Raw genomic sequence first — 678460 nt, forward strand, 5'->3', positions numbered from 1 at the left:
TCCGCATAGAGCGCTTTTGCCTTCCTCCGGGCATCCGGATGCTCCTTCTGTTCCATGTCCATCAGACTGTCCAGGCGTTCTGAACACTGCTCATAAAAACGTTGCGCGTTCTCTGGGTCTATCTCCATAATATCCGGCGCAATCCCTGTTTTACTGTCAGCATTCACTTCCCGGACCACATGAATGATGGCTTCAACAGGCAGGATTTTTTCATTATATACATTGAGCGGAAAGTCCCCGCCTGCTGTAGGACCATATTGTTCCACGCAGGCCTGATAGGTTTCCAATGCTGCCTTTATCTTGTCCGGTGTTACAGCTCCGGCGGAAACCGCCTGTTTTTCCTTAATTATTGCTATGGCCTTTCTTCCGGTTATCGTTACCTGTTCACCGTTTTTGTCCATGTAGGAATACTGCATAAAACTCATTGGAAAATAGGCCATGATAAAAGATAATGATAATGCTGCTGCCAGAAGGAACCAAACAGCCCGGGTCTTCATAACCCTTTTACATTCTGCTTTCAACAGACGCATTTACTCCGCCTCCTTTTCAAATCTGTCTTCCGGAAACAGCCAGAGGTACAGATCCTCCAGCCTGGGCACTTCTTTTCTGGAATCTGCGATCCCCGGATCTTCAGACAAATATCGAACGGAGACCTTTCCGTTCTCCTCATTTTTCAGATTTACGATCTGTAGTTTCCGCTCGTACGCTGCAAGCTGCTCCAGGGGTATGGAACCGGTCCAGACCTTACCCTCCACCATCGTCACCAGCTCCTCTGTGGTACCGGAAGCCAGTATCCTGCCGTCTTTCATCACCGCATTGCACGTAGCAATATATTCCACATCTGAGACAATATGGGTCGATATAAGGACGATCCTGTCATGGGAGGCAAATTCCGAGAGCAGATTGCGGAATCGGACACGTTCCCCCGGGTCAAGGCCGCTTGTGGGTTCATCCAGGATCAGGACTTCCGGCTCATTGAGCAGGGCCTGGGCAATCCCCACCCTGCGCTTCATTCCGCCTGAAAGCTTTATGATCTTTTTCTTTCTCACTTCCACAAGTGACATGTTCTCCAGAAGTTCTCCTATCCTTCTTTTGCTTTCCTTTTTGTCCAGTCCCTTCAGCACTGCCATATACTCAAGATAATCCTGAACCGTAAATTCAGGATAAAATCCAAACTCCTGAGGCAGGTAGCCGAAGATATCCCTGTATTTCTCCCCCAACACCTGAATGGAAATGCCGTCATAGAGAACCTTGCCCCCGGTGGGTTTCAGGATTCCGGCCACCATCCGCATAAGTGTTGTCTTTCCTGCCCCGTTAGCCCCCAGAAGTCCCCAGACTCCGGGTGTCAGCTTAAGGCTGACTTGACTGACGGCTTCCTTGTCTTTATATTTTTTCGATATCTGATCAATTGTCAGCTCCATCTTATTCCTCCTTATATCCATGTATCCACTGCAGTCTCTCTTCTTTCCACTTTGTTAAGCTGGATTACGTCCCACAGCACTGCCCCTGCGCAGACAAGCGCCCACCCGGCCCGGAAAGACTGCTCATAAAAACCGTAATAAAAATAATACATCAGCAAAAGGATCACCACAGCTCCCATCCCTGTGGCAAGGCAGGTTATGAGCACGTATCTGATCTGCACATGCGCGGCAATGGTTATATAAATACTCCCCAGTATGAGAAACGGCACCAGCAGGTATAATACCGCAACCCCCGGATTTCCTCCCATGCCCCCCACTGTAAGGAAAAACAGCAGTGTCAGCATCAGAAAATCCCCTGCTCCGATCATTACCAACCGGGCGATCAGCAGGCGGTTTGAAGAGAACCGGGAAACCTGTTCTGTCTCTGCCATCTGATAGCGCCTGGACCTGGCCAGTATGGGCAGAGTGGGAAAGAGCAGAAGAACACTTCCAAAACACAGCAGCACCGGAAGATGCCGGCCCCACAAATACGAGATATCACCGGCGCAAACCGTATAGATCAAGAAATACACGACAACCAGAGACGCTGCCTGCATACTCCATATTTTCCAGCCTAAAAATCTGGCCTGGCTTGTCATAAACTGCCAAAAAGAAATCCTCTTTTTCCCGGAAGCGGTGCGGTATGCCTGTCTGGCTGCCAGCATCACAGCCTTTCTTCCTCTCTCTTCCGTATCCGGTTCTGTCTTTTCATGCATGCATTGCAAAAGCTTTTTTTCTATCTCAGATCTCCTCATGCAGAATCCCTCCTTTCCCCAATTCTTTTTTCATCCGCTTCAGTGCGGCCCGCAGTCTGGACTGTACGGTCCTTTGCGGCAGATTCAAAATCTGTCCAATCTCCTTTTGTGTCAGTTCATGGGCAAACCGCAGGTATATGATCTCTCTCTGCTCTTTTGGCAGTTCTTTGATGAGCAGCATAAAGTCCATCTCTGTCTCAGCTCTCTTAAATCCTTGTTCCAGGCATTCAAACGTATCCGGTAGCTGTTCCTCCTGATGTTTTTTTCTCCACATATCCACACATGTATTGGCTGCCACCTGGTATAAAAAAGCACGGAATTTCCCCTTGTGTATATATCTGTCCAAATACCGCACGGTCTTTAAAAAAGTCTCTTGTACGGCATCCTCCGCGGTCTGCCTATCCGCTGTGTGGCAGATACAGTACCGCAGAATATCGCTATAGTACAGGGATATCAGCTCATCCAGGGCGCTCATATCTCCATGTTCCAGTTCTTTGATCAGTTTGTCTTCACGCGTCAAGATTTTCCTCCTACAGGGCGTCCCCTATATAATAAAACGTATCCAAACATGGAAAATGATTTAATCATTTCATTTTATCAAAAAAAGTCATAAAAAAATACCGGTCTGCATAGTATCCTGCAGACCGGCACTCTTTTATAACTGTTTTCTGATCATGATTCTTTTTTCTTTTTTGCTGCTACTACGGCGGCTATCACTACTGCTGCCGCTCCAACACCCAGAACAGGGAATAAAATGTTGGTATCATCCCCGGTCTTTGCTGATTTGGAGGTTGTTGTGCCGTTTCCGGATTTTTTGGCTGGGGTAGTGGTTGGTGTGGTTCCCTTATTGCCGTTTCCGTCGTTCTTGTCACTGCCCTGGCTGCCGTCATCCCCGCCCGGATTTTTGTTATCATCTTCGCCCGGTTTGTTGTCATCTCCGCCTGGCTTATTGTCATCTCCGCCCGGATTGGGATCTTCACCCTTTGCTTCCACAGTAATGGAAGCCGTATGCGTTTTATTGTTCTCAATATTGCCGTTTTCTCCGGCCAGTTCTTCAACATCTACCTGAATGTCTGCTGTATCGCCGGCTTTAACACCGTCTGCCAGCTGGAATGTCAGGTCAAGCAGACTGCCGTCCTCTGCAAGAGAGGTGGAAGAAGCAAATGCTGCTACGATCTCACCTTCATCTTTATTCCCTGTCAGGCAGTCATTGACTTCACACAAGGCCCCGGACAGCGCACCTCCGGCGCTGTCCGCAGTGAGGACAAGTTTGGAAGCATCGTAATGGATACGGATTTTTCCGTTGGTCACTTCCTGGGCGTTTGTGATCTCACAAGCCACCTGAACCTGGCTGCCCTCCTGAGCCTTACCTGTGTTTAATGCGATTTCTGTTCCACCTGCGGCCCAGACAGGCATTGCCTGTACAAACAGAAGTGCACTCATACATAACATTGCTATTTTCCTGGTTCTCTTTTTCATATAGGTTACCTGCCTGTTCTCCTGGATTTTCCTTTAAAATCAGAATGTAGTGATTTTCTCTGCTGACAACTGCAGAATTTTGGTTGCATCTGTTGTATTGGTTTCATTATCTACATTCACGTCACCAATCAGGATCTGCTCTTCCGTCAGCTCTTTGAGTCCTACGCTGTACTGCAGGAGCAGTGCACTGTCTGCTGCATTTACAACACCGTTCAGATCCACGTCACCGAGAAGTCTTACTTCTTCACATTCTTTAATCAGTGCTTTTAATACAGCGTTGATCTCATCCTGAACTGCTTCCTGATCATCATAGACTGTCTTAGCATTATCAACTGCTTCCTGCAGTCCCTCAATACTTCCTGCCAGATATCTGCCTGCGTTATCAAGTATATTCTGAGCTTTTGCCAGCGCTGCTTCCAGCTCTGCTTTATTGCCCTTGAAGATAAGACCTGCAATGGCTTCTTCCAGTGCGTGACGGGCATCTCTTGCTTCCTGTCCTGTCAGTTCCGTATTGGCTGCTGTCTCTTTTGCCGCATTCAGTTCAGCCTGAAGTCTTTCCACGGATGCTGCTGTGTACTTGTCAGTATCCTTGAGGATCGCCTCTGCCTGCGCAATGATTGCATGGAGACGTGCAAAGTCTTTATCTAACATCTGGGATACTGCAGTGAGCAGATTTGTTGTTGCCTCATTGACTGCCTGCTGTCCTGCCTCTACCTCGTCTTCGCCGTAAACGGTGTCAAATACAGTCTTAGCTGCCTCTAATGCATCTTTAACTGCCTGAACACTGCCTTCTGTATAACGCTCTTCTGTTACAGGATCTGCAAGGATAGCTTCTGCTCCCTGGATCGCAGCTTCCAGACCGAATTTCTGTACGCCCGGTTTCAGTGCTGTGATCGCATTCAGCAGTTTTGAGGATGCATCATCAATCTGACCCTGTGTTGTTTCTGGGTTTGTCAGAAGACCATTTGCCTCATTCAGAGCCTCTTCCACTGCTGCCCAGCTCTCCGGTGAGAAGGACTGGCTGCCGTTTGCAAGATTCTCTGCCATGGTGATAGTTAATTCCAGACCTTTGGTATCTACAGTTAAGTTGACCTGTACAGTAAAGGCTGCTGTCAGTTCAGTCTCACCTTCTGTGTAGGTTACTGTGATCTCTTTTGGTCCGATCACGCTGGAATCAAATCCGGTGATGGTGTATTCGTCCGCATTCAGTGTCCTTGTGGTACCATCATTGTATACGGCCTCCACTACGATTCCTTCTGCACTGAACTCTTCGCCTAACAGATACTCTGTCTTGGCATTTTCTGTGTTGACTGTGATGCTTTCCAGCGCAACTTCAACCAGCAAGTCTTTAGCATTGTTTAACGCTATTATAGCATCTGTGATTTCTTTCTGAGATACTGCATTTTCCATAACTGTTTCTGCCTGTGCAATGGCTTTCTGGAATTCCTCATAGCTCTCAGCCGTATATCCATCTTCAGGGATTGCTCGCATCTCTTGAATCAAATCACTTAATCCTGCGGTTTCTAACTTCTTAAATGTCACTTCCAGAGTGTGGTCATCTGTAACATTTTTAAATGAAACTTTGTTACCCTCTGGAACTGCAGGCTGTCCGTCAACTAAAACTTTTTCTACATAATAACCTTTTTCCGGCTGTATTACAAATGTTTTATCTGTTTTGTCGTAAACTGTCACGTTACCAGTCTGGCTTACAGTACCGTTATCTCCGGCAGTCACCTTAATTGTATGTGTTTCAACTACATCACCATAATAAACTTCTTTTACAGTGATTTGGTTTTCCTGTTCTCTTGCCTGCAGCTGGTACTGACCCGGTTCTGTACCGTATGGAATATTCTGGAAGCTTCCCATTTCCTCACCGTCATACTGCAGACTTAAGTTATATAATCCCGCAGCTCTGCTCTTACTTTTTTCAAATGTGAAGACTACTTCATGTATTTCTCCCGGGGTAAGAGGTGTTGAATTTTGGAAATAATCATATCTCTTGGTATCTAGTGCACTGTCATAGAACCATGCCTTGGCATCTGTATCATAACCAAATCTGATATTATCACCAACCACAAACAGTACTTGGTCATTTACCGTTTCCGCCTCAAAACGGATGTGGAAGATACCTTCATCAATGAATTCTGAACTCTTGTCTGTCACAGAACCGTTTGCCCCAATTGATAATTTCAATCCAGTTTCTGTTAATTCACCTGAAGCGGCATCATATGCCAAGTCCACATTATCTGTCTCCTGGAAATCCTGATGCTTCTTAATCTCACCAAATGTCACATCTAAGGTGTGGTCTCCTGTAATATACTCGAAGCTGACTCTATTGTTCTCAACCTCAACGGACTCTCCATCCACTAATACCTGAGATACATAATAACCTTCATTTGGACTAATCACAAATGTCTTATTTGTTTCTTCGTATACAGTTACATCACCTGTCTGATTTACTGTTCCGTTCTCTCCTGCATTAACATGGATTGTATGTGTGGGTGCATCACTTCCATAATAAACCTCTTTCACAATGATATTGTGTGCACTCCTTCTGGTCTGAAGCTGATATTGTCCTGGCTCCGCGCTATAGTCGATACCACTGGCTGTACCAAGAGATACACCATCATACCATAATGATAAATCGTAATAACCACCGTTTCTTACAAATTTAAGAATGATCTCATGTTCCTCATTAGCGGTAAGAGGGGACGTAAGTGGGAAGTTACCCCAGCCACCCTTGTTATTTGCAGAATCCCAGAACCAGGCTTTGCTGCCGTTATCAAATCCGAAACGGATTCCTTTACCTACAACAAACAAGGTCTGATCCTCAACGCTGTCTGTCTGGAAACGAATACGGAAGACCCCTTCATTGACAGCAACTGCATTTAAGTCCTTCACTTTTCCTGATCCATTGATTGACAAGTTCAACCCTTCATCTGTCAGCTCTGCAGAAGCCTTATCCTTTTCAAAATTCACATTTTCTGCAATTTCAAAGTCCTCATAATAGTTGCTGTACTGAGCAACATTTACTGCCTCTGAAAAAGCTTTAATCGCTGCTTCTAATTTTATAAAAGCTTTTTCATATTCAATTGCATCTTTCCCTTCGGGAACCGCTTTTGCCTCACTTATTGCAGCGTTCAATGCGTCTACTGCTTCCTGGGTATATTCACCCGGCTTAGGACCTACCACTGCTTCGTCTAATTTAGCCTGTGCATCCTGAATAAGAACACCTAAATCTTCAAAAGTAAAATTATTCGGAACATAAGTCAGCAATTTTTCAAGAGCTGTCACATGGCCTTCTGCGTTGCTGAAAGACACATTTATAGCTACTGTTTTTCTGGTTGCTCCTTCTTCTGCCTTGAATGTAACATTCATCAGGTCGGCTGCCTTTTTGAATGCATCCTGTTTCTTAATTCCATATGCAAAGCGAACCGTTTTAGTGCCGTCTTCATTGTCAACAACTGACGGTTCTTGTGTGTTTAGCAATGCATCTTTATTAATTTTCGCGCTATCTGTATCGAGCGTAATCTGAGCCGGATCATATGTATATTCCACAACTGTATTTCTGTACTTGTTATAGATATTCTCCAGACCTACATTTACCTGATAGTTATTATTTCCCTTATCTTCTGTACTTACTGTCGCTGCCGGGCTTCCCGTGATCTCCTCACCGTAAACACCCATCTCTGTCATGGACATTCCCCATTCATTGGCATTGCTGATGGAGACAATCGCAACATACTGAGCTTCTGCCGGATCAAATTTCACCAGATTCAGTCCCGGATAAGCGCTGTTTACTGTCTTGACCGTATTCCATGTTTCTCCGTCTGCAGATACCTGTACTTCATAATCTGTGGCATATGCACCCGGTGTCCAGTCAACTGCAACTGTGTCTACCATATATTTCTTTTCCAGATCTATACTGATCCACTGGCCGCTGCCCTTTCCGCTGCTGTAACGTGTGGACTGGCTGCCGTCAACCGCATATTTTGCTGCCATGGAATCTGCCTCCTGGCCGCTTGCCTCTGCCGGTTTATTCAGTGCCAGGTTCTCACCTGCAATCTCCTGATAAGGCTCAACGATAACTGCATTGACAATAGCTTTCCCTTCGGCGGCTTTCAGTCCGATATCGATCAGACCGTCTTTTGCCTCCGCTTCAACCGTGATATCGTATGCTTTGTTCTGTTCCGGAATGGTAAATCCTTCTTCCACTACAGAACCGTTGACACTCACATCAAATGTTCCAGGGGTGAAATCGTCTGCGCTTGTATCATTAAAGTAAAGTTTTACTCTGTAAAGTCCAGGTGCTACTTTGAATTTATATCCAAAGTCTTCTCCGGCACGTCCGCTCTTCAGCGCAGTTCCAAGCCCGGCATCCGGTACCGGTTTATTACCGGCGAGCTTGCTGTTGATCTCCTCTGTTGAGGTGGATCCATTTGCGTACCAGCCGCTTCCTGTGGCTTCAAATTCTGCATCCTCGAACAGTCCGTCATGGTTGCCCATATTGGATGTATCGGAGTTACCTGCATCCAGTCTCATATTCACTTCTGACATAACAGCCATATCTGCTGCGATACCATTCAGGATCGGATCCGTCATGGTTCCGGCTTCTTCACTGTATGCACTCTGAAGTTTCACCGTGATAACACCGCCTGCAGGATACACAGAACCGATTTCAATCACATCTGTGTCACCGGACAAGGTGTATCTCTCTTTCACTACCTCACCGTTTACCAGAACGTCAAAAGTACGCCCGGTTGTATCTTCCATCTCGGAAACATAGAGTTTCAGATTGTGGGAAGCATCTGATGCGTAAACCTTGTATTCAATTGTATCAGCAGTAACGCCTGTAGCATATACACCGCTGCCGCTGCCGGTCAGTTTGGTATACTCCTCAACATAACCGGATAATTTTTTATTTGCATCGTAAGCCTGGTCTGCGCTGAATCCGTCAATGGCATCTCCGCCTACATTATAGGACTTGGAATGCTCCTGAAGGACAAACTGCCAGTCTGTACCTGTGGTGCCCAGTGAAAGTGTTCCATCATCGTTGCAGACAAGGAAGTTATTCCCGGATTTCAACTGATGAAGGCCGTTCTTTTGGTCAACGGCAGTCCAAACAGTAGAATCTTTTTCGGACAGAACTGCGCTGTCACCATCCGTATTTAAGTATAAGTACGCATTGCTCTCTGTATCCCAGATCTTAACCTTATATCCGTCGCCCGCGTTCTCCATGACAAACTGGCTGCCTGAAGCGTTGACTTCCAGGCCATTCTCTCCGCTTGCAAGATACTCTCCGCATTCCGGATCATATACTTTATATCCCGCATTGCTCTCAAGTGCAAAGTCTGCACCTTGAACGCCTGTCATTTCCATAATACCGATATCCGGTGCGCCGTCATAGAGGGCGTTTCCAAAGAAGTCGGTCTTTGCATTTCTGTCTGAAGTGTAATCCCAGAGTCCTTTGTTTTCCGGGCTGGTTGCCGGAACTACATTGACATACACACCATTGCCGATAGCAGGTGAACCTTCCTTCAGCGCGTAGGCTTTCAGGGATTCCCAATCGGATGTGGCTGTCATACCATCCTCACTGATCGTGGCACTCTTGCCGCCGCCCGCATTTTCAAAGAGCGGGTCTGCCTGGATCGCATTAGGGATTTCACCGGGATCATGAATGCCGCTGGCTTCATATACCAGGTTTCCTGCCTGCTGCAGATAAGAGTTGTTCCAGCTTTCCGCCGTTGTCTCCGCACTGCCCCATTTACTGGTCACTTCTTCATTGTAGTTATAGTAAATGTTGTTGTACATATGCCAGTTGTAAGCGCTTCCCATAGCGGAACCGCCGCCGTTGCTGTGATTGAATACCCAGTTTGCACCATCGTAATAGAATACATTATTGTAAATGTAACTTTCAGAATTGGTATTTCCTGCTCCGTGACGCCATGCAAGACCGTCATTCTGGCTCACATTATAACGGATAACATCTGTATTGTTATTACCCATCATAAGCATAAAGCCCATAGGCGTATCATGGCTGTAATTGTACTCAAAAATGCTGCCTGCACACCAGTAATCACTGTCGTAAGAGCAGCCGTCCTGGTTGTAGGCCGGACCGTCAAAGCTCTCATTATAACGGAATAATGTGTCAAAGGAGTTCCATGCCCAGATACCTGCATTGGCTCCTTTTGCACGCATAGCCTGTCCGTTTACCACGTTGTGCTCAACTACTGCGCCCTGTGATTCACAGACCAGGATACCGTCACCGCCGATATCACTCAGATAGTTTCCGACAATGTGAAGACCTCTCTGTGCCTGGTCTTTATAGCGGATATTGTCATGACGTACACCGTCATTGGCTGAGTTATTATCCGCATCATTATTGGGGTCATATCCGGCTTTATCCGGGTCATTGTTTCTGAACTGATCCAGGTCGGAAAGGCGGATAGCCTTGATTCCTGTACGGTCACACTGGTCAATTCTGTTGTTCTGGATGGTTACGCCGTTAAAGTAAGGAAAGACTCCTGCTTCTGAGCTGAAGATAACCTCAATACCGATACCGCCGTCAACTTTGTTTACACCGCGGTTTTCATTTCCGTCTACATCATGTACATAACAGCCGTCAATAACCACGGTGTTGTACTCTCTGTCGCCTTCTAATGTTTTGTTTACAGTTTCCCGCTCATCAATGGTAACGTGAATACCCAGACGTCTGGGAATTACATCGTCGCTTCCGGAATTCAGGTTGTTTGGATCTCCTGCATCGCTTGTCTCATTGAAAGCGTCATCATTTGTGACTTCCAGTCCCGTTACATATGTATACTCCATATTCTGGATCAGGACTGCCTCTTTGTAGCCTGCATATTCAGGTGTTCCGTCCCCATTGGTGCCGCCGGTCCTTCTGAATCCTCCTGCATTGATAACAGGCATGCTTCCCTCGCCATATGTGTTGATCACAATTGGCTTCTCCTCGGTTCCCGTTCCTTTCGGTGCAAGCTGCTGGTTGTCAAAAATGCTGCCCTTTTTCAGGCTGATGCCGTCTCCGGGCTGCAGTTCAATTGAGTTTACCTTAGCCAGAGTCTTAAATGGATTTGCCTCCGACCCGTCACCGCTTTCATCATTGCCGCCTTCACTGTCCACGTGGTAAACGGTTCCTGTGATTTCAGGGATTGTCTCTGTGGCTGCCTCAGGTATGCTTCCCTGGTCTTCTACGGCCGCTTGTATATAGACTGGGAAATTAACTGAAGTGCAGACAAGAGCTGTAGCCAGAGTAACACCAAACGCCCTGTTCCATCGCTTCCATGATTTCATACATTGCTCTCCTTCCAAAAGAATATTTACGCAATGAGCTTCAACACGCTGCGCTGATCAGCTTCCGTCATTTTGACAGGTGTTGCATTGCCGTGTCTCCTATTATAGTCCACATATAAACATAATTTTTTACGAATTCTACTTGTTTTTCGTCATTTTCGACCATTTTTAATTCAAAAAGATACAATAATGCAAAAAAATTGTATGATTAAGCAAATCTTACAGCGATCACCCGGCTTTTCTTGTTGATTCTGCAATAAAAAAAGACATCCTGCATACCTTTTTTATTGGGTATGTGAATGTCTTTTTTCCTATATACATGTATTCTATCTTGTCACTATTCACGGCGGCTATCCCGCCAGGTGTTTTTATGCGCTTGCGCATGAAAATTCCGAGGCAGCCAGCGCGATATTGGGCAGAATGCTCCATATCTGTGCATCGCGAAGCGGGTTACTGTATACAGAACTGTGTTTTTTGCAGGGCTGTGATTAGTAACTCTATTTTTTATTTTCCTTCCAAAACATCCTTGACAGCCTGTACCAATGCCTTTTCACTGGGTATTTCCACTTTGGCAGCCTCTGCCATCTCTTGTAAATGCTCCTCATACTTATGATCCAGAACAAGGTTTTTGGCGTATGTCTCCACTGTTTCATACTCCTCATTGTTGAAATAGTCCGGGTCTGCATCGTAAGCTGCCCTTGCCTCCTCATCCGACACAGTGAGCACTTCTTTCTTTATCAGTTCTCTTTTATTCTGAAGGGAGAGATTTTCATTAAAATAATCATAGAACTGGTCTGCTGTGTACTGGGTCATTCCAAACACGGTCTCATTATTTCCCTTTTTCTTCTCTCTGTCCTTATTCTCTTTTTCCATGGCCTCCATCAGGGAAGGATAGTCAATTGCATCGGCAAGGCCGTTGTCCATAGCCTCCTTCTGCATGGTTTTCACTTGTTTTAACTCATCTACCACTGCGTCAGCCAAGTGTTCATACCCTGTCTTTCCTTCCGCCTCTGTTTCCCAGGTGAAATCCGATATATCAATTCCTGCCTTAGCCGCTATCTTTTCCCTCTGATGCAATTTGATCTTGCTGACAACACAAGCTGCTTCTTCCTTGTAAACCGGCTGCCCGTCAACGGAAAACACCGCTTTCTCTGTCCGGCTCTTCATAAAAAATATGACTGCTGCCGCCGCTGCCACGGCTATGACCACCAGAAGAAGCCATATCCGTTTCTTTGATGAATTTCCGTTGTCTTTCTGCATTTTACCCATTTTCTATCTCCTGTGTTTTTATTAGCCAATCACTTGAAGACCTTCATTCTCCCCGGAGGCATCCAGCAGGACCCGCCATATCCGCAGAAAATAATCCTGCGCCAGCTCCCGGTTCTCCACCTCTATCTCCATCTCTTCCTTTTCTGTAAGACAGTCATACAATGCATCCAGATTACTCCCGCAGTAATCCGGAAGTCCTAATTTTTCCTTCAGATATCTGTGCGCCTGCTCCTTCTCGTCCATGCATAATGCGTCCAGGACTACCTTCATAGATTCTCCTCCCCGTATAATAGCTCAAAGGTCTCGTAGTGGTCCTCTGTATAGTACACGAGGCCGTCATCTGAATAGACGATCCTTTTTGCTCCCCGGTAACTTCCGTCGCTGTCAATATCGCATTCGTAATACTGCCGCCCCTCTTTTTCCGGCAGGTTTCCCTCATAGTTGCCGAACCGGTCTCCCCCGATACTCTTACCCGGTGCTGCCTCAGCCAGATTTCCTTTGCTGCTGACCCATCCGGCCTTCTTTGCTTCCTTTTTCGTGATAAAGTTATCCGGAAGATGTCCAAATTGGTGAATGTAAGCAGCCACATCCTCTTTTGAGGTATAGCTCCCCGATTCTTCAAGGGAAGCGGCTGCCTGCCGGGTGTCTTTGTCCGCACCGCCTGTCATACTGTCTGTGGTGCTGCTGCATCCCGTCAGAAAGCAGAGCAGCAGCACCAGAATGCTGCAGATATATTTTAACTTATGTTTCCAGTTCTGAATCATGCCTTGTGCCTCTCTTATAGTTTAAGTATATTTCTGATGCCATAAGCAACGCCGCAGGCTTCATTGGACAGGGTAATGTGATCCGCGGCTTCTTTACATTTCGGGGATGCGTTCTCCATTGCAATCCCGATTCCCGCGAATGCCAGCAGCTCGGCATCGTTATCCCCATCCCCAAAAGCCGCAAGTTCTTCCTGCCGCAGTCCAAGGTGCTCCAGCAAAAAGGCAGCTCCCGTATGCTTTCCTGCATCTTTATAGGAAATCTCCAGAAGCTGCGGGACGGATGACGTGATATACACATCCTCTGCCTCCGCGTCCAGCATCTGCCACAGCCGGGACTTCAGTTCCGGATCACTTATGATCACATCCATGCCATCCAGAACAGACCCATGGGCACAGATAAAATCCCAAATATCCTCCACCGGTTTTCTGGTTCCCCGGATATAGGGGACTGCTCTGACATCGGCACCAAACTGTATGGGATCCTCCACATACGCCCTGGGTGCATATGCCTCCCCATCCACAAAGGCCTCAAAGGTCACAGGAAAGTTTTTTGTCAGATCCAGGATCCGATGCACGGAGTCCTCTGTCATCTTATACTGTTTCAGACACTTTCCCGTGGAAAGATCATATACAGCCGCTCCGTTTGATGTGATAGCGTACCGGATCCCCGTCATTTTTCTGATGGCTTCCGGAAAAGTGGAGAGGGCTCTTCCGCTGGCTGCCACCACCTGCACGCCCTTTTCCATGATCTGTTCCAGCACCAGCCTGTTTTCCTCCGGCAGATATCCATCCCCGTCCAGTGTTGTCCTGTCAAGGTCAAGAGCAATACATCTGATTTCCATAAAAACTCCTTCCCGCCGTTATTTTTCGGGCTTCGGATACTTCACCGCATTTTTTATCATCTTATCGCGGATGATCTCATCAATATCAAAAGAATACATCTCGGCAAAGCGCAGTGAAAAAATCAGCGTATCTGCCAGCTCTTCCCCAATGCGTTCCCTCTTTTTCTCATCTTTCATCATTTCCTTCATCTGGTCATTGGATTTAAACCGGAACAGATCCATCAGTTCATTGGCCTCTGTGGAGATGCCGATAGACAAATCCTTAGGATTATGGGATTTATTCCAATGCCTCTCTTCGCAAAAATCAAATACCCTCATTTTTAAGTCTTTCACGGTTGTATTATTATCCATATCATCTGTCTCCTTATGTTTTTCCTTATGTTTTTCCTTATGTTTTTCCTTATGGTATGCCTCAGTTCAGGGAATACTGTTTCATGATTCCCTTTCCGCTGTTCTTCGCATCGTAAAGTGCATAATCAGCCGCCTTCAGAAGTGTCTGGAATTCATTGAGACCGCCGCCATACCAGGCCAGTCCGGATGATATCTCCAGCGCCTTCCTGCTCTTATCCGGAAACAGCACAGGGTTTTGCTGGAGCCGGCTGTAGAATTCTTCCATATCATTGGCAATCTCCTGCCTTGTCTTATAATGGTGGAGAAACAGGCAGAATTCATCTCCGGAGCGTCTGGCCGCAATTCCCCTGCCGCCATTGAACTCTGACAAAAATCCGGCACAGGCACGCAGATATTCGTCCCCCCAGTCATGGCCGAAACGGTCATTGATCCCCTTAAAGCTGTCAAGGTCCAGCATGATCATGGCGCATTCGCCGGTGTCCCTCTCCTCCAGAATATGCTCCACCTCTTTTCTGAAAGTGTCCAGATTGCAGAGGCCGGTAAGAGAATCATAATCCCGCTCGTGTTCCAGCCTTTTCTTTTCCTGCATCTCCCCTGTCACATCCGATATAATGCCAAAAGTACCGCCATTCTCTGTGGTTGTGAATATACGCACCCATTTCTCGGGATTTTCTCTTATTTTGAACTCATTCTCTCTCTTATCACAGGCAGCTTTCAGGGTATCCCCAAGCATTTTCTGGAATATGTTCCTGTCACGGCAGGCCTGGCTCATTTCTTCCTCTGTCCAGTCCAGCACAAGCCGGATGCGTTCGGTTGCCATAACCTTCTCACTGTCCTGATTAAACTCAAACACACCGATAGGCAGATCCAAAGTATCAATGACTTTGGAAATTTTAACGGTTGCATCCAGGATTCCCTGGACCATCTTATTGATGCCCTGGCTCAACTGTCTGAATTCGGGATTGCTGTCCACCTTCACCACAGTATCCAGATTGCCGTCTGTGATCCCCTTCAGGTCATCCATTATGGTGTGGACCCCGTCCACGATCTGATGTTTCAGCAGACGGTTTATGACCAGGATCGCCACCAGATACACAAGGACCAGGTAGAAAAAAGTAAGGATGGTCTGTATATTCCGCTCCTCATAAAGCTCTGCCTCACTCTCCCCTGCTCCCAGTATCAGGCCGTCTTTTTCCCTGATGACACAGAACATTTTTTCTCCGTCCTGCCGGATAAATCCGCCGTCGCTGCATCCGGCCATAACCTCCGGGGTGAGCCCCAGATCCTCCATGCTGCTGCCTGCCATATCCTGGTCCGAGTGGGCCAGCACCTCCCCACTCTCTTTATCTATGGCAAAGAGAACACTCCCCGCATCCACCGGGACCCTGGAGAATATGTAATCAAGCTGATTTCTTTTCTGGGCATCCAGCATCCTGGTGGGTGCCATCCCCACCTGCACGATACCCTTCTGATCCTGGCGTGCCACACCGATATACTGGAATACTTTCTGTTCATATCCATTTGGCCGTATTTCCTGTACCAGATAGGAGTCCGGGTCATCCAAAATGCTGAGAAATTCTTTTGTCTGGTCCGTAGTATGAAAATCCATGCCAAAATACAGGGGAATACTGCCTGCAAAGAGAATCCCGTTTTCGTCGATCACATGCAGTTCATCCACATTAAGCAGCTCTGCTATCCGTTCCAGTTCCTGCTGGCTGTCCAGTACACTGGGATTCTGTTCTATAATATAGGCGAAGGCATAGGCTCTTGTCAAATAGTCTTCACTGAGGCTCTCTTTTAAGTTCTGCAGTTCCACCTCATTATTGTCAATGGTCTGCGATATCTGTCCCAGCTTCAGCGCAGCGTTCTGTACCATCTGTTTTCTGGCATTTCGCCCCTGCAGCCCCCAATTCAGCGCTAAAATAGCCAGGAGCGCTACGGCGACAACGTAGCTGATATACCTGGTAAAAATTTTCTGCACAAAATTTCCCCTTTCCCACCATTTACGCCGCTGATGGCCAGCGGCCTCACGCTTTTTAGATATTATAGCATAGAAACGCACAAACCGCATGCCATTTCTGACATGCGGTAAATACTCTGCATCTGTTTTATTACTGTTCACAAACCAATGTTTCGGGATTTTTCAACGGGTCTGCGGGTTTGTTCTGACTGCCCTGAGAAATATCTTATTAAAGAGGGCCAGTTCATCATACATGATTCCATGCCCGCTGTTCTCCAAGGTCACAAGCTGGGAGCAGGGAATTCCCTCCTTCTGGATGCGGGCCAGATCATTGGACACTACCACATCTTTCCCTCCGTGGATGATCCATGTGGGAACATGGACACAGGCCAGGTCACTGCGCCCGTCCTCGTCCCTGAGTGAGATCGCTGTTCTGACTGTAGCAATGCCGGACGCGGAGAGCGATATATCCTGGAACCACTGTTTTACCGGCTCCCGGTGGGGTGTGGCAAAAAGCTGCTCATGACTGAAGTTATAAGCCAACTGCGGTCTGTCCGTCTCAGCCAGGGAGATCAGGCCATCCACATATTTTCTGGTAAGTCCGTATGGATAGCCTTTCCGCTGCGTCCAGGATGGGGCAGCGGCGGCAAGAAGAATCAGCTTCTCCACTCCGTAGCCGCAAAACAGCCGCATATAACGCAGCACAATGGCCCCTCCCATGGAAAAACCTGTGAGAATGAATTTTTTCAATCCCATGGATTTCACCACATGATAAATATCCGCTGCCATTTGGTCATATCCATAACCGCAGGCCGGCGCATCAGATTCACCAAACCCTCTCAGGTCAATCGCCACCACATGGTATCCGCATTTTGTCAGCAGTTCGATCTGGTACTCATAAATCTTATGTGAGAGAGGCCACCCGTGGACAAGAAACACGGTCTTGGAGCATTCCTTGTTGAACTCATAGACAGCAATCCTAGTGCCGTCGTTAGATCTTACATAGAACATAAAGGAAATCTACTTTTTTCTTTATTTATATGCACCGGACACGGCCTCTGTTCCGCTGTCCAACATTCCCTCTGTGATCCATATTTTTCTCAGATACAGACCAACGAAAATACTGGCAATGCCTGCTGTCATAAAGATCGCCCATTCCAGACCTCTGGCCTGTTCAAACACCACACCGTACACAGCCTGCCCCAGAGGCTGGGAACAGGTGGCGATGGCCATAACCCAGGAGATCACTTTTCCGATCAGATGTCCCGGTGTTTTCATCTGCACAAAAGACATTGTCTGTACCGTAAATAGAGATGCACACAGCATGATCAAAAATGCTCCCGCGGCCAATACCAGATATTTTCCCATATCGGGAGCCGATGAATACAGAACTCCGCCCATAGGGAACATGAGCAGGGCCACAGCCACGATCAGCTTCCAGGTATCTCCGATCTTGATCTTACCTCCGAGAACGCCTGCGGCAATTCCACCTGCAATTCCGCCGAAAGCCATGATCCCTGACAGATATCCGTACATCTGGTTCGGATCAACCTTTTGGAATTCAAGTACCTGGGTACAGAGGACCGGAAGCCCGATGATCAGCAGGGAGGATATGAATAAATTTACAAACGCTATAATAACCGTAACTTTGCCTATCACCTTCTGGCTCTTAGCAATAAAATGTACGCTCTCCTTTAAGTCTCCGAAAATGATACGGAAAGCGCCCATATCCGTTTCTCTTTTGGTAAATGGGATTCTGATAAAGATTTCCATCACAGCCGAGAGGAAGAAACACACCATACTGATAGCAAGCACCACATGGATCCCCTTCATACTGTAAAAAATACCGCCCAGCACAGGTCCTAAAAGACCGGCCAGGGAAGATACTGTATTGATAACGGCATTAGCCTGCACCAGTTTCTCCTCAGGCACCAAAAACGGCATACTGGCCTGCACAGACGGCTGATAAAGACCGGAAATGCTATAAAGCAGTATCAGTGCCACAAGGATCAACGCCACAAGATTCACCTGCCCTGACAGCAGAAGAAACAGAAGGATGATTCCGGCAGTGGAAAAATCCAGCACCACCATGATGTTTCTTTTATTCACCCGGTCCGCGATCACACCTCCAAGGGGTGACATGATAAGCAGCGGCAAAAATGCCAAGGCTGACACCATCCCATACAGGGTAGGAGACTGGGAAATATTGAGCAGATGCAGAGGAAGGGCAAACCTGACCACCGCATTCCCGAACAGAGAGATGATCTGCCCGATAACTACCAGAATAAAATCTCTTGAAAAACCGTTTTTCTTCATATATTTATACCTCCATATTCTCTATTTTGTTTGTAATCCCCACATAACATCCCAGACCTGCAGCCAGGGTAACCGTCATGATTCCAATCATGATCCACAGCCCGCTGTCCGCTCCCAGCATGAAAAGGTTTGTCACCGGGCATATGAGGATAACGGAAGTTACCACAGAAGCCACCAGTGACTTTTTCCAAAAACCAATACGCATGGAAATCTGTCCAATAGAGGCTGACATCACGCCCAGTACCACACCTGCTGCCAGCACCCTTCCCATCTCGGTTATGCCAAAGGTTTCCGGCATGAAATGAAACAGGTTGGCCGCCATACCCACCACAAGAAAGCACAGTGTCTCACAGAGGAACGTAGCCGTAAATATAAATCCCCACAGCAGGGTACATTTTGCCTTCAGGACCGATTTTCTTTTCACAGGGTAAGAGAAGAGCAGAAGCGCATTTTTCCCTGTATATTCTGTCACCACCAGCCTGGCTGCCATAGCGCCGCCCAGGACCGCAAAACAGGACATGATCAATCCCGAAACGGGCAGCAGAACCCCTTTCCAGGTGGCAAACAGCAGCGCATCGTCTCTTGTCACACTTCCCTCCTCCAGTTTGGGAAGCAGCGGAAATGCAAAGGTCATGATAAGACAAAACACAGCGATACCCGCTGCTGCCAGCAGATAGCCCTTAAAGTCCGTTCTTCTTAATTCCAGCTTTATCAGCCTCATATCTGTTTCCTCCTCATAATGTCAATGACGTAATTTTCAAAATTTTCTCCGTATTGTTTTCTCATCAAAGACGGGGAGAATTCTTCCACAATCTTTCCCTGGGCCAGGATTCCCACTCTGTGGGCAAGCTGCTCCATTTCACTCAGAATATGACTGGAGACCAGGATTGCTGTACCTTTTTTTGCCAAACCCAGCAGAATATCTCTCACTTCCTGTATTCCCACAGGGTCAAGGCCATTGATCGGTTCGTCCAGCAGCAGACATTCCGGGCTATGGAGCATTGCCCTTGCAATCCCCAGCCTCTGCTTCATGCCCATGGAAAATCTGGACACCGGCTTTTTTCCTGTCCGCCCCAGCCCTACCTGCTCCAGGGCGCCGTTAATATCACTTTTCTGATCCATGTATGCCATATGGATCTCCAGATTCTCCCTGGCTGACAAGTGATCGTAAAATATGGGCGTCTCGATCAGAGTGCCTATCCTGCTCTGGATCTTCTCTCTGTACTCCCAGCTGTCCCTGCCTTCTATCCGCACTTCACCCTCGTCCGGCTGCTGAAAACCGCCGGTTATTTTCATCAGTGTGGTCTTTCCGGCTCCGTTGATTCCCAACAGACCGTAAATTTCACCCTTCTGCAGATTCAAAGAGCAGCGTTCCAGCACCCTTTGTCCCTGAAAGCTCTTAGACACTTCCCTTATTTCTATTACTGCATCCATCGTTTCTCTCCTTTTGATACCGACCGTAGGTATGTATAATGATAAAAAAATGGGCTGCCGGTTCAGACAATGCTGCCGGGCAGCCTTATATTATTTATGTTCATTATAAATTTCTGTCAGTTCCTGCAGTCTGTTGATAGTTTTCTCATCCATAATGTCAAGACCAAGGGCCTCCAAAACCTCCTTAAAACAGAGGCATTTCCTGAGCGTCTCCTCAGGGGTGGAATCCATAGTCATTGGATTGATCCATACATTCCCAAGCAGAAGCAATACTTCCCCTAACTCTGCCGGATATTTTGTATGGATGCTGCCGTCCTTTATCCCCTCTTCCATGATCGGGGTTAGATATTGGGGAGCCGTGATATCAAGGGTTTCCCGCATTACCATGGACAATAGCTGCGGATTATCTCCAAGTCGGGGGGCGGAACGAAACATATCTTTCTGCTCCGGACGGTTGAGGGATTCAAAAAACAATTTTTTCAGCTTTTCTTTTCCTGTAAGCGTCTTATCGTCTCTTATCCGGCGCAGCAAAATTTCCGACCCTTCCGTCATGCGGTCTGTCACAGCAGAGAGGATTTCCTCTTTTGACTTAAAATGGTGATAAATAGCGCCTTTGCTGAGTCCTCCCAGATGATCAACGATATCTTGGATAGAAGTCCGCTCATACCCCTTTTCCACAAAAAGTCTGCCTGCAGTTTCCAGGATCAGATTCACAGTCTCCTCCGGATATTTATTCCGTGCCATATTGTACCTCCATATTTCTTTGGATTATATTTAAGTTAACATACCAACGGTATGTTTGTCAATAGCTTTTATTGTTGCTTTTTTCCACATGAGGAGTAAAATAGTAACCGTTCAGACAGGTCTGTGCATTTACTGCGCTGACCGTATGAAAAAGTAGTGCCAGCTTTATCCAGCCCATCGCGAAGCTTTCGGCCTGATCTTCTTACAAATGAAAATGGAGTGATACTGTCATGGATACAACAGAATCTAAAACCCTGATGACCTCAGGTCCCATATGGAAAAAAATCATAATGTTTGCACTCCCGTTGTTTCTGGGAAATCTTTTTCAGCAGCTCTATAACACTGCGGATTCCCTGATCGTAGGGAATTTCCTAGACAGCAATGCCCTGGCCGCTGTCAGTTCCTCAGGGAACCTGATTTTTCTTATGGTTGGCTTTTTCAACGGCATTGCCATGGGTGCAGGCGTGGTGATCGCCAGATATTACGGCGCCGGAAATAGAGACAGCCTTCAAAAGGCAATACACACTACCATAGCCCTTGGACTTGCCGCAAGTGCTGTTCTTACCCTGGCGGGTGTCATTCTCGCGCCCCAGATACTTGTCTGGATGGGAACACCAAAGGATGTGCTGCCCCAGTCTATTACCTATTTCCGTATTTACTTTGCAGGCTCCCTGGGGTTTGTTATGTATAATGTGTTTGTGGGTATTCTGCAGTCCGTAGGTGACAGCAGGCACCCGTTAGTTTACCTGATCATTTCCTCTGTGGTTAATGTTGTACTGGATCTGTTTTTTATTATTGTACTGCACCTGGGGGTAGGCTCCGCCGCTCTGGCCACCATTATCTCCCAGTTTCTCAGCGCGGTGCTATGCCTTGGGAAGCTTAAGCGCTGTCCACTTGAATATCGGGTTTACATAAATAAAATAAGGTTTGACAAAGCCATGCTGGGCCGGATCATACATAACGGGCTTCCCGCAGGTTTCCAAAATTCAATCATAGCCTTTGCCAATGTGATCGTACAGACTAATATCAATGCCTTCGGAAAAATGGCGGTGGCCGGATGCGGTGCTTACTCTAAGATCGAGGGGTTCGTCTTCCTGCCAATCAACTGCTTTACCCTTGCCCTGACCACCTTTGTCAGCCAGAATCTGGGGGCCAGGGAATACGACAGGGCAAAAAAAGGTGCTAAATTCGGGCTTGTATGTTCTATGCTGATCGCGGAGATCATCGGTGTGCTCATCTATACTTTTGCGCCGGTTCTCATTGCTGCCTTTAACAACGAAGCACATGTGATCCAGTTTGGAACCGCCCAGGCCAGGACTGTCACACTGTTTTATTTTCTTCTGGCACTCTCCCACTGTATCGCCGCCATTCTGCGTGGTTCCGGAAAGGCCTCTGTCCCCATGCTGGTCATGCTGGTGTTCTGGTGCATTGTGCGGGTCTCCTATATATCTGTGATTGTGAGATTCATACCGGTTATCCAGGTTATCTTCTGGGCTTATCCGCTGACGTGGTTTTTAAGCTCTGTGGTGTTTGTATTATATTACAAAAAGGCGGACTGGGTGCATGGGTTTGAGCGTGTATAGCGCTTTCCCGCGGATCACCCGGATAACTGCAGGGACACTTTAAAAAATCAGCCGCATATCGTTCCAGACTGCATTTCCGTGGCAGGAATCCGCTCTGCCGTGGCAGACAAATCCAAATTTTTCATAGTAATGGATCATGTGATCCTTGCAGGTCAAAATGACTCCTTTTTTCCCCTCTTGTTTTGCGGACTGTATCAATGCATTCATGAGTTTTTCAGCAATGCCTTGTCTTCTGTACCGGGGCAGAACGTTGAGGCCGAATACCGTCTGATAGCTGCCATTTGGATTATGTAAACCAATATTGTGATACATCTCGTCAGGCAGATATGGTTCATCAGTCACGCCTCCGTTGACAAATCCCACTGCTTTTCCCTCTGTTTCCGCAACAAAAAACTTTTCAGGAAATGCGGCCAGACGCTCTTTTATGGCTTCCACGCTGGCTGCTTCCGCTGCCGGGAAACAGGCCGCTTCAATGGAAGCCAGGGTCTCACCTTCCCCCGGCTGGGCATTTCTTATGGATATATTTGATTTAGATTCCTGCATTTTAAATTTTCCCTTTCTCAATCTGTTGTTTCTGTTCTTTTTTCATAAACAGGCCGCAGAGCATTATGTTCTCTAAAATATTCCTCAATAGCAGTTCGGATATTTCCAGTAACAGTCTTTGCCTGTTTCCGCCCCTCCACGGCCTCCCGGTCAAGCCCCAGGAAACTGTCTATATTATTGTAGTGGAACAGTTCCAGGCCCACAGCAAATACGGCGTCGTCCTGTATTTCTTTTCCGTTAAACCGTGCTTCTGTCAATACCCGGCTGCCGGTGGAATATACAATATGGATGCCTTTGCTGAACTGATAATATTCGGAATCGTTGTCCTTAGCACTGAAGCTTTTCTTCATAGCATGGAGGATTCCCCTCTTCAATTCTTTTCCTGTCAATTCAATACGGACCAGTGTCTCATCATAGGGATACATATTCAGTAAATCCCCCACCGTGATAATAGGTCCTATCTCCTCCGCCCTGAGGCTTCCGGAACCAAGCATGACGATATCCAATCCAAACTGCTTTTTCAGCGCGTCGCAGAACAGATTCCCTGCGCTGGTGGACTGATAGCGGCTGGGATGAGTGGCTTTTCTCACCATACTAGTGTATTGTCCGAATGATAACTATGGTAATATTGAGGCACAATTATCCCGACTATTCAAGCTGGGGATATAGTGAAATTAACTTTACTCTAGCATCAGCTGCTGTAAAGTGCCAAGTTACGGTTCTTTGATTCTCGTTGCGCTGGTGCTCCCATATATTTAATTGTTGTTGCAGGTGTTCAAGCGTATCAATCCGCCGAGCCAGACATTGCCGAGTCATTGCGTTTAATTCGATCTCTGCTATATTAAGCCAGCTTCCGTGTTTTGGTGTGTAATGAATCTCCAAACGCTTTGCCAAAGCTCTTGCTTTTTGTGGAGCGTATCTTTTATATAAGGAACTGAGCGCATGTGTATTCAAGTTATCCATGACAAGAATGATCTTTTCTTTGTCAGGATAACATTCTTCCAGAAGATAGCACATCTCCTCAGCCCAGTCAATCGCTGTGCGATGTTCTCTGGCGCTTACATGGCGCCAGCCAGCCAGAACCTCTGTAAAGACAAATATGCTACTGGTTCCTTTGCGGATGTACTCAGAGTCTATTTTGAGGATGTCGCCCGGACGTATCGATAATGGTTCCCGCGCATCATCAAGTAACTGATATGGTTTTTCGTCCATGCATATAACCGGAAAATCCGGATTATAGGGCATTTCATAGATATCCAGGACATCTTCCATACAAGCAACAAAAGCAGCGTTTTCTTTTGGTGGAATACACCAGTATTCATTTAGGTGAGGTCTAAGTTGTGTTTTTTTAAAACCTCCTGAATCGTCGATTTACTAACCGGTGTATCTAATACAACACGTGCATGATCCGACAAAAGTCTCACGGTCCAGCGTGAAAAACCTTCTGGAGGGGCCGAACATGCTAACTCGACAATATGAGCCTCTGAACGCCCATCCACCTTACGCTTTGCATTGGAGTTTGGATTTCTGTGATAAGTGATGGTGTAATCTAAACCATGCTGCATATAATCTTTTACGATATTGGAAACAGTTGCTTTACTGACACCAAAAGTTTTACTGATCTGCTGCTGTGTTAGGTGGTTCGGATTATTGACAGCTAATTCCAAAAGAATTTGGCATCGTCGAATGATTGACTTTGATGTTTTCTTATTATGGATTAGCGATTGTAACTTGTTGATGTCAGATTGATTAAGATCAATCAAGTACTTTTTAGGTCTGGCCATGGTATTGCTCCCGTTTCTTTTGAGCTTACCATATATTACCATAAATATCAACCAGACATTACACTAGTGAGGATCGCTCCGTATTTTTCATCTGTCACTTTTTTAAAGTCATAGATCAGGTGTTCCAGTTCCTCATTTCTTTCACAATGCGCGTCATCAATAGGAACCGTTTCCCATGTGTAGCTCTCTACGGAATTGGTATCCGTGTTCACCTCTATCTCAAAACGTCCGATCTGGTCTGTTCCGATCCCGGCCTGTACAATGAGGATGTTATTCACCTCTGCGGGCGCGTCCAGATATGTGTGGCTGTGACCGCCGATGATGACATCCACACCCCATCTGGGATCAAGCTGTTCTGCAAGCTTTAGGTCTTCCGCAAATCCAATGTGTGTGAGGAGTATGGTAAAATCAATATCCACATTTTTATAACTGTTGCAGATAATGCCCACTTCCCTGGCTGCATCGGTCAAATCCACAAAGGTTCCAAGGAGCATGTCTGATTTTGCCTTGCTCATAATGTCTTCCGTCAAGAGGCCCATAACAAGGATTTTCATACCATCCACTTGAAGGATTTTGTGGGACTGGAACAAACGCATACCTGTTGGCCTGATGTAGATATTTGCATTTACGATGGGGAATTTGCAGCAGCGCTCCAAAAAGAGCAGATGCGCAATGCCGTAATCCAGTTCGTGATTTCCCAGGGAGACAATATCAGGTCCCAGGACATTCATGATCTCTATTGTGGAGATTCCCTTGAATTCAGTGTCTATGAGAGAACCTCTGAACATGTCTCCTGCGATCATGTATAAGGTATTGGGATTGTCTCTTCTCACTTGGTTGACATAACCTGATAAAAGAGAGACACCTCCCACCAGCTCATTATCAATCTCCTCTGCAAGGAAATCGCCGTGCATGTCATTGGAATGCAGAAGTGTCAGATGTTTTATATTCTTTTGTGTCATTCTTTATTTCCTCTCAGTCTGCTTCATTTACAGGAAGTCGAAAAGGTTTAACTGTTCTCCTCCGTCGTTTTGCTTTCTCTTATCAGCACCTTCTCTCAGCAGGGATTCCTCCGGCAGATCCTCCAGAAAGACAGAGGCTTCCCGGGAGGTGGTAAGGATCAATTCCTCTTTGGCTCTGTTCATTCCCACGTAAAAGAGCCGGCGTTCTTCCTCAATATCAGTGATGAAACTCTCCCGGATACCTGCGCTGTCTTCTCTCTTTTGATGAAAGTCCCTCTCAAAAGGAATCACGCCTTTTCTGACGCCATAGATGATCGTCACCGGAAATTCCAAGCCCTTTGAGCCGTGGAGTGTCATGAGCGTGACACAGTCGGCTGTATATTGCCTGCCGCCGCAGCGTTTCAGATCACTTTCCACGCCAAGGCAGACGGCATCCATAAATTCCTGCATGGATTTATAGAAAACGGTCATTCCAAGAAGCTTATTTACAGCTATATCATCTGTAAGATTCATGTCTTCTATCCATTGTTCCAGGACTTTCTGTGATTTTCCCTTCTTCAGAAAAGGGATATATTTTTCCAGCATGGTTTCAAAAATACTGCCGCTTATCCGGTCTGGTTCCAGGTCCCACAGTAATTTCAAGCAAAGATCCCTGTTCACTGTGTCATCCTGATCTGCCAGGCAGCGGAAAAAGCAGATGCATCCCCGGACGGTCTTTTCTGCAAGAAAATCCTCGCGCCCGGCAATCACATATGGAATGCCTTCCCTTTGCAGACATTTTTCTAAAAGTTCTGCCTGGCGGTGGGTTCTGTACAATACTGCAATATCGGCAAAGCTTCTTATCGTATGCCCCGTACGTGTTTCCTGTGTTTCCTGTTTTTCCTGTGCATCCAGCATATCAATTCCGCCAATCAGGCGGTTGATCTCTTTAGCGGTAAATATAGCCTCCCCCATCTCGCTTCCGGCTGTGACAAGGCGGACCTGCGTGTTGTCCGGCCGGTTGGGGTGGATAACTCTCACCATGCCGGGATTTTTGGAAATAACCTTCACCGCCCCGGATATCACCTGAGGTGTGGACCGGTAATTTTCGGTCAAGCGGATGATATTAAGGTCTGAGAAGTCGTTTTTTAAATGTTCAAAACACTTATCATCTGAGCCGCGGAAACCGTAAATGGACTGGTCCGGGTCGCCAATGACAAAAAGCTCTCTGCCCCGCTTTGTCCACTCCATGATCAGTCGGTACTGGATTGGGCTGATATCCTGAAATTCGTCGACATGAAGATAGTTAAAGCTTTGAGCTGGGATGGTTGGATCCACTTTAATAAGGTTCAGGGTTTCTGTAAGCAGGTCGTCAAAGTCCAGAATATGCAGGGATCTTAATGCCTGCCGGTATTCTATGTACGCGGCGTATTCGGGTTCCGTTATGCCAAGGGCGGCAAACGGTGTAACGTCCGGAAGGTTCGGAAAGTCATTCTCTGTGACCACATCGCTGTTCGTCTTTATCAGGGATACTTTCTGGAGGAACTGCCTGGGCTTTAATTCCAGCTTCCTGCTTTTAACTATGTCTGCGGCCATATCCAGGGTTTCCGTCTCATCGGCAAGGGTAAACTGCATGCCTTGTTTTTTCAGCAGATCAAGGCAGATGGAGTGGAAGGTGCCGACTTGGATCAGACGGGCTGATCTGCCTTTTCCCAACTGCTGTCCCAGGCGCTCCTGCATCTCAGCAGCAGCTTTGTTCGTAAACGTTACTGCAGTTATCTCCGAGGACTTTACCTTTCTGGTCTCCAGAAGATAGAGAATGCGGGATATAAGGGTCTTTGTCTTCCCGGTGCCGGGACCTGCTATGACTGCCACTGCCCGGTCTATGGACCGGACGGCCTTCTGCTGTTGGGGGTTCAGAGGCTGGGGTGCGGGTCCGTCTACGGGTTTGCTGATCGTTTGGCCCTTCCGGGATTTCAATGCATTATCTGACCGGCCGTTTTTCTGCACTTCGTTTGACAGGCCATTTTCCTGCACTTCGTTTGACAGGCCGTTTTCCTGCACTTCGACTGACAGACCGTTTTCCTGCGCTTCGTCTGACAAGCCATTTTTCTGCACTTCGTTTGACAGGCCGTTTTCCTGCACTTCGTCTGACAGGCCGTTTTCCTGCACTTCGTCTGACAGGCCGTTTTCCTGCACTTCGTCTGACAGGCCGTTTTCCTGCACTTCGTCTGACAGGCCGTTTTCCTGCACTTCGTCTGACAGGCCGTTTTCCTGAATAGTTCCTGTATTGCCTGATATTTCTTTTGTATCCCGGATGATTTCCATGCCGTCAAAAAGGCTCATCTGTCCATCCAGATTTTCTATTTCTGTCTGTTCAAATAATTTTATGGTGCCATACTCTCCGTCAAAACCGGGGATTCTCTCCACTTTCCCTTCCCGCAGCCTCCGGATCCCCTCAGTGATCAAATGCCCGGAAACGCTTCTGATCTCTTCCAGAGGCATTATGCGCAGGATATCAAATTCAGGTCCCAGCTTCCGGAGCATTTCTTCATACTGCCTTACAACCTTTCTGCTTGCCGCCGAATAGCCTACAGATGCACCGATGACTTCCGGCAGCGGTACCAGACTTTCAAATGCCTTCCCATCGGCTCTTAGAAATCCTTCCGGGCGGTCAGCTAACTGCTCCACTCTGTGAGACACTCCGATCGTGAGTTTTCTTCCGCAGACGGGGCATTTGCCCTGGTATTTCTCGGCCTCCGGGGGGCTTAAACAGAGATGGCATTTTCTGTGCCCGTCAAAATGATATTTTCCTTCTTCCGGGAAAAACTCTATGGTTCCTGCCAGACCCACTCCTTCCTGAATGGCATTCCTTAATCCTTCATAGGTAAGTTCTATGTCAAGCAGATTGGCCTCCCTGCCCAGCTTTGCAGGGGAATGGGCGTCGGAATTTGAAATAAGCTGGTATTTATCAAGGGCAGATATCCTCCAGTTCATAGGGGGATCTGAGGAAAGTCCTGTCTCCATGGCACGGATGTATGGTGATAAGTCATCAAAGCATTCCTCAACTGTATCAAAACCGGAAAACGCCCCAAATAAAGAAAAATGAGGTGTCCAGATATGGGCCGGCACATAGACGGCACGTGGACACAACTCCAGAAGGATTTCCAACAGGTCCCTGCACTCTAATCCCAATATTGGACGTCCGTCGGAATGGATGTTGCCGATGCTCTCCAGTTTCCCGGAGATGATCTCCGCATCCTCCAGTCCCGGAAGAAGAATCAGGCTGTGCACTTTACGGACTTTATCCTTTTTCTTATAAATAGAACTGATCTCGCCTGTAACGACAAAACGCGGCTGCATGGCTGCGGCCGCTGTAGAATCCTGTATTCTATATCCTTCCTTCAGCACATACAGCCCATCCTCCGCCGGTTCCAGCTTCTCCCGCAGTTCCTCCCTCCAGGCAGGATGTGTGAAGTCACCTGTGCCGACTATCTGGATCCCTTTCCTGCGCGCCCAGAGATCCAGATATTCCGGCGTGCAGTCCCTGCTGGTAGCCCGGGAATATCGGGAATGAATGTGTAAATCTGCGATGTACATTTTTTATCACCTTATCCTTTTTGACGTTGAATGGTAATTACGATCATCATGTATCAGTTAGTATAACATTTTATACGTGAAATATCCAACTTTCTTGAATGTCATTTTCCTTTAGATGTAGTTTTTTATAACACAAATCCGGCATTGCTGCCGGATTTATCACTGCTATAAAGATTATGCACCAGAAATAAAAAATGTATATACCGGTTCCATCTGATTCCCCCCAAAGTCCGATTTAATGACAATCTGCTTTCAATATGCGTCTTATCATTGCGTATTTTCCTGATATTCTTTCATTACCCGCAGCCACACACGCATCTCCCCTTCCCCCCTGTTATTCCACATACAGTACGGCACAGCCTTAACCCTGCATTTCTCCAATCGTTCCGTCACGGGCTGATATAATTTCCCTTCCCATCCTTTTTCACTTACACGCCAGGCATCCGCTAAAACAGCGGTAGTCCCTCCCAGCAGATCCTCCTGGAATACCGGCTCCATACTACCGCCGGCATCCAGTACGACAGCTCCCAGATCTTTTCCGTTATCGGCTTCCTCCAGACAATACACCAAAGGTCCCCTTACGATTGCCGCCTTCCCTGCATCCGAAGCAACACGGGGATGGGCACACATCAGGACAGGCTTTAAAGGTACCTCAAAGCTAAACTCTGCTCCGCTCTCCCAAACTGTTCTTTCAGTGTACAGATATCCCTTCTCCCGTCTGACTAAAACCTCTTTTCCGCTCTTACTGATGATCCGCTCCACTTTTGTCCATCCGGGCTCTCGTACTGCCAGGGAAAACGGAATACATTCATGGTTTTCTACTGCTATTTTCACCCTGCCATTATAGGGATAATCTGTCCGGACAGACACAGATATGGTGCCATCCTTTAATTTTACTGAACACTTTCCGGCGATAAAAAGATTGACGAACAGAGTATCCTCATTTTCAGAATAAATATAATTCCCTAATCCGGTAAGTGTACGGGCAATATTGGGAGGGCAGCAGGCAACACCAAGCCACTTTCTCCGGGAGGGAAGTACATGATGAAGGGTTCTGTTTGTCTTTAACTGTTCTGGTACCACCTCCAGAGGATTCACGTAAAAAAATTCTGTCCCGCTTAACGACATACCGCCAAGAACCGTATTATAAAGCGCTCTCTCGGCGATATCCATGTATTTTCCGTCTCTCTCCACCTGGAACATTCTCAGTGAGAACATGGCAAGTGCTACAGAAGCACACGTCTCCGAATAGTTATAATTATTAGGCAGATCATAATCACAGGTAAAACATTCCCCGTCAGCCGCTGCCCCTACGCTGCCGGTGATAAACATCTGCGCGCCGGTAATATTATCAAATAGTGTTCTGCAGGCATCCAATAAAGTCTCATCTCTGGATTCGTATCCCACATCAGCCATAGCCGAATACAAATATAAAGCCCTGACCGCATGTCCGTCCGCCTTCTTCTGCCTCCGTATCGGCTTATGGGCCTGTATATTATTATACCCCAGATGCTCAAACTCCGGAAAAATGTGTTGAAATCCGTCCATTTTCTGTTCTTCCTCAAAGTGGCCGGGACTCTGACTGCCCCTGATGTCCAGGAAATACTTTGCCATATTCAGATACTTTTCATCTTTTGTCAGACGGTAAAGCTTAACCAGTGCCAGCTCAATCTCCGGATGCCCCGGACATCCGTGGATCTTTCCTTCATCAGGACCAAAGGTATTGCAGATACAATCTGCCAGTCTGCATACGATCTTCAAAAAACCGTCCTTCCCTGTGGCCTGATAATATGCCGATGCAGCCTCGATCATATGTCCGGCAGTATATAATTCATGTCCCTCTCTTAAATTGCTCCATCTTCCCAAAGGCTCCTGAATGGTATAATACGTGTCCAGATATCCGTCCTCCTGCTGCGCCCTTCCGATCAAATCTATAACTTCATCAGCCTCTTTTTCCAGTTCGCTGTTCTTTTTTCCTTCCAGGCTGTAAGCCAGGGCTTCCAACCATTTTGCCACATCCGTATCCTGGAAAACCATTCCGTAATACTTTCCCGTACTCTCTTTTGCGGCGATCTTAAAGTTCTCAATACAGTGGCTTTTCGCCGCATCGTTTACCCTGTCATTCAATACTTCCCATTGATACGGCAACATCTTCTCCCGCACCAGTTTAATATATCTGCTCCAAAATCTGTCCTCTATCTCCACGTCTGACAGCTTTGGTGAATCTAATTTTTTCATCTGCCTAAACCTCCCTCTGCCTATCCCCTGAGCCTTTCATACTGCCCGGATTCCTCTCTGATAAAAAACGGTATCACTTCAAGAGGTGTAGGGTACCTCAATGTCTGCCCGCCTTCATACACTTTCCCGGTATAATAATCAATCCATCTGTCTCCTCTCGGCAGATATACCTCCCTGGAAGTCATCCCCGGATATGTGACCGGCGCTGCCAGAAGATCTTTTCCCAGCATAATCTCATCTTCCGTCTCCCAGCAGTTTTCATCTGCCGGGTAGTTAAAGAACATTGTTCTGAGCATAGGCTCTCCTGTTTCGGATGCCCCGGCTGCTGTTTCCTCCACATAGGGACGCATTCTCTCCCGCAGCATCAACAGCTCTTTTAAGATTCCATAATTTTTTTCTCCGTAACTCCATACCTCATTCGGACCGCAGGTGTTAAAGTCGAACATCCCGCTGTCCACAACTTCCGGCAGGGTTCCGGAGGGGCGGCGATGGCCGTGAAGCCGGCATATTGGACTGAACACGCCAAACTGGAACCATCTGACCAGAAGTTCGCGGAACTCTTCACTCTCCGGATCTCCTCCCCAGAATCCGCCGATATCACTTGTCCACCATGCAATTCCGGCCATACCGGCATTCAAGCCGGCCCGAATCTGCATACGGAAGGAACGGAAACTGGAATATATATCCCCTGACCACAACAGTGTCCCAAATTTCTGACTGCCTGCCCATGCACTTCGGGTAAGATTTATGGGATCTTCAATCCCGTCTTTTTTCATTCCGTCATAGATGGCCTGACTGTAACAAAGAGGATATATGCCGCCGATTTCTCTGGCAGAGCCGGCCTGGTAACGGTAAATATCATAATCAAACTGCTGATATTCCGGTTCCGCCTCATCCAGCCAGAAAATGCGGATACCGTATTTCCCATAGTTCACTTTCAGCTTTTCATATAAAAACTCTCTTGCTCCCTGTGTTGTGGGATCAAAAAATACCTGAGCCCCCAGACAATGATACTGTGTCCTCACCCCTCGGTCCGCCCTGGTCAGAAATCCCAATTGTTTCAGCCTGGCATAATTCTCACTGTACGGCTCCACTGTAGGCCATACAGATACCATGAGTTCAACACCCATCTCTTTCAGTTCATCCACCATAGCTTTGGGATCAGGAAAATATTCCGGGTCAAATGACCAGTCCCCCTGATGTTTCCAGTGAAAAAAATCTATGACTATCACAGATAAAGGGAGTCCTCTTCTCTTATATTCTCTGGCTGTTTCAAGAACCTCTTCCTGGTTGTGATACCGCAGCTTACTCTGCCAGAAGCCGGACGCCCACTCCGGAAATTTTCCCGGCCGCCCTGAAACTGCTGTATAATTTTCCAAAATTTCGGCTGGTGTCTCCCCTGCCGTGATCCAATAATCAATTACGCAGGACGCCTCTGCGGTCCATCGGGTCATATTCTTCGCGAAATTAACAGTTCCCACTGCCGGATTGTTCCATAAAAAACCATACCCTTTATTTGAAATGTAAAAAGGAATGCTTGTCTGGGAATTTTTATGGCAGAGTTCAAGCTCACACCCCTTCAGGTCCAAATATTCCATTTGATATTGGCCCATGCCGTAAATTTTTTCGTTTTTATTTGATTCAAAGGTCATAACCGCCTTCGGCACGGTGCCACCCCATTCTTTCAGGACACGGGCGTAATTCTCCGTAGCCATCATATCCACCGGAACCTCCCTGGTTTCCCAGCGTTCCTTCAGGATTTCCTCGTTCTTCTCATTATAAAAAGAAATATAACCATATGTATTGATCCTTGCACAGATTTTACCATTTGTTATGCTGGCAGAATCATCTGAAATTTTGATGACCGGCTTCACTTCTCTCTGTGGTTCCAAAGCCCAGTCCTTTCCCGGCATTTTCTCCAAATGTGTGCTTCTGACCCGCAAGCTGTCCCTGCCCCACGCCTCAATATACAACAGTTCGTCATCATACCGCCAGCTTAAACGTTCCTGCTCACCTTTTACAATACCTTTCATCCGATGTGTCTCTCCTCTCCAAAAATCACCTGAAAACGTTTAGTAAAATCATATCTCACGATATGAAGTCCTTTCCAGAACCGTACGTGCGGCTTTCCCGCATACGGCTCTTCATAATAACGTTTACAGTTTCATGCTACGCATAGAGATTGAAGTATTTCTTGGGATAAGCTAGTGGGTAATATTCCAACATCTGCTTGAATCCCTCCCAATTGTAGCTTTTCTTCTGACTTCTGCGGTTCATCCAGCGATATAGCAGCTGTGTTATGTAATAGTGATATTTTACCAGTGACTGGATGTTATAGGTCAAACCATAGTACCTGTAATGTCCTATCAGTTTGAGGTTTAGTATCGGCATCAACTTCCTCAGCGGCGTTGTCCGATTATATTTCAGCCACTGTTTCATTTCCTTTAGCTTTGTTGCTAACCGTTTACCATTGGTCTTCGGTTTTACACAAAACTTCCCTGCTTGGTTTTCACCGCAATAGAATGTAAATCCTAGGAAGTCAAAGGTCTCGGGTTTCCCCTCCCCCCTCCGCTTTCTTCTTTCCTTCGCATATCTCCCGAATTCCAGAAGTCTGCTTTTACTCGTCTCAATCTCTAACCCGTATTTACTCAATCGCTCCTGCATTTCTTTGTAGTAGCGTTCTGCTTCTGTCTTATGTTCAAAGCCTGCAAGGTAGTCATCGGCGTATACCACAAGAAAACTGTTCCCTGTTCCACTCTTTTCAAAGTATGCTTTATACCACAGCACCAGTACATGGTGCATGTAGATGTTTGCCAGTATCGGACTGATGATGTTTCCCTGTACTGAACCAACCTCGTTCGTTTGATACTTTCCGCTTTCTAATACTCCTGCCTTCAGATATTTCTTTATCAGCCAGAGTATGTTGGGGTCTTTGATATAGTACCCAACGAATCTCAAGGTCCATTCATGGCTCATATGGTCGAAGAAACCCTTGATATCTGCGTCCACTACATAATTGATCCGTTTGCGGACAATACTGATACACATCTCTTTGATTGCCATATGGCAGTTCCTGTTTGGACGAAAACCGTACATGTTATCTTGAAACTTTGGTTCATATACTGCTTCCAGTATCTTCTTTAATCCTAATTGTACAATTTTATCTTCATACGATGCGATTCCCAAAGGACGTCTCCTGCCATTTGCTTTCGGGATGTATACACGTAATGTTGGCTTTGGTTTATAAGCCTTGTTCTTCAGCCTTTTCACCAGACTCCTAATATTCTCCCTTAAGTTCCGGGCGTATTCCTCTTTTGTTACTTCATCAATCCCTACTGCTTTCTTTCCGTCTAATTCTTTGTGGCACTCAAGCAGCAGCTCTTCATTTAGTAAGTGATACAGTGACGTAAATATGGGGCGGCTTTCATGAGCCGATTTGTCTGCTATTCTTTCTAATTTCGTTCCCACTTATCCTCCCGTCCCTGAGTACGGTAAATGTGTCCTCAGAAAGAGCGTTATTATGTATTCCCCTTCCCTCCACCGTGATTAGCGGTTTCTCTGGTAATATAGGAATATCCGACTGCCTGTGACTCATTTGATTTCCTCCTTGTCATCGTTGTACGTCATACTTGTCTGGGAGTAAGCAATCTCCCTGCAAGAAATCACAGGCTCTCTCCAGTTGACTGATTGGTCATTGTGAAACATGATTGGCCCTCGGACCCCGCCAAAGCCACAACAAACTCGCTTAACGCTTGCTGTGATGTTGTCTTCCGCATGGTTAAACTGCGTCGACCTTTGAAGCTTTGTAAAATTTCGAGGCTCAATAGCATTGCAACCCTATTTCCTAACTGTCTACGCTTAGCCCTGCCTGTTACCAGTCAGCACCCAAGACTCGCTAACGGTGGCTCGCTACGCCTTGCCGTATGGGATTTCCACCCATTAAACCAACCGCCCTTTTCTGGACGCGCTCAGCCTTTCACAGCACCGCCCACGAGTCCGCCTACAATATACTTCTGCAGGCTTACAAACAACACCACGATTGGCAGCACAATGATCACACCATAAGCCATGATCATATTCCATTTTGTTCCGTATGCATCGAGAAACTGATAGATCCCGGATGTCATGGGAAGCAGATCACCTTTGTTGTTAAAGGTTATGGAATACACCAAATCATTCCATGCAAAAATAAAAGAAAACGCCGCAGCCGTTATGATACCGCTCTTACATATAGGCAGTGTAACTCTGAGAAATGCCGTAAAGTAATTACACCCGTCAATTCTTGCCGCCTCCTCTATCTCCTTAGGGCATTCCATAAAAATAGGCCTGAGCACCATAATTACAAATGGAATGGATATTGTGGCTGTTGCCAGGATGGGCGCAAGATATGTATTCAAAAGCCCCGCTTTGTTGTAGATCAGGAACAGAGGCGTCAGCACCAGGGAACAGGGCAACATCTGTGTTGTCAGAAAAATCATCAAAATCGATTTCTTCCCCGGGATCTTAAATCTTGACAATCCATATCCAGCGGGAATAGACAGGACAAGTGAGAGAACCATGGAACCTATAGCTATGATCCAGCTATTCTTAAACTGAACAAAAATGTTAGCTGTATTGGATTTATTCTGAAACTGTTCTATATAATTCTCCCAATGGATCTCCTTTGGAAACCATGTCTGTACCTGCGCAAAGATCTCAGTATCGGATTTCAGGGAACTGATAATGATCCAGTACATGGGAAAGAGAAATATTGCCGCTATTATAACTGCTATTATGGTATCAATTATATTTTTTGTCCGCTGCTTCATCATAGTCAACTCACCTCATCTTTTCCAATCAATTTCAGATATACCAATGCCACCACGAATAGGCATAGGAACAATACATTTGCTACAGCCGCCCCCTGTCCAAAATAATAAGTCTTAAAGGAAAGACGGTACGAATAAGTGGAAAGAACCTCCGAGGCATCCACCGGCCCTCCCCCTGTAGTCACATAGACCAGATCAAAGACTTTAAACGTATATACAAATCCTAATATCAAAACAGAAAGTATAGACTGCTTGATCATCGGCACAGTAATATAAAAAAACCTCTGTACGGAATTTGCACCGTCAATAGATGCACTCTCGTAGACATCCTGGGGGACATTGTCAAGACCGGTTGATAATAACAACATATTAAAGGGGATTCCCACCCAGGTATTGGCAATGATAAGCCCCCAGATAACTGTTTTTTCATTCAGCAGCCATTCCACAGGTGCTTTCACAAGATGCAGATTCATAAGAATATCATTGATAACTCCGTTTGTGGGGCTCAGCATGAACTTAAACATAAGTCCTACCACTGTCATGGGAAGCATATAGCTGATAACCATAAGGCCCTTTAAATACCTTGCAGCCTTAAATTTTTTACTGAAAAACATAGCAAAAGCAAATCCGATAATAAACTGAAATACAATACAAAAAATTGTATAAAAAAATGTGTTTTTAACAGCCTTCCACATCGTCGGATCACTGAAAATCGCTTCATAGTTTTTAAGACCGATGAATTCCGCATGACCCATGCCTACGCTTTGCGCTGTCATGTCAAAAAAACTGATATAAAAATTATACAAAATGGGAAATCCGATCATGGCGACCATGAAGATCAGTGCCGGCATAATATATGCATATCCGTTTCGTATTTCCCGCCTGCTGTTTCTGGAATATTTACTGCCCATAATGTCCGCTCCTTTTCAGGGTATTTAGAGTCAAAAAGTCTGCCGGGATTTCTTAAAACCGAAAAACCCGGCAGACTCCTGGTAATGTCACTTGCCTGAGATCGGCAAATTCAACATTTTATTTTTTTAATGATTCCTCAATATCCGCAATAGCCGCGGCTGCATCCTTGCATGCCTGCTCCGGGGTCTTTGCCTCCGTCAGTGCGCTCTGACAGGCTTCAATGATAACATTGTCCACTTCTGTCCATTTTGGATAGGGCCCGCGTGGTTTTGTATTTTCCATCTGTTCAGCAAATACTTTCATCTCCGGATCATCTGCAAACTCTTTATCAATATCCACATCGGAGCGAGGAGAGAATTTTGCCACACTCTTTGCATACGGAGCAGAAATATCCTTTCCGCAAAGATACTCAATAAACTCAAAGCAGGCGTCAGCATCTGCATTCTTTGTGATACAAAGAGCTTCGCCTCCCAGACAGGATGCAGGTACTTTATCCTGCGGAATGGGCACAACTCCCCAGTTCTTATCCGGTGCATCATTTCTGAGTGTTCCTACGTTCCAGGAGCCGTTTACCATCATGGCACAATTGCCGGATGCAAATTGTTTGCACACGTCAGCCTGTGACCAGTTTAAAACTTCTTTATTTGCAAAACCGTTTTTCACGAAATCAGAGTAATAGGTCATGGCCTTTATGCTGTCATCCGATCCCATATCCGTCCAGTCCCCTTCTGCTGACCAGAGGAACGGCATAAACTGGAATGTACACTCCGCATTTTTGATTGCTGAAAATCCCAGGCCGTAGACACCATCTTTTGTAGTCTTTTCCGCTGCATCCACCAGTTCATCCCAGGTTGTCGGTGCTTCCACGCCCGCGGCTGCCAGCATATCCTTGTCATAAAACAGGGCAAGGTTATTTCCGATATAAGGAACACCGTACATTTTACCTTCATATACACAGGAGTTTGTGATACTGTCCAGGAACTGGTTTTCATCCCATCCGTCAAACTGTTTTTTGATATCTTGGAATACGCCCATCTCTCCATAATTGATCACTTCCGGGTTGTCCACAAATACCATATCCGGCAGTTCACCTGCCATATTGCCGATCGTGAGCTGTTTTGTCTGCTCATCCCTGGCAACCCATTCTGTCACAACAGTTGCCTTTTCACTCTGTGCATTAAAATTATCTATCATTTCCTGGAACGGCTCTACCTCAGGAGATACCATACTATGCCACAGTACAACCTCAGTTTTTCCCCCGCCGTCAGAATCTTTCCCTGTATCTGCTGTTTTTTCATTCTTTGCATCTTTTGCTGTATCCGCCTGAGTATCACCTAAACTTCCGCAGCCAGCCACCAGACCCGCCGTCATCATTCCTGTCAGTGCCATCGCCAAATATCTTTTTTTCATTTCTTTCCTCCAATAATCTGTGTTTTTGTTACAACTTGTTAACTTTTTCAAATACCGGTATTTTTACTGCTCTCTTTAAGATGATTTTATTATATCAGTTTTCATTTTCAGGCAAAATTATACGATTTTAACAAAAGTGGATTCTTTTGCACAAAAAATGACCAAATATATGTTTTTCGCTACACATATCCGGTCATTTTATCTATATTCAAATTATTCTGTTTTGTCTTCGTTTTCACCAAACTGAAGATATTTTTTCGGGGATACTCCTGTAACCTCTTTAAATACCCGACAAAAATATTTCACGTCCGAATATCCCGCTTCAAAAGCAATCTCATATATTTTTCTGTTTCCCTTCTGCAGCATCTCCTTGGCCTTGCCAATACGGTACTCTTTCAGATAATTGACAAAAGGACGGCCAACCTCCCTGGAAAACATACGGCTCAGATATTCAGGTGTCACCTTATACCTCTCCGCCAGATCATCCAGTGTCAGTTTATCCTGAAAGTGTTCATGTATATATCCGATCACCTTTGTAACAAGAAGAGAATAAACCGCCTCCTCCTTTTTTGCCTCTTGGCGGACAGGCTTCAGTTTTTCCTCCAGCCGCTCCATCAGTTCTTTGATCTTCTGCACAGTCACCGGCTTCAACAGATAGTCTGTCACTCCCAGAGAAATGCCCTGCTGCGCATAAGAGAACTCTGCATAACCGCTCAGAATCACGAACAGGCAGTCCATATGGATCTGCCTCAGGCTTTCAATCATTTCCAGTCCATTCATCCTGGGCATCTTAATATCTGTGATAACAATGTCAGGTTTTACCTCTTTAACCAAGACCATTCCATCACAGCCGTTATCTGCATAACCTGCAATATGATATTCTGGATTGATCTTCTCAATCAGATGCCCCAGTCCTGTCTGGGCCATATACTCATCCTCCACAATCACTATTTTTAGCATATACTTCCTCTCCATAAGGTATTTCCACGGTTACCACTGTTCCTGACGTCTCTGAACTATAGTAACGTATGAATGCTTCTCCTCCGTAATAGCTTTCCAGTCTTGCCCGCACATTATCCGTGCCGATATCCCCTCTGTTATCCTTACGGTTAAGCCTTGCCAGCGTCTTTTCCTCTATTCCCTTTCCGTTATCCTTAATAACAAACCGCAGCCGATTCCCCTCCTCCATGGATGCTTCAACTGTGATCTTTCCATCTTTTTTCATTTCATTAATACCATGAACCACACAATTTTCGATAATCGGCTGCAGCAGCATTTTATGTATCAGAATATCTTCCGCTGCCTTCGGTATACGGATAATAAAGGTGAATTTATCTGAAAAACGTTTCTGCTGCAGAAAAAGATACTTGTTCAGCCATTGCTTTTCTTCTCTCACCTGCACCATCCCGTCTATATCCGTAATACTGTATCTGAGCAGGTCCGCAAGGCATGAAATCATTTCACTGATTTCATATTCCTCATTTTCAATTGCCCTCCAGTTAATACTGTCCAGGGTATTATAGAGAAAATGGGGGTTAATCTGGGATTCCAGGGCACGCAGTTCTGCCTGTTTCTGCCTTGTCACCGCCTCCTCTGTCTGGGCACGCTCCCGTTTCAGCCGCTTTATCAGACGTTCAATACTTTTTGACATCTGATTAAATTGCTGGATGACGGGATAAAACTCATCTTCAATGGTGGCATCAAGCTGCATGCCCACCTGTCCTTCCCCTATTTTCTTCAGGTTCATGGAAAGCATGCTGAGATTTCTTGTAAAATATTTGCTCAGTGCCCAGACCACTGCGACAAACGGTACAATGAATATAATGCCAATCAATATAGTTATCTGCCGGAAACCGTATAGATTTTGTTTTATTTCTTTAAGGTTTACATAAGACCGCATGGTCCAATTGGATTTTTCTATCTGATTTTCCTTTATCAACCTGTTTTTGTCTGATTTATCAGTACCTTCCGAGATCTTTCCTATTCTGTTTTTCTCCTGGGAATATATGATCCTTCCCTGGGGGTCTATCACTTCCACCATATCATTCCACTGGGAATCATCCTCGTCACCGGTATCCAGATTCTGAAAAAACTCCATGCCGATACCCATGACAAGCACTCCCACATTACTGTCAGCAACATAATCCTGAACAGGTATGGCTATATAAAATAAATCAATCTGCCTGCCCCCGGCAAGTTCTTCCTGGATCGTGGGCAAAAATACGGCTGATTCCGATTCTTTTGTCCGACTGCACAGCCCCAGGCGCCGCTCTTTATCAGACCACATATTGTTGTCATAGACACTGTTGAACTTCTCATAGGTATAATAGTTTTCTCCCCGGTTATCTATGTATGTCATACTCTGGACCGCCTCCAGCATCTGACCATAAGATATGAATTTACTACGCAGGGTTGTTTTGCTCTCCACTGGCTCTTTGCCACGGTTGAGACTGTCCATGGCTCCTGCCACCGCAGGGTCCACCACGGTCTGGTAGATCAGATCAAATACCTGCCGCAGGTCCAGTTCAAGAAAACGGACACGCTGGGTGATCTTATAATCTGTCAGTTCGTATGCCTGTTTTTCAAGATTTTTTGCCGCCACATTAAAAATTATAGAGGAAATAATGACTGCAGGCATAACGGTGGCAATGATCAGGGCTATGATCATACGTCTTGTCCAGGATATTTTATGGAACTTTTTTTGTATGGGCATTTTGTTGAATTCCTTTGTATTTTGTAGGTTTTTTTGGGGGGCTTTGATGAATATTATAGACATTTATGCCGGGAAGGGCAAGATAATTAATATGGTTGCCATGGTAAAAAAAGAAAAATGACATAACCCCAGCGTTTATGCCACTTTTCTTATATATTCCATATTCATAAATTTAGCATACTGAAACTTTTAAATCCAATACAGCCTCGTATCATTTTTCAAAATAACTCATATCTGTCCCCGATTTCTCCAGCACCGCTCTCACTCTATCCATAGTCTCCGCGTCTGCCTCCGGACGGCTGTCGTCATAAGTTTTCAGCAGCCTGGCAATCCAATTGTGAACGCATTAACTCATGAATTGTTTATTGTAAAATAGAGCATCTGAGACCGGCCTTAACTGGAAAACGGTCAAAAAATATGTGGATATGGAGGACTTTAACGGTCTTTCTCCCATAAAGGCATCATTAAAGGCTCATGAATCCAAGCTTGACCCGTTCAAGCCTCTGATTGATGAATGGCTGCAGGCAGACAAGCTTGCGCCAAGAAAGCAACGACATACAGCCAAAAGAATATTTAAACGCCTTAAGGATGAAGCAGATGGTTTCAACTGCAGTTACCGTCTTGTCGCTTTATACGTCAAGCAGAAGAAAGAGGAACTACGCCTAAAAAGAACCGATGGCTATATTCCTCTTGAACATCGCCCCGGCGAAGCTCAGGCGGATTTTGGAACAGCCGATTTTTACGAAAACGGCAGGCTCTATCACGAAGCCAAGTATCTTGTGCTTAGTTTTCCTTTTAGCAACGGCGGTTTTTTACAGCTTAATTACGGTAAAAACATGGAGTGCCTTCTGGAAGGTCTGGTTGCTATATTTGAGCACATCGATGGAGTTCCCACCGAAATCTGGTTTGATAATACCAGAACCATTGTCACTAAAGTCATTAAAGGCGGGGGATGCGATATAACAGAACGTTTCCAGCGCTTCTGTGAGCACTATCATATCAGGCCGATATTCATGAATCCCGAATCCGGTTGGGAAAAGGGAAACGTGGAAAATAAGGTCGGCTATCTGCGCCGTAACGAACTTGTGCCGGTCCCCCGCTTTGATGACCTTACGGAAGAAAACAGGCGTCTTCTTGACCGCTGCGAAACAGATATGCGGCGTGAACACTATGATGACGATGCCGACCGCTTTAGCAGTGAGCTATTTGAAGAAAATAATGCACGTTTACTGCCGCTTCCTTCTGTACCATTTGACACGGCACTTTACACGACCTCAACAACAGATAAATATGGAAAGTTTACCCTTGATGCAGGAAAGCACCGTTATTCCGCTTCACCGGCTTTCTGCGAATCCATCCTAAATCTTAAGATTACATCATCTGCTGTGACCGTCATGGATGCAGACATGCATGAAGTTGTCCGTCACAAGCGTCTTTACGGTGATGAGCATAAAAGAATGGATTGGCTGCCATATCTTACATATATCGCAAGGAAACCCCGCTCTCTGCGTAACAGTGGCATTTATGATATGATGCCGCAGAGCATGCAGATATACATGAATAATTGTGAAAATAAGGAACGCGGGCGGGTACTCAAGGTTCTTGCTGAACTTACAGAAAGAACCGGATTTGCCAGTGCCGTCAAGACAGTGGATGAGNTTTATGATATGATGCCGCAGAGCATGCAGATATACATGAATAATTGTGAAAATAAGGAACGCGGGCGGGTACTCAAGGTTCTTGCTGAACTTACAGAAAGAACCGGATTTGCCAGTGCCGTCAAGACAGTGGATGAGTCTGTACGGCTGAATGCAACCGATCCGGACAGTCTGCAGAGCCTTTACAGGCGAACCTATGCAGATGTACCGTTTCTGCCTCCCCTTGAAAACAAAGCTTTTCTGTCACAGCAGAAGGTCATTCCGTTCAGAAATAATCTGAAGATGCTGGATGCCGCCCTCAAGAAGGGAGGTGTCTCAAATGGCTGATATAGAAAAATCCATTGCAGCATGCTGCAAACAGCTCAAGTTGTCTACAAACTTTGCAGGACAGGCTTTCGAGCAGAAAGGAGACACACCGCAGGAATACCTTTTAAATCTTCTGACAAATGAAATTGAATATAGGACAGCAAAAAGGAAGAGCAAGTTCCTCAATACAGCCGGCTTCCCACACAGATACCGTGTGGAAGAATTCAGGACAGATGAGATAGATTTCCCGGAAGACGTCAGCTTCCAAAGCCTGTTAGACCTGGATTTTTATCATACAGGAAAAAATGTCATCATGTATGGTGGAACAGGAACCGGTAAAACAATGCTCTCCATTCTGATCGGAATGTCTGCATGTAATCAGGAAATTCCGGTAAGATTCTACCGCACTGCCGGACTTATCAATCTTTTTTCCGAGAGTCAGAGCAGCGGAAGGCTTACTGCACTGAAAAAGAAGCTTAATAGTGTCCAGATACTGATTCTGGATGAATTCGGATATGTTCCGTATGACCGCACCGGTTCACAGCTTCTATTTGATTATCTTTCTGAGATACACGAGCAGAAATCGGTGATTCTAAACACGGATCTTGAATTCTCACAGTAGGTGAACGTTCTTTATGACCAGCGGATGACAACAGCACTGATTGGCAGGCTCACTCACCACGTGGAACTGATTTTGTTGCCGGGGATCAATAATCGGTTACGTGAATCAAGTATCAATGCAACTCTTTCAAGAATCAGCAGTCAGGAGGCAGGTAACAATGACTAAAAATAAAAAAGTTATCAAAGAACAGAAAAAATATCAAAATCTTTAGGAACGCTATGCGGAGATGGATGATTATCTGCTTGATATCATAGATGACCATAAATGCGCAGAAGAAGATTTGAGATATCTGCATGACTTTGTCCACTATAAAAATCTGGATGAGGAATTCCGCTATTTCAGAGAACATGCACATGAAGATGAAAACTCGGAACCTCCGTTTCCATATCTTACGCTATAACAACTAAATATGGTCTGCAATGGCTATGTGGCTGGCATAATATCTGCCAGCCGGGGCCTTGCATCTTTCTTCAATTTGGAGATGCAACATTCTCCAAAAATATTTTACATTTTTCTCCAAAAAGTGCTTGCAAAAAACACTCATGAATCAACGGACTGCCATCAGCCGCCACAGGCGATAGCAGTCCGTCTAATAGTTTATTTTTTATCTGTTTTTACAGATACAGTTTAAAAGTCTTAATCATGAACGGTGTAACCTCAAAGGATACTTTGGAACCTTCCACCGCCTCCCCGCTGTCATGTTCCAGTAAATTACAGGGCATAATACGTTTTACTCCAAACTGGGAAGTGAGTGTCACTTTTCTGCTTCCGCACCTGCACTCATGCAGCCTCACAATCAGGCAGTCTTCATCCTCCGCTTTCTTCACTGCATCAATCTGCACACAGTCTAAAGACACTTCCACAATCTTTCTCCGGTAGGTAAATACACCGGAAACAACCTGTGCAGGCAGATTCAGTTGGTTGGCGGCTTCGATGGTCTCGCCTTCTGTCACATTTTCAATATGGGGATACAGAGAATAAGTGAATCCATGCATTCCTTTATCCGCCATTGTGTCCGGGTAAACTGCGCTCTTCAATAGGCTTAGCTTTATTGCATTGTCCTTGATGCTGTATCCATATTTACAATAATTTAACAGGCTGACGCCATACCCATTCTCTGAAAGGTCTGCCAGTGACACAAAGATTGATTCTGCTTCTGGCTCAACGGAGAATTTTGGGTTGAACAGCTCTCTATTCTTCTTCCAAAAAGCGGTTAGCCTCCGTTACGGTCGTTATCCCACGTTTGGCAAATTCGATGGAAAGACGGCTCTGTAAGGTTACCCTTAGACGCTCAATGCGCCCTTTGGCCTGTGGCGTCTTAGCAAATATCAAGTCAATCCCGAGTTCATGAATAGGCCGTTCAAACTGGGTCAGGTGGACAGTCTTCCCGGCAATCAGTTCCTCCACGGTGAGCTTTTTCCTGTTTTAGGGGAACGGAAAATCGTATGGTTGTCTGAGTAAACCGTTTGGGGGATGCCGAAGTCCACACGGCTTTGGCGCATGGTTTCATTGTCGCCGTAAAGGCATTCGTTCTGAGTAAGGAACAGGCCAACCACCTTGCCAGAGGCATCAATAATTGCCCTATGGAGGGCGCAGGTGGCATTTCCGCCAAACCATTCATAGGGGGTGGCATCAATCTGGATGAGCTGTCCTGGATGGGGCTCGCTTACGCCGGTGAGTCCGGTAACGAATTTTTTTCTTTTGGGGGCTTCCAAACCCTGCATTTTTTAGTATACTGGAAAGAGCAAAATAGGAAATATGGATTCCAAAATCTGCGAACCGTATCTCTTTGAAGTGGAGGAAGTTAGTCCCAGACAATTCCGGACGGGAATAAATCTTAAGGACAACTTCCTTCGTTTCATCTAAAACAGCGTGGGTTCTACTGCTTTAAATCATACAGTTCGTGAAATTGCAGCGGAATACGAGTCTGGAACATTGGATGATAATCTGGTCCAGTTACAGTATAAGGATTCTTTACAGACTTTTAGTGTTCCGATTGAAGATGCAAAATAATATACAAAAAACATCCTCTGCGAAATAAATCAACAACACAAGGAAAACGAAATCCCCCAATATAAACGACGCCACGATTTACACTCCGGATTAAGTGCAAACCGTGACTTTGCTGTTTTTTTATAAGAACAAGTCTTGACTTCCAACTACAATATTTGGTGCGAGTTTAACTGCCATGCCACCTTCAATATCCCAAACGCAATCTAACAACATTATCGTTGTACCATCTTGTTTGAATAAAAGCGTTTTGGGTGTAACCATCTGAGCAAGCTCACTGATATTGACGATGGTTCTTGCACTAATCCAATATTCTGCAAGAGAACTAAGGTTTTCATTCACATAGCTTTTAAGCTGTTCTCCAACAGTATCCATCATTCTTTTTTCATTATTCATGAAGTAGGAATATGCTTTTTGCTGTTCTTCTGTAATTGGTTTTCCAGAATATGCTTTTGCTGCAATCGTAATCGTCCAGTCTTCACCAAACATAGAAATTGACTGTTTCTTGCACCATCTATGTTTATAAGACATTTCGCCAAATACATTATCTATACAAGTTGCTTCCATTTCATTCACTCCTTTCAGTTAAGCACTTTTGCTTTGTGATTTTGCTTCAGATATACCACCAGAATGAGAAATATTACCGTGTACTTCTGTTGGGACTTTTTGCATTGTTTTACAGTCCTTGCATTCGTGCCAGGTATATTTGTTTTCCTCACGCCAATTTGCAACTTCTTCAGGAGTACATCCTCTTTGTTCTGCGAGCTTTTCGTCTGCTTGGTCGAAGTTAGAATCTCTGTCATCGGAAAAATCGTCGATTTCCACTTCTCCTTTTGCAACTTCAGAAAAGTCAGGTTCATCGTCGTTGAATGGAATGGAATCGAAATCATATTCGTCCATTATTTGCTCCCAAGTCTTATGCTCTGGGTTTGTACCATGCCTATCTCCTGGTTCAACATTCGGGTCTGGTTTCCAATCAGAGTTGCCAGGTTCTCCAGACCACTCCCCACCATTTCGTGGAAGCAAACCACACCGTTCAATTTTGATTTTTGCGTCTATTTTTTCGGTATAGGTTGTTTCAATTTTCAACTCACTCTTTATTTCCGAATTGTATACTTCTCCATATTTAGTTTCGGGAAAGAATGGATTACTCACATTAAATGCCCCCTTTCAATGATGGTGTTATACCATGATTGATAATACTCACTTCCATCTTTTTTTGTTTCGCTGTATGCTTTCATCAAACAATGATTGATACTAATAATCAAATCATCAGAAGCATTTTCAACCTTTTGTGCCACCAGAGAGTTTAGGTAGCAGTTGAAACCAATGAAATCAATAGACATTTGTCTTGCGTTATCGACAGCTCCATCTAAGTCAAGAATATCTTTCACAAGAATTGCCTGCTTTGAGAAATTTTCCGGTTGCCATAAGTTCAGTTTCTTCGTTTGATTGTACTCTTTAAGAATAGAATACAGCATGGTTTTTATCTTGACAGTACAATGGCACTTCTCTATTGCCCATTCAATTTCTTTATTTGTGTATGTATCTGAATTATCCAGGCGATTTTTAGCAACAATGTTGATTAAAATGGTAGCTGCTTTAGTGCTGTTATCATCGTTTTGGATTGAAGCAGGTCTTGTGTATTCCTTTTCTTGACCTTCATACTTATCTATCTTACAAAGGACAGGTTCAATCCAATCGTTTTGGTAAATAACTGCAACGCCTTTTGGTAAACGAGCTATTTCATCAAGTTGGGTGTCTTTCATAGCAGCAGACTTGCCAGAAATTCTTCTGTCACTTTCTTCTGGTAATCTCATGATGATTTTAGTATTAGTATTGCGTATTGCTGATATATCAACAGCATTTGGTGATTGGTCTGCTATAATAAAACCTTCTCCGTATGTTCTCATTTCAGCAATAGCGTTTGAAATCATTTCAACAGACTTTCCAGCTATATCTCCACCATCTTCAGAAGTTGCATGAGTGCTTGCTTTTAGGATATTATGTGCTTCCTCCAGAACAGTCACATGATGTAATTTTTCATTTGAGCCGTCGTTGGTTGTCATACGATGTTCTGAAAGACGCATGACAAGTATTCCCATCAGCAATGATTTTGTTTCCTGCGAACCTACACGACTTAAATCGACAATAACATTTGAATCGAAAAGAGTAGTGTTATCTATTTCGTCAGCGGCAAATATTTGACCATTTAGCCCATTAGTAAGTGACTTTACTCGTGTAGTCAATGAGCCAATGTAATTTGATTTAACTTCCTCGGAATAAGCGGATTCATTTATTACACGGATCAACTGTTCCAATAAATCTTGGAAGGTTGGGTACAATGTTGATGAAACAATATTTACCGAAACAGTCATGTCCCATCCACAGGATTTATACGAAGCCAAGACAGCTTCTTTTAATACAGCAGGCATTGCTGCATACATAGGCCAGCAAACATTGAATATTTCAATCAATCTGTCAATATGTTCAAGAACATGAACACCAGCAGGAAACTTAAATGGATTGATTTTCAAGAGTTCAGTGTATTTGGGGTTTGTACCAAATACATGAACACCTCGTTTGTGTCCAAATACACGCTTGTATTCTCCCTTAGCTGGTTCAATTACAAGGAAATTTAATGTATCTCTGCGAGTAGAGGTAAGTTCATCTAAAATTTTGTAAACTGTATTTGATTTACCGCTACCAGTTGCCCCAACAATAAATGTGTGCATTGAAAGACTCTCAACATCAAGAGTAACCTTACTTTCTTCAACAGCACGACCCATGTTAAAAACACTTCCAAGACGGATGACTTCAGAGCTATCTTTTTTATCGTATTTTACGACTTCTTTTCCAAAATCGGCGTGTTCTATCACAGGAAAACCGCAAACAGAATTTCTCGGTAATCCCATATGAATAGCCAATTCGTTTCCACTCACAAGATTAGTGGGCATAATTGGAATGTCAAATCCATTGATACGGTAGTCAAACACTGGGTGGATAAAGTTCCTTACATATTCAGAAATCAATTCGTTTTGGGAAACTCCTTCTGAAATCAGTTCTTGTGGCTTATTCCATGTGTTTATTGCAGAAACTTCTAAGCCAGAGTTTTCCCCACTCATCAAAGCTTTATAAGTGGCAGCAGCCACTTCAGAAACTGATGAATCGGCACTAAGGAAATATGTTGCACATTCCCACATTCCAACACTCTCAAATTCAGAAAGACGCTCTAATTGCTTGTCAATTCTGTCAAGCATATCTATCAAAGGCTTGTTTTGAATTGTCAGTTGTAAATTTTGTGTTTCACCGGTTGTTAGTCCGAGCGAAGTAGCTAAGCTATGAGATGATCCTGTGGTAATGGTATCGTTTGTTCCAGTTGCGTCGGCTGTACCAGAGCTTTCGCTACCTCCACCAGAAGTAGATGTAACGGTTTTATTTGTCGCAGTAGAAATTGCTACTCCAACTAAGCCACCTATTGCACCACCAATAGCTGCTCCAGCGGCAGTACCAGCTCCAGGAATAATACTTCCGATAACAGCACCGGCAATAGATAATGAAGCACCGATAGTACTTCCTACTTTACTTCCTGCTGTCTGTTCAGAAACAGAAGTAGAAGTACCCGTATTAACGGTAGTGCTCTTGTTATCGGTGTGCATTGTATTGGTTCCGTGTGCTTCGCTTTGGTTTTCGCCGTTTGTTTCAGTTTCATTTTTTGATGTAGATCTGTTAGTCCCGTAGCTGACAACTGTATTTGCATACGGCGATAATTGAGTGTATATGGTTTCATATCCCTGCCGTACTGCATTAAGTTGGGCTTGGGATGTAGAATTAGCAACAATGATCGCAGTATAACGGCTACCTTGCATTGCTAATGCAAGCTTTTCAAGACCCTGCAAATATTCATCGTTGCCTACAAACTCCTTATTTTTGTTATTTGCAACACACGATACTGCCGACAAAGAAGTTGAGTCAATAGAAGATAGTAGTTCTTCAATTCGACTATTTTTCAAGTTTTCAATCTGAGTTCCAGGAAACTGCCCTTTCATAGCATTAATAAGAGTAGAGTATGAAGTCTGTGTGCTGTTTTCCTCAGATAGAGATCGAATTCCCAAATAAAAATCCGTTTTAACGCCATCACTATCAATAATTGTTACAATGGCACTATTTGTAGTTGCAACTGCATTAAACATACTTGCAAATTTATATGTTGCCGATTCATCTTGTTCATATACCATTTCGGTAATTTTGAAAAGACGAATTTTTCCCAGATTGTTTGCAAGGGCTAACTTTTCAAGAGGTATAACAGAGAAGTCAGGCAATCTTGTAATGTAATTTTTGAGTACAACATCATCTACTAAAGTAAAAGCAGATGAGAATCCATCCCTTATTACTTTTTCTTGGGGAATAATTGTATGAGATTGATTATTAGCTCGTTGTAATTTTGTATCCAAAAAAATCACCTCCGATTCTTTACTTTTACGCCAACACCTGCACCAGCAACAACAACACCAGTACCGACAACAATAGGTTCGACCGTTGCAAGCCCGACTGCGGCAATAGCAACACCGCCCACAATAAGGGCAGTTCCTAATATGTCAGGTTCAGATGATGATTTCTCACCATTCTCATTGGAAGAAACCGGTGTTTCACTTACTATCCATGAACCTGTTTTCTTTGAACCATTTGTCGATTTGCGTGATTTTGAGTAGCTTCTATTCGCTCCGTTACTTGATGGCGTGCTATTTGGGACAACCGGTGTTTCAGATACAATGTTTCTTCCTGTTCTTGAGTTAGTGCGAGAAGTAAAAGATGTATCTTTACCAGTATTTCCTTTGACCGGAGAATCTGTCCACCTTTGATTTGAGAAGCTACTATCAGATTCATTGGCTTTACTTTTATCTGTATTATGCGGTAAAACTGTCGTAATAACTTTTTTCAAATGCTCTATTCTTTCTGCTGAAAAGTTCATCATCAGTGCAACCTTTTGTTGATTTAAGTAATCAATACCCCAAGGTTCCGCAGAGAATGGTGGCTCATTGTTAAAAGGCTCGATAATTTTCAATGAATCTGCTGCATATGAGAGAGCTTCATCGAATTTTCTGAATGTGCGATCAATAATGAGATAATCAATCAATGCACTTCGTACTGTATCTAAGTCACCGGATGAAACATTTTGTCTAAATTCCTCTGAAACCATATCTCCACCTCCTAGTATAATAATGGTGTAGTCAATAAGGACTACAAATTAATAGTTACAATATCTGTTTGAATAGATAACTGAAGGAGAGGTTCTCCCTCCATCAGAGGTTATGTTAATGGCTACTTATATTATTTATCATGTCTGAGGTTTCCATAATGCGCCAGGCAGAACATTAAGGTATAATTATCGAGACAGGGCTATTGACGACACCTCCTTGGGAACCAGCCCCGGCTGGTCAAACCTCTTACAAAGTCTGTCAGTCCATTCGGTGGTGATTTATGTTTTGGCTGGTTGGGAAGCCTCAGGCCATACCTGTATAAGCCGCTAGGTTGTGTATCCACCTTTTGGAAATGGATGCCTGCCAGAAAGGATAAAACTATGCATTATCAAAAAGTACTTAAAATGCTTGACGGCATCCCCTATCTCTCTGTCGGGCTTGATGTCGGCGCCGATTTCTCCTGGATGTCCATCATGCTCCCAAACGGCACCCTTACCGGAAAGCCTTTTAAGATCCTGCATTCCGCCCCCTCTTCAAGGGAGCTTGCCGTCACAAAAATAAAGGAAGCACAAGAGACGTATTCCCTCGAAAGCCGCTGCTTCCTCGAGTCCACCGGGATATACCACATCCCGCTCCTGTACTTCCTTCGTGATAAGGTGTTTGACTGCTCGGTCATTAATCCTATCATCACTAAGAATAGCACAAATATGAACATAAGGAAACTACATAATGACAAATTTGATTGAAAAAAAGCTGCTAAAGTCGGCCTGGACGCTTCCCTGAAAACTTCCATCATCCCAGATGATGGGATCGTCGACCTGCGGAACCTTGCCCGCGACTACTATTATTTTAAAGACCTGCAGTCCTCTGTGGTCCTTAAGCTGGATGCCGAGCTTAAAGTGTCTTTTCCGGCTTATCTGCATGTCTTCAGCAAGATCACTACAAAGACTTCACTGAAGCTGCTTGCCGAATACCCTCTCGCCACTGATATGCTTGCTGCTCCGAAGGATAAGATTGTATCTGTTATCAAAAGCACGGCCCGCTTTGGGGAAAAGTATGCCCTTGTCAAATATGATGCCCTATGCGCGGCGGCCAGGGATGCCGCTGTATTTGGACGCGCACTCCCAAGCAACGCCGTCCGGATCAGGATGTACATAGAAACCTACCTAGCGTACCAGAAACACCTGGATTCCTTGCTGGATGAGCTCCACAAAGCTGTGGATAAGTTCCAGGGCAAGCCTATTTATGACCAGATCACCCTCCTGCAGTCCATGCACGGTATCGGCTTCCGCAGCGCTGTTGTCCTGATTGCAGAAATGGGCTCTTTTGACCTGTTTACTCGCCGAAGAAACTGTATGCCTACTTTGGTTTAGATCCCGCTGTGAAGCAGATGGTTGCCCTAAACAACTTAAAGGTGGATAAAGGGACGGAGTCACCTGTTAACCCCGTTATATACGACTACTATGCCGGTAAATGTGCCGGAAAGAAAAAGAACGTTGCCGTTGGTGCAGTCATGCAAAAATTTGTAACATTATTTTTGCTATGCTCCGGGATAACAAACCATTTGAAATAATCAGCCCCCAGGAGCATTGCAGCCGCTATGCGGCAGAACACCCGTTTCCGCCTAAAAAGCAGCCTGATAGAATTAAAAAGTTTTTAATTTCCCATATCAATGGGTTTATTAAAGTTACCCTTTTAGAAATGAAAAAATATTTTATCTTTTTTCAAATCACCTCTTGACATTTCTTAGCTGGACTTATATTTCTAAGATAGCTGCAAGTTCTGCTTTTACTTCTTCGAGTTGCTTTAAAAGAGTGTTTGCATTTTTCAAAGCTTCTTCTGAAGCCTTCTTTGAAGTAGTCGCTTCTCTTAGTTCATTAGCTTTCTGTGTCAGGATAGCGTCAACTTCATCAAATTGCTCGTAAAAATACTCTTTAATGTTAGTTGTTTCCTCTTTGGCGAAGTCCAAGATTCGTGTTCTTTCTGTTTTTAAAGACTTACGAATAGGAGCAACAAGTTGATTTACCAGCTTCTCTCTGCTGACAAACTTGATTTCCTCTTTTACATCAACTTGATATGATTCCTCTACGTCGTAATAATCACCCTTGAAAAGACGCATTGGATTAAACCATTTTCGTTGTTTGGATACAGTTCTTGTCCTCGTTTCTTTATGATGTTCAATTCTTGAATCTATTGAACCGTCAATTATCGAATCTGCATTAAGTGTTGCTAATTTGTTTTGAACAAATGATGCTAAATCAATGCTTAATCCATTTCCACTAAATTCCTCGCTAAGTGCAGCTAATTTCTTGATATATTCATTAAGTAATTGCTGGCTTTTTGCCTGAATATCTTCATGCAACAGCCGGTCAACGGCGACTTGAAACTCGTTTTGCTTAGTTAGAGTCAGTTTTGTAAATTTTCTAATATAATCCATAGCTTCGTCTTCTTCCATTTCAGAAGGACATTGGCTAAAAAATTGCGTTAAAGACGAATCCACATCAGAAATTAAAGAATCGACATTTCCTGTAAGTTTCGTTGTTATTTCAAGAGCAGATATTTTCTTCTTGAACGCTTCATTTTCTGACTTGCTGCTAAGTTTTTGGGTCAACTTACTTATCTTTGCTTCCAATTCTTTCTGTTCGGATTGACGAGAAGCGATTTCTTTTTTTGTAGTTTCAAAGGCTTCTGCACTATCTAAGCCGTGTTTGAAAGTGTTTACCACATTCGTTATTTTTGCTGGGCGGCAATACTTTGTAACATACATACGAATAGTTTCTTCAATTCCACGAATGCCACTGTGAATCAGAGCTTGTCCCAATATATCATTGTTTTGGATTGCAGTTGCCAGCTCATCATCAATCTTTGTTTGACAGCTACGAACCAAATGAGGATATGTTTCCAAGTGTAACTGTTCCTGGTCGATAAGCTTTTGAGCTAAAGGTTTGATTTTTTCCAAGAGCATTTCTTTCTCAACATCATCATAGGTATTTAAGTATCTACGAATTAAGAGTGCAGGCTCAGCAGCAGCGGGGAAGATGTTTGGATTTTCAATCCCCATATCCTCAAGATATTTAATAGTATCTGGGATTGTTTCATTGGCGATGTCGTCATCTTCTTCTTCGTATGCGTCCAACTTGTTGATGACAAACATAAATCGTTCTCTCGATTGCTTACCGCCGACACTCATGCTTTTTGCAATTCGTTTAAGAAAAGCGTCCTGTGCGTCATCATGAAGCTTACCACCGTTCATTACAAAAAGAACCAACATTTTTGAAGATTGGTCAAGAGCTTTTGCGGTAACGAGCCCGTGTTTTTTATCACGAGCGTTATCCGGACCAGGAGTGTCTATCAACACTAAAGACACTTCTTCAGATGTAACGAATGGAATATTGCCACTTACCTGTACTTCGCTTACTTCCGGATTTCTGTTTAATGCCATCATGGTTTTATAATCTAAAACAGAGTAGTGTTCTATCTCGGTTTTATTTGCGTCAACAGCGGTAGCTTTAAAAGTGTCGTCGTCATCATCTTGAATTTTAGTGATGGTAGCAGTACAAGCCCCCTGTTTAGACGGCATTAGCTTTTTACCCAAGAGTGCATTGATTAGAGTGGATTTTCCCGCACTCATAGTTGCAACAACATTTACTTCCAAAAGTTCATTAAATGCTAATTCAAAAGCATTAGATACTGCGGGAGATTGCAGCTCCTCAAACGGAAGTTTACGCACTCGCTCAAATAAGTCACGAATGTCCTTTTCTTTATCTCCAAATTCCTTTGCAGCCATCTTCTTTGCTCTGAAGTGAATGTCGCTTTTTTCAGCGACTTTAATTGCCGCTAATAAGTCTTGGTAATCAAGTTCTGTACCAAAGAACGTAAGGTCAAATTCATCATCATTGTATTCCTCAGCGAGCAAAGAAGGAACCTGATCTACCCACAACTGGAATCTTTGATTTAAGAATTGATTTAGTTTGCTGTTTTGTTTTGGTTCTTCTCCATTAACAGTGATGGTTGAAACAACCTTATATGGATTATATTTGATAATAACATCTAACATTTTTTACCCCTCCTTAGTTAAGCTCAAAAGTAGTGTTTCAAAACCAGGTAAACCGGTGTTGATATATGCCGACCATATTTTTTCAAAATCAGACGATAACCAATTTGTATCATTCTTTGAAAGAATTTTTGTGACCGGCGGATATAAAACTCCTAATTCCAATTCCGTGTTCTGGAACATATCAACATATGTGCTACAAGCTTTTTTATCATTATCTGATAGAGCAGAACCATATAGAGCTTGCTTTATCAGCATACCCGCTTTTGCAGACATAGGACAAACAATAGGTTCTTCATATCCAATATCAGATAAGTGTTCGCTGATGTTTGCGACTATTTCGGAAACAGAATCATCTTCAAAATCACAGGAATCCATCATGTTTACGACAAACACTATTCTGTTATAATCGACTTTCTTTTTTATATATGACAAATGAATGTAATCATCTTCAGAACCGTAATTTTCAACTGGAATTACATATACCAATATATCTGTAGCACCACTGGATAATTCTTCACGAGTTATTTTCTTGTGTTTCGGATTCTGAGAAGAATTTACACCTGGTGTATCAATCAATGTAATGTGACAACACGAAAGGGGAGAGAAAAAGTAACTATTTATACTGCATGGTATCTCCTGACCTTTTGTATAATCTCGAACATTACTTTCGGATTGAAACAGCTTAACTTGGTCGTTGTAGAAGATATTACTGCCGATTCCACTTGTGGGACTTGTAATAAACTTCATTACGGTTGCTGTACACGCTGCCATTTTCGCATACGAAAGTTCTTTCCCTATGATTGCATTTATAAGTGTCGATTTACCAGCACTCATAGTAGCTGTAAAGGTAATATTTCTGTTGCGAGAGTTAATATATTCTTTTGCTCGTATCCATTCATTCACCATTTCATCAGTGATGAGCTTCTTACTTGCAAAATCCGAGTCACATAAATACATTTGCTCTTTCATGGAATTTATTGTATTGTGATAACGACTGTTAATAGTTGCTTTGAGTTCATCACATATTTTATTGCCCAGCTCCTCATTGTTGATTGCCAGAATGAATATACAGTCAAACAAAAACAAATATCTGTATGAAAACAATCTAAATGGAGTAAAGCGTGTTTTCATTATTCTGCCTGTTAATTTATTGATGTTGCCGTCTGGTGGTAATGAAGCAGAAAAGTCATTTGTTCCAAGTAAAGATAGAGAAAAGGTTTTAAGCCTATATTCAATAACTTGATTTCCTGGACAAAATTTATCAGCATAATATTTAAGCAATGCTATATATTTTATCTTTAAGTCAGTTTTTTCTGTTCTTAAAGGATGTTGTATTTTGGGATAGCAAATTGCATATCCATCAAGTACGTTCATATCTATTTATTTGCTCCTCTCAATGATTTCTATCATATCGCCCTGGCTACGCAACCACATATCAATACCTTTTCCAAAAACTTCTGCGGATAGAAGATATGTCCCGTTATCCTCCGATAAGATTGTTGCAGTAGGTAGTCTGTCAAGAATTGCGTCTACATCGTTGCCAGAGTATTTGAATTTTACTTTTTGTAATTTTCCTCCATACATGAATTGAACTCGTTTACGAAATTCCCCTTCCTCAAATCGACTACTATAAGGAATATGAAATTTCTCGCTTAGTATATTGAGCCTTTTTATACGGTCAATCCGGTATATAGTTGGGAAAGAGTCATTGATTACATCAAAATCTTTCCTTGCGTCGTCATCGTCATCAATGAAAGCTGTTAAGTAAAAATAATATTCTGAAAACATGATTGCGACAGGTTTCACTTTTCTGTTGACAAGTGATTTATCTTTTGTTCGCAGATAGTCAATTTCGATATAATTACAATTACGAATAGCTTGTCCTGCATCCCACATCAAGTCTAAAAAATCAGACTTATGCTTTGGTTCAACATAATGAAATGATTCATTGTTAATGAGATCCGTAACCAATTTCTTATTGGCCTCTGGAACGCAACAGGATATAAGTTTGCTTAGCATATCAGACATTTCTTTTTTGGTAAATGCACGACTATCAAGCAAAATTTTGCATAACGCTAAAACTTCGCTGTTGGAAAATTTCATCTTATAAATCTGTTCAAGTCGATAACCTTTCCCTATACGGTCATAAATAACGGAATTGATACATCCGATTCTCTCGGAATCTGCTTCAAGATAATTTCTGATGTCATCAATATCACGCTGAATGCTTCTTTCGTTTACGCCGTAGTTTGCACTTTCTTCTGATTTGTTAATCAGATACCCATTCAAAAGTTTGGTGTATATACCAAGGACTCTTTCAATTTTATCTCTTTTAATCGTTTCCATAGACACCTCCAGTTCATAATTCTATTATACATTCTCACAATGACAGGATGTGTCTATCTCATGAATTAGTATCTTTGTTTCTCCAGTTTTTGTATTTGCCTGTTGTTATTCTTTTATCTTCAGGCTTTTTTGCGTCTATGGGTATTGCCCAATCACGACCAAATTTTACAGCACCAGAAATCTTTCCTTCTGAGCAAAGAACTTGAACTCGCCTTGGTGTTATACCCCATTTTTCTGCAATGACTTTAATTGTGGTATAACCTTCAATCATTTTTCGCTCCTTAATAAAAAAAAGCATTGCCAGCGGCAATGCTATCAACGTGTAACTGACTGCCATTTTTCAGGCCCTTTAGTTTTGCGTCATAGACTTTCGCATACTTTGCCTCTTAGCTATATCATATTCTTCTAAACGTATTTTGTCAATATTTTTGGTAGTTCCGCTTTTATATTTCGTCTGTTTCAAATATTTTTTGTGTATTATGATGTATTTTCCAAATTCATAGTTTTCATCTCATCTTCTACTTAATCAAAATAGAAACCTTCATTTTCTCTCTCTTAACTTTACTGACATTTTGCTGACATCAAAACTGGGAAGTCGCTTATTTAGCGGCTTCCCAGTATTTTCACCCTATTCAAACCCCCTACGAGTTTAACATTAATGTTAAATATTCGATTGTTTTTCATTGATTTTGGTGCTTATATTAAAAAATTATCTAGCTTATTCATTGTTTTACCGCCAAAAGGTATCATATAGGTATCACAAATCCCTTTAGCTGACGACCATATTTACATGGTGCTAGCACCATGTCTTTTTAATTGACAACAACTGGCTATTTAAGCGTCTTCTTTTTTTAACAATTTCATGACTGTTTTTCTTACTGATTGTATCATACTTTCTGTTGGATATACCTGATCATAGGGATAATCATCTTTCACGCTCCACAATAACGAAATATACTCTGGTAATCTACTCTGCATCTCATGTTGCATTTGAATTATTAGCGGATCTAGTCTAGTTGCTGAGTTCGTTATATACTGAATACCCGCGTGCACAATTTGTATTAATGTAATTCCATGCTTTTCAGCATACATTGTAGCTCCCGATTGAAACCCCGATGTTGATATAAGAATACCTTTATTTGCCCCTATGCTTGTAACTTTTGCATATAATGCCGCGACTTTTTCTCTCTCCACTGGACGCTTATATCTTTTACATTCAACAATAACTTTAAACTTCGCCCCCATTGCACTGAATTCACTGTATAAATCTATCTGATATGTACCATCATCAGCTTCTATTTTCTTGTCATGTGTAATCAGAAATCCTTGTAACTGTTCTTTTTCAGCATAGGCCGCAAGTGTATCTCTACATATCAATTCAAACTGAGATGGCGTTATATCTACTGCCATCTTTCTATATGGGTTTGTATCTAAATCCATATTATTCATATTTCGCCTTTCCGTCTTTATTAATTATTTCTCATTATAGTTTGTTAGAATCTCTTTATATCGTTCACCTTGATTTCCTAGTAAAATATCATTTATTACAAACAAAACAATTGCCTGTCCCCCAACAACTTCATCAGGATCATAGTCTTTTGGTATATCTTCTGCACTTATTGAAATCTCAATTTCATTAATCCACCATTTATCTAATTTTCTGTAAAGTGATAGTAAACTACCAAATAGTTCTATGTCTATTTCATTAAACCCATCCCCTGAATTTTTTAGCAGCTCATGTATTATATCATTTCTCCGCGTTCTTATAGTTTGATATAATTCATAATCAGCTTCTGTAATAGCGCCTGAATCTATAAACCATTTCATAGATGCATCATCTATATATCGAGAAAGGGCTCTAACAACCTCTTTGTACTTCTTCGTCTCCTTATGTATCCATTTTCCGTCTTCTATTATATTATCTGAATAAAAATCCCTAATTTTATTAACAACAAAATCTTTAAGACATTCAAAATTCAAAACAAATAACGATGCAAACTTTACATTTAACTCCAGATTATCTTCATCAAAAATATTGTTCATCCAATCCTTAAAAGCATCTCATTCTCCCTCATCATTTTGTATGAAGTTGTGATTATAATTTTATAATACATTACCATATTAGATAAAATTTAACTATAAATAATTTACCACTTATTTTTAATGAAAGATACCCCTGCTTTTTTTAAGGGCTTCCAGTCGTCTTTCAAATTACTCATTGGCAAAACCTCATATACAAACAACCAATACTGATTGAAATCATCTATATCTTTAGATAATTGTTTTGCATGATTCTTTAACTCTTTATGCGCTACTTTATCACCTACATATTCGAAGTACTTAGAACCTAATAACATTAATACACAATCCTTACTGTTTATTATATCTGTATATTTTACTCCTGATAATGTGAAGCTATATTTAATAGCAAAATACAAGGCATAGCTTCCAACTTCAAATGTTCTGCAATTAATACACATATCATAAAGTTTATTTGAAATTTGTTCAATATCCATTACAGGTGTATTACAAAAGGAAAAAACACACTCTTCCAACAACGGAATTAAATAAGGATATATTAAACATAGATGAAATGCTGTTTTTTGCAGATATTTTTTTGCATTATAAGTCAACTCTTTGCCTTTAAGCACCTGCATAGCATAGTTTAGGACTGATGAGTTTTCACCCTCATTTTTTGATATTTCAATTGCGAAGTCTAAATATGCACGGCAATTTTTATAATCTACTTTACCATAACTGGTTAAAACTGAAATAGAGTTAATCTTTCTAACCCAATGTTCTGTTGCGTCTAACGGAAGCTCTCTTACTTTTGTCTTCTTGTGATTAAGGGATAGATCATATTCTCTTAATTCTGTTTGTAAATCAATTAAAAACTGACGTGCATCTTGTTCACTTCTAACATAACAAGTATAATCATCAATGTTCCTGATATACTTCCACCCCTTGTCAACTAATCTATTATCAATAGCCGATAAAACAATCTCTGATATTAAGTTAGAGGCATGTGGCCCAATTAAAATACCATGCGTTTCTCCATATTTAGTATTTTGAATATAGCGATCAAGATCATTAAACCAACCTGATCTTCTTGATTTTTTAGCTGAACTTTTGCCTACCAAAGCCCAAGGTATAGAGTGGGTATATATACTAGGAAAGCATTTAGATATGTCAGCACATACCATGTAGTAATTACCTATTAGCAAATCTTCCTCTGGTCCGGGGTCTAATCTCCAATTAGAATAATTCATTTCAAAGATATGCTTCTTATCCTTCAAATTTCTAATGTGGATTCTACTTACTTTGTGACTTTGATTAATCGTCATATTATTAAAATATTCTTGAAGTTCCCTCCAGTTATCCTTTAAACATTTGCAAAGTCTTTGATACGACATTGGCGTCGGTATGCCTAACGGCCTAGGAATATTTATATTTCTCATATTTTCATAGTATACAAATTGACTTGGCTTATCAGCAAACGGCAAACCACTACACTGACAATATTCATAAAATTGTTTTGACGTTAGAAATGGTGGTAGCTTTTCTGAAAACATTCCATAAGCTAATAACGATTCGTACAATTTATCTGCTGTAATTTCATACATGAAATCTTTATACATCTTCATCTCTTATCCTCTGTATTAGCATAGTTTAATAAATTAGTTTTTAAAAAAATTAATCATTAAAGAACATATCATAATCAACATCAAAAAACTTCTTTAAAAGCTTCAAATCACTAGCCTTAATATTCCTCCGACCAGCTTCGATATTAGCCAATGTACTTCTGGACATTTTACTGCCTTTTAGCTGTAACTCGGCAACTACTTTCTCCTGCGTATAGCCCTTTGCCATCCTAACCGCCTGAATGTTCCTACCAATTGGTATATCATGTAATATATACTGCATGTTCATCCCTCCCATACGTTTGTTACCAATTAGTAACTTTTGTATTGATTATAGTTGAATTACATGATATAATTGTCACCATCTAGAAACATTCGTATTTCAAGGAGGCTATATGGAAAAGATTTTGGAACAGCTTTACAAAGGGGAACTCTACCTCTATTCAACCTTTCAAACAACCATTGAAGATTTCAAAATGAATCGTGACAAGGCTTTTGTGTCTTACTCATCTTTTCTGGAAAAACTACCAGATAACTTTAAAGAAGAATTTGTACAGTTAATTGATACTCATCTTGATCTGCTCCCTTATGAACTAGAACAGAACTTCATTGAGGGCTTTCGTATCGGCGCTCGCATGATGACAGAGGTATTCCAATCTCCGATTTCCGAAGAACCGGCGTAACTTAAAAAAGACAACCACAAGGTACATACCTGTGATTGTCTTTTTTCGTTACTATCTTTTAAATAATTCCTGCTCTGCCTGCCAATGCTTATGCTTTAACTCTTGCTGCTCTTCATATATTTTGTTTCGCTCATTACATATCACTTTTCCTCGCTCCAATGCGTCCTTAATATTTTTTCTCCTGTCATTTTCGCCTTTACTATATTCTCCCATCAAGCCACGGATTTTATTATTGTTCTCTTTAATGGCATGTTGAGTTAACACCCAGTCCACCAAGAGCTCAACTTCTTTATCCTCGCCAAAATCAGCATATTGCATAAGTTTATTACATAACATAACCATCACTTTCTTTTCTGTATCTGTCACTACTACCTCGCCCCTCGTGTAATTCCTCTGTTTTTTAATACCTCTATTTATGTGCTGGCTTTCCGCTTTCATCTTCTGAAGTTTTTCATGTATGCTCTCTTTATCTGGCTCCTTTTCGTCACCATGCTTTTGATAGCGTTCTAATGCTGCTTTGTAGCGTTTCACCTCATTTTCCATCTTGCTATAAATTCTCATGAAGTCCTGAACGTCAGAAAATCCAGCTCCCCTAACGATGATTGATAGAGATTGATTGATATTTACTAACCGCTCCTTTGTCTCAGAAATCTTATTTTGAATATTTTTACGCTCTTTTCCCTTAAAGAAACCTTTTGCATTTTTAAGCTGATATTCTAAGTCGGGCAATATCCGATTCTCAATTTGTTTGATTGAACTTGCTCTTTCCCTTAACTGGCTCATAATGTGCTGCATACTCCTGAACTCTGCCAGGTCAACGGATAAAACAGGTTTCGGCGGTGCCGTCCATCTATCAATCAGCGTTTTTATTTGTAATATAGCCATATCTACAATTCTCCGAAACAAGCCCGGTCTATTGCCATACTGTTTAATCGAATCTTTAACCTTTAGCGTTATTTCCATTTCTTTTACCTTACCTATTTCCGTTTCCGCTACTCCAGCTATTAAAGCTCGATCTACTGAGTGATTCCATTCCTGCCTTGTCTCATTATCCGCTGCTATTTCTGCTTTTCTCGGATTATTCTTGCCAATCTTTTTAGTCGGAAGGTAAAGACCACCGCTGCGAAAGACCGGTAGTTTCTTCGCCGGATCATCTATACATTGATTAATCAATTCTGTATATATCCGCTTTTCCTCTCGTAAAAACCCTTTATCTTTAAAATAATCATTCTTGGCAGTAAATAACTGTTGCTCGTATACCTCTCCCTTCGGCACAATATAACACCCGGATTTTACTGCACCAGCTTCATCTAATATTTCTTTCTTCGTCCTGACACGCTTGCCAGATTCATTATAAAACATATTCCGAGATGCCCTCTTTATTTCTGGATTTTCTAACAACTGTCGTTCACTGAATATTAGATGAATATGATAATTGGTCATTTTCTTGTTATGATGCAAAGCTGCTACACACTCAACTTTATGCCTGCTCTTAAAATTATTTGTAAAACGTTTTAAAACCTCTTGTGGATCATATTCTAAATACTGCTCTGGTAACGCAATAATCAGCTCACGTGCTTCAATACATTTTCCTTTTGATCCACTTTTATGAAACTCCTGCTGGCTCTCATTAGCCAGTGCTTTCCAGAACACTGTAGTAGCAGTTTGATAAGTCGCATATAGATTCTCTTGTCGCTCATGACTTGAAATATAATCAATTCGCCCGGCTACATCTGACAGTTTTTGTATCTGAATAAATGAATGTCTTGCCATATACCACCTCCTATTTCTTAACTGACACTCTTTAAAATGTGAATGGTGCTATCAGGCACCGCTTATGAACCCATGTCCGTTATCGGACGACAAAGCTCCCGGCAGGGCGAAATATACCGAAGCATAAATCGAAGATTTGTGCGCTGGGTGTATTTCGCTCTGCCTTTAATCCTCCTGCTTTATTCATGTGACCAATCAAAACTATAGCACAGCCGGTACGATCCGCAAGCTGCCCCAGCTTCTTTGTCATATCCCTGGCTTCATTAGCCCGGTTCATATCAACACCGTTCCCCAAATATGCCTGTATTGGCTCAAGAATTAGAAGTTTAGCCCCCGTCTGTACAATTGCCTTTTCCAATCGTTCATCATCCATCGTGAGGGATTTCTCGCTATCATCAATCACCAATATTCTACTGCAATCAGCTCCTGCTTCTTCCAACCTTGGCTTTACCGTATCTGCCAATCCGTCCTCTGCGGTCTGATAAATAACAGATAGCGGGCTTCCTGTGGCACTTTCTTCATCAAAGTGATTCCCGTGCTGCCAGATTGAGTACCAGCGTTGTCTTGCCCTCGCCGGGATCGCCTTGTACAATCGTAATTTTTCCATAAGGTATATATGGATACCAAAGCCATTGTACTGCTTGACTTTGGATCGTATCCATACTTAGTATTTTGACAGGTTGATTAACCTGCTGCTTTATTATTTCTTCCATATCACTGCTCCTCTCCAACATTTTTCGTGTCAATAACTTTTGAAAATGTCACTTTTTATTGTTCAGTTTCACTTGAGAAAATGTCACTTCTGTAAAAGGGCTTTTGCCCTTTTACGAAGCAGACTGCTGTTTCTCAAAGAATAGTTCATATAAAAATTTTAGCGACAGGTTGTAATCTTCCATCCACCAGATGGCTTTCCATTCATCGCTGCTATGGCGTAGTTGTAAATGGGGTTCTACGGTTTTGACCACCTTTTTGGACACTTTTATGCTGGCATTCTTGTTTTGTGGCTTTAGATACCGTATGGTTTCGTATATGCGCCCTCCATAAGCAATGCGAATCCCATACCGGGGATTGAGGAGCACCTCGATCTCCCTTCTCGCATTAATAATCGGAAATCCTTCGTCTAAGATCTGGAAACATCGGTTTTTGAACGAAAAGGTTCCAGCTGCATCGGTCTTCCTTTTATGCTTCACACAGAGAATGGTATCAATATCCATTCCTTCTGCCAGAGGAACGAAGATAGATTCTGCTTCTGGCTCAACGGAAAACCTCTGATTGAACAGCTCTTTGTATTCTTCTTCCAAGAAGCGTTTGGCATCTGCTACGGTGGTGATTCCACGCTTAGCGAATTCGACGGGGAGACGGCTCTGTAAGGTTACCCATAAACGTTCAATGCGCCCCTTGGCCTGTGGCGTCTTCGCAAAAATCAGGTCTATTCCCAGTTCATGCATGGAACGTCCAAACTGGGTCAGGTGGACCGTCTTTCCGGCGATCAGTTCATCCATGGTGAGCTTTCCTGTTTTTGGGGAACGGAAAATGGTGTGGTTGTCTGAGTAAATGGTTTGAGGGACACCAAAGTCCACACAGCATTGGCGCATCGTCTCGAGGTAGCCATAAAGGCATTCGGTCTGTGTGCGGAAAAGAGCGACGCAATTGCCCGTGGCATCATCAATTGCCCCATGGAGGGCGTATTTCGTGTTTCCGCCAAACCATTCATAGGGAGTAGCATCTATCTGGATGAGCTGGCCGGGGTGTGGTTTTCGCGTCCGCCGGTGTGTCCGGTGACGGATTTTTTTCTTTTTGGGGCTTTCAAAACCTGCATTTTTTAGTATACTGGAAAGTGCAGAATAGGAAAGAGCGATTCCAAAATCTGCGAGCAGTATGTCTTTGAAATGGAGGAAGTTGGCCCTAGACAATTCCGGGCGGGAATAAATCTTAAGGACAGCTTCCTTCGTTTCATCTGTAACAGCGTGAGCAGGCTTTCTACCAGTATTTTTATGAATCAGTGATTCAGCGCCAGAAGTAAGGACCCCTTTCTTTAAACGTGTAATCTGGCGGGTAGAAAGGCCAAGAAGTGAAGCTGCCTGTTGTCTGGAAATAGACTTGTCGATGAAACGATTGATGACAGTAAATGTTTTTAGTTGTTCTTGTGACAATGTAATTTTACCTTCTTTCATAACTTTTATAGTTTATCAAAAAGAGACAAAATCTCAAGTGATTCTTAAGGAGACATTATCACAAGTTAATAACACTCTCCAACATTTTTCGTTGCTTTATATTAGAGCCTTTGATACACTATATTTGCGAGATAAGGTGACAAAGGCTCTTGCTTTTGTTATCTAAAATGCTTCGGATTAATCCTCCGGGGCATTTTCTTTCCAGAGGTATTTAGCACCGTCAAGCATCCATAGAATTGCTTTCAACATATCAATATATTGCTCTTTCACCTCTTGGATATCTTCTGGTAATCCATCAGAAACCCCGGTTATAATTTGCTGTTTCATTTCTTTTGAAGACCGTTGCATATCTGCCATTTTTTCCACTAATACATATACGGTTTCCTTCATCCCCACAACACAGACTTTGTTATAGATGCAAGAACGGACAAAGTAGTCTTTTTTCTGTAGTCCGCTTGCTAATATCTTCGCTTCAATTTCCTGCCGTTGTCTTGGTGAAATCCTAAAACTTATTGTCGGATATTTGTGTGTACCGCTCATAATTAAACGTCCTCCTTAAATTGCTCATTTAGCCTTGATGCCATCTGAATCTGCTCCGTTGGAAACATATGCGCATATCGGTAAGTGATATCAACACTTTCATGTCCCACCCGATTACCGATAGATACGGCTGAAAAACCCATGCTGATAAGCAGTGATACATGCGAATGCCTTAGATCATGAACTCTTATCCGCTGTATTCCCGCTGCTTGCGCCCCTCTGGTCATCTCATGATGCATATAACTCTTAGTCATATGAAATATCCGATCTGTTGGCATAATACCGTATAATCTACCTATATAATCCTGCAATTGCTCACATAGAAAATCCGGCATACTGACATTTCGTTTGCTCTTTGGTGTCTTTGGATCGGTAATGACGTCCTTCCCCTCAATTCTTTGATAGGATTTGTTTATCTTGATTACCTTGTTCTTAAAATCAATATCCTGCGGTGTCAGTGCTAACAGTTCACCTATCCTCAAACCACACCAATATGATATTTGAAAAGCATAATATGAATAAGGCTTATCGCTGATAACTTTGGCAAACTTTAAATACTCGTCTTTCATCCAGAATGACATTTCCTCTGCTTTGCCTTTTACTAATGGCCCGGCTTTTACTACTGGATTGCTCTTTAGTTCATAAAATCTTACTGCATGATTAAACAATGCACTCAACTCTGACTGTAATGTCTTTAAATACGTTGGAGCATACTTCTTTCCCTGCTTATTCTTACCTTCAAGCATTTTATTTTGCCAACGGATAATATCTCTTGGACGGATATCACACATTTTCTGATCTTTAAAGTATGGCAGTATCTTTGTCCTTACTATATGCGCTTTTGTCAGCCAGGTATTTCGTTTTAACTTCGGTTGCATATCCTCTGTATAGACCTCAAGAAATTCTGTAAAGGTCATATCCAGATTGGAACTGTCTTTCATCTTAAAATGGTTTTCCCATTCTACCGCTTCTCGTTTGGTTTTAAACCCACGCTTCACTTTCCTGCGATCCTTTCCAATCCAATCAGTATAGTGGAAAGATACATACCATGTTCCACGTGCTTCATCTTTGTATGCTGCCATAAACTCACCCTTTCTTAATTTGCTTTTTTCATGCCGTATATTTTCTCTTGAAAATAACTTCTGCTAACTCTGCCGGCAATTGTAATAAATCCCTGCTGATCCAGTTCTTCATTCATCTGCTTCACTAGCTTATATGCAAAAGGTTTTGATACACCTAGTTCTTCTGCTACTTCACTTGCTGTTACAAATAAACCTTTCCCCATCTACCTACCCCCTTTCGTCTTTATTAATATTGGCTTCCATTCATATCACACACTGCCAGCATTTCAACTGACCTCAATCACTTTTATGATTTGGGATTGCTCCTTTTCGAGATTCCCACCATTTGCAGGAGTGTCTATCTTCGCTCGTCCTATTAGAGTTATGACAAAGTCTGGTGATGTGTAATACAGCTCATTCGGTTTTAACATTTTTGTTAATGTTGATTTGAATTATGCATTAACTCATTTGTTAATGTCAAGTGTTTTATTCGCAAATTTGTTAAAGTTTTTATTTACTATATTTAAATCATGGTATATAATGGGTGAAAAGGCGGTGATAATATATGACTATTGGTGATAAGATCAAGCATATTCGTAACTTCCGTGGGCTTACTCAAAAGGAGTTAGGTTTAAAGATTGGATTGGATGCGAAGAGTGCTGATAATAGAATTGCTCAATATGAAACTAATTACAGAGTTCCTAAAAAGGACATGCTTGCGCATCTTGCAGATGCATTAGATGTGAATGTGATAAACTTTACTGGGTCAACTCCTGGTTGTGCGGAAGACATTATGTTTACGTTCTTCTGGATGGATGAAGAAAACCGGGGGATGATTAATCTTTTTCAGTTGGAGAGAAATCCCGGAAAGACCAATGCCTCTGATGATAGGGCTGTGCGCTATAACGATAATAATGATTGGCCTGCTCATGCACCTGTGGGGATATATTTTGACTATGGAATTGTTAATGATTTTATGAGAGAGTGGTTGAAGAGAAAAGAAGAATTGAAGGCTAAAGAAATTACCAATGATGAGTATTTAGAATGGAAATTAAATTGGCCAAGCACTTGTGATGATAACAAAGACCCAAAAAGATGGAAAAACCTAAGGAGTAGTTATAATGGATTATGAATACGAATTAAGCGAACAGCTTTTTCTAGATATTTGGTCAAATTATGATTGTCCCTCTGAAATATCTGATAAAAATCTTATAAATGAATTTCTATGTAAAATAGTAGCAAAAAGTAAAGGTAAGGTTATACTGGATCATTATTCTGGGATTAACTTTGATGATATAAAGGCTATTGAAACTGATAACCTTTTCACCAAAATTTTATGGATAGATATGAATGATACCCGAAAACGCTACCTAGATAAAACGATAAATGACGATGAATTTATGATTTGGCAAATATTTGGTTGTTATTCATATGAGTATGTTTATATGGATATTGCTAAAATAAAATTCGTACGTAACAAAGATCATTTATTTATGCTCCTGCAATCAACCCTGACGAATCCTCGTAAATTAGAAAAACAACTGCTTAAAAACAATACTCTTATAAGTAAAGAAATTAATACCGAAAAGCTATATACAGAATATATTTTCTTTGAGGGTGATGGAAAGGATTTAATAAAGCATAGTGGTATCGTTGGTAATCTTCCTTATTATTCCTGTATTATACAGCCCAAAGAGCATTGTACCCCCAGTTCAGTAGATGCTAAACTAATAATGTTGCGTGAAACCCTACTAGAAATAAAAGAACGTTTAGATAATACATATTCCAAGCTTATTAATGTTTCAGAAACTGATACGGATGAACTTTTTGCAAAAGGAAATACTATTAGACGGATTATGGAATTTTCTCTAAAACACTATTGTGTATGGAAAGAGATATCTATTGAAATCGAGCAAAAATATGGGCATATAAATCTGGGTGAGTTAAAGAAAAAGGTTAAGAATTTTTTTGAAATACCACAAAATATTATTGATACTGCCAATGAATTATCACATGATTCTGGTCAATCCTTCAGCAAAACAGATGTTTTAAATTTCTTTGAGTCAGTTAGTAATTTGGTTGAAAATATAACTTCAGAAATATCATCTGATCCTCATCGATTTAGCGAAGATCAAATATAGGTATCAAAAAGGTATCACACCAATCATAAAAGCCCCAGAAACGGCGCAAATACGCCATTTCCAGGGCTTACTTTACTATTCAAACTCAATCGTAGCCGGCGGTTTCCCCGTACAATCATACATAACCCGATTAATACGCTTCACCTCATTCACAATCCTACTAGTCACCTTCCCAATCACATCCCAAGGCACCTCCGCGCTCTCAGCCGTCATAAAGTCCGTAGTAGTAACCGCCCGCAGCGCCACTGCATAGTCATAGGTTCTCTCATCCCCCATAACCCCCACAGACCTCATATTCGTCAAGGCCGCAAAATACTGACCTATCTCCTTATCCAGCCCTGCATTGGCAATCTCCTCGCGCCAGATAGCATCAGCCTCCTGCACCATCTCCACCTTTTCCGCAGTGACTTCCCCGATGATCCTGATCCCAAGTCCAGGACCCGGGAACGGCTGACGGAACACCAGATAATCCGGAATTCCCAGTTCAAGACCGGCCTTACGCACCTCATCTTTAAACAGATCACGAAGCGGCTCAATAATCTCCTTAAAATCAACATAATCCGGCAGACCACCCACATTATGATGTGATTTGATCACCGTAGACTCTCCGCCCACGCCGCTCTCCACAACGTCAGGATAAATAGTTCCCTGTACCAAAAAGTCAACGGTTCCGATTTTCTTAGCTTCTTCCTCAAACACCCGGATAAACTCTTCGCCGATAATCTTCCGTTTCTCTTCCGGCTCTTCCACGCCCTTTAACTTCTCATAAAACCGTTCCTGTGCATTCACTCTGATAAAGTTCAGATTATAAGGACCCGCCGGTCCGAATACAGCCTCAACCTCATCCCCTTCATTCTTCCTTAAAAGTCCATGATCCACAAACACACAGGTAAGCTGGTTCCCTACCGCCTTTGACAGCATAACAGCCGCCACAGAGGAATCCACACCGCCGGAAAGCGCACACAACACTTTACCTTCTCCGACTTTCTCCTGGATCGCTTTAATACTCTCCTCCACAAAGGAGTCCATCTTCCAGTCTCCGGAACATTCACACACATTATATACGAAATTGGAAAGCATCTTCTTGCCTTCCTGCGTATGCAGCACTTCCGGATGGAACTGGACAGCATACAGATTCTTACCCGGATTCTGCACCGCTGCAACCGGACAATCAGAGGTATGGGCAATAATCTCAAATCCAGGTGCTTCTTTTGCAATATAGTCATTATGACTCATCCAGCAAATTGTCTTCTCGGACACATTCTCAAACATTTTGGAAGACTGTTCCACCGTAACTTCAATCTTTCCATATTCCCTGACAGGCGCTGTGCCTACCTGACCACCCAACAAGTGCATCATAAGCTGCGCACCATAGCAGATTCCCAGAACCGGAATTCCCAGCTCAAAGATTTCTTTTGTATATGTGGGGGAATCCTCCAGATACACACTGTTAGGACCACCTGTAAAAATAATTCCCTTAGGCTGGATTTCTTTTATTTTTTCAATATCTGTTTTGTAAGAATATATCTCACAATATACATTGCATTCCCGAACACGTCTTGCTATTAACTGGTTATACTGGCCGCCAAAATCAAGTACAATTACGGTTTCTCTCTTCAAAAAAGTGCCCTCCTGTTCTTTCGCATTCCTCAAAATCAGATTTTATTATAAAATATCCCGCTTCAATTTACAAGAAAATTTCCTTTCCATATTCTAAAAACAGAATATCTGACAAAAATCGTCCCTGCAAAGCCCCATTCTTAGTAAACCTTACTTAGAGTGTGTCAAACGGGATTTACATGAACCATGCAGTGTTTTACCAGCGGAAACTCCTTTTCAATGGCATCATGCACCTTCTGTGCAATCTCATGCCCTTCCTCCAGAGAAAGGGTTCCGTCCGCGGAGATTTCAATATCCACATACATTTTTGCACCAAACAGCCTGGTGTGCAGCATATCAATATTTAACACACCTGCCTGCTCCGAAATAATACCGCGCATCTGCTCCAGCGTCTCGTCATCACAGGATTTATCCACCATCTTGTCTATAGCATCCTTGAATATATCATAAGCCGCTTTTCCGATAAATAAACAGATGATCACACTGGCGATAGGGTCTAAAATAGGATAACCCAATCTGGCCCCCAAAATACCGGCAAATGCACCGACCGATGAGAGGGCATCCGAACGGTGATGCCATGCTTCAGCCATGAGCGCTCCCGAATTGATCTTTTTAGCTGCTGACCTGGTGTACCAATACATCCATTCCTTAAATACAATAGAAACAACAGCTGCCACAAGTGCGATCACTCCCGGAACCACCGCACTGCTGCTGTTCCCTTTTATGATCTTCTCCAAACCGCTGATTCCGATACCAAGCCCTGTTGCCAGCAAAATCACAGCCAGCACAATAGCTGCCACACACTCCAGCCTGTCATGCCCATACTGATGGTTCGCATCCGATTTTCTTTTCGAGATGCTGATTCCCAGCACGGCAATGATAGTGCCAAACACATCGGAAGCGGAATGTACCGCATCAGAAATCATAGCCCCTGAATGCCCTATAATACCCGCAAGCAGCTTAAATAGTGACAACACCACATTGCCGGCCACACTGACTCCGGATACGTGAAGTGCAATCTTCTTTGCCTTTTCGTCTGTTACAAATTCTTTTCTTACCTGTTCCATTTTAAATCCTCCCCGGTATTGATTCTTTATACTGCATAACTTCCTCTGCCGCTTCTTAATACCCGGGCTGTTTCCAACCATTTTAAAAAGCACCTGTGGAACAATAAAGTAATCTACTGTCCCACAGATGCCCTATGCTCATCTGCTGTCACTAAAAGTGACCCGGCTATACGGATGCCCAGCATCCGTGCCTGCTCAGTTTGTACTGTAATTTAAATGCAGTGCAAAGAAGTTTATGTTATTTTATGCCAGAGCAGGCCCATTAGTCAATGCTAATTTTTATATTTAATTTTCAGTCTCTAATTCCTTGATCACAATACCCATCCGTTTTGCACAGACAATGGCCTGTGTCATGTTGAGCACTACACCCCGCAGTTCTTCCTTGCCATCAGATATGATGATCCTGTCCATATCACAGTCAGACATATCCACACCTTTAAGCGCAGTTTTGAAAAAGCTTGCGCCGGCAAGTTTTACCTGATGTAAGTCCAGATTATCCAGCCCGCATTTACTCAGGCTTGACTCTTCCAGATTCGTGTCTTTGATCTTGACATAGCTCATTCTGGACGCATCCAGATTCATGTCAGAAAGATTACATTCCAGAAAGGACACATGACGCATAAGACTACCGTAAAAATCAGCTCCGACAGCCTTGCAGGACTGAAAGGAACATCTTTTAAAATACACATCCGTGAGGCTAGTGTTGGAAAAGTCGCAGTTCTTAAAACGTACATCAGTAAAACTGGCTTCATCGAAGAAACAGCTTATAAACTTACAGTTTTCAAAAGCCATTTTTTTGAAGCGAAGCAGTTTTCCATCAAACTTAGTGATAAACACTCCCTTAAAACAGCAGCCTGTAATTTCTTCCTCAGATATTTTTGCATCTTCCAGAACAGAAACTACATCTTCTGTGACTGGAAGTTTCACAGGCGCTTTTGGTTCTTGAAACATCTTACTGTTCATATTTTACCTACATTTCTCTTTCGTTTTAAATTTTAATGCAATACATTAACCACAAATATCCGCACTTTTTGCCTCAACATTTCGGGTTATTCCCATTCAATCGTAGCGTTTGGCTTTGGACTCATATCATAGCAGACACGGTTCACGTTTTTGACTTCTTTCATTATACGGTCAGTAATTTTAAGAAGTACCTTCCAGTCAACCTGCTCAATCGTTGCGGTCATGGCATCCACTGTATTGACTGCACGGATGATCACTGGATATTCAAAGCTTCTGGCATTGTCACGTACACCGACTGATTTGAAATCCGGAACAACGGTGAAATACTGCCATACTGTTTTATCCAGACCTGCATTCTTGAATTCCTCACGCAAAATCGCATCTGATTCGCGCACTGCCTCAAGACGCTCCCTGGTAATTGCACCCAGGCACCGAACGCCAAGCCCCGGTCCCGGGAACGGCTGTCTGTACACCATTTCTTCCGGAAGCCCAAGCTCAATCCCACAGGCACGTACCTCATCTTTAAATAACTGTTTCAGAGGTTCCACCAGTTTAAACTGTAAATCCTCAGGCAGGCCGCCCACATTATGATGGGATTTCACCATTTTGGCTGTTTTTGTCCCGCTTTCCACAATGTCAGGATAAATGGTTCCCTGTCCCAGGAACTCAATCCCTTCCAGTTTTCTTGCCTCTTCCTCAAAGACACGGATAAATTCCGCACCGATTATTTTTCGCTTCTGCTCCGGATCATCCACATTTTCCAGCTTTGTCAGGAAACGCTCTGAAGCATCCACATAAACCAGATTTGCATCCATCTGGTCTTTAAACACTTCCACTACACTTTCGGATTCACCTTTGCGCATGAGTCCATGATTCACATGCACACAGGTAAGCTGTTTGCCAATGGCTTTGATCAAAAGTGCTGCGACAACCGAGCTGTCCACTCCACCGGATAAAGCCAGAAGAACCTTTTTATCTCCAACCTGCTCCCTGACGATCTCAATCTGGTCTGCAACAAAGTTTTTCATATTCCAGTTTGCTTCCGCATTGCATGTTTCAAATACAAACTTTTTGAGGACCTCTGCTCTCTGCGCTCCGCACAGGCCCTGGTATTTCTCACTGCAGGATGCCGGCTCATGGTCAATTGCCATTACAGGGCTGCCTGCCTGGTAAATTTCCTGTCTAACATCAATGCGGACACCGTCAACCATATGGTTCGGTCCGCCGTTAATGATGATTCCTTTTACATTCGGGAGCTTTTCCAGCTCTTCTTTGGTAATATCGTGGGGATAAATCTCACTGTACACACCCATATCCCGGATTTCTCTTGCAAGTACAGTGTTCTCTGTGCTCCCCAGGTCAAGAATAACAATCATATCCTGTTTCATCAATACTTTCTCCTTTTGTATTTTCATATATTACACTGCCCATGAGAAATATATCTCCGGCAGATGTATACTCTGATCAGACAAGTGACTGGTGCTGCCATTTCCCTCTTATGTAGCGGACCGTAAAACAAACAGCGCGGAACAGCCAATCAATGGTCATGGCTACCCACACGCCAAATACGCCCCAATGCAGTTTCACTCCCAGCAGTACCGAGAATCCAATGCGGAAAATCCACATGGAAACAATGGCAAGGAGCATGGTAAAACGTACATCAGCTGCTGCACGCAGAGTATTCGGAAGTGAAAACGACAATGGCCATATGGTCACCACACATATGGAATGGTATATCAAAATTTTATAAGCGTAATTACTGGCCTCTGCTGATAACCCATAGGCTCTGATGATGAAAGGCATAACAAGCATTAACAATATGTTTATCCCTATCAGGGAAACATAGGCAACCTTCATCAGTTTCTTCGTATAATAATGTACCTGTTCAAAATCATTTGCCCCAACACACTGAGCCCCCACTGTCAGCAGTGCAAATCCAATGGACATTCCCGGCAGGACCGCAAATGTTGCCACATTGTTTGACACAGCATTCGCTGCAATGGATGCAGTTCCAAATCCGGTGACAATACTGAGCACCAGGATTTTTCCAAGCTGGAACATACTGTTTTCCAAGCCGTTTGGTATGCCGATATACAGTATTTTCTTCAGAAGCATCCAGTCTGTTTTAAACGAAAACGGATGGTGGATATGCAGAATTCTGCTCTGATTATTTAAAAGACACAACATTACTACGCAGGCCACACCTCTGGATACAAGCGTAGGAATCGCAACACCCTCCACGCCTCTGTGAAAGCCGTAGATGAGCAGCGCATTTCCTCCCAGATTGATGGCATTCATAAGCAGGGACGTCTTCATGGCAATAGTTGAGTTCCCCATTGCGCGGAAAATAGACGCGCCTGCATTGTATAAGGCGATCATGGGTACAGACGCAAATACGATCAACAGATAAACATTGCAGTTGTACATAACGTCTGCTTCAATCTTTCCAAATACACCATTGATAATAAGATTCTTCCCAAGATATCCAAGCACCATAATGATACAAGATGCTTTCAGGGTAAAGGACAGCAGTTGGTTGGTTGCTTGGCAGGCATTCTCAGCTTTCTTTTTCCCGATGAACTGTCCTGCGATAACGGCTCCTCCTGTAGCCAGTGCTGTAAAAATGTTGATGATCAATACCATAACCGTATCGATCAATGATACACCTGAGACGGCAGCCTCGCCCACGCTGGCCACCATAATAGAATCGGCAAGTCCTACAAACGCCTGCAGAAACTGGTCGATAATCAGCGGTATGATCAGCTTCCGCAAATCCGCATTTGAAAAGAATCGATTCATTTGTCTTCCCCTCACAATAAACTTTTGTATTTTGATAGGAACAATTATACGCCCATATTTTTTTCAAAACAAGAGTCTCTTTTGTTATTTTTGCACCTTGTGCAGATATTTTTCCCTGGTAGCCATCCCGCCGCGGATATGACGCTCCTGCTTGTTCACGTCAAGAACCTTTCGGGCGCATTTAGCCAGCGAAGGATTAAGCTGCAGCAGACGCTCTGTAACGTCCTTGTGGACCGTACTTTTGCTCACCTTGAACTCCCTGGCGGTCTGGCGGACGGTTGCGTTGTTTTCAATGATGTAGTTGGCTATGGATATAGCACGTTCTTCTATATAACTTTTCAAGGAAAAATCTCCCGGAAACGTTGTTTTTACAATGTATGCCGGGAAATTTGGTTGTATGTCAATGCAAATTATTACTTAATGTAGTGTAGGATATTTGATCATACATGGCTGTAGGATGGCAGGCGACGATTGCTATTGCCATCTGGATATCAGTTTTAATTCAATTAACTTACGCTACCGCAAAGGCAGCGACTCTATCATGTGATGCAAATGTGGACCGTAAAAAATTTCAATACACGCTACCGCGAAGGCAGCGACACAAAGTAGGCGATAATTGCCCGGCCCCCAGGGTATTTCAATCTACGCTACCGCGAAGGCAGCGACAAAGATTTGCATAGTCTCATTTCAAAATGATGTTATTTCAATCTACGCTACCGGAAGGCAGCGACAGTAGTAAATGAGAATGATGAAGAGATTACACAAATTTCAATCTACGCTACCGTGAAGGCAGCGACACGCTGGGGTGCGAGGCATGTTATAGGGAATTTGAATTTCAATCTACGCTACCGCGAAGGCAGCGACGGACTGGCCCGGCGCCAGTTTGCCACCAGCATGGATTTCAATCTACGCTACCGCGAAGGCAGCGACGAATGAATTATATAAAAATCTTCAGTACAAATATGATTTCAATCTACGCTACCGCGAAGGCAGCGACACGAAGGAGAGCTATTGCAAGTGGTATTTAACACATTTCAATCTACGCTACCGCGAAGGCAGCGACAGGTAATTATGATGACCTGTATTTGCTTAAAGGATTTCAATCTACGCTACCGCGAAGGCAGCGACTAATCTCCTCTTGCGTTGGTATACGGACATTATCATTTCAATCTACGCTACCGCGAAGGCAGCGACTACATCGGCACAGCTTGCAGGCTTAAAGGGTGCTATTTCAATCTACGCTACCGCGAAGGCAGCGACTTGTACCCTTGCAAGTCAATGTCGCAACCAGGATATTTCAATCTACGCTACCGCGAAGGCAGCGACGGGAGACCTAGAACTGAGGAGTATGTTGCAATAAATTTCAATCTACGCTACCGCGAAGGCAGCGACGGAGCTGTTTGTTCTCCAGTGTCTTAGCCACATTAATTTCAATCTACGCTACCGCGAAGGCAGCGACTCTCATAATCGCCCACTATAAACTCACATACACTATTTCAATCTACGCTACCGCGAAGGCAGCGACTATGTCAACAATGGGAAAACGGAACATGTAGGAAGATTTCAATCTACGCTACCGCGAAGGCAGCGACGGAGTGTGAGGCATCTGTGTTTGGCCAGACGTACATTTCAATCTACGCTACCGCGAAGGCAGCGACATTGCAACAAAATCGGAAAATGAGTAAATATATAATTTCAATCTACGCTACCGCGAAGGCAGCGACAGCAAAAATGCATAAACACTCTCACTATTTTTTGTATATAATACCACATTACCCTCACATTTACAATTAATTTCCACTGATTCATCCCATTTCTCCCAAATTCCCTTCTACCTTTAACCGCATATCAAGTGCGAATCCCCCGGCAAATTCATGTGCACTGTCATTTCGCACCAGAAAATCTCCCCCCTATACACTTGACATCTCCCACCCCCACGTATATTGTATATAAAAAGCAACACCACCCCAAAGGAGGCATAACTTGAACTACACACTTTATCAACTTCTATGGTTTTTCTTACTCTATTCTTTCATCGGCTGGACGATCGGCACATCGGTTGCGGCTGTCAGGGAGCATCGGTTTATTGATGTGGGTTTTTTATTTGGCCCTTATTGTCCGGCTTATGGTTTCGGCGCAGTGGCTTTTGCCGTATTTCTGCCGGAGCTTAGAAATCACCTGTTTTTTCTTTTTCTGGGCGGTGTGATCCTTTCATCTGTTATCACATTTTCAACAGGCTTTGTTCTGGAAAAGATATTCCATCGGAAATGGTGGGATTACTCACGAAAAAGATTTCAGTTTGGAGGTTATGTCAACCTTCCCTACACCATTGTATGGGGACTCTCAGCCGTAATATGTATTTCCTTTATCAACCCTTCCCTGAAAGAACTGCTTGCTTTGATTCCTTCCAATCTGGGAACCATAATACTGATCATCCTTTACGTTGTCCTCTGTCTCGACTTGGCAGGAACGGTTATGGCCATCAAAGCCGTGCACTCCAGACTGCGAAAGCTCTCCATTATTGAAGATGTATCCGAAAACCTGCAAAAGGCCGCAGATATGATGGGTGAAGGCCTGACCGGATGGGTACAGAAGCATATGGCTAAGGCTTATCCCAGCCTGGAAGCGAAAGAATTACTGGCTGCCAGACAGGAAAAGGAACGGCAGATGGAGGCAGCCAGAGAGCGTGCCGGTGTATTTGCTGTGGGCTGTTCGTTCTATAAGCTGGTCTGCCTGTTTTTCCTCGGAGCCTTCCTGGGAGATATCACCGAGACTGTTTTCTGCCTTGCAACTACCGGAAAACTCATGAGCCGCAGCAGTGTTGTCTATGGACCTTTCAGCATCGTATGGGGCCTGGGCTGTGTCCTGCTGACCGCTATTCTATATCAATACCGCAGCCGCAGTGACAGCTATATCTTTATCTTCGGTACCATATTAGGCGGCGCTTATGAATACATATGCAGTGTGTTTACAGAGTTGGTTTTTGGCACCGTGTTCTGGGATTACAGCAATATTCCTTTTAATCTGGGAGGCAGGATCAACCTGTTATACTGCTTTTTCTGGGGCATTGCCGCAGTCATCTGGCTGAAATGCCTTTACCCGCTGCTGTCTTCGCTGATTGAAAAAATCCCCAAGAGAGCCGGAATCCCCATAACATGGCTTATGATCCTGTTCATGATATTTAACATGATCATGTCAGGCCTTGCACTGAACCGATACACAGAGCGTCACTCCAATAAATCTGATAATGACAATGCTGTCACCCGTTTTCTGGATAAGAATTTTACCGATGAACGCATGGAACAAATCTATCCGAACGCTATTTTAGTGGAAGATTAAACCATGTATTAATCCAGAAAAAAAGACAAGATTTCGGAAATCACTTCCACATCTTGTCTTTTTTTCTACCCCTGAAAGGATATATTCCGTAACTATTCAGTCGGTCTGCACATGCACTGCGCTGACCATAAAAAGGCATTCGGCAGCCAAACAGAAATCCCATCGTCAAGCCATACATGGGGGTGCCTGTAACTGTGAGGGTACGAAACAGTTTCTATCTTCTATTTTTTCTTACCGCAGCAATGCTTATACTTTTTCCCTGAACCACATGGACAGGTATCATTTGGATATATCTTTTTCCTGCGTTCTTCCTGGAAATCAATAATATCCGCTTTCCCGCCGGGCGTATCACCCAGCGGCTGAAATCCCATCCCGGCTGCCTTCTCCTTTACTTTCTTTACAGACTCAGGACATGACATTTCATCTGGCATATACCCTCGGTTCATTTGCATACGTGTATGATTCCAGACTCTCATCAGAATTTCTGCAAACTGTGGGAATACTGTCTCATCTATCATGACCAAATCGTTTTCCAGATAGTTCATAATGTCCCCAATCTGACCGCCAATACGAATTATGCGCTGAATGTTCCTGCATATATCCCTGGCATCCTCCTCTTTCTCTACTGAAAACTCCTCAAAAAAATCTGCCATTTCATTCATATATCTGTCAAAAGGCACATAAAAGTAACCTCCGAGCGTCTGTATTTCTTCTCTTGTTGGGGTATAATAGGCCTTGATTCCCTGCATGCTTTTCAAATGCTGCATTCTGCCAGCTTCCAGCAAATGTTCCTGAACCAGTTCGTTCCCAACGATTTCAAAATACTTTAAAAATCCGGGGATTTGACCACAAAATTCCCGCAGTTCTGCCTCTGAGATTATATTTCCAGTATTCTTTTCATACATGGAAATCATCCGTTCCAGGGGACAAATTCCATACAGTTCTACACAGGCGTTGATATGATGCAAAATATCCTGCACTCTTTTCCGTTCCTTTTTCCACTCCTCATCGCAATTTTTACGGAAGGCGTCCTTCACATCTTCCGGAACATAAACCACCTCTATGTAGGTTGCTCCAGCATATCCGCTCTCCACAAGATTCCATACATCATCGGATTCATCCACACCTGTATTTCCTTTATCCATAAGGGTCAATTCCGTATCATTCATATACAGGAGGCATCTGCACATAACCTCCTTTGACAAAAGCTTTTCGTATACAAAATCTATTAAATCTTTCTTTAAAAATTTCCTATAACCGGAAAGACCATGTAATTCACAAATCTCCTGCAGATCATCCTTGCGGTAATCCTCCAGAATATCCCTGAGTGTCCCCTTTGCCAAATCGGCTCCCCACGCGTCTTTTAACTGTTTATATTGTGTCTCATACTCCTTAAGGATGTCATCCATTTTAGAAATCATTTTTTCACTCAACGCTTCATCCTTATTATCATTTACACCCTTATTGACACACTGAATCGTTTTGAAGCCGCTGCCCTTCTCTATTAACGCTTCGTAGATCTCGTTCTGAAGCATAGGTCTGCTTTTTTTCTTCTTCAAAGCCATATGTTTCAACGATTTATTTACTTCGCCCATATCATAAACAGAGGTAAAATGCTCCTCTGTCCAGCTCTTCATATTCTCAAACTCCGGATGGGACGAATCCTTTAGAATCTCCAAAAGATCATAATATCCGTAAATACCTCCGCAGTCCTCATATGGCGTTTCTCCCTTATACTTAAGAACAACAGGGTAAGAAAAGGCATAGTCCTCTATAACCTTTTCAATAGTCACCCTATGCTCCCAGTAATCTCCAAAATCGTACACATAAGTAAACCAGTCTTCCTGCTCCATAAAAGGATCTATGAGTGTTTCGGATGCCTTCAGATACTCCATATCATCCAGACCTATGAAATCCTCAAATTCCTCTTCAAGACTTATCTTCAAATGGTAAAATTCAAATTTAAACAAGTGATATCCGCACCACCCCATAACCTCATTGAGGACAACACTGAGCTGCGAAAAACTCAGTCCGGCCGGAACGACAAACCGCCTCCATATGGGCGGATGTGAATTCTTAACTGCAATCTTCATCTGGTATGCTTTCATAATACTGCCCCCTTTTATTTAGAAATCCAATAACTGTTCAGTACCCTCACAGTTACAGGCAAAAATCCATGCAAACTTGCCTTTGGCGATGGGATTTTTGCTTGGCCGTGGTACACTTTCTTACGGTCAGCGCAGTGAATGCGCAGACCTACTGAATAGTTACGAAATCCAATCATATTAACTGTTTCGTTTGTACCTTTTTGATTTATTATAAGCTCATGGCTTACAATTCCCGCATGCCTCATATCCGTTATCCATAAGCTCGTCTTTACTGCCTTTATAATAAGCCTTATTTTCTTCCTTCATCCCCTTCAAAGAAGAGCAGGAAGGCAGGTGGATTTTTTTCGTATGTGTGTTCAATACATAGTCACAGTGCTCCGCATCGCTGTTATTTTCCTCCACATAAGGTTCCTCCTTATCACCGGACGCCGTTCTTGTGCCGGGCGAGTAATCATTACATGGCTCCTGTTCCCAGGATATCGTTTTTCCATCGCTGTGGAGAATGACTGTCCCCTGCTTGTCTGTACGGAATACAGGAATCCCGGCGTCCTCCAACAGCTTTATGGTATCCTGCCTGGGATGCCCGTAACTGTTGCCGTCTCCGCAGCTTATCACCGCGCAGGATGGAGAAATACGCTCCAGAAATCCACTGCTCAGATAAGAACCGTGATGATTCAGCAAAAATACATCTGCCCCAATATCCACACCGGACTCCATCACTTCTTTTTCACCGGTTTTCCCCATGTCTCCTCCAAAAAAGATACGGTTATCCCCATTTTCCACTATGACTCCCACGGAATCCTCATTCTCATCCTCATGTCCGTAGGCAACCGGGGAGATGATTCGTACGGAAGCACTTCCGAGGGTAAATACATCCCCCTGTGACGGGTGTATCTCCTGATACCCCTGTTTATCCATAGCTTCCAGATAAGACTTATAAATGGAAGAATCTGTCTCATAATCAGCCGTTATGACTTTCCCCGCAGGAAACTGGTAAAGCGCACCGATAGCCCCTGCCAAATGGTCCTCATCAAAATGGGAGATCAGTATATAGTCCAGCGCCTCCACATTCTGCCGTTTCAGATAGCTTACAACAAAGGAGGACGCTTTCCGGTTCCCACCGTCTATGAGCATATAGTGTCCGTCAGACTCCAAAAGCGCTGCGTTCCCCTGCCCTACATCCAGATAATGCACCGTCAGCTGTCCACTGCCCGTCGCCGAGCCATCGCCTTCTGTCTGTACAACATCTGCCGCCTGACTGCTTTCTGATGTTTGTCCGCTCTCTGCTGCCTGACTACTCTCTGACGTTTGCCCGCTTCCTGCTGCTCGGCTGTTCTCTGACGTTTGCCCACTGTCCATTGCCTGGCTGCTCTCCGGCGTTTGCCCGCTCCCTGCCGCCTGGCTGCTCTCTGACGTTTGCCCACTCCCTGCTGCCTGCTCCACTGCACTGCATCCGGTCATAAGAAGCGCCAGAACCACCAGTCCGGCTAAAAGATTTTTCCATTTTTTCATTTCTTCAAGATTCCTTTCCTGTCTAATCCATGATGCCTGTTTATCTGTCTATTTTCTCCACAACGCATCTTCTTTTGTAACTATCCAGCGTACTCAATAGTTATCTGCTTTTTTATAAGCCTTTTCCACTCTCTCACTAAAACATACCATAATGATCTCTTCTATATCGGGATACTTTTCCAGTCCTTCCCGAATGGTCTTTACCGCAATACGGGCAGCCTGATCCAGAGGATAACCGTAAATCCCCGTACTGATAGACGGAAATGCCACGGTCTTGCACCCATGTTCATGCGCTAACCGGATGCAGTTTTCATAACAATTTTTCAGCAATTCCGGCTCCCCAAAAGCCCCACCGCTCCAGACAGGCCCCGGTGTATGAAGCACATATTCAGCAGGCAGCCCATACCCTTTTGTTATCTTTGCCTGACCTGTCTCACATCCTCCAAGCCCTCTGCATTCCTCCAAAAGTTCCGGTCCCGCAGCTCTGTGGATAGCCCCGTCAACACCACCGCCCCCTAAAAGGGAACAGTTTGCCGCATTAGCAATGGCATCCACACGATACGTTGTAATATCACCTATCTCAATCTTAAACCTTCCCATACTGACCACTCCTTTCTGGCATTCCCAATTGGCGCGCCATAATTGTTCCTTACCTTCGCTGTTACAGACAAAAACCATCTAAAACTGTCTTTACCATAACACGTTACCTGTCTGCCGAACATTCTAAACTGTAAACTCTGCCTGTCTGCCAATCATTCTAAACTGCAAACTCTGCCTGTCTGCCAAACATTCTAAACTGCAAACTCTGCCTGTCTGCCAAACATTCTAAATTGCAAACTCTGCCTGTCTGCCAAACATTCTAAACTACAAACTCTGCCTGTCTGCCGATCATTCTAAACTGCAAACTCTCCCTGTCTGCCAATCATTCTAATAGGAAAAGTAAATGCACAGCCCTCCCAAATGTCCGCAATCAACCAATCTGTTACGGCACTGAATACTTACGCTTTTTCATGATCTGCCGCAGCTTACACCAGCATACCAGATGTGCTGCCGCAGTGATCACCCAGGTTATGGGATACGACAGATACAAAACAAACAGGCTGTGCTGCCAGGCAAATACGGTAAAGATCCATACGATCCTAAGTCCACAGGCTCCGGTCAGGGATACCAGCATAGGCATAACCGAATATCCCATGCCGCGCAGACTCCCCACCAGCACCTCCATAATTCCGCAAAGAAAATACGGAAGGCATATAATCTTAAGCCGCTGTATCCCATATGCGATCACCTCCGCATCCGAGGAATAGATCCCCAGCAAATGGGGTGAAAACAATACCATAAGACATCCGAAAATACCACCGATGACCGTCACCAACACCAGGCACCTCCACAGGATCTGATCGATCCGCTTCTGATTCCCTGCCCCCATATTCTGGCTGGTAAAACTTAAAGTCGCCTGATAGATGGCATTCATGGAAGTATAAACAAACCCTTCCAGATTGGATGCCGCCGTATTTCCGGCCATAGCAATGGCACCGAATGAATTAACGGATGACTGGATCAGTACATTTGATATGGAAAATATGGCGCTCTGCATCCCGGCCGGAAGCCCAATGCGCACAATGTGCTTCAGCTTGTCCCTGTGCAATTTCAGCTTCTTCAGCTCCAGCCTGCACATGCCCTCCGTATGCATAAGACAGCGCAGTACGAGAAGTGCTGACACTGCCTGGGAAATGATCGTAGCCAGCGCTACCCCCGCCACACCCAGTCCGCACACGATCACAAAAAACAGGTTCAGCACCACATTGATAACCCCAGCCAGCAGCAGATAATACAGCGGCCTCTGGGTATCTCCCGTAGCTCTCAACACCGCCGCTCCAAAATTATAGAGCATCATAGCCGGCATACCCACAAAGAAAATCCTCATATAAAGCACTGCCTGCCCCAACACTTCCGGGGGTGTTGCCATCCATTCCAGCATGGGTCTTGCAAATGCCACTCCCAGAAAAATAAGGATACAACCGCATACAATACTGAATAAAATGGACGTGTGCACAGTCTCACTGACATTCTTAGCATCCTTTGCCCCATAAAAACGCCCCACTAAAACATTTGTCCCAATAGAGCATCCAATAAATACATTGACAAAAAGCTGTATCAGGGAACTGGTAGACCCCACTGCTGCAAGCGCATGGTTTCCTGAAAACCTTCCCACCACCACAATATCTGCAGCATTAAATAAAAGCTGCAGAATACCTGATAAGATAAGCGGCACGGAAAACAGCAGAAGCTTCCCCCAAAGCGGCCCGCTGCACATATCTATCTCATATGACTTCTTCATCTTACTCTTCTTTCCAAGGCGGAAATCTGCCGCCTAACCTCCTATTTTAACCTGAAAGCCGCCTAAAGACCCGGCAGCTCACAGCTATTGATCCTTTTATAATAACCAGACACAGACAGGGCTTCCCACCTGCAGTTCATCCTCCGTTTCCGCCATATGGCAGTCCGTGTGCTTCACAGATAGAAGCTGATCAGAATCCTGGTTTGCGATCACCAGAAATGTATTCCCTGACTCTGTATCTTCAGCCGCAGCAAAGCACCGGGGCGTCTTCCCACCGGAAGGTATACTGCTGTTTGGCGCAATCCTCCCTGCCCCGTCCACATCATATACCGTAATACAGTCAGCGCCTCTGTTGGAAACATAAAGCCTTGTCCCCGAGGAATGGATGCGTATTTCGGCAGCCGTATTAAAAATCCCTCTGTCTTCGGTCACAAGACTGGAAACATCCTGTACCTGCTGCGGTGTACCATTTCCATACTCATATACAAGAACCCTGTTCCCCATCTCCTGCACCACATAGAATATGGGCAGAGAGGGATGATAAACCAACATCCTCGGGCCGTATCCGGGCTTTGTCATCCAGCTTTCCTCCTCTGTAAAGAGCCACCGGCCATCCTGCTCCCTGACCACACAGCGACTGATCCTATCCAGTCCCAGATCACACACCAGCACTCCTTTTCCAAACCGGCATGGATGAATAGAATGCACATGCGGCCCCTCCTGCCGTTCTTCATCCACGGAATGCCCTTGATGCTGGATCACCATGGCAGGCTCCTGAAAGCGCCCCTCCTGACCGATCCTGTAAGCACAGGCAGAACCGCTTCCATAATTACTGATGTACAATATCCCCTCTGTCTCATCCAGATACAGATGACAGGGATTTGTTCCCATGGAAGGTTTCCTGTCCAGCAGCTTCACTGAACCATCCTCCCCCACCTCATAGACACTTACAGCGCCGCTTTTATGCCCTTCATACTCTTCCAGTTCACTGACCGCATAGATTCTTTTTCCGGCTTTATCTGCGCAGACATAAGAGGGGTTTTTTATCCCCTCTATGATCTGTTTCAGCCTTATTTTACCGGATACCATATCTATATCTGCCCAATATATGCCCTGACCATTACCTGCAAAACGGCTTCCGTCACCAAATATAACGGTCTCCGTATACGTGCCGATCAAAAATTCCTGTCTCTCCTTTGACATCCTGCCTCTACTCCCTCTTCTCTTATCACTCAGCGTCCTGCGGATAACGGATTCCGCAGATCCTTCTGATCTCATCCAGTTCTTTCATGATCTGAAGACTCTCTTCCCAGGGCATGACCGGACTCTCCATCCTGCCCTCCTTAAGCATCTTCTGTACCTCCAAAGCCTCATAATGGTATCCGTTCCCCGCCACTTCCACAACTCTTTTTTCTTTCAGCGTATCCGTACGGAAATCTTCATTTGGTTCAAACAAATATACGGTATTCGGACGCCAGAAATACGGTATTTCAAGTTCTGCCTTATCCGTGATGATCACTGCCCTGTTGTCCACTTTTCTATTGATGGAAAATACCATATCCGCCAGGCATCCGCATGGATAAGTCATCTGAATGCATGTATTTAAATCCACTGTCTCCTCATTTTTTTCAGACCATGCATGTATTACATCCGGCGCCTCTCCCAGAAGATACTGTGCAACACTCACACCGTAGACTCCCACATCAAGAAGTGCTCCGCCCCCAAGTCCTGCCTCAAACAGACGCCTTGTCTCTGGTTTGGCAGGCCCGCCAAATGTAAAATGCATATTATGTACTTTTCCGTACACACCAGCCTGTATTTCCTTTCTAAGCCCCCGCATGGCAGGAATGAACCTGGTCCACATAGCCTCCATAAAAAAGGTTTGGTTCTCCTTGGCCAAATGAAGGATCTCTTCCAGTTCCCTGGCGTTCATAGTCACCGGCTTCTCGCACAATACAGGTTTCCCAGCCTTCAGGCAGGCCTTTACACACGAAAGATGCTGAGGGTGGATTGTCCCTACATACACTGCATCCACCTCTTTATCATTTACCAGCTCTTCATAAGAACAGCAGTATTTCTTTGCCTTTATCCCGTAATCATTCCTTCCGGACCTGGATGCCAACACTTCCACCTGCATATCTGCCGCTTCCTCCAGCCCCCTGGCAAACTGGGATGATATAAAACCGCCGCCCATAATTCCCCATCGAAACATATAAATACCTCCTCATCCGTTCAGTCTCGGGTTATTTTTCCTCAATTATACCACAAACGGACAGCCGGGAATATACTTTCCCGCCTGTCCGTTAAAAATATGTAACAGTTCAGACAAGCTGAACCATTACGCATCCAGCCGTAAAAAACGCTTCGCGATGGGCTGGATGCCTGCCGGCACTACTTTTTCATACGGTCAGCGCAGTGAATGCGCAGACCTACTGAATAGTTACCAAAAATGTACTTTTTCAATCATTCCATGAATAAGTCCGCAGACCCGCTTTCAAGCAGCCAAGCCCTGCGCTATATTCCTCTATTTCCCATCCACTGCTGCCTGGAGTTTTGCTATAAGTTCCTGTACTTCCCGTGTACTGACCCCCGCAAAACTTCTGAATGTCCTAAGCGGTGAGTTCTCCATCATTTTAAGAGACATTTCCGGAGAAATGGCTTCACTGGCTGCACTTTCCCCATCATCTCCTGCCCCGATATTTTCCATCATGGTTTTCAACAGCCCACTCATGATCTCTTTCGCTTTAGGCTCTGCCAACAGTTCTGCGACTGTGGTATTCATATGAATCTTTACGGAAATTTCTGTTGTGGAGACAAGCTGTACCGCATCCCTTAAATGGATGTCCCTGGATGAACTTCCCACAAGGATCTCATATGTCCCGGTAGCTGCATACCAGTCTGAAATTTCTGTATTATACCACGCAAAACTTCTCTTATCCAGCTCCATTATAACTGTCTTTTCCTCGCCCGGTTCCAGCTCCACTTTGGCAAAATTCTTCAGTTCTTTCACCGGTCTGCTCACAACCCCTGTCTTATCCGCCACATAGAGCTGCACAATTTCCCTGCCTGCCATGTCCCCCGTATTTTTAACTTTAAGGGAAACGGTCAGCCTGTCCGTATCCTTTATTTCTTTTGCGGAGAGCTTCAGATCACTGTAGGCAAAGGTAGTATAACTCAGGCCATAACCAAAGGGATAGCGAACAGGCATTTCCTTTGTATCATAATAGCGGTACCCAACAAATACGCCTTCCCTGTACTCCACGGTCTTCCCATCTCCGGGGAAATTCAGATAGGAAGGATTATCAGACAGTTTATACGGAATGGTCTCTGCCAGCTTACCGCACGGATTTGCCCTGCCGAAAAGAAGATCCACCTGAGCCTCTCCCACTGCCTGTCCGCACAGGTAGGATTCCAGGATGCCCTTCACATCATCCGCCCAGGGCATTTCCACAGGAGAACCATTGTGAAGGACCACCACGGTATTGGGCTGTACCTTTACGATCTCAGCGATCAGTCTGTTCTGGCATTCCGGCATTCTCATATGCTCCCGATCATACCCCTCCGATTCAAACGCATCGGGAAGCCCTGCAAATATCACAGCTATATCCGCATTCTCTGCTGCTGCAACAGCCTCTGCAAGCATGGCTTCATCTGCCTTATCTTCTTTCACATCATATCCCTGGGCATAGGACACATCCGCATATTTCTTCACAGCCTCCAGTGCGCCGGTCACCTTAAACGAGTTAATGTGTGAACTTCCGCCGCCCTGGAACCTGGGCTTCTCTGCAAATTTACCGATAAATGCAATCTTCTGACCATTCTCTTTCAGCGGCAGAATCCCGTCATTTTTCAGCAGCACCATGGATTCCCTGGCAATCTTTCCCGCCAGTTTATGATCTTCCTCCCTATCGAAGTTTCCGGGCTGTCGGTTATCCGTGAATTTAAAGATAATGTTCAGGATCCTTTCCACTGCAGTATCCAGAACCTCTTCCTTAAGCTCACCGGATCTCACAGCTTCCACGATCTCCGCATCCGTATGTCCGCCGCTTGCCGGCATCTCCAGGTCAAGCCCTGCTTCCAGTCCTTTTACCCTGTCATTGACTGCACCCCAGTCAGACATAACATATCCTTCAAATCCCCACTCGTCTCTCAGGATCTCCGTGAGCAGCCTGTGATCCTCAGACGCAAAGGTGCCGTTGATCTTATTATAAGAGCACATCACCGTATCCGGTCTGCTTTCCTTGACTGCTGTTTCAAATGCAGCCAGATAAATCTCCCGAAATGTCCTCTCATCAATTTCAGAGGAACAGGACATTCTCCTGTGTTCCTGATTATTTGCGGCAAAATGTTTGATGGAGGTTCCCACATTTTTAGACTGCACACCCTTTATATGTGCCGCAGCCATCTGGGAAGCCAGGTACGGGTCTTCGGAAAAATACTCAAAATTTCTTCCGCACAGAGGAGACCGCTTAATATTCACTGCCGGCCCTAAGATCACCGACAGATTTTCTGCCTGGCATTCCTCACCAAGTGTCTCCCCCAAAGTTTCCAGCAGTTCTCTGTCAAAAGAGCAGGCGGTAGCACAGGCAGTAGGAAAACATACTGCTTTGATACTCTCATTTGCACCCAGATGGTCTGCTTCTTTATCCTGTTTTCTAAGTCCGTGAGGTCCGTCGCTGACCATCACCTCAGGGATACCCAGCCTTTCCACACTTTTCAAATGCCAGAAATCCTTACCGGAACACATGCCTGCTTTCTCTTCCAGAGTCATTTGTTTTACAATTGCTTTAACATCTCGCTTCATATTTATCCGCTCCTTTGCATAAATGCACCATGCTTTTTTACCGTTGTGCCGCATGATGAGGTATATCATTAAAATACCACGCAAACGCCCGAATGAATATCATAATCCTGCTGTTTCTATCATATTATTGTCACAAATTCTCATTTCTGTTATACTTAAATAAGCTTATATGATCTCTGGAGGAACACCACATGGATATGCAAACCATCCGCCATAACTGCCGCCTGCTTTATCACTTGACACAGATACCTGTCTTCTGCCAGGCACCGGACGGCAGCATATGCTTCACCTATCCCCGGCTTGAAGGTATGGACTTATTCCCCCTTCCCCGCATGCCCAAGAAACTGCCCCGAAAAGGTACGGCCCCGCTGCCTGTTCTCTTCATGGAAAACAGCGCGTATTACAGTGCCGGGCTCTCTCTTCCCCCGGCTGACGGTTGTTTTTCTCTACACTTTGGTCCCTGTCTCTTTTCCCGGCTTTCCGACAGGGAATTGAAACAGGCTTTCCCGGGGCTGTGCGCACTGTCTCCGGGCAGCCGTTACACGCTAATGTCAGCGCTGCCTGTTATGGAACAGGAATACTTTTATAATTATCTTTCCCTGGCCTGCAGCTTATTCTACCGGGAACGGATCAATGCGGAGGATATTATGGAGGCAAATGACCTGATCACTCCCGCACCTATACCTGCTGCTGTGCAAAAGACACTCTTTCATCGAAGAGAATCCTCCGCGTTTCACACACCTTATTCCTACGAAAAAAATCTCCTGGACGCCGTGCGTGCAGGAGACCTTATACGTGCCAAAGAATGTATGAACGAATTAAGCCTTACAGGTAAACCGGGAATTCTCTCTGCAGATCCCCTGCGGCACGCGCAGAATCTTTTCATTGCCCACATTACCCAGATCACCAGGGCCGCTATTGAAGGCGGCGCGGAGGAAGATATAGCCTATGCAATGAGCGACAGCTTTATCCAAGCTTCTGAAAAATGCACTTCCATCACACGCCTTCTTACTCTGCGTGACCAGGCCACCTGTGAATTCACGGCAGCAGCAGCAAAGGCAAAAGGTATCACCACCCATTCTCCGGCCATACGCAGAGCCGTGAATTTCATAAATGACCATCAGCAGGAAAAAATATGCCTCTCCGACATTGCCCATGCAGCGGGATTGAGCAAAGACCGTTTCTCCCATCTGTTCCGCCAGGAAATGGCTATAAGCCCTATGGAATACCTGAACCGGAAGCGTGTGGAGACATCCAAGTCTCTGCTGACTGTTTTTCAGTATTCTATTTCTGAAATCAGCATGATACTGGCCTTTTCCAGTCAGAGTCATTATATTTCCGTGTTTAAAAAATACACAGGCATGACTCCCAGGCAGTATCGGGATTCTTTCTAAAAAAATCCTATCTTCCAGCGGACTGACAACCTGTCAGTGCTTCTGGAAAATAGGATTCTTCCATCAGACATATCAGCCCGCGCTGTATGCGCGTTCTCTGTCCTTTTCCTTATAATGATGCGCTTCTTCAAGCATCATATCTTTTACTTTCATCAGACGGATCTGTGTACTTCTCTCGCTCTCGTCCAACTTCATGGTAATATACTTAATATTTTCCTGCGTCTCCGGAATAATAACATGTTCCAGAGCGTTTACTCTGCGTCGGGTCTTCTCAATCTCGGAAGCCATAAGCTGGCAGGACTTCTCTATCTCCGCAAGCTTCAGCATATCCGGCAGGATATCTGCCAGAGATTTCACCGCGCCGTCCAGGTCACCTGATGTAAAGGCAAAACCGTAGGAATAGATGTCATTTGCATCCGCGGTCCTGGTCTGGGACTGGAAGACAGGAATGTCAACACTCATGACATTCTTCTTGCCCGCATCCAGATACACCTCTTGTTTTGGTGCCATCAGCGCTGTGTTCAGGGTCTGTTCGGACATGCCGGCTTTTGCGATCACGAAGTTCTTGTTAGCCTCTTTAATACCCTCTTCCACTTTCAGGCGCAGAGCCATATTTTCTCTTGCCAGATCCAGGAACTGACGCATAAGCTCGTCACGTTTGTCCTTCAAAAGCTTGTGACCCTTGACGGCGGTAACCAGCTTTTTCTTCTGCTTGGTAAGCTCCATTCTGGTAGGATTCACCTGGGTAGATGCCAAGACAATCACCTCTTTCTATGCATTTTCTGATGGAACAGTAGGATATTTTGTCCTGCTGTTCCGCCGGCATTATTGTTTACCGTAATATTCATCAAGGAATTTATCATCAATACGTTTCAGCTCGCTCCTCGGCAGTATGGAGAGCAACTTCCAGCCGATACGCAGTGTCTCCTCAATATCGCGGTTTGTGGTATAGCCCTGTGAAACATACTCTGCCTCAAAAGCATCCGCGAATTTAGCATAGATAAGGTCAATATCAGAAAGCGCTGCCTCACCGAGGATCGTCATCAGCTCCTTTGCCTCTTTACCACGGGCATAGGCAGCGAATAACTGGTTCATGGTGTTTGCATGGTCAGCACGTGTCTTGCCTTCACCGATACCTTTATCTTTCAGTCGTGACAGAGACGGCAGAACATCAATCGGCGGTGTTACACCCTTTCTGTAAAGCTCACGGCTCAGGATGATCTGACCCTCAGTGATATATCCGGTAAGGTCAGGGATCGGATGGGTTTTATCATCCTCAGGCATGGTAAGGATCGGAATCATGGTAATGGAACCATTACTTCCTTTCTTACGTCCTGCTCTTTCATACATGGTTGCCAGGTCTGTGTACATGTAACCCGGATATCCACGGCGTCCCGGAACCTCTTTACGGGCTGCGGAAACCTCACGCAGGGCATCTGCGTAGTTTGTGATATCGGTAAGGATTACCAGTACATGCATATCTTTTTCAAATGCAAGATATTCTGCTGCAGTGAGGGCCATCTTAGGCGTTGCGATACGCTCAACAGCCGGGTCATTTGCCAGGTTGATGAACAGAACTGTCCTGTCAATAGCTCCTGTCTCTTTAAAGCTTTCAATAAAGAAGTTAGACTCCTCAAAGGTAATACCTAAAGCGGCAAATACAACGGCGAAGTTCTCACCCGTACCGCGAACCTTAGCCTGTCTCGCGATCTGTGCTGCCAGCTGCGCATGAGGAAGACCTGATGCGGAGAAAATCGGCAGCTTCTGGCCACGAACCAGTGTGTTCAGACCATCAATGGCAGATACACCGGTCTGAATGAACTCTTCCGGGTACATCCTGGCAGCCGGGTTCATAGGCAGACCATTGATATCACGTCTCTCATCCGGAAGGATCTCCGGACCTTCATCTATAGGACGTCCCATACCGTCGAATACACGGCCCAGCATATCCTCAGATACCCCAAGCTCCATGCTTCGTCCCAGGAAACGCACCTTACTGTCAGACAGGTTGATACCTGTAGAACTCTCGAAAAGCTGTACCAGGGCATCGCTTCCGTTGATCTCAAGTACACGGCAGCGGCGTGTCTCACCGCTTGCCAGCTCGATCTCACCTAACTCATCAAAATGTACATTTTCAACACCGCGCACCAACATCAGAGGGCCGGCAACTTCCTGTATGGTTCTATACTCTTTCGGCATTAGAAGTCCTCCTTCCCAAATACATTGGCAATATCAGCAGCAAGCTCTTTTAAAACTGCATCATATTCTTTGTCCAGTTTGTCTTCGGTCACATATTTAAAACGGCCGATCTTCTCACGTACTTCCATTTTGATCAGCCCCTGGATATTCGCACCTTTTTCCAGTGCCTCCTTTGCCTGCTCATAGAAAGCCAGAACCAGCTTCATCATCAGATGCTGTTTCTTCAGTGAACTGTAGGTGTCCACCTCATGGAAAGAGTTCTGATGCAGGAAGTCCTCACGGATGGAACGGGCAGCCTCCATTTTCAGCCTGTCAGAAGCTGAGAGGGCATCCATACCAACCATCTTAACGATCTCTTCCAGTTCCGCCTCATCCTGCAGAAGACTCATGAGCTTCTGGCGGTTCTCCATCCAGTCTGCAGCCACATTATCGTCAAACCAGTCAGCCATGTTATCCACATACAGGGAATAGCTGGTCAGCCAGTTGATCGCCGGGAAATGACGTTTGTATGCCAGTGCGGAATCCAGTCCCCAGAACACCTTAACGATACGCAGGGTTGCCTGGGATACAGGCTCGGAAATATCACCACCCGGAGGGGATACGGCTCCAATAACGGAAAGTGCACCCTCTCTCTGGTCGCTTCCCAGAGAAACCACATGTCCGGCTCTCTCGTAGAACTGCGCCAGACGGGAACCCAGGTATGCAGGGTAACCTTCCTCACCGGGCATCTCTTCCAGACGTCCTGACATCTCTCTAAGTGCCTCTGCCCAACGTGATGTGGAGTCTGCCATCAGAGCTACGGAATAACCCATATCACGGAAATATTCTGCAATGGTGATACCTGTATAAATAGAAGCCTCACGTGCCGCAACAGGCATATCAGAGGTATTTGCGATCAGAACGGTACGTTCCATCAAGGACTGTCCTGTTTTCGGGTCTTTCAGTTCAGGGAACTCGTTCAGAACGTCTGTCATCTCGTTTCCACGCTCGCCGCATCCGATATAAACCACGATGTCGGCCTCAGCCCATTTTGCAAGCTGATGCTGGATAACTGTCTTACCGCTTCCGAAAGGTCCCGGAACGGCTGCCACACCGCCTTTTGCGATAGGGAAGAACGTATCCACTACTCGCTGTCCTGTTACCAGAGGCATTTCCGGCGGCAGTTTTTTCAGATAAGGACGGCCTTTACGAACCGGCCATGTCTGCATCATTCCCACTTCTTTGTCACCGTCTTTTGTTTCAATAACAGCAACAACGTCTTCCACCGTAAATTCACCGGCTTTGATCTCTTTTACCTTACCATTGATCCCGTAAGGAACCATGATCTTATGGTTGACGACGATGGTCTCCTGTACGGTACCGATAATATCGCCGTTCTGTACCTCGTCACCAACTTTAACAGTAGGAACGAAATTCCATTTCTTATCTCTCTTCAGAGAAGGAACCTCAACACCACGCTTTAAGTTGGTGCCGGAAACCTTCATGATCTCATCCAGCGGACGCTGGATACCATCATAGATACTTGTGATAAGACCCGGTCCAAGTTCTACGGAAAGAGGCGCATTCATGGATTCAACCGGTTCTCCCGGCCCCAGTCCTGATGTCTCCTCGTATACCTGAACACTGGCTTCGTCACCGTGCATCTCGATGATCTCACCAATCAGACGCTGATTACTAACACGGACAACGTCGAACATGTTTGAGTCCCTCATGCCCTCCGCGATAACCAGCGGTCCTGCAACTTTTTTAATCGTACCTTTGCTCATCGGAACGAATCACCTGCTTTCTAAATTAGTTCGTATCTGTGACATTTCGCCACCAAAATTCCGGTAACTGCGGCGCTGCCGCTAACCGGACCTTTTAATTATTGCTGAAAAGAATATCCGATCCAACAGCCTTCTCCACGGATAACTTAACTCCCTGCACACCTTCACCGGTATTTCCGAAAACACCGGGTATCAGGATAATTGCAGGAAGGAGCTGTTCCTGAAATTTATCAATCGTCTTTTTACACTCTGCAGCCAGCGCTTCTGTGATATAGATTATCCCATATTTGCTTGCTGCCAGATGTTCCAGTTTTTCTTCAGCTTCTTTTCGGGATGTTACCGGGAAGGTATCCAGACCCAGTGTAGCAAACCCGTAAATACTGTCGTAATCGCCCACAACTGCAATCTTAAACATACATTTCCCTTACCCTTTCCCGGATGGAATCATCCGAAAGCCCGCTGCGTTTGCCGGACAAAATGATTCGTACCGTTTTGATCTCGTTCTCCCTGGCAAGCACATAGGCAACCAGAGGTCCCACTGAAAATGACTGATATTTCTGAGGCTGCATGGTCTCCATCATACGGTTGTCGCACCAGCGTTCAAATGCGGACATAGACTCTGCAATGGCTTTTCCGCCCTCTGCATAAGCAGTGCCTGACAAATATTCCACAATGGCATCAATGCCGCTTACTGCTGCTTTGGAAAGCTGTGCCACACTTAAGGATTCGCATTCCACCATGGCACGCTTCATAAAGTCCATGTTTTTTGCGGTTTTCTGTGAACGCACAGCAATCTTAATATCTGCTATGGCAACGGTAGACTCCGCATAATCCTTGATAATGCTGTCCTTCGCTTCCCTGCCTGCTGCATAGATGGCTTCCAGGGCTGCCTTGTCCACAATAACATCACAGAGCTGTCCGTCCCTTGTGTGAAGCAGTGTCTCGTAGGCCTCTTTTGCAGCACCGGCCATATATTTGGGAAGTCTGGAAAAATCCTTGCTCCTCACGATCTCCAGCATCTCTTCCGGTGAAATGGCAGTGTCATCATAATAGATATTCATGGCCCTGCCGTTTTCCTCCGTACATACATCCTTGATGGCTGCCTTCAGATTGTGGAACATATTCGGGTAGGAAAGTACATCAAAAACGGACATATCAACACCCAGGTCTTTAATATTTTCCCAAATCTTTTCCTGCTCCCTGGTCAATATTGCCTCTGCATTCACCGGCGTATCCGCGCCGCCCCAACCCTTTTCCTGTATAAGCTGCAGGCACTGCTCCTCTGTCTGGCAGGCCATGAGCTGGTCAAGAGTGGCAGAAGTGAATAACGCCGTCTCAAGCGCACGGATTCGCGCAACCGCATAGGTATATTTTGTATCAATCAAGATAATTCCTCCTTCTTGCGGTTATCGCTTACGAAAATAATAATGCATGAACTTTATCGGAAAGTTCACCTCTCTTGGAATCAAACATGGCCTTAAAGGTACAGTTTTCCTCGATTCCACCATATATAAGGACAAAGCCGCCGCGGATATTTCTGTGTTCTTTGGAAAGAACCAGTTTTCCGCCCTTTTTCTCGGCTATGCCTGAAATTTCTTTTTCAAAGCCCTGCGGCATTCTCTTCAAATCTTCAGGTGAGAAACAAATTTCCCCTTCCTGAGCCAGAACGAATTTGTCCAGCATTTTGCGAAGCATGTTGAAATATGTCTCGTCATCTGCAGAAAGCAGTGTGTTATAGGCTCTTTCCAATACTTCGGAAATCACTTCCTGCTTTGCTTCCAGAAGCGCTTTTCTTTTCTGCAGATCACAGGAGGAAAGTGCGCGTTCCTTAATATTTTCAACATCAGCATCCGCTTTTTTGGAGATACGTCCGCATTCTGCTTCCGCCTTTTTTTTCATCTCCTGTTTTACTGCTTCTGCGCTTTTCTGCGCCCGGTCGATGATATCATTAGCGGAGCTTTTTGCTTCATCCAGAATCTGGCTTTTCATTTTTTCTAATCCAGTCATTCTTTAGCTCTCCTTTACTATTTCTATTCTGTCCTGTAATATCTGTCCCCATGCAGGGACTGCCCTCCTTTTATGATCAAAAGGAAAGGTTCGTTACGGAAAGAATGGAAATCAGCAGAGCAAGGATTGCATAGGTCTCAACCATGGCCGGGAAGAGCATAGCTTTACCGAACTGTTCCGGTTTCTTGGCAACGATGCCGATAGCTGCTGCAGATGTCATTCCCTGATATTTACCGGAGATCAGACCAACGATACCGATCGGCAGACAAGCTGCTAATACCAGTAAGCCCTGCTGTGGTGTCAGGTCTAACATACCGCCGCCTAACAGACCGATCTTGGAAAGTGTGATGAAACCAACCAGCAGACCATAGATACCCTGTGTACCAGGCAGAAGCTGCATGATCAGAACCTTTGCAAATTTGCTTGGATCTTCCGTAACAACACCTGCGGCTGCCTGACCGGCAATACCTACACCAATAGATGAACCTGCACCTGCTAATAATACTGCTAATGCTGCACCAAGTAATGCGTAAACAATTCCTAACTGACTCATAAATAAGTTTCCTCCTTAACATCTACATATTTCGTAGTTAATTTAAACGGGTTGAAAGGTCTTCCTCCACCCTCATAAAACTTGCCGAAGAACTCGACAAACTGTAAACGGTTTGTATGCACGTATGCGCCCAAAAGATTGATCGCCAGATTCAGTGAATGTCCGACAATAAAGATCACGATAAAACCAATGGCAGCGATAAAGCCATCCCCCAGCATACTTGCCATCTGATTTACTACAGAGGCGATAACACCTGTTGCAAGGCCCAGGGCCAGCAGACGGGAATAGGATAATACATCACTCAGCCATCCTGTTACATTGTATATATCATACGCACCCAGCGCCAGACGCAGTGCGATGTTCTTATTGGCACGGCCTGACATAAGGAGCAGGCCTACAGCACCTGCGATCGCCAGCACTTTTCCAATCTGTGAAACTGCCGGCGGGAAGGTTCCTTCCGGAAGCTGGGAAATTGATGCAAAGATACTGCTGGGAAGCAGCATCATGATCAAACCGATCAAAAATACATACCAGATAATAACATCACAGAAGAAATCCATATATTGTTTTTCTTTCAGATGCATGTATCCCTTTAAGGCAAGTCCCATAAACAGATGGATCACACCAAACAGCATTGCATACAGAAGAAGACGCATAGGGTCATTCAGCGGAACGAACCAGGCAGCCTTGATCAGTCCGCCATCCGGTACATTCACGTGGAAGAACGTTTTCGCGATCACATCCACAGCATCTCCGAAATATCCTCCGAAGAGTACGCCCCATACCAACGTGGAAAGTCCACAGTACATAAACATCTTCAGTGCCTTGTGCATGCCCTGGCCCATGCGCGGATATTTTTTCAATACAATAAAACATGCCAGGAAAATGATCAGCCCGTATGCCGCATCAGACAACATCAGACCGAAGAAAAACACATAGAAAAACGACATGATCGTCGTTGGGTCTACCTCGCCTTTTTTGGGAAGACCGTAAGATTCCAAAACACCCTCCACGGACTGGGAAAATGGATTGTTGCTCAGAAGCACAGGTGCTTCCTCATCTTCCTGTATCTCCTCCACGTCAAAGACCAGATCATAGCCTTCCTCCATTGCCTTTTTCACTGCGGGAACTGCCTTCTGGGGTATATACCCACTTACAAAAAAGGTCCTGGAAGACTGTGGAATATGTCCCAGGAGTTCATATTTCTCTGCTCTGGTACGGAAATAGTCAGATATCAAACGCAGGTCTGCGCGCTTGTCTCCATATTCAACAATATGCTTCTGACAAGTATCAATTTGTTTTTGGACAGCACCGATTTCTGCCTCCAAATTTTCTTTTTCGACCGCCGGAACTTCATCCACGATCTGAGATGGCTTAGCAAAGCCGCCCTGCCGCAGCGCATCCTCCACCTGCTGCGCGTCCTTTTTCAGACACAATGCAACAATATAAGTGGAATCTCTGTCCGCAGAAAGGACTGTCACATCCACGCCTTCAGCCTCGGGAGCATACTCCGCGATCAGGCTGTAAACCGCTTCCAGTGTCATTTCTCCCGAAATGGCACCGATGAGTGCCCTGGTAGAACCTGTGCCCTCAAAATTCATAGGCACATCCAGACTCATCCATGGAGCCAGTGCTTCTATCTGGTTTTCCATTTTCTGGATATTCGCACGGCACTCTGCGATTTCTTTCTGCCAGCCGGTTATTCTCGAAGCAATGTCCATCATTTCTTCTTTTCTAACCGCTACCTGGTTGTAAGCTTCTTTTTCAATCAGTTTTTTTCCTTCCAGACTGGACAGCAGGGATTTTTTCTCCGGTGCATATTCCTGCAGGATATCCAGTGCTAAGTCTGCCAGATTCGCTTTCTTCTCAAAAGTGTTTCTGGCTCCCTGGGTATCCATCTTTTCAAAGCCTGACTCATCGTCCAGAACCTGGGTCATTTCCATGACTCCCATGGTCTGCAGCTTTTCCAGGATGGCCTTCCGGTCCCTTTTCAGCGCGCAGATACTGACTCGCTGCATCTGCATTACTGCCATACTCTCATCCCTCCTTTAACTCGTTTTCTTGTAACTGTTCAGTCCCCTCACAGTTACAGGCAAAAATCCATGATAAATCGCCTTTGGCGATGGGATTTTCGCTTTGCTTTCGGGGCGCTTTCTTACGGTCAGCACAGTAAATATGCAGACCTGCTGAATCGTTACGTTTTCTTTTCTTTCTCTCAGACTAATTCGGAAATAATCAAATCAACCGCTTCTTTTTCCCGGCTTTTTGCCGCGCTCTTCAGCTTCTCGATTTCTTTTCCGGCCTCCAAAAGGGCCTCGTCCGTCTGCTGCTTTCCAAAAGTTTCAGCAGAATCTCTGAGTTTTTTCGCCTTCTGCTGCGCTTCGGAAACCATATCGGAATACAACTTTTCGGAAGCTAGTTTTGCTTCCTCCGAAATCTTTTCACTCTGGCGCTTTGCATCCGCAACAACGTTTGCTGCCTCCTGCTCCGCATCCCGGATTTCTTTGATTGTTCCTTCTATCACAGTATCACCACCTTCACATAATTTAAATATTACTATGAATTATGCAATTTGTCAATTTGTTCACAATATTTTTAACCGAATTACACGAAAAAAAATTGCCTTATTTTGGTAATCCCGATAAAAAAAGAGAGATTGTATATAATTTACACAATCTCCCCGAATGTCTTTGTTTAATTTGACTTTATCTTACTCGTATAAGTAATTCTTCAGCTTCTCATCATCCAGACTGGCTGCATCAATCCACTGATACCCCGGATTGATAAAGGAATCATTCTCCAGCCCCAGCCAAGCCCTGGCTGCCGCTACCACTGTGGCATATCCCATGCCGTACGGATTCTGGGCAATAACTCCGGCCTCTCTTCCGTTTTTGATGGCTTCCTTCTGCTTCTTGCCTGCATCAAATCCGACTACCGCCATGTTTTCTTTTCCCGCTTCCTCAAGCGCGTCCAGGACTTCATCTGCCGTCATCTGATTGGTACAGAAATAGCCTTTCAGATTTGGGTTTTCCTCCAGCACTTTTGCAGCCATTTCCTTGACGGACATTTCCTCATTTTCATAGGAGACATTCACGATCTTGATCTCCGGATGGTTTGCAGCGATCTCGTCGGCAAACCCTGCTTCTCTGTCCTGGCTGCTCTCAGAACTTTCAATATGGGCCATGACTGCGATCTCACCGCTGCCTCCAATGGCTTCGCTGAGTTTTTTAGCAGCGTCCGCTCCTGCTGCCTTGTTGTCTGTGGCACAGACAGAGTTCACAGTCCCTGTCACAACGCCTGAATCCAGCACCACAACCGGGATTCCATTCTCCTCTGCAGTCTCAAGCTGTGCCTGGCAGGATTCCATATCTATGGCTGCCAGACAGAGAACCCCCGGGTTCTCAGCCAGGACCGCGTCGATGATATTGATCTGACTCTCCACATCCGTCTCATCGGACGGTCCTTCAAAGGATAGTTTTATCTTATCATCACCTTTATATTCCAGTTTTTTATTTAAATCTTTTACGGCTGCCTCCATGCCTTTTTTTACAGTTTCCCAGTAGCCTGTCTTGGTGCTCTTGACAACTACTGCAATATGGCCGCCTGCCTCCAGATCCAATCCCTCCAGGGACGTATAATCAATGGTACCGGCACTGCTCTTCAGGGTTGTCATGGTCAGATTTTCAGACATGTCAGCGTCTTTCTCTTCTTCCGCATCCTGACTTTTCTCATCCTCACCGGTATTCACTGCGTTCTCTGTATTATCTTTTTCCTCTTCCTTCTGATCCTCTTCTGTATCTTTCTGAGGTTCCCCATTACTTCCCACAACCGGTTTATCTTCGGCTTTTGCCTCTGTATTCACAGGTACCTCATTCTTATCCTTATCACCGCATCCTGCCAGGGAACCCACTGCCAGCGCGATGCATAATAAAGCAACTATCGTACGTTTCATGCCCTACCTCCAAGGCTCACACCATGCCCCTGCACGGCTTTACCAGATTTTTACATGGACTTCTCTTCATTTTAACTACGTTTCCATTATACACGAAACTATACATTAGTCCATATGCTTTTTGTAATAATTTCGTAAAATTTTCAGGAACTTTTCTATTCATTTTTCCCATAGTCCAGAAGATTCCATTCGCGTAAAATCCCGTAAATCACCAAAGCAGAGAGAGGGCCAAGCAAAAAACCTGCTCCTCCGTACAAAAAAAGTCCCAGATACACGGACAGCAGAACAAGCAGAGGGGATACACCCACTTTTTTTCCGATCAGGCGGGGTTCCAGAAACTGCCTGACGCAGCTTGTGACAAGATAGAGGGCGATACATCCAACAGCACCCACGGCATTTCCCCTCAGGGCAAGTACCAGCGCTGCGGGCACAAGAAATGTTCCTGTTCCCAATACCGGCAGGGCGTCCAGAAGTCCCAGTGCCAGCCCGGCGAGGAGGAAATGGGATGTCCCCAGTAAAAACAGTCCGGCTATGCAGAGCAGAATAATAATTCCCATGATCTTTATCTGGGCTTTGAAATATTCCGCTATTCCGTTCTTCAAATTCCGGAAAAGGTTTCTGATCTTCACGAAAACCGGCCAGGAGGCGAACTGTGCTTTCCAGTCTCCGTGTTCCTGCAGGATCAAAACCGCGGATACCACGCACAGGATCAGGCCGCCTACCACCACCACACACGTTTTCATGGAATCCACCGCAGCTTCCATGGACTGGCTTCCGCCAAAAAAAGAACTTCCCAGATTGTTGAGCTGCATATAAATATACTGACTGCTCTCCTGGGCCGGTATTCCCATTGTGTACTCCACCTGTCTGCAGCATTGTCCGATGATCTGGCAGAATTCTTTTTTTATTACCGGATAGAAGGAGATCAGCCGGCCAATCTGTGTGGATAGAGCCTGGAGAAGCCACATGAAGCCAAGAATGCTTCCCACTGAGAGAAGAAGGATCAGAACCGCGCCAATGCCGCCCTCTGTAAAGTGAAGTTTTCTGCAGAGTTTCCGGTCAGCCAGCCATCTGGCCGCCGGAAGTATGGCGAGTGCCAGAAGCCCACCTAATAGAAATGGGAGCATCACAGGTACCGCATATTTCATTATCAGAAATACGCCTGCGAATACTCCCACTGTTATGCCCGCCTTCTTCCATCTCATCTTCCACTCACCATACCTTATTTTTTTATTCTTCTCTATCAGTATGTGTGGACTTTTCTTACCTATACTATAGGAAAATTTCCAGAGGGCTTTACCTGGAATTCCATTTTTTTCTTTGTTTTTGGATGGATAAATGATAGTTTGTATGCACATAAAGCTATGTACTGCCATTCTTTTTCTTTCCCTGCCTGAGGGTTGTATTTGGTATCCCCCAGCAGTGGGTGGCCTGCATATGCCATCTGGACACGGATTTGGTGATGACGGCCTGTCAGAAGGTGGATCTCCAGTAACGATCTGTCTTCCTCCTCTTTTAATACACGGTATTCCAGAACGGCTTTTTTACTTTGAGGTGTTTTTTGCCTGGATACTCTGGAGGTGTTGGTTTTGGGGTCTTTGATCAATTCATTTTCCAGGCGGGATTCTTTTTCGGTCAGAATGCCGCTGACAGCGGCAAGGTAGTATTTTTCCATTTTGCCGTTTTGTATCTGGGTGTTTAGATCTTTGGCTGCCTCTTTGGTTTTGGCGAAGACCAGGATGCCTTCCACGGGCTGATCGAGGCGGTGGATCACGGCTAGATAGGGAGGATTGCCTTTTGAGGTCAGGTAGGTTAGGAGGGTGGATTCCAGGTCCGGGGTGTTGATCTTTTTGGTTTGGACGGGGAGGCCTGGGGGTTTGTGGCAGATTAGGAGGTGGGGGTCTTCGTATAGGATTTTGGGGGTTGTCATAGTTATGGGGTCCTTTTTGATTTTTATTGGCAAGGGGGACGGGAAATACAGGGGGATGGGGCCGGGGTGTGGGCTGTGTCCGCGTGAAGCGTTCCGCTGTCCCGAAGCTAACCTGCTCCCATACACTAAATTCGTCAGCAATGGCTTCCTCATTAAGTGTCTGGGGCAGGTGGATCTTCGTGACGCTCCACTGAAACATCACACGGACACAGCCCACACCCCGGCCCCATCCCCCTGTATTTCCCTGGTTATCTCTGTCGGTAAAATAATTAAAACCAAGTCTGATTGATAGCTTTATATTATGAAAAAAATGCTGTTGATCTGCTATGCGGAATACGGAATGCTTGGTGTGTGACAGGGGAACTTTGTTTGCCTGAGGGTATTATAGCATAGAATGCAAAAAATGAACAACCGTCATATCTTCGATTTTCGGATACAACGGTTGTTCTAATGATCTGCGTTATTCAATTTTTTTATTCCTTTCTTTTTCTATTATTGATAAAAAATCCGGAATGAATACTGTTATTTTGTTCTTTCCTTATTCTTCTATACTTCTTTTTAATCTTCTCATTCCCTATTTATAAATCTTTCACTCTGAATTCTTAATCTCTTTGAGCTTCCTTTCATTTCTTGTATGAACGTTCTACCCAAATCCCTTTTGGACTCTGACAAAACCTTCTTTGAAATGGTCTTCACTCTTCTTGGATATTGAAATTCTGGTTATTTGATAAGATTTATTGAAAGTTCATATCAAATCTATTATGGATAATAAAAAGCTTCTAACAAATAGTTCGGGCTATTTTGTTTTCAAAACATTTCTTTATACATTTCTTCGGGATATAAAATAACTCACTTCTTTTTCAAGAACTTCTAAATACAACAGGCTTATTTCAACAAATATAACTTATTATATCTTCTACATTTTTTATATCTTTGAATGATGTATAAATACTTTGTTCTTTCAAAATATATTTCTTTACATATATCCTGAAACCTTTTTATTACTTTTGTGGTAATTGTTCAATATGAGGGCACTTTTTGATATATCACCTAACCGCTTATTTATCCTCTTAATAGGATTCTTTTTCGGTCTTATGTAGTTAGGTCTTTCTCTAGGGAACTATGCCTTACCACTCTCATATTGATAATTGATAATTGATATTCGCTATTTCCAATGGAATATACCTCCTTATCAATATTTCAAATGACACCTTTTACATTACTTTTTATCCTTGGTACTGTTATTCTTTTGTACTTTTTGTATCTCTCATACGTTGTACTGTTTAACATTACTCTGGTTCCTATTATGTATTCTCCATACACTTTAAGGAGATATAATGTTTTATCTTTTGTACCTTGTAGCCAACTTCTTAAATAAAATTTATCTTCTCTTAGTTAAGAATTGGTTATGTAGTAATGTGTGTAGGTGTTTTCTTTTGATGGTTATATATTACCATGGGTTGTTTTATTTGTCAATATACTTTTCGAAAAAAGTTTTGTTTTTTTATAAGTTATATCTTTAACATTATTAAGCTGTAAATTATCTGTTTTTATGTGAATTTACTATACAATTCTTGAAAAGCATAATAATTCTGAACATTGGAAATTGCCAAAATAAAACACCGTACGACACATTGTTTTATCCTTCATACCGGAAATGTCTGGTTTTGTCGGATAAATCCTGTGCCGTACGGCCTTTATGTTAACCTCTGTAGTAATTGATCAAACAGCCTTTCAGAATGATCTCACGTTCATCATCTGTCAGATCACCTATTTTAACTGTAAATTCTGTACAGGAATCTCCTGCCACATAGATTTTTATTTCCTCTGCCTTTTCCTCCACAGCCTTTCGGATTCCCGGAAGGAACAGATAATCGCCTTTCTTGAACGGCAGATCACCGGCCTTTATGAGCAAAGGAAGCATACCCCAGTTGATCAGGTTAGAGCGGTAGCGTTTGGTCGCGTATTCATTGGCAATGTTAGCCCATCCGCCCAGTACTTTCTGACAGGAAGCAGCCTGCTCTCTGGCTGAACCGTCGCCCGGCTTAACTGCGAAAATGGTGCTTCCGATCCCTGTGTTGGAGCTGTCCATATCAGGACACAGTTCTTTCAGTTTGTCCCACACCGGTTTCAGTTCAGGCACAGCTTCCAGCGGACAGTTTCCTTTCTCACGGGCTTTCTCCGCAGCCTGGATCTCTTTTGCCAGCGGTACATACTCCGGATCTTTTCTGGACAAGGTAAATTCGGCAAGTCCCAGAGGGTTAGAGCGGAAGGATGAAGTCTCGCCGGACGGGATCAGTTCATCTGTTGTGGTGACCGGATCATGGATCTCGGATACCACCTTAAGCACCAGGTTCTCTGTGAGAGCCGGCATTTCAGGCCAGTCCTTGATGTTGGGACCAAACTGTATTTCCGTATCCGGGTCAGCGATGCCTTTGCTGTCAAAAACCCGGTTCTCATAAATGGCCTTGTCAAAGAAATAGCGCGGTTTTGTATATTTCACATCAAAGTCAGTTGCCGCGGTCAGATATCCCTTGTTTGCTGCAGTGGCTGCAATGGAACGGGCATCCATCAGAGCCACAGAGGAAATCTGTCCGTTCTGTACCTTGGAGCCTTCCCGGTTAGGGAAGTTTCTGGTTGAATGGCGGATGCTCAGGGCATTGTTTGCAGGAGTATCTCCGGCGCCGAAGCAGGGGCCGCAGAAGGCGGTCTTCACAATAGCACCTGTCTGCATCAGGTCTGCCAGGACTCCGTTCTTGGCGATCTCCATGTAAATCGGTGTGCTGGCCGGATAAACACTTAATGTAAAGGCATCTGAACCAATGCTGGTGCCTCTTAAGATGTCCGCGGCATCACAGATATTCTCAAATCCGCCGCCTGCACAGCCTGCAATGATTCCCTGCTCCACATACAGCCTGCCGTCATGCACCTTATCTTTCAGTGTAAAGGGAATCTTGCCGTCCAGGCTCACCTGTGCCTTCTTCTCCACATCATCCAGAATATCCATCAAGTTTGCGTTCAACTCTTCTATGGTGTAGGTATTGCTTGGGTGGAACGGCATGGCGATCATAGGCCTTACCTGGCTTAAATCCACATAGACCATTCCGTCATAATAAGCCACTGCTCCCGGAGCCAGTTCTTTGTACTCTTCTGCCCTTCCATGTATTTCATAGAAATCTTTTATGGTATCGTCTGTGGTCCAGATGGAGGAGAGACATGTGGTCTCTGTGGTCATAACGTCAATTCCAATACGGAAATCAGCACTCAGCCCGGAAACGCCGGGGCCTACAAATTCCATAACTTTATTCTTTACATACCCGTTGGCAAACACAGCGCCGATAATAGCCAGAGCAACATCCTGAGGTCCAACGCCCGGCGTGGGCTTTCCGGTGAGATAAACACCTACAACCTCCGGCCTGTGTATATCATAAGTCTTTCCTAAAAGCTGCTTCACAAGCTCCGGACCACCCTCACCCATAGCCATTGTTCCCAGGGCACCATAACGGGTATGGCTGTCGGAACCCAGGATCATCCTGCCGCCGCCTGCCAGCATTTCCCTTGCGAACTGATGGATCACTGCCTGATGAGGCGGCACGTACATTCCGCCGTAGCGTTTTGCACAGGTCAGACCAAACATATGATCATCCTCATTGATGGTTCCGCCCACTGCACACAGAGAGTTATGACAGTTTGTCAGCACATAGGGAATGGGGAATTTTTCAAGCCCGGAAGCCCTTGCCGTCTGAATGATCCCTACAAATGTAATATCGTGGGATGTGAGTTTATCAAATTTAATCTTTAAATCATCCATATTCCCGGATGTATTATGTTTTTCCAAAATAGAGTAAGCCATTGTCTGCCTGGATGCCTCTTCCCTGTCAAGAGACGCTGCACCTGTCATCTGCGCAACAGCATTTGCTGCCTGGGGACCATCTTCCACCAGATCGGTCCCATTCACCAACCAGACACCGCCATCATAAAGTTTCACCATGATATATCCTCCTTGTCACTAATTTGTATCATTGTATACACTTATACAGTTCTTTTCTATTATACGGATTATCACGCTAAAATGCAAGCATTTTATCTCTCTATCGCTTTATTTAATTCAAGTGCCCTTACCGTCCGCATACCTTGTTCCGACAAGTGACTTCCATAAAGGGATGTAGCACGGTTTCCAATAAAATACCAAATAGGGGTGCAGCACGATTTCAAATAAAATACCAAATAGAGATGCAGCAGGATTTGCAATAAAATACCAAATAGGGATGCAGCACAGTTTCCAGCAAAATATCAGAGCCGGAAGAGGCTGCGAAAAAAGCTGCCACATGCCCCGGGTGGATTCCCCGCGGCATATGGCAGCTCTGGCATATGATCCTCTTTAATCCTGTTTTTTCATAAATTCCATATAGCTGGAAACCATCAGCGCAATTTTGAATGTCAGTGCATCGTCAAACACTCTGATGTCAAGCCCTGTACTTTTCTGGATCTTCTCCAGTCTGTATACCAGTGTGTTCCTGTGCAGGAATAACTGACGTGAGGTCTCTGATATGTTCAGGTTATTGTCAAAGAATTTGTTGATCGTGTTTAGTGTCTCGTCATCCAGGGATTCCGGCAGTTTTCCTCCGAATACCTCTTTCATGAACATTTCACACAGAGGCATGGGAAGCTGGTAGATCAGACGGCCGATACCCAGGTTATTGTATCCCACAATGGTTTTCTCCACATAGAAAATCTTTCCTACATCAAGGGCCATTTTGGCTTCTTTATAAGAGCGTGATACATCCTTTATCTCATGGATAATATTGCCGTATGATACACGCACCTGTGACATAGCCTCCGCATTGAGCATATCCACGATCATTTTGGCGATGCTCTCAATGGACTCATAATTGTCGGTCTCCTCCAGGGTGCGGACAATTATTATATTTTTCTCATCAATCGCTGTAATGAAATCATTGGTTCTGGACACAAACAGATTCTTCAGAATCTCAATGGCATCCTGGTCCTTCTCATTTTTGGTCTCAACCAAAAGCACTACTCTCTTGGCCTCCACCGGGATGTGCAGCTTCTTGGCACGATTGTATACATCAACCAGAAGCAGATTATCAAGGATCAGGTTCTGGATAAAGTTGGATTTATCAAAACGTTCTTTGTAAGCCACTATCAGGTTCTGGATCTCAGCAACCGCTACACGACCAATCATATAGGCGTCCTCATTACCGCCTTTTGCGATCAGAATGAACTCCACAGACTGCCCGTCGTAGATCTTGAAGAAATGGTAGCCTTTCATTACCTGGCTGTCCGCCATTGATTCCACAAAGCCGGACACATCACCGAAATCCTCGTTCTCCACCGGAAATGTAGTAGAGTTTACCTTTCCATCCACATCCATAACACAGAGATCTATTCTCGTTATGGTTCTCAATTCTTCTAATGTCTTCTGTATCACCTGGCTTGAAATCATAGTTCTTCTCCTTCTGCGCACTTGTCAAAATACTAATATATCAATTACTATAACGTATTTTCGACAAAATATCAATTTTTTATTTTCATACAAAAGCTGGACGTCCCTGAGATATAAAAACTGCCGCAGATAAATCCGCGGCAGTCTGTATCTTTTCATAACAATTAGTTTGTAATTACCTGTTCTGTTTCTTTGTCGAATACATGAATCTTTTCCAGATCCAGAGAGAATTTAACAACATCGCCTGTTCTGGCTGTTGTACGCGGATTAACTCTTGCTGTCATCGGGAATCCTTCTGTGTCGAAGTATAAGTAAACCTCAGCACCAAGTAATTCGTAAACAGTGATCTTACCTTCAATCACGCTGCCCGGGAATGCCTGGATACGAGCTTCATCATCGTATACATGCTCAGGACGGATACCCATAACAACTGTCTTTCCATCATAACCGCCGTCGATCAACGGTTTTCTCTTGGAAGCAGGTAATGCGATCGTTGTTCCGCCAACTACCAGTTCAACTTCGCTGCCTTTTACGTGGCATACTGCATCCATCATGTTCATCTGCGGAGAACCGATGAATCCTGCAACGAACAGGTTCTTAGGAGCGTTGTATAAGTTCTGAGGAGTATCAACCTGCTGTACAATACCGTCTTTCATAACAACGATCCTTGTACCAAGTGTCATAGCCTCTGTCTGGTCATGTGTTACATAGATAATGGTTGCACCTAATCTCTCATGCAGTTTGGAAATCTCAGTACGCATCTGTACACGAAGTTTAGCATCCAAGTTTGACAGAGGTTCATCCATCAGGAATACTTTAGGCTCACGTACGATAGCACGTCCCATAGCAACACGCTGTCTCTGACCACCGGAAAGAGCTTTCGGTTTACGGTCTAACAGTTTCTCCAGGTCAAGGATCCTGGCTGCTTCTTTTACCATCTTATCAATCTGGTCTTTCGGAACTTTTCTCAGTTTCAGACCGAATGCCATGTTGTCATATACGGTCATATGCGGATACAGAGCGTAGTTCTGGAATACCATTGCGATATCTCTGTCTTTAGGTTCTACATCATTTACAACTTTATCACCGATTTTTAATGTACCGCCTGAAATCTCTTCCAGACCTGCGATCATACGAAGTGTTGTAGATTTACCACAACCTGAAGGACCTACGAAGATGATGAACTCTTTATCTTCAATTTCAAGGTTAAAATCTTTTACTGCTTCGAATCCGTTTGGATATGTTTTGTTAATATGCTGTAATGATAAGCTTGCCATTTTCATTTCCTCCTAATTGTTACGCGTCTCTTTGCTTTGATTAACTGTTACAAGTATAACACTGCCACCCCGTTTTTTACCATAGTTCAATTAAACAAAGATTAAATAAAGTCTTTGTTATCATCTCCAAGGAATTACACCCCATTGGCAATTTACCGAATTTTTTATTCTTCAATATACAACTTGCACAATGGATATTATTTCTCCATATTTTCTCCGCAGCCCGTGGACTCTATGGGAAATATCAGGGTGGTCTTAAACAGATCCCCATCCAGATAGATGATAAACCGGCCTCCCATAAGCTCCACCAGGTTCCTGGCAATGGAAAGTCCCAGGCCGCTGCCCTCTGTGCTCCTGGATTCATCCCCCTGGATGAACCGCTGGGTAAGCTCTTCCGCATCAATATTGAGAGGCTGCCTGGAAATATTCTTCAGGGAGAAGGCGACCCTGCCTTCCTCTATACTCATGTCCGCATATACACGGCTCCCAGGAAGGGCGTACTTGACAATATTGCCATAGAGGTTCTCCATAACCCGCCACAAGGCTCTCCCGTCAGCCCGGATATAAACCCGCTCCTTAGGCATACTGCTCACAGTCTCCAGACCGCGGCTTTCGAGCTGCTCAAAGAATTCCCCCTGCACCTGCTGCTGGAACTCCTGATAGTCCATCTGCTCCGGCTGGATATGGAAATTGCCGGAGTTGATCTTGGATACTTCGATCAGATCCTCCATCAGTATTTTCAAACGCTGAGTCTTTTTGTCCAGTACATCCACATACTCTTCAATCTTGGGGTTCACAGTTTTCTCCCGCTTTAACAGTCCGATATAGCTGATCATGGAAGTGAGGGGCGTCTTCAGGTCATGGGAGACATTGGCTATCAGGTCCGTCTTTCTGCGTTCATTGTGCACGCTCTCCTGCACAGCCTTTTCCAGATTGTCGCCGATCCTGTTAATGTTGCCGACGATTTCCGCATTTACCCCTTTCAGGTTCTCTGTAGGCAGTTTATATGCAAAATTATCCTGGGTGATCTTCCGCACACCATCCAGCATCTGCTCTCTTGCGGAGATCTCTTTCAGGATATGTCCGCCCGCGTACAGATTCAGGAACACCAGGACCACACCGCCCACGGTCCCTGCATGACACAGCAGATAACTGATGACCGTATAGGAAACAAACCCGGCCAGTGCCAGCGCCGCCCGCTTTCCGCCCCGGATACCTGCTTTATAATTTTCAATGATCTGGTTAATAATGCTCCCTCTGCCAAGGGTCCCGGTCTTCCCTCTGCGGAGGATACTCAAAACTCCTGCCAGCAGAAACGCATAGATGAAAAGAAGCAGGATAACATTTGCAGTAGCCTTTGGAGGAGGCAGGACTTCCTCCAGGCTGTTCCTGACGATCCATGCTCCAAGGTACAAAAACAATCCCATGGGAACCAGCAGAAATTCAATGGCGATCTTATCAAAATACCTGCCGATCCCTTTTCCCTGTCCGGCTCTTTTTATGGTCAGCACACAGAGGATCATCAGGGAAATGAAAAACGCGGCAGCGAATAACACCAGCCCCTTTGGAAAGGTTTTGATAAACCAGGACCATTTATGATAAAACTGACTGCCGCCCCACAGGTAATCCTTGGCTGCAAATGTCCGGTCGATCCAGACGGAGAGGGTGATGTTCTCCGTATCCACAATATCCTGATTGAGCTTCTTGATAATATCATACCGCATTTCATAAGACAGCGGGACATCTGTATCCAGAAAGAAGGTGTCTCCCTGAAACAGAATATGCGCGGCATTCTGCCGGTCCTCCTCCCCGGTACAGTTGGTGTAGACCTGGCCTGTCTCACGGTTTTCAAACCTGTATTTTATATTAGTATTTTCTGGCCTGAACTTTTCTTTGTCTTTCAGATATACCGGCATATCCGCGTCAATTTTCAGCAGGCACACAGCAAGTCCGGAGGAGCAGTGTACCTCGCTTGCCTTTTTCACATTTTTGTCCGACATGACAAATTCCAGAATGCTGTCAAATCCCTTAGGCGCATAAAGTTCGTCCAGAGTCCCTTTGATCTCCCTTAATTGACTGAAACTGTACAGACTCTTGTCATTCTCCTGGATGTAATTCCTCCACCACTGATAGCTCTCATTCTCCTTGCTCCAGTCATAAAGGTGCTGGAGCTTATACACAAGCCCGCTTGTATTACTGCCGCTTATGCTGCCCTGCTCCGAATATTCCAGGATATCCACCAGCTTATCCGGGTCGTATTCGCCGTCCGTCTCAAAATCATTCCTGAGACGGATATAATTGATCAGTTCAGATACCTCATTCTCCACATTCTGGGCATAATCCCTGGTCCTGTAATAGGGCGGTGTCTCCCCTGCAAGCCAGCCCGGATCCTGCCATACCTGATAATAGTCGGCAATGATAATGTAGATCATCACAATTACCGCAAATAAAAAATGCAGGATCAGTGTCCCTGGATAACAGAACGGACGCCTATTCCTGCCGGGTTTTTTCTCTTTTCTATTACGAAATATTGTCAATTTTGTATCCCACTCCCCAAACAACTTTCAAATACCTCGGGTTTTTTGGATTCAATTCAATCTTCTCTCTGATATGCCGTATATGTACTGCCACCGTATTATCAGCGCCTATGGCTTCCTCATTCCAAATATTACGGTAAATCTGCTCAATAGAAAATACTTTGCCCTTATTCTTCAGAAGAAACAAAAGGATATTATATTCAATGGGGGTAAACCGCACCCCTTTGCCATCCAGGGTCACTTCCTTCGTATCATCATTCACAAGCAGTCCCCCGGAAAAATAAATGTGCTCCCCCTGTCCTTTCGGCATATTTCCCAGTTCGGTGTAACGTCTTAACTGGGATTTCACCCGGGCAACCAGTTCCAGGGGATTGAAGGGTTTTTCCATATAGTCATCTGCTCCCGCATTAAGCCCTGCGATCTTGTCCTCATCCTCTGTTTTGGCTGTCAGGCAGATAATGGGGATACTGGAGAATCTGCGTATCCGGGTGATGGCCTGTATTCCGTCCATTTCAGGCATCATGATATCCACCACCAACAGATGAACCTTCTCCCTGCGCACCGCTTCCACAGCCTCTATTCCATCATATGCGCACAGTACCTCATATCCTTCCTCCGAAAGATAGAGCTCTATGGCACGAACAATCTCTCTATCATCATCACAAACAAGTATCCTGAACATGTAACCACCTCTTGTCATTATTTTGCTATCGGGCACGACATCCTGCCAGGGATGCCTGTACCCTGAATCGTCTCAGGACGTGGCGTCACTGCTGTAAATCCATTATACCATTATTTCTACATTTACCGTAAAGAAACGTAGATAAATTCCATAAAATTAAGAAATACTTAAAGAATACATATTAAATATACAGATAATGAACTTTTCTTCTGTATACAGCATTAACAAAACAATGACTTCAGGCAATTCCTAAATCAACAGTAATTCTTTCCGTATTACTTTACATATGTCGAATTCTTTTTTATAATAATACGAATTAGACAAATTCAATGGAAAGGAATTTTATTATGTTTCGTTTGATGGGAACAATTTATAAAGACACGCATATAGTCAAGAGTACCGTTATATGCGATGAGACGGATACCAACCGCACCAAAAAAGTATTTCACGGTCTGGACGCCATATGCTATGAATTCGATCTGGAAAAACCGCTGTGGCTGGATGTGAATATCAAGGACTTCCAGAAGCACGCTAAAGCGCGTTTTAACCAGGATAATTTTATTGAGGTATTGGATTTTGATTTTCTGGAGATCCAGGTGATTGAGGAGGGATAAAAAAATGGCCTGCACGGAAGTTGTGAACTTCCGCACAGGCTTTTTTATTAAAGTCTTTTCAGTAACTCTTCTCTTCTGTCCTCGTATCCCGGTTTTCCAAGGAGTGCGAACATGTTCTTCTTGTAGCTCTCAACACCAGGCTGATTGAAGGGGTTCACACCTGTCAGGTAACCGCTGATACCACAGGCAAATTCAAAGAAATAAAACAACTGTCCGAGATAGAACTCATCCTGTTTCGGGATTTTCACCATCAGGTTCGGTGTGTTGCCGTCTGTATGGGCAAGGATGGTTCCGTTCATAGCGCTCTTGTTTACAAAGTCCATGCCTTTTCCTGCCAGATAATTCAGGCCGTCCAGGTCACTGTCTGCCTCTTTGATGGCAAGATCTTCTTTTGGCTCTTGGATGGCAAGAACTGTCTCGAACATGATTCTGGAGCCGTCCTGGATAAACTGTCCCAGGGAGTGCAGGTCTGTGGTAAAGTCCACGGATGCAGGGTAGATACCCTTCTGATCCTTGCCTTCGCTCTCGCCGTATAACTGTTTCCACCATTCTGCCACATAGTGCAGGGTTGGCTCATAGTCAGCCAGAATCTCTACGGATTTGCCTTTTCTATGAAGAATGTTGCGGACTGCCGCATACTGCAGAGCGTCATTTTCCGCATACGGAGTATTCAGTGCCAGTTCTCTTCCGGATGCTGCACCTTCCATGAGCTTGTCAATGGAAACGCCGCTCACTGCGATCGGCAGGAGTCCAACGGCTGTCAGCACGGAGAAACGTCCTCCAACGTCATCCGGAACTACGAAGGTCTCATATCCTTCCTCAGTTGCCAGGGTCTTTAATGCACCCTTCGCTTTATCTGTTGTCGCATAAATCCTTTTTGCTGCTTCTTCTTTTCCGTACTTGTTCTCAGCCATTTCTTTGAACACACGGAAAGCAATTGCCGGTTCTGTTGTAGTACCGGATTTTGAAATGACATTAATGGAGAAGTCTCTGTCTCCGATAACATCAGCCAGGCCTTTTACATACGCACCGCTGATATTATTTCCTACATAATAGATTTCCGGAGCTTTACGGGCTTCTTTTGTAAGGTTGTTATAAAATGGATGGTTCAGGAAATCAATGGCAGCTCTCGCTCCCAGGTAGGACCCGCCGATACCGATCACAAGCAGCACATCGGAATCACCTTTAATCTTCTCTGCTGCTTTTTTGATGCGGTCGAACTCTTCTTTGTCATAGTCTACCGGAAGGTCGATCCAGCCCAGGAAGTCATTTCCAAGACCGTTTCTGGATACCAGAGTTTCTTTGGCCGCTTCCACCATTTTTTCCATTGCTGATACTTCTTCTTCGCGGATCACATTGGCGGCTTTTGAATAATCAAATGTAACTTTATTTCCCATTGCTCTCTTCTCCTTTTTCCTGTCGTTTGCCTGAAGCTGACCTGACAAACCGTCAAGACAGCATGTAGGGCTTTACTTGAACGTTGTCATTCAACAAATATAGTTTAGCAAATGATGGGAGGTTTATCAAGTTAGAAATTCCTTTATCACATCTTTGACGATGGCCTCCTCCTCTTTGTTCAGGAGATGACTGTACCGTTCATCTGTGGCTGCCGCTTCCCGGATACGCTCTTCCACCTTCTCGGCCCGGGTGTCTTTATCCTGCCCGCGGCGGTCCGGCATAGCACGCTCCTTCTGGGCTTTCAGCCGTTGTTCCTGCTGGATCTGTTCCTGTTCCTTTGCCTTTGTTCTTGCCCTTCTGCCCGTCTTTCCCGCTTTTGCCGCTCTGGCAGCTTTGGAATTTGAGTTCTGACGGACCGGTTCGATCTGGATGACCTTCTGGCTGTCACCCTTCTGGTTTTCCATATAATCCAAAAGATTTGTCTCAATAACCTCCTCCTGGAATCCCATGGATATGACCATTCGGATCAGAAGAAGCACAATACCCATAACCGCTGCGCTGCCCACGAGAAGTCCCATAGCCGGGAAATCACGGGTGATGACCGGAAATGAGATTCGTTCCAGGCCTGTCCTCCTAAGCCACAGCACCCCGGCACCCGCTGCCAAAAAAGAGAGGACAAAAGTATACCAGGATACCCCTTTCATCTGCCGAAGGGTTATCGGTCCTATCTTTCGTCCTCTCATCCGCCTTGTGAGATACACAGCGGGGTTATGTATCGCTGAATCGTCTTTTACATTTCTTTGATATTCCAGCAGAAACTGCTGCAGCCATTTGTCTTTTACCGCCGGAATGTTTTTCATATCCCGGATTACTCTTCTGTTGCTCCCGTAGATTGCCAGTACGCTGAACAGGCTTAATAACCCCATCAGCCAGGTGCCATAATAAAATAAGTGCACAGTAAATCCTCCTCACTATTTCGGCGCGCAAAAAGCTCGCTCTTTATGGCATTCATTATATAGCAACCCGGGCGTTTTGAAAACAAAAATCGTGCGTCAAATGGCGACAAAAGCCGCCTTTTCGTTACTGTACACAGGCCACTGTACCAGGAGGCGTTTTCATGCCGAAAGCGTGAAAATCCCGAGGCGGCCAGCGCGATATGGGGCAGAATGCTCCATATCTGTGCATCGCGAAGCGTGTTACTGGACACGGAGTGTACAGTAACGCCTTTTCTATAGTCTCTCCACCATGCTCTCCACCAGATTTACGGTGTGGCGGATGGCCTCTCTTTCAAAGGCGGGATAGTCCATATGGGCGCTGTCATCCGCCTTGTCGGAAATGGCCCTTATGACCAGATAGGGGATCTGATTGAGGTATGCAGCCTGTCCGATGGCCGCCCCTTCCATCTCTGTACAGTATCCGCCTGTGTTCTCAATGATCCGGTCTTTCAGCTCTTTTTGGGCTACAAACTGGTCGCCGCTCACTACACGGCCCTCAAACACCCGGATATCGGGATTGACCCGGCGGCAGACCTCCGCGGCCAGGCTGCGCAGTTGTTCGTCCGCAGGAAATGCCAGTGTGTCCATTCTGGGGACCTGGCCGATGGGATAGCCGAACTCTCTGGCATCCATATCGTGCTGCAGGGTATCTGTGGAGAGGACAATATCGCCGATATTGATCTCCGCCCGCAGTGAGCCTGCCACGCCGGTGTTGATGACAGCATCCACGTGAAAATCATCCGCCAGGATCTGGGTGCAGATACCCGCATTGACCTTGCCGATCCCGGAGCGCACGATCACAGCCTCCCTGCCGTTTAACCTGCCGCTGTAAAACTCCATGGACGCCTTTTTCTCTACTTTCACGTCCGTCATCTTTTCTTTCAGGATTGCCACTTCTTCCTCCATGGCTCCTATGATCCCTATATGTTTCATTATGATGATCCTTTTGTAACTGTACAGTGCCTGCACAGCTGCATCCTTTCTGTCATTTATGATCACGGTTCACACGTCACTGTCTTGCAGGTGTCTTGCTGCAGGTTCAGATGATCTCCGCCTGTTTCAGTATTTCCCTGATCTTCTCTGTCTCATTCTCATCCGCGGAAAGCAGAGGCGCCGCACAGGCAGGATCCATCTCCACGCCGCACAGGACCATGGCCTTTTTGATAATAGGTATAAACTGCTCCGCCACGTCGTAGATCGCCATCAGGCTGTCTATCTTCTGCTGATATGCCTGCATGGCCGGCAGATCATTATCCCTGGCCGCTCCGGCAAATCCTGCTGCCACAGCCGGAGCAAAGTTGGAAAGCCCTGCAATACAACCGTCCCCGCCGCTTAACACATTGTGGGCAAAGAACTCGTCAAAACCGGAATACACCAAAAATTCCGGAAACTCACGCTTAACAGCCTGGATAATGGCACGGGTATGTCCCATAGTTCCCACAGTATCTTTGATCCCTACAATATTCTTATGTCTGCGCACCAGACCCAGGATCACTTCCGGTTTTAAATCGTATCCTGTTCTTGCAGGGAAATTGTAGAGGAGCACAGGTCCGTTCACACGGTCCGCCAGGCTGTCGTAGAAATTTTCCACCGCGCTGTCAGGCAGATTGAAGTAATATGGGGAAATCACCATCACACCGTCCGCCCCGGCATCTAGGGCAAAATTGGAAAACTCCACGCACTCCTCAAACTCCATGCTGTTGGTGCCGATGTAAACAGTGACTCTGTGGTCAATGCAGGCCACTGCTTCCCGCACCATATCTTTCTTTTCCTCCATGGGCAGCGCGAAAAATTCACCGATGCTGCCGAAAATCAGGATCCCGTCTATGCCTCCCTGAATCAGGTGTTCATAAATCCTTTTATTGGCCTCTGTATCAATATGTCCGTTCTCATCCAGTGCCGTCACCACCGGTGTAATCCATTTTGCTTTCATTGTCTTCTATCCTCTCTGTTATTTGGTAAAAATTATAACACGCATTTTCCCATGAAACAACTTTCCGACGTGAGTTTTTATCCGGCTTTTTCTTGTAACTATTCAGTAGGTCTGGGCATGCACTGCGCTGACTGTAAGAAAGTGTACCACGGCCAAGCAAAAATCCCATCGCCAAAGGCGATCCTGCATGGATTTTTGTCTGTAACTGTGAGGGTACTGAAGAGTTACTTTTTCTTTATAAAACTTCTCTGCGGCATTGCGAAAAAGCTTGACTGAACCCCTATTTATATGTACAATATTTATATAATAGGTATTATTTTCCAACATTTTTTCGTCATTATTCATGTAAACCGTGACCTTTACATGGGCTGTGGTCCTCTCCCTGACCGGTAATGTCAGACACCTTGTCCGCTGCTGTCTCAGAGAAAAACACGATCTCGGAAGGTTCCCCGGAGACATTTTCCCCGCGAAGGACCAGTCCGTTGCTGTTTTCTCTGTATGTAAGCGGCAGCAAACGGCTGTATACGCGTCCCTCTGCCTCATCCTGCACATGGACGGTAACCTGGGATGCCCGGATGTATTCCGTGTCTGCATCCCCATACAGCAGTTCCATTCTGGCATCCAGGGCCTGCAGGATCTGTCTGTGAAGCTCACCTGACTGCCTGGGATCCTCCGCGCCGGCTGCGGCCATAAGGTAATCCAGCAGTCTTGCCACCTGAAGTTCAATCTCCTGATATAAATTCTCCATGTTCTCTCCTTTCTCTCCGCCATCTTGTATATCTGCTATTATACAGGAAGAACAGCGGAAAGAAAAGATGTGATACACTGCTACTTACGAGACATAATACCCCCCTGCTACCAGAACAGCCTGAAGGAACTGATAACAGCCAAAGGAGGTATCCATATGATCAAAAAAGTATTGAAAATCAACGGTCTGCCCCGCACTTTAATTGTAAATGAGGAAGATTCCCTTGCCAAGGTCCTCCGTGAGCAGATGATGCTGACGGGATGTAAAGTAGGCTGCGGTCAGGGCCAGTGCGGTACCTGTACTGTCATCGTAAACGGTAAGGCAGTCCGCTCCTGTATCATGAAGATGGGCAGGCTGGAAGATGACTCGGAAATTGAAACCATTGAGGGTATCGGCACCATCGACGATCTCCATCCCCTTCAGGTGGCATGGATGGGACACGGATGTGCCCAGTGCGGGTTCTGTTCACCCGGATTTATCATGTCCGCCAAAGTTCTTCTGGAAGAAAATCCTTCCCCCACCCGTGAGGAAGTGCGCCACTGGTTCCAGGTACACAGGAATCTGTGCCGCTGTACCGGATATAAACCTCTGGTGGATGCCGTTATGGACGCGGCAAAGGTCCTGAGAGGCGAAATGAAAAAAGAAGACCTGATCTTCAAGCCGGTGGGCAACAAGATACTGGGAACCAGCTATATCCGTCCGTCAGCCCTGAAGAAAGTAACCGGAACCTGGGATTACGGCGCTGACATGGCGCTGCAGATGCCCCCGAACACGGCACGGCTGGCGCTTGTACAATCAGAGATTCCCCATGCAGTCTTAAAGGGTGTTGATCATTCCGAAGCAGAAAAGATGCCGGGCGTGATCAAAGTCATCACCGCAAAGGATGTAAAGGGAAAGAACCGCATCAGCGGCCTTATCACATTTGCCAACAACAAAGGGGACGGCTGGGACCGCCCAATCCTCTGTGATGAGAAGATTTTCCAGATAGGGGATGCGGTGGCCATGGTAGCTGCCGACACGGAGGAACACGCAAAGGAAGCGGCAAAGAAGGTCAAACTGGACCTGGAACCTCTTCCCGCCTATATGAGCGCACCGGAAGCAATGGCTGAGGATGCCATTGAGATCCATCCGGGAACACCGAATATTTACTATGAGACCAACTGTATCAAAGGGGAGGAAACAGGCCCGATCATGGAGTCTGCGCCCTACGTGGCTGAAGTGGAGACCTACAGCAGCCGCCAGCCTCACCTTCATCTGGAACCGGACTGCGGCTTTGCTTATATAGATGAGGAGGGCAGGCTTACCGTACACTCCAAGAGCATTGGTATCCACCTGCACTCTGCCATGATCACTGCCGGCATCGGTATTGAACCGGACAAATTCCGGCTTGTGCAGAACCCCTCAGGCGGAACCTTCGGATATAAGTTCAGCCCCACCATGGAAGCCCTTCTGGGCGTTGCCTGTCTGGCGCTGGACGGACGTCCCTGTTCCCTGGTTTACGATATGTACCAGAATATCACCTATACCGGAAAACGCAGCCCGGCCTTTATGAACATCCGTATGGCGGCAGATGAAAACGGCAGATTCCTGGCACTGGAAGGTGACAATTATATTGACCACGGCCCGTACTCCGAGTTCGGTGACCTGCTGACCATGCGTCTGTCACAGTTTACAGGTGCAGGATATGACATCCGTAATATCCGCAACAAAAGCCAGACCGTATGTACCAACCATGCCTGGGGCTCCGCCTTCCGCGGTTACGGTTCTCCCCAGTCCTATATGGGCTCTGAGGTCTGCATCGATGTGCTGGCAGAAAAGATGGGCATTGACCCCTTTGAGCTGCGGTACCGCAACATTTACCGGAAAGGAAGCGGATGCACCACACCTACAGGACAGGAACCTGAAGTGTACTGTCTGGAGGAGATGTATGAGAAAGCGCGGCCTGTCTACTATGAAGCAAAGGAAAGGCTTGCAAAAATGAATACTGACAAGTTCCGGTACGGCGTAGGCTTTGCCAGCGGTATCTACGGCTGCGGCCTGGACGGCAAGGACAGTTCCTTTGCCAATATCCGCCTGAATCCTGACGGAACCTGTACGGTCTACAACTCCTGGGAAGACCACGGACAGGGCGCTGATATCGGTGCGCTGACCATGGCCCATGAAGTTCTCAGGGAAGCCGGATTCACACCGGAAATGATCAAGCTGGTGCAGAACGATACAGCCCTCACACCTGCATCCGGACCTGCGGGGGGAAGCCGTTCCAATGTGGTTACGGGTAATGCCACACGTGTGGCAGCGGAAATGCTTTTAAATGCCATGAGAAAGGACGACGGAACCTTCCGCACCTATGAGGAGATGACAGCAGAAAACATCCCCACTTACTATGAAGGCACATGGGCTGCCGCAGCCTGCACGGACTGCGACCTGGAGACAGCCCAGGGTGCACCGTTCAGCAATTACATGTACGAACTGTTTATCCCTGAAGTGGAAGTCAACATGGAAACCGGAAAAGTGCGTGTCATCCGCCTGACCACGGTATGCGACTTTGGAACCATTATCAACAAGATCGTGGTGGACGGCCAGGTCTACGGCGGCTGTACACAGGGTATCGGACTTGCGCTCACTGAGGACTTTGAGGATTACAGCAAACATACCACCTTAAAAGGATGCGGTATCCCTTATCCTGAGGATGTGCCTGATGACTTTAATATCATATATACGGAAACCTCCAGGCCTTTAGGCCCGTTCGGGGCATCCGGCTGCGGAGAAGGCCCGCTCACTGCCGGCCATCCGGCTATATTAAGCGCCATCTATAACGCCACCGGCGCAAGGGTCCTGGAAATCCCCGCACGGCCTGAAAAGGTAAAAGAAGCCATCAACGCTTTGAAACAGTAGTTTAAAAACACCCATAGGAGGGCGCTTCGGGGCCTTCCTTACATAAAAGGCAGGAGGGATCCCATGCTTGAACTGAACCAGCAAAAATTGCATGAACTGGAAGCGAAATGCACGAAAGAACAGCCGCCTGCTGCCATGGCCGCCTGTCCCCTTCATGTGGACTGCCGGGAAATATGCCGGGCCATCGCTGTCTCCGATTTTTCCAGAGCCAGAGAACTGTACGAAAAAAATGCGGTCTTTCCCGGTATTTTGAGTTATTTGTGCGAGGAACCATGCCAAAATGCCTGTATCAGAAAAGAACACGGTGATCCCGTAAGCTTACGCCTGCTGGAATGTGCCGCGCAGGCCTATGGTTCCCTGAAGAAAAAAAGAACGTTCCTCTCTAAAAGAGCTGAGAAAGCCGCAATCGTAGGAGCGGGCCTGACCGGGCTGGCTGCCGCGCTTGAATTAGGGAAAAAGGGCTATTCTGTCACCGTGTTGGAACAGGCCCCGAAACCCGGCGGTTTTCTGCTGACAGAAAGACGCCTGCCCCGGGAGATCCTGGAAAAGGACTTGGAGCGGCTGAATGAGTATAAAATTGAAATCCACACCCTTAATAGGGTTGATCATATAGAGACTCTCACGGCGCAGTACGATGCTGTTTTACTGGCCTGGGGGCTTCATACACCGGCTGTACATGCGGATGCCGTAACCTTTGCTGCCGATGAGGACAAGCTGTTTGCAGCGGGAGATGCCGTAAAAAGCAGCAGCGGAACTATACCGGATGCCATCTCTGAAGGCAGACGCGCGGCCATCTCCATGGACCGTTATCTCAAAAAAGTATCGCTCACCGCAGGCCGGGAGGGGGAAGGGGCATTTCGCACTACACTCCACGTCACGGGAAAAGATGTGGAGTCTTTAAACTCCCGCCTATCATCCCGGCTCCCCTCAAAAGAGGAGGCCGTACAGGAGGCCTCCCGCTGTCTGGAATGTACCTGTACGGACTGCATTGACGCCTGCGCCTTTATGCGCCGCTACAAAGCCTGGCCAAAGAAATATCTGAGGGAAGTATACAACAACCTGGCTATCGCCATGGGTACCAGGCACGCCAACAAAATGATAAATTCCTGCAGCCTCTGCGGGCAGTGTGCCTCTGTTTGCCCCCATGGTTTAGACCTGGGCGAGGTGATACAGGAGGCCAGGAATATCATGGTATCCCAGAATAAAATGCCTTCCTCAGCCTTTGAATTCGCCTTGAACGACCTGACCTTTTCAAACTCGGAGCACTGCTTTCTTGTGAAGCCTGACCCTGAGAATATCAAACCCGCCTATGTGTATTTTCCGGGCTGCCAGCTTGGGGCTTCCACCCCGGAGACTGTATGGCAGTCTTACAATGACCTCCGCGCCCGCCTTTCCGGGGGAACCGGCATAATACTGGGCTGCTGCGGCATTATGGCAAAATGGGCCGGACGCGGGGATATCTATGAAAAGACAGTCCTGCAGCTTAAAACTGCCTGGGAAAGCCTGGGATGCCCTGAAGTGATCACCGCATGTCCTGCCTGCCTTACCTCTCTTTCGGAGGCGGTTCCGCAGATGCACTGTACAGGTATCTGGGAAATCCTGCATACGATGGGCCTGCCGGTGACAGCGCATACCGGGGATATATCCCTGAGGATCCATGATGCCTGCCAGGCAAGAAATTCTCCCCGGATCAGAGAGCAGGTCAGGCATCTGGCCCATTCCATGGGATGCAGCATATCAGAAGGCCTCTATACAGGGGCGTCCTCCGGCTGCTGCGGTTACGGCGGACTGACACAGTTCTCCAATCCCACACTGGCAGATGAGATGGCGGGGCAGTGCGTCTCGGATTCCGATACTGCCTTTCTTACATACTGCATTAACTGCCGGGACCGCTTCCTCAGACAGGGAGCGGAGGCTTACCATATACTGGAACTCATTTACCCTTCTTCCCATGAAGAACACAGATGGCCTTCCTACTCTGTAAGACAGCAGAACCGTATGTACTTAAAACGCAGGCTGTCAAAAGAGCTGTGGGGGGAACAAACTAAAGGAGAGATGCCCTTGAAATTATTTTATGACAGTGAGACCGCGGACCTGCTGGAAAAACGCCTGATCTTAGAGCGGGATATCTGCTCTGTCATCGAAGCGGCTGAAAAGGACCGGGAACGGATACGTGATACCAGGAGCGGCCTGTGCATTGCACATAAGAAGGTGGGGAATGTCACGTTCTGGGTACGGTACCTGCCCAGGGAGGACGGATATGAGATCCGCAGGGTATATGCACATCGTATGGAAATCAAAGGGGATATGTAATGTCAGAAAAATACTATGAAACTTATGCGTTTGAACCCGGCAGCCTTGTCTGCGACAAATGCGGCACGGCGCTTGAACCGGGTGAGGTGGTGCTGCACTATATGGGAAACGATTTCCCTATTGAAATGCCGAAATGTCCTGTCTGCGGACAGGTCTTCATTCCGGAGGAACTGGCAACCGGGAAAATCCTGCAGGTAGAACAGGCATTGGAGGATAAATGACTAAATGACAGAATTAAAGGAAAATGACATCTGGGCAGACCAGGCGGCCTCCCATCCGGGAGGTAAGATGCTGACCAAAAGAATGATACAAAAGGCGCTCCAGGGAGGCTGGCTGGCAAACCACTGCCGGCTTCTGGATCTGGGTTGCGGCAGCGGGGAGACAGTAAGACTGCTCCGCGGCATGGACTTTAACGCTGAGGGCATTGATCTTAGAGCTGATCTAAACCAAGCCCATCTGGTAAGAGGGGACGCGTCCCTGCTCCCATGGGAGGCAGAAAGTTTTCAGGGGGTCCTGGCGGAATGCACTTTATCTGTAACCGGAACCGAACAGGTACTGCCTGAGGTCCTGCGGATCCTGGAGCCGGGAGGCATCTTTCTGGTATCCGATCTCTTTGAACTCGGGTGCCGGCCTTCCTGGCCTGAGAAGTATGATCTTGAGCTTTTGTATCTGGAGAATGCAACACCTTGTCTGAGAAATTACATCAGTGAGTGGATCTGGAAACAGGAACGAGCCTGTCCGCCCCTCTGTCTTGGGGGCCGGCGGATCTCTCCCGATGATCTGACTTACTACTATGCAATACTGCGAAAGAGAAAGGGGGCAGGATACTTTAATGGAACTCAGAGAATATCTGATGGAGTTAGGAATGCAGGGCTTTGAGTGCAGCCAGATCCTCATGCTGCTGGCCCTGGAAACGGACGGCTGTGAAAACCCTGACCTGGTACGGGCAATGAGCGGACTTACCGGAGGAATGGGGCACTGCCGGAAGGAATGCGGCGCACTGACCGGAGGCTGCTGCGTACTGGGATATTTCGCCGGAAGAGGAAGCACGGAGGAGATGGAACATAATCGGTTTACACAGATTGTAAAGGATTATGTAAACTGGTTTCAGGAGCAGTACGGCACTTTGGAGGGAAATACAGACTGCCGCTCCATACTGGGAGAAGATTTCTCCAAAACTTTTGCTGTATGCCTTCCCATACTGGAAGCGTGCCAGGAAAAATTGACAGCGCTTTTAAGCGAGAATGGTGTGATTGATTGAGTGAGAAAAAATACGAAAATATTTATGTACTGATCGCGGCTGCCGGTTGTTCCCGGCGCATGAAGCAGTTTAAGCCGCTGCTGCCGCTGCATGACATGTGTATTCTGGAGTCCACTCTGAAAAATTTTCAGGATGCGGGACTGCACAATATTATAACTGTTGTGGGATACCGGAAACAAAAGATGATTCCCATTCTGAAAAAAGCCGGTGTCCTTATTGTGGAAAATAACGCCTATGACGAAACAGACATGCTGGAGTCCATACGTCTCGGACTGCAGTCCGTCCCGCCCCGGGCCGATGCCGTATTTCTATGCCCTGCTGATGTGGCCCTTGTGTCCCCTTTTACCGTACAGGAACTCATTGCACATCACAGGGCATTTCCGTCTTCTGTTCTGCTGCCTGCTTATCACGGGGAATGCGGGCACCCGCCCCTTTTTACCAGGCCTGTCATGGAGGCCCTGACTCACTACAAGGGGGATAAGGGGATGCGCGGTGTGCTGGAGATGTTTCAGGATGACACAGAGATCCTTGAAGTACCTGATCCGGAGATCCTGGAGGATGCAGACCTGCCCAAGGACTATGAACGCCTGAAGGCTGCCGCAAAGAACAGGGCAGTTCCCAGCGTCCGGGTGTGTGAGGATATATGGGATTACGTGAAGACGCCCTCCCGGGTCCGGGCGCACTGCAGAGCGGTGGAGAGAACCGCACTGAAACTTGCAGAAACATATGAAGCCCGACACGATAGCCGGAGCAGCAGCCTTATAGATATTACGGTGCTGTCAAGGGCAGCACTTCTACATGATATGCTGAAAACACAGCCACACCATGCCAAAGCCGCTGCGGACATGCTGGAACTTATGGGATACTGCGGTGTGGCCGGATGTGTGCGGTACCACAAACAGCTTCCCACGCATTTTCGGGACACTGTGAGTGAAACCACCCTGCTCTATCTGGCTGACCGACTGGTGATCGAGGACCGAAGTGTAAGTCTTGCGGAACGTTTCCTGCAGAAGAAAGCAGGATTTACTGGAAATACGGAGGCACTGGAATGTCTGGAAAGAGACAGGAAAACCGCGGAACATCTGTATGAATTGATAAGGGGTGAAAAGCCATGATCTATCTGAACAACTCTGCAACCTCATTTCCAAAACCGCCTGCATACGCGGACGCCTGGGCCAAGACCGCAGGAAAAATACCGGGGCACGGAGTCCGTTCCACGTACCGTGAGGGAAAAGAAAATACGTCATGCCGCCAGCGTCTGGCAAAGATGCTGGGTATTGATGACAGCAGACAAATCATATACACACTGAACGCCACTCACGCCCTGAATATGGGGCTGCTGGGCTTCCCCTGGGCGCCGGGTGATGTGGTCCTGACAAGCCGGGCTGAACATAACTCTGTACTGCGTCCTCTTTACTTTCTGCAGAAAAAGGGCCTTATCCGTTATTATGAGCTGGATACAGACAGAAGCGGACGGCTGGACATGGCAGTTTACCGTGAAGCCCTGAAAACCCTTCATCCCCGTATGGTCGTGATCACCCATGCCTCCAATGTGACCGGAGCCGTGAATGATATTCCCGTTATTGCCGGGGAAGCCAAAAAAGCCGGGGCCGCGGTCTTTTTGGACGCTGCACAGACAGCCGGGCTGATCCCGGTCCTGCCTGCCTTATGGGGTGTGGATATGGCTGCGCTCACAGGGCACAAATATCTTCTGGGACCACAGGGTACCGGAGCGCTGTATGTCTCCCGTGATATAACTCTTCAACCTGTTTATACAGGAGGCACCGGCATCCATTCGGATCTGGACGAGATGCCGGAGGAATATCCCATCCGGCTGGAGGCAGGCACCCAAAATGAACAGGGCATGGAAGTGCTGGGGGAAATGCTTGCCTGGGCAGAAGAACATCCCTTCAACCCGGGGCAGATACTGGACTATTCTTATATGCTGGAAGACACGCTGAAAGGGCTTGGATGTTCTGTAGTTCCGGTATCCGGAAACCGCACGCCTGTGGTAACTTTTACTTCGCCAGACTATTCACCTGCTGATATCGGGGATATGTTAAGCGGCAGCTTTGACATTATCTGCCGCACCGGACTTCACTGTGCCCCACATATTTTTCCCTGCATAGGAGCGGGAAGGGATGGGACGGTGCGGTTCAGTCTGTCCAGATTCACTTCACTGATGGAGGTTCAGGAGGTCATAGGGGTGTTAAAGGAGATTTTCAATGGGAATTAAAATACTGGACTGCCAAAGGGCAGATAACTGTTTTGCAGATGCCAAATCTTACGCCTATACACTCTCTTCCCCTGTGGATGACCGTCTCTTAAAGCTTCTGTCCGGCTGGGGAAGGATTAAGGTGCGCAGAGATTTCAGAAGGCCGTTCTTCACGCTGGACACAGACCAAGGGATCCGGGTGAAGGGGATTCTCAATCAACCTATCATTAAGGCCGGATTTTCCGGGGATGACTGGGAGGAAATGAAGATGGAGTTTGAAAAACGGCTGTGTGGTTGTGAGGACTCTGCTGAAGGCTGTGATGGGACTAAACAGGACATTCTGGGATATACAGAGAGTGTCTGCCCTGTCTGTCTTAAAAAACTGGAAGCCCGGAAGGTGCGGACAGGGAATCAGGTGTTTTTGGAAAAATCCTGCCCGGAGCATGGTGATTTCCGCGCGCTTATCTGGAATGGTGCCCCTGCCTATGAGACCTTTGACAGAGAACGCTGTTTTGTATCCCCTGTGGCACCTGCTGTCAAAGCAGACAAAGGCTGTCCCGATGACTGCGGGCTCTGTGCCCAGCACAGACAGCGTACCTGCTGTGTGCTGCTGGAGGTGACGAACCGCTGTAACCTGGAATGTCCTGTATGCTTTGCCTCCTCCCGGGCCGAAACAGATGCGCAAACGGCAGGGTCCGAAAATGAACCTGACATGGAAAATATCCAGCATCGTTTTGAGGCCATGATGAGCATGGGCGGACCCTTTAATATCCAGCTTTCCGGCGGGGAACCTACTATGCGCAATGACCTGGCAGATATTATCCGTATGGGTAAGGAGACAGGATTTCCATTTTTCCAGCTCAATACAAACGGAATCCGGATCGGGAAAGATCTTGCTTATTTGAAGGAATTAGCAGATGCTGGACTTGACTGTGTGTTTCTGCAGTTTGACGGACTGAGGGAGGAGACGTACAGGGCACTTCGGGGCCGGGAACTCCTGAAAGAAAAAATGGATGCCATTGCGGCCTGTGAACGTGCCCGTGTGGGGGTTGTACTGGTACCTGTGATTGTTCCGGGGATCAATGACGGGGAGGTGGGGGATATCCTTAACTTCGCGCTGAAACATATGCCGGCTGTGAGAGGCGTACACTTTCAGCCTGCCAGCCAGCTCGGCAGATATGACCCCCTGCTTTCCAAGAAGCATTTTACCCTGCCTGACCTGCTTCGGGCCATCGAGACCCAGACCGGGGGAAAGATGAAGGCAGAACATTTTTCACCGGGAAATGCGGAAAATCCTTACTGCTCCTTCAGCGGAAATTTCATACTCCGAAAAGACGGAACTCTGCAGCCGTGGCGTAAGGAAAAGACCTGTGGATGCGGCACCAAGGACGCTTCCCGGAAAGCCAGGGAATTTGTAGCAAGGCAGTGGGCAGCTCCCTCTGAACCATGCTGCTGTTCTGATTCACCGTTTCACAGCAGATCGACCTGTTGTGACACCAGTTCACTTGATGATTTTCTGGAACGCCTGGAACATGATACCCTGGCAGTATCGGCCATGGGCTTTATGGATGCCTGGACCCTGGACCTGGATCGGTTAAAGGAGTGCTATATCCATGTGGTCACAGGGGAAGAACCGGTTCGTCTGATCCCATTTTGCGCCTATAATCTGACTGCACAGGACGGGACCTGCAAATATAGGGGACATGAGAAAGGAAACTGAAAATGCCCATAAAAACATGTGTGTTAGATGACTGGATAGCGAAAAAAGAAAATATCACCCTTTCTTCCCGAAAGGAATTAAATAGCTGGCATCTGGAAAGAATACGTGCTCTGCTTTCCTTTGCGGGGGAGAACAGCCCCTGGTACAGAAAAAAATTGACCGGATTCCCTCTGCCAAGATCCCTGGAGGCGTTCGCATCCTTTCCCACAATGGACGGAACGGATTTAACTGACGCCGGACTGTCCCTGCTGTGTGTTTCACAGGGGGAGATCAGCCGGGTAGTTACTTTGCATACTTCAGGCACGGAGGGGCTGCCTAAACGTATTTTTTATACGGCTTCTGACCAGGAACTGACCGTGGATTTTTTTCATCACGGAATGGCTGGGCTGACAAAAGCGGAGGAAACTGTGATGGTATTCCTGCCCTTTAAAAAGAAAGGAAGCGTGGGGGATTTACTCATGCAGGGGCTTAGGCGGCTGGGCGCATATCCCATTGGCTTCGGAATCATAAGCAGCCTGGAGGACTGCGCGGCTCGCTTACTTGAAAGGCAGGTCTCCTGTGCCGTGGGAATTCCGGTCCAATTTCTGGCACTGGCGGAATACTGCAGGCAGCAGCATATAAAGCTGCCTTTGAAAACTGTGCTTTTAAGTACCGATCACCTGCCGCTTCCGGTGCGGGAGAGAATATCCTCCGGTCTTGGATGTGAGGTATTTGATCATTTCGGCATGACAGAGACAGGACTTGGAGGTGCCCTGGAGTGCAGCGTGCATAAGGGAATGCATATCCGGGAAAATGATATTTATGCGGAAATCCTGCATCCGGTCACACATGAGGTCCTAAAAGACGGTTCGTGGGGTGAACTTGCAGTCACTACGCTTACCAGAAGGGGTATGCCTCTTCTGCGATACCGCACCGGGGATCTTGCCAGGTTCCTTCCCGGTTCCTGTGCCTGCGGAAGTGTATTAAAACGTCTGGAATGCGGAGGGAGGATCAGGGAGAACGGCCTGACCGTAAAACTGGATGAGGCCTTGTTCTCCATAGATACTCTGGTTGATTATGAAGCGGAATATGAACCGATGGAAAAAACGCTTTCCCTGAAGCTGAAATTTATGGGAAACGGATTCCGTGGAGATCAGGCAAATATTGAAATGAAAGTAAAAAGGGCAGTCTTTGGACAGGGACTAAATCTGGTTTTTGAAAGGATACTGGTATCCTATTACAGCGTGGATAGATTTTTAGATGCTTATGCAGGAAAAAGGAGCATTAAGATAAGGGGGAAGTGATGAGGCTTATTTTTATGCGGCACGGTATTCCCGATCTTATGTACGGGAACGGAAAATGTACAGGACAGGCAAAATGTGTGGGACAGACCAATTATCCCCTGTCGGCAGCCGGATGCGGCAAGATAGAGAAAAGCGCTCTGGAGCTGAAAGAGAATAATACTCCTCATGTGATTTACAGCAGCCCTCTGCTGCGCTGTGTACAGAGTTCCTGTATACTGAGGCCGTATTTTGATTGTGGGATTTATTTTACCGAAGGCCTTGCGGAGATTTATATGGGAGAATGGGAAAATCTGCTTTTTTCTGAGATAAAAGCCAGATACCCGCAGGAGTATCACAGACGGGGGTGTGCAATGGGAGATTATTGTGTGCCGGGCGGAGAATCCTTCCGGGAAGTCCAGATGCGGGCGGCGGCGGTTGTTCGCCAGGCTGCAGCGGCCGCAGCGGCGGATGATACGATTCTCTTTGTAACCCATATAGGGGTGATACGAAGCCTGTTGTGTCTGTATGAGGACAGGCCCCTTGCACATTTGTTTGAATACTCCCTGGATTACGGCGAATATGTGGAGGTGTCTCCATCCGTTTTTTAAATACGGGGGCAGCGGCAGTATATCCGCCGCTGTCGTATTTTTATATTTCGCCGTATTTCTATCTTTCACTGTATTTCTATATCTCACCGCATTTCTATATCCCACCGCATTTCTATATCTCAACGCATTTCTATATTTCAACGCACTGCTATATCTCAACGCATTTCTATATCTCAACGCATTTCTACATCTCAACGCATTTCTATACCTCAACGCATTTCTATATCTCAACGCATTTCTATATCTCAACGCATTTCTATATCTCACCAAATTTCTATATCTCTTGGTATTTTATACTTCCTCGTATCCCGCGCCTTTCATGGCTGATATGGCATGGCTTGTATAGCGGCCAAACAATCCTTTTCTTTTTGGACGGGGAAGGATGCCGGACTCTGACCGTTTTTTCAGGATTGCTTCTATCTCTTCCCGGGGAAGTTCTTTTCCCCGTATGCCCACAACATCCAGGCTTCTGTTCTGTACGCTATATTTCAGTATATCACCTGTCTCTATAAAAGCCAGGGGGCCTCCTGCGGCTGCCTCGGGGGAAACATGACCGATGGCGGCACCTCTTGTGGCGCCCGAGAATCGTCCGTCTGTTACCAGGGCAACTGTGCCGTTGAGACGTTCATCGCAGACAATGGCTTCTGTTGTCATCAGCATTTCCGGCATACCGCTTCCTCTTGGTCCTTCGTAGCGGATAACAAGAATGTCTCCCGGATCCACCTGTCCGTCCACAACTGCCTGGTAGGCATCTTCCTCACGGTTGTATACCTTTGCCGGGCCAATGTGCTCCCGCATAGTTTCGATGCAGGCTGAATACTTGATCACTGCGCCTTCCGGTGCCAGATTGCCCTTTAAGATGGCAATGGAGCCTTTTTCCTCCGCTTTCTCCACAGGGAAAATGACCTGGTCACGTTCCAGACCATAATTGTGAAGATAACCCAGGTTACGGGCAAAAAAATTGTCTTTTTCCAAATCTTCCAGATTCTCACCCAGCGTTTTGCCTGTGACAGTCATCACATCAAGATGCAGCATGTCCTTTAAGTAAATCTGGACCATGGGGATTCCTCCGGCAAACCAGAAGGATTCCGTCAGGTGCTGACCGCTTGGATTGATATTGCCAATATGGGGCACTTTGTGGTTCAGGTCATCGAAAAGTTCCGGCTCCAGCGTAATCCCCAGTTCCCTTGCTATGGAAGGAAGGTGGATCGTGGCATTGGTGGAGCCTCCGATGGCACTGTGAATGATAATGGCATTTTCAAATGCCTCTCTTGTCATGATGGCTCCTGCCGTAATATCACGCTCTGCCAGCTCCATGATCTTTCGTCCCGCCTTTCTGGAATAGGCGAAAATATCACGCATAGTAGCCGGCATAACGGCAGTTCCGGGAAGCGCCATACCCAGAGCCTCCGCCATACACTGCATCGTGCTGGCAGTTCCCAGGAAGGTACAAGCCCCACAGGACGGGCAGCCTGTAAGTTTGTAATCTCTGATCTCCTGCTCTGTGACAGCCCCTTCACGCTTTTGCCGCAGAGAAATGTCTCCGGCAACCAAAGATGTGGTCATATCCGGGCCGGGGCGCATACTGCCTCCCGGAATAAAGATTGTAGGCATGTCCAGACGGGCCGCTGCTTTTAACTGGGCAGGAATAGACTTATCGCAGGAGGCGGAAAGGATCATACCGTCCCATGGATATACGCAGCCGTGTACCTCAATCATATCGCAGATGGCTTCACGGGAAGCCAAAATGTAATTCATGCCGTCGTGACCCTGGGCACATCCGTCACAGATATCTGTAGTGTGATATTGAGCCGGATAGCCGCCTTTCTCAAATACCCCGTATTTTGCCTGTTCCATAAGGCCGGACAGGTGGGTGCTGCCGGGATGACTGTCTCCGAAGACATCTTCCAGCAGGATCTGCGGTTTTTTTATGTCCTCCTCATCCCATCCTGAGCCCATCTGCAGGGCGTCAAACTGGGACCAGAGAAGACGCTGGGGAGCACTTTTTTGTTTGTGGTTCATAGTGTGTTATGTATCCCTTCTTTATAGATTATTTGATGATTTCATATTACAACTTTTTGGGGGATTTGACTACTGTTAATTGAGAGAACGCTGAAGTACAAAAGCCGCGGAACGAAGACGAATCTCTTTGTTCCGCGGCTTTTGTAAATATATAAGGAGGTTTTTATCAAGCTTACTTTAAACGTTTTCTGACTACATATTCCCTTGCTCCGGCTATAAGCAAAACACCTGCAAAAACTCCTACACACAGAAGACCCGTATAGTCGTTTTTTGTTATGTTTTCCCCTTCATCCAGGGGTACCTGCTCACCGTTGATCGTAACTGTTTTTCTGTTATCTGTATCTTCTGCAGTGTCCGAATCATCTGCTGACACGGTATTACTTTGCTGCTTATCTTTATCATCCTGAGGGATATTTCCTGTACTTTCCTGTGTCTGTTTTTCGTCCGTCTCTGTATGGGAAGCTTCTGCCTGCCGGCTCGTGCGGCTGCTTTCGCCGGATAGGCTCTGTTTCGCCTGGGCAATGGTTATGTTTCCCAGGATCATGGCAATGCATAATGTGAGCGGTAAGATTTTTTTCCGTAATCTCTTATGTCCCATAATGCACTCCTTCCCAAGCCTTATTGTTGCTTTTTTTTCTCTTCCGACTGTTCTAAGGCTCTGTCTATAAACTTTATTAACTCTATAGCACTGCGGAAATCCTGTTCGCTCTGTTCTTCCATCCAGGTGACACTGCCCTGCCATGTAGCGCTTTTATTGTCAGCAATTTTAACCACAAAGGTCTCTGCATTTCTCGCCATTCTATTTTTCACAATGTTTTTCTCCTCCGGAAGGTGTTTATCAAGTTGGATCATCCAGTTATTATATATAATATTGTACTGCAGACAGCATTACAAAAAGCATTACATCATTACCTATCTGTAACCCTATTTTCCCTGTATGCTAATCTGTAATGGTGAAAAGACCAACAAGAAAAAATCACCAAAAGCCCTGAAGACTTTAGCTGCATTTTCTATCGCCTACTCTATTCCCGTCTGCGGATCACTGAGGCTATAATCTCCAGAAACAAAGCTGCGGCGATCACACCGCCGGCAATGATCTTTCCGATCGTACTTGTGAGGGCCTGTGCAATTCTTCCCAGAACGGGAATTGTGTACACTACTTTTCCTATAAAATTGCTGTAGGAAACCGTGTTCATATCTTCCGTCTTATTTGCGTCACCTTTGGTGACAAATTCACCCATGACCACTTTATTCTCTACAACTCTATGGGTGATTATGGCATTGGAATCCTTAGCTCCGTAGAAAGCGATCACATCATCCTCTTTCATATCCTCAGGTGCTGCTTCCTGCACATATACCAGGCTTCCCGTGGGGATTGCCGGTTCCATACTTCCGCTCACCACGGAATAGGCATCATAGCCAAAAAGCCTGGTTGCTGTTATGGGAAGACAGACAAGCACCAGACCTATCAATAAAACAGTGCCCAGTGCACTGCAAACTGCAGACACTGGGCTTTTTTTATCCTTTTTCTTCTTTCTGCTCAAAATCGGATATCCTTTCTGTTACCTATGCATTTTTTATATATATTATCTGCGGCGTCTGATCAGAAATACAGCTAATGCTGAAAGTGCAGCAACTGCTCCGACTCCGATCGCAATACCGGCTGCCAGCGGAAGACCTTTTTTCACTTTCTCTTTGGTTTCCTCCGGGTTGTCAGCAAGGGGAGTTTCCTCCTCGTCTAAATCTACAATATCCTGATTACCTTCCGGAACTTCCTCAGGCTCGATCACCTGGGTTCCCTGATCCGCTCCGGCTTCCGGAGTGCCAGTTCCCTCAGCAGTCCCCTCTGTACCTGGGGTTCCTGCCTCACCGGGGGTCCCTGCGCCCTCTGTACCTGTAGTACCAGTTGTGCCAGCTGCGGGTGTTTCAATTACGGTGGTCTCCGTTGTTGTGGTTCCCGGTATTATGGTTGTGACTGTTGTGGTCTCACCGGGGACAGGTATAGTTTCTGTGGTTACCGGTGTATAAATAAAATTGAATACATTCTTAGATTCGTCAGATAGCAATGTTTTTGTAAAAGCTTTCACCATAGGTGTGTAATTTTCTATATACTGATATGCCACTACTGGTTTATCACCCACATTACCATAGTTAATACTGCTCGGTAGCAGTTCATTACCCTCCTCATCACGGTAATTAACAGTATAACTAACCATATCACCTTTGATACCATAAGCAACTACAAAATCTTTGTCACCGTCTACATTAATTCTTGGATTTTCAACAGCGTCATTATTATCACGTCCACTTTGCCGGATACCTTTTATATAATATTTACCAGAATCTATAAGCTCTAATCCTCCGCTTGATATATCGAATTCTACTATATCGCCTGTTCTCAATCCAGTTTTAACAATTTTATCTTCACCATTTAGAAATATACCTTGTTTTCCAGCGTAAAGGGTTACTGTATAGGTGTATTCTTGTTCTGCTGCTGTAACATTAACTACCGTTGAGCTAAGGAGCATACCAACAGTCAGTAAAGATATTAAAATCATTTTCAACTTCTTCATGACTTCAGATCCCCTTTCTCATTTTCATGGTGTTTTTTTATAGAAAGCATTCCGAAAATCAACAGTATGACCCCACTTATCATGGCTATTGCGCTATAAAGCAGGATATTCGTTGTATCACCTGTCTTTGGACGGGTTATGGTCTCTCTCACTGTATTGGATGTACCCGTGACGGTCTTTCTAATCACAGTGTCCTCACCTTTTACTGTGACAATAGACGGAGCAACTTTTTCAACTGCGAAATTCATCTGCAGACGGGCCAGTGTATTCTGATAACCATTTCCTTGTGTTTCACCATCTAAAGTAACTTTTAAATGAACAGAACCAATGCTACCCGCATCCAATCTATCCAAATATAAAAAATCATCAAGAGAGTCAGTAGCCTGCTCAAGTCCGACACCAATATTAGATGGTTCCTCACCGCCTACTGTTTCATTGTTATATAATACTGCCTCCGCACCAGACGGTGTAACATATGTCAATTTATAGGTATATGCTCCACCTTCTGCTTTGCTTTCTTCCTCCAAACTTTCTAAAACTTCATTGGACATATACCAGTCTGTCTGCTCTTCACCCGAATTCTTTATATCCACCTGCAGTTCTATAGTATCACCGGGAAGAATTCCATATATCTTCTCTGCCATCTCCCTGGAACTAAAATTGCTATTTACGTCATCCCCGTCAAAGTTGACCTGCCAACTTTTATCGCTTTTAAATTCTTCTGCATGCACAGTTAGTGCAGTGCCTACGGTCATGACTACTGCCATGACAAGGCACAAAATTTTCTTTTTCATATTCTGTACCTCCTATCGTAAGCTGATATCTCCATTGCCTAAAACTCTTACATCTACGCCCCAAGCACTCTTTATCGCATCAGGAGCATTATGCGTCTGAACCGCATCCACCTCTGCCTCTACCTGAAAACTATAACCATCATAGTCATAGACAGTCGTAATAGTCTTGTAACCCGTCTCTTCATCCACATTCACATGCTCTGTAATCTTCTTACCCAAAGCCGGGTCGATTCTCAGAGAATCTGCAAAATTGGTAGTTGTTTTTCCTGCTGGCAGAATTTTTGTATAATAAAGAACCGTACGCTCCTTGGTAGATGCATCTGAATCCACCTTCCATCCATCATCCGTCAGATTAATTTCAATTAGTTCCGGTGAAAGTTTAGTATCCTTTACAGCTTCCGCTCCTTCACCTTTTAACCAGCTTTTGGTGAGAATTACTCTAACATAACTATCAATGGTACCACTGTTAGTGACACTAAGTTCTTCATGATATCTCTTTCCAAGAACAAATTTCTCTTTTTTTAAATCTTCCAGAAGATTTCCTGTTGTCACATTCCATTCCCCATCTGTATCATTATCATAATCCCTGCTACTGACTATGTTTCCGTTTTCCACCAAACTTACACCTATGCTGGATGTACTCATCTGGACTGCATAATTTTCACTGTAATAGGTCAGAGCTGCCTGAGCACTTCCCACTGTACTTCCAAGCAAAAGTAATGCGGATGCGGTGAGAAGGATAACTGGTTTAACAGAAAAGGATTTTTTCTTCTTTTTCATTATTCACCAACCTCCTCTTGTTTCGCGTTCCAGTCTGCGTAGGGATTGCCCTGGTCATCATATAAAACCGGTGTGCACTCCTGGGCCACGATAACATTAAATTCTTCTTCGCTGTCTTTGGAATCAATCTTAACCTGAAGTTCTTCTGTCTCGCCCCCCGCCGGAACTACATCGCTGTAATAATAGTAATCCCCTTCTCCCGGAGACCATTTCTCGCTGCCCTGATATTTCAGCCCATCCTGATATTTATCTCCCGCAAATACTTTTACGCGGACATAGCATTCAAAATCGCCTGTATTCTTGATCACAATGTGCTTTGTCCAGTCGCTGACCGTCTCTTCCGGGACAGTTGTTGTTGAACCAAGGCTGATGGTCACACCGCCCGCTGCTGTTGCATAGGTGGTAAAGTATGCCATAGCGCTGTTCACTGACAGACCTGCAGTGAGGGCGAGAGCTGCTGCAGCCAGACAAAGGCTTTTTTTACTGAATTTCTTCTTCATCTCTCCATCCTCCTTTACTCCTGCTCACCTGTATTGTCTTTCTGCTGTTCCCAGTCCCAGTCACCTTCATTGTATGTGAAACGGTTGACTACGCTGCTGCCGCCGTTGTTTCGGTGGTCGTATTCATTTTCAAAAGAAACTCCTGCAATATCATCTGCTGCTATGACTGCGTGCTGTGTGGCTTCAGTTGTGAGTTCATAACTTGCACCGCTGTAAACCTCTGTAACTGTGACATTCGCACCTGCTGGGATATGCTCAATCTTCACACTTTTTGTTCCCGGAGCGTTAAAGGAAATGGAAACTACATTGCTGTAAACTACCTCATAGTCCTTCTCTGCCTCTACCTGAAAAACAAAATCTGCTCCGCCTAAAGTTTCGTTGTAGGAGGTGAGTGTTTTACTGATCTCCAAATCTCCATAGCGTTTTGTCTGTGAAGGTTTTAAACCGGTTGTCACATCATATACCCAGGTATCATCCTGTGTGGACTGATAATAGTTGTTCGGAAGGGATACCAGGTAAGGTGTAAAGTCATAGGTATTGTAATCTGACTGCACGGACCTGGCCGCTACCAGATACATTCCTGTTGCAAGGTTCTCCGCACTTCCTCTGGATTTATCCTGGCCTTCCTGACGCTGCATCTGGACATTTGCTGTGGGCTGGGCCGCAAGGCTGTTTACCAGATCTGTGGCTTTTCCTGCCAGCTTCTCCCAGTCTTCTGCTGTTGTCTTGTCGCTTATAGAGGTCAGATCCAAATCTTCGTATCCGGATAAAACTGTGTATTCCCCGTTCTCTTTCACATCTGCTACTTTGTACAGGTCAATGGGGATTACCAGATTGTCCAGCTCTTCATACTGTCCATCCAGTTCAAATGTCAGGGAACAGCTTTTCTCTGTATCTATGCCGAAGGCTGCATATACCTTTGGCAAAACCGTTGCGGAAAGCACCAATGCCAGAGCCAGAGCTAATGCACTTCCTTTTTTTATTATCTTTTTCATCTTCACATTTTACCCTCCTCTGAAATCTCATTCCCTGTCATCCACTGTATCCGTATTTTATTTTTTCTTCCGTGGTCTAAACAGGAATTTCATTAAAAGTATCACAAGCAGTGTCACAGCCAATCCAAGGATCAGATATATCATATAATAATTCTGAACTGCTTTCAGCATGGACTGAACCGGTGTGCTTTCTATTTCTTCCTCTCCTGTATACGGTACCCGATGTCCGCGGACTAAAAGCCTGTGGGAGTTTACACCGTATGGAGTGCAGGTGAACAAGGTTACATAATCCTGGCCTTCTTCGATGGCCATAGCGCCGTCTAAGGTTTCCCTGTCATCTTTGTCTATCATAGTAAGGATTTCGTCTACCTCATAGGCTAAAGTTTCGTCCAGTACGTGAATGTAAAATAAATCTCCGCGTTTTAACTGGTCGACATCTGTAAAAAGTCTGGCGCTTGGAAGTCCTCTGTGGGCTGCCAGTACGCTGTGGGTGCTTTCGCCTCCGATTGGTAATTTGGTTCCGTTTAAGTGGCCTACTCCGGTCTGGAGGACATCGTCTCCGGTGCCATGGTAGATGGCAACTTTTATGTTGATCTTGGGGATGGAGAGGTATCCCATGATCCCGTCATTGTTGACATTAAGAACTTTCCAATATTCTGTATTTTCCAGTTCTTCTTTATCCTCTCCAAATACATCACCATAAAGATTGTTCTGGGTTAGAGATTCATCAAAGGCTCTTGCGGCTTCCCATTCTTTTGTAAAATCTTCCGGCGTCATATCACCGATGGTTTCCTCATAACTGCTTATGAGTTTACTCTGGCGGTAGGTGTTCCACTGATTGGAAACGGTTGGGTAAACCAGGATACCAAACCCTGCCAGAAATAATAATCCGAACAGAATCGTTGAAATTTTTCTCTTCATTTATTTGTCCGTCAGCTCCTCATTCTCCTGTTTCTCACCCAGATCAAGCTTTTTTCTTAATTTCTTTTCACGGAGATAGAGGAAAGTAACAAAGGCTGCTGTGACTGCCAAGCCTACAATTACCCAGAAGAGATAACTTGTGTGCATACTTACACCGGTCAGCAGGGAAGTAGGTGTTTCTTCCATTACTGTCTCTTCATAGGGAACGCGGTGCCCGCGAACCAGAAGTCTCTGGCTGTTCACGCCGTATGGTGTACAGGTAAAGAGGGTTACTAAATCTTTTCCTTCCTCTACTGCCAGCCCTTCGGTTTGGTCAGGTTCTACGACTGATATCATATCCACTTCATAGCAAAGGGTATCATCTAATATATAGAGAAGGAAATGGTCGCCTTCTTTTAACTTGTCAAGATCCGTGAACAGTGTCGCACTTGGAAGCCCTCTGTGGGCGGAGATGACAGCATGTGTGCTCTCTCCTCCAATTGGAAGGGAACTGCCTTCCAGATGGCCTGCTGCTTTTTGAAGTACCTCATCCTCCGTTGTATGAAAAACAGGGATTTTAATATCAATTTTAGGGATTTCTACATATCCCATCATACCATCACCTGTGAGGTTAAGACAAGACATATATTCTTCGTCTTCCTCGGAAGCTTCCGCTACGGCAAAGGAGTCTGGGAGGATGCTGGGAAGAAGGGCATTGTTGTAAGCTTCTGCGCGGCTTGCTTCGGCTTTGTAGTCAATCTCACCGGCTGTGCTTTTTTCATTTACCACTTCTTCGTAATTACTGATCAATTTGCTCTGTCTGTAGTTATTCCATTGATTTGATACGAAGGGATACAGCAGCAAGGACAAACCGGCTAAAAATAGAAGGGAAACAATGATTATGTGTGCTCTTTTTTTCATCCGGACTCTCCTTATTGTTGTATTTTTCTAAAATGCCGGGGCGGGCCGTCCGCCCCGGCATTTTGTTGTTGCTTGGATTTGTTGCTAATTGTTATAAATGATTGTGGTTATATTATTTTGCAGATTTTCTGCGGCTTGCGAAGAAGAGACCTGCTGCTACAATCATGATGAGGCATCCGCCGATGGTGAAGATTGTTGTACCGATTCCACCTGTGCCAGGAAGAGAGGAAAGCTTTGTATCTAACATTTTTGAAATACCTTCTACAGGTTTATCCAATTCAGCTGGTACATCTCCCCAAGTTACAGTTGCATCTGTTTCATTGATGCTATAGCCATCAGGAGCTTTAATTTCTTTGAACTTATATTCAACACCTTTTTCAAGACCGTTTACTGTGACTGTTCCATCATCCTTGGTTACTAAAGTTGTTGCATCCTCTTCTACTGTAGTCCATCCCGTAAGCTTCTTTGTTGTTTCATCAACTATGGCGTAATTTACTACGTTACCTACTACTTTTGTCAATACAAATTCTGCTCCGGCAAGCACTATAGTATCATCATTTGCATCTTTTTTTGTAAGAGTAACGGTACCACTAACTAATTTATCATTATTGCTACCGTAAACATCTTTACCCTCGTTCTCACCTTTACCTGCATATACAGTATTATTAACTATCATATCTTTTACTATTGCAGTATAAGTTAATTCAATATACATATTAGCATATGGGTTTCCAACCAAAAGTTCGTCTAAATTAAGTTCAAATGTCTGGTTATTATCTGTTGTTGTAGTAGGCACAACTTGATAAGTATGTGTATATTTTGACTGTTCTGCATCTTTGGTTTCTTTAATGACAACATTTACATCAAGTGTATTATCCTTCAACTCATATGCTGCACCTTTAATTTCATCAATAATTCTATAATATTTATTAGTGTCTGTCTCAGGAACAAATGGTACTATAGAATTAACTTTATAGGTAACAGGTTTGTTAATCTCAACTACTTTATCTTCGTCATTATTCTCTTTTTCAACATGTGTTGTAGATTTCTTGGCATTGATTTCTTCTGCATTCAAAATGCCACTTGGTTTTCCAGAGTCATAGTCAAATCCTACATATGCTGCCATGGGGCTGTATGTAACGCCTTCTCCTTCAAATCCTCTTATTACATAAACACCTGCATTTTCAACAGGTATAGGATTAGTGTCGGTTGCAGTCTCATCTTTAATAGTACCAAATACATTCTGTAATGCAGCAGCATATTTATGTGCAAAACCTGCAATTTCTTCAGCTTCTTTAGCGCCTGGGTTCTGTGCATATATCATGCCTTTGATAATTTCTTGCTCATTATTTGTATTAAAGGCATTCGCTTGTGTAAAGTATTGTGCATATCCATCTACAAACGCCCAACCAGTATCTGTAGAAGCGTCATCTTCAATTACCTGTACTGTTCCGAATCTTGCACCCTCTGCATTGTTGATTTTGATTTCTGCATTGCCATCTGTTGATTCTGCTGCAAATGTTGTTAATGTGGTTCCCAGAACCATCGCCAATGCTAATAACATGGCTAATACTTTTTTAATCTTACTCATATCTTTTCTCCTTTTCTTTTTAGGGCTATACCCCATTGTTTTCTTAATGGTTTTAATATGATTTCCATCCGCTCTTTAGCGGTACAGGGACCGCTGAAAAATCCATTCATATTATCTAATTTTCCAGCACCTCCCTGTATTTATTTTTATATAAGATTAGGACTGCTGCCATCATAAGCAATACGCCTCCAATCATATATCCAAAAATCCCTGAACCGCCTGTACTTGGGAGTTCATAAATGGCATCATTAGTAATATGAATTACGATACCATCTGTAGAATTGCTTAAATCTTTCACTGATTTTCCATCAAGTGTTATTAATAAGCCATTACTAAATTCTAATGTCCAATCTCCACTAAGTACATAACCGACTGGTGCTTTCGTTTCATGAATCGTGTACTCTCCATCAAGTTCGTTCAGGTTAACTGTTGAATCCTCTGAAAGTATCCACTCAATAGATCCGTCACTCCCGGATTTTCCGGTCGCAATTACTAATTCCTCTTGTTTTAATTCAAACTCCGCACCAGGGAGTGGCTCAGCCTTCTTATCTCCAATCGGCGTACTTGTCTTTATCACCTTCCAGTTTAACGTATTTGTAATGGTGTATGCATTGCTTGAAGTTGTCACCTTCGTATTATAGCCAGATTCTACATTTGTTTCGACGATTTGATATTCGTATGTGGCAGGCAGATTATCTATTAACATAGTCCACGATGAGCCATTGTCTATATTTTCAGCAGTCATATTATAAATACCATACCTCTTCCAAATATCACTTTCACTTTCTCTATACTGAAGGGTAAATGAAATAAATTCTGGCCTTGTATCTATATCACCATCATTCCATTCCTTATGAACAGTAATACTTGTTGTTTTTATCTTGTTTACAAAAGAAAATATTGTTTCATTTTCTTTTGTGGTTGTGTTCATGCCTTCCCGCTCATAGAACTCACCAGCACTGCCTAACAATTCTTCAGCAGTATAGGTTACGCCAACTTTCTTTAACAATGTCACGGTTTTCGTCCAAGAATTAGTATCGCTCAGGTAGAAAGTCAGATCATTCTTTTCATCTCCGTCCGATACTTTTATTCCCAATGCATTAGGACGTTTATTCAATGCGTTATCATTGTCATTCCATGTTTTTTCAAGCGTTACCTTTTCCGTTTGTAAAACGTTTGCAATATAGTAGTTTTCATCCGCGCAGTTAGGATCGTATACATTTGTAATTGTAACAATAGTCATATTATCTGTATAATCATATACGATATTACTGATGTAATTTGCTGGAGAATTTTCCTCACGTACAGCATACATATATTCTACTTCGCTACTTGCGCTGCCTTCTTTCATAGGGAGATCAGACCAAAAGAATTCCCAGTTATTATCATCGCTTAATGTCTGAGTATCATAAATCTTTGCATCTCCACCATCTGCACTTTGATAAAGGCTTACCTCAATTGGATTATGTGTAGTACCACCATCCCAAACTTTTTTTACCTTTATAGTATTTGTTGTCACCTTGGAGTAGCTATTTGTAATAACTGCCTTTGTACCCCCATCTGTAATCTGGTAGGACGCAGTGTAACCATCTATAGGCTCCTCCGTAATACTGCTGATTGTTTTAGTAACAGGTACTTTTTCTGTATATTTGTATCCATTTACTTTTGTTAATGTAATTGTGTTCTTTGTTCCATCTGTATAAACAACATAGAGTTTTACATCACCAGATGGATTTTGAACACTACTTGGCTGCTTCCATTCCTTCATATAACTTAGTTCATGTGTAGTAACCTGAACTACTGGCATTGGATATATGGCAGATCCGTTTTCATTGTTAACTGTATATTTAACTGTTGTCTGTTCTTTATCATTTGAATAGAATCCTTTTTGACCTGCACTCGTATTACCTGTTCCAGCATCACCTATATTGGGATAATCACCGCCTATATTACTATATTCTTCATTAGCTTTTTCTGACGGCTTTACCTTAAAGCTTACAGTATAGGTTGCTCCGTCTTCAAGGGAATCGCCATTTAATAAAGTGACAGTAACTGAATGATCCTTAACTTCTTTACTGTAGTCCTCTTTACCTAAAGTTGTCTTAACACCAGCTGCTGTTCTCTTCGTTACTGTAATTGCCGGACTTGTTTCTGCAAACACTACATTTTCACTTAGTGTATCTGTGATTACAACATTTTTATAAGTCGGAATAACTTTATTTAATATCCCATCCAATGCAGTTTTTAAATCTGTTCCATCTACTAATTCAGAATTTGACACTTTCCCAGAGAAAGTCTCCATTCCCACCTTTGTTCCACGAGTTAAATAAACAGAATACATTTTAGAGGCGCTTAATGCTTCTGACCCCCTTACAACACTTGCCGCATCTTCATAATATGAATCTTCTGTTGAATTTCCGGTCCCTATTTCTGTATACCGCCCCCGTTTATTATATCCCATGGAATATGTTGGCTTACCATCAGAGAGAAATACTACAACCTTTTCATTATTACTATTACCTCTCTTGGACATCAATGATGATGCCTGCTGTAATGCATATGTCCAGTTCGTCCCACCAGTTGCTTTGAGTTTATTTATTCCCTCTTTAAGGTTTTCTTTTCCGTTTGTCTGATACCAGCCACTTACTTTTGTCTCGGACTTACCGGCAAATGAAACGTATGCAACTGAATTTACATTTCCTTCTCTGGAGAATATCCGATCAATAATCCCTGTATCATTTCCTGTCAACAGTTCTTTTAACTTAGGAAGTAAATTATTATAAGTACTATCTGTCTTCCCATCTGAATTAGTCCCCATACTTCCTGACGTATCAATTACAAACAGGATGTCAGCACCTTTTGCCTTTCCTTTTGCTCCTGTCACATCCAGATTCAAGGTATATTCAGCAGTATTTTCGTTGTACTCAATATACTTATTGTGCGCCGGTTCACCAAGTCCTGAGTCTCTGCTATCCCCCGTCGCTGTAGCAGTCTTTTGCCCAGCACCCAGTGTAGACACTGACGCCATACGGCTTATGACATTGGGGGGTAAATCCGATTTATTGCTTACACCACTAAAGTCTGTTTTTTCATAATCCTCACCGGTTCCCGCTTGTGCTATACCATTACTTGGCGATTCATAAGTATAACTACTGTTAATCACACCTTCCTCTACTGTATAGTTGATTTTTACTTTAGAACCATGATAATCATAATATACTGGAACCTCCCACGTAGTCTTCCACTCACTGTCCTCGTTTAATGTAGCCGTCTGTTCATACTCATCAAGAGATTTTTCTACAGTTGCCCCATTTTCTTCCACAATGATAGATGCCTTTAGAGTAACATCCAGACTAGACGGTCTTGTGTTAAATTCATTATTATTATCATCCCAAATCTTTGTGAAATTTATTTTTTTATTTTCTTGCCGATCATAACTGTTAGTAAACTCTACATTTGCAATTGTTTTTCCTTTAAGCTTTTCTATTACTGCACTTGTTGTACCCGTAGTTACCGTTGGTTTTTCTTCACCTAGTACAACCTTTGTCTTTGAAGTTGATATTAACCTATAATCGGAAAGTTCGGCATTTAATTCTTTAATGGTCACTCTATATTGGCTTCCATTTTTAATTTTTTTATTTTTCAAACTATAATGAAGGCTGCCGTCAGGATATTGCTTCATATCCGTCCCGTTAATAACAGTCATTCCGAACAGTTCCAATATTTCCCGTTCCGACAGTACGCTGCCATCAGCTTTATTTGCAGTAATCTCAAATTGAATCTTATTCTGTACATTTGTCAATACCTCATTACCAAGCCCTTTAAATTTCTTCTCAATCTCAATTGAAAATTCATTTTCATCTACTGGCGGAAGGTCCTGCGAAAATCCAATCTTATCAACGAGGTTACCAATCGTATTATTCCCTGATGCAGTTGCACCTGACACAAAGAAGAATCTAGTTAAGGACTCTGTTGGTATGTATTCACCAACAATCTGATGCCAATCTTTAGAATCGCTGGATACATTTACAACCAATAGACCATTTTTATCGAGAAGTGTATTATTTACTTCTTCCGGCTTCTTAGTGCGCTCATCACTACCTTCGATAATAACACCATTTTTTTTAAGGTATGCTGCTAATTGACTCTGAGTCTTAACATCCTGAACCTGGGACGCTGGTGCAATAACCAAATACATTGAATCATAAGTAGTACCATAATACTGATTAGGCCACTCATAACGAACATCTCCACTCCTATCATTTCTTGCCCTATGGTGAAACCAATAGTTTAATTCTGTATCGGGAATAGTCAAAACTTCCTGATAAAGAGCTCCTGCCGCTTCACAATTTATTTCTGCAAATTGTTCACCATCTGCTGTCGAAAGATTTTCGCTCATAAACCTCGGCTCAATATTCCCCCTCCATATCCACGGCACTTCTATATCACGACCCCATTTATTGTATTGCCCTGTACCAGTTGTTTGCCATACACCGCCTGCATCAGCATAGGCTTTATTACTCCATTGACTATCTCTATTATCGCTATAGCTACCATCATGGCCGTCTGATTTTGGATTTTCAAAACTACCATTTTGCAGTTCATCGTAATATACTACCTGCACCGGATCTGATGTAACTGACATCCCATCACTAAAGCTTATCTTGACCTTATACCATTTGCGAGCACCTTCATCAAACGCCGGATATAGCTTGGTACCATCAGCCGAAATATTTGAAGCCTCTCCTTGATATTGAATTCTTTCGACTATAGAATATTCACCATTTTGGGTATTACTCTTATACCATGTAACATCTTTAGAGATTCCACCTGTATAATTAGCAGTTAATGTTCCGTCTAACAAAATTTCATTTTCAATTGTTACTGTCTTATTTGAAGAGGCAGCGAGCCATGTGATTGAATATGCTGAAAAGCTATCAGTTATAAACTCTGCCTTTCTTACTTTTATATCATTTGTAGTTTCTACTGTTGCTCCCTTACTGGTCTCCCCAATCATATCAACTACTTCTTTGATTTCGCCTTTTCCATCCTCTTCTAAGTGCATTACTGTGACATCAAGATTTGAGTTTTCTTCAATTCCTTCAGGAATCGCCTCCTCCTTATAATCTATAGTAACTTTCACATCACCATTTGGTTCCATTTTTTCGCCGTTGTCGTTGATGAAGCTAATATCATAAGCGAGGAACCCGGCAATTTTGTAATCTTCACTTTCTGCTTTCTTGCTCAGCTGTTCTTCAACTTCCTTGTATTGTTCTTCTGTCTCTGTTGTATCCTTTTTTATCGGTAAAACCTGAAGTTTAATATTCTCAGGAATCACACCTTCTTTTTCTGCGCTTACTGTAACCGTTACATCTTTATCTTCATATTTTATTGTTTGACTCTGTTTATTTTCTTCCAGAATATCTTTCCCTTCATCAGGAACCGCTTCAGACTTGGTTTCTTCTATGTAGCATCCATAGATAGTGGAAGTTCTGCCTTCCATCTCAATCTTCTCTGCAACTCCATCCGTATTAATAGAAATCTCAGATAAATCATACTCATCAATATTTTCAATGCTCTGTCCTGCATTCTGAAGATTTTCTAACATCTCATTCTTCTGTATGATCTCAATGATCTCATCTTTGTCATCCTGCACTTCCGGGTCAGCCGGGTCAAAGTAGAAAACATTTGCTTTCTTTGTGTCTTCTATATGAAGTCCGCTTCCCTCAAATATAATGGTGATTTCTTTCTGAGGTTCTGTGACTTCTCCGTTCACTTTAAACTTAATATCATAAAGTATGTAGTCACCGAGAATATCGTTTTCCGGAAGAGCTTTTGTCATCAAATCCTTTAAATGATTTTCTGTGGCTTCATCCAGGTAATTTACTTCCATTGTGATTTCAGAAGCACTTGCCTGAAATGCACCTTCCGGTAAGTTTGCTGTTACACGCTGTACAACATTTCCGTTCTCGTCTGTGAACTCTTGTTTTAATTCTGTTGCTTCAGATACAGTCTCCGTTTCCTGCTCTGTTATCTCATTACCTGCCTCTGTTCCCTGCTCAGGTGTCCCTTCCTGAGATGAATTACCACCAACCATTTCCGTTACACCGGATACGCTGTTCTCATCTGTGTTCGGTACATCTGTGTTTTCCGGTGTATTTGTTTCTGTCGGTATCTCTTCCTGTGTCTCTGTGGCTTTATCCTGATCAGCAGATTCATCTGCAGGTTCCTGTTCTGTCCCGACTGCTTCTCCCTCAACACTTGCTGCTGCAGGTTCCTGATTGGCTGTATCTTCTGGTGTGGAGGTCGTTCCGACTGATACCTCACCATTTGCCATAGTAGATATGCCAGTACTGAGCACCAGGACCATGCAAAGTACAACTGCTAATATTCTTTTCTTTATATTACTTTTCATGGCTTCCTCCTTCTACTATATCTTCTTCTATTCCGGCAATAGCTCCATCTATCATCTTCAATAATTCCAAAGCGCTGCGAAAATATTGTTCCCTTTGTTCTTCCACCCACAGGACACTGCCCTGCCATGTGGCATTCTGACATTCATGAATTTTTATAATAAAAGTTCCTTTGTCTTTTTTTACTGTTTTGCCACTCACAACACTCTCGCCTCCTTTGGGTAAAGTTTTTAACTCTTGCTTAACTATGGTCTTATTGTACTGAAAGGAGCATTACGAAAAGCATTACACGCATTACTTTTTCAAATCTTTTTCTCTTCTTTATCTCTTGTGTAATGGTAATGTGAAAATCCTGTGAAACGGTCTAAAAAAGGGCAAAAAAATACCGCCGGCAATCCGGCGGCATATTCATGTCAGATATCATATTCCCCAAGAGCACTGTCTACGAGCTTTATCAGCTCCAGGGCGCTGCTGAAATGTTGTTTCATTCCTCTCTCTTTCCAGATCACTTCACCCTGCCAGGTGGCATTCTGTCTGTACTGGACATAGATGACAAATGTAGCTACTTTTCCATTCTGTTTTAGGATTTCATCCTGAGGTACCCGTTTTTCTAACCTCTGTGAGGGTTCCTTTTCTTTTTTTACAAAACTCCGGCTTTCTGTGGAAGCCTGAGGGTAAGAAATTATATCGTAAAGATTGTCCATAAGACGCAGGAGCTGTACCACATTTTTATAACGCCACGGTTCTTCCTCGTAACACTGATAGAGGCGTCCTGAGAATTCCCCATGGTCGCTGGTATCCACACAAACACTGATCAGGTTTGGGGCGGATACATTTATGTTTATATTGTCTTCTCTGTTCATAGTCCACACTCTCCCGTCATTCCCGGAATTTTTTGTTAATCCCAATGGAATCCATTGCTTCGGAAACTGATCCTGGATTTGTCATTCTCTACATCAGCTATGGAGGAAACATAGTATTCCAGATGTTGCTCCCATGATTTATGTTCTCTGGCAAAATAGCGGGAAATACGGTTAAAAATCATTCCACAGTTTTCCTGGTTGGTTCCTACCAAAAGAATCAAAAACTGTGTGGGGCTGTATTTTGTAAAGGAATCTCCCCTGCGCAGACAATGTTTAACTGCATAATACAATTCATCGGACATGGCTGTCAATTTATCTTTGTTTTCCATTGGGTGTCCTTTGCCATCTGTAATGGTGCACAGCATAAGATAAACGGACTGGCCGCTTCGCTCAATGATTCGCCGCACAAGACGATATCCATCCCGAAAGCTTGGAAGGTTACAGTAGAACGCACCGTCCTCCTCCTCATCTTCTTTCAGTCCGCCTTTGATTTCATTGATCGCCTGTGGTTTATGGCTCATTTTAGCGCTCATTTCCTTGAACTGGTTCATCATTTTTTCAGAAGGGCTGATTCCCAGTTCTTCAAAGAACAGTTTTGCCGTATCCTCATAAATCTGGATTGCTTCTTTATATCTGTTCAAGGCCATCAGACAATCCACCTGCACGGACTGCCATTCATCAAAAGGATAAAGTTCACTGGCAGTATCACATAATTTTAATACTGTCTCATATTCCCTTTGTTTGATCATATAATCACAGATTTCTTCCAAAGCATAGGTGTATTTCTTTTTATACTGCACACTCTCCAGCAAAACCCAGTCTTCCCCTGAAAGCCCCGGCAAGAATTCACCGTGGTATGTTTCACAGGCCTGACAGAAATATTGTATTTTCTTTTCTTCATCCGTTTCCGCTTTTCCTAATTCAACTAGGTGTGAGAACATAAGGGCATCCACCTCTGCCTCCATAGGCGCATTCCAGCGGTAGATTCCACTTTTAATCTGTATATAATCATACTCTGGAAGGCCGGCATCCACAAGCATTTTTTTCAAACGGTGTGAAGTTACCCTTAAATTGTTGGATACATCCGCCAATTCCTCCCTTCCGTACAGATTCTCTAACAGTTTTGCCCTGGCAATTCCATTTTCACCGCAGTGGAGAAGGATCTGAAGCAGCTTCATTGATTTGGTTGCTGTATTTCTGCGGAAGGATATGGGTCTATCGCCATATTCCATGGAGAAGCCTCCCAACATGTGCACTTTTAACACCGGTAATTTTACTTCTATCATACTCTCTCCCATTTGTCTGCACGCCTCCGCTTGTTTTATAGCCCTAAAATATATTTGTTTTAATTTTATAATTTGTGTAATGGTTTGTCAATGCTTTTAGCCTCTGCAAAAGTGCAGTTCGGTTAACAAACAAGCATTTGGTCCATGAGGTAAAAAAATTTAATATTATTTATTTACTTTCTCAAATCCTTTAACTTCAAGGTATTTTTCAATAGTAGGATATTCTGGGTAATCTTTGTTATGTATCCTAAACATATCAGATATAACTGTAGGCCCTGGTTTTCCTTGGTCAATTGCCATACTCTGATAAATGTCTCCATTCACGTATATCAAATATGATTTCCATTCCGCATGTGATGATGTATTGTCAGGGCTGGCAAACAACACCATCTCATCCTTTGAAACATAATATGGTTTCCAATACAACTCCTTATCCGCAAATGATGTCTTATTCGCAATGGAATCTGATACCTTCAATAAGCTCCCTTTTTCATCCATGACCTTCTTGATCACTTCTTTTCTATCTATTGAATCTTTCCCGCTATGACTCAATTCATTATAATATTTTGAACATATAGATACATATCCCTTAACACTATCTACACATGCACATAAAAATTCAACATACTGCTGACCATTCTCCATAGATATCTCAAGCTCATACTTTTCATTATATACACAACAAGTGGTAATATCCTCAGAACAATATCCCTTCTCAACCATGTAATCTAATGCATTGCCTCCTAATAAGTTTTGTGCTTCATCTGTCAATGTACATAGTGCCAATTCCGGCACATCTGTTCCCATGATCTGAAACTGTGTCTCCAACTCATGCCTTTGATTCGCACACTTTGCTACCTTTGACTTCTGCACATAACGGGTTATGGATGGAACAGCTAATGCGGCAAGTATCAAAATAATTACGATCACAACAATTAATTCTACCAGCGTAAAACCCTGGTTATTGTTTTTCTTCTGCGCCATGTCCTGTTTTGCCCTTCACTTTCTTCATGTATGATGCCTAAATATACTTTAATCCCATCATATTACTAATATTGGATATATGTCAATGGGTATGTCTCTGTATAGCACACAAAAAGAGCATTTTATGCTTAAAATGCCCTTCTCACACTTTCTTAATTTTTTATTAAGCTTCCAGCATAAGTTTACATAACTTAAATTGCTGTGCCCGGTTCCCCAGAATACACAATAACTAACTTACAAGATGAACGTATCCTTCATTCATGTCTGTTTCTTCCATATATAATGTACACCAATCATATCTTGGTTACCATTCACTCCATGACCGTAACATGTATCGCGATGCACCATTTATAGCAGATAAGACAACCCAACGACCACAGAAGGTTGAATGTGATCGGTTAATCATAAACTCAAGCACTTTTTTCCTTCACTCTCTGTACACGCAGTGGGACAGTTTCAATATTTCAACTCCTTAGTTGCCTGATAAATCCTTACCGAGTGGCCTCACTGACCCTTTCCGGGCTGTTGAATGGCAGAGAAACAGTAGAAATGGAAACCTTTGCTCTTTTTGCGATAAATATTACCAGAAAGTAAAAAAGAATCCCTAAACCCTTGTGGTCCAAGGGCGCCGGGACTCTGTTTTGTATATCGATTCAGCATCACAAAATTGCAAAATGTACCTCAAAATCTAAGTGCTCTGCTTATAAGTTTATTAAAACTCAAGATATTGTCGTTTCAAGAGAGTAATTCCTTTACCTCCTCCAGTGAAAGGCCAGTGGCTTTTGAAACTTCCTGGGGTGAACTACCTTTCAGGAGCAGTTTAAGTGAAACAACTTTTAATGATTCCTGATTCTTCTTGGCTCTTTCCTGCTCCGTGATGGCTTTCTCCTGCTCTAACAGATCCATCACTGCTGCCACTGCCTGCTGTTTTTCTTCTTCAAACAGTCTACCTACCTTCGTCATTCTAATCCACTCCTCTACTTGTCTTGCGAACTCCGGTTCTATGATCTTATCGGAAAATGTGATGATGCCTGACAGAACAAACAACTGCTGTTCTTCATCCTGTATATTTTTGGCAAGGTTTACTGCTTCCTCTAAAACCACCTTTTGTTTTTCTTTCTTTTCCTCTGTCAAGGGTAGGATGATGAGCTGCATGACCTCTGTATCACTTAGTTTTTCTCTGTTCTCTATTCTCTCCCTGACAGTCTTCAAGATGATTTCCGCATTGATAGAAGACAGATATCCCGGCTCCACCGTGAGACGGAGGCATCCCACATCCAACACAGCATTGATATGGCGGATTCCGGATGTGCATAAGACAATCATCCTCAACCGGATATTACTGCCATATTTTTTCACGATCCGGGCTATGTGGTTCACGTACTTGATCTTGCTTTTCTCTGAAAATGTACTCTCATAGTCTATGACCGCATAGCTGCTGTCTTCCAGTTTGAAAAGATTATCTGTCGCCATTTCATTTGCTTCTATTGCGGGCAGGTTGACGGGCAGTACCTCTTTTACTTTTGACATAGGTATCCCGTATACGGAAAAGGATTTTTCCTTCATCCCATCTCCCAGGATTTTAGATACAATATCCTTGTTCTGATATGCAATCTCTCCCATATACATATCTCTCCTTTATTTTAGCAAACTTTTATTTAACATGCAATCCCAAAAATACTGCCATTTGCATCACCTCCGGATCCTTATAGATTTTAAGTGTTGGAAATAAGCGGCGATATGCCTCAATGCAGAGAAGCTGCACTGTAAAAGAAATTACCTCCAGCGGTCCTGTTTTCCGCTGTTATTACAGATTACATGATATATAAATGAAAGTCAATTAAGTTTATATAACCTTTTTCTGTTATTTTAAGAAATAGTCTGGCAGCAAAAACTGTTGCAGGCTGAATGTATAACGCATGAAAATCCCGAGGCAGCCAGCGCGATATGGGGCAGAATGCTCCATATCTGTGCATCGCGAAGCGTGTTACTGGACACAGAGTGATCAGTAACAATTGCTTTCCTCATCCCTGCCTCCCCGCAAAATCCCTATTTTCTTTTCCACGCATATCTGCTATAATTATTCGCAGATAATACAAAACGGAGGATTATAATATGACTGTATATAAGACAAGAGGCGTATGTTCACGCTCTATCGAAATTGAATTGGATGGAGATACGATCTCATCTGTAAAATTCAACGGGGGATGCAATGGCAATACCAAAGGAATTGCCAGTCTGGTTAAAGGCATGAAGGTTGACGAAGTCATCGAACGCCTGAAAGGAACCGACTGCGGCGGACGCGGTACATCCTGCCCGGATCAGCTTGCACTGGCTCTGGAATCTATAAAAGCTCAAAATGCCTGAGACTGAAAATTTATCAGAAAATAAAAGCCGCATCCTGCCAAGGACCAATTTTATGGTTTCCCGCAGGAGACGGCTTTTCTTATGAGGTGGATATTGATGAAGTCCTTTCTATATAAAATACTCCGGGAGGAGACGGTTTTCTGTATCTCGCTCCTTTTTGCTCTGCTTTCCATGCTGGCTGTAAAGCCTGATGCCGAATATGCGGGCTATATAGATCTGCGCACCCTGTGCCTCCTGTTTTGTCTCATGGCTGTGACGGCAGGTTTTCAGAAATGCGGTATTTTCCGTATACTGGCCGAAAAACTCCTGGGTGCCCAGAACCATATGCGGGGGCTTGCACTCGCCCTGGTACTGCTGCCGTTTTTCTGCTCCATGGTGATCACAAATGATGTGGCGCTCCTCACCTTTGTTCCCTTCACCATCCTGGTACTGCATATTATCAAACAGGACAGACATACTGCGCCGATCATTGTGCTGCAGACCATAGCTGCCAATCTGGGAAGTATGGCTACTCCCCCCGGAAATCCCCAGAACCTTTTTCTCTGTTCCAGATATGGGCTGGGAATGGGGGAGTTTTTTCTCACCATGCTGCCCTTCACTGCCATAAGCCTTATTCTGCTTCTTTTTTGTATCCGGTTCGTGCGTCAGGAACCAGTGAGGGTGTATTTTAAGGAATCCTCCCCTCTGGAGCATCCACGGCTTCTGGCTGTTTTTACGGTTCTTTTTCTTTTGTGCCTGCTGACTATCTTCCATGTTCTTCCCTATCAGGCCCTGACCTTGTGCGTTATTGTATGCCTTATACTTCTTTCCAGGGACATCTTTGGGAACGTAGACTATTTTCTTTTGGCAACATTTGTATGCTTTTTCGTCTTTTCCGGAAATCTTGGCAGAATGGAAACCATGCGCTCCTTTCTGTCCGCGTGTATGACAAAAAACGGTATGCTGACTTCTGTGCTCTCCAGCCAGATCATCAGTAATGTCCCCGCTGCTGTGCTTCTGTCTTCCTTTACGGAGAATTGGAAGGCCCTTTTGGTGGGTACTAATCTGGGCGGCCTGGGAACTCCCATCGCCTCTCTGGCAAGCCTGATCTCCATGAAATTTTATCTCAAGACCGAGGAGGCGGATTTTCATTCCTATCTGCTGCTTTTTCTGGCCTTGAACGCTGGCGGACTTGTAATCCTCCTTACAGCCGCATACATACTTTCAGCCGCCGGTCTTCTCTTTTGAAAACCGGCGGCTTTACCGTTACATCTCTATCTCTGTCTTTGTGGTTCCGAAGGACTCCTCCGCACCGCTTTTCTGCTTATTTACCGCCAGCGTAACACAGAGGACTGCTATTGTGAATCCCAGAAGGATCCCCATACACTTCCACACCGGAAGCAGATTCTCCATGCCGAATCCGGTCAGACCGCTGATTTCATCCAAACATTCTTCGTACCAGTATACGGGCAGGCATCTGGCAAATTTCAGAACACCGTCCCCCATAATGCTGATGGGCACAAATGCGCCTCCCAGGAAAGACAGGCCCAGGGCCAGTATATTAGCTGCCGCGTTCTGCATATTCGTATCCCTGACAAAGAGGGATGCCAGCACCGAGACTGCCATAGCAAGCAAAAGCATGATAAAGCTGTTCAGCAGGATCAGACCTGTGATCCTGATATCCATGTCCTTCACCGAATCGTAATATAGGAAAAGTCCCGCAACGGTAAGTATTATCCAGAATACGATCCCAACACATGCACATCCCAGTCCCATCTGCCACAGCCGTGTAAATGGTTTCAAAGGCCCGCACAGATTCCTCATACGGATATCCGGCCTCTGGAAGCTGAGGAATATGGAGGTAATGCAGAGAACACAGATAACCAGGATGATATACGGCGCCACCTGATATTGAGCCTTAAATCCCTCGGAAACGGGCTGTGTCTTCAAATACTGGCGTTTTTCCACGCTGACACTGCTGTTTAAAAGTTCTGATACCTCATCTGCAATTTTCTCTCTGTCCGGATTCTCCTCTATCTTTTCCCTGGTCTGTATATAACCCCAATATTGGTTAACATAACTACTCATCTGATATCCACTGGCGGAATCTTGTGTCTTATTTTCCAGTAATCTGACCGGTTTCTCATCCTTCAGGGCATCCTGGAACCCCTCCGGGATGATCAGGATATAGCTGACTGCCTCGTTAAATCTGGCATCCTGAATGGCTTCCAGATCATCTTCAAGAGGCACATAAGTTCCATGCTCCTTTAAAAAATCCATCATTTTTTCCGTATAGGCTGTTTCTTTATCTCTGTTTATCACTGTAAACGTAGGGCGGCTCTCCTCAAATACACTGCTGTAGCTCTGACTGCCAATCTGTGAGAGCATAATGGATACGCCGATAAATATGATAAAATAAGTGGCAAACATGACCATCCTGCGTCTGATCACCAACAGACATGCCTTAAATACTCTCATAATTCTGCCTCCTTAAAGAAAATGCTGACAACAGAAACATTCCGGCTGCCATTGCCAGTATCACAGCTATGTTCTGGCAGTATCTCTGATAGTCGTCAAAATAGTACAGGCAGTAGAAGGCATCTGATATCCTTGCCGCAGGGTTCAGCCAGGAGATAATAGGCATATTCTGGTCCACAATATATTTCATGCCTGAAACCATCATACCTGCCCCAAAACAGCAAACCATAGTGATGGATACCAGAATTCCAACCTTCATATTCTCCCCCAGTTTAGACAGGCAGCTTACAACCGTACCAAACGCCACACCCAGGATAGTGCCTGCCAGGCACGTGAGAACGAGAAGCGGCAGCCGGTCCCCAAAATCCACTCTCAGAATAACCGTAATATAAAATAATAGAAACAGCAGGCTCATCATATGCACTGTTGCGCTTGCCAGCAGGTCGTAGAAGATCACACGGATCCTGCCAAGAGGCGCCATCATGCGCCTGGCTCCCAGAGCGGACAGGTTTCCCTGCAGATATGTGATACTTGTAAGCCCCTGCATACCGCCGTACATGCATACCATTGCGATCAGGGCATAATAGAAGTTTATCACCGGGGAATAGGGCTGTGAGGAGAGAGATATTTCCTCTGTAAGGGTATCTCCTCCCATGATCTCCTCAAGATCAAGGGCATATCCCGGATTTTTTTCCATTATGGCCCTTATATTTCCCTCTGTCTGCACATAACGGTCCAGAAAGCTTTTCAGGATTGTCTGATTCATGCCGTCCTGCTTTACCACAAGCTGAGGGGTATTTTCCCTGATAAGGATATATCCATCAATGTCTCCCTTCTCCAGCGCACTGTCCGCTTTATCCCTCTGTGCATATTCCGTCACCTTCAGTATGGCATCCTCCCCGCTGCCCACCTGTTCCAGAACCTGACTGAACATCTGGTTTTCCTCATAGGCGGTATCCGTGATCACACCCACCGGAACAGGCTCCAAATTGTCTGACTGTGACACGGCTGACAAGCAGAAATAAAACAGGGTCGACATGATGAGCGGAAAGGCCCAAATCCAAATCAGCTGATCCTTGTTCCGAATGGAACTGAGTAAACGCTTACTGTAAATATTCCAGAACATATCCATCCCCCCTAATCCCTCAGTTCTTTTCCTGTGATCTCCAGGAAAACATCGTTTAATGTAGGCGGCTCTGAAAATATCCTGCCGAAATATATTTTGTTCTTCCGCAGAATATCCAGCAGCGTAATGAGGCTGTGGCCTCCGCTCTCACACTGCACCTTCAAAAGATTCCCTTCATATTCCGCTTCCAGTACACCTTCCACTTTCTGCATTTTCGCCATGATCTCTGACGGAAGTTCTGATAATTCTATGGTGATCTTCTCACCTGTACGGATCAGGCCCTTCAGCTCCTCTTTGGTGCCGGAAGCAATCTCCCTGCCTTTATCCATGATCATGATGCGGGAGCATATCTGCTCCACCTCTTCCATATAGTGGGTGGTATAGATGACAGTGGCACCGTTTCGGTTCAGCATTTTGATACCTTCCAGAATGCTGTTTCTGCTCTGCGGGTCAACCGCTACCGTAGGTTCATCCATAAAGATCAGCTCCGGCTTATGGGCAATACCGCAGGCAATATTCAGACGCCTCAGAAGGCCGCCGCTGAGTTTTCTGGGCAGAAATTTCCTGAAATCTTTCATATCCGTAAATTCCATAGCCTCCTCTACCAGAGCCTTTCTTTTCGTCTTTTCGGGCACATACATGCCGCAGAAATAGTCTATATTCTCATAAACGGTCAGTTCATTGAACACTGCCACATTCTGCATCACAACACCGATCCTCTGTTTCACCGACCGGTTGTCCGGCGCCATGGTCTCTCCGAAAAGCCGTATTTCCCCTTTATCGTATTTGAGCAGGGCAAGCATACAGTTGATGGCAGTGGTCTTGCCGCTGCCGTTTGGCCCGAGCAGACCGTAAATCTCCCCTTTCTTTACCTGAAGATTAAAATGGTCCAGAGCCACCAGATCCTTATACCGTTTTACGAGATTGTTTACTTCTATAATCATAGGTCTTCCTCCCCTTTTTCTTATCTGCCTTCATTCTACCAATTTTGCTCCGCCTCTGACAGTGAGCAGTGTCATGAATACAGGCCGCTGTATATGACATTTGTCATTTCTTCCTGCGGCACCTTACTTTTTACGCGCTCCTGTGATACACTCTTACTACAAGCATTGATAAATCTTAAGACACACTCCGGGAAAGGGGGCGTACATATGAGGCGTCTGTGGGATAAATCCTTTATTTTTATATTTTGCACCCTGAATCTTGCAGGCTATGCTATTAATACTCCTCTTATCTCAGCCCTGCTTTTATCACTCAGTGTAACCGCTCTCATTTCCTATCTGGACCGGGAACGGTCCCGGGATTTCCTGTGTGGGATCTGCATCGCTGTCTCCCTGTTCTACCCCGGTCTGGCAGTCTTTCTTCCGGTCATTTACTATGACTGCCAGCGTTCCCGGAAAAGGCTTCTGCAGTTTGTCTGGTTCCCGGCATACCTGTACCATTTTCACAATTTCACGGTATCGGCCTTTTTTCTGAACCTTATGACAGGGCTGCTCGCAGTCTACATCTCCCGGCGGACGATAGAATATGAAAAGATGATGACGGAATTTCACAGTTCCCAGGACAGCACCCGTGAGGAATCCCTTTATCTGGAACAGAGGAACAGGGAACTTCTGGAGAAACAGGAGTATGAGATCCAACTGGCAACCCTCACCGAACGAAACCGGATCGCCAGGGAGATCCATGACAATGTAGGTCATCTGCTCACTCGTTCCCTCTTCCAGATACGGGCCATGCAGGTTGTGTGGAAAGAACAGGAGGAGCTGGCCGCACAGCTTTCTGCTGTTAAATCCACACTGGATGATGCTATGAACAATGTGCGGAGCAGTGTGCACAATCTGTATGAGGAATCTGTGGACCTGCAGATGGTGCTCTCACGCCTGACCCGGGAGTTTACCTTCTGTCCCGCGGCACTGGACTACAACGCCAAGATTGAGTCCAAAGAGCTGAAATACTGCGTGATCGCCATTGTAAGAGAGGCCCTGTCCAACATTTCCAGGCACAGCAATGCAACAGAAGCTTCTGTCTCTGTGCTGGAACATCCCGGCTTCTACCAGCTCATCATCCAGGACAATGGTACCCAGACAGCCGTATCCGGTTCCGGCGGTATCGGACTTATGAATATGAGGGAGAGAGTGGAGGATTTTCACGGCATTTTCAGGACGGAGAACAAGAACGGGTTCCGTATTTTTATTTCGATTCCCAAACAGAGCGAGCAGGTTTCAAAATAATCCGGATAACAGAAGTGAGGTATTGATATGAAAGTTATTATTGTTGATGATGACCCTTTTGTCTGCATTTCATTGAAAACGATCCTGCAGGCAGAGCCGGGTATTGAAGTATGTGCTTCCGGAAACAGCGGGGAGGCGGCTGTCCGTCTGTACGAGGACATGCGGCCGGATATTCTGCTTATGGATATTCAGATGGGGGACTTTTCCGGTCTGGATGCAGGGGCTGAGATATTGGAAAAACATCCGGAGGCCAGGATCCTGTTCCTGACCACCTTTTCAGACGACGAGTACATTGTGCGCGCTCTGCGCATTGGTGCCAAGGGTTATCTGATCAAACAGGATATTGAGACCATTGCTCCGGCTCTGCACTCCGTCATGTCCGGGCAGAGTGTGTTCGGCAGCGAAATTGTTACCAGGATCCCGAAAATGATGGAACGATCCGGGAGCATGGATCTTAGCAGATATGGGATATTAGAACGGGAAATGGATGTCATTGAGCTGGTGGCAAAAGGCCTGAATAATAAAGAAATCGCACAGAGCCTTTACCTCAGTGAAGGCACTGTGCGGAATTATTTAAGTGCAATATTAGATAAACTGAGTCTGCGTGACAGGACGCAGCTTGCGGTTTTCTATTATAAGAACATGGAAAACTGATGCTCACAGCCATTAAAAAGAGCCAAAGCTGGTGATATAGACTCCCTCTCTCAGCTTTATACCTATATGGAAATTCCCTTGTTGATAGTGAATGGTCTGGTACCATCTGTTTTCACTCCATTTTAATAAATTATTAGGTTCAAATCCGGTCATTCCAAATCCCACAAGTCCCACAGCTGCTCCAGCCAGCATAAAAATAACGCCAGCCAACAGGATCTTACTTTTAAAAGATTTCATTTTCATGCTTTAACACCTCTCTTTTTCTGAAACAGTCCTGCAAGCCATCTGCTGAATGTTTTTGTAACCACTACAAATTTTTTACCTACTTCCCAGGTAAGCAGTGCGGTTACCAAAAAAACGCCTGCAAGCAGAATTCCCAGTCCCATCTGCACCAAACCTGTGGCACTATCCTGGAACAACAATATTGCAGAACCTACTGTGCTTACCAGGGCTAAAAAAAGACTGGACACACTAAATACGCCGAATAAAAAGGGAATACACCAGATAATTACATAGGCACATAATACCATGATCACGGCTGAAAGCGCACAGCAGATAGCCGCCAGGACCAAACTTCCCCAAAGCGGAGACCCCAGGACTAATAATGCAATAACACCTGCCTTCATCCACTTGGGTGTGGGCTTCGGCGGCAGGGCGTCTCTGTCTGACAGGATTTCCTGTGCTATCTCGCCGGGATTCCCAATCCGCTGCACAGCCTCCTCCTCCTCACATCCGTCCTCCATATAATCCGCGATCATCTCTGAATAATAGGATAGGAATCTATTCCGTTCCTCCCTTTTCAGGCTCCGCAGCAGCCGCTCCAGACTGCTTATAAATTCATCCTTCTTCATTTTCCACTGCTCCCTTCACAAAATCATATATATCTGTTACCTGCTGCCAGTCATTTAAAAACTCCTGGATATGTTCCTTTCCCCCTTCGGTGATCCTGTAGTATTTACGCAGGCGGCTGTTGTGCTCCACTGAGTATGTTTCCAGACGTCCGTTTGCCTCCAGGCGTTTTAATATGGGGTACAGGGTTGATTCTGATATTTCAATACATACGGATATGTCTTTAATGATCTGGTATCCGTAGGAATCATTCTTGTATAATGCCGCAAGAACACAGAATTCCAGAAAGCCCTTCTTTAGCTGTGTATCCATCGTATCGCCTCCTTATGCATTATACTATACATTGCATAGTATAATGTGTCAAGAGGTATTTTGTATTTTTTTAATAAATTCTGCCGGCTCCGCACCGGGTGTGAGGCATCCCCTTTGGGGTACAAAAAAATCGCCAACTTTTATAAAGTGACGATTTCCGCTCAATGCTTCCGTATTAAATTCCTACCACGCCTCACCGCTGTCGCTATGGTATTAGCGCTCTTCCTGTCCGGAAGGGCCGTCCAAATACAGATCCTCAGACAGTTCCTCCAGACCTTCGATACCATTGGCCGCTGCCAGCGCTTCCACGCCGTCCAGGATTTCCTGTCTGCTGTAGCCGTTTGCAGCCAGAAATTCATCTGTATATTGGTTGATATGGAGATAAAAGCTCATGGCCATCTCCATGTATCGTTTGTCAGTCTGATCCATATCTGTGAGGAGTATGTTTTCCGCCTCATTGATCTTTCCCTTGTCTGCCATCTCAATGATATCGCGGTAGAGAAAATCCGTGTCATCTGCTTTTTCTTCCTCCACCTCATACTCTGTAAATCTCTTTCCAAAGATGACACAGGCCAGGGCCTTGATCATATCCTTAATTATCCTCATGATATAATCCTCTTCAAATCTCATGCTGCGTCCTCCTTCTCACCACTTCTTCGGAATCCCGGGACAGTTGTTCTTTTTCATGACAGCCCGCATCTCCACAAAGCATCCGCAGATTCTGCACATTCCGCTTATTAAATGATCACATTCCCTGCAAAATGCGAGTCTCCGGTCATAGAGCTGCGAGGAGACCTTCAATTCCTCATCCAGATTTTCAATGTATTTACGCATGTCATCAAAATACTGCCCTTCATCCATATCCTGAAGAAGACACTTTCTGCAGAAACGTTTGGGTTGGTTTCCCGTATTCTCCATGCTGTACCTCCGTTTCGCATAATTATGTAAACCAAATCCAGTCTAAACCTTTTCTTACACCACAGGCGGAATCCCAATAAAATCCCGCCTGTGCTACTGCTATTTATAGATCATAATAATATTTAAATTCTGAGGGGCTTGGAATCTGTTCGATTTCCTGCAGCTCTTTTTTCTTTTTCTCCAGCCAGATATCAATGAGGCGCTGCGGGAAGACACCGCCTGCGGTGAGATAATCGTGGTCATTTTCAAGGGCTTCCAGAGCTTCTCCCATGGAACGGGGCAGGCTCTGTATCTTTTTCTGCTCCTCAGGCGACAGGGAATACAGATTACAGTCAAAGGGGCCCCATCCGTGTTCACGCGGGTCTATTTTATTCTTGATCCCATCCAGGCCTGCCATGAGAATGGCAGAATATGCATAGTATGGATTTGCTGTGGCATCGGGGTTGCGCAGTTCAAATCTCTTGGCTTCCGGTTTCTTGGCATAAGCCGGTATACGGATGACCGCGCTCCTGTTTGACGTTGCATATCCAATAGTTACAGGTGCTTCATAACCGGGCACCAGACGTTTAAAGGAGTTTGTGGATGGGTTGGTAAATGCGCACAGGGAGGCAATATGCTTGAGCAGGCCGCCGATAAAATAATGGGCGGTGTCGCTCAGTCCTGAATATCCATCCTTATCGTAAAAGATGGGAGCGCCGTCTTTCATGAGCAGCATATGCACATGCATACCGTTTCCGGCTTCTTTGTGAATGGGTTTCGGCATAAATGTGACGGTTCTGCCTTCTGCCGCAGCCGCATTTTTCAAAACATATTTTACGATCATGGTCTTATCTGCCATTTCCACCATGTCACCCAGCTCAACCTCAATTTCCATCTGGCCCGGGCCACCCACTTCGTGGTGATGATATTTTACTTTGACACCCCACTCCTCCAGGAGCATACACATTTTACTTCTGAGATTATATCCCACGTCCTGGGGCGCTGCTGCGTGATATCCACCTTGATACGGAACCTGATAGCCGTTGTTCTGTCCATTATCTATACCGCTGTTCCACTCCGCCTGCCTGGTGTCAATGCTGTAGCTGCACTTTTGAGGTGTAACGCTATAGCTTACATGGTCTAGCAGATAAAATTCAAATTCCGGCCCGATCACCATCCGGTCCGCGATCTGCTCCTCCTGCATATATTCCACTGCTTTGAGCGCAACATTTCTCGGATACTGGTCAAAGGGCAGGTTCTTATCAGCGCCGATGGTGCAGACATTTCCGCACATGGTCAGTGTGGGAATCTCTGCAAATGGGTCCACGGTAGCGGTGTCCGGGTCGGGAATAAATACCATATCACTCTTTTCTATAGGAGCATACCCGTAATTAGAACCGTCAAATCCGATTCCATAGACAAAAATGTCATCATCAAAACGTTCCACCGGAATGGTCAAATGGCGCCACCGTCCGTTTAAATCCGTCATTTTAAAGTCTATCATACGGATTTGCTTTTCTTCACACAGTTTTCTCACGTCTTCGCTTGTTTTCATGTAGAATCCCCCATTCTCTCTGTAAAATAGTTTCTTCCGCTGTCCCTGGCTGTCAGCGGTCCCACTTATCGCACATGGAATTGATCTGGTCTGCAAATTTTGCCAGGTCTTTATTTGCACCACCCTCATTATGACGGATAACCGTCATTAACCGCTGGCCTGCTGCAAGAAGTCTTGCATAAACACCGGAAGCCTTGCGGGCTTTTGCCTTCTCCTTCGCATGTTTGATGACAACTCCAACGGTTTCCTTCTCAAATTCATTTGCCAGCATATCAAATTCCGTGCCGCTGAAAGGCGCCATGGCATTGTAGCCCAGTTCATTTTTCAGCCTTTCCGCAAACAGATCACATACCTGGTCATCCCCGTGTGTTACAAAGACACGCTGGGGCTTCTCCTTAAAAGCGGATGCCCAGCGGATCAGTCCCGCATCATCCGCATGGCCGCTGATACCCGGCAGTCTCACAATGTCCGCGCAGACATGGATATCCTCACCGAACAGTCTTACATCTGTGGCGCCCTCCAGCAGCGCCCGTCCCAGTGTACCTACAGCCTGGTATCCGACAAATACAATGGTGGACTCGCGCCTCCAAAGATTATGTTTCAGATGATGCTTGATACGTCCCGCATCACACATACCGCTGGCCGACAGGATCACCTTATGGCTGTCATCCATATTGATGGCTCTTGACTCATCACTGGTGATGGAGAGCTTCAAACCCGGAAATGCTATAGGATTGATGCCTTTCTCTATGAGGTCCATGGCCTCCTCATCATAGCAGTCCGTATAATGCTCTTTGAAAATATTGGTGGCCTGGACAGCCAGGGGGCTATCCACATACACATCAAAATACGGGTATTCGGGAAGCATATTTTCTTCTTTGATCCGCCTGAGAAAATACAGCATTTCCTGTGTTCTGCCGACAGCAAAGGAAGGCACCACCACGTTTCCGTTTTTGTCAAAGGTTCTTTTCAGAATTTTCACTAATTCCATGGCATAGTCAGGTCTTTCACCGTGACTCCTGTCACCATAGGTGGATTCCATAACCACGTAGTCCGCGCTGTCCAGATATTCCGGATCTTTTATAAGCGGCTGGTCCAGGTTGCCGATATCTCCGGAGAACACGATCTTCTTCTCCACACCCTCCTCTGTGATCCAAATCTCAATACTTGAGGACCCCAGAAGATGCCCGGCGTCCACAAATCTCACCTGTATGCCGTCCGCAACCTGGATTTTTCTGCTGTACTCACACCCCACAAACTGTTTGATCACATTCAGAGCATCCTCCATGGTATATGCGGGTACAAAATCAGGCTGTCCGTTTCTCTGTGCCTTGCGGTTCCGCCACTCTGCCTCAAACATCTGGATATGTGCACTGTCACGCAGCATAATGTCACACAAGTCGCAGGTAGCGTTGGTCGCATAAATAGGTCCCCGGAATCCTTTTGCATAAGCCAGCGGGAAATTGCCGGAGTGGTCAATATGGGCATGGGTCAGCAGCGCAAAATCCACATCAGACATTGCCACCGGGATCTCCTGGTTTTCATACTGATCCGGTCCCTGCTCCATTCCGCAGTCCACCAAAAACTTCTTCCCCGCCGCCTCCAGGAAATAACAACTTCCCGTAACCTCATGAGTCGCACCTATAAAAGTCAGTTTCATAAAAGAACCCCCTTTGCGGTTATATAAAAGTATGGTTACTTTCATTATACCGTAAAGGGGGGGAGTTTAATAGAACTTTTCAGATTATTTTATTAAAATTGATTCTTGGCCATTAAATTATATTAGCTAATCCATATACCATCAGTTGTTGCTGTTTGAGATTCACTAGAACCGTTTTTCTGTGCCATACAAGCTACTTTTACACGATAATAGTATCCTTTACTAACACTTAAATTATGACTTTTTGTCAATGTGGCTGTATTATAAGCTGTGTCTTCAAATGTTTGAACATTATACCAACTACCACCTGAATATCTCTGCACAGTTATCTTTAACATAACTTTATCACAAGTCACTGAACAAAGTGCTGCCCCATAAGCATTTACAACACCCCCACCCAAGTCTGATATTCTGCCTGAACCTTGATTTAGGAGATTTCCTCTTACTAATGAACGCTGGATATCTTCAGCGAACTGCTGATTTGTTAATTTTGAACCATCCACAACTTTTCCTAAATCGTCTAATCCTTCTGCCATAACACTAGTGCAACTTAATACGACTACTGCTAGAATAACTAAAAATTTCTCAACTATTTTTTTCATCCTTTATTATCTCCTTATTCTAATAAATAATATCTGATACTATTTCTTCCATTTCTTGTTCATTAATTTTTGCATTTATATTATAATAAACGTTATTGTACTCCCATTGAGCAAGATATGTCGGCATTTCATCTCCTTCTTCCTCAATTTTCCATAGTTCCACATTAATATCCACCCAATCGCTTGAAAGTGTATCAACCAATTCACCTTTATCATTTTTCATAATGCCACTGGCCCCATTGCTATTGGAAAATATTTGTAGATATAAATATTTATCCTCATATTTATATCTAATACATGCCGTCTTTGCCTTCTCATCAATGCTAAAGGAATCATATTCCATTCCATCTAGCATATAAAAAAGTATTGGAACCTTAACATTTAAGGTATCTTCAATTTTTTTTCTATCATCTTCCTCTTTAGTATCACTTTCGACTATATCAGTTGTATTATTTATTTTTGTATTAATATCATTTCCTAATATAGAATCTACTTTTTGCATAACAAATGTTCTGTTAGCCTGGCTACTCATTGAAACGCCAAATATTCCCAATAACGTTACAGCCAACATCGCAACCCATTTAACAGCAACCCGTTTACGCGATGAATAATAACATAAAGTTCTATTACTTTTTTCATTATTAATGGCTGCTATGCTAATAGGGTTTTCTTGTATTTTATCATCTGAAAATTCTATCTTCTTAACTCTTACATCGTCTGTCTCTTCTTCAGCTGTCTCTTCTTCGGCCAGCAGCCCTCTCTCATTTGCTATTCCCACAATTTTCTGGAACAGTTCCTCGGAGGGCTCAAAATCATCTAAATCCGGGTCGTTTTCCAACCCGTTTACCATCTCTGCGGTTTCATCAAGGACGCTTTGGCTGACCCATTCCTCAAAAGCTTTGTCTTTCTGGACTGCCGCAGACTTATGTGCTTGTTCAACTTGCTTTTCGTCCAATTTACTCATGAAACTCCTATCTTTCCTTGACTTTTCCTGACAAGTGTATCATATTATCTTATAGTATTTGTTTGTAACTATTCAGTAGGCGTCTGCACATTCACCGCGCTGACCGCAAGAAATTGTTCAGCAGCCAGGCAAAAATCCCGTCGCCGAAGGCGATCTTGTGCGGATCTTTGCTCGTAACTGTGAAGGTACTGAACCGTTACAATTATTCTTTTAACTATTATTTTTGAATGAGCAGGAGGACACCATGAAACATATCGTACTTACCGGCGGCGGTACTGCCGGACACGTTACCCCTAATATTGCAATGATTCCCCGCCTAAAGGAGCTGGGCTATACCATTTCTTATATCGGTTCCTATGAAGGAATCGAAAAAAAACTGATAGAGGAATTGGGTATCCCTTATTATGGGATTGCATCCGGTAAATTAAGACGCTATTTTGATGTCAAAAACTTTACTGACCCATTCAAAGTTATGAAAGGCTTTGCGGAAGCTAAAAAACTTATGAAACAGTTGAAACCTGATGTTGTCTTTTCCAAAGGCGGTTTTGTTACCGTTCCCGTGGTCATCGCGGCAAGCAGGCGAAAAATCCCTACCTTTATCCACGAATCTGACATGACACCTGGTCTGGCTAATAAAATTTCTATTCCTTTTGCTACTAAAGTGTGCTGCAACTTCCCTGAAACCGTGTCTGAACTGCCCGCGAACAAAGCGGTACTGACCGGAACTCCCATACGGCAGGAACTGCTGGAAGGAAGCCCCGAAAGAGCACGGGCTTTTACCGGTTTTACTTCTGACAAACCGGTTATTATGATTATTGGCGGAAGCCTTGGTGCAGCAGCCGTAAATGATGCCGTCCGTGCAGTTCTTCCTGAATTGCTGAAAAATTTCCAAGTTGTCCATCTCTGCGGCAAAGGAAAACTGGACGAATCATTAAAAGACACAAAAGGTTATGTACAGTATGAATATATCAAAAAAGAACTGGCCGATCTATTTGCCCTTGCGGATATTGTCATTTCCAGAGCAGGCGCCAATGCCATCTGTGAACTGAGTGCACTGAAAAAACCTAATCTCCTGATTCCGCTATCTGCCCGTGCAAGCCGCGGTGACCAGATACTGAATGCCCGTTCTTTTGAACGCATGGGTTACAGTATGGTTCTGGAGGAGGAAGAAATCACCAATGAAAAGCTTCTTGATACAATTAACTCCCTCTATGAAAACCGCTCTACTTTTACGGATGCCATGTCCAAAAGCAAGCTGACTGATTCTATTGAAGAAATCGTTCAGCTATTTGAACAGACCATAAACAGATAATTCATAGCGAATCGTATTCTGACTGATATCTTTGTTTCAGCCATTCCATCATCCTGTGTCTCTTGGTACGCACATTTCCAATGGTGATGCCAAGAGCACAGGCAATTTCTTCATCGTTTTCTCCCATGACATATGTCCTTACTGTGATTTCATACCAGTCCGTATTCTTCGTTCTCAGAGAATTGAGAATCTTTCCGGTAAATTCTTTGTGCACCATCATCTCAGCCATTTCATCATTATAAAATCTGGTGCTTTTGCCTCCGTTGTCATTCTTGTCCGCCATTTTCTCCGCACCTACTTTTTCAGCACGGTCTCCTGCTGTCACTTCATGTACCTGATAAGCCTTCTTACAAAAATCTATGGCTTTTCTTCTGGCACAAACGGACAGCCATTCCGCATAACGTGTTTTATCAACAGTATCCACCTTTTCCAGAAACGTAAGAAATGTTTCTTGGCAGATATCCTGTGAAAGATCTGCATCATACAAGACACAGTATGCCGCTTTCATAACTAAACGATAATATTGATGAAAGATTTCACGAAATTTTTCTTCTGTCATCTTAACCCTTTTCCTGAAGTCTAATCCATTGAAAACTTCTCAAGGATTTCCTGTTTATCCTCCTCTGTTAATTTCCCCGGCGTCCATGTAATCCCAGCGTTATCCCCAACACTGCGCGGTATCAGATGGATATGGAAATGGAAGACGGTCTGGCCAGCTGCTTCTCCGTTGTTCTGCACAACATTATAACCATCGCAGCCGAGAACGTCTCTCATTCTGGTGATTATTTTCTTTGCAAGCACCATCGCTTTACCTGCCAGCTCATCAGGGATTTCATAGAGATTGGCATAGTGCTGTTTCGGCAGAATTAAAGCATGTCCTTTGTTCGCTGGTCCCAGGTCCAATATGACCCGGAAGTCCTCATCCTCATAGAGCGTTGCGGACGGAATCTCGCCGTCTGCAATCTTACAAAAAATACAATCCGACATATTTATTTCTCCTTTCTGTGCTGCTTTTGCCGGCTCTTATCGACGGCATTCTGTCATAAGTTTGTCGTTTTTTGGCGCTTTTTAGGTTATGAAATTATTTGATATTTGGCAGTAACAGTGCTACACTATCAACGTAAAGAAAGAACAGGGGGGACACCTAATGACGATACAATCCGGCACCAACCAGAGCACCAGGATGCCTGAAACTGCTGATTATAAGATGCTCTATCAGCAATTGAAAATGAAGCATCAGTTTATGCTTTCTCAGGTTTCTCACGAAATAAGAAATCCTGTCACTTTGATCAACAGCTTCATGCAGCTTTTAGAAGGACGGCATCCTGAACTAACGCAGGATAATTACTGGCAAAAAATCATGGAGAATATGGATTTTCTCAAATCACTTCTCAATGAATTATCCGCCTTCAATAACTCAGAAAAACTGAATCTGCAGATTTCCAATATTTATACAACCTTCTGCGATGTAATTGAATCTGTGACCCCATCTTTGAATGAACGGCATGTTACCATAGATTTGCAGAAATTATCTCCAATACCCGTTATAAAAGCTGACGGCATAAAACTCCGTCAACTTTTTCTGAACCTGATCAGAAACGCATCGGATGCTATTGAAACCGAAGGCCATATTGCCTGTACCATACAATCAGACGGTGAAGCTGTCATATTTACGATAGCAGATACCGGTAACGGCATTCCATCTGAATATCAGAATGATCTGTTTGAGCCATTCATCACGCACAAACAGGAAGGTACCGGCCTTGGTCTGCCAATCTGCAGACGCATTGTCAGCGCCCACAAAGGCACTATTTCCTTCAAATCAAAACCAGGTGAAGGTACCATTTTCAAAGTAATTCTCCCAATCAGTTAATCACACAAAAATGTGCTGCCTCTTATTATGAAGGCAGCCTTTTCTTTCCATGATAAAGGATTATCCCAAGGGCGAAGCCGCATAAAAGCCCGCCAAGATGTGCTGCATTGTCTACCCCTGCACTTGTATACCCATGATAAAGTGTAAGCGCGGCCAGGAAAACAAGCTGTCTGGTCGTAAAGTTTTCCACTCTCCCACGATTTCTTATCACCACATAGATCAGCGCTCCAATCACGGCAAACACCGCACCGGATGCACCTGCGGAGACTACCGTCTCCCCTCCTCTTATCTCTGCGTAATAAGAAATATAGCTGGCACCAATTCCGCCAATCAGATAAATGAGAAGATAGCGTATTTTGCCCACTTCTCTTTCCAGACTGTCTCCAAGAAATACAAGCACCAACATATTATTTCCCAGATGTGTCAGCCCGAAATGAAGAAACATACAGGTAAAAAGACGGTAATATTCATGCCCCTGTTCAATGAACGGCGTATAAGCAGCTCCCCAGTTTACAAGATGCCTGCTGTCCAGTGATGACCCGGTTAGCTCTGTCAACAAAAACACTAAAATATTGACAGCTACCATAATCGTGTTCATCAAAACACTCTTCCGCATTCGTAAAAACCGCCTGAGATCGGATTCCGGCTTCTGGTTCCAGTTACTGTAATCTACCATGCACTACCTGTCCTTTTCTTCTTATCTGATATAGTCTTCAGCCCTGCGAAATCCTTAAACCACTCTTCACTCCCTGCCTGCAGGACATAGCTTCATTATAAGCTCTTTCCCAGATTAACGCAACCATATACTTCCAAATTAAGCCGCCTAAAATAAGCCAATCAGCCCCCTATATTCTGAAAATTGCGGTACTCTAACTCCGTTCCCGCAATACTTATCTTATCACCATTATGCAGTAAATATTCTCGTTCCGGTTCCAGCATTCTGTCGTTTAAGAGGGTACCATTCTTTGAATTCAAGTCGGAAATAAAAAAATCTTTCCCCTCTTTTCGTATTCTGCCATGTATCCTGCTCACTGCCGGATGCCTTAGGCATATATCCGCAGATCCCGTCAGCTTTCCGATCATCCCCATATCTTTGGTAAGCATAAATCTCTTTTGAACGCCTTCTTCCGTCCAAAATAAACATGCGTCTGCCTCATTCTCTTGATCCGGCGACAATAGAATGGTGGGGCCGCATGTATCCAAAACATCAGCTTCCTTTTTCTCCACTGGACTTTCGTTTGCATATCTTTCCGCCTCGCTTATATCCTCCCGCTCATATTCAGCATCCCGTTCCCATCCCCATGCTTCCAGTTGGTCCAGCTCTTTTTTCTTCCTCTTTTTCTCCTCCCTGGCCTTCTTGAGCCTAAATACAAAAAAGGCCCCTGTACCCGCTGCCGTCGCTGTTGATAATCCAATACAGATTTGAAATGTGTTGGCGATCTCATAGTGCAGCAGAAGATAAATGCACACCGCTGCTGCCGCCAATGTAAAAATACACCCCACAGCATTTAACAGGGGATGCTTCTCTTCAACCTCTTCCTCCTCCTCGAAAAAAGCATCCAGTGCCTGCCTTCTCTTCTCCTCTGTCATCACTGCCTCCCCGGTATATTCCTGCTGCGTATACTCCTGCTGCGTATACTCCTCCTTCTGTCTGGCCTCTCCTTCCTTCAGATTCTCCAGGGTTACCTTTCTTAACTCTTTGCGGATCTCATCCGCTCCCATACCGGACTCCACGCTCTCCCTATACACGCCATATCCCAAAACTACAGCCCCTGCATCTTTATGGTCTATCTTCGGCAGTATATACTCTGTCAATTCCAATATCCCGGCCTGTTCCTTTTCCTCTCTCACAGGAAAACAGCAGAAATAGATATTCTGCCGTTCTGTATCCATATAGATATAGCGGGGATTAAAAAGAAGTGTCTCAATATCCAGAAGATATTCCTCCAGTCTCTCGATCACATCTGCTGCTGCCCTGAAAATCCGCTCCAGATCTTCCCTTCCAAACTTTTTTGTCTCATAGAGCAAGGAAATACTCTGCTTGGATGTGACCTCATAATAAAACAGCGGCTCGCCGTCTATATATCGCACAGAGAGGGGAAGCAGCCCCGCCGGTGCGTTGTGTAAAAGCATTTTTATCTCATATCCCTGCGGATCCATTTCTTCGTCAGCTTTCAGAACCAGATAACTGTGATTCATTTCCCTTCTGTACTCTGCCTGCATCTTGTCCTCCTTATCCCCCCATTTCGTCCTTCCATCTTCTGATGCTTCTAACCTTTTCTATAAACGAAACAGGCCGGATCACTTTACTTTTTCCATTGCCTTGTATATGCCACTGTAAACCGGCGAAAGGGAATTTTATATGCTCCTCATAGCTGACGGTAACTTCCCTTTTGCTGCCGTTCACAGAATAATGTCCGCTTTCACCGGCAAGCCGTTCCCCTGCTGCTGCCACGCCATCCCCCTGTCTGCGTACAGCCTCCGTGCTGCCTGCCACTGCCGCCTCATATGCTTTTGCTGTGTATACCCCTCTTTTTATGGTTCCCATCAGCAGCAAAAGGACCGCAAATACGGTCAGCATCCACACGCCGCTGATACAGGCAGCCTCCAGGGTATAACTGCCTCTGCACACAAACCTTCTTCTGTTTTTTCTTATCATGATCTCCTATCTCATCCTATAAAGAAATAAAACATCATCCCTGCAAATAAAAACGGGATGAACGGTATCTCATACTTCCTGTCTTTCTTCCGCACTGTCAGTAAAAAACCGGCAGCCAGTACCGCCAATATGAAAGCCCCTGACAATACGCTGAGAACCTGCCAGAATCCCAGGTAGATTCCTAAGATCAACACGATCATTCCATCTGCACTGCCCACTGCCCAGCCTGAGATCCTTCCGAACAGCAAAAGAAGGATACCCGGAAGGCTGCCGATCAGAGCGTCCTGTGCTGTGCTCCATACTTCCCCCGGAATCCCTTTTGTCTTGACCGCCGCACATATCAAACTTCCTGTCAGAAATAAAAGGATTTTCCAGACCGCAACTGTTTTCCCTCTGAAATCTTCCCATCCCATAAACGCAAGTAAAATACCTGCGGTTATCTTCTCTGTCATTTGAATCTTCCCCCTATTTTTCCCCGCAGCGTGAACAGGCACTCCTGTTCTCCGCCTCAGATTTCTTCATCAGCCGTACATGCCGTGCCAAACCGCCGCACGAACTGTCACTGTGGTAACGGTTTCCTTTTTCCGTAATATACACAAACCTGTCATTCCCGTGCCCCTTCATGCATTTTTCACAGGGATGATACTTATTCCCGTATTGGTTTTTGCCCTGTAAGGCATTCTGCATTCCCACGTGCTTTACCGTAAGCTTTATATGGGTACAATCCTGTGAGGTGTGATACACACTTTCATAATCCGTCACAAAAACCATCTCCTCCCCCGGCCCGTCATCTGCTCTGCCGTATTTATCCCCCTCATATCCCAGCCAGGCCTGCGCACCGGCTGCAGCCTTTATCTTTACCGGGAGGACCGGAAATACTGCTGCCGGACTTCTGTACAGATAGTTGGCTTTCAGGGTTACAATACCATTTTGATACTGTGAACCCAGCAGTGTGATCCCCGCCTGTCTTCCCACAATTCCGGTAAGATTTTCTCCCTTTATTCTCTTCTGTACCTCCGCCGAAGCATAAGCAGCACAGGCAGCGTCCGTCACTGCTCCCACGGGTGATCTACTCTCCCCGTCTATGCTGTATGCATACATTCCCAGCTCTTTGGCACTCTGGCTGAGCGCGGATACCAGAATTGTCTGAATGCGGAAGATATCCATCATACTGATAAGCATTACCATTGCCAGAAAATAAAGAGGAAGAACAGCCGCACTCTCCAGTGTCAGGCTTCCTTTTTGCTGAAGAGAGTACCATTCCTTTCTATTCCATTGATTTTTGCCTTTTACACCGGGCAACTGCTCCCCCTCCTTCTTTCTGCTTTTCACAATTGCATTTCACATGTCATATCCGTAACTTCGGATTGCTGTCCACCTGTTTCCCGATGGGCTTAGAAAACCGGTTTCCATCTCCAGACATTCCATACAGGAATCTATACGGAAATTTTCTTTTCCGGGTTTTAGCCGTATGTTCTGTTCTATCATATCCATACAGCGAAATGTCAGGTTGTTCCTGGAGGATGTGAACAACAATATATGCAGATAGTCATTATAATCCAGGCCGGAAGTATTTTTTGCCTGCCCGTCCTGCAGCAGCGAAAAAATCTGTCCTATATCCGAAAGTGCAAGCTGCCAGCTCGCACTGTTTTTTACCAGTGGGACCTTCCCGCCTGCCATCAGCTGGCGCACGTCCAAAAGGCTTTCCCCGTAGGCCCACCCCAGCAGAAGCAGTTTTTCAACTACAAAGGCCCCCTCCGGTATCAGAAGTGCCGTGCACAGTGATGCCGCCAGTGCACCGGACTGTGCCCGCTTTTCCGGGTCTGTATAAAGATACGCCGCGTTTGCAGCCTCGCGCAGCAGCAGCATCCTGTTCACTGTCTTTTTCAGATTTTCCCTGTCGCTGCCCTTGCCGCCTACAATGTATTCCACCTGATAATCAAGGGCTCCCGGATTCACAGGTTCTCTGTAAGTTCCCAGTTTATTCATTGCGTATGCCTGGAGAAAAAGCTTATCGGATGTACCGGATTCACGGCCTCCTAAACTTCCCATCCCCTTCTGCAGATTTCGGTTTGAAGTGAAAACGGAAACATCTGCTTCCTTTTCGGAAATAACTGCATCGTCAGGGAGAACCAGCCCTAAAATCCCCATGGTCCGTATACGCTTTATCACCTCCAGGGGATTGTTATCCGGGGTAATTTCCGATACAGACGTGTCATCCGGCACCGGTTCCTCCGGCATGGGAGGGACTCCGGCCTCCTTTTGTTCCTGCTGCTGTTCTATCACTTCCCCGGTATTGCTGAGATACTCCTTCAGGCGTTTCACGGCATCCGTACCCAGATGTTTTCTGACAGCCTCTGCCGCCTGTGCACAGAATGCCTCCCCGCCGTTATCGGAGGCCAGCCTGTACCCTGTAATAGAACAATTTTCCCGTCTGCTTCCCCGTATACCGGTTTTTAGAGTCAGATCCATGGAATTTTCCATTTGCTGTACCACACGGAAAGCATCTATGGCTCCTCCCCCGTACCCGCTGTCCAGAAAAAACAAGTCATACTCCTCCAGCAAATCCCTTTCATACTCCGAGAATACGGAATACAATCCTGTGTCCACTGCATTTACAGCCTGTACCCGGGCATACTGTTCCCTGCATAGCTTGATACCTGCTGTAAGGATTCCAAGCATTACAGAGAGCATCATACACATGGCAATTGTCATACTTCCCTTTTGTCTCATAAGGACCTCTCTAAATACTGTTACTCTGGCTTGTGATTTTTGAAAGAATACTCTGTATTAGACTGGTGAGCTGTTTCTTAAAAATGATAACAAGCCCAATCAGCACCACTAACACCAGCACGATTTCAATCACAGTGATTCCTGATTCATCATCATAAAAATCCCTGAACACCTTCATGATCATCACCCCCTTTCTAAATATTTTTATGACTTTTGACTTATATCAGCTAGTAAAAACTCAGAAAAGCAGGAATCATGATCAGTGCCATAACCAGTCCAAGCTGTATAAACATAGGGCCTAAAAGTTTCGTAGATGCCTGTTCCCCGCTTATTTTTGCTGTCCTTTTCCGCTCCTCCACAGCAGCCGTGGTTTCCCGTTCCAGAAGGGCTAATACTCCCTGATTTCCCTTCTTTAGATTCTGTACCAACAGCACGGAAAGCACCTTATATTCCGGCGTATTGCAGCGGTTTCCCAACCTCTCATATGCCTGTATCTCAGGCATACCGCCTTCCATTTCTCTGTAAGTCTCCACCAGTTCTTCATAGGCAGCGCGCTGCTTCTGACCATACATTTTGCAACTGCTGACATAGTCTTTTGCAATCTTTTCCACTGCACTGTGCACCGTCAGTCCTGCCTGCAGAAACAGTAAAATCCTGCTCACAATATCGGGATAATCTGCCTGCATTTGGGCCTTTTTTTCCCTGTCTTTTTCCTTCTCTTTTTCTCTGTATAAAGGGAGGATCAGCAGACCAAAAGCTGTCCCGAAAAGGCAGATCAGCACACCGTTTCCGCTCTGTTCTTTCTGAAAAAAGACCTGGGTTCCGTCCACTTTTTCCGGCAGTTTTACCTTCTCCTCAGAGACATTGTTCTGTGTATCCACCACCTTCTGCACCTCCCTCTGCAGTCTTTCTTCACGGGTGATCTTCTCCGGATAGACCATCACTTCCTTTTCCCACCGTTCCGTCTCCTGGCCCAGACTCAACTCGCACGTTAGGTTTACTTTTGTACCGCTCTTCCCGGTATTCTCCCCGATCTTGCCTTCCCAGTTCAGCACTTCAGGCATATCCGTACTCCACGACATGTTTACCGGAAAATCAGGACTGCGATCCGGCAGATGAAGGGGATAGCTGATTTTATCCAGGCCGCTGTTCTTCCCTCGGATAAGCGAGGGCATCTTATCTTTTACCCGGCTGAGGATTTCTTTTGCTTCACCCGGTCCGTATTCTTTTTCGCGGACACGCACCGTTATATTCTGCTTACCCTGCTCTGACTTTACTGTCAGTTCTTCCTCATAATCACCTTGGCCATATTCCCGCCGCTCTAGATATTCCGTCTTTTCTTTTCCGGCACGTTTGTTCTCCAGGAAATACGTGGTAAGGCCGGCTGCATTAGCCAGTAAAACCACCGCCATGCCGGCTGCAAACGCTTTCTTCTCCCCAATCAGGGTTTTCTTATACTTCAATCTCCACAATCCTCCTGCCCCAGATAAAAGCTCCCGCGTAACAGCCAAGTCCGGCAGTCATGATGCAGACCCCGGCAGCATTGTGGTACAGCACATCCATAAACCCCGGTGAGGTCAGACGCATATAGAGGATGATACCAACCGGCATGAAGCTCATGATGTTCTGTTCCATTTTTCTGGCAGCCAGCATGGCGTCAATCTCCTTTTTCACATCAATCTTGTCCTCCATGATCCTTACACAGTTCTGAATGGTCTCCCGCATATTGCCTCCCATACGCTTCGACTGTGCCAGGATCTCGGAAAAACTGCGGATATCCTCCACCCGGCTTCTGTGTCCCAGGTCATAGAATAGTTTTTCTACCGGAACGCTGACGCGCATCTGTGCTGCCATATATGCAAGTTCTCTGGAAATTTCCCTGTCAGGCCCGTATATCCGGTCCATATCCTTTCCTGCTTCCAAAACCGCGTTCTCCAGGGAATATCCAGCTGAGATTCCCGCCCCCAGCGCGTTGAGCGCATCCCTGAACTGGTGATGGAGCCTTCTGCGCCGCAGCAGCAGGAGCTGCCGCTTTCTCTGCCTGATATACCAGAAAGGTATGGGCAGCATAAACAGAAAGGTGAGCAAGCTCTGGTAGCACAGCGCATCTATGATCACGCAGATGAGTACGCTCTCCCCCAGATATCTGGCCCATTCCAGAATTGTCAGTTTGTAGTGTTCATAATCCATCTTCAAGTGTCATCCCCGCCTTTTCTAATTTTTCTCTGTGTCTCAGTTTTCCTTTCTGCACAAGGCCCCTTTCCTCCTCGTACAGAAACAGTGGATTCATAAGTATTTCCCCCTCCTCCATCCCGTCTATCTCACAGATCTCCAGGATCCTGCGGCTTTTGTCCCTGAGCCGTCCCAAATGTATAAATATATCAAACCCCGCTGCTATCTGTCTCCTGATCGCCGGAAGGGGAAGGTTGATCCCCATGAGAACCAGGGTCTCCAGCCTTGTTATCATGTCAGTGCAGCTGTTTGCATGAATGGTGGACATACTGCCCTCTGCTCCCACATTGACGGCCTGCAGCAGTTCCTCCGCGTCACTTCTCACCTCCCCCACAATAATTCTGTCCGGCCGCATCCTCAAGGCAGTCTTTAATAAATCAGCCATGGTGATCTCCTGTGATTCTTCTATATTGGCTGCCCTGCACTCCAGTCTCACCAGATTGGGGATCCCCTGTATCTGAAGCTCTGCGTTATCCTCTATGGTTATGATTCTCTCATCCTGGGGAATGAACGCGGACAATGCGTTCAGCATGGTGGTCTTGCCCGCTCCGGTCCCTCCTCCGATGAGGATGGTATACTTGGCGCGCACCAGAGGGAGCAGCAGTCCAAGCGCCTCCTCCGTCACACTCCCTAAGGAGAGCAACCGCTCCATGGTGACCGGTTCTTTTGGGAATTGGCGTATGGTGAGTATAGGGCCGTTCAGTGCCGCAGGGGCTATGACGGCATTGACCCTAGAGCCATTCTCCAGTCTGGCATCAACAATGGGATGCAGGGTATTGATTACCCGGTTGCATCTTCCGGCAATCTGCTGGATCACGTCATCCAGCTTTTCCGGGGATGTAAAATGCTTTTCCCAGGGGGAGATCCTGCCCTCCCGCTCCACAAAAATATGCTGCCACCCATTCACCATGATCTCCGTAACACCGGAATCCTCCAAAAGCTCCTGCAGCACATCCAATTTGCGGATGGAACTAAATAATTCCCGGCGCAGTGCGCTTTTCTGCCCCAGATTCAGTCCAAGTCTTCTTCCCTCCTCCATGAGCAGACGGTCAATAAGCTCCATCACCTCCTCATCCGTGCTCTCCCACATACTGTCCAGCCGTTCCATCAGGCTGTTCCTAAGTTCTGAAAATACCTCCATCCTGCACCAGCTTTCTCACATGATCCCCAAATCTGCCGACAGTCAGGCACTCCGGCCACGGCATCTCCCCCTGGGGAGCCACTGTCGGAAGAATGAGCTTCTCCGTCTTTTTCAACACATCTTCCCGCCCCGTACTTCCAAGCCAGGCCTCATACTGTGCCAGCTTTGCCTCTGAAACCCGGTCCTGGCGGACAGGCATATAAATCTTGCTGCATGCATCAAACAGTACAGACGCCTGGGTGATTCCCCCACCGAAATCCAGAATGACCACCTGATACCCACTGTAAAGCCTCAGTTCCTCCAACAGTGCGCTCCATTCCTCCCCGGTAATCTGTTCCACATCCTCCGGTGTGATGACCGGGGGCACATACGAAAGCCCTCCGGCCTCACGCACCATAGCTGCAAGCTGCACTGCCGGCTGTCCCTTCTTCTGCCGGATATAGTAAAACAGATCTCCCAGATTCCTCTCAAACCCGCAGGAGAACAATTGCTCAAAACCGGAATACGGTTCCAGGTTTAAAAAGAGCACAGAATACCTTCTTGCAAGGAACTGCCCCAGGGCCAGCGCAAGGGAAGTCTTCCCCACACGTCCAAGAGGAGAATAGACTCCCAGAACATGCATTGTCCTTTTGGCAGCCGCACCCCTCCCCTCTTCCCGGGCTTCCTCCCCGTAGAGGGCTGTCACCTCCTGCATGATCTTTTCGCAGGACTGGTATTTCAGCACAGCAGGGAGTTCTTCCGGCACTGTGCCCTTCTCCTCGTCTAAAACCACAAGCTTCTTCACAGGCAGACTGCTGATCGCAGGACACATGGTCCCCTCTGCCACCAGCAGCAGCTCCACAGGATTCGTCTGTACATAATCGCAGACTTTATCCGCTCCGGTAAAAGCTATAAACTCAAAAGGGTAATGTCCCTTTCTCTCCAGCCATGCGGTAAAGCTGCAGGCATAAGACGCCTCCTCATCACAGACTGCCAACACTTTTTTTCTCAACAAAAACCTCCCGCATACAGCATGATCCCCAGAAGTATGGGCACGGTAAAATGCAGATTCTCCGCCTGTGCCCCCTGTTTCCCATAGGGAACAGGACAATGCTCCTCTTTACAGACTTTCAGATAATGGAAAAAATAAGAAAAACGTTCCCGCAGATTCCCGCAGGAAATAAGAAATGCCAAAGAAAGTACAGCGCCCAGGATAAAGGCGCAGAACATCCCTTTCAGGATACCGGAAACACCCAGGATTCCGCCGAGTACAGCCATAAGCTTAATGTCACCTGCCCCCATCATGCGAAAACAGAACAGCGGAAACAGCAGCAGCAGCGGCAAAAACACACCGCCCAAAAACAGCGGCATCCCTCCCGCGCCGTGTGACAGCCCCTGGTACCCGGCGCCTGCCGCAAGCCCCAGGAGGATCCATTTGTTAGGCACTTTTTCCAGAAACAGATCGGTGCAGACCGCCCCGGCGGAAAAAAACAGTGCCATACCTGTCGCAAAAGACATAAAAACACCCCTCTTCACTCTTTACTTTTCAAGACCCCCGCCCGGCATCACTGCTGAACCTCACATACCGCACCTCCTGCAGAGGTGAGATCTTCTTTGTATTATTACCAAATCTACATGGAATTCATTTGCCGAACGGCTGATCAAAAACAGAAATGCCAACTTCTAAGTATAAGATGCAAACTCAAAGTGGCTGCAGCAGTCTTGCTGCTGTTGAAGATGATTATATACTTCCCGGCACGACTTGTCCATAGAAAAAATCACCAAAACGACTTTTTGGCAACCCTTCACAAAATTACTATTTGCAATAACGGTCATTTTCAGTTAAAATAGTATATTATACAATCAGATGGCCTGAAAATGGTTATATGCCGAAGGAGAATCGCTATGGGTATCATTGTATTTTTAGGAGACAGCATTACCGATGCCGGCAGAATGACATCTGACAATCCTCTGGGTGATGGATATGTCAGCGAATTCGCGGCCTATATTACCGGAACCAACCCCAACTGGCGGGTTTTGAATAAAGGTGTGGATGGCAATATCACGGAACGGATCGCCGGAGTCCTGCAGAGGGACTGTATTTCTTATCATCCGGATTACGTGAGTATTCTGGTGGGCATCAACGATGTGGGGCTTATTGTACAGGCTGATGTCTCAGAACAGGAAAAGCTTTATATGCTGGAGGACAGCATTCGCGCATATCATGAAATGCTCTTTGACCTATCCAGAGAAACCACAGCAGCAGTCATTACACTGGAACCGTTTATTTTCCCGAAACAGGGAACATATGACGACTGGGTGCCCTGGCAGCAGAAAATGTCCAAAAACATCCGCAAGCTTGCCAGAAACTACAGTGCTCACTTTATTCCACTGCAGAAGCCTCTGGAACAGCAGATTGAGAAGCACGGCTATGACGCCATCACCACGGACGGCATCCACCTGACCAGGCTGGGACAGAAGATCCTGGCAGATATTGTCAGGAATGCTTTTCAGTTATAAAGAACTGTCGCGGAATGTTGAAACCCCTTTTAAACAGGTGCTTCAACATTCCGCAACAGTTCTCTTTTTTTACCCTTTTACGATAAAGTCAGCAAAAGCGGCATCGGCTGCCCGCGCCAGATCCACAGGGTTCACCTTAATAGTTGAACCGATCCTTCCCCCGCTCACATAAATCTCGCTGTATTTCTCAGCGTTCTCCTGGATGATGGTCTTATACTGCTTTTTCATGCCAAGAGGACTACAACCGCCCCTCACATATCCGGTCACTGCCGTGATATCTTTTACATGGATCATCTCAATGGACTTTTCCCCCAGCACCTTGGCTGCGGCTTTTAGGTCCACTTCCTCTGCAATAGGGAGGACCAGAACATAGTATTCCTTACTCTTTCCCCGGGCCACCAGCGTTTTAAAAGACTGCTCCACCGGAGCCCCCGTCTTCTCTGCCGTGTGCAGGCCGTCTATGAACGCATCGCACACATAGGTGATGGTCTCATAGGGAATCTTATTTTTATCCAGGATCCTCATGGCATTTGTCTTCACTTCTTTGTCCTTGTTTTTTGCCATTCTATCACCTTCCTATATCTCTAATCTCTTCATGTACCGTTTAAACAGTATCACTGCTGCTGCCGCTGCAATGGCCTCCGCCAGAGGGAAAGTCACCCACACACCGTAGATGCCCCATATTCTGCAGAACAAAGCAGACAGCGGCACAATGATCACAAGCTGTCTCAGTATGGAGATCAGAAGGGAGTGCAGTCCCTGTCCCAGTGCCTCAAAAGAGCCGGAGAGTACGCACCCTACAGTGGACACCACAAAACCAAGGCTGATAATGCGCAGCATGGGAACCCCCAGCCGCATCATTTCATCCCCTGCATCAAACAACTTCATGATCCATTCCGGACACGCCAGAAAGAGTACAGTCCCCAGGAGCATAATGGCACCAGCCACCTGAAGACTGCTTTTCAATGTCTCCATCATCCTCTTTCTGCTGCCTGCCCCGTAATTGTAGCTCATAATGGGCCGCATTCCCTGCACCACCCCGTTGGCCGGCATATATACAAAGGACTGGATCTTAATGTACAGCCCAAAAGCCGCAATAGCAGTCCCTGAAAAGGCGGCCAGTATGGAGTTCAAGGCACCTACCAGCAGGGAGGGCATGGAGATCATAATGGCAGAGGGGATACCCACCATATAAATCTTTTTTACGATTTCCCAGTCAAAGCGAAAACCATGAAAATCCAGTTTTACCTGGGTACATTTCCTCAGATAGCAGACCATAGCTATGATCCCCGCTGTGATCTGTGCCGTGACAGTAGCCACCGCTGCCCCCTTCACTCCCATAGCCGGAAATCCCAGCAGCCCGAAGATCATAATGGGGTCCAGGATAATATTCAGAACCGCACCGATGGCCTGGAAGAACATGGGGAGTACCATATTGCCCACGGACTGAAAGATCTTCTCTGCAAAGAGGTGGTACATGCTGCCAAAAGAAAAGCAAAGCACAATACCGGCGTACTCACAACTCATTTTATAAATCTGCGCATCCCGGGTAAACATGCCTATAAAGGGTTTTACCAGCAGAAGGCCAACCAGTATGAAGAGGATACCGTGCACGGCTGTCAGTATCACTCCATGAGCTGCCGCTGCCTCTGTCTCTTTTACATTTTTTGCCCCCAAAGCCCTGGCAACGCAGGCATTCAGACCAATGCCAAAGCCCACGGACACTGCCAGGATCAGATTCTGGAGGGGATAGGCCAGGGAAACCGCTGTCAGGGCATTTTCACTGATCCTTGCCACATACATGCTGTCCACAATATTGTAAAGTGCCTGTATCATCATGGACACCATGGGTGGTATGGACATGGAAACAAGAAGCGGAAGCACCTTTTTTGTCCCCATGATATTTTCTGTCTGTTTCATATTTTGTCATTCCTCTGCTTTAGTCATACATTGTAGTTGAAAGATAGTGGTCTCCTGTGTCCGGAAGAAGGGCTACTATGTTTTTACCCTTATTTTCCGGACGGCGGGCCAATTGGGCCGCTGCCCACACAGCCGCGCCGGAGGAGATCCCCACAAGGATCCCTTCACATTTGGCGATATCATTCCCTGTTTTATAGGCATCCTCTGTGGTGACACAGATGATCTCATCATAAATATCCCTGTCCAGAATACTTGGAATAAAATTGGCACCGATTCCCTGAATACCGTGCGCTCCCGCCTGACCTCCCGATAATAGAGGGGATTCCGCAGGTTCCACTGCCACGATCTGGATCGCAGGGTTTTGTTTTTTCAAATATCTGCCTGTGCCGGTCAGCGTTCCCCCTGTTCCCACTGTGGCAACAAAAATATCTACCCTGCCGTCTGTGTCCCTGTAAATCTCAGGGCCTGTGGCAGCTTCATGTGCCTCCGGGTTGGCTTCATTGTCAAACTGCCCCATTATGACCGAACCGGGAATGGTGCGCTTAAGTTCTTCTGCTTTCTCTATGCTGCCCTGCATCCCTTTCTTCCCGTCTGTAAGGATCACCTCCGCCCCATAGGCGCGAAGCAGTTTCTGCCGCTCCACACTCATAGTCTCAGGCATGGTGAGAATGGCGTGATACCCCTTGGCAGCCGCCACGGAAGCAATGCCGATCCCCGTATTTCCGGAAGTAGGCTCTATGATCGTGGCTCCGGGCTTTAGCTTTCCTTCCCGCTCTGCTCTCTCGATCATGCGAAGGCCCACCCGGTCCTTGGCGCTGCCTGCCGGGTTGAAATACTCCAGTTTTGCTATAACATGCGCCGGCAGATCCTGTTTTTTTTCGTAATTACACAGCTCCAAAAGCGGCGTATTGCCGATGAGCTGTGAAGCGCTTTTCTTAATATTTTCCATATACTATACACTCCTTAAAATTTTTCCGTTTCTCTCTTGTCAGGTAAAAGCATAGACTATGGCTGTTTTGTTTGTCAATGCATTTTCCCATATTTTTCGCACATACTATTACTACAAAAAATGCAGAAAGGAAACTTGCGAAATGAAAGATATCAACGAATCAAATGAATATAAAAATTCTGAAAACTGCCACAGAGGCGGCAAGGGCGGCAAGGGCCAGGGAAGCGGCATCGGAGGAAAGGGTGGGAGCAAGGATGTTTACCATGTGGAATCCAGCTCCTCCGATGACTTAGACGGGCAGGCAGCTATGGAGATGACCGGTCTTATGTATAAACCGCCCACCAGTCAGGCTGAACTGGACTCTTACAAAGAGGTCTATCCATTCTCTCCGGAACAATATGCCGAAGATTAAAGGATCTTCCGAATAAAGGGCGGAGCTGTGTCCTCACACATCTCCGCCCTAAGTTCAGGCTAGTCTTCACCGCCTGAAGTGCTTTCTTTTTTATCCGTATTCTCTTTATTGGTGTCTGAACCGCTGTCCTCCGGATCATCTGACGCCCCATCGGACACGCCTTTTCCCTTCACTTCTGTCTCCGGTGCGTCAGAACTGCTCTGTCCCGAGGCGGGGAATGCCTGTGGGGATTCATACTTTGCGGCAAGCTCTTTGATGCTGTCCAAAGTAAATGTCTCCTCCGTCTGCTGATGTATGCCGTGTTCTTTCGCCAGCTCCTCTGTATAGTCAGAGACCTTGTACACTGCACAGTTTTTCTTTTCACTGTCATAATGCATGACAAGGGGTGTCATCTTATAATCACTGACGGTCACTTCCCCTGTCTTGCCGTCCTTTTTCAGTGTGATATCTGCCATGCCTCCCACAAGACCTTTGATTTGATCATCCGCGGAAACAAAATTGCCGAGTGAGCTGTAAACCAGCATATTTTTCCCATCCTGCCGCGGCATCATGCCATACGCCTGCAGTACATGGGGGTTGCTGTAGATCACCGCGTCCACTCCCTGCGCTGCCAGGAAATCGATCCTCTGTTTTGCCGTGTCAGAAAATTCCTCTGAATACTCAGCTCCGGCGTGAAGGAATACCATGACAAAGTCTGCTTCCCCTTTTGCCTTCTCCACATCTGCCTTTACCTTATCCTCTGCGTAGACATCGATCATATAAGAGTCCGCTTCGGAAAAGCCGGCATCCTCATCCACACCGTATGTGTAATTCATCACAGCGATCTTCATGTTCTTCTTATCAATGACTTTGACACGGTTCTCCGCGTCCGCCTCATCCCCGTGAATGCCCAGAAGCTGAACATCCGCATGCTGTGTCTGCCAGAAAGTGGCTGAATTCAGAATTCCCGGCTTGCCCTTATCAAAAGCATGGTTTGTGGCCTGGGTCACCAGATCAAATCCTGCCTTTGCCAGCGCATCCCCGACTTCAAGGGGCGTTCCCATAAGCCCGCTCCCGGATACATCCTTATGGTCATTGACAAAAGGTGTTTCCTGATTGACACAAGCAAGGTCAGCGCCCTGGATATCTTCTGCCACCTGTGCGTACAGGGCATCATAATTCCATGTTTCTCCGCTCTCTTTTCCCGACTCGATCAAAGCATCCTGCAGAATGTTGTCACCCACTGCCAGGAAACGCAGTTCACTGTCCGCCTCCTGCTTTTTTGCCTCTTCCTCCGCTTTCTTCTGCTGGGCGGCTTTGATCTCCTCTTCCTGTTTCACTTTTTTCTTGTGGTTGCCCACAGCGACGCTCACAATAATGACCAGTAATATTAAAACGGCTGCACCTGCCAGGATCATCCTTTGTTTCATTACCTGCTGACGGCGTCTCTCTTCACGAGCCTGAATCCGTTTCTTTCTCTCAATCTCTCTTTTTTCGTCTTCGTTCATATATTCACCCTTTTCTGCCTGATTCTGCTGTAACGGATTACAACTGTATTCCAGTGTCAGTTTCATTTTACACTATTAATAACCATTATAACAAATATTTTTCAGAACGCAAATCCATTTCTTTGTAAAAATATCCAACACTTACCGTTATCCGGGCCAAAATTTCTATTTGCACCTGTTTTCCATCCGGTGTATCATACAAAACGAGACTGTAAATTTATCCGCAGAAGTCAGAGGTGATATTATGTCAACTAAAAACCGTGACTACTTTTTCGATAATTACAAAGCCCTTCTCATTGTTTTGGTGGTGGTCGGTCATTTTATCGAACCCTGCTATGACAACAACCTGTTTTTATCCGGGCTGAAATGGGTGATCTTTTCCTTCCACATGCCTGCGTTTATTTTTATATCGGGCTATTTTTCAAAGAAAAAACTACCTTTTGGAAAACTGGTACAAAAACTGGTCATTCCTTATTTTGTCTATGAACTCCTGTATTACTTTTTATATGTTTTCATCATCCACAAAGACACCGGGCTGTACTTAGCAAGGCCCAAGTTTTCCCTCTGGTACATCATGGCCCTGTTTTTCTGGCGACTGGTGACACCTTATCTGAAGAAAATCCCGGGGCATATGTTTATCGCCGTCACTGCCGGGCTGTTGGTAGGCCTGACGGAATTGGACAACTTTTTCAGCATCCCCAGAATCCTGGTATTCTTCCCCTTCTTCCTGGCAGGATACCACTTTGAGAGGGACTGGTTTGAGAAAATAAGAGTACAGGCCGGGAAAATACTGGCAGTGCTTTCCCTGTATCTGTTAGGCTGCCTGCTTCTGGCCTATTCTTTCAAGATCCATCTGACTCCGAAGATCTTTTACGGAAGATATTCCTATCATGAGATGGGGGCGGGAGACGGGGAGGGGATCCTGGTAAGGCTGGTCTGTTACGGCGTATCTTTTCTGGCAATTTTTGCGGTGAGCGCCATGATCTCCAGAAAACCACAGGTATTTTCCATACTGGGACAGCGCACCATGCCCATCTACCTGTTCCACGGCCTTGCATACAGTGTGCTGAGTGCCACCCCGATCCTGGAATCTGTATCTGAAATCTGGCAGGGTGTGCTGCTGATCGGCTTTTGTCTGCTTCTTTCCTGGCTTTTTTCCATGGACGGGCCAAACCGTTTTGTCACTAAGGTTTCTTCCCTGCCTGTGCCATCCTTTTTCGGCAGCGGTCCCGGAAAAAGCTCCGGGCCTTTCTCCGGAAAAGCCGGTGGTTTTGGGCGTAAAGGGTCCTATCCCATGTAAGAAAATGGCTGTATTTCCACTATCCTTTCGGAGGCGGAAATACAGCCATTTTAATATTTATCCGGTTATTCTCAGATTCTGCTAACGCCTGTGTCTCTGGCCGCTTTTGCCACTGCCTGGGCAACCGCCTTTGCCACACGTTTGTCAAAGGGATTCGGGATGATGTAGTCCGGTGTCAGTTCTTTCTCATCAATAAGACCGGCGATGGCATAAGCTGCCGCCACTTTCATCTCATCGTTAATGTCCTTAGCCCTCACATCCAGCGCACCGCGGAAAATCCCCGGGAAAGCCAGAACGTTGTTGATCTGATTGGGGAAATCACTTCTTCCGGTTCCCACAACGGCTGCTCCTGCTGCCTTTGCAAGGTCAGGCATGATCTCCGGTACCGGATTTGCCATTGGGAAGAGGATGGGGTTTGGAGCCATGGTCTTCACCATCTCCTCTGTCACAGTTCCCGGAGCGGAAACACCGATGAACACATCAGCGCCCTTCAGCACATCGGCCAGGCTGCCTTTTTCCATGCCTCGGTTGCTGATCTTAGCCATCTCCTGTTTCTCTGCATTTAAGTCGCCGCGTCCTTCATAGATGGCGCCTTTTCTGTCGCACATGATAACCGTCTTCAGTCCCAGGCTTACCAGCAGCTTGATGATGGCAATCCCTGCTGCACCTGCGCCTGATGTTACCACTTTGATCTCCTCCAGCTTTCTGCCTGTGAGCTTTAAGGCATTGAGCATGGCGGCAGCGGTGACAACGGCTGTTCCGTGCTGGTCATCGTGGAAGATGGGGATATCACAGCATTCTTTCAGCTTTCTCTCTATCTCAAAGCAGCGCGGCGCGGAGATATCCTCCAGGTTTACACCGCCGAAACTTCCTGCCAGCAGACGGACTGTGTTTACGATCTCGTCCACATCATTGCTTCTGATACATAAAGGAAATGCGTCCACATCTCCGAATTCTTTAAAGAGCACACATTTTCCTTCCATAACCGGCATACCCGCCTCCGGTCCAATGTCGCCCAGACCCAGAACTGCGCTTCCGTCGGTCACAACTGCTACCATATTGTGGCGTCTTGTATACTTATAGGATAAATCTACATCCTCGGCGATCTTTAAGCACGGCTCCGCTACACCAGGTGTGTATGCCACTGCCAAATCCTCCGGGGTCTCCAGCTTTGCACGGCTGATCACTTCAATCTTGCCATTCCATTCCTCATGCTGTTTTAAAGCGAATTCTTTTGCGTTCATGATTTATCTCCTTTTCCTATGGAATCTCATGTTGTTTGCTTCTGTACACACAGTCTCCTGCTGCATCTGCTGTTAAAAACTGCGTGCGCTTTTATTCTAGCATAAGAAAAGCCTCAGGGCAATACTGCCCTTTGGCAAAATGTTATTAACTTGTGATAATGTCTCCTTAAGAATCACTTGAGATTTTGTCTCTTTTTGATAAACTATAAAAGTTATGAAAGAAGGTAAAATTACATTGTCACAAGAACAACTAAAAACATTTACTGTCATCAATCGTTTCATCGACAAGTCTATTTCCAGACAACAGGCAGCTTCACTTCTTGGCCTTTCTACCCGCCAGATTACACGTTTAAAGAAAGGGGTCCTTACTTCTGGCGCTGAATCACTGATTCATAAAAATACTGGTAGAAAGCCTGCTCACGCTGTTACAGATGAAACGAAGGAAGCTGTCCTTAAGATTTATTCCCGCCCGGAATTGTCTAGGGCCAACTTCCTCCATTTCAAAGACATACTGCTCGCAGATTTTGGAATCGCTCTTTCCTATTCTGCACTTTCCAGTATACTAAAAAATGCAGGTTTTGAAAGCCCCAAAAAGAAAAAAATCCGTCACCGGACACACCGGCGGACGCGAAAACCACACCCCGGCCAGCTCATCCAGATAGATGCTACTCCCTATGAATGGTTTGGCGGAAACACGAAATACGCCCTCCATGGGGCAATTGATGATGCCACGGGCAATGTCGTCGGTCTTTTCCTCACACAGAACGAATGCCTTTATGGCTACCTCGAGACGATGCGCCAATGCTGTGTGGACTTTGGTGTCCCTCAAACCATTTACTCAGACAACCACACCATTTTCCGTTCCCCAAAAACAGGAAAGCTCACCATGGATGAACTGATCGCCGGAAAGACGGTCCACCTGACCCAGTTTGGACGTTCCATGCATGAACTGGGAATAGACCTGATTTTTGCGAAGACGCCACAGGCCAAAGGGCGCATTGAACGTTTATGGGTAACCTTACAGAGCCGTCTCCCCGTCGAATTCGCTAAGCGTGGAATCACCACCGTAGCAGATGCCAACCGCTTCTTGGAAGAAGAATACAAAGAGCTGTTCAATCAGAGGTTTTCCGTTGAGCCAGAAGCAGAATCTATCTTCGTTCCTCTGGCAGAAGGAATGGATATTGATACCATTCTCTGTGTGAAGCATAAAAGGAAGACCGATGCAGCTGGAACCTTTTCGTTCAAAAACCGATGTTTCCAGATCTTAGACGAAGGATTTCCGATTATTAATGCGAGAAGGGAGATCGAGGTGCTCCTCAATCCCCGGTATGGGATTCGCATTGCTTATGGAGGGCGCATATACGAAACCATACGGTATCTAAAGCCACAAAACAAGAATGCCAGCATAAAAGTGTCCAAAAAGGTGGTCAAAACCGTAGAACCCCATTTACAACTACGCCATAGCAGCGATGAATGGAAAGCCATCTGGTGGATGGAAGATTACAACCTGTCGCTAAAATTTTTATATGAACTATTCTTTGAGAAACAGCAGTCTGCTTCGTAAAAGGGCAAAAGCCCTTTTACAGAAGTGACATTTTCTCAAGTGAAACTGAACAATAAAAAGTGACATTTTCAAAAGTTATTGACATACTGCCCTTTGGCAAAATTCATCCAGGCTTATCTCATCTGTGATATACCGCTGGAAAAGCTCTCCTATGGCCTTGATATCCTTCATGGGCGTTTTGGACAGCGGGCGGGATCTCAGTTCCAGTTCCTCCGCGTATTTTTTCAGGATATCCAAATCCGGTATGTCCAGGTTCCCCTCCCTGATAATGTCAAGCCGGGCCGGCAGTTTCTTCATATGATCCGCATAGGCAGTGCTCCCTTCCCGGCCCGCTGCATAGGATAGGAATTTTTTTGCGGCTTCTTTGTGGACAGACGCCTTATTGAGCACATACTGCCATGTAGCCACGTTCGTAGCGTTGGTCTTGAACAGGGGCATGGGGGCCGCGTGGATTTTATCATCCCCGTACACCCCTGCCCGAAGAAAGGTATCCATGGCGCCGCTGTACATGAAAATGGCGCCGTATTTTCCCTGTATGAATTTTTGTTCCATCTGTTCATACTGGTCCACAAGCTGTTCCCTGGGTGTCAGATCCTTCTCTGCCATGTTGTGCAGGAAGGCAAGGGCCTGTCTTGTATCTTCATCCTCCCAATCCCCGTATGTTCCTCCGAACATGTGGATGAACTGGGATAATTCGTTGTACACATAGGTGGTCTCCCAGGCACTGCCGTATCCGTAATACCCATATCCGTATCTGCCGTCCAAAAGCGTTTCAAAATCTTCCTGATCATTCACAGCATCAAGGCCGGCTTTATCCAGAAATTTTTCATTTACCCAGAAAACCATAAGGTCCATCACATAGGGGACGGAATATACTTTTCCCTCCGCCATGACGGTTTTCTCCATATAGTCTCCGGGATAGCAGGAACGTATCTCCTTGGACATCACATCTTCCCCCAGCGGCTCCAGATATCCCTGATACTTAAATTCCTGGATCATTTCATCATTCACCGCGATCACATCAACAGAAGTGTCCCCGGAAGAGAGAATGGTGGATATGCGGGCATGGCGGTTGTCCGCATTGACCGGGCTGGCAAGCAGATGGATGTCCAGATCCAGTTCTTTTTCCGCTTCCTCTATATACTGCCGGAATTCCGCCTTTTCCGCATCCGGGTGCATGAGGGTTATCTCCTCCCTGCCTTCCTCCTGATTCCCGGGTGTTTCCTGCCTTTTGCTGTCCTTCCCGCCGCATCCGGCACATAAAATACTCACTCCCAATAAAATCCCCAAAATATATTTTTTCACCTTTTACACCTTATCTTGGCCAGCGCTCCTCTTTATCCATCAGGACCGGAAAGGTATTGTGCGGTTCTGCCTGATACCAATACGCCACACTGGCAACATCATCCTGCCGTTCAAACAATCCTCTGTGGCCCACACCGATCTGCTGTATGGTCACACGTAGATCCTCCTCAAAGCAGACAGGGTCCTGGATATGCCACCTGTAAAAACCTCTCATGGGCGGACAGTCATCATTGTGGTAAAAGTTATGGACCGCCGTATCGTGGGCGGAATAATAAGGATAGCCCAGATACGGAGTGCAGTAATTCTGCTCCACAGTCTTGCCGTCCACCTGTCTGGCGAAGCTCCAGGAGCCGCCGAAATAGTCCTCTGTCCCCGTACCGCAGATGGTGGGATAGGCCTCATCCCCGTCCAGATAGAACTTGATCTCCCCTTCCCCCCACCAGTAACGTTCCAGTGTGGTCAGCGCCATATACGTTCCCACATAGTGGCCCTTTCCTTTTACCTTGTCAAGGATCACATAATCCTCCCGGAGTTTGGTGATCTTCTCCCGTCTCCACTGCGCATGAAAATAGGAAATATCATCCGGCAGTGTATCATACAGGCAGTAATCCACCTGATAGAAAAATGCGGGAATGGGGTTTGCGTGCTGGTTCTCCAGCGTGATCCTGGCCTTTTTGCGGAAAGGCATTTGAAAATAGCAGTTCATCCCCCGGCTCGGCACCACTGCCATGGGAAGGGAATTGACAATGCATTCCCTGCCGAATCCGCAGCAAAAGAAATCGCCCAGAGGACTTTCCACAGACGGCTCTGTCTCATCATCCCAGTACATGCGCAGCACCAGGTCACGGAGCACAAAGCAGTCCGCCTCTGTAGTCTTGTCCGTCACTGTGACCCAGATATGGTTGATCACACCCGGCCCCTCCATCTCGGCAAGCGTTACCGTTTCCCCACTTTTTATGTCATGAAGGCAGGGGCTGCCCTTTCTGGAAGCACCCAGATGGCTCGCCGCCATTCCGCCCTTTCCCTTTTCCCCTGTGGGGTTCTCCGCATTAATGGCTCTGCTCTTTCCATGCTTGGCATACGCCAGTGTTCCCAGACTTCCTCCTGTAAAATCAAACATATTCTTTTCCTCCCTGTTTACGCTTTCACTCCGCCTGCCATAATACCATCCATGATCTGCTTTTCAAACACTGCCACAAACAGAATGATTGGCAGAAGGATGATCCATCCCATTGAACTTACCAGATCCCACGGCACGCCGTACATATTGTCCCGAAGCGGAAGCTGCACAATAGCCACGGACAACACCTGAATGCCGTTGGAATAATATAATGGTGTAAAAAAATTGTTCAGGCATGTGATAAAGTTGATGATGCACACAGTTGCAATAGCCGGTTTCATCAGGGGCAGGACCACCAGAAACAGCCTCTGGGAAAAGCTGGCACCGTCTATGGCAGCCGCTTCCTCCAGAGATACCGGTATCTCCGACACAAAATTCCTGAGTATCAGCACAGTAAAGGGGATCACCGCACTGATATAGAGGATGATCAGTCCCGGATAGGTATCATACAGCCCCACCTTGCGCATGAACTCATATAAAGGCCTGGCAGTCACCACCTCAGGGATCAGCATGGTAGCGATAATAAACGCAAACGCAATACTGACAGCCTTTGACTGAAACCTTGAAAATCCATAGGCAGCCATGGCACACAGCACAGTGCTGACAACCAGGGTCACGCCTACAATTAATACTGTATTTCCTATTTTAGCAAGTAATCCTACATTTTCAATCAGAAATTTATAGCTTTCCAGTGTGGGATGTTTTGGCAGATACTGGATGGGTGTCTGAAACAGTTCACCCGGCGGTGTGATGGAGGAAATAAAGATCCAGTACACCGGAAAAAGTATGAGAAAAGCCACAACTGCAAACAGCAGCCATCTGCCGGCTGTCACACAGCCCCTGTAAATTCTGTATTTCTTGGTATCTCTCATGTTCACCCTCCTAATCAGACATCTTGTTCATAACCTTTATATTGAACCAGGAAAACAGCGCCATCACAATAAACAGCATCACCGCCAGCGTGGCTGCGTACCCCACATTCAGGTTGGTAAATGCCTCCATGGTGATCCTGTAAGCGATCAGGGACGTATCCTCCCCCGGTCCCCCGGATGTCATGGCGTATACCAGGTCAAAGGTGGTCAGTCTCCAAAGCGTAAATGGAATACACAGGGTGATCACATTGCGCGTGATCAGAGGAAGTGTGATCCTGAAAAAGCTCTGTATGCCGTTTGCCCCATCCACTTTGGCAGCCTCATAGATATCCCCGGATATGAACTGCAGGCCTGACAGTACCAATATGGCAAAAAACGGCAGGTCTTTCCACAGGTCCATGGCGATCACCGCTGCCCTGGCAGACCCGGTATTGATCAGCCAGTTAAACTGAAAATCCGACACAAACCGACGGATAAAATCATTGATCATACCATAATCATTGTTGAACCCCCATTTTGCCGCCATACCGATAACAACTGCGGGCATGGCCCAGGGAATCAGCACGATTGTCCTTAAAAACCTGCGCCCCTTAAACTTCATGTTCAGAATAAGGGCCAGGGCCACACCCAGGATAATATGGAAAACCATGGATACCACCACAAAAATCACGGTAAAGCTCATGGATGAAATAATCTTGGGGTCCTTAAACACATTGACATAATTGCTGAGTCCCACAAACTCATTGACCCCTGAAAGCACCTTAATGTCAAACAGACTGTTTTTCAGGGTCGCACCGATGGGATACAGAGTTGTAAATCCCCGGATCAAAATAACCGGCAGGATCAGGATCCACGGTATCCATTTCATTGATTTTTTACTGATCGTCAATTGGCCTCCTCCTCTCTAAAAGGCACCGCGGGACAAGAATCCGCTGCGGTGCCTGTACCTGACTTTATTTACTATACTTATCCACAAGCTCCTGTGCCTTTTTGCAGAAATCATCCACAGTGATCTCATCTTTCATACAGGACTGGTAAATGGTTCCCATATCGGTAATGAATTCCATGGTCTGGGGAAGCATGGGACGTCCCTGTACATTGCATTCCTCAGCATATCTGCTGTACATCTCCTTTGCGGGGTCCGTGTCCGGGACCACCTTCGCAGCCACATCAGCCCTGGCAGGATAGCGGTCAAATGCCTTGTAAGATGCTTCCATACCGCCCTCCTCAGCCATATATTTCAAAAATTTCTCTGCTGCTTCCTTGTTCTTGGAAGCCTTGTTCAGCACATAACTCCAGGAATCCGTAAAGATGGCGCGCTCACCCTTGCCGCTGAAATCAGGAACCATTGCCATATGTATCTTATCCTGGCCAAGCATATCCGCCTTCTCGTAGTCTGTTCCCAGACCCCACATGAACCAGCTTCCGTATTTTCCGTCATTGGCCTTTGGATTCATCTGCTCATATTTATCAGCGATCTGGTCAATGGGTGTCTGTCCGTTCTGTACCATGTCATGCAGGAACTGGATGGCCTCTTTGTTTGCCGGGTTTGTCCAGTCAAAATAGTCACCGCCGAACATGTTGACAAACTGGGCAACCTCATTAAATACATAGGTTTTCTCCCAGGAACCGCCGTATCCGTATCTGCCGTCCTTAGAAACAGCTTCCATATATTTCATGAAATCTTCCTTGGTGTCAATGGATGTGATCCCCACCTCGTCCATGATCTCCTGGTTGACCCAGAAAGCCAGATATCCGGAATATCCGGGCACGCCCACAATGTTTCCGTCTTTGTCTGTGATCATGTCTTCCAGATAACCCTGCGGGAATTCACTTCGGATATCCTCTGTCATGACCGTATCATTCAGCCCCTCCAGCCAGCCGGAGTTTTTAAAGGAAGCGCTCATCTCATCATTGATCTCAATGATATCCACACTGCTGTCGCCTGTGGAGAGGATGGTGGTGATCTTCTGCTGACGGGTATCGGAATCCGTGGGTGCTGCAATGACATTCAGCTTCAGCCCTGTGGCATCCTCCACATTTTTCTGCCATTCATCAAAGTCAGGGTCCGTGGTATTGATGCTGTAGAGGGTCAAGTCATAATCCCCCTTCTTTCCACTGCCGCCTTCCCCCTGGGCATCACCGGAGTTTCCGCCGCAGCCTGCCAGCAATCCGGCTGCCATTGTTGCTGTGAGTAATACACTTACTATCTTTTTCTTCATACTTCCTCCATTTCCGGCATTCTCTTTCGTGCCGTCTGCATTGTTTATTGATAGCATAAAAATACCAGAGATAACCCTTTTTCTAAATACAATATTTTTTGATTCGTTTATATTATTTTTATCTCTGTTGAAATAGGGGTTTCCTGTGTTCTATAATGAAAATCACTAAAACACAGGAAAAAGGAGTCCGTTATGAAAAAATGCGCTGACCGGATAAGGTCCGTCTTTTCCCATTTCCAGGCAAAGCTGCTGCTGGCCTTTCTCATCTGCACGCTGCTGCCCCTGGGTATCATTGGTTTTATCTTCTATCATGTGACTTATCAGATTGCGGAGGATAAGATCATGACCTCTGCGCTCCTGGCAGATGACCAGTTGAATGTGCAGATGAATGACCGCATACGACAGACGGAAAATGTGGCCGATTCCATTCAGTATGATATGTACACCCTGTCACAGACAGACAGTTCCTCCACACAGTCCCTGTCTGTATTCGGCAGTGTGAGAAACGATATCTCCATGTTTAAGACAACCTTCGGCTATTATCATATTTCCATATTTCTGCCCCGTGATCAGACGGGGGCAGACGAAGGTCTTTACTTTTATCCCCTGGAGGAACTGGAGAGCTTCCGCATTCCCGAAGAAAAGAGGCTCAATCCCGGCACAGACTCCATCTGGTTCTACCATCCTGATATGCAGCTCCCCTTCATCCTGTCTGAAGGTTATACCTCCAGGGACGTGATCGTGTGCTGCCGGCTTCTGCGCAACCAGGGTACCGGTGCCACAGAGTATGCTTATACCATCCTCATAGACCCCTCTGAATTCTCCGGCGCCCTTGCTGATACCTTCAGCGATACGGACATCACAAGCTATCTTGCGGCAGAGGACGGCACTATCATGGCGCACAGCAATGAGGCCCTCTGCGGTACTTCCCTGGATGCAGATACCCTGAACCTGATCACCGAAGAAGAGACCGGCACCTTAAAGGAAGGAGATATCAATTATCACACAGCAAGGCTGGACAACGGCTGGTATCATGTCACGGAGATTCCCGGCAGCTACATAAGGCAAAACACCCAGATCCTTCTGAAGACCCTTGTATTCACCCTGCTGGTGTCCCTGCCGCTTACGGTCCTTGTCATCATCATGATCTCGGGCAACCTGACAAAAAGGTTAAAAAAGCTTTCCCTGGCCATGGAAACCTTCCATCTGGGAAAAAGCACACACCACACCGTGCCGGAGCTGGCACCCCCTGCAAAGTCCCCCTCCTCTTATGACGAGATTGACCGCCTTGGAGTCACGTTCCGGAACATGCAGGAATCCCTGAATCAAAATATGGATTCCATCCTGGAACTCTCCCTCTCAGAGGAACGTCTGAAATACCAGCTTCTCCAGTCCCAGATCAACCCGCATTTTCTCTACAACATCCTGGGATCTGTGAAGACCTGTATCAGCCTGGGACGACTTGAAACCGCGGAGCAGATGATCTCAGACCTCACACAGTTTTACCGCCTTACCCTGCGCAAATCCGGAGACCTGATCCGCATTGAGGACGAGCTTGAGATCGCCCGTCTGTATCTGGAAATGGAAAAGCTGTGCCACAAAGACAGCCTGACCTGGGAAATCCATGCGGAGGACGGCATCCAGAACTTCCTCATATGCCGCTTTACCCTGCAGCCGTTTCTGGAAAACAGCATTCAGCACGGTATCTCCCGGCAGACTCCCTGTGTACACATATCCCTGGATGTCTCTTACGGTGATGATACGGTCATCATTACCATAACCGACAGCGGAGCCGGTATTGCGCCCAGACAGCTGGAAGAACTGCGGACTACTCTGAAAAACAAAACCGTTGATCATCAGAAACACTTCGGCATTGGAAACGTAAACAAAAGACTCTCCAGCCCTTCCTTTGGAAACGGAACCGTTCGCGTGGAAAGCAGGCTGAATGAGGGAACGAAGATAATAATTACATTTGAACAGATGGAGGACAGCGATGAAGAAAGTAATGATCGTGGATGACAATACCCTCTCCTCTGAGGGTATTGTCCAAAATATTGATTGGGAGCTTCTGGACGCGGAAGTCATCCACGTGGAAAACAATGGGGATTCTGCCATAGAATCCATGCGGCGTGCCCCTGTGGATCTGATCATCTCTGATATTGAAATGCCCAACCTGGACGGAATCTCCATGAGCAGCCTTGCCCTGTCCGTGAATCCCCTGGTAAAGATCATCCTGATCAGTGCCTATGATAAGTTCGAGTACGCCAAACGCGCCATCCGTCTGGGTGTCTGCGACTATATTGAAAAGCCTCTTGACTACCGTTATCTCACGGAAAAAATACGCAATGCCTTCAGCATCATTGACAGGGAACGGCACAACCGGGAACTTGTGGAACAGAGCCGCCCCCTGATGACAGAAAAATTCTTCACAGACCTGCTGCATTATTCCGGCAAGGACGCCGCCGCCCATCTGGGGCGCTATCCCGGATACCTGAACTTAAACCTTGACTTCTCCTGCTTTAATGTACTGAAGCTGGAGGTGGAAAATGCCTCCTCCGCGGAAGATGAACTGGGTATCACCCAATACCAGATCGAACTTTTGAACGTGTGTGACTTGTTAGCGGAACAGTGCGCCGTTTTCGGACAGGTTTACTTCGTAAAAGAATTCAACGGCGTGATCGCCATACTGGCACAGAACACAAGCAGTCCCAATCATTTTCTCCAGGCTGCCCACAAAGCGGTCCTGGGGCTGATGGAAAAGTACCGGGAAGGACTTTTCTCTCTGAATGTAGGTATCGGCACTGTGGTGGAGGATTTCTGGGATCTGCATATCTCCTATGAAAATGCCTCCCACGCGCTGAAATACCGCTTTTTCTTTCCTCACAAAAATATCTTTGACGCACGGGAGGCTCTCGGCCGGGAATTCAGCCTTTTCTCCTTCTCCGAATCGAAAGAGGAGGAGCTTATCCGTCTCCTGTGCCAGAAAAACGCGCCTGCCATTGAGGAATGGCTCCGTGGATTTTTTCAGGAAATCTCCCTGAAATACCAGACCAAGAACATTGTATTCGTAAGGATATACTCTCTTCTTGGACGGATCCTGAAATTCTTATATGAGCTGAACATTGACACCGGGGATCTGGAACATGATATCATCTCTGTTTACAACCATTTTGAACTTTTCAATACCTATGAGGAATTCTATAAATGGATGAATCACCTCTGTCTTCAGGTCTGCCAAAAGCTGGACACCTCACTCCAGACTTACCATGACCAGATCTGCGAGCTGGTACTTAGCTATATCAGGGAAAACTTTGAGGACAACACCCTCTGTCTAAACGATATTGCAGGACATGCAGGTGTAAGCCCGGCGTATCTCAGCGCACTTTTTAAAAAAGTATACGGGCAGAGTATCAGCGACACCATAGCCGCCCAGCGGACAGAGGCTGCCTGCCAGTATCTGAAAAGCTCCAATCTATCCCTGAAAGAGATCAGTATCCGCTGCGGGTACGCCAACCAGTATTATTTCAGCAACAGCTTTAAAAAGAAAATCGGAATGTCACCCTCCGCATACAGAGAGCAGCATTCCGATATATAAAAAACAATAGTTAAAAGCTTTAACCAATCCCTTTGTAGATAAGACCCAGGATAAATACGATCACCGCAAGAGGCACGTACAGATACTTTGCCGCCACCTGGAACGCTTTTGGCAGGGGTTTCTTCCTGCCCTCCTCCAGTTCCTCCTTTATCTTGTCAAATCCAAGGATATAGTAAATGGAGACGGCACCCAGCACGGCACCGAACGGCACAATGATAATGGTGATAAAATCCATCCAGCGCCCTACTTTTGACTCCTCTTCCAGAAACAGCCCCACCACCAGCGCAACCCCGCCGCAGAGGGCAACTGCTTTTGTCCTCTGGAGGTTGAACTTATGCTGCCAGCTCTCGATCACCGCCTCAAACATATTGATGAGGGATGTAATTCCCGCAAAGCATACGGAAAGGAAGAAGATAACAGCAAACAGGCGTCCCATCGGCATCTGCTTGAAGATATTCGGGATCGTGATGAACATCAGGGACGGCCCTGCGGATGGTTCGATTCCAAACGCAAACACAGCCGGCATAATAGCCAGCGCTGCCAGCATAGCCGCAATGGTATCAAAAACCGCTGTCTGTATGGAGGACTTGGGGATATCCTCCTTTTTGCTCAGGTAAGAGCCATAAACGATCATACCCGAACCGGTAATGGACAGGGAAAAGAATGCCTGCCCCATAGCCATGACCCAGGTATCCACCTTTGCCAGTGCTTCCCACTTTGGCACAAACAGGAAGCGGTATCCCTCATGGGACCCGGGCAGAAAGAACACCCTCACCGCCAGAATGGCAAAGAGGATAAAAAACAAAGGCATCAGTATTTTGTTCGCCTTCTCGATCTGGCTTGCCGCGCCGGTGATCAGAATGATCACTGTAATTGCGATCACGATCATATGCCAGGGCAGATTCTTCATATTGGCAGTGACCTGACCGAAAAATTCAGCGGAATCCTCTGTGAGCACCACATTGGTCACAGAGCCGGCCAGGAAACGGAGCACCCAGCCGATGATGATAGAATAACCGATAGCGATCCCCATAGATCCCAAAAGAGGAATCCAGCCCAGCACTTTTCCAACTGTCCCCTTCTTTCTGGATGCCCAGCAGTATTCATAAGACCCCAGCGTTCCTGTTCCGGCCCTTCGTCCTATGGCAAATTCAGCCGACAGGCCTACAAAGCCAAACAGGCAGATAAAGATAAGATAGGGGATCAAAAAAGCCGCACCCCCGTATTCTCCCAGTCTGTATGGGAACATCCAGATGTTCCCAAGCCCCACCGCAGACCCCACACAGGCCAGTACAAAGCCCAGGGAATTGGTGAAGCTTCCATTTTTGTGTTTCTGCATTTTCTCTCCTCCGTGTGATCCGGCTGCAGGGACAGCCAGCTTTCGTCCCCTGACCGGTTGATGCGTTAGCTTTTTAAAGTATGTAGCTTTAATGTATCAAACCAGGCAAAAAAAGTCAAATCCAGTTTTATTCTCTCCATTTCTGACGATTTTTTTACATGTATACCGTATAATAAATAATAAAATCTATTTCAAAGGGGAAAATATGGATACCTTTATCTTTATATTGGAAATAATCGGGACAGTGGCCTTTGCCTCGTCAGGGGCAATGATCGCCATTGAGAAGAAAATGGATATTTTCGGAGTCAATATTCTGGGGGCTACCACGGCGGTAGGCGGCGGTATGATGCGTGATATCATCCTGGGCATCACACCTCCCACTGCTTTTGCCAAACCGGTCTACGTGCTCTTTGCTGTCCTGACCTCCACCCTGCTCTTTGCCATAACCTACACGAATCCGGAGATCTTAAAGTCCAGGGCTAAGAACAAATATTATGACAATGTCATGATGCTCTGCGACACCTTGGGCCTGGGTATTTTCACTGTGGTCGGCATTCAGGCCGCCGCAAGCGTTGTGACGGAAAATAATACTTTCTTTTTTGTTTTCGTCGGTGTTCTGACCGGAGTTGGCGGAGGTGTGCTTCGGGATATTCTGGCAGGGGAGACGCCTTATATTCTGGTACGTGAGATTTATGCCTGCGCTTCCATTGCCGGGGGAATTGTCTGCGTTGTGTGCAGGGACTCTATGGGGGAACCGGCGGGCGTTATACTGGGGTTGATCGTTACGGTGGTCATCCGGTTGCTGGCTTCTTATTTCAGGTGGAATTTGCTGAGAGTGCGGTGAATCTGGCAGAAGGGCGAATAGGTTGGAAGGGTGGACGGGATGAAACGCCTCCACCCTCGCTGTTTCCCATATTCTCATCTGCTGCTGCGCCTGATATACTTGTTTTATTTCATACTCCACAGCCATTTTACATCAGGGAATATAAAATGCAGGATCAAGGCTAAAACAGTTAATACCAGGATAAAAATCCCTAAACAGCACATTACCTTCCAACATTTTTGTAATAAGTCTTTCCCTTTCTCTACATCCGAGTAAATGGAGGAAACTTTTTCGTCCATCAGGTTTTTTTCCCTGACGTCCTGAACATCTATATCCTTCACAAGTTCATCTAATGTCATATTAAAATAATCACTCAGCATAACCAATCGCTGAAAATCGGGATAGGATTGCCCTGCCTCCCATTTTGAGATAGTCTGCCGTGAGACCTGCAGTTCCATTCCCAACTCCTCTTGTGATAATCCCTGTTTTTTTCTGATCGCTAACAACTTTTCATTAAATTTCATTTAACAGTCCTCCTATTGATTTGATGGCTTGAGTATATAATACCCGTCAATGATCCGCAAGCAACAGGTCTTGTCAATTTGTCAACGCCTGTTAACAAACCCCTGATTCCATGATCCTGTACAAATGTAAAGATATGTTACACACCCATTTTACTGTACTCTCACTCCTCTCACGGGGAGCTGTCTCTGCGCTGTAATCCGCTGCTTTTCTATATGCAGCTCAGTCTGTCATGGTGAATTACCAAAAAATAAAATGTGGCACCCTCCCGATTATAGTGGTATACTAATAAGCTAGAACGCAGACCGCATCCTCCCAGATGCCTGCTGCCATGAAAAAAAGAAAAGGAGATTCCGACAATGAGTAAAATTGATGAAGTGAGAAAAGCCATGGTCGCTGCCATGAAAGCGGGCGAAAAAGAAAGAAAAGAGTCCCTGTCCATGCTGCTGTCAGCCCTGAAGAACAAAGCCATTGACAAGAGAGAAGATCTGACTGAAGCGGAAGAGAATGAAGTGGTATTAAAAGAGATCAAACAGACCAAAGAAACTCTGGAACTGACTCCTGCAGATAGAAGCGACATTATTGATGAGTGCACAAAACGAATTGCCGTCTATGAGGAATTTGCTCCCAAGATGCTCAGTGAAGAGGAAATCAAGGAAGTTATTGAGGGCGTACTGAAAGAACTGGAAATTGAAGCCCCTACAGGTAAAGATAAAGGAAAGATCATGAAGGTACTGATGCCGAAAGTAAAAGGTATTGCAGACGGCAAACTGGTCAACCAAGTTCTCGGAAATATGATGAAATGACATATAGCAACAATTCTGCGGACTGGCTTTAGAAACGCGGTCTTAATAGTCCCTGTTTTCCACAGTCAGCAATGGCCGAAGGATACTGTCTATCCTTCGGCCATAACTTTACCACTTCCCTGTTCCTTATCTTCCTGCTCTCACATATTCTTTTGCCTGTTCCAGCGCTTCCACTACCCTGTCACAAAATGCGTCGAACGCCGGGTCCGGGTTCTGGCATTCCGGATGGCTTTCAATGTACTCCAGACTTTCCCTGACCCCCTGGTCAAAACGCTTTTCAGCAGAAAATCCAGGCACCAGCCGTTTCAGCTTGTCATTTAAGAACACCACAGAGTTTGATTTATCCCCCATCATGCTTCCATTAAAATCATAGTCACTGCAGCTATCCAGAAAATCACTGGATACCCGTACAGGATGAAGCTGCACCCCAAGCGCGTCCGCAACTGCTTGGTATATCTGGTTCCAGGTCAGCGTCTCATCTGAGGTGATCTGCACAGCCTCCCCGATGGCATGGATATTTCCCATAAGGCCCACAAATCCCTTTGCAAAATCAGAGTTATGGGTCACAGTCCAAAGGGATGTCCCGTCCCCCGGTATCAGCACAGGCCTTCCCTCTTTGATCCGCTTGACCACCTGATAGCTTCCGTTGTCCCCGTGTAATCCTATGGGTACATTCCTTTCATCATAAGTATGGCTTGGACGCACAATAGTCACAGGAAATCCCTCTTCCCTGTACTTTTTCATAAGAAACTCCTCACAGGCGATCTTGTCCCTGGAATACTGCCATTTTGGATTGGAGAGGGGTGTTCCCTCTGTCATTCTGTAATCGGAAGGGGGCTTCTGGTATGCGGATGCGGAACTGATAAAAATATACTGTCCGGTTCTGCCTTTAAACATCCTGTAGTCACGCTCCACATGTTCCGGCACAAATGCGATAAAGTCCGCAACCACGTCAAACTTCATGCCTTCCGTGAGTCTGCACACCTGCTCCTCATCCTCTATATCCCCGGTAAGCCCGATAGCTCCCGTGGGCAGCTCTTTGTTTCGTGTTCCCCGGTTCAGCAGATACACTTTATGTCCCTCTGCCAGCAGTCTTTTGGTAATTGCCATGCTGATCGTCCCGGTGCCCCCAATAAATAGCACTCTCATCTGTTTTTGTCCTCCCTGGAATCGTAAAATTACCGGCTCATACTTTGCCCGGCCTGTACCTATTATTATATCCCGGAGAACGGCAGCACACAAGCATTTACTTTTGCTATCTTATCTCTTTTCGCACGGGTCCCACACTCCTGTCCTACTGCTACCTGCCCACTGCCCTGCTGCTACTTATGCACCGCCCTGCTGTTAACTGTCCACTGCCCTGCTGCTACTTATCCACTGCCCCGCTGCTACCTGTCCACTGCCCTGCTGCTACCTGTCCACCGCCCTGCCCACACTTGCCGCGTACACTGCGCATTCATACTCCGCCCCGGCAGACGGTCCCGGCGCAAATCCCAGAAGCTCGTCAAGGCAGTCCTGGTCATAGGCACCAATGGCACAGGTTCCGCAGCCAATGGCCTCACATGCCAGATACAGATTTTCACACACATGTCCTGCATCCAAAAGGATGTACTTATGTGCCTTCATGCCGTACCGCCATTCTGTCCGGTAGGGAACCACGCTCCACACAAATGTCACAGGTGCTGAGGCCGCAAAATACTGTCCGCAGAGCGCCTCGGTCAATTCCCCCTCAAAATCCTGCCTTCCATCCCATATCTCAAGGGCATGTTCCATGGGAAGATAATGGTAGATCCCCTTCTCAAGTCCGTCCACATGGTTCACAAACAGATATGTCTCAAAGGGGTGCCGGCAGCCGGCTGAGGGAACATTCCTGAGCGTGGCAAAATGGTTCTTTCCAATCACCCTCCTGATTCCCTGGGCCGCCCACAAAAGAAACGACAACTCTCTTAAAGTAACTGCCTCACCGCTGTATTTCCTCCTGCTCACCCTGCCTTGCAGAAGACACAACAGATCCGCATTTCCCGCAATCCCATCAAAATCCGTTGTCAGAGATATGATGTGCTCTCCCTTTTTCGCCTTCACATAAGGCGCTTCCGGAAGCTTCTGCTCCTGGTCCGTGGCCTCGGCCCCGGCATCGGAGACATTATAGGCCTTTAACAGTTCCCGGTTCTGCATAATCTTATATTTCGTCTCATCATTCATACCTTTTTCCTCCCTGTCCGTTTTGCCTTTTATTATAACAAAATCCCCATATTAGTACAATCCGATTCCAGGCCCGTACTCTACGCAGCGTAGGTTGTGTTTTTGCTCCCGGTAACGTACTATAAAGGTAACTATTCCGTAGGTCTGCGCATTCACTGCGCTGACCGTAAGAAAGTGTACCACGGCCAAGGAAAAATCCCATCGCCAAAGGCGATTTTGCATGGATTTTTGCCTGTAACTGTGAGGGCACTGAACAGTTACCTATAAAGAAAAAACAAAGGAGTTTGATCATGAATCACTACATCACCGGCAGCACCATACGGGAGCTGCGAGAAAAAAAGAAAATGACCCAGGCAGAGCTTGCAGGCAGGCTGGACGTAAGCGACAAAACCATATCTAAATGGGAAACCTCCAAAGGCCTTCCTGATATCAGCCTGATCGAGCCTCTGGCCAAAGTGCTGGGCATATCCGTGGTGGAGCTGCTGACCGGAGACTGTGTCTCCAACAGCAACATTTCCAGCAATATGCTCCGCTCAAAGCTCTATGTCTGCCCTGTATGCGGAAATGTGATACACACCATGGGGGAAAGCGTTGTGAGCTGCTGCGGCATCACCCTTCCGGCCCTGGAAGCCGAAACCATAGATACAGGACACACCCTTGTCACAGAGATTGTAGATGATGAATATTACATCACCATGGAACATGAAATGACAAAGACACATTTTATTTCCTTCTTTGCCTATGTGACCTCCGGACGCTTTGAGCTTGTCAAGCTTTATCCCGAACAAAGCCCGGAAGCCAGGTTCCCCAAAAAGGGGCATGGTATTTTGTACGCATACTGCAACCGGCATGGGCTGATGAAAATGAAAATATAAAAAAACCGCCCGGATCTTACACAGCCGGGCGGACACAAAAAGAAAAGCACCGTCCCCGCAGCTCCAACTCTGCAAAAACAGTGCTTTTTAGTGCGCCTTCAGGGACTCGAACCCTGGACAAATAGATTAAGAGTCTACTGCTCTACCAACTGAGCTAAAGGCGCATATTTTGTAACGCAAGACATATTATAAGCGATATTCCAGAAAAATGCAAGTATCTTTTTTACATTTTTTTATGTTTTTTATCATATACATTTAACACTGCACCCAAATAACGCAATTTCCGCTGTTTTTCCACATCCGGCCGCAGGCCGGGGGCGGCTTTACAGCCACACCCCAAGTTCCTCTGCCAGCTCTTCCTTGCTGATTCCGCCGGTCTCCCGGCTCATTACCTTGCCGTCTTTTACGAACAGGAAGGTGGGAACCTGCAGGATCTTATATCTCTGGGCCAGATTGATATTTTCATCCACATTGACCTTGCCGAACAGGGCCTTGCCCTCCAAATCCTCAGACAGCTCCTCGATCACCGGTGCCATCTGTTTGCACGGGCCACACCAGGTTGCATAAAAATCCACCAGTACAGGCAGATCCGCCCCCATCACAACCTTGTCAAAATTCTGTTCCGTAATCACTTCAACCATGATTTTCTCCTTTCCGGTTAAGCGTTACACGCTTTCTTATAGTAGTTTTTACTGTTTTCCCCGTTTTCTTACTTTTTCTTTTTTCCAGCTGAACTTAAAAGCTTATTCACTTCTCCGACTGATTTCAAGATATCCGCAGTTTTGCTGCCCATTTTCCTGTTTGTATATGCCCATTCAAAGAGGGAGTTCTGCATATTTTTCATCTTTGCCATAGGATACTTCCTTTCAGGTAAAACTGCTTCTCTATATCATATGACAAAAATCCCGGACCGAAACCCGGTTTCTGCTTCCCTATCTGGCTGCGACCAGCTTGTGGATAGGATTCCCTACGGAGGAAAACTTCTCCTCATATTCCGTCATCACATTCCCCCGGTTCAGTTCCTTGTCGTGATGCAGGTCATAGGTGCAGGCCAGCAGCTTCCACCCGGCCTCCTTAACTTCCTCCACGGAAAAGTCAAAAAGCTCCCTGTTGTCTGTCTTGAACTCCACAGTGCCGTCTTTAGCCAGTATGGCGTCATAGCGCTCCAGGAACTGCCTTGATGTGAGCCTTCTCTTTGCATGGCGCTCCTTGGGCCACGGGTCGGAAAAGTTTAAATATATTCTGTCCACTTCTTCGGGATTAAATACAAGCGGCAGCTCCCTGGCATCCATTCTCATAAAAAATAAATTGTGAGGTGCCTCTGTCCCGTTTTCCCGCTCCTCCATCTTCTGGAGTGCCCGCAGCAGAACGCTGTCATACATCTCGATCCCTACATAATTAATATGCGGACTGCGAGCAGCCATGTCCATAATAAAACGGCCCTTTCCCATTCCCACCTCTATATGGATAGGATTTTCATTTCGGAACACCTCATGCCACTTTCCACGGTTTTCCTGAGGATCCTGTATCACATAAGTGCTCCCGGCAATGGCATCCTTTGCTCCGGGTATATTTCTCAAACGCATTTCATATCCAGCCTTTCTTCGCATCTTTCTTGCAGACGAAGCCGGCCGGCATACACAGCCGGCATTTTCCGCCTTCTTTCAGTATAACTGAAAACTTTTTGCTTTGTCAAAGATTACCGCAAAATTCGCCAAAAAACTTAAGAAAAACGCCCGTCACAATTATATCTTTTGTATAAATTAGCTTAAATATTATGAAGATTTCTATGGATTTTTTCTGAAAAAGGTGTATGATATATAGAAGACACAAGGAGGAAAATCTATGGAAGATGTAATCAGCAAACTGGCAGAGATTGAATCCGCCGCTTCCCGGATCATGGAGGACGTTGCTGTCCAGAAAAAAAAGCTTTCCGAAGAGAATGATGCCCAGATCAAAGCCTTCGACGAGGAAGCCGACCGGAAAACTGCCAAAGAACTGGAGTCCATCCGCAGAGACCTGGAAGTCAACATGGAAAAAGAACTGGATAACCAGAAAGCGGAAACGGATGAAATCCTGCATAAAATGGAAAAGTATTATGAAGCCCATCACGAAGAGATGGCTCAGAAACTGTATGACAAAATATTAAGGATGTGATGTTATGGGAACCCTGTTATCTTACAGCGGTCTTTCAACAAAGATCCGTGCCATGCAGAGCAAGCTCATGACGGAAAGGCAGTATCAGGAAATCGCACAGTTAGAATCTGTTCCCCAGGTGGTTGCATATTTAAAAAAGCAGCCCGGATTCAAAGAGCTGTGGACTGACCTGGATGAAAACTCCCTCCACAGGGGGGATATCGAGAAGCTGCTTACCCACACGATCCATCAGAACTTTGCTAAGATTTACAAATTCGCCAATCCCTCCCAGCGTACTTTTATGGCCCTGTACTTTAAGCGGTACGAGATCGCCATTATGAAGGAATGTCTAAGAAGGGTATTTGACAAGACCCGGGAAGGGTTGGATCTATCGCTGTTCAAAGATTTCTTTGACCGGCATTCCAAACTGGATTTGGATAAGCTGACCCAAGCAGCTACAATTGAAGAATTTGTAAACAGTCTGAAAGGTACGGAATATTACTCCCCACTGTCTAAGATCGGGGAAGAATATACACCGCTCCTTTTTGATTACGGCATGGCGCTGGACCAGTATTATTTTGCGAATATCTGGTCTGTAAAAGATAAGCTGTTCAAAAAAAGAGATCTGCAAGAAATCATAAAGGCCTACGGCAACAAATTCGATATGCTTAACCTGCAGTGGATCTACCGTTCCCGCAGGTATTACCATATGGCCCCGGCTGATATCTACGCACTGCTCATACCTGTGCACTATAAGCTCTCCCACAAAGAGATCACCGCGCTGGTGGAAGCAGCGGACAATGAGGAGTTCCGCCGCGTGCTGGATACCACTGCCTATAAAAAACGTTACCCGGAACTTGCGCCGGAGAACCTGGAAGAATACTATACTCTGAATCTCAGGAATGTCCTGGAATCGGAGGCAAGAAAATACCCGCACTCAGTCATTATGATCTATTCCTATTTTTATCACAAGGAACACGAAGTAGACCGGCTCACCACTGCCATAGAGTGTATCCGCTACGGACTGTCCCCGGCTGAGACGCTGGATTATATTCACAAAAACTAACCTCGGAGGTAATTGACATGATTGAGAAAATGAAATTCTTGAGCATTACCGGTCCGAAGTCTGACATTGACAGAGTTGTCAACGAATACCTGGCTAAGTATGAGATCCATCTGGAAAATGCCATGGCACAGCTGACGCAGGTGCAGCACCTGTCCCCTTATATTCAGATCAACCCCTACAAGGAACTTCTGAACAAAGCCACGGAATTTGCAGGGCTGCTGCAGAATACAGAGGATGTGCCGGTCCGGGATATTTCCCTGGATGAAGCCACGGATCTTATTGACTCCCTCAGCCAGAAGCTCTCAGACATCAATGCAGAATGCGATGACCTGAAGGCACAGCGGACGGCAGTTGTGGAAGACTTAAACCGTATCACCCCCTTCCTGAATCTGCCGGAAGATGTGGATAAACTGGTACACTACCGTTTTGTCCAGGTTCGTTTCGGCCGGATCGCGAAAGAATATTACAACAAATTTAAAGAGTATGTCTATGACGGCATGGACACCTGGTTCTATCCATGCCATGAAGATGAATATGTATGGGGCGTCTATTTTGTACCCTGGACCAAGATGGAGGAGGTTGACGCGATCTTCTCTTCCATGCACTTTGAAAGGATTTATCTGAAAAAGGATTATTACCACGGTACCCCCCAGGCCATTCACAGGGAGCTGAAGGAGAAACTGGAAACCATTGACAAGCACATGGCCTCCTGCCAGGAAGAGATACGGCTGCTGCTCCGCGGTGACGCTTCCGCCATACTCTCCGCAAAAGAAGCCCTGAGTGCTCTCTCCACCAATTTTGATGTGCGTAAAGTAGCGGCCTGCGTCAAGGAACATCAGGAGACCTTCTATATCCTCTGCGGATGGATGACAGAGAGGGATGCCCTCGCTTTCCAGAAAGACATTGAAAATGATGCCAAACTGTTCTGTATCATTGAGGATGACCAGAACAACATACGCACACAGCCGCCTACAAAACTGAAAAATCCAAAAGTTTTCAAGCCTTTTGAGATGTATGTTAAAATGTACGGCCTTCCCGCCTACAATGAAATGGACCCCACCATGTTCGTGGCGATCACCTATTCCTTCATCTTCGGCGCCATGTTCGGCGATGTGGGACAGGGACTTTTGCTTGCCATCGGCGGATTTTTGCTTTATAGATTCAAAAAAATGGATCTGGCGGCCATCATCGGCACTGCCGGTATCTTCTCCACTTTCTTTGGCTTCATGTTCGGCAGTATCTTCGGGTTTGAGGATGTGCTGGAACCCATATGGCTGCGGCCTGTGGACGCCATGACCAATGTACCCGGCCTGGGCAATATGAACACTGTGTTTATTGTGGCGATCGTCTTCGGTATGTTCCTTATACTGCTGACCATGGTCTTCCATATCATCAATGCAGTGAGGAGCCGCGATACGGAAAATATCCTGTTTGACCAGAATGCCGTCTGCGGACTGGTCTTCTACGGGGCGTTGACCGTTATGATCTTGTTGTACCTGACAGGACATTCTCTTCCGGCAACGGCGATCCTGGTCATCATGTTCGGTGTACCGCTTATCCTGATCATGCTGAAGGAGCCGCTGACACGTATCATTAAGAAAAAACAGCCTGTTGTGGAAGGCGGAAAGGTCATGTTCTTTGTTCAGAGCTTCTTTGAACTGTTTGAGGTAATGCTGAGTTATCTCTCCAACACCCTTTCCTTCGTCCGTATCGGCGCATTTGCGGTCAGCCATGCAGCCATGATGGGCGTTGTACTCATGCTGGGAGGCGCTGAGAGCGGAGGCAGTATCAACTGGCTGGTCATCGTGCTGGGCAATGCCTTTGTATGTGCTATGGAGGGCCTGATCGTAGGTATCCAGGTACTCCGTCTGGAATATTATGAGATGTTCAGCCGCTTCTATAAAGGCAGCGGCAGGGAATTCCACCCTTTCTTAAAGCGCGTAAAAAGAGATAACAAAAATGCAACGATTCAGTAGGTCTGCGCATTCACTGCGCTGACCGTAAAAAAGCATTCCGCAGCCAAGCAAAAATCCCATCGCCAAAGGCGATTCTGCATGGATTTTTGCCTGTAACTGTGAGGGTACTGAACAGTTACACAAAAATGCATAAACCTAAGGAGGATTCATTATTATGACAACATTAATTCAATTTACTATAGCAGCCGCATTAATTTTAAGCATCATTGTTCCCTTCGGATACTTTTTCCTGGGTGAGAAAAATAAAAAACGCTACAAAAAATCACTGGGCGTGAACTGCTTCTTCTTCTTCGGAACCCTTCTGGTGGCTTCTGTTGTGATGATCGGCGGGACCGCTTCCGTAAGCGCTGCCACTGACACAGCTTCCGCCGGACTTGCAACAGGCCTTGGCTACATCGGCGCCGCACTGGTTACCGGCCTTTCCGGTATCGGTTCCGGTATCGCTGTTGCCTCCTCCGCAAGCGCTGCACTGGGTGCCATCAGCGAGGACGGTTCCCTGTTTGGTAAATCCATGATCTTCGTAGCCATGGCAGAAGGTATTGCTCTGTACGGACTTATCATTTCCTTCATGATCTTAGGTAAACTGGGATAAGGGCTGCCTTATATTTTGAATAGAAAGAGACTGATGCATTATGAAAATGTTTTTGATCAGCGATAATATTGACACCTACACAGGAATGCGGCTAGCAGGCGTGGAAGGTGTTGTGGTGCATGAACGCGAAGAGCTGAGAAAAGCTCTGGAGGACGCCATTGCCAACAAGGAAAACGGCATCATCCTGCTGACGGAAAAATTCGGCAGGGAGTTTCCCGATATCATTGACGACATGCGGCTGAACCATCGTCTGCCGCTCATTATAGAAATTCCCGACAGACATGGTACTGGCCGTGCACCCGATTTTATTCTCTCTTATGTCAATGAGGCGATCGGTTTGAAATTATAGATAAAGAAGGTGAACGACATGACAACCGAAGAAAAACTGCAGCATTTCTACGAAGTATCTATGGAAAGCGCACGGGAGGAGTCTGAAAAAGCCCTGCAAGAATACCGGGCCGCCCTCTCCCAGATGCTGGCTGAACATAAAGAAGATAAACAGAAAAATGCCGCCAACCAGTTAAAACTGGAGACGGAGAACGCAAAACGTGAGATAAACAAGGCATTGTCTGCGGAGCAGCTTCACATTAAAAGACGTCTGTCCAAGAAACAGCAGGAACTGCGTGAGGAATTGTTTGTGGAAGTCAGGAACAAACTGGAGACTTTTATGGGCAGCGCTGAATACCTTGGCTGGCTGGAAGAAAAGATCCGGGAGGCTCTGACTATTGCCGGTGAGGACGAAGTTCAGATTTATCTGACCCCTGCGGACGCCAACCTGCTGGAAACCCTTGCAGCCAGATGCGGGACCCCTCTCTGCCTGTCGGAAACTCCCTTCATGGGCGGTGTCCGCGCGGTGATCCCGGCAAAGAATATTTTAATTGACCACACATTCAAAACTTTATACGAGAACGAAAAAGAAGAATTTAATTTTGACGGAGGACTGCTACATGAATAGAACAGGAATTATCTACGGCATCAACGGTCCCGTCATTTATCTGAAAGGTAATACAGGATTCAAGATGTCGGAAATGGTATACGTGGGAAAGGAAAACCTGGTAGGCGAGGTCATTTCCCTGAAAAAGGATACCACCACTGTTCAGGTTTTCGAAGAAACCAGCGGTTTAAGACCAGGGGAGACGGTCACTGCCACAGGTGATGCCATCTCCGTTATGCTGGGCCCGGGAATCCTGGACAATATATTCGACGGCATCCAGCGTCCCCTCTCTGTCATTGCTGAGCAGTCCGGCAAATACATCTCCCGCGGTATGCAGGTAGATTCCCTGGACACAGAGAAAAAATGGGACGTGCATATGACTATAAAGGACGGCATGGAGGTTCACGGCGGCACCATCATCGCGGAGCTGCAGGAAACCCCGTCTATTGTGCATAAATCCATGGTTCCGCCTCAGGTGGAAGGTATTGTATCCCAAGTGGTAAAGGACGGCGCATACACCGTGACTGACGTTCTGGCAGTGGTCCAGCTTGCCGACGGCAGCGAATATCCCCTGAAACTGGCGCAGAAATGGCCTATCCGTATCCCGCGCCCCACAAACAAACGTTACCCGGCCACCATCCCTTTGGTTACGGGGCAGCGTATCCTGGACACCCTGTTTCCCATTGCCAAGGGCGGCACAGCAGCCGTTCCCGGCGGTTTCGGAACAGGTAAGACCATGACCCAGCATCAGATCGCCAAATGGTCTGACGCGGATATCATTGTCTACATCGGCTGCGGCGAGCGCGGCAATGAGATGACGCAGGTTCTGGAAGATTTCTCAAAGCTCCACGATCCCAAGACGGGCAATGCCCTCATGGCCCGCACCACACTCATCGCCAACACTTCCAACATGCCGGTGGCAGCCCGTGAGGCTTCCATCTACACAGGTATCTCCCTGGCGGAATATTACCGGGATATGGGATACGATGTGGCGATCATGGCTGACTCCACATCCAGGTGGGCTGAGGCTCTGCGAGAGCTGTCCGGACGTCTGGAGGAAATGCCCGCCGAGGAAGGCTTCCCGGCTTATCTGGCATCCCGCCTCTCCGCATTCTACGAGAGGGCAGGCATGATGCAGAACTTAAACGGCACGGAGGGTTCTGTATCCATCATTGGGGCCGTGTCCCCCCAGGGCGGTGACTTCTCCGAACCTGTCACCCAGAACACCAAGCGTTTTGTGCGCTGTTTCTGGGGTCTTGATAAATCCCTGGCTTATGCCAGACATTTCCCGGCGATTCACTGGCTTACCAGCTACAGCGAATATCTGGGCGACCTGTCCCACTGGTACAGTGAAAATGTATCACCCAAATTTGTGGACGACAGAAACCGCCTGATGGCTATCTTAAACCAGGAGAGCAGCCTGATGGAGATCGTAAAGCTGATCGGAAGCGATGTACTGCCGGATGACCAGAAACTGACTCTGGAGATCGCGAGAGTCATCCGTCTGGGCTTCCTGCAGCAGAATGCTTTCCATCCCGACGATACCTGTGTGTCCCTGGACAAACAGTTTAAGATGATGGAGGTCATCCTCTATCTGTATAAACGCTGCAGAAGCCTGATCGCCATGGGTATGCCCATGTCAGTGCTCCGCAGGGAGAATATATTTGAGAAGATCATCTCCATCAAATATGATGTTCCCAATGACAAGCTGGAACTGATCGACGATTACATGAAGGCCGTTGACGACTTCTACAACACCGTCATGGAAAAAAATGCATAAGGAGGAACGATTATGGCAATTGAATATCTCGGCTTGAGCGAAATCAATGGACCTCTGGTTGTGCTGGAGGGCGTGCGCGATGCCTCCTTTGATGAAATTGTAGAGTTCAAGGTGGACGACGGTTCCAAAAAGCTGGGCCGAATTGTTGAAATATATGAAGACAAAGCAGTCATCCAGGTGTTTGAGGGTACGGAAAACATGTCCCTTTTGAACACCCACACAAAACTCACAGGCCATCCCATGGAGGTGGAGCTTTCCTCCGATATCCTGGGAAGGACCTTCAATGGTATCGGTAAACCCATTGACGGCCTTGGCCCTGTCATGCCGGAAGTCCGCTCCAACATTAACGGACTTCCCCTTAACCCTGTGACCAGGGAGTATCCACGTAACTATATCCAGACCGGTATCTCAGCCATTGACGGTCTGACTACCTTGATCAGGGGACAGAAGCTGCCTATTTTCTCCGGAAACGGCCTTCCCCATGACCAGTTAGCAGCCCAGATCGTGCAGCAGGCTTCCCTTGGTGGGGACAGCAATGAAAAATTCGCTATTGTATTTGCCGCCATGGGTGTCAAATATGACGTGGCTGAATTTTTCCGCCGTACTTTTGAGGAGAGCGGTGTTGCGGACCATGTGGTCATGTACCTGAACCTGGCAAATGACCCGGTTGTGGAACGACTGATCACCCCCAAAGTGGCCCTGACCGCTGCGGAGTATCTGGCATTTGAAAAGGGTATGCATATTCTTGTGATCCTGACCGATATCACATCCTTTGCGGAGGCCATGCGTGAAGTTTCCTCCTCAAAAGGAGAGATTCCTTCCAGAAAGGGTTATCCCGGATATCTGTACAGTGAACTGGCAACCCTGTACGAGCGGGCCGGCATTGTAAGAGGCGGAACCGGCTCTGTCACACAGATCCCCATCCTGACCATGCCCAATGATGATATCACACATCCGATCCCTGACCTTACAGGCTACATTACGGAAGGCCAGATCGTACTGGAGCGTCAGCTTCACGGGCAGGCTATCTATCCGCCTATCAATGTTCTGCCTTCCCTGTCTAGGCTTATGAAGGACGGTATCGGTGAGGGGTACACAAGGGGCGACCATCAGGATGTAGCCAATCAGCTTTTCTCCTGCTACGCCAAGGTAGGCGACGCAAGAGCACTGGCATCTGTAATCGGTGAGGATGAACTTTCACCGCTGGATAAAAAATACCTGAAATTCGGTGACGCCTTTGAACATGACTTTGTAGGACAGAGGCCGGATGAGAACCGGAGCATTGAGGAAACCCTTGATTTAGGCTGGAAACTGTTAGGCATGATTCCAAGAGACGAACTGGACCGTATCGACACCAAGATTCTGGATCAGTATTATCATCCTCTTGATGAGGAAGCATAGTTAATGAAAATCAGGACGCAGTCAGGCAGCCGCCGCTGTGAGTCTGAAAGGCTTAACAGCAAAGTCTTTATAGAAAGGGTGATGTTATGGATCCAAATACCTTTCCAACCAAAGGTAACCTTATATTAGCAAAAAATTCCCTTACACTGTCCAGGCAGGGATTTGATCTGATGGATAAGAAGAGGAATATCCTGATCCGTGAGCTGATGGATCTGATCGACCAGGCCAAGGATATCCAGGACCAGATTGATATCACCTTCCGCACCGCCTATGCAGCACTCCAGAAGGCCAACATGGAGATCGGTATCAACTATGTGCAGGAGATATCCCGCACTGTGCCGGTGGAGGATTCCATCCGCATCAAGACCAGAAGCGTCATGGGGACCGAGATCCCCCTGGTGCAGTCAGATCCGCCGTCAGGGGCACCTACCTATGCTTACTACGGCACCAAAGCCTCCCTGGATGAAGCGAAAGCGGCCTTTGAGAAGGTAAAGCAGCTCACCATCCGCCTGTCCATGGTGGAGAATTCCGCTTACAGGCTGGCTATCAATATTAAGAAAACCCAGAAGCGCGCCAACGCGCTGAAAAATATCACGATCCCAAAATTTGAGGATCTGACAAAATCTATTTCCAACGCACTGGAGGAAAAAGAGAGGGAAGAATTCACCCGACTAAAAGTTATTAAACGGATGCAGAACAAAGGGTAAAGTAATAGAAAGCACACGTGGCGGGTTTGTATTATCATAAGTAAAGGCTGCAGGAAATGTAAATATACATTTTCCGGCAGCCTTTTCCTTCCTCTCATACGAAAAGCTATCCCTTTACAATTGACAACTCTTTTTTATAAAACCCTATTCCATATTTTATAATAGTCCTACTTATCTCTTTTTTATAAACACTGGCTAATTCCTGATTAGGAATGCATAAAACAAAATCTCCGCCATATTCCGGTTCCTCAAGGGCATCCGCCTTCAGGTATCCCGTCATAACCAAAAAACTGAAGATATTATCCGGATTATCATAAATAGTCGGATACACGACCTGCGTATTAAGCGAAGTTATAAGATACCCGCCATCCATCACCTGCTTTAATGCCGCTTCTGTCTCAGGGGTACTCTTTTCAATTATCTTGTGTATGAAATCATTACTGCTTGTGGACAGCCAGTAAGGTGCAGGTTTATTTCCGGAACGAATATATTTTACTACTGACCATGGATTATAAATATCCAGCCCGCCCAAATTATAACCATTATACCAAGCTCTTATTTCCCCACGTTTATCCCCGCAGTCATAATAGGCGGCAATCTCATCAACCTCTTCCTGTGTGAAACCAAAATATTCCCTGTAAGGTTCATCCAATACGGTATACACATCTAAATTATTTAAACCGCTGAATATACTCTCCTGTGCGATATGAAGAATCCCTGTCAAAACAGCAAATTTTAAATTCTGGTTGTCTTTTAGCCCTCCGGAAAGCCAGTTTCTCATAAAATTAATTATTTTATCGTAAAAATCCATCATATGCTCTTGTTGTATGGGGACATCATATTCATCTATAAGAAGGATTGCCGGTGTCTTATGATGAATTTTTAAATAACCTGTCAGACGGTTTAAGGAATCCTGCCAATCTGCATCAGAAGCACTCATATTCAGGATACGTTCCATATATAATTTGTCAAACCTGGTAAGGTTTTTACTTTCCAGTAAATCGACGTGACGATTAAATTCTAATTGTATTACATTCTTCAGTTTTTCATATGTTTCTTCCCAACTGTCACACTTTATATCCTTCAAGGTTAAATACACCACCGGATATTTGCCCTGCTCCCCTCTATATTTCTCGCTAGGCTCACATTTCCATATTTTCAACTCACTGAACAATCCCACTGCTGCCTCTTCCGTTCTTTCAAAAAACGATTTTATCATACTCATATTCAGAGTCTTACCGAATCGTCTGGGCCTTGTCAGCAGTGTTACTTCTGATCCTGAGTTAATAATATCTCTTATGAGCAGTGACTTATCAACAAAATAATATTGCTCTTCCCTGATCTTCCTAAAATCACTGATTCCTACCGGAAGAATTTTTTTACATTTATCCATATAAACCTCCTACAGCAATATTTACGATCAGCCGCTTCCTAAAGAGATTATAGCACATATTTTCTGTAATTATAAACTTTATAGGTTATTTAACATTTAACAATTGAAAATAAGTCCCATTTAACTTTACTTACATTTAACAAAACTAAGATTTTGTATTTAACTTTCCCATTATATACTAAAATTCGTAACGAGGACAAATAATAGACAATGTGAGGAAAAAAAAGGAGATTAAAACTATGAAAAGATTAGCAGCAATTTTACTCGCCGGTGTGATGGTATTCGGACTTGCCGCATGCGGTGGAAATGAAGATGCAGATAACAGCACAGACACAAACTCCGGTACAGAAGCTACTGCTGATAAAGCCGATACAGACAGTAGTTCAAAAGACGATAAAAGCAGCGACTGGGACAGCAGCAATGACATTACCGTAGTATCCAGAGAGGATGGTTCCGGTACACGCGGTGCTTTTGTGGAACTCTTCGGTATCGAGGAGGAAGTAGACGGAGAAAAAATGGATATGACTACAGAGGAAGCCAACATCACCAACAGCACGTCTGTTATGATGTCATCCGTGGCACAGAATGAATACAGCATTGGCTATATTTCTCTGGGCTCTTTAAATGATACAGTAAAAGCTTTGAAGATTGACGGCACGGAAGCCACAGCAGAAAACATCAAAGCCGGAACTTACAAGATTTCCAGACCATTTAACATTGCGGTAAAAGAAGATGCAAGCGAAGCTGCACAGGATTTCATAAACTATATCCTGAGTAAAGAAGGCCAGGCTATTGTTGCTGACAACAATTACATCCCGCTGGATAACGCAGAAGCCTACGCATCTAACGGAGCTTCCGGCAAAGTTGTAGTGGCAGGTTCTTCCTCCGTATCACCTGTTATGGAAAAACTGAAAGAAGCTTACGCGGATGCCAACAGCAATGTAGAAATTGAGATTCAGACAAGTGATTCCACCACAGGTATGCAGAACGCTATCGACGGTGTCTGCGATATCGGAATGGCTTCCAGAGAACTGAAAGATTCCGAACTGGACGCAGGCCTCACCCCCACAGTCATTGCACTGGACGGTATTGCCGTTATTGTCAACAATGACAATCCTACCGATGAAATGACTTCCGACCAGGTGAAATCCATCTTTACCGGAGATGCTCTGGCTTGGGATGAAGCGTTGTGATCATAACTTATGACCGAGGTTAAAAGCATGAAAAAAAATATGGTATCTCGCAAACAAAATAAGCTTAAAGAACAAGTAATGCAGGCAGTCTTTTTTATAGCTGCCTGCGCATCTATATTTGCAGTTGTATTAATTTGTCTCTTTCTTTTTGTAAACGGTATCCCGGCCATGAAAGAGATCGGCATTTTCGATTTTCTTCTCGGTGAGCGCTGGAAACCGGGCAACAATATTTTTGGTATTTTTCCCATGATTATGGGAAGTATTTATGTAACAGCCGGAGCCATTGTCATCGGCGTGCCTGTGGGCATCCTGACCTCTGTCTTTATGGCTGAATATTGTCCGAAAAAAATTTACCCGTTTTTGAAATCCGCCACGGAACTGCTGGCCGGGATCCCATCGGTTGTATACGGTTTCTTCGGTCTTGTGGTACTGGTACCCCTGATCCGCAGTCTTTTTCAGGAGGGAAACGGAAACAGTATGCTCACTGCCTCTATCCTTCTTGGAATCATGATCCTGCCCACCATCATCGGTGTCAGCGAATCTGCCCTGCGTTCCGTGCCCCGCACCTATTATGAAGGGGCTTTGGCACTGGGAGCCACACATGAGAGAAGTATCTTCGCCATTGTCCTTCCCGCGGCAAAATCCGGTGTTATAGCCGGTGTGGTACTGGGCATCGGACGTGCTATCGGTGAGACTATGGCAGTTGTCATGATCGCGGGCAACCAGCCCAGGATGCCAAGAGGGATCTTAAGAGGTGTCCGGACCATGACTGCCAATATTGTACTGGAAATGGGCTATGCAGCAGACCTGCACAGGGAAGCTCTCATTGCCACAGGTGTTGTGCTCTTTGTCTTTATCCTGCTGATCAACTTCTGCGTTGCCCTGCTCAATCGGAGGAACCGCCATGCATAATAAAAAAAATCTGCGGCAGAAACTAAAAGAATACAAGCGCACACCCGGCTCCTTTCTCCTTATGCTGCTGGTCATGCTCTGCACTGCCATTACCTTTGCTGTCCTATTTTTCCTAATTGCCTATATTTTAATAAACGGGGTTCCCAATCTGAATCCCGGACTTTTTTCCTGGACCTATACATCGGAAAACGCATCCATGATGCCTTCCATTATCAACACCCTGATCATCACATTTTTATCACTCCTGATCGCCGTCCCCCTTGGGATCTTCTCTGCCATATATCTGGTGGAATACGCCAAACGCGGCAACAAATTTGTGGAGATCATCCGGCTTACTACCGAGACCCTGTCCGGTATCCCTTCTATTGTATACGGACTGTTTGGCGCTCTTTTCTTTGTGACTACCCTGAAGTGGGGATATTCCCTGCTGGCCGGCGCTCTGACCCTGTCCATCATGATTCTCCCCCTGATCATGCGTACCACGGAGGAGGCTCTGAAATCAGTCCCTGACTCTTTCCGTGAGGGAAGTTTCGGCCTTGGAGCCGGAAAGTTAAGAACAGTATTTAAGATCGTGCTGCCAAGTGCCATCCCGGGTATTCTGGCAGGCGTTATTCTGTCCATAGGCAGAATTGTGGGGGAAACCGCTGCACTGATCTATACAGCCGGTGCTGTGGCTGAGGTGCCGTCAGGCGTCATGTCATCAGGCTCCACACTGGCTGTCCATATGTACAATCTCTCCAGGGAGGGTCTGTATATGGATCAGGCCTACGCGGTATCTGTCATACTGCTTCTGCTTGTACTGGTCATCAACTGGATATCCGGTACATTGGCAAAAAAACTGACGAAAGGAGTATAATAACTATTCATCCGATCTGTACATTTACCGGACTGAACAGTTATCAAATATAAAATGAATAATACGGAAAAGATATCCATCAGCAGCCTTGACTTATACTATACAGATTTTAAGGCCCTGAAAAACATAAACTTAAAAGTACCTGAAAATAAAATAACCGCATTCATCGGCCCCTCAGGCTGCGGCAAATCTACCCTTCTCAAATCCCTGAATCGCATGAATGACCTGGTTGAGGGCTGCCGCATTGACGGCAGTATCCTTCTGGACGGTGAAGACATTTACGGTAAGATGGATGTAAACCTGCTCAGAAAAAGAGTGGGTATGGTGTTCCAGAAACCCAACCCCTTCCCTATGAGCATTTACGACAACATTGCTTTCGGCCCCCGCACCCACGGTGTCCATTCCAAAGCAAAGCTGGATGATATTGTGGAAAAATCCCTGCGGGATGCAGCCATCTGGGATGAAACAAAAGACCGTCTGAAACAGAACGCCCTGGGTATGTCCGGAGGACAGCAGCAGAGGCTCTGCATTGCCCGGGCACTGGCAGTACAGCCGGAAGTCCTTCTCATGGATGAACCCACATCCGCACTTGACCCCATTTCCACTTCCAAGATTGAAGACCTGGCAGTGGAACTGAAGAAGGATTACACCATTGTCATGGTGACCCATAACATGCAGCAGGCAGCCCGTATTTCCGATAAAACTGCATTTTTCCTGCTGGGAGAAATTGTGGAGTACGGGGAAACGGAACAGATATTCTCAATGCCTCAGGATAAACGGACTGAGGACTATATTACAGGGAGGTTTGGTTAATATGCGCACAAGATTTGACAAACAGCTGGAACAGCTTCATGTGGAACTGATCAAAATGGGAAGCCTGTGTGAGCAGGCCATTACCCTGGCCGCCCAGGCACTGGATGAACCGGAGCCGGATGTGGTCAGGAAAGTGGCTGTCATGGAGGGAGAGATCGACGAAAAAGAACGGGAGATTGAAAACATCTGTATGCGCCTTCTTCTCCAGCAACAGCCTGTAGCCCGTGATCTGAGGATCATATCGGCTGCCCTTAAAATGATATCAGACCTGGAACGTATCGGTGACCAGGCAGCGGACATCTCGGACCTGGCCCCCTATATTGTCAAAAGCAGCATCAGCAGCAAAGTACAGATCCACGATATGGCAGCAGCAACCATCCGTATGGTAACCTTAAGTGTGGATGCCTTCGTGAAAAATGATTTAGAGCTGGCAGAATCCGTGGTCATCTCCGATGATATTGTGGACGATCTCTTCAACAAAATAAAAGGGGAGCTTCTGGATCTGATCAAAAAAAACAATGCTGACCCCAGAGCTGCCCTGGATATCCTCATGGCTGCCAAATACTTTGAACGCATTGGTGACCACGCTGTCAATGTGGCAGAGTGGGTACAGTATTCCATAACAGGCATTCACCAGAGCGACGAACATCATCTGGATGCCGAAAAAGAATGAGGTGAATAAATTGATCTATCTTGTAGAGGACGATGAAAATATCCGGGAATTGGTCACTTACACCCTAAACAGCCAGGGATTGGAGGCTGAGGGATTTGCACGGCCTTCTGATTTTTGGGATGCCATATACATGGCTGTCCCCTCTCTGGTCCTTCTGGATATTATGCTTCCGGAGGAAGATGGACTGAGCATTTTGAAAAAGCTCCGCACATCCAGAGATACCAAAAAGCTTCCTGTCATCATGCTGACTGCAAAAGGAAGCGAATATGACACGGTGCTGGGCCTGGACAACGGAGCCGACGATTATATTCCAAAACCTTTCCGGATGATGGAACTGATTTCCCGCATCCGTGCCCTGCTGCGCCGCAGCCAGGAACAGGAAAAGATTCCGGAATACCGCCTCGGCTCCCTCTACGTCTGCCCCTCACGCCACATTGTGCGGGTGGATGGTGAGGAGATCATCCTGACTTTAAAAGAATTTGAACTGCTCTGCCTGCTTCTGTCCGAACAGGAAACCGTATTTACCAGAGCTCAGCTTCTGGACCGTATCTGGGGATACGAATTTGACGGGGAGAGCCGGACTATTGACGTCCACGTCCGAACCTTGCGCCAAAAACTGGGGATCGCCGGTGACTGTATCAAAACCGTAAGGGGCGTAGGCTATAAAATTGGAGGAAAAACCGCATGACAAAACGAATCTTCCGCTCCATAATGCTTGTATCCGCCCTGGTACTGGTCATTGGGCTGGGTTTTATTATGGGCATCCTATATCACTATTTCGGCAGCCAGATTGAAAAAGAACTGAAGTCTGAGACTGCGTATCTGGCTATCTCTGTGGAAAACATGGGCCTCTCTGCTCTGGAAAAACTTCCCGCGGAATCCGCCAGAGTCACTTTGATCGCTGAGGACGGTACCGTTCTCTTTGACAACAAGGCAGAGGCCTCCGGTATGGAAAACCACGCTGACCGCCAGGAAGTGATCGCAGCGAAATTAAAGGGAACCGGAAAGGCCACCCGCCAGTCCGACACCCTTGCGGAAAAAACCATCTATTATGCCAAACAACTGGAAAACGGACAGATCCTCCGTGTTTCCAGCACCCAGTATACGGTTGCGGCCCTGATCGGAGAGCTGGTCCAGCCTATGCTGTATGTACTGCTCATGATGGTGGTCCTCTCCGCTCTCTTTGCTGCCAGGATTTCCAAAAAGATCGTCTCGCCTATCAACAGCCTTGATCTGGACGAACCTGAGCGCACAGAGGCCTATGATGAGATTTCCCCGCTGCTTACCAAGATCAACAAACAGCAGCGCACCATCCGCAGACAGCTCTCAGATGCCAGGAGACAGCAGCAGGAGTTTTCCATTATCACTGAAAATATGAGTGAGGGCCTCTTAGTCATTGACGCCCAGACAGACCTTCTCTCCTACAATTCCAGTGCCCTGCACCTGCTGGATGCCACGGAAGCACAGGCCCATGCCAGTGTTCTGGCACTTAACAGAAGCGAACCCTTCCAGCAGACCGTGGACGCGGTCCTGTCCGGAAAACACACTTCATCCAACCTGCAGATCGGTGATAATTTCTGCCAGGTCATCGCCAACCCGGTGCTGCGAGACAAGGAAGTCACAGGCGCAGTGCTCTTATTGGTTGACATAACTGAGAAAATTCAGCGCGAAAACCTAAGGCGTGAATTTACTGCCAATGTATCACACGAATTAAAGACACCTCTTACTTCCATCTCCGGTTTTGCGGAAATCATTCAGGACGGATTTGTGAAGCCTGAGGACATCAATAAATTTGCAGGAAAAATTTTCGATGAGGCCCAGAGGCTGATCGCTTTAGTTGGAGATGTCATCAAGATCTCCCAGCTCGATGAGGGCTGTCTTCCGTATCAAAAGGAGGAAACAGACTTTTATACGCTGGCTAAAGAGACCCTGGAACGTCTGCGGGAGCCGGCAAAACGCAGGCAGGTTTCCCTCTTTCTGGAAGGGGAACATGCATCACTCGCCACCACGAAGCCGATCTTGGAGGAAGTGTTGTACAATCTGTGCGACAATGCCATTAAGTATAACCATCCGGACGGAAAAGTGACGATCACTGTGCTGAACGGAAAAAACACGGTCAGCATATCTGTAGCAGACACCGGAATCGGAATCCCCATCGCAGATCAGGCCAGAGTATTTGAACGGTTTTACAGAGTGGATAAGAGCCATTCTAAAGAAATCGGCGGAACCGGGCTTGGACTGTCCATCGTGAAGCATGGGGCGGCTTATTTGGGGGCGCAGGTGGAACTGGATAGTGTAGTTGGTGAGGGGAGTACGTTTCGGCTTATTTGGGGGAAGAATGGGAGCATAAAGTAACTGGAATGTTGACGGTAATACTGGCTTATGCGGACGATACTGGAATGTTGACGGTAATACTGGCTTATGCGGACGATACAGAGAAGCGGAACCTCAGACGGAATAGTCGGAACGTGAAGAGTTTCTAAATGAAAAACGGCCTCCGGGTACGTGAACCGGATAGAACCGCAAACTAATCTGATGATTAGTCTGCTCAACTATCCTTGAAATTTGATTCGGAAATCAAATTTCATCACGCACCCGGAGGCCGTTTTTCATTAAGAAACTCTATTCACGTCCCTCCAATATTCCGCCTGAGGTTCCGCTTCTCTGTATCTGTTGGTTTAATGCTCATGTATGGTAAAGAAATATTATAATTGATTAACAGCTTTCATTATTCCGAAGTGTTAAAGTCAGAGATTATTTTTAGAAAATTATAAACATTTTCAGTTCGCCGACCATTTTGTATAACCATATTGATATTTAGACTTTTCATATTGTGTGGCTTAAAAACAGCTATTTCTTCTCTGTTTGTGATAGTCGAATATGGGAGCAGCGATATTCCCATTCCAAGTGAAACGGAGTGAACAATCGCTTCAATAGTATCAAACTCTATTATTTTCGGCATTTCAGAGGATTGCGAAGCAGCCCACTCCAATAAAATTCTGCGATAAGGACAAGTAGGTATTTTATTTGTGATAATAGGACTATTTCTTAACAATTTTCCATCACTTTGAACAGGTGCAATCAGGCATAATTCTTCATCAAATGAGAAAATAGATTGTAACTGCTCAGACACATATTTTTTCTCTACGAAAGCGCAATCAACGACTTGATGAGATACAAGTTCTACAAGCTGCTCTTGATTTTCTGTAAGGACAGATACATTTACATCTGGAAAGTCCTTTTGATAATGGGACAGCCATAAAGGAAGTTTGTAGGCTGCCAAAGTCTGTGTAGCTCCAATATGTAAGCCATGGGTATCTTGTTGAAATTCATATTTTGCTTTATCAATTAAATCCAATATTGAATTTGCATAGGATAGCAATTTTTCCCCATTACGGGTTAATGTAATTCCTTTATTGTGCCGTACAAATAGAACAGTACCTAATTCTTTTTCTAGTTTTTGAATATGGGCTGTAATGTTTGACTGTACATAGCACATATTTTCAGCAGCTTTGGAAAGAGAACCTGCTATTGCGACTTCTCTAAAAATCCTAAGTTCTAAACTTTCCATAGGAACACCACCTATCATTTGAAATGATATCAAATATCAGTAATAACTATTATACATCAGGTCAGTGAAAATGTATAATAAAAATCATAAAGAAGGATCTGCAGCAGATAGCTAAAGGTAACAGTTCAGACAGGTCTGCGCATTTACTGCGCTGACCGTATGAAAAAGTAGTGCCGGCAGGCATCCAGCACATCGCGAAGCGATTTTTAATGGCTGGATGCGTAACGGTTCCGCTTGTCTGAACTGTTACTGCTAAAGGAGGACACTATCCATGATAGCGATGCAGTATAAAATTTTATTGCCAGATAGTTATGACATGGGAATTATCCGGGAAAGAGTGAAAAATAACGGAAATAAGACAGACGGTTTTCAAGGCTTACTTTTCAAAGCATATCTGATTTCTGAAAAGGGGGAATTTGGCAACAGTAAAAATGAATATGCACCATTGTATGTATGGCAAGATGAACAGGGAATGAATGAGTTCATCTTTGGAGGATTTTTTGACAATATTCTAAATTCATTTGGATGGCAGAATATAAATATTGGAATTACCATGATAAACGACTTAAAAAAGAATTTTATCACATCAAAATTTGTTGTAGAAATTGAAAATGATATTCCTGAAACAAAGCAAATGAAAGCATTAAAGTTTTTATCTAATTTTGAAAATGATACTAGCAAATTGCTTATTTACAATCCTGATAAATGGAACTGCGTAGAGTTTCACTTCTTTGAAGAAATACCAGAAGCAGCATTAAATCTAAAGGTTTATCGTTTGTTGCACTTGTCTATGTAATAAGTGCTGCCGCCCTTTCCCATAATCTAAGAAAGGTTAATATAGATATGATAAAATAAAATCAGAAACCAAATAACAATCGTGATTTGAACAGGAGGTTTTTATGCAAAAGTTTAATATTTTTATTATCCCTGTCTTATGTTTGTTGTTAATAGACCAGATTACTAAAACTATTATTTCATTTGCATTTATGCAATATGATTTTGATATAATAAAGAATTTTATAACGTTTAACCCAAAACTAAATACTGAACTATCATGGGCTGGAAATTATATTGATATTTTTTCAAGCCCGTTGGTAACAGTTTTGCTAAATGTTATCGCCATTTTTATTTTTCTGACAGGATATTTGCTATATAAAGCCAAAAGAGAGCAGACCAAACTTTCAGTAAAAGTAATTATGGTTTGTGGATTGGCCGGTTGTTTATGTAGTCTGATAGATAAGTTGCTTTGGGGCGGAAGTTTGGATTTTTTACAGATACTAGACTTGTTCATTTTCGACTTAAAGGATTGTTATCTTACCGTTGCAGAAGTTTTATTTGTTATAATTGGAGTTTTACATAACAAGGAAATATCGGTTAAAGAGTATAGCCTTTTTTGCTATCATAAATTTAAGCTATAACTTTTAACTTATATTGCAAGGTAGAACTGCCCGACACATAAAGCCCGTCCTATCCGGTGTAATAGATAAACGCCGAATAGGAACGGCAAAATTTTTAAACTTCTTTATTTCTTTATCGCACATAAACAAAGGCGTAGGAAATGTAGCTGTGTGGTTCCTCCGGTGACTGAGTGAATGTGTTTAGTTGTAGGGCTAAAAGCCCAATATCGTGTGCAGCAGCACGGCAGATGGAGAAATAGACGATGCTGGCAGTTTGATTTCCGGGCGGGTGAGCACCGGAGCGGTTCTGCAATCGCTTTCGGCAAGCTGTAGTACTAGTTTATAATGTCTGTTATTTTGTATAGGATGTATAGGGCAACGATTGTGAGGAGGAGGGGTACTGCGTGGATGGTTAGGATCACTGTATTGAGGAAGAGGTCTGTACATATGCAGATAACCAAAATTAAGATGCATAGTGCGGGAATTTTTTTGCTTCTTAGGAATCTTGCGTTAAAGGAGTTCTTTGTAATGAAGTTATAAATTAAGATAGCTGCACACAGAATTAAGAATGTGCTTATGATATTTCCTGTTGTTATGGGAATATCAGGCCAGGTGTTGTTTTCTTTGAGTGTATCCGTGAGAGCGAATAGCAGCCGCACTGTCAGCAGGACTGCGGAAGCGGCGCATATGGTTCCCAGGAAAGAAATGGATTTTTCTGCGGAGGTGAGACGTGGAACTTCCATTAAGACATTATCGCAGAAGGTTTTGTAATCACCGCCTATTATATCCTCAGCAGTATCCCCACGCTGCTCTCCGTCTAAGATCATCTGTGTAATATCACGCCTGACCAGTTCCTGCCGGTAAGCGCTTATATCTGCACCGCGGATATAAACCACTATATCCGTCAGAATACGGTTATCACCTTCATGAAGCTGTAGAGCTAAATCATTATTTTCCTTCATTAGCTGCTTCGTCTGTCTGCTCATTGATCATCTCCCCTTTCATGTCATCTAACAGCCTAGAAACCGCACCTGTCAATTCCAGGTAACTATCCGTAAACCTCGCAAATTCTTCTTCCCCCTCCGGGGTTATAAAATAATACTTCCTCCGGGGTCCAACCTCAGACTCCCGAAAGACCGCCTCAATAAACCCATTCTTCTCCAGCCTGAGCAAAAGCGGATAAATAGTCCCCTCCGCTACCTTCCCAAATCCATATCCCTTCAACTGTTCCGATATCTCATATCCATACGTCTCCTTCTTCCCAATAATAGCCAGCACACACCCCTCTAAAGTCCCTTTCAACATCTGCGAAGAAATCACCGCTCCACCTCCCTATCTTGCAATACAATATAGTCACCTATATTGTATTGCAAGACACCGTTCTTGTCAATTACAAAATATAATCTTGTCCTATCTATCTATCTATTTATCTATCTATCTATCTATCTATTTATCTACCTATCTATAAAATGGCAAGTACGCTCTTTCTATATTATGAAATAGCATTTCCCCTGCCGGCAGAACTATAAAAACGACACATACGGTCTAGGAAAAGAAGCATTCCGTTACCACAACCAGGTGTGCAGGAGGTATCCGTGTGTGGGAAAATCGGAAGGGGAGGCAGGAGTTTCTTACAGGCAGCGGGCCGGAAAATGGGGGAGAGAATTTGCTCTCCAAAGCAAATTCTCAGCATGGCTGAGCAGCCGAATCATCAGATTCGGGTGCGGTTCCATGCGGTGCCCCCATTTTCCGGCCCGCTGCCTGTTAGAAACTCCTGTCTCCCCTGACTTTTCCCACACACGGATACCTCCTGCGCACCGTCCGTGAGCCACCGTCCGTGAGCCACCCTCCGTGAGCCACCCTCCCATAACTCCCCCCATCTCACTCCCCCACAACATTATGGAAACCAACAATTATCAGAAAACAATATCAATTTTCCCCGGATTTTAGCATATTATGTCGCACCCCGTCAAAAAATAGATTTCAAAAATGTCAATCCCTTTTCCCCACTTTTCCCCAAAATTCTTCTTTTTATCACAAGTGTACAAAACCTTTGTTCTTTCTATTATTATGTAAATCACATTAATCCACACACATTTTTGTGGAGAATGTGGATAACTTTGAGGATAACTTTATTTTTACGGGGTTTTGTGGATTTTCATATGTGGATAACTTTGAGGATGGAATGTGGTAAATGTTGGTTTTTTCGACAAGCATTGTGCATATTCTACAATTGAGAATATTCTGAAAATTAAGTCCAAAAAAACTTACTGTTTTCTCCAATTTTCCCTCTTCGACGGCATCCCCTTGTCCCAAATTCTGTTATGTAACCTGTTCGGGAAATTATGTAAATCAGTGTAAACCAACCTTCAAGTTCTCCTACTTGAACCGTCACATGAACCCCTCAAAAAAACTGCACCGGACATCCCAAAAGGGACTATCCGATGCAGCCTTCATCCTCTTATAAAACTTTTCTTCCGCCGGACTGACGTACCTTCAGAATCTGGCAGGAACCTTTTCCAAAGACTCTGTCCATTCTGGTCTTGTACTCATCCACAAAACTGTTCTCCACAAAAATTTCAATCGTACCTGCGAAACCGCCGCCGTGTACACGGGACACCCCATGCTTTCTCAGGATCTTATCGCTGACAGCAAGGGCAATAGACATGGCCTGTTTCTGTACATTGGTGCTGTTGTAGATATTCTGGAGATACTTAAAGGAAGAATTGCCTGAATCCTTTACAAGCTCCAGGAACTCCTTGAAATCACCATCTCTCAGGGCTTTCACTTCCCCTTCAACCCTTCTCTCCTCCTCAAAGAAATGAAGGGCACGCAGGATAGGACGGTCACCCAGCACGCTTCTGAGTCCTGAGATCTGTTTGTAGAAATCATCCTCTTCCACTTCACGCAGATAAGCTTTTCCGAAGAATTTTGCCACCTTTTTCATCTCTTCCGGGATGGATGCATAGTCATCTCCCATATCGGCATGGGATGCTTTTGTGTCCACAATACACATGCTGTACTGGTAAGCCTCAAAATCTGAGGGAACCTTCTCCACAACAGGGCAGCCCGGTTCCTTGAAGTCAATATGGATCATACCGCCCACGGAACATGCCACCTGGTCCATGAGACCGCAGGGCTTTCCGAAATACACGTTCTCCGCATACTGCCCCGTCTGTGCGATCACCACAGGGTCAATGCTGCCTTCATTAAAAAGACCGGAGATAATGGTTCCCAGGATCACTTCAAACGCGGCGGAGGATGACAGGCCCGCACCGATCAGAACATCGCTGACAATATAGGCATTGTATCCCTGCACCTCATAGCCCCTGGATTTCAGCTCAGCCGCCACACCGCGTACAAGAGCCGCTGTTGTGCCTTCCTCGTCATAACGCTCTTCCAGATCATTGACATCCACATCCACCATATCATATCCGTCTGAGAGCACGTGGATCATGCCGTCCTCGGATCTGCCCACTACCGCCAGGGCATCCTGGTTGATGGATGTGGCAAGTACCATACCGTGCTGGTGGTCTGTGTGGTTTCCCCCCACCTCGCATCGGCCGGGCGCGCTGTAAATCTCCACGTCACTTTCACCGAAAATATTTTCAAATTCTTCAATTGCCTTTATATAACGCTTTCTCTGGTAATCCAGAACGCTTTCATCCACATAAATATCTTTCAGGATCTCGTCGTGTCTTCCCTGGCGAATCTCCTCTGCCAGAACCTTCATGTTTTTCATTTGTAATTCCTCCTTTATCCTTTTGTTGCGCATGGATTTTTATTCTGCTGGTTCTTCTCCACTTGGGGTTATGCATGTTCCATCAGGTATTTCTGGGCAGAATCCACCGCGTTGGCCCCGTCTGCCGCTGCTGTCACAATCTGGCGCAGTTGTTTTGTCCGTATGTCACCGGCTGCAAAGATACCCGAAATACTGGACGCGCAGTCTTCCCCTGCCTCTATATAACCGGATTCATTCAGCTTTACAAGACTGCCGAATTCCTCTGTATTCGGAAGAATGCCCACTGCCACAAACACACCGTCGACGGCAAGCTCTTTTGTTTCTCCTGTCTTGACATTTTCTACCGCAAGACTCTGCACTTGTTCTGTTCCCCTGATTTCCCTCGGAATAGTATCCCACACAATCTCCACGTTTTCAATAGCCTTTACACTTTCCTGCAAAATACCTGCCGCCCGCAGTTCATCCCTGCGGTGTATCAGATATACCTTTTTACATATTCTGGACAGGAAAATGGCATCCTCAACCGCCACATCACCGCCGCCGATCACCGCTGTGACCCCGCCTTTGAAAAACGCACCGTCACAGGTGGCACAGTAAGAAACACCCATTCCGGAAAATGCCTCCTCACCGGGGATGCCCAGTGTCCGGTGTCTGGCCCCGGCCGCAATGACAAGTGTTCTTGTAAGATACTGGTTTTTATTTGTTGTGATCTTTTTCAGGTCCCCTTCTGTCTGCACCTCTTTCACATTCTCCCTGACAAATGCTGCACCCAGTTTGTCCGCATGTTTTCGGAAGGCCTCAGCCATATCATAACCGCTCATTCCCGGTAGTCCCGGATAGTTGTCCACCTCGTAGGTCTTCACCATCTGTCCTCCGCTGGAGAAATCTTTCTCAATGACCAGCATTTCAAGCTGGGCCCGTTTGGCATAGATCGCCGCACAGAGACCTGCAGGACCGGAACCGATGATGATAATGTCATATATTTTCTGCTCCATTTTGTTTTACCTCTGTCTTTTTATTCGTAACTGTCTCATACACTCCCGGCCGCAACCAAAAATCTATGGGAAACCGCCTTTAGCAATGAAATTATTCATTTGTTACCTTCTATTCTTCCTTTTCCTCACCGGGAAATTCGTCATCTCCGTACATTGCCGCGGCCTCCACACTGTCCGGTTCTTCCTGCGGTGTTCCCATTGACGCAGCAGAAAGTGTATCCGGGCTGTTGGACAGTTCTATTTCCCTGACCAGCTTCAAATCTTTATCCACAAATATCCTGGTATAGTTTTGCTTTTCCTCATCCGCATATATGAAATAGGAAACACCTCTGTCCGTCTCCTCGGTCTCATATGCGTTGTCTCCAAGCAGGGCTTTCATGGTCTCCTCACTCATTCCCAGGGTGATTCCTCTGTACATTTCCACTGATACTTTCGTGACATCAAAGTCACCGTGCACACTGATGATAAAACTGTTTTCCATGGGAACTGCCATATCCGCGTAATTGTTTACAACCGCATAGAGGGTCTGTCCTTCACGCTCAAGTGTCACATAGCCGTGACGTCCGCTCTTTACAATGCTGTCGGAACCATCCTCTAATATTTTCCATCCGTTTTTTGTAAATTCACAGACCGGTGCCGGAAGCTTATAGAAATCTCCTCCGTACCGCACCACAAACGCCATAATGTCATCCGGAAATGCTCCCGGCGCCTGATAGTTCTCCACCTCCGCCGGCGTTTCCTTGCTCACTTCCTCACTGCCGTCTTCCGGTTCTCTGTAGTTTTTCAGCACAGCTTTATATAGTATTTCATCCTGTACGTCAAATACCAAATCTGCCTGCTTGTATATTCCGTATTCATAGGTCAGGTAGATATTGTCTTTTTCTTCATACTGGTCTGTAGGCATACCGTATGCTTCGGTAACTTCATCCAAAGTGGAGGTTCCCATTCTGATCTTCCCGGGAAGCTGGTACACACGGCTGTCATCCCCGGTGCTCTCCAGCTGTACACCGCCCACATAACATTCCCCAAGCAGTTTCTTCTCCCCATCCAGATTGACAATATCCACGGCAAGGGAACCGCCCTCACTCTCCAATATCTCCCCCTCCAGAAAAGATTCCGGGTCCAGGGCCTTTTTGCCGTTGTCCTTCTCATAGGTCCATCCTGCATTTTTCCAAGCCTGAAGCCTTGCAGGAAGGGTGTATACGGTCTCGTTGACGGAAAACTGGAAATCCGAAAGTTTATCGGAAAGCTCTACATCGTATTCTTTTTGTACATCCTCTGTCTCTTCCTCCTGCTGTTCTTCATCCGGCAGGTTTACCACGTCCTCCTCGTCAGGCATAGGATCCTGCGGTGTGCATCCTGCAGTCAAAAGGGCTGCCAACAGGCATACCATACATATCTTCTTATTCAAACAAGCCACCTCCCTTAACTTAACTCCCACTATCAAAAGTTTATCACATCCGCGTGCCTTTTTACAATGAAAATACGCATACATGCCTGATTTTTTCATAAACTGTTAAAGAGTTTTCAAGTATTATCCAAGGAGCATCTTTTGAAAAAATTCTTATCTTCCAGGAGGAAATTTCTGGTACCGGGATTTATTGTCCTGGCTGTTTTCCTCTTCCTTCTTATTTTTACCCAAAAAGACCGCTTTCTTACAGAAGATGCCCGTTTTGAGAAATTTACACAACAGATTTTTACCGAGGAGGTGAAATCTAATACCCTAAACCTGCATTATACCCTGGCTTATCCCGAAAAATACGGGATCAAAGATTATTCCATCAAACTGGGATGTATGGACCCGGATAAACTGAAGGAAGGCTATGATTCTGTTGAAAAGTATAAGGAAAAACTGGAAAAGTTCACATACAAAGAGCTGTCCAAAGACAACCGGCTTACTTACGACATCCTAAACCTGGACTTTGCTACCCAGTTGTCCATAAAAGATAATTATATGCTGCAGGAACCCCTGAGTCCCAATCTGGGCTTTCAGTCCCAGCTTCCTGTACTGCTGGCAGAATACACCTTCCGGACCGCTGATGATATCAAGGATTATTTTACCCTGCTCTCCTCCATGACCAGTTATTTTGACGAGATCCTGGAATTTGAGAAGAAAAAGGCAGAGGAAGGTCTATTCATGAGTGACACCAGTGTGGACCGGATCATAGAACAGTGCAATGCGTTTACAGAGGATCTATCCACCAATTACCTTTCCACTATGTTTAAAGATAAAATGAACAAATTTGTCTCCCGAAAAGCCATGACTAAAAAGCAGGCAGACTCTTACATAAAAATGCATGAAAAGATCATGGAAAAACGGGTCTTCCCGGCTTACCGATCCCTGGCTAAGGGCCTGGCTGACTTGAAGGGAAACGGAACAAATTCCGGCGGATTGTCAAATCTCCCCGGCGGGACTGCCTACTATCGTTACCTGATCCGCAGCGGGACCGGGGACTACCGGACTATCAAAGAGATCGAGGAGCGGCTCTACACACAGCTTCTCACTGATTACAAAAAAATGCAGAGCCTGATCGTGGCTGATCCAAAACTGCTCACAGACGCTTCCTCCCTGCCGGAGACTTGCAGCAGTACCCCGGCACAGATGCTGGATTATCTGAACAAGGCCATAAGCAAGGATTTCCCTGACAGCGGTAAACCTTCCTATAAGGTAAAATATGTGCATGAATCCATGGAGGACTTTTCCAGTCCGGCCTTCTACCTCACACCGCCTGCAGATACGCTCAGCCCCAATGTTATATATATCAACAAAGGCAGCCAGGTAACGGAGGCGGAACTTTTTACCACACTGGCGCATGAGGGATTTCCGGGACATTTGTATCAGACATTGTATTTCAGCAAAACAGAGCCGGATGATATACGTCATATTTTAAGCTTTGGAGGTTACGTGGAGGGCTGGGCCACTTATGTGGAATCCCTGTCCTATGGATACGGTGCAAAATATCTGAAGCTGGATGACTCCCTCATGGAACTTCTGTGGCTGAACCGTTCTGTGAGCCTGTGTCTCTATTCACTGCTGGATATCGGCATCCACGACCACGGATGGGATCTGGGAACTGTCACAAAAACGCTGAATTCTTTTGGCATTGCCTCTCAGGATACCTGCGGGGAAATCTACCAGTATATTGTGGAAAATCCAAGTAATTATCTGAAGTATTATCTTGGATATCTTAATTTTATTGATCTGAAAAAAGAAGCCCAGGAGGCTGCAGGCAAGTCCTTCCAGTTAAAGGAATTTCACCAGTATATCCTGGAGCTGGGTCCGGCACAGTTTCCTGTTTTGGAAAAATATCTGCTGATGGAATATAAATAAAGGATTTAAAAAGCGCCGTAAAAACAGGCTGTATATTTACAGGCTTGTTCTTACGGCGCTTTTACATTTCTATTCTTTTTTATCCTTGTAGGAATCAAAGAACTTTCTTAGATTAAGCAATGACTTTACCAGTATTTTCTGCTGTTCTTCGTCCAGGTCCTTCATCAAAGCCTGAATCATTCCGTCATGGAATTTCATATGGTGGGTGTTTGCTTTTTCTCCCTTTTTCGTCAGGGATATGAGCACTACCCGGCGGTCCTCCTCACTTCTGACTCGGTTTACATATCCTTTTTTCACCAGGCTGTTTATGGCAATCGTCAGGGTTCCCACGGTCACGGACAGGGTCTTTGCCACGGATGACATGTTTCGGGCGCTTTTAACTCCGATTGCTTCTAAAATGTGCATGTCGTTTACGGAAATATCTTTGAATTCAGAAGTAATAAGGGCCTTCTCTTCTATGTCCATGATCTCCTGGAAGAGATTGACCAGTACGTCATGGAAGACTTCATAAGGTTCCACTTTATCACTCCTTTTGGTTTGGTTGATTCTATTATATATGATTTATTTATATAACACAATCAAAATTTTTGATAATCAAAGGATGTTGCGCAGGGAACGGAGGGAGAGGAGGGGGGAAGATTCATCCGACGTTCCGCTGGTGGGCAGCTAACCTGCTGGCATTCACTAAATTCGTCGGCAATGGCCTCCTCATTAAGTGACTGCCGCAGGTGGATCTGCCCGCCGCTCCACCCGAGCGTGTCTGAAAATTGCTCCACACTTTTGCAGTTACTTTCTAAGATGATATATCTCGATTGCTTTATTCATAAGGCATTCGGGCATTTTTTGTTTTATTTTTTTGTCATGTTTTACTGGATATATGTGGATGTATATGATATAATAAGGGTATTGGAGGTGTCAATTATGCATTTAAGAAAAACTAAAACATCAAAAGGACGTATCTATCTGGCAATTGTAGATTCCTATTATGACAAACAGCGAAAAATGTCTCGTTCTAAGACTGTTGAATCTTTGGGCTATCTTGATGAATTGGAAAAACTATATGATGATCCTATTGCCCACTTTCAAAAACGTGCTGAAGAATTAAAAATCGAAAAAAATGCGATGCAAGCTCCCATTAACTTTACTTTTTATCCTTCCGATCGTTTGTGCACGGATGATACTTCTCTTCGAAAAAACTTTGGCTATGCTGCTCTAAGTAAGATTTATCATGAACTTGAAATTGATAAGTTCCTTATTAATCGCAGGCGCCATTCAAAAGAGAAGTGTGATGCAAATACTATCATGAAGATGCTTGTATATTCAAGGCTTCTCTTTCCAGCATCAAAGAAAGCTTCTTTTGATAACAGGGAACAGTTCTTCGAAAAAACAGACTATTCTTTAGATGATGTTTATCGCTGTCTTTCCTTCTTTTCAAAACACAAAGAAAGCCTTCAAGTCTGGATGAACGATAAAATCAAAGAGAAATACGGTAGGGACACCAGCCTTATTTATTACGATGTGACGAATTACTATTTCGAATCAGATGACCAGAATGATTTCCTTCGAAAAGGTGTTTCCAAGGAACACCGTCCAAACCCAATCGTACAGATGGGATTATTCATGGATAACAATGGAATTCCTATTACCTACGAACTTTTTGCAGGAAATACCAACGACTGCCTCACCTATCGTCCAAACTTTGGGCGAATCAAAAAAGAGTTTGATCTTGGTCGTGTTATTTCTGTTGCAGATAAAGGAATGACCACTGGTGATAACATTTGGTATACCATTAATACTCCCACAAAAGATGGCTATGTATTCAGCATGTCTGTACGTGGTGCTGATAAAGAAATGAAAAAGTATGTGCTCGACGAAGAGGATTATACCTGGCTGGGCACTGAATATAAAAGAAAGTCACGCAAGCACCCTCGCACGATTCAAGTCACCTCTCAAACCGGACGCAAGCTAAAGAAAACTGTACATGAAAAGCAGGTTGTCTTTTGGAGTGAAAAATATGCGAGACGAGCAAAAGCCGATCGTGCTGCGGCTCTTGCAAAAGCTGCAGACCTTGCAAAACATCCAGGTGGTTATACCCGAGCAACTTCTTATGGTGCAGCAAAATATGTAAAGAAAATCGATTATGATAAAGATACTGGTGAAATTTTAACCGCATCTTCCATCTTAGAAATTGACGAAGCAAAGCTTCGTGAAGAAGAGGCACTTGATGGTTATTATGTTTTACTTACAAGTGAAATGGATGAAAGTGATGACAAAATCATTGACATGTACCGAGGACTTTGGAAAATCGAAGAATCATTTAAGGTAACTAAAAGCGAATTAGATGCCAGACCCGTATATGTATGGACAAGAGAACATATAGAAGCACATTTTCTTACCTGTTTTGTGGCCCTTACCATCGCTCGCATACTTGAAACAAAGTTAGAGCAAAAATACAGCATTGGTAAGCTTCTGGAATCACTCTCTAAAGCAAGCTGTACCCTAATTCAACAGAACTATTACTTGTTTGATTACTACGACAATGTACAGAAAGACATCGGCAAGGTTCTTGATATTGATTTCAGTAAGAGAATCAGAACTCTTGGTGAAATAAAAAAAGTTTTAGCAGCCACAAAAAAGTGAAAATACACCATGAAAATATGACAAAAAGACAAACCCGTTAGTCAGCTTATTTGCTGGGCTAACGGGTATTTTTATACTTAATCATCTGCAAAAGTCAGGAAANAAATAAAAAAAGTTTTAGCAGCCACAAAAAAGTGAAAATACACCATGAAAATATGACAAAAAGACAAACCCGTTAGTCAGCTTATTTGCTGGGCTAACGGGTATTTTTATACTTAATCATCTGCAAAAGTCAGGATAAGGTTCCACTTTATCACTCCTTTTGGTTTGGTTGATTCTATTATATATGATTTATTTATATAACACAATCAAAATTTTTGATAATCAAAGGATGTTGCGCAGGGAACGGAGGGAGAGGAGGGGGGAAGATTCATCCGACGTTCCGCTGGTGGGCAGCTAACCTGCTGGCATTCACTAAATTCGTCGGCAATGGCCTCCTCATTAAGTGACTGCCGCAGGTGGATCTGCCCGCCGCTCCACCCGAGCGTGTCTGAAAATTGCTTTCGGCAAGCTGTGCGTCACACTTTGTGGAAGATTTGGAGCCGATGAGGGAGGCGTAGCGGGCTACGTTGACCGAATTGGAGCCAAATCTTCCGCAAAGTGGGGCGTGCAGATTGTCGGAATGAATTTTCAGAAACGCTCTAACCTACTGAATCTTCCCCCACCTCCCCTCCCTCCCTTCCCTGCTGGCTGGCTAAGCGAAAGGCATACGGGCTGCGCCTGCGGCGGACGCGTGATTAGATGTTAATGATAGGATGCGTGAATGCCTGGTTAGATGGTAATGGTAGGATGCGTGAATGCCTGGTTAGATGGTAATGGTAGGATGCGTGAATGCCTGGTTAGATAGTAATGGTAGGATGCGTGAATGCCTGGTTAGATGGTAATAGTAGGATATATGGACGCTTGATCAGATGTAGACGGGAAATGTATGCAGGAATAGGAAGGGTTGACATATGGAGAGGATGAGGGTATTATGACTATATTGAGAATTTTAGTCAAAAAGGAGGGATATGGGTGCCTAAGAGGTTTTCTGAGGAGGAAAGGGCTTATATTGTGAGGCGGCTTAAGGAAGAGGCGGCCAAGTGTATGGCACAGTATGGGATTCGGAAAACTACGGTGGATGAGATTGTGAGGAGGGTGAAGATTCCTAAGGGGACGTTTTATCTTTTTTATCAGTCTAAGGAGATGCTGTTGTTTGAGGTGATCCTGGAACAACATGAGATCGTTGAGAGGGAAGTGGTTCGGGGGTTTGAGAGTTTGAAGGGGAGGGAATTGGATGTTGAGGGTGTGACAGATGTTATGATGGGGTTTTATAGGATGATGGATGAAATGCCTGTGTTGAAGGGGATAACCTCGGAGGAGGTTGAAATGCTGGCACGGAAACTGCCCGGGGATGTGCTGGAGAAGCATTTGACGGAAGATATGTCCATGACTGAAAGGATCCTGCATGGAATCGCGGCAGATAAGGGGATGGATACAGAGGCGCTGACTGCGGCGTTTCGGGCTGTTTATTTTGCTACTTTACATAAGGATGAGATTGGAAGTGCACAGTCTGATCTGGCACTTAGATATCTGGTCCGCGGGTTGGTAATGCAGATCTTGTGAGTTGGTCCGGCAGAAATGTTTGCCGGACTGTATATTGTTATTATTTTGACTGTTTATTTAGTTATAGTCATATAGTATGGAGGAGTGAATATGATCGAAGTTAAGGAACTGGCTTTTAGTTATACCAAGAAGGCGTTTATAGAGGGTATGGATTTTTCGGTTGGGAAGGGGGAGATCTTCGGATTTTTGGGACCTTCGGGGGCGGGGAAGAGTACCTTGCAGAAGATTTTGATTGGATTGCTCAGGGATTATCAGGGGTCTGTCAAGGTGAATGGGGTGGAATGCAGGGAACATAACAATGGATTTTATGAACAGATCGGTGTTGATTTTGAGTTTTCCACTATGTATGAGAAGATGACGGCAGAAGAGAATCTCCGCTTTTTTGCTTCGCTGTACAAGAAAAAGGGGCGGGATATTGGGGAACTGCTGGAATCGGTGGGGCTGGAGAAGGATGGGAGTAAAAAGGTGTCCGCCTACTCCAAGGGGATGAAGGCCAGGCTTAATTTTATAAAGGCTTTGCTGCATGATCCGGATCTGCTTTGTCTCGATGAACCTACCAGCGGACTCGACCCTGCCAACAGCAGGGTTATGAAGGATTTGATCCTGAAGGAACGGGAGCGGGGGAAAACCGTTTTACTCACTACGCATAATATGCAGGACGCGTCAGAGCTCTGTGACAGGGTTGCTTTTATTGTAAATGGCAGGATCATGGCTTTGGACAGCCCTCATAATCTGATCATGTCCAAAGGGGCGGCCCGGGTTTCCTACTCCTGGATGGAGGAGCAGGAACAGACGGCTGATTGTCCGCTGCATCTCATATCCCAGGATGAACGACTGAGACAGTTGATCCTGGAGAACAGGCTGCTGTCCATCCACAGCAGTGAACCGACACTGAATGATATTTTTATGGATGTGACAGGGAGGACACTGGTTTGAGATTAAAGGCAATGATATTGTGGGATGTGCGTTCACAGATGAAATATGGGTTTTATTTTCTCTATGGGGTCTTGACTGTGCTTTATCTGGGGATACTGTATGTCATGCCCGCGTCCTGGCGGCAGCCGGCTGCCGTTCTATTGATCTTGTCAGACCCGGGAGCAATGGGATTGTTTTTTATGGGGGCTATTGTACTGCTGGAAAAAAGCCAAAGGATACCTTACGCTTTTGCTGTCTCACCGGTTTTGGCTGCGGAATATATTGCTGCCAAAGCAGCTTCCCTTTGTTTTATAACTCTTATTGTGGCATTTGTGCTGGCTGCTGCAGCGGGCATGGAGCATCTCGGGCTTATGGCAGCCGGTACGGCGTTCTGCTCTGTTATGTTTACGCTGCTTGGCATTATCACAGCTGCGAAGATCCACAGCCTGAATCAGTTTATTCTCTGGACTGTGCCTGTTGAAGCCGCGGCATTTGCTCCGGCAGTGCTGTATTTGTTTGGAGTGCTGCCCAAAGGGTTTCAATACTACCCTGTAAATCTGTGCTTGGATATGATTGCCGGGAATTGGCCGGAACCGGGCGGAATACTTATATTATGTTTGACCATGGGCGTATTGTTTTTCCTTTCCGGGAAGAGTGTGAGCGCTATGTGGAAACATGCGGGAGGTGTAAGTTTATGAGAGCCGTACGAATGTGTTTTCTGCAAATGCTGCTGTTTATCAAAAAGGATAGGATGCTGTCTGCCGCCTGTTTCGCTCCGCTGCTTGCCGGTGCGGCTTTCCGTTTCTTGGTCCCCGTACTGGACAGGAAAATGGCAGGATGGTTTTCCGGTACTCTGATCTTGAGGCCTTATTATGGGCTTATTGATGTGCTTTTTTCTATGCTGGCATCCATAATGTTCTGCTACGCTGCCGCAATGGTCATACTGGAGGAGGTGGATGACCATATTGCGGGGTATCTGTTTGTGACGGTTCTGGGGAAAGAGGGATATCTTTTGGCAAGACTGGGGATCCCTGCCGCAGCGGCATTTGTGTTTACCGTGATCCTTCTTCCTTTCTTCAGGCTGCATGGATCCGGTATTTCATCTATTGTATGCCTGGCGGCAGGCGGCGCCCTACAGGGTCTTATCCTTGCTCTGCTGATTGCAGCACTGTCTGCCAATAAGCTGGAAGGGATGGCTGTGACAAAGCTCTCGTCCCTTACTGTTATGGGGGCGGCTGTTCCGTATTTTTTTCATGGAAATGTGCAGTACGTTTTCTCTTGGCTGCCCTCCTTCTGGATGGGAAAACTGGCCTATCACGGGGAATTGCTGTATATACTTCCCATGATGGCCACGTCGGCCTTATGGATATGGTTCCTGGTCAAACGGTTTGTAAATAAAATATGACGGCGTATTCCATACGCAGAAAAAGCACCGCAGAACAGGGCACGCTGCACTCTGTTCCTCGGTGCTTTTATGGTTTTCATCTGATGACAAGGATATTCCTGCATCCTCCGAAGGATTCGGGAGGTGCCTGGTCTGTCAGAACCTCCGCAGCATCAAACGACGCAAAGGTGACGGAACTGATGTTACCGAACTTTGCCGCGTCCGCCAGGATATACCGCCTTCCCGACTGTTCCAGGGCTGTCTTTTTTACCAGGGCCTCATTGTAGTCCGGTGTTGTATAGCCTGATTTTCTGCTGACGCCGTTTGCGCCGAAGAAACCTTTTGTGAAATGAAAGCTCTGGAGGCTTAGGATTGCCTGGTTGCCCACCACGGCCTCTGTGGTCCCTTTCAGCTCTCCACCGATCAAAAGGACACGGAAATTAAGAGCTGCCAGGCGTTGTGCATGGGATACGGCATTTGTCACAAAAGTTACGGATCTCTCTGTGACATAGTCGATCATGTATCCTGTGGTGGTTCCGGCATCCAGATATATAAAATCATCCGGAACGATCAGGGAGGCGGCATAGCGGGCAATGGCCTGCTTCTCCTCCTTATTTACCCCCACTTTCTGGGCAACGGAAGGCTCAGCAGCCGTGAATGCCGCGTCCACTGCCACCGCACCGCCGAAAACCTTCACCAGCTTTCCCGCCCGGTCCAGGGCAGTCAGGTCACGGCGGATGGTGGACTCTGAGGTGTTCAGCATTTCCTTTATCTCCGTGACTGTAATACTCTTCTTTTCATCCAGAAGTTTCAGTATTTCTTCAAAACGTTTCTCAGTCAGCATTTTTTTTCCTCTTGTATTCTTCTACATCTGTCTCCAGAACGATCTTTCGGATTGGGAGGATACGCCCCGGTGAAACAGAGAGTTCATCCACTCCCATAGCCAGAAACTCTTTGGTAAGGCTCAGATCCGCTCCCAGCTCCCCGCAGATGCCAGCCCAGATGCCTGCCTTGTGGGCATTCTCCACAGTCATACGGATCATAGAAAGGACAGCAGGGTGATGGGGGTCATAAAATTCATCCAGTTTGGGATTCTGACGGTCAACGGCCAGGGTATACTGGGTCAGGTCATTGGTTCCGATACTGAAAAAGTCCACCTCTTTGGCAAGGTCAGCGCTCACCATGACCGCTGCCGGCGTCTCTATCATAATGCCCTGTTCCGGCACCCGAAATTCCATATTCTGCTCCTTAAGCTCTGCCTTGACTTCCTCCGCAATTTCCTTTATCCGCTTTATTTCCCACAGGCTTGTTATCATGGGGTACATAACTGCCAGATTTCCGTATACGGCAGCACGGAACAAAGCCCTAAGCTGTGTCTTGAATATTTCGGGACGGGTCAGGCAGATGCGGATGGCACGGTAGCCCAGAGCGGGGTTTTCCTCCTCATCCATCTCAAAATAGCTGCACTTTTTATCAGCGCCGATATCCAGGGTACGGATAATGACACGTTTTCCGGCCATAGTCTCTGCAACTGTCTTATAGATCTTAAACTGTTCCTCCTCCGTGGGATACTCCTCCTTCTCCAGATAGATAAATTCACTTCTGAAAAGGCCGATCCCGCCGGCATCGTTCTGTATCACAGTAGCCAGGTCTTTTATATTTCCAATATTAGCATATAGCATGACTTTTTTACCGTCAAGCGTTATATTTTCTTTTCCCTTTAACTGCTGGAGAAGTTCTTTTTTCTCCTCTTCCTCCTGCCGGCGTCTCTGCATTTCAGAGAGGATCTCCGGGTCCGGGTCTACATAAACCGCACCGTTCGCTCCGTCCACCACGGCAAGCTTTCCGTCCACCTGTGCATCCAGGGGGATCTGTGTACCGATAAGGGCGGGGATTCCCATAGTACGGGCCAGAATGGCTGTATGGGAGTTTACAGAGCCGTGTACTGTGACAAAGGAGAGCACTTTGTCCTTATCAAGCTGTACGGTCTCGGAGGGTGCCAGGTCATCTGCCAGAATAATGACCGGTTCCTCTGTGTTCACCGTACTTTTTGCACCGCCGCCCAGGACCGCCAGGATACGCTCGGAAATATCTTTTACATCAGCAGCACGCTCCCTCATGTAATCATCCTCCATGGAGGCGAACATCTGAGAGAAATTATCACTGGTTGCGGCAACCGCATACTCTGCATTCACTTTCTGGGTTCTGATAATGTTCTCAACAGATTCATTGTAGTCATCATCCTCCAGCATCATCTGATGGATCTCAAAAATAGCAGCGTTTGCTTCGCCCACCTCTTTTACAGCCTTCTCATACAGGGTTTTTAACTGTCTAACCGCCTCCTCTTTTGCCTGTGTGTAGCGCTGCATTTCTCCCTCTGTGTCCTCTGTCTTTACACGTTTTACCTGCTGCTCCCCTTTCCGGTAAACACATATTTTTCCAATGGCAATACCGCCAAATACACTCTTTCCTCTATATTCTTCCATCTCTGTGCTCCTTTCCCCGTAAGCGCGTTTGAAACGGGATCTTTAAACGCGCTCCAGCCTGAAAAGAGCTGCTGCAGCTATTCTCTGCAGCAGCTCTTTGCCTACTTGAATGTGTTTTGTCCTGATTACAGATTTTCCTGCATAAATTTGCTCACTGCCTCATAAGCAGCCTCTTCATCTTCCCCTTCAAAGGTCAGGGTCACTTCCTGTCCCTGTTTCACTCCAAGACCCATGATACCGAAAATCCGCTTGCAGTCTCCCTCTTTTTGGTCCTTCACCAGCTTGATGCTGCTGGCAAATCCTTTTGCCACTTTCACTAATTCTCCTGCCGGACGTGCATGGATCCCTTCCGGGTCTGTGATGGTGTAATTAAATTCTTTCATGGCATTTCTCTCCTTTTATATGATTTTTTATTCCGTTACTTTCTTTTTAAAAGCTCCCAGCAGACCTGCGGATACAACCGTTCCTGCTACCAGCGCCACCAAGTACATCACCGCATTGCCCACCACAGGGAAGACGAAAATCCCGCCGTGAGGAGCCATCAGTGTACAGTTAAAGAGCATACTCAGCGCACCGGCCACACCGGAGCCGATCATGCATGCCGGGATCACATGAAGCGGGTCGGATGCTGCAAAGGGGATCGCGCCCTCTGTGATGAAGGCCAGGCCCATAATAAAGTTGGTAGGGCCTGCTTCCCTCTGTTCTTTTGTGAATTTATTCTTAAACAACAGGGTTGCCAGGGCAATGGCACAGGGCGGTGTCATACCCCCGATCATGACCGCTGCCATAATATCGTAGTTTCCGGCAGCAATGGATGCTGTTCCGAACACATATGCCGCCTTGTTAAACGGACCTCCCATGTCTATAGCCATCATAGCGCCCAGGATCAGTCCTAAAATAATCTTACTGGACCCGCTCATGCTTGTCAAACCATTGTTCAGCGCAGTGTTGATGCCGCCCATGATGGGCTCCACCACAAAGGTCATGAGAAGCCCCATGAGCAGAATTCCCACCACCGGATAGATCAGGACCGGAGCGATCTTCTCGATGGCCTGCGGAAGCTTATCGCACAATTTGCGCAGCAGTCTGATAAGATATCCCGCCGCAAAACCTGCCGCCAAGGCTCCCAGGAAACCGGATTGACCCTGGGAAGCGATCATACCGCCCACAAAACCAACCGCCAGGGCTGGCCTGTCGCCGATTGCCATGGCAATGAATCCCGCCAGGACCGGAAGCATAAATGCAAATGCTGTACCGCCGATACTCTTAAACAGAGCCGCCACCGGGGTGATGGTACCGAAATCCGCTCTCTGATCAATGGGAAGGGAATTCATATCCACACTGAAACCGTCGATCAGAAACGCTATGGCGATCAGGATACCGCCGCCCACCACAAAGGGGAGCATATGGGATACACCGTTCATGAGCTGGGTATAAATCTGGTGTCCTACGCTGCCGCTGCTCTTTGCCTGAGAACTCTTCTGCACTGCGCCGGAAGCGTGATATACAGGGGCATCTCCGTTTACGGCTCTCTCAAGCAGAGCGTCTGCCTTGCTGATTCCGTCTGAAACCTGGCACTCGATCACCTTTTTGCCGTCAAAGCGGTCCATGGGGACCTGGGCGTCCGCGGCCACAATAATACAATCTGCTTCCCGGATCTCTTGGTCTGTCAGCACATTCTTGGCGCCGCCTGAACCTCTGGTCTCCACTTTCACGAAACATCCCTTCGCCTTAGCCGCTTTCTCAATCCCTTCTGCCGCCATATAGGTATGGGCTATTCCCGTTGGGCAGGAGGTGACAGCCAGAATCTTTGCCTGCCCTTTCTGCTCTGTGGACGGCTCTGTCACGCGCTCATCAATATCCGGTCTTTCATCATCTGCTTTATCTATGATCTCCAGAAATTCATCCACAGACCGGGCGTTTCTCAGGGAATCGGAAAATGCCTCATCCATCATTAGAACCGACAGCTTACTGAGTACATCCAGATGTACATTGTCTTTTGTGTTGGGTGCAGCGATCAGAAAAATAAGGGTCACCGGCTCGCCGTCCAGGGCATCAAAGTCAACGCCGTCCTTTACCACCATGGCCGCAAGGCCCGGCCTGTCAACCGCATCACATTTTCCGTGGGGAATGGCAATTCCCTCACCGATACCTGTAGTGCTCTCCTCCTCCCTTGCGTAAACCTGCTTTCTGTAGGCTTCCTCATCGTTGATCTTACCGCTCTTTGCCATCAGAGCAACTACCTGGTCAAGTGCCTCCTCTTTGTTTTTAGGCGCACCGTTCAGGGAAATACTTCTCTTGTCCAGTAAATCCGTTATTCTCATACTTGTTTCCTTCCTTTATATGGTTTGATAGACCGCTTCTATTTCCTCACGTTTTGCCAGATATTCTGAAAATGCACTGGCACTTCCCGCTGCGATTCCCATATGAAATGCATGGACATAATCCTTTTTCTCCATCCACCCGGCCAGAAATCCGGCTACCATGGAGTCACCCGCCCCCACAGCGTTCACAAGATCTCCCTTGGGGGCCGGGGCTATATGACAGCTTCCGTCTGAGGCCGCCAGCACCGCGCCTTCCCCTGCCATGGATACCAGCACATTACATGCTCCCATCTCCTGCAGCTTTCTGGCATAGGGAATGACTTCCTCCCTAGTCCTGATCTCTGTATCAAATATTTCTCCAAGTTCATGATTATTGGGCTTTATCAGGAACGGATGGTATTCCAGTACATTGACCAGCAAATCCCTGGTGGCATCCACCGCAATCATGATCCCTTTTCCTGTGAGACGTTTCATGATGTTCTTATAAATGTCATCCGGCATGGATGCCGGGATACTGCCTGCCAGGACCAGCACATCCCCCTCACGCAGTCCGTCCAGTCTGCTCAGAAGTTCCTCTACTTTTTCTTTTCCTATGTCCGGCCCCTGTCCGTTGATCTCTGTACCGTCAATGGATTTCAGCTTCAGGTTGATTCTGGAGACCCCTTCCCGGATCTGGATGAAGTCCGCCTTCACCCCTATCTCCTCCACTTTCCTGCGGATCTCATCGCCTGTAAATCCAGCGATAAATCCCAGGGCGGTGTTTTCAATCCCCAGATTCTTCAGCACTGTGGATACATTGATCCCCTTGCCGCCCGGCAGCAGCAATTCGGAATCTGTCCTGTTAGTCATGCCAAGCTGAAAATCCTCAACGGAAACGATATAATCCAGTGACGGATTAAATGTGACCGTATAAATCATATGGCTTCCCTCCTGTCCGGTTGTTCCGGTTATCTCTGTTTTATTAACTATCTGTATTATACAACCATAATCGTTCAAATTCAATCAAATTAATTCACGAAAATCACGGTTTATTTTGGTGCAATATGCACAGTTTTGAATGTTTTAATGCTTTATAAAACATTTTCATTCTTATTCAATCACATTCAGTCACGCGTATTCTCCTGTCATCATGGATAAAGAAAAAAACCGAAGATAGAAAGATATCTGCTTTTAATATCTTCCTTCTTCGGCTTTCCTATACCATATCTTTACTTTTTGTGCGGGATGATCCATTTACCGTACAGCCTGCTCCTGTTTTTCTCCCCTTAAAAGTCTGGCTGCAATCTCCACATCAGTGTCCTCAGGATAGTTCTGCATAAGAACCGCGATCTGCTTAACATGTAAGACATCTATTTCCAGTACCTCTGCAATTTCTATTGCCGCGTAACCTTTTTTTATTTTTTTTCTTATGCAGCGTATCAGATCCGCTTTGCCTTTGGCCAATCCCATCTCAATACCCTCATCATAAAATAATTGTGCCACCTTATTCATTCCAATCGCCTCCTTGATCCTTTTTGCGTACTCTTTATCTATGATCTTATCCGCAAAGGTCAAAATTCCGGACAGCGCCTGTATACGCTGTTCTTCGTTCTGTATCCCCCCTGCCAGCTCCACTGTTTTCTCAGCTAAGGCCTGTTTTTCTTCTCTTCCTTTAACGGTCAGCGGCAGGATGATCAGCTCCAGTAATTCATCATCGCCAAGGGCTTCCTTGTTTTTTATTTTGTCCTGTATTTTTCGGAACACCTCTTCTGTTTCAATCCCCAGAAGATATGCAGGCTCTATTTTAAGCTGCATACATCCCACATCCATAATATCAGGATCTACCTCTCCGATATCTGCCGAAAAGATAATGATCAGGTGAAGGATAGGCAGTTTTGCCCTGTGCTCATCTGTATTCCGGATCCTTTCCTGTCTGATGAAACGCTTTAAGATCCTGGCTATGTAGTTCACATATTTTACCACATCCTTAATGGTAAACGTACTCTCATAGTCTATAAGTGCAAGGGATCCATCCTCAAGGATAAATAGATTATCCAGCCTTAATTCATTGGCTTCTATAGCAGGGAGGTTTGTGGGTCTGCAGTCCTTGATCCGTATATGCGGCAGTCCATACACAGCAAGGCTTTTGTCTATCAGTGTGTCTGCAAAATATTTCAGTGTAATATCTTTGTTTTGATATGCAATATCACTCATGTGTTTCTCCTCTTATTATATCGTTATATATTGGGAATTACAATATAAAAACACTTTACAAAAGCCTCACCAACTTCCTGTTATAAATCTTAAAATGTGGAAAACCGCAGAAACTGCGCAGATATAAAAAGCAGAACGCTTTTGAATATGTTCTTAGATTAGCAGAGTTCAATGGGTCTGTCAATATCCTTTTTACAGTGGGATCGCAGCGAAAAAAAGCGCCCGGAAAATACCGGGCGCAAAACTGTTGAAATAATATGATTGCTTTTTTGTAATTATTCAGTAAGTCTGCGCATTCACTGCGCTGACCATAAGAAAGTGTATCACAGCCAAGCAAAATCCCGTCACCAAAGGCGATTCTGCATGGATTTTTACCTGTAACTGTGAGGGTACTGAACAGTCACGCTTTTTTGATTATTTTGTCATTTCTCCGTAGCACTCTTTTCCAGGAGCTAAAGCGTTAGCTTCATCTGTGTCAATGTGTGCTGCTGTTGCGTAGGATGCGCTTACGCGTACTACTACATCACCGAAAGTCAGGGATCTTCCGTTAGGAGATTCAATGTCCAGTTTAACGATATCTTTGTCTTTCACGCCTGCCTTTTCAGCATCTTCCGGAGTCATATGTACGTGGCGTTTTGCAGCGATCACGCCCTCTGTCAGTTCTACTTCACCTTCCGGTCCAACTAACTTACATGCACCTGTACCTGCGATATCGCCGGACTCACGGATTGGAGCAGCTACGCCGAGGCTTCTTGCATCTGTCAGGGATACCTCGATCTGTGTATCTTTTCTGACTGGTCCTAAAACGGACATTTTCAGGCTGCCTTTGGAACCGATCACTTCAACTTTCTCTTCACATGCAAACTGTCCCGGCTGGCTCAGCATTTTTTTAACGGTCAGCTCATGGCCTTTACCAAACAGGATCTCCAGATGTTCCTGGGATAAATGTAAATGTCTTGCAGATGTTTCAACTAATACTTTCATTTCATATCCTCCACACAATGATTTCAATTCTCATTCTGAATTGACATCTTTTTCAGAACGTTATCTATTCTTAATTATAACTTTTTTGGGGGGCTTGTCAACGCATCTGGGAGGATTCTTTTGGAACTTTTTGCATTTTTCACCGTACATGGCTCGAAAGTGAGAGCTATCCCTTCAGGCTCGAAAAGCTCATGTAACAGAAGGACATGGTACAGTATCACAAAGTACGGGAGCTGTTGTCACTCCTCGCCGGTGCTTTTTGGAAGTTTCTTCTTCAGATAGTCATATTCCGCCATAATGCTTCTGGTTATCTCATCCTCCCCAAACCGGTTGTCCGGCTGGTAGATCTTTAGGAGTGCCCAGGCACGCCGTTTTAGTTCCTCCTGTGAACGGATGCCCTTAAAGTAATGTATCTTACGTTCACTCTCTCCAATGGTGGAATTTCTCACGCTGTTATAGACTTTATTGCTGTCCCAGTCATAATCCGCCCATTTATATCCGGTCTTTTTATGTACGATATTTACGCTCTCCAGAGCTGTTTTGTAGAACTTCATGATCCAGCTGCAGATTCCCTCCAGCACCACCATCACGGCGCCTACGCCGGCTCCCGGCACATATGCCAGAACGGCTGCTATCAGAACGCTGATTATAATTGCAGCGATTCCCGGACCGCGTCCCTGAATCTGCAGTGCTATCTGCGCAACGACGCCTATCGTCAGAACCACTGCTGCCAGAATGCACACAAACGTTACCAATGCTCCGCAGACTTTTAAAAAAAACTGAAAACACCTTGCCAGTAAAAATACGCAGAAAAGTACAGGTGCCGCGATCACTTTCCCTGCTGTTTTCAAAAACTTCATCTTTTATCCCTTATCGTTTTCCTTATACCGGACACTGCCCGGTATCTCTAATTCCTCAGTAACTGTCAGCCTCTTCACAATTATGAACAAACTCCGTGACGCCTTAACTTGGGGATGGACTTTTTGTCCGGCTGCCGAATAGTTACATTTCTCGTAATTATTCAGCAGGTCTGCGCATTCACTGCGCTGACCGTAAGAAAGTGTACCACGGCCAAGCAAAAATCCCATCGCCAAAGGCGATTCTGCATGGATTTTTGCCTGTAACTGTGAGGGTACTGAACAGTTACCATTTCTCATTCTTTTTCCTTGTTTAGTTTAACACAATCTTCCATGAGAGGGAAGGGAAACATAAAAAATAACGGCCTCTGAGGATTTCCCCCTAAGGCCGTAAATAAAAGTCTATTCTTTATTTTACCGGAACTGCACCCCCATCTTTACGCTGCTGGCCGGGTTCCTGTCAATGCTCATGTAGGTATCTGCCGCCTCGTCTATGGATACAACCGGATCAACGATATTCTCGCATTTTAGAAGACCTTTTGCTAGCATATCCCAGCAGGTATCACAGATCCTTTCAAAGCTCCATCTGGGGTATTCCCGGTTCGGCTCACTGCAGGCTCTGGAAATGATGATATTTGGCTGATTGAAATGGGCTTCTCTTCCAAGATTCAGGCCGCCCTGGCATTCGTGATACCACCCAACAACTGCCACATTTCCATTATAGGCTACGCCCCGGATTGCCTGCTGGAGGGCATAATAGTTTCCGCTGGTCTCTATCACTACATCCGCGCCGCGTTTGCCTGTAGCCATCTTGATCTCCAAGCCCACGTCCACGGATGAGGAATCAAGGGCAAGGTCCGCACCGTTATCCAAGGCCACTGCCCGCCGTTTTTCGATAGGGTCGCAGACAATGACTTTTGCTGCCCCTGCCAGTTTTGCGAACTGGGCCGCAAGCAGACCGATGGCTCCCAGGCCGGAGACCACCACGTTATCTCCCACTCTCACCTGACCGTCACGGATCCCTCCCAGGGCAAACTGGGCCGGGTCGTAGCACACAGCCTCTTTCCAGGTCATGCGCTCCGGCATTTTAAAGGCTTCCCGGGCTTTCAGGGTGTGGGTGCTTTTGAGCGGGCCGTAGCCTGCAATGCGCTCTCCTATTTCAAATCCCTGTACTTCACTCCCCATCTCAGTAATATGTCCAATCCACATATTTCCCGGCCGCATGAAAAACGGTTTTTCCGCAGCCTCTTGGCTCTCTCTAAAAAGAAGATACTCCTCATCAAATATATTTTCCAGGAACGGGTCCTCTCCCCGGAAATGGGTAAACTCTGTTCCGTGTTTTGCGGCGGCGAAATCCACTTTGGCACGGATCTCGTTCTCTTTTACCGGACTATCTTCGTATTCTCTGAGGAATGCCTTTCTCGGTTCTGTTGAAACAATCTCTTTTCCTGTCATTTTATCTTCTCCTTTATGTGAATCATTGTAACTATTCAGTAGGTCTGCGCATTCACTGCGCTGACCGTAAGAAAGCATTCCGCAGCCTAGAGTGTGACGTACAGCTTGCCGAAAGCAATTTTCAAACACACTCTAGCAAAAATCCCATCGCCAAAGGCGATTCTGCATGGATTTTTGCTTGTTACTGTGAGGGTACTGAACAGTTACGAATCATTTATTTTTTATTCCGGCACCACACATGCCCCGTTTTTTGCGGAGGACTCCACCACCGCACTTACCAGCTGCAGACCTTTCAGTCCCTCAGGCACACCGGCCATATTTTCTCTTCTGCCGCGTATCGTTTCTATAAAACAGCAGTCTTCCAGGTATGTGGCATCCACATCCTCTGCAACCGTCTCTGTATGGGGAGTTTCCTCATCCGTAAAGGTGAAGACCGCATGGTTATGGTCCATGAAATCAGCGGTCATATGCTGGCATATTACCCGGAATCTGCCGTTCCACTGTTCTTTCACAGAACAGTTGGAGCCGCATATGGAACCCAGGGAACCGTTTTTAAAATGTATACTGCAGACACTGGTGTCCTCAATGGTATATCCCTCCACATCCTGATGGCAGAGGTTGGCGATATGTCCATTCACGCAGTCCGCATCCCCCATGAGATACAAGCCCATATCATACAGGTGGATGACTTGCTCAAAGACCTGCCCGCCACATTTTGTGACATCCCGCCACCAGGGGCCGTGAAGGCTGTTGCACTCATAATCTGCCATATACAGGGTGGGCCTCCCGGCTTTTCCGCTGTCCATATATTCTTTCCATTTTCTGACGGCGCTTCCGAATCTCATATGGTACCCCACCTGGGAAACAATATGATTGCGCTCTACCGCGTCTGCCATGGACTTTCCCCGCTCCACATTAAGGGCAATAGGCTTTTCGATAAATACATGAATCCCCCTATCTGCGGCTGCTTCCAGCTGTCCGCTGTGGGCGAAGGGCGGCAGGCAGATATACAGTGCGTCAAGCCCTGCATCCTCTATCATACGGTATCCGTCATCATAGATCCCGCAGTCCAGATGATTTTCGCAGGCAAAGGCCCTGGCATCATCTGCGGGGGAGGAACAGAGTCCTGCAATCTTAACATTTTCCATTTTCATCATGCTGCGCGCATGGGCTTTTCCCATGTTTCCCATGCCCAGCACGCCTACTCTCAACACTTTCTCCATGTAACTGTTCTCCTTATCATTTCCGTATATGCCCTATTGGAGGGCTTCCAAAAGTCGTGGGACTCCGGCCCCTCATCACACTTTATCCTAATGTCATCTGTATTTCGGCATCCATGAACCTTGGACCTGCGGCATCTCATCACACTTTATCCTAATGTCATCTATATTTCGGCATCCATGAGCCGTGGGCCTCCAGCATCTCATCACATCTTATCCTAATGTCATCTGTATATCGGCATCCATGAGCCGTGGGCCTCCGCCATCTCATCACACTTTATCCTAATGTCATCTATATTTCGGCATCCATGAGCCGTGAGCCTCCGGCATCTCATTACATCTTATCCTAATGTCATCTATATTTCGGCATCCACGAGCCGTGGGCCTCCAGCATCTCATCGCACATGGCCCTGATGTCATCCATGGACAGCTCTGCCGCCGTATGGGGGTCCATCATGGCTGCCATATAGATATCCTCTTTCCGCCTGGATCTTGCAGCCTGCATGGTAAGCAGCTGGACATTGATATTGGTACGGTTTATGGCCGCACACTGTTCCGGGAGGTTTCCCACATAGCAGGGATGGATTCCGTCCCGGTCCACCAGGCAGGGAACCTCCACGCAGGCATTTGGAGGGAGATTTGGTATCAGGCCTGTATTCTGTACGTTGCCGTGAACACGGTAGGGAACATCATTCTCCATGGAATTTATGATAAAAGATGCAAACTCACGGCTCTTTTCATGCTTGATCTCCGCATTCTGCACCAGTTCCCCGCGCATCTGCTTCCAGTCACCGATCTGTTTGATACAGCGCTTTGGATATTCGTCCAAGGGGATATTATACCTCTCGATCAGTTCCGGATATCTGTCTTTTATGAACCATGGTGTGTATTCCGCATTGTGTTCTGATGACTCTGTTATGTAGTATCCGAATCTCAGCATCATCTCGTAACGGACTTTATCCCAGTCTGCGTCGTATGCAGCCTCACCATTCAAAAAGGCGGCCGCCCGCTTTTTGATCTCCGGATACAAATCCTTCCCTTTACCGTCCTGTACCTTTAAAAGCCACGCCTGATGGTTGATGCCCGCAATCTCCCACCTGGTCTCCGGCACCAGTTCTTCCATATCAAGGGCCTTGAAGAGCTGGGGAATGCAGACCTGAACGCTGTGGCACAGTCCAATGGTTTGTATTTTCGTGTAGGTCTGCAGATACCCTGTCAGCATAGCCATAGGGTTGGAATAGTTGATGAACAGAGCATCCGGGCAGACTTCCTGCATATCTTCTGCAAATTCCTCCAGCACCGGTATGGTGCGCAGTGCCCGGAATATACCGCCTATGCCCAAAGTATCTGCTATGGTCTGACGCAGACCGTATTTTTTCGGAATCTCAAAATCCGTGATAGTACAGGGATCGTATCCGCCTACCTGAATGGCGTTTACCACATATTTCGCCCCTCTCAGGGCCTGTTTCCTGTCTGCGTGAGCCTCGATCCTCACTTTACGCCCCGCATTGGAGGCGATATTCTCCAGCATTTTTCTGGAATCTTCCAGCCGCACCGGGTCAATGTCGTGCAGCGCGATCTCTAAATCCTGTATTTCGGGTGTCAGGATACAGTCCCCCAGCACGCTCTTGGCAAAGATCGTGCTGCCTGCCCCCATAAAAGCTATTCTTGGCATATGTCCCTCCTGTTGTAATTATTATATCTTCTGTTAATCTCTCAGCAGGCCTGGGCATTTACTGCGCCGGCCGTAAGAAAGTCATGTTACGGAAATCCCTCAGCTCTTCATTCCTGTGATCGTAATTCCCTCAATGATATATTTCTGCGCAAACAGATAGACCATCAGCACAGGGATCACCGCAATGGTCGAGGCAGCCATGATTAGCGACCAGTCCACCGTATATTTTCCCTTAAACATATTTAGAAGCAGGGGTACCGTATATTTTTCCTGAGAATTTAAAAATATCAGGGGTGTATAAAAACTGTTCCAGTTCCACATAAAGGAGAAGATTCCCAGGGAAGCCAGTGCGGGCTTCACAAGAGGAAGTACGATCCTGAAGAACATGGAACCATAATTTGCCCCATCAATGATCCCCGCCTCCATCAGCTCATCAGGCAGTGCCATAATAAACTGTCTGCATAGGAATACTCCCATGGGCATATAGGCAGCTGTCATCAAAATAATGGACAAATGTGTGTCAATCAAGTTAAGCTGGCTAAAGATCAGGAACAGCGGAATGGAGATCACGGTATAAGGAACCATCATGACCGCAATAAATCCGCCAAACACCACCCCGGAGCCCCTGAACCTAAGTTTCCCCAGCGCATAACCCGCCATAGCGGAGGTGAGCACCTGTCCTGTCACATTGATGACAGCCAGCTTCAGACTGTTCAGATATGCTGTCCCAAAGGGAAGTGCTGTCATGGCCTTTTTGTAATTATCCCAGTGGAAGATTTCCGGTATCAATTTGGGCGGGTAGGCAAATGCCTCCTCAGAGCCCTTAAAAGACGTGGATATCATCCATAGAAACGGGAACAGCGCAAGTACAGCCATAATTATGAGTATCACCTGGACCAGCAGGGTATTAATCCGTTTATTCTTTTTATTTGTCATCCTCTCACCTACTCTCCGTAATGGTAACAGTTCAGACAAACTGAACCGTTACGCATCCAGCCATTAAAAATCGCTTCGCGATGGGCTGGATAAAGCTAGCACTACTTTTTCATACGGTCAGCGCAGTAAATGCGCAGACCTATCTGAACTGTTACCCGTAATGAACCCATTTGTCAGAAAGCTTAAACTGTATCACAGACACAGCCACAACCACAAAGAACAGGATCAGTGCTGCCGTGGATGCCTTCCCCAGTTCGTAACTTTTAAATGCCGTCTGATAAATGTGAATTGCCATAGTATACGTCTTCTTGGCCGGTCCTCCCGAAGTCAGCAGGAACATCTGGTCAAAGACCTGAAACGCATTGATCATGGTGGTGATAGTCACCAGCAGTGTGGTTGGTGAAATTAGAGGCACCGTAATATTGAAAAACACCTGCCGTTCGTTGGCGCCGTCTATCTTCGCCGCGTCCACATAAGTTCTGGGGACATTCTGCAGCCCCGCCAGAAACAGTACAATATTATATCCCAGCCCCCACCAGATGCTCATAACGATCACCGCCCCCATGGCCGTGGAGGGGTCGCGCAGCCATTCTTTCCCCTGGATCCCGAAAAATTTAAGTATCATGTTCAGAATCCCAAATTGAGGCTGGTAAATCCAGGACCATACCACCGCTATCCCCACAGAGGTGACAATCTGCGGCAAGAAAAAAACCGCCCGGTAAAACATTTTCCCCCATGCCTTATTCAGAAGCATGGCAAGCCCCAGAGATAAAACAATGGAACACGGCACATAGATCACGGAATAGAGAAGCGTATTCTTAATGGCGATGGCCGTATCCGGGTCTGTAAACACTGCCTTAAAATTCTGAAATCCCGTAAATACCGGAGAACTGAATCCATTCCAATCAAAAAAACTCAGTACAAAGGCAATCACAATGGGTATCATGCCAAGGCAGACCAGACTGATGAGCTGAGGAAGGATAAACACGATTCCCCATCTGTTTCTGGATCTTTCCAGTTTACTTTTCTTCATATGTCCATCCCTTCCCCACATACCTGATCACTTCTGAAGTTCATCATCAACTGTCTGAATGATATTTGCCAGGGTCTGCTCCACATCCTGCTCTCCCACGAGCAGTTTCTCCACCTCGCCTGTGACAGAATCCGTCATACCCGGGTGAAGTGCCTCTGCCTTTGGATATACCAGTGCAATATCAACAGCATCCAGGAAGTTCTGCGCATGTTCCGGTGTTCCTGTCAGTACAATCTCATCCAGTCCGTCAACTGTGGGAACCGCATTGCCCTGCCCTTCCATCCTGATCTTCTGTCCCTGTTCACCACAGTAGAAGGATACGAATTCCCACACCGCGTCAGGATTTGCTGTCTTCTTGTTGATCACCAGCGGTGTTGCCGGCATAGCGCAGACTGCCTGTGAAGGCTCCTCATAATAAGGGAAGGGAACCACATCATATGTAAAACTCAAATCTGTAAAGTCCGCCACATACCAGCGCCCTGCATACAGCATTCCCGCCTGCCCTGAGACAAACAGGGTATCCGGTGACTCTCCGCTGGTAAGGGAGCCTGCAAAAGTAAAGGCTTTTGATTTGATATTGCTGTCCAGATAAGTCAGCCCCGCTTTCGCCCGCTCAGAACTAAATTCAGATTTTGACATGTCATCTGAATAGATTGGATCCTCTGCCGAGAAAAGGAAGGAGTAAAGCGGCCCCCACCAGTTTTCATACACAAATCCCACCTTGGATGCGTCCCTGAGCTGTTCTGATACCTGCTGCAATGCCTCAAAATTCCATTGGCCCTCATCCACATATTCCTGAGGTGTCTTAATATCCAGACCCTTAAACAAATCAGCATTATAATAGATCACCATAGGGTTACAATCTACCGGAACCCCTGTTACCTTATCCTCAAACGTATAGTTTTCCAGTAGGTTCTCCGGCACATCCGCCCGTTTCAGGTTAGAGTCCCCATCGTCCAGGTACTTGGAAACATCCAGCAGCATGTCCGACTTATTCAGTTCCCCGTACGACGCCTCCTCCGAGTAAAAACAGTCAGGGGCCTCCTTTGACTTGAGCTGTGTCATGATCTTCTCGTTATAATTGTCCCCCGGCACACCTACAAAGGTCACCTCAACATCCTCACTCTGCTCATTAAACGCATCCACTGCCTTCTTATACTGCTCCAGCTCCGCTGCCGAACCCCCGACCATGAACCGAACGTTGTCCTTTCCGTCAGCAGTCTTCCCTTCGTCTCCACCGCTCTGGCAGCCCCCTAGCACTAAAGTCCCCGTCAATCCTGTCACCAATGCTGCCGCTAACATTTTTCTTCTCAACATACTTTTTACCTCCTTGGCAATACCTTCTCTGTTTTCCATGTTTCCATCAGCATTTCTTACCGGCTGATAACTGCTTCGCACCTTAACAGTTACTATGGTTTTAATTATAAAAGATTCCCTTCAAAACAGAATACCTTCTCTTGTCCTTATGATGGATTCATGTTGTTTTTTGTGCATATTAATATTATACTGAGAGAAAAAGGGGGATTCATTATGAAAATTGAGGAATATTACGCATCGAAAACAAAAAGAGATGTAAATTTAAGATACTGCGGATATGAAGAATGCGCACCCGATTTCCGCATGCCGCCCCACACCCGTTCCGAATACCTGATACACTACATTACCCAGGGCCAGGGAAGCTACATCTGTGAGGGGCACACTTATCCCATTCGGCAGGGAGAACTCTTTATCATATATCCGTCTCAGCTTGTCAGCTACCACACCTCCCCGGAAGACCCGCTGCATTTTTGCTGGCTTGCTTTTATCGGAGAAAACGCCGACACCCTCACAGACCAACTGGGGTTTTCCCACAGCTCCCCTGTACGCAAGCTTCACCCCCAATACTCCATAGATGAAAATATCCGAACCCTGGCGGAGCACCTGTCCTCTGTAGGCTTTTGCAACGACTTCACCATCCAGTCCCTCATGTACTCCATCTTCTCCAACATTGCCCAGTCCTACAGTCTCTCCGGCAATTACCAGAAAGAGAGTCAGACCATCCTCTTTGAGCACATTGGAAAAGCAAAATCCTACATCAAATGCAACTACATTTACCCCATCACCGTCCAGGACATTGTGGATCACGTAGGTCTGGAGCGCAGCTATTTCTCCAAAATATTCCACAAATTCACAGGCACCACAGCCCAAAACTATCTCCTGAACGTCCGCATCCAGCGCTCCAAACTTCTACTGGAGCGTACAGACTACACCGTCCGTGAGATCTGTTCCTATGTGGGCATGAAAGACGAATACTACTTTTCCAGGGCTTTCAAACGTTCTGTGGGTCTCTCCCCCACCCAATACCGCCAGAACGTCCGGCAGGACACTGCATCTTCCCCCGCCGCATCCACTTAAAATAGGCATGCAGCGTTACTGTTTGCTGAATTTTCTGTGAACAGCGGCAATAGCCTTACCATGTTTATTAAATGTTTTGCATTTTCCAAATAATCCCTATGTCTCATCGAAAACCAGGAATATGCCGAAGGAAAGGGAAGGGCTCCGGGGCAACGCAATCATTTATCCCACCATAAAAAGCGGCTGCCCCGGACACCTTGCACCTAACATGCAAAGTTCCCGGACCAGCCGCCCAGTTCCTTCTTATCCACAACCTATTCAAGATCCACAACCTATTCAGGACTCATGATCACTTTCATGAAACTTCTTAAGATTCCCAATCTTCTGCCGTCTCTCTTCCAGGATCCCTTCCACTTCATCAATGGAAATCCCACTCTCCACCATCATAACCACCAAATGATAAAGAAGATCACAGATCTCATTAGCTGTATCCCCATTCTCCCCATTCTTTGCAGCAATGATCACCTCGCTGCACTCCTCACCGCACTTTTTCAAAATTTTATCAAGCCCCTGCTCAAAAAGATAGCAGGTATAAGAACCTTCCTGTTTTACAGCCTTGCGTTCCAAAGCCACATCATACAATCCTTTGATCACATCCATCATAAAGGCCGCCCTCCTTTTTCTTTTTTCCATATATCTTTAAAAAAGCAGCTATGTGCCCCTGTATGACAGGCAGCGCCTGTCTGTACTACTGTTACGAGCAAGGTATCATTATCACAGTCTGCTTTTATATCAATCACCTTCTGAACATGTCCGGAAGTGGCACCTTTGTTCCACAGCTCCTGTCTGGAGCGGCTGTAAAACCAGGTATATCCGGTTTCAAAAGTTTTCTGAAGACTCTCCCGGTTCATATAGGCCAGCATGAGCACCTCCCCTGTGCCCGCTTCCTGTACAACGGCAGGTATCAAATCGCTCTTTTCAAAATAACATTCTAAATCCATCCTCTACCTCCTGACCGGAATCCGTTCTTCTTCCAGATGTTCCTTTACCTGTTCCACCGTCAGTTCCCGAAAATGAAACAGGGAAGCTGCCAACGCTGCATCCGCTTTACTCTCCTTGAAAACCTCAGAAAAATGTTCCAGTTTACCACATCCGCCGCTGGCAATGACCGGTATGGATACCACCTCACAGACCGCATTGGTAAGCTCCAGATCGAAACCGTCACGGCATCCGTCTGTATCCATGGAGGTGAGCAAAATCTCACCTGCCCCAAGCTGCTGGCACTTCTGCGCCCATTCTATGGCATCCAGACCTGTATCAATCCTTCCGCCGTTCACCACGACTTTGAATCTGCCCTTCTCATCCCTCTTTGCATCAATGGCGACCACCACACACTGGCTCCCGAATACTGCTGCCGCCTCCCTGATAAGCTCAGGGTTTTTCACCGCTGCTGAATTGACGGAAACCTTGTCGGCTCCGGCCCGGAGGATTTCCCGGAAATCCTCCACTGTACGGATGCCTCCCCCTACTGTAAGGGGTACAAATACATGTTTTGCTGTCCTGGACACCACATCTGCCATAGTCGCTCTTCCCTCATGGGTTGCTGTGATATCCAGAAAGCAGATTTCATCTGCTCCCTGCCTGTCGTACATAATGGCGCATTCCACCGGATCTCCCACCTCTTTGATTCCCACAAAATTCACGCCCTTAACCACTTTGCCGTCTCTTACGTCCAGGCAGGGTATAATTCTCTTTGCTAACATGACTGCTCACCTGCTTTCTCTACCGCCTCACACAGATCAAGAGCGCCTGTGTAAACGGCTTTCCCGCAGATACATCCGTATAGATCAAGCTTTTTGCAGTCCGTAATATCCTTTATGGAGCTTACTCCTCCGCTGGCAATGATCCTGCAGGATACCCTTTCATTCAGCTTTCCCAGCTGTTCCGTATTGACTCCCGTAAGGGTGCCGTCCCTGGAAATGTCTGTATAGATAATGGTTCTGACTCCGGCCTCTTCCATGGCCTGTGCCAAATCCAAATAGGTGACATCACTTTTTTTGAGCCAGCCCTCTGTGGCCACCATACCGTTTTTCGCGTCTATGCCCACAGCTATTTTCTCACCAAATTCCCGGACTGCCTCTTTTACAAGAGACGGATCTTTTACCGCCACGGAACCCAAAATGACTCTCGAAATGCCTTTTTCCAGAAACCGCTCTATGGTTTCCATGCTGCGGATTCCCCCGCCCACTTCCACTTTAAGGCCGGACTCTCTGGCCACTCTCTCAAAAATCTCTTCGTTTACAGGCCTGCCGTCTTTGGCACCATCCAGGTCCACCATATGTATCCAGGAAGCGCCTGCCGCCCGGAAGGAAGCTGCCGTATCATAGGGACTTTCCGCCACCTGATGGGCGGTTGCATAATCGCCTTTGACCAGCCGCACACACGTTTTGTCTTTTATATCAATTGCAGGTAATATAATCATTCTCTCACCAGCCTTGCAAAATTTTTCAGAAGTTCCAGCCCCACAGCACCGCTTTTCTCAGGATGGAACTGGGCGCCGTATACATATCCCCGGTGTACCAGAGCGGGGATCCGCTCGTTATATACCGTATAACAGGAAATATTCTCCTCCCCGGTCTCTGCCCGGAAGGAATGGACAAAATATACATATGCATCCTTTGACATATTCTCTGTCATGGCACAGGGATTTAAAACTGTCAGGTCATTCCATCCCATATGGGGAATCTTAAGGCCATTGCCGTCAATAAGCTGCACACAGCCCGGTATCAGTCCGAGGCCTTCTGTCTCCCCGAATTCATAACTCTTTTCAAAAAGCATCTGCATCCCCAGGCATATGCCCAGAAGAGGCTTTTTCTGTGCCTCCTCCTTTATGACTTTTGCAAGCCCCTGCTCCTTGAGCATACGCATGGCATCAGGAAAAGCCCCCACTCCCGGCAGTATCATGGCATCTGCACAGCAGATCTCTTCACAGTCTGCTGTGATGACACTCTTCTCTTCTAAAAAATCAAGGGCATTCTTTACACTGAAAAGATTACCCGCCCCGTAATCAATGATCGCTATCATGCCAGCATCCCCTTTGACGAAAGTATTTTTCCTCCATTTGGTTCCAAAGCCTCTTTCAGGGCATGTGCCGCCGCCTTAAAAAGGGCCTCGATCTTATGGTGGTCGTTTTCCCCATAGGGACACCGCAGATGCAGGGTGATTCCGCCATTAAATGCAAATGCCCGGAAAAACTCTTTCACCATACAGCAGTCCAGGGTTCCCACGCTCTGATTGGCAAACTCCGCGTCGAATACCAGATAAGGCCGCCCGCTGATATCTAAGGAGCAGAATCCCAGCGCTTCATCCATGGGAATATAGAAGCTTCCATATCGCCGGATACTGCCTTTGTCACCCAGAGCCTTTGAAAACGCCTGCCCCATGACAATGCCCAAATCTTCTATGCTGTGATGGCAGTCAACCTCCAGGTCACCTTTCATATCCAAATCCATATCAAACCCGCCGTGTACACAGAAGGCCTGCATCATGTGGTCAAAAAACCCCACCCCGCAGCTTCCCATATAACGGCCGCTGCCGTCCAGATTCCATCTCAGCCTGATATTCGTCTCCTTTGTTGTCCTCGTTATCTCTCCGATCCTCAAATCAGCTTCCTCCTTTCCCATTTTCTATATTTGCATTTAACTGCTCAGTCTTTTCACCGTAACAGGAAAAAATCAAAAATCTTCAGACCGCATTCTTTCAACGCAGCAGTTCATCCAACACCCGTATCACCGCATCGTTTTCCATTTTCCTGCCGGCTGTCACCCGCAGATAGCCGTTCATGTACCGGATGGAAATGCTTTTCTTTTTCATCTCTTCAAACACCAAAGCCGCATCCTTTACCTTCATGAAAATAAAGTTTGTGGTAGTTGGATATAAGTTCAGGATATCCGCTTTTCTGTCTTTCAGCTCCAAAAGCTCCTGATACAGTTCATCTCTGGATTTCCGGATAGAACGGATACAGTTCTTAATATAATCCGGATGGTCCAGGATCGCACAGCCCACCGCCTGTGTCAGGGAGTTCACGTTATACGGGGACTTTAATGCGTGCAGGATATCTGTCAGCTCTCTGCCCGCCGCGGCAAATCCCAGACGGATAGCTGCCAGGCCCAGGGCCTTGGAACATGTTTTCAGCACAATGAGGTTGTTGTATTTCTCTATCACATCCAGGACAGAGCCTTCGGCAAAATCCATATACGCTTCATCCACGATCACCAGGGCATCGGTACCTTCAATGATCTTTATAATATCATCCCTGGAAAGCTTCAGGGATGTGGGATTGCAGGGGTTGGAAAAAATAAGCAGCCTGGCATTTTTCTCCTCTGCCCGCTTTAATATATCCTCCGCGCTTGTCACCATATCTTCGGCTTTCTGCAGCGCCTCCACACGGATATGATTCATCTGCGCATAGAAGGTGTACATGGAGAAATCAGGAAGGGCTACCAGCATGGTGTCCCCGCTCTCCAGAAAATTAGGCACAATAAGGGAGATCAATTCATCAGAACCGTTTCCCGCAGTGAGCAGTTCAGGCTTTACCTGAAAGAAATGGCCGAATTTTTCACAGAGTTTTACTGCAAAGGGATCCGGATAACGGTTGAATTCCACCTGTTCCACAGCCTTCAGCACATCCCTGCGGATATCATCCGGGAGGTTCTGGAAACTCTCATTGGCATCCAGGCGGATATCATAGGCCTCTGTCACCGGCTCATATATCTCCAGTTTCTTTAACTTCTCCGGGATTGTATACGCCATGACCTACGCCTCCTTTGCCCTGCGCTTCTGCACATCGTTTTCCATTTTGTCTATTAAGTTCTCGATCTCTTTTTTTCTGAGCTTCATGCTGGCAATGTTCACGATCAGTCTGGCACTCACCGGACACACATCCTCAGCCACTACCAGCCCATTTTCCTTCAGAGTGGTCCCTGTCTCCACAATATCCACAATGGCATCCGCAAGACCCAGGACAGGTGCCAGTTCCACACTGCCCTCAATCTTCACAATATCCACGTCCATACTCTTCTGTTCAAAATAATTCTTAGCCACATTCACATATTTACTGGCAATGGTCAGATTGTGGTAGCCCTCGTACAGATTCTTACCTTTTACTACCGCAAGGGCAAATTTGCATTTTCCGAATCCCAGATCTGCCACTTCATAAAAGGTACCGCCCTTTTCCATGATGGTGTCTTTTCCCACAACGCCCATGTCACAGACGCCGCTCTCCACATAGGTGACCACATCGGCAGCTTTTGCAAGCACTACCTCAATCTCACCGTCTCCTATGGGCATGATCAGTTTTCTGCCTTTTTTTCTCGCATTGGTACAATCATATCCAAGACGTTCCAGCATATCTATTGTTTTACTCTCCAAACGCCCTTTTGTAAGAGCGATTCTAATTGGTTTCATTATTCTGCCTCCCAGTGAAAGATTCCGGCCTACAGCCGTATCAGTTTTTTCAGTATAACTCAAGGTAATAACCGGAGGGTTCGGTGAGGATGATCTTCTGAGAGTGCAGGTGTAAAAACGGAGCGCAGCGGGCTGCGCTGCGTATTTTACACCTGTGCTGTCGGAAGATCAGACCAGCGAAACATCAGGTTATTTACCGGGAGTTGTACGGGTCAAACAAACTGTGATATCTTCTCCCACCAGGTGTACTTTCGGTATCCCTCTCATTTTTGCATAATCAAATGCTTCTTCCATGGTATCAAACACACAGTTCTCCGTCAGCACGCCCTGGTCCTCCAGTGTCCTGCGATGGTGGACTGCTTTTGATAAGTACTTCATATCCGGCGCAAACACCAGAATCTCCGGTATGGCTTCCGGCATGGGCTGGACCTTCTGGCTGGCCAGGTCCACATTGATGCAGAAGCCCACAGAGCAGTGGTCCTCCCCAAACTCGTTTAGGAGTGTATCGTAACGGCCTCCTGACAAGACTTGTTCCCCTATTCCCCGGAAATATCCCCGGAAAATAAGGTCTGTGTAATACTCTGCCAGATTCACAAGGCCCAGGTCAATGATCACTTTATCCCCAAGCCCAAGGGTCTGCAGATATTCATAAATACCCTTCAGGTAGTCAAGGCTCTCTCTTGCGCCGTTCTCATCGAAAAGCTCATACGCCTTTTCAAAGACCTCCGCTCCGCCGAAGAGTCTGGGCAGCTTCAAAAGCGCCTGTGCTGCCCGGCTGTCCTGGTATTTACCCAGCATATCGGTGAGGGAGGCATAATTTTTCTGCTCGATCTGGAAACGTATATCCTCTTTTGTATCCTCATCCACATCCAGACTGTCCATAATCGCCTTGAAATATCCGATGTGGCACAGCTCCAGGCGGTATTTGCCCCCGCTTATGACATCCAGGCTCCTGGATGCCAGCTCCACCACCTCCAGGTCACTTCTCAGCGGTACACCGCCGATGAGTTCAATGCCCACCTGGTTAATTTCGGTGCTCTTTCCTTTCAGCTCCGGAAACATGCGGTAAATATTCTGGTTGTAAAATAAACGGAGCGGCATCGGCATCCCTTTTAACCGGGTAGCCGCCAATCTGGCCGCAGGCACCGTACAATCCGGGCGCAGTACCATAAGTCTCCCTTTATGGTCTGTGAGTTTGTACATGGTCTCCTTGGGCAGATATTTTGCCGCCTTTCCAAACACATCATAAAATTCCAATGCAGGTGTCATCACCCGCCGATACCCCTGGGCGCCAAACAGGTCCTTCAGGGTTTTTGTCACCTGGGAACGCTGGTCGCACTCTCCAAACAGCAAATCTTTTGTTCCGTCCGGTGTTACTTTATCATAATATCTCATTTGCTGACCCTGCCTTTCTGCGTTATTTTTCATACTGTATGCTGCACATTTGCTGCGCTTTAATCTGTAAAATGCCATTTATGCTCTGCCTTATAAGTATATATATCTTGTGCCCCGCCCGCTTTAGCGTGCTACCATATTATCACGCGACTATAAAGTTGTCACCACGGTTTTCACGAAATTATACATGTTTCATAAAAAATCCACCCCGCCACTTATGACATTGCTTCCCGCCTCCCCCATATGGTATACTGAACACATCAGAATATTGCGGTAACACCGCACTTAAAAATCAATGGGGGTCCTATGTACAAGAAGCGAAAAACCTTCATCTTCGGCACAACGCTGGCGGCTGTCCTGGTTATGACCATAGCCGTATATTTTTTTACTCAGATACGCCTGGGCGTTCAGAAGGACAATCTGAGTAACCTGTCCGCGTTCGGCACCCAGCTGGATGCCCATTTCGATGAGATGAACGGCAAATATTTCTCTGTTTTGAAAAGCTGTCTGGAAGCTTCCCGCAGCGGTGCATACCACAGTCGGGAGGAGATTCTGGACTTTTTCAGAGACAAGCAGGATATCTGGCAGTACCGCACAGCCGGAATCATGGATAAAAACGGCGGATATGTCACCATTGAAGGGGAGACCGGGACGCTGGAGGACCTGAGCTTTCAGGAGAAAAAAGCGGGATACATTGATAATGACAGTATGAGCATTGTCAATTTAGGTGTTGGAGATGAACTGCTGTATTACGCCTCGTTAGAGGAGAGTATTTGGGATGCGGCTGAGATAGGGGGCATTTTCGTGACACCTGCCTTTGATGAGCTGGAATACCTTCTGGCCCTGAACGTGTACACAGAAGAGGGGTATGCCACCATCATTGACAAAGAAGGCAATATCCTGCTCAAGCCCCACTATGACTACTCCATGATGATCACAGACAATTACCTGGACAGCCTGGAACACTCTGACCTGTACGGCCAGGAACCGGATGAGCAGCTTAGAAATGATATGGCCGCCTCCGCGTCCGGCTCCCTTATTTTTTCCTGGATGGGCAAACGCAACTATCTGGTGTACATGCCTGTGGGCAGAAGCTCCTGGTACCTGCTGGTCACCGTACCTGCAAATGTGCTGGAGACCACCACCCGCTCTTTCCGTAACTTTATGATCGCGGCCCTGCTGGTCACTGTTGTCCTGCTGCTGTGTTTCTGTACTATTTATTTTACGGGAAGACAGCATATTATTGATAAGAAAAACAGGGAGATCCTGGCCAAAGAACAGATAAGCAAAAAGCAGCTGGCGGATGCTCTGGAGGAAGCCAGACAGGCCAACCGGGCAAAATCCATTTTTCTCTCCAACATGTCCCACGATATCCGTACACCTATGAATGCCATCATAGGAATGACGGGAATCGCCCTCTCACATATAGACAGGAAGGAAAAAGTAAAGGACTGCCTGAATAAGATCTCCACGGCCTCCGCACACCTGCTCTCCCTGATCAACGATGTGCTGGATATGTCCAGGATCGAAAGCGGCAAGCTGACGCTGAACAGTGAGAACTTTAACCTGAGAGAGCTGTTTCATACATTGGAGGGCATCATACAGCCGCAGATCATCAGCGGTCATTTTGATTTTACGGTAGATATGGAAGAACTGGAGCATGAAGACCTGATAGGAGATCCCCTCCGTTTCAAGCAGCTTTTTCTGAATATCGTGGGAAACTCCATAAAGTTCACAGACCCGGGCGGCAAAATCTGCGTGAAAGTGCAGGAGATCCCTTCCGGTTCAGAAGATACGGCCCGGTATCGTTTTACTTTCCGGGACACAGGCATAGGCATGTCACCGGAATTTCTGCGGCGGCTTTTCCAGCCCTTTGAGCGTTCGGATTCCCCCCGTGCTTTCCACGCAGAGGGAACGGGCCTCGGCATGGCGATCACAAAAAACATTACAGAAATGATGCAGGGGAGTATCCGTGTTGAAAGTACCGAAGGAGAGGGGACTGTCTTCTATATTGAGCTGCCCTTTAAAAAAGGCGCGCCACATCCCCAGCAGCCTCTTCCGGATGCCTCCAAAGCGGGGGATGCGGGAACCGATACCGATTATTCTAACCGCTGTCTCCTTCTGGTGGAGGACAATGAACTGAATCTGGAAATTGCCAAAGAGCTTATTTCCGTCACAAATGTCCGGATCGACACTGCAGTAAACGGGCAGGAAGCCCTGGAGAAAGTTACCGCCTCCTCCCCCGGATATTACAGCCTGGTCCTGATGGATATCAGAATGCCCGTTATGGGAGGATATGAGGCCTCCCGGAAAATACGCAGCATTGACAGACCGGATCTTCGGCAGCTGCCCATCATCGCCATGACAGCAGATGCCTTCACGGAGGACAAACAACGTGCTCTTGACGCCGGAATGAACGGACATATAGCAAAGCCCATTGACCTGCGTGAGCTTTATAATATCCTTGGAAAGTATCTGTCATAAAAAAATGAGCCCGGAAAACCGGACCCAAAAACTGGCTTTAAACTGCCATCATTCCCGCCAGCCATACACTGGCCGCGATTCCTGCAAGTGTTGCCAGCAGAGCGCCAGGTATGGTATAGCGGGTATTTTTTACCTTTGCGGCAATAAAGTAGACAGAAACCGTGTAAAAAATAGTCTCTGTACAGGACATCATCACAGAGGCGATCAGCCCAATCCTGGAATCCGTCCCGAATTCCTTGAAAATATCCAGCACAAGCCCTGTAGCCGCACTGGAGGAAAACATTTTTACAATGGTCAGTGGGACCAGCTGCGCCGGAAATCCCACCGCACCGGTCAGTCTCCCAAGCTGTCCGCCCAGCATATCCAGGAAACCGGATGCCCGCAGGACGCCCACTGCCACCATAAGTCCTATGAGGGTGGGCAGGATCTGCACCACTGTCTTCAGACCATCCTTTGCACCTTTTACAAAATCTTCATACACATCGCACTTCATCAGAATACCAAAACCCACTATGTAAAACAGAATAAGCGGAATGATCACTTCCGACAAAAAGAGCAATACTCTCATACACTCACCGGCTGTCCTGTCTTTCTATTAGTTTACGCCCGGACTGCCGGAAAAAGTACCCGGATTGCATCAGCTGCCCCTTACAACATTTGTCTTCCATTTTCTTGAGAGCAAAAACCATATGATCAGAATCAGGCTTCCCGCCGACGCAGCCGGAGCACCGATCCCCACGCCCATGATCCCCATTCCCATAATGCTGCCGAACAGCACGCTGGCCGGAATCCGCAAAAGCAGCGCGGAGAGCATGGAGTTCATCAGTGTAAATGTTGTGTGCCCTGTTGCAACAAACAGCCCGTTCAGGCAGAAGCACAGGGGAACCAGAAGGTAGTCAAAACTGAAGGTGCTGAAATACTCCACCCCAATCCGTATCATCTCCGCATTGCTGCTGTCAAACAGGCGCAGGATGTCCTCCGGAAAAATCCTCACCAGGATAAATATAAGATAACTGCAGATGACCGCCGTCAGGGTTCCCACCGTGCAGGTCTTCTTTACCCTGTCCCACTGCCCTGCCCCTACATTCTGGGCACACATGGTGGATATGGAGCTTCCCATAGCCACAGCCGGCATGATGGCAAACCCGTTGAATTTTCCTACCACACCCACAGCCGCCGACGCATTCACACCGCCAATGGAATTTACCAGGGTGGTTATGATCAGGAAAGAGAAACTGGTCACACCGTTCTGGATGGCAGCGGGCGTGCCAATCTTAAAGATCATCTTCAGCTCGTGTTTATAGATACGGAAGGATGAAGGACGGAAATCAAACACAAATCCGTTCTTTACCATATAAATAATACACAGGATCATACTGAGCGCCTGGGAGATCACGGTGGCTGCCGCAGCGCCGAAAGCTCCCCAGCCAAATCCTGCGACCAGCACCAGGTCCAGTACAATATTTGTCACGCAGGCGATCAGGACAAAATAAAAGGGCCTCTTGCTGTCCCCCATTCCCCTCATCACGGCTGACAAAACATTATAGCCGAAAATAAAGATAATGCCGGTCAGTGTCACCGTCAGATAACGGCTGGCCTCCTCAAAGGATTCCTCCGGTGTCCGGATCCACCCCAATATCTGGTTCTTCAGAAGAAGGGAAATCACGGTGATGATCACAGCGGCACAGATCAGGGTGGTCATCAGTGTAGCTACTGCCCTGCACATCTCCTCCCTCTTCTGTGCGCCCAGATACTGGGCAATGAGTACGGTTCCTCCGGTACAAAGTCCTACCACTATGTTGGTCAGGATAAATGTCACCTGGCCTCCGATATTCACTCCCGACATACTGACCGTACCGCTGAAATTCCCCACGATCAGCATGTCCGCCACATTATAACAAGACTGGATAATGTTGGACACCAGAAAGGGGACTGCAAACAGGATCAGCTGCTTGACCACATTTCCCTTTGATAAATCTTTTTCAAAACTGCTCATATATCACAACTCCTCTTTTGTATATCACTGGCTCCACCCCGGATCTGTCTGTCCATACTGCACGGCTGCCCGGCCGCCTGGTATTTACCTTTATCCTCTCTTTGGAGCGTACAGTTCCTTTTTATTATGAACCATATATTCCTTTTTCGCAATCCTCTGTTATTTCTTATGATTTAGCATAAATACTCTTTTTATCCGATATTGCTAATTTTGATACAAAATTCCATAGAAACCAAATCTGTTTTGGATATAATAGGGATTGACAAAGCAGCATACACGAGTAACTGAGGAAATGCCAAATATATATAAGAAAAGGGAGAGGGCAGATATGATGACATTGGTAATTATGGCGGCCGGTATGGGGAGCAGATATGGCGGACTGAAACAGATCGACCCGGTGGGAAGACACGGGGAATTTATTCTGGATTATTCCGTTTACGATGCAGTCAAGGCAGGATTTGAAAAAGTGGTATTTATTATCAAAAAAGAAAATCTGGATGTATTCCGGGAAACCGTGGGAAAACGTTTGGAAAAAGTCATCCCTGTGGCGTACGCATTTCAGGAGATCGACCAGGTTCCGGAAGGTGTGCAGGTCCCGGAGGGGCGCACCAAACCATGGGGTACCGCACACGCTGTGTGGAGCTGCCGGAATCTGGTGGACGGTCCTTTTGCCGTCATCAACGCAGATGATTTTTATGGCAGGGAAGCATTTACACTGCTTCATGATTTCTTCCTGCATATACCTGATGATACCTCCCGATACCATTTCTGCATGGCCGGCTATCTCCTGAAAAATACACTGACGGAAAACGGACATGTGGCAAGAGGTGTCTGCACTGCTGACCACGGATATCTGACCTCCGTTACAGAACGGACGAAAATACAGAGAAACCACGGACAGACGCAGTTTTACGAGGAAGGCCGGGACTGGACGGACATTGACGAAAACAGCATTGTGTCCATGAACTGCTGGGGATTCACCCCTGATCTATTCCGGGAGATCGAACAGCAGATGCAGGCGTTTTTCGCAGACAGCACAGACGGCCTTGCCAAAAAAGAATTTTTCCTGCCCTCCGTGGTACAAGAGCTTATAGATTCCCGGAAATGTGATGTAAAGGTTATGGATACCCCTGCCAAATGGTACGGCGTAACCTACCATGAGGATAAAGAAAAGATTGTAGCTTTCATTGAGCAGATGATCGAGGAGGGCGTATACCCGGAAAACCTCTGGAATGAAAAAGGAGAATGAAAATGCTGGAGATGATCAAAAATGAAATTGTAAATGCCTTCCTCTTTGACGGCGATTTTATCTACGCAGAACCTTTTGGGTGCGGTCATATAAACGCCACCTATGCCGTCTACTTCCGAAGAGAGACAAAACCGCCTGTGCGCTATATTCTGCAGGCAGTCAACACCACCATTTTCACAGACCCACAGGGCCTGATCGAAAATATACAGGGCGTTACCTCCCATCTCAGGAAAAAGATTCTGGAACAGGGCGGAGACCCCCAGCGGGAAACCCTGACACTCATCCCCACACGGGACGGGAAATTACTCTATGAGGACAGTGAGGGCAGATTCTGGAGAAGTTATCACTTCATCGAAAATGCCACCTGCCACCAGTCCGTGGACCGCCCGGTACTTTTTACCAACGCAGCCAAGGCATTCGGCCATTTTCAGAAACTTCTGGCGGACTACCCGGCAGATACGCTGCATGAGACCATTGCCGGCTTTCATAACACCGTGGACCGATATGCTCTGTTTGAGAAGGCGGTGGCTGAAGATAAAGCAGGCAGAGCTGCTTTGGTGGAAAAAGAAATACAGTTCTTCCTGGACCGGAAGGCTGACGGTACCGTTGTGGTGGATGCCATTGCCAAGGGACAGCTTCCCCTGCGTGTTACCCACAATGATACCAAGCTGAACAATATAATGATGGACAATGAAACGGACGAGGGTATCTGCGTCATTGATCTGGATACGGTCATGCCGGGTTCTGTGCTCTATGATTTTGGAGACAGTATACGTTTCGGCGCCAGCACCGCTGATGAGGATGAACAGGATCTCTCCCTGGTCTCCATGGACCTGGAACTTTTTGAGGCTTATACGGCAGGTTTCCTGTCTGAAGCAGGCAGCTCCCTCACAGCGGAAGAGATCCGCCTTCTCCCATTCTCCGCAAAGCTCCTGACTCTGGAGTGCGGCATGCGATTCCTGACAGATTACCTGAACGGCGATACATATTTCCGTATCCACAGGGAACATCACAATCTGGACCGCTGCAGGACACAGATGAAGCTTGTGGCAGATATGGAACATAAGATGGAGGATATGCATAAAATCGTGGAAAAATATGTATAAATCTTGACTTATACAAAAAACTGGCGTAAGATACGGACAAATCCGGTTACTGTTCACTCCGTTCTCAGCAACACGCTTCGCGATGCACAGATATGAAGCATCCTGCTTCATATCGCGCTGGCAGGCCTCGGGATTTTCATGCATTCTTCATGAAAACACCTCGCGAAATAATGGCCTGTGAACAGTAAGCAAATCTGGTCTTACACCAGTTTTTTTTTATGAGAAGGAGAAACCAATGGAACAGTCCCTGTCTATTGAGCGAATACTGAAAGAACTCTACCATATATCCGGTTTCCGCATCTGCATTTATGACACCGATTTTCACGAAATTGCCGCTTATCCACATGAGCTGGGATGTTTCTGCGGATTGATCCAGAAGCATCCGGAGGGAAAGCGTCTCTGTGTGGAACACGACACCATGGCCTTTGGACGTGTACGGGAACAGGAAAAGCTCCATATCTATAAATGCCATTTCGGGCTGTACGAGGCGGTTGCCCCTCTGTACAGCTTCGGCGCCCTCACGGGTTATCTGATGATGGGGCAGACCCTGGAGGCCGGGCCTGACGCGGGCAGGACACCATATGAAAAAGCCCTTCCCCTGGTATCTGATCCGGCTGCCCTGGAAGAGGCCATTTCCCGGATTCCGGTCCGCGGACAAAGTACCATAGACTCCCTGGTAACCATAATGGAAGTCTGTGCCCAGTATATCACACTCAGCAACCGCATGAACCTGTCCAAAAACGAACTGGTCAGCGAGGTCCACCGTTATATTCAGAAACATTATGACCAGAAGCTCACCATTGATGACCTTTGCCGCCAGTTTTTCTGCAGCCGCGCCTCCCTTACCAGGAAATTCAGGGAAACTTACCACATTTCCATCCATGACCACATCTGTAAGGTACGGCTGGAAAACGGATGCAGGCTGCTTCGGACTACCACCCTAAGTATTGGGGAGATCGCATTTTCCTGCGGCTACGGTGACCAGAATTATTTTACGCGGGCATTTTGCAGGACTTATGGGCTTACGCCTATGCAGTACCGGAAAAAGGAAACCCAATCACCTATTTGATCAGTATTCCAATGCACAGATTGACAACTCCGCACAGGCTCATGACCAGAATAGGATTCCATTTCCGTTTCCGCAGCACCACAAACGCGGCGGCGAACAATCCGGCGCCAATCCAGTTGACCGCGTGGAGGCTTATCGGGGCGTCTGCAAAAAGCACGACCCGCAGTATGGAAATACCCGCCGCAGCGATCAGGGCAACCACAGCCGGCCTGAGGCAGGCAAGCACAGACTGCATGGCAGATACCCCTTTATATTTGTAATAAACCCAGGCCAGCAGTGATACCAGCAGACAGGAAGGCAGAATGCAGCCAAAGGTGGCGATCACGGCCCCCTGCCAGCCCGCTATGCGGATCCCAACGAACGTGGCAGAGTTTACGGCTATGGGGCCGGGTGTCATTTCCGCTATGGTTATCAAATCGGTAAACTCATTCATGGTCAGCCATTTATGGGCTTCCACCACCTGGTTTTGGATCAAAGGCATTGCCGCATAGCCGCCGCCCACGCTGAACATGCCCACCTGAAGAAAACTCAAAAACAGTTTTATATAAATCATGCCATTTTCCCCTTTCTGTATATCCAGAATGCCTTTCCTGCCCCAATGATCCCGGCAGTCAGAATAATATATATGACATTTACATCAAAAAAGAAAGTGGCTGCAAAGGCTGCTGCCATAATCACAATACCAACCGCACTTTTTTCTTTCAGCACATTGCTTCCGAGTCCGCATACCACATCCAGGATCACCGCGGCCACACCTGCCTGCATTCCTTTTAACACCAGCGCTACATATACATTGCTGGCAAACGCAGCATAGAAAAAGGATATAACAGACAGGATGATCATAGGGGGAAGAATGGTTCCCAGCACCGCTGTCAGCATCCCTGCAAATCCACATACGCGCCAGCCCACCAGGATGGCGGCATTTACGGCAATAGCCCCCGGGGAGGACTGGGCCAACGCCACCAGATCCAGCATTTCCTCCTCATCTATCCAGTGGAGCTCATCCACAAATTTCCTTTTCATAAATGTAACGATCACAAATCCCCCGCCAAAGGTAAAGCTGCTGATGTACAGCGTACTGAGAAACAATTTCAGCAGCAGCGCTTTTTTCTTTATCTGTGTCTTTTCCATTTCCATATACTGCCTCCTTTTCTCCATCATATCCCTTGTGTATTAATATGTAAAATGCTATTATTTTATTGATATAATATCATTTTTGATATGGATGGAGGAAGAAGAATGACTATACGTCATATGAGAATTTTTCTGGAGGTTTACCGGATGGAAAATATTACGCAGGCGGCAAAGAATCTCCACATGACGCAGCCTGCAGTCACGAGGGCGGTTCAGGAGATTGAACGGCATTATGGGGTACTGCTGTTTGACAGGATGAACAGAAGGCTGTTTGTCACAGAGGCGGGACGGCAGTTTTATGCCCAGGCGCTGCACATTGTGGAGTCTTTCGACAGGATGGAAAAGGGGCTTTTGAACGGGGATGCATTTGGTGTGCTGCGGATTGGGGCAAGTATCTCTCTTGGGAACTTTTTTCTGCCGGGACTGGTGAGTGCATTCCGAAAGAACTGGCCGGATATGAAGGTTAAGGTGACCATATCCAATGCAGGAAATCTGCAGAGTGGTCTTTTGAATAATGAACTGGACCTGGCTTTGATCGAAGGAGGGATTTCGGAGGCAGAACTTGAAACACGGGCATTCTCAGAGGACAGAATGGTGTTGATCCTCCCTGTGGGACATGAACTGGCGGCTAGGGAGAAGGTGTTTGTGGAGGATTTGAAGGGATATGATTTTCTTGCCAGGGAGAAGGGGAGCGTGGGGAGGACATTGTTGGATCATGTGTTTGCAGTGAGAGGGATCACTTTGGAACCGCTTTGGGAGAGTGCGAGTACGCAGGCGATCATTAAGGGGGTGCAGGAGGGAATAGGGGTGTCGATTCTGCCGGAGATGCTGGTGGAGAGGGAGATTTCGGAAGGGAGGATATGCGGCAGGGAAGTGGCGGATGAGGGGTTTCGGAGGGGACATTATGTGGTTTGGCATAGGAATAAGTTTTTGACGGAGGGGGCGGTGGGGTTTATAGAGATGGCGGTGGAACGGGGGCAGCGAAAGNTGATTCTATTATATATGATTTATTTATATAACACAATCAAAATTTTTGATAATCAAAGGATGTTGCGCAGGGAACGGAGGGAGAGGAGGGGGGAAGATTCATCCGACGTTCCGCTGGTGGGCAGCTACCCTGCTGGCATTCACTAAATTCGTCGGCAGCGGCCTCCTCATTAAGTGACTGCTGACGGTGGATCTTCGCCCCTCTCCGCTTAACCTCGCCTGCCTGGAATGACCTGCCTCCCCCTCCCCGGCTCCTCTTTCACCTGACTTTGGCTGCGGGCGTTTTGAAAGAAAAAACCTGCTGGGGTCAGTTTTTAACTGGACTTCAGCAGGTTTGGTGATTTATAGGTATGAGTGGAATTACTCGGCAGCCTCGGTGTTGGTGTTTCCGGTGTCAGCGGTGTCGGTATCTCCGGTGTTGGTGTTTCCGGTGTCAGCGGTGTCGGTATCTCCGGTGTTGGTGTCTCCCGTGTCAGCGGTGTCGGTATCTCCGGTGCTGGCGTCTCCCGTGTCGGCAGCGTCAGTATCCCCGGTGTTGGCATCTCCCGTGTCAGCAGCGTCGGTATCTCCGGTGTTCGTGTCTCCGGTATCGGCGGCTTCGACTTGTTTGAAGGTGTAGGAGTCGGCATCGGTGAGGGTTACTTTTTTCCAGACTTTTTTGTCTACTTCTATTTTGGTGTCTTTGCCCCAATCTTCCAGGAGTTTGTTGTAGGCCTCCTGTTTGCGCTCTGTGACGATGCTCTCTTTTTTGGTCTCAGTGGATGTTTCGTCAAAGGTGGCGTCCATGCGGGCTACATAGTAGGCGGATTCGCCTTCGATGACTTCAGGGGCTACCTGGCCGTCGGTCAGGGATTTAACGGCTTCTTTGAGTTTGTCATCCAGGGTGGTATCGTCGCTTCCGAAGGTTTTGGCGGATGCGCTCAGGTTCTCGTCTACTTCTTTTGCAAGAGCATCCATATCGGCTGATGCCGGGTCTTCCTGGGCGTTTAATTTGTCCAGAACTGCCTGGGCCTGGTCTTTTTTAGCCTGCTTTTCTTCGTCTGTCAGGTCCACGGTGTTGCCTTCCTCGTCCTGGGTTCCGGCTGTGGAAATCTGGCAGATGGTGATCTTGCTCTGTGCCGCTTCGGAATCTTCCACGTTGGTGTCAACATCCGCAGTCATGGGGTCGTACATCTTTTCCTGATAGGTGTAGAACTCCAGAATGGTTTCAATGTCAGACTGGCTGACAGCCAGTTTGGCAATGGTCTCTTCGTCGTTGTCTTCCATGAATTTTTTGGCGGCCTCTTCGATCTTCTTCTGCTCGTCCTCTGTGATGGACACATCGTAGTCTTTGGCATGTTGTTTTAAGAGTACCATGTTATGTATCTGGTCCATCATGTCGTCTTTGGTGTTCTCACCGTATGTTTTGCCGCCCTCACCTTCCTGGTCCCAGATACCGGCTGTGGAGCCGCCGAACATGGAATAGTATGAGGCCATCTGCGCCTGTGTCATACGAAGCATCATGTTGGCTGTGCCCAGGGTTATCTTGTCGTCACCGCAGGTGGCAGCTATCTTGGTCCCGTCCAGAGATTTTCCGCAGCCTGCAAGGCTTGTGGTTCCCAGAGCCACCACAAGTCCTGCGCAGGCCAGAGTTTTTGTAAATTTATTCATAAAGTCCTCCTGTGTTTTCCTATACCCCCAAGGGGTCTGAAATAAAGCATCGGCAAATAGGGACACCGATGCTTTATAGTATATTCTTTTTTTGCGTTCAGGGCAAGGGATTTTCCTCTTTTTCCTGTAAAATCCCCTCAAATTCGTGAAGAATACCGGACACGATATCCACGGCATCCAGGATTTCTTTGGGCCTGCGGCCTTTCAGGGAAACCAGGAAATAGGGCTGACCCTCCATGCGCATGGTCATGGTGTTTTTGTATTTTTCCAGAACAGCAGGGAAACCTGACGCGTCCAGTTTCGCCCGCTCAAACATGGAAATCTTCACTTCCGCACCGTTCTGCTTGATCTCACGCACATAGACTTTGTGGGCAAGTGCCTTTAAGTTGGCGATCGCAAGCAGGTTCTGAACGGATTTTGGGGGTTCCCCGAATCGGTCCATAAGTTCCTCCAGCATATCCTCGTATTCTTCCTGGTTTTCTATGCCGGCAATGCGTTTGTAAATGTCCAGTTTCTGGTATTCGTTGGGAATGTAGCGGGGTGGAATGAAGGCATCCATATCCAGGTCGATGGTTGTCTCGAACTCCTCCTGCTGTTTGATGCCTTTTGCCTCTTTTACCGCCTCGTTGAGCATTTTGCAGTAGAGGTCATATCCCACGGCTTCCATGTGGCCGTGCTGCTCAGAACCCAGAAGGTTTCCGGCGCCGCGGATCTCCAGGTCCCGCATGGCTATCTTGAAGCCGCTGCCCAGGTCCGTGAACTCACGGATGGCATGAAGGCGCTTCTCTGCCACTTCCTTGAGCATTTTGTTCCGCTTGTACATAAGGAATGCATAGGCAGTCCGGTTGGAACGGCCCACACGTCCTCTGAGCTGGTAGAGCTGGGACAGGCCCATCTGGTCCGCGTCGTGGATGATCATGGTGTTGGCGTTGGAAATATCCAGACCTGTCTCAATGATGGTGGTTGACACAAGCACATCAATTTCACCGTTGATGAAGCCGTACATGATCTTTTCCAGCTGATGCTCGTGCATCTGGCCGTGGGCAAACGCTACGTTGGCCTCCGGGACCAGTTTTGCCACGCGGTTGGTGATCTCATCTATATCGTTGACCCGGTTGTAGACGTAATAAACCTGACCGCCTCTGGCGATTTCCCGGCTGACTGCCTCCCGGACCATCTCCTCATTGTACTCCATAACATAGGTCTGAATGGGGGTTCTGTCCATAGGCGCCTCCTCTAAGACGCTCATGTCACGGATTCCGATCAGGCTCATGTGAAGGGTCCTTGGAATGGGGGTTGCCGTCAGGGTGAGCACATCCACGTTCTCTTTCAGACTCTTGATCTTCTCCTTGTGTGTCACACCAAAGCGCTGTTCCTCATCCACAATGAGAAGGCCTAGATCTTTGTATTTTACATCTTTTGAGAGGAGACGGTGGGTGCCGATGACAATGTCCACCAGTCCCTTCTGCAGATCTGTTATGGTCTTCTTTTGCTCCGCCGGGGTTTTAAAACGACAGAGCAGGTCTACACGAACGGGAAAATCTTTCATTCTCTGGATAAAGGTGTTATAGTGCTGCTGTGCTAGGATGGTGGTTGGGACAAGGTACACCACCTGTTTGCTCTCCTGAACTGCTTTGAACGCGGCCCGGATGGCAATCTCTGTCTTGCCGTATCCCACGTCCCCGCAGACAAGGCGGTCCATGATCTTGCGGCTCTCCATGTCGTGTTTTGCAGCCTCTATGGCACTTAACTGGTCCTCTGTCTCCTCAAAGGGGAACATTTCCTCGAACTCCTTCTGCCAGACCGTGTCAGGACCGTACTGATAGCCGCTGTGGGACTGTCTGGCAGCGTAGAGTGCCACCAGATCCTTGGCAATATTCTTGACTGCACCCCTTACCCTTGTCTTTGTCTTCTTCCACTCCTGCCCGCCCAGTTTGTTGAGTTTGGGCGCCTTTGCATCCGCCCCCGCGTATTTCTGCAGCATATCAAGCTGGGTTGCCAGGATGTAAAGGTTGCTTCTGCCTGAATACTCGATCTTGATATAATCCTTGACTATCTTATCAACCGTAACTTTCTCGATGCCGCGGTATATACCCAGGCCGTGGTTTTCATGGACTACATAGTCCCCCACATTCAATTCGGAAAAACTCTGGATCTTCTTTCCGCTGTACTCGGTTTTCTTTCTGCGCTTTTTCTTCTCCTGCCCAAAGATATCCGTCTCGGTGATCAGCACAAATTTGATCAGGGGGTATTCAAAACCGCGTTTTGCATGGCCGTAGGAAGTCATGATCTCTCCGGGGGATATGGTCCTGTCCATGTCCTCCGTGTAAAAACTGCTGAGTCCTTCCTCCTGAAGGTCCTGGGCCAGCCTCTGTGCCCTTGTCCTGGAGCCGGAGAGAAGAAGTACCTGGTATCCGTTTTTCTTCCAGTACTGCAGATCTTTTACCAGCAGCTCAAAGCTGTTGTTATAGGAATTCACAGACTTTGTGACCGTGCGGTACTGGCCGTTGATCTCCCAGTCTGCTTTCTGCTGTTCCATTGTGCAGAGAGACACGCAGTTTTTCCGGTTCAGACAGTATACCACCTTCTTGTAGCCGCACAAAAGGTCTGTCTGGCCTGCCAGGAGATATCCCTTTTCCAGACGATTCTTCATGCTTTCCCGGAATTCAGCCTCCACAGCTTCCCCTTTTTCCAGAAGACGGTTTGTCTCATCCAGAAACACCAGGGTGCTGTCCTCATCAAAATAATCCAGAAAGGTCACAGGTTCTTTATAAAAATACCGGATGAAGTGTTCCGCTGCTGCAAAATCCTCAAACTCCTTCATGGCATTTACGGCTTCCTCCACCGTATTTTTCAGCCTGCCTGCCTCCTCTGTGAGAAATGCCTCCCTCAGCTTTTTCACAGAGGTATTCTTTTCCTTCTCTATGGCCTTTAATCCTTTTTCCAGGACCTCTTTGGTCAGTACCATCTCCGCCGCGGGATATATGGTGATCTCCTCCAGATTTTCTATGGAGCGCTGGCTCTCTGTCTCAAAGCTTCGGATCGAATCAATCTCATCTCCCCAAAGCTCTATACGGATGGGATTCTCCTCTGTGAGAAGAAAGAGGTCCACAATGCCGCCCCGGATGGCAAACTGCCCCGGCGCCTCCACCTGTGCACTATACTCAAATCCCATGTTGATCAAATCCTTTTTCAACTTGCCCAAATCCAGCACACTGTCATTTTTGAAATGCAGCACATGCTGTTCAATGACAGACAGCGGAAGCAGATAGTCCATACAGCCGCCCATGCTGGTGATGACTGTCACGCCCTTTTTCTGCAGTAGGGACGCGATCACCTGCATCCTCTGCTTTGTCAGCAGATTGCCGTGAATATCTGCCTGGAAGAAAATAAGATCCTTTGCAGGATAAAGAAGCACATCCCTGTCATAGAAACGGTAATCCTCGTAAAGCTCTTTTGCTTTCAGGTCATTCTCCGCAATAATAAGACAGTTGGCATTCTTTTGCTTTTCATCCTGCCTCATTCCCTCAAACAGGCCGTACATCACATGGGCTTTCTGGGACTCAATGCAGCCGGACAGCTGCAGAACGCCTCTGTTTTTAGGGAGACGGCTCCTGATCTCTTGATATTCATTTAGATTTAAAAGTGGCTGTATGACTGCTTGCATATCCCTCTCCTGTCACCTGCCGTTCAATATTTTTATTCGGTCAGCGCCGTAAATGCGCAGACCTGCCAGGTAGTTACTGTGTGTTTTTATCACTGCTTCTTCTTTGCATTATATTTGTTCATGGCAGCGTCTATGCCTTCCCCAAGGATTACTTCCACCGCATCTGCGGCCTCCTCTATGGCTTTATCCACCTCTTCCCTCTCCTTGGTGGAAAAACGGCCCAGCACATAATCAGCCAGATCCCAGCCTGCCGGTTTTGCACCCACACCTACCTTGACGCGGTAAAAATTCTGAGTGCCGATCTGGGAGATAATGCTTTTCATTCCGTTGTGGCCGCCGGCACTGCCCTTTTTTCTGATGCGTATCTGGCCCGGCTCCAGATCTATATCATCGTAAATGACGATCAGTTCTGTTTCCGGGTCCATTTTATAGTAATTGATAAATTCCCGGACAGAATCTCCGCTCAGATTCATATAAGTAAGGGGTTTGGCCAGGATCACTTTTTCCCCGGCGATCATCCCTTTACCGTACATGGCCTTGTGCTGCATACCCGAGCCGGGAATCCTGTGCCGGTCAACCAGCTCGTCTATGGTATCAAATCCCATATTGTGACGGGTCCTCTCGTACTGTTTTCCGGGGTTTCCAAGTCCTGCTATTAAATACATATGGTTCTCCTTAGGTGTTTTCCGGTTACTATTCACGGCTGTTATCCCGCGAGGTGTTTTTATGCGCTTGCGCATGAAAATCCCGAGGCAGCCAGCGCGATATGGGGCAAAATGCTCCATATCTGTCAATCGCAAAGCGTGTTACTGTTTACAGAACCGTGTGTTTTGCAGGGCTGTGAATAGTAACGTTTTCCGCCTGCAGTGACGGAAGGCTCCTGGTTTTTAGTTGAAATATACCAGTTCATCTTTCAGGGGTTCTGTGCGCTCCACAGAAACGGCTGTGAGCACAGGTCCCACTTTGTTGTAAAAATCTATATACTTATAATCTATTGCTGCCACAACCTTCACCCATTTTCCCGTTCTCAGGGCCCGGGCTTCGGGGCTTTTGCATACATAGCCGATAAATGTAGTGTCGTCCGCGCAGCAGGTCATTGCCATACGGCCGGGTACAAACATATCTTTTTCAAATTCCCTGGATTTTAAAACCATGCCGGTGAAGGATACTTTTTTCCCTTTATACGTTTCAGGGTGGTCCATGGCGTCAATAAACCAAATGCCGTAGTCCTCATCCATGATCTCAATAATATCGGCATTTACGTCAAAAGGCATTTCATCCTCAAAGATATTTTCAATCTCGCCTTCCTCGTCCTCGAAGATGATCTCTGCCGCCTGGTTCACTACTTTAACACTTCTGCGGAAGGCTGCCAGAGGCATCCCCTGCTCACAGCGGTTGAAAAGGACCATGTCCGCATTTCTTATCATCTCCACAAAGAGGGATTTCATGTTATTCATATACACCTGGAAGGTGCCGGCATCCACAGTCACAATGTGCTGGACGATCCCCCAGCCCTTGGGCATATCCATTTCTTCCAGTTTGCTCAACTGCCACATGCCGTTGTATTCAATAATGATGCGGGCAGGATTGTAAAACGCATCGTATGCCACCAGCCGTTCCGGGGTCAAATCCTCCGGGTTGTCCAGGATCTCCACGGATGTCCTGCTCTTTTTCATGGCTTTTTCATCAAATTCTTCCTCCCCTTCCTCACAGAGAATGAGAAGTGTGGGGCCGTCTATCTGAAAATAATCCTGCTCAATGGTAAAATTCAGGAAAGAGGTCTTGCCGCTCTCCAAAAATCCTGCCATGAGGTAAATAGGTACTGTTATTTCATCCATATCTCCACATCCTTTCCCGGGCTTTATGCCAGTTTAAAAAGTTTTTCCAGGCTGCTTTCTTTCAACTTGGAGCCTATGACACAGATCCTTCCCGTGTATTCCGGTGAGCCTTCACGCACATCCGCCTCACCCGGTACCATGTCAAAATAAACCCAGCCGCCGTTTTTGCCTTCCACCATTCCTTTTGCCCTGAGGATCATGCCGTACTCCTCATCATCGGAAAGGGCCTCCAGGATTGTGCGGATTTCCTCTTCCGTATAAGTTTTGGCAGTCTCACGGCCCCAGCTTGTGAAAACTTCGTCCGCGTGATGGTGATGGTGGTCATGATGGGCATGGTCGTGGCCACAGCCGCATGCTTCGTCATGATGGTGCTCATGGCCGCCTTCTTCTCCGTGGTGATGCCCACAGCTACATTCTCCGTCATGATGGTGCTCATGGCCGTCTTCTTCCCCGTGGTGATGCTCACAGCCGCATGCTTCGTCATGGTGGTGTCCATGGGCGCTTTCCTCTCCATGATGGTGCTCATGACTGATTTCCCCGTCATGGTGATGCTCACAGCCGCACGTTTCATCATGGTGCTCATGGCCGTTTTCCTCTCCATGATGATGCTCACAGCCACATTCCCCGTCATGGTGGTGTTCATGGTCGTGGTGCCCGCCGCATACGGGGCATACCTCCTCCTCCAGCAGCTCTTTCTCCAGAGAACGGTTATTTTCCATAGTATCCAGAATCTTCGCACCGGAAAGCTTTTCTATGGGGGTTGTGATAACTGCTGCGGATTTATTCAGACCGCGGATCAACTGCAGGGCAGCGATCACCTTTTCCTCCGTGGACTTGTCTGTTCTGCTCAAGATAATGGTTCCCGCGTATTCAATCTGGTTGCTGAAAAATTCGCCGAAATTCTTCATATACATTTTGCACTTCATAACATCCACAAGTGTTGTGAAGCTGTTAAGTTTTATGTCAACCTCTCCCTCCACTTTTTTCACTGCCTTGATCACGTCGGAAAGTTTTCCCACTCCTGAAGGCTCAATAATAATGCGGTCCGGCTGGTATTTCTGGATCACCTCTTTTAATGCCTCACCGAAATCCCCCACCAGGGAACAGCAGATACAGCCGGAATTCATCTCACGGATCTCAATCCCTGCCTCTTTCAAAAATCCGCCGTCAATGCCGATCTCACCAAACTCGTTTTCAATGAGCACGACTTGCTCACCGCTGTATGCCTCTTTCAGAAGCTTTTTGATCAATGTGGTCTTGCCTGCTCCTAAAAAACCTGAGAAAATGTCAATTTTTGTCATCTTTGTCTCATCCTTTCAAATCAAATTTTTATTTATATTCTGTCAGTATAACCGCCGTAAAGTCCGGATAACCAGCCGTTGTCTCCCTGATTAGCTATAACACGGTAAAAGGGGACGAAAGTACTACTTCCGCCCCTGTTGTGCATGAATTTGTCCGAAACGCTTTTGCGCTTTTATCATATTATCATAAATTGATAGAAATTAGCAAGATTTTTTTCAACGCCTGATCTCCTCCACAACTGAATCTTTCAAAACCGCTCTCACCGGCATTGCCACTGCCGCCATACTAAGCAGGATATTCACCGCCGTAAGCCCAAAAATAAGCCACATTGATACCTCCTCCTGAGGCATGACAAAAAGGTAAACCTTCTGCATCATATAGAGCAGAAATCTTCTCATCAGCACATAACCTGCCGCCATCACCAGGCTTGCATAGATTCCATACCGCAGAGCCTCCTTGAGCATCATCCCCATATAGCCTCTGTCACTGATCCCCATTGCACGGAGAATACCAAATTCGTGACGCCTGGACAGCACCATGGAACTGATACTGTTCATAATATGCAGAACACTGATGAGCAGAAGGATCAGGCCCACACCGTAGAAAAATAACATTTTCTGTGCTAAAAAAGTATTCTCTCTGGCAATATCCGCAGTGTAGTCCTTAAAAACACACCGCGGAACGCTTGAAACAGCTTCTCTGACCTGTTTTTCCACCCCATTAGTTTCTGAAGCAGAGGCTTTATCCATACTGATGATCTGATATCCCTGCACCCCAAAATTATCTTTCATCTGCTTATTTGTAAAGATAAGACTTAGACAATCCGAGTCCCCTCCTATATAGAAATCTGTTTTTGCCATTGTCCGGTTCACAAGCGCAGCCACCGTGAATTCTTTCTCCCGGTACCACTCCTCCCCGGACTGAAACTTATATACTTCTTCGGGCACCCCCTGATCCTTCGGTACTTTTAAAGTGATGGTATCCCCCGGGCGTATCTTCAGTCCGTCATAATTCCCCTGCCCGTCCATAATAGTCTGAAGTATCACTGCGTTTTCCTTCTCCAGGGACTCCGGGTCAATGGTTCCCTCCAGCAGGTAATCTGAAAGTTTCCCTATCATCTCCGGTTCATAACCGTACACGTTTGTTTTCAGGCGGAAATCACCGCCGGCGTCTTCCACTGCCCTGCCTCCATACAGCTCCATATTCCTCCGGCTGATATTTTCCGCACATTCCGGGTCGTATTTAACACCGATTTCAGCAAAATAGGTAAGCCATTCAAAATCCTGCCTCTTAACAGGTATCTCCCCCAGCAGATAGCTTGTAGGAAGGACCTTTGAGATTCCCCGGATCTCCTTCAGCTTGTCTGCCGTATCTTCCGGGATCACCTGTGACAGATCATTGGACTCCTCATACAGGAGCATATCTGACCCCAGGCCGTCATCTGCTTTCATGGTCAGCATATTATTCTTCTTTGTGTTGGCAGTCATATAAGAGGTTCCCAGAAATATGATTCCCCCAAGAGCCAGCGAGAATAAAATCCCCACAAAAACACTTTTTCTCTCAAACATAAATTTTTTGGTAAGGACTTCCGGCATATCTTCTGTCTTAAGGCTGTAGATCTTCCTGCTTCTCTGTTTTGCCGGATTTTTTCGGAGTATTTGCATAAGATTCATTTTAACCAGCTTTCTGCAGAGCCTCATACTGACCAAGACCAGTAATACAGACAAGACTGCAAAATTTCTTATAAGAGAATCCGTATCGGCCATAAAACTGCCCGGAACCGCATCTTCACTGGTAAACACACGGGAAAAGCGGCCGTATAAAACCCTGGCAGCTAAATTCCCCAGCAGACTGCCCACCGGATATCCTATCAGAAAAATCCCCCATAGTTCCAAAAACATCATTTGGAAAAGACGGATGCCCCCAATCCCCAGCACATTTAATACCCCATACTGGGATATCCTTTTTTGCAGAGAGATCCGGTAGATGCTGTAAATAATAAAAATACTGAACAGTATCAGCACAACAGATATGGCGCTTCCGTTTGTCCCCGGATTATCTCTCAGGATTGAGGACAGGATATAAGTAAATTTTCCCTCCGGAAGCTGAAGCCCGGTCTTGATAATATATAAAAATGCAGTGGGCAGGGTCCCCTCCACATAGGCAGTCAGCTCATTGTTTCTTTTTAATGTCTTTGTGGGAATCTTAAATTGAGCTGCCAGGGCTTCCAACTGCTTATATACCTTTTTCCCTTCATCAAAGCGCAGATAGAGCCGTGTCTTCCCTGTTTCATTTGGTGTATCTTCACTGACAAAAGCTATCATCTCTTCCCCGCTGTTTGCCGGGCGGCTTTTCACGATCCCGCAGAGGGTATATGTCTTCTCACCCAAAGTAACCCGGGTTCCCAGCTTTTTTTCAACCTGAAGATTGCTGATGGTATAGGTGTCCAGAGCAATTTCATCCTGCTGCTGCGGATACTTTCCTTCCTCCAGCGTCCTACCCATGATATCCATATAGTCCCCGTCACCGTAAGTCAGGGAGATCACATACGGTTCCCCTATCACTGCTTTTGTCTCCATATGGCCTACACGTTTCAGTTCATATCCTCTGCCTTTGGGATGTTTTTCAATCTCATCCTCCATCTTTTCATCCGCGTCTGCATAATAATGCCAGTCTCCGCCCCTTTGCCTGGCATTCTCCCTGCTGCTGGACTGACCGCTGTATACAAGGGAGCTGATCCCGCCCAGAAGTGCCATAGCAAGAAGGATACTGAAAAAGATAGACAACGTCTGGCGCAGATAAAACCGGCTGTACTGCCAGGCAAGTTTTGCGGCTGTCCTCATACCCACGCACCGCCTCTCTCATAAACCCTGCCGTCCTCAATACGGATAATACGGTCACAGGTCTGGGCAATTGCCTCGTTGTGAGTCACCATAAGTATGGTCTGGTGGTACTTGTCACTGCTGGCTTTCAGAACCCCCATAACCTCCATGGTGGTCTTGGAATCCAGGTTTCCGGTGGGTTCATCTGCCAGGATCACAGCAGGCTTATTGGCTAAGGCTCTGGCTATGGCCACCCTCTGCTGCTGCCCTCCGGAAAGCTCATCCGGGTACTTTTTTCTCTTTTCCCAGAGTCCCAGATCCTTTAAAAGTTCTTCTATGTACCGGTGGTCCACATACTTCCCCTTGTCAAAAGTAACGGGCAGAGTGACATTGTCATATACATTCAAGACCGGCATAAGGCTGTAATTCTGGAACACAAACCCTATATTTCTTCTTCGGAAAATTGTCAGTTCCCGGCGCTTCAGGCTTTGGATCTCCCTGTCTCTGATCGTTATTTTCCCCTCAGTGGGAACATCCAGACCTCCGATCAGGTTCAAAAGCGTACTTTTCCCGGAACCGGAGGTTCCCACCAAAGCGGCAAATTCTCCCTGCTCTATGTCCAGCGAGATCCCATTCAGGGCCTTCACTGCATTCTCACCCTGACCGTAAATCTTAGTCACATCTTTTACCTGTAAAATCATTTTGTCTCATCCTCCTTTACAAGTTTGATTTTATCAGGCCCGCCTTTCAAACAGGCTACAGGATCCGGGCTTCTCACTTACAGTTCTGTAAGAATACACGAAAGGTACTTCCAAGTCCAGGCTGTGAGTTTACTGTCACATAACCCTTTTCCTTTTCCAGGATCAGTTTCACAAGATACAGGCCGATACCGGAGCCTTCTTCCCCGGACACCTTGGGACTCCTGTAAAAACGTTTGAAGATCTCTGTCTCCTCCGCCTTTTCAATCCCTGCTCCCTGGTCAGATATCTGCAGTTCACTGTACATTTCATACGACTTTACACGGATGGTGATCCGGCTGCCCGGCGGTGAATATTTCACTGCATTTTCCAGCAGGTTTTCCAGCGCTTCCGCTGTCCATGACGGATTATGCCACAAATACAGGGATGGAAACTCTTCCACCTGTATCTGGATCTGCTTTTTTTCCGCCTTCTCATATATGCTGTTCACTGCCTGTAGCAAAGTGGGCTTTATATCCGCATCTTTGCCCTCAAAGGTGATGACATCCTGTTCCAGGCGGACCATCTTCAGAAGGGAATTGAGCACCCACTGTATTTTCTCTGTCTGGCGGCGCAGCTTCTCCAGAAAATGTTTTCTCTGTTCCCGGGAAAGCTCCTGGTCTTCCAGTATCTCACCGTACATCCTCACATTGGCAAGAGGTGTTTTCAACTGGTGTGACATATTGGAAACCAGCATCTTAACCTGTTCCTTTTCCTGGCTTGCCCCTGATATCTCCAGATTCTGCCGTTCTTGCAGCCTTCTGGCTTTATACGACAGGGCCGACAGCGGCCCCTCCTTTAAATCCGATATGTTGACCGGCTTTCCGCTCAGGATCTCATCCATCATCCGGTCCATTTCCCGGTACATTTTCCTTGACCTGTACCGTTCCCACAGGGCAAATCCCATGCAGAGAACTGCCATCCCCAGAAACACTGGCTCCATATCATATCTCCTTCCACATATATCCCATTCCGCGGATATTCCTGATAAATACAGGATCATCCGGATTCTCCTCTATTTTCCGGCGAAGACGGCGGATATTTACGGATACTGCATTCTCATCCACAAAACGGCCTTCGCTGTCCCAGACATGGGCCAAAATCTGTTCCTTGCTGACGATTCGGCCCTTGTTGTCTATCAGATAAGTGAGAAGCCTGTATTCCACTGTACTTAAACATATCTCCCTATCACCGCGCAGCACACGGCAGGTATTTTTATCTATGTAAAATCCATTGGAACACTGGGTGAGTTCCCCATCCTTACGCTTTAGCTGTTTCTTTATCCTTGTCTTTAAAACCGCCAGGGAAAAGGGCTTTGACATATAGTCATCCGCCCCTGTCTCCAGGGCCTGCACCTCGTCCATTTCCGTATCCCTGGCTGTAAGCATCAGCACCGGGACCTGACTGTTTTTTCTTACCTCCCTGCAGAACCCATACCCTGTCCCATCAGGCAGGTTACAGTCTAATATGATAAAATCCGGAGAGAATTCCCGGAATTTTCTCAGGCCCTCCTTCATTGTGGACGCACAGATAACCCGGTATCCCTCACTTTCCATAGAAAATGCCAGACCCTCCAGCAGATCCCGGTCATCCTCCACTATCAGCAATTTGTTCATTCTCTTTCCCTCCTGATCGTCCGTGTAAGAATGAAACGCATACCCCAAAGGACATCCCCTAACTTATGCAGCCGCAAGTGCTGCGCCATAAGATATACATTTTCGTAATTGTTCAGTACCCTCACAGTTACAGGCAAAAATCCATGCAAGATCGCCTTTGGCGATAGGATTTTTGCTTGGCCGCGGTACACTTTCTTACGGTCAGCGCAGTGAATGCGCAGACCTACTGAATAGTTACACATCTTCCATCAGTATAGCAAAAAAGAGGAAAAAATGCGAACACAAGAAATACCGGAAGGTTCATACCTTTTATGGAGTAGTTAATGTACACTCCGTGTACAGTAACATGGAGTATACTCCATGAAATCTTTCTTTTTGCTTGTTGACATTGGTTTTACAGGCTATGATAGTCTTAATTCATCAAAAGCTGAAACATTCTGTGACGATAAAGGAATGAAAGCGTTACGGATTTTCAGTAAGAATGGAGGAAAAAGATTTATGAACGCAAAAAAGAAAGTAAAGAAAGAGCCTACCTTGTTTCTGGCTCTGACCCCGGTGGTGCTGACTGTCATCATCCTGATCTTTTCCGTATCTGTGCTGAAGGTGGATGTACAGGTTCCGCTTATTCTCGGTACCTGCATCACTGCCTTTATCGCTATCGTATTTATGGGTTACACCTGGCAGGATCTGGAGGACGGGGCCATTGAATCCCTGAAGAGTATCATGCAGGCAGTCCTGCTGCTGATCATCATCGGCGCCACCATCGGAACCTGGATCGTAGGCGGTATTGTCCCCGCCCTTGTATACTATGGACTGCAGATCCTCACTCCTGCCTTCTTCCTGGTGGCCTGTATGATTCTGTGCAGTATTGTCTCCCTGGCTGCAGGAGGGTCCTGGGCAACTGTGGGAACCATCGGCATTGCGCTTGTGGGAATCGCCAAGGGTCTTGATATCCCTGTAGGTCTGGCAGGTGGTGCCATCATCTCGGGCGCCTACTTTGGTGATAAAATGTCTCCCCTCTCTGACACCACGAACCTGGCTGCTGCCATTGCCGGCGCCAAACTCACGGACCACATCAAACATATGATGTACACCACAGTTCTTGCCTATGGCATCTCCATTGTGGGATTCGGTGTTATCGGCTTCCGCTTTGCCGGACAGGAACTAGACCACGGTCAGATCAACGGCATTTTAGATGCCCTGGCTTCCAACTATAACATTACCCCCTGGCTGCTTCTGGTCCCGGTCATTGTAATCGTACTCATTGCCCTGAAAGTCCCGGCCATTCCCGGCCTATTTGCGGGAACCGTGCTTGGGATAATCTGCGGTGTTGTTTTCCAGCACCAGGACTTATCCATTGTTTTCAATGCGGTACAGAACGGTGTCGTGGTTGAGACAGGCCATGCCATGGTAGATGAGCTTCTCACAAGGGGCGGACTGATGAGCATGATGTGGACGGTTTCCCTGATCATCTGCGCCCTGTCTTTCGGCGGGATCCTGGAGTGCACAGGCATGATGAGCGTCATTGCCAACAAACTCCTGGAATTTGCCAAGAACACCGGATCACTGGTGCTGGTGACCATTATATCCGCCCTGTTCTGCAACGTTCTTTTGGGCGACCATTGTATCGCCATTGCCATTCCCGGCAGAATGTTCAAGGACGAATACAGAAAGCGGGGACTGGCCCCCAGAAACCTTTCCCGTGTACTGGAGGATGCAGGTACCGTGACTTCTCCCCTTATTCCCTGGAACACCTGCGGTGCCACCATGTCCGGATTTTTAGGGGTACCCACGCTGGCTTATCTGCCGTACTGCTTCTTTAATATTCTTTGTCCCATTGTCTCAGCCATCTTCGGCTTTACAGGGTTGACCATCATGAAACTGGAAGATGACCCGTCCTCAGACCAGTATGTGGAAAAAAAGAAGCACCTTGTAAAAGAATAAAAATAGTTTGTTTTCTGGAGGAACTTTATGAAAAATCTTAACCGGGACCATGTGATCTATACAATGAGCGGACAGCATGCTCCTGTTCTCACCATAAAAGACGGTGAAACCGTCACTGTACATACTTACGACTGTTTCAGGGACAGGCTGATCCCGGAGGACAGTTCCTTTGATTCACTGCGCTTTGATGAACTGAATCCTGCAACCGGCCCCATTTTCGTGGAAGGGGCAGAGCCGGGGGATACCCTGAAGGCAGAAATACTGAAGATTTCACTTGCTGATATGGGTGTTACTGAGATTGATTCCGACTTTGGTTGTCTTGCCCGCCTGGTAAAAGCCCCTGCATTCAAACGTCTCCCCATAGAAGATGGGAAAATCCGCTTCAGTTCCCGTCTTTCCCTGGACAAAAAACCTATGATCGGGGTTATCGGGGTAGCCCCCGCAGGCCGGGAGATCCCCACAGATACACCGGATACTCACGGGGGCAACATGGACTGTACCCAGATTGGGGAGGGTGCCAGTGTGTATTTTCCCGTGTCTGCCAAGGGGGCGCTATTATCCCTGGGCGACCTGCATGCCTGCATGGGTGATGGGGAGATCGGCGGGTGCGGCGTGGAGATCGCAGGTGAAGTGACCTTAAAACTCACCGTCATTCCCGGCTGCAGAAAGCCCTATCCGGTTGTGGTCACAGACAGCCAGGTCATGGCTGTGGCATCCTGCCAAACAGTGGACCAGGCTTGGGAAAAAGCAGTGGAGTATCTGCATGATTTTATGGTGACTGAGACAGAACTCACCTCTGATGAGGCTATCATGCTGCAGTCCATTGCCGCTGATCTGTCCATCTGCCAGACCGTAAATCCCAATAAAACGGTACGCATGTCCATTCCTCTGAAGTATCTGGAGGCATACGGCTACCGTCAGAAATAATCTGCTTGCCAAAGCATTTCCCTCTCTTGTATACTAGATGTAACGTAACTTTTCAGTGCCTTCACGGTTATGGTATATCAGCATTTGCAAGGGAGGGATTTTTTTTGGAGTATCTGAAGAAAGCAAAGCCTGTGGATGGCCGGAGACAGCAGGATCTGGAGGCTGAAGTACATGCCATCATCAGAGATGTGGCTGTGCGGGGAGACGAGGCTTTGATCGAATATAATACGCAGTTTGACGGAAATACCCGCACCGGTCTGCGTATTTCCCCTGAAGAGATCAGGCGTGCCTATGAACTTACTTCCCCTGCACTGATCGAAGACCTGAAAACCGCGGCACAGCGGCTGGAGGATTTTGCAGTAAAGCAGAAAGCTTCCCTGCACGGGTTTACTGACTATGAGATATCACCCGGCATTTTTCTGGGGCAGAATATCATTCCAGTTGATTCCTGCTGCTGTTATGTCCCTGGGGGCGGATATCCTTTGTATTCCACTGCCCTTATGATGGGCATTACTGCCCGGACAGCCGGCGTGAGAAGGATTGCCATGTGCACGCCTGCCGTCAACGGCACTGACAGTGTCCATCCCTCCACCCTGGTGGCTATGGATATTGCCGGGATCCATGAAATATATGCTCTGAGCGGTGCCCATGCCATTGCGGCGTTTGCATGCGGAACCAAGCAAATCCAGCCTGTTGATATGATCGTAGGCCCGGGCAACCAGTATGTGACTGAAGCCAAACGCCAGTGTTACGGGCGTATCGGCATTGATTTTCTGGCCGGTCCCAGCGAGATCCTGGTGATCGCTGACGGAAACGCCGACCCATCCTGTATCGCTGCAGACCTTCTCTCCGAATCGGAACACGATCCCCAGGCCATCGCCCGCCTGATCACCACGGACAGGGAGCTTGGTCTTGAGGTTATCCGCCAGGTGGAAAAACAGCTTCCCGAGCTGGAGACAGAGGACATCGCATCCGCCTCCTGGAATGCGTGCGGCGAAGTCATACTGGCGGATTCCCTGGAGGATGCCTGCAGGCTTGCCAATGCTTTTGCACCGGAACATCTGGTGCTGCAGTTCGATGACGCTTTGGCATATACGGATCATTTTAAAAATTATGGCTCCCTGTTTATCGGGAAATACTCGGCGGTTGTGTACAGCGACTATGTAAACGGCATCAACCATACCCTTCCCACGGGAAAAGCAGCCCGTTACAGCGGGGGAGTATGGATCGGCACATTTTCCAGAGTCTGCACAACACAGCGCCTTACAAAAGAGGCGGCGCAGCAGATTTCGGGTCTGGCCTCCCACCTGGCAGAAGGCGAAGGATTTCCCGGTCATGCAAATGCGGCATCTATCCGGATGAAGACATGAGAGGAGCAGCAGAATGCGTTTTGAAAGGGCAATACCCGGATGATTTACTTCCGTGTATTGCCCTGTTACGTTATTTGCGCAATGCTGCAATATTGTTCTGTCCGACTATGCGTCTTCTTTTCTGCTTTCGTACATCAAAAGCCGGTTGTCTTTTCCCACTTCCACCGGGCAGTCAATGATCCGCTCCTTTATCAGTGCATATCCATTTTCTTTCATTTCCTCAAGAAACTGCATTTTATCAAACTGCCTTTCCCCGGCTTTTCCGGAAAAATAGCAGCCTGTTATCTCTGCGTCTCTCTTCAGGTATTTGAATATCTGCCTATGCATAGATTCTCCCCTTGCCGCCTCCCTGTAATTGGAGCTGAAATAGTCGATCAGCAAATCCACGCTTTCCTTTTTCAGGGGGTAATCCCCGCTGCCATCTGCCAGATAAAGGATATCCAGGTCCAGTTTCAGATACTCGATCCTCTCCTTATACATCCTGAGTACCTGGGGGTAACGGTCTGTGATAATAAACAGCACATGGTTCTCTATCTTTCTGAAATGTGTATATAAATAGAAAAATTCGTTGATATCCGTCTCCATAACCACCCTGTCATAGAGCTGCAGCCCGGAAACACGGTGCAGGAGAAAGTTATAGCTCCTCTGCAGCATGGTCACCACGGATGCGGGAAGATCCTTGTATTTTTCACGTTCCAAGTCTGCACCCCCGTCCGCTTCATCCGCCGCACCGGGAGACAGAACGATCCCATCCCTGATTTCCAGCGCATATCCACAGGCGCAGGCCAGTTTTCCGTTATAAATATACCTGCTGTTCATCTGCACCTGCTCCACAGCAAACGCCTCCCCGCAGAAAGGACAGCGCAGATATTCCAGAGCCTTCAGCGGAACCCCTACCAGAACCTTGTCCCCCGCAGTCTCAATGGTGAAGGATTTTTCTTCCTCCTCTATGCGGGCAATTTCATCCTTTATGTTCTCTATGTCCTCACGCAGAGATTTCTTCTTTTTATCCAGAAGGATCAGGTACTCGGCAATCTCCTGGGGTTCTACCCAGTTGGAGGTACGCCTGAGGGACAAAACTTTCTGGATCTCTTTTAACAGGAATCCCATTTCCTTCAGCTTGTGTATCCAGCGGATATCTTCAATGCTGTCCTCACTGAAATCATACAGATTCCCATGCCTTCCGGGAACTAAGAGGCCCAGCTCCATGTAATAGCGGATTGTATCCTGAGATATATGCAGTAATCTTGAAACTTCACCTATTTTGATACAACCTCACCTCTCTTCCCACTTGGCTCGTTGCGCCCATTATATTGGAAACTGCGTTCCCAATCTCCTTGCAGTCGCCAAATGTGAGCGAACTCCCACTTGGCTCGTTGCGCCCATTATATCAACAAAAACGGACATTTTCAACGAAATGATTTGTTTTTCCGGGAAAGTGTGATAGAATGTAGCTTGAAACAGCAGCATGTCATTTTGAGTTTATGTATGAACTCTGAATGCGATTGAATTACGGAAAAAAGGGGATTTTTACCATGTATAGTTTTCAGAATGATTACAGTGAAGGAGCGCATCCAAACATACTCAGGGCGCTGGAAACCATCAATTATCACCAGAACAATTCATACGGGCTGGATGAACACAGTGACAATGCAAGGGAATTGATTCAGGAAGCACTTGAGGATTACAGCGTGGACATTCACTTCATCGCCGGCGGGACTCTCACAAACCTGACTTTTATCTCCCACATCCTGCGGCCTTATGAAGCTGTTTTAAGCGCTGATACCGGTCATATCAACACTCACGAGACCGGAGCCATTGAATCTACGGGACATAAGGTTTTTTCCATTCCCACAGATGATGGAAAACTGACACCGGACCTCATCCGCCCTGTCTTAAAACTACATGAGAATGAACACTGGGTGGAACCCCGCCTGGTTTATATATCAAATCCCACGGAAGTGGGTACTGTTTACACCAAAGAAGAAATGGAAACCCTGTACGCCTTCTGCAAGCGCCACGACCTGTATCTGTACATGGACGGTGCGCGCCTTTCCATGGCTATGGCTGTGGAGGAGACACACCTGACCTTCCCGGACCTGCCGGATCTATGTGATGCTTTTTACATTGGCGGAACAAAGGTGGGTGCCATGTTCGGAGAAGCCCTGGTGATCGTAAAAGAGGAATTTAAGGATCATTTCCGTTTTAATATGAAACAGCACGGAGCCATCCTGGCAAAAGGCTGGATGATGGGCGTACAGTTTGAAGAACTGTTTAAGGACGGGCTGTATCTGGAACTTGGACGAAAGGGTGTTGCCATGGCTCAGGTCCTGAAGGACGTGTTTGAAAAAGCGGACATTCCGCTTCTGGCACCTGCACCTACCAACCAGGTATTTCCTATCTTCCCGGATGCCTTGGCGGAAGCCGTAAATGAAAGATTCCTGACCACCTTCCAGTGTAAGCCTGACGCGCAACATACCTGCCTCAGATTCTGTACTTCCTGGGCGACCAGCGAGGAGGCTGTCAGAGATTTTGCTTCGGAATTTGAGGATTTGGCGGCCAAATTCAACAGGTAATATCCGAACCATAATGTGTTTGAAACTTCATGTAAAGGCATTCCGGAAGATTTTCATCCAGAATGCCTTTTCTTTGTACAGGAGATCCACTATGAAGATCCATCCAGCGGTTAATGATAACTTAAAAGAGCGGGCCGCTCACGGAAGCCATGAATTTCCCATTCAGGTATACCAGGACATGGAATACTGCGAGAACGGCCTGATCCTCTACAATCACTGGCATGAGGAGGCCGAAATCCTTTTTGTGACGGACGGCATAATGGAACTGGTGGTAGACGGGATTTCAATTCTTGCGGGAAAAGATACGGTTGTCCTCATACCGCCAAATCAGCTTCACGTTGCCTATCAGTACAGGAACCAAAAATGCCGTTTTTCCTCCATCGTGTTCCATCCTGACTTTATTTCCAGCAAAAATCAGGACATTATCCAGGCCGAACAGTTAAGTCCTTTCTTTGAGAACAGTTTTGTCTCCTCCTATGTCATGTATGGCACAGATTTAAAATGTGAAGCTGTACAGCATCTCCTCAGAGAACTGACAAAAAGCTATTTTGCCTCCCACCCTTACCGTGAGCTATTGATCAAGGGATATCTTTACCAGATTTTGTTCCACCTTCTGATCAAAGAAGAAAAACATAATGTCAAATCCACCTCTGACTACATAAATGAGGAACGGAAAAAGAAGATTTTAAGATACATTGACGAAAACTACCAGAATCCCTTAAACCTTGACGCACTTGCCGGTTCTGTCTCCCTGAGCCGGGAGCAGTTCTGCCGTTTTTTCAAGAAGTCCTTCCGCTCCACCCCCATTTCCTACTTAAACCGCTACCGCCTGAACCGCTCCATGGCACTGTTAAGGGAAACCAGTCTTCCGGTCATTGATATTGCCATTGCTGTGGGATTTGACAGCAGCAACTACTTTGCCATCTCTTTCAGAAAGGCCACGGGGATGACGCCCAGCCAATTCAGAAACATGACATGATTTTAATATGATCTGACATCATCCTAGATGTTTTTTTCCTCTGATAATCTTATAATACTGGAAAATGCACGGCGGCCGGCAGTGTCCGGCTCCCAGACTTTTATTCATCTATTTACAGGAGGAAAATTATGTCATTCTTTACCCAAGGCGAAAACTATATTGAATACCACAATGCAGGTGAAACCCTCCGCATTATGGCATGGGGCCGGAACAGCCTCCGAGTGGTGTCTGTCCCCTCAGGCCCTCTTGACCTGGCCTGCAGTGCCCTGAAAGAACAGGCACCGTCAGATACTCAGATTCAGGCAGATGAGGAGACCGCCACGATCACAAACGGCAAAATCTCAGCGCTCATTGATACCAGGGGCTGGAACAGCGCAGCGGTTGTGACCTTCTTCAATGACAAGAAAGAAATGCTGCTCAAGGAAATGGACGGCGGCGGCGCCCTGAATCGCAAAGCCCGGAAGTTCTCCCCTTATATCGGCGGTGATTTCCGTCTGAAAGTCTCCTTTGAAGCCAACAAGGACGAGAAGATCTACGGCATGGGCCAGTATCAGCAGGACATCCTGGATCTGAAAGGCTGCAACATAGAGCTGGCACACAGAAACTCCCAGGCGTCTATCCCCTTCTATGTATCCAGCAAAGGCTACGGATTTTTCTGGCACAATCCTGCCATCGGAAGCGTATCCTTCGGCAAAAATGTGACAGAGTGGAGAGCTGACAGCACGAAAAAAATGGACTACTGGATCACAGCGGGCGACACACCTGCCCAGATTGAATCCCAGTACAGCCAGGTAACGGGAAGGGCTCCCATGATGCCCGAATACGGGCTGGGCTTCTGGCAGTGCAAGCTGCGCTACTACAACCAGGAACAGGTGTTGTCCGTTGCCAGAGAGTACCACCGCCGCGGCATTCCCGTGGACGTTTTTGTGGTGGATTATTATCACTGGCCGCGCTGCGGGGATTACCGCTTTGATGAGCATTTCTTCCCTGACCCCAAGGCGATGGCAGAGGAACTGCGCTCTTATGGCATGGAACTCATGGTGTCCGTATGGCCCCAGATTGACTGGCGCAGTGAAAACTTTAATGAGATGCGGCAGAAAGGGCTTCTTGTCCAGACAGAACACGGCCTGAACGTGCAGATGGATTTCCATGGCAACAATGTATTCTATGATGCCACCAACCCGGAAGCCAGAGAATATGTCTGGAATAAATGCAAAAAGAATTACGGGGAAAATGGGATCAAGCTTTTCTGGCTGGATGAAGCGGAACCGGAGTTCACCACCTATGATTACGAAAACTACCGTTATTATGCCGGAAGCGTTATGCAGCAGGGAAATATCTATCCCCGGGAATACGCCCGCGGTTTCTATGAAGGACAAAAAGAAAACGGGCAGGAGGATGTTCTGAACCTAGTGCGCTGTGCCTGGGCAGGAAGCCAGCAGTACGGGGCTTTGATCTGGTCAGGGGACATCCACTCCACTTATCAGGATTTCCGCAACCAGATCGTGGCAGGCCTGCAGATGGGTCTTTCCGGAATCCCCTGGTGGACCACAGATATCGGAGGCTTCCATGGCGGCAATATTTATGACAAGGACTTCCAAGAACTGCTGATCCGCTGGTTCCAGTTTGGTGCTTTTTGTCCTGTGATGCGCCTTCACGGCAGCCGCCTTCCGCGCACGCCCCTCTACAAAGCAGACGGGGAGGAGACAGAGGGAACAGGCGCTGACAATGAGATCTGGAGCTATGGGGAAGAAAATTACCAGATCATGAAGAAGTTCATTGAAATCCGTGAGATGATGCGGGATTATACCAGAAGCCTTATGGAGGAAACACACAAAACAGGTGCTCCTGTTATGCGCACTATGTTCTACGAATTCCCGGAGGACTTAAATACCTGGGAACTGGATACCCAGTATATGTACGGACCTGACATCCTGGCAGCCCCTATTGTGGAACCACATGCCTTCAAAAGAAAGGTCTATCTGCCTGAAGGAAGCACCTGGACCAATGCCCATACCGGTGAGATCTTAAACGGCGGACAGTGGACAGAAGCAGAGGCTCCTATTGACTCCATGCCTGTATTTTTAAGGGACGGCAGACAGGAATATCTGATCCATACTATTTGACAGAAAATTAAATGTTGACATTTCTTTCCTGCCGCTATATGATTATGGTAGGAAATATCTGAAAACAATTGAATACGCAAGGGGAGCTGACGCGTCGGCTGAGAGGAAATACGAACGGATTTCGACCCTGGAACCTGATACGGATAATGCCGGCGTAGGAAGCGAACCAGAAGTTTATGTATATTTGGTGCATCCCATCCGGGGTGCACTTTTTTTCTAAAAAGCCCCCTCTATAAACATCTAAAGCCCATATCCGGCCGCTTATCCCCGTATCATTCACAGAAAGGAGAGTTTCATGCAGTACACAACACAGATGGACGCTGCCAGAAAAGGAATCATCACCGGTGAGATGGAAGCAGCGGCAAAAAAGGAACAGATGGATGTACATGAACTTATGGTCCTCATGGCCAAAGGCCAGGCCATCATTCCCTGCAACAAAAGACACACTTCCCTGGAGCCAAACGCCATCGGCTCCATGCTCAGAACAAAGATCAATGTAAACCTGGGCATTTCCAGGGACTGCAAGGACATGGATATGGAGATTGAAAAAGTCAATAACGCGGTAAAAATGGGGGCAGAATCCATCATGGACCTCAGCTCCTACGGTGACACCCACACCTTCCGCAGACGGCTGACAACAGAATGTCCCGCCATCATTGGAACAGTCCCCATCTATGATGCTGTGGTCTACTATCACAAGCCCTTAAAGGAGATCACATCACAGCAGTGGCTGGATATTGTGCGCATGCATGCGGAGGACGGTGTGGACTTTATGACCATCCACTGCGGCATCAACAAAGAAACTGCAGGCAGATTCAAACGGAATAAACGTCTCACCAATATCGTCTCCCGAGGCGGTTCCATTATCTTTGCCTGGATGGAAATGACAGGCCAGGAAAACCCTTTCTACGAACACTACGATGAAATCCTGGATATCTGCCGGGAATATGACATCACCATGAGTCTGGGGGATGCCTGCCGCCCAGGATGCATACAGGATGCCTCTGATATCTCTCAGATCGAGGAGCTGATCACCTTAGGGGAACTGACAAAACGCGCCTGGGAAAAGGACGTTCAGGTTATGGTGGAAGGTCCCGGACATATGCCTCTGGATCAGATTGCGGCAAACATGAAGATTCAGCAGACACTCTGTCAGGGCGCCCCCTTCTATGTTCTGGGGCCTTTGGTAACAGACATTGCCCCTGGCTATGACCATATCACTGCTGCCATCGGCGGCGCCATCGCGGCCACTTATGGAGCCTCCTTTCTGTGCTATGTAACGCCGGCGGAACATCTGCGCCTGCCTAACCTGGATGATGTTAAGGAGGGCATTATCGCTTCCCGCATAGCAGCCCACGCAGCCGATATTGCAAAGGGAGTGAAAGGTGCTGCCGACTGGGACAATAAGATGAGCGCTGCCCGCAAGAGACTGGACTGGGAAGAGATGTTCCGGCTCTGTCTGGACCCGGAAAAAGCCAGGCGCTACCGGGCGGAGGCCAAACCGGAAAAAGAGGATACCTGCAGCATGTGCGGTAATTTCTGCGCTGTGAAGAATATGAACCGGATCTTGGAAGGTGAGATCGTGAATATTTATGATGAATGACAAGCCCGGAAATGCACGCAAGGATTCCATGTCCGCTGACCATTGGGTGCTTTTTGAAGTAAAAGCAGCACATACATAAAAGAGGTATATGAAATGATAAAGATTAACGGAAATGCAATTCACCCTGCTGACCCCTGTACAGTAGAAACACTTCTTTTGGCACAGGGATATTCCCTGCAGCGCATCGCCGTGGAGCGAAACGGCGAAATCCTTCCCAAAAGCCGTTATGCTGACACCCCTGTGCAGGACGGCGATGCGTATGAAATCGTCAGTTTTGTAGGAGGCGGCTGAATTGGAAGACAAACATACCATACTGACAAAATCTGAGATCGATCAGGTTTTGATAAAACGCCACACCCTTCCTGTACATAAGAAGATCAGACAGGCCGGGGCTGCCATTGCGGGCCTTGGGGGACTGGGCTCCAATGTGGCTGTCATGCTGGCGCGGGCCGGGATCGGAAGTCTTCATTTGATTGATTTTGACAGAGTAGAACCAAGCAACCTAAACCGCCAGGTTTACAAAATGAAGCACCTGGGAGACTACAAAACAGACGCATTGAGGGAAGAGATCTCAGAGATTAATCCCTATATTTCCGTCCGCACAGATACGGTGAAACTGACGCCTGACAATACAGGTGTCATACTTGCAGATGACAGGATCATCTGCGAAGCCTTTGACAGGGCGGAAAGCAAAGCCATGCTGGTCAATCATCTGCTGGAACACCGTCCGGATGCTGCCATAGTATCCGGCTCCGGCATGGCCGGTTATGGAAGCAGCAATGCCATACACACGCAGCAAAGAATGAAGAACCTGTATCTCTGCGGGGACGGCACCAGCGATATCGCCTCCGGTATAGGCCTGATGGCGCCCAGAGTCGCACTCTGCGCAGCACATCAGGCAAATATGATACTGAGACTTATTCTTGGAGAAAAGGACGTATAGAAAAGAGGTTAATAACACCATGAAAGATGACAAATTGATATTGGGAGGACACGAATTCCACTCCCGTTTTATCCTGGGTTCCGGTAAATACAACCCGGAACTGATTCGCGCAGCCATAGAAAATGCCGGGGCCGAGATCATCACTCTGGCCGTGCGCAGAGCCAACAGCGGTACTGACAGTATACTGGAACATATCCCGGAAGGTGTAACCCTCCTCCCCAATACCTCCGGGGCCAGAACCGCCCAGGAAGCAGTGAGGATCGCACGTCTGGCCAGGGAACTGGGCTGCGGGGATTTTGTTAAGGTTGAAGTCATCCGTGACTCCAAATATCTGCTTCCTGACAACCAGGAAACCATTCGGGCCACAGAGATACTTGCAAAAGAGGGCTTTATCGTCATGCCTTATATGTATCCCGATCTAAACGCTGCCAGAGACCTGGCAAATGCGGGAGCCTCCTGTATTATGCCTCTGGGTGCGCCCATCGGCACCAACAAGGGCTTGTGCACAAAGGAATTTATCAAAATATTGATTCAGGAGATTGACCTTCCCATTATTGTGGACGCAGGGATCGGCCGCCCCTCCCAGGCATGTGAGGCTATGGAAATGGGCGCTGCCGCGGTTATGGCAAATACGGCCATTGCAACGGCTGGCGATATACCGGATATGGCGGAGGCTTTTAAAAAGGCGGTTGAAGCAGGACGCACGGCTTATCTCTCGGGCCTTGGGCGCATTGTAAACGGCAGAGCCAGTGCCTCCTCTCCGCTTACAGGATTTCTGGAACAATAGGGAGGATTCAAAATGACTGCAAAAAGAACGAATCATATGGAATATATGGAGGGCATGGAAGCTCTGGATTCTGATGTGATGGACAAGGTTATCCGGGACATGAACTGCTATGACTACAATGCTTTTTCAAAATCCCATGTGCTGGCTGCCCTGTCTCATGATATCCGTACACCCAGCGATTTCGCTGCGCTTTTGGCCCCTGCCGCTGAACCTTTGCTGGAGGAGATGGCACAGGCTGCGCAGGCTGAGACAAGGAAGCATTTTGGTAACTGTGTGAATCTGTTTACACCCCTTTATATTTCTAATCACTGTGAAAATCACTGTATTTACTGCGGGTTTAACTGCCATAACCATATCCGCAGGGCAAGACTGAACGCGGAAGAAATCGAGATGGAAATGGCGGCCATTGCCAAAACAGGACTGGAAGAGATCCTTATACTGGTAGGCGAAAGCCGTGCCAAAAGTGATGTGGAGTATCTGGGGGAAGCTTGCAGGATAGCAAGAAAACACTTTAAAATGGTTGGGCTGGAGGTTTATCCCATGAACAGCCATGAGTATGCCTATCTTCACAAATGCGGCGCAGATTATGTGACGGTATTCCAGGAAACCTACAATTCTGATAAATACGAGACCCTGCATCTGGCCGGACATAAACGGATCTTCCCCTATCGTTTCCACGCACAGGAGCGTGCATTAAAAGGCGGTATGAGGGGCGTTGCCTTTGGGGCCCTTCTGGGGCTGGATGATTTCAGAAAGGATGCGTTTGCCACAGGGATGCATGCGTGGTATCTGCAGAGGAAGTACCCTCAGGCTGAGATTGCGTTTTCATGTCCCAGACTCCGGCCCATCATAAATAATGATAAGATCAACCCAAAAGATGTACATGAACCTCAGTTACTTCAGGTGATCATGGCTTACAGGCTTTTTATGCCCTTTGCAGGGATCACCATATCCACAAGGGAGCGGGCCGGGTTCCGTGATAAGGTTATCACCATAGCGGCCACGAAGATTTCCGCAGGTGTCAGCACAGGTGTGGGAAGCCATGTGGAGGAGCTGGAAGATAAAGGGGACGATCAGTTTGAAATCTCAGATGACAGAGGCGTTCGGGAGGTTTATCAGTCGATTCTGGAACAGGGGATGCAGCCGGTGATGAATGATTATGTGTTTGTTTAGAAGGGGGGGACGGAAGCAGTGGAGGCGGCGGGCAGGGGGAGGTGTATGTTTGGGGCCGCTCGACGTTCCAGAACCTGTGAACTAACCTCTAACTGCAACTAAGACGCTCACCAGCGGGTTCGCGCCTAAGTTTCCGTAAGAGGTGGATTTCACAGAACCTTCCACTTAACCTCGCTGCCCCAAACATACACCTCCCCCCTGCCCGCCGCCTCCACTGCTTCCTGGTTTTCTCTGCCGGTAAGTTTTGATAGGGAGGATTGGCTGGCGTATAGATAGGTGCTTTTGAAGGTCAAATATTAGTGTTGGGAATTTTGTTTAGTTCGGGTTTTGGGGATGAGATGATGGAAAAATATGGGAATAAGATGATGGGGCGGTTATATAGTGGGGTTCCGTATGGGAAAATGCTTGCGGTGACGAGTCGGGGGTTTTGTGAGGGGGACTTTTTGGAGAGGGTTGAGAAGATTGCGGCGAAAGGGCCGAGAGGAATCTTGCTGAGGGAGAAGGATTTGGATGCCGGGGAATATGTGGAGCTGGCAAGGAAGGTTTTGGAAATTTGCAGGAGGTATGGGACTGCCTGTATTTTGCATTCCTGGCCGGAGGCTGCACGGGAGCTGGGGTGTTCGGGGATCCATCTGTCTTTTGGACAATTCCTTAAGGAGGTTGAGGAGGGAAATTTATTGGAGGGCTTTGGGATGATCGGCGTGTCGGTCCATTCTGCAGGGGAAGCTGTTATGGCGGAAAGGATGGGGGCCGGTTATGTGACGGCAGGACATGTGTTTTTGACGGAGTGTAAAAAGGGACTTCCTGCAAGAGGACTTCCTTTTTTGAGGAGTGTCTGTGAATCTGTCCGAATACCTGTTTATGCTATTGGCGGGATCACTCCGGATCGTGTAAATGACGTGCTTGATGCGGGGGCAGCCGGGTTTTGTGTTATGTCCGGGATCATGCACGGCTCACTTTGGGGGTTTTCCGAAAAGTGAGCCGCGCAGTCTGAGGTTTTATTCGTTCAGGTTTTCTTTTAGAAATCTTTTTACATTACCGCCCAGGATTTTTTCTGTTTGGGTGTATGTAAAGCCGTGTTTTTCCATCTGTTCTGCCAGAAGCGGTATCCGGCTGCAGTCGGAGATTTCAGGCAGTTCTAAGATGCCGTCGAAATCGCTTCCCAGGCCAAGGCAATCTGTTCCGCCAATGTTAGTGATGTAGTCTGCCATCTGTATGATCTCTTCCACTGTAGTGCCGGCCTCGCCCGGCTTCCAGCCGGGGCGCATGAAGGAGACGGCATAGTTCAGACCCATGACGCCGCCCCGGTTGGACAGGGTGCGGATCATATCGTCTGTCAGGTTTCTGGCAGAGGCTTTTACCAGACCTCTTGCGTTGGAGTGGCTGGCAAGGAAAGGACGGGTGGAGTATTTTGCCACATCCCAAAATCCGCCGTCTGACAGGTGGGATACATCCACCAGTATGTGTAAGTGTTCCAGTTCTTCCAGGAACTGAATGCCTTTTTCCTTTAGTCCGCGGTTGTCACCCCAGCTCCAGATTTCCTGGGTAAAGGGGTTGCCCATGCAGTTTGGAAAGCCAAAATCATTCTCATAGTTCCAGGTAAGTGTAGCCATTCTGACGCCCTGTTCGTGAAACCACTTGAGGGTATCTGTAGATTCCTGGTATATGGCCCCTTCTTCAAGGGAAAGCAGTGCTGACATCCTGCCCGCCTTTTCGTTGGCTTCCAGCTCGCTGTAACTTGTGATCTGAGAGATCAGGTCCGGATTTTGGTCCATCTCCCGCTGGAAGACTTTCAGGATTTCTTTTGCTGCCCCTGCTGCGTCCGGTTCTTCCTCCCAGTTGACGTAGATGGCAAAGGTCTGCATGGTATAGCCGCTCTTTTTCATTTTTTCCAGGTCCACACTCAGTGAATTACGGCGGAGGGAAGTGTGTTGTCCCTCATTTTCTAAATGACGGATTTTGCTGATGGTGTCGCAGTGCATGTCTATAATATGCATAAGTCAACCTCGTTCCTGTCATGTGTGACATTTTTATTTCTATTATACACGATGATACGACTGTAATTCAATTTATACCTAACACAATTTTCTATGCAGCGTGAAATCCTTTTTCAAAGAAAAGACAATTTTTCTCATTCAGTCGCTCATAGGAAATCTTATCCAGGAACAGTTTTGCCATATATATTCCCAACCCCCCAACGGTTCTGTCCCTGGCCGATAGCGTTATGTCCGGATCTTCTTTTGCTAGAGGATCATATGCGGTTCCGCTGTCTGTCAGCTTTACATAAAGTTTCTCAGAATTGTCTTTCTCTTCAAGAACACTATACTCGATTCTGACAATTCCTCCTCCATCCGGATATGCATAATGTACTATATTAACAAATAATTCTTCAAATGCAATGGAAAATTCCATTTTAGACTTTTCTGGGCACCTATGTTCCTCTAACAGTTTTTCAAAAGTATCCAGCGCTGTCTTCATTCCTGTTTTGGTAGCATCCACGGTCAATTCTCTCATACACATCTCCATCCGGACACAAACTATTCCACAGTTAAAACATTCATAAATCCTGTAGATGTAAAAACAGATTCCACTACCTCGTTAATATTAAAGATTATCATCTCTTTCTCTTCTTCGTCTACATATTTCTGGCCATTTAAGAGTGCCCGCAGACCTGCACTGGAGATAAATTCAACTTCCGTAAAATCCACACGGACGCATTCCTGTTCTTTCAATACCTCCATCAGTTTCTTTTCAAACTCCTCAGCCGTGTAGGTATCAATTCTTCCCTGTGCACTTAAAACAGCTTCGTCCTCTTTTTTCTCTACTGATACATTCATATACTATTCTCCTATCTCACAAATTCTTATATCCATAATCTCTCCCAGACGGGCAAGAAATTCTTCCTCCACAAACGGAAATGCCTCCCGGGGAAGATAACCGGAAAATCTGGAACGACAGATATTAATTACCTTGGGTACAATATGGTTTTCTGACAGCCATGAAGTAAAATCATAGATTCGTTTTTCTACTTTCTCTCGTTCCGGGATGCGTTCCCTCAAAATCCGTTCATGATACCTCAGATAATGTTTTTCCCCTTCCTGTTCCACTGTAAAAAGCCGCTTTGGAAATATTCTGAACGGATGATACGGATCTTCCTGAAAAGAATCATACTCCTCTCTGGAAATCTCCACTCTTTTTGGCGGCGTTGTGGTCAGGGCATCATCCCAATAAAAATAATCCAAATCCATATCCAGGACCAATGGTTCCTCGATAGTCAGTGGTTTTAGGCTTCCCTGCCTCATCTTAAAAAACTTATAAGGGCTGTTTGGATCCTTTTTATATTTTGCATGAATAAACGGTACATAATTTGCCGGAACTAATTCACCTTCTCTGCCTTTCAAAACCATATCCCTGTCCTCATACTCTTTTGGACGAACAGACAAAAAGGTGTGTAAAGTAGAAAAAATCCCTTTATAGACTGCAGGATAGATAAAATCTGCTATTCCAAGCTTCTCATAGGTGAATCTTTTTGCCTCCTCCAAAGTATTTGGCATACATTTGAAATCCCAGTCATAACTGCCCGGCGATAAGTCATCATGATGATCCACATGAAGCAGGTAATTTCCAGAAGCAGGGATCAAGCCTTTCTCCACAAAATAATTCCAGTAGTAATAAGCCTCATAATGCTCTTCCATTATATATACAGGTATTGTCATAATCTTTCCTCAGCCTTTGCTCTTATTAAAGCTTTTCCCTTCTCCAGACTCACCAGCAATCCGAAAATATCATCAGGTTTCTCAGAACAGTAATGAAAGAGCCATTCCATATCCTCAGAGATCCACTGCATCATCTGTTGCGCTGACTGCCCTGCAACGAGATAATTTTCCAGCCTGCCTCCAGGTCTGTAATCCCGTCCCTCTATTCCTAAAAAAGCCTTCGCGAGATTTATATCATAATGTCCGGTTCCCGCCAGCAGACCTATATAATCAGCTATTACCTCATCGCGCAGAGGTTCTTTATTTTCAGGAAACAAGGCCCTGCTCACCACATGGGCCATTTCATGATAAGCGCGAATTTCCCTGGACACCTCCAGCCATTCCTTCTCCCTATAAGGGGTATACTTATACGGCAGTGCACTGTATGGTCCACTGCTTAATATAATGAGGGGCAGTTTTTTCTGCTTCGCAATATGATAAAGTCCCCACACAGTCATAGCCCCCATAGATTCCGGCACGAGACTTGCATCTCCGTGATATTTAAGCATACCTATAAGCTTCTCAAAGTCCTTTCTGTTATCTGCACAAAATACACCCAGTTCTCCCGCCGGAGTCTTAACGCCAAAAAATGTATCCTTGTCAGACAAAATATATGGGGTGGGAAGCCTGTAAGGCAGTATTTTAATTTTCATGGCATACTTCTCCTCTTTTCCATAATTCGCAGCTTGTATCTCCAAAAGAAATCCGGTTTTTCATTTTTGCGTTAACAGCCATACAGGGCAGACAGTTACGGTTGTATTTACACCCACCGCACGGCGATTCTAAGTGTTCCTCCACCTGTCTGAGCTGTTTCAATATCTCGGAGTTATTCCAATACTCTGAAAGACTTTTAGTATCCTCCGGATACTCCAAGTGACGGCATGGCGTCAACTTCCCATCAATATTTACAGATATCCCATCCCGTCCGGCTCCACATCCCCTGTCCACCCCTCTGTTTAAATTACCAAAAAAGCGCTCCCCCAGCAAAACCCGTAGTTGTGAAAAGCAACTTTCAGCGGAGAGAGATACACTACCATGGTAATTTTTTATAAAATGCGCAGTTTTTTCTATCTGTTCTCTTGTAGGCAGCCCCTTGCGTTCATGTTCTGAATCAGGTTTAAACACCATGATCACCAACTCTTTGACACAATATTCCTCGGCCAGCTTTGCCATATCCTCCAGATAGTCTGCATTACTTCTGTGCATCACCCAATTTATGCAGGTATTTTGAAACCCATCTTTTTTTAAAAGTTCCAGCGCTTTGATCGCCAGATCAAATCCCTGTCTGCTCATGGCGTTAATTTCATCGGTAGGGCCGTTTAAAGAGATACATATTTCATGGATGCCGGCCTTTTTCATGTCTTCCAGCTCTTTTCGCTCGAATCCGGCCCCCGAGAGGGCTACATTCGCCTTCATACCGAGTGTATGTATCTTTTCCAGAAGCGGAAATAGATGAGGGTAACACATCGTTTCACCTCCGCTTAAATTAATGTATTCCACTTTGCAGCGTGCCGCCTCTTCAACCCAGTAAACCGCCTCCTCCAAGGGAAGATCCCTGCCTCCTGTCAGCTCACAGTAACACTGTGGACACCTAAGAGGGCATTTGGTGGTCAATTCCAAATTCATGAGAAGCGGTGCCTCATATATTTTATTATTATTCTTCAAAATAGACGCCTCCGGGAAAATATATTCTTTTACTTATATACACCCCAAAAGCCCCTGTGTTACAAAAAGCCCGCTGTTTTTCCATAGGAAAAACAGCGGGTCTCCTAATATTTCTTTTTTACCACCTTCTGAACCATCTAGCAACAGATTTCCAGGTACTCTTCTTTGTAAGTGTGTTTGCAATGCTGACAATATCATCAAACGCATCTTTGATCACTCCGCCGCCAGCAACATTTTCAAGATCATCTTCACTCAGCTCTTCACTTGTAGCAGCCTCTAACACTTTACCCAGTTCCTGTACCTCTTCCAGAGACATTTCAACCCCTTTATCTTTCAGGAACGCCTGCGCTTCTTCCGGTGTCTCTTTGCTGAAAAATTCTAATGCAACTTCCTCGTTTTGTAATACTTCTTTTAATTCTGCCATTCTTTAAATCCTCCTTTGATTTATCTTTTTGTTATATCCCTATATACACCGCTGATCTCTTTCTGTTACAAAAAAGCAGTAATTTTTTCAGGCCATCTGCCTGGTTGCCAATTTATAAAACAATCCTTTTTGTTCCATTAGCTGTTCATAACTCCCAACTTCCACAATACTTCCTTTGTCCATGACAAATATCCTGTCGCACTTCATGACCGTGCTCAAACGATGGGCAATGACAAGTCTTGTAGCTCTCAACTTTTCAAGACTTTCGCATACCATAGACTGGGTTACATTGTCAAGTGCGGATGTAGCTTCATCAAAATACAGTATCTTTGGTTTCCCTACAATTGCTCTGGCTATAAGGATCCTCTGCTGCTGCCCACCCGAAATAGTTCCGCTGTTCTCTGATAAAATTGTATGGAGACCCATAGGCATTTGTTTGATATCCTCCTCCAGCCCCACCTCTTTTATCACTTGTTCCACCCGTTTCAGTGTGGTACTAGGAGAGGTGATAACAATGTTGTCAAAGATACTTCCTGATATTAAATCCCCATCCTGAAGTACCACCCCAAATTTCTTACGCAGTTCCCGCTTATCCATACTGTCAATGTCTTTGCCGTCATAAAAAATCTTGCCCTGCTGTGGTTTCTCAAATCCCAAAAGCAGCTTTAGCAATGTGGATTTACCACACCCCGAGGAACCTACTATTCCAATATATTCACCTGCATTTATATGGAAGGACAGCTCATGCAATACATTTCCCGATTCCTGATTGTAGGCAAATGTCAAATTGCTCACTTCAATATCCCCATGAATGCTGCCCGGAAGAATAGTGTCCTCCTCATATTCAGGAAGTGCATTCAGCACAGGCTGGCATCTTTGATATGCCGGGATTACATTATTCACATCCAGGAAGGAGGAAACCATCTCCATCATAGAACCGGAAAAAGATCCGAATGCCGTCATAAATCCCATAAATGCACCAATGCTCAGGGAGACACCTTTCCGAATCATGATAAAATATAATACCATTGAGAAGACCAGTGTTGCAGCACCTGCAAAGGCATCAACACCAACACTCATTTTTTCCTTCCTGATATTAATCTCCCTTGACCTGGAATATGGTTTCAGATATTCTACAAGTGCCCTGTTTTCTACGCCGGCAATACGGATTTTTGATATACCTGTGAGAAACTGATACATGATAGAAGATATCTTTCCATCCAGTGTCATCTTCTCTCCCTCATACTTTAGCTGACGGAATCCCACATACCCAATAACAGCCATGGTGAACACTACCATGAGGACAGACGGCCCTGCCAGACCGGATGAGTAGCTGAACATTTTCCAAAGGTACAAAAGGGAGAAGACGGCACTTAATACTGTTTTTATCATCACATCCGCAAGAACCTGAAATATGGCGGTAACTCCCATAGTTCTCTGGGCAAGATCCGCAGACTCATACTGCCTGAAAAAGCTCTCGGGCAAGTTGAAAAGCCTGTCGTAAGTTGCACTCTGGACCGCATATTCCATACTGTTCATACTGCGGAACGTGGCCAGATTTTTTACCACCGTAAACGCCAAATTTCCTATGGTACAGCACAATACCACCATACAAATCTGGACTAATCCGTTTTGGTCCGCCATAGGTATAAATTTATCATAGAGCTGCTGGTTCATGATAGGCAGAAGCAGTCCGATCAAAGTCCCCAAAAAGGCAAGCACACCGAAGTTTATAAAATCCCTTATGTAAACACCCTGAAAACCAAATTTCATCAGCTTTTTCAAAGTGATCTTCTCTGCTGGAAATGGTCTGTATATCATATCAGCCTTAATTTCCAATGTCCTGGCATATTCCTCATCTACAATCTGCTGTTTTCCCTCTGTCACATCATACGCAATGTACTTATGAGGCCCTTTTGGAATACAGGCTACAGGTGTCCTTCCTTTCGTTTTATATGCCAGAATAGGTCCGGAATCATGCCGGTACCACTTCTCCTCAAGTACGATCTCCCGACAGGTAAAGTGGGATATCCTTCCAATGTCCCATATAGAAAATTTTCGTTTACAGCTTTCTTTTATAGTCTCGAAGGGCGCAATATGTATTTTCATAGCATCGCAGAGAACTGCAGCGGCATCATAAATCTTATTTCCACTGGGCTCGGTCTTTTGGTTTCTCTGTTTCTTGCTGAACATATTGTATATGATCTGGATCCCCTGTTCATAGGTCCGCTTTTGTTCCTGAGAAGTGGCATAGATATAGCCTTCCTCTTTAATGATATTGATATTATACTGCTCTACTGCCTGCTCCTCAAATTCCTCAGCATCAAACAGCCGGATTCCCATATGCATCGCACAAGTCATCTTGACCTGCCCCATATCCTCAGGGATATATTCCCTGAGTGATGCTGTTTCCAGCGCTACCATGGTAAACTTCCACGCTCCGAGATGCTCATTTTGGAAGCAAAGGCCGGGAATATGCTCCCCTTTTACTGCCTCATGAAGGAGAAATCTTCTTCCTTCCTTTCCGTTCCGGTAAGGAAAAATATAAAGCAGCACATTGCCGGAAAGGACTTCATAAGCCCTATCCGGAAATTCCGTAGTAAACATGGTGCCGCCCTTTAAGCTGATAGTTTCCATTCTTCTCCCCCTTATATATTCTGGATCAACCGCTGATAATGTCCCGGCTGTTCGGAAAGTTCTGTGTGTCCCCCGCGCTGCACAATCTTCCCCCTCTCCATAACAATGATCTCATCGCAATCACGGATGGCAGAAAGACGGTGGGCCACAATGACACAGGTACAGCCTCTGCGCTTGATATTATCTATAATTTCTTTTTCTACCAAGGGATCCAGGGCACTGGTGGCCTCATCCATAATAAGGATTGTGGGATTTGTCACAAGGGCCCGGGCAATTTCCAGTCTTTGCCGCTGCCCTCCGGAAAGATTTGCTCCCCCTTCATCCAGCACAAACTCATAAGCCCCCGGCTTCTTGGTGATCACATCATGGATACAGGCATCTTTTGCCGCCTTGATAATGTCCTCCTCCAGAATACTGCTGTTCCACATAGTCAGATTGTCCCGGATCGTCCCGGAAAATAGGGTAATACTCTGACTGACTGTGGATACACTGGAGCTCATGATTTCCTTAGGTATATTTCTTACGTCGATACCGTCCATAAGTATCTGGCCATTCCATGGCACATACAGACCACTCACAATCTTCGAGACAGTGGATTTTCCGCATCCTGAAGCTCCTACAAAAGCAATGGAACTGCCACTCTTTAATTTGAAAAAAAAGTTGTCTACCAGCGGTTCTTCCAATATACTGTATCCAAAAGAAATATCTTTAAGCTCCACTTCTCCGGTGAGTTTCGTTGTCATATGTACCGTGTTTTCTGACTCCTCATACTTTTTATCGGTTTCATATTTCATGATATCTTCCACCCGGCTCATATCTGCTTTCAAAGTCTGGATCTTCTGGATAAATCCTACCAGCTTATTGACCGGCTCCGTGAAAGACGTTAAAAGACTGGTGTATGCCACCAGCATACCTGCGGTCATGCTTCCCCTGATAACCAGTATACCGCCAAATAAAAGTACCAGAACATTAGATATCTCGTTAAAAACCTCCGGTATAGCATTTATCATCTGCTGCATCTTACCGAGTTTTTGTTCCAAACGGATGGTTTTGGCATAATACCCCAAAATACGGCTGACATATTCATTCTCCGCACCGGACGCTTTCAGCGTACTGGTAATATTCAGGCCTGCAAATACAGCACCTATCATTTTTCCCTGATCCTGCTGCATTTTCATAGTAGAATTTGCAATAGCACCGGAACTGAATTTGACCAGAAACACATTTATGACAATACTTGCCATACCTATAAGAGTCAGTGCAGGACTGTACAAAAGAAGCAGGATCAAATAAAAAGCAGCCACCAGAATATTTAGTACGGTCTCAGCAAGGTCACCTGCCAGGAATGTATTCACATTATTGTTATTTTCTACTCGTTCTGCAAGGTCTCCCGCATACCTCTGGTCAAAAAAATTCATTGGCAGCCGGAACATATGCGACAGAAACTTGTGCGCAGAGATCATGGACATCTTGTTCTGAAGCTTTTGGAGAAGAACCCCTCTATAAAAAGACAGGGCCGCCTGAAAGACCATAGTCCCCCCCATAATTGCCAGAAATGCCGTCATCCAGCCCGTATTGCCTCCCAAAAGAATATCATCAATAAACACCTGGGAAAAAATAGGTATGATCAGCCCCGGAAATACCAGCAGAAATCCGATTGCCACAAGGGCCAGTATGGAACTGTACTGTCCCTCCAGACGTCCCCTGATAAAGCTGAACAACGTCTTTTCTCTCTTGGACTTTTCAAATTTTTCTGTCTTCTCGAAAGTCAGGACAACACCGGTAAACGCATCATCCAAATCTTCAAATGAAAGCTTGCGCCTCCCCATGGCCGGATCGTTAATGTAATAATACTTTCCTTTCTGCCCCTCATATACTACAAAGTGGTTAAAATTCCAATGTATGATACATGGTGGTTTCAACTCCAGAAGCGCATCTATGGATTTCCGGTAACCTTTTGCCTCGAACCCAAACTTTCTTGCAGCGATCAGTATATTTTTAGCGTTGCAGCCATCCCGGGAAACACCTGTCTCTATACGCATTTTCTCTAAAGGAATATATTTTCCGTAATACCCCATAACCATAGAAAGAGACGCTGCCCCGCACTCGGTGGCCTCCATCTGATATATGGTAGGAGTTTTTGCATAGTTTTTTACCATATTACTCCTCCGTCTCCTGCGCGTTAGAAGATGCAGATTCTGACAGCATTTCCTTTAAGTAAGGAATCAACATTGTGATCGGCGCTTTCCGCTCCGTAACGATGCTTGCCTCCAGCATAGTCCCCTCCGTCAGATTTACCTCAGCCCCCTTCTTGCTGGACCAATAGTACCCGCTTACAGTATCAGAATCTTCCTTGATAGAGCATATTACCTCCACCACAGGTCCATTATTCAAAAATGCACTGACAAGAGTATCATCCCCCAGCTTCTTGGTCATCTCCGTCTGCGATGTTACATATGAGGCAACGGAAACCACTGTGCCGGTCATATGTCCATACTCCTGTTTATTGACTGTTGTGGGATAGATCATGACTTCCATACCGGGAACAACCTTTTTCCCTGTCCCCACCGGCATATAACAGAGTGCTTCTTTTTCATCTGAAGTTCCTTTTTTTACTTTAATAATTTCTGTACCGGCTCCCACCATGGAACCTGAACCTATTACGATTTCCTGTACCGTACCGCTCTGGGTGGATGTAATTTCATACTTCTTCAGATTTTCCGTGTTTTTTTTCAGTTCTGTATTTAGCTGGTCTATAATGGAAGACTTTGCTGCCGAGAAGGTTGCATCCGTCTGCTCCTTCTTCACTTCCACCTCCTCCTTGGCTTGCTTTGTCTGGGTTTCCAATGCTTTTACAGTCTCCTCCAGGGACTCTAAAATTGCTTTTTCCGTACTGTAATCTGTCATGGCCTGGCTGTACTCATTGCTTGCCACATTCTGACTTACACTCGCTGACTGCTCCCCATTCAGGGAGGAAACGTATCTGGATTTTGCCGAATCAAATTCACTCTGTGCTGCATTCAAGTCATCCGTACTTGCTGTATAACTGTCATAAGCAGTCTGATAAGCACTGTCTGACAAATTCATCTGTGCCTCCGCCTCACTCATAGCAGACCTATCCGCCAAAAGCTGCTTTTGTGCAGCCTCATTTTCCTCCTGCATCTGGTTTTTCTGTGTTTCCATTTCCTTCAGCTCTGCCTCTGCCGCCTGGATCTCCGTATCAGAAGCCTGACTGGCTCTCAGTTCCTCCACATATACGTTCTGCGCATTCCAGGCATCTGTGCACTGCTGATAAGCATTCTGCGTACTCTCCGCATAAGAGGCTGAAGAGTCATAAGTACTCTTTGCAGCGGAATAGGCAGCCTGTGCCTGCTGTGCTTCCACTTCTGCCTGCTGATATGAAGATACTGCTGATTCATAAAGCTGCTGACGCATACTCAACTCTGTCTGGGCTTCGCTGTAATCAAGCTGAGCCGAGGCATCACTACTGTCGGCCAGGCTCCCGTAATAGGATGCTTTCAGAGAATCTGCCTTTGCTTTTAGGTCTGTAACCTTCTTCTTCTCCCGGTTGAATTCTTCCTTTTTTGCTTCCCACTCTTTATTGCTCTGCCCGTAAGTTGTATCTAAGGCAATCAATTCAGTTTTTAAATCTACCAGCTCTTTGTTGTCCGCAGTTACCGTATCATTCTTGCTGTCTATTGTAACCTTCCTCACAGCCTCCAATCGTTCCCCCAGGCTTTCTATCTCGTTGGAGATTTCTCCGCCCCCAACATAGGCAATGACCTCACCTTTCTCTATCTTCTGGCCTTCCTGGGCTTTCACCTCCGTTACAACGCCCTCAATCTCTGAGTAAACACCGCTGGTACCATCACCACTTACATAAATTCCTGATGCTTCCACATCCACCGGTATTCTCCCGAAGATTCCCCAGATCAATGCTCCCAATATAATTAAAAAGCCTCCCAGCAAAGCGATCCAAAAGGACGGCGGCGTAATTACCACCGCCCGGTCCAACTGCTCCGGCGATGACAGCTTCTCCAAAGCTGACTTTCTGAATAAATCTGACATATTTACCTCCCGTGCCTCTCCATAATGGTTTTTAATCTCTCAAGGGAGCGTTTTAAAATAATGCGGACATTACCGGCTGTAAGATTCATTTCCTCCGCAATTTGAGCAGAATTCTCCCCCAGATAGTATTTTTTGATGACAATACTTCTCTCTCTTTTCGTTAAAAGTGACAATCCTTCCAACAAAGCCTCTCTTTGCTGTTTCAGAAGAAATATTTTCTCCGGACTTTCCTCATCCGGTATAAAATCATTTTCCATGGCATCAATGGAAGCAAAGTCCCTCCGGTCCCTGTAATAGTTTTTCAGGCGATTATTTGTGATTACAAAGATCCACGTATTCAGACCACTTTTGGATATGTCGTATCCTGCCAGACCTTTATAAACATTTATGAACACATCGCTTGTAAGCTCTTCTGCATCATGAACGCTGGAAATCCGTTTCTTGATATATGCAAATATTTTGTTATAATAGTTTTGATAGATAACTTCAAACTCCTGATCTTTCATTACGGGAATTTCCATTTTTTCTCCTTATGTAACAAACGCTTGACTTCTGTGTATACCTTAATAAAATAATCTTCAAAATAGATGAGGTATTGTTATGAAAACAAATAAAAATTCTTCCCCGCTTTCCAGCGAAGATCTGTTGCAGCTATTTAAAGCTTGTGCTGAAATGGATGAACTTTCTGGTGACAAGGATGATTTTCTCTCTCTTCTGGATACTGTCAGCACTCCCGAAGAACCACCGAAAAGTAATCCTATACACGTTCAACCACCAGAATAGTGATATCGTCAGCCTGCTCAGCGCCATCTGCGAATGTGTGAACGGATTCTGTGATCTGCTCCACCGTTTCCCTGACAGGTTTTGTGCAGCAGTTTTTTAGCGTATCCTCCAGACGCGGCTCCATGTACATTTCCATGCTTGTGTTGACTGCTTCGGTCACACCGTCTGTGTAGAGAACCAGTTTTTCGTGCTTCTGCAAGGTTACTTTTTCTGTGTGAAATTTAGTTTTCTTTAGCCCTGCCAGTACAAATCCCGGATTCATTTTCAAGGCTTCCACCGCACCGTCTTCTCTACACAGATATGGAACGTTGTGACCGGCATTGCAGAATTTCATCTCACCTGTGTTTACATCCATAATCCCTAAAAATGCAGTTATGAACATTCCCTCTTTATTATTTTCTGCCAACTGCACATTGGAGTTTATAAATATCTCTCCCGGTTCCATTCCCAGCAGTGCCTGATTCCTTATGATAGCTCTGCCACTCATCATAAAAAGAGCAGCAGGAACTCCTTTTCCCGAGACATCCGCTATCAGCACCGCCAAATGATCTTTGTCTACAAAGAAAAAATCATAAAAATCTCCGCCTACTTCTTTAGCAGGATGCATGGTTGCATAGATATCAATTTCCTTTCTTTTTGGAAAAGCCGGGAATTTATTTGGAAGAGCTGAAAGCTGTATCTTGCTGGCAACATCCAACTCTGCTTTCACCTTTGCTGATCCGGCAGCCACTGTTACAGCCTTAAAAATAGCCCAGTACATCAAAAAATACATTACAAAAATGGAAACCACTACGGTCACTGCGATCAGAAAACTACCAGGATCTACAGACATTAGGGTAATACCATATGTCGTCAATGTACCTTTTACACTCTCAAAAACAACATAACCCAGACAAGGTACCAAAATAATATGGGCAATCTGTTCCTCAGCAAAATTCAATACTTTTTTCAGCTTCTCACAAAGGGTCTTCCGGTAAATGAGAAGTATGCATAAAAGCCATGCGAAATCTACCGCACTTTTTATTGCCGATGATGGGGCATATCTGGAATATCCGTCATTGCCATCTGAGAAGAATATATAGGTAATGTCCGTAAAGAACTGTGATACAGCAGCGACTACCAGCATAAACAGTACGGATACAAAAATCTTAGTACTCCTTTTTCCACTGTGTATCCAGTCCACTGCCGCCATCACCAATAATGCCGGAGCTGTATGCAGGAACACTGTGGTTACTGTAATCAGACTGTAGATAAACTGTATGACTCCATTAGAACTGGAACTGTCCGCAATACTGTCCAGCCTCTGTATAATAGTATCTGTTCCATAATATAGGCAGAATCCAAGCACAAAAGCCCCCAGGATCACACCGCCCCATTGAACAGCGGCTGTCTTTTTACTCTTTTTAAGAGGTAACGTCAGCATTACCATCAACGCACCAAATAACGCTATCTGCGCATACAAACCACCGTAATATATACTCTCTGCTATGTTCTCTCTCATTCTCATTCCTGCCTTTATTGACGGAGCCGTTAGAAAACGGCTCCTTTTGGACGGTTAACGTACCGGCTTGTATGTGCGGTGGGTTCTGCTGCTGCCTCCCGTAACCTGCTCCATCTCTGATGGAGTAATTTCACGGTTTACCTTTTTCTCACCGTTTTCCTTAACTGTCTTTTTTGTGTCCTCTTTTTTCATGGTCACTGCCTCCTTTCCATGGTTATTTATCCAAACACCTCATGGTGATGAATAACCAACTGTCTCTTATCCGAGTATAGCAGTGCTAGGACAGCCAAAGTATTACAAAAACAGCCCGATTTCCGCGGAAATCGAGCTGTAGAAATGCCTTTCTCTATTTTATTTTTTCCTCAAATAAGCCTATCGTAAATTCACTCCAGCTATAACTGTTCATATAGTCATGCCTGTAGCTGTTTACAGCCCGTACATCTCCTTTTAAGAACAGATAGCTGTCACACTCAAATTTATCCGGAAGAATGGCAAAACTATTTCTTTTCTTTATCATGATATCCTCAATACCTGCCTGCCGCAATGTTTGACGCAAATCATGCACGATACTCTGAAAGTAATTTTTTAATGAATTGTCATAGTTTTTATCCTCCCAGAGAACAGCACACGCCTCCCGTGTAGTTATATCTGCCCCTCTGCGGTCTACAAGGTAAGCCAGCAATTCTTTTGACTTGGATCGTCTGAATGTAATTGGCTGCTCATTGACAAAAACCCGAAAACCCCCAAAAGTCTGAATCCGTACCTCTTTTTGGCTTCCTGCCATCTTTTCTCCATAGATAAATTCGAGCTCATTTCTAATCTCCTCCGGATACACCGGTTTAAGAAGATACCCATTGGCATGGATTGCAAACGCGTCCACTGCATATTTCTCATGACTTGTAACAAAGATTATATGGATATCCGGCTGTATGTCCTTTAGATTTTTAGCCAGAATGATCCCATCCATATACCCCATCTCAATATCCAGAAATGCCACATCCACCTTGGCCTCACCCACGTAGTCCATCGCCCCCTGAGCACATGTAAATCCCTTTACTTCATCGTCAGGGAACGTTTCTGTCAATGCTTCCAGCAAATCTTTTAGCGCATACGGCTCGTCATCAACTGCTAAAAATTTCATCTGATTTCCGCCTTCCTCTTTGGTATTTTTATTACAACATCCGTCCCTTTACCTGGGATACTGTTGATTACCATATTTCCATGGCACAGCACTTCAAGCCTCTTTTTCACATTCTCGATACCTATATGTCTGCTGCCATCCGAAAAAGCCCTATTGGGATCAAATCCCACACCATCATCAGAGATACGCACAATATAGGACTCCTCATCGCTTTCTGTATGTATAGTAACCGTTCCGCCTTCCTGTTTACTTAAAATACCATGTCTTACAGCGTTCTCTACAAGTGTCTGCACTGTGAGAGAGGGAATAGAAAAATCCCACTCTAAAATTTCATATTTCACATGAAGACGTCCCTGAAAACGTTGTTTTTCCAAATACAGGTAATGTTTTACATGGTTAATCTCCTTAATGATAGGAATGGGCATCCTGCTGGATAAAGAATCCATATTTCCTTTTAGAAAACCGGCAAACTCCCGCATTGCTAACTTTGCAGTTTTAGGATCAATATCGCAGAGCTGCCGGATGGTAATTAACGTATTATATAAAAAATGGGGCTGGATCTGCCCCAACATAATACTGATCTGTGAATCTTTCAGCTCCTGTTCACGCTGTATTAAAAGCAGCTCTCTTTCTGATTGAAGATTCACAAAAATCAGAAATAAGCTGATAGTTATTGCTGTATTCAGCAGTGCTATGCCATAATTATGTGCCTGTATTAACTCAGCCGTAAGGGGGAGGATAATATAGCTTAAAAACAGCACGATATCTTTTTTCTCCATATAATCTTTATATCTGATAATAACCCACGCATTGATAAGATATATAAAAAATGGTATTGCCTGGGACACCCAAAATCCCCATCCCCTTGTGTAAACATTTCCGGGGGCAATTCTGAAAAACATCCCGTTGAACATGGACAATACGGTCATTACCATATATACCACACATAAAACTTTTGATGCTGTAAGATATTTCTTATGGACGACCACCTCCGTTTTCAAATATTCCACTACATACAGGGTATAAACATACAATATAGGCCCTACACATAAATAATAGATCAATACACCTGTGGACAGCAAAAATGGATACGCAGCATGCGCAGTTCCTTCACAAACCCAGTTCGTTACATCACCTGCTGTCATCCACATATTTAGCAGACAAATCCATCCAAAATATTTATTCAACTTCTTGTTCCGCCGGTTTCCTGTTGTCAGATAGACTCCTATAATCAGGCATAGTAAAAAACCATATCCATCTAAAACAATATTAATAGTCTGCATTACTCCCTCTTTCCGCAGGAGTAGAGTCCTATTAAAACCTCTACCCATTAAAAAGTGCAAATTAAAATTCCTGCCCGCAAATTTTATTAATATTATTATTTTATCATGTCAAAAGTCCTTAAAACAGAACCGTTCAAACATAATAGTTACATTTAGTACACAGCTGCTCCTGCCGATATTTCCGCTAAAAATATATTAAACTATATTTAATGTAACAAAAAACTGATACACAGTGACTTTTATAATTTAGTCTCTGCGTATCAGTTCTACATTTTAGCATTCACCAATCGGATTTAATACAGGAACACCGCCACCCCATAAGCCGGCAGCGGATAAGCAAAGGAAAAGTCCCTTCCATCGCATTCCTTCTTCACTGCCTTATAGACAGTCTGCTCCACCGGCGTATCCCCGCCGAATCTGGGGTCTTTGCTGTTCAGGATCAGTTTATACTGTTTCCTCTTCGGCACGCCAACCCGGTAATCCTCTCTGGCAACCGGTGTGTAGTTGATGACAAACAGCAGATTATTCCTTCCGGTAGGAGACTTTCTCACAAAGCTGAAGATGCTTCTCGCCGCATCATCCGCGTTGATCCACTCGAACCCTTCCTGGTTATCATCATTTGCGTAAAGAGCAGGGTATTTCTTATATAAGGTAAGCAATTCTTTCACATAAGCCTGAAGCTGCTGGTGTTCCGGCTCTGCCAGCAGGAACCAGTCAAGCTCCCTGGCCTCGCTCCACTCCTGGAACTGGCCGAATTCCTGTCCCATGAACAGCAGTTTTTTGCCCGGATGACCGAACATATAGCTGTATCCGGCCTTCAGGTTCTCAAACTTGTCCTGCCCAAGCCCAGGCATCTTGTTGATCATGGAACATTTCAGATGCACGACTTCATCATGAGACAATACAAGGACGTAGTTCTCACTGTAGGCGTAACTCATGGAGAACGTCATCTTATGGTGATTATATTTGCGGAAATATGGGTCGAGTTTCATATATTCCAGAAAGTCGTGCATCCATCCCATATTCCATTTTAAGCTGAATCCCAATCCGCCTTCCTCAGCCTTTCCGGTTACCATAGGCCAGGCTGTGGATTCCTCCGCGATCATGACTGTGCCTTTGTTTTTCCCAAGGACCACAGAGTTCAAATGTTTGAAAAACTCAATCGCCTCCAGGTTCTTGTTTTCCCCGTATTTGTTTGGTATCCACTGTCCTGCATCTCTTCCGTAGTCCAGGTACAGCATGGAGGCTACAGCGTCCACACGGAGTCCGTCAATGTGGTATTCCTGGATCCAGAACAGCGCGTTGGCGATCAGGAAATTCTTCACTTCATTTTTGCCGTAATCAAAAACTTTTGTCCCCCAGTCCGGATGCTCGCCTTTTCTGGGGTCTGCATACTCATATGTGGGGGTTCCGTCAAAGTCAGCCAGCCCATGGGCGTCCTTTGGGAAATGGGCCGGCACCCAGTCAAGGATCACACCGATCTTATTCTTATGCATGTAATTTACAAAATACTGGAAATCTTCAGGCGTTCCGTACCGGGACGTAGGGGCATAATACCCTGTTACCTGGTATCCCCAGGAACCGTCATAGGGATGTTCCGCTATACCCATCAGCTCCACATGGGTGTACCCCATCTCTTTGATATAGTCTGCCAGAGAATGGGCCAGCTCCCTGTAGTTATAGAATCCGTCCTCATCCTTGTCATTAAGCGGATGTTTTTTCCAGGAACCCGGATGCAGCTCATAAATGGACATAGCATCCTTCTTCTCATCAAATTCCAGGCGTTTTTTCATCCAGACAGAATCACCCCATTTGAATTTGGAAATGTCATATACACAGGAAGCTGTACCGGGGCGGTGCTCCGCATAGTTTGCATAGGGATCTGCCTTGAAGAGCAGCTTGCCGCTGTATGTGGTAATGCAGAATTTGTACAGGTCACCCTCCCGCACTTTTGGTACGAAGAGCTGGTAAATACCCATATCATTGTCACATTTCATCACATTTTTGTCGGGATCCCATTTGTTGAAATCTCCCACAACCGATACCGATTCGGCGTGAGGTGCCCAGACGGCGAAATATACGCCGTCTTTGCCCCGCTGTGTTGTGGGATGTGCACCCATCAGCTTATAGATTTCATAATGTGTTCCTTCTCCGAATAAATAGCGGTCCATCTCCGAGAATTTCATTGTTTTTCTTTTAGCCATAAGTCCTTCCCCTTTGTTTTCCTCTGATTTTACAGCACTTTAATCCCGCTGTAGGATTTCCGTAACAGTTCAGACAGGTCTGCGCATTTACTGCGCTGACCGTATGAAAAAGTAGTGCCGGCTTTATCCAGCCCATCGCGAAGCGATTTTTAATGGCTGGATGCGTAACGGTTCAGCTTGCCTAACTGTTACGGATTTCAAGCAGGACACTGCCTGCTGCTTCTATTGTAAAATTCAGTCTGCCGTTCTCCGGCACTGCTTCCTCCTGCGTTAAAAGGTTTACATAAGTTTTATTATCCATTGGCACCGGAACACTGATCTGTGCCGGGTTCTCATCATTGTTCACGGCAATGATAAGCCCTTCCTCCTCCGTAAATCTGGCAAAGGAAAACTGTCTATTGGTAAGCAGCAGCTCCCTGTATCTGCCTTCTGCAAGGCAGGTTTTATATTTCTCGTGTATTTCCCCAAGTGTCTTGACCCACAACATGATCTTGGAATCTTTCTGCTCGTTCAGGGCTTCCTCAATATCTACAGCAGGTCTGAGCGCGTCGTCCCCGCCATTATTCTTGCTGCCCTCAATTCCCCATTCGGAACCATAATAGACGGAGGGGATCCCGGGAAGCATATACAGAAGCGTATAAATAGGGAAAATGTGCTCCTTCACGTTAATCTTACTGTAAATACGGTCCACATCGTGATTGTCAACAAAGGAATAAAGCTTCATCCCCCTGTAGATACCGCCGTTTTCCTCAAATTCCCTTCTTATGGTATGGGCAATCTCAAAATAGTTATGGTCATTGTGACCCGAATAAATACCTTTGTGCAGTTCATAGTTCGTGACACTGTGCAGCATGTTCTGCCCATTCTGGATGTAGCGGCTGTAATCTCCGTGAATGACTTCCCCCATAAGCCAGAAGTCCTCTTTTTTCTCCCCTGTGCGTCTTCGCATATCCTCCATGAAGCCAAAGTCCAGACAGTCCGCACAGTCCAGCCGGATGCCGTCTATATCAAACGTATCGATCCAGTGATCGATCACATCCAGAAGGTATCCCTTCACCTCAGGATTCTGCAGGTTCAAGTTCACCAGCTCAAAACAGTTTCTCCATGCCTCATAGGAAAATCCGTCGTTATAGGGATTGTTTCCTCCAAAATTGATGCCCTTATACCATCCGCAGTAGGGGGAACCTTCCCGGTTCTGTTGAATATCCCGGAAGGCAAAAAATTCTCTTCCCGTGTGGTTGAACACACCGTCCACCACAACCTTGATCCCCATAGCGTGGGCCTTCTCCACGAACCGGGCAAAATCCCCGTTGTCCCCAAGCCTCTGGTCCACGGACTTATAATCCTTGGTGTCATACCCATGGGTGGTAGACTCAAAAAGGGGACCGATATAGATAGCTGTTGCTTTGATATCCGCAAGATGCGGCAGCCATTTTTCCAGCTCCTCGAAACGGTGTACAACGCCTTCCTCTTTATTCACCCTGGGGGCGCCCGTCATCCCGATAGGGTACATATGGTAAAATACTGCCTCTTCATACCATTTTGCCATTTTGTTTCCTCCTTTTCCGGCTCTGCTTCATGCTGCAGGCCCAGACAAACCATGCAGGAACGCCATTTCCTTACTACGAATATATTCCATACATAAACTGATGCACGATCTCATATGTGGTCTCATCAGAAATTTCAAATCTTTCATCCTCGGAAAGTCCGTAGCTCACTGTCATAATATGATGGTTGAGCACACCTGTAAATCCCACGGCAAATAATTCCTGCCGCCCCCGCATGTTTCCCAATTGGGAGGACGCATCCTCAAAAATCTTAACAATGATCTTATAATACCGCTCAATAAGAGGTGAAACCGTTTTATAGGCTTCATTTTCCCTGCCGGAATAAAATAGAGACAGCATGAATAAATAGAATTTCTGGTTGGACGCAGCATAGTCAAAAAAGGTACGTGCTGCCTGATAAAGCACCCCCGGCAGACTCTCCCCCGGCTTTGCAATATCAAGGAGCCTGCTCTCAAACTCCTGATATCCCGCCTCCAGCAGATTCTGCAAAAGTCCCAGCTTGCTTCCAAAATAGTAATATAACGTTGGCTTTGATATCCCTGCCTTATCCACGATTTCCTGAACGCCTACCGCGTCATATCCCTTGGCATAAAACAAATCAAGCGCTGACTTTAAGATCAATTCTTTATTATCCATAACTGCCTCCCGGCTGTCCTGCATTGTATCTATCTTTTGTTTTTTATTTTCCATCATTTGTTCTGCCTATTATTATACCAATCGGTATACAAAAAATCAAGAGGGTGTTGTAAAATCCATATTTTACAATACCCTCCTGTGAACAGATGGCATTTATTCTGTTATCCCTTCCAGTACATCCTCTTTCAGCCTCTCACACGCTGCAAGGATCTCCTTGATCTGCTCTCCTCTGATCCCGTCAATATGGATCCCGCAGGTGCATACTGCAGACGCCTTAGCTTTTACGGCAGCCGCCTCCGAAAACCTTCGGGCGATCTCCTCATCCTTATGCCCCATACAGCTGAGCACCGACGTGGTGGCACTGATTCCCCGGCCTGTAAGACTGGGCCTGGCTGCCGACAAAGTAGTGCAGCCAATATGCCCTGCCTCCTCATCCTGCAGTGTCACCGCATAGTCCCTGCCCATCCGGATCACATCACACCTTATGGTGATGCCGCATACTTGTGTTCTATATACTTTATGCATCTTTATTTACCTCTGCTCATCTTTTTTTTCTCCGGTACCATCCCATGGCCGGAACCCTTCCTGCCTAAGCCCAAACTGCAGCAGTATCTTTCCCGTTATATGGCTGATCTGATCCTCTATTGTCTCCGGATGGTTGTAAAAGGTCAGGACCGGAGGCACGATGACACATCCCAGATCGGATGCATGCAGCAAATTTCTCAGGTGCACTTTTCCAAAAGGCATCTCCCTCGGCACAAGTACCACTTTCCTTCCCTCTTTCAGGCACACATCCGCGGACCTCTGAATGAGATCATCCGCATACCCGCAGACGATCCCGGCCAGGGATTTCATACTGCAGGGCATGATGATCATCCCATCTGTAACAAAAGAACCGCTTGCTATAGAGGCAGCCTGATTTTTGTTGTCATGTACATGATCAGCCAGATTTAAAAGCGTTGAAAGGGGCAGGCCGGTTTCCAGCTCCCATGTTTTTCTGGCTCCCTCCGACACTACCAGATGCACCTCACAGTTATCCACGCTTTTCAATGCCTTTAAAAGATACCTGCTCATGATCACACCGCTGGCTCCGGTGACACCTACCACGATCCTCATATGTCTGCCGCCTCATTTCTTATGATATCTGCTGTTTCACTCATTTGGAAGGACTCCTTTCCATTTCAGAGGGTCTGCCTCCATAAACCGCGCACGGACAAACCTTTCCTTCTGGTCAAACGGTACCGTACAGTCAAAAATAGTCTTGCAGGCAATTCCATGATCACGGATTCCGGCAGAGCAGGAAGGGTCATTGGAGGGGTCTAAGGGATGGCATCTGACACCGGGAATGGTGATAATATCCGCATCCCCCTGAAAACGCGTATTCATAGCCCAGAGTACGTCATTCATGTCAAAACAGTCCACATCCTCATCCACCAGAAATACATGTTTTAGCTCACTGAACGCGGAAAACGCCAGCAGTGCCGCCTGGCGCTGGCGGCCTTCATCGCTGGGCACGGACTTTTTGATCTGCAGTACCGCCATATATTTTCCTCCGCCTGAAGATGCACAGTATACATTCTGCAGCTTCCCGGGCATGGCTCTTTCCACCATCCCATATATACTTGCCTCGGTGGGGATACCTGCCATAGATACATGCTCCTCGCTCGGACCGATACAAGTCTGCATAATAGGGTTTTCCCTGTGTGTCACTGCCGTCACCTTGATCATCCAGCACTGGTCACTGGCAGGTCCTGTGTAGCCTGGAAATTCCGGCATGGCATATCCTGTATCCGTATTCTGGTCTTCCCTCACCCGCACATGCGGCAGGATCTCACCCTCGATCACATACTCCGCATTGGCAATGGCCCGCTCCTCTACAGTCAGGCACCGGCAGAGTTTTACCGGTTCTCCTCTGAGGGCTCCGGCCACTGCCAGTTCATCATAGCCCATAGGCGTTGTGGGCGGCTCAAAACAGGAGCCTATTTCAATGGCCGGGTCCACGCCTATGCTGATGGATATGGGCAGTTTCTGCCCCAGTTCTTCCGCCCGCTCCGCCATGGCTCCGATATGGCGGGCACCCGGTGTAAAGAATATGGAGAGTTCATCCCTGCTCTGGATACAGAGCCTGTGGATCGTCACATCACTGAAACCGGTGTCCGGATGTGTAGCGTAACACATTCCCATTGTTATGTACGGTCCCCCGTCATCCGGCGTATTGGTCGGCGCGGGAACCAGTTTATATAGATCAAAATCCGGATCAGAGGCACGGTGCACCACCTGCTGGCATGGTGCCGGTTCCTGTATCAGCACTGGGGGGATGGGATTTTCCGCGCTTTTGCAGAGCACTTTTCCCAGGTCTTCCGGCCTGCAGTCCAGCAAAACCGCAGCTCTTTTTCTGCTGGCAAGCACCCCGACAGCCACTCTGGCACCGGGATGTCCCAACACATTGCCAAATATCATAGCCGGTCCCTCTTTTGTTGGACGCATGATCGTTCCGCCTGCACCTACATACCTGTATACCCCTGACAATTCTGCCATTGGCTCCACTTCCACATCCGTCTCCATAAGCTGTCCCGGCATGGTCCTCAGTAAATCCAGCGCACTTCTCAAATCTGTTACTTTATTCGGCATCTTAGTTTCCTCCTGTATTCCTTTTCCTATCGCAAAAACGGCTGGGTGTATTGCCTGGCCGTAAAATCTTTTATTGCCTGATCCGCTTATGAGTCTATCAATTTCAGCGCACGGAATCAATTCGATTTCCCGGATCATTCATTCCAAACAGGAATCAAATACAGGGCATAAAACGAAGAAACCTCCGGAATCAGAAAAAGGTCCCCGGGATTTACTCCCAAGAACCTTTCAAACGATCATATACCAAACAGTTTTCCTGCATTTTCCCTGGTGACATCCACCACCGTCTCATAAGAGACACCTTTGATCGCTGCGATCTCCTCCGCCACATAAGTCAGATACGCAGAGCAGTTTCTATGTCTCCTGTACGGCTCCGGAGCCAGATACGGGGCATCTGTCTCCAGCAGCAGATATTCCAGCGGTGCGTACGCTACCACGTCCTTCAGCCGTTTCCCGTTCTTGAAGGTGACAACTCCGCCCACACCCAGATAATATCCCATATTCATGTATTCCTTTGCCTGCTCTACAGAGTAGGAATAGCAGTGGATCACACCCTTCAGATTATCTGCCCTCTCGGCCTTCATAAGATCCAAAGTATCTTTAGCCGCGTCACGGCTGTGGACAATAATAGGAAGCTTTGTCTCCTTTGCCAGATCCATCTGGCGGATAAACCATTTTTTCTGAATGTCATGGTGTTCCTTATCCCAGTAATAATCCAAGCCAATCTCACCGATGGCAACCACTTTCGGCAGGTCACACAGGCCTCTGAGCCATTTTATTTTTTCTTCGTCAAGGTTACCTACCTCGTCAGGATGAACGCCCACAGCGCCGTAGACAAAAGGATATTTCTCAGTCAGCTTAACCGTATCCTCCACACCCTGCAGGCTGGCACCCACATTGATGATCTTTTCGATGCCGTGCTCTGCCAGGGAGGGAAGCAGGCTGTCCCGATCCCCGTCAAAGGCCTCGTCATCGTAATGTGCATGTGTCTCAAATATCATGGATCTTCCGCTCCTTCAACTTCTTGTAAACAGTCTGGCGGAACAGCGCATAGACAACCGATGTAAGCGGTATGAAAACCAGCATACCCACAACACCCATCAGACTGCCGCCCACGGTGACTGCCACCAGCACCCAGATAGAAGGAAGCCCCACAGAGTTTCCCACCACATGAGGATAGATCAGGTTGCCCTCAATCTGCTGCAGCACCAGAAACAGTACAATAAATGCCAACCCTCTCATGGGGTCTACCACCAAGATCAGAAAAGTACCAACAGCACAGCCGATGAACGCTCCGAAAATAGGGATCAGGGCCGTAAATGCGATCAGGATCCCGATCAGCATGGCATAAGGGAACCGCAGCAGTGTCATGAACACGAAAAACATGGTGCCCAGGATCACTGCCTCCAGACACTGACCTGTCACAAAATTGGCAAAGGTTCTGTAACTGAGGGAACACACATCCAGAACTTTCTTCACAATTTTCTCTGACAGAAATGCATAGAAAACTTTCCGGATCTGCACTGTCAGTTTTTCCTTCTGCAGAAGGATATACACCGCAAACACAAGGGCGATGAAGAAGTTCATAAGTACATTGACTACCGTACGGGCCATTGCCACAGTGGAATTGAGTACATTTCCGGCACCGTTTTTCAGGAAGTCAACCGCTGCTCCGATCAGGGAATTCCAGTCAAATTCCAGATTCTGTATCCACTCCGCGATCTGCTTGTTGTCATGGAAAGTTTCCACAGCCCAGGTCTGAAGCTTTGGAATGGCAGCCTCTACGCTGGCACTGACGCTCATAAAGGTCTGCCCCATCTCCGGAACCACCACAAGGATCACAACAAGGACTACGCCCACCACCAATATAAGGGACATGACCAGGCTTAACGGTCTTCCAAGTTTTTTCATCTTTCCTTTGCTCTCAGCAATACCGAAAAGCTTTTTCTCCAAAAAACTCATGGGTACATTCAGCACAAAGGCAAACGCTGCACCCAGAAGGAAAGGATAGGCGATCCCAACCAGGAAACGGGCAAAAACCAACAGCACATCCGCCTTCTGTATTCCCACGTAGACTACCACAGCAAACAGAATCAGAAACATCAGATTTTTTATATCTTTTTTATTCAGGTTCATTCTACTCCTCTCCTTCTCCCCTCTCGTCAACCGTGAACAGTAACCTTCTCTTTACTTTTTCAGTTTGGCACGGACCCATTTAAGTGCCTGGATAATCGGCAGATTGGCAATGGACAAGCCATACACTGTGAAAAGCTGTGCCATGTTCAATGTCTGCACGCTGAAGATCTTATGCAGACCCGGTATCATCAACACAGAGGTGATCAATACTAATCCTAACACAAATGCACCGATGAGGTAAATATTATTAAAGAATTTCTTAGTAAATAAAACAGGTCTTACGGATTTGCAGTTAAATCCATGGACAAGTCTGGAGGTACACAGGGTACCGAATGCCATAGTCATAGCCAGCAGCGGACTCTGCTGATATCCAATGTAAAAACCGATCATAGTCATAATACCGATCACAAGGCCTTCTGTCCCGATATAGGAGAGAAAATCCCTAGTCAGTATGGACTCATTCATGGGACGGGGTTTTTCCTTCATGACATCTTTCGTATGAGGTTCCAGTCCCAGGGCGATAGCCGGAAGGCTGTCTGTCAGCAGGTTGATAAACAGCAGATGCACGGGCGCAAACGGTACGGGCAGATTTGCAAGGGATGCATACAATACTGCCAGGATCCCTGCAAAGTTTCCGGAGAGCAGGAACTGAATCGCACTTTTAATGTTTTTATAGACATTTCTTCCATTTTCCACGGCTTTGACGATGGTTGCAAAGTTGTCATCCGTCAGCACCATGGATGCAGCATCCTTGGAGACCTCAGTTCCCGTTATCCCCATCGCCACACCGATGTTGGCCTGTTTTAAAGCCGGAGCGTCATTGACGCCGTCCCCTGTCATGGACACAATATTTCCCTTTTCCTGCCATGCCCTGACAATACGGATCTTATGTTCCGGTGAAACACGTGCGTAGACGGAAATGCCTTCCACAAAGTCCTGCAGCTCCTCATCCGACATGTTCTCGATCACAGCGCCCTCACAGGCTTCTGATTCGTCCTTCAGAATACCGATGCGTTTTGCGATAGCCGCTGCAGTCACCTTGTGGTCACCTGTGATCATGATGGGTTTGATTCCCGCACTGATACATTCCGCAACCGCGTCCTTTGACTCCTCACGCGGCGGGTCCATCATAGCGATGAGTCCCAAAAATACCAGGTCCTTTTCATCTTCCACACAGAGCTGTTTACCATTTTCCACTCTTTTATAGGCAAATGCCAGAACACGGAGGCCATTTCCGGAGAAATTCTGGTTCTGGTTTTCAATGGCAATGCGGTCCTCCTCTGTAATGGGCACGATCTCACCATTTTTCTGGATGGAACAGACACGGTTTAAAAGAACATCTACCGCGCCTTTTGTGATCATGGTTGCACCCTCTCTTAAATTATGAAGGGTGGACATCATTTTACGGTCACTGTCAAAAGGTACCTCACTGCATCTGGGGTATTTGTCACGTACTACCTCTGCGGGGCGTCCCAGTTTATCCCCCTGATTGATGAGGGCCGTCTCCGTGGGGTCTCCAATCTCCTCGCCGTTTTTATTGGTGGAGTCATTGCAGAGGATGCTGTGACGGAGGAGCTGTTTCTGTGCCGGGTCATCCAGGTCAATATCCTTTGCCGGAATCTCACGGCCCTCCACATAGTAATATTCCACAGTCATTTTGTTCTGGGTCAGGGTGCCTGTTTTGTCTGAGCAGATGATAGATACACTTCCAAGACCTTCTACCGCCTGCAGTTTTCTAATGATGGCATGTTCCCTTGCCATCTTCTGTGTTCCAAAAGAAAGCACAATGGTGACAATAGAACTGAGCGCCTCCGGGATGGCTGCTACAGCAAGGGCCACGGCAAACAGGAATGCCTCTCCCCAGGATTCTCCCCTGAAAACACTGACTCCAAACAGAATGCCGCAGAAAACCAGGATTATGATGGACAGCTTCTGTCCAAACTGGTCCAGGTTCATCTGCAGGGGTGTCTTTTTCTCCGATGTGGTCTTCAGCAGCTTCGCAATTTTTCCCACCTCTGTCTCCATGCCGATGGAGGTTACAAGGAAGGAACCCCGCCCGTAGGAGACAAAGCTTCCGGAGAACACCATATTGGTTCTGTCACCCAGAGGCACCTGGCCCTCGATGGGGTCTTCTGTCTTATCCACACCCAGACTCTCACCTGTCAGTGCGCTTTCATCTACTTTAAGGCTGGCATTTTCCAGAATGCGTCCGTCAGCCGGTACATAGTCCCCGGCCTCCAGCATGACAATATCGCCTACCGTGACCTGGTCAGACGGTATCTTTGCCACATCTCCGTTTCGCAGCACTTTTGCCTCAGGTCCTGACATGGCTTTCAGGCTGTCAAGAGACTGCTCTGCCTTCACGGTCTGCACGGTGCCCAGAATGGCATTCATGGTGATCACCACCAGGATGACAATGGCACTTTCCATTTCCCCCAGGACACCGGAAACAATGGCAGCTACGATCAGGATGATAACAAGGAAATCCTTGTACTGCTCCAGGAAAATCTGCGGAATGGATTTTTTCTTTTCTTCCACCAGAGCATTAGGGCCGTATTTTTCCTGATTGGCCTTAATCTGTTGGTTTGTCAAAGGCTGCGTACTTCCATTGATGGTTTTCTGCGCCTCTGTCCTCGACATTTGATAAAATTCTTTCATTCGCTCTCCTCCAAACGTTTTTTGCGGAACCTATGCACTGCTGCCATAGTTCCATGTGCGGATACATCTAACTATTCAGCAGGTCTGCGCATTTACTGCGCCGACCGTAAGAAAATATTCAGCAGCCAGGCAAAGATCCCATCGCCAATGGCGCTTCTGCATGGATTTTTGCTTGCAACTGTGAAGGTACTGAACAGTTACGGACACATACTACTTATCTCTAGTGTGCTTTATAAAAACCTCTTTCATACCGTTTTGCGTTACAGGCGCTGTAAAGACCAGTGGTCTCTTATGGCCTGTAACGCAAAAAAGCGAGGCTTTTACTGCACAACAAGCATGCAATAAAAGTCTCGCTGTTTCATCACGATACGGACAGGATTTCTCCCATCGAGATTGACGATATCGCAAACGCCTGCGGCGCCAGCTACTCCCTCTTATTAATGGATACTATAACCGATTGGCTTTCAACTGTCAATGACAAATTTGGAAAATATTCCTGTCAGCCGATGGTTATCAGAAGCCACAGCGCCGTCCAGGATTAATGGCAGACTTATAGTTACTATTCACGGCTGCTATCCCGCGAGGTGTTTTTATGCGCTTGCGCATGAAAATTCCGAGGCAGCCAGCGCGATATGGGGCAAAATGCTCCATATCTGTGCATCGCGAAGCGTGTTACTGTTTACAGAACTGCGTTTTTTGCAGGGCTGTAAACAGTAACGACTTTTATTTTATGGATAAAGCCTTGTCTTTTTCTTGAATAAAATATATAGAACACTTATAATAAAAACACGGAAAATATCATCGCTCTGCTGAAATATTGCAGCAAATCTCTATGGAGGAAACCCAATGACAGAACGCGAAAAAATGCTGGCCGGAGAACTGTATGACTGCGGGGACCCGGGACTTTTAGAACAATGGCACCTGGCTAAGAATTTAATTCGGGAATACAATTCACTTCCGTCTGAAGATTCGGAAGATAAAGATCATATACTAAACCGCCTTCTGGGCGGCCGGGGTGATAATCTGTGGATCACTGCACCTTTTTATGTGGATTATGGGAACAACATTTACTTTGGAGATAACTGTGAAGTGAATATGAACTGTACTTTTCTGGATGACAACAGGATCGAGATTGGCAATAACGCGCTAATCGCCCCCAATGTGCAGATCTACACTGCCTTTCATCCCACCAACGCAGCAGACCGGTTCGGCCCGTTAAAGGAGGACGGCAGTTTCTCATTCTGCAAGACCAGGACCGCGCCTGTCATTATCGGGGATCATGTGTGGATTGGAGGCGGCGCTGTGATCCTGCCCGGCGTGACTATAGGCAGTAATGTGGTTATCGGAGCGGGAAGTGTTGTGACAAGATCAATTCCGGATAACAGTGTTGCTGTGGGAAACCCCTGCAGGGTGATACGGAAGAACTGTTAAATCCCCATCACTATTCAGTAGGTCTGCACTTTCACTGCGCTGACCATAAGAAAGTGTTCCACGGCCAAGCAAAAATCCCATCGCCAATGGCGATTCTGCATGGATTTTTGCCTGTAACTGTGAGGGTACTGAACAGTCACAAAATCCCACGAAAAAAGCAGCAGATAGCCCCCGACACACCCGGCGGGGTATCATCTGCTGCCTTGCTCTTTCTTTTACTCCAGATACATATCCCTCAACCTCTCTGTTTTCTCATCCGTAAGCCCCAGCCGCTCCCTCAGAAATGCCTCTGTACTCCCACACTGTCTCTCTGTCTCCGCAAACATAGACTCTATGTAACTTCTCTCCGTTCCGTTTAAAATACGGATTCCATTTAGAATGCGTTCGTTCTGAACCTTTTCAGCCACCTTTGCGATCATGGCCTCTGTCTCCGGCTCCAGATATCCGTTCGTCAGGAGATAATCCCGGATGATCACTTCCCGGTCCACGCCCAGCGCGGTCAGAAGAAGTGCTGTCGCTGTGCCCACCCGGTCTTTTCCTGCAGAGCAGTGCCAGAGGACAGCCCCTTCTTTTTGAGCTAAGAGGATCTCAAAGAAATGTTTCAGCCCTGTGACGGAAAAGGTGTCTGAGGCAAGCGCCAGATAGATGGCTTCCATTTTTTCTTTAGGATGGTTTTCTGCCTCTTTCAGCAGATCCTGGATCATGGCAGAAAGACTGTCCGCCTGCTCCTGGCCTTCCCTGGTGATTCCCAGCATGGTGTCACTTAAAAGGGGATCATGTATGAATTCTATTCCCTTTATCTCGGGGTCCGGCAACTCAGTTCTCTCGCCGTTCGTTCTTAAGTCCACGACTGTTTTCAGTCCATATTCCTCTGTCAGACGCCTGATATCAGACTCTGTACATTTTCCAAGGGCACCGCTCCTTATCAGGCGGTGAGGTCTGATACTCCTGCCGTCCTTTCCTGTATATCCTCCCAAATCCCGTGTATTATAAACAGGGCCTTCCATTTCAATCCTGCTGCACATAGTATCCTCCTCCATAAATAAACAGTAATGTATAACTGTTTTGTGCCCTCACAGTCACCGGCAAAAGTCCATGCAAAACCGCCTCCGGGCCAAAAATCCCGCGTACGAAAATGGGGCTGCCACCCGCCGCGTCTGCTGTCCCGCAGAGTAGGCCGTCCGCATCCCCATTTCATATTTTCAGTTATGCTATTATTTTACCACCGGAAGGAGGCTGATTGCAAAGGTAAATTCATTTTCAACAAAGCGGTACTGCTCCAGAAGTCTGGGACCGCAGCTGTTGGAACCGATACCGTTCTGGCGGTAATCCAGACAGAGCACGGTATAAGGTGAAGCGTTCAGCTCATAATTATGAGCCTTTTCGGTAAGCTCCTCCTGGGTATATACTGATGCATTAAAGGAGAATGTACCGGCGCTTACTGCTGCAAGGCTGATTCTGCTGCCCTCTGCCTTTACATAATCACAGTCATCGTGACTGCCGTTCTCCTGAGGACGGATATAATCCTCATGCAGGTCTTTTACACTGGCATGGAACTCATCATGATAGCTTGCTTTCCGTTTGTCCTGATAGCTTTCCACAGGGCCTAATCCATAATATCTGATCTCAGCCATATCACGGGGCAGGAACAGACGAAGACCAAATCTTGGAAGTTCCGGGAATTCCGGATCTTTCTTCACATCCAGCTTCACGTCAATCCTTCCGTTGGCATGAATGGTCCATGTGGCATCAATATCCAGAATCCTCTGGATGATGATCGCTGAAACCGACAGAACCGTGTGGATCTGCACCTCATCCTCCAAAACGGTATAGTCTGTGCGGTAAGCTCTGGTCACGATCTTGTCGTATTTTGCTTTTCTCCAGATATTCTTTATGTTTCTGTCGTTGTCTGTGGGTGCTCTCCAAACGTTGTATTCCATTGGGCGTTCCAGTACTTTACAGTTTACATAACTAAGTTCGGAGAATAACCCGGTAAGCTTGTCGTAGGTGTAGGAGAATTTATCTGTGCTCACAAACAGGTTTCTGTCATCCTGAGCCACACTGAATACAGGCGGCTGCCCAGCCACTTTGCCTGTTTCTCCTGATTCCTCTGTCACTTCCAGAATCTTGACAGCTTTCTGGTTTCTCATATCCTCTGTCTGAATCTGCATTTCATCAAAGCCCAGTTTAAAGCCTTCCGGCAGGAATTTTGTTGCATTCTGCAGATGGTATTCCAGTTTCAGATAGCATTTGCCGGCTTTGGGCACCTCATAAGAAAGTGCAAGGATCCCCTCATTGTGCGCACTGATATCCGGCATATTGTCCGGGCAGATCTCTCCTTCTCCAATAATGGTCCCGTCACAGTTTACAGTATAAGTGATATAGAGATAGTCCTTTAAGTTTACATAATCCATGTAATTGTGAAGAACTGCCTCTTTTTTCTCCTGGTCAAAAGAAACCACTCTGGCCGGGCGGTGGACATTCTTAAACTCCCGAAGTCCGGTATGGGGTGTACGGTCAGGGTACACCAGTCCGTCCATACAGAAATTGCCGTCCTGAGGATATTCCATATGGTCCCCGCCGTAGGCGTATTTCTTTTTGCCCTCAATGGTCTTGCCCATGTAAATGGCATGGTCACACCACTCCCATACAAAACCGCCGCAGGCGCCGTCATACTGCTGGATAACCTGGAAATAATCCTCAAAGTCACCGGGGCCGTTGCCCATTGCGTGGCAATATTCGCACATAACATACGGTTTGTCGGGATTCTCCGCAAAATACTGATGGATCTCCTCAATGGCAGGGTACATCCGGCTGTGCAGGTCTATGTTGGAATAATCATACTTTTTATCCTTTGCTGTATAGCGGGCGCTCTCAAAATGGGTCAGTCTTGTATGGTCAAATTCCTTTGTCCAGGCAAGCGCTGCCTCAAAGGTGCATCCATATGCACATTCATTTCCCATGGACCAGATCACCACGCAGGGACGGTTCTTGTCTCTGTGCACGCAGCGCTGTGTCCTGTCCACAGTGGATTCTGTAAAGGCAGGGTTATCCGCAATGGCATGGTTCCATCTGGATGCCCTCTCCTCCCAGGAATCATCCTCCATATAGATATCCGCGGTTCCATGGCTCTCATTATCCGCCTCATCTATGACAAAGAAGCCATATTCGTCACAGAGCTGATAGAACTGCGGCGCATTTGGGTAATGGCTGGTACGGATACAGTTGATATTGTGCTCTTTCATGAGCTGTAAATCTTTTTTCATCTGTTCCAGGCTGATGGTAAATCCTGTGACAGGGTCACTGTCGTGACGGTTGGTGCCGTGGAATTTCACTTTTATTCCATTTATGTAAACCACTCCGTCTTTGCTGCAGATTTCACGGATACCCATGCGGTCCGTGATGATCTCTCCCCCTGCTTCCAAAACTACGGTGTACAGGTATGGTTCCTCTGCGTTCCAGAGAACCGGGTCCTGAAGGGTTATACTGATCCTGCCGTCCTCTGTAACCTGACTGCTCTCGGCTGCCAGACTTCCCTCTGCATCATAGACAGAGATTTTTACAGGCACCGCTTCATTGAAATACGTCACTGCCACGTCCACTGCCGCGCTCTTTCCATCCGGCGCAATGTCTGTTGTCAGGAAATAGTCAAAAATTCCCTGTGCAGGACGTTTGAGCAGATATACATCCCTGAAAATGCCGCTCATACGGAATTTGTCCTGGTCCTCCAGATAACTGCCATCGCACCATTTCAGGACCAGCACCGCCAGGGTGTTCTCGCCCTCTCTCAAAAAGCTGCTCACGTCAAATTCACTTGTGGAATGTGATACCTGGCTGTAGCCCACATAGCTGCCGTTTACCCATACATAAAAGCAGGAATCCACGCCTTCAAAATTAAGATAAGCTTTTGGAGCACTTTCATTTTGTGCATAATTGAAGGTATGTACATAAGCACCGCAGGGGTTCTCCTGGGGCACATACGGCGGGTCCATAGGGAACGGATAACGTGTATTGGTGTACTGGTGCTTGTCATATCCAAAATTCTGCCAGCATCCCGGTACAGGGATCTCATCAAAACTTCCTGTATCGTATCCCTCTCTGAAGAATTCTTCTTTCAGGTCATAGATACTGTCAAAATATTTGAATTTCCAGTTACCGTTCAGAAGCTGGAATCTGTCGGAATTCTCTCTGTTCTCACACAGGTCGTCTCTCTGTGTGCCGGCAGGTATATAATAGGCCCTGTTCGGCATGGTGTTCTCGTGCAGCATGTGAAGGTTTTCATAATATCTGGGTACAATCATTGGTCATAGCCCTCCTGAAAATGTATTTTATACTGTGACTTTTCCGGACCGGCGCAGTAAATATGCGGACCTGCCGAAAAGCCGCCCCATACTGCCTATTATAAAAGACAGAACAGCAAAATCCATATCCTGTATTAGACAAAACATGCACAAAATGATACAATCAAGAAAAGAAAGAACAAAACTGCAAAAGCAAAGAAGGAGCACCGCCCTATGTATGTAAACACCGGATATCTGAACCACGCGGAAACAGATTTGGAAAATATGCAGGTTCCCCTGCGCATTAACAGCAGCGGAGTATATAGAGTTATCTCCCGCCCTTCCATGTCCACATTAAGACCCAAAGGCCGGGCCGATTACCAGCTTATCTATATTGCTTCCGGGAGTGCCTGGTTTACCATTGGCCAGGAAAAAGTGGAAGTGAGTGAGGGGAATATGGTCCTTCTGCGGCCCTTCGTCCGCCAGGAATATGTGTATTACGGAAAAGACAAACCTGAAGCCTTCTGGGTCCACTTTACCGGATACCGGGCAGAATCTCTCCTGGAGGAAGCCGGGTTTACACAAAATCAAATTCTCTATGCAGGTGTGTTCTCTGAATACAGGGATCTTTTCTTCCAGATGATACGGGAACTTCAGGTGTTCCGCCCTGCCTATGAGGACCTGCTTCCCCTGCTTTTAGAGCAGCTTCTTCTGCTGGTGCGCCGCCACTGCATGGAGGGGCCGGGGGAGAGACACAGGATTCAAAAAGAGATGGAAAAAGCAATCCATTACTTTAATGAAAATTATTACCGGGACATAAAAATTGAAGAGTATGCCAGACAGCAGCACATGAGCACATGCTGGTTTATCCGCAGCTTTAAGCAGTACATGAATGTGCCGCCTCTTAAGTATCTCACCTCCGTCCGGATCCGCAGGGCCAGGGAGCTTCTGGAGACAACGGACTATACGGTCAGTGAGATCGGCGCCCTGGTGGGGTATGATAATCCCCTGTATTTCAGCAGGATTTTCAAAAAGCAGACAGGGGTGTCTCCGGCGGGATACAGAAATGCCGCGGGAAATGTGCCATGATGCAGCACATCCCCGCGGCATTTTCTCTTTATCTTCCCCTTAACAAATCTCAGCACCCGCCGGCATATCCTTATCCGGTGTCATAAGAGCCAGTTCTCCGTCCAGCCCCTCTGCACACAAGATCATTCCTTCAGATAAGATCCCTGCCAGTTTTGCAGGCTTTAGATTCACCAGGACCATTACTTTTTTGCCTACCATATCTTCCGGCTTGTAGCTTGCCTTGATACCGGAGACGATCTGTTTTACCTGACTTCCGATCTTCACCTGGGAGCAAAGAAGTTTTTTGGATTTTTTCACTTCCTCACAGGAAATGATCTCACCCACCTGGAACTGCATTTTCATAAAATCATCAAATGTCACTTCCGGTTTAGCCTCTATATCCACAACAGGCTCCTCTTCCTTATTCTCTTCTTCCGGTGCGTTTTCTGCCGCCTCGGCTGCACGCATGGCTTCAACTTTTTCTATGATCTCTTTCACATCAAGACGTGCAAAGAGAATTTCCGGCTTCTCTGTAACTTTGCTGCCTGACGGATATAAACCGAAGTGATCCAGTTCCTCATAGGACCTCTTTGCCGCATTTAACTGGGACAGGATTTTCTCTGTGGTCTCCGGCATAAAGGATTCCAGCAGGGATGCACCAATACAGATACCCTCAACCAGATTGTAAAGCACCTCTGCCAGACGGTCTTTCTTGCTCTCGTCTTTTGCAAGTGCCCACGGCATTGTCTCATCTATATATTTGTTGCAGCGTTTGAACAGGGAGAATATTTCCGTGATGGCGTCCGCCACACGAAGCTCTTCCATTTTGTCCTCCACTTTTTTCTTTGTTCCGAGAACAACTGCCTTTAAGTCCTGGTCAACCGGCTCCGTCACACCCGTACCGGTCACAATGCCGTCAAAATATTTGTTGGACATGGAGATCGTACGGTTTACCAGATTTCCAAGGGTGTTGGCCAACTCGGAATTCAAGCGCTCCACCATCAGTTCCCAGGTAATGACACCATCATTCTCAAAGGGCATTTCATGCAGCACGAAGTAGCGCACAGCATCTACCCCGAAAAAGTCTACAAGCTGGTCTGCATAGATGACATTCCCTTTGGATTTGCTCATCTTGCCGTCCCCCTGTAAGAGCCAGGGATGTCCGAATACCTGTTTCGGAAGGGGCAGATCAAGGGCCATCAGGAAAATGGGCCAGTAAATAGTATGGAAACGGATAATGTCTTTACCGATCAAGTGCAGATCTGCAGGCCAGTCTTTCTTAAACTGCTCTGTACTCTCCCCGTCACAGTCGTATCCGATTCCGGTAATGTAGTTTGTCAGGGCATCCAGCCACACATACACCACGTGTTTCGGGTCAAAATCAACCGGGATTCCCCATTTAAATGAAGTTCTGGACACACACAGATCCTGCAGTCCCGGAAGCAGGAAATTGTTCATCATCTCATTTTTTCTGGAAACCGGCTGGATAAATTCCGGATGTTCATTGATGTGGTCAATCAGGCGCTGTGCATATTTGCTCATCTTAAAGAAATATGCCTCCTCTTTGGCCGGAGTTACAGGGCGTCCGCAGTCCGGACATTTGCCGTCCACAAGCTGGGACTCTGTGAAAAAGGATTCACAGGGAGTACAGTACATCCCCTCATAATGCCCCTTGTAGATGTCACCCTGGTCGTACAGTTTTTTGAAGATCTTCTGTACCTGTTTTTCATGATGATCATCTGTGGTGCGGATGAACTTGTCATAGGAGGTGTTCATCATATCCCAGATATTTTTAATTTCCCCTGATACCCGGTCTACAAATTCCTTGCAGGTCACACCGGCTTCCTCTGCCTTCATCTCGATCTTCTGACCGTGCTCATCTGTTCCTGTCTGGAAGAACACGTCATAACCCTGCTGTCTTTTAAATCTGGCGATACTGTCAGCCAGCACTGCTTCATAAGTGTTGCCAATGTGCGGTTTGCCTGAAGTGTAGGCAATCGCTGTGGTGATATAATATTTTTTCCTGTCCATTTGTATCTCCTTTACTTTCTTGTGGAACAAAAAAACACCCGTCCCCTCATTATGAGAAGACGAGCATCCTAACCCGTGTTACCACTTCTTTTTATCCGCGCCTCACAGCACAGACCTCATCAGGTACCTACATACCTTCCCGCTGTAACAGGCGGAACCTGTCGCAGCCTTGCTGCCCCTGCCGCTTATGTCAGGTTACAGTTCGGTGCGCCTCTCAGGAGCCATCTTCCGCACAGTCCTCTTTGTTCCTCTCAGCACCCGGAACTTCTCTGTAAAAGAAAATCTGTACATACTCTCTCCGTCCTCGTGTTTCCACTATAAATTTCATGCTAGCACATTTCCTGTTTTTTGTAAAGCCGGAAATTTTGTCTTCACGGTCAGTGGGTAACAGTTGAGACAAGCTGAACCGTTACGCATCCAGCCATTAAAAATCGCTTCGCGATGGGCTGGATAAAGCTGGCACTACTTTTTCATACGGTCAGCGCAGTAAATGCGCAGACCTGTCTGAACTGTTACGTCAGTGGCTCATACCTATTACCATGCCCAGAATATAAGGTACCAGCCAGACAAGCCAGACAAAAATACTGAATTTGTGAAAGCTTTCCTGTTTCTTCTTATCTTTCTTCACAAGCACAAGAGTTGCCCATAATGCGTGAAAAAGCATCAGAACAATGGCCAGCGCACCTGTTATGCCGTGAAGACCCATGCCGTTCTGTGCCCCGCCGCCTTCTTTTGTGATAAAGCTCATGATCGTAGTACCGGTGGTGTCAAAAACAAGACCAAGCCAGAAAATGAAAACATGCTGCTTTTTCAGGGTATGCGCCCTTCGCTCTGAGAAAACACCTATGGTATAGAAAACAAGCGCCAGTGTAATGGTTATTATAGCCATGATCAGTTTCATGTCCATAGAAATATGCCCCCTTTATTTTAATATATTGCCAGCTATCCCGTGTCCTGCAGCCGCCGCCCGGCAGGGCAGAAAATGCTGCACAATTACACGCATTACCCTATTATAGCACGCCTGCCCGGAAGCACAAGAGAAAAACCGGAGGACAGGGCAATTTTCCATTGCGCTGTCCTCCGGCTCTTATATATCCCGTCATTTCGGGTCTCTCTTTTCGATATAACCAAGGATCACTTCCGTACTGGCGGCTGATCGTGATGATGGTCTTTTCCTGCATCGAAATCCCTCCTGACTTATATTCCCATAAACAGATCCGGCATATGCGCTGCCGATGTTATGGCATTCCTGTTATCCATATTCTTTATGGTTCCCATATATTTGTCGTATTATTATAATTCTCCGCGGGATTCACGTTCAATAAGCTCCTGCATAATAGCCGGATATTTTTTATCCAGCTTGTAGAGGGTCAGGGTTATAAGAACTGTCACCCAGACAACAAGAGGGCCGAATTTATAGATATTAATGATCATATCCACCGCCGACTGGGGCTGCATGGCAGAACCGGCGGAAGAACTGATATAACCGGCTGCCGATAAAAGCCCTGTGATTATAGCCGAGGACAATCCGGCTCCCAGTTTCATTCCCACGGAACTTCCTGCAAAGATCAAGCTCTCCTGTCGAATATGTGTCTTCCACTGACCAAATTCAACCACATCTCCAAGGAAACCAAATACTACCGCATTCAAAGGCGCAAGCCCAACCGCACGGACGATGCAGCTCATGACCATCCAGGGAAAACTGGTTGGGTTCAGGAAGAAAACAAGCTGACCAATAAGCGCAAGCCAGATGCCGGCCAGGGACATATTTCTCTTTCCAAACTTTTTCAGCAGAACAGGACAACAGAATGTCACTGCTACGATCAATAGTGTCTCTGTTAGATACAGGGTACTGTACATCCAGGTATCATTACCAAATATATATTTGCAGTAATATGGGAGGATGGTTCCGGTAATGCAGTAAATTCCGTTCTGCATAGTCCATAAAACCACAACCGCCCAAAAATACTGGTTACATACAAGTGCTTTTAATGCACTTTTTACTGGAACCTTTTTCTGGTTTTTCTTTGCTTCAATCTCCACTTTTTCCTCACATTTGAAAAAGCAGATCAGCAGGAGCACAAGAGCTATGGCTGCCCACATTGCCATTGTTTTCACCCAGGCTGCCTGATCGTCTCCAAACAGTTTCACTACCGGCATAGTACAGGTCACAGCCAAAATACGGCCAAAGGGGGACAGCCCCATCCTGACGATACTCAGCATATCCCTCTCGGATGAAACCCTTGTCATCATAGCGGAAAGACTGCTGTAGGGAAGGTTGATAGCCGTATAGCAGACTGTATTGCAGAAGTTATAAGTGACAAACATATATAAAAATTGAATGCTCACCTTAGACTGGGGAACTGCAAACAGCAACACTGCCGAAATTGCAAAAGGTACGCACATCCACAACAGCCAGGGCCTGGATTTTCCCCACCTGGTATTGGTCTTTTCCACAATGATCCCCATTATGGCATCTGATACACCATCGAAAATACGGGATAAGAGCATAACTAATCCTACGGTTGCTGCATTGATACCCACGTAATCCGTATAAAACAGTGTGAGCAGCGTACTGATCATACCGAAAACCACATTGCAGGCCGTATCTCCGCATCCGTAAGCTACACGTGTCCCCCAGCTCAGTTTCCCGCCTGACTGCTGTATTCCTGTAGTGTTTTCATTTTTCATACCGCTTCTCCATTCCTCTCTCTTCTCAGAGAAGTTCTTTTTCTATCCTCTCACGTGCTTCCGGAGCCTGCCGATCCATTTTTTCCGGAAATCCAAACATGGATATACAGGCAATGTTGTCTCCGCCTGTCTTGGGCGCACCTTCACGCAGCTGTTTATTGGCAAAATCCATCTCCCGCAGGGTCTCAAAAATGCCGTCAAAATCCACATCGCCCTCTCCCATAGCCAGGTGCTGGTGAATGGTCACGTCAGCCTTTCCCCGGCCGTTCAGCCACGGGGGATTGGCAATATAGCGGCAGTCCAAAGTCTGGTTAAAGGTATCCGCAAAGAGTACGTGGGTCAGTTCATCTCCGGCGTAGCGCAGCATGGAACGGACATCCCCTTTTCCCTCATCATAGAAAAAACCGTGAGGGGAAGAATACACATATCCCAAATGTTTGGAGCGGAAGGATTTGACCATGTCACAGGTCTCATTGTTCAGTTCACAGAAATCATAGGGATGAGACTGGATCTCCACCCGGATATCTTCTTTTTCCATTATGGGAAGCAGTTCCTCCATGGACTTGAACCACATACCATTGCAGATCTCCTGCCTGTTGGGGTCACCGGACAGCTCTGTGTTGATGACTCTCACACCCATATCTGCGGCGATCCGGATCATACGCTTCCAGTTGCGCACTGCAAACTGGCGCTCCTCCTCTGTGGGTCCTGACCAGCGGTATACCACAATGAAGGAAGATATCTCCACACCTGTCTCCCTCAGGGCTTTGCGGTATTCAGCCTCACATTCTTTTGAAAAGAGGGGATGTTTGTAAAAAGGATTGATGCGGGGATGGGGGGACTGTTCGATATACTTATATCCCCAGTCCGCCACCTGATGCACCATCCGGTTGATGTCCATCTGCTTTGCCAGGACATCAACGTCAAATGCTATCTTCATGTTGATTCCTCCTGTTTTACCGGCTGATGGTCTGGCGGAGCGCATCGATCGAGGTATTTACCCCTGCCTCCACAGACATAGTTAAATCTTCCATTTCCAGGGATACATCCCCATGATAACCCATCATACTGAGAACAGAGAAGAATTCCTTCCACCACTGCAGATCTTTTCCGCATCCCACAGCGACGTAATTCCATACCCGGTCAGCGGATGCTGTCACAGGCTTTGGTTCCAGGATACCGTTTCTGTCTGCCAGGCCCCGCTCGATGCGGGCATCTTTGCCGTGCACATGGAAGATACAGCCTTTCAGGGCACGGGCTGCCGCAATGGGGTCTGCTCCCAGGATCATCATGTGGGATGGGTCGAGATTGATGCCGATGATGGGGTCTGTGGCCTCTCTCAGCTTCAGCATAGTCTCTGCCGACCATACCATGGTCCCCGGAAATTCCTCAATAGCGATCTGTTCAATCTTATGATTCTTTGCATACTCTGCGAATTCTTTCCAGAAATCAATGGTGACTTTCCACTGGTATTCATAGGCAGGCGCCATGAAGTCCGGCCATGATACGGTTGAAGTGATCCAGTTTGGTGTAGTGTCCGTCTCGTTTCCTGCCGGCAGTCCTGCCATGGCTACGATTTTTGTAACACCTAGTTTCTCTGCCAGGTCCACACAGGCATACATGGATTTTTTATACTCTTCCCCTGTCTCGGAAGGCCAGAGAGGGTTGCAGGAGGTATTCAGGGCCGCAATGCGCATGCCCCTTTTCTCCAATTCCTCCTGAAAGGCTTTAAGCTCTGCCGGGTTCTCCAGAAGTCTGGATGTGTCACAGTGTTTGCGGGCCCCCCATCCTCCCGCTGTCATCTCCACTGCGTCGATTCCCAGAGATTTTACTTTGTCCAGCATCTCTGTGTAGGATAAATCTGCAAAAACATCTGTACATATGGCTAACTGCATTTTTCTTTCCTCCTCTTATCCGATTATTTATAATCTACCCAAACGCCGCCTTTGTCAGCGGATTCCACACATTTTGTCACCCAGCGGATACCATCGATACCAGCGTCGATCCCCGGGTAAACAAGATTTTTCAAAGTTTCCTCATCGCCTCTGTTTTTAGCGTCAATGGCAATGGCAAATTTCAGATAAATATTTGCCCAGCTCTCCGGAAGCCCCTCTGCATGCAGGGCACCCAGTCGCTCATCAGCGTTGCACGCATCATAAAGGTAGGGCATGGAACGGATCATTTTGCGTATGGGCTCACCTTGGACCTGATAGAGCAGTTCGTTTGGCTGATTGTCGGAGAATTCAACGGAAGCTTTTGATCCCACAATGCGGATCCTATGTCCGTCCATACAGCCTGCATTAACAGCGGAAGCCCACATACGGCCCACGGCACCATTCTCGTAGCGCATCAGAACGTAAGCATTATCCTCAAGGGGTTCCCGTGATCTTACAAAACTCTGGCGGTCACAGAGAACTTGTTTCAGCTTCAGTTCCGGGCAGATTAATTCTGACATATAAAAGGTATGTGTGGACAGGTCGCCCAGTACAAAGGATGGGCCTGATTTTTCCGGGTCAACACGCCATTTCTGCCCTTCTGAAACTTTATCACCGATCTCATCACAGGCGAAACCGTGTGTGTACTGCAGCTCTACCATGTGAATGTCTCCCAAATCTCCGTTCTGCACCATCTGGCGCATCTGAAGCAGGAGCTGGCTTCCTGAGAATCCGTATGTAACACCTACGATTTTATTCATGTTCTCTGCCAGGGCTTTGATTTCCTCACCCTGCTCCACTTTGAAGAACAGAGGTTTTTCACAGATCACATGAAGTCCTGCATTAAGGGCTGCCTTTGTGATCTCATAGTGCGTAAAATTTGGTGTTGCGATGGAAACCACTTCCACACCGTCCGCACGCTTTGCCTCCTCCTCAAACATGGTCTTGTAATCCGGGTATAAACGGTCTTTGGCAACGCCCAGGTTCATACCAAAATCTTTACAACGTTCAAAGTCAAGGTCAAAAGCGCCTGCCACCAGTTCATATGCCGTGTTGTCCCTCAATGCTCCCAATCTGTGTTTGTAACCGACATTTCCTGTTCTTCCTCCACCGATCATTCCCCAGCGAAGCGGTCTTTCAATTCTCTTTTCTCCGTTTAACATTTTATTTTCCTCCTGATAAATTCACATTAATTTGCTTTTTTATAAATTGTTTATTCTTTTGATGCTTTTAAACTGCACGCAGTTATCCCATCATGAAAACGGCCATTTTCTTTGATATAACGGTGATTTTTTGAGTTTGATTTTGCTTTGTTTGTTTTGATACTTGTATTATACGCATATACGGCGTGCTTTTAAATATGGGTTTTTGCCAAAAAGTTCATGGATATTGCTTTTATTAGTCAGGGGGATTATAATGAGATAAAAAAGACAGGGAGAAAAGAAGATATGAAAAGTGTGGATACCGGTGTCCTTGCCCGTTCCGTATGCTTCTCTTTTACACCTTCCGATACAGCCAGGCAGCTTTATTTTTATCCTACCTGGTGCGGGCATTATTTTTGTACAGGAAGATATTTTATGAAAAGGGAGTATTTCCCGCCGCTTCTTGTGGCTTATATCAGGGAAGGAATCCTGCACGTGGAGTATGAGGGGGAATCCTTTGACGCGAAGAAAGGGGACGTGGTGCTGCTGGACTGTGCCAAACCCCACTATTACCAGGCTATGGATGGGCTGGAGTTTGTGTATATCCATTTTGACGGTTCCAATTCCCATGAGATCTGCGGGCATATCCTCAAATTATTCGGACCGCTGATACGCAATCAGAACAATGCGCTGGTTGGAAATTTAATTTACAATATGGTGAAGTTTTATGAACAGGATGGGGTTGAAAATATGTTTGACAGTTCCATGCGGATCTACAAACTGCTTCAACTGCTGAGTGAGAGGGAACTGCATAATCAGAAAGAAGATACTTCTATAGAAAAGACCATCCGATATATCAGAGGGCATGTGGGAGAAAAGATCACGCTGGAGGAACTGGCGGACATAGCCAATCTGAGCACTTATTATTTTTCCCACCGTTTTAAAGAGGAGACCGGGTTGTCTCCCATCGACTATGTGATCAATACACGGCTTGACCAGGCCAAAATACTGCTGGCCCGCACTTTTATGACCGTGGAAGAGATTGCCTATGAGGTGGGGTACCAGAGCAGCAACAGCCTGATCAACCTGTTTAACCAGAAACTGGGGTTCTCCCCAAAGGAATACCGAAAACTGGTACAGCATCGCGTAAGCGTGGGTGAATAGCAGGTTAGGGCAAATATACCGTAACGTGGGGCGTGCAGATTGCCGGAATGAATTTGCAAACACCTTCCGGACAAAGAGCTGTGCAAAAACCCGTCTGTTCAAATGCCGTGGCATCCAAAGACGGGTTTGTTGTTCAACTGGTCATATATTTTTGTAAAACGTTCTCAAAATGCGGGTCCGGTTCTTCATAAACCACACGGAGTTCCTCATCCCAGTTCAGGCTCAGCATACCCAGAATGGATTTGGCGTCAATCACGATTCTGCCGCTGACAACGTCGATGTCAAATTTACATCGGCATGCCGCGCTCACAAACTCCTTAATTTCATTGATCTCACTGAAGCGAACGGTTCTCTCACACATGCCGGTTCCTCCTTTATCCTCTGTCTTATTCTCCTCCCCTGCAGGGTCTAGTGCGGCTCTGCCTGGTATCTTAATTGCCGCTTACGACTCCGGAGTGGATTGTCTTTGGCGGTAATTATAAGAATATAACAAAGTCGAAAAAATAGCAATGTGTATTTTTTTTAGATTTTCTATCCGATACGGTTCCTGTTTCCAGAACGGTGTTTGTGAACGATAACCTGGTTACCCATTCAGGGAAAGATATTTCCACGCTCTTGGGTTTGTGGCAGGATTGAACGGTGCATTCCATGCGTCGTTCATCTTGTCAGCGGCCCGTTTCCTGGTCTGTGTATAGTTCTTTGTAAACTAACCAAAGTCATTGTACAAAAAACGGAACCGGTTTACTAAGATCATCCGTATCAGAACCGGCCCGGTTTATAAATGTAATTCCCGGAACAAAGCCTGCTGGTATTCTTTGTCGCTGACTGCCTTTTCAATTTCATCTGTGCGCGAATTTACAATAAGAAGCTGTATCAGCCGGTTTACTCTACCTTCGCCCTGTTCAATGCCTTTATTTATACCAATCTTCTTTCCGGCTTCCAGCCCGGCCTCCCAATTGCTTTTCATAAGATAATCATGGTCCCGCAGCGCCTTCTCCCTGGCTTCATATTCTAATCTCTTTTCCTCGTCCGCGCTGATGTTCTTCAAAGCTTCATATGCCTTCTCAATATATTGATCTTTCTCCGCCATCTCTTCAAACTCCTCCTGCCTCTCGGCATTCATGAATTTTGCCCAGTTCAGAAGCTCTGTTTCAGGGTAGTCATGCTTTTTAAGCTTCGGCAGTTCCAGGATACTCATGATCTGATTTATAATTTAAACTCAATAAATAATTTACTCTGATATTCTTTGTCAGTGACTGCCTTTTCAATTTCGTCTGTACGCGAGTTTGCAATAAGAAGCTGTATCAGCCGATTTACTCTGCCTTCCCCCTGTTCAATCCCTTTATTTATACCAATCTTCTCTCCGGCCTCCCAATTGCTTTTCATAAGATAATCATGATCCCGCAGCGCCTTCTCCCTGGCTTCATATTCTAATCTCTTTTCCTCGTCCGCGCTGATGTTCTTCAAAGCTTCATATGCCTTCTCAATATATTGATCTTTCTCCGCCATCTCTTCAAACTCCTCCTGCCTCTCGGCATTCATGAATTTTGCCCAGTTCAGAAGTTCTGTTTCAGGGTAGTCATGCTTTTTAAGCTTCGGCAGTTCCAGGATATGTACTTCCAGCTTATCTGTGTAGAGACAGTTTCTGACATCCTCTCTTATATGGAAGCAGGAGTAATACTCCTTGTCCTCACCAAATAAGATAAAATCCAAAATTCCAACGTGTACGCACTTCTCCAGCTTCTCATAGCCTTCACCTTTTTCTATCTGGTCCGTAAACATTTTAGCAAGATAAAACAGGGAACGCTCCGGCCACAGTAAAAACGGACTGACCTGAATCTCGATATCAATCTGTGTGCTGTTATTTAATAATACACGTACATCCAGGATTCCAAGTTTGTCTTCCTCATATTTTTTTCTCAGATTAGTTGGAAGCAGCAAAGTCTCTGCTATATCTTCCGGAGGAATATGAAGTACAGCGGCTGAAAAACCTTTCCGCACCTCCGCCTCCTCCATCAGCTCCTTGAAACAGAAGTCCACCTTTGGCTTCATGATGAAATCTTCGCCTGCATATCTCTCCATCTCCACCCCTCTCCGCTTCTGAAAGATGAAAAGATATCGGTTATCTATAAGAATAGTATAACCATAAAAGACAGATTCCTCAACAACTTTCAGACGGCTCTTTATTTAATTATTATTTTTATGGATATCCATTCCCTGAATAGGGAAATTAGAAATATATCGGTGTAGTCTGAATTCCGGTATAGGATCAATATGATCCCTTCCGGAATTCAGCTTCTACCGAAAAGAATAGATTTGCCTATTTCCTATCTTTTAATCATCAGAATAATCCGTTACTGCTTTGCAATACGCAGTTCTGGCCTCATGATCTGATTTATAATTTAAACTCAATAAATAATTTACTCTGATATTCTTTGTCGGTGACTGCCTTTTCAATTTCGTCTGTACGCGAGTTTACGATAAGAAGCTGTATCAGCCGGTTTACTCTGCCTTCTCCCTGTTCAATCCCTTTATTTATACCAATCTTCTCTCCGGCCTCCAGTCCGGCCTTCTTTCCGGCTTCCAGCCCGGCCTCCCAATTGCTTTTCATAAGATAATCATGGTCCCGCAGCGCCTTCTCCCTGGCTTCATATTCCAATCTCTTTTCCTTGTCTGCGCTGATGTTCTTCAAAGCTTCATACGCCTTCTCAATATATTGATCTTTCTCCGCCATCGCTTCAAACTCCTCCTGCCTTTCGGCATTCATGAATTTTGCCCAGTTCAGAAGCTCTGTTTCAGGGTAGTTTTTCTCGGAAAGCTTCGGAAGTTCAAGGATATGGACTTCCAGCTTGTCCGAATAAAGATTTTGACTGACATCCTCCCTCATATGATAACAGGAATAGAATGATTCCTCTGCGTCAAACAAAATAAAATCCAGTATCCCAATATGTACGCACTTCTCCAGCCTCTCATAGCTTTCACCTTTTTCTATCTGGTCCGTAAACATTTTAGCTAGATAAAACAGAGAACGCTCCGGCCACAGCAGAAACGGACTGACCTGAATCTCTATGTCTATCTGTGTCCCATCGGCTAAAAGCACACGTACATCCAAGATCCCCAGTTTATCTTCCTCATGTCTGGTCCGCAAATGTGTTGGAAGCAGGGTTGTCTCCACAATCTCCTCCGGCGGAATATGCATAACTGCCGCTATAAACCCTCTTCGTACCTCCGCTTCCTCCATCAGCTCCTTAAAACAGAAATCCACCTTGGGCCTCATGATGAATCCGTCATTTGTATATCTCTTCATCCTTCCTCCTCTCTGAATCTGAAGGATAAAGAAAAATCGGTTATCTATATCTATATTATAACCTTTACAGACTGATACCTCAATATCTTTCAGATGGCAATTTATTTAATTAGGTATTTATGGGTAGTCAATCCCTGAACAGGGATAATCAGAAAATATATAGAAAATATTCTATAACGATGTAAATACTTTATCACGCCTCCACAGCCATGTCAAGCAAAATCCACCATCAAACAGCGCACAGCCCGGATGCCGCAAATAAACATCCGGGCCGCACACTGTCATCCGCCTCTGTACACTGCCAACCGCCTCTGTACACTGTCATCCGGCTCTGCACACTGTCACCCGGCTCTGCACAAAGCGCTGCTCACCTCTCACTATCAATATCTAAGCTCAAAAATCCTGGCACTTACCCTTGCCGGCAGTTCAATGGTCAGGGTACCTGCCTCTTTATTCCAGTGGTACGCGCACTCCGCATTTTCCGGGTAGGCGCACACTGCCTGCACATCTTTTCCTTTCAGATGTTTCACAGGAATTTCCTGTACCGGTGATTGGCTGTCCCGTCTCCACACAGCCAGGAAATCTTTTGCTTCCGCTTCCAGCCCAAGGCTCACCCACGGGTCCCCATAGGAGGATAATCCCAGAGGCCAGTAGGGCAGCGCTTTTTTTGTCAGAGGACGAATGGTTTTATAATAAGTAATCGCCTCTTTCACATAATTAAACCGTTCAGGACTCAGATTCACTAAATGCCCGCTCTGGTGGATCCGCAGAAGCAGGGCGTTCACCATATTAAAGATAACCTCCTCACAGTCCCCGTCTGTCAGAGGATAAGACCAGACCGCTGCCTGCTCAGGTGTCACTGCCGAAGGCGCATTTGCAGTGATGGTGGCATATCTCACATAATCCTCCTGGTCACTGGTAGACTGGATACTATACCTGGACAGCATAGCGTAATCCATACGCAGGCCGCCGGAGGAACAGTTTTCAATAATAAGGTCCGGATACTTTTCAAAAATACCATCCAGCCATTCCAGATATGCCCGGTTATGCCCCAGAAGCCCGTCCCCATAACTGTCCGCATCCACTTCTGTGCCAATCCCCGGTTCAATGTTGTAGTCCATTTTGATATAACCCACACCATACTCATTTACTACCCGGTCTATGACCTCCGTGGCATGGGCACGCACCTGAGGATTGCGGAAGTCCAACTGATAACGACTTCTGTCATAGACGCGTTTTCCATGGCGCATAAAATACCAGTCATCCTTTACCCGGCCTGCCTTAGGACATTTGATCCCCATGACCTCCAGCTCCAGCCATACACCGGGTATCATTCCCTTAGCCCGTATGTAATCGGTAACTTCCTTAATACCGCCCGGGAAACGCTCCTTGGATGGCAGCCATTCCCCCACACCGTCCCACCAGTATCCCGCGGAATACCAGCCTGCGTCAATACAGAAATACTCGCATCCCGCCTCGGCAGCCTTATCGATCAGCGGTATTTCCTTCTCAGTGGTAGGGTCCCCAAACAGGCAGTTCATATAATCATTAAAGATAACCTTTAGATTCTCATTGTCATCATTTACCCGGCGGATGGCGCGGCGGTACTTTGTCAGCTCTCCCATGGCTTCGTCGAAGCCACCCGCTGCTGTGCCTACAGACACAGGGACCGTCAGAAAAGTTTCCCCTGGCTGCAGGTTCTTCCACCAATGGTTATGGTGCTCTGTGGGACCGCTCAGTTTCAGATACACATGCCCATCCTGGTCACTGATCTCCCAATACCAGGAACCGTTATGTTCGATCTGCCAGAACAGAGAACTTCTTGTCTCCTGATTCTCCAGGTATCCCATAGGTATGTATTCCTTTGCGGACCAGTTACCGGTATTCCCTATGCCAATCGTCTTGGAAGATCGGTGCATGGAGTGCGGCTGAGTAGAGGAAAGCCCCAGTTCACGTAAGGTATAAGAGGCCCAGTCCAGCTCCTTCTGCCATGCGTTGTGAGGGATCCTAAGCTCCAGTTTCTCGTCAAACTCACGCAGCCCTTCCTTCTCAATACCGTTGAGCGCAAAAGAGGATACATATTCCAGACCCTGAGGCTCTGTTCCCCGGTTCCTCACCTCTGTCCAGGCACGCACCACGGAAATCCCATCATAAAACTGATAATGGCTGGTAACATCCAGACCGGTGATATGGTCCTCTGTCACAACCTCCAGTTTCCTTCCCCTCTCATTTCTGAAGTCCCGGAACTCCCTGTATTTCATTCTGTATCCGGGGGACGTCTGGATATACTTATGTCCATGCCGTTCACCCACACGGTCCTGTCCGGAAACCAGGATCTCCACCGGATAAAAGGACTGGGTCCCCGTCTCGGAAGTTAAGGTGTCCTCCTCAAAAGGCAGTGCGGAAAAATGCAGGAGTTTGATCTCCCCCGCATCTGTCACTTCCCACAGCATGTGGATCTTGTTCTCATATAATTCGATTCTTTTCATTTCATTCCTCCCGTCAGCCCTTCACGGAACCGCTCATAAGTCCTGCCAGGAAATACCTTTGCAGGAACAGGAAAATAAAGGTGACAGGGATCACGGCAACCACGGAACCGGCCATAAGGCCGCCCCAGTCAACCGTATTTACCCCTTTAAACAACATGATAGCCGGGGTCAGTGTCCGGTATTTATCTGTAGAGATAAATATATACCCGAACATGAACTCATTCCATGCGTTGATAAAGGCGTAAAGTCCTGTGGACACCAAACTGGGCAGAGATAAGGGCAATATGATCTTAAAAATTGTCTGCGCCTTGTTGCACCCGTCAATCTCCGCAGCTTCCTCAAGAGCCAGAGGCACTGTATCAAAAAAGCTGCTCATCATAAAGGTGCACAAGGGTATTACAAAAGTTGTATAAGCCAGGATCAAAGAAGTATAGGACTCCAGGATCTGCATTTTCTGCATGATCAGATACAGGGGCACTAAAAGCAGCACACCCGGGATCATCTGAGAGAGCATCATAGCCAGATTGGAGGTCTTTACCAGCTTCATCTTATAATACCGGCTCAGGGCATATCCCGCCATGACTGCAATGACCATGGAGAGGATACAGGCCACTATAGAAACAAAAAAGCTATTTTTAATATACTGCAAAAATCCCACATCCACCAGCACTCTTTTAAAATTTTCCAGAGTAGGCGCATGGATCAGAAAGGACGGGGCGGCCGTACGAATTTCTGTTTTGGGTTTCAGCGCTGACAACAGCATCCACAAAAAGGGGAAAATACAGATTGCCGAAAAAAACACCAGGGATATATAGGTAACGATCTTGCCGATAATACGGTTTCTTTTATTTAACATCTCTTTCTCCTCCCTTCTTATGCCATATCGTCGCTGAGACTGGAACGTTTTCTGTAATAGAAAATGAACAGCACCACCATAACGGTAAACATCATAGTTGAAAGCGCCGAAGCGGCTCCCACATCAAACTTCTTCATTGAGTAGCGGTAAATCATAAGCGGCAGCGTCTCTGTCGCATAATTTGGCCCACCCTCTGTCATGACCCAGATAAAATCAAAGTTGATGGCAGTCCAGATAATATGTATAAATACGATCACAAGAGAAACACTGCGAAGCTGAGGCAGGGTAACCCTGAAAAACCGTTTGAACACGCCCGCCCCGTCAATGGCTGCCGCCTCCGATAGATCTCCGGGAATGGACTGCATGGCAGACAAAAAGGAGATGGTATAGTACGGAAAGCTTCTCCATATATTTACAAAAATAACGGTTGCCATGGCATACTTGGAGTCCCCGAGAAAATTAATGGGTTCACTGATGATATGCATATTGGTCAGCATATAATTGATAATGCCAAACTCCGGGTTCAGCATCCAGTCCCAGGTCATGCCCGCAACAATGATGGGTACAAGCCATGGGATAAAGATACAGGTTCTGAATATGGCCCTGCCTTTAAACTTTTGGTTCAGCAGCACAGCCGTCACCATACCCACAAGGTATTCACCCAACACGGAGAAAATAGTCCAGTATGCCGTATTCTTTACAGCCTGCCCGAAATGTTCATCAGCCAGAACCTTCTGGAAATTAGCTGCTCCGGCAAAACCGGTCAAAGATTTATTGATCAGATGTACATGGTAAAAAGCGTCGTGTATCACTTTTCCAAGCGGATATGCGATCAGCAGAGCCAGAAAAACAAGAGCGGGCAGCAGCATGATGATGGCGGTCCTCCACTTCCGCTGGTCTCTGGTAAGTTTCTTAAATTTATTCAAGTCAAATCCCTCCTATAAGAATTTTCCGGGGCCGGGCCCCTGCCTGAGACGAACAAGGAGCCCGGCAGGCCGGACTCCCGCACCGAAACACTTATGTCAGAGTGTGTCTGAATGTATTTTCAGACACATTCCGGCTGCCTAAACATTCCGGCATATCATTTTATTATTCGTAACTGTTCAGTACCCTCACAGTTACAGGCAAAAATCCATGCAGAATCGCCTTTGGCGATGGGATTTTTGCTTGGCTGCGGAATGCTTTCTTACGGTCAGCGCAGTGAATGCGCAGAGTTACTGTACACAGGCCACTGTACCGGGAGGCGTTTTCATGCCGGAAGCATGAAAATCCCGAGGCAGCCAGCGCGATATGGAGCAGAATGCTCCATATTTGTGCATCGCGAAGCGTGTTACTGGACACGGAGTGTACAGTAACTGCGCAGACCTACTGAATATTTACTATTATTCGCTCAATTCTCCGGAATCGGATAAGGAAGCATTGACTGCGTCGCATAACCATTCTGCTGTTGCCTCCGGGGTCTCGCCTTCCTGGAGTACCTTTGCCATGGCATCCTGCATCGCCTGTGTGATTCCGCCCAGAGTCACAGGCGGGAAGGTGATACCTGTGTCAGATAATGCCTGGAAATCTTTGCTCCATTTGCTGTCTGTGGATACATCGGAGCGTGGGGAGCGGTCCGCAAATCCTGCTTCCTGCCATTCTTTGCTGCAGAACGCAGCAGCCAGATCAAATGCATCATCTTTATTTTTGCTGTCCGCCATGATGAACAGTGGTTTACATTCCATGTAAGTTGCCTCATGTCCGTCTGAGGGATAAGGGATTGCTGATACCGCCACGTCATCCATCGTGTCCGGATTGGAGGACTCACGCTCTGCCAGCCAGTTTCCGGAAACATATGTGGAGGTGATCCCTGTGGCGAAGTTCTCGTCCGTCTCCTCCCATCCCCAGTTCTTACAGTTGGGATCAATGATACCCTTGTCTACAAGGTCTTTATAGAACTGGAATACCTTTGTGGCTTTCTCCAGCTCATCTTTATTATCCTTCCAGGTGTTCTTATATTTTCCGTCCTCCTGGGCAGATGCAATTTCCAGGTCATACTGTGCCAGATATACCAGCAGCTCCTGTGCGGAGCGGACACCGGTACAGGCCAGCTCTGTCAGATATTTTCCGTTTTTCTCTTTGTAGTCTGTCTGTGCCAGCAGATCTTCCCATGTCTGGGGAACTTCAATTCCGGCTGCCGTAATATCTTTTTCATGTGTCAGGTAAGCACGCACGGTCATCTCGTATGGGATTCCCACAATTTTGCCGTCAATGGTCATTGCCTTCACCACCGCATCGGACAGGGCGTCTTTGTCCTCCCACTGGTCAAAACGGTCTGTCAGGTCCTCCACAATCCCCATGTTGTAGAACTCACCTACATATTCCGGAAGTCCCCAGATCAAATCCGGCACATTTCCGCCTGCTGCCGCTGTCAGGATCTTTTCATGAAGCATGTCATATGTGAAGTTGGTCTGGTTGACTTTAACTCCCGTCTCCTCCTCAAACTTCTTGATCTGCTCCGTTCCCGCAATCTGTGTGTCCGCCCCGTCTGTCCAGCAGGTCCACAGTTCCACTACTCTTTCCTCTTCCTTGCCGTCACCCTTGGATGCTGATCCACCGCCTGAACTGTCCGAACCGCCGCCGCAGGCTGCCAGTGAGATAGCCATTGTGAGACACATTAATGCTGCTACTGCCTTTTTCTTCATGATTGTTTTCCCTCTTTCCTTTATTTGATCTTTGGTAACTGTTAATCCCTTTACAGTTACAACTGCCGTACCTTCTGTACTGACGAAAGAGTATCATACTTTCAAAATGCGGACAATAAAATGGGACGCTCATCTAAAAAACCCCACGGAATAATATTAAAAACACCACCCTTTTTAATTCTTTCTGCGCTTTTTATAGGCAGAGGGGCTGTCCCCGAAAACCTCCCTGAATTTATCTGTAAACGTACGGACATCGTGATACCCCACAGCTTCCGCCAGCTCATACGTCTTCATTTCAGAGCACATAAGCAGCTTCATGGCTTCCCTCATGCGCACCTCCACCAGATAGTTTTTAAAGTTCTGCCCTGTCTCTTTTTTAAAGAATGTGCTGAAATAATACTGGTTCATATACACCATTTTCGCCATGGTTCCAAGACTGATATCCTCAGCATAATGCTCCTGGATATAATTTTTTACCAGGGTGATAGTCTCCCGCTCATTATCTGCACCGCTTAATACCCTCTCACCCATAAGTTTCCCCAGATACCCCACAACCAGTTTTTTCATGTCACGGAAGGTACTCTGCGCCCGTATTTTTGCTGTAAACCTGTCGTACTCCTCCCTGGAATCTTCTGTCAGCACACGGTACTCCTGTAAATCCCGGTACAGGTCCATGGTCATGGCAATACAGCGGTTCTCGGCTGCATACCGGTTTCCGTAATGCAGGTTTTCAATAATGTCCAAAATTCTTGCAAGGGATCTTGTCCACTCACCTCTCCTGTTAAAGATCCGGTCCAGCAATTCTTTATAGCAGGAATTGTAGTCTTCAAAAGATGAGTGGAATTCTCTGGCTATATCCTGATACCAAACCACTTCCTCCTCGCAGAAATAATAGAGTTCACAGGAGAACTTTGCCGTCTTATACGCATACTTTAGGTCAGAAGCCTGCTCCACACGCTTTCCGATACCGGTTATGAGCCATACCTTATATTCCCCGTAAATATGCTCCCTGATACGCCCGATCTCCCCCTGCACCCAGGCATCATCCTGTCCCTTCTCCAAGAGAAGGATCACATTACTGCTGTTTGGCTCCCGCTTGATGACAAATCCGCTTTTCTTTTCCCGAAGGTATTCCTGGATCCGTTTAAAAATGGAGAAACGCAGCAGCTCCCTCATATTCTGGTCTGTGACTCTCCGGTTCAGTTCAGGGGAGATTGCAAAACATACGCCAATGAACTCTTTGCCCTCTGTCTCTATACCCATCTCCTGAAAATGTCCGTACAGATCCCTGCATTCATATTCTGAATTGATTTTCTTGAATACCGTCTGCATATCGTCCTTCTCTTCCTCCCAGTATTCCATAGGGCTGTCTGTGCGCAGCATTTTTTCAGCGCGGAGAATAGACTGTTCCAGCTCCTCCTGTCCTACTGGCTTCAAAAGATAATCAACAGCCTCGTAGCTGATCGCCTTTTTCACATAGTCAAACTCCTGATATCCGCTCAGAAAGATCACCTTTATCTTCCAGCCGTTCTCCCGGATCCGGCGGATAACATCCAGACCTGTCTTTCTTGGCATAGCCACATCAGAGATGATAATATCAGGCTTCAGCTCCTCTGTCTTTTTCAGCAGCTCCTCCCCGTTGGCAGCCTCCCCAATCACCTCTGCACTCAGGCGCTCCCAGTTTATCATTTTCTTCAGCCCTCTGATAATGACCGGCTCATCGTCTGCAATTATGATCTTAAACATTTTCTCCTCCTGGATCTTCCTTGGCCGGCGTGTTTCCGTCTATGATGGGAAGCCGGTATTTTACCATAGTTCCTATATTTTCAAAGCTGCTTATCTCAAGCCCGTAAGTATCCCCGAACATCAGCTTAATGCGGTCATACACATTCTTCAGTCCCAGACTTGCCCGCTTGCTTCTGGGATGTTTGACCGTCTCCGTGCTTTGCAGCCGCTCCTGCACGGTTTTCATACGCTCCGGCTCCATGCCCACACCGTTGTCCATCACTGTGATCTCCAGACAGCCGTCCTCCTCTTTTGCATTAATTGCTATGACCCCTGTTCCGCTTTTGGGTTTCAATCCATACTTTACCGCGTTTTCCACCACCGGCTGGATAATAAGCTGGGGAACCTCCAAACCCAGAAGATTTTCCTCAATATTTATCTCCAGCTCAAAACGGTTGTCATAACGGATCCGGATGATCTTAAAATAATTGCGTATGCTGTCAATCTCTGCCTGAAGGGTCACCATATCCCTGGCATTTCCTATGAGGTATTTGAGCTGTCCTGACAGACTGTCGATCATCTCTGCTGTCACATTGTCATCGTTGGTGATGGCAGTCATGCGGATAACATCCAGGGTATTGTACAGATAATGGGGCTGTATCTGTGTTTTCAAGGCCTCAATCTCTGCGTCCCGCTGCCTGATCTCCGCTATATAGACCTGCTGGATATGATTTTGAAGGTTTTCCGTCATTTGATTCAAACCCTTTGCAAGAAATCCTACTTCATCGTTGGACTTTATAGTCACTCTGGTGTCCAGATCGCCGTCCTGGATCTGCTCCATGGCATCCTTCAGCGTGCGTATAGGCTTGTTCATCATCTTGGAATAGAAGAAATAAATGATCATCAGAAGGATAACACTGAACCCGATTATGATCAAAATATTTGTCTGTATCTCCTGATAGCTGTTTTCCAGATTAAATGCAGGGATCTCCTCCACTACAACCCAGTCCGTATTCGGTATGAGTCTGTAAATAAAGTAATTGCCGTCCGCCTTTATGTACTGTTTGTCCTCATCCATATCCGGCAGGTACTCCTCCAGCTTCCCAATGCTTTCGCCTGTGTTTTCCTTCTCTTGGCTGTAGACAAAGACCTTCTCTTTTCGGTCGATCACATACATCCGGCAGCCTTCTTCCAGGTCTGTCTCGTTGATGATGCCGTCAAAATAAGCAGCACTCACATCAATGTACAGCGTGCCCAGCACCTGCTCATCCGCAGACTGTATGGTCCTGGTGTTCATAATATTTCTTGACACAGTAAAATCACTGGAATCCGAATAGTAGCCGGTGTCGTGAGTGGGCAGCAGACGCATCTGCTTATCCCCTTCCTGAAAGTTTTTCCTATGGAACGCTTCCATCTCCTTCTCTTTCACCATCACTTCCGGGGGACGCATGACGGAATACCTTTCCCGGTCAGGGGTTATAAAAAATACATGGTCAATGTGCTGGTTCATGTATAAGATATCCCTGAGCACATCATTCACCAGGGCCTCCCTGCGCGACTGTGTGATCGTTTCATCTTCCATCAGCTCGTAGAGATAATCGTATTCTGTGATATTATAGTTATAGAGATATTTGGTCGTCTCCTCCATCTCCTGAAACAAGTCTGCCGCGTTTTTCCCCACATAAAGGGCACTGCGGTACATATTGGACAGGAGCGTCTCTCTCAGAGAATCCATGTATGCACTGTAGATAGAGATACCCATGATCAGCAGGGGTACGATCCCGATCAAGATCAGCGCTGCAACGGATTTCACAAAAAGACTCTGATAATGCTGTCCTTTTTCTCTTCTTCTCATATTCTCCTCACCAGCTTCCCGGCACATTGTCCCAATATTCATCCAGTTTTTCCGCAGCAGTATCCACGCTCATGGTGCCGGTGGCCACAGAATAAAACACATCGTACATACTGCGTTTGAAATTCTCCGGTGTATCCTCGTTCCCAAGGTAGACGTCACTTTTGTCTGCATAACGGTAATCCACAAGAAAACTCTGCTGCACAGCCGGAGCCGGATACAGGATCTTCTCCTTTGTGGCAGGGATGGCGTAAACGGTCTGGAGTACCTTCCTGTAGTTCTCCTTCCGGAAACAAAATTCCAGGAATTTCATGGCTGCCCTGTTCTTTTCCCGTTCATTGCCGCAGGTATCTGATATGGCCCACTGGGCGCCTTTTTCGCTGACAACCACAGGTTCCCCCTCCGTATCCTGGAGAAAAAACCAGCCCAGCCGGAACATACAAGGGTCCTCTTCCAGTTCCTCCCCCAGTGTGTTCTTCCCGGATTCCACCGCCAATGGGTATGCCTCCCATATTTTTGACACCATGGACGGCTCTGTGAGGACCATTGCGGCGTCCTGGTTAAGCAGGGCTTGGATCACCTGATTCTCGTTCATATTTACGGAATCCTCCAACATGTATTCTCCGTTCATCATGTCCTGATATTCTGTGAGCATCTCTTTCACATTTTCATCCTGAAAAGACACCTGGCCCTGATTTCTCTCCCTCTGCCAGTCCGGGTCCCCTTTTGCCAGATTCACCTGAAAATAATAGTTCAGCCAATATTTTCCCGTCTCTGTAGGATTTCCGCCTGCGGCCAGAGGGGCAATGCCTCTCTCTTTTAGGACTCTGCAGGTTTCCAGAAACTCTCCGTATGTTCCCGGCACCTGGAGTCCCAGTTCCTTGAAGATCACCTGGTTATAGATGATCCCAAAAGATGTCTTGTAAAAAGGTACGGCAAAGATCTCACCCTCAATGGTAAATGGCTGTTCCACCAGTTTTCCCACATCCTCAGAAATGGCTCCCAGCTTTCCTGCCTCCGCGAAAGTATAGGGGTCCTGGATCTCAAAAATGTCGGGAAACTCCCCTGCAGCCTCTTTTGCTTTCAGTGTCTCTGAGTATATACCGCTTCCAGAGTGCTCACTTATAAGCCTGATATCCGGGTTCTCCTCCATAAATTTCTCGCACAACTCTTCCATTACGGAGATTCTCCTGGCATCCTCCCCCGAATAAAATACGGCAAGCTCCGTCTTCTCTTCTGTTGTCTGTTCCTTTGACGGCACCAGTCCCCCGCCCTTCTCTACCCTGCCTCCGCATCCTGCAAGAGACAAAAGAACGGTCAGCAGAACAAACAATCCCTGTTTCTTTCTCATACTTTTCACCTCTGTATACTCCTTAAGCCAGCGTTTTTCCCCTGCGCTTCATCTCTACCCAAAGTATCATAACAACCTTTTCTTGTAAAGCGGACAAGTTAGGCAGATTTTCCCAATCGTCAAAAAAAGCATGAAACCAAAACTGCTGGTCTCATGCTTTCTTACTGTTTTTATGGTTACTTTGAATAGTCCAAAACAAATTGGTTCCTGCCCTGTCTCTTGGCTTTATACAAAGCCTGGTCTGCCCGTTTTATGACGGTTTGATAGTCTGTGTCACCTTGTTTTGCCGCCGCGATCCCGATACTGACACTCACGGAGCCGGCCTGCCGGTATTCTCCCAGGATCCTGTTTGCAATGTTGACCAGGACTGTACTGTCCACATCTCCGTAAACCCAAATGCAGAACTCGTCACCGCCATATCTGCTGACAATATCCGTATTTCTCAAACACTTTTTCAGTATGGCCCCTGTTTCGATCAGAACTCTGTCCCCCGCATCATGTCCATAGGTGTCATTAATCTCTTTGAAGTGGTCTATGTCCAGAAACATGCATACCCTGTAGCTTCCGCCCCCTTTTTTTGCAAACTCTCTCTGTATCACCTGAAGTGCAGCTTCTCTGGTGAAAACTCCGGTCAGGGCATCCTTTTTGACTGTTTCTATCTCCTTCCGCCTCACCTTCAGGGCATAGGCGGTAAGCACAGCAGCCGCCATGATCAGGACTGTAGTGGCCAGCAGAATAATAATGGACATGCTCCTCAGCTCATTAAAGATCTTCTCATAACTGTCCGTCACAACAAGGGAAGCAATATACCAGTCCCTGATCCCCACCGGCTGGTAATAGAACAGCCGCATCCTGCCTCCGTTATGATAGACCAGATATCCGCATTCCCCCGACGCAATACTTTTCTTTAGCCGGCCTACCTCCCCCTGCTTTTTATATTCCATGGTTTCCAGCATCTCATAGACGGTCCCGAATTTTTCCATGCCGGGATAGGAGGCCACCATGATACCTTCCGCGGTAAACGCCAGATTGGCGCCGTATTGGCTCATTTCTGAACTGTTTATCAGCTTTCCGAGACTGTTTACCGTATATTCCGCACATACCGCACCCTGTACTTTTCCGTCCCGCAGAATGGGAACACCAACGACAATGCTGTCCTGCCCCTCATATCCCATGGACTGGATGCCTGATATGCTTCTTTTTCCTGCTATGAGCTCCTGATAATATGGCTTGTCCCCTACATAACCGGACTGATGGTCCCCATAATAAAGATTGCCCTCTGTGTCTCCGATCTCCAGTCTGTAATCCTCTGTACAGAACTGCTTTGTCTTGTTCCACCAGTTCTCATTCCCGGAACCGTCAGGCACATCACAGAATGCCGCGATCATCTCCAGCCATTCCTGCTTTGCCTGCAGTCGGCTCTCCAGATTACTCCGGGCAACATTACTCTCCTTTTCCAGGTCACTGTAGGTCTGTTCCAGAAGTCCGTCCTGTATTTTTTTATAATAGAACATATCCAGGGCACAGCAGGATATCAAAAGTATAGAAATAATGATCCAGATCCTGCGGCTTTTCGCGGGATATTTGTATTTCTTTTTCCTTTCATAATGCCTGTCCGATAATTCCATACACCCATCCCCCGAATCTGCTGACATCCTTTGTATTTATTACCATTATAGCTTTTTGCAGATTAAGATTCAATCTTATTAGTAAAACCGGACAAAAAAATACCCCCTAAGCAGATTTCGGCTATTTACCTTATCTGCTCAAGAGGTAGCATATCATTTCCGCTGCTGGTATCTATTTTGCTCTTGTATCATGTTTCGGGTATCTGCTCCGCCCCGTCTTCTGTTTGGGATGCACTTAATTCATGTTCTATCAGGTGAAGCAGATCCAGTTCACTTAAAAAGGAGGCAGAAAATTCCCCGCATGTAAATACCCCCTGCCATGTATTGTGCTCATATCCTGTAATGATAATAGAAAATTCCTTTTTTTCAGTCATGCTTTTCCCTCCAAACAATTTTTTTCTCTATCAACCCATTAAATATATAGAAAATATACCATACTGTCTGAATAATAAACAGAACCTTTCACCCAAACTCTGTTTTCCAAACGGAAAGACATTTTGATTACACGGAAACTCCATTTTTTTTACCCAAAATCCGTTTTCTTCAGTGTACAACCAAACGTGATATGTTAAAATATTTGTAATAATTGCGAAAAAAGAGAGGGGAAAGCTTTATGCGGATAGCGATCGTGGAGGACAGAGAACAGGACCGGCAGGAGCTGATAAATATGCTCAAAACGTATTTCCATAATAAGGGCTTGGCAGGCACCTGGGATTGTTATACCTCAGGCCTGCGTTTTCTTACAACATTCTCTCCCGGGCAGTATGATCTGATCTTTCTGGATATTTATATGTCTGAATTAAACGGTATGGATACTGCGCGGCAGATAAGACAGGCCGATACCTCCTGTTCTCTTATCTTCTTCACCACAAGCTATGCCCACGCTGTGGAGAGCTATGAGGTGAATGCCTCTTATTATCTGACCAAACCCCTGAAGGAGACAGCACTGGCAAGAGCACTGGATATTGTCTGTACCCCCTTAGAAAAAGATAACCAGTATATTACCCTGACTGTAAAAGGAAATATTAAAACAGAAATCCTGCTGAAAGATATTATGTATGTAGACTGTATCTCCAGACGAACCTATATACATCTGCCGGAAAAACAGCTTATTGTCTATGATCCCATTGCCTCTGTCCTGGATAGTCTCTCACATGACCCCCGGTTTTTATCCTGCAACCGTAATGTGATGGTCAATATGGACTGGATAGAGAGTGTACCCTCCGATGAATTTCTGCTGAAAAATCAGGAGCGTGTCCCCATACGGCAGAGGGGAAGAAAAACCGTTAAAAAGACATTTCTGGAATATACCTTGAAAGGCCTCAGAAGGGAGGAAACCCTATGAAAACCGAAAAAGCGCTTTTTTTTACCATTCCATTTCTGCTTTTCCTGCTCACGGTTTCCTCCTGCCCTGCATATGCCTCAGAAAATGTCGAAACCTATTACTGTTCAACCGCAGAGGAACTCTATGAGACACTGACCCTCCATCCCGGAGGCACAATTTTCCTCACGGATACCATTGAGTGGAATTTTTCAGTCAACACCATTACGGTCCCGGCTGCCACTGTGATCCAAATGGGGGAGTATGGGATCTGCGTTCAGGAAAATGGTTATCTTGAAATGGATGGACCCGTCTCGTTCTATGGCAGCGGAAGCCGTATGCCTCTGTTTTTGGTGGAAGGCTATCTGTCCACCTCCCCTGAGACTACGATCACGGCATCCGGGGAGGGTTGTACTGCTGTGCAGATCACCGGGAAGGGTAAATGGGACCCTGATCTGACAACGGTCACTGCCTGCGGAGAAAATGCCATCACGGTAATTTATGACGATGGCCCTGACACCGTGTTATCCCTTGCTCAGATCACATCCCAGGGAACAGGGGCACAGAGTCTTTATACAGAGCGTCCTCTTGAAGCCGTACTCTGCAGTATCACCAGCGAGGGCGGCAGCGCCGCATCCGGCACATCCCCCATAACCATGACCGGCTGCCGGGTCACTCCCCAGTCACCGGAGTATCTGATCTATGACTGTAACGTCAGCCTATATGACAGGATACTGGAAAATTACGGTTTTTCCTACCCTATCGGAACCGCAGGCGGTGCAATAAACCGTTCAAGCCTGGCATATTATTTTACATCCGATAATGATCTTGAATTTACATATGACATTCCGGTTTCTTTTGACGGTGTCGCAGGTTTATACACTGAAGCAGGAGAATATTCCCTGACTTCCACCCCTATCGTACCGGATTGGTTTCCGGTCAGCCTTCCTCCCCTGGAATTGTCCATTCATATTATAGCACCGGACCAGCCGTATCTAACTGCCGCATATGAGCTGATGGACAGCATTGGTATACAGTTTTTCTCCGAGATCACCGATGCACACAGTCTTTCTCTGTATTATTCAGATGATAACGGAAAGACCTGGCAGGACATCATGGGACTGCCGGGAAGTTACACCTATTCCCTGGGCGCCCAGATAATCGGACTGCCCCAAGACAAGGATTACCTTTTTTACCTTGATGTACAGGGCGGGAGCATGGAGGGTGTATCAAACATCCTGCGCTTTTCTTACGGAAGGATTGATATTGACGGAGGCGGTGACAATGACGGGGGCGACCGCACAGACCAGGATCTTCCCCCTTATGAACAAGATCCCCCGGATTCCGGTCCCGAACCGGGCACAAACACACCGGATTCTGAAAATGGTTCACATCTTCCGGAAAACCCGTCCACAGAAGCTAATACCATTCCACCTAAAAATTCAGCCTCTGACGCGGAAAAACTGTCCCCGGAAGGCTCTGACCCCGGCGCGGGAACAAACTCCCCGGAAGGCTCTGACTCCGATGCAGGTACAACTGCTCCGGAAAGCTCTGACCCCGGCGCGGGAACCCGCTCCCCGGAAACATCTGCCTCCGGTGCCGGGTTAACCGCTCCCGGAAATACATCCTCCGGCGCAGAGAAAGATTCCCCGAAAGACACCGGATCGGATCAGGAAACCGCCACCTCAGACCAGACTTCGGAGCCTTTGCTGGAACAGGTCTCAGAAACTTCAACTACAATCTCCGGGATCCGCCTGCGGCTTCTGCTCCAGACCAATCCTGACACTGTTTTATTTGAAAAAGACGGCATCACGGTAGAGATCCCCTCTGCCTTCCTGGCTTCCCTGGATTTGCCGGACGATGCGTTTTTGAAAATTTCCATACGAAGGACAGATCCCACATCCTTCTCCCTGTCTGTCAACGTGGACGGCAGGGAACTGCATGAACTGGAAGAAACCACGATCACCATGCCCTTTTCCCCCTCCGGTGACTGGAAGGAAAAGCAGCTTACCCTGATCCATACAGATACCGGAAACAAAAACGCAGTACAATATATGTCCGTACAGGGCAGGGTGTCCTCAAACATTTATGAAACCGGCACATATACCCTGCAGGAACCCAACGGCCAATTGCCCGGCAGACTGACAAAACAAGAGACCGTCTGCATACTTCTGCTTTTGACTGCAGTTATCCTGTGTACAGCCGCTGCTGCTGTTTTGCTTCTGCGCAAAAGGAGACTATACCATGAAAAATTCTAAAAAGCTGGTATTCCTGTGTGTGATCCCGCTCCTTATCCTGATCTTATCCTCCCTGCTGTTCCGCCAGCTGTATTACATTGATAATAAATACACATGGAAGGGTACACAGCCCATCTGCGGACTCCTGTCACTCTCGGATGAAGACCTGGAACAGTGCCCCCTGCGTTATCTTATCCGTGAATGGGAATTTTATCCCAATGTTACTTTTACCCCTGAAACCTTTTCTGAAAAACCAGCGGATACCTATCGGCAGTATGTCTCTGTAGGGCAGTACGGGGGAATGGAAACGGGAAACACACTGCATTCCCCTCATGGGTGCGGCACATACCGTCTGACTCTGCAGCTGCCTGCAGGTGTTAATTCCTATGCGTTGGAACTGCCTGAGATCTATTCGTCCTATCGTCTTTACCTGGACGGCGAACTGCTCCTGCAGTCCGGGGATCCGAACCCGGAATCATACACCCCAGAGGTAAGCTGCCGCATGGCCATCTTCCAGGGCGGGGGAACGGTCAGTCTCCTTCTTGCAGTTACTGATCATTCCTGGATCTACAGCGGAATGGTCTATCCTCCGGCTTTTGGAACCGTGGAGGCTGTTAGCAATGCCAGGGAAATCAGGTATATGCTCCGGATCGCCAGTCTGCTCCTGGCTTCTTTCGGTGTTTTCCTTTCACTGTATATGGGATTCCGGGCCCGCTGGAAAAAAGGGTTTCTGTATGCCCTGCTCTGCCTGTGTCATATAGGATATACCGCGTTTCCCCTGCTCACCGGATTTTTCACAATTAAGATCCAGCCCTGGTATACGCTTAACCTTTCCTGCTTCTATATAATTCTGCTGCTGGTGGTCATACTTCAGAACAGCCTGTGTCATGTAAAGGAAAAATATTCGATCTTGTGGACAGTGGTCTGTGCCGCAGGGGTCATTCTCTCTATTGGCACCGGAATATCCGCATCCAGCCTGAACCTCAACATGCTCATGGGATTTTCCGCTGTGTCCGCCATATTAAAATACGGGACCGGCATTTATCTGCTCATCACCTCAGCAGCGGCCTTTTTTATGCACAAAAAATATACCCTCCTGCTGTTCTACGCCTCTGTGGTATTCTCCGCCTCACTTTTGGCGGACAGGACCCTGCCGCTGTATGAACCGGTGTATGGAGCCCGTTTTATAGAGATCGGCGGGGCTGCCATTATGCTTGCACTTTTCTGCGTGTTATGCGGAAATCTTGCTGAAGCCTACCGGCACAGCCTTACCATGGCGGAGGAGCACCGGCAGATGGAACGCCAGCTCGCCATGCAGAAGGACCATTACAGACAGCTCACGGACCAGATCAGTGCTGCAAGGACTGCGTCCCATGACCTTCGGCATCATATGCGCGCACTGCGGGGAATGGCGGATAAGGATTCCCTGGATGATATCCGCCGGTACCTGGCAGAATATGAACCCAGCCAGGAGATACAGGATGTAGTGACCTACTCCAACAATCCTGCCGCAGACGCCATTCTGCATTACTATGCTTCCGCAGCCGCACAAGTCAATGCCGCATTTGACGCTGTGCTCCTTCTTCCGGAAACCTTGGATTTCACTGACGCGGACCTCTGTATCCTCCTTGGAAACCTCATGGAAAATGCGGTGGAGGCCTGTTCCCGCCAGCATACAGGAAAACGGTTCATTATCTTAAAAGGGAAGACCAGCAGCCATCAGCTCCGCCTTGTGGCGGACAACAGCTTCGACGGGACCATCCACAAAAAAGACGGGCATTTCTATTCCGCCAAAAGAAATGGCATCGGTCTTGGCATCCAATCCGTACAGGCCGTGGTGGAACGCCATGGAGGACTGGTCAGTTTTGAGGAGAAAGACAATATTTTTCAGGTTTCCGTGCTGATTCCTTTAGAACACTGAAACATAACAAAAAACGCAGAAGGCGCTCCACGTATCCCGGAGGCCTTCTGCGTTCTGTCTGTTAAAAGATGCGGTAAACCTTGGTCCCGTATGCATTCAGCATTACGCTTCCCTGTACTTCATCTTTTGTATCCATGTCCATGACTGGTACTTTGAGTACGATTTTCTGAGGTTCCTTGTCATAATTCAGAACAAAGAGATATTTTCTTCCCTCTTTCACCCTCATGGCGATCTCACAGACTTTTGGTACTTCTGCCAGTTCCTCAAAGGGTTCCAGCACCCCTGTATGATCCAAAAATCTTTTTACATTATCCCGGGTAAAAGTACCGCCAAAATGCAGGACCTTCCCCTTGCCGCAGGCTGTCTCCACCAATGCGGGGCGGCCTTCGTAATAGTTGGAGCTGTATTTTGCCAGCACCCTGGCATCCGGACCCGTGACTGCCAGGATATCGTTAAACAGCCCTGTTTCCACCTGTTTGTCTTCCCACTCCATGTAAACGGCGTCATCCGCCGGACCCACAAACGTGTATTCTTTCACATCCGTCTGTGTCAGGGACCGGAGCAGACCAGGCATTGGCTGCATCACACATTTTCCTGTCTCATCCTTCTGCCCTGTCCTGCACCCCAGGATCAGGCATCCGCCTGCCTCCACATACTGTTTCAGAACCTCTGCTCTTCTCTCTGTAAGGATCAGGGGATGAGGATAAATAAGTACCGGATATGCAAGCAGCTCTTCCACATCTGTCCCTTCCAGGAGATATACCATATCCATAGGCGTATGGTTTATCTGTGATGCCGTGAATATCTCCTTCTCACTCTTCTTGGCAAACCGCATATGCCAGGCATCCAGCTGTGCATCCCAGATATTGTCGTAATCCCGCACCAGTCCAAAAGCCGCCTGATACTTTGCCCCTGCCATCTCATTTATGGCCTCTGTTCGTTTCCATATCCTGTTCAGTTCAGACAGCTTCCGGTTGTCCCTGTTGTCATAATCCAGGATTCCATGCCAGTAGATCTCGGTTCCCATGACAGCGGTCCTCCAGCGGAAAAAGCTCACATAATCTGCCCCATGGGCAATACTCTGCATAGTCCAGAGCATCATCTGTCCTGGCTTGGGAGCCGGGGCCTCCATGCGGGTATTCCATCCGTTGGCCCCGGACTGCTGTTCCATAATGCCGAAATGGGGGCAGATGGACCGCACCTCCGCCAGATTTCTGCTCCATTTCCTGTCGTTCAGGTCATCGGAATGTTTTGGGTCCTCACACAGACAGTACGCAAAATTAGGATAGGAGTCATAAGTATATACATCCAGACATTCATCCTGCATCTTATGATTATCCAGATTCCCAAACATGCCATTTGTGGTGATAAAATCCTGCGGTTTTTTATATTTCCTGATAATGTCGCTCTGCAGTCTGCAGAACCGGACTGCGCTTTCCGATACAAAGCGTGTGTAGTCCAACACCTGATGGGGGTTGGTGGAGTCATGTACCGTAGGCCGCGGCACATAAATCTCCTCCCACTCTGTATACGTCTGATTCCAGAACACCGTCCCCCAGGCCCGGTTGAGGGCGTCAAGGGTCTGATATTTTTCCTTCAGAAATATCCGAAACGCAGCCGTATCACTCTCTGAATAGAAGACATCCACCTCGCAGTTGATCTCATTGTCGATCTGCCATCCCACAATACAGGGGCGCTGTCCATAATGTTCTGCCGCTTTTTCCACAATAACGGCACACAGCTTCTGATAGACCGGAGAGTTATAATTATAATGTCTTCTCATCCCATGCCTGAAAGGCGTACCGTCCAGACGGCAGTTCAGGACTTCCGGATACTTTCGTGTCAGCCAGGCCGGGGGTGTGGCTGTGGGGGTGCCGAATATGACTTTCATCCCTTCCTCCTCAGCCACATCAAGGAATGAATCAAAAAATCCAAAGGTAAATTCCCCTTCCCGGGGTTCAATCTTACTCCACGCGAACTCCGCGATCCGTATGTTAAAAATACCATTTGCCTTCATTCTCTGAAGGTCTTCCCTCCACAGGCTTTCGTCCCAGTGCTCCGGATAATAACAAGTTCCAAGGGACAGGCCGTCCCATTTGAAATTCTGCGTATTTCTCATTTAGTTTTCCTCCTGCTGCTGCCCCTTGATCATAACAGTTCAGGCTTGTCTGAACTGTTATCCTTGATCATCATGGGCAGAATAAAATTAATTTTCGTTCCCCTGTGCTTCTCACTCTCTATATGAAGCCTGCTGCTTTCACCATAACACAGGATAAGTCTGCGGTAAACATTTTTAAGCCCTATATTTTGATTGGTCTCATTCATCTCACATTTTTCATAGAGTTCCCGTATTTCTTCCCGGCTCATGCCCACGCCGTCATCCGCTATGCTGAATACTACGGTGTCCTTTTCCAGTTTGATCCGCACACAGAGCATCCCTTTTTCCAGCTTTGGTTCCAGCCCGTGGATGATGGCGTTTTCGATCAGCGGCTGAAGAATAAAATTGGGAACCTGACAGGGATAAGCCTGTTCATCCACATCATAAAGGACAGATATCTTATCCCCGAACCGCTGCCCCTGTATCAGAAGATAATCCTTAACTGTCTTCATCTCCTCCTCCACTGTGACAAACCTGTCCTTCTTGATCATGGCTCTGAGTAAATCCGCCAGAGATATGGTCATCTCCGAAATATCCAGGTTTCCCTGCATAATAGCCATCCAGCTGATGGTATCCAGTGTATTGTAGAGAAAGTGGGGATTGATCTGCATACATAAAAAATCTATCTCCGCCTGCTTCTGGGTGATCTCCATCTTGTAGACCTTTTCGATCAGAGTCTCTATATTTTCGGCCATACGGTTGTATTCGCTGCCTATCTGACCGATCTCGTCCGTGGTCTTTACCTCCACCCTGTGGGAAAGGTTTCCTTTTCCGAACAGCTTCATACTCTCCAGCAGGTCCTGGGTGGGCCTGGCAATATGTTTTGTAGCCATATTGATAGAGAAAAAACTTAGGATCAAGATCCCCAGAAGAAAAATGCCTGTCAGCCCTATGACTCTGTATGTATTTTTATAGAACTCCTTTACCGATACCGCTTCCACAAGGGTCCAGCCATTTGGCATCTCGTTTCCCACATAATAGAAAGAATTAGTATCATTTAATATATCATATCTGGATGTGTCCGTTTCCCTCAGTGCCTCGATGGCCACGGGGAAACGGGTGCCCAGATATTTTTCATGGTTGGTGACAACTATGATCCCATCCCGGTCCACCACATATGACGCGCCCGAGTATTCCGTGGAATTATCCTTTACAATGTCACCGAAATACTCCCTCTCGTAAACAATATTAATATATCCGATGGGCTTCATAGTGGTCAGATCCAGAATCGCCTTGGCAATACAGATATCCTTGTCAGGTCCCACCAGTCCCCAAAGGGTGGTCCCATTGGCCTTATAGATATCTCCCTCCAAAAAAGCAAGGTCAGTCCCGCGCCCTGTGATCTTTTTTACGGAAAACTCCAGACCGCTCTTTGAGATAACACTCAGTGAAACCACATCGGAACTGAACAGGGCGTTTGTCTCCAGCTCCCGCTCCACGATCTTGCTGATGTTCCGGATACTGTAAGGCTCCATCTCCTGCCCGTTTACAATCTCCAGCTGCTCCTGGATCACAGCGCTGGAGAGGATCTGAATATTAATGTCCTCTATAGTCTGAATCATATTTTCAAGATTGTTGGTAGTCTGCTGTGTTACATCCTGGAGATACACTTTAGAAATCTTGCCGTATCCCTGCTTGAAAACTGCCGCAGAAAAAACAGAGATGCCTGCACCTGTTATTGTAATAAGCACAGCAAATACAAACAGCATCTTTTTTCTGATCCCCGTGATCCTCAGCTTCCGCTTTCTTTTTTCTGTCATCACATGCCTCCGGATACCTCTGCTGCTTCCAAGCTGCGCAGACCTGCCAAAGAGTAATCTCATTTCTTCTCCTGAATCAGTTCCAGTATACTCTTAATACTGTGGTTTTTCTGCTGTCCGGCATTTTTTCTAAATTCGCCGGGACTGCATCCAAACGCTTTTTTGAACACCTGGCTGAAATATCTGGCATCCCGAAACCCTGATTTTTCACACAGCAGCCCGATTTTCACATGGTCTTCCCTGAGCAGCCACACTGCCTCTGCAAGACGCATACTGTTTAAGATCTCGCTGAAAGAGTACCCTGTCTCCTTCTTGATCATTCTGGAGAGATACGCAGGTGAAAAATGATAGGTATCCGCAATGGAATTTAATGTGATATCCTGCGTAAAGCTCTGGGCCATATCCTGCAGGATGTTCATACACTGCGTATTGATGCCTCTGAAATGATGCCGTATCTGGTCACCCAGATCCACGCTGTCCGCGTCGGTCTCATACCTGCGCACTACATTTTTCTGATAGCGTCTCTGCTCCAGCCGCTTCATAACACCTGACACGGTCTCCAGAATATCCTTAGGCCGCAGCGGCTTTAGCATATAGTCAAAAACTTCATTTCTGATTGCCTTCTGGGCATAGGAAAAGTCAGAAAATCCTGTCAGAAGTATCACTGCCGTGTCCAAATCATACTCCTTCACATACTCGGCCAGCTCTAATCCTGTAAGTCCGGGCATCTTAATATCGCTGATTATAATGTCCACCCGTTTTTGCCGCAGGATATCCTTTGCCTGCAGTCCATTTTCCGCCTCATATACTTCCTCGATGCCAATACTTGTCCATGGGAGGGACAACATCCCCCTCCGTATCGCCATCTCATCATCCGCAACCAGTAAATTCATGTCTCCTCCTCTATCCCTTGACCGCCCCGGCTACCATGCCCTCCATAATGTGCTTATGAAGCCATATGTACACAATGATACTGGGTATTATGGTTATAATCACTGCTGCGATCTCCGCCACATAATTCGTTGCATACTGACCCTGGAATTCTGTCAGCCCCACCGGGAGCGTCATCTTGGACGAATCCGTCAGGAAAATCTGCGGAAGCAGCAAGTCATTCCATATATTAATAAAAGTCACAACCGCCACCGTCACAACCGAAGATTTTGAAATAGGCATAATGATCTTAAAAAATATCTGGTAGATATTACACCCATCCATAACCGCTGCCTCCTCCATCTCCTTGGGAAGAGACCCCATAAATCCTGTCATTATAAAAATAGCCATTGGAAAAGCGATCGCAATATGCGGTATGATTACCGCCAAATGTGTATTCAAAAGCCCCATCCTGTTAAACATGGAAAACAAGGGAACCACCATGGCATACACCGGGATCATCATCCCCAGCAAAAATACATTCAGCGTCAGCTTAGACAGCTTCCACTGCATCCTTGTGATGGCGTAAGACACCATACTGCTCAACACAACTGCCACCAAAACGGCCGATACTGCAATAATAACAGAGTTGCCGAAATATTGCAAAATGTGCCCCTCTGTTATGGCCTGGATATAATTATCCAGCCTGAACTGCTCCGGCAGCCCCCAGGGATTGGCGTACAGTTCCGTATTCGTCTTAAAAGAACTCAAAAACAGCCACAAAAGAGGATAAAGACACAGAACGGTAAAAATCCCCAGCACAACATATTTCAGTACAAGAAAAACCTTATCCTTTGCCGATACTTTCATCTTTCCGCCCTCCTCCTAAAATTCAACAGGTTCCGAACGGAACACCAAATTTGACAGCAGCACAGAACACATACATAAGATCAGCAGGATCACACCAATCCCTGCGGAATACCCATACTTCAGCGTCCTGAACCCCTGATAAAACATATAGGTTGACATAAGTTCCGTAGCATGATTTGGCCCGCCTCCTGTCATAACCGCGATCAGATCATAATATTTCAGGGAACCTGTAATGATCAGTACCGCATCCACCTTCAAGATAGGCTTGATCAATGGAAAGGTAATACTCTTAAACTGCACCCATTTACTAGCCCCGTCAATCTCCGCCGCCTCATAATAAGAGGCCGGGATATTTTTCATAGCCGCAAGCTGAATGATCATGTGATACCCAACAAACTGCCACATAACAACCACAATGATACAAAACAGTGCCAGATTTTTATCCGACAGCCACACATGCTGCAGACTCTCCAGACCGATCACTTCCAAAAACTTATTGAGCAGCCCAAACTCCGAGTTATACACAAACGTCCAGGTCAGCCCCACAGCCACCCCGCAGATAACACTCGGCAAAAAAAACACCGTCTGAAAAAAATGGCTCCCCTTAATTTTCTGAAACAAAATATTCCCAAACAACAGCGCCAACGGCAAATGCGCGATCAGCGACCCAATCACCATCAAAATATTATTCCTCAAAGCCCCCGTAAAAGTAGAGTCCCGAAACAAGTTTACATAATTCTTCAACCCCACAAACTTACTGGGACTCATCAAATCCGTCTGCAGGAAACTAACATACACATTATACCCAATCGGCACCAACACAAAAACCGCATAAATCAAAAAAGCCGGCAGCACAAACACCGCAATACTCCTCTTATTCCCTAAAACCTTATTCATCCCATCTACCTCGCCAACCCAAACTCAATCCATCCACATCCTACCACTAAATTCCTTTCCTACCACTGTATCCTACCGCTATATCCTACCACCGCATCCTACGCTGATTCCTACCGCTGCATTCTACCACCGCTTCCCACCGCTGCATCCTGCCACTGTATCCTACAGCTGTATCTTGCCGTCGCATCCTACCGCTGTATCCTACCACCGCATCCTACCGCTATATCCTGCCGTCGCATCCTACCGCTGTATCCTACCACCGCATCCTACCGCTATATCCTGCCGTCGCATCCTACCGCTGTATCCTGCCGTTGTATCCTGCCATCGCATCCTACCGCTGTATCCTGCCGTCGCATCCTACCGCCGCATCCTACCGCCGTATCCTACCGCTGTATCCTGCCGTCGCATCCTACCGCTGCCATCCTACCGTTGCCAAAATCAGGGGAAGGAGGAGGGGCAGAGCAGGGCCGGAGGGGGAGGGGAAGCGGAAAACGATGTTTCGCGGAGCGGTCAGAAGATCCACCTGCCCCAGACACTTAGTGAAGAGCCCACTGGCGATGAACTTAGTGACTGGGAGCAGGTTAGCTTCTGACCAGCGGAGTGCATCGTTTTCCGGTTCCCCTCCCCCTCCGGTCCTGCTCTGCCCCTCCTCCTTCCCCGTCCCTTTTAGCCATCCATCAACTAACTACCTATCAGCATTATCCTCCGCAAATTGCTGCAACCCATCAAACGCCGCTTTCGCATCCTCCCCCCCAAGCACAGAAACACAAGTATTATTAAACTCAACCCCTTCTCCAGCTCCAAACTGTCTATCCCACCAGGGAGTCAGTCCTACCTGCTCATTGGAGATGGTCAGCACCTCCCCCATAAGCGGTGTCAGCTTACTGGTATCCAGTTCAAAATTATCTGCCGGGATCCTGCCGTTTTCATACAACAGCATTTCCTCCATTTCCTGGGAAGTCCAGAATTTCAAAAACGCCACAGCCGCATCTTTATTTTTACAAGTCTCTGAAACGGCAAAGCTGGTATCCACAGACCCCACGGAAATATTATTATACTGCGCATCATAAGCCGGCAGCACAAACGCCCCCGCATCTTCACCTATACCGCTCTTCTGGATCTTATCCGCATCCCACGCTCCCATAAAATACATGGCGGATTTTCCATTGGTAAATAAATCTGTTGACTCCTCCGGCCCCATGCCGATATATCCATCCTGAAAATACCCTGCATCTGCCATTTTCTTCACTTCCTCGGCCGCCTTTACATGGGTTTCATTATTCCACTTTTCACTTCCATCACAAATATCCTGGAATAGCTTGTCCCCCGCCATCCCACCTGCTATCTGCTGCACAAACTGCGCAGGGATCCAGGCATCGGTCCCGCACATAGCCATAGGAGTCACCCCATTACTTTTCAGGGTGTCACACACACTCAAAAACTCATCATACGTGGAGGGCACCTGAACTTTGTTTTCCTCAAATATCTTTTTGTTATAAAACATAACACACAGTGATTTCTGGGTGGGAATTCCATAGTTCTTACCGTCATATGACAGCAGATCCAGGGTTCCGTCCGCAAAACTGTCCTTCCACTCTGCATCCTTCTCCAGATATGAGGTGATATCCGTTACCTTACCTCCCTCCACAAACGGTTGCAGATAAGACAATTCCCAGGTAAAGAACACATCCGGCACTGCATTTGAGGCCATCAGGGTAGTCAGCTTTGTCTTATACTGTTCATTTTCATAGAAATCAATCTTTACCTTTACGCCATACTCGTTATCCTCTGAAAACTTCTCAGCAATGGAGTTGTAGGCATCAATATAAGTATCTGCCTCTGTCCCCACACACATAACGGTCAAGGTATCACCGTCTCCCTTTTTGCCGCCTGAGCCGGAAGCCGCTTTACTGCCGTCCCCCTGGCTGCCGCACCCTGCCAGCATGCCGCAGGTCATTGCCGCTGTAAGCAGCATAGCCACTGTTTTCTTTCTCATTTTTATTACCTCCGTGATCTTTTTGATGAAACCATTGTAACTCATGTCATTATGACGGAACAGGTGCCTTTCCTACCAAAAATGTTTGATATTTTGACCACTACCAACCCGCGGCGCCTAAAACAAAAGGGAATTATCACCAAGCGGCACATCCGCCGCCCGCGATAATTCCCAAATATGATGAACTCTTCCATCAGTCCCGCTGCTATCTGCTCTTAATATAGCAGATATTACTGATCAGAAAACTACTGTGTTTCCTCACATAATTGTAATACTCCTGCCTGTTGATATAATATTCCTTTCCCCAGGAGGAAACCCGCATCCAGGTCTCATCCATACCTGTCACAGTTACAAAATGTGCCTTTATCTGGCAGGAAGGGGAATACTCCCCTGCCGCTGACCGATGGTACATATTCAGCCTGTGTTTTCCCCATACGAAAGGAAAATTAGGCCCCACCAAAAGAATGACCGGGATATCATGCGCCAGCATGGCACTGATCCGCACCCACAGATTCCTGGGAAATACCCCGAACGCTGCCCTGAGCCTGATCCGTTCATGCCTGAAATACCGATTCAGCCCCAGCACCAGCATCCACCCTGCCATACCGAAATAAGGGATGACCGGCAGATACCTTTTCCTCATATAGTTTACATAATTCAAATACTCCGGCAGTTCAAGAATACCGTTTTCCAAATAGGCTTCCTGAAATAATTCCGTCCGGCAGATATCTTTATGTAAACTTAAATACAACAATAAATCTGTCCCGCCTATCACACCGCATCCACATTTCCTCATAACAGCAGAATCTGACCAAGCCTGATTGCCGCCAAAGGAAAGGGTGCCGTCCTTTTCAATTACTGGATATGGATTATGTAAACTGCTTCTCTGCATATTTATGTCAACCTTTCTTCTTCCTTTTACATAAGCTCTGTCTCACCGTTTCATTCTGCACAGCACAGGATCTCGGCTTCCAGTTCATCAGAAATGGAAACCTTACCGCCCATTCTGCACTCTGCTGTTTTCCCTTTCCGGCGGATCACGGATGCTTCAATCAGGCCGTCCGGCTGTTTTAAAATATAAATATAAGTCCCGTCCTCCTTTTTATCCGCCAAATAAGCCGCACATGCCATACTCCCGCTGCCACAGCTTGATTCCCACACCAGAGAATCGGTCTTGGCCACATATACCACCGGTGTCATCCGGTAACATTTCTCCATACCGTCCCCGCTGGGTTCCAGAAACATGATACCGTATGCATCGCATGTTTCCTGTTCCTTAGCTGCCTTCAGCACGGTCTGCACAAACGCATCACTTCTTCTTGGTCCCTTCACGATAATGTGGCTGATGCCCTCAAAGCAGACCATAGGACAACTTCCATGTCCAGGCACTAAAAGACTCACCATCTTCCGTGGAAGCGGCATGGCGGTACGGCTGGTGCCCGCCTCCAGATCCACCTCAACCTTTAAAGGGGAATCCGAGCCGCTCACATCCACCTCCACAAGTTTGGGATGGTCCGGGTCCAAAAGGCTTTTCAGATATCCGAAACTCCTTGTGGCATTTCCGCAGAATTCTCCGCCCATCATCTGCATCCGGCAGGTACCGTTCCTCATCTCCTCCATGAACCCCACCTGCTCCGCCTTATATTCCCTCTGTTCTAAAAGCTGATTGGCAGCTTCCGCATACCGGCTTCTGTCAAGTGGCGTCATGACAAAAATTGTGATATTCCCTGCAGGGTCAGCTACACGTATTTTTACTTTCATAAGTTCCTCCAGTCTTACCCCAAACAAAATTTTTCTGCCTTTATCATACCACAAAACGGTTATTGTTCACAGTACATTTAAAGTGTATTTTTTGTACAGCAACGCGCCCTGGAAGGTGCATTCCTAAACCCTCTGACTGTGAGGTACCAAACCGTTACAATCCATCAAAATATAAAAACTATTTTATCTTATCGACTTTCTTGGAAAACTGTGTTATATATGTATATATAGGGCATAAGGCAGCATATCTTATGTGCTTTTTTTTCGATATGAACACACGATAAACAGGGGGGAACATCATGAGTACAAAGCAATCCGGCCAAAATCAGATCACAGAGGGAGTCATCTGGAAACAGATCCTCCTGTTTTTCTTTCCCATTATGCTGGGCACCTTATTCCAGCAGCTATACAACACAGCCGATGCCATTGTGGTAGGCCGGTTTGTGGGCAAAGAAGCCCTGGCCTGCGTGGGCGGTTCCTCCGGCCAGATCATCAATCTGGTTGTGGGATTTTTCGTGGGGCTTTCCTCGGGTGCCACGGTTATCATTGCCCGATACTTTGGGGCCAGAAATAAAAAGGACCTGAATGCCACCCTGCACACAGCAGCAGCCCTCTCCATAGTGGGCAGTGTCATCATCACCGTCCTAGGACTGATCCTGACTCCTTTTATGCTGCAGCTGATGCACACACCGGAAAATGTAATGGCCGGTTCTGCTTCTTATCTGCGTATATATTTCGGAGGGATCGTCTTTGTATTTATTTACAATGTAGGTTCTGCGATCCTGAGAGCTGTTGGGGATTCCAAACGCCCCCTTTACTATCTGATCGTATGCTGTTTTATTAATATTTTTCTTGATGTCCTGCTGGTTGTGGGACTTGATCTGGGTGTAGAGGGTGCTGCCATTGCCACCTTGATTGCCCAGGCCGTCAGTGCCATCCTGGTGGTGCGGGCCCTGATGCAGCCGGGGGACATGTATTTGCTGGAAGCCAAGAGCATCCGCTTCCACAAATTCCTGCTCAAATCCATTATCACCATCGGTCTTCCTGCCGGTATCCAGTCTGTTATGTATAATATCTCAAATATCATTATACAGACTTGCCTGAACAATCTGGGGACAGATACCATGGCAGCTTACACGGCTTTTGGCAAAATGGACGCCATTTACTGGATGATATCCGGCGCCTTTTCCATTGCTATCACCACATTCGTGGGGCAGAATTACGGGGCCGGAAAATACTCACGTATGAAGAGAAGTGTATTTGTGTGTCTGTTTATGGACTTTATTGCATCCATACTGGTAAGTGCCCTGTTCCTGCTGTTTGGCAGTTATATATTCCGCATGTTCACCCAGGACCCTGAGGTTATCAAGGTGGGTATGAAGATCATCCAGGTGATCGCACCCAGTTATGTGCTGTTTATCTTCATTGAAATCCTCTCCAGTGCCCTCCGCGGCATGGGAGATGTGCTGATTCCAATGATCATGACATGCGGGGGTGTCTGCCTGCTGCGGATCTTCTGGATTTTTGCGGTTGTGCCCCATATTCCGGGGATCCAGAGCATACTCATGAGCTATCCCATCTCTTGGGCGCTTACGGCTGTGCTGTTTATCATCTATTATTTTATACGGCAGAAGAAGTTTTACCGTTCTCTTCCCAGCGAAGCTGAATGATAAAAACTAAAATATCCCTGCGGTTGGACAAATTTAAAAGAAGCGGGCCATCTCCTTAAATGGAGATAACCCGCTTTTATGAATCCGGTTAATCTATTCCACTATTTACATTCCAGATATTCATGTGCCATGACCAACATGACACTGGCGGTCCAGGTATAGGCTCTGTCCCGCAAGCCACTGCCTGTTAAAGCATCGAAATTCTCCGCACAGCCGCTCTTTTGTATCATACGGCAGAATTTGCGTGTGGTTTCCTGTACAAATTCCTTTTCCCCGCATTCCATCATACCGTCAAGAATGATCATGGTGCTGGGTGCCCAGATTGGACCTCTCCAGTAACCATCCGCTTCGTACGCGCTGCTCTTGGGACTCTCTGTAGCCAGACCGTATTCTGTGTTGAACTTTCCGCCCTTTAAATCATCTATCATGTTCTTACGGATTTTTTCTGGCAGCTTATTTCCCAAAATGATAGGGAGATACAATATCAGGCTGTCCGTCTCTACCGGCTCCATGCCAAATCCTGCCAGGGCCACCGGACTGTCGTCACAGAAAAGTACATCCAGCATCCTTCCCATCAGTTCATCCGAACGTGTCCTCCACATGGCGGCATCTGCTTTATATCCCAGCTTGACTGCCACATCCGCAAGAACATCCATCTGCAGGACAAGAAATGCGTTCAGATCCGGCAGAGTGGCTGGGGGGAGTTTTGAAAAGGCCGTAGCGTTATCCCAGCCGGAGTCATTTCCGTGTGTATATTCACAAAGTCCGTCCCCGTTCTCATCTCTGCAGTTTAACCACCAGTTGGTCCATCTGCCGATTTTGTCATATGCCTCAAGAAGCTGTTCTTTACTCAGGTCCATGATCTGCATAAGTTTTTTCAGGGTCCAGCCGTGGATGGGCGGTTTGCAGTAATTGTTTATGATCACCGCGTCGTTGACACTGTCCGGGATATTTCCTGATCCTTTCTGGAAATCAAACATCACCATGAACTGGTCCCATGCCTCCCTGGGGTTGTTGTAGGCAAGAGCCATGGCATTAAAGCAGTGGTCCCAGCTCCACACATTGCACATCCAGTTTTTCGACATGAACATGGACTCCCTTTTGAGCAAACCGCAGGGTGACACCATGCTGGCCCACTCCACATAAGCCGAAACCTGGGCAGCCTCCCGGTACTCTGCCGGAACCGACGGCATGGAATGGAAGAATGCAAGAAACTTTTCCCTGCTTTCCCTCACCACCTCTGCATAGTCATAGTCCGTTCCCCTGTCCAGCCAGTCCTCAAAATTCTCCTCAAGGGTTACTGTGTACGTCTTTTCCTTCCCCTTCTCAAGCCTCATCCGGCAATACTCTGCTGTGCTCACGCTCCACTTCTGGTCAATTTGGATCTGTCCTTCCCCTGCCCGGAGCATATAGCGCGAATTGCCGTTAAAACAGTTCATCAGATAAAAGTCTCTGTCTCCCGCCTTCCACGGCTGCGCAAAGGTGAACATGGTCCCCTCTGCCATAAAATCCAGTTCCAGCTCCACGTCCCCATGGAGCACTATGGTCCTGTCATCCGCAAAGGCGATCCCAGCCTTTCCGTATTTTGTAAATATCCGTATTTCCTGCGGTTCTGCCTCATATGTATACTCTACAGGTTTTCCCTCATACACAGGAGCGATCCGGGCAAGAAAAGAAGAACTGGCAGCGCCGTGTACTGTCCTGAGATACAGTCCCGTCTCCATCTCTCTTCCCTGGAACCCACCTTCCAGATATGACACTGCCATATAAGAACCTCTGGTGCTGAAGGGCACCTCCTTTAAATTAAGCCTCATTTCCCATACCTCCTCTTATCCTTTTAATCCTGAAAATGTGATTCCTTCGATAAAATACTTCTGGGCCGCAAAGTACACTGCGATCATAGGTATCGTTATGACCGTCGCCACTGCCATGAGCAGGTTCCACTGGCTGTTGTGCTGCCCCATAAAATTCTGGAGTGCCAGGGACACTGTCTTCAGTTTCTGGTCATCCAGATAAAGCAGCGGTCCCATGAAGTCATTCCATGTGTTCATAAAGGTAAAGACTCCCACTGTACACAGCGCAGGCTTTGCCATGGGCATAATGATCTTCAGATAAATCGTAAAGTAATTCGCCCCATCCACAAGTGCCGCCTCGTCGTACTCCTTGGGAATCCCGCTGTAGAACTGTTTCACCAGGAATACATTGAACGCCGTCCCGAAAAAGCAGGGCACCGTCAGCGGAAGAAAGGTATTATATCCTCCCACGGACTGCCAGATGAGGAACTGCGGTATCATCAAAACCGTATATGGTATCATCATAGTGGACAAAAGGAGCGCGAACCAGATATTGCGCCCTTTGAATTTAAGCCTGGAAAATCCAAACGCAATGAAGCTGGAGCTTAAAATAGAACCCACCATATTCACCACCACAATGACCGCGGAATTTAGGAAATATCTCCCAAAGGAATCCTTTGTAAATGCCTCCACAAAATTATCAAAATTAAAGCTGGAAGGGATCCACTTGATTGGTACTGTTGTTATCTCTCTGTTGGTCATGAACGCACTCCGCACCATCCAAAAAAACGGAAACAACATGGTAATTGAAATTACGATCAATAATATATAACAGGTAACCCTGATTCTTTTCTGCTTTTTACTCTTCATATGTCAATCTCCATTCTCGTAAACGACCCACTTTTTCTGCGATTTGAACACAAGCAATGTCAGGACTGCAATGATGATAAAGAAAATCCATGACATAGCAGCGGAGTACCCCATCCGCGACTGCTTAAACGCGGTCCTGTACACCATAAGGGAATAGAAGAAGGTGGCATTGGCAGGGCCGCCGTCTGTCATGATATATGCCTGTGTGAATATCTGCATGGAATTGATGATCGCCATTACAAAGTTGTAAAATATGATTGGCGTCATCATGGGCACGGTGATATGGAAAAACCTTGCAATTGCTCCTGCTCCGTCAATCTCTGCCGCCTCGTACAACTGCCGTGACACCCCCTGAAGGCCTGCCAGATATATGACTACCGTATTCCCTGCTGCCCAGAGTGCCATCACCGCAAGGGAAGGGACCGCGCCAGTCTCGCTGAATATAAAATTATGAGTATGAAGCCCCAGGGCCTTCAATATACTGTTGAGCAGTCCGTACATGGGGTTGTAGATATACATCCAGACCGCTGCACTGGCAACGATGGGAACAATAGACGGCACATAAAAAATGGCTCTGAATATAGAGATCCCTTTTATCTTGGTGTTCAGCAGCATGGCGGTCAGCAGCGGGATGCACGTTATAAGAGGTACGCTTAACAAGGTATAATATAAAGTCACTTTTAAGGATTTAAAAAACAACGGATCATGGAACAACGCCTTATAATTGTCAAGTCCTACAAACTCTTTTGCTGTTATCACATCCCATTTCGTAAAGCTGATACCCAGGCTGAACAGCATGGGACCAAAACTGAAACAGATAAGACCGATGATAGCCGGGGCGATAAAGAAATACCCCCATTTCAACTGGCTTTTTTCTTTTAGGTTCATTTTCTTTTTCACGTTACTGTTATCCATATTTTCCTCCTGACATGGTTTGCCTGCTTTTCAGATATGTCCCAGGAACAAAAAGTTCCTGAGACATAAAGATTTACATCAGTTCCATGTTCCCTGAAGATCGGAGGACAGGTCCAGAGAGCCCAGGGCATCTGCCGCTGTCTCCTCCCCCAGCCAGACATTGTCCAGGGTGGGGATAATGGTGTTGTCTACAATAACCGGGAAATTTTTCAGTGTTATATTCTCCCCCACACGTGTGCCTTTCTGGTTCAGGATATTTTTAAATGCCTCACAGTTGCTGCTCTCGTCTATATTGGTGTAGGTTGCCTTCCATGCCTCTTCGTTCTCCCCGCCGTCAAACACATTGAGAGTATGGGGAAGTCCGCCGAGAGCCACATTATTTTCCTCAGCCGCATGGATCGCCTCGTTAAAGTCTGTGTAGTATCTGAAAAAATCAAATGCTTCCTCATTTTCTGCATCCTTAGGTGACATACAGATACCCGCTGTCCAGCTCATATTCGCAGCCTGGGAAAAGGCCGGGATCTGCGCAACTCCCACGTCAAAGCTTTCATTGGAATAGTTGCTGAGTGCCCAGGAGCCGTCAATCAGCATGGCCACCTGTCCGTTCATGAGCATGGTACTCTTGTCGGCAAAAGCCCCCTTCGCCATAGCCACAGACGGCGCACAGTTCTCTTTCAGAGACAGATCCGCAATCCCCTGGATCACCTCAAGCCCTTTATCTGAGCTGATTTCCAGCTTTGTTCCGTCCTCATTTGCGATTCCGGCACCGTTGCTGTAGAGAAGCGGTGTGAACACGTTCCAGTCCGTGGGCATCATAGTGCCGTATACACTGATGTTTTCAGCGTCAAAGCCGTCTTCTCCTGCCGTCTTCCCGTTTGCATCCTTTGTGAGCTTTTTCGCATTATCCACAAACTCGTTCCAGGTCCAGGGATTGTCCGCATCTGTGGTTGGAAATTCCACACCCGCCTCCTTCAGAAGATCTTTGTTATAATACAGGGCAATGGTGGCTACGTTGCATCCGCCGCCCCATATATTTTCACCGGTCTTGAAGATTGTTGACTCCAGCATGATATCTTCCGGTCTCACTCCTGCCTTTTCATATAAAGGCTTCAGATCCAAGAGCGCCCCTTTTGATCCCCATTCCAGCACACTGCCCTCCGGCATCTTGAATACATCCGGCAGACTGTCGGCAGCGGCCATAGTGTTCATTTTACTCAGATATTCATTGTAGGGTATGAAATTCTCCTCTATATCCACATCCGGGTGCTCTTTTTCATACTGTGCTACCACAGCCTTGTCAAAATCCTGCTCCGCACTCTCGGACCAGGAGTAGAAACTCACCACTTTCTTCCCCCCGGCTGACTCCCCCTTCTTGCTTTCCTCTCCGGAACTGCCGGAACCCGCATCAGATGAACCACCGCATCCTGCCAACGAACAAACCATACAGGTGCCAAGTAAAACGGCTAGACTTTTCTTAAACATTTTGTATCCTCCTTCTTTTCCCTGTGTTACTATTCACCGCCCTGTAAAAAACGCAGTTCTGCAAACAGTAACTTTACTGTTCCTCTGTTTGATAAGTTCATTTTATAAAAACCGGGGTTTTCAAACTAGTACATTTCCGCCCAATAATTAGCACAAATCAAACCTTTACCGGTTCCTGAACTCTCTGGGGGATACTCCGTACCGTTTTCTGAACGTGCGGGCAAAATAATTCGCGTCATTATAGCCCACCTTTGCGGCAATCTGGGTGACGCTCTGCTTTGTGCTCCTTAAATAGTCTGCTGCCCTCTCCATCCTGTAATTTTCCAGATACTGCATGGCCGTCACATTCTCCTTCTCCTTGAATTTCTTTGCCAGGTAATTGGGGGCAACGAAAAACTCATTAGCCACATCCGTGAGGCTGATATCCTCCGTATAATGGGATTCCAGATACCGGATGACCTGCTGTACAAGTCCCAATTTTTCGGACTGCCCGGCAATCTTCTCGTGTATCATCCTAACATATCCATTCACTTTATCACGTATCTCCTGCTGGTCTGCACAGTTCAGGAGGGAAAATGGGTAAAGTTCTGTCTTCAGTTTCTCTGGAATCCCGAAATTGTGCTGTGTATATTTATTTGCGGCAAGGATCAAAACAGAATGGTAAAAAGATTTCAGAAGTCCCCTATTGTTCCTGTCAGAAAATATTTCTCTAAAAGCGTTCTCTACCTCTTCCTGCCATTTGTCCTCCCTAGTATTTTCTATAGCTCTGTCAAGCTCCTCCAGGGCAATCTCCTTATCCTGTTTCCCCGGAATCTCTCCCTCCATCATGTGGATAGCTCCCGGAAAAAATCTCCTCAGCATGGCATATTCCAGCGTGTCGATCAGTGCCTTCAGCTTCAGGTCCCTGCCCTCTTTATATGCCAGAGAGACCTCCATATATTTTCCTGCTTCCTCCCACAAGGCGCAAATTTTCTTTTCACTGAGCCACTGGTCTGCTCCCAGTAACAGGACTAGCTGCTCATTTCCGTGAAATCGGATATAGTCCCAGGAATCATGGGGGAATCTCTTCGCAAACATCTCTCCCAGCCCCTCCCCAGCCTCTTTGATGTGCGCAGGCATATCCTCCCCGCAAAATAAAAGAGCTGTGCCGGAAAAATCCTCATGTGCATTTTTGTAATCCTGAAAATAGTCCCACTGCCTTCCATATTCCTCTATCTGTTTTTCCCTGATCTCCTTAATACCCTCACAGGCTTCCACCAGTGTATCCATGAATTCCTGCTGTGAGATTGGTTTCATGATATAATTTACCACACCCGTCCTGATGGCCTTTTTCATATAGGCAAAATCATCGTACCCACTGACGATTATGAATTTTGTCTGACTGTCCTTATCCAGAGTGCGCACTCGTTCTACAAAGTCAAGGCCGCTGCATAAGGGCATATTGATATCCACATAGTAAATGTCAGGATTTACTTTTTCATATAATTCATATGCCTCTACCCCATTCATCGCCGTACCGGAGATCACCACGTCAAGTCCTGACTGCTCTATCCTGCGTCGTATACTTTTTAATACATATTCCTCATCATCAGCTATACAAATTTTAATCATCTTCTCCCTCCCCCGGCAGTGTGATCTGAATTCTGGTCCCTGCATTTTCTTTTGATATGATCTGGAACTCCATGGAGGCTCCATACTCCAGATAAAGTCTGTGGAATACGTTCCAGATGCCAATATGTACCGATGACTCTTTCTTTTGATTGGGATTTTCCCTGATATCCTGAAGCTCCTTTAAAAGCCAAATATATTTCTCCCTGGTGATTCCTTTACCGTTGTCCATGATCGAAATACAGATTTTTTTATCCTTCTCTTCAATGGATATGGATATACAGCATTCGTCTGTCCTTTGGGCAAATCCGTGTCTGATACAGTTTTCCACCAATGGCTGCAGGAGTGCCTTTAGGATCTTTTTCTTTTCCACCCCCGGCTCCACCTGACAGAAAACCGACAGTCCGGGAATCTTATACTTCATGATCAGGAGATATTGGCGGATATATGCCATCTCCTCTTTTACGCTGATCCATTTTTCCTGCTTCAGGTTGTAGTGGAACATACTCCCCAGATTCTCGCAGATGCTGACTGCTGACTCCTCCTCATGATTCAGGATCAGACCGTTTATGATCTCCAATGTATTATATAAAAAATGCGGATTTATCTGCTGCTGCAGCATCTGATATTCAGTTTCCTTCTGAAGGGTACTGATCATCCTGTTCTTCTCTATGAGTTCGTGTATGGATCCGGACATGTCATTGAATCCATCTATCAATTCTCCAATCTCATCGTGGTAATGGTTTTCCATGGTAATACCCATCTGATTGTTGCGTATTTTTTTCATAGCATCCCTGCATTCCAGAATGGGTACTGTCAGATATCTGGAAAACATGACCGCTGCCAATAGGAACAATACTGCTGCAAGCAGGAGTACGGCTGCAAATCCCAGCCAGATATTCCTGCTGTCCACCGCAAGACCTGATGTATCAAGGACTACCTCGGCAGTCCAGTATTCACCTCCTATGTCTATTTGTGCTGTCCTGGTACTGAAATAGCCCGGTTTTCTTTTTACCTCCTCCGCCGTTTTCTCCGGGAGACTGGACGTTATGACTTTGCCGTTTTGGTTTTTTATAGTCATGTACTCGCCTTCTGCTCCAATATCGGTAAAATGGGCGATATTCTGAAGCGGCAGCGTCATGACCAGGATGCCCTCCTGTTCCAGGGTATACTGGTTGTTGATGGGATAATAGATATTCATATACCATCCCTGGCCCTTGGTATATATGCCCTTCCCCTCACCTTCCTCTATATATTTTCCGTTCATGAGAAAAACCGGATACCAGCTTTTTCTCTCCAGATGTTCAGAATAATCAAGATGCAGATGCCCGGTTCCCCGCAGACGCACCCCACTGTCCATGATAGCTGCCAGCTGTACCCCTTCATTCATATCGGATATGCTGCCCAGAAAGTATTCAATATTCTCTGATACCTCCTGCATGGTACGTGTATCCAGGCTCTTCTGCTGGAACAGGGTCTGCATCCAGGAGGAGAATCCTATGCTGTAAGCCAGGCCTTCTAGATTGTCAAAATAAGTCTCCATATCCTCCTTCTTCTGCGACATGAGGCTGTCCACCGCCTTTTTTGTAGTCTCTATCCTCATGTTTTCATAAATCGTAAAGAAAGTGACACCGGACAAAATAACCACAACCATAAAAAATGCCATAGCCAGTGCCACCGTCTTCTGTCTCAACCCCATATCCATGATCCTGTACTTTAACTTTTTCCTGCTCCTCATATGATCCCCCCGGTTCTTTTCCGCTCTATTTCGACATTTTTCGATATTATATGAATTATATAACCAAACCAATGCGATTTACAATCCTAATAATCCTGGAACTATTTACTGCTTTTGCAGTGTGTTACTGTCCACACTTCTCAGGTGTGCGCAAAAATGGGAGAATGCAGTTTCCTGCTTTCTCCCATTAAAGTCTTGGTTTCCTGCTTTCTCCCATTAAGGTTTTGATATGGATGATTTAAAACACATGATCACCAGTACCTATGTATGTTTTTTATTGTTATACTTTCTATATTTTCTCTTCTGCCCTTCCCTCAAAAAATGTTATGATTTTCCGAAAGACTTCAGAAGGCACATCATGCATGAGGGATATAGGTAAATTCTGATATTTCCCGGCTGATGGTACAAAGATCATCCACCTGCATATCATGCACATCTTTATGCCCTGTGATCCTTGCAAAAGTTTTCAGTTCCTCCTTGCTGCAGTTCAGGAAATTGGCAGTCCTTTTTGCTGCTGCATCCACTTTCAAACGTTCCCTCAGCTCCGGATCCTGTGTGGCTGCACCAACCGGACACTGGCCGGATCCGCAGATGCGGTACTGCTGGCACGCAGCTGCAATAAGAGCTGCCGATGCAACCGCAACCGCATCCGCTCCCATGGCAATGGCCTTGGCAAAGTCCGAAGAGACGCGCAGACCCCCTGTGATCACAAGGTCAATCTCTGCTCCCACGCTGTCCAGATATTTTCTGGCTCTGTGGAGGGCATAAATGGTGGGTACACTGGTAGAATCCCGGACCAGTTTGGGGCTGGCTCCTGTGGCGCCGCCCCGCCCGTCAATTGTTATAAAGTCAGGCGCCGCGAACACACAGTACTCTAAATCCTTCTCAATCCTGCCCGCCGCAATTTTTATTCCTATGGGACGTCCGCCGGATGCCATCCTTAATTGGTCTACCAGTTCTTTTAAATCCTCCTTTGAATTGACGTCAGGAAATTTGGAAGGACTGATCACATCCTGGCCCAGAGGTTTGTTTCTGATGGCTGCGATCTCAGGTGTCACTTTCTCTCCCGGCAGGTGGCCGCCCATTCCCGGCTTTGTGCCCTGTCCGATCTTTATTTCAATGGCGTCCGCTGTGGAGAGATTTTCAGGTGTGACGCTGTAACGATTTGGAACATATTCAAATATGTACTTGTATGCAGCCGCTTTTTCCTCCGGCAGGATACCTCCCTCACCGCTGCACATAGCAGTCTTGGCCATGGCGCTGCCTTTTGCCAGGGCTGTCTTCATCTCCTTTGACATGGCTCCGAATGACATATGGGAGATGTAGACCGGCATGTCCAGAACCATTGGTTTTTTTGCATGTTTTCCAATCACCGTAGTGGTACTCACCGCTTCGTGCTCCATGAGAGGCGGGGGATTCAGCTGGGCCCCCAATATCAGGATCTCATCCCAGCACGGCATCTTCATCTGTGTACCCATGGCCTCAATGATCGGTTTACCTGTGACTGCCATCCGGTGGATCTCTGCCATATAGCGGCAGGAGGGATCACGGCGCACATATTCCGCCGGATAGTCAAGGGAACTCTCTTCTCCGGTATCCTGTGGTGCCTGCGCCTCCGTTTCCTCCTCAATACGCTCAAATACGGACGCCGGCTGTTTACATACAGGACACTGCTTTAGATCTTCAAACTTTTTGCTTTCTGTCTCTTCAAAAATATACCCGCACACACTGCATTTGTATCTTGCCACACTTACATCCTCCTTTGTACCTGCGGCCCTGCAGGCAGAACCTGCGGCCCGTGGTTTATAACTTCATCTTACCACAGCGGCCTGCAGAATTCTACTCATTCTCTGCATGTACAGCTTTGGGAATATCATTTCCTGCGCTTACCGGGGGAAGTGTAAATTCATCATCGTCCTTCATACCGTTATATATAATCTGCCCATCAATAATGGTATAAAGCGTTTTGGTGAAAACTTCCATGGGATTCCCTGTGAAAATGGCAATATCAGCATCCTTTCCGGCTTCCAGGGTGCCCACTCTCTGATCCACACGGCATATTTTTGCCGGATTTATGGTAATCGCTTTCAGTCCCTCCTCCATGGGAAGTCCTTCCTTCACAGCCAGCCCGGCACACAGGGGGAGATATTGGATCAGTGCCACCGGATGGTCTGTGGTGACTGCAATGAGCACCCCTGCCTCAGCCAGGATCTTATTGGTCTTAAAATTCATGTTCTGTACTTCCAGTTTTGAGCGTGAGGTCAGATCGGTCCCTACGATCACCGGGAATCCCGATGCTTTTACCTCATCCACCACCAAATGTGCCTCTGTACCATGGTCTATCGTTATATCTATATTGAATTCTTTTGCTATACGGATAGCTGTCAGTATATCATCTGCCCGGTGTGCATGTACCTTCATAGGGATCACCCGCTGGAGCACAGGCATCCATGGCTCCTTATCAAAATCTTCCCTGTCCAGCCTGCCCCTCTCTTTATCTTTCCGGTATTGTACGGCTTCCTGCAATGTCCTGCGGAGCAATGCTGCTGCCCCCATTCTGGTAGCCGGACATTTTCCCTGGTCACCGTAAATGGTCTTGGGATTTTCCCCCAATGCCGCCTTCATGGCTGCCGGAAAAAGGACTGTCATATTGTCCACACATCTGCCCTGTGTTTTCATAAACACAAACTGTCCGCCCACTACATTGGCACTGCCCGGTCCGGTCATGACAGAGGTGATACCTGCTTTGATGGCATCATGAAAGGCCGGGTCCATGGCATTTACCGCATCCACAGCACGCAGAGCCGGAGTCACGGGGTCTGTCTGCTCATTGCAGTCATCCCCTATGGCACCCCACTTTTCCTCGGAGATCCCAATGTGGGCGTGAGCCTCGATCAGTCCGGGCATTACCCAGGCGCCGTCTACGTCCAGGACCTCTTCTCCTTTATGTCTTTTATCCAGAGCAGACATGGTTCCCACCTCTGTGATAACTTTTCCCTCTGTCCGTACATATCCGCATTCCACCGGTTTTCCGGTCATTGTCAGTATTTTCCCGTTTATAATAAGCATATTTTGCCTCCTTTGCAGATATCTGATTTTTTTAGTATCCGCAGAGGACGCTTTTCATATTCTTCGGGATAAAAAAAACAGGATGTCTCCATATCCGCCAAAAAAGTGGAAGGTACATCCTGTTTCCGTTTTTTATTTCCTATCTCATCTGCGCGCCTGCTGATACATTTGCCGGCACATGCTCAAGCTTCCTTAAAATAAAGTGCAGCGGTTTATATAATGCCAGGCATATGATCACATTGGCCACACAGTGCACCACGTCAAGGTACATGCCCGATACCCAGTAAGCCATGCCTCCGCCTAAGCCGCCTGACACGAAATACGGCAGGGAACACAAAAGGCCAAATGCCAGCCCATACGCACCGGATATAATGCTCCACACAACCGGAGACTCACTGCGTACAAACATCACGATCAAAGCCAGGATGCTCCAGATGTACAGATAGTTGAACCACCAGATGCCAAAGCCGTAAAAAACACCTTCCAGCAGCGCAAATGCATAAATAATAAAGAAAACCCTTTTCCTGTACACCTGTGTATACAGGATCACCAGCAATGTGACGATTTCAATATTTGGAAGCGCAGCCATACACACCTGACCTGCGAACAATATGGCTGTCAGCATTGCCATAATAACCAGAGACCTTGTTTTCATTGGTACCTCGCATCCTTTCAATCAATAACCTTCGGTTAAGGTCAGTTCAAATGTGTCCCCGTCCTCTATGGGCGTCTGATCTGCCGATGTATTCACCTGTTCCCCGCCTTTTGTAAGACACCACCACTGCTGTTTGGATTCATCTGCTTTCTCGCCGTCCACGGAGGTCATGAAAAGCCCGTACTCTCCTTCTTCCCCTTCCACCAGCTTGTTGTCCTGGATCACAGCTCCTAAATATGCCTCGTCGGTCTTATACTCAAAATCTTTTTCACTGCTGTCCCCATGTACTACTTTTACGGTGATCGTCTTTGCACCCTCTGTACCTTTCGGCATAAAGTTCTTGTAAACCAGGAGCAGAGCTACACATACCAAAACAAGCGCGGCTGCTCCTATGATCACTTTTTTATTGCTGCTTTTCTCCTTCATGTCCTACTCCTTCCTTTGTAAAAACAATTCCCGGTTTCAGGATTTCCGCACCGAAGCGAGTTTCACAATAAAAAACAGGCCGGCTTTCCACTGCTGACCTGTTTCCGAATCTATATATGTGCTTATAGAGAGTCCGGAATGCATGGCTTTGTACGGAAGCTTCATTCCATCCGGCGCAAGGTATCCTGGCTTATAGGAGTTTGCTCCTAATCACAGTGACCACATCGCTCAGGATTCACACCTGATTCCCCTTACGGCAGATTTCGTTATTTTATTTTGCAGCGTCATCTGCGTCCTGACTGCTGTTTGAATTGATTTCATATTAGCACACGAAGGATAGGGTGTCAAATCACATTTGCGCAATGCTGTACTAGTGCCCGTTTCGGCAGCAAGTTTCTTCTGCCGTTCTTTGCCGGCGAACAGATGCCGATTCATATACCCCATAGTATTTACACTTTTCTTTTGTACGCCGGCTCATATTTTACTCTCTTTTTCCTTTTTTAATATTTCGTATCTATCCTTCAGACAATCCCGCGGTTTGATTCTCTTTTTAACACCATACTCATACACTTTTATCCATAAGTCATCATTTTCTATTATATTTATCAGATCAAGAGCACAATAAAGCGTAATCTCCCTATTGAGCATTCTGGTATGCTTGAAATAATAATTTATGCCTTCTTCCGGCTCTCCTAACTGGATTGATATGAGCAGGACCATGCCGCAAAGCTCATTCACTACCTCCTCCAGATAATAGTTCTGATTAGAATGCATCCCTCTCTCCATCAGTTTTTCCGTCTTTCCTTCTATCAGCTTTTTTGCCTCTTCTATGGCCATAAGTTTTACATCGCTTGTCTTTAATCCGCCAAGGAGCACCAGTTCCTGCTCAATATGTAAAGATTCCCTGCTCAATCCTCCGCCAGTTGCATCTAACAGCAATTGCGCAATATTTACCCGGGTATACCCCGACGCAAAGGTCATTTTGACCAGTAATTCAAATAAATTTGACTGCTCCCATCCGATAGAGCGAAAGGGGTCTTCCGTAGAAAATAAATAGTAGTTGCAAGCCGCACATATCAAATGGTATATATCCGACAACAGCTTAACCGCTCTGGGATAATATTCGCTCTCAAAAGGAACCTTTTCCAGTTCTTTAATATAATTTTTAACCATGAAACGCCATTTAGGACGCTGGCTTTTGGCAATAACACGGTTGGGTGCAAAATAATTCTGCGCATAAGCGTTCTCAATAAATCCCTCAATTTGCTGTTCCAGTTCCTCAAAACTTACTGTACTTTCCGTTTTCTTCTTATCAATAGCCCTCCCTTCCAGAATATCAACTATTACAGGGTCAATTTCTTCCTTCTGTCCCTTACGAAGCTGCTTGTAGCATTCAGCAAACGCCTTTTCCAGCCTTTCCTTGTCAGAGGCGCTTAATAACTTCCGTAATTCCTGAATTTTCATAATTGTTCTCCACCTTCTAATGACATAGACTTTATTGTTATTTTTTACAACCACTGCCTGCCAGAAATATTTATGCGCTTGCGCATGAAAGTTTAAAAAACCAGGCCACATGTTATAAATAAAATGATAACACAAGACTGCTCCAATGATAGCTAAATCTAAAAAATAAAAATATTTACGCGCTCTCTTCCTCCGTCAGCATTAAAAACTGCCAACACATACAAAAAGAAGGAAACACTGACATACTAATATGGCATCCATTCCCTATTCCCATCAATCAGCATATACGAAGGTACGGTATGTGGAATTATTTCCATTAATGTTTTTGATAAGCATTACTGGGAAGAGATATTATCTCTGAATATCCCTGCTGTTTTTATCAATACTTTTTATAACCCTTATCATTTTTCCGGAAAAACTGATATTATAACTGTAGAAAGCTGAGGTCCAATTTACAGACTTACAAAGCCTTTTGTAAAAAAGGAAAAACTTCGTTTGGATATGTTGGTGACCGGGAATTTTGTTATTCCACATACCAGGCATGGAGTTCACTGAAAAATGTTTTAGAAGGATACAGACTTGAGCTTGAAAATGATAACTGTATTTTATTCAATCCGATATCGTACTTCGGGATTCTACTGATTTATGATTTATTCTATAAGAATCAGGCAGGAGGAAAAATTGAATTATTTTTTCCCCTGCCCGAAAACCATATTGTTATCCGCAGGACGGTTTCAACTCTCTTTGCCCTCTTTCATGCAAAGATGAACCGAAGCCCTCTTAAACGCCAGCGGCAAAGCCAGGATATTAGGCTTATCCCCCACATATTTCTTCATGGCATCCTCAAGCGCCTCCTCAAATGTGGCCCGGGTCTTCAATCCCATTCCCCTTGCGATTCCAGGTTCCTGCGCCCCCACAATATATATAGCAGAGGTATTCATCTCCGCTATATGGCCGCAGCTCATCATAGAAAACCCATGATAAGGATGAAATGCGCCCGCAAAACGGTATTTTCTTATATACTCCTCATTGGTAGCAAAATACTCACCGTACTTATCCATATCAGGAAGTATATTCATATGATCATGCTGGAACATTTCATAGAGTTCTCGCAGATAGGGCCAGCGCTCATCGTGAAAATAGCCGTTGCAGATGGATGAACATAGGATCACACAGTTGTCGCTCATGACTCTCTTATGACGGATGACCTGCGCTGATAAAGCCTGCATCATCTGGATTGGATTTGTACCCATACCATCCCCGTAATGAAAATCCTGAGGCATGCCAAATACCATCACATCATATTTCTTTTCCGCCCATGGCACATATGTCCTTTTGTCAGCAGTCTGCCAGGAGAGTGGCTGCATTTCTTTTGCATACCCACTGTTGATCTCTATTTGCCGGGATATGGAATCCAAAACAGCATCGCAGCAGAAAAATTTCTTACCCATACATTTTTCCATATGCATTCCGATCTCATCGAACTTTGTTCTCATGAGAGAATGGTTATTGACAGGTGTAAAATCACTTCCGTGCATCACATCAGGGATGTGATGTGACGCAATACTTCTCCAGTGGGTGATTCCTGTAGCACAGTGCTTATATCCCCCGGAATATCCGCCATAAGGGTTTCCCTGGGTGTGCCCGATCAAAATGGGAATGTCAGAATCATAGACGTATTTATTCATAAGAACTCTGTCGCCCCGTTCCGTGCAGCCCAGATCAACCAGATGTTCGTAGTCCTCGCTGTCATGGCTGATGATCTGATGGGAATAGTAAAATTCATGAAAAAGTTCATCTCCCAAAATCTGCCGCATCTCCTTTTTGTTTGTTCTGGGATGCAGGCCATTGGAAAATATCAAAAGAATGTCTTTCTTTTCCACACCGGCCTTATATAATTCTTCAAGAATCAGCTTAACAGACAGTTTTCTGTGTGAAGTGGGCTGGCATCCCCCTTTTACAATATCGGGAATTGTTATGGTAACGGTACTTCCTTTACCGGCCAGCTCTGCAAGCGGCGGCATTCCTATGGGGTTTAAAATAGATTCCCTTGTCTTATTTACCAGTTGGTTCCTGGAAATGCAGGCAGGATCAGAGACCGTTATGCCCGGAATAAAAACATCCGTCCGTTCATCCGGCAGATCAGCCGGCATGGTACCTGTACCATATTCAAAATCAAGTTTCATATCACATCACCTTCCCCCAGATATTTTTCTACGATAGCCGCAAATCCCTCCGGATAAAATCCGATATCACCGCTGAATTTCGTAAGTCCGATAAGGCCCCCGTCTACGCACGGAATATCTGCCAGCATACGGGCATTTTCCTCCTTCAGTCCACCGCCATATATTACCGGACAGCCTCCGGTGCGTAATTTAATAAATTCAGCCACCTTAGTAATGTAATCAGAATCCGGAACAGGCTTCCCGGGTCCTATTGCCCAAAGAGGTTCATAAGCCACGGCAATCCCTGACAGATCCACTTGACACAGCCCCACATCCAGCTGCTGCCCTATAACCTCCTGCCATCTGTCCTGTTCCGCCTCAGTCTCCCCCACGCAATACAAGACAGATAGACCTGCCTTTACCGCACAGGAAATTTCTTCGTTTAAAAGCCTGTTCACAGCTTTCGGGTCCACCACTCCCGCCTCTGCCAGAATCCCGGCCTTGTCCATGCGCTCCTCACAGTGTCCGATCAAAACGTATTCACATCCCATGGCTTTCACGCTTTTAGCTGTCCTGTTAGTTGTAAATGCACCAAAGTTTCCCCCCTTTTCCGTATCCTTCCGGTAAATACCCTGCACCCCTATCTTCCACTTATCCTCTGTCCCTTTGGCCTCCGCTGCCTGAAGAAGATAGGCTTCCGGATAAAAAATTCCGATTTCTGCCTGAGCAGCATATTGATCCATAGTCTCCCGTATCTGCTGGGTCAGACAGCTTCCCCACTTACTGACCGGGGCTAATCCATTAATCCCGTCCATTTCCTTTGGTATATCAAACCGTTTTAAGTTTGCAAATATATACTTCATTTTTTGAATCCCCCCATTCCTTCTATCTCTGTATCATCCCGTGCCCGTAGTCATCTTTCGTGAAAGCTGCATCAGCCCCATGTTTTCTGTTATAATGTCTGTCGGCCACGGCTCGTTTCATATGCTGTGCATTTTTATCTATGCACAGCATATGAACCGCCATTTTGCTTATCTCTTCCAGCACAACGGATTTGTGAACAGCGTCCCACACATCCCCTCCCCATGTAAACGGACCGTGCCCAGGTGTTAGGGCAGCCGGAATATCCTCCGGAGAAATATGGTTCTCTTTAAAGTAGTCCACAATTGTCATCCCTGTATTCCATTCATACCTGTCAAGGATTTCTCTCTCCTCCAGCTCCCTGACGCAGGGAACATCGCCTGCGAAATAGTCTGCATGTGTGGTCCCAAAGCAGACTAACGGGAGTCTGAGCTGTGCCAGAATTGTTGCATAAGTGGAATGTGTATGGACAATGGCATTGACACCGGGGAAATTCTCATAGATGGCTCTGTGGATATCCAGATCCACAGATGGCGTCCAGGATTCCCCCAGTATTTTTCCATCCTTTGTCACAACACTGATATTTTCCTCTGTCAGATTTTCATAAGGCACACCAACAGGTTTTATGATGATAATACCTCTTTCCCTGTCCGCTGCACTCACATTCCCCCAGGAATATTTGACCAGTTTTCGGCGGGGCAGTTCTTTATTTGCCTCCACCACCATCTGTTTCAACTCTTTTAGTTCCATACTGCTCATCCCCCTGTCCGGCATCCTTTGACGTAACAGTTCAGACAAGCTGGACCGTTACGCATCCAGCCATTAAAAATCGCTTCGCGATGGGCTGCATACCTGCTGGCACCACTTTTTCATACGGTCAGCGCAGTAAATGCGCAGACCTGTCTGAACTGTTACCCTTTGACAGCCCTCTGAAATGCCTCATAATTATCCGCTATTGACTTTTCCTTCTGAAACAGTGTAAAATATCCTCCTACCACAACATCACAGCCAGCATCTATACATTTCTTTGCGATCTCATTATCTATGCCGCCGTCAACCTCGATCAAAAGCTTATGTCCCTTTGCCATTGCCCTTAACTCTCCAATCCTGCGGTATGTAAAATCCATAAAATCCTGTCCTGAGAATCCGGGTTCCACTGACATAAGTGTCACTGCATCCAAATAAGGAATCAAATCCCGCAGAACATGGATCGGTGCAGCCGGATTCAATGCAATGGCAGGTTTCATGCCCTGTGCCCTGATTTTTTGGCACAGCCGAAACGGGTTCTTGACCGCCTCATAATGAAAACAATAATATTCCACCCCGGCCTCCGCATATAAATCCACGTATTCCTCGGGTCTGGTGACCATCAGATGTAAATAAAAAGGGCTTTTCCCAACTGCGGTCATCTGTCTAAGGAAATCCGTGCCAAAGGCAAAATTCGGCACAAAATTCCCATCCATAACATCTATATGAAACCAGTCGATTCCCAGCCGGTCCAGAACATCCATGCTTTCCCTCATATGAAAAAGGTCTGCGCACAGTAAAGTCGGCGCAATATGATACATGCTCATTCCTCCTCAAAGTCCATGATAGTTTTCATGTTTATCCCTTTATTCTCCAGTGCCTGCTCCATCATCTCCTGAACCTGTGAAAAACAGTATCTCCTTGATATAAAACCATCCAGATAAACACGGCCTTTCTCTATCAACTCTTTTGCCCTTATAAAATCTTCCTCCCGGTATGTGATACATCCTTTCACCGTAAGTTCATTTCTCTGGATTTTTGCAATGTCTGTTTCTACCAAAACACTGTAATTCCCAACGATCACAATGGTGGTCGTCTTTCCGGCCAGCTCTAAGATCCCGGAAAAAACTGACGGGACGGCTGCGCAGTCAATGATCACATCCGGAAATCCGCCAAAGCATTTCTGTGATGCCTGTTCCAGGGTGAGCCCTGATGTATTGACGCACAACGGGATCCCCGACCGCCTTGCCATTGTGACTTTATCCTGGCTGATATCACAAACTGCAGTTTTCTCTGCGCCTGCCAGCCTGCAGGCCTGAGCCGTAAAATTCCCTATGGTCCCTCCTCCCACAACCAGAACTTTTTTGCCCTGCACTTCCCCCTGATAGGCTGCATGTACCCCTACAGCAAAGGGTTCAATAAAAATAACCTTGTCTAAATCAGCGTCCCTGTCCAGCGGGTATATATATTCCCTGCTGATCACAAAATACTCCGCACCTAGTCCGTCGGACTGTACGCCCAATGAATTAAAATTCATACAGGCATTTTTCCTTCCCCTCTTACAGGAATAACACGTATTGCAGCTCAAAATAGGGCGGATAGTAACCAGACTGCCAGGCTCTATATCACACACGCCCTCCCCTGTCTCTTCCACCACGGCAATCCCCTCGTGGAACGGCACTATGGGAAACTCCATATACCTGTTTTTTCCGGCAAATACTTGGATATCTGTTCCGCACACCCCAATCCTTTTCATCTTGACCAGAACCTGCCCTCTTCCGCATTTGGGTTTTTCAGCCTGTTTGATCACGGCTTTTAGGGGACTTTCAAAAACTATTTTTCTCATGACTTCCCCTCTTTTCTCTTTATTGTCCTTCGTACTGCCTCAATTATATTTTCACCGGTCAGTCCATAATGTTCTGCCAGCTCACCAGGCACACCTGAACAGCCAAACACATCCTGCACGCCAACCGTTTCCACCGGAACCGGATACTGTTTAGAAAGCACTTCGCAGACCGCTCCCCCCAGTCCTCCCAGTACATTATGATCCTCTGCCGTCACTGCACATCCTGTTTTTTTCACGGATTCCAAGAGCAGTTCCGCATCTATCGGTTTGACAGACGCCATATCAATCACTTCCGCACAGATGCCGTCCTCCTGCAGCCTTCCTGCAGCCTCCAGTGCCCTGCTCACCATATCCCCCACAGCTACAATCGTCACGTCCTGTCCATCCCGCACCAGGGTCCCCTTTCCGATTCCGGCTCTGCACACTTTTGCACCGGTATATATCTCCGGGGAATCCAGCCTTCCAAACCGGAGATAAACAGGCCCTTTATATTCTATTGCCTCCTTGACACACCTTTTTGTCTCTGCCGTGTCCGCGGGATAGAGGATAGCCATATTGGGAACTGCCCTCATAAGAGCCAGATCCTCCACGCACTGGTGAGAGCCCCCGTCCGCCCCGATCAGGACCCCGCCGTGTGTGGCTGCAATCTTTACATTCAGATTTGGATATGCGATACTGTTCCTGATCTGGTCATAAGCCCTGCCCGCCGCGAACGCGGCAAATGTGCTTGCAAATACCACTGCTCCGCTGGCCGCGTATCCTGCCGCATATCCCATCATATTGCATTCAGCAATACCCATATCTGTAAACCGGTCCGGATATTGTTTTGCGAAATGCACTGTCTGGGTAGCTTTTGATAAATCGGCGTCAAAAACAAAAAACTCATATTTTTCAGCTAATTCTGCCAGCGCAGCACCATATGCCTCTCTTGTTGAACTCATATGCATTCCTCCCCCAGCTCTTTCATGGCCTGTTTAAATTGTTCTTCATTGATGGCTGCCCCATGCCACCCCGCCTGGTTCTCCATAAACGATATTCCTTTGCCCTTCACCGTTTTTCCTATAATGAAAGCCGGCTTCCCTTTTACCTGCCTGGCATGGTCCAGTGTCTCTATCAGCCCTTTCACATCGTGTCCGTCAGTCTCCTCCACATTCCATCCGAAAGCCTGTAGTTTTTCTTTTACGGGATATACAGACATGACCTGGTCTACTCTTCCGTCAATCTGTAAATTATTGTTATCCAAAAGCACCACAAGATTATCAAGTTTAAAATGTCCAGCACTCATGAATGCCTCCCACACCTGCCCTTCCTGCATTTCCCCGTCTCCTATGATGCAGTAAACTCTGTAGTCTGCCCCTGTTCTTTTTGCGTAATGGGCCATTCCACACGCTGCTGATATGCCCTGCCCCAGAGAACCGGTGGACATGTCAACCCCCGGTACCTTTTTCATATCCGGGTGCCCCTGTAGAATACTTCCCATTTTCCTGAGTGTCTTCAGAACGCTTTTTTCAAAATAGCCTCTTTCAGCCAAAGCTGCATAATAAGATGGCGCTGCATGACCTTTAGATAGGACAAAGCGGTCACGCATCCTCTCTTCCGGTTTATCCGGACTGACGTTCATCTCATAAAAATACAGAACTGCCAGCATCTCAACTATGGACAGAGCGCCCCCCGGATGACCGGACCCTGCGCTGTGCAGACTGATGATCGTATTCTTCCGTATTTCCTGTGCATATTTTATTATTTCTCTCTCGTTTTTCTGCAGCCTCATCCCTGCACCTCCTCATAATCCCATATCCGGCAGTCCCAGGGCATTCTGTCCCCCGTCCACAAACAAAGTCTGGCCTGTCACATAACTGGCCTCATCGGATGCCAGGTAGACAACAGGCCCGGCAATCTCTCTCACATCAGCCAGCCTTTTCATTGGTACTGCTGCCAATATCTGTTTCTCACTGACGATTCCCATGTTCATCCCATCCAGCAGCAACTGGGTTAGGATCCATCCTGGGGCAACGGCATTTACCCGGATGTTATATTTTGCCCACTCAGCCGCCAGAACAGCCGTCATGCCGTTAATGCCCGCCTTGCTGATGCAGTACGGCGCCCTTCCGGGCAGGGTCTCTGTTGATGTCCCGGAGGAAATGTTTACAATGGCCCCACCTCTGTCCTTCATCATACCCGCTGCTTCCTGGGCACAATAGAAAGCTCCTTTTAAGTTGATATTCATGAGCAGGTCCCACTTCTCCTCCTCAAATTCAAGGGAAGGTCTGCGGATCTGGATACCCGCGTTATTGATCAGGATATCCAGGACTTGCTGCTCCTCCTTGTACCTTTCAAAACAGGAACGAATCCCTTCCCTGCTGCTCACATCCAACTTGTATGCCTTACTGGCAGTTCCATACTTCTCCTCCAGCGTTTTTGCTGCCTCCTCTGCTTTTTCAACCCGGATATCCCCAATAAAAACATCCGCGCCCTCCCCGGCAAAACACTCTGCCACTGCAAAACCGATTCCCTGTGCACCCCCGGTCACCAGCACTTTTCTGCCTTTCAGATTTTTCATGTATATCCCTCCGCCTCTTCCGGCATCAATCAAACATCCCCTACCACCACTTAATCTCTTCTGTTATTTTTTTTCTGATCTCAACAAACTTTTCATCCGCGATATCCCTGGGCCTTGGAAGTTCCACAAATACCTCATCCTTTATCCTGGCAGGTTTATTTGATAAAATCAGTATTTTCTCTGCCAGGTATACTGCCTCCTCCAGATTATGGGTGATAAACAAAACCGTACTGCCTGTTGCCTTCCACAGTTTGATCACCTCATCCTCCAGAAAATACCTCATCTTAATATCCATCTGACCATATGGCTCATCCATCAGCAGCAAGTCGGGATTCATGGCAAATGCCCTGCCGATCACCACTCTCTGTTCCATGCTCACTGACATTTCATGGGGGTAAGCTTTGCGGAACTTTTCCAGTCCCAGAAGTCCTATGATCTTGTCAGACTGCGTCTTTATTTCACGGGCCGGCCTCTTCTTAATCTTCAGCCCGTATTCGATATTTTCCTCCGCGGTCAGCCACGGAAAGGCCGAAGGCTCCTGAAACACAAAGGATATGTTATGTTTCTGAGGGTCAGCCGGTTCACCGTCTATGTAAATTTCTCCTGAAGTGGGCTCCGTAAGTTTTGTTAAAAGCCTTAAAAATGTAGTCTTACCGCAGCCTGTAGGACCTACTATACATACAAATTCACCCTTTTTAATCCGGAAGGAAACCTGATCAAGAACTTTCAGATCCCCAAAACACTTTGTCAGGTTTTCTACTCTTACCTTTACCTCTTCTCCCATATGTGCATCCTGCCTTCTATGTTATAATGCCAAATCCATATTTTTCTCTATTGTTTCCCTCATTTTAAGAAACTCTGTATCTACATAATCTCTCGGGCGCTGAAGGTCTTTCAGAGGGTAAATCTCTTTTACTGACGCCGGACACTCACTGAGGAGTATGATCCTGTCACCCAGATATACTGCCTCCTCAATATTGTTGGTGACAAAGATCACAGTACGTTTTTCCTTCTCCCAGATCCTGAGCACTTCCTCTTCCATCTGATACCGGGTCTGCGCATCAAGAGCCCCGAAAGGCTCGTCCATCAGTAAAATATCAGGGTTGCTGCAGTAAGCTCTGGCAATACCCACCCTCTGCTTCATTCCTCCAGACAGTTGACGGGGATAGGAATCTTCAAAGCCTTTTAATCCAACCAGCTCGATCAAATACTGGGCCTGTTTTCTTCTCTCCCTCTTATCCACACCCTTCAGTTCCTGAGAAAACTCCACATTCTGCATGACGGTCTTCCAGGGAAACACTGCTGTTTTCTGGAAGACAAAACCCACCTTTTTTTCATCCTTATTTGGAAACCTTATCTCCCCGGCAGTGGGCTCTTCCAGGCCGCTTATCATGTTCAGCAGTACACTTTTCCCGCACTGGCCGGGTCCCAGTATGACAAGGAATTCATTTTCATAGACATCAATGGAAATTTGATTCACTGCCTCGAAGATCTCCTTCCTGGCATAGAAGGATTTTGAAATATTTTTTAATGTCAGTTTTACCCGTTTTTCTTTTCCGTCCACGGACACAACCACCTTTCCATTAATGTGAAGACCGCACTTAAAACTGCCCCGACAAGGCCGATCAGTATCATTCCGCACAGAACAAGAGCCACGTCATAGCTCTCATTCCCCCTTGTGATCAAAAAACCGAGGCCTGATTTGCTGGCTATCATCTCTGCCGCCACTACCACCATCCAGCCGCTGCTCAGCGCGATCTTAACTCCTGCCATGATTGCAGGGAGCGCTGCGGGCATTACCACATGGCGCAGCATTTGAAATGTATTGGCGTTATAGACATGCCCTACATTTAAATACATGGGGTCTACCATACCCACCCCCGTTGCCGTATTCAATACAACCGGGAAAAAAGCACCTATGAACACCAGTAAAATCTTAGAAAATTCTCCAACTCCAAACCACAGGATCACCAACGGTATCCAGGCGATCGGGGGAATCGGACGCAGTGCCGTCAAAATAGGACTTAACACGGCGTTCATCCGTTTGCTCCATCCCATGATCAGGCCAATGCCGATACCCGAGACCACTGCCAGAATAAGAGCTGACAATACACGCTTTAGGCTGATCAAAATATGTCCCGTTATAGTGGTCCTGCTGATTGGCCTTTCCGCCATCTTTACAAATCTCTCCCAGGTCGCCTGGGGAGTTGGAAAGAAGTCCGGCTTGCTGTTGGAAACAATTACCCAGAGAATGATCAGCGCAGCAAGTGATATACATGTCAGGCAGAGGTCTTTTATCTTGCGTCTCTCCATTATTTGGCCCTCCATCGTATTACCCGGTTCTCCAATTTATTCAGTATCGCTGTGAGGGCCGCCCCGATAACTCCGATCGTAAGCATTCCCACAATGATTATGTCTGACCTTCCAAGTGCCCTGCCCTGCTGGATCATATATCCTAATCCCGCGGTTGCAGAAAGCATTTCCGCTGCTACCAGAGTTGACCACGCATTGCCCAAAGCTACCCTGACCCCCGTAAAAGCCAGGGGCATGGCCGAGGGCGTACAAACAGTGATGAAAATTTTCCACCTGCTTGCCCCGCATGTTTTTGCCACGTCAATCAGCACCGGGTTGGTCAGCTTCACTCCTGTGTAAGAATTGATCACACACGGGACAAAGGCAGCCAGAAATATAATGAAACACTTTGCCGTTGTCCCTATTCCCAGCCAGATAACAGACAGCGGAATCCAGGCAATCGGCGGAATCGGACGGATAATTTCAAAAATAGGGTTTATCAGTCTGTCGAATGTACGATAATATCCCAGCAGCAGCCCCAAGGGGACCCCTATGACCGCTGCCGCTACATATCCTATAAGTGCCAGCTTCAGGCTTTCCCAGATATGTATACCCAGGACCGCCCCGTCAGGGTTTGGCTGAGTAAGCTTGTCTACAAATGCTGCGAATGCCTCCGATGGAGAGCAGACAAACTGGGGGTTCACCCAGGCCAGACGCACAGCCGTCTCCCAGACACCCAAAAACACCATCACGCTGGCAGCGGAGATCAAAAAGAGCTGTACCTTCTCCCTTGCCCTTTTCCTCTCCTCAATCTGAACAGAACTCACATTTTTTTCCGTTTCGTTCATAATAACTTACCTCATTAAACACCTTAATCCAGTTTAACGTTTGCCATAAAAGTCCCGTCAACCGCTTTATTGTCAATCATGGCCTGTTTGTCCGCCTCCGTTAATTTCCCCTGTGATATCATAAAGTCAGCAAACTTCAGCAAATCCTCCTGGGCACTGATGTTACCTTCCGCATCCTCAGCAAAAGCTTTCTGGTTTTCCTCCAGGGACGGGAAGATACGGGTCTCTATATCTCTCTTGGCCGCTGCTTCTGTCATGGAAATCCCTTCTTCCTCCTCAAAGTCAAACAGCAGTTCTGCACTGCCCTCCGGGTCAGCTCTTAATTCTTCCACTGACTGCAGATAGCAATTCAGCCATTCCTGTACCACTTCGGGTCTGTTCTTGACCGCATCCTCAGTGGCAACGATCAGCGTGGGCATCTTTAGCCCCAGATGGCCTGCATCGGCTACTTTTACCCAGCCCTCATCATCCTCGGCCTGGTATCCAAACGGTGACCACAGGCATACGATATCAGCCTCCCCCGCCTTAAAAGCAGCATATGACTGTGCTACCGCCGTATCAATGATCTCAACGTCATTCATGGTAAGACCCAGATGTTCCAGGGTGGCGATCAGGGTCATATGACACGTTGTCCCTGTCTGGCAAAGGATTTTTTTGCCTTTCCAGTCCTCAGCAGTCCCTCTGACCCCCATCTCGTCTGCCTCCTTGCCGGCCAGTGCACTATCCTCCCTCACCCAGATATCCAGCGCCTGCGTATCATCGCAGGAGTACCCGATCACTTTCATATTGTACGCCGGACACCCAAGGACAGCCCCGCCGATTCCCGTGGTCCCCACTTCCCAGGCCCCGGATGCAATAGCTTCGTTCTGCACCGGCCCCCCTGCGTACATATCAATCGTGTAGTCAAATGCATCGTAAAGCCCATTGTCCTCTGCATAGATACTGGGCAGCGCATGCAGATATGGATGATGACTGATCTTAAGCGGTATCTTATCTTCGCTTTTGCTCTCGTTTCCTGCAGTCTCAAAATCTTTTTCCTCTTCATTCCCGCCGCCGCACGCAGTCATGGATACTCCTAAAATTCCCGCCATTAACAGTACCGCTAATCTTTTCTTCATGTTTTACCTCCCAATATGATTTGATTTACGCTCCATTTGTTACTATCTACAATTTATCTTGTATTTTCTTCCCTTTCAACGCCTATTTACACAAACGTTTTTCCTATTTTTGTTATTTTTACAGTCAATTTGTTTATTATTTTCGTATTTTCTTTTATTTTTTTATCCAAACCAGGACAGCGCAAATATACGCAAACGTTTGTACTTTTTTGCATTTTATTATTTTATTTTTCCAATATAATAAAAACATGGACAGCTTTAGCTGCCCATATCTGATGAATCCTTAAAAATATAAATATAAACCGTATATTGGGATTAGTTCCTGCACCTGCAGAATGTGTATCAGGCTTTGCAGGAAGATTTGATTTTCAGACATGACCAGGACGAGGAGGGAATTCTATGATCTTGAAAGATATCGCCAAAGAAGCAGGTGTCTCCATCTCAACTGTCTCACGGGTGATCAATGGAAAGGAACAAGGTGCTGCCAGTAAAGAAACACGTGACAAAATCTGGGCCATTGTGCGCAAAAACGGCTATAGTCCCAACATTCTTGCCCAAAATCTAAAACGCAGAACATCCCTCTCCGACGCAAAGGAGAATCCGTTGTACTATATAGACTGCCTCCAGGCCCGCACATCCAATCTGAATACCGATCCGTTTTTTTCTGAACTGGAGCGCGCACTGGAACAGGAAGCATTTAATTATAATTATATTGTAAAGCATACATACCGCCCCATGGATCTCAAATCCCTGGATTCCATTATACGGGCAGATGAGCGTAATATATGCGGTCTTGTCATACTGGGAAGATATATGTTCACAAAAGAACAGTTAAAAATTTTAAAAGAAGTCTACAAGAACATTATCTATGTAGGCCTCAATGCCATACCCCTAAAATGTGACCAGGTCATCTGCGACGGTTACAAGGCAGGTATCAGTGCAGTGGAGCATTTGATAGAATTGGGGCATAAAAAAATCGCCTATATCGGAGAACAGGCGAATGAATGCCGCTTTCTGGCCTATAAAGATGCTCTCTCCCTGCATAATTTGAACTTTACCATTCATAACACAGCCAATGTGATCCAATCCACAGACGGGGGATACAGAGGTGCCCAGAAACTTTTGAAGAGCAGTTCAGAATTTACAGCCGTTTTCTGCGCAAATGATCTAACCGCCATTGGCGCCATCAAAGCCTTTCACGAGAATAAAAAACAGGTCAGTAAAGATATTTCTGTTATCAGCGTGGATGATATTGACCTGGCCCAATACATAACTCCCATGCTCACCACTGTGCATATCCCCATCGAAGAATTAGGCCGGCAGACTGCACGTATATTAATAGACCGCATAAACGGCAGGCACACCCTTCCAATGAAAGTTGAGCTTCCGTTTTTCATGGCCCAACGTGACAGTTGTGCAAAGTGCCGTTCTGCAAACAGGTAGCTGTAGATTGATTTCTGATCAGTCGGTCCTGTTCTTTTGAGGCTGTCCGTGGTAGTATGGATTTTTCGTATTGGCTCATAATATAAACTACACAGGAGGAAATCAAATGACACTGAAGGATATTGCAAAGGAAGCCGGGGTTTCCATCTCCACAGTCTCAAGGGTTATCAACAATAAAGGATGTAATGCAGCCAGCAAACATACCCAGGACAAAATCTGGTCCATTGTCCGAAAAAACGGATATATTCCAAATGCCGCGGCACGGACATTAAAGAACGGCAGCCCTATTCCGGAAGAATCCGCCCCCACCTACTCCATTGATTGTATATACACCGAACATTCCAAAACAGATGTCAGCCCTCTTTACCAGGAATTAGAACGGGCAATCGAACAAATAGCTTTCCGCCAAAAATGTATTGTACGCCGCTCTTTTTTTCTGGAAGAATTTTCCTTTCCCCCAAATCCCCCTAAAACACAAAAAAACAAAGCTGACGGCGCTGTCTTATTCGGAAAGCGAAGCATATCACAGCGGCAGTTTGAACTTCTTGAGAACACCTACAGGCACCTTGTATACGTTGGGATCACGCCTCTTGATCTAAGATGCGATCAGGTCCTCTGCAATGGCTGCCATGCTTTTGTAAGTGCGGTAAAATATCTATATGGCCTAAAGCATAAAAAGATTGGTTATATTGGGGAACAAAAAGACAATGCCTGCTTTCAGGGTTATAAGCAGGCACTGAAAGACCTTGGCATACCGTTTCATATAACAAATACAGTCAACGCCAAGCAAACGTTTGAGGGCGGATATCACGGGGCAAGGCTGCTTTTGGAACGTCAAGCTGACATTACCGCCGTAGTTTGTGCAGACGATTTAACAGCCATAGGTGCAATGCAGTGTTTTCGGGAATATAAAACAAAGATTCCAAAGGATATTTCCATTATTGGGATTGGTGACATCCCTCACGCCCAGCGCACTGCGCCTATGCTCACCACCATTCATGTTCCCACTGAAGAGATGGGAAATATTGCCCTGAAACTTTTATTAGACCGGATCCAGGGGGGACATAAACTGGAATTAAAAACAGAACTGCCCTATTACATTGCGGAAAGGAACAGTTGCACCAGATTTACCAGATAATTTTATAAAGTTCAGTCTATCCCCTCCGTTTTCTGTCCTTAAACTTGCAGAAAACAACTGCTACCGCTGTACTAATCAGTGTAGCTACAATTCCCGGACCGACGATACCGGCCGGATTCGCACTGCCATACTGACTTCTGTAAGCGATAATATTTACCGGTATCAACTGCAGAGAAGATATGTTTAATATCAAAAAAGTACACATCTCATTGCTGGCTGTACCCTGCGGAAAAATATGAAACCGCTTCTTTTCCATTCCATGTCCATCCTCCAGCCGCCTTTCATCCTCCAGCTCCGCCAGCTTTTCCATGGCCTTCAGCCCAAACGGAGTCGCCCCCCAGCCCAGTCCCAGGAAATTCGCTATAATATTGGCAGAAATATACTCCATTGCAGGATGGTCCTTCGGCAGATTAGGAAATAAAAAACGCAGCAGAGGCTGCATTTTCTCCGTCATCTTCTCTATCATGCCGGAAGACCTGGCTATCTCCATGACACCCATCCACATAGCAACAATACCCGCCATGGTAATGCAGAGCACAACTGCCTCCTTTGCAGACGAGAGTGCTGCATCCGTGATCTCCCCCATACGCCCAGTCATGGCGCCGTATGTAATTCCTATGAGCATCATTGCTCCCCAGAGAATATTAAGCATGTTCACGCCTCACAGGCTTTTTTCTACTATATGCTCCACATATTTTTTTTATTCTTTTATAACTATCCTCATTTTTGACCGGGTGTATAATATACCTTTCGGAACTCTGAAGGCGACATATAACACAGTCTTTTAAACACTGTCGCAAAGTACTGACTGGATGAAAATCCATATTCAAAAGCAATTTCAGTAATTGAAAGCTGTGTTGACAACAACAACTCTTTGGATTTTTTTATTTTTTGCTGCAGAATGTATTCTCCCGGAGGAATACCTGTTACTTGAACAAACTTTTTTTTGTAAGCAGACAGAGACATATTTTCCATTTGTGCTAAATCCGAAATATGAATTATATTGTTTAAATTCTCTTGAATATAAGTCATACTGCTCTCTATCTCCCGTGTACTAATATTTTTTTCGGGTGATGGCGGGGTTGAAAGAGCTATTAATACTTCGGCTAGAGCATTCCTTATTCGAGTATCAAAATGTATATCCGGATGCGCAAAAATTTCCAGCAATCGGTTAAACTCCATCTTAAGCCGTGGAGATGGTTTGAAAATACGGGAATGTATATTCAAAAAATAGTTCTCTATTCTTGAATATTCACTTTGGTATATAAAAGCGTCAATTTCTGAAACTAAGCATAAGTCAACGATCAGGTAATAAATAACCGATATTTCCTCCGGAAGAATCCCTGTGCTATGAGGCTCATTAGGCTTGGTAAAAAAAACCTCTCCTTGTTGAACAGTATAAACTTTATCAATAGTTTGGTAGTTCTGCGTCCCCTTTTCCAGGAAAACAAATTCTGTCATATTACCATGCTCATGAAGCGGTATAGGCGGATGCGCTTTCTGAAACCGTGCATGTCCAAGGCGGAACAAAAATTGATTATGGTAATGGTAATCGTATACTTTGCGGTATTCTTTAATCATAGCATCTCCTTTTCTGCCTCAAGCACCTATATTACAAATGTTTGAAAATGTGTTTTACCCAATGTTGTAAGACAAAATCCAATATTCTTACTATAATAAATATATCATTTAACTATTTAGAAAGAAAGGAAAAAAAATATGAATAGCAGAACAAACATACTGAAAGCTATATGTTTTGAGACTCCTGACTATATTCCCATGGAGTTTGTCATTAATGATTCCTGCTGGAACGCATATCCACAGGAAGCACTTTTTGAGCTGATGGAGCAGCATCCTTTTTTATTTCCAGATTATAAAAAAAAAGCAATCCCATATACTCCCTCGTATTCCAATGTAGCAAGGAAGGATCACCCCTACTTAGATGATTGGGGATGTCTTTGGGAGACAACAGACGATGGAATTACCGGCTCCGTCAAACAGCATCCTCTGGATGATTGGAACGATTACACCTCTTATAAAATTCCCGATCCCAGTCAATGCATGGGTATCGGAAAAATCAATTGGCAGGTCGAACAAAAAAGAATAAAAGAGAAGAAAAAAAGGGGGGATCTAACTATAGAAGGCCTGCGGCATGGGCATACATTTTTACAGCTTTGTGACATCAGAGGATATCAGAACACTATATTTGATATGGAAGACAATGAGCCAAATCTAAATGATCTGTTAGAAAAGATTGTAGCGTTTAACACTTATATTATTGAGCAATATGCTAAAATGGATGTAGATGTTTTAACCTATGCGGAAGATTTAGGAATGCAGGTAGGTCCAATGCTTTCTCCTGAAAATTTTGAGCAGTATATTTTACCATCCTATAAAAAAATGATGAATCCAGCAAAAGAAGCAAATATATTAATCCATATGCATTCAGATGGTGATATCCGAACCCTGGTTCCTTATCTCCTTAAAAGTGGAATACAAGTTTTAAATCTGCAGGATTTGGTAAATGGCATTTCCTGGATCAAACACAATTTAAAAGATAAAGTTTGCATTGATCTCGATATTGACCGACAAAAGATAACTCCCTACGGTTCAAAAAAGGATGTGGATAATTTAATATTAGAAGAGGTAAAAGAATTGGGTTCGGCCAAAGGAGGACTTATGATGATTTATGGCCTCTATCCTGGTGTACCACTGGAAAATATAAAAGCTCTTATGGATGCGATGGAAAAATATGCATTCTACTATACTTGAATCTCAGAATTCCCCAGAATATCCCGATAACAGTAATTTAAAATGGAGGAAAAGTTATGATACAAAAAAAGATTATGGCAGTTATTTTATGTACAGCAATGATGACGGCTGCGCTGACAGGCTGTGGCAATGTAGACAGTGCAAAAAAAGCAGAAGACAGCACTGATGAAAAAAAAGATGTCGAAGATGTTGTGTTAAGAGTGTTTGACTCACAGGCCTATGGGTTAGATGAGTATGGGGCAGTTGTAGATGCTTTTGAAAAAGAACACCCCGGAGTCACCGTGGAAGTGCAACATGCAGCAAATGACGGTAATACTTTATTACAGGCTCGTGTCAATTCCAACGATGTGCCGGATGTGTTTGCAGTGGAAACAGGAACGTCTGCTAAATTATATTATGAGTATGCATATGATTGGAGCAATGATACGGATGTAACAGGGCTGTTTCTGAAAGATGCGCTGAAAACAGGCATGGACGAGGATGGAAAAATCAAATCGTTACCGTGGGCCTATGCAAATATGGGATTGCTGTACAACAAAGAATGTTTTGATAAAGCAGGAATCACTGAACTGCCAACAAATATGGATGAACTGGAAGATGCATGCAAAAAATTGGATGCATCCGGAATAACTCCTATCTCATTGGCTGCAAAAGAAACATGGGTTCTGGGGCAGCTGGCAACACATTTTATGATTGATAAGACTTTAGATGCTGAGGGTACAAATGATGCTTTAAAATCAGGAGACCTGGAATTTACTGACCTGCCTAACTGGAATAATCTTTTTCGTTTTTTAGATTTAGCCGTAAAATACGGACCGGATAAGCCACTAGAGGTAGATTGGGAACAATCAGAAAATATGTTGGCAAATGGAGATGCTGCTATCATTCATATGGGCGACTGGTGCCAGTCTACATTAGATTCATTTAATCCGGAAGCAGACCTTGCTTTTCTTCCTGTTCCAGTAGGTGAAACAGCGGAAGATGCAACGGTGCTTTCCTGTTGTAACTGGACATATATCGTCAATAAAAATTCAAAAAATTTGGAACTGTCAAAAGAATATCTGCAATATATACTTACTTCTGATATGGGACAGAAATGGACATGTGAAGGTGTAGGCGCCGCACCTGCAGTAAAGACCGACATGGAAGTAAGTGGAAAACTGGCAAATGATGCAAATAAATATATTACTGCTGGTAAAACAAATGGCTGGATTCATACAATCGCGCCTCAAAGTTATGCAGAGACCTGCGGCCCTTATTTACAGGCTTATATGACTGGTGAAATGAGCCAGGATGAGGTTACACAGCTCTTCCAGGAGTTTTACAGGAAATAAAACATATTCCATATAGTTCAAAAGTACTATATTATCTATATTACCTATTGTAAATATGGTATAATACATATATTATTGTCTAACTTATATATGCAGATGTACGCCGGATTGGCGAGGAATGGAGCTTATTATGACACATATCATTGCGTTGGCACAATGTGGTTCCCTACCAGACATATCCGCGAATTTAATGCTTGCGGAACATTATATACTGGAGGCAAAAGCTGCCGGTGCCATATTGGTTGTCTTTCCTGAATATTTTATGTTTCCTTGTACAGAAGATATTCAAGCCTATATAAACAATGCTCAGGCTGTTGACGGCTGTTTTACTTCCCGCATGAAGCAGCTAGCCAATAGGCACAAAATTTGGATTCTTTTTGGTATGAATGAAAAATCCGATTCCTCTAATGATAAAAAATGTTATAACACATTAGTGCTACTAAACAGTAATGGTGTCATTCACGGTATATATAGAAAAACTCATCTGTTTGATGCTTTTAACTGGCAAGAATCATCACATACTCTTCCCGGAGATGCTCTGTTTATTCCCATCTCAACCCCTTTTGGAAAACTGGGACTGGGCACCTGTTATGATTTACGTTTCCCAGAGGTAGCACGACACGCCGCGCGGCTTGGGGCCGATTTACTTATCTATCCATCTGCCTGGGTACATGGTGAGCAAAAGGTAGTACAATGGAAAACACTCCTTGCGGCGCGAGCTATCGAAAACACGATAACGGTTATTGGTTGCAGCCAATATATCCAGGACACTTTTATTGGACAGAGTTATGCCTGTGACCCTTTCGGCAGAGTTCTGGCAGAGGGCAGCGAAAAACAGGAACTTCTTCTTGTGCCAGTCTCATCGGAGGTTAACGAACATGCAAGACGTTTAATCCCCTCTCTCAACAATATGAGAAAAGATTTATATTGACTTTCAATAACACATTTACTAAAAGAAGTGATGAGAAACTGCTGCCTGTTTCTCATCACTTCTTTACTATAATTATAATAAGACCTATATCAAACTGCCCGTACAAGATTACTTTTCATGAATCTGTCATCCCTGCACCCAAGAACTATACTCTTCAATTTTCTGCAATATATCATCCTTCTGCTCCCCCTCCGCAGGCGTAGGCTGATAATTATTATATCCATCCTCAGAGGAAATCCTGCACGGAATTATATTCTTTACATTATCCTCCTGCAGTTCCCCGTCCTTTATGGTAAATGTCTGCTGAAATATCATGGTATTCATATCAGACGGATACGCGTTGCCGCCAAAGCAGAAATTACCCAGGCTGTACACAATATTCTTCCCCTGGTACTCCTCAATCCCTTCCAGCACATGCGGATGGTGCCCAAGGACTAAGTCTGCCCCGTTATCTACAGCCGCATGGGCGAGTTCTATCTGTGTGGAGTCCGGTTCATATGCCTTCTCTGAACCCCAATGGAAGCTGGCAATAATGATCTGCGCCCCCTGCTCTTTCAAAGACTGCAGATTGGCGATCATAGAATCTTTTATTCCAAGTCCCTCTCTCAGCACATAAGTACCCAGCAGTCCCACCTTGACTCCCTTCACATCCATCACAGCGATCCGGTCATAACCAAATGTGGTGATCCCCTCATCCTCCAGTGCCTTAATGGTGTCTGTGTAGCTCTGCTCACCGTAATCCTTGCTGTGGTTGTTGGCCATGTTGGCAGCCTCCACGCTGCCGGCGGTAAGTATTTTGGCGTAAGCCGGGTCAGCCTTGAATGCAAACTGCTTGTCCTCACGCGCCTCACTGTTGGTAAGGGTTCCCTCAAAATTCACGATCGTCAGATCATCCTGCGAAAAAATAGGCTGAACATTCCGGAAAAAATAGGCCGGGTCGCCCACCTCCTCATATTTAGCAGGGAGGCTGTCACTCCAGTCAAAAAACTCATCGGTTCCCAGCGTACAGTCACCTGCTGCGCTGACGGTGATTGTCACAGGTTCATCTTTCTTCTTCTCTGCCGTATCTGACGCCTTGTCCGTATCCGGACTATCCTCAGCTTTTCCGGCGCTGTCCTTTTTCTCCGATTTATCCTGAGCAGTCTCTGTTTTGGCTGTCTTGGCCTCCGCGCTGGTCTCCTTTTCCGAAGATCCGGCAGACATGCCTTTTCCCACAACGAAAATAAGGAGAAGAATCAGCACCAGAGCTGCATCCACTCCGAAAATAATCTTAATCCTTCTGACTTTCCGCTCTCTTTCTCTCTTTCTTCTTTCCTGTTCTTTTTTCCTGTAATGGTACGCCATTTATATCCCCTTCTCTTTCGGACAGCAGAAGGCTGCCCAGTACCTTTGTATCCCTCTATTCCTCTTCCAGGAGGGCCTGATAGATATCTCTTTTACTGACCCCTCTGTCCTTAGCCACTGCCTTCATGGCTTCTTTTCTATCCATTCCCTGGTTTACATAATAATCCATATGTTCCTTTAAAGGCATCTCACTCCAGCGCTGCTGTTCCTCAGCCTCCATTTCACTGCGGCTTCGTCCCTCCAGGACTAATACACATTCACCCTTAGGATCATTCGACCCATAATAGGAAACAGCCTCGGTAAGCGTAGTCCTGAATATGGTCTCATGTCTCTTGGTAAGTTCTCTGCACACAGAGATCCTGCGTTCGCCCAATGTCTCCAACAGTTCCTGGAGTGTCCTGACAAGCCGATGGGGTGCCTCATACAGCACAATGGTCCTGGTCTCGTTTTTCAGCTCCTCAAGCACTTTTCTTTTCTCTTTTTTATCTGAGGGCAGAAAAGCTTCAAATGCAAAACGTCTTGTGGATAGTCCTGATAAAGTCAAGGCCGTGATACACGCCGCTGCACCGGGAAGAGCTGTCACCGTAACTCCCGCATCCCAGCACATAGCCACCAGTTCCTCACCGGGATCGGAAATTCCGGGTGTCCCTGCATCTGTGACCAGTGCAATATTTTTCCCTGCCTGCATCTGTTCCACCAGATATCTTCCCTTATCCATCTTATTATATTCATGATAACTGGTCATGGGCGTCTTAATATCAAAATGATTCAGCAGCTTAATACTGTTTCGGGTGTCCTCCGCCGCGATCAGATCCGCCTCTTTTAAAATACGCACCACCCGGTAAGTCATGTCCTCAAGATTGCCGATGGGTGTGGCGCACAAATATAATGTTCCGCTCATGTTTCCTCTTCTCCTGCAGCTCTTTCCTGCCGTTCTCGACCATAAATCTCCAAGATCTCGTCTGTATACACTCCCGGTTTCTCGTAGACGATCAGCGGCTTCTCCACGGTTATCCGGGAATTTCCGCCTCTCATCCCCTCAATAAGCACAAGATTTGGCTCCTTATCCACATAAGGATAGACCAGACGCATCCTTTTAGGCTCCAGCTTATACTTCACCATGGTTGACATAATTTCCGCCAGCCGGAATGGCCTGTGCACCATATAAAATCTCCCTTTTGGGACCAAAACGGAAGCTGCCTGAGATATAACGTCATCCAGGGTGCATAGGGTTTCATGGCGGGCAATGGTCTTCGCCGTGTTTTCCCCCACCAAACCATGACTCCCGATCATATAAGGAGGGTTGGTAGTAACCGCATCAAAAGAAGACGGGCTGAAAATCTCAGAAGCCCTCTTGATGTCCCCTGTCTGAATTACAATATCGTCCTCCAGGCTATTGTAAGCTACGCTTCGTCTGGCCAGCGCAGCGCTCTCTTCCTGGATCTCCAGGCCGGTAAAACGGCCTCCGGGATACCTGGCTTTCAGCAAAATAGGGACGATACCCGTCCCCGTCCCCATATCCAGCACCTTCTCACCTGGTTTTACTCTGGCAAACCAGGCAAGAAGCACTGCATCTATTCCAAAACAAAACTGTTTGGGGTTCTGAATCAGCATATAGCCGTTCTGCAGATCATCCAGACGTTCATTTTCCATAATTAGAGATTTCTCTGCCACTTGACCGTCCTTCCTATTTCTCCAGTTCCTTTAATGCCTTCAATTCCTCGTCAGACAATTTTATTTTTTCTTTTTTCTGCCGCGGTTTGAATTTCAGATCCTCCACAGCATATTCTCTGATCTCTTTCTCGTCATCCACATCCACGATGACCTTCACAAGCTGACGCAGCACATTTACACTCTGCACCTCGCCTCTGAGTCCCTCCGGTGTGTTCACTCTGTCTCCGACCACAGGCAGTTTCCGGTTCAGCTCCTCATAGGTCTCCTCCTCGTTCTTCAGACAGCACATAAGTCTTCCGCACACCCCTGATATCTTGGTTGGATTCAGAGAGAGATTCTGTTCTTTCGCCATTTTTATGGAGACAGGAGCGAATTCTGACAGGTAAGTATGACAGCACAATGCCCGCCCGCAGATTCCAATGCCTCCCAAAATCTTTGTCTCGTCCCTTACACCAATCTGGCGCAGCTCGATTCGTGTCTTGAAGATAGCCGCCAAATCCTTCACCAGTTCACGGAAATCAATCCTTCCGTCAGCAGTAAAGTAAAAAAGGACCTTATTGTTGTCAAATGTATATTCCACGTCTATGAGCTTCATTTCCAGCCCGTGCTCTTTGATCTTCTTCAGACAGATCTGATAAGCTTCTTTTTCCTTTTTTCTGTTGCTCTCCTCTTTTTTGTCATCCTGTGGGCCTGCGATACGGATAACCTCTTTCAGAGGCTGGACCACCTTCTCATCCTCCACATCCCTGGGGGGCAGAACCACACTGCCGTACTCTACGCCCCTGGCGGTTTCCACGATCACATGGTCACCGGATTTTATTTCCAGATCCTTAGGGGAAAAATAATAGATCTTTCCCACATTCCGGAATCTGACTCCAATCACTCTTGTCATTTTAGTTCTCCCTGATAGTAAGGAACAGAAGTTCCATTGTTAAGTCAAAATTAACGTTTGCCTGCAGACGTGTCTTAGCAGTCTCAATGGCCTGGATGATCTTCTCCAGCCCCTCGTAGGAACTCTTGTCTGCACGATCCTTGATCGCATTATATTCCTGACGGAACACCAGCCCGTCCACCTCTTTTGTAGCTTTGAACATCAGCACATCCCGGAACCACACTAAAAACAGGTCCAGATATTCATACACGGTATGCTTTTCCTCTGAAAGTGTTTTGATGGCATCCACCATCTCATAAACTTCCATGCCGTCTCCCTTTTTCAGGATCTTAAGGGCAGCATCCATCATATCGGCAAAATCCTCTGCGGTCGCGATCTGCTTTGCCTTCCCTACATTTCCCTGGGCAAATGCCACGCTGACCTCTGCCTGGTAATCGGGCACATGCAGTTCCTCCATAAGATAACTCTTGATCAGATCATCCCTGACCGGTTTGAAGTTCAGGGTCACACATCTGGATGTGATGGTAGGAAGCAGACTCGTGTTGTTGTTAGCCAGAAGCAGGATCACCGCATAAGCGGGCGGCTCCTCAATGGTTTTCAAAAGAGCATTCTGCGCCTGGACGGTCATCTTCTCCGCCTCGTCCACAATATATATTTTATAAGGTCCTGTATAGGGTTTGATCTCCACATCTGCAATGAGCTGTTCCCTGATATCCTCAATACCAATGGAATTTGGCTTCAGATGACTGACATAGATAATGTCAGGATGATTCCTGTTCATGGCCTTTTTACATGAGCCGCACTGCAGACACGGCTCTTTTCCGTGCTTCTCGCATTGCAATGTCATGGCAAACAGCTTTGCCAGAAGTTTTTTTCCGCTCCCTTTCTCTCCTGCAAAAATGTAGGAATGGGAAACCTGATCCATGGCAACCGCATTTTGTAAATGACGGATAACCTCCTCATGTCCTAATACCTTTTCAACTTCCTGCATTGCAATCACCTCTATCCTTCCGCCCTGCAATAAGGGCATTTATATAATACTATTCGCAGCCACTGTTCCGGGCGGCATTTTCTCCAAGGGGATGCTGCGCTATGCAAAGCAAAATCCCGAGTTGGCCAGCGCCAAAATGCAGTTAACTGCATTTTGTGCCCTAAAGGGCAGAACTGTGCATCGCGAAGCGTGTTACTGTTCAAAAAACTGTACTTTAAATATACTGCGAACAGTAACATCTATGTTCAGAGCTGGTCTGCACCGGCTCGTTTCTATCATTATAGCACAGGTTTTCCGAGTCCTGCAACGTTTGGTACGCTTACTTTTCTATTAAGGTTCTGTTAAATTACTGTTCACAGGCCACTGTACCGGGAGGCGTTTTCATGCCGGAAGCATGAAAATCCCGAGGCAGCCAGCGCGATATGGGGCAGACTGCTCCATATCTGTGCATCGCGAAGCGTGTTACTGGACACGGAGTAACAGTAACTCTGTTAAATAATCGGATAATATGTTAAGCGTTCCGGCTGCGGATATAATCCCGGATCTCCTTCATACAGCTTTCCAGCTCCACGTTATGAAAACGCCTTCCAATTCCTGCCCTCTCCAGATTCTCCTCAGAGAAATCCTCTGTGTCGGCCAGAAAACGCCTGCACATTTCCGCATAGCGGGGCTTCTCCTGTAATTCTTCCCTTGCAAGGGCACGTTTTAAACGCTCCCCATCCTCAACTTCCACATAAATGGGGCACACATTTTCCTCCCCATAGTATCTCTTCATATTTTCATAGGACTCCAGTGTTCCGATCGCCAGATAATTATGGGTTCTCAAATCCACCTGCCCGTCATCCGCTGTAAAATAAGTCCATGGTCCGTGCACAGTCTCATAAGTCCTGTATTCAATCACTTTTCCCTCATTTTTAAACTGCCCGAAGCGGTTTTGGTCCACAAAATGATACTCCCGCCCATCCGCCTCACCCTGGCGGATAGGACGCGTAGTATATAACAAAATATGAAAAAGCTCCAGCTCCCCGTCATGGAGGAGCCTGCTGTAGATCGTATCTTTACCGGAAGAGCTCTTGCCCATAATATAAAAAATCCTGCCCATCTTTCTGTTCCCCTATCTCTTGAGTACGTGAATCTTCTTTAGAGTATAGTCACTTAGCCCCTGAATGTCCAGCCCCTGTTGTTTCCAGACGCGAAGCTGATCCAAAATGTGGCTGCTGATCCTCTCTCCGGGCACCAGAAACGGGATTCCCGGGGGATACAAATATGCGTATTCGGAGGAAATCCTGCCTTCACTGCCCTCCAGATCAATCTCCTCCTGCACGCCCTCCACAGCTTCCGCTATGGCAGTGCAGGCCTCCCCGGAGATATAATCCCTCATATTCTCAAAGTACAGGTCGGCCTTCCCAGGCGTACTCTCCCTACCGATTTGCAGGGATTGCCAGGCATTACCTGACGCACTTTCCCTACTGCTCTTCAGACATTGCCTGGCCTCACCTGATACGTTTTCCTTACTGCTCTTCAGACATTGCAAGGCCTCACCTGACGTGCTTTCCTTACTGCTCTTCAGACATTGCCTGGCCTCACCTGATGCACTTTCCTTACTGCCCTTCAGACATTGTTCTGCCTCACCTGATACGCTTTCCTTACTGCCCTTCAGGCATTGCCGGGCCTCTGGGCCTCTCGCTCCTTCCAGCTCTTTGTCAATTTCCAGAAGCGCCTTCTCCAGCCTGGCAAAGCCTTCCTCTGTATCCATGACACTGGTAAGTGCGATCACGTACTGGCTTGCCGCCATTTCCATCTGCAAATGATACCGCTCCAATAGGATCTCATGAAGCTTTGCCCCGTCTATGGAAGTATTGGCCGTAGATACCACCATTTTTGACTCATCCAGGTCATACACAAAGCCCAGCCCTGTTATCTCACCTTTTTCAAGCAAATGCAGATTTTTAAGACCTGCCAGTCTCTCCCTGCAGTCCCCCAACCGTATTGTATATTCATCAAAAAGCTCTCTTCCCTCCCCCTGCATCAGCCTCAAACAAGCATCCATCCCCGCCATAAACAGATAGGAAGGACTGCTGCTCTGATAAATCCCTAAAAAACGCCTGAGCTTATCCGCACTCACCCGCTCACTGTTCCTGTGCAGAAGGGCTGTCTGTGTCAGAGACGGCAGTGTTTTATGTAAACTATGGATCACCACATCTGCCCCGCAAGCAGTCGCTGACACAGGAAATGCCTCTGAAAACGGAAAATGAGCCCCATGAGCCTCGTCCACGATCAAAGGAACATGGTATGCATGAGCCGCCTCAGCAATCTTTTTCACATCTGAAACCACGCCGTCATAAGTGGGTGACGTAATAAGAATAGCCTGGATTCCAGAGTGCATTTCCAGCATGTCTGTCACGTCCTCCGGGGAGATTCCCCCATTCAAACCCACAATCCTGTCCGCCTGCGGAAATAGATAATGCGTTTTCAGTCCCCTCAGATAAGCGGCGTGATAGGCCGCCTTATGGCAGTTTCTGGCCATCAGGATTTCTCCGCCTCTGGAAGTACACGCAGAGACTGCAGACAAAATCCCCGCCGTGCTGCCATTTACCAGATACCAGGATTCCGAGGCTCCATAAAGAGACGCGGCCCTCCTCTGCGCTTCCAGCAAAATTCCCTCCGCATGATGCAGATTATCAAACCCATCAATCTCAGTTATGTCAACCTTATAAGGATTTTTAAGCGTCTCCGGACAAAACTCCCGCTTATGTCCGGGCATATGGAACGGATAATAATCCTTTTCGCTATATTCATATAACGCTTCATCCAGCCACATCTCTTCTCCCATCCTTCCTCCTATCCCTGTCATTCCTTATCTGCGCATAAGATCATCTTCATAATCTCACTTACAACATCCTTGAGTACCGTCTTTTTTTGAACCTGCTTATCCCTGGTCACAATCTCACAGCATCCTTCCTTCATATTTCTCGGACTTGCGATCACACGTATGGGCACTCCCATCAGGTCCGCATCTGAGAACATAACCCCGGCACTCACCTTTCTGTCATCATAAAGCACCTCCACGCCACGTTCCTGAAGTTCCTCATAAAGCTTATCTGCAAACTCCTTTACTTCCTTATTATCCGGTCTTACACAGCACAAATGCACCTGCCAGGGAGCAATAGCCATCGGCCAGATGGGTCCATACTCATCATGATGCGCCTCACAGACAGAAGCCGCCAGTCTTCCAATACCGATCCCATAACAACCCATGAGAGGATACTTCTCCTTACCATCCTTATCTAGGTACTGCATCCCCATACTCTCCGTATACTTTGTACCAAGCTGAAAAATATTACCCACTTCAATGCCTCTGGATACCCGGATGGTATGTCTGCCGCATTCCGGGCACACGCCGCCCTCTGTGATCTTGGCAAAATCATGATACTCTGCCTCCGGGCAGTCCCTCTCCATACAAAGCCCCGTATAATGATGTTCCTCAACATTCCCGCCGCAGGAAAGATTCATTCCACCCTTCAGAGAGTTATCATAAAGGACCGTGAAATCCCCCTTCAGACCAAAAGGCCCAATAAATCCCGGATGCAGGCCGGATTCCTGTGTGATCTCTGCGGGACGTATTTCACTTTTCAGAAAATTAGTGACCTTCGTCTCATTCACATCCAAATCCCCGCGGATAAACAACACCACAAACCCATCATCCGAATTCTTCTGATAAACCACCGCCTTACAGGACCTTTCCTTGGGCATATCCAAATATCCGCAGACATCCTCAATCGTATGCATATCCGGCGTATACACAAGTTCCAGCTCCTTCTGTACATCATCCAGTACATTTTGGGTGATACTCTCAGCCATCTCCACATTTGCCCTAAACCCGCATTCCGGGCATACCGCAATAGAATCCTCCCCAACAGGAGTCAGCAGCATAAATTCATGAGACAGACTGCCGCCCATCATCCCGGAATCCGAAGCCACAGCAATGGTCTCCGGAATCCCGGCCCTTGCAAAAATCCTCTCATAAGCATGATAACACTTCTGATAATATTCCTCCAGGTCCTCCTGGGAAGTATGGAACGAGTAAGCATCCTTCATAGTAAATTCCCGCACCCGGATAAGCCCTGCCCTTGGTCTTGCCTCATCCCGAAACTTAGTCTGGATCTGATAGATCATAAACGGATACTTCGCATAACTCTTTCCATACTCCCGCACAAGCTGCACCGAAGCCTCCTCATGTGTCATCCCCAGCACCATCTTACTCCCATTCCTATCTGTAAACCGAAGCAATTCACTCCCCACACTCTCATACCGCCCCGACTCTTCCCAAAGCGAAGCCGGCATAGCCACCGGAAACTGCACTTCCTGTCCCTCGATCCGATCCATCTCTTCCCTGATGATTCCCTCAATCTTCCTGCAAATCCTCCTAAGCGGCCCAAACTGCGAATAAATCCCATTCCCCACATACTTCATATACCCGCCTCTCACCATCAAAGCATGACTATCAATCACACAATCCGCCGGCCTCTCCCGAAACCTCTCTCCTACAACTTTTTCCATCTTCATTGCACATTTCCTCCATTTTCATTTTTATATTAAAACCTTTTTCTCTATTTACTTCCCAAGATATCCCATGCAGCTCTTCACAATCCTCACTCATCCATACACAACCCATACATTCCCAGCCTATCATGATAACAACATCAAATTTCTGTCATACACTACTCTATCCGGCTCTACTTTACACGGCTCTACCTTGCACGGCTCCACTTTGCACAGTTCCACTTCGCGCGGCCCCTCTCTACTCTGCAAGTATACCCCCACCGTCTCCAATAACCTTCCGCCCTCACACGCACGAAGTGCTTTTTTCTGCCGCCGCTGTCCCATCCGTCCGGGCAACGTGGTGTGTTGCAGTGCCGTATGCATTCCGAAGCTACACCGAGGGTATTTCGTCCGTCTGAGCCGTACAACCCCTTGTTCATCTCAGGCGGACGAAATACCCTCGGTGTAGAATTCGGCTGCATACAAACGCAACACACCACGTTGCCCGGACGGATGGGACAGCGAGCGGCAGAAAAAACAAAAACCCTGAACCAGATTAGAGTGTGTTTGATAATTCATTCCAACACACTCTAGCCAGTTCAGGGCGAATAAACAAATATCCGTGTTACCACCTGATTTCAGAATCCTCATTCTGCACTCCACAAGTACGGGACACCAATCCTCATAGATCATAGCCATCCGATACTCCATCCCCATAACGGAGGATACCCGTCAAAACCTACTCGTCACCTTTCAGCCCGCAGCTCAAAGACCGGTTCAGCGCCCCTAAATAAAGCCTCGCACCACCCGGCTTCTCTCTGGAACATTCGGACACGCTTACTATCTCTTCTCAACGCCTTTCTCATGATTCCGAATCTTATCACAAAATTTTAGCCATGTCAACGGTATCCAAGACTAAAGTGTGACACAGCGCTTATGAAAAGCAACTTTCAAACACTCTAATCCAATTTCAGTATCATCTGCAATATCCTTTTTGCACATCTCTCCATCTCTTCCCGGCTCACCAATCCCTTCTCCTTTGCCTCCATAATTCTATCAGGATAACCGCATCCCATCTTGATATCTCCGCCTGCCTTCACCTCTAAATAATGCTCCGCGTGATTCCACCAGTCCGTGGTCACCATCCCCTCAAATCCCCATTCATCCCTGAGGATCCCCTGAAGCAGTTCCGGGTTACAGGATGTGGGATATCCATTCATAAGATTGTATGATGTCATCACTGTCCACGGCTGGGCTTCCTTTACAGCGATCTCAAAGCCTTTCAGATAAATCTCTCTCAGTGCTCTTTCCGATACTCTGGAATCGCTGTCCTTTCTATTGGTTTCCTTATTATTACAGCAAAAATGCTTCATGGACGCTCCCACATGCTGGGACTGGATTCCCCTGATCATAGCTGCCCCCATCCTTCCCGATACCAGGGGATCCTCAGAATAATATTCAAAGTTCCTTCCACACAGAGGACTCCTGTGGATATTCATAGCAGGCGTGAGCCAGATCCCTATGTTATTCTCCTTTACTTCTGCCGCACCTGCCGCTCCCACTTCAAATACAAGTCCCGGATTCCAGGTGCAGGCCAGCAATGTGGCACAAGGCCATGCCGTGGTGTAAACGCCGCATTCCTCCCTGATCCTCAGGCCCGCAGGCCCATCTGCAGTCATAATATTGGGAATTCCAAATGCGGGCAGATTCCCCATTCCAAATGTATTTGCAACACCTGCATTAGCCTGTCCGCCCAGCAGTCCGGCCACTTCCCTGTCACTGAGCTGTGCCAGGAGCTGGTCCAGGCCTGCCTTTCCTTCCGCTACGTCCTCCAAAGTGATCCTGTCTGCATCTGCCCACTCTTTTTTCTCGCCAAAGGCAATTCCCTGCACATCAGGCTCCACACCCTCCAGGGTTTCGATATCCTGGGGAACAAGCTGGTTCTTTTCATATCCGTTCTCGTACTGAGTCAGTTCCTCATAGGTTCCATCTGCCAGAAGACGCGTCCTCAGTGCTGTGGGGGCACATTTCCCGGTAAGCTGCTCTATCACTGCGTTCTCTTCTGCCCGGTATTCGTAATCCAATTTTACTGTATTTCTCACAGAATTACCGACCCTGAAACAGTAGGTTCCCGCCTCCAGTACATAAGCGGATGCCTGTATCTTGCCCAAATCATCATAGGAAGCCATATCCGTAATGGGCAGCTCCAGTCTAAGGACCTGGGACTGTCCGGCAGCCAGAAGGTCCGTCTTGCCAAAAGCGCCCAACACTTCCAGCGGTTTTCCCAAAAGACCCTGGGGAGCACGGTAATAAAGCTGCACCACCTCTTTCCCGGCCCTGTTTCCCATATTTGTGACTCTTACATCCACACGTATGATGCCGCTTACTTCCTCTGCCCTAATAGGCTCAATCTCGAATTCCGTGTAAGAAAGCCCGAACCCGAAAGGATAATTCACCTTACCCGCGGCATCCGGAATGGTTTCAAAATACCGATATCCCACATAAATATCTTCTGTATAATCCACATACTCCTCAGACTCGTTAAAACCGGCAGATGATGGGTAGTCATCAAAGGTCCGGGCAAAGGTATCTGTCAATTTTCCGGACGGATTCTCATCCCCGCATAAAAGGTCTGCAGCCGCCAGACCGCCCTCCATACCACCCTGCCAGGCCAGCAGAACACCCGGAATCTCTTCTGAACTGCAGAACCAGGAGGTATCTACCATACCGCCCACATTCAGCACGACCACAACTTTGTCAAAGCTGGCTGTCACAGTCTCCACCATCTTCTGCTCTTCCTTTGTGAGATAAAAGTCTCCATCCCCCAAAATCCCTTTTCTGTCCCAGCCTTCGCCGGAAAATCTGCAGATAGATATCACAGCTGCATCTGCCCATGCCCTTGCCTTTTCCAGGAGTTCACCCGGAATCTCCGGTTCCGCAGTCATGCCCGGCAGTACGCCCCTGTCATATTGATTTTTTACATTTTCCCTGTAAAATTCACCCAGAGGTGCAAAGACCTGTACCTTCCCCTCTTTTTCCTTCATTTCCAAACCATCCTGCAGGCTGCGCACATAGGCTGTGGTCACATCTCCGCTGCCTCCGCCGCCTTTCACATAATCCACACACCCCTTACCGAACAGAGCCAGCCTGGTGCCTCTCTCCAGCGGCAGTATGCCCCTTTCATTTTTCAGCAGCACCATTCCTTCTGCGGCTGCCCTCCTGGACAAATCTATATGCTCCTCACATCCTGTAACCCTTTGTCCGTTTCTGCCTAAAGGCAGGCATGGCTGATACAGCGCCCGCGCCCATCTCTTCATAATAAATATCCTCCTATTTTGCTTCCTGCCCCGCCCATCCGGACAGGACATCCACGTTACTTTTTTTCATCTTATCCCGCCTTCCCCCATACAGCAAGAGCTTATATTGACTTATATGTTCCTGATATTGACATTCTCTTCCCCTTACGATCCACCTCGGGATCTCGCCCATATTCTTCTGCCTCATGATCCCCATTTCCGTAACAGTTCAGATAAGCTGAACCGTTACGCATCCAGCCATTAAAAATCACTTCGCGATGTGCTGGATGCCTGCTGGCACTACTTCTTCATACAGTTGGCGCAGTAAATGTGCGGACCTGTCTGAACTGTTACCCATTTCCTTCTTTTTTCCAAAAAATCATAATATCATCCATTGAGATAATCCCTCTGTTTTTTATAATAACCTCAAACACAAAAAGACAGGAGATTCCTATATGAATATTTACGAAACCATGACAGATCCCAAATCTCTCCCTGTCCCCAAGGCAGACTGCAGGGCGCACTATGAGGGAAGCATCGACAAAACAGGCGGAAATGCCGACTGGGACTGGGTCCTCTACCGGGACGCCAACAAAGAATGGGTCCTTTTTGAACACCTGGGCCCGGGATGTATCTATAATTTTGTCCAGCACCGCTATCCAAGCTGCGAGGAGCCTGTTTTTCGTTTTTACTTTGACGGGGAGAAAACGCCGCGCTTTACCATCCGCCACTCCCAATTCGGCGAAAAATACCCTTTCACAGAGCCGCTGGCCTCCCGCTATATAGGACCTTACGATAACGGCAGAGGTCCTATCCGAGTGGTACGCAGTTTTGTACCCATGCCATACAAGAAAAGCTGTAAGATCACCAGCAGCATCCGTCTGGAAGGCTGTGACAGGGAAAAAAATGAGGGCGGCTGGGGGCATGTCATCTATCATTCCTTTGAAAACCGGGACAGCATAGAAACCTTCTCCCCCGCAGAAAATCCTGCACTGCAGAAGCTGACGGCCCTATGGAAACAAACCGGAAGCTGCATACACTCCCTGCAGTCACCAAAGCGCCACCGGCTTACAAATCTCACTCTAAGACCAGGAGAAGAATTTCCTCTTTTCACCTGCAATGAAAATGCCTGTATAGCCGGCATCCGCTTTCTGACCGGACCGTATTTACCTATGCATCTTCACGCCCTATCCCTCCGTGCGTGTTGGGACGGACACAGCACTCCTGATCTTGATGCACCTTTTGGATGCCTCTTCTCCAATGAGCTGGGATATCACAGTGTACGATATCTGTTGTCCGGTATGAATACAGACGGGTACTATTATAATTTTTATCCCATGCCCTTCTCTGAAAGTGCCAGCCTGGTCCTAAAAAACAATGGAGATTCTGTTATTGAGATCCCCTTTGCCGAGATTCTCTGGACCCGCGAATGGAACCAATACTACCGGGAAAACGGATTTCTATATTTCAGAGGTGCTCCTTACTTCAAAAGAAAACATACCGAGGGCGCTGACAGCCTGCTTGCGCAGGTATCCGGATACGGTCATATCGTTTCCTCCACCATCACTGCATTTGGAGCCTCCCCTGAATCCAGAGCTGACTGCGAAGGTGATGTGCGCATCCATTTTGACGGACTGCGTACACCGCAGATCGAGAGTGACGGTTCTGAAAGCTATTCCTGCTATGGCTGGGGATTTGAAACACCCCAGGAATGCAATCCCGCAAGCGGTTATGACGGGCATGAGCACAAAGACTGGTCCATGCACCGCTCCCTTTTAGGGGACTGGTATCCCTTCTACTCCGGTTTTCGCTTCGGAATCGAATCGGGCGGATGCAATGATTTGTACATGGAACACTCCGGTATGGTCTTTTACTACGGAAGAGATGATGTGAAACTGAAAAAAACAGGAGAAATACAATTTCAAGATCCCCATACGCTGGAACAATTCCACTATACATGTGAAGATGATCTTGTTCCCGTACCTCTCACCTCCTATTTTGAGGGAGATGATGACCATATACCTGTTACCCTTTACGGACACTACAGCAGAAAGCCACGTTCCTTTACTTTCCGGATCCCGCCAAACACAACGGCCGTCCTCCTCCGAAGAGTCAGTGACCAAAAATACGGCCGTCAAAAAGCTTCCGTATATGTAGATCAAACGTTAGTGGAAGAATATCCCTGGTATTTCCCGGACCACAATCCATATAAAAGATGGCTGGAGGATGAATTTGTCATTCCACTCAAATATCTAACGGGCAAGACAAGCATCACCGTAACCATCGAACCTCAGCCATGCGGCGGCCCCGAATCCCCCGATACCGTAACCTGGAACGAGTTTGGTTATCAGATTTACGTCCGCACCTGATTTTGTCCTTCCGGATCATGATAGCGGTCTATCTGTAAACAGGTTTCATACATCGGTCCCAATCAGCCCTTAAAAATCCAACACAGCAACCCAGTCATGCCCTGCATCCGGCGGTCTCAGAACAACCGGGCAGGGCGGCCAGATTTCTTTTTTCTTAAATACACCATCTGCAGGATCAAACCAGCTGCACTGTACCGGTCCATCCCCTATCTTCTCCAGATGGACTTTCATCTCCTGCCCATATGGTGTGTACAGAAACGCATATTTATCTCCTCTGGCTGCGGCAATATACTGTCCGCACCACTCCTCCTGTTCCACAAGCTCCGGTGCCGGGCGCAGTTCAAAAAACGGCCTGCACAGCCGCAGTTGTTCCATATACCGCATCTGTCCGGCCCCCTTCTCCTCAAGCCCTTCCCACCAGGTCTTCAAATGCCCGCTGTCCTTCTCCCTGCAGAAACACCATACCCCATGGTGGCCGTAAACACAGCCACAGGCCCCCTGAAGAAGATTCCAATACCCATTCTGCCTTACCTCACGTTCTCCCCAAAACACACCATACTCCGGCTGAAAACACGCCGGGTGTCCCTCATACCTGGGTTCCATATCAAGACAGGGCTTCTCTTCCTCCTCCTGCATCTTCCTGATAAACTTCCAGCTCTCATATCCCTCCAGCCCATGACCCGACTGACAGCAATTAAAATCAATATACGGCTTATACTTCAAAAAATCCGTGGAACAAGATGCGCCGCTGGGGTGAAACGTCATCAAATGCCTCGTATCCCTGCTCCTGATCCCCGCTGCCATTGCATCCAGCACACTCTCCTGTCCTTCATTTTCCACCGGCCTGTCACCGCCCAGGATCCAAATAACATTCCAATCCCCCCGATACCGTTCTCCTATCCAGGCACCATATTCATAAGCACTGTCCGAATCCCGAAAGATCTCAGGCCCGCATCCCCACTTTTTATTCCATTTATCCCCCCAGCAGGGCAGAATCCCCATAAAAAGTCCCAATTCCGCAGCCCTGTGAACAACCCAGTCCACATGCTCCCAATACGCCGCACACTCCTCCGCCCCGGAAAACGATTCCCCCTGCTTTCCCGGCAGACAAACCTTCCCCTCTTCCATCACTAACGGTCTGTGCCCATAAGCATTCCCCATATAGATCCCATCCAGCTCCGCCAACGCCGCAGCCTGAACCACATGAAATCCCTGCGCAGCCCTTCTCTCAAGATACTCAGCCGCCTCCTCCCTATCCAGCCTATGAAACAACTCCCAAGCCGTATCCCCCAAATAAAAAAACGGAGTCCCATCCTCCCACATAAGATAATGTTTCTCCTGATGCACCTTCAGCCCTTTCATCTTATCCCTCCATTCCAGTCCATTTATCATTCCCAATCCATTCCCCTTGCCATAATCTCCAATCCTTGCCCTCTCCCGCCGTCACAATCCACCAACCTTACCATCTCTCCGCTGTCATAATCCACCAGTCTCGCCAACTCTCCGTCGTCATAATCCAACAGCCTCGCCAACTCTCCGTCGTCATAATCCAACACGAGCCACAACAATATCACACATTTCCGGCAGAGAAAACCAGGGATAAGCGGAGGTGCTGTGAGGGGCCGTGGGGTGTATATCTGTGGCCGCTCACAGCACCTCCGCTTATCCCGTCCCCCTTACATCATCCCCTATCGAATATCATACACACTCCTAACCTGGAGCTTCTCCACCTCCCCTTTTATCACCTTAATCCTCCTCTCACCGCCATTCATATCAAAATAATTATCCTCTAACACCAGGTCCTCATTCTCATTCCTGATCTCCACACTCCCCGCATACGCCTCCGCCCGTACAACGATCTCATCCCCGCAAGCCTCCACCGTAAGCCGTGGATCCTCATACCGGAAAAACTTAGGCAGCGTCAGCAGCACTGTAGACCCTGACACCCACTTCTCCCCCTCAAAAAGCTCATAACTGATATATTCCTCCTCAATCTTCATTTCCGGGATCTCCACCTTATCCATCCACACACTGGAAAGTGCCGGAACCAAAAGTTCCCGCTCCTCCTCCCGCAGGACCTCTCCAAAACGATCGCGCACAGCCCATACTACCCGGACCGCCTTCTCTGTCATGGTCTCATTAGAAACATTAAACGTGACACTTTTCTCCATCTGAAACGGCTGTGCGTTTACATTTGTATTCTGTGTCATCATCCCTTCCTCCTGACAGGACAACAGCACCGGGGCAAAAAAACGTTTTGCAAAATAATGCAGAGCCTTCCATCTGCCATAGTAGTCAATGGATGACCAGGACGCCACAGGCCAGCAGTCATTAAGCTGCCAGTACACAGCTCCCATACATCTTCCCCTGTTTCTGCGGAAATGCTCCACCCCGTACTTGATCGCCTCCCCCTGCAGAAGCTGCGATGCATACAACAGCGTATCAAATTCCGAAGGATAGAGAAACGTCTGATACAGATACTTCATGATCTTTCCATTTGCCGCGTCATTCCTCTGATGCTTATCCATAACATAGGAAAAAATATTTCTATCCTCCGGCAGGGTAAATGCCTCCACTGTCTTCAGACAGGGAAAAGACTGGAATCCAAACTCACTTGCATACCGGAAATAATATTTGCGGTACTCGGAAAACGGCTTATCTCCATGCCACACCTCCCAGTAGTGGACATCTCCCCGGTCCGGATCATTGGGTGCGTCAAAGCTCCCGCCCGAAGACGGACTTGCAGGCCAGTAAAATGTCTGCGGGTCCTCCTCCCTAAGCACCTGGGGAATGATATACTCATACATCTTTATGTAGTCCGCCTTCTGTTTCGGTGTGTTTACCCACTGTCCCTCATCCACGAACATCTCCATCTCATTGTTTCCACACCAGAGTCCCAGGCTGGCATGATGACGGAGACGGCGCACATTGTCCCTGATCTCCGCTCTGATATTTTTATCAAATTCCTCTGTCAGTTCATAAACGGCACAGGCAAACATCAAATCCTGCCATACCACCAGTCCCAGTTCATCACAGATGTCATAAAAGTCATCATGGGGATAGAATCCGCCTCCCCATACACGGATACAGTTAAAATTAGCTGCCCGGCACTGCTCCAGCAGGTTTCTTGTCCTTTCCCCTGTGATGCGGCTGAAAATATTATCCTCGGGAATATAGTCTGCACCCATGGCAAATATCTGTACTCCGTTTACCTCATGGGCAAAGCTCTCACCATATGCATCCTTTTCCCTGTGCATGGTCATAGTCCTAAGCCCAATCCGCTTCTCCCAGCGGTCAATCTCCCTGCCGCCCTTCATGAGCTGTACACAGATTCCGTACAGATTCTGCTCTCCATATCCATTTGGCCACCACAGAAGAGGCTGTGGAATGACCAGACTCTCCGGTGAGTTCTCCGCTGTCCTTACATTCCCATTTGGGTCCGTCACCGTAACCCTGTATGAAAGCACTTCCGCATCTTTAGCGGAATCCTTTTCTTTCCCGGCCCGGGCAATCTTGGCACTGATGTGCAGCGTGACCTTATGAGTCTCATGCTCCTGTGTCACATACACGGATTCCAGTCTTCCTGTCTCCACGCCCTCCAGGAAAACATCCTTCCAGATACCCGCATCAGGAAGCCTTGGCCCCCAGTCCCAGCCAAACATACAATGCGCTTTCCTGATCTGGGGAAATCCGTCCATACAGTGCTCAGAGCCCATTGTCACACACTGGGCATACCGCTCCCTTATATATCCGGTCGGGCTGTGGAAGTAAATTTTTAATACATTCTCTTCCTGCCGCAGCACCTCCGTGACGGAAAATTCCCATACCCGGTGCATATTATCTGCCCTGCCAAGCAGGATCCCGTTCAGATAGACATCTGCGATCGTATCCAGCCCGGCAAAACAGAGCCTTATCTCGTCCGTATCAAAAAGTCCTTTATCCGGTACAAAATGCGTCTCGTATATAAAGTCATTCTCCATCAGCTTCAGCGCTTTGTCCTCATTATCCCGCCAGAACGGGTCTTCCATCCGTTTGCTGCAGAGAAGATCATGATAAACAGATCCCGGAACCTGTGCCGGGATCCGCTCCTCCTCCCCCCGGATCTGAAGCATCCATCCCTGTGTGATATACTGCCTTAACATATTTTTCCTCCAGTCTTGTTTTTTGTTTTCCGGCCTTTCTCCCGCTTTTTCCCCTGCACTATACCCTGTCCAAAATGCCCGGAGTATGGCACACAGCTTGCCAAAAGTAATTTTCAGACATACTCTGCGGGTTATCACAGCCAATACCGGCAATACTCTGCATACTTGCTATACTCTGCATACCTGCTATACTCTGCATACCTGCTATACTCTGCATACCTGCTATACTCTGCATACCTGCTATATCTGTTATATCTGCTATTACTCTATTATATTACACCGCTGCAGGAAAACCAGCTTTTTCTCCATCTGTATGCTGTAAGCATTCTCATGGCCGCAGAACGGATAAATTTCAATCTGCTTTTCCGCCCGGATCCTGTTATAGGTGGCAAAAAAGCATTTTGCAGGACAGGTATTATCTTTCAAAGACACAGAGCACAAGACAGGACAGGTAATACGGTCCGCCAGATTCATGGTATCAAAATAACTCAGCGTATCAAAAGCCGTGTCTGTATGCTGGGGAAATCTGCGAAGATATGCAGCAACGGCGCCAAAGCTGCCGTATTCCCCCTCCACCCTTGTCCTCAGGTCACTGTTTCCCGGCACATCCGCCAGCGCAGCAGCGGGACGCCCGTCCAGTGCGGCGGCAGCCATGACCAGTGCCCCGCCCTGACTGATCCCGTGGAGTATGATTTTCTCCCGGTCCGTCTCCTCCATAGCACAGGCTGCGTCAATCGCCCTGATACTGTCCAGATAAACATGTCGGTAATAATACTCATGGGGATTTAATATCCCCCTGCACGCAAGCCCGTCAAAGTACGCTTCCCGGTACCCGGCATAATCTGCTGTTATGCCTCCCTGTCCGCGGCAGTCCACAGCCAGGACTGCCATCCCCAGCGCGGTCCAGTAAAGATGGTCCGAGGGCAGACCTCTGCTCCCGGAAAATCCGTGGTACTGCACCACACAGGGCACCCTGTCCCTTCCGGCTGTCTGCGGAGCCAGATACCAGCCGTGGATCCTGGTATTTTCCATTCCCTGATAGCTGATCTTATACACTTTGACATACTTGGACGGATACTCCTCCACCCTTTCTGCCCTCAGACCAAGGGGAAGATTCCGGCTTTCTTCCAATTCCCTTTCCCAGAACAGATCAAAATCCTGTTTCCGGGTCAGCAAAGGCAGATAGCTTTCCAGTTCTCTTTTCCTGTCTTCCCTATATCCCATCCCTGTCCTCCTGTATCCCTTATGAAAATACAAAGATATTTTTCAGATTCCTTCCCTCTTTAGCTGCGGTAAATGCTTCCTCATACTCCTCTATGGAATAGGTGGCTGAAACAATCTTATCAATATTCAGGACGCCCGCCTGCACCAGCTTCATACATTTTCTGTACTGGGTCAGACTGGCACGGCAGCTTCCCGTGAGGACAAGCTGCTTGTAGTGCACCTGGTTTGTGTTTATGGTAACCTGGCTTCTGTCAGCCGGAAGACCGCCGAAGAAATTCACCCTGCCGTTCACTGCCAGCAGTTCCAGAGCCTGGGCCTGTGCCTGCGGGGATGGACACGCGGTGATGCAGACGGAAACACCTTGTCCCTGTGTCTGCTCCATGACAAATCCTTTCAGTTCCCCGCCCGCATAGGTAATGAAAAACGGATCAAATTCTTTGCAGATAGACACACGGTTCTCGTTCAGGTCTGTGATGATAACTTTTGCCGCACCTGCCATTTTCGCCAGCATCCCATGCATAATACCGATTGGACCCGCTCCAATGATAAGCACCGTATCACAGGGTTTGATCCCCACCTGCTCAAAACCATTGTACACACAGGATAAAGGCTCCAGCACTGCTGCCTTCTCAAAGGTCATGTCCTCGTCAATATCTATTTTCACCACATTACCCTGGCGCACTGCCGCCTCCGGGATGACCACATATTCCGCAAATCCCCCGTCCATATTAATACCGAAGGCACGGTACTCCCGGCACAGATGGGTATTTCCCGATACACAGGCATCACAGGTGCCGCATCCCATATTCGGCGCAATGGCCACAGTCATTCCCGGTTTATAACCTGTCACGGATCTTCCTGTCTGTTCGATGATCCCGGATATCTCATGCCCATAGATACGGGGTGTTTCCCTGGTTACCCCCTGGTATCCGTTCTGTATCATCCGCAAATCACTTCCGCAGACAGCCGCTGCCTTCACTTTCAGCAGGATTTCCCCGTCCTTTATTTCCGGTCTGGCCACATCGGTCAGCGCATAGTCGTTTTTTCCGTAAAACTGTATTGCTTTCATCTTAGTCCCTCTCATTTCTAAATAGTTTCAGGCGCATTCCAGGCCCGAATCTCCAGATTTTCCGTATGGGAAACTGCAACTCTTTTCACTTCCCCCGGATTCAGCCAGAACATGCTGCTCCCGGTCACAAACTCCATATCTTTCTTGGGACATTCCACCGTAACTCCCACTGCCGGCATATTTCCGGTGTTGGAGATCACAGCATGTCCCGGCTCTGTATGGCAGGTAATGACCGTCCTTGGGAGTGTCAGAAGACACCCCTGTTTCTTCTGATAATTAAGCCAGTAAAAGGTGTCATCCACCTTTTCCCCCTCCGCATATACCTCTGTAGTCAGTAAAACCGGACCGTCCCCGGCCTCTGATGCATTTACAGGCAAATGTCCAAGCCAGGTCACATTGGCGCTGTCCCTGCCGCTGTATACGGCCTCCCTGAAAACCTTCAGGTTTTCATCATAGGCTCTCACTTTTACACTCCATGTTTTTCCTTCCAGACTCCCTGCATCGTCCAGCAGGTAAACCGGGAGCCTTACATCTTCCTCCACCCGCATGGAGGAAAACAAAATGCAGGCGTGAAGCGGCTGATAGCTGTCCTTAATGGCATAATAAGATAACTTAGGCACACCGTAATAGTCGATGGTGGACCAGGAGCAGGCCGGGTACACATCTGTCAGTTTGTAATAGCAGATACCCGTGGATTCGGGCCACCTGCATCGGTAAGCTTCCAGTGTGTGGCGGACAGCCGTGGCCTGAGCCATCTGTGTCCCCCAGATAAAACTCTCCATCGTATCCCCTGCACAGAACTCAGGGACACGTTTTCCAAGATGTGCCATATCGTCAGGTTCAAGCTGATTGAACCGGGGTGTGTGATGCCCGAAGGAGCCAAAACGGCTGGGCGGCCACTGTTCTGCCTCCTCTGCCGGAACGTATCTCAGCACGCTCCTGTGATTGGGTGCAGAGGCCATGCCAAATTCCCCCATAAAATGTGATCTCAGATTAAGACTCACATCAATATCCTGCATATCCCAGTACGTGGAGTAGTTGTGCAGTGCGCCGCCCCAGGGTGAGGTCCTGTGAAATCCTCTGCTTCCGTCAAGTTCAAACGCATAGCGCGCCATCATATCCATAGCCTCCCCGTCAGCCCTGGCCGATTCATTTCCGCCGCACCACATGATCAGGGACGGATGGTTGCGCAGGCGGGGCATATGTACCAATACCGTCTCCTCCAGCTCCCCAAAGGGCTGGTCTTTCTGGCTGTCCCAGCAGGTGGGCCATTCCTGCATTACCATGATCCCCAGCTCATCGCATAAATCATAGAATAGATCGGACTCCGGCATACCGCCGCCCCATGCCCTGAGAAGCTGTATATTCTGGTCCTTTGCCAGGCTTAAAAATCTGTGATACAGATTCCTGTCAAACCGCAGAAGCACATCCAGGGTACACCAGTTGGTTCCCTTGATAAATGTGGGACGGCCGTTAACGATAAATGTCCAGTTATGCTTATCCTCATAAGGGCCTCCCGGAAGCGGCCCCATCTCTATGGTCCGCATACCAAATGTGGTGTCAAAATACTGCACATCCCCTTGTTCTGTTTTCACAGACAGACGAAGTGTGTAGAGATTCTGTTCCCCCATATTGACCGGCCACCAGAGCTTTGGCTCCTCTATCCGGGTCCGCAGATGGACAACCTGTTCCTCCCGCGTAAGTTCTGCCTCATAAGAAAAGCTCCCGCCTTTTCCGTCATGGTTTTTGCCCTCCACCACACCGGATATAATGGTTTTTCCACATTTCCCATGGATTTTCAAGCAGATATCCACAATCCCCTCATGGGTATCCCCACAGGACACCAGAGGTTTTTCACTGTAACAGGCAGGTCCCTTTTCCTCCAGTCCTGCCGGTGCCCAGATGCCCCTGCTTGGAAGGCAGGCATAGTGCCACCCATACACGCAGTTGATGACAACACCGTCATGCCATCCCTCGTCATTGTCCATATAATCGGACATGGGCTGGGGACGGGCCGGAGAATTTTCTATCTTCACGATCAATGTGTTTTTCCTCTGCAAATACGGAGCAGCGTCAAACACCGGACGGCCGAACATCCCCTTGTGTTCCCCCAGATAATGGCCGTTCAGCCACACCTTTCCATAATGGCAGATGCCCTCAAAAAACAATTGGTCTGCCCTGCAGCCGTCCTCCCACAAAAATTCCTTTTTCAGCCACCAAGTCTTGTAACTGTACTCCCTGGCGGTCTTATCGTTCAAGCCAACCGTTGGGTCCGGAATGATGCCGGCCTCATAGAGGGCGGTATGTACACTGCAGGGAACATTTGCCGGTATGCTGTCTTCCCAGGGCACAGACAGATCTAGTCTTTCGGCTTCCGTCCCATCCCAGACCATCTGCCAGATGCCGTTTAGAGAAACACGGCTTCTGCTGTCACTTATGATCATTTTCCCGTCTGTATCCAGTTTTACCATAACAGCAGGCGTTTCCAGCATGGAAGGTTTCGGTGCCCATGCTTCTCTCTCCAGCTCGTCCAGGGATTTTCTGATTCCCAGCCTCTGTGTCATAAAATTTCCTCCTCTCAGCCTTCTGCTGTCAGCCGTTCTCTGAGCTCCTCCACAATTTTCACGCCGGCGCTGGTGCCAATCCGCTCTGCTCCCGCTTCGATCATGGCAAGGGCAGTGTCCAGGTCTCGGATCCCCCCTGCTGCTTTTACCTTGATTTCATCTCCAACCAGGGATTTCATGAAGCGTACGTCCTCAACTGTAGCTCCCCCTGTTCCGAATCCGGTAGAAGTCTTGATAAAATCCGGTTTTACCTCCAGGGCGATCCCGCACAGGATCTCTTTCTCCTCCCGGGTCAGGTAACAGTTCTCAAAGATAACTTTGGATATCACTCCCGCTTTCCGGCAGATCTCCACAATACTTTTCATTTCTCTGCGGATATGATCCAGATTTCTGTTTTTCAGCTCCACGATATTTACCACATAGTCAATCTCGTCCGCGCCTTCACGGATCGCTGTCTCTGTTTCAAATACCTTTGTCTCGATGGTGGTCTGCCCCAAAGGAAAGCTTATGGCTGCCCCCACATGCACATCACTGCCGCCCAGGAATTCCCTGCATTTTTTTACCGGCGCTGAATTGATGGCTACCATCTTAAAATCATAGGCTGCGCTCTCCTCACAAAACGTCCGGAAATCCTCATCGCTCACATAGGCTTTCAGCAGTGTCTGGTCGATCATTTTTGCAATTTTCTGTGGTGTAAGATTACTGTTCATGTTATTCTCCTCTTCTTATCTCTCCCCGGAAAGTACCCAGGGTTTCCAATAAATTTACATAATTTTTTTTCTTTTTCCGGTAAATCTCATATCTGTCTTTGTCCGGAAGAACCGTTTCCTCTCCCAGGGACGGTTTCATGGCAGCTTTCAAGTCATCAATGATTCCCACGCCGTAAGCTGCCAGCATGGCGCTGGCATATACCGCCGTATCTGCCTCTCTCAGAGGCCGGTAAGGAACTCCGAGGGCATCTGCTTTTATCTGACAGAAGATCCTGCTCCTGGCGCCTCCCCCCGCACCGTAAATATATTTGGGGGATATCCCGGGATTCTGCCTCTTCAATATGGAAAAATAGTATGCATATTCACAAGCAATACTCTCCATAATGCTGCGGTACATATGGGCTGTGGTATGCTGAAAGGAAAGCCCCCAGTAAGCCCCTCTCACACGGGGATCATTGGGACAGGTGCGGCCTGAAAAATGTGGTACAAAGTACAATCCCCCGCAGCCTGCCTCCAGTTTTTCTGCCTGTTCATTCCAATACGCATAGTCCTTTCCATTCTGTTCCAGAAACCATTTCAGACACAGCCCCCCGCCCCCGATGTAGGCCAGGGGTGTGTAAAGCCCGTCGATCACAGAACGGGAAAACAATAGGGTCTCAGACTTCAGATCCGGTGTAAAACGGTCTGTACTGCAGGAGAAAATAGAAGCTGTCCCTGCCACATCATAGATCATATCTTTCTCAACAATTCCCGCTCCCAATGCGGAGGCAGCCGAATCTCCGCACCCGGCAGCCACTTTTGTCTCCGGGGTCAGACCGCAGGCCTTTGCCGCCTGCTCTGTCAGCCTGCCCACGATCTTCCACGGGCTTACGATTTCAGGCATCCTCTCTTTCCCGATGCCGAATTCAGAGAGCAGTCCCTCATCCCATTGTTTCCTCCGGTTGTCCGCAAATCCGGAAAAATGCAGGTGGGTATAGTCGATCCAGGCATCCTCGGCCTTCAGGCCGCATAATTTACCTGCCACATACACCCCCGGCAGAACGAATTTGGCAATTTTCTCATATTCCGCCTGTCTCTCCGCCTTCCTCCAGAGGATTTTGGGACCATGTGCATAGGTGATCTGGCCTCCTGTGCGGCGGACTACCTCATCCCCCGCCTTATCTTTCATTTTATTGATATGGGGTTCACACCGGGTATCCAGCCAGGAATCATAGGGACCCACTGCCTCAAAATCCGAATCCACAGCCATGATGCCGGCCATCTGCCCATCAATCCCAATGGCTGCCACCTGTTCCGGCGGAACGTTGGCTTTTTTCATCAGTCCGCTCACAGTCCTTAAAACAGAACCGTAAATGTCGCCGGCATTCTGGCACACCTCTCCCGGTCCCCCGTAAATGAGACGAGATCTTTCAAATGTCTCGGACACTTTCCTTCCATCCAGAGAAAAAAGAGCGGCCTTAGTTCCCTGGGTTCCGATATCTATTCCGGCTGCATACTGTAATTTCATATGTCATCCTCTTTCTGCATCCGGAAAAATTTCCTCACACAACAGCTCCGGAGTCACCGTGACTCCCAGTTCCTTCAGCATATACTCATCACTCCAGCGGTCGTTTTTTGTCCTCCAGGAACAGGAGGCGAACCAGGAATAATCCTTGTCACAGTTGTGAAGCTGCCCAAAGGTGTGGTAACGGTTTCCAAATGCTGTGATCTCCAGCAGATGCTCCCCTTTCTCCGGATGGCCCAAATCCACCTCATAGGGGGCAAACGCAATACTGCCCACACGTTCATGATCCACTGCAACACCAAGAAGAGGACCGCTGAAATACTGGGCTCTCAGCCGTATATGGCCGCCCGGTGCCCAAAATCTGCATCGGTAAGTGAGATTGCCCCCGTAAAAAGGCATTCCCTGCCGCGTCAGATCCCCAAAGACAATTTTTTCCCAAGCGGCAGTTATCCGTTTTTCTTTACCATACACCTCCACCCCGAAATCTCCCAGAAGATAACAGTTTTCCACATTTGCTTTTTCACCGTACGGAATTTTAAGCTCTATGGTGTTGTTTCCCCTGTGAAGCGGAGGGATTTTGACCACCTCAATGGCTTCATCCGTAAACCAGCCGGAGGCTTTTTCTTCCACCAGACTGCCATTCACATATATTTCGGTCACATCCCGGCTTTCCAGTGCCAGGCTGGCAGATGTGTCAATGCCGGAAACAATGTCAAACCGAAGAGAGAGTACATTCGGAAATCCCTTTTCCTCTTTTATGGTCCAGGGCTGTGCTCCTGCCTCCTCTTTGGGCGGATAACCAAAACGTCTGCGGCAGATATTGTCCAGCTTCAGGATATCCGCCTCCGGCTGCCATGGTTCCCGGTCAATCCTGTATGCTGCTTTGTCAAGAAGAAACACATTTGGTTCCTCGCGGATGACCTCCAAAGGCTGCGAAAGCCGGATCCTGCAGGCTGGTTCTTTTTTATCTGCTATCGTTTCCCTGCCGTACCGGGACTGTACAGCCGGGATCAGCCTCATAAGCAGGCTGTCATGGACTCCCAGCCCCCACACAACCCTGGTCTGGCCATCCCTGTGTGTATATTCCGGCTTTTTGGTATCTCCTGTCAGGGCATCGTAAACCGTCAGGTCATATTCTCCCTGTATCCGCAGATGTATATTCTCCACATAAGGGTAGTCCTCACAGTCCACCATACTCCAGAACGTGTCCCGCACCTTCTCATATCCGTGTGCCAGAAACAGCCATTTCCCGTCCTCATCCTGCCTCATCTGATAGACCAGGTTGTCAGCCCTTCCGCCGCTGTCCAGAAGTACATCTACGTCACGCCAAGGTTCCAGGCATTTCAGGAGCGCCCCCTTCTCGAAAGTGAGGATCTCACACTTTTGGGCAAGTTCCCTAATTTTTTCCGAGAATACCCCATCCATGCAGACAGGAAGCTGTCCCAGGATCACCACTTTTCCTTTGTTTCCGGCAAAATCCAGAAGACGGTCCACGGTAGTTTCCCTGAGGGTGATGCATCCCGGAACCAGAACTACGGGATAACGCATCTCACCCATGCAGAATCCCTGCTCATCAAAGGCAGGCTTTGTCTCCTCAGCAAGCAGGGATTCGCTGATATAGTCAAAGTCCATCTGCCCGAAGGTAAGCCAATCACACAGATCTCTATACTGGTTTTCCAAAGCCTCCTGTCTCTCATATGTCTGATCATACGGTCCGAACGCCATCCAGAAAGATTCCACGGGATGTATGACACCAATCTTTACCTGAGGTCTCCCACTTGTCAAAGCAGCATTGACCCGGCCAAAATAATTTTCAATGAGAGGATATTCTTTATACCATGGTGACTGATAGTTGATGGAAGCGGGATAATCCCTTTTCGCTTCCCCCTCCATGGAGAGCCAGCTCACATGATGGACCCTTACCGCAATGCCCAGGGCAGCCTGCCAGTCCCCTGACATCTTATGTCCTCTGAAATCAAAATCCCAGTTCGTCACGCCGTATGTCTCACTCAGCGCGCCGAAACGCCCGAACTGCCTTGCCGTGCTCTGTGCCATTTTTGCAGTGGGGTAGTCCCTCTGATCCGACAGCACATCATGCCCCGGCAGATGGAAATGCCGCAGGGACCTCATGGTCTCCCCTGTAAATACAGTCTGGGAGCGGAGCGTCTCCTCCCCCTTCATATGTCCTGTCAGCGCAAGGCCGCGGTGTTCACACCAATTCCCGATATTTGCCGCGTACGCCTCCACAAAGCGGCCTGTCAGATGATTGATATACCGGTATCTGACTGTAGCCGCAGCATTTTTTCCTCTTTCCCAGATCACCTCGGGCAGGTGTTCAAGAAGGGAATCTTTATATATCCTTCGGAAGCTCTCATCCAGATCATCCGTAAAAGGCAGACGGACGGATTTTTCTTCCTCCGCAAAATTCAGGTTCTCCATCTCCGCGAACTGCGGTTCGTCTGTAAATATGGCAGGGATACTCTTACCGAAATCATCCCCGACTTTCTCAAAATACCGCTCATGGGTAATAGCAATGAACCGGTCCAGAGCGTTTTTATCCAGGGTATTCACATACGTCTGGTTGTTCCACCAGGATGTTTTCTCATCCACGGTCAGATACGCGTACCAGATCTTTTCCCCGTCCCCGCATGGAACGCTGCTGTCACTGTGTTCTATAATCTCATACTCTTCCAGATATCCCCGGACCAGATGCACCTTGTATGCCATGAGAAAATATCCCTTTGGCTCCTCCCCCTGCCCGCATTTCTCCAGAAAAGTTTCACGGTCCTCCTCATATCCATTCTGTCTGACAGGGGTGAACAGAAGATACCTCTCCCTGTACTGTATATCCTTGGTCACATACCCGCCTCCGAATCCTGACGCGTACCTGTCCTCATCATAGAGCCAGCAGAGCATATCTTTCTGCTTTGCCGTCTCATTGCAGTCTGCCACCATCTCCATGAACTCATCACTTAAGTATTCCGTATTCATACCGGTACGGCAGTGCATGTGAAATCCGCCCATACCCATTTCCTTGAAATACCCGATCTGTTTCCTCAGATCTTCCTTTTTCAGGGTACAATTCCATGCCCAGAAAGGCGTTCCCCTGAACCTGGCTGGCGGATCTTTGAAATCTTCCTCCCTCATCTTCTCCGGTCTGTGGTCTAAGTACACGTTTACACCTCCTGCTGCAGAATCTGCACATCCATATTCAGAAGATTGGCTGTCAGTTTCAGGGCCTCCACACAGTCACCATATACACCATGGATGTGATTACACGGGAACTTTTCCAGGAACTGATCCGCACTCACCTGTAGCCTTGTAAATGCCACCGGCCAGGCAGGTGTTGTCGTATTACCCATGGCAGTCATTTTTTCCTTCTCAAATTCCACAATCTCTGCCGGAACGATGGTCATCACATACTTTCCGTTCTTTCTGGCAAGTCTGGCAAGTGTCACCCTGCCCCCGCGGGCAAAATGATGTACGCTGGCACCGCCGGCCGGATAGTAATGGGTCTCCGGGCAGAAGGTCACATGCTTCAGGTTTTCTGCGGGGTCCATGGAGGCCCCTGCAAAGTATGTGGCATGGGTGCCGGAGTTGGAGAAAAACCAGACATCATTTTCCTTGTCATAGTGGCGCACATCCGCGAAGAGGACCGGTTTTCCGGTGAGCAGCTTGAACAACTGCATGGTCAGGGCACCGTCCATATCGGATTCTGTTGCAGCTACGATCGGCTCCTTGGGTCCGTCAAAATCATAGGGATCATTGAGAAATGCCTCCGCGATATCCATGGTAACATAGCGGTCTGTCAGGTCCCCGTGTGCTTTGATCCCCACAAAGTCCAGACTTTTATCCGCAATGATCTTTCGCAGGCCGTAATAGGAACGGATCTGGAGTTTCAGCTTTTTCGGAGTCAGGCCAATGCCGTCATACTGGATGCTGCCCACATTTGCTTCCAGCCATGTAAATGCATGCTCCACCTTTTCCTCCGCCACGGTCTCCCCTGCGCGGATGATGTCATCCTGCTCCACATTTTCCACGTCAATCCCAAACTCTTTCTGCCACTGTTCCAGGTTGGCCACAGCGGTATACATACCCAGGGGACGGCCTCCGAAGTTTCCAAAAGTCATTCCCTTCAACCTCTTCACCGCAGCCGCAGCCCTCAGGAAATCCACCATCTTATTAAGGACCTCCGGCTCTTTGACCGAACCCCACAGTTTCTGGAATTTTACATTTAACTGCTCCAGGGTTCCTGCTGCCGCCATCATGCCCACCATACCGCATTCGGAGGGATGGAGGTTGCAGAACAGCAGATACGGGCCGGGAGCAAAATTCTGTGCCACTGCGGTAAACTGGGGATAACACCATATTGTGTAATTGAGGATCGTGGCCTCCACACCTGCTTTCTGCAGCTTCATGGCTTCCCTTTTTGCCTCCTCATTACTGTGCAGGGGCATATCCCCCGCTGTCACCTGGAAAAGACCTGTAGACTCCAGCGCCTCCTTGATTTCCTGCTGATAATCCATATTTAACTGTATGTAATCCTGATGCAGATACTCTCTGCCGTCTGACATGGTCAAAAGACCTACTTTAATTTTTTCCATTCTGATATCCTCCTACTTCAGTTTTTCTCTGATAAACTTCAGTGCCTCTTCTGCCATGCTATCCATCCGCATGTCCGAAGCATTTCCACTCTGGTCCCTATATATCTTAATATCCTTTCCTACCTGTCCCCCGGGACGTACGAAAGGTTCCATCACGATCCTGCCCTGATAATTGATATCCTTTAATCCGCGGACAATCTCATCCCAATCCATATGTCCTCTGCCGGGAACCTTCCGGTTACACTCCCCTATATGGAAATGCCCCAAAAGCTCCCCTGCTGTCTCTATTGCTTCATGGAAGGAATCCTCCTCTATATTCATATGGAAACTGTCAAGGAGCAGCTTAATCTTCGGACTGCCCAGCTCACGGGCAAAATCCACGCCCTCCTTAGCTGTGTTCAAAAGATATTGTTCATAACGGTTCACGATCTCCAGGCAGTAGTTGATATCGTATTCCTCTGCCATACGGGACAGCTCTCTCAGGGAATCGAGACTTCTCTCTCTTGCCTTCATCTTATAATCATATGTGACCGTTCCCCCGGGCCAGCAGGAGTATAGGATCCCACCCAAGGTGTCCCCTCCCATCTGCTTAATACAGCTCAGTAATTGTCCCACATAACGGATTCCTGATTTTCTGACAGCGGCATCTTCACTTGCCAGATCATACCGGGGCGGAAGACCGATACAATAAGTCAGGTCAATTCCCGCGTCCCTTGCCCTGTCCGCGATTTTCTCCCTCTGTGCGGACAACATATCCGGCAGGCATCCGGCTGCCAATTCCAGCACGTCAAAGCCTAAATGTTTTGCTTTTTCAATATACCTGCAGTAATCTGCCTCCCATTCTTTTTCCCAAAAGGCAAAATAAATCCCAATCCTGTTCATTCATACATCCTCCCTGTCATAATGTAATGATCTGTCCGGTGGACACAGACAGGTTCCCGGCGTTTACCACCTTTACTGCCATTTTCCCATCATGTCCTGTCACTTTCGGTTCCCTATCTGTCAGGATACAGTCCACAAAATCCATATCCTCCTCCAGATAGGCATCCTTAAACAGGAATTTCCAGCTGTTGGTGAAGGCTTCATAGCTGCGCATATCACTGCGGCACACGGTGATCGGCCTTTCCTGGGTCTTCCCAAGGAAAATGCAGCCTTTGGTTCCCAGGATCTCCACCCTGGCATCATAGCCGTACAGAACACCCTGGGCTCCGTCTATCATCCCCTGCATACCATTGGCAAAGCCTGCTGCCAGGATGACATTATCGTAGAAATCCGGGAAATCCTGCTTTGCATCAGGACACCGGTAATTGCCTCCCATGGCATATACGGTTTTAAACTCACTCCCGGTAAACCAGCGCAGCGTGTCTATATCATGACTGTTTACCTCAGCCAGTGGGCCGTTGCTCTTTCTGATGTCATACATCCATGGCTTTGGTATGCTGGGTCCTCTGGTGTTGGACCTGACCATGACCACATCACCTATCTCCCCTGCGTCCACAACATTTTTCGCCTCCGTAAAGGCACGGTCAAACCTCCTCATAAAAGCGACCTGGAGCTTCACATGGTATTCTTTTGCCGCGGCCTCCATGATCTCACACTCTTCCACTGTCATGGCCATAGGTTTTTCGCACAGGATATGCTTCCCCGCCTTGGCGGCCGCCACTGCGATCTCACAGTGATACTTGGTGGGCGTGACAATGATGACCGCGTCAATCTCCTCATCCTCCAGAAGCTCCCTGTAGTCCTCATATCCTTTCTCGATCTCCAGTTCCTCCAGTGCTGCCTGCACATTGTCCCTGCAGGGGTCTGCCACTGCGGTCAACACTGCGTGGGGCACTGCGGCCCGGAAATTCCTGGCATGGATCATTCCCGCCCTGCCCGCTCCTATCAATCCTAAACTGACTTTTTTGTTCTTCATCTTATTTACTCCTGTCTTTTTATTTCCTTGGTTTTACCGCTTGTTATTTTCCCTATTCTTGATATACTAAATCTATCACGCAGTTACCATTCACAGCGCCGGACCCGCCAAAGGCATTTTTCTGTCCGGCCTGTGCTTAACTGTCCTATTATTTCTGAGAAAAGTACGGGGGATTTACACATGTATAAGGTACTGATCGCCGAGGATGAAATGCTGGTCCGCACCGGGATCCGCGCATCCATCGACTGGGAAAAATTCAATATGTATGTAGTGGATGAGGCAGCCGACGGGCAGACTGCCTGGGAACTTTATGAGCAGCATCAGCCCGATCTGGTACTCACTGACATCAAAATGCCTTTTATGGATGGCATCGAACTTATCCGTAAGATCCGGGATACCGGCAGCCACACAGAGATCATCATCCTGTCCTGTCTGGATGACTTTTCCCTTGCAAGAGAAGCCATCCGGCTGGGTGTAAGCGGCTATATCCTGAAACTTACTATGACCACACAGGAGATGGAAGAGGTCCTGAAAAATGCCTGCCGGTCCTTGGATAAAGTCACAAAACCCAAAAGCAGTTCCGTGGCTCCTGTGAACATCTATGATGTTCTGGAACACAGCCTGCTGAGCCATCTTACATACAATATCCCATCCCTGTCCGAATGCCTGTCCACCCTGCAGGAATACTCCGTCACCATCCAGCCCCACGATCTGGTAACCGCACTGATGGTGGTTGACCAGTACGAACAGCTTCAGGACTTATACCAGGACAGCCATGGGCAGCTTATTCAGTTCTCTCTTCTGAATATCATGAATGAGATCCTGACAAAGACCGGATCAGGACTTGTGGTACATGAGTCAGGTTCCCGCTATCTGCTTCTCTTTTACAATGAGAAGGAGACCCGTTCCTTTCATCTGATCACAGGCGTGCTGGATGAGATCCAGACTGTGCTGAAGAACTATTTCAATGTCACCCCGCATTTCTGTATCAGTGAAATGACCCAGGACCTTTCCCGCCTGCGGATCCTGTATCAGCAGTGCCACCTGCTGGAAGAGCAGGAATTCTTCCTTTTCCCGGGTTCCGTGAACCATTATGACAGTTCTTGGAAAACCTCTCTGTGTCAGGCATTGCTCACACGTACCAGACATACCCTGAACACTTTCATGGACCCCGGCTTCACATCCGGTTTCCTCCTGCAGCCACTGGAAAAGCAGCTCAAGGAAGAACTCTCGTCAAAAGCGGTGCTGAATATTTTTTATGACAGTTATATTGTCTACCTGCACAACCAATGCCCCAGTGATGACGACTCTTATACATGGGTGCGGGATTTTCTGCAGGCACTCTCTGCCTGTAAAAACTATTATGAGATGCTGGAACAGTTTGTGGCACATGCACAGAAGCTGGAAAGATTATCCCGGGAGCGCATGTCCTGCAGCCGCGAGATCCTCCAGGCCCTGCAGTTCCTTCAAAATAATTACAACCGCCAGATCACTCTGAATGAGGTGTCCAACCTGGTCGGACTGAGCCCTAACTACTTCAGCAGTATCTTTAAAAAAGAGCTGGGGACATCCTTTTTGGAGTATCTGAACCGTTACCGTATTGAAAAGTCCATGAAACTTCTGCAGAATACTTCCATGAAATCCTACGAAATAGCCTATGCATGCGGATTCTCTGATGAGGGCTATTACGGAAAGACCTTTAAGAAGTTTACAGGCAAGACACCCAATGAATATAAAAAATCCTGTGTTTTCACTACATCCACTGAGTAAAGGAGTACCTGTCCATGTTCCGACTGCTGAAAGACAAAGCCATCAGCCTGAAACTGAAATCCAAACTGATCCTGTCGTTTATGCTTACAAGCGTGTTTATCCTTCTGCTGTTTGCCCTGTTCTTTTACCGTTATACCTCCACCACGCTCCTGCAGCAGTCAGAAAAAGCCACGCTCAGCTCCCTGTCACAGCTTGAGGTCAATCTCACCACTGTATTGAACACAGTAAACACCGTGAGCAGGAACATCCTGGTATCCTCCTACTTCTCCGAAGAAATGAAGCTGGATCAAATCAACTCCCCGGACGATGTGCAGTTTGTCAACGATGTATACGACTATTTTTCCGAAATGATGACAAGCTATGACTACATACATTCCATTCTCTATTACGGAGACGACGGTGTGATCATCGGTTCCAGTGACAATAAGAATTATTTTAACTTTGACAGGAACCTGTCTAACTTTTTCTACCGGACCCCACTGAAAAAGGACCTGGAAGAGAATGGGGGCCCCGTGGTATGCGGCAGTCTGAGATACAGTGATTTCTTCGGCGGAACCTATTCCGGCAAAATGGATACCCGCTACATCACCCTGGGCAGAAGGCTTCAGACCATCGGACAGACCTCGGGCTATGTAGTCATCAACATCCGGGAATCTTATCTCCGCTCCCTATATCATGATGACAAGAAAAATGTCTCAGGGGAAAGCCTGCTGCTGGATGCCCACAGCCTTGTCATCTCCTCCGAAAACAAGAAGCTTATCGGTACAAAAGCATTGACCAGTCCGCTGGATACGGACAACACCGTACACCTTACCCTGTCTCTGGGGGACAATGATCTTCTGAATAAAAACAACCAGATCATCTATTATCCCTATGAACATTACGGATTGTCCATTATCTATGAAATGCCCTATGACATCCTTTTTGAAAATATACATCAGTTAAAGGTCCTGCTCATCACACTGCTGGCTGTCTTTCTTGTCCTGGCCCTGATCATCAGCCTGTTTTGGATCTATGCCATCACCAAACCGCTCAACAGCCTGATCGCTGCCATGAAGACCATGGGAAGCGGGCAGATCGGCATTAAAATGGAGGCTGCCGAGGCATCGGACTTTAAATTTCTTACAGACCAGTTCAATCAAATGTCACAGAACATCCGACATCTGATAGATGAAAATGAGACCATACAGGAGGAGCGCCATGAACTTGCCGTGCAGAATCTGCAGAATCAGCTCAGCCCCCATTTTCTTTACAATACGCTGAACACTATCAAATGGATGGCCATTGTGAGCAAAGCTACAAATGTGGCCGACTGTGTAACAGCCCTGGGCAATCTTCTGCAGCCCCTTTTCAGGAATACAAAGACTACCTGGCCTCTACAGGACGAACTGAATTACCTGAAAAACTATCTGTGTATTATGAATTACCGGACAGGGACCCCCATTGATTTTTCATCTGAGATCGACCCGTCCATCCTGCCCTGCCTTATGCCAAAATTTATCCTGCAGCCTTTACTGGAGAATGCCATTTCCCATCAGAACCCTTCCCCGGAGGTAAAAAACGCCATTACCCTTACCGGGTATCGGAAGGACAATATCATTGTCCTGGTCCTGAAGGATAACGGACTGGGGATTGCCCCTGACAGACTGAGGATCCTACAGGAACTTTTGGCCTCCAATGAGGACTGCACCAAACCTCTTGACCGGGCATCCCTGCCCCAGGGGATCGGCATCGGCATCCTGAACACCAACCGCCGCATCAAGCTCCAGTACGGCAATGCCTGTGGGCTTACCGTCACTTCAAAAGAAGGTTCCGGCACTTCCCTCACACTGACGCTTGTCAACGTGACCGAGGGAATGTAAAAATAATTCCCGGCCGTGCCGCTGCTAGTAAAAAGGCACTGCCCTACCAAAGCGTGTCTGGACACGCCCCAGGGCAGCGCCTTAAAAGGGCCGTAACCGTACAGTACCCTCACAGTTACAAAGGGCCTTCTATTTATCCGCAAATTCCTTTGCTGTCTTCTGTGCTTCGGACCAGATGCCTTCCATCTCTTCCACTACATCTGCATATCCTTTTTCCTCCACTGACTGTATAAAGGATGCTTTCTTTGCTTCAAAATCTTTAGGGTCTGACATGATCACATCCGCAACGCCCACTTTTACATACTCATCTACCTGGGCGGACAAATTCTTTGTCTCGTCAGAAGGTTCCTTGATAAGATTGGGTGTCAGATCCACTTCTGTGCTCAGCTTATATTCACCGGACGCAATCTTGGATTCAATGACCTGTCCCGGATACTGCGCATCCGCAACACCGCTGTCCGCAATGAATATCTCATCAATCTTGGTTGTTGACTTCTTAACTTCCTCTGCTGCCTTTAACAGGCTGGCCGGATAACCGTCAGATAAGATCTGGCTGGAACTGAGGCCTGAAAGCTTGGTATAGGCAAAGCCTTCGCTCTGCGCATAGGTTGCATTGGCAGCCACACCGTCACGGTACTCTTTTGTCATCTGCGGAACACCGTCCACTTCTTCCCAGTGCACGCCCTCAACACCGCTGTTCAGAAGCCTTGCACCTTCCTCGCTGAACAGATAATCAATCATCTCAATAGCCTTTACCGGGTCCTCGCAGTTCTTTGTCAGAGCCAGAGGATAATCCTGCGCCCATCCGAAGGGTTTGTCGCCGTCATAAGCGCCGTACATATAGTCCAGGCCCGTAGGAACGATCTCAAATCCTTTTTCCGGTGTTCCGGCTGCGGCATAAGCGTCATTTGCCGTGTTATAAAGCCAGTTGGCATAGGTCACAAAGGTCTGTCCGTTCTTCAGTTTATCCATATAGTTGTCATATTTCTGCGTGAAGATTTCAGGATCCAGGATTCCCATGTTGTATGCCTTATTATAAAATTCCATACAATTCCAGAACGGCTCGGAATAGTAGGTTGCCAATGGCTCTTTATTTACCATGTCATAGCACATGCCGTAGGACCAGTTTGTAACCCCTGACATAGCCTGATAAGGAATGGTCCACATCCAGAGTCCCCAGTCACTCCATCCTGAAATAGCATAGGTCTTATTTCCGTTCTCTGTCTCCGGCTCTGCGTCCTGCATAGCCTTTAACGCTTCCAGATAATCGTCTGTACTCTTGATCTCCGGCGAACCGATTTCCTTATACAAGTCATATCTGGTATACAGTGCCAGATTGGCACCGGAACGGTCCACTACCTTCGTATCTGTTGCCTTATTGATCTGAACGGGAAGATAATACAGTTTCCCGTCATTGCTCAGGAACTCTTTGGAGTATTCAATGGCATCTGCAAATTTTTCCTTGATATTCGGCGCATGTTCCTCGATCAGGTCATCCAGAGCAATGAGCTGTCCGCTCTGTAAAAGCGCCTGGGCATCCACGCCCAAATCCCCATAATTACTGTTTACAATACCCGGAAGGTCACCGCCTGCCAGCAGCACTTTAAACTTCTGTGCATCACCGTTAATGACATTCAGACGCACCCCTGTCTTTTCCGCAATGGCATCCGCGATGGTGGTATTCTGAGGCCCTGTCTCCAATGCATCTTTATCCCAGAAGGTGATCTCCACTTCACCGTCTGCACTGCTCTCTTTTCCCTCTTCCTGTTTTTCCGTATTTTTTCCGGTGTCTTTTTTACTCTCGTCTTTTCCCCCGCATCCTGCAAGCATGGACACTGCCATAGCTGTACTTAAAAATATGGCAGAAAGTCTCTTCATTCTTTTTTTCATACTCATTCTCCTTGATCCTGTATTTTTTTCGCTGCACTCATCCCTTGACTGCCCCCATCATGATGCCCTTTACAAAATGTTTCTGCAGAAATGGATATACACACATGATCGGTACGGTTGCGATTACCGTAATGCACATTTTAATTGCCATTGGCGTGATTTTTACAGCATTTGCTGTGTCAGCCATGGTCTGTGATGATACGTTGGCCACATTTTGGGCCTGATTGATGTAATTGTAAAGTATCATCTGCATTGTCTGTAAATTTTCGTCATTTACTAAGAAGTAATTATCTGTCCAGTTGTTCCACTGCGCCACAGCGGCATAGATAGCAATCGTAGCCACAATGGGCTTACACAGCGGGAAGATAATGGAGCAAAATATCCTGAAATAACCGGCCCCGTCAATTCTCGCTGACTCCTCCATGGAAATGGGCAGAGACTCCATATACGTCTTGATCAGAATCATATAATATGCGGAAACTGCTGTGGGAAGGATATACAGTAAAAAATTATCCTTCAGCCCATATGCCCGCATGGTCAGATACCAGGGTATCAGCCCGGCATTAATATACATTGTGATAACAAAAAAGCGGTAAACAAATTTTCTTGCAAACATCTCCTGCTTTGTCACCAGATACGCCAGAAAGGACGTACATACCACTGTCAGCCCAGTTCCTAAAACAGTTCTCGCCACAGAAATCCCAAAGGCTCCCACGATATTGTTCAGAGAAAAAAGCGTCTTATAGGTCTGGAGGGAAAAGCCCTTTGGCAGCAGAACCACCTTGGATGCCAGCTCCGGATTACTGATGGAATAAATGACCACGTAGTAAAACGGATAGATACAGGCAATCATGATTAGGATAAACAGCAGGTAAATGATTGCGTCAAATACTGTGAATTTCTGTTTCATTTTTTCCTCCTATACGATTGACTCGCCTCTGACTTTTTTGGAAAGCTGGTTTGCCCCAAACAGCATGGTCACACTGAAGAGTGTCTTCAGCATACCCAGCACCGTTGAATAGGAGTAGTCATTGATCAGGATACCTACTTTATAGACATAATAATCAAGGACCTCGATCCTGTCCGCAACCAATGGGTTGAAGAATACAAAATACTGGTCAAACCCGTTGTTCAGAAGATTACTGATACTCAGCAGTAAAAGTACAAAGAAGGTAGGATACAGGCTTGGAATCGTGATATTTTTGATCAGTTGGAACCTGTTAGCCCCATCCACCCTGGCCGCCTCGTAGAGTTCGGCGTCAATACCGGCAATCGCCGCTATGTAGATGATCCCATTCCACCCCACTGATTTCCAGATACCCAGAATCCACTGCATCCACCATACCGCATCATTCTCTCCCAGGATATTTGTAAAAGCCTTTGTTGAACCCAGCATTTTCAGGACATTGGAGATCAGTCCTTCATTGGAAAACACCGCAAAACTCAGTGCAAATACAATGATCCAGCTTATAAAATATGGCAGCGTGGTTGTGGTCTGTACGAATTTCTTAAAAAACGGCCTCCGTATCTCATTTAAAAATATAGCAAAAAACATAGGTATCGGTGCCGCAAGCAGTCCCAGACCGCTCATAACCAGCGTATTGCGCAGGACTCTTGACAAATCTCTCCAATCACTGAAGATTTTCATAAAATTTTTAAGTCCCACAAACTCCATATCACTCAGCGCCAATCCCGGCTTATAGTCAAAAAAGCCATACATCCAGCCAAATATAGGTACATAAGCAAATGCAAATACAAAGATTATGAAGGGCAGGGCCATGAAAAAAAGCCTGTACTTTGGTTTTATCTTTCCAGCCCTAAATTTTCCCAATTTCATTCCTCCTCTCTTATTTTATACGCTCCGGATTCGTATCTCTTGTTGATGGTTCTATTATATTGTCCGGGAGGGGGGTGTCTCAATGGAGAGAATTATGATTTTCGGGAGAATGTTCGACTGTTAGAATAGATGATTTTAGGGAAACAGAAATTGATTTATTGATATAATAAAAAAATAGGGGGATTTTATGATTTTTAGGAAATTTATTGAATTGTTATACTTAGATTTGATGTTAAAACGAAACGACACAGTAAGTCTGCCATTTCCTGTGCTGACTGTAAGGGGAACTGAATCCGCCGGGCAGCCTTTTCTACGTGCACACATAAATGTCAAAAGGCGGGAAACCGCACCATAAAATCTTATTTTTCGGCAAACCCTCTGCCGCTTATTCTTATTTATGTGCGCACACGCAGAAAAAATAAATAGGATTCACTGGAAAGCATGTGTCTGTATCAATAATGTTTCAGGAATTCTTCAATACCTCTATGATTTTCGCAATCTCCTCCTGGCTTTCCTCTAACTCTTCAGCGATTGCCTCTATGGATTTTCCCTTTTTCAGTTTCTTCTGCACCAAGTCCAGCAGCTTTTTCCGCTGGCCTTCCTGTTCCCCAGCCGCATATGCCTCCTCACGCTGTACTTCCAGGTCCAGATCATAATCATATTCTGCTATCAGCATATTCACCACCTCACTGCCTTTCTTCCTCAGATAATCTGCCAATATGCCTGCCTCTATACATTCCTCTATGGCTCTCTTGTACGCATCAGGACTGCCCGTCAGCTGATGTTTTCTCAAAACCTCTACAAATTCACTGTACTCCCTCAGTATGTCACACTTATCCAGAATTTCATGACCTTTCTCCGGGTTAATATTGATGACTTTTACACAGAGTTCCAGCATGGGATTTCCATCCTTCTGCGCATACGCATCGGAGAGACGCAGTATCTTCTCCTTCGCCCAGTGTTCTTTCCCATTATAAAACGTATAAAACTCAGGACTCGGAATCCTCACCGCCCTTTTCCTGTAACGGTCACGCACCGGAACGATCTGTTCTAACGCCCGTCCTATATACAACAGGTCTCTCAGCGGCATATTTTCATTTATAGTGGACTGATGCTCTGCGAAAACAATAACTTTGTCCTCAATACCAAAGGATATGTCGTTGTAGAAATTCATATAGAGTACATCTTCTACCCTGATTTTTTGTACTCTGGTTCCCACCGGCAGGACTTCCTCATGCAGTGCATTGTACAGTGAAATCTCGTTCTCCTCCGCGGATTCATCCTCAAAGAACAAGTCCACAAATACACTATTCTTGTATTTCCGGTTCTCTTTTGCTGCCATAAATGCCCTCCCTTTACATGTCATATGACAAAAGGAAGGCTTTCTTCTATAGTTTAGTATAGAAAAAACCAATAGATTATTCAAGACCTTCCCCTGAAAAATGACTGTTATTTAGTTTTAAATATGGTAATTTCGGGGGAATTCCCCATTTGACGGCCTCACGGCCAAAAATATAAACATAGGATTCATGAAATAATTTTTCATGAGTGAATTTAGTATAACATAAGAAGATCATGCTTTCAACAACAATCTCGTTAACAAATAGCAGAGGTCACGCTCTGCAAGGCGCTGGCTAACCCGGGATTTGACTTTGTACCACCCGATACCCCTTTGTTAAAGCACCTCGGGATAGAGACTGTAACCGTAAACAAAATGCATCCATAAGATTCCCCTATGAATGCACCTGTTCCCGTTATACGGACCTCCGTATCTTTAAACCTTAAAGCGATACCCCACACCCCATATAGTCTCAATATACTGGGGTTTGGCTGTATTAAATTCAATCTTCTCACGAATCTTCTTAATATGCACCGTCACAGTTGCAATGTCTCCAATAGACTCCATCGCCCAAATTTCCTTGAACAGTTCGTCCTTTGTGAACACCCTGTTAGGGTTCTGTGCCAGGAAGGTGAGCAGATCAAACTCTTTGGTAGTAAAATTCTTCTCCTCACCGTTGATCCACACACGCCTTGCGGTCTTATCAATCTTCAGGCCCCGGATCTCGATGATGTCATTCTCCTGCACACCGGTCCCTATGAGCCTCTCATATCTGGCAAGATGGGCTTTTACCCTGGCCACCAGCTCACTTGGGCTGAATGGCTTTGTCATATAGTCATCTGCACCCAGACCCAGGCCGCGGATCTTATCTATATCATCCTTTTTGGCGGACACCATAATGACAGGATTATTCTTTACGTTCCTGATTTCACGGCAGATTTCAAAACCGTCCACCTCCGGAAGCATCAAATCCAGGATAAACAGGTCATAACTGCCCTCCAGGGCTTTTTTTAGCCCCACGTCGCCGCGGTGCTCAATCTCCACCTCGAAACCGCTCAGCTCCAGATAATCCTTCTCAAGGTCAGCTATTGCCTCCTCGTCTTCAATAATTAAAATCTTACTCATTAATTGGTACCTCCTGGTATTTTCTAAGAACGAAGTACATCACCGTTCCTATATTCTCCTTGCTCGTTGCCCAGACTTTTCCGCCGTGATCCTCCATAACCTTCTTGACTATGGAAAGACCGATCCCGCTTCCCCCCTTGGAAGAATTCCTGGAGGCGTCTGTGCGGTAAAACCTGTCGAAAATATTGGGCAGGTCTTTGGCTGCAATTCCTTTTCCGTTGTCCTCAATCTCCACCTGGACAAAATCGCCTACGTCCTTCACCCGCAGGTTGATCCTCCGCTCTCTGCTGCTGTCCATGTATTTGAGGGAGTTGCTCACAATATTGTTTATAACCCTCTTAATCTGCTCCGCATCAGCAATGACAAGCACCCCAGGTCCCACATAATTGGAATACTGGAACTGTACAGATTTAGACTCCAATTCAGAATCCAGCTCCTCTGCACAGTCATCAAAAAATTCAGTAACGGAAATCTTGTTGAATGTGTATGGGATTCTGTTGGTATCCATCTTGGAATAAAAAGTCAGCTCATTGATCAGCCTGTCCATGTCATTAGCCTTATTATAGATTGTGTGGATATATCTGTCCATCTTTTCCGGCGTATTTGCCACGCCATCCATAATTCCCTCCACATATCCCTTGATGGCTGTAATCGGTGTCTTCAGATCATGGGAAATGTTGCTGATCAGTTCCTTATTATCCTTGTCAAATTCCAGCTTCTCCTCCGCATTTTCTTTCAGCCTCTGCCTCATGGCTTCAAAATCCTGACATAAGTCAGATATCTCATTGACACCCTCGCTGGCAATGGAGAAATCCAGGTTTCCCTCCTTGATCTTCTGGGTGGCTGTCCGCAGCTTATCAAGAGGTGAGATAACGCCCCGGTAGATCCACCAGGTAAGCCCAAATGCTGTGATCGTAAGGATTATAACCACAGCCGCCAGCATATTCCGAATCAGCTCCTCAATCTGGGGCAGTGTCTTAAACACACTGGAAACCACAAAGAGGCTGCCTTTCCCGTGTTCGCTGGTCTCAAAATCAATCTGCTTTACCAAAGCTTTTATTTTGCCGCCCAGGTAAAATCCGTCACTGCTGTCACTGCTGTCGTCCTTATAATCCGGCAGTCTGCTGATCAGCTCCGACGGGTAGGGATCACATCCTATATATCTTATCTTATCATCTTCCCGCACAATAAGATAGGAGTGAACCTGCTCCAATTCCTTATTTACAGAATCCAAATATTCTATATTTTCCAAATCTTTTGGGGATTCCTTGGCTGCCTCTGACAACCGGCCAATCGTGCCGCTCGTCATGCTGTTGATCACTTCTGCCGTGTTGGTCAGGCTTTCATATGTGGCATTCTCAATTCCATACTGTTTTTCTATGGCCTTGAGCTGATACTGGCTGAATCCCCAGAATGCCACACCGGTAAACAGCAGAGGCTCCAGTATGATGATAAAAAAAGAAACGATGATCCTTGTCTTTAATTTCATGTTCCGGCACCTTTCTGTCCTCGTCTATTGCTTTTTCAGCCAAACAGGCTCTAATACAAATACCCGGAAACGGGCATAATGTCTTCTGGTAAATATTATAGCATAATTTTACACATTTTCTTCTAAACAAAAGTGAATCAAATCTAAACTTTCTATAAAAAACCTTACAAAATGCTTTGACTTTACCTGAAACACCTTCTAAAATATAAACAAACAGCTACCGCGGCCCGTCCGCAGAATATACCGAGGAGATATTATGTTTTTAGATAAAGATAACCATCTTGCAAAATTAAATGAACTGTATGGGCAGAACTGTTTTCAGTCTGCAGCCATCTACTGTGATGCCGGTATGGGAAAGACTACCCTTCTCAGACAATTTTCTGCCGGCAAGCGGACTTTGTACTTTAAGCCTTTAGAGACTACGGACAATGAAAACTTCCTGGCATTAAAAGAAGAAGCCATCCGCGTACTTGGCCCATTAGAAAAATTGAAAGCTGCCAAAAGATTCGCGGAACTGTTCCGCACCATCGGAAAATCCGCCAGAGAGGAATCTCTTGTCTTTATTATTGACGATTATCCACATCTGATCAATAAAAACAGGAGACTTTCCACATTGATCCAATCCTATATGACAAAAGAGTGGAAAAACTCCCGGCTTTTTATTATTTTATGTAAACCCGCCTCCCTTTACGAAAAAGAACAGCTCCAGACTGCCCACCCTCTGCTCCTGAAACCCTTCACCTTTTTCGAGACACGCCAGCTCTTCCGCCATCTCCCCGTGGAACAGCAGATCTGCATCTTCGGCATAACAGGAGGGGTTCCCGGCTATCTGGCCTATTTTGTCAATGACAAGCCTTTTCAGGAAAACCTGTATCAATTATTTTTCACGGAGGAGGGTGCGCTTTACCGCCGCCCCACAAAATTTTTGAAGGTGCATTTGTCTGAACCTGAATTGGCCCACTCTGCTCTTTTGTGCCTGGGCGCCAAAAGGCGGAAACTGCACGAGATCTGTGAGCGCACGGAACTGACTCCCAGCGCTGCGGGAAGTCTCATGAACACATTGGATCTGTTAGGCCTGGTGGATAAGATAATCCCCGTCACCGAAGACGCGGGAAGCCGCAGGACCCTCTACCGGACCTCTGACGGCGTATTCCGTTTCTGGTATACTTTTGCTGCCCCGCACCGCAGTGCCATTGAGATGGGATACGGTAGAGAGGTATTTGACAAGGAAGTCCTTCCTTTCCTGGACCGCTACTCTAAAGAAACATTTGAAGATATCTGCAGACAATATCTGGATCTCATAAGCAGCCTCGGCCAGGCTCCGTTTCCTTTTGACCATGCAGGAAGCTGGTGGGGACAGCACCCAACCAGAAAGCGTACGGAGTATGTACCTATTGCCGCCGCTGACGACAGTAATATATTGCTTGGTGACTGCTTCTGGACAGATGAATGGATCGACCTGGATGGCCTGCAGAGTCTTCAGAAACATGCCAGCCTTTTTCCGCACAGTACAATCTGGTATTATCTTTTTGCCAAATCGGACTTTGTCTCAGGTATGGAAACGATTTACGGGGACACTGTAAAGGTCTTCACTTTGGAACAGATGTGTACCTGTGCAGATGCCGCGATCTGCACACCTGATATCTGCTAAATTTGGCAAAATAGGTGCACATGATAACTGCCGTTTTATAAATGTCAATTACCAGTTCGTTTTTATCAAGTTTCCTTTTGGATATACTTAAAAGAAAAAAGGAGACACGGCAGTTATGGACGAGAAAAGAGAACGCCAGTTTCGGGAGCTGGGACTGACTATATCGTATTACCGGAAACTGAAAGGGCTCACACAATTACAGCTAGCAAATGCCGTAGGCCTGAGCCGTACCCATATCAGTAATATCGAGGCTCCCAGGATCAAAACTTCCCTTTCCCTGGAAAGTCTGTTTGATATTGCAGATGCCCTGGACATCCAGCCCAGAGATTTGTTCAATTTCCGGGAACAGCAGCAGCAGTAAAAAAGGTTCCGCATTCCTCTGTACAGTGAATGCGGAACCTTTTTATTCATGGCCACAGAACGATCTATGGTTTCTTATAAATATTTGTAGCTGTTCAGTACCTCACAGTTACAGGCAAAAATCCATGCAGAATCGCCTTTGGCGATGGGATTTTTGCTTGGCTGCGGAATACTTTCTTACGGTCAGCGCAATGAATGCGCAGACCTACTGAATAGTTACAAATATTTCTTTAAATCCTCTGCCTTGTCCAGTCTTTCCCAGGGAAGATCCAGGTCATTTCTTCCAAAATGTCCGTAAGCTGCGGTCTGTTTGTAGATCGGACGTCTCAGATCCAGCATTTTGATAATTCCCGCCGGTCTCAGATCAAAGTTTCCCCGCACGATCTCGGTCAGCTTCTGGTCTGAAAGTTTTCCTGTGCCAAAGGTTTCCACCTGGATTGATGTGGGATGTGCCACGCCGATAGCATAGGAAAGCTGGATCTCACATTTTCTTGCCAGCCCTGCTGCCACCATGTTCTTAGCCACATAGCGCGCCGCATATGCTGCAGAACGGTCCACCTTGGTACAGTCTTTACCGGAAAACGCTCCGCCGCCGTGACGTGCGTATCCGCCGTAAGTATCTACTATGATCTTACGCCCTGTAAGACCGCTGTCCCCGTGAGGGCCGCCGATCACAAAACGTCCTGTGGGATTAATGAAGAACTTTGTCTCCCCATCCACCATATGTGCAGGAAGAATGGGATCGAACACATATTTTTTAATATCCTCATGAATCTGTTCCTGGGTCACATCCGGGTCATGCTGTGTGGAAAGTACCACTGCATCCAGGCGGATAGGGCGGTCATTCTCATCATACTCCACAGTTACCTGTGTCTTTCCGTCCGGTCTTAAATAGGTCAGTGTACCGTCTTTTCTCACCTTAGTGAGCTGGCGTGATAATTTATGGGCAAGGGAGATGGGATACGGCATAAACTCCTCTGTCTCATCTGTGGCAAATCCATACATCATACCCTGGTCACCGGCGCCGATGGCGTCGATCTCGGCTTCAGACATGTTGTTTTCTTTTGCCTCCAGAGCCTTGTCCACACCAAGAGCAATGTCCTTTGACTGCTCATCAATGGTAGTGATGACACCGCAGGTTTCAGCATCAAAACCATATTTTGCTCTGGTATATCCAATCTCGCGGACAGTCTCCCTAACGATCTTAGGAATATCAACATAGGCATTTGTAGTGATTTCGCCCATTACCATAACCATACCTGTTGTGGTGCAGGTCTCACAAGCCACGCGGCTCATGGGGTCTTTTTCCATCAATGCATCCAGAATGGCATCAGAGATGGCATCGCACATTTTATCCGGATGGCCTTCAGTTACTGATTCGGAAGTAAATAATCTTTTTTCCATGTTTTTCTCCTTTTATAAGATTGTTTATCCTGCGGCGGCATATACCGCCAGTGACATACTCCTGACAGAGATATAAACTTTTGTCCCGCTTCAGGACCATTCAGCAAAACAAAAAAAGGTCCGCATAAGCGGACCCATATCTTACATAAATGAATCCTCTTATTGTTCGACTACTTCGCTCAGGTTGGCACCTTCCTTCTGCAAGGGGTTGCCGTGACTTCACAGATCCTATGTATCTCCATCACTCTGAATAAGAGAAATTATAACCTATTCACTTGTCTCATATACGATAACGCTTTTTTACTTGTTTGTCAATGGGTAACTCCGGAATTTATTTTACCAAATACCCACCATCCACCGGAATCACCGCACCGCTCACATAATCACTTGCATGGGAGGCCAAAAAGATAGCAGCTCCCTTCATATCATCACCGGTTCCCCAGCGGTGTGCCGGGATCCTCTCAGATATGGATGCAAACCTGGGATTCTCCGGGTCCATGAGCGCCTTGTTCATCTCAGTAGCCATATAGCCCGGCGCAATGGCATTCACATTGATCCCTCTTGCCAGCCAGTCATTGGTGAGTTCCTTGGTAAGCTGTGCCACACCGCCTTTTGACGCTGCATATGCCGGGATGGTCTGTCCGCCGAAGAAAGAATTCATGGATGCGATATTGATGATCTTGCCATATCCCTTTTTCAGCATCACCTTGGCCGCTTCCTGGCAGAGGATAAAGATACTGGTCAGGTTCACACGGATGACCTCATCCCACTCTTCCATGGGGAATTCCTCCGCGCTGTGGCGCCTCTGGATCCCGTGAGCCGTGAGGAGGATATCCACCTCACCGCCCAGCTTCTCCAAGCACTCACGGAATACACGGTAAATGTCCTGCCTGTCCCCCAGGTTTCCCTTGACGCCATGACATTTGAATCCCCGGTCCTTAAACTCCCCGGCCACCCGGTACACACTGTCAGAGGTTCCTACGATCACCACCTCGCAACCTGCCTCCATATATCCTTCTGCCATTCCATAGCCCAGGCCTCTGGTCCCGCCTGTCACGATCGCCTTTTTTCCGCTGATATCAAACAAATCCTGTGCATGCATCCTTTTACTCCATGTATCCGCCCTTCATAGGAGAGACGGCCCTTTCTGAAAAGATTTTTAATACACCTTTCTCATATTTCACCGGCTTAGGCTGCCACTTGCTTCTGCGCTCTTTTAAAACAGTCTCTATCTCTTCCGGAGTTTTCTTCTCCCCGGCAATCCCCACTATACGGAGCACACGGTTTGGAATATTTACCTCGATCAGGTCACCCTCCTCAACCAGTGCAATGGGGCCGCCCTCCGCTGCTTCCGGGGAGATATGTCCGATAGCCGGTCCCTTGGATGCACCTGAAAATCTGCCGTCTGTGAGAAGGGCAATGGATGCACCCAGTTCTGCGTCAGACGCAATGGCTTCCGTGGTATAGAACATTTCCGGCATACCGCTTCCCTTTGGTCCCTCATAACGGATGATCACCGCATCTCCCGGTTTGATCTCATGGGTCAGCACCGCATGGATGGCATCCTCCTCACAGTCAAAGGGACGTGCTTTCAGAGTCGCCTCAAACATTTCCTTAGGCACTACGGTATGTTTTACCACTGCCCCCTCAGGCGCCAGGTTGCCATAGAGGATCGCAATACTTCCGTCTGTTCCGAATGGTTTGTCAAAGGGACGGATCACATCCTCTCTCTTCAGACCTACCTGCTCCAGATATTTGTCACATTTATTATAAAATCCGTTCTTTTTCAGTTCTTCCAGGTTTTCGCCCAGCGTCTTGCCTGTGACAGTCATGACATCCAGATGGAGCATATCTTTGATCTCTTCCATAATTGTGGGAACGCCGCCTGCATAATAGAAGAACTGTGCAGGCCACTCTCCTGCGGGGCGGATGTTCAGCAGGTAATGCGCACCCCTGTGCAGCCGGTCAAAGGTATCCCCGTCAATCTCTATGCCAAATTCTCTGGCGATGGCCGGAAGATGAAGCAGGGAGTTCGTGGAGCCGGAGATGGCAGCATGTACCATAATGGCATTCTCAAAGGATTTCATCGTCACGATCTTATCCGGTGTCAGGTCATGTTCTGCCAGCCACACGGACTGTTTTCCGGCCTCCCTGGCAACTGTGCGCAGGTCCTTGCTGGTAGCGGGCATAAGAGCGCTTCCCGGCAGCATCAGGCCCAGTGCCTCTGCCATGATCTGCATGGTGGAAGCTGTTCCCATAAAAGAGCAGGCACCGCAGGAAGGACATGCATTCTGTTTGTAAAAAGTCAATTTTTCCTGTGTGATCTCCCCGCGCTCGCACATGGCATTATACATACCGATCTGCTCCAGGGTCAGAAGGTCAGGACCTGCGTCCATGACACCGCCGGTCACGATAATGGACGGAATATTGACCCTTCCCACCCCCATCAGATGTGCAGGCATGCCCTTGTCACAGCTTGCCACAAAAACACCGCCGTCAAAAGGTGTGGCATTGGCATGAATCTCGATCATATTGGCGATCATATCTCTGGACGCCAGGGAATAGTTGATCCCATCGTGGCCCTGGGCTTCTCCGTCACAGATATCTGTGGTGAAATACCTGGCACCGTGTCCGCCTGCCTCTGCAACGCCTGCCCTTACTTCCTCCACAAGCTCCATAAGGTGCCCGCTGCCGGGATGGCTGTCACCAAAGGTACTTTCAATCATAATCTGCGGTTTTGATAAATCCTCCAGTTTCCATCCGGTCCCCAGACGGAGCGGGTCTAATTCCGGTGCAATTTTTCTTAATTCCTGGCTTCTTAATTTCATAATCGTTCTCCTTTGATTAAATGGATCTAATGAATCGCTGCTTGATTTGGAATGGTATATTTCTGTCTTTTCAAGACATCATACGTCGTATCTGTTTGTATAGTACCACTTCTTTCCTCCGAGGTCAATAGGCCCGCTTATTTTATCCCTTTTGCTTATTTTTACCCTTTTATATTTATGCAATTTTCACAAAAATACAGCCCCATAACAATCCGGGAAGGACCGCTCTTGCAGTCCGTTCCGTACAACAAAAAAATTCCGGGCTGACTAAAGCCCGGAAAGTCTTTCTATTTTATCCTGATTACTTGCCAGATGCTCTATCATGGCATCCTTTGCCGCCTGAGGACAGCGCGCCCTGATGGCATCCACGATCATCTGGTGGGTGCGGACGGTTTCCTTTGTCAGAGAATAATCCGTTATGTTTATAAAAAGGGAAATACCTGTCTGGATCACAGGAATGATATTTGGCATGATCATATTTTTGCTCATCTTTGCCAGCATTTCATGGAACTCAATATCCTTGTGCATATGAGGCTCCTCTTTATCACAAAGCTCCTTCACCTCATCCTCAATTCTCTGCAGTTCTTCTATTTCCTCAGCTGTTGCCCGCTCCGCTGCCAATGCCGCAATCTCCGGCTCAATTATCATACGGACCTCACACAGATCAAGGCCAAGTCTTTTCTTGTCTTTCACAAAAGCAAATCCCAGGGGGTCATCCACAACACCCGGCTTTTCACAGACAAAGGTTCCGCAGCCACGGCGGATCTCCAGTATATTCCTGGAAACAAGAATCTTAACAGCCTCCCGTATGGTGCCTCTTCCCACAGATAACTGCTGTGCCATATCAAATTCATTTGGCAGCTTATCACCGGCCTTCAGCTCCCTGTCCGCGATCAGGCTGATGATCTGCTCTGCCACTCTCTCTGGCAGTAGTTTTTTACTCTCATTCAACGACTCTAACATATATTTTTACCTCTTTGATCATTTAGTAACTCTTCGGTGCTCTCACAGTTCCCACATTGGCCAGGAGGCCAATCAGCTTGTATAACAGTTATGAACGGATATTTGCACATGTTTTTATATGCCCTGCACGGACACTGCTTGTCGAAGGTTTTCTGCATTTTTCAGCATTTGTTTACATATTATAGCACGTTCGTTTAAAGAAAGTCTACCTGGCACTGCATATAAATCAGATTCTTCCAGCAGGATGTTACTGTTCACTCCGTGTCCAGTAACACGCTTTGCGATGCACAGATATGGAGCATTCTGCATGAAAACACCTGGCGGGATAGTGGCCTGAGAACAGTAACGGCAGGATTCATTGTTTCTCCTTTGTGATAAAAAATGCCGCCCGGAGGGCATCTTCCCTCGGGCGGCATCTATGGCCTTATATGTTCACACTTACATCATAAGTCCCGGCAGGAAGCCCTGGAACAGAGAAAGTATGGATACAAATATCAGGATCGCCACACCGGCAACAAAACCGCCGATACTCCATCCACGGATGGTATCCGTTACAGAGATCTTAAAGAACCGGCTGATCGCCCAGAATCCGGAGTCGTTCGGCAGTGAAAGGCCGATACCGCCTGCACAGATAGCGATCGCACACAGGATCGGGGATACACCGCCGGATGCAATTGTGCTGGACATAATGGCTGCTGTTGTCATAAGAGCAACGGTTGTGGAACCCTGTGCACAGCGGATGATCTGTGCGATCAGGAAACACAGTACCAGGATCGGGATGCTGAACTGTGACAGAGAACCTGCAACATAATCAGCAATACCGGTAGCCTGCAGAACTTTACCGAAAGCTCCGCCTGCACCTGTGATCAGCAGGATCAAACCTACCTGGTCAGCAGCTTCTGTCATAATGTCTGTAGCTGTCTTTGTTATGTATTTTCTGGAGATGACTGCGGCGTAGATAACACCTGCCATCATAGCAAAGTTTTTGTTTCCGATAAATGTGACAAACGGAACGATCGCTGCATCTTTGCCAACTGCCAGCGGAACAAAGCTTCCCAGCAGAATCAGGACGATCGGAACCAGGAGGATAGAAAGTGCTTTTCCTGCGCTCATTTTTGCGCGTTCCTTTCCTTTTCCTTTGCCGCTCTTGGACATTTCTGCCTCTTCCTCATCTAAATCTTCAAAGGTGTAGAAGTGGTTGTTCTTCTGATCCTGTTTGTTCAGAATAGAACCATAAAAGATACCGCCCACGATCATTCCCACAAAAGCGGAGATCAATGCATAGAAGAAGAAAATACCAATCTCAATATTCAGCTCTTCAGCAACTGCCAGAGGCGGTGCTGTGGGGAGCACTAATGCGAAGGTACAAGTGGTAGCAACAGAGATCGCACAGGCAAACGTTACCATGGAAATCTTTGTTTTCTTGGAAAGTACACGGAGCATGGGGGCAAACATGATGTAAACCACATCGCCGAACACCGGAATACCTGTGATAAAACCTGAAAGCGCAACAGCGATGGGGGATTTCTTCTCGCCGAACGCACCTAAGATCTTATTGGAAATTGACTCGATTCCGCCGGACTCAAACATGAACTTACCCAGCATTACACCAAGACCTGTTACCATACCGATACCGCCCAGTGTACCACCGAAACCGTCTGTAACGGTCTGTGCCACATCAGCCAGCGGCATATTTACCAGCACACCTGTGCCAAATGCAGTAAGCAATAATGCCACAAAAGCATTCAGCTTAAATTTAATGATCAACAACAATAAAACGGCGATCGCCAGAATAAAAATACCTATCAGCAATGGCCCTGTTACCATTTCTCCTGAAAACATATACGTTTTCCTCCTTTTTCCCTTTTCCTGTTATCCCTGTCACTTCTTTTACAAGTAATAACACGTATGACCTCTCATCCATTCCATAAATCGACTATAACAAATCAGACGTCACACGTCAAGAGCAAATATAAATTATGTGAGATTATTATAAATTTTAAATAAACTTTTTGTGCATATTTTATACACACCCGCGCTTTATTGCTGTGCTAGCAGAAATACTCCGGGTATTTTTCAAGTATTTCCTGAAAATGTCTCCGGTAGGTGCCCAGGTGCCTGTCATAAAAGTCTTTCAGATCAAAATCCACGGAGAGGCCCAGCAGCAGCATATGATATATATCTTTGTGTTCCTGATGTATGGCTGCAAGGTCCGTCTTATTCATGATCGCGTCCAGATAGCGCACTCTGTCATAGTGGGAGCTGACTTTTTTCATGGCATACCAGGTCTTCTGCTTCCCTGCCATTTCATAGATCAGATGATGAAATTCATCATCAAGTTTAAAGAACGGGTCTATTTTCTCCTCATTCTCCAGGGCTGCCTTTTGTCTGTTCAGGTTCTCCTTCAGGACCATCATTCCCTCCTCCCGGAGATTACCCGCGATCTGGCGGATGATCTCCGGTTCTATCACAGACCTGAGAAAATACCCTTCCTTCAATATATCTATATGTATCATGGATACCCTGGAGCCGCTTTGAGGGAAAACGTCCACAAGAGATTCTTCCTTTAACATAATGATGGCTTCATGGATAGGTGTTCTGCTGATCCCCAGCAGTTCTGTCAGTTCCCCTTCATTTAATGTGGTCCCGGGCATGAGCTGCAGTGTCATAATATTACTTCGCAGCAGCCTGTAGGCATATTCCCGGTTGTTTTCCTTTGCTCTTTTTTCTGATATTTTCATCATCTCGGTCCCCCTGTTATCTGTCCTCTGTTTACTGAAGCGTAACACACCGCAAACATCTCGTCAACTTCTGCAGGCCGCAGGACAGAGGACGTCATACGTTTTGTGAATTCTATACAGAAATTCCATTTATATGTTGGCACTTTTTCATATTGTACTTTGCTTCTGCATTTGTTATAGTTATGCCAAGACAACTGATATATCAATTTATTCCATTCATCCATTCCATCTCGGCCGGTTTTCTTAAACATCATGAAAACAGCAGCCGTCAATTAATATATCAGTTACGCCGCAAGAAACGGGGCGTGTTCTCTATCAACTTTTTATTTTCCAAACAAAAGGAGTGTTCTAATCAAATGAAAGCTATAAAAGTAATCGAACCATTTAAGGTTGAAATCGTCGATGTTCCAAAACCTGAGATCAAAAATAAAGATGATGTGATCGTTCGCATTACGTCCGGCGGTATCTGCGGCTCTGACATCGGTATATATAACGGCACCAACTCACTGGCAACTTACCCACGGCTGATCGGACATGAGTTCGGCGGTATTGTAACAGAGGTGGGCCAGGATGTAACTGCCGTAAAAGTAGGCGACAAGGTTGCCGTTGACCCGGTTGTAAGCTGCGGACACTGCTATGCCTGCAAGATCGGACGCCACAACGTATGCTCTACTTTGGAAGTTATGGGTGTTCACAGAGACGGCGGATTTGCAGAGTTCGTATGTGCTCCCGAATCCAATATCCACAAATTTCACAAGGATTTTGACGAATCTTTCCTTGGTCTGGTTGAGCCATTCACCATCGGTGTGGAGATCAACAGAAGAGGGCAGATCACAAAAGGGGATAAAGTTCTCATCATGGGTTCCGGTCCTATCGGTATTGCGGCCATGCAGGTTGCCAAGAGAAACGGCGCTGAAGTCATCATGACAGACCTGGTAAAGGAACGTCTGGACAAAGCCCTTTCCATGGGTGCAGATGAAGTGGTCCTGGTATCAGAGGAGAATCTGGAGGAGCGCCTCCTGAAGTTTACAGACGGTGAAGGTATCCCGGTCATTGTGGATACGGTCTGCATCCCTTCTTCTTTTGAGCAGAGTGTACAGCTGGCCTGCCCGGCAGGACGTATCGTGGTCCTGGGACTGAAAAACGTACCTTCCCAGATCACAATGGCTGACATCACCAAAAAGGAACTGACCATAGCCGGCTCCCGCCTGAACAACAACTGTTTCGATGAAGTCATCGCAGGCTTTGAGGACGGCACCCTGCATCCGGAACAGCTCATGACAAAATCCTATAATTACAAAGATGTTATGGAAGCCCTGACTATGATCACAGAGCATCCCCAGGATGTGCTTAAGCTGGTTCTGAAATTTGAAGACTAGTACTGGACTAATCCCTTTGATGGAAAACAGGAGGAATCTATGAACGAGATATACCTGACAAACGAAACTTCCGGCATCTCTCCAGCTGAAGTGGAGAAATGCATGGATGAACTGCTGGCCCAGTATCCCGGACTGAAAAAAGTCCTGATCATACCGCCGGACTTCACCCGCTGCTACTCCTACGCCGGGGAACTGACCCAGGTCCTCTATAAAAAACTCTCCCCCACCGCCACTGTACATGTAATGCCCGCCCTGGGCACCCACATGGCTATGGACGGGGAGGAAAAAGAAAAGATGTTCGGCAATGTCGTGCCGGAGGAAGCATTTTTAGTGCATCACTGGCAGACAGACACCGTTTCTATCGGAAAAGTGCCACAGGAAGTCATTGAGGAAATATCCGGCGGTCTGTATTCCACGGATATTGAAGTGGAAGTCAATGAAAAGCTCATAAACGGCGGGTACGACTTGATCCTCTCCATCGGTCAGGTGGTGCCACACGAGGTTGTGGGCATGGCAAACTACAGCAAAAACATTTTTGTAGGTGTAGGCGGACGCCAGATGATCAATAAATCCCACATGCTCAGTGCCATATGCGGCATGGAAAAAGCCCTGGGTGTTGCGGACTCCCCCGCGCGGAAAGTCTTTGACTACGCCCAGCAGCATTTCCTGGACGGAAAACTTCCCCTGGTATATATCCAGACTGTCACCACTTTAAAGGATGAGGAAATCTGCCTGAACGGACTTTACACCGGACCTTCCAGAAAACCCTTTGAGCTTGCAGTGGAGCTTTCCGGCAAACTGAACATCTGCCATGTGGAGCGCAGGGCAAAAAAACTTGTTACTTATCTGGACCCATATGAGCTGAAGACAACGTGGGTGGGGAACAAAGGTATCTACCGGACAAGAATGGCTGTGGCTGACGGCGGAGATTTGATCATCCTGGCTCCCGGCGTCAAAGCCTTCGGTGAAAATGAAGAGATGGACAACATGACCAGGACTTACGGTTATAAGGGACGTGACTATGTACTGAAGCTGTTCAATGAAGGGGCCTTTGAGAACAGGATCATGGCTGCCGCCCATCTGATCCAGGGCTCTTCTGACGGACGGTTCAACATCACTTACTGTACAAAGCCGGAGAATCTTTCAAAAGAAGAGATTGAAAGCGTTGGCTATCAGTGGATGGATTATGAGGACGCTGCGTCCCTGTACGATCCGGATACTCTTCATGACGGATGGAACACTCTGGAGAACGGGGAAGAAATCTATTTTGTAAAAACCCCTGCCTTAGGACTTTGGAAAGTGGATTGATACTGACAGCAGAAGGCGCCGTTTCCCATGAAACGGCGCCTTCTGCTGTAAAGTTCCTTTTAAAACCATATGGCTCTTACGATCATCCATAGGAGCAACAGCCATATCATAACGATAGGGATTGCAAAATACCAGCGCTTCGGCTTTCCGTCCTTCCACATTTCTGCGGACCGGGTACAGCTCCGCTGCCATACCTCCTTCGGTATCAGTTTAACGGTTAATACTATCATTGCAGGCAGCAAGATCACATCATCCAAATATCCAAGAACCGGTATGAAGTCCGGTATAAGATCAATTGGAGAGAGGGCATAACCCAAAGTGATACCAGCCGCCAGTTTTGCTAAAACAGGTGTCTCTTTATCTTTCAATGCTAAAAAGACTGCCGGTATATCAGACTTTAATTTTTTTGCCCTTTCTTTTAAGTCCATAGGCTTCTGCCTCCGTTATATACAATCTCATGACCTTATCCGGATTTCTTTTGGTTCCCCAATTCACTTTTTATCATAGAGGTAGATACTGAAAAAGGAAACGATATCTCCATTCCACTGCATATCCATGTTACAGTGCTTTGCCATTTTAGCTGCGTCTATGCAGTAGGCGGACAGGCAGGAAAATCTTTTCTGCTCCTGGACGCATGGCTCTCCTGCCGGCATCTTACATTCCTCACACATATTGCACGGTCCGCACATAACATACATGCCGTTATCATCCAGGCCGTTCTTTCTCAGCGCTTCCACAGTACGGAGCGTCATCCTGGTATGTATTTTTTTAATTTGTTTTGTCTCAGCATCATCAAATATATTATTTACCGGTGTTCTGGACTGGAAAACCACTGCTTTTTTATACTGCATGACCCGGTTCTCCATTTCCTCGGGAGTTCCGCAGTAGGGAGGACATCCATAATTATTTCCATAGTTCCCACAGTCATTCTGCTCACAAAACATACGAAATTCATGTTCAAATTCCAAATCCTCTGTACTCATCACGGCTGCTTTTGCAAACCCCGCTTCCTCAGCTGCTGCAATCATATCCTCTTCCCGCATATTACTGATTCTCCCTTCTATAACCCTTTTGTCTGCCGGGCTCCTGCTAAAGAGCGCGGACATTTTCACTCCCCGTGCAGAGACTCGGCCATCTACGGCTCCCCCTGCATCTCCGCGGGGATCTTTTCTGATGCAAAAATAAAGCTGCTGTCAGACAGATATCCTACAGCAGCTTCACACACTATTTTTTTACCTGCAGGAGGCCCGTGGGCGAATTTGTTAGACCAAGCTCTATACATTTGGGGTGCGGAGGAATATATAGAAACAAATTCGTCTCCACTGACCCTCCTGCTTTTTTGGATGCATAAATTCCTCACACAGGTTCCTGTTTCGTTCACGTTCTAAGCAGGCATTCCATATCAAATGTCATAATGGATGGAAAACTTTCGTCGGAAGTTTCAACCTTTTACTTATCCAAGCAGGTTTCCTGACTCACAGATCTGCACTTAACGCTCCTTCTCATATAATCTCTTATACAATGGATCTTTGCGCTTCGCTCCCTGTTCACAGTGACCGGATCGTCCAGGACTTACACCTGATTCCCTTTTCACCAGGATTCTTTAAAAGAGGGCAAAACATAACCCTGGTGCACTTGGTAAGCTGATATGGAATTTATACACACATATACATTAGCATACTGCTGACTGAATGTCAACCATTTCTCTTTAAATCGCACGTTTTCAGCGTTTTTCTTTGTTTTACTGCATTTTCATCTAGTACAGCATTGCGTAAGTTTCGGTGATAGAGTGCCTGATATTTTCGTCAGTGCAAGGCGCCGAAGCGACGGCGTAGCGGTTCCTACGACTAGCTTCGGCAACGCGGCACTGGCGTAAATAGCGGGTGCTATATCACTGGAACTTATGCAACGCTGTACTAGTTACTTGATACTTTTAATTTCTCAGAATAATATATTCTTCCGTGTCCCTTCCTATACCTTAAAATGCAGCACTTGCTGCTGCATAAGTTATGAAGTGCCCCGAACATGATCTGCTGTTGCTTTAAAACCAGCCGTGCGTTACTCTTTGCCTGGTATGCTGTCCATATCTTTCTGCCATCCTCTGACCGCCTCTGCAATCTCGGGGTAATTATGCTCATCCTCTGGCTGTAAGATTTCCAGGCATTTTTTTCTTCCTCTTTCTGTTTCCTCCCAATCCAAAAGTCCCCAATGCCTCTGTTCCAGCAGACACGCTTCTAAAACAGCCCATAATACGCCGCTGCTGCTTCTTTTCCATTTATGGACTTTCTCAACAGCCTCCTGTTCCTGTATATGATCATCCAGTCTCATGATACGGCTGGTCAGCACATCCTCTGTCAGTCCAAACCTTCCCAGACGCCTAAGCGCGTCATGCTGTACGGAAGCGCCAACGCCGCTCTGCCTGAAGAGAGCCTCTTTCACAGCCCTTTTCACAACCCGTCCAATCAGTTCTCCTGCCTTGCTGTAGCTCCCTGTCTCCGTCAGATGAAGGGAGGCATCCATATCTGATACCAAGATCACACCATCCGTACCGGACCCGGTGGCAATCCCCCATGAGTATCTGCTGGAAATACACAACTCCTGGATTGCCGCCGCCTTTGCCTCTGTACAGGTGATCAATGCCTTTGCAAGTGCTCCGTCTGCCAGGTCAGCATGGATGAACAGCATAATATTGATGGTTCCCAACGTTTTGGATGAAACTTTTTCCCAATATCCCCTCTCCTCACACCATTCAGTGGGATCTCCTGCCCGCGCCCCGTTTACTTCAATACCGCCTGTGACTATGGCTGTTACCGTAAGGCTGCAAAAGCTCTCTGATAGAAAAACTGCATTCCGCATACTTGCCGCAGTCATGATACCGGCAGAGGTGTCCGGATAAAGCCGATGATTTCTTTTGACACATACTGCATGTGGCTCTCATAGGTCCCGCCCTGCAGAGAGATTTCTTTATTTCCTTCCTGCTTACCGTCAAAATTATAGACAGCAGTCAGATCCGTGCGCATCCCGCCGTTATGAGGAGCAGAGCTGAGTACCTTTTTTCTTCCGTTGAACCTGACGGCAATATAGCTTTCACCTTCCAGAAGAGTATCCTTACTTCCGGGCAGCGTCTGTTCTTTCTGGGGTTTATTTATATCCATATTCTTGTACACCTCCGGGTAGTTACAATGGCCTCTACTTCTTTTCTACGCCGTGCACCACCAGTCTGACTGAGGCGTCACTGGTACAGGTTGCCAGGGTGACTATCTTATCAGAAGTCGTCACCGGCACGTCCAGTTTTTCTTCCGATGCTTCAGTGACTGTCTGAAGAAACTGACGGAACGCCTGCGCATTTTCAAATTTGATTTGAAAAGCCATATCCTTCTTCGTTGCATTTGCATCGTGATAGGAAAAAATCTGATACTCCTTCCACCCGTCTTCTGAATAAATCCAGAAGCAGGGATTGTCCTTCACGATTCCCTCGTCACGTATCTTCTTCATGTTTCCGAACATGGAACCATCCCTCATGTTATGGCCGTAAATGAAAGTATTATCATCCTTAAGATCCTTATTGCCATACGCATCCAGAAAAATACTCCCCACTGCGTTTTTGTCCCCTGAGAAGGTGTGCTTGATATAATAGGAATTGTCACTGTCCTGCATAACAGGATAATTGATTCCCAGTACCGGATAATACAGCCATCCCACAGTATCCGGGTTCTCCTTCTGCAATGCCTTTAGATCCACCTGTACATCAGGTACCTCGGCCTCATCACCGGTTTCAGGTACCGGCTTGTCTTCATTTCCATCCATACCAGCTGTCTTCTGCACCTGTTGGTACTCCTCACCTGCCCGCTCATACTGCTTCTGCAGGGATATCATATTAAAAATGCCATACAGGATGATACAGACTGCACCCAGAATGACCACATTTAATATCCTGTTTTTCTTTTTTTGCCTGGCAGTGTCTGTTCTTTCCTCTGCCGCCGTATTTTCCTCCGGTTTTTTCTCTTCTTCTGCCATATCCTACTCCTCGATCAGACCATATTTTGTTTTGATTCTCTCCAGTTTTTCAATCATGGGTTTACTTGCTATCAGGAGAAACAGAACGGTTGCCGCTCCATGTACCATATCCACCGGCAGCCCGGACATGTAAATCGCCAGAAGGTTCCTCTTAGTCAGGGCATAAGACATCATAGTAAGGGACGCGGGGTTCATGATCCCGCCGTATATGAAAAGTGCCGCCCAAAAACCATAGATGCAAAGAGATATCTTCCTTGCCTTGAGCCATCCTTTCTGAAACAAAATACCTGCCAAAAATCCGATAATACCCATGGCAAACATCTGCCACGGCGTCCACGGTCCCTGCCCAAACAGCATATTAGAAGCCAGCATGGAAACTGCCCCTACCAGAAACCCGGACTCCGCACCAAAGCACACGGCGGAAATGATCACCACCGCCATGACGGGCTTAAAACTGGGAACCATGAAAAATGCCGCCCTGCCTGCCACCGCTATTGCCGACAGGACCGCTAAGATCAGCATTTCTCTTGCCTGCGGCTTTCTGCTCTCAAATGTCATAAAAAACGGTATCATGGAATAGACCACGATCACAAGACTCACAACAAGATACTTCCTGTCCTCAAAGAAATATATACCGATCCATATGGTAAGCGGGATCAGCAGTATGATCAAAAGTATAGCAGTCAGGGTTCTTTGCGGCAGCTTTCCCTTGTTTTTGGGAGCTGTCAGCAAATCTGTGTATTCCAGCAAGTTATATCTGGCAGGTTCCTCTTCCCCTGTATCCTCCCAAAAATCCGTATCCACCGCTCCGTCGCTTTTTCCGTCCAGAAAAGCATCCAGAAAACGGTCAAGTTTTTCATCCTGAAGCATCTTGTCTCCCCCCGATACATTCCCTGATTCCGGCAGCCACGTCCTCCACTGTCACAGCTTCAGGGAAAAACTGCCGTGCCATGCGGTTCGCTGCTGTTGTGTAAAAATTGTTCCCCGCAAAAAATTCTTTTGCAGGCTTATCCGTAACCACATTTCCCTCAAAAAACAGACCCACCCGGTCCGCATACCGGGCACAGAACTCTACATCATGAGAAATCAGAAGGATAGTGACCCCATGCTGTGTGAGCTTTTTCAGTATTTCACCTAATTCCTTCTTATAATGATTGTCAATCCCCTTGGTAGGCTCATCCATGAGGAGGATCTTAGGGCGCAGGAGCAGCACTTTTGCAAGGGCCAGCCTCTGCTGCTCCCCTCCGCTCAGGTCATAGGGGTGGCGTTCCAGTAGGTGTTCCAGTTTGGTCAGGGTTACAATCCCTTCTACAGCCTCCCTTTTTTTCATCTCTATGGGAAAAGCATCACTTTTTCTCTCCTTCTCCCCATCCAGCAGTTCATATAGATCGGCACGCACCGTTTTCTTCACAAAAAGGCTCTGCGGATTCTGTGGCATGACACCGAGAAAACCGTGATACAGTTCATTGTCAGTATATTTCTCTATATTTTTTCCTTCCAGCCAGATTTTGCCTCTGTAGGGATACCGTATACGGGCGATCAAATTCATGGTGGTGCTTTTTCCCGTTCCGTTTCCTCCCACCAGCGCAAAGATTTCGCCTTTTCTTACATCCAGGGATAATCCTTTCACCACATCCGGAAGTTCCCGCTCATACCTAAACCAGATATCCCGAAGGCGTATCTCCGGTATGTCCCGGCCTGCTGATGTATATACCTTCTTCCCGGATTTGTGCCTGTCCGCCTCTCTGCCATCGGAAGCACCGGATCTGTCTCTTCCCTCTGATGCCCTGGCTGTGTTTTTTCCCAATTCCTGTTCCAGCCACTTTCTTCCCTGCCGTACGGTCAGCGGACATTCCTGCCTGCTGTCTGTACCCGCATACACCTGCATAGGTGTGGGCATGGAGAGGAACATATCATGTCCCAGCTCTTTCAGCCTGCTGCCAATCTCTGACGGGGTACCGTCTGCGATCATGCTGCCGTTGTCCATGACATACACCTTATCCGCCCAGGGGATGACATCCTCCAGGCGGTGCTCCGTCAGAATAACCGTGGTTCCCACATCCCGGTTTATCTTCCTCACAGTCTCAAGAAAATCCGACGCTGCTATAGGGTCCAACTGGGATGTGGGTTCATCCAAGATTAAAAGCTTGGGATGCATTGCCATAACAGAAGCCAGGTTCAGAAGCTGCTTCTGGCCTCCGGAAAGTTCACTTACGTTTCGCAAAAACCAGGCCTGAATACCGAAATAAGACGCCATCTCAGCCACCCTCAGCCGGATCGTGGCGCTGTCATATCCAAGGCTCTCCAGACCAAAAGCCAGTTCGTGCCATACCTTGTCCGTAACGATCTGATTATCCGGGTTCTGCAGTACATAGCCAATCTCAGCACTTTGGGTTCTCTCATCCACATGCTCCAGCTCTGTGCCAAAGTACCGCATACTGCCGCTTTTCCTCCCATGGGAGGCAAGAACTGTTTTCAACTGCCTTAACAGCGTACTTTTCCCACATCCGCTTTTCCCGCACAGGACCACAAAGCTTCCTTCCTCAACTTCCATGTTTACCCCGGTAAGCGCGGGTTCCTCCTGCTGGGGATACATAAAACTGAACTTTTCTATCTCAATGCAATTCACAGTCAAATCCTCCCTGCATTTCTTTTTCGCCGTACATATATTCTTCAAATGTCACTTCCGCATTGGAAAATGCAGACCGTTTTGTCTTCTCCTCCTCTTTCATGTACCAGGGAATATTTCTGTCCAGACACATCCTCTTCTCCAGCCTTTTAAACCGTACATCTTCCCACACTCCCAAAAGTACAGGAAAACTGCAGAAAAGAGCCCACGCCAGGTAGGTAATGACACTCCAGGGTGTCAGAGGTATCCCGCCTATTTTAATCACCGGGTCATACTGTGCAAAAGAGAAGCCTATGTAAAATCCCAGAAAACTAACTCCCATCAGGCCGCCCAGGAATCCCGTAATGAAGGTATCCCTCCTGTCAAAATAATAGATGGAGAAAGCAGAGCGGCCCTTCAGCCCATATCCCCTGGCCCTCATGGAATCAGAGGTGTCAATGGCATTTTCCAGCGCCCATGTTATAAGAATAGACAATGTGGTGATGCCATAGCGGATTTTTTGAAGCAGCCTGCCATTGCTCATATCCCGCCCCACGCATTTCTGTCCATTGCGTATCACTTTAAGATGGGCACTGAATTTGGGCACAAAGCGGAATACCATGGACAGTACCAGGGAAAGCGCAGGAATGACCCGTCCGAACAGATACACAAATTTATCCGTTGTCATCACCTCGTTATAACAGGTGAACCACAGGATGGCTATAAACAGCATGGAGGACAGCACAATACCATATACAATGGCCTCCAGTGTCACCGGCCCTGTTTTCAGGTAAAAAAGCGTGGTAACTCCATAGTGGTTAAATGCAGGATTGATAAATGCCACAATGATCATTGCCGGCAGCGTAAAAGTCAGGTTGAATTTCACCAGCGTTTTCCATCCTTTCAGGCGCAGCGCATACAGGGTAGCGCCGAAAAAAGAAATGCCTAGCAGTACAGGATGGCTGAGAAACATGGTGACAAAAAGCACCGTGATAAAATAAAACAAATTCACTGCAGGATGACAGGAGGAGAACGCATCCGCCCGTTTATTCATAATACTGATCCCCCACATCACGTCCCAGGTCGCAGGTGTAGCGCCATTCTATCACATCATTGTCACTTACCTCATACTGGGAACAGCCGTAGTTGGGATACCAGCCGTTTACGCTGTACATCCAGCCTGACAGTTCACCGCAGTCAAATTCATAGAGCTGGTTGATCCCTTCTACATAATAGGAGCCGTAGGCAGGTGTATACTTTGCACTCATTTGAATTGAAGTATCTTTACATACCCTGTAGAGTACATCATATACTGTCTCACCAGGAGAGTACTCCACCTGGGACGAATATAGGATCCAGCCGTCGGAGGGCACAAAATCCGCTTTTGATGTTTCAAGGTTGTCCCAGTTGTTTAAAATCGTTGAACACTCAATTGATATGGTGCATGTATGGGATGTTCCCTGGTTATCCGTGTTTTCATCAGGTGTTTCACCACTCCGGTTTTCTGTTGTCTGTCCCGATCCATTTATCTCATTCTCTGCGGGCGTATTATTTTTATCAGTACCTTTGGTCTTGTCTTTGTCTTCCCCATTATCTGTTTTGTCATCAGAAGTTTTATTTGAAACGTTATCCTCTTTACTCTTACCGGCAAGTACATAATAAGTGTCTCCCACTTCTAATGCCTTAAAAGAGAGCACGGTCAGCTCCTTATCTCCGACTCCTGAGCTTGTTTCTATCTCAACATCACAGATTTTCTTTGCTTTGCCATCCACATATTTGCAGAGAATCGCTGTATCCGCATCCCATTTTTCATTCAAGGTAAGATTCAGGGATGCAGGTGCCACCAAGTTCATTTTCTCCAGTGTAATACCCAGTCCGTATGGGGCATTCCCCCCCGCCTTCTTTACCTCCTCTGTTTCATCATCAGGGAATGCGATCTTTAAGTTTTGTTCATCCGGATTTTTTATCTGCTTGCCTTCATAGGTCCATATGTAAGTAATACCTTTATCTCTATCTTTTCCGGAAAATTGGAATGTTCCGTCTTCACCTGATATTGTCTCTATTTGGGCAGCCGTAATAATACCGTCATCCGGTATTTGATTTATTTTTTCAAGACCCTTAACGGTTTTATCTTTTTTTTCTACGGTATCGGTCTTTTCAAGCTGTGTAATCTGGCTGCTATTTATTTTTTGGCTACAGCCTCCGTTGACCAGTACTGCCAAAGCCAGTAAAAGGATCGGGAATATTTTATTTCTTCTTCTCATTTATTCTGCCTCCAACACAGCACCGAAAGGGAGAGTGCCTACAGACATTTTCTCCCTTTTCATGCTAATTTTTTTTCTTGAAGTACACACAAACACCGATCAATGAGGCACCGCAAGCTATACAGAGTATATAAGGCAATGTATTTTTGTTAAATACCTTGGCCAATCCTTGTCTGCTCTCACTTCCGCCGGCGCCGGCGGCGGCTTCTGCTGCATCATGAGCTGCTGTCGTTCCCGCATCACTGCCAGTTTCGGGCTCGTAAGTATCTCCGTTAAAACTCCAGGGTACCTCTTCCTTACCCTTTTTGGAATCACTTCCCTCGGTCTTCTTCTTGGCTGTGCTGCCACTGTCCGCTTTTTTCTTTCCGCTTCCGTCTGCTGTTTTACTGGTTGAGGACTGGGTGCCTCCCGTCTGCTTTGAGCTTACAGAACCGGATTCTGATGATACCTCCTCCTGCAGACCTGTTCCCTTGCCGTCACCAGTCCCGCCAGGCTCTACAACCAAATCTGACATATCGTAAAGGCTGGTCTTTTTATCCAGAAAGCGCCGGTAAGCTACCAAAGAATAGAACCCCTGCCCTGTTGCCAGTCCATCCACAGTCCCCGGTTCAGCACCTCCGTTATTTTCTGCTCCGGCCTTTACATGCATAAATCCGCTGTCCTTTATATGGTATGAGATCATATTTTCAACAAGCCACTTTCCATTCTTTATAAACCTGGGGTCTGTCTGAGGATCAATACCCAATGCACTAAGCGCTGTAAGGATCTGAGCTCCCGATTCAGAGGTTTCCACATTCATGGTTGCAAATCCACCGCTGGATAGCTGCATACTGCCAAGATTGTCCAGTGCTTTATCAATCGCTTTTGTCACCTTGTCATATCCATCCTTCTTATAATAGGGTGCCAAAGCCTGAAGAGCCATACCCGTCATATCTGAGTCAGCTATTTTGCCGGTCAGCGTCCACCCGCCATCCTTTACCTGCGCATCCACAATATAATCTATCAGCTTCTGCTCCGTTGTCCGGTTAGAGATTCCGCTCACCTCCGGAATGGTATAATCCGGATGGCAGTTAAGTGCGATCAAAGCCCATATGGGACCATTACGGCCCTGTGATGTTACCTTATCGAAATCGGCAAGATACTCTAACAGATTATATCCTGCAACATCTCTGGCGTCCTTTCCTATAGCGGTCACTGTCAATATTGTTTTACTGTACTCAGAATATTTTTTTGTATCTGTAAGTTTCCCTTTCTTTTCAACAATATAATTTGCCAGATGGTTATAATATGTAGAAAAGTAACTGTCATCCAAATTTGATCCGTTGCGGGCAAGGGCAATAACATACCATTCACTTCCGATTGTTGGACTCTTATCTACCTTGAGAACATATTCTTGTGTCTCTGAAAGCACTTCCGCCAATGGCCGGGACAAGGCATTTGCCTTTGTTATAACCTTAACCTTTACAGTTGCCTTAACAGATGACTTATCTTTCACAGATGCGGATACGGCAGCTGTTCCTTCCTTTTTAGCTGTGATCACACCATTGCCGTCAACAGCCACAATAGAAGGATCTGAACTTTTCCACTCATAATCCACCTTACTGGTGGCATCAGATGGGATCTTTTCAGGATTTAATGTCTTACTGTTTCCTTTTGTGATCTGGATCTGATTTTCAAGACTTAAACCGGTAAGCGGAATCGGAACGTCAACCACTAAATACAGTCCGCTTGCTTTTACCTTGGTGGAAATTGTATCCTTTCTGCTATTGATCTCCGCTTTACATTTCTTCAAATTTCCATTCTGATAAGAGAACAGTATAGGATTTTCCATGGAGGACAGCTTATTTACCGTAAAAGTCAGTGTGATATTTTTTTCCTGTTCATAGCTTTTTCCGTCCCTGATATCTGTATAGGACAGATTCCATGCTGCCTGGGGTTTTTCAGCGTTTTTATATTTTTTGCTGATTGCTTTTTCTGCTTTCTGTGTATCCTTGGTTATTTCGGCATTTGTTTTTATATACCAGTAGCTGTCTGCATTTACGCCATTATGGCTATGTATGCTGCTCCCTATCCGGTTTTTAACTTCCCCGATCTTTTCTGCTGTACTCTCTTCTATTGACAGCAAGTCTTTACATTCATCATAGGCGTCTGCAGCTTTGAGAAAGTTTTCCGTCTCAACCGATTCCAGATCCACTTCAGTAGTGATATCCATAATCTGCGCTGCATCCGTGATGAGCCGGGACAGGGCAGAAAGTGCCCATGTCAGCTGATCTTCCGCCCCTTCAAAAAGCTGCCCCTTCTGAGCATCGTCCAGCATATGATACTCTTCTGCAGCCTGCCTGATCAGGGCGGCTTCATCCAGCGTCAAATTTCCGGGCAGAGATGCCAGGATACTGTTCACTGTATGAACTTGTGCCTCCAGCTCTCTCATTCTTTTCACAGCGCTGTCCAGTTTATTTTTGAGAGAAGTATCTATCAAAGCCTTCTCCTCCGCCTTCAGCCCCTCATATGCAGCCTGTGCATCCTCCACTGATTTTCTGCTGTCAATGTTCAAGGCAGACAGGGATGGGATCTGCCCTATAAGACCTTCGGCAGTATATACATTTGCATATTTTTCCTGAAGTGTCCCCATCATAGATACACATCGGTCCAGCTTTTGTTCCAGTTCTGTCCGGTGTTCGAGATAAGACTTTGCCTCTTCCGATAATGACTGAAATGCGCCAAACGCCTCCGCCACCTGAGCGGCATCCTGAATCGTTAAATCCCCGGCCTTCGGAAGTGCCTCAACAAGAGCCGCTGCCGCCTCTGCCATCTCCATAGCATTTCCCACCGTCACCTGACAGGATGCAGCTATCTGCGTTCCCGATTTTACAACCGTGATGACTGCATTTCCTGTGGAAACCGCTGTCACCAGTCCTTCCTGTGAAACCACAGCCACATTATCATCACTGCTGCTCCATTCCAGACAGAGCGCCTCTGTGGCATTGGACGGTGTGCCCGTCACGTTAAGCTGATAAGTCTGTTCCGCCTCAAAAAACAATGCTGTCTTATCCAACGCGATCGCTGTAAATGGCCTGGCTGTAACCGTGACTTTACATGAGGCGCTTACTCCGTTTTGTGTGGTTGCCGTTATGTCTGTTTCCCCGGGTGTATGAGGTGTAACGTTGCCTTTGTTATCAACACTGGCTATGGATTCGTCAGAAGTACTCCATACAACCTTCTTAAATAAAGTCTCCTCCGGATATATATCCGCTGTAAGCTGCACTGCCGGGTCATTGTCATACAAAGTCAGATCATTACTGGAGAGAACCACCCTTTCCGGCCATACCGTCTGTGTCTGAGGAAGATTTTTAAGCGCACTGTCCACTTCACTCTGGGAAGCATTCAGTTTCTGCATTACTGTCAGCGCTGTTTTATATGCCTCTTTCTCCTCCTCTCCTTGAAGCCAGGAGTCTGTATCCTGATTAATATATGCAATTTTTTTCAGCAGTTCTGACTTATCTGCCTTCTTGTAAATGGAACCATAGGCATTTGTTCCTTCTATATCAAGTCCGGTTCCATATAAGCTGAACTGTATCCGCACAACGTCTCCCGCCTGCAGTTTGTAGCCATTCATACTATATCCTGGAAACGTTTCATTAACGGAATACATCCATCCAGATGTTGTGGTACCTGCATTCTCGTCTGAATATGAAAACTCGGTAAGGTTGGGCTTATATTCATTTACTAAGCTGTCATCCAGCTTATATCCATCCTTCTTTGCCTTGTCTTTAATAACTTGGGGAACTCTCAGGGGCAGTCCATCCCCGTCAGCGTCGGAAATACCCTCCAGATACCAGCCATAAGAGCTGTCCTTCGTTACAATACAGGGGTATCCCTGGTCTTCCATATACCGTTCCAGAAGTGTGGACACCGTGTCACCGCTCTGCAGCGGCACCACGTCCGGCACCGTCACCCAGCCTTTGCCCAAAGCAAAACGCTCTACAGACAAAACCACGGAATTGGAAGCATCCCGGGCCATGACCGGCGCCGGAGTACCCAGCGCCAGTCCCAGACCAAAGAAGCATGCCATCAGGAAAGCCCATATTCTTTTAAATGTCATTTTCCTTCTGTTCATACGCTTCCTCTTTTCTTATCTGTTGTTTTCTCTCTTTTTTTTCAGGCATGCCAGAAGGATACAGCCGCCTGCCAATACCAGAAGGCTCATGGCATCCATATAATAAGCCAGCATATCCCCCGTCTTTGGCACACCGGTGCTTCCGCCTGTGGTGGTTGATTTATTTCCGCTTCCGGATGCATTATTGTTTGCATTTCCTGAGGTTGTTTTATTTCCGGTTCCCGAATTGCTGCCGTTTCCGCTGCCATCCGTATTGTTATCTTTGTTGTCATCACCATTGTCTGTTTCAGACGATGATTTAACTTCTCCCACTGCAAATGCTGACAGACTTTTAACTGTAAATGTCAAGTCATTACCATCTGCCTTGCAGTCCAGATATTCTACGGTGCCATCTTCCAACAGGTGTGCAAGCACTATGGTCTTACCGGTAAGATCAGTCCCTGTGTGCACAACAAAGGTCAATCCTCCGTTTAAAGTGAAATCTTCTTTCGTTCCATCGGCAAGCACTCGGTATGCTCTTATTTCAAACACTTTCATTACAGAAGCTTTCTTATCTGTATCCAACTTTCCGCTGAGAGTTGTGTAGGCGCTGTCGGACTGTGCCACAGATTCCACATCGAGGATTACATCCCACGGGATGTTCCCTTTAAACGTGGCAAGACCATTCTCTGAAGATGCCTTTGTCTTAACCTGAGATATTTTACTCTTCAGGGCCTCCATATTCTCTAGGGCATCACTTGGTATAAGTGCCTGCTCAGCCGGAGTCAGAGCATCGTATGCATCCTGCGCTTTTTTTAGTGCCGTGATGATTTCTTCAGATGTAAGCTCGTATGCATCCTCATCCACAGCATCCGCCATCATTTTAAGTACGTTTTCTGCATTAGCCGCTGCTTTTTCATAATTCTGTACCAGCGCTTCCGCAGTTTCCCATGTGCCAATATTATTTACATATTCTTTTGCCTGCTCACTCAGGGCTTCATAAGCTTTATCAATCTCTATCAGTGCCGTCTTCACATCATCAAGATTATCGGCTGTCATTTCAGACGGCAGTTTTTCAATCATGGCATCCACCGCCGCCGCCTGGGTAAGGTCCTCATTTACCCGGTTGATCTGCTCTTTTATAACAGCCATTTTGTCAGCAAGTTTTGTACCGTCGTCCCAGACTATACTGTCAAGATACGTTTGTGCTTCTTCGTTTGCCTCATATTTTGTAAGAAGATCTCCGGCCTCTCCCAGGTTATATTTTGTAACCGGAAGTTCAAAAGCCCCGATCCGGGAAACAATGGGTGCCAGAACTTCTGCCACATATCCCTCATACTGCTCTGCAATCATATTTAATGCCATTAATTTTTCATATGCATCGGGATTTTCATTTTCAAATATTTTCTGCTGTGCAGCATCCATCTGCTGATATGTACTGACTGCATCAGCAATTGCCTGCAGGGTCTCCTCCGTAACCTGGATATCGGAGCCGTCCGGTTTTGTCCCTTCCAGTTCCTCCGGCAATGGAAGATTTTCGATTTTGCTCAGGAGATTATCTTTCGCCAGTGTCTCCAATTTCTTCTCGGCCTCCACAAGGAGATCATAATTGCTTACCTGTGCCCGAAGATCGTCTGAAGATAACTTATCATACAAACTGCGCACATTTCTTACAAACTCCTGATCCTCCAGTGTAACGTCATCCAAGTTTTCCAGCTTCGCAATGTTATCAATAACCTCTTTTACGGCTGCCGCATCTTTCTTTGCCTGGTCAAGTGCGGTATAGACGGTCTCCAGTTTCTCTGACAATTCCGGATTTACCATTGCTTTTTGGTCAGATGTAAGCAAATTGTAATTACTGTATGCCTCCAGAATCGCAGCTTCCTGTTCCGCTGTTATGTCATCGGGAGCAGGCAGTGCAGTGATCATATCTTCCACACTCTTAACTGCTTTCAGGTCTTTTATTGTTTTTTCTGCCTGTACAAGAGCGGATGCGTTATTAACCTTTGATCTCAAATCATCTGTCATTGCATCATAAGAAGTACGGATGCGCTCCACGGTGTCTGCGTCATTCAGCGTGATCTCGGCTGGCAGTTCTGCAATAGCAGACATTACATCATAAACCTTTCTGCTGTCCATCAGTATTTGGTACTTGTCCATAAATGCCTGTTCTTCTTTGAAAGCGGCATCTAAAGTGTTGTACGCACTTTCTGCCTCCTGGATGGACTGACCACTTTCCAGCGTTATTTCTCCAATCGCATCCACCAAACCGGAGAAATCCAGATAAGCTTCTGCCTTTTTCAAAATATCCCGGTTCGTGACATAACCCTGAAGTTTTGCCTTCAATTCTGCATCATCACCGCCAAGGGCGGCATATGCATTTCCGGCTTCCTGAACAGCTTCTTTTGTTATGGTATTTAAGTCTTCCAGCTTGCTGATAGATTCGATCACGGCATCTATCTGGGCAGATTCATCGTAGGTGCAGACCCTTACCTGAGGCTGTCCTACCAATGTGTGATCTATATCTGCGATAGCTTCATACAATGCATAATAATAACTTCCCAATCCCTGTGTATTGTCCGGATTTTGGTTTATTGCATCTGCTGCACTTTTGAGGGCCATATTTAATGCTTCTCGTTTTTGTTCATCTTTTATACTGCTTCCATCCTCGCCATAGCAATCCGAACCAATATCTATCAGAGCATTATATTTGTCAATGGTCAGTACATATCTTTTCCATACATTATCGCCATGCATGGTATCTCCCAGCCCTATGATTGCATCCTTTGCCCACATGGACTGCGTCTGGCTTATATCATACCAAAAAGATCCATCCTCCAACTGATATCTCTGGAGCGCCTTTAATGGTGTAATTGTATCGCTTACTGCAAAGACTTTTTCAATATCTATTCCTGCTGCTGCCATTCCTTCAAGTACACATCCGTGAGATATAGTATTCGCATACTTATACCAGAAGTTGTAAAACATTCCGGCTTCGTCTCCCTCGGTAATCAGTGTCGAACGGAATCCTTCTACCAGCGATGCCAGCTTTGTCGGGGACACCAAATCTGCCACAGCCCCCAATGCCCATGCACGCATGTCCAGATCAAAGGTATCTGAGGCAGCCAGTCCCACTACATCATTTACCAATCCATCCGGTATATTGGCGCCTGCTGCTCTCAGTCCCATTAATGCCCATATTGTATTTGCATAAGGCCCCGTCCAGTTCTTTTCCAAATGTTCAACCAGATTATTTCCCTTATCATCGTTATAATTATAGGGATTTTCACCCGTTATGATCAACTGGAGAATTGTCCTGGCATAATCCGTTGGCTGATTATATGTATTTTTGTTCACATCATTAACAGCCGCACCATCTAAATTATTATTTTCCTCTGTAGCTGTTGCACTTGCCATAAATATGGGCCAGGAACCAGCCAAATTCTTTTTATCCTTTTCCGGGCGGTCATACCAGCCTTCCAGTATATCTTTTGCCAGAGATTTTGTTTCATCTGATATAGAATAATATGGAAGTGTGCCGTCCTGCTTTTGGTGAAGGAAAATATATAATGTTGAATTTAATCCATCTTCTGCCGTGACTTCCAGCCGGGTGATATCATCTGCATTTACCGTTACCGCGCTGCCTTCTATCTCCTCCCCATTTACGGTACAAGAGGCATTATCTGATATTTGTATATCTTCAAATGTCAGCGGACCATCGTCAGAATCAAGTTCAAGTATAAAGCTTTTTTCTCCGCTTTTTAGTTGTTCATCCAGGGAATCCACAGAACCGCCCTTTATAGCCAGAGAATTTAATACACATTCACTTGATTTACGCATTACCCTTATTTTATGTGTCTCTTTGCTTTTTCCATCCGGCGCCGTAACTTCAACTTTAATTATTTTATTTTCATTCTCATCTGTTTCAATACTGGGGTCCTCTAAATTAATCCCATAGTAATTACCGCATTCCCCCTTACCGTCGTCAAAATATCCGCCTTCGCTCTTCTCATTGCCAATGACATTTACCTGTGCTCCGGCAGATGAAGGAAGGATACCTAAAAGCAGCTTATTATTTTTTGACGTTTTAGGAATATTGAGAATATAATCACCCGTATCCTTATCTAAGGCTGCCTTATATTCTATGGGAAATACATAATTTTCCGGAAAAGATACCGGTTTTATTTCAGATATACTTGTATCACTGCTTTGTACTGTTTCCGTCTCCTCCCCATCCCAATAAAAGATGTAAGGTATATTAAGTACATATCTCTCTTTTAAATTATCTGATTTGTCTAACCCGGGTATGTTAATGTCTGTATCCAGGATTTTCATTACCGGAGGCATTGTGCTCCAATCTATATCCATGCCTATAGGCGGTACGCCTATCATAAATGACAGATTGACTACATTCAATCCTTTATGTGCCTGTATTGCCGGACTGCTATACTTTCCCTGATAAATATTGCTATTCACATCAAACCGCTGAAATGAACTGCCGTTTACAGAGATATAGTTATTTCCTATACCCATCCAATAAAAACAACTTTTTGTAATGGCACTAAAATTTATCGTCTCCATTTTGTTTTGCTGTCTGTTAACCACTATAGAAAAATCATTCACATCGTCCGGTATTACGGCATAATGATATTTACTGTCAGAGGTGTTTATCATCTCTGTGTCCCCTGACAGGATCTCTCCTGTCTCATTATTATTCACACCTACATATTCAACTAATATGGGAAACCCGGAATTTTCATCAAAAGATGTCTGCTTATCATCTAATACAGCAATATATTCATTTTCCTTCCCGTCCTGGCTCTCCGTTTTAATATCAAAATAAAATGCGCCCACTATTGCTGTTCCAAAGTACATCTGGCTATTACTCATAATATTAGAATACGTTATGGTAAAATGAGTCTTGCCATCCACCACTTTATTTTCTATTGTTTTATCTGAACTATGAAACATAGTACCGGCTTCATTATAAATATCTAACGAACTAAATACCTCAGAAACTTTATTCTCAGAATCTGTAAGAATACCTTCTATGATTACCTTATCCCCGCCGGAAAATCGCTGAAAACCTCCATCACCTACATATATACTTGAATTATCCTCAGATGGCTGTAATTCAATCTCTTGATTTCCTATTTTTATACTCATTTGTATCAGGCCTTTATCTTCTGCAGCATGTGCAGCCCATACATTGGTCACATCAAATCCAAACAGTGATATTAAAAATATAAAACTTAAAATTTTTAATATTTTTTTCATAATCTTCCTCCAGAATATATTCGTTCATCCAAAAACAGGACGGTATAAAAATACCGCCCTGTCCTCTAAAATAGCTTTTTATTTAGAAGCTGTTTTTGGATAATAATAGTTAGCATAGCTGAGTTTAACGCTGGAACCATCATTGTTAATAGTATTCTGGCTCATATAATTATTTTCATTCAAAGGTGTCTTTCCATCTTCACCAGAATATGTCCAGCCAACACCATAGTATGCTGCGTCTGATTCGTAAGCTGCCCCCTGATAAAACAGGTTCGATTCCCCAGTTCCGCCAATATACAGTCCATCTATTGCATTATATGTGATTGTTGGATCCTGCCAATCCGGCACCACCTTCCAGTATCCCTGGGTAATATTAAGATTTAATTTTGGTAAAGCTTCTTTTACAATTGTCTCAACATCTGTTCCAGGTGCCACATAAACTGTGGTTTTTCCAGACAGAGCAGGATGCGTACCGTCCGCTACTGCGTTCAATGTTACCGTTACCGAAACATCGGTATCAGCCGCAAATGCACTGATGCTCATCGACAGCACCATCACCATTGCCAATACAATACCTAAAAACCGTTTCATACCTTTTTTCATTTTGTTTCCTCCTTATGATATTTTTTGTTTTGCCTTCCGGCAGTATCTATCATAACAAGACTGGGCCCCCGCCTTGTCATAATCTATTAAGTTTTTAAAAAATGGCACAAAAAATACACGTCCGTCATGCCTTCGGACACTGCAAAATATAATTTCCGCTTCCATGTTTGTATTCTGACTTGGGTTCGTCCTACTAAAAGCGCCTTCCCAGGAAGTTTCCCAGTGGCATAAGTGCTTCTTTCGTCCCCCTCACAGCAGGGATGTTCTGCCCGGATTCTCACCGGATTCCTTTAAACAGGGTATTAAACCCTGACCACAGAAGTTATATGTATTTTTAATAGATACAGAAAGTGTACAAATGTAATGCCACACACTTTCTATAAAAAAATAAAACGCCTCCCCTCACTATACAGGAAGACGTCCTTCATTCATGATAGACATACCCGGACTGCTCCCTTGTATTAAACAGGTCAACAGCGGGTACTGACTTTGTATACAGCAGATTTTCATCTGTTCCGGAATTTCACCGGATTTCCCATTATTATTTTGACAATTAATTATCAAAATAAACTGTAATCTTTTTTCTGTATTCTCAACATGGCTTTATTCTATCTCATTTGGTATATTTTGTCAATATATCCGTAGGATTTTTTCATACTTTGTAAATATTGTGGTTGCTGTTCACAGGCCACTGTACCGGGAGGCGTTTTCCCAAAGGGATACTGCGCGATGCGTAGCAGAATCCCGAGTTGGCCAGCGCCAAAATGCAATTCATTGCATTTTGTAGCCTAAAGGGCAGAACTGTGCATCCCAGATCGTGTTACTGAGCACAGAATTAACTTTTTAGTATACTATGAGCGGTTACATATTGTGTAACAATTCAGGCACGTCTGTACATTTACTGCGCTGACCGTATAATCATGCGGCGCCGGCAGACATGCAGTCCATCAATCATTCCCCGTATACTCTACCTGAACACCATACCGGGCTGCATAAGATTCCATTTTGCTTCCCCGGGGGCAGCGAATGATACAGTTCTTATTGGTCAGCCATTCCCCAATCTCTCTTGGATCATGGCGAATCTCCAGCACCTTCAGATTATTACATCCGTGAAACGCCCACTTGCCGATTTTCTGTACAGAGGGCGGTATAAACACATATTCCAGCTTTTTGCATTTGAGAAATGCACTTTCGCCGATGTATTCCAGATGTTCCGGAAAATGGATGGCCTTAAATCCGCACTGATAAAATGCCTGGTCCTCTATCCTGTGAAGCCGCTTGGGGAATTCTATGGATTCCAGTGACTCACATTTATAGAAAGCCTGCTCCCCGATGGTCCACAACATCTCCGGAAGCGTAGCCTCCTTCAGTGCCCGGCAGTTTGCAAATGTCATGGCCGGGAGTATCCGGCAGCTCCCCAACGGGTCAAACAGGGCGCACTCCAGCCGCTTACACCCGCTAAAGACCCCCTTGCCCAGTTCCCTCAATGTTTTGGGCAGCTTTATCTCCCTCAGATTGCTGCAGTTGCCAAATGCATTCTTCCTAATCATACCTACTCTTGGCAGCTCTGCATACCTGAGAGCCGTACAGTTATAAAATGCCTCTGTGCCCACAACCCGGACAGCAGAAAGCTCTATATGCTTTATTTTTATATTATTTTTGAGAACATTTACCCCCAGCTCCTGGTAGCATACGGGTATCCTCATGTCTTCCTCCGCCGCCTGAATGGCAGTTTTTCGTTCCAGTACACTGTATTCCATTATCTTTCACTCCTGCTTTGCATATGTGACATTATAACATAGAGCGGGCGGTTTTTAATTGTCCAAATTGGTTATCTTAAAGGAAGATAGACAGACACCTTATTTCCATGGTATCTCTCAAATGTAAATCCCATCCTGTCCACGATCACATCATTTGCAGGCACCCATTTGTTAAATATGTATTTGCAGAGATATCTAACTGTCTCTGCCAGCTCTTTTTTGTCGGAATCCTGCTTTGTCTCAAATACAGCGTAATGCCGCCCCGGCATGGTCACCGGTATAAATCCCAGGGGTACGCAGGTCACTTTTTTCACAACAGGTCCCATCAGGTATGTTATCTCCTGACTGTCCGGAGGATGGTACCACATGGCTATGTGATCATCCTTAAAAGTCTCCATTTCGGCAAGAACGGCAGGGTCCGTCTCAGGAAATTCATGGTCCAGCCAATAGGCCACTTCCTCCAGCAGGTCTGTATCTGCTCCGCCCTCCGGAATCACGGATTTGCCCACCACCCGGATCTGTGGGGTATCCAGGAATGAAATACGGATCTTATTTCTGTCATACTCCGGTTCCGGCAGTACGTCCAGCCTTATATTATCCTGCTTTTTCAGCTCACTGGCAGGAAACCCAAACTCCTTTTTAAATGCTTTGGCAAATCCTGCTGCAGTCTCGAAACCATACAGCGATGCAATATCTACGATCTGCTCCCCGTCCCCTATCCTTTTCGCTGCCTGTAAAAGCCGTCTTCTCCGGATATATTCGCCCAGGGGCGTATCATAATACATGCGGAACAAATGACGGAAATGGTCTATGGAGTATCCAAACGCTTCCGCAAAATCTTCCTGCCTGTACTCCATCCCCAAATGGGCCTCTATATATGCCAGTATCTTGTCTTCCGTAAGCTTTTTCATATGTACCCTCACTCCCAAACGGCTCTTCACAACCGTATCTCTGCTCCAAAACGGCAAGCCCCCGCTGGAATATCTGTAAGCTTTTTCGACAAATTACGACAAAAATAGGATGTCGCACGTCCTGCACGGCATCCCACATTTTTCATTTGTTATCAGCCTACACGAAGCTGGAATTTCTGTATTTCCTTCTCACTGGACACCTTCTCGATCTCAGCTCCCAGATTTCTTAATTTTTCCTCAAAACGCTCGTATCCCCTCTGGATATAAACAATATCATCCACAATGGTAAGGCCTTCCGCTGCCAGTCCTGCAATAACAAGCGCAGCCCCCGCACGCAGATCGGGCGCACTTACCCTTGCACCTGTCAGCTTATGCACACCGTCTATGATGGCTGTATTACTCTCCACCTTGATATTGGCTCCCATACGGGATAGTTCATCCGCATATTTAAAACGGTTCTCAAAAATGGATTCTGTCACAATGCTTGTCCCCTCCGCCAGTGTCAGTGCCACTGTAAACTGGGGCTGCATGTCAGTGGGATATCCGGGATAAGGCATAGTCTTAACATGGGTGCGTTTCAGGCGTTTGGAAGCCACAACGCGGACAGCGTCGTCAAACTCCTCCACCTCACATCCAATCTCTTCTAACTTGGCAGTGGTAGCCTCCAGATGCTTGGGAATCACGTTCTTCACCATGATATCCCCCATGGTCGCTGCTGCCGCGCACATGAAAGTACCCGCCTCAATCTGATCCGGGATGATGGAATAACTGGTGCCGTGAAGCTTCTCCACGCCTTTAATACGGATAACATCCGTACCGGCGCCTTTGATGTTGGCACCCATACTGTTCAAAAAGTTGGCTACATCCACCACGTGAGGCTCTCTGGCCGCGTTCTCAATGGTAGTATTACCATCCGCCATGGCTGCTGCCATCATGATATTGATGGTCGCACCCACAGATACCATATCCAGGAAGATATGCTTTCCTGTCAGCTTCTCCGCTTTGGCTACAACTGCGCCGTGCATAATATCAACGGACGCACCAAGAGCCCGGAAACCTTTCAGATGCTGGTCAATGGGCCTGCTTCCGATGTTGCAGCCTCCGGGAAGAGGAACTTCCGCAGTCTTGTATTTTCCAAGTAATGCGCCCAGCAGATAGTAGGACGCTCTAATCTTCTTGATATATTCATATTCCACACTGATGTTGGCTATGGTGGAACCTGTGATCTTCACCTCTGTGGGGCTGACCCGCTCAACAGACGCGCCAATCTCCCTGATCGCCTCTAATAAAACATTGATGTCACGTACGTCCGGTAAGTTCTCGATGTAAACCATTTCATCCGTCATGATTGCCGCCGCAAGGATGGCCAGTGCCGCATTCTTCGCTCCGCCGATCTCTACTTCGCCGACTAACGGGTTACCGCCTTTGATAACATATTGTTCCATATTCACACCTCTATATTTTATTTATGCTCCCCGCCGGTATACTCGGTACCAGAAAACATAATCTCGTCTTCAAATTTAATTGTAACTGTTCAGTACCTTCACAGTTACGGGCAATGATCCGTGCAGAACCGCCTTTGGCGATATGATCTTTCCCCGGCTGCTGAACGTTTTCTTACGGTCAGTGCAGTAAATGCGCAGACCAGCTGAATAGTAACATATACTTTATCTCTTCCCGAATAAAAGACAGACTTCCCGGCAGGTTATTTAATTGTCTTCCTGCTAAGATAGTCTACGACTTAAATATTATATTATAACAGATAAAGCAATTTGTAAACAAAAATTAATATTTTCATCTTTTCTTCATAAACCGACACTTTTTATTCTCTGTCACTGTTTCAGTCTCTCTACTATTTTCTGTAAAGTTTCCTCCACGTCCAGATTTTTCTCATCAACCGTGATATCCGCATATTTTTCGTACAATGGTATGCGTTCATCGTAAAGACCTCTCAGGTCCTGACCGTCCTTTAAGACAACGCCCCGCCCCTTCAAATTACAGAGACGTTTGTCAAGGGTATCATAATCCAGTTTCAAATATACGATCTGCCCTGTCCCGGACAGGTGCTGCATGGCCTGTTCACAGTACACCACGCTCCCTCCTGTGGCGATCACTGCTTTCTTTGCCTCCTCAGCAACCTGTATATTTGCCTTTTCCTCCGCTTTCAGGAATCCTTCCAGCCCGTCCTGGGCGATGATCTCACGGAGCAGCCGGTTCTCCCTTTCCTGGATCACCAGGTCCGCATCTATGAACTGATAACCCAGTACCTTTGCCAGAATGACTCCCACTGTACTTTTGCCCACGCCGGGCATTCCGATCAATACTATGTTCCTTTTCATTTTCTGCTTTTCTTCTTTCTGCGCTTCTTAATACTGTAGCCAAAGGTGCCCAGCTTTTTCCCCAGGCCATAGTATTCCCCGTGGGAATAAACTATGGGGTTTGCAAGAGCCAGGTCAAATTTCCCCTTCTCATCCATGTATTCTTTATCCACATGTACTGCCAGCACGTCTGCAAGAAACATGCTGTGGCTTCCGTACTCCGTAATTTCCTTCACGCGGCACTCTATGGAGACCGGTGATTCTTTTATCATAGGGGCACCCACATGGGAAGCCTCCTCCCTGGAAAGTCCCGTCATTTTGAACTTGTCCACGTCCTTTCCTGATCTTACTCCGCAGTAATCTGTGGCAAATGCCAGCTTTTCCGTAGTCAGATTTATGACAAACTCCCTGGTGCTGCAGAGCATTTTATAAGAATAACGCTCCGGCCTTACGGAGATGGATACCATGGGCGGATTGGTACAGACCGTCCCTGCCCATGCCACGGTGATAATATTGTCATGCCCTTCTTCATCCGCCACTGTCACCATGACAGCGGGGAGCGGATAAAGCATGTTTCCGGGCTTCCATTCTATTTTAGACATTTTGGTTCCTTTCTTCGTAACTATTCAGTAGGTCTGCGCATTCACTGCGCTGACCGTAAGAAAGTGTTCCACGGCCAAGCAAAAATCCCATGGCCAAAGGCGATTCTGCATGGATTTTTGCCTGTAACTGTGAAGGTACTGAACAGTTACCTTTCTTCAAAGGTTTTTATTCGCATTTTTCGAGCACGATCGGCACGCCCTCCTCAGGAGTAAGCTCCATGACGCCCCCTTCGCTCTCGATCACAGTGCCCTGAAAACGCCATCTGCCCTTTGGCACAGCCACATTTCTGGAGGCTCTGCCTTTTTCACAGATAGGCGCCACTAAAATATCTTCCCCCAGCATAAACTGGTCATTCACTCTTTCATAACCGCCCTCCGGGAATTCATATGCCATATATCTGGCAATAGGCTCCCCCGTACAGGCCGCATGATGGGCCAGCTCCAGGATCCTCGGTGCGTAACCTTCTCTCAGTCTCACACTTTTCAGTATCCTGTCATAGCTTTCCTTCCCCAGCACCCTCCACGGCGCTGCAGAAAACTGCATGACAGGCAGAAGGCAGGCGATCTCACTGTGGCGGTTAAACAGCTCCTGGTCCAGATTCCCGCTGTTCTCCCGGAAATTCATATATTCCCCGCCTCCGATCATATCCGGGCTTCCAAAAGGATGTCCCGTGATCCCCTGCATCAAAGTGTCAGGCACAAGTGCCCGGATACCCTCCTCCCCCCAATTGTGGGGCTTGTCACAGAGCCTCTGCATCAGAGCCATGCCCCCGGCCTTAAAGGCCATGCGCAGCTCATTAAAAGCATACTTCTCCGCATAAGCACACCATAAGCGAGCCATCTCATTAGGTGTGACACTCCCTGCGGTCATTATATCATCAGGATAATACAGCACATCTGCTCCGTCAAATTTAAAACCGTCCACGCCTATCTCCCTAAGGGCCTCCAACTGCTTGTCCAGCCATTCAACAGCAGCCGGGTTTGACAGATCCAGGGCAGCGGAATAACCGTTCCACCACTCTGTGATAAGAGGCTTCCCGTCTGGATCCTTGATCAGGATATCCATTTCTTTTGCCTGGCGGTACTGCAGGGTGTCCGGTGTGATATAAGGACAGATCCAAAGCATCACAGAGAACCCTTTGCTGTGAAGGGTTTTCAGCATCTCTTCGGCATGGGGGAACTTTTCTTTGCTGAATTCCCATTTTCCATAATAATCCGTCCAGCCGTCATCAATCATCAGCACCCCTGCCGACATCCCATTATCCAGAATACTGTCTGCATATTTTAGGATTGCCTCCTCATTCTGCCAAAAAGTAAGCTCTATCCAGGAGTTATAGACCGGATTCTTAAAGAATTCATCACTGGGCCCTTCTTTTCCGAACGGAAAGTGCTCCCTGCTGGCTGCCAGATATGCCCCTTTTAGGTTTACATAACCCTCCCGCAATTCCACATCCCGGTCAATTGCAATTTTCCCTCCTCCAAAATGAAGGAGAAAGCCCTCATCACACCAAAGATAACGGCCCTTTGTAGATACAAAAAAGGGCATTGCCTGATTCGTGCTGTCATTTCTGCGCAGATCGATCTCCGCTTCACTGGAAGCGTTGTAGGGCTGCACATAAGAGCCGAACACATATCCGCCGTACCAGTATTCATTTTCCAATATTGAAAATACCATATTCTCCTCCTGATCACAGTACATTCCCAGTACTAATTATTCTGCTGCAGCGTACTGATAAGGGCAGGGATCAACTGCTTCTTCCTGGATACCACTCCCTGAAGAATATAGCCGCCCTCCTCCTCCTTCACGCCAAAAGCATCCTCCACCAGTTTTCCGCTTCCATCCCCGTAACATATGATCTCAGAGGATTCATCCAAAATATTGGTAAGCATAATAAATACCATCGTGATACCATTCTTGCCGCACTCTTTCTTCATAAACGGAATCAGGCGCTTTTTCAGATCCTGCAGCTCCTCCTCGTTCATAGAGCTTATCTGACCCACCCCGAAATTGGTATCATCCGCAGTGAATCGTTTAAAATCCTGATAGAAAATACCTTCCGTTGTCTTTCCCTTCAGGTTACTGCCTGCTGTAAACATCTCTCTTGCAAACTCTTCTATATTGACGCCTGCAATAAGGGCCAGCGCCCCTGCTGCCATCTTATCCATATGAGTGCAGGTGGGTGAACGGAACATCAGCGTATCTGAGATAATAGCCGCGCAGAGAAGCCCTGCTATATTCGGCTGTATTTCCATAGCCTTTTCCGTATAGATCTGATACATGATCGTAGCGGTACAACCCACCGGCTGATTCCGGAACATAATAGGCGAAATCGTTTCCAGGGATCCCAGTCTGTGGTGGTCAATGATTTCCAGAATATCCGCAGCGTCAATATTATCCACTGCCTGCGTCTTCTCATTATGGTCCACCAGGATCAATTCCTTCTTCTTCATTCCCAGCAAATTCCTTCTGGAAACCGTTCCGATATACTTCCCGTGCTTATTCACCACCGGGAATGCCCTGTGCCTGTTCTTAACCATCACATCCCTGATATCATCCGTAAAATCATCCGTCTGGAAAGTGATCAGATTATCCTTTTTCATAATATGTTTCACAGGAATACTCTGGTTGATCAGTCTTGCCACCGTAAAAGTATCCAGAGGCGAACGCACAATAACACAGTCATTCTTAAGTGCCGCATCCTTAATATTCTCCGCCACCTCAGCATTATTACAGACAACCACACAGCTCACATTCTCACGGATCGCGCACAGATGGTCCTCATGCCTGTCTCCCAGGATCACCAGGTCATCCTCCTCCAGAAATTCCCCCAGCTTGTCCGGATGGGCAGCCCCAATAACCACCTTCCCCTTCACAAAATACCCATGAGGATTCCCTGTTACCACAGTCCCATCAACGGTATTGGCAATACTCCTGTACTGCGTTCTTGCATTTGACAAAAAATAGTTATCATGGGCGTCCATATAAGACTTGGCAATATCCCCGGTAGTGATCAGTCCCTCAAGCTGTCCATCCTCCTTTGTAATCGGCAGGGTCACGGCATTACTCTCCTTCATGATCGCCCAGGCGTCTTTAATAGAAATACTGCTGGATACCCCAGGCGTCTCCCTGATCTCCATATCCTTCACCTGCGTACCCACATCCGCCAAATACCCCGGTGCCTCCATCCCAAAACGCTTCAGCACATACTCTGTCTCACTATTGATCTGTCCTGCCCGCTTTGCAAGATATCTTCTCCCATCACCCGAACGATTCTTAATATCCGCATAAGCGATCGCCGAGCAGATAGAATCCGTATCCGGGTTTTTATGGCCCATTATATAGATCTTCCCTTGTTTTGCCATTTCCGTTTCCTTTCCCTTACTTCTATATAATAATCACTTCATAACCGTTCCGTACCTTCACAGTTCCCGGCAAAAATCCATACACCTTCGTCCCGGAGCATACCTACAGCCACATCCTCTCACACTCCGTTCCCCGAAATTCCCACCCGTCTGCAAAATACTTCCCTACAATCAGCACACCCAATGCCCCAATCTCCTGAACCATTACATTATTTTCTACAAATCTTCCCACAACTATTCAGCCTTCCCACTTTCAGGAAACACTGTATCTGTATCCTTATCCTAGCACAACCATTCCATACCCTAACAGCCCTCAAAAATCCCATACATCCTCGCCAACATCCTTCTCACTTGCCCACAAAACACTACCTCACAACTACCACAATAAATACGCCCCCCACTGAATAGTTACATCCTAACATACTTTTAAAAGAATATCAATTTCCCTCCCACTCCTCACCCAATTTTTCCATCATCTTTTTCCTTTATCTTTTTTCCTTTATCTATTTGCCTATCTCTTTTTTCCTTTATCTTTTTTTCTTTTTTATCCCGTAGTGGGCAGTTCTCACCCCCGGCCCTCTCCCATACCTCTCCGTCCGCCTCTCCCGCCTCTCCCCGCTATTTTCTGCACACAATCATTGCAGCCCCTCCCCTTTCTGTGATATAATCGAAGGCAAAAGAATTTGCTAACCGACACAGGAGGGAAAAATCATGGCAGAAGAAATGAAAAACCAGGAAACTATGGACGACTTCGCAAAAGAGATCGACGCTTCTTTTGAAAGCTTCAGAGATGCAGATATGGACATCTGGGAAAAGCTGGAGAAAATGAAAGAGGACAAGACCGAATTTGACGTAACCATCGAAGGCATTGTAAAAGGCGGCGCTATCGCTTATGTGGAAGGCATCCGCGCTTTCATCCCCGTATCTAAACTGTCCCTGCAGTACGTGGAAGACCCGGAGGAATTCCTGAAAAAGACTCTGACAGTCCGTGTCTTTGATGTAAACGAGGAGGAAAACAACCTGGTACTCTCTGCAAGGGAAGTCCTGAGAGAGAAAAGAGACGCTGAAAAACGTGAGAAGATCGCTGATATCAAAGTAGGCACAGTCCTGGACGGCACAGTTGAGACCCTGCAGAACTACGGCGCTTTCGTAGACCTGGGCGACGGTATCTCCGGCCTGGTCCACGTATCCCAGATCAGCCAGAAAAGGATCAAATCTCCAAAAGCCGTATTATCCGTAGGCGACAAAGTGACTGTAAAGGTGATCAAGAATGAAGACGGTAAAATCAGCCTCAGCATGAAAGCACTCCAGGAAGTTCCGGAGGAGAAGGATGAGTTTGAAGATATCGAGATCCCCAAAAGCGAAGAGCTGACAACAACACTTGGCTCCCTGTTTAAAAATATCAAACTGGATTAAGACAGGAGTACAGAACATTGAAAAAATTACTGAACCGCATTTTTGTGGACGGTTTAAGCGGCATGGCTTCCGGTCTTTTTGCCACGCTGATCATCGGCACCATCATCCAGCAGATAGGAAATCTCATTGGCGGAAACATCGGAACCCTGCTGTACCAGTTCGGCAAAATGGCTGCCGCCATGACAAGTGCCGGCATCGGCGTGGGTGTGGCATGCAGATTTAAAGAAGCGCCCCTGGTGGTTCTCTCTGCTGCCACCGCAGGCATGGTAGGCGGTTTTGCAGGCAAGATCACTGCAGGTGCCGTATTTGCTGAGGATGGCGCTGTGATCCTGTCCGGCCCGGGGGAACCTCTGGGTGCCTTTGTAGCCGCCTATGTAGCCATTGAACTGGCACGCCTGGTCGCCGGAAGGACCCGTCTGGATATTATCCTGGCGCCTCTGGTAGGCATCCTCTCCGGCTCCGCTGTGGGCATTCTGGTGGGACCGCCGATCAGCCGCATGATGACCCAGTTAGGCTCCCTGATCAACTGGGGAACCGAGCAGCAGCCACTTCTCATGGGCATTATTGTATCCGTCCTTATGGGAATGATACTGACGCTCCCCATAAGCTCTGCAGCCCTGGGTGTGATCTTGAATTTATCCGGCCTGGCAGCGGGTGCAGCTACCGTGGGATGCTGCTGCAACATGATAGGGTTTGCTGTGGCAAGCTTTAAGGAAAACGGAATTTCCGGCCTTTTAGCACAGGGAATCGGTACTTCCATGCTCCAGGTACCCAACATCGTAAGAAAACCGATCATCTGGCTGCCGGTTATTTTATCCAGCGCAATTCTGGGTCCAATCGGCACCATGGTATTTAAAATGACCAACAACGCCACCGGTTCCGGTATGGGGACCGCGGGTCTTGTAGGCCAGATCATGACCTGGCAGACCATGGTTCCCGCAGAGGGTGCTGTGCTCGTAATGGTAAAGATCATACTGCTCCATTTCCTGCTTCCTGGACTTTTGTCTCTGTTCTTCTGCAACTGTATGCGGAAGCTGAACTGGATCAAAACCGGAGATATGAAACTGGAAGTGTAAAATATTGACAGACCTATAAAATTTTCATTAACAATCGTCAAAATTGTGACAATCTGACGCTTTTGTGATATACTTGATAAAAGTGGGAATGTTCCCGCCGGCAGTGAAAAGCACCTGTAAATGCACTGCCGTGAATCACGAAAGAGGATGTGAAAAGAATGAGCAGCGCCCTTCATATTACCAATTACGAGGACGTAAACAGCTGGGAAACTCTGATGTTCCTGTACAATGCCGCACTGAAGGAAGTGGGGACCAAGATTGATATTCTGAATGAAGAATTTCAGCACATCCACCGTTATAATCCGATTGAACATGTAAAATCCAGGATCAAAACTCCTGAGAGTATTGTAAAGAAACTGAGAAAGAACGGATATGATTCCAATATTGAAAACATGGTCAAGTATGTAAACGATATTGCAGGTATCCGGATCATTTGTTCTTTCACTTCAGATATTTACCGCATAGCCGACATGATTGCAAAGCAGACTGACCTGAAGATACTTTCCCTGAAGGACTACATAAAGAATCCCAAGGAAAGCGGTTATCAGAGTTATCATATGATTGTAACCGTCCCCATCTTCCTGTCAGACGGTGTAGTGGAGACCAAGGTGGAAATACAGATCCGCACCATCGCCCAGGATTTCTGGGCAAGCCTGGAGCACAAGATTTATTATAAATTTGAAGGAAATGCCCCGGATTATATAAGCAGTGAATTACAGGAATGTGCTAAAATAGCATCTCAGCTTGACCGACGCATGCTTTCCCTGAACGAGGCAATTCAGAAATGCAGCACCGGTTATGAAAACGAATAGACGTCCCGGCCGGCTTACACAGAACTCCGGCTGTTAAACAGGTAAGAAAGAGAGGCCCCGAACCACAGAGTGATCTGTATGTTCGGGGCCTTTATCTATTGTCGTTATACGGATGGCCGGCTGCAGGCCTCCATGCTTTCTTAGCTGAACAGATCCTTAAAGAACTGGATGATCTTATCAAAGAAGCCCTGTACCTTTTCCTGGTTGATATCCAGCTTCAGTCCCAGGTCCTCAATCTTACCGTACAAGTCCTTAGCCTGCTCTTTCAGACTGTCTACATCCAAATCCAGACCCTTGATCTTCTCCATCAAATCTACGATAGCCTGTCTGTCCTCATCAGAAAGTTTGATCTCCATCTCGTTTGCAGCCTGGTCCACCACATCACCGATCTCATCCTCTGAAAGATTCTGGGCTTCCACTACTTTTTCCTTTACCGCGCCTACAAGCTGCTCTGCCTTTTCACTGTCACCCACATTTTCTGCAAGCTTTCCCGTGATGACCAGCTCATTGGTGGCTGTGTCCACATTTTCCTGTTCCACCTTCTCCCCGGTCATGTTCTCGTAGGATTTGATGGCACCTACCAAAGCGGCTGTTCCGGAAATCTTGAAGGGTCCTGCTACCACAATATCTGCATCCTTGATCCCGGCAGTTACCAGAGCGTTCTGGTACATGCCTGTGGTGCAGTAGGAAATGTTGTGGGTTGTTACTTTGATCCCGTTCCCATCCGTCTTGCCTTCAACCAATACGGAGGAAAGTGCCCTTGATCCGATCACACTTTTGTCCAGATAAGCGTCCAGATAGTCATGCTCATCCTGGTTGGTGATGGTGGCGACCGTATAATTTTTCAGATCATCCTCTGTCACCCCCAAAAGCTCCAGCACAGTGGCACGCTCCTGTGCATTCAGATCCGCGCCTAATGATACATATGGTTTTTCCAGTTTGGCGTCCTCACGGTCTGCCAGTACACTGACAGGTGATGCCAGCAGCATGATCCCCGCCACCAGAAATGCAAGTCCTTTTTTCATCATGTTCATAACTCCTTTCTTATATCCCCTTGTAACACGCAGGATGTCCCTGCCTGCTATAAGGATAGCATAAATCGTCAAATCCTGCATCTAAAGTTTCTCTTAAAAATTTCCTAGGATTTTCCTAAGTTACTGTACACTCCGTGTCCAGTAACACGCTTCGCGATGCACAGATATGGAGCATTCTGCCCCATATCGCGCTGGCTGCCTCGGGATTTTCATGCTTTCGGCATGAAAACGCTACCGGTACAGCGGCCTGTGTACAGTAACTTTCCTAATACACTCTAAGACTGCAGTTTACTGCCCACCGTCCAATCCGGTATTTTCCCCAAGGGGATGCTGTGTGGTGCAGAATAGAATATGGCTTTAATTTGTATAGTGGGTAAACAAATTACTTGCCCCAAGTATAGGAGAAGTGGTATGATTACCATAACAGTATTTACATTCGGCATTACGGAGGATTATTTATGGCAATCGCAAACCAAGAAATGATAAGAGACAACAACAGGCGGCAGGTCCTGGAATATATCGTAAACAATCCGCCCATCTCCCGTGCCGCTCTGGCTAAGGAGCTGCATCTGACAAAGGCAACCATATCCAACATTGTGCAGGAGCTGATAGACCAGAATCTGGTGGCTGAGATAGGGAGCGCCCAGACCGCCCTGGGCAGGAAGCCCATCCTTTTGGAATTCCAGAAAAAATGCGGTTATGTTTTTTCCATAGATGTCCATCCCCGTCAGATCATCACACTGACCGCTGACTTAAAGGGTGAAGACTGCCATTTGAAGGAATATCCCTTCCGGGAGGAGGATTGTCTGCTGGATCTGCTCCGCGGTATTATGAAAGAGGCCATTCCCCGGTGCAAGGATGCGCCTTATGGGATTGTCGGAGTATCCATCGGTATTTACGGTGTTGTGCGGGACAATGAGATCATTTTCACCCCCTACTACCCTCTCCCGGAGCCTTACCTAGGAAAAATACTGGCCGGAGAGTTTGGCATACCGGTACATGTGGAAAATGAATCCAATCTCTCCGTGCTGGGTGAGTCCGCGTTTCATTATAATTATAAGAATATGATCCATCTGAACATACACGATGGAGTCGGCATGGGTATCCTTATTGATGAGCAGCTCTACAAAGGCCGTGACGGCTACGCCGGAGAGTTCGGCCACACCATCCTGTTCCCCGACGGCAAACCCTGTCCCTGCGGCAATAACGGCTGTTTTGAGCTGTATGCTTCGGAGAGGGCTATCCTGAAAGAATATGCTGCGCGCACCCATCAGGACACCGTTACCATCGACAGCTTTCTCAGGGCATATCAGGATCGGAACGCAGATGCACTGGAGATGATGGATCTTTTTGTAAAATATATGTCTATCGGCATTAATAATATCATCAATACCTTCAATATTGACCTGATCGTGCTCAACAGTTCCTTTTCCAACTATATCCCTGATATTAATAAACGGATCGTGGCATACCTGGCTTCCCATCAAAACCGGGACTGCCGCATTATCCCCTCCAGACTGCAGGATACATCAGGACTTATGGGGGGGATACGGCTGTGTGCAGAGCGCTTTTTGGATATCAAACATTTGAAAATACGGGTTCCATTTAGTGACAATTTACGATAATTTTTTACATTCATAAAAGATTCGGTTTTCGTTCATGAATTCTTCACAAGTTAAACATGATTTGCACATATTTAAGGAATATACTTATATCATAAAAATAATTTAAATCAAACATTATTTTTATATTTTCTTTTTCATATGTCGGTCGCAAGACCGGCTCTCCTTCCTTTAATATTTATAGAAAAAGCCATCGCCCGGTTTGGATATGTCCGGGCGATGGCTTTTGATTTGGAAAAAATCATTCCACTGCAAAATGTGTTTTCAGTCTATCCTTTTGGGTCTGTTTTCTCCTTCCAACAGCCATATTTCTTTTTCTTTAAAACGAATTGGCAGTATAACAGATACAAATGTTATACTGCCAAAAATTCTGTTTTATTTACCTGTCAGACATTCTCACGTCTGCTCTTCAGCTCTTCCACATTGGCTTCCACCTTTTTCTTACTCAGCGGATACACAAACCATAAGAACAGAGCCACAACGAAAAAGCAGATAGCAGGTATCAGTGTGGAGGTTGTGTACAGGCCGTTGATCACGGACGCTGTCTGTACCTTAGCAAGCTGGTCGTACCCGATAATGGACAGTGCCCAGCCTCCCGCGCCTCCGGCCAGTGCCTGGCCCAGTTTTCTTGCAAAGGAATACACTGCGTAAACGGTACCGTCCTCCCTCTGCCCTGTCTTTACCTCCTGGTCATCTATAACGTCTGTGATATTGGCCCAAATCACGGTATTGAAGAATCCAAGTCCCAGCATACCCACATTGGCAAGTACAATGTAGACCACAACGTTCTGCACATGCATAAAATACAGGCCAAGGAAGATAACTCCTGCCAGAAGCACTCCTGCCGTGGATGCTTCTTTTTTCCCGAATCTGCGGCTGATGGGCACACTGAGCGGTGCAACCACCAGCAGCATAAGGGCTGTGTTCACTATGGTCACAATGGAGATCGCGCCTGCAGATCCAAAATATTCTGTGTACAGATAATTGTTCATGGCCTGTATGAGAAGCTGGCTCAGCAGAAGGAAAATAGCTGCCCCGATGATCCCCAGCAGTGCACGGCTCTTGAAAATAGCTGCAAAGGTCTGTCCCAATGTTACCTTTTTAGCATTCGGATCCGGCTCCACTTTTACACGCTCTGTGGTAAGCTTATAGCAAATGATATAGCAAAGGATTGCGCCTACTGCAAACACACCTGCAATGATAGTAAAAATGGAGGTACTCCTGATGACCTGATTGCCGTCCGCATCCTTCACGTAGATCAGAAGAGGTGTCACCGTTCCGATAACCAGACCGGCCAGTGTGGCTCCCACAGTACGGAATGTGGAGAGGGCAGTCCTCTCATCCGGCTTCTCCGTAATAGCAGATGCCATAGAACCGTAAGGGATATTGATCGATGTATAAAACACACTGCCCCATAACAGGTATGTCACATACATATAAACAATCTTCAATGTCATCGGCGCTCCTGCCATGCCGCCCTGGTACATCAAAAAGCTGGCAATGGCAACCGGACCGCACATCCTTCTCAGCCAGCAGCGGAACCTTCCGTCTCTGGAGGGCTTCACAGAGTCGACAATACGCCCCATGGTGATATCCGTAAAGGCATCCACTACCCTGGCCAGCAGAAACAGTGTTCCTACCATAGCGCCGCTGATCCCAAGTACCTTTGTATAAAATACCATTAGGAAGGAGCTGGCAAATATAAAGGTAAAATCATTTCCAAAGTCACCGAACATATAGCCGATCTTATCCCGCATCCCAAATGGCCTTGCATTATTTTTCTCGTTCATGGTAATCTCCCTGTATTTTTTTCTTATCCTCAGGCAACTGTGCCTCGCGAAGCGTGTTACTGTTTACAGAACTGCTTTTTTTGCAGGGCTGTAAATAGTAACTCTCTGCTTAGTGCGGGCTATACTTACTTACTTTTATGGTCCAGCGGCAGGCTTTCCCAGCGCTCCTTAAAGTAAAAGGCTGCATCTTTTGGCTGTCTCTGTCTGGTGAAGATTCCCTTTTTGTTGCCGTTTACACGCATGATCCCCTCTGTGGTCTGAAAATCCGCAAAATTCCAAACCTGCTCACCTTTGATGAAATCATAGGAGTCAAAGACTCTGTGGCACATTTCCAGATATTCTTTCTGGTATTCCTGGCTCCACATAACAGAAGGCAGTTTATGCTCCGCGGCATACGTGTCAGCTCCATATTCAGTGAATATAAACGGCCTGTCCAAGTTCTTGCCGGCCCACTTGTCCATCTCTGCCCGGAATGCCGCCTCTGCGTCACACATCTCGTATCCGCCCATAAGATACCAGCCATAGTAACGGTTCATACTGATCACATCTGCCAGATGATAGCATTTGCAGGTATCCGGCAGGGAATTCATGATCAGCGCAAATGTTCTGGGGCGCTTCTGCACATCCAGCTCATGAGCCCGCGCAAATACTTTCTCAAAATATGGCACCGCGGCCTCATCTGTGGTCTCAGGCTCGTTTAACAGGGACCAGGCAATGACACAGGCATGGTTCTTGTCCCTGGTTATCATCTCCTCCACTGCGTGCAGATGATTTTCCAGCAGTTCAGGGATGGTGTCTTTTGCAAAAAATGCCGTCTTCTTTCCGGTGGATGCCTCCATGAAGTTCATCAGACTCTCAAAAAGTCCCACAGCCGGAACCTCATCAATGACCAGGAAGCCTTCACGGTCTGCCATCTGGTAAATCTCATCACTGTATGGATAATGGGAGGTACGGAAGGAGTTGGCTCCGATCCATTTCATACATTCAAAGTCTCTCTTCATGACCCCAATATGAAATCCGCGGCCCACAATATCACTATCCTCGTGTTTTCCGAAACCTTTCAGATAAACAGGAGAACCGTTGATCAGAATATCTTTTCCCTTTACCTCCACAGTCCGGACGCCGATCTCCTCACTGTATTCATCCAGCACTTCCTCTTCGTCCTTGATGCGCACCGTAAAGGTATAGAGATAGGCGTTTCTCACCTGCCACAGATGTGCATTTTCAATGTGGAGGATTCCCTCTTTTCCCTGGGAAACTGCCACTTCTCTGCCGTCCTCGTCATACACCGTAACCTCCACCGGATGCTCTCCTGTGGTTACAACGCTGTAAGAAACATCCGCGTCTCTGCCGTTTATCCTGTGGTCCACTGTCAAATCAAACACATATTCCTTGGGATATGCAACCAGCTTTACAGGACGCTGCAGCCCGGAATAGTTGAAAAAGTCAAAATACGGACTGTTCATTTTCTTTCCATTGCTGAGGACTTTTGTCTTACCGCAGGGGATATTGGTCTCGCTCAGCTCATTGTTGATCTTGACAACAACCTTGTTTACTGCATTGTATCTGGCCACATTTGTAATGTCAGCCATAAAGGGAAGGAACCCGCCCACATGAGACGTCACATGGACACCGTTTAAATAAACCTCTGCTCTGTGGGTTGCACAGCCAAAGCGGATAGCTACATTTTTTCCCGCGTATTCTTCCGGAACAAATACATCTGTCTCATACCAAAGATCACCTGCATATTCCCTTGTGTCTTTGTCTGTGTAAAAATCCTGAAAGCTGGCAGGCACGGGAATCAGGTCTGCCTGCGGGATTCCATCTGTCCACCCGTTTTCTGTTCCCTTTCCTTCCGGGTCCAGGCTAAATTTCCACATGCCATCCATGCTCACGGTTCTTCTGGATACGGACTGCTTTGGGTATAACATTGAATACTGTAACATTTCTTCTCCTCCTCGTTCCTTGTATGGCTAGATTCTAGCAGTTTTAAGCCAACATCATTCTTACATTTTTTTGCTTTATTCGCATTTTTTTATTTAGGACTTGAACATTTCAAAAAATTGTATGATAATAATTAAAAATAGTATGAGGGGGCAGATGTATGGCGTCGTATGACACTGTTTTGAATTTTTCCCGTAAAGTGTTAAAAAATTATAATTTCCAAACCTATATTTTAACGGAAGATGAACTTGACCATGTTGATCTGGATCTGGGACTGAGAAAGAAAATCGCGGCAGACAGTGATTCCAGGGATAACGCACTGCATTTTATCAGAAACAGTAAAGAGCATGTGATGTATTTTTCCAAAGATTGTTTTAACTGTCATCACACAGTGATGCGGCTGCCGGAGACGGAATCACCTGCCTTTTTTATAGCCGGGCCTTATCTGCAGCACAGAGCCGATAAAAAATTCATCCTGCAGATGCAGCAAAGATTGTCCATCCCCACAGAGTTTTCCGGATTTTTGAAACAGTACTATGAACTGATCCCTTTCATTAACCACGCAGATGATGTGCGCACCATACTGCTTCTTCTGGCAGCGGAAATATTTGGCGGGGCTGAACATTTTTCTGTTGAATACTGTGATATGTTTATGGATGAAATTACAAAGGTTTACTATGGACAGGCACAGGTCAATCTGGAAAACCGGGAGCTGATCGAACAGCGGTACCGGTCAGAGCAGGAGATGATGCAGGCAGTGGCTTCAGGAAATTATAAAAAGATAGAACTGCTGGCAGCCGGGGAAATGACGGTCTCACTGGAGCAGAGGCTTTCCAACCGGATCCGGGACTCTAAGAATTATCTGATCATATTAAATACCCTGCTGCGGAAGGCTGCGGAGTATGGCGTGCACCCGCTGTATCTGGATGAACTTTCTTCTAAGTATGCACGGGAGATTGAGACGATCACCAGTGAGGATGAGGACGGGAAACTGAAACGGGAAATGATGCGGAAGTATTGTCTGCTGGTGAAGTCTCATTCTTTGAAGGGATATTCACCTATTATTCAGAATGTGATCAACCATATCTGCCTGTATTTGACAGATGATCTGAGTCTTAAAAGACTGGCGGAGGAGTTTTCTATCAGCCCCAGTTATCTGTCTACACTGTTTAAGAAGGAGACGGGGAGTACACTGACGGATTTTGTGAATAAGAAGAGGATTGAGAATGCGGTGCTCTTGCTGAATTCTACGGATTTGCAGATACAGAGTATTGCGGCGGCGTGCGGGGTGGCGGATCTGAATTATTTTACGCGGTTGTTTAAGAGGAATATGGGGAGGACACCTAGTGAGTATCGGGAGATGATACATCAGAAGTAGGTGGCGAAAGGGACGGGGGAGGAGGGGAGAGGTTTCAGATTCTCTTCGAGGTTCCGCGTCCCTCAGCTAACCTGCTCCCAGTTGCTAAATTCGTCGGCAGAGGCCTCCTCATTAATCAACTGGGGCAGGTGGATTTGGTTGTTGGGATGGGTAGGAAAATGTTGGGATGTGGCGGAAAGAACCGCACCCGATTGTTGGAGTTGGGGGCGGTTCTTTTTGGGGGTGTTGACTATAGGAGGTCTAGGAGGCCTCGGATGTCTTGAATGATGTGGTCGGCGCCGGCGGCCTTGTAGGTTTGGGTTGCCTGGGTGAGACGGGCGGACTTGTCGGCTGGGGACAGGGCGTTGTATTCGGATTCGGTGAGGCCCAGGACGGAGCTGCCTTCCAGGATGCCTACGGAGAGCATGCCTGCGTTTTTGCCTTCTTTGATGTCAGCTACCGTGTCTCCTACTTTTATGATGCGGCGGACATCCATGAGATGCATGGATTCCATGTTGCGGAAGATCATGTAGGGGTAGGGACGGCCGATGCCGCCTACATCGTCGGGGCTGAACCAGAAGTCGGGAGCATAGCCTTGTTCTGCGGCTCTGGGGGCTACAATTTTCATCATTTGCTCTGTGTAGCCTGTGGTGGAGCCTATCTGCAGGCCCAGGCTCCGCAGTTTTTCTATGGTTTCAGGGACGTGGGGCTTGGGGGACGCAAAGTCCGGGAGGATCTCCAGGATGGCGGTCTCGCTGTGCTCGTACACTTCTTTTACGTCGTCCTCGGTCCAGGGGGTGCCGTGGATCTGGGTCCACAGATCTTTAATGCGCTCCATGGAAAGCATGGTGCGGATGTGGTCTATCTTCAGCATACCCATGGGGGCGCGTACCTCTTCTATTGTGGGGGTTATGCCAAACTCTTCAAAGGCTTTTATGAATGCCTGTACGGGAGCAAAGCTTCCGTAGTCTACTGTGGTTCCTGCCCAGTCGAATATGATTGCGTCAAATTTGTTCATTTTTTGTCTGCCTCCAGAAATTCTTTGATGATGTTGTAAAGGTTTTCCATGTCTTCATGGTAGATCTCGCCTATGTTTCCGATGCGGAAGGTGTCGGCATCTGTGACTTTGCCCGGGTAGATGGCATAGCCTCTCTCTTTGATGTACCGGTACATCTCCTGGAAGGAGAAGTGGCTTCCCTCCGGATAGAAGAAGGTAGTGATGATGGGACCCTGGTATCTGCCTTCTATGTAGGGGCGGATTCCCAGCTCCTGTAGTTTTTCGATGAGGTATTTGTTGTTCTCTGCGTAGCGTTTGGAACGGGCCGGGATGCCGCCCTCCTCCTCCAGTTCCTCCAGGGCTTTCGCAAAGGCCAGAACTACATGGGTGGGGGATGTAAAACGCCATTTGCCGTCTTTGTTCATGGTCAGCCACTGGTCGTACAGGTCCAGGGACAGGCTTCTGGCTTTTCCGCTGCTGTCCATGAGTTTGTCTGTTCTGCAGATGATGAAGGAAAATCCGGGAACACCCTGGATGCATTTGTTGGCACTGCTGATCAGGAAGTCAATACCCCATTTGGCTGCGGGGATATCTACGCCGCCGAAGCTGGACATGGCATCCACGATGAAGGTTCTGCCCATCTCCTTTACTACTTTTGCAACTGACTCTATGTCGTTGAGGATACCGGATGTTGTCTCGCTGTGTACCATGGATACATGTGTGATCTCCGGGTCCTCTTTCATGATCTTTTTAATGATCTTTGCGGAGGGGACTTTGTCGTATTCCTCGCGGTAAAGTACATAGGGGATGCCTGCATGTGCGGCAATGTCGGCCATTCTCTCCCCGTAGGCGCCGTTTGCTGCGATGAGGAGTTTGTCGCTTTTGCCGATCACGCTGGTGATGACAGACTCCACACCAAAGGTTCCGCTGCCCTGCATGAGGACAACTGTGTATTCCGGCTCGGATACATGGGCCAGCTTTAGAAGCTGGCTGCGGATTTTCAGGGTGATCTTTTTGTAGTCATCATCCCATGTGCAGTGGTCGAAAAGCATCTCTTTTTTAACGGTGTCTGTTGTGGTCAAGGGGCCTGGGGTTAATAATTTATAGTTTAACATTTTACATTTCTCCTGTGTTTTTATTTTGTATTGGTGTGGCTGCTTATTTACATTCCTCTGAAAGCTCCTGATGGCGTTCCAGAAGGGATACGGTTAACTTCTCTGAGAAAACTTTCGGATAGGTGGACACATTTTCCGGGTCTGCTTCCTCTCCCTGATAGATTGGGTTCGGATATGTCTTGATCAGCTCGCTTCTTCCCTTTTCCACGATGCATTGGGCCATTTCCATAGCCAGGGGATTGGCGTCTTTCTTGTCAATCACTGCAACGGACTCTGTGAGGGAGAAATTGCCCTCTTTTGGGTCCACATAGTCTACGGGAAGGCCGTCCTTTTTGTCGGCAACTGCTTGGTGGCGGAGACCGAATCCAACTGCAACCTCACCGGCACGGATCTTTTTCAGCGGCGCTGAGCCTGAGCTTTCGATGTGTGCGCCGGCATTTTCATAGATGCCTTTCAGAACGTCCTTGGCGCCGTCCTCCCCGTATTCGCTGACAAGGGCCTGCATGAGAAGCCATGCTGTGGATGAACTTTTGATGTCTGTCACAGACAGCAGGTCTTTGTATTCCGGCTTTGTCAGGTCTTTGAGGCTTTCAGGCCTGTCCAGCTTATTTTCACTGAGCATCTCCGTGTTCAGAAGAATGGCTCCCTCCTGGGAGGTGATAGGCGCATAGAATGCGGGGAATTCTGTGAGAGTGTCATAGTCAAAGGTCAGATCTTGGAACATGTTGTTCTGCTCCTGGGCACTGTCCAGGTAAAAGGAACTCATGGTTACCATGTCTGCCTCAATGTTTTTTCCCTCTGCCAGCAGTTTGCCCCCCAGTTCGGAGGTGCCGAAGGTCTGGAAAAGATATTTTCCCTCGTAGCCGTTTGCGTCCAGGGTCTCTTTCATAGCTTCCACAGCCTCATCATCTGCGTTTGAATAGATGACTACCTGTTTCTCACTGCCTGAGCCGCATCCGGCAAGAATGGATGCCCCCAGGGCTGCTGTCATTATAAATGCTGTTACTTTTTTCATTTTCATACTTTTTGTACTCCTCTTTTCTTTTTTAATATGGATAAGTCCAGGATCTTTCCCGGATGGAATTCCCTCTGGGACAGATATCCCACAAGTCCCTTCACCAGCAGATTCGTTGCCAGGATCAGCAGGGACAGGACGAATATTTCATTGAATCTGGTATAATACTGAAGTTCCTTTATCTTGGTGGTGATGACCATGGTCCTGGCACCGGCAATGAAGATGACGGCGCTGACTGTCACCATGGCGTTGACGAAGTAATAGCTGAACACTTCCAGGATAGTGGAGCGCATGTTGGGCGTCACGATCCTGAAGATGGTCTTTGCCCAGGAGTCTCCCATGAGAAGGGCAGTTGTCTCCCAGGAACTGTTCAGCTTCTCCAGGGAATTCTTCATCATCAGATATGGTGTGGAGAAAAAATGCACCACATTGCACAGGATGATCAGGGCAAAGGTATTCTGCAGCGGTGTGCCTGTAAAAATGAGAAGAAAGGCAATACCGATCACCATACCCGGAATGGTGTTGGTCACCAGCGCGATGCTCTCAATGATCCCCTTCCATTTCCTGCCCAGCTGGCTTCTGGCTGTGGCAAGTGCCGCACCGTAAGTGGTGATAAGCCCCGCAAGGGCTGTCAGCACTGCCATAAACAGTGAATTTTTGTAAACACCCAGCAGACTGCTGTCCCGGAACACTTCTGTCACATGCGACAGGGTGAAATCAGTTCGGTACGGCCATTCCTCCACAAAGGGAACCACAAGGATCACAGCAAACACGGAGAGGATCACAAGCAGGATCACGCTGCTGGTCAGGCCGCAGAAGTAATCTCTCTTCCTGTTTTTTCTTATTTCTATGGTGGAAATTTTGTTGTATCGGACATTGTAGCGTTCCAGCCAGTGAAGCAGGGAAATACTCAGCACAGAGGGAAGGAGCATCATCATTGCCACCACGGCTCCATTCTGGAAGTTGGGTATACTGCCCAGCATCTCGTTATAGAGAACGGTTGCCACAACCTCAAATTTTCCGCCCACTGATGCAGGGATCCCGTAATCTGTGAAGCACAGGAAAAAGCACTGTACCATGGAGGCCGCAAGGGTGCCCAGAAGAGGGCGTACCACGGTTCCCATAAAGGTGGCGAAGGGCTTATCTCCCATGACTCTGGACACCACCATGAATTTCTTGTCTATGTAGCTCATGGTGTTCAGAATAAGCAGGAAGGAAACGGGAAGGGTATAGATCACATACCCCAGAAGCAGACCGTTAAACCCATATATCTCAAAAATCTGGCGTCCGAAAAGTCTTGTCAGAAGTCCCTGTTTGCCAAAGGAATAAATGATTGCAAACCCGTAAGTAATTGTGGGAAGCAGCATAGGCAGCACAGCCAGGGTACGGATCAGTTTTTTGGTCCTCTTTTTCAGGTTTGTATAGTGGATGGTATAAGCCAGGAAAAAAGCCAGCAGAGTGGCCAGAAGCGCGCTGCAGACTGAGATCCACAGACTGTTCAGAAGCGCCCTGCCGAATCCTTTTCCTGTCAGCACGGTTATGTAATTCTCCACGGACAGCCCCGCTGCCCCTTCAAAGGACTTTCCCAGAAGTCTCAGTATGGGGACCGCAAGGAAGACCAGAAACAGGAGGACTACCAGCACATAGATTACTTTTATTTCCTTTTCGTTTCTTTTTATCATATGTTTACACCACCTGCAGGCTCACCTGCTTATCCTGACGGAACAGCATAAAAATATTGTTTTTCTTGATCTCAAGCTGGTTCAGGATAAACTCTTTTACAAAGAGATTCTGCGGGGAAGTGATGATTTCTTCCGGGCATCCGTACTGGGAAATGGTTCCCTTGTTCACGATCAGCACCTTGTCGGACAAAGTCAGCGCTTCCTCAGGATCGTGGGTAACGATGATGGTAGTCAGGTGAAATTCCCTGGCAATCTCTTTTATCTTCTCTTTGATGGATTCTTTAATGACTCCGTCAAGGGCACTCAGAGGCTCATCCAGAAGGAGTATCTTAGGCTTCATTACCATGGTCCTGGCAAGAGCCACACGCTGTTTCTGACCCCCGGAGAGCTGTTCTATTTTTTTATCCAGGTGTTCTTCCAGTCCCAGAAGGCGGACGAATTCCTGTACTTCCTTATCGCTGGAAATATTCGGTTTATTTCTGAGGCCATAGGTAATATTTTCATATACATTTAAATTGGGAAACAGGGCATAATCCTGAAATACAATGTTAAATCCACGTTCCTCCATAGGTACGTTTGTGATATCTCTGTCATTGAATATGATCTTTCCTTCATCTAAATCAGTAATACCAAGTATAAGATTCAAAAGTGTTGTTTTTCCGCATCCGGACGGGCCCAGGATAGAGACGATCTCTCCCTCCTCGATACAAAGATTGATATTCTGCAAAATGGTGACTCCGTCATAGGATTTTTTTACATTCTGAAGTTCTAACATGAAATGTATTCTCCTTTCCTTTCATGTACAGCAAAGCTGCTGACAAAGCTTATTAAATGTTACTGTTCACTCCGTGTCCAGTAACACGCTTCGCGATGCACAGATATGGACCATTCTGCCCCATATCGCGCTGCCTGCCTGGGGATTTTCATGCTTCCACATGAAAACGCCTCCCGGTACAGTGACCTGTGAACTGTAACTATTAAACTGCATTTTTACCTTTTCATCCATCCTGTTTTGGTAAGCTCTTGGTTAAATGCCTGTAAAACGGCTGCCGGTGCCGCTGTTTTACAAAAACTCTCAGCAGATTTAACAATGGACGGATAGAACCCTTTCCTATATAGATGTAAGATTGGGATGTAAAATGAAAAAACAGGAGGGACCTTATTATATGAAAAAAATATTCGTCCTGGACACCAATGTGCTGATCCAGTCACCGGATGCTCTGGACTGTTTTGAAGATAACCAGATTGTACTGCCCCTTGCGGTTCTGGAGGAGCTGGATGGATTAAAAAAAGCGGACGGGGAAAAAGGCGCCCACGCAAGAGAAGCCATAAGGCGCCTGGAGAATCTCCGGCTGCAGGGAAACCTTCTGGAAGGTTCACCCCTGAAAAACGGCGGTACGGTTCGGGTGGAAGCCAACTGTGTCCATGTGGAACTTCCGGAAAGCCTTCCGGATGACAAAATGGATAACCGGATCTTAAAAGTCTGCCGACACCTTATGGATGGAAGACTTCCTGTGGTCCTGGTCACAAAAGATATCCTTCTTAGGATGAAGGCACAGATACTGGGCATCCGAGCTGAAGATTTTCTGCAGGAACAGGTTTCATCCAGGGAAGGCCAGTACACCGGAAGATGTGAGTGTTTTGTACCGGAGGAAACTTTTAAGACTTTTAAAAAGAAGGGAATCCCACTGGATGCTGTATACCTGACAGACGCACAGGGAAAACCTTACCCGCCGGAACTGTGGGAGAATCAGTTTGTTCTGCTGAAAGCTGACCAGTCTTTGAGAAAGACGCATCTCGGAAGGGTCTGTCAGGAAAAGATCGTACCTCTTGCCTACAAAAAAAGCCGCCCTTACGGAGTAGAACCGCGAAATGCCGGACAGTATTTTCTTCAGGAAGCTCTTATGATGCCTCCTGACAAAATCCCTCTGGTGATCGTCAAGGGGATGGCAGGAACAGCAAAGACTTTTTACTCTCTGGCGGCAGGGCTTGAAAAAGTTTTAAACAGCAGCACCGGAGAGTACCGGCGAATATTGATCAGCCGCCCCAATGCACAGTTTGACTCTGATATCGGCTTCCTCCCCGGCGATGAACAGGAAAAAATATCCCCGCTCATGCGTCCTGTCATTGACAATCTGGAACAGCTTATTGACTCCAACGAGGAGGAACGGTATAAAAACGAAACGGAGCTTCAAGGTAAGATTGATGAGATTTTTGAGAGAGGGATCATTCAGGCAGAGGCCCTGAATTTTATAAGGGGGCGCTCCTTTGTAAACACCTGGCTCATTATAGATGAAGCCCAGAACATGACACCGAATCAGGTGAAAGGCATTATCACCCGGGCCGGAAAGGGAACTAAGATCATCCTGCTTGGTGACCCAGGCCAAATAGACCGGCCATTTCTGGACGAGAGGACCAATGGCCTTTGTTATGCATCAGAATATATGAAAGGAAGCCCACTCTGCTGTCAGGTCACACTCACAGCAGAAGAATGCGAACGTTCTGACCTGGCTATGGACGCTGTCAGAAGGCTGTAAACTAAGAATATGAATGAAAGTATTTATAAAGAATTAAAGAACTCAGAGGAAGTGAAAGCGTATATGGAACAGGGCAACCACAGCCTTGGGGTCCTGGGCTTCACGGAGCACTCCTGCAGGCACGCCATTAAGGTTGCTGAGACAGCAGGGAAGATACTGAAAAAACTCGGCTATGGAAAACGGGAGACGGAGCTTGCAAAAGTAGCGGGACTTCTCCACGATGTAGGCAACTGCATCAACCGAAACGACCACGCCCATAGCGGCGCACTGATGGCTATGCAGATCCTTCAAAAATATAAGCTATCTCCCAGGGATACGGCCGTGATCATAAGCGCCATCGGCCAGCACGATGAGGGAACTGGAAGTGCCGTGGATCCGGTATCCGCCGCTGTCATCCTGGCGGATAAAACGGATGTGCGCCGCAACCGGGTGCGCAATCCCATCAGGGAAAACTTTGATAAACACGACAGAGTCAATTATGCCGCCATTTCCTCCACCCTCTCCATTCAGATGGATAAAAAAATCATCCAGCTCAATATTGAACTGGATGAAGAGATTTGTTCCATTATGGACTATTTTGAAATTTTCATGCAGCGTATGCTCATGTGTAAGCGGGCCTCGGAAATGCTGGGCATGAAATTTAAGCTGATGGCAAATGGAAATAAAATCTGCTGATCCTTTCTCATTACGGATACGGATCTCCTGTATCAGCAAGCGCGTTGGCGAGCTGTGCAAAATCCGCCAGTGTCAGTGCCTCCCCCCGGATCCCTTCCCGGAATCCGCAGGCTTCTATGGTGCGCTGTATTTCCTCCTTGGTAAATGACAATTCAGGGGAATTGTTCAGTCCGTTAGCCAGTGTTTTTCGCCTTTGGTTAAAAGACGCACGAATCAGGCGGAACATAAGCTTTTCGTCTTTAACATCCACCGGAGGTTCTTTGTGGCGTGTCAGGCGTATGACTGCGCTTCCCACTTTAGGTCTGGGCATAAAGCAGTTTGGCGGTACATTTGCCACAATATAGGGTTCCGCATAATACTGGACTGCCAGGGACAGGGCACCGTAGTCCTTGGTTCCCGGCCCTACCTGCATACGGTCCGCCACCTCTTTCTGTACCATTACCGTAATAGACGCAATGGGCACATCACCCTCAAACAATCCCATGATGATCGGCGTGGTAATATAATATGGCAGATTCGCTACAACTTTGATCGGTTTTCCTGCGTTGTGCTCCTCTGCCAGTTTTTTGATATCGACTTTCAGAATGTCTTCATTTAATATGGTCACATTCGGAAATTCCTGAAGCGTGTCTTCCAGAATGGGGATCAGCGTCTTGTCGATCTCGACCGCATATACCTTTCCCGCCGCCTGTGCCAGGTATTGGGTCATGGTTCCGATACCGGGGCCAATCTCCAGCACAAAGTCCTCCTTCGTGATATGTGCGGCATCTATTATTTTGTCGAGTACATGGGTGTCGATCAAAAAGTTCTGCCCGTATTTCTTTTGAAAAACAAAATCATATTTCTGCAGGACTTCAATCGTCCCTTTTGGGTTTCCCAGATATGGGGCTGTCATCTTTTCATCTCCCGTCATAATTAAGGTTCCCCGGCAGGCATGTGCGCCTGCCGGGGATATTTTTATACATCAAAGTCTTTTTCGTAAAGCATAATGCGTCCGCTCTCATCCAAATGGCGCTTTGCCACTTTCTTGCCCGGGCGTCTTCCGCCTCTGGAGGCGCGTTTGATGGCGTTGTCCATCATCTCTTTTACCTGTCCCACAGATACGGGGTCGTCTTCATCCTGGTTGTCGCCAATCAGGGTATACAGGGCCAGAACAGCCATGTCATCAATCTTATATCCCATCTCTTTGGAGTATGTCTTAGCAAAGGATACCAACTCGTCATTGGTGAACACCGGAATGACCACACGGGAATCGAATTTTTCCATAAAGTCAGGATATGTCTTTTCCAGGCTCTGAATGCCGGGTTTTAAGTCTTCCAGAATAACAGTCAGACGGTTTGTCCTGAACTCCATTGCCTTGGAGAGTTTTTCTATTACATCTTCCTTCAGGGATGAAGCGTTCTCTACCACCAGGAATCCGCCTGCAAGCTTGTCAACCACATAGGCCGGGTCTTTTGCGTTCATCTTCTCTGCATCCAGATAGGCGATCTTGGCACCTTCCATGTGGCGTTCCTTGCAGATGGCTTTTATAAGGCCTTCGGACAAGCGGGTTTTGCCTGCGCCTTCACGGCCTGTAATAACTATATTTCCGGATTTTGATGTCCTCTCACATGCCGATTCCTGGGCAATGTCAAGGGCTTCTGTAATCTGCTGGGTCAGTCCGGGTATCGGAGCAAAATAGGTGAAGAGACGTTTCTGTTCCTCCGGGGTAAGGTGATGTCTCAGAATGGATGCCGTGGCTGTTCCCGCAGGAGACATGGACGCCTCTGCGGGCATACGCTTATCCTCGGCAACCGTATGCATATATTCATTCTCTGACTCGTCGGACTCTGCAAAGTCTTCAGACTGTACGGGGCTTTCCGGTTCTGTTACGGCTGATTCCAGTGCCTTCTGAAGGTCAATGGTCATTCCGCCAACTCCTGCCCGCACCTCTTCCACAGGTATCTCGATGGTTCTTCCGTCCAGGTTGTCCGGTTCTGTGGTTATGGCAGCCTCTGCCATGATAGCTTCCATAGAAGGCTGCTGCAGGAATTCCTCCTCTGCCGCTTCCCCGGAAACCGGCTGTGCAGATTCCTGCGTCGATTCCTCCGCCTGTGTGTATCTCTCCTCTGTCTCAGAAACAGACGGCTGGGCACCGACTGTATATTCTTTGACGGCTTCTTCAGCAGCTTCCGAAAGCAGCTGTGGTTCCCGGTCAGGCTGGTATATTGTCTGAGGTTCCATGCTGCCGGCTGCGGCTGTAACTGCATCATCACTTCTGACCGTGACTGTTTCTGTATCACCGACTTCTTTCGCTGCAGCGGCCTGCACAGCAGATCCTGCCGGTACAACAGCTCCCGCTTCCACCATTGACGGCATACCTTCTGATGCAGCGGCTCCCGCTTCCGCCATTGACGGCATACCTTCTGATGCAGCGGCTCCCGCTTCCATCACTGACGGCATACCTTCTGATGCAGCGCCTTCCGCTTCCGTCACTGACGGCGTATCTTCTGATACAATGGCTTTTGTCTCTGATACTGACCGGATATCCTCGGGTGCAGCGGCTCCCGCTTCCACCATTGACGGCGTACCTTCTGATACAGCGGCTTTGTTCTCCGCTTCTGAAGGCGTATTCTCTGCCGCAATTGTTTCCATTTCGCTGACTGGTGTCACTCCACTGGAAACCTTGGCAACGGCCTGGGCCAGCTCTCCGGCTGTCTCAGCCAGAATGGCATCCAAATCCACCTCCGGTGCAGGTTCAGCGGCGGCCTGTGCTGCCTGAGGCTTTGGCGCCTCAACCGGCCTTGCTGCCGGCTGCCTTATAGCTGCGGCTGCGATACTTCCGGATGCGGGATTGTCCGGTTCCAGTTCCTTCACCACGTAATCCTCAGTGTCATCCTCCATGCTGTAGTCCTGGGTATCTTCAGCAGCGGAATCTGCTGTCTCCCCCGCCTCGGCTTCGGTCTCTTCCTCTTCCTTCGGCCCTCCGGAGAATACATCCCGGATGCCCTTGGCGATTTTATCCTGTAAAACCCCTGTAGTCTCAAGAATCGGTGAAAATACGGATACTTCCTCCGGTGCCTTTCCGGTTGCCCTGGAGCGGACTGACTCGATATGGGGCATTTCATCTGTAATTTGTTCCGACACGCCTGCGCCGACGGACTGACTGACAAGCTTTGACGCTGCCTGTGTAGCTGCAGTGATCGTGGCCGCCGCGGCTGCCGCAGCGCTCTCCGGTGATGGTTCCACGTAACGGTTTCTGTATTTTTCCTCCTGGCTGGGAGAAAGAGGAGCGTATTTCATCTTCAGCTCCATGGCCTTTACCACGTATTTACCTTCACTGAACCAGAGGATCAGATCATCGCACTCTTCCACACATTTGTCCTTCATACCTGCCTTGGCATAGAGCCTTGCCAGTTCATAGGACCAGCGCTCTGTATATTCACGTCCTTTATACTCTTCCAGAATCGCAATCTGCTCCTGGATGGGGGAACGCCTTCCTCTGTAAATTTTGTACTTTAATATGTAGCGCGAGTTATCATTGGGGGATATTTCCGCAAATTGATTGTAATAATCCACCGCTTCATCAAAATTCCCCATCTTAATTGCCAGCTCAACCAGCCGGTATATTACTGTTTTTCCTATAGGAGCCCTCTGATGCGCCAGTATGAGAAGCCTGCGGCTGTCTTCATACCGTTTATTTGCCTCATAAATCTCACCGACCATACAGAGTGTCCTTGCACTTCGCACCCTGCGCCAGTCAATCGTATCGACAATCTCCAGAGCCCCCTTATAGTCCTGCCTGTCAACCAGATCGTTGATCACGTCCAGTTTGGCACGGTATTCGTTCTTGTCCACTGTTTTCACCTCTGTTAGTATATTCTTCAATTTTGAGTAGTCTTCAGACATATTACGGTAGGGTATATTTCTCCATAATTATTTTCAGTGTACCATAGACGAAAAAGGATGTCAAAGTAAATGATTGCCTGCACGTTATAAAACGATCACGGGCCGCAGCAGCAAACATTCTCTGTCTGCCTCCGCGGCCCTGCCTTTTATCCTTATTTTTACCGGATATATTTAGTCTTCAATTGTAACCTTATCCAGATTCCAGATTTCATCCACATACTGCTGGATTGTTCTGTCAGATGTGAATTTACCGGAGCATGCTGTGTTCAGCAGCGCTTTCTTAGCCCAGCCGGCTTCATCCTTGTAAGCAGCCTCCACACGTTTCTGTGCCTCAGCGTAGGCTTTGAAGTCAGCCAGAATGAAGTAAGTATCTGCCCGGTCACTGCTCTTGGTATTGAGCAGGGAATCGTAGATGTCACGGAACAATTCAAAGTCACCGTTAGAGTAAGTTCCGTTGATGAGCTGCATGAGAACGTTTCTGATATCCGGGTCGTTGTTGAAATACTGCATAGGATCGTATCCGCCGTGGTTCTCGTAGTTGATGACTTCATCTGAAGACAGACCGAAGATAAATGCATTCTCCTGACCTACTTCCTCCACGATCTCCACGTTAGCACCGTCCATTGTACCAATAGTTACCGCACCGTTCAGCATGAACTTCATGTTACCGGTTCCGGATGCCTCTTTACTTGCAGTAGAAATCTGCTCAGATACATCTGCTGCCGCAAAGATCATCTCCGCATTGGATACACGGTAGTTCTCAATAAATACGACTTTCAGTTTGCCGTTGATGGATTTATCGTTGTTCACCACATCTGCAACCGCATTGATCAGTTTGATGGTCAGTTTTGCGCGCACATATCCTGCAGCGGCTTTTGCGCCGAAAATAAAGGTTCTCGGATAGAAATCCATTTCCGGATGCTCTTTGATCTGGTTGTACAGATACATAACATGCAGAATATTCATAAGCTGGCGTTTATACTCATGCAGACGTTTCACCTGTACATCAAAAATGGAACGTGGGTCAACCTCAATGCCGTTGTTCTCCATGATGTATTTTGCAAGGCGCACTTTGTTCTGATATTTAATGTTCATGAACTCCTGCTGTGCCCTCTTGTCATCTGCATATACTTTCAGCTTGGAAAGCTGTGCCAGGTCGGTGATCCAGCCGTCTCCGATATGGTCTGTCACCCAGTCTGCCAGCAGCGGGTTGCCATGGAGCAGGAAACGTCTCTGGGTGATACCGTTGGTCTTGTTATTGAATTTATTGGGATACATCTCATAGAAATCCTTTAATTCCTGTTTTTTCAGGATTTCCGTATGCAGCCTTGCAACACCGTTTACAGAGTATCCGCCTGCGATAGCAAGGTGTGCCATCTTCACCTGGCCGTCATAGATGATGGCCATTTTGCGGACCTTCTCCTGATTTCCCGGATATTTGTTGTTGATCTCCTGGATAAATCTGCGGTTGATCTCCTCAATGATCTGGTAAATACGGGGAAGCAGTTTGGAGAACAGTTCAATAGGCCATTTTTCCAGTGCTTCTGCCATAATGGTATGGTTGGTGTAAGCGCAGGTATGGGTAGTAATGTCCCATGCCTCCTCCCAGGTCATGCCTTCCTCGTCCAGAAGGATACGCATCAGCTCTGCAACCGTCATGGTCGGATGGGTATCATTTAACTGGAAGGTGACTTTCTTTGGCAGGTCATGCAGGTCGCTGTGAGATTTTTTGAATTTCTCAATTGCAGCCTGGATACTTGCCGAGATGAAGAAATACTGCTGTTTCAGACGCAGCTCTTTGCCGGCATAATGGTTGTCATTTGGGTAAAGAACGTCGCAGATATTCTTGGCAAGGTTCTCCTGCTCAACTGCTTTTCTGTAATCACCTTTGTCAAACAAGTCAAGCTGGAACTCACTGATGGCCTGTGCATCCCAGATCCTCAGGGTATTGACGATCTTGTTGTTGTATCCCACGATAGGCATATCGTAAGGAATAGCCAGCACAGACTGGTATCCCTCCTGTACGAAATTGTTTCTGCCTGTAGCAGGGTCATATTCTACTTTCACATAGCCGCCGAATTTTACTTCTTTGGCGTATTCCGGACGGCGAAGCTCGAATGGATAGCCGTCTTTCAGCCAGTTATCCGGTACTTCCACCTGGAATCCGTTCTCGATCTTCTGTTTGAACAGACCATAATGGTAACGGATGCCGCAGCCGTAAGCACAGTATCCAAGGGTTGCCAGGGAATCCAGGAAACATGCTGCCAGTCTTCCCAGACCGCCGTTTCCAAGAGCCGGGTCCGGCTCCTGGTCTTCGATCACATTTAAGTCAAAGCCCAGTTCATCCAGAGCTTCTTTCACTTCATTGTATGCGCACAGATTGATCAGGTTGTTGCCCAGCGCACGGCCCATAAGAAACTCCATGGACAGGTAGTATACAATCTTCGGGTCATCCTTCTCATACTGTTTTTGTGTCAATAACCAGTTGTCAATGATAACGTCTTTGACCGCAAGGGAAACTGCCTGGAAAATCTGCTCCTGGCTTGCCTCCTCAATGGTCTTTCTGTAAAGCATCTTTACATTCTCTTTGACGCTTTTCTTAAATTCTTCTTTTTTGAAATGATTATCTAACATTTTCTCCTCCTCCGGAACTGACCGGCAGGGATGATTTCTTATGAAATCTTCTCCACACCTAATGTCACGCTTTCAGAATTGATCTTCCAATCCTTTGTATAGCCGCTTACTTCATTGTAGTTGACGTCTTCTGCCAGTACTTCTGCCTTGATGTCTGCCTCATGAGCGCGGAAGATGCCCTCAATCACCTGGTTTCCAGTAAGGGAAATTTTGATTTTATCCATTACCTCGAAACCAGCCTCTTTACGCATGGTCTGGACTTTGCTGATGATCTCTCTCACAAAGCCCTCTTCAATTAATTCCGGAGTCAGGTTTGTATCGAGTACAACCGTGATGTCATTGTCTGATTCTGAAACATATCCTTCCATCTGCGCAGTATCAATGAGTAAGTCACTTTCTAATAATACTATTTCCTGACCGTCTATGTCAAGTTTCAGCTCACCGCCCGCCTTCAGCTCATCCATGGCTGCATTACCGTCAATGGCTGACAGAGCTGCTCTGATACTGTTCAGGTGCTTGCCGTACTTAGGTCCCACGGTCTTTAACTGTGGCTTGAAACTGTAGGATGTGAAATCCCTCACATCGTCTGTGAAGCTCATTTTCTTCACATTCAGCTCATCCTCTATGATCTCCTGATAGAAGTCAGAGAGCTGGAAGGCTGCCTTCACGAACATTTTGCCGATTGGCTGACGGTTCTTGATGTTCGCCGCATTTCTGCATGCACGGCCCATGACTACGATCTCCAGAAGATTTTCCATGTCCGCTTCCAGTTTTTCATCAATCCATGCCTCATTGGACTCCGGGAAATCACACAGATGGATACTTTCCGGCGCATCCTTGTCAATGCTCCTCACAAGGTTCTGGTAAATATCCTCTGTCATAAACGGAATCATAGGCGCTGCGGCTTTGGCAACAGTCACAAGGGCTGTGTACAGGGTCATATAAGCATTTATCTTATCCTGCTCCATACCTTTTGCCCAGAAACGCTCACGGCTTCTTCTCACATACCAGTTGCTCATCTCATCCACAAACTCCTGCAGCGCGCGGGCTGTTTCAGGGATGCGGTAGTTTGCCAGGTTGTCATCCACGGTTTTCACCAGGGTATTCAATTTAGACAGCAGCCATTTATCCATGACCGGAAGCTTGTCGTATTCCAGTTTGTATTTTGCAGCGTCGAAGTTGTCGATATTTGCATACAGTACAAAGAACGCGTAGGTGTTCCACAGCGTTCCCATGAATTTACGCTGTCCCTCCTGTACGGCCTTTCCGTGGAATCGGTTCGGCAGCCAGGGTGCGCTGTTTACATAGAAATACCAGCGGATGGCATCAGCCCCGTAAGTATCCAGCGCCTCAAACGGGTCTACGGCGTTGCCCTTTGATTTGCTCATCTTCTGTCCGTTTTCATCCTGCACATGGCCCAGAACGATAACGTTCTTAAAGGGAGCCTTGTTGAAGATCAGAGTGGAGATAGCCAGCAGAGAGTAGAACCATCCTCTTGTCTGGTCCACAGCCTCGGAGATAAAATCTGCCGGGAACTGCTGCTCAAACAAGTCTTTATTCTCAAATGGATAATGATGCTGTGCAAAGGGCATAGAACCGGAGTCAAACCAGCAGTCGATCACTTCCGGCACACGGTGCATCTCTTTGCCGCATTTCGGGCAGCGGATCGTGACGTTGTCAATGTATGGTCTGTGCAGTTCAATGTCATCCGGACAGTTATCAGACATTTCCTTTAACTCTTCCTTGCTTCCGATGGAGTGCATATGGCCACATTCACATTCCCATACATTCAGAGGTGTGCCCCAGTAACGGTTACGGCTGATTCCCCAGTCCTGTACATTCTCCAGCCAGTCTCCAAAACGGCCCTTGCCGATGCTCTCCGGGATCCAGTTGATGGTGTTGTTGTTGCGGATCAAGTCATCCTTCACGGCTGTCATCTTGATGAACCAGGACTCTCTCGCATAGTAGATAAGCGGAGTGTCACATCTCCAGCAGTGAGGATAGCTGTGTTCAAATACAGGCGCGTCAAAAAGCAGACCGCGTTTTTCCAAGTCCACAAGCACTTCTTTATCTGCTTTTTTGCAGAAGGTGCCTGCCCATGGGGTCTCCTCTGTCATCTCACCTTTTTCATCTACTAACTGTAAGAACGGCAGGTCATATGCTCTTCCCACCTTACTGTCGTCTTCACCGAAAGCAGGCGCAATATGGACCACACCGGTACCGTCTGTCAGCGTTACATAAGTATCGCATGTTACATAGTATGCTTTCTTCTTCAGTTCTACGAATGGGAAGAGAGGTTCATACTCTTTGTACTCCAGATCTTTTCCTGTATAGCGCTCCAGAATTTGGTGATTTTCCTCACCCAGTACTTTATCAAGAAGCGCCTCCGCCATGTAATATGTGTATTCTCCGGATTTTACTTTTACATAAGTCTCGTTTGGATTCACACACAGTGCCACATTGGACGGGAGTGTCCATGGTGTTGTGGTCCATGCTAAAATATAGGCATCCTCGCCTTTTACTTTGAAGCGGGCGATGGCGGAGCGTTCTTTTACATCCTTATATCCCTGGGCAACCTCATGGCTGGAGAGGGGGGTTCCGCAGCGCGGACAGTAGGGAACGATCTTATAGCCCTTGTATAAAAGGTCCTTGTCCCAAATCTGTTTTAATGCCCACCATTCGGACTCAATGAAATCATCGTGGTAGGTGACATAGGGATTGTCCATGTCTGCCCAGAAGCCTACGGTTCCTGAAAAGTCCTCCCACATTCCTTTGTATTTCCAGACAGACTCTTTGCAGTGGTTGATGAAAGGCTCCAGGCCGTACTCCTCTATCTGCTCCTTGCCATCCAGACCCAGCATCTTTTCCACTTCCAGCTCCACCGGAAGGCCGTGGGTATCCCATCCTGCTTTTCTCGGCACCATACAGCCTTTCATGGTGCGGTATCTGGGGATCATATCTTTGATAACACGTGTCAGAACATGGCCGATATGGGGCTTCCCGTTGGCTGTGGGCGGGCCGTCATAGAAAGTGTAGGTCTCACCTTCTTTTCTGTGTTCCATGCTCTTTTTGAAAATTTCATTGTCTTCCCAGAATTTCTCGATGTTTTTTTCTCTTTCCACAAAATTCATGTTCGTGGGGACTTTCTGATACATGTTTTATTCTCCTTTCTCTGTGCTTGGGGGATATTCATATGAATCCTGCCTGCAGGATTCACGCGCCGAAGCGCGACCGCCTGCGGTCATCTTCCGCCTGCGCGTAGTGCGCATCCTGCCCGGAGGGTTTTATTGTTGTGCCGGGAAGTCCCCGGACTTACCGGAACAATAATAAAAGGCCTCCGCCCTGCAACAGGACGAAAGCCTCAGCTATCGTTTTACCACCTCTTACACATACTATCATACGCGTTCCTTTTAACGGGGGAAATCCGGCATCCCTTACTTTTATTTCAGGCAGCGGCTCCGGAGTGATATTCTTCTGCTGATACTCATACCGGGCTTGCACCTTCCCCGGCTCGCTGTGGTTTTCTCATGCAGAATACTGTCTCCATCATCGTCTTTGTCGTTATCAAATTTCATTATAAATAGATAGGGAAGAAAATGTCAAGGGATATGGGGGATTTTCTGTTATTTTTGTTTTCTGGCAGGCCTTATCTGGGAATACTTATCACTACTGCTCAAAAAAGCCTATACTTTTTTCACTTTAAATATATGCAGCCCGTATTTTTTCTTCACAAAGGCAAGGGAATCCCTCTTCAACTCTCCTGTCTGCCGTCCATAATAGTCTATCTCGGATATATAATATCCCGGCATACAGACCATGCCTTCCGCTTCTTCCCCCCGCAAATCTCTGGTGACAAGAATCATACCGTCCTCCCCCTGCTTTATGTTCAATAACTGCATATGGCAGGGAAGTGTCAGATTCAGTTTTTTTGCTTCACAGGAGGTCCTTTGTATTCCCTCCCCCAACTGTACACTCCTCTCTAAAAGCCCATCCGCATCCTTGGCATCGTAACCCCACAGAACGAAGCGGTATTCACTGTCCCCTTCCTGCCACTGGGGAAAATTAGTACCCCACATGTTATTAAAGGTATTAAAATACAAGATCGGTGTATGTTCCTCATATTGATGTCTGTATGTATAGATACCGTCCTCCCCAATAGACATAAGAGGGGTGTCGAGAGGCATGACACAGACACCGGATCTCCGGTTATCTGCTGCTGCAAATTCTTCTATGCTGTATAGTACATGGTTCCCGTTATCTGCTATATCTGTTTTAGGGTTCAGGACACTACCCGGTTTATTGATTCGATAATTGTCCAAATCTCCTGCCAAAGGGAGACAAAAAGAACCGGACTCCACATAAGGGCTGGCCTCTTTTCCTGATAACAGCAGACTGACAAAAAACTCCTCCCCTTTGTCGGGCAGTGTAATGCGTACTTCCGCTTGATGACAATCCCCGTAAAGCCTTGCGGAAGTTTCCCCTTTATAGAAAAAGGAGATGGTCCTGCCATTCACCTCAGTCTTTACAAAGCAGGGCTTATATGTCTCATCCTTACACTCCGGATAGTTTTCTCTGCCATAATCCTGGATACCCCAGGTAGAAAACCTGTAGCCATAGCTGCGCAGAAATTCTGTTATTTTCTCTATCCCATGGCGTGTATACTGATACGAGAAAATACCGGTATCCTTTTGAGCCTCCAGAAGTCTCCGGTTTAATTTTTTATCATATACGGCTGTTATGGTGCCGTCTGCTGCTGAAAACTCCAGCCGATATCTGTGGTTTTCCACAGAGGAACCTTCCGGGTGATCCTCTACTGTGAGGTCCTCACTATTTTTTGGTGCCTTATCCCCCATGAATCCCTCCAGTTTCGTACATGCCAGCGGAGCCAGCCCTTTTACATATACCGGTTCCGAATCACCCTGTACCCATCCCGTATACGGTTCCGTCAGCGGATTATATAACCACTCCCTTTTTTCCCTGTCCTTTTCCAAATCCTGCTCATACCGTTCAAGCAGATTTTTACACGTCTCTGCACGTTTCCGCCGTTCTTCCCAGGACTGCTCCATGAACTGATAATTTTTCTCTTGCCGGGCCTTTTTAAATTCTTCTTTTTCATATACCCGATCCGGGCCCAGCCATGTCTTTACATCTGCGCCCCATGTATGTTCTCCAAACAAGTTCATGGACTCATAGTATTCCTTTAAGATCATTTCCGCCTTTTTCCTGCTCTCCTCATCCCTTACAGTTTGGCAGGCCAGTTTCCGGAGACGGGCCGCGCGATGTCTGCATTCTCTTATTTCTCTCACTTCCCGGGGATATGCCCCGATCCCGTGGATCCAAGTGTCTGCCAGGTCCTGTTCCACAACCGGAACCCCGCTCAGATCATAGTTCTCCAGCTCTCTGCAGAAATCATCCATAGTGCCGCAGACTATCTCTGCTTCAGGATAAAGATCATGGGCTTCTGCAGCTAGTTTTTTAATAAATTCCGCGGAATGGGGACCGCAGTTGTCATGTGTATGGACAAGAGACATCCAAACCGGATATTCCCATCCTTCCGGTGCCTCCAGGCTTGATCCATATCCGCCTTTACAATACATGGTCAGCACTTTTCTGCCGCTGGGTGCTTTCCAGAAGAAAAGTTCCGGCACTTTGGGCGGTGTAGCAAATGCATTACATCCCAAATGAAGGAAACGAATACCTGTTGCCCCGAGGATCTCCGGCAGCATAAGCCCATGACCCGGCACATCTGTCATTTTAGCCGCAATAGGGTACGGTTTTCCATACTTTTCAGACAGTTCTTTTCCAAAACGCAGCCCTTCCAGATATTCTTCCTCCCCACAGAAATCTGTGTGTGAGGTGAACGGCAGCGCATGCCAGGCAATCTGTCCGTTCTCAATATAGTGTTCCAGCTCAGGCCTCAACTCATCACTGCATTTTTTTGTCACAGTCCACAGTGGCCAGGAGGGCATTGTCCAGACATACTTTAGTTTTCCCATGTCCTCTGTAGCTCTGCATGTCTCCAATACCTGTCTTAACATGGACCCTGAATACTGTTCAATTACGTTTTTTGCTAAATCTGTAAAACCTATATCAAAATGTGTCTTAAACACAAGAATGATCTTTTTCATCATCTTTTTCCTCCCTGGGAAGTAGAAGAACCACTTTGGTTCCCTTTCCCTCCTCGCTCTCCAGCAGGATCCCATAATCCATGCCATATATCAGTTTGATCCTATCCTCCACATTACCGATTCCAATCCCGGTAAAATGCTCACTTTTAGTTTTTTCATGGCGCCTCAGAGCATTCAGGCGCTCCTGAGTCATGCCAATACCGTTATCTGTGATCTCAAACCTGAGATTTTCCTTTTCCTCTCTCACAAAGATTCTGATCTCCCCTTTCATTCCCTGGGGAAAACCATGAAAAAATGCATTTTCCACGAAAGGCTGAAGAATCAGCTTTGGTACTTTGTAAGTATTACACTGTGGGATCACAAAAAACACCACCTGGATATCCTCGCCGTACCTGGCCTGATTGATCAGCGCATAGTTCTTCAGGTTATCAATCTCCTGCTCCACTGTAATAAATTCATCGGAATTGCTGATCACATTCCTGAGCAGCATAATAAACGCGTCGATCACCTGTGTGGATTTTTCTGCATTCTGCTGCCAGATAAGCCATTTCACAGTTGCCAGTGTATTATAAATGTAATGGGGATTGATCTTCATCTGCAGTGCATGTATCTCTGCCTTCCGCTTCTCCTTTTCCACATTTATGAGCTGGTCTATATAGCGGTTGATCTCATCCACCATGGTGTTGTATGTCTGGGACAGTTCCTGTATTTCATAAGTTCCCTCAACGGGCACATGCTTCTCGAACTGTGTCTCCTTTGAATGCTTCATGGCATACACCAGGGCTGACAGCGGTTTTGTCTGCTGCCTTAAAAAAAGGATGATCATACATACCACTACCGCAGTCACTGCAGCAGTTATCAGTATGATACCAAGCGTACTGTATGCTTTTCCAAACGCCCTCTCCGGATTTATAATGCCCACCACTTTGTAATTCGTGCTCTGAAGCTGCTGTATCAGAATTGTCTCTTCACCATCCCTGCTTTTTATAGTTTTCTGCTGTACCTTTTCATCCTCCATCTTCAGTACGGACTTTTTCATTGTCTTTGTCTTATCTGCAGTTTGATCAAAATAGACTGATTTATCTGAGGATACCACCTCATTATCCTGATTGAGTATGGCTATACTGCTTGTATCTGATGTGAAATGGCTGTACATACTGCGCAGGTCCACTTCCTTGATCACAATAAAAATAAAGGCATTGGCCCGGCCTTTGTTCTCATAAGACAATGCCTTTGCAATGATGACTACAGGCGTATTCTTTGTGTTTTCTGTAAATCCCGTCTCCTCGTATTGGCATATGATCTTATTCCTGTTCTTCCTGGCACTTTGGGCCGCGCGGCTTCGGAGAATATCTTCCTTGGGCTGGGAAAATACATCCGCAATATTGTTCATATAGCTTTTTTCATTCTCACCCATGATGATCACATTCATCTGGCTGTAATTGGATGCCTTCGATTCCCTGATCTGACGTTCCAGAAGATAACTGTTATTCATAGTCTCCACATCATCCATGTCCGCGCCCATAAGAAACTTCTCCACATTTTCACTTCTTGTCACTGTGGATACTATGGCTGTCACGTCCTGGAAGAACTTATAAAACTGATAATCTATCTGATTGAACGCCTTTCGCTGAGTCATGGCAAAGTTATCCACAAAAACACGTTTGGACACTGTCATATTGATGGCGCCTATGGATACAGCGAGAAATACAAGGCCGATGGTCACTGTTATTACGATCTTAAATACCAGGCTGTTCGCATGTATCTCTCTTCTCATATAGTTTTTCTCACCCTTCTGCGATAACTGCTTGGAGTCTCCCCGGTTATCTTTTTGAACACCCGGCAGAAATAGCTGTGTTCCCCATATCCCACACAGCCGCCCACTTCACTGATTGAACTATCCGTCTCCACAAGAAGTCTGCAGGCCTCTTTTATCCTTATTTTATTAAGATACTCGCTGAACCCCTCTTTTGTCGTCTGACTGAAGTAAGCCGACAGATAACTGTAATTAAAGTTAAATCTCTCAGCTATATCGGAAAGTTCCAGAGGCTCCATATAATGACCCTCCACAAACTTTCGGATCTCCATGATCCTATGGTCCTCTTTTTCCCCTATCCCTTCCAGTATCTGTCGTATTTCCCCTGTGATCTTCCTGATCATACGCTGATATTCCTCTATCCTCTGGGCAGCATCTATTTCCTGGAAATACTGTTCCTTCAGATTTTCACTTTTCACAGAATACTTCTCAATCTCCATCAAGTAATTATACAGAAGGTTCTTGGTCAGATTTTTCATCACGCGCTCTTCCATATGGTTCGCCCACGCATATTCCGTATAATCCTCAAACATCTTTAACGCGTCCTGATATCTTTTCCTGGAGAGATGTTCAACATATTTCTCAAATTCAAACCTATCCAGCTCTTTTACTTCCCTGATCTCCTTTGAGATGATCAGATTTTTATCCGAATAAAATCCACTTCCTATCTCCGTCTGTATTTCCTGCATATAAATATCCCGCATATGGTTAAGTTCGGAAAACTTCCGGCTCAGAACCATAAGGGACTGGGGATACAGCTTATTCATCCTATCAGACAGCATCTGCACAGCCTGCAGCATTTCCCCTTCATTTTTCACCCTGTAATTGATGACGGTGCACAAGATACTTTCATCAATAAACACATGAAGAGAAGCAAAACGTTCCTCCCGGGCGAAATAATCCTCCACCAGACTTCTGGCCCGGTTCTGCTCTGATTTTGAACTGCCGCATAGCCGCTTCAGGTCCACTGCCAGTAACCTGTAAAGGTAATACGGAAATATTTCAGCAAATTCCCGGCTGTCCGCTTCCGTATGATATCCCAGCAAGATCCGCTCCGCTCTGGATTCAAAAGAGGCCTCCCCGCTGACCGGAAAGGTAAAACCCGGAATCCTGTCCGCTGCCTTTTTCAATGTCCGGATCAGCAGCTCCGGATTTATCATGGGTTTTAGAATGTAGTCCACAGCCCCGTTAAGCAGTGTGCTCTTCACATAATCAAATTTGTCGTAGCTGCTCAGAACAATGAACTGTATATCCGGAAATCTTTTCCCGATGATCTCCGAAAATTCTATTCCATCCATCACCGGCATTACAATATCCGCCAGTATAATGTGAGGCTTCAGTTTTTCTGTGAGTAAAAGACCCTCCTGCCCGTTTGAGGCTTCCCCTACAATCTGAAATCCTTCTTTTTCCCAATCCATCATGTGCTTCATCCCCTGGCGCATGATGAATTCATCTTCCACGATCAGTACCTTACAATATTTATCCATATAAATATCATATCCTCCGCACGTTTATTCCTTAAATCAGTCCTGTCCTTGTAACTATTCAGCCAGTCTGTCCTTTTATAATAACGTGCCTTTATGCTTCTGTCTATGAAAGAAAAAAGTATCAACCCTTTACAGATCCGGTCATACCCGCAACAAATTGTTTCTGCATAAAGAAGAAGATCAGGGCTGTAGGAATCGTTGCCAGTGTCACGGCTGCCATGATCATTCCGTAGTCCGGCGTGTAGGAGGAACCCATGGCAGAGATGACAAGGGGCAGTGTCCGCTTATCCGGTGACTGCAGCGCAATGAGAGGCCACAAGTAACTGTTCCAGCTCGTCATGAAGGTCACCACAATTGCCGCCGCATAGCAGGACTTATTGGTCGGCACAAAGATCCGGAAGAAGATAGCAGTCTCCCCCAGTCCGTCCATCCTGGCTGCCTCCACCAATTCCTTTGGAAAGTTCTGGGTGTTCTGCCTGAAAAAGAAAATCAGGAAAGCTGTTGCCACTCCAATGATAACAATTGCCATAGGTGTATTGAGTGCGATCACTTTCAGGGGACCAAGCTTGGAAAATTTACTGAACAGCCGGAACAGCGGTACCAGCAGTGCGGAAAAAGGAACCATCATAGACAAAAGTATAAGGCTGAATATCCGGTCCCTGTTTCTGCTTCTGTAGATCACAAAAGCATATCCCGCCGCTGAAGAGATGATCATTGCCAGCACTGTTGTCACTATTGCTATGATAATAGAATTTTTATAGGCAGAGGTATACTGAAGGTCTGATGCCAGAAGACTATTCATGTTTTCCAGAAAATACGTGCCCGGTTTCAGTGTTCCCCTGGTTATATCCACCGATTTATTTGTGGCTGCGATCACCATCCAAAAAACCGGAAAAACGGATATCACTGACAAAAATGCCAGGAACACATACTGAAATGCTAAAGATACCTTCTTAATCATTTTTATCACCCACTTTCATCTGAATAAAGGACAGGAGTACGATCATAACAACGATCACATAAGAAATAGCTGCCGCGTACCCAAAATTCGGAGAGTATTTAAACAGTACATGGTAAATATATTGGGAGATGGTGATCGTGGCGTTGGCCGGCCCCCCTGCTGTGATATTCATGGGTTCATCAAATAACTGCAGGGTTCCAATCGTGGAATTGATGGTCGTAAATAATATGATCGGCTTCAGCATGGGCAGTGTAATACTTTTAAACTTCTGATAAATCCCCGCCCCGTCAATTTCCGCAGCTTCATATATGGAGTCATCAATTGCCTGTATCCCGGAGAGATAAAACACCATATTATACCCTGTCCATCTCCAGGTGATGGCAATAATGATAAGTACCTTAGCCAGGATCGGATCTGTTATCCAGGGGATCGGCGCTGAGATCATATGCACTTTCATAAGAACTGCATTCACGAATCCGTCAACTGCAAACAAACTTTTGAAAATAATGGAATACGCAACCAGTGATGTCACGCAGGGAAGAAAAATTGCTGTACGGAACAGCCCTTTAAACTTCAGTCTCTTATTATTCAGCATAGAAGAAATGATAAGTGCCAAAATGATCATGATCGGCACCTGAACAGCCAGAAACAGCAGCGTATTCCCCAATGCCTTCCTGAATGTGGTATCCGCAAGCAGTCTCTTATAATTATCAAGGCCGCTGAAGGAAAGCCGGTTCCCCGCTCCGGACTGGAATGAAGTAATAAATGCCTGTACCATTGGATAAAAAACAAAGACCGCGATCAACACTGCACTTGGCAGGATAAACATCCAGGCTTTACGGTTCAATTTCGGGTTCATATCCCTCTTAATACTCTGCATCGCTGTGATTCTCCTCTCTTTTTGCAGAATAATAGCCATCCGCTTCCACTGAAAGCAAAGCGAATGGCTATATAACACCCTCTGGTCTTAATTTGCTACAGCAGCCTCTGCCTGCACCTGATACTCTTGTAATGTGCTGTCCATATATGCCCCTGCCAGAATTGCCTGAAGCGCTTCTGTCATCAGATTCTCAATCGCATATGTATTCTCACCATAGTTCACGGACGGCACCTGATCTGTCCATTTCATAAAATCCTGGAAAATCGGCTGTCCGCCGTAGAACTCCACTCCCTGCTGATAATTCTCAGCACCGGATGCCGCTTTCAGGGTGCTTACAAGATTGATATCCTTAGCTAACTGATCCATCAGATCCACATTGGACGCAAATGTCTCCTTCAAGAATTTTTTCGCAGTCTCTTCATGTCCCACATTTTTGAGCACATACCATCCGGCACCTCCCACTGAGGAAGCGTTTACGGAATCAGGATTTTCGCTCAGTCTCGGAATAGCTGCCACTGCCCATTTACCGCTCTGTTCCTCCGCATTGACAATAGAAGGGGAAATCCAGCATCCGTTTGGAACTGTTGCCACCTCTCCGCTGTTGAATGCGCCTACATACTGATCCCAGTCAGAAGAAATAGTTTTTACAATCCCCTCATCAACCAGTCTCTTGTATGTTGAGATGGAATCTTTTAGTGCCTGATTGTCCGCTATGTTCACTTTTCCATCCTCATCTGTATACCAGGAACCTGCACTCTGCAGCATGGCACGGAGAATACCGATGTCATTGGATGACACGGACATCATGGCAATACCTGTTTTTTCCTTTACAGCCTTACCAATCTCAATGAACTTGTCCCATGTGAGATTTTCCATATCACTCTTGGAATATCCCGCTTCCTCAATCAGGTCCGCACGGTAAAATGTGGCGGCAACACCGCTGTCAAAGGGGATGCCATACATTTTTCCGTCTATCTGGTTTACACCTGTCTTGTATTCTGCAAAATCCTCCGGCTTTGCCACATCTGACAATTCTGCAAACTCGGATTCATAAGCATTCAGATACCCCTGGATTCTGTAGTCTTCTATAAGAACAATATCGGGAAGTCCGTCATAGGAGCCCGAGGAGAGGCTGGTATTTAATTTTGCCACAATATCATCCTGTGCCATTGTTACAACTTCAACTTCTGTGTCAGGATTTTTTTCCTTAAAGATTTCTTTTGCTTCATTGGCAGCCTTTATATTAAAGGATTCATCCCATGCCCAAATGGTGAGTTTGTTGTCTTCCTTTGCTGCCTCCTTGTTGTTTTCTTTGCTGCCCCCGCATGCTGTCAGCCCTAACATCATGGATGATGCCAGCAGACAGGCAATGATCTTTTTGATTTTCATATCTGTTCTCCTTTATTTATTTGCTGTATTTACTTTATCACTTTTCTTTAAAATCCATTAGTATAAACTTTATCTCTATTTTAACATTTTTTATTTTTTCTCTGCCTATTCTTCTGTGAATTTATACTTTTTTTGGGTTTTTAAACTATTTTGGGTGTAGATAACAAAAACAGCAGGTGTACGTCTTCGCAAACGATACACCTGCTGTTAAATCCTACCACTGCACTGCCTGTTTCCGAAACAACAGATAAGCGATCACAGTGAAAATAACTCCTGCTCCCACCAGCATACTGATCTGTACCGGAAGCTGGAAACCCGCGAACCATTGTCCCCATGCATTTCCCATACGGTCCAGGATATTTCTGTCCCTGCCTTCTGTGGCACCCGGTATGGTCCAGCAGCCGAGAAGCCAGGCTGCCAGGATAATGATCCTTCCTCTTTTGAACTGTCTGACCACCGCAGCCCCCAGTACCCCACATCCGGTCAACACTGCAGAGAGACCCACGACCCAGGGCAGTGTAAATTTTGTCAGCACGGGGATGCTCTCCTTTATTTTTCCCGGGAGCAGAACAGCATAAACTCCTGTCTCCACCCTAAGGAGCACAAACAGCCCAGCCACCAGCAGCAAAGTCATCATAAAGTATGTGATCACCGCTGACGGTACATAATACCGTCTTGTCTTTCCCATACTGACTGCCACATCAAATCCCATACACATGCCGAATATATTTCCAAACAACACCATACACAGTACGCCTAACGTGGCTATCATGCTGCCCATTGGAAAATAACTTTTCTCATGACCGAAAAACTGTATACAGATCATGATCGCCATACCCAGTACACACAATCCAATCTCCACGGCAAAATAAATACCCAGGTCACAAAGCTCCAGTTTTACTTGGCCCTTTATTGATCTCCACATAATTTTCCTCCTCTACTGGACCTCAAGACCTGCAAGCAGGCGTCTTGAGATGATAATATCCAATACCCATACCACTGCCGCGGCTATGGCTGCGTATAAAAGAATGTTGGCAAACTCAAAATTAAAAGAAATGCCCTTCTCAAGAGTCATACCTACAAATCCCCCAAGAGCCCCACCGCCTGCCGCGAAAAATACTACCATGGCCATCATACCTATCTTGTGAAACCGCAGATAAATAAGTCCCACAACCTCCCCCAAAGACACAACCAGTATCATAGCACAGAATGTGATCGCCACCAGTTCCAGTGCCTGGCTCACATCCCCATCCATAAACTTCCAGCCGCCAATCTGAAACAGCAGTATCATGATGACAGCCATAAGCACGGCAATCATAAACTTCATGATCTGCATTCCTATCAATGCATCTATACGCCTGCAGTTCAGGCTCATGGCGGCAGGTATATAGCTTGAATAAACACTGGAGGAAGTTACTGACCCGATAAAGATACTGACAAAGATCATTTTGGCAGGCAGATCAGAAACCATCCGGCCAACTGATGAACCGGAAAACCCCATGTAGATCTGCCCTCCGGTCAGCAGTGTGATCCCCAGCACTACCACAATGGACATTCCTATAACCTGTAACGCTGATTCAATGAACATTCTCCATTTTTTCATTGCTACACCTCCCCGCCGCACATTGCCACAAATATTTTCTGGAGATTCATGGGCTGTACCGTAACATGCTCCGTGCTCTCCAGCCTCTGTCCCGGTCCCAGTCTTACAGTGACACTTTTACTTCTTCCGATGCTCTCCTCCCTGTATTTTACAAGCCCTGCTGTTGCCACATCCACATCCTCCTCTTTCCCGCTGACATGCACACAGCTTTCCAAAAGTTCCTGGGTGTTTTCCTTCAGGATCATCCTGCCGTCGTGCAGGATGATAACCTCCTCAAACAAGTCTGCTGCCTCCTCAATAATGTGGGTGGATATGACAAAGGTACGCCCTGTCTCTGTGTACTCCTCCAGCAGGATTCTGTAAAACTGCTCCCTGGCCACCACGTCAAGCCCTGCCACTGGCTCATCCAGCAGGGTAAATTCCGCTTTGCTGGCAAGCGCCACAATTATGGTAATCATGGAAGTCATGCCCTTTGACAGCTTGGAAATCCTCTTTTTCCTGTCCAGATGAAAAATGTTCAGAAGATGTTCTGCCATAGCCTTATCCCAATGGGGCATATATGTCTCTGCCATCTTGAGATAATCTTTTATCTTCAGTCCGCCAATCCCGCTGTTGTTCGCATTCGCGTTGATCTCCCTTGAAAAGCAAAGGTGGGATAGGGAGGACTCATTTTCCCAGACAGGCTGCCCGGCCAATGTCACGGTTCCGTGAGTAGCCGGGTTCTGGGCAGTTAAAATAGATAAAAGCGTTGTCTTGCCCGCGCCGTTTCTTCCGATCAGTCCATATATCTTCCCTTTCTCCAGGGTAAGGCTTACGTTATCCAATGCCTTTTTATCTTTATACTGTTTCACCAGATCCTCACATCTTAAAACCATCTCACTCATTTTACTTCCTCCCCTTTTCCGGCTGCTATCATATCTATCAGCTCCTCCTTGGTAATTCCCAGGCTTGCTGCTTCTGTCAGAAGGCTCCTGATATAGTCGTCAAAAAACCTGTTTTTTCTTTTCTTTACAATACTCTGCTTTGCTCCCGCTGCAACAAACATTCCAATCCCCCTTTTCTTGTACAAAGTACCTTCATCCACCAGAAGATTCACACCCTTAGCCGCCGTTGCCGGGTTAATGGCATAGAGCTTTGCCAGTTCATTTGTACTGGGTACGCGCTCCTCTTCCAGCAGGATGTCACGGATAATGTCATTTTCTATCATCTCTTTGATCTGTAAATATATGGACTTTTCCTGACTCAGTAATTCCTGCAAGTATCCCACTCCTCTCTTTCAAGAATATGTATCGTGCATTAGTTATATGGTTCATTACTTGTGTAATTAACCATAACACCAATGCTCTTTTTTGTCAATATCATTTTCGTTTTTTCCGGTACCGGATTGATTTTTCAACGAAAAAAGAACCCTGAAACATCTTTCAAGGTTCTATTCCGTCTTAATTTTTAAATAATTTCCAAATAATCCTTGTCCGGCAGTCTTGGAAACTCTCTCCCTGGCATGGTCTGATACCAAAAGGCCACCGATGCAATATCGTCCTGCAGCGGCAGGTAACGTTTTCCTTCCCTCCAGCCTAAAGCCTGAATCGTAACCTTCAAATCCTTCTTGAAACGGATAGGGTCCATAATATGAAAACGGTACATCCCAAATCTTCTCTGCGCTTGATACAGCTGGTCCGTATGCACCACCTGCAGTCCGGTATAAGGTGTAGTAAAAGGCAGATACCTGTCATGTGTTACAGGGTCTTCAAAATCATAAGAACCGCAGAAATAATCTTCTGTGCCCGTTCCGCATATGGTAGGATATTTATCGTCCCCGTCCAGAAAAAATTTAATCTCTCCCTCTCCCCACCAAAGATTGTTATTAACGCCCCAAGCCAGATAGGTTCCCACATACTGACCTGTTCCCTCCACACCGTCAAGTATCACATAGTCTGTTTTGTAAGGAAGAGGGTTTACCCTTCTGAACTGTGCATGAAAATACGCACAGTCATCAGGTACTTCTGTCAAAACATGATCAATCTGGTAATATATCGTCACAGGCTCCTCATCTCTATTTTCCAGCGTAATCCTGCACCTTTTCCTGAAGGGCATGCTCCAGTAACAATTCAGTCCGCTTCCGGGATTCACGCAGACTGCAAGTGCGGAAACCTGATAATATTCCTGCCATCCGCAGCAGAAAAAATCACCGGCCGGGCATTCCACAGAGGGATACGGATTATCGTCCCAGTAAATGCGGATGATGGTATTTCTCCATTTTCCTACGGGAGTCATCCAAATATGCTGCACAGCACCGGGTCCTTTCAGGTCAGCTATGGTAAAATACGATTCTTTCGGTATAACAATATATGGGTTTACCTTCCATCCTGTGCCCAGGTCCCTGGCTGCTTCTTTTGCCGTACCTTTTTCCAGGGGGCACATGCCCCCCTTCCCTTTTTCTCCTGTAAAGTTTTCCGCACTGACAGAGCGGGTTTTTGCTTCTGAAAGCCGCGAAAGATTCCCCATATTCATCTGTAATCCATCAAACATAGTCATACCTCCCGGTAGATAACGGATACCAAATCTTCTGCACAATAATCCATATCCAGACAGATCACTCCCTGTTCTTTGCAAAACGGTACGTCATGTCCATCTATTTTGACCTGTTTTGGCTCACCGGCAGCGCTTCCGAAATCAAGACGGCGGACATGCAGCTCACCATACAAAATCTTAATATCCTTTTTGCCATCTTCAAAGCTTACCTTCCCCCAGCCGCTGTCAAGGGACCAGAAGGAACGAAATCCATTGGCGTGAACCGGGTGGAATCCAATCAGCTTTCTTCCCATATCAAACTGAAATCCACTGTAGGTAAGCAGCAGGGCATAACTGGCCATTGACCTTGCATAATTACTGCCGCATTCAAACTCATTCCAGGGATTCCTCTTCTCACCGTCATATCTGTCCCGCAAGGCTCTGATACAATCCAGCCCTTCCTCCTCCAGACCTTCCTGTATCATATGGACAGCTGCCTGATATTCAAATCCATGCATGGTCTCCTCAGAATAGGGGGCGGTAATAAATGGTTTCTTTTTTCCCTCCGGAAAACTGCAGATCAGCAGCCCTTTCTCATCGTCAATGCAGTAGAGGCGGCAGGGGTTAAAATGATCCCTTGCACATATAAAATTATATTTGTAAATTGCGCGCAGGGCTGACTTTACCTTATCTTCCTCGAAGATCTCTCCCAATCCGATGAGGTTGGAATGCCATTGGGCAAGAACCTGGTCAATGCCGCATCCCTCCCCGATCTGATACATGATCTCTTCCTGTTCCGGGTTCCAATAAGCTGTATAAATATCCTGGTCATGCATGGAATTTCCTCCCCCTGCATAGACGTCCAAAATACCTTTATCCTTCAAGTCAATATCCTGAATGTAATATTCCCCGTTAAAAAGCTGGCTGTTAACTGCCTGTTTCCCCTTCTCAAAAAGCCCCAGGTACTCCCGGGCTGTATCCGCATCCCCCATGATCTCCGCCATAGCAGCTCCCGCTTTTAATGCTCCCAGGTACATACCGGTCAGCCATGCGTTCTTTCCAAAAAGCTCCATATCCAGGGTGTGATGCTGCCTGCCCTCCAGCACGCCATCCTTATCAAGATCCCATCTGTCTTCATTTTCGGGCGACCAGGCAAATTCTATACTCTTCTTTACCATTGGCCAAACAGAAGCCAGCCAGTCCTTGTCTCCGCTTACTTTATACTCCCTGTACACGCGCATGACCGTTCCGAACTGCCCGTCCGCGCAGGGTCTGAAATCCCATGCCTCTCTCCCCACCGGAAGCATCAGCCGAAATCCCATTCCACCGTCATGGTGCATACTGTATGTATACTCCAGACTCCGCATACTGCGTTCCAATCTTGGAAATAAAAAGGGCACCGCATAAGTATAATTCCATACATGTGTACAGGACCCCTCACAGCACCCTGCATCAGTGTGGTTACCCTCAAACCCGTACAGGGAACCGTCTTCCAGACGAATACACGTGGGTGATTTGATAATAGAAATATTGGCAGATACTGCATCCAGCGCCTCCTCAGGCATGGAGGACTGAAACAGGGTTTTCCTGAATAAATCTGTCAGCCCATATAATCTGTCCCAATTTTCCAGTGCGTAAAAGTTACTGGTCTTTGCATTTTCAAATAATCTGGTATAATAGTTTTTCCATGCCCTCTTCTTTTCGGATTCCTCATCCCTCTCCGGATTCCAATAATTATAAAAATATGGACGGTTCCATGTAAGCACAAATCTTATTTTCCCCGTATCCCCCGGGTTTATTGTCATATGGGCAGCCAGCACAGCCAAGTCATCTGCCGCATAGTTGACATCCGAAGCTCTCTTTTCCCCTTCATAGGTACGGTTTTTTAGTGGACCGGGGCACTTGAACTCTTTCCAGTAAGTCATCAGATTGTCAAACCAGTTTCCTCTATACCAATACTGCTGCATACTGGTCTTTTCCGCATCCGTTCCTATACACAGATCCCCTTTCTGAGTGTGGTTCTCCATATGGATCATATGTAGCCCCCTGTCAGTGAATGAAGTATGGATGCCGCCATTTTCCGCATACAGATTATTCATAGTAAATGCTATGGTGTAGTCCAGTACCTTATCTGATGTATTTTCCACCTCAAATTCAAAAAATGCCCCCGGTATACTGGAATCATCTTCATTGCAGGGAATGAATGGATTGAATGCCGTCATGGTAACCCTGCCCGGAAATTTTTCCTCCGCAAATGACAGCTCAGCAATGGGAAATTCGCCTTTGAAATCACAAGTCCTAAAATGCGGGAGTCCGGCAAGGGATGCCCTGTCAGAACCAAATCCGTAACTGTTGAAATGCGGTCTGTTATATTTCCCTGTATAAGGCGTAAAACTGTCACCGCATATGACCCTGGCGTCCAGCAGATTCCCTTTCTCCTCGGCTTTCACGGCAAAATGGCTCATACCTGCATGAGAACCTTTATTGGGACGATTGAAAATCTCCATGTCAATAAGCTGTCCATTGCCTGCCAGCCCTACACATCCGGTACCGATCCCGCCCAGCGGAAAAGAAATTTCCCTGGTCTTTTCTTTTTTATATACAAATCTGTCCATAACTATATTCTCCTCTTCTACTTCAACTCTTTAACCCCGACAAGGTCATACCCTGCAGAAAATACTTCTGACCGCATAAATATAAAGCGGTTGGAATGATAATGGAGATCGCCACCCCCGCCAAAACTACAGATACACTTCCGGTACCCATGTACCCCTGCAGCACACGCAGGCCAATGGGGAGTGTCATTTTATCCCAGTCTGACAGATAGATCAAAGGCCCCATAAAATTGTTCCAGGAAGACAAAAAATTCAACAGGCACGTCATAACGATCACTGATTTTGACATAGGGAGTATGACCCTGGCATATATCTGCACTCTGCCTGCCCCGTCAATATAGGCAGCTTCCTCATAGCTGTCCGGTATGGTCATCATAAACTGTCTTACAAAAAATATGGACAGGGGATTGATCATAGCCGGCAGGATCAGCGCCCAAAGACTGCCCACCAGACCCAGCTTGGACATTACGATGTACACAGGTATCATGGTAGCTTGGGCAGGTATCATCATGCCTGCCAGGAATATCATGAACACCACATTCCTGCCCTTAAAATCGATCCTGGCAAATGAGTACCCTGCCATAGTGGTTACCAGTGTATTTAACACCACGGATGACACTGCCACGATCATGCTGTTCAGCAAAAACTTTGCGAAGGGGAATTTTGTAAAAACGTCCAGATAATTCTCATAACAGAAATCTGTGGGAAAAAAACTGGGCGGCAGTTTAAAGGATTCTCCGGGCAGCCTCAGAGATGTGGAGATCACCCAGCAAAATGGCAGCAGCATTATGATACATAGAAGTATCAGAAAAACATGCAGCGTCCCCCCCTTAATCCCTTTCTTAACCTTGTCCATACTTATCCCCTCCCTTTTCTTGTCTATTCATAGTCATAGGTAACCCACCTTTTCTGCCCCGCAAACTGAATCACAGTCACAACCAGTATCACAAGGAAAATACTGAACGCCACCAGACACCCATACCCTGTCCGCACCTGCTTGAACGCAATCTCATATATGTAAAAAGACACTGTTTTCGTGGCCGTCCCCGGTCCTCCGTTGGTGATGATAAAAGGCTCCTCAAAGATCTGGAACACCCCAATGATATTTGTGACGATTACAAAAAACATGGTGGGTGACAATAGGGGCAGCGTGATCTTGCGGAAAATCTGAAAGGTATTGGCCCCGTCTATCTTTGCCGCTTCATAATACCCATCCGGTATATTTTGCAGGCCAATAAAATAGTAAAGAAATGTGGTACCTATAAACTTCCAAAAACTGAAAACAGCAATTGTTACATATACCATAACCTTATCTGTCAGCCACGGCACATTGCTGCCTCCCATCTGACGCACAAAATAGTTGATAACCCCTGTATCTGTCCCAAACATATATCCCCACACAATGGCTACAGACGCAGTGGTGACTACTGTAGGAAAGTAAAGGATACTGCGGTACACAGTCTGCATTTTCTTATGATGTACACAGGAAACGGCAAAAGCCAGCAGCATACCCAGGAAACAATGGACCGGCACAAGTATCAGCAGAAACTTAAAAGTATTGGCAAAAGAGATTTTTACCTGGGGGTCCATCATGAACTTCCGGATATTTTTAAGCCCTGTAAAGGCAGGCGGCTGAATCAAGTTATAGTCAAAGAACGACAAAACAAAGGAAATGATCATTGGCCCGCCCACAAAAAGCAGAAATGCGATCATAGCCGGAATCAAAAAAGCGTAGCCTGCAATATTATCCTGCCGCCTTTTCCTCTGAAACGCAGACAACTGTTTACTGCTCATAGAATCCCTCTCTTTCTTTGAAAACACCCCGCCCGCTTACTCCAGGTTATCCATCAAATAGCTGTTCATCTCATCCGCTGCTGCATCCAGGGTGGTCTGTACGTCCGCCTTATTTACGAGAATATCCGAAATCACACGTGATACCAGTGCTTCACATTCCGGATACTGTACGGGGGAATGAACTGCCTTTGCAGTGGCGGCACTCTCATAGAAAATCTGGTTATTCTCCGGATACCCAAGCTCCGGCACCAGTTCTTTTGCAACAGAGTTCAACACAGGAATAGCACCTGCTGCCATGAATTCTTTAATAAATTCCGCAGAACCAATATAATTGGCAAGGGATGCGGCTTCATCCGAATGCTTGGATTCTTTCATGGTAAAAATTCCGCCGCCGCCCCAAATTGGCTGGTTCTGAGAGAAGCTGGGAATATACTGCACAGCCACGTCTTTAAAATCGTTGGCATTATAATTATTGGTAGGCCATCTTCCCCAGAATCCCATAGCTACATTTCCGTCAATAAGCTGCTGAATGGCATCCACATTCTTCTCCGGGATAGGTGCATAGCCATATTCATGTATAAGATCCTGCATAAGCTGGAAGACCTCCACGGACTCCGGCGAGTTGATGGTACTCTCTGTAAAGTCATCATTCATATATGCAGCGCCGTTATTATACAGCCAGGCTTCCACTCCAAAATAGTAGTCAGGAACGTAGACTCCATATTGCTTCACACCGTCCTTCTCTTTTGTCAGCTTTTCACAATAGTCCAAAAACTCCTCTTTTGTCCAGTTCTCTGCCGGTACGGACAGCCCTGCATCTGCCAGCAGTTTCGTGTTAAAATGTGTCACCACATTATTCCACTCCTCGGGGATCGCATATACTTTTCCATCAAAAGTGACCTTATCCATAATATTTTGGTCAATGTCATTCACTGTGGACTGGTATTCCTCTTTATGATTCTCGATCCAGTCATCTATAGGTGCCGCCATGCCTGTATCCACAAACATCTCAAACCCTTCAATCGCCACATAAGCGCAGTCGATATAATCACCTCCGGCGATCATTGTCTGCATTTTGGTGAAGTATTCTGTCCAGGAACCGGGGATATATACCGTCTCTACACCAATTCCCGTTTTATCCGTATACTTCTGCAGGCACTTATCCAATGTCTCCTTGTCCTGCCCGGTTCCCAGCCAGGCCAGTCGAAGGGTCACATCACCACCGCCTTTTGTCCCGCTCTTTACAATGCTTTCCTCCGCTTCCTGTCCTTCCGGGGCCTCCTTCTCCCCGGAGGTATCCGTCCCGTTATCCTTTGAATTTCCATTTGCATCTCCACATCCGGCAAGACCGGATATCATAAGTCCTGCTAAAACCGCTGCGATCATCCTTCTCTTCATACGTTTACATCCTCTCTTTCTTTGCATTATTGTTTCCTTTGATGTTTGCAATTATAGCAAAGACTTGCTATACTATGAATGAATTATTGTCGGTTTACTGATAATATTGTCGGTTTTTGTCATTTTATAAGGAGTATTTTTGTGCTATGAGACGATTCCTTTCCCTTCGTTCTAAAATTTTCTTGTACATTTTTATTTTCATGGCAATACCCATTATTGTCATCACTTACATTGCAAATAAAATATCGGCCAATTCCCTGCTTGAGCAGACAAGGATCAATGATCTGCAGACCATTGGCTGTCTGCAGGAATCCACTGACACACTCCTTGACTCCGTGGAGAGTCTCAGCGGTATCATTGCCCGGGACCAATCTGTAAAGGATTACCTTTCGGCTTCCTACAGCCTGGCACATGAACAGCCGGAGGCCTACGCTTCCCTTGATTTCGGTATTCTGGCTGCACCCTATCTGTCGTCTGCGGATTTTTTGCTGGGCGCCAGCCTTTTAAACACAGACTGCGCTTTTGTGGGAGAGCAAAAGTATAATAAAAACCAGTTGTCCTGGCACTTTAACCGTTCCCTTCTCTCCGGCTGTGAGAAGGATCGTTTTATCTGGACGACTCCGCATATGCTGGTTGACAGCGAAACCAATGCCCTTTCCTGGGCTGTTTCCTGTGTAACGCCTGTCTACCAAGAGGACACCCTACTTGGATATCTGGCTGTTTATATGGACCGGAGCCGGCTGGATAAAATAACCAAGAACCTTTCAGACAATGTTTATATCATCAATGACGCGGAACTCAGTTCGGATACAAAAGCGGTTCTGCAGGAGTGCTATATCATCTCAGACAAGACATACTCCTCAAGTGACTTTAATCCCTACACCGCAAGTTTCTATTATAAAAGTAAAATAAACTACAATTACCTGGTAAATAACAGCAGTATCATTACCTCCTCCAATGGGCAGAAAGTAACTGTAACTTCACAGAAGTATCCGCGCATGGGCTGGGTTTATCTGATCGTCTCACCGTTTTCAAATATTAACCAGCTTGTTCTTTCCCATTTATCCCAAATTTTCATTACCTGTGTGGCCTGCATTGTGTTTGCGCTTGTTTCTGCCTACTCTATCTCCAGGATCATAACAAGGCCTATATTTTCTTTGAATAAAACCATGGAAAAGGTAAAGAACGGCAATCTGGAGGTTCGGCAGGAAAATATACCAAATGATGAGATCGGTATGCTGGGACAGACCTTCAACTCCCTTCTGGATAAAATTTCAGAGCTGATGAATAATATTAAAGAACAGCAGAAAAACAAACGGAAACTGCAGCTTCAGCTTATACAAGCTCAGGTAAAACCTCATTTTTTGTATAACGTCCTGGAAATGGTCAACAGTTTTATCCGGGACCACATGGATGATTATGCCCTCAATTCCATCGCACACCTGGCTAATTTTTACAGGACCTCCCTCAGTGACGGGCATGACATTATCAGTATCGGCAGGGAAGTGAATATGACGGAGAACTATCTGAGTCTCCAGCAGCTTCGCTACATAGAATTCATGGAGTTTTCTTTAGATGTGGCGGATGAGATCTCAGCCTGCCAGATTCCAAAACTCACATTACAGCCCCTGGTAGAGAATGCGATCTACCACGGATTAAAAACAAAATGTGAAAAAGGAGAACTTAAAGTAACCGGTTATTTAAAGGACAAACGGATTTTCTTTGAGATATATGACAGCGGAGCCGGAATGGACTGTGATACCATAACTTCCATTTACGATTCCCTGAAAGAAGAAAGGCTGACAAAGGATTTCGGTATATCCAATATTGTAAAACGCCTGAATATACATTTTAATAATAAAGCTGAAATTGAAATCCACAGTGAACCGGGTAAATATTCCTTGTTTATCCTGTCTTTTCCCGCTGTAGAGCTATAAAAAAGGAGGACATGCCATGCTGCAGGTCGTGTTGATCGATGATGAATACTTTTTCCGGAACTCTCTGAAGAGAGCGATCCCCTGGGGAGAACTGGGTTTTCAGATTATAGGAGATGCCAACAATGGCAGAGACGGGTACCGGTTAATTTGTGACAAACACCCTGATATTGCTATCATAGACATTAACATGCCCCTGATCACCGGGCTTGAATTAATTGAGATGGTGCGCAGGGAACAGATAAGCTGTAAGTGCATCCTGCTTACCGGTTATGGTGATTTCAAATATGCACAGCAGGCCATCCGCCTTAATGTTTCGGAATATATCCTGAAGCCGGTTGATTTCTCTCTTCTGACGGAATCCTTAAATAACCTAAAACGGGAAATCTCAGCGGAACGGGAACACCGTTTTCATGTCAAAGCCCTGGAAGAACACCGAATGAGATACATCAAGGAGCACTTTCTTCTGGATATCATAGACGGGCATGTGTCCTTTAACAAACTGCAGCTCTCCTCCTATCTGGAGGAACTGCATATTTCCATTCCATTTGACAGTTACGCTATCAGCATTATTGAATTACCCGAGACACTGTCCTCTCATACAGAAGACATACAGAAACACCTTGAGGAATCTCTATATGCGGACGGCAAATGTGAGATTTTCCCCATACGCCGCTCCCAAATCTGTCTCATACGGGAAACAGAATGTCTGCAGGATACTAAAAAGGAAATGGATACATTGTCTAAATACCTTCAGCAACAGGAGTCCTCATTTCATATTGGGCAGAGTGCATTGCATAATCATGCACAGGAAATAATAATAGCTTATAGAGAGGCTTCTGTCTGTCTGAAAAACGCCCGCAGCTTTGAGGGCCGGGTTCTTTTTTACGATGAATGGAACCTGACCGCTTACCGCATACCGGAGGCAGCACTGGCTGAAATCAAAAAACTGATACGCCAGCGTGATCTGGAAAATATCACAGATGGACTGAACCGATGTTATCATACCTTCCGGGAGAAAAAGCTGTCCTATGATAATATTATATTCTGCACTTATGAACTGCTCTCCGCCCTGCTGTCTGCCATGAACGAGCAGAATACCATAAACTGTTTCCTGTTCAGAGACTCCCGCAGTCTCTCGGACACGCTTGACAGTTTTCATACCTGTGATGAGATCAGGGACTGGATGATCCATGTATTTACAGAACAGCTGAAGCAGGAGACCCATACGGCGTCTGCTTGCTCTGTTACCCGCAATGTCCGGGAATATATTCTGCAGCACTATAACAATCCTGAACTGACCATCGAAGATATCGCCCAAAACCTGTTCCAGAATTACAGCTATCTGTGTTATTGCTTTAAACGGGACGAAGGTATCACCATCAATGATTACATTAACCAGATACGGTTAAACAAAGCCCTGGAGCTTTTTCATTCCGGTGTGGAAAATGTAAGCTATGTAGCGGAGGTCACCGGTTTCAGCAATGCTGGTTATTTTAGCCGGAAGTTCAAAAAATTCGTCGGTCTGCCCCCCAGCGAGTATGTCAAAACACTTTAAGCATGGGAAAAGGGCTTGTAACCGTGGAAAAAATCTCTTATAATGATTAAAGCCTTAAAGAAATGAGGATTTTATTGTGAAAAGACCCAGATTATGGATAAACGCCCTGGTCCTGTCCTCCTGTCTGCTCCTTGGCAGCGGTCAGACCACCATATACGGAGCAGAGCAGAACACAGCACAGGCTCCGACTGACCCAGGCACAGCGCAGGCTCCTGCCGACCCAAACACAGCGCAGGCATCTGCCGACCCAAACGCGGCTCAGGCCCCTGCCGACCCAAATGCTGCGCAAGCTCCCACTGACCCCAATGCGGCTGAGACGCCAAAGGATCCAAACGCCCCGCCTGACAGCTACAACTGGGAAGTCCAGTCCGACGCCATCCCCGGATGGCCCACAGGCCCGCAGGTAGCAGCCGAAACCGCCATCCTCATGGATGCAGAGACAGGTGAGATACTTTATGCCAAAGGCATTGATGAAAAGCGCTATCCGGCCAGTACCACAAAAATCATGACCGCCCTGGTGGCAATTGAAAACAGCGCCCTTACAGACCAGGTCACCTTCTCAGCCGAAGCAGTAAACGGCATTGAACCCGGCAGCACACATATCGGCATCAAACCGGGTGAGATACTTACAATGGAACAAAGTCTGTACGCCATCCTTCTGGCTTCTGCCAATGAAGTCTCCTCCGGCGTGGCAGAATTCGTGGGCGGGAGTATCCCTGACTTCGTAAATATGATGAATGCCAGAGCTGAGGAGCTGGGCTGCAAAAATACCCATTTTGTCAACGCCAACGGCCTTCACGACCCGGAACACTACACCACGGCCAGGGACCTTGCCAACATTGCCAGGGAAGCCTTCAAGAATGAAACCTTCCGCAGTATCATTGGCGAAGAATACTACATTGAACCCAAGACAAACATCACAGATGAAGAACGCTGGCTGAACAACCATCACAAAATGCTGGTAACAGGGGATCTGCATTATGACGGCTGTCTGGGAGGGAAGACCGGATATACCAGTGACGCGGGAAATACCCTTGTGACCTATGCCCAGAGAAACGGCATGTACCTTATCTCCGTTGTTCTGGCCGACAATGCCGTCTATCAATACCCGGACACTGCTGCACTGCTGGACTATGGCTTCTCCAATTTTCACAAGGCGGTCCTTGCCCAAAAAGGGGAAGTCCAATGCCTGAAGCCTCTGCCTATTGAACGCTATCTGTATAACCTGACAAAATCCAAAATGATGACACGCTTTACAGATACCGTGACGGTAGACCTGCCCGCAGACCTGCCTGTTGAGGATCTGACCCGGAAGACCAGCTTAGAAAAGAAGGAACAGACCACAGAGTACTATCTGGGGGAACAGCTCCTGGCTGTCAGCCATGCGGAAGTCTGTCCAACCCTTACCCTGCCGGAATTTCTGGAAACAGTCAAAAGTTCCCCTGCCAATACAGCCAGGGCGGCAGCACAAAGCAGCACCGCAGACCAAAGCAACACCTCTGCCGGCCGAACGCCTAAGACCTCTTCCTCTTCCCTGGGAGATTTTTTTCAGGAACTTAACTATAATTTCCAGAACATGCCCAAATGGAAATATCCGGCGCTTATTTTTTTGGTAACTGCTGTTATTTTCTATATTGTACTTCTAATAATAAAAATTAAGAGACACCGGAAAAAGAGAAGCAAAAAGAATAAAAAATAATGAAACCGGGGCAGCCTCCTCTATAGAGTTGGCTGTCCCGGTTTCTAATGTTATCTTCTGTTTTTCTTCCTTTTCACTTCCAGTAAAAGAATCCCCACAGCCGATACGGCAAGAGAACATAAGAACAATCCTGCCTGTGCCTCATCCTTTGTCTTGGCTGCCTTTACTCCGCTGCCGGATGTGCCTTTGGTTCCGGTTGTGCCTCCATTTGGAGTGATTGTCTTGTTCCCCAGCCCGTTCCCGGATGGTTTTACAGGTGTATTCGGTTTATCCTTGTCTGTATCTCCCGGTGTGTCAGGTGTTGTGGGTGTTGTAGGTGTCGTACCCGGTTTATGGGGATCATCCGGTTCACCTGGTTTCTCCGGATCTTTGGGATCGCTTGGTTTTTCCGGGTCTTTTGGATTCTCCGGTTTCTCTTCCGGTTTCTTCTCCAGCGCTGATATGGCAATTTTCAGAAGCTCCACCTGTTCGTCAATCTGTTCCTGGGATGCATTTTCATTCCCGTACACACCCTCTGCCGCGGCGATCGCACTCTGCAGATTTCCATAGCTTTCCTCTGTATACCCGTCCTTGGCAATGGCCTTTGCCTCCGCTATCTTTCCTTTTAGCCTCTCCCGGTCAACCAAAGCCGGTTCTTCCCTGTCTGCAAGTTCTGACAATGCGGCGGCAAGCTGTGCGGTAAGGTCCTTGATCTCCTCTGCAGTCAGTTCCGGGTCCTCCAGGGCATCACTGAGTGTTTTGCTCAGAAGCGCAGCCTTTTCAAGACTTTCCTCTGTATAAAGGGCCGTGTCAAGGGCAGCGGTCTGGGCAATCCTCATCTGTGCCATATCCCTTGCTGTCTCATCCTCCGAAACCTCATCGGCAGGGGCAAGCCCATTTACCGCCTCCTCCAAAAGCGCGGACACAGCATCCACCATCTCCTGGGTATACCAGCTCTCTTCCAATGCCTCAGATGCCTGCGCAAGCACATCCGTCAGATACCCAAAGCTTTCCTCTGTATATAAAGCAGCGTCTGCCGCCTTAAAACCTGCCGCCTGTGCAGCAAGCCTGTCTTTCCTCACATCCTGGATGACCCTGACCTCAAGGGCATCTATAAGCGCCTGCAGCTCCTCACTCTTCCGGTCAACCAGTTCCTGAGCAGCCTCTTCATCTTCGATGACTGCTTCCGCCTCTGTGATCTTTTCAAGAAGCCCGTTGTAACTTTCTTCTGTATACTTTTCGGGGTTCAGCGCCTTTGCGCCTGCCACTTTTGCCTTCAGCAGTTCCTTATCCACTACCGGCTGTACAGGCGGTTCCTGTCCGTATACCTGAAATTCCGCAAATGCCGGCCAGTAATCCGCACCGTCATACTCCGGAAATCCTGTGAGCACCACCCGCACATAGCGGTAACTTTCCTCTGATGTCAGGGTACCGGTTTCTGTACGGATACCGCTTGCGGACTCTGTCTTATCTTCCAGGACATCAAAATTCTCACCGTCTTTTGATCCTTCGATCCTGTACTGCCAAAATCCTTCAGCCCCGTCCTCTTCAAAGTCGAGCTGGTAGCTGTTGAGCACAAACTCCCTGCCCAGATCCGCCTGCCACCACTGGGGCAGCAGCGTTTCCACTGCGTCACCGTTTACGATCCATAAGGTGTCTGTCCTGCCGTCATTGCCGTTGGTCCCTGGCGCATACTCCGGTGCCGATGTTGTCACCGGCTTATTCAGGGCCAGGTTGCCGTCCGTTTCTTCCTTTAAGCTGTCCACTGCGGCCTGCAGTGCGTGGATGGCTGCCTCCACCTGTTCTGTAGTGACGGCCGTGTCAAAATCTGCCTTTGCCTGCTCCAGTGCGTTTCTCAAGTTCTGCCAGGACGCATCCGTATAGCTGCCCTGCTGCATGTATTTTACTTTCAGGATCAAATCTGTCAAAGCGGATTTGTCAAGCTCACTGTTGTCTCTTTCATAAATCTTAAATTCTGCAAATCCGGGCCAGTAATCATCCCCCGGGAATTTTGTGAGCCTTACCAGAATGAACCGATAGGAAGTACCGGGCTCAAAGCTTCCGGTCTGCACTCTGTTACCATCCGTATTTTCTGATGCGTCATAAATAGGCTGTTCTTCAAAGTACGCTTCCCCGTCACGTGCCGCCTCAATGGTGTAACCCCAGGCATTTTCCTCATCCTGTTCAAATACCAGTTCAAAGTCAGACAGGTCATGATCCTCACCCAGATCCACAAACCAGTAGGCACCCGGGTCTTCCCCGGCATGTACCCACATAGTCCCCTCATCCCCGTCGTTTCCGCAGGACGGAGGATACTGGTCATTTCCCTCCGAATAAGAAGGTTTGTTCAGAGCCAGATTATTTCTGGCATACTCTGCATCCTCCAGAACAAGATTGTCAAACTTCACGTCCCGGCTTCCTTTCGGTGCGTTGACCGTGACGGTCAGTTCCTTGATCGCGGATGGAATCTGGAGTTCATAGGTGTTCTTCAGCGTTGTGATGTTAAATGTCTTCTCGTATCCGCTGCCGCCGATCTTTACCAGGGCACTTCCCGCACAGTGTGCCTGGAAGGATTTCAGTGTCTTATTGGCCGGAAGGGTGATTTTATATACGGTACCCTGACCGTCCCCATACAGTTCTTTTGAATTATCTGTCAGTGCCGTGAGCCATCCCTCCTGGAAATCGCAATCCTGGTAGGAACCTGTAAGAGCCGTCTCCGCCTCAGGGCGGTCCTCAAAGTCGATTCCCGTGTTCTGCGCACCAATCTGGGCAAAACTGTTGTCAGCACCGATATTCGGCTTTTCCCCGGAGGATACCGGATTGCCGAAATAATCCAGCCCGCCGTTGTCCGGTATAAGTACGCCTGTCCCCACACAGCCCGAGTTTTCTTTCAACTTAAATCCATCCACTCCGCCCCCTGCGGTCCCCAAATTTTCAAAATCAGAAGCCTGGATCTCCACTGCATTTTCATCATCCGTCCTCCTGATGCTCTGGTCTGAACCGCCGTAGGCATTGTTGTCTACGCTGCCCTTGAACCATTCACTCCAGCCTTTGGATTCCGCGTCGCTGTAAATGATATTGTTTTTAAACTGGAAGTCCGCATCGTTTAACTGCTGCTGGTCCCAGTTATTGGTGATATAGCTGTCATGGCCTTCACTGAGGTAAAAGTCATTGTTGTAGACATACATTTTATTTCCGCTTCCGCTGGAGTATCCGCCCAGGGTAACAATGGCACCGCCGCCGTACATGTTGGTTCCCCATCCGTCATTCTCGCTGATATTATAGCGGATATAAGTGGTATATTTTGTTCCCAGGGCACATTCAAAAAACGCGCCGGAGGGATTGTCATGTGTGTAGTTGTACTGGATATAATTCAGCTTTGCGTTCACGTCCGCGTCAAATGCCTGGGAATCCTCCTTGCTGCTGGATGCGCCCGAACCAAAGACCTCATTAAACTGCACCACAGTACAGTCCCCGTTCTCCCACCAAACAGGTACATTTCCGTTAGGACCGCTGTTGCAGCCGTCACATGTATTGTGCTCTATGAGGGCATTGCTGTAGGCCGAGGGACAGATTGCCGCATTCCCGATATCTTTGCAGTAATTGTTCCGGATGACCAGATTAGTGCTGTTGACCCTCTGATTGGCATACTCGCTGTCCGGAATGCCGCTCTCATGTGCAAACCGGCTGCTGCCCCAGGTGGACAGGAAGTTAATGCCGTAGTGGTTGATGTTCGGCCCCACATAGTTATTTTCCACCACAATATCATCCCAGCAGGTAGGCACCTGATTTCCCCTGATAATATAGATGATACCGCCCCGGCCAATACCCGCCTGCTGGCCTATGGGATGTGACACCACATCATGCACATACAGGTTTTGGCAGTACATGTGCCGCAGGGTTCCCGCATCCTCACCCATGATAAGGATGCCGTACTTTTTAATATGGTCATCCGGGTTGTCACCGGGTATTCTGTTAGTCACTTCCAGGGACGTGATCTCCCAATACTGCTGGTTGTAAAAGTAAACTGCCGCGTTGAAGATCCTGTTCTCCAAATCATCCCCGTCTTCCCCGCACCAGTTATTCCCGTCGATCCTGGGCCTTTCATCACCCTCACCGTAAGCTCCGATGACAATGGGATTTCCCTCCTCACCGGACCCCTTGGGGCTTAACTGCCCGGTCCACACATCCCCCTTCTGAAAGAGAATTTGGTCGCCCGGCCGGAATGTGACGCTGTTTATCTTTTCAAGGGAGGACCAGGCCTCTGACCGGCTGGTACCGGACGCATTGTCATTTCCCCCATCCTGGTCTACATAATAGGTGGTTCCCTCTGTGTCTGCTTTTACCGGAATTTCCGGCATTGTAGCGCAGACCATACAGCAGGCAGCTATGCCTGCAATAATTCTTTTTCCTAATCTCCTCATACATTCATCCTCTTAACCTATCATTGTTATAAATTGCTCTGGGCTTCCAGAAAACCGATGAACCGTTCCACACCTCCTCCCAGTACCTGCACACCTTGGGGGCGCTGTCCTCCCGCTGCTGATACATCAAAAAAATCCCCTGCTCTGGTACGCGCAGTGAGCATAAAGCTGTCACTGCCAAACAATCCCTCCGAAAGCCCCATATACTCATCCCCCCAGAAAGAACAGTCCTCTGCCTGTAAGCCGCATTCCATGTCCAGAAGCTCCAGAATGGCATTTACATTATCGCTTTTGCTGGACAATCCAACTTCCAGATACTTTGCATCAGTTGTGGCGGTCAGGGATAATCCTTCCTCTTTGCCCACTTCCTCTGCTATGCGTATGAGTTGTCTCAGATCACCGATTCCATGTTCCTTGAGAACCGCATTCAAACTGTCAAGCTCATGTTCCTGAAAAAACAACTGACCATTCCTGTCATTTTCCACCAGAATATCTATCTTGCAGTAATTTGGCCTGGAAAATACAATATCTGTCTTAAAATCAAACTCCCGCAGCAGCCGCTCATGGATCTTGTAGCACGCCCCGTGAATTTTGAGCATCCGTTCTTTATCCGGAATCAGGCTGTAAAAAACCTCCGGTTCCCCCTCATCCGTAAAATGATAGTTGTAAGCTCCCCGCCCCAGGCCATAGAACAGGTTTTTTCTTTCTTTTGGGGTGAAGTATCTATGGAGCTTCCCGTCCCCGATGTTATTGATGGTAGTACCACTTATGACCGCCAGTTTCACACCCTCTGACAACAACTTTTTCATGGGAACCACAACCTGATCCACCGGCGCTGTCCTGGAGAGGACAGCCGTACCGTCCCAGTCAAAAAATATAGCCTTATATTTCTTCATGCCAGGTACCTCCTTCCTCTTTGATACTGCACGCTTTCCCATTTACATAGAAAACCGCAGGCTTTCCCTCAAGCAAAGTAAAATCAGCCGATTTTCTTCCAATCTCCACTTTTATGGTGCTGCCCTGATAACCGATACAGAACTGATATCCTTTCCATTTTTCCGGCAGATACGGCTTAAAACGCAGGGTGCCGTCATTGGTCCTGAGACCTGCAAACCCATTTACCACTGCCTGCCAGGTCCCCGCCATGTTGGCAGCATGGATCCCGGCATAGAAGTTGTTGTGGTAATCATCCAGATCCATTCTGGCTGACTGGGAGAAGTATGTATACGCTTCCTGGTAATATCCAATCTCACAGGCTACGATGCCAAAGATACAGGTGGAAAGGGAAGAGTGGTGCAGTGTTACTTCCTGGTAAAAATCATAATTTCTTTTCAGCTCCTCCTCCGTGAACAGGTTGCTGTACAGGTACATACCCAGAATGGCGTCCGCCTGTTTTGACATCCTGTGCCGCATGATAAACAGAGGGTGATAATTCTCATACAGCCAGGCCCTTTTTTCCGGCGGAATCCTGGTTTCATCCCAGGGCCTGCGCATCATGAATCCGTCATCCAGAGGATAGACCCCGCGCTTCTCATCATACGGGAAATACATATTTTCAATGATCTTATCCCAGAGTTCCGTCTCCTCCCAGGCAAAATCCAGTTTCCCGGCCAACCCCTCATATGTCCCCGGTTCCTGTTCTTTGAGATACCTGACAGCTTTCAGGGCAGCCCGCAGACTTTCCCTTGCCAGCAGGTTTGTATAGAAATTGTTATCTACCAGTACGTTATATTCATCCGGCCCTGTCACATCGCAAATACAGTATTTTCCCCCTCTGCATTCTGCAAAGCTGCCCACATCCGCCCAGATACGAGCCATCTCTATGAGCATTTCCGCGCCCTTTTCCAGAAAATATTTTTTATCCCTTGTCACATCCAGATACAGGCAGAGGGCATATGCAATATCTCCAATAATGTGGTACTGGGCGGTTCCCAGAGGATAATAGGTGGATGCCTCCTCCCCGTTAATGGTCCTCCATGGATACAGGGCGCCCTTCTCGTGCCCCAGGATCCGAGCCCTGGCCCTGGCCTGGTCCAGCGTCCCGTAGCGGTAGTCCAGCAGATGTGCGGCAAGCTCCGGGTCGGTGTAGACAAATACAGGCAGCACATACATTTCCGTATCCCAGAAATAATGCCCCTCATATCCCTCACCGCTGAGTCCCTTAGCCCCCATGCCGGTCCTCCCGTCACGTCCCGCTGACTGCATGATGTGGAACAGGTTAAAACGGATTCCCTGCTGCAAAGCATCATCCCCCTTCACCACCACATCGGCCTTTTCCCAGTATTGGTTCATGTACCGGATCTGCTCTTTTTCGGCCTGCTCATAGCCGGCAGCGGCAGCACTTTTTAACATCCTCTTAGTGAACGGCTCCAGTTCTTCTGTCTCCATATCCAAGTCAGAACTGTAGCATATATACTTATCCAGGCAGACGGTCTTTCCCTGCTCCGCTTTCACAGTATAGGTCAAGGAGGCCCTCAGATCCTCCTTATGGGCACTGACTTTATATACAGCCCCCTCCAAACTATGAAGGCATCCGCACGCGGCAGTGAGGCGGCTGTTCTTTGTGACCGCCTCGTAGTAAATGCTGCTATCCTCTGCCTCTGTCTTTACCGGCTCCAGTCTGCGTCCAAAGGGACCGTAATCCACAATGGGGTTCGTCTTTCTGGTATGGTTTTCCACATTTCCCTCAAGACAAGTAACAAAGGTAAGCTCATCCGAGAAGTTAAGAGGCGTCACACTGTATCGGATCTCCATTATGTTTTTCCATTGGAAAGACACAAAACGCCTGATATTTATGCGCATCTGCTTTCCTGACGGTGTAGTGTACAACAGGCTTCTCTCCAGAATCCCGTCCCGCATACGAAGTACACGGCTGTAATCGCTGACCCTGCCCTTCTGCATATGGAACTCCTCATTGCCTGCATACAGCCTGATCTCCTTTGCGTTAGGCAGGTTCAGAAGAGACTGGCTGTGGAGAGGGGAGCCGAAATTGGCTTCCCCGTAACGGATCACTTCACTTTCATAAAACCCATTGATGAAATTTCCTTCCAAACCGGTATCTATATCAAAATCATATGCTTCCTCAAATGTGCCCCTTGTGCCAATGTATCCGTTTGACAGGGCAAATGTGGTTTCGTTCCTATAATTGTTTTCGACCCTGAACGCGGTCTCCGTAATGTCCCACGATTCCACAGGGTAAATCGGTTTTTTATTGATATCCATCCTTTATCCTTTCACTGCTCCGGCGGTCAAACTCTCCATAACCTGCCTCTGCAGAATAATAAACACTAAAATAGTAGGCATAACTGTCATGACCACTGCCGCAAACAGGGCAGAATAATTGTTCGCAAAGGTTCCCATATAATAGTTCAATGCAATGGGCACTGTTCTGGCACTGTCGCCGCTTGTGAGCATGAGCGCAAAATAAAACTCATTCCAGGTGTTGATAAACTGCAGCAGTGCTATGGTCACAAGGCCCGGTTTTGCCAGAGGGAGGATAATATGCAGGAATGTCTGCAGGAATGTAGCCCCGTCTATGTAAGCAGACTCTTCCAGCGCAGTGGAAATCGTCTCATAATAACTCACCATGACAAAGAAAGACATGGGGATCCCCATAGCCGAATAGACAAGGATCAGCCCCAGCTTTGTATCAAAGATCCCGAGTGCCTTGAAGATGGCAAAAAGCGGCTGGGATATGGCCTGTGCAGGCAGCATCAGGGAGGCTGAGATCATAAGCACAATAGCTGTCTTAAATTTAAACCGGAATCTGGAAACCACATAGGCGCACATGGCAACTACGCAGACGGTAACCAGCACGCTGATACCCACGATCAGCACACTGTTCAGAAAATATTTTGCAATAGGCGCATACTTAAAGGCATCTTTATAATTCTGCAGATTCAGGCTCTTTGGCAGCGCGATGGCTGATGAGTTAATTTCCGCATAGGTTTTAAAAGAGCTTAAGAAGGCCCACACCATGGGACCTATGGCGATCAGAACAAAAAACAGCATAAAGATATACTTTGGTATGCCCAGAAGACTCTTTTTCACTTTTGATCCGTGATACATTTATTTCCCCTCCTGTTTCATTTTTTTCTCCCGGAACAAGGCCTGGATGAGAACCACCAGAACCAGTCCCAGGGCAATCTGGATCACTCCCACCGCATTTGCTTTGCCGTAGTTATTTTCCAGGGTTGCCACCTTGTACAGATAGGTGGGCAGGTTCAGGGTGGAGTTGCCCGGCCCGCCTTTTGTAGTCACATAGATGATATCGAACTGAGATACCATTGCCACAGACGCCAGCACAACGCAGGTGCCGAATATATTCTTCATGAGCGGAATGGTAATGTAGCGGTCCATCTGCCACGGTTTGGCCCCGTCCACTCTGGCAGCTTCATAGATTGCCGTATCCACAGCCCCCATCTCCGCCAGGAATATGATCGTGTTGAATCCGGAATAGAGGATCCAGGTACATGTCACTGTCCAGAAAGCGAATTTGGAATTGCCGAACAGGTTAGGGATCTGGGCAGTATCCAGACCGAAGATACCATAGACTGATTTCAGCACGCCGAATGTGGGATTTAAAAGAAGTGTGAACATAACACCGGTGGCTGCTGTCGGTATTATATTGGGTATCATGTAAGCGGTTCTGACAATCTTCCAGCCTTTTGGCTTTCTGCGCAGTACAAGTGCCATAATAAATCCCAGGGTTACGTGGAAGGTACTCTGCAGGACCACCCACACCAGGGTATTTTTAATAGACTCCAGAAAATCCTTATCCCGGAAAATGGTTTTAAAGTTTTCCAGTCCTTTTAATACAGGACTTGTGGAAACTGTATACTCACATAAGGAGGTGTACAGGACCGTCACGATCGGCGCCGCGTAAATTAAGACGAATAAAATCATGCATGGCACAATAAACAGTGCGATCCATATTTTTTTATTCTTAGTGCTCATAGTTGTCCCCTTTCAAAAAATGGGGTTGCTGTACCTTGTGAGATTTCGTACAACAGCCCCAATTTTAAGCTATTTATTGTGTTGCTGTATAACTGTGAAGGTGCCGGACAGTTACGTTAATTTTTCTTTGCCGCTTCGGAAAGCTTTGTGCAGAACTCTTCCGGGGTGATATTGGCATAGGCAAGCTCCGGAAGTTCTGTGGAGAATGTGTCGATGACATTCTGATACCAGTACGCCTGGTTCTGTCCGTATGTCCATTTTGCCTTGGGCTGGATCTCAAGGACCTCCGCCATAAGAGGGTCGGAATCCTTCAGGGAATCCGGAATCTCAACCTGGCTGGATACAGGCTGAAGACCTGCCATTTCCAGTCCTTTTAACTGGTTTTCAATGGATGTTTCAAATTTTAAGAATGCAACTGCCGCGTCGATCTTGTCCTGGTCTTTTGCACCTACCATATCGCCCGGTGTGGGAACCATCTCCATTCCGTACTCCGGCAGAAGCATGATACCAACCTTGTCATAGAAACCTTCCGGCGCTTTCTCTTCACTTCTGATATCCGGGATCATCCACGGACCGTTGGGGAACATGGCTACTTCACTGTTAAAGAAATGGGTTGCCATGGTATCGTATTTACCACCCACCGCGTCAGCGGTAGTGTAATTAGCCAGCATGTTCTGCAGATCCGTTGTGGCTTTCTCAACTTCCGGTGTATTGTAATCTGTGGGGTACATGGTGTTCATAAATTCATTTCCTGTCTCCCCGCCTGTTCCGATCAATCCGCTGTACCACAGGTTCGTAAGCCATCCCAGGTCTGCGGTATCCATACCGAGAGGTGTGATGCCTTTCTCCTTCAGGGTATCACATGCCTTGAAGAAATCATCCCAGGTCTCATATGCCACATCAGGGGCCTCCAGGCCTGCCTGCTCAAACAATTCCTTGTTGTAATAGATATAGGAAATCTCCTTTGACACAGGAACTCCGTAAATCTTGCCGTCCACAGAGTTAAATTCCAGAGAGCTCTCATCAAACTGCGCTTTCCACTCTGCATCCTCCTCAAAATAAGAGGTCAGGTCCTGGACTTTTCCTGACTCCACTGCCAGATTAATTATATTGTTGCCTCCGTTTAGTACAATATCCGGAAGGTCACCGCTGGAAATCAGCAGTTTGATTTTCTGGTTGTATGCATCTGTTGTGGGAATCTCCTCGAATTTGAATTCCACATTCTTACCCTCTTCTGTCTTCTGGAATTCTGTGAAAAGGTAATCATAATATTCAGCAGCATAATCTGTACCCACATGATAATTGATCACATTAAGCACCACTTTACCATCGGATGATTTTGCTTCCTCCTTTTTTCCGCTTCCGCTCTCATTACTGCCGCATCCGGCGGCCATAGATGCGATCATGCCTGCACACAGCAGCACGCTTACCAGTTTCTTTCTCATAAACAGTTCCTCCTTTTTTTCGCTGAACATTTTTTCACTCAGCGTCCTGATGTAAAAAGTATATAAAAATATTTGCTTTTACTGAATAGGCTCCCATGACCCGTTCCATCATTATTTTTTCTCTTTTCAGACATCTTACCGTTTATTCTCACCTAAAATCCATAAAATTCTGCTAACCTATAATATATTTTACCTATCCTTGTAAATTTTTGCCCATTTTATCTGACCGCAGAAATACGGCTGCTGTTTATGATATAATAAATAAAAAGTAACTGTTCAGTCTCCCCACAGTTACAGGCAAAAATCCATGCAGAATCGCCTTTGGCGATGGGATTTTTGCTTGGCCGTGGTACATTTTCTTACGGTCAGCGCAGTGAATGCGCAGACCTAATGAATGGTTACAATAAAAATAACAACAGCGCAGACCTGCCGGACAGCTGCTAAAAAACTATAAATTTTTATACAGAAAGAGGTTGTTTTATGGTAGTTTCCCTTTTTACCAATAAGAAAAAAGGCACTTTAAGAATGTATATCACTCTGGTGATAACCGTCATACTGGCCGTCTCCCTAATCTTCAGCGGCATTTTCTTTTATAAAAGGACTGCCAAAATACTAATTGAAAACCAGAAGCAGCAGGTCATGAAGGAGCTCTCCCAGGTAAACCAGAACATTACGGACCAGGTCAACAACCTGGACTATGTGAATTCCCTTTTTGTCTCCAATACTATTGTCAGGGAAGCCATAGAGCCTTCTGTGGACAATTCCCGCAACCGGCTGGATATTGAAAAGCAGATGAGTTTTCTTCTGATCAATACCTATATGTGGGAACAGAATTATATTAACGGTGTCTGTATTTTTCTGAACCCTTCGGAATACTATACCGCCACTTCAGGTCCGGGAACTGTGAATATTAAGGCAAATCAGAAAATACTGGAATCCACATCCACCTCCAACCCCTATCTGACTATAAAAATGCAGGAGTCCACTCCCTCCGTACTCTACTTTGTCCGGAACATTTTCAGCTCCTACACCGGTGAATATGTGGCTACGATCATTATTAATGTAAACAAAAACACCCTGATAGATTTTTACAAGGCAGGAATTGACCGGGAATGGTTTATCTATCTGTATAATGAGGAGATCAACCTGATCACAGACAGCCATGATCTGCCCTGCGCCGATGAAATCTCTGAAAAGCTGGGTACCCTGAACAAGGAAACTTATCTGGACGAAATAGATGCAGGTGGGCAGTCCTATCTTACGGCTGCCGAAAAACTGCCCAACCTGGACCTGACATCCGTTGTCGCTGCCCCTAAAAACCAGGTTCTGGAAAAGCTCAACGATACACTCAGGACCTACATCCTTGTACTGGCTGTGATCGTCATGCTGGTGCTGTGTATTTCCATAATCCTCAGCCGCGCCGTCACAAGGCCTATCGGCAATATGATATTCCAGATCAATAAAATCGCGGAGGGAAAAAAAGACCGTCTCCCTTCTCTGGAGATGTATTCGGAGTTCAACAAACTGGCCGAGGCATTCAACCATATGCTGGACAAGCTGGACACTTACTACAAGGATAACCTGGAGAAACAGCTTCTTTTAAAAAACGCGGAGATCAAGGCGCTCCAGTCCCAGATGGACCCCCATTTTATGTTCAACACCCTGAACACCATAGCCTGGAAAGCTCAGATGACCAACAATCCGGAGATATACCAGATGGTCATCTCTCTGGGAGAGCTTCTGAAAGCCAATGTGATATCCAAGGACTTCACCTATGTGGACCTGGAAGATGAACTGCGGTATGTAAAATTTTATACTTATCTGCAGAAGATGCGTTTTGAGGACAAGATATCTGTAGAAATACAGGCAGATGATTCCCTGCTGCATTACAAGGTCCCCTGTTTTTGTATCCAGCCCTTGGTGGAAAATTCTATCGTCCACGGTCTGGAACCCAAAAAGGGGATGGGAAAGCTGGCTGTCAATGTGATAAAACACCAAGACTGCATGGAGATCCTTGTGGCAGACAATGGAATCGGATTTGAGACGATCCCCCACATCTGTGATATCCGCCCATCCTCCGAGGAGTCGCACACCCACATCGGGCTGCGTAACCTGGACAGACGCCTGTACCTTTTGTTCGGGGAAATGGCCCATTTAAAGATAACAAGCACCCTAAACGTGTGCACCACTATTTCCTTTAAGCTTCCATTAATAACGGAGGGAACACATTATGATATTTCACCTGCTGATCGTGGATGACGAAACCACTATACGAAAAGGCCTCACCCAGGTGGTAAACTGGGAGGCCATTGACTGCATTATCCAGGACACTGCCAGCGACGGGCTGGAAGCCATTGAAAAACTGAAGGAAAAACCTGTAGATATTATCATAACGGATATCCGGATGCCGGAATCCGACGGTCTTGACCTGGCCAGATATGTGATGGAACAATATCCGGATATCAAAGTCATAATCCTGACCGGCTACGCTGACTTTGAGTATGCCAAGACTGCTATCAAATATAATGTAAGCGACTTCCTGCTCAAGCCAATCTCCATAGAGCAGGTGGTCACCTCTGTCCAGAGTGCGCAAAAGAAGATCATTGCCTCCAGACAAAAAAACACGGTCAAGAAGTCTGATGTGGCGTTTATGATCGACCAGCTATTGCAGGAACTCACAGACGCCTCCTATTCTGATACTCTGGCATCCAGGCTTAAAGAATACAATCTTTCCCTGGACAGTTATTATATAGCCGCCTTCCAGTTTATCCCCTATGCCGGGAATATCTCTGCTCTGAAGGATATCATAATAAAGCTTAAATCAAACAGTTACTGCTACCGCTACAATAACCTCATAATAGCCATATATTTTTATCCTGCCTGTACTGAAATCAGCCCCTCTGTTCCCCATGAACTGCTGCAAAACTGCCGTGATATTACAGCTATGGCAGACTCCTTCTACGAGCAGAAGCTGACTATTGGCATCAGCCGCCACCACACAAGCCCCAGAGAATACTCTGTGGCGGTCTTTGAATCTATTCGAGCACTGACTTTAAACTTTTACTCCCAGGACAACATTGCCCTTTATCAGGAACAAAGCCCAACAAAGGAATACACCCTGTCCGCAGGTGAGACCCTGTCCGTTTACGAGCTGGAGAATGCTATAATAAGCCTGGATTTTGACGGAGCGGAACAGATTCTAAACAGTATATTTATCAAGCTGCAGAGTAATTTTGCCAAGTCAAGTGATGTGAAAAATCTCTGCATACACATATTTTACACGGGCACCCACATTCTACTGGGCAAAGGCCTGGAGATGCCGGACAATGACCTGCTGCAGTCTATTGATAATTCCTCCAACATATTTGAACTGGAAAATATCATAAAAAAACTGCTTCAGATACTGAGAAAAGCACTCCTGGCATCAGAGATGAACTACAGCAAAACCGTAAAGGATTCCATTGCCTACATTTCTGATAATATAAAGGAGCCTATCACCCTGGAACAGCTTGCGGGTCACGTACATGTGAATCCCTCCTACTTAAGCCGCACGTTTAAGAAAGAAACCGGACATACGATTACGGATTTCATTAACCTGAAGCGGGTTGAACGGGCAAAAGAACTGCTCCTGGATAAATCCATCCTGACTTACGAGATAGCTGAACAGGTGGGATTTAATGATCCTGCCTACTTTTCCGCTATATTCAAAAAGTACGTGGGCATGAGCCCAAAGGATTTCAGAGGATGACTAAGACCTCAATAGCAAAACCCCATCGGAAGGCCGCCGATTCCCGGCAGCTTTCCGATGGGGTCTTTCCTTTTAATAATAATCCTGATGTCTCTTTGCGCGTCTCTTTTTTCTCAGCACATCCCGTTTCTGTCTTACTTCCTCTGCCTCTTCCTCCGTGATCTTCTTTACGGTTTTGACCACATAATATTTCCCTTCATCTGTCCTCTTCAGTCTTGCCTTGCCGCGGAAGTAACCGTGTTCCGGGCAGAAGGCCAGGCACATGTGGGTCTTGGGGTTAAGGGAAAACCAGCGGATCTTCTTCTTGGCGGTCTTTCCGCAGAAAAAGCAGCGTGTACTCACCACTTCACGATCTTTCATGGCCTCCTCTTTCGTGGGAAATTCCCTGGAGATGTATTTGGAATAGTCATCAAATACCGTGTGGATCTCCTCACTCTTTGACTTGGGATTCTGATAGCAGTCAATGGAAAAGAACTTTCTCACTGTGTCCATGGGCAGACGTGCGAATATCTCAGCGGTATAGACAGCATCGTTCAGGGCCCTGTGGAAGTTTTCTCCTTTGCTAAGCTCCATATAGTCAATGGCGTATTCCAGGGAACGGCTGGTCTTGTCGCCCTCACATGCAATGCCGAACAGTTTCTGCACATCATAATAACGAAGAGGACCTTCCAAAAGGTAAGTCAGCCTGTAGTATTTCATATTACGCTGCAGCTCCACCAGATCGGAGGGGCCCCAGGTACAGAACATCACATCTTCTCCGCACCAGTTCAGGAATCTGCGGATCGCCTTTGAGAACGGTACCCCGTTTTCCAGTGTCTGTTTATCAATATGCAGTATTTCTTTTGTGCGGTAGTGCAGTCTGTGGTACACGGAAGGCTTGATGATCTCATGAAACTGGTCCGTCATATTCCGGTTCTCATCCAGCTTCACCGCTCCTATCTCAATAATCTCAAAGGGCAGCCGTTTATTCTCCCTGTCCTTTCCGTAGGGGCACTGATTCCATTCCAAATCAAATACAATATAGTTCATAATTAAGTCCTGCAGCTCTCTTTTATATTTGTTCCTGTCTCTTGGAAAGCGTTACCGTCCACTCAGTGTCCGGTAACCGGAAAGCATCTTTTTTGATTTTACCATTATTCTCTGTAAGGTGCAACATGGCATTCTCATTCATATTGTACAAAAATTTTTAGATTATCTAAAAAATTTTGTATTTTTCCATTGACTATAGTCCGCTGATTTGCTAATATTATAGTAATCTAACATATCGTGTTTCATAAAATGTTTTCAGGGACAGCAATTTGACCACAAGAGTGGGGCACACTCCGGGCCATGATGTTTCGGAAAATCAAATGGGGGTAATTACATAATGAAAGGAATGGAAATCGGTAAAGGAAGTATCTTTGAACTGGAAGGCATTCCCGCGTTTCGGCAGGTACTGCCGCTGGCACTGCAGCATGTAGTCGCCATGATCGTTGGCTGTGTTACACCGGCCATTATTGTTTCAGGTGCTGTTAGCGGAGGAGGTATGTCTCAGGGAGACAAGGTCATCCTCATCCAGGCAGCTCTTTTTGTGTCCGCAATTTCCACACTGCTCCAGCTTTTTCCTCTGGGCAGCAAGAGCGGATTCCACATCGGTTCCTCCCTGCCGGTCATCATGGGTGTCAGCTTTGCCTATGTGCCCAGTATGCAGGCCATTGCCGAGGGGTATGGTGTTGCGACCATACTCGGATCTCAGATCGTGGGCGGCTGCGTAGCTATTGTTGTGGGACTGCTTGTCCGGAAGATCAGGGTGTTCTTTCCGCCTCTGATCACCGGGACCGTTGTGTTTACCATCGGCCTGTCCCTGTATCCCACTGCCATCAACTATATGGCAGGCGGTACCAGCAGTGAGACCTACGGCTCCTGGCAGAACTGGGCAGTAGCCATATTTACTCTTGTGGTCGTAACTGTACTGAACCACTTTGGAAAAGGCATTGTGAAGCTGGCTTCTATCCTGATCGGCATGGTTGCCGGGTACGTGGTTTCCGCCTTTTTCGGCATGGTCAGTTTCAGCAGCGTGGCATCCGCCAGCGTGTTCCAGCTCCCGCAGGTTATGCATTTCGGCATTAATTTTGAGGTGTCATCCTGTGTAGCCATCGGCCTTCTCTTTGCCATCAACTCCGTCCAGGCCATCGGTGACTTCACGGCAACGACTGTGGGCGGACTTGGAAGAGAACCCAGTGACAAAGAACTGCAGGGCGGCATTGTGGGATACGGCATTATGAATATTATCGGTGCCGTGTTCGGCGGGCTTCCCACAGCTACCTACAGCCAGAATGTAGGTATTGTGGCAACCACAAAGGTGGTGAACCGTTGTGTTCTGGGGCTGGCAGCCATTATCCTGGGCGTGGCGGGACTGATTCCCAAATTTTCCGCACTGCTCACCACCATTCCCCAGTGCGTTCTGGGCGGCGCTACTGTATCTGTGTTTGCCTCCATTGCAATGACAGGTATGAAACTCATCACCTCTGAGGATATGAACTACAGGAACACTTCCATTGTGGGCCTGGCCGCTGCACTTGGAATGGGAATTTCCCAGGCATCCGCAGCCCTTGCCACCTTCCCCAGCTGGGTAACCATGATTTTCGGCAAATCCCCGGTTGTACTGGCGACCTTGATCGCTATACTGCTGAATATCATATTGCCCAAAGAAGAATCATAAGTTATTGGTAACTGTTCAGTACCCTCACAGTTACAGGCAAAAATCCATGCAAATCGCCTTTGGCGATGGGATTTTTGCTTGGCCGTGGTACACTTTCTTACGGTCACCGCAGTGAATGCGCAGACCTACAGAGCCGAAAAGAAAAACCGGCCCCTGTTGTTATAAACCGAACATTGAATATAGCTGTTCGGTTTATAACAACAGGGGCCGGTTTATTATTACTTCTTTAATCCTCCCGCCACTACAGCTCTGCTGGTTCTGCCGCTTCCGCTGTCTGTGGTTCCCGGTTTTCCTCTATTTGAGGAAGCGGGGTATGGAGGATCCTCATAAACTCTTCTCCTGTTATGGTCTCATTCTCAAACAGGTGTTTTGCCAGCTCATGCAGTTTTCCGATATTCTCCTGCAGGATCTTATATGCCTTCTCATGCTGTTTTCTCACCAGCTCCACCACCCTTTTATCAATAAGAGTCTGGGTCTCAAAGGAGCATGCCAGGGAGGTATCACCACCAAGATACTGGTTTGTCACATTTTCCATGGCTACCATATCAAACTCGTCGCTCATACCAAACCGGGTGATCATGCCTCTTGCCAATTTGGTCGCCTGCTCAATATCATTGGACGCACCCGTTGTAACGGAATGGAAGATCAATTCCTCCGCCGCACGGCCGCCTGTAAATGTAGCGATCTTATTTTCCAGTTCCTCTTTTGACATGAGGAAATGTTCTCCATCCTCCACCTGCATGGTGTATCCCAAGGCTCCTGAAGTTCTGGGTATGATGGTGATCTTATGGACAGGTGCGGAATCTGTCTGCATGGCAGCTACCAGCGCATGGCCAATCTCATGGTAGGAAACGATCAGCTTCTCTTTCTCGGAAAGCACACGGTTCTTTTTCTGGTATCCTGCAATGACTACCTCAATGCTCTCCTCCATATCTGCCTGTGTGGCAAACTTTCTTCTGTCACGGACAGCTCTCAGTGCCGCTTCATTTACAATATTAGCCAGTTCCGCTCCCGATGCACCGGATGCAGCCTTGGCAATCTCACGGAAATCCACGTTATCGGATATTTTGATCTTTTTGGCATGGACTTTCAGGATTTCCTCACGCCCCTGCAGATCAGGAAGTTCCACAGGGATACGCCTGTCAAAACGTCCCGGACGGAGCAGCGCCGCATCCAGGGAATCCGGACGGTTGGTTGCCGCCAGGATCACGACTCCTTTGGAGCCGTCAAATCCATCCATCTCGGTCAGAAGCTGGTTCAGTGTCTGCTCACGCTCATCGTTGCCGCTGATGTTGCCGTCACGCTTCTTTCCAATGGTATCAATCTCATCAATAAATACGATACAGGGTGCTTTTTCATTAGCCTGTTTAAACAGATCACGTACTTTGGCAGCACCCATACCAACGAACATCTCCACAAATTCAGAGCCTGATATGGAGAAAAAGGGAACGTTGGCCTCGCCTGCCACGGCTTTTGCCAGAAGCGTCTTACCTGTTCCCGGAGGACCTACCAGAAGGGCGCCTTTCGGCATAGATGCACCGATTTCCCGGTACCTGTCAGGGTTGTGGAGATAGTCCACGATCTCTGTCAGCAGATCCTTTGCCTCGTCCTCCCCGGCTACGTCTGAGAACATAATGCCATTGGTTGATTTTACATAGACCTTGGCATTGCTCTTTCCAAAACTCATGGCCCCGGCTCCGCCGCCCATGCCTGACATCATCTTCTTACTCAGCCAGTTACCGATGAATAAGAAAATAGCAATGGGGATGATCCAGGACAGCAGGAAGGTGAGGATCGGGGACTGCTTTGTGGGGATCTCCTTGGCGAATTTCACCTTCGCTTTATCCAGCCGTTCGACCTCCTGCAGATCATTGATTCTTCCCGTCTTGTAAACCTGTGTCTTATCGCCGTCTTTCACGGTATAATAAATGGTGTCATCATCCAGATTTACCTCATCTATCTTGCCGCCGTCCAAATCATTTAAAAATTCATCATATCTGACTTCCTTGATACTCCGCTCCGCGATCGAGGGCACAAGCAGGGTATTCAGCAGAATCAGAACCACTATGACAATGGCATAGTAGAACATAATCGGTTTTTTCGGTTTTTTGTCTTTTACTTCCATATATTCTTCCTCCATGACTCCCCAATCCATTGGGAAATCTATGGTTTAAGTATGCCACTTTTTTGTGAATTATTCAATGAATTGGCTATGTTTATTCTATAAAAAATATATGAAGTGCTGCTGTTCACCGTTTCCGCACAGCACGGTACCCTGTTGTGCCCTACTATTTATCGTCACCGGTCAGCCGCAGCACAGCCTGTATTTCATCCACATCCATGTCAAGAAAAGCCGCCAGTTCATCCACACTGTACTTGACCTCCTCGTCTTCCAGAAGTTCTTTGATCCTTGTCTCCAGGTCACGTACTTTCTCCACAAGGATATCATCCCTCTGCTTCTGGTCTGTCTGCTCTTCCAGCATGAGCAGAATGGCATTTCTAATCTCCCCGCAGAGGAATGCGTGGATGTCCTGTGCCTCATGAAGCATTTCAATAGCACTCAGCAGACCGATATTTCCCTCTGCTATCATATCACCGATAAAGACTTCCCGGTGTTTCAGCTCTCTCGCTGTGGTTACTACCTGGGACATATACAGCTCTGCCAGACGTTTTTTTGCCGCGTCCTCATGATCCAATACCCTTTTATAAAGGCTTTCCCTCTCCCCGGGCTTCTCTTTGGGTATATCAGAAAGTATGCTTTCGTAATCCTTCAGATATTCCAGTTCTTCCTGGGATAACGCAGCTTTTTCTTCTTTTTCCCCACTGTCCTCGTTCCCGCCTGGATCAATTTCCCCTTGTTCCGAAGAGGCGTCTGCCGTCTGCCTCTTCTTTCCCTCCACCTGGATTCCCTGGACAGCCAGGTATTCGTATACTTTCTGTATCTGACCTTCTGTCAGCCCGTTTCCGGCAAAAAGTTCTTCCACTGTATCTGCATGTATCTTTTTTCCGTTTTTTACAGCCAGCTCCAGTGTTTCTTTGAGCTTTTCCTGAAATTCTCTGATCTCCATAACTGTCTCCTTTTCTTTCCATCCACATTCCGCGTTCAGAATACAAACGCGGAACGGCTGCAGCGGCTATGCTGCTGTTTTATCCTATTACCCGGATAGTCTTAAAAACAGTATAAGCGATTAAAAAAAGGTTGTAAAGTTCTACTCTGCAGGATCACAGTTTTTCAGTAACCTTTCAGACAAGCTGAACCGTTACGCACCCAGCCATTAAAAATCGCTTCGCGATGGGCTGGATGCCTGCCGGCACTACTTCTTCATACGGTCAGTGCAGTAAATGCGCAGACCTGTCTGAACTGTTACATTTTTCACTCAGAAGCCGCTTCACTGTCTGTGGGTCTGCCTTTCCTTTCATCTCTTTCATAACCTGGCCTACAAGAAAACCTAAAACCTTAGTTTTCCCGCTTTGGTATTCCTCCACTGTTTTGGGATTTCCGGCCAGCACTTTGTCCACCACACGCTCCAGCGTGCCTGTGTCTGTGACAGACTTCAGACCGTTTTTTTCTATATAAGAAACCGGGTCTATATCTTCGTCAAACATGATCTCAAACACCTTTTTTGCCGTCCGGTTGTTCACCTCCCCCTTTTCACAGACTGCGATCAGGTCTGCCAGATGCCCGGGTGTGAAGCGAATGTCTTCTGTTTCCATCCCCCTGTCTTTTAAAAGCCTCAGGGTCTCACCGATAAACCAATTGGCTGCCTTTTTTGGCCCGCCGGCAATCTTTTTCTGTTCCAGAAGGCTGACTGTCTGCTCAAACAAATCTGCCAGATATCTGGACTGTGTCAAAAGTGACGCGTCATAGGCAGACAGACCCAATTCTTTTTCGTAGCGCCCTGCCTTTTCCTCCTGAAGCTCGGGCTGCCGCTCTTTTATCCGTTTTGTCCACGCCTCACTGATCACAACAGGAGGCAGATCAGGGTCGGGAAAATACCTGTAATCCTTGGCATCCTCTTTTGAACGCATAGCATAGGAATATTCCTTGTTGTCATCCCATCTTCGTGTCTCCTGCTGCACGCATTTTCCCTCTTCCAAAAGCTCGATCTGGCGTTCCCGCTCTCCTTCAATAGCTCTGGCGATGGCCTTAAAGGAGTTTAAGTTCTTCATCTCCGTTCTGGTACCCAATTCACTGCTCCCGGCCTCCCGGACAGACAGATTCACATCCGCCCGCATAGATCCCTCCTGAAGTTTACAGTCCGAGACACCAAGGTACTGGCAGATCAAGCGCAGTTTTTCCAGATAAGCAATAACCTCCTCCGCACTCCTCATATCCGGTTCAGATACGATCTCCACCAGCGGTACACCGCTTCTGTTGTAGTCCACAAGGGAACAGTCTTCCCAGGCATCATGGATCAGCTTTCCGGCATCCTCCTCCATATGCATCTCATGGATCCTGATCTTTTTCTTCCCGGATGCCGTCTCAATTTCCAGAGATCCGTCGTAACAGATGGGGAGATATAACTGGGAGATCTGGTAGTTTTGTGGATTGTCCGGGTAAAAATAATTCTTACGGTCGAATTTACAGGTGCGGTTTACCCGGCAGTTGGCAGCCAGCCCAAGGGCCAGGGCATACTCCACCACCTGTTTGTTCAGGACAGGCAGGGAGCCGGGCATTCCGGTACATACTGGACAAGTATGGGTATTGGGCGCCCCACCGAATCTTGCAGAGCACCCGCAGAATATCTTTGTAGCCGTGGCAAGTTCCACATGCACCTCCAGGCCAATGACTGTCTCATATTGCTTTCCCATTATTTTACCCCCTTTCCCTGCGCTTTGGGAAACTCTCCCCTGATCTGTTCATAGGCATATGCAGCCTGTATGATTTTTTTCTCCTGAAAACAATCCCCGATAAACTGCAGTCCCACCGGCATACCGCTGCTGTCCCTGCCGCAGGGAACACTTATGGCAGGAAGGCCTGCCAGATTGACCCCTGCTGTATAAATATCACTCAGGTACATGTTCAGCGGGTCCGAAAGGCTGCTCCCAACCTTAGGTGCCGTAGAAGGAGCCGCAGGCGCAAGCAGCGTATCATACTTAACAAAAGCCCGGTCAAACGCTTTCTTTATCATTGCCTTTACTTTCAGGGCTTTCAGGTAATATGCATCATAGTAGCCGGAACTCAGTACAAAAGAACCCAGCAGGATCCGGCGCTTCACCTCTTCCCCGAAGCCCTCAGCCCTGGTCTTTTTATACATGTGGTGAAGTCCCTCGAATACCTCTGTCCTGTAACCATATTTTACGCCGTCAAAACGGGCCAGGTTGGAGCTTGCCTCCGCTGAGGCGATAATATAATAAGCAGGGATCACATAATCCACCAGTCCCAGAGAAAAGAATTCCACAATGGCACCGTTCCTCGTCATCAGGTGCACCGCATCCACCAGCGCCTTCTTTACCTCCGTGTCCAGACCTTCCGCCAGATATTCCTTGGGAATCCCAATCTTCATTCCACGCAGATCCTTTCTCAAATATCCGGTAAACTGCAGATCCTTCCGCATCACGGAAGTGCTGTCCTTTGGGTCATACCCTGCCACAGTCTCCAGCAGTGCCGCACAGTCGGACACATCCTTTCCCACCGGTCCGATCTGGTCCAGGGATGAAGCATATGCTATAAGGCCATATCTGGATACGGTTCCGTAGGTGGGCTTCATTCCCACCACACCGCAGTAAGCGGCCGGCTGACGGATAGAGCCGCCTGTGTCACTTCCCAATGCGGCAAACACTTCATCCGCTGCCACCGCTGCGCAGGAGCCTCCTGACGAACCACCTGGTACTTTTTCCGTATCCCAGGGATTTCTGGTAATGCCATAGGCTGAGGTTTCTGAGGTGCTGCCCATGGCAAATTCATCCATGTTGGTCTTGCCAATGACGATCATTCCCGCATTCTCCATTCTGCGTACAGCCTCCGCATCGTATGGCGGAACAAAATTTTCCAGAATCCTGGACGCGCAGGTGGTCTTTCTGTCCCTGGTGCATATATTGTCTTTTACCGCCACAGGAACGCCGGCCAGAGGACCTGTATATTTTCCTGTTTTTATGCCGCTCTCCACCTCTTTCACCCTGTCGTATATTTTCTTTTCATCTGTCTCCAGAAAGGCGTGGAGTGTGCTGTCCACCTTTCCAATCTGGTCCAGAGATGCTTTCACTGCTTCCCTGACGCCTGCCTCCCTGTTCTTAATGGCCCGGCCCAGCGTGAGGGCTGTCATTTCTTTGATCTCCATTTCGCTAACCTCCGTCTTCAACCACTGTCACTGCACTGTTTTCGGTACCTGGTACTGGCCGTCCTTGCTCCTGGGCGCATTTTTTATCATGGCCTCACGGTCGTTCCCGTTTGTTACAATATCCTCCCGGAAAACATTTTCCATAGGAAAGGTGTGGGAAAGCGGCCGGATCCCCTCTGTGTCCAGCTCATTTAATTTATCCACATAATCCAGTATCTCCTGCATTTTTTCCCTGGCGGCTTCCCGTTCTTGGGGTTTGAGGGCCAGTTTTGCCAGAATTTCCACATTTTCCATAACGGTATCATCTATGATCTGTTTTGCCATAACTATATCCTCCTTTTCTCTACGGTTCCAGCCGGTTCATATCTCTTGGAAAAAGACAGGCTTCCCTCACGTTATCTTCACCTAAAAGCTGCATGGTAAGCCTCTCCAGGCCAATTCCCAGGCCCCCGTGGGGCGGCATGCCGTACTTGAAGGTATCTAGATACTGCTCCATCCCCTCCCGGCTCATGCCTCTTCTCTCCAATTTCCCGGTCAGCATATTGTAGTCATGGATACGCTGTCCTCCGGTTGTCACCTCCAGACCTTTAAACAGCAGATCAAAGCTCAGGGTAAACCGTTCATCCTCCGGGTCATCCATTGCATAAAAGGGCCTTTTTTTGGAGGGATAATGTGTGACGAACACAAAATCCGAATCATATTCCTCTTTGAAGTACCGACCGATCAGTTCCTCCTCCTCCGGTTCCAGATCAAACGGGTTTTTAATTTTCCTGCCGTATTTTTCAGACACCAGCTCTTTGGCGTCGGTAAAACGGACACAGGGAATCTTATCAGTTCCCGGAAGCTTGATCCCCAGAATCTTCAGCTCTTTGGCGTATTCTTTTTTCAGCAGCTCCATTGTATATTGGAGAAACCCTGTCTCCATGGCACAGATATCCATAAAGCTGTCAATATATCCCATCTCAAGATCCAGGCTGGTGTATTCGTTCAGATGCCGCCTTGTGTTATGCTTCTCCGCACGAAACACAGGACCCGTCTCAAACACCCTGTCAAATACCCCCACCATTATCTGTTTATAAAACTGGGGGCTCTGCTCCAGAATGGCGGGTTTGTGGAAATAACTGAATTTAAAAAGATTAGAACCGCCCTCCGCCCCTTTTGATCCTATTTTGGGAGTATGCACTTCCGTAAATCCCTGGCTGTATAAAAATTCACGAAAGGCTCTGCACACACCCTCCTGAATCTTAAAACGGGCCCTCTCCTTTATATTCCGCAGAGATATGGGGCGCAGGTTCAGCTTAGTCTCCAGAGATGTGTTCAGCTTCCATTTGTCTATGGCAAGCGGGAGAGGCGCGGCGGGAGATGACAGGATCTCAACCTTTGAAAGCCGCAGTTCCTTTTCATGGGGTGCTCTTTCCTCATCATGAATGGTACCTGAGACGCGGACACAGTCACCTTCCTTCAAATGGCAGATGGGAATATCTGTCTTTCCCTCCTCCCATACCGCCTGCAGCAGACCGTCTCTTTTTCTCAGGATCACAAAGGCGATCTCTCCCATATTCCTGATACTGTGGACAGTTCCCTCCACCAGGATTTCCCGGTCTGACTCTTTTACTTCCAGTATCTGCGGAAGCTCCAGTGTTTCTTTTTTTAAAATACCTGCTGCAAATTCCATATCACAATTCTCCTTTTTCTAAAATAAAAAAAGTCCCGGGGATATCCAGAAAAATCCAGATACCTCGGGACAGGATATAATTGATCACATCTTTGTGATCCGTTCAATCGCTTTCACTGTATTTTCATAGGTTCCGAAGGCTGACAGTCTAAAATAGCCTTCTCCGTGTGCTCCAAAACCGCTGCCGGGTGTTCCAACCACATTGGCTTTGCTGAGAAGTTCATCAAAGAACTCCCAGGAACTTAACCGGCCGGGTGTTTTCAGCCACACATACGGGGCATTGATGCCGCCGGATACGGAGTATCCTGCATTTTTCAGGCCTTCGTAAATCACCTTCGCGTTTTTCATATAATAGTCCACCTGGGCCTTTAACTGCTCTTTTCCTTCCGGTGAATAAACAGCTTCCCCGGCCCGCTGTACAATATACGGGGCACCGTTATATTTGGTCCCATGCCTTCTGGACCACAGGTCATGCAGGGATACACTGCCGCATTTTAAATCCTTCGGCACTACTGTGTAACCCAGACGGACGCCTGTAAATCCGGCATTTTTTGAAAAACTGTGAAGTTCGATGGCACAATGTCTCGCACCTTTGCATTCATACACGCTGTGAGGTACGTCTTTTTCTGTTATATATGCTTCATATGCTGCATCGTAAATGATCACCGCGCCCACGCGGTTGGCATAATCCACCCATTCCTGCAGCTCTGCTCTTGTGATTCCTGCTCCTGTGGGATTATTCGGGAAACACAGATAAATAATATTCGGGGTTTCCTTTGGAAGTTCAGGGATAAAATGATTATCCTCCACACAGGGCATGTAGATCATGCCGTCATAATTCTGTGCATCCGGATTATAATTACCCGTTCTGCCTGCCATCACATTAGTGTCTACATACACAGGATATACCGGGTCGCAGACAGCGATCTTATTGTCCAGGCCGAAAATTTCCTGGATATTTCCGGAGTCACATTTTGCTCCGTCGGATACGAAAATCTCATCTGCTTCGATGTCACAGCCGCGGTTTCGGTAATCATTGTCCGCAATGGCATTTCTGAGAAAATCGTAACCTTTGTCCGGAGCGTAACCATGAAATGTCTCCGCATTTGCCATATCATCCACTGCGCTGTGAAGTGCCCGGATAATAGCCGGTGCCAAAGGCTGTGTGACATCACCGATCCCCAGCCGGATCATGTCTGCATTAGGGTTTTGCTGCTGATAGTCAGCCACTTTTTTTGCTATATTGGAAAACAGATAGCTGCCCTGAAGTTTCAGATAATTATTGTTGATCGTAAACATATCACATTTCTCCTTTATGACGATTTGATACAGGCTTTGATGCCGTTCTTCTTTATACTTCATCGTAGATAAGCGTCAGTATCATCTGCGCTGTCTCTACCATGCCGGTAGCACTGTCCATGCTGCATTTTTGTATATAACGGTATGCCTCCTCCTCTGTGAGATGGTTTCTGTCCATCAGAAGGAGCTTCGCGTTTGTAATATAGTTCTGGTCCCGCTCATTTCGCGGTTTTGGCTTTTTCTTTTCCTTTTTTTGTCTGCGCTCAATCTGGTAAAGCTGCATTTCCACAGTGTTTACCAGTTCATAAATACGGATAGGCATGGTGACTGCCATAATCCCTGATCCTGCCGAGCTGACCACATTCGCAGAACCGATAAGCAGCATTTCAAAGAATCCGGGCAGACATTCTGCCAGCTCCCGGTAATACATGTCAGGCAGCTTATAACCGCTGATCACCAGTCCTGCGGGATGTTTATTCACTTCAATCAAAGCCTGGGCGGCAGTTGTACATGCTACGGTATTTTCAAATCCATGCTGTATGAGGATTTTCCGTATTTTCTTTGCATCTTCCGGTTTCGGTAAAACGATAATGATGATGCTCATGCACTGCCTCCTGTTCCTTTATACACGGTACAGATACTGTTCGATCTCCCACTCAGAAACCTGTTCCATGTAGCTCTCCCACTCTTTTCTCTTTGCTTTCACATAGCACTTTGTAAAAGTATCGCCCAACACGGCTCTCATAAGAGGGTCCTTCTGAAATTCTTCCAGAGCCTCACTGAGATTTTCCGGCAGGGTATCAATGCCTGCGTTCTCCTTCTCCTCCCTGGAGAGTTTCCGGATATTTTCTTTCAGCTCTTTTGGAGCCTGCAGGTTCTTTTCAATCCCATCCAGGCCTGCCGCCAGACACAGTGCAAATACCAGATATGGATTGGCGGAAGAATCCGGGCTTCTCAGCTCCAGCCTCGCGCCTTCGTCCCGCTGGGTCTGTACCCGTACCAATGCGGTGCGCTGCCTGGATGACCAAGTAATGTCTGAGGGTGCTTCAAAACCGGGGGCTAATCTTTTATAAGAATTTACAAGGGGGTTGCACAGGGCAGTCATGCCCTTGATATGCGCAAAAATGCCGGCCAGGAAGGAATATCCCTCATGGCTCAGTCCCAGGTCATCAGACGGGTCTGAAAAAATGTTCTTTCCGTCTTTCATCAGATACATGTTCACATGCATACCGGAACCGTTGACGCCTGCTTTTGGTTTGGGCATGAATGTGGCGTGAAGGCCGTGGCGCTTTGCTATGGTTCTCACAGCCACCTTGAAGGTCATCACTTTATCGGCGGTCTCCGGGGCATCGGAGAACTGGAAATCAATCTCATGCTGTCCGGGGGCTATTTCGTGGTGGGAGGATTCAATTTCATATCCCATCTCCTCAAGAGTCAGCACCATGTCACGTCTGGCATTCTCACCCAGATCCACAGGACTTAAATCCATGTATCCCGCCTTTTCATGTGTTGTGGTTGTGGGCATACCGTTATCGTCTGTGTGGAAAAGGAAAAACTCGCATTCCGGGTTCACCATAAGGGAATATCCCATCTCTGCGGCTTTCGCTGCAACACGGTTCAAAATGAATCGAGGGCTTTCTTTATAGGGTGTACCGTCTTCCTGATAAATATCACAGATAAACCGGGCCACTTTTCCCTGCTGAGGGCGCCATGGGAGGATGGTAAAGGTGGACAGGTCGGGATGCAGATACATATCTGCCTCCTCGTTCCGGATAAAACCTCCGATGGAGGACGCGTCTATGACGCAGCGGTTATCCATGGCTTTTTCTAACTTGCTGGATGGGATCGCAATATTTTTTAATGTACCGAACATATCGGTGAACTGCAGGCGGATGAATTCTACGTCCTCTTCCTCTGCCATGCGAAGGATTGCTTCCCTGGTGTAGTTTTGCATTGTATTATCTCCTCTCTTGATGGGTGATAGGAATGGAACCGGATACGGGTGCTTAGGAGGCGGGCGGTAAGTCCGGTTTTAGTCTCATTGTGGTCTTGTTGATGCGGAAAAATTGTCCGGTGTGTGACTTTGGAATAAAAAATGGGCGTGCTTATCCAGAGTACCCTCCGAATAAGAACGCCCTTGTTCTTTCATTTATGGTTGGTATTATAGCAAGGGAAGTTGGGATTGTCAATATGGGAAACAACTAAAATTTATAACTAGTTTTCATTCTTAATTTCAACATAACTCGTCACATCTACCCATCCATAAGGATTTGCACCTACATTTGGCGATGCCCCTTCATCATTACATAGATAATAACGCCCTTGGTAAATATAGATATTACCCCGGCTGGGTTTACTGCCTGATTTCCACCAACCATATTCTGCATCCTCTTCTGTATATATCCTGCCTTTATCTAAAATGATATGACATTTATTTCTCATATTATCGTTATTACAAAATTTATCAAAATCATTTTCTTTATAGTCATTCTTGTTCACAACTACATCCTTTGGGAAGAAATAATATGTATCATTTTCTTTATATATACCTGCAGGAAATATAAAAGTATTTGCATCACTACTTTCTTTATACAACTTTTTGTAAGGATTTTTAGCCGCTTTTATATTTAACACCTCATCTTTATTATGGTGAATATATATCTTCCCATCACCAACTTCATCCGGTGAATCAGGGTTGACTGGCGGCGTCGGTGGGTCAACCGGCTCTTCCTTGTCCCCCTTACCAGGTCCTATGATCATATCCAACTCATCTTCACTCTGAAAATTATAGCACTCTACATATCTGGTAGCAGAATAATCTCCATATTTGTTTTGATGATGCTTTAAAGTCAAATCTATCCTGATCACATTCGGAGAATATATATTACCACTCGGATCTGCCAGGGAAAACTGCAGCTCTTTTATCTCATAACCCAGATATGCTTTTTCATCAAAAGTCCAATTAACGGGTTCATAGATAACTTTTTTTTCACTGCCCTTCTCTGTTGTCTCGACTCTGTAATAAAAAATGATCAACTGCTTAATATCAGAGTTTTTATACTTATCACTGGTTATGTATATATGGCTCCCGGAACCATCATATAGATCAATCTTATTTCCACTATTATCAATGATCAGACTATGCTCAGTACTAGCCGCCGCTTTTCCCTTCCCCTCTCCTGATACTTGTTTTATACCCACCTGTGCCCCTGCGATTTCTCCAACAATCTTATCCATCAATGTATCCGAAACTTGTCTGCCATAATTGATTCCCTGTATTTTATGATAAAGATTCATAGCGGATGCCATTACCTGACATGACAGCACAACAAATAGACTGATAAGCGCAAATGTAACTATCAGCTCAATCAAAGTAACACCTTTTCTATCGGAAACGGCATCCCTTACTTTTTTTCTATTCATTTTTATGACTTTCCTTTTTTCATTCTTTAAAAGTTTCATACATGCACCCAGTTTATTTTAATATAAAATTACAGTTAGACTCCTCGTGAAGACTACTTGGTTGTACCATTTATCATATCCTTCATATTAAATCTAAACATTTTAAGGTTCGTATCTTCATCATCAAAATAATAGTTTACACTTGCATCTTTCTGCTGAAGTTTTATTTGCTTTGCTTTATTTTTTGTATTTGTCTTCTCTGTATCAATAGTATAGTAAATATCCATACCGGCAGTCTTCCAATAATTTTTTCTCAAATATACCTTTTCATTAAACAGCTCTGTTCTGTCAATTACTTTTTGTGTTGCATTAAGCATTTCTACAGATACCGACACTACTTTTGAAAACATAAGGATCATTATTACCACAACTAAAAATCCAACTAATGTTTCTATCATTGTAGATCCATTCGTTAAATCCACATTATTTTTTAACCCTGCTGATTTTTTCTGCATCTGAGCTCCCCCTTATTCCCGTTCACTAAATGACCATCCCCACATATCTTCTGCCTGAATCGTATTATTATCCGGGTTTATATTTTCATCGTCTTTTCCCTCTAGTGTATTATATTTGGCTTTATTTGTGTTCTCCGGTAAATAAAGTATATAACATGTCACTATGGTACTCTTTACATTACCTTTTCCACAGGTTACGGACACCACAAGTTCGGTTCCCTCTTCATCTGTGCTTTCGGCCTCACTTTCCCAGTAAATCAAAATGGAAATGTTATCCATAAGTTCTTTTAGCCCCGATTCTGTTATTTCATCTGCATACGCATTAAAATACCTATAAGCATATTCCGACGTATGCCCTCTTTCCTCATAGTTATAATAATTCCAACTATTCTGCCAAATATTATACCGAAGGTAAAACCATAATGGATACTTCTCTGACGCCCCGGCTTCATAAGCCGCAGTTGGCGGAATGGTGATCTCATACTCCAGACTCCGGCTCAACGACTGCGCCATCTCCCTGCACTGCTCTGTGTCTTGCTGTCTTCTGGCCGTTGAATACAAAGAATAAGATACCAGCAAAAGTGCAAGGCTGAGCATCATAATAACTGCCATGATAGCAATGGCAACTAAAAGTGCTGATCCTTTCTTTTCGTTTAATACCCTCTTCTTCATATACAAATCCCTTTCTTTTTGAGGCCGGAAAATTGATTTTCCGGCCTATACTTCTTTTTAACATGCATATAGTATGGTGTTATGAATCCACAGTCTGATACCCTTCCTTAGGTATGGGCAGCACACTTATATCCTCATCATTTACAAATTCAAACTCCTGATTATCTAACTGTACTTTTAGCGATTTTTCTGGAAGAGTTACGGTAAACTCCATTCCATTCTTAACTGTACGGCATTCAAAATAAATATCTGCTGATAAGGCGTAGGCTCCCTCCCCGGAGTCCAACAGTGATACAGGTGCTATATTTATTATCTGATTCTGAGAAAGCAAAACCTCTTTATTCTCCTCATCTCTTAAATACCATACACCGTCATTTCCTTTATATACTTCCAGCCAGGCACCGGATACAGTCTGTATCCGGTACCCTGTTATTTTAGTATCCGTATACTGATCAAACTCCCACTGTATTTTCCGCCCTTCTGCTTCCAGCTCTGTAACAGCCCCTGAAAAGTCTGTAACAATAGCCTTAATTGACACGGCTGACTCATTTGTCCTGACTTCTTCTGCCCGCTGCAGTTTCGGTATCTGCTGAGCATCCGTCCAATCTGACCATTTACTGATTCCCCCGCCGTCTCCATAGATGTAAGCAGCACGCAGAGAAATATAATATACCGTTCCGTTCGTAGGCGCAAACTTTGAATATATCTCATCCTCCAATGTCAGGAGTGTTCTCACATTTGGTCGTATACCTACTCCGTATGAGCTTAAATATCTTATATCCGCTGTATTACCCTGTGAGTCAGTTACCTCAACCTGATATACCAACCAATCCTCTGAATCAGCAGCGAATTGATATGCAACTCCAGAATAGCCGGATGCGGACAACTCGCCTGTAACCCGAGGCCCTTCACCGTAGTCTTGAAGTGAGCATATATTTCTCTCCCAGAAAGACTCATCCATCTTAAATTGATACCAATTAGATATATTAGAACTTTCATATCTTTCTATATTTTCGTCCAACACTACTGACTGAACAGAAACCTGGGCCGTAAACCTGTTAGCATCATCAGTATATTCAAGTACTTTTTCCACATCGGGTAGAATCAGCCTGAAATAAGATGCATTTCCTTCTGAACCTGTTTCCCATTTAAGAATTGTACTGCTTCTGAATATATTGCCTGAACTGTCAGCATCCTGAATTGCTGTTTCCGTTAATGGCAGCTCTACAGCTTCCCCTCCTTCCTGGATTGTTCCAACATAATCTGCCGTTATATCCTGCTTACAAATATGTCCATCATCCTGCATGATTTCAGATCCGAAATCGTTTGAAGAAGAATTACAATAAATATCAAGCTTTCCGTCCTCAGCTGCTTCAAGATAAATCCAATCCGTATCGTATTTGAGATATTCTGTATTTGGATCTATATCCGTTCCTGAAGCTGTATGTACTCTCTGTATTCGGTAACCGTCACCATACTTCTGCGGAGAAAATCTCAGCTCTGTCTGCTCCGCTGGGATATCATTCGGATCATGTTGCTCAAAGCTCCATTCCTCTTCCTCAGCATCATAATATACAAAAGCGGTTTCTTCAGATAGAACAGGCTCCTCTGTCTGTAAACGGGGAATCCGAATCCATTTATAATTAACCGTCCCTTCTGCCGTCTCGTCCTCATCTGTCCACCATGAGCTGATATTACTGTCAGATACACTTCTCATAACAATTTTCAGCCATTTACCTCCATATGCTGTACTCATACCTTTTAATTGATAGGACGCACTGTTAAAGTTACCATCCATTGTTATTTCGTCGCTTTTGCTGATCAATGTCTCAATTGCGCCTGAATTCCAGTATGAATCCGTTTGGTCATCTGTTGGTGCATCCCCAGGACTTCTTCTGTCTGACTCTTCTTCCTGACGATTCTCGTAAACTGCTACCGCTATTTCATATTTACCTTGATAGTAATTATCGTCCGTATCTTCCATAATAAGAGTTATTCCATTTTCCTTGAAATCCTCTTGCGTTACATAGGTATCCGTTCGACCTTCTTCATGATACGCATACTCGGGTCTTCCTATAAGACTTGCCATATCCGGTACGATCAAACGGTCCGGAAGTGTAATTTCCCTGGCAACACCCTGCTGTCCGTCACGATACATTTCAGCATCGTCCCCAGACAATGCACGAACAGATATACTAATTTCCTCATTTCTTTCGTAATCATTTAAATCAAGTAGTTTCTTGATACTACCAGCACCTTTTTCAACATCCAAAACAGGAAACGTCCAGATTTCCGTCAGATTCTTATTCAGTGTTTTCTCGTCCATGTTCCAGGTCAGTAACATACTCTTTTCTACATCTGCTCCGTTGATATTTTCAGTCCACGTATACATCCTGCTGTCCTGCGCAACATCCACTATTTTTACATCTTCCTTACACTCATAAAGCTTCTCTGCCTTATTAAGAGCTTCTTTACATTCCTCCACAGATTCAAATACCAATGCCGCACCTGCATCTGAAGGCCTGACAATAATTTCATAAGACGCCGCTTCTTCCCGTTCTTGTTCAGAAGGCACTGTGCTCCACAGCACATCATAAATCAATGAATTTTTCTGTGTTCCACCCACCCCTTTGTGAAGTGAGACAACCGGTCTGGAAATTTGGCTGAATCTCAGCTTTATAGGATACAGAACCGACGAAGATACCGGAAACTTTTCTGTCTTTTTGTCAATGAGCGTTCCAACTCTAAGTATGGAAATAGAAACCCTCGGATAGTTCCAGACTTCCTCTGTGTCCTCAAATGTATATGTCCAGTACCCTTGCTCATCGGTTTGATAGCTTCCCTTTACATTTTTATCTACTGTTACAGTATCCAGAAGGACATTCACACCGTCAGATGTAATACCTGACAATGCAGCCTCGTATACAGCATCTTCCTCTGCAAACCCTCTATCCCAGATAAAAGTGTATTCCTTACCATTTTCACTGAGTGGATTACTTTCCTCTATGGATGGAACCGGCTGAATCTTCTTTACATAACTTCCTGAGGATACCTTTCCCTCAGACACTCTATACACCTTTTCATCTATCTGCATACTGTAAGTAGATGTGTTAGCCAGCACCGCGCTATAGATGATATCATAGGTTTCATTTGCATTTAAACGAAGAACATATCCGGATGAAAGACCATCCTTTGTAAACACGGCTTGTTCTAATCTTTCACTATCAACCAGCTGCTCACTGCCATCCATATAAGATATCAATTCCGTCTGAGTAATACCGCTCTTTACCGGATGACCATACCAGCAGATAAACGCCTGGTTCTGCCATGGATAGGTTCTCACTGTAATATTTCCGTAATTCAACAAATCCGATGGAAGATCATTCAGATTACTGGTCATAGTCCCACCCAACTGCGTCACATGGGAATTTCCATAAGCCACAGACACATCACAGGTCTTGACATGCTCACCATCAGCATTTTTAAATTGATAATCGCTGATCACCAGTTCAGAATTCATATACAGTTCAGTCTGTTTGCCATCTGCACTGTCCATGGTCACTTGATTATACAGATTGCCTGGACGATCTCCATAGAAGTCGTTAAATTTTGTCACCACATAATCGTTTCCATTCATCTGTTCACCGCCATATAAAGCAGACTGAACAGTTACTCTAATGGATTCTGCATACTTATCATTTTTCTTTGCATAAGTGGTAATTAACTGGTTTTCATTGTGGTTGAACGTAAAACCGGCTGATCTTCCGTCGCTGGTTTTTATCTCATGTTCTTTACCATTGATATTTACTATAACTGTGGTGTCCTTATCTCCCTTGTAATCGTCCTTATTCTCCAATACTGCCACATAGTTATACGTGCCTGTTTTCTCTTCCTTATCATAGGCTTCCAGTTCCAAATGAACCTTTGGTGCGGCTTGAGGCTGCTGTACAACACCTTCTGCTTTTACCCAAGCAGATGTATAATCCTGCAATCTTTCTTTCTCAGGCCCGTAAACAAGTGAATCATAATCCCCAGGTACATACTGTCCACTGACAGATCTGACAAATACTTCAATGGACGCATTATACCAGTTATCAGGTATATTCATTGAGTAGGTCTGGATTCCATAAGATACGGTAATCGGTTCTGTAAAGTATTCCTCCACTACACCATCAGTTCTGGTAACTCTGTATACAATCTGGTCAGCATAATAATCTCTTCCTTTATGAATCCAGCTAAATTTCAGAACGCCCTCCGCATTACTGATATTTACATTGTTCTGTATTCCATCAGGTGTTTCTTTTCCTTTCGTATAATATTCTTTTACCTTTTCATCCACTTCTGCGTATACTTTATACCTGTTCCCCGTTGTTGTCTGAGAAAAATCGTTAAATCCGGATGTGGGATCATATTGAAGTCCGGAAATTTTAAAATGTGAAGAACCAATAGCTTCTGAACCCTGAATAACATATAAACCATCTGCCTTACCAGAAACAGCTTTATGTCCGTATGGAGAATCCGTATCGGATGGTGTATCCATTTCCGGTTCTTTCCATTTCGTACAGGCACTGATACCGCTGATGCTTCCTGTATAATAGGCTGCTGCTTCCAGTTCAGCTCTTCTGTCTTCCAGTTCGTTCTGTACTATCTTCTGTTTTATCAGTAACTCATCATATACCTTTTGTGCATCTTCATACACTCCTTTCTCAGGGCATGCATTGGCTATATCAATATACCAAAGACAGGCATATTCTCTTACAACCCCTTGGCCCTCTGTTACACTTGATATATTAATTTCAATAGACAAAATACTTTTATCTCTATCCAGATATGCTGTCAAATCCTCTTCTAATGCGGCTTTATAAAAACAGCCCTGTGATATTATCTCCTTAGGTTCTGTCGAAGTATCATCTGCATAATGGAAAGTCACTGTATATTTATAAGTACGAATGTTACTATTGTCATTGTTGGCATTTCCAGCCCACAGAATTTTCAGCCCGTCTACCGCTTTCCCTCCCTCGGGCGCTGTAAGGATAATCTGGAATCCTTGTTCTTTTTCTGTCGTCTTCAGAATGCCGCGATTCCATTTTGACTGTTCCAATGATAAATTTTTAAATATGTTATTTATATCTGTGTCTACCGACACCTTACCCTTAGGGCCATATGAAATTTCCCAGTCTGTCTGGTATCTCACCTTTTCATAGGCCTCTTTTGCATCATCGAGTTTTTTCTGATTTTCAACTACATCATTATCTATAGCCTCTTTTTCGGTTTTTGCCGCCTGATAATTTCTTTCTGCTTCATATACAGCATCTGATGTAGAAATATTGTTATCCACTTCCGCAGACGCACTGACCGCATAAATACAAACATTAGTGTTATCTGCTCCGTTTTTATCACTGTCTTCAAATTTTCCGGAAGAAGAGAATTTACCGCTTCGGACTGATACCACCTCCAGTCTGATATCAGATATATCCATATCTCCGCTTAAATCGGTACTCCAATAGGACTTACTGTAAGAGTCTGTTCCATATGAGGTAAAGATGTAAGCCTGATTCGGATCATCTGACCAAGTCCCCTCAGCTGTCAGGAATCTGGCGCTGCTGTTGCATGACACGGTAAACCGATATTTTCTAACCACACCTGCCTCACCGTTATTAGCCCAGAAAACGCCAAAGTTAGTGAGTGCTGGCGAATTTTTAAAATAAAACGCCGCATATTTCTGCTCGCTGGCGGTATTAAAGGCAAATCTGCTCTCATCCAGACTATACAGATTTTCCACCGGATTACCAGTATTTATTGTTCCGCTGTGGTCTACATTTGACAAATACACGCCATCATATTGTGGTGGTTCCGGAATTTCACCGCTCCCCAGATAGTAAGAGTCAAGGATTGTTCCGCCTTCTTTATTGGTAAGATTCTTTTTATTGGTGATACTTATACAATCCTGCATAACCTTATAGTTTGCAGATACGATTCCAGCAAAAGCATCCGATTTAGAGTTACCATAATTACGACAGCGGTAAAAGTAAGCCTCCTCCTTATTTCCACTGGCTGATATCCCGCCTATTGTCCCGCCGGAAATACAGCCTACATTCACACAATCTGTATAGATTACTTTCAGGTCACTATCATTTCCGCTATCTGCGATCCCCGTAATACCGCCTGCACTGCTGCTTCCTGCATCAATATTTCCATAGTTACCGCAATTGTCAAAGACTGCGGAAGTACCTCTATCTGTCCTATAGAAAGAGGCAACCAGACCCGCGCTGCCATTAGAGCCCTTAATTGTCCCATGATTGGTGGAATTTATAAACGTAGCTCCTTTGTATTTAAGCCTGGCAATCAGGCCACCGCTGAGCATACCATTTACAGAGCCATAGTTATGAGCATACTCAATCCTCATAGCATTATTTTCTTTATTCTCCATACGCCCGATCATTCCGCCTGCAGTAACATTAGAGGCCGTAGATGTTGCTGATACTCCTGCATAATTACTCACGTAACGGATATCCTGACCGGATGCACTATACCCTATAATACCACCGGTTCCAGCATCATTGGAATAATACCTAGATATTACAGACCATTTTCGGCCAGTAGAGAGAATATTATCTGCTTCCCCACCAACAACCGCACCTTCCGCCTGATATCCAACAATACCGCCCGTATGGCCGGCATAGTTTTCAATTGTAACACTGGCTGTAGAATTAGTATAATTATCACTGTCCAGCACGGTCCCCAGATTCCACCCTGCAAGCCCGCCGACGTATCCCATAGCCGCGTTCCCATTGGTGTTTCCCGTTTTAATAACGGTTGTCTTCTGTATACCAACAAAGGATCGCATAATAGATGCTGAACTGTTGTTTTTTCCCGCAATGCCTCCAAGATTTACAATATTATCTGCAGAACCATTAGTAAGGAGGCTGCCCTCATAGCTGCAGTCTGATATACTGCTGTTATTGACTCCTGCAATTCCTCCATAGCCGGTATCTGCACCACCCATATCACCGGTTATATTACCATATACGGTGCATGTTGAGATTACACTGTTATTGATCCCCGCAATACCTCCCATATTCGCATAGGTGGCATTATTTCCGGCAAATCCCATCTCAACATTATTGATCACTGCATTTGCTATACTGTTCTTATTATTTCCTGCAATACCTCCTACATTACTGCCGGAAACATATGTATAGGCTTTGCTGTTTTCAACAGCCACAATATCAGACGTCCATTCCAGGGTTCCATTGTTAAATCCCACTACAATTCCTATATTTCCTGCTGAACTGTCAGGTGCATTCGCAACTGTAATATCTCTTACCTCAACATTCTGAATGATACCGTGGTTCACACCGGCAATACCACCTGCGTTTTTCTGGCCTTCAAAATTAATCCCTGCACTGACAGTACTATCCCCAATATAACCTGCATTGCTGCCCGCAATACCACCACAGTCACCATTGGCTGCTGTTACTTCCCCTCGATCATCACATTTTTTAATAATACCGTCCTGCTCATTTACAGATACAATTCCCCCTGCATCTCCCGCTTTTGTAGCGAGAATATATCCCTCATTGTGGCAGCTTAGTACAGAGGATGACAATTCTCCTGCTATTCCCCCGGCTGCACCATTTACTGCTGTAACGGATGATGCGTTCTTTAGATTCACCAGTTCATTAACGCTGTTGCTGCCAACGATACCACCTACAGTCTCATCACCGCTTACACTCCCAGTAAAGGTGAATTTGGATTTTCCTGCACTTGTAAGAATCTGACCGCTGTTAGCTCCAATAAGTCCGCCTGTATACCTTCCCAACGACCCTATAAATGCATAAGCATTCATAAAAACGTCTATAGATCCCTTATCAATCTCTACCTGTAAATCCAATACTCCGTAATTATATCCCGCTACACCCCCTGCATAATTTCCATATGCATTAATGGTTCCATTGAATAAATAGGGTTCTTTAATCACACCATAATTTTCAGCTGCAATACCACCTACATATGTATTACCAGTTATTGTTTTTCCCTCTGTAAAATTACAATTCTGAATTAAACCGTCACCTTTATTTAATCCCGCAATACCGCCTACAAAACTTTTATCTGAACTTCCAATACTGGATACATAACAGTCCTCAATAGTGCCGTCATTAATTTCACAGATTCCACCAAGATAAGTTCCATCCGTAGTAACATCACCCACATCCAAATTTCTGCAGTTTATAACCTGTACGTTTTTCCCCACCTTGCCAATAATTCCACCTGCATAAGAATAGTCCGCATCCGGTCGATCCTCATTTTCATCAGGATTCTGTATTGTTTTCCTTGCCTCCACAGGTGTCTTGTTGATTACTCCGCTGATGGTAAGACATGTGTCTTCCGCATTATATCCCACAACGCCCCCCACATAAACATCTGCAGCAAGGCTGCCGAAACGAATTTGCTGAATTGTCTCTTCCTCTGTACCGATAATTGTTAATCTGGCATCTGTCGGCTCTGTTTTTATATCACCAAAACTATCTACAAATTCTTCCAGGCTTTTATTCTCTGCCAAATCAAGGATCGTGTCTACCACATAATCTACATACTGTATCCCTTGTTCCAGACTTCCTCCAATAATCAAGTTATACCCGATAAATCCTCCTGCAAAGGCATCCGCATCTACATTCCCCAGGAAATTATCAGAGTTGAATTCCGTATAGATATCTTCATCAGACACTATGATATTACCGCCAATTGTACCACTCACACAATATTTTCCCGTAATCTCATTTGGATTTGATTCTATTATTTGCCCTGCAAGAAGAGATTTTGATACATTTATCCCTGCAAATCCTCCTACAAATGTACCGGTTCCTTTAATATGTCCTCCAGTAAGAGCATAATTATTAACTTCTGCATCTACATCATTATAACCTACGATTCCGCCCACATAGTTTTTTCCAGTGATATAACAGACTAGTGAAATCCTGTCATCACTGCTGATCAGCCCTGATAACGTATTAGTATCTGCAGTGATAACTCCATTATTGTAACCTGAAATCCCCCCTGCATAATCTCCTTTAAGGCTGCTGGCATCTGTTATATCCTGCGCAGTTTCATCGGCCACAACTTCGCTTGTGCAATTTTCCACAATGCCTGTATTGAGGCCCGTGATACCGCCCACATAGTTTTTTCTGGCTGCAACAATACCTCTATTGATCCAGTTACTGACTATCTTTGACTCATCTCTTTTAAAGGAAGGAACGGGAACTTTCTCTGCATCCTCTAGGTCATCCGGATTCAAAACTCCCGTATTGGCACCGCAAATCCCCCCAACATAAGAATCACCGATAACATTTGTTTCATTTATCCCTTTATTTCCATCAAGTGCTATGGTAGAACTTTCATTATACCCTACAATACCGCCTACATACTGATATCCAAAGATATATCCTTCCTGATTTTTTTCCTTTTCTGTATTACAGTCAATAATCAGACTGTCTCTGTTATATCCCACAATTCCGCCTACATAAACACCATTTAGTTCTTTAGTCAGCTTCTCTTTATTTTCTTCTTTAAACAGGTCTTCGTCATCATCGATTATGTACTGCGGAGAACTTTTGCATTCTTTAATCTGTAGGCTGTCCTCATGAGATGTATTATTATTACACAGTCCTATAATACCGCCTATGTATTTTGCAGAAGCTGCATCTGTACCTTTTTCGGGATTAAAGGGCTCCGCCTGTACCACACCATAATTTTCACATTTCTCTACTATGACTTTTCTGGTGCCAGTTACAGAAATTTGTCCGATTATGCCTCCCACATACCTTTTACCAGTCACTTCAGCTCTATTTACCAGATTCTTGTATTCTGCTTTTGCCTTAAGGGTCTCAGCTCCGGTAATACCTCCTACATCTGACTTTCCTACAATCGTACTTGGATTGTTTTCTGCATCAGAATTATTAACTGTAAGCTGATCAAGAACACCGTCATTTTCTCCGCAAAAAGCTCCTACAGAATTTGTCCCTTTGACTTCAATCTGATCCAGCGAAACATTTTTCATTTTACCGTTATTGGTAACAAACAAGCCTGTGGGACCATTATCTTTATTTTTAATCTTACCCAATACCGTCTCAGTCCCATAGACTGCTGATTTGCTGTTCGCCTTCTCCTCTATTGTAAGACCACTCACGGTATACGCCTTATCCCCGCGGCTCTCTAGTACAGAATTACTGTTCAGACGGCAGATGGATGGAAACGCCGTTTTTTTATCCTGTAACGCCTTCACCGCTGCCGTATCAGACGTGACATTTTCAGTCCTATATGTATTATCCGTATCATATAGACTTCCACCCGTAATAAACTGTTTCCAGTTTATATTCTGCGTTAATTCATATACATTATAAATCACTTCCGGCTTTGCCTCTTTTGCCAGTAAATCCTCACGGTACCGGATATTATACAAGTGTCTTGCATTTGAAACGGCATATGTATATGTCAGACTATTGTCATTATTATCTACTGATTTGTATGAATAAAAATATGTATTCGTGCTGTTGCTCTGTTTCCTTGCAGTAGGCTTATAGTATGTCCCTAATCCCTTTACTGTACAATAAATATCCTCGGTATCTACCCCGAACCTTTTAAAGCTGTATGTATCTCTAAATATTTCATACACATCAGAAGAGGACTTTAATTCATCCGCTGTGATTAAATCCATTGCTCCGTTATAATATGTAGTGGTTGCACTTAAGTCAGCCGCATCAAGAACCATTCTGACGGTCTCATTTTCTTCCATCCACACAAGAAATGGGTACTCTCTTGTATCCAGTTGTTTGCCATCATTTCCATATCGGGTCACCTTACAGATGATTGGTTTTAAATTTACTGACTCCTTATTTAAAAGCTTTGTTCCATCCAGCTGAATAACAAGCTTTTTGTTTTTTGTCTCTTTGTCACATACTCCTATCTCGTAAGTCATGGCATTAATAGATTCTTTAACTTTATTAATACGGAATGACAGATTCAGGGTATCCTCATTATTCAGTTTTACATCTGTAATAGATGGTTTTTGTACCTTGGTGGTAGTGGCTTTTGAGAGCGTATCCACACCAAAATATCCCACCATCCGTTTTTTACGCACACTGGTAGTACGGTCGGATATATCCACCAAACCGCTGTCGCTGCTGTTGCTCAGATCATACTCAAATGTCCTGTTTTTATTGCTATATAGTACAGCAAAAACCTGCCCGTCATCCGGAGTAAATTCTACACAGACTGACGCATTGAGAATGGAGGGATCATACAGATATGGAAGAAGCAAGTCGTACAAAGCTTCTATCTCTTTATCTATTTTCTGCCTTTCTCCATTTTGATATTCCTGATATATTTTATAGGTATCCGCGTCCCCCATCAGATAACACACATCGTCCCGATACCTGTCCTTATCTGTTTTTTCTTTGCTTTCAGGCCATACCTTATCCAAATCATATTTATCTCCATCCGTATCCCGGAGGCTTTCAACATCTACAACTTTAACATGATTCCCATCTTCTGATACTGCTTCCTGCAGTTCCCCCAACTGCCCATTGGCACTATACTCATTCAAATGATTCTGCGCCGCACTAAACAAAGTCTTCGCATACTCATTCTGCTCCTTAAACTGCGACCACCGGATCCACGTCATCACGCCAAACACTGCCCCTCCAGCCAGTATCAGCACAATACAAATGACCACAATAAGTTCAACCAGCGTATATCCACCCTGGTTTCTGTTCCTGTCTTTTCTATTTTTGTCAATCTTCCTGTACAATACCCCTTTTTCCATATAATCCACTCATTCCTTATTCAAGCCCACATCTGGTATCCCTGCAGAAAAGGTTGTCAATACAAATACACACACTGCTTCTGCCAGTCAACTACCGGACTGCCCGCACCGGCTGCCGGCCGGACATGGTCCTAGAAATACTGCTCCAAATCCCTTTTATCATTAGTATACTGGACCGCCGTCTCCTTTGTTATATACCCTTCCCGCACAAGTCTCATCATATCCATATTCAGCGTATGCATACCCGAAGCACCGCCTGACTGCATCATACTGCTCATCTGATGACTCTTATTCTCACGGATCAGATTTGTTATGGCATCTGTGCCCAGAAGGATCTCCGTTCCGGCAATTCTTCCTCTGCCATCCGGTACAGGCATCAGACACTGGGTGATTACCCCCTTTAAGACTCCCGCAAGCTGTGTCCTTGCCTGGTTCTGGCTTCCTGTGGGACACGCATCGATCACACGCTCGATAGTCTGTGCCGCACCTGTGGTATGGAGCGTTGACAGCACCAGATGTCCTGTCTCAGCCGCAGTCAGTGCAGCCATGATAGTCTCATAGTCACGCATCTCTCCCACCAGGATAATATCAGGGTCCTCACGCAGTGCACTTCGCAGCGCGGATGCAAAATCAATCACATCTCTGCCTGTCTCTCTCTGATGTATCAGAGCCATTTTACTCTCATACGTGTACTCCACCGGGTCTTCTATGGTAATGATATGCTCTGCCCTTGTCTGATTAATATGTTCGATCATTGCCGCCAATGTGGTTGACTTACCGCTTCCCGTAGGGCCTGTGACCAAGATCAGTCCCCTTGGCTCTTCTGCCAGTTTATATAAAAGCTGCGGCATATGCAGCTCTTCCAGCGTGGGAATATGGTTATTCAGCAGTCGTATTGTGGCCGCAATCTTCCCCTGCTGCCGGAATACATTCACCCTCTGCCTGTTGTGGTCCGGTGTCTCCAGCGCAAAATCAATATCATACCCTTCTGCCAGACGCTCCTTCTGTCTCTCATCCAAAAGGCCATACAGCATAAGCTCTGTCTCATGGTCATCTGGCTGTGCCAGCGTCTGTTCCAGCTTTCCGTGAACACGCATCATAAGCGGCATTCCCGCAGAAATATGAAGGTCAGAAGCATTCTCTTCCCTTCCCATCATTATCAGTTGATTCAGATCATACATTTCCTTGCCCTCCATTTTCATTTCTGCCAAAATCCTGTTCTGCATTTCACGGTCAGCATATACACTGACCGGACAACCGCCTGTTTCCGTCCTCTATTTGTAATAGGCTACCTTTTTCAGTTCTTCCACACTTGTAATCCCCTCCCGGACCATACTCAGCCCGGCATCCTTCAGTGTCTTCATATTTTGCTTCTCAACAGCATAATCCTGTATGGCCTCCGCAGAAGCTCCCTCCATGATCATCTTCCGGACAGTCCTGTCGATCATCAGCACTTCATGGATCGCGATCCTTCCTCTATATCCCGTATAGTTGCACTGCGGACATCCCTTAGGGTGCATGATCTTTTTAATCTCCGGTCCTACGATCAGCCGCTCCTCCGCAGTGGGAATCGTCTCCTCCCCGCAGTCGGGACATATCTTCCTCATAAGTCTCTGGGCAATGATCCCCACCAGAGAGTTAGCAACCATGTATGACTGCAGTCCCATATCCTCCAATCTGATGATAGAAGACGAGGCATCATTGGTATGGAGCGTTGAAAATACCAGATGGCCTGTAATTGCCGAACGTACGGAGATGGACGCAGTCTCCACATCCCTGGTCTCACCTACCATGATAATATCAGGGTCCTGACGGAGCAAAGCCCGCAGGCCGATCTCAAAGGTCAGCCCTGCCTGATTGTTTACCTGCATCTGGTTGATCTTAGGCAGGTTCTTCTCCACCGGGTCCTCTATGGTGGAAATATTCACTGCACGTTTGGACAGCTCTGTAAGTATCATATACAGAGTGGTGGTTTTTCCGGAACCTGTAGGTCCTGTAAAATAAATGATCCCATTGGGAGACCCCAGCATACTCTTCAATTTCTTGTAATCATCCTCGTGCATACCAAAGGTTTCCGGATAATCTATATTGGAGTTATTGGCAAGCAGTCTGAGCACGGCCTTTTCTCCAAATACCGTGGGGATCACAGACACTCGGATATTCACATATTCTCCTGCCACTCTCATTCTGAAATGTCCGTCCTGGGGAACTCTCCGCTCTGCAATATCCATGTTGCCTAAAATCTTGATCCTTGCGATCAAAGACGCATGCAGATTTTTCTGCAGTGTCACAAATTCTACGATCACACCGTCAATACGCATACGGACCGTGGTCTTATCCTCAAACGGTTCGATATGGATATCTGACGCATTTGTATTATACGCCCTGTCTATCAAACGGCTGAGCAGATTGATAATAGGAGTGTCATCATCCCCCTCCTCCTCAATATCAAACTCATCCGTGAGCGCCAGATCCTCAAACTGTTCATTTGCCACGCTTGCGGCTTTTCTGGCCTCAACCTCACTGTAGTAATAACCAATAGCATTTTTCAGGCTGCTGCGGCCGCTGAGACAGATTTCAAGCTGCATACCGGTGAGCTGACGGATATCTTCAATCGCATAGAAATTAAGCGGGTCATACAACACGATGGTCAGTACACCCTCCGCCTGCTTTACAGCCAGCATCTCATATTTTTCTGCCAGCTGCCTGGGGATCTTCTGTACAGCCTCCACATCCACCTCTATTGTGGAAATGTCTATGATCCGCACCTGCAGAAGAGTAGAAAGCGCTTCCAAAAGCTGCTCCTCCGAAATAAATCCCATATCCGTCAGGGCAGCTCCCAGACGTACCCCTTTATGCTCTTTCTGATAAGCCAGGGCTGCACTTATCTGTTCCTCCGTGACATATCCGTATTCTTTTAAAACGTCTCCGATACGAACATTTCTGATATTATTGTCCATGATAACTCCTACTGCTCCTCAGCCTCACTGTTTCCTTCTGTCCCGGTTTCTGCCTCCATATTTTCAAGAGCTTCGCCTAAAAGCCGCTCCTGCACATACATTTCTACATCCTGGTACATATATATTTCAACCGACATACTCAATGTATATTCACTGCTGCCTTCCTTCTGGTTTTTCTGCCATGAAAAATCAGTCACCCTCTGTCTGGGCTGCTGGCTGACGGTGACATCCAGCATGGACTGCAGATTTTCCCTGGAACCTGTCATATTCATCGTAAGACTGGCTGTATACATGCCGTCAAAAGGTGTCTCCTCACTGTTTTCCTGCTCCGCACCGAATACAATGTCTCCGTAATTCAGGATCTTGGTATATGCTGTAAAGTCAGGCATTTTAATATCCATATCCGAGACTTGAATGCCGCAGTCTACCGCCGTATTTGTCATCATACGGTCAATTTCCACACTTTTCATCACAGGGTAGTACTTTTCCTGCATGGCAGCCAGCTCTGTTTCCGCTTTTTCCATCCTGTTTTTCATACCAGGCAGTGCTGTCACTTTCATTTCTTTCTCCTGCTTTTCCACCTCTGCCTCTGCGATCTCTTCACCCAGCTTCTGCGTATTTTCCATCAGGGGCATCAGGACCCCTGCAATCAGGCCAAACACAATCAGAAATACGGCCAATACCAGCAATATTTTTTTGTCTCTCTCCGTTACTTTAAGTGTCATTCTCCTGCTACCTCCTGCTGCACCGGAGCCATTGTGCAGTTCACTTTCACACTCCAGTCTCCATCCTGATTCTGTGAGTATCCGGTGTAATCCACAGACGCAAAGATCTCCTCTTCCATAAGCAGCGCGATAAACTGGTTGATCTGCTCCACATCCCCTGCACTGGTATTAAAGCTCAGTATTCCCGTTGTGGAATCATAGGAACTGATCTGCGCAGATACCAGGCCCTCTGCACAGGAGGCGATGATATTTTCCACTGTGCTGTCCACAAGAGGATATTCCCCCAGCTCTATGCCCAGGGATTCCATACCTGTGTGGATGGCTGAAATGGCTGACATTCTTTCCTGGGCTGCATCGTATTCCTGACACGCTTCAAGGACAGAATCGCTTTGATTGTAATCCTGCAATGTTTTTAATTCACTGGTCAGCATGATCTTTCTCACCAGCAGCACAAGGGATACCAGGACCAATACGCCTATAACCGCCCCCACCGGAACCGTGATCTTTCTTCTGGCTTTTCTTTTCTCTATCTGCTCCGGAGTGTATTTAATCTGAGCCGCCACATTTGTTTTCGGGTCTGTCTTCAGCATTCCGCCAATGGCCAGCGCAAAATTGGCAAAGCTGATATATGGGTCATTGGTCTTGGCATATGTAAAATGTTTGCTGCTTTCCAATTTTTCCACACCCAGATCCGGATTGATCTGGGCTATACTGTCCTCATAAACAAGGCAGTCCTCATCCGACAATCCCGCAACATACACATCTGTAATCTTCTGCGGTATATTCTGTGCCTTTGCAAACTGGATCAGATTGCTGACAGCCCTGGCCGTCTCCACCGCATATCCGGGTGTCCCCGGCTCTGAAAAAAGTCTCTTTTTGTTAAATGTCTCATATCTGCCTTCAACTAAGAGGGCATTGGTTAAGTTCATCTCATCCACAAATTGGACAATACAAGTTTTTCCTCTGAGCTGCTCCATCTTATCCAAAAGCCGTATCATGGAACCATTGGCACATTCAATCCCGGACAGCTTCACACCCAGTTTCGCAAACAGCTCAACAAACTGTATGGCATAATCCCTGGGTGCTGCCATGGCAAATACCTGCCGTATCTTTGCCTTTTTATCTCCCCCATTCAACGGGAAATAGCCGTAAACCGGACTGGAGATCCTCCCCACATCCGTAAATTCACGGCTCAGGTATTCCATCATTTTCTTTTCGTTCAGCATCGGTACCTGCACCACTTTTGCAGTAAACTGATTGCTGTCCAGCACCAGATACACATCTTTTTTTGGAAGATTCTGCACCTCCCACTGTTCCCGCAGCAGCTCAAGCAGGCTTTCTTCATCCACAATGGACCCGTTCACCAGACATCCTGTGGTGTCAATTGTATAATACATCCCCCGGATACTCACTTTTCCGGAGGCATAATCCCCTGTCACTATCCTTATGTATTTATTCGATAAATATACGGTCAGCATGTTGTTACCCCTTTCTACTACATTCCTGCAATGGAATCATAAGAGCCATAAAGAGCACTGAATACAGATACCATGACAAATGCCACAATCACGCCCATAACCAAAAGCATGATCGGCTCAACGTAAGAAACCATTTTTGCAATTGCCATATCTGCATCATATTCCATAAAATCTGCGGTCGAGGACAGCATGGTATCCAAACTACCTGTCTCCTCCCCCACCCGTATGGAGTCGGACAGTTTCCTTACAAATCCATCTACCAGATCCAGGCCGTCACTCAGATTGTTGCCTGCTCTTACAAAGGGTATCACCTGGTCAAACTGAGCATCAATATAATCATTTCCTATTGTCTTTCTTGCGATCTGCAATGCTGATACAATGGGGATACCGGCAGAATACAGAGAACTCAATGTCCTCGCAAACCTTGAAGTGCAGATTGTTTTCTGCAGCTTTCCAAACAGCGGCACTTTCAGTTTAAACCTATGCCACTGCAGGCGTACTTTCGGAATAAACAGCAGTGCTCTGACTCCCACAATGACCAGTATTGCCACTACCAGTACTATGATCCAGTGGTTCTGCAGAAGCTCGCTGAACCCCATGAGGATCCTGGTAGACAGGGGCAGTTCTTCCATCTGAGCAAACAGCTCATCAAACTGGGGAAGCACAAATTTAGTAAGTATCAGAACAACTGCTACCACCATGATCCCCAGTATCTTAGGATATGTCATAGAACTGGATATTTTTGAATTCAGTTTATGGCTCTTCTCATAATGTTCTGCCATCTGCATAGATACTTTATCCAGATTACCGCTGGTCTCTGCTGAGCGGTACATATAAATCATCAAAGGCGGAAACGCGCCATTCTGTGCCTCCATAGCATCCGAGAGCGCAATCCCCTGCCGGATCTGCCTGAGTAGATCCTCATAGATTCCCCGCTGTTTCTGGCTGACCGCCTCACCGCTGGCTATAATATTCAAAGCTCTGACAAGCGTAACGCCGGAAGCGATCAGCGTTCCCAACTGTCTTGAAAAATCCGCCAGGACTTTAGGCTTGAACTGTTTCACGCCTTTTGTGTTCTTCATTTCTTTGGCATTCAGTAAAAAAGCATCCTGTTCATGCAGTTTCTGCTGCAGCTCCGTGTCATCAGCTACGTTCATGATGCCCTTTATTACTTTACCATCCAGTGTCCTTGCCTTATATTTAAACTGTGCCATAAAAAGGCCTCCCAATATGTAGTCGAAAAGTATAGGATCCCCATACCTTAAGCCGTTATATTTTCAAAAATCCCAAATACCATGAAATGATCTGTTCTCCCCATAATAGGCCAATCACCATCCCCATACAGAGAAACGGTCCAAACGCAAAATGGTCCTTCCTGCTTTTCTTCTTCCCAAGCAGCAGTCCGATCCCCCAAATTCCTCCCAGTAAAATAGCAAGGAACGTGGAAACCAGTGTGATCTTCCATCCCAAAAATGCCCCGCATGCACCCATCAGCTTAATATCCCCGCCGCCGAATGCCCCCGGTACTGCCAGTGTCAGAAGAAGCATGGGGATACTCACGCAGACAACCCCGATGAGCCTGGATACAAGGGATATCTCCGGCATTGTAAAACATGCAGCCACAGCCAGTATGTATATGGCGATCCAGCTCCCGTCCTCAATTTCCATGGTATCTATATCCATAAATGCCACTACTGTCAGAATACAGAAAAACAGGAACACGGTCAATGCCACAGCCGGCTTTTCCTTATAATACCAGGCGCAGAACAGCGCGGCTCCGCCGCCAAATAGTTCTATGAGTGTATCCCTGACACCAATTTTCTTTTTACAGTAACGGCACTTTCCACCCAGGAAAACGTAACTGAACAGCGGGATCAGATCCAAAGCCCCCAATTGATGACTGCAGGATGGGCAGAGAGAATGTCCCCTCACAAAATCCATTTTTCTGGGAACACGGTAGATGATCACGTTCAGGAAAGAGAAAATACAAGTTCCCAAAAAAAATATCAATATAGCAATGAATGCCTGATAACTATTATATACGTCCATATGAGCCTCTTTGTTCCAAATTATTTTTTTAGAAGGACGAACTTCACTTTACGATACACAAATTTTCATCCTCTTAAAAAGACAATTCCGAATCAAATTTCATTTTTGCCTCAGGAAATGACAAAAAGGGATTTCACCTGGCTCATACCAAACGAAATCCCCTCCTGTTATTAGTTTTTATAATGCCGGGTCTTCCGGTAAATTGTCCATGTTCCGGAATCCTTATCATCTGCTTCGTAGATTACTAAGTATTTTCCCTCCTGATATGTCATGCTCAGCACACGGCATTTGGCTTTATCCCAAGATACAAGATGAATTTCACCTTCCAAACCGGAATAACTCTTCACTTCCTCTTCCGCCTCCTCCGCCATTCCACTTTCACGTGAACTGTCCAGAAGCGGTTCATCTAAACCATTGTACTGTATAGAGAGCAGTTCTGTGTTCAGAAGCACATTTTTGGCACTTCGCAGTGCAGACCGCATTTGAATGGATTGATCCCAATACCATAGCGCTGGTGCAAGAACAGCTATGCTGATTAGGAGCGTTAGCAGGGAGATTTTTAGTAGTCTGCGGAATTTTGTTTTGCGGGTGAGAGTTTCATAATCTATATGCATTTTTAATTATGAAACCTCCTTTAATCAAGGTAATAACTTTGAGAAAGCTATAATTAAGTTGTTTACTTTAACTCGTCATCTACTTCTGACCAACCCTTTGCCTTACTCCATTGTATAAAGTGTTTTCCATCCTGAAAAGAGAACGAAACAACATCGCCACCTGTTTCGTTATAAGTAGCATTTTTTGCACTACCTTTTGCCTTGAGAAGTGTAGCATTTTTGGCTACTGTAATACCATTCGATGTAACAGTAGTTGGGGCCACACCATCACCCGCGTAAGAATCTGCCACTTGTGCCTGAACATCTACTAATATTGTTGCCGCGTCTGATTTAGTATTAGCCTTATTGGCCTTATCTACATATCTCAACACACTCGGCACCATAACCGCCGCCAACACCAAAATAATAACAATAACAACAATCAATTCCACCAGAGTAAAACCTTTTTTATTTTTCCGGTTTTCCCTTAATCTTTTCACCATATGTGAATCCCTCCATTAACTTTATTTTCCATCCACATACCTGCACCTGAATGTGGATGATACATGCGGATAAAATAGCAAACCTGCATTTACTTATCGTATAATCTTATTGCAAGCTACTGCTTGTATGCCGCATTTACCCGAACTCTTGCATTAGTTTATTATATAATTTTTGACTACTTTTGTCAACAAAACCATTAACAATCAAATTAATTCTTTCTTAATTTTTGCAAATTTGTAATATTCACTTTAATGTTTATCTAATCGTCTCTTTTGTTTGTCATAAAGGTTAATTGGATTTAATTAAATATCCAAAACCTTTTTTCACAACCAATTTTTCTCTTACTTTTACCCCTCCTTTATCATCTCCAGCAGTGCCCTCTGTGCATCCCCTGAATAGTACAGAACCTCATACGCATTCCCTTTTTCGCTTACCCGCATCTCTGCTGTAATCCCAATTTTCTTTCCTTTTTCTGCTGCGCGCTGCATGGGGATTCCCCGCATTCCATATGTCTCCAGATATCCTTCATCCAGCAGCTTTTGCAGCACTGCCTTATTGGTCAGACGCTTCACAGCGCTTTCATCGCGCAGTTCATTTAACTGGGAGACCAGTTCACTGAGCGTCATTTTATCGGCAAACAAAAACCTCTGTTCCATATCCTCTGTCAAAGAAAATTCCTGTTTCCCCTTTGCCTTTGTCTTCTTTTTCTCCGCATTCACACGGATCACTTCATTTTCTTCAGCCTCTTCTCCTGTTGAGTTCCCTCCTGCATCGGCAGATTCTTCCCCACTCATATCATCACTATCCCCGTCATCCGGCACATTATCTCTGATACAGGCCACAAAACGCTCCCCATACTTTTCATATTTAAATTCTCCCACCCCTGTAACCGACAACATTGCGTTTCTGGTTCTCGGCTTTAATATACACATATGGGTCAAGGTCTTGTCAGAGAAAACAATATAAGGCGGAACCTTCTCCTCCCTTGCAATTTCTGTCCGAAGTCCCCGCAGCACCTCAAAGAGCTTTTCGTCTTCCTCCGTAAATTCCGCTCCTGCAAACCCGGCGGCAGGCCCCTTCCTGCTCTTCTTCTCTTTCTTCTCACTGGATGTATGTTCCTGCTCTTTTGCCATTTTCATAGTGATCTGTGCCCCGTCAGCCAGCACCTCCTCTGATTTGGCGGTCAGTTTTACAACTGCATACTCATCATTGGTAACCGTAAGATACTCATTTAAAAGCAGATAATTGATAACCTGCCTGAGCCTATAGGTGGGGACTTTTGCCAGCTCCCCATAATTGGGGTTCTCATCCATCCTGTAATTTCTGATCTTCGCCGTATTTGCCCCGTGTACCGTGTCTATAATGACCGTAGTTCCATATCTCTGTCTGCTGCTTTTCACACACCCGATCAGGGCCTTTGCAGTCTCTGTCACATCCACAGTCTCAAACTGGCTCAGACAGTTAGAACAATTCCCGCAGTAATTCTCCCCATATTCTCCGAAATACCGCAATATGTAATCCCGCAGGCATTCATTCGTAAAACAATAATACGTCATCTTACGAAGTCTCTCCCTGTCCCGCTCTGCCACCATCTCCCGTGTCACCTGGTCAAGTTCCCGGTTGTCCTGGCTGTTGTCAATGAACAGCTGGTTTGTCACCACATCCTGCCCCCCATAGAGCAAAATACACTCCGCCGGCTCCCCGTCACGCCCTGCACGGCCTGCCTCCTGATAATAGCTCTCCATGTTTTTCGGCATATTATAATGTACCACAAATCTTACGTTTGACTTGTCAATTCCCATGCCAAACGCATTTGTAGCCACAATGATCTGATACCTGTCATATATAAAATCATCCTGATTCCGCTTCCTCTCCCCGTCACCAAGCCCTGCATGATAACGGGTCACGGAAAATCCATCCTCCCGCAGCTTTCCGCATACTTCCTCCACACCTTTCCTGGTCAGACAGTATACAATGCCGCATTCACCGGGATGCATTTCCAGATAATTTTTCAGCACTTCATATTTATTCTTTGGAGACTGCACTCCAAAATACAGGTTCGGCCTGTCAAACCCTGTTGTCAATACCTCCGGATCCTCCAGGAGCAGAATATCCATAATATCATCCCGCACCTCTTTGGTGGCTGTAGCCGTAAATGCGCTCACCACGGGCCGTTTCGGCAGTTTTTTAATAAACTCCACAATCTTCAGATAACTGGGCCTGAAATCCTGTCCCCACTGGGAAACACAATGTGCCTCATCTACCGCCACCATGGCAATATCTGCATGAAGCGCAAAATCCAAAAACTCCTCTGTCACCAGCCGCTCCGGCGCCACATAGATAATGGGGTATCTCCCCTGTCTCGCATAATCCAGGGCTTTATAATATTGTCCCACTGTCAGGGAACTGTTCAGAAACGCCGCATGGATTCCCGCCTGATTCAAAGATCCCACCTGGTCTTTCATCAGAGAAATAAGAGGCGAGATCACCAGGGTGATCCCATCCATAAGCATGGCAGGCACCTGATAACAAAGGGATTTTCCTGCTCCTGTGGGCATGATCCCAAGCACATCCCTCCCCGACAAAATGCTGTCTATCAGCAGTTCCTGCCCATCCCGGAAGGTATCATAGCCAAAGTATTTTTTCAGTATTTGATATTTATCCATACTGCCTCCTTCTTTTATCTGTTTACAATATCTAAATGTATAAAGCTGTTTAATTTCCTTTTCCGTCTGCCCGCAAACCATATCATTTACACCGTAAAAATGCAAGCAAAATGTTACTGTACACTCCGTGTCCGGTAACACGCTTCGCGATGCACAGATATGGAGCATTCTGCCCCATATCGCGCTGGCTGCGTCGGGATTTTCATGCTTCCGGCATGAAAACGCCTCCCGGTACAGTGGCCTGTGTACAGTAACAGCAAAATCCATTGATCTCATTTACATTCCCCTACAATTTAGTATAATAAAGATATAAACTTTGCACGAAACCATTTATACACATTCTACTGCCAAATGGACATGGTTTTCCACAAAAAGCAGAAAAAATGTGGGAAAGGAGTCTTTATGACCAACGAAACATCCACTTCCGGCCAAAGCCCGGAGGAACTTTTTCAGGAACGGATCCGGAGAGTCGAGGATGCTGTTTCTCTGAAGGAAGGGGACCGGGTACCATTTGCTCCCTTTAACAGTGCGCTCCCCTATTTTCTCTACGGTGCAGCTTTCCGTGACAGCATGTACGACTACGAGAAAGCCTCCCGGGCAATCCTCAGCTTCTACCATGACTTCCAGCCTGACGCAGATATCCACCCGGGATTTACCAGCGGAAAAGCCAATGAACTGGCCGGTTCCACCATGATCGACTGGCCCGGACGGCCCGGAACCAGGGTTCCCGATTTTTCCACTCATCAGGTCATGGAGCACGAGTATATGTCTCAGGAGGAATACCCTGAATTTATCAATGATTTTATGGGATTTACCCTGCGAAAATACATACCCCGTGCATTTCCTAACCTGAAGGGGCTGTCCGGCATAAGATTTGTACCCTCAATTGTCCTGAGTACCACACCTCTTGCTTCCTTCTATTCACCGGAAGCCCAGGAGGCATTTGCCCTTCTTGGAAAAATAGGGGAGGTGGATGCAAAGGCAGCCGCAGCCAGCGATGCCCTTTCCGCACAGATCGCCGCTATGGGTATCCCGCCAATGATGACCGGAGTGGGAGAAGCACCGTTTGATATTATAGGGGACTATTACAGAGGTACCCTGGGTGCCCTCACAGACCAGCTGGAATGTCCTGACATGATAGAGAAAGCCTGCGACATGCTGGCAGATATGCAGATCGCATCCTATGATTATTTTAAGGTGGCCCCACTTCCGGTTAAACGTGTCTTTTTCCCGCTGCACAAAGGGATGGACGGCTTCATGAGTCCTCTGCAGTATGAAAAGCTGTACTGGAAACCACTGAAAAAGATAATGCTTGCCCTCATAGATATGGGAGTCACCCCCTTTATCTACACAGAAGGAAAATACAACAGCCGTCTGGAACAGCTTGCGGACGTACCGGCCGGAAAAGTTATCTATCATTTTGAGAGTGTGGATATGGCCCTGGCCAAGAAAATCCTTGGAAATACTGCCTGTATCTCCGGAAATCTGCCCATCTATCTGCTGGAATACGGAACGAAACAGCAGGTCATAGATGCCTGCAAATCCCTCATAGATACCTGTGCCCCGGGCGGTGGATATATCTTTGATACAAATGGAAGTATTGATAATGCGAAACGCGAAAATATAGAAGCGATGTATGACACCGTACTTAACTACGGCAGGAAATAAACAGTCCTTTCGGATACATTTATCATAACACAGTAAAAATACTATGGCAACAAAAAACGGGCATTAACAGGCAGATCCTATCACATTCCATTTGCAGTTACCGATACAATGCGTAAGAAAAAGCGGCAGTTCACGCCTCATTACTGGCCTGAACTGCCGTTCACTTATTTATAATGGCTTCTGAACTGCCGTTCTCTTATTTATAACGGCTTCTGAACTGCTTCTACAAATTAGAATACCCCATCAAAGAAGCATCCACCTCCTCAGCCGCCTTCCTCCCTTCCCGGATCGCCCAGACAACCAGTGACTGTCCCCTGTGCATATCCCCAGCCGCAAAGATACCGGGTATACCGGTCTCATATCCTTCCGGTTTGGTGGCTACATTCGTTCTCTCATCCACAGACACTTTAAACGCATCCGTCACATATTTCTGACTTCCCAGAAATCCTGCCGCAATGAGCACAAACTGGGCATCTATCACCTCCTCGCTCCCTTTTACAGGAACCATATTCATACGGCCTGTCTTTTCATCCCGTTTACTCTCCAGTTTTACGGTCTTTGCTTTTTGCACATCCCCTTTTTCATCCTTAATGAACTCCGTCACTGTAGTCTGATAAATCCTGGGATCATGCCCGAACACTGCAATCGCCTCCTCCTGTCCGTAATCTGTCTTGCAGACACGGGGCCACTGAGGCCAGGGATTGCTGTCAGCCCTTGTATCGGGAGCTTTCGGCATCATTTCAAGCTGGGTTATCGATTTTGCACCTAAACGGAGAGCTGTTCCCACACAGTCATTTCCCGTGTCACCGCCTCCAATCACCAGCACATGTTTTCCCTTGGCAGATACAAACTTATGATCCTTTAGACCCGAATCCAGCAGACTCCTGGTCACAGAAGCAAGAAAATCAACAGCAAAATAAATATGATGAGCATCCCTCCCCGGAACTTTGATATCCCTGGGATTGGAAGCCCCGCAGCAGAGCACGATCCGGTCAAACTCCTTCTGTAATTCAGCCGCCTTTATATCTTTTCCAACATCCGCACCCGTTTTAAAAACAACACCCTCTTCCTCCATAAGACGCACTCTTCTGTCGATCACTGCCTTATCCAGTTTCATATTAGGTATGCCGTAACGCAGCAGCCCTCCGATTCTGTCACTCCTCTCAAACACAGTGACCTGATGCCCTCTTCTGTTAAGCTGCTGCGCTGCTGCAAGGCCGGAAGGGCCGCTGCCGATCACAGCCACCTTCTTACCTGTCCTCACCTTTGGAACCTGTGGTTTTACCCATCCTCTCTCAAAAGCAGTCTCAATAATGGCATGTTCATTTTCCTTGGTTCCCACAGGCTCCCCGTTTAAGTTACAGGTACATGCTGCTTCGCAGAGTGCAGGACACACCCTTGCTGTAAATTCCGGAAAACTGTGTGTTTTTGAGAGACGCAGATATGCCTGTTCCCAGTTTCCCGTAAATACCAGATCATTTGTCTCCGGTACCAGATTATGCAGCGGGCACCCCGAAACCATGCCCCCCAGCACATCCCCTGACTGGCAGAACGGAACGCCGCACTCCATGCAGCGTGCTCCTTGTTTCTGCTGTTCTTCTATGGGCAGATATTTTTTAAATTCTCTGAAATGTTTGATCCTTTCTTTCGGTTCCTCCATTTGGGCACTTACTCTGTTATATTCTAAAAATCCTGTCGGCTTTCCCATCTCCTACTCTGCCCCTTTCTGACTAAAATTCTCATTAAACGCTTCCAACTGTGCCTGCTCCGGCGACATTCCCTGCTCCTCCAGCCTTGCAGCAAGTGTGGTCATCCTCTTATAGTCATCCGGAATGATCTTCTTGAACTTGGGCAGATATTCCTGAAATCTTGCAAGCACTTCCTGTCCCTTCCGGGAACCTGTAGCTTCCACATGGGCTTGGATCATATGGTGCAATTCCTGGATATCAGGCTTTGTCTCCACCTTCTCTATAGAGATCATTTCCTTATTCAGATTCTTATACAGATCATTTTTTTCATCCAGCACATAAGCGATACCACCGCTCATTCCTGCTGCAAAGTTCTTGCCCGTTTTCCCAAGCACAACCACACGGCCTCCGGTCATATATTCACAGCCGTGCTCCCCAACACCTTCCACTACGGCACAGGCTCCGGAGTTTCGGACAGCAAAGCGCTCGCCTGCCACACCTCCGATATAGGCGGTTCCGCCGGTTGCTCCGTATAGAGCCACATTTCCCGTGATGATATTTTCATCCGCCTTGTAATTTATCTTCTTCGGCGGATACACTATGATCTTTCCTCCTGACAGGCCTTTGCCCATGTAGTCATTACAGTCTCCGCACAGAGAAAGGGTTAGTCCCCTGGGTATAAATGCTCCGAAACTCTGTCCCCCTGCGCCGGTACAGGCAACCGAGATCGTATCCTCCGGCAGTCCGTCCTTATGCTGCCTTGTGATTTCCGCACCCAGCATGGTTCCGAATGCCCTGTCTGTGTTGGTCACCTGAACCTCCACACCGGCTTTCCCTCCTTCTTCCACTGCTTTTCTCAGCTTCTTCAGCAGTACCTTTTCATCCTTTGTCTCTTCCAGTCTGAAATCATATACCTGGGCCGGGTCAAACGTAACTTTAGTGTTTTTTCCGGCATATGGATTATCAAGGACTGACCGCAGATCGATCTGAGAGGCTCTGGGGTTTTCCGCATTTTCCTTCACTTTCAGCAAGTCCGTGCGTCCTACCATCTCATCCAGTGTACGGATACCCAGCTTTGCCATATACTCCCGCAGTTCTTCTGCGATAAACCGCATAAAATTAACCACATACTCCGGTTTTCCCTTAAACCGTTTTCTAAGCTCCGGATTCTGGGTCGCCACTCCCACAGGGCATGTATCCAGGTTGCAGACACGCATCATAACACATCCCATAGTGACCAGGGGTGCTGTTGCAAATCCAAATTCTTCAGCGCCCAGCAGCGCCGCCACTGCCACATCGCGTCCGCTCATTAATTTTCCATCCGTCTCGATCATAACACGGCTGCGCAGTCCATTCATAAGAAGCGTCTGGTGCGTCTCAGCCAGACCCAGCTCCCAGGGAAGCCCCGCATTGTGGATAGAGCTTTGAGGCGCCGCCCCCGTACCGCCGTCATACCCGGAGATCAGGATAACCTGCGCACCGGCCTTTGCCACACCCGCTGCCACGGTACCCACTCCTGCTTCAGATACCAGTTTCACGGAAATCCTGGCATATTTATTGGCATTTTTCAGGTCATAGATCAGCTCTGCCAAATCCTCAATAGAATAAATATCATGGTGAGGCGGCGGTGAGATCAGGCTTACACCCGGAGTTGAATGTCTGGTCTTTGCGATCCACGGATAGACCTTTTTGGCCGGCAGATGTCCTCCTTCCCCGGGTTTTGCGCCCTGAGCCATCTTGATCTGGATCTCTTTTGCGCTGACCAGGTAACGGCTGGTCACACCAAAACGCCCGGAGGCCACCTGTTTGATGGCAGAGCAGCGGTCCACGGCACTTCCCGCACTGTCCAGACGCTCATCGCTTTCTCCGCCCTCACCTGTGTTGGATTTGCCGTGCAGTATATTCATAGCAACGGCAAGTGTCTCGTGGGCCTCCTGGGAAATGGAGCCATAGGACATGGCGCCTGTTTTAAATCGCTTTACGATCTCATCAACACTCTCTACCTCTTCGATGGGGATACCTTCTTTCGGATATTCAAAATCCATCAGGCTGCGCAGATAACCGCTCTGCTCCCTGTCCACCAATTCCGTATATTGTTTAAACATGCGATAGTCCCCTCTTTTTGTGGACTCCTGCAGCATATGGATCGTCCGGGGATCATAGCGGTGTTTCTCCCCCTCACGTCTCATTTTGTGGATCCCCATACTCTCCAGCTCCAGGCTGCTGGGCAGTCCCAGGGGGTCAAATGCTTTTGAATGCCGCACGTCTACATCATCTGCTATATTTTTTAAAGAAATACCGCCAACCCGGCTTACCGTTCCGGCAAAATATTTATTGATCACTTCCTCTGAAATACCGATCGCCTCAAATATCTTGGAACCCTGATAGGACTGTATGGTGGAAATCCCCATCTTTGACGCGATCTTTACGATTCCGTGCAGAATAGCATTGTTGTAATCATCCACTGCTGCATAGTAATCCTTATCCAGCAGTTTGTTGTCGATCAGCTCTTTTATGGTATCCTGGGCAAGATAAGGATTAACTGTACATGCCCCATATCCCAGAAGCGCCGCAAAATGATGCACCTCCCTGGGCTCTCCGGACTCCAGAATAATGGCAAGAGAAGTTCTTTTCTTTGTCTTCACCAGGTACTGATGCACTGCAGACACTGCCAGAAGAGACGGGATAGGCATATGGTTTTCATCAATCCCCCTGTCACTGAGCACCAAAATATTGGCGCCGTCCTTGTAAGCTTTATCCACTTCCACAAACAGCCTGTCAATGGCTCTGTCCAGACGTGTACTCTTGTAATACGTTATAGGAACCACAACCGCCTTAAAGCCATCCACTTTCATATTTTTGATCTTCAGCATATCTGTGTTGGTCAAAATAGGATTGTTCACTTTCAGCACCTGACAGTTTTCCGGCCGTTCCCTCAGCAGGTTCCCGTCTTTCCCTACATACACCGTTGTGCTGGTCACGATCTCCTCCCGGATGGCATCGATCGGAGGATTGGTAACCTGTGCAAACAACTGCTTAAAATAGTTGAACAGGGGCTGATGCTTTTCAGAAAGCACTGCAAGAGGTGTATCTGTTCCCATTGCCGCAATTCCCTCAGAACCGTTCCGTGCCATACTGTAAATAGAATTTCTGTACTCTTCATAGGTATACCCAAAAGCTTTCTGCATCCTGGTGAGGGCTTCCCCCTCATATTCCTCCACGCGGATATTGGGGATCTTCAGATCATGCAGCTCCACCAGATTACTGTCCAGCCACTCACCGTACGGCTGTTTTCCCGCATAAATTTCCTTTAACTCATCATCGTTGAAGATCTGTCCTTTTACAGTATCCACAAGCAGGATCTTTCCGGGATGCAGACGCTCCTTCAGCACGATCTCCTCCTCCGGCACAGGCATAACCCCCACCTCTGAGGATAAGATCACATCGCCGTTTTTTGTAATATAATATCTGGACGGGCGCAGCCCGTTCCGGTCAAGCACAGCCCCCATCACATCGCCGTCGGAAAAAAGAATGGAGGCAGGCCCGTCCCACGGTTCCATCATGGTGGCATAATACTGATAAAAATCCCTTTTTTCCTGGGAGAGTGTACTATTATTTGCCCAAGGTTCAGGAATTGTCACCATGACTGCCAGAGGCAGATCCATGCCGTTCATCACCAGGAATTCCAGCGTATTGTCCAGCATAGCGGAATCTGAACCTCTGGTGTCCACCACAGGAAGCACCTTGTGAAGCTGATCTCTCAGATGATCGGAGGCCATCGTCTCCTCCCTTGCCTGCATCTTATCCGCATTTCCCCGGATGGTGTTGATCTCCCCATTATGTACAATAAAACGGTTGGGATGTGCGCGCTCCCAGCTTGGGTTTGTATTGGTACTGAAACGGGAATGCACCATGGCTATGGCAGATTCATAATCCCCGTCCTGCAGATCCGTAAAAAATGTGCGGAGCTGGTCTACCAAAAACATCCCTTTATACACAATGGTCCGGCTGGACATGGACGCCACATAGGTATTGTCATTACTCTGCTCAAATACACGGCGGGCAATATACAGCCTTCTGTCAAAGGGCAGGCCCTTTTCCACGTTTTCAGGTTTTTTAATGAACGCCTGCACAATATTTGGCATACATCTCAACGCCTTATCCCCCAGTACCTCTGAACATACGGGAACCTTACGGAATCCCAAAAATTCCAGGCCCTCCTTCTCCACAATGATCTCAAACATCTTCTTCGCCTGGTTGCATTTCAGTTCGTCCTGGGGAAAAAACAGCATGGCAATACCATATTCACGTTCCCCTCCAATATGGATGTCTGCTTTTTTGCAGGCTTTTGCAAAAAATCTATGTGAGATCTGAAGCAGGATGCCAACACCGTCACCGGTCCTTCCCTCCGCATCCTTACCTGCCCTGTGTTCCAGGTTTTCCACGATTTTCAGGGCATTTTCCACGGTTTTATGGCTCCTGATACCTTTACTGTTTACAACGGCTCCAATACCGCAGTTGTCATGTTCAAACTGCTGTCGGTACAATCCTTTATCTTTTCTCATAGTCAAAAACCTCTCTTTTTCTTATACTTAACAGCCGCACATACCAGCCCTGCGAACAGAGGATGAGCATGGTTCGGTCTGGACTTTAATTCCGGATGGCCCTGTGTTCCGATAAAAAAAGGATGGCCTGCCAACTCGATCATCTCCACAATTCTGCCGTCAGGTGAAACACCGGCCAGCGTCATTCCTTTCTCCTCAAGCCTTTCCCTGTAGTCATTATTTACCTCATAGCGGTGTCTGTGACGCTCTGTAATCTCTTCTTTTCCGTATAATGCATAGGATCTGCTTCCCTTTTTCAACCTGCACGGATAGGAGCCCAGTCTCAGGGTACCGCCCAGATCTTCCACTCCATTCTGCTCCGGCATCAGGGCAATGACGGGGTGCAGAGTATCAGGATCCAGTTCCATGCTGTTGGCATCATGATAGTCCAGCACATTGCGGGCAAACTCAATAATTGCTGTCTGCATTCCAAGACAGATACCCAAAAAGGGGATTTCATTTTCCCTGGCATATTTCACTGCCAGGATCTTCCCCTCCGTCCCCCTGGTTCCAAAGCCGCCTGGAACCAGAATTCCGTCCAGCCCGCCAAGCATTTCCCCGCAGCTGCTTTCTGTGATAAATTCAGAATCCACCCAGCGCACCTTCACACTGGCATGGGCGGCAATCCCGCCATGCTTTAATGCCTCTGCCACACTCAAATATGCATCATGGAGCTGTATATATTTACCTACGACAGCGATCTCAACCTCTGTATTCGGGTTTCGCAGATCCTCTACCATGGATTTCCAGTCCTCCAGGTCCGGTTCCGGGCACGGCAGGCGGAGGCATTCACACACCACCTGAGCCAGATTTTCCTTCTCCATTGCCAAGGGCGCTTCATATAGATACTCCACATCCAGATTTTGAAGTACATGATTCTCCGGTACATTACAGAACAGTGCAATTTTATCCTTCAATTCCTGAGGCAAGGGATATTCAGACCTGCATACCAGAATATCCGGCCAAAGCCCCATACCCTGAAGTTCTTTCACACTTGCCTGGGTAGGCTTTGTCTTCAATTCCCCGGAAGCCTTCAAGTACGGGATCAAAGTCACATGGATCAATACAGCATTCTCATGCCCCACATCATGCTGAAACTGCCGGATCGCCTCCAGAAACGGCTGGCTCTCAATATCGCCTGCAGTCCCTCCCACTTCGATAATGGCGATCCGTTCCTCATCCGGTTCCTTAGCCCGGTAAAAACATGCCTTTATCTCATTGGTAATGTGAGGGATCACCTGCACTGTTCCGCCGCCATAATCTCCATGCCGCTCTTTGTGCAGAACAGACCAGTATATTTTACCTGTAGTCACATTAGAGTTCCTGTCCAGGCTCTCATCAATAAATCTCTCATAGTGCCCCAGATCCAAATCCGTTTCTGTCCCATCATCTGTCACGAATACTTCTCCGTGCTGGATCGGATTCATGGTTCCGGGGTCTACGTTGATATAAGGATCAAACTTCTGCATAGTTACTTTGTATCCTCTGGCTTTCAGAAGACGTCCAAGCGACGCTGCAGTGATTCCTTTTCCCAGTCCTGACACCACGCCGCCTGTAACAAATACATATTTTACTGCCATCACATTTTCCTCCTGCGTTACCCGGCTATGAAAAACTTACAACATTTTCCATATACCAAAAAGGCGTCGGCAACCCCAATATAAGGTTAGCCGACGCCATTGTCGTTGTTTTATTCTATATGCTTTTGATCTCTGCGCACTTCAAAAGAAGCACTGCAAAAAATTATGGAATTACTATATCTCATTTCCCCGCATTTGTAAATCCCCTAATTTATTTTTTTGTTCAAAGGCTGTAACAGTTCAGACAGGTCTGCGCATTTACTGCGCTGACCGTATGAAAAAGTAGTGCCAGCAGGCATCCAGCCCATCGCGAAGCGATTTTTAATGGCTGGATGCGTAACGGTTCAGCTTGTCTGAACTGTTACCAAAGGCTTTCTATATTCCAAACTCATCAAAAAGTTTCTTCTGATACTCCCGGTCTGTTACTGCCCTCCGGATTTCTTTATAGGCCTCCTCCTGGCATGGTTGCTGTAACAATACTTCAATCAATTGGTTTACTCGTACTTCTCCACGTTTTATTCCTTGTAATATTCCACGTTCTTCCCTTTCTTCCATCATTTCTTCAATAGCCGTACACATATCCACCTCTCCTTTCTCATTTTCTTTCAGCCCTTTCAAAGCAGGAACATTCAGGAATTTTGACACCAGCCAGCCTTTTTTTGCATCCAGATGCATGAACTCATCCTTTCTGGCCTCCAGAAATTCCTTCATCCCTTCTTTATCTTTCAGCAGCGGGAGCAATTCAAAGACCTCCCGAAGCCCCGTCCTGAAATTACTGCTCTCCACTGTACTTGCGCACACCAGGTTGATCCGGTAATCCTGGATACACTCCATCCACGGTTTCAGTTCCGGCGGGATATCCAGCATATCATGAAGACTCAGCGGTCCATCCCAGCTTTGTTCCTCCCCATAATAAAAAACGATCGTGATTCCCGGCAGCAGCCTGTCTTCCCTCTTCATACCGGAAAGATACTCTGCCCCTTTCTTTAATTTCCCTTCCTCCTTTCTCTCCCTCACAATATGCTCCACCTGCCCCGTATAATCAATGGCATCGTAAAGCATACAGCGGACAGGCATAGCATAATGTACCGTCCTCTGTCCCTCTGCCGCCAGTATAACGGCCAGGCAGCTATCTCTTATCACAGACAGCTTCTGCACATCCCGGATTCTCCGGAGTATCACCCGCCTTCCGCCCTCTCTTCCCGCGCGCACCACCTTTTTCTCATTTTCTTGTTCCAGCATATCCGGCCTGATCACCTGCTTTCCGCCGAACAAGGCGCCGTTAAATAAATCTGCAAAAATCTCGTTATCTGACAACCCTTCATAGACTTCCTCATCCATTGCTGCCAGCACAATTCCTTTCATAGACCTCCTTCCCGGATAAAAAAGCAAAGATTGAGCCATCAGATCACAGCACATTTAACAATTTATCTGGCAATTTATTCTATACCATAAATATAATATAAAAAGCATCTTATATCAACTACCGCTTTGCCAAATACCGCAAAACTCTGTCATTCCCGCCATTTCACCCGTCCATATTCAGTTTTATATACTCCGGAACTTTCGGCAGACCTGCCGCAGATTAAATGAATTGCTCTCCAGATAAACCGATTATACCCTCCTCCCTCCAACCTGTCAATCCCGTAAAAATCCACAAAAACATACCACTTTCTACCAACCTTTTTCTACCCGTCTGGGAACACCGAAAAAAACAAGGCCCCGTCCCCTCCCGGAACATTTTTCAAAAAACCTATTGACATTTCCCCATTTCCGTGCAATACTACAGTCCATAAAGCAAAGGCGCTTTGGATGACTCCATCCAAGGTGCCTTTTTTGTTTTGCTTTTTATCAGCCCAATCAAAACCCCAAATAAATTTTGAAAGGAGTGCTGTGAATATGTCAAACGATATTCCCACACTATATGGAAGTCTGGTCTTCAGTGACAAAGTGATGCGCAACAAACTCCCGAAGGACGTCTATAAAGCCCTTCACAAGACAATCCAAAACGGAACCCACCTGGAACTGGATGTCGCCAATTCCGTGGCTGTAGCCATGAAAGAATGGGCCGTAGAGAACGGAGCCACACACTTCACCCATTGGTTCCAGCCCATGACCGGATACACCGCAGAGAAACACGACAGCTTCATCTCACCCAACGGCAGCGGTGAGATCATCATGGAATTCTCCGGCAAAGAACTGGTAAAAGGAGAACCTGATGCGTCCAGCTTTCCATCCGGCGGTCTGCGCGCCACCTTTGAAGCAAGAGGTTATACGAACTGGGATCCTACATCACCGGCATTTATCAAGGACAACACCCTTTACATACCAACAGCCTTCTGCTCCTTCAGCGGAGAAGCATTGGATAAAAAAACGCCGCTCCTCCGTTCTATGGAAACACTGAATAAAGAAGCCGTTAAAATGCTTCATCTTCTGGGCAGCAAAGAGGTTTCAAGCGTGTCCACCACCGTTGGCCCGGAGCAGGAATACTTCCTTGTCCCAAAAGAGCTCTACGAAAAAAGACGCGACCTTATCTTCACAGGCAGAACCCTTTTTGGAGCATCTGCCCCCAAAGGCCAGGAAATGGAAGACCACTACTTTGGTGCTCTGAAGCCCAGAATCGCAGCCTATATGCACGACCTGGATGAAGAACTCTGGAAACTGGGTATTCCCGCCAAGACGAAACACAACGAGGTGGCGCCTGCCCAGCACGAGCTGGCCCCCATCTTCGACTCCGCCAATGTAGCGGTTGACCACAACCAGCTCACCATGGAAATCATGAAGAAGACAGCGGAAAAACACGGCCTTGTCTGCCTCCTCCACGAAAAACCCTTTGACGGTATCAATGGAAGCGGCAAGCACAACAACTGGTCCATGTGCACCAACACCGGCACCAATCTGTTGGACCCGGGCAAAACACCTGCTGAGAACACACAGTTCCTGGTATTTCTCATGGCCGTTATCAAAGCGGTGGATGACTACGCGGATCTAATGAGAGTATCCGCTGCCAGTGCCGGCAATGACCATCGTCTCGGCGGCAACGAGGCGCCTCCGGCAATCGTTTCCATCTTCATCGGCGACGAGCTGGAAAGCGTTCTGAAATCCATTGAGGAGGACGCCTACTTCGGAAAGGCTCAACCGGTACAGCTGGAAACGGGCGCACACGTACTGCCCCACTTTACCAAGGACACAACCGACAGAAACCGTACTTCCCCCTTTGCCTTTACCGGCAATAAGTTTGAATTCCGTATGCTGGGTTCCGCTGCATCTGTGGCTAACCCTAACATGGTGCTGAACACCGCTGTTGCGGAAGCATTAGCACAGTTCTATAACGAATTGAAAGACACTGCGCCGGAGGAAATGGAACATGCGGTCCATGAATTGATCAAACGCGCTATCAAAAAGCATAAAAAAGTCATTTTCAACGGCAACGGATACACAGAAGAATGGGTAAAAGAGGCGGCAGCAAGGGGCCTTTATAATCTGGTCTCCACACCGGAAGCCCTTCCACGTTTTATTGCAGAGAAGAATCTGGATCTATTTATCAAACACGGCGTATTTACAAAGGAGGAAATCTACTCCCGCTATGAGATTCTTCTGGAAACCTACTCTAAAACAGTTGCCATAGAGTCCAAGACCATGCAGGAAATGCTTATAAAAGATTTCCTCCCGGCAGTCAACAGCTACGCAGCTTCCGCTGCGAAACAGGCAGCTGACAAAAAAGCCCTGATTCCCGGACTTTCCACTGATTCCGAGGAAGCCCTGGTATGCGGTCTGACTGAAATATCCAATACTATCACCGCCGGTACAGCCGCACTGAAGAGTGCAACCTCCGAAGCGGAATCCGTCACAGATATGCAGAAACAAGCTGAATCATTCCTTACAAAAGTGCTTCCCCTCATGGAAGAACTGAAAATTGCAGCTAACGAAGCAGAGACAAAAATTCCTGATGAACTGCTTCCCTATCCAACCTATGACCGGTTATTGTTCTATGTCTGAGGAGATGGCCCCATGGAATCACAGTCTGCTATGGAAATAAAAGAGGCCTGCGGGGTATACGGCATCTTTAATCCCAACGGGGAAGATGCTGCGTCATCCATCTATTATGGACTCTGTTCTTTACAGCACCGGGGCCAGGAATCCTGCGGTATTGCCGTGTGCGATACCAAAGGCCCCAAAGGCAACATGAATGCATACAAAGGGATGGGGCTGGTCGGTGAGGTCTTCAAGGATGAAATTCTTGAGGGGCTTCACGGCAATCTGGGCATCGGCCACGTTCGTTATTCCACTACAGGGGCTGCCACCCTTTCAAACGCGCAGCCTCTGGTTCTGAATTATATAAAGGGAACACTTGCTCTGGCCCATAACGGGAACCTGGTGAACACGCAAGACCTCAGGTGTGAGCTAGAACAAACCGGAGCAATCTTCCATACAACCACGGATTCGGAAGTGATCGCTTACTACATCGCCAGGGAGAGAGTTAACACACACAATGTAGAGGAAGCCATTCTGCATACGGCAAAAAAGATACGCGGAGCCTATGGGCTGGTCATCGCCAGCCCGCGCAAACTGATCGGCGTCCGGGATCCTCTTGGCCTGAAACCTCTCTGCCTTGGAAAACGTGATTCCTCTTATATCATTGCTTCCGAGAGCTGCGCCCTCTCAGCAACCGGCGCAGAATTTATCCGTGATATCCGCCCCGGTGAGATCATCACCATAACAGCGGATGGCATCACCTCCAACTGCCAGCTATGCCACAAGACACATGCTCACTGCATTTTTGAGTACATCTATTTCGCACGGCTGGACAGTACCCTGGACGGCGTCAACATCTACGATGCCCGCATCCGCGCAGGTGCCGCCCTTGCGGCAGCCTATCCTGCGGATGCAGATCTTGTGACCGGTGTTCCCGACTCGGGGATTCCGGCAGCAAAAGGCTATTCGGAAGCGTCAGGGATTCCATTTGCGTTAGCCTTTTATAAAAACAGCTATGTGGGAAGAACTTTTATCAAACCGACACAAAAAGAACGTGAATCAAGCGTAAGGCTTAAACTAAACGTTTTAGAATCTGTTGTCCGTGGAAAACGGATCATACTTGTTGACGACTCCATCGTCCGCGGAACAACCATGGCGAACCTCATCCGTATGCTGAAAAATGCCGGAGCTAAAAGCGTTCATGTCCGTGTCAGTTCTCCGCCGTTTCTGTATCCTTGTTACTTTGGAACGGATATTCCATCCAACAAACAGCTAATTGCTTCTTCCCACACGGCTGAAGAGATCTGTGCCATGATCGGCGCTGATTCCCTGGGCTATATGAGGCTGGAGGATCTTTCGTCTATGGCAGATCACCTTCCTCTCTGCAAAGCCTGCTTTAACGGCCAATATCCCATGGATATCACAGGCGGCACAGAGGATAACAAACAATAGGCTGCACACATTGCAAGATTTCTATTGTCACAACAGTAATTGCGGAGATGTACAGCCATTTCAGGCGGCAGTCATTTTCCGATTACATATATCACATTTTTCTTTATGCAAAGGTGCGTATTTTTTGAGTCTCCCATAACTCTGAAGTACGCACCCTTTTTGTCTGTAATGTGCATTAAAAAAATGTGGAGAGTTTCATCTTGAAAAAGGAAGGAGAGATTTTATGAGTGATTTTTCATCTGTTAACACAATCTGGGTGCTTTTAGGCGCCGCAATGGTCTTCTTCATGCAGGCAGGCTTTGCCATGGTGGAGACTGGCTTTACCCGGGCGAAAAATGCAGGCAATATTATCATGAAAAACCTGATGGATTTCTGCATCGGAACACCTGCCTTCTGGCTGGTTGGTTTTGGAATCATGTTTGGTGCAGGCAACGGCTTCTTTGGTTCCGTGGCCGGTATTGCCTCCGAACCCAATTACGGTGCGGGGATGCTTCCCGATGGTGTACCGTTCTGGGCTTTTCTGATCTTCCAGACCGTTTTCTGCGCAACTTCTGCAACCATAGTCTCAGGTGCTATGGCAGAGAGAACAAAATTTTCCTCTTACTGTATCTACAGCCTTCTCATCAGCCTTGTGGTATATCCCATATCGGGACATTGGATTTGGGGCGGCGGCTGGTTAGCTGAAATGGGATTCCATGATTTCGCAGGTTCTTGCGCTGTTCATATGGTAGGCGGTGTCGCTGCCCTTGTAGGTGCCAAGATCCTTGGCCCCCGTATCGGAAAATATTCCAAGAGCGGCAAATCAAGAGCAATTCCCGGACACAACCTGACCGTAGGAGCCTTAGGTGTATTTATCCTCTGGTTTGCCTGGTTTGGATTCAACGGCTGTTCCACGGTTTCCATGGAAGGAGATGCCATCGTATCCGCAGGTAAAATATTTGTCACAACCAATCTGGCTGCCGCGGTGGCCACTATCACTGTTATGTGTATCACTTGGATACTGTATAAAAAACCGGATGTTTCCATGTCCCTGAACGGTGCTCTCGCAGGACTTGTAGCTATCACAGCCGGTTGTGATACTGTTTCTCCCATATCTGCTGCCATCATAGGTATCCTGGCAGGGTTTGTAGTGGTATTTGGAATTGAGTTTATTGACAAGATCTGCAAGATTGATGACCCAGTAGGTGCTGTGGGAGTACATGGCATGTGCGGCGCTCTGGGAACCCTCTGCGTAGGCCTTTTCTCAGACGGTGCAGGTACAGAAGCCAAAGGTCTGTTTACAGGCGGCGGCTTCCAGCAGTTTGGTGTTCAATTTATCGGTTTCATTGCAACAACTGCCTGGGTCGTGGTAACTATGATCATCATATTCCAGGCAATCAAACATACCGTTGGCCTCCGGGTTTCCCCCGACGAGGAAATAGCCGGACTGGATGTAAGAGAACACGGCCTTACAAGCAGCTACGCCGATTTTGTCACACAGGATTCCATGAGTACGGTCCCCCATGTAATGGGAACCACAAAGAACTATACCCCTGCTGCAGAAGGCGCATCCGCCACCCAGGCTCCCGCTGAGGCCTGCATGGATATACCTAAAGAAGGCACAATGGTCCACAAGCTTACCAAAGTTGTTATTATTACCCGGCGCAGCAAACTGGAAGAATTTATGCACGCCATGAATGAAATCGGTGTTACGGGTATCACCATCACAAATGTACTCGGCTGCGGAATCCAGAAAGGTTCAACCACTTATTACCGAGGTGTTGAAATGGATATGAACCTGCTTCCGAAAGTCAAGATTGAAATCGTAGTCAGCCTTGTTCCTGTACAGAAGGTGATTGACACAGCAAAAGCAATACTTCATACCGGACAGATCGGTGACGGCAAAGTATTTGTATACGACATAGAAAATGTAGTAAAGATCCGTACAGGAGAAGAAGGTTTCCTTGCCCTGCAGGATACCTCCTCCGAAGAATAAACAAAAACCACAATCTAAAAAGGAGGCCCCGCCGGACGGTATATCCGGCGGGGCCTCCTTATATTACTTATTGTCTGTTATCTCCCGTTCGTTCTCTTTCTCTTTGCAGAGATCACAACTGCCAGCGCAGCACCTGCGGAGAGAACTGCCAGCATCAGATAACCTGCCATATTCATAGTATCTCCTGTCTTCGGAACTGTCTTGGTGAGAGTCTTAAATGTAACAGAGATCTTGTGGTTGGCATTTACGTCTTCAAATGTGTACTTGTTGTTTTTCACTGAAACGGCTTTACCGTCCACTGTCACCTGGGAAATCTGATATCCCTTGTTTGGAGTAAATGTAAATGTTGCATCATTGCCTTCCATTACCTTTACGCTGCCGGAGGGAGAGATCTTGCCATTGGACCCTGCGGAAGCTGTAATGGTATATTGTTCCTTTACACTGAACGGTACCGTGATCGTCTTTTTCTCAGCGGTCATAGCTGTCCAGCCTTTTTCTGTATACTCCTGCAGGCTGAAAACAACTTCAAGTTCCATCTTACCGGCCTTATTCAGGGTGAGTTTTGCCGTGTACGGGGCTTTCTTCCAGGTACCTTTTGCAGAGCTTCCCCATTTCCAGCTCTCGGGAACCCATCTGGTATCCTGTACTTCCGGTTTCTGATTGTCTGTACCATTTCCATTGGCTGCAATGTTTACAACAGCATTCTTATCATAGACACCATTTACCTCAATGCCGGTCACACCGGATCCTTCAAACGCGATAATGGTTTTTGCGGAAGAGCTGCCGCTTACTTTGCTTTCCATTGCTTCGTCGGGGTTATATTTTACTCTGGTAACAAAAGAGTATCTTGTGTTTGCCTTCAATCCGCTGAAAACTTCGCTGTCCTGCCATTTACCCGGATTTCCGTTTTCAAGCATTGCATATTCCTGTCCGTTTACAGCTCTGAGTGTAATGCTGTTCTCCGTTCTTCCAATGCATACAGGAGCTTCAGGAGCTGCTGCAGCCGCCTTCTTGGTGGTGACTTTCAAAACGTCACTGATGGGTCCTTCCATCTGCTCCTTCTCATCAAATTTGACACGTGTGACAAATTTGTATTCCTTGCCTGCTGTCAATCCCTTGAATTCACCTTCACTGTTCCAGCTGATCTTACTGTTATCCAGATATACACCGTACTCCAGACCTGCAGTTGAAGTATCAAGCTTGATCATGGTGTCTGTCTTCTCTGCCAGCTTAGGCGCTGCTTTCGGTTTCTCTGCCGCTGCTTTTAAGGTGTGGATCTCTGTCGGCTGGCTCCAGTCACTGTCCGCATACGGAGGTTGTGCTTGATCATTTCCTTTTACCATAATATAAGCCAGGTAATCCGTATCCGGTGTCAGGTTTGAAAATTCTCCGGTATCACTGGTCAAATCTGCTGCCTTCGCTTTATTATCCTTTAACACCATCTTATAACTGTAAGTATACGAATCAACATTGCCATCCGGCTTCAGTACAACACTTGTGTCAGTCACTTTGTCATACAGAGGCGACTTTGGAGTCTCGGCCTTCTGCGTGGTATTTTTGTTATTTATCTGGTTTCCTGAATCGTTGTCCTTCCCTGCATCGGTTTTGGATTCATCGGTTTTAGACTCATCAGTTTTGGATTCGTCATTTTTGGATTCGTCATTTTTGGATTCGTCAGTTTTGGATTCATCCGTTTTAGATCCATCGCTCTTGGTATCTTCACCCTTCGGTTCATCGTTCTTAGCCTCATCTGTCTTTTGGCCGTTATTATCATCCGTTACCGCGTCTCCTGCTGTGTTCTTATCAACAGCCTCTGTGCCTTGGGTCTTATCCGTGGTATCCGTACCTGACGGGGTACTTACCTCTGTGTTCTCTTCCTGTTTCTTGCTGTCATCCGGCTTCGGGGTTTCTGCCGGCACATCTGCCTTATTGCCTTCTGCCCCAGCCTCTGTCTGATCTGTCTCCTGAGGTTTTTGCTGCTCTGTGTTCATGCCTTCATCCTGTGGTTTATCTGCCTTTGGGGGCTCCTCAGCTTTGGGACTTTCTATATTTGCTCCCTCCTGTTTCGGAGTCTCCGCCTGCACTGCTGCAGCATCTGTTTTTACCTTCAGTATATCGGTATCCTGTACCGTTTCCGCATCTTTCATCTTCTGGGCAAATACATATTCCGTCTCTGCTTTCAGTCCTGTAAATGATACTGTCTTTGCCGTCTTATCATATTGTTTATCTTCCGCCCATTTCCATGTGCTTCCATTCTCCTGAATGCCATACACATATCCATCTTTTGTCTTCAGGATCACACTGTCCGCTGTTTTCTTGGACAGTTCCGGTTTTACTGCTGTCTCTGTGCTCTTACCGGCCCCCTCCTCGGCGGCGGAAACAAATACCGTTCCCATGGAAAATACCATTATAAAAGTAAGAAACATAGCCAGCATTCTTTTCACTTTGCGCTTCATAATCTTTCACCTCTTTCATTCTTTATTTGCTTGTGAATAACCATTCCCTTTCTGTACTACTATTATAGCAAATCGTTGTTGCAATGAATAGTATATTAACAAACATTAAGAAAACTTTGTCGATATTTCCCAAATATAGAGTGCAATAACTGGCAGTTATTTTTATAAATGGCAACAGTTCCGGCAGATGTACTGTTACGACCGATTTTCGTAACAGTCCAGACAGGTCTGCGCATTTACTGCGCTGACCGTATGAAGAAGTAGTGCCAGCAGGCATCCAGCCCATCGCGAAGCGATTTTTAATAGCTGGATGCGTAACGGTTCAGCTTGTCTGAACTGTTACCAATCTTCAGAATAAGCCAGAAAAAAAAGAGCTGGTGTCTTGACATTTTCCTTTAGGTAGTATAGAATTATAGGGTCGTAAGAAAATATTATGTTTCCGTAGCTCAGCTGGATAGAGCGACCGCCTCCTAAGCGGTAGGTCGGGTGTTCGAATCACCTCGGGAACGTTGAAAAAGGTGTTGAAAACCCAAGTTTTCAGCACCTTTTTCAATTATATCTCATAAAGCGGGACCCCATTGGATCATTGGGTTCCCGCTGCTTTTCTGCATTGCTGATGCTATTTTCCTAATTCTCATTCATCAAATAAAACCTTCACTGCCCCCATTCCGCAGTTGATATCAAAGAAGTTCTCCGCGTTGTTGTTCACCTTATAAGTACCTCCCATGCCTCCCAACCGGTTTTCCCCGACTCTGACATCTCCCATACCTACTTTGACTCTATAGCCATATTCGGAAGGTGCCACAAGGCTGGCTGCGATCTCACCCATGCCGCAGTCCAGTTTGCATCTGCCCCGCATCTGTCCTTCCAGCATCACTTTTCCCATACCGCATTTAATCTTGGCGTCACCACTATAATAATCAGCCAGCACGATCTCACCGGCTCCCAGGTCCAGGCTGCTGGAATCTGTCAGTATTCCTCTGCCCACCAGTTTACCTGCACCCAGTTTTATTTTCACATCCTTGAAATGATATCCTCTGGGTATAATGATGATTATTTTTCGTTCTGAAAATATATTTGTGATGTTGCTCAGTAAAAACAGGTCCTTATATCCTCTGTCTTTGATCTTCCAGACCCCGTCTCTTACCTCTTCTCTGCAGTCTCCGTTGGGATAACAGGATAGGTCAAGGGCGAACTCATCACCCTCACGGATAATGGCGTCAGCCATGCCGATGTCAATATGCAGGGAATGGATCATCACATTATTCTCCCGGAAAACCTTTCTGATTTCAAGGGTACCGTTTTTCCAGTCTTCCTCCCATTTCCTCCTGTTGGACGAATCCTGGTGCGTTCCGCTCTCCCCAGCTCTGTCAGCTTCCCAATTTACATTCTCCTGTGTTCTTTGGCCTTCTGTATCAGATGGTCCGGCCTGAGTTCCCTGTCCGGTCCGGCTCTGCCAGTTGGCGGACTCCTCTGCTTTTGCCTGGTCCTCTGTTTTACTCTGAACCTGCGCTCCGTCTGCATCTGCTGCGCCTGCCTGGCTGTCCGCTTTACCATAGCCGTCGGCTACTCCTGCATCTGCTGCCCCTGCCTGGCCGTCTGCTTTACCATATCTATCAGCTTCTCCTGCATCTGCTGCCCTTGCCTGGCCGTCTTCTTTACCATATCCATCAGCTACTCCTGCATCTGCTGCCATTGCCTGGCTGTCCGCTTTACCATATCCAGTGGCTTCGCCTGTCTCTTCATCTCCCGTCCTGCTGCCCTCTTCTGGTTTGATCTGCCATTCAACGCCAACCTGCCATTCCAATCCAACCTGGTTCTGCATTCCTTTAGAAGCTTCCGTTCTCTCCTCTGCAGCTGTCTGTCCCGGGAATCTCTTTTCCCGGTCCGCTTCTGCATTCTGACCCGGAGTCACTTCACATCCGGTGAGCTGACCACCTCCCAGCAGCATGTCTGTACTGACATTGAATATATCTGCCAGGGGAACCAACATCATAATATCCGGACAGGAGAGACCGCTTTCCCATTTACTCACCGCCTGTGCCGAAATTCCCAGCTTCTCTGCAAGCTGCGCCTGTGTCAGTCCTTTTAACTTTCTTAAAAATGAAATCCTGTCTCCAAATGATTCCGGAAGACGGATATTTGCTGTTTTCATATTTGTATTCTCATCCATACTTTTCACCCATTCAGCTTTCCTGTTTCAGAAATTTATAAGTAACTTTAATTGTAACAATTCAGACAAGTCTGCGCATTTACTGCGCTGACCGTATGAAAAAGTAGTGCCAGCTTTATCCAGCCCATCGCGAAGCGATTTTTAATGGCTGGATGCGTAACGGTTCAGCTTGTCTGAACTGTTACCTTTAATTTATAAGTAACTTTATGTTATCGTTCACTACCCATCGCTTTCCCACACTGTGACCAATAGTCTCACAATTGTACGAAGATTATCTGATAAAACGGCGCGTCGTCTTTTTAAGATACTAACAGCATATCCGCAATCTGAGCACATTTACAAGCAACCGTCGGTTGATTTTCAATCTTTTTTCAAAATTCAACCATTAGTTGACTGCCTCTGCCACTTATTATAACAAAGTCTCTGCCTTACGGAAAGAAAAAAGCAATATCTATGCAGCCCAAATACTTCCATGAGTATAAGGAAGCATATGAAATGGCAGCCGGACTTATTCAATCCGCCTGCCATGATCTTTTTCTGCTGATCTTTCAACCTGCCGTACACAATTCTTCAACAAACTGCTCCGGGGATATATTTCCCCCGCCCAGCTCCTCAGAGCTTTTCATAAACCTCTCGGCTCTGCGCCTATCCAGATAAAATTCCCAATACTGCATCCTGTTTTCTGCCGTATCCGCAATCTCTCGGATCTGCCAATAAATATCTGCCTCAGGCTTTTGCGCACAGCCGGTATCCCACACCGGAATCCCTGCCCCTCTCTCGTATAACCTGAGGGCAAAATCCTGCAGGATCTCCTCCAAAGCCTGTACGGTCTCCCTGGGATATGCTGCTGCCTTGTTCACAACAAAAGCATCGCTGATACCTCCAAGAACCTGCCCGGCATTCTGCAGTCCGGGAAACGGCACTGCAGATAACTTTCCATAGAGGGGACTGTTCTCCTGCATAATATTCCCGGCGAAATCACTTTTTGCCAGATACATGGGAATCTTGCTAAGATAAAAGTCATTTTCCACATCCTGCGTACTTCTCGGAAACAGGGGATCTCCAAATGCCCCCATATCCCTGAGCCGGCAGAACTTACCCACACCATCTGCAAACGCAGCCATCTCCTCCACGGTCCCCTCCTGCTGCAGCACTCTTGCGCATACGTCACCGCCGGCCGTACCTATACATATGCTTTCCAGGTAAAGCCTGAAGCCTGTATCCGTGTCACCTGAACAGGCAAAAGGCGTGATACCTTTGGAGATAAACGCCCGGCACACCTCCAGCAGACCATCCCAGTCCGATGGAACCCGACATCCGTACGATTCAAACATTTCCATGTTTATGAACAGGACTGCTATGTTTTCAGAAAACCCAAGGCCGTAAATCCCGCCCTCATAAGCCAGGCCTTTTGCGGCATCCTCATGGAGCCTGCTGCCAATGTCCTCAGACAGATATTCATTCATCTTCAGCAGTTTGCCTGAACTCGCTGCCCCCTGCAGATAACTGTCTCCGAAACAAAAATAAATATCCGGAGTATCATTGGACGCAATGGCGGACGGCAGTTTTTCCCTGTACAACTCCATCTCTGTTCCTTCTGCCCAAATCTGTACCTCATCATGGGCGCTGTTATACGCTTCCACAGCCTCAAGAAAAGATTTCTTATAAGCCTCCCCCTCATTTTCCCATGGATACCACAGCTGCAGATCTATCACGTTCTCTTCCTCACTGCTTCTCTTTTCCTCGAACTTTGGAAAGAACCGTAAGCAGAGTAGTATGATCGCTGCCAATAGAAACAAAAACCCCAATAAAATAATCTTCTGCTGTTTTTCCACCTGCTATCACCCATGCTGTCCTTCAATAAACTCAGATTTTCAGTATCTCCTCAATACATTTTGCTGCGGCCGTTCCCAGGTCCCTGTGTCCCTCCCGGGTCAGATGGATACAGTCTTTTACCGAAACCTCTGCAGTCTTGTCGGCATCCAGCAGATGGACGCCGTCGATATCCTTCAAAGCAGCCTCATAAGCAGCATAAAGAGCCTTGCTTTTCCTCACAGACTCCTCATCGTACATACCGTAAAAATCAGATTCCGCAATTTCGTCCCGCACCGGTGCCGGGATGATCACCAATACTTCCGGTCTTTTGCCCACCCAGTAGGTATCCGGATTCCGCACCATTCTCACAAGGTTCGCCATACCTGCTGCAATCTCCTTTACACTGGGTGTAAAAATGTGCCGGACATCGTTTGTCCCCAGCATAAGGATCACCAGATCCAAAGGCTGATGGCTCTGCAGGCTGCAGCCCAGAAACTTTCTCCCGTTTCTGTCCGGAGATGTTGGGTCGTCAAACATAATAGTACGACCACAGAGTCCCTCCTCGATTATCTTTGCTTTTCCCAGCAGGCATTTCTGCAAGACCCCGGTCCATCTCACATCATCTCCATACCGGAAGTTTTCCCCCTCCGGTTCAGGATCATGCCCCCAGGTATTAGAATCACCATAACACAATATTCGCTTCATACACTCTATCCTTTCACAGCTCCCAATGTCATTCCTTCTATAAATTTATCACTTGCAAAAATAAATGCAAGGAGCAGAGGGATAAAACTTATCATAGATGCTGCCATTATGGTTCCTGTCAGAGTTCCGTTTAAGTCCTTCATGGAGGCAATTCCCAGGGGAAGTGTTTTCATCATGGTCTCATTTACCGTGATCAACGGCCATGTCAGACTTCCCCACTGCTGAGTAAAGTTAAAGATTGCCAGAAGACTTAACTGGGGTACCGTTATGGGCAGTACAATCTTAAAAAAGGTCCCGTAATTGCTGCATCCATCTATTTTCGCTGCCTCTAAGAGCGAATCCGGAATATCCTTCATAAACTGTGTCATCATATAAACGCCAAAAGCACTGGCCACACCGGGAAAGATCAGAGACTTATATGTATTCACCCATCCCAGTTTAGAAACGATCAGAAAAAGAGGGATCAAGGTCGTCACGCTGGGAATGATCTGGGTGGCGACCACAACGTTAAACAAGACCTTAGAGCCAGGAAACCGTCTTTTTGCAAAGGCATATCCTGCCATGGACGCCACCAAAACCACCAGCACCGTATTACTTCCCGCCACAAAAATACTGTTCACCATCCACCGCAGATATGCCCCTCCCTGCATTTTCAGAACCTCTGTATAATTATCCAGGGAACCGCCGCCGGGCCAGAATTTGGGCGGATAACTGATGATCGCGTTAGTGTCCAGCATGGAAGATACAATGAGCTGCCAGAAAGGAAAAGCAATGATGACTACCAGCAGAAATAACATAAATGCCTTCAGAAAGGAAAAAAATCTTTTCTTCACTCTATATTTGTTCATACCCTTTCCCCCTTCTCTTTGTCTGTTCCTTTTCCCTCAGAAGCAGGTTTTCCAGTCCGTATATGAGCAGGATCACAAAAAGGAATACGAGTGAGGCTGCTGCCCCGAATCCGACCCTGTAATACTTAAAGCTATACTGGTATATTTCATATATTACAGTCTGGGTGGCGCCAAGAGGTCCTCCGTTTGTCAGCATATATACGGATTCAAATATCTGGAACTGCCAGATTGTGTTCATAGTGACACATAAAATAATGGCGTTCCTGATAAGGGGCAGGACCACATAGATCGTCTCCTGGATCACATTTGCCCCGTCAATCCTGGAGGACTCCAGACAGTCCGCCGGAAGGGAACGCATTGCCGACATATAAACAAAGATAAAAAAGGTGCCTCCCTTCCAAAGCTCCAGTATCATAACTGCCATTTTCGCGCTGAATCTGCCGTTGAGCCAACTGATGGGCTTCATTCCTAATACCTGGAAAAGCAGGTTCAGAGGTCCGTTATTCGATAAAATATAGGAGATCAAAACACTGGCAACGACCATGGATATCAGCATGGGAAGAAAATAGATCACTTCGCACACATGGCTGAGCCGTGTTTTTTTCTTGATCAAAAGTGCAAAAAAGATCCCCAAAAACTGACTTACCGGAACTTCAATGAGCATATAGATGAACGTATTCTTAAACGCATTCTGGAAGTCCGGTGTCTGCAGCACATCCTTAAAGTTCTTCAGCCCCACCCAGTCAAATTGTGCCTGCAGAAAATTTCCGTCATGCAGGCTGAGATAAAAAACGTATCCTATAGGTACCACGGTAAAAACAATAAAGAATACCGTAAACGGCAGTAAAAAGCTATAGGATACCGCATATTCTTTGAGTCTTCTCTTATTCATAAATACACCATCCTCCTAAATGACCAAAGGACTTTTGCAATGCAGATACATCCCCACTGCAAAAGCCCTTCTTTCTATCCGGCCTTTCACGGACTGCTTAACAGTCCTTACCGCTTATTCTCCGCTGATTGCCTTCATAGAGTCATACATGGACTGGATGGCGTCTGCAGGTGACTTCTCACCCCTCGCAACATTTTCATACATGATCTTCAGATTCTGAAGCATTGCATTGGCATAATCAGAAGCGGGGCTTACCTGTAATTTCTTGATTCCCTCCGCTGCTACAGCCATGATCTCATCGCCCTCGTACATCATGTCATTGGTGGCAAGCTGTGGGGAGAAGAACCCTACTTCAGAAAGATATATTTTTTCAACTTCCGGCCTGGTGATAAACTCAACAAACTTCCATGCCTCATCCGGATATTTTGTCTGGCTGGAGATTGACAGCATTCCTATATTGGCAAAATTCCACTTAGCGTGCTCCTCATCACCGGCCGGACCCTGTGGAAGCGCAAATGCCCCGAGATCAATGTCCGACGCCTCCTTGATGATATTGGTATAGTGGATCTGCTGCGGGAACATGGCTACCTGTCCGTTATAGAAATATGCCCGCTCCTCATCCCTGTTCGTATATTTTTCAAGGGGCAGAACCACCTGGTCCTCATGGTAAAGCTGGTCAAAGAAAGTTAACCCCTCTACACCCTGGTCATTATTAAACCCGATATTTGTCAGGTTTTTGTTCCACATATCCGCTCCGGCCTGAATAATATAACTCAGGGGCTGCCAGTAATCATCCATCTCATACATCATGCCCCACTGGTCAGTCTCACCATTGCCGTCCTTATCCTGGGTAAGCTTTTTAGCTGTATCTCTCAGTTCCTCCCAGGTCGTGGGAACCTGGGTGATGCCTGCCTCCTCAAACATATCTTTGTTATAAAACATAACTGAATTTAATGCCACAAAGGGTATACCCATCAATTTTCCATCCTGGGAACAATACTCCAGGGCTGATTCCGGATAACCGGCCAATTTCTCATCATCCGCATAATCATCCAGGGAAAGAAGATATCCATTCTTGGCATACAACGGGAACTGTTCTGTCTGAAAGCTGATGTCCGGGCCGCTCCCTGCTGAAAATGCTGCAGTCTCTTTCTCAACCACGGAATCCCATGCCACATTCAGAAACTCTACCTCAATGTCGGGATTTTCTTTGTTGAAGTCCTGGATCATGCCTGCCCATATGTCATCCTCACGGTCTGAATGGGGAGATTTCCAAAACGTCAGTTTCACTTTTTCCCCTGACTCCTTGTCTGAGGCCTCTGTACTCTTATCCCCTTTGCTCTCTGACGATGCGCTTCCACCTGCATCCCCGCCGCAGCCTGCCAGCAGACCCATTGCCATACTTGCACATAAAAACATTGCGATTTTCCTTCTCATTCTCTTTTCCTCCCTTAACTTACTATAGCTTTTTATGCCTTATCTCTTGCTACAGTTATAGTATAGAGGATATCCCCCATCACTTTGAACACAGTATTTTTACATCAATCCTCACATATTTTACTTTTTTTATAATCATTGACTGATATTCCCATATATTTCCGAAAACACCGTCCAAAATAGTCCGGATTCGGAATCCCCACCTTCTCTGCAATCTCATATACCTTCCAATTGCCTGACTTGAGATAATCACAGGCGTGTTTGATTCGGATCTTATTTAAATACTCCACAAACGGGACCCCCGTCTTTTTTCTGAATGTACGGCTCAGATAACTGGAATTTAAATAATATTTCTCCGCCACCTTGGAAAGTGAGAGGCTGCTCTGCGCGTAATTTTCCTCCATGTAATCCCGTATCTGGTCAATCACATCCTTTGCGCCCTCCTCCACGGTCTCAATCTGCCTGCCCACCCGCAGAAGCGCATCCTTCACCTCCTGACGCTTTAAAGGCTTCAGGATAAAATCCACTGCACCGGCACGAAGGGCCTTCTGCGCATATTTGAAATCATCATACGCGGTGACAATGATCACCTTTACCGCCGGATACTTTTCCATTATCTCCTCCGCCAGGGCAATCCCATCCATGATAGGCATTTTAATATCTGTAACTACCAGGTCCGGCATCTCCTCCTGCATACGAAACAGCGCCTCCCTGCCGTTTTGTGCCTCACCCACGATCTTCATATGAAACTCTTCCCAGTTCACAATGATCCTGAGCAGATTTCTGGTACCTACTTCATCCTCCACAAGCATTACTTTAATCATGTCCCTCATCTCCTTCATAGCAAACCGGTACCCGCAGCACAATGGTCGTCCCTCTTCCCTTTTTACTATTGATGGTATAATCAATATCTGATCCGTAAAAGATCCGCATTCGCTCTATGGTACCCCTCAGGCCAAAACTCTTTTCGTTCGTGCTTATATTCTCTCTGTTCAATTCCCTTATTTTATCTTCCTCCATGCCTACACCGTCATCCTCAACCGTAAATTTCAGGTACCCGTCTTCCTCCACTCCTTCCACATACACCACACCCGGCGTTTCCTTATGGCGTATTCCGTGGTTTACGGAATTCTCTACCAGTGGCTGCAGCACCATCTTTAAGATAAATGTCCCCTGTATCTCCGGTTCTACATTGAGCACATAATGCAGGGAATCCCCATACCTTAACTTCTGCAGTTCCAGATAGTCCTTTACCATCTCTGCCTCCTCCCTGACGGAGATCATTTCTCTTCCCTTACTCAGCAGTATCCTGTAATAACTGCCAAAAGCCTCAAGAGCATCATAAACCTCCTCATTTTTCCCGCTCAGTGCAAGATAGCTCATGGCGTCAATGGTATTATAGAGAAAATGCGGTTTCATCTGTTCCTGCAGTGCATTCAGCTCTGCCTTTCTCTTTATTTTTTCTTCCTCATAGACTTTCTCGATCAGGGCGTCGATCTCATCCACCATTTCGTTGTAAGTGCTTTCCAGAATCTCCATCTCTCCGAAAGACCGGTGCCGGTTTTCACGAACTCTGATTTTTTCAAACTTTCTTCCGCTCATACGGTTCATCGAGCCTGCCATCTCCTCCAGAGGGTCTGCCACATAACGCTTCATGATAAAGTAGCCGGTGCCGCAGAACAAAGCCAGGAATATCATAGCCATTGCAAAGATGATGCCGCCAATCCCTGACTGTTCCAATCCGTTCTCTATCTGCACCCCTACCAGCACCTTCCAGCTTATATGGTCTATATCCTGCTGCGCCAGATACAATCTGCTGCTGTTCTTATGACTTTTCAGTGACTCTTTTACCTTAGGGAGGGGCATCTCTGCCTGTGATGTGACGATCTTTCCCGTATCGTCCAGAACATATATAACAGGCACACTTTTTTCATCCAGACCGCTGTAGCTGTCCGTAAAAGCATTCAGATCCATATTGATCATTAAAATCCCCACAGGTCTGTAATCGGTAGGGTTATTGATCACCCGGATAAGGGACACCGTGGTCTCCGCCCTGCTTTGTGTCAGGACCCGGTCCGCATTTAATTTTAAGCAGTAGGACCCCGCCAGTTCCCTGACTTCCTCATACCAGTTTGTCTCTCTGATCTCTTCCGTGCGCAGTGTCCTCACATGGTTTTTATCAATACTGCAGCCGTGGCTGTCCATATCCCACATATAAATACCATTGATATGCGTCTCTGTATCCACAAGTGAGGTAAACTGATGCAGGCTTTCCTTCTGCATTTTTTCATCCTTTATCTCCAGCGCCTTTGTAATGTCGCTGCTGGACAATATGATCCTGGAATAATACGCCGTGTTATCTATGAGGGTTGAAATATTTTTGCTGACTGTATTCAGGGTCTGAGCCGAAAGCGCCTGGGCGGAATCCATGGCATTTTTATCACTGACCCGGTAAAATATGAAAAATATAATACTCCATGATACCAAAAGCAGCGCCATATACAGAAATGCCAGCTTTACAGAGATCCTTGCCTTACCGAGAACTTTCCCCTTATCTCTTTTCATCGTCTCCTCCAATCCGTGCTCCTATCCTTTCATGAATCAGAAATGACAGGTACCATAAGTGATACCTGTCATTCAGCAAAGACTACTTGTCTTTTGCCAGCTCATATCTGATTTCCTTCATCTTACTTTCAAATTTTCTGAAGGAACCCTTCCCATTCATTTTCGCATTGAAAAGCGCAACATCAGCCTTTCTGTAAAGTTCATCGAACTCCCTGCCCTGTTCCGGTATCATAACGTATCCTGCTGACACAGAAAATACGATCTCGTGCTCCCCGTCACTGCGGACCGTGATCATACTTTTCACTACTTTTTCAAGCTTTACGTGTACATCCTTATCTTTGATGCGCTTACAAAATATAAGGAATTCATCGCCTCCTATGCGGCATAAGATATCATCACTCCTGAAAAAGCTTTTCAGTTTCCTGGCATTCCGGGAGATCATCTCATCTCCGTATGCATGGCCGAACACGTCATTGGCCAGTTTAAAGTTGTCCAGATCAAACATAATGATGGCTGCGGATTCCTCTTTGTCCTCCATTTCTGCCAGGTATCTCTTGATCCGCGGTATTGCTGTCTGGCGGTTAAACAGCCCGGTGAGGGCATCCACCTCGGCAATTTTAATAAGACGCAGCTCCTGGTTCTTCTGTTCTGTGACATCCAGGTAGTACCCCACCGCTTTTATGGGAATTCCCTCCTTGTCACAGATGGATTCACCTGCTGCCTTGATCCACATGACCGCCCCATCTGCCTTTATCAGCGGAAACACACACTCCACACCTGTGTCGGATGCAGTGCTGCACAGCTCTTTGATGGCATTTATGAAATAATCCCTGTATTCCTCCGGAACACGTGCTTTATCCAGAAAACAGTACGGAAAATTACTGATCAAACGGGAGGTGTCCTGTTTTCTCCCGGATTTTAAATGCTGTATATCCGACACGGTAAGCAGATTACGGGGAATATCCCACTCCCATCCGTTGATGTCCGCCAACCGCAGCATACTCTCGATCTCTTTCCTTATAAGCCACAGCTCCTGTTCCTTTTTCTTTATAGACGTCACATCCCTGTAAATACAGAAATACAGCACGCCATCCTCATCTTCTCTTATGAATCTGCCATCCACACTGAGCCATATTTCCATATTATCCGGCATTTTGACTTGTATGGTGTCCTGGTAATTTCTCCCGCACCTGACGGCCTCTGCCAGTTTTTGTCTGGTGATCTGCAGCTCCTGGCCCATATTCCACGGCTCTTCATATTCTTCTTTTGTATATCCCAGTTCCCGGAAAAGTCCGTCTCCCAGGATTTCATACTTAAAATTTCCATCCTTATAGTTGATCAGCACCACATTGTCCGAAGAATTTTCCATAAGCATCCGCATTTTGTTCCTCAGTTCAACAGTCTCCGTCACGTCTATGACCACTCCCTGAAAGAATGAGGTACCATGAAAATTCATATGCTTACTCTGGTCAATGACCCATACATACCCATGTTTACCCAAAATCCTGTATTCCAGATTATGAGTCTTTGCGCTGCTGCTCAGACAGTCAACACCGTCGCTGACCAGGTGTCTGTCCTTTGGATGTACCATCCTCATAAATTTATTCTGAAACAGCTCCTGTATCTCACCTCGTGTATAGCCGAACATTTCCAGGAATTTATCACTGATATACAGAAAATCATATTCCGGCGTATCCGCGCACCGGTGATATCCTCCGGGCATGTCATAATTCAGGAATTTCAGCTCCTGGTTCTGACTGAGCAGCATGGAATTCCGTTCTGCCAGCTGCTGCTGCACCATCATAGTCTCTGATATATCGGTACACGCGCTGACGATCGCGATCCTTCCATCCTCTGCGCGGATGATCTTTCCCTTATCCAAAGTCCAGAACCAGGTGCCATCCTTCTTCGGCATACGGTACGTTGTGGTATATTCTACACCGGGATAATACTCACCAATATCATTTGCCACACGCTCCCGGTCATCGGGGTGGATGGTATTTACCACCATTCCTCCAATGGCTGTGCTGAGTTCTTCATAACTTTCATACCCCAGCAGACGGATCATCTCATAATTGGCAAAATAAAGGGGAAAGCCTTCCTCACAGTATCCCCCAATCATTCCGCCCGGCGACATCTGGGCAAAAATAGTGGCTGCGGTCTTCCTGTTTTCCTCCGTTAGTTTCATAAAAGACGCATCATTCTCCGAGACATGCACAACAGCCGAGAGTGCCCTCTGGGATGACTCCAGCATGGCTTCCCTCTCTTTCTGTACTGTCACATCGCTGACTGCCCCATAGTAGATTCTGTGTCCGTCCTGCTCCTTCAGGAAAAACACATGGATATGCATCCAAATGGTTTTTCCATTCCCTTTCAGACGCCTGATCACACCACTGGCTCCTGCCACCTGCTTCTCAAACGCTTCCCGGAATATACCCAGCATTACACTCCTGTCATTCTCATAAATATACCGGAAAATGCGCATTTTATTTTCTTCCAGCTCCACAGGGTCTGTCTCTGTGATCCTGTAATACTGTTCATTGACACGGATAAGTTCTACCTCATCCTTGTACACATCGTAAAACGCAATACCGCCCAGGATATTATTCATCATAGTTTCGCTGAATACATTCTTTCTGAACATGTCCTTAATGCGGAACCGCTCAATCTCCCTGGCCTTGATCCCCCTGAAATCCACCTTGTCCGCATCTATGAGGAGCGGCTCAAAAACCTCCACAGGCATGGGTTTGTAAAAATAATAACCCTGGGCATAAATACATCCCATATCCAGGAGAAACTCCACCTGCTCTTTTGTCTCAACCCCTTCTGCGATCACACGGATCCCCATAAGGCGCGCCATACTTGCTATGGCCTCCAGAATACCTACGCCCCGGTCTGCACTCTCATCACTCATATCCAGAAACTTCATATCTATTTTAAGAATATCCACATTGACATCCTTAAGCATATTAAGAGAGGAATATCCGCTGCCGAAATCATCCATAAGGACCGTAAAACCTGATTTTCTCAGTTTTTCCACAGTCCCTTTGATAATATTATAATTCTCCGCATACGCGCTCTCTGTGATCTCTATTTCTATGAGTGACGGATCCAGTCTGTATTTCTTCACAAGGCCGCAGAAACAGTCCACCACGTCAACTGTATAAATATCAACCCTTGATACATTCACTGAGATTGGAACTGCCCTGTGGCCATTGTCCAGCCATTTTCTCACACTGCTGCATACTTTATCCCAGACATACATATCCAGGTTCGCAATAAATCCGCTGTTTTCCAGCAGGGGAATGAATTCGTTTGGAGGCACCAGTCCCCTCTCAGGGTGGATCCATCTGACAAGTGATTCCAGACCTATGATCTTACCTGTCATCATATTGCATTTTGGCTGGGCGTAGAATACAAACTCTCCGTGTGTCAGTGCTCTCTGCACCTCCGAGAGAAGCATATGGTTTTCCTCTATTCTCTGCATCATGGCCGTGTCATACCAGGATACGCGCTTTGCATAATTTCCTTTTACGGACTCAAGTGCTATAGACGCCCGGTCATACATTGTGCTCACCGACAGATTCTTATCTGTTATCTCAAACATTCCATAGGCCGGAAGAAATCCCGCATTTCCTCCGTACTGCTTCACGAAGAAGAGGATATCATCCTGCAGACGCTTTATAGCCTTTCTGTCATCAGGCAGTATAATGACAAAATCATCATCTCCCACATAGCCGGCGATCCCTTTTTCGCTCTCCTGGGCCTTGTTCAAAAAACCTGCCACTTTCACAAGAAACCGGTCCCCGGCCTCCTGTCCATACCATTCATTGAAAATTTTAAAATGCTCTATATCAACAGCCATCAAGCAGTATTTCTTCTCTTTTTCGGCTTTCAAAAACTCCTCGGCTCTGGCAAAGAAAATATTTTTCTTATAAAGCCCCGTGAGACTGTCATAATAATTTTCCTGGATCAGGCTCTGCCTTTCTTGTTTTATCTGCTTTGTTTTCTGCGTGTTTATATCCTGGATAAAACACATAATGATCTTGTCTCCGCCCGCGCCATACCGAAGGGGCACAACCGTCTGAAGGACCCAGCAGTATTCCCCGTTCTGCATCTTCTTTCTGCACTGTCCCCTCAATACGTTTTCTGCGGAGTCTTTTGCCAGTCTCAGCATAATATTGTGTAAGTTCCAGAACTCGTAATATCCCTTCCTGTCCTCCGGGTGGATCAGTTGTTCGGCCATATCACCAAGCATCCGGGTAAGACTGCCTGTGGGCGGCGCCGGAGGGTATTTGCCCTCCATTTGGTACAGCACTTTATATGTATTCTGCGTAATATTCAACTCATACAATTCATCGTATGCGGTAAGGCTTGTCAGATTAAAGAACAGACTCTTATTTCCCTCATGTATCTCCTTTGCCAGCACCATGCTGCAGATACCGGCTCCCGGCCAGTCAATGGTACCGGAATTGACTTCCACCCATTTCTGTACTTTTTTATTATAGAAAATAGCGTTGTCCTTGACTTTGCGAATCAGGGGGCACTCTCTGCAGGGTTCATCCTCGCTGCACAGAACCTCATAACAGATCTGTCCGCATGCCAGTTCAGGAAATGTCTTCTTCAGCTCCTCATTGTAGCTGACAATCCTGTAATCACCATCTATAATATATATCTTACTGTTTTCATTTCCCGATAGCTTCTCCATAAGACCTCCAACGCGTCTCCTGCACCGTTAATATCTCCATTATAGTGCTTAATGCACATAAACGTCAATGCGTTTGATTCTCATTTATGCAATTCCACCAATCGCTGCGGGGCACATGGTTCCCGGTCATACACAGAACCGTCCTGAAAGTATATATCAAAAAAAGGTACCGGACATGGTCCGATACCTTTCAATCTTCCTGATCTAGAAATGAATGCTTCCCTGAAGCCAGATAACACCTTTAAAACGGCGCCCCACCTCAGGCTCGCCCATCAGATCATTGGTGTTGATACACACATCAATCTCTAAATCATTGCAGGAAATCCTAAGTTCATACACTTCTTCATTTGTCATAACGTTTCTTACTCTGGAACAGTCCAGGATTTCACCCATGACATTATACAGGTCACATTCCATCCCGTAGGGCATAAAATATGTATCTACAATAGAGTACACATCTTCATTTGGAATTCTCCCGGAAATCATGGAATAGATATCAATATCCTCCATGGTCAGATTTTCCATGGCATCCTCATCCCCATTCCGGGCTGCCGCTATCATGCGGTTGCGGTTAATGGTATTTTCTTTATCTTCTTTTTCCTGCTTCTCATCCTTTGTGACAGGAAGAAGGATCTTTCCCTCCTTAGCCAGGGCCGCAAGGGTTATGGCATAGGAGCCTCTGGAGTAATTCCCATGGCTTCTCTCTGTGAGGTATTCCCCTGCATTCTGCAGATAAAATATAATGGTAACTCCAATTCTCACGTCATCACAGGCACCTGCGTAAGACTCTTTCCCTGCATGTTTTTCGATTACCACATCCTCCTGGGTAGTAATCCCGGTGCCGCGGAAATACGGAAAATAATATTCCATTTGAAATTCATTATTCTCATCATATTCTCCGCAGACCGTTATCCCAAAATCACAGCCATAGGTTTTAGAGATTTCCGCAAACAGATGTTTTTTTCTGTCTTCTACCACTGTCTTCTCATCATAATGTAAAATTACATCACTAAGAATCCGGTCCACCTCTTTTTTTCCGTTTATCCCGGAAAACCCAATGGATTTCAAATAACTGTGCAAATAAGTACCTCCGTCTGGTTAAGGTTTACATAACTTTGTTTACATAACATTTATTTAATCTCTGTCATCCCGCCCATGTAAGGTCTCAGGGCTTCCGGAATCCTTACAGAACCATCTGCCTGGAGATTATTTTCCAAAAATGCGATAAGCATTCTGGGGGGAGCGACAACTGTATTATTTAAGGTATGCGCCAGATACTTGCCATCTTTCCCATTTATGCGAATTTTTAATCTTCTGGCCTGGGCATCCCCCAAATTGGAGCAGCTTCCCACCTCAAAATATTTTTTCTGTCTTGGGGACCACGCCTCAACATCCACGGATTTCACCTTCAGATCAGCTAAATCTCCGGAGCAGCATTCCAGTGTACGCACCGGAATATCCAGGGAACGGAATAAATCTACGGTATTCTGCCATAATTTTTCAAACCACGCTTTGCTCTCCTCCGGTTTGCAGACAACGATCATCTCCTGCTTCTCAAACTGATGGATTCGGTACACACCGCGCTCTTCCAGTCCGTGTGCTCCTTTTTCTTTTCTGAAGCAGGGGGAATAACTGGTCAGAGTCTTTGGCAGTTCTTCCTCCGGTATGATGGTATCTATAAATTTACCGATCATAGAATGCTCACTGGTTCCTATCAGATAGAGGTCTTCACCCTCAATCTTATACATCATGGCATCCATCTCTGCAAAACTCATAACGCCTGTGACCACATCGCTGCGGATCATAAATGGGGGTACACAGTAGGTAAAGCCTCTGTTGATCATAAAATCCCTGGCGTAAGATATGACAGCAGAGTGCAGCCTTGCAATGTCGCCCATTAAATAATAAAATCCATTACCAGCCACTTTTCTGGCGCTGTCCAGATCAAGGCCGTTGAATCGCTCCATGATCTCCGCATGATACGGGATCTCGAAATCAGGTACCACCGGTTCCCCGTACTTCTGGACCTCAACATTTTCGGTATCATCTTTTCCGATGGGTACCGTAGGGTCAATAATATTGGGAATAGTCATCATGATGGTCTTGATTTTTTCTTCTACTTCTCTCTCCTCATTGGAAAGACGCTCTACAGTCTCAGCATTGGCTGTAACTTTCTTTTTTACTTCCTCTGCTTCCTCTTTCTTTCCTTCCTTCATCAGGCCGCCAATCATTTTGGAAATCTTATTTCTCTCGGCTCTTAAAGCCTCAACTTCCTTTTTGATATCGCGGTTTCTTTTGTCCAGCTCTATCACTTCGTCAACCAGTTGTAATTTATTGTCCTGAAACTTATTTTTAATATTCTGTTTTACAAGATCCGGGTTTTCTCTTAAAAATTTAATGTCTAACATCTCAGTTCTCCTTTTGGTTTCACAAGTTTATTTACATAAGATTAAATAAGATTAATTGCAGCTGTTCCGTATCCTCATAGTTACAATTATGCTCTTTATTAATCTTCTAATTCAGTTTCCTGCAAAATACCGAAGTTTACAGCCTGTCTCAATGCCTCTACCTCTTCTTCACTCAATACTACATAGGATTCCCCATTTACGATCTCTTTAATATAGAGAAAGCAATTTTCTCTGCTATGTATGGCATTCAACAGAAAACCGGTATTATTTTTATCAAGCATGGCAAGTACAAAACTTAGTTTTCCTCCCATGTCCTCAAAGGCATCATATTTTACAATACCGTATTTGTTCAGGGACTTGTCCATGACTTTCCATATTTTCTCAATTTCCTCCCCGTTATCATCTGTGGAGCGTACCAGTTTTTCAATCAAATCAAATTTTCTTTTAAACAGCCGTTCAAGGGATTGTCCATCCTTCCCCTTCATGAACAGCGAATATTTTCTGTTTAGCCGATTCAGTCCCAATGAAAGGTTAAATACGCAGATCAGCAGTATGATCACTACTACCAGCAGTAAAACCATCAATATTCCGGAGTGAGACTGAAGACTTTCTAATAAACTACTCATCTGTTGTTCACAACTCCCTTATTTTTCTAATCGTATAACTGTCCATTCGCGCAGTTACCTGATTGTTTCCAGTAGTTCCACAATACGTTCCAGTTCATCCTTAGAGTAATATTCTATTTCTATTTTCCCCTTATCATTGTTCTTCCGGTGTATTGCTACCTTTGAACCGATAATCTGTTTTATTTTTTCCTCCAGGTTCTGATAGACCAGATTCTGTGCTTCGTCCACAGGCTTTTCCGGTTTTTCCGGTACGGGATTCAAGATCTCTTTTACTAGTTTTTCCGTTTCCCTTACACTTAATTTTTCATCAAATACTTTTGTTGCTGCCATGACCTGAATTTCAACATCCTCTATTGCCAAAAGTGCCCTGGCATGTCCTGTTGTGATCATCTCGTCAATGAGCATCTGCTGCACGCGCTCGTCCAGCTTTAAAAGACGCATGGAGTTGGTCACTGCAGTACGGCTTTTAGATACTCTCTCCGCGATAGCATCCTGTTTCAGATGAAATTCCTCCATGAGACGCTTGTAGGCCACTGCCTCCTCGATCGGGTTTAAGTCCTCCCTCTGGATATTCTCAATAAGAGAGATTTCTACTGCCTCTTGGTCTGAAAACTCTTTGATGATAACAGGAACTTCTTTGACACCCGCCAATTTAGATGCTCTCCATCTACGTTCACCGGCAATGATCTCATAATAATCGCCTTTTTTCTGTACAAGAAGAGGCTGTAAAATTCCAAACTGTTTTATTGACTCTGCCAGCTCCAGCAGCGCATCTTCCCCGAACTGTTTTCTGGGCTGTTCCCTGTTTGGTTCTATCATTGACATTTTAATGAGCTGTACAGACCTTTCATCTTTTATGTCAACTTCCTTTGTATTCTCAGCAGGTGCCGGGGCAGGGCTTTTCTTTTTGACCTTAGCACTGGTATCCGGAATCATGGAATCAAGTCCTTTTCCAAGTCCACCTTTTCTTACTGCCATTCTTCATCCCCCTTATGTAAAACTTCTTCTGCAAGAAGCTTGTAACTCTCTGCTCCTACAGATCTTTTATCGTACATTGTAATTGGCAGTCCATAACTGGGTGCCTCAGCAAGCCGCACATTTCTCGGTATGATTGTTTTATAAATTGATTGGTTCAGATTGCTTTTTACATTTTCTACTACCTGCAGGGAAAGATTTGTCCTTGCATCATACATGGTAAACACTACACCTTCAATAACAAGTGAAGGATTTAAACGTTCCTGCACTAACTCTATGGTGTGGATGAGCTGTGTAAGTCCTTCCAGAGCATAGTATTCACACTGAATGGGCACAAGAACGGAATCTGCGGTTGTCATTGCATTAATTGTCAAAATGTTAAGTGATGGAGGGCAATCCATAATGATGAAATCATATTTGTCTTTTATGCTGTCAATATGATTTTTTAATAAAAATTCTCTGTCTTCTACTCCTACCAGTTCAATCTCAGCTCCGGCCAGGTTCACATTGGACGGGATGATTGATAGGTTTTCAAATACGTTTTCAATCAGGCAGTCAGATAAATCGCAGTCCCCGAGAAGCAGTTCGTACAATGTGGCGTCTAAGTTTTCTTTTTCTACGCCAACACCGCTTGTGGTGTTTCCCTGAGGGTCGATATCTATAATGAGGACTTTTTGGCTCATTTCTGCCAGGCAGGCGGAAAGATTAATGGCTGTTGTGGATTTGCCTACGCCGCCTTTTTGGTTTGCTATAGCTATAATTCTTCCCAATTATACTCTCCTCTTTTCATCTGTGTGGAAAAGTTTTTGATATTTTTTGATTGTGATATACGTGTTTATTATAGCATTAATTGTGGAGTATTTCTACAAGAATGTTTCACGTGAAACATTTTTTTATTGGGAATTTATTGGTTATATTGTATATGGGAAAAATGAGGAGGGGTGGACGGTGAAAATGAGGAAGGGCGGACGGTGAAAATGAGGAAGGGCGGACGGTGAAAATGAGGAAGGGCGGACGGTGGAGAAGGAGGTGGAGGGCGTTGGGAATGGGGTGAGTGAAGCGTTCCGCTGTCCGGAAGCTAACCTGCTCCCAGACACTAAATTCATCGGCAATGGCCTCTTCATTAAGTGTCTGGGGCAGGTGGATCTTCCGAACGCTCCACTGAGACATCACTCACCCCATTCCCAACGCCCTCCACCTCCTTCTCCACCTGGTTTTCTCTGGTATGCAGTAGTGTATGAGATGTTTCACGTGAAACATTTATTGGTAAATTTATTTATCCCTTTGTAGATTTTTAGTCTATGGTTTAGTTTTAAGTCTACAGTTTAATTTTTATTGATGAGATGGTTTTTGTATGAGGTCTTATTTGCAGTTGTGAAAATGTTAAGTGATTAATTTAATCGTAAATCATTAGTAGATTTGTCAGTTTAGTTGGTAGGCCGTATGGTTTATTTTATAATCAAAAAAATCTTACATTTTAAAAAGTCAATGATGAGTAATGGATGTATTATTGTTATTATTGTTGTTATTATTGTTGTTGTTATTATTATTTTTTTTGTTATTGTTGTGATTATTATTGTTGTGATCGTTGTGATTGATAAATTACTGATTGTAGCTGTCAGTTACTGTTTACATACACTGTACCGAGAGGGGTTTTCATGTCGGAAGAATGAAAATCCTGAGGCAGCCAGCGCGATATGAGGCAGAATGAATCATATTTGTGGATTGCGGAGCGTGTTACTGGACACGGAGGGAACAGTAACAGCTGTCAGGGTTATGAAGAGTTGCTATTATTTTAAACTTGTATAATTGACTTTAATGTTTTATAATATTAGTATATTATTTTTAGGGAGGTGGACGGTTTTATGAAGAAATCTAAGCATAAAATAATTACGGCTAGTATACTTTTTTCTATTGCTACGGGTATTATTTATGTGATTAATCGCCTTATATTTGGAACTGCTGTGTTGAAGGAAATGTTAAAGTCCACAGCTAACAATTATTATAATTGGCGATTTGGGAAGATATATTATAAGAAGATTGGTTCTGGGTCACCGGTTTTGTTGGTGCATGATTTGACTGTTTATAGTTCAGCCTATGAATGGAATCGGATAGTGGATAAGTTGGCAGAAAACCATACGGTTTATGCGATTGATCTGCTGGGGTGCGGGCGCTCGGATAAACAGAGGATAACTTATACTAATTATTTGTATGTGCAGCTTATATCTGACTTTATAAAGAATGTCATTCATGAGCGGACAGATGTGATAGCTAGTGGGTATTCGGGTTCTTTTGCTTTGATGGCTTGTCATAATGAGACGGATTTGTTTGGTAAGATTGTGATGATCAATCCACCGTCTTTGAATGCTTTGAATAAGATTCCTGATAAGAGAAGTAAATTGTATAAGTTTTTACTAGAAGTACCTGTGTTTGGAACATTGGTTTACAATATGATCACTTGTCAGAGTAATATTCAGTTGTTATTTACTGAGCAGTATTTGTATAATCCTTTTAATATGACAGCAGAGTGGCTGGATACTTACTATGAAGCTGCGCATAAGGGTATGAGTAGTTCCAGATACTTGTTGTCCAGTATGATTGGCAGGTATACGAACAATAATATTAACCATGCTTTGAAAGCCATTGACCAGAGTATTTTTATTATTGAGGGTGAGGCTGAAAGAGAAGGTAAGGATGTTATCAGCCAGTATACTGAATGTAATCCTGCTATTGAAGCCATTAGCTTAAAAGGAGCAAAACATCTGCCACATATGGAAACACCGGAAAAACTCATGGAACAATTAAGTATATTTCTTGATTAAATGTTTCACGTGAAACATAAAAGGGAGAACAGTGATATAGATATCGCAGTTCTCCCTTTTATTCATGATTATAGAAAAATGATAATGATTGGTTTCTATTATTGTAACTATTCAATAGGTCTGTGCATTCACTGCGCTGACCGTAAGAAAGTACACTATACCACGGCCAAGCAAAAATCCCATCGCCAAAGGCGATTCTGCATAGGTTTTTGCTTGTAACTGTGAGAATACTAAACAGTTACCTATTATTTTATAAATAAGTTATTGTGCAAGGATTTATAGATGTTGATCATGATTCTTTATTTTGTTTTTCTAAAAACGCATCGAATGCTTCTGTCAGTTCTTTTACTTTCATTTTGTTAACTAACGATGCATTTCCTTTGCTGTCTTTAACAAGATAAAAATTGGAATCATATGCATAATACTCGACTGTAACATCAACACCATTTTCTTTGAAGAAGTGGACTTTCATTTCGGGTGTGTTTTCTGTATCTGGCACTGTGTCTAACCACTCTTGGCATTCCATGCTGCTGATCAAACTGTAGAACTGAGAAAAACCATCCAATTCTATTTCGTTTCCGTTCATATAGTAGGTTGTAACCGTGGTGGTTTCTTTTTTTTCTGAATCAGTATCCTCCTTATCATCTTTATTTTCATCTTTGTTATCTTTTTTACTGTCATCCTCTACTGGCTGTTCTTCTGTTTTTTTGGTAAATTCATAAGTATTTCCGTCTTTTTCTATAGTAACTTGATCTAAGTCAGCAAATATATAATCTGAAACATAGGTACTTAGGAATTGATTTACCTGTGCATTTAAAAAGGCTTCAACGGTAGAAGAACTTAATGTGTAAACACCTGACTGGCTTTGAAGTTTTGCATAATAGCTGCCATCTTCTTTCTGACTTCCTATTAACAGGATTTCCTGTTTATCAACCGTTATTTTTTCTTCTGTATCCGAATTATTTTCTGAGTCACTGTTTGAGTCCGTGTTGGCACCGTCATCTCTTGTTTCATTGTCAGAGTCAGTATCTGCACTATCCTTTTCAGCATCGTCAGAAGATTTAGTCTCTGTAACTTGATAATTTATAGTCATAACTATGGGGTTATCCAACCCATACTGGCTTAAATCATCGGTGTTTTGAGTTATAAACTCTGACCAGGACATACTTGTTATAGGATTGGTAAACTCAGAAACCTGGGAACTTCCCGCATCTTTTTTTGTTCCATCCCAATTTGTTACAGCCCATCCTGTAGTGGAACTGCTGTCTTTAGTCACAGTAAATGTCTGGCCATTTTTATCAATCGATACACCTGTGATATTTGATATGGTTGGAAAAGCTTCTTTTTCTGCTAAATCACTGATATTGAACTGCAACGCGGTAACAATAGTTGAAGAAACCATATAAACTTTTTTATTATCTTCATTTACTGTCATATAACTGCTGCTTGTTACGGAATTTGTATCCCCAAACTGAAGCGTTTGCTCATTTCCATCTTTATCTTTAAGATTCACAGTGACTGCAGGGCTGTCTAAACCGTATTCCCCTATATCTTCCGGTTCTTCCAGGATTCTGTCAGCAGCTATTTTTTCAAATTTATTTATGATTTCTTCAAATGCCGACTGATCCAGAGGGAAGGTTTCATCTGCATCATACTTCCAGGTGTCATCTGTTTTTGTAAATGTATAATCTGTATCACCGGTTTTGAACACTGCTTGGCTGAGATCATTCACGTCAATTTCAAACGCTGTCTCTGTTGATTCCTCCGTATCCCCACTATCCTTTTTGCTGCTGTTATGAAGAACTATATAAAACACCAGCAGCAATGCCAATACTACTATGCCTGCAATTAGTGCTGTATTTTTTTTCTTCATTTACTGTTTTCTCCTCTTCATCCAGATTCCGCCGCCTAAGATCACTAAAAATGCCGGTACTATTGCCATAACAAATATGCTCCAGAAGCTGGCATCCGCTGCAGGTATGGTCAAAGTAGTGGTATCTAAGCTCTTGCTTGGAATAGAAATTGCGCTTCCCTCTTCGTTTGCACACATCCAGTTGACAGAAGCAGAGACCAGTTCAAAGTTTGCACCTGACACCATTGCGTCCATACTATCATTAAAGAGTGCCTCCGAGGAATAGTATACAATCTGGGTTTGTTTATCATCTTCCAGATCCTCGCTGATCGCTACACCGACATTAAAAGGTCCATCAATGTCTCCACTTTCTTTCTCCATAGTTTGCATATTTTCCACATTTACTTTGCTGTATGCACTGTCTGAAGTAGTTAAAATGTTTTGTATGGTCAGACTATCCCTATAATTATCCACTGTTTCAATTCCCTGGGCCAGAGGCATCAGGATATAACGGCTTCCGGAAGAAAGATTAGAGGTAATTTCATTACTTTCTATATTCGGAAGTAAATAGGACGGGTTTTGAGAGATATAGTGATTGGTATCAGTTTCCAGTATGATGCCATCCACGGTTTTCACGCCGTAATTTTCCAAAACTGAGGCAAAATTCGGCATCTCATCACCTGTATAATTGGATACGATCAAAGCTTTGCCGCCGTTTTCAAGATAGGATATGATTTTCTGTGCCTCATCCTCCGAAATATCTTTTGCAGGTGCAAATATAAACAGACAGTCTGCATCTTCCGGAACAGTATCCATTGTAAGCAGATTCAAGGATTGAATATCAATATTCGCCTTTTGTATCATATCCTTTAGAGATTCACTCATTGTTGATTCATCATGACCTTCTAAGGTATACATTACAGGCATATTATCAGATGTTACATAATTGATCGCACTGGTGAGCTGTCCTTCCCCGTCAAAGCCGGTCACCTCACTTGAATACGTCTGATAATTTACAGATGTCTCATACATAGAGTTATAATCCACCACTTTATTTTTATCACCGGAAACCACAATAACACTGTTGTTGTTTACCCCTTCTGTGGTGTACTGGGAAGTAAATTTAGGATTCACTGCAGGGTCCTTTTTCTCTACTTTTACATGGTCACTGCTTTCCTCGTAGCGCTCCAGCAGTTTTTCGATATCGCTGCTCTCAGAGCCGTTCTGTGCTATATAATATAGGGTGACGTCCTTATCCAAATTTTTTAACAGCTTTTTTGTCTGATCTCCGATGCTGTACATTTTCTGTGTGCTTAAATCTATTTCCCTGAATTTTGAGGGCAGTTCCTGTATCAGCAAATTTACAACTACCAAAATTGCCACGAAAACCGCAACAACCCCCATACTGTACGTTCCATGTCTCAGATTTTTCTTGTTTTTTCGTCTGTTTTCTTTACTGTTACTAATAATTTTCTTAATATCAATTTTTTTCTTACTAATATTACCTTTTGATTCTTTCATATCTGCATTTTCTCCTTTCTTCGACCTCCAAAATCAGCTCCAACGCCGTTTTTGTATGGATTGAATTGTCAGAAATACAAAAATGCATATTACGGAAAGCATATATACGATTCCTGTCACATCCAGTATACCGCCTACAAAGTTATCAAAATGATTTGCAATTGCCAACAAATCCAATAACTTTTGAATAGCGCCCTCAAAAAGTGATGATTTTACAAAATACAGGACCAGCGTGATCCCTACCAAAATAACACCTACTACTCCTGTGAGGATTGCATCCCTTGTCATCTGATATACAATAAATGCAATCACAAGCGCAATCACCACAAATGCCAGCATGGAGCTGACTGCAGTCTGAGAAAAGAAGGACTCAATACCATTCATTACATAGCTGCAGAAAAGAACACCAAAAGTCAAAACCGCTGCAATCACCTGGCTCTCTGTAACAGAGGACAGGAAAAGCCCTACTGCAATATTGGCACATCCAAGAAAGAAAAAACCGATAACAGCCGTATAGGCCATAGGGTAAGACACCGTACCGTATTTACCCATAATGAGAGGATAACAAGCGGCAATGATAACAGGGATAACATAGATCGTTATCATACCCAGATACTTCCCCAGAACGATTTTCCAAACCGCTACCGGTGAAGTAAACAAAAGCTGGTCTGTCTTATTTTTCTTTTCCTCCGCCAGTATTCTCATAGTCAAAACCGGTGTAATGATCAAAAATATAAAGGTAACAGAACTTAAAGTAGTTCCAAAATCAGGTGTTGCATAGTTTAAGTTATATGCAGTGAAATAAATTCCTAATATTAATAATATAAATGCCATGAACACATAACCAACCATGGACGTAAGATAACTCTTCACTTCTTTTTTATAGATTGCCAGCATCTTCTTTTTCCTCCCCGCTATCTGTCAGTTTTAAGAATACCTCTTCCAGTGTCATATTCGTTGACTGCATCTTTAAGATGGGATACTTTGCTTCTGCCAAAGCAAAGAAGATATTTTCCCTCACATCCCGGTCCCCTGCTATTTTGACAGTAAAGTCACAGGCATTTTCTACCATGGATTCATGATAAATAAGCTCCTCAATATTTTCTACAACATCCAGTGCCTTTCTGATTTCCTCCTCAGGTCCCTTTACCGTAAGTTCCAGAGAGTTTGCCCCCGTCATGACTTTACTTAGATTTTCCGGTGAATCACTGGCAACCAGTCTTCCATGATCAATGATCAGCACATAGTCACATACAGCGCTAACCTCTGATAGGATATGTGAACTGAGGATAACGGTATGTTTTTCACCTAAACTTTTGATGAGATCCCTGATCTCAATGATCTGCTTAGGGTCAAGACCCACGGTAGGTTCATCCAAAATTATAATTTCCGGATATCCCAAAAGCGCCTGGGCCAGTCCAACTCTCTGCTTGTACCCCTTGGACAGGTTTTTTATCAGCCTGTTTTTCATTTCGTCCAGCTTTGTAGTTGACATAACTTCAGATATGTTCTTTTCTATTTCTGCTTTCGGAATAGATTTCAGCTCCGCAACAAATTTCAGGTACTCCATAACAGTCATATCCTGATATAAAGGCGGCAGTTCAGGCAGATAACCAATACACTTTTTAGCCTTTTCCGGTTCCTCCAGAATATTGTGCCCGTCGATCAGGATCTCTCCCTCCGTGGACGCAATATAACCTGTTATCATGTTCATGGTAGTGGACTTTCCCGCTCCATTCGGCCCCAGAAACCCGTAAATCTTACCTTTCTCCACAGTAAAATCCAGATGGTCTACAGCCACATGATTTCCGTACTTCTTCACCAGATTCCTAACTTCGATCAAAATGTTCCCTCCTTTAATTTTGTGCTTCTATAATCTTATAATAACAATTCAGCACCTTCACAGTTACCTGCAAAATTCCATGAAGCGATCACTTTCCGCCATGGAATCATGCTTGCTGCGGGATATTTTTACTTTCTTACAGTCAGCAGAGCAAATGCACCGGCTTACTGAATCATTACTTATGACTTTCTAATTTTATTTACTAATTGTGATAAAAATTAGGTAAGACTGTGATTTTTCTGTGAAACATTACCAGACCTTTTTCATCCAAATACCAAAAACTCACACATTTATACAAAATACCATAATACTTCTCCCTCTCCGACAATTCCCCTACAACCTCCCACACGCTTCTCATTTCCCCGGATTTTCCGCATCAGGATGCCATCCCCCTCATTGACATTTTCCCCAAATTATCGTATGCTCAAAAAAAACCAATGCAATCCCCAAGGAAAGGCACACCATGGACTTTTACAAACGAGTAGAATATGTATGTAAACAAATCCCCCGGGGCAGAGCTGCCACCTACGGACAGATTGCCCTATTATGCGGCATGCCCTCCCATTCCCGTCAGGTAGGTTATGCTCTCAACAAAAAACTCACATCCCCGGACATACCTGCCCACCGCATAGTCAACCACAAAGGTTACCTCTCAGGTTCAGCCTCCTTCACGTACCCAGACACCCAGGAATCCCTCTTAGAAAAAGAAGGCATCCCTGTAACCCCGGAGCACACCATTGACCTAAAAAAATACGCCTGGCACCACACCCTGGATGACGCCATACGCTTCCGTTCCTACTTCACCACCCACAACATATAGCCCTGCGCCAATAAAGCCCATAAAATCTTCTACAAAACCGGACATTACAAATAACTGAAAACATATAGACATCTTAATCAACGCAATCTATTTTACAAACCATAAACACAACTCGAATAAAATAGAAAACAAGCAATAAATATAACACGGTTTTTCAAGGAACATCACATGAAACATGAGAAAAATTTATATTTTATATTGAGGAAAAATATTGTTTAAAGATTTGGAAACGCAAAGATTAATCTTAAAGAGTATTTCAAGAAATGATAGGGATTTTATTTTTAGCCATTTTTCAGACAATGTTGTCACACAGTATCTATATGATAATGAACCATTGATGGATATCAATGGGGCAGATGAAATTATAAAATTTTATATACAACCCGAGCCACGATTACAACATAGGTGGATTATGGTAAAAAAAGATGATGGAACAAAAATAGGCACCTGTGGATTTCACTGTTGGGACATAGAAAAATCCACGGTAGAAGTTGGATATGATTTAAAAGAAGCATTTTGGGGAAATGGCTATATGCACGAGGCATTGAAAGAAATAATAGCATATGCTTTTAAAAGTATGAATATCAACAGAATAGATGCGGTTATCTTTGTGAAAAATCCGAAATCCATTTCTGTTGTAGAACAATTAGGTTTCTCATTTAACGGTAAAACAAAGAATGAAGTTTTTAGAGGCTCGGAATATCTACATCATATCTATTCCATTTACTCCACAAAATAAGCATAATCCGTATGTTGAGAAAGCAGATCCAGCCCATCCCTGTCAACCATAAAATGATTGGGTTACACCCCCATTGACAAGTTCGTCCATCCCCGCTATGTGGCAATCCATCTCCCCATACCCGCCTCCATCCACCCGCAGCACCACACGACCTCCCACAGCCACAGCCCCCAGGGGCTGAAGGAAGGCCGGCGGAGCCGGGAGGAGAGGGCTGTCGGTAAGTGATGTACAGAGGAGCGCCAGGGAGATCCACCTGCCCCAGACACTTAATGAAGAGGCCACTGCCGATGAATTTAGTGACTGGGAGCAGGTTAGCTCCCTGGCAGCGGAACGCTTCACTCACCGACAGCCCTCTCCTCCCGGTTCCGTACGGTCTTCCTTCAGACCCGCTACCCTTTTACACATCCAGCAGCTGCCTTTTCAGATACCTCCCCACCACATTAGCAAAATTACTAATATCCCGTATATAAGCAAAATCCTTCCCAAATATCTTCTTCTCCGCCTGCAGATCCTCTTCCTCCCCCGCAAAGACTCCAAGCACTGCAACCCTCTTATTCCTCAGTTTCCGGACCTCCGTAGCGGTATCCCTCACGGCAAACTCCGTGCAATAAGCCTCTTTCTTCCTATCCCGCAGACTTCCCGCGATCACATCATTGGGACGTCCGTCACTGAGCACGATCAATATCTTATTCTCTTCCTTACGTTTTTCCAGACTATCTGCTGCTGCCCGCACAGCCAGCCCGTCCCGGTTATTGGCAGACCCGTAAAACTCAAAGATCCTCTCATTTGCAGCCCTGTCATCCTCATAATCCCTGAACCGCTGCATGATGGTAAAATCCCCAAATGTACAAAACCCCATAACCCTCTGGGGAATCCTGACTATACTCAGTGCCTCACTGATAATATACCCCTGGAGCGCCACAAGAGCCTGTCTGCCCTGCTGGGAGCCGCTGGCATCAATCAATACTTCCACCACAAAATCCGTGTTATCCCGTATGATTTCCCGCTCAAACAGCCTTCTGTTGTCTGTGCGCCCCAGATTCCAAAGCTTTCGCGCACAAATATTTCCATACTCACTGGACACCACTTCCTTTTCATTTCTGGTCAGAAGCGCCCGTTTTAGTGTATTTGCCAACATTTGTACATTCTGTCTGGTCACCATTTGGTTTAGATTCAGCACTTTGAGGTTTTCATCCCTGACCTTTTTTACATACTCCGCCTTCGCGCTCTCCTGCAGATTCCCGTGCAGAAGACCGTCTGTGAAATGCAGCCGGCTGTCCTCATGATTTCCTCTGCATATCTGGCTGTTCTGATGCTTCTGTTCCTGTGCGGTAAGATAACTCTTACCATAATTACGTTCCACATACTCTTCCATCCGGGAGGAGGATTCCTCATCCAGCACGATCACATTTGTCTTGTGCCGGCTCACCAAATCTTCCTCCTCCATCAGTTCATCCGTAAAAAGATTTACCTTATGCTCATCCTGACTCTCCTCAGATTCCTCCTCCAGATATTCTTTATCCGTATACTCTTTATTCTCTTCGCCGGAATCCATAAGCTCCTGGCTAAGCCCTTTAAACTTTTTCGTAAATCCCTTTGCGTATGCCCTTTCATATACCGCGCTGAGGCAGTCCGTGATCTGTGAAGTACGCTCCGCATCTTCCAGCGTACCTATAAGGCGGATCAATCCCTGATTCCTCTCATCCGCCTCTGTCCCATCCAGCATAAACCGCAGATAACAAGCCTCCACATGGCCCCAATCCGTATGTGTAAGCCTCATGCCGTCCTTTTCCAGCGTATCCCTCATGGCTCTTCTCCGTATGGAGGCCACACCGCGCCGCTCTTTTTCCAGCTTCTTATAAACAGCACAGTCTATGCACAGCCTTCCCAGCGCCAGGAGTACAGAAGGCTCCCATCCCGCATACACTCTTTTTGTTATGTAAGCCTCATACTCCTCCACATTGAAATACCGGGCAAATCCACCCTCCCGGACAGCATCATAAAAGGCAATGTATTTTGATTTTTGCCAGGCCTCCTGGTCCACCTCAATGTCCAGTTCATAGTCCTGGCTGACCGTCCACATCAGGTTCCTGATCCTGTTCCGGATATCCAGACGGTTTGCCTCTGCTTCCCATCTCTCTTCATTTTCCATAAAGTACATCTCCTTTGATGAAGCAGCCGAAACGCTTCGGCCAGGCTAAAATGTTACTATTCACAGCCCTGCAAAAAACGCAGTTCTGTAAACAGTAACACGCTTCGTGATGCACAGATATGGAGCATTCTGCCCCATATCGCGCTGGCTGCCTCGGGATTTTCATGCGCAAGCGCATAAAAACACCTCGCGGGATAGCAGCCGTGAATAGTAACGCTAAAATACATCGCTGCGGGTCCACTCCTCAGGTATGCGGGTCATGACAATATCAGCGATCAGTTCTCTCTCAAATGCGTCAAAACATTTATCCGTGATTCCCATATCAATGGCATCAACCGGGTTAAGGCCGCCCTTTATCAGCTTCAGTGCCCCAATCAACCCCCGCATATCCACCGCTTTTGTTGAAATCTCTCCATTTTTCGCCTTGAGCTGCAGATCCAGGAAAAGCCCGGTAAACTGTTCAAGTGCAGCGTCCTTTAGATCAGGAAATGCGCTTCTCAATATTCCCATGAGCCTGTCCTCCGTCATAGAGGGCATATTGATCACCATAAACCTGGAAACCAAGGCCTCGTTCAGTTCCTTTGTCCCTGCATACCCATAATTCATGGTGGCTATAAAACGTGTGGCGGGGTCAAGGTCAATCTTGTCATATCCCGGCACGTCGATCACCCTCCTGTAATCCAGCGTTGCGTGAAGGACTGACACCGCATCATTTTTTGCCATATTGATTTCATCCAGTATCCCAAAACCACCATACCTGGCACACTGATAAATAGGACCTTTTCTCAGCTTTACCTCATTGCCCACAAAGGTATCCGTACCGATCAAAGTGCTGCTGTCCGTATTCACATGAAAGGAAACATTATAGAGCGGCCTACCGAAGATCCATGCCAGGTTCTCGGCCAGTACATTTTTTCCTGTGGCCTTGTCACCGCAGAGAAGCACATTTTCCCCCTCCAAAATGGCGGTCACGGCCTTCTCCAGGATCTCCTCCCCAAAGAAAGGCATGGAAGGCTCTGTGATCCTGTTTTTCACCTTGTCCGCAACAGGATATTCTTTCTTAAACAGTTCTACTCTCTTTTTCAGGCTTTCTTTTAATTCCATTCTGCTCACCTCACAAAATAGGCTCCTTCGCCGGGGTACCCGCTTTCCGCGGATATCTTTTCGGTGTAGGCTTTGTCTTCTGAATCACCACAAGGGAACGCTCCATATCCGTACCCGGGAGGAGAAATTCTTCTGTCTTCTCCACCTTTCCCCCAAGCACGGAAACCGCCTTTTTCCCTTCCAAAAGTTCCTCTTGCACCTTGCCTGACTTATAAGCCACAAAGAAGCCGCCCTGCTTCACATAAGGCATACAATACTCACTGATGGTACATAACCTGGCAACTGCCCTGGTCACACTCAGATCATACTGCTCCCTGTGCTCCTGCCTTCTTGCTCCATCCTCCGCACGTCCATGAACCGTGTGTATGCCTTCAAGTCCCAGTTCACCTATGACAGCATCCAGGAATTTAAGACGTTTGTTCAGGGAATCCAGGAGTGTTACCTGAAGATGGGGAAACATGATCTTGAGGGGAATCCCGGGAAATCCCGCCCCTGTTCCCACATCTATGCAGGATCTTATATTCTCCATATCCAGCGCTTTTACAATGGAAAGACTGTCCACAAAATGTTTGTTCAAAACCTCCCCAAATTCCGTGATTCCTGTCAGGTTCATGACTTTATTCCATTCCACCAGCATCTCATAATAGCGCACAAACTGCTGCTTCTGCCCTTCTGTAAGCGTAAGGCCAAATTCCTGTAAGCCGTCCTCCAAAATATCCAGACAATACGTCTCCTGTACCTGATTTGTCACTTCACTCATACATCCGCCTCCTTATGCACTCCGCCTCTCCTGTAAGATTCCATATATACAAGAAGTACCGATATATCTGCAGGGGATACGCCGGCGATCCTGGATGCCTGCCCAACCGAAACCGGACGGTATTCCTTTAACTTCTGTTTTGCCTCGATCCTCAGCCCGTTTACCCCGTCATAATCCAAATCCTCAGGAAGACGTTTTGTCTCCAGTTTTTTAAACTGCTCCACCTGCTTTAACTGCCTGCGGATATATCCGTCGTACTTAATGTTGATATTTACCTGCTCCGCCACATCCTGGGGAAGCTGCGGCCTTTTTTTATCCAGAGGAGCAAGGATCCCGTAGGAAAGCTCCGGACGGCGGATCAGCTCTGCCAGAGAAGAACCATTTTTCAACAGCGTACTGCCGTAAGATTCCAGAAGCTCCTGCACTTCTTTGGATGCACCCACAAAGGTATTTTCCACACGTGCAGCTTCCTCCTCTATCTTCTGTTTCTTCCAGAGTACGTATTCATACTCCTTTTCGCTCACCAATCCCACCTTATATCCTTTTTCCCTGAGTCGCAGGTCTGCATTATCCTGCCTTAAAAGCAGCCTGTACTCGGCACGGCTTGTCATCATCCTGTACGGCTCATGGTTTTCCTTTGTCACCAGATCATCAATGAGAACCCCTATATAGGATTCAGAGCGGTCCAGGATCAGCATATCCCGGCCCAGCACTTCCATAGCAGCATTGATCCCGGCCACAAGCCCCTGGGCTGCTGCCTCCTCATAGCCGGAACTGCCGTTGAACTGCCCGCCTGAGAAAAGCCCTTTTATCTCCTTGAACTCCAGGGTTGGATAAAGCTGCCTTGCGTTGATACAGTCGTACTCAATGGCATAGGCATTTCTCACAATCTTCGCCTGTTCCAGTCCCGGTACCGAGCGATACATCTCATGCTGTACATCCTCGGGCAGGGAACTGGACATTCCGCCCACGTACATCTCATTGGTATAAAGTCCTTCCGGTTCCAGAAATACCTGGTGCCTGTTCTTGTCCGCAAACTTTACCACCTTATCCTCAATAGAAGGACAATACCTGGGTCCTGTGCCCTCGATCATACCGGAATACAGAGGCGAACGGTCCAGGTTGTTTTTAATGATCTCATGTGTCTTTTCATTGGTGTAAGTAAGCCAGCAGGACGCCTGTTCGATCTGCACATCCTCCGGATCTGTGGAGAAAGAAAAGGGAACCACTCTCTCATCCCCGAACTGCTCCTCCATTTTTGAAAAATCAATACTTCTCTTATCTATTCTGGCAGGTGTCCCTGTCTTAAACCGATACATCTCAACTCCCAGCTTTTTCAGGGAATCTGTCAGGTAATTGGCAGCCTGAAGACCGTTTGGCCCTGTATAGCTGCTCACATCACCGTAAATGCATCTGGCTTTCAGATAAGTTCCCGTACAGAGCACCACTGCCTTTGTCAGATAAGTGGCACCTGAATAAGTTTTTACGCCTTTGATCTTATGTTCATCAGCAAGGATTTCCGTTACCTCAGCCTGCTTTACGGTCAGATGTTCCGTATTTTCCAATACCCTTCGCATACGCCTGGTGTACTCCTGCTTATCCGCCTGGGCACGCAGGGAGTGGACAGCCGGTCCCTTGGATACATTTAGCATCTTTGACTGGATAAAGGTTTTGTCAATATTTTTTCCCATCTCACCGCCAAGGGCATCAATCTCTCTCACCAGATGGCCTTTGGAACTTCCGCCTATGTTTGGGTTGCAGGGCATCAGCGCAATGCTGTCCACACTCACGGTAAACATAATGGTATCCAGACCAAGCCTTGCACAGGCCAGTGCCGCCTCACAGCCGGCATGACCGGCGCCAACTATGGCTACATCATAATTCTCAACCAGATTATTCATTTTAATGGCTTCCTTTCCCGTAACTATTCAGAATGTAGTACATTTACTGAACCGAACAGTTACTCTTTCTCAAGATCTATTCACATGAACCTTTTGCATTTAACCCGTTATCCACATTTTCTTCTGATTTCCTCTGTTTTTGTGGATAACACCACCAGATTTCTATTTCCCTGTGCAGAACTTTGAAAATATTTCATTCACAAGGTCTTCTCCAACAGACTCCCCTATAATACTGCCCAGACTCTCATAAGCATTCATAAGGTCAATAGAAAAGAAATCCTCAGGCATCTGCATAGCAATACTGTTTTCCACCAGTGCAAGACTTTTCTCTGCGTCCTCCAAAGCCGTCTTGTGACGGATATTTGTGATATACACCTCATCGTTAAAGGATAGCTCCCCCTCAAAGAACATATCTTTGATCTGCTGCTCAAGCACATCAATCCCCTGTTCCTCCTTGGCGGAGACCGGTATCACCGGATGGTTCATCCTCATTCTAAGACTTTCCTCTGAGACTACGGTCTCTAAGTCCGTCTTATTCAGAAGGATCACAGCCTTTTTATCCTCCAGCATAGAAATGATCTCCTCGTCATTCTCATCCAGAGGTATAGAAGAATCCACCACGTAAAGGATCAGATCCGCATCTTTTGCATACTCTTTTGCTCTCCCCACACCAATCTGCTCCACCCGGTCTTCTGTATCCCTGATCCCGGCAGTATCTATCATGCGGAGGGAAATACCGTGCAGTACAATGGTCTCCTCCAGAATATCTCTGGTGGTTCCCGCAATATCCGTCACAATGGCCCTCTCTTCTCCCACCAGAAGGTTCATAAGGGAAGATTTCCCCGCATTGGGCTTGCCCACAATAACGGTCTTGATCCCTTCCTTCATCATCTTTCCTTCTCCGGCAGTTTCCAGCAGCCTTTCGATTTTGGATTTCTGTACCGCCACTTCTTTTTTCAAAGTTTCCCCATACCCGTCTATACTGATATGCTCCGGGTCATCAAGCGCAGACTCTATATAAGCGATCTGATAAATGATACGCTCTCTGATTTCTCTGATCACCTTCTGTACAGACCCCTTCAACTGGTTCAGGGAACTTTTCAGCGCATACTCATTTTTGGCATTAATGACATCAATTACCGCCTCCGCCTGGGACAGGTCAATTCTTCCGTTTAAGAATGCCCTCTTAGTATATTCCCCCGGTTCTGCTGGACGGGCACCGTATTTGATCACAGTCTCCAACACCCTCTTCATAGCCAGAACGCCGCCATGACAGTCTATTTCTACTGTATCCTCGCCTGTATAACTTTTGGGACCGTCCATGAGCATGACCAGCACCTCGTCAATCTCATCCTCCCCATCATAGATAAATCCGTAATGGATGGTGTGGGACGGCTCCTTCTCAATCTGTTTTCTGCCCGCTTTGGAGCGGTAAACCTTCTGTACGATCTTACGGCTTTCGGGACCGCTCATGCGGATGATCCCGATTCCCGACGCGGTCATAGCGGTGGCAATTGCTGCTATGGTATCAGCCATTTTTCTCAACTCCTCTGATTCTAACTCAACTTTAACACAGGTAACGTAAACTTATAGTCAAAAAAATATTCCAGGCAAAAGCGCAGAGAAAAAAATTCTCCATTATTCACGCTTTCACCCAGAATAATCATAATTCATTATATATACTATTTTTTCAGCTTTACAACCACATGGCGGTAAGGTTCATTTCCCTCACTGTAAGTCTCCACGTAACGGTTGCCCTGCAATGCAGAATGGATGATCCTTCTCTCATAGGGATTCATAGGCTCCAGAGATACAGGTTTTCTGGTCTTTCTGACTTTGTAGGCAATACTCTTTGCCAGATTTTCCAGAGTCTCTTTTCTCCTGTTTCTGTAATCCTCAGTATCCAGCTTCACGCGGATATATCCCTGTCTTCCCTTGTTCACAACAAGGCTTGTGAGATACTGCAGAGAATCCAGTGTCTGTCCTCTCTTGCCGATAAGAATGCCCATATCTTCACCTAAAAATTCAATTTCCAGGTTGCCTTCCGCACCCTTATACTCCATCTTGATCTCAACTTCAAGCTCCATGGCCTTGAACACGCCACTTAAGAACTTCTCCGCATCTGCTTTTACGGCTGCGATCTCTTCTTCTGTTCTCTCAACGACCTTCCGCTCTTCGTGCTGCGGTTTTACATCCTCTTTGGGAGCCTCGGTTCTTCTTACTTCCTTTTTCGGTTCCCTCTTAGGCTCTCTTTTCGGCTCGTTCTTAAACTCTTTTCTTACTTCTTTTCTCTCTTCTTTTACCGGAACAGCCTCTTCAATTACTGGTTCTTCTGGTAAGGATACTTCTTTTCTGCGTACATTAATTCTGGCCGGCTTGGCTCCGAACCCCAAAAATCCTGAACTGCCTTCAAATAAAACCTGAATCTCCAGATTTTCACTGGAAGTCTCAAAATCCAGACAAGCTTTTGTAATCGCTTCGTCTACAGTTTTTGCAGAAAATTCTTTGAATTCCATACTTCTTCCCCCTTACCGCTACTTCTTCTTAGATTTGTTTTTCTGATCAAATTGAGCAACCATATTTGCCTTTGAAGCCAGGCTTCCCGGTTTTGCATTCTGTGAATTCTTGTAGTATTCCGTAGATTTCTGCACTGCGGCATTTCTGTCTTCAGCAGAGATTTTCTTTGGTTCCTCGATGTTTTTTACATTCATCTTTGCCTGCTGTGTGATCTTCTGCGGAGGAAGTCCTGCTTTTGCACGCTTTTTAGCCATCTTCTCCTGGTTCTTCTTGATAAAGTCATCCATATTCATATTGTCCAGATGTTTGTTGATGACAAGCTGCTGAACACAACGGATCACAGAACCGGCAATCCAGTAGATACCAATACCTACAGGGAATGAGAAACAGATAAAAGCGGAAAACAGAGGCATGAAGGTGTTCATTCCCTTCATTGTGGCATTCATCTGGCTGTTTGTATCATCTGTTGCTGCTGTTGGCATTAATTTTAAGTTCAGCATCTGAGTCAGCCAGGATAACAATGGGATCATGACTGCCGCAGCAATCAGAAGATATGTGCCTTCACTCCAACCTGTCTTAATCAGAGAAAGCGGTGTATCCGCAATATTCAACCCAAGGAAATTCTGCATGGGATGAATCTTATTGGCCGTATCGCTTAAAGTCTGTGCAAATCCGCTAAACTTGTCCACTTCTCCAAGGTCTGTCCACTGCGAGGGGGACAAACTGTATAAAAAGTCGATGACATGGTTATTACTAACCCCTTTGCCGTCAGTAGGCCAGCTGTAACTTCTGATACCATGCTCTTTAATAAAATCACTGATGATTCCTACATATCCGTCAACATTTGTTATTTTTACAACTGCTGCATCGAACATGTTCTTAATTCCTCCGATGTAACCCGGCAGATTGATAATAACCTGGTACAGCGCGAAGAATATAGGCATCTGGATGACCATCTGCAGACAACTTCCTGTGGGAGATACGCCGTATTTCTCATATACGGCCATGGTCTCTTCCTGCATTTTCGCCTGTGAGGCCTGATCTTTTTTTGCTTTATATTTCTTACTGATCTTCTGTAATTCCGGGGACATGACGGCATTCATCTTAGAGAACTTCTGCTGCTTGATCTGCAGCGGCGTCATGAACATATAAATGATAATCGTAAATAAAATAATACAGAGGCCAAGGTTTGTGACCCCGATACTGTAAATGCCGTTCATCAGCCAGCCCATTACCTCAGCCACCCATTTTACAATCGGCATTGTACTCTTTGTTAGCAACGCAACCAAAATATTTTCCTCCTTATAGCCGGTTTGTCACCTTCATCTCTCAAGCATACCGCCTTTATAACAAAACGGCGGTGCATAATTATCTCCTAACAAGATAAAACAATACTTATGGTACCGGATCGTATCCGCCTTTTGAAAATGGATTACATCTTAAAATTCTCCAGCAAGCCAATAAACTACCTTTTACTGCACCATATTTCTCAATTGCTTCTAATCCATACTGAGAACACGTGGGTATATAGGGACAACGGGTTCTCTTTAACGGGGATAAATATTTCTGATAAAGCCGAATCATCTTAATCAATATTGTTTTCATTCTCTTCACTTCTTATGGTTTTTGTTAACTTACCTAAATGCAAAAGCGCACTCTCCATGGAATGGAATCCCTGATCCTTTCCATTTACCCTGACTACTACAACAATATCATATCCGCACTTAAATTTTTCTTCATTCAATCGGTAGCCTTCTCTGAGAAGTCTGGTCAAGTGATGTCTTACGACGCTGTTTCCTACCTTTTTACTTACGGATATACCAATTCTGTTCTTGTCCAACTGGTTTTTTAACACATACATAACTAAGTAGCGATTTGCAAATGATGTTCCCTTTTTATAAACCAGTTGAAAATCTCTGTTTTTCTTTAACGATTCCGAATATTTCATAAACCATCCTTTAATGAAAAGAAGAGAAGAAAAGACCACATATCTGCGGTCTTAAGCTGATAATCTTTTTCTTCCTTTTAATCTTCTTGCAGCTAAAACTTTTCTTCCGGCCTTAGTGCTCATTCTTGCTCTGAATCCATGAACTTTGGATCTGCTTCTCTTTTTTGGCTGAAATGTCATTTTCATATTCCAGGCACCTCCTTTAAACCAAATATCTATCTATTATTCAGATAGTATTCCTATGATTATGCATGATAGAAAACATCATTTCAATTATATTCGGAAACCCCTGATTCGTCAAGATATATTTTATTTTTTTCTTTAAATATATTTATCACGAAAATAGGCTGAAATCCGTGTATTCACCTGTTTTCCACAATCTGGTTTTTTGTTCTGTGGAAAGACTTCCCGGGACGCTGGCCCTAAAATGATTATCCCCACAGTTATTCACACAAATCTAGTTTACGTAATGTTATCCACAAATTGTGGATAACTTGTGGATAACTTTTCCGTTTTCCCCACACTTTTTTGCCCTTTTCGACAAAAAAACCTTAATTTATCACGGTTTTCGCCATGTGGAAGATGTAAATGGAGTTATACACATTTCTCACATCTTCCTTTTTCCACAATGTTTTTAACTTTGTAATCCTCATTTTCCACACAGTATTATCCACATTATTAACATAACCTTGTGGATTTCTGTTTAGAATTATTTTTTCATTGCTAAAAATTCTATTTTATTATAATATATAGATAATAATACGTTTTTTTGCAATAGAAAGTCCGCAGGCGCGTACTTTCTATTGTTGTGTGCTTTGAAACAAGGGAAAAAAGAACGTCTTTTTCAACATGATCATCAATTCCTTTCCATATTCCACAAATTTGGAAAGGAAATGCGAAAACAAACGGGAGAATTCAAAATGCATTTAATACAGGAAAAATGGACAGACATATTAAATATGATAAAAACGGAGCATCAGTTATCTGATGTCTCTTTTAATACCTGGCTGAAATCCCTGACAGTCCACAAAGTGGAAGGGGATACCGTTACCATCATAGTCCCCACAGGCCAGATTGGCATTAATTATATTGCCAACAAATATCTTCTTCCATTAAAAGTGGCAATTGCCGAAACTGCGGGAGAAGACTATGAAATTGCTTTGATCTTACCGGATGACGTGCCGCCAGAAACGGCGGATACCCCCGTATCATCCGCTGCCGTGAATGAAAGTATTGAAAAAGCCAACTTAAACCCTAAGTATACCTTTGACACATTTGTAGTCGGAAGCAATAACAAACTGGCACACGCAGCTTCCGTTGCAGTAGCGGAATCTCCCGGCGAGGTGTATAATCCTCTCTTTATATATGGAGGAGTTGGTCTGGGGAAAACCCATCTTATGCATTCCATCGCACATTTTGTGCTTCAGAAAAGACCGCAGTCCAAGGTACTGTATGTGACCAGTGAATATTTTACCAATGAACTGATTGAATCAATCCGTAACGGCAATAATACAACTATGTCCAAGTTTCGTGAGAAATACCGGAATATAGATGTACTTTTGATCGACGATATACAGTTTATTATAGGAAAGGAATCCACCCAGGAAGAATTTTTCCACACCTTCAATGCTCTCCACGGAGCGAAAAAACAGATTATTATATCCTCGGATAAGCCTCCCAAAGATATGGAAATCCTGGAGGACCGGCTCCGTTCCCGATTTGAATGGGGATTGATCGTGGACATCTCCTCACCTGATTTTGAAACCCGAATGGCGATCCTTAGAAAAAAAGAGGAACTGGACGGCTATCAGATTGATGATCAGGTCATTGAATATATTGCGCAGAACGTAAAGTCAAATATCCGTGAGCTGGAGGGTTCCCTGAATAAGATCATGGCATATGCAAATCTGGAGAACCGGGAGATCAACCTGGCTCTGGCGGAAAAAGTATTGAAAGATATCATATCGCCAAACCAGAAAAGGACCATAACACCGGAACTCATTATTAATATAGTAGCAGAACACTTTGATCTCACTCCCTCTGACCTGACCGGAAACAAGAGGAGTTCCAAAATTGCATATCCTAGACAGATTGTCATGTACCTGTGCCGCCAGATGACAGAGACCACCCTGAAAATCATCGGTGACAGCCTGGGCGGACGAGACCATACGACCATCATGAGCGGCATTAATAAAATAGAGCGGGAAGTTGAGGAGAACGACGACACAAGAGAGATCATTGATATATTGAAGAAAAAGATCAATCCTGCTAAGTGATCCTCAAGCTATACACACACATTTTCCTGCAGTATCTGATTATCCACAACCTTAGGTGAATATAAAGTGACTTACATGTGGATAAGTGTTGATAACGTGAACCCCGTTTTTTACCGGTGATTCTATCAACAGCTTATTCACTTTAACTTCAGCTTTAACCCACAAAGTTATCCATACTATGAAAGCCGCAAATTATGCGGGTTTCGAGGGTTATTCACAAATTCACATCCCCTAAGGCTACGACTGCGGATTCCTTAACATTATTTTATAGATAAAGCCACTTTTGCACAGAAAGGAAGTTATACACATCATGAAATTAATTTGTCCTAAATCAGAATTATTAAAAAGTGTAAATATTGTCATGAAAGCCGTACCGGGTAAAACAACAATGCCCATTCTGGAATGTATTCTTATTGATGCATCAGCCAATGAAATCAAATTTACATCCAACGACATGGAACTGGGAATCGAAACTATTGTTGACGGTACTATAGAAGAAAAAGGTATTATCGCTCTGGATGCCAAGATCTTTTCTGAAATCGTAAGAAAGCTTCCGGATAATGATGTTACCATAACAACAGATGAGAAATTAAACACTCTGATCACCTGCGAAAAAGCAAAATTCAATATTCCGGGAAAATCAGGTGAAGACTTTTCTTATCTTCCGTTCATTGAAAAAAATGACTGTGTACGGATTTCACAGTTTACTTTAAAAGAAATTATCCGTCAGACTATCTTTTCCATAGCAGCAAACGAGAACAATAAGCTGATGACAGGTGAACTTTTTCAGATTGAAAACAATATGCTGCGTGTGGTTTCCCTTGACGGACACCGTATTTCTATCAGAAAAATTGCTCTGAAAGAAGAGTGCGCAGACAAGAAGGTGGTTGTTCCCGGTAAGACACTGAATGAGATCAGTAAGATTTTATCAGGTGAAATGGAAGATATGGTAGAAATCTATCTTGCGGAAAACCATATCTTGTTTGAATTTGATAATACCAAGGTAGTATCCCGTCTCATCGAAGGCGATTACTTTAAGATTGACCAGATGTTGTCCAGTGACTACGAAACAAAAGTCAAGATCAATAAACGTGAATTTTTAGACTGTATTGACAGAGCAACCCTTCTTGTAAAAGAGGGAGATAAAAAACCCATTATCATTCATATTGAGGATGGATCCATGGAACTGCGCATTGATTCTCAGATCGGTTCCATGAAAGAGGACATTGATATTGAAAAAGAGGGAAAAGATATTCTCATTGGTTTCAATCCGAAATTTTTGATTGATGCACTGAAGGTAATTGATGATGAGGAAGTCTGTATTTACCTGATGAATCCCAAAGCGCCCTGCTTTATCCGGGATGAGGAAGAACAGTATATCTATCTGATCCTTCCTGTTAATTTTAATGCTGTCAGCAGATAAAAACGGGTTTGAAAGCCGTTAGGAGAGAAAAAATGGAAATCATAAAATTAAAAGATGAGTTTATTAAGTTGGGCCAAGCCCTGAAAGCCGCAAATCTTGTGGAGGACGGGGTGGAAGCCAAATATGTGATACAGGACGGTCTTGTAAAAGTCAATGGTGAGACCGATACCAGACGAGGACGCAAACTTTACGATGGGGATCTGGTGGCTTACGACGGTCAGGAGATTAAAATAGTAAAGTAAATTTACTATTACAGTTTCTGTCACGTGAAGTTTTCAGCGAATCCCAACAACAGGTGTTTACATGTATATTGAGTCTATAGAACTGAAGAATTACAGGAATTACAATCTTTTATCCCTGCAGTTTGACAAGGGGACAAATATTCTCTACGGGGATAATGCCCAGGGAAAGACAAACATTTTGGAGGCTGTATATCTGTGCGGCACCACAAAATCACACAGAGGCAGTAAGGACAGGGAGATGATCCGGTTTGATCAGGATGAATCCCATATCAGGATGTTTGTAAATAAGGACGGCATATCCCACAAGATTGATATGCATCTGAAAAAAAATAAAGCCAAGGGCATAGCCATTGACGGTATTCCCATCCGAAGGGCCAGTGAGCTGTTCGGAATTGTCAACATTGTATTTTTCTCGCCGGAGGATCTGAATATCATTAAAAACGGTCCCGGTGAGAGGAGAAGATTTATTGATTCCGAGTTATGTCAACTTAATAAAGTGTATTTATCTGATCTATCCAGTTACAACCATGTCCTGAACCAGAGGAACAAGCTGTTAAAGGATATTGGATCCAGCAGCGGCCTGGCTGCCACTCTGGATGTGTGGGATGAACAATTGGTACGTTACGGAAGATCCATCATTGAAAGCCGTCATGAATTTATCCGTGATATAAATGATATTATCGGAGAGATACATAGCAGCATAACAGGCGGAAAAGAAAAGATCGAATTGGTTTACGAACCGAATGTCAGGAGCGAGGAGTTCTATGAACAGTTGGGAAGGAACCGGGAAAAGGATTTCAAATTCAGGAATACATCATCCGGCCCCCACAGGGATGATTTATGTGTTAGAATAAATGAGATTGATATTCGTAAGTTTGGTTCACAGGGACAGCAGCGCACAGCCGCCCTATCCCTGAAGTTATCGGAAATCTATCTGGTGGAGAAAAAGATAAAGGATGTTCCAATCCTTCTTCTGGATGATGTTTTGTCGGAACTGGATGCCAACAGGCAGAATTATCTGCTGGACAGTATCCGGGATGTGCAGACTATGATAACTTGTACAGGTTTGGATGATTTTGTTAACAAAAGATTTGAAATCAATAAATTGTTTAAAGTGGTGGAGGGGACAGTTGCCCCCTGAGACGACCAGCGGAAAACCGGTGAGCATTGCCGGTAAACAGGAGGAAATGCATGAGCACAGAATTTAAAACAGAGTATGGAGCAGATCAGATTCAGATACTTGAGGGACTGGAGGCTGTTAGGAAAAGGCCCGGTATGTATATCGGCAGCACCTCCGCCAGAGGTCTGCACCACCTGGTATATGAGATTGTAGATAATGCGGTGGATGAGGCCCTGGCCGGCTACTGCGACACCATAGAAGTATTTATAAACGAAGACAATTCCATTACTGTTACGGACAATGGCCGCGGTATTCCCGTGGGGATCAACCACAAAGCCGGAATACCGGCTGTGGAAGTTGTTTTTACGATCCTGCATGCCGGGGGTAAGTTCGGCGGCGGGGGATATAAGGTCTCCGGCGGTCTTCACGGTGTTGGTGCATCTGTTGTAAATGCCCTTTCCACATGGCTGGAGGTAACCATTTATCACGAGGGAAAAGTATACCGTCAGCGCTATGAGAGGGGAAAAACCATTTATAAGCTGAAAGTGATTGGGGACTGTGACCCGGATAAGACGGGAACCATGGTCACCTTCCTTCCTGATTCCGAAATCTTTGAGGAGACGGTATTTGATTTCAGTACCCTCAAACACAGATTCCGTGAAATGGCGTTTTTGACAAAGGGCCTGAAGATCGTTGCCGTGGATAAGCGGGATGAGGAGCCAAAGGAAGTCATTTTCCACTATGAAGGCGGTATTAAGGAGTTTGTGCAGTATCTGAACAGAAGTAACTCATCACTTTATGAAGATATTCTATACTTTGATGGAACAAAAGACGGTGTGGTTGTGGAAGTAGCCATGCAGCACAATGATTCCTATACAGAAAATACCTATGGTTTTGTAAATAATATCACGACGCCGGAGGGCGGTACGCATATTGTGGGATTTAGAAATGCCCTTACCAAAACCTTTAACGAATATGCCAGAAAAAATAAGATCTTAAAAGAAAGTGAGTCAAATCTTTCCGGTGAAGATATCCGTGAAGGTCTGACTGCTATTATCAGTGTTAAGATTGAGGACCCCCAGTTTGAGGGACAGACAAAACAGAAACTTGGAAACAGTGAGGCCAGGGGTGCTGTTGACAATGTTGTGAGCAGCCAGCTTGAGATCTATCTGGAGCAGAACCCTTCTGTTGCCAAAACGATCATAGAAAAATCCGTACTTTCCCAGCGTGCCAGGGATGCAGCCAGAAAGGCCAGAGAACTGACAAGGAGAAAGTCTGCGCTGGAAGGAATGTCACTTCCGGGAAAACTGGCAGACTGTATGGACAAAGACCCCTCAAAATGTGAGATCTACATCGTAGAGGGAGATTCCGCCGGCGGCTCCGCGAAGACCGCAAGAAGCCGTGCAACACAGGCGATCCTTCCGCTGAGAGGTAAGATCCTCAATGTGGAGAAGGCAAGACTTGACAAAATATACGCGAATGCCGAGATCAAAGCCATGATCACAGCTTTTGGAACCGGAATTCACGAGGATTTTGATATCAGCAAGCTCCGCTATGACAAAATCATCATCATGACCGATGCCGATGTGGACGGTGCCCATATCGCAACTCTTTTGCTGACGTTTTTGTACCGGTTCATGCCTGAGCTGATCAAACAGGGCCATGTATACCTGGCGAAGCCGCCGCTGTTTAAGATCGAGAAGAACAAGAAGGTTTTTTATGCCTATTCTGAGAAGGAACAGGATGAGATTCTGGGTGAGATCGGACGTGACGGCAACAACAGGATCCAGCGTTACAAAGGTCTGGGAGAGATGGATGCGGAACAGCTTTGGGAGACGACTATGGACCCGGAACGCAGGATCCTTTTGAGAGTCACCATGGACGAGGAGGCATCATCTGAAATTGATCTGACATTCACCACCCTTATGGGAGATAAGGTGGAACCAAGACGTGAATTCATAGAAGAAAACGCAAAGTATGTTAAAAATCTCGATGTTTAAACAGTAACGCAGCAGATTGGTTACTATTCACGGCTGCTATCCCGCTAGGTGTTTTTATGCGCTTGCGCATGAAAATCCCGAGGCAGCCAGCGCGATATGGGACAGAATGCTCCATATCTGTGCATCGCGAAGCGTGTTACTGTTTACAGAACTGCGTTTTTTGCAGGATGTGAATAGTAACGCAGATTGAGTTAACGGACGACGGAAGCGGAGTTAAGGAGAAGCTAAATGGAAGATAATATTTTTGATAAAGTCCAGGAAGTGGACTTACAGAAAAAAATGGAGGAGTCCTACATTGAGTATGCCATGAGTGTTATTGCATCCAGGGCACTGCCCGATGTCAGGGACGGTATGAAGCCGGTACAGAGGAGAATTTTGTACTCCATGATAGAATTGAACAACGGTCCGGACAAACCCCACAGGAAATGTGCCCGTATCGTGGGTGATACCATGGGTAAATACCATCCCCACGGTGACAGCTCGATCTACGGAGCTTTAGTCAACATGGCACAGGACTGGTCAACCAGATATCCTCTGGTGGATGGTCATGGAAACTTTGGTTCTGTGGATGGTGACGGAGCCGCTGCCATGCGATATACAGAGGCGCGTCTGAGCAAGATCTCCATGGAAATGCTGGCGGATATTAATAAAAATACAGTTGATTTTGCTCCAAACTTTGATGAGACAGAGAAAGAACCTCTTGTTCTGCCGTCCAGATATCCCAACCTTCTGGTAAACGGTACATCAGGTATCGCAGTAGGTATGGCAACCAATATACCACCCCATAACCTGAGGGAGGTTATCTCTGCTGTAGTAAGGATCATAGACAACATCATTGAGGAGGACAGGGAAACCGAGCTGGAGGAGATCCTGTCTATTATAAAAGGACCTGATTTCCCAACCGGAGCCATGATCCTCGGCACAAGAGGGGTTGAGGAGGCTTACCGCACAGGACGCGGAAAGGTCAAAGTGCGGGCAATTACAGATATAGAGACACTTCCCAACGGCAAGAGCCAGATCATTGTCACAGAGCTGCCTTATATGGTCAATAAAGCCCGTCTGATAGAGAAGATGGCAGAACTTGTAAGGGACAAGAAAATAGACGGAATTACAGCGATCAATGACCATTCCAACAGGGAAGGTATGCGTATCTGTATTGAGCTGAGAAGGGATGCCAATGCCAATGTTATCCTGAACCAGCTCTACAAGCATACTCAGCTTCAGGACACATTCGGTGTTATCATGCTGGCCCTGGTGAATAATGAGCCTAAGGTTATGAACCTTCTGGATATGCTCAGGTATTATCTGCGCCATCAGGAAGAGGTTGTGACCAGAAGGACACAGTATGACCTGAACAAAGCGCAGGAACGTGCACATATCTTGGAGGGTCTGTTAAAAGCCCTGGAACATATTGATGAGGTGATCCGTATCATCCGTGCCTCTAAGACCACACAGGAGGCAAAGGATTCCCTTATGGAGGCATTTGGCTTCTCTGATGCCCAGGCGCAGGCTATTGTAGATATGAGGCTGCGTGCGCTGACCGGTTTGGAGAGAGACCGCCTTCAGGGTGAGTATAATGAACTGATGAAAAAAATCAGGGAGTTAAAGGCTATCCTTGCGGACAGAAACCTTCTGCTGCGTGTTATCCGTGAGGAAATCCTGGGGATATCCGAGAAATACGGAGATGACAGAAGAACCTCTATTGGGTATGATGAGTTTGATATTTCCATGGAAGATCTGATCCCAAAGGAGAATACAGTGATCGCCATGACAAAATTAGGCTACATCAAGCGTATGACCGTTGATAATTTCCGCAGCCAGAATAGAGGCGGCAAGGGGATCAAGGGTATGAGTACCATTGACGATGACTACATTGAAGAACTTTTGATGACAACCACCCATCATTTCCTTATGTTCTTTACAAATATGGGACGGGTTTACCGTATGAAGGCCTATGAGATCCCGGAGGCCAGCAGAACAGCAAGGGGAACTGCCATCATCAATCTGCTTTCCCTGCAGCCCGATGAAAAAATTTCTGCGGTGATCCCTATCAATGAGTTCAAACCGGGAAATTATCTGTTTATGGCAACGAAAAACGGCCTTGTGAAGAAAACGCCTATTGAAGATTACAGCAATGTGCGTAAGACAGGCCTTGCAGCTATTGCCCTGAGAGAGGACGATGAGCTGATTGAAGTGAAATTTACTGATAATAAGAAAGATATCATCCTTATTACAAAATTCGGCCAGTGTATCCGTTTCCACGAGACAGATGTAAGGAGTACCGGGCGTGTGTCCATGGGTGTACGCGGTATTAATCTTCTTGAGGAGGATGAGGTCATTGGTATGCAGCTCAACTGCCAGGGAGATTATCTGCTGATCGTATCTGAACATGGTATGGGAAAGAGAACCTCTGTAGGAGAATTTACCTGTCAGAACAGAGGCGGTAAAGGTGTAAAATGCTATAAGATCACCGAGAAGACAGGAAATGTGATCGGAGTAAAAGCAGTTAATGAGGAAAATGATATCCTTCTGATTACCACAGAGGGAATTGTCATTCGTCTGGAATGCAGCACAATTTCTATTCTGGGAAGAATAACATCCGGAGTGAAGCTTATGGACCTGAACGAGGGAGTGACGGTGGCCAGCATTGCTAAGGTAAGAGAAAAAGAAGAAAGTGAAGTTGTGGAATCCGCAGAGGCAGATTCCCAGACAGAAGAGAACCAAGGAGAGTAAAATGCGTAGATTAAAAGGGCTTCTATGTTGCGCTCTGGTGATAATGCTTATATTTTCTTTGAGCGGATGCGGCGTTAAGGTAAGCACAAAATCACCGGAGAGTGTTACAAAATCTATTGTAAATGCATATCAGAAAGGGGATACCGAGGCAGCAAAGAAATGCCTCGGCCAGGACCCTGACAAAAAATGTGCAGATGAGATCACGCAGGAAATAAAATATAATATGAAACAGTTTAAGGCCTATGGTGCATCAGAGGTAAACTTCACCAAGTGTGAATCCCTGGGGAATTTTAATGGCTATGACCTGGTTTATGCTATTTACAATCTGGTGAAGAAGGATAAAGATGACAAAAAGTCGGAAGCTCTGGAGATCCCTTCTATGTCCATGTATTTTGTGAAGGAAAAAGATAAAAAATATCATGTGGTGCCTGCAAAAGATGTTACAGATGAAATGAGCAAGATATCCAGTGAAGAGTTTGCAAAGTTCATGAAGACAGAAGAGTATAAGACCTACGAGAAAGATTACAAGAAGTTTATAAGGAAA

The 678460-nt window shown here is 46.3% G+C and carries 541 protein-coding genes, 2 tRNA genes, 7 pseudogenes, 1 CRISPR repeat array, 7 riboswitches and 1 other annotated feature (2 of these 559 only partly in view); of the genes and pseudogenes, 129 read left to right on the forward strand and 421 right to left on the reverse strand.

Going from position 1 to position 678460, the window contains the following annotated elements:
* From C6P39_RS06770 to C6P39_RS06850, 17 genes are all read right to left on the reverse strand, one after another.
* Window positions 1–530, reverse strand: the start of a protein-coding gene (locus C6P39_RS06770) for an ABC transporter permease (protein WP_104803235.1). The gene continues 718 nt to the left of window position 1, outside the view; only the first 530 of its 1248 coding nucleotides appear in the window; its start codon is at window positions 528–530; the stop codon falls past the left edge of the window.
* Entirely contained in the window at window positions 531–1421 is an 891-nt protein-coding gene (locus tag C6P39_RS06775) for an ABC transporter ATP-binding protein (protein WP_104803236.1), read from the reverse strand. It abuts the gene before it with no gap.
* Window positions 1422–1432: 11 nt separating this feature from the next.
* Window positions 1433–2215 (reverse strand): hypothetical protein, encoded by a 783-nt coding sequence (locus C6P39_RS06780; RefSeq protein WP_104803237.1) that lies wholly within the window; start codon window positions 2213–2215, stop codon window positions 1433–1435.
* Entirely contained in the window at window positions 2202–2735 is a 534-nt protein-coding gene (locus C6P39_RS06785) for an RNA polymerase sigma factor (RefSeq protein ID WP_104803238.1), read from the reverse strand. Before C6P39_RS06785 ends, C6P39_RS06780 begins: the two co-directional genes overlap by 14 nt.
* Before the next feature lie 152 nt (window positions 2736–2887).
* Window positions 2888–3694, reverse strand: coding sequence for a cohesin domain-containing protein (locus C6P39_RS28135; protein WP_104803239.1), 807 nt, complete (start codon window positions 3692–3694; stop codon window positions 2888–2890).
* A 39-nt stretch (window positions 3695–3733) separates the two neighbouring features.
* Window positions 3734–11005, reverse strand: coding sequence for a discoidin domain-containing protein (locus C6P39_RS06795; protein WP_104803240.1), 7272 nt, complete (start codon window positions 11003–11005; stop codon window positions 3734–3736).
* Between the two features lie 504 nt (window positions 11006–11509).
* Window positions 11510–12274: a hypothetical protein gene (locus tag C6P39_RS06800; protein WP_104803241.1), complete on the reverse strand. Its 765-nt coding sequence runs from the start codon at window positions 12272–12274 to the stop codon at window positions 11510–11512.
* A gap of 21 nt (window positions 12275–12295) precedes the next feature.
* Window positions 12296–12544, reverse strand: coding sequence for a barstar family protein (locus C6P39_RS06805; protein ID WP_104803242.1), 249 nt, complete (start codon window positions 12542–12544; stop codon window positions 12296–12298).
* Window positions 12541–13038, reverse strand: a complete 498-nt coding sequence (locus tag C6P39_RS06810) for a ribonuclease domain-containing protein (RefSeq protein WP_104803243.1) — start codon at window positions 13036–13038, stop codon at window positions 12541–12543. The genes C6P39_RS06805 and C6P39_RS06810 overlap by 4 nt, the downstream gene beginning before the upstream one ends.
* 14 nt (window positions 13039–13052) lie before the next feature.
* The gene (locus C6P39_RS06815; RefSeq protein WP_104803244.1) at window positions 13053–13880 is read right to left on the reverse strand and encodes an HAD family hydrolase; all 828 of its coding nucleotides are present in this window, start codon (window positions 13878–13880) and stop codon (window positions 13053–13055) included.
* A gap of 18 nt (window positions 13881–13898) precedes the next feature.
* The gene (locus C6P39_RS06820; RefSeq protein WP_104803245.1) at window positions 13899–14231 is read right to left on the reverse strand and encodes a nucleotide pyrophosphohydrolase; all 333 of its coding nucleotides are present in this window, start codon (window positions 14229–14231) and stop codon (window positions 13899–13901) included.
* 61 nt (window positions 14232–14292) lie between these two features.
* Window positions 14293–16212 (reverse strand): sensor domain-containing diguanylate cyclase, encoded by a 1920-nt coding sequence (locus C6P39_RS06825; protein WP_158661478.1) that lies wholly within the window; start codon window positions 16210–16212, stop codon window positions 14293–14295.
* A 162-nt stretch (window positions 16213–16374) separates the two neighbouring features.
* A complete protein-coding gene (locus C6P39_RS06830) occupies window positions 16375–17202 on the reverse strand; it encodes an alpha/beta fold hydrolase (protein WP_104803247.1) in 828 nt (275 codons plus the stop codon).
* Window positions 17203–17223: 21 nt separating this feature from the next.
* Window positions 17224–18507, reverse strand: a complete 1284-nt coding sequence (locus C6P39_RS06835) for an MFS transporter (RefSeq protein WP_104803248.1) — start codon at window positions 18505–18507, stop codon at window positions 17224–17226.
* Between the two features lie 4 nt (window positions 18508–18511).
* Window positions 18512–19228 (reverse strand): ABC transporter permease, encoded by a 717-nt coding sequence (locus C6P39_RS06840; RefSeq protein WP_104803249.1) that lies wholly within the window; start codon window positions 19226–19228, stop codon window positions 18512–18514.
* On the reverse strand, window positions 19225–19941 hold the full coding sequence (locus tag C6P39_RS06845) for an ABC transporter ATP-binding protein (protein ID WP_104803250.1): 717 nt from the start codon (window positions 19939–19941) through the stop codon (window positions 19225–19227). The genes C6P39_RS06840 and C6P39_RS06845 overlap by 4 nt, the downstream gene beginning before the upstream one ends.
* A 90-nt stretch (window positions 19942–20031) precedes the next feature.
* Complete coding sequence (locus C6P39_RS06850; protein ID WP_104803251.1) at window positions 20032–20685, reverse strand: TetR/AcrR family transcriptional regulator; 654 nt, start codon at window positions 20683–20685, stop codon at window positions 20032–20034.
* A gap of 230 nt (window positions 20686–20915) precedes the next feature.
* Between C6P39_RS06850 and C6P39_RS06855 the strand changes: the two genes are divergently transcribed.
* Entirely contained in the window at window positions 20916–22268 is a 1353-nt protein-coding gene (locus C6P39_RS06855; protein ID WP_104803252.1) for an MATE family efflux transporter, read from the forward strand.
* A 39-nt stretch (window positions 22269–22307) separates the two neighbouring features.
* Here C6P39_RS06855 and C6P39_RS06860 read toward each other — a convergent pair whose 3' ends face one another.
* From C6P39_RS06860 to C6P39_RS06925, 14 genes are all read right to left on the reverse strand, one after another.
* Window positions 22308–22811, reverse strand: coding sequence for a GNAT family N-acetyltransferase (locus tag C6P39_RS06860; RefSeq protein ID WP_104803253.1), 504 nt, complete (start codon window positions 22809–22811; stop codon window positions 22308–22310).
* A 17-nt stretch (window positions 22812–22828) separates the two neighbouring features.
* On the reverse strand, window positions 22829–23404 hold the full coding sequence (locus C6P39_RS06865) for a 5'-nucleotidase C-terminal domain-containing protein (protein WP_242986959.1): 576 nt from the start codon (window positions 23402–23404) through the stop codon (window positions 22829–22831).
* A 55-nt stretch (window positions 23405–23459) separates the two neighbouring features.
* Window positions 23460–24182, reverse strand: coding sequence for an IS630 family transposase (locus C6P39_RS06870; protein WP_158661707.1), 723 nt, complete (start codon window positions 24180–24182; stop codon window positions 23460–23462).
* On the reverse strand, window positions 24134–24595 hold the full coding sequence (locus C6P39_RS06875) for a helix-turn-helix domain-containing protein (RefSeq protein WP_104803255.1): 462 nt from the start codon (window positions 24593–24595) through the stop codon (window positions 24134–24136). The genes C6P39_RS06870 and C6P39_RS06875 overlap by 49 nt, the downstream gene beginning before the upstream one ends.
* A gap of 47 nt (window positions 24596–24642) precedes the next feature.
* Window positions 24643–25557, reverse strand: a complete 915-nt coding sequence (locus tag C6P39_RS06880) for a bifunctional metallophosphatase/5'-nucleotidase (RefSeq protein WP_242986961.1) — start codon at window positions 25555–25557, stop codon at window positions 24643–24645.
* 27 nt (window positions 25558–25584) lie between these two features.
* Window positions 25585–29136 (reverse strand): UvrD-helicase domain-containing protein, encoded by a 3552-nt coding sequence (locus tag C6P39_RS06885; RefSeq protein ID WP_242986963.1) that lies wholly within the window; start codon window positions 29134–29136, stop codon window positions 25585–25587.
* Window positions 29137–29403: 267 nt separating this feature from the next.
* Window positions 29404–31374 carry a glycoside hydrolase family 127 protein gene (locus tag C6P39_RS06890; protein WP_104803256.1) on the reverse strand — a complete coding sequence of 657 codons (1971 nt, stop codon included), beginning with the start codon at window positions 31372–31374 and terminating at the stop codon, window positions 29404–29406.
* Window positions 31375–31394: 20 nt separating this feature from the next.
* Entirely contained in the window at window positions 31395–33407 is a 2013-nt protein-coding gene (locus C6P39_RS06895) for a glycoside hydrolase family 31 protein (protein WP_104803257.1), read from the reverse strand.
* A gap of 136 nt (window positions 33408–33543) precedes the next feature.
* The gene (gene ltrA, locus C6P39_RS06900) at window positions 33544–34842 is read right to left on the reverse strand and encodes a group II intron reverse transcriptase/maturase (RefSeq protein ID WP_104803258.1); all 1299 of its coding nucleotides are present in this window, start codon (window positions 34840–34842) and stop codon (window positions 33544–33546) included.
* A gap of 500 nt (window positions 34843–35342) precedes the next feature.
* Window positions 35343–36185, reverse strand: a complete 843-nt coding sequence (locus tag C6P39_RS06905; RefSeq protein ID WP_104803259.1) for a carbohydrate ABC transporter permease — start codon at window positions 36183–36185, stop codon at window positions 35343–35345.
* A 2-nt stretch (window positions 36186–36187) separates the two neighbouring features.
* The gene (locus tag C6P39_RS06910; RefSeq protein WP_104803260.1) at window positions 36188–37093 is read right to left on the reverse strand and encodes a carbohydrate ABC transporter permease; all 906 of its coding nucleotides are present in this window, start codon (window positions 37091–37093) and stop codon (window positions 36188–36190) included.
* Between the two features lie 118 nt (window positions 37094–37211).
* Complete coding sequence (locus tag C6P39_RS06915; protein ID WP_104803261.1) at window positions 37212–38504, reverse strand: sugar ABC transporter substrate-binding protein; 1293 nt, start codon at window positions 38502–38504, stop codon at window positions 37212–37214.
* 213 nt (window positions 38505–38717) lie between these two features.
* The gene (locus C6P39_RS06920) at window positions 38718–39464 is read right to left on the reverse strand and encodes a response regulator transcription factor (RefSeq protein WP_158661479.1); all 747 of its coding nucleotides are present in this window, start codon (window positions 39462–39464) and stop codon (window positions 38718–38720) included.
* Window positions 39436–41217, reverse strand: a complete 1782-nt coding sequence (locus C6P39_RS06925; RefSeq protein WP_158661480.1) for a sensor histidine kinase — start codon at window positions 41215–41217, stop codon at window positions 39436–39438. The genes C6P39_RS06920 and C6P39_RS06925 overlap by 29 nt, the downstream gene beginning before the upstream one ends.
* A 389-nt stretch (window positions 41218–41606) precedes the next feature.
* Here C6P39_RS06925 and istA point away from each other — a divergent pair.
* The 3 genes and pseudogenes from istA to C6P39_RS06945 all read left to right on the forward strand — a co-directional run.
* Window positions 41607–43202 (forward strand): annotated as a pseudogene (gene istA, locus C6P39_RS06930) (IS21 family transposase); the annotation flags it as partial.
* Entirely contained in the window at window positions 43195–43803 is a 609-nt protein-coding gene (locus tag C6P39_RS06940) for an ATP-binding protein (protein ID WP_242986967.1), read from the forward strand. The pseudogene istA and the gene C6P39_RS06940, both read left to right, overlap by 8 nt.
* A 226-nt stretch (window positions 43804–44029) precedes the next feature.
* Window positions 44030–44203 (forward strand): hypothetical protein, encoded by a 174-nt coding sequence (locus tag C6P39_RS06945; protein WP_242986969.1) that lies wholly within the window; start codon window positions 44030–44032, stop codon window positions 44201–44203.
* A gap of 214 nt (window positions 44204–44417) precedes the next feature.
* Here C6P39_RS06945 and C6P39_RS27665 read toward each other — a convergent pair whose 3' ends face one another.
* The 6 genes and pseudogenes from C6P39_RS27665 to C6P39_RS06970 all read right to left on the reverse strand — a co-directional run bounded on the left by C6P39_RS27665 (window position 44418) and on the right by C6P39_RS06970 (window position 51013).
* Window positions 44418–44942: a glycosyl hydrolase-related protein gene (locus C6P39_RS27665; protein ID WP_242986971.1), complete on the reverse strand. Its 525-nt coding sequence runs from the start codon at window positions 44940–44942 to the stop codon at window positions 44418–44420.
* Window positions 44928–45678, reverse strand: a pseudogene (locus tag C6P39_RS28840) (ISNCY family transposase); the annotation flags it as partial. The gene C6P39_RS27665 and the pseudogene C6P39_RS28840, both read right to left, overlap by 15 nt.
* Window positions 45679–45936: 258 nt before the next feature.
* Window positions 45937–46380 (reverse strand): DUF6985 domain-containing protein, encoded by a 444-nt coding sequence (locus C6P39_RS06955; RefSeq protein WP_104803264.1) that lies wholly within the window; start codon window positions 46378–46380, stop codon window positions 45937–45939.
* An 18-nt stretch (window positions 46381–46398) separates the two neighbouring features.
* The gene (locus C6P39_RS06960) at window positions 46399–46968 is read right to left on the reverse strand and encodes an HNH endonuclease (RefSeq protein WP_207657115.1); all 570 of its coding nucleotides are present in this window, start codon (window positions 46966–46968) and stop codon (window positions 46399–46401) included.
* Window positions 46965–50267, reverse strand: a complete 3303-nt coding sequence (locus C6P39_RS06965) for an ATP-binding protein (protein WP_104803265.1) — start codon at window positions 50265–50267, stop codon at window positions 46965–46967. The genes C6P39_RS06960 and C6P39_RS06965 overlap by 4 nt, the downstream gene beginning before the upstream one ends.
* 5 nt (window positions 50268–50272) lie before the next feature.
* Window positions 50273–51013, reverse strand: coding sequence for a hypothetical protein (locus tag C6P39_RS06970; protein ID WP_104803266.1), 741 nt, complete (start codon window positions 51011–51013; stop codon window positions 50273–50275).
* 381 nt (window positions 51014–51394) lie between these two features.
* Between C6P39_RS06970 and C6P39_RS28435 the strand changes: the two are divergent.
* Window positions 51395–52754, forward strand: a pseudogene (locus C6P39_RS28435) (IS110 family transposase).
* A 16-nt stretch (window positions 52755–52770) separates the two neighbouring features.
* On the opposite strand, the gene C6P39_RS06980 reads toward C6P39_RS28435, so the two are convergent.
* The 8 genes from C6P39_RS06980 to C6P39_RS07015 all read right to left on the reverse strand — a co-directional run bounded on the left by C6P39_RS06980 (window position 52771) and on the right by C6P39_RS07015 (window position 61341).
* Window positions 52771–55071, reverse strand: a complete 2301-nt coding sequence (locus C6P39_RS06980; protein WP_104803267.1) for a dynamin family protein — start codon at window positions 55069–55071, stop codon at window positions 52771–52773.
* A gap of 3 nt (window positions 55072–55074) precedes the next feature.
* Window positions 55075–56445, reverse strand: a complete 1371-nt coding sequence (locus tag C6P39_RS06985; protein WP_104803268.1) for a dynamin family protein — start codon at window positions 56443–56445, stop codon at window positions 55075–55077.
* A gap of 6 nt (window positions 56446–56451) precedes the next feature.
* A complete protein-coding gene (locus C6P39_RS06990) occupies window positions 56452–57417 on the reverse strand; it encodes a helix-turn-helix transcriptional regulator (protein WP_104803269.1) in 966 nt (321 codons plus the stop codon).
* A 58-nt stretch (window positions 57418–57475) separates the two neighbouring features.
* Window positions 57476–57688: a DNA-binding protein gene (locus C6P39_RS06995; RefSeq protein ID WP_104803270.1), complete on the reverse strand. Its 213-nt coding sequence runs from the start codon at window positions 57686–57688 to the stop codon at window positions 57476–57478.
* 47 nt (window positions 57689–57735) lie between these two features.
* Window positions 57736–57811: riboswitch (cyclic di-GMP riboswitch) on the reverse strand.
* Between the two features lie 440 nt (window positions 57812–58251).
* Window positions 58252–58866, reverse strand: a complete 615-nt coding sequence (locus tag C6P39_RS07000) for a restriction endonuclease (RefSeq protein ID WP_104803271.1) — start codon at window positions 58864–58866, stop codon at window positions 58252–58254.
* Window positions 58867–58890: 24 nt separating this feature from the next.
* Window positions 58891–59460 (reverse strand): hypothetical protein, encoded by a 570-nt coding sequence (locus tag C6P39_RS07005; RefSeq protein WP_104803272.1) that lies wholly within the window; start codon window positions 59458–59460, stop codon window positions 58891–58893.
* 104 nt (window positions 59461–59564) lie between these two features.
* On the reverse strand, window positions 59565–61061 hold the full coding sequence (locus C6P39_RS07010; RefSeq protein ID WP_104803273.1) for an RNA-directed DNA polymerase: 1497 nt from the start codon (window positions 61059–61061) through the stop codon (window positions 59565–59567).
* 49 nt (window positions 61062–61110) lie between these two features.
* Window positions 61111–61341 carry a helix-turn-helix domain-containing protein gene (locus tag C6P39_RS07015; RefSeq protein ID WP_104803274.1) on the reverse strand — a complete coding sequence of 77 codons (231 nt, stop codon included), beginning with the start codon at window positions 61339–61341 and terminating at the stop codon, window positions 61111–61113.
* Between the two features lie 112 nt (window positions 61342–61453).
* On the opposite strand from C6P39_RS07015, the gene C6P39_RS07020 reads away from it, so the two are divergent.
* Window positions 61454–61741: a DUF6809 family protein gene (locus C6P39_RS07020; protein WP_104803275.1), complete on the forward strand. Its 288-nt coding sequence runs from the start codon at window positions 61454–61456 to the stop codon at window positions 61739–61741.
* A 51-nt stretch (window positions 61742–61792) separates the two neighbouring features.
* On the opposite strand, the gene C6P39_RS07030 is transcribed toward C6P39_RS07020, so the two are convergent.
* The 6 genes and pseudogenes from C6P39_RS07030 to C6P39_RS07055 all read right to left on the reverse strand — a co-directional run bounded on the left by C6P39_RS07030 (window position 61793) and on the right by C6P39_RS07055 (window position 67513).
* Window positions 61793–63514, reverse strand: a complete 1722-nt coding sequence (locus C6P39_RS07030; RefSeq protein WP_242986973.1) for a MobA/MobL family protein — start codon at window positions 63512–63514, stop codon at window positions 61793–61795.
* 160 nt (window positions 63515–63674) lie between these two features.
* Window positions 63675–64227, reverse strand: a pseudogene (locus tag C6P39_RS07035) (AAA family ATPase); the annotation flags it as partial.
* 111 nt (window positions 64228–64338) lie between these two features.
* Window positions 64339–65688 (reverse strand): ISNCY family transposase, encoded by a 1350-nt coding sequence (locus C6P39_RS07040; protein ID WP_104803276.1) that lies wholly within the window; start codon window positions 65686–65688, stop codon window positions 64339–64341.
* 177 nt (window positions 65689–65865) lie between these two features.
* Window positions 65866–66228 (reverse strand): plasmid mobilization protein, encoded by a 363-nt coding sequence (locus C6P39_RS07045; RefSeq protein ID WP_104803277.1) that lies wholly within the window; start codon window positions 66226–66228, stop codon window positions 65866–65868.
* Between the two features lie 2 nt (window positions 66229–66230).
* On the reverse strand, window positions 66231–67310 hold the full coding sequence (locus C6P39_RS07050) for a site-specific integrase (RefSeq protein ID WP_104803278.1): 1080 nt from the start codon (window positions 67308–67310) through the stop codon (window positions 66231–66233).
* Between the two features lie 14 nt (window positions 67311–67324).
* Complete coding sequence (locus tag C6P39_RS07055; protein WP_104803279.1) at window positions 67325–67513, reverse strand: MerR family transcriptional regulator; 189 nt, start codon at window positions 67511–67513, stop codon at window positions 67325–67327.
* Between the two features lie 341 nt (window positions 67514–67854).
* Between C6P39_RS07055 and C6P39_RS07060 the strand changes: the two genes are divergently transcribed.
* Together C6P39_RS07060 and C6P39_RS07065 are read left to right on the forward strand one after the other, a co-directional pair.
* Window positions 67855–68421: a helix-turn-helix domain-containing protein gene (locus C6P39_RS07060; RefSeq protein WP_104803280.1), complete on the forward strand. Its 567-nt coding sequence runs from the start codon at window positions 67855–67857 to the stop codon at window positions 68419–68421.
* On the forward strand, window positions 68411–69430 hold the full coding sequence (locus C6P39_RS07065; RefSeq protein WP_104803281.1) for a hypothetical protein: 1020 nt from the start codon (window positions 68411–68413) through the stop codon (window positions 69428–69430). Before C6P39_RS07060 ends, C6P39_RS07065 begins: the two co-directional genes overlap by 11 nt.
* Window positions 69431–69505: 75 nt before the next feature.
* Here C6P39_RS07065 and guaA (C6P39_RS07070) read toward each other — a convergent pair whose 3' ends face one another.
* The 6 genes from guaA (C6P39_RS07070) to spoIIID all read right to left on the reverse strand — a co-directional run bounded on the left by guaA (C6P39_RS07070) (window position 69506) and on the right by spoIIID (window position 76221).
* Window positions 69506–71050 (reverse strand): glutamine-hydrolyzing GMP synthase, encoded by a 1545-nt coding sequence (guaA, locus tag C6P39_RS07070; protein ID WP_104803282.1) that lies wholly within the window; start codon window positions 71048–71050, stop codon window positions 69506–69508.
* A gap of 164 nt (window positions 71051–71214) precedes the next feature.
* Window positions 71215–72117, reverse strand: coding sequence for a cation diffusion facilitator family transporter (locus C6P39_RS07075; protein WP_095176171.1), 903 nt, complete (start codon window positions 72115–72117; stop codon window positions 71215–71217).
* Window positions 72118–72231: 114 nt separating this feature from the next.
* Window positions 72232–72326: riboswitch (NiCo riboswitch) on the reverse strand.
* 76 nt (window positions 72327–72402) lie between these two features.
* Window positions 72403–73080, reverse strand: coding sequence for a pentapeptide repeat-containing protein (locus C6P39_RS07080; protein ID WP_095176172.1), 678 nt, complete (start codon window positions 73078–73080; stop codon window positions 72403–72405).
* 86 nt (window positions 73081–73166) lie between these two features.
* Window positions 73167–74468, reverse strand: coding sequence for a glutamine-hydrolyzing GMP synthase (gene guaA, locus C6P39_RS07085; protein WP_104803283.1), 1302 nt, complete (start codon window positions 74466–74468; stop codon window positions 73167–73169).
* A gap of 76 nt (window positions 74469–74544) precedes the next feature.
* Complete coding sequence (locus C6P39_RS07090) at window positions 74545–75879, reverse strand: MATE family efflux transporter (protein WP_104803284.1); 1335 nt, start codon at window positions 75877–75879, stop codon at window positions 74545–74547.
* Between the two features lie 84 nt (window positions 75880–75963).
* On the reverse strand, window positions 75964–76221 hold the full coding sequence (spoIIID, locus tag C6P39_RS07095; RefSeq protein ID WP_065544272.1) for a sporulation transcriptional regulator SpoIIID: 258 nt from the start codon (window positions 76219–76221) through the stop codon (window positions 75964–75966).
* Between the two features lie 423 nt (window positions 76222–76644).
* A CRISPR array of direct repeats spans window positions 76645–77603; the repeat unit is 32 nt; unit sequence ATTTCAATCTACGCTACCGCGAAGGCAGCGAC.
* 259 nt (window positions 77604–77862) lie between these two features.
* Here spoIIID and C6P39_RS07100 point away from each other — a divergent pair.
* Complete coding sequence (locus tag C6P39_RS07100; RefSeq protein WP_104803285.1) at window positions 77863–79218, forward strand: putative ABC transporter permease; 1356 nt, start codon at window positions 77863–77865, stop codon at window positions 79216–79218.
* Window positions 79219–79439: 221 nt separating this feature from the next.
* Here C6P39_RS07100 and C6P39_RS07105 read toward each other — a convergent pair whose 3' ends face one another.
* The 7 genes from C6P39_RS07105 to C6P39_RS07135 form a co-directional block, all read right to left on the reverse strand.
* The gene (locus C6P39_RS07105; protein WP_104805876.1) at window positions 79440–81326 is read right to left on the reverse strand and encodes a plasmid pRiA4b ORF-3 family protein; all 1887 of its coding nucleotides are present in this window, start codon (window positions 81324–81326) and stop codon (window positions 79440–79442) included.
* Window positions 81327–81542: 216 nt separating this feature from the next.
* Complete coding sequence (locus tag C6P39_RS07110) at window positions 81543–82838, reverse strand: ComEC/Rec2 family competence protein (protein ID WP_104803286.1); 1296 nt, start codon at window positions 82836–82838, stop codon at window positions 81543–81545.
* Window positions 82839–82931: 93 nt separating this feature from the next.
* Complete coding sequence (locus C6P39_RS07115) at window positions 82932–83438, reverse strand: O-acetyl-ADP-ribose deacetylase (protein ID WP_095176177.1); 507 nt, start codon at window positions 83436–83438, stop codon at window positions 82932–82934.
* 382 nt (window positions 83439–83820) lie between these two features.
* A complete protein-coding gene (locus tag C6P39_RS07120) occupies window positions 83821–85179 on the reverse strand; it encodes an MATE family efflux transporter (protein ID WP_095176178.1) in 1359 nt (452 codons plus the stop codon).
* A gap of 96 nt (window positions 85180–85275) precedes the next feature.
* Window positions 85276–86382 carry a lactonase family protein gene (locus tag C6P39_RS07125; protein ID WP_158661481.1) on the reverse strand — a complete coding sequence of 369 codons (1107 nt, stop codon included), beginning with the start codon at window positions 86380–86382 and terminating at the stop codon, window positions 85276–85278.
* A gap of 25 nt (window positions 86383–86407) precedes the next feature.
* Window positions 86408–87391, reverse strand: coding sequence for a Gfo/Idh/MocA family protein (locus tag C6P39_RS07130; RefSeq protein ID WP_104803288.1), 984 nt, complete (start codon window positions 87389–87391; stop codon window positions 86408–86410).
* A gap of 312 nt (window positions 87392–87703) precedes the next feature.
* Window positions 87704–89983 carry a glycoside hydrolase family 3 C-terminal domain-containing protein gene (locus tag C6P39_RS07135; protein ID WP_104803289.1) on the reverse strand — a complete coding sequence of 760 codons (2280 nt, stop codon included), beginning with the start codon at window positions 89981–89983 and terminating at the stop codon, window positions 87704–87706.
* Window positions 89984–90174: 191 nt separating this feature from the next.
* Between C6P39_RS07135 and C6P39_RS07140 the strand changes: the two genes are divergently transcribed.
* Window positions 90175–91377, forward strand: a complete 1203-nt coding sequence (locus C6P39_RS07140) for a helix-turn-helix domain-containing protein (protein ID WP_104803290.1) — start codon at window positions 90175–90177, stop codon at window positions 91375–91377.
* Between the two features lie 72 nt (window positions 91378–91449).
* Here C6P39_RS07140 and C6P39_RS07145 read toward each other — a convergent pair whose 3' ends face one another.
* From C6P39_RS07145 to C6P39_RS07230, 17 genes are all read right to left on the reverse strand, one after another.
* Window positions 91450–92133 (reverse strand): V-type ATP synthase subunit D, encoded by a 684-nt coding sequence (locus C6P39_RS07145; RefSeq protein ID WP_095176183.1) that lies wholly within the window; start codon window positions 92131–92133, stop codon window positions 91450–91452.
* Window positions 92134–92202: 69 nt separating this feature from the next.
* On the reverse strand, window positions 92203–93576 hold the full coding sequence (locus tag C6P39_RS07150) for a V-type ATP synthase subunit B (protein WP_065544260.1): 1374 nt from the start codon (window positions 93574–93576) through the stop codon (window positions 92203–92205).
* Window positions 93576–95342 (reverse strand): V-type ATP synthase subunit A, encoded by a 1767-nt coding sequence (locus C6P39_RS07155; protein WP_104803291.1) that lies wholly within the window; start codon window positions 95340–95342, stop codon window positions 93576–93578. Before C6P39_RS07155 ends, C6P39_RS07150 begins: the two co-directional genes overlap by 1 nt.
* A 94-nt stretch (window positions 95343–95436) precedes the next feature.
* A complete protein-coding gene (locus C6P39_RS07160; RefSeq protein ID WP_095176185.1) occupies window positions 95437–95757 on the reverse strand; it encodes a V-type ATP synthase subunit F in 321 nt (106 codons plus the stop codon).
* Entirely contained in the window at window positions 95750–96727 is a 978-nt protein-coding gene (locus tag C6P39_RS07165) for a V0D/AC39 family V-type ATPase subunit (protein ID WP_095176186.1), read from the reverse strand. The genes C6P39_RS07160 and C6P39_RS07165 overlap by 8 nt, the downstream gene beginning before the upstream one ends.
* A gap of 28 nt (window positions 96728–96755) precedes the next feature.
* Window positions 96756–97349, reverse strand: a complete 594-nt coding sequence (locus C6P39_RS07170) for a V-type ATP synthase subunit E (protein ID WP_095176187.1) — start codon at window positions 97347–97349, stop codon at window positions 96756–96758.
* A gap of 76 nt (window positions 97350–97425) precedes the next feature.
* Window positions 97426–97902, reverse strand: coding sequence for a V-type ATP synthase subunit K (locus C6P39_RS07175; RefSeq protein ID WP_018593354.1), 477 nt, complete (start codon window positions 97900–97902; stop codon window positions 97426–97428).
* On the reverse strand, window positions 97899–99935 hold the full coding sequence (locus C6P39_RS07180) for a V-type ATP synthase subunit I (RefSeq protein ID WP_095176188.1): 2037 nt from the start codon (window positions 99933–99935) through the stop codon (window positions 97899–97901). Before C6P39_RS07180 ends, C6P39_RS07175 begins: the two co-directional genes overlap by 4 nt.
* 182 nt (window positions 99936–100117) lie before the next feature.
* Window positions 100118–100426: a hypothetical protein gene (locus C6P39_RS07185; RefSeq protein ID WP_095176189.1), complete on the reverse strand. Its 309-nt coding sequence runs from the start codon at window positions 100424–100426 to the stop codon at window positions 100118–100120.
* Between the two features lie 186 nt (window positions 100427–100612).
* Window positions 100613–101854 carry an ABC transporter substrate-binding protein gene (locus C6P39_RS07190; protein WP_104803292.1) on the reverse strand — a complete coding sequence of 414 codons (1242 nt, stop codon included), beginning with the start codon at window positions 101852–101854 and terminating at the stop codon, window positions 100613–100615.
* A 155-nt stretch (window positions 101855–102009) separates the two neighbouring features.
* The gene (locus C6P39_RS07195; protein WP_158661482.1) at window positions 102010–103059 is read right to left on the reverse strand and encodes an AI-2E family transporter; all 1050 of its coding nucleotides are present in this window, start codon (window positions 103057–103059) and stop codon (window positions 102010–102012) included.
* Between the two features lie 62 nt (window positions 103060–103121).
* Window positions 103122–103784, reverse strand: coding sequence for an RluA family pseudouridine synthase (locus C6P39_RS07200; RefSeq protein ID WP_104803294.1), 663 nt, complete (start codon window positions 103782–103784; stop codon window positions 103122–103124).
* Between the two features lie 1702 nt (window positions 103785–105486).
* Window positions 105487–107775: a hydratase gene (locus C6P39_RS07210; protein WP_104803296.1), complete on the reverse strand. Its 2289-nt coding sequence runs from the start codon at window positions 107773–107775 to the stop codon at window positions 105487–105489.
* Between the two features lie 390 nt (window positions 107776–108165).
* Window positions 108166–109251 carry a PucR family transcriptional regulator gene (locus tag C6P39_RS07215; RefSeq protein WP_065544249.1) on the reverse strand — a complete coding sequence of 362 codons (1086 nt, stop codon included), beginning with the start codon at window positions 109249–109251 and terminating at the stop codon, window positions 108166–108168.
* Between the two features lie 164 nt (window positions 109252–109415).
* Window positions 109416–110528 carry an ABC transporter ATP-binding protein gene (locus C6P39_RS07220; RefSeq protein ID WP_095176196.1) on the reverse strand — a complete coding sequence of 371 codons (1113 nt, stop codon included), beginning with the start codon at window positions 110526–110528 and terminating at the stop codon, window positions 109416–109418.
* A 197-nt stretch (window positions 110529–110725) separates the two neighbouring features.
* Window positions 110726–113065, reverse strand: coding sequence for a HAMP domain-containing histidine kinase (locus tag C6P39_RS07225; RefSeq protein WP_104803297.1), 2340 nt, complete (start codon window positions 113063–113065; stop codon window positions 110726–110728).
* Window positions 113049–113747, reverse strand: a complete 699-nt coding sequence (locus C6P39_RS07230; RefSeq protein WP_095176198.1) for a response regulator transcription factor — start codon at window positions 113745–113747, stop codon at window positions 113049–113051. The genes C6P39_RS07225 and C6P39_RS07230 overlap by 17 nt, the downstream gene beginning before the upstream one ends.
* Window positions 113748–114094: 347 nt before the next feature.
* On the opposite strand from C6P39_RS07230, the gene C6P39_RS07235 reads away from it, so the two are divergent.
* Window positions 114095–114361 carry a hypothetical protein gene (locus tag C6P39_RS07235; RefSeq protein ID WP_104803298.1) on the forward strand — a complete coding sequence of 89 codons (267 nt, stop codon included), beginning with the start codon at window positions 114095–114097 and terminating at the stop codon, window positions 114359–114361.
* Between the two features lie 47 nt (window positions 114362–114408).
* Here C6P39_RS07235 and C6P39_RS07240 read toward each other — a convergent pair whose 3' ends face one another.
* The 5 genes from C6P39_RS07240 to C6P39_RS07265 all read right to left on the reverse strand — a co-directional run bounded on the left by C6P39_RS07240 (window position 114409) and on the right by C6P39_RS07265 (window position 119435).
* Window positions 114409–115758, reverse strand: coding sequence for a glucose-6-phosphate isomerase (locus C6P39_RS07240; protein WP_104803299.1), 1350 nt, complete (start codon window positions 115756–115758; stop codon window positions 114409–114411).
* A 126-nt stretch (window positions 115759–115884) separates the two neighbouring features.
* On the reverse strand, window positions 115885–116715 hold the full coding sequence (locus C6P39_RS07245; protein ID WP_104803300.1) for a hypothetical protein: 831 nt from the start codon (window positions 116713–116715) through the stop codon (window positions 115885–115887).
* Window positions 116716–116988: 273 nt separating this feature from the next.
* On the reverse strand, window positions 116989–117687 hold the full coding sequence (locus C6P39_RS07250; protein WP_104805877.1) for a 5'-methylthioadenosine/adenosylhomocysteine nucleosidase: 699 nt from the start codon (window positions 117685–117687) through the stop codon (window positions 116989–116991).
* 106 nt (window positions 117688–117793) lie between these two features.
* A complete protein-coding gene (locus C6P39_RS07255) occupies window positions 117794–118687 on the reverse strand; it encodes a dihydrodipicolinate synthase family protein (RefSeq protein ID WP_104803301.1) in 894 nt (297 codons plus the stop codon).
* Between the two features lie 337 nt (window positions 118688–119024).
* Window positions 119025–119435, reverse strand: a complete 411-nt coding sequence (locus tag C6P39_RS07265; RefSeq protein WP_242986975.1) for a hypothetical protein — start codon at window positions 119433–119435, stop codon at window positions 119025–119027.
* Window positions 119436–119591: 156 nt separating this feature from the next.
* Here C6P39_RS07265 and C6P39_RS07270 point away from each other — a divergent pair, with 156 nt between their 5' ends.
* The 10 genes from C6P39_RS07270 (at window position 119592) to C6P39_RS07315 (ending at window position 131709) form a co-directional block, all read left to right on the forward strand.
* Entirely contained in the window at window positions 119592–122330 is a 2739-nt protein-coding gene (locus C6P39_RS07270; protein WP_104803303.1) for a molybdopterin-dependent aldehyde oxidoreductase, read from the forward strand.
* Between the two features lie 63 nt (window positions 122331–122393).
* Window positions 122394–124643, forward strand: coding sequence for a pyridine nucleotide-disulfide oxidoreductase/dicluster-binding protein (locus tag C6P39_RS07275; protein WP_104803304.1), 2250 nt, complete (start codon window positions 122394–122396; stop codon window positions 124641–124643).
* Window positions 124643–124864: a DVU_1557 family redox protein gene (locus C6P39_RS07280; RefSeq protein ID WP_095176206.1), complete on the forward strand. Its 222-nt coding sequence runs from the start codon at window positions 124643–124645 to the stop codon at window positions 124862–124864. The genes C6P39_RS07275 and C6P39_RS07280 overlap by 1 nt, the downstream gene beginning before the upstream one ends.
* Window positions 124865–124868: 4 nt before the next feature.
* The gene (locus C6P39_RS07285; RefSeq protein ID WP_095176207.1) at window positions 124869–125522 is read left to right on the forward strand and encodes a class I SAM-dependent methyltransferase; all 654 of its coding nucleotides are present in this window, start codon (window positions 124869–124871) and stop codon (window positions 125520–125522) included.
* Entirely contained in the window at window positions 125476–125904 is a 429-nt protein-coding gene (locus C6P39_RS07290) for a DVU_1555 family C-GCAxxG-C-C protein (protein ID WP_095176208.1), read from the forward strand. The genes C6P39_RS07285 and C6P39_RS07290 overlap by 47 nt, the downstream gene beginning before the upstream one ends.
* Window positions 125901–127019, forward strand: a complete 1119-nt coding sequence (locus tag C6P39_RS07295; protein ID WP_104803305.1) for a DVU_1551 family NTP transferase — start codon at window positions 125901–125903, stop codon at window positions 127017–127019. The genes C6P39_RS07290 and C6P39_RS07295 overlap by 4 nt, the downstream gene beginning before the upstream one ends.
* Window positions 127016–128140, forward strand: a complete 1125-nt coding sequence (locus tag C6P39_RS07300) for an aminotransferase class V-fold PLP-dependent enzyme (RefSeq protein ID WP_095176210.1) — start codon at window positions 127016–127018, stop codon at window positions 128138–128140. The genes C6P39_RS07295 and C6P39_RS07300 overlap by 4 nt, the downstream gene beginning before the upstream one ends.
* Window positions 128130–129839 (forward strand): radical SAM (seleno)protein TrsS, encoded by a 1710-nt coding sequence (gene trsS, locus C6P39_RS07305; protein ID WP_104803306.1) that lies wholly within the window; start codon window positions 128130–128132, stop codon window positions 129837–129839. Before C6P39_RS07300 ends, trsS begins: the two co-directional genes overlap by 11 nt.
* Before the next feature lie 2 nt (window positions 129840–129841).
* A complete protein-coding gene (locus C6P39_RS07310) occupies window positions 129842–131122 on the forward strand; it encodes a DVU_1553 family AMP-dependent CoA ligase (RefSeq protein WP_104803307.1) in 1281 nt (426 codons plus the stop codon).
* Complete coding sequence (locus tag C6P39_RS07315) at window positions 131122–131709, forward strand: histidine phosphatase family protein (protein WP_104803308.1); 588 nt, start codon at window positions 131122–131124, stop codon at window positions 131707–131709. The genes C6P39_RS07310 and C6P39_RS07315 overlap by 1 nt, the downstream gene beginning before the upstream one ends.
* Window positions 131710–132000: 291 nt before the next feature.
* Here C6P39_RS07315 and ilvD (C6P39_RS07320) read toward each other — a convergent pair whose 3' ends face one another.
* The 19 genes from ilvD (C6P39_RS07320) to C6P39_RS07410 all read right to left on the reverse strand — a co-directional run bounded on the left by ilvD (C6P39_RS07320) (window position 132001) and on the right by C6P39_RS07410 (window position 153954).
* The gene (gene ilvD, locus C6P39_RS07320; RefSeq protein ID WP_104803309.1) at window positions 132001–133731 is read right to left on the reverse strand and encodes a dihydroxy-acid dehydratase; all 1731 of its coding nucleotides are present in this window, start codon (window positions 133729–133731) and stop codon (window positions 132001–132003) included.
* 172 nt (window positions 133732–133903) lie between these two features.
* Window positions 133904–134329, reverse strand: a complete 426-nt coding sequence (locus C6P39_RS07325) for a hypothetical protein (RefSeq protein WP_104803310.1) — start codon at window positions 134327–134329, stop codon at window positions 133904–133906.
* A gap of 20 nt (window positions 134330–134349) precedes the next feature.
* Window positions 134350–134541, reverse strand: coding sequence for a hypothetical protein (locus C6P39_RS07330; protein WP_242986977.1), 192 nt, complete (start codon window positions 134539–134541; stop codon window positions 134350–134352).
* A gap of 212 nt (window positions 134542–134753) precedes the next feature.
* Window positions 134754–135275: a signal peptidase I gene (locus C6P39_RS07335; protein ID WP_104803311.1), complete on the reverse strand. Its 522-nt coding sequence runs from the start codon at window positions 135273–135275 to the stop codon at window positions 134754–134756.
* Window positions 135276–135317: 42 nt separating this feature from the next.
* On the reverse strand, window positions 135318–136304 hold the full coding sequence (locus C6P39_RS07340; RefSeq protein WP_104803312.1) for a MucBP domain-containing protein: 987 nt from the start codon (window positions 136302–136304) through the stop codon (window positions 135318–135320).
* Window positions 136301–137098, reverse strand: a complete 798-nt coding sequence (locus C6P39_RS07345) for a sortase B protein-sorting domain-containing protein (protein ID WP_104803313.1) — start codon at window positions 137096–137098, stop codon at window positions 136301–136303. Before C6P39_RS07345 ends, C6P39_RS07340 begins: the two co-directional genes overlap by 4 nt.
* Before the next feature lie 12 nt (window positions 137099–137110).
* Window positions 137111–137878, reverse strand: coding sequence for a hypothetical protein (locus tag C6P39_RS07350; RefSeq protein WP_104803314.1), 768 nt, complete (start codon window positions 137876–137878; stop codon window positions 137111–137113).
* Entirely contained in the window at window positions 137878–138378 is a 501-nt protein-coding gene (locus tag C6P39_RS07355; protein ID WP_095176219.1) for a hypothetical protein, read from the reverse strand. Before C6P39_RS07355 ends, C6P39_RS07350 begins: the two co-directional genes overlap by 1 nt.
* A gap of 14 nt (window positions 138379–138392) precedes the next feature.
* Window positions 138393–139373, reverse strand: coding sequence for a DUF5979 domain-containing protein (locus C6P39_RS07360; RefSeq protein ID WP_242986979.1), 981 nt, complete (start codon window positions 139371–139373; stop codon window positions 138393–138395).
* Between the two features lie 57 nt (window positions 139374–139430).
* Window positions 139431–140294, reverse strand: coding sequence for a class C sortase (locus C6P39_RS07365; protein WP_095176221.1), 864 nt, complete (start codon window positions 140292–140294; stop codon window positions 139431–139433).
* Window positions 140295–141194, reverse strand: a complete 900-nt coding sequence (locus C6P39_RS07370) for a class C sortase (RefSeq protein WP_104803316.1) — start codon at window positions 141192–141194, stop codon at window positions 140295–140297.
* A 112-nt stretch (window positions 141195–141306) separates the two neighbouring features.
* Window positions 141307–142785: a SpaA isopeptide-forming pilin-related protein gene (locus C6P39_RS07375; RefSeq protein ID WP_158661483.1), complete on the reverse strand. Its 1479-nt coding sequence runs from the start codon at window positions 142783–142785 to the stop codon at window positions 141307–141309.
* 115 nt (window positions 142786–142900) lie between these two features.
* Window positions 142901–149200, reverse strand: a complete 6300-nt coding sequence (locus C6P39_RS07380; RefSeq protein ID WP_104803318.1) for a DUF7604 domain-containing protein — start codon at window positions 149198–149200, stop codon at window positions 142901–142903.
* A complete protein-coding gene (locus C6P39_RS07385; protein WP_095176225.1) occupies window positions 149190–149399 on the reverse strand; it encodes a hypothetical protein in 210 nt (69 codons plus the stop codon). The genes C6P39_RS07380 and C6P39_RS07385 overlap by 11 nt, the downstream gene beginning before the upstream one ends.
* A 212-nt stretch (window positions 149400–149611) precedes the next feature.
* On the reverse strand, window positions 149612–150061 hold the full coding sequence (locus tag C6P39_RS07390; RefSeq protein ID WP_104803319.1) for a hypothetical protein: 450 nt from the start codon (window positions 150059–150061) through the stop codon (window positions 149612–149614).
* A gap of 35 nt (window positions 150062–150096) precedes the next feature.
* Complete coding sequence (locus C6P39_RS07395) at window positions 150097–151293, reverse strand: AfsR/SARP family transcriptional regulator (protein ID WP_242986981.1); 1197 nt, start codon at window positions 151291–151293, stop codon at window positions 150097–150099.
* A 219-nt stretch (window positions 151294–151512) separates the two neighbouring features.
* Window positions 151513–152331 (reverse strand): prepilin-type N-terminal cleavage/methylation domain-containing protein, encoded by an 819-nt coding sequence (locus C6P39_RS27740; RefSeq protein WP_104803321.1) that lies wholly within the window; start codon window positions 152329–152331, stop codon window positions 151513–151515.
* 491 nt (window positions 152332–152822) lie between these two features.
* Window positions 152823–152954 (reverse strand): helix-turn-helix domain-containing protein, encoded by a 132-nt coding sequence (locus C6P39_RS28700; protein ID WP_158661484.1) that lies wholly within the window; start codon window positions 152952–152954, stop codon window positions 152823–152825.
* Between the two features lie 112 nt (window positions 152955–153066).
* Window positions 153067–153954: a hypothetical protein gene (locus C6P39_RS07410; RefSeq protein ID WP_104803323.1), complete on the reverse strand. Its 888-nt coding sequence runs from the start codon at window positions 153952–153954 to the stop codon at window positions 153067–153069.
* A gap of 492 nt (window positions 153955–154446) precedes the next feature.
* Here C6P39_RS07410 and C6P39_RS07415 point away from each other — a divergent pair, with 492 nt between their 5' ends.
* The gene (locus C6P39_RS07415) at window positions 154447–154698 is read left to right on the forward strand and encodes a TIGR03905 family TSCPD domain-containing protein (protein WP_095176232.1); all 252 of its coding nucleotides are present in this window, start codon (window positions 154447–154449) and stop codon (window positions 154696–154698) included.
* 81 nt (window positions 154699–154779) lie between these two features.
* Complete coding sequence (locus C6P39_RS07420; RefSeq protein ID WP_104803324.1) at window positions 154780–155925, forward strand: SLC13 family permease; 1146 nt, start codon at window positions 154780–154782, stop codon at window positions 155923–155925.
* A gap of 18 nt (window positions 155926–155943) precedes the next feature.
* On the opposite strand, the gene C6P39_RS07425 is transcribed toward C6P39_RS07420, so the two are convergent.
* From C6P39_RS07425 to C6P39_RS07435, 3 genes are read right to left on the reverse strand one after another with little or no spacing between them, the layout of a single operon-like run.
* Window positions 155944–157155: an ABC transporter permease gene (locus C6P39_RS07425; RefSeq protein WP_104803325.1), complete on the reverse strand. Its 1212-nt coding sequence runs from the start codon at window positions 157153–157155 to the stop codon at window positions 155944–155946.
* Complete coding sequence (locus C6P39_RS07430) at window positions 157142–158281, reverse strand: ABC transporter permease (RefSeq protein WP_158661485.1); 1140 nt, start codon at window positions 158279–158281, stop codon at window positions 157142–157144. Before C6P39_RS07430 ends, C6P39_RS07425 begins: the two co-directional genes overlap by 14 nt.
* A gap of 11 nt (window positions 158282–158292) precedes the next feature.
* Entirely contained in the window at window positions 158293–159225 is a 933-nt protein-coding gene (locus C6P39_RS07435) for an ABC transporter ATP-binding protein (protein ID WP_095176236.1), read from the reverse strand.
* 207 nt (window positions 159226–159432) lie between these two features.
* Here C6P39_RS07435 and C6P39_RS07440 point away from each other — a divergent pair, with 207 nt between their 5' ends.
* Both C6P39_RS07440 and C6P39_RS07445 read left to right on the forward strand, forming a co-directional pair.
* On the forward strand, window positions 159433–160512 hold the full coding sequence (locus tag C6P39_RS07440; RefSeq protein WP_158661486.1) for a sensor histidine kinase: 1080 nt from the start codon (window positions 159433–159435) through the stop codon (window positions 160510–160512).
* A 27-nt stretch (window positions 160513–160539) separates the two neighbouring features.
* Window positions 160540–161166, forward strand: a complete 627-nt coding sequence (locus C6P39_RS07445; protein WP_095176238.1) for a response regulator — start codon at window positions 160540–160542, stop codon at window positions 161164–161166.
* 12 nt (window positions 161167–161178) lie between these two features.
* On the opposite strand, the gene C6P39_RS07450 is transcribed toward C6P39_RS07445, so the two are convergent.
* The 9 genes from C6P39_RS07450 to C6P39_RS07490 all read right to left on the reverse strand — a co-directional run bounded on the left by C6P39_RS07450 (window position 161179) and on the right by C6P39_RS07490 (window position 168005).
* Complete coding sequence (locus tag C6P39_RS07450) at window positions 161179–161409, reverse strand: hypothetical protein (RefSeq protein WP_095176239.1); 231 nt, start codon at window positions 161407–161409, stop codon at window positions 161179–161181.
* The gene (locus C6P39_RS07455; RefSeq protein WP_095176240.1) at window positions 161406–162017 is read right to left on the reverse strand and encodes a DUF1700 domain-containing protein; all 612 of its coding nucleotides are present in this window, start codon (window positions 162015–162017) and stop codon (window positions 161406–161408) included. The genes C6P39_RS07450 and C6P39_RS07455 overlap by 4 nt, the downstream gene beginning before the upstream one ends.
* Entirely contained in the window at window positions 162004–162327 is a 324-nt protein-coding gene (locus C6P39_RS07460; RefSeq protein ID WP_095176241.1) for a PadR family transcriptional regulator, read from the reverse strand. The genes C6P39_RS07455 and C6P39_RS07460 overlap by 14 nt, the downstream gene beginning before the upstream one ends.
* A gap of 213 nt (window positions 162328–162540) precedes the next feature.
* A complete protein-coding gene (locus C6P39_RS07465; RefSeq protein ID WP_104803328.1) occupies window positions 162541–162957 on the reverse strand; it encodes a DUF6483 family protein in 417 nt (138 codons plus the stop codon).
* 15 nt (window positions 162958–162972) lie between these two features.
* On the reverse strand, window positions 162973–163245 hold the full coding sequence (locus C6P39_RS07470) for a DUF6171 family protein (protein ID WP_104803329.1): 273 nt from the start codon (window positions 163243–163245) through the stop codon (window positions 162973–162975).
* Between the two features lie 103 nt (window positions 163246–163348).
* Window positions 163349–164779 (reverse strand): type I glutamate--ammonia ligase, encoded by a 1431-nt coding sequence (gene glnA / locus C6P39_RS07475; RefSeq protein WP_104803330.1) that lies wholly within the window; start codon window positions 164777–164779, stop codon window positions 163349–163351.
* A gap of 52 nt (window positions 164780–164831) precedes the next feature.
* Window positions 164832–166439, reverse strand: a complete 1608-nt coding sequence (locus tag C6P39_RS07480) for an MBL fold metallo-hydrolase RNA specificity domain-containing protein (protein ID WP_104803331.1) — start codon at window positions 166437–166439, stop codon at window positions 164832–164834.
* Window positions 166440–166561: 122 nt separating this feature from the next.
* The gene (locus C6P39_RS07485) at window positions 166562–167041 is read right to left on the reverse strand and encodes a DUF6147 family protein (RefSeq protein WP_104803332.1); all 480 of its coding nucleotides are present in this window, start codon (window positions 167039–167041) and stop codon (window positions 166562–166564) included.
* A 19-nt stretch (window positions 167042–167060) separates the two neighbouring features.
* Window positions 167061–168005: a DUF4367 domain-containing protein gene (locus tag C6P39_RS07490; RefSeq protein WP_104803333.1), complete on the reverse strand. Its 945-nt coding sequence runs from the start codon at window positions 168003–168005 to the stop codon at window positions 167061–167063.
* A 244-nt stretch (window positions 168006–168249) separates the two neighbouring features.
* Here C6P39_RS07490 and C6P39_RS07495 point away from each other — a divergent pair, with 244 nt between their 5' ends.
* The gene (locus tag C6P39_RS07495; protein ID WP_095176248.1) at window positions 168250–169317 is read left to right on the forward strand and encodes an undecaprenyldiphospho-muramoylpentapeptide beta-N-acetylglucosaminyltransferase; all 1068 of its coding nucleotides are present in this window, start codon (window positions 168250–168252) and stop codon (window positions 169315–169317) included.
* A 1-nt stretch (window position 169318) separates the two neighbouring features.
* On the opposite strand, the gene C6P39_RS07500 is transcribed toward C6P39_RS07495, so the two are convergent.
* Both C6P39_RS07500 and C6P39_RS07505 read right to left on the reverse strand, forming a co-directional pair.
* A complete protein-coding gene (locus C6P39_RS07500; protein ID WP_095176249.1) occupies window positions 169319–169876 on the reverse strand; it encodes an RNA polymerase sigma factor in 558 nt (185 codons plus the stop codon).
* Window positions 169877–169896: 20 nt separating this feature from the next.
* The gene (locus C6P39_RS07505) at window positions 169897–170304 is read right to left on the reverse strand and encodes an HIT family protein (protein WP_095176250.1); all 408 of its coding nucleotides are present in this window, start codon (window positions 170302–170304) and stop codon (window positions 169897–169899) included.
* Window positions 170305–170464: 160 nt separating this feature from the next.
* Here C6P39_RS07505 and C6P39_RS07510 point away from each other — a divergent pair, with 160 nt between their 5' ends.
* Window positions 170465–171190, forward strand: a complete 726-nt coding sequence (locus C6P39_RS07510; protein WP_104803334.1) for a sensor histidine kinase — start codon at window positions 170465–170467, stop codon at window positions 171188–171190.
* 25 nt (window positions 171191–171215) lie between these two features.
* Here C6P39_RS07510 and C6P39_RS07515 read toward each other — a convergent pair whose 3' ends face one another.
* From C6P39_RS07515 to C6P39_RS07570, 12 genes are all read right to left on the reverse strand, one after another.
* Window positions 171216–171806, reverse strand: coding sequence for a rhomboid family intramembrane serine protease (locus C6P39_RS07515; protein WP_167388484.1), 591 nt, complete (start codon window positions 171804–171806; stop codon window positions 171216–171218).
* A gap of 221 nt (window positions 171807–172027) precedes the next feature.
* Window positions 172028–173413 (reverse strand): DUF6382 domain-containing protein, encoded by a 1386-nt coding sequence (locus C6P39_RS07520; RefSeq protein ID WP_104803335.1) that lies wholly within the window; start codon window positions 173411–173413, stop codon window positions 172028–172030.
* Window positions 173414–173423: 10 nt separating this feature from the next.
* Window positions 173424–173849 carry a hypothetical protein gene (locus C6P39_RS07525; protein WP_104803336.1) on the reverse strand — a complete coding sequence of 142 codons (426 nt, stop codon included), beginning with the start codon at window positions 173847–173849 and terminating at the stop codon, window positions 173424–173426.
* An 11-nt stretch (window positions 173850–173860) separates the two neighbouring features.
* Entirely contained in the window at window positions 173861–174301 is a 441-nt protein-coding gene (locus C6P39_RS07530; protein ID WP_104803337.1) for an A24 family peptidase, read from the reverse strand.
* Between the two features lie 13 nt (window positions 174302–174314).
* Complete coding sequence (locus C6P39_RS07535; RefSeq protein WP_104803338.1) at window positions 174315–175151, reverse strand: TadE/TadG family type IV pilus assembly protein; 837 nt, start codon at window positions 175149–175151, stop codon at window positions 174315–174317.
* Between the two features lie 39 nt (window positions 175152–175190).
* Entirely contained in the window at window positions 175191–176582 is a 1392-nt protein-coding gene (locus C6P39_RS07540; RefSeq protein WP_104803339.1) for a DUF5702 domain-containing protein, read from the reverse strand.
* Between the two features lie 10 nt (window positions 176583–176592).
* Window positions 176593–176760 (reverse strand): Flp1 family type IVb pilin, encoded by a 168-nt coding sequence (locus tag C6P39_RS07545; RefSeq protein WP_095176258.1) that lies wholly within the window; start codon window positions 176758–176760, stop codon window positions 176593–176595.
* Window positions 176761–176809: 49 nt separating this feature from the next.
* Window positions 176810–178045, reverse strand: a complete 1236-nt coding sequence (locus tag C6P39_RS07550; RefSeq protein ID WP_104803340.1) for a type II secretion protein F — start codon at window positions 178043–178045, stop codon at window positions 176810–176812.
* Window positions 178035–178772 (reverse strand): type II secretion system F family protein, encoded by a 738-nt coding sequence (locus tag C6P39_RS07555; RefSeq protein ID WP_095176260.1) that lies wholly within the window; start codon window positions 178770–178772, stop codon window positions 178035–178037. Before C6P39_RS07555 ends, C6P39_RS07550 begins: the two co-directional genes overlap by 11 nt.
* Window positions 178762–179955 carry a CpaF family protein gene (locus C6P39_RS07560; protein WP_104803341.1) on the reverse strand — a complete coding sequence of 398 codons (1194 nt, stop codon included), beginning with the start codon at window positions 179953–179955 and terminating at the stop codon, window positions 178762–178764. The genes C6P39_RS07555 and C6P39_RS07560 overlap by 11 nt, the downstream gene beginning before the upstream one ends.
* Window positions 179933–180946: a P-loop NTPase family protein gene (locus C6P39_RS07565; protein ID WP_095176262.1), complete on the reverse strand. Its 1014-nt coding sequence runs from the start codon at window positions 180944–180946 to the stop codon at window positions 179933–179935. The genes C6P39_RS07560 and C6P39_RS07565 overlap by 23 nt, the downstream gene beginning before the upstream one ends.
* Window positions 180943–181452, reverse strand: a complete 510-nt coding sequence (locus C6P39_RS07570; protein WP_104803342.1) for a prepilin peptidase — start codon at window positions 181450–181452, stop codon at window positions 180943–180945. The genes C6P39_RS07565 and C6P39_RS07570 overlap by 4 nt, the downstream gene beginning before the upstream one ends.
* A 387-nt stretch (window positions 181453–181839) precedes the next feature.
* Here C6P39_RS07570 and C6P39_RS07580 point away from each other — a divergent pair, with 387 nt between their 5' ends.
* A complete protein-coding gene (locus C6P39_RS07580) occupies window positions 181840–182454 on the forward strand; it encodes a GDSL-type esterase/lipase family protein (protein ID WP_095174725.1) in 615 nt (204 codons plus the stop codon).
* A gap of 69 nt (window positions 182455–182523) precedes the next feature.
* On the opposite strand, the gene ybaK is transcribed toward C6P39_RS07580, so the two are convergent.
* Genes ybaK through cysK form a run of 3 tightly spaced genes read right to left on the reverse strand, consistent with a single transcriptional unit; the run spans window position 182524 to window position 185323 of the window.
* Window positions 182524–183018: a Cys-tRNA(Pro) deacylase gene (gene ybaK, locus C6P39_RS07585; protein WP_104803344.1), complete on the reverse strand. Its 495-nt coding sequence runs from the start codon at window positions 183016–183018 to the stop codon at window positions 182524–182526.
* A gap of 12 nt (window positions 183019–183030) precedes the next feature.
* Complete coding sequence (locus C6P39_RS07590; RefSeq protein WP_104803345.1) at window positions 183031–184374, reverse strand: MATE family efflux transporter; 1344 nt, start codon at window positions 184372–184374, stop codon at window positions 183031–183033.
* A gap of 19 nt (window positions 184375–184393) precedes the next feature.
* The gene (gene cysK / locus C6P39_RS07595) at window positions 184394–185323 is read right to left on the reverse strand and encodes a cysteine synthase A (RefSeq protein WP_104803346.1); all 930 of its coding nucleotides are present in this window, start codon (window positions 185321–185323) and stop codon (window positions 184394–184396) included.
* Window positions 185324–185465: 142 nt separating this feature from the next.
* Here cysK and C6P39_RS07600 point away from each other — a divergent pair, with 142 nt between their 5' ends.
* On the forward strand, window positions 185466–185735 hold the full coding sequence (locus C6P39_RS07600) for a hypothetical protein (RefSeq protein ID WP_104803347.1): 270 nt from the start codon (window positions 185466–185468) through the stop codon (window positions 185733–185735).
* 59 nt (window positions 185736–185794) lie between these two features.
* Here the strand turns inward: C6P39_RS07600 and C6P39_RS07605 are convergent, their stop codons facing one another.
* Window positions 185795–187222: a CapA family protein gene (locus tag C6P39_RS07605; protein ID WP_158661487.1), complete on the reverse strand. Its 1428-nt coding sequence runs from the start codon at window positions 187220–187222 to the stop codon at window positions 185795–185797.
* A 244-nt stretch (window positions 187223–187466) separates the two neighbouring features.
* Here C6P39_RS07605 and C6P39_RS07610 point away from each other — a divergent pair, with 244 nt between their 5' ends.
* Window positions 187467–188522 (forward strand): acyltransferase family protein, encoded by a 1056-nt coding sequence (locus C6P39_RS07610; RefSeq protein ID WP_242986984.1) that lies wholly within the window; start codon window positions 187467–187469, stop codon window positions 188520–188522.
* A gap of 71 nt (window positions 188523–188593) precedes the next feature.
* On the opposite strand, the gene C6P39_RS07615 is transcribed toward C6P39_RS07610, so the two are convergent.
* Window positions 188594–189766, reverse strand: a complete 1173-nt coding sequence (locus C6P39_RS07615) for an NAD(P)-dependent malic enzyme (RefSeq protein ID WP_095174719.1) — start codon at window positions 189764–189766, stop codon at window positions 188594–188596.
* A gap of 214 nt (window positions 189767–189980) precedes the next feature.
* Here C6P39_RS07615 and C6P39_RS07620 point away from each other — a divergent pair, with 214 nt between their 5' ends.
* Window positions 189981–191330: an ISNCY family transposase gene (locus tag C6P39_RS07620; RefSeq protein WP_104803349.1), complete on the forward strand. Its 1350-nt coding sequence runs from the start codon at window positions 189981–189983 to the stop codon at window positions 191328–191330.
* A gap of 75 nt (window positions 191331–191405) precedes the next feature.
* Here the strand turns inward: C6P39_RS07620 and C6P39_RS07625 are convergent, their stop codons facing one another.
* The 5 genes from C6P39_RS07625 to C6P39_RS07645 form a co-directional block, all read right to left on the reverse strand.
* The gene (locus C6P39_RS07625) at window positions 191406–192635 is read right to left on the reverse strand and encodes an ABC transporter substrate-binding protein (RefSeq protein ID WP_104803350.1); all 1230 of its coding nucleotides are present in this window, start codon (window positions 192633–192635) and stop codon (window positions 191406–191408) included.
* A gap of 10 nt (window positions 192636–192645) precedes the next feature.
* The gene (locus C6P39_RS07630; protein WP_104803351.1) at window positions 192646–193755 is read right to left on the reverse strand and encodes a glycoside hydrolase family 172 protein; all 1110 of its coding nucleotides are present in this window, start codon (window positions 193753–193755) and stop codon (window positions 192646–192648) included.
* Between the two features lie 17 nt (window positions 193756–193772).
* A complete protein-coding gene (locus C6P39_RS07635; protein WP_095174716.1) occupies window positions 193773–194627 on the reverse strand; it encodes a carbohydrate ABC transporter permease in 855 nt (284 codons plus the stop codon).
* Between the two features lie 10 nt (window positions 194628–194637).
* Window positions 194638–195495 (reverse strand): carbohydrate ABC transporter permease, encoded by an 858-nt coding sequence (locus C6P39_RS07640; protein WP_104805880.1) that lies wholly within the window; start codon window positions 195493–195495, stop codon window positions 194638–194640.
* Window positions 195496–195580: 85 nt separating this feature from the next.
* Window positions 195581–196849 (reverse strand): ABC transporter substrate-binding protein, encoded by a 1269-nt coding sequence (locus tag C6P39_RS07645; protein ID WP_095174715.1) that lies wholly within the window; start codon window positions 196847–196849, stop codon window positions 195581–195583.
* Between the two features lie 192 nt (window positions 196850–197041).
* Between C6P39_RS07645 and C6P39_RS07650 the strand changes: the two genes are divergently transcribed.
* Together C6P39_RS07650 and C6P39_RS07655 are read left to right on the forward strand one after the other, a co-directional pair.
* Window positions 197042–198868 (forward strand): sensor histidine kinase, encoded by a 1827-nt coding sequence (locus C6P39_RS07650; protein WP_104803352.1) that lies wholly within the window; start codon window positions 197042–197044, stop codon window positions 198866–198868.
* Window positions 198843–200444 (forward strand): AraC family transcriptional regulator, encoded by a 1602-nt coding sequence (locus tag C6P39_RS07655; protein ID WP_095174713.1) that lies wholly within the window; start codon window positions 198843–198845, stop codon window positions 200442–200444. Before C6P39_RS07650 ends, C6P39_RS07655 begins: the two co-directional genes overlap by 26 nt.
* A 19-nt stretch (window positions 200445–200463) precedes the next feature.
* Here the strand turns inward: C6P39_RS07655 and C6P39_RS07660 are convergent, their stop codons facing one another.
* Entirely contained in the window at window positions 200464–201783 is a 1320-nt protein-coding gene (locus C6P39_RS07660) for a sodium-dependent transporter (RefSeq protein WP_095174712.1), read from the reverse strand.
* Between the two features lie 205 nt (window positions 201784–201988).
* Between C6P39_RS07660 and C6P39_RS07665 the strand changes: the two genes are divergently transcribed.
* On the forward strand, window positions 201989–202627 hold the full coding sequence (locus tag C6P39_RS07665) for a trimeric intracellular cation channel family protein (protein WP_104803353.1): 639 nt from the start codon (window positions 201989–201991) through the stop codon (window positions 202625–202627).
* 104 nt (window positions 202628–202731) lie between these two features.
* On the opposite strand, the gene C6P39_RS07670 is transcribed toward C6P39_RS07665, so the two are convergent.
* Complete coding sequence (locus C6P39_RS07670; RefSeq protein WP_104803354.1) at window positions 202732–203130, reverse strand: helix-turn-helix domain-containing protein; 399 nt, start codon at window positions 203128–203130, stop codon at window positions 202732–202734.
* Between the two features lie 357 nt (window positions 203131–203487).
* Here C6P39_RS07670 and C6P39_RS07675 point away from each other — a divergent pair, with 357 nt between their 5' ends.
* A complete protein-coding gene (locus tag C6P39_RS07675; RefSeq protein WP_104803355.1) occupies window positions 203488–203934 on the forward strand; it encodes a GatB/YqeY domain-containing protein in 447 nt (148 codons plus the stop codon).
* Between the two features lie 126 nt (window positions 203935–204060).
* On the opposite strand, the gene C6P39_RS07680 is transcribed toward C6P39_RS07675, so the two are convergent.
* Both C6P39_RS07680 and C6P39_RS07685 read right to left on the reverse strand, forming a co-directional pair.
* Window positions 204061–205083 (reverse strand): SDR family oxidoreductase, encoded by a 1023-nt coding sequence (locus C6P39_RS07680; protein WP_095174708.1) that lies wholly within the window; start codon window positions 205081–205083, stop codon window positions 204061–204063.
* Window positions 205084–205344: 261 nt separating this feature from the next.
* A complete protein-coding gene (locus tag C6P39_RS07685) occupies window positions 205345–206136 on the reverse strand; it encodes a SagB/ThcOx family dehydrogenase (RefSeq protein WP_095174707.1) in 792 nt (263 codons plus the stop codon).
* A 290-nt stretch (window positions 206137–206426) separates the two neighbouring features.
* Between C6P39_RS07685 and C6P39_RS07690 the strand changes: the two genes are divergently transcribed.
* A complete protein-coding gene (locus tag C6P39_RS07690) occupies window positions 206427–207011 on the forward strand; it encodes a helix-turn-helix domain-containing protein (RefSeq protein ID WP_104803356.1) in 585 nt (194 codons plus the stop codon).
* Window positions 207012–207102: 91 nt separating this feature from the next.
* On the opposite strand, the gene C6P39_RS07695 is transcribed toward C6P39_RS07690, so the two are convergent.
* The 4 genes from C6P39_RS07695 to trmB form a co-directional block, all read right to left on the reverse strand.
* Window positions 207103–207175, reverse strand: a tRNA-Lys gene (locus C6P39_RS07695).
* A 159-nt stretch (window positions 207176–207334) separates the two neighbouring features.
* On the reverse strand, window positions 207335–207652 hold the full coding sequence (gene trxA, locus C6P39_RS07700; RefSeq protein WP_065544147.1) for a thioredoxin: 318 nt from the start codon (window positions 207650–207652) through the stop codon (window positions 207335–207337).
* 68 nt (window positions 207653–207720) lie between these two features.
* A complete protein-coding gene (locus tag C6P39_RS27420; protein ID WP_158661488.1) occupies window positions 207721–207864 on the reverse strand; it encodes a hypothetical protein in 144 nt (47 codons plus the stop codon).
* A gap of 79 nt (window positions 207865–207943) precedes the next feature.
* Window positions 207944–208597: a tRNA (guanosine(46)-N7)-methyltransferase TrmB gene (trmB, locus tag C6P39_RS07705; RefSeq protein ID WP_104803357.1), complete on the reverse strand. Its 654-nt coding sequence runs from the start codon at window positions 208595–208597 to the stop codon at window positions 207944–207946.
* A gap of 259 nt (window positions 208598–208856) precedes the next feature.
* Between trmB and C6P39_RS07710 the strand changes: the two genes are divergently transcribed.
* The 9 genes from C6P39_RS07710 to C6P39_RS07750 all read left to right on the forward strand — a co-directional run bounded on the left by C6P39_RS07710 (window position 208857) and on the right by C6P39_RS07750 (window position 217603).
* Complete coding sequence (locus tag C6P39_RS07710; protein ID WP_104803358.1) at window positions 208857–209168, forward strand: hypothetical protein; 312 nt, start codon at window positions 208857–208859, stop codon at window positions 209166–209168.
* A gap of 4 nt (window positions 209169–209172) precedes the next feature.
* Entirely contained in the window at window positions 209173–210213 is a 1041-nt protein-coding gene (locus C6P39_RS07715) for a V0D/AC39 family V-type ATPase subunit (protein WP_095174703.1), read from the forward strand.
* Between the two features lie 17 nt (window positions 210214–210230).
* Entirely contained in the window at window positions 210231–212189 is a 1959-nt protein-coding gene (locus C6P39_RS07720; protein ID WP_095174702.1) for a V-type ATP synthase subunit I, read from the forward strand.
* A 154-nt stretch (window positions 212190–212343) separates the two neighbouring features.
* Entirely contained in the window at window positions 212344–212781 is a 438-nt protein-coding gene (locus tag C6P39_RS07725) for an ATP synthase subunit C (RefSeq protein WP_065544142.1), read from the forward strand.
* A 40-nt stretch (window positions 212782–212821) separates the two neighbouring features.
* Window positions 212822–213130: a V-type ATP synthase subunit F gene (locus C6P39_RS07730; protein WP_018595531.1), complete on the forward strand. Its 309-nt coding sequence runs from the start codon at window positions 212822–212824 to the stop codon at window positions 213128–213130.
* A gap of 18 nt (window positions 213131–213148) precedes the next feature.
* Window positions 213149–213736: a V-type ATP synthase subunit E gene (locus tag C6P39_RS07735; protein WP_104803359.1), complete on the forward strand. Its 588-nt coding sequence runs from the start codon at window positions 213149–213151 to the stop codon at window positions 213734–213736.
* A complete protein-coding gene (locus tag C6P39_RS07740) occupies window positions 213729–215495 on the forward strand; it encodes a V-type ATP synthase subunit A (RefSeq protein WP_095174700.1) in 1767 nt (588 codons plus the stop codon). The genes C6P39_RS07735 and C6P39_RS07740 overlap by 8 nt, the downstream gene beginning before the upstream one ends.
* Before the next feature lie 12 nt (window positions 215496–215507).
* Window positions 215508–216896, forward strand: a complete 1389-nt coding sequence (locus C6P39_RS07745) for a V-type ATP synthase subunit B (RefSeq protein WP_095174699.1) — start codon at window positions 215508–215510, stop codon at window positions 216894–216896.
* Window positions 216897–216982: 86 nt separating this feature from the next.
* A complete protein-coding gene (locus C6P39_RS07750) occupies window positions 216983–217603 on the forward strand; it encodes a V-type ATP synthase subunit D (protein WP_095174698.1) in 621 nt (206 codons plus the stop codon).
* 106 nt (window positions 217604–217709) lie between these two features.
* On the opposite strand, the gene C6P39_RS07755 is transcribed toward C6P39_RS07750, so the two are convergent.
* Window positions 217710–218996 (reverse strand): AAA family ATPase, encoded by a 1287-nt coding sequence (locus C6P39_RS07755; RefSeq protein WP_104803360.1) that lies wholly within the window; start codon window positions 218994–218996, stop codon window positions 217710–217712.
* 239 nt (window positions 218997–219235) lie between these two features.
* Here C6P39_RS07755 and C6P39_RS07760 point away from each other — a divergent pair, with 239 nt between their 5' ends.
* From C6P39_RS07760 to C6P39_RS07790, 7 genes are read left to right on the forward strand one after another with little or no spacing between them, the layout of a single operon-like run.
* The gene (locus tag C6P39_RS07760) at window positions 219236–220189 is read left to right on the forward strand and encodes a substrate-binding domain-containing protein (RefSeq protein ID WP_095174696.1); all 954 of its coding nucleotides are present in this window, start codon (window positions 219236–219238) and stop codon (window positions 220187–220189) included.
* A 27-nt stretch (window positions 220190–220216) separates the two neighbouring features.
* The gene (gene pstC, locus C6P39_RS07765; protein WP_242986986.1) at window positions 220217–221101 is read left to right on the forward strand and encodes a phosphate ABC transporter permease subunit PstC; all 885 of its coding nucleotides are present in this window, start codon (window positions 220217–220219) and stop codon (window positions 221099–221101) included.
* On the forward strand, window positions 221094–221957 hold the full coding sequence (gene pstA / locus C6P39_RS07770) for a phosphate ABC transporter permease PstA (RefSeq protein WP_095174695.1): 864 nt from the start codon (window positions 221094–221096) through the stop codon (window positions 221955–221957). Before pstC ends, pstA begins: the two co-directional genes overlap by 8 nt.
* A gap of 54 nt (window positions 221958–222011) precedes the next feature.
* Entirely contained in the window at window positions 222012–222770 is a 759-nt protein-coding gene (pstB, locus tag C6P39_RS07775) for a phosphate ABC transporter ATP-binding protein PstB (protein ID WP_095174694.1), read from the forward strand.
* A gap of 1 nt (window position 222771) precedes the next feature.
* Window positions 222772–223443, forward strand: coding sequence for a phosphate signaling complex protein PhoU (gene phoU / locus C6P39_RS07780; protein WP_104803361.1), 672 nt, complete (start codon window positions 222772–222774; stop codon window positions 223441–223443).
* A gap of 10 nt (window positions 223444–223453) precedes the next feature.
* Entirely contained in the window at window positions 223454–224131 is a 678-nt protein-coding gene (locus tag C6P39_RS07785) for a response regulator transcription factor (RefSeq protein WP_104805881.1), read from the forward strand.
* A complete protein-coding gene (locus tag C6P39_RS07790) occupies window positions 224128–225798 on the forward strand; it encodes a sensor histidine kinase (protein ID WP_104803362.1) in 1671 nt (556 codons plus the stop codon). Before C6P39_RS07785 ends, C6P39_RS07790 begins: the two co-directional genes overlap by 4 nt.
* 373 nt (window positions 225799–226171) lie before the next feature.
* On the opposite strand, the gene C6P39_RS07795 is transcribed toward C6P39_RS07790, so the two are convergent.
* A complete protein-coding gene (locus C6P39_RS07795) occupies window positions 226172–227014 on the reverse strand; it encodes a LysR family transcriptional regulator (RefSeq protein WP_158661489.1) in 843 nt (280 codons plus the stop codon).
* Between the two features lie 271 nt (window positions 227015–227285).
* Between C6P39_RS07795 and C6P39_RS07800 the strand changes: the two genes are divergently transcribed.
* A complete protein-coding gene (locus C6P39_RS07800) occupies window positions 227286–227810 on the forward strand; it encodes a DUF4865 family protein (protein ID WP_095174690.1) in 525 nt (174 codons plus the stop codon).
* A gap of 103 nt (window positions 227811–227913) precedes the next feature.
* Window positions 227914–228432 (forward strand): signal peptidase II, encoded by a 519-nt coding sequence (locus C6P39_RS07805; protein WP_104803364.1) that lies wholly within the window; start codon window positions 227914–227916, stop codon window positions 228430–228432.
* Between the two features lie 314 nt (window positions 228433–228746).
* On the opposite strand, the gene C6P39_RS07810 is transcribed toward C6P39_RS07805, so the two are convergent.
* The 6 genes from C6P39_RS07810 to C6P39_RS07835 form a co-directional block, all read right to left on the reverse strand.
* Window positions 228747–229397: a hypothetical protein gene (locus C6P39_RS07810; RefSeq protein ID WP_158661490.1), complete on the reverse strand. Its 651-nt coding sequence runs from the start codon at window positions 229395–229397 to the stop codon at window positions 228747–228749.
* Entirely contained in the window at window positions 229360–229731 is a 372-nt protein-coding gene (locus C6P39_RS07815) for a PadR family transcriptional regulator (RefSeq protein ID WP_104803366.1), read from the reverse strand. The genes C6P39_RS07810 and C6P39_RS07815 overlap by 38 nt, the downstream gene beginning before the upstream one ends.
* 311 nt (window positions 229732–230042) lie before the next feature.
* Window positions 230043–230210, reverse strand: a complete 168-nt coding sequence (locus C6P39_RS07820; protein ID WP_158661491.1) for a hypothetical protein — start codon at window positions 230208–230210, stop codon at window positions 230043–230045.
* A 662-nt stretch (window positions 230211–230872) separates the two neighbouring features.
* Window positions 230873–232153 carry a galactokinase gene (locus tag C6P39_RS07825; protein WP_095174684.1) on the reverse strand — a complete coding sequence of 427 codons (1281 nt, stop codon included), beginning with the start codon at window positions 232151–232153 and terminating at the stop codon, window positions 230873–230875.
* A gap of 68 nt (window positions 232154–232221) precedes the next feature.
* Window positions 232222–233148 carry a thioredoxin-disulfide reductase gene (gene trxB, locus C6P39_RS07830; protein ID WP_104803368.1) on the reverse strand — a complete coding sequence of 309 codons (927 nt, stop codon included), beginning with the start codon at window positions 233146–233148 and terminating at the stop codon, window positions 232222–232224.
* Between the two features lie 109 nt (window positions 233149–233257).
* Window positions 233258–234568: a hypothetical protein gene (locus C6P39_RS07835; RefSeq protein ID WP_242987169.1), complete on the reverse strand. Its 1311-nt coding sequence runs from the start codon at window positions 234566–234568 to the stop codon at window positions 233258–233260.
* 132 nt (window positions 234569–234700) lie between these two features.
* Here C6P39_RS07835 and C6P39_RS07840 point away from each other — a divergent pair, with 132 nt between their 5' ends.
* Complete coding sequence (locus C6P39_RS07840; protein WP_104803369.1) at window positions 234701–236479, forward strand: DUF885 domain-containing protein; 1779 nt, start codon at window positions 234701–234703, stop codon at window positions 236477–236479.
* A gap of 69 nt (window positions 236480–236548) precedes the next feature.
* Here C6P39_RS07840 and C6P39_RS07845 read toward each other — a convergent pair whose 3' ends face one another.
* A complete protein-coding gene (locus tag C6P39_RS07845; RefSeq protein ID WP_095174681.1) occupies window positions 236549–236998 on the reverse strand; it encodes a MarR family winged helix-turn-helix transcriptional regulator in 450 nt (149 codons plus the stop codon).
* A gap of 402 nt (window positions 236999–237400) precedes the next feature.
* Between C6P39_RS07845 and C6P39_RS07855 the strand changes: the two are divergent.
* A pseudogene (locus C6P39_RS07855) lies at window positions 237401–239132 on the forward strand (IS1634 family transposase).
* A 357-nt stretch (window positions 239133–239489) separates the two neighbouring features.
* Here C6P39_RS07855 and C6P39_RS28440 read toward each other — a convergent pair.
* Window positions 239490–239732 carry a DUF6783 domain-containing protein gene (locus C6P39_RS28440; protein ID WP_334293913.1) on the reverse strand — a complete coding sequence of 81 codons (243 nt, stop codon included), beginning with the start codon at window positions 239730–239732 and terminating at the stop codon, window positions 239490–239492.
* Here C6P39_RS28440 and C6P39_RS28445 point away from each other — a divergent pair.
* From C6P39_RS28445 to C6P39_RS07875, 5 genes are all read left to right on the forward strand, one after another.
* Window positions 239631–239867 (forward strand): DUF6783 domain-containing protein, encoded by a 237-nt coding sequence (locus C6P39_RS28445; RefSeq protein WP_334293914.1) that lies wholly within the window; start codon window positions 239631–239633, stop codon window positions 239865–239867. The genes C6P39_RS28440 and C6P39_RS28445 overlap by 102 nt on opposite strands.
* Before the next feature lie 266 nt (window positions 239868–240133).
* The gene (locus tag C6P39_RS07860; protein WP_104803372.1) at window positions 240134–240724 is read left to right on the forward strand and encodes a TetR/AcrR family transcriptional regulator; all 591 of its coding nucleotides are present in this window, start codon (window positions 240134–240136) and stop codon (window positions 240722–240724) included.
* Window positions 240725–240814: 90 nt separating this feature from the next.
* A complete protein-coding gene (locus C6P39_RS07865) occupies window positions 240815–241660 on the forward strand; it encodes an ABC transporter ATP-binding protein (RefSeq protein ID WP_104803373.1) in 846 nt (281 codons plus the stop codon).
* Complete coding sequence (locus C6P39_RS07870) at window positions 241657–242337, forward strand: fluoroquinolone export ABC transporter permease subunit (protein ID WP_104803374.1); 681 nt, start codon at window positions 241657–241659, stop codon at window positions 242335–242337. The genes C6P39_RS07865 and C6P39_RS07870 overlap by 4 nt, the downstream gene beginning before the upstream one ends.
* The gene (locus C6P39_RS07875) at window positions 242334–243044 is read left to right on the forward strand and encodes an ABC transporter permease (RefSeq protein ID WP_104803375.1); all 711 of its coding nucleotides are present in this window, start codon (window positions 242334–242336) and stop codon (window positions 243042–243044) included. Before C6P39_RS07870 ends, C6P39_RS07875 begins: the two co-directional genes overlap by 4 nt.
* A gap of 76 nt (window positions 243045–243120) precedes the next feature.
* Here C6P39_RS07875 and C6P39_RS07880 read toward each other — a convergent pair whose 3' ends face one another.
* The 10 genes from C6P39_RS07880 to C6P39_RS07925 form a co-directional block, all read right to left on the reverse strand.
* Window positions 243121–243867 (reverse strand): DeoR/GlpR family DNA-binding transcription regulator, encoded by a 747-nt coding sequence (locus C6P39_RS07880; RefSeq protein ID WP_095174676.1) that lies wholly within the window; start codon window positions 243865–243867, stop codon window positions 243121–243123.
* On the reverse strand, window positions 243857–245509 hold the full coding sequence (ptsP, locus tag C6P39_RS07885; RefSeq protein WP_104803376.1) for a phosphoenolpyruvate--protein phosphotransferase: 1653 nt from the start codon (window positions 245507–245509) through the stop codon (window positions 243857–243859). The genes C6P39_RS07880 and ptsP overlap by 11 nt, the downstream gene beginning before the upstream one ends.
* A 125-nt stretch (window positions 245510–245634) precedes the next feature.
* Window positions 245635–245892: an HPr family phosphocarrier protein gene (locus tag C6P39_RS07890; RefSeq protein WP_095174674.1), complete on the reverse strand. Its 258-nt coding sequence runs from the start codon at window positions 245890–245892 to the stop codon at window positions 245635–245637.
* Between the two features lie 27 nt (window positions 245893–245919).
* The gene (locus tag C6P39_RS07895) at window positions 245920–247833 is read right to left on the reverse strand and encodes a PTS fructose transporter subunit IIABC (RefSeq protein ID WP_104803377.1); all 1914 of its coding nucleotides are present in this window, start codon (window positions 247831–247833) and stop codon (window positions 245920–245922) included.
* Between the two features lie 15 nt (window positions 247834–247848).
* Window positions 247849–248751 (reverse strand): 1-phosphofructokinase, encoded by a 903-nt coding sequence (gene pfkB, locus C6P39_RS07900; protein ID WP_095174672.1) that lies wholly within the window; start codon window positions 248749–248751, stop codon window positions 247849–247851.
* A gap of 315 nt (window positions 248752–249066) precedes the next feature.
* Entirely contained in the window at window positions 249067–250026 is a 960-nt protein-coding gene (locus C6P39_RS07905) for a hypothetical protein (RefSeq protein WP_104803378.1), read from the reverse strand.
* Window positions 250027–250440: 414 nt separating this feature from the next.
* Window positions 250441–251010: a PduL/EutD family phosphate acyltransferase gene (locus C6P39_RS07910; protein ID WP_095174670.1), complete on the reverse strand. Its 570-nt coding sequence runs from the start codon at window positions 251008–251010 to the stop codon at window positions 250441–250443.
* Between the two features lie 239 nt (window positions 251011–251249).
* Window positions 251250–251870, reverse strand: coding sequence for a hypothetical protein (locus C6P39_RS07915; RefSeq protein ID WP_095174669.1), 621 nt, complete (start codon window positions 251868–251870; stop codon window positions 251250–251252).
* A gap of 3 nt (window positions 251871–251873) precedes the next feature.
* Window positions 251874–252167 (reverse strand): hypothetical protein, encoded by a 294-nt coding sequence (locus tag C6P39_RS07920; RefSeq protein ID WP_104803379.1) that lies wholly within the window; start codon window positions 252165–252167, stop codon window positions 251874–251876.
* 114 nt (window positions 252168–252281) lie between these two features.
* On the reverse strand, window positions 252282–253322 hold the full coding sequence (locus C6P39_RS07925; RefSeq protein ID WP_104803380.1) for a zinc-dependent alcohol dehydrogenase: 1041 nt from the start codon (window positions 253320–253322) through the stop codon (window positions 252282–252284).
* On the opposite strand from C6P39_RS07925, the pseudogene C6P39_RS28705 reads away from it, so the two are divergent.
* Window positions 253280–253459: pseudogene (locus C6P39_RS28705) on the forward strand (DUF6783 domain-containing protein); the annotation flags it as partial. The gene C6P39_RS07925 and the pseudogene C6P39_RS28705 sit on opposite strands and share 43 nt — an antisense overlap.
* An 84-nt stretch (window positions 253460–253543) precedes the next feature.
* On the opposite strand, the gene C6P39_RS07930 reads toward C6P39_RS28705, so the two are convergent.
* From C6P39_RS07930 to C6P39_RS07950, 5 genes are all read right to left on the reverse strand, one after another.
* Window positions 253544–254545, reverse strand: coding sequence for a Gfo/Idh/MocA family protein (locus tag C6P39_RS07930; RefSeq protein ID WP_095174666.1), 1002 nt, complete (start codon window positions 254543–254545; stop codon window positions 253544–253546).
* Window positions 254546–254894: 349 nt separating this feature from the next.
* Entirely contained in the window at window positions 254895–256217 is a 1323-nt protein-coding gene (gene melA / locus C6P39_RS07935) for an alpha-glucosidase/alpha-galactosidase (protein ID WP_104803381.1), read from the reverse strand.
* Window positions 256218–256316: 99 nt separating this feature from the next.
* The gene (locus C6P39_RS07940) at window positions 256317–257153 is read right to left on the reverse strand and encodes a carbohydrate ABC transporter permease (protein WP_104803382.1); all 837 of its coding nucleotides are present in this window, start codon (window positions 257151–257153) and stop codon (window positions 256317–256319) included.
* A 151-nt stretch (window positions 257154–257304) separates the two neighbouring features.
* Window positions 257305–258186, reverse strand: coding sequence for a carbohydrate ABC transporter permease (locus C6P39_RS07945; protein ID WP_158661492.1), 882 nt, complete (start codon window positions 258184–258186; stop codon window positions 257305–257307).
* A gap of 27 nt (window positions 258187–258213) precedes the next feature.
* Window positions 258214–259503: an ABC transporter substrate-binding protein gene (locus C6P39_RS07950; RefSeq protein ID WP_158661493.1), complete on the reverse strand. Its 1290-nt coding sequence runs from the start codon at window positions 259501–259503 to the stop codon at window positions 258214–258216.
* A 213-nt stretch (window positions 259504–259716) separates the two neighbouring features.
* Between C6P39_RS07950 and C6P39_RS07955 the strand changes: the two genes are divergently transcribed.
* A complete protein-coding gene (locus tag C6P39_RS07955; RefSeq protein ID WP_158661494.1) occupies window positions 259717–260580 on the forward strand; it encodes a helix-turn-helix transcriptional regulator in 864 nt (287 codons plus the stop codon).
* 276 nt (window positions 260581–260856) lie between these two features.
* Here the strand turns inward: C6P39_RS07955 and hisE are convergent, their stop codons facing one another.
* The 9 genes from hisE to hisZ form a co-directional block, all read right to left on the reverse strand.
* Window positions 260857–261183, reverse strand: a complete 327-nt coding sequence (gene hisE / locus C6P39_RS07960; protein WP_095174660.1) for a phosphoribosyl-ATP diphosphatase — start codon at window positions 261181–261183, stop codon at window positions 260857–260859.
* Window positions 261180–261521 carry a phosphoribosyl-AMP cyclohydrolase gene (hisI, locus tag C6P39_RS07965; protein WP_095174659.1) on the reverse strand — a complete coding sequence of 114 codons (342 nt, stop codon included), beginning with the start codon at window positions 261519–261521 and terminating at the stop codon, window positions 261180–261182. The genes hisE and hisI overlap by 4 nt, the downstream gene beginning before the upstream one ends.
* Window positions 261522–261524: 3 nt before the next feature.
* Window positions 261525–262283, reverse strand: coding sequence for an imidazole glycerol phosphate synthase subunit HisF (hisF, locus tag C6P39_RS07970; protein ID WP_104803386.1), 759 nt, complete (start codon window positions 262281–262283; stop codon window positions 261525–261527).
* The gene (hisA, locus tag C6P39_RS07975; protein WP_104803387.1) at window positions 262277–263002 is read right to left on the reverse strand and encodes a 1-(5-phosphoribosyl)-5-[(5-phosphoribosylamino)methylideneamino]imidazole-4-carboxamide isomerase; all 726 of its coding nucleotides are present in this window, start codon (window positions 263000–263002) and stop codon (window positions 262277–262279) included. The genes hisF and hisA overlap by 7 nt, the downstream gene beginning before the upstream one ends.
* A complete protein-coding gene (gene hisH / locus C6P39_RS07980) occupies window positions 262999–263604 on the reverse strand; it encodes an imidazole glycerol phosphate synthase subunit HisH (protein WP_095174656.1) in 606 nt (201 codons plus the stop codon). Before hisH ends, hisA begins: the two co-directional genes overlap by 4 nt.
* Entirely contained in the window at window positions 263601–264182 is a 582-nt protein-coding gene (gene hisB / locus C6P39_RS07985) for an imidazoleglycerol-phosphate dehydratase HisB (RefSeq protein ID WP_095174655.1), read from the reverse strand. Before hisB ends, hisH begins: the two co-directional genes overlap by 4 nt.
* Window positions 264183–264279: 97 nt before the next feature.
* Window positions 264280–265332 carry a histidinol-phosphate transaminase gene (gene hisC, locus C6P39_RS07990; protein WP_095174654.1) on the reverse strand — a complete coding sequence of 351 codons (1053 nt, stop codon included), beginning with the start codon at window positions 265330–265332 and terminating at the stop codon, window positions 264280–264282.
* Window positions 265333–265335: 3 nt separating this feature from the next.
* Window positions 265336–265986, reverse strand: coding sequence for an ATP phosphoribosyltransferase (gene hisG / locus C6P39_RS07995; protein WP_187144033.1), 651 nt, complete (start codon window positions 265984–265986; stop codon window positions 265336–265338).
* A gap of 189 nt (window positions 265987–266175) precedes the next feature.
* The gene (hisZ, locus tag C6P39_RS08000; RefSeq protein ID WP_242986988.1) at window positions 266176–267381 is read right to left on the reverse strand and encodes an ATP phosphoribosyltransferase regulatory subunit; all 1206 of its coding nucleotides are present in this window, start codon (window positions 267379–267381) and stop codon (window positions 266176–266178) included.
* Window positions 267382–267687: 306 nt separating this feature from the next.
* On the opposite strand from hisZ, the gene C6P39_RS08005 reads away from it, so the two are divergent.
* The gene (locus C6P39_RS08005; protein ID WP_104803388.1) at window positions 267688–269865 is read left to right on the forward strand and encodes an ATP-binding protein; all 2178 of its coding nucleotides are present in this window, start codon (window positions 267688–267690) and stop codon (window positions 269863–269865) included.
* A gap of 37 nt (window positions 269866–269902) precedes the next feature.
* Here the strand turns inward: C6P39_RS08005 and C6P39_RS08010 are convergent, their stop codons facing one another.
* Together C6P39_RS08010 and C6P39_RS08015 are read right to left on the reverse strand one after the other, a co-directional pair.
* Window positions 269903–270433 (reverse strand): spore maturation protein, encoded by a 531-nt coding sequence (locus tag C6P39_RS08010; RefSeq protein ID WP_095174651.1) that lies wholly within the window; start codon window positions 270431–270433, stop codon window positions 269903–269905.
* Between the two features lie 69 nt (window positions 270434–270502).
* The gene (locus tag C6P39_RS08015; protein ID WP_104803389.1) at window positions 270503–271861 is read right to left on the reverse strand and encodes an MATE family efflux transporter; all 1359 of its coding nucleotides are present in this window, start codon (window positions 271859–271861) and stop codon (window positions 270503–270505) included.
* A gap of 328 nt (window positions 271862–272189) precedes the next feature.
* On the opposite strand from C6P39_RS08015, the gene C6P39_RS08020 reads away from it, so the two are divergent.
* The 3 genes from C6P39_RS08020 to C6P39_RS08030 all read left to right on the forward strand — a co-directional run bounded on the left by C6P39_RS08020 (window position 272190) and on the right by C6P39_RS08030 (window position 275285).
* Window positions 272190–273110, forward strand: a complete 921-nt coding sequence (locus C6P39_RS08020; protein WP_104803390.1) for a nucleotidyltransferase family protein — start codon at window positions 272190–272192, stop codon at window positions 273108–273110.
* 2 nt (window positions 273111–273112) lie between these two features.
* Window positions 273113–274216, forward strand: a complete 1104-nt coding sequence (locus C6P39_RS08025) for a phosphotransferase enzyme family protein (RefSeq protein WP_207657116.1) — start codon at window positions 273113–273115, stop codon at window positions 274214–274216.
* A gap of 235 nt (window positions 274217–274451) precedes the next feature.
* Complete coding sequence (locus C6P39_RS08030; protein ID WP_104803392.1) at window positions 274452–275285, forward strand: PocR ligand-binding domain-containing protein; 834 nt, start codon at window positions 274452–274454, stop codon at window positions 275283–275285.
* Here the strand turns inward: C6P39_RS08030 and C6P39_RS08035 are convergent.
* Window positions 275278–275838, reverse strand: coding sequence for a chromate transporter (locus C6P39_RS08035; RefSeq protein WP_104803393.1), 561 nt, complete (start codon window positions 275836–275838; stop codon window positions 275278–275280). The genes C6P39_RS08030 and C6P39_RS08035 overlap by 8 nt on opposite strands.
* On the reverse strand, window positions 275835–276416 hold the full coding sequence (locus tag C6P39_RS08040) for a chromate transporter (RefSeq protein WP_104805883.1): 582 nt from the start codon (window positions 276414–276416) through the stop codon (window positions 275835–275837). The genes C6P39_RS08035 and C6P39_RS08040 overlap by 4 nt, the downstream gene beginning before the upstream one ends.
* Before the next feature lie 123 nt (window positions 276417–276539).
* Here C6P39_RS08040 and C6P39_RS08045 point away from each other — a divergent pair, with 123 nt between their 5' ends.
* Window positions 276540–277553: a LysR family transcriptional regulator gene (locus C6P39_RS08045; protein ID WP_278277995.1), complete on the forward strand. Its 1014-nt coding sequence runs from the start codon at window positions 276540–276542 to the stop codon at window positions 277551–277553.
* A gap of 213 nt (window positions 277554–277766) precedes the next feature.
* Here C6P39_RS08045 and C6P39_RS28140 read toward each other — a convergent pair whose 3' ends face one another.
* The 9 genes from C6P39_RS28140 to C6P39_RS08090 form a co-directional block, all read right to left on the reverse strand.
* The gene (locus tag C6P39_RS28140; protein ID WP_278277961.1) at window positions 277767–279056 is read right to left on the reverse strand and encodes a peptidylprolyl isomerase; all 1290 of its coding nucleotides are present in this window, start codon (window positions 279054–279056) and stop codon (window positions 277767–277769) included.
* A gap of 97 nt (window positions 279057–279153) precedes the next feature.
* The gene (mfd, locus tag C6P39_RS08055) at window positions 279154–282723 is read right to left on the reverse strand and encodes a transcription-repair coupling factor (RefSeq protein ID WP_104803395.1); all 3570 of its coding nucleotides are present in this window, start codon (window positions 282721–282723) and stop codon (window positions 279154–279156) included.
* An 89-nt stretch (window positions 282724–282812) separates the two neighbouring features.
* Window positions 282813–283388, reverse strand: a complete 576-nt coding sequence (pth, locus tag C6P39_RS08060; protein WP_104803396.1) for an aminoacyl-tRNA hydrolase — start codon at window positions 283386–283388, stop codon at window positions 282813–282815.
* A gap of 222 nt (window positions 283389–283610) precedes the next feature.
* The gene (locus C6P39_RS08065) at window positions 283611–284561 is read right to left on the reverse strand and encodes a TIGR03943 family putative permease subunit (protein ID WP_104803397.1); all 951 of its coding nucleotides are present in this window, start codon (window positions 284559–284561) and stop codon (window positions 283611–283613) included.
* A 23-nt stretch (window positions 284562–284584) separates the two neighbouring features.
* Window positions 284585–285862, reverse strand: coding sequence for a GTP-binding protein (locus C6P39_RS08070; RefSeq protein WP_104803398.1), 1278 nt, complete (start codon window positions 285860–285862; stop codon window positions 284585–284587).
* 216 nt (window positions 285863–286078) lie between these two features.
* Window positions 286079–288706: an ABC transporter permease gene (locus tag C6P39_RS08075; RefSeq protein WP_104803399.1), complete on the reverse strand. Its 2628-nt coding sequence runs from the start codon at window positions 288704–288706 to the stop codon at window positions 286079–286081.
* The gene (locus tag C6P39_RS08080; protein WP_104803400.1) at window positions 288703–289386 is read right to left on the reverse strand and encodes an ABC transporter ATP-binding protein; all 684 of its coding nucleotides are present in this window, start codon (window positions 289384–289386) and stop codon (window positions 288703–288705) included. The genes C6P39_RS08075 and C6P39_RS08080 overlap by 4 nt, the downstream gene beginning before the upstream one ends.
* Before the next feature lie 73 nt (window positions 289387–289459).
* Window positions 289460–290365, reverse strand: coding sequence for a sensor histidine kinase (locus tag C6P39_RS08085; protein ID WP_104803401.1), 906 nt, complete (start codon window positions 290363–290365; stop codon window positions 289460–289462).
* Window position 290366: 1 nt separating this feature from the next.
* Window positions 290367–291038, reverse strand: a complete 672-nt coding sequence (locus C6P39_RS08090) for a response regulator transcription factor (RefSeq protein ID WP_104803402.1) — start codon at window positions 291036–291038, stop codon at window positions 290367–290369.
* Between the two features lie 498 nt (window positions 291039–291536).
* Here C6P39_RS08090 and nhaC point away from each other — a divergent pair, with 498 nt between their 5' ends.
* From nhaC to hisD, 3 genes are all read left to right on the forward strand, one after another.
* On the forward strand, window positions 291537–292982 hold the full coding sequence (nhaC, locus tag C6P39_RS08095) for a Na+/H+ antiporter NhaC (RefSeq protein ID WP_104805884.1): 1446 nt from the start codon (window positions 291537–291539) through the stop codon (window positions 292980–292982).
* Between the two features lie 27 nt (window positions 292983–293009).
* Window positions 293010–293909 (forward strand): acetamidase/formamidase family protein, encoded by a 900-nt coding sequence (locus C6P39_RS08100; RefSeq protein WP_104803403.1) that lies wholly within the window; start codon window positions 293010–293012, stop codon window positions 293907–293909.
* A 104-nt stretch (window positions 293910–294013) separates the two neighbouring features.
* Window positions 294014–295279, forward strand: coding sequence for a histidinol dehydrogenase (gene hisD / locus C6P39_RS08105; RefSeq protein WP_104803404.1), 1266 nt, complete (start codon window positions 294014–294016; stop codon window positions 295277–295279).
* A 105-nt stretch (window positions 295280–295384) separates the two neighbouring features.
* Here hisD and C6P39_RS08110 read toward each other — a convergent pair whose 3' ends face one another.
* Window positions 295385–296548 (reverse strand): MerR family transcriptional regulator, encoded by a 1164-nt coding sequence (locus tag C6P39_RS08110; RefSeq protein WP_104803405.1) that lies wholly within the window; start codon window positions 296546–296548, stop codon window positions 295385–295387.
* A 266-nt stretch (window positions 296549–296814) separates the two neighbouring features.
* Between C6P39_RS08110 and C6P39_RS08115 the strand changes: the two genes are divergently transcribed.
* The 9 genes from C6P39_RS08115 to C6P39_RS08155 all read left to right on the forward strand — a co-directional run bounded on the left by C6P39_RS08115 (window position 296815) and on the right by C6P39_RS08155 (window position 306446).
* Window positions 296815–297855: a threonine aldolase family protein gene (locus tag C6P39_RS08115; RefSeq protein ID WP_104803406.1), complete on the forward strand. Its 1041-nt coding sequence runs from the start codon at window positions 296815–296817 to the stop codon at window positions 297853–297855.
* 91 nt (window positions 297856–297946) lie between these two features.
* Window positions 297947–298834: an AraC family transcriptional regulator gene (locus C6P39_RS08120; protein ID WP_158661495.1), complete on the forward strand. Its 888-nt coding sequence runs from the start codon at window positions 297947–297949 to the stop codon at window positions 298832–298834.
* 128 nt (window positions 298835–298962) lie between these two features.
* Window positions 298963–300960, forward strand: a complete 1998-nt coding sequence (locus C6P39_RS08125) for a glycoside hydrolase family 31 protein (protein WP_104803407.1) — start codon at window positions 298963–298965, stop codon at window positions 300958–300960.
* 69 nt (window positions 300961–301029) lie between these two features.
* A riboswitch (TPP riboswitch) is annotated at window positions 301030–301137 on the forward strand.
* A 118-nt stretch (window positions 301138–301255) separates the two neighbouring features.
* A complete protein-coding gene (gene thiC / locus C6P39_RS08130) occupies window positions 301256–302563 on the forward strand; it encodes a phosphomethylpyrimidine synthase ThiC (protein WP_104803408.1) in 1308 nt (435 codons plus the stop codon).
* Window positions 302564–302656: 93 nt separating this feature from the next.
* Entirely contained in the window at window positions 302657–302854 is a 198-nt protein-coding gene (thiS, locus tag C6P39_RS08135) for a sulfur carrier protein ThiS (protein ID WP_104803409.1), read from the forward strand.
* A 1-nt stretch (window position 302855) separates the two neighbouring features.
* Window positions 302856–303506: a sulfur carrier protein ThiS adenylyltransferase ThiF gene (gene thiF, locus C6P39_RS08140; protein WP_104803410.1), complete on the forward strand. Its 651-nt coding sequence runs from the start codon at window positions 302856–302858 to the stop codon at window positions 303504–303506.
* Window positions 303507–303525: 19 nt separating this feature from the next.
* Window positions 303526–304293: a thiazole synthase gene (locus C6P39_RS08145; RefSeq protein WP_095174628.1), complete on the forward strand. Its 768-nt coding sequence runs from the start codon at window positions 303526–303528 to the stop codon at window positions 304291–304293.
* A 12-nt stretch (window positions 304294–304305) separates the two neighbouring features.
* Window positions 304306–305466 (forward strand): 2-iminoacetate synthase ThiH, encoded by a 1161-nt coding sequence (gene thiH, locus C6P39_RS08150; RefSeq protein ID WP_104803411.1) that lies wholly within the window; start codon window positions 304306–304308, stop codon window positions 305464–305466.
* Window positions 305467–305804: 338 nt separating this feature from the next.
* The gene (locus C6P39_RS08155) at window positions 305805–306446 is read left to right on the forward strand and encodes a thiamine phosphate synthase (protein WP_330407043.1); all 642 of its coding nucleotides are present in this window, start codon (window positions 305805–305807) and stop codon (window positions 306444–306446) included.
* Window positions 306447–306464: 18 nt separating this feature from the next.
* On the opposite strand, the gene C6P39_RS08160 is transcribed toward C6P39_RS08155, so the two are convergent.
* The 11 genes from C6P39_RS08160 to C6P39_RS08210 form a co-directional block, all read right to left on the reverse strand.
* On the reverse strand, window positions 306465–307463 hold the full coding sequence (locus tag C6P39_RS08160; protein WP_104803412.1) for a dipeptidase: 999 nt from the start codon (window positions 307461–307463) through the stop codon (window positions 306465–306467).
* A gap of 91 nt (window positions 307464–307554) precedes the next feature.
* Window positions 307555–307980: an ATP-binding protein gene (locus C6P39_RS08165; protein ID WP_104803413.1), complete on the reverse strand. Its 426-nt coding sequence runs from the start codon at window positions 307978–307980 to the stop codon at window positions 307555–307557.
* A gap of 23 nt (window positions 307981–308003) precedes the next feature.
* Entirely contained in the window at window positions 308004–308303 is a 300-nt protein-coding gene (locus tag C6P39_RS08170) for an STAS domain-containing protein (protein WP_104803414.1), read from the reverse strand.
* A 3-nt stretch (window positions 308304–308306) separates the two neighbouring features.
* Window positions 308307–309182: a peptide arginase family protein gene (locus tag C6P39_RS08175; protein WP_104803415.1), complete on the reverse strand. Its 876-nt coding sequence runs from the start codon at window positions 309180–309182 to the stop codon at window positions 308307–308309.
* Window positions 309179–309874 (reverse strand): DUF7005 family protein, encoded by a 696-nt coding sequence (locus C6P39_RS08180; protein WP_104803416.1) that lies wholly within the window; start codon window positions 309872–309874, stop codon window positions 309179–309181. The genes C6P39_RS08175 and C6P39_RS08180 overlap by 4 nt, the downstream gene beginning before the upstream one ends.
* Window positions 309864–310886 carry a radical SAM protein gene (locus tag C6P39_RS08185; RefSeq protein WP_104803417.1) on the reverse strand — a complete coding sequence of 341 codons (1023 nt, stop codon included), beginning with the start codon at window positions 310884–310886 and terminating at the stop codon, window positions 309864–309866. The genes C6P39_RS08180 and C6P39_RS08185 overlap by 11 nt, the downstream gene beginning before the upstream one ends.
* A 118-nt stretch (window positions 310887–311004) precedes the next feature.
* Window positions 311005–311310: a hypothetical protein gene (locus tag C6P39_RS08190; protein ID WP_104803418.1), complete on the reverse strand. Its 306-nt coding sequence runs from the start codon at window positions 311308–311310 to the stop codon at window positions 311005–311007.
* An 87-nt stretch (window positions 311311–311397) separates the two neighbouring features.
* Window positions 311398–313947, reverse strand: coding sequence for an NHLP bacteriocin export ABC transporter permease/ATPase subunit (locus C6P39_RS08195; RefSeq protein WP_104803419.1), 2550 nt, complete (start codon window positions 313945–313947; stop codon window positions 311398–311400).
* A gap of 11 nt (window positions 313948–313958) precedes the next feature.
* Complete coding sequence (locus tag C6P39_RS08200) at window positions 313959–316106, reverse strand: NHLP family bacteriocin export ABC transporter peptidase/permease/ATPase subunit (protein WP_104803420.1); 2148 nt, start codon at window positions 316104–316106, stop codon at window positions 313959–313961.
* A gap of 1 nt (window position 316107) precedes the next feature.
* Entirely contained in the window at window positions 316108–318015 is a 1908-nt protein-coding gene (locus C6P39_RS08205; RefSeq protein WP_104803421.1) for an NHLP bacteriocin system secretion protein, read from the reverse strand.
* Between the two features lie 2 nt (window positions 318016–318017).
* The gene (locus C6P39_RS08210) at window positions 318018–318536 is read right to left on the reverse strand and encodes an RNA polymerase sigma factor (protein ID WP_104803422.1); all 519 of its coding nucleotides are present in this window, start codon (window positions 318534–318536) and stop codon (window positions 318018–318020) included.
* 79 nt (window positions 318537–318615) lie between these two features.
* On the opposite strand from C6P39_RS08210, the gene C6P39_RS08215 reads away from it, so the two are divergent.
* On the forward strand, window positions 318616–318798 hold the full coding sequence (locus tag C6P39_RS08215) for a hypothetical protein (RefSeq protein ID WP_104803423.1): 183 nt from the start codon (window positions 318616–318618) through the stop codon (window positions 318796–318798).
* On the opposite strand, the gene C6P39_RS08220 is transcribed toward C6P39_RS08215, so the two are convergent.
* From C6P39_RS08220 to C6P39_RS08275, 13 genes are all read right to left on the reverse strand, one after another.
* The gene (locus tag C6P39_RS08220; RefSeq protein WP_158661496.1) at window positions 318773–320299 is read right to left on the reverse strand and encodes a PP2C family protein-serine/threonine phosphatase; all 1527 of its coding nucleotides are present in this window, start codon (window positions 320297–320299) and stop codon (window positions 318773–318775) included. The genes C6P39_RS08215 and C6P39_RS08220 overlap by 26 nt on opposite strands.
* 54 nt (window positions 320300–320353) lie before the next feature.
* Entirely contained in the window at window positions 320354–320491 is a 138-nt protein-coding gene (locus tag C6P39_RS27425; RefSeq protein WP_158661497.1) for a hypothetical protein, read from the reverse strand.
* 154 nt (window positions 320492–320645) lie between these two features.
* Window positions 320646–321440, reverse strand: a complete 795-nt coding sequence (locus C6P39_RS08225; RefSeq protein WP_104803425.1) for a response regulator — start codon at window positions 321438–321440, stop codon at window positions 320646–320648.
* Complete coding sequence (locus C6P39_RS08230) at window positions 321437–322723, reverse strand: sensor histidine kinase (RefSeq protein ID WP_158661498.1); 1287 nt, start codon at window positions 322721–322723, stop codon at window positions 321437–321439. Before C6P39_RS08230 ends, C6P39_RS08225 begins: the two co-directional genes overlap by 4 nt.
* Window positions 322724–323016: 293 nt before the next feature.
* Window positions 323017–324927: a 1,4-alpha-glucan branching protein GlgB gene (glgB, locus tag C6P39_RS08235; RefSeq protein ID WP_104803427.1), complete on the reverse strand. Its 1911-nt coding sequence runs from the start codon at window positions 324925–324927 to the stop codon at window positions 323017–323019.
* Window positions 324928–325108: 181 nt separating this feature from the next.
* Window positions 325109–326476, reverse strand: a complete 1368-nt coding sequence (locus C6P39_RS08240) for an alpha-amylase family glycosyl hydrolase (RefSeq protein ID WP_095174624.1) — start codon at window positions 326474–326476, stop codon at window positions 325109–325111.
* 73 nt (window positions 326477–326549) lie between these two features.
* Window positions 326550–327131 carry a TetR/AcrR family transcriptional regulator gene (locus C6P39_RS08245; protein WP_095174746.1) on the reverse strand — a complete coding sequence of 194 codons (582 nt, stop codon included), beginning with the start codon at window positions 327129–327131 and terminating at the stop codon, window positions 326550–326552.
* Window positions 327132–327284: 153 nt separating this feature from the next.
* The gene (gene lpdD, locus C6P39_RS08250) at window positions 327285–327656 is read right to left on the reverse strand and encodes a prenylated flavin chaperone LpdD (protein ID WP_104803428.1); all 372 of its coding nucleotides are present in this window, start codon (window positions 327654–327656) and stop codon (window positions 327285–327287) included.
* A gap of 6 nt (window positions 327657–327662) precedes the next feature.
* Window positions 327663–328247 (reverse strand): UbiX family flavin prenyltransferase, encoded by a 585-nt coding sequence (locus tag C6P39_RS08255; protein ID WP_104803429.1) that lies wholly within the window; start codon window positions 328245–328247, stop codon window positions 327663–327665.
* Between the two features lie 36 nt (window positions 328248–328283).
* Window positions 328284–329762, reverse strand: coding sequence for a UbiD family decarboxylase (locus C6P39_RS08260; RefSeq protein ID WP_104803430.1), 1479 nt, complete (start codon window positions 329760–329762; stop codon window positions 328284–328286).
* Window positions 329763–329998: 236 nt separating this feature from the next.
* Window positions 329999–330763: a TatD family hydrolase gene (locus tag C6P39_RS08265; RefSeq protein WP_104803431.1), complete on the reverse strand. Its 765-nt coding sequence runs from the start codon at window positions 330761–330763 to the stop codon at window positions 329999–330001.
* On the reverse strand, window positions 330753–331898 hold the full coding sequence (locus C6P39_RS08270; protein ID WP_104803432.1) for an AI-2E family transporter: 1146 nt from the start codon (window positions 331896–331898) through the stop codon (window positions 330753–330755). The genes C6P39_RS08265 and C6P39_RS08270 overlap by 11 nt, the downstream gene beginning before the upstream one ends.
* Window positions 331899–331949: 51 nt before the next feature.
* Window positions 331950–334556, reverse strand: coding sequence for a cation-translocating P-type ATPase (locus C6P39_RS08275; protein ID WP_104803433.1), 2607 nt, complete (start codon window positions 334554–334556; stop codon window positions 331950–331952).
* 846 nt (window positions 334557–335402) lie between these two features.
* On the opposite strand from C6P39_RS08275, the gene C6P39_RS08280 reads away from it, so the two are divergent.
* Window positions 335403–335987, forward strand: coding sequence for a sugar O-acetyltransferase (locus tag C6P39_RS08280; RefSeq protein ID WP_104803434.1), 585 nt, complete (start codon window positions 335403–335405; stop codon window positions 335985–335987).
* Between the two features lie 215 nt (window positions 335988–336202).
* On the opposite strand, the gene C6P39_RS08285 is transcribed toward C6P39_RS08280, so the two are convergent.
* Window positions 336203–337012 carry a tyrosine-protein phosphatase gene (locus C6P39_RS08285; RefSeq protein WP_158661499.1) on the reverse strand — a complete coding sequence of 270 codons (810 nt, stop codon included), beginning with the start codon at window positions 337010–337012 and terminating at the stop codon, window positions 336203–336205.
* A 189-nt stretch (window positions 337013–337201) separates the two neighbouring features.
* Window positions 337202–340288: a glycoside hydrolase family 2 TIM barrel-domain containing protein gene (locus C6P39_RS08290; RefSeq protein ID WP_104803436.1), complete on the reverse strand. Its 3087-nt coding sequence runs from the start codon at window positions 340286–340288 to the stop codon at window positions 337202–337204.
* 213 nt (window positions 340289–340501) lie between these two features.
* On the opposite strand from C6P39_RS08290, the gene C6P39_RS08295 reads away from it, so the two are divergent.
* On the forward strand, window positions 340502–341356 hold the full coding sequence (locus tag C6P39_RS08295) for an AraC family transcriptional regulator (RefSeq protein WP_104803437.1): 855 nt from the start codon (window positions 340502–340504) through the stop codon (window positions 341354–341356).
* A 39-nt stretch (window positions 341357–341395) separates the two neighbouring features.
* On the opposite strand, the gene metG is transcribed toward C6P39_RS08295, so the two are convergent.
* The 6 genes from metG to C6P39_RS08325 all read right to left on the reverse strand — a co-directional run bounded on the left by metG (window position 341396) and on the right by C6P39_RS08325 (window position 349154).
* A complete protein-coding gene (gene metG, locus C6P39_RS08300; protein ID WP_104803438.1) occupies window positions 341396–343396 on the reverse strand; it encodes a methionine--tRNA ligase in 2001 nt (666 codons plus the stop codon).
* A 487-nt stretch (window positions 343397–343883) separates the two neighbouring features.
* Window positions 343884–344273, reverse strand: a complete 390-nt coding sequence (locus C6P39_RS08305; RefSeq protein WP_095174605.1) for an HsmA family protein — start codon at window positions 344271–344273, stop codon at window positions 343884–343886.
* Window positions 344274–344659: 386 nt separating this feature from the next.
* Entirely contained in the window at window positions 344660–346057 is a 1398-nt protein-coding gene (locus C6P39_RS08310) for an MFS transporter (RefSeq protein ID WP_095174604.1), read from the reverse strand.
* Between the two features lie 25 nt (window positions 346058–346082).
* Window positions 346083–346997, reverse strand: a complete 915-nt coding sequence (locus C6P39_RS08315; protein WP_104803439.1) for a sugar phosphate isomerase/epimerase family protein — start codon at window positions 346995–346997, stop codon at window positions 346083–346085.
* 16 nt (window positions 346998–347013) lie between these two features.
* Window positions 347014–347952: a sugar phosphate isomerase/epimerase family protein gene (locus C6P39_RS08320; RefSeq protein ID WP_104803440.1), complete on the reverse strand. Its 939-nt coding sequence runs from the start codon at window positions 347950–347952 to the stop codon at window positions 347014–347016.
* Between the two features lie 23 nt (window positions 347953–347975).
* On the reverse strand, window positions 347976–349154 hold the full coding sequence (locus C6P39_RS08325) for a Gfo/Idh/MocA family protein (RefSeq protein ID WP_104803441.1): 1179 nt from the start codon (window positions 349152–349154) through the stop codon (window positions 347976–347978).
* A gap of 285 nt (window positions 349155–349439) precedes the next feature.
* On the opposite strand from C6P39_RS08325, the gene C6P39_RS08330 reads away from it, so the two are divergent.
* Together C6P39_RS08330 and C6P39_RS28710 are read left to right on the forward strand one after the other, a co-directional pair.
* Window positions 349440–350297, forward strand: coding sequence for a helix-turn-helix domain-containing protein (locus C6P39_RS08330; protein WP_158661500.1), 858 nt, complete (start codon window positions 349440–349442; stop codon window positions 350295–350297).
* Between the two features lie 14 nt (window positions 350298–350311).
* Window positions 350312–350488: pseudogene (locus C6P39_RS28710) on the forward strand (DUF6783 domain-containing protein); the annotation flags it as partial.
* Here the strand turns inward: C6P39_RS28710 and C6P39_RS08335 are convergent.
* The 13 genes from C6P39_RS08335 to C6P39_RS08400 form a co-directional block, all read right to left on the reverse strand.
* The gene (locus C6P39_RS08335) at window positions 350431–350658 is read right to left on the reverse strand and encodes an HPr family phosphocarrier protein (RefSeq protein ID WP_095174599.1); all 228 of its coding nucleotides are present in this window, start codon (window positions 350656–350658) and stop codon (window positions 350431–350433) included. The pseudogene C6P39_RS28710 and the gene C6P39_RS08335 sit on opposite strands and share 58 nt — an antisense overlap.
* A gap of 414 nt (window positions 350659–351072) precedes the next feature.
* Complete coding sequence (locus C6P39_RS08340) at window positions 351073–351495, reverse strand: Rpn family recombination-promoting nuclease/putative transposase (protein ID WP_242986995.1); 423 nt, start codon at window positions 351493–351495, stop codon at window positions 351073–351075.
* A gap of 8 nt (window positions 351496–351503) precedes the next feature.
* Window positions 351504–352379, reverse strand: a complete 876-nt coding sequence (locus C6P39_RS08345; RefSeq protein ID WP_104803442.1) for an Rpn family recombination-promoting nuclease/putative transposase — start codon at window positions 352377–352379, stop codon at window positions 351504–351506.
* A 313-nt stretch (window positions 352380–352692) separates the two neighbouring features.
* Complete coding sequence (locus tag C6P39_RS08350) at window positions 352693–353604, reverse strand: Rpn family recombination-promoting nuclease/putative transposase (protein WP_104803443.1); 912 nt, start codon at window positions 353602–353604, stop codon at window positions 352693–352695.
* Window positions 353605–353984: 380 nt separating this feature from the next.
* Window positions 353985–356093, reverse strand: a complete 2109-nt coding sequence (locus C6P39_RS08355) for a glycoside hydrolase family 36 protein (protein WP_104803444.1) — start codon at window positions 356091–356093, stop codon at window positions 353985–353987.
* 13 nt (window positions 356094–356106) lie between these two features.
* Window positions 356107–356949, reverse strand: coding sequence for a carbohydrate ABC transporter permease (locus C6P39_RS08360; RefSeq protein WP_104803445.1), 843 nt, complete (start codon window positions 356947–356949; stop codon window positions 356107–356109).
* A gap of 17 nt (window positions 356950–356966) precedes the next feature.
* Window positions 356967–357875 (reverse strand): carbohydrate ABC transporter permease, encoded by a 909-nt coding sequence (locus C6P39_RS08365; RefSeq protein ID WP_104803446.1) that lies wholly within the window; start codon window positions 357873–357875, stop codon window positions 356967–356969.
* 456 nt (window positions 357876–358331) lie between these two features.
* A complete protein-coding gene (locus C6P39_RS08375; protein WP_095174593.1) occupies window positions 358332–359633 on the reverse strand; it encodes an ABC transporter substrate-binding protein in 1302 nt (433 codons plus the stop codon).
* A 174-nt stretch (window positions 359634–359807) separates the two neighbouring features.
* On the reverse strand, window positions 359808–361379 hold the full coding sequence (locus C6P39_RS08380) for a response regulator transcription factor (protein WP_104803448.1): 1572 nt from the start codon (window positions 361377–361379) through the stop codon (window positions 359808–359810).
* Window positions 361372–363255 (reverse strand): cache domain-containing sensor histidine kinase, encoded by a 1884-nt coding sequence (locus tag C6P39_RS08385; protein ID WP_095174591.1) that lies wholly within the window; start codon window positions 363253–363255, stop codon window positions 361372–361374. The genes C6P39_RS08380 and C6P39_RS08385 overlap by 8 nt, the downstream gene beginning before the upstream one ends.
* Window positions 363221–364561, reverse strand: a complete 1341-nt coding sequence (locus C6P39_RS08390) for an ABC transporter substrate-binding protein (protein WP_158661501.1) — start codon at window positions 364559–364561, stop codon at window positions 363221–363223. Before C6P39_RS08390 ends, C6P39_RS08385 begins: the two co-directional genes overlap by 35 nt.
* 176 nt (window positions 364562–364737) lie before the next feature.
* Entirely contained in the window at window positions 364738–366189 is a 1452-nt protein-coding gene (locus C6P39_RS08395) for a sensor domain-containing diguanylate cyclase (RefSeq protein ID WP_158661502.1), read from the reverse strand.
* Window positions 366190–366377: 188 nt separating this feature from the next.
* Window positions 366378–366563 carry a hypothetical protein gene (locus C6P39_RS08400; RefSeq protein WP_095174588.1) on the reverse strand — a complete coding sequence of 62 codons (186 nt, stop codon included), beginning with the start codon at window positions 366561–366563 and terminating at the stop codon, window positions 366378–366380.
* A gap of 239 nt (window positions 366564–366802) precedes the next feature.
* Between C6P39_RS08400 and C6P39_RS08405 the strand changes: the two genes are divergently transcribed.
* The 3 genes from C6P39_RS08405 to C6P39_RS08415 are packed head-to-tail and all read left to right on the forward strand — an operon-like array spanning window position 366803 to window position 371668.
* On the forward strand, window positions 366803–367534 hold the full coding sequence (locus C6P39_RS08405; protein WP_104803451.1) for a LytR/AlgR family response regulator transcription factor: 732 nt from the start codon (window positions 366803–366805) through the stop codon (window positions 367532–367534).
* A complete protein-coding gene (locus C6P39_RS08410) occupies window positions 367531–369768 on the forward strand; it encodes a hypothetical protein (protein ID WP_104803452.1) in 2238 nt (745 codons plus the stop codon). The genes C6P39_RS08405 and C6P39_RS08410 overlap by 4 nt, the downstream gene beginning before the upstream one ends.
* Entirely contained in the window at window positions 369755–371668 is a 1914-nt protein-coding gene (locus C6P39_RS08415) for an ATP-binding protein (protein ID WP_104803453.1), read from the forward strand. The genes C6P39_RS08410 and C6P39_RS08415 overlap by 14 nt, the downstream gene beginning before the upstream one ends.
* Window positions 371669–371729: 61 nt before the next feature.
* Here C6P39_RS08415 and C6P39_RS08420 read toward each other — a convergent pair whose 3' ends face one another.
* The 8 genes from C6P39_RS08420 to C6P39_RS08455 form a co-directional block, all read right to left on the reverse strand.
* The gene (locus C6P39_RS08420; RefSeq protein WP_104803454.1) at window positions 371730–373787 is read right to left on the reverse strand and encodes a beta-galactosidase; all 2058 of its coding nucleotides are present in this window, start codon (window positions 373785–373787) and stop codon (window positions 371730–371732) included.
* Between the two features lie 29 nt (window positions 373788–373816).
* Window positions 373817–375586, reverse strand: a complete 1770-nt coding sequence (locus C6P39_RS08425) for a cache domain-containing sensor histidine kinase (protein ID WP_158661503.1) — start codon at window positions 375584–375586, stop codon at window positions 373817–373819.
* A 59-nt stretch (window positions 375587–375645) separates the two neighbouring features.
* Entirely contained in the window at window positions 375646–376479 is an 834-nt protein-coding gene (locus C6P39_RS08430) for a response regulator transcription factor (RefSeq protein WP_104803456.1), read from the reverse strand.
* A 10-nt stretch (window positions 376480–376489) separates the two neighbouring features.
* A complete protein-coding gene (locus tag C6P39_RS08435; RefSeq protein ID WP_095174581.1) occupies window positions 376490–377326 on the reverse strand; it encodes a carbohydrate ABC transporter permease in 837 nt (278 codons plus the stop codon).
* A gap of 15 nt (window positions 377327–377341) precedes the next feature.
* Window positions 377342–378223 (reverse strand): carbohydrate ABC transporter permease, encoded by an 882-nt coding sequence (locus tag C6P39_RS08440; protein ID WP_104803457.1) that lies wholly within the window; start codon window positions 378221–378223, stop codon window positions 377342–377344.
* Window positions 378224–378908: 685 nt separating this feature from the next.
* Complete coding sequence (locus tag C6P39_RS08445) at window positions 378909–380219, reverse strand: ABC transporter substrate-binding protein (protein WP_158661504.1); 1311 nt, start codon at window positions 380217–380219, stop codon at window positions 378909–378911.
* 205 nt (window positions 380220–380424) lie between these two features.
* Window positions 380425–381111 carry a hypothetical protein gene (locus C6P39_RS08450; protein ID WP_104803459.1) on the reverse strand — a complete coding sequence of 229 codons (687 nt, stop codon included), beginning with the start codon at window positions 381109–381111 and terminating at the stop codon, window positions 380425–380427.
* 50 nt (window positions 381112–381161) lie between these two features.
* On the reverse strand, window positions 381162–381980 hold the full coding sequence (locus C6P39_RS08455) for a hypothetical protein (RefSeq protein ID WP_104803460.1): 819 nt from the start codon (window positions 381978–381980) through the stop codon (window positions 381162–381164).
* A 299-nt stretch (window positions 381981–382279) separates the two neighbouring features.
* On the opposite strand from C6P39_RS08455, the gene C6P39_RS08460 reads away from it, so the two are divergent.
* The gene (locus tag C6P39_RS08460; RefSeq protein ID WP_104803461.1) at window positions 382280–383650 is read left to right on the forward strand and encodes an MATE family efflux transporter; all 1371 of its coding nucleotides are present in this window, start codon (window positions 382280–382282) and stop codon (window positions 383648–383650) included.
* A 101-nt stretch (window positions 383651–383751) separates the two neighbouring features.
* Here C6P39_RS08460 and C6P39_RS08465 read toward each other — a convergent pair whose 3' ends face one another.
* From C6P39_RS08465 to C6P39_RS08580, 24 genes are all read right to left on the reverse strand, one after another.
* Entirely contained in the window at window positions 383752–385464 is a 1713-nt protein-coding gene (locus C6P39_RS08465; RefSeq protein ID WP_104803462.1) for an amylo-alpha-1,6-glucosidase, read from the reverse strand.
* A gap of 15 nt (window positions 385465–385479) precedes the next feature.
* Complete coding sequence (locus tag C6P39_RS08470) at window positions 385480–386313, reverse strand: carbohydrate ABC transporter permease (protein WP_242986996.1); 834 nt, start codon at window positions 386311–386313, stop codon at window positions 385480–385482.
* Between the two features lie 3 nt (window positions 386314–386316).
* Window positions 386317–387228: a carbohydrate ABC transporter permease gene (locus C6P39_RS08475; protein ID WP_167398043.1), complete on the reverse strand. Its 912-nt coding sequence runs from the start codon at window positions 387226–387228 to the stop codon at window positions 386317–386319.
* 78 nt (window positions 387229–387306) lie between these two features.
* Window positions 387307–388710 carry an ABC transporter substrate-binding protein gene (locus tag C6P39_RS08480; RefSeq protein WP_104803463.1) on the reverse strand — a complete coding sequence of 468 codons (1404 nt, stop codon included), beginning with the start codon at window positions 388708–388710 and terminating at the stop codon, window positions 387307–387309.
* Window positions 388711–388875: 165 nt separating this feature from the next.
* Window positions 388876–390321 (reverse strand): helix-turn-helix domain-containing protein, encoded by a 1446-nt coding sequence (locus C6P39_RS28145; RefSeq protein ID WP_158661505.1) that lies wholly within the window; start codon window positions 390319–390321, stop codon window positions 388876–388878.
* Window positions 390314–392056, reverse strand: a complete 1743-nt coding sequence (locus C6P39_RS08490; RefSeq protein ID WP_104803465.1) for a sensor histidine kinase — start codon at window positions 392054–392056, stop codon at window positions 390314–390316. Before C6P39_RS08490 ends, C6P39_RS28145 begins: the two co-directional genes overlap by 8 nt.
* Window positions 392057–392412: 356 nt before the next feature.
* On the reverse strand, window positions 392413–393804 hold the full coding sequence (locus tag C6P39_RS08495; protein WP_104803466.1) for a glutamate synthase-related protein: 1392 nt from the start codon (window positions 393802–393804) through the stop codon (window positions 392413–392415).
* Between the two features lie 91 nt (window positions 393805–393895).
* The gene (locus C6P39_RS08500; protein WP_095174570.1) at window positions 393896–395125 is read right to left on the reverse strand and encodes an amidohydrolase; all 1230 of its coding nucleotides are present in this window, start codon (window positions 395123–395125) and stop codon (window positions 393896–393898) included.
* A gap of 139 nt (window positions 395126–395264) precedes the next feature.
* Window positions 395265–395780, reverse strand: a complete 516-nt coding sequence (locus C6P39_RS08505; protein WP_095174569.1) for a hypothetical protein — start codon at window positions 395778–395780, stop codon at window positions 395265–395267.
* 21 nt (window positions 395781–395801) lie between these two features.
* Window positions 395802–396206, reverse strand: coding sequence for a DUF4430 domain-containing protein (locus C6P39_RS08510; RefSeq protein WP_095174568.1), 405 nt, complete (start codon window positions 396204–396206; stop codon window positions 395802–395804).
* Between the two features lie 158 nt (window positions 396207–396364).
* Window positions 396365–396507: riboswitch (cobalamin riboswitch) on the reverse strand.
* A 173-nt stretch (window positions 396508–396680) separates the two neighbouring features.
* Window positions 396681–397670: a hypothetical protein gene (locus C6P39_RS08515; RefSeq protein WP_104803467.1), complete on the reverse strand. Its 990-nt coding sequence runs from the start codon at window positions 397668–397670 to the stop codon at window positions 396681–396683.
* A gap of 734 nt (window positions 397671–398404) precedes the next feature.
* Complete coding sequence (locus C6P39_RS08520; RefSeq protein WP_104803468.1) at window positions 398405–399856, reverse strand: lactate racemase domain-containing protein; 1452 nt, start codon at window positions 399854–399856, stop codon at window positions 398405–398407.
* A complete protein-coding gene (locus tag C6P39_RS08525) occupies window positions 399853–400698 on the reverse strand; it encodes a triose-phosphate isomerase (RefSeq protein ID WP_104803469.1) in 846 nt (281 codons plus the stop codon). The genes C6P39_RS08520 and C6P39_RS08525 overlap by 4 nt, the downstream gene beginning before the upstream one ends.
* A gap of 22 nt (window positions 400699–400720) precedes the next feature.
* Complete coding sequence (gene araD / locus C6P39_RS08530) at window positions 400721–401446, reverse strand: L-ribulose-5-phosphate 4-epimerase AraD (protein WP_158661506.1); 726 nt, start codon at window positions 401444–401446, stop codon at window positions 400721–400723.
* Window positions 401447–401607: 161 nt separating this feature from the next.
* The gene (locus C6P39_RS08535; protein WP_158661507.1) at window positions 401608–402264 is read right to left on the reverse strand and encodes a ribulose-phosphate 3-epimerase; all 657 of its coding nucleotides are present in this window, start codon (window positions 402262–402264) and stop codon (window positions 401608–401610) included.
* Between the two features lie 2 nt (window positions 402265–402266).
* Window positions 402267–403289, reverse strand: a complete 1023-nt coding sequence (locus C6P39_RS08540; RefSeq protein ID WP_104803472.1) for a zinc-dependent alcohol dehydrogenase — start codon at window positions 403287–403289, stop codon at window positions 402267–402269.
* Complete coding sequence (locus tag C6P39_RS08545) at window positions 403286–404230, reverse strand: transketolase family protein (protein ID WP_104803473.1); 945 nt, start codon at window positions 404228–404230, stop codon at window positions 403286–403288. The genes C6P39_RS08540 and C6P39_RS08545 overlap by 4 nt, the downstream gene beginning before the upstream one ends.
* Window positions 404227–405060 carry a transketolase gene (locus C6P39_RS08550; RefSeq protein ID WP_104803474.1) on the reverse strand — a complete coding sequence of 278 codons (834 nt, stop codon included), beginning with the start codon at window positions 405058–405060 and terminating at the stop codon, window positions 404227–404229. Before C6P39_RS08550 ends, C6P39_RS08545 begins: the two co-directional genes overlap by 4 nt.
* Window positions 405061–405072: 12 nt before the next feature.
* On the reverse strand, window positions 405073–405849 hold the full coding sequence (locus C6P39_RS08555) for an SDR family NAD(P)-dependent oxidoreductase (RefSeq protein WP_104803475.1): 777 nt from the start codon (window positions 405847–405849) through the stop codon (window positions 405073–405075).
* Between the two features lie 40 nt (window positions 405850–405889).
* Complete coding sequence (locus C6P39_RS08560; protein WP_104803476.1) at window positions 405890–406633, reverse strand: ABC transporter ATP-binding protein; 744 nt, start codon at window positions 406631–406633, stop codon at window positions 405890–405892.
* A gap of 21 nt (window positions 406634–406654) precedes the next feature.
* Window positions 406655–407419, reverse strand: coding sequence for an ABC transporter ATP-binding protein (locus tag C6P39_RS08565; protein ID WP_207657118.1), 765 nt, complete (start codon window positions 407417–407419; stop codon window positions 406655–406657).
* Window positions 407389–408162 carry an ABC transporter permease gene (locus C6P39_RS08570; protein ID WP_104803478.1) on the reverse strand — a complete coding sequence of 258 codons (774 nt, stop codon included), beginning with the start codon at window positions 408160–408162 and terminating at the stop codon, window positions 407389–407391. Before C6P39_RS08570 ends, C6P39_RS08565 begins: the two co-directional genes overlap by 31 nt.
* Entirely contained in the window at window positions 408162–408992 is an 831-nt protein-coding gene (locus C6P39_RS08575) for an ABC transporter permease (RefSeq protein WP_369861380.1), read from the reverse strand. The genes C6P39_RS08570 and C6P39_RS08575 overlap by 1 nt, the downstream gene beginning before the upstream one ends.
* A 20-nt stretch (window positions 408993–409012) precedes the next feature.
* The gene (locus C6P39_RS08580) at window positions 409013–410107 is read right to left on the reverse strand and encodes an ABC transporter substrate-binding protein (protein WP_104803480.1); all 1095 of its coding nucleotides are present in this window, start codon (window positions 410105–410107) and stop codon (window positions 409013–409015) included.
* Between the two features lie 399 nt (window positions 410108–410506).
* Here C6P39_RS08580 and C6P39_RS08585 point away from each other — a divergent pair, with 399 nt between their 5' ends.
* Window positions 410507–411550: a LacI family DNA-binding transcriptional regulator gene (locus C6P39_RS08585; RefSeq protein WP_104803481.1), complete on the forward strand. Its 1044-nt coding sequence runs from the start codon at window positions 410507–410509 to the stop codon at window positions 411548–411550.
* A 106-nt stretch (window positions 411551–411656) separates the two neighbouring features.
* The gene (locus C6P39_RS08590; RefSeq protein WP_104803482.1) at window positions 411657–412688 is read left to right on the forward strand and encodes a LacI family DNA-binding transcriptional regulator; all 1032 of its coding nucleotides are present in this window, start codon (window positions 411657–411659) and stop codon (window positions 412686–412688) included.
* Between the two features lie 16 nt (window positions 412689–412704).
* On the opposite strand, the gene C6P39_RS08595 is transcribed toward C6P39_RS08590, so the two are convergent.
* Both C6P39_RS08595 and C6P39_RS08600 read right to left on the reverse strand, forming a co-directional pair.
* Entirely contained in the window at window positions 412705–413340 is a 636-nt protein-coding gene (locus C6P39_RS08595) for a nucleoside recognition protein (RefSeq protein ID WP_104803483.1), read from the reverse strand.
* A 68-nt stretch (window positions 413341–413408) separates the two neighbouring features.
* Window positions 413409–414269 carry an AraC family transcriptional regulator gene (locus C6P39_RS08600; RefSeq protein WP_104803484.1) on the reverse strand — a complete coding sequence of 287 codons (861 nt, stop codon included), beginning with the start codon at window positions 414267–414269 and terminating at the stop codon, window positions 413409–413411.
* A gap of 138 nt (window positions 414270–414407) precedes the next feature.
* Between C6P39_RS08600 and C6P39_RS08605 the strand changes: the two genes are divergently transcribed.
* The 3 genes from C6P39_RS08605 (at window position 414408) to C6P39_RS08615 (ending at window position 417725) form a co-directional block, all read left to right on the forward strand.
* Complete coding sequence (locus C6P39_RS08605; protein WP_104803485.1) at window positions 414408–415460, forward strand: uroporphyrinogen decarboxylase family protein; 1053 nt, start codon at window positions 414408–414410, stop codon at window positions 415458–415460.
* 56 nt (window positions 415461–415516) lie between these two features.
* Window positions 415517–416794 carry an ABC transporter substrate-binding protein gene (locus C6P39_RS08610; RefSeq protein ID WP_207657119.1) on the forward strand — a complete coding sequence of 426 codons (1278 nt, stop codon included), beginning with the start codon at window positions 415517–415519 and terminating at the stop codon, window positions 416792–416794.
* A gap of 130 nt (window positions 416795–416924) precedes the next feature.
* Window positions 416925–417725: a carbon-nitrogen hydrolase family protein gene (locus C6P39_RS08615; protein ID WP_104803486.1), complete on the forward strand. Its 801-nt coding sequence runs from the start codon at window positions 416925–416927 to the stop codon at window positions 417723–417725.
* A gap of 126 nt (window positions 417726–417851) precedes the next feature.
* Here C6P39_RS08615 and C6P39_RS08620 read toward each other — a convergent pair whose 3' ends face one another.
* From C6P39_RS08620 to C6P39_RS27430, 10 genes are all read right to left on the reverse strand, one after another.
* Entirely contained in the window at window positions 417852–419069 is a 1218-nt protein-coding gene (locus tag C6P39_RS08620; protein ID WP_104803487.1) for a CapA family protein, read from the reverse strand.
* A gap of 55 nt (window positions 419070–419124) precedes the next feature.
* A complete protein-coding gene (gene rsmI / locus C6P39_RS08625) occupies window positions 419125–419970 on the reverse strand; it encodes a 16S rRNA (cytidine(1402)-2'-O)-methyltransferase (protein ID WP_095174525.1) in 846 nt (281 codons plus the stop codon).
* Window positions 419967–420722, reverse strand: coding sequence for a tRNA1(Val) (adenine(37)-N6)-methyltransferase (locus C6P39_RS08630; protein WP_095174738.1), 756 nt, complete (start codon window positions 420720–420722; stop codon window positions 419967–419969). The genes rsmI and C6P39_RS08630 overlap by 4 nt, the downstream gene beginning before the upstream one ends.
* A 34-nt stretch (window positions 420723–420756) precedes the next feature.
* Window positions 420757–421635 (reverse strand): PSP1 domain-containing protein, encoded by an 879-nt coding sequence (locus C6P39_RS08635; protein ID WP_095174524.1) that lies wholly within the window; start codon window positions 421633–421635, stop codon window positions 420757–420759.
* Window position 421636: 1 nt separating this feature from the next.
* The gene (gene holB / locus C6P39_RS08640; protein ID WP_018595388.1) at window positions 421637–422626 is read right to left on the reverse strand and encodes a DNA polymerase III subunit delta'; all 990 of its coding nucleotides are present in this window, start codon (window positions 422624–422626) and stop codon (window positions 421637–421639) included.
* Window positions 422627–423137: 511 nt separating this feature from the next.
* The gene (locus C6P39_RS08645; RefSeq protein WP_095174523.1) at window positions 423138–423728 is read right to left on the reverse strand and encodes a nucleoside/nucleotide kinase family protein; all 591 of its coding nucleotides are present in this window, start codon (window positions 423726–423728) and stop codon (window positions 423138–423140) included.
* Window positions 423729–423740: 12 nt separating this feature from the next.
* Window positions 423741–425459 carry an aminotransferase class I/II-fold pyridoxal phosphate-dependent enzyme gene (locus tag C6P39_RS08655; protein WP_242986997.1) on the reverse strand — a complete coding sequence of 573 codons (1719 nt, stop codon included), beginning with the start codon at window positions 425457–425459 and terminating at the stop codon, window positions 423741–423743.
* Between the two features lie 17 nt (window positions 425460–425476).
* Complete coding sequence (locus C6P39_RS08660; RefSeq protein ID WP_104803488.1) at window positions 425477–427192, reverse strand: proline--tRNA ligase; 1716 nt, start codon at window positions 427190–427192, stop codon at window positions 425477–425479.
* A gap of 573 nt (window positions 427193–427765) precedes the next feature.
* Window positions 427766–428031: a binding site (T-box leader), on the reverse strand.
* 96 nt (window positions 428032–428127) lie between these two features.
* Window positions 428128–430485 (reverse strand): glycoside hydrolase family 3 protein, encoded by a 2358-nt coding sequence (locus C6P39_RS08665; protein ID WP_104803489.1) that lies wholly within the window; start codon window positions 430483–430485, stop codon window positions 428128–428130.
* A 13-nt stretch (window positions 430486–430498) separates the two neighbouring features.
* Window positions 430499–430672 (reverse strand): hypothetical protein, encoded by a 174-nt coding sequence (locus C6P39_RS27430; protein ID WP_158661508.1) that lies wholly within the window; start codon window positions 430670–430672, stop codon window positions 430499–430501.
* A 247-nt stretch (window positions 430673–430919) separates the two neighbouring features.
* Here C6P39_RS27430 and C6P39_RS08670 point away from each other — a divergent pair, with 247 nt between their 5' ends.
* Complete coding sequence (locus C6P39_RS08670; protein WP_104803490.1) at window positions 430920–432833, forward strand: DUF2961 domain-containing protein; 1914 nt, start codon at window positions 430920–430922, stop codon at window positions 432831–432833.
* 69 nt (window positions 432834–432902) lie between these two features.
* Here C6P39_RS08670 and C6P39_RS08675 read toward each other — a convergent pair whose 3' ends face one another.
* The 13 genes from C6P39_RS08675 to C6P39_RS08730 form a co-directional block, all read right to left on the reverse strand.
* Window positions 432903–434225 carry an apiosidase-like domain-containing protein gene (locus tag C6P39_RS08675; protein WP_104803491.1) on the reverse strand — a complete coding sequence of 441 codons (1323 nt, stop codon included), beginning with the start codon at window positions 434223–434225 and terminating at the stop codon, window positions 432903–432905.
* Window positions 434222–434386: a hypothetical protein gene (locus C6P39_RS08680; protein ID WP_158661509.1), complete on the reverse strand. Its 165-nt coding sequence runs from the start codon at window positions 434384–434386 to the stop codon at window positions 434222–434224. The genes C6P39_RS08675 and C6P39_RS08680 overlap by 4 nt, the downstream gene beginning before the upstream one ends.
* A 135-nt stretch (window positions 434387–434521) precedes the next feature.
* Window positions 434522–436975: a glycoside hydrolase family 2 protein gene (locus tag C6P39_RS08685; RefSeq protein ID WP_104805888.1), complete on the reverse strand. Its 2454-nt coding sequence runs from the start codon at window positions 436973–436975 to the stop codon at window positions 434522–434524.
* A gap of 58 nt (window positions 436976–437033) precedes the next feature.
* Complete coding sequence (locus tag C6P39_RS27435) at window positions 437034–437210, reverse strand: hypothetical protein (protein WP_158661510.1); 177 nt, start codon at window positions 437208–437210, stop codon at window positions 437034–437036.
* A 26-nt stretch (window positions 437211–437236) separates the two neighbouring features.
* Window positions 437237–438199 carry an acetylxylan esterase gene (locus C6P39_RS08690; RefSeq protein WP_104803493.1) on the reverse strand — a complete coding sequence of 321 codons (963 nt, stop codon included), beginning with the start codon at window positions 438197–438199 and terminating at the stop codon, window positions 437237–437239.
* Between the two features lie 19 nt (window positions 438200–438218).
* Window positions 438219–439268 carry an alcohol dehydrogenase catalytic domain-containing protein gene (locus C6P39_RS08695; RefSeq protein WP_095174515.1) on the reverse strand — a complete coding sequence of 350 codons (1050 nt, stop codon included), beginning with the start codon at window positions 439266–439268 and terminating at the stop codon, window positions 438219–438221.
* Between the two features lie 17 nt (window positions 439269–439285).
* Window positions 439286–441832, reverse strand: a complete 2547-nt coding sequence (locus tag C6P39_RS08700; RefSeq protein ID WP_104803494.1) for a glycoside hydrolase family 2 protein — start codon at window positions 441830–441832, stop codon at window positions 439286–439288.
* Between the two features lie 14 nt (window positions 441833–441846).
* A complete protein-coding gene (gene deoC / locus C6P39_RS08705) occupies window positions 441847–442542 on the reverse strand; it encodes a deoxyribose-phosphate aldolase (RefSeq protein ID WP_104803495.1) in 696 nt (231 codons plus the stop codon).
* Window position 442543: 1 nt separating this feature from the next.
* Window positions 442544–444049, reverse strand: a complete 1506-nt coding sequence (locus tag C6P39_RS08710) for a xylulokinase (RefSeq protein ID WP_104803496.1) — start codon at window positions 444047–444049, stop codon at window positions 442544–442546.
* A 3-nt stretch (window positions 444050–444052) separates the two neighbouring features.
* A complete protein-coding gene (locus tag C6P39_RS08715) occupies window positions 444053–447220 on the reverse strand; it encodes a hypothetical protein (RefSeq protein WP_104803497.1) in 3168 nt (1055 codons plus the stop codon).
* 2 nt (window positions 447221–447222) lie between these two features.
* Window positions 447223–448650 (reverse strand): L-fucose/L-arabinose isomerase family protein, encoded by a 1428-nt coding sequence (locus C6P39_RS08720; protein WP_104803498.1) that lies wholly within the window; start codon window positions 448648–448650, stop codon window positions 447223–447225.
* Window positions 448651–448662: 12 nt separating this feature from the next.
* Window positions 448663–449532 (reverse strand): D-psicose 3-epimerase, encoded by an 870-nt coding sequence (locus tag C6P39_RS08725; protein ID WP_104803499.1) that lies wholly within the window; start codon window positions 449530–449532, stop codon window positions 448663–448665.
* 16 nt (window positions 449533–449548) lie between these two features.
* The gene (locus C6P39_RS08730; RefSeq protein WP_104803500.1) at window positions 449549–450568 is read right to left on the reverse strand and encodes a Gfo/Idh/MocA family oxidoreductase; all 1020 of its coding nucleotides are present in this window, start codon (window positions 450566–450568) and stop codon (window positions 449549–449551) included.
* A gap of 180 nt (window positions 450569–450748) precedes the next feature.
* On the opposite strand from C6P39_RS08730, the gene C6P39_RS08735 reads away from it, so the two are divergent.
* Both C6P39_RS08735 and C6P39_RS08740 read left to right on the forward strand, forming a co-directional pair.
* Window positions 450749–452338 (forward strand): response regulator transcription factor, encoded by a 1590-nt coding sequence (locus tag C6P39_RS08735; RefSeq protein ID WP_104803501.1) that lies wholly within the window; start codon window positions 450749–450751, stop codon window positions 452336–452338.
* Window positions 452339–452352: 14 nt separating this feature from the next.
* On the forward strand, window positions 452353–454200 hold the full coding sequence (locus tag C6P39_RS08740; protein WP_104803502.1) for a sensor histidine kinase: 1848 nt from the start codon (window positions 452353–452355) through the stop codon (window positions 454198–454200).
* A 129-nt stretch (window positions 454201–454329) separates the two neighbouring features.
* Here the strand turns inward: C6P39_RS08740 and C6P39_RS08745 are convergent, their stop codons facing one another.
* From C6P39_RS08745 to C6P39_RS08770, 6 genes are all read right to left on the reverse strand, one after another.
* Window positions 454330–456090 carry a type 2 periplasmic-binding domain-containing protein gene (locus C6P39_RS08745; RefSeq protein ID WP_095174505.1) on the reverse strand — a complete coding sequence of 587 codons (1761 nt, stop codon included), beginning with the start codon at window positions 456088–456090 and terminating at the stop codon, window positions 454330–454332.
* A gap of 37 nt (window positions 456091–456127) precedes the next feature.
* Complete coding sequence (locus C6P39_RS08750; RefSeq protein WP_095174504.1) at window positions 456128–457000, reverse strand: carbohydrate ABC transporter permease; 873 nt, start codon at window positions 456998–457000, stop codon at window positions 456128–456130.
* Between the two features lie 9 nt (window positions 457001–457009).
* Entirely contained in the window at window positions 457010–457927 is a 918-nt protein-coding gene (locus tag C6P39_RS08755; protein ID WP_095174503.1) for an ABC transporter permease subunit, read from the reverse strand.
* 463 nt (window positions 457928–458390) lie between these two features.
* Window positions 458391–459269: a hypothetical protein gene (locus C6P39_RS08760; RefSeq protein WP_095174502.1), complete on the reverse strand. Its 879-nt coding sequence runs from the start codon at window positions 459267–459269 to the stop codon at window positions 458391–458393.
* Window positions 459270–459701: 432 nt separating this feature from the next.
* Window positions 459702–460391, reverse strand: a complete 690-nt coding sequence (locus tag C6P39_RS08765; protein ID WP_065543989.1) for a response regulator transcription factor — start codon at window positions 460389–460391, stop codon at window positions 459702–459704.
* A complete protein-coding gene (locus C6P39_RS08770) occupies window positions 460384–461880 on the reverse strand; it encodes a sensor histidine kinase (protein WP_104803503.1) in 1497 nt (498 codons plus the stop codon). The genes C6P39_RS08765 and C6P39_RS08770 overlap by 8 nt, the downstream gene beginning before the upstream one ends.
* Before the next feature lie 256 nt (window positions 461881–462136).
* Here C6P39_RS08770 and C6P39_RS08775 point away from each other — a divergent pair, with 256 nt between their 5' ends.
* On the forward strand, window positions 462137–463531 hold the full coding sequence (locus tag C6P39_RS08775) for an ATP-binding protein (RefSeq protein ID WP_104803504.1): 1395 nt from the start codon (window positions 462137–462139) through the stop codon (window positions 463529–463531).
* Window positions 463532–463646: 115 nt separating this feature from the next.
* The gene (locus C6P39_RS08780; protein WP_026255486.1) at window positions 463647–463892 is read left to right on the forward strand and encodes a helix-turn-helix transcriptional regulator; all 246 of its coding nucleotides are present in this window, start codon (window positions 463647–463649) and stop codon (window positions 463890–463892) included.
* A gap of 215 nt (window positions 463893–464107) precedes the next feature.
* Here C6P39_RS08780 and metK read toward each other — a convergent pair whose 3' ends face one another.
* The 6 genes from metK to C6P39_RS08810 all read right to left on the reverse strand — a co-directional run bounded on the left by metK (window position 464108) and on the right by C6P39_RS08810 (window position 471830).
* Window positions 464108–465295, reverse strand: coding sequence for a methionine adenosyltransferase (gene metK, locus C6P39_RS08785; protein WP_104803505.1), 1188 nt, complete (start codon window positions 465293–465295; stop codon window positions 464108–464110).
* 156 nt (window positions 465296–465451) lie between these two features.
* A riboswitch (SAM riboswitch) is annotated at window positions 465452–465552 on the reverse strand.
* Window positions 465553–465626: 74 nt separating this feature from the next.
* Window positions 465627–466397 carry an SDR family NAD(P)-dependent oxidoreductase gene (locus C6P39_RS08790; RefSeq protein ID WP_095174498.1) on the reverse strand — a complete coding sequence of 257 codons (771 nt, stop codon included), beginning with the start codon at window positions 466395–466397 and terminating at the stop codon, window positions 465627–465629.
* Between the two features lie 4 nt (window positions 466398–466401).
* On the reverse strand, window positions 466402–468123 hold the full coding sequence (gene ilvD, locus C6P39_RS08795) for a dihydroxy-acid dehydratase (protein WP_104803506.1): 1722 nt from the start codon (window positions 468121–468123) through the stop codon (window positions 466402–466404).
* Between the two features lie 267 nt (window positions 468124–468390).
* Window positions 468391–469086 carry a FadR/GntR family transcriptional regulator gene (locus C6P39_RS08800; protein ID WP_104803507.1) on the reverse strand — a complete coding sequence of 232 codons (696 nt, stop codon included), beginning with the start codon at window positions 469084–469086 and terminating at the stop codon, window positions 468391–468393.
* A 438-nt stretch (window positions 469087–469524) separates the two neighbouring features.
* The gene (locus tag C6P39_RS08805; RefSeq protein ID WP_104803508.1) at window positions 469525–470928 is read right to left on the reverse strand and encodes a GntP family permease; all 1404 of its coding nucleotides are present in this window, start codon (window positions 470926–470928) and stop codon (window positions 469525–469527) included.
* A 209-nt stretch (window positions 470929–471137) separates the two neighbouring features.
* Window positions 471138–471830 carry a GntR family transcriptional regulator gene (locus C6P39_RS08810; RefSeq protein WP_242986998.1) on the reverse strand — a complete coding sequence of 231 codons (693 nt, stop codon included), beginning with the start codon at window positions 471828–471830 and terminating at the stop codon, window positions 471138–471140.
* Window positions 471831–472183: 353 nt separating this feature from the next.
* Here C6P39_RS08810 and C6P39_RS08815 point away from each other — a divergent pair, with 353 nt between their 5' ends.
* Both C6P39_RS08815 and C6P39_RS08820 read left to right on the forward strand, forming a co-directional pair.
* Window positions 472184–473206 (forward strand): zinc-binding alcohol dehydrogenase family protein, encoded by a 1023-nt coding sequence (locus C6P39_RS08815; protein WP_158661511.1) that lies wholly within the window; start codon window positions 472184–472186, stop codon window positions 473204–473206.
* A gap of 39 nt (window positions 473207–473245) precedes the next feature.
* Window positions 473246–474514: a lactate racemase domain-containing protein gene (locus C6P39_RS08820; protein WP_104803510.1), complete on the forward strand. Its 1269-nt coding sequence runs from the start codon at window positions 473246–473248 to the stop codon at window positions 474512–474514.
* Window positions 474515–474573: 59 nt separating this feature from the next.
* On the opposite strand, the gene C6P39_RS08825 is transcribed toward C6P39_RS08820, so the two are convergent.
* From C6P39_RS08825 to C6P39_RS28150, 20 genes are all read right to left on the reverse strand, one after another.
* Window positions 474574–474942, reverse strand: coding sequence for a YkvA family protein (locus C6P39_RS08825; RefSeq protein ID WP_104803511.1), 369 nt, complete (start codon window positions 474940–474942; stop codon window positions 474574–474576).
* Between the two features lie 63 nt (window positions 474943–475005).
* Window positions 475006–475557, reverse strand: a complete 552-nt coding sequence (locus C6P39_RS08830) for a DUF2284 domain-containing protein (protein WP_158661512.1) — start codon at window positions 475555–475557, stop codon at window positions 475006–475008.
* A gap of 414 nt (window positions 475558–475971) precedes the next feature.
* Window positions 475972–476153, reverse strand: a riboswitch (cobalamin riboswitch).
* Between the two features lie 419 nt (window positions 476154–476572).
* The gene (locus C6P39_RS08835) at window positions 476573–477370 is read right to left on the reverse strand and encodes an adenosylcobinamide amidohydrolase (protein WP_242986999.1); all 798 of its coding nucleotides are present in this window, start codon (window positions 477368–477370) and stop codon (window positions 476573–476575) included.
* 11 nt (window positions 477371–477381) lie between these two features.
* Complete coding sequence (locus tag C6P39_RS08840) at window positions 477382–477669, reverse strand: hypothetical protein (protein WP_104803514.1); 288 nt, start codon at window positions 477667–477669, stop codon at window positions 477382–477384.
* A gap of 34 nt (window positions 477670–477703) precedes the next feature.
* A complete protein-coding gene (gene srtB / locus C6P39_RS08845) occupies window positions 477704–478531 on the reverse strand; it encodes a class B sortase (RefSeq protein WP_104803515.1) in 828 nt (275 codons plus the stop codon).
* A 3-nt stretch (window positions 478532–478534) separates the two neighbouring features.
* Window positions 478535–479401, reverse strand: coding sequence for an ECF transporter S component (locus C6P39_RS08850; RefSeq protein ID WP_104803516.1), 867 nt, complete (start codon window positions 479399–479401; stop codon window positions 478535–478537).
* Entirely contained in the window at window positions 479388–481160 is a 1773-nt protein-coding gene (locus tag C6P39_RS08855; RefSeq protein ID WP_104803517.1) for an ABC transporter ATP-binding protein, read from the reverse strand. The genes C6P39_RS08850 and C6P39_RS08855 overlap by 14 nt, the downstream gene beginning before the upstream one ends.
* Complete coding sequence (locus C6P39_RS08860) at window positions 481147–482193, reverse strand: energy-coupling factor transporter transmembrane component T (protein WP_104803518.1); 1047 nt, start codon at window positions 482191–482193, stop codon at window positions 481147–481149. Before C6P39_RS08860 ends, C6P39_RS08855 begins: the two co-directional genes overlap by 14 nt.
* Window positions 482186–483403 carry a DUF4430 domain-containing protein gene (locus tag C6P39_RS08865; RefSeq protein WP_104803519.1) on the reverse strand — a complete coding sequence of 406 codons (1218 nt, stop codon included), beginning with the start codon at window positions 483401–483403 and terminating at the stop codon, window positions 482186–482188. The genes C6P39_RS08860 and C6P39_RS08865 overlap by 8 nt, the downstream gene beginning before the upstream one ends.
* Before the next feature lie 64 nt (window positions 483404–483467).
* Window positions 483468–487520, reverse strand: coding sequence for an Ig-like domain-containing protein (locus C6P39_RS08870; RefSeq protein ID WP_104803520.1), 4053 nt, complete (start codon window positions 487518–487520; stop codon window positions 483468–483470).
* A 15-nt stretch (window positions 487521–487535) separates the two neighbouring features.
* Window positions 487536–492776: an AAA family ATPase gene (locus C6P39_RS08875; RefSeq protein WP_104803521.1), complete on the reverse strand. Its 5241-nt coding sequence runs from the start codon at window positions 492774–492776 to the stop codon at window positions 487536–487538.
* 78 nt (window positions 492777–492854) lie between these two features.
* Complete coding sequence (locus C6P39_RS08880; protein WP_095174482.1) at window positions 492855–493379, reverse strand: hypothetical protein; 525 nt, start codon at window positions 493377–493379, stop codon at window positions 492855–492857.
* 147 nt (window positions 493380–493526) lie between these two features.
* Window positions 493527–493713, reverse strand: a riboswitch (cobalamin riboswitch).
* A 613-nt stretch (window positions 493714–494326) separates the two neighbouring features.
* The gene (locus C6P39_RS08885) at window positions 494327–495139 is read right to left on the reverse strand and encodes a leucine-rich repeat domain-containing protein (RefSeq protein ID WP_104803522.1); all 813 of its coding nucleotides are present in this window, start codon (window positions 495137–495139) and stop codon (window positions 494327–494329) included.
* 71 nt (window positions 495140–495210) lie between these two features.
* Window positions 495211–496050, reverse strand: a complete 840-nt coding sequence (locus tag C6P39_RS08890) for a helix-turn-helix domain-containing protein (protein WP_104803523.1) — start codon at window positions 496048–496050, stop codon at window positions 495211–495213.
* Between the two features lie 152 nt (window positions 496051–496202).
* Window positions 496203–497495, reverse strand: a complete 1293-nt coding sequence (locus C6P39_RS08895) for a UDP-N-acetylglucosamine 1-carboxyvinyltransferase (RefSeq protein ID WP_065543975.1) — start codon at window positions 497493–497495, stop codon at window positions 496203–496205.
* 387 nt (window positions 497496–497882) lie between these two features.
* Window positions 497883–498389, reverse strand: a complete 507-nt coding sequence (locus C6P39_RS08900; RefSeq protein ID WP_095174478.1) for a shikimate kinase — start codon at window positions 498387–498389, stop codon at window positions 497883–497885.
* On the reverse strand, window positions 498386–498970 hold the full coding sequence (locus C6P39_RS08905; protein ID WP_104803524.1) for a flavin reductase family protein: 585 nt from the start codon (window positions 498968–498970) through the stop codon (window positions 498386–498388). The genes C6P39_RS08900 and C6P39_RS08905 overlap by 4 nt, the downstream gene beginning before the upstream one ends.
* A gap of 166 nt (window positions 498971–499136) precedes the next feature.
* Window positions 499137–500645: a glycoside hydrolase family 31 protein gene (locus C6P39_RS08910; RefSeq protein WP_104803525.1), complete on the reverse strand. Its 1509-nt coding sequence runs from the start codon at window positions 500643–500645 to the stop codon at window positions 499137–499139.
* 32 nt (window positions 500646–500677) lie between these two features.
* Window positions 500678–502333 carry a putative manganese-dependent inorganic diphosphatase gene (locus C6P39_RS08915; RefSeq protein WP_095174475.1) on the reverse strand — a complete coding sequence of 552 codons (1656 nt, stop codon included), beginning with the start codon at window positions 502331–502333 and terminating at the stop codon, window positions 500678–500680.
* Between the two features lie 103 nt (window positions 502334–502436).
* On the reverse strand, window positions 502437–502565 hold the full coding sequence (locus C6P39_RS28150) for a hypothetical protein (protein ID WP_278277964.1): 129 nt from the start codon (window positions 502563–502565) through the stop codon (window positions 502437–502439).
* 479 nt (window positions 502566–503044) lie between these two features.
* On the opposite strand from C6P39_RS28150, the gene C6P39_RS08920 reads away from it, so the two are divergent.
* The 3 genes from C6P39_RS08920 (at window position 503045) to C6P39_RS08930 (ending at window position 505637) form a co-directional block, all read left to right on the forward strand.
* Entirely contained in the window at window positions 503045–503749 is a 705-nt protein-coding gene (locus C6P39_RS08920) for a S1 RNA-binding domain-containing protein (protein ID WP_095174474.1), read from the forward strand.
* Window positions 503750–503766: 17 nt separating this feature from the next.
* The gene (locus C6P39_RS08925) at window positions 503767–504825 is read left to right on the forward strand and encodes a PTS transporter subunit IIC (protein WP_187144030.1); all 1059 of its coding nucleotides are present in this window, start codon (window positions 503767–503769) and stop codon (window positions 504823–504825) included.
* Window positions 504826–504983: 158 nt separating this feature from the next.
* Window positions 504984–505637, forward strand: a complete 654-nt coding sequence (locus tag C6P39_RS08930; protein WP_065543968.1) for a GTP pyrophosphokinase — start codon at window positions 504984–504986, stop codon at window positions 505635–505637.
* A gap of 140 nt (window positions 505638–505777) precedes the next feature.
* Here the strand turns inward: C6P39_RS08930 and C6P39_RS08935 are convergent, their stop codons facing one another.
* Complete coding sequence (locus C6P39_RS08935) at window positions 505778–506752, reverse strand: DUF1002 domain-containing protein (protein ID WP_104803526.1); 975 nt, start codon at window positions 506750–506752, stop codon at window positions 505778–505780.
* 377 nt (window positions 506753–507129) lie between these two features.
* Between C6P39_RS08935 and C6P39_RS08940 the strand changes: the two genes are divergently transcribed.
* Complete coding sequence (locus C6P39_RS08940; RefSeq protein ID WP_104803527.1) at window positions 507130–508296, forward strand: ROK family transcriptional regulator; 1167 nt, start codon at window positions 507130–507132, stop codon at window positions 508294–508296.
* A 383-nt stretch (window positions 508297–508679) separates the two neighbouring features.
* Here the strand turns inward: C6P39_RS08940 and C6P39_RS08945 are convergent, their stop codons facing one another.
* Both C6P39_RS08945 and uidA read right to left on the reverse strand, forming a co-directional pair.
* Window positions 508680–510083 carry an MFS transporter gene (locus C6P39_RS08945; RefSeq protein ID WP_095174470.1) on the reverse strand — a complete coding sequence of 468 codons (1404 nt, stop codon included), beginning with the start codon at window positions 510081–510083 and terminating at the stop codon, window positions 508680–508682.
* Between the two features lie 125 nt (window positions 510084–510208).
* Window positions 510209–512029, reverse strand: a complete 1821-nt coding sequence (gene uidA / locus C6P39_RS08950) for a beta-glucuronidase (protein ID WP_104803528.1) — start codon at window positions 512027–512029, stop codon at window positions 510209–510211.
* Window positions 512030–512187: 158 nt separating this feature from the next.
* Here uidA and C6P39_RS08955 point away from each other — a divergent pair, with 158 nt between their 5' ends.
* Entirely contained in the window at window positions 512188–513405 is a 1218-nt protein-coding gene (locus C6P39_RS08955; RefSeq protein ID WP_104803529.1) for a helix-turn-helix transcriptional regulator, read from the forward strand.
* Between the two features lie 229 nt (window positions 513406–513634).
* Here C6P39_RS08955 and phnX read toward each other — a convergent pair whose 3' ends face one another.
* From phnX to C6P39_RS08980, 5 genes are read right to left on the reverse strand one after another with little or no spacing between them, the layout of a single operon-like run.
* Window positions 513635–514402 (reverse strand): phosphonoacetaldehyde hydrolase, encoded by a 768-nt coding sequence (phnX, locus tag C6P39_RS08960; RefSeq protein WP_104803530.1) that lies wholly within the window; start codon window positions 514400–514402, stop codon window positions 513635–513637.
* The gene (phnW, locus tag C6P39_RS08965) at window positions 514399–515496 is read right to left on the reverse strand and encodes a 2-aminoethylphosphonate--pyruvate transaminase (protein ID WP_095174466.1); all 1098 of its coding nucleotides are present in this window, start codon (window positions 515494–515496) and stop codon (window positions 514399–514401) included. Before phnW ends, phnX begins: the two co-directional genes overlap by 4 nt.
* 43 nt (window positions 515497–515539) lie before the next feature.
* On the reverse strand, window positions 515540–516517 hold the full coding sequence (locus tag C6P39_RS28715; RefSeq protein ID WP_104803531.1) for an ABC transporter substrate-binding protein: 978 nt from the start codon (window positions 516515–516517) through the stop codon (window positions 515540–515542).
* Window positions 516514–518193: an ABC transporter permease subunit gene (locus C6P39_RS28720; RefSeq protein WP_104803532.1), complete on the reverse strand. Its 1680-nt coding sequence runs from the start codon at window positions 518191–518193 to the stop codon at window positions 516514–516516. Before C6P39_RS28720 ends, C6P39_RS28715 begins: the two co-directional genes overlap by 4 nt.
* A gap of 4 nt (window positions 518194–518197) precedes the next feature.
* A complete protein-coding gene (locus C6P39_RS08980; protein ID WP_104803533.1) occupies window positions 518198–518968 on the reverse strand; it encodes an ABC transporter ATP-binding protein in 771 nt (256 codons plus the stop codon).
* A gap of 391 nt (window positions 518969–519359) precedes the next feature.
* Between C6P39_RS08980 and C6P39_RS08985 the strand changes: the two genes are divergently transcribed.
* Together C6P39_RS08985 and C6P39_RS08990 are read left to right on the forward strand one after the other, a co-directional pair.
* A complete protein-coding gene (locus C6P39_RS08985) occupies window positions 519360–520730 on the forward strand; it encodes a PhoH family protein (protein ID WP_104805890.1) in 1371 nt (456 codons plus the stop codon).
* A gap of 9 nt (window positions 520731–520739) precedes the next feature.
* Window positions 520740–521405 (forward strand): HD domain-containing protein, encoded by a 666-nt coding sequence (locus C6P39_RS08990; RefSeq protein ID WP_104803534.1) that lies wholly within the window; start codon window positions 520740–520742, stop codon window positions 521403–521405.
* A gap of 10 nt (window positions 521406–521415) precedes the next feature.
* Here C6P39_RS08990 and rsmA read toward each other — a convergent pair whose 3' ends face one another.
* The 19 genes from rsmA to C6P39_RS09085 all read right to left on the reverse strand — a co-directional run bounded on the left by rsmA (window position 521416) and on the right by C6P39_RS09085 (window position 550509).
* A complete protein-coding gene (gene rsmA, locus C6P39_RS08995; RefSeq protein ID WP_104805891.1) occupies window positions 521416–522300 on the reverse strand; it encodes a 16S rRNA (adenine(1518)-N(6)/adenine(1519)-N(6))-dimethyltransferase RsmA in 885 nt (294 codons plus the stop codon).
* Between the two features lie 62 nt (window positions 522301–522362).
* Window positions 522363–525272: a tetratricopeptide repeat protein gene (locus C6P39_RS09000; RefSeq protein WP_242987000.1), complete on the reverse strand. Its 2910-nt coding sequence runs from the start codon at window positions 525270–525272 to the stop codon at window positions 522363–522365.
* A 192-nt stretch (window positions 525273–525464) separates the two neighbouring features.
* Entirely contained in the window at window positions 525465–527927 is a 2463-nt protein-coding gene (locus C6P39_RS09005) for a glycogen/starch/alpha-glucan phosphorylase (RefSeq protein ID WP_104803536.1), read from the reverse strand.
* A gap of 38 nt (window positions 527928–527965) precedes the next feature.
* The gene (gene ileS / locus C6P39_RS09010) at window positions 527966–531082 is read right to left on the reverse strand and encodes an isoleucine--tRNA ligase (protein WP_104803537.1); all 3117 of its coding nucleotides are present in this window, start codon (window positions 531080–531082) and stop codon (window positions 527966–527968) included.
* A gap of 528 nt (window positions 531083–531610) precedes the next feature.
* On the reverse strand, window positions 531611–534058 hold the full coding sequence (locus tag C6P39_RS09015; RefSeq protein ID WP_104803538.1) for a glycoside hydrolase family 38 C-terminal domain-containing protein: 2448 nt from the start codon (window positions 534056–534058) through the stop codon (window positions 531611–531613).
* Window positions 534030–535832: a sensor histidine kinase gene (locus C6P39_RS09020; protein WP_104803539.1), complete on the reverse strand. Its 1803-nt coding sequence runs from the start codon at window positions 535830–535832 to the stop codon at window positions 534030–534032. The genes C6P39_RS09015 and C6P39_RS09020 overlap by 29 nt, the downstream gene beginning before the upstream one ends.
* Window positions 535829–537358, reverse strand: coding sequence for a response regulator transcription factor (locus C6P39_RS09025; protein WP_104803540.1), 1530 nt, complete (start codon window positions 537356–537358; stop codon window positions 535829–535831). The genes C6P39_RS09020 and C6P39_RS09025 overlap by 4 nt, the downstream gene beginning before the upstream one ends.
* A gap of 121 nt (window positions 537359–537479) precedes the next feature.
* Window positions 537480–538319, reverse strand: coding sequence for a carbohydrate ABC transporter permease (locus C6P39_RS09030; protein WP_104803541.1), 840 nt, complete (start codon window positions 538317–538319; stop codon window positions 537480–537482).
* Complete coding sequence (locus C6P39_RS09035; RefSeq protein ID WP_104803542.1) at window positions 538312–539199, reverse strand: carbohydrate ABC transporter permease; 888 nt, start codon at window positions 539197–539199, stop codon at window positions 538312–538314. The genes C6P39_RS09030 and C6P39_RS09035 overlap by 8 nt, the downstream gene beginning before the upstream one ends.
* Before the next feature lie 87 nt (window positions 539200–539286).
* The gene (locus C6P39_RS09040) at window positions 539287–540588 is read right to left on the reverse strand and encodes an ABC transporter substrate-binding protein (protein ID WP_104803543.1); all 1302 of its coding nucleotides are present in this window, start codon (window positions 540586–540588) and stop codon (window positions 539287–539289) included.
* A 214-nt stretch (window positions 540589–540802) separates the two neighbouring features.
* On the reverse strand, window positions 540803–541513 hold the full coding sequence (locus C6P39_RS09045; protein ID WP_104803544.1) for a hypothetical protein: 711 nt from the start codon (window positions 541511–541513) through the stop codon (window positions 540803–540805).
* 12 nt (window positions 541514–541525) lie between these two features.
* The gene (locus C6P39_RS09050; protein ID WP_104803545.1) at window positions 541526–542191 is read right to left on the reverse strand and encodes a hypothetical protein; all 666 of its coding nucleotides are present in this window, start codon (window positions 542189–542191) and stop codon (window positions 541526–541528) included.
* A 2-nt stretch (window positions 542192–542193) separates the two neighbouring features.
* Complete coding sequence (locus tag C6P39_RS09055) at window positions 542194–543075, reverse strand: ABC transporter ATP-binding protein (RefSeq protein ID WP_104803546.1); 882 nt, start codon at window positions 543073–543075, stop codon at window positions 542194–542196.
* On the reverse strand, window positions 543072–543449 hold the full coding sequence (locus C6P39_RS09060) for a GntR family transcriptional regulator (protein WP_065543953.1): 378 nt from the start codon (window positions 543447–543449) through the stop codon (window positions 543072–543074). The genes C6P39_RS09055 and C6P39_RS09060 overlap by 4 nt, the downstream gene beginning before the upstream one ends.
* Before the next feature lie 188 nt (window positions 543450–543637).
* Window positions 543638–544720 (reverse strand): glycoside hydrolase family 172 protein, encoded by a 1083-nt coding sequence (locus C6P39_RS09065; RefSeq protein WP_207657120.1) that lies wholly within the window; start codon window positions 544718–544720, stop codon window positions 543638–543640.
* A gap of 2 nt (window positions 544721–544722) precedes the next feature.
* Window positions 544723–547317, reverse strand: coding sequence for a GH116 family glycosyl-hydrolase (locus tag C6P39_RS09070; RefSeq protein WP_104803548.1), 2595 nt, complete (start codon window positions 547315–547317; stop codon window positions 544723–544725).
* Window positions 547318–547339: 22 nt separating this feature from the next.
* Window positions 547340–548173 (reverse strand): carbohydrate ABC transporter permease, encoded by an 834-nt coding sequence (locus C6P39_RS09075; RefSeq protein WP_095174444.1) that lies wholly within the window; start codon window positions 548171–548173, stop codon window positions 547340–547342.
* A 23-nt stretch (window positions 548174–548196) separates the two neighbouring features.
* The gene (locus C6P39_RS09080) at window positions 548197–549111 is read right to left on the reverse strand and encodes a carbohydrate ABC transporter permease (protein WP_104803549.1); all 915 of its coding nucleotides are present in this window, start codon (window positions 549109–549111) and stop codon (window positions 548197–548199) included.
* A 36-nt stretch (window positions 549112–549147) separates the two neighbouring features.
* Window positions 549148–550509, reverse strand: coding sequence for an ABC transporter substrate-binding protein (locus C6P39_RS09085; protein WP_158661513.1), 1362 nt, complete (start codon window positions 550507–550509; stop codon window positions 549148–549150).
* Window positions 550510–550655: 146 nt separating this feature from the next.
* Between C6P39_RS09085 and C6P39_RS09090 the strand changes: the two genes are divergently transcribed.
* From C6P39_RS09090 to C6P39_RS09100, 3 genes are all read left to right on the forward strand, one after another.
* The gene (locus C6P39_RS09090) at window positions 550656–552446 is read left to right on the forward strand and encodes a sensor histidine kinase (RefSeq protein WP_104803550.1); all 1791 of its coding nucleotides are present in this window, start codon (window positions 550656–550658) and stop codon (window positions 552444–552446) included.
* A 16-nt stretch (window positions 552447–552462) separates the two neighbouring features.
* Window positions 552463–554001 carry a response regulator gene (locus tag C6P39_RS09095; protein ID WP_104803551.1) on the forward strand — a complete coding sequence of 513 codons (1539 nt, stop codon included), beginning with the start codon at window positions 552463–552465 and terminating at the stop codon, window positions 553999–554001.
* Window positions 554002–554077: 76 nt separating this feature from the next.
* Complete coding sequence (locus tag C6P39_RS09100) at window positions 554078–555700, forward strand: D-alanyl-D-alanine carboxypeptidase (protein ID WP_104803552.1); 1623 nt, start codon at window positions 554078–554080, stop codon at window positions 555698–555700.
* A 50-nt stretch (window positions 555701–555750) separates the two neighbouring features.
* On the opposite strand, the gene C6P39_RS09105 is transcribed toward C6P39_RS09100, so the two are convergent.
* The 6 genes from C6P39_RS09105 to C6P39_RS09130 form a co-directional block, all read right to left on the reverse strand.
* Window positions 555751–560103, reverse strand: coding sequence for a discoidin domain-containing protein (locus C6P39_RS09105; RefSeq protein ID WP_104803553.1), 4353 nt, complete (start codon window positions 560101–560103; stop codon window positions 555751–555753).
* Between the two features lie 26 nt (window positions 560104–560129).
* Window positions 560130–560999, reverse strand: a complete 870-nt coding sequence (locus tag C6P39_RS09110) for a hypothetical protein (protein WP_104803554.1) — start codon at window positions 560997–560999, stop codon at window positions 560130–560132.
* Window positions 560986–563325 (reverse strand): glycoside hydrolase family 65 protein, encoded by a 2340-nt coding sequence (locus C6P39_RS09115; RefSeq protein WP_104803555.1) that lies wholly within the window; start codon window positions 563323–563325, stop codon window positions 560986–560988. The genes C6P39_RS09110 and C6P39_RS09115 overlap by 14 nt, the downstream gene beginning before the upstream one ends.
* Window positions 563326–563328: 3 nt before the next feature.
* The gene (locus C6P39_RS09120) at window positions 563329–564171 is read right to left on the reverse strand and encodes a carbohydrate ABC transporter permease (protein ID WP_104803556.1); all 843 of its coding nucleotides are present in this window, start codon (window positions 564169–564171) and stop codon (window positions 563329–563331) included.
* On the reverse strand, window positions 564172–565059 hold the full coding sequence (locus C6P39_RS09125; protein ID WP_104803557.1) for a carbohydrate ABC transporter permease: 888 nt from the start codon (window positions 565057–565059) through the stop codon (window positions 564172–564174).
* 116 nt (window positions 565060–565175) lie between these two features.
* Complete coding sequence (locus C6P39_RS09130; RefSeq protein WP_104803558.1) at window positions 565176–566504, reverse strand: ABC transporter substrate-binding protein; 1329 nt, start codon at window positions 566502–566504, stop codon at window positions 565176–565178.
* A gap of 480 nt (window positions 566505–566984) precedes the next feature.
* On the opposite strand from C6P39_RS09130, the gene C6P39_RS09135 reads away from it, so the two are divergent.
* Entirely contained in the window at window positions 566985–568763 is a 1779-nt protein-coding gene (locus C6P39_RS09135; RefSeq protein WP_104803559.1) for a sensor histidine kinase, read from the forward strand.
* Window positions 568735–570252, forward strand: a complete 1518-nt coding sequence (locus C6P39_RS09140; protein WP_104803560.1) for a response regulator transcription factor — start codon at window positions 568735–568737, stop codon at window positions 570250–570252. The genes C6P39_RS09135 and C6P39_RS09140 overlap by 29 nt, the downstream gene beginning before the upstream one ends.
* 72 nt (window positions 570253–570324) lie before the next feature.
* Here C6P39_RS09140 and C6P39_RS09145 read toward each other — a convergent pair whose 3' ends face one another.
* On the reverse strand, window positions 570325–571281 hold the full coding sequence (locus tag C6P39_RS09145) for a 3'-5' exonuclease (RefSeq protein ID WP_095174439.1): 957 nt from the start codon (window positions 571279–571281) through the stop codon (window positions 570325–570327).
* Between the two features lie 337 nt (window positions 571282–571618).
* Between C6P39_RS09145 and C6P39_RS09150 the strand changes: the two genes are divergently transcribed.
* Window positions 571619–572953, forward strand: coding sequence for a uracil-xanthine permease family protein (locus C6P39_RS09150; RefSeq protein WP_095174438.1), 1335 nt, complete (start codon window positions 571619–571621; stop codon window positions 572951–572953).
* A gap of 241 nt (window positions 572954–573194) precedes the next feature.
* Here the strand turns inward: C6P39_RS09150 and ftsH are convergent, their stop codons facing one another.
* The 22 genes from ftsH to recQ all read right to left on the reverse strand — a co-directional run bounded on the left by ftsH (window position 573195) and on the right by recQ (window position 609593).
* Complete coding sequence (gene ftsH / locus C6P39_RS09155) at window positions 573195–575078, reverse strand: ATP-dependent zinc metalloprotease FtsH (RefSeq protein ID WP_095174733.1); 1884 nt, start codon at window positions 575076–575078, stop codon at window positions 573195–573197.
* A 163-nt stretch (window positions 575079–575241) separates the two neighbouring features.
* Entirely contained in the window at window positions 575242–576021 is a 780-nt protein-coding gene (locus tag C6P39_RS09160) for an RNA polymerase subunit sigma-70 (protein ID WP_104803561.1), read from the reverse strand.
* A gap of 262 nt (window positions 576022–576283) precedes the next feature.
* Window positions 576284–577765, reverse strand: coding sequence for an Asp-tRNA(Asn)/Glu-tRNA(Gln) amidotransferase subunit GatB (gatB, locus tag C6P39_RS09165; RefSeq protein ID WP_104803562.1), 1482 nt, complete (start codon window positions 577763–577765; stop codon window positions 576284–576286).
* A complete protein-coding gene (gatA, locus tag C6P39_RS09170; RefSeq protein WP_104803563.1) occupies window positions 577765–579234 on the reverse strand; it encodes an Asp-tRNA(Asn)/Glu-tRNA(Gln) amidotransferase subunit GatA in 1470 nt (489 codons plus the stop codon). The genes gatB and gatA overlap by 1 nt, the downstream gene beginning before the upstream one ends.
* 27 nt (window positions 579235–579261) lie before the next feature.
* A complete protein-coding gene (gene gatC / locus C6P39_RS09175) occupies window positions 579262–579558 on the reverse strand; it encodes an Asp-tRNA(Asn)/Glu-tRNA(Gln) amidotransferase subunit GatC (protein WP_095174434.1) in 297 nt (98 codons plus the stop codon).
* 19 nt (window positions 579559–579577) lie between these two features.
* Window positions 579578–580909 (reverse strand): aspartate--tRNA(Asn) ligase, encoded by a 1332-nt coding sequence (gene aspS, locus C6P39_RS09180; RefSeq protein WP_104803564.1) that lies wholly within the window; start codon window positions 580907–580909, stop codon window positions 579578–579580.
* Between the two features lie 84 nt (window positions 580910–580993).
* On the reverse strand, window positions 580994–582208 hold the full coding sequence (locus tag C6P39_RS09185) for an LL-diaminopimelate aminotransferase (protein WP_095174432.1): 1215 nt from the start codon (window positions 582206–582208) through the stop codon (window positions 580994–580996).
* Window positions 582209–582260: 52 nt separating this feature from the next.
* Entirely contained in the window at window positions 582261–582812 is a 552-nt protein-coding gene (locus C6P39_RS09190; protein WP_095174431.1) for an ANTAR domain-containing response regulator, read from the reverse strand.
* 18 nt (window positions 582813–582830) lie between these two features.
* Entirely contained in the window at window positions 582831–584162 is a 1332-nt protein-coding gene (glnA, locus tag C6P39_RS09195) for a type I glutamate--ammonia ligase (protein ID WP_104803565.1), read from the reverse strand.
* A gap of 260 nt (window positions 584163–584422) precedes the next feature.
* Window positions 584423–585631 carry a pilus assembly FimT family protein gene (locus tag C6P39_RS09200; protein WP_158661514.1) on the reverse strand — a complete coding sequence of 403 codons (1209 nt, stop codon included), beginning with the start codon at window positions 585629–585631 and terminating at the stop codon, window positions 584423–584425.
* A 92-nt stretch (window positions 585632–585723) separates the two neighbouring features.
* Window positions 585724–586125 (reverse strand): hypothetical protein, encoded by a 402-nt coding sequence (locus tag C6P39_RS09205; protein ID WP_104803567.1) that lies wholly within the window; start codon window positions 586123–586125, stop codon window positions 585724–585726.
* Between the two features lie 12 nt (window positions 586126–586137).
* Window positions 586138–586797: a hypothetical protein gene (locus tag C6P39_RS09210; protein ID WP_104803568.1), complete on the reverse strand. Its 660-nt coding sequence runs from the start codon at window positions 586795–586797 to the stop codon at window positions 586138–586140.
* Window positions 586798–586876: 79 nt separating this feature from the next.
* Window positions 586877–598618, reverse strand: a complete 11742-nt coding sequence (locus tag C6P39_RS09215) for a prepilin-type N-terminal cleavage/methylation domain-containing protein (protein ID WP_104803569.1) — start codon at window positions 598616–598618, stop codon at window positions 586877–586879.
* A 131-nt stretch (window positions 598619–598749) separates the two neighbouring features.
* Entirely contained in the window at window positions 598750–599820 is a 1071-nt protein-coding gene (locus tag C6P39_RS09220) for a type IV pilus twitching motility protein PilT (RefSeq protein WP_278277997.1), read from the reverse strand.
* A gap of 72 nt (window positions 599821–599892) precedes the next feature.
* Complete coding sequence (locus C6P39_RS09225) at window positions 599893–601578, reverse strand: GspE/PulE family protein (protein WP_242987001.1); 1686 nt, start codon at window positions 601576–601578, stop codon at window positions 599893–599895.
* An 8-nt stretch (window positions 601579–601586) separates the two neighbouring features.
* Window positions 601587–602303 (reverse strand): hypothetical protein, encoded by a 717-nt coding sequence (locus C6P39_RS09230; protein WP_104803570.1) that lies wholly within the window; start codon window positions 602301–602303, stop codon window positions 601587–601589.
* Window positions 602300–603781, reverse strand: coding sequence for a type IV pilus biogenesis protein PilM (locus tag C6P39_RS09235; protein ID WP_104803571.1), 1482 nt, complete (start codon window positions 603779–603781; stop codon window positions 602300–602302). Before C6P39_RS09235 ends, C6P39_RS09230 begins: the two co-directional genes overlap by 4 nt.
* 17 nt (window positions 603782–603798) lie before the next feature.
* Window positions 603799–604995 carry a type II secretion system F family protein gene (locus C6P39_RS09240; RefSeq protein WP_104803572.1) on the reverse strand — a complete coding sequence of 399 codons (1197 nt, stop codon included), beginning with the start codon at window positions 604993–604995 and terminating at the stop codon, window positions 603799–603801.
* Window positions 604996–605050: 55 nt separating this feature from the next.
* Window positions 605051–605830 carry a prepilin peptidase gene (locus C6P39_RS09245; protein ID WP_104803573.1) on the reverse strand — a complete coding sequence of 260 codons (780 nt, stop codon included), beginning with the start codon at window positions 605828–605830 and terminating at the stop codon, window positions 605051–605053.
* Window positions 605831–606000: 170 nt separating this feature from the next.
* Entirely contained in the window at window positions 606001–606444 is a 444-nt protein-coding gene (locus tag C6P39_RS09250; RefSeq protein ID WP_158661515.1) for a hypothetical protein, read from the reverse strand.
* 62 nt (window positions 606445–606506) lie between these two features.
* Window positions 606507–606926 (reverse strand): prepilin-type N-terminal cleavage/methylation domain-containing protein, encoded by a 420-nt coding sequence (locus C6P39_RS09255; RefSeq protein ID WP_104803575.1) that lies wholly within the window; start codon window positions 606924–606926, stop codon window positions 606507–606509.
* Window positions 606927–607274: 348 nt separating this feature from the next.
* Window positions 607275–609593, reverse strand: coding sequence for a DNA helicase RecQ (gene recQ, locus C6P39_RS09260; RefSeq protein ID WP_104805892.1), 2319 nt, complete (start codon window positions 609591–609593; stop codon window positions 607275–607277).
* 402 nt (window positions 609594–609995) lie between these two features.
* On the opposite strand from recQ, the gene C6P39_RS09265 reads away from it, so the two are divergent.
* A complete protein-coding gene (locus C6P39_RS09265; protein WP_104803576.1) occupies window positions 609996–611261 on the forward strand; it encodes a uroporphyrinogen decarboxylase family protein in 1266 nt (421 codons plus the stop codon).
* A gap of 223 nt (window positions 611262–611484) precedes the next feature.
* Here the strand turns inward: C6P39_RS09265 and C6P39_RS09270 are convergent, their stop codons facing one another.
* The 4 genes from C6P39_RS09270 to C6P39_RS09285 all read right to left on the reverse strand — a co-directional run bounded on the left by C6P39_RS09270 (window position 611485) and on the right by C6P39_RS09285 (window position 620498).
* A complete protein-coding gene (locus C6P39_RS09270; RefSeq protein ID WP_104803577.1) occupies window positions 611485–612969 on the reverse strand; it encodes a glutamate synthase subunit beta in 1485 nt (494 codons plus the stop codon).
* A 3-nt stretch (window positions 612970–612972) separates the two neighbouring features.
* A complete protein-coding gene (gltB, locus tag C6P39_RS09275; RefSeq protein WP_104803578.1) occupies window positions 612973–617514 on the reverse strand; it encodes a glutamate synthase large subunit in 4542 nt (1513 codons plus the stop codon).
* Window positions 617515–617516: 2 nt separating this feature from the next.
* Window positions 617517–619133: a CTP synthase gene (locus C6P39_RS09280; RefSeq protein WP_104803579.1), complete on the reverse strand. Its 1617-nt coding sequence runs from the start codon at window positions 619131–619133 to the stop codon at window positions 617517–617519.
* 375 nt (window positions 619134–619508) lie between these two features.
* A complete protein-coding gene (locus C6P39_RS09285; protein WP_104803580.1) occupies window positions 619509–620498 on the reverse strand; it encodes a hypothetical protein in 990 nt (329 codons plus the stop codon).
* Window positions 620499–621032: 534 nt separating this feature from the next.
* Here C6P39_RS09285 and C6P39_RS09290 point away from each other — a divergent pair.
* From C6P39_RS09290 to C6P39_RS09300, 3 genes are all read left to right on the forward strand, one after another.
* Window positions 621033–623132, forward strand: a complete 2100-nt coding sequence (locus C6P39_RS09290) for a glutamine synthetase III family protein (protein WP_104803581.1) — start codon at window positions 621033–621035, stop codon at window positions 623130–623132.
* Window positions 623133–623144: 12 nt separating this feature from the next.
* Window positions 623145–624560, forward strand: a complete 1416-nt coding sequence (gene purF / locus C6P39_RS09295) for an amidophosphoribosyltransferase (protein WP_104803582.1) — start codon at window positions 623145–623147, stop codon at window positions 624558–624560.
* A gap of 223 nt (window positions 624561–624783) precedes the next feature.
* Complete coding sequence (locus tag C6P39_RS09300) at window positions 624784–626535, forward strand: ammonium transporter (RefSeq protein ID WP_104803583.1); 1752 nt, start codon at window positions 624784–624786, stop codon at window positions 626533–626535.
* A 77-nt stretch (window positions 626536–626612) separates the two neighbouring features.
* On the opposite strand, the gene C6P39_RS09305 is transcribed toward C6P39_RS09300, so the two are convergent.
* A complete protein-coding gene (locus C6P39_RS09305) occupies window positions 626613–628991 on the reverse strand; it encodes an InlB B-repeat-containing protein (RefSeq protein ID WP_104803584.1) in 2379 nt (792 codons plus the stop codon).
* 435 nt (window positions 628992–629426) lie between these two features.
* On the opposite strand from C6P39_RS09305, the gene C6P39_RS09310 reads away from it, so the two are divergent.
* Window positions 629427–629500 (forward strand) — tRNA-Arg (locus C6P39_RS09310).
* Between the two features lie 125 nt (window positions 629501–629625).
* Here C6P39_RS09310 and C6P39_RS09315 read toward each other — a convergent pair.
* From C6P39_RS09315 to C6P39_RS09380, 14 genes are all read right to left on the reverse strand, one after another.
* Window positions 629626–631146, reverse strand: a complete 1521-nt coding sequence (locus C6P39_RS09315; RefSeq protein WP_104805893.1) for a helix-turn-helix domain-containing protein — start codon at window positions 631144–631146, stop codon at window positions 629626–629628.
* 566 nt (window positions 631147–631712) lie between these two features.
* Window positions 631713–632999: an ABC transporter substrate-binding protein gene (locus tag C6P39_RS09320; protein ID WP_104803585.1), complete on the reverse strand. Its 1287-nt coding sequence runs from the start codon at window positions 632997–632999 to the stop codon at window positions 631713–631715.
* A 31-nt stretch (window positions 633000–633030) separates the two neighbouring features.
* Window positions 633031–633684 carry a GDSL-type esterase/lipase family protein gene (locus tag C6P39_RS09325; RefSeq protein WP_104803586.1) on the reverse strand — a complete coding sequence of 218 codons (654 nt, stop codon included), beginning with the start codon at window positions 633682–633684 and terminating at the stop codon, window positions 633031–633033.
* Between the two features lie 5 nt (window positions 633685–633689).
* Window positions 633690–634532, reverse strand: a complete 843-nt coding sequence (locus C6P39_RS09330) for a carbohydrate ABC transporter permease (RefSeq protein WP_095174389.1) — start codon at window positions 634530–634532, stop codon at window positions 633690–633692.
* Complete coding sequence (locus C6P39_RS09335; protein WP_104803587.1) at window positions 634519–635424, reverse strand: carbohydrate ABC transporter permease; 906 nt, start codon at window positions 635422–635424, stop codon at window positions 634519–634521. Before C6P39_RS09335 ends, C6P39_RS09330 begins: the two co-directional genes overlap by 14 nt.
* Window positions 635425–635538: 114 nt before the next feature.
* Window positions 635539–636861: an ABC transporter substrate-binding protein gene (locus tag C6P39_RS09340; protein WP_104803588.1), complete on the reverse strand. Its 1323-nt coding sequence runs from the start codon at window positions 636859–636861 to the stop codon at window positions 635539–635541.
* A gap of 104 nt (window positions 636862–636965) precedes the next feature.
* Window positions 636966–637685, reverse strand: coding sequence for a response regulator transcription factor (locus tag C6P39_RS09345; RefSeq protein WP_065543913.1), 720 nt, complete (start codon window positions 637683–637685; stop codon window positions 636966–636968).
* Window positions 637678–639426: a sensor histidine kinase gene (locus C6P39_RS09350; protein ID WP_104803589.1), complete on the reverse strand. Its 1749-nt coding sequence runs from the start codon at window positions 639424–639426 to the stop codon at window positions 637678–637680. Before C6P39_RS09350 ends, C6P39_RS09345 begins: the two co-directional genes overlap by 8 nt.
* A gap of 82 nt (window positions 639427–639508) precedes the next feature.
* A complete protein-coding gene (locus C6P39_RS09355; RefSeq protein ID WP_104803590.1) occupies window positions 639509–644134 on the reverse strand; it encodes an EAL domain-containing protein in 4626 nt (1541 codons plus the stop codon).
* A gap of 204 nt (window positions 644135–644338) precedes the next feature.
* Window positions 644339–645214 (reverse strand): DUF3881 family protein, encoded by an 876-nt coding sequence (locus C6P39_RS09360; protein ID WP_095174384.1) that lies wholly within the window; start codon window positions 645212–645214, stop codon window positions 644339–644341.
* 50 nt (window positions 645215–645264) lie between these two features.
* Window positions 645265–646542 carry a serine--tRNA ligase gene (gene serS / locus C6P39_RS09365; RefSeq protein WP_095174383.1) on the reverse strand — a complete coding sequence of 426 codons (1278 nt, stop codon included), beginning with the start codon at window positions 646540–646542 and terminating at the stop codon, window positions 645265–645267.
* 98 nt (window positions 646543–646640) lie between these two features.
* Window positions 646641–647168, reverse strand: a complete 528-nt coding sequence (locus C6P39_RS09370; RefSeq protein WP_095174382.1) for a DUF4446 family protein — start codon at window positions 647166–647168, stop codon at window positions 646641–646643.
* Between the two features lie 54 nt (window positions 647169–647222).
* Window positions 647223–648146: a ParB/RepB/Spo0J family partition protein gene (locus tag C6P39_RS09375; RefSeq protein WP_095174381.1), complete on the reverse strand. Its 924-nt coding sequence runs from the start codon at window positions 648144–648146 to the stop codon at window positions 647223–647225.
* Complete coding sequence (locus C6P39_RS09380; protein ID WP_095174380.1) at window positions 648137–648913, reverse strand: ParA family protein; 777 nt, start codon at window positions 648911–648913, stop codon at window positions 648137–648139. Before C6P39_RS09380 ends, C6P39_RS09375 begins: the two co-directional genes overlap by 10 nt.
* A 1095-nt stretch (window positions 648914–650008) precedes the next feature.
* Here C6P39_RS09380 and C6P39_RS09395 point away from each other — a divergent pair.
* Window positions 650009–650965: an alpha/beta fold hydrolase gene (locus C6P39_RS09395; RefSeq protein WP_095174377.1), complete on the forward strand. Its 957-nt coding sequence runs from the start codon at window positions 650009–650011 to the stop codon at window positions 650963–650965.
* A 289-nt stretch (window positions 650966–651254) separates the two neighbouring features.
* On the opposite strand, the gene C6P39_RS09400 is transcribed toward C6P39_RS09395, so the two are convergent.
* The 4 genes from C6P39_RS09400 to C6P39_RS09415 are packed head-to-tail and all read right to left on the reverse strand — an operon-like array spanning window position 651255 to window position 656181.
* Window positions 651255–652838 (reverse strand): DUF4340 domain-containing protein, encoded by a 1584-nt coding sequence (locus C6P39_RS09400; RefSeq protein WP_104803593.1) that lies wholly within the window; start codon window positions 652836–652838, stop codon window positions 651255–651257.
* A complete protein-coding gene (locus C6P39_RS09405; RefSeq protein ID WP_242987002.1) occupies window positions 652839–654338 on the reverse strand; it encodes a GldG family protein in 1500 nt (499 codons plus the stop codon).
* A 33-nt stretch (window positions 654339–654371) separates the two neighbouring features.
* Window positions 654372–655235 (reverse strand): ABC transporter permease subunit, encoded by an 864-nt coding sequence (locus tag C6P39_RS09410; RefSeq protein WP_104803594.1) that lies wholly within the window; start codon window positions 655233–655235, stop codon window positions 654372–654374.
* Window positions 655219–656181 (reverse strand): ABC transporter ATP-binding protein, encoded by a 963-nt coding sequence (locus tag C6P39_RS09415; RefSeq protein ID WP_095174374.1) that lies wholly within the window; start codon window positions 656179–656181, stop codon window positions 655219–655221. The genes C6P39_RS09410 and C6P39_RS09415 overlap by 17 nt, the downstream gene beginning before the upstream one ends.
* Window positions 656182–656644: 463 nt before the next feature.
* Here C6P39_RS09415 and C6P39_RS09420 point away from each other — a divergent pair, with 463 nt between their 5' ends.
* A complete protein-coding gene (locus C6P39_RS09420) occupies window positions 656645–657001 on the forward strand; it encodes an MGMT family protein (RefSeq protein ID WP_104803595.1) in 357 nt (118 codons plus the stop codon).
* 211 nt (window positions 657002–657212) lie between these two features.
* Window positions 657213–657740, forward strand: a complete 528-nt coding sequence (locus tag C6P39_RS09425; RefSeq protein ID WP_242987003.1) for a GNAT family N-acetyltransferase — start codon at window positions 657213–657215, stop codon at window positions 657738–657740.
* Window positions 657741–657782: 42 nt separating this feature from the next.
* Here the strand turns inward: C6P39_RS09425 and C6P39_RS09430 are convergent, their stop codons facing one another.
* From C6P39_RS09430 to rpmH, 11 genes are all read right to left on the reverse strand, one after another.
* Window positions 657783–658079 (reverse strand): hypothetical protein, encoded by a 297-nt coding sequence (locus C6P39_RS09430; protein ID WP_104803597.1) that lies wholly within the window; start codon window positions 658077–658079, stop codon window positions 657783–657785.
* Window positions 658080–658137: 58 nt separating this feature from the next.
* On the reverse strand, window positions 658138–659892 hold the full coding sequence (locus tag C6P39_RS09435) for a cobaltochelatase CobT-related protein (RefSeq protein ID WP_104803598.1): 1755 nt from the start codon (window positions 659890–659892) through the stop codon (window positions 658138–658140).
* A 216-nt stretch (window positions 659893–660108) separates the two neighbouring features.
* Window positions 660109–660996 (reverse strand): AAA family ATPase, encoded by an 888-nt coding sequence (locus tag C6P39_RS09440; protein ID WP_095174369.1) that lies wholly within the window; start codon window positions 660994–660996, stop codon window positions 660109–660111.
* Window positions 660997–661006: 10 nt separating this feature from the next.
* Window positions 661007–661756: a 16S rRNA (guanine(527)-N(7))-methyltransferase RsmG gene (gene rsmG / locus C6P39_RS09445; RefSeq protein WP_104803599.1), complete on the reverse strand. Its 750-nt coding sequence runs from the start codon at window positions 661754–661756 to the stop codon at window positions 661007–661009.
* Window positions 661753–663657 (reverse strand): tRNA uridine-5-carboxymethylaminomethyl(34) synthesis enzyme MnmG, encoded by a 1905-nt coding sequence (gene mnmG, locus C6P39_RS09450; protein WP_104803600.1) that lies wholly within the window; start codon window positions 663655–663657, stop codon window positions 661753–661755. The genes rsmG and mnmG overlap by 4 nt, the downstream gene beginning before the upstream one ends.
* A 162-nt stretch (window positions 663658–663819) precedes the next feature.
* Window positions 663820–665193: a tRNA uridine-5-carboxymethylaminomethyl(34) synthesis GTPase MnmE gene (gene mnmE, locus C6P39_RS09455; RefSeq protein WP_104803601.1), complete on the reverse strand. Its 1374-nt coding sequence runs from the start codon at window positions 665191–665193 to the stop codon at window positions 663820–663822.
* A 146-nt stretch (window positions 665194–665339) separates the two neighbouring features.
* Window positions 665340–666173: an RNA-binding cell elongation regulator Jag/EloR gene (jag, locus tag C6P39_RS09460; protein ID WP_104803602.1), complete on the reverse strand. Its 834-nt coding sequence runs from the start codon at window positions 666171–666173 to the stop codon at window positions 665340–665342.
* 18 nt (window positions 666174–666191) lie between these two features.
* A complete protein-coding gene (locus C6P39_RS09465) occupies window positions 666192–667463 on the reverse strand; it encodes a YidC/Oxa1 family membrane protein insertase (RefSeq protein WP_104803603.1) in 1272 nt (423 codons plus the stop codon).
* A gap of 106 nt (window positions 667464–667569) precedes the next feature.
* A complete protein-coding gene (gene yidD, locus C6P39_RS09470) occupies window positions 667570–667779 on the reverse strand; it encodes a membrane protein insertion efficiency factor YidD (protein ID WP_095174363.1) in 210 nt (69 codons plus the stop codon).
* A complete protein-coding gene (gene rnpA / locus C6P39_RS09475) occupies window positions 667760–668122 on the reverse strand; it encodes a ribonuclease P protein component (RefSeq protein ID WP_104803604.1) in 363 nt (120 codons plus the stop codon). The genes yidD and rnpA overlap by 20 nt, the downstream gene beginning before the upstream one ends.
* A 51-nt stretch (window positions 668123–668173) precedes the next feature.
* The gene (gene rpmH, locus C6P39_RS09480; RefSeq protein ID WP_065543892.1) at window positions 668174–668308 is read right to left on the reverse strand and encodes a 50S ribosomal protein L34; all 135 of its coding nucleotides are present in this window, start codon (window positions 668306–668308) and stop codon (window positions 668174–668176) included.
* Between the two features lie 734 nt (window positions 668309–669042).
* Here rpmH and dnaA point away from each other — a divergent pair.
* The 7 genes from dnaA to C6P39_RS09515 form a co-directional block, all read left to right on the forward strand.
* Window positions 669043–670398 carry a chromosomal replication initiator protein DnaA gene (gene dnaA / locus C6P39_RS09485; RefSeq protein WP_065543891.1) on the forward strand — a complete coding sequence of 452 codons (1356 nt, stop codon included), beginning with the start codon at window positions 669043–669045 and terminating at the stop codon, window positions 670396–670398.
* Between the two features lie 310 nt (window positions 670399–670708).
* On the forward strand, window positions 670709–671821 hold the full coding sequence (dnaN, locus tag C6P39_RS09490) for a DNA polymerase III subunit beta (RefSeq protein ID WP_095174360.1): 1113 nt from the start codon (window positions 670709–670711) through the stop codon (window positions 671819–671821).
* Between the two features lie 32 nt (window positions 671822–671853).
* Window positions 671854–672063 carry an RNA-binding S4 domain-containing protein gene (locus tag C6P39_RS09495; RefSeq protein WP_065543889.1) on the forward strand — a complete coding sequence of 70 codons (210 nt, stop codon included), beginning with the start codon at window positions 671854–671856 and terminating at the stop codon, window positions 672061–672063.
* 61 nt (window positions 672064–672124) lie between these two features.
* On the forward strand, window positions 672125–673204 hold the full coding sequence (gene recF, locus C6P39_RS09500; protein WP_095174359.1) for a DNA replication/repair protein RecF: 1080 nt from the start codon (window positions 672125–672127) through the stop codon (window positions 673202–673204).
* A gap of 50 nt (window positions 673205–673254) precedes the next feature.
* Window positions 673255–675183, forward strand: a complete 1929-nt coding sequence (gene gyrB / locus C6P39_RS09505; protein WP_104803605.1) for a DNA topoisomerase (ATP-hydrolyzing) subunit B — start codon at window positions 673255–673257, stop codon at window positions 675181–675183.
* Between the two features lie 228 nt (window positions 675184–675411).
* Window positions 675412–677916: a DNA gyrase subunit A gene (gene gyrA, locus C6P39_RS09510; protein WP_095174357.1), complete on the forward strand. Its 2505-nt coding sequence runs from the start codon at window positions 675412–675414 to the stop codon at window positions 677914–677916.
* Between the two features lies 1 nt (window position 677917).
* Window positions 677918–678460: the 5' portion of an LptM family lipoprotein gene (locus tag C6P39_RS09515; RefSeq protein ID WP_104803606.1), read on the forward strand. It continues 45 nt past the right edge of the window; only the first 543 of its 588 coding nucleotides appear in the window; the start codon lies at window positions 677918–677920; its stop codon lies off the right edge, out of view.

This window comes from Blautia marasmi (genome assembly GCF_900258535.1).
In the GTDB taxonomy this organism is placed as follows: Bacteria; Bacillota; Clostridia; order Lachnospirales; family Lachnospiraceae; genus Blautia; species Blautia hominis.

What these genes read in the sequence shown, in the direction of transcription:
- C6P39_RS06775 (WP_104803236.1), bottom strand. Translation starts at nt 1,421, where the DNA reads ATGGAGCTGACAATTGATCAGATATCGAAAAAATATAAAGACAAGGAA.
- C6P39_RS06780 (WP_104803237.1), bottom strand. Translation starts at nt 2,215, where the DNA reads ATGAGGAGATCTGAGATAGAAAAAAAGCTTTTGCAATGCATGCATGAA.
- C6P39_RS28135 (WP_104803239.1), bottom strand. Translation starts at nt 3,694, where the DNA reads ATGAAAAAGAGAACCAGGAAAATAGCAATGTTATGTATGAGTGCACTT.
- C6P39_RS06795 (WP_104803240.1), bottom strand. Translation starts at nt 11,005, where the DNA reads ATGAAATCATGGAAGCGATGGAACAGGGCGTTTGGTGTTACTCTGGCT.
- C6P39_RS06800 (WP_104803241.1), bottom strand. Translation starts at nt 12,274, where the DNA reads ATGGGTAAAATGCAGAAAGACAACGGAAATTCATCAAAGAAACGGATA.
- C6P39_RS06805 (WP_104803242.1), bottom strand. Translation starts at nt 12,544, where the DNA reads ATGAAGGTAGTCCTGGACGCATTATGCATGGACGAGAAGGAGCAGGCG.
- C6P39_RS06810 (WP_104803243.1), bottom strand. Translation starts at nt 13,038, where the DNA reads ATGATTCAGAACTGGAAACATAAGTTAAAATATATCTGCAGCATTCTG.
- C6P39_RS06815 (WP_104803244.1), bottom strand. Translation starts at nt 13,880, where the DNA reads ATGGAAATCAGATGTATTGCTCTTGACCTTGACAGGACAACACTGGAC.
- C6P39_RS06820 (WP_104803245.1), bottom strand. Translation starts at nt 14,231, where the DNA reads ATGGATAATAATACAACCGTGAAAGACTTAAAAATGAGGGTATTTGAT.
- C6P39_RS06830 (WP_104803247.1), bottom strand. Translation starts at nt 17,202, where the DNA reads ATGTTCTATGTAAGATCTAACGACGGCACTAGGATTGCTGTCTATGAG.
- C6P39_RS06835 (WP_104803248.1), bottom strand. Translation starts at nt 18,507, where the DNA reads ATGAAGAAAAACGGTTTTTCAAGAGATTTTATTCTGGTAGTTATCGGG.
- C6P39_RS06840 (WP_104803249.1), bottom strand. Translation starts at nt 19,228, where the DNA reads ATGAGGCTGATAAAGCTGGAATTAAGAAGAACGGACTTTAAGGGCTAT.
- C6P39_RS06845 (WP_104803250.1), bottom strand. Translation starts at nt 19,941, where the DNA reads ATGGATGCAGTAATAGAAATAAGGGAAGTGTCTAAGAGCTTTCAGGGA.
- C6P39_RS06850 (WP_104803251.1), bottom strand. Translation starts at nt 20,685, where the DNA reads ATGGCACGGAATAAATATCCGGAGGAGACTGTGAATCTGATCCTGGAA.
- C6P39_RS06855 (WP_104803252.1), top strand. Translation starts at nt 20,916, where the DNA reads ATGGATACAACAGAATCTAAAACCCTGATGACCTCAGGTCCCATATGG.
- C6P39_RS06860 (WP_104803253.1), bottom strand. Translation starts at nt 22,811, where the DNA reads ATGCAGGAATCTAAATCAAATATATCCATAAGAAATGCCCAGCCGGGG.
- C6P39_RS06865 (WP_242986959.1), bottom strand. Translation starts at nt 23,404, where the DNA reads ATGGTGAGAAAAGCCACTCATCCCAGCCGCTATCAGTCCACCAGCGCA.
- C6P39_RS06875 (WP_104803255.1), bottom strand. Translation starts at nt 24,595, where the DNA reads ATGGCCAGACCTAAAAAGTACTTGATTGATCTTAATCAATCTGACATC.
- C6P39_RS06880 (WP_242986961.1), bottom strand. Translation starts at nt 25,557, where the DNA reads ATGACACAAAAGAATATAAAACATCTGACACTTCTGCATTCCAATGAC.
- C6P39_RS06885 (WP_242986963.1), bottom strand. Translation starts at nt 29,136, where the DNA reads ATGTACATCGCAGATTTACACATTCATTCCCGATATTCCCGGGCTACC.
- C6P39_RS06890 (WP_104803256.1), bottom strand. Translation starts at nt 31,374, where the DNA reads ATGAAAAAATTAGATTCACCAAAGCTGTCAGACGTGGAGATAGAGGAC.
- C6P39_RS06895 (WP_104803257.1), bottom strand. Translation starts at nt 33,407, where the DNA reads ATGAAAGGTATTGTAAAAGGTGAGCAGGAACGTTTAAGCTGGCGGTAT.
- C6P39_RS06905 (WP_104803259.1), bottom strand. Translation starts at nt 36,185, where the DNA reads ATGATGAAGCAGCGGACAAAAAATATAATTGATACCATAATAGCAGTT.
- C6P39_RS06910 (WP_104803260.1), bottom strand. Translation starts at nt 37,093, where the DNA reads ATGGGCAGTAAATATTCCAGAAACAGCAGGCGGGAAATACGAAACGGA.
- C6P39_RS06915 (WP_104803261.1), bottom strand. Translation starts at nt 38,504, where the DNA reads ATGAAAAAAAGATATTTGGCGATGGCACTGACAGGAATGATGACGGCG.
- C6P39_RS06920 (WP_158661479.1), bottom strand. Translation starts at nt 39,464, where the DNA reads ATGCTAAAAATAGTGATTGTGGAGGATGAGTATATGGCCCAGACAGGA.
- C6P39_RS06925 (WP_158661480.1), bottom strand. Translation starts at nt 41,217, where the DNA reads ATGCCCATACAAAAAAAGTTCCATAAAATATCCTGGACAAGACGTATG.
- C6P39_RS06940 (WP_242986967.1), top strand. Translation starts at nt 43,195, where the DNA reads ATGGCTGATATAGAAAAATCCATTGCAGCATGCTGCAAACAGCTCAAG.
- C6P39_RS06945 (WP_242986969.1), top strand. Translation starts at nt 44,030, where the DNA reads ATGGATGATTATCTGCTTGATATCATAGATGACCATAAATGCGCAGAA.
- C6P39_RS06955 (WP_104803264.1), bottom strand. Translation starts at nt 46,380, where the DNA reads ATGGAAGCAACTTGTATAGATAATGTATTTGGCGAAATGTCTTATAAA.
- C6P39_RS06970 (WP_104803266.1), bottom strand. Translation starts at nt 51,013, where the DNA reads ATGGTTTCAGAGGAATTTAGACAAAATGTTTCATCCGGTGACTTAGAT.
- C6P39_RS06980 (WP_104803267.1), bottom strand. Translation starts at nt 55,071, where the DNA reads ATGTTAGATGTTATTATCAAATATAATCCATATAAGGTTGTTTCAACC.
- C6P39_RS06985 (WP_104803268.1), bottom strand. Translation starts at nt 56,445, where the DNA reads ATGAACGTACTTGATGGATATGCAATTTGCTATCCCAAAATACAACAT.
- C6P39_RS06990 (WP_104803269.1), bottom strand. Translation starts at nt 57,417, where the DNA reads ATGGAAACGATTAAAAGAGATAAAATTGAAAGAGTCCTTGGTATATAC.
- C6P39_RS06995 (WP_104803270.1), bottom strand. Translation starts at nt 57,688, where the DNA reads ATGATTGAAGGTTATACCACAATTAAAGTCATTGCAGAAAAATGGGGT.
- C6P39_RS07000 (WP_104803271.1), bottom strand. Translation starts at nt 58,866, where the DNA reads ATGAATAATATGGATTTAGATACAAACCCATATAGAAAGATGGCAGTA.
- C6P39_RS07005 (WP_104803272.1), bottom strand. Translation starts at nt 59,460, where the DNA reads ATGAACAATATTTTTGATGAAGATAATCTGGAGTTAAATGTAAAGTTT.
- C6P39_RS07010 (WP_104803273.1), bottom strand. Translation starts at nt 61,061, where the DNA reads ATGAAGATGTATAAAGATTTCATGTATGAAATTACAGCAGATAAATTG.
- C6P39_RS07015 (WP_104803274.1), bottom strand. Translation starts at nt 61,341, where the DNA reads ATGCAGTATATATTACATGATATACCAATTGGTAGGAACATTCAGGCG.
- C6P39_RS07020 (WP_104803275.1), top strand. Translation starts at nt 61,454, where the DNA reads ATGGAAAAGATTTTGGAACAGCTTTACAAAGGGGAACTCTACCTCTAT.
- C6P39_RS07030 (WP_242986973.1), bottom strand. Translation starts at nt 63,514, where the DNA reads ATGGCAAGACATTCATTTATTCAGATACAAAAACTGTCAGATGTAGCC.
- C6P39_RS07040 (WP_104803276.1), bottom strand. Translation starts at nt 65,688, where the DNA reads ATGAAAGAAGGTAAAATTACATTGTCACAAGAACAACTAAAAACATTT.
- C6P39_RS07045 (WP_104803277.1), bottom strand. Translation starts at nt 66,228, where the DNA reads ATGAGCGGTACACACAAATATCCGACAATAAGTTTTAGGATTTCACCA.
- C6P39_RS07050 (WP_104803278.1), bottom strand. Translation starts at nt 67,310, where the DNA reads ATGGCAGCATACAAAGATGAAGCACGTGGAACATGGTATGTATCTTTC.
- C6P39_RS07055 (WP_104803279.1), bottom strand. Translation starts at nt 67,513, where the DNA reads ATGGGGAAAGGTTTATTTGTAACAGCAAGTGAAGTAGCAGAAGAACTA.
- C6P39_RS07060 (WP_104803280.1), top strand. Translation starts at nt 67,855, where the DNA reads ATGACTATTGGTGATAAGATCAAGCATATTCGTAACTTCCGTGGGCTT.
- C6P39_RS07065 (WP_104803281.1), top strand. Translation starts at nt 68,411, where the DNA reads ATGGATTATGAATACGAATTAAGCGAACAGCTTTTTCTAGATATTTGG.
- C6P39_RS07075 (WP_095176171.1), bottom strand. Translation starts at nt 72,117, where the DNA reads ATGGAACAGGTAAGAAAAGAATTTGTAACAGACGAAAAGGCAAAGAAG.
- C6P39_RS07080 (WP_095176172.1), bottom strand. Translation starts at nt 73,080, where the DNA reads ATGAACAGTAAGATGTTTCAAGAACCAAAAGCGCCTGTGAAACTTCCA.
- guaA (WP_104803283.1), bottom strand. Translation starts at nt 74,468, where the DNA reads ATGAAACAGGATATGATTGTTATTCTTGACCTGGGGAGCACAGAGAAC.
- C6P39_RS07090 (WP_104803284.1), bottom strand. Translation starts at nt 75,879, where the DNA reads ATGAATCGATTCTTTTCAAATGCGGATTTGCGGAAGCTGATCATACCG.
- C6P39_RS07105 (WP_104805876.1), bottom strand. Translation starts at nt 81,326, where the DNA reads ATGAAAGCATACCAGATGAAGATTGCAGTTAAGAATTCACATCCGCCC.
- C6P39_RS07110 (WP_104803286.1), bottom strand. Translation starts at nt 82,838, where the DNA reads ATGAAAAAATGGAAAAATCTTTTAGCCGGACTGGTGGTTCTGGCGCTT.
- C6P39_RS07115 (WP_095176177.1), bottom strand. Translation starts at nt 83,438, where the DNA reads ATGGGAAGGTTTAAGATTGAGATAGGTGATATTACAACGTATCGTGTG.
- C6P39_RS07120 (WP_095176178.1), bottom strand. Translation starts at nt 85,179, where the DNA reads ATGAAGAAGTCATATGAGATAGATATGTGCAGCGGGCCGCTTTGGGGG.
- C6P39_RS07125 (WP_158661481.1), bottom strand. Translation starts at nt 86,382, where the DNA reads ATGTCAAAGGAGAGACAGGAATTTTTGATCGGCACGTATACGGAGACC.
- C6P39_RS07130 (WP_104803288.1), bottom strand. Translation starts at nt 87,391, where the DNA reads ATGTTTCGATGGGGAATTATGGGCGGCGGTTTTATATCATCCCAGTTT.
- C6P39_RS07135 (WP_104803289.1), bottom strand. Translation starts at nt 89,983, where the DNA reads ATGAAGCGAGATGTTAAAGCAATTGTAAAACAAATGACTCTGGAAGAG.
- C6P39_RS07140 (WP_104803290.1), top strand. Translation starts at nt 90,175, where the DNA reads ATGGATATGCAAACCATCCGCCATAACTGCCGCCTGCTTTATCACTTG.
- C6P39_RS07150 (WP_065544260.1), bottom strand. Translation starts at nt 93,576, where the DNA reads ATGCCGAAAGAGTATAGAACCATACAGGAAGTTGCCGGCCCTCTGATG.
- C6P39_RS07155 (WP_104803291.1), bottom strand. Translation starts at nt 95,342, where the DNA reads ATGAGCAAAGGTACGATTAAAAAAGTTGCAGGACCGCTGGTTATCGCG.
- C6P39_RS07160 (WP_095176185.1), bottom strand. Translation starts at nt 95,757, where the DNA reads ATGTTTAAGATTGCAGTTGTGGGCGATTACGACAGTATTTACGGGTTT.
- C6P39_RS07170 (WP_095176187.1), bottom strand. Translation starts at nt 97,349, where the DNA reads ATGACTGGATTAGAAAAAATGAAAAGCCAGATTCTGGATGAAGCAAAA.
- C6P39_RS07175 (WP_018593354.1), bottom strand. Translation starts at nt 97,902, where the DNA reads ATGAGTCAGTTAGGAATTGTTTACGCATTACTTGGTGCAGCATTAGCA.
- C6P39_RS07180 (WP_095176188.1), bottom strand. Translation starts at nt 99,935, where the DNA reads ATGGCAGTAATGCAGATGCAGCGAGTCAGTATCTGCGCGCTGAAAAGG.
- C6P39_RS07190 (WP_104803292.1), bottom strand. Translation starts at nt 101,854, where the DNA reads ATGAAACGTACGATAGTTGCTTTATTATGCATCGCGCTGGCAGTGGGT.
- C6P39_RS07195 (WP_158661482.1), bottom strand. Translation starts at nt 103,059, where the DNA reads ATGAGATGGAAGAAGGCGGGCATAACAGTGGGAGTATTCGCAGGCGTA.
- C6P39_RS07200 (WP_104803294.1), bottom strand. Translation starts at nt 103,784, where the DNA reads ATGACAACCCCCAAAATCCTATACGAAGACCCCCACCTCCTAATCTGC.
- C6P39_RS07210 (WP_104803296.1), bottom strand. Translation starts at nt 107,775, where the DNA reads ATGGTGAAACTTTATGATGGCGGTGTCTGGTTGGTGAATGGGACCGAT.
- C6P39_RS07215 (WP_065544249.1), bottom strand. Translation starts at nt 109,251, where the DNA reads ATGATTTCAAGCCAGGTGATACAGAAGACATTAGAAGAATTGAGAACC.
- C6P39_RS07220 (WP_095176196.1), bottom strand. Translation starts at nt 110,528, where the DNA reads ATGGCAAGCTTATCATTACAGCATATTAACAAAACATATCCAAACGGA.
- C6P39_RS07230 (WP_095176198.1), bottom strand. Translation starts at nt 113,747, where the DNA reads ATGTTCAGGATACTTGTTTGTGATGATGATAGAGAGATTGTTCGTGCC.
- C6P39_RS07235 (WP_104803298.1), top strand. Translation starts at nt 114,095, where the DNA reads ATGTTTCGTTTGATGGGAACAATTTATAAAGACACGCATATAGTCAAG.
- C6P39_RS07240 (WP_104803299.1), bottom strand. Translation starts at nt 115,758, where the DNA reads ATGGGAAATAAAGTTACATTTGATTATTCAAAAGCCGCCAATGTGATC.
- C6P39_RS07250 (WP_104805877.1), bottom strand. Translation starts at nt 117,687, where the DNA reads ATGAAACATATAGGGATCATAGGAGCCATGGAGGAAGAAGTGGCAATC.
- C6P39_RS07255 (WP_104803301.1), bottom strand. Translation starts at nt 118,687, where the DNA reads ATGAAAGCAAAATGGATTACACCGGTGGTGACGGCACTGGATGAGAAC.
- C6P39_RS07265 (WP_242986975.1), bottom strand. Translation starts at nt 119,435, where the DNA reads ATGGAGAATTTATATCAGGAGATTGAACTTCAGGTGGCAAGACTGCTG.
- C6P39_RS07270 (WP_104803303.1), top strand. Translation starts at nt 119,592, where the DNA reads ATGATCAAAAAAGTATTGAAAATCAACGGTCTGCCCCGCACTTTAATT.
- C6P39_RS07275 (WP_104803304.1), top strand. Translation starts at nt 122,394, where the DNA reads ATGCTTGAACTGAACCAGCAAAAATTGCATGAACTGGAAGCGAAATGC.
- C6P39_RS07280 (WP_095176206.1), top strand. Translation starts at nt 124,643, where the DNA reads ATGTCAGAAAAATACTATGAAACTTATGCGTTTGAACCCGGCAGCCTT.
- C6P39_RS07285 (WP_095176207.1), top strand. Translation starts at nt 124,869, where the DNA reads ATGACAGAATTAAAGGAAAATGACATCTGGGCAGACCAGGCGGCCTCC.
- C6P39_RS07290 (WP_095176208.1), top strand. Translation starts at nt 125,476, where the DNA reads ATGGAACTCAGAGAATATCTGATGGAGTTAGGAATGCAGGGCTTTGAG.
- C6P39_RS07300 (WP_095176210.1), top strand. Translation starts at nt 127,016, where the DNA reads ATGATCTATCTGAACAACTCTGCAACCTCATTTCCAAAACCGCCTGCA.
- trsS (WP_104803306.1), top strand. Translation starts at nt 128,130, where the DNA reads ATGGGAATTAAAATACTGGACTGCCAAAGGGCAGATAACTGTTTTGCA.
- C6P39_RS07310 (WP_104803307.1), top strand. Translation starts at nt 129,842, where the DNA reads ATGCCCATAAAAACATGTGTGTTAGATGACTGGATAGCGAAAAAAGAA.
- C6P39_RS07315 (WP_104803308.1), top strand. Translation starts at nt 131,122, where the DNA reads ATGAGGCTTATTTTTATGCGGCACGGTATTCCCGATCTTATGTACGGG.
- ilvD (WP_104803309.1), bottom strand. Translation starts at nt 133,731, where the DNA reads ATGAACCACAAACAAAAAAGTGCTCCCCAGCGTCTTCTCTGGTCCCAG.
- C6P39_RS07325 (WP_104803310.1), bottom strand. Translation starts at nt 134,329, where the DNA reads ATGGGACATAAGAGATTACGGAAAAAAATCTTACCGCTCACATTATGC.
- C6P39_RS07340 (WP_104803312.1), bottom strand. Translation starts at nt 136,304, where the DNA reads ATGAAGAAGTTGAAAATGATTTTAATATCTTTACTGACTGTTGGTATG.
- C6P39_RS07345 (WP_104803313.1), bottom strand. Translation starts at nt 137,098, where the DNA reads ATGAAAAAGAAAATTTTGTGCCTTGTCATGGCAGTAGTCATGACCGTA.
- C6P39_RS07350 (WP_104803314.1), bottom strand. Translation starts at nt 137,878, where the DNA reads ATGAAAAAGAAGAAAAAATCCTTTTCTGTTAAACCAGTTATCCTTCTC.
- C6P39_RS07355 (WP_095176219.1), bottom strand. Translation starts at nt 138,378, where the DNA reads ATGAAGAAGAAATTCAGTAAAAAAAGCCTTTGTCTGGCTGCAGCAGCT.
- C6P39_RS07360 (WP_242986979.1), bottom strand. Translation starts at nt 139,373, where the DNA reads ATGAAAAAGATAATAAAAAAAGGAAGTGCATTAGCTCTGGCTCTGGCA.
- C6P39_RS07365 (WP_095176221.1), bottom strand. Translation starts at nt 140,294, where the DNA reads ATGAAGAGAAAAATTTCAACGATTCTGTTCGGATTATTATTTCTGGCA.
- C6P39_RS07370 (WP_104803316.1), bottom strand. Translation starts at nt 141,194, where the DNA reads ATGAAAAAAAGAGCACACATAATCATTGTTTCCCTTCTATTTTTAGCC.
- C6P39_RS07375 (WP_158661483.1), bottom strand. Translation starts at nt 142,785, where the DNA reads ATGAGTAAGATTAAAAAAGTATTAGCCATGTTATTAGCATTGGCGATG.
- C6P39_RS07380 (WP_104803318.1), bottom strand. Translation starts at nt 149,200, where the DNA reads ATGAAAAGTAATATAAAGAAAAGAATATTAGCAGTTGTACTTTGCATG.
- C6P39_RS07390 (WP_104803319.1), bottom strand. Translation starts at nt 150,061, where the DNA reads ATGAACAGAGAAGACAATATAAACATAAATGTATCCGCCCCAAACCTG.
- C6P39_RS07395 (WP_242986981.1), bottom strand. Translation starts at nt 151,293, where the DNA reads ATGGAATATGGCGATAGACCCATATCCTTCCGCAGAAATACAGCAACC.
- C6P39_RS27740 (WP_104803321.1), bottom strand. Translation starts at nt 152,331, where the DNA reads ATGGCGCAGAAGAAAAACAATAACCAGGGTTTTACGCTGGTAGAATTA.
- C6P39_RS07410 (WP_104803323.1), bottom strand. Translation starts at nt 153,954, where the DNA reads ATGGGAGAGATTGCATATCAGAACAAGGATATTGTATCTAAAATCCTG.
- C6P39_RS07415 (WP_095176232.1), top strand. Translation starts at nt 154,447, where the DNA reads ATGACTGTATATAAGACAAGAGGCGTATGTTCACGCTCTATCGAAATT.
- C6P39_RS07420 (WP_104803324.1), top strand. Translation starts at nt 154,780, where the DNA reads ATGAGGTGGATATTGATGAAGTCCTTTCTATATAAAATACTCCGGGAG.
- C6P39_RS07425 (WP_104803325.1), bottom strand. Translation starts at nt 157,155, where the DNA reads ATGAGAGTATTTAAGGCATGTCTGTTGGTGATCAGACGCAGGATGGTC.
- C6P39_RS07430 (WP_158661485.1), bottom strand. Translation starts at nt 158,281, where the DNA reads ATGTTCTGGAATATTTACAGTAAGCGTTTACTCAGTTCCATTCGGAAC.
- C6P39_RS07435 (WP_095176236.1), bottom strand. Translation starts at nt 159,225, where the DNA reads ATGATTATAGAAGTAAACAATCTCGTAAAACGGTATAAGGATCTGGTG.
- C6P39_RS07440 (WP_158661486.1), top strand. Translation starts at nt 159,433, where the DNA reads ATGAGGCGTCTGTGGGATAAATCCTTTATTTTTATATTTTGCACCCTG.
- C6P39_RS07445 (WP_095176238.1), top strand. Translation starts at nt 160,540, where the DNA reads ATGAAAGTTATTATTGTTGATGATGACCCTTTTGTCTGCATTTCATTG.
- C6P39_RS07450 (WP_095176239.1), bottom strand. Translation starts at nt 161,409, where the DNA reads ATGAAAATGAAATCTTTTAAAAGTAAGATCCTGTTGGCTGGCGTTATT.
- C6P39_RS07455 (WP_095176240.1), bottom strand. Translation starts at nt 162,017, where the DNA reads ATGAAGAAGGATGAATTTATAAGCAGTCTGGAGCGGCTGCTGCGGAGC.
- C6P39_RS07460 (WP_095176241.1), bottom strand. Translation starts at nt 162,327, where the DNA reads ATGGATACACAGCTAAAGAAGGGCTTTCTGGAATTCTGTGTTCTTGCG.
- C6P39_RS07465 (WP_104803328.1), bottom strand. Translation starts at nt 162,957, where the DNA reads ATGAGATTTGAAGAGGATTATATCATGAGGATAATTAAGGATATGATC.
- C6P39_RS07470 (WP_104803329.1), bottom strand. Translation starts at nt 163,245, where the DNA reads ATGGAGAATACGGGAAACCAACCCAAACGTTTCTGCAGAAAGTGTCTT.
- glnA (WP_104803330.1), bottom strand. Translation starts at nt 164,779, where the DNA reads ATGAAAACAAGCGAAGACGTGAGAAAACTGTGTGAAGAAAAGCAAATC.
- C6P39_RS07480 (WP_104803331.1), bottom strand. Translation starts at nt 166,439, where the DNA reads ATGAAACTGACTTTTATAGGTGCGACTCATGAGGTTACGGGAAGTTGT.
- C6P39_RS07485 (WP_104803332.1), bottom strand. Translation starts at nt 167,041, where the DNA reads ATGAAAAAAATAGTTGAGAAATTTTTAGTTATTCTAGCAGTAGTCGTA.
- C6P39_RS07490 (WP_104803333.1), bottom strand. Translation starts at nt 168,005, where the DNA reads ATGAGTAAATTGGACGAAAAGCAAGTTGAACAAGCACATAAGTCTGCG.
- C6P39_RS07495 (WP_095176248.1), top strand. Translation starts at nt 168,250, where the DNA reads ATGAAACATATCGTACTTACCGGCGGCGGTACTGCCGGACACGTTACC.
- C6P39_RS07500 (WP_095176249.1), bottom strand. Translation starts at nt 169,876, where the DNA reads ATGACAGAAGAAAAATTTCGTGAAATCTTTCATCAATATTATCGTTTA.
- C6P39_RS07505 (WP_095176250.1), bottom strand. Translation starts at nt 170,304, where the DNA reads ATGTCGGATTGTATTTTTTGTAAGATTGCAGACGGCGAGATTCCGTCC.
- C6P39_RS07510 (WP_104803334.1), top strand. Translation starts at nt 170,465, where the DNA reads ATGACGATACAATCCGGCACCAACCAGAGCACCAGGATGCCTGAAACT.
- C6P39_RS07515 (WP_167388484.1), bottom strand. Translation starts at nt 171,806, where the DNA reads ATGCGGAAGAGTGTTTTGATGAACACGATTATGGTAGCTGTCAATATT.
- C6P39_RS07520 (WP_104803335.1), bottom strand. Translation starts at nt 173,413, where the DNA reads ATGCAGGCAGAGTACAGAAGGGAAATGAATCACAGTTATCTGGTTCTG.
- C6P39_RS07525 (WP_104803336.1), bottom strand. Translation starts at nt 173,849, where the DNA reads ATGATAAGAAAAAACAGAAGAAGGTTTGTGTGCAGAGGCAGTTATACC.
- C6P39_RS07530 (WP_104803337.1), bottom strand. Translation starts at nt 174,301, where the DNA reads ATGACAGAGAAGATAACCGCAGGTATTTTACTTGCGTTTATGGGATGG.
- C6P39_RS07540 (WP_104803339.1), bottom strand. Translation starts at nt 176,582, where the DNA reads ATGAGACAAAAGGGAAGTATGACAATTGCCATGTGTATGATGCTCTCT.
- C6P39_RS07545 (WP_095176258.1), bottom strand. Translation starts at nt 176,760, where the DNA reads ATGAAGGTGTTCAGGGATTTTTATGATGATGAATCAGGAATCACTGTG.
- C6P39_RS07555 (WP_095176260.1), bottom strand. Translation starts at nt 178,772, where the DNA reads ATGGATTATGAACACTACAAACTGACAATTCTGGAATGGGCCAGATAT.
- C6P39_RS07560 (WP_104803341.1), bottom strand. Translation starts at nt 179,955, where the DNA reads ATGGAGGTATTTTCAGAACTTAGGAACAGCCTGATGGAACGGCTGGAC.
- C6P39_RS07570 (WP_104803342.1), bottom strand. Translation starts at nt 181,452, where the DNA reads ATGTCTTTTGCGACAGGTATGGCACTGTTTTTTTCCGCCGGGGCGGTC.
- C6P39_RS07580 (WP_095174725.1), top strand. Translation starts at nt 181,840, where the DNA reads ATGGGTATCATTGTATTTTTAGGAGACAGCATTACCGATGCCGGCAGA.
- ybaK (WP_104803344.1), bottom strand. Translation starts at nt 183,018, where the DNA reads ATGGCAAAAAACAAGGACAAAGAAGTGAAGACAAATGCCATGAGGATC.
- C6P39_RS07590 (WP_104803345.1), bottom strand. Translation starts at nt 184,374, where the DNA reads ATGAAACAGACAGAAAATATCATGGGGACAAAAAAGGTGCTTCCGCTT.
- cysK (WP_104803346.1), bottom strand. Translation starts at nt 185,323, where the DNA reads ATGGAAAATATTAAGAAAAGCGCTTCACAGCTCATCGGCAATACGCCG.
- C6P39_RS07600 (WP_104803347.1), top strand. Translation starts at nt 185,466, where the DNA reads ATGAAAGATATCAACGAATCAAATGAATATAAAAATTCTGAAAACTGC.
- C6P39_RS07605 (WP_158661487.1), bottom strand. Translation starts at nt 187,222, where the DNA reads ATGAACGAAGACGAAAAAAGAGAGATTGAGAGAAAGAAACGGATTCAG.
- C6P39_RS07610 (WP_242986984.1), top strand. Translation starts at nt 187,467, where the DNA reads ATGTCAACTAAAAACCGTGACTACTTTTTCGATAATTACAAAGCCCTT.
- C6P39_RS07615 (WP_095174719.1), bottom strand. Translation starts at nt 189,766, where the DNA reads ATGAACGCAAAAGAATTCGCTTTAAAACAGCATGAGGAATGGAATGGC.
- C6P39_RS07620 (WP_104803349.1), top strand. Translation starts at nt 189,981, where the DNA reads ATGAAAGAAGGTAAAATTACATTGTCACAAGAACAACTAAAAACATTT.
- C6P39_RS07630 (WP_104803351.1), bottom strand. Translation starts at nt 193,755, where the DNA reads ATGTTTGATTTTACAGGAGGAAGTCTGGGAACACTGGCGTATGCCAAG.
- C6P39_RS07635 (WP_095174716.1), bottom strand. Translation starts at nt 194,627, where the DNA reads ATGAGAGATACCAAGAAATACAGAATTTACAGGGGCTGTGTGACAGCC.
- C6P39_RS07640 (WP_104805880.1), bottom strand. Translation starts at nt 195,495, where the DNA reads ATGAAATGGATACCGTGGATCCTGATCCTGCCGGTTATTTTGATCCGG.
- C6P39_RS07645 (WP_095174715.1), bottom strand. Translation starts at nt 196,849, where the DNA reads ATGAAGAAAAAGATAGTAAGTGTATTACTCACAGCAACAATGGCAGCC.
- C6P39_RS07650 (WP_104803352.1), top strand. Translation starts at nt 197,042, where the DNA reads ATGAAAAAATGCGCTGACCGGATAAGGTCCGTCTTTTCCCATTTCCAG.
- C6P39_RS07655 (WP_095174713.1), top strand. Translation starts at nt 198,843, where the DNA reads ATGAAGAAAGTAATGATCGTGGATGACAATACCCTCTCCTCTGAGGGT.
- C6P39_RS07660 (WP_095174712.1), bottom strand. Translation starts at nt 201,783, where the DNA reads ATGCAGAAACACAAAAATGGAAGCTTCACCAATTCCCTGGGCTTTGTA.
- C6P39_RS07665 (WP_104803353.1), top strand. Translation starts at nt 201,989, where the DNA reads ATGGATACCTTTATCTTTATATTGGAAATAATCGGGACAGTGGCCTTT.
- C6P39_RS07670 (WP_104803354.1), bottom strand. Translation starts at nt 203,130, where the DNA reads ATGAAATTTAATGAAAAGTTGTTAGCGATCAGAAAAAAACAGGGATTA.
- C6P39_RS07675 (WP_104803355.1), top strand. Translation starts at nt 203,488, where the DNA reads ATGAGTAAAATTGATGAAGTGAGAAAAGCCATGGTCGCTGCCATGAAA.
- C6P39_RS07680 (WP_095174708.1), bottom strand. Translation starts at nt 205,083, where the DNA reads ATGAGAGTGCTATTTATTGGGGGCACCGGGACGATCAGCATGGCAATT.
- C6P39_RS07685 (WP_095174707.1), bottom strand. Translation starts at nt 206,136, where the DNA reads ATGAATGATGAGACGAAATATAAGATTATGCAGAACCGGGAACTGTTA.
- C6P39_RS07690 (WP_104803356.1), top strand. Translation starts at nt 206,427, where the DNA reads ATGAATCACTACATCACCGGCAGCACCATACGGGAGCTGCGAGAAAAA.
- trxA (WP_065544147.1), bottom strand. Translation starts at nt 207,652, where the DNA reads ATGGTTGAAGTGATTACGGAACAGAATTTTGACAAGGTTGTGATGGGG.
- C6P39_RS27420 (WP_158661488.1), bottom strand. Translation starts at nt 207,864, where the DNA reads ATGGCAAAGATGAAAAATATGCAGAACTCCCTCTTTGAATGGGCATAT.
- trmB (WP_104803357.1), bottom strand. Translation starts at nt 208,597, where the DNA reads ATGCGTTTGAGAAATATACCCGGAGCAAAGGATGCCATTGCCGGGAGC.
- C6P39_RS07710 (WP_104803358.1), top strand. Translation starts at nt 208,857, where the DNA reads ATGGAAGATGTAATCAGCAAACTGGCAGAGATTGAATCCGCCGCTTCC.
- C6P39_RS07715 (WP_095174703.1), top strand. Translation starts at nt 209,173, where the DNA reads ATGGGAACCCTGTTATCTTACAGCGGTCTTTCAACAAAGATCCGTGCC.
- C6P39_RS07720 (WP_095174702.1), top strand. Translation starts at nt 210,231, where the DNA reads ATGATTGAGAAAATGAAATTCTTGAGCATTACCGGTCCGAAGTCTGAC.
- C6P39_RS07725 (WP_065544142.1), top strand. Translation starts at nt 212,344, where the DNA reads ATGACAACATTAATTCAATTTACTATAGCAGCCGCATTAATTTTAAGC.
- C6P39_RS07730 (WP_018595531.1), top strand. Translation starts at nt 212,822, where the DNA reads ATGAAAATGTTTTTGATCAGCGATAATATTGACACCTACACAGGAATG.
- C6P39_RS07735 (WP_104803359.1), top strand. Translation starts at nt 213,149, where the DNA reads ATGACAACCGAAGAAAAACTGCAGCATTTCTACGAAGTATCTATGGAA.
- C6P39_RS07740 (WP_095174700.1), top strand. Translation starts at nt 213,729, where the DNA reads ATGAATAGAACAGGAATTATCTACGGCATCAACGGTCCCGTCATTTAT.
- C6P39_RS07745 (WP_095174699.1), top strand. Translation starts at nt 215,508, where the DNA reads ATGGCAATTGAATATCTCGGCTTGAGCGAAATCAATGGACCTCTGGTT.
- C6P39_RS07750 (WP_095174698.1), top strand. Translation starts at nt 216,983, where the DNA reads ATGGATCCAAATACCTTTCCAACCAAAGGTAACCTTATATTAGCAAAA.
- C6P39_RS07755 (WP_104803360.1), bottom strand. Translation starts at nt 218,996, where the DNA reads ATGGATAAATGTAAAAAAATTCTTCCGGTAGGAATCAGTGATTTTAGG.
- C6P39_RS07760 (WP_095174696.1), top strand. Translation starts at nt 219,236, where the DNA reads ATGAAAAGATTAGCAGCAATTTTACTCGCCGGTGTGATGGTATTCGGA.
- pstC (WP_242986986.1), top strand. Translation starts at nt 220,217, where the DNA reads ATGAAAAAAAATATGGTATCTCGCAAACAAAATAAGCTTAAAGAACAA.
- pstA (WP_095174695.1), top strand. Translation starts at nt 221,094, where the DNA reads ATGCATAATAAAAAAAATCTGCGGCAGAAACTAAAAGAATACAAGCGC.
- pstB (WP_095174694.1), top strand. Translation starts at nt 222,012, where the DNA reads ATGAATAATACGGAAAAGATATCCATCAGCAGCCTTGACTTATACTAT.
- phoU (WP_104803361.1), top strand. Translation starts at nt 222,772, where the DNA reads ATGCGCACAAGATTTGACAAACAGCTGGAACAGCTTCATGTGGAACTG.
- C6P39_RS07790 (WP_104803362.1), top strand. Translation starts at nt 224,128, where the DNA reads ATGACAAAACGAATCTTCCGCTCCATAATGCTTGTATCCGCCCTGGTA.
- C6P39_RS07795 (WP_158661489.1), bottom strand. Translation starts at nt 227,014, where the DNA reads ATGGAAAGTTTAGAACTTAGGATTTTTAGAGAAGTCGCAATAGCAGGT.
- C6P39_RS07800 (WP_095174690.1), top strand. Translation starts at nt 227,286, where the DNA reads ATGATAGCGATGCAGTATAAAATTTTATTGCCAGATAGTTATGACATG.
- C6P39_RS07805 (WP_104803364.1), top strand. Translation starts at nt 227,914, where the DNA reads ATGCAAAAGTTTAATATTTTTATTATCCCTGTCTTATGTTTGTTGTTA.
- C6P39_RS07810 (WP_158661490.1), bottom strand. Translation starts at nt 229,397, where the DNA reads ATGAGCAGACAGACGAAGCAGCTAATGAAGGAAAATAATGATTTAGCT.
- C6P39_RS07825 (WP_095174684.1), bottom strand. Translation starts at nt 232,153, where the DNA reads ATGAAAAACATGAAGGTTCTGGCAGAGGAGATTCGCCAGGGAAGACAC.
- trxB (WP_104803368.1), bottom strand. Translation starts at nt 233,148, where the DNA reads ATGGAGCAGAAAATATATGACATTATCATCATCGGTTCCGGTCCTGCA.
- C6P39_RS07865 (WP_104803373.1), top strand. Translation starts at nt 240,815, where the DNA reads ATGATCGAAGTTAAGGAACTGGCTTTTAGTTATACCAAGAAGGCGTTT.
- C6P39_RS07875 (WP_104803375.1), top strand. Translation starts at nt 242,334, where the DNA reads ATGAGAGCCGTACGAATGTGTTTTCTGCAAATGCTGCTGTTTATCAAA.
- C6P39_RS07880 (WP_095174676.1), bottom strand. Translation starts at nt 243,867, where the DNA reads ATGCTGACTGAGAAACGTTTTGAAGAAATACTGAAACTTCTGGATGAA.
- ptsP (WP_104803376.1), bottom strand. Translation starts at nt 245,509, where the DNA reads ATGGAAGAATATAGAGGAAAGAGTGTATTTGGCGGTATTGCCATTGGA.
- C6P39_RS07890 (WP_095174674.1), bottom strand. Translation starts at nt 245,892, where the DNA reads ATGAAAGAATTTAATTACACCATCACAGACCCGGAAGGGATCCATGCA.
- C6P39_RS07895 (WP_104803377.1), bottom strand. Translation starts at nt 247,833, where the DNA reads ATGAGAATAACGGATTTACTGGACAAGAGAAGTATTTCCCTGAACGGT.
- pfkB (WP_095174672.1), bottom strand. Translation starts at nt 248,751, where the DNA reads ATGATTTATACGGTCACATTTAATCCGTCACTGGATTATATCGTTTCC.
- C6P39_RS07905 (WP_104803378.1), bottom strand. Translation starts at nt 250,026, where the DNA reads ATGAGTGATATTGCATATCAAAACAAAGATATTACACTGAAATATTTT.
- C6P39_RS07910 (WP_095174670.1), bottom strand. Translation starts at nt 251,010, where the DNA reads ATGAAAGTATTAGTTGAAACATCTGCAAGACATTTACATTTATCCCAG.
- C6P39_RS07915 (WP_095174669.1), bottom strand. Translation starts at nt 251,870, where the DNA reads ATGAAGTTTTTGAAAACAGCAGGGAAAGTGATCGCGGCACCTGTACTT.
- C6P39_RS07920 (WP_104803379.1), bottom strand. Translation starts at nt 252,167, where the DNA reads ATGAGAAATGGTAACTGTTCAGTACCCTCACAGTTACAGGCAAAAATC.
- C6P39_RS07925 (WP_104803380.1), bottom strand. Translation starts at nt 253,322, where the DNA reads ATGACAGGAAAAGAGATTGTTTCAACAGAACCGAGAAAGGCATTCCTC.
- C6P39_RS07930 (WP_095174666.1), bottom strand. Translation starts at nt 254,545, where the DNA reads ATGGAGAAAGTGTTGAGAGTAGGCGTGCTGGGCATGGGAAACATGGGA.
- melA (WP_104803381.1), bottom strand. Translation starts at nt 256,217, where the DNA reads ATGCCAAGAATAGCTTTTATGGGGGCAGGCAGCACGATCTTTGCCAAG.
- C6P39_RS07940 (WP_104803382.1), bottom strand. Translation starts at nt 257,153, where the DNA reads ATGACAAATAAAAAGAATAAACGGATTAATACCCTGCTGGTCCAGGTG.
- C6P39_RS07945 (WP_158661492.1), bottom strand. Translation starts at nt 258,186, where the DNA reads ATGAAGAAAAGTAAACTGGAAAGATCCAGAAACAGATGGGGAATCGTG.
- C6P39_RS07950 (WP_158661493.1), bottom strand. Translation starts at nt 259,503, where the DNA reads ATGTTGAGAAGAAAAATGTTAGCGGCAGCATTGGTGACAGGATTGACG.
- C6P39_RS07955 (WP_158661494.1), top strand. Translation starts at nt 259,717, where the DNA reads ATGAAAATTGAGGAATATTACGCATCGAAAACAAAAAGAGATGTAAAT.
- hisE (WP_095174660.1), bottom strand. Translation starts at nt 261,183, where the DNA reads ATGATGGATGTGATCAAAGGATTGTATGATGTGGCTTTGGAACGCAAG.
- hisI (WP_095174659.1), bottom strand. Translation starts at nt 261,521, where the DNA reads ATGGATTTAGAATGTTATTTTGAAAAGAGCGATTTGATACCTGCCGTT.
- hisF (WP_104803386.1), bottom strand. Translation starts at nt 262,283, where the DNA reads ATGTTAGCAAAGAGAATTATACCCTGCCTGGACGTAAGAGACGGCAAA.
- hisA (WP_104803387.1), bottom strand. Translation starts at nt 263,002, where the DNA reads ATGATTATATTACCTGCAATTGATATAAAAGACAAAACGTGTGTGCGG.
- hisH (WP_095174656.1), bottom strand. Translation starts at nt 263,604, where the DNA reads ATGATAGCGATCATTGATTACGGGGCGGGTAATCTTTTCAGTGTAAAG.
- hisC (WP_095174654.1), bottom strand. Translation starts at nt 265,332, where the DNA reads ATGGCGTATACAATCCCGGAGAAGTTAAAGAAACTGGAGATATATGAG.
- hisG (WP_187144033.1), bottom strand. Translation starts at nt 265,986, where the DNA reads ATGAAACCAATTAGAATCGCTCTTACAAAAGGGCGTTTGGAGAGTAAA.
- hisZ (WP_242986988.1), bottom strand. Translation starts at nt 267,381, where the DNA reads ATGAGATATTATGATAAAGTAACACCGGACGGAACAAAAGATTTGCTG.
- C6P39_RS08005 (WP_104803388.1), top strand. Translation starts at nt 267,688, where the DNA reads ATGTACAAGAAGCGAAAAACCTTCATCTTCGGCACAACGCTGGCGGCT.
- C6P39_RS08010 (WP_095174651.1), bottom strand. Translation starts at nt 270,433, where the DNA reads ATGAGAGTATTGCTCTTTTTGTCGGAAGTGATCATTCCGCTTATTCTG.
- C6P39_RS08015 (WP_104803389.1), bottom strand. Translation starts at nt 271,861, where the DNA reads ATGAGCAGTTTTGAAAAAGATTTATCAAAGGGAAATGTGGTCAAGCAG.
- C6P39_RS08020 (WP_104803390.1), top strand. Translation starts at nt 272,190, where the DNA reads ATGATGACATTGGTAATTATGGCGGCCGGTATGGGGAGCAGATATGGC.
- C6P39_RS08025 (WP_207657116.1), top strand. Translation starts at nt 273,113, where the DNA reads ATGCTGGAGATGATCAAAAATGAAATTGTAAATGCCTTCCTCTTTGAC.
- C6P39_RS08030 (WP_104803392.1), top strand. Translation starts at nt 274,452, where the DNA reads ATGGAACAGTCCCTGTCTATTGAGCGAATACTGAAAGAACTCTACCAT.
- C6P39_RS08035 (WP_104803393.1), bottom strand. Translation starts at nt 275,838, where the DNA reads ATGATTTATATAAAACTGTTTTTGAGTTTTCTTCAGGTGGGCATGTTC.
- C6P39_RS08040 (WP_104805883.1), bottom strand. Translation starts at nt 276,416, where the DNA reads ATGGAAAAGACACAGATAAAGAAAAAAGCGCTGCTGCTGAAATTGTTT.
- C6P39_RS28140 (WP_278277961.1), bottom strand. Translation starts at nt 279,056, where the DNA reads ATGAATAAATTTACAAAAACTCTGGCCTGCGCAGGACTTGTGGTGGCT.
- mfd (WP_104803395.1), bottom strand. Translation starts at nt 282,723, where the DNA reads ATGCAAGCAGTCATACAGCCACTTTTAAATCTAAATGAATATCAAGAG.
- pth (WP_104803396.1), bottom strand. Translation starts at nt 283,388, where the DNA reads ATGTATTTAATAGCAGGACTTGGAAACCCCGGAAAACAGTACGAGAGG.
- C6P39_RS08065 (WP_104803397.1), bottom strand. Translation starts at nt 284,561, where the DNA reads ATGGATGAAATAACAGTACCTATTTACCTCATGGCAGGATTTTTGGAG.
- C6P39_RS08070 (WP_104803398.1), bottom strand. Translation starts at nt 285,862, where the DNA reads ATGACAAAAATTGACATTTTCTCAGGTTTTTTAGGAGCAGGCAAGACC.
- C6P39_RS08075 (WP_104803399.1), bottom strand. Translation starts at nt 288,706, where the DNA reads ATGAGGACAGCCGCAAAACTTGCCTGGCAGTACAGCCGGTTTTATCTG.
- C6P39_RS08080 (WP_104803400.1), bottom strand. Translation starts at nt 289,386, where the DNA reads ATGATTTTACAGGTAAAAGATGTGACTAAGATTTACGGTCAGGGTGAG.
- C6P39_RS08085 (WP_104803401.1), bottom strand. Translation starts at nt 290,365, where the DNA reads ATGGAGCCAGTGTTTCTGGGGATGGCAGTTCTCTGCATGGGATTTGCC.
- C6P39_RS08090 (WP_104803402.1), bottom strand. Translation starts at nt 291,038, where the DNA reads ATGAACAAATTGCTGATAGTGGAGGATGACCGGGATCTGCTGGAGGGT.
- nhaC (WP_104805884.1), top strand. Translation starts at nt 291,537, where the DNA reads ATGAACGCAAAAAAGAAAGTAAAGAAAGAGCCTACCTTGTTTCTGGCT.
- C6P39_RS08100 (WP_104803403.1), top strand. Translation starts at nt 293,010, where the DNA reads ATGAAAAATCTTAACCGGGACCATGTGATCTATACAATGAGCGGACAG.
- C6P39_RS08115 (WP_104803406.1), top strand. Translation starts at nt 296,815, where the DNA reads ATGTATAGTTTTCAGAATGATTACAGTGAAGGAGCGCATCCAAACATA.
- C6P39_RS08120 (WP_158661495.1), top strand. Translation starts at nt 297,947, where the DNA reads ATGAAGATCCATCCAGCGGTTAATGATAACTTAAAAGAGCGGGCCGCT.
- C6P39_RS08125 (WP_104803407.1), top strand. Translation starts at nt 298,963, where the DNA reads ATGTCATTCTTTACCCAAGGCGAAAACTATATTGAATACCACAATGCA.
- thiC (WP_104803408.1), top strand. Translation starts at nt 301,256, where the DNA reads ATGCAGTACACAACACAGATGGACGCTGCCAGAAAAGGAATCATCACC.
- thiS (WP_104803409.1), top strand. Translation starts at nt 302,657, where the DNA reads ATGATAAAGATTAACGGAAATGCAATTCACCCTGCTGACCCCTGTACA.
- C6P39_RS08145 (WP_095174628.1), top strand. Translation starts at nt 303,526, where the DNA reads ATGAAAGATGACAAATTGATATTGGGAGGACACGAATTCCACTCCCGT.
- thiH (WP_104803411.1), top strand. Translation starts at nt 304,306, where the DNA reads ATGACTGCAAAAAGAACGAATCATATGGAATATATGGAGGGCATGGAA.
- C6P39_RS08155 (WP_330407043.1), top strand. Translation starts at nt 305,805, where the DNA reads ATGATGGAAAAATATGGGAATAAGATGATGGGGCGGTTATATAGTGGG.
- C6P39_RS08160 (WP_104803412.1), bottom strand. Translation starts at nt 307,463, where the DNA reads ATGCATATTATAGACATGCACTGCGACACCATCAGCAAAATCCGTCAT.
- C6P39_RS08165 (WP_104803413.1), bottom strand. Translation starts at nt 307,980, where the DNA reads ATGAGAGAATTGACCGTGGATGCTACCAAAACAGGAATGAAGACAGCG.
- C6P39_RS08170 (WP_104803414.1), bottom strand. Translation starts at nt 308,303, where the DNA reads ATGAATGTATCAGTAGAGAAAAAAGAGGACGAAGCTGTTTTAAGTGCA.
- C6P39_RS08175 (WP_104803415.1), bottom strand. Translation starts at nt 309,182, where the DNA reads ATGACAATACCTGTATATATAATGGAAGAGCATTATGAGGCTTATTAC.
- C6P39_RS08180 (WP_104803416.1), bottom strand. Translation starts at nt 309,874, where the DNA reads ATGAAAATTAAAATACTGCCTTACAGGCTTCCCACCCCATATATTTTG.
- C6P39_RS08190 (WP_104803418.1), bottom strand. Translation starts at nt 311,310, where the DNA reads ATGGCAGAATTAAAAGAAGTATTACAAAACGAGGAAGTTGCATTAGAA.
- C6P39_RS08195 (WP_104803419.1), bottom strand. Translation starts at nt 313,947, where the DNA reads ATGGAAACTATCAGCTTAAAGGGCGGCACCATGTTTACTACGGAATTT.
- C6P39_RS08200 (WP_104803420.1), bottom strand. Translation starts at nt 316,106, where the DNA reads ATGGTAAAAAACTATGCAAAAACTCCTACCATATATCAGATGGAGGCC.
- C6P39_RS08205 (WP_104803421.1), bottom strand. Translation starts at nt 318,015, where the DNA reads ATGTCAGATTTATTCAGAAAGTCAGCTTTGGAGAAGCTGTCATCGCCG.
- C6P39_RS08210 (WP_104803422.1), bottom strand. Translation starts at nt 318,536, where the DNA reads ATGGAAATTCCCGTAATGAAAGATCAGGAGTTTGAAGTTATCTATCAA.
- C6P39_RS08215 (WP_104803423.1), top strand. Translation starts at nt 318,616, where the DNA reads ATGAAAACAAATAAAAATTCTTCCCCGCTTTCCAGCGAAGATCTGTTG.
- C6P39_RS08220 (WP_158661496.1), bottom strand. Translation starts at nt 320,299, where the DNA reads ATGAGAGAGAACATAGCAGAGAGTATATATTACGGTGGTTTGTATGCG.
- C6P39_RS27425 (WP_158661497.1), bottom strand. Translation starts at nt 320,491, where the DNA reads ATGAAAAAAGAGGACACAAAAAAGACAGTTAAGGAAAACGGTGAGAAA.
- C6P39_RS08225 (WP_104803425.1), bottom strand. Translation starts at nt 321,440, where the DNA reads ATGAAATTTTTAGCAGTTGATGACGAGCCGTATGCGCTAAAAGATTTG.
- C6P39_RS08230 (WP_158661498.1), bottom strand. Translation starts at nt 322,723, where the DNA reads ATGCAGACTATTAATATTGTTTTAGATGGATATGGTTTTTTACTATGC.
- glgB (WP_104803427.1), bottom strand. Translation starts at nt 324,927, where the DNA reads ATGGCTAAAAGAAAAACAATGAAATTCTCGGAGATGGACCGCTATTTA.
- C6P39_RS08240 (WP_095174624.1), bottom strand. Translation starts at nt 326,476, where the DNA reads ATGGCAAAATGGTATGAAGAGGCAGTATTTTACCATATGTACCCTATC.
- C6P39_RS08245 (WP_095174746.1), bottom strand. Translation starts at nt 327,131, where the DNA reads ATGGATAATAAAGAATTGATCTTAAAGTCAGCGCTTGATTTGTTTTAT.
- lpdD (WP_104803428.1), bottom strand. Translation starts at nt 327,656, where the DNA reads ATGCATAAAGTATATAGAACACAAGTATGCGGCATCACCATAAGGTGT.
- C6P39_RS08255 (WP_104803429.1), bottom strand. Translation starts at nt 328,247, where the DNA reads ATGAGGATCGTGGTAGGTGTCACCGGAGCCAGCGGTGTGATCATGAGC.
- C6P39_RS08260 (WP_104803430.1), bottom strand. Translation starts at nt 329,762, where the DNA reads ATGCCGAATAAAGTAACAGATTTGAGAAGTGCGCTGGATTTACTGAGG.
- C6P39_RS08265 (WP_104803431.1), bottom strand. Translation starts at nt 330,763, where the DNA reads ATGATATTTGAGACACATGCACATTACGATGACGAGGCCTTTGACGGG.
- C6P39_RS08270 (WP_104803432.1), bottom strand. Translation starts at nt 331,898, where the DNA reads ATGAACCTGAATAAAAAAGATATAAAAAATCTGATGTTTCTGATTCTG.
- C6P39_RS08275 (WP_104803433.1), bottom strand. Translation starts at nt 334,556, where the DNA reads ATGAAAGAATTTTATCAAATGTCGAGGACAGAGGCGCAGAAAACCATC.
- C6P39_RS08280 (WP_104803434.1), top strand. Translation starts at nt 335,403, where the DNA reads ATGACAGAACGCGAAAAAATGCTGGCCGGAGAACTGTATGACTGCGGG.
- C6P39_RS08285 (WP_158661499.1), bottom strand. Translation starts at nt 337,012, where the DNA reads ATGTGCAGCAGGATTGAAATGGAAGGCCCTGTTTATAATACACGGGAT.
- C6P39_RS08290 (WP_104803436.1), bottom strand. Translation starts at nt 340,288, where the DNA reads ATGATTGTACCCAGATATTATGAAAACCTTCACATGCTGCACGAGAAC.
- C6P39_RS08295 (WP_104803437.1), top strand. Translation starts at nt 340,502, where the DNA reads ATGTATGTAAACACCGGATATCTGAACCACGCGGAAACAGATTTGGAA.
- C6P39_RS08305 (WP_095174605.1), bottom strand. Translation starts at nt 344,273, where the DNA reads ATGGACATGAAACTGATCATGGCTATAATAACCATTACACTGGCGCTT.
- C6P39_RS08310 (WP_095174604.1), bottom strand. Translation starts at nt 346,057, where the DNA reads ATGAAAAATGAAAACACTACAGGAATACAGCAGTCAGGCGGGAAACTG.
- C6P39_RS08315 (WP_104803439.1), bottom strand. Translation starts at nt 346,997, where the DNA reads ATGAAGATAGCATTTGACGTTGATGTCCTGGCAAAGCAGATGGACATC.
- C6P39_RS08320 (WP_104803440.1), bottom strand. Translation starts at nt 347,952, where the DNA reads ATGCAGTTAGCCATATGTACAGATGTTTTTGCAGATTTATCCTACACA.
- C6P39_RS08325 (WP_104803441.1), bottom strand. Translation starts at nt 349,154, where the DNA reads ATGTTAAACGGAGAAAAGAGAATTGAAAGACCGCTTCGCTGGGGAATG.
- C6P39_RS08330 (WP_158661500.1), top strand. Translation starts at nt 349,440, where the DNA reads ATGAAAAGTGTGGATACCGGTGTCCTTGCCCGTTCCGTATGCTTCTCT.
- C6P39_RS08335 (WP_095174599.1), bottom strand. Translation starts at nt 350,658, where the DNA reads ATGTGTGAGAGAACCGTTCGCTTCAGTGAGATCAATGAAATTAAGGAG.
- C6P39_RS08340 (WP_242986995.1), bottom strand. Translation starts at nt 351,495, where the DNA reads ATGAGTATCCTGGAACTGCCGAAGCTTAAAAAGCATGACTACCCTGAA.
- C6P39_RS08345 (WP_104803442.1), bottom strand. Translation starts at nt 352,379, where the DNA reads ATGGAGAGATATGCAGGCGAAGATTTCATCATGAAGCCAAAGGTGGAC.
- C6P39_RS08350 (WP_104803443.1), bottom strand. Translation starts at nt 353,604, where the DNA reads ATGAAGAGATATACAAATGACGGATTCATCATGAGGCCCAAGGTGGAT.
- C6P39_RS08355 (WP_104803444.1), bottom strand. Translation starts at nt 356,093, where the DNA reads ATGAAAAGAATCGAATTATATGAGAACAAGATCCACATGCTGTGGGAA.
- C6P39_RS08360 (WP_104803445.1), bottom strand. Translation starts at nt 356,949, where the DNA reads ATGTTAAATAAAAGAAACCGTATTATCGGCAAGATCGTTACCTATATA.
- C6P39_RS08375 (WP_095174593.1), bottom strand. Translation starts at nt 359,633, where the DNA reads ATGAAGAAAAAGGCAGTAGCAGCATTAATGTGTCTCACAATGGCTATC.
- C6P39_RS08380 (WP_104803448.1), bottom strand. Translation starts at nt 361,379, where the DNA reads ATGTTTAAGATCATAATTGCAGACGATGAGCCGGTCATTATCAGAGGG.
- C6P39_RS08385 (WP_095174591.1), bottom strand. Translation starts at nt 363,255, where the DNA reads ATGAATATTGGGACAATGTGCCGGGAAGCTGGTGAGGAGAATATGAGA.
- C6P39_RS08390 (WP_158661501.1), bottom strand. Translation starts at nt 364,561, where the DNA reads ATGAGAAAGAAACAGGGATTGTTTGTTCTGCTGACCGTTCTTTTGTCT.
- C6P39_RS08395 (WP_158661502.1), bottom strand. Translation starts at nt 366,189, where the DNA reads ATGGAATTATCGGACAGGCATTATGAAAGGAAAAAGAAATACAAATAT.
- C6P39_RS08400 (WP_095174588.1), bottom strand. Translation starts at nt 366,563, where the DNA reads ATGACTGAAAAAAAGGAATTTTCTATTATCATTACAGGATATGAGCAC.
- C6P39_RS08405 (WP_104803451.1), top strand. Translation starts at nt 366,803, where the DNA reads ATGCGGATAGCGATCGTGGAGGACAGAGAACAGGACCGGCAGGAGCTG.
- C6P39_RS08410 (WP_104803452.1), top strand. Translation starts at nt 367,531, where the DNA reads ATGAAAACCGAAAAAGCGCTTTTTTTTACCATTCCATTTCTGCTTTTC.
- C6P39_RS08415 (WP_104803453.1), top strand. Translation starts at nt 369,755, where the DNA reads ATGAAAAATTCTAAAAAGCTGGTATTCCTGTGTGTGATCCCGCTCCTT.
- C6P39_RS08420 (WP_104803454.1), bottom strand. Translation starts at nt 373,787, where the DNA reads ATGAGAAATACGCAGAATTTCAAATGGGACGGCCTGTCCCTTGGAACT.
- C6P39_RS08425 (WP_158661503.1), bottom strand. Translation starts at nt 375,586, where the DNA reads ATGACAGAAAAAAGAAAGCGGAAGCTGAGGATCACGGGGATCAGAAAA.
- C6P39_RS08430 (WP_104803456.1), bottom strand. Translation starts at nt 376,479, where the DNA reads ATGAATTTACTGGTTGCGGATGATGAGATGGCGATACGGAGGGGGATG.
- C6P39_RS08435 (WP_095174581.1), bottom strand. Translation starts at nt 377,326, where the DNA reads ATGAAAGTATCGGCAAAGGATAAGGTTTTTCTTGTACTGAAATATGTT.
- C6P39_RS08440 (WP_104803457.1), bottom strand. Translation starts at nt 378,223, where the DNA reads ATGAATAAGGTTTTAGGGAATAAGAGGAGTATTGCGGTGTTTGTGCTG.
- C6P39_RS08445 (WP_158661504.1), bottom strand. Translation starts at nt 380,219, where the DNA reads ATGAGAAAGAAAACAGTGGCTATGCTGCTTACAGCGGCAATGACCTGC.
- C6P39_RS08450 (WP_104803459.1), bottom strand. Translation starts at nt 381,111, where the DNA reads ATGCAGAGAAGCAGTTTACATAATCCATATCCAGTAATTGAAAAGGAC.
- C6P39_RS08455 (WP_104803460.1), bottom strand. Translation starts at nt 381,980, where the DNA reads ATGAAAGTAAAAATACGTGTAGCTGACCCTGCAGGGAATATCACAATT.
- C6P39_RS08460 (WP_104803461.1), top strand. Translation starts at nt 382,280, where the DNA reads ATGAGTACAAAGCAATCCGGCCAAAATCAGATCACAGAGGGAGTCATC.
- C6P39_RS08465 (WP_104803462.1), bottom strand. Translation starts at nt 385,464, where the DNA reads ATGAGGCTTAATTTAAAGGAGGTGCCCTTCAGCACCAGAGGTTCTTAT.
- C6P39_RS08470 (WP_242986996.1), bottom strand. Translation starts at nt 386,313, where the DNA reads ATGAAGAGTAAAAAGCAGAAAAGAATCAGGGTTACCTGTTATATATTA.
- C6P39_RS08475 (WP_167398043.1), bottom strand. Translation starts at nt 387,228, where the DNA reads ATGGATAACAGTAACGTGAAAAAGAAAATGAACCTAAAAGAAAAAAGC.
- C6P39_RS08480 (WP_104803463.1), bottom strand. Translation starts at nt 388,710, where the DNA reads ATGTTTAAGAAAAGTCTAGCCGTTTTACTTGGCACCTGTATGGTTTGT.
- C6P39_RS28145 (WP_158661505.1), bottom strand. Translation starts at nt 390,321, where the DNA reads ATGATTAAAATTTGTATAGCTGATGATGAGGAATATGTATTAAAAAGT.
- C6P39_RS08490 (WP_104803465.1), bottom strand. Translation starts at nt 392,056, where the DNA reads ATGAGGAGCAGGAAAAAGTTAAAGTACAGGATCATGGATATGGGGTTG.
- C6P39_RS08500 (WP_095174570.1), bottom strand. Translation starts at nt 395,125, where the DNA reads ATGCTTATTATAAACGGGAAAATACTGACAATGACCGGAAAACCGGTG.
- C6P39_RS08505 (WP_095174569.1), bottom strand. Translation starts at nt 395,780, where the DNA reads ATGAAAACAAGGTCTCTGGTTATTATGGCAATGCTGACAGCCATATTG.
- C6P39_RS08510 (WP_095174568.1), bottom strand. Translation starts at nt 396,206, where the DNA reads ATGAAGGAGAAAAGCAGCAATAAAAAAGTGATCATAGGAGCAGCCGCG.
- C6P39_RS08515 (WP_104803467.1), bottom strand. Translation starts at nt 397,670, where the DNA reads ATGAAAATTCAGGAATTACGGAAGTTATTAAGCGCCTCTGACAAGGAA.
- C6P39_RS08520 (WP_104803468.1), bottom strand. Translation starts at nt 399,856, where the DNA reads ATGAAACTTGATTTTGAATATGGTACAGGTACCATGCCGGCTGATCTG.
- C6P39_RS08525 (WP_104803469.1), bottom strand. Translation starts at nt 400,698, where the DNA reads ATGAAGTATATATTTGCAAACTTAAAACGGTTTGATATACCAAAGGAA.
- araD (WP_158661506.1), bottom strand. Translation starts at nt 401,446, where the DNA reads ATGGAACTAAAAGAGTTGAAACAGATGGTGGTGGAGGCAAATAAAGAA.
- C6P39_RS08535 (WP_158661507.1), bottom strand. Translation starts at nt 402,264, where the DNA reads ATGTATCATATTGCGCCGACTTTACTGTGCGCAGACCTTTTTCATATG.
- C6P39_RS08540 (WP_104803472.1), bottom strand. Translation starts at nt 403,289, where the DNA reads ATGAGAAAAATAGTTTTTGAAAGTCCCCTAAAAGCCGTGATCAAACAG.
- C6P39_RS08545 (WP_104803473.1), bottom strand. Translation starts at nt 404,230, where the DNA reads ATGAGTTCAACAAGAGAGGCATATGGTGCTGCGCTGGCAGAATTAGCT.
- C6P39_RS08550 (WP_104803474.1), bottom strand. Translation starts at nt 405,060, where the DNA reads ATGAGGCTGCAGAAAAACGAGAGAGAAATAATAAAATATGCACAGGAA.
- C6P39_RS08555 (WP_104803475.1), bottom strand. Translation starts at nt 405,849, where the DNA reads ATGAAAAATCTGAAAGGCAGAAAAGTGCTGGTGACCGGGGGTGCACAG.
- C6P39_RS08560 (WP_104803476.1), bottom strand. Translation starts at nt 406,633, where the DNA reads ATGGGAGAAGAGGTAAAGGTAAGAGTAGAAAACCTGACAAAGTGTTTT.
- C6P39_RS08570 (WP_104803478.1), bottom strand. Translation starts at nt 408,162, where the DNA reads ATGGAGAGACGCAAGATAAAAGACCTCTGCCTGACATGTATATCACTT.
- C6P39_RS08580 (WP_104803480.1), bottom strand. Translation starts at nt 410,107, where the DNA reads ATGAAGAAAAGATTAGCGGTACTGTTAATGGCGGGAATTTTAGGAGTA.
- C6P39_RS08585 (WP_104803481.1), top strand. Translation starts at nt 410,507, where the DNA reads ATGATCTTGAAAGATATCGCCAAAGAAGCAGGTGTCTCCATCTCAACT.
- C6P39_RS08590 (WP_104803482.1), top strand. Translation starts at nt 411,657, where the DNA reads ATGACACTGAAGGATATTGCAAAGGAAGCCGGGGTTTCCATCTCCACA.
- C6P39_RS08595 (WP_104803483.1), bottom strand. Translation starts at nt 413,340, where the DNA reads ATGCTTAATATTCTCTGGGGAGCAATGATGCTCATAGGAATTACATAC.
- C6P39_RS08600 (WP_104803484.1), bottom strand. Translation starts at nt 414,269, where the DNA reads ATGATTAAAGAATACCGCAAAGTATACGATTACCATTACCATAATCAA.
- C6P39_RS08605 (WP_104803485.1), top strand. Translation starts at nt 414,408, where the DNA reads ATGAATAGCAGAACAAACATACTGAAAGCTATATGTTTTGAGACTCCT.
- C6P39_RS08610 (WP_207657119.1), top strand. Translation starts at nt 415,517, where the DNA reads ATGATACAAAAAAAGATTATGGCAGTTATTTTATGTACAGCAATGATG.
- C6P39_RS08615 (WP_104803486.1), top strand. Translation starts at nt 416,925, where the DNA reads ATGACACATATCATTGCGTTGGCACAATGTGGTTCCCTACCAGACATA.
- C6P39_RS08620 (WP_104803487.1), bottom strand. Translation starts at nt 419,069, where the DNA reads ATGGCGTACCATTACAGGAAAAAAGAACAGGAAAGAAGAAAGAGAGAA.
- rsmI (WP_095174525.1), bottom strand. Translation starts at nt 419,970, where the DNA reads ATGAGCGGAACATTATATTTGTGCGCCACACCCATCGGCAATCTTGAG.
- C6P39_RS08630 (WP_095174738.1), bottom strand. Translation starts at nt 420,722, where the DNA reads ATGGAAAATGAACGTCTGGATGATCTGCAGAACGGCTATATGCTGATT.
- C6P39_RS08635 (WP_095174524.1), bottom strand. Translation starts at nt 421,635, where the DNA reads ATGACAAGAGTGATTGGAGTCAGATTCCGGAATGTGGGAAAGATCTAT.
- holB (WP_018595388.1), bottom strand. Translation starts at nt 422,626, where the DNA reads ATGCAGGAAGTTGAAAAGGTATTAGGACATGAGGAGGTTATCCGTCAT.
- C6P39_RS08645 (WP_095174523.1), bottom strand. Translation starts at nt 423,728, where the DNA reads ATGGGCAGGATTTTTTATATTATGGGCAAGAGCTCTTCCGGTAAAGAT.
- C6P39_RS08655 (WP_242986997.1), bottom strand. Translation starts at nt 425,459, where the DNA reads ATGGGAGAAGAGATGTGGCTGGATGAAGCGTTATATGAATATAGCGAA.
- C6P39_RS08660 (WP_104803488.1), bottom strand. Translation starts at nt 427,192, where the DNA reads ATGAAGATGGAAAAAGTTGTAGGAGAGAGGTTTCGGGAGAGGCCGGCG.
- C6P39_RS08665 (WP_104803489.1), bottom strand. Translation starts at nt 430,485, where the DNA reads ATGAAGAGATGGGCGCGGGCGCTGTATCAGCCATGCCTGCCTTTAGGC.
- C6P39_RS27430 (WP_158661508.1), bottom strand. Translation starts at nt 430,672, where the DNA reads ATGAGGCAGAAGAATATGGGCGAGATCCCGAGGTGGATCGTAAGGGGA.
- C6P39_RS08670 (WP_104803490.1), top strand. Translation starts at nt 430,920, where the DNA reads ATGAATATTTACGAAACCATGACAGATCCCAAATCTCTCCCTGTCCCC.
- C6P39_RS08675 (WP_104803491.1), bottom strand. Translation starts at nt 434,225, where the DNA reads ATGATAAATGGACTGGAATGGAGGGATAAGATGAAAGGGCTGAAGGTG.
- C6P39_RS08685 (WP_104805888.1), bottom strand. Translation starts at nt 436,975, where the DNA reads ATGTTAAGGCAGTATATCACACAGGGATGGATGCTTCAGATCCGGGGG.
- C6P39_RS27435 (WP_158661510.1), bottom strand. Translation starts at nt 437,210, where the DNA reads ATGCAGAGTATAGCAGGTATGCAGAGTATAGCAGGTATGCAGAGTATA.
- C6P39_RS08690 (WP_104803493.1), bottom strand. Translation starts at nt 438,199, where the DNA reads ATGGGATATAGGGAAGACAGGAAAAGAGAACTGGAAAGCTATCTGCCT.
- C6P39_RS08695 (WP_095174515.1), bottom strand. Translation starts at nt 439,268, where the DNA reads ATGAAAGCAATACAGTTTTACGGAAAAAACGACTATGCGCTGACCGAT.
- C6P39_RS08700 (WP_104803494.1), bottom strand. Translation starts at nt 441,832, where the DNA reads ATGACACAGAGGCTGGGAATCAGAAAATCCCTGGACGAGCTGGAGAGA.
- deoC (WP_104803495.1), bottom strand. Translation starts at nt 442,542, where the DNA reads ATGAACAGTAATCTTACACCACAGAAAATTGCAAAAATGATCGACCAG.
- C6P39_RS08710 (WP_104803496.1), bottom strand. Translation starts at nt 444,049, where the DNA reads ATGAAATTACAGTATGCAGCCGGAATAGATATCGGAACCCAGGGAACT.
- C6P39_RS08720 (WP_104803498.1), bottom strand. Translation starts at nt 448,650, where the DNA reads ATGGAAAAAATTAAAGTAGGTCTTTTGACCATGTCAGACGGCAGAGAG.
- C6P39_RS08725 (WP_104803499.1), bottom strand. Translation starts at nt 449,532, where the DNA reads ATGAACAGGATTGGGATTTATTTTGCCTTTTGGGAAAAAGAATGGGAG.
- C6P39_RS08730 (WP_104803500.1), bottom strand. Translation starts at nt 450,568, where the DNA reads ATGAAGAACAAAAAAGTCAGTTTAGGATTGATAGGAGCGGGCAGGGCG.
- C6P39_RS08735 (WP_104803501.1), top strand. Translation starts at nt 450,749, where the DNA reads ATGTATAAGGTACTGATCGCCGAGGATGAAATGCTGGTCCGCACCGGG.
- C6P39_RS08740 (WP_104803502.1), top strand. Translation starts at nt 452,353, where the DNA reads ATGTTCCGACTGCTGAAAGACAAAGCCATCAGCCTGAAACTGAAATCC.
- C6P39_RS08745 (WP_095174505.1), bottom strand. Translation starts at nt 456,090, where the DNA reads ATGAAAAAAAGAATGAAGAGACTTTCTGCCATATTTTTAAGTACAGCT.
- C6P39_RS08750 (WP_095174504.1), bottom strand. Translation starts at nt 457,000, where the DNA reads ATGAAACAGAAATTCACAGTATTTGACGCAATCATTTACCTGCTGTTT.
- C6P39_RS08755 (WP_095174503.1), bottom strand. Translation starts at nt 457,927, where the DNA reads ATGAAATTGGGAAAATTTAGGGCTGGAAAGATAAAACCAAAGTACAGG.
- C6P39_RS08760 (WP_095174502.1), bottom strand. Translation starts at nt 459,269, where the DNA reads ATGGCAGCAAAAGAGAACCGGAAATACAAGAATAGTGTATTTGTGGAC.
- C6P39_RS08765 (WP_065543989.1), bottom strand. Translation starts at nt 460,391, where the DNA reads ATGAGTAAGATTTTAATTATTGAAGACGAGGAGGCAATAGCTGACCTT.
- C6P39_RS08770 (WP_104803503.1), bottom strand. Translation starts at nt 461,880, where the DNA reads ATGAAATTAAAGACAAGGATCATCGTTTCTTTTTTTATCATCATACTG.
- C6P39_RS08775 (WP_104803504.1), top strand. Translation starts at nt 462,137, where the DNA reads ATGTTTTTAGATAAAGATAACCATCTTGCAAAATTAAATGAACTGTAT.
- C6P39_RS08780 (WP_026255486.1), top strand. Translation starts at nt 463,647, where the DNA reads ATGGACGAGAAAAGAGAACGCCAGTTTCGGGAGCTGGGACTGACTATA.
- metK (WP_104803505.1), bottom strand. Translation starts at nt 465,295, where the DNA reads ATGGAAAAAAGATTATTTACTTCCGAATCAGTAACTGAAGGCCATCCG.
- C6P39_RS08790 (WP_095174498.1), bottom strand. Translation starts at nt 466,397, where the DNA reads ATGCATGCACAGGATTTGTTTGATATCAGCGGAAAAAAGGCGATCGTG.
- ilvD (WP_104803506.1), bottom strand. Translation starts at nt 468,123, where the DNA reads ATGAAATTAAGAAGCCAGGAATTAAGAAAAATTGCACCGGAATTAGAC.
- C6P39_RS08800 (WP_104803507.1), bottom strand. Translation starts at nt 469,086, where the DNA reads ATGTTAGAGTCGTTGAATGAGAGTAAAAAACTACTGCCAGAGAGAGTG.
- C6P39_RS08805 (WP_104803508.1), bottom strand. Translation starts at nt 470,928, where the DNA reads ATGTTTTCAGGAGAAATGGTAACAGGGCCATTGCTGATAGGTATTTTT.
- C6P39_RS08810 (WP_242986998.1), bottom strand. Translation starts at nt 471,830, where the DNA reads ATGATGAAAATATCAGAAAAAAGAGCAAAGGAAAACAACCGGGAATAT.
- C6P39_RS08815 (WP_158661511.1), top strand. Translation starts at nt 472,184, where the DNA reads ATGAAAGCTATAAAAGTAATCGAACCATTTAAGGTTGAAATCGTCGAT.
- C6P39_RS08820 (WP_104803510.1), top strand. Translation starts at nt 473,246, where the DNA reads ATGAACGAGATATACCTGACAAACGAAACTTCCGGCATCTCTCCAGCT.
- C6P39_RS08825 (WP_104803511.1), bottom strand. Translation starts at nt 474,942, where the DNA reads ATGGACTTAAAAGAAAGGGCAAAAAAATTAAAGTCTGATATACCGGCA.
- C6P39_RS08830 (WP_158661512.1), bottom strand. Translation starts at nt 475,557, where the DNA reads ATGCGGGAAGAGGATATGATTGCAGCAGCTGAGGAAGCGGGGTTTGCA.
- C6P39_RS08835 (WP_242986999.1), bottom strand. Translation starts at nt 477,370, where the DNA reads ATGCGGAATGCAGTTTTTCTATCAGAGAGCTTTTGCAGCCTTACGGTA.
- C6P39_RS08840 (WP_104803514.1), bottom strand. Translation starts at nt 477,669, where the DNA reads ATGGATATAAATAAACCCCAGAAAGAACAGACGCTGCCCGGAAGTAAG.
- srtB (WP_104803515.1), bottom strand. Translation starts at nt 478,531, where the DNA reads ATGGCAGAAGAAGAGAAAAAACCGGAGGAAAATACGGCGGCAGAGGAA.
- C6P39_RS08850 (WP_104803516.1), bottom strand. Translation starts at nt 479,401, where the DNA reads ATGCTTCAGGATGAAAAACTTGACCGTTTTCTGGATGCTTTTCTGGAC.
- C6P39_RS08860 (WP_104803518.1), bottom strand. Translation starts at nt 482,193, where the DNA reads ATGAATAAACGGGCGGATGCGTTCTCCTCCTGTCATCCTGCAGTGAAT.
- C6P39_RS08865 (WP_104803519.1), bottom strand. Translation starts at nt 483,403, where the DNA reads ATGAGAAGAAGAAATAAAATATTCCCGATCCTTTTACTGGCTTTGGCA.
- C6P39_RS08870 (WP_104803520.1), bottom strand. Translation starts at nt 487,520, where the DNA reads ATGAACAGAAGGAAAATGACATTTAAAAGAATATGGGCTTTCCTGATG.
- C6P39_RS08875 (WP_104803521.1), bottom strand. Translation starts at nt 492,776, where the DNA reads ATGAAAAAAATATTAAAAATTTTAAGTTTTATATTTTTAATATCACTG.
- C6P39_RS08880 (WP_095174482.1), bottom strand. Translation starts at nt 493,379, where the DNA reads ATGAAAAAAGGTATGAAACGGTTTTTAGGTATTGTATTGGCAATGGTG.
- C6P39_RS08885 (WP_104803522.1), bottom strand. Translation starts at nt 495,139, where the DNA reads ATGGAATACAGTGTACTGGAACGAAAAACTGCCATTCAGGCGGCGGAG.
- C6P39_RS08890 (WP_104803523.1), bottom strand. Translation starts at nt 496,050, where the DNA reads ATGAAAAAGCTTACGGAAGACAAGATACTGGCATATATAGAGGCCCAT.
- C6P39_RS08895 (WP_065543975.1), bottom strand. Translation starts at nt 497,495, where the DNA reads ATGGAACAATATGTTATCAAAGGCGGTAACCCGTTAGTCGGCGAAGTA.
- C6P39_RS08900 (WP_095174478.1), bottom strand. Translation starts at nt 498,389, where the DNA reads ATGAAAAGGAACATAGTATTGATCGGAATGCCCGGCGTGGGCAAAAGT.
- C6P39_RS08905 (WP_104803524.1), bottom strand. Translation starts at nt 498,970, where the DNA reads ATGTCTAAAATAGAATGGAAGCCCGGAAACATGCTTTATCCGCTCCCC.
- C6P39_RS08910 (WP_104803525.1), bottom strand. Translation starts at nt 500,645, where the DNA reads ATGGTATTTTCAATATTGGAAAATGAATACTGGTACGGCGGATATGTG.
- C6P39_RS08915 (WP_095174475.1), bottom strand. Translation starts at nt 502,333, where the DNA reads ATGGCAAAACAAGGGAAGATCTATATAATGGGCCATAAAAACCCGGAT.
- C6P39_RS08920 (WP_095174474.1), top strand. Translation starts at nt 503,045, where the DNA reads ATGGCAGAAGAAATGAAAAACCAGGAAACTATGGACGACTTCGCAAAA.
- C6P39_RS08930 (WP_065543968.1), top strand. Translation starts at nt 504,984, where the DNA reads ATGAGCAGCGCCCTTCATATTACCAATTACGAGGACGTAAACAGCTGG.
- C6P39_RS08935 (WP_104803526.1), bottom strand. Translation starts at nt 506,752, where the DNA reads ATGCAGGATTTGACGATTTATGCTATCCTTATAGCAGGCAGGGACATC.
- C6P39_RS08940 (WP_104803527.1), top strand. Translation starts at nt 507,130, where the DNA reads ATGGCAATCGCAAACCAAGAAATGATAAGAGACAACAACAGGCGGCAG.
- C6P39_RS08945 (WP_095174470.1), bottom strand. Translation starts at nt 510,083, where the DNA reads ATGAACGAGAAAAATAATGCAAGGCCATTTGGGATGCGGGATAAGATC.
- uidA (WP_104803528.1), bottom strand. Translation starts at nt 512,029, where the DNA reads ATGTTACAGTATTCAATGTTATACCCAAAGCAGTCCGTATCCAGAAGA.
- C6P39_RS08955 (WP_104803529.1), top strand. Translation starts at nt 512,188, where the DNA reads ATGGCGTCGTATGACACTGTTTTGAATTTTTCCCGTAAAGTGTTAAAA.
- phnX (WP_104803530.1), bottom strand. Translation starts at nt 514,402, where the DNA reads ATGAACAAATTTGACGCAATCATATTCGACTGGGCAGGAACCACAGTA.
- phnW (WP_095174466.1), bottom strand. Translation starts at nt 515,496, where the DNA reads ATGTTAAACTATAAATTATTAACCCCAGGCCCCTTGACCACAACAGAC.
- C6P39_RS28715 (WP_104803531.1), bottom strand. Translation starts at nt 516,517, where the DNA reads ATGAAAATGAAAAAAGTAACAGCATTTATAATGACAGCAGCCCTGGGG.
- C6P39_RS28720 (WP_104803532.1), bottom strand. Translation starts at nt 518,193, where the DNA reads ATGATAAAAAGAAACGAAAAGGAAATAAAAGTAATCTATGTGCTGGTA.
- C6P39_RS08980 (WP_104803533.1), bottom strand. Translation starts at nt 518,968, where the DNA reads ATGTTAGAACTTCAGAATGTAAAAAAATCCTATGACGGAGTCACCATT.
- C6P39_RS08985 (WP_104805890.1), top strand. Translation starts at nt 519,360, where the DNA reads ATGAAAAAAATATTCGTCCTGGACACCAATGTGCTGATCCAGTCACCG.
- C6P39_RS08990 (WP_104803534.1), top strand. Translation starts at nt 520,740, where the DNA reads ATGAATGAAAGTATTTATAAAGAATTAAAGAACTCAGAGGAAGTGAAA.
- rsmA (WP_104805891.1), bottom strand. Translation starts at nt 522,300, where the DNA reads ATGACAGCCCCATATCTGGGAAACCCAAAAGGGACGATTGAAGTCCTG.
- C6P39_RS09005 (WP_104803536.1), bottom strand. Translation starts at nt 527,927, where the DNA reads ATGTTAGATAATCATTTCAAAAAAGAAGAATTTAAGAAAAGCGTCAAA.
- ileS (WP_104803537.1), bottom strand. Translation starts at nt 531,082, where the DNA reads ATGTATCAGAAAGTCCCCACGAACATGAATTTTGTGGAAAGAGAAAAA.
- C6P39_RS09015 (WP_104803538.1), bottom strand. Translation starts at nt 534,058, where the DNA reads ATGATGAAAAAGATCATTCTTGTGTTTAAGACACATTTTGATATAGGT.
- C6P39_RS09020 (WP_104803539.1), bottom strand. Translation starts at nt 535,832, where the DNA reads ATGAGAAGAGAGATACATGCGAACAGCCTGGTATTTAAGATCGTAATA.
- C6P39_RS09025 (WP_104803540.1), bottom strand. Translation starts at nt 537,358, where the DNA reads ATGGATAAATATTGTAAGGTACTGATCGTGGAAGATGAATTCATCATG.
- C6P39_RS09030 (WP_104803541.1), bottom strand. Translation starts at nt 538,319, where the DNA reads ATGATTAAGAAGGTATCTTTAGCATTTCAGTATGTGTTCCTGGCATTT.
- C6P39_RS09035 (WP_104803542.1), bottom strand. Translation starts at nt 539,199, where the DNA reads ATGCAGAGTATTAAGAGGGATATGAACCCGAAATTGAACCGTAAAGCC.
- C6P39_RS09040 (WP_104803543.1), bottom strand. Translation starts at nt 540,588, where the DNA reads ATGAAAATCAAAAAGATCATTGCCTGTCTGCTGGCATCATCCATGATG.
- C6P39_RS09045 (WP_104803544.1), bottom strand. Translation starts at nt 541,513, where the DNA reads ATGTGGAGATCAATAAAGGGCCAAGTAAAACTGGAGCTTTGTGACCTG.
- C6P39_RS09050 (WP_104803545.1), bottom strand. Translation starts at nt 542,191, where the DNA reads ATGAAAAAATGGAGAATGTTCATTGAATCAGCGTTACAGGTTATAGGA.
- C6P39_RS09055 (WP_104803546.1), bottom strand. Translation starts at nt 543,075, where the DNA reads ATGAGTGAGATGGTTTTAAGATGTGAGGATCTGGTGAAACAGTATAAA.
- C6P39_RS09065 (WP_207657120.1), bottom strand. Translation starts at nt 544,720, where the DNA reads ATGTTTGATGGATTACAGATGAATATGGGGAATCTTTCGCGGCTTTCA.
- C6P39_RS09070 (WP_104803548.1), bottom strand. Translation starts at nt 547,317, where the DNA reads ATGGACAGATTTGTATATAAAAAAGAAAAGACCAGGGAAATTTCTTTT.
- C6P39_RS09075 (WP_095174444.1), bottom strand. Translation starts at nt 548,173, where the DNA reads ATGGACAAGGTTAAGAAAGGGATTAAGGGGGGGACGCTGCATGTTTTT.
- C6P39_RS09080 (WP_104803549.1), bottom strand. Translation starts at nt 549,111, where the DNA reads ATGAGCAGTAAACAGTTGTCTGCGTTTCAGAGGAAAAGGCGGCAGGAT.
- C6P39_RS09085 (WP_158661513.1), bottom strand. Translation starts at nt 550,509, where the DNA reads ATGAAGAGAAGGATGATCGCAGCGGTTTTAGCAGGACTTATGATATCC.
- C6P39_RS09090 (WP_104803550.1), top strand. Translation starts at nt 550,656, where the DNA reads ATGAGACGATTCCTTTCCCTTCGTTCTAAAATTTTCTTGTACATTTTT.
- C6P39_RS09095 (WP_104803551.1), top strand. Translation starts at nt 552,463, where the DNA reads ATGCTGCAGGTCGTGTTGATCGATGATGAATACTTTTTCCGGAACTCT.
- C6P39_RS09105 (WP_104803553.1), bottom strand. Translation starts at nt 560,103, where the DNA reads ATGAGGAGATTAGGAAAAAGAATTATTGCAGGCATAGCTGCCTGCTGT.
- C6P39_RS09110 (WP_104803554.1), bottom strand. Translation starts at nt 560,999, where the DNA reads ATGAAGAAATATAAGGCTATATTTTTTGACTGGGACGGTACGGCTGTC.
- C6P39_RS09115 (WP_104803555.1), bottom strand. Translation starts at nt 563,325, where the DNA reads ATGGATATCAATAAAAAACCGATTTACCCTGTGGAATCGTGGGACATT.
- C6P39_RS09120 (WP_104803556.1), bottom strand. Translation starts at nt 564,171, where the DNA reads ATGTATCACGGATCAAAAGTGAAAAAGAGTCTTCTGGGCATACCAAAG.
- C6P39_RS09125 (WP_104803557.1), bottom strand. Translation starts at nt 565,059, where the DNA reads ATGAGCACTAAGAATAAAAAAATATGGATCGCACTGTTTATTGTGCCA.
- C6P39_RS09130 (WP_104803558.1), bottom strand. Translation starts at nt 566,504, where the DNA reads ATGAGAAAGAAACTGGTAAGCGTGCTGCTGTGTGCAGGCATGATCGCA.
- C6P39_RS09135 (WP_104803559.1), top strand. Translation starts at nt 566,985, where the DNA reads ATGGTAGTTTCCCTTTTTACCAATAAGAAAAAAGGCACTTTAAGAATG.
- C6P39_RS09140 (WP_104803560.1), top strand. Translation starts at nt 568,735, where the DNA reads ATGATATTTCACCTGCTGATCGTGGATGACGAAACCACTATACGAAAA.
- C6P39_RS09145 (WP_095174439.1), bottom strand. Translation starts at nt 571,281, where the DNA reads ATGAACTATATTGTATTTGATTTGGAATGGAATCAGTGCCCCTACGGA.
- C6P39_RS09150 (WP_095174438.1), top strand. Translation starts at nt 571,619, where the DNA reads ATGAAAGGAATGGAAATCGGTAAAGGAAGTATCTTTGAACTGGAAGGC.
- ftsH (WP_095174733.1), bottom strand. Translation starts at nt 575,078, where the DNA reads ATGGAAGTAAAAGACAAAAAACCGAAAAAACCGATTATGTTCTACTAT.
- C6P39_RS09160 (WP_104803561.1), bottom strand. Translation starts at nt 576,021, where the DNA reads ATGGAGATCAGAGAATTTCAGGAAAAGCTCAAAGAAACACTGGAGCTG.
- gatB (WP_104803562.1), bottom strand. Translation starts at nt 577,765, where the DNA reads ATGGGAAAGCAATATGAGACAGTCATTGGCCTGGAGGTGCATGTGGAA.
- gatA (WP_104803563.1), bottom strand. Translation starts at nt 579,234, where the DNA reads ATGGAGATCAAAGAAATGACAGCCCTCACGCTGGGCCGGGCCATTAAG.
- gatC (WP_095174434.1), bottom strand. Translation starts at nt 579,558, where the DNA reads ATGGCAAAACAGATCATAGATGATACCGTTATGGAAAATGTGGAAATT.
- aspS (WP_104803564.1), bottom strand. Translation starts at nt 580,909, where the DNA reads ATGGAATTTGCAGCAGGTATTTTAAAAAAAGAAACACTGGAGCTTCCG.
- C6P39_RS09185 (WP_095174432.1), bottom strand. Translation starts at nt 582,208, where the DNA reads ATGTTTACGATCAACAATAATTATCTGAAACTTCAGGGCAGCTATCTG.
- C6P39_RS09190 (WP_095174431.1), bottom strand. Translation starts at nt 582,812, where the DNA reads ATGAGCATCATCATTATCGTTTTACCGAAACCGGAAGATGCAAAGAAA.
- glnA (WP_104803565.1), bottom strand. Translation starts at nt 584,162, where the DNA reads ATGCAAAACTACACCAGGGAAGCAATCCTTCGCATGGCAGAGGAAGAG.
- C6P39_RS09200 (WP_158661514.1), bottom strand. Translation starts at nt 585,631, where the DNA reads ATGAATAGAAAAAAAGTAAGGGATGCCGTTTCCGATAGAAAAGGTGTT.
- C6P39_RS09205 (WP_104803567.1), bottom strand. Translation starts at nt 586,125, where the DNA reads ATGCAGAAAAAATCAGCAGGGTTAAAAAATAATGTGGATTTAACGAAT.
- C6P39_RS09210 (WP_104803568.1), bottom strand. Translation starts at nt 586,797, where the DNA reads ATGAAGAAGAGGGTATTAAACGAAAAGAAAGGATCAGCACTTTTAGTT.
- C6P39_RS09215 (WP_104803569.1), bottom strand. Translation starts at nt 598,618, where the DNA reads ATGGAAAAAGGGGTATTGTACAGGAAGATTGACAAAAATAGAAAAGAC.
- C6P39_RS09220 (WP_278277997.1), bottom strand. Translation starts at nt 599,820, where the DNA reads ATGAAAATGGAGGGCAAGGAAATGTATGATCTGAATCAACTGATAATG.
- C6P39_RS09225 (WP_242987001.1), bottom strand. Translation starts at nt 601,578, where the DNA reads ATGGACAATAATATCAGAAATGTTCGTATCGGAGACGTTTTAAAAGAA.
- C6P39_RS09230 (WP_104803570.1), bottom strand. Translation starts at nt 602,303, where the DNA reads ATGACACTTAAAGTAACGGAGAGAGACAAAAAAATATTGCTGGTATTG.
- C6P39_RS09235 (WP_104803571.1), bottom strand. Translation starts at nt 603,781, where the DNA reads ATGCTGACCGTATATTTATCGAATAAATACATAAGGATAGTGACAGGG.
- C6P39_RS09240 (WP_104803572.1), bottom strand. Translation starts at nt 604,995, where the DNA reads ATGGCACAGTTTAAATATAAGGCAAGGACACTGGATGGTAAAGTAATA.
- C6P39_RS09245 (WP_104803573.1), bottom strand. Translation starts at nt 605,830, where the DNA reads ATGGACGTATATAATAGTTATCAGGCATTCATTGCTATATTGATATTT.
- C6P39_RS09250 (WP_158661515.1), bottom strand. Translation starts at nt 606,444, where the DNA reads ATGCATATAGATTATGAAACTCTCACCCGCAAAACAAAATTCCGCAGA.
- C6P39_RS09255 (WP_104803575.1), bottom strand. Translation starts at nt 606,926, where the DNA reads ATGGTGAAAAGATTAAGGGAAAACCGGAAAAATAAAAAAGGTTTTACT.
- recQ (WP_104805892.1), bottom strand. Translation starts at nt 609,593, where the DNA reads ATGGATAAATATCAAATACTGAAAAAATACTTTGGCTATGATACCTTC.
- C6P39_RS09265 (WP_104803576.1), top strand. Translation starts at nt 609,996, where the DNA reads ATGACCAACGAAACATCCACTTCCGGCCAAAGCCCGGAGGAACTTTTT.
- C6P39_RS09270 (WP_104803577.1), bottom strand. Translation starts at nt 612,969, where the DNA reads ATGGGAAAGCCGACAGGATTTTTAGAATATAACAGAGTAAGTGCCCAA.
- gltB (WP_104803578.1), bottom strand. Translation starts at nt 617,514, where the DNA reads ATGAGAAAAGATAAAGGATTGTACCGACAGCAGTTTGAACATGACAAC.
- C6P39_RS09280 (WP_104803579.1), bottom strand. Translation starts at nt 619,133, where the DNA reads ATGGCAGTAAAATATGTATTTGTTACAGGCGGCGTGGTGTCAGGACTG.
- C6P39_RS09285 (WP_104803580.1), bottom strand. Translation starts at nt 620,498, where the DNA reads ATGAAAGGAATTGTGCTGGCAGCAATGGATGAGGAAGTCTATGAAGGG.
- C6P39_RS09290 (WP_104803581.1), top strand. Translation starts at nt 621,033, where the DNA reads ATGTCAAACGATATTCCCACACTATATGGAAGTCTGGTCTTCAGTGAC.
- purF (WP_104803582.1), top strand. Translation starts at nt 623,145, where the DNA reads ATGGAATCACAGTCTGCTATGGAAATAAAAGAGGCCTGCGGGGTATAC.
- C6P39_RS09300 (WP_104803583.1), top strand. Translation starts at nt 624,784, where the DNA reads ATGAGTGATTTTTCATCTGTTAACACAATCTGGGTGCTTTTAGGCGCC.
- C6P39_RS09305 (WP_104803584.1), bottom strand. Translation starts at nt 628,991, where the DNA reads ATGAAGCGCAAAGTGAAAAGAATGCTGGCTATGTTTCTTACTTTTATA.
- C6P39_RS09315 (WP_104805893.1), bottom strand. Translation starts at nt 631,146, where the DNA reads ATGAAAACAGCAAATATCCGTCTTCCGGAATCATTTGGAGACAGGATT.
- C6P39_RS09325 (WP_104803586.1), bottom strand. Translation starts at nt 633,684, where the DNA reads ATGAAGCGAATATTGTGTTATGGTGATTCTAATACCTGGGGGCATGAT.
- C6P39_RS09330 (WP_095174389.1), bottom strand. Translation starts at nt 634,532, where the DNA reads ATGAACAAATATAGAGTGAAGAAAAGATTTTTTTCCTTTCTGAAGGCA.
- C6P39_RS09335 (WP_104803587.1), bottom strand. Translation starts at nt 635,424, where the DNA reads ATGAATAAGAGAAGACTCAAAGAATATGCGGTATCCTATAGCTTTTTA.
- C6P39_RS09340 (WP_104803588.1), bottom strand. Translation starts at nt 636,861, where the DNA reads ATGAGAAGGAAAATCGCAATGTTTTTATGTGCAAGTATGGCAATGGGT.
- C6P39_RS09345 (WP_065543913.1), bottom strand. Translation starts at nt 637,685, where the DNA reads ATGATTAAAGTAATGCTTGTGGAGGATGAAGTAGGTACCAGAAATCTG.
- C6P39_RS09350 (WP_104803589.1), bottom strand. Translation starts at nt 639,426, where the DNA reads ATGAAAAGAGATAAGGGGAAAGTTCTCGGTAAGGCAAGGATCTCTGTA.
- C6P39_RS09355 (WP_104803590.1), bottom strand. Translation starts at nt 644,134, where the DNA reads ATGGAGAAGCTATCGGGAAATGAAAACAGTAAGATATATATTATAGAT.
- serS (WP_095174383.1), bottom strand. Translation starts at nt 646,542, where the DNA reads ATGTTAGACATTAAATTTTTAAGAGAAAACCCGGATCTTGTAAAACAG.
- C6P39_RS09370 (WP_095174382.1), bottom strand. Translation starts at nt 647,168, where the DNA reads ATGAGTAGTTTATTAGAAAGTCTTCAGTCTCACTCCGGAATATTGATG.
- C6P39_RS09375 (WP_095174381.1), bottom strand. Translation starts at nt 648,146, where the DNA reads ATGGCAGTAAGAAAAGGTGGACTTGGAAAAGGACTTGATTCCATGATT.
- C6P39_RS09395 (WP_095174377.1), top strand. Translation starts at nt 650,009, where the DNA reads ATGAAGAAATCTAAGCATAAAATAATTACGGCTAGTATACTTTTTTCT.
- C6P39_RS09400 (WP_104803593.1), bottom strand. Translation starts at nt 652,838, where the DNA reads ATGAAGAAAAAAAATACAGCACTAATTGCAGGCATAGTAGTATTGGCA.
- C6P39_RS09405 (WP_242987002.1), bottom strand. Translation starts at nt 654,338, where the DNA reads ATGAAAGAATCAAAAGGTAATATTAGTAAGAAAAAAATTGATATTAAG.
- C6P39_RS09410 (WP_104803594.1), bottom strand. Translation starts at nt 655,235, where the DNA reads ATGCTGGCAATCTATAAAAAAGAAGTGAAGAGTTATCTTACGTCCATG.
- C6P39_RS09420 (WP_104803595.1), top strand. Translation starts at nt 656,645, where the DNA reads ATGGACTTTTACAAACGAGTAGAATATGTATGTAAACAAATCCCCCGG.
- C6P39_RS09435 (WP_104803598.1), bottom strand. Translation starts at nt 659,892, where the DNA reads ATGGAAAATGAAGAGAGATGGGAAGCAGAGGCAAACCGTCTGGATATC.
- C6P39_RS09440 (WP_095174369.1), bottom strand. Translation starts at nt 660,996, where the DNA reads ATGGAATTAAAAGAAAGCCTGAAAAAGAGAGTAGAACTGTTTAAGAAA.
- rsmG (WP_104803599.1), bottom strand. Translation starts at nt 661,756, where the DNA reads ATGAGTGAAGTGACAAATCAGGTACAGGAGACGTATTGTCTGGATATT.
- mnmG (WP_104803600.1), bottom strand. Translation starts at nt 663,657, where the DNA reads ATGAATAATCTGGTTGAGAATTATGATGTAGCCATAGTTGGCGCCGGT.
- mnmE (WP_104803601.1), bottom strand. Translation starts at nt 665,193, where the DNA reads ATGGCTGATACCATAGCAGCAATTGCCACCGCTATGACCGCGTCGGGA.
- jag (WP_104803602.1), bottom strand. Translation starts at nt 666,173, where the DNA reads ATGGAATTCAAAGAATTTTCTGCAAAAACTGTAGACGAAGCGATTACA.
- yidD (WP_095174363.1), bottom strand. Translation starts at nt 667,779, where the DNA reads ATGAAAACAATATTGATTAAGATGATTCGGCTTTATCAGAAATATTTA.
- rnpA (WP_104803604.1), bottom strand. Translation starts at nt 668,122, where the DNA reads ATGAAATATTCGGAATCGTTAAAGAAAAACAGAGATTTTCAACTGGTT.
- rpmH (WP_065543892.1), bottom strand. Translation starts at nt 668,308, where the DNA reads ATGAAAATGACATTTCAGCCAAAAAAGAGAAGCAGATCCAAAGTTCAT.
- dnaA (WP_065543891.1), top strand. Translation starts at nt 669,043, where the DNA reads ATGCATTTAATACAGGAAAAATGGACAGACATATTAAATATGATAAAA.
- dnaN (WP_095174360.1), top strand. Translation starts at nt 670,709, where the DNA reads ATGAAATTAATTTGTCCTAAATCAGAATTATTAAAAAGTGTAAATATT.
- C6P39_RS09495 (WP_065543889.1), top strand. Translation starts at nt 671,854, where the DNA reads ATGGAAATCATAAAATTAAAAGATGAGTTTATTAAGTTGGGCCAAGCC.
- recF (WP_095174359.1), top strand. Translation starts at nt 672,125, where the DNA reads ATGTATATTGAGTCTATAGAACTGAAGAATTACAGGAATTACAATCTT.
- gyrB (WP_104803605.1), top strand. Translation starts at nt 673,255, where the DNA reads ATGAGCACAGAATTTAAAACAGAGTATGGAGCAGATCAGATTCAGATA.
- gyrA (WP_095174357.1), top strand. Translation starts at nt 675,412, where the DNA reads ATGGAAGATAATATTTTTGATAAAGTCCAGGAAGTGGACTTACAGAAA.